Origin of the sequence: Shewanella alkalitolerans (assembly GCF_019457575.1) — a bacterium.
GTDB lineage: Bacteria > Pseudomonadota > Gammaproteobacteria > Enterobacterales > Shewanellaceae > Shewanella > Shewanella loihica.
The window spans coordinates 2,991,683-3,914,428 of record NZ_CP080422.1; the positions used below are offsets into that span (position 1 = coordinate 2,991,683).

The 922,746-nt window shown below is 54.4% G+C and carries 740 protein-coding genes, 14 tRNA genes, 3 rRNA genes, 1 other RNA gene, 1 pseudogene and 2 riboswitches (2 of these 761 only partly in view); of the genes and pseudogenes, 342 read left to right on the forward strand and 417 right to left on the reverse strand.

What is annotated here, in order from left to right; all coding sequences use genetic code 11:
- Both tesB and K0J45_RS13160 read right to left on the reverse strand, forming a co-directional pair.
- On the reverse strand, positions 1–618 hold the 5' portion of the coding sequence (gene tesB / locus K0J45_RS13155; RefSeq protein WP_011866353.1) for an acyl-CoA thioesterase II. It extends 246 nt beyond the left edge of the window; only the first 618 of its 864 coding nucleotides appear in the window; the start codon lies at positions 616–618; its stop codon lies off the left edge, out of view.
- A 148-nt stretch (positions 619–766) separates the two neighbouring features.
- Positions 767–1,684, reverse strand: coding sequence for an SDR family NAD(P)-dependent oxidoreductase (locus K0J45_RS13160; protein ID WP_220045307.1), 918 nt, complete (start codon positions 1,682–1,684; stop codon positions 767–769).
- 407 nt (positions 1,685–2,091) lie between these two features.
- Between K0J45_RS13160 and K0J45_RS13165 the strand changes: the two genes are divergently transcribed.
- Positions 2,092–2,964, forward strand: a complete 873-nt coding sequence (locus K0J45_RS13165; RefSeq protein WP_011866355.1) for a 1,4-dihydroxy-2-naphthoate polyprenyltransferase — start codon at positions 2,092–2,094, stop codon at positions 2,962–2,964.
- Positions 2,965–3,036: 72 nt separating this feature from the next.
- Here K0J45_RS13165 and K0J45_RS13170 read toward each other — a convergent pair whose 3' ends face one another.
- Positions 3,037–3,573, reverse strand: coding sequence for an aldolase/citrate lyase/malate synthase family protein (locus K0J45_RS13170; protein ID WP_220042892.1), 537 nt, complete (start codon positions 3,571–3,573; stop codon positions 3,037–3,039).
- 181 nt (positions 3,574–3,754) lie between these two features.
- On the opposite strand from K0J45_RS13170, the gene K0J45_RS13175 reads away from it, so the two are divergent.
- Positions 3,755–5,287 (forward strand): DUF3612 domain-containing protein, encoded by a 1,533-nt coding sequence (locus tag K0J45_RS13175; RefSeq protein ID WP_220042893.1) that lies wholly within the window; start codon positions 3,755–3,757, stop codon positions 5,285–5,287.
- 78 nt (positions 5,288–5,365) lie between these two features.
- Here the strand turns inward: K0J45_RS13175 and gnd are convergent, their stop codons facing one another.
- Entirely contained in the window at positions 5,366–6,907 is a 1,542-nt protein-coding gene (gene gnd / locus K0J45_RS13180) for an NADP-dependent phosphogluconate dehydrogenase (RefSeq protein ID WP_220042894.1), read from the reverse strand.
- 265 nt (positions 6,908–7,172) lie between these two features.
- Positions 7,173–7,643 (reverse strand): MarR family winged helix-turn-helix transcriptional regulator, encoded by a 471-nt coding sequence (locus K0J45_RS13185; RefSeq protein ID WP_220042895.1) that lies wholly within the window; start codon positions 7,641–7,643, stop codon positions 7,173–7,175.
- A gap of 301 nt (positions 7,644–7,944) precedes the next feature.
- On the opposite strand from K0J45_RS13185, the gene K0J45_RS13190 reads away from it, so the two are divergent.
- Positions 7,945–8,940: an NADP-dependent oxidoreductase gene (locus K0J45_RS13190; protein ID WP_220042896.1), complete on the forward strand. Its 996-nt coding sequence runs from the start codon at positions 7,945–7,947 to the stop codon at positions 8,938–8,940.
- A 198-nt stretch (positions 8,941–9,138) separates the two neighbouring features.
- The gene (locus K0J45_RS13195) at positions 9,139–9,951 is read left to right on the forward strand and encodes a MipA/OmpV family protein (protein ID WP_220042897.1); all 813 of its coding nucleotides are present in this window, start codon (positions 9,139–9,141) and stop codon (positions 9,949–9,951) included.
- 202 nt (positions 9,952–10,153) lie between these two features.
- On the opposite strand, the gene K0J45_RS13200 is transcribed toward K0J45_RS13195, so the two are convergent.
- The 4 genes from K0J45_RS13200 to K0J45_RS13215 all read right to left on the reverse strand — a co-directional run bounded on the left by K0J45_RS13200 (position 10,154) and on the right by K0J45_RS13215 (position 14,431).
- Positions 10,154–10,345, reverse strand: a complete 192-nt coding sequence (locus K0J45_RS13200; protein ID WP_220042898.1) for a DUF3185 family protein — start codon at positions 10,343–10,345, stop codon at positions 10,154–10,156.
- 252 nt (positions 10,346–10,597) lie between these two features.
- Entirely contained in the window at positions 10,598–11,071 is a 474-nt protein-coding gene (locus K0J45_RS13205) for a cytoplasmic protein (protein ID WP_220042899.1), read from the reverse strand.
- Between the two features lie 36 nt (positions 11,072–11,107).
- On the reverse strand, positions 11,108–12,100 hold the full coding sequence (locus tag K0J45_RS13210; protein WP_220042900.1) for a toxin-antitoxin system YwqK family antitoxin: 993 nt from the start codon (positions 12,098–12,100) through the stop codon (positions 11,108–11,110).
- Positions 12,101–12,526: 426 nt separating this feature from the next.
- Positions 12,527–14,431: a propionyl-CoA synthetase gene (locus K0J45_RS13215; RefSeq protein WP_220042901.1), complete on the reverse strand. Its 1,905-nt coding sequence runs from the start codon at positions 14,429–14,431 to the stop codon at positions 12,527–12,529.
- A 554-nt stretch (positions 14,432–14,985) separates the two neighbouring features.
- Between K0J45_RS13215 and K0J45_RS13220 the strand changes: the two genes are divergently transcribed.
- The 8 genes from K0J45_RS13220 to K0J45_RS13255 all read left to right on the forward strand — a co-directional run bounded on the left by K0J45_RS13220 (position 14,986) and on the right by K0J45_RS13255 (position 23,630).
- Complete coding sequence (locus K0J45_RS13220; RefSeq protein ID WP_220042902.1) at positions 14,986–15,387, forward strand: MerR family transcriptional regulator; 402 nt, start codon at positions 14,986–14,988, stop codon at positions 15,385–15,387.
- Between the two features lie 111 nt (positions 15,388–15,498).
- Complete coding sequence (locus tag K0J45_RS13225) at positions 15,499–16,668, forward strand: isovaleryl-CoA dehydrogenase (protein WP_011866367.1); 1,170 nt, start codon at positions 15,499–15,501, stop codon at positions 16,666–16,668.
- Between the two features lie 89 nt (positions 16,669–16,757).
- Positions 16,758–18,365, forward strand: a complete 1,608-nt coding sequence (locus tag K0J45_RS13230; protein ID WP_220042903.1) for a carboxyl transferase domain-containing protein — start codon at positions 16,758–16,760, stop codon at positions 18,363–18,365.
- A 48-nt stretch (positions 18,366–18,413) separates the two neighbouring features.
- Positions 18,414–19,214 carry an enoyl-CoA hydratase-related protein gene (locus K0J45_RS13235; RefSeq protein WP_160794536.1) on the forward strand — a complete coding sequence of 267 codons (801 nt, stop codon included), beginning with the start codon at positions 18,414–18,416 and terminating at the stop codon, positions 19,212–19,214.
- Positions 19,215–19,271: 57 nt separating this feature from the next.
- On the forward strand, positions 19,272–21,305 hold the full coding sequence (locus tag K0J45_RS13240; protein WP_220042904.1) for an acetyl/propionyl/methylcrotonyl-CoA carboxylase subunit alpha: 2,034 nt from the start codon (positions 19,272–19,274) through the stop codon (positions 21,303–21,305).
- Positions 21,306–21,307: 2 nt separating this feature from the next.
- Positions 21,308–22,213 (forward strand): hydroxymethylglutaryl-CoA lyase, encoded by a 906-nt coding sequence (locus K0J45_RS13245; protein WP_220042905.1) that lies wholly within the window; start codon positions 21,308–21,310, stop codon positions 22,211–22,213.
- Between the two features lie 46 nt (positions 22,214–22,259).
- Positions 22,260–22,961 (forward strand): CoA transferase subunit A, encoded by a 702-nt coding sequence (locus tag K0J45_RS13250; protein ID WP_144200389.1) that lies wholly within the window; start codon positions 22,260–22,262, stop codon positions 22,959–22,961.
- A gap of 12 nt (positions 22,962–22,973) precedes the next feature.
- The gene (locus tag K0J45_RS13255; RefSeq protein WP_011866373.1) at positions 22,974–23,630 is read left to right on the forward strand and encodes a 3-oxoacid CoA-transferase subunit B; all 657 of its coding nucleotides are present in this window, start codon (positions 22,974–22,976) and stop codon (positions 23,628–23,630) included.
- Between the two features lie 95 nt (positions 23,631–23,725).
- Here the strand turns inward: K0J45_RS13255 and K0J45_RS13260 are convergent, their stop codons facing one another.
- Positions 23,726–25,300 (reverse strand): methyl-accepting chemotaxis protein, encoded by a 1,575-nt coding sequence (locus tag K0J45_RS13260; protein WP_220042906.1) that lies wholly within the window; start codon positions 25,298–25,300, stop codon positions 23,726–23,728.
- A 387-nt stretch (positions 25,301–25,687) separates the two neighbouring features.
- On the opposite strand from K0J45_RS13260, the gene K0J45_RS13265 reads away from it, so the two are divergent.
- The gene (locus tag K0J45_RS13265) at positions 25,688–26,491 is read left to right on the forward strand and encodes a transporter substrate-binding domain-containing protein (protein ID WP_220042907.1); all 804 of its coding nucleotides are present in this window, start codon (positions 25,688–25,690) and stop codon (positions 26,489–26,491) included.
- Positions 26,492–26,671: 180 nt separating this feature from the next.
- On the opposite strand, the gene K0J45_RS13270 is transcribed toward K0J45_RS13265, so the two are convergent.
- Positions 26,672–27,250 (reverse strand): thymidine kinase, encoded by a 579-nt coding sequence (locus tag K0J45_RS13270; RefSeq protein WP_144200381.1) that lies wholly within the window; start codon positions 27,248–27,250, stop codon positions 26,672–26,674.
- Positions 27,251–27,622: 372 nt separating this feature from the next.
- Between K0J45_RS13270 and K0J45_RS13275 the strand changes: the two genes are divergently transcribed.
- The 3 genes from K0J45_RS13275 (at position 27,623) to K0J45_RS13285 (ending at position 33,929) form a co-directional block, all read left to right on the forward strand.
- Complete coding sequence (locus K0J45_RS13275) at positions 27,623–28,804, forward strand: transglutaminase domain-containing protein (RefSeq protein ID WP_220042908.1); 1,182 nt, start codon at positions 27,623–27,625, stop codon at positions 28,802–28,804.
- Positions 28,805–29,542: 738 nt separating this feature from the next.
- Positions 29,543–31,600, forward strand: a complete 2,058-nt coding sequence (locus K0J45_RS13280; protein ID WP_220045308.1) for a multiheme c-type cytochrome — start codon at positions 29,543–29,545, stop codon at positions 31,598–31,600.
- A gap of 184 nt (positions 31,601–31,784) precedes the next feature.
- A complete protein-coding gene (locus K0J45_RS13285; RefSeq protein WP_220042909.1) occupies positions 31,785–33,929 on the forward strand; it encodes a M3 family metallopeptidase in 2,145 nt (714 codons plus the stop codon).
- Positions 33,930–34,034: 105 nt separating this feature from the next.
- Here the strand turns inward: K0J45_RS13285 and K0J45_RS13290 are convergent, their stop codons facing one another.
- The 3 genes from K0J45_RS13290 to K0J45_RS13300 all read right to left on the reverse strand — a co-directional run bounded on the left by K0J45_RS13290 (position 34,035) and on the right by K0J45_RS13300 (position 37,717).
- Complete coding sequence (locus tag K0J45_RS13290) at positions 34,035–35,600, reverse strand: Na+/H+ antiporter NhaC family protein (RefSeq protein ID WP_220042910.1); 1,566 nt, start codon at positions 35,598–35,600, stop codon at positions 34,035–34,037.
- Between the two features lie 78 nt (positions 35,601–35,678).
- Positions 35,679–35,895, reverse strand: a riboswitch (Lysine riboswitch).
- Positions 35,896–36,043: 148 nt separating this feature from the next.
- Positions 36,044–36,967: an electron transfer flavoprotein subunit alpha/FixB family protein gene (locus tag K0J45_RS13295; protein WP_220042911.1), complete on the reverse strand. Its 924-nt coding sequence runs from the start codon at positions 36,965–36,967 to the stop codon at positions 36,044–36,046.
- The gene (locus K0J45_RS13300; RefSeq protein WP_011866381.1) at positions 36,968–37,717 is read right to left on the reverse strand and encodes an electron transfer flavoprotein subunit beta/FixA family protein; all 750 of its coding nucleotides are present in this window, start codon (positions 37,715–37,717) and stop codon (positions 36,968–36,970) included.
- A gap of 312 nt (positions 37,718–38,029) precedes the next feature.
- Between K0J45_RS13300 and K0J45_RS13305 the strand changes: the two genes are divergently transcribed.
- The 6 genes from K0J45_RS13305 to K0J45_RS13330 all read left to right on the forward strand — a co-directional run bounded on the left by K0J45_RS13305 (position 38,030) and on the right by K0J45_RS13330 (position 45,066).
- The gene (locus K0J45_RS13305; protein ID WP_011866382.1) at positions 38,030–38,422 is read left to right on the forward strand and encodes an H-NS histone family protein; all 393 of its coding nucleotides are present in this window, start codon (positions 38,030–38,032) and stop codon (positions 38,420–38,422) included.
- 339 nt (positions 38,423–38,761) lie between these two features.
- Positions 38,762–41,893, forward strand: coding sequence for an amidohydrolase family protein (locus K0J45_RS13310; protein ID WP_220042912.1), 3,132 nt, complete (start codon positions 38,762–38,764; stop codon positions 41,891–41,893).
- On the forward strand, positions 41,893–43,161 hold the full coding sequence (locus tag K0J45_RS13315) for an amidohydrolase family protein (protein ID WP_220042913.1): 1,269 nt from the start codon (positions 41,893–41,895) through the stop codon (positions 43,159–43,161). Before K0J45_RS13310 ends, K0J45_RS13315 begins: the two co-directional genes overlap by 1 nt.
- Positions 43,162–43,238: 77 nt before the next feature.
- Positions 43,239–43,655 carry an Rcs stress response system protein RcsF gene (rcsF, locus tag K0J45_RS13320; protein WP_220042914.1) on the forward strand — a complete coding sequence of 139 codons (417 nt, stop codon included), beginning with the start codon at positions 43,239–43,241 and terminating at the stop codon, positions 43,653–43,655.
- A gap of 41 nt (positions 43,656–43,696) precedes the next feature.
- Positions 43,697–44,434 (forward strand): tRNA (N6-threonylcarbamoyladenosine(37)-N6)-methyltransferase TrmO, encoded by a 738-nt coding sequence (gene tsaA, locus K0J45_RS13325; RefSeq protein WP_220042915.1) that lies wholly within the window; start codon positions 43,697–43,699, stop codon positions 44,432–44,434.
- Between the two features lie 2 nt (positions 44,435–44,436).
- The gene (locus K0J45_RS13330; protein WP_220042916.1) at positions 44,437–45,066 is read left to right on the forward strand and encodes an acyltransferase; all 630 of its coding nucleotides are present in this window, start codon (positions 44,437–44,439) and stop codon (positions 45,064–45,066) included.
- 9 nt (positions 45,067–45,075) lie between these two features.
- On the opposite strand, the gene K0J45_RS13335 is transcribed toward K0J45_RS13330, so the two are convergent.
- A complete protein-coding gene (locus K0J45_RS13335; RefSeq protein WP_220042917.1) occupies positions 45,076–45,309 on the reverse strand; it encodes a hypothetical protein in 234 nt (77 codons plus the stop codon).
- 433 nt (positions 45,310–45,742) lie between these two features.
- On the opposite strand from K0J45_RS13335, the gene K0J45_RS13340 reads away from it, so the two are divergent.
- Entirely contained in the window at positions 45,743–47,329 is a 1,587-nt protein-coding gene (locus K0J45_RS13340; protein ID WP_220042918.1) for a M28 family metallopeptidase, read from the forward strand.
- 214 nt (positions 47,330–47,543) lie between these two features.
- Positions 47,544–49,268: an AMP-binding protein gene (locus K0J45_RS13345; protein WP_220042919.1), complete on the forward strand. Its 1,725-nt coding sequence runs from the start codon at positions 47,544–47,546 to the stop codon at positions 49,266–49,268.
- Between the two features lie 95 nt (positions 49,269–49,363).
- Here the strand turns inward: K0J45_RS13345 and K0J45_RS13350 are convergent, their stop codons facing one another.
- Together K0J45_RS13350 and K0J45_RS13355 are read right to left on the reverse strand one after the other, a co-directional pair.
- On the reverse strand, positions 49,364–49,636 hold the full coding sequence (locus K0J45_RS13350; protein WP_011866391.1) for a hypothetical protein: 273 nt from the start codon (positions 49,634–49,636) through the stop codon (positions 49,364–49,366).
- Between the two features lie 104 nt (positions 49,637–49,740).
- Positions 49,741–50,046, reverse strand: coding sequence for a hypothetical protein (locus tag K0J45_RS13355; RefSeq protein WP_220042920.1), 306 nt, complete (start codon positions 50,044–50,046; stop codon positions 49,741–49,743).
- A gap of 528 nt (positions 50,047–50,574) precedes the next feature.
- Here K0J45_RS13355 and K0J45_RS13360 point away from each other — a divergent pair.
- Positions 50,575–52,284: a proline--tRNA ligase gene (locus tag K0J45_RS13360; protein WP_220042921.1), complete on the forward strand. Its 1,710-nt coding sequence runs from the start codon at positions 50,575–50,577 to the stop codon at positions 52,282–52,284.
- A gap of 98 nt (positions 52,285–52,382) precedes the next feature.
- Here K0J45_RS13360 and K0J45_RS13365 read toward each other — a convergent pair whose 3' ends face one another.
- The 14 genes from K0J45_RS13365 to K0J45_RS13430 form a co-directional block, all read right to left on the reverse strand.
- The gene (locus tag K0J45_RS13365; RefSeq protein ID WP_220042922.1) at positions 52,383–53,111 is read right to left on the reverse strand and encodes a hypothetical protein; all 729 of its coding nucleotides are present in this window, start codon (positions 53,109–53,111) and stop codon (positions 52,383–52,385) included.
- A gap of 71 nt (positions 53,112–53,182) precedes the next feature.
- The gene (locus K0J45_RS13370; protein WP_258406686.1) at positions 53,183–54,184 is read right to left on the reverse strand and encodes a hypothetical protein; all 1,002 of its coding nucleotides are present in this window, start codon (positions 54,182–54,184) and stop codon (positions 53,183–53,185) included.
- 78 nt (positions 54,185–54,262) lie between these two features.
- Positions 54,263–54,676, reverse strand: coding sequence for a hypothetical protein (locus K0J45_RS13375; RefSeq protein WP_220042923.1), 414 nt, complete (start codon positions 54,674–54,676; stop codon positions 54,263–54,265).
- 397 nt (positions 54,677–55,073) lie between these two features.
- Complete coding sequence (locus K0J45_RS13380; protein WP_220042924.1) at positions 55,074–55,346, reverse strand: hypothetical protein; 273 nt, start codon at positions 55,344–55,346, stop codon at positions 55,074–55,076.
- Positions 55,347–55,472: 126 nt separating this feature from the next.
- The gene (locus K0J45_RS13385) at positions 55,473–55,955 is read right to left on the reverse strand and encodes a hypothetical protein (RefSeq protein ID WP_220042925.1); all 483 of its coding nucleotides are present in this window, start codon (positions 55,953–55,955) and stop codon (positions 55,473–55,475) included.
- A gap of 71 nt (positions 55,956–56,026) precedes the next feature.
- Positions 56,027–56,587 carry an NYN domain-containing protein gene (locus K0J45_RS13390; RefSeq protein WP_220042926.1) on the reverse strand — a complete coding sequence of 187 codons (561 nt, stop codon included), beginning with the start codon at positions 56,585–56,587 and terminating at the stop codon, positions 56,027–56,029.
- Positions 56,588–57,319: 732 nt separating this feature from the next.
- The gene (locus K0J45_RS13395) at positions 57,320–58,546 is read right to left on the reverse strand and encodes a phenylacetate--CoA ligase family protein (protein WP_220042927.1); all 1,227 of its coding nucleotides are present in this window, start codon (positions 58,544–58,546) and stop codon (positions 57,320–57,322) included.
- A gap of 9 nt (positions 58,547–58,555) precedes the next feature.
- Positions 58,556–59,374, reverse strand: coding sequence for an ABC transporter ATP-binding protein (locus K0J45_RS13400; RefSeq protein ID WP_011866403.1), 819 nt, complete (start codon positions 59,372–59,374; stop codon positions 58,556–58,558).
- A 63-nt stretch (positions 59,375–59,437) separates the two neighbouring features.
- Positions 59,438–60,682 (reverse strand): ABC transporter substrate-binding protein, encoded by a 1,245-nt coding sequence (locus K0J45_RS13405; RefSeq protein WP_011866404.1) that lies wholly within the window; start codon positions 60,680–60,682, stop codon positions 59,438–59,440.
- A 123-nt stretch (positions 60,683–60,805) separates the two neighbouring features.
- Positions 60,806–61,879: a branched-chain amino acid ABC transporter permease gene (locus K0J45_RS13410; RefSeq protein WP_011866405.1), complete on the reverse strand. Its 1,074-nt coding sequence runs from the start codon at positions 61,877–61,879 to the stop codon at positions 60,806–60,808.
- Positions 61,880–61,939: 60 nt separating this feature from the next.
- Complete coding sequence (locus K0J45_RS13415) at positions 61,940–62,833, reverse strand: branched-chain amino acid ABC transporter permease (RefSeq protein ID WP_011866406.1); 894 nt, start codon at positions 62,831–62,833, stop codon at positions 61,940–61,942.
- Entirely contained in the window at positions 62,830–64,797 is a 1,968-nt protein-coding gene (locus K0J45_RS13420) for a long-chain fatty acid--CoA ligase (protein ID WP_220042928.1), read from the reverse strand. The genes K0J45_RS13415 and K0J45_RS13420 overlap by 4 nt, the downstream gene beginning before the upstream one ends.
- Positions 64,797–65,594 (reverse strand): ABC transporter ATP-binding protein, encoded by a 798-nt coding sequence (locus tag K0J45_RS13425; RefSeq protein ID WP_011866408.1) that lies wholly within the window; start codon positions 65,592–65,594, stop codon positions 64,797–64,799. The genes K0J45_RS13420 and K0J45_RS13425 overlap by 1 nt, the downstream gene beginning before the upstream one ends.
- Positions 65,595–65,712: 118 nt before the next feature.
- Positions 65,713–66,753, reverse strand: a complete 1,041-nt coding sequence (locus K0J45_RS13430) for a DcaP family trimeric outer membrane transporter (protein ID WP_011866409.1) — start codon at positions 66,751–66,753, stop codon at positions 65,713–65,715.
- Positions 66,754–67,010: 257 nt separating this feature from the next.
- Between K0J45_RS13430 and K0J45_RS13435 the strand changes: the two genes are divergently transcribed.
- A complete protein-coding gene (locus K0J45_RS13435; RefSeq protein ID WP_220042929.1) occupies positions 67,011–70,511 on the forward strand; it encodes a PAS-domain containing protein in 3,501 nt (1,166 codons plus the stop codon).
- Positions 70,512–70,590: 79 nt separating this feature from the next.
- Here the strand turns inward: K0J45_RS13435 and K0J45_RS13440 are convergent, their stop codons facing one another.
- Positions 70,591–71,259, reverse strand: a complete 669-nt coding sequence (locus K0J45_RS13440) for a response regulator transcription factor (RefSeq protein ID WP_220042930.1) — start codon at positions 71,257–71,259, stop codon at positions 70,591–70,593.
- 501 nt (positions 71,260–71,760) lie between these two features.
- On the opposite strand from K0J45_RS13440, the gene K0J45_RS13445 reads away from it, so the two are divergent.
- Complete coding sequence (locus K0J45_RS13445) at positions 71,761–72,885, forward strand: patatin-like phospholipase family protein (protein WP_011866412.1); 1,125 nt, start codon at positions 71,761–71,763, stop codon at positions 72,883–72,885.
- Positions 72,886–72,923: 38 nt separating this feature from the next.
- Here K0J45_RS13445 and K0J45_RS13450 read toward each other — a convergent pair whose 3' ends face one another.
- Together K0J45_RS13450 and K0J45_RS13455 are read right to left on the reverse strand one after the other, a co-directional pair.
- Positions 72,924–73,637 carry an SGNH/GDSL hydrolase family protein gene (locus K0J45_RS13450; protein ID WP_220042931.1) on the reverse strand — a complete coding sequence of 238 codons (714 nt, stop codon included), beginning with the start codon at positions 73,635–73,637 and terminating at the stop codon, positions 72,924–72,926.
- Positions 73,638–73,662: 25 nt separating this feature from the next.
- On the reverse strand, positions 73,663–75,612 hold the full coding sequence (locus tag K0J45_RS13455) for a monovalent cation:proton antiporter family protein (protein ID WP_011866414.1): 1,950 nt from the start codon (positions 75,610–75,612) through the stop codon (positions 73,663–73,665).
- Between the two features lie 270 nt (positions 75,613–75,882).
- Between K0J45_RS13455 and dgcS the strand changes: the two genes are divergently transcribed.
- Complete coding sequence (dgcS, locus tag K0J45_RS13460; RefSeq protein WP_220042932.1) at positions 75,883–76,758, forward strand: diguanylate cyclase DgcS; 876 nt, start codon at positions 75,883–75,885, stop codon at positions 76,756–76,758.
- A 221-nt stretch (positions 76,759–76,979) separates the two neighbouring features.
- On the opposite strand, the gene tilS is transcribed toward dgcS, so the two are convergent.
- The 17 genes from tilS to rpsB all read right to left on the reverse strand — a co-directional run bounded on the left by tilS (position 76,980) and on the right by rpsB (position 96,789).
- The gene (gene tilS, locus K0J45_RS13465) at positions 76,980–78,380 is read right to left on the reverse strand and encodes a tRNA lysidine(34) synthetase TilS (RefSeq protein WP_220042933.1); all 1,401 of its coding nucleotides are present in this window, start codon (positions 78,378–78,380) and stop codon (positions 76,980–76,982) included.
- The gene (gene dnaE, locus K0J45_RS13470) at positions 78,381–81,854 is read right to left on the reverse strand and encodes a DNA polymerase III subunit alpha (RefSeq protein ID WP_220042934.1); all 3,474 of its coding nucleotides are present in this window, start codon (positions 81,852–81,854) and stop codon (positions 78,381–78,383) included.
- 171 nt (positions 81,855–82,025) lie between these two features.
- Positions 82,026–82,652, reverse strand: coding sequence for a ribonuclease HII (gene rnhB / locus K0J45_RS13475; RefSeq protein WP_220042935.1), 627 nt, complete (start codon positions 82,650–82,652; stop codon positions 82,026–82,028).
- A complete protein-coding gene (gene lpxB / locus K0J45_RS13480) occupies positions 82,652–83,800 on the reverse strand; it encodes a lipid-A-disaccharide synthase (protein WP_220042936.1) in 1,149 nt (382 codons plus the stop codon). Before lpxB ends, rnhB begins: the two co-directional genes overlap by 1 nt.
- A gap of 82 nt (positions 83,801–83,882) precedes the next feature.
- Positions 83,883–84,650, reverse strand: coding sequence for an acyl-ACP--UDP-N-acetylglucosamine O-acyltransferase (gene lpxA / locus K0J45_RS13485; RefSeq protein ID WP_144200309.1), 768 nt, complete (start codon positions 84,648–84,650; stop codon positions 83,883–83,885).
- On the reverse strand, positions 84,647–85,108 hold the full coding sequence (gene fabZ, locus K0J45_RS13490; protein ID WP_011866421.1) for a 3-hydroxyacyl-ACP dehydratase FabZ: 462 nt from the start codon (positions 85,106–85,108) through the stop codon (positions 84,647–84,649). The genes lpxA and fabZ overlap by 4 nt, the downstream gene beginning before the upstream one ends.
- A gap of 30 nt (positions 85,109–85,138) precedes the next feature.
- Positions 85,139–86,164, reverse strand: a complete 1,026-nt coding sequence (gene lpxD, locus K0J45_RS13495) for a UDP-3-O-(3-hydroxymyristoyl)glucosamine N-acyltransferase (protein WP_220042937.1) — start codon at positions 86,162–86,164, stop codon at positions 85,139–85,141.
- Between the two features lie 6 nt (positions 86,165–86,170).
- On the reverse strand, positions 86,171–86,665 hold the full coding sequence (locus K0J45_RS13500) for an OmpH/Skp family outer membrane protein (protein WP_011866423.1): 495 nt from the start codon (positions 86,663–86,665) through the stop codon (positions 86,171–86,173).
- A 69-nt stretch (positions 86,666–86,734) separates the two neighbouring features.
- Positions 86,735–89,218 (reverse strand): outer membrane protein assembly factor BamA, encoded by a 2,484-nt coding sequence (gene bamA / locus K0J45_RS13505; protein WP_220042938.1) that lies wholly within the window; start codon positions 89,216–89,218, stop codon positions 86,735–86,737.
- A 31-nt stretch (positions 89,219–89,249) separates the two neighbouring features.
- Positions 89,250–90,611 carry a sigma E protease regulator RseP gene (gene rseP / locus K0J45_RS13510; protein WP_220042939.1) on the reverse strand — a complete coding sequence of 454 codons (1,362 nt, stop codon included), beginning with the start codon at positions 90,609–90,611 and terminating at the stop codon, positions 89,250–89,252.
- 70 nt (positions 90,612–90,681) lie between these two features.
- Positions 90,682–91,869 carry a 1-deoxy-D-xylulose-5-phosphate reductoisomerase gene (gene ispC / locus K0J45_RS13515; RefSeq protein ID WP_220042940.1) on the reverse strand — a complete coding sequence of 396 codons (1,188 nt, stop codon included), beginning with the start codon at positions 91,867–91,869 and terminating at the stop codon, positions 90,682–90,684.
- Between the two features lie 2 nt (positions 91,870–91,871).
- A complete protein-coding gene (locus tag K0J45_RS13520; protein WP_041406674.1) occupies positions 91,872–92,729 on the reverse strand; it encodes a phosphatidate cytidylyltransferase in 858 nt (285 codons plus the stop codon).
- A gap of 20 nt (positions 92,730–92,749) precedes the next feature.
- Positions 92,750–93,541 carry a polyprenyl diphosphate synthase gene (uppS, locus tag K0J45_RS13525; protein WP_144200298.1) on the reverse strand — a complete coding sequence of 264 codons (792 nt, stop codon included), beginning with the start codon at positions 93,539–93,541 and terminating at the stop codon, positions 92,750–92,752.
- 81 nt (positions 93,542–93,622) lie between these two features.
- The gene (frr, locus tag K0J45_RS13530; protein ID WP_011866429.1) at positions 93,623–94,180 is read right to left on the reverse strand and encodes a ribosome recycling factor; all 558 of its coding nucleotides are present in this window, start codon (positions 94,178–94,180) and stop codon (positions 93,623–93,625) included.
- A 35-nt stretch (positions 94,181–94,215) separates the two neighbouring features.
- Positions 94,216–94,959: a UMP kinase gene (gene pyrH, locus K0J45_RS13535; RefSeq protein WP_011866430.1), complete on the reverse strand. Its 744-nt coding sequence runs from the start codon at positions 94,957–94,959 to the stop codon at positions 94,216–94,218.
- 133 nt (positions 94,960–95,092) lie between these two features.
- Positions 95,093–95,941, reverse strand: coding sequence for a translation elongation factor Ts (gene tsf / locus K0J45_RS13540; RefSeq protein ID WP_011866431.1), 849 nt, complete (start codon positions 95,939–95,941; stop codon positions 95,093–95,095).
- Positions 95,942–96,060: 119 nt separating this feature from the next.
- A complete protein-coding gene (gene rpsB, locus K0J45_RS13545; protein WP_011866432.1) occupies positions 96,061–96,789 on the reverse strand; it encodes a 30S ribosomal protein S2 in 729 nt (242 codons plus the stop codon).
- Positions 96,790–97,023: 234 nt separating this feature from the next.
- Between rpsB and map the strand changes: the two genes are divergently transcribed.
- From map to K0J45_RS13565, 4 genes are all read left to right on the forward strand, one after another.
- On the forward strand, positions 97,024–97,866 hold the full coding sequence (map, locus tag K0J45_RS13550) for a type I methionyl aminopeptidase (protein ID WP_223294717.1): 843 nt from the start codon (positions 97,024–97,026) through the stop codon (positions 97,864–97,866).
- A gap of 81 nt (positions 97,867–97,947) precedes the next feature.
- Positions 97,948–100,521, forward strand: coding sequence for a bifunctional uridylyltransferase/uridylyl-removing protein GlnD (gene glnD / locus K0J45_RS13555; RefSeq protein ID WP_220042941.1), 2,574 nt, complete (start codon positions 97,948–97,950; stop codon positions 100,519–100,521).
- 35 nt (positions 100,522–100,556) lie between these two features.
- Positions 100,557–101,381: a 2,3,4,5-tetrahydropyridine-2,6-dicarboxylate N-succinyltransferase gene (gene dapD, locus K0J45_RS13560; protein WP_144200295.1), complete on the forward strand. Its 825-nt coding sequence runs from the start codon at positions 100,557–100,559 to the stop codon at positions 101,379–101,381.
- Between the two features lie 210 nt (positions 101,382–101,591).
- Positions 101,592–101,936 (forward strand): DUF3718 domain-containing protein, encoded by a 345-nt coding sequence (locus K0J45_RS13565; protein ID WP_220042942.1) that lies wholly within the window; start codon positions 101,592–101,594, stop codon positions 101,934–101,936.
- Positions 101,937–102,028: 92 nt separating this feature from the next.
- Here the strand turns inward: K0J45_RS13565 and purU are convergent, their stop codons facing one another.
- The 5 genes from purU to K0J45_RS13590 all read right to left on the reverse strand — a co-directional run bounded on the left by purU (position 102,029) and on the right by K0J45_RS13590 (position 106,307).
- Positions 102,029–102,862: a formyltetrahydrofolate deformylase gene (gene purU / locus K0J45_RS13570; RefSeq protein WP_220042943.1), complete on the reverse strand. Its 834-nt coding sequence runs from the start codon at positions 102,860–102,862 to the stop codon at positions 102,029–102,031.
- A gap of 33 nt (positions 102,863–102,895) precedes the next feature.
- Positions 102,896–104,368, reverse strand: coding sequence for a PTS transporter subunit EIIC (locus tag K0J45_RS13575; protein ID WP_220042944.1), 1,473 nt, complete (start codon positions 104,366–104,368; stop codon positions 102,896–102,898).
- Positions 104,320–104,784, reverse strand: a complete 465-nt coding sequence (locus tag K0J45_RS13580; protein WP_011866439.1) for a flavodoxin — start codon at positions 104,782–104,784, stop codon at positions 104,320–104,322. The genes K0J45_RS13575 and K0J45_RS13580 overlap by 49 nt, the downstream gene beginning before the upstream one ends.
- A 373-nt stretch (positions 104,785–105,157) precedes the next feature.
- The gene (truC, locus tag K0J45_RS13585; RefSeq protein ID WP_220045310.1) at positions 105,158–105,979 is read right to left on the reverse strand and encodes a tRNA pseudouridine(65) synthase TruC; all 822 of its coding nucleotides are present in this window, start codon (positions 105,977–105,979) and stop codon (positions 105,158–105,160) included.
- Between the two features lie 10 nt (positions 105,980–105,989).
- Positions 105,990–106,307 carry a YqcC family protein gene (locus K0J45_RS13590; protein ID WP_220042945.1) on the reverse strand — a complete coding sequence of 106 codons (318 nt, stop codon included), beginning with the start codon at positions 106,305–106,307 and terminating at the stop codon, positions 105,990–105,992.
- A 135-nt stretch (positions 106,308–106,442) separates the two neighbouring features.
- Between K0J45_RS13590 and K0J45_RS13595 the strand changes: the two genes are divergently transcribed.
- Both K0J45_RS13595 and K0J45_RS13600 read left to right on the forward strand, forming a co-directional pair.
- Positions 106,443–107,456 carry a DUF3549 family protein gene (locus tag K0J45_RS13595; protein ID WP_220042946.1) on the forward strand — a complete coding sequence of 338 codons (1,014 nt, stop codon included), beginning with the start codon at positions 106,443–106,445 and terminating at the stop codon, positions 107,454–107,456.
- Positions 107,453–107,842 carry a DUF3301 domain-containing protein gene (locus tag K0J45_RS13600; RefSeq protein WP_011866443.1) on the forward strand — a complete coding sequence of 130 codons (390 nt, stop codon included), beginning with the start codon at positions 107,453–107,455 and terminating at the stop codon, positions 107,840–107,842. The genes K0J45_RS13595 and K0J45_RS13600 overlap by 4 nt, the downstream gene beginning before the upstream one ends.
- 2,126 nt (positions 107,843–109,968) lie before the next feature.
- Here the strand turns inward: K0J45_RS13600 and K0J45_RS13605 are convergent.
- Complete coding sequence (locus K0J45_RS13605; RefSeq protein ID WP_220042947.1) at positions 109,969–110,268, reverse strand: Mpo1-like protein; 300 nt, start codon at positions 110,266–110,268, stop codon at positions 109,969–109,971.
- Entirely contained in the window at positions 110,261–110,911 is a 651-nt protein-coding gene (locus K0J45_RS13610) for a GNAT family N-acetyltransferase (RefSeq protein ID WP_011866445.1), read from the reverse strand. Before K0J45_RS13610 ends, K0J45_RS13605 begins: the two co-directional genes overlap by 8 nt.
- 140 nt (positions 110,912–111,051) lie before the next feature.
- Between K0J45_RS13610 and K0J45_RS13615 the strand changes: the two genes are divergently transcribed.
- Positions 111,052–111,282 (forward strand): DUF2789 domain-containing protein, encoded by a 231-nt coding sequence (locus tag K0J45_RS13615; protein ID WP_011866446.1) that lies wholly within the window; start codon positions 111,052–111,054, stop codon positions 111,280–111,282.
- Between the two features lie 149 nt (positions 111,283–111,431).
- Here the strand turns inward: K0J45_RS13615 and K0J45_RS13620 are convergent, their stop codons facing one another.
- Positions 111,432–111,803: a DUF3192 domain-containing protein gene (locus tag K0J45_RS13620; protein WP_144200280.1), complete on the reverse strand. Its 372-nt coding sequence runs from the start codon at positions 111,801–111,803 to the stop codon at positions 111,432–111,434.
- Between the two features lie 148 nt (positions 111,804–111,951).
- On the opposite strand from K0J45_RS13620, the gene K0J45_RS13625 reads away from it, so the two are divergent.
- A complete protein-coding gene (locus K0J45_RS13625) occupies positions 111,952–112,287 on the forward strand; it encodes a hypothetical protein (protein WP_220042948.1) in 336 nt (111 codons plus the stop codon).
- Positions 112,287–113,060: a Zn-ribbon-containing protein gene (locus K0J45_RS13630; RefSeq protein ID WP_011866449.1), complete on the forward strand. Its 774-nt coding sequence runs from the start codon at positions 112,287–112,289 to the stop codon at positions 113,058–113,060. The genes K0J45_RS13625 and K0J45_RS13630 overlap by 1 nt, the downstream gene beginning before the upstream one ends.
- 54 nt (positions 113,061–113,114) lie before the next feature.
- Here the strand turns inward: K0J45_RS13630 and syd are convergent, their stop codons facing one another.
- Positions 113,115–113,777, reverse strand: coding sequence for a SecY-interacting protein (gene syd / locus K0J45_RS13635; RefSeq protein WP_220042949.1), 663 nt, complete (start codon positions 113,775–113,777; stop codon positions 113,115–113,117).
- Positions 113,778–113,837: 60 nt separating this feature from the next.
- Between syd and queF the strand changes: the two genes are divergently transcribed.
- Complete coding sequence (queF, locus tag K0J45_RS13640) at positions 113,838–114,695, forward strand: NADPH-dependent 7-cyano-7-deazaguanine reductase QueF (RefSeq protein WP_220042950.1); 858 nt, start codon at positions 113,838–113,840, stop codon at positions 114,693–114,695.
- Between the two features lie 322 nt (positions 114,696–115,017).
- Positions 115,018–116,208 carry an alginate export family protein gene (locus tag K0J45_RS13645; RefSeq protein WP_220042951.1) on the forward strand — a complete coding sequence of 397 codons (1,191 nt, stop codon included), beginning with the start codon at positions 115,018–115,020 and terminating at the stop codon, positions 116,206–116,208.
- 202 nt (positions 116,209–116,410) lie between these two features.
- Here K0J45_RS13645 and K0J45_RS13650 read toward each other — a convergent pair whose 3' ends face one another.
- The 9 genes from K0J45_RS13650 to K0J45_RS13690 form a co-directional block, all read right to left on the reverse strand.
- On the reverse strand, positions 116,411–117,307 hold the full coding sequence (locus K0J45_RS13650) for a 4'-phosphopantetheinyl transferase family protein (protein ID WP_286670314.1): 897 nt from the start codon (positions 117,305–117,307) through the stop codon (positions 116,411–116,413).
- Positions 117,308–117,531: 224 nt separating this feature from the next.
- Positions 117,532–118,773, reverse strand: coding sequence for a TonB-dependent receptor (locus tag K0J45_RS13655; RefSeq protein WP_258406688.1), 1,242 nt, complete (start codon positions 118,771–118,773; stop codon positions 117,532–117,534).
- 79 nt (positions 118,774–118,852) lie between these two features.
- Positions 118,853–119,536: an ABC transporter ATP-binding protein gene (locus K0J45_RS13660; protein WP_220042953.1), complete on the reverse strand. Its 684-nt coding sequence runs from the start codon at positions 119,534–119,536 to the stop codon at positions 118,853–118,855.
- A gap of 21 nt (positions 119,537–119,557) precedes the next feature.
- The gene (locus K0J45_RS13665; protein WP_258406689.1) at positions 119,558–120,826 is read right to left on the reverse strand and encodes an ABC transporter permease; all 1,269 of its coding nucleotides are present in this window, start codon (positions 120,824–120,826) and stop codon (positions 119,558–119,560) included.
- Complete coding sequence (locus tag K0J45_RS13670; protein WP_220042954.1) at positions 120,810–122,042, reverse strand: ABC transporter permease; 1,233 nt, start codon at positions 122,040–122,042, stop codon at positions 120,810–120,812. The genes K0J45_RS13665 and K0J45_RS13670 overlap by 17 nt, the downstream gene beginning before the upstream one ends.
- A 53-nt stretch (positions 122,043–122,095) precedes the next feature.
- Entirely contained in the window at positions 122,096–122,938 is an 843-nt protein-coding gene (locus K0J45_RS13675) for an outer membrane lipoprotein-sorting protein (RefSeq protein ID WP_220042955.1), read from the reverse strand.
- A gap of 147 nt (positions 122,939–123,085) precedes the next feature.
- Positions 123,086–123,445, reverse strand: a complete 360-nt coding sequence (locus tag K0J45_RS13680; RefSeq protein WP_220042956.1) for a cupin domain-containing protein — start codon at positions 123,443–123,445, stop codon at positions 123,086–123,088.
- A gap of 240 nt (positions 123,446–123,685) precedes the next feature.
- On the reverse strand, positions 123,686–125,734 hold the full coding sequence (gene fusA, locus K0J45_RS13685; protein ID WP_220042957.1) for an elongation factor G: 2,049 nt from the start codon (positions 125,732–125,734) through the stop codon (positions 123,686–123,688).
- A gap of 228 nt (positions 125,735–125,962) precedes the next feature.
- The gene (locus tag K0J45_RS13690) at positions 125,963–126,166 is read right to left on the reverse strand and encodes a hypothetical protein (RefSeq protein ID WP_220042958.1); all 204 of its coding nucleotides are present in this window, start codon (positions 126,164–126,166) and stop codon (positions 125,963–125,965) included.
- Positions 126,167–126,875: 709 nt separating this feature from the next.
- On the opposite strand from K0J45_RS13690, the gene K0J45_RS13695 reads away from it, so the two are divergent.
- The 5 genes from K0J45_RS13695 to pfaD all read left to right on the forward strand — a co-directional run bounded on the left by K0J45_RS13695 (position 126,876) and on the right by pfaD (position 145,196).
- Positions 126,876–127,730, forward strand: a complete 855-nt coding sequence (locus K0J45_RS13695) for a helix-turn-helix domain-containing protein (RefSeq protein ID WP_220042959.1) — start codon at positions 126,876–126,878, stop codon at positions 127,728–127,730.
- A complete protein-coding gene (locus K0J45_RS13700) occupies positions 127,730–135,490 on the forward strand; it encodes a type I polyketide synthase (RefSeq protein WP_220042960.1) in 7,761 nt (2,586 codons plus the stop codon). Before K0J45_RS13695 ends, K0J45_RS13700 begins: the two co-directional genes overlap by 1 nt.
- Complete coding sequence (locus K0J45_RS13705) at positions 135,487–137,637, forward strand: PfaB family protein (protein WP_220042961.1); 2,151 nt, start codon at positions 135,487–135,489, stop codon at positions 137,635–137,637. Before K0J45_RS13700 ends, K0J45_RS13705 begins: the two co-directional genes overlap by 4 nt.
- Positions 137,637–143,423, forward strand: coding sequence for a hotdog fold thioesterase (locus K0J45_RS13710; RefSeq protein ID WP_220042962.1), 5,787 nt, complete (start codon positions 137,637–137,639; stop codon positions 143,421–143,423). Before K0J45_RS13705 ends, K0J45_RS13710 begins: the two co-directional genes overlap by 1 nt.
- 135 nt (positions 143,424–143,558) lie before the next feature.
- Positions 143,559–145,196, forward strand: a complete 1,638-nt coding sequence (gene pfaD, locus K0J45_RS13715; RefSeq protein WP_220042963.1) for an eicosapentaenoate synthase subunit PfaD — start codon at positions 143,559–143,561, stop codon at positions 145,194–145,196.
- A 101-nt stretch (positions 145,197–145,297) separates the two neighbouring features.
- Here the strand turns inward: pfaD and K0J45_RS13720 are convergent, their stop codons facing one another.
- The 8 genes from K0J45_RS13720 to caiT form a co-directional block, all read right to left on the reverse strand.
- The gene (locus K0J45_RS13720) at positions 145,298–147,646 is read right to left on the reverse strand and encodes a penicillin acylase family protein (protein ID WP_220042964.1); all 2,349 of its coding nucleotides are present in this window, start codon (positions 147,644–147,646) and stop codon (positions 145,298–145,300) included.
- A gap of 123 nt (positions 147,647–147,769) precedes the next feature.
- Positions 147,770–148,681, reverse strand: coding sequence for a LysR substrate-binding domain-containing protein (locus K0J45_RS13725; RefSeq protein WP_011866467.1), 912 nt, complete (start codon positions 148,679–148,681; stop codon positions 147,770–147,772).
- A gap of 258 nt (positions 148,682–148,939) precedes the next feature.
- Entirely contained in the window at positions 148,940–149,902 is a 963-nt protein-coding gene (lipP1, locus tag K0J45_RS13730; RefSeq protein ID WP_220042965.1) for a LipP1 family hormone-sensitive lipase, read from the reverse strand.
- 165 nt (positions 149,903–150,067) lie between these two features.
- Positions 150,068–150,853, reverse strand: coding sequence for a crotonobetainyl-CoA hydratase (gene caiD, locus K0J45_RS13735; RefSeq protein WP_220042966.1), 786 nt, complete (start codon positions 150,851–150,853; stop codon positions 150,068–150,070).
- A gap of 57 nt (positions 150,854–150,910) precedes the next feature.
- The gene (caiC, locus tag K0J45_RS13740; RefSeq protein ID WP_220045313.1) at positions 150,911–152,467 is read right to left on the reverse strand and encodes a crotonobetaine/carnitine-CoA ligase; all 1,557 of its coding nucleotides are present in this window, start codon (positions 152,465–152,467) and stop codon (positions 150,911–150,913) included.
- Positions 152,468–152,475: 8 nt separating this feature from the next.
- On the reverse strand, positions 152,476–153,702 hold the full coding sequence (gene caiB, locus K0J45_RS13745) for an L-carnitine CoA-transferase (RefSeq protein ID WP_220042967.1): 1,227 nt from the start codon (positions 153,700–153,702) through the stop codon (positions 152,476–152,478).
- 160 nt (positions 153,703–153,862) lie between these two features.
- Positions 153,863–154,999 carry a crotonobetainyl-CoA dehydrogenase gene (caiA, locus tag K0J45_RS13750; protein WP_011866472.1) on the reverse strand — a complete coding sequence of 379 codons (1,137 nt, stop codon included), beginning with the start codon at positions 154,997–154,999 and terminating at the stop codon, positions 153,863–153,865.
- Positions 155,000–155,048: 49 nt separating this feature from the next.
- Positions 155,049–156,593: an L-carnitine/gamma-butyrobetaine antiporter gene (caiT, locus tag K0J45_RS13755; RefSeq protein ID WP_220042968.1), complete on the reverse strand. Its 1,545-nt coding sequence runs from the start codon at positions 156,591–156,593 to the stop codon at positions 155,049–155,051.
- A gap of 905 nt (positions 156,594–157,498) precedes the next feature.
- On the opposite strand from caiT, the gene K0J45_RS13760 reads away from it, so the two are divergent.
- The 10 genes from K0J45_RS13760 to K0J45_RS19775 all read left to right on the forward strand — a co-directional run bounded on the left by K0J45_RS13760 (position 157,499) and on the right by K0J45_RS19775 (position 167,608).
- On the forward strand, positions 157,499–158,272 hold the full coding sequence (locus tag K0J45_RS13760; protein WP_220042969.1) for an electron transfer flavoprotein FixA: 774 nt from the start codon (positions 157,499–157,501) through the stop codon (positions 158,270–158,272).
- Positions 158,273–158,286: 14 nt separating this feature from the next.
- Positions 158,287–159,228 (forward strand): FAD-binding protein, encoded by a 942-nt coding sequence (locus tag K0J45_RS13765; RefSeq protein WP_220042970.1) that lies wholly within the window; start codon positions 158,287–158,289, stop codon positions 159,226–159,228.
- 66 nt (positions 159,229–159,294) lie between these two features.
- The gene (fixC, locus tag K0J45_RS13770) at positions 159,295–160,587 is read left to right on the forward strand and encodes an FAD-dependent oxidoreductase FixC (protein ID WP_220042971.1); all 1,293 of its coding nucleotides are present in this window, start codon (positions 159,295–159,297) and stop codon (positions 160,585–160,587) included.
- Between the two features lie 20 nt (positions 160,588–160,607).
- Positions 160,608–160,871 (forward strand): ferredoxin family protein, encoded by a 264-nt coding sequence (locus K0J45_RS13775; protein ID WP_350355017.1) that lies wholly within the window; start codon positions 160,608–160,610, stop codon positions 160,869–160,871.
- Positions 160,872–161,300: 429 nt separating this feature from the next.
- Positions 161,301–162,560: an MFS transporter gene (locus tag K0J45_RS13780; RefSeq protein WP_258406691.1), complete on the forward strand. Its 1,260-nt coding sequence runs from the start codon at positions 161,301–161,303 to the stop codon at positions 162,558–162,560.
- A gap of 261 nt (positions 162,561–162,821) precedes the next feature.
- Complete coding sequence (locus tag K0J45_RS13785) at positions 162,822–163,949, forward strand: hypothetical protein (RefSeq protein ID WP_220042974.1); 1,128 nt, start codon at positions 162,822–162,824, stop codon at positions 163,947–163,949.
- Between the two features lie 163 nt (positions 163,950–164,112).
- Entirely contained in the window at positions 164,113–165,747 is a 1,635-nt protein-coding gene (locus K0J45_RS13790) for a methyl-accepting chemotaxis protein (protein WP_220042975.1), read from the forward strand.
- 148 nt (positions 165,748–165,895) lie between these two features.
- Positions 165,896–166,147 carry a hypothetical protein gene (locus tag K0J45_RS13795; protein ID WP_011866480.1) on the forward strand — a complete coding sequence of 84 codons (252 nt, stop codon included), beginning with the start codon at positions 165,896–165,898 and terminating at the stop codon, positions 166,145–166,147.
- Positions 166,148–166,281: 134 nt separating this feature from the next.
- Positions 166,282–167,256 (forward strand): substrate-binding periplasmic protein, encoded by a 975-nt coding sequence (locus K0J45_RS13800; RefSeq protein WP_220042976.1) that lies wholly within the window; start codon positions 166,282–166,284, stop codon positions 167,254–167,256.
- A 220-nt stretch (positions 167,257–167,476) separates the two neighbouring features.
- On the forward strand, positions 167,477–167,608 hold the full coding sequence (locus tag K0J45_RS19775) for a hypothetical protein (RefSeq protein WP_258406098.1): 132 nt from the start codon (positions 167,477–167,479) through the stop codon (positions 167,606–167,608).
- Between the two features lie 68 nt (positions 167,609–167,676).
- Here the strand turns inward: K0J45_RS19775 and K0J45_RS13805 are convergent, their stop codons facing one another.
- Both K0J45_RS13805 and K0J45_RS13810 read right to left on the reverse strand, forming a co-directional pair.
- The gene (locus tag K0J45_RS13805; protein ID WP_220042977.1) at positions 167,677–168,264 is read right to left on the reverse strand and encodes a lipid-binding SYLF domain-containing protein; all 588 of its coding nucleotides are present in this window, start codon (positions 168,262–168,264) and stop codon (positions 167,677–167,679) included.
- A gap of 451 nt (positions 168,265–168,715) precedes the next feature.
- A complete protein-coding gene (locus K0J45_RS13810) occupies positions 168,716–169,303 on the reverse strand; it encodes a lipid-binding SYLF domain-containing protein (protein ID WP_011866483.1) in 588 nt (195 codons plus the stop codon).
- 463 nt (positions 169,304–169,766) lie between these two features.
- Here K0J45_RS13810 and K0J45_RS13815 point away from each other — a divergent pair, with 463 nt between their 5' ends.
- Positions 169,767–170,573: a molybdate ABC transporter substrate-binding protein gene (locus K0J45_RS13815; RefSeq protein ID WP_220042978.1), complete on the forward strand. Its 807-nt coding sequence runs from the start codon at positions 169,767–169,769 to the stop codon at positions 170,571–170,573.
- Positions 170,574–170,713: 140 nt separating this feature from the next.
- Here the strand turns inward: K0J45_RS13815 and K0J45_RS13820 are convergent, their stop codons facing one another.
- The 4 genes from K0J45_RS13820 to K0J45_RS13835 all read right to left on the reverse strand — a co-directional run bounded on the left by K0J45_RS13820 (position 170,714) and on the right by K0J45_RS13835 (position 174,975).
- On the reverse strand, positions 170,714–172,051 hold the full coding sequence (locus K0J45_RS13820) for a M20 metallopeptidase family protein (RefSeq protein WP_220042979.1): 1,338 nt from the start codon (positions 172,049–172,051) through the stop codon (positions 170,714–170,716).
- Positions 172,052–172,226: 175 nt separating this feature from the next.
- Positions 172,227–172,757, reverse strand: a complete 531-nt coding sequence (locus K0J45_RS13825; RefSeq protein WP_220042980.1) for an outer membrane beta-barrel protein — start codon at positions 172,755–172,757, stop codon at positions 172,227–172,229.
- A 247-nt stretch (positions 172,758–173,004) separates the two neighbouring features.
- A complete protein-coding gene (locus K0J45_RS13830) occupies positions 173,005–173,820 on the reverse strand; it encodes a cytochrome b/b6 domain-containing protein (protein WP_258406692.1) in 816 nt (271 codons plus the stop codon).
- A gap of 153 nt (positions 173,821–173,973) precedes the next feature.
- The gene (locus K0J45_RS13835) at positions 173,974–174,975 is read right to left on the reverse strand and encodes a choice-of-anchor H family protein (protein WP_258406693.1); all 1,002 of its coding nucleotides are present in this window, start codon (positions 174,973–174,975) and stop codon (positions 173,974–173,976) included.
- Between the two features lie 262 nt (positions 174,976–175,237).
- On the opposite strand from K0J45_RS13835, the gene K0J45_RS13840 reads away from it, so the two are divergent.
- The 4 genes from K0J45_RS13840 (at position 175,238) to K0J45_RS13855 (ending at position 179,327) form a co-directional block, all read left to right on the forward strand.
- The gene (locus K0J45_RS13840) at positions 175,238–175,555 is read left to right on the forward strand and encodes a PepSY domain-containing protein (RefSeq protein WP_011866491.1); all 318 of its coding nucleotides are present in this window, start codon (positions 175,238–175,240) and stop codon (positions 175,553–175,555) included.
- 22 nt (positions 175,556–175,577) lie between these two features.
- Complete coding sequence (locus K0J45_RS13845) at positions 175,578–176,258, forward strand: response regulator transcription factor (RefSeq protein WP_220042982.1); 681 nt, start codon at positions 175,578–175,580, stop codon at positions 176,256–176,258.
- 17 nt (positions 176,259–176,275) lie between these two features.
- The gene (locus K0J45_RS13850) at positions 176,276–177,730 is read left to right on the forward strand and encodes an ATP-binding protein (RefSeq protein WP_220042983.1); all 1,455 of its coding nucleotides are present in this window, start codon (positions 176,276–176,278) and stop codon (positions 177,728–177,730) included.
- A gap of 172 nt (positions 177,731–177,902) precedes the next feature.
- Entirely contained in the window at positions 177,903–179,327 is a 1,425-nt protein-coding gene (locus K0J45_RS13855; RefSeq protein ID WP_220042984.1) for a DUF3300 domain-containing protein, read from the forward strand.
- 180 nt (positions 179,328–179,507) lie between these two features.
- Here K0J45_RS13855 and K0J45_RS13860 read toward each other — a convergent pair whose 3' ends face one another.
- The gene (locus K0J45_RS13860) at positions 179,508–180,020 is read right to left on the reverse strand and encodes a YgjV family protein (RefSeq protein WP_220042985.1); all 513 of its coding nucleotides are present in this window, start codon (positions 180,018–180,020) and stop codon (positions 179,508–179,510) included.
- 222 nt (positions 180,021–180,242) lie between these two features.
- Entirely contained in the window at positions 180,243–180,821 is a 579-nt protein-coding gene (locus K0J45_RS13865; protein ID WP_220042986.1) for a Crp/Fnr family transcriptional regulator, read from the reverse strand.
- 192 nt (positions 180,822–181,013) lie between these two features.
- Between K0J45_RS13865 and K0J45_RS13870 the strand changes: the two genes are divergently transcribed.
- Entirely contained in the window at positions 181,014–181,364 is a 351-nt protein-coding gene (locus tag K0J45_RS13870) for a putative quinol monooxygenase (RefSeq protein ID WP_220042987.1), read from the forward strand.
- Positions 181,365–181,440: 76 nt separating this feature from the next.
- On the opposite strand, the gene K0J45_RS13875 is transcribed toward K0J45_RS13870, so the two are convergent.
- The 7 genes from K0J45_RS13875 to K0J45_RS13905 form a co-directional block, all read right to left on the reverse strand.
- Positions 181,441–182,508, reverse strand: a complete 1,068-nt coding sequence (locus K0J45_RS13875) for a M43 family zinc metalloprotease (protein ID WP_220042988.1) — start codon at positions 182,506–182,508, stop codon at positions 181,441–181,443.
- 330 nt (positions 182,509–182,838) lie between these two features.
- Entirely contained in the window at positions 182,839–184,056 is a 1,218-nt protein-coding gene (gene nqrF, locus K0J45_RS13880) for an NADH:ubiquinone reductase (Na(+)-transporting) subunit F (RefSeq protein ID WP_220042989.1), read from the reverse strand.
- Between the two features lie 41 nt (positions 184,057–184,097).
- Positions 184,098–184,706 carry an NADH:ubiquinone reductase (Na(+)-transporting) subunit E gene (gene nqrE, locus K0J45_RS13885; protein WP_011866502.1) on the reverse strand — a complete coding sequence of 203 codons (609 nt, stop codon included), beginning with the start codon at positions 184,704–184,706 and terminating at the stop codon, positions 184,098–184,100.
- 4 nt (positions 184,707–184,710) lie between these two features.
- Positions 184,711–185,334, reverse strand: a complete 624-nt coding sequence (locus K0J45_RS13890) for an NADH:ubiquinone reductase (Na(+)-transporting) subunit D (RefSeq protein ID WP_011866503.1) — start codon at positions 185,332–185,334, stop codon at positions 184,711–184,713.
- A 1-nt stretch (position 185,335) separates the two neighbouring features.
- Positions 185,336–186,106: a Na(+)-translocating NADH-quinone reductase subunit C gene (locus K0J45_RS13895; protein ID WP_220042990.1), complete on the reverse strand. Its 771-nt coding sequence runs from the start codon at positions 186,104–186,106 to the stop codon at positions 185,336–185,338.
- Positions 186,107–186,214: 108 nt separating this feature from the next.
- Complete coding sequence (locus K0J45_RS13900) at positions 186,215–187,429, reverse strand: NADH:ubiquinone reductase (Na(+)-transporting) subunit B (RefSeq protein WP_220042991.1); 1,215 nt, start codon at positions 187,427–187,429, stop codon at positions 186,215–186,217.
- A complete protein-coding gene (locus K0J45_RS13905; RefSeq protein WP_220042992.1) occupies positions 187,429–188,790 on the reverse strand; it encodes a Na(+)-translocating NADH-quinone reductase subunit A in 1,362 nt (453 codons plus the stop codon). Before K0J45_RS13905 ends, K0J45_RS13900 begins: the two co-directional genes overlap by 1 nt.
- Before the next feature lie 463 nt (positions 188,791–189,253).
- Here K0J45_RS13905 and K0J45_RS13910 point away from each other — a divergent pair, with 463 nt between their 5' ends.
- From K0J45_RS13910 to K0J45_RS13925, 4 genes are all read left to right on the forward strand, one after another.
- Positions 189,254–190,543: an O-acetylhomoserine aminocarboxypropyltransferase/cysteine synthase family protein gene (locus tag K0J45_RS13910; RefSeq protein ID WP_220042993.1), complete on the forward strand. Its 1,290-nt coding sequence runs from the start codon at positions 189,254–189,256 to the stop codon at positions 190,541–190,543.
- Between the two features lie 306 nt (positions 190,544–190,849).
- Positions 190,850–191,638 carry an AraC family transcriptional regulator gene (locus K0J45_RS13915; RefSeq protein WP_220042994.1) on the forward strand — a complete coding sequence of 263 codons (789 nt, stop codon included), beginning with the start codon at positions 190,850–190,852 and terminating at the stop codon, positions 191,636–191,638.
- 112 nt (positions 191,639–191,750) lie between these two features.
- Positions 191,751–192,659: an alpha/beta hydrolase gene (locus K0J45_RS13920; RefSeq protein ID WP_220042995.1), complete on the forward strand. Its 909-nt coding sequence runs from the start codon at positions 191,751–191,753 to the stop codon at positions 192,657–192,659.
- Between the two features lie 184 nt (positions 192,660–192,843).
- The gene (locus K0J45_RS13925; RefSeq protein WP_220042996.1) at positions 192,844–193,956 is read left to right on the forward strand and encodes an HD domain-containing phosphohydrolase; all 1,113 of its coding nucleotides are present in this window, start codon (positions 192,844–192,846) and stop codon (positions 193,954–193,956) included.
- Positions 193,957–194,043: 87 nt separating this feature from the next.
- Here K0J45_RS13925 and K0J45_RS13930 read toward each other — a convergent pair whose 3' ends face one another.
- The gene (locus K0J45_RS13930; protein WP_220045315.1) at positions 194,044–194,769 is read right to left on the reverse strand and encodes a DUF599 domain-containing protein; all 726 of its coding nucleotides are present in this window, start codon (positions 194,767–194,769) and stop codon (positions 194,044–194,046) included.
- A 514-nt stretch (positions 194,770–195,283) separates the two neighbouring features.
- Between K0J45_RS13930 and K0J45_RS13935 the strand changes: the two genes are divergently transcribed.
- The 4 genes from K0J45_RS13935 to rsmS all read left to right on the forward strand — a co-directional run bounded on the left by K0J45_RS13935 (position 195,284) and on the right by rsmS (position 200,370).
- Positions 195,284–196,852, forward strand: a complete 1,569-nt coding sequence (locus tag K0J45_RS13935) for a S41 family peptidase (protein ID WP_220042997.1) — start codon at positions 195,284–195,286, stop codon at positions 196,850–196,852.
- Between the two features lie 5 nt (positions 196,853–196,857).
- Positions 196,858–197,262, forward strand: coding sequence for a hypothetical protein (locus K0J45_RS13940; RefSeq protein WP_258406694.1), 405 nt, complete (start codon positions 196,858–196,860; stop codon positions 197,260–197,262).
- Positions 197,263–197,631: 369 nt separating this feature from the next.
- The gene (locus K0J45_RS13945; protein WP_220042998.1) at positions 197,632–200,043 is read left to right on the forward strand and encodes a TonB-dependent receptor plug domain-containing protein; all 2,412 of its coding nucleotides are present in this window, start codon (positions 197,632–197,634) and stop codon (positions 200,041–200,043) included.
- A gap of 141 nt (positions 200,044–200,184) precedes the next feature.
- The gene (gene rsmS, locus K0J45_RS13950; RefSeq protein WP_220042999.1) at positions 200,185–200,370 is read left to right on the forward strand and encodes a pleiotropic regulatory protein RsmS; all 186 of its coding nucleotides are present in this window, start codon (positions 200,185–200,187) and stop codon (positions 200,368–200,370) included.
- Positions 200,371–200,525: 155 nt separating this feature from the next.
- Here rsmS and K0J45_RS13955 read toward each other — a convergent pair whose 3' ends face one another.
- Positions 200,526–202,367 (reverse strand): S8 family serine peptidase, encoded by a 1,842-nt coding sequence (locus K0J45_RS13955; protein ID WP_220043000.1) that lies wholly within the window; start codon positions 202,365–202,367, stop codon positions 200,526–200,528.
- A 400-nt stretch (positions 202,368–202,767) separates the two neighbouring features.
- Here K0J45_RS13955 and K0J45_RS13960 point away from each other — a divergent pair, with 400 nt between their 5' ends.
- The 3 genes from K0J45_RS13960 to K0J45_RS13970 all read left to right on the forward strand — a co-directional run bounded on the left by K0J45_RS13960 (position 202,768) and on the right by K0J45_RS13970 (position 204,388).
- Positions 202,768–203,016, forward strand: a complete 249-nt coding sequence (locus K0J45_RS13960) for a hypothetical protein (RefSeq protein ID WP_220043001.1) — start codon at positions 202,768–202,770, stop codon at positions 203,014–203,016.
- Positions 203,017–203,097: 81 nt separating this feature from the next.
- A complete protein-coding gene (locus K0J45_RS13965; protein WP_258406695.1) occupies positions 203,098–203,805 on the forward strand; it encodes a tRNA (adenine(22)-N(1))-methyltransferase in 708 nt (235 codons plus the stop codon).
- Between the two features lie 46 nt (positions 203,806–203,851).
- A complete protein-coding gene (locus K0J45_RS13970; RefSeq protein ID WP_220043002.1) occupies positions 203,852–204,388 on the forward strand; it encodes an NUDIX domain-containing protein in 537 nt (178 codons plus the stop codon).
- Positions 204,389–204,483: 95 nt separating this feature from the next.
- Here the strand turns inward: K0J45_RS13970 and K0J45_RS13975 are convergent, their stop codons facing one another.
- The 3 genes from K0J45_RS13975 to K0J45_RS13985 form a co-directional block, all read right to left on the reverse strand.
- Positions 204,484–205,398: a pseudouridine-5'-phosphate glycosidase gene (locus K0J45_RS13975; protein WP_220043003.1), complete on the reverse strand. Its 915-nt coding sequence runs from the start codon at positions 205,396–205,398 to the stop codon at positions 204,484–204,486.
- Complete coding sequence (locus K0J45_RS13980) at positions 205,392–206,483, reverse strand: PfkB family carbohydrate kinase (RefSeq protein ID WP_220043004.1); 1,092 nt, start codon at positions 206,481–206,483, stop codon at positions 205,392–205,394. Before K0J45_RS13980 ends, K0J45_RS13975 begins: the two co-directional genes overlap by 7 nt.
- 355 nt (positions 206,484–206,838) lie before the next feature.
- Positions 206,839–207,291, reverse strand: coding sequence for a YaiI/YqxD family protein (locus K0J45_RS13985; protein ID WP_220043005.1), 453 nt, complete (start codon positions 207,289–207,291; stop codon positions 206,839–206,841).
- Positions 207,292–207,464: 173 nt separating this feature from the next.
- On the opposite strand from K0J45_RS13985, the gene K0J45_RS13990 reads away from it, so the two are divergent.
- Both K0J45_RS13990 and K0J45_RS13995 read left to right on the forward strand, forming a co-directional pair.
- A complete protein-coding gene (locus K0J45_RS13990; protein ID WP_220043006.1) occupies positions 207,465–208,163 on the forward strand; it encodes a DUF2461 domain-containing protein in 699 nt (232 codons plus the stop codon).
- A 69-nt stretch (positions 208,164–208,232) separates the two neighbouring features.
- Complete coding sequence (locus tag K0J45_RS13995; protein ID WP_220045318.1) at positions 208,233–209,057, forward strand: SPFH domain-containing protein; 825 nt, start codon at positions 208,233–208,235, stop codon at positions 209,055–209,057.
- A 123-nt stretch (positions 209,058–209,180) separates the two neighbouring features.
- Here the strand turns inward: K0J45_RS13995 and K0J45_RS14000 are convergent, their stop codons facing one another.
- Positions 209,181–209,771, reverse strand: coding sequence for a TetR/AcrR family transcriptional regulator (locus tag K0J45_RS14000; protein WP_220043007.1), 591 nt, complete (start codon positions 209,769–209,771; stop codon positions 209,181–209,183).
- Between the two features lie 160 nt (positions 209,772–209,931).
- Here K0J45_RS14000 and K0J45_RS14005 point away from each other — a divergent pair, with 160 nt between their 5' ends.
- Complete coding sequence (locus tag K0J45_RS14005) at positions 209,932–210,567, forward strand: glutathione S-transferase (RefSeq protein ID WP_220043008.1); 636 nt, start codon at positions 209,932–209,934, stop codon at positions 210,565–210,567.
- A gap of 181 nt (positions 210,568–210,748) precedes the next feature.
- On the opposite strand, the gene K0J45_RS14010 is transcribed toward K0J45_RS14005, so the two are convergent.
- The 7 genes from K0J45_RS14010 to K0J45_RS14045 form a co-directional block, all read right to left on the reverse strand.
- Entirely contained in the window at positions 210,749–212,395 is a 1,647-nt protein-coding gene (locus K0J45_RS14010) for an ATP-dependent nuclease (protein WP_220043009.1), read from the reverse strand.
- Positions 212,396–212,588: 193 nt separating this feature from the next.
- Positions 212,589–212,804 (reverse strand): hypothetical protein, encoded by a 216-nt coding sequence (locus tag K0J45_RS14020; RefSeq protein WP_220043010.1) that lies wholly within the window; start codon positions 212,802–212,804, stop codon positions 212,589–212,591.
- Positions 212,805–213,399: 595 nt separating this feature from the next.
- Positions 213,400–213,786, reverse strand: a complete 387-nt coding sequence (gene pcaC / locus K0J45_RS14025; RefSeq protein WP_220043011.1) for a 4-carboxymuconolactone decarboxylase — start codon at positions 213,784–213,786, stop codon at positions 213,400–213,402.
- A 329-nt stretch (positions 213,787–214,115) separates the two neighbouring features.
- On the reverse strand, positions 214,116–214,976 hold the full coding sequence (locus K0J45_RS14030; protein ID WP_220045319.1) for a patatin-like phospholipase family protein: 861 nt from the start codon (positions 214,974–214,976) through the stop codon (positions 214,116–214,118).
- 102 nt (positions 214,977–215,078) lie between these two features.
- Positions 215,079–215,555 carry a MarR family winged helix-turn-helix transcriptional regulator gene (locus K0J45_RS14035; protein ID WP_011866533.1) on the reverse strand — a complete coding sequence of 159 codons (477 nt, stop codon included), beginning with the start codon at positions 215,553–215,555 and terminating at the stop codon, positions 215,079–215,081.
- Between the two features lie 230 nt (positions 215,556–215,785).
- Positions 215,786–216,574: an AraC family transcriptional regulator gene (locus tag K0J45_RS14040; protein WP_220043012.1), complete on the reverse strand. Its 789-nt coding sequence runs from the start codon at positions 216,572–216,574 to the stop codon at positions 215,786–215,788.
- Positions 216,575–216,612: 38 nt separating this feature from the next.
- Positions 216,613–217,056, reverse strand: coding sequence for a carboxymuconolactone decarboxylase family protein (locus tag K0J45_RS14045; protein ID WP_220043013.1), 444 nt, complete (start codon positions 217,054–217,056; stop codon positions 216,613–216,615).
- A 389-nt stretch (positions 217,057–217,445) separates the two neighbouring features.
- Here K0J45_RS14045 and K0J45_RS14050 point away from each other — a divergent pair, with 389 nt between their 5' ends.
- Positions 217,446–218,861, forward strand: a complete 1,416-nt coding sequence (locus K0J45_RS14050) for an RsmB/NOP family class I SAM-dependent RNA methyltransferase (RefSeq protein ID WP_220043014.1) — start codon at positions 217,446–217,448, stop codon at positions 218,859–218,861.
- A 315-nt stretch (positions 218,862–219,176) separates the two neighbouring features.
- On the forward strand, positions 219,177–219,347 hold the full coding sequence (locus tag K0J45_RS14055; RefSeq protein WP_190272391.1) for a hypothetical protein: 171 nt from the start codon (positions 219,177–219,179) through the stop codon (positions 219,345–219,347).
- A gap of 88 nt (positions 219,348–219,435) precedes the next feature.
- On the opposite strand, the gene K0J45_RS14060 is transcribed toward K0J45_RS14055, so the two are convergent.
- Entirely contained in the window at positions 219,436–219,969 is a 534-nt protein-coding gene (locus tag K0J45_RS14060) for a YfaZ family outer membrane protein (protein WP_220043015.1), read from the reverse strand.
- Positions 219,970–220,268: 299 nt separating this feature from the next.
- Here K0J45_RS14060 and K0J45_RS14065 point away from each other — a divergent pair, with 299 nt between their 5' ends.
- Positions 220,269–220,757 carry a glutathione peroxidase gene (locus tag K0J45_RS14065; protein ID WP_220043016.1) on the forward strand — a complete coding sequence of 163 codons (489 nt, stop codon included), beginning with the start codon at positions 220,269–220,271 and terminating at the stop codon, positions 220,755–220,757.
- 892 nt (positions 220,758–221,649) lie between these two features.
- Here K0J45_RS14065 and K0J45_RS14070 read toward each other — a convergent pair.
- Positions 221,650–223,470 carry a M1 family metallopeptidase gene (locus K0J45_RS14070; protein ID WP_220043017.1) on the reverse strand — a complete coding sequence of 607 codons (1,821 nt, stop codon included), beginning with the start codon at positions 223,468–223,470 and terminating at the stop codon, positions 221,650–221,652.
- 202 nt (positions 223,471–223,672) lie between these two features.
- Between K0J45_RS14070 and K0J45_RS14075 the strand changes: the two genes are divergently transcribed.
- Complete coding sequence (locus K0J45_RS14075; protein ID WP_434086938.1) at positions 223,673–224,581, forward strand: collagenase; 909 nt, start codon at positions 223,673–223,675, stop codon at positions 224,579–224,581.
- Between the two features lie 11 nt (positions 224,582–224,592).
- Here K0J45_RS14075 and K0J45_RS14080 read toward each other — a convergent pair whose 3' ends face one another.
- The 9 genes from K0J45_RS14080 to K0J45_RS14125 all read right to left on the reverse strand — a co-directional run bounded on the left by K0J45_RS14080 (position 224,593) and on the right by K0J45_RS14125 (position 234,702).
- On the reverse strand, positions 224,593–225,525 hold the full coding sequence (locus tag K0J45_RS14080) for an alpha/beta hydrolase (RefSeq protein WP_220043018.1): 933 nt from the start codon (positions 225,523–225,525) through the stop codon (positions 224,593–224,595).
- 374 nt (positions 225,526–225,899) lie between these two features.
- Positions 225,900–226,316: an SRPBCC domain-containing protein gene (locus K0J45_RS14085; RefSeq protein WP_220043019.1), complete on the reverse strand. Its 417-nt coding sequence runs from the start codon at positions 226,314–226,316 to the stop codon at positions 225,900–225,902.
- Between the two features lie 264 nt (positions 226,317–226,580).
- The gene (locus K0J45_RS14090; RefSeq protein WP_220043020.1) at positions 226,581–227,117 is read right to left on the reverse strand and encodes a nucleotidyltransferase family protein; all 537 of its coding nucleotides are present in this window, start codon (positions 227,115–227,117) and stop codon (positions 226,581–226,583) included.
- A gap of 89 nt (positions 227,118–227,206) precedes the next feature.
- A complete protein-coding gene (locus K0J45_RS14095) occupies positions 227,207–227,623 on the reverse strand; it encodes a hypothetical protein (protein WP_220043021.1) in 417 nt (138 codons plus the stop codon).
- Between the two features lie 128 nt (positions 227,624–227,751).
- Positions 227,752–228,666, reverse strand: a complete 915-nt coding sequence (locus tag K0J45_RS14105; RefSeq protein ID WP_220043022.1) for an alpha/beta hydrolase — start codon at positions 228,664–228,666, stop codon at positions 227,752–227,754.
- A gap of 1,303 nt (positions 228,667–229,969) precedes the next feature.
- Complete coding sequence (locus tag K0J45_RS14110) at positions 229,970–230,941, reverse strand: PstS family phosphate ABC transporter substrate-binding protein (protein WP_011866544.1); 972 nt, start codon at positions 230,939–230,941, stop codon at positions 229,970–229,972.
- Between the two features lie 323 nt (positions 230,942–231,264).
- The gene (gene phoR, locus K0J45_RS14115; protein WP_011866545.1) at positions 231,265–232,557 is read right to left on the reverse strand and encodes a phosphate regulon sensor histidine kinase PhoR; all 1,293 of its coding nucleotides are present in this window, start codon (positions 232,555–232,557) and stop codon (positions 231,265–231,267) included.
- 317 nt (positions 232,558–232,874) lie between these two features.
- Positions 232,875–233,564: a phosphate regulon transcriptional regulator PhoB gene (gene phoB, locus K0J45_RS14120; protein ID WP_041406681.1), complete on the reverse strand. Its 690-nt coding sequence runs from the start codon at positions 233,562–233,564 to the stop codon at positions 232,875–232,877.
- 187 nt (positions 233,565–233,751) lie between these two features.
- Entirely contained in the window at positions 233,752–234,702 is a 951-nt protein-coding gene (locus tag K0J45_RS14125; RefSeq protein ID WP_220043023.1) for a porin, read from the reverse strand.
- A 301-nt stretch (positions 234,703–235,003) separates the two neighbouring features.
- Here K0J45_RS14125 and rdgC point away from each other — a divergent pair, with 301 nt between their 5' ends.
- A complete protein-coding gene (rdgC, locus tag K0J45_RS14130; RefSeq protein ID WP_220043024.1) occupies positions 235,004–235,915 on the forward strand; it encodes a recombination-associated protein RdgC in 912 nt (303 codons plus the stop codon).
- A 172-nt stretch (positions 235,916–236,087) separates the two neighbouring features.
- Here the strand turns inward: rdgC and K0J45_RS14135 are convergent, their stop codons facing one another.
- Positions 236,088–237,884 carry a M61 family metallopeptidase gene (locus tag K0J45_RS14135; protein ID WP_220043025.1) on the reverse strand — a complete coding sequence of 599 codons (1,797 nt, stop codon included), beginning with the start codon at positions 237,882–237,884 and terminating at the stop codon, positions 236,088–236,090.
- 127 nt (positions 237,885–238,011) lie between these two features.
- Here K0J45_RS14135 and K0J45_RS14140 point away from each other — a divergent pair, with 127 nt between their 5' ends.
- From K0J45_RS14140 to K0J45_RS14160, 5 genes are all read left to right on the forward strand, one after another.
- Positions 238,012–240,168, forward strand: a complete 2,157-nt coding sequence (locus tag K0J45_RS14140) for a tetratricopeptide repeat protein (protein ID WP_220043026.1) — start codon at positions 238,012–238,014, stop codon at positions 240,166–240,168.
- A gap of 191 nt (positions 240,169–240,359) precedes the next feature.
- A complete protein-coding gene (locus tag K0J45_RS14145) occupies positions 240,360–241,916 on the forward strand; it encodes a GGDEF domain-containing protein (protein WP_011866551.1) in 1,557 nt (518 codons plus the stop codon).
- 75 nt (positions 241,917–241,991) lie between these two features.
- Positions 241,992–243,344: a nucleotide 5'-monophosphate nucleosidase PpnN gene (ppnN, locus tag K0J45_RS14150; protein WP_220043027.1), complete on the forward strand. Its 1,353-nt coding sequence runs from the start codon at positions 241,992–241,994 to the stop codon at positions 243,342–243,344.
- Positions 243,345–243,362: 18 nt separating this feature from the next.
- Complete coding sequence (xni, locus tag K0J45_RS14155; protein WP_220043028.1) at positions 243,363–244,133, forward strand: flap endonuclease Xni; 771 nt, start codon at positions 243,363–243,365, stop codon at positions 244,131–244,133.
- Positions 244,134–244,285: 152 nt separating this feature from the next.
- Positions 244,286–244,672: a DUF3192 domain-containing protein gene (locus K0J45_RS14160; RefSeq protein ID WP_144203755.1), complete on the forward strand. Its 387-nt coding sequence runs from the start codon at positions 244,286–244,288 to the stop codon at positions 244,670–244,672.
- 23 nt (positions 244,673–244,695) lie between these two features.
- Here the strand turns inward: K0J45_RS14160 and K0J45_RS14165 are convergent, their stop codons facing one another.
- Both K0J45_RS14165 and K0J45_RS14170 read right to left on the reverse strand, forming a co-directional pair.
- Positions 244,696–245,166 carry a methyltransferase family protein gene (locus K0J45_RS14165; protein ID WP_258406696.1) on the reverse strand — a complete coding sequence of 157 codons (471 nt, stop codon included), beginning with the start codon at positions 245,164–245,166 and terminating at the stop codon, positions 244,696–244,698.
- Positions 245,167–245,306: 140 nt separating this feature from the next.
- Positions 245,307–248,120, reverse strand: a complete 2,814-nt coding sequence (locus K0J45_RS14170; RefSeq protein WP_220043030.1) for an alpha/beta hydrolase family protein — start codon at positions 248,118–248,120, stop codon at positions 245,307–245,309.
- 299 nt (positions 248,121–248,419) lie between these two features.
- Here K0J45_RS14170 and K0J45_RS14175 point away from each other — a divergent pair, with 299 nt between their 5' ends.
- On the forward strand, positions 248,420–249,427 hold the full coding sequence (locus tag K0J45_RS14175) for an isocitrate dehydrogenase (protein WP_011866557.1): 1,008 nt from the start codon (positions 248,420–248,422) through the stop codon (positions 249,425–249,427).
- A 133-nt stretch (positions 249,428–249,560) separates the two neighbouring features.
- Here the strand turns inward: K0J45_RS14175 and rlmM are convergent, their stop codons facing one another.
- From rlmM to K0J45_RS14195, 4 genes are all read right to left on the reverse strand, one after another.
- Positions 249,561–250,652 carry a 23S rRNA (cytidine(2498)-2'-O)-methyltransferase RlmM gene (gene rlmM / locus K0J45_RS14180; protein ID WP_220043031.1) on the reverse strand — a complete coding sequence of 364 codons (1,092 nt, stop codon included), beginning with the start codon at positions 250,650–250,652 and terminating at the stop codon, positions 249,561–249,563.
- Between the two features lie 91 nt (positions 250,653–250,743).
- Positions 250,744–251,133 (reverse strand): DUF423 domain-containing protein, encoded by a 390-nt coding sequence (locus tag K0J45_RS14185; protein WP_220043032.1) that lies wholly within the window; start codon positions 251,131–251,133, stop codon positions 250,744–250,746.
- Complete coding sequence (locus K0J45_RS14190; RefSeq protein WP_220043033.1) at positions 251,126–251,821, reverse strand: alpha/beta family hydrolase; 696 nt, start codon at positions 251,819–251,821, stop codon at positions 251,126–251,128. Before K0J45_RS14190 ends, K0J45_RS14185 begins: the two co-directional genes overlap by 8 nt.
- A 60-nt stretch (positions 251,822–251,881) precedes the next feature.
- Positions 251,882–252,793, reverse strand: a complete 912-nt coding sequence (locus K0J45_RS14195) for a transcriptional regulator GcvA (protein WP_011866561.1) — start codon at positions 252,791–252,793, stop codon at positions 251,882–251,884.
- Between the two features lie 182 nt (positions 252,794–252,975).
- Here K0J45_RS14195 and K0J45_RS14200 point away from each other — a divergent pair, with 182 nt between their 5' ends.
- Positions 252,976–253,206 (forward strand): hypothetical protein, encoded by a 231-nt coding sequence (locus K0J45_RS14200; protein ID WP_011866562.1) that lies wholly within the window; start codon positions 252,976–252,978, stop codon positions 253,204–253,206.
- 345 nt (positions 253,207–253,551) lie between these two features.
- Here the strand turns inward: K0J45_RS14200 and thiI are convergent, their stop codons facing one another.
- From thiI to pomA, 3 genes are all read right to left on the reverse strand, one after another.
- Complete coding sequence (thiI, locus tag K0J45_RS14205; protein ID WP_011866563.1) at positions 253,552–255,009, reverse strand: tRNA uracil 4-sulfurtransferase ThiI; 1,458 nt, start codon at positions 255,007–255,009, stop codon at positions 253,552–253,554.
- 253 nt (positions 255,010–255,262) lie between these two features.
- A complete protein-coding gene (locus K0J45_RS14210; protein ID WP_220043034.1) occupies positions 255,263–256,207 on the reverse strand; it encodes a flagellar motor protein MotB in 945 nt (314 codons plus the stop codon).
- Positions 256,208–256,211: 4 nt separating this feature from the next.
- Positions 256,212–256,979, reverse strand: a complete 768-nt coding sequence (gene pomA / locus K0J45_RS14215) for a flagellar motor protein PomA (RefSeq protein ID WP_220043035.1) — start codon at positions 256,977–256,979, stop codon at positions 256,212–256,214.
- Positions 256,980–257,374: 395 nt separating this feature from the next.
- Between pomA and xseB the strand changes: the two genes are divergently transcribed.
- The 3 genes from xseB to dxs are packed head-to-tail and all read left to right on the forward strand — an operon-like array spanning position 257,375 to position 260,387.
- Positions 257,375–257,614, forward strand: coding sequence for an exodeoxyribonuclease VII small subunit (xseB, locus tag K0J45_RS14220; RefSeq protein WP_011866566.1), 240 nt, complete (start codon positions 257,375–257,377; stop codon positions 257,612–257,614).
- Positions 257,615–258,496 carry a (2E,6E)-farnesyl diphosphate synthase gene (gene ispA, locus K0J45_RS14225; protein WP_220043036.1) on the forward strand — a complete coding sequence of 294 codons (882 nt, stop codon included), beginning with the start codon at positions 257,615–257,617 and terminating at the stop codon, positions 258,494–258,496.
- Between the two features lie 22 nt (positions 258,497–258,518).
- Positions 258,519–260,387, forward strand: a complete 1,869-nt coding sequence (gene dxs / locus K0J45_RS14230; RefSeq protein ID WP_220043037.1) for a 1-deoxy-D-xylulose-5-phosphate synthase — start codon at positions 258,519–258,521, stop codon at positions 260,385–260,387.
- Between the two features lie 85 nt (positions 260,388–260,472).
- Here dxs and grpE read toward each other — a convergent pair whose 3' ends face one another.
- Positions 260,473–261,090, reverse strand: a complete 618-nt coding sequence (gene grpE / locus K0J45_RS14235; protein ID WP_011866569.1) for a nucleotide exchange factor GrpE — start codon at positions 261,088–261,090, stop codon at positions 260,473–260,475.
- A gap of 365 nt (positions 261,091–261,455) precedes the next feature.
- On the opposite strand from grpE, the gene nadK reads away from it, so the two are divergent.
- Entirely contained in the window at positions 261,456–262,334 is an 879-nt protein-coding gene (gene nadK, locus K0J45_RS14240) for an NAD(+) kinase (RefSeq protein ID WP_011866570.1), read from the forward strand.
- 45 nt (positions 262,335–262,379) lie between these two features.
- Here the strand turns inward: nadK and K0J45_RS14245 are convergent, their stop codons facing one another.
- From K0J45_RS14245 to K0J45_RS14265, 5 genes are all read right to left on the reverse strand, one after another.
- On the reverse strand, positions 262,380–263,444 hold the full coding sequence (locus K0J45_RS14245) for a TonB family protein (protein ID WP_220043038.1): 1,065 nt from the start codon (positions 263,442–263,444) through the stop codon (positions 262,380–262,382).
- A gap of 229 nt (positions 263,445–263,673) precedes the next feature.
- Positions 263,674–265,044 carry an MATE family efflux transporter gene (locus tag K0J45_RS14250; RefSeq protein ID WP_220043039.1) on the reverse strand — a complete coding sequence of 457 codons (1,371 nt, stop codon included), beginning with the start codon at positions 265,042–265,044 and terminating at the stop codon, positions 263,674–263,676.
- Between the two features lie 112 nt (positions 265,045–265,156).
- Positions 265,157–266,230: a CobW family GTP-binding protein gene (locus tag K0J45_RS14255; protein ID WP_220043040.1), complete on the reverse strand. Its 1,074-nt coding sequence runs from the start codon at positions 266,228–266,230 to the stop codon at positions 265,157–265,159.
- 85 nt (positions 266,231–266,315) lie between these two features.
- The gene (locus K0J45_RS14260) at positions 266,316–267,671 is read right to left on the reverse strand and encodes a DEAD/DEAH box helicase (protein ID WP_220043041.1); all 1,356 of its coding nucleotides are present in this window, start codon (positions 267,669–267,671) and stop codon (positions 266,316–266,318) included.
- An 84-nt stretch (positions 267,672–267,755) separates the two neighbouring features.
- Positions 267,756–270,788, reverse strand: a complete 3,033-nt coding sequence (locus tag K0J45_RS14265; protein WP_220043042.1) for an EAL domain-containing protein — start codon at positions 270,786–270,788, stop codon at positions 267,756–267,758.
- A gap of 327 nt (positions 270,789–271,115) precedes the next feature.
- Between K0J45_RS14265 and K0J45_RS14270 the strand changes: the two genes are divergently transcribed.
- The gene (locus K0J45_RS14270) at positions 271,116–271,925 is read left to right on the forward strand and encodes a substrate-binding periplasmic protein (RefSeq protein ID WP_220043043.1); all 810 of its coding nucleotides are present in this window, start codon (positions 271,116–271,118) and stop codon (positions 271,923–271,925) included.
- A 90-nt stretch (positions 271,926–272,015) separates the two neighbouring features.
- The gene (locus K0J45_RS14275) at positions 272,016–272,456 is read left to right on the forward strand and encodes a thioesterase family protein (RefSeq protein WP_220043044.1); all 441 of its coding nucleotides are present in this window, start codon (positions 272,016–272,018) and stop codon (positions 272,454–272,456) included.
- Between the two features lie 23 nt (positions 272,457–272,479).
- On the opposite strand, the gene K0J45_RS14280 is transcribed toward K0J45_RS14275, so the two are convergent.
- Together K0J45_RS14280 and K0J45_RS14285 are read right to left on the reverse strand one after the other, a co-directional pair.
- Entirely contained in the window at positions 272,480–273,976 is a 1,497-nt protein-coding gene (locus K0J45_RS14280; protein WP_220043045.1) for a putative bifunctional diguanylate cyclase/phosphodiesterase, read from the reverse strand.
- Between the two features lie 71 nt (positions 273,977–274,047).
- Positions 274,048–274,890 (reverse strand): HDOD domain-containing protein, encoded by an 843-nt coding sequence (locus tag K0J45_RS14285; RefSeq protein ID WP_011866579.1) that lies wholly within the window; start codon positions 274,888–274,890, stop codon positions 274,048–274,050.
- A 291-nt stretch (positions 274,891–275,181) separates the two neighbouring features.
- On the opposite strand from K0J45_RS14285, the gene trhP reads away from it, so the two are divergent.
- The 3 genes from trhP to K0J45_RS14300 all read left to right on the forward strand — a co-directional run bounded on the left by trhP (position 275,182) and on the right by K0J45_RS14300 (position 278,858).
- Positions 275,182–276,540 (forward strand): prephenate-dependent tRNA uridine(34) hydroxylase TrhP, encoded by a 1,359-nt coding sequence (gene trhP / locus K0J45_RS14290; RefSeq protein ID WP_041509137.1) that lies wholly within the window; start codon positions 275,182–275,184, stop codon positions 276,538–276,540.
- Positions 276,541–277,040: 500 nt separating this feature from the next.
- On the forward strand, positions 277,041–278,369 hold the full coding sequence (locus K0J45_RS14295) for a phosphatase PAP2 family protein (protein ID WP_220043046.1): 1,329 nt from the start codon (positions 277,041–277,043) through the stop codon (positions 278,367–278,369).
- Positions 278,370–278,600: 231 nt separating this feature from the next.
- Positions 278,601–278,858, forward strand: a complete 258-nt coding sequence (locus tag K0J45_RS14300) for a YfhL family 4Fe-4S dicluster ferredoxin (protein ID WP_011866582.1) — start codon at positions 278,601–278,603, stop codon at positions 278,856–278,858.
- A gap of 96 nt (positions 278,859–278,954) precedes the next feature.
- Here K0J45_RS14300 and ubiT read toward each other — a convergent pair whose 3' ends face one another.
- On the reverse strand, positions 278,955–279,467 hold the full coding sequence (ubiT, locus tag K0J45_RS14305) for a ubiquinone anaerobic biosynthesis accessory factor UbiT (protein ID WP_220043047.1): 513 nt from the start codon (positions 279,465–279,467) through the stop codon (positions 278,955–278,957).
- 196 nt (positions 279,468–279,663) lie between these two features.
- On the opposite strand from ubiT, the gene ubiU reads away from it, so the two are divergent.
- Both ubiU and K0J45_RS14315 read left to right on the forward strand, forming a co-directional pair.
- Positions 279,664–280,665 (forward strand): ubiquinone anaerobic biosynthesis protein UbiU, encoded by a 1,002-nt coding sequence (ubiU, locus tag K0J45_RS14310; RefSeq protein WP_220043048.1) that lies wholly within the window; start codon positions 279,664–279,666, stop codon positions 280,663–280,665.
- Between the two features lie 32 nt (positions 280,666–280,697).
- Complete coding sequence (locus K0J45_RS14315) at positions 280,698–281,543, forward strand: U32 family peptidase (protein WP_220043049.1); 846 nt, start codon at positions 280,698–280,700, stop codon at positions 281,541–281,543.
- Positions 281,544–281,629: 86 nt separating this feature from the next.
- Here K0J45_RS14315 and K0J45_RS14320 read toward each other — a convergent pair whose 3' ends face one another.
- A complete protein-coding gene (locus K0J45_RS14320) occupies positions 281,630–282,280 on the reverse strand; it encodes a hypothetical protein (protein WP_220043050.1) in 651 nt (216 codons plus the stop codon).
- A 517-nt stretch (positions 282,281–282,797) separates the two neighbouring features.
- Here K0J45_RS14320 and K0J45_RS14325 point away from each other — a divergent pair.
- From K0J45_RS14325 to olsF, 3 genes are all read left to right on the forward strand, one after another.
- Positions 282,798–284,153, forward strand: a complete 1,356-nt coding sequence (locus K0J45_RS14325; protein ID WP_220043051.1) for a YjiH family protein — start codon at positions 282,798–282,800, stop codon at positions 284,151–284,153.
- A gap of 252 nt (positions 284,154–284,405) precedes the next feature.
- Complete coding sequence (locus K0J45_RS14330; protein ID WP_220043052.1) at positions 284,406–288,083, forward strand: sensor histidine kinase; 3,678 nt, start codon at positions 284,406–284,408, stop codon at positions 288,081–288,083.
- 125 nt (positions 288,084–288,208) lie between these two features.
- Positions 288,209–289,963 (forward strand): bifunctional ornithine lipid synthase OlsF, encoded by a 1,755-nt coding sequence (gene olsF, locus K0J45_RS14335; RefSeq protein ID WP_491572542.1) that lies wholly within the window; start codon positions 288,209–288,211, stop codon positions 289,961–289,963.
- 283 nt (positions 289,964–290,246) lie between these two features.
- Here the strand turns inward: olsF and dapE are convergent, their stop codons facing one another.
- Entirely contained in the window at positions 290,247–291,521 is a 1,275-nt protein-coding gene (gene dapE, locus K0J45_RS14340) for a succinyl-diaminopimelate desuccinylase (protein WP_220043054.1), read from the reverse strand.
- A gap of 199 nt (positions 291,522–291,720) precedes the next feature.
- On the opposite strand from dapE, the gene K0J45_RS14345 reads away from it, so the two are divergent.
- Positions 291,721–292,149 carry a CBS domain-containing protein gene (locus tag K0J45_RS14345; protein ID WP_220043055.1) on the forward strand — a complete coding sequence of 143 codons (429 nt, stop codon included), beginning with the start codon at positions 291,721–291,723 and terminating at the stop codon, positions 292,147–292,149.
- A 128-nt stretch (positions 292,150–292,277) separates the two neighbouring features.
- Here K0J45_RS14345 and K0J45_RS14350 read toward each other — a convergent pair whose 3' ends face one another.
- Positions 292,278–293,636: an NCS2 family permease gene (locus K0J45_RS14350; protein ID WP_144203785.1), complete on the reverse strand. Its 1,359-nt coding sequence runs from the start codon at positions 293,634–293,636 to the stop codon at positions 292,278–292,280.
- 508 nt (positions 293,637–294,144) lie between these two features.
- On the opposite strand from K0J45_RS14350, the gene torE reads away from it, so the two are divergent.
- Genes torE through torD form a run of 4 tightly spaced genes read left to right on the forward strand, consistent with a single transcriptional unit; the run spans position 294,145 to position 298,688 of the window.
- Positions 294,145–294,315, forward strand: coding sequence for a trimethylamine N-oxide reductase system protein TorE (gene torE, locus K0J45_RS14355; RefSeq protein WP_220043056.1), 171 nt, complete (start codon positions 294,145–294,147; stop codon positions 294,313–294,315).
- A gap of 30 nt (positions 294,316–294,345) precedes the next feature.
- Entirely contained in the window at positions 294,346–295,524 is a 1,179-nt protein-coding gene (torC, locus tag K0J45_RS14360) for a pentaheme c-type cytochrome TorC (RefSeq protein WP_220043057.1), read from the forward strand.
- A gap of 12 nt (positions 295,525–295,536) precedes the next feature.
- Positions 295,537–298,023 carry a trimethylamine-N-oxide reductase TorA gene (torA, locus tag K0J45_RS14365; RefSeq protein ID WP_220043058.1) on the forward strand — a complete coding sequence of 829 codons (2,487 nt, stop codon included), beginning with the start codon at positions 295,537–295,539 and terminating at the stop codon, positions 298,021–298,023.
- 44 nt (positions 298,024–298,067) lie between these two features.
- Positions 298,068–298,688, forward strand: a complete 621-nt coding sequence (torD, locus tag K0J45_RS14370) for a molecular chaperone TorD (RefSeq protein WP_434086966.1) — start codon at positions 298,068–298,070, stop codon at positions 298,686–298,688.
- Positions 298,689–298,715: 27 nt separating this feature from the next.
- Here torD and K0J45_RS14375 read toward each other — a convergent pair whose 3' ends face one another.
- Positions 298,716–299,942: a DEAD/DEAH box helicase gene (locus K0J45_RS14375; RefSeq protein ID WP_220043060.1), complete on the reverse strand. Its 1,227-nt coding sequence runs from the start codon at positions 299,940–299,942 to the stop codon at positions 298,716–298,718.
- 169 nt (positions 299,943–300,111) lie between these two features.
- On the reverse strand, positions 300,112–303,249 hold the full coding sequence (gene torS / locus K0J45_RS14380; protein WP_220043061.1) for a TMAO reductase system sensor histidine kinase/response regulator TorS: 3,138 nt from the start codon (positions 303,247–303,249) through the stop codon (positions 300,112–300,114).
- Positions 303,250–303,316: 67 nt separating this feature from the next.
- Here torS and torT point away from each other — a divergent pair, with 67 nt between their 5' ends.
- A complete protein-coding gene (torT, locus tag K0J45_RS14385; RefSeq protein ID WP_220043062.1) occupies positions 303,317–304,480 on the forward strand; it encodes a TMAO reductase system periplasmic protein TorT in 1,164 nt (387 codons plus the stop codon).
- Between the two features lie 9 nt (positions 304,481–304,489).
- Here torT and torR read toward each other — a convergent pair whose 3' ends face one another.
- A complete protein-coding gene (torR, locus tag K0J45_RS14390; protein ID WP_011866600.1) occupies positions 304,490–305,215 on the reverse strand; it encodes a two-component system response regulator TorR in 726 nt (241 codons plus the stop codon).
- A 284-nt stretch (positions 305,216–305,499) separates the two neighbouring features.
- Between torR and K0J45_RS14395 the strand changes: the two genes are divergently transcribed.
- Together K0J45_RS14395 and K0J45_RS14400 are read left to right on the forward strand one after the other, a co-directional pair.
- Positions 305,500–305,868 (forward strand): PilZ domain-containing protein, encoded by a 369-nt coding sequence (locus K0J45_RS14395; protein WP_220043063.1) that lies wholly within the window; start codon positions 305,500–305,502, stop codon positions 305,866–305,868.
- A gap of 526 nt (positions 305,869–306,394) precedes the next feature.
- On the forward strand, positions 306,395–307,480 hold the full coding sequence (locus K0J45_RS14400) for a linear amide C-N hydrolase (RefSeq protein WP_220043064.1): 1,086 nt from the start codon (positions 306,395–306,397) through the stop codon (positions 307,478–307,480).
- Between the two features lie 81 nt (positions 307,481–307,561).
- On the opposite strand, the gene K0J45_RS14405 is transcribed toward K0J45_RS14400, so the two are convergent.
- Positions 307,562–308,062 carry a GNAT family N-acetyltransferase gene (locus K0J45_RS14405; protein ID WP_220043065.1) on the reverse strand — a complete coding sequence of 167 codons (501 nt, stop codon included), beginning with the start codon at positions 308,060–308,062 and terminating at the stop codon, positions 307,562–307,564.
- 26 nt (positions 308,063–308,088) lie between these two features.
- Entirely contained in the window at positions 308,089–309,462 is a 1,374-nt protein-coding gene (gene radA / locus K0J45_RS14410) for a DNA repair protein RadA (RefSeq protein WP_220043066.1), read from the reverse strand.
- A gap of 330 nt (positions 309,463–309,792) precedes the next feature.
- Between radA and K0J45_RS14415 the strand changes: the two genes are divergently transcribed.
- Positions 309,793–312,183 (forward strand): PilZ domain-containing protein, encoded by a 2,391-nt coding sequence (locus K0J45_RS14415; RefSeq protein WP_220043067.1) that lies wholly within the window; start codon positions 309,793–309,795, stop codon positions 312,181–312,183.
- Positions 312,184–312,192: 9 nt separating this feature from the next.
- Here K0J45_RS14415 and K0J45_RS14420 read toward each other — a convergent pair whose 3' ends face one another.
- Positions 312,193–313,119, reverse strand: coding sequence for an alpha/beta fold hydrolase (locus tag K0J45_RS14420; protein ID WP_220043068.1), 927 nt, complete (start codon positions 313,117–313,119; stop codon positions 312,193–312,195).
- Positions 313,120–313,381: 262 nt separating this feature from the next.
- Positions 313,382–314,365: a phosphoserine phosphatase SerB gene (gene serB, locus K0J45_RS14425; RefSeq protein ID WP_220043069.1), complete on the reverse strand. Its 984-nt coding sequence runs from the start codon at positions 314,363–314,365 to the stop codon at positions 313,382–313,384.
- 153 nt (positions 314,366–314,518) lie between these two features.
- Here serB and K0J45_RS14430 point away from each other — a divergent pair, with 153 nt between their 5' ends.
- Positions 314,519–315,142: an AhpA/YtjB family protein gene (locus tag K0J45_RS14430; RefSeq protein ID WP_434086967.1), complete on the forward strand. Its 624-nt coding sequence runs from the start codon at positions 314,519–314,521 to the stop codon at positions 315,140–315,142.
- 200 nt (positions 315,143–315,342) lie between these two features.
- Here K0J45_RS14430 and deoD read toward each other — a convergent pair whose 3' ends face one another.
- From deoD to pnp, 11 genes are all read right to left on the reverse strand, one after another.
- A complete protein-coding gene (gene deoD, locus K0J45_RS14435; protein WP_011866609.1) occupies positions 315,343–316,053 on the reverse strand; it encodes a purine-nucleoside phosphorylase in 711 nt (236 codons plus the stop codon).
- Positions 316,054–316,162: 109 nt separating this feature from the next.
- Positions 316,163–317,380 (reverse strand): phosphopentomutase, encoded by a 1,218-nt coding sequence (locus tag K0J45_RS14440; RefSeq protein WP_220043070.1) that lies wholly within the window; start codon positions 317,378–317,380, stop codon positions 316,163–316,165.
- A gap of 11 nt (positions 317,381–317,391) precedes the next feature.
- Positions 317,392–318,723: a thymidine phosphorylase gene (gene deoA / locus K0J45_RS14445; protein ID WP_220043071.1), complete on the reverse strand. Its 1,332-nt coding sequence runs from the start codon at positions 318,721–318,723 to the stop codon at positions 317,392–317,394.
- A gap of 157 nt (positions 318,724–318,880) precedes the next feature.
- Positions 318,881–319,654 (reverse strand): deoxyribose-phosphate aldolase, encoded by a 774-nt coding sequence (gene deoC, locus K0J45_RS14450; protein WP_220043072.1) that lies wholly within the window; start codon positions 319,652–319,654, stop codon positions 318,881–318,883.
- 451 nt (positions 319,655–320,105) lie between these two features.
- The gene (locus K0J45_RS14455) at positions 320,106–320,939 is read right to left on the reverse strand and encodes a nucleoside-specific channel-forming Tsx family protein (protein WP_011866613.1); all 834 of its coding nucleotides are present in this window, start codon (positions 320,937–320,939) and stop codon (positions 320,106–320,108) included.
- Positions 320,940–321,280: 341 nt separating this feature from the next.
- A complete protein-coding gene (locus tag K0J45_RS14460; protein ID WP_011866614.1) occupies positions 321,281–322,540 on the reverse strand; it encodes a NupC/NupG family nucleoside CNT transporter in 1,260 nt (419 codons plus the stop codon).
- A gap of 177 nt (positions 322,541–322,717) precedes the next feature.
- Positions 322,718–323,548 carry a TatD family hydrolase gene (locus tag K0J45_RS14465; RefSeq protein ID WP_258406699.1) on the reverse strand — a complete coding sequence of 277 codons (831 nt, stop codon included), beginning with the start codon at positions 323,546–323,548 and terminating at the stop codon, positions 322,718–322,720.
- The gene (locus tag K0J45_RS14470; RefSeq protein WP_220045367.1) at positions 323,532–323,765 is read right to left on the reverse strand and encodes a DUF5363 family protein; all 234 of its coding nucleotides are present in this window, start codon (positions 323,763–323,765) and stop codon (positions 323,532–323,534) included. Before K0J45_RS14470 ends, K0J45_RS14465 begins: the two co-directional genes overlap by 17 nt.
- A 255-nt stretch (positions 323,766–324,020) precedes the next feature.
- Positions 324,021–325,601, reverse strand: coding sequence for a peptide chain release factor 3 (prfC, locus tag K0J45_RS14475; RefSeq protein WP_220043073.1), 1,581 nt, complete (start codon positions 325,599–325,601; stop codon positions 324,021–324,023).
- Positions 325,602–325,804: 203 nt separating this feature from the next.
- A complete protein-coding gene (nlpI, locus tag K0J45_RS14480) occupies positions 325,805–326,695 on the reverse strand; it encodes a lipoprotein NlpI (protein ID WP_220043074.1) in 891 nt (296 codons plus the stop codon).
- 137 nt (positions 326,696–326,832) lie between these two features.
- Entirely contained in the window at positions 326,833–328,935 is a 2,103-nt protein-coding gene (gene pnp / locus K0J45_RS14485; protein ID WP_011866619.1) for a polyribonucleotide nucleotidyltransferase, read from the reverse strand.
- Between the two features lie 195 nt (positions 328,936–329,130).
- On the opposite strand from pnp, the gene K0J45_RS14490 reads away from it, so the two are divergent.
- On the forward strand, positions 329,131–331,164 hold the full coding sequence (locus K0J45_RS14490) for a putative bifunctional diguanylate cyclase/phosphodiesterase (RefSeq protein WP_144203809.1): 2,034 nt from the start codon (positions 329,131–329,133) through the stop codon (positions 331,162–331,164).
- 68 nt (positions 331,165–331,232) lie between these two features.
- Here the strand turns inward: K0J45_RS14490 and rpsO are convergent, their stop codons facing one another.
- From rpsO to rlmE, 14 genes are all read right to left on the reverse strand, one after another.
- Positions 331,233–331,502: a 30S ribosomal protein S15 gene (rpsO, locus tag K0J45_RS14495; RefSeq protein ID WP_011866621.1), complete on the reverse strand. Its 270-nt coding sequence runs from the start codon at positions 331,500–331,502 to the stop codon at positions 331,233–331,235.
- 95 nt (positions 331,503–331,597) lie between these two features.
- Positions 331,598–332,545 (reverse strand): tRNA pseudouridine(55) synthase TruB, encoded by a 948-nt coding sequence (gene truB / locus K0J45_RS14500; RefSeq protein WP_220043075.1) that lies wholly within the window; start codon positions 332,543–332,545, stop codon positions 331,598–331,600.
- Positions 332,545–332,967, reverse strand: a complete 423-nt coding sequence (gene rbfA, locus K0J45_RS14505) for a 30S ribosome-binding factor RbfA (RefSeq protein ID WP_220043076.1) — start codon at positions 332,965–332,967, stop codon at positions 332,545–332,547. The genes truB and rbfA overlap by 1 nt, the downstream gene beginning before the upstream one ends.
- Before the next feature lie 124 nt (positions 332,968–333,091).
- Positions 333,092–335,749: a translation initiation factor IF-2 gene (infB, locus tag K0J45_RS14510; RefSeq protein ID WP_220043077.1), complete on the reverse strand. Its 2,658-nt coding sequence runs from the start codon at positions 335,747–335,749 to the stop codon at positions 333,092–333,094.
- 26 nt (positions 335,750–335,775) lie between these two features.
- Positions 335,776–337,275, reverse strand: coding sequence for a transcription termination factor NusA (gene nusA, locus K0J45_RS14515; protein ID WP_011866625.1), 1,500 nt, complete (start codon positions 337,273–337,275; stop codon positions 335,776–335,778).
- Positions 337,276–337,302: 27 nt separating this feature from the next.
- Positions 337,303–337,758 (reverse strand): ribosome maturation factor RimP, encoded by a 456-nt coding sequence (gene rimP / locus K0J45_RS14520; protein ID WP_041407366.1) that lies wholly within the window; start codon positions 337,756–337,758, stop codon positions 337,303–337,305.
- 159 nt (positions 337,759–337,917) lie between these two features.
- Positions 337,918–337,994 (reverse strand) — tRNA-Met (locus K0J45_RS14525).
- A 103-nt stretch (positions 337,995–338,097) separates the two neighbouring features.
- A tRNA-Leu gene (locus tag K0J45_RS14530) sits at positions 338,098–338,183 on the reverse strand.
- Between the two features lie 122 nt (positions 338,184–338,305).
- Positions 338,306–338,650, reverse strand: a complete 345-nt coding sequence (gene secG / locus K0J45_RS14535) for a preprotein translocase subunit SecG (protein WP_011866627.1) — start codon at positions 338,648–338,650, stop codon at positions 338,306–338,308.
- Between the two features lies 1 nt (position 338,651).
- Positions 338,652–339,434 carry a triose-phosphate isomerase gene (gene tpiA, locus K0J45_RS14540; RefSeq protein WP_011866628.1) on the reverse strand — a complete coding sequence of 261 codons (783 nt, stop codon included), beginning with the start codon at positions 339,432–339,434 and terminating at the stop codon, positions 338,652–338,654.
- Positions 339,435–339,602: 168 nt separating this feature from the next.
- The gene (gene glmM, locus K0J45_RS14545) at positions 339,603–340,934 is read right to left on the reverse strand and encodes a phosphoglucosamine mutase (protein WP_220043078.1); all 1,332 of its coding nucleotides are present in this window, start codon (positions 340,932–340,934) and stop codon (positions 339,603–339,605) included.
- Between the two features lie 80 nt (positions 340,935–341,014).
- The gene (gene folP / locus K0J45_RS14550; protein ID WP_220045323.1) at positions 341,015–341,800 is read right to left on the reverse strand and encodes a dihydropteroate synthase; all 786 of its coding nucleotides are present in this window, start codon (positions 341,798–341,800) and stop codon (positions 341,015–341,017) included.
- Between the two features lie 154 nt (positions 341,801–341,954).
- Positions 341,955–343,922, reverse strand: a complete 1,968-nt coding sequence (ftsH, locus tag K0J45_RS14555; protein WP_220043079.1) for an ATP-dependent zinc metalloprotease FtsH — start codon at positions 343,920–343,922, stop codon at positions 341,955–341,957.
- Between the two features lie 45 nt (positions 343,923–343,967).
- Complete coding sequence (gene rlmE / locus K0J45_RS14560) at positions 343,968–344,597, reverse strand: 23S rRNA (uridine(2552)-2'-O)-methyltransferase RlmE (protein WP_011866632.1); 630 nt, start codon at positions 344,595–344,597, stop codon at positions 343,968–343,970.
- 91 nt (positions 344,598–344,688) lie between these two features.
- Here rlmE and yhbY point away from each other — a divergent pair, with 91 nt between their 5' ends.
- Positions 344,689–344,988: a ribosome assembly RNA-binding protein YhbY gene (yhbY, locus tag K0J45_RS14565; protein ID WP_033537396.1), complete on the forward strand. Its 300-nt coding sequence runs from the start codon at positions 344,689–344,691 to the stop codon at positions 344,986–344,988.
- Positions 344,989–345,064: 76 nt separating this feature from the next.
- Here yhbY and greA read toward each other — a convergent pair whose 3' ends face one another.
- The 8 genes from greA to dnaK all read right to left on the reverse strand — a co-directional run bounded on the left by greA (position 345,065) and on the right by dnaK (position 356,280).
- The gene (greA, locus tag K0J45_RS14570) at positions 345,065–345,541 is read right to left on the reverse strand and encodes a transcription elongation factor GreA (RefSeq protein WP_011866634.1); all 477 of its coding nucleotides are present in this window, start codon (positions 345,539–345,541) and stop codon (positions 345,065–345,067) included.
- 296 nt (positions 345,542–345,837) lie between these two features.
- Complete coding sequence (gene carB, locus K0J45_RS14575) at positions 345,838–349,059, reverse strand: carbamoyl-phosphate synthase large subunit (RefSeq protein ID WP_220043080.1); 3,222 nt, start codon at positions 349,057–349,059, stop codon at positions 345,838–345,840.
- Between the two features lie 20 nt (positions 349,060–349,079).
- Positions 349,080–350,252 (reverse strand): glutamine-hydrolyzing carbamoyl-phosphate synthase small subunit, encoded by a 1,173-nt coding sequence (gene carA / locus K0J45_RS14580; RefSeq protein WP_220043081.1) that lies wholly within the window; start codon positions 350,250–350,252, stop codon positions 349,080–349,082.
- 160 nt (positions 350,253–350,412) lie between these two features.
- Entirely contained in the window at positions 350,413–351,228 is an 816-nt protein-coding gene (gene dapB / locus K0J45_RS14585; RefSeq protein ID WP_011866637.1) for a 4-hydroxy-tetrahydrodipicolinate reductase, read from the reverse strand.
- Between the two features lie 96 nt (positions 351,229–351,324).
- A complete protein-coding gene (bamJ, locus tag K0J45_RS14590; protein WP_011866638.1) occupies positions 351,325–351,942 on the reverse strand; it encodes a BamJ family beta-barrel-assembly machinery protein in 618 nt (205 codons plus the stop codon).
- Positions 351,943–352,022: 80 nt separating this feature from the next.
- Positions 352,023–352,811 carry a M48 family metallopeptidase gene (locus K0J45_RS14595; RefSeq protein ID WP_220043082.1) on the reverse strand — a complete coding sequence of 263 codons (789 nt, stop codon included), beginning with the start codon at positions 352,809–352,811 and terminating at the stop codon, positions 352,023–352,025.
- Between the two features lie 276 nt (positions 352,812–353,087).
- The gene (gene dnaJ, locus K0J45_RS14600) at positions 353,088–354,218 is read right to left on the reverse strand and encodes a molecular chaperone DnaJ (RefSeq protein ID WP_011866640.1); all 1,131 of its coding nucleotides are present in this window, start codon (positions 354,216–354,218) and stop codon (positions 353,088–353,090) included.
- 148 nt (positions 354,219–354,366) lie between these two features.
- Positions 354,367–356,280: a molecular chaperone DnaK gene (gene dnaK, locus K0J45_RS14605; RefSeq protein ID WP_011866641.1), complete on the reverse strand. Its 1,914-nt coding sequence runs from the start codon at positions 356,278–356,280 to the stop codon at positions 354,367–354,369.
- 307 nt (positions 356,281–356,587) lie between these two features.
- Between dnaK and K0J45_RS14610 the strand changes: the two genes are divergently transcribed.
- The gene (locus K0J45_RS14610) at positions 356,588–357,514 is read left to right on the forward strand and encodes a DMT family transporter (RefSeq protein WP_220043083.1); all 927 of its coding nucleotides are present in this window, start codon (positions 356,588–356,590) and stop codon (positions 357,512–357,514) included.
- 95 nt (positions 357,515–357,609) lie between these two features.
- Here the strand turns inward: K0J45_RS14610 and K0J45_RS14615 are convergent, their stop codons facing one another.
- From K0J45_RS14615 to K0J45_RS14635, 5 genes are all read right to left on the reverse strand, one after another.
- Positions 357,610–358,251 (reverse strand): hypothetical protein, encoded by a 642-nt coding sequence (locus K0J45_RS14615; protein ID WP_041406686.1) that lies wholly within the window; start codon positions 358,249–358,251, stop codon positions 357,610–357,612.
- Between the two features lie 295 nt (positions 358,252–358,546).
- Positions 358,547–359,836, reverse strand: a complete 1,290-nt coding sequence (locus K0J45_RS14620) for a glutamate-5-semialdehyde dehydrogenase (RefSeq protein WP_220043084.1) — start codon at positions 359,834–359,836, stop codon at positions 358,547–358,549.
- A gap of 34 nt (positions 359,837–359,870) precedes the next feature.
- Positions 359,871–360,989 (reverse strand): glutamate 5-kinase, encoded by a 1,119-nt coding sequence (gene proB / locus K0J45_RS14625; protein ID WP_220045324.1) that lies wholly within the window; start codon positions 360,987–360,989, stop codon positions 359,871–359,873.
- Positions 360,990–361,232: 243 nt separating this feature from the next.
- The gene (locus tag K0J45_RS14630; RefSeq protein WP_220043085.1) at positions 361,233–362,522 is read right to left on the reverse strand and encodes an NCS2 family permease; all 1,290 of its coding nucleotides are present in this window, start codon (positions 362,520–362,522) and stop codon (positions 361,233–361,235) included.
- An 885-nt stretch (positions 362,523–363,407) separates the two neighbouring features.
- Complete coding sequence (locus tag K0J45_RS14635; RefSeq protein ID WP_220043086.1) at positions 363,408–364,940, reverse strand: M17 family metallopeptidase; 1,533 nt, start codon at positions 364,938–364,940, stop codon at positions 363,408–363,410.
- Positions 364,941–365,386: 446 nt separating this feature from the next.
- Here K0J45_RS14635 and K0J45_RS14640 point away from each other — a divergent pair, with 446 nt between their 5' ends.
- Entirely contained in the window at positions 365,387–366,847 is a 1,461-nt protein-coding gene (locus K0J45_RS14640; protein ID WP_220043087.1) for an aminoacyl-histidine dipeptidase, read from the forward strand.
- Positions 366,848–367,381: 534 nt separating this feature from the next.
- On the opposite strand, the gene K0J45_RS14645 is transcribed toward K0J45_RS14640, so the two are convergent.
- From K0J45_RS14645 to K0J45_RS14660, 4 genes are all read right to left on the reverse strand, one after another.
- On the reverse strand, positions 367,382–367,732 hold the full coding sequence (locus tag K0J45_RS14645; protein WP_258406700.1) for a hypothetical protein: 351 nt from the start codon (positions 367,730–367,732) through the stop codon (positions 367,382–367,384).
- A 654-nt stretch (positions 367,733–368,386) separates the two neighbouring features.
- Positions 368,387–368,737, reverse strand: coding sequence for a hypothetical protein (locus K0J45_RS14650; RefSeq protein WP_220043088.1), 351 nt, complete (start codon positions 368,735–368,737; stop codon positions 368,387–368,389).
- 65 nt (positions 368,738–368,802) lie between these two features.
- On the reverse strand, positions 368,803–369,456 hold the full coding sequence (locus K0J45_RS14655) for a DJ-1/PfpI family protein (RefSeq protein ID WP_220043089.1): 654 nt from the start codon (positions 369,454–369,456) through the stop codon (positions 368,803–368,805).
- An 896-nt stretch (positions 369,457–370,352) separates the two neighbouring features.
- On the reverse strand, positions 370,353–371,249 hold the full coding sequence (locus K0J45_RS14660; protein ID WP_220043090.1) for a LysR family transcriptional regulator: 897 nt from the start codon (positions 371,247–371,249) through the stop codon (positions 370,353–370,355).
- 187 nt (positions 371,250–371,436) lie between these two features.
- On the opposite strand from K0J45_RS14660, the gene K0J45_RS14665 reads away from it, so the two are divergent.
- From K0J45_RS14665 to K0J45_RS14695, 7 genes are read left to right on the forward strand one after another with little or no spacing between them, the layout of a single operon-like run.
- Positions 371,437–372,621: an acetyl-CoA C-acyltransferase gene (locus K0J45_RS14665; RefSeq protein WP_220043091.1), complete on the forward strand. Its 1,185-nt coding sequence runs from the start codon at positions 371,437–371,439 to the stop codon at positions 372,619–372,621.
- A 20-nt stretch (positions 372,622–372,641) separates the two neighbouring features.
- The gene (locus K0J45_RS14670; protein WP_220043092.1) at positions 372,642–373,316 is read left to right on the forward strand and encodes a histidine phosphatase family protein; all 675 of its coding nucleotides are present in this window, start codon (positions 372,642–372,644) and stop codon (positions 373,314–373,316) included.
- Between the two features lie 11 nt (positions 373,317–373,327).
- The gene (locus K0J45_RS14675) at positions 373,328–374,590 is read left to right on the forward strand and encodes an acyl-CoA dehydrogenase family protein (protein ID WP_220043093.1); all 1,263 of its coding nucleotides are present in this window, start codon (positions 373,328–373,330) and stop codon (positions 374,588–374,590) included.
- Positions 374,587–375,624 carry a phosphotransferase family protein gene (locus tag K0J45_RS14680; RefSeq protein ID WP_220043094.1) on the forward strand — a complete coding sequence of 346 codons (1,038 nt, stop codon included), beginning with the start codon at positions 374,587–374,589 and terminating at the stop codon, positions 375,622–375,624. Before K0J45_RS14675 ends, K0J45_RS14680 begins: the two co-directional genes overlap by 4 nt.
- Before the next feature lie 4 nt (positions 375,625–375,628).
- Complete coding sequence (locus K0J45_RS14685) at positions 375,629–376,396, forward strand: SDR family oxidoreductase (protein WP_220043095.1); 768 nt, start codon at positions 375,629–375,631, stop codon at positions 376,394–376,396.
- A 14-nt stretch (positions 376,397–376,410) separates the two neighbouring features.
- Positions 376,411–377,157 carry an SDR family NAD(P)-dependent oxidoreductase gene (locus tag K0J45_RS14690; RefSeq protein WP_220043096.1) on the forward strand — a complete coding sequence of 249 codons (747 nt, stop codon included), beginning with the start codon at positions 376,411–376,413 and terminating at the stop codon, positions 377,155–377,157.
- A 32-nt stretch (positions 377,158–377,189) separates the two neighbouring features.
- Positions 377,190–379,316 carry a 3-hydroxyacyl-CoA dehydrogenase NAD-binding domain-containing protein gene (locus tag K0J45_RS14695; RefSeq protein WP_220043097.1) on the forward strand — a complete coding sequence of 709 codons (2,127 nt, stop codon included), beginning with the start codon at positions 377,190–377,192 and terminating at the stop codon, positions 379,314–379,316.
- 170 nt (positions 379,317–379,486) lie between these two features.
- Here K0J45_RS14695 and K0J45_RS14700 read toward each other — a convergent pair whose 3' ends face one another.
- On the reverse strand, positions 379,487–380,227 hold the full coding sequence (locus K0J45_RS14700) for a TetR family transcriptional regulator (protein ID WP_220043098.1): 741 nt from the start codon (positions 380,225–380,227) through the stop codon (positions 379,487–379,489).
- Between the two features lie 594 nt (positions 380,228–380,821).
- Between K0J45_RS14700 and K0J45_RS14705 the strand changes: the two genes are divergently transcribed.
- On the forward strand, positions 380,822–382,531 hold the full coding sequence (locus K0J45_RS14705; RefSeq protein ID WP_220043099.1) for an AMP-binding protein: 1,710 nt from the start codon (positions 380,822–380,824) through the stop codon (positions 382,529–382,531).
- Positions 382,528–385,812, forward strand: a complete 3,285-nt coding sequence (locus K0J45_RS14710; RefSeq protein WP_220043100.1) for a carboxyl transferase domain-containing protein — start codon at positions 382,528–382,530, stop codon at positions 385,810–385,812. The genes K0J45_RS14705 and K0J45_RS14710 overlap by 4 nt, the downstream gene beginning before the upstream one ends.
- 506 nt (positions 385,813–386,318) lie before the next feature.
- Here the strand turns inward: K0J45_RS14710 and K0J45_RS14715 are convergent.
- The 18 genes from K0J45_RS14715 to K0J45_RS14800 all read right to left on the reverse strand — a co-directional run bounded on the left by K0J45_RS14715 (position 386,319) and on the right by K0J45_RS14800 (position 406,818).
- Entirely contained in the window at positions 386,319–388,133 is a 1,815-nt protein-coding gene (locus K0J45_RS14715; RefSeq protein ID WP_220043101.1) for an acyl-CoA dehydrogenase, read from the reverse strand.
- 218 nt (positions 388,134–388,351) lie between these two features.
- Positions 388,352–390,271 (reverse strand): CocE/NonD family hydrolase, encoded by a 1,920-nt coding sequence (locus K0J45_RS14720; protein WP_220043102.1) that lies wholly within the window; start codon positions 390,269–390,271, stop codon positions 388,352–388,354.
- 191 nt (positions 390,272–390,462) lie between these two features.
- Positions 390,463–392,970 carry a TonB-dependent receptor gene (locus K0J45_RS14725; protein ID WP_220043103.1) on the reverse strand — a complete coding sequence of 836 codons (2,508 nt, stop codon included), beginning with the start codon at positions 392,968–392,970 and terminating at the stop codon, positions 390,463–390,465.
- Between the two features lie 869 nt (positions 392,971–393,839).
- Complete coding sequence (gene dinB, locus K0J45_RS14730; protein WP_220043104.1) at positions 393,840–394,919, reverse strand: DNA polymerase IV; 1,080 nt, start codon at positions 394,917–394,919, stop codon at positions 393,840–393,842.
- A 167-nt stretch (positions 394,920–395,086) separates the two neighbouring features.
- Entirely contained in the window at positions 395,087–395,554 is a 468-nt protein-coding gene (gene bfr, locus K0J45_RS14735) for a bacterioferritin (protein ID WP_220043105.1), read from the reverse strand.
- A 10-nt stretch (positions 395,555–395,564) separates the two neighbouring features.
- Complete coding sequence (gene bfr, locus K0J45_RS14740) at positions 395,565–396,038, reverse strand: bacterioferritin (RefSeq protein ID WP_011866670.1); 474 nt, start codon at positions 396,036–396,038, stop codon at positions 395,565–395,567.
- A 300-nt stretch (positions 396,039–396,338) separates the two neighbouring features.
- Positions 396,339–396,563, reverse strand: coding sequence for a (Na+)-NQR maturation NqrM (gene nqrM, locus K0J45_RS14745; protein ID WP_011866671.1), 225 nt, complete (start codon positions 396,561–396,563; stop codon positions 396,339–396,341).
- A gap of 168 nt (positions 396,564–396,731) precedes the next feature.
- Entirely contained in the window at positions 396,732–397,748 is a 1,017-nt protein-coding gene (locus tag K0J45_RS14750) for an FAD:protein FMN transferase (RefSeq protein WP_220043106.1), read from the reverse strand.
- A gap of 104 nt (positions 397,749–397,852) precedes the next feature.
- Complete coding sequence (nqrF, locus tag K0J45_RS14755; protein WP_220043107.1) at positions 397,853–399,100, reverse strand: NADH:ubiquinone reductase (Na(+)-transporting) subunit F; 1,248 nt, start codon at positions 399,098–399,100, stop codon at positions 397,853–397,855.
- Between the two features lie 48 nt (positions 399,101–399,148).
- Entirely contained in the window at positions 399,149–399,757 is a 609-nt protein-coding gene (nqrE, locus tag K0J45_RS14760; RefSeq protein WP_011866674.1) for an NADH:ubiquinone reductase (Na(+)-transporting) subunit E, read from the reverse strand.
- A 5-nt stretch (positions 399,758–399,762) separates the two neighbouring features.
- Entirely contained in the window at positions 399,763–400,395 is a 633-nt protein-coding gene (locus tag K0J45_RS14765) for an NADH:ubiquinone reductase (Na(+)-transporting) subunit D (RefSeq protein WP_011866675.1), read from the reverse strand.
- Positions 400,395–401,189 (reverse strand): Na(+)-translocating NADH-quinone reductase subunit C, encoded by a 795-nt coding sequence (locus tag K0J45_RS14770; RefSeq protein ID WP_011866676.1) that lies wholly within the window; start codon positions 401,187–401,189, stop codon positions 400,395–400,397. The genes K0J45_RS14765 and K0J45_RS14770 overlap by 1 nt, the downstream gene beginning before the upstream one ends.
- Entirely contained in the window at positions 401,182–402,381 is a 1,200-nt protein-coding gene (locus K0J45_RS14775; RefSeq protein WP_144203705.1) for an NADH:ubiquinone reductase (Na(+)-transporting) subunit B, read from the reverse strand. The genes K0J45_RS14770 and K0J45_RS14775 overlap by 8 nt, the downstream gene beginning before the upstream one ends.
- Positions 402,381–403,715 carry a Na(+)-translocating NADH-quinone reductase subunit A gene (locus tag K0J45_RS14780; protein ID WP_220045326.1) on the reverse strand — a complete coding sequence of 445 codons (1,335 nt, stop codon included), beginning with the start codon at positions 403,713–403,715 and terminating at the stop codon, positions 402,381–402,383. Before K0J45_RS14780 ends, K0J45_RS14775 begins: the two co-directional genes overlap by 1 nt.
- Positions 403,716–404,329: 614 nt before the next feature.
- Positions 404,330–404,839 carry an S-ribosylhomocysteine lyase gene (gene luxS / locus K0J45_RS14785; protein WP_011866679.1) on the reverse strand — a complete coding sequence of 170 codons (510 nt, stop codon included), beginning with the start codon at positions 404,837–404,839 and terminating at the stop codon, positions 404,330–404,332.
- 273 nt (positions 404,840–405,112) lie between these two features.
- Positions 405,113–405,412: a BolA family protein gene (locus tag K0J45_RS14790; protein WP_144203703.1), complete on the reverse strand. Its 300-nt coding sequence runs from the start codon at positions 405,410–405,412 to the stop codon at positions 405,113–405,115.
- 125 nt (positions 405,413–405,537) lie between these two features.
- Positions 405,538–406,041, reverse strand: coding sequence for an ACT domain-containing protein (locus K0J45_RS14795; protein WP_011866681.1), 504 nt, complete (start codon positions 406,039–406,041; stop codon positions 405,538–405,540).
- A gap of 129 nt (positions 406,042–406,170) precedes the next feature.
- Positions 406,171–406,818, reverse strand: a complete 648-nt coding sequence (locus tag K0J45_RS14800; RefSeq protein WP_220043108.1) for an alpha-ketoglutarate-dependent dioxygenase AlkB family protein — start codon at positions 406,816–406,818, stop codon at positions 406,171–406,173.
- Positions 406,819–406,928: 110 nt separating this feature from the next.
- Here K0J45_RS14800 and K0J45_RS14805 point away from each other — a divergent pair, with 110 nt between their 5' ends.
- Positions 406,929–408,134 carry a methyltransferase gene (locus tag K0J45_RS14805; RefSeq protein ID WP_220043109.1) on the forward strand — a complete coding sequence of 402 codons (1,206 nt, stop codon included), beginning with the start codon at positions 406,929–406,931 and terminating at the stop codon, positions 408,132–408,134.
- Positions 408,135–408,323: 189 nt separating this feature from the next.
- Here K0J45_RS14805 and K0J45_RS14810 read toward each other — a convergent pair whose 3' ends face one another.
- Positions 408,324–409,226, reverse strand: a complete 903-nt coding sequence (locus tag K0J45_RS14810; protein WP_220043110.1) for a sterol desaturase family protein — start codon at positions 409,224–409,226, stop codon at positions 408,324–408,326.
- A gap of 63 nt (positions 409,227–409,289) precedes the next feature.
- Complete coding sequence (locus K0J45_RS14815; protein WP_220043111.1) at positions 409,290–410,342, reverse strand: DUF2804 domain-containing protein; 1,053 nt, start codon at positions 410,340–410,342, stop codon at positions 409,290–409,292.
- A gap of 201 nt (positions 410,343–410,543) precedes the next feature.
- On the opposite strand from K0J45_RS14815, the gene K0J45_RS14820 reads away from it, so the two are divergent.
- The 4 genes from K0J45_RS14820 (at position 410,544) to K0J45_RS14835 (ending at position 413,800) form a co-directional block, all read left to right on the forward strand.
- Positions 410,544–411,110, forward strand: coding sequence for a YajG family lipoprotein (locus K0J45_RS14820; protein ID WP_220043112.1), 567 nt, complete (start codon positions 410,544–410,546; stop codon positions 411,108–411,110).
- Positions 411,111–411,129: 19 nt separating this feature from the next.
- Complete coding sequence (locus K0J45_RS14825) at positions 411,130–411,714, forward strand: peptidylprolyl isomerase (RefSeq protein ID WP_220043113.1); 585 nt, start codon at positions 411,130–411,132, stop codon at positions 411,712–411,714.
- A 186-nt stretch (positions 411,715–411,900) separates the two neighbouring features.
- A complete protein-coding gene (locus K0J45_RS14830) occupies positions 411,901–412,233 on the forward strand; it encodes a hypothetical protein (protein ID WP_011866688.1) in 333 nt (110 codons plus the stop codon).
- 145 nt (positions 412,234–412,378) lie between these two features.
- Complete coding sequence (locus K0J45_RS14835) at positions 412,379–413,800, forward strand: AmpG family muropeptide MFS transporter (RefSeq protein ID WP_220043114.1); 1,422 nt, start codon at positions 412,379–412,381, stop codon at positions 413,798–413,800.
- Positions 413,801–414,093: 293 nt separating this feature from the next.
- On the opposite strand, the gene K0J45_RS14840 is transcribed toward K0J45_RS14835, so the two are convergent.
- Positions 414,094–414,579, reverse strand: a complete 486-nt coding sequence (locus K0J45_RS14840) for a YajQ family cyclic di-GMP-binding protein (RefSeq protein ID WP_220043115.1) — start codon at positions 414,577–414,579, stop codon at positions 414,094–414,096.
- Positions 414,580–414,987: 408 nt separating this feature from the next.
- On the opposite strand from K0J45_RS14840, the gene K0J45_RS14845 reads away from it, so the two are divergent.
- The 4 genes from K0J45_RS14845 to K0J45_RS14860 all read left to right on the forward strand — a co-directional run bounded on the left by K0J45_RS14845 (position 414,988) and on the right by K0J45_RS14860 (position 418,116).
- Positions 414,988–415,368 (forward strand): VanZ family protein, encoded by a 381-nt coding sequence (locus K0J45_RS14845; RefSeq protein ID WP_011866691.1) that lies wholly within the window; start codon positions 414,988–414,990, stop codon positions 415,366–415,368.
- On the forward strand, positions 415,365–416,285 hold the full coding sequence (locus K0J45_RS14850; protein ID WP_220043116.1) for a ketopantoate reductase family protein: 921 nt from the start codon (positions 415,365–415,367) through the stop codon (positions 416,283–416,285). Before K0J45_RS14845 ends, K0J45_RS14850 begins: the two co-directional genes overlap by 4 nt.
- 206 nt (positions 416,286–416,491) lie before the next feature.
- Positions 416,492–418,003, forward strand: a complete 1,512-nt coding sequence (locus K0J45_RS14855; protein WP_220043117.1) for a sodium-dependent transporter — start codon at positions 416,492–416,494, stop codon at positions 418,001–418,003.
- Positions 418,000–418,116 (forward strand): MetS family NSS transporter small subunit, encoded by a 117-nt coding sequence (locus K0J45_RS14860; protein ID WP_150099973.1) that lies wholly within the window; start codon positions 418,000–418,002, stop codon positions 418,114–418,116. Before K0J45_RS14855 ends, K0J45_RS14860 begins: the two co-directional genes overlap by 4 nt.
- A 43-nt stretch (positions 418,117–418,159) precedes the next feature.
- Here the strand turns inward: K0J45_RS14860 and K0J45_RS14865 are convergent, their stop codons facing one another.
- On the reverse strand, positions 418,160–419,044 hold the full coding sequence (locus K0J45_RS14865) for a LysR family transcriptional regulator (RefSeq protein ID WP_011866694.1): 885 nt from the start codon (positions 419,042–419,044) through the stop codon (positions 418,160–418,162).
- 152 nt (positions 419,045–419,196) lie between these two features.
- Between K0J45_RS14865 and K0J45_RS14870 the strand changes: the two genes are divergently transcribed.
- From K0J45_RS14870 to K0J45_RS14890, 5 genes are all read left to right on the forward strand, one after another.
- Positions 419,197–419,556, forward strand: a complete 360-nt coding sequence (locus K0J45_RS14870; protein ID WP_011866695.1) for a MaoP family protein — start codon at positions 419,197–419,199, stop codon at positions 419,554–419,556.
- 3 nt (positions 419,557–419,559) lie between these two features.
- Complete coding sequence (gshB, locus tag K0J45_RS14875) at positions 419,560–420,594, forward strand: glutathione synthase (protein ID WP_011866696.1); 1,035 nt, start codon at positions 419,560–419,562, stop codon at positions 420,592–420,594.
- The gene (locus K0J45_RS14880) at positions 420,581–422,572 is read left to right on the forward strand and encodes a flavohemoglobin expression-modulating QEGLA motif protein (protein WP_220043118.1); all 1,992 of its coding nucleotides are present in this window, start codon (positions 420,581–420,583) and stop codon (positions 422,570–422,572) included. The genes gshB (K0J45_RS14875) and K0J45_RS14880 overlap by 14 nt, the downstream gene beginning before the upstream one ends.
- Before the next feature lie 272 nt (positions 422,573–422,844).
- On the forward strand, positions 422,845–423,507 hold the full coding sequence (locus tag K0J45_RS14885; protein ID WP_258406701.1) for a phosphatase PAP2 family protein: 663 nt from the start codon (positions 422,845–422,847) through the stop codon (positions 423,505–423,507).
- A gap of 143 nt (positions 423,508–423,650) precedes the next feature.
- A complete protein-coding gene (locus tag K0J45_RS14890; protein ID WP_220043120.1) occupies positions 423,651–425,090 on the forward strand; it encodes a methyl-accepting chemotaxis protein in 1,440 nt (479 codons plus the stop codon).
- 7 nt (positions 425,091–425,097) lie between these two features.
- On the opposite strand, the gene K0J45_RS14895 is transcribed toward K0J45_RS14890, so the two are convergent.
- From K0J45_RS14895 to K0J45_RS14915, 5 genes are all read right to left on the reverse strand, one after another.
- Positions 425,098–425,982 (reverse strand): multidrug transporter, encoded by an 885-nt coding sequence (locus K0J45_RS14895; protein WP_220043121.1) that lies wholly within the window; start codon positions 425,980–425,982, stop codon positions 425,098–425,100.
- A 233-nt stretch (positions 425,983–426,215) separates the two neighbouring features.
- Positions 426,216–427,064, reverse strand: coding sequence for a 3-deoxy-8-phosphooctulonate synthase (kdsA, locus tag K0J45_RS14900; protein WP_220043122.1), 849 nt, complete (start codon positions 427,062–427,064; stop codon positions 426,216–426,218).
- A 51-nt stretch (positions 427,065–427,115) separates the two neighbouring features.
- Positions 427,116–428,393 carry a DUF819 family protein gene (locus K0J45_RS14905; protein WP_220043123.1) on the reverse strand — a complete coding sequence of 426 codons (1,278 nt, stop codon included), beginning with the start codon at positions 428,391–428,393 and terminating at the stop codon, positions 427,116–427,118.
- A 125-nt stretch (positions 428,394–428,518) separates the two neighbouring features.
- A complete protein-coding gene (locus K0J45_RS14910) occupies positions 428,519–429,307 on the reverse strand; it encodes a transglutaminase family protein (protein ID WP_220043124.1) in 789 nt (262 codons plus the stop codon).
- On the reverse strand, positions 429,307–429,693 hold the full coding sequence (locus tag K0J45_RS14915) for a SirB2 family protein (RefSeq protein ID WP_011866704.1): 387 nt from the start codon (positions 429,691–429,693) through the stop codon (positions 429,307–429,309). The genes K0J45_RS14910 and K0J45_RS14915 overlap by 1 nt, the downstream gene beginning before the upstream one ends.
- Positions 429,694–429,815: 122 nt before the next feature.
- Between K0J45_RS14915 and K0J45_RS14920 the strand changes: the two genes are divergently transcribed.
- A complete protein-coding gene (locus K0J45_RS14920) occupies positions 429,816–430,241 on the forward strand; it encodes a GNAT family N-acetyltransferase (protein WP_258406702.1) in 426 nt (141 codons plus the stop codon).
- A 129-nt stretch (positions 430,242–430,370) separates the two neighbouring features.
- Here the strand turns inward: K0J45_RS14920 and K0J45_RS14925 are convergent, their stop codons facing one another.
- From K0J45_RS14925 to hemA, 4 genes are all read right to left on the reverse strand, one after another.
- On the reverse strand, positions 430,371–430,613 hold the full coding sequence (locus tag K0J45_RS14925) for a hypothetical protein (protein ID WP_220043125.1): 243 nt from the start codon (positions 430,611–430,613) through the stop codon (positions 430,371–430,373).
- Between the two features lie 168 nt (positions 430,614–430,781).
- Positions 430,782–431,645, reverse strand: coding sequence for a peptide chain release factor N(5)-glutamine methyltransferase (gene prmC / locus K0J45_RS14930; RefSeq protein WP_220043126.1), 864 nt, complete (start codon positions 431,643–431,645; stop codon positions 430,782–430,784).
- Positions 431,646–431,683: 38 nt separating this feature from the next.
- Positions 431,684–432,769 carry a peptide chain release factor 1 gene (gene prfA, locus K0J45_RS14935; RefSeq protein WP_144203669.1) on the reverse strand — a complete coding sequence of 362 codons (1,086 nt, stop codon included), beginning with the start codon at positions 432,767–432,769 and terminating at the stop codon, positions 431,684–431,686.
- Positions 432,770–432,782: 13 nt separating this feature from the next.
- Complete coding sequence (gene hemA, locus K0J45_RS14940) at positions 432,783–434,033, reverse strand: glutamyl-tRNA reductase (RefSeq protein ID WP_011866710.1); 1,251 nt, start codon at positions 434,031–434,033, stop codon at positions 432,783–432,785.
- Between the two features lie 319 nt (positions 434,034–434,352).
- Between hemA and lolB the strand changes: the two genes are divergently transcribed.
- The 3 genes from lolB to K0J45_RS14955 all read left to right on the forward strand — a co-directional run bounded on the left by lolB (position 434,353) and on the right by K0J45_RS14955 (position 436,857).
- Complete coding sequence (gene lolB / locus K0J45_RS14945; protein ID WP_220043127.1) at positions 434,353–435,003, forward strand: lipoprotein insertase outer membrane protein LolB; 651 nt, start codon at positions 434,353–434,355, stop codon at positions 435,001–435,003.
- The gene (gene ispE, locus K0J45_RS14950) at positions 434,990–435,844 is read left to right on the forward strand and encodes a 4-(cytidine 5'-diphospho)-2-C-methyl-D-erythritol kinase (protein WP_220043128.1); all 855 of its coding nucleotides are present in this window, start codon (positions 434,990–434,992) and stop codon (positions 435,842–435,844) included. The genes lolB and ispE overlap by 14 nt, the downstream gene beginning before the upstream one ends.
- A gap of 65 nt (positions 435,845–435,909) precedes the next feature.
- Positions 435,910–436,857: a ribose-phosphate pyrophosphokinase gene (locus K0J45_RS14955; RefSeq protein ID WP_041407381.1), complete on the forward strand. Its 948-nt coding sequence runs from the start codon at positions 435,910–435,912 to the stop codon at positions 436,855–436,857.
- Positions 436,858–437,037: 180 nt separating this feature from the next.
- Here the strand turns inward: K0J45_RS14955 and K0J45_RS14960 are convergent, their stop codons facing one another.
- The 13 genes from K0J45_RS14960 to K0J45_RS15020 form a co-directional block, all read right to left on the reverse strand.
- Positions 437,038–437,364, reverse strand: a complete 327-nt coding sequence (locus K0J45_RS14960) for a hypothetical protein (protein WP_258406703.1) — start codon at positions 437,362–437,364, stop codon at positions 437,038–437,040.
- A gap of 12 nt (positions 437,365–437,376) precedes the next feature.
- Positions 437,377–437,859, reverse strand: coding sequence for a hypothetical protein (locus K0J45_RS14965; protein ID WP_258406840.1), 483 nt, complete (start codon positions 437,857–437,859; stop codon positions 437,377–437,379).
- 245 nt (positions 437,860–438,104) lie between these two features.
- Positions 438,105–438,189: transfer RNA gene (locus K0J45_RS14970), tRNA-Leu, on the reverse strand.
- Positions 438,190–438,243: 54 nt separating this feature from the next.
- Positions 438,244–438,318 (reverse strand) — tRNA-Gln (locus K0J45_RS14975).
- A 45-nt stretch (positions 438,319–438,363) separates the two neighbouring features.
- A tRNA-Leu gene (locus K0J45_RS14980) sits at positions 438,364–438,448 on the reverse strand.
- 132 nt (positions 438,449–438,580) lie between these two features.
- Positions 438,581–438,657 (reverse strand) — tRNA-Met (locus K0J45_RS14985).
- Between the two features lie 20 nt (positions 438,658–438,677).
- Positions 438,678–438,752: transfer RNA gene (locus K0J45_RS14990), tRNA-Gln, on the reverse strand.
- Positions 438,753–438,777: 25 nt separating this feature from the next.
- Positions 438,778–438,852, reverse strand: a tRNA-Gln gene (locus K0J45_RS14995).
- Between the two features lie 48 nt (positions 438,853–438,900).
- Positions 438,901–438,985 (reverse strand) — tRNA-Leu (locus tag K0J45_RS15000).
- An 89-nt stretch (positions 438,986–439,074) separates the two neighbouring features.
- A tRNA-Met gene (locus K0J45_RS15005) sits at positions 439,075–439,151 on the reverse strand.
- Positions 439,152–439,418: 267 nt separating this feature from the next.
- Positions 439,419–440,510, reverse strand: a complete 1,092-nt coding sequence (gene ychF / locus K0J45_RS15010) for a redox-regulated ATPase YchF (protein WP_011866716.1) — start codon at positions 440,508–440,510, stop codon at positions 439,419–439,421.
- A gap of 70 nt (positions 440,511–440,580) precedes the next feature.
- Positions 440,581–441,168 carry an aminoacyl-tRNA hydrolase gene (gene pth / locus K0J45_RS15015; protein ID WP_220043130.1) on the reverse strand — a complete coding sequence of 196 codons (588 nt, stop codon included), beginning with the start codon at positions 441,166–441,168 and terminating at the stop codon, positions 440,581–440,583.
- A gap of 103 nt (positions 441,169–441,271) precedes the next feature.
- Positions 441,272–442,408 carry an FAD-dependent monooxygenase gene (locus K0J45_RS15020; protein ID WP_434086968.1) on the reverse strand — a complete coding sequence of 379 codons (1,137 nt, stop codon included), beginning with the start codon at positions 442,406–442,408 and terminating at the stop codon, positions 441,272–441,274.
- A gap of 255 nt (positions 442,409–442,663) precedes the next feature.
- Between K0J45_RS15020 and K0J45_RS15025 the strand changes: the two genes are divergently transcribed.
- The 6 genes from K0J45_RS15025 to lnt all read left to right on the forward strand — a co-directional run bounded on the left by K0J45_RS15025 (position 442,664) and on the right by lnt (position 448,766).
- Positions 442,664–442,966, forward strand: a complete 303-nt coding sequence (locus tag K0J45_RS15025) for a hypothetical protein (protein ID WP_220043132.1) — start codon at positions 442,664–442,666, stop codon at positions 442,964–442,966.
- A 98-nt stretch (positions 442,967–443,064) separates the two neighbouring features.
- A complete protein-coding gene (gene miaB, locus K0J45_RS15030) occupies positions 443,065–444,489 on the forward strand; it encodes a tRNA (N6-isopentenyl adenosine(37)-C2)-methylthiotransferase MiaB (RefSeq protein ID WP_011866720.1) in 1,425 nt (474 codons plus the stop codon).
- Between the two features lie 242 nt (positions 444,490–444,731).
- Positions 444,732–445,775, forward strand: a complete 1,044-nt coding sequence (locus tag K0J45_RS15035; protein WP_144203653.1) for a PhoH family protein — start codon at positions 444,732–444,734, stop codon at positions 445,773–445,775.
- On the forward strand, positions 445,765–446,238 hold the full coding sequence (gene ybeY, locus K0J45_RS15040) for an rRNA maturation RNase YbeY (RefSeq protein WP_434086939.1): 474 nt from the start codon (positions 445,765–445,767) through the stop codon (positions 446,236–446,238). The genes K0J45_RS15035 and ybeY overlap by 11 nt, the downstream gene beginning before the upstream one ends.
- 27 nt (positions 446,239–446,265) lie before the next feature.
- Positions 446,266–447,141: a CNNM family magnesium/cobalt transport protein CorC gene (gene corC / locus K0J45_RS15045; protein WP_011866723.1), complete on the forward strand. Its 876-nt coding sequence runs from the start codon at positions 446,266–446,268 to the stop codon at positions 447,139–447,141.
- A gap of 26 nt (positions 447,142–447,167) precedes the next feature.
- Positions 447,168–448,766: an apolipoprotein N-acyltransferase gene (gene lnt / locus K0J45_RS15050; RefSeq protein ID WP_220043133.1), complete on the forward strand. Its 1,599-nt coding sequence runs from the start codon at positions 447,168–447,170 to the stop codon at positions 448,764–448,766.
- 193 nt (positions 448,767–448,959) lie between these two features.
- Here the strand turns inward: lnt and K0J45_RS15055 are convergent, their stop codons facing one another.
- Positions 448,960–449,460, reverse strand: coding sequence for a zinc ribbon-containing protein (locus K0J45_RS15055; protein WP_011866725.1), 501 nt, complete (start codon positions 449,458–449,460; stop codon positions 448,960–448,962).
- Positions 449,461–449,581: 121 nt separating this feature from the next.
- Between K0J45_RS15055 and leuS the strand changes: the two genes are divergently transcribed.
- The 14 genes from leuS (at position 449,582) to lipA (ending at position 463,637) form a co-directional block, all read left to right on the forward strand.
- On the forward strand, positions 449,582–452,173 hold the full coding sequence (gene leuS / locus K0J45_RS15060; protein WP_220043134.1) for a leucine--tRNA ligase: 2,592 nt from the start codon (positions 449,582–449,584) through the stop codon (positions 452,171–452,173).
- 68 nt (positions 452,174–452,241) lie between these two features.
- Positions 452,242–452,736: an LPS-assembly lipoprotein LptE gene (locus tag K0J45_RS15065; protein ID WP_011866727.1), complete on the forward strand. Its 495-nt coding sequence runs from the start codon at positions 452,242–452,244 to the stop codon at positions 452,734–452,736.
- The gene (holA, locus tag K0J45_RS15070; protein ID WP_220043135.1) at positions 452,736–453,767 is read left to right on the forward strand and encodes a DNA polymerase III subunit delta; all 1,032 of its coding nucleotides are present in this window, start codon (positions 452,736–452,738) and stop codon (positions 453,765–453,767) included. The genes K0J45_RS15065 and holA overlap by 1 nt, the downstream gene beginning before the upstream one ends.
- A 10-nt stretch (positions 453,768–453,777) precedes the next feature.
- Positions 453,778–454,419 carry a nicotinate-nucleotide adenylyltransferase gene (gene nadD, locus K0J45_RS15075; protein ID WP_220043136.1) on the forward strand — a complete coding sequence of 214 codons (642 nt, stop codon included), beginning with the start codon at positions 453,778–453,780 and terminating at the stop codon, positions 454,417–454,419.
- A gap of 145 nt (positions 454,420–454,564) precedes the next feature.
- The gene (rsfS, locus tag K0J45_RS15080; RefSeq protein WP_041407387.1) at positions 454,565–454,894 is read left to right on the forward strand and encodes a ribosome silencing factor; all 330 of its coding nucleotides are present in this window, start codon (positions 454,565–454,567) and stop codon (positions 454,892–454,894) included.
- Positions 454,894–455,364 (forward strand): 23S rRNA (pseudouridine(1915)-N(3))-methyltransferase RlmH, encoded by a 471-nt coding sequence (gene rlmH / locus K0J45_RS15085; protein WP_041509028.1) that lies wholly within the window; start codon positions 454,894–454,896, stop codon positions 455,362–455,364. Before rsfS ends, rlmH begins: the two co-directional genes overlap by 1 nt.
- 77 nt (positions 455,365–455,441) lie before the next feature.
- On the forward strand, positions 455,442–457,325 hold the full coding sequence (gene mrdA, locus K0J45_RS15090) for a penicillin-binding protein 2 (protein ID WP_220043137.1): 1,884 nt from the start codon (positions 455,442–455,444) through the stop codon (positions 457,323–457,325).
- Entirely contained in the window at positions 457,312–458,418 is a 1,107-nt protein-coding gene (gene rodA / locus K0J45_RS15095) for a rod shape-determining protein RodA (protein ID WP_011866733.1), read from the forward strand. Before mrdA ends, rodA begins: the two co-directional genes overlap by 14 nt.
- A gap of 11 nt (positions 458,419–458,429) precedes the next feature.
- On the forward strand, positions 458,430–459,437 hold the full coding sequence (gene mltB, locus K0J45_RS15100) for a lytic murein transglycosylase B (RefSeq protein WP_220043138.1): 1,008 nt from the start codon (positions 458,430–458,432) through the stop codon (positions 459,435–459,437).
- Entirely contained in the window at positions 459,418–460,215 is a 798-nt protein-coding gene (locus K0J45_RS15105; RefSeq protein ID WP_220043139.1) for a septal ring lytic transglycosylase RlpA family protein, read from the forward strand. The genes mltB and K0J45_RS15105 overlap by 20 nt, the downstream gene beginning before the upstream one ends.
- Before the next feature lie 135 nt (positions 460,216–460,350).
- Positions 460,351–461,523, forward strand: coding sequence for a serine hydrolase (locus K0J45_RS15110; protein WP_011866736.1), 1,173 nt, complete (start codon positions 460,351–460,353; stop codon positions 461,521–461,523).
- Between the two features lie 134 nt (positions 461,524–461,657).
- Positions 461,658–461,924, forward strand: coding sequence for a DUF493 family protein YbeD (gene ybeD / locus K0J45_RS15115; RefSeq protein ID WP_011866737.1), 267 nt, complete (start codon positions 461,658–461,660; stop codon positions 461,922–461,924).
- Between the two features lie 95 nt (positions 461,925–462,019).
- Positions 462,020–462,670 carry a lipoyl(octanoyl) transferase LipB gene (gene lipB / locus K0J45_RS15120; RefSeq protein ID WP_041406693.1) on the forward strand — a complete coding sequence of 217 codons (651 nt, stop codon included), beginning with the start codon at positions 462,020–462,022 and terminating at the stop codon, positions 462,668–462,670.
- A 1-nt stretch (position 462,671) separates the two neighbouring features.
- Complete coding sequence (lipA, locus tag K0J45_RS15125) at positions 462,672–463,637, forward strand: lipoyl synthase (RefSeq protein ID WP_011866739.1); 966 nt, start codon at positions 462,672–462,674, stop codon at positions 463,635–463,637.
- A gap of 105 nt (positions 463,638–463,742) precedes the next feature.
- Here lipA and rimI read toward each other — a convergent pair whose 3' ends face one another.
- From rimI to pssA, 7 genes are all read right to left on the reverse strand, one after another.
- Complete coding sequence (rimI, locus tag K0J45_RS15130; protein ID WP_258406704.1) at positions 463,743–464,186, reverse strand: ribosomal protein S18-alanine N-acetyltransferase; 444 nt, start codon at positions 464,184–464,186, stop codon at positions 463,743–463,745.
- Positions 464,170–464,520, reverse strand: a complete 351-nt coding sequence (locus tag K0J45_RS15135; protein WP_220043141.1) for a DNA polymerase III subunit psi — start codon at positions 464,518–464,520, stop codon at positions 464,170–464,172. The genes rimI and K0J45_RS15135 overlap by 17 nt, the downstream gene beginning before the upstream one ends.
- Before the next feature lie 146 nt (positions 464,521–464,666).
- A tRNA-Trp gene (locus K0J45_RS15140) sits at positions 464,667–464,743 on the reverse strand.
- A gap of 1,168 nt (positions 464,744–465,911) precedes the next feature.
- Positions 465,912–466,027 (reverse strand): 5S ribosomal RNA (gene rrf / locus K0J45_RS15145).
- Positions 466,028–466,150: 123 nt separating this feature from the next.
- Positions 466,151–469,043: ribosomal RNA gene (locus K0J45_RS15150) — 23S ribosomal RNA — on the reverse strand.
- 251 nt (positions 469,044–469,294) lie between these two features.
- Positions 469,295–470,839: ribosomal RNA gene (locus K0J45_RS15155) — 16S ribosomal RNA — on the reverse strand.
- The 16S, 23S and 5S rRNA genes sit together here, the layout of an rRNA operon.
- Before the next feature lie 859 nt (positions 470,840–471,698).
- Positions 471,699–472,535: a CDP-diacylglycerol--serine O-phosphatidyltransferase gene (pssA, locus tag K0J45_RS15160; protein WP_220043142.1), complete on the reverse strand. Its 837-nt coding sequence runs from the start codon at positions 472,533–472,535 to the stop codon at positions 471,699–471,701.
- Positions 472,536–472,656: 121 nt separating this feature from the next.
- Here pssA and K0J45_RS15165 point away from each other — a divergent pair, with 121 nt between their 5' ends.
- On the forward strand, positions 472,657–473,112 hold the full coding sequence (locus K0J45_RS15165) for a DUF4124 domain-containing protein (protein WP_220043143.1): 456 nt from the start codon (positions 472,657–472,659) through the stop codon (positions 473,110–473,112).
- Positions 473,113–473,284: 172 nt separating this feature from the next.
- Here the strand turns inward: K0J45_RS15165 and K0J45_RS15170 are convergent, their stop codons facing one another.
- From K0J45_RS15170 to rluD, 4 genes are all read right to left on the reverse strand, one after another.
- On the reverse strand, positions 473,285–473,602 hold the full coding sequence (locus K0J45_RS15170; protein ID WP_220043144.1) for a hypothetical protein: 318 nt from the start codon (positions 473,600–473,602) through the stop codon (positions 473,285–473,287).
- 146 nt (positions 473,603–473,748) lie between these two features.
- Complete coding sequence (gene clpB / locus K0J45_RS15175) at positions 473,749–476,322, reverse strand: ATP-dependent chaperone ClpB (protein WP_220043145.1); 2,574 nt, start codon at positions 476,320–476,322, stop codon at positions 473,749–473,751.
- 114 nt (positions 476,323–476,436) lie between these two features.
- Positions 476,437–477,156 carry a peptidoglycan editing factor PgeF gene (pgeF, locus tag K0J45_RS15180; protein WP_220043146.1) on the reverse strand — a complete coding sequence of 240 codons (720 nt, stop codon included), beginning with the start codon at positions 477,154–477,156 and terminating at the stop codon, positions 476,437–476,439.
- Positions 477,156–478,127, reverse strand: coding sequence for a 23S rRNA pseudouridine(1911/1915/1917) synthase RluD (rluD, locus tag K0J45_RS15185; RefSeq protein ID WP_011866747.1), 972 nt, complete (start codon positions 478,125–478,127; stop codon positions 477,156–477,158). The genes pgeF and rluD overlap by 1 nt, the downstream gene beginning before the upstream one ends.
- 123 nt (positions 478,128–478,250) lie before the next feature.
- On the opposite strand from rluD, the gene K0J45_RS15190 reads away from it, so the two are divergent.
- The 3 genes from K0J45_RS15190 to K0J45_RS15200 all read left to right on the forward strand — a co-directional run bounded on the left by K0J45_RS15190 (position 478,251) and on the right by K0J45_RS15200 (position 481,236).
- Entirely contained in the window at positions 478,251–479,009 is a 759-nt protein-coding gene (locus tag K0J45_RS15190) for an outer membrane protein assembly factor BamD (RefSeq protein WP_220043147.1), read from the forward strand.
- Positions 479,010–479,379: 370 nt separating this feature from the next.
- Positions 479,380–479,455, forward strand: a tRNA-Phe gene (locus tag K0J45_RS15195).
- A 155-nt stretch (positions 479,456–479,610) separates the two neighbouring features.
- On the forward strand, positions 479,611–481,236 hold the full coding sequence (locus tag K0J45_RS15200; RefSeq protein WP_220043148.1) for a methyl-accepting chemotaxis protein: 1,626 nt from the start codon (positions 479,611–479,613) through the stop codon (positions 481,234–481,236).
- Between the two features lies 1 nt (position 481,237).
- Here the strand turns inward: K0J45_RS15200 and K0J45_RS15205 are convergent, their stop codons facing one another.
- Entirely contained in the window at positions 481,238–482,818 is a 1,581-nt protein-coding gene (locus tag K0J45_RS15205) for a sensor domain-containing diguanylate cyclase (RefSeq protein WP_220043149.1), read from the reverse strand.
- Between the two features lie 131 nt (positions 482,819–482,949).
- Positions 482,950–484,812: a methyl-accepting chemotaxis protein gene (locus K0J45_RS15210; protein WP_220043150.1), complete on the reverse strand. Its 1,863-nt coding sequence runs from the start codon at positions 484,810–484,812 to the stop codon at positions 482,950–482,952.
- Positions 484,813–485,073: 261 nt separating this feature from the next.
- On the opposite strand from K0J45_RS15210, the gene lhpI reads away from it, so the two are divergent.
- The 4 genes from lhpI (at position 485,074) to K0J45_RS15230 (ending at position 488,305) form a co-directional block, all read left to right on the forward strand.
- On the forward strand, positions 485,074–486,018 hold the full coding sequence (lhpI, locus tag K0J45_RS15215; protein WP_220043151.1) for a bifunctional Delta(1)-pyrroline-2-carboxylate/Delta(1)-piperideine-2-carboxylate reductase: 945 nt from the start codon (positions 485,074–485,076) through the stop codon (positions 486,016–486,018).
- 258 nt (positions 486,019–486,276) lie between these two features.
- On the forward strand, positions 486,277–486,849 hold the full coding sequence (locus tag K0J45_RS15220; RefSeq protein ID WP_434086901.1) for an RNA polymerase sigma factor: 573 nt from the start codon (positions 486,277–486,279) through the stop codon (positions 486,847–486,849).
- Complete coding sequence (locus tag K0J45_RS15225) at positions 486,849–487,361, forward strand: hypothetical protein (RefSeq protein ID WP_220043153.1); 513 nt, start codon at positions 486,849–486,851, stop codon at positions 487,359–487,361. The genes K0J45_RS15220 and K0J45_RS15225 overlap by 1 nt, the downstream gene beginning before the upstream one ends.
- The gene (locus K0J45_RS15230; RefSeq protein ID WP_220043154.1) at positions 487,358–488,305 is read left to right on the forward strand and encodes a DUF4097 family beta strand repeat-containing protein; all 948 of its coding nucleotides are present in this window, start codon (positions 487,358–487,360) and stop codon (positions 488,303–488,305) included. Before K0J45_RS15225 ends, K0J45_RS15230 begins: the two co-directional genes overlap by 4 nt.
- Before the next feature lie 37 nt (positions 488,306–488,342).
- On the opposite strand, the gene K0J45_RS15235 is transcribed toward K0J45_RS15230, so the two are convergent.
- Positions 488,343–489,263, reverse strand: a complete 921-nt coding sequence (locus K0J45_RS15235; protein WP_220043155.1) for a LysR family transcriptional regulator — start codon at positions 489,261–489,263, stop codon at positions 488,343–488,345.
- A gap of 624 nt (positions 489,264–489,887) precedes the next feature.
- Here K0J45_RS15235 and K0J45_RS15240 point away from each other — a divergent pair.
- Complete coding sequence (locus tag K0J45_RS15240) at positions 489,888–494,867, forward strand: S8 family serine peptidase (RefSeq protein WP_220043156.1); 4,980 nt, start codon at positions 489,888–489,890, stop codon at positions 494,865–494,867.
- Positions 494,868–494,948: 81 nt separating this feature from the next.
- Here the strand turns inward: K0J45_RS15240 and K0J45_RS15245 are convergent, their stop codons facing one another.
- The 6 genes from K0J45_RS15245 to K0J45_RS15270 all read right to left on the reverse strand — a co-directional run bounded on the left by K0J45_RS15245 (position 494,949) and on the right by K0J45_RS15270 (position 501,024).
- Entirely contained in the window at positions 494,949–495,182 is a 234-nt protein-coding gene (locus tag K0J45_RS15245) for a hypothetical protein (RefSeq protein ID WP_220043157.1), read from the reverse strand.
- A gap of 290 nt (positions 495,183–495,472) precedes the next feature.
- Complete coding sequence (locus K0J45_RS15250; RefSeq protein WP_011866759.1) at positions 495,473–497,161, reverse strand: NAD-dependent malic enzyme; 1,689 nt, start codon at positions 497,159–497,161, stop codon at positions 495,473–495,475.
- A gap of 210 nt (positions 497,162–497,371) precedes the next feature.
- On the reverse strand, positions 497,372–497,836 hold the full coding sequence (locus tag K0J45_RS15255; protein WP_160798478.1) for a YehS family protein: 465 nt from the start codon (positions 497,834–497,836) through the stop codon (positions 497,372–497,374).
- 55 nt (positions 497,837–497,891) lie between these two features.
- Positions 497,892–499,034: a serine hydrolase domain-containing protein gene (locus tag K0J45_RS15260; protein ID WP_220043158.1), complete on the reverse strand. Its 1,143-nt coding sequence runs from the start codon at positions 499,032–499,034 to the stop codon at positions 497,892–497,894.
- A gap of 22 nt (positions 499,035–499,056) precedes the next feature.
- Entirely contained in the window at positions 499,057–500,283 is a 1,227-nt protein-coding gene (locus tag K0J45_RS15265) for an Nramp family divalent metal transporter (RefSeq protein WP_258406841.1), read from the reverse strand.
- Between the two features lie 210 nt (positions 500,284–500,493).
- Positions 500,494–501,024, reverse strand: coding sequence for a PH domain-containing protein (locus K0J45_RS15270; RefSeq protein ID WP_220043160.1), 531 nt, complete (start codon positions 501,022–501,024; stop codon positions 500,494–500,496).
- A 229-nt stretch (positions 501,025–501,253) separates the two neighbouring features.
- Between K0J45_RS15270 and K0J45_RS15275 the strand changes: the two genes are divergently transcribed.
- Together K0J45_RS15275 and K0J45_RS15280 are read left to right on the forward strand one after the other, a co-directional pair.
- A complete protein-coding gene (locus K0J45_RS15275; protein WP_220043161.1) occupies positions 501,254–503,827 on the forward strand; it encodes a TonB-dependent receptor in 2,574 nt (857 codons plus the stop codon).
- A gap of 247 nt (positions 503,828–504,074) precedes the next feature.
- Positions 504,075–504,710 carry a glutathione S-transferase family protein gene (locus tag K0J45_RS15280; protein WP_220043162.1) on the forward strand — a complete coding sequence of 212 codons (636 nt, stop codon included), beginning with the start codon at positions 504,075–504,077 and terminating at the stop codon, positions 504,708–504,710.
- An 89-nt stretch (positions 504,711–504,799) separates the two neighbouring features.
- Here the strand turns inward: K0J45_RS15280 and K0J45_RS15285 are convergent, their stop codons facing one another.
- The 5 genes from K0J45_RS15285 to K0J45_RS15305 all read right to left on the reverse strand — a co-directional run bounded on the left by K0J45_RS15285 (position 504,800) and on the right by K0J45_RS15305 (position 509,598).
- A complete protein-coding gene (locus K0J45_RS15285) occupies positions 504,800–505,300 on the reverse strand; it encodes a DUF4447 family protein (protein ID WP_220043163.1) in 501 nt (166 codons plus the stop codon).
- A gap of 36 nt (positions 505,301–505,336) precedes the next feature.
- Entirely contained in the window at positions 505,337–505,738 is a 402-nt protein-coding gene (locus K0J45_RS15290; RefSeq protein WP_011866768.1) for an SMI1/KNR4 family protein, read from the reverse strand.
- Between the two features lie 96 nt (positions 505,739–505,834).
- Positions 505,835–506,620 (reverse strand): RelA/SpoT domain-containing protein, encoded by a 786-nt coding sequence (locus K0J45_RS15295; RefSeq protein ID WP_220043164.1) that lies wholly within the window; start codon positions 506,618–506,620, stop codon positions 505,835–505,837.
- 150 nt (positions 506,621–506,770) lie between these two features.
- Positions 506,771–508,855, reverse strand: a complete 2,085-nt coding sequence (locus tag K0J45_RS15300; protein ID WP_220043165.1) for a M13 family metallopeptidase — start codon at positions 508,853–508,855, stop codon at positions 506,771–506,773.
- A 200-nt stretch (positions 508,856–509,055) separates the two neighbouring features.
- A complete protein-coding gene (locus tag K0J45_RS15305; RefSeq protein ID WP_434086940.1) occupies positions 509,056–509,598 on the reverse strand; it encodes a sugar O-acetyltransferase in 543 nt (180 codons plus the stop codon).
- A 181-nt stretch (positions 509,599–509,779) separates the two neighbouring features.
- On the opposite strand from K0J45_RS15305, the gene rsuA reads away from it, so the two are divergent.
- Positions 509,780–510,472, forward strand: a complete 693-nt coding sequence (gene rsuA, locus K0J45_RS15310; protein WP_220043166.1) for a 16S rRNA pseudouridine(516) synthase RsuA — start codon at positions 509,780–509,782, stop codon at positions 510,470–510,472.
- Positions 510,473–510,486: 14 nt separating this feature from the next.
- Here the strand turns inward: rsuA and K0J45_RS15315 are convergent, their stop codons facing one another.
- Positions 510,487–510,924 (reverse strand): DUF3069 domain-containing protein, encoded by a 438-nt coding sequence (locus K0J45_RS15315; RefSeq protein ID WP_220043167.1) that lies wholly within the window; start codon positions 510,922–510,924, stop codon positions 510,487–510,489.
- A gap of 279 nt (positions 510,925–511,203) precedes the next feature.
- On the opposite strand from K0J45_RS15315, the gene K0J45_RS15320 reads away from it, so the two are divergent.
- A complete protein-coding gene (locus tag K0J45_RS15320) occupies positions 511,204–513,111 on the forward strand; it encodes a tetratricopeptide repeat-containing diguanylate cyclase (protein WP_258406705.1) in 1,908 nt (635 codons plus the stop codon).
- 64 nt (positions 513,112–513,175) lie between these two features.
- Here the strand turns inward: K0J45_RS15320 and K0J45_RS15325 are convergent, their stop codons facing one another.
- Complete coding sequence (locus tag K0J45_RS15325; RefSeq protein WP_258406706.1) at positions 513,176–513,991, reverse strand: substrate-binding periplasmic protein; 816 nt, start codon at positions 513,989–513,991, stop codon at positions 513,176–513,178.
- Positions 513,992–514,317: 326 nt separating this feature from the next.
- On the opposite strand from K0J45_RS15325, the gene queG reads away from it, so the two are divergent.
- Positions 514,318–515,481, forward strand: a complete 1,164-nt coding sequence (gene queG / locus K0J45_RS15330) for a tRNA epoxyqueuosine(34) reductase QueG (protein ID WP_220043169.1) — start codon at positions 514,318–514,320, stop codon at positions 515,479–515,481.
- 209 nt (positions 515,482–515,690) lie between these two features.
- Here the strand turns inward: queG and K0J45_RS15335 are convergent, their stop codons facing one another.
- From K0J45_RS15335 to K0J45_RS15345, 3 genes are all read right to left on the reverse strand, one after another.
- Complete coding sequence (locus tag K0J45_RS15335; protein WP_011866777.1) at positions 515,691–515,894, reverse strand: dodecin; 204 nt, start codon at positions 515,892–515,894, stop codon at positions 515,691–515,693.
- An 86-nt stretch (positions 515,895–515,980) separates the two neighbouring features.
- Positions 515,981–517,684, reverse strand: coding sequence for a GMC family oxidoreductase (locus K0J45_RS15340; RefSeq protein WP_220043170.1), 1,704 nt, complete (start codon positions 517,682–517,684; stop codon positions 515,981–515,983).
- A gap of 37 nt (positions 517,685–517,721) precedes the next feature.
- Positions 517,722–518,375: a gluconate 2-dehydrogenase subunit 3 family protein gene (locus K0J45_RS15345; protein ID WP_220043171.1), complete on the reverse strand. Its 654-nt coding sequence runs from the start codon at positions 518,373–518,375 to the stop codon at positions 517,722–517,724.
- Between the two features lie 204 nt (positions 518,376–518,579).
- Here K0J45_RS15345 and K0J45_RS15350 point away from each other — a divergent pair, with 204 nt between their 5' ends.
- Together K0J45_RS15350 and K0J45_RS15355 are read left to right on the forward strand one after the other, a co-directional pair.
- The gene (locus K0J45_RS15350) at positions 518,580–520,130 is read left to right on the forward strand and encodes a glutamate synthase-related protein (RefSeq protein WP_220043172.1); all 1,551 of its coding nucleotides are present in this window, start codon (positions 518,580–518,582) and stop codon (positions 520,128–520,130) included.
- Between the two features lie 318 nt (positions 520,131–520,448).
- Positions 520,449–521,963 (forward strand): tetratricopeptide repeat protein, encoded by a 1,515-nt coding sequence (locus K0J45_RS15355; protein ID WP_220043173.1) that lies wholly within the window; start codon positions 520,449–520,451, stop codon positions 521,961–521,963.
- A gap of 159 nt (positions 521,964–522,122) precedes the next feature.
- Here K0J45_RS15355 and metE read toward each other — a convergent pair whose 3' ends face one another.
- Positions 522,123–524,402, reverse strand: coding sequence for a 5-methyltetrahydropteroyltriglutamate--homocysteine S-methyltransferase (gene metE / locus K0J45_RS15360; RefSeq protein ID WP_220043174.1), 2,280 nt, complete (start codon positions 524,400–524,402; stop codon positions 522,123–522,125).
- A 200-nt stretch (positions 524,403–524,602) separates the two neighbouring features.
- On the opposite strand from metE, the gene K0J45_RS15365 reads away from it, so the two are divergent.
- Entirely contained in the window at positions 524,603–525,502 is a 900-nt protein-coding gene (locus K0J45_RS15365; RefSeq protein ID WP_220043175.1) for a LysR family transcriptional regulator, read from the forward strand.
- 79 nt (positions 525,503–525,581) lie between these two features.
- Here the strand turns inward: K0J45_RS15365 and K0J45_RS15370 are convergent, their stop codons facing one another.
- From K0J45_RS15370 to K0J45_RS15395, 6 genes are all read right to left on the reverse strand, one after another.
- Positions 525,582–526,307 (reverse strand): HDOD domain-containing protein, encoded by a 726-nt coding sequence (locus tag K0J45_RS15370; protein WP_011866785.1) that lies wholly within the window; start codon positions 526,305–526,307, stop codon positions 525,582–525,584.
- Between the two features lie 241 nt (positions 526,308–526,548).
- The gene (locus K0J45_RS15375; RefSeq protein WP_220043176.1) at positions 526,549–527,160 is read right to left on the reverse strand and encodes an arylesterase; all 612 of its coding nucleotides are present in this window, start codon (positions 527,158–527,160) and stop codon (positions 526,549–526,551) included.
- A 93-nt stretch (positions 527,161–527,253) separates the two neighbouring features.
- Complete coding sequence (locus K0J45_RS15380) at positions 527,254–529,224, reverse strand: TonB-dependent receptor (RefSeq protein ID WP_220043177.1); 1,971 nt, start codon at positions 529,222–529,224, stop codon at positions 527,254–527,256.
- 100 nt (positions 529,225–529,324) lie between these two features.
- Positions 529,325–529,539, reverse strand: a riboswitch (cobalamin riboswitch).
- A gap of 385 nt (positions 529,540–529,924) precedes the next feature.
- Positions 529,925–530,275: a DUF805 domain-containing protein gene (locus K0J45_RS15385; RefSeq protein WP_011866788.1), complete on the reverse strand. Its 351-nt coding sequence runs from the start codon at positions 530,273–530,275 to the stop codon at positions 529,925–529,927.
- Positions 530,276–530,417: 142 nt separating this feature from the next.
- Positions 530,418–531,719 carry a metal-dependent hydrolase family protein gene (locus tag K0J45_RS15390; protein ID WP_011866789.1) on the reverse strand — a complete coding sequence of 434 codons (1,302 nt, stop codon included), beginning with the start codon at positions 531,717–531,719 and terminating at the stop codon, positions 530,418–530,420.
- A gap of 188 nt (positions 531,720–531,907) precedes the next feature.
- Positions 531,908–532,552, reverse strand: coding sequence for a hypothetical protein (locus K0J45_RS15395; protein WP_220043178.1), 645 nt, complete (start codon positions 532,550–532,552; stop codon positions 531,908–531,910).
- 253 nt (positions 532,553–532,805) lie between these two features.
- Here K0J45_RS15395 and K0J45_RS15400 point away from each other — a divergent pair, with 253 nt between their 5' ends.
- From K0J45_RS15400 to K0J45_RS15435, 8 genes are all read left to right on the forward strand, one after another.
- A complete protein-coding gene (locus K0J45_RS15400; protein ID WP_220043179.1) occupies positions 532,806–533,180 on the forward strand; it encodes a BlaI/MecI/CopY family transcriptional regulator in 375 nt (124 codons plus the stop codon).
- Positions 533,180–534,433 (forward strand): M56 family metallopeptidase, encoded by a 1,254-nt coding sequence (locus tag K0J45_RS15405; RefSeq protein ID WP_220043180.1) that lies wholly within the window; start codon positions 533,180–533,182, stop codon positions 534,431–534,433. The genes K0J45_RS15400 and K0J45_RS15405 overlap by 1 nt, the downstream gene beginning before the upstream one ends.
- A gap of 265 nt (positions 534,434–534,698) precedes the next feature.
- Complete coding sequence (locus K0J45_RS15410) at positions 534,699–536,384, forward strand: pepsin-like aspartyl protease (RefSeq protein WP_220043181.1); 1,686 nt, start codon at positions 534,699–534,701, stop codon at positions 536,382–536,384.
- Positions 536,374–537,030, forward strand: coding sequence for a GNAT family N-acetyltransferase (locus tag K0J45_RS15415; RefSeq protein WP_220043182.1), 657 nt, complete (start codon positions 536,374–536,376; stop codon positions 537,028–537,030). The genes K0J45_RS15410 and K0J45_RS15415 overlap by 11 nt, the downstream gene beginning before the upstream one ends.
- A 94-nt stretch (positions 537,031–537,124) precedes the next feature.
- Positions 537,125–537,937, forward strand: coding sequence for an SAM-dependent methyltransferase (locus K0J45_RS15420; RefSeq protein ID WP_220043183.1), 813 nt, complete (start codon positions 537,125–537,127; stop codon positions 537,935–537,937).
- A gap of 25 nt (positions 537,938–537,962) precedes the next feature.
- A complete protein-coding gene (locus K0J45_RS15425) occupies positions 537,963–538,229 on the forward strand; it encodes a hypothetical protein (RefSeq protein WP_220043184.1) in 267 nt (88 codons plus the stop codon).
- Positions 538,230–538,680: 451 nt separating this feature from the next.
- On the forward strand, positions 538,681–540,006 hold the full coding sequence (locus K0J45_RS15430; protein WP_258406707.1) for a GGDEF domain-containing protein: 1,326 nt from the start codon (positions 538,681–538,683) through the stop codon (positions 540,004–540,006).
- A gap of 173 nt (positions 540,007–540,179) precedes the next feature.
- Positions 540,180–542,357 (forward strand): cation:dicarboxylate symporter family transporter, encoded by a 2,178-nt coding sequence (locus K0J45_RS15435; RefSeq protein ID WP_220043186.1) that lies wholly within the window; start codon positions 540,180–540,182, stop codon positions 542,355–542,357.
- A gap of 2 nt (positions 542,358–542,359) precedes the next feature.
- Here the strand turns inward: K0J45_RS15435 and K0J45_RS15440 are convergent, their stop codons facing one another.
- Entirely contained in the window at positions 542,360–543,142 is a 783-nt protein-coding gene (locus K0J45_RS15440; protein WP_220045331.1) for a CLCA_X family protein, read from the reverse strand.
- Positions 543,143–543,312: 170 nt separating this feature from the next.
- Between K0J45_RS15440 and K0J45_RS15445 the strand changes: the two genes are divergently transcribed.
- Positions 543,313–543,498, forward strand: a complete 186-nt coding sequence (locus K0J45_RS15445) for a hypothetical protein (RefSeq protein ID WP_220043187.1) — start codon at positions 543,313–543,315, stop codon at positions 543,496–543,498.
- Positions 543,499–543,560: 62 nt separating this feature from the next.
- Here K0J45_RS15445 and K0J45_RS15450 read toward each other — a convergent pair whose 3' ends face one another.
- The gene (locus tag K0J45_RS15450; RefSeq protein WP_011866800.1) at positions 543,561–545,795 is read right to left on the reverse strand and encodes an acyl-CoA dehydrogenase; all 2,235 of its coding nucleotides are present in this window, start codon (positions 545,793–545,795) and stop codon (positions 543,561–543,563) included.
- Between the two features lie 448 nt (positions 545,796–546,243).
- Between K0J45_RS15450 and K0J45_RS15455 the strand changes: the two genes are divergently transcribed.
- The 3 genes from K0J45_RS15455 to K0J45_RS15465 are packed head-to-tail and all read left to right on the forward strand — an operon-like array spanning position 546,244 to position 548,958.
- Positions 546,244–546,987: a (Fe-S)-binding protein gene (locus tag K0J45_RS15455; protein ID WP_220043188.1), complete on the forward strand. Its 744-nt coding sequence runs from the start codon at positions 546,244–546,246 to the stop codon at positions 546,985–546,987.
- Positions 546,988–546,997: 10 nt separating this feature from the next.
- Positions 546,998–548,386 (forward strand): lactate utilization protein B, encoded by a 1,389-nt coding sequence (locus K0J45_RS15460; RefSeq protein ID WP_220043189.1) that lies wholly within the window; start codon positions 546,998–547,000, stop codon positions 548,384–548,386.
- Positions 548,387–548,388: 2 nt separating this feature from the next.
- Positions 548,389–548,958, forward strand: a complete 570-nt coding sequence (locus K0J45_RS15465) for a LutC/YkgG family protein (RefSeq protein ID WP_011866803.1) — start codon at positions 548,389–548,391, stop codon at positions 548,956–548,958.
- Between the two features lie 282 nt (positions 548,959–549,240).
- Here K0J45_RS15465 and K0J45_RS15470 read toward each other — a convergent pair whose 3' ends face one another.
- Entirely contained in the window at positions 549,241–550,134 is an 894-nt protein-coding gene (locus K0J45_RS15470) for a LysR family transcriptional regulator (protein ID WP_220043190.1), read from the reverse strand.
- 213 nt (positions 550,135–550,347) lie between these two features.
- Here K0J45_RS15470 and ppiC point away from each other — a divergent pair, with 213 nt between their 5' ends.
- Positions 550,348–550,626, forward strand: coding sequence for a peptidylprolyl isomerase PpiC (gene ppiC / locus K0J45_RS15475; protein WP_011866805.1), 279 nt, complete (start codon positions 550,348–550,350; stop codon positions 550,624–550,626).
- Positions 550,627–551,011: 385 nt separating this feature from the next.
- On the opposite strand, the gene K0J45_RS15480 is transcribed toward ppiC, so the two are convergent.
- A complete protein-coding gene (locus K0J45_RS15480; RefSeq protein ID WP_220043191.1) occupies positions 551,012–551,773 on the reverse strand; it encodes a hypothetical protein in 762 nt (253 codons plus the stop codon).
- A gap of 169 nt (positions 551,774–551,942) precedes the next feature.
- Here K0J45_RS15480 and K0J45_RS15485 point away from each other — a divergent pair, with 169 nt between their 5' ends.
- A complete protein-coding gene (locus K0J45_RS15485) occupies positions 551,943–552,734 on the forward strand; it encodes a DUF4344 domain-containing metallopeptidase (protein WP_258406708.1) in 792 nt (263 codons plus the stop codon).
- Positions 552,735–553,021: 287 nt separating this feature from the next.
- Positions 553,022–554,377, forward strand: a complete 1,356-nt coding sequence (mgtE, locus tag K0J45_RS15490) for a magnesium transporter (protein ID WP_220043192.1) — start codon at positions 553,022–553,024, stop codon at positions 554,375–554,377.
- 6 nt (positions 554,378–554,383) lie between these two features.
- On the opposite strand, the gene K0J45_RS15495 is transcribed toward mgtE, so the two are convergent.
- A complete protein-coding gene (locus K0J45_RS15495) occupies positions 554,384–555,277 on the reverse strand; it encodes a mechanosensitive ion channel family protein (protein WP_220043193.1) in 894 nt (297 codons plus the stop codon).
- Positions 555,278–555,880: 603 nt separating this feature from the next.
- Here K0J45_RS15495 and K0J45_RS15500 point away from each other — a divergent pair.
- From K0J45_RS15500 to proC, 5 genes are read left to right on the forward strand one after another with little or no spacing between them, the layout of a single operon-like run.
- Positions 555,881–556,057 carry a hypothetical protein gene (locus K0J45_RS15500; RefSeq protein WP_220043194.1) on the forward strand — a complete coding sequence of 59 codons (177 nt, stop codon included), beginning with the start codon at positions 555,881–555,883 and terminating at the stop codon, positions 556,055–556,057.
- A gap of 4 nt (positions 556,058–556,061) precedes the next feature.
- Positions 556,062–557,558 carry a sodium/proline symporter PutP gene (gene putP / locus K0J45_RS15505; RefSeq protein ID WP_011866809.1) on the forward strand — a complete coding sequence of 499 codons (1,497 nt, stop codon included), beginning with the start codon at positions 556,062–556,064 and terminating at the stop codon, positions 557,556–557,558.
- 12 nt (positions 557,559–557,570) lie between these two features.
- A complete protein-coding gene (gene proB, locus K0J45_RS15510) occupies positions 557,571–558,671 on the forward strand; it encodes a glutamate 5-kinase (RefSeq protein WP_011866810.1) in 1,101 nt (366 codons plus the stop codon).
- A 2-nt stretch (positions 558,672–558,673) separates the two neighbouring features.
- On the forward strand, positions 558,674–559,921 hold the full coding sequence (locus K0J45_RS15515; RefSeq protein WP_220043195.1) for a glutamate-5-semialdehyde dehydrogenase: 1,248 nt from the start codon (positions 558,674–558,676) through the stop codon (positions 559,919–559,921).
- Positions 559,922–559,944: 23 nt separating this feature from the next.
- Complete coding sequence (gene proC / locus K0J45_RS15520; RefSeq protein WP_258406842.1) at positions 559,945–560,826, forward strand: pyrroline-5-carboxylate reductase; 882 nt, start codon at positions 559,945–559,947, stop codon at positions 560,824–560,826.
- Positions 560,827–560,905: 79 nt separating this feature from the next.
- Here proC and K0J45_RS15525 read toward each other — a convergent pair whose 3' ends face one another.
- The 3 genes from K0J45_RS15525 to K0J45_RS15535 all read right to left on the reverse strand — a co-directional run bounded on the left by K0J45_RS15525 (position 560,906) and on the right by K0J45_RS15535 (position 564,078).
- On the reverse strand, positions 560,906–562,201 hold the full coding sequence (locus K0J45_RS15525) for a glycerophosphodiester phosphodiesterase family protein (protein ID WP_220043196.1): 1,296 nt from the start codon (positions 562,199–562,201) through the stop codon (positions 560,906–560,908).
- 69 nt (positions 562,202–562,270) lie between these two features.
- Positions 562,271–563,059 (reverse strand): alpha/beta fold hydrolase, encoded by a 789-nt coding sequence (locus K0J45_RS15530; protein ID WP_220043197.1) that lies wholly within the window; start codon positions 563,057–563,059, stop codon positions 562,271–562,273.
- A complete protein-coding gene (locus K0J45_RS15535) occupies positions 563,056–564,078 on the reverse strand; it encodes a M14 family zinc carboxypeptidase (RefSeq protein WP_220043198.1) in 1,023 nt (340 codons plus the stop codon). Before K0J45_RS15535 ends, K0J45_RS15530 begins: the two co-directional genes overlap by 4 nt.
- A 268-nt stretch (positions 564,079–564,346) precedes the next feature.
- On the opposite strand from K0J45_RS15535, the gene K0J45_RS15540 reads away from it, so the two are divergent.
- Positions 564,347–564,874, forward strand: a complete 528-nt coding sequence (locus tag K0J45_RS15540; RefSeq protein WP_220043199.1) for an acyloxyacyl hydrolase — start codon at positions 564,347–564,349, stop codon at positions 564,872–564,874.
- Positions 564,875–564,943: 69 nt separating this feature from the next.
- On the opposite strand, the gene K0J45_RS15545 is transcribed toward K0J45_RS15540, so the two are convergent.
- Together K0J45_RS15545 and K0J45_RS15550 are read right to left on the reverse strand one after the other, a co-directional pair.
- Positions 564,944–566,599, reverse strand: coding sequence for an endonuclease (locus K0J45_RS15545; RefSeq protein ID WP_220043200.1), 1,656 nt, complete (start codon positions 566,597–566,599; stop codon positions 564,944–564,946).
- 211 nt (positions 566,600–566,810) lie between these two features.
- Positions 566,811–567,491 carry an energy-coupling factor ABC transporter permease gene (locus K0J45_RS15550; RefSeq protein ID WP_220043201.1) on the reverse strand — a complete coding sequence of 227 codons (681 nt, stop codon included), beginning with the start codon at positions 567,489–567,491 and terminating at the stop codon, positions 566,811–566,813.
- Positions 567,492–567,735: 244 nt separating this feature from the next.
- On the opposite strand from K0J45_RS15550, the gene K0J45_RS15555 reads away from it, so the two are divergent.
- Complete coding sequence (locus K0J45_RS15555) at positions 567,736–568,824, forward strand: GGDEF domain-containing protein (RefSeq protein ID WP_220043202.1); 1,089 nt, start codon at positions 567,736–567,738, stop codon at positions 568,822–568,824.
- Between the two features lie 137 nt (positions 568,825–568,961).
- Positions 568,962–570,632, forward strand: a complete 1,671-nt coding sequence (locus K0J45_RS15560; RefSeq protein ID WP_220043203.1) for an amidohydrolase — start codon at positions 568,962–568,964, stop codon at positions 570,630–570,632.
- A 55-nt stretch (positions 570,633–570,687) separates the two neighbouring features.
- Here the strand turns inward: K0J45_RS15560 and K0J45_RS15565 are convergent, their stop codons facing one another.
- Together K0J45_RS15565 and K0J45_RS15570 are read right to left on the reverse strand one after the other, a co-directional pair.
- On the reverse strand, positions 570,688–572,199 hold the full coding sequence (locus tag K0J45_RS15565) for a hypothetical protein (protein WP_220043204.1): 1,512 nt from the start codon (positions 572,197–572,199) through the stop codon (positions 570,688–570,690).
- A complete protein-coding gene (locus tag K0J45_RS15570; RefSeq protein WP_220043205.1) occupies positions 572,199–573,851 on the reverse strand; it encodes a hypothetical protein in 1,653 nt (550 codons plus the stop codon). Before K0J45_RS15570 ends, K0J45_RS15565 begins: the two co-directional genes overlap by 1 nt.
- Before the next feature lie 325 nt (positions 573,852–574,176).
- Between K0J45_RS15570 and K0J45_RS15575 the strand changes: the two genes are divergently transcribed.
- Positions 574,177–574,479 carry a DUF1840 domain-containing protein gene (locus K0J45_RS15575; protein WP_220043206.1) on the forward strand — a complete coding sequence of 101 codons (303 nt, stop codon included), beginning with the start codon at positions 574,177–574,179 and terminating at the stop codon, positions 574,477–574,479.
- A 674-nt stretch (positions 574,480–575,153) separates the two neighbouring features.
- A complete protein-coding gene (locus tag K0J45_RS15580) occupies positions 575,154–576,599 on the forward strand; it encodes a phospholipase D-like domain-containing protein (RefSeq protein ID WP_011866824.1) in 1,446 nt (481 codons plus the stop codon).
- A gap of 147 nt (positions 576,600–576,746) precedes the next feature.
- Here the strand turns inward: K0J45_RS15580 and K0J45_RS15585 are convergent, their stop codons facing one another.
- From K0J45_RS15585 to K0J45_RS15600, 4 genes are all read right to left on the reverse strand, one after another.
- Complete coding sequence (locus K0J45_RS15585; RefSeq protein WP_011866825.1) at positions 576,747–577,217, reverse strand: cupin domain-containing protein; 471 nt, start codon at positions 577,215–577,217, stop codon at positions 576,747–576,749.
- A gap of 243 nt (positions 577,218–577,460) precedes the next feature.
- Positions 577,461–577,706 carry a hypothetical protein gene (locus tag K0J45_RS15590; RefSeq protein ID WP_144201911.1) on the reverse strand — a complete coding sequence of 82 codons (246 nt, stop codon included), beginning with the start codon at positions 577,704–577,706 and terminating at the stop codon, positions 577,461–577,463.
- Between the two features lie 94 nt (positions 577,707–577,800).
- Positions 577,801–578,181 (reverse strand): hypothetical protein, encoded by a 381-nt coding sequence (locus K0J45_RS15595; protein WP_220043207.1) that lies wholly within the window; start codon positions 578,179–578,181, stop codon positions 577,801–577,803.
- Positions 578,182–578,192: 11 nt separating this feature from the next.
- On the reverse strand, positions 578,193–578,531 hold the full coding sequence (locus K0J45_RS15600) for a monooxygenase (protein WP_350355018.1): 339 nt from the start codon (positions 578,529–578,531) through the stop codon (positions 578,193–578,195).
- A gap of 146 nt (positions 578,532–578,677) precedes the next feature.
- Between K0J45_RS15600 and K0J45_RS15605 the strand changes: the two genes are divergently transcribed.
- Both K0J45_RS15605 and K0J45_RS15610 read left to right on the forward strand, forming a co-directional pair.
- Positions 578,678–579,568: a LysR family transcriptional regulator gene (locus K0J45_RS15605; protein ID WP_220043208.1), complete on the forward strand. Its 891-nt coding sequence runs from the start codon at positions 578,678–578,680 to the stop codon at positions 579,566–579,568.
- A 125-nt stretch (positions 579,569–579,693) separates the two neighbouring features.
- Positions 579,694–580,446, forward strand: coding sequence for a sporulation protein (locus K0J45_RS15610; protein ID WP_220043209.1), 753 nt, complete (start codon positions 579,694–579,696; stop codon positions 580,444–580,446).
- Positions 580,447–580,508: 62 nt separating this feature from the next.
- Here the strand turns inward: K0J45_RS15610 and K0J45_RS15615 are convergent, their stop codons facing one another.
- Positions 580,509–581,765: a phosphatase PAP2 family protein gene (locus tag K0J45_RS15615; RefSeq protein ID WP_258406709.1), complete on the reverse strand. Its 1,257-nt coding sequence runs from the start codon at positions 581,763–581,765 to the stop codon at positions 580,509–580,511.
- Positions 581,749–581,976: a hypothetical protein gene (locus tag K0J45_RS19780; protein ID WP_258406710.1), complete on the reverse strand. Its 228-nt coding sequence runs from the start codon at positions 581,974–581,976 to the stop codon at positions 581,749–581,751. The genes K0J45_RS15615 and K0J45_RS19780 overlap by 17 nt, the downstream gene beginning before the upstream one ends.
- Positions 581,977–582,106: 130 nt before the next feature.
- Between K0J45_RS19780 and K0J45_RS15620 the strand changes: the two genes are divergently transcribed.
- Positions 582,107–582,592 carry a hypothetical protein gene (locus K0J45_RS15620; RefSeq protein ID WP_220043211.1) on the forward strand — a complete coding sequence of 162 codons (486 nt, stop codon included), beginning with the start codon at positions 582,107–582,109 and terminating at the stop codon, positions 582,590–582,592.
- A 122-nt stretch (positions 582,593–582,714) separates the two neighbouring features.
- Here the strand turns inward: K0J45_RS15620 and K0J45_RS15625 are convergent, their stop codons facing one another.
- From K0J45_RS15625 to K0J45_RS15640, 4 genes are all read right to left on the reverse strand, one after another.
- A complete protein-coding gene (locus K0J45_RS15625; RefSeq protein WP_220043212.1) occupies positions 582,715–584,901 on the reverse strand; it encodes an OsmC domain/YcaO domain-containing protein in 2,187 nt (728 codons plus the stop codon).
- Positions 584,902–585,125: 224 nt separating this feature from the next.
- Positions 585,126–586,694, reverse strand: coding sequence for a sensor domain-containing diguanylate cyclase (locus K0J45_RS15630; RefSeq protein ID WP_220043213.1), 1,569 nt, complete (start codon positions 586,692–586,694; stop codon positions 585,126–585,128).
- A 344-nt stretch (positions 586,695–587,038) separates the two neighbouring features.
- Positions 587,039–587,323, reverse strand: a complete 285-nt coding sequence (locus K0J45_RS15635; protein WP_220043214.1) for a hypothetical protein — start codon at positions 587,321–587,323, stop codon at positions 587,039–587,041.
- A gap of 131 nt (positions 587,324–587,454) precedes the next feature.
- Positions 587,455–588,027, reverse strand: coding sequence for an SOS response-associated peptidase (locus tag K0J45_RS15640; protein WP_220043215.1), 573 nt, complete (start codon positions 588,025–588,027; stop codon positions 587,455–587,457).
- Positions 588,028–588,593: 566 nt separating this feature from the next.
- On the opposite strand from K0J45_RS15640, the gene K0J45_RS15645 reads away from it, so the two are divergent.
- Positions 588,594–590,309 carry a hypothetical protein gene (locus K0J45_RS15645; protein WP_220043216.1) on the forward strand — a complete coding sequence of 572 codons (1,716 nt, stop codon included), beginning with the start codon at positions 588,594–588,596 and terminating at the stop codon, positions 590,307–590,309.
- Complete coding sequence (locus K0J45_RS15650) at positions 590,302–591,231, forward strand: hypothetical protein (RefSeq protein WP_220043217.1); 930 nt, start codon at positions 590,302–590,304, stop codon at positions 591,229–591,231. The genes K0J45_RS15645 and K0J45_RS15650 overlap by 8 nt, the downstream gene beginning before the upstream one ends.
- 78 nt (positions 591,232–591,309) lie before the next feature.
- Here the strand turns inward: K0J45_RS15650 and K0J45_RS15655 are convergent, their stop codons facing one another.
- Complete coding sequence (locus K0J45_RS15655) at positions 591,310–591,696, reverse strand: ribosome recycling factor family protein (RefSeq protein WP_220043218.1); 387 nt, start codon at positions 591,694–591,696, stop codon at positions 591,310–591,312.
- Positions 591,697–591,887: 191 nt separating this feature from the next.
- Here K0J45_RS15655 and K0J45_RS15660 point away from each other — a divergent pair, with 191 nt between their 5' ends.
- From K0J45_RS15660 to K0J45_RS15670, 3 genes are all read left to right on the forward strand, one after another.
- Positions 591,888–592,136 carry a DUF3297 family protein gene (locus K0J45_RS15660; protein ID WP_011866839.1) on the forward strand — a complete coding sequence of 83 codons (249 nt, stop codon included), beginning with the start codon at positions 591,888–591,890 and terminating at the stop codon, positions 592,134–592,136.
- A gap of 308 nt (positions 592,137–592,444) precedes the next feature.
- On the forward strand, positions 592,445–594,511 hold the full coding sequence (locus K0J45_RS15665; RefSeq protein WP_220043219.1) for a methyl-accepting chemotaxis protein: 2,067 nt from the start codon (positions 592,445–592,447) through the stop codon (positions 594,509–594,511).
- A gap of 245 nt (positions 594,512–594,756) precedes the next feature.
- Complete coding sequence (locus tag K0J45_RS15670; RefSeq protein WP_220043220.1) at positions 594,757–595,779, forward strand: substrate-binding domain-containing protein; 1,023 nt, start codon at positions 594,757–594,759, stop codon at positions 595,777–595,779.
- 20 nt (positions 595,780–595,799) lie between these two features.
- Here the strand turns inward: K0J45_RS15670 and K0J45_RS15675 are convergent, their stop codons facing one another.
- Positions 595,800–597,071: a serine hydrolase domain-containing protein gene (locus tag K0J45_RS15675; RefSeq protein WP_220043221.1), complete on the reverse strand. Its 1,272-nt coding sequence runs from the start codon at positions 597,069–597,071 to the stop codon at positions 595,800–595,802.
- A gap of 335 nt (positions 597,072–597,406) precedes the next feature.
- Here K0J45_RS15675 and K0J45_RS15680 point away from each other — a divergent pair, with 335 nt between their 5' ends.
- Positions 597,407–597,844, forward strand: coding sequence for a dCMP deaminase family protein (locus tag K0J45_RS15680; protein ID WP_220043222.1), 438 nt, complete (start codon positions 597,407–597,409; stop codon positions 597,842–597,844).
- Between the two features lie 80 nt (positions 597,845–597,924).
- Here the strand turns inward: K0J45_RS15680 and K0J45_RS15685 are convergent, their stop codons facing one another.
- Positions 597,925–600,339 (reverse strand): hypothetical protein, encoded by a 2,415-nt coding sequence (locus K0J45_RS15685; protein ID WP_220043223.1) that lies wholly within the window; start codon positions 600,337–600,339, stop codon positions 597,925–597,927.
- Positions 600,340–600,685: 346 nt separating this feature from the next.
- Between K0J45_RS15685 and K0J45_RS15690 the strand changes: the two genes are divergently transcribed.
- From K0J45_RS15690 to K0J45_RS15705, 4 genes are read left to right on the forward strand one after another with little or no spacing between them, the layout of a single operon-like run.
- Positions 600,686–601,591 (forward strand): nuclease-related domain-containing protein, encoded by a 906-nt coding sequence (locus tag K0J45_RS15690; protein WP_220043224.1) that lies wholly within the window; start codon positions 600,686–600,688, stop codon positions 601,589–601,591.
- Positions 601,592–601,637: 46 nt separating this feature from the next.
- Positions 601,638–602,765 (forward strand): hypothetical protein, encoded by a 1,128-nt coding sequence (locus tag K0J45_RS15695; RefSeq protein WP_220043225.1) that lies wholly within the window; start codon positions 601,638–601,640, stop codon positions 602,763–602,765.
- Positions 602,762–603,214 carry a three component ABC system middle component gene (locus K0J45_RS15700; protein ID WP_220043226.1) on the forward strand — a complete coding sequence of 151 codons (453 nt, stop codon included), beginning with the start codon at positions 602,762–602,764 and terminating at the stop codon, positions 603,212–603,214. The genes K0J45_RS15695 and K0J45_RS15700 overlap by 4 nt, the downstream gene beginning before the upstream one ends.
- Positions 603,211–605,247, forward strand: a complete 2,037-nt coding sequence (locus tag K0J45_RS15705; protein WP_220043227.1) for a DUF3732 domain-containing protein — start codon at positions 603,211–603,213, stop codon at positions 605,245–605,247. Before K0J45_RS15700 ends, K0J45_RS15705 begins: the two co-directional genes overlap by 4 nt.
- 291 nt (positions 605,248–605,538) lie before the next feature.
- On the opposite strand, the gene K0J45_RS15710 is transcribed toward K0J45_RS15705, so the two are convergent.
- Positions 605,539–605,928, reverse strand: a complete 390-nt coding sequence (locus K0J45_RS15710) for a hypothetical protein (RefSeq protein ID WP_220043228.1) — start codon at positions 605,926–605,928, stop codon at positions 605,539–605,541.
- 234 nt (positions 605,929–606,162) lie between these two features.
- Between K0J45_RS15710 and K0J45_RS15715 the strand changes: the two genes are divergently transcribed.
- Together K0J45_RS15715 and K0J45_RS15720 are read left to right on the forward strand one after the other, a co-directional pair.
- Positions 606,163–608,889: a DEAD/DEAH box helicase gene (locus tag K0J45_RS15715; RefSeq protein ID WP_220043229.1), complete on the forward strand. Its 2,727-nt coding sequence runs from the start codon at positions 606,163–606,165 to the stop codon at positions 608,887–608,889.
- Positions 608,890–608,958: 69 nt separating this feature from the next.
- Positions 608,959–609,903, forward strand: coding sequence for a hypothetical protein (locus K0J45_RS15720; RefSeq protein WP_220043230.1), 945 nt, complete (start codon positions 608,959–608,961; stop codon positions 609,901–609,903).
- A 590-nt stretch (positions 609,904–610,493) separates the two neighbouring features.
- Here K0J45_RS15720 and gcvP read toward each other — a convergent pair.
- The 6 genes from gcvP to K0J45_RS15750 form a co-directional block, all read right to left on the reverse strand.
- Positions 610,494–613,382, reverse strand: a complete 2,889-nt coding sequence (gcvP, locus tag K0J45_RS15725; RefSeq protein WP_220043231.1) for an aminomethyl-transferring glycine dehydrogenase — start codon at positions 613,380–613,382, stop codon at positions 610,494–610,496.
- A 168-nt stretch (positions 613,383–613,550) separates the two neighbouring features.
- Entirely contained in the window at positions 613,551–613,940 is a 390-nt protein-coding gene (gene gcvH / locus K0J45_RS15730) for a glycine cleavage system protein GcvH (RefSeq protein ID WP_220043232.1), read from the reverse strand.
- Positions 613,941–614,133: 193 nt separating this feature from the next.
- A complete protein-coding gene (gcvT, locus tag K0J45_RS15735) occupies positions 614,134–615,228 on the reverse strand; it encodes a glycine cleavage system aminomethyltransferase GcvT (RefSeq protein WP_144201962.1) in 1,095 nt (364 codons plus the stop codon).
- A 476-nt stretch (positions 615,229–615,704) separates the two neighbouring features.
- Positions 615,705–616,913, reverse strand: coding sequence for an FAD-dependent oxidoreductase (locus tag K0J45_RS15740; protein ID WP_220043233.1), 1,209 nt, complete (start codon positions 616,911–616,913; stop codon positions 615,705–615,707).
- An 11-nt stretch (positions 616,914–616,924) separates the two neighbouring features.
- Positions 616,925–618,166: a 2-octaprenyl-6-methoxyphenyl hydroxylase gene (gene ubiH, locus K0J45_RS15745; RefSeq protein ID WP_220043234.1), complete on the reverse strand. Its 1,242-nt coding sequence runs from the start codon at positions 618,164–618,166 to the stop codon at positions 616,925–616,927.
- Positions 618,167–618,226: 60 nt separating this feature from the next.
- Complete coding sequence (locus K0J45_RS15750) at positions 618,227–618,799, reverse strand: UPF0149 family protein (protein ID WP_144201968.1); 573 nt, start codon at positions 618,797–618,799, stop codon at positions 618,227–618,229.
- Between the two features lie 283 nt (positions 618,800–619,082).
- On the opposite strand from K0J45_RS15750, the gene K0J45_RS15755 reads away from it, so the two are divergent.
- The 3 genes from K0J45_RS15755 to K0J45_RS15765 all read left to right on the forward strand — a co-directional run bounded on the left by K0J45_RS15755 (position 619,083) and on the right by K0J45_RS15765 (position 620,594).
- Entirely contained in the window at positions 619,083–619,391 is a 309-nt protein-coding gene (locus tag K0J45_RS15755) for a cell division protein ZapA (protein WP_011866864.1), read from the forward strand.
- A 77-nt stretch (positions 619,392–619,468) separates the two neighbouring features.
- A non-coding RNA gene (gene ssrS, locus K0J45_RS15760) (6S RNA) lies at positions 619,469–619,649 on the forward strand.
- 333 nt (positions 619,650–619,982) lie between these two features.
- Positions 619,983–620,594 (forward strand): 5-formyltetrahydrofolate cyclo-ligase, encoded by a 612-nt coding sequence (locus K0J45_RS15765; protein ID WP_220043235.1) that lies wholly within the window; start codon positions 619,983–619,985, stop codon positions 620,592–620,594.
- Positions 620,595–620,612: 18 nt separating this feature from the next.
- Here K0J45_RS15765 and K0J45_RS15770 read toward each other — a convergent pair whose 3' ends face one another.
- Positions 620,613–621,434, reverse strand: a complete 822-nt coding sequence (locus tag K0J45_RS15770; protein ID WP_220043236.1) for a substrate-binding periplasmic protein — start codon at positions 621,432–621,434, stop codon at positions 620,613–620,615.
- Between the two features lie 444 nt (positions 621,435–621,878).
- Between K0J45_RS15770 and K0J45_RS15775 the strand changes: the two genes are divergently transcribed.
- A complete protein-coding gene (locus K0J45_RS15775; protein ID WP_220043237.1) occupies positions 621,879–622,388 on the forward strand; it encodes a copper resistance protein NlpE in 510 nt (169 codons plus the stop codon).
- Positions 622,389–622,403: 15 nt separating this feature from the next.
- Here K0J45_RS15775 and K0J45_RS15780 read toward each other — a convergent pair whose 3' ends face one another.
- Together K0J45_RS15780 and ung are read right to left on the reverse strand one after the other, a co-directional pair.
- Complete coding sequence (locus tag K0J45_RS15780; RefSeq protein WP_220043238.1) at positions 622,404–622,997, reverse strand: hypothetical protein; 594 nt, start codon at positions 622,995–622,997, stop codon at positions 622,404–622,406.
- Between the two features lie 182 nt (positions 622,998–623,179).
- On the reverse strand, positions 623,180–623,848 hold the full coding sequence (ung, locus tag K0J45_RS15785) for a uracil-DNA glycosylase (RefSeq protein WP_220043239.1): 669 nt from the start codon (positions 623,846–623,848) through the stop codon (positions 623,180–623,182).
- Positions 623,849–623,981: 133 nt separating this feature from the next.
- Here ung and K0J45_RS15790 point away from each other — a divergent pair, with 133 nt between their 5' ends.
- Both K0J45_RS15790 and K0J45_RS15795 read left to right on the forward strand, forming a co-directional pair.
- Complete coding sequence (locus K0J45_RS15790) at positions 623,982–624,518, forward strand: type II secretion system protein (RefSeq protein WP_220043240.1); 537 nt, start codon at positions 623,982–623,984, stop codon at positions 624,516–624,518.
- A 119-nt stretch (positions 624,519–624,637) separates the two neighbouring features.
- The gene (locus tag K0J45_RS15795) at positions 624,638–624,955 is read left to right on the forward strand and encodes a DUF3144 domain-containing protein (RefSeq protein WP_220043241.1); all 318 of its coding nucleotides are present in this window, start codon (positions 624,638–624,640) and stop codon (positions 624,953–624,955) included.
- 110 nt (positions 624,956–625,065) lie between these two features.
- Here K0J45_RS15795 and K0J45_RS15800 read toward each other — a convergent pair whose 3' ends face one another.
- The 4 genes from K0J45_RS15800 to ppk1 all read right to left on the reverse strand — a co-directional run bounded on the left by K0J45_RS15800 (position 625,066) and on the right by ppk1 (position 631,179).
- Positions 625,066–625,680: a LysE family translocator gene (locus tag K0J45_RS15800; RefSeq protein ID WP_011866872.1), complete on the reverse strand. Its 615-nt coding sequence runs from the start codon at positions 625,678–625,680 to the stop codon at positions 625,066–625,068.
- Between the two features lie 21 nt (positions 625,681–625,701).
- On the reverse strand, positions 625,702–627,333 hold the full coding sequence (locus K0J45_RS15805; protein WP_220043242.1) for a S10 family peptidase: 1,632 nt from the start codon (positions 627,331–627,333) through the stop codon (positions 625,702–625,704).
- Positions 627,334–627,478: 145 nt separating this feature from the next.
- Positions 627,479–628,987, reverse strand: coding sequence for a Ppx/GppA phosphatase family protein (locus K0J45_RS15810; RefSeq protein ID WP_258406843.1), 1,509 nt, complete (start codon positions 628,985–628,987; stop codon positions 627,479–627,481).
- 56 nt (positions 628,988–629,043) lie between these two features.
- Positions 629,044–631,179, reverse strand: a complete 2,136-nt coding sequence (gene ppk1 / locus K0J45_RS15815) for a polyphosphate kinase 1 (RefSeq protein ID WP_258406711.1) — start codon at positions 631,177–631,179, stop codon at positions 629,044–629,046.
- A gap of 403 nt (positions 631,180–631,582) precedes the next feature.
- On the opposite strand from ppk1, the gene K0J45_RS15820 reads away from it, so the two are divergent.
- Positions 631,583–632,122 (forward strand): thioredoxin family protein, encoded by a 540-nt coding sequence (locus K0J45_RS15820; protein ID WP_220043245.1) that lies wholly within the window; start codon positions 631,583–631,585, stop codon positions 632,120–632,122.
- Positions 632,123–632,298: 176 nt separating this feature from the next.
- On the opposite strand, the gene K0J45_RS15825 is transcribed toward K0J45_RS15820, so the two are convergent.
- Positions 632,299–634,875 (reverse strand): TonB-dependent receptor plug domain-containing protein, encoded by a 2,577-nt coding sequence (locus K0J45_RS15825; protein ID WP_220043246.1) that lies wholly within the window; start codon positions 634,873–634,875, stop codon positions 632,299–632,301.
- A gap of 612 nt (positions 634,876–635,487) precedes the next feature.
- On the opposite strand from K0J45_RS15825, the gene K0J45_RS15830 reads away from it, so the two are divergent.
- The 3 genes from K0J45_RS15830 (at position 635,488) to K0J45_RS15840 (ending at position 640,470) form a co-directional block, all read left to right on the forward strand.
- Positions 635,488–636,936: a sigma-54 interaction domain-containing protein gene (locus tag K0J45_RS15830; protein ID WP_220043247.1), complete on the forward strand. Its 1,449-nt coding sequence runs from the start codon at positions 635,488–635,490 to the stop codon at positions 636,934–636,936.
- Positions 636,937–637,115: 179 nt separating this feature from the next.
- Positions 637,116–638,558 (forward strand): cytochrome c oxidase accessory protein CcoG, encoded by a 1,443-nt coding sequence (gene ccoG, locus K0J45_RS15835; protein ID WP_220043248.1) that lies wholly within the window; start codon positions 637,116–637,118, stop codon positions 638,556–638,558.
- Between the two features lie 316 nt (positions 638,559–638,874).
- Positions 638,875–640,470, forward strand: a complete 1,596-nt coding sequence (locus K0J45_RS15840) for an AMP-binding protein (protein ID WP_220043249.1) — start codon at positions 638,875–638,877, stop codon at positions 640,468–640,470.
- A gap of 156 nt (positions 640,471–640,626) precedes the next feature.
- On the opposite strand, the gene K0J45_RS15845 is transcribed toward K0J45_RS15840, so the two are convergent.
- The gene (locus tag K0J45_RS15845; protein ID WP_220043250.1) at positions 640,627–641,139 is read right to left on the reverse strand and encodes a lipocalin family protein; all 513 of its coding nucleotides are present in this window, start codon (positions 641,137–641,139) and stop codon (positions 640,627–640,629) included.
- A gap of 371 nt (positions 641,140–641,510) precedes the next feature.
- Here K0J45_RS15845 and K0J45_RS15850 point away from each other — a divergent pair, with 371 nt between their 5' ends.
- A complete protein-coding gene (locus K0J45_RS15850) occupies positions 641,511–642,491 on the forward strand; it encodes a DUF4382 domain-containing protein (RefSeq protein ID WP_220043251.1) in 981 nt (326 codons plus the stop codon).
- Between the two features lie 68 nt (positions 642,492–642,559).
- Here the strand turns inward: K0J45_RS15850 and K0J45_RS15855 are convergent, their stop codons facing one another.
- A complete protein-coding gene (locus tag K0J45_RS15855; protein ID WP_220043252.1) occupies positions 642,560–644,425 on the reverse strand; it encodes an ABC transporter transmembrane domain-containing protein in 1,866 nt (621 codons plus the stop codon).
- 109 nt (positions 644,426–644,534) lie between these two features.
- Positions 644,535–645,845, reverse strand: coding sequence for a short-chain fatty acid transporter (locus tag K0J45_RS15860; RefSeq protein ID WP_220043253.1), 1,311 nt, complete (start codon positions 645,843–645,845; stop codon positions 644,535–644,537).
- A 187-nt stretch (positions 645,846–646,032) separates the two neighbouring features.
- Between K0J45_RS15860 and K0J45_RS15865 the strand changes: the two genes are divergently transcribed.
- Positions 646,033–646,356, forward strand: a complete 324-nt coding sequence (locus K0J45_RS15865; protein WP_011866885.1) for a DUF2956 domain-containing protein — start codon at positions 646,033–646,035, stop codon at positions 646,354–646,356.
- Positions 646,357–646,419: 63 nt separating this feature from the next.
- Here K0J45_RS15865 and K0J45_RS15870 read toward each other — a convergent pair whose 3' ends face one another.
- Positions 646,420–646,734 (reverse strand): winged helix-turn-helix domain-containing protein, encoded by a 315-nt coding sequence (locus tag K0J45_RS15870; RefSeq protein ID WP_220043254.1) that lies wholly within the window; start codon positions 646,732–646,734, stop codon positions 646,420–646,422.
- Positions 646,735–646,845: 111 nt separating this feature from the next.
- On the opposite strand from K0J45_RS15870, the gene K0J45_RS15875 reads away from it, so the two are divergent.
- Genes K0J45_RS15875 through K0J45_RS15890 form a run of 4 tightly spaced genes read left to right on the forward strand, consistent with a single transcriptional unit; the run spans position 646,846 to position 650,393 of the window.
- Complete coding sequence (locus K0J45_RS15875) at positions 646,846–647,424, forward strand: PH domain-containing protein (RefSeq protein WP_220043255.1); 579 nt, start codon at positions 646,846–646,848, stop codon at positions 647,422–647,424.
- 3 nt (positions 647,425–647,427) lie between these two features.
- The gene (locus K0J45_RS15880; RefSeq protein WP_220043256.1) at positions 647,428–648,996 is read left to right on the forward strand and encodes a PH domain-containing protein; all 1,569 of its coding nucleotides are present in this window, start codon (positions 647,428–647,430) and stop codon (positions 648,994–648,996) included.
- Between the two features lie 37 nt (positions 648,997–649,033).
- Complete coding sequence (locus tag K0J45_RS15885; RefSeq protein ID WP_220043257.1) at positions 649,034–649,588, forward strand: DUF924 family protein; 555 nt, start codon at positions 649,034–649,036, stop codon at positions 649,586–649,588.
- Positions 649,589–649,631: 43 nt separating this feature from the next.
- Entirely contained in the window at positions 649,632–650,393 is a 762-nt protein-coding gene (locus K0J45_RS15890; RefSeq protein WP_220043258.1) for a sulfite exporter TauE/SafE family protein, read from the forward strand.
- A gap of 29 nt (positions 650,394–650,422) precedes the next feature.
- Here the strand turns inward: K0J45_RS15890 and K0J45_RS15895 are convergent, their stop codons facing one another.
- Together K0J45_RS15895 and K0J45_RS15900 are read right to left on the reverse strand one after the other, a co-directional pair.
- Positions 650,423–650,740 (reverse strand): hypothetical protein, encoded by a 318-nt coding sequence (locus K0J45_RS15895; RefSeq protein ID WP_220043259.1) that lies wholly within the window; start codon positions 650,738–650,740, stop codon positions 650,423–650,425.
- Positions 650,741–650,816: 76 nt separating this feature from the next.
- Complete coding sequence (locus K0J45_RS15900; RefSeq protein WP_220043260.1) at positions 650,817–651,800, reverse strand: zinc metalloprotease; 984 nt, start codon at positions 651,798–651,800, stop codon at positions 650,817–650,819.
- Between the two features lie 272 nt (positions 651,801–652,072).
- On the opposite strand from K0J45_RS15900, the gene K0J45_RS15905 reads away from it, so the two are divergent.
- Entirely contained in the window at positions 652,073–654,244 is a 2,172-nt protein-coding gene (locus tag K0J45_RS15905; protein WP_220043261.1) for a TonB-dependent siderophore receptor, read from the forward strand.
- Positions 654,245–654,390: 146 nt separating this feature from the next.
- Here the strand turns inward: K0J45_RS15905 and K0J45_RS15910 are convergent, their stop codons facing one another.
- Positions 654,391–655,431, reverse strand: coding sequence for an alkene reductase (locus K0J45_RS15910; protein WP_220043262.1), 1,041 nt, complete (start codon positions 655,429–655,431; stop codon positions 654,391–654,393).
- Between the two features lie 131 nt (positions 655,432–655,562).
- Between K0J45_RS15910 and K0J45_RS15915 the strand changes: the two genes are divergently transcribed.
- Complete coding sequence (locus K0J45_RS15915) at positions 655,563–656,141, forward strand: TetR/AcrR family transcriptional regulator (protein ID WP_220043263.1); 579 nt, start codon at positions 655,563–655,565, stop codon at positions 656,139–656,141.
- Between the two features lies 1 nt (position 656,142).
- Here K0J45_RS15915 and K0J45_RS15920 read toward each other — a convergent pair whose 3' ends face one another.
- The 3 genes from K0J45_RS15920 to K0J45_RS15930 form a co-directional block, all read right to left on the reverse strand.
- Complete coding sequence (locus K0J45_RS15920; RefSeq protein WP_220043264.1) at positions 656,143–656,586, reverse strand: universal stress protein; 444 nt, start codon at positions 656,584–656,586, stop codon at positions 656,143–656,145.
- A 191-nt stretch (positions 656,587–656,777) separates the two neighbouring features.
- Positions 656,778–657,209, reverse strand: coding sequence for a universal stress protein (locus tag K0J45_RS15925; protein WP_011866897.1), 432 nt, complete (start codon positions 657,207–657,209; stop codon positions 656,778–656,780).
- 294 nt (positions 657,210–657,503) lie between these two features.
- Positions 657,504–657,881 carry a SpoIIAA family protein gene (locus tag K0J45_RS15930; RefSeq protein ID WP_220043265.1) on the reverse strand — a complete coding sequence of 126 codons (378 nt, stop codon included), beginning with the start codon at positions 657,879–657,881 and terminating at the stop codon, positions 657,504–657,506.
- 262 nt (positions 657,882–658,143) lie between these two features.
- Here K0J45_RS15930 and K0J45_RS15935 point away from each other — a divergent pair, with 262 nt between their 5' ends.
- The 3 genes from K0J45_RS15935 to K0J45_RS15945 all read left to right on the forward strand — a co-directional run bounded on the left by K0J45_RS15935 (position 658,144) and on the right by K0J45_RS15945 (position 661,507).
- Positions 658,144–659,568: a coniferyl aldehyde dehydrogenase gene (locus tag K0J45_RS15935; protein ID WP_220043266.1), complete on the forward strand. Its 1,425-nt coding sequence runs from the start codon at positions 658,144–658,146 to the stop codon at positions 659,566–659,568.
- Positions 659,569–659,581: 13 nt separating this feature from the next.
- The gene (locus K0J45_RS15940) at positions 659,582–660,166 is read left to right on the forward strand and encodes a TetR/AcrR family transcriptional regulator (RefSeq protein WP_220043267.1); all 585 of its coding nucleotides are present in this window, start codon (positions 659,582–659,584) and stop codon (positions 660,164–660,166) included.
- A 165-nt stretch (positions 660,167–660,331) separates the two neighbouring features.
- A complete protein-coding gene (locus K0J45_RS15945; RefSeq protein ID WP_220043268.1) occupies positions 660,332–661,507 on the forward strand; it encodes a membrane dipeptidase in 1,176 nt (391 codons plus the stop codon).
- Between the two features lie 428 nt (positions 661,508–661,935).
- Here K0J45_RS15945 and K0J45_RS15950 read toward each other — a convergent pair whose 3' ends face one another.
- On the reverse strand, positions 661,936–662,781 hold the full coding sequence (locus K0J45_RS15950) for an HNH endonuclease (RefSeq protein ID WP_220043269.1): 846 nt from the start codon (positions 662,779–662,781) through the stop codon (positions 661,936–661,938).
- A gap of 573 nt (positions 662,782–663,354) precedes the next feature.
- On the opposite strand from K0J45_RS15950, the gene K0J45_RS15955 reads away from it, so the two are divergent.
- Positions 663,355–664,209 (forward strand): DMT family transporter, encoded by an 855-nt coding sequence (locus K0J45_RS15955; RefSeq protein ID WP_220043270.1) that lies wholly within the window; start codon positions 663,355–663,357, stop codon positions 664,207–664,209.
- Positions 664,210–664,782: 573 nt separating this feature from the next.
- Here the strand turns inward: K0J45_RS15955 and K0J45_RS15960 are convergent.
- A complete protein-coding gene (locus tag K0J45_RS15960) occupies positions 664,783–666,573 on the reverse strand; it encodes a flavocytochrome c (RefSeq protein WP_011866908.1) in 1,791 nt (596 codons plus the stop codon).
- Positions 666,574–666,971: 398 nt separating this feature from the next.
- Here K0J45_RS15960 and K0J45_RS15965 point away from each other — a divergent pair, with 398 nt between their 5' ends.
- Entirely contained in the window at positions 666,972–668,936 is a 1,965-nt protein-coding gene (locus K0J45_RS15965) for an ATP-binding protein (RefSeq protein ID WP_220043271.1), read from the forward strand.
- 9 nt (positions 668,937–668,945) lie between these two features.
- Entirely contained in the window at positions 668,946–670,334 is a 1,389-nt protein-coding gene (locus K0J45_RS15970) for a sigma-54-dependent transcriptional regulator (RefSeq protein ID WP_220043272.1), read from the forward strand.
- 61 nt (positions 670,335–670,395) lie between these two features.
- On the opposite strand, the gene K0J45_RS15975 is transcribed toward K0J45_RS15970, so the two are convergent.
- From K0J45_RS15975 to K0J45_RS15995, 5 genes are all read right to left on the reverse strand, one after another.
- Positions 670,396–671,658, reverse strand: coding sequence for a dicarboxylate/amino acid:cation symporter (locus K0J45_RS15975; RefSeq protein ID WP_220043273.1), 1,263 nt, complete (start codon positions 671,656–671,658; stop codon positions 670,396–670,398).
- 588 nt (positions 671,659–672,246) lie between these two features.
- Positions 672,247–673,467 (reverse strand): phosphoenolpyruvate carboxylase, encoded by a 1,221-nt coding sequence (locus tag K0J45_RS15980; RefSeq protein ID WP_144202060.1) that lies wholly within the window; start codon positions 673,465–673,467, stop codon positions 672,247–672,249.
- Between the two features lies 1 nt (position 673,468).
- The gene (locus K0J45_RS15985) at positions 673,469–674,122 is read right to left on the reverse strand and encodes a condensin complex protein MksE (protein WP_011866913.1); all 654 of its coding nucleotides are present in this window, start codon (positions 674,120–674,122) and stop codon (positions 673,469–673,471) included.
- Positions 674,123–677,794 (reverse strand): ATP-binding protein, encoded by a 3,672-nt coding sequence (locus K0J45_RS15990; RefSeq protein WP_220043274.1) that lies wholly within the window; start codon positions 677,792–677,794, stop codon positions 674,123–674,125.
- Between the two features lie 426 nt (positions 677,795–678,220).
- Positions 678,221–678,934, reverse strand: coding sequence for a DUF3581 domain-containing protein (locus K0J45_RS15995; protein ID WP_220043275.1), 714 nt, complete (start codon positions 678,932–678,934; stop codon positions 678,221–678,223).
- A gap of 578 nt (positions 678,935–679,512) precedes the next feature.
- Between K0J45_RS15995 and K0J45_RS16000 the strand changes: the two genes are divergently transcribed.
- The 3 genes from K0J45_RS16000 (at position 679,513) to K0J45_RS16010 (ending at position 682,319) form a co-directional block, all read left to right on the forward strand.
- A complete protein-coding gene (locus tag K0J45_RS16000) occupies positions 679,513–680,682 on the forward strand; it encodes a porin (protein WP_041406713.1) in 1,170 nt (389 codons plus the stop codon).
- 152 nt (positions 680,683–680,834) lie between these two features.
- Entirely contained in the window at positions 680,835–681,350 is a 516-nt protein-coding gene (locus K0J45_RS16005) for an FMN-binding protein (protein ID WP_220043276.1), read from the forward strand.
- A gap of 168 nt (positions 681,351–681,518) precedes the next feature.
- Complete coding sequence (locus tag K0J45_RS16010) at positions 681,519–682,319, forward strand: PepSY-associated TM helix domain-containing protein (RefSeq protein WP_220043277.1); 801 nt, start codon at positions 681,519–681,521, stop codon at positions 682,317–682,319.
- Positions 682,320–682,449: 130 nt separating this feature from the next.
- Here K0J45_RS16010 and mrcB read toward each other — a convergent pair whose 3' ends face one another.
- The 5 genes from mrcB to K0J45_RS16035 all read right to left on the reverse strand — a co-directional run bounded on the left by mrcB (position 682,450) and on the right by K0J45_RS16035 (position 691,960).
- A complete protein-coding gene (mrcB, locus tag K0J45_RS16015) occupies positions 682,450–684,819 on the reverse strand; it encodes a penicillin-binding protein 1B (RefSeq protein WP_220043278.1) in 2,370 nt (789 codons plus the stop codon).
- 27 nt (positions 684,820–684,846) lie between these two features.
- On the reverse strand, positions 684,847–687,378 hold the full coding sequence (hrpB, locus tag K0J45_RS16020) for an ATP-dependent helicase HrpB (protein ID WP_258406713.1): 2,532 nt from the start codon (positions 687,376–687,378) through the stop codon (positions 684,847–684,849).
- Between the two features lie 174 nt (positions 687,379–687,552).
- Positions 687,553–688,224 carry a response regulator gene (locus K0J45_RS16025; RefSeq protein WP_220043279.1) on the reverse strand — a complete coding sequence of 224 codons (672 nt, stop codon included), beginning with the start codon at positions 688,222–688,224 and terminating at the stop codon, positions 687,553–687,555.
- Between the two features lie 13 nt (positions 688,225–688,237).
- A complete protein-coding gene (locus K0J45_RS16030) occupies positions 688,238–691,282 on the reverse strand; it encodes a two-component regulator propeller domain-containing protein (protein WP_220043280.1) in 3,045 nt (1,014 codons plus the stop codon).
- A 306-nt stretch (positions 691,283–691,588) separates the two neighbouring features.
- Positions 691,589–691,960 (reverse strand): response regulator transcription factor, encoded by a 372-nt coding sequence (locus K0J45_RS16035; RefSeq protein WP_220043281.1) that lies wholly within the window; start codon positions 691,958–691,960, stop codon positions 691,589–691,591.
- Positions 691,961–692,513: 553 nt separating this feature from the next.
- Here K0J45_RS16035 and K0J45_RS16040 point away from each other — a divergent pair.
- The 3 genes from K0J45_RS16040 to K0J45_RS16050 all read left to right on the forward strand — a co-directional run bounded on the left by K0J45_RS16040 (position 692,514) and on the right by K0J45_RS16050 (position 700,433).
- A complete protein-coding gene (locus K0J45_RS16040; RefSeq protein WP_220043282.1) occupies positions 692,514–694,436 on the forward strand; it encodes a tail fiber domain-containing protein in 1,923 nt (640 codons plus the stop codon).
- A 79-nt stretch (positions 694,437–694,515) separates the two neighbouring features.
- Positions 694,516–696,015, forward strand: a complete 1,500-nt coding sequence (locus K0J45_RS16045) for a tail fiber domain-containing protein (protein ID WP_220043283.1) — start codon at positions 694,516–694,518, stop codon at positions 696,013–696,015.
- 20 nt (positions 696,016–696,035) lie between these two features.
- Positions 696,036–700,433 carry an Ig-like domain-containing protein gene (locus K0J45_RS16050; RefSeq protein WP_220043284.1) on the forward strand — a complete coding sequence of 1,466 codons (4,398 nt, stop codon included), beginning with the start codon at positions 696,036–696,038 and terminating at the stop codon, positions 700,431–700,433.
- Between the two features lie 83 nt (positions 700,434–700,516).
- Here the strand turns inward: K0J45_RS16050 and K0J45_RS16055 are convergent, their stop codons facing one another.
- A complete protein-coding gene (locus K0J45_RS16055; RefSeq protein WP_220043285.1) occupies positions 700,517–702,712 on the reverse strand; it encodes a putative bifunctional diguanylate cyclase/phosphodiesterase in 2,196 nt (731 codons plus the stop codon).
- Positions 702,713–702,948: 236 nt separating this feature from the next.
- On the opposite strand from K0J45_RS16055, the gene thpR reads away from it, so the two are divergent.
- Entirely contained in the window at positions 702,949–703,479 is a 531-nt protein-coding gene (gene thpR / locus K0J45_RS16060; RefSeq protein ID WP_220043286.1) for an RNA 2',3'-cyclic phosphodiesterase, read from the forward strand.
- A 42-nt stretch (positions 703,480–703,521) separates the two neighbouring features.
- On the opposite strand, the gene pepB is transcribed toward thpR, so the two are convergent.
- Complete coding sequence (pepB, locus tag K0J45_RS16065) at positions 703,522–704,799, reverse strand: aminopeptidase PepB (RefSeq protein WP_220043287.1); 1,278 nt, start codon at positions 704,797–704,799, stop codon at positions 703,522–703,524.
- Between the two features lie 340 nt (positions 704,800–705,139).
- Here pepB and sfsA point away from each other — a divergent pair, with 340 nt between their 5' ends.
- From sfsA to K0J45_RS16125, 12 genes are all read left to right on the forward strand, one after another.
- On the forward strand, positions 705,140–705,844 hold the full coding sequence (sfsA, locus tag K0J45_RS16070) for a DNA/RNA nuclease SfsA (protein WP_220043288.1): 705 nt from the start codon (positions 705,140–705,142) through the stop codon (positions 705,842–705,844).
- Between the two features lie 159 nt (positions 705,845–706,003).
- Positions 706,004–706,447, forward strand: a complete 444-nt coding sequence (gene dksA / locus K0J45_RS16075) for an RNA polymerase-binding protein DksA (RefSeq protein ID WP_011866925.1) — start codon at positions 706,004–706,006, stop codon at positions 706,445–706,447.
- Positions 706,448–706,575: 128 nt separating this feature from the next.
- Positions 706,576–707,457 carry a tRNA glutamyl-Q(34) synthetase GluQRS gene (gene gluQRS, locus K0J45_RS16080; RefSeq protein ID WP_220045336.1) on the forward strand — a complete coding sequence of 294 codons (882 nt, stop codon included), beginning with the start codon at positions 706,576–706,578 and terminating at the stop codon, positions 707,455–707,457.
- Between the two features lie 81 nt (positions 707,458–707,538).
- Positions 707,539–708,981, forward strand: coding sequence for a polynucleotide adenylyltransferase PcnB (pcnB, locus tag K0J45_RS16085; protein ID WP_220043289.1), 1,443 nt, complete (start codon positions 707,539–707,541; stop codon positions 708,979–708,981).
- Positions 708,981–709,469, forward strand: a complete 489-nt coding sequence (folK, locus tag K0J45_RS16090; protein WP_220043290.1) for a 2-amino-4-hydroxy-6-hydroxymethyldihydropteridine diphosphokinase — start codon at positions 708,981–708,983, stop codon at positions 709,467–709,469. Before pcnB ends, folK begins: the two co-directional genes overlap by 1 nt.
- Before the next feature lie 79 nt (positions 709,470–709,548).
- On the forward strand, positions 709,549–710,343 hold the full coding sequence (gene panB / locus K0J45_RS16095; RefSeq protein ID WP_041510094.1) for a 3-methyl-2-oxobutanoate hydroxymethyltransferase: 795 nt from the start codon (positions 709,549–709,551) through the stop codon (positions 710,341–710,343).
- 17 nt (positions 710,344–710,360) lie between these two features.
- Positions 710,361–711,209, forward strand: coding sequence for a pantoate--beta-alanine ligase (gene panC, locus K0J45_RS16100; protein ID WP_220043291.1), 849 nt, complete (start codon positions 710,361–710,363; stop codon positions 711,207–711,209).
- Between the two features lie 872 nt (positions 711,210–712,081).
- Positions 712,082–713,725 (forward strand): L-lactate permease, encoded by a 1,644-nt coding sequence (locus tag K0J45_RS16105; RefSeq protein WP_011866931.1) that lies wholly within the window; start codon positions 712,082–712,084, stop codon positions 713,723–713,725.
- 67 nt (positions 713,726–713,792) lie between these two features.
- A complete protein-coding gene (locus tag K0J45_RS16110; protein WP_220043292.1) occupies positions 713,793–716,597 on the forward strand; it encodes an FAD-binding and (Fe-S)-binding domain-containing protein in 2,805 nt (934 codons plus the stop codon).
- Between the two features lie 385 nt (positions 716,598–716,982).
- A complete protein-coding gene (locus K0J45_RS16115) occupies positions 716,983–717,543 on the forward strand; it encodes a DUF4124 domain-containing protein (RefSeq protein ID WP_220043293.1) in 561 nt (186 codons plus the stop codon).
- Between the two features lie 35 nt (positions 717,544–717,578).
- The gene (locus K0J45_RS16120; RefSeq protein WP_220043294.1) at positions 717,579–717,995 is read left to right on the forward strand and encodes a hypothetical protein; all 417 of its coding nucleotides are present in this window, start codon (positions 717,579–717,581) and stop codon (positions 717,993–717,995) included.
- Entirely contained in the window at positions 717,992–718,306 is a 315-nt protein-coding gene (locus tag K0J45_RS16125) for a DUF4144 domain-containing protein (RefSeq protein ID WP_220043295.1), read from the forward strand. Before K0J45_RS16120 ends, K0J45_RS16125 begins: the two co-directional genes overlap by 4 nt.
- Positions 718,307–718,395: 89 nt before the next feature.
- Here the strand turns inward: K0J45_RS16125 and K0J45_RS16130 are convergent, their stop codons facing one another.
- The 7 genes from K0J45_RS16130 to K0J45_RS16160 form a co-directional block, all read right to left on the reverse strand.
- The gene (locus tag K0J45_RS16130) at positions 718,396–719,166 is read right to left on the reverse strand and encodes an ABC transporter permease (protein ID WP_086023637.1); all 771 of its coding nucleotides are present in this window, start codon (positions 719,164–719,166) and stop codon (positions 718,396–718,398) included.
- 8 nt (positions 719,167–719,174) lie between these two features.
- Entirely contained in the window at positions 719,175–720,116 is a 942-nt protein-coding gene (locus K0J45_RS16135) for an ABC transporter ATP-binding protein (RefSeq protein WP_220043296.1), read from the reverse strand.
- A 104-nt stretch (positions 720,117–720,220) separates the two neighbouring features.
- Positions 720,221–720,751 carry a hypoxanthine phosphoribosyltransferase gene (gene hpt / locus K0J45_RS16140; RefSeq protein ID WP_011866938.1) on the reverse strand — a complete coding sequence of 177 codons (531 nt, stop codon included), beginning with the start codon at positions 720,749–720,751 and terminating at the stop codon, positions 720,221–720,223.
- An 18-nt stretch (positions 720,752–720,769) separates the two neighbouring features.
- The gene (locus K0J45_RS16145; protein WP_220043297.1) at positions 720,770–721,429 is read right to left on the reverse strand and encodes a flavin prenyltransferase UbiX; all 660 of its coding nucleotides are present in this window, start codon (positions 721,427–721,429) and stop codon (positions 720,770–720,772) included.
- A gap of 47 nt (positions 721,430–721,476) precedes the next feature.
- Positions 721,477–722,859 carry a UDP-N-acetylmuramate:L-alanyl-gamma-D-glutamyl-meso-diaminopimelate ligase gene (mpl, locus tag K0J45_RS16150; RefSeq protein ID WP_220043298.1) on the reverse strand — a complete coding sequence of 461 codons (1,383 nt, stop codon included), beginning with the start codon at positions 722,857–722,859 and terminating at the stop codon, positions 721,477–721,479.
- Positions 722,860–723,412: 553 nt separating this feature from the next.
- Positions 723,413–724,387: a hypothetical protein gene (locus K0J45_RS16155; RefSeq protein ID WP_220043299.1), complete on the reverse strand. Its 975-nt coding sequence runs from the start codon at positions 724,385–724,387 to the stop codon at positions 723,413–723,415.
- Between the two features lie 890 nt (positions 724,388–725,277).
- Positions 725,278–725,715: a MarR family winged helix-turn-helix transcriptional regulator gene (locus K0J45_RS16160; protein ID WP_220043300.1), complete on the reverse strand. Its 438-nt coding sequence runs from the start codon at positions 725,713–725,715 to the stop codon at positions 725,278–725,280.
- Positions 725,716–725,849: 134 nt separating this feature from the next.
- On the opposite strand from K0J45_RS16160, the gene K0J45_RS16165 reads away from it, so the two are divergent.
- Together K0J45_RS16165 and K0J45_RS16170 are read left to right on the forward strand one after the other, a co-directional pair.
- Positions 725,850–726,308, forward strand: a complete 459-nt coding sequence (locus tag K0J45_RS16165) for a hypothetical protein (protein ID WP_220043301.1) — start codon at positions 725,850–725,852, stop codon at positions 726,306–726,308.
- Between the two features lie 14 nt (positions 726,309–726,322).
- Positions 726,323–726,619 (forward strand): antibiotic biosynthesis monooxygenase family protein, encoded by a 297-nt coding sequence (locus K0J45_RS16170; protein ID WP_220043302.1) that lies wholly within the window; start codon positions 726,323–726,325, stop codon positions 726,617–726,619.
- Between the two features lie 494 nt (positions 726,620–727,113).
- Here K0J45_RS16170 and K0J45_RS16175 read toward each other — a convergent pair whose 3' ends face one another.
- Positions 727,114–727,563: a hypothetical protein gene (locus K0J45_RS16175; protein ID WP_220043303.1), complete on the reverse strand. Its 450-nt coding sequence runs from the start codon at positions 727,561–727,563 to the stop codon at positions 727,114–727,116.
- A 750-nt stretch (positions 727,564–728,313) separates the two neighbouring features.
- On the opposite strand from K0J45_RS16175, the gene K0J45_RS16180 reads away from it, so the two are divergent.
- Positions 728,314–731,514, forward strand: a complete 3,201-nt coding sequence (locus K0J45_RS16180) for a DUF2339 domain-containing protein (protein WP_220043304.1) — start codon at positions 728,314–728,316, stop codon at positions 731,512–731,514.
- A gap of 165 nt (positions 731,515–731,679) precedes the next feature.
- Here the strand turns inward: K0J45_RS16180 and K0J45_RS16185 are convergent, their stop codons facing one another.
- On the reverse strand, positions 731,680–736,617 hold the full coding sequence (locus K0J45_RS16185; protein WP_220043305.1) for a S8 family serine peptidase: 4,938 nt from the start codon (positions 736,615–736,617) through the stop codon (positions 731,680–731,682).
- A gap of 561 nt (positions 736,618–737,178) precedes the next feature.
- Here K0J45_RS16185 and K0J45_RS16190 point away from each other — a divergent pair.
- On the forward strand, positions 737,179–738,183 hold the full coding sequence (locus K0J45_RS16190; RefSeq protein ID WP_220043306.1) for a LysR family transcriptional regulator: 1,005 nt from the start codon (positions 737,179–737,181) through the stop codon (positions 738,181–738,183).
- Positions 738,184–738,344: 161 nt separating this feature from the next.
- On the opposite strand, the gene K0J45_RS16195 is transcribed toward K0J45_RS16190, so the two are convergent.
- On the reverse strand, positions 738,345–739,223 hold the full coding sequence (locus K0J45_RS16195; protein ID WP_491572535.1) for a LysR substrate-binding domain-containing protein: 879 nt from the start codon (positions 739,221–739,223) through the stop codon (positions 738,345–738,347).
- 657 nt (positions 739,224–739,880) lie between these two features.
- Between K0J45_RS16195 and K0J45_RS16200 the strand changes: the two genes are divergently transcribed.
- From K0J45_RS16200 to nrfD (K0J45_RS16215), 4 genes are all read left to right on the forward strand, one after another.
- Positions 739,881–740,210, forward strand: a complete 330-nt coding sequence (locus tag K0J45_RS16200) for a PDDEXK family nuclease (RefSeq protein ID WP_398350090.1) — start codon at positions 739,881–739,883, stop codon at positions 740,208–740,210.
- Between the two features lie 98 nt (positions 740,211–740,308).
- Positions 740,309–740,773, forward strand: a complete 465-nt coding sequence (locus K0J45_RS16205) for a cytochrome c3 family protein (protein WP_220043308.1) — start codon at positions 740,309–740,311, stop codon at positions 740,771–740,773.
- Positions 740,774–740,783: 10 nt separating this feature from the next.
- Complete coding sequence (locus tag K0J45_RS16210) at positions 740,784–741,476, forward strand: 4Fe-4S dicluster domain-containing protein (protein ID WP_220043309.1); 693 nt, start codon at positions 740,784–740,786, stop codon at positions 741,474–741,476.
- Positions 741,473–742,414 (forward strand): cytochrome c nitrite reductase subunit NrfD, encoded by a 942-nt coding sequence (gene nrfD / locus K0J45_RS16215; protein ID WP_220043310.1) that lies wholly within the window; start codon positions 741,473–741,475, stop codon positions 742,412–742,414. The genes K0J45_RS16210 and nrfD (K0J45_RS16215) overlap by 4 nt, the downstream gene beginning before the upstream one ends.
- A gap of 14 nt (positions 742,415–742,428) precedes the next feature.
- Here nrfD (K0J45_RS16215) and K0J45_RS16220 read toward each other — a convergent pair whose 3' ends face one another.
- Entirely contained in the window at positions 742,429–743,532 is a 1,104-nt protein-coding gene (locus tag K0J45_RS16220) for a glucosaminidase domain-containing protein (protein ID WP_220043311.1), read from the reverse strand.
- A 693-nt stretch (positions 743,533–744,225) separates the two neighbouring features.
- On the opposite strand from K0J45_RS16220, the gene K0J45_RS16225 reads away from it, so the two are divergent.
- The 4 genes from K0J45_RS16225 (at position 744,226) to K0J45_RS16240 (ending at position 750,590) form a co-directional block, all read left to right on the forward strand.
- Complete coding sequence (locus tag K0J45_RS16225; RefSeq protein ID WP_220043312.1) at positions 744,226–744,576, forward strand: hypothetical protein; 351 nt, start codon at positions 744,226–744,228, stop codon at positions 744,574–744,576.
- Between the two features lie 324 nt (positions 744,577–744,900).
- Positions 744,901–745,659 (forward strand): hypothetical protein, encoded by a 759-nt coding sequence (locus K0J45_RS16230; protein WP_220043313.1) that lies wholly within the window; start codon positions 744,901–744,903, stop codon positions 745,657–745,659.
- A gap of 37 nt (positions 745,660–745,696) precedes the next feature.
- On the forward strand, positions 745,697–749,263 hold the full coding sequence (locus K0J45_RS16235; protein ID WP_220043314.1) for a zinc-dependent metalloprotease: 3,567 nt from the start codon (positions 745,697–745,699) through the stop codon (positions 749,261–749,263).
- Between the two features lie 259 nt (positions 749,264–749,522).
- Positions 749,523–750,590 carry a diguanylate cyclase domain-containing protein gene (locus K0J45_RS16240; RefSeq protein WP_434086941.1) on the forward strand — a complete coding sequence of 356 codons (1,068 nt, stop codon included), beginning with the start codon at positions 749,523–749,525 and terminating at the stop codon, positions 750,588–750,590.
- Positions 750,591–750,650: 60 nt separating this feature from the next.
- Here K0J45_RS16240 and K0J45_RS16245 read toward each other — a convergent pair whose 3' ends face one another.
- Genes K0J45_RS16245 through K0J45_RS16255 form a run of 3 tightly spaced genes read right to left on the reverse strand, consistent with a single transcriptional unit; the run spans position 750,651 to position 752,784 of the window.
- Entirely contained in the window at positions 750,651–751,376 is a 726-nt protein-coding gene (locus tag K0J45_RS16245; RefSeq protein ID WP_220043315.1) for an amino acid ABC transporter ATP-binding protein, read from the reverse strand.
- The gene (locus K0J45_RS16250; RefSeq protein WP_011866961.1) at positions 751,369–752,049 is read right to left on the reverse strand and encodes an amino acid ABC transporter permease; all 681 of its coding nucleotides are present in this window, start codon (positions 752,047–752,049) and stop codon (positions 751,369–751,371) included. The genes K0J45_RS16245 and K0J45_RS16250 overlap by 8 nt, the downstream gene beginning before the upstream one ends.
- 6 nt (positions 752,050–752,055) lie before the next feature.
- Positions 752,056–752,784, reverse strand: a complete 729-nt coding sequence (locus K0J45_RS16255; protein ID WP_220043316.1) for a basic amino acid ABC transporter substrate-binding protein — start codon at positions 752,782–752,784, stop codon at positions 752,056–752,058.
- 528 nt (positions 752,785–753,312) lie between these two features.
- Between K0J45_RS16255 and K0J45_RS16260 the strand changes: the two genes are divergently transcribed.
- From K0J45_RS16260 to K0J45_RS16270, 3 genes are all read left to right on the forward strand, one after another.
- Positions 753,313–753,558, forward strand: coding sequence for a hypothetical protein (locus K0J45_RS16260; RefSeq protein WP_011866963.1), 246 nt, complete (start codon positions 753,313–753,315; stop codon positions 753,556–753,558).
- Between the two features lie 469 nt (positions 753,559–754,027).
- Positions 754,028–754,744, forward strand: coding sequence for an oxidative stress defense protein (locus K0J45_RS16265; protein ID WP_220043317.1), 717 nt, complete (start codon positions 754,028–754,030; stop codon positions 754,742–754,744).
- Between the two features lie 124 nt (positions 754,745–754,868).
- Positions 754,869–755,867 carry a WD40 repeat domain-containing protein gene (locus K0J45_RS16270; protein ID WP_220043318.1) on the forward strand — a complete coding sequence of 333 codons (999 nt, stop codon included), beginning with the start codon at positions 754,869–754,871 and terminating at the stop codon, positions 755,865–755,867.
- Between the two features lie 10 nt (positions 755,868–755,877).
- On the opposite strand, the gene K0J45_RS16275 is transcribed toward K0J45_RS16270, so the two are convergent.
- The 4 genes from K0J45_RS16275 to K0J45_RS16290 form a co-directional block, all read right to left on the reverse strand.
- Positions 755,878–757,068 (reverse strand): potassium/proton antiporter, encoded by a 1,191-nt coding sequence (locus K0J45_RS16275; RefSeq protein ID WP_220043319.1) that lies wholly within the window; start codon positions 757,066–757,068, stop codon positions 755,878–755,880.
- A 149-nt stretch (positions 757,069–757,217) separates the two neighbouring features.
- Positions 757,218–757,982: a prolipoprotein diacylglyceryl transferase gene (lgt, locus tag K0J45_RS16280; RefSeq protein ID WP_011866967.1), complete on the reverse strand. Its 765-nt coding sequence runs from the start codon at positions 757,980–757,982 to the stop codon at positions 757,218–757,220.
- A 198-nt stretch (positions 757,983–758,180) separates the two neighbouring features.
- Positions 758,181–759,461 carry a 4-aminobutyrate--2-oxoglutarate transaminase gene (gene gabT, locus K0J45_RS16285; RefSeq protein ID WP_220043320.1) on the reverse strand — a complete coding sequence of 427 codons (1,281 nt, stop codon included), beginning with the start codon at positions 759,459–759,461 and terminating at the stop codon, positions 758,181–758,183.
- Between the two features lie 33 nt (positions 759,462–759,494).
- Positions 759,495–760,952: an NAD-dependent succinate-semialdehyde dehydrogenase gene (locus K0J45_RS16290; RefSeq protein WP_220043321.1), complete on the reverse strand. Its 1,458-nt coding sequence runs from the start codon at positions 760,950–760,952 to the stop codon at positions 759,495–759,497.
- 147 nt (positions 760,953–761,099) lie between these two features.
- On the opposite strand from K0J45_RS16290, the gene K0J45_RS16295 reads away from it, so the two are divergent.
- The gene (locus K0J45_RS16295; protein ID WP_220043322.1) at positions 761,100–762,047 is read left to right on the forward strand and encodes a LysR family transcriptional regulator; all 948 of its coding nucleotides are present in this window, start codon (positions 761,100–761,102) and stop codon (positions 762,045–762,047) included.
- Positions 762,048–762,052: 5 nt separating this feature from the next.
- Here K0J45_RS16295 and K0J45_RS16300 read toward each other — a convergent pair whose 3' ends face one another.
- Positions 762,053–762,592 carry a DUF3087 domain-containing protein gene (locus tag K0J45_RS16300; protein WP_258406714.1) on the reverse strand — a complete coding sequence of 180 codons (540 nt, stop codon included), beginning with the start codon at positions 762,590–762,592 and terminating at the stop codon, positions 762,053–762,055.
- A 340-nt stretch (positions 762,593–762,932) separates the two neighbouring features.
- Here K0J45_RS16300 and K0J45_RS16305 point away from each other — a divergent pair, with 340 nt between their 5' ends.
- The 7 genes from K0J45_RS16305 to K0J45_RS16335 all read left to right on the forward strand — a co-directional run bounded on the left by K0J45_RS16305 (position 762,933) and on the right by K0J45_RS16335 (position 769,198).
- Positions 762,933–764,264 (forward strand): Na+/H+ antiporter NhaC family protein, encoded by a 1,332-nt coding sequence (locus K0J45_RS16305; protein WP_011866974.1) that lies wholly within the window; start codon positions 762,933–762,935, stop codon positions 764,262–764,264.
- A gap of 230 nt (positions 764,265–764,494) precedes the next feature.
- Positions 764,495–765,196 (forward strand): DUF998 domain-containing protein, encoded by a 702-nt coding sequence (locus K0J45_RS16310; RefSeq protein WP_258406125.1) that lies wholly within the window; start codon positions 764,495–764,497, stop codon positions 765,194–765,196.
- 8 nt (positions 765,197–765,204) lie between these two features.
- The gene (locus tag K0J45_RS16315) at positions 765,205–765,921 is read left to right on the forward strand and encodes a 23S rRNA pseudouridine(2604) synthase RluF (protein ID WP_220043324.1); all 717 of its coding nucleotides are present in this window, start codon (positions 765,205–765,207) and stop codon (positions 765,919–765,921) included.
- A gap of 276 nt (positions 765,922–766,197) precedes the next feature.
- The gene (locus K0J45_RS16320; protein WP_220043325.1) at positions 766,198–766,581 is read left to right on the forward strand and encodes a hypothetical protein; all 384 of its coding nucleotides are present in this window, start codon (positions 766,198–766,200) and stop codon (positions 766,579–766,581) included.
- Between the two features lie 1,040 nt (positions 766,582–767,621).
- Positions 767,622–767,945, forward strand: coding sequence for a hypothetical protein (locus K0J45_RS16325; RefSeq protein ID WP_220043326.1), 324 nt, complete (start codon positions 767,622–767,624; stop codon positions 767,943–767,945).
- Between the two features lie 96 nt (positions 767,946–768,041).
- Positions 768,042–768,512 carry an HAD family hydrolase gene (locus K0J45_RS16330; protein ID WP_220043327.1) on the forward strand — a complete coding sequence of 157 codons (471 nt, stop codon included), beginning with the start codon at positions 768,042–768,044 and terminating at the stop codon, positions 768,510–768,512.
- Between the two features lie 146 nt (positions 768,513–768,658).
- Positions 768,659–769,198, forward strand: a complete 540-nt coding sequence (locus tag K0J45_RS16335) for a TlpA family protein disulfide reductase (protein ID WP_220043328.1) — start codon at positions 768,659–768,661, stop codon at positions 769,196–769,198.
- Positions 769,199–769,636: 438 nt separating this feature from the next.
- Here K0J45_RS16335 and K0J45_RS16340 read toward each other — a convergent pair whose 3' ends face one another.
- Both K0J45_RS16340 and K0J45_RS16345 read right to left on the reverse strand, forming a co-directional pair.
- Entirely contained in the window at positions 769,637–771,793 is a 2,157-nt protein-coding gene (locus tag K0J45_RS16340) for a S46 family peptidase (protein ID WP_220043329.1), read from the reverse strand.
- 223 nt (positions 771,794–772,016) lie between these two features.
- Positions 772,017–773,216 (reverse strand): aromatic amino acid transport family protein, encoded by a 1,200-nt coding sequence (locus K0J45_RS16345; RefSeq protein ID WP_220043330.1) that lies wholly within the window; start codon positions 773,214–773,216, stop codon positions 772,017–772,019.
- 618 nt (positions 773,217–773,834) lie between these two features.
- Between K0J45_RS16345 and K0J45_RS16350 the strand changes: the two genes are divergently transcribed.
- Positions 773,835–774,389 (forward strand): TMEM165/GDT1 family protein, encoded by a 555-nt coding sequence (locus tag K0J45_RS16350; protein ID WP_220045339.1) that lies wholly within the window; start codon positions 773,835–773,837, stop codon positions 774,387–774,389.
- Between the two features lie 127 nt (positions 774,390–774,516).
- Here K0J45_RS16350 and katB read toward each other — a convergent pair whose 3' ends face one another.
- The 6 genes from katB to K0J45_RS16380 all read right to left on the reverse strand — a co-directional run bounded on the left by katB (position 774,517) and on the right by K0J45_RS16380 (position 782,960).
- Positions 774,517–775,977, reverse strand: coding sequence for a catalase KatB (katB, locus tag K0J45_RS16355; protein ID WP_011866986.1), 1,461 nt, complete (start codon positions 775,975–775,977; stop codon positions 774,517–774,519).
- Positions 775,978–776,675: 698 nt separating this feature from the next.
- Positions 776,676–776,927 carry a YgjV family protein gene (locus K0J45_RS16360; RefSeq protein WP_011866987.1) on the reverse strand — a complete coding sequence of 84 codons (252 nt, stop codon included), beginning with the start codon at positions 776,925–776,927 and terminating at the stop codon, positions 776,676–776,678.
- 154 nt (positions 776,928–777,081) lie between these two features.
- Positions 777,082–777,531 carry a PaaI family thioesterase gene (locus K0J45_RS16365; protein WP_220043331.1) on the reverse strand — a complete coding sequence of 150 codons (450 nt, stop codon included), beginning with the start codon at positions 777,529–777,531 and terminating at the stop codon, positions 777,082–777,084.
- A 660-nt stretch (positions 777,532–778,191) separates the two neighbouring features.
- Positions 778,192–780,807 (reverse strand): extracellular exonuclease ExeM, encoded by a 2,616-nt coding sequence (exeM, locus tag K0J45_RS16370; RefSeq protein ID WP_220043332.1) that lies wholly within the window; start codon positions 780,805–780,807, stop codon positions 778,192–778,194.
- A 626-nt stretch (positions 780,808–781,433) separates the two neighbouring features.
- On the reverse strand, positions 781,434–782,096 hold the full coding sequence (locus tag K0J45_RS16375; protein WP_011866990.1) for a helix-turn-helix transcriptional regulator: 663 nt from the start codon (positions 782,094–782,096) through the stop codon (positions 781,434–781,436).
- Between the two features lie 258 nt (positions 782,097–782,354).
- Positions 782,355–782,960: a DUF2238 domain-containing protein gene (locus tag K0J45_RS16380; RefSeq protein WP_220043333.1), complete on the reverse strand. Its 606-nt coding sequence runs from the start codon at positions 782,958–782,960 to the stop codon at positions 782,355–782,357.
- A gap of 432 nt (positions 782,961–783,392) precedes the next feature.
- Here K0J45_RS16380 and serA point away from each other — a divergent pair, with 432 nt between their 5' ends.
- Positions 783,393–784,622 carry a phosphoglycerate dehydrogenase gene (gene serA, locus K0J45_RS16385; protein WP_011866992.1) on the forward strand — a complete coding sequence of 410 codons (1,230 nt, stop codon included), beginning with the start codon at positions 783,393–783,395 and terminating at the stop codon, positions 784,620–784,622.
- Between the two features lie 92 nt (positions 784,623–784,714).
- Here the strand turns inward: serA and K0J45_RS16390 are convergent, their stop codons facing one another.
- Positions 784,715–785,794 carry a linear amide C-N hydrolase gene (locus tag K0J45_RS16390; protein WP_220043334.1) on the reverse strand — a complete coding sequence of 360 codons (1,080 nt, stop codon included), beginning with the start codon at positions 785,792–785,794 and terminating at the stop codon, positions 784,715–784,717.
- A gap of 95 nt (positions 785,795–785,889) precedes the next feature.
- The gene (locus K0J45_RS16395; protein WP_220043335.1) at positions 785,890–786,789 is read right to left on the reverse strand and encodes a LysR family transcriptional regulator; all 900 of its coding nucleotides are present in this window, start codon (positions 786,787–786,789) and stop codon (positions 785,890–785,892) included.
- Between the two features lie 376 nt (positions 786,790–787,165).
- Here K0J45_RS16395 and ygfZ point away from each other — a divergent pair, with 376 nt between their 5' ends.
- Positions 787,166–788,134: a tRNA-modifying protein YgfZ gene (gene ygfZ / locus K0J45_RS16400; RefSeq protein ID WP_220043336.1), complete on the forward strand. Its 969-nt coding sequence runs from the start codon at positions 787,166–787,168 to the stop codon at positions 788,132–788,134.
- 114 nt (positions 788,135–788,248) lie between these two features.
- Here ygfZ and K0J45_RS16405 read toward each other — a convergent pair whose 3' ends face one another.
- Positions 788,249–789,268 carry a response regulator gene (locus K0J45_RS16405; RefSeq protein WP_220045340.1) on the reverse strand — a complete coding sequence of 340 codons (1,020 nt, stop codon included), beginning with the start codon at positions 789,266–789,268 and terminating at the stop codon, positions 788,249–788,251.
- A 198-nt stretch (positions 789,269–789,466) separates the two neighbouring features.
- Positions 789,467–794,773, reverse strand: a complete 5,307-nt coding sequence (locus K0J45_RS16410) for a PAS domain S-box protein (protein WP_220045341.1) — start codon at positions 794,771–794,773, stop codon at positions 789,467–789,469.
- 541 nt (positions 794,774–795,314) lie between these two features.
- On the opposite strand from K0J45_RS16410, the gene K0J45_RS16415 reads away from it, so the two are divergent.
- From K0J45_RS16415 to K0J45_RS16425, 3 genes are read left to right on the forward strand one after another with little or no spacing between them, the layout of a single operon-like run.
- A complete protein-coding gene (locus K0J45_RS16415; RefSeq protein WP_220043337.1) occupies positions 795,315–795,980 on the forward strand; it encodes an ABC transporter ATP-binding protein in 666 nt (221 codons plus the stop codon).
- Positions 795,973–798,525 carry an ABC transporter permease gene (locus K0J45_RS16420; protein WP_220043338.1) on the forward strand — a complete coding sequence of 851 codons (2,553 nt, stop codon included), beginning with the start codon at positions 795,973–795,975 and terminating at the stop codon, positions 798,523–798,525. The genes K0J45_RS16415 and K0J45_RS16420 overlap by 8 nt, the downstream gene beginning before the upstream one ends.
- 32 nt (positions 798,526–798,557) lie before the next feature.
- Entirely contained in the window at positions 798,558–799,739 is a 1,182-nt protein-coding gene (locus tag K0J45_RS16425) for a lipocalin-like domain-containing protein (protein ID WP_258406715.1), read from the forward strand.
- Positions 799,740–799,775: 36 nt separating this feature from the next.
- Here the strand turns inward: K0J45_RS16425 and K0J45_RS16430 are convergent, their stop codons facing one another.
- The gene (locus tag K0J45_RS16430; RefSeq protein WP_220043340.1) at positions 799,776–800,354 is read right to left on the reverse strand and encodes a cytochrome b/b6 domain-containing protein; all 579 of its coding nucleotides are present in this window, start codon (positions 800,352–800,354) and stop codon (positions 799,776–799,778) included.
- Positions 800,355–800,729: 375 nt separating this feature from the next.
- Here K0J45_RS16430 and K0J45_RS16435 point away from each other — a divergent pair, with 375 nt between their 5' ends.
- The 11 genes from K0J45_RS16435 to K0J45_RS16485 all read left to right on the forward strand — a co-directional run bounded on the left by K0J45_RS16435 (position 800,730) and on the right by K0J45_RS16485 (position 810,214).
- Complete coding sequence (locus tag K0J45_RS16435) at positions 800,730–800,999, forward strand: chaperone NapD (RefSeq protein WP_011867001.1); 270 nt, start codon at positions 800,730–800,732, stop codon at positions 800,997–800,999.
- On the forward strand, positions 800,996–803,479 hold the full coding sequence (napA, locus tag K0J45_RS16440; RefSeq protein ID WP_220043341.1) for a nitrate reductase catalytic subunit NapA: 2,484 nt from the start codon (positions 800,996–800,998) through the stop codon (positions 803,477–803,479). Before K0J45_RS16435 ends, napA begins: the two co-directional genes overlap by 4 nt.
- 58 nt (positions 803,480–803,537) lie before the next feature.
- On the forward strand, positions 803,538–804,269 hold the full coding sequence (gene napG / locus K0J45_RS16445; protein ID WP_011867003.1) for a ferredoxin-type protein NapG: 732 nt from the start codon (positions 803,538–803,540) through the stop codon (positions 804,267–804,269).
- Between the two features lie 8 nt (positions 804,270–804,277).
- Complete coding sequence (gene napH / locus K0J45_RS16450) at positions 804,278–805,165, forward strand: quinol dehydrogenase ferredoxin subunit NapH (protein WP_258406716.1); 888 nt, start codon at positions 804,278–804,280, stop codon at positions 805,163–805,165.
- On the forward strand, positions 805,162–805,584 hold the full coding sequence (locus K0J45_RS16455) for a nitrate reductase cytochrome c-type subunit (RefSeq protein ID WP_144204387.1): 423 nt from the start codon (positions 805,162–805,164) through the stop codon (positions 805,582–805,584). Before napH ends, K0J45_RS16455 begins: the two co-directional genes overlap by 4 nt.
- Positions 805,585–806,328: 744 nt before the next feature.
- Positions 806,329–806,616 carry a hypothetical protein gene (locus K0J45_RS16460; RefSeq protein ID WP_220043343.1) on the forward strand — a complete coding sequence of 96 codons (288 nt, stop codon included), beginning with the start codon at positions 806,329–806,331 and terminating at the stop codon, positions 806,614–806,616.
- Positions 806,617–806,704: 88 nt separating this feature from the next.
- Positions 806,705–807,301 (forward strand): glutathione S-transferase family protein, encoded by a 597-nt coding sequence (locus tag K0J45_RS16465; protein ID WP_220043344.1) that lies wholly within the window; start codon positions 806,705–806,707, stop codon positions 807,299–807,301.
- A 112-nt stretch (positions 807,302–807,413) separates the two neighbouring features.
- Positions 807,414–807,911: a P-loop nucleotide/nucleoside kinase family protein gene (locus tag K0J45_RS16470; protein ID WP_220043345.1), complete on the forward strand. Its 498-nt coding sequence runs from the start codon at positions 807,414–807,416 to the stop codon at positions 807,909–807,911.
- Positions 807,912–807,983: 72 nt separating this feature from the next.
- Positions 807,984–808,427, forward strand: a complete 444-nt coding sequence (locus tag K0J45_RS16475) for a GNAT family N-acetyltransferase (protein ID WP_258406844.1) — start codon at positions 807,984–807,986, stop codon at positions 808,425–808,427.
- Between the two features lie 462 nt (positions 808,428–808,889).
- Positions 808,890–809,357: a hypothetical protein gene (locus K0J45_RS16480; RefSeq protein WP_220043346.1), complete on the forward strand. Its 468-nt coding sequence runs from the start codon at positions 808,890–808,892 to the stop codon at positions 809,355–809,357.
- Positions 809,358–809,461: 104 nt separating this feature from the next.
- Entirely contained in the window at positions 809,462–810,214 is a 753-nt protein-coding gene (locus tag K0J45_RS16485) for an SDR family oxidoreductase (protein WP_220043347.1), read from the forward strand.
- Between the two features lie 587 nt (positions 810,215–810,801).
- Here K0J45_RS16485 and K0J45_RS16490 read toward each other — a convergent pair.
- Positions 810,802–811,212 (reverse strand): VOC family protein, encoded by a 411-nt coding sequence (locus tag K0J45_RS16490; protein WP_220043348.1) that lies wholly within the window; start codon positions 811,210–811,212, stop codon positions 810,802–810,804.
- A gap of 218 nt (positions 811,213–811,430) precedes the next feature.
- Here K0J45_RS16490 and K0J45_RS16495 point away from each other — a divergent pair, with 218 nt between their 5' ends.
- Together K0J45_RS16495 and K0J45_RS16500 are read left to right on the forward strand one after the other, a co-directional pair.
- Entirely contained in the window at positions 811,431–811,691 is a 261-nt protein-coding gene (locus K0J45_RS16495; protein ID WP_011867010.1) for a DUF5062 family protein, read from the forward strand.
- Between the two features lie 121 nt (positions 811,692–811,812).
- Positions 811,813–814,419 (forward strand): cation-translocating P-type ATPase, encoded by a 2,607-nt coding sequence (locus K0J45_RS16500; RefSeq protein WP_220043349.1) that lies wholly within the window; start codon positions 811,813–811,815, stop codon positions 814,417–814,419.
- On the opposite strand, the gene K0J45_RS16505 is transcribed toward K0J45_RS16500, so the two are convergent.
- On the reverse strand, positions 814,385–815,257 hold the full coding sequence (locus K0J45_RS16505) for a universal stress protein (RefSeq protein ID WP_220043350.1): 873 nt from the start codon (positions 815,255–815,257) through the stop codon (positions 814,385–814,387). The two genes, K0J45_RS16500 and K0J45_RS16505, sit on opposite strands and share 35 nt — an antisense overlap.
- Before the next feature lie 122 nt (positions 815,258–815,379).
- Between K0J45_RS16505 and K0J45_RS16510 the strand changes: the two genes are divergently transcribed.
- A complete protein-coding gene (locus K0J45_RS16510; RefSeq protein ID WP_220043351.1) occupies positions 815,380–816,573 on the forward strand; it encodes a cation:proton antiporter in 1,194 nt (397 codons plus the stop codon).
- A gap of 86 nt (positions 816,574–816,659) precedes the next feature.
- Here K0J45_RS16510 and K0J45_RS16515 read toward each other — a convergent pair whose 3' ends face one another.
- Complete coding sequence (locus tag K0J45_RS16515; RefSeq protein ID WP_220043352.1) at positions 816,660–821,210, reverse strand: ATP-binding protein; 4,551 nt, start codon at positions 821,208–821,210, stop codon at positions 816,660–816,662.
- A gap of 120 nt (positions 821,211–821,330) precedes the next feature.
- On the opposite strand from K0J45_RS16515, the gene K0J45_RS16520 reads away from it, so the two are divergent.
- Positions 821,331–822,242, forward strand: coding sequence for a LysR family transcriptional regulator (locus K0J45_RS16520; RefSeq protein WP_011867015.1), 912 nt, complete (start codon positions 821,331–821,333; stop codon positions 822,240–822,242).
- A gap of 62 nt (positions 822,243–822,304) precedes the next feature.
- On the opposite strand, the gene blaOXA is transcribed toward K0J45_RS16520, so the two are convergent.
- Positions 822,305–823,111: a class D beta-lactamase gene (gene blaOXA / locus K0J45_RS16525; RefSeq protein WP_220045343.1), complete on the reverse strand. Its 807-nt coding sequence runs from the start codon at positions 823,109–823,111 to the stop codon at positions 822,305–822,307.
- 572 nt (positions 823,112–823,683) lie between these two features.
- Between blaOXA and K0J45_RS16530 the strand changes: the two genes are divergently transcribed.
- The 6 genes and pseudogenes from K0J45_RS16530 to K0J45_RS16555 all read left to right on the forward strand — a co-directional run.
- Positions 823,684–824,844: a PA0049 C-terminal domain-containing protein gene (locus K0J45_RS16530; protein ID WP_220043353.1), complete on the forward strand. Its 1,161-nt coding sequence runs from the start codon at positions 823,684–823,686 to the stop codon at positions 824,842–824,844.
- 72 nt (positions 824,845–824,916) lie between these two features.
- A complete protein-coding gene (locus K0J45_RS16535; RefSeq protein WP_220043354.1) occupies positions 824,917–825,543 on the forward strand; it encodes a SprT family zinc-dependent metalloprotease in 627 nt (208 codons plus the stop codon).
- A 195-nt stretch (positions 825,544–825,738) separates the two neighbouring features.
- The gene (locus K0J45_RS16540; RefSeq protein WP_434086969.1) at positions 825,739–826,473 is read left to right on the forward strand and encodes an endonuclease; all 735 of its coding nucleotides are present in this window, start codon (positions 825,739–825,741) and stop codon (positions 826,471–826,473) included.
- 3 nt (positions 826,474–826,476) lie between these two features.
- Positions 826,477–827,208 carry a 16S rRNA (uracil(1498)-N(3))-methyltransferase gene (rsmE, locus tag K0J45_RS16545; protein ID WP_144204335.1) on the forward strand — a complete coding sequence of 244 codons (732 nt, stop codon included), beginning with the start codon at positions 826,477–826,479 and terminating at the stop codon, positions 827,206–827,208.
- Positions 827,209–827,247: 39 nt separating this feature from the next.
- A complete protein-coding gene (gene gshB, locus K0J45_RS16550; protein WP_220043356.1) occupies positions 827,248–828,195 on the forward strand; it encodes a glutathione synthase in 948 nt (315 codons plus the stop codon).
- 12 nt (positions 828,196–828,207) lie between these two features.
- Positions 828,208–829,524, forward strand: a pseudogene (locus K0J45_RS16555) (alkaline phosphatase); the annotation flags it as partial.
- 449 nt (positions 829,525–829,973) lie between these two features.
- Here K0J45_RS16555 and K0J45_RS16560 read toward each other — a convergent pair.
- The 3 genes from K0J45_RS16560 to K0J45_RS16570 are packed head-to-tail and all read right to left on the reverse strand — an operon-like array spanning position 829,974 to position 834,076.
- A complete protein-coding gene (locus K0J45_RS16560; RefSeq protein ID WP_220043358.1) occupies positions 829,974–832,451 on the reverse strand; it encodes a putative bifunctional diguanylate cyclase/phosphodiesterase in 2,478 nt (825 codons plus the stop codon).
- Positions 832,452–832,455: 4 nt separating this feature from the next.
- On the reverse strand, positions 832,456–833,652 hold the full coding sequence (locus K0J45_RS16565; protein ID WP_220043359.1) for a hypothetical protein: 1,197 nt from the start codon (positions 833,650–833,652) through the stop codon (positions 832,456–832,458).
- Positions 833,636–834,076, reverse strand: coding sequence for a type 2 periplasmic-binding domain-containing protein (locus K0J45_RS16570; RefSeq protein ID WP_011867025.1), 441 nt, complete (start codon positions 834,074–834,076; stop codon positions 833,636–833,638). The genes K0J45_RS16565 and K0J45_RS16570 overlap by 17 nt, the downstream gene beginning before the upstream one ends.
- A 182-nt stretch (positions 834,077–834,258) precedes the next feature.
- Between K0J45_RS16570 and K0J45_RS16575 the strand changes: the two genes are divergently transcribed.
- The 4 genes from K0J45_RS16575 to K0J45_RS16590 all read left to right on the forward strand — a co-directional run bounded on the left by K0J45_RS16575 (position 834,259) and on the right by K0J45_RS16590 (position 839,534).
- Entirely contained in the window at positions 834,259–835,287 is a 1,029-nt protein-coding gene (locus K0J45_RS16575) for a methyltransferase (RefSeq protein WP_220043360.1), read from the forward strand.
- A 185-nt stretch (positions 835,288–835,472) separates the two neighbouring features.
- Positions 835,473–837,143: a flagellar assembly protein A gene (locus K0J45_RS16580; protein ID WP_220043361.1), complete on the forward strand. Its 1,671-nt coding sequence runs from the start codon at positions 835,473–835,475 to the stop codon at positions 837,141–837,143.
- Between the two features lie 115 nt (positions 837,144–837,258).
- Entirely contained in the window at positions 837,259–838,359 is a 1,101-nt protein-coding gene (locus K0J45_RS16585) for a site-2 protease family protein (RefSeq protein ID WP_220043362.1), read from the forward strand.
- Positions 838,360–838,763: 404 nt separating this feature from the next.
- Complete coding sequence (locus K0J45_RS16590) at positions 838,764–839,534, forward strand: Crp/Fnr family transcriptional regulator (RefSeq protein ID WP_220043363.1); 771 nt, start codon at positions 838,764–838,766, stop codon at positions 839,532–839,534.
- Between the two features lie 174 nt (positions 839,535–839,708).
- On the opposite strand, the gene K0J45_RS16595 is transcribed toward K0J45_RS16590, so the two are convergent.
- The 7 genes from K0J45_RS16595 to K0J45_RS16625 all read right to left on the reverse strand — a co-directional run bounded on the left by K0J45_RS16595 (position 839,709) and on the right by K0J45_RS16625 (position 853,750).
- Positions 839,709–840,548, reverse strand: a complete 840-nt coding sequence (locus K0J45_RS16595) for a LamG domain-containing protein (RefSeq protein ID WP_220043364.1) — start codon at positions 840,546–840,548, stop codon at positions 839,709–839,711.
- Positions 840,545–841,963, reverse strand: a complete 1,419-nt coding sequence (locus K0J45_RS16600; protein WP_220043365.1) for a sensor histidine kinase — start codon at positions 841,961–841,963, stop codon at positions 840,545–840,547. Before K0J45_RS16600 ends, K0J45_RS16595 begins: the two co-directional genes overlap by 4 nt.
- 235 nt (positions 841,964–842,198) lie before the next feature.
- The gene (locus K0J45_RS16605; RefSeq protein ID WP_220043366.1) at positions 842,199–842,636 is read right to left on the reverse strand and encodes a hypothetical protein; all 438 of its coding nucleotides are present in this window, start codon (positions 842,634–842,636) and stop codon (positions 842,199–842,201) included.
- 53 nt (positions 842,637–842,689) lie between these two features.
- Positions 842,690–847,228 (reverse strand): Calx-beta domain-containing protein, encoded by a 4,539-nt coding sequence (locus K0J45_RS16610; protein WP_220043367.1) that lies wholly within the window; start codon positions 847,226–847,228, stop codon positions 842,690–842,692.
- A 182-nt stretch (positions 847,229–847,410) separates the two neighbouring features.
- Complete coding sequence (locus K0J45_RS16615) at positions 847,411–848,061, reverse strand: hypothetical protein (RefSeq protein WP_220043368.1); 651 nt, start codon at positions 848,059–848,061, stop codon at positions 847,411–847,413.
- Between the two features lie 69 nt (positions 848,062–848,130).
- On the reverse strand, positions 848,131–852,738 hold the full coding sequence (locus K0J45_RS16620; RefSeq protein ID WP_220043369.1) for a Calx-beta domain-containing protein: 4,608 nt from the start codon (positions 852,736–852,738) through the stop codon (positions 848,131–848,133).
- Positions 852,739–853,126: 388 nt separating this feature from the next.
- On the reverse strand, positions 853,127–853,750 hold the full coding sequence (locus K0J45_RS16625) for a response regulator transcription factor (RefSeq protein ID WP_220043370.1): 624 nt from the start codon (positions 853,748–853,750) through the stop codon (positions 853,127–853,129).
- Between the two features lie 206 nt (positions 853,751–853,956).
- Between K0J45_RS16625 and K0J45_RS16630 the strand changes: the two genes are divergently transcribed.
- Together K0J45_RS16630 and K0J45_RS16635 are read left to right on the forward strand one after the other, a co-directional pair.
- Complete coding sequence (locus K0J45_RS16630) at positions 853,957–855,849, forward strand: TonB-dependent receptor plug domain-containing protein (protein WP_220043371.1); 1,893 nt, start codon at positions 853,957–853,959, stop codon at positions 855,847–855,849.
- Between the two features lie 378 nt (positions 855,850–856,227).
- A complete protein-coding gene (locus K0J45_RS16635; protein WP_220043372.1) occupies positions 856,228–857,190 on the forward strand; it encodes a LysR family transcriptional regulator in 963 nt (320 codons plus the stop codon).
- A gap of 177 nt (positions 857,191–857,367) precedes the next feature.
- On the opposite strand, the gene K0J45_RS16640 is transcribed toward K0J45_RS16635, so the two are convergent.
- From K0J45_RS16640 to nrfD (K0J45_RS16650), 3 genes are read right to left on the reverse strand one after another with little or no spacing between them, the layout of a single operon-like run.
- Entirely contained in the window at positions 857,368–860,442 is a 3,075-nt protein-coding gene (locus K0J45_RS16640) for a molybdopterin dinucleotide binding domain-containing protein (RefSeq protein WP_220043373.1), read from the reverse strand.
- 4 nt (positions 860,443–860,446) lie between these two features.
- Positions 860,447–861,163 carry a 4Fe-4S dicluster domain-containing protein gene (locus K0J45_RS16645; protein WP_220043374.1) on the reverse strand — a complete coding sequence of 239 codons (717 nt, stop codon included), beginning with the start codon at positions 861,161–861,163 and terminating at the stop codon, positions 860,447–860,449.
- Positions 861,164–861,172: 9 nt separating this feature from the next.
- Positions 861,173–862,069: an NrfD/PsrC family molybdoenzyme membrane anchor subunit gene (nrfD, locus tag K0J45_RS16650; RefSeq protein ID WP_144204314.1), complete on the reverse strand. Its 897-nt coding sequence runs from the start codon at positions 862,067–862,069 to the stop codon at positions 861,173–861,175.
- A gap of 554 nt (positions 862,070–862,623) precedes the next feature.
- Between nrfD (K0J45_RS16650) and K0J45_RS16655 the strand changes: the two genes are divergently transcribed.
- Positions 862,624–863,301 (forward strand): TorF family putative porin, encoded by a 678-nt coding sequence (locus tag K0J45_RS16655; RefSeq protein ID WP_220043375.1) that lies wholly within the window; start codon positions 862,624–862,626, stop codon positions 863,299–863,301.
- A 228-nt stretch (positions 863,302–863,529) separates the two neighbouring features.
- Here the strand turns inward: K0J45_RS16655 and K0J45_RS16660 are convergent.
- Together K0J45_RS16660 and K0J45_RS16665 are read right to left on the reverse strand one after the other, a co-directional pair.
- Positions 863,530–863,616: transfer RNA gene (locus K0J45_RS16660), tRNA-Leu, on the reverse strand.
- Positions 863,617–863,667: 51 nt separating this feature from the next.
- A tRNA-Leu gene (locus tag K0J45_RS16665) sits at positions 863,668–863,752 on the reverse strand.
- A gap of 312 nt (positions 863,753–864,064) precedes the next feature.
- Here K0J45_RS16665 and K0J45_RS16670 point away from each other — a divergent pair.
- On the forward strand, positions 864,065–864,193 hold the full coding sequence (locus tag K0J45_RS16670) for a DUF3149 domain-containing protein (protein WP_011867043.1): 129 nt from the start codon (positions 864,065–864,067) through the stop codon (positions 864,191–864,193).
- A gap of 132 nt (positions 864,194–864,325) precedes the next feature.
- On the opposite strand, the gene K0J45_RS16675 is transcribed toward K0J45_RS16670, so the two are convergent.
- The gene (locus K0J45_RS16675; RefSeq protein WP_220043376.1) at positions 864,326–864,937 is read right to left on the reverse strand and encodes a superinfection exclusion B family protein; all 612 of its coding nucleotides are present in this window, start codon (positions 864,935–864,937) and stop codon (positions 864,326–864,328) included.
- A gap of 229 nt (positions 864,938–865,166) precedes the next feature.
- On the opposite strand from K0J45_RS16675, the gene K0J45_RS16680 reads away from it, so the two are divergent.
- Complete coding sequence (locus K0J45_RS16680) at positions 865,167–866,807, forward strand: sensor histidine kinase (protein ID WP_220043377.1); 1,641 nt, start codon at positions 865,167–865,169, stop codon at positions 866,805–866,807.
- 7 nt (positions 866,808–866,814) lie between these two features.
- Here the strand turns inward: K0J45_RS16680 and pepT are convergent, their stop codons facing one another.
- Positions 866,815–868,044 carry a peptidase T gene (gene pepT, locus K0J45_RS16685; protein WP_220043378.1) on the reverse strand — a complete coding sequence of 410 codons (1,230 nt, stop codon included), beginning with the start codon at positions 868,042–868,044 and terminating at the stop codon, positions 866,815–866,817.
- Positions 868,045–868,156: 112 nt separating this feature from the next.
- A complete protein-coding gene (gene tcdA, locus K0J45_RS16690) occupies positions 868,157–868,969 on the reverse strand; it encodes a tRNA cyclic N6-threonylcarbamoyladenosine(37) synthase TcdA (protein ID WP_220043379.1) in 813 nt (270 codons plus the stop codon).
- A 367-nt stretch (positions 868,970–869,336) separates the two neighbouring features.
- Between tcdA and K0J45_RS16695 the strand changes: the two genes are divergently transcribed.
- Together K0J45_RS16695 and K0J45_RS16700 are read left to right on the forward strand one after the other, a co-directional pair.
- Positions 869,337–870,395, forward strand: coding sequence for a porin (locus tag K0J45_RS16695; protein ID WP_220043380.1), 1,059 nt, complete (start codon positions 869,337–869,339; stop codon positions 870,393–870,395).
- 514 nt (positions 870,396–870,909) lie between these two features.
- Positions 870,910–871,932 carry a porin gene (locus tag K0J45_RS16700; protein WP_220045344.1) on the forward strand — a complete coding sequence of 341 codons (1,023 nt, stop codon included), beginning with the start codon at positions 870,910–870,912 and terminating at the stop codon, positions 871,930–871,932.
- Between the two features lie 138 nt (positions 871,933–872,070).
- On the opposite strand, the gene K0J45_RS16705 is transcribed toward K0J45_RS16700, so the two are convergent.
- Both K0J45_RS16705 and K0J45_RS16710 read right to left on the reverse strand, forming a co-directional pair.
- Positions 872,071–872,727: a thiopurine S-methyltransferase gene (locus K0J45_RS16705; RefSeq protein ID WP_220043381.1), complete on the reverse strand. Its 657-nt coding sequence runs from the start codon at positions 872,725–872,727 to the stop codon at positions 872,071–872,073.
- 105 nt (positions 872,728–872,832) lie between these two features.
- Positions 872,833–873,177, reverse strand: coding sequence for a hypothetical protein (locus K0J45_RS16710; protein ID WP_011867058.1), 345 nt, complete (start codon positions 873,175–873,177; stop codon positions 872,833–872,835).
- 211 nt (positions 873,178–873,388) lie between these two features.
- Here K0J45_RS16710 and K0J45_RS16715 point away from each other — a divergent pair, with 211 nt between their 5' ends.
- Positions 873,389–875,224 carry a protein kinase domain-containing protein gene (locus K0J45_RS16715; protein WP_220043382.1) on the forward strand — a complete coding sequence of 612 codons (1,836 nt, stop codon included), beginning with the start codon at positions 873,389–873,391 and terminating at the stop codon, positions 875,222–875,224.
- A 33-nt stretch (positions 875,225–875,257) separates the two neighbouring features.
- On the opposite strand, the gene K0J45_RS16720 is transcribed toward K0J45_RS16715, so the two are convergent.
- Positions 875,258–875,851 carry an FxsA family protein gene (locus K0J45_RS16720; RefSeq protein ID WP_220043383.1) on the reverse strand — a complete coding sequence of 198 codons (594 nt, stop codon included), beginning with the start codon at positions 875,849–875,851 and terminating at the stop codon, positions 875,258–875,260.
- 259 nt (positions 875,852–876,110) lie between these two features.
- Between K0J45_RS16720 and cutA the strand changes: the two genes are divergently transcribed.
- The 8 genes from cutA to K0J45_RS16760 all read left to right on the forward strand — a co-directional run bounded on the left by cutA (position 876,111) and on the right by K0J45_RS16760 (position 888,382).
- Entirely contained in the window at positions 876,111–876,434 is a 324-nt protein-coding gene (gene cutA, locus K0J45_RS16725; protein WP_220043384.1) for a divalent-cation tolerance protein CutA, read from the forward strand.
- Entirely contained in the window at positions 876,431–878,239 is a 1,809-nt protein-coding gene (locus K0J45_RS16730) for a protein-disulfide reductase DsbD (protein ID WP_220043385.1), read from the forward strand. The genes cutA and K0J45_RS16730 overlap by 4 nt, the downstream gene beginning before the upstream one ends.
- 152 nt (positions 878,240–878,391) lie before the next feature.
- Positions 878,392–880,020 (forward strand): cation:proton antiporter family protein, encoded by a 1,629-nt coding sequence (locus K0J45_RS16735; RefSeq protein ID WP_220043386.1) that lies wholly within the window; start codon positions 878,392–878,394, stop codon positions 880,018–880,020.
- Positions 880,021–880,113: 93 nt separating this feature from the next.
- Entirely contained in the window at positions 880,114–881,130 is a 1,017-nt protein-coding gene (locus K0J45_RS16740) for a TolB family protein (protein ID WP_220043387.1), read from the forward strand.
- Positions 881,127–884,357 (forward strand): glycoside hydrolase family 2 TIM barrel-domain containing protein, encoded by a 3,231-nt coding sequence (locus K0J45_RS16745; protein WP_220043388.1) that lies wholly within the window; start codon positions 881,127–881,129, stop codon positions 884,355–884,357. The genes K0J45_RS16740 and K0J45_RS16745 overlap by 4 nt, the downstream gene beginning before the upstream one ends.
- Before the next feature lie 18 nt (positions 884,358–884,375).
- The gene (locus tag K0J45_RS16750) at positions 884,376–885,800 is read left to right on the forward strand and encodes a solute:sodium symporter family transporter (RefSeq protein WP_220043389.1); all 1,425 of its coding nucleotides are present in this window, start codon (positions 884,376–884,378) and stop codon (positions 885,798–885,800) included.
- A 263-nt stretch (positions 885,801–886,063) separates the two neighbouring features.
- Positions 886,064–887,230 carry a galactokinase gene (gene galK / locus K0J45_RS16755; RefSeq protein WP_220043390.1) on the forward strand — a complete coding sequence of 389 codons (1,167 nt, stop codon included), beginning with the start codon at positions 886,064–886,066 and terminating at the stop codon, positions 887,228–887,230.
- Between the two features lie 111 nt (positions 887,231–887,341).
- Entirely contained in the window at positions 887,342–888,382 is a 1,041-nt protein-coding gene (locus tag K0J45_RS16760) for an aldose epimerase family protein (RefSeq protein ID WP_220043391.1), read from the forward strand.
- Between the two features lie 117 nt (positions 888,383–888,499).
- On the opposite strand, the gene K0J45_RS16765 is transcribed toward K0J45_RS16760, so the two are convergent.
- Together K0J45_RS16765 and K0J45_RS16770 are read right to left on the reverse strand one after the other, a co-directional pair.
- Positions 888,500–888,934, reverse strand: a complete 435-nt coding sequence (locus K0J45_RS16765; protein ID WP_011867069.1) for a hypothetical protein — start codon at positions 888,932–888,934, stop codon at positions 888,500–888,502.
- A gap of 310 nt (positions 888,935–889,244) precedes the next feature.
- On the reverse strand, positions 889,245–890,258 hold the full coding sequence (locus K0J45_RS16770; RefSeq protein WP_220043392.1) for an NAD(P)H-quinone oxidoreductase: 1,014 nt from the start codon (positions 890,256–890,258) through the stop codon (positions 889,245–889,247).
- Between the two features lie 282 nt (positions 890,259–890,540).
- Between K0J45_RS16770 and K0J45_RS16775 the strand changes: the two genes are divergently transcribed.
- Positions 890,541–891,005 (forward strand): chemotaxis protein CheX, encoded by a 465-nt coding sequence (locus K0J45_RS16775; protein ID WP_220043393.1) that lies wholly within the window; start codon positions 890,541–890,543, stop codon positions 891,003–891,005.
- Between the two features lie 26 nt (positions 891,006–891,031).
- Here the strand turns inward: K0J45_RS16775 and K0J45_RS16780 are convergent, their stop codons facing one another.
- The 3 genes from K0J45_RS16780 to dnaB all read right to left on the reverse strand — a co-directional run bounded on the left by K0J45_RS16780 (position 891,032) and on the right by dnaB (position 894,918).
- Entirely contained in the window at positions 891,032–892,306 is a 1,275-nt protein-coding gene (locus K0J45_RS16780; protein WP_258406718.1) for a BamA/TamA family outer membrane protein, read from the reverse strand.
- 19 nt (positions 892,307–892,325) lie between these two features.
- Positions 892,326–893,402, reverse strand: a complete 1,077-nt coding sequence (alr, locus tag K0J45_RS16785; RefSeq protein ID WP_220043395.1) for an alanine racemase — start codon at positions 893,400–893,402, stop codon at positions 892,326–892,328.
- A 109-nt stretch (positions 893,403–893,511) separates the two neighbouring features.
- Positions 893,512–894,918 (reverse strand): replicative DNA helicase, encoded by a 1,407-nt coding sequence (gene dnaB / locus K0J45_RS16790; protein ID WP_011867074.1) that lies wholly within the window; start codon positions 894,916–894,918, stop codon positions 893,512–893,514.
- A gap of 116 nt (positions 894,919–895,034) precedes the next feature.
- On the opposite strand from dnaB, the gene K0J45_RS16795 reads away from it, so the two are divergent.
- Complete coding sequence (locus tag K0J45_RS16795; RefSeq protein WP_220043396.1) at positions 895,035–897,239, forward strand: S46 family peptidase; 2,205 nt, start codon at positions 895,035–895,037, stop codon at positions 897,237–897,239.
- A gap of 141 nt (positions 897,240–897,380) precedes the next feature.
- The gene (locus K0J45_RS16800) at positions 897,381–897,782 is read left to right on the forward strand and encodes a hypothetical protein (RefSeq protein WP_220043397.1); all 402 of its coding nucleotides are present in this window, start codon (positions 897,381–897,383) and stop codon (positions 897,780–897,782) included.
- 94 nt (positions 897,783–897,876) lie between these two features.
- Here the strand turns inward: K0J45_RS16800 and rplI are convergent, their stop codons facing one another.
- The 4 genes from rplI to rpsF are packed head-to-tail and all read right to left on the reverse strand — an operon-like array spanning position 897,877 to position 899,318.
- Positions 897,877–898,329: a 50S ribosomal protein L9 gene (rplI, locus tag K0J45_RS16805; RefSeq protein WP_011867077.1), complete on the reverse strand. Its 453-nt coding sequence runs from the start codon at positions 898,327–898,329 to the stop codon at positions 897,877–897,879.
- Between the two features lie 27 nt (positions 898,330–898,356).
- The gene (rpsR, locus tag K0J45_RS16810; protein WP_011867078.1) at positions 898,357–898,584 is read right to left on the reverse strand and encodes a 30S ribosomal protein S18; all 228 of its coding nucleotides are present in this window, start codon (positions 898,582–898,584) and stop codon (positions 898,357–898,359) included.
- Between the two features lie 12 nt (positions 898,585–898,596).
- Positions 898,597–898,902, reverse strand: coding sequence for a primosomal replication protein N (gene priB, locus K0J45_RS16815; protein ID WP_144202728.1), 306 nt, complete (start codon positions 898,900–898,902; stop codon positions 898,597–898,599).
- Between the two features lie 8 nt (positions 898,903–898,910).
- Positions 898,911–899,318, reverse strand: a complete 408-nt coding sequence (rpsF, locus tag K0J45_RS16820) for a 30S ribosomal protein S6 (RefSeq protein ID WP_011867080.1) — start codon at positions 899,316–899,318, stop codon at positions 898,911–898,913.
- 222 nt (positions 899,319–899,540) lie between these two features.
- Between rpsF and K0J45_RS16825 the strand changes: the two genes are divergently transcribed.
- The gene (locus K0J45_RS16825) at positions 899,541–900,284 is read left to right on the forward strand and encodes a DUF481 domain-containing protein (RefSeq protein ID WP_220043398.1); all 744 of its coding nucleotides are present in this window, start codon (positions 899,541–899,543) and stop codon (positions 900,282–900,284) included.
- A gap of 950 nt (positions 900,285–901,234) precedes the next feature.
- Here K0J45_RS16825 and K0J45_RS16830 read toward each other — a convergent pair.
- The 9 genes from K0J45_RS16830 to zapE form a co-directional block, all read right to left on the reverse strand.
- Positions 901,235–902,371 carry a hypothetical protein gene (locus K0J45_RS16830; RefSeq protein ID WP_220043399.1) on the reverse strand — a complete coding sequence of 379 codons (1,137 nt, stop codon included), beginning with the start codon at positions 902,369–902,371 and terminating at the stop codon, positions 901,235–901,237.
- 646 nt (positions 902,372–903,017) lie between these two features.
- Positions 903,018–903,758, reverse strand: a complete 741-nt coding sequence (rlmB, locus tag K0J45_RS16835; RefSeq protein ID WP_220043400.1) for a 23S rRNA (guanosine(2251)-2'-O)-methyltransferase RlmB — start codon at positions 903,756–903,758, stop codon at positions 903,018–903,020.
- Positions 903,759–903,772: 14 nt separating this feature from the next.
- Positions 903,773–906,247, reverse strand: coding sequence for a ribonuclease R (rnr, locus tag K0J45_RS16840; protein ID WP_220043401.1), 2,475 nt, complete (start codon positions 906,245–906,247; stop codon positions 903,773–903,775).
- A gap of 57 nt (positions 906,248–906,304) precedes the next feature.
- On the reverse strand, positions 906,305–906,994 hold the full coding sequence (locus tag K0J45_RS16845) for a tetratricopeptide repeat protein (RefSeq protein ID WP_220043402.1): 690 nt from the start codon (positions 906,992–906,994) through the stop codon (positions 906,305–906,307).
- A 283-nt stretch (positions 906,995–907,277) separates the two neighbouring features.
- Entirely contained in the window at positions 907,278–908,573 is a 1,296-nt protein-coding gene (locus K0J45_RS16850) for an adenylosuccinate synthase (RefSeq protein WP_011867087.1), read from the reverse strand.
- A gap of 66 nt (positions 908,574–908,639) precedes the next feature.
- A complete protein-coding gene (locus tag K0J45_RS16855; RefSeq protein ID WP_011867088.1) occupies positions 908,640–908,828 on the reverse strand; it encodes a DUF2065 domain-containing protein in 189 nt (62 codons plus the stop codon).
- Between the two features lie 106 nt (positions 908,829–908,934).
- A complete protein-coding gene (rpsI, locus tag K0J45_RS16860) occupies positions 908,935–909,327 on the reverse strand; it encodes a 30S ribosomal protein S9 (protein WP_011867089.1) in 393 nt (130 codons plus the stop codon).
- A gap of 15 nt (positions 909,328–909,342) precedes the next feature.
- Positions 909,343–909,774, reverse strand: a complete 432-nt coding sequence (gene rplM / locus K0J45_RS16865; RefSeq protein WP_011867090.1) for a 50S ribosomal protein L13 — start codon at positions 909,772–909,774, stop codon at positions 909,343–909,345.
- A 273-nt stretch (positions 909,775–910,047) separates the two neighbouring features.
- A complete protein-coding gene (gene zapE, locus K0J45_RS16870; protein ID WP_220043403.1) occupies positions 910,048–911,154 on the reverse strand; it encodes a cell division protein ZapE in 1,107 nt (368 codons plus the stop codon).
- A 310-nt stretch (positions 911,155–911,464) separates the two neighbouring features.
- Here zapE and degQ point away from each other — a divergent pair, with 310 nt between their 5' ends.
- Positions 911,465–912,817, forward strand: a complete 1,353-nt coding sequence (gene degQ, locus K0J45_RS16875) for a Do family serine endopeptidase DegQ (RefSeq protein ID WP_144202716.1) — start codon at positions 911,465–911,467, stop codon at positions 912,815–912,817.
- 137 nt (positions 912,818–912,954) lie between these two features.
- Positions 912,955–914,034: an outer membrane-stress sensor serine endopeptidase DegS gene (degS, locus tag K0J45_RS16880; protein WP_220043404.1), complete on the forward strand. Its 1,080-nt coding sequence runs from the start codon at positions 912,955–912,957 to the stop codon at positions 914,032–914,034.
- Between the two features lie 118 nt (positions 914,035–914,152).
- On the opposite strand, the gene K0J45_RS16885 is transcribed toward degS, so the two are convergent.
- The 8 genes from K0J45_RS16885 to K0J45_RS16920 form a co-directional block, all read right to left on the reverse strand.
- On the reverse strand, positions 914,153–914,311 hold the full coding sequence (locus tag K0J45_RS16885; protein WP_186300622.1) for a hypothetical protein: 159 nt from the start codon (positions 914,309–914,311) through the stop codon (positions 914,153–914,155).
- A 152-nt stretch (positions 914,312–914,463) separates the two neighbouring features.
- The gene (murA, locus tag K0J45_RS16890; RefSeq protein WP_011867094.1) at positions 914,464–915,723 is read right to left on the reverse strand and encodes a UDP-N-acetylglucosamine 1-carboxyvinyltransferase; all 1,260 of its coding nucleotides are present in this window, start codon (positions 915,721–915,723) and stop codon (positions 914,464–914,466) included.
- 15 nt (positions 915,724–915,738) lie between these two features.
- A complete protein-coding gene (locus tag K0J45_RS16895; protein WP_011867095.1) occupies positions 915,739–915,990 on the reverse strand; it encodes a BolA family protein in 252 nt (83 codons plus the stop codon).
- A 15-nt stretch (positions 915,991–916,005) separates the two neighbouring features.
- Positions 916,006–916,299, reverse strand: a complete 294-nt coding sequence (locus K0J45_RS16900) for an STAS domain-containing protein (RefSeq protein WP_220043405.1) — start codon at positions 916,297–916,299, stop codon at positions 916,006–916,008.
- Positions 916,299–916,952: an MlaC/ttg2D family ABC transporter substrate-binding protein gene (locus K0J45_RS16905; protein ID WP_220043406.1), complete on the reverse strand. Its 654-nt coding sequence runs from the start codon at positions 916,950–916,952 to the stop codon at positions 916,299–916,301. The genes K0J45_RS16900 and K0J45_RS16905 overlap by 1 nt, the downstream gene beginning before the upstream one ends.
- 11 nt (positions 916,953–916,963) lie before the next feature.
- Entirely contained in the window at positions 916,964–917,437 is a 474-nt protein-coding gene (gene mlaD / locus K0J45_RS16910) for an outer membrane lipid asymmetry maintenance protein MlaD (RefSeq protein WP_011867098.1), read from the reverse strand.
- Positions 917,438–917,508: 71 nt separating this feature from the next.
- Positions 917,509–918,294, reverse strand: coding sequence for a lipid asymmetry maintenance ABC transporter permease subunit MlaE (mlaE, locus tag K0J45_RS16915; protein ID WP_144202706.1), 786 nt, complete (start codon positions 918,292–918,294; stop codon positions 917,509–917,511).
- Positions 918,281–919,090, reverse strand: a complete 810-nt coding sequence (locus K0J45_RS16920; RefSeq protein WP_086023639.1) for an ATP-binding cassette domain-containing protein — start codon at positions 919,088–919,090, stop codon at positions 918,281–918,283. Before K0J45_RS16920 ends, mlaE begins: the two co-directional genes overlap by 14 nt.
- 234 nt (positions 919,091–919,324) lie before the next feature.
- On the opposite strand from K0J45_RS16920, the gene K0J45_RS16925 reads away from it, so the two are divergent.
- The 5 genes in view from K0J45_RS16925 to lptA are tightly spaced (at most 33 nt apart) and all read left to right on the forward strand, a layout consistent with a single transcriptional unit that may run on beyond the window.
- On the forward strand, positions 919,325–920,284 hold the full coding sequence (locus K0J45_RS16925) for a calcium/sodium antiporter (protein WP_011867101.1): 960 nt from the start codon (positions 919,325–919,327) through the stop codon (positions 920,282–920,284).
- A gap of 33 nt (positions 920,285–920,317) precedes the next feature.
- Positions 920,318–921,295, forward strand: coding sequence for a KpsF/GutQ family sugar-phosphate isomerase (locus tag K0J45_RS16930; protein WP_220043407.1), 978 nt, complete (start codon positions 920,318–920,320; stop codon positions 921,293–921,295).
- Between the two features lies 1 nt (position 921,296).
- Positions 921,297–921,848, forward strand: a complete 552-nt coding sequence (gene kdsC / locus K0J45_RS16935; RefSeq protein ID WP_220043408.1) for a 3-deoxy-manno-octulosonate-8-phosphatase KdsC — start codon at positions 921,297–921,299, stop codon at positions 921,846–921,848.
- Positions 921,845–922,402 (forward strand): LPS export ABC transporter periplasmic protein LptC, encoded by a 558-nt coding sequence (gene lptC / locus K0J45_RS16940; protein ID WP_011867104.1) that lies wholly within the window; start codon positions 921,845–921,847, stop codon positions 922,400–922,402. The genes kdsC and lptC overlap by 4 nt, the downstream gene beginning before the upstream one ends.
- On the forward strand, positions 922,389–922,746 hold the 5' portion of the coding sequence (gene lptA, locus K0J45_RS16945) for a lipopolysaccharide transport periplasmic protein LptA (protein WP_144202702.1). 188 nt of this gene lie beyond the right edge of the window; 358 of the gene's 546 nt are visible here — the first part of the coding sequence; its start codon is at positions 922,389–922,391; its stop codon lies beyond the right edge, outside the window. The genes lptC and lptA overlap by 14 nt, the downstream gene beginning before the upstream one ends.

Genomic DNA, 922,746 nt, shown 5'->3' on the forward strand with positions numbered 1-922,746 from the left:
ATTAAAGTCAGAGGCGTAGGCCAGCAGATACTCATGCACCGAGAGATCCTTGGGCACCTTGCCATTGGCGCGGATCCACACATGCCTGATGGGCTCGCTCTGGTTGGGTTCCATAGGATTACATGGATTAACCAGGCGCATCTCAAGCGGCGAGTCCGCCATAAACTTCTCCAGCACCTTGCGAGGCACCTTGTCCCTCAGGGTCGAGGCCAGCTCCTGCTGATTGAGCAGGCCCTCAGGGCCCGGCACATCCGGCATCTTGCTCTGGTGATTTAACCCTTGCTCCGGCTTCTGGAAGGAGCAGGTCATGTAGAAGATGGGTCTGCCCTTCTGAATCGCCTTCACCCGGCGGGCACTAAAGCTGCCGCCGTCTCGCATATTTTCTACGTCATAGACTATGGGTTGTTTCTCATCACCGGCGCGCAAGAAATAGGAGTGGAAGGAGTGTACCTGACGTTCGCTGTCGACGGTTTGCGCCGCGGCGCTAAGGGCCTGGCCCATGACCTGTCCGCCAAACACATGGCCGAAGCCCAGATCTTGGCTCTGACCCCGATAGAGGCCTACCTCTATCTGTTCCAGCGATAAAAGGGATAACAGATCATCTAACACCTGACTCATGCAACCTCACCGATAACTCATCAATATTGGTCGTCAAGCTTACCTTAGATTCCCCTTATCTTGCTAGGGCAGTTAAACTTTCCTGGTGGTTCCTGCGGCAATTTGTCACCGATTCGCCATCTCTTCGTTATCTCTCCATTATCTGGGCCTACTCTATATCCACGTGGTGCTCGGCGGCGCTGCGTCTCGCCCAGGCGGTCACCTGCTCTTCGCCAGACTCATGAAAATGATAGGGCTGAGCCCGGTACAGCTCATCCCAGCGCTGAGCAATCACCTCGGGCTTGCAGCCATCTTCCACTATACGCAGCGGCTGAAACTCGACAAACATCCCGTGGCTCACACTACCGGCCGCAGCCAGCAGGTGCTGACCGCTGCAGGCCCTCGATGAGCAGAGATACAGCAGTGTGGCATTGACCGAAGAGGTACTAAACAGCGGCTTCACCAGAGGGCTGAGATGATGCGCCGTCATGGCGGTTAAGGCCTGTGGCACCAGGGTATTGACCGAGATATTGTAGTCGCGCCCCTCCTTGGCCAGGCTGTTGACCAGGCCGACGAGCGCCATCTTGCTGGCACTGTAGGAGGTTTCATGCATGTCGCCATAGAGGCCGCTGGCCCCGGCCGTCATGACGATACGGCCATAGTTTTGCCGTTTCATCTGCGGCCACACCAACTTGGTCAGATGGAAACTGCCGTTGAGATCCACATCCAGCTGCCGCTGCCATTGCTCGAAACTCAGGCTATCGAAGGAGACTGGCGCGTGGATGCCAGCGTTATTGATAGCGATATCTATGCGCCCCCAACGCTTGAGTACCGTCTCTATCGCGCTCTTTAGGGCCTGACTGTCGGTAACATCCAACTGGAAGCTAAGGCAGTCGGCGCCCAGTTCGGCCAGGGTACGGGCGGTCTTGTTGAGCCCTGCGCCTGCATAAGTCTGGCAGCGACTATCGCCGCAGCCCGAATCGATAATGGCCAAGCGCGCCCCGCGCTCGGCTAAGGCGATCGCATAGGCTCGTCCTAAGCCAGCCCCCGCTCCTGTGACGACAGCAACCTGTTCATCAAAACGCATCATCCTGATCCTTGTCTCTCGCCGCCGAAACGCCCTAATTAAGCCAAGTGCTAAATTTATAAAACCTATATAAATTAATTAGATAAGCTTAAAACATTCCCAGCAGAATCTCACAGTCAGACAGCTATAACAGCACATGTCTGGCAAGAGTTCTTTGAGGCTGGCAACAGATTTGAAGGAAAGGCGCCGCAAAGATGTGCGCCGCGTCAAAATTACACAAAATTTTAACAATACGTTTAAGCTTTATTAAAGGCTCTGAGTATTAGGCTAAAGCTCCCAGAAAAATAAAACGAGGCTGTTCACATAATGCTAATGCAAGCGCTTCATCGACTTGGGCTTTTTTGCTATGCTTGGGCTATATTTTCGAGCCTAGCTCAGTCCCTACCTAATAATTACGAACGCAGATAATGAATCCCTGGATCCTGGCGACACGCCCACGTACTCTTCCCGCAGCCATTGGCCCTATCTTAGTCGGTAATGCCCTTGCCCTGTCACTGACACAATTTAGCTGGCTCATCGCCGCAACTTCAATGTTGTGCGCCCTGCTGCTGCAGATCGCCGTTAACCTGGCGAACGACTACTTCGATTTTAAGAGCGGTATCGACACCGAGGAGCGACTCGGCCCGGTGCGCGTCACCCAGAGTGGCCTGCTCGACCCAAGCAAGGTACGCAACGCCATGATCGCCTGTCTGCTGCTGGCGCTGCTGGTGGGCTCGCTGCTCATCTATCATGGTGGCTGGCCCATCGCCATCCTAGCCGCGGCTTCCATCCTGGGCGCACTGGGTTACAGTGGCGGCCCCTACCCGCTGGCCTCCCATGGTCTGGGTGAGGTTGCCGCCTTTATCTTCTTCGGCCTGGTCGCCGTGGTGGGCAGCTATTACCTTCAGGCCCATGACACCAGTGTCGCCGCCTGGATCTTAGGCAGCGCCATCGGCCTGTTTAACGCCGCCGTGATGCTGGTAAACAACACCCGCGACATCCCAACAGATGCCAAGGCGGGCAAGCGCACCCTGGCGGTTAAGATAGGTGAAGGTCAGGCCAGAGTCCTGTATCAGGCGCTTGTCTATCTGCCGTTCGCCCTCGTCATTGGCGGTTTTCTGCTTGGGACCTTACCCGGCCTGCCTGTGCTGCTCGGTGGCCTGTCGCTAGTCCTGGCGCGCAAACTCAACAGCGAATTTAGCCAAACCTCGGGGGCGGCGTTAAACCCGCTGCTGGGACGCACGGCGAAACTCACGGTGATCTTCAGCGCACTGTTCAGCCTGGGACTCGCCTTAGCCTAAAGCGGGAAACCGACATAGCCATAAAAAATGCCAGCAGCTGCTGGCATTTTTTATGGCGAGTCATCACACAATTTAGAGGCAGTATTCGCTCCCGTCTTTCGAGGTGAACTCTTTACAGTGTTGATCTGCCTGACCCGTGACCAGGCTGGTCCAGGTACGCTGACAAGGGCTCTGCTCGCTATTGACGATAGTCATCAGCGCCGCCTCGACTTGTACATCGTTGATACCGGCCAGATCGTGACGTCCCTGCTCGCCGCGGCGATCCAGCGCGATCTCGATATGGAAACCGTTATTTTTCAACACCAGAGAGCTTGGCTCGCACTTATGACCAGAGAGGGCCACAAACTGCTTGGGCTGTGCCAGACCACTCTGGCTGCCATCGGCGAAGAAGGCCAGTAGCTGCTTGTAGTAGATCACATAGCTGCAGACATCCTGGTGAGAGCCCTGACTCAGTGGAAAGTACTGATCCAAGATCTGCTTGGCATAGGTCATGCCATCTTGTTGCATCTGAGGTGCCAGCGCATTGTTTCCGTTAATCTGTGTCATAGGCATTACCTGCTTGATGAAGTTGTAAATACTCTGGTCAAGTTGTTCTGTCTGTATATTCATCGCCTCATCCCTCTCACTTATGCTATCTATCGCTATGTTTGACTCGCTGATGACATCTTTGCCCTACAGCTTTAAGTGGCGCTCTAAGGGATTTGTCGCTTCCCCGATTGCTTAATTTGTAGTCTAGCGGCTTTTTCATTACAATTTCACAATAGAAATTTCACAGTGTGAATTTTACAAAATGAAGACCAATAGCAGCTTGATGAGAAAATCGCATTTCCTGGGCACTAAGATACGCAATCTCAGGAAACGTAATAATCTAACCATGGAAGACCTATCGGCCCGCTGTGTCAGGGTGGATGCGGATTCGGCGCCCTCTGTCTCCTACCTCTCCATGATAGAGCGCGGCAAGCGCGTGCCCAGTGCCGGCATGTTGGCGGTGATCGCCGCCGTGTTTCAAAAGGAGGTGGATTGGTTTCTCGACGACGCTCCCGAGGAGCAGGCGATCACCCCGGTCAAGGGGTCTCGCGGCGGGATCAGTGGCATGGCGCTGGAGCCAAGCTTCCTGTTTTCCAACGAGATATTGCAGATCGCCATCCCTGAGATGCTTTCCCAGACAGGGATCAGCGGCCGGCAATTTGCGCACCTGCTGATCCGCGCCCATCAGGAACATCATCAGAATCATTTTCCCGATCTCGAGCGCGCCGCCGAAGAGGTGGGGCTCAAACGCATGCCCCTGAGCCTCGATGATCTGCTGGCCATAGTCCAGCGTCTCGGTCTGGTGGTGAAATGGTTTACCCGCGCGCCCAAGGCGATCCGCGAAGAGGCGGGCGCCGGCAAGCAGCACATCATCACCTCCTATTTCGAGCAGCCCAACAAGATCTGCCTCAACCAGCTACTCAACCAGCATACCCGCCGCCTCAAGTACGACCTGGCGGTCCATATCGGCCACAGCGTGCTGCACAATAAAGACGGTTTAAAAAGTATCATGGTGGCCGGACGCAGCCATGGCACCAGCCTGGTGGATGAGGCGGACAATCGTGGGCAATCCTCGACAGTGGACGCCCAGGATATCCTGCATGCCTGGCGGGACTTCGAGTCCAGCTTCTTCGCCGGTGCCCTGCTCTGCCCTAAGGTGCCGTTCAGGCAGCTGCTCGACCGTCACGGCTATGAGATTGATGTGGCCAAATTGGTGGATGTCTCCCCCTCGGTGGCTATGCGCCGCATGACGGCGGTCTCCCCCTACAGCCACTGGCACTATTTCGATGCCTATTCGCCCGGTAAGCTCAAGGCCGTGTATCGCGGCAACGGTATTCCCCTGCCCTGGGGCAACATGCGCAAGGTGGAAGATCCCTGCCAGCACTGGGCGGTGTTTAGGATGATCAACGCCTCGACTCAGGGCTCTTCGGCGCAGATCTCCATCCTGGATGTGGCCAACGAGCCCAAGATCTACTGCTGCGAATCAATTCGGGTGAAAGACCTGGCGGGCAATCCCCATGTGCTCTGCGCCGGTATCGACCTTAACCCGGCCATCGAGGCCCAGGGCGGCGATGCCAACCAGGTAGCGCAGCAACTCAAAGAGGTCTGTGTGGACAATGGCGGCTCGGCGCCCCTGCCCAGCAACATCAAGACGGATATCAAGCGTGTGGCCAAGATCCTCAACATCAACTGGGTGGAGCGCGGCATCGACAGCGAGGCTAGGCTCATCTGTTCCCGTGGCGCCAACTGTCCGCGCAAGCCAAGCTGCTACGAGAGCGGTGGCTGTCAGGGCTAGGCGACCACAGCGCCGAGATAAAAAAAACGCTAGTCAATCGCTAGCGGTTTTTCTTTTCTATTGAAGCTTAATGAAGCACTAGAGCTTCTCCAGCGTGCGCTCGCTATGGCTCCAGTTGAGGTGATATTTCTCACCGGCGGGCTTGTCGATACGCTCGAAGGTATGGGCGCCGAAGAAGTCCCGCTGACCTTGCAGCAGATTGGCCGGCAGGGTCTCGCTGCGGTAGCTGTCGTAGTAGGCCAGCGCCGAGCCGATACAAGGCACGGGCACGCCGCTCATGATGGCCCTTGCCACCGCGCGGCGCCAGTCTTGCTGCTTGGCCGACAAGGCCAGGCTAAAGGTCTCGGCCATCAGCAGGTTGTCGAGAGGCTCACCCACCTTCTGCGCCTCTTGATAGGCCTGGGTGATCGATTGCAGGAAGGTGGCGCGAATGATACACCCGGCGCGCCAGATCTTGGCGATTTCGGCAAAATCCAACCGCCAGCCGCGCTCCTGAGCATTCATCGCCATCAGCTGGAAACCCTGGGCATAACAAGCGATCTTGGCGCAGTAGAGGGCGTTTTCCAGCTCATCGATAAAGGCAGCGCGCTCATCACCGCTCAATGTCAGCGGCTCGGGGCCAGCCAGCAACAGGCTCAGCTGCTGACGCTGTTGCTTCTGGGTGCTCACCGCCCTGGCGTATACAGCCTCGGCGATAGTCGGCGCAGGGCAGCCAATCTGCAGACTGCTGACTGCGGTCCAGAGACCGGTGCCCTTCTGACCCGCCTTATCCAGAATCATCTCCACCAGCGGATTACCGGTTAGGGGATCGGCCTGTGACAGCACATCGGCGCTGATCTCCATCAGGTAGCTATTGAGACTGCCATGGTTCCAACGCGCGAAGATCTCACCCACCTCGGCGGCGCTCAGCCCAAGACCATCGCTCAGCAGCTGATAGGCCTCGCAGATCAACTGCATGTCGGCGTATTCGATGCCGTTATGCACCATCTTCACATAGTGACCGGCGCCTGCAGGACCTATGTAGGTGGTGCATGGCTCGCCCTCGGTCACAGGGTTACCCGGCTCTTGGCGCTCGATGGGCAGGCCTGTCTTAGGGTCTACCTTGGCGGCAATCGCCTCCCAGATGGGCTTGATTCTGTCCCAGGCCTTGATGTCACCGCTCGGCATCAGAGAGGGCCCGAAGCGGGCACCCATCTCGCCGCCTGAGATGGCGCAGCTAAAGAAGATAAACTTGTCTTGATATTGGGCTTCGCGGGCCACGGTATCTGTCCACAAGCTGTTGCCCGTATCCACCACGATATCGTCCTGCTCTATCCCGGCCTCAAGCAGGGCATTACAGACGCCATCCACCGGCGCACCGGCAGGAACCGACAGGACCAACACCCGAGGTTTTGCGAGACTGGATAACATTTCTGAAAGATTGCTACATCCTAGGATGCGCTGGACTTGATCGGCAGGGCGCTCTTTTTGCTCCTGCTCAAGCAGGGCATCTCGCTTGGCTGAGTCGAGATCGAAGGCGGCGACGCGGTAGCGATTGTCGGCAATGTTAAGCGCCAGATTTTTGCCCATAACGCCTAGGCCTATCACGCCTATGTCGAGGAGGTCTGAGTGATTTTGCATGAGATTTTTCCCCATGGGAAACTGAGATTGTCAACACCTATCCTTTATTATAGTCTGGACTATCTGAGTCAAATCATAAGCTTAAATCGCTCAATTGCTTCAACTGCGAGCCACATAGTCGATAGGCACGAAATTGGTCGCGATTATACAAAAGTTGGTAAGTTAATTACTAGGAAAAGTCCAGGCTTACTGGCCGCTGTGCAGAACAGTGTTTTCTTATTTAAAAGGTAGCGCCATCAAGCACCTGAATAGCTTGCTGAATCGACTATTTCTGGTTGAGCTCATGGGTCAGGGTCAGACAAACTTGCCTTAGCTGTTCCAGCTCAATGTCCGACACGCTCACCTTCTCCAGCAGCTGCTGCTTCAGCGCCAGCGCCTCTTGCTTTAGGGCCTCGCCGGCCTGAGTCACCTGAATCACCTTCTTGCGCTCATCCCGGCTGTCCACATGACGCACCACCAGCCCCTTAGCCTCCAGGCGCTTAACAATAGGGGTTAAGGTGCCGAGATCCAGCCGTGTCGCTTGGGAGAGATCCGTTAGGCTAGCGTTATCTTTGAGCCATAGCGCCTGCATCGCCAGGTATTGCGGATAGGTCAGATCGCACTCTTGCAGCAAGGGACGATAGGCACGCACCAAGGCATTGGCGGCGGTATAGAGGGCGAAGCAGACATTATCCGACAGGCATTGCGCCCCTTCAGTTTCTACTGCTGTCTCTGCTTCACTCATCTGCTTACTCATAGTCTTACCCATCTATCTGACTTAACTGTTACTCAACTTTTGCTCAATGCGCTACCGCTTAATGTGCAACTTAATGACTTAACGCCTTATGACTTAATGCGCTACGACTTAAGATTTCAGCGCCTTGCTCGCTTGTGCTAGCTGCCTCAAGCTTTAGGGCGGCTATCTTAACAGAATTCAGGGGCAAGGAGCGGACATTAAAAACACATTACTTTGCGCACAAAGCATTTGCATTGTACTCAATTTGTTTGTAGAGTCTACCACAATTAGTTAGCGCACAAAGCAAAAAGAGGTTAATTCCATGCAAGCACAAGAGATAACACTGGCCAGCCGCCCCGAAGGCATGCCAACCCAAGCCAACTTTGGCCTTAAGCAGGTCGAACTTCCGGCGCTCAAGCCGGGCGAATTCCTGGTCAAGAACCTATGGATGTCGGTCGACCCCTACATGCGCGGCCGCATGATAGACAGAGAGAGCTATATCGCCCCCTTCGCCCTGGGCGAAGTGCTGGAAGGCGGCGCCATAGGTGAGGTAATCGAGTCGAACCATGATGGCTTCCCCGTGGGCAGCAAGGTCAGCAGCATGAAGGGCTGGCGCAGCCACTATGTCACCGACGGTGCAGATCATACCCTACTACCGGACACTCCTTTGTCTGAATCTCATTTCCTCGGCGTCATGGGCATGCCTGGCATGACCGCCTGGACCGGCCTTAACCGTATCGCCCAGCTGAAGGAAGGCGAGACCCTGTTTGTCTCGGCCGCCTCGGGCGCGGTGGGCAGCGTCGCCTGTCAGCTAGGCCTCTTGATGGGCGCCAAGGTGGTTGCCTCGGTCGGCTCGGATGAAAAAGCTGAGGCCCTCAAGGCGATGGGAATCGAGCAGGTGATCAACTACAAGACCACACCCAACCTGAGTCAGGCGTTGAAGGACACCGCGCCACAAGGCGTTGATGTCTATTTTGAAAACGTCGGTGGCGAGCATCTGGCCGCGGCACTGGACAACATGAACGACCATGGCCGTATCGCCGTATGTGGCATGATCGCCCAGTACAACGACACTAAGCCGACCCCGGGCCCAAGCAACCTGGCCTATATCATCATGAAGAAGCTCAGAGTCGAAGGCTTTATCGTGTTCGAGCACTGGCAACACTATGGTGAGTTCGCCAAGCAGATGGGTCAGTGGCTGGCCAGCGGTAAGGTTAAGGCCGAGCAGACCATCTACGAGGGACTCGACAACGCTCCGGCGGCCTTTATCGGCCTGTTCGAAGGCAAGAACCGCGGTAAGATGGTGGTTAAGCTGTAGGCATTCACCTCACAAGATAACGCCACAAAGACCGGCTCCATTGGGCCGGTCTTTTTTACCTTTATACAACAAAGTCTTGGGTATTTAAGCCACGCCATACACAAAGGCGACACAGGCTTACAAACTCATGATACTTATCTAAGTGCCCAGCGAGTACATTGCCCTCAACCAATGAAAACCTTCAAAGTGGAGTGAGCAATGAATTACCTTCCCTTAGCCCTAGTTGCCCTTGGCAGCATCAATCTGGCCCAGGCCGCCGAGTCGGACACCTATATCAGCAATGGTCAGGTCTATCACAGCAGAGGCTGGGTGGTCGAGTTTGGCGCCGGCTATAACTCAGACATCATCAAAGAACAGAAGAACGACTACAAATTTGCCTTCGGCGACCACAACCGCTTCGGCCCCCGCGTGAATGTGGGCTACCACGGCGATCGCTTCAACGCAGATCTGGACAAGGGCATCAACTACCGCCTCTATGGTAAAGACAGAGACGCCATTACCTTCAGCACCTATCTGACAGGTAACGGCCTCTGGCTCGATAAAGATGTGTCTAAGGTGCTGGCCGGCATGGAAGAGCGTCGTATCAGCGTGGATCTGGGCCTGAACATGGATATCAAGGTGGGGCCGCGCGGCGTCCTCTCCACCAACTTCCAGCACGATATCAGTGGCGAATATAAAGGCTATGTGGCGGGTGTGCGCTATCAGCAGATCCTCAACCTCGGCCGTCTGGATCTGGTGCCGTTTGTGGGGGTGAGTTACAACAGCGCCAAGTTTAACGATCACTACTTTGGCGTCAGCAAGAAAGAGGCTCTGCCTAAGCGTGCGCAGTACGAGGCTAAGGCTGGCGTTAACTATGACATTGGCTACCAGCTGATACTGCCGCTCTCGAGCAACTGGCGCATTACCCAGCAGACCAGCTACACCCGCCTGAGCAAGGAGATTGCCGACTCGCCCATTACCGATTCACGCAATCAGTGGTCGGCCAACCTGATGGCGAGCTACCGTTTCTAAAATTTGGAAAAATTAGGCCTAAACCCCGCTCGGCCTAAGGGCAAAGGATCTGCCCAGCTTATTTGAAGCAAGAGAAACTCCCTGGAAAGAGACTTCCTGTAAAATAAGCTCCCTGCAAAAGAAAAAAGCCTGCATCAAGCAGGCTTTTCATCTAACATGCGCTTTATCCCTGTTTGGATAAGCGTCATCTGGAACCCAAGGGCTATTTCAATTTCAGCAGGCCAATCAGCACGCAGATGACGCCGCCGACCATGCCGGCCCAAGCCTCTATGGGGGTGTCGCCGTTAACCGCGCGGGTGATCTGCGAACTGGTAGAATCGTAGATGTTGTAGCCCCACCATACCAAGGCCACGCCGATAACCAACAGGACAATCCCTAAATACTTACTCTTCATTTCCCCAACCTCTTGAAAAACAATCTTGGTCCCAGCATACGACAGCTTAAAGCCATATTTCAATGACAGGATTTGCGCCTCAAGATTTATCGCGCAAAACTTACGGCTGAAACCCTGAGCAGGCTTTGATCCCTCGGCAATCGCCCATGACAGACCCCTGCTAATACAGGGGGCTAATACAAGGGGCTAATACAAGGGGCTAATACAAGGGGCTAATACAAGGGGCTAGCAGCCTTCATCTATAAGAGCCAGCTAGAAGACTAGCGTCATGCTCTGCCCCTGTGTTAGGGCCTGCCAATGGCGGGTAAGCTCGGTGATCTCATCGATTATCAGCCTGAACTCATGCTCACTCACTAGGGGAATGGCTAGCCCTCGCTGCTCACAGCTCTGGGCCAGCAGATAACAGAAGCCCTCGTAGTTGAGTTCCTGCGACCAATAGAGCGACTGCAGTGCCTCCACCATAGATTCTGTCTGCCACACCTGGGTCTTATCGGCTATCTGCCTCGACAGCTGATTATGCTCCAGGGTAAAGCTGATGTTGGCGCCGGCCTTTAGCTGACCATAGAAGGCGCCGCCTATGCCCAGGGTCTTCTCCACCACGTAATGGATCATGTCGTGGGGCGCGATTCCCTGCTCCGGCATCTGAGTCTCGGTGCGACTGGCGTCCTTTCGCACGCAGCAGAGCCTGCCGTAGCGGCCATCTCCCTTGATAAAAATCACTTCCATATTTAATGCCTCACTCATTCCTTACAAAATAGCGCCTTACTCGTCGCTCACAGCTATGTCCGCTTCCAGCCTGACCCTCTGCTCCTCATGCTCGGAGAGTAGCTCACCATTCGGGCTGAATCGGCGCCATATACCGACCTTCTCGCCATCTCGGTATTGCCCCTCTACGGCAAGCAGACCACCGCGGAAATATTCGCGATAGCTGCCCTCTAGCTTGTCATTACGGTAGTTTTTCACCTGCTCCAGGCTGCTATCATCATAAAAACGTGTCCAGGTGCCAACCTTACTGCCTGCCGCATAATATTCGATGCACTCCTTGGCGCCATTCTCGTAAAACTCGGTCACCTCACCGTGGAGCTGACCCGCCTTGAAGTATGCGATCCCCTGCAAGATGTCGGTATCCTGAAAATAGGTGCGCCACTCGCCCTCTTCCTTGTCTTCGACCATGGTGCCTTCTACCACCACCTTGCCGAAGCTGTATTGCTGCCACAGGCCGTCACGCAGGTCGTCCACATAATGGATGCGATTCCTTAATCTGTCTGGATCCCAGTAACTCGTGCTCCAGCCGTTACGCTTGCCCTGGCGATATTCGATGGACTCAGACAGCAGGCCTCCCTCGAAGCCATAGTGTTTTTCTGTGCCCTGTTTCAGCCCATCTTGATAGGGGATCTCCTTATTCAGGGTGCCATCTTCCAGATAGACACGGGTAACACCCGTTATCTGACCATCGACATAATGCGTGATCGCCTGAACCGTACCGCTCTCATAAAAGTCCTGCAGCTCGCCGTTAAGCTTGCCTTGACTGAGCATGGCTTGCTGTTTTAGCCAGCCTTCATCGCCGAAAAATTTCGCATTCCCACTATAGGGCTCGGCCTCACCACGCAGATGAAAGCGGCCATCGATCTTTTCAAGCTTCTCGAAGTCAACATAGTCTTTAGTGAATGCCACCATTTTCACGCTAAGCCCCACAGCGCTCAGCACCACTAACGCCACGGCAACGATACCCGCCAGTAATCCTTTCGCCTTCATCCCTTACTCTCCACTTCCCTTACTCTCCACTTCCCTTACTCTCAACTTCCCTTACCAAGATCCTTTTCCTCACTCCTTGACCAACTTGCGCTTCGCCAGGTTTTCCCCAGACCTTTCTAAAACCAGGAGGCCGCGACTCATAGGCTGCGCCGAATACCCCGCTATGTTCGATAGATGAGTCTATTTTGGCAAGTATTTTCATAGGTAAATCTATGAATATTAGCGGTTTGGCTATTTCGTTTGTGATCTTATTTAAGCCACTAACTTAAGCTCTGCGACTAAGCCATTACTTTATGCCATTACTTTAAGCCATTTCTTTAAGACAGTACTTAAAGCCATAAGCGCAGACCAGACGCCCGCAAGTAGCGAGAAGCATGCAACAAAAAAGGGCCCTGGGGCCCTTTTTAATAACGAGTCGGCGACACGCTAGACGTGGGCGTCGGCGTAACCCATGCGGGTCAGGGCGTTGCGCACCAGCTCTAGGGTGTAGGGATCTTCTATGGTTGCCGGCATCTTGAACTCTTGATTGTCGGCAATCTTACGCATGGTGCCGCGCAGTATCTTACCCGAGCGCGTCTTAGGCAACTTAGGCACGGCGCTCACCAGCTTAAAGGCGGCCACGGGGCCAATCTGCTCACGCACCAGGGCGATCAGCTCCTTGTAGAGCTGCTCGTCGCTGAGATCGCAGCCTTTCTTCAGCACCACCAGACCCAGCGGCACCTGCCCCTTGAGCTTGTCGTCCACCCCAATCACCGCCGCCTCGGCCACCGCCTCATGCTGACACAGCACCTCTTCGAAGCGTCCTGTCGACAAACGGTGACCGGCCACATTAATGATGTCGTCGATGCGGCTCATGATATAGAGATAGCCCTCATCATCCATATAGCCAGCATCCCCTGTGAGGTAATATCCCGGATACATGGAGAGGTAGCTCTCCTTGTAGCGTCCCTCGTTTTGCCACAGGGTCGTCAGCGTGCCCGGCGGCAGCGGCAGCTTGATCACCACGTTGCCCGACTGATCCGGCGCCACGATATCGCCCATCTCATCGAGCACCTGCACATCATAACCAGGCACTGCCTTGGCAGGTGAGCCGGCCTTAACCGGTACCGGCGCCGTGCCCATCAGGTTGGCGGCGACCGGCCAGCCGGTTTCCGTCTGCCACCAGTGGTCGATCACCGGCTTGTCGAGCTGCTGCTCGGCCCAGTGCAGGGTATCGGGATCGCAGCGCTCGCCGGCGAGGAACAAAGTGCCGAGACAGCTAAGGTCCACATCCTTAAGGTAATCGCCCTCGGGATCGTCGCGTTTGATGGCGCGGATCGCCGTCGGCGCGGTAAAGAAACTCTTCACATTATATTTGGCTATGGTGCGCCAGAAGATACCGGGATCCGGCGTGCCCACAGGCTTACCCTCGAACAGCACCGTAGTAGCGCCAACCAGTAAGGGACCATAGACAATATAGGAGTGCCCAACCACCCAGCCCACATCCGAGGCCGCCCAGAAGACATCTCCCGGCTCGATATCATAGATATGCTTCATCGACCAGGCGAGTGCTACCGCATGGCCGCCATTGTCCCGCACCACCCCTTTAGGCTGCCCCGTGGTGCCCGAGGTATAGAGGATATAAAGGGGATCGGTCGCCTCTACCGTCTGACACTCGATATTTGGTGCATCGGCCATGGCCCCCAGCCAGTCGACATCACGGCCATCGACTAAGTCTGCTTGCAGCTGAGGACGATTGAGGATCACACACTGCTCCACCTTGTGAGCGGCCTGCGAGAGCGCATCGTCCAGCAGCGGCTTGTAGGCCACCACGCCCGACGGCTCAACGCCGCAGGAGGCGGAGAGGATCATCTTTGGCTTGGCATCATCGATTCGGGTCGCTAGCTCGTTGGCGGCGAAACCGCCGAACACTACAGAATGAATCGCGCCGAGTCGCGCACAGGCCAGCATGGCATAGGCGGTCTCTGGCACCATGGGCATATAGATGATCACCCTGTCGCCTTTGACCACGCCCTGGCTAGCCATGTAGCCCGCCAATCGGCTCACTTGGGCCTGCAGCTCGTTGTAGGTGATCCCATATTCTGTGCCCGTAATCGGGCTCACATATTGAATCGCCACCTGCTCGCCGCGCCCGGCCTCTACGTGTCTGTCGACCGCGTTATAACAGGTATTGAGCTGCCCGCCGCTAAACCAGCGATACATAGGTGCCTGACTGTCATCGAGTACCCTGTCAAACGTCTTGTCCCAGGCTAAGGCCCCGGCGGCCTCGCCCCAGAAGGCGTTAGGATTATCGATAGATTCCTGGTGTAACTGATTATGCAAATCCTTCATGTGATCTTCTCCGAATGACATGCGCCCGCCACTCACGGTCGACATATCGGCTTCCCCTTCCATACGATTTGGCTTATGCGCCATAGATCACATTATGGAGCCAAGTTGCACTTTTCCCATTAGACCTTTGCATAAGGAAGGTGCGAACAAGTCCCCTGTGTGCTCTGCGTCGGCTTACAGGCCTGAATGCAAGGCGTGGTTCGCGGCAAATGGCCTAAGTCCTTTGCAAGAAGCACAACACAGCAGTCTGACCTGTAAACTACGCCCTTCGGGGCTTTCACAGCAACCGGCTCTCTGCGTTATCTGACTTTGCCAGGCCCCGGCATGCCTTCAGTCAGACGCCTTGAACGCCAATCGCTGTGTAAGCCAGAGTGCCACGAGGACTTATGCGCAACTTCCCTTACCTCACCCCAAACCCGCGGCTGGCGGTTATTTCACCAGTTTTCCGTGCGATTTTTACAGCCAAATGGACCATTAGCGCCACCTAAAATCTTTACCTTTACGTAAACTTCATATATCGTGCTAGGAAAGTTAATCAATATGGTATTTTTTCGATGAGTGACAAACACAGTCCACAGACCACCTACTCTATCAGCGACCTGTCGAAGGAGTTCGATATTACTACCCGTAGTATCCGTTTCTACGAAGATCAGGGGCTGCTGAAACCTAAGCGCCGCGGGCAAACCCGCATCTATGGCCTGAAAGATCGCGTTCGTCTCAAGCTGATCTTAAGGGGTAAACGTCTGGGCTTTTCGCTCGCCGAAACCCGCCGTCTGTTCGAGCTCTACGACGCCGACAAAAACAGCAGTACCCAGCTTCACACCATGCTGGAATTGGTGGAAGAGAAGAAATCGGCCCTGCAGCAGCAGATGGACGACATCAAGGTGGTCTTGATGGAGCTCAACTCCGCCGAGCAGCAGTGCCGCGCCGCCCTGGAGCAGCAAAAACGCGCCTAGGCCGGGCACAGACCATATCGAGTTAACGCAGCAACAAATTGAACACAAGCAAGGCTGGGTAAACCGGCCTGATAAAAAATTATAAAAGCATCTGACCTGTAGGATAAAACAATGACTCAACTCTACTCCTCTCTCAACTTCGGCCTCGGCGAAGATATCGACATGCTGCGTGACGCAGTACGCAGCTTCGCCGCCAACGAAATCGCTCCTATCGCCGCCAAGGTGGATCAGGAAAACGCCTTCCCTAACGAGCTTTGGCCCGTGCTGGGCGAGATGGGCCTACTTGGGGTGACTGTGCCCGAAGAGTACGGCGGAGCAGACATGGGTTACCTGGCCCACGTGGTCGCCATGGAGGAGATCTCCCGCGCCTCGGCCTCTATCGGCCTAAGCTATGGTGCGCACTCAAACCTGTGTGTTAACCAGATCAACCGTAACGGTAATGCCGAACAAAAAGCCAAGTACCTGCCTAAGCTGGTGAGCGGCGAGCATATCGGCGCCCTGGCGATGAGTGAGCCTAACGCGGGTTCAGACGTGGTCTCTATGAAGCTAAGCGCCCGCAAAGAGGGTGACCGTTATATCCTCAACGGCAACAAGATGTGGATCACCAACGGTCCAGACGCCGACACCTATGTGATCTACGCCAAGACAGACATGGACAAGGGGCCACACGGCATCACTGCCTTCATCGTCGAGCGCGGCTTCAAGGGCTTCAGCCAGGCGCAGAAGCTGGACAAGTTGGGCATGCGCGGCTCTAACACCTGTGAGCTGGTGTTCGAAGACTGTGAAGTGCCTGAAGAGAACATCCTAGGCGGCCTTAACAACGGCGTTAAGGTGCTGATGAGCGGTCTGGATTATGAGCGCGTGGTACTCTCTGGCGGCCCACTGGGGATCATGACCGCCTGTATGGATATCGTCGTGCCATACATTCACGAGCGTGAGCAGTTCGGCAAGTCTATCGGTCAGTTCCAGCTGGTACAGGGCAAGCTTGCCGACATGTACACAGGCATGAACGCCGCCAAGTCTTACGTCTATAACGTCGCCAAGTCATGCGATCGCGGCGAGACCACACGTAAAGACGCCGCCGGCGCCATCCTCTACAGCGCGGAGCTGGCTACCAAGATGGCGCTGGATGCCATCCAGCTGCTGGGCGGCAACGGTTATGTCAACGAATACGCCACGGGTCGCCTGCTGCGCGATGCCAAGCTCTACGAGATTGGCGCCGGTACCTCAGAGATCCGTCGCATGCTGATCGGCCGCGAGCTGTTCAACGAGTCGAAATAGTCGAATGCGTAGAGTAGGCCGGACCCAGTCCGGCCTCGGGCGGGCTATCGCCACTTCCCGTTCACCACAGTCTTAAAAGGAACCAAGCCGTGACGCAACTGAGCAGTCAAATCAATCCCCGCAGCGACGAGTTTAAGGCCAAGCATCAACAGATGAGCCAGGTGGTCGCCGATCTCAAGTTAAAACTGTCTGAAATCGAACAAGGCGGTGGCGCCGTCGCCATGGAGCGCCATCTCTCCCGTGGCAAGCTGTCGCCACGTCAGCGTGTCGAGAAGCTACTGGATCCCGGCTCGCCGTTTCTGGAGATCTCCCAGTTTGCCGCCTACCAAGTCTATGACGACGTGGTACCGGCCGCGGGTATCATCGCCGGTATCGGCCGCGTCAGCGGCGTCGAGAGCATGATCATCGCCAACGACGCCACGGTGAAAGGCGGAACCTATTATCCGCTGACGGTGAAGAAACACCTTCGCGCTCAGGAGATCGCCGAGCGCTGTCACCTGCCCTGCATCTATCTGGTGGACTCGGGCGGGGCTAACCTGCCGCGCCAGGACGAGGTGTTCCCCGACAGAGACCACTTTGGTCGCATCTTCTATAACCAGGCCAAGATGTCCTCCAAGGGCATTCCACAGATCGCCGTGGTGATGGGCCTGTGTACCGCGGGCGGCGCCTATGTGCCCGCCATGGCCGATGAGTCGATCATAGTCAAGGAACAGGGCACCATCTTCCTGGCGGGCCCACCATTGGTGAAGGCCGCCACCGGCGAAGAGGTCTCGGCCGAAGAGCTGGGCGGCGCCGAGGTGCATACTAAGATCTCGGGCGTGGCCGACCATATGGCGCAAAACGATGAGCACGCCCTTGAGCTGGCGCGCAAGTCGGTGACTCGCCTCAATCACAACAAGCAGATCGCCAGCCAGCTGAGCCCCGTCAAGCCGCCTAAGTTCGATATCAACGAGCTCTACGGCATAGTGGGTACAGATCTGAAGAAGCCGTTCGATGTCAAAGAAGTTATCGCCCGCATCGTTGACGACTCAGACTTCGACGAGTTCAAGGCCAACTATGGCGCCACCCTGGTGTGCGGTTTCGCCCGCATCCACGGCTACCCAGTTGGTATCGTCGCCAACAACGGCATCCTCTTCTCCGAGTCGGCGCAAAAAGGCGCTCACTTCATCGAGCTCTGCTGTCAGCGCAAGATCCCACTGCTGTTTTTGCAAAACATCACAGGCTTCATGGTGGGTAAGAAGTATGAGCATGAAGGGATCGCCAAACATGGCGCCAAGATGGTGACTGCGGTTTCCTGCGCGACCGTGCCTAAGTTTACCGTGATCATCGGCGGCTCTTACGGCGCCGGTAACTACGGCATGTGTGGCCGCGCCTTCGAACCTACCATGATGTGGATGTGGCCTAACGCCCGCATCTCGGTCATGGGCGGCGAGCAGGCAGCCGGGGTACTGGCGACCGTGCGCCGCGACGGTCTGGCCCGCAAAGGGGTGGACTGGCCGGCCGAAGATGAGGCCGCCTTCCGCGCCCCGATCGTGGCTCAGTATGACAAGGAGGGACATCCTTATCATGCCAGCGCGCGCCTGTGGGACGATGGCATTATCGATCCGGCCCAGACCCGTGACGTGGTCGGCCTTGCCCTCTCTGCGGCGCTCAATGCGCCGATTGAAGACACCAAGTTTGGCGTGTTCCGCATGTAATGCGCCGCTAAGTCAACAATCGATAACGCAGAGGCAAGGAAGTAGACCATGACAAGCCAAACGATTACGCAAGATTTTGAATACTTAAGCTGCGCCCTAAGCGATGGGGTCGGCGAGATGGTGCTTGATCGCGCCGACAAACATAACGCCTTCGATGAGGTGATGATCGCTGAGATGATCGCCGCCCTAGATCTGTTCGCGGCCGACGACAGCTGTCAGCTGCTGGTGCTTAAGGCCAACGGCCGTAACTTCAGCGCCGGCGCCGATCTCAACTGGATGCGCAAGCAGGCCAAGATGGATTTTGAGCAGAACCTGAGTGACGCCAACGAGCTGGCGACCCTGATGCACAAGCTCGACAAGTTCCCCAAGCCGACCCTGGCCTTAGTACAAGGCGCAGCCTTCGGCGGCGCACTGGGGCTTATCTGCGCCAGCGATATCGCCATCGCCGACAGCCGCGCCAGCTTCTGCCTGAGCGAGGTCAAGCTAGGGCTTATCCCGGCGGTGATCAGCCCCTATGTGGTACGCGCCATGGGCCAGCGCGCCTCGCGCCGCTACATGCTGACCGCCGAGCGTTTCGACGCCGAAACCGCACTTAAGCTCAATGTGATCCATGAGATTAACGATGATCTCGAGGGTGCCAGCGCCCCCATCATCAAAGCGCTCAAGGGCAACAGCCCTCAGGGCATGGCCTGGGTCAAGACCCTGCTGTCACGCCTGGAAGATGGTGTGATCGATCAGGAGACCCTGGCCTACACCAGCGAGCGTATCGCCCGCATTCGCGTCTCAGACGAGGGCCAGGAGGGGCTAAACGCCTTCTTCGAGAAGAGAAGCCCGAGGTGGAACGCATAATGAAGCCAGAGATCATCTTAGACCCTATTGCCCTACCAGTTCGGGGAGCACGCTAACATGTTTACCAAATTATTGATCGCCAACCGTGGCGAAATCGCCTGCAGAATCATCAAGACCGCACAGGTCATGGGCATCAAGACGGTCGCCCTCTACTCGGACGCCGACAAGGACGCCCGCCACGTGGCCATGGCCGATGAGTCCTTTTACCTGGGCGGCAGCGCCCCGAGCGAGTCTTACCTCAAGGGCGAATTAATCCTTGAGATCGCCAAGCGCAGCGGCGCCCAGGCTATTCACCCTGGCTACGGCTTCCTGTCGGAAAACGCCGACTTCGCCCGCCAATGTGAACAAGCGGGTATCGCCTTCGTCGGCCCGAGCGCCGATGCCATAGATGCCATGGGCAGCAAGAGCGCCGCCAAGATCATCATGGAAAAGGCCAATGTGCCCCTGGTACCCGGTTATCACGGCGACGACCAGAGCGACGAGGTGCTGCTCAAGGCCTCTAAAGAAATTGGCTTCCCTCAGCTGATCAAGGCCGCCTACGGCGGTGGTGGCAAAGGAATGCGTATCGTCGAGTCCGAGTCTGAGGCCCTGGAGGCAATCAACTCGGCGCGCCGCGAAGCCGCCTCTTCCTTTGGCAACGACAAGCTGCTGATCGAGCGCTACCTGAGACAGCCTCGCCATGTCGAGGTGCAGGTGTTTGCCGATACCCAGGGAAACTGCATCTATCTGTCGGATCGCGACTGCTCTATTCAGCGTCGTCACCAGAAGGTGGTCGAAGAAGCCCCTGCCCCAGGCCTGTCAGACAGCCTGCGCCGCGCCATGGGCGAGGCCGCCGTGGCCGCCGCCAAGGCGATCGACTATGTAGGCGCCGGCACAGTAGAGTTTCTACTGGACACCCATGCCAGTGACGAGAGCAACAGCTTCTACTTCATGGAGATGAATACCCGTCTGCAGGTGGAACATCCGGTGACCGAGATGGTTACGGGGCAAGACTTAGTCAAGTGGCAGCTAATGGTTGCCAGCGGCAGCGAGCTGCCCCTGAGCCAGGAGGATGTGCGCATCCACGGCCACTCCTTCGAGGTACGTATCTACGCCGAAGATCCGCAGAACGAGTTCCTGCCCGCCAGCGGCAAGCTCAACTTCCTGCGTGAGCCGGAGCAGAACCGCTATGTGCGCATCGATTCAGGCATCCGCGAAAACGATGTGATCAGTAACTTCTACGACCCTATGATCGCCAAGCTGATCGTCTGGGACGAGTCGCGCCCCCGCGCCCTGCAGCGCCTGGTGCACGCCCTGGAGTCGTACCAGATCAGCGGCCTCAAGCACAACATAGAGTTTCTGGCCAACATCGCCGAGCACAAGGCCTTCAGCCAGGCAGACTTCAGCACAGACTTTATCGAGCGTTATGGCGACACCCTGATAGGTGCCAACCTGGATGGCGACAACAGCCATGAGCAGAATGGCGCCCTGGCCTTCGCCGCCCTCTACCACCTGTGCGCCCAGAAGGAACAAGCCAAGCTTACCGCCACCAACAGCCAGGATCCCTACTCGCCATGGGGACAGGTGAGCGGCTTTAGGCTCAACCGCAGCGGCATGCATCAGCTGTCCCTGCTGGACGATGAGCATGAGGTGCAGCACCTGACCCTAAGCCAGATTGGCGATTGCTACTACCTGAACCTTAACGATCAACAGCTGACCCTGAGCGGCGAGCTGAAGCAAGATCTGCTGCACGCCGAGATCAACGGCCACAAGAGCAAGATCCCCGTCAGCCGCGAAGGCGACGACTTCACCCTCTTCCTGCCAAGCGGCAGCTATCACTTCCGCGCCCTGCAGACAGAAGTCGTAGAGGAGCAAGCCAACAGCGAAGACAAGCTCAAGGCGCCGATGAACGGCACTATCGTCACTCACCTGGTCGAGGTGGGCGATGAGGTCGAGGCGGGTCAAGGCCTGATGGTGATGGAAGCGATGAAGATGGAATACACCATAGAGGCGCCGTTCGACGGCAAAGTCGCTGCCTTCTTCTTCCAGCCAGGCGAGTTGGTGAGCGACGGTGCCCTGCTGCTCGAAGTTACTGCGAAAGAGGACGCTTAACCATGTCCGCGACTAACAGCTATCCAAGCAAGGTCAGCATCTTCGAGGTCGGCGCCCGCGACGGCCTGCAGAACGAGAAGGCGGTCACCACCGCCGACAAGCTAGCTCTAATTGACCAACTGGGCGCGGCAGGCCTGACCCGCATCGAGGCCGGCAGTTTCGTCTCCCCCAAGTGGGTGCCGCAGATGGCCGACTCGGGCGATATCTTCCGCCAGCTCAGCAAACGCCCGGGCGTGGTCTACAGCGCGCTGACCCCTAACCTCAAGGGGCTGGAACTTGCGCTTGACGCCGGGGCCGACGAGGTGGCCATCTTCGGCGCCGCCTCGCAGAGCTTTAGCCAGCGTAACATCAACTGCTCTATCGAGGAGTCTATCGAGCGCTTTATCCCTGTGATGGAGGCGGCTCAGACGAAACAGATCCCCGTGCGCGGCTATGTGTCTTGCGTGCTGGGCTGTCCCTACGAGGGCGAGATTCAAGTCGAGGAAGTGGCTCGCGTGGCAGAGATCCTTTACAAAATGGGCTGCTACGAGATCTCTCTGGGTGACACCATAGGCGTTGGCACCCCCTTAAATGCCCTTAGAATGGTGGAAGCGGTCGCGCGCAGGGTACCGGTAGAGAAACTGGCGCTACACTTTCATGACACCTATGGTCAGGCATTAGCCAATATTCTTGCCTGCCTGGAGACTGGTGTCAGCGTCATCGACAGCTCGGTAGCAGGGCTCGGTGGCTGCCCTTATGCCAAAGGCGCATCGGGCAACCTGGCCACGGAAGATCTGGTCTACATGCTCCATGGCATGGGCATAGAGACTGGCATAGATCTTAACGCCCTGATCACCGCGGGCAACAACATCAGCCAGGCGCTTGGCAGAGTCAGCGGTGCCAAGGTCGCACGCGCGCTAACAGAATAATAGGGTTGGGCTCAGGCCCGACTCACGCTCAAAGGAGATAATGATAATGGCAGGACTCAATAAGCTGGTCGCCAGCTATGAAGAAGCATTGGAAGGTCTGACAGACAACATGACCGTCATGGTCGGTGGTTTCGGCCTCTGCGGTATTCCCGAAGGCTTGATCGCCCAGATGGTCAAGAGTGGTGCCAAGGGGCTCACCGCCATCTCGAACAACGCCGGGGTAGACGATTTTGGCCTGGGGCTACTGCTCAAGAGCCGCCAGATCAGCACAATGATCGCCTCCTATGTGGGCGAGAACGCCACCTTCGAGCAGCAGATGCTCTCGGGTGAGCTCAACGTGATCCTCACCCCGCAAGGCACCCTGGCCGAGAAGATCCGCGCCGGCGGCGCCGGTATCCCCGCCTTCTTTACCGCGACGGGTTACGGTACCCCTGTGGCCGAAGGCAAGGAGACCCGTGAGATCGATGGTCGTCACTATGTGCTGGAGCCTGCGCTGACCGCAGATTTCGCCCTGGTTCGCGCCTGGAAGGCCGATACCATGGGTAACCTGGTGTTTCGCAAGACGGCGGCTAACTTCAACCCTATGATGGCCACGGCCGGTAAGATCACTGTGGTCGAAGCCGAGCATATCGTCGAGCCAGGCGAGCTGGACCCCGACCATATCCATACACCAGGCATCTATGTGGATCGCCTGATCCAAGGTACGTTCGAGAAGCGTATCGAGCAGCGCACAGTGAAGAGCAAATAGGGAGGAGACACCATGGCTTTATCGAGAGAACAACTGGCACAGCGTGTTTCCCAGGAGCTACAGGATGGTTTTTATGTCAACCTGGGCATTGGCATCCCGACGCTGGTCGCCAACTATATTCCCGAAGGCATGCAGGTGATGCTGCAGTCGGAAAACGGCCTGCTCGGCATGGGTGAATTCCCCACCGAAGAGACCATAGACGCAGATTTGATCAACGCGGGTAAGCAGACGGTCACCGCCGTACCCGGCGCCTCCTTCTTCTCCTCGGCCGAGAGCTTCGCCATGATCCGCGGCGGTCATGTGGATCTCACCGTGCTGGGCGCCTTCGAGGTGGATGTGGAAGGTTCTATCGCCTCCTGGATGATCCCCGGCAAGCTGATTAAAGGCATGGGCGGCGCCATGGATCTGGTGGCCGGTGCCGACAATATTATCGTCACCATGATGCACGCCGATAAGCACGGCAACTCTAAGCTACTGCCTAAGTGTGAGCTGCCGCTGACCGGCTATGGCTGTATCAAGCGCGTGCTAACTGACCTAGCCTTCCTGGAGATCAAAGATGGCGCCTTCCACCTGCTGGAACGTGCTCCTGGCGTAAGCGTCGAAGAGATTGTCGAGAAGACGGCCGGCAAGCTTATCGTGCCTGAGCATGTACCTGAGATGCAGCTCTAATCACTAATCGCGAATCCTCAAAAAAAAAGCCCAGAGTAATCTCTGGGCTTTTTTATTACCGAAATCTAACGCTTTAGACATTCGCCAGGCATTGGTTAGGCATTGGCGCGGTGCACCGCCTGACGCCAGAACTGACGCGCCAGCTGGCGTGACTCCATCGACTTAAGTGAGCTGCGCTCGCCAAGCTGCCTATCGGCCTGGGACTGGGCAAAGCCTTCGCTGGCCAGCTCGCTGATCGCCTGTAGCGAATCGCTGATATCCACCGCCGCCAGTCCCTGCTCCTGCATGGCATCGGCGCTCAGCTCCGTCATCTGATTGATCTTATCGATACGGGTCACCAGCTCGGCAAACACGGCTTCGGCCTGTTTAACCAGCTGCACCGCCTGGGTCGCTTGGCGCTGACCCGCGGTCAGTGTGTTAGCGGCATTAGCCGTACTCTGCTGGAACTTGGCGATGATGGCATCGATCTGACTGGTAGAATCTGCGGTGCGCGCCGATAGCTGGCGCACCTCGTCGGCCACCACGGCGAAGCCCCGGCCCGACTCCCCTGCCCGCGCCGCCTCGATGGCGGCGTTAAGCGCCAGCAGGTTGGTCTGCTCGGCAATCTTAGTGATCACCTCGAGCACCTGATTGATGGCCACGCTATCATGCTCTATCTCGCTGACCACCTGGGCAAAGTTGCCCACTTCGTTGTGTAGCTCATCTATGCTGGCCACCACGGCGTCGAGCTGCTCATAGCCCTGCAACACAGCCGCCTGGCTGGCCTCCACATCCGCCGAGACCTGCTTAAGCTGCTGACCCAGCTCGTTAAAGCTGGCGGTCAGCTCTTCCACCGCCGCCGCGGCCTGGGCCGTCTGTTGATTCTGACCATCGGCGCGATCGGCCGTGGCCGTGATGGAGCCGAGCAGGGCGTTGCTGTCTCTGGCGATGACGCTTGAGGCATCTGTCATCCGCCCTACCACCCCGGCGATCTCCGCCGTGGTGAACTCCATGGCAAATTGAATGTTGCCCAGCTCATCCCGCCGCCCGGCGTAGATGTGTCTGGCCACCGGGTCTGACACGATAGTGAGCGCTTGGTCATTCAGGGCCCGCAGCGGTGTTAGGAGGAGCCTCATGCCGATCGCCAACAGAGGCACGCAGATGAGTGCCACCCAGGGCGAGATATTACTCAGGCCGATGGCGAACATAAGGCAAAGAAGAGCAAACAGGGTCAGCCTTCCGCCGTAACTGAGCTTGGCATCCTTGATCTCGCTGCGTTGCTCAGACTTATTCAGGCTCTGATAGATATCGCTGGCGCGCTCTACCTGGGCCTGGCTCGCCCGGCGCCGCACAGATTGATACTCCTTGACCTGACCATTCTCCATCACGGGCGCCACATAGGCATTGACCCAGTAGTAGGAGCCATCTTTACAGCGATTCTTCACCACCCCCAGCCAGGATTGCTTCTGCGCCAAGCGCTGCCACAAGATGGCAAAGGCGGCCTTGGGCATGTCGGGATGGCGCACTATGTTATGGGGCTGGCGAACCAGTTCCTCCTCGGAAAACCCACAGATACGGCAAAAATCCTCATTGGCATAACCTATATTGCCCTTGAGATCCGTCGTGGACAGCAGAATATCATCGTCGGTCAGCACGACCTCGTTGTCTATCACGGGTTGATTGTTTCGCATTGCATTTTAGTTAGTTATCCAAGCGGTGACTGAATTTTGACGCCTGACAATTCATTGGCAATTGATCTAAAGCAATGTTTCTGTATCAAGAAAGGTTACAACTGTTGATTTTTTGAGCCAGATCTCATAGGAGGCATCTTTCAACAGCTACTAATTAAGATGTTAATAATAAAGATTATTTTCACCTAATTCGTTGAATTTATGACCACAAAATACCTTGTAACAGCTTTTGTTTGCTATTTACGTCTAATCCACACTATTATCATGGCCTTTAGCGACGACGCGCCTGCCAGGGTGGCCCATAGCGCGTTCGCCATCAAGATGACAAAACCAACTAAACTAAAGCCGTAAGAGTGAAATGATGAAATTTGCAGGCCACCTCAACTGATGCACTATTTTGCCTACAAGACGCAGCTCCTTGCCGCCCTCCTCCTCTGCTTAAGCCTTCCGGCGCTGGCGCAGCATACCCCAGCGGCGCGCTGCGGCGTGGCCACAGGATTTCCCCCCTATCAGTTTTCCGCAGGCGGTGAGACCACAGGCTTCGATGCCGACGTGGCCAGGCTGATCTTCAAACGTCTTGGTATACCGTTTCAGTTTCGGCAGCAGGCCTGGGATCTGGTGTTCAACGAACTCAGGTTTGGTGATATTGAGCTGATTGCCGGCATGGAGATCAACGCCCTCAGGACCAAATTTTTCGACTTCACCCGGCCTTACTACTATCGATATGACGTGATCTTCATTCTCGAAGACAACCAGCAGATCACTAAGCTGGAAGATCTTCATAACCAGTTTGTCAGCGGCGATCGCCACTCTTACATAGAGACCCACTGGAAGGAGCTGGGCACACTGTACGATTTTCGCATCATCGCCACTCCGAGCAAGGAGAGGTCGATGCAGCTGTTAAAAGAGGGCAAGATCCAGGCGGCCATCATGCCTAAGGCCGTCGGCCTCTACCTGGCACAGCAGATGGGGATAGAAGTTAAGATACTGGACAACCCGGATCCGGGCTCGCCGGTGGCCTTCGCCGTCAAACGCGGTAATCATCAACTGCTGGCACAGATCGATGAGGCGCTGGAGGCGCTGATCAGCGAAGGCGAGATCCAACGCCTCTATGAGAAGTGGTTCCCCGAACATCCCCAGCGCCATGACGAGAAAGCCGATGAGGTACAGGGCGCACCACTCACCTCATAAATCTATTCACCTCATAAACCTTTTCACCTCTTAAACCTATTCACCTAATGCTCTGACACTGCCCATAAACCCATGCAGCGGTGAGCGCCTCTGACGACCAGAGCATACTCAAGACATTAGGCCATTAAAAAAGCCACCCCAAGGGTGGCTTTTATATTAGTGCGATCACCTAGGCGGGTATTAATCCCAGAGGAATTCGCGAAAATGCTTACGGCAGACGGACTCGTAACTCTCGTTACCGCCGATAGCCACCTGTTCACCCTCTTTCATCGGGCGGCCTTCGCCATCGAGTCGCACCACCATGTTGGCCTTGCGACCACAGTGACATATGGTCTTGAGCTCTACCAGCTTATCGGCCCAGGCTAACAGGTACTGACTGCCACTAAACAGCTCGCCCTGAAAATCTGTCTTGAGGCCATAACAGAGCACGGGAATATCCATCACATCGACCACATAGGTCAGCTGTCTCACCTGCTCCTTGCTGAGAAACTGCGACTCATCGATCAAGATGCAGTGCAGGGTCTGCGCCTGACAGGCAGTTTTGACCATCTCGATCAGGTTATCGTCGCTGGCAAACACCTGAGCATCTGTCTCGATACCGATACGAGACGCCACCTTACCCACGCCGTAGCGGTCATCGATCGACGCCGTCATCACCAAGGTATTCATGCCACGCTCGCGATAGTTATAGGAAGATTGAAGCAGTGAGGTAGATTTGCCGGCGTTCATTGCCGAATAGTAAAAATAGAGCTGTGCCAAAGCGAGTAGTCCCCTGATTATTGTTATCGAGCGATTCTATCACCATCTCGCGCCAATTAGCAGCGCCAAAGGCCTTAGCATTGGGCGATGCCGCACATTATCATGCTTTCCCCTCCCTTTATCCTTGACGGTTAACAAGCTCGAAGCAAAGCCATAGACAAAAGAGTGAAAGGGCAAAGGAGAGTTGGAAGGTGAAAGCTTAGGAGACAGACACTCGTTAATAGGCTTTCACCGATAGCCACTCGCCAATAGCCAGTCGCAGATAGACACACGCCGAGCGATTACTTATTATCCAGAGTCAGCCTTTTTAAACCGGCCCCTTACGCGCCTACGGATAGCTCGGCAAGATAAAATAGTACTACAAGGAAAGTTATGTCTTTTACGCTAAAGCCCAAACGTCTGTTCACCAAGTTCTCAGCAATTCTTCTTGCCGCATTAAGCCTTGCCGCCTGCAGCTCTGTGCCGCCACCAGATAATCAAGCGCCTTTGGCGCTGCTGGACACACTGGATCTGAGCGACTTGGGCGAGCGCCCCGACATAGCCTCGGTCGAGGAGCTCCTCACTATTAACGACCAAGAAAAGGCGCGCTTTCTCGCCTATTTTGAAGCCCATCAGGAGGTGAAGCGTCACCACAGGATCTATGACTATCTCGAGGGGCGCCTGAGCACATTTAGCTATTATGGCAAGACCTACAGCGCCAACGAGACGCTCACACACAATGCCGGCAACTGCATGTCGCTGGCGATATTGACCAAGGCCTACGCCAGACTGGTCGGTATAGAGATAGATTATATCGAAGAGACCTCCTCGCCCCTCTTCTTCCAATCTTCTCGGCTCGGGGTGATCTCCAACCATGTCAAAACCAAGCTGATGGATCCCAGCTTTGAGCCCAAGCCCGGCAGCTTCTATTTCTATGAGCCTGGCCTGGTGGTGGACTACTTCCCTAGCCGTAACAGCCTCTCCAAGGGCAATATCGACGAAGCCGAGTTTCTGGCCATGTATTATCAGAACCTGGCCGCAGACGCCCTGGAGCTGACCCACTATCGGCGCGCCGCCTGGCTTGCCATCGAAGGATTAACACTGGCGCCCGAGCGAGTGGAGCTGATCAACCTGCTCGCCGTTATCTATCGTCATCTGGGCTCCCCAAAGCAGGCGGAGGCGCTCTATTTACATGGCCTGTCGTTAGCGGCTGACGATCTTAATCTTTTGACAAACTATAAGCTGTTACTGGCAAACCAAGGACGCCAGGATGAAGCGGTCAGCTTGCAGCGCCGCATAGACCAGGCCCAAGACCCCAGCCCCTTTCGCTGGCTCATGCTGGCCAACGACTATTACCAAGACGCCGACTATCACACCGCCCTGCGCTATTACACCAAGGCGGTCGAGCTCGCCCCTTACATGCCCCAAGGCTATGCGGGCCAGGCCAAGACGCTCTACCTCTTAGGCAGACAAGCTGAGGCCAAAGAGGCGATCACCCTTGCCATTGACAAGACACATCAGGTGGATCTCGAGCGTCGCTACCAGGCCAAGCTCGCCCTGCTATCCAGCCACTAAGCCTAAAAGGCTAAAAGGCTAAAAGGCTAAAAGGCTAAAAGGCTAAAAGGATAAAAGGGTAAAAGGGTAAAAGGGTAAAGTGATTATGGAGTAACAGGATAACAAGACGGAGGAATAGGCAAGCTAGAGGCCTATTCCCTCGCTTGCTCGGCAATAGACTCGCTTGCAGACGCCCCTCTTAACTCTTAACTCTTAACTCTTAACTCTTAACTCTTAACTCTCGCCTTTTGGCGCTTGTCGCTTCGCCCTTTCCTATGGCTTCTTCGACATTACCTATGCCCACTCAGTTGTTCACTCAAATGTTCCTCCTAATATCCCAACTAATGTCCCTCCAGATGTCCCTTCAGATATCCCCAAAGGGCCTTTAACTATGCACCAGCCCAAGATGTTACAAAAATGCAAACCAAAGCTTAACTCAACCTTAATTCAAACTTAACAAACCTTAAACAAGTCATTGATTTTTAATAAATTTAACAAAAATGAGATCTACCTCCAAAGAGATACACCTTCCTGTGAATTGGGTCAAATAACCAACAGAGATTTAACAATACACTCATTTTCGAATCGATAGCTTTCGCATCCATTTTCTTTATCGATAGGTGCATTAGCGTCGGTTTAAATAATAAATATAACCAGTATCCAAAAGGCTCGGGGTATGTGTTGAGACGAATGCCCTCCCCTGCAAGCAGTCGCCCTAAGGCATCACATCTGGCACTTTGGATCGAACGGAGATGAATGATGAAATTATTCACATCGAAAAGACTCGCCTACCTGGTCGCCGCCGTGCTGACAGGTGCGCTAGTAGGATGCAGTGGAGATGACGGTAAAGATGGTAAAGATGGGGTTGATGGTCAACCCGGCGCACCAGGCGAATCTTGGAAACCACCGGTAGCCACAACAGCCTTGGAAACTAATGTTAAAGTAATTAACTATACATTTGGTGAAGGTACTATTAGTTACGAATTTGAGGTCACTAACGAAAATGGTGAGCTCGTTAACGGCTTGAAAAAAGCTGAGGGTAAAGTCGCTGCACTGACAGACAAAGGCTTTATAAATAACCGCACCGAAAGTCCAATCAACGAAGTGGAAGACAATGTTCATATCGGAGGTTACGGCGGAGTAAACATGGAGTCTTCCAGAACTCCCGACACCGAAGGGGCAACGCTTACTCAAATAAGCGATGGTAATTATGAATTCGTTCTCCCTTTGAAAGGTGTCAATGCGGGAACCGAAGGTATCGTTTGGCTAAGTGTAGGTGGCCATAGCGAATCAGGCATTGCTAGCTCAGATAAATATGTGGTGAACAAGCCAGAAGGCGCCTTCTCGACCACCACAGAAGCCTGTTTCTCTTGCCACGTCGACTACTCAACCAGCCCGAATCGCCACTCAAGCTATGTGGCCCAAGGCATGGACGGTGAAGTCACCTTCGTCGAAGGTTGTATGGTCTGTCACGGCTCGGTCAGCCGCACTGCGGTTAACGAACAAGGCTTCTCAGTAGGCGGCTACGCCAGCAATACCCTATCTAAGATAGGTCACATCAATCACCAGGAATTTGAGACCGGCTTTAGCGCCTTGAACTGTAGTTCTTGTCACAGCGAGCCAACCGTCAACGTCAACGTCGCCGGCCCAGGCTGTATCGACTGTCATGACACTGGCGGTATCCCAGGCGATATCGTTCTCGGCAATGGCTCAGATCTGCGTAAGCTACACGAAGCCAAGAGCGCCATCACCTCTAACCAAGCGATCAAGGATAGCTACAAAGTGACAGGTACGGCGCCAGCCTGGTTCCCAGACTCAGGTGCTGCGGGTCAATGGTGTACCACACTGTCGCTGTTTAAGGTCGATGCCGAAGGCAAGGAAACCTTAGTCGACCTACATGAACTGTTTGATGATACCCAGACAATTCATAACCCTGACAAGCCAATTAACTATGTGGGTTCATACCTGCACGGTGTGTATAACGACAGCGTGATTGGTCGTATTACATCAGCGTATGATTACAGCTATGACGCAGAGGGTCGCAAGACCATGTGTTATGCAGCAGCTCCTGCGAGCCATAGCGCGCCACATGTTGTCGGCTCAACACCCGATCTTTCGGCCTGGGCAGATGCGGGCTTGATGGCATCGCTACGTGTCAGCTTCACCGCCAAAGACTACATGGGCGACGAATCTGACGTGGTGACTCTCCATGGCTACACAGATGTGGCATCACAAGCCGATGGCGCTGTGACAGCCTACGAGCGTCGTCACAACGTCGGCAGCGAGTCTTGCACCACCTGTCACAACAGCGAAGCCAACTTCCACAAGAATGGTAACTTCGCCGAAGGTGGTCTGGGCTGTGTGGCCTGTCACAACAATGGTCAGGATCGCAAGGCTGGCTACTCTTCACCAGGTTTCGGTCCTATGGTGCACAGCATGCACTGGGGTGTGGGCAGCAAGAGCCTGGATGAGAACGGCAAGGAAGTGTCTAACTCTGCCAGCGTGATCGCGCCGCAAACCGGCTGTGTGGCCTGTCACGACAGCGGTGTGGTTGACCTGAAAGCCGTACCAAATCAGTTCATCAAGGCTGTTGCCTATGGTGTAAGCGGCAAGATGGCCAGCCCAATCACGGCCAACTGTTACGCCTGCCATAACGACGACAGCGCGCTGAACCACATGATGCAAAACGGCGGTACCACCACGGAAGATGTACCTGCTACCGAGTGGTACAAGCTCAGCACCACCGAGTCTTGTGCAACCTGTCACGCCGAAGGCAGCAGTTTTGGTATTGAAAATTACCATAACTTTACCCGCTAACGCCTTAGGTGACAGCAAGGTAATTAAACACTATCCCTAGTTCCAACCAAAGGAGCCCTTCGCCAGGCTCCTTTTTTCTTGGCCCTAGTGCCATTTTCAGCCTGAGTTAATTTACAAAAGCTACATTAACGCCAAACTCGCCCACATAAAAATAACAATCGCAAATCTAAGGAAGTTGTACTAGATGAAATTGAATCTTATCGCCTTTGCCGTCGTCGGCGCCTTATCGACCACACTGCTCCTCAGTGCTTGTCAATCAAGCGGCTCTACCACACAGGCCACCGCCAGCATCGAGACGCAAAACCCGCTGATGCAGCCAAGCACGCTGCAATATCAGGCCCCAGATTTTAGCCAGATCAAGGATGAGCATTTTAAGAGCGCCCTAGAACAAGGCATCAATGAGCATTATGTCCAAGTGCAGACCATTGCCGACAACAGCGAACCGGCCACCTTTGTAAACACTGTCGTGGCACTGGAAACCAGCGGCGAGCTGCTAACCCGCGCCTCCAAGGTGTTCTATAACCTAACAGGGTCAAACAGCAACCCGGCGCTGCGTAAGCTTCAAGGCGAGATGGCACCTAAGATGGCCGCCCACTCGGACAACATCCACCTCAACGGCAAGCTATTTGCCCGCATCGACAGCCTGTATCAGAGCCGCAACACCTTAGGACTGACCGCCGAAGAGGTGCGCCTCATCGAGATCTACCACCAACGCTTCGTCATGGCCGGTGCCAAGCTGACCGAGGCGCAAAAAGCGCAGATACGTCTGCTTAACGAAGAGCAATCTAAGCTTACCAATGAGTTTGGTCAGCGTCTGCTGAGGCTCACCAAGGAGATCGCCGTCGTGGTCGACAGCGTCGATGAGCTTAAGGGACTGTCAGACAGCGAGATCCGCGCCGCCAAGGCCGATGCCAAAGCCGCAGGCCATGAAGGCAAGTACCTCATCAATATCACCAATACCACCCGCCAGCCAATACTGGCGAAACTGGAAAACCGTGAGCTGCGCCAGAAGGTGTGGCAGGCCTCATCGACTCGCGGCATGAGCGGTGAGAATGAGACCGCCTCACTGGTTGCCCGCCTGGCACAGCTTCGCGCCGAGCGCGCCCAATTACTGGGTTACAAGAGCTGGGCCGACTACCGCCTGACGCCGCAGATGGCCAAGACTCCGGATGCCGTCTACCAGATGTTCGGCTCTATGGTGCCCGCCGTGGTGGCCAACACCCAGAAGGAAGCCGATGATATCCAGGCGATGATCGACAAGACTGGTGGCGACTTCACCCTGGCGCCATGGGACTGGGCGTTTTATGCCGAGAAGGTACGTAAAGACAAGTTCGACCTGGACGGCGCCGCCATCAAGCCCTACTTCGAATTTAACCGCGTGCTGCAAGATGGCGTCTTCTTCACCTTGGAGCGTCTCTATGGTGTGACCCTCAAGCCGCGCCCGGACTTGCCTGTCTACCATGAAGATGTGAAGGCCTACGAGATGTTTGACGCCGACGGCAGCTCTATGGCGATCTTCTACGCCGACTACTTTGCCCGCGAAGGCAAGCGCGGCGGCGCCTGGATGAGCTCCTTCGTGACCCAGTCTAAGCTGCTAAACCAGAAGCCTGTAGTGGTCAACGTGATGAACATCAAGAAGGCCCCAGAGGGTGAGCCGACCTTCGTCAGCTACGACGAAGTGACCACCATGTTCCACGAGATGGGCCATGGCACACACGGCATGTTCTCTAAGGTGACCTACCCTAGCCTGTCGGGCACGGCCGTGTCCCGCGACTTTGTGGAGTTCCCCTCGACCTTCGAAGAAGATTGGGCGGCCCACCCCGAGGTGCTGGCCAACTACGCCAAGCACTATGAGACAGGCGAGGTGATCCCAGATGAGCTGCTGCAGAAACTGCTGAAATCACGCAGCTTTAACCAAGGCTTCGACACCTTGGAATATATGGCGGCGGCCCTGGTTGATCTCGAGTGGCACTCACTGAGCAGCGATGCCCCACTGCAAGATGTGGCCGAGTTCGAAGCCAAGGCACTTAAGAAACACGGCATCAATATCGCCGCCGTGCCGCCACGCTACAAATCGACCTACTTTGCCCACGCCTTCCCGGGTGGCTATTCGGCCAGCTACTACGCCTACATGTGGAGTGAGATCCTGGCGGCCGACGCCTTCGCCTATGTGCAGACCCAGGGCGGCCTCAACCGCGAAATAGGCATGAAGTATCGCAAGACCATCCGCGAGGTGGGTAACAGCGTGCCACCTATGGAAGCCTACAAGGCCTTCCGTGGTCAGGCACCGACCACTGATGCCCTGCTTCAGCGCCGTGGCCTCAACTAATTCCTGCCTCAACTCACTCCCCAGTAATGGGGAGTCACCCATAGAAAATGCCGCTCGATGAGCGGCATTTTTATATCAATTGAACCTTGATTTGGCGTAGCTGAATTAAGCCGGGCGATTAGCCTTATGGCGCAGCACCAAAACGCTCACCACAAACAGCGCACTACAGGCCGCCAGACCGGCACCCACAGATTCGGTGAAGCCCAGCACGGTATAACCCACCAAACTGATCCCCGCCACGATAAGCGCATAGGGCAGCTGAGTCAGCACATGATCTATGTGGTGACAGTTGGCGCCGGTAGAAGACAAGATGGTGGTGTCCGAGATAGGCGAGCAGTGATCGCCAAATACGGCGCCCGCCAGCACAGAGGCCAACATAGGCAACATCATGTTGGTGTGGGTGCCCATGGCCATGTCGGCGGCGATAGGCAGCATTATGCCGAAGGTGCCCCAGCTGGTACCGGTAGAGAAGGCAGTCAGACCCGCCAGCACGAACAGTACGGCTGGCAGCAGCGCGAAGGGAATATTACCGGTCGCCAGGCTGGCCATATATTTACCCGTCTCCATCTGGCCTATCACGCCGGCGATGGTCCAGGCGAACAGCAGAATATAGATGGCGGGCAGCATAGAGCGGGCACCGGCAATCACGCCTTTAAGGATAAGCGACTTATCCAGTCCCTGACTGACCACCAATACCAAGGTCGCGGCCAGGCCGACCACGGCGCCGAAGAAGAGCGATGAGGCAACGTCTGTCTTCTCGAAGGCACCAATGACGCTAAAGGGCAGATTCTCCGCCGCCAAAGCGTCGGCACCGCTACCTATCATGAAGTAGATGGTGGCAAACACCAGCACAGTGATCGGCAGGAACAGGCCTAAGATCTTGCCAGAATCGGCCTCAGGCAGGTCGCTGTTAGCTCCTGGCGGCAGGCCCTTGGCCTCGTCATACAGATTGCCCTTCTGGGCGTTGAGTTCATGCTGGCGCATGGGTCCCACATCCAGCCCCATAAAGGCGACGCATAGCAGCAACACCAGGGCGAAGATGGCGTAGAAGTTCATCGGGATCATCTGGATAAACACGCTCAGATGACCGCTGTCGGTAAAGCCGTGGGCGGTGAGTATGCCGCCGATCAGCGCGATGATGTATGCGCCCCAGCTAGAGACGGGTGAGATCACACAGATAGGCGCGGCGGTTGAGTCCAGCAGATAAGCCAGTTTGCTGCGCGAGATATAGTATCTGTCGGTGAGGGGTCTGGCGACACTGCCCACCACCAGGCTATTGAAGTAATCATCGATAAAGACCACGCAGCCCAGGAACATGGTGAGCAGCTTGGCATCACGCTTGTTGCGAATATGCTGGCGCGCCCAATCGGCAAAGGCCTTGGCGGCGCCGCTCACGGTAATGAGTGCAGTGATCATCCCAAGTAGGATCAAGAAGCCCAGCAGATAAACGTTCCAGCTGTTTAGGGCGCCATCATCCCAAAACAGGCCCACCACCTGCTGTCCCAGGTATTGACCCATATCCAGCGGTGAAAAATCGGCAATTAACAGTGCCCCTAGGAGGATCCCCACACCGAGTGAGAGCAGAACGCGGCGGGTAAAGATCGCCAGCAGAATCGCTACCACGGGCGGCAGCAAAGAAAGTGCCGAATCGGCATAACTCAAAGTTGTCATTGTAAAATTTTGTCTTCGTTAAAATACGAATGGAGGGCAACTGAACTGGTGGGATATAGCATGAGATATTACACCTGTCCTATCAGTAGCGCTCCATAGTGATACCCATTCTCGGTATACCTTCCACTTATCAATCCAGATAAGAAGCACTATGGCAGTGCTGCCTCTATTCGATGACAGCCCCAGCGGCAAGCCTTGATCAACTTAACCACTTCGGCACCAAATCCTTTCATATTCGCTTAACGGCATCACCCTAACGAATACTACTGATATTTAATGCACCTCTACGTCTCAGGACGCCTGCCAATGTCACTATCGGCAAACGTGAGGCACATAAAAACACAAGCGGCTTTAAGGACGCTACCTCAAAGCCGCTCCATGTGATCTATATCACACTAAATTTTAGATGAACACCAAAGTGCTCACCAAGCATTTACATTTTATTAAATAAGTTCGAGTAGCTTAGGCACTGCCTCGAACAGATCCGCTTCCAGACCATAGTCGGCTACCTGGAAGATAGGCGCCTCTGGATCTTTGTTGATCGCCACGATCACCTTAGAATCTTTCATCCCCGCAAGGTGCTGGATGGCACCCGAGATACCCACGGCGATATAGAGATCCGGCGCGACAATCTTACCCGTCTGACCAACCTGTAGATCGTTTGGCACGTAACCGGCATCGACTGCGGCGCGCGATGCACCCAATGCCCCGCCCAGCTTATCAGCCAACTGCTCGAGAATCGCGAAGTTCTCGGCGCTGCCCATGGCGCGGCCACCTGAAACCACCACAGAGGCGGCACCTAGATCTGGACGCTCTGACACTGACAGGGTCTGAGTCACAAACTCAACATCGCCGCTGTATTCGTTATCCAGGGTCTGCAGCGAGGCGCTACCGTCCTGGGCTACCGCATCGAAGGCGCTGGCACGAACCGTCATCACCTTGATGTTGTCCAGGCTCTGAACCGTCGCCATGGCGCTACCGGCATAGATAGGACGCACGAAGGTGTCTTCGCTCACCACTTCGACCACTTCAGAAAGCTGCGCCACATCCAGAAGCGCCGCCACACGAGGCAGCACATCTTTACCTACGCTTGAAGCCGCAGCCAGGATGTGTTGATACTCGCTGGCCACTGAGACGATCAGCTGTGACAGGTTTTCGGCGATGGCATTGGCATAAACGCCGCTATCGGCAACCAGTACCTGACGTACACAGGCAAGCTGCTTGGCGCTTTCGGCCGCGGCGCCACAGTTATGACCGGCTACCAGTACATCGACTTCGCTGCCGATTGCCTGGGCACAAGCCACAACCTTGGCGGTATCGAGTTTTAAAGTCGCATTATCATGTTCTGCTATTACTAGAATCGCCATTTAGATCACCTTCGCTTCATTCTTTAGCTTTTCCACCAGCTCCTCGACAGAAGCCACCATAATACCCGCTTGACGCTCGGCAGGCGGAGTCACCTTGAGCACCTTCTGGTGCTGCTTCAGGGTCACGCCCAGGCTGTCTACCGTCACGGTATCGAGCGGCTTACGTTTCGCCTTCATGATGTTAGGTAATTTGGCATAGCGAGGCTCGTTCAGACGCAGGTCTGTGGTGACAATCGCAGGCAGTGGCATCTTAAGAGTCTGCAGGCCGCCGTCGATTTCACGGGTCACCACGAGTTGTTCGCCCTCAACCTTCACCTCAGAGGCAAAGGTAGCCTGAGGCAGTCCAGCCAACGCCGCCAGCATCTGGCCAGTCTGGTTGTTGTCGCCATCGATTGATTGCTTACCCAGCATGATCAGCTGAGCCTGTTCATTGGCTTGAATCGCATTAAGGATCTTTGCAATAGAAAGCGGCGCAAGCTCTTCGTCGGTTTCAACATGAATACCGCGGTCGGCGCCCAGCGCCATCGCCGTGCGTAGCTGCTCTTGCGACGCCTTAGGCCCTATGGTTGCTACCACAATCTCGGTCGCAATACCTGCTTCTTTCAAACGTACCGCTTCTTCTACAGCAATCTCACAAAATGGGTTAATGGCCATCTTCAGATTTGCGGTATCGACATTTGTATTGTCAGCGTTAACCCTGACCTTCACATTAGCATCGACGACGCGTTTAACTGGCACCAATACTTTCATAAGGCTTCCTTCTTACGTCTTTATTCTGGATAACAAATAGTGCATAGCGAAACTATCACCAACTTATGCCACTTTACGTGCTGTTGACGTTAACGTCAACAGGAAGTCGTCAGCATCTTTGTATCAGATCAAAAACAGCGTGTTTAGGGGGAAGTAAAGGGTCAAAAAGGGGCGAAAATAGAGAAGCTGAAATAAAATTTACATTAAAGCGTCAAATATTCATTTAATTCGTTTGATAAAACCTTTTTTAGTTTCTATTATTAGCCCTGTAATCCTATTTACTATTTTATTTTTAAGCAGGACATAATTAATATGAGCGAATTTCTAGATATATTGACGCATGGTCGTCGCTTTAAAGCTGCTGTTAAAGATTTGTCGGTAGAAGATTTAAAAGATGTAGCGGTTAAGCTTGAAAAAATCATCACCGAGAAAGAGAAGCAAGCAGAAGAAGAAAGCGCGGTTATGGCCGAGCGCAATGCAAAGATAGAAGAGATTCGCCAACAAATGGAAGCTGTTGGTTTATCAATTGACGATTTAGGTACAGTGGCTGCTAAGCCAGCTCCTAAAAAACGTGCTCCACGCCCACCAAAATATAAAATTGAAGTGAATGGCGAAACGATCACTTGGACGGGTCAGGGTCGCACACCAACCGTATTTAAGAATGAATTAGATAAGGGTCGTTCACTCGAAGACTTCCTTATCTAAGCCTAAGCGCCCCACTTAGGGCGTCGCACGCAAAAGCCAACCTCAAGGTTGGCTTTTTTATTTCTACTCTTTATTTGATTAAGCGCATTTTGCCCTTTATGTCGCTCATTTGCCTTGGCCATGTCTAGAGTATTTTATCTATCCTTATTTAGGTCATGCTTCAGGCCATTATTCCTTGCAACTATTTCCGTCAAAGTTAGCCAATCAATAGCCTATCCTTTCGGATAACACCTGCCCTATGGTTTGACATAAACCGATACAGTTCCGTCCTTGGAAATTGTTCATGATATGGGATAATCTTGGGCTACTTTTGATCCCAGCCAATAATAATTAAACTCTATGCGAATCCATTTTCTCTCTGTGAGCGCGAGTCTGGCGGCCTGTCTCTTGTCGAGTCCGTCCGCGATAGCGAATTCTCAATTAACTGATAACACGCCAAAATTAACGGCGCTGTCCCACGCCACCCTGATGATCGCCCCCGGCGAAACCAAGCAGGATGCCACACTGTTAATTGAAGATAATAAAATTAAAGCCATTATCCCCAACGACAAAATACCCGAGGATGCCTATGTCATCGACATGACGGGTAAGTTGATATATCCCGGCTTTATCGATCCCTACACCAATTACGGTATCGACTTTAAATATGACCAGCAGAAAGTGGCTCGCCCGGTATATGAAATTAAGCGTATCGGTGGCAACGCCGATAATGGTGCCGTGCACGCAGAGAAAGAGTGGTTTAACTATATTTATCCCGACCAGGAAGCGGCGAAGCAATGGATAGATAATGGATTTACCAGCGTACAAACCGGCATGTTGGATGGGATATTCAGAGGCCGGGCAGCGACTGTCTCGCTGGCGCCGTTAAAAGCCAATGACATTATTTATCGCGCAAAATCCAGCCACCTGCTCGCCTTCGATAAAGGCAGTTCGATTCAGGATTACCCCAACTCCTTGATGGGCAGTATCGCCCTTATTCGGCAAACTCTCGCCGATGCAAACTGGTATCAGGCCAATATCGATAAAGCCGACTCGGCCACCCAAGAGAAGAACATAGAGTTTAATATCGCGCTCGAACGCCTGGGCGATATAAGCAAGAGCCCTACGATATTTGAAACCAAGAATTTAAATAACTTACTGCGCGCCGCTCACTTATTAAACGAGTTTAAATTGTCGGCGACTCTGGTCGGCAGTGGCCGAGAATATGCGCGACTCGATGAGGTGAAAGCCAGCGGCTTTAGCATTATTGCGCCGCTCAATTTTCCCGCGGCGCCCAATATTAAAGATGGCGATAAAGAGAGAGAGATAAGCCTGGCTCATCTACGCCACTGGGAGCGCGCGCCGAGTAATCCTCACGCACTGGAAACCGCCGGTATTCCCTTTGCCTTTACCCAACATGGCATCAAGGCCGACGCCTTCTGGCCTAGACTCAGACAGGCGGTCAAGCAGGGGCTAAGCCAAGAAGCCGCATTGGCGGCGCTCACCACAGAGGCGGCAGAAATCGCCGGCATCTCGGCATTCAGCGGCAAGCTGAAACCCGGCTTCATGGCGGATCTTGTTATCACCGACGGTGACATCTTTACCCAAGGCAAGATAGTCAGCGTCTGGCTCCAGGGCAGCGAGACCCAAAAGGTGCCCCGCGACAGACACTGGCTAAGCCAGGGCTATCAGCTGACCCTGGGCGAACTCACCCTAGATCTGGACTTAGTCGATGACGATAAGCTGAGCGGCACCCTGGCCAGCGGCGAGCAGGAGATCAAACTTAGCGATCTTAAGTATGCCAAGGAGCGTCTCACCTTTAATGCCGATCTCGGCGAGGCGGGTTACCCTGGCATCAGCCGTTTCACCCTCTGGTTCGACGACCAGGGTATTCACGGCCGTATGTTGGACAGCGGCAATCGCCAACACCCCATAGCTGGTGTGGTGATAGCACAAGAAACAGCCCCTGAAGAAAAAGAGAGCGAGTCACCAGCCCCAGAACTTATCTCTAAGCTGACCAAACCCAACACCGCCTATGGCATCGCTAAGCAGCCCAATGCCGAGCGCCTGCATATCAAGAATGCCACAATATGGACCTCGAGCGAGCAAGGGGTACTGGAAGGCTATGATCTGCTTATCCGCGACGGTCTTATCGAGAAGATAGGCCAGTCTCTCAAGACGCCATCTGGCTACCAAACCCTGGATGCCACGGGTAAACACCTGAGCGCAGGTATTATCGACGAGCACTCCCACATCGCCCTTAACGGCGGTACAAATGAAGATACCGATGCCGTCACCGCCGAGGTGCGTATCGGCGATGTGATCAACCCAGACGATATCGCCATCTACCGCGCCCTGGCGGGCGGGGTGACCACGGCGCAGATCCTCCACGGCAGCGCCAACCCTATAGGTGGTCAGGCCCAGGTGATCCAGATGCGCTGGGGCGAGAGCGCCGAGGCGATGAAACTCAAGCAGGCGCCGGCCAGCATCAAGTTTGCCCTGGGGGAAAACGTCAAGCAGGCCAACTGGGGCGACAACTACAACCGCCGTTTCCCCCAGAGCCGCATCGGGGTGAAGTCGCTATTTGAGGAGGCCTTCAACGAGGCGCTCGCCTACGAGAAAGCCCTGGCCGACTATGATCGCCTACGCAGCAGTCAGCAACGCAAGCAGGTAGCGCCTAAGCCAAACTATCGCCTCGAGGCGGTGGCCGAGGTGCTACGTGGCGATCGTCAGGTACATATTCACTCCTATGTGCAATCTGAGATCTTGATGTTCCTGCGCCTCGCCGAGGCCTACAAGTTTAAGGTCGGCACCTTCACCCATATCCTGGAGGGCTACAAGGTGGCCGAGGAGATGGCCAAGCATGGCACCTACGCCTCCACCTTCTCCGACTGGTGGGCCTACAAGTTCGAGGTCTATGATGCTATTCCGCAGAACACCTGCCTGATGCACAACAAGGGGGTGCTCACCAGCATCAACTCGGACGACTATGAGATGCAGAGACGACTCAATCAGGAGGCGGCAAAATCCATGATGTATTGCGACATGTCGCCAACTGATGCCTGGAACATGGTCACCATCAACCCGGCCAAACAGCTGGGGATCGACCAGCTGACCGGCTCGCTGGAGGAAGGCAAACAGGCCGACCTGGTGCTCTGGAGCGACTCTCCCCTCTCCGTCTATGCCAAGGTGGAGAACACCTGGGTTGGTGGCCGTCGCTACTTCGACCGCCAGCAGGATAAACAGGCGCAACATGAGGTCGAGCTGGAGCGCGCCGCGCTGATCCAGGCGGTATTGACCCGGGATAAACCCGAGGTCCCCGGCGAGACGTCAGAAGAGAAGAGCGAGCCCCAGTGGCACTGCGACACCCATTACAACGCCTGGGGCACAGCCATGAGCGAGCATAAAGCCCTTAGCGAGCATAAAGCCATGAACCAAAACAGCGCCAAGCAATCTAGCGCCCACAACCACGCATTCATGGAGGCATTCTAATGAAAAAGACACTCTTTGCCCTTAGCCTAGGCCTCTTCTCCTGTGCAGCGCTTGCCCACGACATGGTACCCGCCAGCGCCCAGAGCCAGCCGATACTGATCCACAACGCCCGCGTGCACACCGCCCTTAACGGCGTGCTGGATGCCACCGACGTACTGTTCGACAAGGGCAAGATAGTCGCCATAGGTCAACAGCTCTCACAAGAGGGTGCCAAGGTGATCGATGCCAGCGGACAAGATCTCTACCCAGGGCTTATCGCGCTGGACACCTCTATCGGCATAGTCGAGGTGGAGATGATGCGCGCCAGCAATGACGCCTTCGAGGTGGGTGACAGCAACCCGCAGCTGCTGGCCGTCAGCGCCTTCAATCCCGACTCGGAGCTTATCCCAACCATCAGAGTCAACGGCATCACCCATGCCCAGGTGGTACCCCAGGGCGATGCCCTGGCCGGTCAATCCTCTCTGGTCTCCCTCGACAGCTGGACGATAGAAGATGCCCTGGTAAGTACCGCGCCCCAGTTCCATCTCTACTGGCCCGCCATTCGTTATCTCTCCAAAGATAAAGAGGTCGCCGCCAAGCAGCTCAAGGCGCGGGATGAACAGATGACCCGATTAGCCGAGCAGCTCGAAGATGGCTACCGCTACTATCTGGCGGACAAGGCTGGAACTGTGCAGAAGCTGGATAACCGCTGGCAGGCGGCGCTGCCCCTGTATCAGGGCAAGGCGAGCCTGTTTATCCACGCCAATCGCAGCGAAGAGATAGAGCGCGCCATCGCCATGACCCGCCCCTACGGCTTCAAGCTGGTATTTGTCGGCGGCTATGATGCCTGGCGCCTGGCGGAGCAACTGGGCGAGATCGGCGCATCTGTGATCTACAACCGCACCCTCAGCCTGCCGCTGCGCAAGGATGAGCCGGTAGAGATGAGCTTTAAGATCCCAGCCCTTCTGAAACAGGCGGGCGTCTCCTTCGCCATCGGGTTTAGCGGCGACTGGAACGCCCGTAACCTGCCCTTTGCGGCCGGTCAGGCGGCGGCCTATGGCCTGAGTAAGGAAGAGGCGCTTAAGAGCATCACCCTGGATGCAGCCAAGATCTTAGGCGTGGATGACATGGGCGCCATCGCCGTGGGCTACCGCGCCAACCTGGTACTCTCCAAGGGCGACATTCTCGATCCCGCCGCGAGCAAGATAGATGCTGTGTTTATCGACGGTCGCCAAATAGATCTCAATAATCGCCAACAACAACTTTATCAAAAGTACCTAAAGCGTTAGACTTTTGCTTCTAAACGACTCAAAACTGGCCGGTTATTGGCCAGTTTTGAGCTCTCTTCCTAATACAGGCCCAAATCATGACAAATTCCGACCTGACCACTGCTTTGAAAATGGCTCCAAAGTCTGTCCTGCTGCTCTCTGCCCTGCTGCTCGGTGGCTGTGCGGGCGAATACACCTTCAACAGCAATTTAGATGGTCAGGCCATCGACGACTACTTCAAGGCCGGTGATGTCCAGCTGTTTCAAGAGACTCAGCCCAAGGGACCTTATGAGCTCAAGGGAATGGTCGAGGGTGAATCTTGTCAGGAGCGCGCGCAGGATGTGCCGGCATCGATCAGCGAGGCCCGCACCATGGCCCGCCGCGCCGCCGCAGATAAAGGCGCCAACGGGCTGATCATCAAGCGCTGCGCCCTCATCGAGGAGCCGAGCAAGGCCTGTGTTAGCCAAGCCCTGTGCGTCGGTCAGGCCATATTGTTGCCCACCACAGAAAAGTAGTTATAGCGCCCAGCGCAATAGCGTGAACATAAGTCTTTACCATGACACTCAAGCGTGAAATTGAGGCGGTAGCTATCTGCCGTACTCCCTATAAGCAGAAATTTGGTATTCCCAGACAGCCGGGGCTGGTCACCGCCGCCCGCGGCTTCGTCGAGCTGCAGCCTCCCTATAACCATATCGATACCGTGCGCGGCCTGTCCCAGTACTCGCACATCTGGCTGCTGTTTACCTTCCATGAAAACCTGAGCCAAGGCTGGAAGACCACGGTCAGACCGCCGCGCCTGGGCGGCAACGAGAAGCTGGGGGTGTTTGCCACCCGCTCCACCTTCCGCCCCAACGGCATAGGCCAGTCTGTGGTTAGGCTGCACGCCATCCACCAGCGTAAGGGCAAGGTGGAGCTCGAGATCTCCGCCATGGATCTGCTGGACGGCACGCCAATTCTGGATATCAAACCTTATATCCCCTTCTCCGACGCCATCGAGGGAGCCATAGGCGGCATTGCCCACGAGGCACCGGTGCCGATCGATGTGCGCTTTTGCGATGCGGTACTGGGTCAGCTAGACAAGCTTTCCAGTGACAAGTACCCCAACCTCAAGGCCATCATCGAAGGGGTGCTGGCACAGGATCCTCGCCCAGCCTACAAGAAGGCCAAGGAAGATCCTAAGCATTATCAAGTCGCCCTCTATGATCTCGACATCCTCTGGCATGTGGATGAGAAAGGCATCTTGGTCGATGCCGTGCGCCCGGTGCAGCCCGACGCCCTTAGGGAAACTGAGTAATCATGCAGGCTCCATTAGCTAACCAGGTGGATTACCGTGAGCAACATAAGCAGCGCCTGGCCTACATGCCCTGGCTCTACTTCTCCTTAAAGCCCAAGCATCTGGTCTGGGCCAAGCCCTGGCAGGATGAGGTGCAGCAAGGGCTGATGAGCGTTGAAACCGTGAGCATAGGCAAGGAGTGCTTTATCGCTCCCCAGGCGAAACTGTTTGCCGAGCCGGGCCGGGATATCCTGATCGGTGATCGCTGTATGATCGCCGCCGACAGCTTTCTGCACGGCCCCATCGTCATGGGTAACGAGGTGGCTATCAATCATGGCTGCTCCCTGGACGGCGGGCGCGGCAAGATAGTGATTGGCGATCAGACCCGCATCGCCAACAATGTCACCATCTACGCCTTCAACCACGGCATGCACCCGGACACGCCTATCTATCAGCAGAGCAGTCAGTCGAAGGGGATCGTCATAGGCAGAGATGTGTGGATCGGCGCCCAGGCGGGGATAGTCGATGGGGTGACCATAGGTGACTGCGCCGTGATCGGCATGGGCTGTATCGTCACCAAAGATGTGCCCGACTACGCCATCGTCGCCGGTAATCCGGCCCGCGTTATAGGCGACAGGCGCGATAAGAAATAAACGGCCACACTATTTAGTCGCGCCATCACCGTGGATCAGCTTACCTGTACCATGGAAAATCACGTTGACGACTCCGCCGCTTAAGTCCTTATCTTCCACGCGATTATCCGGGTTATTGGGCCGCGACTCGGCGCTTTTCTTAACCCCATCGTAGAAGGCCTGATCGAGAGATTTATTGCTGGCGCAGCCGCTCATAAAACCTAAGCTGACACTTGCCATCAGCACGATTATTGTAGCTTTCATCGTCTTTTCCTTACCCCAAGTGACTTTAATCGTCATTCCCTGAATCCACTAACATGAATAGCGCCAAACAATGGCAAACCTACATTTACCAATAGCTTAAAGCTAAAGCAGATTATTTTAACAAGCAAACAAACTTAACAGATCTTTGCCCCGCCATCGCTCCCCTCTTGCATCAACCTTTCTGATGCACATATGATGACTATACCAATCGTAGTAAATAACTGAACATGCTAGCTTGTTAAAACGTCCGATAACGGCGTTATTATTTTTGATTGTAGAATAACTACTTATCGAAAAATCATGCCTTGTTCTCGACCGTTTTTCCTAGGCTACTTCTGATCACTTACTTACCCTGATTGGTATTAATCGTTTGCCATTACCCATGGCGGCGAGCTCCAGATAATAAAACAAACATCACAAAAGGAAGTCGTCTGTGAATACCCCACGCCTCTTGGGCTTACTCGGCCTGTTGCTCCTACCGGCCGCCAGTGCCGCCCCCTTCGTCTTTGACCAACAAAGCTACCGTCAGGATGTGCAAACCCTCGCCAGCGATGAGTTTGAGGGCCGCGGCCCCCTCTCACAGGGTGAAACTCTTACGGTGGAATATCTTGAGAATGCCTTCAAGAAGATGGGGTTAGCACCAGGCTTTGGTGACAGCTATCGCCAGAACGTGCCCATGGCCAAGATCACCGCCGATCAGAATATGCAGCTAAAAGTAGGCGAGCTGGTGTTTAACAACGGCAGCGACTTCACCGCCCGCACCGAGCAGATCCAGCCAAGCATCACGCTGAATAACAGCGAAATCGTCTTCGTCGGCTATGGCATTAACGCCCCCGAATACGGCTGGAACGACTACGCCGGTATCGATGTGAAAGGCAAGACGGTGATCCTCATGGTCAATGACCCAGGCTTTGCCACTCAAGACCCAGAGGTGTTTAAGGGTAACGCCATGACCTACTATGGCCGCTGGACCTATAAGTATGAAGAGGCCGCCAGACAAGGGGCCAAGGCGGTATTTATCATCCATGAAACCGCTCCCGCCGCCTATGGCTGGAACGTGGTGCAAAACAGCAACACCAATACCAAATACACCCTGGTGGACAAGGAGAAGAACCGCTCACACATAGGCGTCATGGGCTGGATCCAACATGAGGTGGCGCAGAAGATCTTCAGCGCCGCGGGCCTGGATTACGACAAACTCAAGCTCACCGCCGCCAAGCCAGGCTTTAAGTCGCGATCGCTAGATCTCAAGGCCAATCTGGAGGTGAAAAACGATATCGAACTGGCCACCTCCTATAACGTTGCAGGTCTCTTGCCGGGCAAGACGCGCCCGGATGAGTGGCTGGTGATGCACGCCCACTGGGATCATCTGGGTAAAACGGTCCATGAAGATCAGACTCGCATCTACAACGGCGCGGTAGACAACGCCTCGGGCGTGGCCGGCGTATTGCAGCTAGCCCGTCACTTCAAGGAGCTTAGCGCTACTCAGCCGCCTGCACGCTCCATGCTATTCAGCGCCTTCACCGCCGAGGAAACCGGCCTCATCGGTGCCCAGTATTTCGCCGAAAATTCACCTGTGCCCACCAAGCAGCTGGTCGCCTTCCTCAACATAGACGGCATGAATGTCGGCAAGGGAGTGGATTACATACTGCGTTATGGCCAAGGGGTCTCAGAGCTGGAAAACTACCTGGACAACGCCGCCAAGGCCCAAGGGCGTTGGGTCAAGGCCGATCCGCGGCCGCAAAATGGCCTGATGTTCCGCTCGGATCATTTCGCCCTGGCCAAGCGAGGAGTCCCCGGCCTGATGTTCATGAGCCTGGGAGACACAGACCCTGATTATATCGCCCACAAGTATCACCAGGGCGCCGATGATTATGACCCAAGTTGGACCCTCGGCGGTGTCGAGCAAGATTTGGCGCTCATCAGCGATATCCTAGAGAAACTGGCCAACAATAACGACTGGCCAAAGTGGCTCGAGGCATCAGATTTTAAGACCCGTCGCGCCCAGGATGGCCGCTAGCCATAGCCATGATACTTACCGACAAAAGGAGGCCACGGCCTCCTTTTTCATATTGTTTTTATTCAATAAAACTCTAGTTTCACCTTTCTATCTATCCCCCGCTGTCAACTTAGTTCTTTAGTCTATAAACGCCATTCTTTGCTTGTGAGAAACCTCACACTTTGAGTAGTGTGTCTTCAGACCGCTATCGACACACCCTATGCACGGAGGCTCTATGTCTGCTGTAACGACATTTGCAACTGAGAACCAATTTCCCCTACAACTGAGCCAATTTGACGGCGACACCAGCACGCCGCTCATCGAAAAAACCATAGGCGACTACCTGGATCAGATGGCCGCCAGCCACCCCGACCAACTCGCCATCGTCATGCATCATCAAGGGATCCGCTGGAGCTACCAGGAATACCAGTCCCATATCGACGAACTGGCCGCCGGCCTGCTGGCCATCGGCATCAAGCCCGGCGATCGCGTCGGTATCTGGTCGCCCAACAATATCGAGTGGTGTCTGACCCAGTTTGCCACCGCCAAGATAGGCGCCATCATGGTGTGCATCAACCCGGCCTATCGCCCGGAGGAGCTGCAATATGCCCTCAACAACGTGGGCTGTCGCGCCATCATCTGCGCCGAGAAATTTAAGTCCAGCCACTACCTGTCCATGCTCTACGAGCTGGCCCCGGAGCTGAAGCACTGCCTGCCGGGGCAGCTTGAGTCGGCCAACCTGCCGAGCCTGGAGTTTGTGATCCGCATGGGCGACGAAGCCTCTCCCGGCATGCTCAACTTCAACCATCTCAAGCGTCCGCTCACCGAGAGCGATCGCAAGGCGCTCAAAGACACCGCCGCCCAGCTCTCCCCCTTCGATGCCATCAATATCCAGTTTACCTCGGGTACCACCGGCAGCCCCAAGGGCGCGACCCTGAGCCATAACAACATTTTGAACAACGGCCTGCTGGTCGCCAAGGCGATGCGCCTTGGGCTGGAAGATAGACTCTGTATTCCCGTGCCCCTGTATCACTGTTTCGGCATGGTGCTGGGTAACCTCTCCTGCATCTCTGTGGGCGCCTCGGCCATCTACCCGAGCGACTCCTTCGATCCCCTGACCACTCTTGAGGTGGTCGAGGCCGAGCGCTGCACCGCGCTGCATGGGGTACCGACCATGTTTATCGCCCAGTTGGAGCATCCCGAATTTACGCGCTTCGATCTCAGCTCGCTGCGCACCGGCGTGATGGCGGGTGCCACCTGCCCCGAAGAGGTAATGCGCAGGGTGCAAGATCTCATGTATATGAAAGAGGTGCTGATCGGCTATGGCCAGACAGAGTGCAGCCCCATCAACAACATGACGGAGATTGGCTCGTCGCTGGAGAAACGCGTCACCACGGTCGGCCGCGCCCTGGCTCACACCCAGGTGAAGATAGTCGATGAGTTCGGCGAGGTGCTCCCCGTCGGCCAACCCGGTGAGGTGTGCAGCCGCGGCTACTGTGTGATGCAGTTCTACTGGAACGACGCCGAGAAGACCGCCGCCACCATAGACAGCGAAGGCTGGCTCCACTCAGGCGATCTGGGTGAGATGGACAGCGAAGGCTATGTGAAAATCGTCGGCCGCATCAAGGATATGATCATCCGCGGCGGCGAGAACATCTACCCAAGAGAGATCGAAGAGAAGCTCTACACCCACCCGGACGTGCAGGACGCGGCCATCTTCGGTGTGAAGAGCGAGAAATATGGTGAAGAGGTGTGCGCCTGGATCAAGGTGCAACCGGGCGCCAGCGTTACCGAGGAGGAGATACGTCACTTCCTCACCGAGAAATTTGCCTACTTTAAGGTCCCGAGATACATCAAGTTCGTCGAGCAATATCCCATGACGGTGACCGGTAAGATCCAGAAGTTCAAGATGCGCGAGATGATGTATCAGGAGCTATATGAGGCGATCAACTGCAACTAGCGATCCCAGCTAGCCCTTCGCCAGCCTATTCCCTAAATAGGCTGGCATTTTTTTGCCCGGCATCTGGTGCCTAGCATCAATTTGAAAGGCTGATTTTAGAGGCTCAGCAGCTGGGCGCCCACCTTCTCTACCCGCTTCTCGTTGCGGCTGATCACATAGCCCTGGTCGATATAGTCGTCGATACAGGCTTGATATTTGCTGTCCGACAGGGAGTCGCCAAAGCCAAGCCCGGTCCAATTCACCTCGCACTGCACCGTCTCCCCCTTGTCGTTACTCAGGGTCGCCTTCTGATAGGTGGTCTCTAGCTTAGGCACCACAAACAAGGCGCCTAGAGTCAGTCCGATGACGATAATAAATTTTGCTTTCATGGCTATCCTTAAATAACTGCGCTTAAAACAACGGCCTAAAATAACTGGCCTTAATGACAGATAACTAGCGCCTGCTCTTTCCGGCGCCATAGGCCGGACGAGGCTCACGCTAGCTGTATCCTGACATCACGGGCACCGGCGCTCAGGCCAAGCTCCATCAGGCAGCGCTCCTCGACCTCAGACAGGCCGCCCTCACACATGGCCATAGGTTGGATGATGAGTGTTGGCCGCTTAAACAGACCAATGCAGCCCAGCTCTTTCAGGCCTTGCTTGAGGCACTGCTCGGCAGGGGAAAAATTGCCCACCAGCAAACGCCGGGTGGTAAAAGGCGTACTCGGCGACAGGGCCGTTTGCCGCTCGCCATGACTCACCACGATACGGTCGGGATAGATCTGTGCGATCACTTCCATGTAACTGTTTACCTTTAAGCTGACAGTAGCTTATTACGAAAAACCCAATACTTTACGCGATTTATCCCTGTTGATCACTAGGGGTTGTTTATGTTTAAGGTTAAATTCTGTTTAATCTCAGCGCGATTTGCTCACGAGCCGAGCAATGAAGTGGCCAGTGAAGCAAGCGGTGAGCTGGCTAATGTTGTGAATAGTGCGATAGCCAACAGGATGCAATGAGTGAGGTCAATTGCACACGAACTGCACGCGATAACGCGCAATAATCCTGAGCGCGTTACCTGCCCCTTGAATCCGCTTTTATCGGCTCTTTCTAAAGGCTTATCACTCGTTTGTGCAAAAGAACGACACCACGCTAGCCCTACCCTGTATAAATCGTCAACACATTGCCATAAAAGCAAACAGCAGAGGTCCAAAGCCGCCTGCTTGCCGACACAAATCTCCCGCGGTTACTGGCCAACAAACTAGGTGACATCAAACGTCAGGGTGCTAAAATGTCGACCTATTTCATCACACAACTGGATATTGGGAATGCGAGTTAGCAAGTACCTGCTTTCAACACAAAAAGAGACCCCAGCAAACGCTGAGGTGGTCAGTCATCAATTAATGCTGCGCGCCGGCATGATACGTCGTAACGCTTCTGGCCTATACAGCTGGTTGCCGTCAGGTTTACGTGTGCTGCGCAAAGTCGAAGCGATCGTTCGCGAAGAGATGAACAATGCAGGTGCTGTTGAGATCTTGATGCCCATGGTACAACCGGCGGACCTTTGGGTTGAAACCGGCCGTTGGGAGAAATTTGGCCCAGAGCTGCTACGTTTCCAAGACAGACACAACCGCGACTTCGTACTGGGCCCAACCCACGAAGAGGTGATCACCGACATTATTCGTAAAGAGGTTAGCTCTTACAAGCAGCTACCGCTGAACCTGTATCAGATCCAGACCAAGTTCCGCGACGAGGTACGTCCCCGTTTCGGCGTGATGCGTTCACGCGAGTTCCTGATGAAAGATGCCTACTCTTTCCATCTTGATCAGGAAACCATGGATGATACCTATCAAGCCATGTACACCGCTTACAGCAACATCTTAGGCCGTATGGGTCTGGCCTTCCGTCCGGTATTGGCCGACACAGGTTCTATCGGTGGCAGCATGTCACACGAATTCCACGTGCTGGCCAACAGCGGTGAAGACCTGATCGCCTACTCGACCGAGAGCGACTACGCCGCCAACATCGAGAAGGCCGAGGCGCCAATGCCTACCGAGCCTCGTGGCGCCGCCACCATGGAAATGAGCGTTATCGACACGCCAAACGCCAAGACCATCGAAGAGTTGGTTGAGCAGCACGGTATCGCCATCGAGAAGACCATCAAGACCATTATCGTTAAGGGCGCCAGCGAAGAGGCACCTCTGGTAGCCGTGATCGTGCGTGGCGACCATGAGCTGAACGAAGTCAAAGTCGAGAAGCTCGATGCCGTACTTTCTCCATTTGAGATGGCCAGTGAAGCCGAGATCCGCGACGCACTGGGTGCAGGCCCAGGCTCACTCGGCCCAGTTGGCATGACCATTCCTGTGTATGTAGATCACAGCGTCAACGTTATGAGCGACTTTGCCGCCGGTGCCAACCAAGACGGTAAGCACTATGTGGGCATCAACTGGGAACGCGACCTGCCACAGGCAGAGGTTGCCGACCTGCGTAACGTTATCGAAGGTGAGCCTAGCCCATGTGGCAAGGGCACCATCGGCCTGCTACGCGGCATCGAAGTGGGTCACATCTTCCAGCTGGGCACCAACTACTCGAAAGCCATGGGCGCCAGCGTACTGGACGAGAACGGCAAGGCACAGACACTGCTGATGGGTTGTTACGGTGTTGGCGTGAGCCGTATCGTGGCCGCTGCCATCGAGCAGAACCACGACGATCGTGGCATCATCTGGCCAGCTGCCATCGCACCGTTCAAGGTTGGTATCCTGCCGATGAACATGCACAAGTCACATCGCATCAAAGATATGGCCGAGAAACTCTATAGCGATCTTTGCGATGCCGGCATCGAAGTGCTGTTCGATGACCGTAAAGAGCGTCCAGGCGTGATGTTTGCCGACATGGAGCTGATTGGTCTGCCGCACGTCATCGTGATTGGCGAGCGCAACATAGACAACGGCGTGTTCGAGTACAAGAACCGTCGTACCGGCGAGAAGCAAGAGATCCCATTCGAGGAGATCGTCGACTTCATCAAGTCTGCCAAGTAATACGCGCAAGCTAACTTTCAAATTAGCTGCTTACAAGAAAACGCCCGGCAACTGCCGGGCGTTTTTATTATCTACTAAAAAATAATCTAGATTAGATATTAACGACTGACCTCAGGCACATCTTCTCGAGCCTTAAAGGTGCCAGGCGCAACGGCATTAACCAGAGATTTAAACAGTGCACCCCAAAAGATAAGTAAGCCAAACCAGAAGTAGATTAGATAACTGGTTTGAAACTGACGCACCTTAGGCTTCATATACTTATAGGAAAGCAGAGTCTTATTCGCGGCTTTCAGTTGTAGTACCAGTCCAGCTTCATGCCAGATAGCGATCTTCTCTCCCACTTTGAGGCTTTGCGCTAGGCGATGACACTTGCTCTCGCCGATATTGACGGCATAGAAGTTATCTTGAAAAGAGGTAATTTCCAGGTCGTAAAAAGTCCCGCCCATCTCCTCATCGATAACCTCGCTACTACGGCACTGAATCGCGTCGATAGTGGTCGAGTATTCATGCACGTCTGCCAAATCGGCCACATGATATTTAGGCAATACATAGGCGAGAGTGATAAGATTGACCATGAAAAATAAAAAGATAAACAAGTATCTGGAGCCCTTGGGACCATCCGATGGAAACTCAATAAAAACATCGTCCTCATCATCATAAAGCCAATCTGGCAGCCCCTGCCTGCTAGTGGCAACCTCGCCAGCGGCCCTCCTACGTTTTATCTCATCTGTGAGTTGTTGATACCTGTCTGGGTACAGCTCTTTATCTATGTTGTCGTTAACATCAAGCAGCTCATCCAAGGTACACTTCGAATAATCGACTGACACACTATCTCCCTTTACCAATTCCCTTTTCTATTTCCCTTTCCCCTTCCAATTGCCATGTTCTTTTGGCCTTTTCAGCAGTCTATATCGAGCTTGGACTTAATAGCCTGAATAAACGCCTCCGGGTTATCCACGCCGAGATACACCTTTTCTAGCTGACCGATTGGCTCACTTAAGCTGATTTCAACATTGGGAATGCCAGCATAGTTATAGCGTTTAACCTGTGAAGATCGCTTAACGAAGGCCTGGTTTGACACCACTCGCGATATATTACCAAGAGGGATCACCAAGGGCGAATAGAGACCGTAGCGGATCACGAGATCATTTTGGTTGAGTGAAATAGGCCGTCTGGACAGTGCGCGATACTCGGCAACAAAGAAGACTAAACTCAACAACGTCAGTAGGCTAATAACATTGGCCGCCATGGGCGACCAGAGGTAATGCAGCAGGAGGTGCATCAGTGGCGCCTCAAAGACTATCACTAAGATAAAACCCAGCAGGTTGCTCTGAGCACCATCCTTTTGATGATAACTAAAGTGCTGCGCGCCGTTAAACTGATGCCTGTCGATGCGAGAGGCAAATAGGGCGTAGGTCCAGATGCGGGTCTCGAAACGCAATAAAGAGGCAATAGCGCCGCCTCCGAGCAATTTTGTTATTGGCTCATCGATCGCCAGATCAGGATCTCTGCCCTGCGCGAGCGCCGATCGGATGGCTAAGATAACACTGGCTATCGCCACCACCTCAAAAAGCACCATCACTGCGACGATCAGATAACGGCCCTGCTCCAGGTGATGCCAGATAAACTTGTTCTGCTCAGGCACGATAAAACTGCCAAACAAGACCCCGAGACAGATAAGCGCCAGCGCCTTAATGAGCGCATCCTTCCTCTCCTTAATACAGAAGAAACACAACAGCGGCGCGACCACTAAGGCATCAAGCAGATAAAGCCATTCGAAGTTAGCCCTGCCATAGTCATTAAACGGGCCATTACTCTGGTAATAAAACGCCCACCAGACAGAGACACAAACAAGAAACAGCAGAGGTATTTTTGATTTTACTGACGCGCTTAGCATCATTCGGTTCCCTCCATCATCTACCCTGATAATTGTCCATTTCCATTGTCTATTTTAATTGTTTAGCCACTCGACGGGACGCTAGGAAATGGCCGCATACTCAAACACGGCGATATACATAGGTAGAAAGAGCAGCATCCCTACCAAGCAAAGTACCTTAGTGGCTTTAGGGCCTATTTGACTCACGGCATAATCGATTTTTGCCGATTTAAATAGTGCGACGACAGACCAGAGAATGGCAATGATTAGCCAAGCGTACCAAACTACAGGGTTCGCCACACTATTGTCAGCATAAACATATCCCCAAAATGCGATAAGCCCTAAAAAATGAAATATCGCATTGGCTTGCTCTTCGATGACTGCGGCCACAGGGCGTTTATCCTTTCCCATCACCAAGGCGCCGACCTTAAAGGGAAAGGGTATTAACAGATAAGCTGCAGTGATCCAAAACATGACCACCCAAACCGTACTCTCTGCAACCCTTTCTTCAAACATAGATATCACTCCTTGATAAACCACTCATAAATAACTAAGAAATCACTAATAATTCAAACCGTCATGATGCCGGGAAAACAAATACTGTGCAAAAACTTCTACAGCTAAAACCTCTACGGCTAAGCCCTTTACAGATAGCGATTAAACCAGCTGACAATCTCTTGATTGGCCTCAGCCTTGTAATGGGTTAAAAAGTGATTTTCGCCGGGATAGATAACCAATTTATGAGACACTTGAGTTGGCGACAACGCTGATATCGCCCAATTCCCCTCCCCCATAGTCCGAGAGCAAAGCGATTTAGTTGCATTTCTAGCATCTAGCCAGTTTGCGGATTGGCAAGTAAGCCGTAACCATGGCTTTATGATGTATCAATTGCCTGCCGCAGGCTTTAGGTGCATTACCCATCTGACTTTCCGTTAGATAATACATAGCCAGCTACCGTGCCGAGTAATGCAGCCAAAGTCTCAGATTGAAAATTCGTGATAATAGCCAAAATTAAAATTGTAGGGATAAACAAAACTACCCCGACAGCTTTCAATGTTGCCGGCCCAAACCCTTGGTCTTTTGCTTGAACCCGCTGATAGATTACATACAGGCCATAGAGCATGACAGCAACAGCCCCTAAAACTGCAATCAGCTGTAGCCACATTGTTGTTGGTTCAGTATCCATTCTCTAATTTCCTTAGCACATGACGCTTTGCTCTCTGGGCCAGTTGCGGCGTTCTGCCATGTGGTTTAGTGAGTGCAGCGAGCTACATGGCAGCGCGGCGTAATTGGCTCCACGTTCAGTAATTTGTTATACGTTTCCAAAATCTAGACCGTAGTAGGACCCCGATTCTGATTCTTTGATCCAGTGCCTTTTTATCTTAGGGGTATTAATGATAGTTTTCATGCCATTCATCCATGATTCCCAGACATCTGGATAAATATAGCCTTCCTGAAAATAGAAATATTCTTCACCACAAAGGTTAAAATAATCATCTAGTAAGTTCTTTTGATCAGAAGTCAACTCACTTTCTTCGCTTGACCTAATTATTTCGTTGAGTTTGTCGTTTAATTCGTCATAGCGCTTATTACATTCAGCAAATATTTCTCTGAACAATTTAGTTTCTTCGAGCTTCTGCTTCTGAACAAAATACATAGCTGATAAATACGTCCCAACTAATGGAAACACAAGCTTAGAATCACACTCAATTCCTAAAACGAACGTTACCCCTAGAACCAAGAGTATAAGAACTGAGAATACCCACCAATAATGTCTAAAAATCAAGAATTTCATGATCGATCTCATATTCGTATAACGCCTGCGTAATAGGCGCGAATTTATGAGCGTCCTAATTGACGCACTTGTTATATGTTTTTCTCAAAATATATTTCATCTAAATCGGTAAAGTCGTCAGCTATATACCTCATTTTTGGATGACAACCATCCGAGAAAGCTGCAACATGAGCTATTACTCCTTGCCTCATGATTTCACTAATTAGAGGCTGATAATCTCCATCACCAGAGCAAATAATAATTCTCTCTACATCTCGAGCATACGCATGCCTGAGGGCATCAATAGTAATATTGATATCAACGCTTTTTGCTTTTGTTGATCGCTTTGTTTTTTTAAAAATGTGGGGATTTAGTGTTCCTCTTCCAGTGTTCTGAGCATCGATTTCATAAGTGAACTTTGTTGCGGATATAAATCGACATAATTCTTCAAGGGCATCGTCGTCTCCAACAAAAGTGGAGTAATATGAAACTCTCATCATATCCCAAGCATAAACACCACATAGCCCATCACTCCATATGAAAATTCCATCTCTATATACCACGTCACTTTTAGGTGTTCTTCCAGCTTTGACTAATGCATCAAAGCGAAGAACTAGGTTCTCTCCATCAATTAGCATTATGGTTTTCGACAAAGTTTCAATCCTCTATTTGACATATAACATTTTATTAGTGCGCATGCGCGTTTACCTCGTTGGCCCAGTGAAAACGCGCATAGTTAACTATCTGTATATAATGAACTTATCAGCATTTTACTCAATATACCACCTGGAAAAACGCGCATGCGCGTTTTCCAAACCTAATATCTACTTAACGAATAGTTTAAGTGATTAATTCTAATTGCATTTTATTAAGAAAGAATAAGAAAACGCACACGAATACGAGATGGAAATCGTTCAAAATCCTTATGATTTAAATATGACTGTGTACTTATCCAGTTTTTAATGGGGAGTAGTGAATTACATCACGCCGCGTAACGATGGAAATCTCTAGACCAAAGAGTTCGTTCGTTGCTGATCCACCGACAACGTTTAACTCAATTTGGCACTTCAATCTGCTCGAAGCTTCGCCATATTCACACCAATACCGCCAAATCGAAGAGACGTTGGATACCGGGTGTAGATACGCCGGTGACCTTCGGTTTCAGGGATGAAACCGTAGAGCGGCCAAGGATGGCGCACAGCGTGTCACAGGCGTATCTGCACATCCCTCGCCGGGCAGGCGCTAGGTTGCCATGAAGGTACAACCTTCAAAAAACCATCAAACACCAACTCTGCCAAATTCAACAATCCCAAATAACAACAATGCCCAACCTCATTCAAGGCCGGGCATTACCCTCACAGTCAGGCTAGAGGAAGCCTAGACCATTATCTTTGATCCTCTATCACCACCCCATCATCCGCCAGCGCCCCTGGCGCCACCAGCGCCACCTCACCCGACAGTTGGGTCTCGGCGCGGATCGACGCCTGCACCGCGGCAATATCGACCAGTGGCCGCATCGCCTCATCCACCTCGCACAGCAGACGCATCAGATCGTTTTCCTGCTGACGGGTGACCACTAAGCGCACCTTGGCGATACCGGGATGACGGCGACGAATCCGCTCCACCTGCTCGGGATGGACAAACAGCCCCTTCACCTTAGTCGTCTGATCGGCGCGGCCCAGCCAGCCCTTGATGCGCACATTGGTGCGACCACAAGAACTCGTACCCGGCATAATGGCCGACAGGTCGCCGGTGGCGAAGCGCACCAGCGGATAGTCGCGGTTAAAGCTGGTGACCACCACCTCGCCTACCTCGCCTTCGGGCACAGGGGTTAAGGTGCCGGGTCGCACTATCTCGACGATGATATCTTCGGCGACCACTAGGCCTTCACCTGAGACGCTCTCGAAGGCGATAAGGCCAATATCGGCGGTGACATATGCCTGCTTGACGTCGATATCCGCCGCCTCGAAGCTGGCCTTAAGGGAGGGGGTTAACGCCTCGCCCGACACCAGTGCCTTGGTGATTGAGCAGGTATCCTTACTCAGGGCCTTGCCCTTCTCAAGCAAGATATTAAGAAACGAGGGGGTGCCGCAGTAGCCATTTGGCTTAAGTGAGGCGATAAGGTCCAGCTGCATCTCGCTCTGCCCGGGCCCCGCCGGGATAACGGTGCAGCCACAGGCCCTGGCGCCCGAGTCCATAATAAAGCCCCCGGGCGTCAGATGATAAGCCAGGCAGTTCTGCACCAGGTCGCCTGCTCGAAATCCGGCGGCGAAGAAGGCCTGGCCCATGCGCCACCAGTCATGACCGTCACACTCGGGATCATAGATGGGCCCGGGTGACTGAAAGATGCGGCCGCTAGGCTTGCTTGGCGTCATGCCGGCAAAGGGCGGCTGCTTGGCCTGCAAGGCGATAAGGTCCGCCTTGCGGGTGATGGGCAGGGTCGCCAGCGCCTCGCGGCTATCGACGCTGCTCACCTCAACCTCTGCCAGTCGCTCGGCGTAATAACGGCAGTTTGCCTTGGCATAGCTGAGCTGCTCGGGCAGCGCCGCCATCAGCTGCTGCTCGCGCTGCTCGGGCGCAAGCCTCTCTTCGGGTTTAAAATACTCGGCCATATTGCCTCCCTACAGCCAACGCTTACGGCGTTTGTACGACTTTAAGTTTTTGAAGCTCTTGCGGGTTTCGTTGCCGCCCCCCAGATAGAACTCCTTCACATCTTCGTTGTTGAGCAGCTGCGCCTTGGTGCCGTCGAGTACGATTTTGCCCGACTCCATGATGTAGCCATAGTTGGCCGCCTTAAGGGCGTAGTTGGCATTCTGCTCCACCAGCAGCATGGTAATACCCTGCTCGCGGTTGATCTTCTCTATGATGCCAAACACCTCCTTGACCAGCAGAGGTGACAGGCCCATTGAGGGTTCATCCAGGCAGATCATCTTAGGTCTGGCCATCAGGGCGCGGCCGATGGCCAACATCTGCTGCTCACCGCCCGACAGGTAACCCGCCAGCCCGGTGCGCTCCTTGAGGCGCGGAAAGTAGTTGAACACCATCTCGATATCCTGATTCACCTGACCGTCGCGGCGGGTATAGGCCCCTAATTTCAGGTTTTCGATCACCGTCATATCCTCGACGATGCGGCGCCCCTCCATCACCTGAAACAGGCCAGAGCGCACCACGTCATCGGCGTTCTTCACGTCGATACGCTCGCCCATGAAGTGGATGTCACCGCGGGACACCTCGCCATTTTCTGTCTTTAGCAAGCCGGAGATCGCCTTGAGGGTGGTGGACTTACCGGCGCCGTTGGGGCCCAGCAGGGTCACTATCTCGCCTTGTGGCACCTCTATGCTCACGCCGCGTAGCACCTGGATCACATCGTCATAGACCACTTCGATATTGTTGATAGCGAGAAGTGGTGTCTCGGGCTTTAACTGCACTGCTTGTGTCATAACAACTCCAAGGTCAAGAAGCGGGCCGGGCAAGATGGGCTTACCCGGCGCAGGGAAAAGAGATTAGTAGCCTAACCAGTCGACGCGGCGCTCGAGGGTCACCTGACTGACCTTCTCGACCTTGATATCGCCATGGTTAAAGTTACCCTTGTAGATGTTGACCTGGTTGATACCGCGGTGATCTTCCGGCGTCCAGGTAGCTGCTAGGCAGACGCCCTCTAGCCCCTTAGGCACCCAGTCCTTGTGCACATACATGCCCTTCTTGACGTTCTCACCTGTGATACCGCCGTGCGCCTTGGCCCACTCCATAGACTCCTTCATGAAGTAGGTCGAGCAGACGCCGCGAATATAGTGGTGCAGACGTTCCTCTTTGCCCGTGCTGTCAGACATCTTAGAGATCTCGCGTACCAGCTTCATGCCCGGCACATCGTCGGTCCAGAACGGCGTCATGGTCGGGAAGATGTAGTTCTTCACCCCTTCACCGGCGGCCTTGAACACCAACTTGTCGCCGCCCCAGATGTTAGACATGAACTGGATATCGGTGCCGACCGTGTCGCAAGATTTGATCAGCGACTGCACCGAGCCCCCCAGGTTGCCGATATAGCCATAGTTGGTGCCTGAGCTCTTGAGGCTCAAACACTGGGCCTTAAAGTCACCCGGCTTCATGGAGATCACCACGGATGGCTGCACGTCGAAGCCCAGCTCGGTGGCGTACTCGGCGCAGGCCTCTTTCGGTGCATTAGGGAAAGGATGGTTGGCGCCGATATGGGTAAACTTAGGCTTGCCCTGCCCGCCCTTGGCCTTCCAATCTTCAGCCGCCCACTGCACCAGGCCGCGACAGGCGTCAGAGTAAGACGCGCCGTAGAAGAAGTTATATGGCGCCGGCTTGGTGGTGTTCGGGTTCTTGCCCTGAGGGTCGGTCAGATGACCAGAGTAAGAGGCCGAGAAGATAGGCGTCTTATCCTTGGCGGCAAAAGAGATCAACGCCTCGGTATCGGCCGTTCCCCAGCCCTGCATGGCCACCATGTTCTTGCGCGACAGCCACTTCTTGTATGAGGCGATCGCCTGAGGCACCTTGTAGGCATAGTCTATGGTCTCATATTCCAGCTTAGTGCCGTCGATGCCGCCGTGGGCATTGATATAGGCTAGGGCATCACGCACACCATCGGCGTATGGCTTACCCACGAAGGCCGTGGGGCCAGACATGTCGGCCAGGTGGCCAACAAAAACCGTGTCTTCGGCCTGGGCAGCACCCGAGGCGAAGGCGAAACAAGCAAGCGTGGTGCTAAGTAATATTTTTTTAGTCATCGTTATCTTCCTTCAACATGATCCAGATAGATTGAATGCGGTTAACGCAGCGCTACAGCCAGGATCAACGCTCATTGCGATTCAAACTGTGTCGGTTTTACATCAATTTCATTAGCCCTCGACTTAGTAGGCGAAGGGGTAACACTTCCAATAGTTCTTAATTTGTCCCCAGCGATGGGCCAGTCCCTCGGGTTCGAAGATGAGGAACAGGATGATCACCAGGCCGATAGCCATCTCCTTGATGTAGGCCAGGCCGTCGGTGACCATAGGCAGGTTGCCGTAGTCGGTATACTTCATCAGTCCCACCATGCCCTCTAACACCTCGGGCAACAGCACCATGAAGACCACGCCCATCAGGGTGCCCTTGATAGAACCCAGGCCGCCGATGATCACCATGGCCAGGAACTGAATCGACATTAAAATGGTGAAGCCCTCGGAAGAGACATAACCCAGGTAGTGGGCATACAAGGCGCCACCTATGCCGGCGTAAAAGGAGGAGATGCCGAAGGACAACAAACGATACTTGTTGAGCTTGACCCCCATGATCTCGGCCGATAGGTAATGGTCACGCACCGCCACGAAGGCACGGCCGTCGCGGCTACGCATCAGGTTGCAACCCCAGATATACATGAACACCAGCGCAAACAGGGCGATGAAGTAGAAGCTCATGTCGGTGTCGAAATCGAAACCGAACAGGCTCACAGGCGCCGCCATCGCGCCAGACGAACCACCCGAGAACCACTCGGCGCGGCCGAAGAAGTCCTGAATGATGAACTGAGCCGCCAGGGTAGCAATCGCCAGATAAAGCCCCTTGATCCTTGCCGCCGGCATGCCGAACATCATGCCCACGCCCATGGTGAGAAAGCCCGCCAGCGGAATACAAAACACCACAGGGATGTTAAAGCTGGTATTGAGCCAGGCCGAGGCGAAGGCGCCGAAGCCGAAGAAGGCGCCGTGGCCTAAGGATATCTGCCCGGTAAAGCCCACCAGGATATTCAGCCCCAGGGCGGCGATGCCTAAGTATGAGATCTGAATAAACAGGGTCAGAAAGTAGCCGTCCAACACCAGGGGCGCGGCACAGGCCAGCGCGATCACCAGACAGGTCACCAGGCGTATGGTCTTGGTTTCAAAAATCGTGTTGTCAGCCTTATAGCTGGTGCGAAAATCCCCGCACGGGCGCATCGCTAAACTAGACATAGAAAACTCCTTGAACTGCAATAGGGTCGAACGCAATTAGCTGTGTCATGGCAATGCTCCTTAAATTCGCTCGATATCACGGGTGCCGAACAGGCCGTAAGGCTTGAACCAGAGGATCACCAGCAAGACATAGAAGGGCGCGATGTCGTACATGTTGCCGATATGCAGCCACTGGCTGTCGAAGAACTCGGCGATGTTTTCCAGCACACCTATCACCACGCCGCCAACGATGGCGCCGACAATGGAGTCCAGCCCGCCCAAGATCACCGCAGGGAACACCTTGATGCCTATGGTGGAGAGTGAATCAGACACACCGTTGACCATGCCGATCACCACGCCTGCGGTGGCCGATACTGTGGCGGCGATGCCCCAGCTCATGGCAAACACCTGCTTGACCGAGATCCCCAGGCTCTGGGCCACCTGCTGGTCAAACGCGGTGGCGCGCATCGCCAGGCCGTGCTTGGAGTACTTAAAGAAGAGGAAGAATGCCGCCATGATGAGAATCGCGATCACAGTACTCATCAAATAAGCCAGCTCTATGTTCAGGCCGAAGATGGCGATGGACTGGGTATCGAACACCTGAGGATAGCTCTGGGGCGACACGCCAAAGATCCACTTGGTCAGCGACTGGAAGAAGATAGACAGGCCAATAGTTACCATGATCACCGAGATGATCGGCTCGCCTATCATGGGGCGCAGCACTATCATCTGTAAGAGCACGCCAAACACCGCCATGAAACAGAGGGTGAAGAGGAAGCCGACGAAAAACGGCAGCTGGAAATAGGTCAGGAACGCCCAGCAGACCCAGGCCCCCACCAGCAGAAACTCCCCCTGGGCAAAGTTAACGATCTGGGTCGACTTGTACACCAGCACGAAACACATGCCCACCACGCCATACAGCAGGCCGACGATCAGGCCGTTGATAATTAATTGAATTAAGAGTTCAAAATTCATGATGCTCTCCTTTGACTCGCCTCGCCCTCGATGGACTGACGCGGGGCGATCACAGTCGCCACCTTGACTTGGGTTTGGATGCGCGACTTGGTGCCATCCTGGAAGGTGATCACTGTGTCGATATCCACATGGGACTGGTCGCCATAGATGGCCTCGATGATCTCGCCATACTTGTCGGCTATTACCCCACGCCTCACCTTACGGGTACGGGTCAGCTCACCGTCATCGGCGTCCAGCTCCTTGTAAAGCAAGATAAACTTGTTGATCTTCTGCGCATCGGGCAGGGTCTCGTTCACCCGCTCCACCTCGGCCTGTAGCTGCTGATACACCTCGGGCAGACTCGACAGGTTGGTGTAGTTGGTGAAGGCCAGTCCCTGCTGCTCGGCCCACTTGGAGACGATGCTGAAACGGATACAGAGGATGGCCGACAGATAGGGCTTGTCCTTACCTAAGATCACCGCCTCACCGATGAAGGAGGAGAACTTAAGCTTGTTCTCGATATACTGCGGCGAGTACTGAATGCCCTGGCTGGTCTTGGCCAGGTCTTTGATGCGGTCGATCACCACCAGGTGACCCGAGGGTTTGAAGTAACCGGCATCCCCCGTGTGCATCCAGCCATCTTTGACATCTTCATCATAGGCCGCCTGGTCGCCCAGATAGCCATTGAACATGCCCACGGTTCTGGCAATCACCTCACCCACCCCTTCGCTGTCGGTGTTGATCACCTTAAGCTCAGCGGTATCGAAGGCCACACCGACCGTATCGTAATCCACGTCATGTTCGTCGTGTATGGTGTAGGCGCCGCACATCTCGGTCTGGCCATAAAGCTGACGCAGCGGCACGCCGATCGCCTGGAAGAACTTGAAGGTATCCGGCCCCATGGCCGCGCCGCCGGTAGCCGCCGACTTGAGGAAGGAAAACCCTAGACGGTCGCGCAGCGCCTTCATCAAGATGATGTCGGCCAGCTTAGAGCGTCTGCCCTCGGCAAGTCGCTGCTCGGCGCGTTTCATGGCAAAATCGAACAACTTCTGCTTGAGCGGGGTCGAGTCCATCATGCGCGCCTTCACATCGGCGAGGATCCCTTCCCACCCCCTTGGGGCCAGCAACACGAAGCTAGGGCCTATCTCGCGCAGATCCGCCATCATGGTTTCCTGCTCTTCGACGAAGTTGACGATCTGACGGGCGATGAGCGCCTGGCCCACGGCGTAGACCTGCTCCATGATCCAGGGCAGCGGCAACACGGAGACATAGTTGTCCCCCGGCGCGCGGGGATCGGCTCTGAGATAAGAGCAGCAATGGTCGATAAACTTGCTGCCCTGCAGCAAGACAATCTTAGGCTTAGAGGTGGTACCCGAGGTGGTACAGTAGATGGCGATGTTCTCGGCCTTGCCCGCATCGACCAGGTTGTCGTAGTGGCGTGGCTGGGTGTTATCCACCTCTTGGCCGAGGCGATAGATCTCTTCGACGCTGATAAGGCGTGGGTCGTCATACTTGCGCATGCCGCGAGGGTCACAATAGACGATATATTTCACCGAAGGGATGCTGTCGCCCAGCTCCAGCAGTTTGTCGCACTGCTCCTCATCTTCGGCGACGATCACCTGTGCCTCGCTGCGATTGAGCAGGTAGGCCACCTCTTCGTGCAGCGAGTCTTGATAGATCCCCAAGGAGAAACAGGCCAGCGCATGGGCCGCCACTTCGCCCCAGACCCACTCGGGACGGTTCTCGCCCAGCAGGGCTATGGTGCTGTGCGATTTGATGCCCAGGTGGTCGAAGGCCAGCGCCATCCACTTCACCCGGTTGTGATAATCTTGCCAGCTGAATTCGGTCCAGATACCGAACTCCTTCTCGCGCATGGCAATCTCTTTGCCCCAGTTAGCCGCATTGTGGCGCAGGATCTTGGGAAAGGTATCGAGTGAGCCCATGTCGAAGGCCCGCGCCGTCGACGCATTATTTACCTGAGTCATTAGCCAACCTCTTGTAATTGCTCGTCATCTTCAAGGCCGAGATAGGCCTGTCTCACGTGCTCGTCGGCCATCACCGCTTCGGGCAGGCCAGAGATCAATTTCTTACCGAAATCGAGCACCATCACCTCATGGGAGATATCCATCACCACCCCCATGTCGTGTTCAATCATCACCACGGTAATGCCGAACTCCTCGTTGAGATCCAGGATATAGCGGGCCATATCCTCCTTCTCTTCGAGGTTCATCCCCGCCATCGGTTCGTCGAGCAGAATCAGCTTAGGATTGAGCGCCATGGCGCGGGCCAGCTCGACCCGCTTACGCAGGCCATAAGAGAGGGTGCCGGCGATAGATTTGCGCACATGGGAGATGTCGAGAAAGTCGATGATCTCCTCCACCTGACGGCGATGGGCCAGCTCCTCTTTCTGCGCCGGTGAGGCCCAGTACAGGGGGCCGGTGAGCCAGTTGTTTTTCATCAGGTGGTGACGACCCACCATGATGTTGTCCAGCACCGACATGTGGCCAAACAGGGCCAGGTTTTGAAAGGTACGGCCTATGCCGAGATCGGCTCGGGCATTGGGTCTGAGATGGGTGACATCCTGATTATCGAAATGAATTGTCCCCTTCTGCGGACGGTAGCGACCCGAGATGCTGTTAAGCATCGAGGTCTTACCCGCCCCGTTGGGACCGATAATCGAAAACACGGCGCCGCGCTCGACCTCAAAGCTCACATCGGTCAGGGCCTTTACCCCACCAAATGCGAGCGAGATCTGATCGACAGTTAAAATGGTATCTTTCACAACCCTACTCCTTTAAACGGCTCTGCCTGGGTGTCTCGGCGGTGAGTGCCAGGGGCCAGGCCACTGGCGAAACTAAACGGGTAAAAAAAGCGGGGAGGAAGCCCTCCCCCAAGAGCACTTACAAGGCGTAACGCATTGAGAACTGTGCGTAGTTAGAATCGACCTTCTGGTCGTCCAGGGCGAAGTTACCCACTTCGATGCCCACGGCCAAAGCCGGTGTCAGGTTCTGGAACAAGTTGACGCTCCACTGGCTGCGATCGGCATCTGACTTATCGGTCTCGATGCGGCCATAGAGGAAGGTGCTGCGCAGGGTATCTGTCCAGTAATGGCGGTAGGCGGCCAGGTAAGAGGTGCTGGTTTCCACCTCTTCGCCGATAAGATCTTTAGTCACCCCCAGGCCCACGTAGCGGCCTACTTCCCCTTGGTGGAACTGGAAGCGCAGATCATCTTTACCGAAGGTGTTGATGCGACCGGCAATCGAGCCACCGAAGGCGGTCTCGCTGTTGCCGCCCAGGGTGTTGAGCCTGCGACCCAGCGCCGAGATGGAGACGTTACCCCAGTCGCCCTTGAAGTTATAACGGGCTACCACATCCGGCAGATCGTCGTTGGCGGTATCGCCGCCGTCACTCTCAGGGTTCTCGATAGAGACCTGGAAGCCGCCCATGTCGTAACGGATCTGGCCCTGACGCACGAAGGCCAGACCAACCGTGGCACCGGCGAAATCGGCGGTTTCCGGGATGGCACTGGTGTTCATGAAGGTGGTCCAGGTCTGACCCACGGTTAAGTCTTTATACTTGATGAAGGCGTGACGCAGACGCGGATGGGCCGAGTTAGACACCACCTGGTTGCCGCCACCGCCGAGGAAATCCATCTCGATGAAACCCATCACGTCGCCGTGAACATACTTGGTATTGAAACGAGACTCGTTGGCGAAGATACGGAACTGTGACGCGCTCTCTTCGAGCGGCGTGCCGGTACCGATCCAGAAGTCGCGATAGGCGACATCGCCGTTAACATAGCGGGCATCGACCTTGAGGTAGCCGCCGAAAGACAGCTTGCCGTCGTCGCCGACATTAAAGTCATAACCTGCCATGGCAGAACTGGCCATCAGACCGAGTGAAGTTGCGAGTGTGAGTTTTTTTATTGTTGATGTGAGCATCTTGATTATCCCCTTTTGTGGTTGCCTCCAAGATGGAGAAATGCCTCCTTTGCCTCAATTGGGAATAGGTAGTAATGCAGCGGTAGTAGGCCATAGGGCGCAATACCCGAGGATTAGGCAGTAAGCACTAATACTTAAGTCGATGGCCGTAAATGCCGACTTTCACCTTAACTGTGATATGTTGGCTTGAATAACAAAATAAAAGGAGCGAGCCGCGATGGCGAGATAAGCTCCTGAAAAGATAGGATAAGTGACAGATGTTCCCAAACTGGCTTTTGGTTGCCATCAGCATCAGCTATATCGGCCTGCTGTTTTTAATGGCATTTCTGGGTGACAAGTACCGCGGCAAGTGGTTTGCCGGGCAGCACACCATCATCTACTCCCTGTCGCTGGGGGTCTACTGTACCTCCTGGGGCTTTCTCGGCACCGCCGGACAGGCCGCCAATAACTCCTTCGCCTATCTGCCGGTTTATATCGCGCCTATCTTGCTGTTTATCTTCGCCTGGCCCTTTATCCAGCGGGTGATCCGCGTCTGTCTCAAGCTCAACATCACCTCGATTGCCGATCTGCTGGCGGCCCGTTTCGGTAAGTCGCCCTTGCTGGCGGTGGTGGTCACCTTCGTCGCCCTGTTCGGCACCCTGCCCTATATCGCGCTGCAGCAGAAGGCGATCGTCAACTCCTATGAGATCTTGCGGCAAGATCACCTGCTCTCCTCCTGGCAGCTGGGCCTGGTGGTGAGCCTGATCCTCGCCGGTTTCACCATAGTCTTCGGGGTGCGCGCCATCGACGTGACCGAGCGCCATCCGGGCATGATGCTGGCCATCGCCTTCGAGTCCTTCGTGAAACTTATCGCCTACCTCACCATAGGCATCTTCGTCTCCTTCTTCCTATTCGACTCGCCCATGGATATCTGGCGCCAGGCGACGGAGATCAAGCCCCTAGAGGCGGAGTTTAACTACCCCAACTTCATCTCGCTGTTTGGCCTGTTGATTATCGTGATGTCGGCGTTTCTCTGTCTGCCGAGGCAGTTCCAGGTGTTGATTGTCGAGCTGAAATCGCAGAAGCATGTGCTCTGGAGCCGCTGGACCTTCCCCCTCTATGTGCTGGTATTTGCCTTCTTCGCCACGCCATTGGGCCAGGCGGGCAATATCCTCTATGGCGACTCGCTACAGAGCGACGCCTATGTGCTGTTTCTGCCGGTATTTAGCGGCGATATCTGGCTGGGACTGTTTAGTTTTCTCGGCGCCATCTCGGCCGCCAGCTCCATGGTGATCATCTCCACCATCGCCCTGAGTACCATGCTGAGTAACGAGATCGTCTTCCCGACCCTATTTAAGATCAACAACATACAGAGCAATGACTTCCACAAGTTCCGCTCGCACCTGCTTAATATTCGCAAGGCCCTGGTGCTGCTGGTGATCTTCATGAGCTATGGCATGTTCCTGATCGCCCCGCCCGATACCCTGGCCTCTTTAGGTGAGGTGGCCTTCGGCGCTATCGCCCAGATCGGCCCGGCCCTGTTTGCCGCCTTCCTCTGGCGCCGGGTCACGCTGATCGGCGTATTGGTTGGGATCTCCAGCGGCTTCGCCCTCTGGCTGGTGCTGAACCTGTTGCCGCAGCTGGGTCTCTACGGTCACCCCTTCGCGGGCAGCGGTTATTCGATGACCACAATGGCGACCCTGGTGGGCCTGTTTGTCAACGTGATGGCGATCTGGCTGGTTTCGTCCTTTACCCGCCAGAGCGTGCACGAGCAGATGCAGATAGGTCACTTCATCGAGCGGCCGGAGCTGGACAAGGCGCTACCCGAGGTGCCCAAGCATGTGAACCCCACCGAGCTTGAGCTACTAGTCGCCCGCTTCGTCGGCAAGGACAAGGCCGCCCAGGGCTTCTACTCCTTTTTCTCCTGTCAGCCCCAGCCAATTCAGGACAAGAACGCCCACAATCAGGCGCTGATCTTCTTTACCGAAAACATGCTCGCCAGCGTCATGGGCTCTGCCTCGGCGCGGCTGGTGCTCTCCTGCGCCCTCCATGGGCGCGACATCGCCATCGAGGATGTGGCCCAGCTGGTAGAGGAGGCCTCCAGCCATCGCAAGGAGTTCAGCCGCAGCGTGCTGCACAGCGCCATCGAGAACGCCAGCGAAGGGATCTCGGTTATCGATAAAGACCTCAACCTGGTGGCCTGGAACCAGCAATACCTCAGCCTGTTTAATTACCCGGACGACCTGGTCTACATCGGCTGCCCGGTGCGGCAGCTGATCGAGTACAACCTCAAGTTCGGCAAGGGCTATATTCCCAACCTGGATGAGCAGGTAGAGCGGCGCCTCAACTTCCTGCGCCAGGGGAGCCGTCACGCTACCGAGCGCATCCAACCCGACGGCAAGACGATTCGCATTCAGGGCAATCCCATACCCGGCGGCGGCTTCGTGATGATCTTCTCCGACATCAGCATGTATCGCGAGGCCGAGAAACTGCTGAAAGAGAAAAACTTAGACTTGGAAGCCAGGGTGTTTGAGCGCACCAAGCGGCTCGAACAGGCCAACCTGCAGCTGGCCAAGTCCAACGAAGAGCTGGCCGAGGCGCTACAGAAGGTAGAACAGGCGCACCAGAAGAAGAGCCAGTATCTCAAGGCCTGTAGCCATGATCTGCTGCAGCCACTGTCGGCGGCGCGCCTCTTCTCCTCCGCCTTCGTCCAGGGCGGTCAGCTGTCCAACAAACAGAAACAGCAGATAGGCTATATCGACAACGCCCTGCAGGTGGCCAACGAGCTGCTGCTGGATCTCAACGAGGTGTCACGCATCGAGGGTGGCACGGTAGTACCCGAGATCACCGAGTTCGCCCTGCAGGAGGTGCTCGACTCCCTGGTGGAGGAGTTCAGCGCCATGGCCAGCACCACTCAGGCTGAGTTTAAGTGCATCAAGACCAAGCTCTGGGTGCGCAGCGACAAGGTGCTGCTCAGACGCATACTGCAGAACCTGATCAGCAACGCGTTTCGTTACGCCGGTGGCGGGCGCATATTGCTGGGTTGTCGCCGCCACGGCGACACCATCGCCATTCAGGTGGTAGACGATGGCCCAGGGATCCCCGCCGATAAGCAGGCGGTGATCTTCGAGCAATTTACCCGTCTGCAACACTCGGGCCACGAGGGCGTTAACGGCCTGGGACTGGGGCTGAATATCGCCCAGGGCCTGGCGGAGCTGATGCAGCATCGGCTGACCCTGTCATCACAGGTCAATCAGGGCAGCATCTTCAGCCTGAGCCTGAATGTCGCCCAGCCAAAGCTTGTGGAGGAGCAGACCAGCCAGCCGGATATCCTTACCCTCAACGGCGTCAAGGTGCTGTGCGTCGATGACGACCCCAACGTATTGGCGGGCATGGAGGAGCTATTGAAGGGCTGGAAGTGTCAGGTGCATACCGCCTCCTCGGCGCAGCAGGCCAAGGCCTGTGTCAGCCAGTTTGCCGGCAAGCTGGACATAGTGCTGATGGACTATCAGCTGGATAACAACCTAAATGGCCTGGATCTCATGGCCGAGCTACAGGCCCTCTCCAGCCGCCCCATTCCGGCGATTCTGATCACCGCCACCATAGACGAGGAGGTGGTGCAGCGCACCAAGGAGCTGGGTTATGGCTATCTGCGTAAGATCATCAAGCCCATCGCCCTGCGCGCCGTGATGAGCGCCACCTTGGCCAACAGCCTGCACAACAACTATTCGGCCCAGCCGAGCCCCCACTTTAATCTGGTGGACCCGCTGACCGATTAAAAACAAACGCCCCGCTGCAGACATAAACCGCTGCGGGGCGTTTTTTATTAAATATGGGAAACCTGTCAGCCTGAAACGACTAGACCTCTTCTACCTCGGCGGTCAGCGGCGTCTTGTCCAGATAGAGCTGACTCATGGCGATCACCGCCTGAGTGCGGGTATGTACCCCAAGCTTGAGGAAGATGGCGCTGGCGTGGGCCTTAATAGTAGCCTCTGACAGACCCAACTCATAGGCGATCTGCTTGTTGAGCAGGCCGTCGGCAAACATCATCAAGATCTTGTGCTGACGCGGTGACAGGCTGGCAATCTTGCTGCTCATGCTGTCCAGCGTCACGGCGCTAAGATCCTCACACCCCGGCGGCGTCCACTGGCGGCCGGCCATCACGGCATTGATCGCTTTGACCATCTGCTCAACCGGTGAGGACTTGGGAATAAAGCCCGCCGCGCCGAAGGACATCGCCTTGCCCACAGTGACTTTATCTTCCTGGCCGGAGATCACCACTATCCCTATGTGGGGATAGCTATTACGAATATTGACTAAAGTGTTGAATCCATGCGCATTGGGAATATTCAGATCCAATAAGAGCAGGTCTGCATCCTGATGCTGGGTTAAGATCTCATCCAGTGCCGTCACCGTTTCCGCCTCAAACAGCATAGGCTGATCGAACTGAGTGGTTAGGGTGTTTACGAGTGCTTGCCGAAACAGTGGATGATCATCAGCTATTATTATTTTTAGTGGCTGTAACATGTTTGATCCCTCATATGTACTCATTTCCAGTCTACGCGAACCTTAGAGATTATCAAACAGGCCCAAAACCCATGGCCGAGGGACAACTTGTCAGTTAACATTTACATTACAAGTAGATAGCGGCATTGAGACGCCAAAAGCGGCCACAGAGACTTGAGTCAATATAGACTTATTATCTAGGTCATCACCCTATTATTTGTGCTAGAGATGACGTATTGAGGCCGAATCGCAGCTTGTTGATCCCAAAAGGCCCTAGAAGCTACGCCACTGGGGCGAGAAAATCATCCAGGGACACTGGCTTGAACATGGCTCACGGCTCACATATTCTAATCAATATCGGCCTTGGTCATTGTAAGCGAGACAGCGCTAAGGGACGTTACCAACAGCCGGGCATAGCTAACTTGGCAAAACATATAAAAATGACAGGCTGGTCCAGGCCAGCGCAATCACAAGACTTGCCGCCAGGCGCGACACAATAGAATTCATTCAGAGGGAACTCAGTTGCCAGATAAGACAGCGTTGGTGTTAGGGGGCGGCGGTGCGCGCGCCGCTTACCAGGTCGGGGTACTCAAGGCGATAGTACAGTTCTATCCCCGTAACCACGGCGTGCCCTTTAAGATCATCTGCGGCACCTCTGCGGGCGCCATCAACGGCACCTCTATCGCGACCCATGCCTCCTGTTTTCATCTCGGGGTACGTAAGCTCGAGTGGGTCTGGCGCCACTTTAGCACTCACAAGGTCTACCGCTCCTCTTTTGGCGGCATCTTCTCTCACCTGGCGCAGATGGCGCTGATGGGGCTACAGGATGTGAAGATCAACACGGAAGCCGGCAGCCTGTTCGACAACCAGCCCCTAAGAAACTTGCTGAACAACCTGATTAACTTCGAGCGGATCGACCGCAATATTGCCAACGGCGCCCTGCATGCCCTGAGCGTAGATACCTCCTGCTACAACTCGTCGCGCTCGGTGAGCTTCTTTCAGGCCGCCAAGGAGATTGACGAGTGGAACCGCGCCCGCCGTGGCGGCCAGCGCACTCATCTTCATACCGAACACCTGCTGGCCAGCGCCGCCATCCCCCTGGTGTTTCCCTCGGTGAAGCTCAATCGTGGCTATTATGGCGATGGCTCTGTGCATCAGCTGGCCCCCCTGAGCAGCCCGATTCATCTGGGGGCGGAGAAGATCATGGTGATCAACCTGGAGAGCCCCCATAAGCAGGTGCACAAGGAGTTTGAGCACCACCCCAAGACGGCGACCATAGCCGGTCACCTGCTCGATACCATCTTCTCCGATACGTTAAACAGCGATCTCGAGCGTCTGCAGCGGATCAACAGCACACTCAATCTGATCCCCAAGGAACGCAGGCATGAGGCGTCGCTCAAGACCATAGACACACTTGTGATCAAACCCAGCGAAGACCTTAGCCTGATCGCCGCCCAGCACTATCAGGATATGCCGATGGCGGTGAAGGCCCTGCTGCGACTTATCGGCATCAACCAGCAATCTGACTCGAGTATCGTCTCTTACCTGCTGTTCGAGCAGTCTTACTGCAGCGCGCTGATCAACCTGGGTTATCAGGATGCCATGTGTCAGATAGATGAGATCAAGGCCTTCTTCAATATCCGCTAAAGACTCTCAAAAGGCGTTAGCTAGACTGGATGGGTCGCCTATAAGGTGCCAGCCCCGCGGCGGGCGAGGATCGCCTGACTGGCGCATTCCGCCCACAGACGATAGCTGGCCGCACTGGGGTGAAAGCCATCGATGGCCAGGGCTTCTGGCGTCAGAGGCAGCATGAGGGGCAGGAGCTGACAGGCCCCTTGGCCCTGGCAAAACTGCTCTAGCGCCCGATTAAAGCGCGCCTCCCGTCGCCGCAACACACCGGCGAGAGGTTGTTTAAATCTCGGAAAGTCCCCAAGGGGTGGCAGCGGCGTCAGCAGCACCCTTGCGCCGGGTGAGGCCTCAAGTAAACCGCCTATCAGCGCGCCGGTCGAGGCAAGCCAGCGCTGCACATCTATGTGCGAGAGCAGATCGTTGACCCCCAAAGAGATAAGGATGACATCGACACTATTTGGTGCCTGCTGGATAAGCTTGAGCGTCTGGGCCGTGGTCATGCCCGACTTGGCAAGTAAGCACCAGTTAAGGCGATAGTGGGGCGCCAGTAGACGAGTGAGCTGACCGCTCAGGGCCTTATCTTGGTGGGAGACGCCGACGCCCGCCGCGGCCGAGTCGCCAAGAATCAGGAGCCTAAGCGGCTTCCCCTCCCCCAACTCGCCACTGCGTTCACCATCGGGCTCTGGCAGCCTTGGCGTGCGCCATTTGACCCACAGCGCCTGTATCAAGAGCAGCGGAGAGAGCACAATTAACAGGGCTGGTCTTACCATAGCGCTTTTACTCTCTCTTATCCGATTAGCCTTGAAGCAGGTAATGCTCGGCCTTCTCGATGCGCCTTGGCTTACCCAGGATGATGAGAATGTCCCCGGGGCGAATGAGCCAGTCAAGCTCAGGACTTTCCACCTCGGCGCCGCTGCGGCGCACCGCCCTTAGCTCCACCCTGAGCTTGTCCCAGGGAATGGCCGAGAGCGGCTGACCCACCACCTGAGCGCCTTTGGGCAGGGCGACGGCGTGCAGCAGCTCCAGAGTAAAGTCTGTCTCCTCGCCGGAGAAGAAACCATGCAGATATTGATAGTGATTGCGCCGCTCATACTCGAGTCGCTTGAGGATCCGGGTCAGGGGCACGCCGCACTGATAGAGCACCTGAGACACCAACATCAGGCTGCCCTCCAGAGTTTCCGGGATCACCTGACTGGCCCCTGCCTCTTCCAGCGCCTCCATGCCCTCGTCGTCGCGGGTCCTCACCAAGATCTTGGCCTCGGGCGCCAGCTGACGGCACAGGGGCAAGACCTCATCGAGCACATGACTGCTGGTAAAGGTGAGCACGATCAACTTGGCCTGTTTGATCTGCGCCTGCTTGAGGATCGCCCGCTTGGCCACATCGCCAAAATAAACAGGCTCCCCCGCCCGGCGCGCCTCGCTCACCCTGGTGGGATCCCGGTCGAGCACCAGATAGGGGATCGCCTCCGTCTTCATGAAACGGGCTATGGTCTGCCCCACCCGGCCATAACCTAGAATCAACACCAGGTCGCTACTCTGCTCCGGGATGGGAATAGTCTCATGACCACCCTGCTTAACCGACTTGACCCCGTGCAGGCGCCTTGCGATATCGACGCTGTGACGCACCAGCCAGGGAGCCACCGCCATCGAGAGCACGGCCACCATCACCAGCTTAGTACTGACGGTGATCTCTAGCAGCTGATAGTTGACCGCCAGCGCCAGCACCACGAAGCTGAACTCCCCCACCTGCGCCAAGCTGATGGCAGTAGCAACAGAGGTGCGAAACGACTCCTTAGCCGCCCTGAGCAGGCCAAAGACGATCAAGGCCTTGGCGATAATCACCGCCACCACCAGCAGTAGTACCTGCCACCAGAAGGTGATCACTAGGCTAAAGTCGAGCAGCATGCCGATAGAGATGAAGAAGAGCCCCATCAGCAGATCCCTGAAGGGGCGAATATCTGCCTCCAGCTGGCGCTTGTATTGGCTCTCCCCCAGCAGCATACCGGCGATAAAGGCACCCAGCGCCATGGAGAGCCCCAGCCACTGAGTCAAGGCTCCGGTGACCAGCGCCACTACTAAGGTAGAGAGTACAAACAGCTCGTTGGAGCGCGAGCGCGCCACCTCATCAAACACCTTAGGCAGCGCCCACTTACCCACGGCCATTAAGGCGATGAAGGCTAATACCCCCTCCCCCATAGCGAGCAAGATCTGGTGCCAGCTCAGCATCTCACCATCTGAGGCCAACAGAGGCATGAGGATCAGCAGGGGCACCACGGCCAGATCCTGAAACAGCAAGACACTCACCGACAGCTCACCGTGACGTCGCCTGAGCCAGCCACGCTCGTTGAGCAGCTTGAGTACGATGGCGGTAGAGGAGAGAGCGATGGCCGAGCCCACCACGATGGACTCGCTCAGGTTAAGTCCCAGTAGCATGCTGATGCACATGGTGAGGACGGCGGTGACAAACACCTGGGCGCTACCCAGGCCAAATACGGTGCGGCGCATGGCCCAGAGCCTGGGCAGCGAGAATTCGAGACCTAGGGAGAACATCAGCAGGACCACCCCCAGCTCGGCCACCGAGTGGATCTGCTGCTGAGTGAACCAGTTGAACACAGAAGGGCCGCTGATCACCCCGGTGATCAGATAGGCCAGGATAGCCGGCAGGCCCGCCCGCCTAAAGAGGGCGATCGCCACTATGGCCATCATCAACATCAACAGGATCTTAATCAGTATGCTGTGTTCCATTACCGCTGCGCGCTCCTCTGCCTGCCCTCAAATACGCTCTTCCCAAAACTGTGTGCCCAAAACTGTGTGCCCAAAACGGTGTGCCCAAATGTGCCTGGACGCGATCGCTAGCGTCAAGTTTGCTGCCAGAGTCAAAATACTGTCACCGACTAAGCCCCCTTCCCCAGACTAACTCAATGACATATATAGACAAACTCATCATTTAGTATTAGGCACGTTTTTTGCTTTATATAACCTATCTCGGGTCCGTTACATTGTGGAGTAAAGATTATGGACTTTGCCTTAGCGACAGAATTTTCGTTTGACGAATATCGCTATCAGCCAGATCACCATCACAATACAGTCGGTGCGCCTAATCTGGTCACCGTCATGCAGCAGCTGCATGAGAGCCTAGATCCACGGACGGTATTTGCCTGCTACGGCAAACTCATGGGACAACACTTGCCAGTGCAGGGGATCACCCTGTGCTATAAAGAGTATCAGCTAAGCTGGGGCGGTGAGCAAGGTTTACTAATAAAACAAAACCTTAGCCATGATGGGGTGAGCATCAGTATCGCCTATCGTCTATCGGCGCCGCTGATCAAGCCACAGACAGAGCTGATGTATCAGTTACAGTCGCTGCTGCTGAGCCCTTTGGTAAACGCCATCGCCTACCAGCAGATGGCGAAACAGGCGATGCACGACTCACTCACCCACCTGGGCAACCGCCGCTACTATGAGCAGAGCCTCAAGCAGGTTCTGGCCCGCGCTCAACGCCATGGGGATGCGATCACCTTAGTGGTACTGGATCTCGATAACTTCAAGAGCCTGAATGACAAGTATGGCCATCTGATCGGCGATGAGGTGCTGAGTCAATTCGGCCACACACTTGAGCAGGCGATTCGCGACAGCGACCAGGCCTTCCGCATAGGCGGTGATGAGTTTACCCTGCTGATCGAAGGCGATACCCAGGCGGCCAGCGTGCTGTGCGAGCGGATCCTCGCCATGATGGAAGGCGATAGCCTGCTGACCAAGTTTCAGGTGCAGACCAGCATGGGCCTTGCCCAGTGGCAGCTTGGCAATGACGCCGAGACCCTGTACCTCAGGGCCGACAAGGCCCTCTATCAGGCCAAGGCGGCCGGACGTCGCTGCTACCGCGTCGATTAGAGTGGCATCCGAGTCAAAAGCGAGATCGAGTAGAGATTAAAAGGACTTTAGAACAGGTTTAGCGAAGGATTAGAGAATAGCCGATTTGAAAAAATGCCCGGCAGGAAAGCGCCATCCTGCCGCCTAGATGTTAGGTATTGGAAGATTGGTATTAGATGTTAGGTATTAGATGTTAGTTATTAGCCGTTAAATACTAGATGTTAGCGATTAGATATCAGCTATTAGCCATTAACTTCAGCAAGGCTGAACTGCCAGCCCCCCTCGCCTTCAGCGGCCAAGTTGCGTTTATCCACCCAGAGCCCCACAGCAGCAACTAATTGCTCGCCCGAGAAGATAAGCGGAATACGCCCTCGCTCCCAGGGGGGCACGGCAAACTCTTGCCACAATTTCTTAAGCTCCCGCCCCTTATCCCGCCCATGGGGATGACAACGCAGGCTACCCGAAGCGCCAAAACGAAGCATCACCTCGCCCGCCTTTTCTAGACGTAGCCTAGGGCCCGTCATGCTCCAGTTCGCCACTAGCAGGCTTTGGCTATCGATGGGCCAGCTTAACGTTGATCCTTGGGATCTCACATCCTCATCCAGGCCTCGCAGCACTTGGTTATGTCTAGGTGCAACCTCTGCAGAGTCCAGATAGAGGGCGTGTTGAAAACGTCTCAGCACCATAGATCTGATGCGAATCGCCACCTGAGCATCTGCCTTGGCCTCAAGCTGCGCCAAAATATCCCCCAGCTGCGCCGCCGAGGGTAAAGGGAAGCCGCGATGCTCGATAAAGCCCCGCAGCAGATGGGGACGCCAGCGCCCTGGCTGCTCTGCCAGCGCCTTCAGATCCAGCACGGCCGCCTGGCTATGGGGCACGCTTAGCAGCATGGCAGGTAAGCGAAGACTCACCTCCTCGTCGATCAGCGCCTGCTGTTCGGCGCACAATTGAGCACTGCGACTGGCGGTGGCGGCAAAGGCTGGCCAGCGCGCCGTGAGGATCGGCAGCACCTCATTGCGCAAAAAGTTGCGGTCGAAACGACTGTCCTTATTACTCTCATCCTCGATATGGCTAAGCCCCTGTGCCTTAGCGAAGGCTTCTATCTGGGCGCGGGATGTGGTCAGCAAAGGCCTGAGGAGTGGATTATAAGGGGTAAAGGTCTGCACCTCTCCCATGGCCGCTAGCCCCTTGGGCCCGAGACCTCGCTTGAGGGCCAATAATAGCGTCTCGAGCTGATCGTCCTGATGATGGGCGGTGAGCAGGATATCGCCGGGGGCTAACTCGCTTCGCAGCGCATCGTATCTCGCCTCGCGGGCCGCGGCCTCGAGACTGATGCGGGCGCCACTAGCCACTGTCACCCGCTTGACGCTGATCGGCAAGCCATACTCGCGGGCGCGACGCTCACAGTGGCTCTGCCAGCTCTCAGCATTGGCGCTGAGGCCATGATGCACATGCACCAGGAGATAATTAAACTCGGGATGCTGCTTGGCAAATAGGCTCAGGCCATGGGCAAGCACCTCCGAGTCGACGCCGCCGCTGTAAGCCAGTACTAACTTAGTATCAGGCTTAGTGCCGGCCGCAGGCTTCACCCGCGCTAGTAGCTGGGTCAGGGCATCAAATGGACAGAAGCTGTCGGGCGCCATCTAGAAGAGGATCCTTACCTTGTCAGACCCGGTCAGCGTCTCCAGTGCCAGCATCAGCTCGTCGGTCGGGTTGACCCGCCATTCATCCCCCAGCCTAAACTGGGCCTTGGCGGTGGGCTGAGCATAGTTGATCACCAAGGGCACACTGCCCGCCTTCCAGGGCTCGACAGCTTGTTGGAACTGGCCGAGCCACTCTGGTGTGATACTGGTGCCATCCAGATCCACCTCTACCGCTTGAGCGAAGTGGCTGCGCGCCTCGCCCATGTCGATGATGTTACGGGCCGTCATGCGATTGCCGCCGGAGAAGTCATCGAAACTCACCTCCCCTTCGACGATCAAGATCCTGTCTTTCTCCAGCAGCTCACCAAATTTCTCAAAGGCCTCGGTAAACAGCATCACCTCCAAACGCGCACTCTTGTCGTCCAGGGTGACCAGGCCCATCTTGGAGCCGCGTTTGGTCATCATCACACGGGTCGCCACCACGAGCCCGGCGGCCTTGGTGGTCTTGCCGCGCTCGGTGGGATGCACATCCTTGAGCCTGCCCGAGGTGTAATGCTTGAGCTCCTTGAGATACTGATTGATCGGGTGACCGGTCAGATACAGGCCTAAGGTCTCCCGTTCGCCCTCGAGCCACACCTTGTCCGGCCAAGGAGTACAGTGCACAAACTGCTGCTTGTTGTCTTCCGGCTCGCTGTTGAGCAGGCCAAACATGTCGTGCTGACCAATCGCCTCGGCCTTGGCATGCTGATCGGCGGCGCGGATCGCCTCAGGCAGAGTCGCCATCATGGCGGCGCGGTGCGGCCCCAGGTTATCCAAGGCGCCGGCGCAGATCAGTTTCTCGATAACTCTGCGATTAAGCTTTTTGAGATCGACCCGGGCGCAGAAGTCGAACAGGTCCACGAATGGCCCATCCTCCCGCGCCTTAAGAATCGATTCCACCGGGCCTTCACCCACGCCCTTGATGGCGCCGATACCATAGACGATATTGAGGTCGTCATCTACCGTGAAGCGGAACAGGCCCTTGTTGACGTCCGGCGGCAACAGCGGCAAGCCCATGCGCTCACACTCGTCCACCAGGGTCACGATCTTGTCCGTATTGTCCATATCCGCCGACATCACCGCCGCCATAAACTGCGCCGGGAAGTGGGTCTTGAGCCAGAGCGTCTGGTAGGACACCAGGGCGTAGGCGGCCGAGTGCGACTTGTTGAAGCCGTAACCGGCGAACTTCTCCACCAAGTCGAAGATCTTCATCGCCAACTCGCCATCGACGCCGTTCTTCACCGCGCCCTCTTCGAAGACGCTACGCTGCTTGGCCATCTCCTCGGGTTTCTTCTTACCCATGGCACGGCGCAGCATGTCCGCGCCGCCCAGGGTGTAGCCCGCCAGCACCTGGGCGATCTGCATCACCTGTTCCTGGTAGAGAATGATGCCGTAGGTGGGCTCCAGAATGGGCTTAAGGCTCTCGTGTTGCCATTGCTGGTCGGGATAAGAAACCTCTTCACGGCCGTGCTTACGCTCGATGAAGTTATCTACCATGCCCGACTGTAGCGGCCCGGGACGGAACAGGGCCACCAGTGCGATCATATCTTCGAAGCAGTCGGGCTGTAGGCGCTTAATCAGATCTTTCATGCCGCGGGATTCCAGCTGGAATACGGCGGTGGTTTCATAGCGCTGCAGCAGACGGAAGGAGGCCGGGTCGTCCAAAACAATCGCCTCGATACGCACTGGCTCCTTGCCCTGCTTCGCCAGATGCGGATTGATCATCTGCAGCGCCCAGTCGATGATGGTCAGGGTCCTCAGACCCAGGAAGTCGAACTTCACCAGACCTGCGGTTTCTACGTCGTTCTTATCGAACTGGGTAACCGGGTTGTGGCCCTCGGCGTCACAGTAGAGCGGCGCAAAATCGGTGATGACCGTCGGGGCGATCACCACGCCCCCGGCGTGTTTACCCGCGTTACGAGTGACCCCTTCCAGCACCCGGCACATGTCGATGAGATCTTTAACCTCTTCATCGGCATCATAGGCCTCGGGCAGCGCCGGTTCGGCCTCGAACGCCTTGGCCAAGGTCATGCCGGGCTCCGCTGGGATCATCTTAGAGATGCGGTCAACGAAGCCATAGGGGTGACCCAATACACGGCCCACGTCACGCACCACGGCCTTAGCCGCCATGGTACCGAAGGTGATGATCTGCGACACGGCGTCGCGGCCATAGAGCTCGGCAACGTGATCGATCACCTCGTCGCGTCTGTCCATGCAGAAGTCGACGTCGAAGTCGGGCATCGAAACACGTTCTGGGTTAAGGAAACGTTCGAACAGCAGGTCGAATTCCAGCGGGTCGAGGTCGGTGATCTTAAGCGCATAGGCCACCAGAGAACCCGCCCCCGAACCACGGCCGGGGCCGATAGGGATACCGTTGTCTTTACCCCATTGGATGAACTCCATCACGATGAGGAAGTAGCCGGGGAATCCCATGTTGTTAATTACCGTCAGCTCGACATCGAGACGCTCGTCATACTCACTGCGGCGCTCGGCGCGCTGTGCCTCATCGGGAAAGAGGAACTCGAGACGCTCCTCTAGGCCCTTCTTGGAGACCTCGACCAGAAAATCTTCGATGGAGAGATCGCCGGTGGGGAAGTTCGGCAGGAAGTATTCACCGAGTCTCACTGTGACGTTACAGCGCTTGGCGATCTCCACGCTGTTTTGTAGCGCCTCGGGGATATCGTCAAATAGCTTACACATCTCATCCTGGCTGCGGAAATATTGCTGCTCGCTGTAGCGGCGCGGCCGCCTTGGGTCCGCCAGGGTGAAACCATCCGAGATGGCCACGCGGATCTCATGGGCTTCGAACTGCTCAGGCTGTATGAACACCACCTGATTGGTGGCGACCACGGGCAGGTCTTTCTCGCCCGCCAGCTCAACTGCCATATGCAGATAACGCTCCTCGTCGGGGCGCCCGGTGCGGATAAGCTCGAGATAATAACGGTCGGGGAAGTGGGTCTGATAGAAGGCGACCAGAGAGTCCACCTGGCCCTGGTTACCCTTGAGCAGCGCCTTACCGACGTCGCCATCTTTGGCGCCGGAGAGCAGGATCAGCCCTTCGCTGTAGCGCTCCAGCCAGGCCTGGTCGATCACCGCCCTGTCTTTCACATGGCCACGCAGATAGGCATCACTGATCAGCAGGGTGAGGTTCTTATACCCCTCGTTATTCATCGCCAGCACGGTCAGGGAGCAGAACTCATCCTCGAATCCTGGCACCAGCATGAAGAAGTCACAACCTACGATGGGCTTGATCCCAGCGCCGTGACAGCCGCCATAAAACTTCACCAGGCCGCAGAGGTTAGTGTTGTCGGTCAGGGCCAGGGCGGCCATCTGATCTTCACTGGCCTTGGCGAGAATGGGCTTGACCTTGGCGAGGCCATCAGACATGGAAAAATCACTGTGTACGCGCAGGTGCACGAAACGAGGTTCTGACATAAGAAGATTCTGATTTAGTTAGCAAATTTTCTAATATTTATGCGGCGAACTATTCCCGTGAAAGAGTCGCCTTGAAAGAGTCGCCTTGAAAAGTCACCTTTAAAGAGCAACCTTGAAAGAGTACCAGAGTCACACACAGGGCACCAGTCGCAGGCGCCCGGAGCAGGCGGTTTAACAGGCGTCCAGACGCTCTTTGACCGGCCTGAAACTCTTGCGGTGCTCGGCCAGTACGCCATGTGCCTCGAGCGCCTCGAAATGCGCCTTGGTGGGGTAGCCCTTGTGCTTGGCGAAGCCATACTCGGGATAGCGCTCATCCAGGGCTTCCATCTCTCTGTCGCGCACCACCTTGGCAACGATAGAGGCGGCGCTGATGGCCGGGATCAGGCCATCGCCCTTGATCACCGCATGCCCCTGCAGGGTCTCATCGACGAAGGCAGGCACCCGATTGCCGTCAATTAATACTCTGTCAGGTCGGGCACGTAGTCCGGCGACGGCGCGCTGCATCGCCAACATGGTCGCGTGCAGTATGTTGAGCTCATCGATCTCCAGCGGTGAACAGCGTCCGACGCTGACATCCAGCGCCTTGGCGAGGATCTCCTCATAGAGGGCGTCGCGCTTCTTCTCCGACAGCTTCTTGGAGTCATTTAACCCCTCGATAGGATTGTTCGGGTCCAGCACCACGGCGGCGGTCACCACATCACCCACCAAGGGGCCGCGGCCCACCTCATCGACGCCTGCGTAGAAGCCGCTGCAGAGTGCCTCGACCTGTTCGGCGGTAATTTGTTTATAAATAGCCACTATTTTGTCTCCACTAGCTCAATAACCGCCTGGGCCGCGCGCGCGCTGGCATCGCACCTTAGCTGTTGATGCAGCGCCATAAAGGTCTCCATCAGCGGCTTATGATCGCCATCGAGCTGATTGGAAACGGCATCGACTATCTTATCCGGTGTACAGTCGGCCTGGATCAGCTCAGGGATGATCTCCCTGCCCGCCAGCAAGTTAGGCAAGGAGTAATGAGATATCTGCATCATACCCTTGGCGATACGGTAGGTGATCGGCGATACCCTGTAGGCCACCACCATGGGACGTTTCACCAGCATGGCCTCCAGGGTCGCCGTGCCGGACGCCAGCAAGATAGCATCGGCCGCGGCCATCACGGTGCGAGACTGTCCCTCGACCAGATGTATGTCGAGATCCGGCGCATGGGTCTTGAGAGCCAGCTCAAACTGGGCCCGGCGCTTGGCATTCACCAGCGGGGTGACAAACTTAAGGTCCGGATAGCGCTGGCGCAATTTCATCGCCGCCTGGACGAAAGGCTCGGCCAGCTGTTTGAGCTCGCCGCCCCGTGAGCCGGGTAAGATGGCGAGGTATTCGGCGTGGGGATCTAACCCCAGTGTCTCGCGGGCGCTGAGCTTATCACTCTCTAGCGGAATATCGTCCGCGAGTGTGTGGCCGACGAAGGTACAAGGCACATCGTGCTTGTCGTAGAAGGCCTTCTCGAAGGGCAGTAGCGACAGCACCATGTTGGTCGCCTTGGCGATCTTGAAGATCCGCTTAGGGCGCCAGGCCCACACAGAAGGGCTGACATAGTGAACCGTCTTAATCCCCTGCGCCTTAAGCTTCAGTTCCAGACCTATGTTGAAATCGGGAGCATCGATACCGATGAAGCAATCTGGCTTTAGGGCGGTCAGCTCGTCGATCAGTGTTTTACGCACCTTAAGCAGGCGCGGCAGGCGCGACAGCACCTCGACCAGGCCCATCACGGCCAGCTCTTCGAAAGAGAACAGGGACTCAAACCCCAGGGCATCCATCTGCGGGCCGCCGATACCGACGAAGCGGGCATCCGGGTATTGCTGTTTCAAGGCCTTGATCAGGCCGGCGCCGAGAATATCACCGGACAACTCACCCGCCACCATGGCGAATACTTTTTGATTGCTCTGATTCATCTTCTGTTACTTGCTTACTGAAAATAAAAAAGCCCGTGAACACGAGCTTTTCTTCGATAGCTAAACCAATTAGCTAAACCGATTAACGAATAATGCCTCGGCTCGAGTTGACCACAAAGTCCATCAGCAGCTTAACCTGCTCGTCCTCGGCATCCTCACCCAAGGCGACAACCGCTTCTTCTATGGTCAAGCCCTTGCGATACAAGGTCTTATAGGCACGGCGCACCGCCAGTTGACTCTCCTTGGAGAAGCCGCGGCGTTTCATGCCTTCGCTGTTCAGTCCCCTTGGAATAGCAGGCTGACCCGACGCCATCACAAATGGCGGCACATCTTGCAAAATCAGCGAATAACCAGCGGTAAAGGCATGGGCACCGATATGCACAAACTGATGCACACCCGTCATGCCGCCTAGGATCGCCCAGTCGCCCACATGGACGTGGCCGGCGATAGAGGCATTGTTAGCCATGATCACATTGTTACCCACCACACAGTCGTGGGCGATATGCACGTAGGCCATAAACAGGTTGTTAGAACCGATACGGGTCTCACTGTTATCCTGCACCGTGCCGCGATGTATGGTGACAGATTCGCGGATCACATTGTTATCGCCGATGATCAGTCGGGTTGGCTCGCCAGCATACTTCTTATCCTGGCAGTCTTCCCCTACTGAGGCGAATTGAAAAATACGGTTACCCTTACCGATAACCGTAGGGCCCTTGACCACCACGTGAGAGCTCAGATGACAGTCGTCGCCGATCTCGACATCTGGGCCGATATAGGTCCATGGGCCTATGGTAACATTGTTACCGATTTTGGCATCTGGGTGTACAAATGCTAACTTATCAATCACTTGGCAATCTCTCTGCGGGCACACATGATCTCTGCCGAACAAACTAGTTCGCCATCGACCTTAGCTTCACCTGTGAAGACGCCAATCCCGCGGCGTTCTTTAATCATCTTAACTTCGAAATGAAGTTGGTCGCCTGGCTCGACCACACGCTTGAAGCGAGCGTTATCGATACCGGCAAAATAGTATAAGGCATCGTTAGATGGCTCATCGCTCATGGTTTTAAACGCTAACAGACCGGTCGCCTGGGCCATCGCCTCTAGGATCAATACACCTGGCATCACAGGAGCTACAGGGAAATGGCCCTGGAAGAATGGCTCGTTGATGGTGACATTCTTGATCGCATGCAGTGTTTCACCTGGCGTAAAGTCGAGGACTCTATCGATCAATAAAAACGGATACCTGTGAGGTAGGAACTTTAGGATCTCTTTGATATCCATCGTATTTAATTGATTTGACACTCAATAACTTCCTTAGCTGCCCTCGGGCAGTTAATCATCTGATTTAACGTTTTTTTCAAGCTGTTTGACGCGTTGGAACAGTTCATCAAGTTGTCTGAATCTGACGGTATTACGTCGCCACAACTTGTTTTCCATCGCAACGGTAGCAGAAGAGTATACACCAGGCTCACGAATAACACTCGTCACATTGGTGCCACCCGAGATATGGGTACCGTCGGCAATCGACAGATGCCCTGCCACGGCGCTGCTGCCGCCTATGATACAGTATTTACCTATGGTACAGCTGCCGGCAAAGGTAGAACTACCGGCCAGCGCAGTGTTTTCACCCACCACCACATTGTGTGCAAGCTGCACCTGGTTGTCGATAATAACGCCATCGTGGATCTCTGTGTGATCCAGGGCGCCGCGGTCGATACTGGTGCAGGCACCTATCTCGACACGGTTACCGATACGCACCCCACCAGTTTGTGGGATCTTGATCCATTGACCACGCTCATTGGCATAACCAAAACCGTCAGAGCCGATCACTGTGCCCGAATGCACGATACAGTCCGTACCCAGCTGCACATCATGGTAAAGGGTCACGTTGGCCCACAAGATAGAGTTTGAGCCGACGATAACATCCTGGCCAAGTACACAGCCGGGACCTACCTGAACATTCTCGCCTAAGATAACCTTGGCGCCGATCACCGCATTGGCCCCTATGGCGACGCCTTCACCCAGCTGGGCGCTAGGGTCGATAACCGCACTTGGGTGAATAGCCTCGGCGGCCTTAGGCGTGGTGTCGAGCAGCTGAGCGACTCTTGCAAACCCCACATAGGGGTCAACCAACACTATGGCATTGCCGCTATAATGCTCGGCCATCTTGGGTGAGAGCAACACGGCAGAGGCTGCCGTGCCTTCTAACTGACTCTGGTATTTGGGATTCGCCAGAAAGGAGATCTCCCCCGTCTGTGCCTTCTCCAGCGTAGCGACACGGTGAATAGTCACCGTCTCATCCCCCTTGACCTCGGCATTCAGATGGGCGGCGATCTCACTTAGGGTATAACTTGTCATCAATGCTTAGCCTTTGCTCAGAGCTTCAACCACTTTGCTGCTGATGTCTGATGTCGGCTTCACGTAGATCACGGCGCCGCGCTGTAGCACTACGTCATACTTCTCTTTCTCGGCGATAGCGCTGATGGCTTTTTGAACCTTAACCAATAGCTTGTTTTGCTCTTCACCGTTACGACGACGCATATCTTCATCCAGCGCCTTGCCCTTCAGCTGTAGCTCAGCCTTGAGAGATTCCATCTTGCGCAGCATCTCAGTCTTTTGCGTTTCGCTCATCAGGGCCGCGTCGCGTTGCTGCTTCTCTAGCATGCCGCGAAGCTCTTCCTGCATCTTCTGTACGCCAGCCACACGATCGCCGAATTCGGTTTTCAGTGTTTTGCTGACTTCTTCGCGCTGTGGTAGCTGCTCAAATACCGCCTGCATATCGACAACGGCGATCTTTTCAGCTTGTGCCGCGATTGGTGCGCCTAACAGAACCAACACCATCATTGCGCGATTAAACATCTTATTCAAAATAAACTCCTTATAATCAGCAAAACTTGCCGATGACTTTTTATTTAAATTAGTTCTACTTTAGAAAGTTTTACCAATGTTGAACGAGAAGATCTCTGTGTCATCATCTTCATATTTTTTGATTGGCCATGCAAGACTAAATACCATAGGTCCCATTGGCGACAACCATTGAACGCTCATCCCCGCCGAGGCGCGGATACGTCCTGGGTCTGAAAAGTCCGACAGCTTGTCGAACTGCTCAACCGGCAGGAAGCGATATGAGTCGTAATCGAACTCGGTATCCCAGACGTTACCGGCATCGACGAAGAAGCTGGTACGAACCGAGTTAGTGTAGGCCTCATCCAGGAATGGGGTTGGCACTATCATCTCGACACTCGCCGTAGCGATGGCGTTACCACCGATTGAGCGACCTTCGCTCACAGTGACACGGTTAGGATCCCCTGGCAAGGTACAAGTATCCCCTCCAGGAGTTGGCGAGCAAGGCTCACTACCACGATACAGGTAGAATGAACGTGGACCCACTGAGTTAGACTTGAAGCCACGCAGCGAGCTGCTACCACCCGAGTAGTAGTTCTCCCAGAACGGTAGGATCTGGTCATTGTCGTTGAACTGACCATAACCGTTACCATAACCCAGACGCGCCTTAGTCAGGAGCACGAAGCTGTGGCTGCGATTGATTGGCCAGTAGAAGCTGGTATCGAAATCTGTCTTAAAATACTGCAGATCCGAACCCGGTACCGTCATCTTGCCGCTCAGGCGCTGTGACGAACCGTCGGTTGGGAAGGTGCCGCGGTTAAGCGTGCTGCGGTACCAGCCGAGGGTCAGCTCAAAGTTATCGAACGACAGGTCGGCGTTAGGATCGTTGGCATCACGATAGATGTTGTAGAAACGCAGGGCCTGCTCGTAGGCCGAGATCTCCGAGATACTGTTGTGACGATAACCGATACCACCGTTGATACGGTTGTATTCGTTGATCGGGAAGCCGGAGTTGACCGCAATACCGTAAGAGCTGTTCTTATAGCGTTCGAGGTTCGCTTCCTGAGCGTCAAACTCGTTCCAGTAGATGCTACCACCCAGGCTCACGCCATCTTTGGTGAAGTAAGGATCTGTATAGTTGATGTTGACGTTCTTAGAATACTTGTTGGTATTAAGGTTGATACCCGCCTGGTTACCTGTACCCAAGAAGTTACTCTGCTGCACACCAAACTGTAAGCTCAGGCCCGACTCGGTACCATAACCCACACCCGCATTGAACGAGCCTGATGGCTGCTCCTTCACGGTGAAGTCGACGTCAACCAGGTCGTCTGTGCCCGGCACCTGAACCGTCTGGGTGTCGACGGTTTCGAAGTAACCCAGGCGATTCAGACGCGCTTTCGATTGCTCAACCTGGGCCGAGTTCAGCCAGGCACCTTCCATCTGACGCAGCTCGCGGCGCATCACCTCATCTTTGGTGACCTGGTTACCGGTAAAGTTAATGCTACGTACATAGACGCGCTTACCCGGCTTGATGTTGACGTTGAGGGCGACCTCTTTGGTCTCATCATCGATCTCAGGATAGGTCTTCACCTCAGGGTAGGCATAGCCGAAACGGCCCAGATACTTGCCATACATCTCTTCGGTAAAGGTCACGTCTGCACCGTTATAGGTATCGCCTACCTTGATCGGTAGAATCGCCTGCATCACCTCTTCGCGACCCATGAGATCGCCAGTCAGGTTAACTTCTTTAACCTTGTACTGCTCACCCTCATCGACGTTGATGGTAATGTAGAGACCCTTACGGTCAGGCGTCATCGCCACCTGAGTCGAGGTCACCTCGAAACGGATATAACCGCGGTTGTGGTAGAAGGTCTTGATGGTTTCAAGGTCGGCCTGCAGCTTCTGCTTCTGATAGCGACGCTCGCCGAAGAGATCCCACCAGGCCACATAGTCTTTCAGCTCCAACATGCCGATCAGTTCGGCGTCGCTAAAGACAGTGTTGCCCACCACATTGATCTGACGAATCTCTGCCGCCAAACCTTCGGTAAACTTAAACTTCAACTCGACACGGTTACGCGGCAGGTTGATCACCTGAGCCTGAACCTTGGCGCCATATTTACCCACGCCATAGTAGAAGTCTTGCAGGCTCTTCTCGATGCCGCTGAGCATGGTGCGATCCAGCGACTCACCGGCCTTGACGCCACTGCCGTCGAGACTCTCTTGCAGCTGCTCGTCTTTAATGTCCTTGTTGCCTTCGAAGGTCACTGCGCTGATGGTAGGCCTTTCTTTGACCGTCACCACCAAGACGCTGCCATCGCGGCTCACCTCGATATGCTCGAAGTTGGTCGAGGAATACAGGCTCTTGATCGCCTGCTGCAGACGCAACTCGTCGACCGTGTCTCCCACCTTGATAGGAATATTCAACAGCGCCGCACCCAGTGCAACACGCTGCAGTCCCTTAACCTGGATGTCGGTCACTTCAAAAGGCTGGAATGTATCGGCCCAACCCTTCCCTGATAAAGACGCACCGACTAATAACATCGAGGCAAAAATTTTATTCAATCTCATAGAGCACTTCTAATTATGTGTGTGTCCTTGCTCAGAGTCGGGAAAAATCATTGAAAAGGGCGATACTCATCAATATTAGCAGCAAGGCTGCCCCAAATCTGAATCCAATTTCCTGCACCTTTTCCGGTACAGGCCTGCCTGTGATCACTTCGATGAAGTAATATAACAGATGCCCGCCATCAAGCACGGGTAAAGGCAATAAATTAATAATGCCTAAATTCACGCTGATTAATGCCAGGAATCCCAAAAAGTAAACTAAGCCGTAGTTGGCGCTGTTTCCCGCGCCCTGAGCGATAGAGATTGGGCCGCTCAGGTTCTTCACCGACACGTCACCGGTAAAGAGTTTGCCGATCATCTTAATGCTGACCGATACAAGTTGCCATGTTTTATCGGCGGCGACCATGAGAGACTCGCCGACACCGTATTCCAGCTGCAGGCGCATCTCATCGGGCCAAGGCGCCTGGGTCGGTGCCACGCCAATCACGCCCTCGACCTTACCGCCGTCAATAGTGCGCGCCTTAGGAGTAACATTAAACTTAAGCTGCTCACCGTCGCGTCTGATGGTCACGCTGATAGGCTTGTCGGCCGATGCCTTGATCTTGGCAACAAACTGATCCCAATCGCCATAAGATTTGTTATCGACGGCGACTAAGGTGTCACCTAGGCGCAAACCCGCCGCATAGGCGGCGCCATCTTCATCAACAAAACCGAGCTTAGGGGTGATGGCAGGCCTGAAGACATTGAGGCCCAAAGAAATAATGGGCGACTCAGTCTCAGGATTAAACTTCCATTTGCGGGTATCTAGCTTATAGGTGCGCTCCTCGCCCATCACGCCCGACAAGGGGGCCAGGGTGACGTCGATGGCATCATCGCCTATGTGACCGACCAAGGCATAGGTCACCTCTTCCCAGTTGCGTACGCTGCGATCGCCAACGGCAATCACCTGCATAGGCTTCTTGACCTGAATCACAGCCGCCGGCGAGCCGGACTGTGTCGATTCGATCACAGGTTTAATCGAGGGCACACCTATAAGGTACATGATGTAGAGGGCAAAGATGGCGAACACGAAGTTGGCCATGGGGCCGGCACCGACGATGGCGATGCGCTGCCAGACAGATTTACGGTTAAAGGCCTGAGGCTTTAGCTCGTCGGCAACGGTATCGACCCGCTCGTCGAGCATCTTCACGTAGCCGCCGAGGGGGATCATGGCCACCACGTACTCGGTACCATCGGCGCCGATCTTGCGCCAGATGGCCTTACCGAAACCGATAGAGAAACGCTCAACTTTCACGCCACAGCGTCTAGCCACCCAGAAGTGACCATATTCATGGGCCGTGATGAGAATTCCAAGGGCGATAATGAATGAGCCCAAGTTCCACAAAAAGTCTAGCATTCCTCTCCTTATCTCTGCTTATCTTTGCTTACGTAAGCCACGAAAGCCTTAAAACGAGCTAGCGCGAGCCTTACAGCTTGGCGACCCGCTCCTGCGCTGCACGCCGTGCCAGGCCGTCCAGCGCCAAAATATCTTCTATGGTGTCTAAGCTACGCTGCTCAACATGACTCAGGCAATACTCGTTTACCCGTGCGATATCGGTAAAACGTATCGATCCTGCCAGGAAGGCCTCGACCGACACTTCGTTGGCCGCGTTCAATACTGTAGTGGCTTCCTGTCCCTGCTCGCAGGCATCTATGGCCAACTTCAGACAGGGGAAGCGATTAAAGTCGGGTTCAAGAAAGCTTAACTGTCCGACTTTAAAAAAATCTAAAGGTTCAACGCCCGCCGAAATTCTTTGCGGATAGGCCATGCAGTGAGCGATAGGGGTGCGCATGTCTGGATTGCCCATCTGGGCCAACACGCTACCATCCTTATACTGCACCATAGAGTGGATCACGCTCTGGGGATGCACTACCACCTTAAGTTGCTCTTTGGTGGCATTAAACAGCCAACGGGCCTCGATATACTCGAGCCCCTTGTTCATCATGCTGGCAGAATCGACCGAGATCTTGCGGCCCATCGACCAGTTAGGATGTTTGCAGGCCTGATCCGGCGTCTTCTGACTCAGACTATCGAGATCTGAGGTGAGAAAAGGTCCGCCCGATCCAGTCAACAGAATATGAGAGATACCGGCACCGGCCAGATCGCAGGCGCCAATGGCTTGCTGGGCAGGCTCTGGCAAACACTGGAAGATGGCGTTGTGCTCACTGTCTACTGGCAACACCTTGGCGTTTGAGCCCTGCATCGCATCGATAAACAGACGACCCGACATCACGAGCGACTCTTTATTGGCCAGTAGCACCCGCTTACCCGCCTTAACCGCCGCCAGTGTGGCAGGTAGACCCGCCGCGCCGACGATGGCCGCCATGACGCAATCCACCTCGGGCAGCGCGACGATAGCCGCCAACTCATCTTCGCCCGAAGAGACGGCAATCGCCATGTGCGCCGGCAAACGACGCTGCAACTCGGCCGCCGCTAGGGGGTCGACCATATGGGCTATCGATGGATTGTACTTGATACACAAGTCGAGCATCTTATCGACACTCTTATGGGCGACCAGGGCAAAGGCCTTGTAGGACTCAGGATTCTGCTCGATAACGCTCAGGGTACTGGCGCCGATAGAACCTGTGGCGCCTAGAATCACCATTTTCTGCATGGTTACATCCAAAATGCGATATAAATTAGGGTAAAGATGGGCAGCGCCGCCGTCAGGCTGTCGATGCGATCAAGCACCCCGCCATGACCCGGCAATATGGTGCCCGAATCTTTAATGTCGGCCACACGCTTAAACATACTTTCCGATAGATCCCCAAGGGCCGAGACCAGGGCAACAAACAGGGTCACGCCGATCACGAGTCCCAGCTCCTGCTCTGGCGAGACCATCATCACGCCCGCCACGACCACCATGGTAGTCACCAGGCCACCGAGCAGCCCCTCGACGGTTTTTGCCGGACTCACGTTAGGCATCAGCTTGTGCTTGCCCAGGGCCTTACCGGCGAAATAGGCACCAGAATCAGTCGCCCACACGGTTAGCATCACCAGGAACACCAAGGCGCCGCCATAGTATGGCATGCTCGCAGTGCTCAGGGCCTTTAGCGCGATCAGGGCGGTAAAACAGGGCACTAAGGTCAGCTGACCAAACATGGATTTCAGCATGTGGCTCTTGCCCCAGAGGGCGGCACTTTTAGGGTAGCTGAGTACCAGGAATAACGAGATGACCCACCACATGGCGCCAATGAGTGTGATGGCGAGATAGACAGGATGTAGCTGCCCCTTAAACCAAACCTCTTCGGTGGGCACCAGGAGGTTTAACGCCACCAGCAAGATGCCTATGGTCAGGGTGAAACTCCACTGGGTCACATTACAGCGCTTGTCTATGATGCGTCCCCACTCTTTGGCGGCGATCAGGAACACAGCCACCAAAGCCCATGAAAAATACTCCACAGGGAAAAAGAAAATGGCTCCCATCACCAATGGGATCAACCATACTGCTGTTATTATTCTATGTTTTAGCAAAACTTTCCCTCTTAAATTTATTACTCAGCCTGCAAAGTCTCAATTTGAGAACCCGTCAATCCAAAACGGCGCTGCCGGGTAGCAAATACGGCTACCGCATCTTTAAAGGCCTGTTCATCAAAATCTGGCCACAACACATCAGTAAACACTAACTCTGCGTAAGCCGCTTGCCATAACACAAAGTTACTAATGCGAAAATCGCCACCGGTGCGAATCATTAAATCAACTTCCGGTTGATTTTGCATGCTTAAATGCTGACTTAACGCCTCCTCGGTGAACTGACTGCTGGTCATTTCGCCAGATTCCACCTTTTTGGCTAAGGTTTGCGCCGCCTGCACTATGTCCCAGCGACCGCCGTAGTTGGCTGCCACATTGAGGATTAAACCATCGTTGTTAGCCGTCTTCTCCATCGCCGCGGCAATCTGCTTTTGTAAGCGGGCAGAAAAACGACTGATGTCCCCTATGATGTTGAGTCTTACCCCGTTTTTATCCAGCAGTTTTATTTCTCGTTGTAAAACGGTGAAAAACAGCTCCATCAGGAGGCTGACTTCTTTCTCGGGTCTGCGCCAGTTTTCACTGGAAAACGCAAACAGGGTTAACGAACCTATCCCCATCTCACGCGCCATACTTACCGCGCGACGAACAGTCTTTACACCGGCCTTGTGGCCCACAACACGGGGCTTACCCTGTGCCTGTGCCCAGCGTCCGTTGCCATCCATGATGATCGCCACGTGCTTGGGAATAGACTGTTTTACCAGCTCTGCGAGTGCTTCATTAGATAACTCAGAGCCAGATTGAGATTCGATTGACATCTATTACAACCCTTAAAAATAGCAAACGCCGTGTAGTATACCCCTACACGGCGTGCGAACTCTAGTAACGAAACAGGGAGATTAGACTTCCATCAACTCTGCTTCTTTTGCCGTCAAGATCTCATCGATCTGCTTGATGTGAGCGTCAGTAAACTTCTGAATCTCATCTTCAGTGCGGCGAACATCGTCCTCGGTACACTCTTTCTCTTTCTCTAGCGCTTTCACGTCAGAGTTAGCGTCGCGACGTACGTTACGTACGGCGATACGACCGTTTTCAGCCTCGGCGCGAACAACCTTGATCAGGTCCTTACGACGCTCTTCGGTCAATGCTGGTAGTGGAATACGGATAGTCGTACCGGCAGACATAGGGTTTAGGCCCAGATCTGAACTCATGATCGCCTTCTCAACCGCTGCAATCATAGTGGTATCAAAGACAGTGATTGCCAGAGTACGAGAATCTTCAATAGATACGTTACCTACCTGCTTAAGCGGAGTTGGCGTACCATAGTAAGGCACCTTAATCGAATCAAGCAGACTTGGGTGAGCACGACCAGTACGTACTTTAGCCATTTGATTCTTAGTCGCTTCAACACACTTCGCCATACGGCTCTTTGCATCTTCTTTGATTTCGTTAATCACGTTAAATATCCTTAAATTCGTTCGTATCGGGTTATTTATTCGGCAGTCTTACGGCTACTTCTAATAAGCGTACCTTCATGGTCGCCCATGATAACACGTCGTAGCGCACCAGGCTTGTTCATATTAAACACTAAGATAGGCATATCGTGATCTCTTGCAAGGGTAAATGCCGCAAGATCCATCACTTTCAATTCTTTTTCCAGGACTTCGCCATAACCCATCTCGTCATATTTTACCGCTTCTGGGTTCTTGACTGGGTCATCAGAGTAAACACCATCTACCTTAGTGCCCTTGAGTACCACTTCGGCTTCGATCTCGATACCGCGCAGGCAGGCGGCAGAGTCTGTGGTACAGAAAGGATTACCCGTACCGGCGGCGAAGATCACCACGCGGCCAGATTTAAGCAGGCTAATCGCTTCGGCCCAGTTGTAGTCGTCACAGACGCCTTTCAAGGGGATGGCCGACATCAGGCGGGCATTCACATAGGCTCTGTGCAGCGCATCGCGCATCGCCAGGCCATTCATTACGGTTGCCAACATGCCCATATGGTCGCCCACCACACGGTTCATACCGGCTTGTGCCAGGCCTTCACCACGGAATAGGTTACCGCCACCAATCACAACACCTACCTGAATACCAAGCTCAACCAGCTCTTTAATCTCTTGTGCCATGCGATCTAGCACCTTGGGATCGATGCCAAAGCCCTCTTCGCCCATCAGGGCCTCGCCACTCAGTTTGAGAAGAATACGTCGAAAAGCAGGTTTTGGATTTGTGCTCATAGTTGTTTGTCCTGATAAATGCCGATGGGTAACGTGCCAATTATATAGAAAAAAAAGCGCTGTGCAGCAATCTAATTGGCATAATAAAACCGCAGCGAATGCTGCGGTTTTTAGGGTATCTTACAACTGGCGATTACGCCTTAGAAGCGGCGATTTGCGCTGCTACTTCAGCGGCAAAATCTTCTTCTTTCTTCTCGATACCTTCACCAACTTCTAGACGAATGAAGTTAGTTACTGTAGCGCCTTTCTCTTTAAGGATTTCGCCAACAGTCTTCTTAGGCTCCATGATGAAAGCTTGACCAGTCAGAGAAACCTCACCGGTGAACTTCTTCATACGGCCAGCAACCATCTTCTCAGCGATCTCTTGAGGCTTGCCTTCGTTCATCGCGATTTCGATCTGAACGGCTTTCTCTTTCTCAACAACTTCAGCTGGTACGTCTGATGGGTTAACGTATTCTGGCTTAGAAGCAGCAACGTGCATAGCAACGTGCTTCAGAGTCTCTTCGTCAGCTTCACCAGTTACAACAACACCGATACGGTCGCCGTGACGGTAAGAAGCTTGGCTAGCACCATCGATATACTCAACGCGACGAACGTTGATGTTTTCACCGATTTTAGCAACTAGCGCAACACGAGTTTCTTCGAACTGAGCTTGTAGGTCGGCAATAGATACTTTGCCAGCTGCAGCAACATCCAGAACTTCGTTAGCGAAAGCCAGGAAGTTAGAGTCTTTAGCAACGAAGTCAGTTTGACAGTTAACTTCTAGAAGTACTGAGAAACCTTCGCCTTGCTTGATCAGGATAGTACCTTCAGCAGCGATGTTACCTGCTTTCTTAGCAGCCTTTGCAGCACCGCTCTTACGCATGTTTTCAATCGCTAGCTCAATGTCACCATTGGTTTCAGTTAGCGCTTTTTTACAATCCATCATGCCAGCGCCAGTACGCTCGCGTAGTTCTTTAACTTGGGCAGCAGTAATTGCCATTGTTAAATCCTCTATAGGTAACTCTACAAATCAAATGTGAAAAAACAGGGGCCTTAGGGCCCCTGTTCACCAATTATCTATCTTGGTTAATAAGGGCGATGAAATTCATCCCGCCTTTATTATTCAGCTTCTACGAAACCGTCTTGCTCAGCTTGTACCGCTAGGTCTTGACCACGACCTGCTTTAGCAGCCGCTGCTACTGACTCAGCATACAGACGAATTGCACGCATAGCGTCATCGTTACCAGGAACGATGTAGTTGATGCCGTCTGGAGAAGAGTTAGTATCAACAACAGCAACAACTGGGATACCTAGGTTGTTAGCTTCTTTAATAGCGATATGCTCATGGTCAGCACCGATAACGAAGATAACGTCAGGTAGGCCGCCCATGTTCTTGATACCACCAAGAGACTTTTCTAGCTTCTCAAGCTCACGAGTACGCATTAGCGCTTCTTTCTTGGTCAGCTTGTCGAAAGTACCGTCTACAGACTGGCTTTCAAGATCTTTTAGACGCTTGATTGATTGACGAACTGTTTTCCAGTTAGTCAGCATGCCGCCCAACCAACGGTTGTCAACGTAGTATTGATCACAAGAAATAGCAGCTTCTTTGATCGCTTCGCTTGCAGCGCGCTTAGTACCAACGAAAAGTACTTTACCTTTCTTAGATGCTACGTTGCTGATGAACGCTAGTGCTTCATTGAACATAGGCACAGTGTGCTCTAGGTTAATGATGTGTACACCGTTACGAGCGCCGAAGATGAAAGGCTTCATCTTAGGGTTCCAGTAACGAGTTTGGTGACCGAAGTGAACACCGGCCTGAAGCATGTCGCGCATTGAAACTGTAGTCATTTTTTTACCTTAAAAAATTGGGGGTTAGACCTCCACGCATCCCATATCTCCGACCTAAATAGGCACCCCGAAGAACGTGTCGATACGTGTGTGATTTAGTATTTAGTCATAGCCATGTATAATGGCCGCCACATTCGCTCCAAGATGGGGTCATAATGAACCTCATCGGCAAGAGTCAAACATAACGGCGCGCTTTATACCATAATATCGGCGCCAACACAAATTTTTAGCGCCTTGAGGCGCCCCAAATTCGACTACCGACACAACAGAGAAAGCTTAATGAGTATAGTGATAAAAACAGCCGAAGAGATCGAAAAAATGCGCGCGGCAGGCAAGCTGGCCGCCGAGGTGTTAGAGATGATTGCCCCCCATGTAAAGGCAGGGGTAACCACAAACGAACTCAATGATATCTGTGCGAAATATACCGAAGAGCAAGGCGCGATTTCGGCCCCGCTGGATTACCATGGCTTTCCTAAATCTATCTGTACTTCTATCAACGAAGTGATCTGCCACGGCATCCCAAGCGATCGCGCCCTGAAAGATGGCGACATCATCAATATCGACATCACAGTGATCAAAGATGGCTACCATGGCGACACCTCTAAGATGTTCCTCATCGGTGATGTCAGCGCCAAAGACAAGCGCCTGTGCCGCGTGGCTCAGGAGAGCCTGTATGAGGCGATCAAGAAGGTGCGCCCAGGCATGAAACTGGGCGAAATCGGCACCATCATCGAGAAATATATCAAGAGCAAGAAAACCGGCCTGGAAAAATACAGTATCGTCACCGACTACTGTGGCCACGGCATCGGCGCCGGCTTCCACGAGGAGCCACAGGTGATGCACTACAAGAACAATGACAAGACGGTACTGCGTCCTGGCATGTGTTTCACCATTGAGCCGATGATCAACGCCGGTCGTCACACCAGCGTACTGGACAAGGACGACAACTGGACGGTGACCACCTCTGACGGTAAAAACTCGGCTCAGTGGGAACACACTTTGCTGATCACCCCAACGGGTGTAGAGGTGCTGACCCTGCGCGAAGAAGAAAACTTCCCCCGCATCATCAACCACTAATCGCACACGCAGCTAAATTGTGGTTTACTCCCATAGCAGGCCATCCGGCCTGCTATGCTCGCTCTGAGGTTAAGGACTGCAATGAACACTGCGCTAACGGCTAAGAACGCCCTAAAACAACAAAATCAAGAACTCCTAGAACGTTTCAGCGCCGGCGAATCTGTGACCGCCCTGGTCAGCCAACGCTGCCGTTTCGTCGATGAACTCCTTATTGCCCAGTGGCAAGCCCATCAACTCGATACCACGCCCGTGGCGCTAATCGCCGTCGGCGGCTATGGCCGGGGGGAACTGCATCCCCAATCCGATGTGGATCTGCTGTTTCTTATCCAAGGGTCGCTCGAATCCAGCGACGAAGCCAAACTCAGTCAGTTTATCGCTTTCCTCTGGGATGCGGGTCTCGAGGTGGGTCACAGCGTCAGAACAATTGATGAGACCATAGCTCAGGGCAAGGCCGACATCACCATCGCCACCAACCTGCTGGAAGCCAGATTGCTCTGCGGCCCCCAGGCGATGTTTAATACTCTGTATGACAAGGTGCGCGAAGGTGACTTCTGGCCCGCCAGCGACTTCTTTGTCGCCAAGCGCGATGAACAGGTGGCGCGCCATGCCAAGGCCAGCGCCTTCGATCTCGAGCCCAATCTCAAATCCTGCCCGGGCGGCCTGAGAGACATTCAGACCATCACCTGGGTGGCGATGCGCTACTTCGATGCCAGCTGCGCCGAGGAGCTGGTCGCCCATGGCTTTCTGGAGCAGGATGAACTCGAGGAGCTGCTGGAGTGCCAGGGCTATCTATGGCAGCTGCGCTTTGCCCTGCACCTGATCTCGGGGCGCGACGAGAACCGCCTGCTGTTCGACCTGCAGCGTCAGGTGGCGGAGCTGCTCGGCTACAAGGATGAGACCCAACTTGCGGTCGAGCAGATGATGAAGCGCTACTATCGCACCGTGCGCCGGGTGATGGAACTCAACCAGATGCTGCTGCAACTCTTCAAGCGCGCCACCCTGGGTCACACCAAGGAGCTGGAAATTCAGCCCATAGACGAGGATTACCAGCGACGAGGCAGTTTTATCGAATCCCTGCAGGCGGATCTGTTCCATGACCCGGTAGAGATCATGCGCCTCTTCCTGCACACGGCGCGCAACTCTAACATCAAGGGGATCTACGCCCCTACCCTGCGCAGCCTAAGGCGCGCCCGTCGCGCCCAGCAGACGCCGCTGATGGACAATGAGGATTGCCGCAGGGTGTTTTTGGAGATCTTGCGACACCCAAGGGGCATAGCCTCTCTCTCCCTGATGCACCGCCACGGAATACTGTCGGCCTACCTACCCGCCTGGCGCAACATCGAGGGGCAGATGCAGTTCGACCTCTTTCACGCCTACACGGTCGACGAACATACCCACAGACTGCTGCTCAACATCGACAGGTTCTCACAGACGGAGCAGAAGGATGAGTTCCCCTTAGGCTCCATACTGATCAATCAGCTGCCGAAGAAGGGGCTGCTGGTGCTTGCGGCCATCTTCCACGATATCGGCAAGGGACGCGGCGGCGATCACAGTAAACTCGGCGCCGTGGATGCCCAAGAGTTTTGCGATCTGCACGGCCTCAATAAGCATGATGGTCGCCTGGTGAGCTGGTTGGTGGAAAACCACCTGGTGATGTCGGTCACCGCCCAGCGCCGGGATATTTCGGATCCCGATGTGGTGGCCGAGTTTGCCGACAGGGTGCGCGACGCCGTGCACCTGAGTTACCTCTACTGCCTCACGGTCGCCGATATCTGCGCCACCAACGAGAAAACCTGGAACAACTGGAAGGGCTCTCTGCTACGGGATCTCTACTTCTCCACCCAGAGGGTGCTTGCCCGGGGCAAGGAGAAGCCGGTGGATATTCGCGCCCGCGTGCGCGAGCATCAGGGCAAGGCGAAGAAGGAGCTGCTACGCCGCGGGATCAAGGAGAAGAGCCTAGATACCCTGTGGCAACGGTTTAAGGCCGACTACTTCCTGCGTCATCAGCCCAATCAGGTGGCCTGGCACGCCGAGGCGATACTCAAACACAAGCAAGATGAGGCCCTGGTGCTGATCTCCAAGCACACCACCCGCGGTGGTACCGAGCTGTTTGTCTACAGTCAGGATAAGCCTAAGCTGTTTGCCACAGTGATGGCGGTGCTGGATAACAAGAACATCAATGTCCATGACGCCAGCATCATGACCTCAAAAGATGGCTACGCACTGGATTCTTTCGTCATTTTAGAGCAAGATGGCAGCCCGGTGTCGCAGATCTCCCGCATCCAGGGGATCAAGAAGGCACTGGTGAAAGCCTTAAGCAATGACACGGCGAAATTGCCGAAATTTAAGAAGCTGCCGCGTAAGATGAAACCTTTCAGGGTACCGACCCAGGTAAGCTTCCTGCCGGCGCGCAAACAAGGCACCAGTATGATGGAGCTGATCGCCCTGGACAGCCCAGGATTATTGGCCAAGGTGGGTGATATCTTCTATCGTTGTGAGATCACCCTGTTGGCGGCGAAGATCACCACCATAGGCGAGCGCGCCGAAGATTTCTTTATGTTGCAGACACAAGATGGGCAGCAACTGAACGAGACACAACAAGAGGCGCTCAGTGAAGCACTGGTCAAGGCGCTCGATACGCAAAACCAAGTTTAATCAACAGACAAATTTATGATAATTGGGAGACGTTAATGGAGGCTTTACGCCAACGTATAGAAGCAGCTTTTGAAGCTCGCGCAGAAATCACCCCTACCACGGTCGAGCCGAGTGTTCGCGCCGACGTTGAGAAAGCCATCGCCATGCTAGACACAGGTGAAGCGCGCGTCGCCGAGAAGATCGACGGCCAATGGCATGTACATCAGTGGCTAAAGAAAGCCGTATTACTCTCTTTCCGCATCTTCGACAACCAGGTGATCGACGGCGCGGAAACCAAATTCTTCGACAAAGTACCGATGAAATTTGCCGACTATGACGAGGCACGTTTCAAGCAGGAAGCGATCCGCGTGGTACCACCTGCCGCGGTGCGTAAAGGCTCTTTTATCGGCAAGAACACCGTACTCATGCCGTCTTACGTTAACCTCGGCGCCTATGTTGATGAAGGCACCATGGTTGATACCTGGGCGACCGTAGGTTCTTGCGCCCAGATTGGTAAGAACGTGCACCTCTCTGGCGGTGTCGGCATCGGCGGCGTGTTGGAGCCGCTACAGGCAGGCCCTACCATCATCGAAGACAACTGTTTCATCGGAGCGCGCTCAGAGATCGTCGAAGGCGTAGTGGTCGAAGAAGGCAGTGTTATCTCTATGGGGGTATACATAGGCCAGAGCACCCGCATCTATGACCGTGAAACCGGCGAGATCCACTATGGCCGCGTGCCAGCGGGTTCAGTTGTCGTATCAGGCACCCTGCCCTCTCAGTGTGGCAAATATAACTTATATGCCGCCATCATAGTGAAGAAGGTCGATGCCAAGACCCGCGGCAAGGTAGGTATTAACGAGTTGCTACGCATCGTCGATTAATCCCTGTCGCCCCCCAATCTTAAAAAGCCAGGTATTTACCTGGCTTTTTTACCTCTAAAGGGATATCCAGACATATTCTGTTACTCCCAGACATAGCCTGATCCACTCCTCACATACCGATACATTTAGCGACAAATAGCTAACAGCTTTTCACTAAATAAAGGGCTTTACTCATAGTCGATCCCAACAGAAATATGCTAGGAGCACAAAATGAGAAAGTTACTAACGATTGCCGCCATCGCATTAGCCCCACTGGCTTTTTCTTCACAAGCCGCCATGTCGCCTCATATGGAAAAAACCTTAGTGGCCGTATGTAAAGCCGGCGCAAGCAACAACTTAGTTCAGTTTAACGGTACAATGAAAGAGTATCGCATCAACAAGCAGCGCGTCTTCCCACGCCTTGTGTGCAATGATCAGAGCTTCCATCAGTTCGCCCTGAGCAACGGCGCCAATCGCACCGCCGCTAAGATTGAACGCTACACCTTAGGTACAGTGACCATTAAAGATATCGCCATGAACTATGGTGATGAAGATATTTTGGCCGTAAACTACTAAGTCAATGAAATCACCACGCAGAACCGCGTAAAAAAAGAGCCTATTTGGCTCTTTTTTATTAACTATATTATAGGTTTGCTCGCTACTACAGGCTAGAAGACCACTGTCTTGTTACCGTAGACGATCACCTCTTCCTGCAACACCAATTGCAACGCCTTACTCAGCACACTCTTCTCCACATCCCGGCCACACCTGGCCAGTTCCTCGGCGCTGTAACTGTGATCCACAGGGATCACATCTTGCTTGATAATCGGCCCTTCATCCAGGCAGTTATTTACAAAGTGGGCTGTGGCACCAATGATCTTCACCCCACGCTCCCACGCCTGACGATAGGGCGAGGCGCCGATGAAGGCTGGCAAAAATGAGTGATGAATATTGATGATGCGGTTGGGATATTGCTCGACAAACTCTGGGGTCAACACCCGCATAAACTTCGCCAGCACCAGGTAGTCTGGGTCATGTTGCGCAACTACAGCTAACATCTCCTGCTCATGCTCATGGCGCGTCTTACCCTCGTGAGAGACACAATAGAAAGGCACCTCAAACTTATCGGCCAGCGGCTTGAGCGTGTCGTAATTACCGACGATAGCGGCGATCTCCACATCCAGGCCACCATAATAGGCCTTCATCAGGATATCCCCGAGGCAATGAGCTTCCTTGGTCACCATCACCACCACGCGCTTCTTACCCTTAACTACCAGCTTACGATGACGTTGCTCAGGCAGTACCTCATCGATATCGGCCAGGAACTTTGCCTCGTCGAATACCCCCTCCAATTCGGTGCGCATGAAGAATCGCCCCTGAGCATTGTCGACAAATTCACTGTTCTTAACGATATTGAGCCCGTGGGCATAACAGACACCCGTGATCTTAGTGATCAGTCCTGGTGCGTCGGCACAATCTGTGATTAAAACTCTCTGTTGCATCTTCTCTACCTCTAAATGTCTAACCTTTCATTTTCACGATTTGTGCCTATCTAGATAGCGCTGCAATAAGCGCCTGATACTCTCCGCTTTCGTGCCATAAACCAACTGAACCCCGTTGCCGACCAATACCACGCCCTTGGCGCCCAGCTTGTTGAGCTGGGCCTTATCCACCAGCTCGGCATGTTTCACACTGATACGCAGTCGTGTCAGGCAGGCGGTTAACTCGTTGATATTATCCTGTCCGCCCAAGGCGGTGATCATGGAGATCAGCCCGGCCCGCTGGCCGCTGCCTGCCTCCATGCGCCCAGGAGTCTTGAGGTTAAATGCCAAGATGGCGCCGCGAAACACCAGATAATAGATAACCGCCGTGATAGGACCGAGGATCAAAAACCATTCTACATTTCTGGACTGTCCCAGCAATAGACTGAAATCGACTAAGCCATGGGAAAATACCACGCTATGGTGGATATCCAGCGAAATCGTCACCGCATAGGCGATCCCCGTCATCAGGGCATGCAGAATAAACAGCAACGGGGCGACAAACATGAAGGCAAATTCGATAGGCTCGGTGACCCCGGTCAGCCAACAGGCGGTGGCCGCCGACAGCATGATCCCAGCGACCCTGTTACGCTCATGTTTATCGGCGCAGCGCCAGATGGCCAGCGCGGCCGCGGGCAGGCCCCACATCTTAATCAGGTAACCACCGGCCAGATTTCCAGCCTGTGGGTCACCGGCCAGATAGCGGGCGACCTCGCCTCTGACCCATTCATCGCCATTGAAATACTGACCCATCTCCAAATAAAAGGGGGCATTCCAGATATGGTGTAGCCCAAGTGGGATCAGCAAGCGCTCCACCATGCCATATACGGCAAAGGCCGAGGCGGGCTCCTGATAGACGGCCCAGTTTGAGATCTGCTCGATCCATTTAGATAGCAAGGGCCACAGCAGCAGAAACAGATAGGCCAGCAAGATGGCCATCGGCAACATCAAGAGCGGCGCCGAGCGGCGTCCCTCGAAGAAGGAAAATACCGCCGGCAGACGTATACGCTCGCTGTGCTTAACGGCCAGACAGGTAAAGGCGCCTACCATCATGCCACCGGCAATGCCTGTGTCTATGGTGGCCTGCCCCAAGATCATCTCGGTCGGCAAATGATAGATCTTCGCCAGTGCCGACAGGCTAGAGAAGAAGACGCCATAGCCAAAGACCGCACTGAAGGCGGCTATCCCCTGATCTCGGCAGAAACCTATGGCAATAGTGACCGCAAACAACATGGGCATCATGGAGAACACCAGGTTGCCCACGGTCCACATGAGTGTGGCGAGATCCGCCGAAATAAAAGGAATGGGGTTGGTCGCCAGGCCAATCATCACCCCCGCCGCGGGCAAGATGGCGATAGGCAGCAGCAGGGCCTGGCTCAGCCGCTGAGCAAACTTAAACCATTGACGACTGATCCGGCTTAGTCGGCCGCGTGGTCGTTGATGAGTTGGGTCCATTGGGTTAACCATGCTTTTGCTTCTACTTCCGGCTCCATCGTCTCACAGGCATCAATCTTAAGCAGTTCACCTATGCGCGTGCCACCTAGCTCAGTTAACAATTCATCGAAACGTATACCGGCAAAACAGAAGGTCTCATAACTCGAGTCCCCCAGCGCCACGACGCCATATTCGAGCTTTGGCAGATAAGGTGCCTCGCCTCTTAGGGTCTCAAACCAGGGACTAATATCATCGGGCAAATCGCCCTGCCCCGTGGTAGAGGTAACCACCAGCAGCAACTCATCTTCGGGCGGTACAAAGCCATTTAGGGTCTCAGGCGTCATCAGAGTGACCTGGATATCTTTGGCCAATAGCTCTTCTTGCAGGGTCTCGGCAACAAACTGTGCATTGCCATAGACAGTTCCATATACCAGATTCACTTTTCTCATGTTTTACTTAGCCCTTAGCGCATTAATTACTTATACTCTAAACATACTTTATTGAAAGCTTGATAGCTACACTAGGTTATTGAGTTTCAAGGATCAATTCGATGCGACACTCGAGCCGACAGAAACATCTAAAGCATGTTCACCGCAGCGCGCACATCAGGCGCATGTGTTATTTCAGAACCGTTCAGTCCCTCTCGCTCAACCCGCATCCCCCATCAGAAATTGACCTCCCTGAAGATAGGCTATCGCACCTCACAGCCATCAAATCGGCCTGCGCGCTGGTCAAGTAACCCTTAGACCCGAACTTAAAGTATCGAGTCACGGGCCTTTGGGTTGGGTGGCATAAACTTCTCTAGGCGCTCACCTTTAGCCGTTAAGCCTCACAGATAAGTAGTGCTTCTTCACCGCTCAGCTGCTGCTCATCCCAGCCGAGCAGTTCAAACAGCGATAACCATTCGGCCTCTAGCTCTGTCTCCACCGCTATTCGCTCGCCGCTTCGTGGATGATTGAACTCAAGTTTCTTGGCGATCAGCCACAAACGATTGATGCCAGCGTGCTCGCGCATGAAACGGTTCTGCTTGCCGTCACCATGGGTGGTATCACCAATGATGGGATGGCGCAGATGAGCCATATGCCGACGCAGCTGATGCTTGCGCCCCGTATGCGGGGTCAGCTGAACCAGGGCATAACGACTGCTGGCATAGCGGCCAGAAGGATAAGGGATCTCACAGTTGAGCAAGGGGTGATAGCTGGTCTGCGCCTCCTGCGCCGCCTTGTTAGGGTCGACATTCTTGTCACCCAGCTCGTCGAGCTCCTGCTTCAAAGGGTAGTCCAGCAGCCCAGGCTCGTGCATGTTCCCCCTGACCAGAGCAACATAATGCTTTTGCACCGACTTGCTGGCGAACTGTTCACACAACTGGTTCGCCATCTCACTGCTCTTGGCAAACAGCAGTACACCCGAGGTCGGCCTGTCGAGACGATGGACGGGATACACATGGCAGCCCACCAGATCCCGCGTCATCTGCATGGCGAAATATTTTTCCCGCCGCGCAAGGTAGCTGCGATGCACCAGCAGACCGGCGGGTTTGTGGATGGCGACAAGATCGTCATCTTCATAGAGGATCTCGATTGACGGTGCCGCTTCGACGGCAGGTCTGTCATCGTCGCCAGCTAGCTGCTCGTTAAGATTTTCCATGGTTTCAGGGTTATTTAGATCCACTCAAATGCTCATCTAATTGATTAATAATGGTGATTAATACTCCCATCTCGGCCCTGCCCTGCCACACATGCTCGGCCATGGGAGCCAAGGCAATCTGACTGGGCAGCGCGCCATTAACGGCGATGATCTCGCCCATCTTGGGCAGAAAGATAAACTGCAGCCACTGCTCAAATGTCATCGACTCGCAGGCAAAGGGGGTCGGGTCGGCCATCGCCTCGGCAGAAGGCGGCTGGTCTTGCCACAATAGCAGTCGTTTCAATTCGGCTTCGATAAGCCCCAGCTGTTTTTCGGTATAGAGAGACACACTTTCCTCAATGATATCTTTCGCCGTGGCGCCTAGGCCTGCGAGCTAATTCGGCCGAAATTGTACCATCTCACCTGACTTCTCCCTATAATAAGCGCCATTTAATCTGTTCCCTGTAAGTAAAACGGCATTCAAATGACTGAAATTACGACCCTGACTCAATTTCTCACCACGGCTAATACCCAGTTCCAGGTCTATGATCTCGGCCGCCGGGTACAGCATATCGACATGATGGCCTTCTCCCAAATTGAGGCACTCCAGGCCCCTTATCCTTCGCCTATCCAAGGTCATGCCCAATTTGCCATCGTCTTCTGGGACGACTCCAACCAACACTTCATCTGGTTCTTAAAGCTCCCCCTGGATGAACGTGGCCTACTCTCACCTGCCCCGAGAACCCAGTTTATTCGTATGGTGATAGAGGCGCTGGGCAGCGATCCGACCCAGGCACTCTCACAAGATCAGCAAGACAAGCTCGCCAACCATCCCTTCGCCTTCAAACCGAGTGCGGAGAAACTGGCGCTGTTCAACGCCTTGGTGCGTAAACAGCTGGGCCTACCTGCCTCGGCGCAATATGAATTTGCCTATCAATACCTATCGGGGCAGGTTTCGCCTGAGCGTTGGCATGATGTGGGGTTACAGGGATTAGCGGATATCTGTGTGCGCGCCGCGGCGCTCGACCACAATGAGCAGCTGCTTAACGCCCTTGAGCACAGCGCGGATGAAGTCAAGATAGCCCTGTGCCAACAGCTAGAGCACATCACACTCGATGCGCCATTAGCCGAGCGGCTGTTAAGCGCGTTTTATCAGGGCAGTCCCGAACAGAAACTCTATTATCTGCGCGCCCTGGCCTCGGCGCCAGCCCTTGCACAGCAAGCGATACAATATCTGGATGAGCAAGATGCGCTGGATGACAACGCCTTGATCACCATAGCTGGCCGAAACTGGACCGCATTAAAAGACGATCAGACTCGCAAGATCTATCTCGAGGCCTTAGCAAAACAACCCCAGGGCTTTTTTAACCAGATCTTTGCTGATATTGTGGCAATTCCAGCGATACGAACTCAACTCTTGATGGCATTAAGAGACAGCGAGCGCAGCCAGGCTCTCGCCAATGCCATAGGTGGACTCTTTAGGGTGACCAAAGCATGATGACAGACTTTTTAATGATCGCCGCGCTGGTGATCATTGCCGCCTTCTTTTGGCAATTACGCCAGATGGCCGAACTGAGCCGAGTATTTGCCAGCAGTGAATGCAAGAAGCAGCGAGTGCAACTCCTGGCTATCGCCATGGAATCGGCCCGCCCCAGTGTGGGCGGAAGCAGCGGACTGACCTGGAAAGCCAAGTTCTTGATGGAGTTCAGCACCGACGGTATCAATCAGTATCGCGCCCATATCTGGATGCATGGTAAGAAGATAGAGAAGATTCAGTGGCCAATCTTTCCCGAACCCGAATGGTTGCAAGCCCCTGAGGCACGAGGTTCGGTCGGCGGCAGCTGTGGCAGTCGCGGCGGGTGCAACTCTGGCGGCTGCAAGTAAGACATCAAGCTCGCATCGACGGCTGCCTCGCATTCCAATGCTTACTCAAATTAACAGTCAGTCTGCAGCCATGCATAATACCAATCGTAGTAAATAACTGATCATGCTAGCTTGTTAAAACGTCCGATAACGGTGTTATCATTTTTGATTGTAGAATAACTACTTATCAAAAAATTCTGCCTTGTTCTTGAACGTTTTTCCCACGCTATTTCTGATCACTTACTTACCGTGATTGGTATAAATCCAGGCGCCGGCTATTACCAACAGAGCTCCTGCTCTAAAACCCAGATAAAGAAAAAGCGCGGCTCAATTAAGAGTCGCGCCTTCTATCTTTTTCGCTAAGCAATCCAGCTATTTTAGTGCTCCCTGCTCCATCCTTGCGAATTTATGCTCCTTGCATCTTCCTTGGTCCATCTATTCCTTGTACCTTTTAGCACTTCCATACTAAGGTACCGTCCCTGAGCTTGGTCATCCATTTACCAAGTTTGCTTAATCCCTAAGCATGTCCAGTCTCTTCCTTGGGATTCCTTTCCTACACTCCTGTCATCTGCCATCCTAGGCAGATATCCATCATCCGTGAGTGTTTGGCCTTCCCTAGTTGTCGACTCTTCCGTGAGTTGCCATCCTTGTACCATCCTTGCCATCATCATCCTGATGATGTGTAGGTCATCCTGACCCTTCCCTGCGCATTCATCCTTGAACACTGTTAATTCTAGCGTCCCTGTCACCCAATAGTAGGGATGGAAAAAATTCTGCTTAAGGAGTCATATTATTGCCATCTCACCATTTAACGATAAGCGCATGAATTTAATAAAAAATAAATACCGTTACAGATATAGATAGCATGTTATCAGCTTTATCTCGCACATCAATGTAAGAGATGTCTCACACGGCGGCGGGCACTTTCTGTGAGCTAAGGCCAACTCCAGCAAAACCTTTCACTCAATGCCCCCAGAACTCTGGATTCCCTAGCTAAAAAGAGGGGCTAAAAAAATAGAGCAGAAAAAGAAAAGGCGCACTTTAAAGTGCGCCTTTCTATACTCTTGTGTTAGCCATCCTGCTATCGCCGTGCTCCCTGCATCATCCTGATCACATCGGCGTCCTGCCGTCTCCAATTCCTTAGACATCCTGTCTTATTCTTCCCTGGGTGGTCGACTCATTCAACCACGCTCCCACATCCTATGGGCTCCAACGCATCCTGCCATTATCCTTCTATGCTTACTCTTACCTGTTCCCTGGTAAGCAATTCCTTGATAAACAGTCCTTGGTTACACTCACAATCCCTTGAGTGGCAATCCTTTTAGAAATAGTCCTTTTACCGATAGTCCATTTAGCTGAAGTCCATTTCGCGATAATCCCTATCGCCTATCATCCTAAAGCATCCTGCTCTCATCCCTGACGCTAAGATTCTCGCTTCCTCGACAATCTTGCTATCCTTGGCTTGGCTTTCCTTCGCCTTAGCTAAACCTTAGCTTTCCTTCGCCGTCCGTATTGCTTAAGTAAGCTCCTTAACTTGGGTTCAGTATACTTAACGCTGCGCCAGAATGTACGCCATCAGAAACAATTGCAAACTGTTTAAGTTTCAACCGCAGGCAAATATACAGTTAACTTATTGAACATTAATGATATTCAAATATCCGCAGGCGAAAACAGGGTTGATTCCAGGAGAAAGACTCACATGTTTGTAAGCGATCTCTCACAAACTACCTAGCAAATTGTGAGTCGCCTCATCCTTAGCTAAGTTTATTCACCGCTGCGCGAGTACAATCCTATTCACCGGCTCATTCAATGTTTGTGGGTCAAAGGCTCAATAAGCCACTTCCTAGCCGACGCTAAAAAGCTAATGTTTAACGAGTCTGTTATTAGCTCGGCGAGCTCCATTAGATGAGGACTTGTTAGCTGAGAGACTATTAGGTGAAGACTTAGTTAGAGGAAAATTTATTAGCTGAGGACTAATTTAGCAAAGAACTAATCAGACGATTATCGACTAGGCCCACAATAACCTACCAGTAGCGACTTTGCTATTAATGACCTTACCTTTAATGACAAGACGCCGAATATTCAGCCTTAATGCCCAGTCCCATAATGTCCAGGCGCTCAATGTCCAAATTATTCGCGACTGGCCTTTATCGACGGCCGGTTAGCCACTGAGCCAACATCACCCAGTCGGCAAAGAAGCTGTATAAGGGGTACTCGAAGGTTGCGGGCCGGTTTCGCTCAAACACGAAATGCCCTATCCAGGCTGCACCATAACCCAGAACAGGCAGCAGCCAGAGTAGCCAATACTTGGCTAGCACAATGGCCACCACCAGGAGCGCGATCACCGACAGACTACCCCCATAGTGCAGGGCGCGGCATCTGGGATCCCTATGTTGCGACAGGTAGAAGGGATAGAAGTCTTTGAAGCTGGTGTAGCGCTTACTCAATCTCAGGGCTCCGGTAGAAAAGCAGCTCGCCCGGCACCCCGCCTATGACGAGGCGTTCGATGGGCGCAAAATCCATGGAGGAAAACAGATGAGCATGATCATCCTGGGTCACATAAACCCCCACCCCTTCGAGCTCTGGTTGCTCGTCACACCAGCTCATCACAGCCTGGATCAAACGTCTACCTAACCCCTTATGCTGCTCGATCGGTGTGACGGCAATAAACTGCAATATGCCGCATTGAGTGCTGGGTAGATGCTCTAGAATCGAAGATTCTTTCTTCATCAGTGCCTGGGTCGACTGCCAGCCGGCGCTCAGCAACATCTTCAGGCGCCAATGCCAGTATCTGGCCTCCCCCAATGGCACCTGCTGGGTCACGATACAAGCCAAGCCAATCAGGCGCTCCTCCTCAAACAGGCCGATCAATGCCTGCTCCTCTTGCCACAGGGTGTGCAACTCCTCGCGAATGGCACCGCGTAGCTTCTGCTCATATTGCGCCTTGTCTCCCTTATGCAGGGCAGCAATAAAGAAGGGGTCGTCATGGTAGGCGTTATAGAGAATCGAGGCGGCGACGCGTAGGTCTTCGGCGGTTAAATAGACAGCTTTATAGGTTTCGTTAACAGGTGGGGTAGCTGTTGTCATCATTGCTGTTATTCCTTGATCCAGATCAACATGGTCCAATGTAACAAGCTTGTAAAAAAGTGCAAACTTTAATCGATTCGAAACTTTATCAATTTATCGCATACTAAATAGAAGCACCTCATCATCAACAAGCGAGGGATAAGATGGACATCACACAACCGGATCTAGCCACCCTATTTGACCAACTCGGCCTGCCGAGTGAACCCGATGCCGTTGAGGCTTTCATCAAGCAGCATTCCATCGCCGCGGAGATCCATATCGCCGAGGCCCCCTTTTGGACCCAGGCCCAGAGGCACTTTTTAGCCGAAGCCTTAGCAGAAGATGCCATGTGGACAGAGGTGATCGATCACCTCGATGCTCAGCTTCGCACTTAGATAGCGAGGCTTAAACATCCTCTTATGACTCGGGTATCTGGGACTAAAGAATAGGCTTAAAAATTAGGCTTCGAAAAGTCTCACTTGTGAATGGCTTATACAAAAAAGGCAAGCCGAACTGGCTTGCCTTTTTACTAAAGAGTATCCCATTACATGTTGTGGTAGGCCTTCTCACCCCAGCCAACGACGCGATTGTCTGTGATCACGATAGGCGTACATTCATCCTTGGTGGTGGTGCCATCTTCGCGCGTACGCTGGGTACGATAGTAGAGCACGTTGATCGTCTTATCTTGCTTGGTATAGGCCTCGTTAAAATCGGCGGTGCCCATAAGTGTCATCACCTGATCGCGCGTCATCCCCAAGGACAACTTAGACAAATTCACGCGATTCTGCTCCTGCACGCGCTCCCAAGAATTACCCGTGCTCCAGCCCTTGTCACCTTCACCCACATTCAATACACACCCAGATAGCACTAAACTGGTAGCGCCGAAGACCAATGCTGTTATTAATTTTGTTTTCACTTTCACGTCCTGTTTATCTATTATAACTGGATTCAGGTAAAGCAAAGCTTATGCCAAACAGATATATCTATAATTTTCAACAGTTTGAAGTAAGCCCAAGGTTCAAGTGTATGTCTGTCAGGCTAAAAAGTAAGGAATTTCACCAATCATGAGTCCACTAGAACAGGTGCTGGTCGCCGCACGTAAATTGAGTCTGGCGGGTAAGCCTCCCAGCCTGGCATTGATCAAGGCAAGTTTGGGCAACTCGCTGCCCATGCCTATCCTGGTTCAAGGATTACAACGCTTTAAATCTATGTCAGCCGATGAGCAGGCGGCGATAGTGGTAACCACAAGCGCGCCAGCAGCAAATTTCCAAAGCGACGACGCTACGCCAACGCTGGCCCAGCTCGCCGAGCAGGTTGCCAGGCTCACAGCCAATCAACAGGCCTTGGTTGAGCGTATCAGCGAACTCGAAGCCAAATTAAGCAACAAGGACCCCCGCTGATGCACGTGGTGGAACTGAGATTCGAGTGTTTTGACAACACCACTATCACGGCCGCCGAACGCGCGATTAATGGTCTGCTGGAAGCCTACCGGGCCAATGGCCAGGTACTAGGCCGTGAATTTGCCGTGGCCTTCAACGAAGGGGAGTTCAGGGTGCGCCTGCTGCTGCCAGAAAAGAGTAGCTTGGCCAAACGTTTCAACAGCCCCTGGGTCAATTACGCGCTCGAGGAGCTTACCCAGGCTAAGCTGCTGCATCCAAGGGAAAAATATATCGGCCAGGATATCAACTCTGAAGTCAGCAGCACTGAGACGCCCAGCTGGCAACTGCTCTACACCAGCTATGTGCACATGTGCTCGCCACTACGAAACGGCGATACCCTACAACCCATTCCCCTGTATCAGATCCCTGCGACCTTCAACGGCGATCACAAGCGGGTGATCAAGTGGCAAACCGAATGGCAGGCCTGCGATGAGCTGCAGATGGCGGCGGCCACCAAGGCGGAGTTCGCCGCCTTAGATGAATTGAGCCAGTGTGACAGCGATCTGTTTCGCCGTGGCTGGGATCTGCGTGGACGCATCGAATACCTCACCAAGATCCCCACCTACTACTATCTCTACCGCGTGGGCGGCGAGAGCCTGGCCGCCGAGCAGCAAAGGCCCTGTCCTCGCTGCGGCAACACTCACTGGCTATTGGAAACCCCTTTGTTGGATCTTTTCCACTTCAGGTGCGACAACTGCCGCATCGTCTCCAACATCTCCTGGGATCACCTCTAATGGCTGTTCGCGCTCACTCTCTTCTCGCGAGCTAATTATCTTTTAACACACCGACTATCTCCCTGAGCGCAGGTGCCACCACATGGTCTTGAGTCGCTGCCAAATCCCGGGATGATCTGTCTCGGGCATAGGCACTTCGACCGGTTTCTGCGGCGGGCAGACTCGCGGGCGAAGAGAGGCGATAAAATCCTCCAGGCTAGCGGCCAGTTGACGATGGGGCTGCTCGCCTGGGATCTCTATCCAGACGCTACCGGTCTCGTTCTCCACCACCAACATCTCATCCCCCTCCCCCAGCACACCGATAAACCAGGTCGCAGGCTGTTTCAGCTTCTGCTTCATTATCAGATGGCCGATAAGGTTTTGCTGCAGATATTCAAAATCTTGTTGGTTCCAGGGCTGCAACAACTCACCCTCACCAAATTCAGATTCAAACATCAACGGCGCCGCAAAGTAACGCCCGTAGAAGGCCTGTATGCTTGGATGCAGAGTGATGGAGAGGGCATGCTCTAGGTTATCGAACTGCCCCTGGCTGTCGCGTTTTACCGCCTGCCACTGCACCGAACGCTCGGGCGAGGCACCGACCTTCTCCTGATCACACTCCAGCACGCAGGGAGAGGCCTCCCCTAGCGGGAAATAACGGGGCGATTCCCCCAGTCTATCGCTATAGGCTTGATGATAAAGCGTAAAAAATTGATCCAGTGCAGGCAAAGAAGACACTTAGCAGTTACCCGAATTTTAAGTATAATGTGCGCCTATTTTGACATGGAAAAACGATTGATGACACAGGTTCATGACCCTTATCGCGACGCCCCCGCGTTGTCCAAACTGACCTTAGGTAAATCGACCGGCTATCAGGCCCTTTACGATGCCACCCTGCTACAAGGCGTACCGCGCCAGCTCAACCGGGATGCCATCGCCTTAGGCGATACCCTGCCCTTCCATGGCGCCGACATCTGGACCGGCTATGAACTCTCCTGGTTAAACGCCAAAGGCAAGCCCATGGTGGCCATCGCCGAGTTTATCCTCGACTTCAACAGCGACAACCTGATCGAGTCCAAGTCTTTCAAGCTCTATCTCAACAGCTTCAACCAGACCCGTTTCGACTCCATCGAGCAGGTTCAGCAGACCCTGGCTAAAGATCTGTCGGCCTGTGCAGGCGGTGAGGTAGTGGTCAAGATCATCGAGCCAAAGCAATTCGCCCATCAGCGCGTCGTGGAACTGCCTGGCACCTGCATCGACGATCTGGATATCGAGATCGACAGCTACGAATTCTCAAGCGACTACCTTATCGACAGCACTGATGACAAGAGCGTGGTGGCCGAGACACTCACCTCTAACCTGTTGAAATCTAACTGTCTTATTACCTCACAGCCCGATTGGGGCAGCGTGATGATCCGCTACCAGGGCCCAAAGATAGATCGTGAGAAATTGCTGCGTTACCTCATCTCCTTCAGGCAACACAATGAGTTTCATGAGCAGTGTGTCGAGCGTATCTTCGTCGACCTCAAGCGCCTGTGTCACTGCGCCAAGCTGACCGTCTACGCCCGCTATACCCGCCGCGGTGGCCTAGACATCAACCCCTATCGCAGCGACTTCGAAAATCCACCCGAAAACCATCGACTGGCACGCCAGTAACCTGGTGGATGAAGGATTGAGCCCGCATTAAGCGGGCTTTTTGTTATTGAGCCCCTATGAAGTAATAAAAGCGCTACACTCACCTCACGTGCCACCTCATCTCACTTCATCTCACCTCAATGCATGCAAAAAATATTATTTAGCACACCTTAAAAATACCACTTTAGAGATACCTCTAATTTAGTATAACCTCATGATCTTTATCACAATTATTGACACAAAAAATCAATCACTGTGCAACATTGTTTTAGATCAACAAACCGATCCTTTTGCAGCCCTATAACAACTCCTGAGCAATGACCAAACAAAAGGATCACAATTAATGAAACTTCACGCCCTCAGCCTCGCCGTGCTTGCCAGCTTGTCCGCCTCTGCCCTTGCGACAGAGAGCGTCGATCCCCTCAAGAAAGCCTTTATCGACGACTCTCAAGTCAAAGTGCAATTCCGCCTGCGCTATGAAGATGTGGACCTGGCCGATGTCGACCAGCAAAATCAAACCACGCTGCGTACCCGCCTGACCTATCAAACCGGCGACATCTACAAGCTATTTGCCCTGGCTGAAGTGGACGACGTGCGCTCTACCGACGATGAGCCACTGATTGCCGACTATGAATATACACAAATTAATCAGGCCTTTATCGGTTACCGTGGCCCGGCTAATACCTTGGCCCAATATGGTCGTCAGCGCATCCTGCTCGACAACCAACGTTTCGTCGGTGGTGTTGGCTTCCGTCAAAATGAACAAACCTATGATGCCTTCTGGGTGAAGAACACTGCGGTAGAGGGGCTCACGGCTTACTACGCCTATGTGAATAACGTTAATCGTATCTTCCCGGAAGGATCGGGCAAGGATGAGCACAAGAACAAGACCCACCTGGTTAACGTTAACTACAAAGGGTTAGACTTCGTTAAGCTTAGCGGTTATGCCTACCTCATCGACAACGTCAATGTGGCCGCCTTCTCCACCGATACCTATGGTCTGCGCGCCACTGGCGATATCAAGCTGGATAAACTCAAGTTCAACTACGAGGTGGAGTACGCCCAGCAGTCTGAAGGCGGCGACAACCCTGTCAGCTACTCTGCGCCTTACTATAAGCTGGGGGCCGGCGTAAACTTCGATGCCTTCGGCGCGAAAGTGGGCTACGAGGTATTGGGTTCTGACGATGGCAAGGCGGGCTTTATCACGCCACTGGCCACACTACACGCCTTTAACGGCTGGACAGATAAGTTCCTCTTCGGCGGCAAGGGTAACTGGGAAAACGGTATCGTAGATACTCATGTGATCCTGACCGCAAAGGTTGCAGGCTTGAAACTATTGGCCAAGTACCACAAGTTTGATTCAGACTACGGCGATGTGGACATGGGTAAGGAATGGGGCGTCTCGGCTACCTATCCTTTCGCCCAGCACTATAGCCTAGGGGTGAAATACGCCAGCTTCAGCGGCGCCGATGCTGGATATGCCTTCTCTAACGACACAGACAAACTCTGGTTGACCTTCCAGGCAAACTACTAAGCCCTTTTCCTATCGCCCATAGCGGGCGATAGGCGCCAATACTCCCTGAGTAACAACAGCTTTTGCGGGAAAACCATAGGTGACACGCCTTGGTCTTCCCGCTTTTTTTAGCGGTAAATATCCTGTTAGCTTTTGGGCTAAATTGAAGTCTTTATTGGATGAAATCTGTATTGAGTGAAATCTGTAGCTCGGGTAAGGCTTTTCACTCAGACAACAAGGCCTGTGCACTCACCATCTCACAGCGTAAATCTAGCGGATCTGTCGATGATAGGCTCAGCGCGAAGCGATACTCATCACCGAGTTGCCACAGCATACTCTGCCAGCCCGCAGCCGGTTGCGCCTGTTGTGGGTCATTGCCTAAATCCGTTTGCTGAGAATCTTCTTTGACGATAAACAGGCGCGCCGCCTGCTCGAGCCTGGCTTGTCTGGTATCTAGCCCCTTAAAATTTAGCGCCTGATGCTCTGTCTCACTCAACTCGAAAAAGAAAGATTTGAGCGAGAGTGCCAGCCCAAGCCCCTTGGCTTTGATATAGGACTCCTTCAACGCCCAGAGATCGAAGAATCGCTCACGCTGACGCGCGCTTGGCAGCGCCAAAAGGGCCTCTCGCTCCTGGCGGGTAAAGTAATGATTCAGGATGGCATGAATGTTGGTGTTCTGCCTCAGCCGCTCAATATCGACCCCGAGTTCCAGCTGCGGCGCTTGAGCGATAGCCAGCAACATATAGTCGCCACTGTGGCTCAGGTTAAACACCAGCTGGCTGCGCGCAAAAAAATCCTTACTGAGCACAGGCTTACCCTTATCCAGGTAATCGAAGCGCCACTCACTCGGGGCGATAGCGCCATCTATGTTGGCATTTAGCTGACTATGATTTAACGAACTTTGGATCAACTGGGTATGAGCTTTTGACAACAGCGCGCGCAGATAGCACCTGACTAGGAGCCCCTTCTCCCTTGCCGGCGCCATTCGATAACGCATCACTTTCTGCTGCTCATCCAAAGGTAAGGTATCGAGCAGATGCGATTGTAGCTCGCTGCTAAGTCCCGGCAGGTTCAAGGGACACAGATAAAGATGCAGGGGGATAGCGTCGCCAGCGGCCATATTCAACTCGATTAATTTCCTGGGATTAATGCCCTGCGCTCAATATCCAGCAGAGGAGGAGAAAAGACAAGAGGCCCAAGCCTAGCATCTCAGGCTTTGGAGTACCACACATGCCTTTAAAGCTGAGCCTTTAAAGCTGAGCCTTTCAAGCGGCGCCGTTCAAAAGGAATCGTTCAAAAGCAGTCGTTCAAGCAAGGCCTTAAGCATAGGATTAGACAGACCAACTAAAAGCTCCACTTAAGCTGCAGGTAGCCCAAGGTGGAAGCCGACTGGCCGAACAGGCTGGCGTTCGAGCCGTCGAAGCGCTGCGCGATCAGGCTAAGTTGCCAGTCATCCGCCAGCGAATACTGGTAGGTTAAGCCGACAAAAAAGGAGTCATCATCATAATAGCTGGCATTGGCACTGAGACGACTGAGCGGCGTCAGATCAAAACCCATATCCAGATAATAGGTCCAGGTGGTGAAACTTAAGGTTCGGGCCGAGAGCGGCAGATTCAGATAGAGCAAGGCGCTGTCGACGCTCAGGGGCGACGAGATATAGAGGGCGGCGCCCAGCACGCGCCAGTTGGCATCAGTGGCGAAGCTGTAATCCATCTCCAGAGTCGCTACAGTGCTGGCCTCAAGTCTCTGTGTCGCGCTTGCGAACGACTGAGTCGTCCTAGGCTCGGCATCGACAGGCGCCACGGACGATGTATATAACGGATCGAAATGGGTCACTTCGCCACGCAGCCCAGCCCCCCAAATATCGCCGGCGAATCCGCCGCCGAACACCCTGTCGTCACGGGTCTCGCCGAGTATCAGCTGCCAATCCCAGCCCAAGTCATGCCCCAAGTCATAGCCAAAAAAGTTATGCCCAAGATAGCGCCCGGCGTACTGACGATTCGTTCGGCCAATCGATACATCATTTATTGCGCTATCCGCCCCCTGGCTATAGACAAACTCCAGCTGGCTGGCGTAACCCAGTTGGCGGCTAAGCTTAAGGGCATCGACCCCGCGGCGCTCGGCATAGTCGACATCATAGATGGAGTAGGCATTGAAGATATCGTTGGGATTCCAAAGCGTGCTCATGGCCCAATTGACCCGAAAGCGCCCGGCGACCAGCTCCCAGTTATCAGCAAACTGCCAACTCAAATAAGCGCGATCTAACTGGCTGTTGCCGATCCAGCCGTCGCTATCTAGCCAGTTAGCCGACAGATCCCAGTAACCGGGATCCCAGGCAAGCAGCTCGCCATAGCCCGGCAGCCTACTGCTGTCCCCGACCATGAGGCGATTGCGCAGGCCGACATTCACCCTGAGCGACTGCCAGCGATACTCGGCGTCGATACGATTATGCAGCAGGCTGTCCCAAAGCTGCTCGCCCTCGGCCGGGGCAATGACAGAGCCGAGATAACTCACATAGCCCTTGACCTGCCAGGGCTGCTCTGGCGTAACGCCAGGAATGGGCGAAGCTATAGCCGCAAGACTCAACAGAGCCGCCCAAAGGCAGACGGTAGCAGGCAACATTGGCCTTAACCCTAGCTTTAGCATAAGCACTCAGCCGCCCGATTCATTGACGGCGATCCTCGACCAGGCGACCATCCTCGAAAACGATCACCCGCTTGGCCCTGGCGATCACCCGGGGATCATGGGTCGAAAAGATAAAGGTAGTGCCCTCCTGCTCATTGAGCGACTGCATGATATCCAGCAGCTCGGCGGTGCTCTTAGCATCCAGGTTGGCGGTGGGCTCATCGGCCATGACAAATCTCGGCCTGGGAGCCAGTGCCCTTGCAACCGCCACCCTCTGCTGTTGCCCGCCCGACAACTTGGCGGGGATCTTATCTTGCCGGCCTGCCAGCCCGACCTGGGTCAGCAGCGCCATGGCCCTCTCACGACACTCGGCCTCGCTGTGGCCCTGTAGCTGCATGACAAACTCGACATTCTCCAGCGCAGTCAGCACGGGCAGCAGGCTATAGTCTTGAAAGATAAAGCCCACATGATCGCGGCGAAAGGCGATTAGCGCCTGCTCACTCAGGTGGGTGATATCCTCGCCGTCGATAAACACGGCTCCGCTACTGGGAGTATCTATGCCGCCTATCATGTTCAGCAGCGTGGTCTTGCCTGAGCCGGAGGGGCCCATGATGGCGACAAACTCACCCTGGGCTATGGTAAGGTCCAGAGACTTTACCGCCGCCACCGGAAAGTCACTCTCGGGGTTATAGATCTTAGTTAATGCTTGAATAGCTATGGTCATTAAATATCTGACTCCTTTGGCCTAATGCTTCTGCGACATGGCGTCTACCGGACGCTGCTTAACGATCTGCCGCGCCGGATAGAGGGCCGCCAGCAGGCTCACAATCACCACCATCGCCAAGGTCGAGAGATACTGGCCGAGGGTGACCTGGGGATAGAGGGTAGTCGATACGCCGAAGGCGCCGACTCCATCGGCCATGTTACCAAGGGGGATGCCTGTGTTTGCCAGCAGCGCGATCACCAACATGCTGAGCAAGAGGCCAAGTAGCGCCCCCGTCAGCCCAAGCAGCAGAGACTCCAGCAGGATCAGCCCCATTATCTTGCGCTTCACCATGCCGATGGCCATCAGCACGCCAAACTCCCGCGTACGCTCAAACACCGCCATCAACATGATGTTGGCGATCCCCAGCCCCAGCGCCGAGATGAAGATCAGCAGAATCACCGCGTTGCTGGTGTCCATCTGAGCGATAATGGTAGCCAGCATGGGCTGGATCTCTTGCCAGTCGCGCACCCTGTCCTGAGGCGACAGCACACTCGACAACCTCCTGGCAAGATCCCTGGCGCGGCTGTTATCCAGACTATCGCTCTTTGTCAGGCGAATGGCGATCTCATGCACGCCATCCAGCCCCGCCAACGCGGTCAGATCGGTGCGGCGCACATAGGCGTTGGCCTCATCGAAGGTGCTGGAGGGGGAGCGATAGAGGCCCGCCACCCGAAACGCCGCGCCGCTTACCGCCTTATCTGCGTTGCTGAAGGTGAGCACCACCTTGGAGCCCAGCCTTAACTTAAGGCGGCTCGCCGTCTTCTCCGAGATCACTATGGGGTGGCGTCCACCGGCCTCGAGCCAGCCCCCCAGGGTGATATTGTCGGCGATGGGCGTCACCCTGGCCTCGGCGGCGGGGTCAACGCCATTGATGCGAATGCCGCGACTCGCCCGGGGTGAGGCCAGCATGCCCTGCACCACAAAGCGCGCCGAGACACCTTGCACCTCAGGGATCTCACTAAGCTTTGCCAGCACGGGCTCGGGCGCGCGTATCCGGCTATTGATATCCGGATCGAGCAGATAATCCTTGTTATGCACCTGCAGGTGGCTGGTCTGCCAAGCGACGGCGTTATCTATCATGTTGGCGTACATACCCGTCATGAAGCCTAACATCACCACCACGCCCACCAGGCCAAACACCATGGCGCACACCATGATGCTGGTGCGCAGCCGGTTACGCCACAAATTGCGCCAGGCCAAAAGGGCCAACATGGGCGGATGCCAGCCAGAATTATCCTTGGTCATCATCGCCTCCTTTGAGGGCCGCAACCACCACCAGATGCTGGGTGCGCCACAGGGGGTAACAGAGGCATAGCGCCATCAGGCTGAGGATGATGATCACCTGATTGCGCACCAGCGCCAGCGATACCTTCATGGGCATCACAGGCTCCCAGCCCATCTCGAGCATCATCTTGGCGGTCTCGCCAGTCAGAGAGATGGGATGATAATAGAAATAACCTATCACCACGCTGCTGACTCCAAGGCCCAGCACCGTCCCCAAGGCGGCGATCAACAAGGATTCGATCATCACCAAGCGCAGCAATGTCAGGCGCGCCATGCCGGTCGCCAGCATGACGCCAAACTCCCGCCGGCGCTCCAGTGTCATCATCAAGATGGTGGCAAACAGGGCGAAGCCGACGATGAGATAGAGCAGGCAGATCATAAACAGGCCGCCGGCCCGGTCCAGGGCGATCTGCTGCGCCATCTCAGGGGCCAGCAACTGCCAGTCCCGTACCTTAACCCTGTCACCATAAAGCGCAGAAAGCCTCTCGGTCAGAGGCGCCACCTCATCTAAGTTGTCGCTATGCAGTACCCAGGAGGTCACCTGTTCACCGGTTGAAAACAAGCCTTGGGCTGCACTCAGAGGCATATAGACCAACTGATTATCCAGCTGCGCCAGGGGGAAATGCAGTATGCCGCCGATAGTATAGACTCCGGCCGCCGTCTGGCCATGGTAGCCCTGACCATAGAGCACCAGCTCATCGCCGACACCTAGCTTTAGGTACTCCGCCAATCCTTGTCCCAGCAGCACCTCCTTGGCACCCGGGGTTAAGTAGCGACCGGCCACCAGCTTGTCATCTATGCCCGAATAGTCGCTCTCAAGCTGCGGGCGTACGCCGTACACCAGCACGCCTTTGGAGCGCTCCTCGCTTGAGGCCAACAGGAAAGATTCGATTCTGGGCAGGGCGTAGCTGATGTGGGGTAAGGCCTTTGCCGGGGCGATAAAGTCATCATCGCCGGGCAGCAGATCTTCGATGCTCTCTGTGGTGGCATACTCGGGAGATTGCAGCTGGATCAGGCCGGTAGAGAAGCGGGCACTGTTGTCGATATTGTGCTCGTAACTGCCCTCCTGCATGCTGCGCATAAAGAGGGAGAGAAACAGCGCCAGCGCCAGGGCGAAGGCGGTCAGCAGGGTGCGCCGCTTCTGCCGCCAGAGATTGCGCCACGCCAGCTTAATCAACATGCCTCACCTCTATTCTTGTATCTAATTCTTAGCGTCTTAGATTTATCTCTGTGTTAGTCCCGCAGCGCCTTCATCTGCTGCTGAGAGAAGAAATCATCACCTATCTCGAAATCAAATGCCGCCTCATGGGTGATAAGCTCGGTGCGCTGCCCCGGCTTATCGGCCGGGATCATCACCATCTTGGTGGCTAAGATGCGCCCGCCCATCTCCTGAATACCCGAGGTGGTCAGGGTGTTTACCAGCTCATCGAACTCGTCGAAAAATTCCACCTTACGCTGCAGATAATCGCGACTCGAGATCCACAGACGGATACGGCTCCAGACCACGGGCGCGTCAGGCTTGGCAAAGGCATCGATGACGAAACAGTCATCCCCCTCGATCGATTCGTGCTGCACCAGCTGATGGCGATAATCGACCACTATGGAGGACTGATTGATAAGGTCGTCATTGGTGAAGTCTGAGCCCATCCAAGATTGACTCAACATGGAGGGAGCGATCTTGATGATACGCTCAATCGCGGGCACCCAGTTCCACATCTCACGGTAGCGTTTGAGAGACACGCTGCCCTTGTCCTTCGCCGGCGCCGTCACCAGTACCAGCGACAGCTCCTGCCCCTTGGTCCAGCTCTTCATGCTCATGGAGCGCGTCCAGTCCGGGCGCACGATGTTCATGGTCGCCACCACATAGCTGGACTTGCCGCGCATCTGCTCGTCGGCGCGGCGCACTATCTCGCGCGCCTCCAGGGCGTCGCTACTATTTATAACCGCAGTCTCTGCAACCCTAGCCTCTGAAAGCAAACTCTCAGAAGCCAGAGTTTCGGCTGTCGCTGAAATTGGTGCCATACACACCAGGACAAGGCCTAGCATGCCCGCTAACCAAGGTCTCGCTCCATCCATGTCGACGCCTCCCAAAATGGCTCAAATGCCGCGCTAAACACTAAAACTTTAGACTATAACTTGTTGTCTTAAAAGGAAACAAACGAAAGTGTGACCCGCTTTTCTCCCTCGCTCTTAACTTACTTAAACCTTTTCCTAAGCCTTTTCCTAAGCCTTTTCCCTGTCACCATGGCTTGGCGGTGTCGAAGTCACCAGAAATTCCAGTACCTGCTCGCCGCCGTTGCGCAGGCAATGAGCCTGACCCGGCGCCACATGCATCCCCTGGTGAGCAGTGAGTCTATGATCGATCCCCTCCACCTCAAGCAGTGCCGTGCCCGACAGGATAAAGAAAAACTGCTCCGCCACCTTGTGGTAGTGACGCTGCTCGCCCCTGCCCACAGGCACCCGCTCCTGAATCACGCTAAGCGCAGGACGCTTCACCAGATGCCAGCCATCACAGGCTTTGCCTTCCATATCCTGTTCGCCCCAAAGATAGTGCTCACTGTTGTCGCGACTGACCACCTTCATCGATGCCCACTCCTTATTTCCGCTACTAGATAAATTTATGATGCGACCAAGCTAATGCTAAGACTCTGCGAGTGCAATAAGCGTCGGGGCATTTAGCTAATGCAACTCAGCGCTGGCACAAGAAAAAAGGAGAACTTAGTTCTCCTTTTTGCGACTCATTTTCTTGACTCAATCATCGAGGCTCATTTTCAATGACTCATGTTTCGAGAGCAGCGAATGACGCTAATGCCTGATCGAGTTTTAGTGGGCCTTTGCCGCCGAGACCAATGCCTTCTGCACATGATCCGGCACCACATCATAGCGGCTAAAGGTCATGGCAAACTGACCATCGCCGCCGGTCAAGGATTTCAGCCGGGTCGAGTAATCGTCGACGGTCGCCAGCGGCGCCTCGACCTCTACTTCCACCTTGCCATTGCCTTGAGCCTGAGTGCCGCAGATGATGCCGCGATTGGCGCTGATATCCCCGGTAATGTCACCCACATGCTCCTGGGCCACCTGCACCTGCATCTCGACGATCGGCTCCAGGATCACAGGGTTGGCTTCCTGCACGGCATCGAGGAAGGCCTTCTTACCCGCCATCACGAAGGCGATCTCCTTCGAGTCGACGCTATGGTGCTTACCGTCCAGCAAGGAGACGCGTACATCCTGCATAGGGAAGCCCGCCACGGCGCCGCCGTTCATAGCCTCCTTCACCCCTTTCTCGACCGCAGGAATGTATTGGCTCGGCACCGAGCCACCCACCACCTTACTGACAAACTCAAACCCTGCGCCTCTTGGCAGCGGCTCGACGGTGAGCTCCACCTCACCAAACTGACCGGCACCGCCAGACTGTTTCTTGTGACGGTAACGCGCCGTGGCGCTTCGGGTGATGGTTTCGCGATATGCCACCGCGGGCACATCGGTTTCCATATCCACGTTGAACAGGTCATGGGCCTTCTCCAGCGCGATCTGCAGGTGCAAGTCCCCCTGGCCCTGTAGAATCGTCTGCCCCTCGGCCTCATTCTTGGCGATATGCAGGCTAGGATCTTCCACCACCAACTTGTTGAGCACCTCGGCGATCTTCTGCTCATCGCCACGGCGCTTGGCCGACACCGCCAGACCGAAGATAGGTTGTGGCAGCACTAGTTCAGGGAGGTGGAACTCATCTTCGTCGTGACTGTCGTGCAGCACGGCGCCCACGGTCAGCTCATCCACCTTAGAAATAGCGCAGATATCGCCTGGCACCGCAGAGGTCACGCTGATCTGCTTGTCCCCCTGTAGCTTAAACAGGTTGCCCACCTTGATGGGTTTACGACCATCGCCGATAAACAGCTTCATCCCCAGAGAGATGGTGCCCTGATAGACCCTAAACACTCCCATGCGACCGAAGAAGGGGTCGATAGCCACTCGAAAAACATAGGCCAGGGCGTGATCTTCGCTGGACTGGGTCACATCCACCGGCAGGGCCGATTCCCCTTGCCCCTTGATGAACTGGGGCGGATTGGCCTCTAATGGGTTGGGGCTCAGCTTGATGATGAGCTCTAACAGCGCGCCTATGCCGACCTGCTGCTCGGCGCTGGTGAAACAGACAGGCACCAAATGGCCCATGCGCAGCGCAGTTTCCAGCGGGGCATGCAGCTGCTCGGGCGTAAGGTTTTCCCCCTGCTCCAGATACAGCGCCATAAGCTCATCGTCTTCCTCCAGCACAGTATCCACCAGCTCATCGCGGGCGCTGGCTACATCGTGGAACAGGGCCTCGCCCTGCAACTCAGGCTGCGGATGCAGATAACAGTCGATCACATCATCCAGGGCGGCGTTAGGCAGATTCACCGGCAGACAGCGATGGCCAAACTTGGTTTGGATCTCATCGAGCAACCCCGCCAGATTGGCGCCATTGCCGTCGATGTGGTTAATCGCGATGAGCACCACTTTACCCTGTGCCCTGGCGGCCTCGAAGGCGCGCTGGGTGATGGTCTCTATGCCGGTGGCGGCGTTGATCACCAAGAGCACAGACTCCACGCCGCTAAGTGGCAACAAGGCACGGCCGAAGAAATCGGGCAGGCCCGGGGTGTCGATGAAATTGATGTGATGATTGTCGAAATCGAGATTGAGGAAGGAAGGTTCTAAGCTGTGTCTGTGGTCTTTTTCCTGGGCAGTGAAATCAGCATGATTTGTGCCCTTGTCCACCCTGCCTTTTTGGGCGATCGCCTCGCCCTGGAACAGCAATGCCTCGAGCAGAGTGGATTTACCCGCCCCTGTGTGTCCGAGCACCGCCAGATTCCGGATCTGCTCCGTGGTAAACTCAGCCATATCGGCCTCCTTTGATTAACGCTAAGTTAAGCGAATCGCATAAGCCGAATCCCATTGTTGCTCTTATCTGGCCCATACGAACCTGTTTTAAAAATGAGTATAGCCTCGATAAATTGCAGGAATCTTGAGCGAGATCGCAATTTCATGCGCTTTCTATGATAAGGAGATCAACAAAACTGAAGGGAAGAAGGAGAAGCCCACAGACAGCGAGCCTCTTCCTTGAACTGATTAGAAGTTTTCGGCAGGCGTTGTACGGATCATATCACTGATAATCTCTCTGTCTTTATTGGCCCGCGCCTCGCGCTGCTCTCTGGTATCACAGATCTTCTTCGGGATACTGGATCCAACCACCTTCTCACGGCGACACTTGTAGCCCAGTTCTTCCATGCGTTGCTCGTTCTTCGCCTTCAACGCCAACTGTTCTTCTGTCATGTTCTCTGTTTTATTAGCACTACAAGCACTAATGGCAACGACACAGATTGCCAACAAGCCCGTTTTCATTGAGGCCACAGCCCTATCATTGAACATTACTTACTCCTTCATAAAATGCTTAGTCATCCATTGTCATCAGTTGTGCATGTCAATGTTCATCAAGCAACGACTTAAGGTCATCACGTACAGTTACAGCAAGTTACACGCTTGCAACTTTTTTGCAACCCAAGCCCCTATTAATACAATGACGGATTAAGATCCCAATTAGACTCAAAGATCAGAGTAATAGGCCCAAGTATTTAACCTGCGTCACGCAACTAACAAGCAGGTTACTATCAGGCTACAGGGTGGGTTAAGTGACTCATTTACTTCGTTACCCAACGACAAATTCAGTCGAAATGCTGACACTCACAAGCAAATCGAAACTAAAGCATGAATGACGGTACCACTCGCTACGCCATCACGGCCGGTTAGCAATATAAAGCGCCAGTTCTACGCCAACATAAATCACAAACAGCGAACATATGTAAGCTAAAATAGTCGGTGTCGAAGACTTTTAAGTCCCAGGTGATTGTATTGGCCCTCAAGCTACTGTAGTCTGCTGCTCTATTAACGTCAGTTCAGACGGACAACGCGGGATTATGCAGGCTAGCAGCAAACCGCGACAGCGCTTGTCCCAATAGATTATTGATGGAACGCCCTAACCAGTATGCTCGAGAAGCCTAACCACAAGACGCAGCGCCGGGACTCGCAAACCGCGGCGCGAAAACTCAGCGCCAGTGAATATAGGCACAAGAATGCCACCACCACCCCTGAGATGCGTCAGTTTATTCAGGACTCAGATCTACCTGTGAGCCAGCTGGCAAAGGTGCTCAACATCAGCGAAGCCACGGTGCGTAAATGGCGTCGACGTGACTCCATCAACGACACGCCTAACACCCCTCACCACCTCAACACCACACTAACGCCTATGCAGGAGTATGTGGTCGTGGGGCTGCGCTACCAGCTGAAGATGCCGCTGGACAGGCTGCTCAAGGTGACTCAGGAGTTTATCAATCCCAATGTGTCCCGCTCCGGCCTCGCCCGCTGCCTCAAGCGCTACGGGGTATCGCGCATCCACAACATCGAGCGTCCCGAGGTGCCGGATCATTACTTCAATCAGCTGCCCATCGCCCAGGGCAGCGACATAGTCACTTATACCTTAAACCCAGAGACCCTGGCCCATACCCTGGCACTGCCACAGGCCGACGGCGACACAGTGCTGCAGGTGGCCTCGCTCACCCTGCCGCCACAACTGGCGGACGCCAAGCCAAGCTCGGTACTTTTGGGCATAGATCCCCACAGCGACTGGATCTACTTAGATATCTATCAAGACGGTAACACCCAGGCCACCAAGCGATACATCACCCACCTGCTTCGCCAAGGGCCGTTTCATCTGCGTAAGCTTTTGGTACGCAACTATCACACTTTCTTACAGCGCTTCCCAGGTGCCACCATGGCACAGCTAACACCCGGCGCTGACATACAGACACCTGAGCATCAGGTAGCAAGCGGAGACTCATAATGAGCCAGACCGAAACATCAAAGACGTCAAGCGATCAGCGCCTCAACAAGCGTCTAAAAGATATGCCCATTGCCATCGTTGGCATGGCGAGCATCTTTGCCAACTCACGTTATCTCAACAAATTTTGGGATCTGATCTGCGACAAGATTGACGCCATTACCGAGGTGCCAGACACCCATTGGCAGGTCGATGATTACTACGACAACAACAAGAGCGCGCCGGACAAGAGCTACTGCAAACGCGGCGGTTTCATGCCCGAGGTCAACTTCAACCCGATGGAGTTTGGCCTGCCGCCCAACATCCTAGAGCTGACCGACACCTCACAGCTGTTGTCACTCATCGTCGCAAAAGAGGTGCTCGCCGATGCCAAGCTTCCGAGCGACTACGACAGAAACAAGATAGGCATTACCCTAGGTGTGGGCGGCGGTCAGAAGATCAGCCACAGCCTCAACGCCAGGCTGCAATATCCAGTGCTCAAGAAGGTGTTCAAGCACAGCGGCATTAGCGACGCCGACAGCGAGATGCTGATCAAGAAATTTCAGGATCAATATGTCCACTGGGAAGAAAACTCCTTCCCCGGCTCCCTGGGCAATGTGATCGCCGGGCGTATCGCCAACCGTTTCGACTTAGGCGGCATGAACTGCGTCGTCGACGCCGCCTGCGCCGGCTCGCTGGCAGCCATGCGCATGGCCCTGAGTGAACTGGTGGACGGCCGCGCCGAGATGATGATCACCGGCGGTGTCTGTACCGACAACTCCCCCTCCATGTACATGAGCTTCTCCAAGACGCCAGCCTTCACCACCAACGAGACGGTGCAGCCCTTCGACATCGACTCCAAGGGGATGATGATAGGCGAAGGCATAGGCATGGTGGCCCTGAAGCGTTTGGAAGATGCCGAGCGCGATGGCGATCGCATCTATGCGGTGATCAAGGGCGTAGGCGCCTCATCGGACGGTAAGTTCAAGTCTATCTACGCGCCGCGCCCCGAAGGCCAGGCCAAGGCGCTCAAGCGCGCCTACGACGATGCCGGATTCCCGCCACATACCTTAGGGCTGATGGAAGCCCACGGCACGGGCACAGCCGCCGGTGACGTGGCCGAGTTTAACGGCCTCAAGTCTGTCTTCAGTGAAGGCTGCGAGGCAACCCAGCATATCGCCCTGGGCTCGGTGAAGTCGCAAATCGGCCATACCAAGTCAACCGCTGGCACTGCCGGGCTTATCAAGGCGGCGCTGGCGCTGCACCACAAGGTGCTACCGCCGACCATCAATGTGGACCAGCCCAATCCTAAGCTGGATATCGCCAACTCGCCCTTCTATCTCAATACCGAGACGCGCCCCTGGCTGCCACGCCCCGACGGCACCCCGCGCCGCGCCGGTATCAGCTCCTTCGGCTTTGGCGGCACTAACTTCCACTTTGTGCTCGAAGAGTACCAGCGCGAACATAGCCGAGATCTGGGCAAGCTGACCCAATTCCGTCAGCGCGCCATGCCTCAGAGCTTGCTGATCAGCGGCGCCGACAAGACGGGGCTTATCGCCACCATCAGGCAGCTCGTTGCAGACGCAGATAAACAATCCCTCGACGCCCTGGCCGCTCAACATCCGCTGCGCGTATTAGAGCCCAATGCCCCACGTCTTGGCCTGGTGGTTAGCGACACAGACAGCCTCAAGACCCAGCTTAATCAGGCGCTAAGCCGCCTGGAATCGTGCGATGAGGCATACTGGTCGCTACCTGGCGGCCTGCACTATCGCAGCAGCAGTCTGGCTAACCCTAAAGTGGCCGCGCTGTTTGCCGGACAAGGCGCCCAATACCTCAATATGGGTCTTGAGCTTGCCTGCCACTTCCCTGAGATGCGCGAGCAATTTGTAATAGCCGACAAGGTGTTTGCCAGCCAGGATAAGACGCCGCTGTCACAACTGGTGTACCCGGTGCCAGTCTTCACGACTGAGGAGCGCAAGGCACAAGAGGCACTACTGACCAATACCGCTAATGCACAGAGCGCCATCGGTGCCATCTCCATGGGGCAATACACCCTGCTCAAGCAAGCCGGCTTCACGCCCGACATGGTGGCAGGCCACAGCTTTGGTGAACTCAGCGCCCTCTGCGCCGGCGGCGTGATCAGCCTGGAAGACTATTACCAGCTGACATTCGCCCGTGGCGATGCCATGGCCAGCCCAAGTGTCGAGAGTGCCGATCGCGGTACCATGTACGCCATCATCACTAAGGCGAGTGAGGATATCACCCGCCTCGAGGCCACCCTTGAAACCTTCGACGGCGTCAAGGTCGCCAACTACAACGCGCCGACCCAGCTGGTGATCGCCGGGCCGACAGATGCCACAACCCAGGCGGCCAAGGCCCTAAGCGAGCTCGGCTTCAAGGCGATTGCCCTGCCGGTATCCGGCGCCTTCCATACGCCATTGGTGGGCCACGCCCAGGCACCGTTTGCCGAGGCGATCGACAAGGTGAAGTTTGCCAAACCGGCGCTGCCTGTTTACGCCAACGCCAGCGGCGCTCGCTACGCCAATGTCGCCAAGACCATCAAGAGCGAGTTTAAGCAGCATATGCTGCAATCGGTTCGCTTTAGCGAGCAGTTAGAGGCCATGTACGCCGATGGTGCGCGCGTCTTCGTCGAGTTCGGCCCGAAGAATATTCTACAGAAACTGGTGGAGAACACCCTTAGCGACAAGCTAGATACCCTGTGTACCATCAGCCTCAACCCGAACCCTAAGGGCGATAGCGACCTACAACTTCGCCAGGGAGCCATGCAGCTTGCCGTCTGCGGCATCGCACTGGATGAGATAGACCCGTACCAGGCCGAACCGGCACAGGCCGAGCCTATCTCTCCCATGAATATCACGCTCAACGCGACCAACTACATCAGCCCGGCGACCCTGGCGAAGATGGAAAAATCCCTTAACACGGGTACCATCACGCCACAGAACCGAGTGCAAGAGAAGATAGTGGAAGTTGAAAAACTGGTCGAAGTCGAAAAAGTTGTCGAAAAATTTGTAGAAGTAGAGAAGATAGTGGAAAAATCAGTCCCAGCACAGCAGGTTTCTCCGGCTCAAACAGCCATCGAGAGCCACACCCAAGCAAGCAGTCAGCTACAAGCTGGCAATGGCGATGCCCTGAGCCAATTCTTCGCGGCGCAGCAACAAACGGCCCAACTGCATCAGCAGTTCCTCACCATTCCTCAGCAATATGGTGACACCTTCACTCAGCTGATGACGGCGCAAGCACAGATGGCCGCCGCCGGTGTGGCGATCCCTGAAAGTCTGCAGCGCGCCATGGAGCAGTTCCACCAACACCAAGCGCAGACGCTTCAGAGCCATACTCAATTCCTCGAGATGCAGGCTCAGAGCAATCAAAGCGCCCTGCAACTGATGGGACAAGGCGGTCAACCGCTAACGCCTAGAGTGCAAGCCGCGCCGCTAGCAACGCCTGTTATTCAGCCTCAATCTCTGCCTGCAGAGACGCCCGCCGTCCAGAGCGCTCCTGTAGTGACGCAGGCACCAGTGATGCAGCAAGTGCAACAGGCGCCTCAGACTCCTATCGTAGCAGCACCAGTTCATACCGCAGAGGTTCAGGCGCCTGTGCCTGCGACCCCAAGCACTGCAGCAAAATCGAGTGCAGACGAGATTCAGAAGACAATGCTTGAGGTGGTCGCCGACAAGACAGGTTATCCCACAGAGATGCTGTCGCTTGAGATGGATATGGAGGCCGATCTTGGCATCGATTCCATCAAGCGCGTAGAGATCTTAGGCACAGTACAGGATGAGCTACCGGCTCTGCCCGAGCTCAGCCCAGAAGATCTGGCCGAGTGTCGCACCCTGGGTGAGATCGTGGCCTATATGGAAAGCAAGCTGCCGGCCGCAGGCGCAATTCAACAAGCCGCCGCGGGCACTGTTGCTACAACAGAGGTTCAAAACACAGCTACTAGCGGTTTATCTTCGACACAAGTCAAAAAGACCATGCTCACCGTAGTGGCCGATAAGACAGGTTACCCTACCGAGATGTTGGCCCTTGAGATGGATATGGAAGCCGACCTAGGTATCGATTCCATCAAACGCGTGGAGATCTTAGGCACGGTTCAGGATGAGCTACCGGCTCTACCTGAGCTGAGCCCGGAAGATCTGGCAGAGTGCCGCACCCTGGGTGAGATCGTGGCGTATATGGAAAGCAAGCTGCCGGCCGCAGGCACTCACATTTCAGAAACCGCCGCAGGCGCAATTCAACAAGTCGCCGCAGGCTTGTCATCGACACAAGTCCAAGAAACCATGCTCACAGTTGTGGCCGACAAGACAGGCTACCCAACTGAGATGCTCGCCCTCGAGATGGACATGGAGGCCGATCTCGGCATCGATTCCATCAAGCGTGTGGAGATCTTAGGCACAGTTCAAGACGAGCTGCCAGGATTGCCTGATCTCAGCCCGGAAGATCTGGCCGAGTGCCGCACCCTGGGTGAGATAGTTAGCTATATGAATAGCAAGCTGCCAGCCGCAGGCGCTATGACCAACCAACAGCCGACAGCACAAACTCAAGCGGGCGCTGGCTTGTCATCAACACAGGTGCAGCAGACCATGCTGAGCGTGGTAGCCGACAAGACAGGCTATCCCGCCGAAATGCTGTCGCTTGAGATGGATATGGAGGCCGATCTTGGCATCGATTCCATCAAGCGTGTGGAGATCTTAGGCACAGTACAGGATGAGCTGCCAGGACTGCCGGAACTCAGCCCGGAAGATCTGGCCGAGTGCCGCACCCTGGGTGAAATTGTTAGCTATATGAATAGCAAGCTGCCCGCAGCAGGCGCTCACATTACAGAAATCGCCGCAGGCGCAATTCAACAAGCCGCCGCAGGCTTGTCATCTGATTTAGTACAGCAGACCATGCTGAGCGTGGTGGCCGACAAGACGGGCTACCCCACCGAGATGCTCGCCCTAGAGATGGACATGGAGGCCGATCTCGGCATCGATTCGATCAAGCGCGTAGAGATCTTAGGCACGGTGCAGGACGAGCTGCCGGGACTACCGGATCTCAACCCAGAAGATCTGGCTGAGTGCCGCACCCTGGGTGAGATCGTGGCGTATATGAACAGCAAGCTGCCCGCCGCAGGCGCTCATGTTCAACAAGCCGCCGCAGGCACTTTGGCAGAAACGACAAGCAGCCAAGAGGAGAGCGCCTCGGATGCCCAGGTGCAAGCCATCTCCGCCGAACCGCTGGTCGAGTTGCCACCTCACAGCGAGGTCGCGCTAAAAAAGCTTGAAGCGGCGAAGCCTGATGCCGAGGGTTTCGCCGCCAATGCAACCCTGGTGATCCAAGATGATGGTCACAATGCCGGGGTACTGGCCGAGAAACTCAGCAACAAGGGGCTCAAGGTCGTGGTTGTGCGCCTGCCAGAAGGTCAGCCTCAGTCACCGCTGAGCAGCGCCATCGCCAGCTGGCAGCCAGAAGGACTGGCTGAGCAAGATGTGGTGCAGGCGATAGCAGGAATTAGCGCAGACCACGGTAACATTGCAGGTTTTGTACACCTACAGCCTCAGCAGGAGGCCAACGCTGTCTCAGGGCTACAACTGACCGACGCTGGCTTTAACCACCTGAGTTCGGCGTTCCTCTGGGCCAAGCATCTGCAGGCGCCATTAAGCGCGCAGACGGGCCGTCGCTGCTTTGTCACCGTCAGTCGTATCGACGGCGGCTTCGGCTACCTGGATGCCAAGCAACTGGCCAAGAGCGAACTTAATCAGGCCGCGCTTTCGGGTCTCACCAAGACTCTGAGTCATGAGTGGCCAGGCATCTTCTGCCGCGCGTTGGACTTAGCGCCACAGATGAGCGCGGCGCAGCTGGGCGATACCCTACTCGCGGAGCTCATAGACAGCGACAGCGGTCTCAACGAGGTCGGTATCAGTGTCGATGCCGGCGGCAAACTGTGCCGTCATAAGCTACAGCCGGGTGAAGCGGCGATAAAAACCGCAGAATCCCAGCTGGATAGCTCAGATAAAATACTGGTGACCGGGGGGGCAAAAGGGGTAACCTTCGAATGTGCCCTGGCACTGGCTAAGCGTTGTCAGTCGCACTTTATCCTGGCCGGTCGCAGCGAACATATTAGCACGAAGGATCTGCCAGAATGGGCCCAGGGCAAGACTATCGGCGAACTTAAGCAGGCCGCTATCGCTCATCTACTCGCCAGCGGTGACAAGCCGACGCCTAAACAGGTCGACGCCCTCATCTGGCCGGTAAAGAGTAGCCTTGAGATCCAGGCCGCCCTCAACGCCTTCGAGGCGGTGGGCGCCTCGGCGGAATATCTGGCGATGGATGTCAGCAAGGCCGAGGCGATCGAGCAGGCCCTAGGCGCCATCAATCAGCTAACGCCAATTACAGGACTCATCCACGGTGCGGGCGTACTGGCCGATAAACACATACAAGACAAAACCTTAGATGAGCTTGCGCGAGTCTACGGCACTAAGGTGGCCGGGCTTAAGGCGCTGCTAAGCGTGATCGATCCCGCCCAGCTCAAGCTGGTTGCCCTCTTCTCTTCGGCGGCCGGTTTCTACGGCAACACGGGGCAGAGCGACTACGCCATGGCCAACGAGATCCTCAACAAGGCGGCACTGCAACTCACCCACAAGAGCCAGGCTAAGGTGATGAGCTTTAACTGGGGTCCTTGGGATGGCGGCATGGTCAATCCTGCGCTGAAGAAGATGTTTGTCGATCGCGGCGTCTATGTGATCCCACTGCAGACGGGTGCCGAGCTGTTTGCCACCAAGCTGCTTGGCGACAGCGGCGTACAGCTGCTGGTAGGTAGTGATATGCAAGGCAACACAGCTAAAGCAGATGAGGCAAGCACTGTAAAAAAGCCTGATGCGGATGAGGTGCACGTCGCACAGCATCCGCTGCCGCCTGTCACCTTAACGCGCCAGTTAACGCCCGCGACCATGGCCTTTGTCTCAGACCATGTGATCGGCGGTAACCCGGTATTACCGACGGTTTGCGCTATCCAATGGATGCGTGAAGCCGCTCGGGCGCACATTGGCGCCCCGGTAAAGGTGCTCAGCTATAAGCTGCTCAAAGGCATTATTTTCGATACTGAAGCGCCGCAAAACTTAGTGCTTACGCTAACCCCTGAGTATAAGGGCGATAGCCTGACGGCCATTCAGGCCTCAATCAGCAGCGAGGGACGGCCGCAGTACCAGGCGAGCCTTTGTTTGATGGATAGCGAGGACAGCTCGGCGCCAATCAAGGCCTTCGAGGAGCTGTACAGTGGCGAGGCGGTGACCGATGCCAGCACGCTCTACAGTGACGGCACCCTGTTTCATGGGCCAAGACTGCAGGGATTGGATAAGGTTGTGAGGTTCGATGAGCAGGGGCTGATCGCCTCTGTTAGCCTGCCCCAGGTGCGCGAAGCCGACTGCGGCGAGTTTGTACCTAGCCTAAGCAGCGCAGGCTGTCAGCCTTTTGCCGAGGATCTCTTGCTCCAAGCCATGTTGGTCTGGGCAAGGCTCAGCTATGGGGCGGCCAGTTTGCCATCGGCCATCGATGAATTCATCAGTGTGCAGCCGATGCACGGCGGCGAAACCGGCTATATCGAGCTGAATGTGGTCAAGAGCAATCGCAGAAGCCTGACGGCCGATGTGGCGCTTTATCATCAAGATGGCCGCCTGAGCACCCTGATGAAAGGGGCCAGGATCACCATCAGCTCAACCCTCAATGCCGCCTTCGTGCCACACGGCGCGCGCGGTGAAACGGCCAACGAGGAGGCGACGCAGTGACCCAGGAGTTTGGCCAAAAGGTAAGCAATGCTAACGCTAACAGCGAAGGCGCTGCCCCGCTGCGGGTAGCCCTCTTGCTGTTGCCAAAAGATGCCGCCTTGCCCGATACCTTAGCCAATCAGCCAGTTCGAAAGCTGCAAGTTAACCAAACTGAGCCTAAGTTAACCGAGGCTGAGCTTACTGAGAATAAGCTGGCTCAGACGCTAGAGCAGGCAATGAGCTGGGTCGCCAAAGGCGATCTGGTTTGCCTGCAAGGCGCCCAGCAAACTATGCTGCTGATGCCAGCGCTCAAGGCGGCGCAGCACAAGCTGCACCCTCATGCCCATCTGGCGGCGCTGCAATATGGTCAAAGCCAGAACAGTGCACTGCAAGGCGCGCTGGCACAGGCCAAACGCCAACCGGATAGTGTCCAATGCAGAGCGCATATCGATGATATGAACAAGGGCTTCGACGCCTTGTGTCGCCTGATCGCTGATATTGCACAGCGAACCATTAGGCGTTCAGATACTCGGCGTCACTACTGGTTTACCGAGCCCTATCAGGGACGAGTGGCGACGCTTACCCTGGAGAATACCCAGCCTCAGCAAGGGAAAGCGCAAACTCATCTGGCCATGGTGCTGACACAAGGCACAGGCCGACTCAAGGCGCGTTCGCTACTGTCGGCCAGCCAGCTGTTCTTTCTGCTACCCGGTAGCAGTGAAGCCGCGCTCAACCAAGGGCTCTGGGCCCTGGCGGCGGCCTTGGATAAGCTCGCCTTATCACAGACCGAGCCCTTAGCGCGAGAGATGGCGATCATTGAGCTGATGCAGCAAAATCTCGATGCCTTTGTCACCAGCGGCCCGACACGTTTTGTGATCTGTCTACAGGCCATAAGTATCGAGGCGCTTGGGCAGGAGATCACCGCCATGAGCCATGCTCTGGCCAAGGTCTGTAAGGAGAAAGGGGAATACCGCACGCCATCGGGTAGCTATTTCAGCGCCGCGCCGCTGGGTCAGGCCAAGCTGGCCTTCGTTTATCCCGGCGTTGGCACCATCTACCCTGATATGCTGCATGAGCTACATAGCTACTTTCCGGCGTTGTTTAGCCGCTTGCAGCAGCAAGGGGATCTCAAGGCGATGCTGCAGGCCGATATGATCTATCAAGAAGATAAGGCCGACACTCAGCAGACGCCTCTAAGCAAGATGGCTATTGCCGGTGTGGGCGCCAGCTACCTGCTGACCAAGCTCTTGGTGGATGAATTTGCAGTGCAGCCGCACTTTGCCCTGGGTTACTCCATGGGTGAAGCCGCCATGTGGGCCAGCCTGGATGTGTGGCAAGATCCCCATAGCTTGATCGATAAGACCCTGAGCGATCCCCTGTTTACCGATGAGATCTCGGGTCCGCTCAATGCGGTTCGTCGTCACTGGCAACTGTCAGACAAGGACCCTCTCGAATGGAACAGTTTTCTGGTGCGATGCCAAGGCGATGATATTCAGCCTTTGCTGGAGCGTTACCCCAGAGCCTATCTTGCCATCACCCAGGGGGATACCTGCGTGATCGCTGGCTGTCAGGCCAGTTGCCAGGCCCTGTTACAGGAACTGGGTAAACGTGGCATAGCCGCCAATCGCGTGACTGCCATGCATACGCCACCGGCCTTAAGCCTGCAGTCGCAGGTGCAGGCCTTCTATCATCAGGCGATCATGGCCGAGGCCGCCGAGCATCCGGTCAAATTTATCAGCGCCGCCAGTCTCATCGATGGCCAAGATGGCGCCGTCAACGAGACCCAGGCCCTGAGTGCCGAAGCGATCGCTACCTCAATAGCCAAGACCTTCTGTCATCGCCTCGATTTTGAGTCGCTCATCCAGAGCGCAACCCATCAGGGGGCTGCGCTATTTGTCGAGGTCGGTGCCGACAGACAAAACTGCACCCTGATAGATAAAATTCTAAAAGTCAGCGAGACACCTCATGTCAGCGTGCCGGTCAATGCCCGCGGCGCAAACGAGGTGATCACCCTGCTCAAGGCCTTGGGCACACTGATCAGCCACAGAGTTCCCGTCAGCCTCACTGTGCTGCAACTGGGACTCAAGCGTGAACTGGCTAAGCAGCAACAGCGCAGCGCTCAAGGTGAGCCACCGCACGCCAATACCCTATTTCAAGAGGAAGTCTAATGCCTTCAAATGAAGCGCCTTCTGCCAAACAAGTTCCCCCAAAGACCCGAGGTCATGGCAAGATTGCCATCGTGGGTCTGGCAAACCTCTACCCAGACGCCAAGACCCCTAAGCAGTTTTGGCAAAACCTGCTCGACAAACGCGACTCTCGCACCCAACTCAGCGATGACAAGCTCGGCGCCCACTTAGCCGACTATCGTGGCGAGCAGGGCGAGGCCGATCGCTTCTACTGCGACAAGGGCGGGTATATTGAAGATTTTCACTTTAATCCCTATGGCTATAAACTGCCGCCCGAGCAGCTGCAGGGGATGGACGATAGCCTGCTGTGGGCGCTGGACACCAGTCGCAATGCCCTGCTCGATGCGGGCATTGCCCTGGACTCTCCTCAGCTATCACGCTGCGGCATCATCATGGGCACCCTCTCTTTCCCTACGGCAAAATCGAATGAGCTGTTTCTGCCCCTCTACCATAAGGCGGTAGAAAAAGCCCTTAAGCAGAAGCTGGCCTGCCCAGATTTCAGCCTGAGCGACTATAACGCCCATCGCCCCGCAGCCAACACCTTAGACGTTGCCAATGGTGCCATCGCCCACAACGCCTCTAAGCTAATGGCCGATGCCCTTGGCCTTGGGCGCGTTCAACTTAGCCTGGATGCCGCCTGCGCCAGCTCTGTCTATTCGCTGAAACTGGCCTGCGACTATCTCAACACGGGCAAGGCCGATCTCATGTTGGCGGGCGCCGTCTCCGGCGCCGACCCTTTCTTTATCAACATGGGCTTCTCCATCTTCCATGCCTATCCAGAGCATGGCTTCTCGGCCCCCTTCGATCGCAATACCAAGGGGCTGTTTGCCGGAGAAGGCGCCGGGGTACTGGCACTCAAACGCCTCGAAGACGCCGAGCGTGATAATGATAAGATCTACGCCATCGTCAGCGGCATCGGCCTGTCTAACGACGGCAAGGGACAGTTTGTACTCAGCCCCAACAGTAAGGGGCAGATCAAGGCCTTCGAGCGTGCCTATCGCCACAGTGGCGTCGAGCCTAAACAGATAGAGGTGATCGAGTGTCACGCCACGGGCACCCCGCTGGGTGACAAGGTAGAGCTAGCCTCTATGGAGCAATTTTTTGCCCCTCGGCTCGAAGGTGCGAGCGCGCCCATGATAGGTTCGGCCAAGTCCAACTTAGGGCATTTACTTACGGCCGCGGGCATGCCGGGGATCATGAAGATGATCTTTGCCATGAATCAGGGCCAGCTGCCCCCAAGCATCAATCTCAGTGAGGCCATCGAATCGCCAAACGGCCTATTTGGCGCTCATACCCTGCCCAGTCAAGTGACCCCTTGGCCGGTTAAGGTCGATAACGCAGCGCGATTAGCCGGGGTGTCGGTATTTGGCTTCGGCGGCTGTAATGCCCATCTGTTGTTAGAATCCTATACACCCACAGAGTGCGAGCCTTCAACCATAGCGACATCGCCGCAGTTAACGCCACCTTGTCACAACGGCTCGACGCCGCAATTTGTGATCAGTGGCATTGCGGCGCATCTCGGTCCACTTGGCAGCATTAACGCCCTCGACACCTGTATTCGCCATGAGCAAGAGGCCTTTGTGCCCCTGCCACCAGCGCGCTGGAAAGGGTTAGATCAGCACCCAGAACTGCTAGCGCAATTTGGCCTGGACTCGGCTCCCCAAGGCGCCTATGTGGATAGCTTCGAGCTGGATTTCCTGCGCTTTAAATTGCCACCCAATGAAGACGATCGCCTTATCGGCCAACAGCTGATGCTGATGAAAGTCGCCGACGAAGCCATACGCGACGCAGCGTTACAGCCAGGGCAAAAAGTGGCCATCTTGGTCGCCATGGAGACAGAGCTGGAACTGCACCAGTTCCGCGGCCGGGTAAACCTGCACACTCAGCTCAAACAGAGTCTGGATGCCATGGGCACCAGCCTGAGCGACAGCCAATATCGCGAGCTTGAGGCCCTGGCCATGGACAGCGTGCTCGACGCCGCCAAGCTAAACCAATACACCAGCTTTATCGGCAACATCATGGCCTCGCGTATCGCCTCCCTGTGGGACTTCAGCGGTCCGGCCTTCACCATCTCCGCCGGCGAGCAATCAGTAGGCCGCGCCCTGGATGTGGCGGAAAATATCATGGTGCAGGAGCAGCTTGATGCCGTGGTGATCGCCGCGGTCGATCTCTGTGGCAGCCTGGAGCAGGTGATGCTGAAAAATGCTATCGCCCCCGTGGCCAGTCAGAGCCATCCAAACGGCTGGCGACTGGCGGAAGGCGCCGGCGCCCTGGTGCTGGAAACCTCATCCCACCAAAGCCAGCGTGGCGCTAGCGCCTATGGCAAGATAGAGAGCCTCAACTTTGGTCCTCAGCATCAATTAGCGCGCCTATGCGATGAGCTATTGACCCTCAATGGCACTGATGCCGATCAGATCTCAATGGTCGAGATGAATGTGGCACCTTGCAGCCAGCATCAGCCCCAACAGCTGATAGCGCAGCTGCCTACGGCGCAGGCTCGTCTGGTGCAGAGCAACCAACAACTGGGCCACAGCTTTGCCGCCGCCGGCATGACCAGCCTTATCGCCACACTGCTGCGCATGACACAAGAAAGCGCGGGCAACGCCCTGGTCGCCAACTTCAGCGAAGATCAGAGCGCCTTGCTGCACCTTACTCAAACCCACGCCCAGCGCAGCGCGCTGACCCAAAGGCTAGACCAGGATCTTACCACCCATGAGGGGCGTAGCCTGATCAAGCGGGTCACCCTGGGTGGACGCGGCATCATAGAACACATACTGACTCAGCCGCTGACGCAACTGTCAGCGCTGCAAGACAAGTTGGCCGCTACCAATGGACAAGTTCAGACTAAACCGAAAAAAGTGGCCAAGCTTATAAGCTATTTAGGCCAGGTTAATTCGAACACGACTCAAGCATCACAGTTTGCCACGCCGTCGATGACAGGCGGTGCAACAGGTAACTTACCCACTATGACCCAGCATTCAGCTCAGCTACCAGGCTCACCGATCAGCAACCCAGATCTCAGCGCCTTTCATGACAATCAACAAAAGGCGCGTCAGGCCCATCTCGCTTTCCTCAAGAGCCGTGAATCAGGGCTGAAAGTGGCCGACCTGCTGCTTAAGCAGCAACTGGCCCAAGCCATAGGTAGCCCATCGGCGCCAGCTGCGGCCTCAAGCGTCACCCAGATGCCACTCAGACCAAGGCATGATCTGGTCGCGCCATACCGCGCGCCAGTTCCGGCCCATAAGCCCTGCATCTGGGACTATCACGACCTGGTGGAATACGCCGAGGGGGATATCGCCAAGGTATTCGGTCCCGACTATAGCGTGATCGACGGCTACTCGCGCCGGGTGCGCCTGCCCACCACAGATTATCTGCTGGTATCACGGGTCACCAAGCTGGACGCCAAACTGGGCGAATATAAGCCCAGCACCATGACCACGGAATACGACATTCCCGTCGGCGCCCCCTACCTGGTGGACGGTCAGATCCCCTGGGCGGTCGCGGTCGAATCGGGTCAGTGCGACCTCATGCTAATTAGCTACCTGGGCATAGACTTCGAGAACAAGGGCGAGCGAGTCTATCGCCTGCTTGACTGTACCCTCACCTTCTTAGGGGATCTGCCCCGCGGTGGCGATACCCTAAGGTATGAGATTAAGATCAACAACTTCGCCCGAAATGGCGATACCCTGCTGTTCTTCTTCTCCTACGAATGTTTCGTTGGCGATACCATGATCCTCAAGATGGATGGTGGCTGCGCCGGTTTCTTCACCGACGCCGAGCTGGCTGACGGTAAAGGGGTGATCCGCACCGAGGAAGAACTGCTGGCTCGCAGCCGCGCCGCTAAGCAGACCTTTAACCCACTCCTGGACTGTCCGCGCACCCAATTCAGCTATGGTGACATCCACAAGTTGCTGTCGGCCGATATCCAAGGCTGTTTCGGTCCCTCACACACAGGCTCTGCTCAGCCTTCTCTCTGCTTTGCGTCGGAGAAGTTCTTGATGATCGAAGAGGTCAGCAAGGTAGAACGAAACGGCGGCGCCTGGGGCCTTGGCCTGGTAGAAGGCCATAAGCAGCTCGAGCCTAACCACTGGTATTTCCCTTGCCACTTCAAGGACGATCAGGTGATGGCCGGCTCGCTGATGGCCGAGGGTTGTGGCCAGTTGCTGCAGTTCTACATGCTGCACCTTGGCATGCACACCCAGACCCAAAACGGTCGTTTCCAGCCGTTGGAAAATGCCTCGCAGAAGGTGCGTTGTCGCGGCCAGGTGATCCCGCAATCGGCCCGTCTCACCTACCGCATGGAGGTGACCGAGATAGGCTTTAGCCCACGCCCTTACGCCAAGGCCAATATCGATATCTTGCTAAATGGCAAGGTGGTGGTCGACTTCCACAATCTGGGGGTGATGATCAAAGAGGAATCTGAGTGTACCCGCTATCCTGCTCTTGAAAGCAGCGACACAAGCAGCGCACAGGCGACCAGCGCTCAAGGTGCATCAGCCAATGCACCGCTAATGACTAATGCCCCGCTGATGGCTCAGATCCCCGATCTCAGCGCTGCGCCTAACAAGGGGGTAATTCCGCTAACGCATGTGGAGGCGCCTGTGACCCCGGACTACCCTAACCGGGTACCAGATACTGTGCCTTTTACCCCCTATCACCTGTTCGAATTCGCCACCGGCGATATCGAAAAGTGCTTCGGCCCAGAGTTCGCCATCTACCGCGGCATGATCCCGCCGCGTACCCCCTGCGGCGATCTGCAGCTCACCACCCGGGTGATAGAGGTTAACGGCCAGCGCGGCGACTTCAAGCGCCCCGCCAGCTGCATCGCCGAGTATGAGGTGCCAAGCGATGCCTGGTATTTCGATGCCAACAGTCATCAGGCGCTGATGCCCTACTCTGTGATGATGGAGATTGCCCTGCAGCCAAACGGCTTCATCTCGGGCTATATGGGCACCACCCTCGGCTTCCCTGGTCTCGAGCTCTTCTTCCGCAACTTAGACGGTAGCGGCGAACTGCTGCGTCAGGTGGATCTGCGCGGCAAGACCATAGTCAACGACTCACGCCTGCTCTCCACCGTGATGGCGGGCACCAATATCATCCAGAGCTTCAGCTTCGAGCTGAACACAGATGGCGAGCCCTTCTATCGTGGCACAGCTGTGTTTGGTTACTTCAAGGCCGAGGCGCTCAAAGACCAGCTGGGATTAGACAATGGTAAGGTCACTCAGCCTTGGCATCAGGCCAAGGGGATAGCACCAGATATCAAGGTCAACCTACTGGACAAGGGCGGCCGCCATTTCAACGCGCCGACGGGCCAGCCCCACTACCGCCTGGCGGGCGGTCAGCTGAACTTTATCGACAGCGTCGAGATCGTCGATAACGGCGGCACCCACGGCCTGGGCTACCTCTACGCCGAGCGCACCATAGATCCGAGCGACTGGTTCTTCCAGTTCCACTTCCATCAGGATCCTGTGATGCCGGGCTCATTAGGCGTTGAAGCCATCATAGAAACCATGCAGACTTATGCCATCAGCAAAGACTTGGGCGCCGGGTTCACCAATCCGAAATTTGGCCAGATCCTCTCCAACATCAAGTGGAAGTATCGCGGTCAGATCAACCCACTGAACAAACAGATGTCGATGGATGTGAGTATCACCTCGGTCAAAGAGGACGCAGGCAAGCTGGTGATCACCGGCAATGCCAGCCTGAGTAAGGATGGCCTGCGGATCTACGAGGTGAGCGACATCGCCATCTGCATCGAAGAAGCCTAAGCACAAACAAAGATGTAGACAGCGCGATAAAAACACATAGATTGAGCAACATAAAAAAATCGGTCGATGCGGGTCATGCCTAACAAAAAAGGCATGGTTCCCGAGTCGTCCAAGACGAAAAAGGTCTTTTATTAGATGAATCCGACTACCACAAACGAGCAGCTTTCTCCCTGGCCCTGGCAGGTAAGCGACAGCAAGATAAGCTTCGACACGGCCGCCATGGCAACTGCGCTCAAAGATTTCAGCCGCGCCTGCTACCTGGTCAACGACAGCGACCTGGGCGTGGGCATCGCCACCGAGGCGAGCCTGATGACTAATAATCAAGGTTCGGGCGCTCAGGCCTCGGGCCACCCGGTCAGCGCCTTCACCCCGGCCCTGGGCACTGAGAGCCTGGGCGATGGCAACTTTCGCCGGGTGCACGGCGTCAAGTACGCCTACTATGCCGGCGCCATGGCCAACGGCATCTCGTCGGAAGAGCTAGTGATCGCCCTGGGCAAGGCGGGCATCTTATGCTCCTTCGGCGCCGCAGGACTCATCCCAAGCCGGGTTGAGCAGGCGATCGAGCGTATCCAAACCGCGCTGCCAAACGGCCCCTACATGTTCAACCTGATCCACAGCCCGAGCGAGCCGGCACTGGAGCGCGGCAGCGTCGAGCTCTTCCTCAAACATAAGGTGCGCACAGTCGAAGCCTCGGCCTTCCTGGGACTGACGCCGCAGATCGTCTACTACCGCGCCGCCGGCCTGAGCCGCGACGCCAACGGCAACATCGTCATTGGCAATAAGGTGATCGCCAAGGTGAGCCGCACCGAGGTCGCCGAGAAGTTTATGCAACCAGCACCTATAAAGATGCTGCAGAAGTTGGTGGACGAGGGCTTGATCACCCATGATCAGATGGAGATGGCCCAGGCTGTTCCCATGGCCGACGATATCACCGCCGAGGCGGACTCGGGCGGCCACACGGATAACCGTCCTTTGGTGACCCTGCTGCCGACTATTTTGGCGCTCAAGGAGGAGATCCAGGACAAGTACCAATATGCCACGCCCCTGCGCGTCGGCTGTGGCGGCGGCATAGGCACCCCAGATGCGGCCCTGGCGGCCTTCAACATGGGCGCGGCCTACATAGTCACAGGCTCTATCAACCAGTCCTGTGTCGAGGCGGGCGCCAGCGAGCATACCCGCAAGCTGCTGGCCACCACAGAGATGGCCGATGTCACCATGGCACCGGCCGCCGACATGTTTGAGATGGGCGTTAAGCTACAGGTGGTCAAACGCGGCACCCTCTTCCCCATGCGCGCCAACAAGCTGTATGAGATCTACAGCCGCTACGATTCGATAGAGGCGATACCTGTCGATGAGCGCGACAAGCTGGAGAAGCAAGTATTTCGCGCCAGTTTAGATGAGATCTGGGCCGGCACAGTCGCTCATTTTAACGAGCGCGACCCTAAGCAGATCGAGCGTGCCGAGGGGAATCCCAAGCGTAAGATGGCACTCATCTTCCGCTGGTACCTGGGGCTGTCGAGCCGCTGGTCAAACACCGGCGAGCAGGGCCGCGAGATGGACTATCAGATCTGGGCAGGTCCCGCGTTGGGCGCCTTCAACCAGTGGGCCAAGGGCAGCTATCTGGATGACTACAGCAAGCGTCATGCGGTGGATCTGGCCAAGCACCTGATGTATGGCGCCGCCTATCTGGCGCGGGTCAACGCCATCAAGGCACAGGGGATCAAGCTGCCTGGCGAACTCTTGCGTTACAAACCGCAAGTGGCGCTGGCGTGAGCCTGACCATCAGCTAACTCGGACTCTAGCTAGATCAAAAAAAAGCCACCCCAGGGTGGCTTTTTTGTTGGCTTAAACATCTATTGCCGAGACCCTATGAATCAATCTTGCGCCTGGCTCGGCGTCAGGATCAGCTTGGCCTCTATCTCCCCTGGCAGCAGCGGCGTCGCCGCGCCGCGGGCATACTCGCTAAAGCCTGCGCGGTAGTATTTCGACAAGGGGTGGCCAGACTGGCCGCCAGGGATCGCCATGATGGCCCGCTCCTCATAACCTGGCTGTACGATGAAGCGCTGGGAGGCACCGAAGCTCTTGCGCTGCACCGCCGGCATGAAGGTGTCGCCGAAACCGGCCACCTTAGGCATGTCCAGCCAGCGACTCAGCAGCGGGAACTGGCGACTAAAGGGATGTTGTATCGCTAGCGTGTTGACCCGCCCCCAATTGAGCGCACTCAGCTCACCATCCTCGCTGTATTTATCTAGCAGCTCGTCGCGGGCGGCGACATAGCTGGCGACCACCAGCTCATCCCAGCTGGCGACATCTTGTGGCAGCCAGTCGGTAGGCTGCTGCTTGAGCAGTTGCCAGATGGCAGGCTCAAGGTAACGCTTGAGCACAGAAAGACTCAGCTGGGCACTATTTAGCTCGGCTTCGACCGGCGCGAAGGCGCTGTCTAACATCTGGCTGCGAAACGCCTTCACCAGGGTAAAGCCCACCGACTCGGCGCAGGCACACTCCTGCCAGTCGCGCAGCTGCACTATATCCTTGGCAAAACGCTTGGGCTCACGCATTAAAGCTTGCAGCAGAAAGGCCTGCCAGGGACGGTAGAAGCGAGCCTGATTATCGAGCTGAATACGGTAGAAATCGCTCTCATCGAACAGCTCCTGCTCTAGCAATCGGTCGCGGATCTGCGCGCTCCTGGCTCCCAGGGCGTAGCCGCCATCGCCGTAACGCTGTGCCTCCTGGGTTGACATCACCCTGGCATTGGCGCTCCACAGCCTGTCGCTGGCGGGATCCTGAAGCGACGGCAACTCATCGTCTCTCTCTTGCCACTTATCCCAGACTAGCTCCTCACTTGGCAACGCTATATCGCTACTATTGGTGCGCGCGGGGACGGCGCCGGCAAGCTGCCAGGCGGCGTGGCCCTTGTCATCGGCTAGCATCAGGTTCTGCACCGGAATACCGAAACCGCTGGCCTTGGCCATCGCCTCGGGCACATTATCTATCTGCTCCAGCGCCATCAGCTCCATGTTGACCGCATACTCCTGATGGGCGACCCAGGCCAGGGCATAGGCCTGCTCCCCCAAGTGGCGAACCGGGCCGAAGCGCGACAGCGTGATGGCATAGTCCTGCTCCCCCTTTGGCAGCTTAATGGTCTCGTGGACCACCTCAAGCGGCTCATCTTTGTCCAGCGCCACCCAGTCGGCGGTGTCGATATAAGCGTTGGTAAAGCCCCAGGCCAGCTTGCCGTTGCTGCCGACCACAATCGCAGGTGCACCGGGCAGGGACACGCCGGTCACCTGCACCGCCTTGCCCTCACCATCCGGATAGTTTAGCTGCGCGCGGTACCAGATGATGGGCACGGCGAAGGAGAGGTGCATATCATCTGACAGCATGGCGCTGCCGGTGCGGGTCATCTTGCCGGTCACCGCCCAGTTGTTGCTGCCCACTTCGATGGGCTCCTCTATGGTCACCGCCAGTCGCTGGGCCAGGGTCGAGGCCGTGCTCTGTTGTAGACTGACGCTTGGACTTGGGCTTGGACTCAGCTTTGGAATTGCCGGCGGATCGGAAGGAAACAGGCTGTTATCCAGCGCCGCCTGATAGTTTGAGGTCTGGGTGATAAAACTGCGCATCTCCGGACCAAAGCTGCGTTCGATATGATCAAGGGCGAGATCGCGCTTGGGGCCATTGCCCTGCAGATCCAGATACATGCTGTAGATCACCAGCAGGCTGTCGGCAGGTCTCCATGGCTCACGTTTGGCGCGGGTCAGCAGATACTCGAACGAGGGCAGCGACTGGGCGGCGAGCGCGCGATTGACGCCGTCGGCATAGCGCTGCAACAGCTGTTGCTGGGCGGTGGGCAGATGTCGATAGATATGCTCGGCGCGTTTTCTCAGCTGATGAAAGCGGCGCGACTCATCGAGTTTTACCGCAGGCTTGCCGAACAGCTCGGCCAACTCGCCGGCAGAGTTGCGCCTGAGCAGATCCATCTGAAAAAACCTGTCCTGACCGTGGGCAAATCCCAGGGCAAAGGCGGCATCTTGACGATTCTCGGCGTGGATCACCGCAGTGCCCAGGCGATCCCGCCCTATGCTGGTCTTGGCCGAGATCTGACTAGTTTGAACCTCGCCAGAGAGTTTGGGCAGGCTGAGATTGAGGCTGACATAGACGCCGACCACCAACAGAAAAACGAGCGATAGTAGGATGAGCAACAGGGTTTTCAGGTGTCTTAACATGGGATAAGCGAGTGATAAGTCAATGGAAACTCATCATAACAAAAGTTGCTTACTTGTTAAGCTCCTAAAACGAATTTGTATTTGCTTTCTAGGCCAAGGCCGCGCTACCCCATAGGATGAAGGTTAACGCGCCAAGGTACGATCTCCCGGATGATCCCCCGGATAGTTGTCGATGATCCAGTCGACGATACGCATGATACGGGCGTCACGCTTCTTGGAGGTCTTGTAGGCGATGTAATAGGTCAGCCCCGAAAGACAAGTCGGCAGGTCCAGTTTCACCAGATTTCCCGAGTCCAGCTCCACTTTGAGGGTCTGCTCCAGCCCCAATACTATCCCCTGGCCATAGATAGCCGCTTGCACCGCCAGCATGTTGTGATTGAAGAAGATCTTCTTCTGATTGGGACTGATGGCGATATCATTGTTTCTAAACCAGGTATCCCAATCGACGCCATAGTCTTTATGTTTGGAATAGAGCAGACAATGTTGATCTAGGGTCGCCAGGCTGATCCCCTGTGACTGAGCAAGATAATCTGGGCTGCAGAAGGCCACCAGCTTCTCGGTGACCAGAGGGATGATGGTATAACCGTCCTGACATTCCCGGGTGACGATAAAGATATCGGCGATCATGTCACTCATCTCAATATCATTCTGGAACATGCCGACATTGATATTGAGCTCCGGGTACATCTGCCTAAGCTGCTCCATCTTAGGCACCAGCCATCTGGCCGCCAGCGAGGTATAGGAATGCACCCTCACCTCACCCGCCATGTTCTGCACCAGGCTGGAGCAGACGCTGTTGAGATCGTAAAACACAGGTGCCAGGCGCTCTCTGAGCTCTATGCCCGCCTCGGTAAGATTGATCTTTCCGCCTTGCCTGTAAAATAACTTCTCTAAGAAATAGTCTTCCAGCTGCTTTATCTGCTGCGACACCGCGCTCTGGGTGATACACAACTCATTGGCCGCGAGGGAACAACTTTCTAATCTGGCACATGCCTCAAATATCTGCAGTGCTCTTAGCGGAATATTATTGTTCATGATTCTTTAGCAAAGCGAAAACCGAATCAAAATGCTAACAAGGGATCTGCAGAAAAGATGTAACGCCGCGCACAATATCTAAGTTAACACCAGGTTAAATTACTGATTCATTGCGGTAATCAGACTAAGATCACTAAGTGATAAGCATGAGACAGTGATATCGACCACAAGCAGCAACTTAAGCGGGGGATGACAGCAGATCCTGCGGCCAACCCCACTTCTCACGATGCTCGTTGAGTTCCGATCGCCGAAGCCCGGCTATTCTCCTTGGAGCGCCAGCAGCGGCCTTACCGCCTCGCTCAGCTCGTCAAGAAAGGTCTGCGCCAGAGTAAAGCGTTGTAACATCTTGATAAAGCCGTGAATCGTGCCTTCATACATCTTGTAAGACACAGGCACCCCGGCCAGTTTTAGCTTCTGCGCATAGTTAAAGCCATCGTCACACAGGGGATCGTACTCAGCGGTATAGATGAGCGCCGGCGGCAGACAGCTATGGCTGGCGGCATCTAAGGGCGAGCAGTAGGGATTCTGCCCGTCGGCTGGGCTGCGAAGATAATGACCCCAATAATATTTCATACTCTCTCTTTGCAAAAGATAACCAGTGCCGTGAAGCTTTGCCGAGTCCGTATCCCAGCCATAATGCACAGCCGGATACACCAGCACCTGACAAGCCAGCAGAGGCCCCATCTCATCTCGCAGGCGTAGGGTTACCGCGGCGGCCAGATTACCGCCGGCGCTGTCGCCCATGATACCGATACGCTTAGGATCCAGCCCCAAGGCCTTGGCCTGCTCAAACACCCAAAGGGTCGCACTGTAGCAGTCGTCCATGGGGATCGGAAACTTGTGCTCGGGGGACTTTTGATAATTTACCGCGATCACCACGGCGCCGGTGCGATTGGCCAGGGCGCGGCTAAAGTGATCATTGGTCTCTATGTTAGACACCACCCAGCCACTGCCGTGGATGAAGATTAAGGCTGGCGCGCCAGCCTCAGGCACCTCTATGCCCAGGGGGCGATAGATACGTACGGGCAGATCCGCCGTCGGACCGGGAATAAAACTGTGGATCACCTCACTGACGGCCTCAGGCGTCTTACCCGCATTGGCGATGGCGAGATCCGTCAGTTCCTGACGTCTGGCCTCGGCTGGCGTCATCGTCTCATAGGCGGGCGCCCCAGAGTCTTTAACCTCTTGTAAAAATTGCGCTACCTCGGGATCGAGTGGCATGACTAACTCCTTATATTTAAAGCGCCTTAGATTGAGTCGTCCCCAAGCTGCGCTCGTTTCACCGTCGCCATTCACAAGGCTCTTCCGGTCTCATCTTGCCGATAAAGATACAGAAATGGAGGCGCCTATTAGGCGACCTCCATCCCAATTTGCGTCTATTGCGGCTTACTTGCCTTGCCACACAGGGTCACGTTTCTCGGCGAAGGCCGCTGGGCCTTCCAGCGCATCTTCAGAATGCAGCACACTCGGATAGTGCTTAAGCTGACCACTGCGGATGTGGGCATAGCCCTGTTCGACCGACAACTCACTCGTCTCGCGATAGATCTCCTTGATGGCCGCCAGGGCAAGTGGTGCGCTCTGGCTGATCTCGTTTGCCAACTCACGAGCCGTCTCCATCAGGGCTTCTTGCTCAACCACACGGTTGACCACACCCCAGCGCAATGCCTCCTGGGCGTCCATGCTGCGGCCCGTCATCATCAACTCGTTGACGATGGGGGCTGGCAGCAACTTAGGCAGGCGCAGCATGCCGCCGCTGTCTGGCACTATGCCTAACTTGGCCTCTGGCAGCGCGAAGCTAGCGTTGTCGGCGCAGACGATCAGATCAGCCGCCAGAGCAAGCTCGAAACCGCCACCGAAGGCATAGCCATTGACCGCGGCGATCACCGGCTTGTCGAGATCGAACAGTTCGGTCAAACCGGCAAAGCCGCCCGGGCCGAAGTCTGCATCTGGTGCCTCTCCCTCTGCCGCCGCCTTGAGATCCCAACCCGCAGAGAAGAAACGCGCGCCGGCACCGGTAATGATGGCGACCCTTAGCTCGGGATCGTCACGAAATGCCAAGAACACCTCCCCCATCTCGTAACTGGTTTTTGCATCGATGGCATTGGCCTTAGGTCTGTCTAAAACGATCTCTAAGATGCTGCCATTACGGGTCACGTGTAATGATTCGCTCATGTTACTACTCCATTGAAGTTATCGCGTGATAACGGAAAATTTGTACGGCTCGGTGCCTCATTGGCACTCGAGCAGTTTCTTATCGACTTTGCAGGTGCAGGTGCGGGGAAAGCTCTTGCGGATCTCCACCACACTGGGCACCTTAAACTTGGCCATGTTGGCGCTACAAAACGCCAAGATCTCCTCTAGGGTGAGTGACTGGCCTGGGGCGAAGATGACAAACGCCTTAACGGCCTGATCTCGAATCGGATCGGCTATGCCGATGACGGCGGCATCCTGGATGGCGGGGTGTGACATCAGCACGTTCTCCACCTCTGTGCTGGAGATGTTCTCGCCCGAACGCTTGATCATGTTGCTCTTGCGATCGACGAAGTAGAACAGGCCTCGCTCATCCACATAGGCCTTGTCGCCGGTGAGCAGCCAACCATCGTCACCTAACGCCGCCCGGGTCGCCTGTGGGTCCTGGTAATACTCCTTAAACAGGCTTCTGCCCGGCACCCCCTTCACCCAGAGATCACCCACCAGGTTAGGGGCCACCTCCCGCCCTGTCTCATCGGTCACCTTGGCTTCATATCCCAGCCCGGGCCGTCCTATTGACGGCCAATGGCGAGGCTCGCCGGGCGTGTCGCCAATCAAGCCCACCAGGGTCTCTGTCATGCCGTAGGAGTTAAACAGGGTCACCTTGAAGCGCGTCTCGAAATCCAGCTTCTCCTGATCTGAGATATGCATGAAAAACAGCATATCCCGCAGACAATGCTGGTCTTCCCCCTCGGCCACGGGTTGCAGCATCAGGGTGCGCAGGATCATCGGCATGCTATGGGTCAGCGTGGCTCGGTAGTCGCAAATCTGCTTCCAGAAACGGCGGGCGCTGTATTTCTCCAACATCACCAGGCAAGCACCGACGGTAAACACCGCCATGGCCGCATTGCACTGAAAATCGATGTGAAAATTGGGCATCATGGAGAGATACCTGTCCTTGGCCGTCAAGCGGGTCTGCCAGGCGGTATAGTGCCCGGCAAATTGCAGGTTGCAGTGGGTGAGCACCACTCCCTTGGGTAGAGAGGTCGTCCCCGAGGTAAAGAGGATCTCCGCGGGGTCTTCGCTTTCCAGCGGCACATGCAGGTCGAGAGTTGGCGCCTGCAGTGCTAACTGATCATCAAAATTCACCCGCCCCGCAAACTGCTCTCCCGCAGCGCGGGCGACAAAGACCTGCTCGAGCCTTTGACCCTTCGCCGCCAACGCCTCATAGATAGGCAGAAAGCTTGGCTCTGTCACCAGGGCGGTGACGTCACACTTGGTCAGTATGTAGCTGCACTCCCCCTGCACATATTGGGTGTTGATAGGCACGATCACCGCGCCTATCTTGGCCAGACCAAACCAGCAGAAGATAAACTCAGGGCTGTTGTACAGCTGCACCGCCACCTTGTCGCCCTTGGCTACTCCCTGTTTGAGGAAGAGGTTGGCCGCCCGGTTGATCTGGGCGTCCAGGGATTGATAGGTAAAGGTGCGGATATCGCCGCCAGCATCTTCATAGATCAATGCCGTGTTATCACTGTACTGCTGAGCACGCTCCTGCCACATGCACCTTAATGTTCTGCTGCCCACGATATCCATCACTTGCCTCACTTACCTTCAAACACCTTGGCAAGACCCTTGGCGCTCAGCGCCGCGATCTCTTCTGCCGAATAACCGATATCGCTCAAAATCGCCTCGGTATCCATGCCGTGCTTAGGCATGCCGCGCCAGATCTTGCCAGGGTTGTTCTTGAACTTAGGCATCACGTTGGGGCCCTTGTAGGCCTTGCCATCGATGTTGGTCCACTCGGTGATCGACTCGCGGGCCTGGTACTGAGGATTTCCTTCCAACTCTGGGATGGTCAGCACCTTGGCACAGGCAATCTTCAGCTCGGCAAAGCGTGCCAACACGGCTTCGATAGTCTTGCCGTTGAGATAGTTGTCCAGGCTGGTCTCAACTTCGTCGCCAAATGGGCATTCCACCCTATGGATAAGCTGAGTGCCCTCTGGGATCTCAGGCGTTGCCCACAGGTGGCTAATGTCCATATCCTTGAACATCTCTTCGATCTGCATGGCACCCACCAGCTCCATAACGATGTAGCCATCGGCACACTTGTAGAGGCCGCAACCGGCATAGTAAGGATCTTTACCTTTGGTCATGCGCGGGCAGACTTCGCCGCCGTTGAAGTAATCCATCATGAAGTACTGCCCCATGCGCAGCATCACCTCATACATGGCCACATCGATACTCTCGCCGACACCTGTCTCACGCACCTTATGCAGGGCCGCCAAGGCCGCCGTGGTCACCGTCATCCCCGAGAAGTAATCGGCGGTATAAGGGAAAGCGGGCATTGGCTGGTCTTTGTCGCCGTTTTGGATCAGGTAACCACTGAAGGCCTGGGCAATGGTGTTGTAGGCCGCAAGGTTGGTGTACTCCTCGGTGCCGTACTGGCCGAAGCCTGACAGGTGAGCGACCACCAGCTTAGGGTTGTGTTGCCATAACACCTCATCTGTGATGCCGCGACGGGCAAAGGCTGGGCCCTTACTGGCCTCGATGAAGATGTCTGTGGTCTCCATCAACTTAAGGAAGGCGTCACGGCCTTCATCCTTAAAGATATTGAGCGACAAGGCGTGTAGGTTACGACGCGACAGCTCTGGATAGTGAGGCTGCACGCGAATGGTATCTGTGTAGGCGACGTTTTCAATCCAGATCACCTCGGCGCCCCACTCGGCCAACATCTGCGCCGCAAAAGGACCGGCAATTTCAATCCCTGAGAACACCACACGCAGGCCCGACAGGGGACCAAATTGCGGAGTAAATAACTTCTTCGACATATCTAACATCCTTTTTTACACAAACCCGTCCCCGGCACTAATACAAAGGCATCAATGCGGTAGCGAATTTACAAACTTAATAGAGTGTGAGGAGGATGGCGGCCATCACACCGCCATCCGTGGGCAGCGACGCTGGGAGCCGCGCCGCTACCCTCCCCGCTTAGCGATATTGTTTCAACACGGCGCGGCCTAAGGTGAGGATCTGCATCTCATCCGAACCACCGGATACGCGGTCGACGCGGATGTCGCGCCACATACGACTGATGCGATGTTCACCGGCGATAGCATAGCCTCCCAGTACCTGCATGGCGGAGTCGATCACCTCGAAGCCGGCATTGGCACAGAAGTATTTACACATGGCCGAATCGCCAGAAGTCATGGTGCCTTGATCGCACTTCCACGCCGTTTCATAGACCATGTTCTTCATGCTGTTGAGCTTGATCGCCATGTGAGCAAACTTGTCTTGGATCAGCTGGAAGCGACCGATAGTCTCGCCAAACTGTACGCGCTGGTTGGCGTACTTGGCCGCATCTTCGAAGGCGCAGTAGGCCGCGCCATAGTTGGTCAATGCCACCAGGAAACGCTCCGAGTCGAACTCTTCCTTCACACGTAGGAAACCGTTGCCCTCGATACCGAACATGTCAGACTCTTCCAGCTCAACCTCGTCGAACTGCAGCTCGCAGCAGCTGTCCATCTTCAGACCCAGCTTAGGTAGCTTGCTCAGCTTGATGCCCGGCTTGGTCATGTCGACAAACCACTCGGTGAAGATTGGCTTCTCGCTGTCTGCATCTTTGGCCATCACGACCACATAGGGGATACCTGCGGCGCTGGTGATGAAACACTTGCTACCCGTCAGGTAGACCTTGCCGTTGCGACGCTTGTAAGTGGTCAGCAGGCTGCCCACATCAGAACCCGCGCTTGGTTCGGTAATGGCCGAGTTCCACATCTGCTTACCCGTGCCACGCAGCGCCATGATCTTATCGATCTGATCTTGGTTACCGTGTCTCAGCACAGTGGCGATACCAGGTAGCTGATACAGTACATAGGTTGGCGCGCCCAGGCGGCCCAGCTCCTCCCAGATCGCCGTCAGGGTCACCATGCCCTCTTCGAAGCCACCGTGCTCCTCTGGCAGCAGCAGGCTATCGATACCCATCTCGGCCAGCTCTTTGACAAACCTTTCAGGGTACTGGCTATTTTCATCACACTCGGCAAAATAGCTTTCCCAGTTCTCCTTCGCCATCAGATCGCGAATACCAGAAACGAATAGCTCTTGCTCGTCGGTTAATTTAAAGTCCATCGTATATTCCTATCTTTACAGTTAACGGCTGCTTAGTGGGAGGGCCCCATTAAGAAGCCCAATTGTTTTTACGTGCATCTTTCAAGAAAGAGATGATCACCAGGATGTTGACGATCACCAGCGGCGCCCCGCCGGCAATGATGGCGGTTTGCAGGGGTTTCAACCCACCCAGTGACAGCAACACGATACCGATCACTCCCACCAACACAGACCAACCCACACGGATCCACACAGGTGGCTCGTTGTCGGCGTCGGCGCCCTTACAGGTCGACATAGCGAGTGTGTAAGAACAGGCATTGATCAGAGTCACTGTGGCGAGGAAACAGAGGATGAAGAAGCCCCACATGGTGATAGTGCTCATCGGCAAGGCAGCCCAGGTCTCGATGATGGCGCGTGGCGCCCCATGATCTTGGATCAACTGGCCCATGTTGATGATGCTTTCGTGCATCAGGTTCACAGTGTTACTACCGAGGATGGTCCACAGGAACCAGGTAGAAGCGGTAAGACCCAATACCATGGTCAGACACAGCTCACGCACTGTGCGGCCACGAGAGATCTTAGCCAGGAAGATACACATCTGGATGCCATACACGACCCACCAGGCCCAGTAGAATACGGTCCAGTCTTGTGGCCAGCTGTCGGCGCTGATTGAGCTGGTATAGAACAGCATGCGTGGCAGGTAAGCCAGCATCACACCGACGGACTCGGTGAAGTAGTTAACGGTAAAGCTGGTCGCACCGATCAGGAACACCCAGAACAGCATGATGATGCTCAGGTAGCTGCGCAGGTCACTGGCGATCTTAATGCCCTTAGTCAGGCCGAAGGCCACACACACGGCGTTGAAGATGATCCACACAGAGATCACGAAGGTATCCACTTCTATGGTGCGCTCAACGCCGAACAACCACTGAATACATTCGGTCACCAGCGGCGTTGCCAAACCAAGGCTAGTGCCCATGGCAAGGATTAGTGCTACCACATAGATGTTGTCGATGAATGTGCCGAGGATCCCCTTGTGATGCTTACCTAGCACTGGGGCCAGGGTACCGCTGGGGCGAACCACATCCATCTTCTTCACAAACAGGAAGTAACCTAAGGCGACGGTAAAGAAGCCATATCCCATCCAAGGCAAGGGGCCCCAGTGGAAGAGACTATAGGCCACACCAAGCTCCTTGGCCTGTACCGACATCGACTGAATTTCGAATGGCGGGTAGGTCAGATAGTAGTATGCCTCTAACGAGCCCCAGTAGAGCACGGCGGCGGAGGTACAGGAGGCGAACATCAAGAAGATCCAGCTTCCTGTGCTGAACTCAGGTTTTTCCTGACCCAGACGGTTGTTGGCATAGGGTCCCCATACCAGCCAACCCCAACCTATGGCCAGGGCAATCATGTACCACTCAAATGCCCATCCCCAAGAGTGGGTCAGATAATGAAATACTTCCTTGATAACAACATTGGCCGCATCGAGATCTCTTACGGTCAAGTAAGAGAGCAATATCACGGCAATCAGAGAAGGGAAAAAGATTTTAGGTTCAATCGTCACCTTTTTCTTTTTCCCTTCTGCGAGATCAAATCCCATGGTTTTTTCGTTCATCTTAATAGATCTCCCTCTTTTTAGGAGGACAATAGGTAAAAGCCAATTTCATCCGTACATTTATGTTTTATCGACAAGCAGACCTCGACCAAACACTTCCACATACAATTGATAAGCAGTTTTTATTTTGTTTCACCACACAACTTTAATTTCATCGCAATTAGCGAGTAATTAAATGGTTAGCAGGCATTTAAATAATACGTAGGCAATCTTATTGTTCAGTGATCGTTATCACGTATAAATAAAATCAATAAAAAGCCATAAAAATAGACCACCCAAATGACATCCATAAGACATAATTAATCGTCGATACGGTCACAAAAAAAATGTGCTCACGATATCAAATTAGAAATAAAAAGTGATTTAAATCATAGTAAAACCAGCTAACGCCATACAATTAAAGGCAAGTAAAACCATAAAATACAGCAACTTATGCTTTGATTAAAATAATAAAACCTAGAATCAAGACAACTAAAAACAAATACTAAATAGGTTATTAGAAAATCTAAAAATGACAGAATAAGTTTGGCTTAACTGGTCATAAGAAAAGCTAAACCATCTTATTAGCCATACTTATACCCTTTTAAACAAAACTAAACAAACCAAGACTTATTAGCCCAACTAATACATCTGTTAGAAACTCTCCAAGGCAAAATTTAAATTCAAAGCATAAATGTGAAGCGTGTAACATCAGATTAAATATTTATGATCCTATAATTGCCCCACAGTCAATCAACAGAATGGCAAATACAAGTTATTTATCGTCTATCTGTAGCGACTACATGTTTAAATCTATTAATGATAATTCTAGATCGTCTGTCTCACTCAACGACAGCAGATCATCAGAATTAATATTTTATCGTTTTGATTAGGCCATAAATAAACACTGATAATTTGGAGATATAATGAAAATTATTACCTGCTATAAACTGGTCCCCGAAGAACAAGACATATCGGTAAATGGTGACGGCTCGCTAGATACCAACAAGGCCGCCCCTAAGATTAACCCTTTCGATCTCAACGCCGTCGAAGCCGGTGTACAGCTTAAAGCTATGGTTGAAGGCAGTCAGCTCACCGCCCTAAGCGTTGGCGGCAAGGCACTGGATAATCCCAAGGCACGCAAAGATATCCTCTCCCGTGGTCCTGACGATCTGACGCTAGTGATCGATGAGCAATTTGAAGCACTACTGCCCCATCAAACCGCACGTGTTCTTGCTAGCGCAGCACGTCAGTGCGAGTTTGACCTGATCCTCTGTGGCGATGGCTCGGGCGATCTATTCGCCCAACAGGTGGGCATGCAATTGGGTGAACTGCTTAATGTCAGTTGCATCAATGCCGTCAGCAAGATTGTGTCGGCTACGAACAGCACACTAACGGTAGAAAGAGCCCTGGACGATGAAGTTGAAGTGCTGGAGATCGACCTACCTGCAGTGCTCTCAGTTTCTGCCGACATCAATGAACCTCAGATCCCATCGATGAAGACGATTCTGGCGGCGGCGAAGAAGCCCGTTACCACACTCGACACCCAAGCGTTGGCTCTGGAAGCGCTACCTAAACTGGTCGACGCCATCAGTGTTGTCGCACCTAAACAGGCCGAGCGCGCACAGATCATCGTCGAAGGTGACGATGAGGCGCAAATCGCGGCCTTTGCCGACCATCTACGTAAAGCAATGAACTAATCGAGGGGAATACGATGAGCAAACTATCAAATGTATGGGTATTTAGTGATATTGCCACACGTCTACCCGAGACCATCGCCGGTGGTCGCGCCTTAGGTGAAAAAGTCTCTGCCTTTATCATCGGCAGCGAAGCCGATATCGCCACGGCCTACTCCTACGGCGCCACGCATGTCTATTACCTTGGCAACAAGGCCGATGCTCAGATGGTGGAAGACTATGCAGCTACCATGAGCCAAGCGATCAATGACGGCGACAAGCCAACCCTCGTTTTGCTTCCGGCCACCAAGCGCTGCAAGGCACTGGCAGCAAAACTCAGTGTCCAGCTTGAGGCTGGCCTAATCAACGATGCCACCGAGGTAACCCTAGATGAAGGCGTCACCGCCAAACATATGGTCTATGGCGGCCTGGCCATAGGTACTGAGAGAATCACCTCCCCCGTGGCCCTGGTCACCCTGGCCAGCGGTGCCTTTGAGCCACAAGCGGCCGATACCTCACTAACGGGTGAAGGGGTCTCCTTAGCTTTCGTTGCGCCTAAACAGGCCATTCGCTGCATCGAGCGCCGCGTCAAACAAGGCAACAGCGTCGATCTGGGTAAGGCCAAGCGGGTTATCGCCGTCGGTAGCGGCATCGGCAACCTGGACAACCTGGCTCTAGCAGGCGAACTCGCTACAGCCATCCAAGCTGAACTCGGCTGCTCACGCCCTATCGCCGAGACCGAGAAGTGGATGGAGCGCGAACGCTACGTGGGCGTGTCGGGTGTCATGCTTAAACCCGACATCTACCTTGCCCTGGGTATCTCAGGGCAGATCCAGCACATGGTGGGCGCCTTAGGTTCTCAAACCATACTCGCGGTCAACAAAGATAAGAACGCGCCGATCTTCCAATACGTGGATTACGGTCTGGTAGGTGACATCAACAAGGTACTACCAGCCCTTATTCAGGCCATGAAAGGCTAGGCAGATCAAGGCGGAGAGCCGGGCCTAGGGCTCGGCCTCCCTCCCCCAACACAAGAGTGACTAGATATGTCAGAAGAAGCATTTGACGCGATCATCGTTGGCGCCGGGCTCGCAGGCTGCGTCGCCGCCTATGTCCTAGCCAAAGAGGGCGCCGATGTATTGGTGATCGAGCGCGGTAACTACGCCGGCAGCAAAAACATGACGGGTGGACGCCTCTACGCCCATAGTCTGGAGAAGATCATCCCAGGCTTTGCCAAAGAGGCTCCCATAGAACGCAAGGTCACCAAGGAGAAGGTCACCTTCTTGACGGATGATACCGGCGTCACCCTGGATTACCACAACGGCCGCGATCAGAGCCCGCTGCAGGAGTCTTACACCCTGCTTAGGGGCGAGTTTGACCAGTGGCTCATGGGCAAGGCCGAAGAGGTGGGCGCTCAGTTCATCACAGGGATCCGAGTGGACGAGATCCTCACCCAGGATGGCAAGGTTATCGGTGTTAAGGCCGACGGCGATGAGCTTACCGCCAAGGCGGTGATCTTGGCCGAAGGGGTCAACCCCATTTTGGGCGAACAGCTAGGCATGGTGAAGCCTAAGGTAAGCGCCGATGCTATGGCGGTCGGTGCCAAGGAGCTAATCGAGCTCCCCGAGTCGGTGATCAAAGACAGATTTAACCTCAAGGATGACGAAGGCGCCGCCTGGCTATTTGCCGGCTCCCCCTCCAATGGCCTGATGGGTGGCGGCTTTATCTATACCAACCGCAATAGCATCTCCCTAGGCATAGTGTGTGGCCTGCATGGCATAGGTGAGTCGGATAAGAGCGTGCCACAGATGCTGGAAGACTTTAAGAATCACTCGCTCATCAAGCCTCTCATCGAAGGTGGCAAGCTACTGGAATATTCAGGCCATGTAGTGCCCGAGGCGGGTCTCAACATGGTGCCTAAGCTGGTTGACCATGGCGTGCTGATCACCGGCGATGCTGCGGGATTCTGCCTAAACGTCGGTTACACGGTTCGCGGCATGGATCTCGCCATCGCCTCTGGAGAGGCTGCGGCCAAGGCAGTACTCGCGGCGCGCGCCCAGCAAGACTTCTCAGCCCAGGGGCTGAGCAGCTACCAGAGGCTGCTGGAAGAGAGCTTCCTGATGAAGGATATGAAGCTATACAAGCAGCTACCCGCCTTCATGGAGACGCCGCGCATCTTCAATCAGTATCCCAAAATGGTCGCCGACATCATGCACCAGATGTTCACCATAGACGGAACCCCTGCGCAGCCACTGCGCAAGACGTTGCTGAAACACTGCAAAGAGGTGGGTTTCATGAACCTAATCAAAGATGGTTATAAAGGAGTCACATCAATATGACCGAAGCAGTCAATGTCGACGTGAAATTGGGTGTCAATAAGTTCTATGTCGATGAGGGACACCCGCACATCATTTTAAAAGACAATCCCAATATCAAGGAGTACCGCAAGCTGGTCAACGCCTGCCCCGCGGGTCTCTACAAATTGGAGCAAGACGGTAGCGTACGTTTCGACTCCGCCGGTTGCCTGGAGTGCGGCACCTGTAAGTTTCTCTGCGGCGAGACCATTCTAGAGAAGTGGGAGTACCCGAGAGGAACGTTCGGCATCGAATACCGCTACGGATAACCCGTTTGGGATATAAATAAGTCTTTAATCGTTATTATCGCGCCAATAATATGGCAAATAGATATCGGCCATTCAAATAAATGAACACTTGAAACGATATTAATCATAAAAGTTTTATTGCGCGCGATAAAAAAATAACCAAAGCCCTACACCGATCACGAAGTTATAAATTAACAATTAACAGACTTTAAAACAGAACAAAAAACTTGGTTACATCACCGTTTACAAAATGTAAACCAGATAAAATAACAGCGCGGGTCGATGATTATAAAAAGATCAAATGTACAAATTTAAACCTGTGTACATATTAACGCCCGGTACAACCTGACAAGTTGTGATTTAAATTAACAAGTTAAGTCGGTGGTTAGAAGCATGAAATCAAAGAAGAGTTTCGATGATTTGGAGTTTACTCCGCTTCATAAAAAAATAATGTTATGGGGAAGTGGGGGTCCTTTCCTCGATGGTTATGTTTTAGTGATCATAGGGTTAGCCCTACAACAACTCACTCCCGCCCTAGAGCTGGATGCCCAATGGATAGGACTGGTAGGAGCCGCGACCCTGGTCGGCCTGTTTATCGGTACGGCGCTATTTGGTTATGTCGCCGATCTTTTTGGGCGCAAACTGATGTTCATGATAGATATCATCGCCATCGCCGTCCTCTCCTTCGCCACCATGTTCATCTCCTCCCCCATAGAACTGGTGATATTGCGTTTCTTGATTGGCATAGTCATAGGCGCCGACTACCCTATCGCCACCTCTATGGTCGCCGAATTTTCCCCAACGAAACAACGCGCCTTTACCATGGGCTTCATCGCAGCCATGTGGTACGTGGGCGCGACCGCCGCCAATATGGTGGGCTATCTGCTATACGATGTCACCGATGGATGGCGCTGGATGTTTGGCAGCGCTATCGTCCCTTGCCTGGTTATCTTGCTCGGACGCTTCCACCTGCCGGAATCTCCCAGGTGGCTGCTGAAGAAAGGCCGTATAGAAGAGTGCAAACAGGTGATGCACCAATTTTTCGGCAAAGATATCAGCCTGAATTTTGAGACTGCAGAGCAGACTAAATACAGCAAGTTATTCGAGGCAGTTTATTTAAAACGTATCCTGTTTGTCGGCATTATCTGGACCTGCCAGGTGATCCCTATGTTCGCCATCTATACCTTTGGCCCGGAGATCATCGAACTCTTGGGCTTCACCGACGGTAAAGATGCCGCCCTTGGAAATATTGTCATCAGCATCTTCTTCATGGCGGGCTGCATTCCGGCCATGTACTGGCTTAACTCCATAGGTCGTCGCCCCCTGCTCATCGGCAGCTTCGCCATCATGACAGCCGCCCTAGCGGTGCTGGGAATAGTGGATACCCCGAGTATCTGTCTGATTGTTGCCGCATTTGCCATCTACGCCTTCTTCTCCGGTGGCCCGGGGATCTTGCAATGGCTATATCCTAACGAACTGTTTCCGACAGAGATACGCGCCTCGGCGGTTGGTGCCGTGATGTCTTTCAGCCGTATAGGCACTATCGTCTCCACCTATGGCTTACCACTGTTCATGGCGACCTATGGCATCTCAGCCACCCTGCTAGTTGGCGCGGCGATCTCCCTGCTTGGGCTACTGGTTTCCATCTTTATGGCGCCGGAAACCAAGGGGCTGACACTGGAGACCACCAGCTCGGTGGACTTTGAGTAGCACCATCCTAACTGGATGAATGACGAGTATTATCGGCATGAAGAATAGGACAATACAGACAGCTTAATAAATAACGCTTTCGATAGTTAATTAATCAGAAATAAAACATTCAATAAATTATTACCACTCTTGCAGAGTTCAGGTAAGGAGGTTTTGCACACCTTGGAAAACACAAGATATATAAAGCGCTACATCAATAAAGATCAAAAAGTAACAAACAAATATAAAGCAACACAGTTTAAAATTTAAATTGGATATACGATGATGAATAAAACAACATTTTGCCTTTCTATTTTAGCCAGCGCCATGGCGCTCAGTAGTTTCAATACCTTAGCCGCGGAAGAAGATGGTATTAATATTCACGGCGCCGTGCGTATTAATTATGCTTATAAAGACTATAGCGAGAGTTCTAAAGACAAAGGCGGTGACTTTACCTTCGATATGGCCTCGCTAAGATTTGATGGCAAACTGGGTAATTGGGGATTGAAATCTGACTATCGTTTCACCTCTGGCACCAACTACATCAAGTATGGTTACGCCTTCTATGATCTCAACCCAGAGTGGCAACTACAGATGGGTATCAACCAGGTACCTTTCGGCAACCGTGATTATATTTCAAATAGCTATTGGTTCGGCCTGCCCTACTACCTGGGCTTCGAAGACGACTATGACATTGGTGTGAAGGCGACCTTCGAACGCAACGGCTGGCATACCGACATGGCCTTTTACAAAGGCGCCGAGTATGGCCCAACTGAAAACAAACGCTATGCCGCCGATCTCTACACAGGCACCATCAATGGCACCGAATACAACAACGAAGAAACCAATCAGATCAACCTGCGCCAGACCTACACTGTCGAACATCAGGGCGGCACCACCACCATAGGTGCATCATTAGAAGCGGGTCAGATCTACAACGCCAAGACAGGCAATAACGGTGATCGCTACGCCGTTGCGGCTCACCTCAACACAGTATTCGACGGCTGGAACATTCAGCTGCAGGCAATGCAATATGAGTTCAATGCCGCCGATGCGGTCGATGACAACAAGATCGCCGTCTCCGTGGTGAGTTGGCAGTACGAAGTGGCATCTAAAGGCCAGATCTACAACCTGAACATCGCCAAAACTATTGCCACTGATTGGGGCAGTATCAAGTTCTACAACGATTTCGGCCTGATGACGCCGGACGTAGATGATGACACCTACGACAACAGTATGCAGAACGTATTAGGCGCCGCACTTTCTGCCGGCCCGACTTACACCCATATCGACTTCATCATGGGTAAAAACATGACCTTCTCCACCGCTAACAACGACCATGTCGGCCTGCCCGAAGTCGGCAACGATTGGGACAAGCGCATCAATATCAGCATGGCCTACTATTTCTAACCGCCAGTGTGGTCTATCGACTATCGGACGCCACCCTCATTCGATAGTCGATGACCACCTTTAGGGTCGGCTCCGAGTTCGTTTAACGCTGTACGAATAGCTTTTGGCCCAGCCTTCGCCCCGTCGAAGGCTTTTTTTAATTTATCAATGAGGTTATCAGCGCATGTTCAAGCTTAAAAACCTAGCCGTTAATCACAAGATAGCGCTCGCCTTTAGCTGTATCGCCGTTGCCATCGTGGCTCTCAGCATGATGCTAATTTCGGGACTCAATCAAACACGTGACAATATTCTCACCCTGACGGATGAGGTGCTGCCCAACGTCTTGCTGGTCGAGAAAATTAAGTTTGTCACTATCTTCATTCGCCGAGATCAATTCAGTTTTCTTCCCAGTATTGGCGACCCCGAAATGAAGAGCTGGATGCAAACGACAGACGATATGATCCAAGATGTCACTAGGATGATCGACTCCTACGAGAAAGCCATTAAAACCGACGCCGAGCGTCAGGCGTTTATACTGGCAAGAACACATTGGCGCGACTACCTAGCCGCCGAGAGTGGCTTTAACGAGATAGTGTTGAAACAAGATTTAGCCGGGGCAAACACTTACCTGCTCAGTTCATACAAGCAGTTCAATAAGATGCAAGAAGCCCTAAACCAGCTTACCGCCATCAATGTGACCCGTACCGAAGCCGACAAAGTCAGCACCCTAGAAGGTGTGAGTCGCACCTCCATTAAAACCTATATAGGTATCGCCGCCGTAATTGTCCTTATGGCATTGATGACACTTTTACTGGGCAGGCAGATTCGCGCACCGCTGCATGCCGTGATGCAGATGGCTCAGGCGATTGCCAGTGGTGATCTGACCTACAACATAGATCGTAAGCAGATAGGCACAGACGAATTCGGCCAACTAGCCGATACCTGTATCAGCATGCAAAACAATTTAACGGCCTTGGTAACTCAGATCAGTGCCGCGGTTGAGCAGCTAAGCACCTCTATCGAAGAGGTCAGCGCCATCTCTACCCAGTCTTCTCAAGGCATGGCCGCGCAGCAAAGTGAAATTACCATGGTCGCCACGGCAATGCAGCAGATGCAGGCCACGGTCAATGAGGTCGCCATGAACACAGAGGAAGCCTCTACATCGGCCAACGCCGCCAATGACTTTGCCGACCGAGGCAACCAAGAGGTCAAACACAATATCCAGGCCATCGAACGGGTCTCCACAGTGATCGACGAGGCCGGTGAAATGGTGGCGCAACTGGAGAAGGACTCTGCCAGTATTTCCATGGTCGTAGACGTGATTGGCGGTATTGCCGAACAAACAAACCTGCTGGCGCTCAATGCCGCCATCGAGGCCGCACGGGCCGGCGAGCAAGGCAGAGGCTTCGCGGTAGTTGCAGACGAGGTGAGAACCCTGGCCGGCAGGACTCAAGATTCTACTCGTCAGATAGTGGAGATTATCGAGAAGCTGCAACAAAGAGCCATCGAGGCTGGCGGCGCCACCAAACAAAGTTGCGAGATGATTCGTCGCTGTGTGTCACAGAGCCTGGCAGCCGGCGATAAGATAAGCGAAATCGAAGTCGCCGTAGCACAGATTGCGGCGATGAACATTCAGATCGCCAGCGCGTGTAGCGAACAAAACTCGGTGACCGAAAACCTCAGCCAAAACATAGAACGAATCAATGTCTCCTCGGCGGAGGCTGCTCAGGGTGCCAGCCAGACGGCCCAGGCCTGTATTGAGTTGAGCCAACTCTCCCTGGAACTAAAAACCATGGTCGATCACTTTCAAACGACCTAGGGCTCCCTCCCGCTGCGATGATAGATATCTGGCCCTGTGGTATTTACCTCAGGGCCTTTCTGTTTCGCTTAACGGATAAGATTGCAATACAATGACAATTCATTCTCTAGTAGCTTCAACTTTAACCACTAAAAATAACAAAACAGCCATGGCCCGCCCCAACAAGAAAGCGCCCAGTCGCACCGTCGAAATTTTCTGTGCCCAGTGTAAGACCCGGCTGTTTAAGTATCGCAAGGGCGGTAAAGGTGCCTTGGTCAAATGCTTCAAGGAACGCATCGTAGAAGATGATACGCACACGCCCTGCCATTGCCCAAACTGCGAGCAGTGTTTTGCCCGCGATACCTTGATTAGAGGCGTACCCGCTTTTAAGATAATTGGTGGCAAGGCAACAATGAAATAGCTAACCAATTGCAAGATAAGCTAAATTTATCATTCGGCCTACGCCACTCTCGGCGCGACTAGGCACAACTTGACGCAAATCGATTAAAGTTGGCAGTAAAAAGGGATTCAATGCATAAAAGGGATGATTGGCCCATGGGATTAACCAAGCGAGCAGCAAGGTTGTTACAGGCAAGTCCTGGGGATACTGCTGGCCTGACGGAGCAAAAGGCTCGCCTCACACGCATCCCTCATAAGCCCTCCTTGTCACTAGCCCATACACTCGCGCTTACACTCACACTTACATTTTCCCTAACACTCAGCACTAACGCCGCCTCCTGCGAACTCACCATGGGCTATCGCACCAGCGAGCGCCTGCCTTACATACATGCCGAGGCGAATAACCAGGGGCTCTATCTCGCCCTGTACCAGAAGGCGGCAGAGCGGATCGGTTGTACCCTCAAGGTACTCAGGGCTCCCAAGAAGCGGATACTCAGAGAAATGCGTCTGGGCAAGGTGGACTTTTATCCGGGCTTTGGTTTTACACAAAAGCGTAATCAGTACAGCTACTTCATTGCCAATGGCCTCTATGAGCGTTACACAGGGATCAGCCACAAAGACCTAGCACAAATCAGCTCCCTTAACGAGTTGGTCGGCACCCCCTATGTGCTACTCATCTCACCCGGGGGCTATGATCTCGATGGCATTCCTAAGGGCATAATCACCCGTCGTCCGCCGGAAATGGATGCCGCCCAGGCCTTTGAGCTGCTGATTGCCCGCAAGGGTGACTTCTTCAGCTATGATGAGACCACCTTAAGGTTCGAACTGGCCCACCATCCCCACCCCGGGCTCAAGCTTCACCCAGAATGTTGCGAGCCGATGCGCGACATGTATCTGGGATTTTCACGGGCGAGTCGCTATTTTAAGGCCTCACCCAATCCTGATTACGATCCCAGCCAAGCCGACTCCATCGCCAACAGAAGACTCTTGTTGACGCCCGGCAGTAAGGCTCACGCCCTGGCCGACGAACTGGAGAGAATGCGTGCCAGCGGCGAGACAGAAAGGATAAGAGAGAGCTTTTTCGCGCCAAGCCAAGCCACTGATGTGACTTCCGCCTCACACAGTCAATGACTTGAATGACTTGAGTGACTGAATACCGGCTTGAGCAACTGCTTAGGCAGTGCCTGCGACTTTATTGTGTCACAATCTGCGATTATGCTATGACTGGCTGCAAGCTAAGGCCAAATCCAAGCTTGGCCTGTTGCATCGATCGCTCACTAGACTAAACTGCGTCGGTGAAGGCTAATGGATAAGCGAAATGGAAAGCACAAATTGGCATGAGGAAACAAGGATGAATTCACTACTCAAGGCATGGGACGCCACCCCCGAATTACTAAAACCACTCGTCGCTCTGGCGTTGTTGGGACTCTTGTGTCTCACCGCATTTTTCTTCGGCCGGATGATCGGCCTGCTGCTCTACTAAGCGCTAACGAATCGTCAGGCTAGCATCAATCGCCAGACGCGCTGGCGATTGTCTCGGCAAGGCAGAGATCACTGCCGGTTTTGCATGAAATCTTCGCTGAAGTCGGTCGGCCAGTATTTATAGCCTTGTACGGTCGCCTGCGCCGCCGCCCCCATCAAATTAACCTGATAGGTTTTTACGCCGTCGAGATCCACCGACTGATTGGCCGACACCTGATCGCCACTCTCCTCATATTTGGCACTGGCCTCCGCCTGGGCCTGGCCCTCATAGCCTGAGTCCTTAAATCTTTTCAGCGCATCTGGCTTCATGAAGGCCTGCACGAAGGCCACCTGCTTCCAGCCGATCCCAGCACCAACGCCGCCTGTCGCGAAGCGATAGTAGCTGTTCTTGCCGCCTTCGCTCAGTACACAGATGCCGCCCCCCGTCGATAGCGCAAACAGATAACTGTTGCTGCCGGTACAGACTACGTGGGCAACCGAGTTCGCCACCGCGCGCTTAGCCCCCGGATGCTGTGCATAGATACTGGCCAGAGCCTCCTGGGTCTCCTGACGAGCATTGGCCTTCTTCGCCTCGGGCGTATTGCCTGTAGCGCAGCCAGCAACAAGTGTTACCCCGATAAAAGCCAAAAGTGATTTTCTTGTCGAAATTGTAAACATACCAACTCTCTATTAACGCCTGCGCGAAATACGCAAAAAGTTTTTAACCAATTGAATATAAAGAACATATAAAGTTTCCGCGTAATATATCCAGGCATTTAAACAATGCAAAACAGATGGTCAATTGTGAGAGCTCAGCAGCAAATCTACACGATGAAATAATAGATAAGCCTAATGTGTATGAGTGATGCAGATAGTTCGAGGAATGGAACATCCAAGGTAATTAGCCAGAGTCGATACAAGCGTATGGATAAGCGAAAGGGAATGAACTAATCGGGATGAAATAAATGGGTGAATCAAACGAAACGAGTAGTCAGTTAAATAGCTGTCGCTCGGCAAAAACTAGAGCTAACGCTAGCGCTAAGGCTTACACTGACGACTTAGAATGGAAGGTAATCAGGCTCGCCTGCAATCGCCAGTCAAACTGGCGATTGTCTCGGCCAGATAGCCGCTACTTATCTTTCTCGATGAAATCATCGGTAAAGTCTGTCGGCCAGTATTTATAGCCTTGCACCGTCGCCTGCGCCGCCGCCCCCATCAAATTGATCTGATAGGTTTTCACCCCATCGAGATCCGCAGATTGATTGGCCGACATCTGATCGCCACTCTCCTCATACTTGGCGCTCGCTTCCGCCTGGGCCTGACCCTCATAGCCAGAGTCCTTGAATCGCTGCAGCGCATCTGGCTTCATGAAGGCTTGCACGAAAGCCACCTGTTTCCAGCCAATCCCGGCGCCAACGCCGCCCGTCGCGAAGCGATAGTAGCTGTTCTTGCCGCCTTCACTGAGCACGCAGATGCCACCACCCGTCGATAGCGCAAACAGATAACTGTTGCTGCCGGTACAGACCACGTGAGCAATCGAACTCGCCACGGCCGATTTGGCAGCTGGATGCTCGGCGTAGATACTCGCAAGGGCCTCCTGGGTCTCCTTACGGGCATTTTCCTTCTTCGCCTCGGGCGTATTGCCTGTGGCACAACCGGCAATGAGTGTAACCAAGATAGCCGCCATAAATGGCGTTTTCATCGACAATGTAAACATCCTTATCCCCTCATTCATTTCAGCATTAATATTTGAAATAACACTAATTTATAGAAGTGAAAATCCAATAAATCAAATTGGTGCCGAACAAAATTTATCCAGGAATATAAGCCCTACAGAGACCCTGCCGATGCGAGCGCCACCGCCATTTTGCTCACTTAGACAATGCAAAGCTCATGAGATGTTAAGGCAGAGGGATGTTAAGGCTAAGGGATGTTAAGACTAAGAGATGTCGAAACTAAAAAATGTTGAGAATAAGGGAAAGCTAAGCAGTGATTGATAAAGGCTGTTCATAAGTGCGCCATCCATAACTTGGTCAATCCAAGGCGCGACATTTTGTCTCGCCCGCCACTTAATTCAGCGATCCCTGTAGCAAGTTAACTTCCCACCTAAAGCCGTCTATTGCCCGGGAGCGAAATCTCGGGTTTGATAGGCCAATCTATGACAAACAGGGATTTTAATCATGAAATATCAGTGGTTTCTAGGCACGCTTTTCATCGCAGGCATGAGCGCTCAGGTAACGGCCCATGAGCCGCCCATCGAGTTTCGCGCCGCCGGCAGCCTCAAGGCCGCCATGACAGAGGTGATTGGCGCCTATCAGGCCAAGAGCCATAGCGAGGTTGCCCCTCAGTTTGCCCCATCAGGACTGCTTAGAGCGCGTATCGAGTCTGGTGAGAAGGTGGATCTCTTTGCCTCGGCCAACATGAAACATCCTACTACTTTGAGCCAAGCTTCCCGCAGCGGCGATGTGGTAATGTTTGCCCGTAACAAGCTCTGCGCCCTTGCGCAGCCAGAGGTCGAACTCTCGAGCGAGACTCTGCTCAGCCAGATGCTCAATAGCAAGATACGTCTTGGCACCTCTACCCCTAAGGCAGACCCCGCCGGTGACTACGCCTTTAAGGTGTTCGAGCGCGCCGAGGCCATCTCATCCGGCGCCCAGCAGCAGCTGGAAGCCAAGGCACTTAAGCTAACCGGCGGTCCAGACAGCGCCAAGCCACCGAAAGGCCGTAATCCCTACGGCTGGGTGATGGAGAACAAGCGGGCGGATATCTTCCTCACCTACTGCACCAACGCCGTGCTGGCGCAGAAAGAGGTCAAGCCCCTCAAGATAGTGCAGCTGCCTGAAAACCTGAGTGTCGGCGCCAACTACGGCCTGACCGTCATTCAGGATGCGCAGCCCCATGCGGCGGATCTGGCGCTCTTTATCCTGTCACCACAGGGGCAAAAAATTCTGGCCAGCTACGGCTTCGACACCCCAACCTTGCCCTAGCAACTACACAGTCCTAGCAACTACTCAGTCGTAACAACTCCGCTTCCTTAGCAACTAAGTCCTTACAGCAAAAAGGGCTGGCACATGCCAGCCCTGATTTAAACACTTCTAGTGCTCTTAAATATCGACCCGTTAACGCGCTATTGGTTAAACAGATCCAAGGCCGCACGGCTCATCGCCTGCACTCCCGCCTCGAGAGCGACAGGGTAATCCGGCGCAAACTTGCTGGAATGCAGCGAGGGGAGACTCGCGCCCGATACCTGACTGGCCGCATAATCGGCCGCGGGCACAGCGCCTAACCAGAACAGAGTGATAGGCTTTTTAGCGGGCGTTAAGCCATACAGACCAAAATCCTCTCCCGCCATCACAGGCGACGCCTCCAAGACATTATCATCCCCCAGCTGCTTGGCGATGCTGGCCCTGACCTTAGCAGTCTGCTCCGGGTCATTATAGGTCGATGGAATGCTCTCCTCTTGATGCACATACACATCAGGCCACTCGGCCTCGCTCAGTCCCGCACTAATGGCGATCCCCTTAGTGAGTCGCTCGATGGCGGCGATCTGCTGCTCGCGCACCTTAGGATCGTAGGAGCGCAGCGTCAGCTGCAGCTTCACCTCGTTGCCTATGATGTTGTGTTTCGAGCCGCCGTGAATCGAACCCACGGTGATCACATTGGGCGATAATGGCGAGACCTCCCGGCTGACGATAGTCTGCAAAGCAAGCACGATGCGCGCCGCCAAGACCACAGGGTCGACCGTAGTGTGAGGATAGGCGCCATGACCGCCGCGCCCCTTCACGCTGATATCCACCGAATCCACGTTCGCCAGGGCATAGCCCGGAGCGATGGCCACCTTACCCGCCGGTACTGAGGCGCTGACATGCAGCCCAAGAATATGATCGGGTGTCGGGAACTGGCTAAACAGCCCCTGTTTAAGCATCGCCTTGGCACCGCCCCCCACCTCTTCGGCGGGCTGGGCCACCAGCATCAAGGTGCCCTGCCATTTATCTTTTTGCTGAATCAACTGCTGCGTCGTGCCCACCAGATTGGTCATGTGCACATCATGGCCACAGGCGTGCATCACCCCCACCTGATTGCCCTGGGCATCAAGGGTGGTGACCTTAGAGGCGTAAACTTTGCCCGTCTCCTCAACAATCGGCAGGGCATCGGTATCGGCGCGGATCATCACAGTGGGCCCCTTACCGTTACGGTAGATGCCAACCACGCCATGACCACCAAAATCCCGGGTCACCTCTATACCTAAGGCCTCGAACTCGGCCGCCATTCTCTCGCCACTCTGTTGCTCATGGTAAGAAAGCTCGGGAGCTTGGTGCAGCTCGAGATAGAGACTGGAGAGCGCCGGCATGGCTTGCTTGACCGACTGCGACAGCGCCTCGTCTTGGGCCCAGAGGCTTTGGCTGGTGCCGAGGGCAACCAGGGCGCCCGCTAAACAGGATTGATGAATGATCTGGCGTAACATGCTTGACTCCATTGCCTAAAATTTTTCCACTAGGTGCTCAGCATAGCCTGTTAACTAAATGATCAGAAGCGGTAAAATACCTTGTGAGAATTTCCCTTTAAACGAACGAGATTTCTCAACCCACAAAAAAACGCAGCTTGGGCTGCGTTTTTATTTAGCGCGATAAACTTATCCTTTAAAACTGATAATGCACGCCTAGATAGACATTGCCCCAGTCGCTTTCCACCTGCTCATCGAGCCCGGTCGCATCAAGATCGGTATAGAGCATCTCATAGGCGATACGCACGTTAATGCCATTATCGAAAGCCATGTTAAAGCCTGTGCCCCACAGCCAGCCATTGCCGTCATAGTCCAGATCGGCCTCGACCTTAGTGGCCGCCATACCGGCCTTGATGAACATAGAGTAAGTATTATTAAAATAGTGGTGGAACTTGGCCGCGATAGACAGCTGATTGGCCTTCACATCCCCCACATCGACAAAGTTGTCGGTGCGAACATAGGTGCTCTCGACGGCGAAGTTTTTACTGAAATAGTAACCGCCATAGAGACCATAACTGATGGCCGACTCGTCAAATTCTCCCGCCTCTAGCGTAGAATGACCCGCCATGCCCCCTAGATAAAATCCCTTGATATCGTCGTTCGCCATCGCAGTTCCCGACGCGATAAGACTCGCCAAACACAGTGCCAGCAAAGATGCGCGCTTCATACTTCCCCCGAAAACAAAATATTTACAAGTGGCCAACATACTAGTGCAAAAATCTTATTAAATTAAGTCTTTAATTGCTGCTTAGATAAAAAACCAACCAAGCTTTGTCCGCTCGGCAACTAGGTAGAATCCTGACCATAAAAAAAATGCAGCCTAGGCTGCATTTTTCACATACTTGCTTCAGACTCCGATGAACGGATGCCGTTGACTTAGGCTATGAATCTTCTAAAGCCTTTGTCTGCCGTAGTTAGTGCTTCTCATCCTCGGCGGGGCCGCTGAGGAGCTTGTTACCCGATATCATCGCCGACACTAGGCCAGGCTGATGTTTAATCTCGGCCACTATCACCCCGGCCACATGCAGCACTATCATCAGGATAAGCAGATACACGCTATACACATGCACCTCACCGGCCAGCGACTTATAGGTCTTTAATACCGCCACCTTCTGCGCATCGACGCCGGTATCATCATAGGGCTTGATGCTGGCACCATCTACGCCAGGCTGGGCGATATAGTCGCTGACCGCACCGCCAAAGGGAGGGTAATAGATATCGGTTCCGGCGCGCACCAGACCAGTCACCATTATGGTCACCAACAGCAGCATCATGGCAAAGATGGCCAGACGCCCCATGGGGTTATGATATAGATATTGAGGTGACTCCCCCTTGGCCAGCTTGGCCTTGTAGCGAGACAGCCCCTTGAGATCCGGGAGAAACTGACTCAGGCGGGCGCTATGACTGCCGATAACGCCCCAGATCAGTCTGATACTCAGGTTAATGGCAAACAGGTAACCGACCCAGACATGCAGTTTCTTCAAGCCAATCTTGGCTTCCAGGCCGCTGATGCCAATATCGCCCTTAAATAACATCACCATGCCGATGAAGATCAGCACCATGACTAAGCCAAGGTTTATCCAGTGAAACAACCGTGTGGGCTTGTCCCACACCTTGTAAACCTTCACCTCTTGACTAACTCCTTCATGACTAACTCCTTCATGACTGACAGCCCCTTGATTGGCAGCCCCTTGATTGGCAGCCACTTGATTAATCGCCTCTTTTGGCATCGTCTCCCCCATTTCAGACGTTTATCCAGTGGCTCTTAATATACGCCTGTTGGGAGCAAAATTTTGTGAAATATGCTTCATGGCAAGGCAACTTAACCTTAATTCTTTTATGGTTAATTAATCTTGCTACGAAGGAAGATCTCGATAACTTTGTTAACCCTGCTGGCGGCGTCTGATAAGGCTCAACCAGCCCAAGCCCAGTAGCCCGAACAGCCAGCCCACAGAGAGGCTACCGCCACTCACCTCGACTTCGGTGACAACCTCTTCGACCACATACCGGTCACGATCGGCGCTCTCCAGCGGCAGACCATAGAGATCATCCAGATCATCGCTGCTGATGGTGGCGACGATATCGCTGTAACCCACCTCATAGAGATCGATCAACACATCATAATGGTCCGTCGGATAACCAGTATGCAGCGTGGTAAGCACCTCAAAATCATCGTCGCTGGCATCGTCCACTATGGTGAACACATCAGTGGTGTGGTACAGCTCCCAGGGGCCGCCATTCCGGCTCAGATAGAGGTCGGCATAGACATTGGCATGCTCGCCCAGATAATAACTGTGGACGTCGGCATCGAAGGTCACACTGAAGGTGCGATAGAAGCCGTCATAATCGACATCTTCAAACAGGCGGCTGCTGGCCTCATAGATAGCAAATTCGTGGTAAATCCCCGCCTCGAGGCGCTGAGCGGAGGACTTGAGCGTCTTAGTACCAGCCTGAGCCGAGCTCTTATCTAAGCTCTGATCTGAACCTTGCTCTGCGCTGTGTGTCAGGGCCTGGCGCTCGGCAATCACCTGCTCACGAGTCTTACGCGGGGCAAGTTTCACCTCCTGCTGTTTAAGCTGTTCGGCGCTCGCCTGCTGCGTACTGGTCATGGCCTGCCCGGCGCGGCTAAAACCTTGGGCCAACGTCTGTTCATCTTGCACTACGCTGGTCGATGCCGAGCCGACCAGGGCGCTTGTCTCACCTGTATTTTCTCCGAGATTGTCGGCTGCCATGGCTGCGCCGCTGCCCAGCATGGTCAACAAGGCGGTGGCCTTGATGGCGCTATACAGCTTGCCCAGAGCAGAGGGGGTCTTAATTAAGGGCGTATTAGTTAATGACGTATTAGTTGCCAGCTGCTGGCTCGTTTTCATCGTAAGTCTGTTCATAATCAATCTCCATAGAATGGACTGCGTCTTGCTTAAGGCCATTAGATGCGATCGAAAATGAACGTAAGCTGAACATTAAAAATCAGCCTATTCAACAAGATGGCGCAAAATTAAACATTCAGCTCCTGTTCATCTGCGCAAGATAACAATGAAAAAGCACGCTTGCCGCTTTACCCTGGCGAGCATGGAGATTCGCGGCATATGTTTCTTATTTTTATAGGATCTTTTACACTGTCCGAAGAATTCAACACAGGTGATTTTGATGAAACCAGCCCTAATATTGCTCGCCATAGCGTCACTCCTGTTTCCCCTACAAGGATACAGTGCGGGCTATGGAATATCGGCGGCCAGTAGCAGCATCTTGATGGCGGCTCAGAAAAATACGAATCAAAATCTACGTGTTAAAAATCGTCAGCAGGCCACTCAGATGGTAAAGGGGCGCTATAACGCCAAGGTCCTGAGCGTGCAATCATCACGGGTCAATGGCAACCCAGGCTACCGCGCCAAGTTGCTCAGTAAAGATGGCGTGGTCTTCTATGTCGCCATCGACGCCGTCACAGGACAGATGAGCCGACAATAACCTGCTAAGAAAGGACACGCCAATGCGATTACTACTGGTTGAAGACGATTTAGCCCTTCAGGAAAACCTGAGACAACACCTGCTCGATGCCAACTACACCTTAGACATCGCCAGCGACGGCGAAGAGGGCCTGTTTCAGGGACGAGAGTATCCCTACGACGCCGCCATTATCGACGTGGGACTGCCTAAGTTAGATGGTATCGCGCTGATCGCCAGGTTAAGAGAAGAGGGAATAGACTACCCCATACTGATCCTAACCGCCCGCGACAACTGGCAAGACAAGGTCGAAGGCCTGGATGCTGGCGCCGACGACTACCTGACCAAGCCGTTTCATCCCGAAGAGCTGGTCGCCAGGCTCAAGGCGCTGATCCGCCGGGCGGCGGGCAAGTCCAGCCCTGTGATCCAAAACGGGCCATACTCTCTCAACACCAGCAGCCACGAGATCAAATTTGGCGACCAGGATGTCAGCCTGAGCGGCTCTGAGTACAAGCTGTTCGAGTATTTCATGCTGCATATCGGCGAGGTGAAATCCAAGAGCATTCTCATCGAGCACATCTATGATCAGGACTTCGACTTAGATTCCAACGTCATCGAGGTCTTTATCCGCCGCCTGCGTAAGAAGCTCGACCCCGACGGCCAGTATGGTCTTATCGAGACATTGCGTGGCCAAGGTTACCGCCTCAAGCCACTGGATAACAGTTAAGCTTTCGAGGCCATTTGATGAGCAGCCAGCGCGCCCCACACGGCAAACTCAACTCCCTTAGGGTTCGTCTGATCCTCAGCGCCCTGTTGCTGATATTGCTGCTGCTGCCGACCATTGGCTTCGCCCTCAACAACGCCTTTAAACAACAGGTGATGACCAACGTCAGAGAGCAGCTTAGCGCCTACCTCTATTCTGTACTGGCGGTGGCCGAGATGGACGATGGCAAGCTCTATATGCCAGAGGCACTGCTGGAGAATCAGTTCAATGTCATAGGCTCAGGCCTCTACGCAGTGATCGACAGCGCAGGCGATCACCGAACTGAAAGCGTCCGCCTGGGTGAAAACCAAAATGACAGCCAGAGCGATAACCAAACTGAAAGTGACCGCCAGGCCAGCGTTGAGCCACTCTGGTCATCCAACTCCTTTCTTGGATTGAACCTCACGACGCCCCTGCCCCATCCTAAGGTGGGACGCAGCGAATTTGGCGAGCTGATGTTAGAGCAGCAGCCTCATCTCATCTACAGCTTTAGCGTACGCTTCGCCCCCGGCGAGACCCAGCGCCAGAGCGCGCCAATCACCATCCACATCATCAAAGATCTCGACGGCGTGGCGCAGCAGCTCAAGGCCTTTAGCCAACATCTGTGGAGCTGGCTGGTGGTGTTGATGCTGGTACTGCTGGCGATTCAATTTGCCTGGCTGGCCTGGACATTAAAACCCCTAGCGCGCTTCAGAGAGGAGCTGGGACAGGTACAGCGGGGCGAGGCGGAGCAGCTCAGCGGCCATTACCCCAATGAACTGCAGGCGGTGGCCAAACAACTCAATACACTGCTGAGCACAGAGCAGCGCCAGCGCAGCCGCTATCGCAACGCCCTCTCTGACTTGGCCCACAGCCTCAAGACGCCGCTGGCGGTGATCCAGAGCCAGAAAGATCTCAGCCCCACCTCACTTGAGCAGGTCGGACAGATCAATCGCACCATAGGCCACCAACTCAAACGTGCCCAGAGCGCCGCCGGTAACGCCTGGCACCTGGGGATCAAAGTCAGCCTGGTCTCCGACAAACTGCTGCGCACCCTGGTCAAGATCCATCCCGGGGTAGCGCTCAGCTATGGCAAGGCCCCAGAGGAAAACCAGATCTTCTACGGCGATCAGAGCGATCTTACAGAGATGCTGGGCAACCTGCTGGATAACGCCTGTAAGGCGGCTAGAAACAAGGTGATGCTGAGCGTCGACGCTGACAATGGAAAACTCATCATCAGCGTCGAAGATGACGGCGCTGGCATTAGCCCAGAGCAGCGTCAGCTCATACTCGAGCGTGGACGACGCGCCGATACTTATGAGAAGGGCCACGGCATAGGGCTCGCCATCGTCGGTGACCTGGTGCAGAGCTATCAGGGACACCTCACCATAGATAGCTCGACGACGCTTGGCGGCGCCAAATTCAGCCTGAGCTTCCCTCAGCAGTTCGCCGAGTAGCCAGAGTTCAGGCTTAAGCGTGAGCAAAAGCCGGGTTTGATCTAAAGCCTAAATCAGCTCGGTTCAGCATTTATTTATTATTTTCTTCCCCATTTTTAGCTTTCAGCTAATGTTCATCTTGGGCCTTTTATTATCTGAGTAAATCCAATGACAGATAAGCCTAGGAGACGTTATGAAAAGCATCAGACAATGGACTTTGCTCCTGCTCATTGCCCTTTCACAGTCACTGCTTACCCCTTCAGTGTCGCGGGCAGAAGACGCTGTTCAAGAGATCCAGTTTAGCGATGCCGAGCTGGCACAGATGCTGGCCCCCATTGCCCTGTATCCCGACAGCCTACTCACCCACATTTTAATTGCCTCCACCTATCCGCTAGAGGTGGTACAGGCCAATCGTTGGCGCAACAAAAACAAGTCGTTAGAAGGCGCTGAGGCGGTTAACCGCGCTGAGAAACAGGACTGGGATCCCAGCATCACCGCCTTGGTCGCCTTTCCCGACCTGTTGCAACGCCTGAGTGATGACCTCGAGTGGACTCAGAAGCTGGGCGACGCCTTCTTGCAGGACGAGGAGCGAGTGCTAGACAGCATTCAGAGCCTGAGACAGCAGGCCGAGCGCGCCAATGCCTTCGACGATATGGAGAACATGAAGGTCACTAAGGTCAATCGCCAGATCGTTATCGAACCTGTGCAGCGTGAGGTGATCTATGTGCCTTACTATGACACCCGAGTAGTCTACGGCCATTGGCACTGGTACAACTACCCGCCTGTGTATTGGGCCTATCCACCCCATTACGCCGGTTACTACCCGGGTCATATTTCGGGACACTTCTACTTCAACAGCGGCATACATATCAGCTTTAACTACTTCTTTAGTGCGTTTAGCTGGCGTCAGCGTCACATAGTGGTGACCCACCACCATCATACGACTCGCTACCGCCCTTACAGCCGAATCGTGACCAGCAGCGGCGCCCAACGTTGGCACCACAAGCCGGTCCACAGACATGGTGTGGCGTATCGCTCGCCAAAGGTTAAGGCCCGCTACGACAAGTATCGTCCTAACCGCTATGACGTAAAACACAATAGCAGCATGGAGCGCTACTCAAAGCAGGCCAAGCCGAGTCAGGCCAAGCACTACAACGCGGCGCAGGTTCAAAAGCGCCGCGAACAGAACTTCAGCCATAAGCTGAGCGATGCACGCAGCCAGCATGACCGTCATCAAAACGCGCATAAGACGCCGACCAAGTATTATGAGAAGCGCGACCGACTCAGCCTGAATGACAAGGCCAATCGCTCATCGAGCAATAAAGCCGACAACTGGTCGAAAGAGTGGAATAGAGAGAAGAGCCCTCAGCGAAACGACAGCTATCAGCGTGAGATGAAAAGCCCTCAGCGCGATAATAACTATCAGCGTGAGAAGAGTAATCAACAGCAAAGCTACCAAAGAGAGAGGAGCCCTCAGCGGGAGATGAGCCATCAGCGAGAAGTGAAGAGCACTCAGCGGGAAAGGAGCCATCAGCCAGTAAAGAGCCATCAGACCAATAACGGTCGTGGCGCCTCATCTCACAATCAACAGGGCCGAACTAAGCAACGTGATAACTAAGCGTTAAGTCGCTAAGTAACTAAATAGCTAAGTAGGGAGCAGTTGAGAGCTTGCCAACGTAAAGAGCAAGCATTAAGGCGGTGGCAATCACCGCCGCCACTTTTCTCTAATCAGTTCAGCAATACTCGGATCCCGCCCCCTTTTCACCTAAATCTACCAGCGTCTTAATCTACCAGCGTCTTAATCTACCAGCCTAGGGCGCCACGGCAAGCCATAGAAACGATAATAGCCCACCAGATTACTGCCGATAAACAGCAGCTCCATCACCACAGCCGTGGGCGAACCCACCAGATAATTGTTAAGCAGCCAGATGCTGGTGCCCACTAACATCAGCTGTCTCAGGCGTTGATCCCTTGGACAGAAGGCGGCGATGGTCTGAGTACAGCTGCCGGCAAAACTTATCAGGCTCAGGGGGCCGGCATAGGTAAATAGGGCGATCAGGCTATTAATCCCCAGAAACAGCCAGAGCAGGCGCCGCGAATGCGAAAATACGGTTACCAGGTAGCGAATCGCGGCAACCAACATGAGCCCGGCGGCCGTCCACTGGAGCAGCAGCGCAAAATGAACGCTGATTAACACCCCAGACAGTGCGAGGCAGAGCACTATGTGGCGCTTCTGCTTGAATTGAAAAGAGAGAATGTCTGTAACGATCGCTACAGCGATCAAGCATTGAGACAGAAGAAACAGCGACATACACCACCTAAGATTTCAAGATGCGAAAGATGGCGCTAGTATGGTTCAGCCTTGGTGCAAGGCGCATTAACTTAAGATAAGCCGGGAAGAATCTTTTCGGTGCTTATATGTACTAGCTTATACCAAGGCATGGAAAGTGTCGCACAGTTATCTTTTCACCTATATCAACAAGTCTATCTTTTTAAACTAGTGCTTCTCATTCGTTCCTCTCATCAGTTAGCCTCAGGCTAGCCTGGCCTTGAGCCGCGACAGACTCACGGGCGTGATACCTATATAGCGAGCCAGCTGCACGTTACTCAGGCGCTCGACCCACATGGGCCTGTGGTTGACCAGGTAGAGATAGCGCTCCTCGGGACGTTTGAGCAGCAAGAAGGCCTCCTTCTCCTCCTTGTACAGCAGCTGTTGACTCAGCAAGGCGATCAGAACAGCTTGCCAGCTCGCCTGTTTGAGCAACGCGAGGGGGAAGCGCACCAGGGTCGCGTCAGTCACCGCCTCCAGCTGATAGGGCGCCGCATCCCCCGTCAGCAGGCTGTGATAGAGCAGGCAGAGCTCCCCTTCGAAATAAAACTCCTTCGAAAACAGACCGCCACAATCGCCATAATACTGAGCGCCCAAGATGCCATCGACGATGAAATAACCATGCTCCTGGCAGGCGCCCTGGTGCAGCAGTATCTCACCTCGGGGCGCGCACATGCATTTGGCCTGACTCAGCGCCTCGCTACATTCATCATCCGCCAGCCCAAGCAGACCTAGTCGCTCAGCAAAAACGCTAAGGGCACCTTTAGCTTCTCTCTGTGTCACTCTGTTTCCTCTACGCTCTGTTTAGGCCCTGATGATAACACTCCCAGACGACGCTGAATAACCCTTGCCCTATTCGCCAGAAGCGTACGAGCATATCAGTGAAACGCCTCCTTTAAACCACGCCGCATTTTAGGCTAGACTCAGAGGCCATCTATGATTTTATTTAAGTTTTTAACCAGCGGAGAGCCTCAGATGTCAACACGCGTTTTTGTGATAGCCCAGTTTCGTCCCAAGGCGGGAAAAGCCGCCGAACTCTTCGAGCTGCTCAAGGCTCTGGAGCCCGACTCACTGCGGGAACAGGGTTGTATTCAGTACATTCTCACCCGCCAGATAGACCATCCGAGCGCCAGTCGCACCGACTACCCTATCGTGTTCAATGAGATCTGGGCCGATGGCGAAAGCTGGGCGGCTCACGGCCGTCGCCAACAGATCAAACACTTCTTCGACACTCAGGTGAGCTCCCCCGCCGGCCTGGTGGATGATGCCATAGTGACCGCCTATACCGACGAGGGCTACGAATACGACGCCCCGGTATTTATCTAGCCATTTGTCTAATCTTCGCCTCAAGAGATGAAAAAACGCAGCCTAGGCTGCGCTTTTTAAGCATTTTTCATGGCTATTAGTTAGCTACACCTGTCGCGGCCTGGTTTTGCGCCGACCAGAGGGTCACCCGGGCCTGACTGTCGAGGCCATTGACCATACGCGCCACCTGATCTTGGGTGAAGTTGGCGTATTGATCTGAGTAGGCCATAAAATTCTGCCAGTTGATGGTCTGCCCCATGCAGTTGACTATGCCGCCATCACCCGGGTTCATCTGCCAGCTGTTTTGTTGCGGCGTATCGCAGTTTTCATCGCCCGTGGTGCCGCAACGGCGCTCCATGCCACGCTTACAGCCGCCTTCGAAGGTGTGGATCAGATCCAGGAAGTGACCAAACTCATGGGTCAACACAGAGCGGAAGTTCTCGTCGGTGTTACTACCAAGATAGGCGCCGTTATAGGTCACCCGTGCCAGCCCCTCGTCTGACATTGTGGTATCCGGGTACCAGGCCACCCCTGAGTTGTTGGTGACACCATCGGCATAGAGGTCATTCTGAATGTAGACATTCATGTACTTGTAGTTATCCCAGTGATCTCGCTTCACATCTGAGCTGGAATAGTTACCCGCCCCGGACGATGCCGGATGATAAACGATACCCGAAGTGGGATTCCCCTGGGGATCGATAGTGGCTAGACGAAACTCGATGTTGAGCGCCTGCTTCACCCCTTGGAACTCCGCATCTATGTCGGCGAAATCGGCGGTGCGTCCCTGAAAGTCTTCGTTGGTCTTGTTGAGCGCATCTATGATCACCGCATCGGTCACCGTCTTACCATTGAACTGGGTGCCATACACATGGAACACCACAGGGATCACATAACTTGGGGTCGCCGACAAGGCTAGCGCCGAAGGGGTATCGCCCGTCGCCACACTGGCGTCATCACCAGGCTTAGCCATGGCGCGCTTACGCTCAAACAGCTTGGCATGACGAGCCTTAGCCTCAGCCTCGGCAGCAGGGAAATTTCGATAATGCTGAGCGTTGATCTCCCTCGCCTTACAGTGATCGGCGGCAAACTCGGGCTGCTTGGCGCTAACCCCTGCGCTAGTTGTCAACAGGGCGGCCAGGATAGATAAAGTCAATTTGTTGGTCATGTTATTAGTCACTCTTATTGTTAGCTTTTTAGGGTAAATCGCCCTCTCCCTGGCGTCTGCGCTTCCTTTCGGGCGAATAACAACATTACCTATTGAGATAAAACATTCTGTATACAATATACCCAAATAAAAATAGGAGTAAACCCAAATGTGAATATTTTGTAAATCACTAACCCTGACCGCCTTACACCTGCTTATCCTTTGCATAGTCAAGCTATGGCTTATTGAACTCTCTATTCCCCATACTAATTTCCTGACTAATTCCCTTACTAATAGCCCCATAAAAAAACGCAGCCATTGGCTGCGTTTTTGTCTTAGAAAGACTAAGGATTAATCGCCGAAGTCGTCCAGTAGTATGTTCTCCTGCTCAACCCCTAGGCTTTCTAGCATGTTGATCACCGAGGAGTTCATGATCGGAGGGCCACACATGTAGAACTCACAGTCTTCCGGCGCGTTGTGGTTCTTCAGGTAGTTCTCGTAGAGGACGTTATGGATGAAGCCTGTGTAGCCGTCCCAGTTATCCTCTGGGAGCGGGTCCGACAGGGCCACGTGCCACTCGAAGTTGTCGTTTTCCGCCGCCAGCGCGTCAAACTCCTCCTGATAGAAGATCTCACGGCGTGAACGGGCACCGTACCAGAAGGTCATCTTACGCTTGGTCTGTTCACCCTTTAGCTGGTTAAAGATGTGTGAGCGCATCGGCGCCATGCCGGCACCACCACCGATAAACACCATCTCGGCGTCCGTCTCCTTAACGAAGAACTCACCAAATGGCCCAGAGATGGTGACCTTGTCGCCCGCCTTGAGGTTAAAGATGTAAGAGGACATCTTGCCCGGTGGCAGCCCCTCTGATGGCGGTGTGGCGATACGCACGTTCAGCATGATCACCCCTTTCTCATCCGGGTAGTTGGCCATAGAGTAGGCGCGCAGCACGTCTTCCTCTACGGTCGAGATCAGATCGAACAGGCCATACTTTTCCCAGTCGTCACGGTATTCGGTAGGAATATCGAAGTCGCTGTATTTCACCTCGTGAGCCGGCGCCTCAATTTGAATATAACCGCCCGCCTTGAACTTCACATCTTCCCCTTCAGGCAGCTTAAGCAGCAGCTCCTTGATGAAGGTGGCCTGGTTATCGTTAGAGATCACCTCACACTGCCACTTCTTGACGCCGAAGATCTCCTCTTCCAGCTCAAGCTCCATGTCTGTCTTCACCGCCACCTGACAGGCCAGACGACAACCCTCTTTGGCCTCTTTCTTGTTGATATGATCGCGCTCGGTCGGCAGGATATCGCCGCCACCCGACTTAACCTTCACCCGGCACTGACCACAGGTTCCGCCGCCGCCACAGGCCGAAGGAATAAAGATATTCTTGCTCGCCAGGGCGCCCAGTAGCTTATCGCCCGCCGCCGTGGTTATGCTCTTGTCATCGTCGTCGTTGATGCGGATGCTCACGTCACCGTTGATCACCAACTTGCTCTTGGCGACTAAAATCACCATCACCAGCACACACACCACTATGGTGAACATGCCTATGCCTATTGCCATTTCCATCTAATAACCCTTTTCTTAATGCACTGACACTAGCACGCCCGTTACAGCGAGATGCCGGAGAAAGACATAAAGCCCAATGCCATCAGGCCCGTGGTAATAAAGGTGATACCCACACCTTGCAGCCCGGCTGGAATGGCGTGAAACTTCATCCGCTCACGCAGGCCCGCCAGCAGCACGATAGCCATCGCCCAGCCAAGACCGGAGCCGGTGGCAAACACCACAGACTCACCCAGGGTGTAGTCGCGGTTCGCCATGAAAATCACCCCGGCGAAGATGGCGCAGTTCACCGTCAGTAGCGGCAGGAAGATCCCCAGGCTGTCGTACAGGCTAGGAATATACTTATCCAGAAACATCTCCAGGATCTGCACCAAAGCCGCGATCACACCGATGAAGGTGATGAGCTTGAGGTAGCTCAGGTCCAGCTCGGGATAGCCCGCCCAAGCCAGGGCGCCGGGTGCCAACACCTTGGAATAGATAAGCTGGTTCAGCGGCACCGCGAGAGTCATCACCACGATCACGGCAATACCCAGACCGAAAGAGGTCGATACCTTCTTCGACACGGCCAGGAAGGTACACATGCCCATGAAGAAGGAGAGCGCCATGTTGTCGATAAAGACGGCCTGAACAAAGAGATTGATATAGTGTTCCATAGCCTTAACCTCGCTTACGCTGGATAACATTGATGGCCCAGATCAGTAAGCCAATCAGGAAGAATGCACTCGGCGGCAACTTGAACATCTCGTTGGCCAGATACCAGCCGTCGTTCTCGACCGTCTTTAAGATCTCATGGCCAAACAGGGTGCCGGCGCCCAGCAGCTCACGCACGAAGGCGACGCTGAGCAGGATAACGCCATAGCCCATGGCGTTGCCCATGGCATCCACCACAGCCAGATGCGGCGGCATCTTCATGGCGAAGGCTTCGGCGCGGCCCATGATGATACAGTTGGTGATGATCAGCCCCACAAATACCGACAGCTGACGCGACAGCTCATAGGCCACATCCTGCAGTACCATGTCGACGATGATCACCAGGGAGGCAATCACCGTCATCTGAGCGATGATGCGCACGCTGTTAGGAATAAAGTTACGGATGCTGGAGATGATCAGGTTTGAAAACACCAACACGAAAGTCACCGCCAGGGTCATCACCAATGCGGTCTGCATCGAGTTGCTCACCGCCAGCGCTGAACAGACCCCAAGCACCTGCATGGCCACGGGGTTATTGGCGAAAATCGGGCCGGTTAGAATGTCCCGGGTCGCCGTCATACTCTTACTCATCTTAAACCTCCGACGCTTTTAGCTTGTGAAGGAAGGTCTGATAACCTTCGACCCCGAACCAGAACTGCATGGCACGCTGTACGCCGCGTCCCGTCATGGTCGCGCCGCTCACGGCATCCACACCATGGAGATCGCCGGCCTTGGCGCCGCCCTTGACCACCTTGAAGGAAACCTGTCCCTTCTCGTCAAACAGCTGCTTGCCCTTAAGCTTGTCTGTCCAGGCCTTGTCGTCGAGGAAGTCGCCGATGCCCGGTGTCTCACCATGCTCGTAGAAAACCACGTTTTCTATGGTGTTCAGATCCGGCTTGAGCGCCACATAACCATAGATGATCGACCAAAGCCCCTTGCCGTAGATAGGCAGCACCACGGCGTGCAGCTCGCCCTTGTCATCAAACACCTTGAACACGCGGGCCTGATTGGCGCGGGTCTTGATTTTGGCGATATCTTTCTTCGGCTTGCTCGAGGTCTGCGGATTGATGGCCGCCATACGGTCGTCGAAATCCAGCACGTTCGCCTGGCTATCGACGACGCCGCTGTCCAGCTCCACCAGCAGAGGCTTCACAGACTGCTCGAAGATGGCGCGAAAATCTTTGTCGCCGCTGATATCGATATCGGCGGCCAGCAAGACGTTGCGCTTAAGCTCGTCGCGCTTCTTCACCAACTTACGTTCTTTGAGTACCTCGGCCGTTCCTGTGATCATAAAAGAACAAGAGAGGCAGAGGACGAGTGTGAAGATCATGGTCCCCACAACGGTATCTTTCTTAAATGCCATTAGCGTTGCTTCTCCATAGTGGCGCGCTCTCTGGAACGACGAAACAAAAAGGATGCGAAGATTGACGACCAGAGGTTGGCGGTCTGGATCCTTAACATATGTTCTGACTTATAAGGCATTGCGTTTCAGCCTCCGCTTCATGTTGCTGCGCGCCACCAGGTAATCGAAGAGTGGTGCCCACAGGTTGGCAAACAGAATCGCCAGCATGATCCCCTCAGGCATCTTGAGATTCAGCACGCGGATAAGTACTGTCATGAAGCCTATCAGGGCGCCGTAGGCAAACTTGCCTTGGCGGGTATAGGCTGTGGTCACAGGATCTGTGGCCATAAACATCATCCCCAGGGCGAAGCCGCCGGTGACCAGATGCCAGGTCCAAGGCATGGCGAACATCTCATTCTTGGCCGAACCGATAAGGTTGAACAGCACGGCGGTTGCCACCATACCGGCCATCACACCGGCCACCACGCGCCAGTCGGCCAGGCGAGTCAGCAGCAGGAACAGACCGCCGATCAAAATGGCCAGGGTGCTGGTCTCGGCGATAGAGCCGACGGCGAAGCCGAAGAAGGCATCCCACCACAGCGGATCGCTGAAGGCCTGATACCAGGTGTAACCCTCGAAGCTCATCTTGCCCGCGGCAGTCTGAATCAAGGTTGTCGCTCCCGAGAAGCCATCGACCGCCACAAACTGGGCGATCTGCGCCACCTCGGTCGGGTAGGCAAAGTAGATAAAGGCGTAACCAGCCAACGCAGGGTTAAGGAAGTTATACCCCATACCGCCAAACACCTCTTTGGCCATGATCACCCCGAAGGTGATGCCAAGGGCCACGATCCACAGGGGTGTCGATACCGGCAGGATCAGGGTAAACAGCAAGGCGGTGACGAAGAAGCCTTCATGCAGCTCCTGGCGACGCACCTTGGCAAACACCATCTCCCAAAACAGGCTCACCAACAGCGCGGTAAGATAGATGGGCAGGTAGAAGCTCAGGCCATAGCCAAACAGACCAAAGAAACCGCTCTGCTCGCCGAGGCCGCCGGTGATGGCATTGAACGGCAGTAGCTGCCAAACATCGGGCGTGGTCAAGCCAGAAGCCAGCGCCAGCTGCGCCTGCAGACCCAGGTTATAGATACCGAACAGAATCGCCGGCAGCAGACACAGACCCACCAGGGTCATGGTACGTTTTACATCGATCGCATCGCGAACATGCACCTTACCTTTGGTGCTACGGCCATGGGCATAAAGCAGCGAGCGTAGGAAGCTACGCATCGACGAGCCGTGGGCATAGTAATTCTCTTGCACATCTGGCTTATTGTCTTGCTTACTCATTAACCTTCCCTCTCAATAATATCTAGGCAGATGCGAAGTTCCCGTCCGAAGTCATACTTGCCCGGACAGACAAAAGTACACAGGGCCAGATCTTCTTCATCCAGCTCTAAGGCCCCCAGGGCCTGCGCCTCATCAGTGTCACGCACTACGAGGTCGCGCACCAAAAGGGTCGGCAGGATATCCAGCGGCATCACGCGATCCAGCTGACCGAAGGCCATCATGGCGCGGTGTGAACCACCGGCATGAGTAGTCAGATCGAACAGACGCTTGGTCGCCTTGAAACGAGAGGTCACGGCGCGGGTGATAGAGAACTTGTCTGCGCCGCCGCGCACCCATGGCAGTAGCTGATGCTTGGCGTCTTCCGCCAGCACAGAGATCTGCTGATGGAAACGGCCCAGATAGTCGTGAACGCCAAAGGCAGTATGACCGGCCAGCACAGAGCCTGACACCACACGGTTGCTGCCTGGCTTGATCTCACCCTCTACCAGGGTGCTGAGCTGAGCGCCCAGCTGAGTGCGCAGCAGTCTCGGATTGAGCGCCGTCGGGCCACCCAGAGCCACCACGCGATCTGTGTAGAGCTCACCTGTCAGGAACAGCTTGCCGTAGGCGATCACATCCTGATAGCCAAGGTGCCATACTGGGCGTTCCAGGCTGGCAGGCGCGATGAAATGAATATGGGTGCCCACCAGGCCAGCGGGATGCACACCGGCAAAACGATGGCTCTCGACACGCGCGAGGTCGGCGCCAGGCAATGCCTCGCCGGCATCGTGACATAGGTGGATCTTGCCAGAGGTGAGATAAGTCAGTACTTGAAGTCCGGCGGCAAAGGCCTCGCGCTGCTCCGCGATGATCACGCGGGGATCGGCCGCCAGCGGGTTGGTGTCCATGGCGTTGACGAAGATGGCGGCAGGTTCGCTATCGAGCAGGGGCACACGCGAGAAGGGGCGAGTGCGCAGCGCGGTCCACAGGCCACTCTCGACCAGGTTTTGCTGTACGGCTTCACGGCTGAGGCGGCTCAGATCTGAATAGGCCTTAAAGGTGACTTGCTCATCGCCCTCGACCTGGATCACCACAGACTGCAACACACGACGCTCGCCACGGTTGATCTCGACGACCACACCACTGGCCGGCGCGGTGAAACCTATGCCCGGCGCCTTCTTGTCTTCGAACAGGGTCTGACCCTTCTTCACCCGATCGCCGACCTCCACCAAGAGGGTGGGTTTCAGGCCAACATACTCTTCACCCAGCAGTGCCACCTTTGCAGGACGAGCGCAGCAATCTATCTCTTGCCTCGGCTCGCCGGCGATAGGCACATCTAGGCCCTTCTTTATCGTCTTAATCTTGTCTGGAAAACCTGCCATCGCAAACATCAACCGTTACTAAATTGGGATGCCTCATGGTAAAAGTTTGTTAACCGGGATTCCGCTATTGAGGTCACATTCCGACACCGGCTTGTAACTTAGCTACAATTTTTCCGTCGGATTTGTGATCCTGATCGCTGGCTAATCCTAAGAACTGTTAACAATGTAGTTTTATAACAATAAAACAGGTAAAGGGGATGCCACTTATTTAGCTGGGGCTAAAACATTCAATTTGGGACAAAAATTGCTCGACTCGAGTGATCTCATCCGGGTCCTTTTTTGATGCAATAGGATCCAGAGAAAAAAGGCAGATAACCAATCCGCTCTCGAGCCAATTCGACCATAAAACTCACCTCATCGAACAAATCATCTGCAAACCAAAAAAGTTTTAGACATCTAGAAGTCCAAATGCTATGGTCATTTTTCGATCACAGGTTTTCAGTTAAGCGATAGGATGAATTAGATGAAACTCGAATCTCTAGCCCTGCATCATGGATATACCTCGGAAGCGACCACCAAGGCGGCGGCCGTGCCCATTTATCAGACCACCTCTTATACCTTCGACGACACCCAGCATGGTGCCGACCTGTTTGATCTTAAGGTACCGGGCAACATCTATACCCGCATCATGAACCCCACCTCAGATGTGCTCGAGCAACGCCTGGCCGCCATCGAAGGCGGTATCGGCGCACTGGCACTGGCCTCCGGCATGGCCGCCATCACCTATGCGATTCAGGCCCTGACTCAGGTGGGCGACAACATCGTCAGCACCAGTCAGCTCTATGGCGGCACCTATAACCTGTTTGCCCATACCCTGCCCAGACAAGGCGTCGAGGTGCGTATGGCGGCCTTCGACGACTTCGATGGCCTGGAGGCCCATATCGATGACAAGACCAAGGCGCTGTTTTGCGAGTCTATCGGCAACCCGGCCGGTAATATCGTCGACATCGCCCGCCTGGCCGAGATAGCCCACAGGCATGGCGTGCCGCTGATCGTCGACAACACGGTCGCCACTCCGGTGCTCTGCCGCCCCTTCGAGCATGGCGCCGACATCGTCATCCATTCACTTACCAAATATATTGGCGGCCACGGCACCACCATAGGTGGGGTGATCATCGACTCGGGCAAGTTCGACTGGGCCGCCCAGCCTCAGCGCTTCGCCCTGCTCAACGAGCCAGACCCCTCCTATCATGGTGTGGTCTATACCCAGGCCTTCGGTCCGGCAGCTTTTATTGGTCGCTGCCGCGTGGTACCGCTGCGTAATACCGGCGCCGCCCTCTCGCCCCAGAGCGCCTTCCTGCTACTGCAAGGCTTAGAGACGCTGGCCCTGCGTATGGAGCGTCACTGCGACAACGCCCTGGCCCTGGCCAACTTTCTCGAACAAGACCCCAGGGTCAGCTGGGTCAACTATGGCGCACTGGACAACAGCCCCTATCGCGACAACTGTGAGAAGATCACCTCGGGTAAGGCCTCGGGCATCATCAGCTTCGGCATCAAGGCGGAAGATAACGAGGCGGCCAAGGCGGCCGGCGGACGTTTTATCGATGCCCTGCAGATGATCCTGCGCCTGGTCAACATAGGCGATGCCAAGTCCCTGGCCTGCCACCCGGCAACCACCACCCACAGGCAGCTCAACGGAGAGGAACTGGCCAAGGCGGGTGTTTCAGAAGATCTTATTCGCATCTCGGTCGGCATAGAGCATATAGAGGATATTATCGCGGATGTCTCTCAGGCGCTGGATAAGGCGATCTAATTTAAAGGCTCCTGCTAAGCGCTTAGATAACTGACTTAACAAGCCTACTAAGATAGAAAGCCAGATATCGGCCCCAAGCACCGCCCTACGAGGCGCTGTCGTTGTGGCCGTTTTTTTATCTCCACCTTGAGTCCCCCTCCCTTGGCAGTTAACACGGCCTAGTTAGTAAGACTTGGCGCACGAAAATAAAGCAAGGCATTGAAAATATTGGGGTAACAACAAACCTTGGATTAGGCTATGATGCCGAAGCGGTCTAGATGCTAAAAAGGAGAAGGCAGGCATGAAGACAAAGAGGTCAAAAGCTTGATGATGCACAGGCAAGAGATCGAACATATCCCCGTCTTTGGCTCGCCATCTCAGCTATTTAAGCCGGTTGCTCGGGAGTATTCAGATGGCCAACTACTGGCGCCCCATTGGCACCACGCCGCCCAACTGATTTACGCCGAATCCGGTGTGATGGAACTAAGCTGCGAGGAGAGTTTTTGGATAATCTCGCCTCAGCAAGCGCTGTGGATGCCCGCCGAGCTGCCCCACAGACTCAAGGCCCGAGGCCCAGTCAGCCTGCGTAGCGTCTATTTTCAACCAGATGCCCTGCCCGAGCGCTTCTCCAAGCAGCCCCAAAGCCTGGTGGTCAGCCCCCTGCTTCGAGAGCTGATGAAGAGTGCGATGCCGGTGACCAATAGCAGCCCGCCCAGCAGCAGAGAGGTGCACCTGTTACAGCTTCTGATGAGTGAGATCGGCTGGGCACAAGAGATCCCCTTGAAGCTACCCATGCCGAAAGATAACCGGCTACAGAAGATCTGTTTAGGCTTGCTCGCAGATCCCGGCAACGGCTGCACGCTCAGCCAGTGGGGGGAGATAGTCGGCGCATCACCCAGAACCTTATCCCGGCTATTTCAAACCCAGCTGGGGACGAGCTTCGCCATTTGGCGTCAACAGGCCAGAATATTCGCCGCCATCCCCAGGCTAAATCTCGGCGAGCCCATAGTACGGGTGGCGATGGAGATGGGCTATGATTCTGCCGGCGCCTTCGCATCGGCATTTAAAAAAATGATGGGAGTCACCCCGAGCGAGTTTCGCACACAAGTTGTCTGATTAGCGAAGATACCTGTCCGTTTCAAGGCAGACCCCTTCGCCCTCTCGCCTTACTATTTTCTCGTTTCCCCATATTTGAGGTTCAGAGTAAATGAGTGATAGAGAGGTGACTATGAGTCAATTTACCCGCCACAGTGTTAAGGTGCCAGCCAACGGTGTCGAGCTAGACGCCTGGCTTTATCTGCCTGTCCACGAAGAAGCATCCCTGAATAAACCAGCCCCGGCAATTGTGATGAGCCACGGCTTCGCCGCCGTTAAAGAGTTGTATATCGACAAGTTCGCCGAGGCATTTGCGAAGGCGGGCTTTGCCGTGCTGCTCTATGACCACAGAAATTTCGGCAAGAGTGGCGGTGAACCCCGAGGCGAGATCATCCCCTATCAACAGATAGAAGATATGAGGGAGGTGATCAGCTGGCTGAGCTTTCATCCCGAGGTTAACGCCGAGCAGATCGGCGTGTGGGGCACCAGCTATAGCGGTGGACATGCCATCATGGTGGGCGCCTTAGATCGCCGGGCGAAATGTGTCGTCGCCCAGGTGCCGACCATCAGCGGCTATCAAACATTCCTTCGCCGGGCAGGTTCACGGCTCAGAGCAGTACAAGAAGAATTTGAGCAGGACAGAACAAGGCGGTCCAAGGGCGAGACGCCCACTTACATAGGAGTGATCCCCCAAGAAGAGCAGCCCGGCATCTATGCCAGCGATGAAGCCATGGCGTTTTACAGCAAAGCCTGGACGCTCGCCGAAGGATGGGATAATCGGGTCACACTCAGGTCCAGCGAAAAAGCGAGCGAGTATGAGCCTGGCCTCTGGATAGCGCGCGTGAGCCCCACGCCGCTCTTGATGATAGTCGCTGAAAATGACACTGTCACACCGACAGACTTAGCCCTATCGGCCTTTACCAGGGCGCTAGAACCTAAGCGGCTCAGCCTGCTACCAGGCGGTCACTTCGACCCTTATGTGAAACACTCAGCGCGTTCGATAACGGAGGCGATAACATGGTTTAGCAAATACCTGAAATAAGTTTCGAGTCAGGCTTTAGTGGCCGAGGTCGCAAAAACCGTTTACTCAGATTTCTTGATTAAGGTCATGGTTTTACGCCTTTTGCCCCTAAGCCATAGGTATAATGCTATCTCTGCCGATGTGTTGACTATAATGATGGGTAGCGATTTGCGCGCAAGCAGGCGACAGGCCAAGGGAGCGGCACATGTACTACACCTCGACGGACCTTAATCAGCACCCCTCTATCATGAGCAAGCTGTCACACCTTCACGCCACCACCCAAGCTAAGCTGCCGCAGATCACCCGTATCGCCGTCGCCCTGTTCGACCAGGACAGCGACATAGTGCGCACCTTTATCTATAGCGGCAAACCCTCCCCCCTCAACCACTATCAGGCCAATCTCAGCCAGTGCCACTCGCTGCAAGAGGTTGCCCGCTCCAGAGAGGCCAGGATAGTGCAGGATCTTAGCATCTATAGAGACAGCCGACACGAGCACGCCATCAAGATCTATGAGGCGGGCTATCGCAGCAGCTATACCCTGCCCCTGCTTTCAGGCAATACCCTGCTGGGCTTTATCTTCTTTAACGGCGACGATGAGCAGGTGTTCGACAAGCGCTGCGTGGAGCATCTGGATCTTATCGGCAATCTGCTGGCGCTGATGGTGATCAACGAGTTGAGCGAGGTGATCACCCTGGCCTCGACCATGAAGACCGCCATAGATGTCACCCATTTTCGTGACCCGGAAACCGCAGGACACCTGAGCCGCATGGCCCATTATTCACGGCTGATCGCCCAGCGAGTGGCGGATGAGAGAGGCTTAAATGATCACTTCATCGAACATATCTTCATGTTTGCGCCTCTGCACGACATTGGCAAGATCACAGTACCCGACGAGATCTTGTTTAAGCGTGGCCCGCTTACCCCAGATGAGCGCACCGAGATGCAGAAACACTGTGAGTCGGGCCGGGATCTTATCGACAAACTCTTGTGTAACTATCGCCTGAGTAACCTGGACCACACCAAGATGCTGCGCAATATCGTACTCTGTCATCATGAGGCGATGGATGGCTCCGGCTACCCAGCGGGACTGATTGGCGAAGCTGTGCCGATCGAGGCAAGAATCGTGGCGGTTGCAGACGTGTTCGATGCCCTCACCAGTGAGCGCCCCTACAAAGCCGCCTGGACCATTAGCGATGCCTTTGCCGAGCTTGCACGTCTGGCGGGCAGTAAGCTGGACGCCGACTGTGTCGCCGCCCTCCATGAGGCTCTCCCCGAGGTGCTCAGGATTCAAGCCACCTTCGACTCCACCGAGTTTTAGCAACTATCACGTAAAGCCAGAGAGTTATAGCTCGTCGTCATGACCCGTCGAGCCTTGTTTCTTATGCTCTCCCTACTCTAGCGGTCGTTAGTGCTCGGCGCCTTTCGCCTGCTCACGCTCATCGAGGATCAACATTCCCTGAGTGATCGCCTGCACCGCCCTGGACTTAAACTCGCGGCGATACAAGGTGTAGACCACCACCAGGCTAGAGACGATAAACAGCAACGGATGGAAGAACCAACCCAGCACAGCCATCGAAAAATAGTAGGAGCGCAGGCCATAGTTATAGGCATGGGCCGCCCTGTCCTGCACTATCGCCATCTGCAGCGCATAGGCCTTTAGCTGCTCATCTTGACCACTCTTATCGACCGGGGTCGCCCCCACCATGACGTTGAGAAAACCATACTGGCGCATCGACCAGGTAAACTGAAAGAAAGCCATCACGAAGATCAGCGTCAATATGCCAAGTTTGAACTGGATCAGCATGTGAACCGGCGGCGCCGTCATGGGGATAGAGGCGATCACCGCCTCCAACCGCTCGACCTGAGCAAACAGGGTCAATACCCCCGCCAGCACCAGCATAGTGGTGCTGGCAAAGAAGGTGATGTTTCGCTCAAGGTTAGCCAGCAGCGCCGCCTCCGCCACCCTCACCTCGCGGCCTAGCAGTTGATACATCCAATGAATACGATGCTGATGCAGGCAACGGGCGATACAGTTAGTGTTCTTGGCCTTCTTGCGGGCGAAGCGGGCGTAACCTATCCAGCAGCTAAAGAAGCAGGTCACGGCGATAAGGTCGAGCAGGTAATTATTCATCATGGATTCAACTTGTTAACTAGGGGCAAAGTGGTCAATGACTGCCAAGGCTCATTTAATCATAGCCCATTGATATTGCAACTCAATTTCCTCACACCTTAATGTCTAATTGGTGTGGTTGTGCGTAATCGCTCCCTCAGGCGCTCATCGCCAGCAAAAGCATGACAAGTGGCTGCTGGCTGCTGGCTACAAAGTGCAGTTAAATGGGGGCAAGCGAGAAAAGCGCAGGCAAATTAAAACCGATGCCTATGCCTGCATATTCGACCATTTCTGCTAGCCTACCTGCGGTTTATCTGGATGCTCGCCCCATTAAGGTCGCCTTCTCGATGCAATCGACTACAAAGAGATGGAAAACGAGCAGGAAAACACAAGACCGTCCGCGACTTAGGCTATACCTGTATGCAATTCTTAGCTAAGATGGTCAAGAAATTGTTACACCCATGTTTTCCGGCATGAGACCCGTTAACAATTGCAACATCACCAAACACAAGAGTTTAATAATAAAGGATTATTTATGAAGTCAATCTCAAATGCTCTGTTTACAAGCCTGATCGCATCAGGCCTCTTGCTCACTGGCTGTAGCGGCGGTGGCAGTGGTAGCGATACCTCTGGCAGCGGCGGCTCCATAGGCACGGGCAGCACGGTGAAATGGGTCGAGGGAGAATTTACTCCCTATGCACAATTGGCCAACCAATGCGATGCGGGTCTCAAGGAAAAACTGTGGTTACGTTCTTGGAGTAACGACACCTACCTCTGGTACAGCGAGATCATAGATAGGGATCCGGCGCCTTACCAGGTCTTAGAATATTTCAGCCTACTGAAAACCGAAAACCTGTCGGCCACGGGCAACCCCAAAGATCAGTTCCACTTCTCTATGCCCACCAGCGAATGGGAACAGCTCAATCAATCGGGCGCCTCGGTCGGCTATGGCATGAGCTTCCATCTCCAACAGGCCAGCAGCACCGCAGACAGAAAGGTTACCGTGACCTACACAGAGCCTAGCTCACCGGCCACCAGCGCCAATATCGCCCGCGGCGCCGTCATCGTCAGCATAGATGGCGTGAGCGTGAAAGATGCCAACGACACGGCCTCGATCAATACCCTGAATAACGGCCTCTTCCCCAGTGACGACGGCCAGCAGACACGCTTCACTATTCTAGATCTTGGCGCCAGCCAGCCCCGTGACGTAGTGCTCACCGCGCAAACCGTGGTCTCGACCCCAGTGCAGAACACTAAGGTACTTGCCAGCCCATCGGGTAACGTGGGTTACTTCCAATTTAACTCCCACATCGCCACGGCAGAGCGCGGCCTCTATGATGCCATCGCCACGCTGGCCAATGCCAAGGTGGACGATCTGGTACTGGATCTGCGCTACAACGGCGGCGGCTTACTGGCCATGGCGAGCCAGCTGGGCTACATGATTGCCGGCCAGCAGGCAACGCAAAATCGTATCTTCGAGCGCAGCACCTTTAACGACAAGTACCCCACCAAAGATCCTGTCACCGGCCAGACATTAACGCCTATGCCTTTCATCGATGAAACCATTGGCTTTAATCCAAGCCTGTTGGGTGGTGGACAGAGCCTGCCAAGCCTTAACCTGTCACGGGTATTCGTGCTCACCACAGACGACACCTGTTCGGCCAGTGAGGCGCTGATCAACAGCCTGCGCGGCGTCGATGTCGAGGTGATCCAGATTGGCGGCACCACCTGTGGTAAGCCCTATGGCTTCTACCCAACGCCAAATTGCGCCACCACCTACTTCACCATTCAGTTCAAGGGGGAAAACGACAAGGGCTTCGGCGACTACTCAGACGGTTTCGTCCCCAGCAGCAACCCGACGCTACAAAGCGAAGTGCCAGGCTGTGACGTAGCAGATGACTTCAATCATGCCTTGGGAGACCAGGAGGAGAGCCAGCTGGCTGCGGCCCTCTACTACCGTAACAACAACAGCTGCCCGGCTCAGGTGGCAAAGGCATCACGTACTCAGGCGAAACCTCAGTTTGTCGATGCGGGTTATGTGCTGCAAGATACCCGCAATCAAAACCTGCTGTTTAATAACCGGATTCTGACTCAGCCTAAGTAGGATTTATGATAAAACGCATAGTTCGTATCATACTCGGCGTCATGCCGTTAACGCTTCTTGGCTGCTCATTACAGGCACAAGACACTGCTTTGCCGGATCCTGTGCCAGCCCCAGTGCCTGCAATAGTCAGCGAGCCCAGTGCAGAGAGTCTGGCTGAGCTGGAAAACGCCATCGCCAAGCTGTTACAGATGCAGAAGGTGACCCTAGCCGCCGATGCGTTCACCCGAAACAGTCGATTGGCGCTTGAGCGCAATCCCCATAAGGATCCTAACGGTCAGCTGTTGATGGGCCGTAACTTTGAGCTACCGCAAATCGTCCAGCTTTGGATAAGCGGTGATGAGTGTTTTATTGCAGATACCGAGGAGCATCGCAGTGCGCCGCTGACAGTGACTCGCTGCTCTCCTGAATAGACTAATCAGCCTGGCTATCTGGCCATCAAGATGAGTCTTCCCCACGACGGCTGCTTACCCAAAGCAGCCGTCGTTTTTTATTATTAGTGCACTCATAGCTAACCTTATCTTCTGGCCGCGACGTTAATCATCAGGCCTGGATAAGGGCGCTCTCCCCCTTCCCAACGACAAAGACCCATTCTGCATACGTCATCCAGCTCACTGGGCGTGTTAGGCGAGATAAAATGCTACTTCGATACGCTATCGCGAGTGCTCAATAGAACCGTCTGCACTGAGTTAGTACATATCCTTCTAAATGTAACAATTGTTACAGTGATATTATCCCGCGCTTCTCATTATTGTTTTACATACCAATTATTAAGAGGCCTTATGCGCTTAGCTGTTTCCGCATTAGCAGTGTCATCTGCACTCATCCTTCCTGGCGTCCACGCTGAAGATCAACAAGCGACCTTAGATCAACAAGCCAGCTTCGAAAAAATCGAGATCATAGGTTCACGTATCGCACTACGTACCGCCACAGATAGTGTGGCACCGGTGGACATTATTACCGCCGAGCAGCTCGAATCGACGGGAATGACAGAAACGGCTAAGGCACTGCAATTTGCCGCACCCAGCTACAGCTTTCCATTCTCATCGGTAACCGATGGCTCGGATGCGGTGCGCCCGGCGAGCCTGCGCGGCCTATCGCCGGATCACACCTTAGTCTTGGTCAACGGCAAGCGTCGTCACGGCTCGGCACTGGTCCATCTGAGTGGCACAGTAGGTAAAGGCTCATCTAACGTCGACCTGAACGCCATTCCGATGACCGCAATCAAGCGTATCGAGATCCTGCGTGACGGCGCGTCGGCGCAATATGGCTCCGATGCGATTGCCGGCGTCATCAACGTGGTGCTAAAAGACAGTGAACAAGGTGGTAGCGTATCCGCACAAGCTGGCCAGACCTACGCGGGTGACGGCGAACAGTGGCGACTGGGTGCCAACCATGGCATAGCCCTGGGTAACGATGGCTTCGTCAATGTCTCACTAGAGGCACACCATAAAGACAGCACTAACCGCGCAGGGCTAGATCCTCGCCAGCAGTATCCGCAGTTAGCCGATGGCTCAGCGGATCCTCGCGAAGCCACCTTTAATCGCAAGAGCCATCAGGTTGGTGACGCCGAGTACGACAACCTAGGCCTGTTCATCAACGCAGCCAAGGCCATTTCAGACAAGGGCGAGCTATACGCCTTCGGTGGCGTAAGCAAACGCGAAACTAAATCAGGCGCCTTCTACCGCAGAGCCCTGGATAAACGTAACTTAACCGAAGTATATCCCGACGGTTTCTTACCCCAGATCAACCCTGAAATTATCGACACCTCGTTGGTACTTGGTTATGAGTTCACCCTGGGTGAATGGAATATCGATACCTCCGCAGGCCATGGTGAAAACTCATTTAACTACAACATTGTTAACTCATTAAACGCATCTTTAGGCCCCGACAGCCCGACCGAGTTTGATGCAGGCACCTTGTCGACCCGTGAAACCAACTTGAATATCGATGCGTCGCGCTATTTCAACTTTGCAAACGACTCAGAGATCCTCTTTGCCGCGGGTGTGTCATGGCGCAAGAATGGCTACCAAATTGAAGCCGGCGAGAGTGCTTCCTACATCAATGGCGGTTTCGATAATCGCGCCGCCGGCAGCCAGGGCTTCTCGGGCTTTACCCCAGAATCTGAAGTCGACGAGACCCGAGATAACACAGGCGTTTATGTCGAGCTAGAAAACCAGTTAACCGATGACTTTTACTGGGCGGCGGCGCTGCGTTACGAAAACTATTCCGACTTCGGCGACAACACCAGCTGGAAGCTAGCGGGCCGCTATGACTTTACCGACAACCTGGCACTGCGCGGAACCATCAACACAGGCTTTAGAGCACCTAGCGTGCAGCAGCTGTATTTCAGCAACATCTCTACCCTGTTTAACCCCGATCCTGTCACGGGTCAGTTGGTACCGACAGAATCGGGCACCTTCAACACCCTGTCACCGGTGACAAAAGGCTTAGGGATCAATGAGCTCGAGCCAGAGTTATCACAGTCTTTCAGTCTCGGTCTGGTCTATCGCAATGATGCGGGCCTGGCACTGACCTTGGACGCCTATCAGATCTCTATCGATGACCGAATCATCTTGTCGAGCTCAGTCACGCCGGATGATTCACCTGCGGTCGCAGAGGCCCTGGCCGGCACCAACGCCGAATCGGCACGCTTCTTCATCAACGCCGTCGATACCCGTACCCGAGGCGTCGATCTGGTAATAAGCCAGGATTTCGATATCGGCGCTTGGGGCGATCTGCAAGCCAACCTGGCCTATGCCTATAACAAAACGGAAATTCAAGACATTCATTTCCCGCAGGTGTTAGACGGCGTAGGTAAAGAACTCTTCGATCGCATCGAACAAACCCGTATGACTGCGGCCACGCCAAACAACACTGGCAACCTGGGACTCACCCATAGGCTAGGCGACTTCAAGACCAACATTCGTCTCAGTTACTTCGGCGATTACACAGTGGGTTACTCCTCTGGCGATGTCACTTACAGCGACCAATGGGTAATGGATTTGTCGGTGCAATATGCGGCAACTGAGGCGCTAAGCTTCACCGCCGGAGCGCAAAACCTGTTTGATGTTTACCCGGAGAAGCGTCCGGACAGTAATAACTTCAATGGCATCTTCGTCTATCCATTAACCAATACGCCATTTGGCTTTAATGGTGGTTACGTCTTCTTAGAAGCCAAATACACCTACTAACCCCCGTAGGTTCATTACACTAAAACAGGCCATTTATGGCCTGTTTTTTTATCTCGACCAGCCATCAAGGAGATAGCTTAGGCAACTTGTTCCCATCGCCACGCTGTGTGAGAATCGACAGCAGGCATTTGAGGAAAGAATATGACGCAAGCACCAGGTGACTCATCTACAACTAAGACGGCTCTTGATGACGCGAGTGACGAAATCAAACTCGCCGTAGACCTTATTTATCTGCTGGAGAGTCATGAGATTGAGCCAGATGTGGCACTGGCGGCTTTAGAGATAGTAAAGCAGGACCTACAGAGAAAACTGAGCAAAGGAATTTGAACAAGGCTAACAGTTAGGCACTTACACTCAGGGCATCACGAAGTCATTTACGGACTATTTATTGCTCCTTTTCATTACGCCCATCTATTGCTAATGAATTAACCATAAAAAAAACGCAGCCTAGGCTGCGTTTTTAGTGTTACTCAGGGAGTTGTTTAGAAGATCACTGTCTGCTCGGCAGTACAGGTAGAAGTACCTTCGTCACAAGCCTTATAAACGTAAGTTCCGCCACCCTTAGTGTTGATGGTGTCAGTGTAGGTGCTGCTCGCCGAAGTGGTCGCAAGCTTGCTGCCATCACGGTAAACATCTACGTTTGCACCAGCGGCACCAGAGAAGGTCAGATCCACTGTCTTAACGCCCTTGTTCTTGTAGCCGTTGGCCGACAGAGTGAAATCACCACCAGTGTTTCCGCCACCATTGTCTCCACCACCATTGTCGCCACCGGCACAGCCGTTAGCGGTCAGGTAAGCATCGGCAGCCGCAGCCTGAACGATACCGTAACCGAAGTACTCATCTTTACCCGGTGCACCGCTGTCCATGGCAGTCGCTTTCAGCGCAGCACGGATCTCGCTACCTGTACACTGGTTGTGATTAGACCAAACCAGCGCCGCAATACCAGATACCGCAGGAGTCGCCATAGAAGTACCGCTCATGAAGCCGTAGTCGGCAGTGCCGATATCTACAGTAGCAGTGCTCGCCGCTAGCAGCGCCGCACGATCTTCCTGTGCAGTACCGACTGCAGGGATAGAGGTAGTGTTGGTGTCACCTAGAGTGCCGTACAGCATGCCAGGCTCGTTGTTGATGATGATCGCACCGACACCACCCGAGTTTTCACAGTTAGCGACCTTATCGTGGAAAGAGATCACGCCGCGGTCGATCACACAGATGTTACCGTTAGCGCCAGCATCTGTCGCTTCGGCAGTACCCATGTAATAGGTGTTGCCTGAAACTGTGCCTGAGTTTTCCATCGCGCTGCTGGCAAATGAAGCGCCGTCTGCACTCAGGTTAGACGCAGTCGCCATGCCTGCTGGGTAAGTTGATAGTGTGTCCACACCACCGGCAGTCACTTCCACACAGATAGTCTCGTCTGAAGTCGCCTTAGGACCACGACCCGAAGTACAAGATGGGAACTGAGAGAAATCGGCGATGTTGTTGTTTGCATCGTTCGCGCCCACCATCATGACCGATGGGTAACCCGCTGGGTATGAACGTACGTTGTTACCATCGTTACCCGCAGCGGCAACCACCAGACCGCCTGCATCGACGAAGGCTTGGAAAGCGTTAGATTCGGTAGAGTTAGCTCCGCCGCCACCTAAGCTCATGCTGATGATGTTGGCACCGGCCGCGCTACACAGGTTAGTGGCGTGGGCCAGATCAGATGAGTAACCCCATCCTTCAGCGTTGAATACCTTGATGATGTGCATGTCGACGCCAGGCGCCATACCGATCACACCGACGTTGTTGTCGGCTGCCCCGATAGTACCGGCAACGTGAGTACCGTGTGGACCGCCGTTGACGTTCCAGCTACCTGTACCGGAATCGTTGTCACCAGTGATCTTGTTCCATTCGAAATCTGGGTTAGACGCGTCAAGACCCGAGTCGATGATACACACCTTCATGCCGGCTGCGGCGTTGAAAGTCAGCTGATCAGCCTGTGATTGATACACAGCGTAAGGTGTTACCTGCTGCGTCATTGGGTTGCCCGCATCATCGCTAAAGCTCATCAGATGACGACGCTGGTCCGCCTCGACCAATTTAACGTGTGGGTTGTTTAACAGTCCCTTGACCTGGGCCAAATCTTTGCCCGCAAAGGTTGCAGCGATAAAGCCTTCACCATCTACATGGATCTGTGCGCCTAACTGCTTAGCCAGTGCCTTAACGACACCCTTACTGCCATTGTCTACCTGGATGATGTAACGATCATCATCGGCAAATGCCTGAGTTGATAGGCCAACACTTAATGCCATTACCGCACTTGCCAACTTAGTTAACTTCATAGAGGTCTCTCCATTATATTTATTTTGTTAAGAGTCTTTTTATTAGAACTTCCCTGAATAGCAAATGCCGCGGTATATCTCTCTTCAATTGCGACCTGATTTGGCATTTACTACCACACAACAAGGCACAAGCTATCACACCAACTTGACAGCAACAAGGTGTTAACAAAAAATAAACATATGTTGCACGGGCGTACATTTTATTCGGAGTGGAATTCGCTGGCAGGATTATCGCTCTGCCAGACAAGAAGCTTTGCAATCATCAGACAAGACGCTTTGCGCTCATCAAACATGAGGCTTTGCAATACAGATCCCGGCTTGTCGGCTGGTAAAAGCGCTGTTGCAACGCGCCAAGGCTGGTATACTAGGGCCTCATTTGCCACTATTGACGACATTGACGATGACAGACAACGCCACGCCAGCAACCCAAGCAGTAGACTTCTCGGCCATCAACAAGAGCACGGCCGCCTCCTTTAACGAGCAGAAGAATCTGATCAAGCGGCTATTTAAGGGCAACAGAGTCGATTGCCAAAAATGTAAACAACCACTGCAGCTGATCGTGCCCACCGAGAAGGCGCAAACAGGCCATTACGGCGTGTTTTGTAAGAAGGGTTGTACAGATATCGAACTGGAAATCGATCTGCTTTAACTTTTAACGACCTAGATCAAGCAACCCATTAAACACCGGCAATGTCGATACAACCGCCATTCCCGGTGACGAGTCTCCCCTTTGAAACTCAGTCAACGCCTCTCTCACCTGCAGGACATGGTCGATGGCCACTACGCCCATATCTGGGACTGCTGCTGCGATCACGGCCTGCTCGGCGCCGCCCTGCTAAAGAAGCAGGTGGCCGGTACCCTGCATTTTGTCGACATAGTGCCTGGCATCATGCAGACCCTGCAGGGCAAACTCGAGCGCTTCTTCCCACTAAATCAAGATGTCACCAGCCCTCAATGGCGGGTGCACTGCATGGATGTGGCCAAGCTACCGCTGGCTGACTATCCGAGCAACACGCCTCAGCTGGTGATCATCGCTGGGGTTGGCGGCGAGCTGACCGGCGAGCTGGTCAGCGCGATTCAAGCCAGCGCCGACGCCTTGGGGCAAAACATAGAGTTTCTCCTCTGCCCCGTGCATCACACCTATCAGCTCAGAGACAGGCTAAGTGCCATGGCGCTCAATCTGGTCGATGAGAAACTCATCAGCGAGAACAAGCGCTGCTACGAGCTTTTGCATGTGGCGCGCCGCGGCGAGCGTCCCATCACGGCGATTGGCGACAACCTCTGGTCACAGGCGCCGTTTGAGTTGCAGCAGGCCTACCTAAGGCGCCTTTTGAAACACTATCATCAGGTGGTCAGAGGCAGTAAGCAAGAGCAGAAACCGCTGCTCGAGCGCGCCATCTCAGACTATCAGGCGCAGCTGGACTTGCTTAGCGCCTAGCCTGTTATCTTTGGCATTCCTTTTTCATCTTCGAGTGAGTCAACTTATGCGCCTGCTGAAATCCACTATCCATCCCGACCTTAATGCCGCCACGCCAGAGGAAGTAACCGGACAGGGCTTCATCCGCCGTGCGGCGCGGGCCATAGTCCTCAGGGGTAGCCAAATATTGATGCTCTACACGGCGCGCTATCACGACTACAGTATTCCCGGTGGCGGTGTGGATGAGGGCGAAAATATTCGCCAGGCGCTGCTTAGGGAGTTGGAAGAGGAAACCGGCGCCCACACCATAGAGATCTTGAGCGAGTTCGGCCGCTACCAGGAGTTTCGCCCCTGGTATAAACCCGGATTCGATTTTGTGCAGATGGAGTCTTACTGCTTCGTCTGCACAATTGGTGAGGAGCTGGGCGACACCAGGTTTGAGCACCATGAGCTACAAAACGGCATGCACCCGGTCTGGATAGAGATTCATGAGGCTATTGCCCACAATGAGCACACCATGGCTCATAGCGACAAGAAGGGATTATCTATCGAGCGCGAGACCTATCTGCTAAGGCTGATCCGCGATGAGCTGCTCACGAGCTGAACGGCTCACGAATTAGAGTCATCTCAAGATAAACCGCCCATAAACCCACAAAAAAAGAGCGCCGCAGCGCTCTTTTTAATTCCTAGCAATAGGTATTAACGGCTGTATTCACAGGCGATCTGCGCCGCCAGCTTGGCGTTGTTAAACACTAGCTGGATGTTGGCCGCCAGGCTGCTGCCCTCTGTCTTCTCGGCAACCTTGGCCAGCAGGAAAGGCGTCGAGGCCTTGCCGGAGATCCCCTTGGTATCCATCTCGGCCACGGCATCTTTAATCACCTGATCGATCATCGCCTTATCAAGGGCATATTCGGCCGGGATAGGATTAGCCACAACCACGCCGCCCTTGAGACCCATCTGCCACTTGGCCGTCATGGCATCGGCCACCTGCTTAGGGGTGTCCAGACGGTAGTCGACGCCGAAGTCGCTCTCACGGGTGTAGAAGGCAGGTAGCGTCTCGGTTTCATAACCGACGACCGGCACGCCTTGGGTCTCTAAGTACTCCAGCGTCAGGCCGATATCCAGAATCGACTTGGCACCAGCGCAGACCACGGCCACATCGGTATTAGCCAGCTCCTGCAGGTCGGCAGAGATATCGAAAGTCTGCTGGGCACCGCGATGCACGCCGCCGATACCGCCGGTCGCAAACACCTTGATGCCTGCCATCGCCGCCAAAATCATGGTCGACGCAACCGTGGTCGCACCATCGGCCTGCTTAGCCACGATGAAGGGAATGTCGCGACGGCTGGTCTTGATCACCGCCTGACCCGCCTTACCCAGATACTCGATCTCATCGTGAGTCATGCCCACCTTGAGGCGTCCCTTGAGGATGGCGATGGTCGCAGGAACCGCGCCGTTATCACGAATGATCTGCTCCACCTTGAGGGCGGTCTCGACGTTTTGCGGGTAAGGCATACCGTGAGAGATGATGGTCGACTCCAGTGCCACCACGGGACGACCGGCTTCCAATGCCGCTTTCACTTCTGGGTTGATATCTAGGTACTGCGCTAACATAGAGACTCCTTGATAACTCGGTTAACTGATATTTCAGACATGTTTGGGTTAATCGTTGCCAGATCCGACAGAGCGACTACCGCCGCCGCCATGGCAAACTCGGTCGACTGACGGGTCGACCAGCCTTGAATAAATCCGTGGGCCAGGCCCGCCAGGAAGGCATCACCGGCGCCGTTGGCGTTGACCATCTCCACCGGAATGGCCGGAATATGGGCCTGCTCCTCACCGTCGCTGTAGAAGACACCGTCGATGCCCAGGCTCAGGAAGACGCGCTTAACCCCCTGCTCGTGGAACCAGTTCGCCAGCACTGGCAGCTCACCATAGTTGGCGATAGAGATCCCAGAGAGCTGTTCGGCCTCTTTGAGGTTCGGTTTGAGGGTGTGGACGGCGCCGAGATAGGGCTTGATCTTCTCTGCCTTGGCACAGGAGACGGTATCGACAAACAGTGGGATGTCGGCGAAGTTGCTTAGCAGATAGGCCAAGGCGGCCTCGGACAGGTTGGCATCGATAATCGCCAGGCTGGCGCGCTTGAGCATCTCCTGCTGACTCTTGAGCTGCTCGACCCCGAGACGCTCCAGAATCGCCATGTCGTTGATCGCCACATGCATGTCACTGTCGCCGTCGAGCACAGAGAGATAGGTGGAGGTCACGCCATCGCTCAGCTGCAAACTGGGCTTCATGTCGATGCCGGCGCGCTGACAGTGCTCGACGATCTGCTGACCGTAGGCATCTTTGCCCACGGCGGTCATCAGGCGGGTATCCGAGCCCAAACGGGCCAGGTTCTCGGCGATGTTACGCCCCACCCCACCAGGGCTGCAGCTGACGCTCCCCGGGTTGGAATCCCCTACCCGCAGGCTAGACGCCGGACGACCGAGAATATCCATGTTGGCGCCGCCGATCACCATGGCATACTTGGCCTCGGCCAGGATATAGCCCTTGCCACGAATCACCCCCTTGTTGGTGAGATTCATGATATGCCCCGCCACGGCGGAGCGACTGATCCCTATACGGTCGGCCAGCTCCTGCTGGGGGATCAAAGGGTCTTGCTTGAGTAGTGCTAAGATTTCTAATTCACGTTCCGTCATTTAGGCGATCTCACTAAGCAATAGGTAATGTCTATATGGGTACTGTCTGGTTATGCAAACAATTAGCAAGCGGCAAACAAACATTAATCAGCAAACATCAACCAATAAACAAACAAATGTTTGCATCCCAAACTTTTGTTTTACATTAATCGATCTCACCAGCGAGCGCAAGGTAAACAAAATCGGAATCAAGTGGTTATGTGAGGTGTGCCACACAGGTCGACAACGCCTACCCCACTCAGACAGGTACTTTGGCGTCAGCAAGCACTAACTTTCGAGCATAAAAAAAGCGCCGAATAGGCGCTCATTAATTGACGGGCGGCAGCTGAAACTAAGGCTAAATAGCTTAAGCCGCTTAACGCTTGTGATACTTAGTGATCAGGCGATCCAGCTGATTGCCGAAGGCCTGTTTCTCGCTCTGACCTATGGCCGCCGGGCCGCCGGTCTGCACGCCGCTGGCACGCATGGTGTCCATAAAGTCGCGCATGTTGAGAATAGACTTGATGTTATGCTCGGTATACAGCTCGCCCCTAGGGTTCAGCGCCAGGGCGCCCTTGTCGATAACCTCGGAGGCCAGTGGAATATCGGCGGTGATCACCAGATCGCCAGGCACCGCGCGCCGCACTATCTCATTGTCGGCCACGTCAAACCCGGAGGAGACAGTCACCAGCTGAATAAAACGCGATGGCGGGATCCGCATGGCGTGGTTGGCCACTAAGGTCACGGCAATCTCGGCGCGATCGGCGGCGCGAAACAGTATCTCTTTAATCACGCCTGGGCAGGCATCGGCATCGACCCAAATCTTCATCTCTTCTTCCTGTCATCACAGTCAATCATGGCTGCGAGCACTATAGCATAGCTATCGCGCTTTATAACGAGTGACCTTATCCCTGTATAAGCGGCATTAACACTCAGGGGATCTCTTATGGTAATTTATTCAATACATTGATTTTAAATAGATAGATTTTAAGTAGATAGATTATGACCATATCTGCCACCAAGGAAGCGCTTTTCAGCCCGGACTGTCTCGAGTTTCTCGCCAAGTTGGCCAGCAACAACGAGCGTGACTGGTTCAAGGCCCACCAGGCCGAGTATGAGGCCAAGGTTCGCACCCCGGCGCTTAACTTTATCGGCGCCATGGCGCCCCATATCCAGCAGCTCTCGCCGCGCCTCACGGCCGTGCCCAAGAAGGTCGGCGGCAGCCTGATGCGCCCCCAGCGCGATGCCCGATTCAGCAGCGATAAGACTCCCTACAAGGTCAACGTGGGCATTCAGTTTCGCCATTTTCAGGGCAAAGATGTGCACGCTCCCGGGCTCTACCTGCATATCGCCAACGACGGCTGCTTTCTCGGCGCCGGGATCTGGCACCCAGACAGCAAGGCGCTGAGCCAGATCCGCAGCTGCATAGACGATAACCCCAACGCCTACAAACAGGCGCTCAAGCAGCTCAGCGCCGCCGGATTTGCCATGGAGGGCGACAGCCTGCAGCGTCCGCCCAAGGGCTATGACAAGCATCACCCCATGTTAGACGAGCTCAAGCGTAAAGACTTTATCGCCATCAAACCGCTCGACACTCAGCAGCTGTTTGCCAAGGATTTCGACACCTGGTGCGCCGAACAGTTTAACCAGGTCAACAAACTCATGGGCTACCTCTGTTTCGCCCTGGATCTTGATTATTAAAAAGGATTTTTGATGTTTAATCGTAGACAAAACAAGCCGCTAAACTCACGTCTGAGCCAGCGCCTGAACATGTTCAATCGCCTCAAATTTATTGCGTCGCTTGTGGTGGTACTGCCCCTTGCCGGCGGCCTCACGGGCTGCACCAACCCCAACACCCCGGCGGGGGAAGAGGGCTATGTGTTTGAGAAGCCGCGCATCTTCGGCGCCGGCGGCTATCGCGGCACCCTCATAGGCCCCAGCAACTATGGGGTCTCCCTGTGGCGCAACGAGGTGATCAACATCGACATGCGTCCCAACACCTACACGGAAAACTTTAAGATCCTCGCCAAGGACGATCTCAACATCAGTTTCAACTTTCATGCGGTGATCGCCATCAAATCAGGCACGGTGAAAGAGGTGGTGGAAAAATATGGCGCCGAGAACTGGTATGTGCGTTTCGTGCGCGAGACCTTCCGCACCTATGTGCGCGACGAGGTGCAGCGCTACGACAGCGTGGCGCTCAAGGAGAACCGCTCGGAGATCGCCCAGGCGGTGTCGGTCAAACTCAAGGACTACCTTAAGACTTCGCCTTTCCAGCTCAACAATGTGATCGTGGGTAACATCAACTACCCCGACATAGTCGCCATCGCGGTCGAGAAGAAGCTCGCCGCCCAGCAGCTGTTGTCGGAAAAAGAGACCCAGAAGGAGATCGCCCAGAAGGATGCGGAGATCCGTATCGAAGAGGCCAAGGGTATCGCCCAGGCGCAGAAGATCATCAACGAGACCCTGACCCCCAACTATCTACAGCACGAGGCGATTAACGCCCAGCTGAAGATGGCGGACTCGCCCAACCACACTACCGTCTATATTCCGGTGGGCACCAACGGCATCCCTCTGATAAAGGGCGCCAAATAGCAATAACGGAACCCAAAAAGCCTGTCGTCCTTTAGGCGACAGGCACTAGAAGCGTCAGAGATAAAGCATTAGTAAGGCCTTGATTCGATTGCCTTAAACAAACTAGTTAGCGAGCAACTTTAGCTAACCACTCACAGCTAGCGATTTAAGATAACCCATAAGCACCTCACGGGCCTGGGCGATACGCGCCTGCTGCCTCGCCTTGCCCAGCACACGTATTCCCTGCATCTGCATCACCAGAAAGCTTGCCAGCTGCGTACATTGGACACCTGCCAACAACTCACCGCGTTGCTGCGCCCCTTGCAGCACCCGCTCGAAGGTCTGATGCAGCTCGTCAAACAGGCGAGTACAGATCCCCTGCACCACCTCATCGCTTAGGTATTTTTCCAGCACGGCATTTTGCAAGAAACAGCCGAAGGGCTGGTTAGACTGCCTGACGATAAACTCCTCCAGATAGGTCACCAACTCATCTAGGCCAGCCGTCTCGACAAACAGGGGGGTGAGATTGGGCATGGCATGGTTATCGAAGTAGTAGGCCAGCGCCTCACGATACAGGCTCAGCTTGTCACCGAAGCAGTTATACAGGCTAAAGCGGTTAATCTTAAGATGGTCTACCAGATCCGCCACCGAGGTATCGGCATAGCCTTTCTGCCAGAAGAGCTCCATCGCCTCTACCAGCTTCTCCTGCCTATCAAAATTACAACTTCTTGCCATAGATGATTTCGCTCTGAGGTAGTCACATGTGTTCGCAACAAGTTTCTTGACCGAACGTTCAGTTATGAATTAGATTCTATTCTAAACGATCGTTCAGTTAAAGAAAAAACCTTCGGCTGAGGCCACCGCAACAACTTCCACAAGAGTCAGAGAGGGATAGATGAAACTCTACGAATTAGCCATGACCCCCAGCGCCAGACGCGTCAATATCTTCCTTAAGGAACTTGGTCTAAACGAACAAGAGATAGGCCTCGAGCGTGAGAGCCTCAACCTGCGCGCCGGTGACAATCTGAGTGATGAGTTTAAGGCCATCAGCGTCAACGGCCGCATCCCGGTACTCGAGCTCGACGACGGTCAGACCCTATGTGAATCTGTGGCCATCTGCCGCTACTTCCACGAAATCACTGCGCCAGCACACTCGCTGTTTGGCAATACGCCGCTGGAGAAGGCCCAGGTTGAGATGTGGCAGCGGATCTGCGAACTGCAAGGCCTGTTCGTCGCCTTCCAAGCCTTTAGAAACATCACCAAGGTGTATGAAGACAGAGAGCGCTGCGTCGAGGCCTGGGGCCAAGAGTCCCGCCAGCGCGTGATAGAGTTTCTGCCGACGCTAGAGAAGCAGCTTAGCCAGCAACCCTTTATCGCCGGACAGAATTTCTCCATCGCCGACATCACCGCCTACGTAATGATGAGCTTTATCAAACACCTGGAGATCAACCCAAGCGACGACCAGCCCCACCTCATCGCCTGGCTCGCCAAGATGGAGCAACGCCCCACCATCATCGCCATCAACGGCTAACACTGCGTCAGTCCTAAAGGGCTAAAACAAACAAGGCGAGCCCAAGCTCGCCCCCTATTAGCGCCCTGTTAAGGTGTAAGCAATGCAATATCGACGCTTTCTCATACCACCTTAAACACTAAACGAAACGCATAGTAAAAATGCCACGCGTTGCAAATCACTCTTAAACAGTTTTTTAAGCCTATATTTTCGCATCTAGTTCAGCAACTTGAGTATATAGACCAGTATGACAACCTGATTCGATATCCATTAAGGAAGAGCGCAGCCTGTCATATCTTGGGTTACTTTCAAAATCTGAGGCTGTAATGTGCTTGAACAGATTATATGGTTTATCTTTTTGTGGTGACTCATCTAAATAGTCACCCTCAAAGTCTGGTACATGAACTAGCGTTTGAACCCTGCCATGAGTTGCGTCAGCAGCAAGTCTAATTTTTTCATTAATAGTCCACATAGCATTTTTCTTATCATTGCTGTTAAGCTTGGTATCCAAATCGTGTATAGCCACTGCTTTTGCGCCAAATTGGTCGAATATTTTGATAAACGTAGGGATGTTTGCTTTACCTCGACAGTTTATTACACAGTGTGTCATAACCAGATTATGTCGTTTTATCTGGTCCTGATACGCTAAATATTCTGTGTCTCCCTCCACTAGTAAAGCAATATCGTAGAAGAAAAACTCGTTGACTGTTGGGCAACAACGATTCAAAAACTTTAAGTTGTCTTTTTCATCTGGTGAAAATGCTGATTTATCCGTCTGGTAGTACAAAACATCATTAACTAGGTTTGAAACCTTGATGAGAGTCGTATGATCTTTCGTTAAATCAATAAAAACTGGAGAGTGCGTTGTGCAAATCACCTGCCATCCATCTAACTCTGCTAACGCATAAATTGCCTCACATGCCGATCGAATAACCGCAGGATGCATGTTGATTTCCGGTTCATCAATCAACAACACTTTGGGTTTGTCGGCAGCGATAGCTGTACGACCTTTTTTCAATAGTCCTTGAGAGCTGAGTGTTTTTATTGCAGCCCACAGAAATGAACGCTGGACACCTGAACCTTGATTTGCAAGCGGCGCTGAGCTTCCATTATTTTCAAAGATGAACCGGCTACCCTCTTTGATTGCTTTTTCTGGGTCGAATTTACCAACACCCGCTTCAAAGGTAACATTCATGCCTTTAAACATCTTATCAACTTCAGTTTGGATGCTAGTGCTAATTGACGAAATTTCACTAGACAGCTCTGTTTCGACTTCTTTGGCGAGTGCATCAATTTCAGCCATGATCTTGGCTACTTTAGATTTATCTTGCTTTATCTTAGCTGCTGCATTTTTTGAGATTAATTCTTTTACCACCTGCTCTAGAGCTTCGGTATTATCAGTAGGGTTGATTCGTATAGGCATTGGGAGACGGCTACTAAGGATTGTATTCCAACCACCACCGCCACCAGGTTTAAACGCATTAGTTTTATTACTAAAGCTAAACTTCTTCGCTTTTTCATCAGCTTTAGACCAAACAAATTTGAACTTTGCACAATCACCAAATTCTGGATCAGCCATAATTAGCCATTCTTGACCAATACTATCCAGATCATCAGAAGATATATCTGTAAATACACCTGTGATAGAAATCGGCAACGAATCGCTTTGATTGTGGAAGTAATCAAGTGAAAGTGCAGTCCCTACAGAGAAATAGGCTTCATAAGCATCTAACACTGTTGATTTTCGGCAGTTATTTGGACCGATTAAGATAACGACATTATCTATTAGTACTTTAACTTCAGACTTGATACCTTTGAAGTTTTCGATTAGTAATGCTGATAATTTCATTTTTATCCTTATTATTCCGAGCCAGCTTGATTCTGCTTATATAGGCTTAACACCCTGTTAAGGTGTGAGCAACGCAATACCGAAGCCGCCGCATACCACCTTAAACACTAAACGCAACGCATACCAAAAATGCCACGCGTTGCGAATCACTCTTAAACAGATTGTGAGGTGCGTATTGATCCATTAACTATCACTAATCTTTGTCTGGATGTTCTAAGGTTAACACTCCGTCATTAACAGTCGCACTCTTATAATGGTCAAAATTATTAATCAGCGCGTCTATAACTTCTTCAGTTTGTGCTTCCTTTGGTAATTTATACTCTGTCTTGCTTGTATTTCCTGATTTGACATCATCATCAACTTCGATTTTGATACTATCGATGAGAACTCTCAACTCTGCATTTTTCATATTTAAAATACCTATAACAATTATTAAATTAAAACTGGAGGTCTAAAAAACGCTCCTTAGCACCTAACAACTTATTAGTGAGACCTTGCAAGGTACGCTACCTTGTAAGGTAGGAAACCAAGCATGTAAATAAGTGGGGGCAGAGTCATCTTCTAAAGGAGGTGATTGACGCATGTGGTTGGCTTTTTCATTCCCTGAATGGCGTAGTCGATGTTTGATTCGAGTTGGCCTAGCTCTGTCCTTAATAGGTGATACTTTAATCTATCTCGTCGGGACTACACAACCTGCCCGCTCACATTTAATCAAAGAATTATCTCTAGAAATTAGTAAATTGAATCTATCCATTCTCAGTGACGGTAAATCGAAGAAGCGTTAGATACCGAGTGTAAGCACACTTTTGGCTCTCGGCGGCATGGACGCCGCCGTGAAGCCTCCAGGGATGACTCTCTTTGACAAAAAGTCGGCGTGCCAAAAGAGTGCTTGCACAGCCCCCGCCGGGCAGGCGATAAATATCCATGAAGGTACAACCTTCAACGCCCCTTCAAACAACAATCCCGGTCATCACAACAACAGAAACAAAAGAGCGAGAGTCCCCTTATGACTCCCCTTGCTGCCACTCGCTAATCACCTCATTCGCCGCGCGAAACGCCTCAACCCCGGCTGGCATGCCGCAGTAGACGGTAGAATGCAGCAGCACCTCTTGGATCTCCTCGACGGTGCAGCCGTTACGCAGCGCGCCGCGTACATGGCCCTTGAGTTCGGTGGAGGCCTTGAGTGCGGCCAGGGTCGCTATGGTGATCAGGCTGCGGGTGCGTCTGTCGAGTCCCTCTCTGGCCCACACCTCGCCCCAGGCGTTACGGGTCACCAGCTCCTGCAGGGGCTGGGTAAAATCGCTGGCGGACGACAGCGCCCTGTCGACAAAACTATCGCCCATCACCTCGCGCCTGATGGCTAACCCTTGATCATACTTGGCCTTATCCATAGAGACTCCTTCTACGTCATGATTATAAACACTCGTTTAAAGTGCTTGTAAAACCGCCAAAGGTCAACCCCATTCCTGAGCCATCAGCCAGAGCTAAGAGTCATCAGCCAGAGCTAAGAAGCATCAGCCATCAACCATAATAATGAGCCTGAGCTAAGAGGCATGAACCATCAATCATAACCATGAACCTGAAACAGGAGTCTTGAGACTAAAGCAGCGCGGGTTAAGGCGGAGGCTTAAACAAACAATAGGAACAAGGCTAAGACTGCAAGGTTAAGACAGATTAGGGTTTACCTAAGTGAAGACGAATCGCAACAGATAGCGAAGAGTTAGCAGTTTTCGATAAAGGCCAACAGGCTTGGAATAAAGGCTTCACCCTCGCTGAGGCCACGGCGATAGACGGCCTCGACCTTACTCACGTCCCGCTCCAGACGCGACAGCCCCAGCGGCGTGGCGGGCTGCAGCACCAGGGCACTGCCATCGGCCTGGGCCTTGGCCAAGTCATCGAGCGCCTGATTGTAGACTTGGTGACGGGCGAGCAAGGCGCTAGCCACCTTGGGATAGCGGCGATAGAGACGTTTCGCCAACCATTTGGCCTTGAAGGCCGATTTACGATAGTCCTGCTCCTGGGTCAGAATCACTACCTGGCGCTTAAAGCCATCTTCACGGGCCTGTGCCAGGGGGATCGGCGCCCCTATGCCGCCATCGAGATAGGGCGTGCCGTCGATGAAGGTAGGTTTTGAGATAAACGGCAGGCTGCTCGAAGCGATCAGCACCTCGAGAAAGGTATCGTGATCGGCAAAGTCTGCCATGCCGAAGAAGTCGGTCTCGCCGGTCAGGCAGTTAAAGGCGCCCACCTTGAACTCGGCCTCGCTGCTGGCAAAAGCGTCGAAATCATAGGGCACCAGCTCATGAGCCATGCGGCGGTAGGTAAAGTCGGTGTTGACATAGTTGCCGGTGCGCAGCAGGTGCTTGAGCCCCATGTAGCGCTTATCGGCAAGAAAATTCTGTTGGATGGTGAGGTTACGCCCCATCTGACGCGACAGATAGGAGGCAGGATAGATGGCGCCGGCGGATACCCCCACCAGATACTGAAAATGGATCCCCGCCCTTAAGAAGGCATCGAGCACGCCCGCGGTATAGATGGCGCGCAGGCCACCACCTTCGAGTACCAAGGCGCAGTTATCCACCCTGAACTCGGCCGCTGCTGACGTTTCAGAGTCTGGCAAGGGTGAATCTGACATTCCTGATCCCGGTAATGCTGAGTCTTGTAGCGGCGCGCCCAACACGAATTACTCTTCCGCCTGGATCTGCCCCACCAGGAGTACAGGGGCGGCATCCAGCTCCTGGGCATCCATCATGGAGGCGATACGCTCGACAGACGAGAGCAACTGGCTCTGTTCCCAGTCTTCAAGATTTTGATAACGCTTGATAAAGTGATCCTGCAGCGGCTTAGGCGCAGCCTTTAAGATCTCGATTCCCGCCTCGCTGAGAGACAGGTGCCACTTGCGCTTGTCTGACACGCTACGGGTTCTCACCACCAGATCTCGCGCCTCGAGGCGATCGATAATGGTGGCGACCGTAGCAGGGCTGAGCGCCACTTCCTGGGCGATCTCCTTGGCCAGCGGACGGTCGTAGGCGGCAATGGTCTGCATCACCATAAGCTGCGGCCCGGTGAGGCCTGATTGCTTGTTGAGCTGCCGAGAATGTATATCGATGGCGCGGATCACGCGGCGCAGCGAAATCAGTAGTTGTTCGTACTTTTCCATAATCTCCTCTCGTTTCAGCCGCACCATACCAGAAATAATTTCCAGACTCATGCTCTATTAGCAAAAAAGCAATACAAGCTTATCACTTGCGCTGCTTTTGCACTAATGCCAAGGGCTTATCTATGCTGAGGTTTTCTAAATATCGAGAAAGATGGGGTTAGTAGAACAGCTTCAGATCGCCGAAGGCTTGGGGCACTTGGTACTAGGTATTAGGCATTAGGCATCTGCCCTTAGCCGGCATCTTGAGTCAGACACTGGCGATAACGCTTGGGGGTGATCTTAATCAGCTGTTTCAGCTCCCGGGTCATATGGGCCTGATCCGCAAAGCCAAGCGCTAAGGCGACATCGGCAAGGGGCGCCAGAGGAGAGACTTTCAAGGCCTGCAGAGTCTGCCTCGCCCGCATCAGCCGCTGATAATATTTGGGGGTCATCTCGAGATAACGGCGAAAATACCTCTCTACTTGCCGCTGACTCATGACTCCATTATCAAAGGCCGTCATGTCGGCATCGGGCCTGTCTAGCGCCTGCAGCACCTCTTTGATCACTTGTGGCAATGGCTGGTTTAGCGTCTGGTTGGCTCGCAGCCAGCGATAGGTCAGGCTTAACCGCTGACGATGGCCACGACATGCGCGCAGCGATGCCGCCAAGGCCATGAGTTCTGCGTGTGAGGTAAGCGGCGTAATGGTCTCCCTTCCCTGCTCGAAGGCGAAACGCTCCATCATCCAGGCCCGCCCAGCGCCGGGCAGGAAACGCACGCCAACGGCCAAGGCACCGGGCGGCAGCGTCACCCTGGTGGTCTGCTTGTTGACGGGCAGAAGATAGACTCCGGCGGGCACCTCCTGCTCGTCATAACCCAGCGGCGCACCAAGATTAATCAGCATGCCACTGGCCGCATCGCTATGGAGCCAGGCATGCAACTCGTCGGCCTCTGCCGGGCGCGAGACAGACCAGATCCCCTGAACTAAGTCAGACAGCGCGCCCTTAGGGCAGAAGAGGTGAAAGTCTAAGTCGCTGGTCACATTTGCTCCCTTTAAATTCTCGTCTCAAACCTGTCTGCCTAGATAAGGCTAGGCTTGAGCGCCTTACAGAGACGATTCCAACTATTGATCGCGTTGCTCCCTAAGGTCAAATCGACCAACAGCTTGTCGCCAAAATAGCGCCGCGCTTGTTCACGGGCCTCGATAGAAATGTGCGGCAATGCCAGCTGCTCGGCCCAGGCGAGCGCCTCACGCTCCGCCTCGCTGTAATAGGGTAGACCACGCCAGGCACTGAGACCGACAATCTTGTCCAGGCTCACGCCCAGCTCCAAGGCGACCTTGGTATGCATCTCAATACAAAAGGCGCAGCCATTCACCTGAGAGACATGCAGTTTCAACAGCTCAAGCTCCGCCAGCCCCAACTTCTCATGGTCACTAAACACCTGCTTTAGATAGTTTTCTTGGCTGTATAAGATGCCGAGGGCCTCTGGCGCCAGCGTCATGTAATCGATATTTGTACTCATTTGGGTTCCTCCGATAGTCGAGTAGCATCAGGATACCCAGCATCTGATTCGCGCTATTGCAGATTTTCGACATCTTGCGAACTTAATACCAATCGTAATAAGTAATTGATCATTCTAGCTTGTTAAAACGCTCGATAACTGTATTAGCATTTTTAATTGTAGAGTAGCTACTTATCTAAAAATCCTGCTTTGTTCTCAAGCGTTTTTCCTGCGCTATTTCTGATCACATACTTACTGTGATTGGTATAACCTGCCGGTGTGAATGAGGCGAGAGTGGCGACTAGAATCAAGGTTTCATGGGTCGTTTCGCGTGCCCCGGCGGTAGCAAATATGCCGACATCTGGTACACTTGCGCCCTCAGAAACAGATCTCAGCTTAGGCGTACACTCATGGGCGATTCCACAACTTCGGCAACCACCTCTAGCAAGGCTCCTCTGGCGGTCGCCAGCATAGGCAGCGAGCAGCTTCATCAGGCGCTAAACGCCCAGAGCGGCGCCGAGAAACGCGCCCTGAGTTACAGCCTGACCATTCACCAGCTGTTTTGCCAGACCCTGCTGAGTAAGCTGCCGGGGGACCGCATTCTGGCCGACTATTTTCGCGCCCATAAGAAACATGGCTCCAAAGACAGACGGGTGATCCGTGAAACCCTGTTTGGCCTGTTTCGCTGGCATGGCTGGCTCAAGTTAATTCCGTTAAAGGACGACAGCCAGCAGGCGATCACCCAGCAGTGGTTTGCCCAGCTGGCCATGACCGCCGCCCTGGAGGCTCATTCCTGGCAGGATATCGTCTCTGCCTGGCGCGGGTTTGCTGAACTCGATGAGTCAGCAATAAATGCTCATGCAGACACTGACGATCTTAAGATCAAGCAGGCCATGCTAGAAGCCGCTTTCCCAGCTCAAGTCTTCCCCTTGACCGCACTGGCGCCCGACTGGTTTTGGGCCCATTTCGATCAAGACCTCGAGATGCAAGAGCGCTTAGTAAGCAGCCTGAGCAGCCGCCCACCTATCTGGGGTCGTCTGCAGGGGATCTCCCTGGCTAAGGCCAAGAGCAAGCTGGCACAGCAAGAGATAGTGGCGAGCGGCAGCGACTACTTCAAAGATGCCATCAACCTTGGTCATAAGAGTATCAACCTCAATGGCGTGGCACTCTATGGCGAGGGTAAGCTGGAGATCCAGGATCTCGGCTCTCAGGTGATAGGCAACATCTGCGCGCCCAAGGCAGATGAATCTTGGTGGGATGCGTGTAGCGGCGCCGGCGGTAAGAGTCTGCAGCTGCGCTCGCTGATGTTGCAACAAGATAGCAAGGCCAGCGGCAGCGTGGTCGCCTCTGACATTCGCCGTAAACCGCTCGAAGAACTCACTAAGCGTGCCAAGCGCGCCTGTTTTAGTCAGATCAGCACCCAGCCCTGGCAGTCAGATGCCCTGCCGGTTGCCGCCGGTCATTTCGACGGCGTGCTGGTCGATGCCCCCTGTAGCTGCACCGGCACCTGGCGACGCAACCCAGATATGCGCTGGCTGGATGACGCCAGTGCCATCACAGATAAGGCGAGCCTGCAGCTGGATATTTTAAGCCGCGCCTGTGAGGCGGTAAGACCCGGCGGTACCCTGGTCTATGCCACCTGCTCTATCAGCCCGGTGGAAAACCAAGAGGTGGTCGAGGCCTTCCTGGCCAAACGACCCGACTTCAGCCTGCAGACACTGATCCATCCCTTCACCAATGAGGCCACACAGATGCTGACGGTATTGCCCTATCAGGCTGATAGCGACGGCATGTTTGTCGCTAAGATGATCCGCCAGGGCGAATAGTCTTCCCATCTGTCAATGCACTGCGCCGCACTCTTGCGGCGTGCTCTTGCTCTGAGCGGTTTCTCCGAGCTCTGGCTCACCGCACTCGCTCAGGGCTCTTGCTCACTGCACTGGCTCCATGCACTGGCGGCGAACGTGTCACCTGTTCGTCTCATCTCTGTCACCTAAGCGTCATCTTTGCTTCTTACCATGCGACTTCGACTTGATTAATGACAAGAGGCTGGCCTCAGCAGATTAGTCGCTGAAATTTAGCCACAAAAGATTAATCACAGAAGATTCGTAACATAAGATAAGTCACAAGCGACAGGTGAGATCATGTCACACTATGATGAATTTGAGATGGCATCGGAGCAGACACCCACTTGGGAATTTGATGCCCAGGATAAGCTACGCAACAAGCGTAGCAAGCAAAGACGTCGCCATCAGGCAAACCAACCAAAGCGTTATGACCATGATGACGAGTTTGACGAAGAGATCTGGCGCTAGCCACTCTTGAGTAAATACCTAGCTCAGATGAAAGCTTGGATGAGCGTAAGACCCCGCTCACCCAAGTTGCCGAGCTGCTAATCGCCGATTAGAAGTGGGCGCTGGCGCCGATATAGAAGCCACTGTCGAAGGTGTTATCGGGGCGATTATCGTACTGCAGGCGTATGTTACGGTAACCGGCAAACAGCCCCAGGCTGGGGTTGACCTGAAACTGGATCTTGCCATCCAGCTCGTACTGGCCATCGACGCTGCCGAAACTCAACACAGATGGCGCGTAGTAGGCCGAGGTCTTAAGGGCAATGTTTGAGCCCAGATCCAACGAGTAACGACCACCAATCGCCACCACGCTGCCATTGCTGCTGTTTTTCGCCCAGTAATGGGAAAACTTTGGCCCTATCTCGAAGTGATGTGCCCCGGCATCGTGACTCATATGGGCCGCGGCCGAGACAGTGTGCCCCTCATGATTGGAATATAGATACCCCATCACCAGATTGGCCGACGGATTAAGATCCATCTGCAGATCCGTAGAGATCACATCATCATTTATTCCAAGATTAAAGTCGTTGGCCTGGGCCGTGAGGCTCAAGGAGCCTAAGAGCAGTAGCGCAAATTTGGTTTTCATCTTCACCCCTTAAAATGCGGTTTTTATTCGGCCAAGAGGGTATCAGACTGTATTTTCGCTCACCATTAAATATGCTTCATCAAATTGTTTTTAAAGGCATTATTAACAAACTCGCTGCATATTCACCCCATAGAACTTACAAGCCCATCGAGTCAGACACAAAGGTCACCTAAGCCTGCTCGATGCCGACCCGCAGCAGGTTAGGCCCTTGCGAACTCATTCACCTCGAAACCGCAATTTAAATTGCGCGCAATATATTTTATTGCTAGGCTTATAGCATCATCAGGAGGACGCCTATTATGTCGATTTACGATTTTTCACTCACCCGCATCGATGGCAGCACCCAGCCGATGGCGGATTACAAAGGTAAGGTACTGCTTATCGTCAACACGGCCAGTAAATGTGGCTTCACCCCTCAATATCAGGCGCTACAGGCGCTGTATGAGCAGTTCGGTCCTGAGCATTTTGCCGTGCTCGGCTTTCCCTGCAACCAGTTTGGTCAGCAGGAGCAGGGAGATGAGAGCGAGATCAGTCAGTTCTGCGAACTCAACTTTGGCGTCAGCTTCCCGCTCTTTGCCAAGATAGAGGTAAACGGCGACAAGGCTCATCCTCTGTATCGTTACCTCAAGCGTGAAGCCAAGGGGGTGCTTGGCAGCGAATCGATCAAATGGAACTTCACCAAGTTCCTGGTCGACGGGCACGGATGTGTGCTGGAACGCTTCGCTCCCACCACAAAACCTGAATCTTTGGCAGAAAAAATTGCTGCTTTAGTGAGCCAATCCAAATAGATAGGAGAATGTTGGAAATATTTTCAAACATTTTTGGTTATTTTTTGAACTTTTCAACGTTTGAAAACTCCAATTATTGAACGCGAAGATTTGCTTTTTCATGTTCATCATTCTCCCTGGGACTTCTAGCGCAGTCCCCCTAGATCTAGATGGATCGACAGGCAACCTCCTTGGTTGCCTTTTTTTATAAAAATCATCCATATCAATCTATTAGGATTCAAACTCCCATAGCTTCCAGCCCAACACCCGGAGCAATTTATGTCTATTCCCGACGGCAAGATAACGATCTAGCATCTATACTAAAAGGTTAAAATTGCCCCTTTGGCGACGGATAGGAAAAAAATTTGAATTTTTTACAAGCTTTATTGAACTTATCTGCTAAGGGAGACTCTGAATAAGTGAACGGATTAGCGGGTTGGGTAATTTAGCTAACGAATGATTCGGTAAGCTTACCTGGCTCAAGTTACATTGTTCATCATCATCTCCCTTTGGTGACCCTCTAGGTCCCAAGAGCATCTACCTCGCTAGCGCATTGAGGTTTATGACTCGACACTTATTTGATTCATGGCAACCTTTGGTTGCCATTTTTTTTGCCTGTTTAGACGCTTTGGCGCCTAGCTTCCCTGCTAACGGGAAAAATCGGCCTTTTTCGAAAATTTTTTAACTAATTGTCGCGGCCTGGGGAACTAACTCGATATTGGTGACTCTGAAGAGATGTAACAGATTTTTCATCATTGTTTGTTCATCATCTCCCTTCGAGACTGAGTTGGTCTCAGGAGGCAAGAAATTTCGCTAGCGCACAGATTTCTTTCTCCAAATAGATAGTTGTGGCAACCCCTTGGGTTGCCATTTTTTTATCCTGATTCTTTCGTTCTACTGCAAGCGATCTGTCTTACTGCAATAGCTGCTTATCAAGCTGCACCGACAGCGAAGGATGGTAGCCCGCCCTCGCCTTCTGATAGATGCGACGCAGCTCCTCACCGTAGCCAGCCAGCAACAACTCGTTATACAGTGGCCGCACAAACTTCCCCCGCCCTATCTTCATCAGATAAGTCTCGACGAAGAGCAACACAGGATCGTAATGATTACGTATGGCGACCCGATACCAGTCACAGGCGATCTCGGCATTAGTGCTACGGCTGAAATCGAAGCTGGTATCTAAGTCGATCAACGCCTCTTGCTCGAGCACCTCGGGCAGGCTGTTTAGGAAATACTGCCAGTGGTGCACCCGCCAATTGGCCGTATTAGCCTTATTGATCGGCTCGCCACCGAGCCAGGCGGCGCGCAGGGCATCGACCTTCTCTAGGCTGTCTGAGCTAGGCGGCACGAACCAGGCGGGCATCCCCTCGCCATAGACCCACTCGAGCAACTCGGCCTCGGTTATCTTATCGCCGTGCTGAACAAGCAATGTCTGTCTGGCGTAATCGACGAAGGTTTCCGTGGTGATCGCCTCGAAGGCAAAATGATTCACATACTCGAACAGGAAACGGTCGAAGGCGTCACGCCCCAGACGACGCTCCAGCTCGTGAACAAACATGGAGGCCTTGTCATAGGTGAAGCGGTTAAAGGCATCGTTAGGGTCACCCGCCTGCACATTGGCCGGCAGGGTCTGCGCCTCGAGTGGCATGCTCACCAGCTCCTCCTTGAGGCGGCCATATTCCAGCACTACCTCCAGCTCGGCAAGCTCCTTACCGTAAACGGCCTCGACGATGCGATTGGTGAAATAGGTGGTAAAGCCTTCGTTGAGCCAGAGATCCCGCCAGGTGGCGTTGCTCACCAGATTGCCCGTCCAGGAGTGGGCCAGCTCGTGGGCGACGGTAGAGACCAGGCTCTTATCGCCGGCGATGAGTGTGGGGGTCATGAAGGCGAGCCTTGGGTTTTCCATACCGCCGAAGGGAAAGCTAGGCGGTAGGATCAGCATGTCGTAGCGATCCCAGGCATAGGGGCCTAGCAGGGACTCGGCAATCTCCACCATCTTCTCGGTATCTTCAAACTCCTTCACCGCCGAGGATAGCACCTCGGGCTCGGCATACACGCCTGTGCGCGGACCTATGGCGCCAAAGTGTAGGTCCCCAACGGCAATCGCCAGCAGATGAGTAGGAATAGGCTTTTCCATCTCGAAGCTAAACTCGCCCGTCAACGGCGCATCGCCATGGTTCATGGCGCTCATCACGGCGCGCATACCTGGCGGCACTGTGATCTTGGCGTCGAGGGTGATTCTCGCCTTGGGGCTGTCTTGCAGAGGGATCCAGCTGCGAGCGTTGATCGGCTGCGACTGACTGAAGAGAAACGGCAACTGCTTACCGCTGGTCTGCTCCGGCGACAGCCACTGCAGCCCCTGTGCTGCGGGCGAGGTGTGATACTGCACTGTGACCCATTTGCTTGGCGAGCTCAGTTCGATCGCCAGTCGCTGACCGCGCACCACATCTTGCTCATCCAGTAGATAGATTAAGGCATTGCCGGCCTCGTCCTGCACATTGGTTATGGTGAGGTCGCGGGTATCTAAGTAGAGGACACGGCAATCTTGCTCGCGATAGTCTAAGTTAAGCTTGGCGCTACCTATGAGTTGCTGCGCCGCAAAATCGACCTCGAGGGCCAGGCTCAAATGCGTGACCCGCAGGGCGTCCACATTGGCAAACGAATGATGATCTTGTTGATTATCCCACTGAGTGACCACAAGGATTCCTTTTTTATGATGTAGGGTTGGTGCCATTTTAGTCCCGCAGGCCAAGAATGTCATGGCCACCCGATAGAGCGACCTGACTAAATAAAGCCTAAAGCGATTGACTCAAACAAATGGCCATTACAAACGGGCTATACGGACCGCTTATACAATCTGCGTAGAAATTGACTTCGACGAATGAAGGTGAAACAATTGGGATATTTTATACAAAAATAACAATAAGGAAACCTCTGTGTCTCAATCATCTCTCATGGGTTTTGTGGTTGCCCTCCCCCTGCTGACCAGCTTTGCCCTACAGGCAGGCGAAACCTCGCCGGTTGCTCCCTTGCAAGCTGTCTTAAGCCAAAACCACGACTGCAGCCCCACCATCACCATTCGCTCCCAGGCGCTCACCCAGGAGCAGATAACCAAGGCCTGCGCCCTGATGCAGAAGCAGGAGGCCAAGTTCCACCAGCTGTTTGGCACCCAAGGCAAGCCGGTCGCCAATGACAACAATCAACGTATGCGCGCTAACGTCTACCACAGCCGCGACGACTATACCCGCTATGTGACGGCGCATTTCGATGTGCCCAGCGACAACGGCGGCATGTTCCTGGAGGGACTCCCCCACCAAAAAGGAAATCAGGCTGAGTTTGTCGCCTATGAGCGCGGCGGACAGATCTGGAACCTGGCTCATGAGTATGTGCATTACCTGGATGGTCACTTCAATCTCTATGGCGACTTTTGCGCCTCGCTGCACGACTCCCATAGTGCCCCCGAGTATTGCCCAGAGCCGGCGCCGCTGCTGCCTCACCTAGTGTGGTGGAGCGAAGGGCTGGGGGAATATATCTCTCAGGGAGACGACAACCCGGCGGCCATCGCCATCATCGCCAAACAGCACTTCGAGCTGAGTGAATTGTTTAACACCAGCTACGAGCAAAATGGCGGCACAGATCGCGTCTATCGCTGGGGCTATCTGGCGGTGCGCTTCATGATGGAGCGTCACAAAGACAAGATAGATACCATGCTGGGCTTTACCCGCAAGGGTGATTACCCGAGATATCAGGCATTGGTAAAGCAGTGGGGCACCAGCATGGATGCGGAGTTTCAGGCCTGGCTTAAGGCGCTGAATGCCACCAGCACAGCTAAACAAGCCTCTTAAAGCCAAGCTTCCTACTGAACACTGCCTTCCCCATCGCGCGCCAGGAGCCAGTAGAGGCCTTGGCTTGCCGTGGTGGGAAAGGCAGTTTCATGGCGCGCCCCCGCTATGATGAGGCTCTCGAGTACCAAGTTATCCCCCAACTGGCGCCTTAGGTGGCGTCCGAGTTTATCCGCCCCGGCCACCATGTCGTGTTGCATCCCCGCCTTGGCAGGCGTCTCCTGTGCGCCGACCGCCAGGAACACTCGCCGCACCTGTTTATCATCGGCCCTCGGCTTTGCCGTCAGGGATAATAGCTGCTCGCCGTTAAACCACACCGACGGACTGCCCAGCACATAGTTATCAAACAGATTCGGCTTCTCCAGTAGCAGATAGGCCCCAAGCAGGCCGCCGAGGGAGTTGCCGACAAAGGTGCGCTCCTTGTCATCTACCCGATAATGCTCGGCCATGAAGGGCAACACCTGGGTCTCTAGATAATCGGCGTAGTGACTGGCACCGCCGGTTGTTAGCTTCCAGCTCGAATCGTAAAAGGGGGTATAGTCGCGCACCCGGCTCTGCGGCCCCTTGTCCCCCTTAGCATAGGAGAGCCCGACTATGATGGCCTCACGCATCTTGCCGCTATTCATGGGAAAGCGGGTCATTCCCGAGACAATCTGAAAGGCATAGGGCGCATCGGAGACATAGACCACAGGGTAATGTCTCGTGCTATCGGCTTGATATGAGCGCGGCAGCTTTACCCAGAGTGGATAGATGCGCTTGCTCACGGGATCGGTCAGCTCGAATACAGCTGTACGGGGGATCTCCACCTTAGGCGCTGGCGACGTTGAATTAGGCGCCAGAGAACCGGGCGCCGCTTGTTCGGATACCGCTACAGCAGAGGACGCCTGACTGGCCAAAGAGAAGGTTAAGAAGATAGCCAGCGATGTGACCAGATGGGGGAACTTCATGTCGGCGCAATGTCCTTATTGATGACGAAAGATGAGTAGTGAGTCAGGCAATAGCCTACTTTAGTCGGTGCTAAACATGAAGTTTTTAATTGATTTAATAAGGTTTTTTGAGAAACAGAAAAATATTTAAAAATTTTTCTGAACTAATCCCGATGAAAGCACTCTGATAATATGAACAGAATTTGCATCGATTAGTTATCCCAGTGACAGGTCTTAATTAATCATCAGTGTGTTTACCGTTCATCATCATTCCCTTTAGATAGTTTCTAGCGCAACTATCCTTAGATTCCGAATTTGGAACTTAAGCGACCTCATCAGGGTCGCTTTTTTTTATCCTCAATTTCACCACTGTGCGAGACACAAAAGATCCACGGCTAATCGCTGGAGTACTTCTCAACATAGGCCCTGAAGTTATCTAAGATGCCCTGCCAGCCCTGGCGCTGCTGCTCCACAGAATAGCTGGATTCGGTCTCGAAACGTTGAGTCACCCTGACACCGGCATCATTAGGGATAAAGGCAATCTCAACCTCGCGGCCATCTTCCAGCCTATAAGCAATCGCCTCCTGTGGTGCGACATGGGTAAACTCGCCGCAGTAGTCAAACCCCATAGCGCCATCTTTGGCCTCCATACGATAGCTAAATTGCCCGCCCGGCGTTAACGCCTGCTCTGCGACCGGGCAGCACCAGTCGTCGCTGGCAAAATACCAGCCTTTAATCTCCTCCGCCTGGGTCCATGCCGCCCACACCCGATCGATACCTGCCCTCACCTGAGTTTCAATCGTCAACCTCATAGGTTTCCCTCCCTAAAAATCATCATCTAGTTTCGCTTATTCAACCTAACGTGAGAGTAAGTGAAGTCCAAGACAAAAGATAACGCCATCATGCTTTTGGCTGGTCATGCACTAAAGACGACCTTATATAAAATTGGAGAGACAATATAAAATTGGAGAGACTTGAGTGACTAAGCGAAAATCCTAAGCGGTAAGCTCAGGCTTTAAGCCCATACTTTAAGAGCATAGACTTAAGGCCATAGACTTCAGAGAGTGAATGCGCCCCTAGGGTGCGATATGCAGCAATGGCCAGCGGCCCAGCCAGCCTTTTGAGTTGACCCTCTGCTCAAAGGCCTCGCGGGATCGCTTGGGGTTAGCCGTAATGCGGCAATTCAGCAATGATTCGAAGCCGAAGGCGGCGATGCACTCGTACTGATTGTCTGCGATCTGCCTGATACCGATAGCCGTCTCCTTTTCAGGCCAATGACCCATGGCATCCCGCGAACTGGTATAGGGAGAGTCGCCATTGCGCAGGTGCATAACGGCTTGATTGCGAACCTGCCAGTTAAGCCCCGGCATCTGCACCTTTAACTGCGCCTCATAAACCAGATAGGCATCTGGAGTCGATTCGCCTTGGTCGAAGTAGATCACATCGACATCGTTTAAAGGAGTGGGCTCACTAAATTCATGTAAGGCATCCCAAACTAAGTTTCGAACAAAACCTGCCGCAATATAGCATTGGGGCAAACCTAATTGAGACACATGGTAAAGTGCTTCAACTCTGATTGGATCTTGTTTTATTAGTTCTACGATTTTTTCCATTTTCGCCCTGCGCCATACGCCCCAAGCAGGGGCCGAAAACCAGAGCGAAGCGGCGGTTTTTGGTCCTACTGGCTGGCCTTGTTAAGTGTTTACTCATTATAAAATGCCTTAGCGTCATGTTGGACCACACGATATTGCACTCCTAGCTCATCAATAGACTTCTTATCAAATTTCTCGATGAGGATATACCACTCATCGGTTACTTCCTTTACATAATTAGCATGATGTAATACGGCAAAAGAAAGCTTCTGAGTATTAAAATTGCCTTTCACTACATCCAATACTTCCGCTTCATATTTGTACCAAAAATAGAAAGGAATACATACATCTTCCGGGCATTCGTAAGGGGAGTTCCCCGTATACTCAGTAGATTCTACTCTTACAACTAAAAGTGCCTGACCAGGAAGGACATCAAAGCCTTTTACTATTTGAGCATCTGCACCTCTGTAGTGAGTGGCACAGGAACAGAGAGCTAGCAGAATCAAAATAGTTGGAATTAGTCTCATACACTTAACGCCCTGTTAAGGTGTGAGCAACGCAATACCGAAGCTTCCGCATACCACCTTAAACACTAAAACCAACGCATGATAAAAATGCCACGCGTTGCGAATCACTCTTAAACAGTTTGTTATATCTAATTTTTAATTTGGTTTGCAATTGCCGTGATACAACGCTTTGCTGAATTACACACACCAGACAACTGAAAGAAACCATGAATGACACCTAAATAATGTTCTCGGTAAACCTCAACGCCTTGTGCAAGCATCAACTTGTGTAGTTGCTCGCCCTCATCGCGTAATGGGTCAAACTCTGCTGTGATAATAGTAGTCGTAGGCAAACCACTAAAGTCACCGTTTAAAAGGTTAAGCTCTGGTTCATTAATTTCTTGACAGCTACAGTTCGCGTATAACTCGAAACCAGAAAGAAGCATATCTGCCGTTATAATGAAATCTGAACCGTTTTCTCTGTAGCTCTGCGTACTACCTTTTGGATCCAACATTGGATAAATAAGAATCTGCTGACGAGGTAACCACTGTTCTAGCTTCTTTAGCCTAAGCGTCGTAGCCAAAGCTAACTGCCCCCCTGCGCTATCACCTATAAATACCAAATGCTCTGAATCACCACCATACTTATGTGCTTGATCCTTAATACCAAGCACAGCTTGGTATACATCGTCATGTGCTGCTGGATAAGTATGTTCCGGTGCCAGCCTGTATTGAATGCAAACAACTATAGCGTTGGACAGAAGAGCAATTTGTCTTAGCTGAACATCATGTGTTTCAAAACCACCACTGATGAAACAACCTCCATGAAAATAGACCGCGATAGGTAAGTTCGCTTCACTTGTGGGCTTGTAAATCTTAACTGGAATACCATTGAGTACATCTAAGTATTCGCTTTCAATTTTAGGACTCTCGCCTGCTAGTGCGGTACTACCGATATAACCAGCCCGGCGTTCAGCGATTGTTTGTGCTGAAGGGCAAGGTTTACCATTAGATTGAAATTCTTCGACTAGCTCTCTGATGCCAGCTTCTAGGTGGTTGGTCATTTTATAACTCTATAACTAAAAGATCGGAGAATAATATACCAATGCAGACTCATGTATATACATACAGTTTAGATGTGTGATGTAAATTAGATATAACATTTTATTAGTGCGCATACGCGTTTACCTCGTTGAACCAGTGAAAACGCACACAGTTAACTATTTGTATAAAATGAACTTATCAGCATTTTGCCGCTTTTCATATAAGTAATCCATCTGGAAAAACGCGCATGCTCGTTTTCCAAACCTATTATCTACTTAACAAGGATTGCAATCAGTTGATTTTGAAGGGAGTTATATTACCAATAACGGCAAAACGCGCACTAATTTAGGCTTAAAATCACCCAAAAGTCACATAATTTAAATATGACTGTGTATCTGTCCAGTTTCTACTTCTTGTGGTGAATCGCACAAACAGGACTTAGATAAGAAATTGTTGAGTAGTAAGTTTGCGATTTACTGGCTGACCAACAACTCACTTCGGGGCAAAACCAAATCAGCTTTTTCATTCCCTTTTCACCCCAAACACGGCCAAATCGAAGAAACGTTCTATACCAAGTGTAGATACGCCGGTGACCTTCGGTTTCAAGGATGAAACCGTAGAGCGGCCAAGGATGGCGCACAGCGTGTCACAGGTGTATCTGCACAGCCCTCGCCGGGCAGGCGCTATATGGCGATGAAGGTACGACCTTCAACTCATTTAATAAATGAGCATGTCACCAAATGCTAATCAAATAAGCTATAGAATTGCCAAACCTTCATTCCAAGGTCAACACACTTTGGGGCAAAACCAAATCAGCTTTTTCATTCCCTTTTCACCCCAAACACGGCCAAATCGAAGAAACGTTAGATACGGGTGTTGATGCATCTGCGGACGTCGATGGCAGGGATGCCATCGTCGAGCCTCCACGGACGGATGCACGGCGTGTAGCAGATGTATCTGCACATAAGCGAGCCGCAGGCTATTAGTTACAGTGATGGTTTGACCATCAACAACCTATCAAATTAGTCCTCTGGTTGGAGTTATAAACTCTAATAACCTGCACATACGTCGCTCCAATACATCTGACCCATAGGGATATGGGAAATATCAAAGTGATGTAAGTAACATCACTGACCATGTGACCGCGACATTGGTACTTCCATGTACAGCCCCCCGCCGGGCAGGCATTAGACTGCCATGAAGGTGAGCTATTCAACCACACTCAACAAATGAGAATGCAACCAAGAATCAAACAAAAATATCGTCTTATTTGGAAGACAAAAAAGGCCTCACTAGGAGGCCTTTTCAGTTCAAGCTGTCGTCTTACAGACGGATACCAGCTTTTTCTAGGTCTTTCGCAGTCACACTACGTGGTAGTGGCACATAACCGTCTTTCATTACGATTTGCTGACCCTGCTTTGACAGTACGAAGCGTAGGAATTCGCGCTCGAGTGGTGCCAACTCTTTGTTAGGGTGCTTGTTCACGTAAACGTATAGGTAACGTGATAGTGGGTAGCTACCGTCAGCAGCGTTAGCGGCTGATGCTTCGATGTAGTTGGTACCTTTCTTAGCGATAGCAACCGCTTTCACGCCTGCTGTCTTGTAACCGATACCTGAGTAACCGATAGCGTTAAGTGATTGAGATACAGACTGAACCACTGATGCAGAACCAGGTTGCTCGTTTACGTTAGCCTTGAAGTCGCCCTTACAAAGTGCTTTCTTCTTGAAGTAACCGTAAGTACCAGATACTGAGTTACGACCATATAGCTGTACGTCTTTAGCAGCCCAAGAACCGTCCAGGCCAACATCGCCCCAACGTTGAACATCGCTACCGCCACACTTGTGTGTTGCAGAGAAGATGCCGTCGATCTGCTCGATGCTTAGACCCTTGATTGGGTTATCTTTGTGTACGAATACTGCAAGAGCATCGATTGCTACACGGATAGCAGTTGGCTGGTAACCGTAGTGCTTTTCGAATGCTTCGATTTCGTTAGGCTTCATCTTACGGCTCATTGGACCGAACTGTGAAGTACCTTCAGTCAGTGCTGGTGGCGCTGTAGATGAACCCGCTGCTTGAATCTGAATGTTAACGTTAGGGTACATTTCTTTGTACTCTTCCGCCCATAGGGTCATCATGTTGGCTAAAGTGTCTGAACCTACAGAAGATAGGTTACCTGATACACCACTTGTTTTTTCATAAGTTGGCAGTGATGGATCAAGAGCGGCCATAGAGGCTGCTGAGAATACACTAGCGGCTGTTAAACTCACCGCACCGACAAGCTGTTTAAGTTTCATTCTATGCTCCAGTGTTAAGCGGACTTGCTTACTCGTTTCATTTAAGTTGCAGCCAGTATCAATCGCAACAGTGACAAGTCTATGACTGTGATGTGACACTTAGATGACAATGACAAATTAATTTGCCGCAAATGCGCTTTTTAGCATCGCCATATTAAGTTTGACATCAAATCGTCAAGTTTGCGTCATGGCTGACTGCGATTTCCATAGCCTAGCCGCCATGAAATAAGGCCCATAAAAAACGCCGTCATTATCGACGGCGTTTAATCTATGCAATCCGACTAGTATCAAACTTCAGCCGTCTAATACCTCACATCAAACCGCTAAAGGTCGAGCAGATGATTAGGGATGATGAAGCTAAAGCGGCTGCCCACTCCGAGTTTACTCTCTATGGTGAGATCGCTCTGGTGATGATGCAGCGCATGTTTGGTGATGGCCAGACCCAATCCCGAGCCGCCACTCTGGCGCGAGCGGGCGCTATCGACCCGGTAGAAGCGTTCGGTCAGACGGGTAAGATGCTGCGGCGCTATACCCTCGCCGGTATCAGTCACGCTAAACTCGGCCCCCATAGGCACACGTTTCCAGCGAATGCTGATCTTACCGCCGGGCTCGGTATAACGAATGGCGTTCGACACCAGGTTAGAGCAGGCACTGCGAAGCTGCACCTCGCTGCCATAGAGATTCAGGCCGGGATCCGCCTCGATAGACAGTTCATACTGCCCCAAGGCCAGCGCCTGCGCCTCCTCTTTGAGGGTCTCCATGAGCACTGTCATGTTCACCTTGGTCTCGAGATTAACCGCGCTGCCATCTTCGATGCGCGACAGCACCAGCAGCTGCTCCACCATGGAACGCATGCGGTTGGTCTGCTGCTGCATCTGCGACATCGCCTTGGCGTTAGGCGAGTCTGGCTCGGCCATCCCCTGCATCATCTCCAGGTAACCCTGCAATACTGTCAGCGGCGTCTTGAGCTCGTGAGAAACGTTGGCCACAAACTCCTTACGCATCCCCTCGAGCTGGCGAATACGAGTGATGTCGCGGGCAATCAATAACCGCTGCCCCGAACCATAGCCCATGATACGTATCTCCAGGATCCGGCTATCACTCTGGGTGTCGATAAGTTCGAACGGCTCGTCGAAATCGGCCTGCTTGAGGTATTTGGAGAAGTCGGGGTGACGGATAAGGTTGTCGATCCGCTGACCGTTATCCTGGGGCCACACCAGGCCTAACATGAGCTGGGCAAGCTTGTTACACCAGGCGATGTTGTTCTCTGAATCGAGCACCACGGCCGCATCGGGTAGCGCCTCAGCCCCTTGTCTGAAGCGGGCGAGAAGATAGGCGAGTTGACTGACACGTTTACGGTTTTTACCTTGCAAACGGTAGATACCGTTGAACACCCCTTCCCAACTGCCACTGCCGTTGGGGGGCGTCAGCCGCTTATCGCGCCACAGCCAATAGTTGAGTCTTGAGATCTGTTTATAGTGCCAAATGAGCAGGGCGATACTGCCCAGCAACATGATCCACAGCACCTGATTTATGAGTAATCCAACGGCAAGACAGAGCAGTAGATATATCACTAATCGAGTGAGTAGTTGATACCCTGAATATGAATCAAACATAGATAAGCCATAGTGAGCGAATGGGCACAAGATAGCTTAATTTGCCGCTTGTGCCTATCAATTTGCTTGGATCTATCGACCCTTGCTGTTTGTTTCTGCGGCGATCTTTTGCGTTTTTCCCCAGCAGTCCATGTCTGAAGCAATGATGTACACAGACATGGGATGGCTGATAAATAAAGACACAAGAGGCGCGGCCCCTAGGGTTCATCTAAACAGCGTCTGTGCATTCTTGCCGGCTAGCAGTCTATCGTTACAAACCCCAAGCCATGCAATCAAAACCTGTTTAGATGAATCTTAAACCACAAAGAAATTTGGCCCTAGAGACGGGTCGAGAAACGGTAGCCCGCACCACGAACGGTTTGAATCAAACGGTCGTGATTCGATGGCTCGACGGCCTTACGCAGGCGACGAATATGCACATCGACGGTTCTGTCTTCGACATACACATTGGTACCCCAGACATTGTCTAGCAGCTGCTCACGGCTGTAGACGCGCTCTGGATGGGTCATGAAGAAATGGAGCAACCTGAACTCGGTCGGGCCCATCTCCAGTACCTGATCGCCCACGGTCACGCGGTGGCTCACAGGGTCGAGTACCAATCCTTGTACGTCTATCGGCTCTTCCAGTGCCGTTGGTGCCGCACGGCGCATTACCGCCTTGATGCGTGCCACCAGCTCTTTGGGCGAGAAAGGCTTGGTAATATAGTCATCGGCGCCCACTTCGAGCCCCTTCACCTTGTCTTCCTCTTCGCCACGAGCCGTCAGCATGATAACGGGAATGTGACGGGTAAACTCATCCTGGCGCAGTTTCTTGGCCAGCTGGATACCACTGCCGCCCGGGAACATCCAATCGAGCAACACCAAATCTGGATAAGGTTCTGACAACATATCCAATGCTGAGTCGAAATCCTCTGCTGTAGTTGTCGTAAATCCATGTTGTTCTAAAACAAAAGCTAACATCTCTCGGATGGCCAGCTCATCTTCAACTATCAAAATCCTAGCAGTCATATGCGATCTTCTATCTGTGAATTCCCACGTGTCCATTATTGGTCTTTTTTATTACAAAATTATGAAACCGCAGGGCTAGTTTGTCATAAAACAGCTTATTTTGTCATAAATCTTACATCAAAAAGGGAGGCATAAGCCTCCCTTTAGTCAGCACTCGACTGGCGAGTGAAAGTTATTTATCAATAACTTAGAACTTGTGTTCTAGACCCAGACCGAAGAATTTATCGGTAGTGTCAACACCTTCGAAATCACGGTTGGTGTAGAAGGCAAACAGTTTAGTTGGCTTGCCTAGCTTGTAGTCACCACCCACTGACCAAGAATCACCTTTGTCTTCCATGTCTTGGTACTGAGCCTTCAGTACTACGGCATCGATAGTGTAAGCAGCGCTTACCAGGTAACCTGTCTTGCTGTCAGCACCAACAACGGCAGTACCGTCTTTCTTGTAAGTCTCTTCCTGCTGCTGGTACATACCACCAATCTTCAGGCCAGCGATCTTACCTTGAACAGTAGCGCGAACAACTTCATAGCCTTTAACGTCTGAGTCGTAAGCGATAGAAGCGAAGATAGCAGACTTCTTCAGCTTAGCATCACCGTACATAGCGGCAACGCTGAAACCGTCTTGGCCATACTGTGAGCTAGCGCCTTCAGCAGCATAAGTCACACCTACTTTGAAACCGCTGAAAGATGGAGTCATGTAAGTCGCAGTCTGCTCGATACGGTTTTCACCTTTGAACAGGTGCTTCAGGTCACCAGACAGGTCGTTGAACTGGTCAACTTTACCTTGAGATTGCTTCAGCATGGTGTCGTTACGACCCACAGAGAAAGCACCGAAGTTACCTTTTAAACCAACGAACTGGTTACGAGCCAAGAAGTTTTCCTTAGCCGCATCACCTGTGTCCACTTCATACTCAACAGTGTAGAAAGCTTCAAGTGAGCTGCTCAGCTCGAAAGCACCCTTCACGCCAAAACGAGAAGCGTTGCTCTGAATAGTCGTCGTTGCATCACCATCTACATCGTTAGATTGAGCCGTTACGTTTAGTTTGCCGTAAACAGTCAATGGCTCTGCAGCGTGTGCAGAAGCGAGAGTGGCAGTTGCTAGCGCAGAAGCGAGTAGTGTTTTACAAAAAACGTTCATCATTTAATCCTTTCGACGTTTGTTCGTCTTGGTTATTGGTTTGGACGGCCGAAAGTGTGCAACTTTTATGTTGCAGTTTTATTTCATCGATTTAGCAACTGGATAAATTTGATAATATGAACTACGCCCCCTGGCCACAAACCCAGGCGATATGGGCGCTTCGAGGTGATAAAAAGAAATATTACAGTTTGATGAATTATGTCACTTGAGCAATATTTGTGACATTTTGAGGAAGATTGTTAGCGGTTTACCCGCGCCCAACAATGGCTTACACTGCGGCTTTATTTTTGATTGAGCGCCTATCATGTGGTTTAAGAATCTTACCGTATATCGTTTTAATAAACCTTTCTCTGTCGATACCGAAGCGCTAGAGAAGTCACTGGAAGACTTTACCTTTTCTCCCTGCTCAAGCCAGGACATCAGCAAGTTCGGCTTCTCTAAAGCACTGGGTAAACTCGGCCACACCTTAGTACATAGCGCCGAGAACAGACACCTAATCTGTGCCACCAAAGAGGAGAAGATCCTGCCTTCTCAGGTGGTAAAAGAAGCCCTGGAAGAGAAAGTGGCGCAGATCGAAGCCGAAGAAAACCGCAAGCTAGCCAAGAAAGAGAAAGATGCGCTTAAAGAGGAGATCACCACCACGCTATTGCCACGCGCCTTCTCTCGTCGCAGCCAGATCCACGCGTTGATATTGCCTGAGATTGAGATGATCCTGGTGGACTCATCAAGCGCCACCAAGGCAGAAGAGTTACTGGCCCTACTGCGTAAGGCGCTAGGCTCGCTGCCAGTGATCCCTATGAGCTTCAAGACGCCAATCGAAGCCCAGCTGACCGAATGGCTCAAGAGCAACAGCGCGCCTGCGCCGTTTGAGATGCAGGATGAAGCCGAGCTTAAGTCAGACTCAGATGAAGGCGGCATAGTACGCTTTAAACAGCAAGATCTGACCGAAAACGAGGTGCTGGCGCATCTTGAGGTGGATAAGCAGGTGCATAAGCTGGCGCTGCATTTCGGCCAGTCTATCGCCTTCGTGCTGCAGTCAGATGCAGGCATCAAACGCCTGAAGTTCTCGGAAGAGTTTAGGGCGCACAACGACGAGGTGGGCACAGAAGATCCACTGGCGCGTCTGGACGCCGACTTTGCCCTAATGGGCAGCGAGCTGATCGCCTTGATGAACTCGCTAGTCGAAGTATTGGGCGGCCTGGAAGATAGTCTGTAAGCTAGCCTATAAGCTAAGATTCTTGCCGGCTTGAGAGACTAACTTTTAAGTTCCCATGAATAAAAAACCACCCAAGCGGGTGGTTTTTTTGTTCATGGGTTCAGCATTCATGCGTTCATACGTATGGCATTCAATACGCCTGCCGCGAGACAAGGAAGGCGACGTTTGAATCTTATTTTTTCAGCTTACCTTCGCCATCGAAGGGCCAATCAATTCCCAGCCAAGCCTCGAAGAAGGCTTTCTGTTTCCGGCTCGGCTTATCGACGCTAACGAGCTTAAGCTTCTCACTGGGCTGCTCCGCCAGCGTCAGCGCCACCTCTTTTAGGGTATCGTTACTAAAAAGCGTCACCTTGACGCTATCGCCCGGGGCAAAGTCTTTGATGCGCGCCCCAAAGCCCTTGGCGGTGACCTTAAGGCCATTTATCGCCACCAGCTCATCGCCAGCTACTATGCCTGCGCGCCAGGCCGGTCCCTCACGCTTCACATGGCTGAGTCTTAAACTACCCTCGCGGGTCAGCATGCCGGCATAGGCGATCGCCTTATTTTCACTGCCATAATCTTTCTTCAGTCCCGCCTTGGCCAGTAAGGCGTCATAGTCCAGCACCAGCGGGCTGTTCACATGACGCTGCCACCAGTCGCCATAATCTTTGCCCGACAGTTCACGCAGAATCTGCTGCACATCGCTAACTTGGTATCCCACCGGAAGCTTATAATCTTGATACAGTTTGGCATGCAGCTCCCGATAGGAGGTCTTGAGGCAGGTGTCGCTCAGCAGACTAAAATCCAGTGCCAGCGAGGTTAGATAGCCTTCGGCATAGATGTTACTGCTGTGGTTCTGGGCATAATCGCCGCCACCGGCCACCCATTGACCGGCGCTGGCCTCGGCGACAGACTGCACCTCCCGCCCCGGAGTCTGCTCGTTGCGCGTGATACGCCTGGCCAGATCTTCCAGGAACTCCGTTGGGGTGATCACGCCGGCACGTAGCAGCAGCTGACTCTGAAAATAGCTGGTCGAGCCCTCGGCGATCCACAAAAGCTCGGTGATCCCCTCCTGCTGATAATCGTAAGGTACCAGCCCCTGAGGGCGATAGGCCTTCACGTTCCAGGTATGAATAAATTCATGGGAAGCCGTCTTGATAAAGCCGAGGTAATCTTTGCGCTCACGAAAGCTAAAGCGTGGGCGCTGGATAACCGTTGAGTTCAGGTGCTCGGTCGCGCCGCTGGCACCACTGGTGGCGTGCACCATATAGACATAGCGCTTAAAGGGGTAGCCAGACCAAATCGCCTTGGCCTGTCCGCTGAGCTTGGTAAGGTCTTCCACCATCTTATCGAGATCATAGTTACCCTCGCCCCAGACCACCAGCTCGTAGTCACGGCCGTCTGCCGAAAAGGCTCTGTGCTTGCTGATGCCCGTCTCTATGGGCGAATCCACCAGCACATCATAGTTGTCGGCGATAAATAGATGAGCATCCTTCGACGCCATGCCCGAGTAGCTGCGCCAAGTATCGGGTACTTTTAGCGATACATTTACCTTTTGATCGCGAAATTCTGGGCTATAGACAAATACGCCGCTGGCATCCAAATAGGCATGGGAGGCGTCGATATGGCTCACTCTCTGCCCCAGGCTGTTGGCATAGAGTTGATAGGTAACCTTGACCTGAGTCGGCTGGCTCAGTTTCACCTGCCATTCGCCGCTGGCGCTGCGTTGCCACGCTAGCGCCTTGCCAGACTCATCTTCGGCCCTGAAATGACGAATCGCATCCCCCAGGGGCAACACCTGATACTTGCCGGTGCGCCATACGGGTAGATTCACACTAAGCTGCTTGGCCTCGCTGCGGGGAAAATCGACCTCCACCTTGGCCAGGTGATGCTGAGGCTGGCTGAGATCGATCCGGTAATTAACATCTGCGTGAGCTTGAGACAGGAAAAAAGGACTAAAAATCAAAATCAAGGGTACAGCTAGTTTCACTCTGGCTTCCTTCTGTTATCATAGTTGTAATGTGAAGTTCGTCAGTATAACCCGATTTATCCCTCTCACTGCGGACAGAATTCTAAAAACATAATATGCCCGCCTGCGGCTCGGTGATGCTACGAAAATGCGCGTATTTCTCTACAGTCTGCTGCTGTTCTTTTGCTGTGCGACCTCGGTCAATGCAGCCTTCAGCCAATTGATCAGCAAAGAGGTTAAGTTTAAAGAGTCGGCCCCCGAGTTTTACCAAGACGCCATCGCCAGCCTCTCCTTTCCCATCGAATTTGCCAGCGAAGTGGAATTCAATCACCTCGCCGATACCCAGGGCTTCAGTAGCCAGGAGCTAGAGCAGCAGCTACAGTGGCTTGCGCGTGTCTACTTGGAGCCGGGTATAGGGGTCGATGATGCCATGGAGAAGGCGCAGCAGGTGATGACCCAACTTGAGATCGTCGCCGACACTCCCTACGACAGGGCTTACTTGCTGATGCTTCAGGGGCGTAAGACAGGCCGGGATAAGCAAGATTACCAGCAGGCGATCACTTACTATCAGCAGGCGCTGGCTCAGCTCAAGGCCAGCGAAGATCTGCCGACTCAGCTGCTGCTACACAACATTCATTATCAGCTTGGCGACCTCTACCGCATCACGCTACAGAAGAACGCCGCCCTCACCCACCTCAATCAGTATCGCGAGCTGGCCTATCAGCTCAGAGACGACTATCTGATCGCCAAGGCCGAGTCGACGCTGGGGCACTACTACAGCGGCGATGAGCAGTTTGCCAAGGCGCTGCAACATTACACTGAGGCGATCCGTCTGGCCGAGGGGCTGGACAAGCCTTTCCTCAACGCCATCTTGTCGCTGCGCCTGGCCCGCGTCTATCGGGATCTCAAGTCTTGGGATGAGGCCCTGACCTACGCCCACAAGGCCGCCGACGGTTTCACTAAGGTGGGGAAAGACAATTATCTATCTAGCGCCATGACGGTGATCGCCATGGTGTATGGCGAGCAGGAGCGCTGGAATCAGGCGATCGATTACTACCTCAATGCCCAGCAGATAGACGTCAGACGCGGCAACCTGACCGCCCAGGCTCTTAACCTGCACAACCTGGGCGAAGCCTATTTCAACAACAAGGAACCCAAGCGCGCCCTGACTAACCTTATCAAGGCTAACGGCTTATTCCTGCAAAAGAAGAGCAAACACTACCTGATCTATAACGATCTGCTGATCGCCCAGGTGGCCAGCCAACTCGGCGACTGGAGCATGGTCAACGCCTATGCCGCCAAGGCCTTCGTATTAGCCCGGGAGAAGAAACTGCCGGAGCAGATGTTTGAGGCGCTGCAATATAAGACCCGCGCCTTGAAGGAACTGGGCGACATCGACAAGGCCCTGGCAGCGCTGGAGCAGCTAATCACCCTGAGTCAGGATCTCGAACACGAGAGCCAGAAGCCCTCAGACTATAGCCCGAGTGTGTTGGCCGAACAGCAGCTCAAGCTGCAGCTCAGTCAGCTGCAGGCATCAAACAAGACACAAGAGAAGCAGGCCCATCAGTTCAGGTTGGCCGCCAGCATCATCTTTATCGTGAGTCTGCTGCTGGCGCTGGCCGGCATCAACCAGTGGCGCGGTAAGAGTAAGTTGAAAAGGCAACTGGCTAGTCTAAAACAGAAGGTAAATCAGGAACCCATCACCCAACTGCCTGGCTATCACGGTTTCATCGCCCGCATGGGGCAGAAAAATGAGATTGCCCAGCTGGCGCTGCTCTCTCTCGATGACGGCCACACGCTGGATCTCAACCTGGGCAACGATACCTATCTCGAGGCCACCGCGCGTCTGATGGACACCCTGAGCCGAGGCCTAGCCGGAGAGGCCTATCTTATTCGTCCGGGCCTTATCCTACTGACGCTTAACGAGGTAAACGCCCATCAAGCACTACTAGAGCGGATCCGCAGCTTGCTCGATGACCAGCCACAGAGCCAGGGCACTCATTTCAAGCTGGGCTGCATCAAGGTACCGCTTCTTGGCAATCCGGACATCAAAGTGACGCCGGACACCTACTTCAACGTGCTGCAGATGTTAGTAGCTGGTGCCATGAGTCTGGGCACGCAAAAAGATTGTTATGTCAGTATCACACCACTGAATTTTGCGCCGGCAGCAATTTTGTCTAACCCGCTATACTTACACTTGGAAAAAGGGATCAGCCGAGGATTGGTTAAGGTCGAATGCAATGAGAATAAGGCACTCATCCAATGGCCCAAATGGCAGGGAGCGAACGATGCAGACCCCACATAATTTCACAAAAGTATCCTGCTTGGGTCACATACCCTCGACGGTACATTTGCATAACCTACGAGATCGGATACCATTGGCCTCAAATAGGTCTCCATTAGCCAATGGTAAAATTGTTCGGCAACTTCTAACTGCTTTACAATATAGAAGTTTCTTCCATCAACTGACGCTGAAGCTTATTGATAAGGTCTAGAATGAAAGACGCTATGACAAGCCTTTCCCAGGTATCGCTCCTTCAGCAGAAACTCCATTCTGCCAAAATCGCCTTGGCCGAACTCAACGATCAGAAGGCCCAGAGCCAGAGCTCACTGCTGCAATTTATCGGTCACCTCAGCCTCGCCTGTAAGGGTCAGAGCATAGAGCTGGACAACAAGCTGGCCAAGCTGCGCCACAACCTGATCAACGTCGAACATATCGACGAGGTCTTGCCGGACCTGCTCGAGGTCGAGCAGCTACTCAAGCAGCAGTACCACCATGTGATGGGGCAGCTCGAAGATGGCCGCGCCAGCCTCGCCAAGGTGATCCGTCAGCTACAGCGTGTGGACTCGGTACCGGACAAACTCAAGAAAGAGATCGCCTACTACAAGCAAGATCTCGGCAAGCCGTTTCATACTTACTGGGATTACTTTCCTAAGGTAGAGCGCCTGGTGGGCTTCTTCGAAGCCATCATGCATGAGCAGCTCAGCCAGGGCGACAAGCTAGAAGTTCTGCCTAAACACAGGCAGCTGGCCCACGAGCTGGCGCAGATGATCTCTGAGATAGAGTTTCGTAAGGATCAGCGCGATCAGGTACTGGTAATCAAGGATTACCTGGCCGCCGAAATTGATGTCGACGGTCTTATCGACGCCTATCAGACCATACTCTCCCTGCTGCTGGAAAATATTGCGCTGGAAAAGAGCGCCTCTCAGGAGTTCCTCTACGCCCTTAACGATGCCCTATCTGCGGTGCGTGAGGTGGTGAATGACTCCTACAACAGTAACCAGCGCAGCTATCAGCTGAAGAAACAGCTCAACCGTGAGATCAACTCGCGGGTCGACAATGTTGGCGATGCCATCATAGACATAGATGACATAGACCACCTCAAGTTGCAGGTCACAGAGCAACTCGCCTCTATCCGCACCGCCCTCGGGCGCAAGGAGGCGCTGGAGCAGCGCGAACAGGCGATGCTGCGCAAGTCGATGGAGACGATGCGCGACGAGCTCAACGAGCTGAGCAAAGAAGCCAACGCCTACAAAGAGCGTCTGTTCGAACAGCAAAAACTCAACCTGCTCGACACCCTTACCCAGCTTCCCAACCGCGCGGCGCTGGAAGAGCGTATGGAGCAGGAGTTCCGCAACTATCAACGTCATCGTCATCCGCTTTGGGTGGCGGTTGCCGACATAGATCACTTCAAATCCATCAACGATAACTTCGGCCACAGCACTGGGGATAAGACGCTACAGGTGATCGCCATGGCGCTGAAAAACTCCCTGCGTGAATCTGAGTTTGTGGCCCGTTACGGCGGTGAAGAATTTGTCCTCCTCATTCCGGATGTGTCGGCCAACGACATAGAGCAGCTGTTGAATCGCGTGAGGGAGAAAGTAAAAAATATTCCCTTTAAGTTTAAAAATCAGAGAATTACAGTTACAGTATCAATAGGTGCTGCACAAATTCTTGAAAACGAGCAGATAAGCGAAACCTTCGAACGCGCCGACGCAGCACTCTACAAGGCCAAACATGAAAGCAGAGACAGAGTGATTATTGACGCCTAATCCTGGGGCCTTCCCCAGGAGTTTCCACCCTTTTCCCCGGTGTCATGGCTTTGGGTCTACTGCTAAGGAGTCGCCATGATCGTCAATATCAGTCCCAGAGGCAGTATGGATCAACTTTCCCAGCTGGAAGTTGATCGCCTCAAGCAAAACGCTAGCAGTGAACTCTATCAACTCTTTCGCAGCTGCTCCCTGGCGGTGCTCGCCTCAGGATTAAAGAGCGACAACGCCTGCACCCTGTTTGAGCAGTACAGCAACTTCAATATCAACGTGCTCAGACGCGAGCGCGGCATCAAGATAGAGCTGGTCAATCCCCCCGAGGCCGCCTTCGTCGATGGCAACATCATCGCCGGGATCCAGGAGCATCTGTTTGCCGTCCTCAGGGATATCGTCTACCTCAGCGATCGCTACGACAACCTGAAACATATCAACCTGACCAACTCCAGCCATATCACCAACGTGGTGTTCGACATACTGAGAAACGCCCAGGTGATCCCCCGTCAGGATCCCAACCTAGTGGTCTGCTGGGGCGGCCACAGCATAGATGAAAACGAATACCAATACACCCGAGAGGTAGGTTACGAGCTGGGCCTGCGGAGCATGGATATCTGTACCGGCTGCGGCCCGGGTGCCATGGAGGGCCCCATGAAGGGCGCCGCCATCGGCCATGCCAAGCAGCGGGTGCGCACCGCCCGCTATGTGGGTCTGACCGAGCCCAGTATCATCGCCGCCGAGCCCCCCAACCAGATAGTCAACGAGCTGGTGATCTTGCCCGATATCGAGAAGCGCCTCGAGGCCTTCGTGCGCCTGGGACACGGCATAGTGATCTTTCCCGGTGGCGCCGGCACCGCCGAGGAGCTGCTCTACCTGCTGGGGATCTTGCTCAACAAGGAAAATGCCAATATCCCCTTCCCCTTGGTGCTCACAGGCCCGAGGGAGAGCGCCGATTACTTTACCAAGATAGATGAGTTTGTCGCTGCTACTCTGGGCGAAGAGGCCCAGAGCAAGTATGAGATCGTCATCGATGATCCTGTGCGGGTCGCGAGGATCATGAGCCATGGCATGACGGTCATCAAGCAGCATCGCAGGGACACGGGCGACTCCTACCAGTACAACTGGTCGTTGAAGATAGAGCCCGAGTTTCAGCTGCCCTTCGTGCCGGATCATGAGATCATGAACAACCTCAACCTCTACTTCCAGCCCAACAAGGCGGATCTGGCCGCCAACCTGAGACGCGCCTTTTCTGGTATAGTGGCGGGCAACGTCAAGATGGACACCATGCGAGAGATAGAGCGCTCCGGTCCGTTCGAGCTTAGGGGCGATAAGCAGCTGATGAAATTGATGGACACCCTACTGCAGGCCTTTGTGGATCAGCAGCGCATGAAGCTGCCCGGCAGTGCCTATGTCCCCTGCTATCGGATCGCCACTTAACCCTATGTTAGAGACAAGATGAACCGATTTTTAATCATAGATGGACTCAACCTGGTGCGGCGCATCCACGCCGCCCAGCCTAACGAGAACGATGTTAATGGCCTGCCAGAACGGGTCACCTCCGCCTGCCGTAAGCTGCTGAGCAAACACAACCCCAGCCATGTCACCCTGGTGTGGGATGGCGATGCCATCTCCTGGCGCAAGAAGCTCTATGACGACTATAAGAAGGGGCGCAAGCCCATGCCAGAGGCCTTGAGTCAGGCGCTGCCCGCCCTTAAGCAGCACCTCGCCGAGCGTGGCTTTCACTCCATCGACGCCATAGCCGAGGCCGATGATGTTATCGCCACCCTGGCCAGCAAGATGGTACAGGCCAAGGGAGAGGCGATCATCGTTTCCACCGACAAGGGCTTTACCCAGCTGCTCTCCCCCCAGATACAGCTGTGGGATCACTTCAATCAGCAGGCGATTACCATAGAAGATCGCGAGCGTCAGCTCGGCGTCGATAGGAGTCAGTTCATCGATTTTCTCGCCATGGCGGGCGACAGCGGCAACAAGATCCCCGGCATCCCGGGTATCGGCCCTAAATCGGCCTGCGAGCTGCTGAAAACCTTCCGCACCCTGGCCAACGTATACGCCTCCCTGGATAAGATAGGCGCTAAGCAGGCTAAGAAGCTCGAAGAGGGACGCGCGCTAGCGAGATTGAGCTATAAACTGGTGCAACTGCAGACCGACATCCCACTCAACACCCGCCTGGCGAACTTCAGGGTTGAGCAGACGGCCAAGGCGTAAACATTCGCTTACTTATTTGTTGACGTTCTCGCACCTGTAAGCAATAACGGTACTACCATACCTTTTTCATCTGCTTTATATTGTAAGCAATATGTTGCAGTGGTTTAATCCACTGCAGATACACCCGCAGCATGGAAGGATCCCAAGGTAAGATGAAATCTAAAGTTCCAGTGATAATAGGCTCAATCTTCGCGGCCTATCTGGCCTTTGTCGCCGTCGTCGTCCTGGTTTATGAACCCACGCCAGACGATATGGACTGGGAAGACAGACAGGCCTACAACAACGCCAAGTTAACCGAACTGTCCATAGGACAACCGATAGAACAGATCAAGACACTCATGGGTAAGGCCGATTTTTCCGAGGCCAAGAGCAGTAACCAAGATACCCTACAGGTGCTCTTCTATCGCACCCATCACAGCAAGTCGGACGGCGAGACCACCCGCGACGAATGTACCCCGCTACTGTTTAAGAACAACAAGCTGATCGCATGGGGCCAGGACACCTATCAGCAATATCTCGACTCTCCCATCGGCGGCTAACCGCCAAGATAGAACAGGCGCTGTTACAACCAGCGCCTGACACTCTTTAAATACGCCCCATACTCCTTAGGAAACTTTGCCAGCAGGTAGGCCTCCTCACGGCAGATCGCCAACCAATAGACCCCGAAACAGGCGGGCAAGGTGCTGAGCAACAACCAGGGCGAAGCTAACAAGAGCCCTAATCCAATGGGAAAGCCGCAGAAAGCAACATAAATAGGATTGCGGCTAAAGCGGTAATAGCCAGAGGTAATAATGGTGGAGGTAGGCTTCCAGGGCTCGATGGCGGTCTGACGTCGCCTGAAGATGAGCATGATATGCAGCAAGACTAAGCTAGTTGCCAGCAGCAAGGCAGCACCGGCTATCTGACCTATGGGGTGACTCGTCAGCCCTAAGGGAAAACGCCACTCTAAGGCCAAAGCCAGGCCCATGGAGATGATAAAGATCAAGGGCGGCGGCACCCTGACGCTGGCGCCCCTGCTGTCGGTTTCTGTCATGCCCTGCTCCATATTGTTTCGCTCCTTAATCCTTTAATTCCTCAAACACCCAGACGCTTAATTATCTTAGGGTGCGCACACTATTAAGACACGCCATAAAAAAGCCGGGCTAGGCCCGGCTTAAAGTAGACAAGTTGGGCTTAGCCCGCCTTCTTATACTCTTGATAGGCCTCTCCCTCAGACAGCCACTTAGGCGCTGGCTTGCCCTTAAGGTAGTGATCGAAGTATTGCATCATGCGCAGGCTATAGTCGACCTTGTTAGGGTATTTTTTCAGGTGATGTGGCTCATCCTGGTATTGAAGGAACACCACATCCTTGCCCGCACGGCGCATCGCCAGGTACAGCTCAACCCCTTGCTCCCAAGGCACTGCGTCGTCTTTGTCGCCAAACATGATCATCATAGGCGTCTTGATCCGTTCGACATAGAAGACGGGCGAGTTTTCGATATATTTCTGCGGCGCCTTAAACAGGCTCTCACCGATACGGCTCTGTCCCGTCTCATACTGGAACTGACGCGCAAGCCCAGTGCCATGACGAATGCCGCTGTAGGCGCTGGTCATGTTAGATACAGGCGCGCCGGTGACCGCCGCCTTGAAGATAGAGGTCTGCGTCACGGCAAAGGCGGTCTGGTAACCGCCCCAGGAGTGACCCTGAATGCCCACGCCATCTGGGTCGGCGATGCCCATATCGATAAGCTTCTGCACCCCAGAGGTCAGCGCCTGAACCGAGCTTGCACCTGGATAACCCACCTCGAAACGGATATCCGGTAGGAAGATGGCGTAGCCGTTATCGGCATACCAGGCGAAGTTTGGTCTGTGGTTCAGCTTCATGTCTGGGAAGGCATGCAGCCTGTCGCTCATGAAACGGTAGAAATAGACCAGCACAGGATAGCGCTTACCGGCCACATAGTTAGAGGGCTTGATCAGCACGCCATCGAGCGGCTTGCCGTCACCATTGGTCCAGTGCACCAACTCGGCCTTACCCCAATCGAGCTGACGCTTCTGCTCGTCGAGACGGGTCTGGCGGATCGCCTGCTCAGGGCTTTGCAGATCGCTGGCATAGAGATCCGGGTAGAGATCATAACGCTCCTTAGAAAACAGCACCTTATCACTCTCTTCGGCGCGGGCCAGCAGCTTGAGCTTATAGTCGCCCTCCATCAGCGGCTTGACGCCCGACACGCCCACCTTGGCGGTGTAGAAACCGTCGCCCTTGGTGCGCTCGTTATAGCCATGCAGCAGCAGACTCTGATCCGCCTTAAGCAGATCCGGCTTGTCCGCCTTGCCTAGCAAGCCCGTGACGCGATACTGGATCTGCGCCTTACGTCCCTTGGCGGCTGTGATACGAAACGCATCGCGAGAGTCGGTATTGAACTGCCAGATATCATACTTATCGTAGGCCAGGAAGGCCGAACCATCTTCGAGCCAAGGGCCCAATCCGTAGCCTGGAGCCACCGACGGATAGTCATGATCTTCGTCGGCAAACGGCGTCTTGAAATCTTTGGTCAGCTTGACCCGGCTATCCTGGGCGATCTGATACAGGAAGATATTGCCCTGCTGATAATAGGCCACGAAGCGCTCGTTAGGCGACAGCGACGGCTTCTCGGAAACAGGTTGCTGAACGAGAAACGCCTGCTTGCGCCCAGTATTGAGATCCACCAGATAATAGTCGCGGTAGAAACCGGCCCAGGTGATCATCTTAAGGTAAGGCACATCTGTGCTGGCGAGCATGAAGCGCTGCTGCTGACCAAGCTCAATATCCGGCACCGCCTGATCGGCCAGCTGCACCACCTGCTTAGAGCCAAGGTGCAACACCGCCAGATAGGTGCGTTTCAATTCTTTCTTGTACTGCTTGACCTCGTTTGGCTTGATACGTGGGTCGTCCCCATGCCAAACCCTGAGCTCGCGCTGGCCGGTGATCACCTCAGGATCATAGAGATCGTCCGCCTTGGCCACCTTAGGCAGCTCTAGCTGCTGACTCACCTCGGGCACGCGGCCGAAGAACAGACGCTTACTGTCATCGGAGAAGGTCAGCTGGCTGTAACGGTTAAGGGTCCACTCCTTGGTGTTAGCCACCTGATGCAGCTTGTCGCTACCGGCTTGATGCAGGGCGAGATGATATTCACGACCCCAGGGGGCATCGCTGGCCTTGCCATAGGTAAAGGCAACATATTTGCCATCTTCGCTGGCCGACACGGCGCCTACTTGTTGATCCACAAATCCGGCAATCACCTGCAGCTCGCCGCTGGCAAGGTCCATACGCTGCACTCTGTGCAGATTGTTGGCGATATCGTTTTGTGCCACCACCAGCTGGCGACCCGCCTTATCGAAATAAAAGGCGGTCACATGGGCGATTTTCTCACTCTTACCCGCCTTCAGGTTCACCACCTCTAAGGTGCGGCCCTTGTCATACTTATCGACTTTGGGCTTCTTGGCAGCGAGTGCAGGCTTAGCCTCGTTATTCTTGTCGTTAGCTTCCGGCTCATCTTTCTTATCGCTATCGGCCTCTTCACCGGCCTCATACCAGATGGCCAGATGAGTCCCGGCATCGTTAAAGGCAAACTCCTTCACCTTGTCATAACGGGTCTCTTTGCCAGATTGAGTGTCCAGCAGCGCCAGACCGGCCTTAAGTTTCTTGCGGGCCTTGGGGCTGGCTTTTTCCTGCTCGAGCAAGGCTGGCGCGATGGCAAAGGCGGCGAAACGGCCATCATGGCTGATCAGCGGCTTGCTGCCACCCGCCACGGTAAAACTTTGCTCGCTGCCTAGGCGCTTCACCATGCCGTGACTGTCTCCCCTGTCGGGACTGACCTCGACGGCAAAGGCACTGCCATTGGCGGCGAGCACTGGCTTATTGAGAGATTCGAATTTCATGATGACATCGGGTGTCACATCGGCGCTGAAGGCGGCGCAAGAAAAGAGACTGGCACACAAGAGGGATAGGGTCGGTAATGGCTTCAAGGTCTTCCTCGTTTTTAACTTATTATTAACGGATGCAGCTTGTCATTAACGGATGTAGCCTGGGTTATTAGACTAAAGTAGACTTTTTTAACGCTTAAGGATCAATCATCGTCATTAGCCTTTGTTATTGCAAGTTAGCCTACACAAAAAAACGTGAGATTGCTCACTATTTCCTGTGAAATTTGCGCAAAAGTAGTTAAAATAAGACCGATAAGATTCTAAAAATTCATAGTCATAACACCGTGTCTTTCGACATGGTCAGACAATAGCAGTAACGACCAACCGTGGAAGGACTCTCCATGTCAAAAAGAACTATTACCGTTATCCCGGGTGATGGGATTGGCCCAAGCATAATCGACTCAGCAATCAAGATCTTAGATAAAGCTGGATGTGATTTCGAATACGAATTTGCCGATGCTGGCCTAGCCGCACTTGAGAAGCAAGGTGAACTTCTACCTCAACGTACATTGGATATGATCGAGAAGAACCGTATCACGCTGAAAGGGCCACTAACGACCCCTGTCGGCGAAGGTTTCACCTCAATCAACGTCACTTTACGTAAAAAATTCGGCTTATATGCCAACGTACGCCCTGTATTGTCTTTTAAAGGCACTCAGGCACGTTATGACAACATCGACATCATCACGGTACGTGAAAACACCGAAGGCATGTACTCAGGCCTAGGTCAAACCGTTTCAGAAGATGGTGCGACGGCTGAAGCCACCAGTATCATTACCCGTCAGGGTGCCGAGCAGATCACTACCTTCGCCTACGAGCTAGCGCGCAAAGAGGGTCGTAAGAAGGTGACTATCGTACACAAGGCTAACATCATGAAGTCGACCTCAGGCCTGTTCCTGAAGGTTGCTCGTGAAGTGAGCCAGCGTTACCCAGACATCACCACTGAAGAGATGATTGTCGACGCGACCTGTATGAAGCTGGTAATGAACCCAGAAAACTTCGACGTGATCGTCACCACCAACCTGTTCGGCGACATCCTGTCGGATCTGTGTGCCGGTCTGGTGGGCGGCCTGGGTATGGCACCTGGCGCCAACATCGGTAAGAACGCAGCTATCTTCGAAGCGGTACACGGCAGCGCGCCAGATATCGCAGGTAAGAACCTGGCTAACCCAACGTCAGTGATCCTGGCATCAATCCAGATGCTGGAATATCTGGGCATGTCTGACAAGGCGCAAGCCATTCGCGCGGCCGTTTCTGCCGTGATCGAAGAAGGCGATCGCACGACTCGCGACCTTGGCGGTACTCACGGTACTTCTGACTTCACTCAGGCGGTACTCGAGCGTCTGTAATAGACCAAGTAGCCGTAAGCTAAAAAACAAAAAGCCCCGCAATCGCGGGGCTTTTTATTATCCGATAATTCTTTAATTAACCTACATTTCTTAAGTTAACCAATGATTCTGTTGTTAACCATGGATCCTGCTGTTAACCAAAATTAAAACCGACGCTAGGTTTCAGCCAGAGATGCACAGTCACCTCGTCTCTGTCGTGGTACAGATGCTTACAGGCCAGGTGGAAGTCGTCGATACCATTTTCCCTTAGCACCTCTTGCATGGTCTCCAGGATGGTCGATACCTCTTTATAGCGGCTCTTCATCGGCAACTTGAGGTTAAAGATCGCTTCCTTGAACCAGCCGTTGATCGCCCAGGCCTCCATCAGCTCGGCCACTCGCGAGGGCTTTTCAACCATGTCGCACACCAGCCAGTAGATATTCTTCTTAGGTGGCTCGAAACGGAAGCCGTCGGCCTGGTAGTGTCTCACCTGCCCTGTGTCCATCAGATTTTGCGCCATAGGGCCGTTGTCCACCGCCGCCACAAACATGCCGCGGCGCACCAGCTGATAGGTCCAGCCACCCGGGCAGGCACCTAGATCCACAGAGTTCATGCCGCTGCGCAGACGCTGCTCCTGCTCCGACTTAGGGATGAAGTGGATGAAGGCCTCGTCCAACTTGAGGGTCGAGCGGCTCGGCGCATCGCTGGCCATCTTGAGTCTAGGGATCCCCATGAAATAGGGAGAACTGTTATGGCTCAGCGAGTAGCCCACGTAGGCGGTACCCGGCCCGACAAAACAAACATGTATGATAGGACGCTTAGGGTTTTCCTTCTCAAGCAGGGCGCCGCTGCGTTTCAGCGCCTGTCTCAGGGGCACGGTAAACTTACGACAGAAGGTCGACAGCTCCTTGGCCTCGTTGGTATCTGGCGTCTCGACTCTGAGTTCGCCCGCCTTATGCACCTTAGCCAGGGCATCGACGATAGGCGTGACGCGATCACCTTCAGGCAGATCTTTGAGCAGCTCATTGGCGGCAAACATCTGACGGGTGAAGATAAGCGAGTCCAGCTCGATTTGCTCGGCCAACAGATCGGCATCGCCCGCCTGAAAGCACTGAAAAATCACGTAACCATCGTTACGATTGGTCTTTACAAAGCCGCCAACATTCAGCTCCGCGGCTCGCTGCTGGATCTCGGCGGCGCAGTCTTTCTCGTAGCCGGCACGGCAATATAAAAATAGGTTTATCATAGGAAGATCCTGAATAAAAAATGGCGACCCATATCATTGGGGCGCCATTCTACACTTTCTCGAAAATGAATACGATTATCTTAGCGACTGGTTAATCGTCCAGCTCCACCACGCGATTACGCCACACGGCTACTGCGATGAACAACCACCCCAGCAGGAAGCAGACGCCGCCCATAGGGGTCACAGGGCCAGTCCACTTGCTACCCACCAACACGTAGAGGTAGAGGGAGCCGGAAAACATCACTATGCCCAACAGGAACAGGTAGCCCGCCCAGTCGATAAGGCGCGACTTGAGCCAGTGACCGCTAAAGGCCACGGCGATCAGTACAAAGGTGTGATAGAACTGATACTCGACCCCTAGATTAAAGATGTCGATCATCTCTGGCGTGGTCACCTGCTTGAGTCCATGGGCGCCGAAGGCTCCCAGGGCCACGGCTAAAAAACCACTCAAGGCTGCCAGCAATAAAAACCCTTTACGCATCTAACCCCCTAATAAATTGAATACTGTGTGAGACTGCCAAATCCAGATTAGCGCTTTGGGTCGTGCCTGACGACTTTCTTGGTAGAAAACTATGATCGCCATCGGCTAACCATACTAGTTTGACCTTAAAAGGTGCAAGCCAAGGCTCTACCTGCCCCTTGGCGCCAAATTTATCGCGCTCCCCCTGTATCACCAAGAGCGGCGCCTGACACTCGGCGATAGGCTCGAGTCTGGGCTCGCCCCCTTTGGGCGGCACGAAGGGATAACCCAAACAGATAACCCCATCGACGGCTTGCTCGCCAGCGAGTATCGCCGCCATGCGTCCGCCCATGGACTTGCCCATGACTATAAGGCACTTGGGCTTATAGACCTCACGCACCGTCTCTAACAGCAGGCTAAAATCCTTAATCAGCTTAGGCGCCCTGTCCGGCGGCCTGCGCTTACCATCTATGGCGTTACTGCGCATGTAGGGAAAATTAAAGCGGATCACCCCAAGCCCCTGGCCTGCGAGACGCTCAGCCATCTGCGCCATGAAATCGTGTGCCATGTTGGCGCCAGCCCCATGGGCCAGCACCACTAAGGTGTCGCAGGCCAGCGCATTGTCATCCAGCGGGCCCGAGAACAGACACCGACTCGCGGGCAACTCGGCCGCCTCGAGCCGTGCATTTAATTTTTGGGTAAAACTCATCTTGCCTCTTTATGTTTGGCTCACCCCCCATGAAGAGCGTAGCCAGGTAATTCAATCGGGTTAGCCCGGCAGTAGTTCGCTGCGAGACTCCTCTTCGAACATGTCCAGCATCCACTTTCTGAAAGCAACAATCTTGCCTATCTCGGCATGATTCTGCTGACACACCAGATAATAGGCGTTCTTACTCACCAACACCTCGGGGAAAGGACACACCAAGCGCCCGGCCTTGATGTCGGGACGGGCCAACACGCTGTAACCCAAGGCGACCCCCTGACCGTGAGCGGCGGCCTGCAATACCAGGGAGGAGTGACTGAAGATGGGGCCCTGGTTCACATTAATGTCATTAATTCCACATTGTCTAAACCAAGCCTGCCAATCATGACGGCTGGAGTCATGCAGCAGGGTGTGATGTTTTAGGTCGCTCGGCTGGGATAACGGCTTGGGGCCGCTGAGCAACATGGGCGAACAGACAGGGATCAACACCTCGTTTCTCAGCTTGTCGGCACGCAGCCCTGGCCAGTTGCCCATGCCGTAATAGATGGCCACATCCACGTCGTCGGTCAGGCTGCTGGTCTCATCGTCCACCGCCTTGATCCGCACGTCGATGTCGGGATTATTCTCACTGAAATTCGCCAGTCGGGGCACCAACCACTGAATGGCGAAACTAGGCGAAGTGCTTACCGTGAGCGAGCCTATGGCGCTTCGGGCCAGCAATCTGTCGGTGGCATCGGCCAATTGCACAAAGATATCTTTTATGTCGAGAAAGTAGCCCTGCCCCTCTTCGGTCAGCAGCAAAGATCGGTTCTTACGACGAAAGAGCTTTAGCCCTAAATATTCTTCTAATGCCTTAATCTGATGACTTACTGCGGCCTGTGTCACAAAAAGTTCTTCCGCGGCGCGCGTAAAGCTTAAGTGACGGGCTGCAGCCTCGAAAGCCTTCACCGCATTCAATGGAGGTAAACGTCTCGACATAGTGATCCTTGTCTCACATTTTAATTAGTTTTTCTAATCCGTATTGTTACATTTTATCGTTTGTAAAGGGAAGGGGTTTTGGTTAAATTTTGCGCCAACGAAATGATTGAAGTTAGACAGCCTCTACGACGTATTTGGGGAGTGTCTGACACCCCAAGATATGCCGCCCGGAGGCGACCACTATGATTAACTTTAAAACTGTATTTGCCATCGCACTGCTTTCAGCCTCAACCGCTGCCACTGCCGATGAAATCGTTATCGATACCACAGACCTGCATGCCGCCATCAGCGCACAACTGGCCGAAGGCTTAGAGCAGATGCAGCAAGATCTGAATGAAGACCTCAACGCCATTCTGGTTGCTCAGAAAGACGAGCAGGCGGACACCAGCGTCAGCGCCCAGCGCGCCGAGTAATCACCAGTCGGCAGTTAACGATAGCCAGCTGTTAACATTAGCCAGCTGTTAACATTAGCCAGCTGCAAACACTAAGCAACAAGCCGCGTCTTATGATGCGGCTTTTTTATTCCCGCGAGCTTAACGTCCACCAACACAGCTACCCCATCTCTTGCAGTAAAGGCAAGAGCGACTTGCCAGATACGTTACGTGAGAAGCTAAACAGATCCAAGGTTTTATAGCTCGAAGCGTGAAAGTTCTCCATAGAAACAGCCCATAAAAAAGGCCGCCCTCTGGCAGCCTTAATCTCGAATGCTTAGCTTTCTTATACTTTCTTTGCTCTCTAATGAAAGCCACTTAAAGCCATTATGCGGGGCGATATACCTTCACATTGTGATAGCCCTGCTCCTGCAGATAGAGCGCCTGTAGCTTGCTCATGACGCCTCTGTCACAATAAAGCAGATAGGTCTTCTCCTTATCGAGATCGGCAAACTGAGTCGCCAACTTGAAGAAAGGAATACACTTCACCTCGATGCCGTTAAGGCTGAGCGGACTCTGCTCCTCCTCTTCCGGCGAGCGGATATCAACCACAACCTCACCACCGGATACCGCATCGACGGTTTCTGTCTCGGTGATCTTGGTATCCATGCTGACGGCAATATCGCGAATATCGATCACCTCGGCGGCTTCCACCACGCGGTCGATCAAGTCTTCGGAGAACTTCTCCTCCTCGGCAAGGATCTTACCCATCACAGCCTTCACCGTCGGCTTCTGTGAGATCACGCCGCAATATTCAGGGATCGACTTGGCAAAGTCTTCGGTGCCGATCTCGCGGCTCATGTTGATGATGTCTTGCTTATCCATCACGATCAGTGGACGCAGAATCAGCATGTCGGTACTACGGTCGATCACATTCAGGTTGGTCAGAGTCTGGCTGGACACCTGCCCCATCGCCTCACCCGTCACCAGCGCCTGAATGCCCATCTTCTCGGCGATACGGCTGGCGGCGCGCATCATCATGCGCTTGAGGATAACGCCCATCTGACCGTTATCTATCTTCTCCAGGATCTCCTGCACCACAGGATCGAATGGCACAGAGATAAATTTCACCTTGTGAGACTCACCGTACTTCTGCCACAGATGATAGGCCACCTGCTTCACACCGATCTCGTGCTGGTCGCCGCCGAGGTTAAAGAAGCAGTAATGGGTACGAGAGCCGCGCTTGATAAACTGGAAGCTGGAGACGCCAGAGTCGAAACCACCTGAGATCAGCGACAGCACATCTTCCTGGGTCGCCATAGGGAAACCGCCCAAGCCGTCGATGCGTTTCTCCACCAGATAGAGATGCTCGTTGTCTATCTCAAGGTTTACCGTCATGTCAGGGTTCTTCAGCCTGACACCGGCCGCCTCGGTAAACTGGTTGAGTCCACCGCCCACGTAACGCTCCACCTCGATTGAGTTAAACTCATGCTTACCGCTACGCTTTACCCGCACACAGAAAGTCTTACCGGCCAGCTCCTCTTTATAAAGCGCCAGCGTCTGTTGATAGATATCGTCCACCGACTCGAAGGTGCTCTCACGCACCTGCAGCACATGGGCGATACCCGGAATACAGGCGAGACGCTCGGCATAACGCTCAATCATCTCAGGCTTGTCTTCTGGCACCCTGACCATGATCTTATCCCACTGGCGCTGTACCCTGGCCTCTTCATCGACCTTGCGCAGCACGTTTCGGATATTGGTTTCAAGCATCTTGGTAAAACGCATTCTTACCGGTTTGCTTTTCATCATGATTTCAGGAAAGAGTTTTACGATAAATTTCATGGGCGTTCCGCGGGAATAATTTTAAACAGCAATCTTGCCATTATACCAAGCCCGGTGCACAAATGCCCATAAATCAGCGACTCGGCAGGGATTTTCTGCCCATAGCCCCTTAATGTGCGCAATATTTATTCAGCTTAGGATAATCTGCTCCGAAGAGAGTGGCTGAGGATAGACTGGTAGAAATGAAAAGCGTCCACCGGTGTGGACGCCTTATCATAGGGTGTTTGCCTGCCGTAATGACTAGAGCGACAGGCTACTGCTCGACTTGAATCTCGTCTGACTCCTTCGGTTTACCCTGCTCGATGGCAATTTCGACCCTGCGATTACGGGCGCGGTTGGCGGCCGAATCGTTCGGCACCAACGGCGCCGTGCTGGCCATGCCCACCACCTTCATCCGCTGCTGGTCAAAGCCCGGCACCCGCACCAGCTCATGGGCCACGGCCACGGCGCGTTTACTGGAGAGATCCCAGTTGGAGCTATAGAGTTCGTTGCTGATATTCATATCATCCGTGTGACCGGATACGGTAATGATCCCCGGCACATCCTTGAGCAGCTCGCCCACTCGGCGGATCACCGGTTTAAACCTAGGCTGTAGGAAGCCAGAGCCCGATGAGAAGGCGCCCTTCTCTCGGATACGTATGATGATCTGCTGCCCCAAGGACTCAATCTCGATCGCCCCGTCGACGATCTCCTTGTTGAGCTCCTGGGCCATCTTCTTCACCTGATCGTTGATCTGATCCTGTGACGCGGCGTCTTGTTTCTCCTGCTTGGCTTGGGCCTCGGCATCCGCCTCTTCCTGAGCGGTGGATGACGCCTCGCCGCCGCGCTGCTCACCGCGCTGCTGCTGCACGCCGCCGGCGCTGTCGTCTTCACCTGCCTGCACCTCGATGGTGGGCTCGGTCATCTCATTGGTTTGCTGATTAATGATCTCAATGGGAGTGGGTTCTGGCTTACCGGGGCGAAACTCCAGCGCGATCACCGAGGTGCCCTTGGGAATATCTTTGACTTCAACCTTGTTCTGCACACCGAAGGCATACTTCATCGACCCGGCGATCTGCTTAAACTTCATCACATCCATCTCGGAGAAGGCGAGCAGCAGGACGAAGAAACACATCAATAGCGACATGAGGTCGGCAAAAGTTGCCAACCACATGGGCGCCCCGGCAGGAGGGCAATCGCATTTGACCTTCTTAGCCATCTGGCTATTCCCCGTCCGTCGTGTCTATATTCCGCTGTTTCTCCGAGAGATAGTTCTTCAAGAAGCCCTCGATAACCCTGGGGTTTTGGCCGTCTTGAATGGCGAGTACCGCATCCATGATCAGGTTGCGGTTAAGCATCTCCTCGCCCATGCGCAGCGAGAGTTTATCGGCGATCGGCAAGGCGATCATGTTGGCAATCACGGCGCCATAGAGTGTGGTCAACAAGGCCACCGCCATGGCGGGGCCGATAGACTTAGGGTCGTCCATGTTCGACAGCATAGCCACCAGACCGATAAGGGTACCAATCATCCCCATGGCTGGTGCCACATCACCCAGCGCCTTAAAGATGCTGATCCCCGTCTTATGACGCTCTTCAGTCAGGGCGATATCCTTCTCCAAGGCTTCGCGCACCACCTCGCCGTCATGGCCGTCCACCAGCATGTCGACCGCCTTCTGCATGAAGCTGTTGCTGATCTCCGCCTCTTCCAGAGCCAGAAAGCCCCCCTTACGGGCGGCATCGGCCATGGTGACCGACTGCTCGATCAACTCGTCCGGCTTATCTATCTTGAACATAAAGGCTTTTGCGGCGATCTTGACCGCACCGAGGAACTGTTTGAGGTTAAATTTCATCATCACCACAAACAGAGAGCCTATCATCACGATAAGCACAGAGGGCACGTCAACAAAGATGGCGATACCACCACTGCTGACCATAGCTCCGATAATAAAACCAAATGCACCAATCAGGCCTATCAGGGTCGCTAAATCCACAACTCTTCCTCATTTACAGTATCGGCCGTTGCTAATACCTTGATCTCGGGATCAAGCTCTCAGTCAACACCATAATCATCTCGAGACAGGTCTCTACTCTACTCACTCTTGCAATGAAAGGCATCTCCCAGGACCTGGACGACAACACAAAAGTCGTCAATTAGACGGGAATTCGCCTAACCGCAGACGGGAGTTTACGATATAATATCTGACAAAATTGAGTATTGTTCTAATTCAATTATCGGACAGCTTACACGCAAGTTTAGCTACAAATTCAATTTTTTATAAAAAAACCTCCTTAAAGCGTGCTATTGCACAAATATACGACAGCGCAATTTGACCCCTAGGGTCGACTGAGATACTTTGTCTGTCGCTAAATTCTTGGGAAAATCACCGTGGCCAAAAAACCTGAAAACCTGACCTTCGAAGAGTCACTCACAGAATTAGAAAACATCGTCACCAGCCTTGAGCAGGGCGATGTCTCTCTGGATGACGCCCTCAAACAATTTGAGCGCGGCATCAATCTGGTCAGAAACAGCCAAGGCAAACTCGAACAGGCCCAACAAAAAGTCTCTATCTTGACCCAGGAACAAGATCAACCCAGCTTGCAACCCTATCTGCCAGAGGGCGAATAATTGCTAAACGAAGCGATAACGCGATACCAGCAGCGCGTCGACGGCCAGCTGCGCCATTTTATCAATGCACAAGACGATACCGAGCCACAACTCAAGGCCGCCATGGAACACGGTGCCCTGATTGGCGGAAAACGTATCCGCCCCTTTCTGGTCTACGCCGTGGGCGAGATGCTGGGTGTGCCACTGGAAAGGCTAGATGCCTGCGCCGCCGCCATCGAATGTATTCATGCCTACTCGCTGATCCACGACGATCTACCGGCCATGGACGACGACGCCCTGCGCCGCGGCCAACCCACCGTACATATCGCCTTTAATGAGGCCACCGCCATCCTGGCTGGGGATGCCCTGCAAACCTTGGCCTTCGAGATCATCAGCCAGGAAGGCAGCGAGCTGAGTGCCAGCCAACAACTGGCCATGGTGCGCGCCCTCGCCAAAGCGTCTGGCTACAGCGGCATGTGTGGTGGTCAGGCGATGGATCTTAACGCCACCGACAGACAGATAGATCTCGAGATCCTAAAGCGGTTACACAGATTAAAAACCGGCGCCTTGATTCGCTGTGCAGTAGAATTACCTATCATTGCTGCCAAGGTCACAGATGAACAAGCGAGCCATCTGTTAACATTTGCCGACGCCATCGGCCTCGCCTTCCAGGTACAAGACGACGTGCTGGACATCATCGCCAGTACAGAAGAGCTGGGTAAGCCCCAGGGCTCGGACTGCGAATCGAACAAGAGTACCTATCCGAAACTACTCGGTTTATCCGGGGCCCAAGCGACTGCGAAAAGTTTGATCGAAGACGCCCTATCAGCGCTGGCTAAATTACCATACAATAGCCAGTTAATTGCCGAATTCGCCCGTTTCATCATAGAGCGAAGAGTATAATAAAGAGCCAAAGAATCTCGCTATGAGTTTGGATATTACGAAATACCCTGTGCTGGCACAGGCCGACACCCCAGATGAATTAAGACAGCTTCCCCAGGGTGTGCTACCAAAACTTGCTGACGAACTCAGAAGTTATCTCCTACAGTCGGTAGGCATCTCCAGTGGCCACTTCGCTTCTGGCCTGGGCACGGTCGAGCTGACGGTAGCCCTGCACTATGTCTACAACACCCCGTTCGATCGCCTGATCTGGGACGTGGGCCACCAGGCCTATCCCCATAAGATCCTCACGGGTCGTCGAGACAAGATGCCGACCATACGCCAAAAAGGCGGCATTCACCCCTTCCCTTGGCGGGAAGAGAGCGAATATGACACCTTCAGCGTGGGTCACTCAGGCACCTCTATCAGCGCGGCGCTGGCCATGGCCGTTGCCGCCGAGAAGGAACAGGCAGGCCGTAAGGTCGTGGCCGTCATCGGCGACGGTGCCATGACGGGCGGCATGGTATTTGAAGCCATGAACCACGCCGGCGATCTGCACAACGACATGCTGGTCGTACTCAACGACAACGAGATGTCGATCTCCGAGAACGTCGGCGCGCTGAACAACCACCTGGCGCAGCTGATGTCGGGCCGTCTCTACACCACCATACGCGAAAATAGCAAGAAGGTGCTCAAGGGGATGCCCGTCATCAAGGAGATGGCCAAGCGCACCGAGGAACATCTCAAGGGCATGGTCGTCCCCGGCACCATGTTTGAGGAGCTGGGCTTTAACTATATCGGCCCTATCGATGGCCATGATGTCGACGCCCTGGTCGAGACTCTGCGCAACATGCGTAACCTCTCGGGCCCGCAGATTCTACACATCATGACCAAGAAGGGACGCGGCTATGAGCCGGCGGAGAAAGACCCCATCGGCTGGCACGCCGTGCCTAAGTTCGATCCTTCAACCTTTGCTAAGCCAGCCGCAAAACCGGCTAACCCCACCTTCTCTCAGGTGTTTGGTCGCTGGCTGTGCGACATGGCACAGAAGGATGACAAGGTACTGGGGATCACCCCGGCCATGCGTGAAGGCTCAGGCATGGTAGAGTTCTCCCAGAGATTCCCGAATCAGTATTTCGATGCAGCCATCGCCGAGCAGCATGCGGTGACACTCGCCGCTGGCTTCGCCTGTGAAGGCTACAAGCCTGTGTTGGCGATCTACTCTACTTTCCTGCAGCGTGGCTATGATCAGCTGATCCACGACGTGGCGCTTCAGAAGCTGCCGGTGATCTTCGCCATCGACCGCGGCGGCATCGTCGGCCCAGACGGCCCGACCCACCAGGGCGCCTTCGATCTCAGCTACATGCGAGCCATTCCTAACATGGTGATCATGGCGCCGTCGGATGAGAACGAATGTCGCCAGATGCTCTACACAGGCTACTGCTACAACGAGGGCCCGACGGCGATCCGTTACCCACGTGGCAGCGCCACCGGCGAGCCTCAGGTCGAGGCCATGACCGCCTATGAGATTGGTAAGGGCCTGATCAAGCGCGAAGGCAAGAAGATCGCCATCCTTAACTTCGGTACCACGCTGGCATCGGCAAGTCAGGCGGCCGAGGCGCTCGATGCCACCCTGGCCGACATGCGCTTCGTTAAGCCGCTGGATGTGGAGCTGGTGAAACAGCTGGCCGCCAGCCATGATCTGCTGGTGACTGTGGAAGAGAACGCCATCATGGGCGGTGCAGGCTCGGGCGTACTCGAACTGCTACAACAGCTTAAGCTGCCTATGCCTGTGCTCAATATCGGCCTGCCCGATGAGTTTATTAAACATGGCGAGTGCGGTGAGATCCTGGCCGAGCTACAGCTGGATGGCCCGGGCATCGAAGCGCAGATCCGCGCCTATCTGGCGGACTAAAATCCATTTTATGCGAACAAAAAAGGCCTCATATTGAGGCCTTTTTTATCGCTTTCTTTTACTGACTTAAATCAGCCTCAGCCAATTAAGCCTGAGTATCGACGCTGGCACCGCCCTGAGATACCATCACCATGGCAGGACGCAACAGACGCTCGTTTAACATATAACCTTTCTGCATCACCATCATCACGGTATTGGCCGGGAACTCCTCGCTAGGCTGCATACCAATCGCCTGGTGATGATCCGGATTGAAGGCTTCACCTTGAGGATCGACCTGGGTCAGACCAAACTTGGCCACGGCGCTGGTGAAGGTCTTCAGGGTCAATTCAACCCCTTCGTAGATAGCCTTGGTGGCCTCATCTTCACTGCTGGTGCCTTGCAGCGCGCGCTCCATGTTATCGATAACAGGTAGCAGCTCGTTGGCAAACTTCTCCAGGGCAAACTTATGGGCCTTCTCGACGTCGATCGCCGCACGGCGACGCACGTTCTCTACCTCGGCGGCGGCGCGGATCACAGAATCTTTCTGCTCTTCCACCTTAGCTTCGGCAGCGGCCAAGGCCTGCTCCAGCTCTTCAACTCGGAAATTAGCTTGGGTAAGCTCGTCCATCAAACTGGCTGCATCTTCAACCACCTCGGTTTCAACGGCTACAGCTTCGGTTTCTTCAATCTGTGGTTCTTGGGCTTTGTTTGACTCTTTGCTCATTGTTACTCCAGCTAAAAATGCTTTGTTTCTGCATGCTCTGGGCATATTATGGGGATCAAATTTGAGGTTTCAAGCCCTAGGGTCTGTTTATCTTTCAGATTTGATTTTTGTTCTATCTAAACGCTTTTTACTCAAGGCCCGCGCTGTGTCGCATACTTATTCTATGTAATAGTACGCCACACGACTCAAGGGGTGTTTAGATGAACCCTTCGGGCAGCTTTTGTAGACCATTTCTACTGCGTTATCGCCCGTTTATGTAGAATAACTACATGACACGGGCTCAGCCTGGGATAAATGGCCTACAAATTGCTGCAAAAACAAACAGGAAAGTTCAACAGCCCCTAAGGCATGGATCAAACAGAAATATGAGCAAAGCGTTTCACTCAATCGGCTTAATCGGCAAACCCCATCACTCAGGGACCCATAAGACCCTCAAACGTCTGCATCACTGGTTGACCATGCAGTCCTACGATGTTTATGTCGAAGAGCGGGTGGCCGCCGAGATAGGTCCACAGGTGAAATCGGTGGATCTGCTGCAGATTGGCGAGTATTGCGATCTGGCCATAGTGGTGGGCGGTGACGGTAACATGCTCGGCGCCGCACGGGTGTTAGCCCGCTTCGATATCGGCGTGATTGGCGTTAACCGCGGCAACCTGGGCTTTCTTACCGACCTGCCCCCAGATACCTTCGAAGAGGCCCTGGGCAAGGTGCTCCAGGGCGAGTATGAGACAGAGCACAGGTTCCTGCTGGAATCAGAGGTACACAGACACGGCGAGATGAAGTCGAGCAACACAGCGGTCAACGAGGCGGTGCTCCACCCGGGCAAGATTGCCCACATGATCGAGTTCGAGGTCTATATCGACGACAAGTTCATGTACAGCCAGCGCGCCGACGGCATGATAGTCTCCACCCCAACGGGCTCGACCGCCTACTCGCTGTCTGCCGGTGGCGCCATACTGACGCCGAATCTGGAAGCCCTGATCCTGGTGCCAATGTTTCCCCATACCCTCTCCTGCCGCCCAATCGTGGTCGACGCCTGCAGCATCATTAAGCTGGTCGTGTCACCGGACAACGGCGACGCCCTGGAGGTGAGCTGCGATGGTCACGTCACCCTACCAGTATTGCCGGGGGATGAGATCATCGTCAGGCGCAGTAAGGAGCGGCTCAGACTCATCCACCCCAAGGGCTACAACTACTTCCACGTGCTTCGAAACAAACTGGGTTGGGGCAGCAAGCTGTTTTAGGCCACACGTATCATTAAAAAGCCCGCATCTATCGCGGGCTTTTTGTTAATTGACCTTGTACTCGAGCTGCACGCTCACCTCGGCAGGTACGGGTTTACCATCGACAAACTTAGGGGCGTAGCGCCAGCGCTTGATGGCCTTTAGCGACTCGCGGGTGAACTGCTGCCCCCCTTCTGAGGCCAGCACCACAGGGTCACGCACAAACCCCTGCTCATCCACGGTAAAGGACATCTGGGTCCAGCCTTCCCGGCGATCTCTGGCATAGGAGATCGGATACTTTGGCGCTTCCCGATAGAGGGGCGCCTGCTCCTGTTCGTCAGACCAGGGCTTCATGCTGCCGATCGCCACACAATGCTGGGTCGACTTGTCGCTCTCGCCTTCGGCCTCATAGATCTCCACCAGACGCGCATGGGCGGCTAGTTTGTAGGGATGGCTAAAGTCGAGCACGGAGAACTGCTTGATCACCTCTTCGAGCAGAGGGACCGCCTTGTCATACTTCTTCTCCGCCGCCTTGATCATGCCAACATAGTAGGTGGCTTTGAGCCTTGCCATGGCATCGGCCGGCATCTCTTGGCGATAGATCTCATAGGCTTCCAGCGCCTCGTCACGTATCTCCCGGGTATAGAAATGGGTCGAAGCCAAACCATGGAAGGTCAACATCTTCACCTCGGCCAGCAGCAGCGGCTTATCGGCGTCCTCGGCTATGGCGATCGCCTGCTTAAACAGATCCACCTTCTCTCTCGAGGCGGGCATTGTCTGGGCGGCGCCAATCAAGGGATCGACAAGCTCTATGGCATCGCGGCCAAAATGTTTTCGATAGACCTGAATGACATTGTTGAAATGCTCATGGGCGGCCTGAGTCTCGCCACTATCTTGCAGCGCAGTGGCCAAATTAAGCTCGAGATTAACCAGATCGATACTGTCTGATTCGAAATAGCCCTGGCCGAGTTCGTAGGCCTTAGCCGCGGTAAGTGCCACCTGGGCTTTATCTTGCCCGGCCAGCGCCTGCTGATAGGCGGCGTAGCTTTCGCTAAAGGGCGATGCGAAACTTAGGGGCGCAGCGAAGTGCGCGCACAACACCAGGGCGAGGCCTGATAATGACTTCTTCATAGTGAACAAATATCCTTATTTGTGATCCTGCAACATTCTCATATAGAGAATGGCGTCCAGCGATTAGTTTCCTATATAAATTTAAATAGCCTTGCCGAATCTCAGCCAGGATACGCCCACCTTGGCACACCCGGAGTATCGACTCGCGGCGCGGAAACTACAATCGCCACTAGGGTAACAGGAATCCAGGCCAACTTAAATCACTGGCTAATTTAAATCCCTGACTAACTTAAAACATAGGGTCAGTTAACTTCTTGGAAAGCTTAGTTAAAGTGTAAACCATCCAGATGGTCAGCAACAAGGAGCAGCTCGCCAGGGAGATCCAGACGCCTGTGACCCCAAACAGCCAGGCGAACAGGTAGAGCACCATGGCGATCAACACCAGCTTGCTACCAGTCAATATCGAGGCCTCCTTTGGACGGTTGATCGCCTGGAAGAAGGCGGCGCCCACCAGAATAAGCCCCTCGAACGGCAGTCCCCAGAAGTAGAGACGCATCCCCTCTATCGCCACGGGCGTCAGCTCAGGATTATCCCCGGCAAAGATATAGACCAGATACTCGGGCGCCCAGTAGATGAAGGCGACGCCCGCCAGCGCGGTCACCAGGGTCATGATGATGACCAGTCTCAGGGTTTCGAACACCCTGTCGAAACGCTTCGCCCCGGTGTTGAAGCTAAACAGGGGCTGGGTACCGAAGGCAATCCCCTCGAAGATCAGATAGAACAGCGCCTCGGCGTAGCTCACCACCCCATAGGCCGCCACATGAATGGGGCCGCCAACCCAGAGAAACGCCATGTTATGCAGGGTCAGGACGATGGAGAGGTAGAGGTTCATCAAGAAGCTTGGCACGCCGACCCTGAGGATATTGCTGCAATGGTCCAGGTTCAGACGCATCTGCTGCCAGTTTATCCCCAATCGCGTGCGCTTGGTGAAGAAATGCTGCAGGCAGGCGAGTGCGGTGAAGGCCTGACAGATCATGGTGGCGATGGCGGCGCCCGCCAGGCCATAGGGAAAGACGACGATCAGCAGCCAATCCAATAACACGTTCAAGCAGCCTGAGAGGATAAGCACCAGGGTGACGAAGCCGGGGCGGCCATCGTTGCGCAGCAAGGCGGTAAAGGCGATGGCCAATACGGGAAAGACCCCGAGAGCAAAATACCAAAACAGATACTGCTCGGCGCTGGTCAGCACCTCCCCTTCGGCCCCGAGCCAGATGAGTATGGTCTGGCTCCAATGGGTACCCAGCAGGGCCAGTCCGGTGCCCGCCAGCAGGCAGAGGGTGAAGGCGTTACCCAGCAAGTGCCGCGCCCGGGCGACATCTTTTAGCCCCAGGTTTATCGACACCAATGATGCGGCGCCCATGCCTATCAGGGCGCCGACGGCGTAGAGTATCGCCCCCACGGGATAGGCCAGCATCATGCCCGCCAGCCCCACCTCACCAAGATAGTGGCCGACAAACATGCCGTCGATGGCCACATAGACGCCGGTCACCACCATAGAGAGTATGGTGGGAATGGCATAGCGCCACACCAGCTTAGGGATGGGGGCTGTGGCTAAATCTGAGTGCTCATCACTCTGGTGCGCGGCATGATGCTCGGTCATGATTTTCGGAAAATTTCTCTATCATGGTTGTTGATAGTGTGTTGATTCAACACCTAAACGGCTATTGGAAAGCGAAGATATCAGATAGCCAAGCGTTTAGATAGGCAGACGTTTAGTTAGACAGACGTTTAGTTAGACTGAGCAGCGCCTGCTCAATCTCAGCCTCGGGCAGCGGCTTCTCGGCTATCATCTCCAGGCGCGAATCCAGGCTATCATCCAGCTCCATCACGCCGAGTTGACCGTCCACATAGTTAAAGGCCGCGATCCCTTCATCTGTTATCATCACCGCCTTGAGGCGCAGACAATCTTGGGCCTTTACCCAGGCCACCAAAGCCTCGAAGTCAAACTCATAGCGACAGTCGAACACCCAGCCCAGGGTATAACGGCCCTCATGCCGATTGCTGGCGCGGTAAATCCCCAGCTCATCAAATGCCTGCTCATCAATCGATAGTTTACGCGCATCATCCGCCTCATCGAAGGGCATCGCGGGCCGGCTGCCTAATAGCGAGGAGCCTGTCGAGGCTGCAGGCTTGCTAACGCGCCAGGCGGTAGGGCGCGCAAAATAGTGCTTCTCAAGATATTGATACAGACTGGCTTCTTTTACCGAGAGTAGCGGCCCCACCTGCACCGGCAACACCTCGGCCGTGATGGATTGCTGCTTCAAATAGGCCTCTAGCTGCTGCAAGTCGGCCAGGCTTGCCAGATCCATCTTGTTCGCCAGGATAAGGTCGGCGATACGCAGCTGATCGGTAAACAGCGCGCTCTCGAGGTAACGTGGGTCCTTGAGTTTTCTGGGATCCACCAGACAGAGGCTGGCGCGCATCGACAGCACCGGCTTGAAATGCCCCTGACTCAGGGTCTCGACAATGGCCTTGGGATGGCCCAGCCCAGTGGGCTCGATAAACAGGCGATCTGGCCTAGCCTTAGCGATAAGCTGGTTGACCGCCACCTGAGTCGGCACCCCGGCGGCGCAGCAGAGACAACCACCGGCCACCTCCTTGATGGCGACATCACCGCCTTCCCCCTTGAGCAGCTCACCGTCTATGCCAATCTCGCCAAATTCGTTTACCAGCACGGCCCAAGTCTCATCGGCTGGTTTATGGGCGAGCAAATATTGGATAAAACTGGTTTTTCCCACACCGAGAAAACCTGTCACGACATGGGTAGGGATGGGCTTGAGGATCATTGGCGGCTCCGCACTGAAAAATCGCCCCCAGTGTAGAGGGCAGGCCTGAGATTGCAATCCTTTTCAGCAGGCCTCGCTTTACCTGCTAGCGCTTGCCCTTGAACCCCTTATCACTCGATGGGCGTCTCGCCTTGTCATTACTAGCCTTGTCGCTACTAGCCTTGCGCTGGGGCGCCTTTCGCTGGGGCGCCTTAGTGCGACTCTGTCCCCTTCTGTTATCCTGGTTGCCAAACTTCTTCCCCTTGCCTTTCTTAAATTGATTGGCCTTTGGCTGCGCGGCGGCGTCGAGCTCGCGATACCTTGCCGGTAGCGGTGCCCCCAGCTCATATCCAGGCTGCACCTCACGTGGCAAGGTCTTGCCGATAAGAGCCTCGATCGCCGCAAGTGCCGTTTCATCTTGCTTGGCGACGAAGGAGATGCTAACCCCGCTAAGACCGGCGCGGCCGGTACGACCAATACGGTGCACATAGTCCTGAGGCTCATCGGGCAATTCTAGGTTGATCACTAAGGGAAGCGCTGTGATGTCCAGGCCGCGGGCAGCCACGTCGGTCGCCACCAACACCCTCAGCTCGCCGGCCTTAAACTGCTCCAGCGCCCGATTGCGCGCCCCTTGGGTCTTATCCCCATGAAACACCGCATTCTTGATACCATCGAGCTTCAACTCGCGGTGCAGGCGCTCGGCGCTCTCCTTGGTGTTGACGAACACCAGCACCTGTTGCCAATTATTGCGACCGATAAGCTCGGCCAGCAGCTCCGCCTTACGCCTTGCATCTAAGGGATAGATCTTCTGCTCGATCTGCGGCCCACTACTAGCGCTGGTCACATTGATCCACTCAGGGTTATCCAGCATCTTAGTGGCTAATGCCTTCACCTCTGGGGTGAAGGTAGCCGAGAACAACATGGTCGAGTGAGACACGCACAAGAGCCGCTTGGTGCGCTCGATATCTCTCACAAATCCCATATCGAGCATGCGATCCGCCTCATCGACAATGAGCTGATCTACCGTCTCCAGGCTCAAATCATGTTGGCCCAAGAGATCGAACAGCCTCCCCGGCGTGGCCACCAGGATATCGACACCTCTCGCCAAGGCCTTGCGTTGGGGATTGATGTTGGCGCCGCCATAGACGGCCAGTGTGGTCAGCTCGGTAAACTGGCTGTAGCGACTGATGCTGTCTGCCACCTGGATCGCCAGCTCTCTCGTTGGAGTCAGGACCAGGGCGCTGAGCTGCCCTTGCTGTCTGGGCTGATTGAGCAGGCGCTGCAACAACACAAAGCTAAAGGCCGCCGTCTTACCGGTTCCTGTCTGAGCGCAGGCCATCAGATCCCGCCCGGCTAGGGCCGTGGGGATCACCTTGGCCTGAACCTGAGTCAGGGTCTCGTAGCCGCAGGCCTTAGCCGCCTGGGCCAGTAAGGGGTCTAACGGGAGGGCATCGAAATTCATGGGCAACCTGCGAGCTGACAAAAAGTGAGCGCGGAGTCTAGCAAAAAGCGCCCCATAAAGGTAATGCTATCTTCACTGCACAGGCTAGCGCGCCTCGGGGTTAACATAGAGGCGCTCAAACTCCGGTAGGGAGACAGGCTTGGAGTAGAGATAGCCTTGGGCAAAATCACATCCCGCGCTAGCCAGGATATCGTGCTGGAACTGGGTCTCCACCCCTTCGGCGATCACCTTGATCCCCAGCTTATGGGCCATCACTATGATCGCCTCACACAGGGCCACGCCGTCGCTGTCGGATTCGAGGTTACGGGTAAAGGACTGATCGATCTTGAGATAATCTATGTCGAACTTCTTCAAATAGGCCAGCGACGAATAGCCGGTGCCGAAGTCATCCAGAGACACCTGAATACCGGCGTCGCGATAGGCCAGCAGCTTGTCGGTCACTCCCATGGAGGCATCCAGCAGCAGGCCTTCGGTGATCTCGACGCAGATGGCGTTGCTGGAGAGCTCCAGATGGCGCAGCAGCGCCAACCAGTCGCTGAAAGTATCGCCCTCGTCCCTGAACTGAATTGGCGACTTGTTAATGCTGATCTGGATCTCGACGCCATGTTGAGTTCGCCAGCGAGCACTCTGTTGGGCGGCCTTCTCAAATACCCAGTTGCCTATCTCGTTGATAAGCCCAGTCTCTTCCGCCACAGGAATAAACTCACCCGGCGAGACTAGCCCCCGTTGGGGATGCACCCAACGGATCAGCGCCTCCGCCTTGTAGACCCCCTGTTTGTTCATGTCGACGATAGGCTGGTAGAAGAGCTCAAACTCCTTGCGATTGATGGCGTTACGCAGATCTTTGATCAGCGCCATGCGATAGCGGGCATACTCCTGCATCGACGGGGTAAAGTAGTGGAAACGGTTGCGCCCCTGTTCCTTGGCGGCGTACATCGCCTGATCCGCATGTTTCAGCAGCCCCTCGATACTGGTGGCATCGTCGGGATAGATGGTAATACCGATACTGGCGCTGATGTAGGCGGTCTCATCCCCCAGGCTGTAGGGCTCGGCGATGCGCTCCAGTATGCTCTGGGCCACCCGCTCGACGCCGCTGGGGGAGTCGATCCCCGAGAGCACTACGGTAAATTCATCGCCCCCCAGGCGCGCCACCACATCCGACTCACGGATGCAGCCCTTGAGCCGCTTGGCGGTCTCCTGCAACAAGAGATCTCCCATATCATGGCCCAGGGTGTCGTTGACCTCCTTGAAGAAGTCCAGATCCAGGAACATCAGGGCAAAGTGGCTATGATTACGGTCTATGCGCAATATCTCGGTATTGAGGTACTCCAGCAACATGCGGCGATTGGGCAGGCCGGTCAGGGGGTCGTAGTTGGCCTGTTTCCAGATGATATGCTCCGCCTCTTTCTTCTCGGTGATGTCGGAGAAGAGCGCCACCCGACGGTACACCTGGCCGTGCTGGTCGAAGATGGTATTGATGGTCAACCAGACCATATACTCCTCACCACTCTTGTTCTTGATCCACAGCTCCCCCTGCCAATAGCCGGTATCGCGAATGGCATTGTTCATCTCATCGTATTGGCTTCTCGGGGTGCGGGAACTCTGCAATATGCGGATGTTGTGCGTCAGCGCCTCCTCCTGGCTGTACCCCGTAATCGCGGTGAAGGCGGCGTTGATGGTGATGATCCGCCCCTTGTGATCCTGTACGCTCATGGCTTCGCTGGAGTTGTTATACACAGAGGCCGCCAGCTCCAGCGACTCCTGCACCTTCTTCTGCTCGGTAATGTCCGAGTGCACACCGCACATGCGGGTCGGCAGGCCATTACGGTCACGGCTGACCACCTTGCCGGTATCCAAGATCCAATGCTCTTCGCCGCTTAAGCTAATCAGCCGGTATTCGATGTAATGTTTCTGGGTCTCCCCCTTGAGGTGACGGTCGATGGAGTTCAGCACCCCCATCCTATCCTGGGGATGGATGGCGTCGATCCAGATACGGCTGTCACGATTGAGCTTCTCGAGGTCGCAGCCCAGTACCTTGGCACACCAGGGATTACGCTTGGTCTCGTTACTCTTGATATCCCAGTCCCACATGCCAAGATCGCTGCTCTCCAGCACCAAGGCCAGACGCTCCTGACTGGTGCGCATCGCCATCTCTGCCCGCTTATGCTCTGTGATGTCGATAAGGCCGGCGATCACCATATCCACCATGTTATGGTTGCGGCGACAGGCCACCGTCAGGTGGGTATAGACGATCTCCCCATCCTTAGCGACGAAGCGCTTATCCATCTCGTAGGCATCTATCTCCCCCTTTAACATGCGCTGGAACTGGGTCATATCCGCCTTGAGATCTTCAAAATAGGTCAGCTCAGTCCAGGTGCGGTTGAGCAGCTCTGTCTCGGAATATTTGAGCATCTTACACAGGCGAGGATTGACCTTGATCCAATGCTGATCGACCGAGGTGATGGCTATCCCCATGTTGCCAACGTTAAATTGCGAGCGAAAAATAAAGTCATCCTGAAGCTGGATCTTAGCGTCCCGCTCCACCTCCAGCCGCCTGGCCAGCAACATGCCCAGCAGGGCCGTCACTATGGGAAAAATCAACATCACAGGCAGGGCGATCTGCACCAGGAGATCGACAAACATGGAAAAGGGCAGAATAAACAGCAGCGACAGGGTCGAGAAATGCAGGAGGAAACCAAACAGATACAACTCGATAAAGCTGAGATCGGCGATGGTGGTCTTGCGATAGTAGCGCCACAGACTACCAAACAGGGCAGAGACCAGAATCACTGTCACCCCGACCAGCATGCCATCGCCCCCCTGGAACAGGCGATAAGCACAGGCAACAGAAGCGGCGATGAAGGTGGGCAGGCCACCGAAGAAGAGCCCACTGATGGCCAACACCACTGAGCGGGTATCGATAAAGACCCCGGGCTGATATTCCCAGGAAGTCATCATGGTCAGTACTGTCACGCCGCCTATCACAACCCCCATGATGAGGCGCCACAACAGAAAATACTCGCTACGATGGTGCCGTGGCACCGCGTCGTAGATAAATACCATGATCAACAAGAGCGCGGCATTTTGAGAGAGCGAAAATAATGTATCTTGATTCATACAAGGCTTAAATTTTCTCGAGGCTAAGTTTTTTATTATCAACCTGATAACATCATTCAGAGTGTAGCAGAAGCCCCGAAAAAAAAACCCACTAAATCATAATAAGCTAATGATTTTGAACGCCTCTCCCTCAATCCCGCTAACCCCTTGCCCAGCCATACAAATCACCGCGGCAGCGGAGAATGACAGCCTAAATCGCCTAAGCTCCACACAGATGTAGCTCGAATGCTACAAAAAACACTCCGTCAGCCGCAGCAATGCAGTTGATCTCCCTCGAAAACCCCTTATCATGGGCAACATAAGGACGCGACCGCTGCAAGGAATCTGATGTTGCACCCCAGCTTATCTCGGCAAATCAATCACCTCATCTCTGGCCTGACACTCATGCTGGCGCTTTTTAGCCTCACCTCCACCGGCCAGGAGCTGAATATGGCCTCGGCCGACAGCCCGTCGGCGCCGCTCAAGGTTAAGCTGGCCGCCGAAGATAACTGGGCGCCTTTTGCCGATCCCTATGGCAAAGGCCTGTCCCATCGTCTGGTCAAGCAGGCGTTTTCCCGGGTCAATGTCGATGTCGACAGTCTGGTGGTCTCCTACGCCCGTGGCGTGGTGATGACCAAGCAAGGCATAGTGGATGGTGTCTTTAATCTGCACAAAGAGCGCAAGACCCAGGAGGAGTTTGTCTTCGGCCAGATCCCCCTGTTCACCACCTCAGCCTCCTTCTACCAGAACAATGCCCATCCGCTGCAGGCAGAAGACAAGTGGCACCTGCCCCAGGGGTTGCTTGTCGGCATCATCAAGGGCTATGAATATGGCGATGAGCTGTCACAGCTCAAACAGCTCAGATTAGTCGAGGTGGATAATCACAATCAGCTGATCAACCTGCTGCTGCTCAACCGCATCGATGCCGCCATCATGTACGACGAGGTGGCCAATCAGTATCTTGGTCAGATGGGGGTCGGCAAGGTGATTAGCCGCAGCGTGCATAATCATACCGGCGACCTCTATGTGGCCTTCTCCAAGCAGCGTCCCAACGCCCAGCTGTTTGCCGACAAGCTAGATCTCGGCCTCAAGGCCCTTAAGCAAGACGGCAGCTATCAGAGCATAATGAACAGCCTACAGGCTATCGCCAGCAAATAGCGCGTTAACACACCACTCGCCAACAAGTCGTGCCAAGACAGACCGAGAGTATGCTATGCTGTCGCCTCTCTAATTTAGCCCAGACTCCAGATGAAGCCAGACGATAAGTTCAGCCCTACCTTTCATTTTCCGGTGCAGATCTACTACGAAGATACCGACTTTTCCGGCGTGGTGTACCATCCTAACTTCTTGAAATATTTCGAGCGTGCCCGTGAGCATGTGATCGGCGCCGAGCAACTGGCAGCCCTCTGGCAACAGCACGGCCTGGGTTTTGCCGTCTATCGCAGCGACATGCTCTGCCATGAAGGGGTTGAATTTGCCGACGTGGTGGATGTGCGTACCCGCTTCTATTTCGAGAGCAAGTATCGCACCGTATGGCAGCAGGAGATCTGGCGCCCCAAGGGCACCAAGCCGGCGGTGACCGCCCACATCGAGATGGTATGTATGAACAAGGCGAGGCAGCTCTGCCCCATGACGCCGCCCCTCATCAAGGAGCTCGGCCGTCACTTCGACCAAGCCATCAGCCTGTAATAAAGCCTTTTAGCTCTTAAATCCTAGAGGAGCGGCTGATTTAACTTGCGCCAATGCATCTCAAGCTCTGGCGCGCGCATCGGCTTGGCGTAAATGTCCCCCTGCACCTTATCGACTCCCATCTCCTGCAATAGTTTAAACACCGGCATCTGCTCGACGCCCTCGACGGTCACCGAAAAGTCCAGCCCCTTGGCCAGGTCGACGGCGCTGCGAACGATATGTTGCGCCCGTGGGTCCGACTCCAGCCCGGTCAGGAAAGCTCTGTCTATCTTAACTTCGTCCACCGGCAGGTGTTTGAGGTAGGCCAGCGAGGAGTGACCGGTACCAAAATCATCTATCGCCACCTTGACCCCGGCGCGCTTGAGGCGATTGAGCACGGCCACGGTACGCACCATGTCTGTCATCAGCTGGCTCTCGGTGATCTCGATAGAGAGCACCTGAGCACTGAGGCCATGTTGCTTCAGGCGGGTGATGATCCGCTCACTCAGCTGCTTCTCGCTCAGATCGTCAATCGCCAGGTTGATCGCCAGCTGCAGGCGAATATCACTCTCCTGCCAACGCACCTGCTGCAACAACACCTGATCGATCACCCACTGGCTAAGCAAGCTGATCATCCCGGCGCACTCTAAAAGCGGAATAAACTCACCCGGCGAGACAGGCCCAAGCACAGAGCTGTCCCAGCGGATCAGGGCCTCGGCGTGGGTGCAGTTGCCTGTGGCAAGGTTATATTTGGGCTGAAACACTAAGTAAAGCTCGTTTTGCTCCAACGCCTTGGGGAAACAGCTGACTATGGTCAACTGCCTGTGCTGACTGCGATCGTCCCCTTCCTGATAGGCGGCGATATAGTTACTGGCCGACTTGGCCCGCACCAATGCCAGATCCAGACGGCGCAGCATCTGACTAACATCCGCGTGGTGCAATGACAGCTCGAGATAGCCAAGTTGCAGCTGTAAATTGATCACGGTTCCCTTGATGCTGATGGGCTGCGCCACCCCCTGCTGAAACACCATAAGCTCGGCCTCGCTCATGGGGGTATGAAAGTAGATCAGAAACTCATCTTCATTCATCCGCGCCAGCATGTCCTTATCGCCGATGCGCCGCTCCAAGCGCTCTGCCAAGGCCTGCAGCAGCTTATCCCCCAGGGAGAAGCCAAAGAGATCGTTCACATAGCGAAAGCGATGGATATCGATGAGCACAAACATCCCATGGGTGAGAGGCATCTTGCGGGTCAACTTGGCCTTGAGACCGACGCGATTGAGCAGCCCGGTCAGCTTATCGCGACCCTTTGGGGGCGGTAGCTGTTTCAGCAGATGTTGCAGCTGCACATAGAGGGGGATAAAACGGTAGGGAATGGTGGCAATATTCAGGGGCTGGCGCACCTTATGTTGCTGACTTAGCTGGGTCACCAGACGCTTAAGAAACTTAAGCTCAGTGCGCCTATGCCAGTACCAGTAGATGATACCAGCGATGCCGATTGCTATCAGATAGACTATTAACCAAATCAGCTCAGTTGCCGTCACACAATCCCTAATATTTTGATAAATAAAGAAACGACAAGACGGATCGGCACACTCTGCCGACCAGGCCTTATCTATTCATAACTTAATTTAATCGAATGGTAGTTGTCGAGAAATTCATCCGATCCCAGATATTCCGGGCTCACGGGCAAGCCACGCTGAAGGAACACGTCCAGGCGCTCCTCCAGATCGTGACCGGCGCGCAGTTCGCCGGTATAGAAGGCCGCCGCGCGCACGAAATCCAGATAGGTCACCTGCTCTGGCAGATAAGGCAGATCCGCCCAGCGCTCGACCACCTCTGTCACCTCGGGCGAGAAGTCCCAGCTCTTGAGCACGGCGCGACCTAGCGGCCCCTGCATCTTCCTAACCAGCGCCCTAAGTTGCTCTATACTGGTAAACAGATGGGGATTAGCCTCGGCCTCGGTCAGTACCGGCAAGGCGCCGATATTGTGCACCAGGCTCGCCAGGGTCAGGGTGTCGTAGTTGAGTCCACAGCCCTTGTGGGTCTTGGAATACTTGAGTAGCAGGGCGCAGGCCGCCGAGGTCACCTCGATAGAGGCACGCCACACCTCGTCCATCACCTCCCACACCATCTCGTTGGTAGAGATGAACAGCTGCTCCATGGCCACTGAGGTGGCGATCGCCTTGATCTGCGTCAGGCCGATGCGGGTCACCGCCGCGTTAATGTTTTCCGCCTTGATACCGCGGCTATACATGGCGCTGTTGGCCACCTTGATCATACGGGCCGAGATGGCGGCATCCTGACCGATAATTTCGGCCACCTGCTTAGGGCTGGAGTCGGGGCGGGAAACCACCTCCTGAACGCGCATTGCTACCTCGGGCAAAGTCGGCAAGACCAAAGCATCTGCCTTTAACTTTTTCAGTAACCCAACCAGTAGTTGATGCTCGCTAGACATGCAAACTCCTTAAAAAAACTATGCCCATATTGATGTTGCCAGAGAGTATATCAGCACTCTTGCTAACCGTGATGGTAAAAATCGTCCATCCAGTTAAGAATTTGTGTAATTTTAGCTAAGTTTAAGATTATAGGTTATTAATTGGCTTAAATTTCTCCTGTTTGCCCGCTTTTATCGTCAGTCATTGACGGCTGTCGATAAAATAAACAACTTCTAATTTGCATAAGCCTTGCCCCATTGAGTAAAATGCCCGCCCCAAGTTTGTTCGATACCTGTTAATTGAGAGAAATGATGTTTAAACCTGAGCTGCTGTCTCCTGCCGGGACCCTAAAAAATATGCGTTATGCCTTCGCATATGGCGCCGATGCGGTTTACGCTGGCCAACCGAGATATAGCCTGCGTGTCAGAAACAACGATTTCAAGATGGAAAACCTCGCGACGGGTATCCAAGAGGCCCACAGCCTGGGTAAGAAACTCTATGTGGTGAGCAACATCGCCCCCCACAACACTAAGCTCAAGACCTATATCAAGGATATGGAGCCAGTGGTGGCCATGCAGCCCGATGCACTGATCATGTCAGACCCCGGTCTTATCATGATGGTGCGCGAGGCCTTCCCGGATCAGACGGTGCATCTGTCTGTTCAGGCCAATGCCATCAACTGGGCCTCGGTCAAGTTCTGGCAGCAACAAGGGATCAAGCGTGTGATCCTCTCTCGCGAGCTGTCACTGGATGAGATCGAAGAGATACGTCAACGCTGCCCAGACATAGAGCTTGAGGTCTTCGTGCACGGCGCCCTGTGTATGGCTTATTCAGGCCGTTGCCTGCTCTCTGGCTATATCAACAAGCGTGACCCTAACCAGGGTACCTGCACCAACGCCTGCCGCTGGAAGTACGACGCCCACGAGGCGGTGCAGACAGAGACCGGCGACATAGTGGCGGTTAATCCTGAGGTGCAGATGCACAACCCAACCCTGGGTGAAGGTGCGCCAAGCAACGAAATCGTCCTGCTGCAAGAGGCGGGACGTCCAGGCGAATATATGCCGGCGTTTGAAGATGAGCATGGTACCTACATCATGAACTCCAAGGATCTGCGCGCCATCCAGCACGTCGAGCGTCTGACCAAGATGGGCGTAGATTCACTGAAAATCGAAGGCCGTACTAAGTCCTTCTACTATGTGGCCCGTACCGCACAGCTCTATCGCCAGGCGATCGAAGATGCCGCGGCCGGTCGCGAGTTTAACCCGGCGCTCATGTACCAGCTCGAAGGGCTGGCGCACCGTGGTTACACCGAGGGCTTCCTGCGTCGTCACGTGCACGACGAGTACCAGAACTATGACTACGGCTACTCCATCAGCGATACCCAGCAGTTTGTCGGCGAGTTTACCGGCAAGCGCAACGCCAAGGGGATGGCCGAGATCGACGTGAAGAACAAGTTCTCCGTCGGCGATAGCGTCGAGCTGATGACGCCCCAGGGCAACATCAACCTGACCATAGAACACCTGGAAAACCGCAAGGGCGAGAGCGTCGAGGCAGGGCTAGGTTCGGGTCACTTCGTCTATCTGCCGGTACCGGCAGAAGTCGAGGTCGAGCGTGCGATCCTGATGCGCAACCTGACGGGCGAGCAGAGCACACGTCAGCCACACCCTTAAGATTCGCCTCGAGCGACTTAAACACAGCCTTTAAACAGCCCGAATCTCTCGGGCTGTTTTTTTACCCCCAGAAAATAAGCCTACTAGTTCAACACCTAGCTCAACACCTAGCTCAACGACTTACTCTAGTTCTGACTAAGCGACTTAACTTAAGTGACTTAACTTAAGTGACTTAACTTAAGTGACTTAACTTTAGTGACATACCTTGAGCGACTTACCTTGAACGACTATGGCCAAGTGCCAGACTCGGCAAGCGTCTGCTCCGCGAACGCCTCCCTATATCTGACTCTAACCCTAGACATAACCATGCCTCGCACACACTCCACACCCCAGTCCTACAGCTGATTCCAACATTCAAGTCCCACGCCTAAGTTCCACATCCAGGTCCCATACTTGAGACTCGCTACATCTTCACATTTTTTCTACAACTTGGTAGCAAGCCCGCCATTAGCTGTTACACTGAAACGCATAGTTATCTTGATGAAATACAAGGCATAAAAATGATGACTCCCCGCGCTTCCGTAACATATCTACTCCCTACCCTAGTGGCCGCTAGCCTGGCGTCGCCGACTGCCTACGGCAAGAGTGAGATCCTCGAAGGCCAGTCCGGCACGATTTCTGAAGTGGGGGATGTGGTGCAGATCGCCCTGCCCGCCGCGGGCCTAATCGGCGCCCTCTGGATAGGCGATACCGAAGGCGCCTGGCAGGTTACCAAGGGGGTCGCGGCCACGGCGGCCATCACACATACCCTGAAGTTTGGCGTCGAGCGCCTGAGACCCGACGGCACTGAGTCCAACTCCTTCCCCTCTGGGCATACCTCGGCGGCCTTCTCCGGCGCCGCCTTTATTCATCACAGATACGGTAACGCATACGGCATCCCGGCCTATGCGGCGGCGGCCTTCGTGGGCGGCAGTCGTATCTGGGCCAACCGCCACTACATGGACGATGTGCTTGCCGGCGGCTCCATCGCCGTGATGACCAGCCTCTATTTTACCGACCCCTATGCCCAGACAGATCTGGTGATCGCCCCAAGCCTGGGGGAAGATCATATTGGCCTAGCGCTGAGCTACACCCCAGGGCTGGCGGGTAACAAGGGCCCTCGGGCCGAGCGGGAAAAAAGCCATGATTGGGGCCAGCAAGACAAACCGCTCAATAACAGCTACACCCTGATGATCGGCGGCTTCGATACCGACACCAACTATATTCGCGACAAGCAGGAAACCGGCTTCGACCTTAACGGCTTCAGCAAAGAGAGTGAGCCCAACACCTACGCCTCGGCACTGGTCAACTGGGGGACGGGCAAGCAGCAATATCTCTCCTTCAGGTTCACCCCCTTGGAGGCCAGAGACACCAGCATACTCAACCAGGATATCGGCTTTAACGGCAAGCGCTACGCCGCCGGTAGCGAGGTTATCGCCGCCTATCGCAGCTGGAACCTCTCCGCCGACTATATGTTTAACCTGATGCCAAAGAGCGACTGGATAGTGAATGTCGGCGCCGGTATCAGCCTGATCGATCAATGGATCCGCCTCGATGACCTAGAGGGCGGAAACCTTGGGGAGTTTAACGACTTCTTCATCGTCCCCGCCGCCGCTGCGGAGCTGGGTTATCGCTTTACCCCGGCAGTAAAAGCCAGCCTGGGCTATCGCATTACCGGTCTCTCCGATTTTGACTCCAGCGCCTTCTGGGGCGATGTCACCTACCAGATCAACGAGCGCTGGGCAGCCTCACTCTTCTACGGTCAGCTAGAGCAGACCTCGGACACCGACGAATATTATAACGACTCCCGATTCAACTTCGCGGGCTTTGCCGTCACCTATAGCTTCTAAGCCTTCTCCAGGCATAAATACATATAACCTATCGATTGGCTCCATTGGAGCCGGTCGAGTTTCACCCTCCCTTAGCATTTTCCTATAATTGATTTTGCAATCCTCGATGACTAGGCGAATGCAGGGCATATGCTATAATGCCCGCCCACCACTGGCTCACGTGGCAAATTAGCCTAATGGGGATCACATCACCAGAGCACTTACAAGTTTTATAGAAGGTATTACAACTAGATGGCATTACTGATCGACGACAGCTGTATCAACTGTGACATGTGTGAACCTGAGTGTCCCAACCAGGCGATCACCATGGGGGAAGAGATCTATGAGATAGATCCTAACCTGTGCACCGAATGCGTCGGCCACTACGACAAGCCTACCTGTGTCTCCGTCTGTCCCATCGACTGTATCGACCCGGACCCCGCCCATGTAGAGTCCCAGGATGAACTCCTGGTCAAGTATCACCTGATCACCGGTAAGCCGATCGATTAAGCAGCCAACAAGAGTTAACCGTCTTCAAATAAACAAAAAGCGAAGCCTGAGCTTCGCTTTTTTATGCCTCATCATGAGTTAGCTCAATGGGCTATTTCAGGCCCATGGCATGTTCGCTTGGCGCTGCAGTTGGGTGAGCATGGCGGCGGCCTGAGTAATGCTCTGGCGCATAAATACCGGCATGGTGTCGAACTCTATGCTGAGCAGCAGATTTTTCACCTCTAGCCCCAACTCTGTATCCCCCTCAATCGCCAGACGGCGCTGGAAAAACAGGGTATCTGGGTCTTCCTTACCGGCGGCGATCAAAAGCAGCGCCTGACTACAGCCGCTAAAGCTCACCTCCGCCTCGCCGCTTTCGCGGACGATGAGGCGCTCATCGAAGCTAACCTCGAAGCTTAACTCGAGATCGGTCACTGTTATCTTCACCCAGCGAGCCTGCAAAAAATCCAGCTCGCCATCTTTGATCTGCGCCGCCATCAGCAGATTTAAAATACGCTCGATAAGCTGAGCCTTAATTGTAAAAGGCACTAAGTTTAATGGTTTAGCTATGACTTTAGGCCCATATTGCAATAGATGTTTGGCCATGTTTGCCAACACACTTCGCTGCATGACTGACGTTCTCCTACCAAATTGGAGGACCGAAATCGTGACTTCGATCAATGTTTAGTGAGGTTCCCGACAACCGCTGTCGAGAGTGATAAGGAAATCAATTTTAACCAGATTTTATGATCACAAACCTGTTTTACATCAAGAATTGTTCAGCCATTCCCTTTTACACTTCACACTTTTTAAGGGAGAACAGCACATGGAACTTCTTTGTCCGGCGGGTAACCTCGCCTCCCTCAAGGTCGCCTTAAACGCCGGTGCCGACGCCGTCTACCTTGGGTTGAAAAACGATACCAACGCCCGCTCCTTCGCCGGGCTTAACTTTACGCCGGAAAAATTGGCCCAGGCGGCCAAGCTGACCCAGCAGGCGGGTAAGAAGATTTTTCTGACCATCAACACCTTCCCTAAACCCGGTGAAGAGCAACGCTGGTACCAGGCGATCGATCTGGCCGCCGACACAGGGGTCGATGCGCTGATCATGGCCGACCTCTCCCTGCTGGACTATGCCCACAGCCGTTACCCTCACCTGCCGCTGCACCTGTCGGTGCAGGCCAGCGCCACTAACCTGGGGGCTCTTAGCCTCTACAAGCAGGAGTTCAACATCGACCGTGTGGTATTGCCGCGGGTGCTGTCGATGAAACAGGTCAGAGACCTCTCCAAGGTGACCCCCGTGGATCTCGAGGTGTTCGCCTTCGGTAGCCTGTGCATCATGGCCGAGGGGCGCTGCCACCTCTCCTCCTATGTGACGGGCCAGTCCCCCAACACGGGCGGCTCCTGTTCACCGGCAAAACATGTACGCTGGCAAGATGTGGGCGACAGCCAACAGACCCGCCTCAACGACGTGTTGATCGATCAATCGGGCAAAGATGAGCAGATGGGTTATCCCGTAGTCTGTAAGGGGCGCTACACCACCAGCGACAGCCAGGAGGCCTCGCACCTGCTGGAGTCTCCCACCAGCCTCAACACCCTCAGCCTGCTGCCGGAGCTCGCCAAGGCTCGCGTGGTCTCTCTCAAGATTGAGGGGCGTCAACGCAGCCCGGCCTATGTGGAGCAGGTGACCCGGGTATGGCGTCAGGCGATCGACACCTACCTAAGCGATCCAGCGGCCTACACCACCCAGGCCCAGTGGGATCAAGCCCTGGCCAAGGTCTCCGAGGGACAGGTCACCACACTGGGCGCCTATGAGCGCACCTGGCAATAACAGCAAAGCAATAAAGACAAAAGGATAACAAGATGAAAACCTCATTAGGACCGATTCAATATTGCTGGCCCAAAGAGAAGGTGGTCGAATTTTATGAGACCGTGGCACAGAGCAGCGTGCCCCTGGTCTATCTGGGCGAGACCGTCTGCAGTCGTCGCCGCGAGCTTAAGTTCAGCGACTATCTCGCCCTGGCGCGCATGCTGAAGGCCGCTGGCAAGGAGGTGGTGCTCTCCACCCTGACGCTTATCGAGGCGCAGTCGGAATTTCTTGAACTCAAGAAGCAGGTAGAAAATGGCGAGTTCACCATAGAGGCTAACGATGTCGGCGCCATCTATCTGGCCAAGGAGCATGGGCTCCCCTTCGTCTGCGGGCCCAGCATCAACAGCTATAACGCCGCGACCCTGAAGAAGTTTGCCAGTTGGGGCATGCAACGTTTCGTGATGCCGCTGGAGCTGTCCAAAGCCTGGCTCACTCAGGTACTTGAGGACCTCGGCCCGCGCCAGGTCGAGGTGGAAGTGTTCGGTCATGGCTTCATGCCGCTGGCCCATTCGGCCCGCTGCTTCACCGCCCGCCACAAGGGGCTGACCAAGGATAAGTGTCAGACCATCTGTATCGAAAATCCTGAGGGATTACTGGTGCAGACCCAGGAAGATCAGCCGCTGCTGCGCCTCAACGGCATACAGACACAATCGGCCAACTATATGGATCTCTGCGACCAGCAGACTCAGATGCAGGCCTTGGGGGTCGACTACTTCCGCATCTCACCCTCGTCCCTGGCATCCATCGCCTTGGCCGATGAGTTACCGGCCAAATCGGCCAGCCACGACAGACAGTGCAACGGCTACTGGCATCAGCTGCCGGGTCTGACCCTTAGCTAGGTGAGCGGCAACTAAGAAAAATAAGTAGGACTCATCGGGGAATTCTAAAAAAACAGATAAAACGTCGACTTAGATAAAAAGAAAGGTTAACCGAGTCGACGCGTCTCTCGCTGGGTCCACACCAGCGAGAGTAGCCAACCCATGAAGCTAAACAGCGCGGCCCACTCCATGATCACAGGGCAGCGAAACTCGGGTCTTGGCTCCACCATCACGAGATCATGGTAAAACCAGGTTCCGCTCGCCACCACGCCATCATCCGTATGGGCCAACAGGATAAACACCAGTAGCAAGCCCAGCGTCAGGCCAGAGATCAACAGGCTACCGCGCAGGACAAAGCGCTTGGGCCTGTCTCTGCGTCTCAACAGGTAGACAAGATACGCCGCCACGCTCATCGCTGCGAAGTAGAAGAAATATTCTATGCCTAAGATATGCAGATGATAGACGTTAACCGGAAACAGGCCGACACAGGCCAACGCCAGAAGCGATGCCACCAACACAGAGAAGCTGGTCAACACCCAGGGGCCGTCACTGTTTTGCAGGGCAAACAGGGCAAATAACACCAGGCTCAAACTGCCGAAGAAGAGTCCGCCGTTAAACACCACCGCCAGCTCGGAGTGGCCATACTGACCCAGCTCACTCAGGGAGAAGTTGTAGAAGCTAAAGCCTTGGCCGCTGTAATCGCTGAATCCTAAGCTGGCCGCCACCAAGCCGATAAGATGTCCTACGAGTCCAAGCAAGCCAAACCTAAATGCTAATTTAGACAGTTTCTGCTCTTTTGAAGTCATAGGCCCTTTATCGTTTAACACACTCATTGGTTAACCATATATGGAATCAGAATTTTTTGCAGAGGTCTAGCGCATATTTCTGACACGGACTGAATAAAAACTCAACAAAAATCATACATGATAATCATAGTTCACCTCCACTAAAGGGGTATCTCTCAGACTAAACGTCGCGCCGCCACGCAACACCCAGGCAACAAATGCACAACCTTGTTTTCAAAGGAGTTTAACCAATAATTACCTAGCCTAGACCTTGGCAATTTAGGTACAATATAAATAGTCATAAAGTGCTAATAACTATGCTGCGGCGGTGAAACGGTTCACCAAGCATTATAATCGTTTTACATCACTGGACTTAGGGGGTAACCTTCCCCGCTTATCTCATGAATGGATATTCAGAGTGTATTGATTAACGGATCTTTGAGTAGATGGCTGCCCACGCTTGGGAAGCAAAGAATAAAGGCTAAATAAAGTGGCTGAAAAACAAACCCATAACATTAAAACCGTGCTGACGTTTCTAGTCCCTTCCATTATCGGACTGTTACTCTTCATGACCCCCATTAGCTATCAAGATGCCATCACGATCCCCATCGCCATCGTATCTAAGGGGCTGCAAAATCTATTGGGCGATAGCATTGTCGCCATCGTCACCGCCATTGTGGTGCTCACCGCTGTCGCGACTCTCATCTGCAAAGCGGCAAAACCCGCGATACTCAATCGCTATCCCTTCTTTCGCGCCCTGCTCGACGTCAGCCCCATGTGGGCCCTTGTGCGTGTGCTGGGTGCCATCTTCATCGTACTGACCTTTACCGGCACTGGGCCCGAGGCGATTCACTCGGGCAATACCGGCGCACTGGTACTCAACGACCTGCTGCCCGTGCTATTTTGCGTGTTTATCTTTGCCGGCATGTTGCTGCCACTGCTGCTTAACTTCGGCCTGCTGGAGCTGTTCGGCACCCTGCTGACCAAGGTGATGCGCCCGGTGTTCAACCTGCCGGGACGCAGCGCCATCGACTGTATGGCCTCCTGGCTTGGCGATGGCAGCGTCGGCATTCTGATGACCAGTAAGCAATATGAATCCCGTTTCTACACCCAGAGAGAAGCGGCGGTGATCGGCACCACCTTCTCGGCAGTCTCTATCACCTTCTCACTGGTGGTGATCTCTCAGGTTAAGCTCGAGCACCTGTTCGTGCCCTTCTATCTCACCGTCTGTCTGGCCGGTGTGGTCGCGGCCATCGTTGTGCCTAAGCTGCCCCCGCTCTCTTGGAAGAAAGATCACTACATAGATGAGACCCCGCGTCATCCCGACGACGAGGTTATCCCTCATGGTAAGGGCGTCTTCGCCTGGGGCCTGGAGCAGGCGCTGACCAAGGCGGCCAAGGCCGAAAGCGTGGGTCATACCCTGAAAGATGGTCTGAAGAACGTGATCGACATGATCTTCGGCGTGATCCCTGTGGTGATGGCCATAGGTACGGTCGCCCTGATGATCGCCGAATACACACCTATCTTTAACTATCTGGGCATGCCATTCATTCCACTGCTTGAGCTGCTACAGGTGCCGGAAGCCGCCGAAGCTTCTAAGACCATAGTGGTGGGCTTTGCCGACATGTTCATCCCGTCGATCCTGGCCAGCTCCATCGAGTCTGACATGACCCGCTTCATCATCGCCGCCATGTCGGTGACCCAGCTGATCTACATGAGTGAAGTGGGCGCCCTGTTGATTGGCAGCAAGATCCCGGTCAATATCCTCGAGCTGTTTGTCATCTTTATCCTAAGAACCCTGGTCACCTTGCCGGTGATCGCAGGCGTCGCCCACCTTATCTTCTAAGGCAGAGGCGTAAACTAAAAAAGGGCAGCTCAGGCTGCCCTTTTTTATGGCCGCAATGGCACATTATCTTATTCATTCAACTCGCAATTTCCCCAAAGACTTCTAAACTTAAACACTCAAGCAGCGCTCATTGTATCGGGATTTACGCGGCTGTTTTTCGCCCCCCATCCCCAAAAAAACTGAGCGCCAAACCGCCCCCTAGATCACAAGGGCCAAGTTATGACTTGCAAACACACGAGTTGGCGCGCCTAGATGAGAGCACTCATTCTCTCACTCCTGCTATTGCTACTGGTGAGCCAGCCCAGCCTAGCCTTCAGCTATCAGCCGCAGTTTGATTCCTTCGGCGCCAAGGAGGGGCTGTCGATGAACACGGTCACAGATATCGTCAACGACAAGGAGGGACATCTGTGGATCGCCACCCAGGCCGGGCTCAACCGCTACGATGGTAAGCGTTTCAAGATCTTCGACACCCAGGGGGATAATCGCAGCCCATCGGCCAAATATATCAAGAAGCTGCATTTCAGCCGCAGTACCCTCTGGCTCATCACCCGCAACGAAGGGATCAACCGCTATCATGCCGACAGCGGCATCTTCGAGCCCTTCAACGCCAGTAACAGCCCGCTGCCCGACGATATCGTCGATCTCGATGAAGATGCCCAGGGTAACCTATGGATCGCCACCGCCGACAATCGCCTGCTCTACTTCTCCCCCGCCAGCAACAAGCTGCTGGCGACCCTGGACAGCAGCACTACTCAAGGACTGCCCAGCGGGCGCATCAACACCCTGTATCGCGACCGGCAGGAGAGGCTCTGGATAGGCACGCTCAACGGTCTCGCCAGCCTCAAGCAGACAGCAGATGAGATTAGTGTCACCCAATACGCTCCTGACGTGCGCGGCGTCTCCGCCATCGAGGCGGGTAAGAGTAACACCCTCTGGGTCGGCACCCAGACCCGCGGCCTGTTCCTGCTGGATATCACCAACGATCAGGCCATGGCGATCGCCGCCGTGCCCGCCAGCCCCGCCTTCTCCATCTCCGCCCTCAGGCGGGATAAGTTCGGCAGCCTCTGGATAGGCTTTCGTGCCCAGGGGCTGGCCAGATATGAACCGAGTCGCAACGAGATCCACAGGCTCAACGCCTCCGCCGAGAACCGCTACAGCATCAACAGCCCAGTCATCACCTCCTTGTGGATAGACAACGAGCAGCAGCTGTGGATCGGCAGCAAGGGCGGCGGCCTGAGTAAGACCTTTCTCGACGCCCAATATTTCGGCCATATCCATGGTTTTAGCTTCAACGACAATAATCTGCTCAACGTGGACATTCGCAGCCTGCTGGAGGACAGCCAGGGCACTCTCTGGGTCGGCACCGCCAGTGGTGTCTACCGGGGGCTGAAAAATCCCAGGGGCGAGCTGACGGGCTTCATCCCCTTCCATGTGCAAAACCCCGCCCTCAGTCAGGCCTTCATCAGCTTTATCAAGGAAGATGAGCTGGGTCAGCTATGGATAGGCACCCGGGGCGATGGCCTCTTCATCTATACCGCCGACAAGCAGAGCTACATTCACTATCTGGCCGATGCCAAGAGCCCCAACAGCCTGCCCAGTAATCAGCTCTATTCGCTCTATTTCGATAGGCAAGGGACCCCCTGGATCACCAGCAGCGATGGCGGCATAGCCAGATACGCCGGCATAGCCACAGGCTTTATCGCCGTGCCTCTGCCCATCAAGACGGTCACCGACATGCTGCAGGACGCCGACGGCAACTACTGGCTCACCTCCTCCAGCGACGGCCTGCTGAGGCTCGCGGCCAATGGCGAGATCACTCACTTCGCCAGCCACACACCCCACGCCTTGCCTAAACAACACCTCTTCTCCATCGTCGCCGGTGATAACCACAGCCTGTGGATCGCTAGCAACGAGGGGTTACTGCATTTCAATACCCAAGACTTCAGCAGCCGACTGCTTACCACGGCAGATGGCCTGATCGACGACACCATCTACCTGCTGTTTGCCGACCAGCGCCGCCACCTCTGGCTCGGCACCACCAAGGGGCTAACCCAGCTCGACCCGGACAGCCTGAAGACCACCAACTACACAGATATCGACGGCATACAAGATAATGAGTTCAACTTCGGCGCCGCGGCGCTCGGGCGTAACAACAGCCTCTATCTTGGCGGCGTCAACGGCTTTAACCATTTCAATCCGGCCCAGCTGCCCCGTCGTCAGCCACCGACCCTACCGGTGATCACAGATCTCTTTGTGCTGGGTCAGGCCCAGGGACTCCCCGACATGGACCAGGGCACGCCAAGGCTGCCCCCTTCGCTGGCACTGCCCCATACCGCCGATATCTTCTCGCTGCACTACCACAGCCCGGATCTGCACAACGCCACCCGGCTCAGCTATCAGTACCGCCTGCTCGGGCTCAACGACACCTGGATAGCAGGCTCGCCGGAGCAGGTCGCCTACTTCACCGGCCTCAATCCGGGCAACTATCTGTTTGAGATCCGCGCCAAGGATATCAACCAGCAATACAGCCCCATCAGGCGCCTCAAGATCATGCTCGAACCTGCCCCATGGCAGTCCCCCTTCGCCTACACCTTATACTTCACCCTGACCCTGATGCTGGTAAGCCTGATCTTCTATCGCAAGTGGTCCCAGTACCAGCAGCAGGCTGCCCTGCTGCACGAGGTGGCCGAGAGTGAACAGCGCCTGCAGCTAGCCCTGTGGGGCAGCGGCGATGAGTTTTGGGATTGGAATATCGTTCATGGCAATGCAACCCGTACCAACACCTTCCTCAAGTACCCCGAGCAGGAACTGGAGCTTAAGAAGACCATAGCCACCTGTGTCCACCCGGACGACATCCCCAAGGTGTCACGGGTCGCCAAGGAGTGCATCAACGACCAGATAGATAAGTTCTCCCTCACCTATCGTGGCCTGGCGCCCGACGGCGAGTGGCTCTGGGTGCTCAATCGTGGTCAGGTGGTAGAGCGTGACGAGGCGGGCAAGGCGGTACGCATCGCAGGGACCATCAAGAACATACAGCAGCAGAAAGAGACGGAGCACGCCCTGCGCGAGCTCAATCAGCGTCTCGAGCAACGCGTCAACGAGCGCACCCTGGAGCTGCAACAGCGCAATGACGAGCTGAAACACACCCTGGATGAGCTGGAACATACCCAGGGCGAGCTGATGGACAAGGAGAAGATGGCGGCGCTGGGCGGCCTGGTGGCCAGTATCACCCACGAGGTCAACACTCCCATAGGGATCAGCGTCACCGCCGCCTCCCACCTGCAGGAGAGCGTCAAACACTTCGACCAGCTCTATCACCGCGGCGAGATCACCGAAGAGGATTTCGAGCAGTATCAGAATGAAGTGGCCGAGTGCTGCCGACTGATCCTGGCCAACCTGGAGCGCGCCTCTAAGCTTATCGCCAGCTTCAAACAGGTCTCGGTGGATCAGTCCCACGAGGATGTGCGCGAGTTCGACCTGCATGCCTACCTGGAGGAGATCTTCATCTCCCTCAACCCCATGCTGTCTCGCACGCCCCATGAGTACAGCTATCAATGTCCGGAGAAGCTGATCATCCAGAGCACTCCAGGGGCCTTCTACCAGATCGTCAGCAACCTGTTTAACAACTCGGTGATCCACGCCTACCCCGACGGCAAGTCTGGTAAGCTCAACCTGGACGTCGAGCGAACCGACCAGGGGATCTGCATCACCTATCAGGACGATGGCTGCGGCATGTCCCAGGAGGTTCAGGCCCAGGTGTTCCAGCCCTTCTTCACCACCAAGCGCGGCAAGGGCGGCAGCGGTCTGGGGATGAACATCGTCTCCAACATAGTCACTCAGGTCCTAAAGGGCGAGATCAGCATAGACTCCCAGGAGGGGCGCGGCAGCACCTTCATCATACATTTGCCCGACAGCCTGATCGTTCGCTAGGCGTCATCTGGCTGCAATAATTTGTTCATCTCTTAGTCAAACTCCCCTCTTACTCTGGCGCTATGGATAGGGTGTCTCCATCACGGGCACCATCCCTTACACAGCGAGCAGACCCCATGCAAAAGATGATCTTCACCGTAGACGATGTGGTTGCCAACAACCTGCCCAAACTCAATCAGAGCCCCTGGCTGGCGACCCCCACCAAGGCGCTGTTGCGCTATTTTCTGATGGAAAAAGAGTGCCATGCCATCACCCAGGAGTTCGATTACCTGGAGGGGGTAGACTTTATCGAGCAGGTCCTGGCCAGTTTCAACTTCACCTACAGCGTGCCCAGCACAGAGGTGGAGAATATCCCCAGCGAGGGGCGAGTGGTGATCTACGCCAACCACCCTATCGGCTCACTGGACGCCCTGGCGATGATCAAGCTGATCAGCAAGGTGCGCCCCGACATCAAGGTGGTGGCCAACGAGCTGCTGATGGCCCTGGAGCCGCTGCACTCCATCCTGCTACCCGTTCGCAACATGACAGGCGGCACCCCCAAACAGCACCTGGAGAAGATCCACCAGCACCTCAAGAGCGAAGGCGCCGTGCTGATCTTCCCCTCCGGCGAGGTTTCGCGCCTGCGCCCCAACGGCGTGAGGGACCTGCACTGGCACAGCGGCTTTCTGAAGATCGCCAAGGCCTGTCAGGCGCCGCTGCTGCCCATGTTTGCCGATGCCAAGAACTCGGCCACCTTCTACGGTGCCTCGATGATCTACAAGCCTCTGGCCAGTCTGCTGCTGGTCAAGGAGATGTTCAAGCAGGCCAAGCGCACCATGCCCCTGCGCATAGGCCAGCTGATCCCCAAGGAGGTGGTGGCCAGCAGCGACTTCCCGCTCAAGACCCAGGTGAAGCTGCTGAAGAATCATCTCTACCGTATCGGCAAGAACCGCAGCCCCCTGTTTAAGACCCAAAACGCCATCGCCCATCCCGAGTCGCGCAGCGATCTGATCGAAGCCCTGTCCCAATGCGAGCTGCTGGGCCAGACCCACGACGAGAAACTCATCTATCTCTACCGCCACAAGCAAAGCAATCCCATCATGCGTGAGATAGGCAGGCTGAGGGAGATCGCCTTTCGCGCCGTAGGTGAAGGCAGCGGCAAGCGCCGCGACACAGACAAGTACGACGCCGACTACCTGCACCTGGTGCTCTGGGATCACAAGGCGCTGGAGCTCGTCGGCGCCTACCGTTTCGCCAGCGCCAAGAGTCTCTACCAAGATGAGCATAAGGGCCTCTACAGCCAGTCACTGTTTCAGTACCGCGACGAGTTCGCCCCCTACTTCGAGCAGGGGCTGGAGCTGGGGCGCAGCTTCGTGCAGCCTAAGTATTGGGGCAAGCGCAGCCTGGATTACCTCTGGTTCGGCATAGGCGCCTTCCTCGCCAAGCATCCAGAGTATCGTTACCTGTTCGGCCCCGTCTCCATCAGCGACGCCCTGCCGGAGCAGGCCAAGGCGATGTTGGTCTACTTCTACCAGACCCACTTCTGCCCGGTGCAGGAGCTAGCCCACGCCAACAGTCGCTACAGCTTCACCCCAGAGCAGCACGAACAGTTAGATAGCCTCTTCCCCGGCGAAGACTATCAGGCGGAATTTAAGCTGCTCAAACAGGCGCTGGCCAGTATGGGCGCGGCCGTGCCCGCCCTGTATAAACAGTATGGCGAGCTGTGCGACGGTTTAGGGGTGAGTTTCCTCGACTTCGGCATAGACGCCGAGTTTGGCGACTGCATCGACGGCCTGGTACTGGTGGATACCCACAAACTCAAGGCCAAGAAGCGCGCCCGCTACATCGACTGTCACCTGCCCGAACTCAACACCAGCGGCGAAGACAGCCCGTTGAAATAGAAATAGAAATAGAAATAGAAATAGAAATAGCGCTAGCAATAGCGCTAGCTCTTGCGCTAGCAGGGCTATCTTCAAGCATAAAAAAGACGCCTCAGGGCGTCTTTTTTATCGCTAGCTTTTGTGGATTGGTTCTGCGACAAGCTTTTGTGAATTTGTTTTGCGACAAAGGCTTGTCGTTAGCTCTGCGAGTTAGTTCTGTGAGTTAGTTTTACCAATAGCTTTGGCGGACTCTCAATTAACCATCAGTCCAAGCCACCAAGCTTAACTATTTAGTCCTGAATCTCTAGTCATGAAAGCGCATCAGCAGGGCGCGATAGATGCGGTAGAGACGCACTATCTGCGCCAGCTCTACCCGCTCGTTGACCTGATGTATAGTGCTATTGGGAAGCCCCAGCTCGATCACCTGGGTCTGAGAAGATGACAGAAAACGCCCGTCTGAGGTGCCCCCTGAGGTGGAGAGGCGCGGAAAGCTGGCGGTGACCTCGAAGATCGCCGCCTCCACCTGGGCGATCAGGCTCTGCTCATCATTTTCTTGGGTATGATAGGGCTGACAGCCCCGCTCCCAGCGCAGGCTAATGGCATCCTCCCCCAGGGTAAGCCCGTCGAGACAGGCCTGGATCCGCGCCATGATCCCCGCCTCGCTGTAACGATAGCTGTAGCGGATGTTGAAGCAAATTTCACAACTGCCGGGCACAATGTTGTCGGTAAACGCCCCCGAGTCCACATGGGTCACCTGCAGGCTAGTGCCGGGAAAGTCGTCGCTACCTTCATCCCAACTAAGCGCTTCTAGCGCCTGCATCACCCGCGCCGCCATATGCAGGGCATTGACCGCGTTCTTGGGATAGGCCACATGTCCCTGCTTGCCTTTGAGCGTTAGCCGGGCCGAGATGGCGCCGCGACGGCCAATCTTAATCACATCGCCCGCCTGCTTATCGGCGGTCGGTTCGGCCACCACACAGTACTTGGGCAGACGGGCCTGAGCCTTGAGGCGCTCGACCAAGGTGCGGGTTCCATGTTCCGCCTCGCCCTCTTCGTCGCTGGTGACGATAAACTGCCAGTTGGCCTTAGGCACGCCATGACAACTGATGTGATCCTCGACCGCCGCCAGCATCACAGCCAGGCCAGATTTCATATCCACCGCGCCGCGGCCAATCAGCATGCCATCCACTAAGGTGGCGGCAAACGGCGGCGTCTGCCAGCGGCTCAGATCCCCTGGCGGCACCACATCCGTATGCCCGGCCAGCGCCAGCTGCGCCGGGCGCTCATCGAAGGAGGCCAACAGGTTGCTCACCCCCTGATCCTGATAGTGACTGACGTCGAAGCCCATTGCCGCAAGCCTTTCCCCCAGCCACTGCTGGCAACCGGCATCTTCCGGGGTGATAGAGGGGCGGCGCATCAGCTCACGGCAGTAACGCACCGCCTTGTGCTGGCTGAGCTCTTCCCGGCTTAGCTCTTCCCGGCTTAACTCGTCTTGATTATGCTTGCCTTGGCTGAGCTGCAAATGACTGGGATCGACATAGAAAGGGTCGGACTGGCTGGCCTGGGATGCCAATGGCATGGATTTCATCTTTTTGCCCTGATACTAAGATAAACCCAATCATTAAAGGGCAAACCCATGACATTTATGTGAAATTTAGATGGTCATTTGTTGAACATTCATTTATCTGTTATAACTGGAAACAGGGTGAACATTCACCAAAGTCACTGAGAACCTTACAAAACTCAGTCAACCTCCCCCTAAGTCTCAGGAGTCTGCCATGGCAACACGGGTATCGGAGATCATGAGCACCAGGGTCGTCACCATAGAGATGGACGACAGGCTTACCATAGTCAAAGAGATCTTTGACAGCGCCCCCTTTCATCATCTGCTGGTGATCGAGAACGACAGCTTGCAAGGCGTGCTATCTGAGCGCGACTATCTGCGCACCCTCAGCCCCCATATCGGCAGCATAGGCGAGACGGAGCGCGACAGCGATACCCTGCAGCGCCGCGCCCATCAGGTGATGAGCCGGGATCCCATCACCATAGCCCCCGAGGCCGACATCAAGACCGCCGGGCAACTCATGCTGGCCCACGACATCGGCTGCCTGCCTGTGATGGCATTTAGCAAGATAGTGGGCATCATCACCTGGAAAGATCTGCTGCGCGCCTTCTGCCATGATGATCTGGTTCCCCAACAGGAATAGTGCTCGCCAGTTTTGTAAAATGCCTTGCTTATCAGCCTCGAACGACAACCTTAAACGACAAACCCAGGTCAAATGACCTGGGTTTGTGTTATTTGAGCTGCGGCTCAAAGCTGCTGACTCGGTACTTTCTAGATAGCCCAGCCGCCCATGTAGAAGACCACCAGACCGATAGTGATGGCTAACACACCAGGTTTCAGCGCGCGCCACTCACCGCTGGCCAGACGGCCAACCACTAGGGTCACGAAGCCCAGCATGATACCGGTAACGATATTACAGCTGAGGATGATGAACACGGCGCAAGTCAGTCCCGCCATGGCATCGACCTTGTCGTCGAAGTTCAGCTTAGTCACGTTGCTCAGCATCAAGAGGCCCACATACATGAGCGCCGGCGCCGTAGCATAGGCCGGCACCAGGTAGCTCAGCGGCGCAAGGAATACCATCAGCAGGAAGAGCACGCCGACGATTGTTGCCGTCAGGCCCGTCTTACCACCGGCCGCGGTTCCCGCCGCCGACTCAATATACACGGCCGCCGGCGCGCCGCCCACGGCGCCTGCGAAGATGCTGCTCATGGAATCTGAGGTCAGCGCCTTACCGCCACCGACAATGTTGTCTTTCTCATCCAGCAGTTCCGCCTGACCGGCCACCGCGCGAATGGTGCCCGTAGCATCGAAGATCGCCGTCATCACCAGCGCCAGCACAATAGGCAGCACCACAGGGTTGAGGGCGCCCATGATATCCAGCTGACCGATAAGCGACTTATCTGACATCAAATCAGGCAGGGCGAATAAACCCTGGTAGGTCACGCTTGGGTCAAACGCCAGGCCAAATACAGAAAGCGCGATGATCACCAGCAGAATGCCACCGGGTACGCCGCGGCGCTCTAGGCCTATGGTGGCCGCTAGGCCAATCACTGTTGCGATAACTGGCAGGCTGTGGATATCGCCAAGCTTCACCGGCAGGCCAGCGTCGTTGGCGACGATCAGATGCACGCTATTGGTGGCGATCAGCAGCAGGAATAAGCCGATGCCTATGCCGGTACCGTGGGCGATCCCCTTAGGCAAGTTGGTCAGTACCCACTGACGCACGCCGGTGACACTCACCAGGGTGAAGACCACGCCCATGAGGAAGATGGCGCCCAGGGTCACGGGAATCGAGATCCCCTGGCCCAGCACCATGCTAAAGGCGGTAAAGGCGGTCAGTGAGATGGCGCAGCCAATCGCCATAGGCAGATTAGCCCACAGCCCCATCAGCAGGGAGCCGAAGGAGGCAATCAAACAGGTGGCCACGAAGACGGCGCCGGGATCGAAACCGGCGGCGCCCAGCATGTTTGGAACCACGATCACCGAATAGACCATGGCGAGGAAGGTGGTTAAGCCGGCAATCACCTCTTGGCGCAGCGTGCTGCCGCGGGCGGTAATGGCAAAATAACGGTCAAGCAGGGAGCTTGCAGGTACAGCGGGTGCAGCGAGAGTCTGTTCAGACTTCATAGTAGTTACCTTTTTTGATCTCTTAATTTGGAAGGCTGTGGCAAGTTAGAGCCCCACGACAGATGTCTGTGGGTGAGAGATCCACTGGGTACTTATTGGTGTACCTTACGTGACCTGCAGATCGGTAACCGAGGAGATACCGACCTTTTAAGGTAAGCAAACACTTACCCATAACACAGCCTTTGTTGGCGGCGCATTCTACAGCAAAGACTGTGACATAAACTAGAGCAAGCTAACAATTCGCCAAACTTTTGTTCAACTTTCGTGCGAAGGCCTTTTTAGCCTGAGATACCGCGACAACCATGGGATATACGCGCAAGAGAACACTCAGTTAACTCATTTAATATCAGATAGTTAAAAACGAACTCTTCACCATCAAACCGCCAGGCTCAGTTTTATTCATATTTTTTCATAACTTGTCACCCTTGGTTCATGCCAGGCAGCACCCCCATTCACATCCCTCCTCTACCATGCATGCATAGACAAAGATCAACTAAGAGAGTCTGTCATGCCATCACACCCAATAAGCGAAACACGAGATCAGGATAAATCCAAAGAGCTCAGAGCCCTCGGCTTCATCATAGTGCTGCTCTTCCCGATGCTGACCGTCACAGGCATCAGCGCCTATGGCTTCATCATCTGGATGATCCAGGCCTTCGGCGGCGTCGTCGCCCATTAACACATTACCAACTTGAGAAAGGATGTTGCTATGAAGTGGTTTATCACCCTTTGGCGTACCCTCAACAAACCCGCCAAAACCCTCACCCTTGGCGCCATTAGCCTGTCAGCCTTCCTGATGGGCATCATCTTTTGGGGTGGCTTCAACACCGCCCTGGAGGCGACCAACACAGAAGCCTTCTGCATCAGCTGCCACAGCATGGAGAGTAAACCCTACCAGGAGCTGCAAAGCACAGTGCATTGGTCGAATCACTCAGGCGTGCGCGCCACCTGCCCCGACTGTCACGTGCCCCACAACTGGAGCCGTAAAATCGGCCGCAAGATAGAGGCCTCCCACGACATGTGGGGCTGGCTGCTGCAAACCGTCAACACCGAAGAGAAATTCGAGGCCAAGCGTCTGGAGATGGCGAGCCGTGAATGGAAACGTTTCGATCGCGACAACTCACTCGCCTGTAAGAACTGCCACAACTATGACTCGATGAAGTGGGACGAGATGTCCAAGCTGGCCCAGAAGCAGATGAAACGCGCCGCCGAGTTGGATCAGAGCTGTATCGACTGCCACAAGGGGATCGCCCACAAGCTGCCTGACATGGGTACCTCACGCGCCCCTGAGCTTATCGCCCAGGTAGGTTCTGGCGAGAGCAGTCTGTTAGTCGGCGAAAGCTACTTCAGCGCCCTGACCAAGCCACTGTTCTTCAACGAGAAGACAGACGTCGAGGCGGGCACACTCAACATCGCCACTAAGGTGAAGGTGCTTGAGGTCAAGGGTCAACGCGCCAAGGTAGGTATCGATGGCTGGCGCAAGAAGATAGGCGCAGGCCGGGTGATCTACTTCGATTTCGGCATGAACATCCTCTCGGCACAACTGTCGAAAGACGCCGCCCTAGAGCCTGGCGTGATGCAAGTGTTCGAAGAGCAGCAAGACCCGCTCACCGGCCTGATCTGGCAGCGCGTCGAGGCGCAGATCTGGGTGGATGGCGACTATCTGGTCAAAGACCTGCAACCACTCTGGGATTACGCCCGCGACACTTACTCCAGCAGCTGTAGTGTCTGTCACACCCAGCCCGATGAGGCCCATTTCGACGCCAACACCTGGCCTGGCATGTTTCAGGGAATGATCGCCTTCGTCAACATGGACCAAGACACCCAGGCACTGGTGCAGAAATACCTGCAAGAACATTCATCGACTTTTGCCACCTCAGCGCACTAACAGGATAGCATCATGAACAGAAGAGATTTTCTCAAAGGCCTCGCCGCCAGCTCCTATGTCACCCTAAGCGGCTCATCGCTGTTGGCGCCGCTCAACGCCCTGGCCAGCACAGGTACGGATGAAGTGTGGAAAACCACGGGCTCCCACTTCGGCGCATTTAAGATGACTCGCAAGAACGGCGTCATCGACAAGGTGATCCCCTTCGACCTGGATAAATACCCCACCGATATGATCAATGGGGTCAAGGGGCTGGTCTATAACCCGTCCCGCGTGCGCTACCCTATGGTACGCCTCGACTTCCTGCTCAAGGGGCACAAGAGCAACACCTTAGAGCGCGGCGACTACCGTTTCGTGCGCGTCACCTGGGACAAGGCCCTGTCGCTGTTTAAGGACTCACTCGATGAGATCCAGACCAAGTATGGCCCGTCAGGGCTGCATGCGGGCCAAACCGGCTGGCGCGCCACGGGTCAGCTGCACTCCTCCACCAGCCATATGCAGCGCGCAGTAGGAATGCACGGTAACTTCGTCAAGAAGGTGGGCGACTACTCCACCGGCGCCGGACAGACGATTCTGCCTTACGTGCTCGGCTCCACCGAGGTCTACGCCCAGGGCACCTCCTGGCCGCTGATCCTCGAGCACAGCGACACCATAGTGCTCTGGTCGAACGACCCCTATAAGAACCTGCAGGTGGGCTGGAACGCCGAGACTCACGAGTCTTACGCCTATCTGGCGCAGCTGAAAGAAAAAGTGGCTCAGGGTAAGATCCGGGTGATCAGCATAGATCCCGTGGTCACCAAGACCCAGAAATACCTGGGCTGCGAGCAGCTCTACATCAACCCTCAGACAGACGTGGCCCTGATGCTGGGTATCGCCCACGAGATGGTGAGCCAAAATCTGCACGACAAGGCCTTCATCGACGGCTACAGCCTGGGCTTCGACCAGTTCCTCCCCTACCTGCTTGGGGAGAAAGACGGCGTGGCCAAGACCCCAGAGTGGGCTAGCCAGATCACAGGCGTGAGTGTCGAGATCATTAAAGATCTGGCCAAGGTGCTCACCAAGGGACGCACCCAGATCATGATGGGCTGGTGCATCCAGCGTCAGCAGCATGGCGAGCAGCCCTACTGGATGGCGGCAGTACTGGCCACCATGATAGGCCAAATCGGCCTGCCGGGCGGCGGTATCAGCTATGGCCACCACTACTCCAGCATAGGCGTACCTTCGTCGGGTGCGGCGGCGCCGGGCGCCTTCCCACGCAACCTAGATGAGGGCCAAAAGGCACTATTTGACAGCACCGACTTCAAGGGGGCCAGCAGCACCATACCAGTCGCGCGCTGGATAGATGCCATACTAGAACCGGGCAAGACCATAGATGCCAACGGCAGCAAGGTCACCTACCCGGACATCAAGATGATGGTGTTCTCGGGCAACAACCCCTGGAGCCATCACCAGGACAGAAACAAGATGAAGCGCGCCTTCCACAAGCTGGAATGTGTGGTCACCATAGACGTGAACTGGACGGCTACTTGTCGCTTCTCAGACATAGTGCTGCCGGCCTGTACCACCTTCGAGCGCAACGACATCGATGTCTATGGCAGCTATGCCAACCGCGGCGTGTTGGCGATGCAGAAGATGGTCGAGCCCCTATACGAGAGCCTGTCGGACTTTGAGATCTTCACCCGCTTTGCGGCGCTCATGGGTAAAGAGAAGCAATACACTCGCGGCCTGACCGAGATGGACTGGCTGAGAAAGCTCTACGACGAGTGTAAGGCCGCCAACGCAGGTAAGTTCGAGATGCCAGAGTTCGACACCTTCTGGCAGCAGGGCTATGTGCACTTCGGTGAAGGAGAGAATTGGACACGCCACAGCGATTTTAGGGATGACCCTGAGATCAACCCGCTGGGCACGCCATCAGGCCTTATCGAGATCTTTAGCCGTAAGATCGCCCAGTTTAACTACGACGATTGCCCCGGCCACCCGACTTGGATGGAGAAGAGCGAGCGCAGCCACGGCGGCCCAGGCTCAGACAAGTACCCCATCTGGATGCAGTCTTGTCACCCGGATCAGCGTCTGCACTCGCAGATGTGTGAATCCCAGGAGTACCGCGAGACCTATACCGTCCAGGGACGCGAGCCTGTCTACCTCAATCCGCTGGACGCCAAGGCCCGCGGCATCAAGGATGGCGACCTGGTACGTGTGTTCAACGACAGGGGTCAGCTACTGGCGGGCGCCCGGGTATCGAACCGCTTCCCTCAGGGCGTGATCCGTATCCACGAGGGTGCCTGGTATGGCCCTGTGGGCAAGGATGGCAGCAAGCAAGGCGGTAACGAAATAGGCGCCCTGTGCAGCTACGGCGACCCCAACACCCTGACCCAGGATATCGGCAGCTCTAAGCTGGCACAGGCCTGCGCCGCCTATACCTGTCTGGTGGAGTTCGAGAAGTTCAGCGGTAAGGTCCCAGAAGTCAGCGCCTTCAGCGGCCCCATAGAGATCAGCCGCTAAAATAAGCTAGCGGTCAAAGGAGATTTAAGATGAACAAGCCATCGATTTATCAAACACCAGCCAACCAGGCGCGAGCCAGGGTCTACCGTCTGCTGTCGGATCTGTTTGCCAAAGAGATAGATCATCAGCGCCGACAGAGCCTGCAAAGTGCCGAGGCGCAGGCCTTCTTTGACCTGCTGGCAGAGGAATCTAGGCTGGCGCCTGAGGTGAACACCATCCAGGCGGTGTTGGCTGGTCTGGGCGACGAGCCCTCCCTGCTCAATCTAGCCGCGGATTATTGCGGCCTGTTTCTGGTGGGTGGCAAGCAGAGCGCCAATCCCTATGCAGGCCTCTATCTGACGCCTGAAGGCGATGAGGAGCAACCGCTGCTATTCGGCCCTCAGCATCAGGAGATGCTTGCCCAGCTCAAGCAGAGCAAGCTGGGAGTGCAGAGCGATTTTCCCGAGCCGGCCGATCATATCTCGGTGATCTTGGCCTATGTCGCCCAGCAGGCCACCAGCCTGGACGACAAAGCGCAACAGCGTTTTATCGCTAAATATCTGGATGCCTGGCTAGCCGAGTTCGCCAAGCGTGTGAGTGACAGAGACCCAGGCCGCTTCTATCAGGCCCTCGCCAGGCTCACCCAAACCTGGGTACGCCTAGATTGTGAAGCACTTAGACAGTGAGGCGCTTGGCGCCTGACACCAAAGCTACTAGCGTCTGCCACCTTGACCGCGCCGCTTGGCGCGGCGTTTCTGCGCCGCCTTGCCATTGCGACGGGGATTGGGGTCAGCCTTGGTGAGATCCGGCTCGAAACCGGGCAACCATTGCTGAGGCAGACGCTTATCCAGCAGCGCCTCTATCTCCTCCAGCAGCAAGGCATCCTCTTCGCAGTAGAGGGTCACGGCGACACCCTGCTTACCCGCACGGCCGGTGCGGCCGATGCGATGCACATAATCCTGGGCCACATAGGGCAGCTCATAGTTGACCACATAGTCCAGAGACTCGATATCTATCCCCCGCGCCGCCACATCTGTGGCCACCAGCACCTTGATCTCTCCACGGCGGAAATCGGCCAGCACCTGCTCGCGTGCGCCCTGGCCCAGATCTCCATGAAACGCCTTGGCCTGGATGCCTTGCTCACATAGGCGGGCGGCCAGCTTGTCGGCGGCCACCTTCTTACGGCTAAACACCAATACCCGCTGCCAATCCCCCTTGTTGATCAGATGAGACAGGAGGGCAAACTTGCGCTCGCTGTCCACCGCATAGACCTTCTGCTCGACATCCTGGCTGGCGCTGTTCTGCGGGCTGACGGCGATGCGTTTGGGCTGCTTTAACCAGCTATTGCTCAGTGCAAGCACCTTGTCATCCAGGGTTGCTGAAAACAGCAGGGTCTGGCGCTCGCTCGGCAACAGGGCCATCAGCTCGGCTATCTCGTCGGCAAAGCCCATATCCAACATGCGATCGGCCTCATCGAACACCAGGTGCGCCACCCTATCTAGCTTGGCGGCGCCGCGTCTGTGCAGGTCCAGCAGACGACCTGGGGTGGCGACGATCAGGTCGACGCCTGCAGCAAGCTGCTGGCACTGGGCCTCAATGCTGACGCCGCCATACACCAGCCCCGCCGACAGCGAGGTAAAACGGGCGAGATCTGAGATCCCCTGGTGAACCTGCAGCGCCAGTTCGCGGGTGGGCACCAGCACCAGGGCTCTGGGCTGCTTATCCAAGCCCTCGACCCGTTCGAGGCCCATCAGCTTAGCCAGGATAGGCAGGGCGAAGGCGGCCGTCTTGCCCGTGCCCGTCTGGGCCGAGGCCATGAGATCCACGCCGCTCAGCACCAGGGGGATCGCCTCGGCCTGGATCTGAGTCGCCTCGCTAAATGCCAAGGCTTCCAGCGCCTGTTGCAGCGGCTGAGGCAGAGACAATTGAGAAAATAACATAGGTGAAGATCCCGCTTTAGTTGCTGTTGTGAGTAGATGGTTAACAATGGGGCGCAAGTGTAGCAGATTTCGCCCATGGCTCTAGCAGATTCAGGCGCCTAATACGCCGCTTTGTTAGCTCCGCTATTGCATTGATGCCAGCTGCACTATTGCGTTGATGCTAGCTGCTCTATTGCGTTAATGCTAGCTGTGCCTCGAAGCCGGCGACCGAGTCACGCCACAGCTGCCTGAGCCCGCTAATATCAGTCGCCTGCAGCTCGCTTTTTTCCAGCTGTTGGCAACGCCTTGTCAGCCTGATCATGCCCATGTTGGCGCTGCTGCCCTTGAGGCCGTGGAGCAGCTTACGACACACCTCATTCTCATCCTCAGCGGCCTGCTCGGCTTTCTGTTCGGCTGCCTGCTCAGCTTTCTGTTCAGGCGTGGATTCGACAAGCTGCTCCAACTTGGTCAGCTGCGCCTCGCTGGAGGACAGATAGAGGCTCAGCATCTGCGCCATGGCCGCCTCGCCGAGACAGTCGAGATCCCCCTGAAACTGGGCGCTATCCAGCAGAGGAGCAGCCAGCAAAGGGTCATTCAGCAGAGGAGCATCCAACAGAGGATTATCCTCCGCTAAAGCCTTCGCCGACGTTTCATCAGATTCGACTCGTTCTACAGCTTCGGCCTCTTCTGTTTCTTCAGCCTCTTCGACAACTGGAGTCGATGCTTTGGACGCCCGCCCTAGCCAGCGCATCAGGGCCTGCATGTTGAGCGGCTTGGCCAAGATCTCATCGAATCCTACCTCACGATAAACTTCGAGATCCTGTGGTTGTAGCTGGGCGGTGAAGGCGGCAAACACCAGATCGCTCGCAGCGCGCTCCCTAAGCTGACTCAGGAGATCTATGCCAGAGCCATCGCTGAGCTGAATATCCAACATCACGGCATCGAACCCTGGCGATTGACGCTCAAAGACGGCTAAAGCCTCAGCGCAGCTCGGCGCCAAAACCGCCTCGTGGCCAAGGTGCGCCAGGAAGCCCTGGGCCACCATGGCATTGACCTGATTATCCTCCACCACCAGCACTCTTTTTGGCGCGACCTGAGGGATGATATCGGTAGCGCTTAACACGGGCGCCTCACAAGCCTCCAAGGGCAGGCTAAAGCCAAAGGTGCTGCCCTTGTTCACCTCTGTCTCGACCCAGAGCCCCTCATCGCCGGCCCCCATCAGGGTGACCAGCTCCTTGCTGATCGCTAGTCCTAGGCCAGTGCCACGGCTGCGTCCCTGATTGGGCTGGGCACTGTAGGCGATAAACAATCTCGCCTTGGCATCTTCGGGAATCCCGAGACCCGTATCGCTCACGGTAAACTTAAGCCGCGCCCCTGCTTGGCTCACCCGCAGGCGGATCTCCCCCGCCGGGGTAAATTTGATGGCATTGCCCAGCAGATTAAACAGCACCTGGCGCAGCTTGGGCCCATCTATGTTGATCCACTCGGGGAGGCGGTCTCGCTCCAGACGCAGCGACAGGCCGGCGTTGCCCGCCCCGGCGAGCATAATGGAGACCACCTCGTCGAGCAGTTCGTTGATAGCCACAGGGCGCGGCTCATTGCTCAGCTTGCCCTGCTCCAGGCGGGAGAAGTCTAAGATGTCGTTCAGCACAGTCTGCAGCAGGGCGCCGCTGTACTGAGACAGGGCCAGCATCTGCTTCTGGGCCGTGGGCAGCTCAGACTCCCCCAGCAGAGTCAGGGTGCCGAGCAGGCCGTTGAGGGGGGTGCGGATCTCATGGCTCATGGTCGCCAGGAAGAGGGACTTGGCCTTGTCGGCCGCCTCGGCCATCTGTCTCGCCTGGGCATGGCCCTGCACCTCGGCATCTAGGCGGCGATTGGCCTGGGCCAGCTCCTGGGTACGCTCCTGCACCGTCGTCTCAAGCGATGCCTTGTGGGCCGATAGCTCATCGGCCGTCTCCTGCAGCTCAGTTTGCAGACGCTGATTGTGATCTGTCTTCTGCTTGAAGGCATCGATGGCCGAGGCCATTGCAGTCAGCTCATCGTCCCCATGGGGGTCCAGCGCCACCTGAGTATCCCCTCGGCTCAGCCGTGACAGGGCGTCGGTCGCCTCGTGCAGTCTAAGTGCGATCCCCTTGTAGATCACCCGATATACCACAATCAGGATCAACACCAGCATCAATAACCCCGTGCCCCAGAGTCCCGCCTTGGCCCAGAAGAGCTGACGTAGAAAATCTCCCCTGGCCTGCTCCGCCTGGGTTTGCTGGGCCGTCATGGCCGCATCGACCTGGGTGTTGAGCTGAGTCAGCTTGTCACTCAGTGTCTGAAGCTGCGCCATCTGGGAAGCGAGCACCCTGGCATAGCGGCGCTGCAGCGTGAGTTTATCGCCGACGCCGCGCAGTATCGTCAGCTCATGGGCCAGCTCGGTGGCTCGCACAGGGTCTCGCACCACGCCCTTGAGCAGCTCGATCGGCATAAGATTAGGTTGATTGATGCCAAGGATAACTTCACTCGTGGCACTGGCTGGTTCATTGCCGGGCATGCCGCCCAGAGCCTCACTTGGCTGCAATCGATACTCGCCGCCGCCCTGCTCGGTCAGCACCCGCGACATGCTCACCAGTACCTTACTGAGCCCCAGATGTTGCTCAGGCGATTGCAGCAGCTGACCCACCAGCGCCAGGTGATGAATGAGGGCCAGGGCGCGATTGAGACGCGCCTGAATATCGAGATCCTTCTCTATGATGGTATCGAGCAGATAGCCGCTCTGTGCTGTGCCGGCGACCTCGGAATAGGCCAGGCTCAGCTTGGCCAGCACGGCGGAATCGACGACCGCCAGTTCGGCCTCCAGCAACTCGATAGCCCGTCCGGAGGCGTCTACCAACGCCTCGCCATCGCCTTTGAGCTGCTTGGCGAGGGCCAGACGCTCGCCCACCTGATGGCCTAGCTGAGTCAGGTCGTGGATGATCTCGGCCGCCCTGGGGCCTAGTTGGCTGTCGCCCTGAAGGTTAAGCGATTTAAGGCGGGCGATGGCTCCGAGCAGGTTGCTGCTCTCGATGGATAGCTTGCGCCCGAGAAGGGCGCGCTCCGCCTCCTCCTGGGCCCGCTCTAAGGCCTGGGCGTTTTCCTGCATGGCGCTGACCGACTGCATCAACTGGCGCGCGGCTTCCGAGGCGGGCAGCGCCTCCTCATAGAGGTATTTGTCGGCGGCCTTCACCCAGTAGAGGGATATGCTGCCCAGGCTCACCAGCATGAGCAAGAGCAGCGCCAGCAGGCTAAAGGCCAGCATGAGACGGCCGACTAAACTTTTCCCCGAGAGTGATAAAGCGCCCACATGGCTCCCGTTTAACTGTTACAATGAATCAATGACATGCGTCTGGTTACATTATACTGAGTGCCCTGTGGTGAAGCATAATAAATCTCCCTTTTTCCGCGCCTTTTCCCTCTGGGCTGGCCTCCATGGGCTGGCAATCGCCGCCAGTTTTTCGATATCGGTGACGGCCAATGCAGTTGAGACCTGGTCACTGGAGCAGCGCACCCCCTATAACGCCAAGCTCCAGCAGGTGGAGTCGCTCACCTATCGCCCCCTGAGTGTGGCGAAACGGCCCTGGCGACTCTGCGCCCTGGTGCCCCACCTCAAAGACGCCTACTGGATTGGCATAGACTATGGCCTGGTGACCCGGGCGCAAACGTTGGGAGTCGCCCTAGAGCTGTTTGAGGCCGGCAGCTACTATGGCAAGGCGAAACAGCTCGAGCAGCTGGAACACTGCATGAAATCCGATTTCGACGCCATCTTGCTGGGCACTGTGGACCCTGAGCTACTGAAGCACTATCAGGGGCAGATAAGCAAGCCCATGCTGGCCCTAGTCAACCGCCTCGACAGCCCCCTGGTGAGCACCCGCATAGGCGTCAATTGGTATCAGATGGGCTGGCATGCCGGCGATTTTATTCATCGCACTACGGCAACACAGTCGCCCAAGGCAGAGACCGGCCAGACTAAAACTGAGCTAGCTAAGACCGGCCAGGCTGTGCAGCTGGCCCTGCTGCTCGGCCCCGAGAAACTCGGCGGCAGCACCTGGGTCGAGCAAGGGATCATGGAGGCGCTTAAGGGCAGCAGTGTGACCATCTCTTCCAACCGCCACGCCGATAACAATCGCGATCTCTATCGGGATCAGCTACACCATCTGCTCAAGGATCACAGGCCAGACTATATACTCGGCAGCGCCGTGGCCATCGAGGCCGCCATCGGCGCCCTGGCGCAGCAGGACACAGCGCAAGGCATTGCCTTGGTAAGCAGCTATCTCTCACCCGCCACCCTGCGAGGCCTTTACCGCCATAGGGTCGCCTTTAGTAGCGACGATCAGGTGGTGCTGCAGGGTAAGTTAGCGATAGATGTGGTGGTGCGGGAACTCGAGGGCGCAGCCCCCTTTGGCGATATCGGCCCCAGGATAAAGGGGCTCACTCCAGACAATATTCAAATGAAGCAGCTGACCGACAGCCTGGCGCCGGCGGACTTTTACCCCATCTACCGGGTCGAGGCGCCTAAGGCGACTCCTCAACCCTAGCCTTCTACCCTAATCTTCTACTTTTGCGGAGAACAGATAGCCCTCGCCGTGGACGGTAACGAAGAGCTCCGCATGTAGCTTGTTGCGCAGACGGCGGATGATCACATCTATGGTTCTGTCGTTGACATCCTGATTACGGTGGCTGGTCAGCTGCATCAGGCGTTCACGGCTCAGCACCTGCTGTGGGTGCAGCACGAAGGCGCTAAGCAGCTCAAACTCAGCCTTGGTGAGCTTGATCACCGCCTCACCCTGGGAGAGCCTGCGGCTGTTGAGGGCCAGACTGTAATCTTCAAACTCGATAAGATCGTCACAGCGCTCCAGCTCGGCAATCGCCTGCTGCTGCGCCTTCTTCACTAAAGAGATACGCCAGAGCAGGTTCTTCACCCGCACCAGGAGTTCACGCAGCTCGAAGGGCTTGGTCACATAATCGTCGGCGCCCATCTCCAGGCCGATGATCTTATCGATCGCCTCGTCACGCCCGGTCACGAGTATGATGCCCACCTCGGAGCGGCTGCGCAGTTCGCGGGTCAGGCTGAGGCCATCGACGCCGGGCAGGTTGATGTCCAACATCACGAGATCGATATGCTGCTGGCTGAACTGCTGCCACATCTCTTCACCGTCGGCGGCTTCGAGCACCCGATACCCCTCTTTCTCGAAATAGCCCTTCAGGCGAGCACGGATCACCGCCTCATCATCGACCACAAGCACACAAGGTTGTAATGAAGTTAGGGCCATGACCCCGCTCCCAGACGCGTTAAATAAAGGTTAAGGCTATTATTCACAATTTTTCATAATTGCATATCAGCCTTATCTCAATTATGAGATCTGACGCGGTTTTTAGCCGCTATGGCGCCCCTGTTATTAAGGCCTATGCTACCTATCAGATCTCACGCTCAATGCAAATAGATTTTGGCACAAGTCACTAAAGCTAAATATAAATCAAGATTTTTACACTCGGGTCATGTTAGCTTATGCTTACCTTATTAACATTACGCTCACACTTGAGGCTAGGACAGGTTATGAATGAACGGCGGCAATTTTCGCGCATCTTCTTCGATGTCGATGCGACGCTCACCCAAGAGGATAAGGTGTGGTCGACCAAGCTGCACGATCTTAGCCTGAATGGTGCCCTGGTCGAGCTGCCCCAAGAGTTCGCACCAAACCCGGCCCCAATACTCCTGAGTTTCACCTTGGAAGGCTCGGATGTCGAGGTCACCATGGAGACCCAGTTGATCCACCGTCAAGACGGCCAACTCGGCCTCGAATGCCTGCATATCGATATCGACAGCATCAGCCACTTAAGGCGCATGCTCGAGCTCAACACAGGCGATGCCTCTCTGCTCGACCGTGAACTCAAGATGTTTATCGAGGTACATGATCAGGGCTGATGCGCTCTCCTGACAGCCATGAGCTTAGCTTGAGCGCACTTAGCCAATCGCACTTAACTTGACCGCACCAGGCTTCAATGAAAGCAACACAAAGGGGACCTAAGGTCCCCTTTTCGATCTGGCGCAACTTGCCTTCGCTCTAGCCACTGGGCTGACTGCTAACCCTGGCACTACCTGATGCTAGTACCATAAATTAACTCCTATACTCTCCTGTCAATAGACCGCAAGCTCACCTCCCCCACCACCATCTAACCACTCGCTTAGCCACCCGCTAAAGCACTTCCTTAACTCTCTTTATAACTCTCTTAGCAACTCGCTTAACCTCTCATTTAAAAACGCGCGTTAAGGCTTACCAAAGCACAGCTAAAAGCCTCCCTAAAAGCTCGGCGCGAACCAAACCAACATATTCGAATATCGAATGGGTATTAGTTATTAACTATCAGGTTTTGAGCCTATTCTAGACCCATAGGCAAGACCTAGCCGAGAAACCAACCCATTTTAGGTTCAACCAAACGAGGCACTCATCATGAAAAAATCAATCGTCGCAGCCAGCATCGTCGCGCTTATGACAATCGGTGCAGTACAAACCGCTTCAGCTTGCTCTAGCGTTTCGGCCACCACAGACTATGGCACGCTAGTCGCCCGCTCACTAGACTGGGATGTTCACGTAGAAGCTCGCGCCAAGATCATTCCTGCTGGCGTAGAAATCAGCTCCAAGGCGCCTAGCTACAAGACTCAGGCCACTTGGACCACCAAGTACAAGACAATGTCACTGTCTGACAACCCTATCTTCCATGGCACCGCCTACGATGCCATCAACGATCAAGGCCTGTCGGTACATGGTCAGTATCAGGAAGCCAGCAAGCCGTTCCTGACAATGCACAAAGACAATGATAATGGTGCCCCAGCGGTCAACAACGGCCTGCTCGCCACCTACATCACCTCAAACTACAAAACCGTTGCCGAAGCTATCGACGGCCTGGACAAAGGCGAATGGCAGCCAGCCTTCTCTGATCCCCTGATGGACATGGATCACTTAGTACCTGCGCATTTTAACCTGCGTGATAATGAGGGTAACGTGGCCCTCATCCAGCTCAACGCAGGTGGTAAGCTGAAGGTATGGCGTGGTAGCACCAACGATGAACTGCGCTTCGTCACCAACGAGCCCCTGTTCCAGGATCACCTGGAGTTCTCTAAGACAATCGACCGCAGTGCGCTGGGCACTAAACTCCCTGCAGATTACTCGCCACTGTCACGTTATGTGCGCGGCCTGCACCATGCAGAGAGCCAGGACTTTAAGAACATGACCTATCAGCAGACTATGGCGGCGCAGCTACTGGCCTTCCACAGCGCGGTAGCCATCCCACAATCTGTCCAGGCACCTTTCGTCGATGGTCCTAAGATTGCGGAAGAAGGCGGCGTGTTCCCAACCTTCTTCACCGTACAGTACAACCTGAAGAACGGCGACACCGTCTACTCAGACCTGTATGAAGGCCATCAGATCAAGTTCAACTTCGCAGAGGTTAGCGTTGGCAAAGAGCCGGTCTGTGCAAACCTCTCAGTCGATGCTCACGAAGGTCGCGCCGCACCAACCTTTGGCAAGTGTAGCTAACAGACCCTAAGCGCAAAAAAGCCTCCGATATCGGAGGCTTTTTTATCTGAGCTGACCCGTTATTTAATCTGGGCCGTCAGCTTAATCCCTTACCTGAAAGGCGTCATGGTAACTCACCTCGCCCTGAGACCATTCGCCGCACAGTTTACACGCGAGAAAATAAGCCTCGGGCACACCGGGCAGAATAAGTCCTGTCTTGGGGGCAAAACCAAAACGCTGATAAAACTCAGGCTCGCCCAGTAAGACGCAGCCATGGGCACTTGCGTTATCAAGCGCCTCTAGCGCGGCGCCCATCAAGGCGCTGCCGATCCCCTCTCCCTGACGCTCTGGTGCTACCGAGATGGGGCCGAGTCCATACCAGTCTTGGCTCCCATCGGAGATGGTTACCCTAGACAGGGCGACATGCCCCACTATCTTTCCCTGCACCTCGGCCACTAACGATATCGCCAGCGCGCCTGCATCTCTCAGGGCGTTAACGATAAGATGCTCGGTATGGTCTGTGTGGGGCGCCTCGAGAAAGGCAGCCTTGGTGATCTCTTCTATAGCGGCGATATCGCCGGGTGCTTCGCTACGTATATGCATGGGTTTCCTCTCGCTGTCCGTTAACCTTAACAGATCAGCTCCAGTAGCTCGTGTATCGTCTTGATGGGGTTGATCTTGGCGCCCAGACCTTCCATCGATTTATGATAGTTGCGAAACGGAATGAAGATCTCGGTAAAGCCATGCTGCACCGCCTCCTTCACCCTGGGCACGCCGCTGTCGATGGGGCGCACATCGCCATTGAGACTCAGCTCACCCATAATGCAGGTGGTGCGCGGCACCACGAACTCGTTGAGGCTGCTCAGTAGCGCGGTCACCAGCGCCAGATCGATACAGGTCTCAGACTCGTCTATCTTGAGCCCGCCCACAAGATTGAAATAGGTGTCGTGATAGATCTTGGTGCGGGTATGTTTACGTAAAATCCCGGTCAGCATCTTGATACGGTTCATGTTCAGGCCAACACAGACTCGCTGGGGAAACTCCCCCTCAGCCTCTGTGGTCAGGCACTGGATCTCCAGCAACAGGTTGCGATTGCCCTTGCGGATACAGGTGATGGCCGCCCCGGGAGACTCGGTAGTCGAGCCCGAGAGGAAGATCTCGCTGGGGTTATCGACGCTTATCATGCCCCGCTCGGTCATCCTGAAGATGCCTACGGTATCCACGTCGCCGAAACGGTTCTTGTTGGCCCTCAGGGTGCGCACCTGGCCGTCGTTACACTCGAGATGCGTCAGGCAGTCGACGATATGGATCAGGGTCTGCGGGCCTGCCGTCTCGTTGTTCTTGTTCACGTGGGCGACCAAGAACATGGTGACATTGTTCTGCTTACAGTATTGGGTCAGCGCCTGCGCACTGCCCTTGACCTGGGATGGCGAACCGGGACTGCCGTTGGCTAGGTCCGTCACCACGGCCTGAATCGAGTCGATCACCGCAAACTTGACCTGCTTGGCCTCCAGCTCGGCGATGATCGCCTCCACATTGGTCTCGGCCATCAGGTAGAGGTTTTCCTCGTTGCAGTCCAGCCTGAGGCGATTGACCCGGTTCTTAAACTGCGACAGCGACTCCTCGGCGGTACAGTAGAGCGAGGGCATCAGCTGGGACATGCGCGACACCAGATCCGACAAAATGGTCGTCTTACCGGCGCCGGGATCCCCCGAGATGATGTTGACCGAGCCCGTGGTGAGCCCGCCGCACAGCACCCGGTCCAGCTCACCAATGCCGGTAAGCAGCTTCTTGGCCTCGAACTCCTCCACCTCGCTAAGCTTCTTCGAGCCACCACCGACGGCCCCCGCATAACCGGCCACCGAGCCGGCGCTTGACTTAGTCGGTGCCAGCCTCACCTCAGAGATGGTGTTCCACTCGCCGCAGGCATTACACTGCCCCTGCCAGCGAGGAAAGTCCTGACCACATTCGCTGCACACATATGCTGTTTTATTCTTCGCCATAGCTTAACTGTTTGTCATCTCATCAATGTCTGGACTCTCCTGCACCTGCTCGCACAGACCAGAAAGGCCCTTTTCCATGCAGGCATTCTACATGAGTATCTAGAGCGGCTGTAGTGTGCATACGCCAATCCGCGCTATCGCTCTACAGTAAAATGATTCCCACAAGGGAGCGAAAATGCCTTACACTGGCGTTAGGGCTTCCAACCACAGTGTCCGCCGCAGCGTTAGCAAATTGTGCTGAATAAACAAAAGGCTATCAAGTTTTTACCCGAGCTGCCGACACAATAAGATAAGCCGCGCCATCCACTATGAGTCGAAAAGATATAATCCATGAGTCTAGAGCAACATAAGGCATTGATCGAACAGTTAAAACCCCTGCTGATGGAAACCAACTTCCAGGAGCTGTTTGAACATCTGACCTCAGGCGAGTCTAATTCGACCCGTTTTCTGCTCAAGATGGAGCTCAACCGCCTCTCCTCTCCCTGTACCCGGGTTATCGATCTCAGGGACAGATCCGAACTGCCCTGCGCGCCCTTTAGCAGCGGCGCCCAGACTCACTTTATCGATGCGCCGGCGAAAGAGAACTTTATTCAGTCCCTGGCCCTGTATCAGGGGCAGTACACCCTTGGGGTATACGAGCAGGTGATCGAAGGGCATAAGCTGCGCCGGCAACGCGCGCGCGAAGGCGATCAAGGGGCCGACACTGCCCTCACCCCCTATGTGGCCAGCGGCGCCATCTTAGGCAGCTACTTCAATCGCGCCGAAGAGCGGATGAACTATGCGATCCGCATCGGCGTGCTGCAGCCGGGGCGCAGCGAGGTAAAAGGGATCACGGTCGACCTCTCGGTCGGCGGCGCCCGCATTCGCCTACCTGTAGATCACGGCCTCAATCCTGAACAGCCGCTTATCGTCAAGCTGCTGGAGCTGAGCGCCGAATACTATTTCGATGACCTGCAGAAAGGGGTGGAGTATCAGGTGGTCGATGTCGAGAGCAATCACGAGTTCAGCTGGATGCGTCTCAAGCGCGTCGGCGGCAGCGACGCCCTGTCGGACATGCTGGCCAACCTGATCCAAGGCTACAAGTTTCGCTACAAGGTGGATATCAACGACATACTGGTGGCCGCCACAGGGCTGGGCTTCGAGCGTCACTATCTGCCCCATCTGCCGCACCTGCCGCTGTATGTGGAGCTTAAGGATGGTCAACATCGCATCACCCACAAGCTGCTGAGCCGCGACAATCAGAAGCTGCAGCAGTATTTTGTCGACGAGAAGTCGGTCAGCCAGCTCGGCGGCATGTTGACCCATGAGCGGTTACAGGCTTTGTTTAATGCGCCTCAAGACCCAGAACATAATCTGTTTTTCTGCTTTACCTTTCAGGCTCAGGGGGCGATCTTCTTCTATTCCGCCAGCCTGGCCGAGCTAAAACAGAGCGATCTGCTGGGCCTCTTCCTGCGCTTTGGTGCCACCAAGGCCAGTTGGCGCATCTTCAAGCTGGCCAGTCATGAGATAGACCATGAGATCTCCTATAAATCCAGTATCTTACCCGGTGACTCCAGCTATTACGCCTCGCTGACCGAGGCCCAGCTCAAGTGCTTCACCCATGTGCTGCAGCTGATCGATCTCACCAACGAAGAGGTGCTTCCCCAATATGAGGCCTGGGATGCCAAAGGCCATCAGGCCAACGAATTGAAACTTTTCGGCCAGGAAAAGCTGCTGGAAGATCAGATCAAGCTGTTGTCGCTGCAATTTACCGAGCGGCGCAACGAGGCGCGCTTCTCATTCAAGACCCTGGTCACCGTCAGCCAGGGCAAACAGACTCACCACGGTTTCACCTTAGATATCTCGGGCAAGGGGCTGCAGGTCACCCTGGATGAGCCGGCCAACTTCGATACCACGGCCCCTGTGATGGTCGCCTTTCCCAAGCTGCAACATCTGGCGGGTAAGACGCGGCTGGCGCAGCTGCCCTATCGGCTGATCCGCACCCGCAAGAACGGCGTCACCATACACCTCGCCGCCATGGTCGGCCACACGCCCCATGTCGGCGTCGCCTTCCTCAGCCGCCTCATCGAGGCCAACCGCGACAAGCTAAGAAAGCTGACCGAGGCCAACAGCGACATGAAGGAGCTCTCCGACGGGCTGAAGAACCTGCTGATGCGCGAGCTGGCCTCCGTCCCTTACTTCATCGAGAAGACGGCAAAATCGGCCAAGCTGAGCATATTAGGGGTGAGCAAACATTCCAACGCCATTGCCGATCTCTTCGCGGCGACCACCCAGGAGGCATTGAAATATGACCTCAGTGCCCTGCTGGACAAGGGGCGCCTCAAAGAGGATTTCATCACCCCGATACGCCAGATGAAGCCGCAACACGGACTCGAGTTTTTCGAGACCTATGTGCAGATCTCCCGCCAGTCTCAGGGACGCATCAAGATAAAATGCGTACCACCAAGGGAGATTGGCGATCAACAGGCTCAGCTGCACTTCATACGGCAGAGCCAGAACTTGGGACGCTTCATGGCGCTTCGCGTCTACCGCGGCGCCGCCGGTAAGCCAGATATCAACTATATCAAGCGCGAGCTGGAATATATTGGCCTGCATGCCCAGCACAAGGCCAAGAAGCTGGAGCAGCTGATGTGGCACATCATAGGGGTTGGTGAGCTGCTGGATATCACAGACGAGGTGATGCTGCGCTATCCCGAGCTGCTTGAACCGCAAAAAGAGTAACAGACGACGCTAGAGCGCTTGGTACCAGCTCAGCACCTGGGGAAAGTGATCCTCTGTGGCATCCTTGTGGGTCAACATCTCGGCGTGGCCATAGTCGTGGCGGTTACCATTGGCCTTGCTGAGCAAGGTATAGGTCACCGGCTTGATATGGCACTCCTTAATCATGCGCTGCACGTCGGCCGGATTACCCAGCACCAGATCCCCCTTACCTGCGATAAACCAGCTCTTAGGCCAGCCCTGTTTGGCACCTAAGGCAGTTGCCGCCTTGGCGTAATCAAAGCCATCGTCATGATCTATCCACTCACCTCTGACCCAGTCGATACTCTGGGACAGGGAGGCCCTGGTCTCGTTATCCATCCCCAGGCGCCAGCGGTCGGCGGCCAGATAGCCATGACCGGCAGCGATCGCCGGCGCCAGTTTGTTCCACACCAGATCCACCATCAGCCACTTCTTAAGCGAGCGTACCTTAATGACGCGCTTACTGCCGAAGGTCAGCAAAGACGCGACACTGGTCTGAAAGAAATCGAAACGCGCGATGGCGCTGGCCATCAGCACGCCGCCCCAGGAGTGAGCACACCAATGCACCTGATGAGCCTCAGGATGCTGCGACAAAATATAATGCTGTACCAGGGGGAGTTGTTCGCGGATCACCTCCCCCTGACCATGGCTGGCGCCTGTGCTCAACTTTGGGGTGCTCAGGCCGCGCCCCAGGGTATCAAGCACATAAACCACGAAGCCCGCCTCTGCCAGATAACAGCCAAGCCCCCTGCCCTTGTCGCTGTAGAAAACCCGGCCGTTAGACATGGCGCCATGGAGCATCAGTATGGGCGGCCTGCTCATGTCGGCATCGGCTCGCTTGAGCAGGCGCAGATGGAGCTGTCCCTGGCGATAGGGGATAAAACGTGATTCTTGGATCAGAGTCGACACTGAAAACATCCCAGTAAAATTTGATTTAAAGTACTGACTTTAAAGGAGTAGCACAAGAGCAAAGCATGATAAAAACAAGACTCAAACAGGCCTAAATCCGTCTTAAACAAGTGTTTAAAAATTATGACTTAAAGATCAAAGATAAATGGATAATTTTAAACATGAGTTTAATATTCGCTCGGACAAAAAATTAGGCATTTATTCGAGATCAAAAAAGGCCCGCACTGGGCGAGCCTTTTGATGCTGTGTTAGACCTACCCGAGCATCCCGCCTAAGCCAGGTTCACCAACATGTAGGGCAGTACCCTTAGATCCAACTTGGCGATCGCCGCATCGGCTGCCGCCTTCAGCTTAGGCTTGGCATGATAGGCGATGCCAAAGTCGGCCGCCTGCACCATGGGGATATCGTTGGCGCCATCGCCAATAGCCAGACGTTGACCCACAGGGATCTGCCAGCCCTCGGCGCTGCGTAGCACGGTATCGGCTTTGAACTGGGCATCGACCACTGTGCCTATCACCTCTCCCTTGAGCTTACCCTCGACAATCACCAGCTCGTTGGCATAGGCCGCATCTAGGTTTAACAGCTGCTTGAGATGCCCAACAAACGGCGTGAAGCCGCCCGAGGCCAACACCAGGCGCCAGCCATAATCCTGCAGTTCGGCTACCATAGCCTCCAGCCCCGGCATTAGCGGCAGCTGGGCACACAGGGTATCTATGATACCAGCATCGGCGCCCGCCAGCTTGGCCACCCGCTCACGCAGGCTCTGCTCGAAATCCAGCTCGCCCTGCATGGCGCGCTCGGTAACCTCGGCCACCGCCTCGCCAACCCCGGCCATGGCCGCCAGCTCGTCGATACACTCGATCTGAATCGCCGTCGAGTCCATGTCCATCACGAGTAGACCGGGCCTATCCAGCCTTGGCTGCTCAGCGCCGATATGCAGCAGCTCGATATCGTCTCGCTCGCCGAGCGTATCGGAGAGCTTCTGCCCCGCCTGCTTGTCGAGGCAGAGCTCGATACAGGTAAGATCGTTTTGACGAGTGATTAGAGCTATACTCACAGACGCTGCACAGGACAAGAGCTGCTCGGCGATAATCACCTGACACTGAGTGCCCTGATAGACCAGGCGCAGGCGTAAATCAGCGTTGGGGGCGCTCGCTTCCTCATGGCGTGAAAACAGACAGCCATCCAGGGTAAGACTCGCGCTAACCTCATCATAGAGCCATGAAAACAGAGGATTTTGTTGCTGATTTGCCATTAGTAATGCGTCTCCGGGTATCGGGTTAGAAGATAATCCATTATGATTAATAAAACCCTTATCATCTTCAGGTACAAAGTGTTTTTTCTTAAAGGACTCAAAAAGACCCAGAGGCTGACGCGACTGCTGCAGATTGCCGTGGCAGTCGCCCTCATGGTGGGCCTGTTCCAATTATGGGAAACTAGCCTACTACAAGGTCAGCAGCTTCTAAAGTCCCAAACCCAAAAGATGGCACGATTATTAGTGCAGCAGACCGCCTATGGCGCCGCCCCGGCGTTGCAGCTGCAAAATGATGAGCAGCTACAATGGCTCACCAGCGCCCTAGTGCTGGACCCTAAGGTGATGTCGGCTACCATCTTCAGCGAGAAGGGACAACGCCTGGCATTCGCTCAGAGCGTTACCGACGAGCAGCTGGAACCTGAGTCGGAAGAGTTAAAGGCCCTGCTGGCACCTTACCCGCCCTATGTAGAGGCGGTGCTGCAGGATGATAAGAACCTGGGTTACATAGAGGTGCGTCTGGTGCCGCAGCGCTTCTTCAATGAGATCAAGGAGGCGCACCAGCTCAACATGGAGCAGCAGCAGATGATGTTGATCATCGCAGGCCTCATCGGCATGTTGCTCTCCCGCGCCCTCTCCTTTAAACGAGCCGACTTCGAGCGCCGCAAGACCAAGAGCAAGATCGGTAAGAAAATCGCCGCCACCCTGGGAGCGGATGACGCGCAGGAGAGCGACGACTCAGCCCCAGATGCAGCCGGTGATAAGAAACAAGGCAATTAAGATGGCGTCACCCGGCGAAGGACACAGATAAGACTCGCGCTCAACATAAGCCAGGTTTAGGCAGAGGAAAGTCTTAGTCAGATGAAAGGCTAAGTCAGAGGAAAGCCCTGGCCAGAGAAAAACTTGGCCAGAGACCCCATGGAACAGACATAAAAAAACGGGCCAATTGGCCCGTTTTTTATTAAACACTCGCGTGATAATTACAGAGTAATTGCCGCTTCCAGTGTCATTTCGATCATTTCGTTGAAGGTAGTTTGACGCTCGTCGGAAGAGGTCTTCTCACCAGTACGGATATGGTCAGATACTGTCACCACACATAGCGCCTTAGCACCAAACTCTTTAGCAACGCCGTATAGACCAGCGGCTTCCATCTCAACGCCTAGCACGTCCATCTTTTCCATCACGTCGAACATTTCTGGATCTGGCGTGTAGAACAGGTCGGCAGAGAATACGTTACCAACGCGGTACTTAGTACCTTTCTCTTCGGCTGCCTTAACCACTGCGCTCAACAGGCTGTAGTCACAGATAGCGGCGAAGTCTTGGCCCTTGAAGCGTAAACGGTTAACTTGAGAATCGGTACAAGCACCCATACCGATGATCACGTCGCGTACTTTAACGTCTGTGCTGATCGCACCACAAGTACCCACGCGGATCAGGTTTTTCACGCCGTAGTCTTTGATCAGCTCAGTCGCATAGATAGAGCAAGAAGGGATACCCATGCCTGAACCCATAACAGAGATACGAACGCCTTTGTAAGTACCTGTGAAACCTAGCATGTTACGTACGTCGGTGACTTGCTCAACGTTCTCAAGGAAAGTTTCTGCAATGTATTTAGCACGTAGCGGGTCGCCTGGGAATAACACTGTATCAGCGAATGCACCGTCGACTGCATTAATGTGTGGTGTAGCCATCTATATAACCCCTATTTTTAGACTTAAGTCTTTTTCTAGTAGCGGTGGCCCAATTTAAGCCACCAAATCATAATATTGTAGCAGGATGACCTTAAGTCATCCTTATTGCCTAGGCGACGAACGACTCGCCGTATTCCATAGGCTCTAGACCGAAGTAGCTCGCAATGCTCTGGCCGATATCGGCGAAGCTGTTACGACGACCCAGTGAACCAGGTGCTAGACCTGCGCCGTAGGCAAGTACTGGCACACGCTCACGGGTGTGGTCTGTACCCTGCCAGGTTGGGTCGCAACCATGGTCTGCGGTCAGCAGAAGTAGATCCTCTTCACCCAGCAGTGCCAACATCTCTGGCAGACGGCTGTCGAAGTACTCCAGCGCGCGGGCATAACCGGCGATGTCACGGCGGTGGCCGTAGTGAGAGTCGAAATCGACGAAGTTAGTGAACACGATAGTACGGTCACCCGCTTGCTTCACCTGCTCCAGGGTCGCATCGAACAGGGCTTCCAAACCTGTGGCCTTCACCTTCTTGGTGATACCGCAGTGCGCATAGATATCGGCAATCTTACCTACGCTAACCACTTCACCACCGGCCTCTTTCAGCTTATCGAGAACCGTCTTTGATGGTGGCTCGACCGCGTAGTCTTTACGGTTACCGGTACGGGCGAAATCGCTTGGACCAGTGCCAACAAATGGACGGGCGATTACACGGCCGATGTTGTATGGCTCAAGCTCTTCACGGGCGATTTGACACAAGGTATAGAGGTTTTCCAGACCAAATGTCTCTTCGTGACAGGCGATTTGGAACACAGAGTCTGCCGAGGTATAGAAGATAGGTAGACCAGAGGCCATATGCTCTTCGCCTAGCTCTTCGAGGATCGCCGTGCCTGAGGCGTGGCAGTTACCCAGGAAGCCAGATAGACCGGCGCGCTCAAGGATCTTGTCGGTCAACTCTTTAGGGAAAGAGTCTTTCAGGTCGCTAAAATAGCCCCACTCATACAGAACGGGAACACCCGCCATCTCCCAGTGACCGCTCGGGGTATCTTTACCCGAGCTCAGCTCATCGGCATGACCGTAGGCACCGATCACTTCGACATCGTCACCGAAGCCTTCAGCAAAGCTGCCTGTGCTCTCTTTAGCGGCCAGTGCCAGGCCAAGCTTGGCCAGGTTAGGTAGCTTAAGCGGGCCTTCACGACCATCGTTGGCCTTGCCTTCGGCACATGCCTTAGCAATATGACCGAAGGTGTTTGAACCTGAGTCGCCAAAGGCTTCAGCATCTTTTGCTGCACCGACCCCGAAAGAGTCGAGCATCATAATGACAGTTCTTTTCATCTTTTACTCTCCTAGAGATCTGACTGACGAATGTAACGATAGATCTCTGGTGTTTTCTCTGGCGCTTCATCGCCAATGTGAATCGCTTTCTTCACGGCTGCCGCCGCTTCTTCGAAGGCGCTTTCAGATTGCGCATGTACCATGGCAATCGGCTTATCTGAGGTGATCTCATCGCCCAGCGCACAGACTTGGGTCAAGCCCACGCTGTAATCTAGGGCATCACCTGGCTTACGACGTCCACCGCCTAGGGTTACTACCGCAAGGCCTAGCTCACGGGTATCCATAGAGGCCGCGAAACCGCTACGGTCGGCGTATACAGGACGAATGATCTGCGACTGTGGCAGATACTTAGCATAGTTTTCGATAAAGTCGGCTGGGCCGCCCAGACCGGCAATCATGCGACCGAAGATATCGGCAGCCTTACCGTTATCCAGCACGCGGTTGAGTTTCTCCCGGGCTTCGGCTTCGCTGGCGGCCAGGCCACCTAGTTGCAACATCTCGGCGCACAGACCCATGGTCACTTCATACAAGCGTGGGTTACGGTATGCACCAGTCAGGAAATCCACCGCTTCTTTCACTTCTACCGCGTTACCGGCACATGATGCCAACACCTGGTTCATGTCGGTCAGCAGAGCCGTCGTCTTGGTACCGGCACCATTGGCTACCGCGGTAATGCTGCGAGCCAGCTCTTCAGAGGCTTCATAAGTTGGCATGAAGGCGCCACTGCCCACCTTAACGTCCATGGCTAATGCATCGAGACCGGCGGCAAGTTTCTTAGAAAGAATAGAAGCTGTGATGAGAGAGATAGATTCAACGGTTGCGGTATTATCGCGAATAGAATAGAAGCGCTTATCGGCGGGAACTAGATCTCCAGTTTGACCTATGATGGCGACACCGGCTTCTTTAACGACTTTTCTGAACAGGTCGCTGTCGGGCTCAGTCTGGTAACCAGGAATCGCATCGAACTTATCAAGGGTTCCGCCGGTATGACCCAAGCCACGGCCGGAGATCATTGGCACATATCCGCCACAGGCGGCAGCCATGGGGCCAAGCATCAGGCTGATCACATCGCCCACACCGCCAGTGCTGTGCTTGTCGATGATAGGGCCGTCGAGGCCGAGGTTTTTCCAGTTAAGGACGGTGCCAGAGTCACGCATGGCTGTAGTCAGCGCAATACGTTCATCCATGTTCATGTCTTTGAAATAGACCGCCATACCCAGTGCAGCGATTTGGCCTTCAGAAACTGTGTTGTTGGTGATCCCCTGAACGAAAAATTGGATCTCTTGGGTAGACAACACTTCGCCATTACGTTTTTTACGAATAATCTCTTGTGCTAGAAACATGGTACTGCCTCCAAATTTGTCACAAAAAATCGTATTTGAGTGACAAATTCTCTTGTTTAACGCCAAAACCGTAATTTAATTACGAACAATATATACAAGTTTTGGCGTTATCAAATAGATTTAGATCACACTTAACTAATAAAGCTAACCGCGTCGCTTAGTAACCTTGAGGACCCTTAGGCGCTTCGGCCAATTCCAGGGTGTGCAGCAGGTTGTTTAGCAGGCTAGACGCACCGAAACGGAAGGTACGTGGAGTAGCCCAGCCTTTGCCTAGCAGACGCTCAGCGACACCTAAGAACTCTTCTGCGGCTGCGGCATCACGCACACCACCGGCTGGTTTGAAACCAACTTTAGGGTTCTTCTCGGCGATTACTGTCATCATGATCTCGGCGGCTTCTAAGGTAGCGTTTACTTCCACTTTACCGGTAGAGGTCTTGATGAAGTCGGCGCCGGCGTCGATAGACAGCTCAGAGGCCTTGCGGATAAGCGCTGGATCTTGCAGTACGCCAGACTCGATGATCACCTTCAGCAGTACGTCGTCACCACAGGCTTCTTTACAAGCTTTAACCAGCTCATAACCCACGGTTTCATTACCGGCCATCAGGGCACGGTATGGGAATACTACGTCAACTTCATCTGCACCATAGGCAACGGCGGCACGCGTCTCTAGCACGGCGATCGCGATATCATCGTTACCATGGGGGAAGTTGGTGACTGTAGCGATTTTGATCTCTTCACAACCCATTTCATTCAGGGTCTTACGAGCGATAGGAATAAAACGAGGATAGATACAGATTGCAGCAGTGTTGCCCGCAGGCGTCTTAGCCTTATGACATAACTCAATCACCTTCTGATCGGTATCGTCATCGTTCAGGGTCGTCAGATCCATCAGCTCAATGGCTTTCTGTGCTGCTTTTTTTAAATCACTCATATTAGCTCTCCGAAACGTAAATTATAAATTCAAAAACAAGAAATCGACGTATGGCAGCACCTAGAGTTGGCATCTTCTGATTATATTTATGGCCGGGCCTTCAGGCGTTGCCGTAAATTTGTCTTATCGGTACGACATAACAAGTTTACTAATTCAGGTATTCAATGCCCTGGTGAAACCAGTGGCGATCCTGACACAAGGGTCACGACTTGAATCCTTGAAGACCGGGAAGGGGGAACTAAGTAATTATACTTTGTAGAGTAGTGTTCCAGCCTTTCCGCGAAAAATCCTTTTTAGCGCGTAAAACTACTAACCTTTATGTAAACAAGCTCTATTAATATAGTCCATGCTTAGATAAAGATTACTCACTTAGGTTAAACAATCATGACAAACCTAAGAGAGAGATGAGGAGCCGCCTTCAGGCGGCTCCCAAACCTACAAAATTCTGAATTTAGAACTTGTAAGTTGCGGTGAAGTAGTGACCCCAACCAGTGGTTTCCAGGCCAACGATACCAGCGCCATCTTTCAGCAGGTAAACGTCTTTGTAGCCTTTCAGACCATAGCCAAGTGCATACTTGTCAGAGTGCCAGTACAGACCGAAGAAGGCTGCACCACCGTTGTCAGACATAGGAACGAACTCGTTACCCATATCTTCGTCACCACCGAACTGCCAATCAACATAACCTTGGAAAGATAGAAAGCTCTTGTTTTCGAAGAAGTAGAAAGGCTTGAACCAGTTAGCAGAGAACTGGTAACCGTTCCACTCTTTCTTGTTCAGGTCGTAGTGAGCGTATAGGTTCATGCCGGTTTTGCCTAACCAAGGCACGTTTACGTCAGCACCGATACCCCAGAAAGTCGCGTTTACGTCTTCACCGATAGCTCCGCCACCCCAGTTGAACAGAGTTGAGAAGTACAGCTCTTGAACAGGACCGAAAGACAGGTCTTTACCAGTGATCGCATCTAGAGAGAAGCGTGGGTTAAACTTCATGAACATTTTGCTAGCGCCAGAACCTTGTGCCTTGTCGCCAGCTTTTTCGTTGCCTAGGTTGAACACGTCAACATAACCGTATAGATCAACGATACCTTTACGGCCGCCGAATTCCATCTCTAGGTAGTTGTGTCCGCTTTCACCTGAGCTTGGTAGCTCGTCTACAGAGTACATAGCGTTGAACTGCATCCACTTGTAGTCGGTAGCGTATAGATCTGAACGATCTGCTGCAAAAGCACTGCTAGACATTGCTGCTACTGCGGTAGCGGCTAAAGCTAAAGTTTTAACGTTTTTCATCATCAACCCCATTATTTTATGGTTTTACTGCTCTTTACGAGTCAGCGTTTCTTTCTTTGTTGGCGCCGCATTTTACTCAAATTGTATTAAATCACAATATAATTAATGTAAAAATGCGAACACAATATTCTAACACTAAAACAAACTTCTGATTTATCACTGATATTGGCGTTTTACCGCCGGCCAGATCGAAGTTTATCTACCCATGACTAAGCATCAACAGCAGTGATAAATAGCCATCTTGTTACTAATATGTTGAAAAATGGTTGAGTTAACGCTGACTCTGCCCTGCTGGGCAGAGTCGTCGTTCAGGGGCATCCCCCCAAGGAATTTCCTGAGACTTATAACGCTAGGAACAGACCCGCTAGCGTTGCACTCATTAGGTTAGCCAGAGAGCCAGCTATCACCGCACGGATACCAAGCTTAGCTAGGTCGTGACGACGGGTAGGAGCCATTGCACCTAGACCACCTAGTAGAATCGCGATAGAAGACAGGTTCGCGAAACCACACAGAGCGAATGAAATGATTGCCTTAGTTCTGTCAGTCATTACAGCGTTAGTCGCTTCAACTAGCAGACCACCGTCAGCAACGTCTTTCAGGTATGGAGCAAAGTTCAGGTAAGCAACGAATTCGTTAACAACGATCTTCTGACCGATGAAAGAACCTGCGATAAGCGCTTCGTTCCAAGGCACACCGATTAGGAATGCAAGTGGCATGAAGATGTAACCAAGGATCAGCTCTAGGGTGATACCTTCCGCACCGAACAGACCAGTTACGCCACCGATAATACCGTTGATCATCGCAATCAGACCAACGAAGGCTAGCAGCATAGCACCAACGTTCAGAGCTAGGTGCATACCAGATGAAGCACCGGCAGCAGCAGCGTCAAGTACGTTAGCTGGCTTGTCTGGATCTTCTGGCAGCTCATCCATTTCGTTAACAGTTTTCTCTGTTTCAGGATGCATTAGCTTAGCCATCAATAGACCACCAGGTGCAGCCATGAATGATGCAGCAACTAGGTACTCGATAGGCACACCCATCTGCGCGTAACCAGCCAATACTGAACCAGCGATAGAGGCTAGACCACCCACCATGATAGCGAACAGCTCAGATTGAGTCATAGTCGCGATGAATGGACGAACAACCAGTGGCGCTTCAGTTTGACCAACGAAGATGTTAGCAGTCGCTGACATAGACTCAGTACGGCTAGTACCCAGAGCTTTCTGCAGACCACCACCGATGATACGGATGATCCACTGCATGATGCCCAGGTAGTAAAGTACCGCGATCAGCGATGAGAAGAAGACGATAACAGGCAGTACGTTGATAGCGAAGATGAAGCCCACTTTGAAGTTAGCCAGATCGCCAAACAGGAAGCCGATACCGTTTTGTGCGTAACCGATAACGCTAGATACGCCATCTGAAACACTTTTTAGAATGTCTTTACCGATAGGTACGTACAGTACGAAACCTGCAAAGAATGCCTGAATCGCAAGTGCACCAAATACGGTACGCATGTTGATAGCTTTTTTGTTGTTAGAAAGCAAAAAACCTATCGCGAGTAGGACGACCACCCCTACTAAACTCATTAAAATATCCATTAACCATCACCCTATTGTTAATACTTTTTAATTATGTTGTTAACCAACCTTTTTCACCGTCAGATTATACCCGACCGAATGGTTAAAATCGTCGTTTTGATCAAGTTTTTGAAGTTTTATTTCAAGGTGTTACAAAAAAAACTTGGTGCGATTAACATCTGTTTTTTCAAAAATAAACTAGAGGTCAAAGAGTTGCAGTGTATTTTGGAACACTTGTTCTGATACCAGAACGTTAGATTTTTTTTGCAATTTAGCGATTTTCTCAATTAGCAAATGCAAAATTAAGCTGGATCCGCCGGTTTTATCGGCAAAGTCCGACTTTTTCACCTGGGAAACCAGGGCTAAATCAGTCTCGATCACCAGATGTTCTAACGGTAACTTGACAAGGGTTTCTTGCAATTTTTTCGCTTTTTCCTCCAGCAACAGATGCCCAATACCTAGGTAATACCCCGCATCCACATATCGCTGAGCCAGCTGCATCGAGCCATAAAAGCCATGTATCACACCTCCTCTTGTTAGTGGGTAACGTTTGAGTAACGCCAGCACCTCGTTATGGGCCTTGACGCTATGCAAAATCACCGGCAAATCGTATTGCTGGGCCAACTGCAGTTGCGCCTCGAAACAGGGAAGCTGATCCCCCCAGGAAGCTTTATGTAAGGCATCTAACCCACACTCGCCGATGGCTACCAGCTTGGGATCACCGCCTCGCTCATCAAGCAGTTTAGACAAGTTTTCAATATCTTGCCGCCAATCTGGCGTGCAATACCAGGGATGCACCCCAAGACTGTAATGAAATCCGTAGCGGCTGGCGACCGCCTGCAGCTTAGGCCATTGACTGGCACTCACCCCTGGGATCACCGCATCTTTAAGGCCACGGGCCTTGAGTCTCGCGACAAGCAGCTCACGCGCAGCATCAAATTCGTCGAAATCCAGATGCACATGACTGTCGATAACGGTTAGGCGATTAGCGCCGACGTCACCGTCTCGATTATCAGCGGCTGACATCATCGGCTTTGGCCCTAGGCGCTTGAGATTCTTTTGATTCTTGAAGGGCTTGCTGAGGCTTTTGCACCTCTTGGGAGCTTGAACTTAAATTTGAGTCCTTCAGCTCTGGTTTATCTAACTGGGGATCGCTCAGCTTGGGGGCGCAGCAACGTTGATTCTCGGGCGTGAGGCCCATACGATCGCACCAGGCGATGTAGGCTCGCCACCATTTGACTATCATCTTAACTCCTCACTTCTATGGCTCACCTTTATACCAATCACGGTAAGTGAGTGATCAGAAATAGCGAAGGAAAAACGCTCGAGAACAAGGCAGAATTTTTCGATGAGTAGTTATTCTACAATCAAAAATAATAACGACGTTATCGGACGTTTTAACAAGCTAGAATGATCAATTATTTACTACGATTGATATTACTATACTGAAGGGCTCAAAAATGTGCATAAAAAAAGCAGCCTAGGCTGCTTTTTCGTTTGATTAGTTTTCGCGGGTCTTGGCGAACTCTATGTCAGGATAACGCTCCATCGACAGATTCAGGTTCACCATGGTCGGCGCCACATAGGTAAGGTTATCGCCACCATCGAGTGCCAGGTTGTTGCTGCATTTACGCTTAAACTCTTCCAGCTTCTTGGCATCTTTACTGTAGACCCAGCGCGCCGTTGCCACGCTGACCGCCTCGTAGATAGCCTCGACCTTGTATTCGCTCTTGAGACGCTGCACAACCACTTCAAACTGCAGTACACCCACGGCGCCTACAATCAAGTCGTTAGAGTCGAGCGGACGGAACACCTGCACCGCACCTTCTTCTGACAGCTGTACCAGTCCCTTGAGCAGTTGTTTCTGCTTTAGTGGATCTTTCAGCCTGATACGACGGAACATCTCAGGTGCGAAGTTAGGCACACCGGTGAAACGTAGCTTCTCGCCTTGGGTGAAGGTATCGCCGATACGTATGGTGCCATGGTTATGCAGACCTATGATGTCACCAGGATAGGCCGCCTCGGCGCGGTTACGATCGCCTGCCATAAAGGTGAGCGCGTCGCTGACATTCACATCTTTACCGATACGCACGTGATGCATCTTCATGCCTTGCTCATAGCGGCCTGAACAGACACGCATGAAGGCGACGCGGTCCCTATGCTTAGGATCCATGTTTGCCTGGATCTTAAACACGAAGCCACTGAACTTAGGCTCATCGGGCTCAACGTTACGCTGATCCGACTCACGCGGCTGAGGACGCGGCGCCCACTCGACGATACCGTCGAGAATATGGTCGACACCGAAGTTACCCAGTGCGGTACCGAAGAATACCGGCGTTAGCTCGCCCTTAAGGAAGGCCTCAAGGTCAAATTCATGAGAGGCACCCAGCACCAGCTCCATCTCATCGCGCAGGTCTTGTGCATAGCTGCCGATCGCCTCATCCAACTCAGGATTATCCAAGCCCTTGATGACGCGAGAATCCTGGATGGTATGACCCATGCCGTTCTGATAGAGGATCACCTCATCACGCAGCAGGTGGTACACGCCTTTGAACTCTTTGCCTGCACCGATTGGCCAGGTAATTGGCGCACAGGCGATGTTCAGTATGTTCTCTACCTCGTCCATCAACTCGATAGGATCACGAATATCGCGGTCAAGTTTGTTCATGAAGGTCACGATCGGCGTATCACGCAGACGGGTGACTTCCATCAACTTGATGGTGCGTTGCTCAACACCCTTTGCCGAGTCGATCACCATGAGGCAAGAGTCAACCGCCGTCAGCGTACGATAGGTATCTTCCGAGAAGTCTTCGTGACCTGGAGTATCCAGCAGGTTCACCAAGGCCTCGCGGTAAGGGAATTGCATCACAGAGGTGGTAATCGAGATACCACGATCCTTTTCCATCTCCATCCAGTCAGACTTGGCATGCTGTCCCGACTTCTTACCCTTTACCGTGCCCGCCTTCTGCAACGCCTGTCCGAACAACAAGACCTTCTCGGTGATGGTGGTTTTACCCGCATCCGGGTGCGAGATGATGGCGAAAGTACGACGCTTGTCGACTTCAACTGTATAGCCTGACATGATTACCTGCGAATTTGATGGAGTGTTAAAAGCGGGCAATTATAGCGCCAAGCTTCACCTATGGCTAGTTTAGCGCGGCGGAACTGAGGCGGGCAGCTAACCTAAGTAAAAAGGCCCGCCGAGAATGGCGAGCCGAATATAGTGATAGGTTGCTGAGTTACTGAGTTGCAGAATCGTTCGGCTTGGCTAACCTAAACTAAGCACTAGGGCTGAGCAATCAGCTCGTTTATCTTCGCCAGCTCGACTCTGGCATACCTGTGCTCGACAAAATCATAGATATTGGTCGCCAGGGCCAGGCGGAAGTAGTTCGCGGCGTCACTGTAATTGCCCTGCTTCTCGGCGATCTTGGCGATATAAAAGTAGGCTTCGCACAGGCGCTCGGCATACTCGTTGGGGTGGCTCAGCCCCTGCTTGGCCACCTCAAACACCTGCTCGCGGCTCTCCTTACCCAAATAGAAGTCTACCAGCGTGGTCGACCATTGTGAGTCATCCAGCTTGGCTCTATTGGCGGCGAGATGCTGCATCGCCTGCTCGCCATCGAGTTTCGACTCGGTGATATAGAGCCACAGCGCACGGTAGCCATCTTGCTCATTGGCCTGATAGAAAGACTGCATGTCGGCCACGGCCAGCTCATCGCGCTGCCCATAATAGAGAGCGATACCGCGATTGAGGTAGGCATAGTCATAATCTGGGGACAGCTCAAGCACGGCGTCAAAGGCCTCATAGGCGCTCTCGAACTCCCCTTCCTGGGTGTAGTAGATGCCGATAAAGTTATAGGCATCGGCAAGATTGGGTTGCAGCTTCAGCGACTGATGAAAATCGATGCGACTCAGGATGCGTAGCCCGACGCTGTCGTAGATCACCCCGCGGTCATAATGAAAACGCGCACGCTGCTCTGGGGTCAGCTCGGCCGAGGCCAAGATATCGTTTAATCTGGCGAGGGTCACCTCGAGCTTATAATCGGGCATTACCGGGGCAATCATCAACTTGCCCTGCTCCGCCGTTGCCGCCGGTTGAGTCGATACACATCCTGTCAGTAACAAACTTAGGCTGGTCATCACCGCTAACGAGACCGAGCGTAATTTATGAGTCATCCATTTAACCTTTTCAGCGCTGCAATAGCCTCAATCATAGCAATACCAAATAGTGACGGCTATCTTCTATGAGAAAAAACCAATAAAAAAGGAGACCTAATGGTCTCCTTTCAAATTTAACTCGCTTTCGCTATCGATTATTCGCTTGCCGCTTCTTCCTTCGGCTGAGCTTCTTTCATCGACAGACGTACGCGGCCTTGGCGATCGACTTCCATCACCTTAACCTTCACTTCCTGACCCACTTCTAGGTAGTCAGAAACATTGGCAACACGCTCCTCGGCGATTTGCGAGATGTGTACCAGACCATCTTTACCCGGCAGGATAGTCACGAAGGCACCGAAGTCAACGATACGAACAACCTTACCGTTGTAGACAGTGCCCACTTCAACTTCGGCAGTGATCTCCTGGATACGACGGATAGCTTCTTTGGTCGCATCGCCGTTGGCAGACGCAATCTTAACGGTACCATCATCTTCCAGCTCGATAGTAGTGCCAGTCTCTTCGGTCAGAGCACGGATAGTCGCACCGCCCTTACCAATCACGTCACGGATCTTCTCTGGGTTGATCTTCAGTGTAGTGATACGCGGCGCGTGATCTGAGATCTCGGCGCGGTGGCCAGAGATAGCCTGGTCCATCACATTCAGGATGTGTACGCGAGCACCGTAGGCTTGTTGCAGAGCGATCTGCATGATCTCTTTGGTAATACCTTCGATCTTGATATCCATCTGCAGCGCGGTAACACCGTCACGGGTACCAGCCACTTTGAAGTCCATGTCACCTAGGTGGTCTTCGTCACCCAAGATGTCAGAAAGTACAACGAAATCGTCGCCTTCTTTAACCAGACCCATAGCGATACCAGCAACTGAAGTCTTGATTGGTACACCGGCATCCATCAGCGCCAGTGAAGTACCACACACAGACGCCATTGAGCTTGAACCGTTAGATTCGGTGATCTCAGATACTACGCGGATGCTGTATGGGAACTCTTCAGCGGTAGGCATTACCGCGTGGATACCACGCCATGCCAGCTTACCGTGACCGATTTCACGACGCTTAGGCGAGCCAACCATACCAGTTTCACCCACTGAGTATGGAGGGAAGTTGTAGTGCAGCATGAAGCGGCTGGTTTGCTCGCCCATGATGCTGTCGATCTTCTGTGCGTCACGCTCAGTACCTAAGGTACAAGTCACCAGCGCCTGAGTTTCACCACGGGTGAACAGAGCACTACCGTGAGTACGTGGCAGTACGCCCGCCATCACGCTCAGGGCACGAACCATGTCTGGCTCACGACCATCGATACGTGGGTTGCCCGCGATGATGCGGCTACGAACCACTTTCTTCTCTAGGCTGCCAAGCAGGCCGTCAATTTCGCGTGCATCGGCATCTGGGTTTTCAGCCAGCAATGCTTCTTTAGCCGCCGTTTTAACGACATCAACCTGAGCATAACGATCTTGCTTAACCACAATCTGGTAAGCTTCGGTTAGACCCGCTTCAGCCAAATCTTTAACCTTAGCAACCAACTCTTCGTTTTGTACTGGCGCTGTCCAGTCCCACATTGGCTTGTTAACTTCGGCTTTTAGCTCTTTGATCGCCTGGATAACAACTTGCTGTTGCTCATGACCATAAACCACGGCGCCAAGCATCACTTCTTCTGGCAGCGCATCGGCTTCAGACTCAACCATAAGTACTGCATTTTCAGTACCGGCAACAGAAAGCTCCAGCTGGCTGTTTTCTAGCTGTGAAACCGTTGGGTTGAGGATGTATTCGCCATCGACATAACCCACACGAGCAGAACCCAGTGGACCATTAAATGGGATGCCAGAGATAGACAGTGCCGCAGAAGTACCGATCATAGAGATCACTTCTGGGCTGATTTCTGGATCAACAGAAACCACAGTGATGATCACCTGAACTTCGTTCTTAAAACCATTAGGGAATAGAGGACGAATAGGACGGTCAATCAGACGTGCAGTGAGGGTCTCGCCTTCAGATGGACGACCTTCACGCTTGAAGAATCCACCAGGGATTTTACCCGCAGCGTAAGTTTTTTCCTGGTAATTAACGGTTAACGGGAAAAAGTCACGACCTGGCTCTTCAGCTTTCTTGCCAACAACAGTAACCAATACTGTTGTATCGCCCATACTTGCCAAAACAGCTGCGTCTGCTTGACGTGCAATAACCCCAGTCTCTAGCGTGACTGTGTGCTGACCATATTCAAAACTCTTTACGATTGGATTCACGTGAACCTTTCCTTAATTTAATAACCTTAATTTCGCGGCTAAGTATACTGCAAGTCTAATCAATAGATAAAGAGCACATGTAGATGACAAAGCTGAATCTTTTCTCTAAAGTGGTTAGATAAAGATAAATTTCTGTCTATCGCTGCTTTTTCTGAAAATAGAATGTGATTGGTCACTAGGAACAAGGGGTGGCAAATGAGCGCTCGGTTTAAATCCTTAACATGGAAACAGACGACACTGGTCGTGTTTTCAGCGTTATTTTTTGCCGTTGCCATCTTTATCGTCGAAGTCGCCTTAGTCGGCGTCTCGGCCCGTCAACAACTCATGGTAGCCCAGGAAGAGCTGCTGGACTCCATCGAACAACCCGCCGCCAACGCCGTCTGGGCACTGGATGACAATCTAGCGACTCAGACCCTCGAAGGGGTACTCAAGGTCGAGCATGTGGGCGAGGCGGTGATCGAGCTCGACGATGGCAGCATGTTTGTCTCCATGAACAACCCCTTCACCGACAACCCACTGGTGCGTAAGCTCAGTGAAAAACTGTTTGGTGACCTGAAGCAGATAAGTCGGACCCTCTACCGCCCCTCTTTCTTCGAGGGCACAGAGAAGCAGCAGATCATCGGCACCCTGACCATCTTCTACAACACCCAGGAGCTGACCGACTCCCTCTTCTCTCAGTTACGCTTTAGCTTCCTGGCCACCTTGGCCCGGGCGCTCTTGGTTACCATGGCACTGTCCATTATCTTCCACCGCTTCCTCACCAAGCCGATCGCGCAGATCAGTGAGGCGATTGATAAGATAGATCCCGAGCTGCCGGATGAAAACCTGCTGCCCACGTCAACCGCCCACCAAGATGACGAACTGGGCCTGGTGACATCAAAATTTAATCAAATCTTAATTCAGTTTGGCCAGACCCAGAGCAAGCTTCGCCGCATGGCGACCCGGGATCCTCTCACCGGCCTGCCGAACCGTACCCTGCTACTGGAGACCATAGCGGTGTCGATTCAGCGCGCCAGGGTGCACAAGCATCAATTTACCATGCTGTTTATCGACCTCGACCGTTTCAAGAACGTCAACGACTCTCTGGGCCATGCCTTGGGGGATCAGTTCCTGGCCCGTATCGCCAGGGTGCTGGAACGGGTAGTCGGCGATCGCGGCACAGTGGCGCGTCTCGGCGGCGATGAGTTTGTCATCCTAGCCGAAGATGCCAGAACGCCGGATCAGGCCGCCGACTTTGTCGACAAGCTACTGATGCAACTCAACGTGCCGCTGCAGCTGAACGAACACACCATTCATCCCGCCGCGTCGGTGGGGATCTCCATCTACCCCGACGATGGCTTGAGCGCCGAAGATCTGATCCGCCATGCCGATATCGCCATGTACAGCGCCAAGGCGGCGGGGTCTAATCAGTGGGCCTTCTTCAAGCAGCAGATGACAGAGCGGGCAGCGGTACGTCTGAGAACCGAAGCCTCCCTGCACGACGCCCTGAAGAACAACGAGTTCCTGCTGCATTTTCAGCCCAAGTTTAATATCAAGACCGGCAAGGTGATCGCCTGTGAGGCGCTGATTCGCTGGAAGAAAGATGGCAGGCTCATCAGCCCAATGTCTTTCATCCCTGTGGCCGAAGAGACAGGCATCATCATCCCCCTGGGACGCTGGGTGATCGAAGAGGCCTGCCGCACCCTGAAACATTGGCGTAAGCGCTACAACTACGCAATCCCTATCGCGGTCAACGTCGCCTCACAGCAGTTTGCCGATGCCAGCCTGGTGCCGGACATCAAACAGCTGGCGCTGAGGTACCAGATAGACCCGAGTCTTCTAGAGGTGGAGATCACCGAGACCTCGCTGATGAATGATATCGAGCTCGCCATCCATAAACTGGAGCAGCTCAAGGGAGCAGGATTTGGTATAGCCGTCGATGACTTCGGAACCGGCTACTCCTCGCTCTCCTACCTGCGTCATCTGCCGATCACCACCATGAAGATCGATCGCTGTTTCGTGACGGATCTGCCTAACGAGAGCGCCATCGCCTCGACTATCTTGATGCTCGGCAAGCAGCTGAATCTACATATCGTGGCCGAAGGGATTGAGAATGAGCAGCAGCTCAACTGGCTAAAGCAGATGGATTGTGAGATAGGCCAGGGCTTCTACTACAGTCAGCCGCTGGATATCAGCGAATTCGAGAACCGCTATATCGCCCCTAACACCGCCAGTATCAGCCAGATTTAATCGCTGAAGATCAGGCATAAAAAAAGGAGGCTTAGCCTCCTTTTTTCACTACAGCACTAATCGATAGATTAGCGACGTAGACCTAACTTCTTGATAAGCTCTTGATAGCGCTCGTTTTCAGTGCGCTTCAGGTAAGCTAGAAGCTTACGACGAGAGTTAACCATGCGAAGCAAACCACGACGTGAGTGATGATCATGGATGTGCTCTTTGAAGTGACCTTGTAGGTGGTTGATCTGTGCAGTTAGCAGAGCAACCTGAACTTCAGTAGAACCAGTGTCATTTTCACCACGACCGAAATCAGCCAGGATTTGTGCTTTTACTTCTTTACTTAGTGACATTTCTTTCTCCAAAAATAGATAGAAACTTCAGCCGATCACTAACTCAGCCAAAGAGAGCGCGCTATAGTACCGATTTTAGCGCCATTAAGCAAGCCTCAAGCCTGCTCGTCGTGCAATACCACCAGGCGCTTAGGCGCCAGCAAGCCATCATCGTTCATCTGGCCGATACCGACAAACTGTTTCGCCTCACCTAGGGTGATACGCACCAACTCATCGACCGGCAAATTAGCCACCTGAACCGGATTACCGTTCATCAGATAGTGAGCCAGCTCATCGGAGACGTTGATCTCTTTGAGCCCGCTCACCGCGGTATCCATGGGCAGCAACAAAGGATCCAGCAGCTCCTTAGGCGGACGCTCCTCTTCCTGCGCCTTGGTTAGCAATGCCTCGAGCTGCTCCAGTGTCACCATCTTATCGTAAGGATAACCGGCAACGCCTGTGCGGCGCAGCATGATGACATGAGCACCACAGCCCAGCATCTCACCGAGATCATCGGTAATGGTGCGGATATAGGTCCCCTTGGAGCAGTGGATGTCCAGGGTCAGCTCGTCACTCTCAAGCTTAATAAAGTTAAGCTCGAAGACCTTTATAGGACGCGCCTCACGCGGCACCTCTTTGCCTTCTCTGGCGTACTTGTACAGAGGCTGGCCCTGATACTTGAGCGCCGAGTACATAGAGGGCACCTGCATAGTCTCACCACGAAAATGCTCCAGCGCCTCTTCAAGCTGCTGCTCGGTGAAGTTAATCGGGCGCGTCTGCACCACCTCACCATCTGAGTCGCTGGTGTCTGTGCGCACACCTAGCTTGGCGGTCACCAGGTAACGTTTATCGGCATCGAGCAGATGCTGCGAAAACTTGGTGGCCTCACCCAGGCAGATCGGTAGCATGCCGGTCGCTAGAGGGTCCAACGCGCCGGTATGACCCGCCTTGGCGGCGTTGTAGATTCGCTTTACTCTCTGTAAGGCGAAGTTGGAGCTCATTCCCGTGTCTTTGTCCAGCAGCACTATGCCGTCGACCAAGCGACCTCTAGGTTTACGCGCCATTATTTATCGTCCTGCTCGGTGTCGTCCAGCTCTTCGTCGTCACGACCGTGTTCAGCCGCCTTAGCCTTATCCTTGGTGATCACCTGACTCACCAGGTTAGACATGCGCATCCCCTCGATCAGCGAGGCATCGTAGATGAAGCGGATTTCGGGCATGACCCTAAGCTTCATACGACCCGCCACCAGAGAGCGAACATAACCCGCGGCGGCTTCCAGCGCAGCCAGCTTTTCTTCTACAACCGCCTTGTCTTCCTCAAAGAAGGTGACATAGACCTTGGCGTAGTTCAGATCGCGAGATACATCGACGTCGTTAACCGTCACCATACCGATACGCGGATCTTTGATGTCCCGTTGCAGCACCTGAGCCAGCTCCTGTTGCAGCTGCTGAGCGATGCGACGAGTACGACTAAATTCTCTTGCCATAATATTTTGCCATCTCAAAAACAGGTGACCGGCTCGGTAAAGTTGCAACCGCTGCTATTTGGGTCGCGTCTTGACGCTGGGTCATGCCTGAACAAAAAGGGCGGCTTACGCCGCCCCCTGCTACTTATAAGGTTCGAGCGATTTCGACCGTTTCGAAGACCTCAATCTGATCGCCAACTTTGACGTCATTATAGTTCTTCACGCCGATACCACACTCCATACCGTTACGAACTTCGTTAACGTCATCCTTGAAGCGACGCAGTGATTCTAGCTCACCTTCGAAGATCACCACGTTATCACGTAGTACACGGATTGGCGCGCTACGCTTGATGGTACCTTCGGTAACCATACAACCTGCGATAGCACCAATCTTAGGCGACTTGAACACGTCACGCACTTCGGCAAGACCAATGATCTCTTGCTTGAACTCAGGTGCCAACATGCCACCCATCGCCGCCTTAACTTCATCGATCAGATGATAGATAACGCTGTAGTAACGTAGGTCAACGCTTTCGCTTTCAATCGTCTTACGCGCCTGTGCATCGGCACGAACGTTGAAACCAACCATAATAGCGTTTGACGCAGCCGCCAGGGTCGCATCTGTCTCGGTCAATCCACCTACACCGCTGGCGATGATGTTAACCTTCACCTCATCGGTAGACAGCTTGTTGAGCGAGTCAGAAATCGCCTCCAGCGAGCCTTGTACGTCGGCCTTAAGGACGATGTTCAGCTCTTGGACTTCGCCTTCGGTCATGTTAGCGAACATATTCTCAAGCTTAGACTTCTGCTGACGGGCCAGCTTAACGTCACGGAACTTACCTTGACGGTAGAGTGCCACTTCACGTGCCTTACGCTCGTCACGAACAACTGTCGCTTCGTCACCGGCAGATGGCACACCAGAAAGACCTAAGATCTCAACAGGAATCGATGGACCGGCTTCGGTGATCGACTTACCGTTCTCATCCTTCATCGCACGGACTTTACCGTACTCCAGGCCACAAAGAACGATATCGCCCTGCTTCAGGGTACCTTCTTGTACCAGGATGGTCGCTACAGGACCGCGGCCCTTATCTAGCTTAGACTCAACCACCACACCAGCAGCCATGCCTTCGCGTACCGCTTTCAGTTCTAGTACTTCTGCTTCAAGCAAGATGCCTTCCAGCAGCTCGTCGATACCTTCACCAGACTTAGCAGACACGTGAACGAACATGTTGTTTCCGCCCCAATCTTCTGACATCACGCCATGTTGAGACAGTTCAGACTTAACGCGATCAGGATCCGCTTCAGGCTTATCAATCTTGTTTACCGCAACGATTAGCGGTACACCGCCCGCCTTAGCGTGCTGAATCGCTTCGATGGTCTGTGGCATCACGCCGTCATCTGCTGCAACGACTAGCACCACGATATCGGTCGCCTTGGCACCACGTGCACGCATCGCGGTAAACGCGGCGTGGCCTGGGGTATCCAGGAAGGTGATCATGCCATTGTCGGTTTCAACGTGGTATGCACCGATGTGCTGGGTAATACCACCCGCCTCACCAGAAGCCACCTTAGCGCGACGAATATAGTCGAGTAGCGATGTCTTACCATGGTCAACGTGACCCATGATGGTCACAACCGGCGCACGTGGCTCAACCTTAACGTTGCCATCTCGATCGGCGAGTACTTGATGCTCAAGCTCGTTTTCACGAGTCAGAACCACCTTGTGACCCATCTCCTCGGCAACCAGCTGTGCAGTTTCCTGATCCAGCACCTGGTTGATGGTGACCATAGAACCCATCTTCATCATCTGCTTGATGATCTCGGTCGCCTTAACCGCCATCTTCTGTGCCAGCTCGGCAACCGTTACGGTTTCGCCGATGGTCACGTCACGGGTAACGGCCGCAGCAGGCTTGTTAAAGCCATGGTCCATCGCTTCAGGCGCGTTGCGCTGATTGCGGTTATTACGACCACCGCGAACTTCTTTACCGCCACGCTTCTTGCCGATAGGCTCTTTCTTGCCACCGGCAGGCTTACGTGCACGGCGACCACGTCGCTCAGCGTCTCTGTCGGCCGAATCTTCGGCGGCGCGCGCTTCACTCGATGTGGTCACATGGTGATCGGCGCTGTTTTCAGATTCTTTACGCTGACGTTCTTCTTCCGCCCAACGCTTCTCGTTCTCTTCAGCAAGACGACGCGCTTCTTCAGCAGCAGCCTTAGCTTCTTCGTCGGCCTTAGCCTTAGCGGCAGCTTCTTTAGCCGCTAGCAGGCGAGCTTCTTCCACCTTGGCGGCTTTCTCTTCTGCTGTTTCTTCAGCAGCAGGCTTACCTTCGGCAGCCTTCTTCGCCTTAGCTTCTGCCTCGGCCTTAGCCTTAGCTTTTGCTGCGGCTTCCGCCTCTGCCTTGGCTTTGGCTTCCGCGTCTGCCTTGGCCTTAGCTTCTGCTTCCGCTGCTGCCTTGGCTTCGGCTTCAGCCTTGGCCTTAGCTTCTGCCTCGGCTTCAGCCGCTACATCACGCTTGACGAAGGTACGCTTCTTACGCACTTCTACCTTGATATCTTTCGACTGGCCACCGCTACCCGACACGCTCAGTGTCGAGATAGACTTACGCTGCAGAGTCATCTTGGTTGGCGCTGAATCGCCACCGTGTTGCTTCTTAAGAAACTCAAGCAACTTCTGCTTTTCATCTTCTGAAACTGTGTCGGTCTTACTCTTCTTAATACCGGCCTCAGAAAACTGCTCAACTAATCGATCAGCACTCTTCCCTACTTCTTCGGCCAGTTTTGCTACTGTGGTATCTGCCATCTGTAAACTCCCCTCTGTTGATCGACTTAAGCTTCTTCGCCAAACCAACAGATGTTGCGGGCCGCCATGATGAGCTCACCAGCCTTTTCTTCTGTTAATTCTTCAATCTCGATCAAATCATCAATGCCTTGTTCGGCTAAATCTTCAAGCGTAATCACGCCTTTACTTGCCAACACATACGCCAAGTGACGCTCTAAACCTTCTAGGGCAAGTAAATCTTCGCTTGGCTCAGCACCGTCAAGTGCTTCCTCGGATGCCAAAGCCCGTGTAGAGATCGCAGCCTTAGCGCGTTCTCTGAGTGCCTCAACGATCTCCTCGTCGAAGCCGTCGATTTCAAGCAACTCTGACTCAGGTACGTAGGCAACTTCTTCAAGTGAGGTGAAACCTTCATCTGCCAGTACTTGAGCAAAATCTTCATCGACATCCAGTGCAGAGACGAACAGGTTAACGATCTTGGCGCTTTCCGCCTGATGCTTAGCCTGCATATCTTCCACTGTCATCACGTTTAGTTCCCAGCCCGATAACTGAGTCGCCAAACGTACGTTTTGACCGTTACGGCCAATAGCTTGCGCCAACGAGTCGGCTTCAACGGCGATATCCATAGAATGGTTATCTTCGTCGACTATGATAGAAGCCACATCGGCCGGCGCCATCGCATTGATCACAAATTGCGCTGGGTTATCATCCCAAAGCACGATATCAACGCGCTCGCCGCCTAACTCATTAGACACGGCCTGAACACGCGCGCCGCGCATGCCCACACAAGCACCGATAGGATCGATGCGACGGTCATTAGACTTGACCGCAATCTTAGCGCGAGAACCTGGATCACGAGCGGCGCCCATGATCTCAATCATCTCGTCGGCAATTTCCGGTACTTCTACGCGGAACAGCTCAATCAGCATGTCTGGCTTGGTGCGGGTCAGGAACAGCTGTGCACCACGCGCCTCTGGACGTACGGCGTAAAGCAACGCACGAACGCGGTCACCAGGACGGAAGCTCTCACGTGAGATAAGATCTTCTTTGAACAGCACGGCGTCGGCGTTGTTACCCAGATCCACAACGACGCTCTCGCGGTTGCTCTTCTTCACCACACCCGTGATCAGCTCGCCTTCTTTTTCCAGGAACTGGTCGACGATCTGTGCGCGCTCGGCTTCACGTACCTTCTGTACGATTACCTGCTTAGCAGTTTGAGTGGTGATACGGTCGAAGACGACTGACTCGATCTCATCTTCGATATACTCGCCCACTTGAATCTCTGGGTTTTCGTAACGGGCCGCTTCCAGGGTGATCTCGCGGAAAGGATTTTCCAGCGCCTGACCTTCGTCCTCAACCACCATCCAACGACGGAAGGTTTCGTACTCGCCTGTCTTACGATCGATAGCGACACGAACTTCGATATCGCCTTCATATTTTTTCTTGGTAGCCGTCGCTAACGCAATCTCCAACGCTTCAAAAATCTTTTCGCGTGGCACGGCCTTCTCATTTGAAACCGCCTCAGCGACTAGCAGAATCTCTTTGTTCATTCTCTTGCCTCGTTCAGCTCGAATCCATCAAAACTTAGCGATTAAGTTGCCCTTGCGGATGTTATCCAAGGCAATAATCAGTTCGTTGCCATCTACGGTAAGGGTCAACATCTGCCCCTCAACGCCCGCGACGGTCCCTTTTAAATTACGACTACCAGCGACAGGCATAGTCAGTTGTACCTTTACGGTTTCACCTAGGTATCGCGCATACTGCTCTGCAGTAAATAATGGTCTATCGACACCCGGTGAGGAAACTTCTAGTGTATATTCGGTCGAAATCGGGTCCTCGACATCGAGCACGGCACTGATCTGGCGACTGACATCGGCACAATCATCGATAAAGATGCCGTTTTCATTATCTATATATACACGCAGCACTGAATGCTTGCCTGCCTGTACATATTCCAATCCCCACAGACTATGGCCCAATGCTTCAACTGGTGCGATAAGCATCTGTTCCAGCTTACTTTCTAAAGTTGCCAAGGTTACCCCCCGAAAAACAAAAAAGGGCATAAAGCCCCAGTACGACATCATCAAATGACGATATTTCAAAAGTCCAGATAACAAAAAACCCCGTAATCACGAGGTCATATCATTCAGAACCTGTAACAGAAATGAAGCGCTGCTTCATCACTGGGAAGCTGGTTGCGGGGGCCGGATTTGAACCGACGACCTTCGGGTTATGAGCCCGACGAGCTACCAAACTGCTCCACCCCGCGTCAACTGCTGCAATTATATTGATTGTGAACAATATTTGCAATGATAAAGGCAGAAACCACTGCCACTTTATCGATTCAGACCAAGCTAGGCTCAATCTAAATTTGGTGCGGATGGAGGGACTTGAACCCTCACGAGCTAGGCTCACCACCCCCTCAAGATGGCGTGTCTACCAATTCCACCACATCCGCATGTGATCGTTACTTCGACTGGTTAAGAATTTTTATTAGTTTGAGGAGACTCATCTTTTCCAGTCACACTACCTAAATAAAACCAAGGTCTAATCTAAGTCGCGCTATGCTCTTTCGAGCGATTAGTCAGGGATCTTATCTTCTGACTTTTGTGCGTCTTTTGCTGCATCGGTAACTTGTTCAGTTACGGCCGCCGCATCGGCACCTAAATCTTTCCAAGATTCTTCTGTTTTAGCGTGGTTTGCGCTCAAGTTGCCAATCGTCAGACTCAGGGCAAAGAAGGCAATTGCCAGTATCGCTGTGGAACGAGTCAAAAAGTTACCCGAACCAGAAGAACCGAACAGAGTGGCTGAAGCACCGGCGCCGAAAGAGGCCCCCATGTCAGCTCCCTTGCCTTGCTGGATGAGGATTAAGCCAATCAGGCCCAACGCAACCAACAAGTAAATAACCATTAGAACTTCGTACATATTATGCGCTCATCGCTATCGAACATAAACTTAAAAACTCGGTAGAGTTTAAGCTAGCACCGCCTATCAGTCCACCATCTACATCAGGTTGAGCAAATAGATCTGCTGCATTACTCGGCGTTACGCTACCACCGTACAAAATCCTGATATTCTCTCCGATATACGGAGACACTTCAGAGAGACGCTTGCGAATAAACGCGTGTACTTCCTGCGCCTGCTCTGGCGTAGCGCTCTTACCTGTCCCTACGGCCCAAAGTGGCTCATAGGCGATAATCGCATTATCAAAAGCCATGGTGCCATTCTTCTCGATGACCACATCCAGCTCTTCGGCAATCACCTCGAAGGTGCGTCTTGCTTCACGTGCTGGACCCGACTCACCTACACATAAGATAGGGGTCAAACCATGCTTCTGTGCGGCGGCAAATTTTTCCGCCACGATGTCGCTAGTTTCGCCGTACATTCTACGACGCTCGGAGTGACCGATAATCACATAGCGACATCCAGAATCTTTCAGCATCTGCCCAGACACTTCGCCTGTATAGGCACCGAAGTCATGCTGACTCAGGTTTTGGGCACCCATTCTAACTAAGCAGCCGTTTAAGGCTTCTTTGTTAGCATCGAGTTGCTGACGAACACTTTCAAGAAAAATACTTGGTGGACACAAGACCACTTCCGCAGAATCATTTTGAAGCTTGGTAGCAAACTTGGTAAACAACTCTTGCGCTAGCTGCGCAGTACCGTTCATTTTCCAGTTACCAGCGACCATTGGGCGTCTTAGTGCCATCACTGTCTCCTTCTGAAAGCGGGCTGAATAATAGCGAACCACTTGTTAAGTTACAATACCTAAATCTCGAATTTTTGCGATAAAGTGTCGAAGCGATTACTTTTTATCCTCGCGCGAGATAAATAGCACAGGATTTAACCCGGCAAGGCTAAATCCTGTACAAGGGCCTTAAACTAGCGCCTTGATGGCCTCGGCAATATAGTTTGCGTGGGCTTTTACATCGCTGGCGACATCGCCTTCGACCATGACGCGAATCAGTGGCTCTGTGCCCGACTTACGCAGTAGCACGCGGCCACGTTCGCCAAGTTTGGCTTCCACTTCCGCCTGAGCGCTCAATACGCTATCTGCCTCTAACGGATTGTGAGTACCTTCAAATCTGACATTCACCAGCACCTGTGGCAGCATCTTAATGCCTTCGGTCAGCTCCTCAAGGGTCGCCTGCTTACGACACATGGCCGCGAGCACCAGAATACCGGCAACGATACCGTCTCCCGTGGTGCCATGATCCAGATTCAGGATATGGCCAGAGTTTTCACCGCCGATGCGCCAATCTTTCTCTTTGAGCAGCTCCATCACATAGCGGTCGCCCACCTTAGAGCGGGCAAAGGGAATATTACGGGCCTTGAGTGCCAAGTCCAGCCCCAGGTTAGACATCAGGGTGCCAACCACACCGCCCTTTAGCACGCCGCGATCCTGAGCATCACAAGCCAGGATATAGAGGATCTCATCGCCGTCGATCACCTTACCATGACGATTCACCATCATGATGCGATCACCGTCGCCATCCAGTGCGATACCCAGGTCAGCCTTTTCGGCGATCACTGTCTCGCGGATCTTACCCATAGAGGTGGCGCCCACCTCATGGTTGATGTTGATGCCATCTGGCTTGTCACCTATGGTGATCACCTCGGCGCCCAGCTCACGAAACACACTCGGCGCGATGTGGTAGGTTGCCCCATGGGCGCAATCGACCACTATCTTTAGACCGTTGAGGGTATGCTCGGCAGGGAAATTACCCTTACAGTATTCAATATAACGACCGGCGGCGTCTTCGATGCGCGATACCTTACCCAGCAGGTGGGACTCGACACACTCCAGCGGCTTTTCGAGTTCACGCTCTATCTCCAGCTCGACCTCATCATCCAGCTTGCTACCATCGGTAGAGAAGAACTTGATGCCGTTATCATAGTAAGGATTGTGAGAAGCACTGATCACCACACCGGCTTCCGCCCTGAAGGTACGGGTCAGATAGGCCACAGCCGGTGTCGGCATAGGTCCCATCAACATCACATTCAAACCAGCGGCCGACAGGCCGGCTTCCATCGCAGATTCGAACAGATAGCCTGAAATACGCGTGTCCTTACCTATGATCACCTTCTTAGTGCCGGTGCGCGACAACACGCGCCCCGCCGCCCAGCCAAGTTTGAGCGCCAATTCCGGGGTCATCTTACCCGCGCCCACCTTGCCTCTGATACCATCGGTTCCGAAGAATTTTCTCACTTGTTATTACCTCTGCCCCATCCCAGGGTCTTTCCTATTTAATCCAATTGACGCGGCCGCTCTTAGCGCCGCGCATCAATCTATAATGCCTGATAATTGGCGCAAGCCTGCATGACCCTGATCATATCCATGGTCGGTTTTACGTCATGGACACGAATAATATGTGCGCCTTGCTGAATACTCAAGAGCGCGGCGCTCAGGCTGCCCGCCAGACGATCGCTCGGTGGCATGTTAAGCAGGTTGCCTATCATGCTCTTGCGCGACAGGCCGATAAGCAGCGGCAGGCCAAATGCCTTAAGCTCGGCCTGACGGTTTAATAATTCATAGTTATGTGACAGCGTCTTGCCAAAGCCAAAACCTGGGTCCAGCAGCAGATTGTCTCTGGCAATTCCGGCATCCAGACAGGCCTCGATACGTTCCTCAAAGAAGGCGCTGATATCCCCTATGATATCTTGGTATACGGGCGAGTCTTGCATGGTTCTCGGCTGTCCCTGCATATGCATCAAACAGATGGGCACATTCAGCTTGGCGGCCACGGCTAGGGCGCCAGGCTCCTGCAGGGCGCGCACATCGTTGATCAGATGGGCGCCGGCAGCAACCGCCTCACTCATCACCTCAGGCTTGCTGGTGTCGACCGAGATCCACACATCGTGATTGGCACTGACATATTCCACCAGGGGGATCACCCTGTCCAGCTCATGTTGCACGCTGACCTCGGCCGCGCCGGGGCGGGTCGACTCACCACCGATATCTATGATGCTGGCGCCCTCACCGACTAATGTATCGGCATGCCGACAGGCCGGCTCAAGATTGGCGAAGCGACCACCGTCTGAGAAGGAATCCGGCGTCACGTTAAGTATTCCCATCACTCTGGGCTGGGAAAGGTCCAGGCGTTTGTCGCCACAGACAAGTTGAAACCCTTGCTGCAAGATAGGCTCCTCGCTCACACTGAAGACGTAAACAAGAAAACCCCGTTAAGGGGCTTTCTGAGATAATGCAGTTAATCTATCGCAAAGATGATTACTTGATAACAGGTGATTCATCACCTTCTTTTGGCTCGCTCGCAGGCTCGGCGGCAGGCGCTTCGCTCGGCTCTGGCGATGTAACCGCCTCACCACGACCGCCATTCCCCTTGCCGTTTGAACCATTCTCGTCCATGTTCCAATCGGCCGGAGCACGCACCTCACGACGGGCCATCAGGTCGTCAATCTGAGTCGCATCTATGGTCTCGTACTTCATCAGCGCATCTTTCATCGCATGAAGGATATCCATGTTATCGGTCAGGAACTGATGCGCGCGTCCATAGTTGTTATCGATCAGCTGCTTCACTTCGAGATCGATAATCGACGCCGTCTCATCCGACATATGCTGCGCCTTAGCCATGCTACGGCCGAGGAACACTTCGCCCTCATCTTCGGCGTACAATACCGGACCTAGCTTGTCCGAGAAGCCCCATTGGGTCACCATGTTGCGTGCAATCGTAGTCGCATACTTGATGTCTTGAGAAGCACCGGTAGAGACACGCTCGCTACCGTAGATCAACTCCTCGGCGATACGTCCACCATAGGCTACAGAGATCTGACTCTCGAGCTTACGACGGCTCTGGCTGATGGCATCGGCCTCAGGCAGGAAGAAGGTCACACCCAAGGCGCGGCCGCGAGGAATAATGGTCACCTTGTGCACAGGGTCGTGCTCAGGCACCAGACAGCCAACGATAGCGTGACCAGCTTCGTGATAGGCGGTCATCTCTTTCTCTTCTTCAGACATCACCATGGTGCGGCGCTCGGCGCCCATCATGATCTTGTCTTTGGCGCTCTCAAACTCTTCCATGCCCACCACGCGGCGATTACCACGGGCAGCAAACAGCGCTGCTTCGTTGACCAGGTTAGCCAGATCGGCACCAGAGAAGCCTGGCGTACCGCGGGCAATCACGCTCGCCTTAACGTCATCGGCCAGCGGCACCTTACGCATATGCACCTTAAGAATCTGCTCACGACCACGTACGTCTGGCAGCCCAACCACCACTTGACGGTCGAAACGACCCGGACGCAGCAAGGCGGCATCCAATACGTCTGGACGGTTAGTCGCGGCGATAACGATGATACCTTCGTTACCCTCAAAGCCATCCATCTCAACCAGCATCTGGTTAAGGGTCTGCTCACGCTCGTCGTGACCACCACCGACACCCGCGCCACGCTGGCGACCTACGGCATCGATCTCATCGATGAAGATGATACAAGGCGCAGACTTCTTCGCCTGCTCAAACATGTCACGAACACGTGAGGCACCGACACCGACAAACATCTCAACGAAGTCAGAACCGGAAATCGTGAAGAAAGGCACCTTGGCCTCGCCGGCAATCGCCTTGGCAAGTAGGGTCTTACCCGTACCTGGAGGACCTACGAGAAGCACACCGGTAGGAATACGGCCACCCAGTTTCTGGAACTTAGTCGGCTCTTTGAGGTAATCGACCAGCTCTTTGACATCTTCCTTGGCCTCGTCGCAACCGGCGACGTCACCGAAGGTGGTCTTGATCTGATCTTCGCTCATCAGCTTGGCTTTACTCTTACCGAAAGACATGGCGCCTTTACCGCCACCGCCCTGCATCTGGCGCATGAAGAAGATCCATACCCCGATGAGTAACAGCATAGGGAACCAAGAGATGAAGATCTGTGTGAGGAAACCTGACTCTTCGGCTTCCTGACCTTTCATGGTCACACCCTTGCGGTCAAGATCGTTGATCAGATCCTGATCATACATAGGCATGATAGTGGTAAATTTTTCCCCGGTTCTTTTTGTACCCTCGATGGTACGCTGGTCACTCTTCACCTCGACGGTGTTGATCTGGCCGGAGCGAACATCATCCAAGAAAGTTGAATAATCCATCTTCATGGAGTTCGATGAAGAGGGGGAGTAGCCCTGAAACACTGACATCAGCACGACGGCGATGACAACCCAGAGAATTAAATTTTTTGCCATATCACTCAAAATTACTAGACCTCATACAGTCTTGCGGTTACTGACGTTAGGTTACTACAACTTGTAACCCGTCGCCACAAGATAGACTTCACGCGAACGCGGTCGCGACGAGTCTGGCTTACGTGTTTTAACGGTGGTAAATGCCTCTCTCACCGCCTTCATATACTCATCAAAGCCCTCCCCCTGAAAGACTTTGACAGCAAAACTACCATTTGGTGCCAACACCTGATGACACATATCCAGCGCCAGCTCCACCAAATACATGGCGCGCGGCTGATCCACACCGCCCGTACCACTCATATTAGGTGCCATATCCGACAACACAACATCGACTTTAGCATCGCCTACGCGTTCGAGTAAGGCGTTAAGCACCTTCTCTTCACGAAAATCGCCTTGTAGAAAATCGACGCCGACGATGGGGTCCATAGGCAAGATATCGCAGGCGATAACCTTACCCGTCTCTCCCGCCAACTTGACGGCGATCTGCGACCAGCCCCCAGGGGCAGCCCCGAGATCCACCACAGTCATGCCGGGGCGGATCAGCTTATCTTTTTGTTGTATCTCTTCTATTTTAAACGCAGCGCGCGAACGCAATCCCCGTTTCTGCGACAACTTAACATAATGATCATCGAAATGTTCCTGCATCCAACGGGTGGAACTGGCTGTTCGTTTTTTACCTGACATTTAAAATCCGCAACAAATATGAGTTACACAAAGGCTATATGAGGGTAGAATAGCGGTTTTTCAACAGTAACTCAGCATAAAGTTGGTAGAAATGAACTTAACAACCAAACAAAAACAGCATCTAAAAGGCTTAGCGCATAACCTCAAGCCTGTTGTGCAGCTTGGTGCCAATGGCCTGACTGAAGGTGTACTGGCTGAAATTGATAATGCACTCTCTCATCATGAATTAATCAAAGTGAAAGTTGCCTCTGGAGACAGAGAGCTAAAAAATGCAGTCGTTGACGCCATTGTACGCGAAACTCAAGCTGAAAAGGTTCAGCTTATCGGTCACGTATTGGTCCTATTCCGTCAATCTCCAGAGATGAAGATTGCCGTACCAAGAGCGAAGTAACTCTTGGACTCATGCCCACAAAAAAGCCGCTATCGATAGCGGCTTTTTTGTGGGCATGAATCGAGCATAAATCAGTTTAGATATACTCTACCGCAGTGATCTCATAATCTGTCATGCCACCCGGGGTCTGAATAGAGACTTCATCCCCTTCCGATTTACCCACCAGGCCGCGAGCGATTGGCGAGGTCACAGAAATAAGGTTCGCCTTAATATCGGCTTCATCTTCACCCACGATGCGGTAGGTAAATTCCTCGTCGCTATCCAGGTTCAGGATGGTTACCGTGGTGCCGAAAATAACACGACCCGTATTTTCCATCTTGGTCACGTCGATGATCTGCGCATGAGACAGCTTGCCTTCGATATCGCGCACGCGGGCCTCACATAGCCCCTGCTCTTCGCGGGCCGCGTGGTATTCGGCGTTCTCTTTCAGATCGCCCAGTTCACGCGCAATCCCAATGGCCTCGGCAATTTTTGGACGCTTCTCAAACTTCAAAAAATCTAACTCTTCACGCAGTTGATTTGCACCAACAACTGTCATTGGAACCTTATTCATAGGAACACTCGTCTCCTCAAAACAAAAGCAGCCTAGTCAGCCTGACCACTTGGGCCACTGACCAGGAATAAAGAACGCTTGGAATCCATCTATTCTATACCCTGATGCATAGAGAAGCTATCGGATCCCCAAGAGTTTGTTAGCGCGCCATCAGAACTGTGTGTTCCATGGCGCGCCCAAGGCAAGCAAGTTGGCGCCATTCGCCCAGTATCGAGATAGCCTTGTTATATCTATTTCAACTAATTGAATGCCCATAAAAAAGGCCGCTTGCGCGGCCTTTTCGTAAGGGTTAACCCTTAGCCTTTAATGCGCTGGTGCAGCTCCTGAACTGAAGTCACATTGGTGCGACTGTCGGCAGAGTGCGCCATACAGGTCGCGAAGGCGGCGTTCAAGGTCGTAGTGTAGTTCACCTTGTAACGCAGCGCGCCACGACGCAGCTGACGTGAGTCTTCGATCGCCTGGCGGCCTTCGGTAGTGTTCACGATATAGGTGTACTCATCGTTCTTGATGCGGTCAAGAATATGCGGACGACCTTCGTGTACCTTGTTCACCAGACGAGGATTGATACCTGCTTCGCCCAGCACGACTGCGGTGCCGTGGGTGGCATCGATCTCATAGCCCAGCTCAATCAGCTTGGCAGCCAGGTCGGCAACACGCTTCTTGTCGCTGTTACGTACAGAAAGCAGCGCACGGCCAGACTTAGGCACCTCAGAGGTGGCACCCAGCTCAGCCTTAGCATAGGCCTCGGCGAAGGTCGCACCCACGCCCATTACCTCACCGGTAGAGCGCATCTCAGGGCCAAGTAGCGGATCAACACCCGGGAACTTGTTGAACGGCAGCACCACTTCTTTCACCGAGTAGAAAGGTGGAATTACCTCTTTGGTAAAGCCCTGCTCTTCCAGACTCTGACCGGCCATGACGCGTGCGGCGATCTTAGCTAGAGGAACACCCGTCGCCTTAGAGACGAATGGTACGGTACGGGCCGCACGTGGGTTAACCTCGATCATGTAGATGGTGTTGTCTTGTACCGCGAACTGCACGTTCATCAGACCCACAACGCCGAGTTCCATCGCCAGCTTGCGCACCTGTTCGCGCATCTGGTCCTGGATCTCCTGGCTCAGTGTGTATGGAGGCAGCGAACAACCCGAGTCGCCCGAGTGAACACCCGCCTGCTCGATATGTTCCATGATGGCGCCAACCACAACAGTCGTGCCGTCACATACCGCATCGATATCCACCTCGGTGGCGTTATCGAGGAAGTGATCCAGCAATACTGGCGAGGCGTTAGAGACGCTAACCGCTTCGTTAAAGTAACGACGCAGGTCTTGCTCGTCGTAGACGATCTCCATTGCGCGGCCACCCAGTACGTAGGATGGGCGAACCACTAGCGGGTAACCGATACGCTCGGCGGAGATCACGGCACCTTCTACCGTAGTGACGGTATCGTTTTCCGGCTGCTTCATCTCCAGGCGTTGAATCGCCTGCTGGAAACGCTCACGGTCTTCGGCGCGGTCAATGGCATCCGGGCTGGTACCAATAATTGGCACACCGGCGGCTTCCAGGTCACGAGCCAGTTTCAGCGGTGTCTGACCACCGTACTGCACGATAACCCCTTTAGGCTGCTCGATACGCACGATCTCCAGCACATCTTCCAGGGTCACAGATTCGAAATAGAGTCTGTCAGAGGTGTCATAGTCGGTAGAGACTGTCTCTGGGTTACAGTTGACCATGATGGTCTCGTAACCGTCTTCACGCAGGGCAAGCGCCGCGTGCACACAGCAGTAATCGAATTCGATACCCTGGCCGATACGGTTAGGACCACCACCCAGCACCATGATCTTGTCTCGGTTAGATGGGTTAGCCTCACACTCTTCCTCATAGGTCGAGTACATGTAGGCGGTATCGGTCGAGAACTCGGCGGCGCAGGTATCGACGCGCTTGTACACTGGGTACACTTCGTGACGGTAACGCAGCTTACGCATCTCTGACTCGCTGACACCCATCAGGGCCGCCAGACGCGCATCGGAGAAACCTTTACGCTTGAGCTTGTAAAGGAAATCTTTGTCCATGCTAGCCATGCCAGCTTCTTTCACTTGGTTCTCAAGCGATAGCAGCTCTTCAATCTGCACCAGGAACCAAGGGTCGATATTGGTCAGCTTGAAGATGGCATCCATGCTCAGACCGGCGCGGAAGGCATCGGCGATATACCAGATACGCTCGGCGCCCGGCTCTTTCAGCTCGTGGCGAATGCGCGACAGGGCATCGTTATCTTCGACATCGACGATAGGATCTAGGCCATTAACGCCTACCTCAAGGCCGCGCAGTGCTTTTTGCAGCGACTCTTGGAAGGTACGACCAATCGCCATTACCTCGCCCACAGACTTCATCTGAGTGGTCAGACGGTCATTTGCGCCGGCAAATTTCTCGAAGTTGAAGCGTGGCACCTTGGTAACCACGTAGTCGATGGCAGGCTCGAACGAGGCTGGGGTGGCACCGCCAGTGATGTCGTTGCTCAGCTCATCCAGGGTGAAGCCCACCGCCAGCTTGGCGGCGATCTTGGCGATAGGGAAACCTGTCGCTTTCGATGCCAGGGCAGATGAACGCGATACACGCGGGTTCATCTCGATGATCACCATACGACCATCTTTCGGGTTGATACCAAACTGAACGTTTGAACCACCGGTTTCTACGCCGATCTCACGCAGTACCGCCAGTGAGGCGTTACGCATCAGCTGATATTCTTTGTCTGTCAGGGTCTGCGCCGGCGCGACTGTGATAGAGTCGCCGGTGTGCACGCCCATAGGATCGAAGTTTTCGATAGAGCAGACGATGATACTGTTATCGTTGCGGTCACGAACCACTTCCATCTCATATTCTTTCCAACCGATGAGCGACTCATCGATCAGCAGTTCGTTGGTCGGTGACAGCTCGAGACCCTGAGAACAGATCTCCTCGAACTCCTCCTTGTTGTAGGCGATACCACCGCCCGAGCCACCCATGGTGAATGATGGACGGATAATACAAGGGAAACCAACCTGCTCGAGTACCTCGTAGGCATCTTCCATGCTGCGGGCGATACCGGCGCGAGGACACTCGAGACCAATCTTCTTCATCGCCGCATCGAAACGGCTACGGTCTTCGGCCTTGTCGATGGCATCGGCGGTTGCACCTATCATGTCGACGTTAAATTCGGCCAGCACACCTTCTGCCTCGAGGCGCAGGGCACAGTTCAGTGCCGTCTGACCACCCATGGTCGGCAGAATTGCATCGGGACGCTCCTTAGCGATGATGTTGCGCACCACTTCCCAGTGGATAGGCTCGATGTAGGTCGCATCGGCCATCTCTGGGTCTGTCATGATGGTCGCTGGGTTAGAGTTCACCAGAATAACCCGGTAACCCTCTTCACGAAGCGCCTTACACGCCTGGGCACCAGAGTAGTCAAACTCACATGCCTGACCGATTACAATCGGGCCGGCACCCAGGATAAGAATACTTTTTATGTCTGTACGTTTTGGCATTGCTGAAACTTTCTCCCGGACTACTTGGCGTTATGACGATATTCTTCGATCAACTCGATAAAGTGATCGAACAGCGGCGCGGCGTCGTGTGGACCCGGGCTTGCCTCAGGGTGGCCCTGGAAGCTGAACGCTGGCTTGTCGGTCAGGTGAATACCCTGCAACGAGCCGTCGAACAGCGACTTGTGAGTCACCTTAACGTTGGCCGGCAGGCTGGTCTCATCGGCAGCAAAACCATGGTTCTGGCTGGTGATCATCACGTTGCCCTTCTCCAGGTTGCTGACCGGATGGTTGGCACCATGGTGACCAAACTTCATCTTCAGCGTCTTAGCGCCTGAGGCCAGTGCCAACAGCTGATGGCCAAGGCAGATACCAAAGAGTGGAATGTCAGTCTTGAGGAAAGTCTGAATCGCTTCGATGGCGTAGTCACAGGGCTCTGGGTCGCCAGGGCCGTTTGACAGGAAGATGCCATCAGGATTCATCGCCAGCACTTCTGCAGCAGGGGTTTGCGCCGGTACTACGGTCACATCGCAGCCACGGTCAACCAGCATACGCAGGATGTTGCGCTTAACGCCGTAGTCGTAGGCTACGACCTTATATTTCAGTTCAGACTCAGGGGTGTCACTCGGCAGGCCGCCCACCAGACGCCAGCTACCGCTGCGCCATTGGTATTGCTTCTGCGTGGTCACTTCTTTGGCCAAGTCCATGCCTTTCAAGCCAGGGAACGCTTTGGCAGCTGCCAGCGCCTTAGCTTCATCCATGTCACCCACTAAGATGGCACCCGCTTGTGCCCCTTTTTCCCTGAGGATACGTGTTAGTTTACGCGTGTCGATATCGGCAATGCCTACAACATTGTTGCTTTTTAGGTAATCGCTGAGGGATTGCTCATTTCTGAAGTTGCTCGCCAGTAGCGGTAGATCGCGGATGATCAGGCCACAGGCATGGACGGCTTCAGATTCGGTATCTTCACTATTGGTACCAGTGTTACCAATGTGCGGGTAGGTTAGAGTAACAATTTGACGAGAATAGGAAGGATCCGTGAGGATCTCTTGGTAACCCGTCATGGAAGTGTTAAATACCACTTCACCAACTGCGAGTCCATCAGCACCGATTGCAGTGCCAGAGAATACGGTTCCATCTTCGAGTACGAGTAAGGCAGACTTTGTCAACGCGACCTCCGAAAAGAGCCAAGCCATTGAATAATAAGGTTTTATTTTGTGTTTAAAATACCAACTTCCGCTTAAATACGAAATTTTGACAAATTCCGACAATTTTAAAGGTAATTGTGAAGCTCGTCTATAGATAAGCGGTACTTTCTTTCAAAAAAAAACGCCAAATTGGCGTTTTTTTTAAATACTAATCCTTCAGGCCCAAGACCTGTTGCATGTCGTATAATCCGGGGCCCTGATCGCCCAGCCAAAATGCGGCGCGCATGGCACCGTTGGCAAAGGTCATACGACTCGAGGCCTTATGGGTGATCTCCAGACGTTCACCGATATCGGCGAACATGGCAGTATGCTCACCCACCAAATCACCGGCGCGAATGGTAGAGAAGCCTATGGTCTCACGGCTACGCTCTTCGGTGATCCCCTCACGGCCATAGACGGCGCATTTTTCCAGGTCACGCCCCAAGACTTCGGCGATCACCTCGCCCATCTTGAGTGCTGTACCCGACGGCGCATCTTTCTTATGTCTGTGGTGACCTTCGATGATCTCGATATCTGTGTAGTCGCCCATCACCTCGGCGGCCAGCTCCAGCAGGCGCCACATCAGGTTGACCCCCACAGACATGTTAGGCGCCATCACGATCGGCGTGTTCTCGGCGTAGGCGGCAATCTGCTCTTTCTGGGCATGATTAAAGCCTGTGGTGCCGATGACGATCGCCTTACCGTTGCGGGAACACCAGTCGGTATGCACCACACTGGCCTCGGGCGAGGTAAAGTCGATCAGGATATCGAAGTCGTCTACGGCATTGTCCAGCGAATCAGTGATGGCAACATTCATCGCGCCCACACCGGCGAGTTCGCCCGCATCGACACCTATCAATGTAGAACCCGCACGCTCAACCGCCGCACCTAAATAGATGTTGCTGCTGAGTTTTGCCGATTCAATAAGAGTTCGGCCCATGCGACCACTGCCACCGGTTATCGCCACTCTTACTTGCTCTGTCATCTAATTCTCCTAAACATTTGCTGCAGTTATTTGAGCACAAGGCTAACGCCAAATCATTTCAAAAAAAAGCCTAAGCAAACGCTTAGGCTATTTCGATTAGATAATGTCGAGCAATTCCACTTCGAACACGAGTGCCGAATAAGGAGGAATTGAGGCACCTGCGCCACGCTCGCCATAGGCCAGGTGATGCGGTACATACAGCTTCCACTTAGAACCAACAGGCATAAGCTGTAGCGCCTCGGTCCAACCGGCGATCACGCCAGAAACTGGGAACTCGGCAGGCTGGTCGCGCAGTACTGAACTGTCGAATACGTCGCCGCTGATGAAAGTACCATGGTAGTGAGTACGCACAGTCGAATCATAGCTAGGCTTGTCGCCTGCACCTTCGGTGATGATTTCGTATTGCAGACCAGACTCTAGAGTCACAACGCCGTCACGCTTTTGGTTTTCAGCCAGGAAAGCTTCGCCTTCGGCCGATGCAGCCGCAGCAGCTTCTTCCTGAACCTTTTGAATACGCTGACTAATCTCAGTGAATGCAGTTTGAAGATCTTGCATAGAGACAGCACTCTCTTTACCTTCAAACGCATCTGACAGACCAACCTGAACAGCTGAAATATCGATACCTTCGAATGAGTTAGCTGCGAGCTGCTCGCCTAATTGGCGGCCAACGCCGTAGCTGGCGTGCTGTTCAATTGTGGTGAACTTATCAGACATAATGATTGTACTCTCATTTATTCAATTAATTTCGCGGCGGATTTTATCACAGACTGTGATAAAAAACCCAAAAATTGACCCTAGTCACAGCGATTTTTTCCACTGGCGCTCGCGGCTCGATACAGCGGCGCCACCTCTGGCAGCATCTGCTGCAGATCGGCTATGCGGTGGTCATGGGATGGATGGGTCGACATCAGCTCTGGCCCCTGGCTGCCTCCCGCCTTGGCCATGTTCTGCCACAGGCTGATGCTCTGGCTGGGGTCAAACCCGGCTCTGGCCATCAGCTCGACGCCCATGACATCGGCCTCACTCTCCTGGGCACGGCCATAGGGCAGAATAAAGCCATATTGAGCGCCCAGGCCCAGGGCCGACATATAGAGGTCTTTGTTGCTCAATCCGCTGACATCGATGGCGGCGCCGGCGATCTGCATGCCAACGCCTGTCATCTGCGCCCGCGACACCTGCTCGTTGCTGTGGTTGGCCAGCACGTGGGCCACCTCATGACCGATAACGGTCGCCAGCTGATCCTGATTCTTCGCCACCTTGAGCAATCCGGTATAGACACCAATGTGGCCACCGGGCAAGGCGAAGGCGTTGACCTGATCCGATTCGAACACCACCACTTCCCAGTTGGGCTGACGGCCCGGCAATACCGAGGTGATCCGGTTGGCCACACAGGCCACATACTGATTGACCTGCTTATCCTGGCTCACCTTCTGCTGCTTCTTCATCTCAGCAAAAGATTCGGCCCCCATCTGATCCATCTGCTGGGCTGAAAACAGCAGGGTCTGTTTACGCCCTGTGGGCGATTGTGTGGTAGCGCAGCCGGCTAATAAAAGTATTACCAGCGCTGCGGTTAACTGTTTCATCTCTCATCCCTTCTCGTTATGAAACCTTATTCTTGGCTATTTAAAGATAGCTAATACCAATCACGGTTAGTAAGTGATCAGAAATAGTGCAGGAAAAACGCTCGAGAACAAGGCAGAATTTTTCGATAAGTAGTTATTCTACAATCAAAAATAGTAACGCAACTATCGGACGTTTTAACAAACTAGCATGATCAATTATTTACTACGATTGGTATAAAACATATAGCGATAAAAAAACCCCGCATCGCGAGGTTTTTCATTGTGTATCAGCACGGCTTAGCTGTTCAAGTCCTGAAAGAACTTCTTCACGCCATCGAAGAAACCTTCCGCCTTAGGGCTGTGCTTCTTTGATGACCCCGTCAGGGTGTTATCGAACTCACGTAGCAGTTCTTTCTGCTTGTCGTTCAGATTCACCGGCGTTTCCATCACCACCTTACACAGCAAGTCGCCAACCGCATGGCTGCGCACCGACTTGACCCCTTTGCCACGCAGACGGAACATACGACCGGTCTGAGTTTCCGATGGGATCTTCAGGTTGACCTTACCATCGAGTGTCGGCACTTCGATCTCGCCGCCCAGTGCCGCCGTGCTAAATGAGATAGGCACTTCGCAGTAAAGGTTGTTACCGTCACGTACGAAGATGGCATGCTCACGCACAGTGACCTGCACATAGAGATCCCCTGGAGGCGCGCCAAACTCGCCCGCTTCCCCTTCGCCCGACAGACGAATGCGATCGCCGGTATCCACACCCGCAGGAATTTTCACCGACAGTGTCTTGCTCTTCTCTACGCGGCCTTCGCCATGACACTTACCGCAAGGATCTTTGATGATCTTACCGCGGCCATGACAGGTAGGACAGGCTTGCTGCACAGCGAAGAAACCTTGGCGCATCTGCACCTGGCCCTGACCGTGACAGGTACCACATGTGGTGGGTGAGCTGCCTTTCTTGGCGCCGCTACCGTCACAGAGGTCACAGGTGGCTAAGGTCGGAATGCGTAGCTCTTTGGTCAGGCCACGCACCGCCTCTTCCAGTGACAGTTCCAGGTTGTAACGCAGATCTGAGCCGCGCGCCGCTTGACGCTGGCCACCACGGCGTCCACCACCGAAGATGTCACCAAATACGTCACCGAATACATCACCGAAGTCGGCGCCACCGCCAAATCCGCCACCGCCGCGATTAGGATCGACACCCGCATGACCAAACTGGTCATAGGCCGCCTTCTTATCGCTGTCGGTTAGAATTTCGTAGGCTTCTTTTACCTCTTTGAAGCTGGCTTCGGCCGCCTTGTCACCTGGGTTGCGGTCCGGGTGAAATTTCATGGCGAGGCGCTTATAGGCCTTCTTAATCTCACGCTCGCTGGCGTCGCGACCTACGCCCAATACTTCGTAATAATCTCGCTTTGACATAGTCTCATACTTTCTGCGCTAGGGTCTGTTGACCTTTTAGGTTTACTTTTTGTTCAATCTAAAAAGATCAACTGCCCCTTAAGTTATACGAACGGGCGTTAGAGTTACCCCATAACGCCCGCTGGAAATAATTTAGGCTGGGCCTGAATTATTTTTTGTCGTCTTTAACTTCTTCAAACTCGGCATCGACAACATCATCAGCAGGAGCTTCGTTAGACTGCTGAGCCTGCTCGCCTTGGCCAGCTTGCGCCTTAGCCTGAGCGATCTCCATCAGCTTGGCAGACGCTTCCATCAGGGCTTGCGTTGCCTTTTCGATAGCTTCTTTGTCGTTGCCCTTAGTGGCAGTGTCGACGTCAGCCATCGCAGCTTCGATCTTCTCTTTGTCTTCGCTTGGCAGTGCATCGCCCGCTTCTTCGATCTGCTTCTTAGTCGCGTGAACCATGCCGTCAGCTTGGTTGCGTGCAGACACTAGCTCTTCGAACTTAGCATCTTCATCGGCGTGCGCCTCGGCGTCACGTACCATAGCTTCAACTTCTTCATCGCTCAGACCAGAAGAGGCCTTGATGGTGATGTTCTGTGCCTTGCCCGTCTTCTTGTCGGTCGCAGACACGTGCAGAATACCATCGGCATCGATGTCGAAGGCCACTTCAATCTGTGGCATGCCACGTGGTGCAGGCTCGATACCTTCCAGGTTGAACTGACCCAGCGACTTGTTGGCGCTAGATTGCTTACGCTCACCCTGTAGCACGTGAATGGTTACTGCGCTCTGGTTGTCATCAGCTGTAGAGAAGGTCTGACTAGCCTTAGTCGGGATAGTGGTGTTCTTCTCGATAAGCTTGGTCATCACGCTGCCCATGGTTTCGATACCCAGAGACAGTGGCGTTACGTCTAGCAGCAGTACGTCTTTCACGTCACCTGCCAGTACACCCGCCTGAACCGCAGCACCAATTGCAACCGCTTCATCAGGGTTAACGTCTTGACGCAGCTCTTTGCCGAAGAAGGCAGAGACTTCTGCACGTACCTTAGGCATACGGGTTTGACCACCCACCAGAATCACTTCGTTGATGTCTGATACAGACAGGTCTGCGTCAGCCAGTGCCACTTTTAGCGGCTCGAGTGAACGTTGGATCAGGTCTTCAACCAGAGACTCAAGCTTGGCGCGAGTGATCTTAACCACTAAGTGCTTAGGACCTGTCGCATCTGCCGTGATGTATGGCAGGTTAACTTCAGTCTGAGTGGTGCTAGACAGCTCAATCTTCGCCTTCTCGGCAGCTTCTTTCAGACGCTGCATCGCCAGTGGATCGTTACGTAGATCCAGAGACTGTTCTTTCTTGAACTCGTCGGCCAGGTAATTGATCAGACGGTTATCGAAGTCTTCACCACCTAAGTGAGTGTCACCGTTAGTAGCCAATACTTCGAAAGTTTGCTCGCCATCTACGCTGTCGATCTCGATGATAGAGATATCGAAGGTACCACCACCTAAGTCGTATACCGCAACGATGTTGTCGCCTTGCTTCTTATCGATACCGTAAGCCAGTGCCGCAGCAGTAGGCTCGTTGATGATACGCTTAACTTCCAGACCTGCGATACGACCGGCGTCTTTGGTCGCCTGACGTTGTGAATCGTTAAAGTAAGCCGGAACGGTAATAACCGCTTCGGTTACTGGCTCGCCCAGGTAGTCTTCGGCAGTCTTCTTCATCTTCTTCAGAATCTCTGCAGAAACTTGTGGCGGTGCCATCTTCTTATCGTGCGCTTCAACCCATGCATCACCGTTGTCTGCCGCGATGATCTTAAATGGCATGATGTCTACGTCGCGCTGTACTTCGTCATCTTTAAAACGACGACCGATAAGACGCTTAATAGCAAAGAAGGTATTCTTTGGGTTTGTTACAGCTTGGCGTTTCGCAGGCTGACCAACTAATACTTCTTCGCCTGTATATGCGATGATCGACGGGGTAGTGCGATCGCCTTCCGCGTTTTCAATTACGCGTGCTTTATCGCCATCAAGTACAGCTACACAAGAGTTAGTTGTACCTAAATCGATACCAATAATTTTACCCATGGAGTCCTCCAAAAAAACTTTTAACTTACGCTAACTTTGTTATCTGATTCAGATATGGGGATAGGCGAATTCGTTTTCAAGCCTAATTTTCCGAGCCAATATCTTTCCTTAACACCCTATATTGGGACAGCAATTGGGAATACAAGGGCAAGAAAGATAAAAATTAACTTAATTGAGTATTTTTTTGATCTTAAAAGCTGCCGGCCGGCCAACAAGAAGCGTATAATGCATGCAATCGAAGTAAAACTCCCTCTGTGCCCCAGGCACGTGGGATTTTTTTAGTTGTCTCGTTTAGTGAGAAGGTTCAGTGAAATCATCCAACCAAGCTTATCTCTATGCCCTAGCGGCCATCTTACTCTGGTCGACCGTCGCCACCGCCTTCAAGTTGGCACTGAGTCATTTTACGCCGCTGCAGCTAGTGTTTGTCGCCGTTTCGACCTCAATCGTCGCCCTAGGCGTCATACTGGCCGCGACCGGTAAGCTGCACCTCATTAAGCGCCAATTTGCCAATCGTCCCTGGTTCTACCTGCAGACCGGGCTGCTCAATCCCTTCCTTTATTATCTGGTGCTGTTCAAGGCCTACGCCCTCCTACCTGCCCAGCAGGCGCTGTCACTCAACTACACCTGGGCCATACTGCTGCCGCTGCTGGCGGTGCCGCTACTGAAACAGAAGCTGCGCAAGAGCGATCTCACCGCGGCGCTGGTCGCCTATCTGGGTGTCTTCGTCATCGCCACTAATGGTGAGGTAGCCAGCGTGCGCTTCGAGAGTGCCACCGGGGTACTGCTGGCGCTTACCAGCACCCTGCTTTGGTCCCTCTACTGGATAGTCAACACTAAGGATGAGGGCGACCCAGTGGTGAGCCTGCTGCTGAGCTTCTTGGTGGGACTCCCCTTTATTTTGGTGACCCTGCTGCTGACCCAGTCGCTGCCGAGCTGGGATCTCAAGGCCCTTGGCGCCGGCATTTATGTAGGCCTGTTTGAGATGGGGGTCACCTTCGTCCTCTGGTTGGTGGCGCTGAAAAAAGCGGATCGCACCGCCAGCATGAGTACCCTAGTATTTATCACCCCTGTGCTCTCGGTGGGTTTCATCGCCTGGATCCTGCAAGAGACCATCACACCATCGACCTTTTTCGGCCTGGGACTTATCCTGACCGCGCTGGCGCTGCAGCAGCTATTGCCTCAGCTTAAGCGCCTGCGAACCAAAACAGCCCCAGCGCTGACGCCGGAGAACTAAAGTCATCGGCTAACATAAGCTGTCAGAGATAGACGCCCTTGCATAAAAAAACCGACCCTGAGGTCGGTTTTTTATCGCTTATTGATTTTCAGTGGCTAGTTGCGCACGTCTATCTCGCCCACGCCTACCGAGACATACAGATGGTCATCGCCGGCTGTGCCTTGCTGATGATAGCTCTGGCTCACCAAATTCTGGTTTACCTTGAGGCGCTGACCGCCGTCACGAATGCTCACCTCGCCCACACCTGACTCGAGCGACACATCACCAAAGCTTGCCTGGTGAGTGATCTCCGCGCGGCCTACCCCAAGTTCCACCTCTATGCTGGCGCTCAGGCCATCGACGATCACCTCACCCACGCCGGCATCCACCTTGAGCGCAGCGTTGCGGGGCAGATAGACACGCCACTTCTGGTTCACATCATCCTGATCCGCCAGGCGCAGCACCAGCTTGTCACCGTCGTCGAGAATATCGAACTTGGCCGAACTCACATCACTGTTTTGCCAAAAGCCAAACCATTTCGAATCGTTGGCTTTTACGACCACCTCGACCCGCACCTTATCCTGGTCGCCGGCGATCAGCTCCGCCTGGCCTACATCCATGTCCAACGCCACCTTCTGGCCGCGATAATCGAACTCATCGTTGAGTGTGATGCTAGAGGCCGCCTGAGCGCCTACGCTCATCAAACCTACCAGCAGACTTAAACTTACCAATGCCTTGTTAACCATGTTGTTTTTCATCTTAAGCTCCGTAACCGACTCCCTGTGAGATTGATTAAGACAAAGCAAGCAAGATGCCAAAACTGTAACCAACTGTAATTACATGCATTTATGGTGATTTCGCTTTTTTGATGTAAGGTTTTCCCCAAACAAGTTGCGAAACTCACCAAGGGATCTGGTCAATTTCATCACTAACGATCATGGGATAAAGCTACTGGGATAAAACTACTGGGATAAAGTGATTTAAATAATTTAGCGAAGCAGAAAAACGAAAAGGAGCCCTAAGGCTCCTTTAAACTACTACTGTTAGCTAGAGTTAACCGCGGGCGGTGTAGTCGCCGACGCCAATCCACTTATAGGTGGTGAGCGCCTCGAGCCCCATTGGGCCTCTGGCATGCAGCTTCTGGGTCGATACCGCCACCTCGGCGCCCAGGCCAAACTGGCCACCATCGGTAAAGCGGGTACTGGCATTGACATACACGGCCGCCGCATCCACCTCGTTGATGAAACGGGCCGTAGCATGAATGTTATCGCTCAATATCCCCTCGGAGTGACCACTGGAGAAGCGGCGAATATGGGCGATCGCCATATCCATATCATCCACCACCCTAACGCCCAGGTTCAGCGACAGCCACTCTGTGCCAAAGGTCTCATCACTCGCCTTGTGAGTAACAGTGCCGGCATCCTTGCCTATCGCCTCGGCCTGATCACAGGCATAGAAACTCACCCCGAGTGCACTTAGGTGGGCATAGAGCTTAGGCAGGAAAGTTTGGGCGATAGACTGGTGAACCAGCACAGTATCCAGGGCGTTACACACGGTCGGGCGCTGCACCTTGGCATTGGCGATCACCTCAATGGCTTTTAGCTGATCCACCTCGCTATCCACATAGAGATGGCAGATGCCGATACCGCCCAAGATCACCGGAATGGTCGCCTGTTCGGCGCACAGGCGCTGCAGGTTCTGACCACCACGGGGCACTATCATATCCACATATTTATCGAGCTTGAGTAGGCCAGAGACCAGGGCGCGATCAGGGTCTTGGATCAGCTGCACCGCATCGCTCGGCAGCCCCTGCTCGCTAATGGCTTCCCTGATCGCCTCGCTTAATGCTAGGTTAGAGGCCAGGGTCTCCTTGCCACCACGCAGGATCACCGCATTGCCGGTCTTGAGTGCCAGCACGGCGATATCCACGGTCACATTGGGGCGCGCCTCATAGATAACCCCGAGCACGCCCAGCGGTACCCGGCGGCGGGACAAGCGCAGCCCGTTATCCAGTAGCTGGCTCTCCAGCTCGCTACCGATGGGATCGGCCAGGGCCACCACGTTTTCGATGTCGGCAATCACGCCAGCTAGTCGCGCCTCGTCCAGCAGCAGTCTGTCTATCATGGCATCATTCAGGCCATTTTCCCGCGCCTTGACCACATCCTGCTGATTAGCTGCAACTATCTGCGCGCGCTTGTCGGTAAGCTTGGCGGCAATTGCCCTAAGTAAGTCGCGCTTCTGCGAAGCCGTGAGGCTCGCCATGGCATAGCTGGCCGCCTTGGCCTGCTCGCCGAGTGTGTTTAAATACTGCTGTTTATCGTCCATCGTTTCTGTTCCACTCATCTTTAATCTGCACAGATTGACTCTGCCGAAAACCTTACAGGACCACCATGTCGTTACGATGCACTATGGCATCGCCGTAGTCATAGCCCAGCAGCGACTCAATTTCATCCGAATGTTTACCGGCGATCTTCTGCAGATCTTTGGCGCTGTAACGACTCATGCCCCTGGCATGTTCACGCCCCTGCTCGTCCACCAGCTGCAGGGTGGCGCCGCGATCGAACACACCGCTCACCGACACTATTCCCTTAGAGAGCAGGCTGCGCCCCTTCAGGGTCACGGCGTTGATGGCGCCGCTGTCCAGTACCAGCCGGCCCTTGGTCGCCGGGCCCGCCAGGATCCACTGTTTGCGGCTCTCCAGCGGATTTTCCAGCGCGGTAAAATGGGTGCCTACTGGCAGCTGACATACGGCATCTAAGATCACCTTAGGATGATGACCCGAGGCGATCACCACCTCGACTCCCGCTCGGCGGGCGATATCCGCCGCCTGCAGCTTAGTGGCCATGCCGCCTGTGCCCAGGCCGGAAACCGCGCCGCCCGCCAGGCTGCGCAGGCTATCGTCGATATTGACCACCTGCTTAATCAGCTTGGCATCCGGGTTGGCCCTTGGGTCGGCATCGAATAGCCCCTTCTGATCCGTCAGCAGGATCAGCAGGTCAGCGTCACACAGCAGCGCCGCCCTGGCCGACAGGTTGTCGTTGTCGCCCACCTTGATCTCGTTGGTGGCCACCGCATCGTTCTCGTTGATGATAGGAATGATGCCGTTGGCCAACAGGGCGTTGAGTGAGTCCCTGGCGTTGAGATAGCGCTCCCTGTCGTGCAGGTCGGCGCGGGTCAGCAGCAGCTGGCCCACATGCAGCCCATAGATGCTAAACAGCTGTGACCAGGCGAGGATCAGTTGACTCTGGCCGACGGCCGCCAGCAGCTGCTTGTTGGCGACCGTATCCGGCAGTGTGGGGTAACCTAAGTGCTCGCGTCCGGCCGCGATGGCGCCCGAGGTGCACAGCACCACTTCGACACCCGACTTCATCAGCTTAGCCATTTGTCTGGCCAGCTCAACCATATGCGCCTTATCCAGCTGGCGCGATCCGGAGGTGAGCACGCTAGTGCCCAACTTTACCACCACACGGCGGTAGGCTATCTCACTTAAGTTCATTGACATTTAGACAGAAAAAAACCGAACCCCAAGTTATACCCAATCCCCAGGGCAAATGGTAGCGGGTAAGATAAAAGATTAGAGCCAGTCTACTTTCCTTCAATAAAAGCCCATAAAAAAGGCCATACATTGTATGACCTTTAATCTAAGCTGGCTGGCACTCAACTTAAGCTAAATTCGGCTCTTGCCAAAAGCTAACTCCCGGCTTCGCCTAACCATAGATGAACTTAACCATAGATAGACTTAGCCATAAACAAACTTAGCCAGGAATAGCGCCGCCAGCACCAAGACGCCCAAAGAGAGATCCTTGTAGCGACCGCTGAAGAGCTTGATCCCCGCATAGGCAACAAAGCCCATGGCGATACCGGTCGCAATAGAAAAGGTCAGCGGCATCAGGATACAGACCACGACCACAGGCGCCGCCTCGGTGAGATCTTCCCAGTCCACATGCACCAAGCCAGACATCATCAGGATGGCGACATAGAAGAGAGTGCCCGCAGTCGCATAGGCCGGCACCATGCCCGCCAGCGGCGAGATAAACAGTGACAGCAGGAACATGATCCCCACCACCACGGCGGTGAGCCCGGTGCGGCCACCTGCGCTCACCCCGGCCGTACTCTCGATATAACTCGTGGTGGTCGAGGTGCCCAACATGGCCCCGGCTATGGTGGCGCTGCTGTCGGCGGTCAGGGCGCGGCCAAGACGCGGCAGTCTGCCTCTGTCGTCGAGGAAGCCACCGCGCTGAGCCACGGCCACCAAGGTGCCAGAGGTGTCAAACAGGTCCACGAACAGGAAGGCAAATACCACGGAGAGCATGCTGATCTCAAGCACATTGGAGAGATCCATCTTCATGAAGGTGGGCGCAATCGACGGCGGCGTCGAGATCATGCCGCTATATTGCACATCCCCCAGCAACAGGCCCAGCGCGGTGATCCCCAGGATGCTGATGATCACCGCCGACTGATAGCCTCTGTGTACCAGGGCGATAATGATGAAGAAGCCCAGCACAGACATCACCGCCGGCAAGGCAGTCACATCGCCCATGGTGACCAGAGTCGCGGGGCTGGCTACCACTATGCCGGCACTCTTGAGGCCAATCAGCGCCAGAAACAGGCCGATACCGGCGGCGATCCCCAGACGCAGCGACATAGGAATGCTGTTGACGATCCACTCGCGGATCTTCACCAAAGACAATATCAGGAAGCAGATACCCGAGAGGAATACCGCGCCCAGCGCCGTCTCCCAGCTGTAGCCCATCTCACCAACCACCGTATAGGTGAAAAAGGCGTTGAGCCCCATGCCCGGTGCTAGGGCGATAGGATAGTTTGCCACTATGCCCATCACCAGACAGCCCACGGCCGCGGCCAAACAGGTGGCGACGAACACGGCGCCATGGTCCATGCCCGCATCGGCCAGCATCATGGGATTAACGAAGATGATATAGGCCATGGTTAAAAAGGTGGTCAATCCGGCCACCACCTCTTGTTTTAACGTTGTCTGGTGCTCGGTTAACTTAAATACTTTTTCTAACATGGAACGAGGTTCCTTGATTTAATTATGGTTTATTTAGGTAGGGTAAAAGTTGAAACCAAGTTAACGACTTGATAACAAGCGACGATTATATACGCAATAATTACGCAAACGCGAGCCAGATTAGAGCCATGACTCGAGACGATTGCATAAAGGTGATCTACGCCAGATTTATCGCCGAGGATGCGAGGCAGAGATGGTAAATTTCAGGCAAAAAAAAGCCTGCTCAAAGAGCAGGCGAGACATGTTTCAAGTGTTCCGAAAGGAAAGAGTTACCGCGCTAGCGGGTTACACTGGCCTACCGCTCAATGAGCAATAGACAACTTGAGTCTAAAAATCCCCAAATGGGGTAAGGTTGATGGATGATGCAACTACTTTAATCAAGTGAACTAGGTTCAAATGATCTCAGGGGTAGTTAGCCCTTAAAAGTCATAGCGTACAGACCACCGCGAAGGGCATCGGTACAAAACCAAGTATTCTGCCAATAAACGTGCTGAATTCCTGTATAAGACATAGTCATTAACTCCTAACAAAGTTGAAAAAATAATCTCTAGTGAAACTTGGCAGGCCTTTCATTTCCGGGGCCATGCCGCAGTCAACTTGTCGCTCGGTTCCTTGGAGAGTTATCCATCCTGGATAGACTTTGAGGTGGAAGACACTGTGTCTAACCAACGAGAGCCATTATATTTAAATGTAGTTTTATTACAAGCTTTTTTTCTATTTTTTTTAAAAAACCCTTCAAACTGTAATTTTACTACATCAAAACCCCATTGCGAGGCGGGGCAAGATCACGCTTTTTCACCCTATTGTGATCCGGCAACAAAAAGGGGCAAGCCTATGCTTGCCCCGGTCAAATTTTACCCCCAGCTAGGCTAGGGTCTGCTTAGTTCAGCCACGGATCAGCTGACACAAACTGACAAGTGGCGCCGCAGTAGGCGTGCCATACAAGGGGTCACCCTCGGTCGCACTACCGGCAATATCCACATGGGTGTAGGCCAGCGGCTTGTCGCTCGTCAGTCCATGGGCCTCAAGCCCTGAGGCTTTCAGCAGGAAGGCCGCGGGATACTGATGGCCCCTGGCCGTCACAGAAGAAGGCGCGTTGTTGGAGGACAACACATCTGCCGCGCCAGAAGGATCGACAATCTTCTGATAATCGTCACGGCGCAGGCGCGATACCTCTATCGGCTCCCCCCAGGCCTCGCTGATCGTCTGCAGGCTGTCACCCACCTGCTGCTGACGCGCCACGGCATTTTCCACCACGGCAGTATAGCCGCCGTAGGCGCGCACCACATGGCCGGTCAGAGTCGCTACCGAGAAGAGCTGCGGCGCCACGGCGTCCTGGGCCTTGAGTCTGAGGTGCGATAGCAGATCCGCCAGCACCAAACGCCCCTCGGCATCTGTGTTACCGATACGTACCCGCACACCTGCATGGCTGGTGATGATCTCGTCGGTCACGAAGGCCTCGCTGCCTATGCTGTTACGCACCAGGCCAAGCTCAGCCACCACACGAACGCCTTTAGGTTTCAGCAGGGCCAGGGTCTTCATCAGGCCGGCAACCGCGGCCGCGCCGCCCTTGTCGCGGCTCATCCCCGCCATGGCGCCGCCAACCTTAAGGTCGGCCCCGCCCGTGTCATACACCACGCCCTTACCGGCAAAGAAGTAGCTGCGCTCGATAGGCCCCTCGGCCTTATATTCCAGCTTGACCACTCTAGGCTGATGTCTTGATACGGCAAAAGAGGCGCGGCCCACGGCGCTTAGCAGCGGATAGTCACGCTCCAGCACGTCTCTGTCTTCGACCACAGACATGGTCAACCCCAGCCCTTGCAGCGCATCGACACAGTACTGGGCAAAAGCTGGCGCCGACATGCGCTCAGGCTCAGTGCCGCAAAGGTCACGCGCCAGGTGTTTACCCGCCTCGATGGCGCTAAGCAACTCAGCGGCCTTATCGTCCACCAGCAGGCCTATTTGCGAGATATTGTCCATCTCACCCAGTGCCTCGCGGCGCTCCAGCGACTGCCATAACGCCTGAGCACAACCCAGCGCGGCAACTCCCATGGACTGCGCATATCTCGCCTGAGTCGATGGCGTGACGATCAGCAGCGGACGTCTGGCGCCGGCATCGAAGGCCACTTTTATGCCCTGGCGAGCGGCGTCGCTATAGCCGCGCACATCCTGAATATCGCTGTCGCCATCTGCCACCGGCGCCACAATCAGGCGACCACCGGCCAACCCGGGAGCGAACAACAGCGTGGTCGAGCGCCCCACCCTTGCATCCACCTGGGCGCCATGGCTGGCGAGCATGGCCAGCTCCTCCTGGGCGATGGCGTCTAGGCCATTGGTTACCACTACCACGGCATCCCACTGGTTATCGTCAAAAATGGCTTCTGAATCTGTTACATCTATAAATTGAACCCCGGTCATGCCTCATCCTTTTCATCTAGCGGTTTTTCGGTCTTTGCCGAATCAACTGACGCCTATATAAGCCATACAAGCGCCCTGAGCTTTGACAGATCTTTGCCTGCCTATCGTGAATATCAACCTCTCACTAAAGACAATACTAACCCCTGCCATCTCTGTAAGGCCGCTTACCCAAGGTTTGAGGGTTGGGTTAAGGCCATGTCCAGCAAGGTTAAATCGCCGTGAGTGTTGGCATTATTCTCCTATCTGGCGCCAATGCCAAATGAAAATAATGATGTCGCCCCTTAAGGCGCCTTTTGGCGGGTGGCAACTTAGTATGACACTTGAGGGATACCCGCCTGCTTTCATGCCCACCTGGCACGGTGGCAAATCCCCCCGAGCCCCTAGAGTCTATGATAGACTATCGCCAAATTTGACCTCAAAGACCTTTATTACAGAGGAGTTTGTCCGTGAGCACATTAAGTCAATTGCAACCTCAGGCACTTTGGCAGTGGTTTGAACAGATCTGCGCCATTCCCCACCCTTCCAAGCATGAGCAGGCGCTAAGCCAATACATCCAAAACTGGGCCAAAGACAAACAACTCAGCGTTGTCGAAGATAAGGTCGGTAACCTGATCATCAAGAAGCCGGCAACCCCTGGCATGGAAAACCGCAAGATCGTGGCGCTGCAGGCGCATATCGACATGGTGCCGCAGAAAAACGCCGACAAGGTGCATGATTTCGAGAAAGATCCTATCGAAGCCTATGTAGACGGCGAATGGGTTAAGGCCAAGGGCACCACCCTAGGCTCAGACAACGGTATCGGCATGGCCTCAGCACTGGCGATCCTCGGCAGTGACGACATTCCACACGGCCCGCTGGAAGTGCTGCTGACCATAGATGAAGAAGCAGGCATGACGGGCGCCTTCGGCCTGGAAGCCGGTTACCTTGACGCCGAGATCCTGATCAACACAGATTCAGAGCAGGAAGGCGAGATCTACATGGGCTGCGCCGGCGGCGTCGATGCCCAGATCACTGTGCCTATGGTATGGCAGGCGGCAGAGCCGAGCCTGTCGACCTACACCCTAACACTCTCAGGACTTAAGGGCGGTCACTCAGGGGTGAACATTCACCTGGGCCGCGGCAACGCCAACAAGCTGTTGGCCCGCTTCCTGTTTAACCACGCCGACGAACTGGCACTGGAGCTGACCAACTTCAGCGGTGGCTCGCTGCGTAACGCCATCCCACGTGAGGCCAGCGTCAGCTTCATGCTGCCAAGCGAAAACCTGCCACGCCTGGAAACCCTGATCCAGGAATATACCGATCTGGTCCGTCAGGAACTGGCCATCGCCGACCCTGACATGCTGCTGACCCTCAGCGAGATCCCGGCCGCCACTCAGGTGATGAGCGAAGCCACCCAGCAGACACTGATCGATCTGCTAAACGCCTGCCCTAACGGCGTGATGCGCATGAGCGACGAGATCCAAGGCGTGACCGAGACCTCGCTCAACGTTGGCGTGATCACCACAGAAGCCGAATCGGTAAGCATCCTCTGCCTCATCCGCTCGCTGATCGACTCGGGCCGCGAAGAAGTCGAAGGCTACCTGACCGCCCTGAGCAACCTGGCCGGTGCCGAATTAGAATTCAGTGGCGCCTACCCAGGCTGGAAGCCAGACAGCAGCTCTCCTGTGATGGCGATTGTGAAAGACACCTACGAGTCTATCTACAACAAGGAACCCGTCATCATGGTGATCCACGCGGGTCTGGAGTGTGGTCTGTTCAAGAAGCCTTACCCAGAGATGGATATGGTCTCCATTGGCCCCACCATCCGCTTCCCACACAGCCCAGATGAGATGGTGTTAATCGAGACCGTCGAGCAATACTGGAAGCTACTCCTCGCCGTACTGGAACGTATTCCAGAGAAAGCGTAATAGATAGCGGAACTAGGTAACTGATAAGAAAAGGCGTCTAACAAGACGCCTTTTTTGTTGGCAAAATTTAGGGGGTTATCTTCGTAATGGTAGAATTTAATGCCTTAGCGTAATAGAGCACGCCTTGATTTGAGCCTCTACCAGACTCTGGTATTTGAAAGGTTATGGAATGTCACCACTTCATGGTGTATCAATTGCCTGCAGCATGCCTTTCGTGCAAACACGCTTTTGGCTCGCAGCAAGTCCATCCATGGATGCTCTACGAAATCATCCATGATTTCGAAGGCCAAAAGCGTGTTCACACCGAGTTATCAGTCTCTTCGATTTGGCCTTGCTTGTATCACCCTAAAATCAAAAGCTGAATCATATTTGGACATTTTTGAGTTAGGACTTTTGCTCTACTATGTGAGTTTAAAATTAATATTTCTATGGCTAACGCCCTATTAACGGGCTAAAAATTGTGGGCTAAACTTTTTGCGAAGCAAAATCAGCCCGCGATTTTTGGTCCCTGTTGAATGCTTGTTAGGTGAATATTTATACCAAACCCGAATCTTGATTAATTACTAAACCACCAACAATTAATAACATAAAACCAGGTATAGCATGACAAAACAATGCAGGTACTTGCTTTACATGCTGATACTTAGGAATGAAAAAGTAAGGGTCTAGCTTTTGAATTTTTTTATAGATAGGCAGCAAAATTGGTTTAAACCAAGAATTAAAGTAAAAACCAAATACAGCAATTAATTGGACTTCTAAAAGCATTAAAAACAGATCAAGACCTATTGCATCAATAAACATTGCAAGTCCAACTAGTTCTGAATTAACGAGTAAAAAGCCAATAAAAACCAAAGTGAATAATTTCCACATCCATTTTTTTAACACTAGACTCTCCTTGTTCAGCTAACACTTATTAGCGAGAATGCCGCCCATGTAAATCACTTCCTACTAATGTACATCGCGGCAATTTTTTTAAATATCTGAAATTTATATCAATAACAGCATTACATAACAAGGAGAAAATAAGCTGCCGAAAACAAAGCGAGACTTGGCTTATTTGAGAGAAAGGGCGAGACCTCCACCACTCCCTATTAAATGGCTGATGCTCAGTTTTTTACTAAATTTAATCAATTAGTTACGAATTTTCAAAAAACAAAGCGAGAACCGCAAGATTACATAGTAGGAAGCGAAAGGGGCGCTTTTTTGCAAAATCCCATTATACCTGTATAGATGCGCAGTCTAGCGAGTAGAGTTTGGCAACCTGCCGAACACTCATCTAGTCCTCCTACTCACATCAAATGAAGCCAAGTCGAAGAGACGTTAGATATCCAGTGTAAACACGTTTTTGGCCCTCGACGGCATGGACGCCGCCGTGGAGCGTATAGGGATATATTCACAGCGAGCCAAAAACGTGTTTGCACATAAGCCCACCGCAGGTGATAGATAACCATGAAGCTACTACCTTCAATCGCCTCTCCAGCATCCATGCAGATCTGAAGACCTACAGCGTGTCACCAAATGCTATTCAAATAGGACGCCCTAATGACTCCCCTGTTTGTTCCATTTACGAATGACATTTCCATGCTTATCACGCCAACCTTCAATTTCGGGAGTTGAAAGAAGGTAAGCATGAAAAGTAATAATTCCGAGTGTTTTACGAATTCTCTCGGCCCAAATAACACCCGCAATAACACCGACACCAGCTGTGCCGTAACAGATATTTAAGGCCGTTTCGAAGTCAAAAAGATAAAATCCAAATACACTCAACATACAAAAAATTGCGGTTGCAGAAAGTACGATTTGAAAGTACAGCCATGCAAAGATTAACCAAGCGGTTAGATCTAGATAGCCTTCCAGTGGTTTCATGATCAATTGCTTCAGAAAATTCATATAACTCCATTTATTTACTTCTGAATCTTACGCTTACCAGCTAACGCCTACGCTGGCCTTACTCCCTAAACCACCAAAGACTCGGCATCACTCTCACACGCTGAGCCATACTCATAGGCGGATTCGGCCGATTGGATAGTCTCGGAAATAAGCGTTTCGAATATCTCCATTTGCCCCGCGGGGATCAACTGATTCTGGATCTGTTTGCGTTTCGCCGCATCGAACAGACGCTCGGCTAACCAGCCCACTAGATAGAGGAGAGAAAGACAACCGCCAGCGGTTGCTATGTTCCCCTCAATCACCAAGGGTAGATCCTGAACATCACCGCCCATACCCACTAAAGCCGCCTTAGCATCTGGGTTTGTCGTTAGCTTCTTTCCCTTAAGTAACCCCAGCTCATGAAGCACAAAGGAACCCGCACATATAGAGCCAATCAACTGCCTGCTTGGATCGAGTTTTAAGGCAGACATAAAATTCTCATCTTGCAGCGCCGCGGGAATACCGCGATAACCACTGGTGATAAGAACGACATCTTGATCCTTTACCTCAGACACATGGCCGTCAGTCTTCACTGTCATCCCTAGCTGCGAATGATGTTCGGGTTTAGTGCCGAGTATCCTGACCGTCCAGCTATCAGAAGTTCTTCCCAGCAAGTCATTCATCAAAAAGAAATCCACATCGGTAAAGTCATCAAACAACACGATGCCAACTTTATACATAATCCCTGTACCCTTAATCACTTAGCAATGAATCGAATCACGCCTTACTGTGAATTAGCTTTATCTATGTAGCCGCAAGCTAGTGTGAACATCAAAAAGGCGACACCCAGCCGCCTAAAAACCAATTTATTCAATAGCGGCAATTGGTTATCAGAGTTATATCTCACAAGCAACTAAGAAAGCACTCAAAAAATCCGAGCCTCCCCCAGTTCAAACCCAGATATCGAAAATTTCAGCCTTACGACTTATTCAATCAAGAGCGCCACACCTGGCAGGTGTTAGATGGCGATGAAGGTACGACCTTCAACTCATTTAATAAATGAGCATCTCGTTAAATGCTAATCAAAAAAACTTTTGGAAAGCCGAACCTTCATTCCGAGGCCAACACACTTTAGGGCAAAACCAAGTTAGCTGTTGCTCTTCTTTCTGAACCAAATACAGCCAAATCGAAGAGACGTTAGATATCCAGTGTAAACACGTTTTTGGCCCTCGGCGGCATGGACGCCGTCGTGGAGCGTATAGGGATATATTCACAGCGAGCCAAAAACGTGTTTGCACATAAGCCCACCGCAGGTGATAGATAACCATGAAGCTACAACCTTCAATCGCCTCTCCAGCATCCATGCAGGTCTGAAGACGTACAGCGTGTCACAAAATGTACTTGCACATACGTCGTTCCTTCACATCTGACCCATAGGGATATGGGAAATGTCGGCCTGATGTTGGGAGCATCACTGACCCTGTGACCACGACATTGGTACTTCCTGTACGGCACCCGCCGGGCAGGCGTTAGATAAAGATGAAGGTGTGACCTTCGCAAATCCTACCAACATACATAACTGTCAACGCTCCCCCCCTGTATCACCACCCAAAATGGCAGGCGAACATTCGCCAATCTACCCCTGCCCCTGCATCAGCGCAGTAATAAACTCCCGCAACCAGCGGTTAGCGTTATCCTGATCGGCGCTGCGATGCCAATAGAGATGCCACTCTATCGGCTCCACCTCGAAAGGCAGCTTGAGGACCTTAAGGTCGGTATTTTTCGCCAGGCTCTCGGGTACTGTGGTCGCCAGATTCGTCTCGGCCACCAGCTTGGGCGCCGCCTGATGATGCTTGGTGCGTACCTGGATGTTGCGATGTTTGCCGAGACGGTTAAGCGCGGCGTCGACATAACCTACCCCCTGACGGCGGCTGGAGACATGAACATGGGATAGGGCCAAATACTGCTCAAGGCTCAGGGTATCGCCAACCTCAGGATGATCCTTCCTCACCAGGCACACATAGGGCACAGTAATCAGTGGATGATGGTAAAGGTCGGGATGGGTCACTATGGGGGCGTCGATGGCCAGGTCCAGCCTGCCGGAGACAAACTCCTTGAGCATCTCCTCTCGCGATACCGGATAGCTGGAGATAGACAGCCTGGGCGCATGCACCTGCAAGGCGGCAAGCAGGGATGGCAACATGGTCTCTTCGGTCACATCGAACATCCCCAGCTGAAAATGATGCTCCGCGAGCAGGGGATCGAAGCTGTCCCCAAGGTGCATGCTGCTGCTCAGCAATTTCAGGGCTTCACGCACCTGGCCTATCATATTTTCTGCCACGGGCGTGGGCATCATGGCCTTGGGGGTGCGGATAAACAGGGGGTCGTTGAGGCTGGTTCGCAGCCGGCTCAGGGCATTGCTAACCGCGGGTTGAGTGATACAGAGGCGCTCGGCTGCCCGGGTTAGGTTGCGCTCGGTATAGATGGCGTCGAACACCACAAACAGATTTAAATCAACATTTTGTAGACGCATTGGCGCTCCCATCGGCAGCTGGTTATATACATCACATGAATAACAAGGTATCAAAATAATAAAGTACGTAAATATTAGTACAGCCACTATACTTTTTTCAACGCAAAGATCGCCAACGGGCGGTCTAAACCATTATTAAAGATGCGAGGATTGAGCATCAATCCGTCATTAGTTTAGGGAGCCCAAGATGAGAGAAGCCGTAATCGTATCCACCGCCCGCACCGGGATGGCAAAGTCATTTCGCGGATCGTTAAACAACACCAAGTCCCCAACCATGCTGGGCCACTGCATCAAGCACGCTGTCCAGCGCGCCGGGGTTGAGGGCGGCGAGATAGATGATGCCATCATGGGCACAGTGCTCACCGCCGGCACCGCCGGGATGAACATCGCCCGTAACGCCGTGCTTGCCGCCGGCCTGCCCAATACCGTCTCGGCCCAGACCATAGACCGTCAATGCTCATCGGGCTTGATGGCCATCGGCATGGCCGCGAAACAGATCATCGTCGATCAACAGCAGATAGTGGTTGCTGGCGGCCAGGAAAACATCACCGCCGTACAGAATGAATATATGAAATGGGCCGCCGATAACGCCGACCCCAAGGTGATGCAATTCGAACCCCAAGCCTACATGCCAATGCTGAAGACCGCCGAGCATGTGGCCAAGGTCTATGGCGTCAGCCGCGAGGCTCAGGACATCTACGCCTTGATGTCACAGCAGCGCACTGCGGCCGCCCAGGAGGCCGGCTACTTCGACGACGAAATCGTCCCCTTCACCACCACCATGGCGATTCAGGACCGCGAGACCAAGGCGATCACCTACCAGCAGGTAACCCTGGACCGCGACGAGTGTAACCGCCCATCGACCACCATGGAGAGCCTGCAAAATCTGGCGCCGGTGATCGAAGGTGGCTTTATTACCGCGGGTAACGCCAGCCAGCTTAGCGACGGCGCCTCCGCCTGTGTGGTGATGGAGCGTAAACTGGCCGAGCAGCGTGGCTTGGCGCCACTTGGCATCTATCGCGGTATTGCGGTGGCCGGCTGCGCGCCGGAAGAGATGGGCATAGGCCCCATCTACGCCATCCCTAAGCTACTGAAACAGCACGGCCTGACCATAGATGATATCGGGTTGTGGGAGATCAACGAGGCCTTCGCGGTGCAGGCGCTCTACTGCCGCGACCACCTGGGTATCGATCCCGCCCGCTACAATGTCAATGGCGGCGGCATCTCCATCGGCCATCCTTACGGCATGACAGGCTCGCGTCTGGTGGGCCATGCGCTCATCGAAGGCAAGCGCCGCGGCGTCAAATATGTGGTCGTCGGCATGTGTATCGGCGGCGGCATGGGCGCGGCCGGCCTGTTCGAAGTCGCCTAACAAGACGCGGCACTAGACTGATGGCAGCGCTCTATCTCATTCGGCACGGTCAGGCCTCCTTTGGTAGCACCAACTATGATCAGCTCTCTGACCTTGGCACCCAGCAGTGCCTCTGGTTGGGTGAGTACCTCAAAGAGCGCAGCGTCCGCTTCGAGCGCATCATCTGCGGCGATATGGCGCGCCATCGCCAGTCGGCCGAGGCGATCTGCCAAGGGCTTGAGCGCCGCCTTGAATTTGAATGCCACTCTGGCTTCAATGAGTTTGACTTTATGACCCTACTGAAAGGCTTCGGCGAGGCAAACCCGCAGCACGCCATCAAAGATTGGCGCAATCCCCGCGAGGTGTATTCCTGTCTCAGGCTCGCCATGTTGGCCTGGTCGGAGAACGCCCTGCCCGCCGAGGTGCCGCTGGAAAGCTGGCAGGCCTTTCAACAGCGGGTGGCCGACGGACTGGATTTTGCCCGCCGCCAGCCCAAGGGCAACACACTGGTTGCCACCTCGGGCGGCGCCATCAGCATCGCCCTGAGCCAAATTATGGGCTTTGGCGCCCAGACGGTGGTGAACCTGAATTTGCAGAGCAAGAACTCGGGGATCACCCACTGTTATTTCTCTGACAGCGCCACCTATGTTACCGGCATCAATGCCACCCCCCATCTGGATCGTCCAGACCGATGGGATTCGGTCAGCTACAGCTAAAGGAATCTACCATGAACTTCGAATTCTCACCCAAAGTACAAGCGCTGCGCGAACGTCTGCTGGCCTTCATGGATGAGCACATCTACCCCAACGAATCCCTGTGGGAGCAACAGGTCGAAGAAGGCGATCGCTGGGAGTCACCGGCTATCCTGGCCGAGCTGAAGGCCAAGGCCAAAGACGCCGGCCTGTGGAACCTCTTCCTGCCCCAAGTCTACGGCGAGTTCAGCCCAGGCCTGACTAACCTTGAATATGCGCCGCTGGCGGAGATCATGGGCGGGGTCTACTGGGCCTCGGAGGTGTTTAACTGCAGCGCGCCGGACACGGGCAACATGGAGGTGCTGGCAAGATACGGCAACAAAGAGCAACAGGAACGCTGGTTGCAGCCGCTGCTAAATGGCGAGATCCGCTCGGCCTTCTCCATGACAGAACCCGATGTCGCCTCCTCAGATGCCACCAACGTCGAGACCTCCATCGTCCGTGACGGCGACGAGTATGTGATCAACGGTCGCAAGTGGTATATCTCAGGCGCCTGCAACAATCACACCCAGATCCATATCGTGATGGGCAAGACTGACCCCGATAACAGCAATAAATACCTGCAGCAGTCTATGATACTGGTGCCAGCCAACACCCCTGGGGTCAAGGTCGTGCGCCCCATGAAGGTATTTGGCTATGACGATGCCCCCGAGGGCCATGCAGAGGTGATTTACGACAATGTCCGCGTGCCGGTGGGCAACATGCTGCTGGGTGAAGGGCGCGGTTTCGAAATCGCCCAGGGGCGCCTCGGCCCAGGCCGCATTCACCACTGCATGCGCACCGTGGGCCTGGCCCAGCGCGCGCTGGAGCAGATGTGTGAGCGTGCCGAGACCCGTATCGCCTTCGGCAAGCCCCTTAGCAAACAACAGTCTGTGCGTGAAGCCATCGCCAAGTCGGCCTGCGAGGTTGAGCAGGCACGCCTGTTGACCCTCAAGGCGGCGGCCAAGATGGATCAGGGCGGCAACAAGGCCGCGAAGGACCTGATCGCCATGATCAAGATTGTCGCCCCCAACATGGGCTGCGCCGTCATCGACCGCGCCATTCAGCTCCACGGCGGCGGTGGTCTGAGCCAAGACTTCTTCCTGGCCAAGGCCTACACGATAACCCGCTCCATCCGTCTGGCGGACGGCCCAGATCAGGTGCATATGATGCAGCTGGGTCGCAACCTGGCCCGCGACGTTCACGCCCAAAACCTGGCATCCAAAAATCCTGCAAAACCTGTGGGAGCCGTATCATGAGCCGCGCCGTGGAAAACCTGGACCTCGACACACTGCAGCCTTATCTCGAGGCCCATGTAGCCGGCTTTATGGGGCCAATGCAGGTCGAGAAGTTTGCCGGCGGCCAGTCTAACCCCACCTTCAAGCTGACGACGGCGTCCGGCACCTATGTGCTGCGCCGCCAGCCGCCGGGCAAGCTGCTCAAATCCGCCCACGCGGTGGATCGTGAGTATCGGGTGCTCAAGGCGCTGGCCGACACAGATGTGCCGGTGGCCAAGGTGTATCACCTCTGTGAAGACACCGGCATCATAGGCTCAATGTTCTACTTGATGGAGTACTGCGAGGGGCGCATCTATTGGGACGCCGCCCTACCCGAGGTGAGCCGCGAGGAACGCGGCCAGCTGTACGATGAGATGAACCGGGTATTAGCGGCGCTGCACAACGTCGATATCGACAAGGTGGGCCTTAGCGATTACGGCCGGCCCGGCAACTATTTTCAGCGCCAGTTCGACCGCTGGAGCAGCCAATACCGCGCCTCGCAGACAGATCATATCGAGGCGATGGAAGCCTTGATGACCTGGCTGGGCAGTAACATTCCACAAGATGACGGCCGGATGTCCTTGGTCCACGGCGACTACCGGCTGGACAATTTGATGTTCCACCCAACTAAGCCAAAAGCCGTCGCCCTGCTGGACTGGGAGCTCTCGACCCTGGGCCACCCCTTTGCCGATCTTGGCTATCTCTGCATGCAGATGCGCATGCCCGCCATCGGCACAGTGTCTGGCCTTCGCGGCAAAGACCTGGCCGAGCTTGGGATCCCAGATGAGCAGGCCTATGTGAACAGCTACTGCCAGCGCACCGGCATAGACAAGATAGACAACTTCGGTTTCTACATCGCCTTTAGCTTCTTCCGCTTGGCGGCCATCATCCAGGGCGTCGCCAAACGCGCCATCGATGGCAATGCCTCCAACAAGAACGCCGCCGAGCTGGGCCAGCATGTAGGGCCACTGGCGGAAATGGCGCTGGAAGCCATCGCCGATCAGATTAAGGAGTAACGCCATGGACAATAAATCACTGTTTGACCTAAGCGGGCGTATCGCCCTGGTAACCGGTGCCAGCCGCGGCATAGGCGCCGCCATCGCCGAGCTATTGGCCGCCTATGGCGCCCATGTGATTGTCGCCAGCCGCAAGGCCGAAGGTTGCCAGGCGGTGGCCGAGCAGATCATCGACAATGGCGGCAGCGCCGAGGCGATGGCCTGTCATGTGGGGGATCTCGAGGCCATCCAGGCCACCTTCGAGCAGATCCAGGCCAAACACGGCAGGCTGGATATCCTGGTCAACAACGCCGCCACCAACCCCTACTTCGGCCATATCCTCGATACGGATCTCAATGCCTTCAACAAGACCATGGAGGTGAACCTGAGGGGCTACTTCTTTATGTCGGTCACCGCGGGTCGCATGATGCGCGAGCAGGGCCACGGGGTGATCCTTAACACCGCCTCGGTCAATGCGCTGCAGCCCGGTGAGATGCAGGGGATCTATTCCATCAGCAAGGCGGCCGTGGTCAGCATGACCAAGGCCTTCGCCAAGGAGTGCGCGCCGCTAGGGATCCGCTGCAACGCCCTGCTGCCCGGTTTCACTAAGACCCAGTTTGCCGGCGCCCTGTTCAGCAACGACAAGATCTATCAGCAGCTGATCGCCAGGATCCCCATGGGCCGCCACGCCGTGCCCAGCGAGATGGCCGGCGCCGTGCTCTACCTGGTCAGCGATGCCAGCAGCTACACCACGGGGGAAACTCTGGTGGTGGATGGCGGCCTGACGCTCTAACAGAGGAAGAATCAATGCAGTCGAATTTTGAAGGTAAGGTGGTGCTCATCACGGGCGCCGCCAGCGGTTTTGGCAAGCTCTTGGCCCAGCGTTTGGCCCCTCAGGGCGCCAAGTTGGTGCTGGGTGATATTAACGACACGGCGCTCGACGCCCTGTGCAGCGAGCTGGGCGAGTGCGCGGTCGGCCAGCGCTGTGATGTCAGCATCGAGGCCGATCAGCTGGCCCTGGCTCAGCTGGCCGAAGAGAGTTTTGGCCGCCTGGATATCGCCATCAACAATGCCGGTATCTCGGCCCCCATGAAGAGCCTGCTAGAGACCACAGAGGCCGATATGGACCTTAGCTTCGCCATCAATACCAAGGGGGTGTTTTTCGGCATGAAGGCGCAGATCCCTCTGATGCAGAAACATAAATGTGGGGCGATCTTAAATGTCGCCTCCATGGCCGGCATTAACGGCGCCCCCAAGCTGACCCCCTATGTGGCCGCCAAACATGCCGTGGTCGGCATTACCCGCACCGCGGCGCTGGAGTTTGCCGCCCAGGGTATCCAGGTCAACGCCATCTGCCCCTTCTTCACGCCAACACCTATGGTGACCGAGCGAGTCGATCCCGCGCTAATCGAGCAGCTGACCCGTGCCGTACCCATGCGCCGCCTGGCCGATCCAAACGAGGTGGTCAGCGCCATGCTGCACATGGTCAACCCGGACAACGGTTTTATGACTGGCCAGGCCATTGCCATCGATGGTGGCGTCTCTGCCATCTGATCCTCATTCACAACAATAACAAGGGTATCCCTATGACGAACGCCACCCTGTACCAAATTCACGGACGCACCGCCGTCATCATACTCAACCAGCCTCCGGTCAACAGCCTGGGGCTGGCGCTGCGCACCCACCTGCTGGCCGATCTCAAGAGAGCCGAAGCCGATGAGTCGGTCGATGCCATAGTGCTCGCCTCCTCGGGTAAGCTATTTTGCGGCGGCGCCGACATCAGTGAATTCTCTTCCGACGACGCCCTCGCCGAGCCCAACCTGCCCCAGGTCTGCGATGCCCTGGAGGCCTCTCCCAAGCTGGTTGTCGCCGCCGTGAACGGCCTGGCCCTTGGCGGCGGCTGTGAGCTGACGCTGGCCTGCGACTACCGCATCGCCCTGCCTGCGGCCAAGCTGGGCCTGCCCGAAGTCAACTTAGGCATTCTGCCCGGCGCCGGCGGCACCCAGCGTCTACCCCGCATCGGCGGCGTTCAGCTGGCCCTTGAGATGATCACCAGTGGTCGCCCCCTCGGCGCGGCGGCTATGCTGGATGCTGGCGTGATCGATAATTTGTATCAAGAGGGCGGCGACTTCATTCAGGCCGCGGTCGACTTTGCCCAAGAGCTGGTCGCGCAGCACAAGCCTAAGCGCAGCTGCTTCGAGATGAGTGTCGACACCAGCAATGTCAGCAGTGAGATCTTTAACGAATTTCGCGCCGCCATTGCCAGACGCAACCGCGGCTACTACGCCCCCGAGCGCTGTATTCAAGCGGTGGAGGCGGCCTGTGAACTGCCACTGGCCGAGGGCCTCAAGCGTGAGCATCAGCTCTTCATGGAGTGCCTGAATACGCCCCAGGCCCGCGCCCAGCAACATCTGTTCTTCGCCGAGCGTGGCGTTGCCAAGATCCCTGGCATAGACCCTAAAACCACGGCGACTCGCGAGATCCGCAAGGTGGCGGTGATAGGCTCAGGCACCATGGGCGGCGGCATCGCCATGAACTTCATCAACGTGGGGATCCCCACCCAGATCCTGGATCTCAACGGCGAGGCACTTGAGCGTGGCCTTGGGGTGATCCGCAAGAATTACGAATACACCCTCAAGAAGGGCAAACTGAGTCAGGCCCAGCTCGATGAGCGCATGGCGCTGCTCAGCGGCACCACAGATTATGCCGACATCGCCGATGTCGACCTGGTGATCGAAGCCGTGTTCGAGAAGATGGAGATCAAGAAGCAGGTATTTAAGACCCTGGATGCCACCTGTAAGCCCGGCGCCATACTGGCCACCAACACCTCCACCCTGGACGTGGACGAGATAGCGGCGGTGACCTCCCGCCCTCAGGACGTGCTCGGCCTGCACTTCTTCAGCCCGGCGAACGTGATGAGGCTGCTTGAGATAGTGCGCGCTAACAAGACGGCGCCGGATGCCCTGCTCACTACTGTGCAGCTGGCACAGCGCATCAAGAAAGTCCCTGTGGTCTCTGGCGTCTGCTGGGGCTTTATCGGCAACCGGGCGACCGACTCTTACCTGCGTGAATCCATGTCACTGATCCTCGAAGGGGCGAGCCCGGCGCAGATAGACAAGGTACACACAGAGTTCGGCATGCCGATGGGGCTGCCCTCCATGGTCGACCTGGCCGGTATCGACGTGGGCATCCTGACCCGGGAAGATCGTAAGGCGTTCACCACAGATCTGGACCCCAGCCACTTCGCCATACTGCACAGGCTCTATGCCAAGCAGCGTTATGGTCAGAAGACGGGTCGTGGCCTCTATATTTACGAGGGGCGCGACAAGCAGGAGGACCCAGAGGTGCTAGAGCTGGCCGCCGAGGCCGCCAAGGAGTTTGGCGTGACCCGCCGCTCGCCAGAGCAGATAAGCGACCAGGAGATCCTCGAGCGCACCATCTACCCCATCATCAACGAAGGGGCGCGGATCCTGGAGGAAGGCATCGCCCTGCGGGCCAGTGATATCGATATCGTGCTGGCTTACGGCTTCGGCTTCCCCATCTTCCGTGGCGGCCCAATGCAGTATGCCGACGAGATAGGTCTGGAGAGGGTTCTGACGGCGCTGAATAAGTATCGCGATACCCTGGACAAGGGAGAGCTGTGGTTTAAGCCTGCGCCCCTGCTGGAGCGACTGGTGAAAGAAGGCAAGACCTTTGCCCAATACCAGGCTTAACTAGCGATTGGCGAATGCCGTGTAGCTAACTCACGGCCAGTAAATATCAGCTGATAAACAAGGCGCGCCCTAGGGCGCGCTTTCGTCGTGGTCGGATTTTGCCGAAGCTGGCTTTGCAGCAAACAAGAAACAGCAATCACCAAGCTAAGTGCAAACCTGCCTAGTTCAAACTAGTTGCTGTCGGGCTGCAGGCCACGGAAGAAGATGGCCACCATCTCATCATAGGTGCGTTGATACAGCTCGCCACAGGCCTGCTCCTCTGGCATACAGAGCCAACGCTGCACTATGTCGATGCGCAGCAGGTCATACATCTCACAGACGAGCTCTGGGGCGATATCGCCGCGAATGACCCCCTGCTCCTGCGCCCGCTTGACCCTGTCCATCCGCGGCTGGCGATACTCGGGCGGGAACAGCAAATTCTTGCCTGCAGGCACCTGGGAGGAGTAATAGACGGAGGCGAAGAGATCCGTGTGGCGCATGATCATCTGCAGAATATGCCTGTGGGCGATCACCCACAGCTGAATCTCATTGAGGTTTGGCGGCACCAGCGCCGAACGCACATCAGTCACATTCTCCGTGGGCGACGGCCAGAGGTTAACCTGGCGCAACCAGCTCAGCAGTAGCTCCTCCAGCAACTGCGCCTTAGTGGGAAAGTAGTTGAAAAAGGTTTTCTGGCTGATGTTGGCCCGCGCCGCGATCTCATCGACCATCACCTCCTCGAAGGGCAAGGTCGAAAAGAGCTCCTCGGCGATATCCAGCAGGGTTTGACGCATCTGCAGCTTCTTGCGCTCCCTGAGGCTCATCTCGGCTCTCTTACCCCCAGCCTTAACCTCAGCCTTACCTTTAACCTTAACCTCAGCCTTACCTTCTGCCATGCCCTCTACCTTCCCCTCAGCCTTACCTTCTGCCATATCGTCCGCCACCTAAAACCTCACCTTGAGCGCGCTTCAAGTGAAAATGCCTTTCCTGAAAATGCCTTTCTTTAAAACGCTTTTGTTAAAAACACTTTTCTTGAAAACGCTTGTCTCGAAAACTCTACTCTTAAAAACTCTTTTTTCGAAAGCACACGAAAACTATCCCGGCATTCTAACTTACCGCCTTGATAAAACGAACTTTCGTTAGCTCGTCGCCACGCCAGTCTCGCCTCAGAGATGTCACGTTCGCACCACCCTAAATGTAAATTAATTTAACAATAAGTCGTAAGTATTAACATCATAATTGACATATTTTTATAGTTACTGTAATTATACATTTGCTGTATAAGTAATGCCTAATGCCGAAATCCACAGATGGCTGCCGACCAAAAATCATGGTCGAAACGGCCGCGGGATACGGTGTCGCAGCGTCAACAAGACTATAAGAAATTTCAAGCAGGACAGTTAACGGCTCCGGCTGCAAGGACTGGGTTGACTTGAATCGAATACGCCAGGTGGTGCCATAGACTAATCACGGGTTAGCACGATATGACCGGCACCGGCCCATAACAACAATAGCGAGGCAGAAACATGAACGAGCAAACCTATCTCCAGCAGGTCAAAGCACTCCAAGCGGCAAGATGGCCCAAAGGCACAACGCGGGAACCCATCTATCCCCATGGCGAAAAGCCGGTCACCGAGTATCTCTCCGCCTGGGCGAGACTCAACCCTACCAAGGTGGCTATCCAGTTCTACGGCTATGAGCTGACCTACGCCCAGTTGGATGAGATGAGCACCCGCTTTGCCAACGTCCTCAGAGGGCTTGGCGTGGGCCAGGGTGACGGTGTTGCCGTATTCATGCCAAACTGCCCGCAGTTTCACATCGCCTTTTTCGGCATCTTAAAGTGCGGCGCCGTGCACATGCCGGTAAGCCCACTGTCGAAAGAGATGGAACTGCGCCACCAGCTGGGTGACAGTCAACCTAAGGTCGCCCTATGCTACGACGCCCTGCTGCCCACCATGCGTCCCGTCTGCCAGGAGCTGGGCATAGAGCACATCATCACCACCAGCTATACCGATGTCAGGCCCCGCGCCATCACCGCCGTGCTGCCTGATCTGTTTGAGATCCCCAAAGCCCCCTTGGCAGATGGCATTATCGATTTCTTCGAGGCGATAGATAACGCCTCTAAGGAAGTGCTGGACTATATCCCGGCGCTGGACGATCTTGCGGCCATCAACTACACCAGCGGCACCACTGGCATGCCCAAGGGCGTGATGCACACCCACCGCAACATGATAGGCACCATGGCCTCTTACTATCCGGTCACCTTTGGCGAGGTCGGCCCCGAAGGCACAGATCTGGTGATGCTTAGCTTCCTGCCAGAGTTCTGGATCGCCGGCGAAGACACAGGCTTACTGCTCCCCCTGTATTCGGGCGCGACTCTGGTGTTGATGGCGCGCTGGGACACCAAGGCCTTTATGGAACTGGTTCACCACCACAAGGTCAATATGACCATCATGCTGATAGACAGCGTGGATGAGATCCTCAACCACCCTCAGCTCCACCAGTTCGACCTCACCTCGCTGACCACAGTGCCCTGTATCTCCTTCATCAAGAAACTCAACCGAGACTACCGTCAACGTTGGCGCGAGCTGACCGGCACAACACTATTCGAGGTGGCCTATGGCATGACAGAGACCCACACCTGTGACACCTTCACCCGCGGCTTCCAGGTGGACGACATGGATCTCTCCTTCGACCCGGCATTCCTTGGCCTGCCCGTCCCCGGCACAGAGATCAAGATCTGCGATTTTGTCACCGGCGAGCTCATGCCCCTGGGCGTGGAAGGTGAGATTCAGATCCGCACCCCAACCCTACTCACGGGCTACTGGAATAAGCCAGATCTGAACAAAAACCTGTTTGAGGAGGGTGGCTGGTACCGCACCGGCGATCTGGGAATGATCACCGAGGAAGGCTTCTTCCGTTATCTGGGCCGCCGCAAGGAGATGCTTAAGGTCAACGGCATGAGCGTATTCCCCACCGAGGTGGAAAGCATGCTAGGCCAACATCCGGCCATCGCCTCATGCGGCGTCGTCGGTCGCCCCGACGAGCGCAAGGGTCAGGTGCCCGTGGCCTTCGTTACCCTAAAGCCGGGCTTCGACGAAACCCAAGAGTCCCTGCAGGCCTGGTGTGTGAATGCCATGGCCATCTTCAAGGTGCCCGAGATCCGCATCCAGGAGAGATTACCTATGACCGCCACCGGCAAGATTCGTAAGGTGGATCTGGAGAAAAGTTTATGACACGTGTTTTTAATCGGATCCTGATTGCCAATCGGGGTGAAATCGCTATCCGTATCGCACAGACCTGTGCCGATATGGGCATCGACAGCCTGGCAATCTACGCCGAAGACGACAGTCAGTCGCTGCATACCAAGAAGGCTGATCAGGCCGTGGCCCTCGAGGGCCGCGGCGTCAAGGCGTACCTGGATATCGAGCAGCTGATTGCCGTGGCCAAGGCCCATGGGTGTGATGCCGTGCACCCAGGCTATGGCTTTCTGTCTGAAAACAGCAGCTTCTCAAAGCGCTGTCACGAGGAGGGGATCTGCTTCATCGGCTCATCGGCCGAGCTCTTAGACCTGCTGGGCAACAAGGCCACTGCCCGGGAAACCGCCCTGCGCTCAGACACACCGCTCACCGGCGGCATCAACAAGCCCTGCAGCCTGGAAGAGGTGCAAACCTTCTTCACCAGCCTGGGTAATGGCGCAGCCGTGATGATCAAGGCCCTGGCTGGCGGTGGCGGGCGCGGCATGCGTCCCGTCAGCCGCTACGAGGATCTGGCCGAGGCCTATCGTCAGTGCCGCGAGGAGGCGATCATCGCCTTCGGCAGCGGCGAATTGTACGTTGAGCAACTGGTGCAGCATGCCCGTCATATCGAGGTGCAGATCTTGGGTGACGGCACGGGCGCCGCGGTGCATGCCTGGGAGCGCGAGTGTACCCTGCAGCGTCGCAACCAGAAGCTGCTGGAGATCGCCCCCAGCCCAAGCCTTGACGACGCGACGCGCATGCCGATCATCGAGGCGGCATTGCAGCTGGCCAGCGACGTGAAATATCAGGGCCTTGGCACCTTCGAGTTCCTGCTGGATGCAGACGATCACAGCAAGTTCTACTTCATGGAGATCAACCCGAGGATCCAGGTGGAGCACACCATCACCGAAGAGATCACCGGCCTGAACCTGGTCAAGTTACAGATATTGCTCGCCGCCGGTAAGACGCTGGCGGAGCTGTCGCTGACTGAAGCGCCAATCAAACGCGGCTGCGCCATTCAGGCGCGCATCAACCTGGAGCAGATGCTGCCCGACGGCAGCACCAAGCCCGCCTCTGGGGTGATCAAGGCCTACCAGGTGCCTAACGGCCACAACGTGCGCGTGGATGACTACCTGTACGCAGGTTACAAGGTCAGCCCCAGCTACGACTCATTGGGCGCCAAGATCATCGCCAAGGGCGAAGACTACAGCGCCGCGCTGAACAAGGTCTACCTCAGCCTCAAGGCACTGAATATCGACGGGGTGCAGAGCAACAAGGCCCTGCTGATGAACCTGCTGCAACGTGAAGAGGTGCTGCATAACCGTCTCAGCACCCGCTTCGTCGAGGCGCACATGGCCGAGCTGTTGGCCGATGACGACCACCACGAGCACTTCTTCAACATCGCCAGCGACCAGCAAGAAACGGTGCAGGCGGTAAATATTCCCGCCGGTTGTGAGGGGGTCAAGTCTCCCACCGCAGGCGTGCTGGTGCAGGTCAACATCGAATCTGGCGACGAGGTATACGCCGGCCAGGAGATCGCCGTCATCGAGGCGATGAAGATGGAGATCCCGGTAAAATCTGAACACGCAGGTATCGTTACCGAGGTGCTAACCGGCAATATCGGCGAGGTGATAGACGAGCATCAGATCCTGGCAGTCATTCAGCCGGGCGAGGTCTCAGTCACCGGCGGTCAGACCGAGATGGAGATCGATCTCGATTATATCCGCGCCAACCTGGCCGAGTTCTTCGACCGCCGCGACAAGACACTGGATGAGAGCCGCAGCGAGGCGGTGGCCAAGCGTCATAACGAGGGCAAGCGCACCGCCCGGGAAAACCTTAACGATCTCCTCGACGAAGGCAGCTTTAACGAATACGGCCAGCTAGCCATCGCCGCCCAGCGGCAGAAGCATGCCATCGACAAGTTGGTGGAGATCAGCCCAGCCGACGGCAAGATCACCGGCATAGGCACGGTCAACGCCGATAACTTCGGCGAGGAAGCCGCGCGCTGCGCCGTGATGTCCTACGACTACACTGTCATGGCGGGCTCACAGGGCCTGGTCAACCATAAGAAGACCGACCGCCTGCTGGAACTCTGTAAGAAGTGGAAACTGCCACTGGTGATATTCGCCGAGGGGGCCGGTGGCCGCCCCTCGGATACCGACTACCCTGGTGTGGCCTTCCTGAACCTGCACACTTTCTCCTCCCTGGGCGAGTTGTCAGGTTTGGTGCCCACCGTGGGTATCGCCGCCGGGAACTGTTTTGCCGGTAACGCGGCCCTCTACGGCGTGTGCGATCTCACCATCGCCACCCGTCAGGCCAGCATTGGCATGGCAGGGCCTGCGATGATCGAAGGCGGTGGCCTGGGCGTCTTCAAACCCGAAGAGGTTGGGCCGCCATCGGTACTCGGCCCTAACGGGGTGATCGACATCCTGGTTGAGGATGAGGCCGAGGCGGTTGCGGTGACCAAGAAGTATCTCTCCTACTTCCAGGGCGATCTGGCCGAATGGCAGGTGGCGGATCAGCGCAGATTGCGCCATCTGATCCCCGAGAACCGCATGGCCATCTATGACATCCGTGAAGTGATCGACACCCTGTGTGACAAGGACTCGGTATTGGAGCTAAGGCGCGAGTTTGCCAAGAATATGATCACCGCCATGGTGCGTATCGAGGGCAAGGCCTACGGCCTGTACGCCAACAACCCACGCTTCCTCGGCGGCGCCATAGATGCAGATGCCGGCGACAAACTGGCCCGCTTTATTCAGCTGTGTGACGCCCATGATATCCCTATGATCTCCCTGTGCGACACCCCTGGCTTCATGGTGGGCCCTGAGTCGGAAAAACGCGCCACTGTGCGCCATATCTCGCGCCTCTTCGTCCACGGCGCCAACTGCACTGTGCCTCTGTTCGCCCTGGTGCTGCGTAAGGGCTACGGCCTGGGCGTCATGGGGATGACGGGTGGCGGCTTCACCGCACCTGTGTTTACCGCCTCCTGGCCAAGTGGCGAGTTTGGTGCCATGGGCATAGAGGGTGCTGTGCGTATCGCGGCAAAGCGACAGCTGGAGGCTATAGCCGATCCAGATGAGCGCGAGGCCACCTTCAAGGCCATGGTGGATAAGCTGTACAGCCACGGCAGCGCCATCAATACCGCCAGCTATCTGGAGCTGGATGCGGTGATCGACCCCATGGAGTCCCGCGACTGGATCGTTCGCGGTCTGGCCTGCCTGCCAAAACCCGGGAAGCGCAGCGGCAAGAAACGTAACTGTATCGATACCTGGTAAAGCCCAAGGCTGTCAAACAACTCATTTTACCGATATCAGATAAGCCCAAAGCCAGTCTGTGCGACGCACAGGCTGGCTTTTTTTATCCCTGTTTTCTAGCGGCTAACCTCATCTATCGCGGCCCTGTCACAGCCCTTCCCCAAGCGTCCGGCTCACCAAGCAGCGCTAGGCAGCACTAGGCCCCCTGAGGCTGTCCCTAAGCCGATCTAGTACAACCGGGCAATACACGTCTCAACGACAGAGAAAGCGCGCTGAGAAGAGGCTGAGCAAGCAGAGAAAGCAGAGAACGCTGAGAAAGACATGCTGCGATTCGATGAGCCGCAGATGGGAGAAGCAGGGATTCGAGTAAAAGAGCAGAAGAGAAGGAGCAGGAGAGAAAAAGCAGAAGATAACAAAATGCCAGCCGGAGCTCCCTCCCGACTGGCATTGCAACTGGTACTGGCGTTAAAACTGATAATGATATCGGCTATGTAAGACTCAGGTCATAGACAGCCCTAGCGTGCCCCCTAGGACTGGAACCAGGCGTCCTGCATATCGAAGGGCACACTGTTATGACTCTCCAGCAGATCGATCTGCGGGTCGATCTCCGGCAGTTCCCACTCCAGGTAGTAACGCGCCGCCTGCAACTTACCCTGGTAGAAGTTGGCATCATCGACAGACAGAGTCCCCTCTTCGGCCAGCTTGGCTGCGGCGATATTGGCCTGCTGTAGCCAGATCCAGCTGGCGGTGATGCGGCCAAACACATCCAGATACAGGGTGGCGTTGGCCAGGCCTAGGTCAGGGTCTTTGGCCAGCATAGGCAGCAGCACGGCATTGAGCCTGCTCAGCTTGCCAAGTGCGGCGAGTAGGGACTGCCCCATCTCGGCCGTCGCCTCTCTTGCGCCAGCCTCTGCGGCAGTGGCTTCCACCGCCTTCACAAACAGCTCATAGGCGGCCATATTCCCCATAGGCACCTTGCGCCCCAGGATATCCAGGCCGTGGATCGCCTCCGTGCCCTCATGGATTGGATTGAGGCGATTGTCGCGATAATACTGCTCTACCGGATACTCGCGGATATAACCCGAGCCACCGAGTACCTGTATGGCCAGATCGTTGGCCTTGAGGGCGTACTTTGAGGGCCAGGATTTGACTATGGGCGTCAGCAGATCCAGCAGCATGAAGGCCTGCTGACGGGCCTCTGGCGTATCCGCCGTGTGGCTATCTTCAAACAGCGAGCTGGCATACAGACACAGCGCTAGCGAGCCTTCCACATAGGCCTTCTGCGCCAGCAGCATGCGGCGCACATCGGCATGTTGCACGATAGGGATCTGCCTGGACTCTGGATCTTTGTTTGATGGCAGACGTCCCTGAGGGCGCTCACGGGCGTATTCCAGGGAGGCATTAAAGCCCTGGTAGCCCAGCACCGCCGCCGTGCTACCGACGAAGATGCGCGCCTCATTCATCATCTGGAACATGTAGGCCAGCCCCTTGTGGGGCTCACCGACCAGGTAACCCACGGCGCCGCCCTTCTCGCCAAATGACAAGACAGTAGAGGTGGTGTTACGAAAGCCCATCTTGTGCAGCAGACCGGCCAGGGCCACGTCGTTGCGCTCCCCCTGGGAGCCATCGTCATTGACTAGGAACTTGGGCACGATAAACAGGGAGATCCCCTTGACGCCGGCCGGGGCGCCCTCGATCTTCGCCAGGGTCATGTGGATGATGTTCTCTGTGATGCTCTGATCGCCGCCTGAGATAAACATCTTCTGGCCCGTGATCAGATAGCTGCCGTCGGCCTGTGGCACCGCCTTGGTGGTGATGTCGGCCAGCGCCGAGCCCTGACCCGGCTCTGTCATCGCCATGGTACCGGCGAAGCGGCCCTCCTGCATGGGGGGAATAAATTTAGCCTTCTGCTCGTCGCTGCCAAAGCTCTGGATCAGGTTAGCCGCCCCCAGACTCAGGCAAGGATAGCCGGCGGTGGCGGTATTGGCGGCGCTGAAATAGGCCATCGCGGCGCGCAGTATGATCTCTGGCAGCTGCATGCCGCCATCTTCGAAGTCATAGTGGGCAGCCAGAAAGCCAGCATCGGCAAAATGATCCCAGGCCTCCTTGGTTTCCGGGATCATCTGCACCCTTTCACCATCGAAGGTCGGCTCCTGCTCATCCCCCTTGTGGTTGTGATTGGCAAAGTATTTCTCGGCGATGGTTTTCGCCGTCTCCAGGGTGGCGTCAAACACCTCGCGGCTGTGCTCGCAATAACGGGGGCGCTGCAGTAGTCCTTCTGTGTCCAGGAATTCATACAGCAGAAAATCCATGTCGCGGGCATTGAGTAGTTGTACTGTCATTGGGAAACTCCATTAACGTCTGCGAAAATTGGCCTAGTGAACCGCACTCTGGCACAAAAGCCCTCACGAGTGAGGGCGCTGTGGCGCAGGGACAAGATCTGCCCGGCCGGTATAAATTGGGTACCTAAACCTAAGCCGATATCCAATAAACTCAATAAGTTATGTGATGAAACGGCAGCGCTATCTCCGCCGTTTTATCAACCATTAGGATTAGCACGCTACATCAGCGGCAAGGCGATTTGCGATGCCTGGGCACCACCTACGCTTAAGGAGAGCTGCGCCTCGGGATACGGCGGCGCCTCCATATTGTCTTTGTCAGCGCCCATAATGGCGACGCGCAGACGATTGCCTTTATTGATGCGATAGACCACTGGCATGATGTCGAAGTTGGCTTCGACCACCTCGCCCGGCGTCAGCAGTTGCTGATCCTCCTTTAAGGCGCGATGCCAGGGGATATCCAGATTATTCCAGGGCGCCTTGTGCTGCTTGCGCAGAGATAATCTCAGATTGCCTTCCGTGATGTAGTTGGAGCGACCGTCGGCCTCCACCTCTTCCAGCAGGGCATACACATCGGCATCTGGCGTACTGGCCGAGACGAAGAGTTTGACCAGCGGGATACCGGCAATCACCATATCCTTGTCGAGGGGCGCCGTCGTAAAGGTCAGCGAATGCCCGTCGTTGGCCGTCATATCCGGATAGTTGACCTGAGTGCCATAGTTGGAATCCCAGCGAGTCGCCGTGCCCGTCGTGGTCAGATCGTTGACCTGATAGGCCAACAGCGCGCTGGCATCGGGTTTCTGCGTCGACAGCACAGGCGCCTGAGTCGACAGCAGATGATCTGTCACCAAGTCGCTCTTGGCGCTGGATTCACCAAAATAGAAGCTGGTGCGCGCCTTCTGGAGGGGGAACTGGGGCAACGAGATCCACTGCCACTGCTTACGCATGCTATCCACCTCGGCCACATGAATTTGCGGCCCATCCATCACGCCGTTCTTGATCCCCTTCAGCCAGTAGTCGAACCAGCGCTGAAACTCGGCGCCATATACTTTGTCACGCTCCAGCTTTTCCGCCTCGTTATTGGTGACGTGGGACCAGGGGCCAAAGGCCATCTTCTGCGGGCCGTGATAGTTTTCGAAATGCACTAAGGTGTCTGTGGTGTAGGGATCATGCCAGGAGCCGAAATGGTAGATGGCCACGCCAGACTCGTTGAGGGCTGTGTTTATCGCCGAGGGCATATCCTTGTACCAATCGAACTCGGGCGCGGTATCGTCGCGCAGCTTCGCCGCCGCGAGTGGTGCTATGGGGTCGAAGTTGGTGGCATGCTCCTTCACGGCGGCCGCCGCCAGAGTGCCATCGGTATCGGCATCCACCGGCGTGGGCTTGCGTACCTTATCCAGGTACTGAGTACCCTTGCCCCAGCTTTCCACCAAGTCCTGACGCATAATGCCGCCACGGCGAACGGCGTCATAGAGGCTAAAATAACCGTTCTCCGGGGTGATGGCCTTAAGCGCCGGATGCTTAGTGCTGGCAGCCATGTACTGGGTGATCCCCATGTAAGAGAGGCCATACATACCTATGTTGCCGCTGCTGTACGGCCGCTTGGAAAGCCAGTCGATGACATCATAGGCATCGCTGGTCTCGGGCGCGCTGAACAGCCCCTGGTAACGACCGAAAGAGGCCCCGCCGCCACGCACGTTGACGCTGGCGATCACATAGCCGTGTCTGGCGAGACGCTGCAAGATGGCATCGTCGTCTATGTTGGTTACCCCAGGCTCAAACTCTCTGTGGTAGCGTGAGTAGGTCCAGAGTACGGGTAACTTCTCTTTCGTCACCACACCATGGTTGGCCGGACGTGAGATATCCGCCGCCAGCTTGGTGCCGTCGCGCGTGGTGATGTACTCTGAGCTGGTCACCCAGCCATCGAAACGTTCCTGAGAGTAACCTTGGTAGTGGCCAAAGCTGGACACCTTACTATTTTCACTAAGAGCCTGTTCGCTCTGCCCAGGCTGGTTAGTTGCAGACTCAGCCGCGGCGATTGGCACTATGATTGGCGTGATAGTTACACCAGCCGAAATCGTCAACAGGCCGGCGGCCAGCCAGCAAGCGGCGCGCTGTGATTTTCCCCTAACTTGTTCCATGTCTCATTTCCTATCTGTTATTGATCTTATTGCGCTTACTTCAACTTAAGCCCTTCCCTCCAGGGTTATCCCTTTCCGCCCCGCCTTCGAGGCCTGGCGATGCAGTCACATCGCCAGGGAAGGAATAAAAAGCGGCTCCCTGACGACAGTGTGCAGTCTTTAAGTCAGGGAAGCCGGGGAAAAGCTGTGCTCTAGTAGTTGTAAGACAGGCTCACACCAAAGGTTCGCGGCGCGTTATATTCGCTATAGCCACTGTCCAAACCATCCAGATAGAAGCTGTTGCGATAGGTCTTGTCGGTCAGGTTGCGTCCCCAGACAGCCACACTCCAGTTGTCAGCCGGGCTGAAGATCTCCGCCCGCATATTGACCAGGGTGTAACCCTTCTCGCGATAGATGGGTTCGTTAGACACAGACAGCCAGTAGTCATCCTTGAAGGAGGCATCCAACTGGATGAAACCTTCCAGCTCGGCGCTGAGCTGATAGTGATAACGGGCGATCAGGTTGCCGCTGAACTTAGGCGCGTTGTTGAGTTCGTTACCCTGAATATCGATCACTTCACCGAAGATGTTGGTGATGCCGACGTCGGCAGACTCGAACTTAGTGACCTTGTCTACTTCGGTGTCGAGCAGGCCGATAGCGGCGCGGATCTCGAAGTCCTCGGTCGCCATCCAGCGCAGATCCAATTCGGCGCCCTGCATGATGACGTCACCCAGGTTACGCAGGCCGTTGAAGACTCCACCGGTTGACTGGTCAACCTCCTGGATAGCCGACTGGAAGTCGCGGTAGTCGTAGTAGAAGGCCGCGCCATTGATCTGCACGCGATAATCTTCCAGGGTCGACTTGAAGCCTAGCTCCACCCCGTTGTTACGCTCCGGCTTGTAGGGACGGATAGCGTTAGGGTTGGTCAGGAAGCCACCGAAGAAGCCGCCGGACTTAAAACTGCTGCCCACACTGGCATACAAGAGGGTATCTGGAGTGACCTTCCAGTCCAGGTTAACCTTCCACGACGGGTCACTCTCGTCATAGTGAGACGTGTTGCCTCGTGCCAGATCGTAGCGGCCGGTAACTGGGTCCCAACCGATGAAGTTGGCACAGTAGTTCGGGCTATCGGGATCTGTGGTGTTAAGGCCATTGGCCGTACAGATCCAGGTGCCGTCGTTGACAAACACGTCGCCGACATAGTCCTTCTTCTCCTGGGTGTAACGCAGATCCACCGTAGTCGACAGGGTATCGCTGATGGCATAGGTGAGCTGGGCATAGCCTGAAGTCACCTCGGTATCCTGGGTATAGGCCATGGTGCCGCAGCCTGGGAACTGCTTCCAGTCGGCATAGACGTTGGCGGCAAAGGAGCAGTTTCTCAGGTCGTCCAGGTTATCCTCGGCATACACCAGACCCACCATCCAGTTGAAATCGCCACCATAGTTGGACAGCAAGCGCAGCTCCTGGCTCCATGAGCTGGTGTCAGAGTCATACTGGGTGACATACATCTCGTTGAGATCGCCACCATTGAGGCGACCATAATCGCGACTGGCTTGCTCCCAGGCTTCTTGATCCTGACCAGGGCCAAGACCCACCGAGCCGACACCGTTGCGATGCTTAAACTGCATCTGGGTGTAGTTGGTGATAGATATCAGCGAGTAGTCGGAGAAATCCCAGTTCATGTTTAGCGACACTGAATGGTAGGTGTCGTCGTTAGGGTGCACCCTGGCATCGGCGCCGCTGTATGGGTCGCCATCGGCGCTGGCGCGGTTCATGTTGATACAGCTGGCATCCGGGATACCGGTTTGCAGCACGGCGTCACAATAAGCCGGCGTGCCATCCTGGTTGTAGGGAATATTCATCGACGGCAGCCCAGGGAAGCCCGCCAGCGGTCCCTCCCAGTAGGCGTTGCTGTCCAGCAAGCCTGTTACCTCGGGGATCGACGCCTCTGAGGTGTCACGGCCATAGGTATATCTGAGATCTGCCGCGAAATAGTCGGCTGGCTCATAGTGTAGGGTAAAGCGTGCCTGCTGCTTATCTTTGCCACCCTGATCGCGATTCAGATAGGTGTTGTAGTAGTAGCCGTCGCTGGTCTCTGACTGCACGGCGAGGCGCACCGCGGCGACCTCACCCAGCGGCAGGCTGGCTCCGGCGCGGATGTTGAGCGAATTATAGTTACCGTAATCCACCGCCACATTGGCTTCCGTGGTCTCCAGCTCTGGTCGCTTGGAAGAGAAAGAGATGGCGCCGCCGGTAGAGTTGCGTCCATACAGACCGCCCTGAGGCCCCTTGAGCACCTCTACCCTATCGGTATCGAACATAGCGAAGGCGCTATAGATGCCATAGGGCTGATAGACGTCGTCGACGACCACGGCCGTATTAGGCGTGTTGTTAGTGTTGTAGTCCTGCAGACCCACACCACGGATCACGAAGATAGGGATGCCGCTATCGTCTGAGACGGCGACCTCCATGTTAGGGATAAATTCCGCCAGAGCCGACGCCTGATAGGCACCGAGATCTTCCAGCTCATCGGCTTTAAACGCGGAGATCGCGATGCCGACATCTTGCATACGTTGCACACGTTTTTGCGCCGTCACCTCGATGACTTCGAACGCGCTCGCCTTCTGCTCTTTCGCTTCTTCTGGCGCCTGCGCTTCCTCTGCAAAAACTTGACCTGAAATAGCCCCAAAAACCGCCATGGCCAAACAACTTAGCTTCATGTTGCTCCGACTTACTGCTGCTCGGGAGCGTAATAAGTGATTGGGTTTAATGTATTTTTCCATCATCCTATCCTTCCTTTATTACGTTTTATATTTATTAGGATGTTGGCGATGTGGAAATCAGCCGCACCTCCTTACCGAGTCCTGCACTAACTGCAATATTTATTGCCATAGCACCTATTCCCCCCGCGGTACATCAGGCCACAAACATAAGCAAAGACTGTAAGAATCGAGTATATGGAGCGCGTTACCAATTTTTAAATTTATTATAATGATTGTGTAACATTCATGATGGTGATGATGAATCATTCATCTGCCCCCATAGCTCCCCTAAAAACCCCTACCCCTTGTAGGGGCTCGTTTTTTAAGCAAATCTGGCTCTATTACACCTGGGCAAACGCAATGAATTAGAGAGGAAAACAGGTTCATAGATGGCCCAAACTAACAAGCTCATCGGAGCTGTTACAAAGAGTTAAAGCCAATTCGCGCCAAACCATTGGAAATAAAAAGGTCAAATCGAAGAGATAGAAGATACAGGTGTAAGCAGGCTTTTGACCCTCGGCGACAGGACGTCGCCGCGGAGCGTATAGGGACATATTCAAATAACATCCGTGTTTAAATGCCAGTTCGGCATCCATGCCTCTCGTTCGCGAGCGCGAAGCTGCGCTTCACTCACCGTGTCAAAAGTGTGCTTGCACATACGTCGTTCCTTCACATCCATGTGATCACGACATTGGTACCTCCATGTACTGCACCCGCCGGGCAGGCGTTAGGTTGCCATGAAGGGTAAAGCTTCAAATATCTAACCTGGCGCAATAACCGTCCAAACTACGAGCCAAATTAGGTTAATAGGGTTAATAGGGTTAACGCTAAAACCCGAGATCCATCTGCGCCCCATGCTCCTCCTCATCCAGCCCGGCCCCCACAGCCTCGCTCTCGAGCCCGACCGATACACCCAGCAGGCGAATGCCTCTACCCGCCCGGCGCTCTAGTGCCTGTTTAAGCAGATCGTAAAACAGCTTCACCGAGACCTCGTCGCTGCGCTGCTCTATGGTGGTCTGTTTGAAGTCGTCAAACTTGAGCTTAACCACCTGCTTGTGAATGCGGCGCGACTTGGCACTGCGACTGATGCGCCCGGACAGCTCCTGGATCAGCTGAGGCATCACCGCCTGACACTGCTCATAGGTGTAGATATCTTTGGCGAGCGTGGTCTCGACGCCGACAGACTTACGTTCCCTGTGGGGCGAGATGCCGCGGGGGTCTATCCCCTGCGCCCTGTCATAGAGCACGCCGCCAAACTTACCGAAGCGCTCCATCAGGCTCTGACGGCTACAGGCCTGCACATCGGCGCAGGTAATCAGCCCCATGGTTTCCAGCTTAGCCGCGGTCACCTTACCGACACCGGGGATCTTAATCAGCGCCAGTGTCTTCACAAACTCGGGGATCATCTGCGGAGTGATCACATACTGGCCGTTGGGCTTATTGAGATCCGAGGCTATCTTGGCCAGAAACTTCACCGGCGCAATACCTGCAGAGGCGGTAAGCCCGGTCACCTCGAAGATCTCCCGGCGAATCGCCTCGGCGATCAATGTGGCCGAGCCCTGATGCTGAGTGCAGTCACTGACATCCAGATAGGCTTCATCCAGGGAGAGCGGCTCGATCAGCTCAGTGTAGCGGGCAAACACCTCACGGATCTGCGCCGACACCTCCTTGTAGACAGACATGCGTCCGGGCACCAGGATGAGATCCGGGCAGAGCTTGAGGGCATAGGCGGAGGCCATGGCCGAGCGCACGCCAAACTTGCGCGCCTCGTAGTTACAGGTGCTGATGACGCCGCGGCGATCGCTGCGTCCGCCGACGGCAATTGGCTTGCCTCTGAGCTCGGGAAAATCACGCATCTCGACCGCCGCAAAGAAGCAGTCCATGTCTACATGAATAATCTTTTTCACCTTAATACCTCCACCGCCAAGAATACTGTACATTTAAACAGTATTCAATCACTTCGCGATGAACGACAGCTATGCGCCAGACGACGGGCAGCAAAAAGCCACCCTAGGGTGGCTTTATCTCTGTTTCGTGGCGCCGAATGGCTAATGCATTATATCGGCTCAGTCTATTACATTTTAGACTGGAGGTAGTTCTGCAGACCTATCTTGTCGATGAGGCCCAGCTGCTTCTCAAGCCAGTACATGTGATCAGACTCTGTCTCTTCCAGCAAGACCTCTAACAGCTCGCGGGAGACGTAATCCTGCTTTTCCTCGCACAGGGCGATGGCTTCACGCAGGTTGGCCGCCACCTGATACTCATAGTTGAGATCACTTTGCAGCATCTCCTGGGGATCTTTACCTATGTTCAGCGCCTCGCGGCTGGCGACATCCGGGGTGCCCTCGAGGAACAGAATCCGCTGCACCAGCTTCTTGGCGTGTTCGCGCTCATCGTCAGACTCGTGAGAGATCCGCTCGTGCAGCTCATTAAGTCCCCAGTCTTCGTACATCAAGCCGTGGACAAAGTATTGATCCATCGCCGACAACTCACCGGTGAGCAGCTTGTTGAGGGTGTCGATCACTTCCTGATTGCCTTTCATGCTTCTCTCCCTATTCAGATTCCATCTGCGACTGCAGGTAATTTTGAATGCCCGTCATCTTAATCAGATCTTGCTGCGCCTCGATCCAGTCCAGATACTCCTCCTCATCTTCGAGCAGATCTTCGAGGATCTCGCGGCTCACATAGTCTCGCTCCGTCTCACACAGGGCGATCACGCTGCGCAGCTCGACCAGCTGCTCTTCGAGCATGGTCTTGTCGCACTGCAACATCTCTTCCGGGTTCTCACCTATGCGCAGCTTCTCGAGCTGTTGCAGATTAGGCAGGCCTTCGAGAAACAGCACCCGCTCGATCAACTTGTCGGCATGCTTCATATCTTTGATCGACTTCTTGTAGCACTTCTCATTGAGCTCTTCCAGACCCCAATTTTTGTACATGCGTGCGTGCAAGAAGTACTGGTTGATGGCCGTCAATTCGAAGGTCAGTATCTTGTTTAACTGACGAATGACGTTCGGATGACCCTTCATTTGATCTCCTTAGTAAGATTTGATCTAAATCAATATTTAAGCCTAGAGCAATTTTCACTCAATTACAAATAAACATTAAGTTTCAATCAGTTATCAAAGAAAATCGTTCTCATTCGCGCTTTGATTACCAAGGCGATTAAAGATAATGAATCCAGAGTGTTAAGGCCGACAGTAAGCACAAGGCGCTAAGGAAGAGATGAGTCTAGGTGGAGGCGAGTCTAAGTGAAGAGTAATGAAAAACAGGGGTAACAAAAAAGGCCCCGAATGGGACCTTTAATAATGACGCCTCACAGGCGCGGGCTAGATGATGCGATCTTTGGCCAGCTTCTCGCGACGGGCCTCTTCTTCGGCCATCTTCGCCTTACGCTTATCGCATGGGTCGTCACAGTCACAGGCCTTCTCGATACCCAGGGCACCCAGACCACCGCAGCTGCCGGCAACCGCCTTCTGCTTCACCAGGTAGCCGATAGACATAAGAACGAAAAACAGTAGTAATACCACAAAAGCCGCTAAAAAAGTGCTCATCACTGACTCCAGATACACATAAGTGGCTGTTTCGCTTATGTGTCTAACCATTCGCTAACTAGTCGACTAGCTCGTTGGCAAGCTAATCAACCGACATGCAAGACTGCATTTAAGAGTGCGCCTAGCCACTATATTGAGCGGGCCGGCGCACCGATGGACGCTATTCTATCACAAACCCACGTAGGGCTTAAAGGCATCGCTATAGTAGACCTTGAAACCTTGCGCTTGCTTCTCGATCAACATGATGGCCAGATGCTCACGTTCGGCCAGTGCCAGCGAGGCCTCTGTGCCCAGCACCATCATGGCGGTGGCGTAACCGTCGGCAATCATGCTCTCCTTGGCCAGCACGGTCACAGAGGCAAGCTTATGGTCGATCGGGTAGCCGTTGCGCGGATCGATAATATGAGTGAAGCGTTGCCCCTCCTCCTCATAGTAGTTGCGATAGTCGCCCGAAGTCGCCATGGCGATGTTGCCAGGCTCCAGCAGCTGCTGCACCACGCGCTCATCCTCATCGGGCTGTTCTATGGCGATCACCCAAGGGCTGTCGTCGGCCTTGACGCCGAAGAGGCTGATCTCGCCGCCTATCTCCACCAGATAACCTTTAGGGTGATACTTGCTCAGCAGCTTAGCCACCTTGTCGACCCCAAAGCCTTTGGCGATGGAAGAAAGGTCGACATACAGGGCAGGATTGGTCTTGCTCAGCTTAAGGCCATCGACCTTAAGATACTCGATACCCGTCTTGGCCTTGGTTTCGGCAATCAACTCGGCGCTTGGCACGCGAGTCGGACGCTTGTCGGGACCGAAGCCCCAGAGGTTTACCAGCGGCCCCAGGGTGATATCCAGGGCGCCATCTGTCTTGCGATAGAGGTCGATACCCGTCTGCACTACCTTGGCCGTGTCTGGCGATACCGTCAGGCTAGATTCGAGCGTCATCTGATTGAAGCGCGACAGCTCTGAGTCTTTGCGATAGGTGGACATCTGATCGTTCACCTGCTCCAGCGCCAGGTCGATCTCCGCCTGCAGCAGCTGCTCGTCGGGCATCTGCTTGTCGCCGACAAATTTGATGTGGTAGGTGGTGCCCATGGTCTGCCCAGACATGGAGATCATCTTGACAGGTTGGCTACAGGCCGAAATAAAAAAGGCTAGTCCCGCCAGGACTAACCCCTTGATAAAGGTCTTATACATATTGACCATTGTCCTTAATGATAACCCGGTAACACACTCCCTAAGGGCCTTTGGCGCCTTAGGGAGCACGATAATCACGGCAATAATATCACAAGAATGATTGCTTAGCCGCCGAAGTCATCCAGCAGGATGTTTTCATCTTCAACGCCAAGATCTTTAAGCATACCGATAACCGCCGCGTTCATCATTGGAGGTCCACACATGTAGAACTCACAATCTTCTGGCGCGTCGTGGTCACGTAGGTAGTTTTCATACAATACGTTGTGGATGAAGCCTGTGTAACCATCCCAGTTATCTTCGGGTTGTGGATCAGACAGGGCCACGTGCCATACGAAGTTATCGTTCTCAGCCGCCAGGCCGTCGAAGTCTTCAACGTAGAACATCTCACGCTTAGAACGCGCACCGTACCAGAAGCTCATCTTACGCTTAGACTTAAGACGCTTGAGCTGGTCGAAGATGTGTGAACGCATTGGTGCCATACCTGCACCACCACCGATGAATACCATCTCGGCATCGGTATCTTTCGCGAAGAATTCACCGAATGGACCAGAGATAGTCACCTTGTCGCCCGCCTTCAGGCTCCAGATGTATGAAGACATCTTACCGCAAGGCAGTGACAGGTTACGTGGAGGCGGTGTCGCGATACGTACGTTCAGCATGATGATACCTTCCTCTTCAGGATAGTTCGCCATTGAGTACGCACGGATTGTCTCTTCGTCAACCTTAGACTCTAGCTTGAAGAAGCCAAAGTGCTCCCAGTCACCACGGTATTCTGCTGGTACGTCGAAATCGGCGTACTTAACATGGTGCGCAGGCGCTTCGATCTGGATGTAACCACCGGCACGGAAAGGCACAGACTCGCCATCAGGGATAGCCAGCTTAAGCTCTTTAATGAAGGTCGCCTTGTTATCGTTAGAGATAACTTCACATTCCCACTTCTTGATACCGAAGATCTCTTCTTCCAGTTCGATCTCCATATCTGACTTAACGTTCACCTGACAAGAGAGACGACAACCGTTACGGGCATCGCCCTTTGAGATATGGTCGAGTTCTGTTGGCAGAATATCACCGCCGCCAGACTTAACGATCACCTTACACTGGCCACAAGAACCACCGCCACCACAAGCCGACGATACGAAGATACCGTTATCAGCCAGTGCGCCCAGTAGTTTGCCGCCCGCAGGTGTTTTAATTGCTTTATCCGCATCATGGTTGATGCCGATAGTAATATCGCCACTCGGTACCAGTTTTGATTTGGCGAACAGAATCACCAACACCAAGACCAGTACGATGGCTGTAAACATACTCACACCGAGGTATACATCGATTGGAGTAGATTCAATAATACCCATTAACTTATCCTTAAAGGTTCAAAATCAGAAGCCGTTAAGGTGTCTCTATTACAGAGACACACCTGAGAACGACATGAAACCTAGCGCCATCAAACCCGCAGTCACGAAGGTAATACCTAGACCACGCAGACCATTAGGGACATCAGCATATTTTAACTTCTCACGGATACCGGCCAGCAGCACAATCGCAAGTGCCCAACCGATACCTGAACCTATGCCGAACACTAAACTTTCACCCAGGTTGTAGTCACGCTCAACCATGAAAGAAACCGCACCGAAAATCGCACAGTTTACTGTGATCAGCGGTAGGAAGATCCCCAGCGCGTTGTATAGCGGTGGGAAATACTTATCCAATGCCATCTCAAGGATTTGAACCAGCGCCGCGATCACACCGATGAAGGTGATGAACTTAAGGAAGCTCAGGTCCGCATCGGGTACGCCAGCCCAGGCCAAGGCGCCCGGAGCCAAAATACCCTGATAGATGATTTGGTTAACAGGTACTGAAATTGCCAATACCACGATTACGGCAACACCTAAGCCCATGGCCGTGGTGACTTTCTTAGACACAGCCAAGAAGGTACACATACCAAGGAAGAAGGATAACGCCATGTTTTCAATGAAAACAGAACGGATTAATAGACTAATATAATGTTCCATTACGCTTATCCTTTTGCTTCAACTTGCTCTGGCTTGATGGTACGGATAATCCAGATCAACGATGCAATCAGGAAGAACGCACTTGGTGGCAGCAGAAGCAGACCGTTTGGCTGATACCAACCACCCTCAGAGATCTTGCTTAGGATCTCGACACCAAATAGCGAACCGTTACCAAACAATTCACGCACGAAGCCAACTGACAACAAGATGGCACCATAACCCAGACCGTTACCGATACCGTCCATGAAGCTCATCATAGGCGGCGTCTTCATCGCGTAAGCTTCGGCGCGGCCCATTACGATACAGTTGGTGATGATCAGACCCACGAATACCGACAGCTGCTTAGCCACGTCATAGGCATAAGCTTGCAGTACCTGGTCAACCACGATCACCAGTGAAGCGATAATGGTCATCTGAACGATAATACGCACACTGCTTGGAATGTGGTTACGTATCATAGAGATGAACAAGTTAGACAAGGCCGTTACGGCAGTCAGAGCTATGGTCATTACCAAGGCAGTTTCCATCTTACTGGTTACCGCCAGGGCACTACATACACCCAGGATCTGCAACGCAATCGGGTTGTTACTAATGATAGGTCCAGTCAGAACCTGTTTAAGTTCTTTTGCGTCAGCCATTAGCTCAGTCCTCCGTTGCGCGCCTTCTCAAGAAAACGTGCAAAACCTTCTTTACCCAACCAGAAATCCAGTGAGTGCTGTACACCGTTACTGGTCAGTGTTGCACCCGATAGTGCGTCAACACCGTGAACGCTCTCTGCAACGGCAGGGTTCTTAGTCACTTTGATAGCCAGGTTGCCTTGGTCATCATAAAGCTTCTTACCCTTCCACTTGGCGATCCACTTAGGATTCTGTACTTCACCACCTAGGCCCGGAGTTTCACCCGAACCGGTAAAGTCGTAGTAAACCAAGCTGCGAACTGTGTTCAGATCAGACTCAACGGCCAGGAAGGCGTACATGGTTGACCATAGGCCGTAACCTTTAACCGGAATGATCACTGTCTGTAGTGTGCCAGCGTCATCACGAACCAGGTAAACCACGCCCTTGTTCGCCACGCGCTTAACTGAAGCGATGTCGTGCTCAGGCTTGAAAGAGGTCTCAAGGGTGCGAGCCGCTTTCTCTGTGTCGAATGTGTCGGCGTTGCCTTCAACCCAGTCACCAGACTTAAGGTCAACCAGCTTAGCTTCAACATACTTGTCGTAAGTCTCAAGGATCTTAGCCTTGCTGACTTCACCAGACTTAGTGTCTACCAGGCCAGCGGCTTCAAGAATGTACTTTTGCTTATCAAGCAACTTGTTTTCTTGTTGAGTTGGCTTAAGCAGTACGGCCGCAGTAGAAACGAATACCGAACAGATAAAACATAATCCAACAACAACAAACAGCGTTCTACCGAACGAATCTTTATTACTAGCCACGAGCAATCCTCCGCTTGATATTCGCTTGAACCACGAAGTGGTCGAATAGCGGCGCAAATAGGTTGGCAAACAGGATGGCCAACATCATACCTTCTGGGAAAGCAGGGTTAATGACACGGATGAATACGGCCATAGCACCAATCAAAATACCGTACGCCCACTTCGCTTGGTTGGTGAAAGACGCAGAAACTGGGTCAGTCGCCATGAACATCATACCGAAGGCAAAGCCACCCAGTACCATGTGCCAGTACCAAGGCATAGCAAACATAGGGTTGGTATCGCTACCGATAGCGTTAAGCAGCAGAGAGACGGCAATCATACCGACCATCACACCACCAACGATGCGCCATGACGCGATACGGGTATAGATGATGACCAGACCACCTAGCAGAATCGCCAGCGTAGACACTTCACCAACAGAACCAGGGATGAAACCTAGGAAGGCGTCCCACCAAGCTTGGTTAAAGCCATAGTCCAGAGTGCCCTGTGCCGCTTGGCTCAGCGCCGTCGCACCAGAGAAACCGTCTGCAACCACCCAAGTGGTGTCGCCTGACATGTTTAGCGGGTAAGCGAAGAACAGGAAGGCACGGCCGGCCAATGCTGGGTTAAGGAAGTTACGTCCGGTACCACCGAAGATCTCTTTCGCCACGACCACACCGAAGGTGATACCTAGCGCCACCATCCATAACGGAATGGTTGCCGGCAGTGTCAGGGCAAACAGGATAGAGGTAACGAAGAAACCTTCGTTAACTTCGTGGCCACGTACTGTCGCAAACAGGACTTCCCAGATACCACCCACGGCGAAGGTCACCGCGTAGATAGGCAGGAACCAACAGGCGCCATACCACATCAGGGCAGCAACACCCGAGTCAGCCGTCAGCTCAGTGCCGAACAGACCAAACAATGCAGTTTGCCAGGTATCCGGCGTCGCAAAACCAGCGAGCAAGGCATCTTGTGCCTGAAGACCCACGTTATACATACCCACGAACATCGCAGGGAATGCACAGGCCCAAACCGTAATCATCATACGCTTCAGGTCTAAGTTATCACGCACATGGGTACGACCCTTGTTTACGTGACCTGGGGTATAAAATACCGTGTATGCCGCTTCGAACAGCGCATACCATTTCTCGTATTTCCCGCCCTTTTCAAACTGGGGTTCAATACTTTTGAAAAACTGTTTCAAGCCCATTAGCCTTCCCTCACAATCGTATCTAGGCAGTCGCGTAGGTACGACGCGTAGTCATACTTACCAGGACATACGAAAGTACATAGTGCCAAATCTTCTTCGTCTAACTCTAACGCGCCTAAGGCAGCTGCGCCGTCGGTATCGCCTGACACCAGGTCACGCAATAGCATGGTAGGAAGAATGTCGAGAGGCATAACACGCTCATAGTTGCCGATTGGCACCATGGCACGGTCAGAGCCCCCTGTGCTGGTCGTCATATTGAACAGACGAGACGGTGACAGGTGACCCAGGAAAGCGCGCGTGATAGAGAACTTGTTGGCACCAGGCATGGCCCAGCCGATAAATTCTTGTTCGCGGCCTTCTTCAAGCAGAGAAACCTGGTTAAAGAAACGTCCCAAGTAGGCGTGTGGGCCAGTTGCCGTCTTACCAGAAAGCACAGAACCTGCGATAACGCGTACATCGCCTTGGGCAGTTTCACCGGCGGTTAGCTCGGCAATAGAGGCGCCACTGTGTGTGCGTACGAGTCTAGGCTTAAGGGCCTTAGGACCCGCAATCGCTACCACACGCTGAGTGTTTAGCTCACCAGTAGTAAATAGTTGACCGATTGCGATCACATCTTGATAGCCAACATGCCAAACGGTGCGTTTAGCCGATGCAGGCAGAACAAAATGGATATGAGTGCCAGCAAGACCCGCAGGGTGCGGACCGGCAAACTCTTCGACTTGTGCGTTGGCCGCAGGGATATCGGCTCCTGGCGCCTTACACAGATACACCTTACCTTCTGTCAATCGTGCAAGGACTCTTAAGCCATTGGCAAAGTCTTCCTTGTGCTCGTTAATGATAACGGCAGGATCGGCTGCAAGCGGTTGGGTGTCGATAGCGGTCACAAAAATACCGGCAGGCGTTGAGTCAACTGCTGGTGCTTTGCTGAAAGGACGCGTGCGCAATGCAGGCCACACACCTGATTCGATCAGGTTGTCGCGTACGAGTTGCGGCTCAAGGGTGTCTAACGCTGCGGCATCGTACTTAGCGAAAGAAACGCTGTCGTCTCCCTCAACTTCGATGACGACAGACTGAAGAACACGCTGGGCGCCCCGGTTAATTTCTGAGATGGTGCCACTGGCTAAAGCAGTATATTTAACGCCAGGATTCTTTTTGTCTTCAAAAATCACCTGACCTTTCTGCACTTTATCACCCACTTTGATCTTCATCGTGGGGCGCAGGCCAATATACTCTTCACCCAAAGTAGCTACGTGTTTAATGGCTGGGCCATTATGGATAACTTGCTCTGGTCCGCCTGTTATAGGCAGGTCCAATCCTTTCTTTATTGTAATCATATCCACAAGCACTACGTTTATGAAGGAAAGATAATGCGTCGCGTTCCTGCTAAATGAGATAGATTTCAAACATCAGCTATCGCATTGAGCTAGCGCAGATTTATTACAGAAATGCGATCGCAATCACGCTGGTCGGGCGCATTTTACCGTAAATAATTGCTTATCGCCATGAAAAATACGGGTGTTTTAAAAGGGATGCGGGGATTTTTAAGGTGAGGAGTAGATCACAGTTCGAGAGATTTTTATGATTTAGGTAAACGGAAATTAATTTAGCCCCCTGTCCTAGCAGGGTTATATGGATTTGCGAAGCAAAATCGCCCCCTAAAACGCGCTTTTTTTCACCTCTTTTTAACGCATAAAAAATCGGCGAAAAGCCGGACTGTTCGACTAAAGTTTAACCACACCATAAGCCAAACTCAGGCAGAAGTCGGCGTCTATTTGAGCATCACGAGCCAGATGCACACTGCCACCGACCGCTAAAAAGAAGATACAGATAGCCAAAAAGCAGCCTAAGCTGCTTTTTATGACATTTTACCACTCAGATTAGCACTCAGATCATCACTCAGATTAGCACTCTGATTAACACTCTGATGACGTCAAATTCCGAGGTTAAGTTACAGACCCTTTAGGATCTCATCGCTGAGTTTCAGGTCGTCGTTGCGATTTACATTCACCCCGGCAGCGATGATGTTCTTGGCGATCTCCTTGGCCTGCTCCAAAGAGTGCATCTCATAGGTGCCACACTGGTATTCGTTCAGCTCAGGGATCTCAGACTGCTGCTTGACCTTGAGCACATCTTCCATGGCGGCCAACCAACACTCGGCCACTTCTGCCTCTTTCGGCGTGCCGATGAGGCTCATGTAGAAACCGGTACGACAACCCATGGGCGAGATATCTATGATCTCGACGCGATCACTGTTGAGGTGGTCACGCATAAAGCCGGCAAAGAGATGCTCCAGGGTATGAATGCCGCGCTCGCTCAGGATCTCCTTGTTGGGCACGCAGAAACGCAGATCGAAGACGGTAATGGTATCGCCCTTGGGGGTGGTCATCGTCTTGGCGACGCGCACGGCTGGGGCGTTCATGCGGGTATGATCTACGGTGAAGCTATCGAGTAACGGCATTATTATTCTCCCAAAATGGTGATGCTCAAACTATCTATTTGCCAACATGCCGAGCACCAGTATGGCGTGCGGCGACAGGGCTTTCCCTCGCGCCGCGATAGACCTACACAATATGCGGTAGGTGCCGGGGAAAGTAAAGTGAACTTAGCTCAAGCCCTTGAAACCAAAAAACCACAGCGGCGTTAACCTACTGTGGTCTTCGTTTGGCGCAATCTCATGCGTCATTACGGCCAAGAAAGGCCTAGGCGCTAGTCCTTTTTAACCTGTACGCTTTTAGCCCTTACATTTGGGCGAGTTAGGCACCTGCACCTCTTGATCCCACTCTTCGGGGGTAAAGGTGTGCATAGACAGGGCATGGAGCCCGGCGTCGAACTGCGCCTTGAGCGCCTCGTTGACCGCTCGATGACGGCCGATGAGACGCTGGCCTTCGAATACGGCGCTGGCGACGATCACCTTAAAATGGGTCTCGGAATTTGGCGGCACATGGTGGTTGTCGCTCTCGTTGATCACCTCAAGATGCACAGGGGCTAAGACTTGGGTGAGCGTATCGATTATCTGCTGTTTTACTGACATGGCTATCGTCTCTATCGAATAGAAAACTTAAGTGGCCGCAGAGTACTGTGAGTGGCAACAAAGATCAACTCTCCATCACCCAGACTCCGCAGGCGATCACTTAACCCACAGCCCTTGCCTCTGGCTTAAGTCAGGCTGACTCTGGCATCTTGGGAAACATTTTCCAACAGCTCGATAATGCTGTCGCCGCTGATCTCATCGGGCACGGAAACGGCCAACTTGGCCGAGAATACCGTCTGTCCCAGGGTAGAGACATGGACCCTATTGCACTCCATCTGCTCCACCTCGAGATCCAGGTTAGAGAGGATATCGACTATCTCCCGCGTCAGTCCGGGCCTGTCTGAGCAGTCCACATTAAACCTCAGGCTGCGGGTGTGTTCGCTCAACACCTCGGCCATGTCGCTGAAGCTAAAGACAAGCTCAGGGAACTGCTGCACAAAATCGGCCTGCAGTGAGGCGACCTTGTCCCCGGCGATCGCCACCTTCATCAAGGCGGCAAACCAGGCATCCATCTTGATCACCTTGCTGCTTAACCACTCGCCACCCGCCTCTCGGGTCAGGTTGGCCATCGCCTTCACCACCCCAGGGGTGACAATACCCGTTACCGTGGTCACGAACATCTTATTCATAAGCAACTCCTTCTGGTGGTTATAGGGTCCCACAGACATTGTGCGACACACCTGCTCACGATGAGAATAAAACTTTCATCCCTGCAAAGGTGAGAGCTAGCTTACACTTCCCGCCTCGGCGCAATCACTTTACCCCTGATGAAAGTGTGGAATTAAATGCCGATAGGTCAAGTTTAGCCTAGGCTGGGTTACCTTGGCTCGTTTCGGTAGCGCATGTTGCCAGCTCGACTGCATGGGCCAGTGCATGATCAGCAGATCGCCGCTATTGAGCATCAGCTCGACCTTGGTGTTACTCTGAGTATGGCGCAAAAAGAAGGAGCGACTGGCCCCAAGTGTCACTGAGGCGATATCCGAGCCCGGGACTATCTCGGCCTCATCATCGCTGTGCCAGCCCATGGTGTCGCTGCCATCATGATAATGGTTGACCAGCACGCCATTGCTTATCAGGCCAAAGTCTCGCTGCAGTTTCTGCCGCAGGCGCAGGGCATACTTGGGCCAAGGCTCGGCGCGAATGAAGAGGCCTGAATAGAGATAATCGCAGCCGTCGTCGCCAAACCATACCTGACGCCTGGGGATGGGATGGGTGCGGCCAAAGAGAGTAATCTCTGGTCGGCTGAAGGGATAGTGCTCGGCCTCATCAAGCAAGGCGCCTTGCTGAGCCTGATTGAGATACCCAGGGATCAGGGTAATAGGCGGCCTGGGAGTCGGTTGATTGTCAGCCCCTTCATCTTTGGCCTCGTCGCCAATATCTTCAAACCCAAACCCTTGCTGTTGCATCTGTCGCTTCCTACTGCCCTAGTCACCTAACTCACACATCGCCAGGCATATACCTCGCGGACCAAATCTGCGATAATCGCCGCCCCAATTTTCAAAGTAGCAGCCTAGCCATGACAACTCAATTCTCCGTTGCCGATATCGAGCTGAGTCTCTCCCGTTATCCCGCCAATCAGGTCTCTAACCTGCAGGCCTGGGACGCGGCGGACGAGCACCTGATAAAACACCTAAAGGAGATTGAGCAGAAGGCTGATAACACCGCCGTCATCAACGACAGCTTCGGCGCCCTGTGCGCCGCCCTCAAGGCCCAGGCGGCCGACTGGCCTATCTGGGTCGAGACAGATGCTAAGACGAGTCAGCTAGGCACACTGCAAAACTTCAACGCTAATCGGCTAAGCGATAGCAAGCTCACCTGGCTCAACAGCCGCGAGCTGCCGCCCCAAGGCATAAACTTGGTGCTGATGAAGCTGCCGAAAAATCTCAACTACTTTATCCACCAGCTGCAGCGCCTGTCTCAGTCGCTAGCGCCCAACACCCCTGTGTATATTGGCGCCAAGGCCAAGTCGATCAATAAGTCACTACTTGAGACCATCGCCAAGCATCTGGGGCCTGCCAGCGCCAGCCTGGCTTGGAAGAAGACCCGGGTGATCACCTGTATCGCCGACGGTAAACAAAGAGCCTTGCCGAGCGAGGTGAGCTGGCCGGTGAAGGAGTTTAACCTCAGCATCAGCAACCTCAGCAATGTCTTCGCCGCCAACAAGCTGGATATAGGCGCCCGCATCATGCTGGACAATCTGCCCGAAGGCCAGTTTAACACCATAGTGGATCTCGGCTGCGGCAACGGCATCCTGGGGCTGAGGGCCAAGCAGTGTTATCCGGACGCTGAGGTTCATTTCGTGGATGACTCAGAGATGGCCATCACCTCGGCGAGACAAAACTGGCAGGCGAACAAGCTCGACAACCCAGAGCAAGCCATGCCACAGGGCCACTTTCACTGGGATGACTGCCTGACCCACCTGGGCGATGAGGTGAAACCGGATCTTGTGCTCTGTAATCCCCCCTTTCATCAGGGCGAGGCTATTACAGATCATATCGCCTGGCAGATGTTTTTAGACGCCTTCCACCAGCTCAGGCCTGGCGGCATGCTGCAGGTGGTGGGCAATCGCCACCTGGGTTACCACGTCAAGCTTAAGCGGATCTTTAAGAACTGCGAAACGGCCGCCTCTAACGGCAAGTTTGTGATCTTGCGGGCCATCAAGTCAGCGAAAGAGCCGGTTAAACCGGCTAAAGATGTGAACGAGCCAGACCACCAAAGCTGATGGCTCGGCCAGCAGGCCGAATCTGACCAACTCCTCACTTGACCAGCGCGTAACTTAACTTGCGGACACAAAAAACAGGGCCTAGGCCCTGTTTTTTTTATGAGTGAAGCTTAGCGGTTAGTCAGACACTACTTCCCTCTAGATCACCAAGCGATTCTTTTATTAACCTTGCTTTTATTAACCTTGCTTTTATGAGGCAAGCTCACGCTCGGGCTCGGCATCAGCAATCTCATCTTGCGGCTCGGGCGCCGCCGGCGGCGCAAACATCAGGGCAAGGCGCTGCTTAAAGCTTAGCCCAGGCGCGAAGGCCTCGCTAAACATCGCCTTCCACTCGCTAAAGGTAACCACCAGCGGGTTAAAGCTGTTCACCGGCTTAGTGATGCCGTACTCCACAGTCTCCTCTTCCTTTACATAGGTGCGAAACAGGCGATCCCAGATGATCAGCACGCCGGCGTAGTTCTTATCTATATATTGGGGATTGCGTCCATGATGCACCCTGTGGTGGGACGGGGTGTTAAACAGCCACTCCAGGGGCCCAAGGGTCTTGATCGCCTGGGTATGGACGAAAAACTGCAGTCCTAAGTTAAGCAGCACGGCAAACACCACCCAGTTAGGATCGAAGCCGACGACCACCAGCGGCAACCAGAAGACCCACATACCGGCTAAGGGGTACATCAGGCTCTGCCTGAAGGCGGTACTGAAGTTCATACGCTCCGAGCTGTGGTGCGCCACGTGGGCCGCCCACATCCAACGCACCCTGTGGCTGGCGCGGTGGAACCAGTAGTAGCAAAAGTCCTGGGCAATGATAAGCGCGATAAAGCTGCCCAGCCCCATCTGAATATCCAGCAGGCGCCAGTCGAACGCCCAGAGATACAGCTTGGCGATCAATAACCCGGTGAGAATATCTGCTCCCTGATGCAGGCCCGCCAGGGTAAAGTTACACAGCACCTCGGGCAGATGATAGCGGGCATTATCGGGCAGACGACCACGACGGTCCCCCAAATACCACTCGGCCAGGATACAGACAAAAAACAGCGGCGCCAGCACAAGTAACAGCACCTCGGGGTGCGCGATGAGTGAATTAAAATCCATCTAATTATTCCTTTAAATTCCCTAAGTTATTTCCTAAGCACGCCGTACCAACGGGCAAAGTCCCTACCAGCGGGCAAAGTGATCTTCGGTTAAGCCAAGCAGATTATCTATGTAGTGAGTACGCCCCAGGCCGTCGCGGATCTCGCCGTCGAAATAGCCCAGATACTGCCTGAAGTTGCTCTTCAGCAGCCAGAGGTTGAGCTTCTCCTGGCGGCGATTCAGCGGGCGGAAGTTGAGCGCCACCCGGCCGTCCTGAGAGTTTATCTGCCAGCTGGCATCGTCATGTACTTCGGGCGCGCGGCTAAAGGCAAAATGCACCGGCCCAAGCAGATGACGCTCGCCGTTGACCCAAAATACATTCTCGTTGCAGCCGGTCTCATTCACCCCCGCCGCCAGGTTTAGGCCGAGCAAATCATCCCCCTGATAGCCATTGATACTGGCCCAGCGCCAGCTGGTCTCACGGCGCATATAACCGGCGGAAAAATCATAGCCCGCCAGGGCGCGGTTAAGGGGCTGAGGCTCGTGGTAAATGGTGAGGCTGCCGCCTACCTTGAGGCCATTGTGCTTCTGGGTATAGGTCCAGCCGCTATAGCCTGTCGGGTTGCACATGGCCATGGGCAGGCTAAGGGGCATAGGCGTGAGCACCAACTCGGCCTTTATCTGCGCCGTGTCGATATTAAGCTGCCAAATTCCCTCGACTATCTCTATGGTCACCTTCCCTTTGCCACTGGCAAGCTGCGCCCGGCCATTCCAGGGGGAGTCTGCCAGTTGGCAACCCATGGCCAGGGGCTTGAGCCAGGTGGTTTCCACCAGCTGATTGGCCTTGATGTCATAGAGGTAACAGAAACCTGTGCCGGCATAGCGGATATCGGCGATGGCGACCCCAATCACATACCTTGGCGTCACCACAGAGACAAACTGAAACTGCTTAAAATGAAAATGCCGGGCGAGATGACTGGCAGGCTTGTCCATCACATTGGTATAGCGAAAGTGCTCCAGGCCAAATGATTTGACCGGGCCGTCGAAGTGACCATATTGCACCTGGCCCGAGTTTGAGATCAGGCTATCCGGCGCCCCCAGGGTCTGCACCGCGCCGGATTGAATATCCATCTTCATTGCTTGTTATCTTTCTTATCTTTGTTATCTGGCTGACGGCCACTTGGCCGCGCCTTTTTAGTGGAATTTTTACTCTAACGCTTTCTGGTTTAAGTTAAAACCCCGGCGAGCAACAAAGCCTTAACAAACAGGTCACCCACTGGCATCCAATGAGGATTCTGGTATGCTGATGCCACCTTTTTTACAGCATGATTTTCCGCTATGAAACGATTTATTCCCATCATCGCCTGTGCTGGCCTGCTGTTTGGCTGCGCCTCTCATACGCCGACCCATATCGCGCTCAATCCGCAACTGCCTGCGATTGAATCTCAAGGGATCCCGGCCAAGCCCATCGCCATCGAGATGATAGATACCCGCTCGGCTAACTTTATTGCCCGCTTTAATAATGAAGGGGATGCCGCCAGGCTGGTCAGCCCATCTGAGTCACCCCGTCGTCAGCTGGAGCAGGTGTTTCGCGACGGCTTTACCAAAGCGGGATATCGCATCGACCCAAGCTCGGTGAACCATATGCAGCTGCAGCTGGAAAAGCTGCTGACCGACGTCAGCGACACTACCTTTGGCTATCAGGCGACCAACGATATCATCATCAATGTGATCGCCAGTAACGAAAGCAAGACCTTTACCAAGCGCTATACCGCCCGTAACCTGGTGTCGGGTCCCTTTAGCGCCGACTTTGCAACCCTGGAGCTGTCGGTCAACGACCTGCTCGGCGATCTGACGGCGAAGATCATCAACGACCCCGAACTCAACCAGTTCATCCAACAATAACTAAGATAAGGAAGTTCATATGAGAATCTGGCTTGGCGCCCTACTATTACTCGCTTTTTCCGGCCTGGCGCAGGCACTGGACATTCAGAGCGACACCATCTATCCCAAGGTCAAACTGGAAACCACCATGGGTAATATAGTGGTCGAGCTGGATCGTAAGCGTGCCCCCATCACGGTAGATAACTTTCTCACCTATGTGGTCAAGGGCCACTACGACAACACCCTGTTTCACCGCATCATCCCGGGTTTCGTGGTGCAGGGCGGCGGTCTCAATCCCAAGCTGGAAGAGAAGCCCTATGGCAAGCCTATCGTTAACGAGTCGGGCAATGGCCTGAGCAACGGCCTGGGCACCATCGCCATGGCCCGCGAAGACGATCCTCACTCGGCCACCGCCCAGTTCTACTTTAACGTAGGTGACAACAAGCGTCTTGACCCCTCTAAGCGTCGCTGGGGTTATGCCGTCTTCGGTGAAGTCAGCGAGGGGATGGAAGTGCTGGAAGCCATGGCCGAGGTAGAGACGCAGATCAATACCAAGCTGGGCTGGCCCGACTTCCCGGTGCAGCCGATCATCCTCAAGAAGGCCACCCTGTTACCTAGACAGTAAGTAAAGTTTAGCGGCCTAAGATAAACATAAGACTTTGCATTCATTCAAAATTAATGGCACTTTAATTCAAGATTGATGTTTCTTTCATTAAAGTGCCATAAATCAGAACATTAATTTTTTTATCTCAGACAACTGGCATTCAATCCACTGGCTATACTTAGGCCTGTAGTAGCAAGGAGGCGGACGATGACACCCAATGAGTTCATCGATAATAAAGCGCCCCAGCTGGCTCAATATGGAAAAGCGTTTTTAAATAATCAACTCGATTTCAATGAGATCCAGCTTTACTTATGGGACACCCTTGAAGAGTGGGCACAGTTCAATCATCAGGGTGATGCGCAAACCGATATCGAGCGAGTGTTTTGGCACTTGATACACGCCTTCGACAGGTGGCCCGACTGGACCATTCGGGGCAATCAGTTCTTGCGAAAGCAGATAGACGATTGCTGCGATTTTCTCAGTCTCGGTGGCACCTGCCCAAGTTGTTGTGTCGGTACCAGGCCAAGCTCAATGTCATAGCGACTGTCTTTATTAAGATAAGTCGAAAAAAAGCCAAGCTCAGTCTTTCGGGACTGGGCTTTTTTCATGACGGATTTTTCACTTTTTATTTGCGGCGCCAGCGTTTAAGCTAACCCCACCTAGCCTGACAACACCGACTGCTATTTTGATTGCATCCCGAGTTTCCCGATTGCGAGACGCCCTCACCATCTATTTCCACAAGCGGGTTTTGATCCTGCTGTTTCTCGGCTTCTCCGCCGGCCTCCCCTTGATGCTGGTGTTCTCAACCCTCTCCTTCTGGCTGCGGGAAGCAGGCATAGATCGCACCGCCATCGGCTATTTCAGCTGGATAGCCCTCGCCTATGGCTTTAAGTGGGCCTGGTCGCCTCTGGTAGATCGCATGTCGCTGCCCTTTTTCACCCAAATATTGGGACGACGCCGCGGCTGGATGCTCTTCGCCCAAATGCTGTTGGTGGTGGCCATCTTAGGCATGAGCCAGAGTGACCCCTTGGCCGACCTAGAGCGCCTGGCGCTATTCGCCCTCATGGTCGCCTTTGCCTCGGCCACCCAAGATATTGTGATCGATGCCTTTCGTATCGAATCGGCACCGCAGAAGATGCAGGCCGCCCTCGCGGCCGCCTATCAGGTGGGCTATCGCAGCGCCATGATTGTCGCCACCGCCGGCGCCCTGACCATTGCCGCCTGGGTCGACCCTAATAGCGAGACCTATGATCTCGCCTCCTGGCAGACTGCCTACCTGGTCATGGCGGGCCTGATGTTTATCGGTATCTTCACCACATTATTGAGCCGCGAGCCCAAGGTCGAGGCCAAGGAGGCGGACCAGATAGAATCAGACCTGAAGCAGAGCCTATCAGAGCGCTACCCAAGGCCCGTGGCTGCGGCGGCCTCCTGGCTCTATACCGCTAGCATACTGCCCTTCATCGATTTTTTTAAACGTTACGGCCGCAGCGCCATACTGATCCTGCTGTTGATCTCCTGCTACCGGATCTCGGATATTGTCATGGGGATCATGGCCAACGTCTTCTATGTGGACATGGGCTTCTCTAAGACGGAGATAGCCACCCTGAGCAAGGTCTACGGCCTGATCATGACCTTAGTGGGCGCTGGCGCCGGCGGCATGCTGCTGGCCCGTTATGGCACCATGAAGATCCTCTTCCTAGGCGCCTTCATGGTGGCGGTCACCAACCTGCTCTTCGCCTATCAGGCGATGATCGGCTACAACCTAGAGCTATTGACTGTGGTGATCTCCATCGACAACTTCAGCGCCGGAGTCGCCACCGCCGCCTTTATCGCCTACCTCTCCAGCCTGACCAGCAGCGGTTACAGCGCCACCCAATACGCCCTGCTATCCTCCATCATGCTGCTGTTTCCCAAGTTTGTGGCGGGCTTCTCGGGCCAATATATCGATGCTTACGGCTATGTGAACTTCTTCGTCGCCGCCAGCGTCATCGGCTTCCCTGTGCTGGGGCTGATTGTCTTGGTGCAGAAATACGCCCCCCACCCCAATGGCGACGAGCAGACCGAGTCCCTGGACTCACCTAATGGCCAGCAGGCGAGAGACCAGTAGGCAAGAGACCAGTAGGCAAGAGGCCAGCACCCAAAGCTCACTCGTCTCGATAACAGGCAATAAAAAGCCCCGCTCATCGGCGGGGCTTTTTAATCAGAGCTTGACGCTTCTTAAATTGAAGCAGGCGAGAATGATACCAATCACGGTAAGTAAGTGATCAGAAATAGCGCAGGAAAAACGGTCGAGAACCAGGCAGAATTTTTGATAAGTAGTTATTCTACAATCAAAAATGATAACACCGTTATCGGACCTTTTAACCAGCTAGAGTGATCAGTTATTTACTACGATTGGTATTAGTCTCTGAAGTTATTGAACTGGAACGGCTGGCCCAGATCCGATTCGCGAGCAATGGCCATCACCGCCTGAAGATCATCACGCTTCTTACCGGTCACTCGAATCGAGTCACCCTGAATGGCGGCCTGCACCTTAAGCTTGCTGTCTTTAATCAGCTTCACCAGCTTCTTGGCCACCAGGCTGTCGATCCCCTCTTTAAAGGTCACCTTGAGTGAGAAAGTCTTGCCGCTGTGAATCGCCTTCTCGGCAACGTCCATAGAGGCTGGGTCCACGTTACGCTTGCTCAGCTGATTGCGCAGCATGTCGACCATCTGCTGGCACTGGAAATCAGACTCAGATGACAGGGTCACCTGATGATCTTTATAGGTGACATCGCTCTCGACACCGCGAAAATCGAAACGGCTATCCAGTTCGCGGCGCGTATTATCTACCGCGTTACGCAGTTCAACTTCGTTTACTTCCGATACGATATCCATCGAAGGCATATTTATCTTCCTCTATTTAGGGCCTGTTGATCTTTGCTGTTTGTTTTTGCAGCAGTTTGCAGGTGATTTATACAAGGTAGAGCCTGTGTCGTGTAGTATCCTACACAAACTGGCGATAACGCCGTAGAAATGGCCTACAAACGCTTCCCAACGGGTTCATCTAAACGCGTGCTGCAATTCACATAGAGTAACTATGCTTCATAGCTCTCGCCTCGCGCAAAACGCGTTTAGAATGAACAAAAATTAAACTTAGAAGTTCAACAGGCCCTAACCACTTTATCTGCCCGCTAGTTTACCCGCTCGGGCCTGTGAGCGCCAAAAATTCTTAATGTTACAACAGGCGTTTCTTAATGACTTTAAGATGACATTTTCCTATGATTGGGCAAAACCACTTAACCTAAGCGACCCGTGAATTCTCGAAAAACCTTTTTTAAGATAGCGCTTCTTCTTGCCATCATAGTGATCAGTTACCTGGTATTCTCCCGTCCTAACTACCCACAAGTGATCCCACACATGGATAAGCTTGGTCATCTGGGCAGCTTCTTCTGTCTGGCGCTATTGACCCATCTCGCCTTCGAGCCTAAGTGGTACAGCCTGGCAGGCATACTGGCCGGCTATGCCCTCTTTATCGAACTGGTGCAGTCGCGCCTGCCCTATCGCAGCGCCTCCAGCGCCGATTTCATCGCCGACATGGTGGGTGTGCTGCTGTTCTACTTCGGCCTCTGGCTCTACCGCCGCTATATCAAGGCCGCCGTGATCGGTAAAACCCGGGCTAAGACCCAGTCATGACGACAAGTGATATGACTCATGCGAGTAAGATAGTGATCCTGGGCGCCGGCGCCATAGGTCAGCTGATCTTCCACCAGCTATCAGCCTATGGAGTCACGCCCGCGCTGCTGGGTAGAGACGCAAGCGCGGATAGCCAGACGCTGGAGTTCACCAATCTCGAAGGCGAGACAGTTACACGCCAGGCACAGTTTATCGACAAATCAATGCTGGCCAGCTGCGAGCTGCTTATCGTCTGCGTCAAGGCCTATCAGGTCGAGGCGGCCCTGCTGCCACTTTTAGACGCCCTTCCGACCGATACGCACATACTCTTGCTACACAATGGCCTGGGCCCACACCTTAGCGTGGCGCCCCATCTAGCTGGTCGCGGCCTAAGCCTGGGGACCACCTCCCAAGGCGCCCTGAAACTGGGAAGGTGGCAGATCAGACAAACCGGAGCCGGGCTGACACAAGTTGGTCACGCTCAGGGACCGAGGCTTGCGGACAATCTACGCCAAGCGCTGCTTGGAGCGATCCACAACAGCGAGTGGTGCGAGCCCATTCTGCCCATGCTGTGGCAGAAACTCGCCATCAATATCGCCATCAACCCGCTGACCGCCATCAACGACTGCCGCAACGGCGAGCTGGCCGGTGCTAAATTTACGCCAACCATACATGCGCTTGTCCAAGAGGTAGTTGCCGTGGCAAACGCTGATGGGATAGCACTGGACCAAGCGCAGCTGACCGAGCGCGTCTATCAGGTGATCCAGCTTACCGCTAGCAACTACTCCTCCATGCATCAGGATATCCACCATGGCCGCCAGACGGAGATCGAGGCGATCACCGGCTACCTACTGAGCCGCGCCGCCGAGTACGGCGTAGCCACACCGGCCAATGAGGCTATTTACCGCCAGCTAAAATCCCTCGAGCGGGGCGACTAACTCCAAGTATTAAGCGGTGCAATAACCGACTCTCTAGCCAGCTCTCTAACCAGCTATCTAGTCAGCTCTCTAACCAACTCTCTAGTCAGCTCTCTAACCAACTCTCTAGTCAGCTCTCTAACCAAGCATGGGCAGGACAATTTCTGCCCCACCTCGACATAAGCGTCTAGAATTACTGTTAAAAGGCGCGAGGCTCGAGGTGATCGATGAAACGAGAGCAGTGGAACTCTAGGGTAGGTTTTATTTTGGCGGCGGTCGGCTCGGCCATCGGCCTAGGCAACATCTGGCGATTCCCCTACATGGCCTATGACAACGGCGGCGGCGCCTTCTTCATCCCCTACCTATTTGCCATGATCACCGCCGGCATCCCCTTTATGATCATGGAATTTAGCCTGGGCCATAAGATAAAGAAAACCTCGCCACGCATCTTCGCCCAACTCGGCCACACGCTTGGTTTCAGACTCGAATGGCTCGGTTGGTTTCAGGTGTTTATCGCCGCGGTGATCGCCGTCTATTATGTGGCCATCATCGGCTGGACCCTCTCCTATCTCGGCTTCTCCTTCAGTCAGGCCTGGGGCGACAATCCCAATGACTTCTTCTTCAATCATTATCTTAAACTCGGCAACAACTCACCCTCTCACCTGGGAGAATTTCAAATCGGCATAGCGATCGCCATGAGCATCGCCTGGCTGATGACCTTTATGGCTGTCTTTACCGGCGTCAAAGGGGGGATCGAACGGGCCAACAAGATCATGATGCCCATGCTGTTTATCATGGTGCTGGTCCTTATCGGCCGTATCCTATTTCTGCCCGGCGCCCTGTCGGGGCTCAACTATTTGTTCGAGCCCGACTTTAGCCGCCTGTTGGATGCCCAGGTCTGGTCCGCCGCCTACGGTCAGATCTTCTTCACCCTCAGCGTCGGCTTCGCCATCATGCTCGCCTATTCCAGCTACCTGCCAACTAAGGCCGACATCAACAACAACGCCTTCATGACGGTATTGATCAACTGCGGCTTCTCTATTCTGGCGGGGATTCTGATCTTCGGCGTGCTCGGCTATATGGCAGAGGAACAGATGAAACCGCTGACCGAGGTGGTCAGCTCGGGCATAGGCCTGGCATTTGTCACCATACCCACGGCCATCAACCTGATGCCGGCGCCCTATATTCTCGGGCCCCTCTTCTTCATCGCCCTGGTGATCGCCGGACTGAGCTCTCACATCTCCATCATAGAGGCGGTGACCAGCGCAGTGATCGACAAGTTTCATGTGCGCCGCAAGCCCGCGGCCGTGCTGGTGTGTAGCCTGGGCTATCTGGTCTCCATGGCCTTTGCCACCAATGGCGGCCTACTGCTGCTGGACTTAGTAGACTACTTTATTAACAACATCGCGCTGCTGCTCAGCTGCCTGCTGGAGCTGGTGATCATCACCTGGCTGCTCAAGGTGACTGTGATCCACCAGCATGCCAATGAAAATTCAGAGTTTAGGGTCGGCGGCTGGTTTGTGATCTGCCTGCGCTTCATCAGCCCGGCCATTCTGGCCACCATATTGGCGAAGAACCTCTATAACACCTTAGTTAACGGTTATGGCGACTACCCCATTGCCGATCAGCTCTTCTTAGGCTGGGGCCTGGTGGGTACCATGCTCTTCTTTGCCGTGCTGATTAACTTCACCAGCAAGTCGCCTGGCTATCCAGATCAACATCCGGGAGGTAAAACATGAGTCACAGCGCCCTCATCATGATGCTGTTTGCCCTGACGCTGACCTGGGGCGGCGCGGCCTTGTGTATTGGCATCGCCATCAAACGCAAACAAAAAGAGGAGGCCGACGATTAGCCGGCCTCGTCTTACTCATTTCACCAGAGTCAGTTCAAGCAGGTCAGCCCAGCTGACCTATCTGTTGTAGGCTGAAGGCAGTCAGAGGGTCTATCTCCTTGACCAGCTCCTCAATCTTGATGATCGCCTCCAGCGAACCGCTGTCTTTGCGGTAAGAGAGATAGATGGGACGATTCCAGGGCTCCACCCCTTCCACTAGATAGAGCTGCTTAGATTGCAAGAACGGCTCGACGATAGACAGCGGCAGATAGGCCGCCCCCGCCTTATCCAGAATAAAATCCAGCGCGATACGCCCGGTAGAGGTGCGCAGATAGGGTGGCGGCATACGATAGTGGCGCTCGGCGTGCTCGGAGGCAAAACGTGTCCCCCAATCCACATAGACATACTTATCGCTCAGCGCCTCGCTCTGATCGCAGGGGCGGGTCGAGACCAACACTAAGATAAGGTCGGCCACCTGCTTACACACCAACTCCTCCGACTTAAGCGGATCGAAGGCAAAAGCCATGTCTAGGGTGCGCTCCAGCAGATTACGGTTGAGCTGCTCGCGACTCAGCGCCTCGGCCAGGAAGCCATAGCCGCCGAAGGCATCGGTCACCTTACTCAAACAGTGCTGCAGGTAGGCATCCCAAATATTGGGCGTCCCCGCCATGGTCAACTGCAACGCCTTATGGTTGGTCAGCGCCAACTCGTTCTTCGCCTGTTCCAAGGTGCTCACCATCACTTCGGCGTAGGGCACCAGACGCTCACCCGAGGTAGTGAGTTGAATGCTGTTGCGATTGCGCACAAACAGAGCGGAGTCGAAGAAGGACTCCAGCTGCTTAATACGGGCGCTCACGGCCGCCTGAGTGATATAGAGATTCTCCGCCGCACGGCCGAAATGCCGGGTTCTGGCCACCTCTAAAAAGGTCTTAAATACTTTGACGTCCATTTTATTCTCTCGGTCAATTTCACCGAGAGAATAACAACTAATCCTAATGGTGACGATAAAAAAGTTTTGTTTCTCTTTTAACGACAAAAATCATAATTTCGCGATCGAAAAACCCTGTAGTTACAGCGTTGCTATCACAGTGAGAGGTTGTTATGTCAGAAGATTCATTTCGTTTTGGTCAAAAGCGTTTTTTTGATGACAAAAACTTTCCCCGCGGCTTCAGTAAGTCCGGAGAGTTCACCTTGTCTGAAGCTGAATTGTTGAGCCTATATGGCGACACTATGCAGGCCTTTGAAGCAGGCGATCTCGAGCCTGAAACTGCAGAGGAAAAACACTTTGTTAAGGTACTAAAACACCCCAACAAGGCTAATACCAAGCTTGAGCATGTATGGTTGAAATACACTAAGCTTACCCGCGAACCAAAAAAGTTCCACACCCTAAACAGCACGACTAATAAGCGTGTTGAACAGTATGAATATGTGGAATCTCCCCCAGAAGATGAGGTTGCTTAAAGAATGCACATCTGTTTTTTGATGTACCCGTGGGAGCGTATCGATCCTGAGACCGATACCACCCTGAGATTAGTTCATGAGTGCGCGCAGCGTGGTCATACCGTTGCCATCACCACGACCAGTGGGCTGACCATTCGTGACAGTAGCGTCTACGGGTTTTGTCAAATCATCAAGAAAGGGATGAAGATATCGGACAACATTCCCCGCTTTTACCGCTCCGCCGAATTTCATAAGGCGCGCCTGCCCATGGCTGGCTTCGACTGCATCTTTATGCGCGCCAATCCGCCGCTGGATAACCTGGCGCTTAACTTCCTGGATTCGGTAAAGGGCGACACCCTGATCATCAACGATCTCGAAGGGTTAAGAGTCGCTAACAACAAACTCTACACCGCCAGCATGAGCGGTGCGGCGAGCCAGTATATTCCTGCCACCCACGTGTCGAAGAACCGCGACTACCTGCAACGTGTGCTGGAAGAGAGCGAAAGCGATAAGATGATCCTCAAGCCACTCAACGGCTTCGGTGGTCATGGCGTTATCGTGATCGAAAAGAGCGCCCGCCAAAACTTCAGCTCGCTGCTGGACTTCTATATCGGCACCGACGAGCAGAGCAACTATGTGATCCTGCAAGATTACATCGAAGGCGCCGAGGAAGGCGACAAGCGCATCCTGATGCTCAACGGCGAGCCTATTGGCGCCATGCGCCGCGTTCCCGCCTCTGGCGAGTTCAGATCTAACGTCCATGCCGGCGGCAGCGTGGTCAGACACACAATCACACGTGAAGAGCGCGAGCTGTGCGCCGCCATCGGCCCTAAGCTGGTGCGCGACGGCCTCTACTTCACCGGTCTGGATGTGATCGGCAACAAGCTGGTCGAGGTTAACGTCCTCAGCCCGGGCGGCATCACGCGTATCAACAAGCTTAACCGCGTCCGCCTGCAGAAGCAGGTGATCGATTTCGCCGAAAACATCATCAACTCCAAAGAGCTATTGGTGCAACGTAAGAGTGCATATCGTCAAGCGGTAGAAAATGCAAATCTATAGTCTCGACCAGATGCTCTCCCTGATTAAACGCGGGGAGACATTCTCAGGCCAGCTGGCCTCCTCCGGCTGTGTGATCACCATCCAAGAGTATCTGCCCGTAGTGTGCACCGCGATTCACGCGGGGCACAACCTGCGCCCTGAGCTGATCAAATTATGTCAGCTGAGCGCCGAGGAGCGTTACTTCGAGGAAGATCCCTTCACCGACGAGGTGATCGCCTCCCAGCCCATTACCCTGGCGGGCAGCGACTCGCGCTTCGAGTACGATCTCAACCGCCCTAAGAGCTTGAGTACCTACTACAAGTCCGCCTGGATGAAGCAGGTGTGGCGCAAGCCGCTAAGTGCCAAGCAGCGCGCCATCAGCCACGCCAAACACCAAGATTTCTATCGACTCTACGAGGCCTTGATCGCCAAGTTGGAGAGCATGTTCGGCATGGTGATCGTGTTCGACCTGCACTCCTACAACTACAAGCGTATCGAGAAGGCGACGCCCGTGTTTAACATAGGCACCTCACAGATCGATATGGAGCGCTGGGGCAGCGTGGTTCACAAGTTCCAGCGTGAACTCAAGACCATCACCCTGCCCAACGTAGAGGTTGACGCCGAGCTGGACGTAGCCTTCGAGGGCCGCGGCTACCTGATCGCCCACACCAACGCCCGCTTCGACCGCACCTTAGTGCTGCCGACGGAGATCAAGAAGGTGTTTATGGATGAGTTGACCGGCGAGGTCTACCCCATAGTGCTGGACGATCTCAAGCTGGGACTTAAGAACGCCTTTAGCGCCACCAGCGCCTACTTCCAGCGCAAGCTCAATCGCCAGAGCAAGACCCGTAGCGCCGACATGCTCAGCAGCGCCATCGAGCCCGAGGTGCTGGAGATAGACGCCGCCCTATTCCGCCTGGCACAGAAGGTCGACACGCTAAAGTATGTCAACCCGACCAACCTGGCGGCCGAGCGTCGACGTTTCATGAAGGCGCCGAGTCGTTTCAAGCCAAATTTTGCCTATCGTCAGCTGCCTATCGATGCCAACGAGTTTAAGTATCGTCTCTATCGTCTGCCCATAGACAATATTGCCGACCCTGCGCTCAAGCAGCTCTACAAGGATATCGTTAACAAGCTGGGCGAACAGATAGATCTCCTGACCAGCGTCGGTCAGGAAGGCTTCGTCTACAACTCGCTGCGTTATCATGGCCGCCCGGATAAGAGCGCCATCGCCAACGCCAAGTTCCTGCTGTACGCCAAGGAGATCCCCGAAGAGAGAGGGGAAAGCCTGGATGCCCATCAGGTGTGCGAGATGATGAAGCAGAGCGCCGAGCAGTGGCAGATGCGCTGTAAGATTGGCCTCAGCGGTGCCATAGTCGCCCGCGCCATGGTCAGCTCCAATCCGGCGCAGCTGGCGATCAGCACCCATGCCCAGTTCCACGAGAGCGAGGTGCAGCGGCTGATCCAGCATGAGCTTGGGGTGCACATGGCCACCACGCTCAACGCCAAGCAGCAATCGCTCAAGGTGCTGCGTCTGGGTCTGCCCGGCTCGACCTATACCCAGGAAGGTTTGGCGATTTTGGCCGAGCTTAAGGCGGGCTTCATGGCCCACTCACGCCTCAACACCCTGGCGGCGCGCGTGCTGGCGGTAGACTCAATGCTCAAGGAGCAGGACTTCTATCTCACCTACAGCTATCTCATCGATGAGCTGGAGATGGACAAGGATGATGCCTTCATGACCACGGCCCGTGTCTATCGCGGCGGCGGCTTCACTAAGGATCACCTCTACCTGAGCGGCTTCCTGGATATGTTACACCTGTCTAAGACCCGTAGCCTGGACAACCTGCTCGTAGGTAAGACCAGCGTGCAATACCTGGATCTACTCGACGAGCTGGTGCAGCGCGACTGGCTGGTGCCGCCTAAGTACAACGTCATCCCGACCAGTAACTTAGAAGAGAGCCCTAGCCTCAACTACCTGATCGAGAGCCTGCGCAGCTAAGCGAACTCTTTCTCGGTCACTCGTCATGGCGGCTAGGTTAATGCCTGCCGTCATGACGCTTACCTATCCTCTTCTCTCTTCTCTCTTCTCTCTCAATGCTCAGTTTTCACCTCTCACATCACCCGCTCTCATCCCCTGACAAGCAGTGTGAACAAGTACTACAACAACTGCAGCAAGAACCAGCCCAAAATAAGCAGAGTGTGAAGCAGCAAACTTTGCAAGCACTCGGATTTGACTTAGGCTAGAGCTTTCTCCCAAAGATGCACAATTCCATGCTAAAACATCTATTTCCCAGGAGCGCCAAGGGCGCCCTGCTCCTCTATGGCCTGCTGCTTACCTTGGTGCTAATCTCGGTTCACCTTATCGATCGCCAGCTGGCGGATCTGATGCACGCCCAGCAGCTGTCTCATCCCACGCTAAAGCTCGTGAGTAAGACCCCTCTGTTACTGGAGTTTCTGGCAGGGCTGACTATCTTTGCCTGCATCAGCGAGCGCTTTCGCGCCAGGTTCCAGGCACTCGCCATTGAGCTGGGGCTCACCCTGGCGCTGGCCTTCTCGATTCGCTGGGTCGCCAAACTGCTCTTTGGCCGCACCTGGCCGGAGAGCTGGATTACCTTGGCTGATGGCCATAATCCCTCCTGGGTAGCCGATCGTATCGAGGCGTTTCATCCCTTTGCCCAGGGACTCGCCTATGATTCTTTCCCCTCGGGCCATGCACTGCTAACCTTCGCCCTCGCCTTCACCTTCTGGCGCCACACGCCTAAGCTGATGCCCCTCTGGCTTGGCTGCATGCTTGCCGTCATCGCCGGGCAATTGAGCCTCAACTATCACTATCTCGGGGATCTGCTGGCCGGAGCAAGCTTTGGTCTGTTGGCCAGCCAATTGGCGCTGACGCTATACCGCGCCCTTAAGGGACGAATGGCAAGCTTGACCTAGGACAGGTGCGCCGCAACCTATGTAAAAAAAACGTTAAACCATCCTGTATTTATTGGTAAAAAAGGCGTAATTTTAAGGATGTCGCCGCATTTTATTCTACTATTGTCTAAGGCCTCAGCCTTAATTCGAGACGGAAAAAAACTATGAGAGAAGTTAATTTTCGCACCATAGACAAACTCTTCATCAAGATGTCTATTAACGATAAATTTTGGGTCATTGGGGCGCTGTTTTTCATCGCCATCACCTGCATCGGCGTCAGCCGCTATCAAGGCAGCATAGATGCCATAGAACAAGCCTCGATGACTGCGCTGGAAAGTGAGCTATCGGGCATGGTACGCGCCCTGGAAACCAGCGGCCAGACCGATAAGTTTGCCAGCCTAAATATTCAACCCAGCGGCCAGGCAAGCTCAAGCCGCAGCCAAGACAGCGTCACTGCCGTGGTGCGCAGCGCCGCGGGGCAAAACCTGTCGCTGACGCAGAATGTCGCCAGCCGCGAGCGCGACGCCAAACAGTCGGCCCTCTACAGCCTGTTGCTTACCTATCTCTGGTTACTGCCGTTCGCCGTGCTGCTCTACTGGAACGCCACCTTCATCGGCGGCGCCCTCTGGGTGCTATGGACCACCACCAAGAATATCGCCAAGGGTGACCTCACCTCACGCCTGGGCTTTCACCCGGGTCGCGACGAGTTTGGCACCATAGGCTGCGCCCTGGACAACGCCATGGACACGCTCACCGAGCTTGTGGTCACGGTGAAAGATAATGCCGAGACATTGCATCACACCGCCAGCTCCTTTGCCTCGGAGAATCAGGAGAGCGAGCGCCAGATCGAGCAGCAATACCAATCCCTCGACTCGGTTGCCACCGCTATGGAAGAGATGACGGCCTCCGCCGGTGAGGTATCCAACATCTCCAACAGCTCGGTGGAGAAAGTGGAGCAAAACTCACAGTCTATCCGTCAGAGCTATGAGCGGGTGCAAAAGGCGATCAAGGATATCGAGCAACTGTCGGGCTTTATCGAGCAGACCTCAGATTCGGTCAGCACCCTCAAGGTGAATGCCACCAAAATCAACGAAGTGATCACCACGATCAACGCCATCTCAGAGCAGACCAACCTGCTGGCGCTTAACGCCGCCATAGAAGCTGCCCGCGCCGGAGAGATGGGCCGCGGCTTCGCCGTGGTTGCCGACGAGGTGAGAACCCTGGCCAGCCGCACTCAGTCGGCCACGGTGGAAATTCAAGCGATGATCGAGAACCTGCAGCAAGAAACCAATAACATAGACAACATCACCCAGCGCACGGTCAAGCAGGCCGAATCCAGCCAGTCGCTAATCACCGAGATAGGCACAGACGTCAGCGCCATCAACGAGTCGTCGCAATCGGTTATCGACATGAGCTTCCAGATCGCTGCCTCCTCGGAGGAGCAGAGCGCCGTGGCCAACGATATCGCCTCCGAGCTGAGTGAGATACGCCAGCAGGCCAACGTGATCAAGGAGCTGGCCAACCAGTCCTCGATAGGCGTCAGCCAGCTGTCGCAGGCCTCTGAGAGTCTGGGCAAGATCCTCGCCCGCTACCAGACAGCCTAAGACAGCATCATCCCCAGATGACCAAGATGGCCGCCACTGCGATCAGCAGCAAGGCGGTCATCTCCTTAGGCTTCACCTTCTGCTTGAGATAACTCCCCGCCACGATGAGGGTAAAAAACACCTCAACCTGACCTAAGGTCTTCACATAGGGCACCGCCTGCAAGGCCATGGCGCTGAACCAGCCGATGGAACCCAGGCAGCTGGTCACGCTGATAGCCAGGGTCAGCTTAGGCCGACGCCACAGGGCCGCCAGGGTCTGACGGTCCTGCAAGTAGAGAAACAGCAGCAAGAGGACGGTCTGCACGCTTATCACCCAAAACAGCACCCAGGCGGCGCTGTGGGGAAAGGGCAGAGTCAGCACCAGGCTCGCCTCTCTGACCCAGAGCGAGGTGAGCGCAAAAGCGCTGCCGCAGGCGAGTCCCAACAGCAACACCTGAGGCGAGAGCCTGGCAACCCCAGCCCCCTTGCTCATCAGGAGCACGGCCACCGCGCCAATCACCACGCCGAGCCAACCCAGCAGGCTCAGTTGGGTGCCGAAAAACAGGGCACCAAACACGGCAGCGACGATCGCCTCGCTCTTGGCAAGACCAGCGCCTATGGCGAAGTCTCTGAGCTGAAACAGTTTCACCATCAAACCCGTGGCCACAATCTGCATCAAGGCGGCGCCGAGCACGAAACCCCAGAATGGGGTGGGAAAAAGCGAGACGCCAATGGCCTGTTCTGACGGCAGCCAGAGATAGAGGGCCATGAGATAACAGGCGGCGATAGGACCCGCCCAAATAAAGCGCGCCAGTGTCACCCCGGCCACCTTGACATCACGACTCAGCTGACTCTGCAGGGCATTACGCCAGGACTGCATGAAGGCGGCGAGAAAGGTAAAGACAATCCACATAAGCGACTCTCACAAAAAGGGGCTACTAGCCTAACGCCTAACCGCCAGCCGGGCGAGTGAAAATGCCTCATGGACAGTGAGCCGTGTGATTAAGCCTTAGGACGATGGCAAGCTAAAGCGCAGGTGCCTGAGACAATTTAACGGACAACAAAAAGCCCCGCACAGGCGGGGCTTCAGCATTATGTCGACCTCGATGTCGACCTAGATTAACAGCAGTCTGAGTGAAGGCTCGCTTACTTGCTGGTATCGATTGGGTCGAAAGACTTCACCAGATCGTCGATTGCCTTCATCTGGGTCAAATAGTTTTCCAGCTGATGCAGTGGCAAAGCACATGGGCCGTCACACTTGGCATTGTCTGGATCCGGGTGCGCCTCGATAAACAGACCCGCCAAGCCAAGCGCCATGCCGCTACGGGCCAGCTCGGTGGCCTGGGCACGACGACCGCCTGCGCTATCGGCACGTCCGCCTGGACGCTGTAGGGCGTGGGTTGCATCGAAGATCACTGGGTAACCCGACTGCTTCATCTCATCCATGCCCAGCATGTCGACCACCAGGTTGTTGTAACCGAAACAAGAGCCGCGCTCACACAGGATGATCTCGTCGTTACCCGCCTCGTTAAACTTGGTGATGATATGACGCATCTCATGGGGCGCCAGGAACTGCGGCTTCTTCACGTTGATGATGGCGCCAGTCTTGGCCATGGCGACCACGAGATCCGTCTGACGTGCCAGGAAGGCGGGCAGCTGAATGATATCCACCACCTCGGCCACCGGCTGGCACTGGTAGGGTTCATGCACGTCGGTGATCAGCGGCAGCTTAAAGGTATCCTTAATCTCCTGGAAGATCTTCAGTCCCTCTTCCATGCCTGGGCCACGGTAAGAGTTCACCGATGAGCGGTTAGCCTTGTCGAACGATGCCTTAAACACATAAGGGATCCCCAGCTTCTGAGTAACTTCCGCATAGGTCTCTGCGATCTGCATGGCCAGGTCTCGCGACTCGAGCACATTCATGCCGCCAAACAGGACAAAAGGCTTGTCGTTTGCAATTTCAATGCTACCTAACTTTATGGTTTTATTACTCATCGCTACTTCTCTCTTAAGAAGCCGGGGCAAGCCCGGCAGGAATCAAATTCTTTATTGGGCCACGACCTGCAGTATCTGACCACACACCCACGCCATATAGGTGCCTACAGCATAGCCTAATACGGCCAGGAGTACACCGACAGGTGCCAGGGCCGGATGGAAGGCCGCGGCCACCACGGGCGCCGAGGCCGCGCCGCCGACGTTGGCCTGACTGCCCACCGCCATGTAAAACAGTGGCGCGCGGATAAGCTTGGCCACCAGCAACATGAAACCGGCGTGGACTATCATCCAGATGATGCCGATGGCGAAATACCAGAGGTTGGCCGGGTCAAACAGTTTGAACACATCCATATGCAGGCCGATCGTCGCCACCAGGATATAGAGGAACGCCGAGGCGACCTTAGAAGCCCCCGCCGCCTCAAGATGGCGCACAGGAGTGAAGGACATGGCCAGGCCAATGGTAGTCACCGTCACGATCAGCCAGAAGAACTTAGAGGTCAGGCTGTAATCGCGAGTCCAAGGATAGTTGGCCTCGAAGAAGGGGCCAAGGAAATCGGCGATCACATGGGCCAGGCCCGTGATACCAAAGCCCACGGCGACTATCATCATCAGATCTCGCAGGCTGGCGATACGGGCGTTTTCTGCGTGATACTTCTCCACCTTCTGCTTGAGGGTCTCGATGGCGCGGGTATCGGCGCCCGTCTTGGCATCGATCTCCTTGGCCTTAGAGGCCATAAACAGCAGCACCGCCATCCAGATGTTGGCCACGATCACATCGACCGTCACCATGATGGAAAAGATGTTGCCACCGGCCTCGTAGATCTCCTTCATCGCCGCCTGGTTGGCGCCGCCGCCGATCCAGCTGCCGGCCAGGGTAGTCATGCCGCGCCAGACCGCATCTGGGCCAGTCACTCCGAGGATCTCAGGGTTGAGGGTCGACACGATGAGTAAGGCAATTGGCCCCCCTATCACTATGCCGACGGTACCGGTTAAAAACATCACAATCGCCTTGGGGCCAAGGCTTAGGATCGCCTTGAGGTCGACACTTAAGATCAGCAGCACCAGACAGGCGGGTAACAGGTAACGGGAGGCGACAAAATAGAGGTTTGAGGTATCGCCATCCAGGATATTAAAGGAGTTGAGCAGAGAAGGCAGGAAGTAGCACAGCAGCAGCGCAGGAATGAAACGATAGAACTTCACCCAAAATGGGTGCTGGCTGCTATTGGTATAAAACACGAATCCTAAGATCACCGCCAACAGGCCCAGGCCCGTGGCATCATTGGTGACTAATGCCGTGGCGTCATTGCTGACTATCGCGGTACTGCTCATCTCTTCTCCCTTTTATTTTGTATGGGTTATTTATTGTTGTAGTTATAGTGGTGGCCGCTAAAGCCGATTGGCAATCGCGGCAAATTTCGCCCCGCGCCTAGCCTTCCTGGCCTCGACGCTAAGGGTTAATGATAGACCTCAACCTCGTCGTTGAGCTCTTTTAACTGTAATTTGACCAGCTCGGTCACTGGGTCATGGGGACTGTTATCGACAAAGTGTCGCAGGTCCGCCGCCGCGACGCTGATACAACCTAGCTGCTGGGCGATAAAGGCCCGCTCCCGGTTAAGATTCAGGTCATCTTGGTGCCACTGCAGCAATAAGTTACAGCACTCCATGGCGCTCTCAAACTTGCTCGCCAGGATGGCGCCGGCCTTGAGCTCATGCAGCATGCGTGACAGCAGGCGCTTGAGGCTCGCAGGCTTCAGATAACGCGGCTTAAAAGGCGCGCCATTGCCTAACTCGCCGCGCACCAACACATGCAGTTGATGACGAGTCAGGGATTGCCCGGTGAGCGGGTCGATATAGCGCACCCTATCGTCGATACGACAGCTCAGCACTGTGGTGCCCGGCAACAGCAGCGGCTGCAACACCAGATCCAGTTGCTTACCCAGCAGCATAAGCACGCTTGCCAGGGTGGTACTGTTACCCTGCCGCGTGGTGATGCAGCTGGCGAGATCCGCCGCCTCGATACTGAAATAGGACTCTCGCGCACAGAAGCCGAGATCCTGATAGAACCATTGCAACAGCGCCTCGAGACGGGCTTCTCTGTCGACCAGATAGTGGCTAAGTACAGAGCCCGCTAGCTCGTACCAGGCCCACTTAGCCGCTTCCTTATCGGAAAATCCCAGATGCTCGGAAATATCAAAGGCGCTCTCTGGAAGGGAGAGCGCCTCGTTTAAGATCAGGTTTGTCATTAGCTCATTAATATTGCTTGTTTAAACATGGCAATTTTCGCAGCGTACATCACCCAGGCCAGCGCGCCTAGGGCGGCGAAGGTCTTGAAGAGTTTGTTACGGTTAGCCTTAAGCGAGATAGCCGCCAGGAAGATGTAAGCGATCACTGCGCCTATCTTCTCGGTCAACCAAGCATCCTGAAACGGATACTGCTTGATGATGAAGCATAAGGTTAGGCCGGAGAGCAGCAGGAAGGTATCGATCACATGGGGCGCTATCTTAACAAATTTCTTGTCCATGATGGCTGATTGTTTAAGATGCAGCACAAATCGTACGATAAAAAACAGCACACTCACGGCAATCAGGGTGAGGTGTATATGCTTAATAGCTGGGTATAAACTGTCCATTATATCTTCTTTCGTGGCTCGCAAAGGCGCTAGTGTACCCGATCAAAGGCCGGGGCACCAATATCATACTCTTGATTCTTAGCGATAATGCCGCCAGATAATTTTCATACAGGAAACGTCACTTGAATACAGATAGCAAAATTAACTTTACCCATGATGACTCCGATGAATTCGCCGACAGGGTGAAACAAAAAATCGCCGAGTTTAACTGGCAGCGTTGGGAGGTGAGCGAGCGCTTACCCCTAGGGCTTAAGCTGGAGAATGAGGCAGGAGAGATGATCGCCGGCCTGTCGGCGCGCACATTCGGCAACTGGCTGATGATAGATAACTTCTGGGTGAGCGAGTCGCTCAGAGGACAACAGATTGGCAGCCAGATGTTACAAGAGGCCGAGCGTATCGCCAGGGATCGAGGCTGCATCTATGCCATCTTAGATACCCTAAATTTTCAGGCACGTCCCTTCTACGAGGCCAGAGGCTATCGACTGGAGTGGACTCAGAAACAATACCCGGCGACGGGTTGCAAGTACTTTATGACCAAGACGCTCTAAGCGAGCAAATCTAAGCGATTAAATCTAAGCGAGCCAGCTTTAGCGAGCCAGCCTAAGTTAACCAGCCTTAGAGAATCAATTTTGACCGCCTGAGGCTTCTTCAAACAGTAGCGGCTTCTCCTTTAAGCGCTACTGGCCCTCGGCTTCTTTTAACGCCTTGGCCCGCTTCTCGGCCTCCTCCTGCATCATGGCGTTCATCTCCTTTTCGAAGGTGGCGATTTCATCCGGGCGGGTCGGCACCTTAGGGCCAGTGCCTTGACTGGCCTCCAGGGCCGCCTCGGTCTGCTCGCTGAGCACAGGTTGCTTGGCGAGTTGCTGATAATACAAGAGGCCGATGATTAACAAGGCCAGTAACATAGCGATCATTTTCATGGTGTTTTCCTGAGACGCTAGGTCAGCCCTAGCCTGCGACCTGTTGAGTATGGACTATCCTGGGAGGCATTAAAACAGAACGACAATATTACGAAAAGAAAACGCCACAGGCTCAGGCCCATGGCGTTTTTAGTGTCGCGCGGTGAAGTGCTAGCGCTGCGGCTTAAGCTAAGAAGCTATCAAATCCAACTTTCTTGGCCAGCGACCCAGGGTGCACCTGTCGTTGCTGCCAAAATCGCGTACTGTAGCGACCGCCTCGTAACCCAGCTCGATCATCTTATCGCGCACCGTAAGAGCCTGGCCGAAACCATGCTCAAGCAGCAGATAGCCGCCGGGCGCCAGATAATCGCGAGCGGCCTCGGCGATGTAGAAGAGATCCGCATAGCCATGTTCTCCTGCGGTGAGCGCGCTATGGGGTTCGAAGCGCACGTCCCCTTGGGACAGGTGCTCATCTTCCTCATCGATATAGGGCGGATTGGAGACGATCAGGTTGAAGTCATAACGATTGATGGCATCGAACCAGTCACTCTGCAACACCTCCACCTGAGGCAGCTTAAGGTTGTCACGGTTGGCCTTGGCCAGGGCAACGGCCTCGAGCACCTTATCTACCGCGGTGATCTGCCAGTGGCTACGCTCGAAGGCCAGCGACAGGGCAATCGCCCCGGTACCAGTCCCCAGGTCCAGCACCTTAGCATTCTCCGCCAGCGGCAGGTTAAGGGCCGTCTCTACCAAAATCTCGGTATCCGGGCGCGGGATCAGCGTGGTGGGGTTGACCATGAAGGGCAGCGACCAGAACTCCCGCTCACCGACGATGTGAGCGATGGGAGTACCTAACTCGCGGCGACCGACCATCTGCTTATACTCGGTCACCTGCTCGCTGGTCAGACGCTCGTCTGGCCAGGTATAGAGATAACTGCGCTGCTTATGAATGATATGCAGCAGCATCACCTCGGCATCGAGCTTGGCACTGTCAGACACATTCTGGAGTCGAGTCGAGGCCCATTCGAGGGCCTGTGCTAACGTCTGGAACAAAGCTTATCCTTAATCACCTTGCGGCAATGATAGCATGATTAACCTTCGGAAAGGGCTGCTAACATGTCGGCTTGGTTTTCCTGCATCAAGGGGCCGAGGATGGCATCGAGGTCGCCTTCCATCACTTCGCTGAGGCGATAGAGGGTCAAGTTGATTCTGTGCTCGCTCACACGTCCCTGAGGGAAGTTATAGGTACGCACACGCTCCGAGCGGTCACCACTGGCCACCAGGTTACGACGTGTCGATTCCTCTTCACTGCGGCGCTTCTCATCTTCCACCGCCTGAATTCGGGCGGCCAAGACGCTCATGGCCTGGGCGCGGTTTTTATGCTGCGAGCGCTGATCCTGACACTCCACCACGATACCCGAAGGAATATGGGTAATACGAATAGCAGAATCTGTCTTGTTAACGTGCTGACCACCGGCGCCCGAGGCTCGGAAGGTGTCGACCTTAAGGTCGGCAGGATTGATTTCGATCGCTTCAGCTTCTGGGATCTCAGGCATTACCACCACGGTACAGGCCGAGGTATGCACACGTCCTTGAGATTCGGTTTCAGGCACGCGCTGTACGCGGTGTCCGCCCGACTCGAACTTGAGCTTGCCATAGACGCCATCGCCTGAGACTTTAACGATGATCTCTTTGAAGCCACCATGTTCGCCTTCGTTGGCGTTCATGATCTCCATCTGCCAGCGGTTTGCCTCGCAGTAGCGGCTGTACATGCGGAACAGGTCACCGGCAAAAATAGCCGCCTCGTCGCCACCGGCACCGGCGCGGATCTCGAGGAAGGCGTTGTTGTCATCTTTAGGATCTTTTGGCAGCAGCAGGATCTGCAGCTCGCCTTCCAAGACATCCAGGGTCGCCTTGGCTTCTTTAATCTCTTCTTGCGCCATCTCTTTCAGATCGGCGTCATCTTCGGCGAGCATCTCTTGCGCCGAGGCAAGATCTTCTTCGGCCTGACGGTAAGCCTTGAAGCTCTTTACCACGTCTTCGAGTTGAGAATACTCTTTGGACAGAGCGCGAAAACGCTCCTGATCGGCGATGATTTCCGCATCACTCAGCAGCGCCAAAACCTCTTCATTACGCTCAAGCAAGCCTTCGAGCTTGCGAATAACACTGTCCTTCATTACAACGCTAACCTTAGTCTTTATCTAGTCCGAGCGCTGCTCTTAATTGTCCTAAGCTATTGAGGTCACCGCGGCGACTCGCCTGGGTGAGCGCCTGGGTCGGGGCGTGGATCAACTTATTGGTCAACTTGTTCGCCAGTTCCAGTATTAGCTGCTCGCTATCACCACCCTGGGCCAACTTATTGATCGCTCGCTCGACCAACTCATCTCTTATCGCCATACTCTGGCTTCGGTATTCACGGATGCTGTCGACCGACTCTAACGATCGAATCCACTCCATGAAATGATGAGATTCCTCTTCAACAATTAATTCAGCTTTCTCGGCCGCCTCACGTCGGGAGGCCATATTCTGTTCAATGATGCTTTGCAGATCGTCAACCGTGTATAAGAAGGCATCGTCCAGATCGGCAACTTCGGCCTCGATATCTCTAGGAACTGCTATATCAACCAATAACATAGGTTGATGACGACGCTGCTTAAGCGCTTTTTCTACCATGCCTTTACCCAGTATAGGTAATGGGCTGGCGGTAGAGGATATCACGATATCGGCCTTAGGGAGAAAATCTGGTATCTGTTCGAGCGTAATTGCCGTCGCACCGAACTCTTCACACATGGCTTCGGCGCGGGAAATGGTACGGTTGGCGACTATCATGGAGTCGACACCATTGTCTTTCAGGTGGCGTGCCACCAGCTCTATGGTCTCACCGGCGCCGATCAGCAGCACCTTAGTGGCGCTCAGCGCCGAGAAAATATGTTTGGCCATGCTCACAGCCGCAAAGGCGACCGATACGGCGGCGGCACCGATCTCTGTCTCGGTGCGCACCTTCTTGGCCACCGAGAAGGTATTTTGGAACAGTCTGTCCATGGTGACCGCAACCGTGCCGGCCTCTTTGGCCTTCACGAAAGATTGCTTCACCTGACCTAAGATCTGCGGTTCGCCCAAAATGAGCGAGTCGAGTCCCGACGAGACTCGCATCAGATGCTGTACCACCTGCTGCCCCTGATACTTGTACAGGCAGGGCAATACGTCATCATGAGATAACTGATGATAAGACTCCAGCCAGCTGATCACATCCGCCTCATCACCCGTGTTGCAATAGAGCTCGGTGCGGTTACAGGTCGAGACGATCACCGCCTCCCCTGTCTTAGTCCGACTGGCAAGACTCTTCATCGCTTCATGAATTTTATCAGGCGCAAACGCTACCTTTTCTCGTAGGTCTACAGTGGCTGTTTTATGATTAATACCGATTGCTACAAGGCTCATCTGACTCTTTCTGGTCTCTAGGGTCTGTTAATCTTGCGAGTTCATTGACTACCGGCCATAGGCCCGAATCATCTCACTTAATGCCAGTCATTCTACGCAATTGAGTCGACTAAAAACAGAATACGCTTAACAAAACCGAACAATAATCTGGCTTGTCACAACTTTTTTCTATTAAACCTGAGGCTTAAAATCAAGCCATCAGGCCTAGGCGAAAATTAGCCATTGCTAACCCTAGCCTAGGCTGGCAGGAAATTTGGGATTAGTCGTTGGTATTTAAAGTCAGCCCTCGTATGATATGCGCTAGTGATTTTAGCCATAGATGAATAATTTGAACTACTTCACAAAAATTTCGGCAAGCTGTGCGGCCTTAGCGCTAATGACCCTCGCCGGCTGTGCCTCCCACAAACCGATCGACTACGCCCCAACACAGGTAGAAAGTGCTAACCAGGCAGAGGCCTGGGAGCTACAGGGCAAGTTGGCGGTGCGCACCCCGGACGATAAATTCAGCACCAACCTCTACTGGTTCCATACCCAGACCAATGACGACCTGACCCTGACCACTATGCTGGGCACCACTGTCATGATCCTTAACAAGACCCCTAATCAGGCGAGCCTGGAGATAGAAGACAAGGTGTATCAGGACAGCGACGCCGAAGAGCTGCTCAGGCACCTCACCGGCTGGTCGATTCCGGTCGACACCCTGCCCCTGTGGATCACGGGGCAGGTTTCCGCTCAGGATGAGGTGGTCGCCGTCGATGAACAGGGTCGCCCCAAGGAAGTGCTCAACCACACGGGCAGCAGCCCCTGGCACGTCAGCTTCAACAGCTGGCAAGAGCAGAGCGGCGCCGAGCTGCCGAGACTGCTGCAGCTAGAGCGCGACGACATCCGTTTAAAGCTACAGGTCAGCCAGTGGCAGGCACTGACACCCAAGCGCGCATCACAACCGGAATCGACAGATGACAAGCAATAGATCCACCGCCTGGCCGGCACCGGCTAAACTCAACCTGTTTCTCCACGTCAACGGCCGCCGCGCCGATGGCTACCACGAGCTACAGACCCTGTTTCAGTTTATCGACTACTGCGACTACCTGGATTTTGCCGTCAATGACAGCGGCAAGCTCTCCCTGCATTCCGAGATGGAAGCTGTTGTTGCAAATAGCGATAACTTAATTCTAAAAGCTGCAAAATCTTTACAGGAGTACACAGGTACCCATCAAGGCGCCGAGATCTGGCTGGATAAAAAACTACCAATGGGCGGCGGCATAGGTGGCGGCTCATCCGATGCGGCAACCACACTGGTCGCCCTGAATCATCTGTGGCAGACTCAATTATCACAGGATGAACTGGCGAAAATTGGCCTGTCCCTTGGCGCTGATGTCCCTGTTTTTATTAATGGTTTAGCGGCATTTGCCGAAGGGGTCGGCGAGAAGTTGATCCCGGTCGAGGCGCCGGAAAATTGGTACCTAATCCTGACCCCGGATGTTCACGTTTCCACCGCCGAGGTGTTTAACGATCCCCTGCTACCACGGGATACGCCTAAGCTCTCCATGAATGATTTAATGAGCAGTGACTGGCACAACGATTGCCAACCCAGAGTCGCCGAGCGATACCCCCAAGTTGCCAAAGCATTGGCGTGGCTGATAGAATATGCGCCGTCCAGAATGACGGGAACCGGAGCATGTGTATTCGGTATCTTCGACACACGCCAGCAGGCAGAGCAGGTTTTTGCCAAATTGCCGGCGGGTTTGTGCGGTTTCATCGCCAAGGGGACAAATAAATCACCATTAGCGTTGCGCTTAACGCAGCGCTAAGTTCATGCGGGATAGCCTAGGTTATCCCGACAATTACAATGAAGCATACGCCTGAGGTCCATACAGTGCCTGACATTAAACTATTTGCTGGTAACGCAACCCCCAGTCTCGCCAAGAAGATAGCAGATCGCCTATTTTGTAAACTCGGAGACGCTGAGGTTGGCGTTTTCAGTGACGGTGAAATCAGTGTCCAGATTAACGAAAATGTACGTGGGGCGGATGTATTTATCATTCAATCTACGTGTGCACCTACTAACGATAACCTGATGGAACTTATCGTTATGGTAGACGCGTTACGTCGCGCATCTGCTGGCCGTATTACTGCGGTTATTCCTTACTTCGGTTACGCTCGTCAAGACCGTCGTGTACGCAGTGCTCGTGTACCTATTACCGCTAAGGTAGTCGCCGACTTCCTATCAAGCGTTGGTGTTGACCGCGTATTGACCTGTGACCTGCACGCCGAGCAGATCCAGGGCTTCTTCGATGTACCTGTAGATAACGTATTCGGTAGCCCTGTGCTGCTGGAAGACATGCTGGCTAAGCAGCTGGACAACCCAGTCGTGGTTTCACCAGATATCGGTGGTGTGGTACGTGCACGCGCCGTAGCTAAGCTACTGGACGACTCAGATCTGGCTATCATCGACAAGCGTCGCCCACAGGCAAACGTTGCTCAGGTGATGCACATCATTGGTGACGTTCAAGGCCGCGACTGCATCATAGTCGACGACATGATCGACACTGGCGGTACCCTGTGTAAAGCAGCCGAAGCACTTAAAGAGCACGGTGCTAACCGCGTATTCGCTTACGCCACTCACCCAGTATTCTCAGGCAACGCGCCTAAGAACATCGCCGAGTCTGTGATCGACGAAGTGATCGTGACCGACACCATCCCACTAAGTGAAGAGATGGCGGCACTGGATAAAGTGACTCAGCTGACCATGTCTAGCGTGATGGCTGAAGCTATCCGCCGCGTAAGCAACGAAGAGTCTATCTCTGCGATGTTTAAGCACTAATCACCCGCTTTCAAGGGTAACGAAAAAAGCCACTCAATCGAGTGGCTTTTTTGTATCTAGCATGACTTAGTGTCAGCGAATGCTTATCTATGCCTACTCTTATCTGACCGTGCGCCTCAAGGCGTCATCCCGTACCGCCAGGGTAAGATCATAGGCGATGGTGCGGCGCAGTTTGACCAGCTAGCCACTGACCTTGCCCATATCGACGTCACAGTTCTTGGTGCAGCCTTCGCGCTTGGCATCGATCAGCGTGATGGCGATGCCCTTGTCACTCTCTACCAGCTCGACGTTTATCTCGTAGGTCTTGTAGCTCAGTCTGGCGAAGCGTTTGTCCCCCTCACGCTCGAAGCGCCAGTGGTTGCGAGACACGGCCTTGTCCAGCATGTCATCGTAATCTGTCACATAGCTGCCCAGTGGAATGGGATCTTGATAGAGGTGCAGCCCCTGTGCCTGCAATGGCGCTGCAAGGCTTAGACCTATGAGCATTCCTAGCATAATCTTTTTCATCTTCACGCTTCCTTAACGCATTTGCAGCTGTCTGGCGATGCTGGCTCTGAGGTTCTTGATGTAGTTGAAGTAGCCTCGGCCATTCTTATAGCAGATCCCGTCGATGAGATTTGCGCACTGATAATCGCCCAGGGCATCTTGATACTTGAGCTGCACCAGGGACTCGTCGTATTCGATGCGCATCACATTGGTGTCGCCGCGATAGTCGAAGCGCGCCAGGATATAACCCTCGCCCTCGCCGTCATACACCCAGGCGAAACCCTTGGTATTCAGCATGCCCATCAAGATGGCGTAGCGAGTCTTATCTAACCCTATGTTGTGGGTCTCTATCTCTTGATGCACTGCGCGAATATAACGGTCGGAAGACTTAGGCTTGGTGTTTTGTTTTATCGTTAGCGCGCTGGGCTGGGCCAGCACCAGAGGGCTAATCATGAAAGAGCTAAGCGCCAGTAGGCTCAGGCCACAGACTAATGTTTTAATGCTCAAGGTTGTCACTCCCTGTGATAATAAAAAACTCATGCTATCACAGGGGCCTAGCAGCGACTAGCCAGTTAGATCAAAGCTTGAGTCGGCTTGTGACTTGAGGGCTTCTCTCAAGGGTTGAAGCGATGCTTAAATCTCGAATCAGAGGGGGCAGATTCAGGCCTGATAGGCAACTGATAGATAAGCAAACGACAGATAGGTAAAAGACAGATACAAAAAAGCCTGTCACTTGGACAGGCTCTTTGCAATCTTAATAATGGTACGGGAGGAGAGACTTGAACTCTCACACCTTGCGGCACCAGAACCTAAATCTGGCGTGTCTACCAATTCCACCACTCCCGCATCGCTTTACATCTGATTAGATGGCTTAGTTTAACATCTTAAGCTAGATAAAAATGGCTGGGGTACTAGGATTCGAACCTAGGAATGCCGAGATCAAAACCCGGTGCCTTACCGCTTGGCGATACCCCAACAAGCTCGACTTAGATTACAGGAAACACCTATAACCTCAAATAATGGTACGGGAGGAGAGACTTGAACTCTCACACCTTGCGGCACCAGAACCTAAATCTGGCGTGTCTACCAATTCCACCACTCCCGCTTAGCATCTAGTTTTATATCTTGATGAAGATTCTAGTCATATGTCTGAGCCGGGGCTCAACTAACTAGCAGACCTCAAGTTTTACATCTTGAGCAGATGGCGCCGATAACGGCGGATTTACCTGAAATAAGATGGTAGCTATGGCGGGACTTGAACCTGCGACCCCAGCATTATGAGTGCTGTGCTCTAACCAGCTGAGCTACATAGCCACATTTATCTTACTGATAAATGGCTGGGGTACTAGGATTCGAACCTAGGAATGCCGAGATCAAAACCCGGTGCCTTACCGCTTGGCGATACCCCAAGAATTAAATTAAGCAAGAGGAAAATGGCTGGGGTACTAGGATTCGAACCTAGGAATGCCGAGATCAAAACCCGGTGCCTTACCGCTTGGCGATACCCCAATTTTCTTGCTTAAGACTAAAGGTAGACAACCTCTAGTCAAAAATAAATGGTACGGGAGGAGAGACTTGAACTCTCACACCTTGCGGCACCAGAACCTAAATCTGGCGTGTCTACCAATTCCACCACTCCCGCACTGCTTCTAGTTTTACATCTTGAACAGATGGTGGCCATTACTGTCGGGACTCAGTCCCTGCCACTATCAATTTTACATCTTGAAAGGATGGTAGCTATGGCGGGACTTGAACCTGCGACCCCAGCATTATGAGTGCTGTGCTCTAACCAGCTGAGCTACATAGCCATCGATATTTCGCGCCCCTCTTGCTGAGGAACGGGGCGTATTATGCTTATTCAGCGTAGGCAGGTCAACAGCTTTTTTTCGCTAATTTAAACTATCTTAGCCGTTCGCCTATAAACTCACCAAAGTGAACAGGCCTTATGCAATTCGCCCCTAAAAACCTGCAATTAACGCCTATTTTTCCCCGTGGGATAAAGCAAAACGGCCCGATATGAGTATCGAGCCGCCTAAGCGTTTATTGGTTTTCGCCGCCAAGAACGGCGTCAACTGCTAAACGTTGAAGAGGAAATGCATCACATCGCCATCTTTAACCACATAGGTCTTACCTTCGACGCGCAGTTTACCCGCTTCTTTGGCACCCGCCTCACCCTTGTAGGCGATGAAATCGTCATAAGACATCACCTGGGCACGAATGAAGCCACGTTCGAAGTCGGTGTGGATAACGCCAGCCGCCTGCGGCGCACAGGCGCCAACTGGCACTGTCCAGGCGCGAACCTCTTTCACACCGGCGGTAAAGTAGGTGTGCAGATCCAGCAGTTGGTAACCGGCGCGGATCACGCGATCTAGACCAGGCTCTTCCAGGCCAAGGTCGGCCATGAACTCGTCACGGTCTTCAGGATCCATCTCGGCCAGCTCAGATTCGATCGCCGCACACACGGCCACGACTACCGCATTCTCTTTCGCCGCGATCTCGCGTACCGCATCCAGGTGTGGGTTGTTCTCGAATCCATCTTCGGCAACGTTAGCGATATACATGGTTGGCTTGAGGGTCAGGAAGTTAAGGTAGTTAACCGCCGCCAACTCCTCTTTGCTCAGATCCATAGAGCGCAGCATGTGACCTTCGTCTAGTACTGGGCGCATCTTCTCGAGTACGCTCACCTCGAACTTAGCATCTTTGTCGCCGCCCTTGGCACGCTTTTGCTGACGCAAGATGGCGCGCTCGCAAGAATCTAAGTCAGCCAGTGCCAGTTCGGTGTTGATCACCTCGATGTCGCTCGCAGGGGAAACCTTGTTGGCGACGTGTACGATATTCTCATCTTCGAAACAACGCACCACGTGACCGATAGCATCGGTTTCACGAATGTTTGCCAGGAACTTGTTACCCAGACCTTCCCCTTTCGAGGCACCCGCCACTAGGCCGGCGATATCGACGAATTCCATGGTAGTCGGCAGAACACGTTCAGGCTTAACGATTTCCGCCAGGGCCTCCAAACGTGGATCCGGCACAGGTACCACACCCGTGTTAGGCTCGATCGTACAAAACGGGAAGTTTGACGCTTCGATACCCGCCTTAGTCAAGGCGTTGAACAGAGTCGATTTACCTACGTTTGGTAGGCCGACGATGCCACATTTAAAACCCATATTATTACCTTTATTTAATTAACCTTATCGCCGAGGCGATAATAAAGCTGTTCATTGCCGACGAATCGACTTAACCGGCCTTGTAAGAGTGCAACCTGTGCATCGCCTTACTCATGTCTTCCTTAAAGAGCACCTCGGTGGCGCGCACCGCCTCGTCAATCACCTCTTCGATGAGGCGTTGCTCGGTCTGCGGCGCCTTACCCAGCACATAGTTGCTGACCATGCTCTTGTCGCCTGGATGGCCAATGCCGATCCGCAGTCGATAGAAACCTTTGTCGTTAGCGAGCTTGGCGATGATGTCTTTGAGGCCGTTATGACCACCGTGACCGCCGCCCAACTTAAACTTAGCCACACCTGGGGGCATATCCAGCTCATCGTGAGCCACTAAGATCTCATCGGGAGCAATACGAAAGAAGTTTGCCAAGGCCGCCACCGACTTACCACTGAGGTTCATAAAGGTGGTTGGGATCAAAAGGCGCACATCTTTACCGTACAGGGTCGCCCTGGCGGTCAGGCCATAGTATTTGCTGTCGGCCACCAGGCTGACACCACATACCCGTGCCAGCTCGTTGACATACCATGCACCTGCGTTGTGCCGAGTCTGCTCATATTTGTCGCCTGGATTAGCCAAGCCTACGATAAGCTTTATATTGCTCATTTCACCCTTGTCCATTCGCAAGTGCCAATAAAAAACGCGGCATTTTAGCACTCAATCGAGTCGGCAACAAATTTATCCCAGACAAGGACAATATGGCCGGAGCTTATAGCCCCATGGCGTATTTCAGTACCTTCTGCTTGATGGGCCCGTCTATGTTCGCCAGCTTGAGGGCGCCGTTTCGCAGTAGTTTCAGCGGCAAGAGCTCGTTACTAAAGCCGGCGTAGAAGAGATCCATGGTGGTCATCATCAGCTGATTGTCGGTGTAACGCGTAGCCTGATAGGCCTTGAGTACCTCGTTATCCCACCAGCATTTATGGTTAGCAATGGCATCGGCGAAGGTGTCTATCAGGGCGCTGACATCCTTAAAACCCAGGTTGACGCCCTGGCCGGCCAGCGGGTTGATGGTATGGGCGGCGTCCCCCAAAATGACCAGGTGATCGTCAAAGTAGCGCTGGGCGTGGCGACGGGTCAGCTTGAAGCTTCCCTTACAGAGCACCTTGAACTCACGCGCCAGACGTTTAGGAAAATGGGCATCTATCTGCTCATACAGCGCCTGATTGCTTAGGCTTTGCAGCTGAGCGATACGACTGGCATCGTCATACCACACCAGGGAGGCGTGCTTACCCGGTAGCGGCAACAGGGAGCGCGGCCCCTTAGGGGTAAACTGCTGCCAGGTGACATCCTGCTCTTCCTGCTCGGTGGCGATATTGATCAGCATAGCCGACTGGGCGTAATCCCAACCCGTCACGCCGATCCCTGCCCACTGGCGTACCTGAGAGTTGGCGCCATCGGCCCCCACCAGCAGTCGCGTCTCTATCTCGCTACCATCCTCCAGGGTGAGGCGAATGCCGCCTTCCATGCGGGCAAACTGGCTGACCTTGGCGGGGCAAAGCAGACTGAGATTGTCATGTCGATCAAATTGTTGCCACAGGGCCAGCTGCACCAGACGGTTCTCGACGATGTGTCCAAGGTGAGAGGCGCCTATCTGATCGCTATGAAACTGGGTGATGCAACCTTTCATCTCCCAGGTCTCTAGCCCCTTGTAAGCCACCTGACGCATCTCGCCGAGTGCCGACAGGGCGCCGAGGCGCTCGAGCAACTGCTCGGAGGCCACGCTGATGGCCGATACCCTAAGATCCAGTTCCTGCTCATTGTCATAGGCCTTGGGCCCATAGGCCTCAACCACCGCCACCGACAGGCCAAGCTGCGCCAACCCGAGGGCCGTCGCCGCCCCCACCATACCGCCGCCTAACACGACAACATCTTTCACTAAGGTCTTGCGCTGGTTCTGACTCACCTTGGGTTCGACTCCCTACTTCTTATTACCAAATATGTCACATCGACGGATTGCGTGTATAAATGTTACCAGGCCGGCAACTACTCACACTCAGTTACAAAGGCGCGGCGCATAACAGCATTTGCGCCTTTACACTCTCAGTTCACAGCTAACTTGCAATACAGCTATCCATTACTGCTGAGTGTCACGGAGTGTCCTATGAAAAAGTTACTGCTAGCCAGCCTAATCACCGCCGCCAGTCTAGTGCCGGCCTCGGCCTTTGCCACGCCCACCTCTGGGATGGAGAGGATGACTGTAACCTATCGCAACTCGCTTGATTATGCCCTATATCAATATACGATTGAATTAATGAGCCATTATAGGGCGGAGATCCAAACAAGCATACAGCGTCAGGCCAAAAACAGCAGCCAGGCGATGGCCGATGCCTTCTTTACTCAGACGCCCGAGGCGCAGGTCGCCCTGGTGGATTTCCCGGTCAAAGGATCCGCGCGCACCGAGTAAATTCATCCTTATGACGTGCAAAAGCTAGCCAGCAGGCGGCGCAGAGGGTAAAATGTCGCGCTATTTTTCCCAGTAGTTGCAACAACGGCGCAAAACTGATGAGTAAGAAACTCCACATTAAAACCTGGGGCTGTCAGATGAATGAGTATGACTCATCAAAGATGGCCGACCTGCTCGACGAATATCAAGGCTACACCTTGACCGAAGAGGCCGAGGAAGCAGATGTACTGCTACTCAATACCTGCTCGATTCGCGAAAAAGCACAGGAAAAAGTATTCCACCAGCTGGGTCGCTGGAAGACGCTAAAAGACAAGAACCCTAACCTTATCATAGGTGTAGGTGGCTGCGTGGCGTCTCAAGAAGGTAAGGCAATCAAAGACAGAGCTCAGTGTGTCGACCTGATCTTCGGCCCACAGACGCTACATCGTCTGCCAGAGATGATCGAACAGATCCAGCAAGGCGGCAAGGCAGTCATCGACGTCAGCTTCCCCGAAATTGAAAAGTTCGACCGCCTGCCAGAGCCGCGCGCCGAGGGCCCGAGCGCCTTCGTCTCCATCATGGAAGGCTGTAGCAAATATTGCTCTTTCTGCGTGGTGCCATACACACGCGGTGAAGAGGTGAGCCGTCCGGTGGACGACGTGATCCTAGAGATCGCTCAGCTCGCCGAGCAAGGCGTGCGTGAGGTTAACCTGCTAGGCCAGAACGTAAACGCCTATCGCGGCGCGACCCACGATGACGATATCTGTACCTTCGCCGAGCTGCTACGTTATGTGGCCGCCATCGACGGTATCGATCGTATTCGTTTCACCACCAGCCACCCTATCGAGTTTACCCAAGACATCATAGACGTGTATGAAGACACGCCTGAGTTGGTGAGCTTCCTGCATCTGCCGGTACAGTCAGGTTCAGATCTGATCCTCACCCAGATGAAGCGTGGTCACATGGCAATCGAATACAAGTCGATCATACGTCGTCTGCGTAAGGCAAGACCCGACATTCAGATCAGCTCTGACTTCATCGTCGGCTTCCCTGGTGAGTCTAAGCAGGACTTCGCCGATACCATGAAGCTGATTGAAGATGTGCAGTTCGACCACAGCTTCAGCTTTATCTACAGCGCACGCCCGGGCACGCCGGCATCGGATCTACCCGATGATGTCTCGCTGGATGAAAAGAAGGAGCGCCTGGCGATACTGCAAGACAGGATCACCCAACAGGCGATGCGCTACAGCCGTCAGATGCTGGGCACAGTGCAGCGTATCCTGGTTGAAGGCCCATCGGTGAAGAACCCGATGGAGCTGCGTGGCCGCACCGAAAACAACCGCGTGGTAAACTTCGAAGCCGATCCTAAGCACATAGGTAGCTTCGTCGATGTCGAGATCGTCGATGTGTTTACCAACTCGCTGCGTGGCAAGTTCATTCGCGGCGAAGATGAGATGGACCTGCGCCGTGACCTGCGCCCATCAGACATCCTGGCCAAGCATAAGAAAGATGACGATCTTGGGGTGACTCAGTTTATCCCTTAGGCAACATCTTAAGTGCGAATTGAAAGCGACCCCAGGGTCGCTTTTTTATTGCACATTTCTAACGCGCATTTTTGCTGCGCCTTGAATCCATAAACCTTTTAAGGGCGGCGAATTTTCAATCAAATAGTGCAATCAAATAGCATTAGCAATTAAACTTAATGCCTCGTAAACTGTCACTATAGTCTGTCGGACATGACACCCGACGGCACACGCATTCACGACAAACGCAACTGGAGCTATTTTTGTCAAACAAACTCACCACGCTCAATCTGTATCTCGAGCCGTCTGATACCCGTAGGCTAGCGTCGCTCTGCGGCCCCTTTGATGACAACATCAAACAACTCGAGCGTCGCATAGGCGTCGAGATCAACTATCGCAATAACCATTTTCAAATTGTCGGTCAGGCCCGCAACTGCCTGACGGTCAATAATCTGCTCAAAGAACTCTATATCGAGACGCAGCCGGTACGCGGCAGCACGCCAGACCTCGAGCCCGATAAGGTGCATATGGCGATACAAGAGGCGATCGCCCTGGAGGCCGACGCCCCCCGCGACGACAAAGAGCTCTATATCAAGACCAAGCGCGGCGTGGTCAAGCCCCGCAACCCTAACCAGAGCGATTATGTGGCCAACATAGTGCGCCACGACATCACCTTCGGTATCGGTCCGGCCGGTACGGGTAAGACCTACCTGGCGGTCGCGGCGGCGGTCGATGCCCTGGAGCGTCAGGAAGTGAGACGCATACTGCTGACCCGCCCTGCGGTCGAGGCCGGCGAGAAGCTCGGCTTCCTGCCAGGCGATCTCAGCCAGAAGGTCGACCCTTACCTGCGTCCCCTGTATGACGCCCTGTTTGAGATGATGGGTTTCGAGAAGGTCGAGCGCCTGATCGAGCGCAGCGTCATCGAAGTCGCGCCCCTGGCCTACATGCGTGGCCGTACCCTGAATGATGCCTTCATCATCCTGGATGAGAGTCAGAATACAACTGTGGAGCAGATGAAGATGTTCCTCACCCGTATCGGTTTCAACTCCCGTGCGGTGATCACCGGCGACATCACCCAGATCGACCTGCCCAAGCATCAGAAGTCAGGCCTACGCCATGCAATCGAGGTGCTTAGCGAAGTCGACGAGGTCAGCTTTAACTTCTTCCAGGCCAAGGATGTGGTGCGCCACCCCGTGGTGGCCCGTATCGTCGAGGCCTATGAGGCGCACGATCAAAAAGTCGCCAGCGAAAAGGCCAAGCGCGAGAGCCAGTTTAAGGCAGAGGAGCCTAAGCACCATGATGCCTGATAGCCCAATAGCACTGTACCTGGATCTACAGGTTGCGACCCAGGCCGAGCAGCTACCGACCCAGGAAGAGTTCGAGTCTTGGGTACGTCTGGCCCTTGGCAACGTCATGCCCGAGGCCGAGATGACCATACGCCTGGTGGATGAGGCGGAAAGTCAGCAGTTAAATCATACCTATAGAGGCAAAGACAAGCCGACAAATGTGCTATCATTCCCGTTCGAGTCGCCGCCGGAGGTTGAACTGCCTCTGCTGGGCGACTTAGTGATCTGTGTGCCTGTGGTCGAACAGGAGGCTGAGATCCAAGGAAAAAGCCTTACAGCCCACTGGGCCCACATGGTTGTACATGGTTGTCTGCATCTGCTAGGGTATGATCATATTATCGATAGCGAAGCAGAAGAAATGGAGTCTTTAGAGACTCAACTTATTGAAAGTTTGGGATTTCCTAATCCTTACAAGGAGCAATAGCCGGCCAATTCTGGTCAGGAAATTACTATGAGTGACGATAACCCACCGAGTAGCAACGCCCATAAGAAGGGCTGGTTTGAAAAAGTAAGTCAGTTATTCCAGGGCGAACCACAGAGTCGCGACGAGTTAGTGGAGGTGATCCACGACGCTGAACAGAGAGAAGTGATCAGCGAAGACACGCGCGAAATGATTAAAGGTGTTTTAGAAGTCTCCGATCTGCGCGTGCGTGACATCATGATCCCACGGGCACAAATTGTGGCGCTAAAAATAGACAACACGGTAGAGGAGCTGCTGTCGACCGTAATCGGCTCGGCCCATTCCCGCTTCCCCGTGGTCAACGAAGATAAAGATCATATCGAAGGCATACTGCTGGCTAAAGACCTGTTGCAGTATGGCTTTAAAAATAACGACGAGCCCTTTTCCCTCGAGCAGGTGATCCGTCCGGCCGTCGTGGTGCCAGAGAGCAAACGTGTCGACGTGCTCCTGAAGGAATTCCGTTCCCAACGTTACCATATGGCGATCGTCGTCGATGAATATGGTGGCGTTTCCGGTCTGGTCACCATCGAGGATATTCTCGAAGAGATCGTCGGCGAGATCGAAGATGAGTTCGATCACGACTCCGCCGAAGAGACAGAGATCCGCAAGGTGGGCAAACAGATCTACATGGTCAAGGCACTGACCCCTATCGACGACTTCAACGAGACCTTCGGCACTCAGTTTAGTGACGAAGAGTTCGATACCGTCGGCGGCCTGGTCTCCCACGCCTTTGGCCACCTGCCCGAGCGCAACGAGAAGATCACCATAGATGAGATTGAATTTAAGGTGATTAGCGCCGACACCCGCAGGCTGGTTCAGCTCAGGGTGAAACTTCCCGATCCCCAGACCGAAGAAGAAAACGCGTAAACCTTCGGTCCCCTGATGAGGCTATAATGCTGCTACGACTTAGGGCAATTGCCCATCATCCTGTAATACGGCTGGTACTCGCCTATCTGGCGGGTGCCAGTACCGCACTGGGCTTCGCCCCCTATGCACTTTGGCCCATCTATCCCCTGGCCATGGCGTTCGCCCTCGGGCACAGCCGCCGGCTTACCCCGAAGCAGACATTTCTCTACTGGCTGAGCTTTGGCTTTGGCTGTTTCTCTGTGGGGATCAGCTGGGTGCATGTCAGCATAGACACCTACGGTGGCCTGCCGCTTATCGCCTCACTGGGCCTGATGGCCATCTTGGCCCTCTACCTGGCGCTCTACCCGGCGCTGGCGGCCTACCTCAGTATCAAGCTGGTGCCTAAGTCGCTCACACTGCGCTTTCTCGCCGTCTTCCCCGCCGCCTGGGTGCTGACCGAGTGGGCCAGAGGCTGGGTGCTGACCGGATTCCCCTGGCTCTGGGGCGGCTATAGCCAAACCAATGGGCCGCTGGCGCCCCTTGCCAGCAACGTAGGCGCCCTGGGGCTCAGCCTGGTACTAGCCATGATCGCCGGCGCCTTAGCCCTTGCCTTTACCCATCGTGCAGATGGGCAAAGCTCAAAAGGGGTGAGCTCAAATGGGCCGCGTTCATTTAGCTTGCGAGCAGCACCGCTGCTCCTTATAACCGCCCTTGCCGGCCTGGGGGCATTTGCCAGCGCACAACTATCGCCCATTACCCCGACAGGCAAGTCGGTCAAGGTGGCGCTGGTACAGGGCAACATCGCCCAAAGCATGAAATGGCAGCCCGAGGCGCTCTGGCCAACCATGATTAAGTATATGGATCTCTCAAGGCCGTCCCTGGCCGACACAGATCTGTTTATCTGGCCGGAGGCGGCGATCCCCGCCCCCGAGTATATGGTGGAAGAGTTTCTCGACAACGCCAACAAAGTCGCCAACCTGAATAACAGCGCCATCATCACGGGCATCATCAGCAAGCAGCAGAATCGCTTCTATAACTCGCTAATAGTCCTTGGTAACCACCAGCAGCTACAACAAGAGAGCGCCGATTATCGCGGCGATGGCAGCAACGAGTTTCGTAAGCACCACCTGCTGCCCATCGGCGAGTTTGTGCCGCTGGAAGATCTATTAAGGCCGCTGGCGCCCTTCTTTAACCTGCCCATGTCCTCCTTCGCCAGGGGCGACTTCCAGCAGCCTAACCTGGACGCCGTGGGGCATCAGCTGGCGCCGGCCATCTGTTATGAGATCGCCTTCCCGGAGCAGCTCAGAGCTAACGTCAATGCCGGTACCGAGCTGCTGCTTACCGTCTCCAACGATGCCTGGTTCGGCCGCTCAAACGGGCCGTTGCAGCACATGGAGATCGCCCAGATGCGCGCCATCGAACTGGGCAGGCCGCTACTAAGAGCCACCAACAATGGCGTCACCGCCGTGGTCGACTCACAGGGCAAGATAACCCACAGTCTGCCGCAGTTTGAGACTGGGGTGCTCAAGGCCGAGGTGCCGCTGGTGTCCGGCAGCACAGGCTTCGCCCGCTGGGGCCAGACGCCGCTCCTGCTGCTGTGCACCATCATCTTAATCGGCGCCGTGATCCGCAGACTAAGGCTCTAGCTTTAGCTTTAGCTTTAGCTTTAGCTTTAGCTCTAGCTCTAGCTCTAGCTCTAGCTTCAGCCTGGCCCTCCAACATATTTCGAACAGATACAAAAATCCCCGCATTGGCGGGGACTTTTTATGAGCCGGTAAGACTCACAACTCAGGTTAGATGCTTATGGGTCTGGCGCTCAAGCATCAAGCGCTCAGCAGATTAAGGTGCCAGCGCCTCGCGGGTAAATTGATCGCCATCGCACTCTGGGCAGTCGGGGATCACCCCGGGGAATTCGATGCGCATCTCGTGGCCGCAGCCCGTGCAGACCATCACCCCCTGACCCACAATCTCACCGCTCTGATAATAGCCGTGATGTTTGAAGTCTTGGGTCACCTCGTGCCACTCCACCTGACTCCTGTCGGTGATCTCACTCAACCAATGCCACAGGGTATTCTCGGCGGCGATGACTGTAGGGCTGTGGCTAAGATCCGTGGCGTTCTTTTCGGCCAGGTAGCTGCCGATATCACGCTTTAAAAATTCTTCCACCAGGGCAAGCTCCTCCTCCTTGGCCTGCTCTTTGAGCAGCAAGAACTCCTTACTCGCCGTGACAGTCTTATATAATTCCTTTGCAGTCATTGAGTTATCTTCAGAGAAATCCGATTTCACCTGCTCGAATAGGGCCTGGTAAAGCGCTAGCAACTCGGTACTTCTTTCACTCATGTTCAATACTCCTTCATGCGAACCTTTTTAATGACTCACTTCTAGTTTATTCTATGCAGATCTAACTCGCGCGCAAGATGCGCAAGATCAAATAAATAGGCGGCATGGCCGGGAATCATCAATGCAAGAGCAATATCTACCTTCAGAGATTGAAGCTAAGGTGCAGCAGCACTGGCAAGACACTAAAACATTTGAAGTAACCGAGGACGAAAGCAAAGAGAAGTTTTACTGTCTCTCTATGTTTCCATACCCTTCTGGCCGACTGCATATGGGCCATGTCCGCAACTACACCATAGGCGATGTCGTTGCCCGTTACCAGCGTCTGCAAGGAAAAAACGTATTACAACCCATAGGTTGGGACTCTTTCGGTCTGCCTGCTGAGAACGCCGCCATCAACAACAATACGGCACCGGCCCCTTGGACCTATGAAAACATCGATTACATGAAAAACCAGCTGAAGATGCTGGGTTTCGGCTACGACTGGAGCCGTGAGATCGCCACCTGTACCCCTGAATACTACCGCTGGGAGCAGTGGTTCTTCACCAAGCTGTACGAGAAGGGCCTGGTCTACAAGAAGACCGCCTCGGTTAACTGGTGTCCAAACGACGAAACCGTACTGGCCAACGAGCAGGTACAAGACGGCTGCTGCTGGCGCTGTGACACCCAGGTGGTGCAAAAAGAGATCCCGCAGTGGTTCATCAAGATCACCGACTACGCCGAAGAGCTGCTGAACGACATCGACCAACTGGACGAATGGCCAGAGCAGGTCAAGACGATGCAGCGCAACTGGATCGGCCGCAGCGAAGGCATCGAGATGACCTTCCAGGTCGAGGGTAGCGATCAGAGCTTCGACATCTATACCACTCGCCCAGACACAGTAATGGGCGTGACCTATGTGGCGATCGCCGCGGGTCACCCTCTGGCTCAGCAAGCGGCCGACAACAACCCTGTGCTGGCCGAGTTTATCGAAGAGTGCAAGAACGCCGACACAACAGAAGCCGCCATGGCCGCCATGGAGAAGAAGGGTGTCGACACTGGCCTTAAGGCCGTCCACCCGCTGACAGGCAAGCTGGTGCCTATCTGGGCCGCCAACTTCGTGCTGATGAACTATGGTACTGGCGCAGTGATGTCGGTACCGGGTCACGACCAGCGCGACTACGAATTTGCCACTAAGTATGGCCTGCCGATCGAAGGCGTGATCAAGCCTGCAGATGGCGAGCTGGATATCAGTGAAGAAGCCTACACTGAGAAGGGTATCCTGTTTAACTCTGGCGACTCATTCCCAGAGCTGGATGGCCTGGACTTCCAGGCGGCGTTCGATGCCATCGACGCTAAGCTGGCCAGCGAAGGCAAGGGTAAGCGCCAGGTGAACTATCGTCTGCGTGACTGGGGTGTCTCCCGTCAGCGTTACTGGGGCGCGCCAATTCCTATGGTGACTCTGGCCGATGGTACGGTAATGCCAACGCCTGAAGATCAACTGCCGGTGATCCTGCCTGAAGATGTGGTCATGGATGGTATCCAGAGCCCAATCAAGGCCGACAAAGAGTGGGCTAAGACTCAGGTTAACGGTCAGGAAGCCTTCAGAGAAACCGATACCTTCGACACCTTCATGGAGTCTTCTTGGTACTATGCCCGCTACTGTAGCCCTAAGGCCGACCAGATGCTGGATCCAGCCAAGGCCAACTACTGGCTGCCGGTGGATCAATATATCGGTGGTATCGAGCACGCCTGTATGCACCTGCTCTACTTCCGCTTCTTCCACAAGCTGCTACGTGACATCGGCCTGGTTAACAGCGATGAGCCAGCCAAGCGTCTGCTAACCCAGGGCATGGTGCTGGCCGATGCCTTCTACTACACAGATGAGAAGGGTGCCCGTGTCTGGGTATCGCCAAACGATGCCAAGGTTACCGAAACCGATGACAAGGGCCGTATCGTCAAGGCCGTCGACAGCCAAGGTCATGAACTGGTTTACACCGGCATGAGCAAGATGTCTAAGTCGAAGAACAATGGTATCGACCCGCAAGAGATGGTGGACAAGTACGGCGCCGATACCGTGCGTCTGTTCATGATGTTCGCCTCGCCACCAGAACTGACCCTGGAATGGCAAGAGTCGAGCGTCGAAGGGGCTCACCGCTTCATCAAGCGTCTATGGAAACTGGCCCACGACCATGTGTCACAAGGCCCAACCGTTGCCCTGGATGTTGCCTCTCTCGATAGCGCTCAAAAAGAGCTGCGTCGTGAGCTGCACAAGACCATCGCCAAGGTGGGTGACGATATCGAGCGTCGTCAGATGTTCAACACCGCCATCGCCTCTGTGATGGAGCTGATGAATCGTCTGCAAAAGGCGCCGATGGAGAGTGAGCAAGACAGAGCCCTGATGCAGGAAGCCCTGTGCGCCGTGGTGCGTCTGCTCTACCCTATCATCCCGCACACCAGCTTCGAGCTGTGGCAGGCACTGGGTCACGAAGAGACGATTGAAAACGTGCTTTGGCCGGTCGTCGATGAGTCGGCGCTGGTCGAAGACAGCAAGCTGATCATAGTACAGGTGAATGGCAAGCTACGCGCCAAGGTAACAGTGGCCGCCGACGCCGACAAAGACACGGTGGAAGCTGCCGGTATGGCAGAGGAAGGCGTTATCAAGCACACCGAAGGCAAGACGGTACGTAAGGTGATTTATGTACCTGGTAAGCTACTCAATATCGTAGCCAACTAATTGCCCGCTTTACTCGGCCACCTCTGGTGGCCGAGTCTTATCAAACATGGAAATAGATGGCTTAGCCTATGCTTATTAAACGCTTATGTTTTGCAATCTTAGCCCTCTCGGTGCTGCTTAGCGCCGGATGTGGTTTTAAACTTCAGCGCAGCTACTCGATCCCAGATTCTCTTAAGACGCTCACCCTGAGCAGCCAGGACGAATACAGCGAGCTGACCCGCCTGGTGCGCGAACGCCTGCGTCTCAACAGCATCACTGTGGTGGAAGATGACGCCAGCGTGCCTGTCGTTAGGATCCTCAACGACTCGCTGGACAGAAGCACCCTCTCCCTCTACCCCACGGGGAATGTGGCGGAATATGAGCTCAACTATCACGTGCGTTTCGCGGTGCAGTATCCCGAGCGCGAGGCTAAGGCCTTCGATGTCGACATTCACCGCGACTACCTGGACGATCCCCGCACCGCACTGGCAAAGAGCCGTGAGATGGAGCTGCTTGTAAAAGAGATGCGCATCCAGGCCGCCGACCAGATCATCCAGATCCTGGCCTCTATCGAGACCAACTGATGCGCGTCTACCCGGACCAGCTCGCCAAGCAGCTCTCGCCGCTCAAGCCCTGTTATCTCATCTTTGGTGATGACCCCTGGCTGTGTGAAACCAGCAAGCGGGCGATCTTCGATCAGGCAAAACGAGAAGGGTTCGAGGAGCGCATAGTGCTCACTCAGGAGACTGGCTTTAACTGGCGTGAATTGCAGGATGAGTGGAATACCATGAGCCTGTTCGCCAGCCGCCGCATCATAGAGCTGCACCTGCCCCAGGCCAAACCCGGCAGCGAGGGCAGTAGCCAGCTACAGAATCTGATGCAGCAGGTAAATCCGGATATTCTGTTGGTGATCACAGGGCCCAAGCTTGCCAGCGAACAGACCAAGTCGAAATGGTTTAAGCAGCTGGATGACAAAGGGATTTATATCCCCTGCGCCACGCCAGAAGGATCACAGTTTCAGCGCTGGTTACAGACCCGTATTCGCGAGGCCGGCTTAAACCTCACCCAGGACGCCCAGCAGCTGTTGCTGAGTCTGTATGAAGGCAACCTGCTGGCGGCAGATCAGGCGATACAACTGCTGGTGCTACTTAGCCCCAGCAGCCAGATCACCAGCGAGCAACTGCAAAACTACTTCGAAGATCAGTCCCGTTTCAGCGTGTTTCAGCTGGCCGATTGCCTGCTGGCCAATCAACAGGAGAAGGCCCAGCATATTCTGGCCCAGCTCCAGGCAGAGGGCACGGCCCTGCCGATACTGCTGTGGGGCCAGTTTAAAGAGCTGACCACACTATTACAGCTCAAGCAGGCTCAGGAGGCGGGAACGCCGCTGCAGAGTCTGTGGAGTCAGTTCAGGATCTGGGACAAGCGCAAGGGGCTGTATCAGGGCGCGCTGTCGCGCCTGAGTCTAAGTCAGATAGAGACAGCCCTGGCCAGCGCCTCGAAGATCGAGCTAAAACTCAAGCAGCAGGGGGCTGAGGATTGGACCGCCATGAGTCACCTCTGCCTGCTGTACGATCCCAAAGCCCACGCTCATCTTAGCCATATCGAACTCGGCTAGGAAAAAGCTGATGAAGATTGGCATACTAGGCGGCACCTTCGACCCCATTCACTATGGTCATATCAAGCCATTGCTTGAGGTGCAGGCCGCCCTGGGACTCGACGAAGTCTGGCTGATGCCCAACCATATTCCGCCTCACAAGGACGGCACCAATACCTCGACCCAGCATCGCCTGGCTATGGCCCAGCTGGTATGTCAGCAATACCCGCAGCTCAAGCTGTGTGACATAGAGGCAAACCGCGACCAGCCCTCCTATTCGGTAGAGACCCTGAAGCACCTGCGTCAGACCCACGGCCAGGATCAGCTGGTGTTTATCATGGGGATGGACTCCTTCGTCGGCCTGCCAAGCTGGTATCACTGGCGGCAGCTGTTCGATCTCTGTCATATCGCCGTCTGCCAAAGGCCCGGCTGGACACTTGCTGATGACAGCGAGATGGCTGCGCTGCTTAATACCCGCCGCGCAGACAAGGCAGGGCTTGATAAGGCTGCCGAGTCCGATTGCTACGCCGGTCTCATCTTCCCGGTGACCATCATACCTCAGCCCTACTCCTCTACTGAGATTCGCCGGCAGCTGGCCCAAAATCAGCTGGCGCCCGATGCCATGCCGCAAGCTATCGCCGACTATATCGCTGCCCATCAGCTCTATCGCTAACAGCCAGATAACAAGGCTTCAACCTTTAGCCAAACTCACGCCCGTTAGGGTGCAGACAGGCATTTCACGCACCGCTATTAGCAATTACTTTAGGGGCATAACCTGTTATACTGCCTCGCTGTTAAAAATGAATGAGGAATTTAGCGTGCAAAGCGCCGAGCTTAAACAGTTTGTAGTCGACAAGGTCGAAGATTTAAAAGCAAAAGATGTTGTAGTACTGGAAGTCACCGATAAGTCGAATGTTACCGACTATATGGTGGTCTGTTCGGGTACTTCTAAGACCCACGTCAGAGCGATCGCCGAGAACGTGGTACTCGAGGCCAAACGTGCCAACCTACATATCCATGGCGTCGAAGGCCGTGACAGCAGCGAATGGGTGCTGGTCGACCTGGGCGACGTGATTGTTCATGTGATGCAAGACAAGACCCGCGACTTCTATCAGCTTGAAAAGCTGTGGTCTGAAAAGCCAGCTTAATGAAGTTACAACTCGTTGCCGTGGGCACTCGCATGCCCGCCTGGGTCACCACAGGTTTCGAAGAATATCAGCGCCGTTTCCCCCGGGACATGGCGTTCGAACTGATTGAGATCCCTGCCGGAAAGCGCGGTAAGAATGCTGACATCGCCCGCATCTTGCACAAAGAGGGCGAACAGATGCTGGCGGCTATCCCTAAGGGAAACCATATCGTCAGCCTGGATCTGCCGGGAAAAAACTGGACCACGCCCGAGCTTGCCACTCAGCTCAATCGCTGGCAACTAGACGGTCGCGATGTTAGCCTGCTTATCGGCGGCCCCGAGGGACTGGCCCCCGCCTGTAAACAGGCGGCGAATCAGAGCTGGTGTCTATCGGCCTTGACCCTGCCCCACCCCTTGGTACGCGTCTTGGTGGCCGAGAGCCTATACCGTGCCTGGAGCATCAACAACAACCACCCGTATCATAGAGAGTAGTGCGCCGCGCGATACTCGAGTCAATCGAGGGATAGACGATGATAGTGACAACCAACATACTGCCGGAGAGAGTATAATTGGCGCCACGTAAACGGATGGCCATGCATGATCATGCCGCCGAAGCCTCGCTGTTCAAACGCCGCGCCATCTTCACCTTTGCCTGCGTGGTGGTCTTGCTAAGCGTACTGCTGGGCAACCTCTATCATCTGCAAGTCTTGTCCTACAAGGACTACGAGACCCGCTCCAACGACAACCGCATCCGCGTCGTGCCCGTGGCGCCAAGCCGCGGTTTGATCTACGACAGACACGGCCAACTGTTGGCGGAGAATCAGCCCTTCTACTCGCTGGAACTGATCCCCGAGAAGGTCAAAGACATTCCCGCGACCCTGGATGAACTCGCCAAGGTCGTCGAGCTCAGCAAGGATGACAGAGAAAGCCTGGTCGCCTCCCTCAAATACCATCGCCGCTTCAAGCCGATCACGGTCAAGAACCGCCTGTCGGAGGAGGAAGTGGCGATCTTTAGCGTTAACCAACACAGATTTCCAGGCTTCTCCATCGACGCGGGCCTGAAACGCCACTACCCCTACGATGGGCTGCTGACCCATGTGCTGGGCTATGTGGGCCGCATCAACAACAGGGACCAGGCCACATTGCAACGCAACGGCCAGTGGCAGAACTACGCCGCCACCAAGGATATCGGCAAGCAGGGGATCGAAAAGTTTTATGAGAGCCTGCTGCACGGCATGCCTGGTCACCTGGAAGAAGAGGTCAACAATCGCGGCCGCACCATTCGTACCCTTAAATCTGTGGCGCCAGAGCCGGGCCAGGATATCTACCTGACCCTGGATCTTCAATTGCAGAAGAAGGCGATGGAACTGCTGGCGGGTCGCCGCGGCTCCATCGTGGCTATCGATCCCCGCGACGGAGGCATACTGGCCATGGTCTCCAGCCCTAGTTATGACCCGAACCAGTTCGTGCACGGCATCAGCTCCAAGGCCTATAGCGATCTGCTCAACGCCCGCTCTCGCCCTTTGATCAACCGCGCCACTCAGGGCCAATACGCCCCGGCATCGACGGTTAAGCCTCACATGGCGCTGCTGGGCCTGGAAGAGAAGGTAGTGACTCCTAAGACCCGGGTGTGGGACCCAGGCTTTTGGCAGATCCCCGGCGTCGAGCGCAAGTATCGCGACTGGAAACGTTGGGGCCACGGCTGGGTCGATGTCAACGGCGCCCTGGTACACTCCTGCGACACCTACTTCTACGACATGGCCTACAAGACGGGCATAGATAAGATCAGCAACTTCATGCAGCAGTTCGGCTTTGGCGAGCGCACCGGCGTGGACATCTTCGAAGAGTCGGCCGGTAACATGCCATCCAAGGACTGGAAGCGCCTCAAATACAATCAGCCCTGGTATATCGGCGATACCATCTCGGTGGGGATCGGCCAGGGTTACTGGACCACCACGCCGCTGCAGCTGGCCAACGCCACCGCCATCATGGCCAATAAGGGCGAGCGTTTCGTGCCGCACCTGCTAAAGTCGATCAAGAATGACACGGTCAAGGTCGACACCCCGGTAGACAAGATGGCTCCCGTGGTGCTGAAGAGCCCCCACAACTGGCAGATCATCAACGAGGCGATGAGAGACACCGCCCATAAGTCGCGCTTCGTCGACGCGGGCTATACCGCGGCGATGAAGACGGGTACCGCCCAGGTATTCAGCGTGGCCGAAGATGAAAAGTATGACGCCGAAAATATCGATGAACACCTGAGGGATAACGCCTTGATCGTCGCCTACGCCCCCTATGAGGCGCCGCGTATCGTGCTGGCGGTGGTACTGGAAAACGCCGGTTGGGGTGGCGCCAACGCCGGCCCTGTGGCCCGCGCCTTGCTGGATGAGTATATGCTTCGCGACAACCTGCCCTTAGAAACCGCCGGGAGCCCACACAATGAACGCCCATAGCCATAGACCCAACATCTGGCAGCGCATGCATATCGACCTGCCACTGCTTCTTGGGCTGCTGGCACTCATGTGCTATGGCCTGTTCGTCATCTATTCCGCCGGCGGCGAAGATATGGCGCTGATGGAGCGTCAGCTGATCCGTATGGGACTGTCCCTGGGGATCATGCTGTTTGTCGCCCAGATCAACCCCGAGGTGCTCAGACGCTGGGCCTTCCCCATCTATATCGCCGGGGTGATTCTGCTGCTCGGTGTGCACTTCTTCGGTGAGATCAACAAGGGCGCCCAGCGCTGGCTCAACCTAGGCTTCATGGAGTTTCAACCCTCTGAGCTGATTAAGCTGGCCTTCCCCATCACCATGGCCTGGTATATCAGTAAGTTTCCGCTGCCGCCGAAGAAACGTTATCTGGCCGGTGCCGGGGTAATTCTGCTCATTCCGACGCTCTTGATTGCCAAGCAGCCGGATCTCGGCACCTCCATCCTGGTGGCGGCCTCCGGGATCTTCGTGCTGTTTCTCTCCGGCATGAGCTGGGCCATCGTCGGCAGCTTCATCGGCGGCGTGCTGGCCATGCTGCCTGTGCTCTGGTTTTTCCTGATGCACGATTATCAACGTACCCGGGTATTGACCCTGCTGGATCCAGAAAAAGACCCGCTGGGCGCCGGCTATCATATTATTCAATCCAAGATCGCCATCGGCTCCGGTGGGATCTGGGGCAAGGGTTGGCTCGACGGCACTCAGTCGCAGCTGGAGTTCCTGCCCGAGCGCCACACCGACTTCATCTTCGCGGTTATCGGCGAGGAGTTTGGCCTGATCGGCAGCCTTATTCTGCTCTGCCTCTACCTCTATGTGATCGGCCGCGGCCTGGTGATCGCCTCGCGCGCACAAACCAGTTTTGCCCGTTTACTCGCTGGCAGTATTACTTTAACCTTCTTTGTATATGTCTTTGTGAATATTGGCATGGTATCGGGACTACTCCCCGTAGTTGGTGTGCCCCTGCCCCTCATCAGTTACGGCGGTACCTCTATGCTGACCCTGATGACAGGCTTCGGCATTCTGATGAGCATACATACCCATAGACGATTCATTGACCGTTAAAGGAAGACGATTTGAAACCAGTTTCACAGCTATTTTTCGCCCTGATGCTGGGCGGCACCAGCTTGCTGGCCCAGGCCGATGACAAGGTGATCCCCCAAGAGGGTGACATCAGTGAGTTGAAGACAGCCTTCACCGAGCAGCAACTCGGCGCCGGCTTCACCCAGGCAGAGATAGACAGCTTTCTCGCCAGCGCCCAATACAACCAGAAGGTGATCGACGCCATCACCACCCCATGGGAAGCCAAGCCCTGGTTTCAATATCACCCCATTTTCCTCACCGATAAACGTCTGGAAAAGGGACTGGCCTTCTGGCGCACCCATGAGGCGACCATCGCCAAGGCGGCAAAGACCTATCAGGTGGACCCCGAGATCATCGTCGCCATTATCGGCATCGAGACCTTCTACGGCGGCTACATGGGCACCTATCCGGTGATCGACGCCCTCTACACCCTGGGCTTTCATTACACGCCGCGGGCCGACTTCTTTCGCAAGGAACTCGCCCAGCTACAGACCCTGGCCAAAGAGGAAGAGCTGGACCTGAGCTCGCTAAAAGGCTCCTACGCCGGCGCCATGGGTTATGGTCAGTTCATTCCCTCCAGCTACCGTCATTTCGCGGTGGATTTTAGCGGCGATGGCCGCCGTGACTTGGTCGGCGATCCGGTTGATGCCATCGGCAGTGTCGCCAACTACTTTCATCAACATGGCTGGCAGAAGGGCGGCCTGGTCACCCTACCACTGACTACGCACCATCTGCCCGCGCATCTCAAGGCCTGGTCGGGAGAGAAGCTCTCCTACAAGGTTGCCGACATCCTGTCGCCAACCATCTCCCTGGCGCAGAATGTCGATCTCGACGTGCAACAACCCGCACTACTGGTCGAGCTTGAGCAACAAGACGGCAAAGATTACTGGCTGGGACTGAACAACTTTTACGTGATCACCCGCTACAACCGCAGCCCGCTGTACGCCATGGCGGTGTATCAATTTAGCCAACAACTCAAAGATGCTTATGCGAAACAGTAACGCCCTGTCACTGCTCTCCTTCATCCTGCTACTGCTTTTGGCCGGCTGCTCGTCGCAGAGCGGCCGCTATAAGATTGCCGACGACTTAGCGCCGACTGACGCACCCGACGTCTCCAAGGTAGAAGATGCTCACCCCAAGTTTGAGCCCTACAGCCGCGGCGGCAACCGCAAGGAATATACTGTGCTGGGCAAGACCTACCGGGTGCTCGACACAGGCAAAGGCTATCAGAAGACAGGCATAGCCTCCTGGTATGGCGCCAAGTTTCATGGTCACCTCACCTCCAATGGCGAGACCTACGACATGTATTCCATGTCAGCGGCCCATAAGACGCTGCCACTGCCAAGCTATGTGAAGGTCACTAACCTGGCCAACGACAAGTCGGTAGTGGTGCGGGTCAACGATCGCGGCCCCTTTCACGATAACCGCATCATAGATCTCTCCTACGCCGCGGCGCATCGCCTGGACATGCTCAAGACGGGCACGGCCAAGGTGCAGCTCGAGGTGATCTACATCGAAAATCCCGAGTCGGTGGCTTTGGCCGCACTGCAGGAAACCAAGCTTCACTATGTGCAGGTGATCGCCTCCTCAGATAAGGGACGCATCGATCATCTGGCGCAGACCCTGGCGGACCAGTATCAGGTGCAGACCCGTATCCAGCAGAGCGGCAACCTCTATCGCCTGCAACTCGGCCCCATAGGACGCCAGCAGATCGCCGCCGAGCTGCATCAGACATTGCAGCAAAACGGTTACCCCCAGAGCTATCTGGTGACCGAATAAGGTAACGACCCGAAATCGGTGCACTTTTCCTTAAGATTAAGGAACCTTCACTGATTTCGATGGTCGACTAATGTTATACTCGCCCGACATAGCGCCCATATTTTTGCATTCAACCAAAAGACGTGCCTTGATAATATGAAATTACTGAATCACAGCTTTAAAACACTCCTCCTTGTCTCCTCTCTCTCTATCACGGCAGCCAACGCGGCACCCGTTGTTACGCCTGATGCCCCTAAGGTGGCAGCCAAAGCCTTTATCCTGATGGATTACAACTCGGGCCAGATCATCGCCGAAGAGAATGCCTATGAGAGCCTGAACCCGGCCAGTCTGACCAAGATGATGACCAGCTATGTGATAGGCCACGAGATCAAGGTGGGCAACATCTCGCCACAAGACAAGGTGACCATCAGTAAGAATGCCTGGTCGAAGAATTTCCCCGACTCCTCCAAGATGTTTATCGAGGTTGGCAAGCAAGTCTCTGTCGAAGAGCTCAACCGCGGCATCATCATTCAGTCAGGTAACGATGCCTGTGTCGCCATGGCTGAGCACATTGCCGGCACAGAAGATGGCTTCGTGGATCTGATGAACTCCTGGGCCAAGCAGCTGGGCATGCGTGACAGCTACTTCGAGAACTCCCACGGCCTGGATTCTGAGAACCACAAGACCACAGCCTACGACATGGCACTGCTGGGCGCCGCGCTGATCCGCGACGTTCCCGAGGAGTACCGCGTCTACTCGGAGAAGTCTTTCACCTATAACGGCATCAAGCAGTACAACCGTAACGGTCTACTGTGGGACAAGAGCCTGAATGTCGATGGCATCAAGACGGGCCACACCTCTGGCGCTGGTTATAACCTAGTGACCTCGGCAACCAAAGATGGCATGCGCCTAGTGTCTGTAGTCTTGGGCACCGCCAGCGAGTCGGCCCGTAAGGCCGAGAGCAAGAAACTGCTCAACTATGGTTTCCGCTTTTTCGAAACCATCACCCCCTATAAGGCGGGCGACAGCTTTGTAACCCAGAAGATCTGGTACGGTGACAGAGAGTCAGTGGATCTTGGCGTGTTAACAGATACCCCCATCACCATCAGCCGCGGCCAGGCGAAAAACCTCGAGGCCAACTACGAGCTGAACAAGGAGCTGACCGCCCCTATCGCCAAGGGTGAGACAGTAGGCCGCATCTACTTCCAGCTTAACGGCAAAGACATTGCCCAGTTCCCGCTGGTCACCCTGCAAGAGGTGAACGAAGGCAGCTGGTTCAGCAAGCTGATGGACTACTTTAAGCAGATGTTTGCCAGCTGGTTTAACTAATTTAACAGCGACAAATGCATGAGATAGTAAAAAGTCACCTAAGGGTGACTTTTTTGTTTTTAGCCTCTCAGGCTTGAATTAGGTATAATAACCCCCATTTTATAGCCATTAAGTTAGGCAAGAGATAGACACCTATGTTAGACACCAAATTTCATGAACTCCTAGACTTCCCCGCGGCCTTCCCTTTCAAAGTCGTGGGCGACGCCAGAGACACACTCGCCGATGACGTCGTTGCCGTTGTGCAGCGTCACGTGCCAGGCGACTATATGCCAACCTCCAGGGCCTCAAGCAAAGGCAGCTATCACTCGATCACCGTCAAGGTAACGGTTCACAGTAAAGAGCAGATCGAACTGCTTTACATCGAGTTAGCGGCCATCGAAGGGGTTAAGCGCGTCCTCTAAGATGCCCCCTCCTGGTAGGAAATGTGATCTACCTTACATTTCCTGATTTCGCGCGTATAATAGGCGCACTTAAACGCTGAGGGGAGAGGTTGCCCTTGAAAGATACGGTTTTACATATTCGTCATCTTGGTCGCCAGGATTACGAGTCGGTATGGCACGCCATGCAGGAATATACCGATAATCGCGATGAAACGAGCCGAGATGAGCTTTGGATAGTCGAACATCCTCCGGTGTTCACGCAGGGCCAGGCAGGCAAGAGTGAGCATATTCTCAACCCCGGCGATATCCCCGTCATTCAAGTCGACCGTGGTGGCCAAGTGACCTACCATGGTCCAGGACAGCTAGTCGCCTACCCACTACTGGACATCAAGCGCCTCAAAATAGGTGTTCGCCAACTGGTGACCGACATAGAGCAGAGTATCGTCAAGATGCTCGCCCTCTATGGTATCGAGGCCTATCCTAAGGCCGATGCTCCTGGCGTCTATGTCGAGGAGCGCAAGATTGCCTCTCTGGGTCTGCGGATCCGTAAAGGCTGCTCCTTCCACGGCCTGGCACTAAACGTCGATATGGATATGTCCCCCTTTCAACGCATCAACCCCTGCGGTTATGCCGGATTAGAGATGGCTCAATGTAAGCCGCTCAAGGGGCCACAAAGCGTCGAAGAAGCCGGCGAGAAACTGATACAAACCTTTAGCCAAGAATTGGGCTATCAACATCTAGAACATCATCAAGGGTTAACAGACTAATATGAGTAGGCCTGAAAGATTACAACCCGGAGTCAAGTTACGCGATGCCGATAAGGTCTCTCGTATTCCGGTCAAGGTCGTGCCTTCCGAGCGCGAAACCATGCTACGCAAACCCGATTGGTTGAGAGTCAAGCTCCCGGCATCGAATCAACGTATCGTCGACATCAAACAAGCGCTGCGTAAGAACGGTCTTCACTCTGTATGTGAAGAGGCTTCCTGCCCTAACCTTGCCGAATGTTTTAACCATGGTACCGCCACCTTCATGATCTTGGGCGCCATCTGTACCCGTCGCTGCCCTTTCTGCGACGTGGCCCATGGTCGTCCGCTCAAGCCTGATGCCGAAGAGCCGGTAAAGCTGGCACAAACCATCAGAGACATGAAGCTGAAATATGTGGTGATCACCTCTGTGGATCGTGACGATCTGCGTGATGGTGGTGCCCAGCACTTTGCCGACTGTATCCGCGAGATCCGAAAGCTCAACCCAGAGATCAAGATTGAGATCTTAGTGCCCGATTTCAGGGGCCGCATCGATGCCGCCTTGGAGATCCTGGCCACCGAGCCACCCGATGTCTTCAACCACAACCTTGAAACGGCGCCTAAGCACTACCGTAAGGCTCGTCCAGGGGCGAACTACCAATGGTCACTGGATCTGTTGAAGAAATTCAAAGAACAACACCCACATATTCCGACTAAGTCGGGCCTGATGATGGGTCTGGGTGAGACCAACGAAGAGATCGCCGAGGTGCTTCGCGACCTGCGTGCGCACAATGTTGAAATGCTGACACTCGGTCAATACCTACAGCCTTCTAAATTCCACCTGCCGGTAGAGCGTTACGTACCGCCAGCTGAGTTTGACGAGCTGAAAGACTATGCCGAAGAGATAGGCTTTACCCATGCCGCATGTGGTCCTATGGTGCGTTCTAGCTACCATGCCGACCTGCAGGCCCAAGGTAAAGAGGTTAAATAACCTAATGCCTTAGGCAAGCAATTGTCTTTAGCATTCAAAGCTTAGAATCAAAAATAGCGCCCTTGCGGCGCTATTTTTTTTATCCCCAAATACAAACCCAAACAGTTAGAACAAACGCTCCATCAAGATAGCGTCTTCTTTGCCCTGCTCCAGCTGATAATAGTTGGCCCGCATTCCCGTCTGCTCGAAGCCCATCTGGCGATATAAGGCGATTGCCCTTTCATTAGAGGCCCTTACCTCTAACATCATACGTTCGGCTCCCTGAGTCGCTGCTAGCTCGATTAACGCCTCGGTGAGGCGCTTACCCAAGCCTTGCCCCTGAGCGTCTGGCCTGACGCAGATATCCATCAGGGTGGCATCTTCGAACAGTTGATGCAGAATGCTAAAGCCCAACAACTGCTCATCATCAAAGAGACCGATAACATGGTAGAAACGTCCGAAACAGGTCTCGAGGTTACTCAGCGACATGGGGAAACTATGGCAGGCCGACTCCAGCTCATGCAACTTAGGAGTGTCTTCTTTGGTCAGAGTATTAAGCGTTAGCGTCATAGGCATCGCTCTCCCAAATATGCTGCCATAGCTCGCGCTTGGCCTTGGATTCTTGCTCGAGAACGGCGATAGGTGCAGAGCTGATGGCGCATGCCACCTTAGGTAACCTGAGACTTCGCATATCCCAGAACACCTCTTTGATGCTGCTAAGCGAATCGCTGACGACGACCTGCTTATCCTGCTCGGGAAAGAGCGCCAATACCTGACGGATAAGCGGGTGGTCACCTGAGACGCTCACGCCTCGATCCACCAATACATGATACAGGGGAAGCTCGGCTCCCTTCTCTACCCAACGGGTTATACCCATCGCATCTAAATATGCACTCGTTTCCAAATCGCCTCCAGACAAATGCTAACCCCTTAAGGATAACCTCTGCCCAGGCGAGTGTCACGACGACCAGAGACTATATGAACTTGAGTGAAATGATAAAACTCAGAAAAGCAAAAAGCCGTTCATTTCTGAACGGCTTCTCTAGAATGTGGCAGGGGTGGCAGGACTCGAACCCGCAACCATCGGTTTTGGAGACCGCTGTTCTACCAATTGGAACTACACCCCTGTTGACGTGGGGCATTATGCTAAAACCCCTCCCAAAGGTAAAGGACTTTTTATGGCTAACTCGCTCAATTGCGGCTTTTTCATGCAAGATAGCGAATATTAAGTCATATCCTCACTTTCCCACTTAAAAAATGGCCATCCACACCATCATTCAACCTGCTTTTAATGACGTTATACGTCACTGATTAATGGCATATCGAGCCTGAAATCCCCCAAGCAAGTTCTATTAATGATTACCTTCGTAGGCAAATAACAGCCCAGCCTATAGCATCCAAAATAAAGCCTACATAATTTTGCATCGAGCCTCTTCGAGACTAGCATTAGGGGACATATACATAGAGACCTGCTACCCGCACCTTCCTCTTTCTATCCTAGACACCACAAACGAAAACCTTACTAGCTATTCCACAGATCAATACATCAGCTTTTAGCGACTCAGCCTCCATATGGGATAAAAATAGTTCCAAGACACTCCTAAATAGCTACAGCGCAAAAACAGATGTTCTTGCGAACCCTCCACCTCACTAGAAGGCATTCGCCTTAAATCATTGAAGCGTGGATATAAGACAAAGGCTTGAAGAAATAGAGGGAGGTATAGGTCAGTTTTAACTAGACTGCTGAAGCACTGGTTACAGGGGTGAATGCTAGGAAACCGCTATCTAGTCATATCTCGAGAAAAGGAATCCGCCTAAGATTTCTCACATGGGGGCGTAATACATCCGATTAGAATTAAACACAGGGAGTAAACGTTCCAGTTACTTTGTCAAAAGCAAATGAACGGTAGCAGCAGAAAATGACCTACTCGGTTCGCGTAGCGAACACATGGGGGCGAAAGTGAGGCGCTTTAAACACGCAGTATTTAGCCTCACTTGAACGCGGAGAAGCAATGCTATAGATGCGTAGCATCTAAGGACTTTGTAGCGCGAAGCAGCTAGGCTGCGAGCTGAGGGTCTAATGAATCAAGAGAAAAGGCGCCTGTCATGGCCAGCTCCGCTAAAGCTTCGCGCTCATAAGCACATCGCTATCGCGATATTCGCCCTACTTCACATGGAAATGCACCTCACTGCGTTCGGGCTCTTTATATTTCCCATGTTCGAGTAGATATTTCAAAAGCTGTTAAACGAAAAAATCCCCAACACTAGGTGCTGGGGATTTATCGTTTATTAGGCGCCTGGAAATGACCTACTCTCACATGGGGAGACCCCACACTACCATCGGCGCGATTGCGTTTCACTTCTGAGTTCGGGATGGGATCAGGTGGGACCACAATGCTATGGTTTCCAGACAAATTTGGAAATTCGGAAAGCTGTACTCTTATTTAAGAGTCAATTTGAGTTCGCACTTCAATCAAGTACTTTTGTATTCTTTTGATTACGTAAAACCATCTTACGAAACCCTTTTGGGTTGTATGGTTAAGCCTCACGAGTCATTAGTACAGGTTAGCTCAACGCCTCACAACGCTTACACACCCTGCCTATCAACGTCCTAGTCTCGGACGGCTCTTTAGAGACCTTAAAGGTCTAGGGATGACTCATCTTAGGGCTCGCTTCCCGCTTAGATGCTTTCAGCGGTTATCGATTCCGAACGTAGCTACCGGGCAATGCCATTGGCATGACAACCCGAACACCAGCGGTTCGTCCACTCCGGTCCTCTCGTACTAGGAGCAGCTCCCTTCAATCATCCAACGCCCACGGCAGATAGGGACCGAACTGTCTCACGACGTTCTGAACCCAGCTCGCGTACCACTTTAAATGGCGAACAGCCATACCCTTGGGACCGACTTCAGCCCCAGGATGTGATGAGCCGACATCGAGGTGCCAAACACCGCCGTCGATATGAACTCTTGGGCGGTATCAGCCTGTTATCCCCGGAGTACCTTTTATCCGTTGAGCGATGGCCCTTCCATTCAGAACCACCGGATCACTATGACCTGCTTTCGCACCTGCTCGACGTGTATGTCTCGCAGTTAAGCTGGCTTATGCCATTGCACTAACCGTACGATGTCCGACCGTACTTAGCCAACCTTCGTGCTCCTCCGTTACTCTTTGGGAGGAGACCGCCCCAGTCAAACTACCCACCAGGCACTGTCCTCAACCCCGATTCAGGGGCCAGAGTTAGAACATCAACACTACAAGGGTGGTATTTCAAGGATGACTCCACGAGAACTGGCGTTCCCGCTTCAAAGTCTCCCACCTATCCTACACATGTAGGGTCAATGTTCAGTGCCAAGCTATAGTAAAGGTTCACGGGGTCTTTCCGTCTAGCCGCGGGTATACGGCATCTTCACCGCAATTTCAACTTCACTGAGTCTCGGCTGGAGACAGCGTGGCCATCATTACGCCATTCGTGCAGGTCGGAACTTACCCGACAAGGAATTTCGCTACCTTAGGACCGTTATAGTTACGGCCGCCGTTTACCGGGGCTTCGATCATGAGCTTCTCCGAAGATAACCCAATCAATTAACCTTCCGGCACCGGGCAGGCGTCACACCGTATACGTCATCTTGCGATTTTGCACAGTGCTGTGTTTTTGATAAACAGTTGCAGCCACCTGGTATCTGCGACTCCCGTCAGCTTAGAGAGCAAGTCTCATCACCAACAGGAGCGTACCTTCTCCCGAAGTTACGGTACCATTTTGCCTAGTTCCTTCAGCCGAGTTCTCTCAAGCGCCTTGGTATTCTCTACCCGACCACCTGTGTCGGTTTGGGGTACGATTCCTGCTAACCTGAAGCTTAGAAGATTTTCCTGGAAGCATGGCATCAACTACTTCATCACCGTAGTGACTCGTCATCAACTCTCAGTATTAGGTGCCCGGATTTGCCTAAGCACCCTACCTACAGCCTTAAACGCGGACAACCAACGCCGCGCTAGCCTAGCCTTCTCCGTCTCTCCATCGCAGTTAGCAGAAGTACGGGAATATTAACCCGTTTCCCATCGACTACGCCTTTCGGCCTCGCCTTAGGGGTCGACTCACCCTGCCCCGATTAACGTTGGACAGGAACCCTTGGTCTTTCGGCGAGGAGGTTTTTCACCCCCTTTATCGTTACTCATGTCAGCATTCGCACTTCTGATACCTCCAGCGTGGGTTACCCCTTCACCTTCAACGGCTTACAGAACGCTCCTCTACCGCACCAGCGCAAGCGCTAGTACCCATAGCTTCGGTGTATTGCTTAGCCCCGTTATATCTTCCGCGCAGGCCGACTCGACTAGTGAGCTATTACGCTTTCTTTAAATGATGGCTGCTTCTAAGCCAACATCCTAGCTGTCTAAGCCTTCCCACATCGTTTCCCACTTAGCAATAACTTTGGGACCTTAGCTGATGGTCTGGGTTGTTTCCCTTTTCACGACGGACGTTAGCACCCGCCGTGTGTCTCCCGAGTAGTACTCATTGGTATTCGGAGTTTGCAAAGGGTTGGTAAGTCGGGATGACCCCCTAGCCTTAACAGTGCTCTACCCCCAATGGTATTCGCTCGAGGCGCTACCTAAATAGCTTTCGAGGAGAACCAGATATCTCCCGGTTTGATTGGCCTTTCACCCCCAGCCACAAGTCATCACCGCATTTTTCAACATACGTGTGTTCGGTCCTCCAGTTGATGTTACTCAACCTTCAACCTGCCCATGGCTAGATCACCGGGTTTCGGGTCTACACCTTGCAACTAAACGCGCAGTTAACACTCGGTTTCCCTACGGCTCCGCTATTCGCTTAACCTCGCTACAAAATGTAAGTCGCTGACCCATTATACAAAAGGTACGCAGTCACGGTCTCAAGAACCGCTCCCACTGCTTGTACGTATACGGTTTCAGGTTCTATTTCACTCCCCTCACAGGGGTTCTTTTCGCCTTTCCCTCACGGTACTGGTTCACTATCGGTCAGTCAGGAGTATTTAGCCTTGGAGGATGGTCCCCCCATATTCGAACAAGATATCACGTGTCCCGTCCTACTCGTTTTCACCTAAAGTTAGTTTTCATGTACGGGGCTATCACCCTGTATCGCTGTGCTTTCCAACACATTCCACTAACACCCTCTAGGCTTAAGGGCTAATCCCCGTTCGCTCGCCGCTACTAGGGGAATCTCGGTTGATTTCTTTTCCTAAGGGTACTTAGATGTTTCAGTTCCCCTCGTTCGCCTCACTAAGCTATGTATTCACTTAGTGATGACACCTTATGGTGCCGGGTTTCCCCATTCGGACATCGTTAGCTCAAATGCTTGTTACTAGCTCGCCAACGCTTTTCGCAAGTTACTACGTCCTTCATCGCCTCTGACTGCCAAGGCATCCACCGTATACGCTTAGTCACTTAACCATACAACCCAAATGAGTTTCATCTGAGTCGCATCGCAACTAACGGTTTCTACTTTCGCCAAAAGAATACTCAAGTCACTTGATTAAAGTGTGTTTTGAGAACTCAATTATTTTTCGCAATAACCTTTCGGTTATTACTATCAGCTTTCCAAATTTTTAAAGAACAAGCATCGTCGCTCGGACGTGCCACTCGCTCTAACAAGAACAAGTTATCTGTGTGAACACTCAACAAATATCAGTCAATCGTATAGGTAAGGAGGTGATCCAGCCCCAGGTTCCCCTAGGGCTACCTTGTTACGACTTCACCCCAGTCATGAACCACACCGTGGTAAACGCCCTCCCGAAGGTTAAGCTATCTACTTCTGGTGCAGCCCACTCCCATGGTGTGACGGGCGGTGTGTACAAGGCCCGGGAACGTATTCACCGTGGCATTCTGATCCACGATTACTAGCGATTCCGACTTCATGGAGTCGAGTTGCAGACTCCAATCCGGACTACGACCGGCTTTGTGAGATTAGCTCCACCTCGCGGCTTCGCAACCCTCTGTACCGACCATTGTAGCACGTGTGTAGCCCTACTCGTAAGGGCCATGATGACTTGACGTCGTCCCCACCTTCCTCCGGTTTATCACCGGCAGTCTCCCTAAAGTTCCCGGCATTACCCGCTGGCAAGTAAGGATAAGGGTTGCGCTCGTTGCGGGACTTAACCCAACATTTCACAACACGAGCTGACGACAGCCATGCAGCACCTGTCTCAGAGTTCCCGAAGGCACCAATCCATCTCTGGAAAGTTCTCTGGATGTCAAGAGTAGGTAAGGTTCTTCGCGTTGCATCGAATTAAACCACATGCTCCACCGCTTGTGCGGGCCCCCGTCAATTCATTTGAGTTTTAACCTTGCGGCCGTACTCCCCAGGCGGTCTACTTAATGCGTTAGCTTGAGAACCCAGTGTTCAAGACACCAAATTCCGAGTAGACATCGTTTACGGCGTGGACTACCAGGGTATCTAATCCTGTTTGCTCCCCACGCTTTCGTACCTGAGCGTCAGTCTTTGTCCAGGGGGCCGCCTTCGCCACCGGTATTCCTTCAGATCTCTACGCATTTCACCGCTACACCTGAAATTCTACCCCCCTCTACAAGACTCTAGTTGACCAGTTCGAAATGCAGTTCCCAGGTTAAGCCCGGGGCTTTCACATCTCGCTTAATCAACCGCCTGCGTACGCTTTACGCCCAGTAATTCCGATTAACGCTTGCACCCCTCGTATTACCGCGGCTGCTGGCACGAAGTTAGCCGGTGCTTCTTCTGCGAGTAACGTCACAGCTAACGGGTATTAACCGTTAACCTTTCCTCCTCGCTGAAAGTGCTTTACAACCCGAAGGCCTTCTTCACACACGCGGCATGGCTGCATCAGGCTTGCGCCCATTGTGCAATATTCCCCACTGCTGCCTCCCGTAGGAGTCTGGGCCGTGTCTCAGTCCCAGTGTGGCTGATCATCCTCTCAGAACAGCTAGGGATCGTCGCCTAGGTGAGCCATTACCTCACCTACTAGCTAATCCCACCTAGGCACATCCAATCGCAGAAGGTCCAAAGATCCCCTCTTTTCCCCCGTAGGGCGTATGCGGTATTAGCAGTCGTTTCCAACTGTTATCCCCCTCGACTGGGCAGTTCCCTAGGCATTACTCACCCGTCCGCCGCTCGTCATCTTCAAAAGCAAGCTTTTGAAATGTTACCGCTCGACTTGCATGTGTTAGGCCTGCCGCCAGCGTTCAATCTGAGCCATGATCAAACTCTTCAATTAAAAGTTTTTTTGCTTCACTCTTTATTCAAAAGGAAGCGACTCAATGAATTCTGATTCACATAAATGACTCGGAAGAATCATCTACATGTTTGTACATATTGCTATGAACACTCACTATCTCTAGTGAAACTAGATTTAGTAAATCATGCATTGAGATTTAAATCGTTTTCGATTAACTCAATACCTGTGAGTGTCCACACAGATTTCTTGTTTTATCTTGTTAAAGAACGTTTGCCTCATACTGGACTCCAGCGGGCTAGGGCTGCGTATTCTACGCTTCTCCCTGTCGGCGTCAAGCGCTTTTTTCAAAAGACTTTTAAGTGGTTAATTACTGTGCTTTCGCGTTGTAACTACCGACTTAAAAACTCGAACCGCTTATCGCCTTGACTCGACATTCGTTACCTACTCACTTGGTAAGTAGCGCCGTTTGCCGTGTCAGTGGGAGCGCATTATAGGGAGCCAAATCTTTTGCGCAAGGGCTTTTTTAACGAAAAACATCGATCGAACAAAAAACATGCAAAACGAGATAAATTCAGCGAAAAGCCACACACAAAGGCAACATGCGAGTAACGACAACACCACAAACTATCGATTGGGCGACTCGCTTGTTTGAAACCGGAAAATAAGTTTGGCACAAAAAATTCGACTCTGCCAAAAATCTGAGCAACCTGATTGCAAGGCTGCCCTGCTGGCTTATTTAGCCCTTATAGCATGTGTGCTTTGCGGCCTTGTCTCTGTGTCGTCTTATCTCTGTGTCGTCTTATCTCTGTGTCGCCTTATATCTGTGTCGCCTTGTATCTGTGTCGTCTTATCTTGTCGCCTACATAATAGATATAGGCTTAGAATATAAGCTTATGGGTTACTGCTTCTTATCGGCATCTGAATCATCTTGCTCAGTTTGTTTAGATTCATCAGTCTCTTGAGTAATATCTATATCGGTTTCGTTCTCATCGCCCACCACATGGCTCACCTTTAACTTCTTCACCGTGCGTATGGTGTAGATGGGACCAGAGAGTGCGTAGAGACTAAAGACGATAAACAGAATAGTGGCCGGTTGAACCGAAACCACCACAAACAAGCCCACCAGGGCCAGGATCACCATGAAGTTAACCCGGCCTCGCCAGTCATAGTCTTTGAAAGAGTAGTAGCGGAAGTTACTCACCATCAAGAGACCGGCACCAGCTGTCATTAACAGCGCCAGTATGCTGACCTGCTGACCCTCTATCTCATAATAGGTGCCTGTCCAGATGGCGCCGGCAATAATTGCCGCGGCGGCCGGGCTCGCCAACCCCTGAAAGTAGCGCTTATCTGCGACGCCGACCTGGGTATTGAAGCGTGCAAGCCTGAGCGCGGCGCCGGCACAATAGATAAATGCCGCCAACCAACCTACCTTGCCCAGATCGGCCAAGGCCCAGTTATAGGCAATTAACGCCGGGGCCACCCCGAAGGAGACCATGTCGGCCATGCTGTCATATTCGGCGCCGAATGCACTCTGGGTATTGGTCATCCTGGCGACACGGCCATCGAGGCCATCGAAGATCATGGCGACGAAGATGGCAATGGCTGCTGCCTCGAAGTGACCATTCATGGAGGCGATCACCGCATAAAAGCCGGAAAACAATCCCGCCGTGGTGAACAGGTTAGGTAAAAGGTAGATACCGCGGTTCTTCACCGTCTCTTTGTTTAAATTTTGCATATACTAAGGAGCAAGGTTATCTTGATAAAATAAAAAGATAACACAGATTTAAGCTCACTTTTTATACGGACCTCTAATTGTTGGCAGATGAGTCACTCCTGCACTCTCTCCCGGCCTAGATATGGATACTATGATGACCGGAAAATTTTATCTCAGCGCACTGTTAAGTCTATTCCTTTGCGCCCCAGCATTTGCAACGACCATCTATAAGTGGGTGGACGAAAACGGTGTCACCCACTACAGTCAGGAAAAGCCCCCCGAGGCAAAGACAGAAAAACTCTATAGCGAAGATATCGAACAGAAGAAGGTTGGCTTCACCGCACCTAAGGTCGTCGAAAAACAGGGCGAGCAGAAGAGCGAGGCCGCATTAGCCGCCGAGGCAATCAATGAGAAAGATAAGGCACAGGCCAAGGCCATCTGCGAAAATGCCAAGCATCAGTTAAATGTGCTTGAGACCCATACTCGCCTGACACGTAAGAATGAAGAAAATGGTGAAATGGTGCGTATGACAGAGGAAGACAGGCAGTCAGAGATCGCCGCGCAGAAACAGCGCATCAAACTCTTCTGCGACAAATAGCTCTGCTAATTTAAACTGCCCTGCTAATTTAAACAGTCCTCCTGGCAGCTACTCCTCTATATATAGAGAAGTAAAAAAGTAGAGAAGAAATAGAGAAGCGACAACCAAAATGAATCTGGCTGTCGCTTCTTGTTTTTAGGTTTACCGTCCAAAAAGCCTTAACCGACCTAATCTAGCCACTCGCTTTCACCATATACATAGAACGGCTCACCCCATCCTGACAGGCCTGAGTACCGGCGTCCCAGCCTTTATCAAACTCGCTCAAACCATCCAACACCTTATCCTTCATTCCTTCTAAGGTATCGGCGCCTGGGTTTTGCTTCAGGTATCCGGCGCTGCGGCAACCCGTGTTGTAGCCATAGTGATAGAGGCTGTCATAGTCAACGCTGCCGACGCCGACAAAGGCCGGGCCACTGCTTTGCATTGGTGCTGAGCTACAGCCCGTCATCAACACGGTCAGAGATGCTATAACTGCTAACCTTGCTTTCATCCAGTACTCCTTCACAGTATAAAAACTTAAATTAGGAAGAGATCTCACCCTTTGCAAACTAGTGCAAATAATAGCCAAATGCAATCTGATACCAGTGATAAAAAAAGCCCAAACCTAGGTTTGGGCTTCTTGCATAAGGCTAAGACTTATTGATGGAAGGCGAGTTCGCCACCCGCGGCATCGACCTTGATGGGCGCGCCAGGTAACAGCTCACCACTCAAGAGTTTTTGAGCCAGTGGGTTTTCCACCTCTTGCTGCAGGGCGCGTTTTAGCGGCCTTGCACCATAGACGGGGTCGAATCCAGCCTGAGCGATCAAGGCTAGGGCATCGTCACTCACCTCAAGCTCAAAGTCTTTCTCCGCTAGGCGTGCCTTCAGATTGTCTATCTGGATCTGCGCAATATGAGCGATATGTTCAGACTCAAGCGGATGGAAGACCACGCTTTCATCGATACGATTGAGGAACTCGGGTCTGAAGCTGTGGGTCACCACATTCATCACCTCGCTCTTCATCTCGGCATAACTGGCAATACCGAAACGCTCCTGAATTACATCTGAGCCCAGGTTAGAGGTCATGATCACCACGGTATTACGAAAATCGACCGTGCGTCCCTGACCATCGGTCAGACGACCATCGTCCAGCACCTGCAACAGTATGTTGAACACATCGGGATGAGCCTTTTCCACCTCATCGAGCAAGATCACCGAATAAGGCTTACGTCTCACCGCCTCGGTCAGATAACCGCCCTCTTCATAGCCGACATAACCTGGAGGCGCACCGACCAGACGCGATACCGAATGCTTCTCCATAAACTCGGACATATCGATACGCACCATGGCCGCTTCTGTATCAAACAGGAACTTCGCCAGCGACTTACAAAGCTCAGTCTTACCCACACCGGTAGGGCCGAGGAAGAGGAAAGAACCGATAGGACGATTCGGATCCGCAAGACCAGCGCGGCTACGGCGAATGGCGTTAGCCACCGCATCCACGGCCTCGTTCTGACCAATCACCCGGGTATGCAGCGCCTCTTCCATGTGCAGCAGCTTCTCTTTCTCCCCTTCGAGCATCTTAGATACAGGAATACCGGTCGCCTTAGACAGCACCTCGGCGATCTCCACGTCGGAGACCTTATTACGCAGTAGCGTCATATCCTGCATCTCGGCCTGAGCCGCCAGATCCAGCTGCTTCTCCAGCTCGGGAATACGGCCATATTGCAGCTCGGACATGCGGGTCAGATCGCCTGCGCGTCTGGCTACCTCGAGATCCATACGGGCCTGCTCGAGATCCGCCTTGATATGCTGAGTGCCCGCCAGCGCAGCCTTCTCGGTATGCCATACCTCGTTCAGTTCGGCGGCCTTGGCCTCGACCTCGGCAAGCTCGCTACGCAAGGTGGATAGTCGACGCAGACTCGCCTCATCACTCTCCTTGCTCAGGGCCTGCTCCTCCAGCTTAAGCTGAATGGTGCGGCGCTCTAATCTGTCCAGCGGCTCTGGCTTAGAGTCTATCTGCATACGAATACTGGAGGCCGCCTCATCGATGAGATCAATAGCCTTATCGGGCAGTTTCCTGTCTGAGATATAACGATGCGACATGCTGGCCGCCGCCACGATGGCGGGATCTGTGATCTCCACATGGTGGTGCAGCTCATACCGCTCTTTCAGGCCGCGCAGGATGGCGATGGTGTCTTCGACACTCGGCTCATCCACCAGCACCTTCTGAAAACGTCGCTCGAGGGCGGCATCTTTCTCGATATATTGACGGTACTCGTCTAGAGTAGTTGCGCCGACGCAGTGCAGATCGCCCCTGGCTAGAGCTGGCTTGAGCATGTTACCCGCATCCATGGCGCCATCGCTCTTACCGGCGCCCACCATGGTATGCAGCTCGTCGATGAAGAGGATCACCTGGCCCTCTTCCTGAGCCAGCTCGTTGAGCACCGCCTTGAGGCGTTCCTCGAATTCACCGCGATACTTAGCTCCGGCCACCAAGGCGCCCAAGTCGAGTGACAAGACCCGCTTATTCTTGATCCCCTCAGGCACCTCGCCATTGATGATGCGCTGCGCCAGCCCTTCGACGATGGCCGTCTTACCCACACCCGGCTCACCGATGAGCACAGGGTTATTCTTACTGCGGCGTTGCAGCACCTGAATGGTGCGGCGGATCTCATCGTCACGGCCAATAACAGGGTCTAGCTTGCCCTGCTCGGCGCGCTCGGTGAGATCCACGGTAAACTTCTTCAGCGCTTGGCGCTGATCTTCGGCGTTAGGGTCGTCGATATTCTTGCCAAGACGCACCTCTTCGATTGTCTTCTCCAGCAGCTCCTTGGTAGCGCCAGATTTCTTCAGACACTGCGCCAACGCATCGCTCCCCTCGAGGGCGGCCAACACGAAGAGTTCGCTGGAGATATATTTGTCTTTGCGCTTTTGCGCCAGTTTGTCACACAGGTTCAGCAGACGAATCAGTGCCTGTGAGAGCTGGACATCGCCGCCCGTGCCCTCAATTTGCGGTAAGCGTTCCAGCTCCTGGCTCAGGGCGGAACGCAAAGTGCTGACCGAGATCCCGGCCTGGGTCAACAGTGGATGAATTGAACCACCATCTTGATTAAGCAGCGCCATCATCAGATGGATCGGCTCAATAAACTGATGGTCACGCCCCAACGCTAATGACTGAGCATCGGAGATTGCTATCTGGAATTTGTTCGTCATACGATCGAGTCGCATACAGCCTCCTAAAAATTAACGAATGAAGGAAACCTTCAGTGCTTTGTTACCAGTATAAATGGGGACTTTTTAGGAGGATTCAAGCAACAAGGAAAAAATTGCTGAAAATTTGCGCTACTTTTCCAGCCAGATAAATGAGGCCATGCGCCCGGTTTTTGCCTCGCGGCGGTAGGAGAAATAATCTGCGCTCATGCTATAGGTGCAGTGTGTCAGTTGATAGACGGAAGCGATGCCGAGACGCTCTGCCCGGTAACGAGCGATCCCTTGCAGGTCGGTCAAAAACTTATCGCCTCTCGGGGTAAAAAAGGCATCTGTTTCGGCATGCTGGGCGATAAACTGCGCCCTGACTTCCGCCCCAACCTCGAAGGCCTTGGGGCCGATACAGGGGCCAAGATAGACGAGTAGCTCATCGGCAGCCGCATCGAACTCAGCGATAGCGGATTCGACTATGCCGTTACACAAGCCGCGCCAACCGGCGTGCACCGCCGCCACCTGAGTCGCCGAGCGATCGCAGATAAGCACAGGCAGACAGTCGGCGGTCATCACCACACACGTATGCTCGCCACTACGGCTGAAGCTACCATCGGCGACACGGTTAGTGTCCAGATCCAGGTTTACCAGCTCAATACCATGAACTTGCTGCAGCCAGGCCGGCTCACCAGACATGCCCAAGGCCTTTGCCGCAAGCAGACGATTTTGGCGAACATGCTCGGGATCGTCCCCGACATGGTCACCAAGATTAAGAGTATCGAAGGGAGCCTGGCTCACACCGCCCTGACGCCGGCTAAAAGCCAGCTTCACGCCAGGGGGAATGAGCCAGTCTTGAGGCAGCATTAATATTCCACCGGATGAGCCTTAGTGTCGTCACGCAGAGCGCGGGTCAAGGCCACCATATCTTCTGGGATTGGCGCCTGCCAGCTCATGATCTCACAGGTGAAGGGGTGTGCCAGCTCGAGGCGCACCGCATGCAGCGCCTGACGCTTAAAGCCGTTCAGCGCCTCCATCAGTTCAGGTGTCGCCTTCTTCGGTGGACGAGGACGACCACCATAGACGGGATCCCCCACCAAGATGTGACCTATGTGCGCCATGTGCACCCTGATCTGGTGGGTACGACCGGTTTCCAGACGCAGACGCAGACGGGTATGGGCGCGGAACTTCTCTGCCACACGGTAGTGGGTCACAGAGGGGCGGCCACTATGATGCACAGCCATATGGGTACGCTTGGTTGGGTGACGGGCAATCGGCTCATCCACCACGCCGCCGGCCGTCATGGTGCCGCTCACGATCGCCTCATATTCACGGGTGATCTCGCGGGCCTGCAGGGCTGCAACCAGATGGGTCTGGGCCTCGACCGTCTTGGCCACCACCATCAAGCCTGTGGTGTCCTTATCGAGACGATGGACGATACCGGCCCTAGGGACGAGCTCGATCTCGGGGCAATGGTGCAACAGCGCATTCATCAGGGTGCCGTCGCTGTTGCCCGCTCCCGGATGAACCACCAGACCCGCCTGTTTGTTGATCACGATAATATGGTCATCTTCGTAGACGATATCCAGATCGATCGCCTGAGCCTCTGCCTTGATCTCTTCCTTCAGAGTGGCTTCGATCTCAATTTCCTGGCCTTCGAGTACCTTTTCTCTCGGCTTAGTCTGCACCATACCATCGACGTAGACGGCACCAGCCTGAATCCACTCTTTAATACGTGTACGGGAGTAATCAGGGAACAACTCGGCCAAGGTTTGGTCTAATCTCTGCCCGGTTTGTGTTGCTGTGATCTCGCTTTTTAGATTAATCTCTTGTGTCATAGGAACCGTACCCGCGTTTTGGGGTCCAAAATAAAGTGCTATCTGTTACAATCGGATTGTTTCTATTTTATCGTGAAATGGAAAAATTCTTAAACAACAACTTACAAAGAATCGAATTCAAGTATGCATAATTTTGCTAAAGGCGCAGCTATCGCCTTGTTGTCATTGGCCTTAGCGGCGTGTAGTAGTAAACCCGAAGATGATATTGAACTGAGCAAATCTTCCCCCGAAGTCCTCTATTCTCAAGCCAGAACCTCTATGGAACTGGGTAACTATAGTAAAGCGGTGCGATCTTTGGAGGCACTAGACTCTCGTTATCCCTTCGGTCCACACAAGACTCAGGTGCAGTTAGACCTGATCTACGCATACTATAAACTGGACGATTCGGCATCGGGCATTGCCAATATCGATCGCTTCATTCGCCTTAACCCCACACATAAAGATATCGACTATGTCTACTATATGCGTGGCCTGGTGAACATGCAGTCGGACAACTATATGTTCCACGACATGCTCAACATCGACAGAACCGACCGAGATCCCAAGGCCGCCCAGGACGCCTTCAAAGACTTCGATCGTCTGATCAAGCAATATCCTAACAGCAAGTATGCCGCCGATGCGCAAAAACGCATGCAGTTCCTGAAAAACCGCCTGGCCAAATACGCCGTCACGGTTGCGGAATACTACATCAAGATGAATGCCTGGAGCGCGGCAGCGGTGCGTGCCCAGACAGTGCTGGAAACCTACCCGGGTACACCGGCTACCGAGCGCGCCCTTGAGATCATGGCGACCGCCTACGAGGAACTCGGCCAGCAGAAGCTGAAAGATCACGTACTCATGGTGATGCAGAGCAACTTCCCTAACAACGATATGCTCAAGTAAGCCTGGCAATAATTGATTTAAGAGGCCCCGCAACTGCGGGGCTTTTTTGATCTGTTTTTATCTCGGGAGCCTCTTACTCTGAAATCATTGCCCCTTGGTACTCTCTCGCCATAAATTAACATTACACCTTGCTTGCATGACAACTTCCAGCATCTTTTCTGCCCATAAGCAGTCAGATTTCACCGAGATGAATGACCAAGAGCTAACTCCCCAGTCCACGTCCTTTCTCACTCCTCCCTGAGGCCTGACAGCGACATTTGATCTAAAAATCGACGTTTCGGGCAAAAGTTATCCAAACAAGCGAGATAAACAAAGTTTTTGCAAAAATGTGTTGACTCAAATGCGCAAAAGCCTTTTAATGCACCCCGTCGCCCGAATAGCTCAGTCGGTAGAGCAGAGGATTGAAAATCCTCGTGTCCCTGGTTCGATTCCGGGTTCGGGCACCATATTCTGAGGGTGCCTAGCGCACCACACAAAAAAGCCTCGCACAGCGAGGCTTTTTTGTTTCTATTCATCTTACCCATTTCAATCTTTTGCTATACCTATAGATACGTCATAAGTTTTAGCTTTCTGCTATTTACTCCTTCATTTGGGTATCTATATGAACAATATTCAAATCAAGCACAAGATGGCTTTCGGCATCTTACTCCCCCTCTCACTTCTCATCTGTATCTGCGTCTTAGCAATCAACATGATGAATAATATCGAGAAAGGTGTCGTCACCATCTATAACGACAGAGTCGTTCCGCTAGAAGATCTCAAGGTGATCGCCGACGATTACGCGGTATTTGTCATCGATGCCATCAACAAGGCCAATGCCGGTGAGTTCAGCGCCGAACAGGCCAATCAAGCCCTGCAGGAAGCAAGCAACAACATAGACAGCAAATGGCACCAATACGTCGCCACCGAACTCACCACGGATGAGAAACGCTTGGTCGATGAGGCCGAGCGCCTGTTTGTTCCGGCCAACCAGCGTATCACCCATCTGGAACAGCTGCTCGGGGGGAAGTCAGGTAACATTGCCGGCCAGCTGCGGGAGGAGATTATCCCACTCTACCGGGTGATCGATCCCATCAGCGGCACCATCGCCGAGCTGATCAGCCTGCAGCTCAAGGTCGCCGGCGAGGAGAAAGACAGGGTCGCCGAGATCTACGAGTCCTCTATCTCCCTCTTCATGCTCATCACCCTGGTGGCCGCCATTGCCAGCATAGTGCTCGGCGTCTGGATAAACCGCAGTGTGATGAAACCCATCAACCACATACGCACTCAGCTACATACCATACAGCAAGACTCAGATCTCACTGTCACCTTCGAGCAACTGAACAAGGACGAACTGGGGCTGATCTCCACCGGGCTCAACGATGTCTTTAGCCACCTGCGCGGCATCCTCAAAGGGGTTGCCGAGGCGGCCAACAGCGTCAGTGACTCGGCGTTAGCCCTCAACGAGTTCACCCAGATCTCCAATGCCCGTATTCAGCAACAGCAGGCGGAGACAGAGCAGACCGCCACGGCCATGAATGAGATGACGGCAACGGTTAACGAGGTAGCACAGAGCACCACGGCCGCCGCCGACTCGGCCAGAAATGCCGACCGATTCGCCGCCAACGGTAATGATATCGTCCAGCTGTCGATTAGCAGCATGCAGGCGCTGTCGATGCAGATCCAGAGCACCTCAGAGGTGATCACCCACCTGTCCCACGAGAGCCAACATATCGGCAGCGTACTGAGCGTCATCAAGGGGATTGCCGAGCAGACAAACCTGCTGGCCCTCAACGCCGCTATCGAGGCTGCCAGGGCCGGTGAGCAGGGGCGCGGATTTGCCGTGGTCGCCGACGAGGTTCGCTCCCTCGCCCAGCGCACCCAGGAGGCGACCCAGGAGATCGAGACCATGATAGAGACGCTGCAGAGCGGGGTGAACGAGGCGGTCACCGCCATGGATGTGGGCATTAAACAGGTGGATGATGCCAATCAACAAACCAACAAGGCGGGGGAAGCGCTACAGGAGATAGTCGCCTCGGTCGACAACATCACAGAGATGAACACCCATATCGCCACGGCGGCGGAGGAGCAGAGCAGTGTCGCCGAGAGCATTAACCGCAGCATTATCGCCATCAGCGATATCGCCAGCCAGTCAACGGAATCTGCCTTAGAGCTGGGTCACTCCATCGCTCAGCTCACCTCGCTGGCCGACTCAATGCGGCAACAGGTCACCACCTTCAGGCTCTGACTCAGCCGACCACGAAGAGCGGGCTCACCTTGCGATGCAGTATCTGCAGGTTATTTCGCCCGCTCTCTTTTGCCTGATAGAGCTGCTCGTCGGCCAACTTGACCATATGCTGCCAGTCGTCCTCGGCAAACTCGGGATGATAGCCGTCATAGAGCACGGCGCCCATGCTGACGGTGATGATCTCGTAGGGCGAGGCTTGGTGATAGATGTTGAGATCCCGCACCCTTTGCAGCATGCGCCTGGCCAGCAGTTCCATCTGCGCCAGGTTATCGCCGTGGATCACCACACAAAACTCTTCGCCGCCATAACGGGTAACTAGCTCGCCACGGCGACGACACTCAAGCATCAGGGCCTGGGCCACCTTGATCAGGGCCTGGTCGCCACTCTGATGCCCGACCGTGTCGTTATAGGGCTTGAAGAAATCGATATCCAGCATGATGAAGCCAATCGCACCCTTGCCCTCACGCCACTGTTTATGGGCGCGCTCGGCGAACACCTCCAGGCTGCGGCGATTGGCTATGCCAGTGAGGGGGTCGTTAAAAGAGAGAGATTCCAGATAGTTTTGATGCCGCTCCAGCTTCTCCACCACCAGATTGAAAGACTCGGTCAGCTTGGCCACCTCGGTGATCGCCCAACCCGTAGGCATGGTGAGTAACACGCCTCTGTGGGCCATCTTATCCAGTACTGCGTTGGCGACCCGCAGCGGCCGGACCACCAGCGCCGAGAAGGGAACGATGGCGATGTAAGACATCACCAGGACGCTTAAAAACATCAGGATCGACTCTACGGTAAAGATAGAGGGGATAAGGTTCCGGTCGTGGATCACAGTGATCTTGAGGGAAGGCACGTTAAGCGCATCATGCAGATACCAAGAATGCTCCGCAGAGATCTCATCCACCTTAGGTGTCTCTCTAAAACCCAGCGAGGTCTCACCGGAAAGCTCTGGCTTAGCCAGCACCTCGAGGTCAAACTTGATCAGGCTAAACTGCTCTATCTCCTCATGAATCGCCTGACTTACGTTACGTACTGTCAGCAAGCTACCCGCCACTTGCCCCTCGCCATTACTGGGCAAGACGGTGACATTGCTGAAATAGACCACCCTAGATCCCATGCGCAGCAGACCGCTGCGCACCGAAGGCTTCCCTGTATCCATCTCCACCTTTGAGGGGAGAAGCTTGCCTGCCAGACCAACCTTGCCTAAGGGCAGCTGCTGCGAGTCAAAATCGGCGCCACTTCGATATTGCCACACAAGCTGATTTTGGCGGTTAAACACATAGAAACCATCGACATTGGCCGCCTCAAAGGCGTTATCAAACAAATTCTTGGTCACAAACTCAGGCGATACATTATCGACAAAGCTCACCATATCATCCCAGATGGCGTAGTCGTAGCAGAGGGTGTCCAGGTTTTTTTGGGCGTAGGCGATCCCCTTTTGAACCGCCTGCAGATCTCTGTCTTGCCTTGAGATCACTTGCTCTTCAATTCTTGGCAGGTAGATGAGGTAATAGATGCCGCTTGCGGTCAGAAATGACAGCAGCAAGAGCCCTAGGGCTAAAATATTTAGGAAGTGATTTAATCGCATCGACCACTCTCTTTTGTCCTGCACTCTAGACTAGCTTAGTCGACCCGACGACAGAATTTGAGTATAAACCCAGCATTTCACAAATAAATTTCAAAAAAAAAGGGGCCTAAGCCCCTTTCTAAATCAACCGCCTAAATCTTAAACAGGCTCACCGCCTGATAGAGAACCTGGGTGCGCGCCTTCACATCGTCGGAGGCCTTGGCGTTTTCATCCGCCGCCTGGGCCGACTCGGCGGCGATGTCTCGGATCACCACCACATTCTTGTTCACCTCGGAGGCCACCATGCTCTGCTCCTCGATGGCCGCGGCGATTTGCGTGCTCATATCCATGATGTTGGTGACATCGGCATTGATCTGCTCCAGCAGGGCGCCGGCACTCGCCGCCTGATCGGCACTCTCAATGCCTTGCCTTTGGGTCGCTTCCATCAGTTGCACGATAGAACGGGTCCGAGACTGCAGTGTCTGAATGATACCGGCGATCTCTTCGGTCGACTCCTGAGTACGCATCGCCAGACTTCTTACCTCATCGGCGACCACGGCAAAGCCTCTGCCCTGCTCGCCGGCCCTGGCGGCCTCGATGGCGGCATTTAGCGCCAGTAGGTTGGTCTGTTCTGCAATTCCACGGATCACATCCAACACGCTGCCTATGGTCTCGCTGTCTTTCTCAAGCTCGGAGACCACCTGAGCCGAGTCGGTCAGCTGCGCCGCCAATGCCTGGATCTTCTCTATGGTGTGCTCGACGCCGACCTGGCCTTGCTGAGCATTGTCATGGGTATTGCCGGCCCGCTCTGCCGCCAGCTCGGTATTGCTGGCAATCTCATCTATGGTCGCGCCCATCTCAGTGATCGCGGTCGCCACCATGTCGGTCTCATTGAGCTGGCGTCCCACCCCTTCCGAGGCGCGCATCGAGTTCTCCGACAGCTCCTGACAGGAGTGATTCACCACCTCGACCGAGGTCAGCACCTCTCGGATCAGCGACTGAAACGACTCCACCATGCTATTAAAATGACGAGCTATCTGACCAATTTCATCATCCACCTTAGTATCGCATCTCAGGGTTAGATCTTTGGTTGCCTCGATGCGGGAGATCGCATCGCTGATCCGCTGCACAGGCTCCATGATGCTGCGAATGATCGCCAGAGTGAAACCAATTAAAACCAGAGTGATCAACACGAAGATGACTATGCTGACAGTAACCGTTGTACTCTGGGCATCGCTAATCGCGTCCATGGATTGTGCCTTAAGCTGCACCAAGGACTTCTCTGCCGAGGAAATACTGTCTCGCAGGCTCGCCATGCTGCCACTGTCTTTGTCCAAACCCAGCTCCTGCTCTTTGCTGACCAGGGCCTTGAAGTTCTTCTCATAATCGTCGATCAGGGCATTAAGCTCCCCCTTGACCGAATCGCTGAGCATGGCGCCAGAAACTTGCTGTCTCAACAGCGCCAAGTTGCCATTAAACTTATCCAGATAACTCATGGCGCGCCTGAGCATAAAATCCTTCTCGTTGCGGCGTAGCTGCAACATGGTCACCATCAGCTCGGGCTCGTTCTTCTCCTTCACCAAGGTCTCTACGTTATGCACCGCGCTGCGCAGCGCACCATAAAGGCCATCCTTAGGATGCAGGCCAATCTGCTTTTGCAGCTCGGCAATCTCGGCAAAGATAGATTCGTAACGGGTCAGATTCTGCCCAAAGGCCTGAAGATCGCTCTTGGCGATGTCGTTGCGATCGAAGATGGCTCCCAGGCTAACCATCTTCTCGTCTAACTCTCTCGCCTGCGTCTTGTGCTTATCTAGATAGGCCAGATCCAAACGGGCAAAAAAGTCTTTTTCATCTCGACGTAAACTCAAAACATCCTTTTCAAGTTCGATAACTTGTTGTGCAGCTTGGGACAAATCATCCAGCTTTGCCGCCGAAAAGCGCTGCAAACCAAACATCGCTATCACAGAACAGATAGACACTGCTGCGCTAACGAGTAATTTGTGACGAATGAGCATAGGGGGAGATCCTTTTTGTTGAAGTGATTGCTTTACTTGTCTTCAACGACAATTAACACCTTGGAATGCCAAATTTGATTCCAATATTGAGTATAGTAACTATCGACTTACATACATTCATCTTTAATGAATTATTAATAATTCAGCCGCTTATCGAGCTCGATTGACTAAAAAAAATCCACCATCAGCTTTAAGTATATGGCCCAGCTTTCAATTTAATCACAAATTGCATACAATATCCCAAAATAAGTAGGAGGTACTATGCAAGTTATCGATGCCGAAGCGGTGCACCAGGCACTGGACTTCCCCAGTCTCACCGCCGCCCTAAGAGACACCTTTTCCCAGCCCGCCGGAATGCCCCAGCGCCAAGTCTTTCCGTTAGACGACAGTAGCCACAGCGATGCCTTTGCCGTATTGCCGGCCTGGAACCAGAAGACCATAGCGGTGAAGGCCTTCACCTATTTTCCCGGCAATCCCAAGAAGTCTCCCGAACTTGAGAGCCTCTACTCCAAGATTTTGATCTTTAACCGCGAAACTGGTGAGCCCCAGGCCCTGGTCGATGGCACCAGCGTCACCTACTGGCGCACGGCCGCAATCTCGGCGCTGGCGAGCCAGTATCTGTCGCGGTCTGATGCCAAACATCTGCTGCTGTTTGGTACAGGACGGCTGGCGACTTTTATGGCACTGGCGCATGCCAGCGTGAGGCAGCTGGACACCATAACCGTATGGGGCCGCTCGCCGGATAAAGTTGATAAGACCATCAGCGCTATCCAGGCCGCCGCGCCGCAGATAGAGGTGAAGGCCTGTGAGGATCTGCAAAAGGCCGTTGCCGCGGCCGACATCATCAGCTGCGCCACCGGGGCGCCAGCGCCACTCTTCGATTCCGCCTGGGTCGCGCCCGGCACCCATGTGGACTTGGTGGGCAACCACAACCATGACAGACGCGAATGCGACAGCGAGCTGGTCGTCAAGGCCGAGGTTTATGTGGATGCCAAGGTCAATGTCTTCGCCGAGGCCGGCGAGCTGCTGATCCCTGTGTCGGAAGGCGTGTTTGAGCTATCCCAGGTCAAGGGCGAATTGGCAGACCTCTGCCGCGGTGACATACCAGGTCGCCAAGACGAGCAAGGCATTACCCTGTTTAAATCCGTCGGCACCGCCCTTGCGGACTTGGTGGGTGCCCAGCTGGTATACGAAAAGCAGGCCTAGCGCCTATAAGATGAAATCATGGGGCGGCTATGCTAGTACAGCTAAGCCGCCCTGTTTTCTTAGCCCCTTTTAACCGTTGCCTCCTTCGACATTCGCTCCTTCAATGACGGTTTCTTCATAGGCTGCTTCACCATAGCCTCGAATGTTTCTACCTCTTCAAATGCGACTTTTCCCACTTGGTTGGCATTCGATCTTCGCTGATATACCTTAAGCCAACACTTTTTTTCATTTCGCTTTAAACCATTTCAATCACTGCCTATGTCTAATAGGTATTGTTCACTCACAGGGAAGACAGATTTGAGCGCACTCACGAGTCCAGATGATGCTCATCAGCTCCTCGATGCCGTATTGGTGCAGCGCGCCAAGCAGGGAGATAAGACGGCATTTCGACAACTCTACGATCAGCATCACAGACGCGTCTACGCCCTCTGTTTTCGTCTGGCCGGCCAGACCGAGCTGGCAGAAGAAGCCACCCAGGAAACCTTTGTGCGCCTGTGGCAGAAGCTGCCCCTGTTCGATGGCAAGAGCCAATTTACCACCTGGCTCCACAGCCTGACGGTGAATCAGGCCCTGAGCTGTATCAAGAAGCATAAGAGCTTCTGGGCCAGGTTTATGTCGAGCGAAGAGACCCATGCAGCCGCCATCGACTTCGACTATCAGGGGGTGGACAAGTTGCTGCTGCGTCTGCCGGAGCGCGCCCGTATCGTCTTCGTCCTCTACGCCCTGGAGGGATATCAGCATGACGAGATCGCCAAGCGCCTCAATATTGCCCCCGGCACCAGTAAGGCGCAGTACCACAGGGCCAAGAAACTACTGCAGGAGATGATCTAATGGTCGACAAGGCAGATACGCTCAAGCGTCTCCTCGAAGAGACGCCGCGGGAGATGACACCAGAGCGGGATCTCTGGCAAGGGGTCGAACTTCGCCTCGATGCGCCCAAGGATAGCCCCCGTAGCTACTGGCGCCCCATGGCAATCGCCAGCACCCTGTTGCTGGCGCTGCTGATCGGCAAATTGAGCCTTGGGCCAACAATGCCAGATGCCGAGAACGAGGCCCTCATTCAGACTCTGGCCGCCATTCAGGCCCAGCATACGGCGAGCGTCGACGCGCTAAGCCTGACCAAGCGAGTCGATTGGCGCAGCAGCCCATACAGCCAGCCGGTCGAGCAAGGGATAGAACAGCTAAGAACCGCCGCCAAGGAGATCTATGAGGCGCTCAAGCTCAACCCGACTGACAAACAGCTGTGGCAGCTTTGGCTATGGACCCAGCAACGCGAGATTGAATTAATCAAACAGGGGCAGAAACTCCCTGTCGATCGAGATACCACAGGAGAGATGATATGAAAATACAACTAAAAACTACCGCCCTGGCATTGCCTTTTATCTTATTAAGCCAATCTGTGCTGGCGGCTCAGAGCGTGGATAAACGCATCGAAGTCGAAGGTGACCTGCGTCTGAACCTGGAGGTGCAGCGCGGCGAAGTCGAGATCCTCTCCTGGGATCAGGACGCCATCTCCATCACGGGCACCCTGGATGAGCTGAGCGAAGGCCTCACGGTAGAGCAAAAGTCCGGCACCATCTCTATCGAAGATAAACTGCCCCGCCACTACTCGGGTAACAACAAGGAGGGCTCACGCCTGACCATCAAGGTGCCGGCAAAGCTCAAGCTCAACGGCGAAGGGGTATCGGCCAACTACAGAGTGAGTAAGCTCGCCGGTGACATCAATGTGCAGACCGTCAGCGGTAACATTAAGGCCAAAGATCTCACCGAGCAGGTGGCCATCAATACCGTCTCGGGCAACATTGTCAGCCAGGGGCTTGAAGGCAAGCTCAAGCTGGAGACAGTATCGGGCAACATCAAAGATCAACAGAGTCTCGGCAAAGTCAGCTACACCTTGGTCAGCGGTAAGCTCGAGGCCGACAGCGGCGCCGACCAGGTTTCCATTGAGCTGGTATCGGGAGATGCCAAGGTGACTTTAGATAAAGTGGACCGACTCAAGGCGCAGAGCGTCAGCGGCGACCTCAACCTGTCGGTTTCCGCCCTGGCCACCAAGGCCAGCCTGGACAGTGTCAGCGGCGATATCAGCTTCAGCCTACCGGCGAACCTGGATGCCACCTTCGCCATCGACGGCGGCCCAAGTGGTGACATCGACAATCGCCTGACCCAGGATAAACCGAAACGACCTAAATATGGTCCTGGCAGCTCGCTGCAGTTCCAGATGGGCAAAGGCAGCGCCGATATTTTGATCAACACCATCAGCGGCGATATCAATCTCAAGTCAAACTAGGCTCAACGGCCAAGGCCAACCCTATCTGGGTTGGCCATTAAAACCCACTCACCCTATTCAAATGATCCGCAAACAAGGCCTGCACAAATTGCTCGGCCCCCAGGCTGAGACGACGATTCTTCATCGAGACCACACTAAAGTTGGCGCGAATATCTGGCATACCCACCACCTCTAGCGCCACCAAGTCACCCGAGGCGAGTTCGGCCTGCACCGAGATGTCCGGCGTCAAGACCACAAGGTCACATCCTTGCAGCGACGCCTTGATCGGCTGAAACTGATCATATTTCAATAAACCGGCGTAGTCGTGACGATCTTCATCAAACAGATCATCAAACTGCTCTCTCAGGCGATCGGGAAAGGCCCTTGGCACCCCGAGGGGATAATCCCTCAGGCTCGGCAGATAGACACGTTCGAGCCGCGCCAGCGGATGATCTCGGCGACAACAAAAAATCGCATTTGACTGGGGTAGACGGCATGTCTCGATATTATCGCGCTGATCAAGCAAGGTGGCATTGGTCTCGGCAATAAACAGATCCAGCTGCCCCTTGAGCAACATCTTATAGAGGCGGCTCCAGCTCTCCACTTTCAGCTCAATCAACACCTGGGGATTATCACGAATAAAGCCCCCCAATGCCGGGCCTATGATGCTGTTAAGTGGGATGGGGCTGGCGCCGATAACCAGGCGCTTCTGCGCTATGCCCTGGCGACTCTTGATCTCAGACTCAAGATATTCGAGCTGACTGACAATCTGCTCGCCTTGGGCTAACACCATCTGACCATATTCGGTCAGGGCGAACTGCTTCTCATCTCTGGCCAACAGGCTGGCCCCCAGACGCTCCTCCATCTTCTGGATGCTGCGCGATAGAGAGGGTTGAGCCAAATGCAGCTCATTGGCAGCCTTGCTAAAACTCTTTAGCCTCGCCAGCGCAATAAAGTGTCGTAGGTGCCTTAGTTCCATCGGTTAGCCCATAAGTCAGCCAGATAATCAGGTAAAATATCTACGCACGAAACCAGCGTCATGCGAGATAACATATCTATCATTTACCACTTCATAAAGACATAGCAGGCACCCGACACCAGGCGATGTTTCTCGCACAAAGCGAGCAAGAGGTAGCGAAGCCGTGAGGTAACAAAATGACATTAAAATAAATAATATCAATCTATTATGTTAAATTTCAGTCGACGCCATCCAGACTGAAAATCGCCCCAATCACCAAGAAACAAAGTTTTAACAATTTGTATCGGAATGCGACCAAATGCTACAAGCGCGCTAAAAGTAGCCACATGATTAATCTACAACCAACACCGCCATCATCAGTGTTATTGTTCAACAAATTCACATAAAACAGGATTTATCGCCAGCAAGACGAGCCTAGAACAACAAAAGCTTCAGCCAACGTGTTTCCTCACCTCTTAGCAATATTACCAACTGCTTAACCATGAATGCATGACAGCTATAGCCCTATAGCTTTTACGCATTGGCGTCTTTATCACCAACTCATTAACAATCGATAGCCGTACGAGTGCCTTACTTTTACATCGACGCCTCGGCGTTACCTATAAAAAGAAAAGGGAACAACCCATGAAACTGAAGAAAGTTAGTCTCATGACGATGGCGGCCATCTATGCCGCTGGCGTCGGCGGTGCAGCCGCTTCGAGCAATGCTAATAACCACGAGATGCGCGCCATCGAAATTACCGATGCCATCATCCAATACAACGAAGACCTGTATAACGGTAAACGCCGTAATGGTACCCAGGCCGACAATCAACAAAACACACGCGCGGTCTCGACCAAAAACGTACACCGCGCCATCGCGACCAGTAAAGATAATAAGGTGCCTTTCAAATTCGAAGCGGGCATCACAGGCGAGCAGACCTATATTGTCGAGCTCAGCGATAAGCCGGTTTCACTCTATCGCGGCGACCTCCCTAGCCTGGCGGCCACCTCACCGACCATGAGCACGGTGCCCGTGATGCTCAATGCGCGCAGTCACAACAAGGTCGACATGAATAGCCGCGCGGTCAAGCGCTACAGCGACTATCTCACCATTAAGCAAGACGAAGCCTTAGCCCAGATGGCCAGCTCGGTTGGCGGTAAGCTGGATGTTAAGAAGCGCTACCAACTCGCCTTCAACGGTTTGGCGATGCGCATGACCCAAGATCAGGCGGCGCGCGTTGCGGCGCTACCAGGTGTACGTAACGTCACGCTGGAACAGACCTATCAGCTACACACAGATGTCGGGCCACAGCACATAGGTGCCGACGGTATCTGGACAGGCACCACGGCCGATGACAAGTATATGGGTGAAGGCATAGTGGTCGGTGTGTTGGATACGGGGATCAACACAGACCATGCTTCATTTGCTGCCGTCGCCGGTGATGGCTATGTGCATCAGATGCCTGCGCGTTACAGCCACTATCTGGGTGACTGTGAGAAGGCTGAATTTGCCAGCATGTGTAACGACAAGCTGATCGGGGTGCGATCTTACAAGGAGATCACAGATACCTACCTAGACCCAGCCTTCCAGCCAGGTATCCCAAGTTGGCAGATTGAAGAGCCTAAGCGCCCACAAAACGGTGAGGACTACAACGGTCACGGCTCACATACCTCATCGACTGCCGCTGGTAACGTACTGCTAGACGTAGACCATGTAGTACCGCTGCCGGGTGAAGTCGGAGACGGTGTGCCGACAGGCCTGAAATTCCCACGCATCTCGGGTGTAGCACCGCGCGCCAACGTCATCATGTATCAAGTCTGTTACCCTGGTGATGGCAGCTATGGCGAGAGTTTTGGTGGTTGCTTGGGCTCGGCCCTGCTCGCGGCTATCGATGATGCCATTGCCGATGGCGTGGATGTGATCAACTATTCTATCGGTAAGACCTACGGCTCTTTCCCGTGGGACGATCCTATGGAGCTGGGCTTCCTGGCCGCCCGTGAAGCGGGCATCTCAGTGTCGGCCTCTGCCGGTAACTCCTATATGCCAGAATATGGCATTCAGGCGCGCGGCGCGATCGACCATCTATCACCTTGGCTCACCTCTGTCGCAGCGACCACACACGGCCGCGAGATAGCCGTCGAGGGTAAGATGCTGACCAATGCCACGGGCGGCGATCAGCCATTAAGCGATCTGGTTGGCTCGGGGATCACCGATGCCTACACAGGTCCAATTGTCGAGGCTAAGGCCTACGGCAGCGAGTATGAGATGTGTAACGAGCCCTTCCCGGCTGGTTTCTTCGATGCCGACCCAGAAGGCAATCCATATGCCACGGCGCCAATCGTCGTCTGTAAGCGCGGCGAGATCCCTCGCGTCGAGAAGGCCACCAACGTGCAAGCAGGTGGTGCAGGCGGTTTCGTTCTTTGGAACCCTGAGTACTCAGATCCAACCCATAACGATCCTTATGCCATCCCTGGCATCAACATCGATTATCAAGCCTACTATGGCGGTTGGGACAATGGCTATTTCGGTCTCAGCCAGTGGCTCGCCTCGGGCAGCAACCATGAGATCACCATTGCCGCATCAGAAGTCGTGACCAAGCAAGGCACCAGCGATTATGTGGCAGACTTCTCTTCTCGCGGCCCTAACCTTCAAGTGCCGGACGTAATGTCACCTAACCTGGCCGCCCCTGGTGTAAGCGTATTTGCCGCCTGGGCCGATGAGATGCCTTTTAGCGCGCTGGCAATGCCCGCCGACTATGCGGCCATCAGTGGTACCTCTATGGCAGCCCCACACGTTGCCGGTGCCATGGCACTGCTAACTCAAGCGCATCCGGACTGGACACCGGCGCAGATCCAATCGGCGCTGATGACCACAGCTTCAATCGACGGCGTGACCCGCTCTCGCGACGGCTATCCTTATGATGTTGTAAAGGCAAATCTGACTGACGCGGGTAGCGGGGTGATCAATGTGTCACGCGCCAACAACGCGACACTATTGCTGGATGAAACCGCCGACAACTACCGCGCGGCCAACCCAAGAAATGGTGGCAATATTCACACCCTGAACCTGCCATACTTCTTCAATACCGAGTGTGCTGGCACCTGTACCTGGATGCGTATCGTCACCGCGACGGAAGATGGCACCTGGACGGTCGATGCAACCCCAGAAAGCATAGATGGCGCCCCGATGCTAGAGCTAGAGGTATCACCTAAGACCTTCACGCTGAAGGCGGGCGAAACCCAGGCCATTAGCCTAACCGCCAAGGTGTTAGAGGTTGAAGCCTATCGCGCCGATTCATCGCAGCTCCAACTCAACGGTTTAGTGTCTATCACGCCGTCAGACACCAGCAAGCCTGCACAAAACCTGCCTGTGGGCGTGGTGTACAAGGGCGATAATCTGCCATCTCAAGTCTCTGGCATCATACATAGAGACAAGGGTCACACCCTGACACCTATGTTAAATACCAAAGAGATCCAACAGCTTAACTCTCATGTTTATGGCCTCTCTAAGGCCGAAAATCACGATGTGGCCCTGCAAAGTGCCCAAGTGAGAGACTATGCTCAGGGATTCACCCGTGAAGAGATTGAGGCCGGTGGTGCCAAGGTTGTCTTCTTCGATGTCCCCGAAGGTACCAAGCGTATCGTCTGGGAAGTGTTGAAAGCGCCACGAATCGCCTATACCTCTCTGGATCTGGGTATGGATATCAACGGCGATAACGACATTCAGTGGGCAGATGAAGCCATCTGTTACTCCTACTCGGATGCCGGCGATTTCTGCGCCATCAACGACCCTATGCCTGGTCACTACTGGGCCATAGCCGCCAACTGGAAGCAGAAGTGGGAAGATTTTGAGAACAGCGCCGACCTGTTTGAGCTGCGACTCGGTATAGTCGCTGAGGACAGTCAAGCCAATATGACGGTTGACGGCCCTGCCACTAACGACGGTATGACCCCATTCCAACTGAAACTTAACCATGATCTGTCCGGCGCAGAAGAAGGCGATGTCTACTACGGCGTGGTCAGTATCGGCAGCGACAGCTACAATGACAGCAACCTGGGCGATTTCGGTGTTAAGCTACAACACAAGGGTAGCGACACTGAGATTGAAGCCTCGCAAACCGCTGCAAAAGAAGGTGACATCATAGACTTCAGCGTTAAGCTGGCGCCTAACTTGTTGGGCGGTGATCGCGAGTTTACTCTTAACACTCAACTATCCGATGGCCTGGTACTGCTGGCAGACTCGGTAAAAGTGGGCGGATTGGGAACCTATGCCGAAGACACAAGCGTTGAAGGCAATCTGATCAGCATCACCAGCACTCAGCCATCTTCCAGTGAGATGAAGCGTCACTATGTCTATACCACCAACGAGACGGACGCCAGCTGTAAGGTACCTTATGGCGAAGACGAGGCCTTCTACGATCTTCCTTCCGCCGGTTTCGGCCATATGGGGATCTCGGGTAGATCGAACCGTCCGCTCTATCTGCCGTTAAGCGCCAGTGACCTGCCACGAGTGCCTCTGTATGCTAACCCAGAAGAGTATGGCTATGACGTCTTAGGTATCTCGCCATTTGGCTATCTGCAGTTAGATCCTATGCCTATGTTCTGGAACCAAGATCGTCCATTTAACGACTTCTTCCAGGACTTCCCTGACACCTTGATCGCCCCACTCTGGCGTGGTGACGTGAGAATGCCAGAGGCCTGGTTCGACTGGGATAACCTAAAGTATCAAGATGCCGTCTATGGTGTGGTCACCAACAAGCACTACATCTTCCAGTGGGTGGGTGGCGAAGAATGGGCAAACTTCCTGGTAGGTGCCAACTATCCGGATCCAGATGCGCAATATAATATCGAGACCATAGTGGCCACAGATATTAGCTTCGAAGAAGAGACACCTGAGATCATCTTTGCCTATCGCACCCTGAAATCGGCTAACTCTAACCTGGGTTCAATCGGCCTACATGGTTACTGGGGCGAACGCCACACCTTCGGCCCAATCCATGGCTATTCAAACGACGGCTTTGCCTATCGTGACGTCGACAGCAAGGTGAAAGAAGGTATGGTGATCTGCGCCGATTATCGCGGCCCAGAGCAATCGGCTGTATCACTCACCTTCTCCGCGAGAGTCTCAGCCTCGGCAGTTGGCAAGGATAACAGCGTTACCCTTGATACCCAGTACGCCGACTCTGAACTGGTCTCTGTCACCCATCATGTGGCGAGCGCCACTAACATCTCGGTTGCGCCTATGGCCGATATGATGATGGAAGAGAACACCACGCTGGAAGGCATTACAGTTACCTACAACGATGTTAAAGGCACAGCCAACGGCATCATGGTATCGGGTGAACACATCACGGCAACTGTTGATGGTGACAGCTTCAGTATCACACCTGATGCCGACTGGTATGGTGAGACTCTGGTGACGGTAACCGTACACGATATGGCCTACCCATCTGACGCCGCGTCCACCAGCTTTATGCTGACGGTGAACTCAGACGGTGTTGAGCCAACGCCTCCGGCGCCAGAAACCCCAGATCAGGGCGGTGACTCTGACTCGGGCGGTAGCCTTGGCTTCCTGGCTCTGGGCCTACTGGGTCTAATCGCCGGACGCCGTAAGCTGCACTAAGCGTCCAACTATTTAGTTCGACCTTGTCTTTGGGCCCTCTCTGAGGGCCCTTTTTTATGCCATCTTAAATTGGCAAAACCACTAGTTCATGCCGTGGCAATCACTGCACTCTTTGATGGTTAGCTCTGGGGTATGCACCTCTGCATCGGGGGCATGGGCATCCTTCATGGCGTGACAATCATTACAGCTTGCCAACGTGGCCTCTGACTCAGTATGCATGGTCAGGTCGATAGGCTCATGGCAATCTTTACAATCCATGGCGACGGCGGCGCCAGCAAATAGCAGGCCGGCGGCTAGGGTGATCAATGTTTTCATCTCGGGCTCCTGGTTTTGGCAAGTCAAACAACTAAAAAGTTTACATTCAAAGGCTTGCCGCCTGGTATGGCCAAAGCGGGCAAGATCCAAGGCGCAGCAAGCTATCCGGCGAGCATTACCAGCCAAGATTAAGCCAAACTTAAAAAAGCCATCGCGATGAAAGAAGTGCCGACAGGATCATAAGCTTAAGTAACGCTTTGTGATCCAAAGCAAAATTTCATCTTGCATAAGACACAAAAAAGCCGCCCTGAGGCGGCTTTTTTAACGCGCAAACGGCTAAGCCAAAGAGGTTAGAAAGAGGTGCGCTTATAACGGCGATATTCCGCCGTCCAGAAGTTATCTTCGATCGCCTGCATCAGCAGCTCGTCGCTGGCTGGCAGCGCATGGCCCTGCTCGATGGCAACCTTGCCCACCGCGAAGGCGATATGCTTACTGACAGAGTGAATATCTTCCAGTGCCGGCAGCAAAGATCCCTCGCCGTCCTTCGCCAGGGGCGAGCACTCGGCCAGGGCTCGGCTCGAGGCCATCAGCATCTCGTTGCTGACGCGCTTAGCACCAGAGGCCAGCACGCCCAGACCAATACCAGGGAAGATATAGCTGTTGTTACACTGAGCGATCTCATAGGTCTGCTCCTCGATCACCACAGGCTCGAACGGGCTGCCGGTTGCCACCAGCGCCTGACCCTTGGTCCAGTGCAGAATATCTTTCGGCGTCGCCTCGACGCGGCTAGTCGGGTTAGACAGCGGGAAGATGATCGGGCGTTCACAGTGAGTGTGCATCGCCTTGATGATCTCTTCGCTGAACAGACCCGGCGCGCCAGATACACCGATCAACACGGTCGGCTTACCATTGTGCATCACATCCAATAGCGAGATGTTCTCACTCTCTGTGTTCCAGCCCTCAACCTTGGCCACCTGCTGCGCCAGATTCTGCTGGAAAGGCAACAGGTTAGGCATGTTGTCTTGCAGCAGTCCCCAGCGGTCTACCATGAACACCTGCTGGCGTGCCTGCTCGTCGCTGATCCCTTCAGAGACCATCTGGGCGATGATCGCCTCGGCAATACCACAACCAGCACTGCCGGCGCCTAAGAAGGCGATGCGCTGCTGACTCAGCTTACTGTCCGCCGCCTGACAGGCCGCCAGCAAGGAGCCTACGGTCACCGCCGCGGTGCCCTGAATGTCGTCGTTAAAGCAGCAGTATCTGTCCTTGTAACGCTCAAGCAGCGGCATGGCGTTCTTCTGAGCGAAATCTTCAAACTGGATCAAAGCATCCGGCCAGCGTCTATGTACCGCCTCCATGAAGGCCTCGACAAATTCGGCATACTCTTCGCCGCCGATACGCTGATTACGCCAGCCCATATACATAGGATCTTCCAGCAGATGCGGGTTATCTGTACCCACGTCTAAGGTGATAGGCAAGGTATAGGCCGGGCTGATACCGCCACAGCTGGTATAGAGCGACAGCTTACCGATAGGGATACCCATGCCGCCGATCCCCTGGTCACCCAGACCCAAGATACGCTCACCATCGGTAACAACGATGATCTTCACCTTCTGACGGGTCGAGTTATTCAGGATGTCGTCGATGCGATCCTTGTTGGGATAGGAGATAAACAGGCCGCGGTTACGACGATAGTTTTTCGAGAAACGCTCACAAGCCAGGCCAACCGTCGGCGTGTAGATGATGGGCATCATCTCGGTAATGTGGTTCTGCAGCAGACGGTAGTACAGGGTCTCGTTGGTATCCTGAATGTTACGCAGATAGATATGACGGTCGAGATCGTTGCCGAAGTTCTTGTACTGATCATAGGCGCGCGATGCCTGCTCTTCGATGGTCTCGATCACGTGAGGCAGCAGGCCCTCTAGGTTAAAGAAGATACGCTCCTCTTCGGTGAAGGCACTTCCCTTGTTGATCAAGGGGGCTTCAAGAATGGCAGGGCCGGCAAAAGGAAGATATAGCGGGCGTTTATTATCGTCCATTGGTAACCTTTTCTCTATCTGTGGGTATGTTGGAATGGCTGTGCGTTCAATTTTGGCAAGATTACCACAAAGTGTGATCTTTGTTGCCTTTCGCGCGATCATTTTTTTGATTATTTTCACACCCCGGTTGTTTTAAACAGCCATGGCTTGAGCCTAACCCCAGGCATAAAAAAACGCGGCCCGGGCCGCGTCTTTAGAGAATGATATTATTTACTTACCGCGATACTTGATCGACAAGCCCATCAAGAAGTTACGCAGCACTTGGTCGCCACACTCCTTAAAATGCTTGTGGCCGGGTTTTCTAAACAGGGCACCCAGCTCGGAGCTCGTCATTCTGAAGTCCGCCAGGGCTAAGGTCTCGATGATATCCTCTTCACGCATCTCAAGGGCAATCCTCAGCTTCTTGAAGATCAGGTTGTTGTTTAACTGAGACACGGGAGTGGGGATCTCTGCCCCATCGCGCAGACCGCGTTTTTCGATGATCAAGCCATCCAGAAACAGGCACAAGGTCTTGTCGTTACAGGGCTTATAACCCTCTTCGGCCTCTTTCTTGAGCATGTTGAGCAGGACTTCCTGGCTCATCTCATGTTTGACCTTGGCGAAGATCTTAATCATCTTGGCATTCTTGTAATCGAATACGAAACGTAGACGGCGTAAAATATCGTTATTTATCATGACTTAAATTCTTAAATTACTGGCTCGCGCGGGTGCGCCTGCCATAGCGACGACATTATAACCGACTTTGCGTCGGCGCCGAGGCATTATTTTCAAGCTTGCGACCTGCCATCAGAGTCTCTCGCAGCGCCCGGCGCAGCTTATCGTGCAGGCCGAAGGCTTGATTACTCTGATCGATCGACCAGGAGGCGTTTTCCAGCACCACCAAATAAGTGTCTGACTCGGGATAACTCAGGCTCAACGATTGATAGCCGGGCAGATAACCAGAATGGCTAAACTCCTTTATTCCTTGCTGGTTTACCTGCACGCCGAAGCCGTAATAGAGCTGCGACCAGCGATGCGGCCGCAGTATCTGAGGAGCCATCATCGCCTGATAGGCCTCGTCGCTCAGCAGCTTACCGCCATGGAGCGCCCTGAGATAAGTAAGTAATCCCTTGGCCGAACCCGTCATGCCGCCGCCCGGTAAGAGGTTCATCTGCACCTCATATTCCATCGGCTCTTGGGTAGCGATCTCTATTCCTTCAATCAGCCCCTGCTGCGCCCCAAGCTGGGCCTTAATGCCTTCGACGCCATGCTCGCTCAGAAAAGTATTCACCAGGGTGGCAAAGTCCTGCTGATAGGTGATTTCGAGCAGCTGCGCTAGCACCTGAAAGCCCAGATTGGAGTATTGAAAATCGCTGCCGGGCGCGAACCGATTCGCCTTGCCCTGAGGCGCTATGCCTGAGCTGTGGCTTAGCAGCTGAGCGATAGTGATGCGCTCGTCATAAGTCGGCAGATTGTTGGATGCCATATAAGGATTGATCTTATCCTCCAGAGCCAACTTGCCCTGGCTTACCGCCTGCATCACCAGGGCGGCGGAGATCATCTTGCTCTGTGAGGCCAACATGACCCGGCTATCCAGTGTCGGCGCAGTCGCCTCACCATAAGCACTAGCCTTCACGTAGCGCAGCTCGCCGCCCTGCATCAGGGCGATCACCCCATAGAAAGGCCGCTCGTTGGCGGCGATGATGCTATCGAAAACACTGCCTAGCTCGGCAAGGGAATCGCTACTCACTGAGGCATGCGCAGATGGTAAATTAGCCCGCTCAGCAACAGCTTGCTCAAGCTTTTCACCTATTACAGGCTCGCTAGCAGACACGCTGCCGCTAGCCAAGGCCCCCAACAGACAGAGGCTGCTCGCCACGACACTCATCTTCATCCTTGTTCCCCTAAACGGCTATTTAACCGATAAACTTCCAGTAGACAAATAAAGCCGCAAACCCTAGCAGATAAGTCATGCCGATCCAAGAAAGCAGCCGCATGGCCACGCCGTAGCGATCGCCGGGCGCCAGGTTGTCACTGGTCATCAGGCGATAGTTGAGCCAGGCGAAGATGATGGTGGTCATGAAGGCCAGGGTCATCACAAACTGCAGCAGCGGCAGCAATGCCCCCTTGAAGAAGAGTATGATCCCCAGCCCCAGCAGGCTCACGGCCAACATGGTCAGGTTGAGGCCGCGCTCGCTGACCTCATCCTTTCGCAGTAGCTGCACACTCAGGATAAGGGTACGGCTGTAGCCATCCACTACGGTAACCGTGGTGCTGAAGATACAGAGCAGGGCCACCAGAGCGATCAGGTAACGGCTCCCCTCCCCCAGCACCTGGCTATAGAGCTGAATCAACTGCTCGGCAAACTTGGCCCCGGAAGGCGAGAAGTGCACGCCCGAGCCGTGCATAACCATGGCACCAAGCGAGAGAAACACCACGGCCAGTATCGCAGTGGTGATGAAGCCCAGATTAAAATCGAACAGCGCCTGCTTAGGGGTCACCATCTGCTGTTTCTGCTTTTCCAAAAGCCAGAGGGAGTTCCAGCAGCTCACCTCGATAGGCGCCGGCATCCACCCCATCATGGCGACCAGGAAACCCACATGAGCCCACTGCCAGGGGGAAGGCGACACGAAGCCAGGAGCCAGAATAGGTTCGGCGTTAAAGGCCAGCGCGGCGGCGCTCAGGGTGGTCACCGTCAGGCAGAGCATGATCACCTTGGTCACCCTGTCCAGCACCCGGTAATGACCCAGCACCAAGAGCAGTAGGCTGGCGACCAAGACGATCAGTGCCAGCAGATCGATTGGCAGAGGAATAAACTGGGTCAGCAGCGCGGCGGTTAACATGGCGACGCCTGCGGTGCTAGCCACCGCCGCCAGGGCGTTGAGCAGCGAGAAGAGCAGCAGGTAGCCCCGTCCCTGACGCTGATAGCCGTGCAGCAGGCTCTCACCGGTTGCCGCCGTATAACGGGCCCCAGCGGCAAAGAAGGGATACTTGAGCAGATTCACCAGGAGTATCACCCAGGCCAGCTGCCAGCCAAACTCGGCGCCGGCCCGGGTCGAGGCCACCAGGTGCGAGGCGCCGATTGCCGCGGCCGCCATTAGCAGACCTGGGCCCGTGGCGGTTAACAAGCGGCGGCACTGCAACCAGAGGCTAGTCTGGGTTGTATTTACGCTAACGTTTTCCACTCTCGATTTTCCTTCAGATAAACTAAAAATGCTCGCCCAGGCAGGGCTCTGTCAGCACGAGCCTTTAGCCTGCTACGGCTGATGCTAAGGCCGAGCCTGCTTGAACTAAGACTGAGCCAGCTTGAACTAAAACTGAGCCTGCTTGAACTAAGACTGAGCCAGCTTGAACTAAAACTGAGCCAACTTGGCCTCGATGCGCCTCAGGGTCTGGTCGATACTCTGCAGGCAGGCCAGGGTCTGGGCGGCCACGTCCACTTTCGCCTCGCTGGGCTGACTCTGCTCGGCCAGCGCACTCTTTTGCGCCATCACGGCGGCGCGAAACTCGGCCACCGCCTCGACGCCGGTAAGGCTGATCAGCGCGCCATTGCCCGACTGCCCCGCCGTCTCTATGGTCAACTTGTGGATGCCAAACAGGCGCATCAGCGGTCCCTGGATCATCGCCATGTCGGTGATCTTATCCAGCGGCACGGTATTTTCGGTGCGGGTGAGTATTCCCTTACGCACGATAAGCTTCTTGGTGGTCAGCTCGGCGCTCATGTTGGCGATATACCTGTGAGTCGCCCACAGGCCGATGGGATACCAGAGCAGCAAGAGCGGTATCCCGACGACGGAAACGGCAAGCACAACCGCCCCCGAGGTCAGCCAATAGTGCCCAAGCTTGTGATGAAAGCGTGCCTCGAGCAGTGTTTTTTCTTCCATTTTATTTACATCTCCCCATAGGTCTGGCGGGAACCGAGCTATGACAATGCCAAGAGCCTTTGTATTAATCAATCAAATTCATGGGTTTATTTATTTACATTTGTTATCAATTCGCCCTATTGACTTTGTTACTTAAGGAATTAATTTAGTAACGTTAATGTAACAAATGGTGGCGGTAGTTGAGTGGTAGTCACTGAATTAAAAATATAATGATTCAAAAGGGATGAACATGAAAAGACCTCAATACTGGCCCAGCGCCTGCGCTATCGCCATTACCATTGCGCTAACCCCACATGTTTATGCGGCCGACGAAGGCGTCGAGCGCATAGAAGTCACAGGCTCTCGTATTAAACGTACCGACATCGAAGGCCCATCGCCGATCCAGTCGATCAACAAAGACGATATCGCCAACATGGGTTTCGACAACCTACAACAACTGCTGGAACGCATGCCAGCCAACGGCGCGGGCGCCTTCTCGACCCGTGGTAACAGCCAGGATTCCACCGCCAACGGCGCGGCCTCTATCAGTCTGCGCGGCATGGGTCCAGACGCTACTCTGGTACTGATCAACGGTCGCCGCGTGGCCATCAGCTCATTTGCCGAGGGGATCACTAACTCCTTCGTCGACATCAACAATATTCCGGTATCCGCCATCGAGCGTATCGATATCCTCAAAGATGGCGCCTCGGCCATCTATGGTTCAGACGCCATCGCCGGTGTGGTCAACATCATTCTGCGTAAAAACTTCGAAGGTATCGAAGTCAACCTGGGCTACGGCGAAGCCTCTGGCTCCAGCTATGACGAACAGAGCGGCTCTATGCTTTGGGGCATGCAGTCCGATAAGGGCAGCGCCTCTATCATTCTCGATTACTTCAAAAACAGCACTCTCGCCGCCAGTGAGATGGGCCGCTTCGGCACCGCCAACCAGAGCCCATACGGCGGTGAAGATTTCCGCTCGTCACGCGGCTTCCCCGGCTACTTCTATGTCGATGGCGTAAAGACCATAGACCCTGACTGTCCGGCCGACTCGGCCACCGCCAGCGGCAGCTGTCTGTTCGACTACGGTCCATACAACCTCACCATCCCAGCCGCCGAGCGTGTGGGGGCAATCGCCCAATTCGACTATCATCTGAGCGACGAGATGACCGCCTTCCTAGAAGTCGCGGCCCAGCACAACACCTCTGAGGCAGGCGGCGCGCCGACTCCGCTGGATGAAGATGCCATGCTGACGGTTCCAGGCACCCACCCTAACAACCCGTGGGGCAAGGATATCGAGATAGGTCGTTACCGCACCGTGGATGCCGGCGCCCGTCGCTGGGACATAGAATCTGACACCCTACGTCTGGTTGCCGGTCTACGTGGCAACATAGATGAATGGGATTGGGAAGTCTCGGCTCAGAAAGGCCGCAGCGAATCAACCCAGAAGGGTGACAGAACCCAGGGCTGGGTGCGCACCGACTTCCTGCAAGCCGAAATCGACGCAGGTAACTACAACCCATTTGGCGGCACCATGAATTCACAGGATGTGATCGATCGCATCACCACCAGCCTGGTTCGTCAGGGTGTGTCACACCTGACCGCTTATGACGCCAGCATCACGGGTCCGGCCTTTACCCTGGCGGATCGTGAAGTCATGATGGCGGCGGGCGTCGAGTACCGTGAAGAGGACGTGAGCGATGTCCCGGATGATCAATTCCAGCGTGGCCTGATCTTCGGTACCGAAGCCGTGTCAGCCCAGGCCGACCGCGACCAGTACGCGGCCTATGTGGAATTCTCTATCCCAGTTACCGACAACTTCGAGCTGCAACTGGCCGGCCGTTACGACCACTACAGTGATTTCGGTTCAACCACCAACCCTAAGGTTGCCTTCCAGTGGGGAATTAGCGATCAGCTGACCGCTCGCGCCTCTTGGGCTACCGGTTTCCGCGCGCCATCTCTGGCACAAATAGGTCTTGGCCCATCGAGAGAGAGTAGCTTCTTCATCGATACCTACCGCTGCGCCGCCGACAACGTCGACTGTACCGCGCTGGACTACAACACAGAATTTGCCGGTAACTCAGAACTGGACGCCGAAGAGTCAGAAACCTGGAACGCGGGCCTGATCTGGGCACCGAGCCAGAAGTTTGATATCGGCTTCGATGTCTTCAGTATCACCCAAGACAACAAGATCGATAAGCAGCCACTGGGCGAAATCTACCTGGCCAACTGTAACGATCAAAACAGCACTGTATGTGAGCGTCTGGCGCCGCAGCCGGGGCAAACTCTGGGCCCAATCAGCCTGATCCACTCAAGCTTCATCAACTTAAGCTCGCAAGAGGTTCAAGGGGTGGACGTTTCCAGCCACTACGGCCTGGAGATGGACCGCTTCGGCGACCTCAAGTTTGGCCTGGAATACAGCTACCTGCACAAGTTTGAGAAGGACAAGCTGGATTACACCGGCGAGTACCGCTACCCGCAACATCGCTGGTTGCTGACCACCAACTGGACCATGGATGACTTCGCCGCCAACATCAACTTCAGCTACATCGGCGAGTTTGAAGATACGCCAGATATCGACTTCGACGGCTCACTCGACTTCGAGGTCAACAAGTCACGTATGGTCGAGTCGCAACTATTGGTGGACATGTCCGGTTCATACCGCTTCAACGACACCTTCAAGTGGACAGTCGGCGTCAACAACGTAATGGATGAAGAGCCGCCATTTGCCATCGGCGACGGCGACACAGACCTCTACGGCTATGTGATTGCCACCCATAACCCTATGGGCCGCTACTTCTACACCAAGTTGAGCATGAGGTTCTAATACTAATCACAGTAAGTAAGCTATCAGAAATAGCGTAAGAAAAACGTTTGAGAACCAGGCAGGATTTTTCGATAACTAGTTATTCGACAATCAAAAAACCTAACACAGTTATCGAACGTTTTAACGAGCTAGGATGATCAGCTATTTACTAGGATAGGTAAAACATACACTGTCACAAAAATGGCATCCAAATGGATGCCATTTTTATTTACACTCATTACTCACCTAAAGATAAGCGAGGAAAAGGATGATCACTCTATATGGAACCCCAAGAAGCCGCGCCCTGCGCGTCTCCTGGCTTTTGGAAGAACTGGGTATCGACTGGCAATTTCATTTCATCAACTTTGCCAAGGGCGACAACCGCAGCGAGGCCTTTCTGGCCATGAACCCTTGCGGCAAGGTGCCCGTCATAAAGGACGATGACCTGGTGCTCACCGAATCTGCCGCCATCTGCCAGTACCTGGCAGAAAAATATGGTCAGGGACAATTTCTGCCCACACCCGGTACACCTGGGGCCGCCCATTACCACCAGTGGATGAGCTACATCATCTGCGAACTGGAGCAGCCCCTGTGGACCATGGGCAAGCATAAGTTCGCCCTACCCGAGGAGCAGCGCCTGCCAGCCATACTGCCCACAGCCGTGTGGGAGTTCAACAAGGCCGCCGCCATCGCCGAACAGTGGCTGCCGGACAGCGACTTCCTGCTAGGAGATATCCCAACGGTTGCCGATATCATGCTGGCCCATACCCTGATGTGGGCGACGGTATTTGAGCAGCAGATCCCGCCTAAGCTGGCCGCCTTCAGAGACAGGATGAAGACACGCCCGGCTCTAATCCGTGCGCTGGAAAAAACCGAAGCCGTCGCCGCTCAGGCAGCAGAGTAGTTATCCTCAGGTTGAAAAAAATCTGCCGTATCTTGATAAAAAAAGCCCCGCTTTAACAAGCGGGGCTTTTTATCGAATCAGGGGCTAACTCACAGCTGAGTGGCAGCCCACTTGGCGCGGCTTTCGCGGCTCTCTTTCAGGCCTTCCTTCTCGCGATAAGCCTTGTAAGCCTCGACATCCAGCGGCACCAAGGTGACCTCGACTTCCAGCACCAGCTTACACTCTTTCTTGATGCGCCAGGCCGCCGTGTTGTACAGCTCGGTCAGCGGCAGAGAGCTTAAGAACTCGGGGTTGTACTGGGTGTAGATGGCCTGTGTCGGGTAGACCACGAAGCTCAGGCGACGCTTAGGCTCCTTCTTAAACAGTTCCTCGATGCCGTCACAGGTGTTGAGCACCTGCATCTCTATGGTCTCATCCAGTTCCAGCAGCTTCTTGGCCGCCAGACCCGACACCTCGGCCTCACCCGCTTCCCAGGCCAGTACGTCGGCTTCGCTGCACTTGCTCAGTTCGCTCACCTGGGCGGCACTCAGGCCGAGTGAGTGACGCAGGTATTTAATTTCTATTGCATTTAATTCAGCTGTCTTTGCCATCTTGATATCCAAATTTGAGTTAATCTTGTCACGCGCCTAGGCGGGGATCCAAACCTCTTCGACCCATTGCCAGAACGACTCCCAGCTCTCCTCGGCCAGTTCGCCGTCTTGCCACAGCATCACCTGACCTTCCTGATCGATACAGTAAAAGTCATCGCCCTGCTGACAGATGGCGATATATTCCCTCGGCATGCCGATAGACCAGGCATAGGAGGTCACCTCAGGCAGATAGGTATGGGCATAGGGATCGGCTGCGGTCACGGGCTCTAAGGTGCCGTGAATCACGTCGCTGGCGTAGAGGAGATACTCTTTCAGCTCAGCGGGTAAGGGGATCAGGATCTGCTCTTCCACTTCGACCAGTTGATCGAAGCTGGGCAGCTCCAGAGGAACGGGAACTGTCTCGCTCAGTTCCCTGAGTTGCTCGATAAGATCGTGCATTATCGTCTGCTCTAAATGGGCTAATGGCGGCAAGTATAATCGCTTTAAGCCCAGATTGTTAATCCAATTTATCGCAGACGCTGCACCTCAATAAGTTTAGGCCGCGGCGGCTAACAGCTCGGCGCTGTCCAGCCTTTTATAGTAGAGCCACGCCTTGTGGTACTGCTTGTGGGAAGCCTGACGCAGATGGGTTATCTGCGCCAGCTCCAGCTGACTCAAGTCGCGAGACTGGGCCATGGCGCGGGCCTCGATGGCCTGGATCTGCTCGTAAGCCTTATGTTCTTCACCGCTCTTGATCTCGGCGATAGCCTTAAGGTGCAGCTGCACCTCGGCGATCATGCCGGTTTGCGGTAACTGCACCAGCAGGTTGAGGTCGCGATAGCCGGAGGCCTTAGGCTCGGCGAAACGGTTTTTCACCTGCAATACCTTGACCTGCTGCTGAAGATCCTCAAACGCCGTCATCAGCCCCTGAATGTCGTTAGCCACCAGGCTAGCTCTGGCAAGATCCGTGATGCGGCTGGCATCGCCGTCAAACTTGGCGGCAATCTTGGCCTTAGCACGCTCATAGCTTTTCACTTCGGGGATCAGCAGCTGGTAACGCTCTTGGGTATTTAGCCCCTCTAGCAGGCTAGTCAGCTCCTGCTGGGCGTTCTGGGCTTGGGCATAGAGGCTATCGAGGTCGTCGCTACTCTGGCGGATCAGGGCGGCGGAGCTACTGGCGATGGCGTGCAGACCATGCTGGTCTTTACTGAAGGACTGTTTCTGGGCGTAGCAACCAGATTCCTCTTTGGTGTCGATTAAGGCGTCGTAATTGGTCGCCAGGGCGCTACGGGTGGAGACAAGTAACAGGAAGATAAAAAAGGGTCTAAACAACTTATTCATAACCGTCCTCGGTAAAAGCGCAAACCTTATACCCTTAATCTAGCCAGGGTTCACTTAACCCTTGCTGAATGGATGATGAACAATTATTTATCATGAAACAGGCATAAAAAAAGAGCGCCAAGGCGCTCTTTTTCATCGAGAAAACTCGAATTACCAGATCTTCACACGCTGAGCGGGTTCGATGTACATGGCATCGCCCTGCTTGACGTCGAAGGTGGTGTAGAACTCAGGCATGTTAGACAGCGCGCCCAGGGCACGGAACTTAGCCGGTGAGTGTGGATCGGTCGCTACGCGGTTGCGCATCGCCTCTTCCTTGATCTTGGCACGCCAGATCTGGCCAAAGCCGATGAAGAAACGCTCGTCGCCGGTCAGGCCGTCGATAACCGGTGCTTCCTTACCATTAAGCGACATCTTGTAAGCCTTGTAAGCGATGGTTACGCCTGACAGGTCGCCGATGTTCTCACCTAGGGTCAGCTCACCGTTAACATTCAGGTCGTCAAACACCGAGTAGCCATTGTACTGATCTACCAGCGCCTTACCGCGCGCAGCAAACTCTTTCAGATCTTGCTCTGTCCACCAGTCGCGCATGTTGCCTTCGCCGTCGAACTTAGCGCCCTGATCGTCGAAGCCATGGCCCATCTCGTGACCGATCACAGCGCCGATACCGCCATAGTTCACCGCGTCATCTGCCTCCATGTTGAAGAAAGGTGGTTGCAGAATTGCCGCCGGGAAGACGATCTCGTTCATGGTTGGGTTGTAGTAGGCGTTCACCGTCTGTGGTGTCATGTGCCATTCCCACTTACGGATTGGCGCACCTAGCTTCTCAAGATCCTTCTCGTGGCTCAGCTCGCTGGCGCGCATGCTGTTACCTACCAGGTCATCTGCCTTGATGGTCAGCTTGTCGTAGTTTTCCCAACGATCTGGGTAACCAATCTTAGGATCGAACTTAGCCAGCTTGTCTTTAGCCGCAACTTTAGTGTCTGGGCTCATCCACTCCAGGCCGTCGATGCTCTCGCCATAGGCGCGACGTAGGTTTTCAACCAGCTCCTGCATGCGGTGCTTGGCTTCTGGCTTGAAGTGACGCTTCACATAAACCTTACCCACAACCTCACCCAGCAGGTTGTTTACCGTGCTCACGCCGCGCTTCCAGCGTGGCTGCTGCTCGGTCTGACCGTTGAGCGTCTTAGAGAAAAACTCGAAGTTTTCACGGTCAAGCTCTGTGCTCAGATCGCCGGCGAAGTGCGTCAGCGTCTGCCAGGTCATGTAGGTCTTCCACACTGACAGATCGTTAGCCTTCAGCACTTCGTTAAAGCCTTCGATGAAGCTAGGCATATTGATGATGATGTCGGCCTGCTTGTCAGCGCCCAGGGTCTTGAGGTAACCGTTCCAGTTGATGTCCGGCGCCAGCTTAGGCAGATCGGCCACCTGATACAGGTTATAGGTCTTAGTGCTGTCACGTCTCTCAACCACGTCCCAATGACGGCTGGCGATAGCGGTTTCCAGCGCCAGGATCTGCTCGGCGCTCTCTTTCGCGTTTGGCAGACCAGCCAGGGTGAACATCTTCTCGATGTGGGCCACAAACGCCTTACGGATGTTGACGAAACGCTCGGCTTCGTTGAAGTAGTAATCCTTCTCAGGCAGGCTCAGACCGTATTGCCAGATGTGAGTGGCATAACGGCTAGAATCTTTAGAGTCGATGTCGATATAGAAGGCCAGCGGCGTGCCGCCACCAATCATCTGGCTGTGGGCAAAGTATTCCACCAGCTGGTCTTTGTTCTCCAGAGCGGCGATCTTGTCCAGCTCACCCTGAATCGGCTTGATACCCAGCTTGTCTAGCTGCTCTGTGTCCATGAAAGAGCGATACAGGTCGGCAACCTTCTGCTCGTCGCTGCCCGCCTTCAGGTTAGGGGTAGCCGCCACTTCTTCGATGATGGCTTTAACATCGTCACGTGACTTCTCACGCAGGTCATAGAAGGCGCCTGTGCTGGTGCGATCGCCTGGGATCTCTGTGTTCTTGATCCAGGTGCCGTTAACGTAGGCATAGAAATCATCTTGCGGACGTACCGACTTGTCGAAGTTAGCAAAATCGATACCCGAGGTCAGGGCCTGTTGTACCGCTACCGCGGTTTCTGTCTTGGCGGTTTCCGGGGCCTTAACTTCTGCCTGGTCGCTGTTGCAAGCGCTAAGACCAAGAATCAAAGAGGCGCAAACCCCTCCAACGAACACTTTTTTCATGTGAATTCCTTTTATGCTTAATTGTTTTTTTGTTAGCAATGCGACTGTCATGGCGAAGCCAAAATGGTGCAAAAACTGCTTCAAGAGACCTATGTTAAAGGGATTGGGTCAATGTAAACAAGTTTATCTGCTGCCCTTGGGCGAATTTCTGGTCACTCATATGTAAGTAAAGATTTCCTCTCCCTGGCGCTAACGCCCTATTACGCCTCAAGGTGACGTATCACCCGTGCCGGATTGCCACCGACTACCGTCTTGGCGGGAACATCTTTAGTCACCACGGCACCCGCCGCGACAACGGCCTCGTCACCTATGGTTACGCCCGGCAAAATTATCGCCCCGCCGCCTATCCAAACCCGCTCGCCGATATGGATAGCCTCGGCCAGCTCCCAGCCCTGACAGCGACGCGCCGCATCCAGCGGATGGTTGGCGGTATAGCACTGCACGTTTGGCCCTATCATGGTCTGGCGCCCTATGGTAATGGGAGCATTGTCCTGTAAGGTGACATTGACGTTGATGAACACCTGAGGCGCGACATGCAGATTCTGCCCATAGCTGATATAGAGCGGCAGCTTAACCACAGCCTTGGCGTCCAGATGAGGCAGCAGCTCTTTGTCCACTTCCCCGCGCCGGTTCATCTCGGCATTGTCCTGTTGCCGCGCCTGCCAACGGCTCTGCAGCTCGCCGTCGAGACAGTTGTACTCCTGGCCGCTGACCATCTTGTCAAATTCGCTCACTTCTTCCATCGGCTATCGGCTCCTTTCGAGGATGCATACTGTGTCTGAAATTTGCCATGCTAACACTTTTCAAGGCTAGCTCTTTTCCTTACTAATGCGTTTCGTGACGAGTCCTTTTTAATTGTCACTTTCCATTAGTTCTCGGCGGCCTCATAATACCGCCCCAAAGTAGCATCCTTAGGGTAATCCAGTGCGTCTAGACAAATTTATCAGCGAATCCACCCAGCTCACCCGCTCTCTGGCCAAGAAGGCCCTGCACAGGGGCGAAGTGACCGTCGATGGTCAGGTCATCAAAGATGGCAGCTTCAAGCTGAATGAGAGCCAGAAGGTCTGTCTGGACGGCGAGCCTATCTCGCTGATTGGGCCGCGTTTTATCATGTTGCACAAGCCGGTGGACACCCTCTGCTCCACCGTCGATGAGGTCTACCCTTCTGTGCTCAACCTGCTCGACCTGCCCCACAAAGACGATCTGCATATCGCCGGACGCCTGGACGCAGATACCACAGGCCTGGTGCTGATAACCAGTGACGGTCAGTGGTCCCACAGGGTCACCTCGCCGAAACGCGAATGCGGTAAGAGCTATCTGGTGCAGCTTGCCGATCCCCTCAAGGCCGAGTGGGTCGAGCAATTTGCCACCGGGCTGGCGCTGCGCAGCGAAGAGGGACTCACTAAACCGGCCAAGCTTGAGCTGCTAGGCAGCCACGAGGCGAGACTCACCATCACCGAAGGTAAATATCATCAGGTGAAGCGGATGTTTGCCGCCGTCGGCAACAAGGTGGTGGGACTTCACAGGGAATCTGTTGGCGAGATAGTGCTGGACGAGAGTCTGGCACCGGGAGAATGGCGCTACCTGACAGAGGCTGAGATCGCCTCGGTCAAGTAGCGCGCCGCAATCAGTTATCGGCCGGCGATAACTGCCTTGATACTGTTGAGCAGGGCGCGGTCAGTGCGCGCCTTCTTCAGCTTCTTCACACTCTCCTTGAGCGAGGCGTCCGCCAAGCGGGTGAAGATGTTGTTGTACTCCTTCTCCTCGATCGCCTCGTCGCTGTCGGCCAACTCGGCAATATCCTGGGCAACACGGCTTAGCTGCAACCAAGAATTGGCGATATAGAAGCCGTGGAATTCGGCTTGGCCGATTAACCCCTTGGCGCTGGCAGGCAAGGCGTTCCAGGCAGCCGCGAACTTCTCCTCTTCATCGCTGAGCAGCTCATTGAACAGATTGGCATAGGCCTCCAGCAGATTCGCTGGCACCTTATCCATGGGGATCACTGTGTTGCATACATTCAGCGCCGCCTGCTCGGCGATCGCCTGATATTCTTGACTGGGTTTACTCATAAAACACTCTCGACACAAAGCGCCGCATTCATCGCGGCAGGTTCGCCTATAAAAACTTGCCCAATTGAAGCCGACAAGCAGGCACAGAATAAAGGCTGACGTTATACCCTAGTCTGACTGAAAAGCAAAATTGACACTTTTGTTATATAAAAGTTAAAAATAAACGCATAAAAAATATACTTTTTACTGTCAATAAACTGTCATCCGTATAATATAGTTACAAAAAAAGTGTTTATGCTATGGTTAAATGGTCACATAGCAAGGTTGGCAAAGCTAAAAATGACAAGAACAACAAAAGCAAAATCCTGGATAACTTCTCTGCTGCTGATCAGTCTTAGCCTCTCACTCTTAGGCCTCAGCCCATTGAGCCAAGCGCAAGAAGATAGCGCCGAAGAGATAGACGCCATTTTTAAAAAGTTCGACCAGGGCGAGTATAAAGATCAGCAGGCAATCAAAGAGGCGCTCGGCTACCTAACGGCTAATATTACGGCCGACGACATGGAGCGTTACCTCAAGCTGCAGACGGTACTTTGCTGGAATAACTACGACATCACCAAGCAGCAGGCACTCAAAGATGCCATCGCCTTTGCCGATCTGAAACTGCTCACCGAAGGGGTCGCCGCCTCGGCGGAGGCCACCACAGATCTCAAGCTGTGCCGCGCCTTCATGCACCAATTACTTGGCAAGGTCGATATTGCCCTAGAGGAGTACAACAAGGTTGTCGCCGAAGCCTACCTGATAGAATCGCCACGGCTCATCGCCGACTCGCGCTCACTGCGCGGCGCTATCTACTCTTTTCAGGGGAACTTTGCCCAGGCGCTGGAAGATCTGATCACCGCCCAGCACCTCTATGAGTCCCTCAACCTGCAACACTGGGCCATCTACAACCTCACCGAGTTGGCCACCAGCTACCGCCGTTTCGGCGATCCCCAGACGGCAATAAAATATTATCGCAAGCTGGAGAAGGGCTTCGAAGATACCGGCGATAAAGATGGCGCCAACGCCATCAAGACGGAGATAGGCTTCGCCTTGGAGGAACTTGGCGAATATGAGGCGGCGCTAAAGAAGCACAAGGAAGCCTACCAATACTGGCGTGAGACTCTGGGCGAGGAAGCCAGTGCCCACACGGCGGTGAATGTCGCCGGCGTGCTGATTCAGCTGCATCGTCAAGGGGAGGCCAAGCCCTACCTGGATGCGGCGCAGAAAAGCATCACCCCAGACCAAGGCGCCAGCTATAGCTTCATGCGTCTGTATCAGGCGCAATCGGCCCTCACCAATGGCCAATATCAACAGGCGCTCGACTATATCGACATGGCCGAGGAGACCTTTAAGCAGATCAAGAACGCTCGCGGCCTGGAACAGCTGCACATGGTGCACAGCCAGATCTTCGTCGCCGAGAAAGACTGGAAACAGGCCTATGAGGCGCTGCTGAGCTACATTCAGACCCATAAGTCGCTGGATGCCACCCAGCAGACCAACCGCACCACAGAGATGCGCACCCGCTTCAATACCGAGCAGATAGAGCGCGAGAACCAGCAGCTGATCGAACTGCAGAAGATCAAAGAGAACGAGCTGGTGATCCTCAAGCAGAACAAGTATCTGCAGCTGGCGGTGATCGTGCTGGGCTGCATTATCATGATCATTCTCTCCATCGTCGCCTACAAGCAGTCGCAGAAGTCCAAGCTGCTCTCAATCCTGGCGTTGACGGACCACCTGACCCAGCTGCCCAATAGACGCTATACCTACTCCAAGGGTGAGGGTTACTTCAAGTCTAAGGATGAGGGCCACCAACCGCTGTCAATCATACTGTTCGATGCCGACCACTTTAAGAAGGTCAACGATAAGTATGGCCATGACATAGGCGACAAGGTGCTCATCGCCCTGGCCAACATCAGCAACGGACTGATGCGCAAACAGGATCTGGTGGGTCGGGTTGGCGGCGAAGAGTTCTTGGTGATCTTACCCGGCACCACGGCCGAGCAGGCGCTCAATGTGGCCCAGCGCTTGGTGACCACAGTAGAGAGCAGCAACTTCGATGACGTCTACATGAACTTCAAGCTCACCATCAGCGCAGGTATCGCCTGCACAGATGGTGACAAGAGCTTCGAGCATCTGCTAAAACGCGCCGACGATGCCCTCTACCGCGCCAAGTCATCGGGTCGTAACTGCGCCATCTTAGATACCTAATATTCTGAAAAGCAAAACGAAAGCAAGATTGCAGTACAGGCAACAAAGCCCTATCGCAGCATCCTTAGTCGCCGTGTTTAAGCAGCTCGACACGGCTCGGGGGATTTAGCTTGGGAAACCAAGCATGATAGAGGCGGGCCATCTCACCCGAGGCCTGTAACTTAACCAAAGCCTCATGCCAGCGACTCACCCGCTCAGGGTCGGTCCCCTTAGAGAAGGCCAGGTAGAGGTCTATCTGCGCCAGTTCCAGTACGGGATGCACCTCATCCAGCCCCATATTCACCTCGGCCAACAGACGTTCCACCGCCAGATCCGCCTGACACCAGAAACGTATCCTGTCATGTTGTAGCTGGCGCGCCGACTGCTGTGGAAAGCTGGCCACCGTCAGGTGCTCGACCCCTTGACGGGTCAGAATAGATTCTCCCAGAGAGCCGCGATAGACACCAACGCTGCCCAGAGCGTCCAGCTCGGGCACCGAGGCGGGGGTCACCCTGTCATCGGCCTTGGCATAGATAGAGATACTTGTGGTGGCGATGGGACCGACGAAATCGAAATCCCTGCTGCGCTGCTCATTAAGGGAGGTGGCAAACAGCAGCACGTTGGCCTGCCCCTCTGCGATGGCAAAGGCGCGGGCCCAGGGCAGCACCTCGATATTGGCCTCCTCACCGAGCTCCTTGGCAAGACGCTGCACCAGGCTGACGCCATAGCCCATGGGAAGCCCCTGCTCTTGATAGCTCATGGGCGCCCACTCTTCGGTGAGCATGCGCAACGATGCCGCCCCAACAGGCCGGGATGACAAGAGCAGCGACATGCCGATCAGTGATAAGCCCGTCAGTAATAGGCCGGCCAGTGATAGGCCGGCCAGTGATATGAGCCGCACGCTACGCCAGATCAAATAGTTCTCCCGGAAATGAGGCCAACGCCTGTTATTGATTATCGTCTAAGATGGACAGGCTTTCCCTAAGCCATGAATGCTGAGCGCTTTCCAAACTTGCTTTGTTCAACATAAATAGCGCTCAACCAAATTGCAATAGGCACTAGCTGAGGCAAGACCAGACATTCTCTTCCTTCCTCGCGTTCTTTCTTTTCCTTGTATCAGGCAATCTCCAAGCCGGCTTCAGTTTTCTCCTCCCACGCAAAACTGGTATCATGGCACCACTGTTCACCCTGGCCCCTCGCCCTTAGCCCTTAGCCCTTAATCCAAGTATGTCAGACCAAAGCCCCCTCTCGCCCCAAGCGTTACAGCAACTCGCCCTCAAGATTAAAACCTGGGGCAAGGCGTTAGGCTTTGCCCAAATCGGCATCTGCGACACGGATCTTCGCGCCGAAGAGCCCAAGTTTCAGGCCTGGCTCGATAAGGGCTACCACGGTGAGATGGGCTACATGGAGAGCCATGGCATGATGCGCGCCAGACCGCAGGAGCTGCATCCGGGCACTGTGCGGGTCATCTCGGCGCGTATGGATTACCTGCCGCCGGAGGCGGGTTTCGCCACCCACCTCAAGGATCCCAACCTGGCCTATATCTCACGTTATGCCGGTGGCCGTGACTATCACAAGATGATCCGCAATCGCCTGAAGAAACTGGGGCAACAGATTGAGGCCGAGCTGGAAACCTTGGGACTCGAACGCCCCAACTATCGCCCCTTTGTGGATTCGGCGCCGATTCTGGAGCGCCCCCTGGCCGACAAGGCCGGTCTCGGCTGGACAGGCAAACATAGCCTGCTGCTCAATCACGAGGCCGGGAGCTGGTTCTTCCTCGGTGAACTCCTGATCGATCTGCCGCTACCGGTAGACATTCCGGTGCAGGCCGACTGCAACACCTGCGTCGCCTGCATCAAGTCCTGCCCCACCAACGCCATCGTCGAGCCCTATGTGGTGGACGGCAGACGCTGCATCTCCTATCTCACCATAGAGCTTCAAGGGGCGATCCCCGAAGAGTTCAGGCCACTGATGGGCAACCGCATCTATGGCTGTGACGACTGCCAGCTGGTGTGCCCGGTCAATGGCGAGGCGCCTCTGACCCAGGAAAGCGACTTCCACACTCGGGATCCGCTAAAACATCCCAAGCTGCTCACCCTCTTCGCTTGGAACGAGGCCGAGTTTCTGAAGTTTACCGAGGGGAGCGCCATCCGCCGTATCGGCCACAAGCGTTGGCTGCGCAACATAGCCGTCGCGCTGGGCAATGCGCCGGCTTCACAGGAGATCATTGCCGCCCTCGAAGCACGCAGGGAAAGCGATGAAGTAGATGAGATGGTGCGCGAGCATATCGACTGGGCACTGACGCGCCAGAGGCTTGGCGACTATCAGGCCAACCGTAAGACACAGCGAGTGATCCGCACCGTCGAGAAAGGGCTCCCCAGAGACGCCTAGGCCATGAGCACAAGGCACTCAGCAGACGCCTCAGAGGAGATATTAATACCAATCACGGTAAGTAAGTGATCAGAAATAACGCTGGAAAAACCTTCGAGAACAAGGCAGCATTTTTAGATAAGTAGTTATTCTACAATCAAAAATGATAACACTGTTATCGGACGTTTTAACAAGCTAGAGTGATCAGTTATGTACTAGGATTGGTATCACTAGTCTAAGGTGAAGCCCACCTTGACCGTCACCTGCCAGTGGGCGATCAGCCCAGCCTCCAGGTGTCCCCGGGTCTCGACCACCTGAAACCACCTCAGATGATGCAGCGACTGACTGGCCGATGCGATGGCATTCTTAATCGCCTCGTCCGAACTGATGGGCGAGGAACCAACGAGTTCGATGATCTTGTAGGTATGACTCATGGCGGATCTCCTGTTGCAAATCGGCTATCCCCTTGAGTATAGAAAAGCTTTGCGCCCCTGTGATCATCAGGCGGAAATTCGTAACGCTAGATCGGTTTCAGCCGCGCCAGCAGCTTATCGGCCACCCGAAAGGCGTTGGCATAGATGGTCAGAGTCGGGGTGACACTGCCGCCGTTCGGCATAAAGGCGCCGTCGGTCACATACAGGTTGTCACAGTCGTGGACCCGGCAATCTGGGTTCAGCACCGAGGTCTTTGGATCCGTACCGAATCGGCAGCCGCCGGCCACCAGGTTGGCCGTCGGATCGCTAAACACATTGCCCCAGGCCTCGTCGGCGCCCATCGCCTTCATCACCTCTACGCCCCGGTCGACCAGATACTGGGCTACCTTAAGATCGTGTGGATGAAATCCGGCGCGCACCCTGGCGACCGGCTGGCCCCATTTGTCTTGCTCCTCATCGTCCAGCGTAACAAAGCAGTCGTCATTGGTCAGCCAGTCACAGAAGACCTCGAACTTAAAGTCCCGAGACTGGGTAAAATGCGCCTTAAGCTTCTGCTTGAGCGGCGTACCCCACAGCAGGTTGCCCTCCTGCCACTTGAGGGCATTCGCCTCACTGGTGGGCGACGGCGGGTCAAACACGAAGTCTAAGGTGCCCCCCTTCACCGGTTTATCGAACGCCGTCTTGTCGTCGATCAGATACCAGTCCTGCAGGGCGCGGTTAAAGAAGGGCCCACGCTGCTTGAGCCCCCTGGCCGTATCCTTAGGCAGCCTATCGAGCTTAAACACCCCATGGCCCGTGCCGCCGGCGCAGCAGTGCAGGTTCTTACCCAGCTGGCCGAAGCGATTGCCTATCCCCTTGGGATGTTTCTCCCCTGGGCTCGCCAGCAGCAGGCGGGCACTCTCTATGGCGTAGCAGGCGACCACAAAGATCTTGGCCACAATGCGCCGGCTTTGGCCACTGGCATCGAAATAATCGGCAGAGCTCACTCTTCCCTCGGCATCGGTATTGAGGCGATACACCTTGGCCCGGGTGATGATGCGACAATTTCCGCTGGCCACCGCATCGTTTAGCAGCGCCGCCCGCGAACTGCCCTTGGCACCAGAGTGACAGCCATAGCTGCCACAGTAGCCTGAATACTCGCAGCTCAGACGCTGCTTAAAGGGGCGAGATAGAATCGCCCGTGCCATGGGCAGAGGATGCAGCTTAAGTGTCTCACAAGCCTTGTCGAAGCGCGCGGCTATGGGGTGCTCGGCGGTTGGCGGAAAGGGAAAATCAGGGGTCGATCTCGGCTCTAACTGTGGATGCTTCACCACCCGACCGCTGACGCCGACAATCTGCTCCACCTTGGCATAATAAGGCTCGAGCTCCTCATAACTGATGGGCCAGTCCATAGTATTGGCGCCGGGGATCGACCCAAACGTGGAGGCGAGGCGAAAGTCACTCGGCTTGAGGCGATGAAAATAGCCACTCATGAAGTTAGAGGCGCCGCCGACGATATTGCCGCCCCAAAACTGCGCCGTGGTCTCCCTGCGCCAGCCGCCCTCGCCGTCGGGAAGCTCGAGCACATGGCGCTCCTCATCGAACTGAGAGCGAAACACCCTATGGCGCGGCAACTGCTCATCTTTAACGAAATCCTGTTCGGTATACCAGTCGCCCTTCTCGAGCACGGCAACGGCAATCCCGGCCTTGGCCAGCTCATAGGCGATGGGGCCGGCGCCCGCGCCGCTGCCGACGATACACACCTCAAATTGTTGCGGCGCCTGCGCCTCGCCCTTAGCTGCTAATCCCATTTAAAGATCCCTGTAAAAACTGAACCATAGTCTCTATTTAAAAATCCAGATAACTCTTACCCGGCACGGGTCGTGGAAAGCCTGGCTGATGCTCGAGCCAACGCCAGCCAATCTCATCCGGGTTACCGCCGTAGAGTGGATCTAACATCAATGCCTCAATCAGGTAATAGAGCAGCAGTGAGAGCCAGTTTTCACCTGCGCGGCTCTTGGCGATCGCTGTTAGCAGTGCCTCCTGCTCATCCCAGTTCAGCACCAGGAAGCTGCGTCCTGTCTGGGTATCGGCCCAATCTTCCAACCAGGCCGCCCCCTGCAAGATGAACTGCCTGTCCTCATCGGCGCGATTGTCAGGATCTTCCATGGCCCACAGCAGATAGCGATAGGCGTTCAGCTCCTTAGCCGAAGGGCCATCACCATCGTCGGGAAACAGGTGCAGCTGCACGCTCTCTATGACGGCGCGGTTGATCACGTCGAAATCTTTGGGTCGTGTGGTGAGAGAAAAGCCTTCGTCGCCGGCAAGGCTCAACTCAGGCTTCGCCGCCAGCAGCAGACCCAGGGCGCCGCTGCGCATAAGAAAGTCGCGCCGGGTCAGGCCGCTTTCGAAGGCATATAGTCTAGTTGCTTCGCGCTTACTCCTCGCCAACTTAATCTCCCGTTTGCTCACTAGATCTGTCTGTTTAATTGCCCATGACATAAGTCAGAGCGCCTTACATAAGACCCTGATTATCGCCAAATTGATTCAATTGAGTGTGAATTTTTCGGCGCGCCGGGTCAACACCCACATAGGGTATCGAGAGACTATGACGAAGGAGATTCACAAAAGGTCTCGAGGCGGCGACCCGCCGCAAAAGCGCCTAGACTAAAGGCAACAGCCGCGCAGTAAGCCTAAGGAGCTCCCATGGTTAAACCCATCATCGCCGATAACAAGCCCAAAAAAGTCGAGCTAACCAAAGGAAAGGAATACTATTTCTGTGTCTGCGGCCGCTCAAACAGCCAGCCCTTCTGCGATGGTTCCCATAAGGGAACGGGATTTAGCCCCAAGGCCTTTACCGCCGAGCGAAGCGGCGAGGCCTACCTGTGCGCCTGTAAACACACGGGCAATGCCCCCTACTGCGACGGCACCCACAAACAGTTTAGCGCCGAACAGGTGGGCAAGGAGGGTCCTGGCCGCGAGGCGATCGCCAAAGATGGTAACCAGGCCCCCAAGGCGGTCGCCACCAAAGAGGAGCCCGGCGTCGAGTTGATCCATCAGCTCGCTAGAGATGGACTCAAGACACTCGGGCATCATGGTCCCATGGTCGCCATGGGAGTGCCAAGATATCAGCTGCCCAGCTGGGATAAGATTCAGATCATGACGGCCCAGATGGCCAACAAGCCCCTGTTCGAAGAGGAAGTGGTCGACACCGAGCTGATCATAGGCCCGGAGGCAAGAAAGCCGCTGAGGCTGAAGATCCCCCTGCTGGTGTCAGACATGAGCTTCGGCGCCCTGTCGGAAGAGGCCAAGGTCGCCCTGGCCAAGGGGGCCGAACTTGCGGGTACCGGCATCTGCTCCGGCGAGGGCGGTATGTTGCCCGAGGAGCAGGCGGCCAACTCACGTTACTTCTACGAGCTGGCCAGCGCCCAATTTGGCTATCAGGAAGCCTTGATGGCCAAGATACAGGCGTTTCACTTCAAGGGCGGCCAGGGCGCCAAGACAGGCACAGGCGGCCACCTGCCTGGCAGCAAGAACCAGGGGAAGATAGCTGAGATCCGCGGCATTCCGGCGGGCCAAGATGCCATCTCGCCGCCCAGGTTCAAGGATCTCAACTCGGTGGCCGACTTTAAACGCTTCGCCGACAGGGTACGTGAACTCAGCGGCGGCGTGCCTATCGGCTTTAAGCTGAGCGCCAACCATATCGAGCGGGACATTCAGTTTGCCCTGGATGCCAGCGCCGACTACATCATACTCGACGGCCGTGGCGGCGGTACCGGCGCCGCGCCGCAGATCTTTCGCGACCACATCAGCGTGCCCACCATCCCCGCCCTGGCTCGCGCCCGCCGATATCTGGATCAGCAAGGTGCCAGCGGCCGGGTGACGCTCATCATCACAGGCGGCCTGAGGCTCCCCATGGACTTCGTCAAGGCGATGGCACTGGGCGCCGACGGCGTTGCCCTGGCCAACAGTGCCATGCAGGCGATCGGCTGCGTCGCCGCCCGCATCTGCAACACCAACAACTGCCCCGCCGGTATCGCCACTCAGAATGCCGACTTGCGCCAACGCCTCAACATCGACAAGTCGGCGCAGCAACTGGCCAACTTTCTGGGCGCCTCCACCGAGCTGATGCAGGTGATGGCCAGGGCCTGTGGCCATCATCGCCTGCAGGACTTTACCCTGGACGATCTCGCCACCTGGCACAGCGAGATGGCAAGGCTCTCCGGCATCTTCTACGCAGGCGTGACACCGATTTAATGCCATAGGTGATGCCGTTTTAATACCAGAGGTGATGCCGTTTTAATACCAGAGGTGACGCCGCTTTAAGGCCAAAGGTAGCGCCTCTCCTTCCCATCTCCCCTTCCCATATGCCCTGCCGCCTTCCCCAGCCCGTCCCATTCGATCGCGGGCGGGGCGCTCAAATCTATTAAGAGCAAAACAATAAGGCAAAGCTCCCGCCAGTAAAGACTTGTTTAACAAGATAAATAGGTGCACACTTGCCAGCGATTTAGGACAATCCGTCGCCTAAGACCAAAAGCCACCTCTATTCAGCCATAGATAATGTGAAGGATCACAATGCAAGTCGTTATTTTCTCGGTAATCTTAGCCCTACTCTTTATCAGCCTGCTGCTGGTCTACCTAAACTGGCGCAGCAAACAGCCCATCGAAGTCACCGGCGGCCCGGATGAGGTCATTTTTCTCGCCAATCAACTGCTGCACAGCGGTCGGGAAGCCCAGGCCCTCAATTATCTGGAGCGCGCAGCCGCCATGGGGATGGCCCACGCGGCGCATTTCCTGGGTGAACTCTACAGCCTCGAAGATCATCATCTGTATGATTTAGACAAGGCCAATCATTGGTTTCAACAAGCGGGCGAGCTGGATGAGCAATTTGCCCAGATTCAACGCCAGATGCTCAAGTTGAAGCTTCATCCAAGCCAAAAAGGTGGCAGTCACGAACTGGAAGCCATGCTGAAACCTGGCGCCGATCAGGGCAACAGCCAGCATCAAGGCGAACTGGGCAGACTCTATCAGGAGAGCCCACTGCTCGACCCCGACGGCAGCAAGGCGCTGCACTATCTCGAGCTTGCGGCCGAGGCGGGTGATGCTGAAGCGCAATATCATCTGGCCAAGGTGTTGCTGGAACCGCGCCATGGCGAACCGGATCCCATCAGGGCCAGAGCCCTGCTCACGGCCATTGCCGACAGCGATCCTCTGGCCAAGAGCCAACTGGCGCAGATGCTGCTTAGGGGAGAAGGCGGCCCGGCCGAGCCACGTGAGGCCGAGCGCCTGATGCGCGAGGAAGCAGAGGACAACGAGTTTGCCCTCATCGAGCTGGCGCACCTCTATCAGGAAGGTAAACATCTGCCTAAGGATATCGATAAGGCTGAGGAGTGCCTAAGACAGGCGATGGCCATGGAAAACAACAGTGCCACCTACCTGTTGGGGGAGCTACTGCTCAAACATAAACGCGCCAACGACAGTCACCTTGAGGCGATCGCCCTGCTCACGCCATTGGCCCAGCAATGGATGACAGACGCCCTCTTCCTTTTGGGTCATGCCCACGAAGAGGGGCTTGGCACCCGTCGACATCTCCCCACGGCCCTGGCTTACTATCGTTTGGCGGCGATCGATCCCGCGCCCTATCATCTTGAGCGGGTCGAGACATTAAGTGCCAAGATGGGCAGCTATGAGAAGGAGCAGGCCGAGAGCCTGTATCAAGCATTTCTCACCGAGCACCCCATAGAGAAGTCCCAGCAGGCCTGCATAGATCTGACCCACGGCCTGCGTCTGCTCCATGAAGACGATAAAGGTAAACGCCATCCGAGAGAGGCCATTAGCTTTCTGGAGCGCGCCGCACTCGCCGGCGAGAACCTGGCATTTAAGCCGCTGCATAAAGCCTGCGCCGAGCTGAGCCAGAGGGTTGATGCCGCCGTCTGGGCACAGATCGCCCTGGAAGATCAGTTCTATTTTCTGCCCACGGGCGAGATGGAGAGCAGCTTAGCCAGCCTCAAGCAAGGCTTTAGCGAGTCAGAGCAGGCGCTGTTTGAGCAGCGCTTACAAGAAAGGCAAGAGGCACTCACAGGTCACTAGCCTTTCACTAGCACTCGTCGCTAATTGCAAACGCGCTAAGCCCAAAAACGCTAAGCCCCAAAGCGCTAAGCCCAAAAGCGCTAGCCCCAAAACATAAGCCCAAAAAAGGGTGACCAGTAAGCTGGTCACCCTTAGTCTAAAAACGGGGATTAGAAGAGACTAACCCAGGCGGCGTCTCAGCTCCTTGGTCGCCTTCACCATGTTTTGCAGCGCAGGCTCCACCTCATCCCAGGTGCGCGTCTTCAGGCCACAGTCTGGATTCACCCACAGCTGTCCCACAGGGATCTTGGTCGCCGCCTTCTCAATCAATGCCACCATCTGCTCCACAGTCGGAATGTTCGGGCTGTGGATGTCATACACACCCGGGCCTATCTCGTTGGGATACTCGAAGTCCTCGAAGGCATTGAGCAGCTCCATGTGTGAGCGCGAGGTCTCTATGGTGATCACATCCGCATCCATGGCGGCGATGGCATCTATGGTGGCATTGAACTCGCTGTAACACATATGGGTGTGGATCTGGGTCTCGTCCTCGGCGCCCGCCGCGCTCAGTTTAAAGGCAGCCACCGCCCAGTCGAGATAGTGCTGCCAGTCACTGGCCTTCAGTGGCAGGCCTTCACGAAACGCCGGCTCATCTATCTGTATGATGCCGATCCCCGCCGCCTGCAGGTCGGCTACCTCGTCGCGGATCGCCAGGGCAAGCTGATTGGCTATCTGCTCGCGGCCGATATCTTCCCGGGCGAAAGACCAGTGCAGTATGGTCACCGGGCCGGTCAACATCCCCTTCACCGGCCTGTCGGTCAGGCTCTGGGCGAAGCTTGCCCAGGCGAGCGTCATCGGCTGACGACGTGAGACATCGCCATAGATTAGCGGCGGCTTGACGCAGCGTGAGCCGTAGCTCTGCACCCAGGCAAACTGGGTAAAGCCTACCCCGTCAAGCTGCTCGCCGAAATACTCCACCATGTCGTTGCGCTCGGCCTCGCCATGGACCAGGACATCGATCCCCAACTTAAGCTGACGCGCTATGCTGTCGCGGGTCACCGCCTCGAGCTGCGCCACATAGGCCTGCTCGGTCAGCTCGCCCTTACGCCAGCGACTGCGTAGACCGCGAATGGCCGGCGTCTGCGGGAAGGATCCGATGGTGGTGGTGGGCAGCAGCGGCAGACGAAAACGGGCCTGTTGCTTTAGGCGGCGCTCGCCAAAACCGCTAGGACGATTGAAATCCTCAGGCGTTAACGCCTTGAGCCTCGCCTGCACCTCAGGGTTGGCCGCCTGCTCACGGGCCTGACGCCTCACCTCACAACGCGCCACTATCGCCTGGGCTGCCTCGCTCTGTGGGGTAAGCAGCAAGGTGCGCAGCGCCGCCAGCTCGTCGAGTTTCTGCTTGGCAAAGCTGAGTTGATTGGCTAGCTCTGGCGCCAGCTCGGTTTCGCTCTCCAGATCCACGGGCACGTGTAAGAGCGAACAGGAAGGCGCCAGCCAGATTTGCTCGCCAAGATCCGCCACCACAGCGCGCAGACGCTCGGCCAAGATGTCGAGATCCGCCGCCCACACGTTACGGCCGTTGATCACCCCAAGGCTGAGCACCTGCGTCGGCTTCAAGCTGGCGCCAAACAGGGTGAGCTGCTCGGCATCGCTCACCAGATCCAGATGCAGGCCATCGACTACGAGATCCTTAATCAACTCATGATGATGGGCCACAGAGCCATAGTAACTGGCTAGCAGCAGCTTAACCCCCAGGCCACTGAGTTCTTTGTATGCCGGCTCGAAGGCCGCCAGCCAGTCATCATCTAGCTCCAGCGCTAAGATAGGCTCGTCGAGCTGCACCCAGGTCACGCCTTGATCGGCAAATCGCGCCAGAATTGCTTGGTAGGCCTCGAGCAAGTTGGGCAGCAGGCTCAGCTTGTCGAAGGGCTCGCCCTCGCACTTGGCAAGATAGAGGTAGCTGACCGGGCCAAGCAATACCGGCTTAGGCTGATGCCCCAGGGATTTAGCCTCGGCCACCTCGTCGAACATCTGCTCATAGGCTATCTCGAAGCGCTGACCCGCCGTGAGCTCGGGCACTATGTAGTGATAGTTGGTGTTGAAGTATTTCTTCATCTGGGCGGCACGGCTCGCCTCCCCCGTGGGGGCGCGGCCACGGGCCACTCGAAACAGGGTATCGAGATCCACCTGCTCGCCGCTGCGATGGCGCGCCGGGATGGCATTGATGGTAGCGCTCAGGGTCAGCACCTGATCGTAGAAGGCAAAGTCCCCAACCGGCACTTGCTTCACCCCCGCCACCTGCTGCCACTGCCAATGGGTTCTGCGCAGCTCGCTGGCGAGCGATTGCAGCTGCGATTGGTCTATCTCACCACGCCAATATTTTTCCAGGGCAAATTTGAGTTCCCGTTGACGGCCGATGCGGGGAAAGCCTAATGAAGCGATATCTAGAGTTTGCATATTGTATACCTTTTGCATTAAGATGAGCGAAATTCATGGTTAGCGCCCTTCGCTGTCATCGCAATACAGGTTTGAGAACTGAAATTGCACAACAAACTAAAACAGGCGTCTGGACGTCTAGAAGTTTATTGTGCTAGTCTGTTGTCTCGCAATCGAATTGATTTCACGAGCAACATGAGCCAAATTCATGTGAGGTAAAAATGATAGAGCTTAGGCATTTACGTACATTGGTCGCCCTGAAAGAGAGCGGCAGTCTCGCGGGCGCAGCCAAGAAGCGCTTTGTCACCCAGTCGGCCTTATCCCACCAGATCAAGGAACTGGAGACCCGCATCAACTCGGCGATTTTCGTGCGTAAGAGTAAACCCCTCTCCTTTACTCAGGAGGGCGCGCGGTTGCTCAATCTGGCCGAGGAGATCTTGCCTAAGGTGATAGAAACCGAAATCGATCTCAAGAATGGCCTGGGCAGCGAGGCGAAAGATCTCTTTGTGGGTATCGAATGCCACAGCTGTTTTCGTTGGCTGATGCCGGTGATCGAGCAGTTTAATGCCAGCTTTCCTCACACCAACTTAGAGCTGTCGAGCCGCCACCTGTTCGACTCGCTGACCGCGCTCAAGCAGGGACAGCTGGATGTGGTGCTCACCTCTGACCCTATTCCCGACCATGATATCGCCTATCAGCACCTGTTCGATTTCGAGGTCAAACTCCTGGTCGCCGCGGATCATCCGCTGGCCGAGCTCCCCTATGTCACGGCGGCGCAGCTTAAGGAGCAGACCCTGCTCACCTACCCAGTGCCACTAGACAGGCTGGATATCTATCGCCACTTCATGGAGCCTGCGGGCGTGCCGGTTGCTAAACAGATCCGCTGCGATCTCACCGCCATGTTGCTGCAACGCATCGCCTGCAAAGATGGAGTCTCCGCCCTGCCGAACTGGTCGATCAACGAGGCTCATGGTCTGTCGCTCAAGGCGGTAAAACTGGGATCAGAAGGGCTCAGACGCCCTCTGTTTGGCGCCTATCGCAGCAACGGCAGCAGCGCGCGCCTCGCCCAGCAGTGGCTCAATCTAGTGACCTCTGAGGGGTTGGAGCGTCAGGGGCACTAAAGGCGCAATTTCAGAGCAGCTAAAAGAGGACACAAAAAAACCTGCACTCGGCAGGTTTTCTTTTATCAAGTGACAACGTCTAGAGCGGGTTGAGCAGTTGATTACGCATGGAAAGCACTCTGCGCAGCACCAGACCCGGTGAGTCAGGATTGCGAGTCTGACGCAGGTTATGGGCAATCATAAACTCTTCTCTGAGTTCCTCATCCAGGCCTAATGACTCGAACGCCTCAAGGGTCAGCGTCTGCTTCTGATTATCGATCAGCGACTTGATGATAGAGAGCGGGAACGACTGCTCCGATTCGGCATTCAGGTAGGCGAAGGCGGTCAGGGCGATGATCTCGCCAAACACACTAAACAGCGCCAGGGTCTGCACCTCATCGGGATTGATATTTACCCCTTCCATATGATGCAGGCTATCCACGGCGTCGGTAGCTATGCTCTCGGTGAGCGCCCAGTAGCCGTATACCAGCTTCTTGTAGGGCTGTGGCAGCTCGTCGAGACGCTCCTTGAGGTAGAAGGTGAAGGCATAACGGTAGATATTGACCTGGCCCAGGCGCACCAGCGCATCTTTCAATGAACGGTTCTTCGATGACACGCTGGCATTAGCCGCCGAGTTGCTGCGCCATAGCAGATGCGCCGCCAACGCGGGATCGGAAGAGACTATATCGATTACATTGCGGATATCGCCATCGGCAATAATGGCTTTCTTCAGCGGGATCAGAATACCCCGTCGTCCGATAACCTGTTCTTCATTGGCAATAATTGCGCGTACTTGAGTGAATACCTGATGCTCAAGATCTGTCATGAGAAGTTATTAACCTGATTTATTATTGGCACGGCGCCATTTGTTATCCGAGAATTTACCCATAAAACGACTGTCTGGGTCAAGTCGATTTGGGGTAAAAACGGACATTAACCTAAATAAATTCATCTTGCCACTCACGCCTGAGCTTTCAGCCCGTAATGGACGAAAGATAAACGACAAAATTCCGCCACTTAACCAAGGGGTGACGCCCATTGACTGGCTACTGCCAGGGCCATTTTAGCTATAGGGCACCTGCCTGTTGCAGACGCTGATATAGGTGCTCGGCGAGACGACGATAGCCTTCATCGTTGAGGTGAATCGCATCAGATTTTACCTCTGATAATTTTAGCAGTTCTGTCAGAAAATCCTCAATAAATAGCGGCTGATATTGCGCGGCCAGCTGCCCATACAGGGGCGCGGTTTCTAGCCAGATACTCTTCTGGGGCACGCCAATCAACACCACAGGAATATCGCGCCGGTGGGCCTGTGCCAGCATGGCAGAAAGGTTGGCCTCGACCTGCGCCGCGCTGCCATTACGCAGAAAATCATTGCCCCCCTCGAGCAAGATGATGAGATCCGGCGCCGTCTCATCCAGTACTCGGGCGAAGCGCTCGCGGCCCTGGGATGTGGTCTCCCCCGAGATGCCGGCGTTGATCACCTCGCGTCCGCTTATTGCTTGCAGCTGCGCAGGATAATCCATGCCTAGGCTGGCCCCCACGCCTTGGGTCAGGCTATCGCCAAAAGCGAGGATCCTGGCACTCCCCGACAAGGGAGCAAGTGTGGGCCCGCCACTCGGCCAGAAGATGATGGCCAAGAGTAAAATAACGGGCACAAGTAGCCACTTCAATTTCATCCCACAGACTCCCAAATGATCTATGCCCTATGATGAACAGCAGGCAATAAAAAAGCCAGTCAGATCTGACTGGCTTTTAAGGCTAAAGCCGCGTTAGAAGCGGTAGCTGGCGGTCAGGCGCAGCGCCCGGCCTGTGCCAGGGTAATAACCGCTACCCCAGGTGCTGAAATACCCTGAGCTGACATATTCCTTGTCCAGCAGGTTATCGACCCGCAGGCTGGCCAGCCAGGCATCGCGGGAATAGTTGATGGCGATATTTGCCAGGGTATAGGCATCGAGCTTATCGCCCAGGTTGGCATTATCGCCCTCCATGTAGCGCTCACCGGTGTAGACCGCCTCGGCGAAGAGCTGCAGATGCTCATATACATCGTAGCTGACATAGCCACGACCTGAGTTCTTGGCTACCCAAGAGAGTGCCTTACCTTCGTTTAGTCCTTCGGTAAACTCGGCGTCTATGTAGTTGTACTCAAGTCCAAGCAATAGATCCTGAGTCGCCTGCCAGTCCCAATCAGCGCTCACCCCATAACGACGTGAGGCATCGGCGTTAACGTTGGCGCCGGGGAAGTCACCACCGGCAGGAGTCTCGGCGCTTGGATCGAAGACGATCTCATCTTCGAGCTCCAGTCGATAGGCGCTCAGGCGCAGGGTATTGCGCTCGAGCAGCAGATCCCAGCCCGCCTCGTAGGAGCGACCTGTCTGCGGCTTGAGTCCCTGAATGCTCTCTGGGGTATAAGCCTGCTCATCCACCTTGGCGAAACGGAAGTTATCGTCGGCCCGCAGGTAGAATCTATGCTGCTGGCTCGGGCGATAGTTGATGCCAAGCTCGAATGCATGGGCATCCTGATCCAGATCTATCCCATTAGGATAGGCTTTACCGTCCACCAGCTCATCTGTCACCTCGGCGTAACGACCGCCCACCACATAGCTAAAACTCTCGGTGAGGGGCACGGTCGCCTGCAGATAGGCGCTGGCCAGCTTCTGCACATTGCTGCGATTGCTAAATGTCGCCTCGCCGCGGCTAAGATCCAGACCGGTCACCAGCTTAAGCTCGCCGTTATCCGTCTTGATGTTAGCCACAGCCTTAGGCTTAAACTCGAGCAGGGAGCGGGTATCGCGGCGGCTTGTGTTCCAGGTGCTTAACCCGGTTGTCAGGGTGTCGCTGTAGTTAAGGTCGGCGCCCAGCGACCAGGCTTCATTCAGCTGGCGCTGATAGCCGGTGCGGGCCGCCGTGGTCATCTCATGCAGGTAGGCATCGATAAAGAGATCGCCCTGCTTCAGATCACCCATTTGTCTTGGGTTTTGCTTGAGCTGATCATCATTCAGCGCAGCAGCGAGTTCGCGGTGGTTGTCATAATGACTAGCCTCGGCGAAGAACTGCTGCACCTCATCGTCATACTGCAGTCGCCCCAGCACAGAGCTGGTCTTGCTGGCGTTGTGATCGCGATAGTTATCGCTCTTGAGGTGGTTGGCCGCGCCATAGAGGCGCCAGTTGTCGTTGATGGCGACCGAGCCCTCGGCCTTGGCCTCAAAGGTGTCGAAGCTGCCGCCGGAGAGCTGCAGGCTGCCGCCGTTGTCTTTCGGCGCCTTGGTAATAATGTTGATCACCCCGCCAACCGCCTGGTCACCATAGAGCACACCGGCGCTGCCTGAGAGGATCTCGACTCGCTCCACCTGATTGAGCCCGATGGCGCCGATGCTCGGCGCGGCGATATCGATATTGTTGAGGCGACGACCATCGATCAGGATCAGGGTGTTGTTGACCGCCTGACTGGCGCTGAAACCGCGCATGGCAAACACGGCACCCGAGTTTGAATCTGACACCTGAATGCCGCTCTGTCCGCGCAGCAGCTCGGTGAGGTTGGTGGCACCGCTAAGTTCGATGGCGGCGGCATCGATCACATTGACGTTAGCCGCGATATTGATAGGGGTGTTTTCGGTGCGGCCGATAACCGTGATGGTTTCGTCCACAGGCCCAGGGGTGCCCGAACTTTCCGCTAAGGCAGGAAAGCTCCCGGCCAGACAGGCGCCAAGCAGTAGCGCAATTTTACTAGGTTGTGTACCCATTTTCCTTTAACTCCTAAAAGGGAAACAGGGCAAGGCGTCACGACTGGGCGCAGTCCATCAAACCGCCAGGGTCGCATTTCGAGATCTGCCCGCCGAAATCTCAAAATCACCTTAAGGGCCGGTCTCCGGACTGAGGCTAAGTCTAAACAAAGGGTTTAAACAACGAGCGTAGATTTTTTTAACGCCATGATGTTAAAGGCATGGCGCACCCAGCTCTCACCTATCACCGTTGCGGGGGCAGTGCCAGATTCTCACTGGCTTCCCGATTATCCCGTGTCGTCTCGCGCCACAGGCACCACATAAGGTTGACTAATACCAATCGTAGTAAATAGTCGATCATCCTAGCTTGTTAAAACGTTCGATAACTGCGTTAGATTTTTCGATTGTAGAATAACTACTTATCTAAAAATTCTAACTTGTTCTAAAACGTTTTTCCGACGCTATTTCTGATCGCTTACTTACTGTGATTGGTATGAATTTGGTCATGCTCTGTCTCATGGCAAGCCGCGACTTATGTGCGGCGTTGAGGAGAGGCTCTCTCCCGGCTACTGTGACAGAACGCGGGCATTATAGACGTCTACACGTATAAATGTCTAATACTCCCATGATGGCCCGAGTCGGCATCTTCACCCAAGGGCTGCATTACTCCCTAAAAACAACAAAGGAGGCCTAAGCCTCCTTCATCGCAGATAGGGGAAAATTACGCCTCGGCCAAAGCCTTAGGGTTTTCACCATATTCGTTGCCTTCAACGCTGTCTTGTACATAGAAGACGATCAGCACGATAGCGCCGATAAGCGGGATTAAACCTATCAGCTGCCACCAGCCCGAACGGCCGGTGTCGTGTAGGCGTCTGGCCGAGATAGCGAGAGTTGGGATAAGCAGTGCCAGCGAAAAGATACCGCTCAGCATATACAGACCTGTCACCACATCTATAGTTGCCGCCACGGCATAGAAGATGATGTAGAACAGGGTAAACATCCAAAACTCTTTGCGACGTGCACGACCGGTGAAATCAGCAAACTTCTTCAACGCACCAATAAAATATTCCATATAGTTCCCTTTGTTTACGTAAATTGACTGAAAAACTCCAATAAAAGAGGGGGCCATTCCTGAGCCCCCTATTGGATAAGTGTCATAATATATCAATAGTTTAAAAAATATAAATTGAATTTTAATGACAATCTTTTTTCACTCACAGGCGCGACTTCACCACCTTGCCGCCTTTCATCACGAAGCCCACATCCAGCAGGGCCGAGATATCCTCCAGCGGGTTGCCCTGGGTGGCGATAATATCGGCCTGCTTGCCGACACTCAGGGTGCCCAGGCTATCTGACATATCCACTAGCTCTGCGCCGTTGATGGTGGCCGAGATCAGCACATCTTTATTGCTCATGCCCGCCTGATTCATCAACACCGCCTCTCGCGCATTGGTGCCGTGGGCCGAGACGCCGCTGTCGGTACCATAGGCAATCTTGACCCCGGCCTTATAGGCGCGGGTAAAGTTAGCCGTCATATCGGCGCCCACTCGCACCGCCTTCTGCTTGATGGCCGGTGACATGAAGTCTGACTCCTTGGCCATATGCACCACGGTATCGCCCGCCAACAGGGTGGGCACCAGGAAGGCGCCATTCTTCTTGAGTAGCTTGATGCTCTCCTTATCGGCGTAGCTGCCGTGCTCTATGCTATCGACCCCGGCGCGCAGGGCGGCGTTGATCCCCTCTGTCGCATGGGCATGGCTGGCCACCTTACGCCCAAGGGCATGGGCCGTCGCCACAATTTCTTTGATCTCATCGTCATTCATCTGCTGGCCCGTGCCTGTGTCGGTATCCGACAAGACGCCACCGGTGGAGGTGATCTTGATGACATCGGCACCAAACTTGATGGCGCGGCGGGTGGCGCGGCGACAATCATAGGGGCCGTCGCAGATGGTCTTAGTGGTGAACTTATCCAGCAGATCTGGGCTCATACCATCCACATCGCCATGGCCGCCGGTCACCGACACCCCGCCAGAGGCGATGATCCGCGGCCCGTCTATCCACCCCTTAGCAATGGCATCGCGCAGGGCATACATCTGCTCCGGCTTGGCGCCGAGATCCCTAACCGTGGTGAAGCCCGCCATCAGGGTCTTGTTGGCGAAATAGGCGCTCTGCATCGCCACATCGGCGTCTGACATCCTAAGGCGCTGGCTATCATTCTTGGGCCCTAGCTCACCTTGTAGATGCACATGCATATCCATCAGACCCGGCATCACAAAGCCCTGCTTGAGATCCACATACTTGGCGCCGGGCGCGACGGTCTCGACGCTCAGATAACCGGGGGCAACCTGGCTAATCTTACCGTCGGTGATCACTAGGGTCTGTTCGCTGAGCGGCTTGGCGGCCGGGTCGGCCAGCAGGGTGCCGGCATGGATCACTGTCACATCATTGGCAAACAGGGATGGCGACAAGAGAGCAGCCGTCAGTGCGGCGAGGGGGAGCAGAGTATTATTTTTCATTATGGCCCGTTAATCATGTCTGAAGGAGTGAGAACTCACCGCGCCTTGCCGAGAAAGCTCCCGGTAAGGACAAGGGCGAGCGCCTAAAACTTCACTAACATGACAACAAATTGGCCTAAAAACAACCACAAAAGCGGCCATTGTTAGCCCTGGCTAAAGCAGCGTCGCAAGCAAGGGCCAAGCAGGCGTTATCGCAGGCCCGACATATCGGCGATGCGCTCGACGGGCGGTGCTATCTTAAGGGAAGTGAGAGATAACAAGGCCTCGCCCCGCGCCGATTGATGCAGCAGAAACAGATCTTCCTTGCCGGCAATAACCGTATAGTGACCTATCTCGCCGACCGGCTTATCTATGCCCTGCTCGCCTCTGTGGGTCTGCGGCATCTTATCGCAGGTCAACATGGCGCTATAGCTCGCCTTACCGCCAAGCTCGCTGGCGCCCAGTTTCTGGTATTGCATCTCACCTTCGCAGGTGTGGCGATACTGCTCGGCAAAGCCGTCGAGAAAGGCCTCGGGGTCGATACGCTGCGCCATCCCCTTAAACCCTTGCACGCAGTAGAGCGACGACCAATGGGCCAGCAGCTGCTGGGCGGGCACAAACTCGGCCGAAAACATATCGCCACGCTGCTCGCTGTAGGCCAGGCGCCAGTTGGCGGGGAAATGCAGGCCAAGATTCTGCTTGAAAATAGTCAATTGACTGGGCTGAACATGGGCCTGTGATGACATCTGTGCCAGCTCGGTGGCGGTCGCGTCCAAGGGCTGTGCTAACAGGGGCAGTGCGAACACCAGCCTTTTGGCCAGCGTCTGAGTGAATACCTGTGGTGAAAAATCCATTTTATCTACCTCATCCTCAATGCTGCGACACCCAGATAGCCGACAAAGATAGCCGACAAACCGATAACAATCTGCAGCCAATTGCAGTGTGAATCACTAAACACCAGTGATTTCCAGCAGATATTACTACAAAGTTACCCAGAGGGAGCGGATGATTTACAAAAATTAAGACTGAAAAATTCCTTGACGCTTTAGATTACAGATGTAATCTTAATTGAAAATTACAAACGTAATCGTAAAAGACGGTCCTATCATGAAAGAGATTAGCAACGCCGAGCTGTCGGTACTCAACATCCTATGGCAAGACTCCCCCCTAGGCGCCAGCGAGGTGGTAGAGGCGCTGGCCAGCAGCCAGGGCATGCACGAAAAAACCGTGAAGACACTGCTCAACCGCCTGGTGAAGAAACAGGCCCTGGGCTTTGAGAAGCAAGGTAGAGCCTATCGCTACTTCCCGCTGATCGATCAGAGCGAGTATCAACTCAAGGAGAGCCAGTCTTTCGTGGAGCGGGTGTTCGCCGGTAAGGTCGCCCCCCTGGTGGCAGGCTTTGCCAAGCAGAAACAGCTGAGCCCAGAGGATATCGCCGAACTTAAGGCACTCATCGATAACTGGGAAGAGGAGCAGTCCTGATGATCTCGCTAATTATTAATCTGATGCTGCCGCTAACCCTGCTGTGCGCGGCTATCCTGTTGCTGCACAGGCCGCTGCTGGCGCATCTGGGTGCCCACAACACCTACATGCTCTGGGCCTCGGTGCCCTTGTTGTTGGCGGGCACACTACTGGGTCAGCTGGTTCCCGCCAGACTTGCCAGCCCCTCGCTTGAGCAGCTACAGCACTATCGCGTGCTGGCCGGTGAGCTGTTATCCCAGGGCGAGAACCCGACACTAAACCTGATATTGGCCAGCATCTGGCTGCTGGGCAGCCTGACACTGCTCGGCGCTCTGCTCTATCAGGCGACTCAGCTTAAACGCCTGAGCAATCGAGCCGAAGTGATCGAGCTGCCGCAAGCGACTAGCGAGCGCCCACTTTCTCTGACAGGGCGCGAGACCTCTCTGGTGATCAAGTGCCACCCAGAGATAGATTCGCCCATGCTGGCGGGACTGTTTAAGCCAGTGATCTTGGTGCCGACAGGTTTTACACAGCTCGCCCCGTCACAGCAGGCGGCGGTACTCAGCCATGAGCTTAAGCATCTAACCCGCCACGATATAGCAGCCAACCTCTTTGGCTACCTGCTGGCAACGCTCTTCTGGTTCAACCCTGTGTGCTGGCGGGCCTATCGTCGTTTTCGTAACGATCAGGAGCTAGCCTGCGATGCCGAAGTCACCACCCACATGGATAAACAACAAAGAATTGCCTATAGCCAAACGCTATTGGCCTACTCCCAGCAGGCCCACCTGGGCATGCTACACACTCACTATGGAAACAAGACCATCCTCAAGGAGCGGATCATGCAAATGAAGAAAACACACACCAAGCGGCCCCTCGCCATTTTAGGTCTGGCACTCACACTGGGCCTGTCAGGCGCCTTAATCAACCAGAGCGCCATCGCGGGCGACAAGCATAATGACAAACACTACGACAAGGCCAAGGCCCCAAGCCCTGTGATGCGCATCGAGCCAGCCTATCCGGCCGAGGCGGCTAAGCAAAGTGTCGAGGGTTATGTGCAGCTAGCCTTTGATATCGACAAGCAGGGCAAAGTCAGTAATGTGTCTGTTATCGAGTCATCCCCTGCCGGTGTGTTTGACGTCGAAGCCGTTAAGGCGCTGAGTCAGTGGCGCTATGAAGCCTCGCCCGAGGGCGTTAGCCAGGCTAAGGTACAGCTGGATTTTATGATGTCGGCGCCTAAGGCTGAGATCGAAAGAGTTCGGGTCACCGCCGGCTAAAGCCAGGTGCACAATCCGAAAAGTGAAAAGGGGCCGCGTTGCTCTTTTTCTGTTACCAAAACTGCTCAGGCCATCTCCCGACTAACGACACGCTTCCTAAACTTGTCAATCAGCAAGGCTCCCGCAAACAGGCTCATCCGGATCTCTTGGTTTCTTCCAGACCAGCAACTGGCCGTCTTCCTTAAATTGACCCTCTTGATTGGATAGGGTAAAACAATCACTTATATAACAATTATATGAATTCCCTTAGCCCCAAAGGTCATCGATGAGTTCAACCACCAATGCCCGCACCCTCAAAGTCCCTCTCGTCAATGTGTATGCCAAAGGTGGCTACAGTGCCCAGTTAAGAATTGGCGCCGAGAAGCACCCGCTGAACCTGATCTTAGATACCGGCAGCAGCACGCTGGTCGTGTCCGGCAGCGACTATGTCGAGGAGCGCGACACTGCCCTCACCCCCACCAGCTTCGCCCAGGAGGTGCTTTACGGTATAGGCGGCTGGGACGGCCCAGTGGTCTACACCCGGGTGGGGATTCGTGAGGATGCGATAGATTTCGATCTCCATGACGACCATGTTCCCCATGCCCATCATCCGATTGTGCTTGAGCAGTGTCCTGTGGCCGTGGTGTCATCTCTTGCCCAGGAGACCAGCTTTGCCGATGCCGACGGCATCTTAGGTCTGGCCTACGACGCCCTTAACAAGGTCTATGATCTCAAGAACTATTTTCATCACTATGGCATAGCCCCAGCGCTTACCTTCCCCTGGCCCTTCGATGAGGAGATCCACCTGTGCAGCCAGCACTATCGCCCCATACTCACTGACGCGAATCATGACTTCTCCATGGGTCAGGGCGCGCTCGCCGCGCAAGACTCCCAGTGGCATCAGGCGACCGAGACGAGCTTCAACAGCGAAGATCTGCGCCAATTTAAGCGCTTTCTTCGCACCCAGCCGACAGATGATCTGCCGCCCTATTTCAGCAATTTAACCAGCCACGGCCTGACCCCTAACAAGTTTGCCTTCTTCGCCCGCCGCTCCAGCATACATGTGGCAAACCAAGAGGTGCTCGCACCCAACAGCGCCAACGAGTTCGCCTTCCTCGGCCAGGATCCCCTCAACCAGGGCTGGTTGATCTTAGGTGGCGGCGAGGAGCATACCGAGCTGTACCAGGGCGAATTTAAGACCATAGCGGTGATCGAAAACCGGTATTACAACGTCAACCTAGTGGGACTAAAAATAGGCGATGGCGAGATGATCCCCAGCCTGCTGACGCAATCTGTAGAGGATTCGGAGCAGCAAGCATTAGCGGAACACGAGTCAGCAGGGCAAGCGCCAGAAACAGGCGAAGCCCTGCCAGATAACGTACCATCAGACACTAGTGCGCTCTGCCCAGACGGCCAGCACCTGCACACCCATGGGGTGCATATCTGCGACACTCTGAGAGGGCAGAGCAATGCCATCATAGACACGGGCGCCTCTGCAATCGTACTCACCCGACATCTGTTTGGCGCGCTGACTCAGGCCCTGGAATCGATAGATCCCAAGTTCACCGAGCAGATAGCCCCCTTTAGTAATATCGCCTTTCAGCAGATAGGTATCGACATGGCAGAGCTACAGCTAGAGCGCTGGCCGGATCTCACCTTCTATTTTGTCGGCCCGCGAAACGAGCATAACGCGGCGCCGAGCTGCGACGATCCCGACTGTCCACCGGGATGCGAGCCTATCGCCATCCGCGTCACGCCCCAGCACTACTGGCAGATCAACACGCCGACTCAGGGCAAGGCCTGCTTCAAGCTGTTGTCGCAGCTGCCCAACTGGCCGAATCAATCCATATTGGGTCTGCCGCTGATGAGCGCCTACTATGTGGTGTTCGACCGCTCGGTGGACGACAAGGGGGTGATCCGCTTCGCCGAGCAGAGGCCACAGCAGACGCCCGAGGCTCAGCATGCCAGATAATGACCCCTTCTCATCAAAGCAACTCCCCTCAAGGGAGCAGCCTTCCTCCGCGCTCCCCTCGCGGCTAACCCACTACCTGGCAGACCATGGTTTTGCCAGCGAGCGTCTGACCATGCGCCCGATAAATGAGACAGACAAGGCGCTGTATCGCCGCCTCTATTGCGACGAGAGGGTGATGCGCCATATCGGCGCGCCGCTCACCCAGGCCCAGGCCGACAGGGCGTTTCAAACAGCCTTGAGCCAGATGAACCGGGCACTCTCTGGCGCTGCATCTAGTTGCCAATATATGAACTGGGCGATAGTGGAGCAACGAAGCCAGCACGCTATCGGCATACAAGGTCTCACCTGGCAGGGCGAGGATCGCACCCTGGCCGAGATAGGCATAATGCTGACACCCGAAGCCAACGGTAAACTCTATCCGGAGGAAGCCATGGGGTCGCTAATGGAGTATGCCTATCTTAAGCTAGGCGTGACGCGTATCCTGGCAAACTTTGCCGCCAAGAACCTCGCCACCGAACGCTTCGTCAAGAAGCTGGGATTTGTGTTCGACGCAGATGCTTTGCCCCTGGCATCCACAGAGGCAAAAGAGGCTCACCAGATGAAATCCTGCTTCGCCGATTCACACCACTATAAAAGGTCGAAATAAGTATTCAATTCAAGGCAATTAGCGGTTTTAAAACAGAGAAATTGCTGTTAGCTTTAACCCTTAATTAACATGCATAACATCAGGACCCAAATTCATGGCGGGAAGCCTGGCTTGTGTCGGCATAGGGATGACCTTAGGCGCCCATATCTGCCCGCTGGCACGCAGCTATATTGAACAAGCCGACGTCGTTTTCTCGGGCGTTTCAAACGGCATAGTAGAACTCTGGCTACAGGAGATGCACCCAGACGTACGCTCGCTACAGGTCTACTACGGCGAGGGTAAGTCACGCCATATCACTTACCGTGAGATGGTCGACGCCATACTGGCAGAGGTCAGACAAGGCAAGAAAGTTGTCGGCGCCTTCTACGGTCACCCCGGCGTATTCGCCCAGGCGCCCCATAGATCCATAGCGGCGGCGCGCGCCGAAGGGTTCGAGGCCGTCATGGTGCCCGGCATCTCCGCCGAAGATTGCCTCATCGCCGACCTTGGCATAGATCCCGGCCAATTTGGCTGCCAGCAGTTTGAAGCCAGCCAGTTTATGTTTTACCAGCGGCGCTTCGACCCCTCTTGTTACCTGATCCTCTGGCAGATAGGCCTGGCAGGCGACAAGAGCATGGCCAGATTCACCACCGGCAAGGCCCATCGTCAGGTGCTGATAGAATTGCTGGCAGAGACTTACCCCTTAGATCATCAGGTGATCCTCTACGAAGCCGCCGTGCTCCCCATAGATAAGGTGCGCAAACACACTCTGCCGCTACGGGACCTGGCCGATGCCGAGATCTTCATGCATACCACCCTGGTGATCCCGCCCAGCGAAAAGATGCGGCCAAACCCTACAATCTTGGAGAAGCTGGCTAAACTTGAAACGGCATACCAAGTCGATGACACCCTAATACCCGAAAACTAACCACCAACAACAATAAGGACGAACAATGTCGAACATTATTCAATTACTGGAACGCATGGGTCAGGATGCGGCGCTACAAAGCGATGAGTGTAAACTTCAAACCATCGACGAATCACAGATTAGTGCTGAACAAAAAGAACTTCTGAAAAGCCGTAAAGGTGATGAGCTAGCTGAGTCACTAAAGACGAGCAAAGATATCATATGCTTCCTTATCCCAGCGAAAGATGAGGAAGAAGAAAAAGACAGTGAAAACAATGAGGAATCTGACAACAAGTCAGCGGTAAACCAATAATATGAAATTTTGCTACCTAATATTTAGTGTATTCGTATTATCGCTTTCTCTGCCAATTTGTGCAGAGGAAGCCTCTGATTTAGGTAGCAAACTTCAATATGCCAATGAGATTAGAAGCAGTAAGCCGGATGAGTTCTCTCAAATACTTACTGAGCTTAGAAAGAACAAAAACAGATTAAATAGAGAACAAATTTCTCTTCTCACATACTTGGAAGCATATGAAGTCACTTACAAAGGTAAGTTAGACGAAGGCGCTACGCTATTAAGAGACCTAGTTAGAAATAATGATACACCCATTGAAATTGTATTCCGTTCCGAAATATCACTCATAAATATTTTTTCAATTACAAATCAATGGACTGATGGCCTCTCCTATTTAAAACACCTATTAAATTTAATAGATAAAATTAACGATACAGAACTTAAACATAATGGCTATGCTGTTGCCGCTATGTTTTTTAACCAGCTTGGACAATACAGCTCTGCAATTCATTACGCTGAGATCTTAAAAAATAGCAAGCCATCTAAAAGAAACACCTGCCTAGCCAATGGCTTAGCCATAGAGGCGCAGCTTGGCCTCAATCAACTCGAGGTCGACTCCCCCACCCTGCAGGCCGCGGTCGCCAGCTGTGACGAAGAGGTGATAATGGAGAGCTTTATCCACTCCTTTATCGCCACTAAATACCTGCGAGACGGGAATACGGCAGAAGTCTATGACCAACTCAAGCCATCGCTGGAAACCATAGAGAAAACCCGTTACCCAAGGCTTATCGCCGAGGTCTACGCCACCCTGGCCAGCGCCTATCTGCAGGATCACAAGATAGGTGAGGCTCGCTTGCTGGCAGAGAAAATTGTCAATTTGGCAAAAGGCTTAGGCAATACTCAGGCGGTCGTTACCGCCTACAAGGTGCTCTATCAGATCGCCGAGCTCAGCGGCAATTACAAGGCGGCGCTGGACTATCACGTCAAGTACGCCCAGGCCGACAAGGCATATCTGGATGATATCAAGACCAAGCATCTGGCCTTCCAGCTCGCCGAGCATCAGGCGGCGGAGCAGAAGAGTCGTATCACACTGCTGGACAGACAGAACAATCTGCTGCTGACCGAGCAGCAACTGGCGAAGACACAGGCGGAAAACAACCGGCTGTTTATCTCGCTGCTGATCGCCATCATCACCCTGCTGGGCTTCTGGGCCTATAAGTCATGGACGATTCAGAAGCGCCTCAAGCAGCTGGCGGAATACGATGCCCTGACCCATGTATTTAACCGCGGTCACTTCACCCAGGTAGCCCAGAGCGCGCTCACCTACTGCGAGAGCAGCGAGGTAGACCTCAGCTATATCCTGTTCGATCTGGACAACTTCAAACAGATTAACGACAAGTATGGTCACGCCTGCGGCGACTGGGTACTGAAGAAAGTCGCCAAGGCCTGTCAGGCTCAGGGACGCAAGAACGATATCTTCGCCCGCATCGGCGGCGAGGAGTTCTGTATCGCCCTGCCCGGCTGCGACCTACAGACAGCGGTTAAGCTGGCCGAGGCCTGCCGTAAGGCAATTTCCGGAATTGATTGTAGCGCCACCGGCCATGAGTTTGAGGTTACCGCCAGCTTTGGGATCACTGATACTCAGATGTCGGGCTATAAGCTGGAGCGGCTGATCAACGACGCCGACAGCGCCATGTATCAGTCAAAGGAAACCGGGCGGGATCGCATCTGTATCTTCGACCCCGAGGCCAAGCGCACTATCCCTCAGGCGTCCCATACTCTGCTCTCCCTCTAACGAGGGAGGCTAGCATCAAGCGTTCGGGCCAGCCTTGGCATTAGGCTGGCCACGACTATCTGCCCAAATATTAATTGTGCTGCTGCGCAACAGATTGAGATGAAAGCCTTTTGCCAAGCCGCAGCCCCTTTTATAATCAGGCAGTCGGAAACTCAAGCTTACGTGAAAAGGGAATGACTCTCGTGCTAAAAAAACTGCTCGCCATGACCAGCTCGACCCAGATGCTCGTCGCCATGTTTATCGGTTTTGCCGTGGGGCTCTTTTTCGGTGAATCCGTCGGCTGGATGAGCAGCATAGGCACCAGCGTGATCCTCTTGATGCAGATGACGGTACTGCCCTATATTCTGGTCTCCTTGGTGGGGGGCATAGGTAAACTCAAGCGCGCCACCGCCAGCCTGATCTTCAGCCGCGCCGGCGTCATCATGCTGCTGCTCTGGGCTGTCGGCCTGCTACTGGTCGCCTTGATGCCACTCTCCTTCCCCTTTGTCGAGACCGCTTCCTTCTTCAGCACCAGCTCCATCGAGCCCGCCGCGGCTATCGACTATTTCAAGCTCTATATTCCCTCCAACCCCTTCCAGTCGATGGCCGAGGGTTATGTACCGGCCATGGTGATCTTCGCCATCGCCATGGGGCTAGCACTGATTGGCATGGAGGGCGATAACAAGCAGCTGATCATCAACTTCATGCACACCTGCAGCGAGATCTTCTCCAAGATCACCCAGGCACTGGTGAAAGTACTGCCCATAGGGATCTTCGCCATGTCGGCCTCGGCCGCAGGCACCATGGGGGTGGATGAGTTTGCCAGCATGCAGGTCTATCTCATCAGCTACTTCGTCCTCTGCCTGCTGCTCACCTTCTGGGTACTGCCCTGGATAGTCGCGTCGCTGACGCCGGTCACCTTCGCCCAGGCGCTAAGGATCAGCAAGTCCAGCCTGGTTACCGCCTTTGCCACCGGCAACATCTTCATCGTGATCCCGGTGATCGTCGAGGAGTGTAAGCAGATCATGCGTGAGCATCAGAGCCTGAGCGACGATGCCGAAACCTTGGTGGAGATCTTGGTGCCCATCGCCTTCACCTTCCCCAACATAGGCAAGCTGACGGTGATCCTCTTCGTGCTCTTCGCCGGTTGGTTTAACGGCACGCCGATAGAGCTCGGCGCCCTGCCGTCGCTCTCCATCAGCGGCGTGCTGTCGCTATTTGGCAGCGTCTATGTGGCGATCCCCTTCATGCTGGACCTAGTGCATCTGCCACAGGATCTGTTCCAGCTGTTTGTGATGTCTGGCTTCATCACAGGCAAGTTTAACTCCATCACCGCCGTGATGAACCTGTTTGCCCTGACGCTGCTGACGGTGGCGCTATTTGAGAAGCGTCTAAGACTCAGGCCACCGCAACTGCTCAAGATGGCCATAGGCGTGGGGGCCAGCGTGGTGCTCACCCTCATCGTCTGCCGGGTGGGCATGGGGCTGTTTATTCATAGCCCAGAGGTGACCAGCGGCGTTATCGCCAACATGCAGGTGGCCGACAAGGTGCCGACCAAGGTAAGCAAGCAATATCCGGTATTGGGCCAGAGCGCCAGTCGCCCTATCGCCGATGTCAACGCCATCCGCGCCCGCGGCCTGCTGAGGGTCGGTTATATCCCCAGCAATGTGCCCTTTAGCTATTACAACAACGCCGGGCAACTGGTGGGCTTCGACAGCGCCATGGCCAATCGTCTGGCGGACGATTTGGGGGTAAAAGTCGAGTTCATCCCCTTCGAGAAGGATAAGCTGGCTGCCTCCCTCGACGCGGGCTTCTTCGATATCGCCATGTCGGGTCTGGCGATGGATATCGAGCAGATGGACAAACTGAGCTATGTGGAGCCAGTGCTGCTACTCAACCTTGCCATCGCTACCAAAGACCACAAGGTCAACAGCTTCAAGCGCAACCAGTCGATCAAGGCGATGCAAGATACCACCATCGCCTACGTGGAGCACAGCGACATCATAGAAGATGCCAAGGCCTTCTATCCCAACCTCAAGTTCGTCAAGATTGAGGGCTACAAGGACTTCTTCCGTCAGAAGGGCGACAAGTATGATGCCGTGGTGATCAGCGCCGAAGCGGGCTCAGCCTGGACCCTCTTCTTCCCCGGCTATGGCATAGCGCCGCTGGAGTACAAGGCCAAATACCCTATCGCCTATGCGGTCGCCCAGGACAACCAGTCGCTGCTCAACTATGTCAACAACTGGCAAAAGCTGCGCAAGGTGGATGGCCACCAAGAGCGGCTCTACAACTACTGGATGCTAGGCCAAGGCGCCAGCGAGCCTAAACCCAGGTGGTCCATCATACGGGACGTGCTGCACTGGGTGGATTGAGGCTATCCCTCGCGCCCCAGGGCATCACCCAGGGGGCCGAAATAGGCCAGTAGCTGGCGATAGATGCTCTCTCTGTGGTCTAGGCTAGGATATCCGCCCGCCTTAGCCAGCGGCGAGTCCAGGGTCTCGTTGACCAAGTAGGGATTGCGGATCTCGGGATGGGACTCGATACAGGCCTCGAAGGCCCTGGCCATCATCTCTGTGGGTTTGGAAAAGTATTGCCTCCCCTGCTGCCTGTCGAGCGCCACGGCGCGGCGCACATACTCGTGGCTGTCCTGACCATCGCCGCTCAGCAAGACGCAGGCAAACAGCTGCATCAGGCGATCGTTAAGGGGATGAACAACTGGCGTGTGTTCGGCCAGCCAGCAGTGACTGGCAAAGGCGATGCCCGTCGATGGGATCTCGAAGGCCTTGGTGGCTATGTAGTGGTCGAAGGCATGCCAGAACTCGTGTGCCAGGGCGCCGGCACCGGCATTTTTTGCCAGGGCTAATTCCCTCTGAGCTGGCATATAGTGGGCCTGCACGCCCATCTGCCCACCTGTCCCAAAGGCCAGGTTCAGCGTCTGTCTCAGCCCCATGGCCTTGGGCGGCAACTGCAACATGAAGGCGAGATCGGCAAAGGCGTCGAAGATAAGGTTGGCCGCCTTATGCTTCTCTTCCTCCTCAACCCAGCTGCCCAGGCGAATATGATTGAGGCCGAACACCTCCTTGATGTCGTGAAAGCTCACCTGCTCGCCGCAGCGATAGTCTGGTCCCTCACGTCGATACTGGTTTCGTTTTAGCACAGACTGCCCGCCGATTTGCTGATGCGCCGATTTGTTGACCTCACTATGATACCCAATATTGCCCATCATCTCATGGCTTATCACCACCAGCCCCCACGTTCAATCTTGGTTCAGCTAGCCACAGGTATAGTGTCGCTAAATCAATTTACCAGCACACGAAAGGGGAAACGATGAGACTATTGATCCTATGGAGCGTCATTATCATGATGAGCACTGTGGTCGTGGCACTGTCAGGCACTATTCATTGGCCTATGTTAGCCACCATTTTTATCGCCATGAGTATCGCCCTGCTGGTCATGGTAAAGATTGGCAAGGTGGCCGATAAACACTTCGTTAACTTCTGCTCCCCCCACTAAACCTGAGTCTCCAAAGACAAAAGCCGCCCCAAGGGGCGGCTTTTAACGGATAAACGCTTACTCTAAGCTATTTTTAACGCAGCCTTGTCGCTTATAAGCTGCATGTCGAAGTCGAACTCATCGACACGAATGGCGCGCTCACGCTTGAGGTTATAGTCCAGCAGTTGCTTGTGCTCGCCCTCTGTGATGATCTTGGCTTCGCGGGCGCGATCCAGCGTCTGCGCGAATCTCACCCCAGACTTGAAGTAACCCTGCTTCAGTCCCTTCTTCACCTTGGCCAGCAGCGGCAGACAGGCGATCTTCGCCAGATAAGCCTGCTGGTTGATGTCGTTGCCATCCCCCGGTACCGGCTTCACCAGATGAGTCAACTGACGCTTGATCTGGGTGTTGAGCTGCGCCTCGTGGGCCAGTTCACGGATCAGATCGTCGTTGATCTTCTTCATCTTAGGCGAGTAGGTCACAGTGATCAGCTTCATCAGCTGACGGGTCGCAGCAGATGGGAAGTTATCCAGGAAGCTCAGCAAGGCATTTTCGGCGTTCACCAGCGCCCAGCGGGTCGCGTACTCGAAGTAAGGCTTGGCCTGGGCACGATGCTCGCTGCTCACCTTCTGCTCGTAGTAGCGAATCGACGCCATGGCCGCGTACAGGTAGCTCATCACATCCCCCAGACGCGCCGACAGCATCTCGGCCTGCTTGAGCTTGCCGCCAAGCACCAGCAGTGAGAAGTCGGCATATACAGCCAGTTTCGACGCCAGCTTGTGCACCGCCTTCTCATATTCCACCACCTCGCTCAGCTCAGACTTGGCATCGGCGGTAAAAGGCAGCAGACCCAGGCGGAAGGCGCGCAGGCTGTTGCCCACACTGTAGCCAACAGTCTGCTTAAAGATACGGTTAAAGGTCTTGTCGGCATCTTTGTCGTCGCTATGAATCGCCTCAACCATGCTCTGCAGATGAGGGTGACAGCGCATCACGCCCTGACCAAAGATCATCAGGTTTCGGGTCAGAATGTTCGCCCCTTCCACCGTGATGGCGATAGGCTGAGCCACATAGCCAGAGGCCAGGGTATTCTGCGGACCACGCTGAATCGCCTTACCGGCCTGAATATCCATGGCCGAGTTCAGCACGTCGCGGCCAATCTCCGTCATATGGTACTTGGCCATCGCCGTTACGACTGAGGGCTTGAGCCCCAGGCCCAGGCCTTCTGTGGTCAGTACGCGCATCGCCTCTTGCAGATAGGTCTTACCTGCGATATCCGCCAGCTTCTCCTGAATCCCCTCGAACTTACCAATCGCTAAACCAAACTGCTCACGCACCGCGGCGTATTCCGCCGACGACTTGAAAGACGCCTGGCTTACCGAGACCCCAAGAGCCGGCAGCGAGATGCCACGACCGGCGCCGAGACAGGCCACCAGCATCTGCCAACCACGGCCGATATTTTGCTGACCGCCGATGATGAAATCCATCGGGATAAATACATTCTCACCGCGGGTGGTGCCGTTATAGAAGCGACAACCCATAGGATCGTGACGATTGCCCAGCTCGACACCCGGATGCGACTTAGGGATCAGCGCACAGGTGATCCCCAGCTGCTCCTTGCCGCCCAGCAGGCCTTGTGGATCTTCCACCTTAAAGGCCAGACCCAGCACAGTAGCGATAGGCGCTAACGTGATGTAACGCTTGTCCCAGGTCACCGATAGACCGAGCACCTGCTCGCCCTGATATTCGCCCATGGTGACTGTGCCGATATCGGGAATACCACCGGCGTCCGAGCCCGCCTCAGGGCTGGTCAATGCGAAACAGGGGATCTCCTGGCCATTGGCCAGACGCGGCAGCCAGAAATCTTGCTGGGCCTGAGTACCGTAATGCATCAGCAGCTCACCCGGGCCTAACGAGTTAGGCACCATGACGGTCACCGCCACCGCCGAACTCTTGGCGGCAATGGTGGCCACAATTGTCGAGTTGGCATAAGGGCTGAATTCCAGGCCGCCGAAGGCCTTAGGAATGATCAGCGAGAAGAACTTATGCTCTTTTAGGAAATTCAGTATGTTGTCTGGCAGATGCAGGCTGTTTTGAATGGCAAAATCATCCACCATCTCGATAAGTGTCTGCACTGGGCCGTCGAGGAAGGCCTGCTCCTCATCGGACAGGGTCGCCCCCGGTACCTGACGCAGGGCATCGAAGTCTGGGATCCCCTGATAGATAGATCCCTCTAGCCATACATCACCGGCGTCGAGCGCCTCTTGTTCAGTGGTAGAAATACTCGGCAGTACTTTTTTAAATTTTGTTCTAATACTCATCTTTCAGACTCATCCGACCAGAAAACCTAGTGTGCATTACGTCACAAAAAATGGATTAGATCAAATATTCTAACCTCAAAAAAATGCTTTATTTTACAGTTACAAACGCAACCAAAAATTAAGCTCATTCTTTTCAAAAGGTTACAAGTGTACGCTCAAATAAAAAATTTAAACACTTGTTTCATATAATTGTTTGAATCAGGCCTTTTTTGACCTAGATCAGAGACATTTTTCATTAATGAGTGAGCGAAATCACCCTGTTTCAAAAATGGAAAAATAAGCATATATATTTACTAAATTAGCACTACTTATTATGTGGATATAAGCTTAAATTATCATCACAAATAACCCTGCGATATGGGCCAAATACCCAGCTTATGCCACCTGTAGCGGCACGATAAGCCAGCGCATTCGCCCACATGCAGCCATCAAAATAAGAGAGTGCTTCATGAAGATAGCCCTATTTATTCCCTGTCTGGTGAACCAGATGATGCCCCATGTCGGCATCGCCACCGTCGAACTCCTCGAAAAACTCGGCCATCAGGTCATACTGCCCAAGGGCCAGACCTGCTGTGGCCAGCCCATGACTAACTCGGGCTGTTTTGATGAAGCCAAGAAAACCACCCTTAAGCTGCTAAACGCCTTCAAGGGCGTCGAGTGTGACGCCATCGTCTGCCCGGCCGCCTCTTGCCTGGTTGCCGCCAAGGAGAACTTCCATGAGTTCGACGACAGCCCAGAAGCCCAGGCGGTGATCGACAAGCTCTATGAGCTGACCGAGTTCCTCCACGATGTGGCGCCGATCCCCGCCTTCAACAAGGCGTTTAACTTCAAGATCAGCCTGCAGCTGAGCTGTCACGGCATTCGCATGTTGGACCTGGCGACGCCGAGCGAGCAGATGGGCCCACGCACCAATAAGGTCGAGGCCGTGCTGAGCCGTATCCCAGGTATCGAAATCGTCTACCCAGATCGTCGCGACGAATGCTGCGGCTTCGGTGGCACCTTCGCCGTCGACGAGGGCGCCGTTTCGGCCAAGATGGGTAAAGACAAGGCCCAGGCCCACGCCGCCACGGGCGCCACCTATGCGGTAGGTTTCGATCCCTCATGCCTGCTGCACCTGGATGGCATGATCCGCCGTCAGCTATTGCCGATCTCGACCCGTCACATTGCCGAAGTCATCAACGCAGCCCTGTAAGGAGTAGCTCATGTCTAGTCAAACCACCGCACTCAACTCAGGCGTGCATGCGAAGAAGGCCGACATCTTCTGTCAAGATGAGGCTCGCGTCGATTGGCACTCTAAGGCCCTATGGGTGCTGCGTGAGAAGCGCGATCGCGCCGCCGCCAGCCTGCCGGAATGGGAGCAGCTGCGTCAGCTCGGCTCCGAAATGAAGCTCCACACCCTGACCCATCTGGGCGAATACCTGGAAACCTTCGAAAAGAACTGCCTGGCCAATGGTATCGTCGTGCACTGGGCCAAAGATGGCGCCGAGCACAACCAGATAGTCCATAACATTCTGGCCATGCATCAGGTGAAAAAGCTGGTTAAATCCAAGTCTATGCTCACCGAAGAGTGTCACCTCAACCCTTACCTCGAGAGCAAGGGCATAGAGGTGATCGACACCGACCTGGGTGAGCGCATCATTCAGCTGGCCAAGCAGCCGCCATCACACATCGTGGTACCGGCGATCCACCTAAAGAAAGAGGAAGTGGGCGACCTCTTCCACGACAAGTTAGGCACAGAGGCGGGCGCCTCGGATCCTCTCTATCTCACCCGAGCCGCCCGCGCTCACCTGCGTGAACAGTTCCTGTCTGCCGATGCGGCCATGACAGGGGTTAACATGGCCATCGCCGACAAGGGCGCCGTAGTGGTCTGCACCAACGAAGGTAACGCCGACATGGGCGCCAACCTGCCTAAGCTGCAGCTGCACTCCATGGGCATAGACAAGATAGTGCCGGATCTCGACAGCGCCGCCATCTTGCTGCGTACTCTGGCTCGCAACGCCACCGGTCAGCCGATCACCACCTACTCCAGCTTCTATCGTGGCCCACAGGATGGCGGCGAGATGCACGTGATCATCGTCGACAACGGCCGCACCGACATGCTGCAAGACAAGATCCTGGCAGAATCGCTCAAGTGTATCCGCTGTGGTGGCTGTCTGAACACTTGTCCTGTGTATCGTCGCTCAGGCGGTTACAGCTACAACTACACCATCCCAGGCCCTATCGGCATCGCCGTGGGTGCTCAGGCCGATGATACCCACTCAATTCCTTGGGCCTGTACCCTGTGTGGCAGCTGTAGCTATGTCTGCCCGACCAAGGTGCCGCTGGATAAGATCATCCACCATCACCGTCGCCTCAAGGCCAAGGCGGGCAAACTGCCTTACGGTAAGCGCAACTATATGCCGTTGGTCGGTAACTTCATGGCCAGCGAAACCATGCTCAACTGCTCCATGAGTGTCGCCCGCACCGCGCTGCGTATCCTGCCGGGCTCGCTGCTCAAGCCATTCTCTGGCGCCTGGGGCAAATACAGAGAACTGCCGGTCGCACCTAAGTCCAGCTTCGAAGCTTGGTTTAACAAAAACAGAGGTCAATAAAAATGTCGAGCAAGCAATCTATTCTCAATGCATTAAAAAGCGTCGCGGTTGCACCTCAGGCCATGCCGCCAATCAATGTCAGCCCACGTCTAGACGATGTGATTGGCCAGTTTGAAACCAACCTGGGCACGGTTGCCGGTACCCTGCATCGCGAGGGTGGCCTGGCCGCCCTGCAAACCAAGGTCGACGAGCTGATCAAAGAAGGTAAGCAGGTCATCTCTCAGGTCGAAGGTGTCACGGGCAACCGTAACGCCCCCGACACAGCCCATGAGCTAAGAGACATCGACTTTGCGGTGATCCCCGGCGATGTCGCCGTGGCTGAAAATGGCGCCATCTGGGTCAACAACCAGCATCTGGGCCACAGGGTGACTCCCTTCATCTGCGAAAACCTGTTCCTGGTAGTGAGCGCCGACAAGGTGGTTGCCAACATGCATCAGGCGATTAAACAGATTGGTTTAGACAGCGGCGAGTTCGGCGTCTTTATCGCTGGCCCATCCAAGACGGCGGACATCGAGCAGGCCTTGGTCGTGGGTGCCCACGGCGCCTGCAGCCTGAATGTCTACCTGGTTTAAGCGCCTAACTTAAAACATTGGTTTAGGTCCTAAGCTTCAACCCTATTTAGCAGCCTCAAACTGCCTGGCCACCACGATCACTGTGGTGGCTTTTTTTGCCTGAATTTCTTGAGTGAAATAATTTCTTGAATGAAATAGTTGTCTTAATTTGTCGCCAAACGTCAGAGAAGATGTAGACGAAATCTTGCTAGGCGGCTAGCAGTGAGTTTGCTTGGACAGGCGTCAGCGCCAACGACAAGGGCTGCGAAACTGCCGCTGAGTAAAGGTGTTAGCAGCGCGGCGTTAATGGAACAAACAGCTGGCTCTGTCCTGCATAAATTCGATAAACAGCTTCACCTTGAGGGGTTGATGGGTGCGCTGATGGTACAGCAGGGAGATGCGTCGCTGCTCGCCGTGCCAATCGGGCAGCACCCGGCGAAGCTCACCCGAGGCAAGCTCCCCCTTCACGAACAGCTCTGGGCCGTAGAGAATGCCGCCATCGTCTACCGCGGCCCGCACCGCACCGTTGAGATCCCCAAGGGTCAACTTGGCGGGGCCTTCGTAATAGAAATCTTCGCCGCTGACATGCTTCATCGACCAGTTAAACAAAGGCCAAACCTTGATCAAGGAGTGCTCCACCAGCTGATCCGGATGTTGCGGCGTGCCGGCGCAGGCAAGGTAGCCCGGCGAGGCAAACAGGCCATAATCCAAGACCCCCAGCGACTTAGAGACCCAAGAGGAGTCGGGCTGGGCGCCGCCGACGATGGCCACGTCCACCCCTTCGTCGATCAGATCGATACTGGAGTTATTCTGGGTGATATGCAGCTGAATATCCGGATAGGCCTTGGAGAAGTCGTTTAGCACCCCGATGAAGATCATCGAGATGATAGACACGGGCGCCGCGATGCGCAGTGTACCTTCGGCCTTCTCGACTCTGGGCTCGCTGCAGCGGTCAAACTGGGCCACCACATTCTGATAGCGGCCAAAGAGCTCGCTGCCCTCCTCGGTTAACCTCAGCTTACGGGTGCTGCGCATGATCAGCTGAGTATCCAGCAGGCTTTCCAGCTTAGTCACCTTGCGGCTGACGGTCGCCACGGGCATACCCAGCTCTTTGGCCACCTGGGAAAAACCGCCGGTATTCACCAGATGCACAAACAGATGGATAAGCTCAAGTTCTGTGCCTACGCTGCGCGCCATCAAAAACCTCGAAAAAACCGATTAGAAATGGATAGGAATTATAACAAAACCACGCACATAGCGCAGTAGAAAAGCCTTAGGCAACACTGAGCCGTATCAAGAAAAATGCAAGTAATTATCCTCTTTTACGGTAAGCGCCCCGTGAATCTCGCCCGCAAGCTGAGTTATAATCACCGGCAATGATTAATTCCCGCCAATCGAGAGAGCATTAAGATGGCTAGAACCGCCGCCGCATTACACATTTTGGTCAAACATAAAGAACTCGCCGAAGAGATCATCGAAAAGCTTAACAAGGGCGCTAAGTTCGACCAGCTCGCCAAGAAACACTCCACCTGCCCATCGGGTAAGAAAGGCGGCAGCCTGGGGGAATTTAAGAAAGGTCAGATGGTGCCCGCCTTCGACAAAGTCTGCTTCAGCGGTGAGTTGATCACGCCGCACCTGGTCAAGACCAAGTTCGGCTGGCACGTGGTGAAGGTGTTGTATCGGACCTGATACTAAGGTTTAGCCTAGGTGTTCAAAGGGGGTGATTGTTAACCCTCTCCGCTAACCGGTTTAAACCTTGCTTCTTCGGTGTAAAACAAGCGTCCTACTGGACTTATATACCTATTTGAAATTCTTACTTTCTCTGTAACCTATCGCCTGCCCGGCGGGGAATGTGCAGATACGCCTGCGAGACGCCATGAATATATCCCTATAGGCTCTACCGAAACATCCCTGTTTCGGAAGCTCACCGGCGTATCTACACACTGTATTAATCTCTCTTCGATTTAACTTCATTTATTACGATAGATGAGAAATACCCCTGTCCACCACAGAGCCGGTTTATGCCTAGGCAGAGAACGTCAATCTTATGAAATGTAAGCTAAAAAACGTATCCTCATCTTACTTTAGGCTCTGACGCGTGTACCGCTCCAACTAACCAGTGAAACTGATAACCACTCTTGTCGCTCGCATCAAATACATCCTCGTAGCCTTCAAGGTTACGTGTAGAGAGTTCATGATTAGCGCAATTTGGCATGCACACCCACGCATTCCCACCATTGGTCAGTAAATTGATACTCGATAGATTTACATCCATCTCCTTCAGATAGGCGCCCATATTTTTTGAGTTGGGATCCCAACTATTGCCATGCTTAACCTTGTTATGCCGATTTCCAGTCAAGGCGATAACTAGTGAATCACCCGAAAGATGCTCTTTTAGCGTCATCGCCATCGACAAGTCTCTTGCTTCATCATCTTTATCAAAAAAGATCACCTTCAACTTGCCATCCTTCACCAATAAGTTGAACCGCTCCAACAGCTCAAACATTGCTTCGCTTGTTTTGCCATCGTGATTTTTCCGCCAAACTTCGGAACGGTTCACAGCCCTAGCGAGATGTTTATTGTCGCCATCGAGGGTGACGTCACCTTCAAACAGTTCAATGGCTGCTACGACCTGCTTTCTAGATAAGCTTATTGCATTACACACTATTTCATAAAAATAGTGAGGAGACTCCAGGGTTCCATGCATCTCGCCGACTAAGATCAGCTCATTATTTTGCTTTATGATGGTTGATATTTTTTCGGGCACAGGTTCACACGCCCAAGCGCTGCCTACACAAAACACACTAAACAAAAAACATAAAATACTACTTCTCATAAGCCTAACGTCCCTGAATCTAAACCCATAATAATAGACAACAAATCAGCTAGATATCGCAAGTATTGATTCCCCCATTTCTCGCTATCATTGATCTACATCGAGTTAAAATCCCATAATACAGTTTGGCTTGCGACGTTAAGGCCCTTTTACCTAGTAAGGAACAAAATTGAGTATCGTAAAATCTATATCGCTTGCTGTGGCGGGTGTGGTCTTGATGGCTTCGTCAGCCTTTGCTGAGGTTGGTGTGCGTCTTGAGTATGGCAATCCTGGCAACGCGGCAGAGCAGGCGGTGAGAGAGGAGCTTATCGCATCGGGAGTCATGAACACGGGCGTTAGCTTTATCAATAACCACTTCAAACTCGCAGAGCCCCTTGTGGTTGCCTTCGGCGGCGATGATGGCCCGCTGTTTGATGGCGAGAGCGGCAGCATAATGATCCCCTATGCTTTCGTTGACGAGGTCAGGCACAGATTCAAGCAGGCTAACTATGATAAGACTGGCGTGCCCCCCAAACAGGCGACAGATGATGCCTTGCTACATACCCTATTTCACGAGTTTGCCCACGCCCTCATCGACATGTATCAGCTACCTGTTCTCGGAAAAGAGGAAGATGCCGCCGATGCCCTCGCCACGACGCTTCTCGTCGAGTTTTTCGATGATGGTCAGGAGATTGCGTTGAGCGCCGCCGATCTGTTTGATATCGAGAGTGACGACAGAGACGTACTCGAAGATGAAGACTTTTGGGACGAGCACAGCCTAGACGATCAACGCTACTTTACGACCCTATGTCACGTCTACGGCAGCGCTCCCGACAAGTATGCAACCATAGTTAAAGCGGGGCTGCTAGGGGAAGAGAGGGCCGAGCTGTGCATCGAAGAATACCCCGCCATCTCACGCAGCTGGCTCATGTTATTAGAGCCTTACATCAAGGCCAACGAAACGGAAAAGCTCAGCCAGTAAAGGTGGTGAGCGCCCCTGAACATCACCTAGGCAAAACGCGCCTGGTTGGGTGAGCTGCCGGCGCTTTAAGGGATGGATTAGATAAATCATCCAACTTGCCAGCTCCCCTATCTTACGCCATCGGCTAAGCACTTTAGCTAACAGCTTAAGAAGCAAAGCTATCACTAAGACTCTAAATTCGTTAGCGTATACTAAGCTTGGCTTATTCCTTCCGTCACTTGAAAGATAAGAGTCCAGCCCACAACGGACAGGCCGAGTCGTGCAACCCAGGCAGTAAAGGATATCGAATGACCGACAAATTTCAGCAGCTTGCAGACAAGATAGATGCCGCCTTACTCACAGGCGATAACACCGCCATTGCGACCATCTTAGCCGAGATAGCCAGCGCCGAAATCGCCAGGCTGCTGGAGTCCCTACCGCCAAAGGAGAGGCTAAGCGTCTGGGCCCAGGTTGCCCCCAAGCGCTGCGCCAAGGTGCTCCTGGCCCTACCCCAGCCCCAGCGCCGGGCGCTCATTCAACATACGGATGAAGCCAAGCTGATCGCCGGTCTTAGCCAGATGCAGATGGATGAGCTGGCGGATATCGACGCCGACCTGCCCATGCCAGTGGTCTCGGCCATGGTGCAGGCGATGGACTCCCAGCGCAGGCAGAGATACGAGCTGGTCAGAGAATACCCCGATCAGAGCGCCGGCGGCCTGATGGATGTGGATATCAGCGCCCTGCGCGCCGATGTCTCGATAAAAGCCGCGCTGCGCTATCTGCGCCGATTGCGTCAGCGCGAAGGCCAGCTGCCGGAACATCTGGACAGCCTGATGGTGGTCGATAGAAACAACACCCTGGTCGGCATCATCCCCCTGAGTCTGCTGGTTTCCAGCGAGATGGACACCAGCATAAGCGAGCTGATGTCCACAGAGATCACCAGCTTTACCCCAGAGATGTCCGCCAGCAAGGTAGCGCAAGTCTTTAAAGACAAGGATCTGCTGTCGGCCCCCGTGGTGGACGGTGAGCATAAGCTGATTGGTCGCATCACTGTGGATGATGTGATCGATGTGATCCAGGATGAAGCCGACAAGGCCCTCTATTCCCAGGCGGGTCTGAACAATCACCCAGACCTGTTTGCCCCCATAGTACGCAGCGCCAGCCGCCGGGCACTCTGGCTCGGCATCAACCTACTCACCGCCTTTCTGGCGGCCTGGGTGATCGGCCTGTTCGAGGCGGCTATCGAGAAGGTGGTTGCCCTCGCCGTGCTCATGCCCGTGGTGGCCAGCATGGGCGGCGTCGCCGGCAGCCAGACCCTCACCATGGTGACCCGAGGCCTGGCACTGGATCAGATCAATCGTAATAACATCATCAAGTTGATTGGCCATGAGTTTGGTATCGGCGCGCTCAATGCCCTGCTGTGGGCATCATTAGTCGCCTTCATCGCCCTCAGGTGGTTTGGCGACTGGCAGCTGGGGCTGGTGTTTGGTCTCGCCATGGTGATAGTGCTGATCACCGGCGTGTTGGCCGGCGCCAGCATCCCTGTGCTGCTGAAGAAGATAGGCATAGATCCGGCGCTGGCGGGCGGCGTGGTGCTGACCACAGTCACAGATGTGGTGGGCTTCTTCGCCTTCTTAGGATTGGCAACCCTGTTCATTCTTTAAAGCTGATTATTCAGCGGCTTTATCCTCAGAGTTGCCTCGCGGCGCCTTGACTATCTTAAGCTCGCCATCCAGATGTAGATCCCGCTGAGGAAAGGCGATCACTATGTCGGCCTGGGTAAACAGCTTGTAGATGCGAAAACGGATATCGCTACGGATCCGACGAATGTCCGCCTCTGTGTTGGCGCACACCCAGAAGATGCCATCGAAGATGAGCGCGTTATCGCCAAAGTCTTCGAAGATGGCTACCGGGGACGGCGTAGTCAAGATCTCCTCATGCTCATCCAGGGTCTGCTTGATGATATCCGCCACCCGCTCCACATCCGACCCATAGGCAACACCCACCCTCACGGTCGAGCGGGCGATGTTGTCTATCAGTGTCCAGTTGGTGACGGTATTTTCCAGCAGCTGGCTATTGGGCACCAGCATATGCACACCGTCGTTGCGGCGGATCAGGGTCGAACGGGTATTGATGCTCTCCACCACCCCCTTGGTCTCGCCTATCTCCAGAAAATCGCCGATGCGGATCGGCCGCTCCCACATCAAGATCCAACCGCTAATGAAGTTGTTGATGATGTTCTGCGCGCCGAAACCGACACCGATTGCCACGGCGCCCGAGACGAAGGCGAAGGCCTTAATGGGAATATTGAGGATCTCCAGGCCGGTCACCAGGATGATGGCGATCGCCAGGATGAGATAGATGCGGGAGAAAAGATGCACCGCATCCGGGGCGACCTTACGGGCCAACAGGGCGCGGCGGATCAGCTTGCCGATGCGAGTCACGATAAACCAGGCCAGCAGCAAAAGCAGCGGCACCTGTAACACCTGGGAGACGGTGATCGCCGAGTCTCCGTAGGTGAAGAGAACGAATGATAAGATCTCTTTAATATCCTGCCAGCTCATGCCCCGCCCCTCGCTTTGCGCCGTTCATTGAGTATAACAGCCAAGGCGAAAAGCGTGATTTAGCCATCGGGGTCAATCACTTGGGCATTAGATCCCATTATGCCTCCACCGTTAGCCGCTACAACTCCAAGCTCATAGCTGCCAGGAGGCCAGCATTCATCTTTACCTCAGAGGTCTTTAGGCTTGGCACGCCCTTCAAAGCGCAAACCAAATAGTTACAGATATAATAAATACTGAATTTAACCAAATCTCTTGCATAGCTAGCCTAGGCACTGATATCACTCACACCCTGTCGCTATTGCAGCGGTAGCTAGCAAGCTCATCCGCGTTTACGGCAGCAATCACACAATGCAAATCCGTCTATAGGCCCTAATAAAATTAGGCTTATTATCTTTTTATGTTTTTATTTTCCGTTATGACGCATCCACAGCAATCCCTTTGCCAACAAGGGATACAGGCTGATTTCAACCAGATACCTTTAAGGCCTCATCCAAAACCGGGGTGGAAAAATAGATCGACCGAATGTTAATATAGTTCGAGCACTAACTATTAGTTGTGTAATTAATTTTTATAAGGAAAACTCACTTCGCTCGGGAGGGCACTATGTCGTCAGACAATGCAACGGAAGAAAATCTCATCTCACAGGTGTGGCACACCGCCCGCCGCAAGGCCACTTACGCCATGCAACTCACCTGTCTTTTCGCCATCTTAAGTACCTATCTTTTTGTCATGTTGAAACCCGGTGGGATTCAAAATAACAAAGCGTTAGGAGGCCACTAACTCAATGCATTATTTAACCTACATCTCCCTCGCTATCTATTTTCTTGCCATGTTGGCCATAGGCCTGTTTGCCTACCGCCGCTCGACCGATGATGTGTCGGGCTACATCCTGGGCGGCAGACAGGTGAGCCCTCAGGTCACCGCCCTCTCAGCCGGTGCGTCCGACATGAGTGGCTGGATGCTGATGGGTCTGCCCGGTGCCATGTTCCTGGTGGGCTTCGAGACCATCTATATCGCACTAGGCCTGTTACTTGGCGCCTTGGTGAACTATCTGATCGTCGCGCCTAAGCTCAGGGTCTATACCGAGGTGGCCAACAACGCGCTGACGATTCCGGAATTTTTCGCCAAGCGCTTTCATGACCCCAGCTGCAATGTACGCATCATCTCTGCGGCCATCATAGTGATCTTCTTTACCCTCTACACCTCGGCAGGCCTGGTGGCGGGCGGTAAGCTGTTCGAGTCGGCCTTCGAGGTCAACTACGAGCTGGGACTGGTGATCACCCTAGGGGTCGTCGTCTCCTACACCCTGCTGGGCGGCTTCCTGGCCGTCAGCCTGACCGACTTCGTCCAGGGCTGTATCATGTTTGTCGCGCTGATCTTGGTGCCCGTGGTGGCCTATCAGGAGTTCAGCAACGCCGACAAGATGATGAACTTCGCCTACGAGTCTATCCCTCATTTCGGCGAGGCGATGCAAAACGTCACCCTGCTTGGACTCATCTCTGCGCTCTCCTGGGGCCTGGGTTACTTTGGTCAGCCCCATATCATAGTGCGCTTCATGGCGATCCGTAGCGTGTCTGACATCAAGACGGCCAAGAACATCGGCATGAGCTGGATGACGGTCACCATCATAGGCGCCCTGGCCACCGGCCTGGTGGGTATCGCCTATGCAAACAAGTTCGACATGAAACTGAGCGACCCTGAGACCATCTTTATCGTCTTCTCTGAGCTCTTGTTCCACCCCTTGATCAGCGGCTTCCTGCTGGCGGCGATCTTAGCGGCCATCATGAGCACCATCTCGTCTCAGCTACTGGTGTCATCCAGCTCGCTGACCGAAGATATCTACCGCGTGGTGTCGAAGAAGGAGGCCAGCGAAGAGGAGATGGTGAAATTGGGACGCTTCGGCGTAGCCGGGGTGGCCATAGTCGCCAGCCTACTGGCACTGGATCGCTCCAACAGCATCTTATCTTTGGTGAGTAATGCCTGGGCCGGCTTCGGCGCCGCCTTCGGTCCGCTGGTGCTGTTTAGCCTGTACAAGAAGAACCTGACCCATAAGGCTGCCGTAGCCGGTATCGTCGCCGGTGCCGCCACCGTACTCTTCTGGATCTACGCACCCGTGCTGCCCGAGGGTAAGGCTCTGAGCTCCATGCTCTATGAGATGATCCCTGGCTTTATGGCCAGCAGCCTGGTGATCTGGGGCGTGAGCGCCTTAGATGGCGATCCATGTGAAAACACCATAGAGACCTTCGATGAGGCCGGGCGTCAACTAGCCGAGCAGAGATAAGGCGGGGGAAACATGGCAAACATACACTGGAAACGCATCGTCGTTAAGGTGGGTAGTGCCCTGATCGCGCCCCATAAGCAAGGATGCAGCAGCCACTATCTGCTGGGTATCGCCCAATTTATCGCGAACTGCCGCGCCCAAGGCGTCCAGGTCGTCCTGGTCTCCTCGGGTTCTGTGGCCGCCGGCTGGCACCGACTGGGTGACGTCAAACAGCCAAGCGTATCGCAGAAGAAGGCGATGGCCGCCGCGGGCCAGGCCGATATGATGGCCACCTGGGATAAGTTATTCGACTTTCCCTCGGCCCAGCTACTGGTTACCCATGGGGATCTCAGGGATCGCGAGCGTTACATCAGCATCAAGAACACCCTGTTTAGCCTGCTGGACCACGGCCTGCTGCCCATAGTCAACGAGAACGATGCGGTCACCACAGACACACTGCGTGTCGGTGACAACGACAACCTGTCGGCCATGGTCGCGGCGGCGGCCGATGCCGACGCCCTGATCATCTGCTCCGACGTTAACGGGCTCTACACCAAGAATCCCCAGCTGCACGATGATGCCAAGCTGATCAAACAGGTGAACGAGATCAATGAAGCCATCTACGCCATGGCTGGCGGAGCCACCAGCGAGGTCGGCACCGGCGGCATGCGCACCAAGATAGAGGCGGCCGAGAAGGCGATCGCCCACGGCATAGAGACGGTGATCATCAATGGCTTCGACCCCGATGCCTTCAACCGTCTGCTCAAGGGGCAGAACCCGGGCACCCTGTTTACCCCATTCGACCAGCCCATGCAGGAGCATGTGCACTGGATGACCCATACCTCACAGGCCCAGGGCGAAGTGATTGTCGAAGATAACTTCGACGCCCCCCTGGACGACCAGGAGACGCAACTGACCAGCGACGATGTGGTGGCCGTAAAAGGCAACTTTTCCGTCGGTGACACCATCTTAGTGCGCAAAGGCGATGGCACTAAGCTGGCGAAGGCCCAGGCCAATTACAGCAGTTGCTTACTGAGTTTTATCGCCAAGCAACCGGACCGAGCCTTTGCCCACGATGTCGAGCAGCAAACCGGTCCCATCTTAAGCGATGAGAACATCGCCATATTGGAGTAAATATGAGCATAATTGAACCCCTATCTAGGGATGCCGCCCAGGCCGCCAAGACGCTGGCCCAGGTCGACACCCAAACCAAGAACACCATCTTACTGGACATGGCACGCAGCCTGCGTGACAACAGCTTCGAGATCCGCAGCGCTAACCTAATCGACCTGGCCTCCGCCGAGCAGGCGGGGCTGAGTCACGCCATGATAGACAGACTCACCCTGGACGGTGATCGCATCGAGGCGATGGCCCATGGAATAGAGAACATCGCCACCCTGCCCGACCCTATCGGTGTCCAGCGCGACCTGAGTACCCGTCCTAACGGCCTCGCCATCAGCAAGATGCGGGTGCCGCTCGGTGTGGTGTGCATGATCTACGAGGCGCGCCCCAACGTTACCGCCGACGCCGGCGCCCTCTGCTTCAAGTCGGGCAATGCGGTGATCTTAAGAGGCGGCAAGGAGGCGCTGCACACCAGCAAGGTGATCGCCTCTGTGCTGCAGAAAGTCCTCAAACAGTATGGCCTGCCGGCCTCGCTAATCGCCGTGGTGCCAGACCCAGACCGCGCCCTGCTGATGGAGCTGATGCAGCAACGTGAGACCATAGACGTCATCATCCCCCGCGGCGGCGAAGGCCTGATCAACTTCGTCACCGAACACAGCAAGGTGCCCGTTATTCAGCACTTTAAGGGTGTCTGCCACCTGTATGTGGATAAGGATGCGGACCTGGACAAGGCACTGGTCCTGCTGCTAAACGGCAAGACCCAACGTACCGGCGTGTGTAACGCCCTCGAGGGCCTGCTGGTACACAGCGAGATAGCCCCCAAGTTTCTCGCCATGGCGGCCACCGCGCTGGCCAAGCACCAGGTAAAGATCAACTGCTGCGCCAATACCCAGCAATACTTCAATGGAGCCCAGGTGATCAGCGATGAGGCGTTTGGCCAGGAGTATCTTACTCTCGAACTCGCCGTGCGTCAGGTGAAGGATTTTGACCAAGCCGTCGCCCATATTCATCGCTTCGGCAGCCGCCATACCGAGGTGATCTGCACCGAAAATGAGCTGACCGCCAAACGCTTTCAGCGCACGGTCGACGCCTCTGTGGTCATGGTCAACGCCTCGTCGCGCTTCTCCGACGGCGGCGAGCTGGGCCTGGGCGCCGAGATCGGCATAGCCACCACTAAGCTGCATGCTTACGGCCCCATGGGGCTGGAGTCCCTCACCACGGAGAAATACCTGGTCAATGGCGACGGTCAGATCCGCGCCTAAAAAACATTCATAGGAGGCCCAACATCTCTTATCAAGACCCGGGGTTAAATCCCCAGTTACGCATCGCCTTCATCGGCGGCGGCAACATGGCCAGCGCCATCATTCGCGGCCTGATCAAGCACGGCCACAGGAGCGCACATATCCTGGTCTGTGCCCCCAGCCAACGCACACGCAGCCGCCTGGTGCAGGATTTTAATGTCAGGGTGCACTCGGACAACAGCGCCGCAGTGGCCTTTGCCGACATCATCATACTGGCGGTGAAACCCTTCATCGTCCCCTTGGTGTGTAACGAGTTACGCCCCCTGCTTGAGCAAGTTAACAATCGGCTAACTAAACAGCGTAGCGACCAAGAGGGCGAGCAAAAATTGCTGATCTCCATAGCGGCAGGACTAACCCATGCCAGCATCTCAGACAAGCTGCCCCAAAATGTTCAGCTGGTCTGCGCCATGCCCAACCTGCCAACGGCCATCGGCAAGGGACTCACCGGCCTCTATGTGCCGGGCCACCTGGACAGCCAGGCCGTCGATGATGCCGAGCAGTTGATGCGCGCCGTCGGCGATACCGTCTGGCTCGAAGATGAGCAGCAGATGGCCAGCATAGTGGCTACCGCCGGCAGTTCTCCCGCCTATTTCTTCCTGTTTTTAGAGGCGATGGAGAAAGCCGCCATCGCCCAGGGGCTGCCAGCCAAGACCGCTAGCAAGGCGGTGCTGCAGAGCGCCATGGGCGCCGTCTCTATGGCGATGGCCAGCAAGGAGGGACTCGCTAATCTACGCCATCAGGTCACCTCCCCTAAGGGCACCACAGAGCAGGCGGTGCTGGCCTTTCAGCATGGGGATCTCGATGCCTTAGTCGCCAGGGCGATGGACAGCGCCGCCCGCCGGGCCAAGGAGCTGGCGCTCGGCTAAGCCGCGCCTTTTGCTGAACCGCTAAATCAAAGAGGCGCGCTCATTTGAGCGCGCCTCTTGTTTAATCGCCTTGAAGCGTCTATTTCGCCATGCAGTTGGCGTAGTAGGTCACGGTCGCCGGCCAGTCGCTAAACACGCCGATCACCCCAACATCCTTCGCCAGTACATCCAGCAACTCGAAGGCCTTACCTTCATCCTTGATCGCCTCGGTGATGCTCTGATAGTACCAGCCGCCGCCCTGGGTCAGCAGGCCCGAACGCTCCAGGGTCCAGGTGATGATCTTAAGGCCCGCCGCATTAGCCGCCTTGGCATATTCCGATGGCACTATCTTGCCCTCATCGTCCAGCGTAACCAATACCCAGAGCGGCGGCGCGATGATCTGCACGCCATCGGTTGCCAGGCTATCCATGCCGGGTGACCAGGTGCTGCTGTCCTGGGGGTCGAAGTCGCTCAGATCGTATCTGTCATCCAGGTAGACCGCCTGCTGACCAAACTCGGGCGTATTGGCAATCCAATATTTCACGTCATCGAGGTTGAACGACTGAGGATAGACGCTAGATGGCGAGACACCGGCCGCCTGATACTCATCCAGCATCATCTGGGCATAGTCTGCTTGCGTCATGCCATCAAACGGCATGGTCACGCTCGGCGCCTTCAGTTCTGGGGTCATTTTGACGCCTGCCGCCTTAAACATGGCGATGCTCTCGGCGTGGGTCATCAGGGTGCCCTCGCCGGCGTAGAGATCCGTGCGCCAACTTTCGGTGCCCGCCATATACTCTTGCACATTGGTGGCCTTAGGGTTGGCGCCATCCATCTTGCCCTTGAGGCGCTTGAAATCGGCCAGAGTGATGTCGCTGGTACAACAGGTGGCACTGGCGCTCACGCCGTTAACGGCATCGGCCGGGGTGAAGGGCACGCTACACTTGGCGGCGATATCATCGATGGCCAGAATGTTGGTGGTGGTGGCCAGGTCACACTGGGAGTGACGGCACACCAGCGCCTTGTCGGCGGTAAAGGTCACGTCACACTCCACCACGCCGGCGCCCGAGTCGATGGCCGCCTGGTAAGACTCTTTCGTATGCTCGGGAAACTGCATCGCCGCGCCGCGATGGCCGATGGCAAAGTCGCTGCGATAGAAAGGCCCCTGACGGCATTGCTCCAGCTGACTCTTAAGGTCGCCGTCGACCATCTGATCCACCAGAAACAGGGGACGAACACCCACCTGGGCAGGAACCTGCTTATCGATACCCATCACTTTGATGAGGGGATTGCTCGGTTCCTGACTGTCATCATCATTGCTATTACATGCCGCCAGGCTGAGGCTTCCCAGTAGGATGCCCGCTAAGGCAGTTAGATTAGCTGATTGAATTCGCACTTTATTATTCCCTTAATTAACCATAGTCGGCCAGGGATACTAGCCAGTGCAGATGACAGTTAGACAACATTAATGTGACGATTGGCCACCATCATCCTTGATGTTCGCCTGCAGACTGGCCTGCAGCGCCTCGGGGGCGTCCAGGCTGATATCGTGACCGCAACTCGGCAACACCAGCGCCTGAGTATGGTAGAAGCTGGCCAGCGCGCGGCTGCAGCGGGGGTCGGCCAGACGATCCTCGGCGGCGCAGATAACCGTCACTGGAATACTCGACAGCGACGGTGCCTGAAAGCGAGCGCAGGCGATAAGCTGACGAACGCCGTTGCAGAGGCCGGTATGGCGCTCATCGCGCCAGCGGCTCCAGTTGGCGATCAGCGCCAGATTGTCGCCATGATACAGGCTGGTGTATTGCAGCACGCAGGCCTCCACCAGGCTAAGACCCGAGCCCAGCTGGGTCAGCTTGAGGCGCACTCCGCCTAACATCGCCCTCAGCAGGGGCAGCAGACGAAAACGGCGATACCAGGGGGAGAGATTGGCGGCGCTGCTATTGAGCACCACCACCTGACGGATGCGATCCGGATAGCGACTGGCCAGGGCCAGCGCCGTCATGCCCCCCATGGAGAGGCCAATCAGCACCACAGACTTGCCCCTAAAGGGATTGATATGGGGCAATACCTGGCCCCAGACGCTGTCGCAATAGGCCTCTATACTCGTGGGGCTTAGCTCAGATGTCAGGCGACCATTACCGGGCAGATCCACTGTGATCACCCGCTCGCCGGCAGCAATCAGGCGCTCGACAAAGCCCTGCCAGTGGCGTTCGTCGCGCATCAAGCCTCTAAGCATTACCCAGGTGGTCATCTTGCTCCTCGATTAAACCAAAGCCGCAGCCCCTCGGCGGTGAGCATTGACAGCTCGGACGGCGAGAGGCGCTCCAGCACCCTGCCGTAGGCGGCGTCGAGCAGAAACTGCATCAACACCACATGACGACGCAAGATCCTGTGGTGTCTGTGGGGCGCCTGAGGATTGAAGTAGCCGGGAAAGTTAAACAGCTGACGCGGATTCTTGCGCACCCAGGCCCATGACCCCATCTCTAAGGTTAGCGGTACGAAGGGGGTCTTGCCGTCAACCTGAGTCACCAGATAATCCCAGATGTCGCCGTGGGTGCGATAGAAATGACTCTGGGGCGCCAGCTGATAGTGGCCGTGGTGGGGATAACCCTTCTCAAACAACTTATGCAGTTGATAGACATAGCCTATGCCGGCAAATGGCTCGCGGGTGTGGGCATGGGGAAACCAGAGGTGATCCTTGAGCCCGAAGCCCGAGTGGGCATCGAGCGCCAGCAGGCTACTGCTGCGCGCCTGTAGCGAGGTGACATAGTCTATCAAGGCCTTGGTTTCCGCCGCCATCGCCTCGCCGCGATACCAGGGCAGATGACGGGAGAAGCGCTGCCCGCCGACCAGGAAGGTGACTCCCTCCTGCGCCTCTATGGGAGCGTTGCGCATCAGGTCCACATCCTGACCATTGCCACGACTGCCGCGCAAGAACCCCGCCGGATTTACGATAGGCACGAAGGCCAGCCTTACCTTTCTTAATAGCGCCTGCAGGTGCGTGTCCCAGTCGAGGCGGTTAAGCAGACTGCCGAGAAACGCCAGCACCACCTGGGCGCCGATACGCTCGACCCCATGCACCCCGCCGACAAAGAGCACGCAGGGCGCGTCGCTTTCTTGTGCCCCCAGCTCGATGGCGGTTACCGATAGCGCCTCGCCGCGGTAGTAGAAGTCCAGCAGTGAGCGATGCCGAAAATGCGCCTGATGCTGGGCGATCAGCCGCTTTAGGGTATCTATCTCGAAGGCATGCTCGAAGGAGAACCGGCTCATTGCCCCAGCTTAACACTGCTTATCCATGGGCTTAACTTAGCCTGACAATGCGACAGGGAGATGACACTCGCCAGACCTGGATTGGGGCACTTTAACGAGAGGCTCTGTGATTTAGACTAACCTTAATTTAAGCGCTTTAATTAAGAGATTTGCTCTAAAGACTTTAATTTAGCGGCCTTACCTTATCGACTTTGCATTAGCGGCTTTCGGCCGGCATCAGGGCTTTAGCTAATCTCCTGACAAGGCCACATCTTCTAAGGATAACCCAATGAAAAATTTGTTTATTATCTTGGGCCTCTCACTCTTGCCGCTATCGGCATTCGCCGATTGGGGCCTGAGCTACAGCCTGGGGCAAACCAACCCCAAATGGCATGGTTCGGATAACGCCAGGGCCCACCGACTCGCCCTGGTCTATCCTATCCCCATGCAAGACAATCTGCTGACCCGCCACAACCTCGGCATCAATCTGGAGCTGGCCTACCACTACTGGCAAGACTACACCCCGAGGGACAATCATGGCGTGTCACTCATCCCAGTGCTCAGCTATCAATATCCCCTGGAGAGCCTCAGCCTCTACTTCGAGGGAGGCATAGGCATCACCTATATCGACAGCGAGCACTACCTTGACCGCAGCCTGGGCTCCCACTGGCAATTCGAAGACAAGTTAGGCGCCGGCGTGATACTGCAAAAGCACCACAAGCTCGGGATCTCCTTCAACCATTACTCTAACGCCAATCTTGCCAGCGAGAACGATGGCTTCAACGTGGTTGGTCTCAGCTATGGCTATTTCTGGTAGTCCTTTATGGGCATAAAAAAGCGCAGCCTTGAGGCTGCGCTTTTCATCAAACAGGTACGCTAACTAAGCCTAGGGACAAGATGCGCCGTAGATCTCGCTCACCCAACTGCTGTTATCGATGAAAGGATTACGGTTCTTCTGCCACTCGAATACACGGTTGTTGCGGCGGCGCTCCCAGTCGCTGACCGGATCTTGCTGATGCCAGCGATACAGGGTACAGAGATCCCCAAGCAGAGCCTCGCCATTACCGGTAACACCACTCACCACGCTGAGATCCGGCGTGCCACTGGCATCGTTACCCTCATACCTGACATCCATATAGAACACCATACGCGCCACATCGCCCTTCACCTCATCGCGCGGCTCGAAGCTATCGGCATCAGTAAAGTTGCCCGGCGCCTCTGAGATCTCATCGCCGCCGGCGGCAAAGTCTTTGTTGCTGCGGCTGCTGTTCACCGTAACATCTGCCGGACGCAGGTGATGCAGGTCGGTATAGGCATACTGACTGCTGCTAGGGAAGCCATGGCTCTTGGCCCAGACGTGTTCACGGTTCCAGGCATCAAGTGAGGTACTCAATCCGGCCCGATTCGTCTTAGGCTCAGAGCGGCCCGAGTACAGCAAGATCACATTGTTGCTGTTGGCCGGATCTTCATCGGCATAGTTAAGTCCATCCCACACCTGGCTATAGCTGAAACGGGTATGGCCCTTAATGATCCCATTCAGGCTGGCCTTTAGCGCCGCGCCGCTTTTGCCTATCGCATCGCCATAGTAGCTGGTATAGACATAATCGCCATTGTCGCCGGCCGAGCCGTCACCGCCAGTGCCCGAGCCACTACCTGAACCATCGCCAGAGCCAGAACCATCGCCGCCACTCGCCACGTTATAACTTAGGCTGAGCGACACGCCACTAAAGGCCTCATAGGCATTGATGTTCACATAGTAACGCCCGACCACAGGCGTGGTGACGCTGCAATGCTCGTTGTTGCCGGTAAGATAAGGGGCGCAGTCATACTCTGACAGTGTAGGCTCGCTGCCCTGGCGCAGATAGAGATCGGCATCCCCTGTGCCACCACTCATCGTGATCACCACATCGCTCGCCCCTTGAGGAAGGTCGAACAGGTAGCTGAGAGTCTGCCCCTTGGCGGCGTTAAGGTCAGATTTTGGCTGACCATTGCCCAGCAGATTGTCGCTGCCACCTGCGGAGGTGTCGCAGCTATCCAGGCTACCCGTGCCCGGCGTGCCGGCGTTGTCCATGGCACTCCAGTCGGCCTGTGACTTAGTGTTGATCACTGTGGTTCGCGCCAGGGAGACGTCGCGCACATTGAGCGACCAGCCACTCAGGCCGCCTTCCCAGGCGACCAGATCCACCTCTTCGCTGCCCTTCGACAGGCGCACGAAGTCGCCTGAGTTGCCCAGGGTTAACGACATGGGAGATTGATCTGGATTGGTGTTGAACAGGCTGTAGAAGCCCGCCTGGTTGGCCGCCACCGTATAGTAGGCGCCTGGGGCAAGCATGCCCTGCAAGGCCTGGCTGCTGCCGTTGTCGCTGAGCTGGTACTGACTCAAGTCGATACTGCTGCAGCCGGCGTTATACAGCTCGACATACTCTTCGACGCTGTCATTGTTGGGCGCATCGTATAACACTTCGCTGATCAGCAGATTGGCATTGGCATTGAAAGCCAGGCCAGCCACTAACGCAGCCGTTGATAACTTATACATATCCATCGTAAATTTTCACTCTAGTATTTTTATTATTGAGCCCGGCCTAAGGCCTGGGCTGACCCCGTACGCCCCGAAGGTAAATCCCTTCGGGGAGCACAAGGAGGCATACTAACGCCCCAAGGTTACAAATTGAAACATTTAAACCATCATCTTGATAACCTTTGATTAAAATCAAGCTAACAGGGAGTTCTCACAGGATCTTTACAACAGGTGCTTAGAAATAAGTTCTGTCCGAGTAGTCATAGAGCCATTCGGGACGATAGACCACCATCAGGGTCACCGCCATGCCATTGAGCAGCGCCTCGGGGAAGGCCAGCAGCGGGATCAGCAGCAGGTAGTTATCCGTCAAATAGGCCCAGTCATAGTCGGTCGTCAGGTAGAGCCAGGTCGACCAGCTGAGTATGTGAAACACTATGCAGAGGAAGGCGTTCATGAAGGCGCCGCAGAAGATGTAGACGAACAGATGGTGCGGCAGATATTTAAACACCTGACTGTAGACCACATAGCTGAGAAACAGCGGCAAGGCGATAGCTACCAGGCCATAGATGGCGAAATCCAGCGGCAACTTGAGCATGAAGGTGGCGAAGAAGGCGACCGGCAACAGCAGCGCCAGGGTAGCCAGGCGCCAACCAAACATCAGCATCAGAGTCACCAGGCCGAGAAAGTGGGCATGAATCCCCGGGGTGATGCTGGCATCGATGAGCCAGAGGGCATTGACGAAGAAGATGGCCAGCAGTAAGCGGGTCTGCAGCGCCTTATCCTTAAGTAGCGCCTTCACATCCTCGACCGGCCAGATGGCCCAAAGCCAGAGTGCCAGCACGGCCATGGTCAGCAGCTGGGCGCCACCAAATTGCCAATTTATCTCACTCCATCTTTGTAGCAAGAATGCCGTCATCGCCTTTCTAACCCCATCAAAATCCTAGCGGCCCGCTTAGCGCAAATGTCCGCTAATATCTTTCGTTAAACCGCTTCCCCTTGGCGCTCACCCTAGCATAGACCCTAACGGGGCGTCATCAATCCTTAGCTAGTCAGGAGTAAAAGATTGCGAAAACCAACCGAAAAATCACCTCGATATAAGCCACTGTTAATCTACTTAATTTTGGGTAATAATCCTCTGACGCAGTGAGGAAAGGGACATCATGCTAAAGTACTGGTACAAAGACTTTGCCCAATATCCACCGGGGCACAGAGACTATTGGCGCACCCGTTTGATCGGCCATACCCTGCTGCTCAGCAGCAGCTTCTTCCTGGTGCTTACCCTGCTCAATATCTTCTATTTCGAGAGCTATGAGTACGCCACCCTGGACGCCAGCGGCTTCGTGCTTTCCCTATCGATTCTGGCCTTCTTCAACCGCACCGCCAACGTCAACCTCGCCTCCTGGGCGGTGACCCTGATGGTCACCGGATTGATCCTCCTGTTCGTTGCCTCGGTGGGCGGCTATGCCCACTCCCTCTATTGGGCAACCCTGATCCCGCCGTTCGCCTTCTTCCTCCTCGGACGGCAACGAGGCAGCCTGGTCTCTCTAATCGCCTTCGGGGTTTGCGCCTATATCGTCTATAACCAGATCCAGGAGGCTAGGCCCGTCACCTTCGGCATGGGCGCCCTGTTCAATGTCATCGAGGTATCGATTGCCCATATCTTGCTGTTTCGCTTCTACGAGGGCACCCGCTCCTCGGCCTATCGTCAGCTGGGCGAGCGCAACGCCAAGATCCAGAAACTGGCCGAGACCGACAAACTCACCGGTCTCTACAACAGAGAGAAGCTCGACATCACGCTGGAGGAGTATGTGCTGCAGAGCCGTCACCGACAGACTCCCTTTAGCCTGCTGATTCTGGATGTGGATTACTTCAAGCAGATTAACGATGCCCACGGTCACCTGACCGGCGATCGCGTACTGGTCCAGCTGGCCGACAGCCTCAGGAGCCTCTGCCGTGAGGGAGATTTTCTGGCCCGTTGGGGCGGCGAAGAGTTCGTGATCCTGCTGCCCGAGACCCAACTCTCCCTCTGTGTCGCCGTTGCCGAACAGCTACGCCAGGATATCGCCGCCCAGAAGTTTGATGGCCAGTCTCTCACCATCAGCCTGGGGGCCGCCCAGCTCAGGGAAGATGACACGACCAAGACTCTGGTCAACCGCGCCGATAACGCCCTCTATCAGGCCAAGCACACGGGGCGCAATCGGGTCGTGGCCGAAGCCGAAAGCCCCCACATCCGCGCCGTTAACGACTAAACATCAGCAATTAAGGCCGCTACTGCGGCTTTAGCTCAGGCTATCCTGGCGCGTACCAGTCACTACCTATGGCTAGTTTGCCAGCGGCGCTTAAGCTGCTAGTATGAAACCAATAACAACCTAAAAAAACCAATAATATGAATACCCTAACTAAAGTAAGCCTCGCCGTTGGCCTGCTGCTTTCTGGCAGCACCCTCGCACAAACCACCCTAATCCATAACCTCAAGGGCTACACCCTAGAGCAGGGCAAGCTGACCCAATTTAGCGCCATCGCCTTTAATGGCGACAAGATAGAGAAGATCTACCAGCAGCGGCCGAGTGAACTGCAAACGCAATCCACTAACGTCAAAGTGATCGATGCCAAGGGGCAGACCATGCTGCCCGGACTCATCGATGCCCATGGCCATGTGCTCGGCTGGGGGCTAAACCTTATACGGGTCGATCTCAAGGGCAGCGAGTCTGAACAAGCAGCCGTAGAGAGAGTTCAGGCCTTTAGAAAGCAAAACAGGGATCTTAACTGGGTGCTGGGCCGGGGCTGGAACCAGGTGCTCTGGCCAGAGAAAAGCTTCCCCACCGCCAAAGCCTTGGATAAGGCCTTTCCCGACACGCCCGTGTGGCTAAGACGGGTCGATGGCCACGCCGGCTGGGCCAACAGCACCGCCATGAAGCTAGCGGGCATCAATGGCGACACTCAGGCCCCCAGCGGCGGCGAGATAATCCGCGACGATAAGGGACAACCCAGCGGCGTGTTTATCGACAATGCCATGGCGCTGATCGAACAGCAGATCCCGGCACTGACCCAGGCGGAGCAGGCCCGCGTACTACGTGCGGCCATGACAGATCTCGCCCGTCTCGGCCTCACCAGTGTGCACGATGCCGGTGTCGGCCACGATACCCTCGCCGCCTACCGCCAGCTGGCGGACGATAAGCAGATGCCGATCCGCATCTACGCCATGGTCGCCGCCGACGATAGCCAGTTCGACCAGACTCTGGCCAAGGGCCCCTATCGCCATCCTGGCAGCATGCTGGATATCAGCAGCGTGAAGATCTCCGCCGATGGCGCCCTGGGCAGCCGCGGCGCCGCACTGCTACAGGACTACTCGGATCTGCACGGCCATAAGGGACTGCTGCTCTACAAGGAAGATGAGCTGAAGGCCTTGATGCTGAAGTCGATGCAAGCGGGATTTCAGGTGAACACCCATGCCATTGGCGATCGCGCCAACAAGCTGGTACTGGATGATTACCAGAGTCTGATCGCCAAGACCCACACCAAGGCGCTGAGACACAGGATCGAGCACGCGCAGATACTGCAGCTGAGCGACATTCCCAGGTTTGCCGAGCTTGGGGTGATCGCCTCCATGCAGGCAACCCACGCCACCAGCGACATGAACATGGCCGAAGACAGGGTCGGCCCGCAGCGGATCAAGGGCGCCTACGCCTGGCGTAAGCTATTGGATAGCGGCGCGGTGATTGCCGCAGGTTCAGACTTTCCCATCGAGTCGGCCAATCCCTTCTTTGGTCTGCACGCCTCTATCACCCGCCAGGATCATGCTAACCGCCCAGAGCTAGGCTGGTATCCTGCCGAGAAGATGAGCCTCACCGAAGCGCTAAACAGCTTTACCCATGACGCCGCCTACGCCGCCCATCAGGAAACCCAGATAGGCGAACTGCTGCCCGGCATGAAGGCCGACTTCATCCTTTTAGAAAGCGATCCCTTCACCATGGACCCGCAGCAGCTATGGCAAACTCAGGTGAACCAGACCTGGGTCAATGGCAAGAAGGTGTTCGACATCCAGAGTAGCCGTTAGAGTAAGCCAACAAGGCGTCAGCCAAAAAAAAGCCCGGCTTGATTGCCGGGCTTTTTTATCCTCGCGATGACGCCAACATGGCGCGATACTCGCTGTCCAGATAGGCATCCACCGCCTCGGCGTCGATATGGCCGGCGTTATACCAGGCATACATCTCCTTAAGTGCCAGGTGACCGAAACGGCTCCAGCCCACCAGGTTAGTGCGCAGCAGAAACTGCACCATATCCCCACCGGAGCGTAGCGCCGCTTCGCCACCATCGATCAGACACATGCTACCGTGAGCCACCAACAGCATCCGCCTAAGCTCAGGATTGCTAGCCAGGGGAACACACTCAGACCAGGGCTTTTGATGGTAACAGCGCTGTTTCACCGTCCAGCCCAGACGGGTGATCAGCTCGGTCACCAGCACGGGCACGCAGAGGCCCAACCCATGACGCAGATCATAGCCTTGCTCAAACACCTTAGTGCAGACCACGGCGAAGCTCTGCCTATGCTGACCAAACTCGCCGACGTCCATAAACTGCAACAGATTATAGAAGGGAATAGGGATCCCCGAGCCTCGGCCATAATCGGGGCGGTTTCTGTCTATCCCCGACGAGCCGGACACGTCCGACATCAGATGTCCAAACCAGTTGGCCACGCCGCAGAAGATCTTGGCGATGAAGTTATGTCCCTGTAGCTCCGCCTCCGCCGAGATAGTCACTAGCTTACCTTCGCTGACGAAGCTGGCGCTATGGGTAAACTGGTTGATGATGGAGAAGAACAGCCCCACCAGGCAGGGACTGTGGGCCAGACTCTTGAGGTGATGATTCTTAGTGCTTAGATTTTTCACCGCGCCGCCCGTGCCATTAGGACCGAAGGAGGTGGCCTGATCATAGTTCACCTCAAATAGCCCCTCGAGATAGCTGATAGCACTGGAGGTCTGATTACCTCGCCCCCCCTGCCAGCCGTTGAAGCGGGCAAAGTTCTCCACCGCTTTTTCGGCCAGCTTGTCGGCGCCCCTGGTCAACTGGCTCTCTTTGGGCGTACCACCGAAGGCGAGATCGATGAGGCCACCAATCACACCTGCCGTGCCCGCTATGAGATAGTCGTACTTATCGCACTGGGCCCCCTTGAGCGAAAACTCTTCGGCGATCCGCTTCTCCAGCGCCACGCGCTGACTCAGGGTCATCAGTCGACGGTATGGGTCGCTGCTGAGATCTATCCCCTGCTGCTCGGCGTAATGCTCCACCGAGGCGATGTAAGCTTGCCAGCTCATCTGCTCGTTGAAGTCCAGGCTGGCTAAAGGCGTTAGCGCCCCGATGCCTAAGGTGATCTCCTCCTGGGTTACCTCGCAGTAACGGCTCACCTCACAAGAGATGGCGATCCCCTCATCGAAGGCGATGCCACAGCTGTCCAGAATCGACTGCATATCCTCTAGCATGGTATCCAGCGCCGCATCGTTTTGTGCTTGATGCTGATGCAGCGCCGACAAGGCGGCGTCCAGCTCGGCCATGCGTTGCTCCGACGCCTCGAGCTGATGCTGCTGGGCTAACAGGGCGGCCGCTTGCTCATCCTTGCTCGCCATCAGGAGAAGATCCCTGACAGCTTACCCTTAATCACATCGGCCACCTTAAAATAGCCAATGGCATCGAACACGGCGGCCAGTTTATCCAGCTCACGAGTCGGGATATCCGGCTTGATCTTAAGCACTGTGACGTTAACCGTCTCATCCCCTTGTTGAACCTCCTCTTCTACCTCCTGGTAGTATCCCATCACCAGGGCGTAGAACTGCTTCTTCAGCGGCTCCTGAGTCAGCGACTTCAACTTGGCCTCGTCCAGCTTGATAGGACAGCGCAACTTGATGCAGGAGTTCTGCATGACACCCGACTTCCTGCTCAGCACATCGGCGGCGCCCGTCAGCGATGTCATCATCTTCATCAGCTTCTGCACCTTGGCATCTTGAATACCGTAGCTGGCCACCGCCTGATTAAACTTGTCGGTGATATAGTTAAGATCGTTGATGAGCAGCGACAGTGTCGCCTGGGTCTGCTTAATCACCTCATTGAGCATAAGCTCCCGACGCTTGGTCTTATCCAGCTCGTTGGCGCCGGTGAAGTGCTTGATCCCCTTATAGGCACCGACTCCCAGCAATACAGCAACGCCTATGCCGGTTGCCATGCTGGAGAAGCCCAATGCACCACCCAGCCCCAGGGCGGCAAGCCCTGAGGTCATGCCCGCCGCCGAGAGTCCCACCACGGAACCCGACAGATAGACCGCGGCCAGCGGCACACCGACCGCGCCGGCCTTGGCCGATAACTCCTTCATGCCACGCTTGAGGGCGTCATCGGTAAAGTCTTCCCTGAGCATGTTGAAATCGTTCTTAATCGCCATCAGCGCCAACTCCACCTCATCATCGGAAACACCAAACAATGCTTGATGCTCGTCGAGGAAGGCGAAGTTTTCATAGGAGCCATCGTTGACGCTCATATAGGTACTGATAAGGTCTTTCACCAGAGAGATCTTCACCGCCTTGTTGTGGCTGGGCACGCACTCGGCGTCAATGGTGGCCAGCAGATCAACCAGGGGAACTTGATTGTGCTCGCTGGACAGATAACTGCGTAGCTCGAAGCGAGACTCGGTGGTCAGCTCCAGCCGGGTCATCAGCATCAGGATCTCGGAAAACTCCTTCTTATCCACCTCACCATCGTCGGCAAAGGCCATGTTGGCGATCACTTTGACATAGGCAACCTTTAACGTCTCTGACATCTCCGCCAGGGTGACTATCTGATTCTCCTCCTCGAAGTTGTCGCACTCGGTCACCGCGCGATTGAGGATCTCGGCCAGTAGTCGGTAGTCGCAATCGATTAGGCCGTCTATGGTGTTACATGAGCCATCCTTTCTCAGGAGCTCTACAACGACCTCCTTTTTCTCCTTACCCTTATCGTTTGTCGAAACATATTCGACATAGTCCACCTTCTCGATATCGTTATAGGGAAAGATCATCGGGTCATCGAACATAGGCTTAAACACCAAGTGTTCCCCGGTGAAGGCCAGACCATCCTTAGCGCTACCGAACAGGGTGTTGTCATAGATGGCAATGATGGTATTAACCCTGTCCGTCAGCCCCATAGACTTGGCCGCGTTGTTGAGTTTTTTCTCTGGGATCCCAGGAGCGACGAAGACATTCTTGCTGACGCTGCCTATGTTTTCTTTGATGAAGGTATTGATCTCTTGCATCTTGCTTCCTTGTGAATTGCGCGGGAAGATACGGCGAAAAAAGGGTCCTTCCCATGGTCAAATGCGCGATTGATGGGCGCCGAAATGAGTGTTGCTATTTATAGCATGTCCCATTACAGGCAAATGAAACCGAGGTCACAATCTCATCGAATGAAATTTAACAAAACGTTTAATAGACAATAGGTTATAATTTGATCTACGGGATATACAAGTGTGAATTGTTGCCCGCTGGCAAAGAAATATTCCGCCGCCGTTAGCGGCGGAAATGGCACTGAAACAGAGGGGAGACGCCCACCGAGCAGGGCATTCATCAAGGAGTCGCAACATGCTAGTCACCTTTAAAACCAAGCACTATGCCAACATCACCCTGTTTGGCGATGTGGCCCAGACCTTCCTAAAAATACTCGGCCATAGCAACTCGGTACCGGGGGCGATTCGCGCCGAAGATGTACCCGCAGCGCTGGCCCGACTGCAACAGGCGGTCGCCAATGCACCGATTCAGCCCCCACAGACAGAAGATGACGAGGACGATAAGGGCCCCTATGTGAGCCTAAGACAAAGGGCACTGCCCCTCATCGAGTTATTCGAGTCGGCGGCCAAGAATAATGACAACGTGATGTGGGAATAATCTGTAATACGAAAATAGGCACACATAAAATCGGCTCGTGAATATCCCTTATCGATAGTTCCTTTGTCGAGAGTTAATGTCTCTTACCGAGCCAATTTTATACTTTTTACTATATTCACAAAATCTTCGATATCGCCTCTTTTATCTGAGTTATTTTTATTCAAAATCTCACCTTGAAAATAATCCAATATATTCGACCTGTTTTCAAAAAAAATCAATTAACACTTAATCAACAAGCAAGACAAGTTCAAATAATTTGGCCAAATTAAAATCTTAAACAAATAATATTAACCAGTTATAAGCTATTCCCCTAAACCTTCTCAAACTCTCTGTCGCAGCTTAGCCACCGGCAAGAGTCATTCTGCTTATTTCGCTGTTTTTAAAGCAAAACAATCGCGACAGAATGATTAGTCATTTTAGACGACTAATCGGGCAAATTTTATTCACCATAATGCATAACTAACAGATAATGCACATATTTTTAAAATGTACAAAAACTGAGACATTTGTATAACTTTTGTTAAATCGCACCTACTAATTGTCATAATAGGCTGTTAGTATGCTGTCGAGTTTTTAAACTAAGGATGGTTAAACGTAGCTAAAACCTACAATGAAAATTGGATTCAGATTACTCATTTTCGATTTACACTTTTATTATAAAAATAAGGTAAAACATGAAAATTAATAAACTGAGTATGGGGTTGTTGTTATCGCTAGCTTCATCAATGAGCTATGCCGATGATGTTGAAGTTTACTTTAATCACGTGGTCAATCCACCGGCCGTTCAAGCCGACCTTGAACAGAAAATTATCCAGCTTATCGATTCCGCCAATAGCACCTTGTATATGGCAATCTATGATCTCGACCTGCCCGGTATTGCCAATGCCATGGTGGCCGCTAAACAGCGCGGCGTCGATGTAAAGTTTGTCACCGACGAAGACAATATCGCCGGCGAGAATGACCAGGCCATCGCCATCTTAAATCAAGGCGGCGTCCCCTGGATCGACGATACCGAAAACGGTAGCTCAGGCTCCAAGATCCAGCACAACAAATTCATCGTCGTCGACGGCAAGAAGGTGCTCACCGGCAGCACCAACTTTAGTCAGTCTGGCGTGCATGGCGATCTGGATGCCCAGGGCAACCTGATCAGCGAAGGCAATGATAACCATATCGTTATCATCGACTCTAACCAGCTAGCCAGCGTCTACACCCATCAGTTCAACCTGATGTGGGGCGATGGTCAGGGCGGCGCCAAAGACTCACTCTTTGGCCTCGGCAAGCCTGATCATCAGCTGGAGACCGTCTACACCAACAACGACAATATCCGCATCGATGTGCAGTTCACCCCGCAGTCACCAAGCGTCTACGTGGGCTCGACCCTGTACAACATGCAGCAATACATTCGTAACGCCCAATATCGTATTCACCTGGCGCAATTTGTTATTAGCGCCCAGGATGTAGCCGATGAGATGGAGCTGAGACACGATGCCGGCGTCGAGGTGCAAGGCCTGGGCGATGCGTCTTTCTTCTCTCGCTACTACTCTGAATTTCAGGATATGTTAGGCATAGAAAAACCTAACACCTCAGGTGAGATCGAGGTGGACAGCTACACTGGCGCCGCCAACAACATCTGGGAAAACCCTGCCGATGTGCGCGTAGCCAAGCTAAACAGCAACGATAAATTCCATCATAAGTACATGATTATAGACGATATGGTACTGACGGGGTCCCACAATATCAGTGGCGCCGCGGCCTTTGGTAACGACGAAAACATAGTGGTTATCCACGACGCCGAGACCGCCGCCGAGTTTGAGGGACACTTCAGCTACACCTATTGCGTAGCAGGCAACGGCACTGAGTGCGCCAAGCCCGCCTATGAGGAAGGCACCTGGGAAGGGGTCTTCTTTAGCGCCAGCGAAGTGGGTGTAGTACTGGATATCGTCAACAACGCGACTCTGACCGAGCTGGATATCGACGCGGCCATGAACAAGACAGCCGCCAACAATATCATCGCCGCCAGGCCGATTGCCGACATGGATGCCCTGGCCGCCGTGCCTTATGTGGGTAACGCCGCCATGATAGATCTGAAAGACTATATCGCTCAGTGGCAGAGCAAGTAGTCACTCGCTAAAGCATTAAGGGGCAGCCTGTCTGGGCCGCCCCTTTTTTATTCTTTCTTAAGGGACTGTGTAACTTTACCCTTTGTTTTTGCAGTCGTCCCTAGACGATGACGCCGTAAAAATCATCTGCAAACGCTGCCCAAAGGGTTAACGGGTCAGCCGCTCGATAATCGTCTTGTGCTGTGGATAGGCCTCCAGCAGCGGCTGGCGCTCAAACAGCTCGAAATCCTCGAAGGTAAAACCTGGCGACACCATGCAGCCCACCAGGGAGAAGCCCGGGTTATTCATGGCCGAGCCGAAGATACAGCCCTTAGGCACCAGAAATTGCGGCCGTTGACCTGCGGCCACATCCAGTCCCAGCTCAGCCGTAGTCAGCTCACCCGCCCCGTCGATCATATAGATGGTCAGCGGCTCGCCGCCGTGGAAATACCACATCTCGTCTGCGGTCAGACGATGAAAATGGGACACCTCGCCGGTGCGCAGCAGGAAATAGATGCTGGTCCACAGCTGACGCCTGTCATCGAAGGCCTCCGCCGCCCGGTAGGAGGAGCGATAATAGCCCCCTTCCACATGTTGCTCTAACTGCAATGCATTGATGAAATCTTCCGCGCGCTGCATAACCTCTCCTCTTCATGTTCTAACCGACTCGGTTTTAGGCTCAATGGCCTTGAGTCAATGGCCCCAAGTCATTGGCTTCAAGTCACAGCTCCTAAGTCAATGGCCTAGCACTCTAACCTATGTTGATGCGCCATGCTGTGACTCGAGCTAAGCAACTAGACAAGCACGTCACATCATAGCGAAAAGAAAAAGCCCAGGGCGTTATGCCTTGGGCTTTTCTTATCTTTAGTGTTTCGCAAGATCTCAGTGCTTAGAGACGCCGTGACGCACCATCTCTTTGCCCTGCTCGAACACTTCATCTGTGATCCAACGGGCATGCAGGAGTTTATGGTTCTTATCGAACACGGCCACAAAATGGCGGCCATCGGCGTTATTGGTCGCCATGCCAACCCCTTCGACCCCTTCCAGTCCCAGGCCGCCGTTTTCTACCGCCAGCAGGAAGCTGGCAAGATCGTCCAGGTTGTCGATAACCGTTTTATCATCACTCATGACTTTGTTTCTCATCTTCATCCACCCGCTAACGGGTCTTACTCAATGTCGCGTACTCTACCCTGAGTCAGCCAAGATGTGAACCTTATTGGGGCTAAAGCGCCCCCTGTTTACGGTATTGGGCCGCAGACAGCAGTGCCATCACGGCGAAGAAGATAGGATCGCTCCAGCCAAAACCGGTAAATATTCCCTTCACGCCGGCATAGGTGGTGATCGCCACTCCCAACAGATTGGTCAGAAGTAACGCCAGTATCAGCTTCTTCACCACCTCGCCCTCGGCTATAGCCCTGAGTTGCCAGGCCACAAGTGCAACGCCCCCTAAGAAGATGCTCGTATGCTGCGACAGGAAATAAGCATATTGATCCTGTATCTGCACCCCATAGAGAGGCCATACCTGCAACGGCAGGAAAAAAAGCACTATGGCGAACAGGCCGTAAATGGCGCCATGTAAACTCAAGAAAACCTTATTGGTCACCTCAGGACTCCTTAGGCCAGTGGGGCCTTGTTGATAGCCGACAGCGGTAGGTTAATATCGAAAATCTGACCGCGTACCTCGTCGACGCCCATCGCCTTGAGGCGGGCGCTGTGCATGGCCAAATAGGCACGCGCCGAGGCTTCATCTTCGAAAAGATAGATGCCGCCACCTAACTTATCCTTCTCGCTTTCAGTCCAGATCTTCCAGATTATTCCAGGCTCCTGATTGATGGACTCGGCCAGCCCCACCAACTGCTCGGCCATCTCCTGACCAAAAGGGCCTTCAAATGCAAAATCTACCTGTAACAACTTGCTCATCGTCTCTCTCCAGATGCGGTTTAACTGATTCATTAATGGGATCCCTCCTAAGACGAAGGATCTTGTAAGACTTCTTGACAAACGAACTAGGCGTTTGCCGTCGATAAGTGTCATACTACTCGCAAAATATAGACATTAAAGTTCATAATACTGCGCATTAATGTAGAGAAATTAGACCAATGAAACTCAAGACGACCCTAGATCAGTGGCAGACGCTGCTGGAGATAGATAAGGCGGGTAGCATTCAGGCGGCGGCGCTGTCCCTCAACAAGAGCCACACCACCTTGATCTACGCAGTGAAGAAACTGGAAGCTCAGCTAGACCTGCCGCTGCTGCGTATCGAAGGACGTAAGGCAGTGCTCACCGATCAGGGCAAGTCGTTACTTAGGCGGGCGAAAGCCATGCTGGAGCAGGCCAGGACCCTCGAGGAGCTCAGCACCCAGATCGCCAGCGGCTTAGAGTCACAGCTCGTAGTCGCCATAGATCACCTCTGCGACCGCAGCTGGCTATTTCAGCCAATGAGTGAGTTCTTCGCCCATAACAGTGGCACCTCGGTCAAGGTAGTCGAGACCTCGCTATCGAAAACCACCCAGATGGTGGTGGAGGAGCAGGCTGATATCTCCATCATCAATCTGCCTATCAAAGACTATCCCTCTGAGACCTTCGCCCTGGTCAAACTTTACCCAGTTGTCGCCAGCCAGCATCCGCTCGCCGTAATTCCCTCGCCAACCACCGCCGACCTAGCCATCAACCGCCAGATAGTGATTCGCGATCTGGGCGACACGAGCCAGCAGGATGTCGGCTGGCTGAAATCAAATCAACGCATCACGGTAGATAATTTCGACCACGCCTGGCAGGCGGTTACTCTTGGGCTCGGTTACTGCCGCGTGCCCCACCACGTCATTGAGAGATATCGAGACCCAAACGTTAGCGTGCTCAACCTGGAGCATGCCCACAGCTATCAGGTGCCCCTGCATCTGACGCTCCCCAAGGGGGCAAAGACGGGGCCTGCTGCTAAACACCTCTATCAGCTGCTGCTGGCTTCGGCGGCTCAGCGAGCGGCGCCTTAGTAGCAAGAAGACCACTCAACGAAAGCCCAGTCTTTAGGGGCAATAAGCGATTACGCTGCTGGAGTTGCAGCGCAAAACAGACAATGTTAGGGTCAGCGCGAATTTTAAACCTTCAAGGAAAGAATATGTTAAAGAAGATCTTAGCCAGTGTCGGCATAGGCAAAGCCAGCGTCGATACCATACTACTCGATGAGCAACTGCGCGCCGGAGAGCCGTTTCGCATCGAGGTAGTGATCACAGGCGGAGAGGTGGAACAGGAACTCAACGGTCTGGAGTTTGCCATCATGGCCGAAGCCAAGGCGGAAAAAAGCGTTGGCGACGACGAGATAAAATACAACAAGAGCCTAGTACTGCAGAGCTGGAAGCCCATGCTGAAGCAGACCATAGCCCCAGGAGAGACCATTACACGCCAGTTTAATCTCAACCTGCATCCCGAGACCCCGGCCACCCGCCTCTTCGGTCAGCGCATCGGTAAGATCTGGCTACAGACCGGCCTAGATATCAAGAACGGCATCGACGGCAGCGATAAAGACCCGCTGACCATCTTACCCTCACCCACCCAGCTGGCGGTGTTAGAGCTTATCGAGCAGGCTGGTTATCGCCTCTACAAGACAGATATCGAGGCGGGTTATATCCACGCTCACGAGTTCTCCTCGCACCTGCCCTGCTACCAGGAATATGAGTTTAAACCCGAGTCTCACTCCTTCTTTGGCGCCAGAGAGCTGGAAGTCAGCTTCGTCGACAACGGCGAGGAGACAGGCGTGCTGATCGAAGTGGATCGCGCTTTCCTCGGCGACGGCTACCGCAGCATCGCTATTCCCAACGAGCTAGACACTATAGAGGCGGTGCGCCCATACGTGGAAGAGTTACTCGGTTAATATCGCCACATTAGGGCACCAAAAGCCTGCCGCCATCTGCAGATTGCAAGCAGGTGGCCAGGCTAAAATCTGTTCTCGACCGTAAGCACTATGGAGTCCGTCTGATACTCCATATTAAGCGCATCCCATTTGGCCTCTGAGTAGGCATACTTGAGTCCCATCACCCACTCCTCTCCCAAGGCGTAGCTTAGCCCGGCTTCCGCTGCGACCAGTTGATTACCAGACCAGGCCTGAAAACGTCCCATTGCATCGGCCGACAATCCGCCACCGATATGATAACGGGTTCGCCCTTCGATAGAGGGCATGACCTCCAGGCTGCCCTCACCGGCATACTGACCGCCGGTCAGATAGTCCACCTCCAGCTCTACCCAATAGGCATATAGACCGCCACCTAACTTGAAGTGCCAATCCCCCTGGGGCGCGAAGCGATAGAAATATTGCGAACCCAGACTCCACTGCTTGAAAGCCAGATAGAGAGAGTCACCATCCTGATACTGCTTACCATCCAGCTCGAACTCCCCCGAGAGGGTGCCAAACAGGCGTGTCTCATTGGGCGAAAGTTCGAGTTGTAGCGAGGTCTTACTTGAGTCTAAGTACTCGTACAAGAGATAGGAAAACGGCTGATGATCGTCCACCAGCTGGCTGTCTGGCAGCAGATCTTTCGCCCCTGCCATACCCAGAGAATCTGTCATGTTAAAGCCGAGATTAACGGCAAAGCGGTGACGCTTGGGGCCACGAACCGCAGGCTGAGCACGCTTCTCGGCGCGCGGGCCAGCTCGGCCATTCAGGGGCCCATCCAGGGGCATAGAGAGATTAAATTGCAGCCCACCTTCATCATTGGGAAAGAGGGATACCGCCAGACCTTGGTTATCGTAGCGCTCGACGAAATACTGGTTCACCAGGATGGCGATGCCCGCACCACCGAGCACGTCATCGGCGTAGTGCCGTCTGCCATGCACCCGACTGGCGGCCACCACACCGGCTCCCAGATAGGCGGGGATCCCCCAAGCATTGCCGTATCGCGACTGCAGAAAGGCGGCACCAGAGAAGGCCCCGGCGGAGTGGCCAGAGGGAAAAGACTTATAACTTCCACCCGCCACATTTGAGTTGGGTCGATAGCGCCCCACAGTGCTCTTGGTCGCCTCGACGATAAGCTGGGTCGTCAGCACAGAGAAGGTCAGCTGCTTGGCCCCCTCGAAGTCATCATAGAGCCAGGACGCCAGGTATCCGGTCGCCGGAATGGCTATCACCAAAACATCACCGGCCTCGACAAACCCATCGTCTATCGACTCATTGATGGCGTTATAGGGCGCCGCCATAGCAAAGAAGCTCAGGCTCGCCCCCAACAGAGCGCTGGTTTGTAGTAGCTTGGCTTTTAATCGCGTGGCTTTTAATGGCGTGGCTTTTAATTGCATAGCTTTTAATGGCGTGGCTTTTAATTGCATAGCTTTTAATCGCAAAGCTTTGATTGGCATAGCTGACTCCCGGCAAAGCAGATACTTGCCCAAAGTGTAGATGCAAATGCTTCATGCTGTGGCTAATCACTAGCCCTGAGACACTAAATCGCGTAAAATATCGCCGCCTAATGCATAGGCCAAGTATCTGATCAAAAAAGCCCTTAGCAAGGAAATGGCTAAGGTTAACCACTTAAGGACGAGTCATGGACCCTATCTCCCAGCTGTTTGCCGCCTATCTGGAAATGGTCAGCAGCAACATTGTCGCCAGCTATGAGGATGCCGCCAACACCCGAGTTGTCAGCCAGCGTCTGGTGTATGAAGACACGGCCATCGGCTTTCAACATCAGCTGTGGCGAATCCGGGAGCAGAGCGTCTGCGCCGACATCAAACAAGACGTCACTCAATATGCCTACTGCACCCGCAAGGCCAAGCGCATGTTCAGCAGTCTGTGCCAGCAGCTCTCCAGGCGTGACGATCTCAATCAGCAGGGCAGACGCCTGTCGACCATGTACTGTAACGCCTCCCTCAGCTATAAGCCGATGATCGCCCACATAGGCGAGCCAAGTTTGCGCAGCGAGCAGCAACGGGCGCAGAAACGCTGTAATGAGTTGATCCTCAAGGCGATGCAAGACAAAAGCCCAGAAGTGCAGCAGCAAAAGGCAGCCGCCTGCGCCAAGGCTAACGGCTAACCACTCGGCTAACCGACACCCAAAAGCGAGCACCAAACAGCAAGCACAAAAAAGCGAGCACAAGGCTCGCTTTTTTAACTCGTTATCTGTAACTCAATATCTGTAACTCACAGTATTAAAGATTAAAGGCCGGCTTTAATTTTACGGGCCTGATGCAACTTCTTGTAGCTCTCGATAAGACGCAGGTGCGGCTCTATCCCTTCCAGCGCCATGCTGGTCTCGGTAAGGCCTGAGAAGCGCACCTCGCCGTTCACCGAACCTACCACCTGAGCCATCACCTCTTCACCAAACATGCGGGTAAAGTTACCGATGAAGTGTTCAAGCTCGAGCTCTTCATCCAGAGTTACCTCGAGTACCGCGCTCATCGCCTGGTAGAAGAGGCCACGCTGCACCGTGTTGTCGTTGAACTGCAGGAAGTCTTCCACCAGCTCCAGCGCCTCTTCGTGTGCGCCCAACGCCAGATAGATGAGGATCTTCAGCTCGATAATGGTCAGCTGTCCCCAGACGGTGTTTTCGTCGAAGACGATGCCGATCAGGGTACGGATATCCGTGTAGTTATCCAGCTGACTCTCTTCCAGACGATTGACCAGATCGGCAAGCTCATCATCGCTCAGTCTGTGCAGGTTAAGGATATCTTCACGATAGTCCAGCGCCTTGTTGGTGTTGTCCCAGATGAGGTCGTCCACCGGATAAACCTCAGAGTAATCAGGCACCAGGATGCGGCAGGCAGACGCGCCAAGTTCTTCAAACTCGGCGACATAGACCTCTTTGCCTAGGCTTTCCAGGATGCCGAACAGCCCCTTGGCCTCCTCCTCGTTGGTGCCGGAGAAGTCCCACTCGCAGAACTCATAGTCCGCCTTGTTACTGAAGAAGCGCCAGGAGATCACCCCGGTCGAGTCGATAAAGTGCTCGACGAAGTTCTCCGGCTCGCTCACCGCCATGCTGTTAAAGGTCGGCTTAGGCACATCGTTAAGACCCTCGAAGCTACGGCCCTGCAAAAGCTCGGTCAGGCTGCGCTCCAGCGCCACCTCGAAGCTTGGGTGCGCACCGAAGGAAGCGAACACGCCGCCAGTCTTAGGATTCATCAGGGTCACACACATCACGGGGAACTGACCGCCCAGGGAAGCGTCTCTCACCACCACGGGGAAGCCTTGCTCCTCGAGTCCCTTGATACCGGCAAGAATACTAGGGTACTTCTCCAGCACGGCCATAGGCACGTCCGGCAGCACTATCTCCTGCTCGATGATCTGACGCTTCACCGCGCGCTCGAAGATCTCCGACAGGCACTGCACCTCAGCCTCCTGCAGGTTGTTGCCCGCACTCATGCCGTTACTTAAGAACAGGTTCTCAATCAGGTTCGAGGGGAAATAGACGGTCTCACCGTCCGAGCGGCGCTTGTAAGGAATGGTGCAGATGCCACGCTCGATATTGCCCGAGTTGGTATCGATCAGATGCGAGCCGCACAGCTCGCCATCCGGGTTATAGATCTCCAGGCTGTAGTCATCCAGCATGCCTTCAGGCAGCGAGTCGTCATCGGTGAGAGCGAACCACTTCTCGTTGGGGTAGTGCACAAACTCGCTGTTTGCGATATCCAGGCCGAAGAACTGATCGTTGTAGAAGAAGTTACAGTTCAGACGCTCGATAAACTCGCCCAGGGCCGAACAGAGGGCACTCTCCTTGCTCGCGCCCTTACCATTGGTGAAGCACATGGGCGAGGCCGCGTCACGAATATGCAGCGACCAGACGTTGGGCACTATGTTGCGCCAGGAGGAGATCTCTATCTTCATCCCGAGTCCAGCCAGGATCTCCGTCATGTTGTCAATAGTCTGCTCAAGCGGCAGATCTTTACCCAGAATATAGGTGCTGCTGTCGCCTTCAGGCTGGCCCATCAACATGGCGTTGGCATCGGCGTCGAGGTTTTCTACCGTCTCAATCTTAAATTCTGGGCCTGTCTGCACCACCTTCTTCACCGTACAACGGTCGATGGAGCGCAGGATCCCCTCGCGATCTTTGTCTGAGATATCGTCGGGCAGCTCGACCTGGATCTGGAAGATCTGGTTATAGCGATCTTCCGGGTCGACGATATTGTTCTGTGACAGACGAATGTTGTCGGTCGAGATATCGCGCGCCTTACAGTAGACCTTTACGAAATAGGCCGCGCACAGGGCCGACGACGCCAGGAAATAATCAAAGGGGCTAGGCGCCGAGCCGTCACCCTTGTAGCGGATGGGCTGATCGGCGGTGACGGTAAAATCGTCGAATTTGGCTTCGAGTCTGAGGTTATCGAGAAAATTAACTTTGATTTCCATGGGGTGGTTTCCACTGCGCGCCTGTACCCGTGGGCCAGCATGCTTTATTTGAAAATGAGACAATTGAGGGGAATTATCGGTGTTTTTGCCCCATTAGTCTTGGGTTAATTACCGAAAAAGGCCAAATGGGCCGAATTAACCACCGGGGCGACAAAGAAGCTGCGCCGCGCCGGTGGTTAATTTAGAAAATAGATCAAATAAGAGAAACAGATGAGTAGAGCGGATTAAGGCAGCAGCTGGTTCTTCTGCCCCGTCTTGTGTTCATACATCAGGCTGTCGGCCCGCTCTATGATGCTGTCCACATCGTCGGTCTCGTGCAGCAGCTGGGTGCAGCCGAAGCTCAGGCTCCACTCCTTGCCAGTCTTGCCAAGCCCCATGACGCCATAGGCGGCCTGGATCCGCTCCATGATCTCGCTGGCGCAGCTGCCGTCGCAGTCCACAAAGACGATGAGAAACTCATCGCCGCCGATGCGGGCGGCAAAGTCACCGTCGCGGATCGACATGTTGATCACGCTGGCCACGCCCTTGAGCAGATCGTCCCCCGCCTCATGACCGTGCAGATCATTGGTCTTCTTCAGATCGTTCACGTCGATGAAGCTCACCGCCAGCTGCGCCTTTTGACGTCGGCTGCGGCTGATGCTCTTGCCCAGATACTCTATGATGGCGCTGCGGTTATACAGGCCGGTCAGGGCATCGTGGCGGGCGTCGAAGGTAAGCTTACTAAACAGGCGCTGCTGCTCTATCTGAGAACCGGCCAGCTTGTAGGCCAGGAAGATAAACATGGGCGACACCAACAAGAAGGCGAACAGGGCACTGTTGTTGAGGTTCTGCTGCGCGGCCTGAATGGTGCTCTCGGGCACAAACATCACCAGGTAGGCGCTCTCCCTATTCACTATGTTAAACAGCGAATGGGGCGCCAACTTGAAGCGACTGAAATAGTACTCGCCATCGTCCGTCACCACCTTGCCCAGCTCCGCCTTTTGCATCTGGCGCCAGGCTGTTGGATATTCGCTATCAAAGCCCAGCGGTTCACGTTCGGGGAACATGAAACGCCACTCCTTGTCGGCCTGCTCTCCCTTGAGATAGAAACCTTTGTGATTCAGCAGATAGACCCTGTCACCCTCATGCACATTCAAATCGTCGATGATCTGCAAAAGGTCTTTACCCTTGTAGTTGATCACCCCGGCGCCGATAAAATCCCCCGCCTTACTGTAGATGGGCGTGGCGAAACGTATGGTGGGCTTAAGGGGCTGCTCCACCTCACCGTGCTCCACGTTGAGATCGAACGGCGAGGCATAGATCTCCTCGGGCTTGAGTCCGGCAAGCTCGCGAAAATAGTAGCGGTCGGCCTTATTCTGCAGCGCCTCGTCCGGCACCAGTTGGAGGCTATTATCCCGCTGCTGATCGATACGGATCACCTCGTCGCCCCTGTCATTGAGCAGGCGGAGCTGATCGTAATGTTTATAGAGATTGCCAATTTGGAACATCAACGAGGTGAGGTACCCCTTAGCCTTAGGATCTTTCTCCTCCAGGGTCGACATCGCCAACTCGCTGTGAGCGTAATAGGCAAGGTCGGTGCCGACGATATTGAGCTCGGCCAGCAGACTCGCCTGCATGTTGCCAAGCTCGGCATATTGGCGCATCTCTCGCTCGCGGGAGATATTGCCGCTGGACATCAGATAGACAATTGCCAGTACGGCAGACAGGAACAGCAGGAGCAGCAGTGAATACACCATGCTCTTCTTGTATTTAGCGTAGGTCAGGTTAACTTCCTGAGAGGCATCTCTATCCATAATGGCGATATGTTTTACTCATCCAGATTCATTAAGACGGCCAGCCGAGCAGGCCTAATTCCGACACAGTATAAATTACCTTGTCATTCAAAACCTTAACCTTGTTCTAAAAACTGACCTTTTAATTCAGCATCTGCTAATTATACATGAGCATAGGGCAACTGAGCGGACTGCCCCCAAGGCCCCTAAATACAAGGCTCAAACGGACAACGACTCCCCAGGCAACAACTCCAATGGCAAATATAGTAGAGGCGGTCAGGCTCTGACAGACAAGCTATGACTTTTGAGCTATGACTGTCGAGCTAAGGCTTTTGAGCTATAACAATCGAACGAGGACAGGCCGACTAATCTCGCTGTTTCTCTGCTTCGGGCTTAACCATAGCTTCGCTGTTAACCTGAGCTTCGCGCTTAACCAAGATAAAGGTGAGATACATCTTGGTCGGCAAGGAGAGCACCATGCCGAAGGCCACACAGACGGCGCTGATGATAATGCCGGTCACTCCCATGGCTTCCATGGTTTCGCTAAAGTTATGCAGATAGATCCCCAGCAAAATCAGGCAGAGCCCGATGACGATACAGGTCTTGAGCAGCCGAATCAGCTTAGCATCCGCCTCCTTTTCCTCTGTCACCCCAGCCTCCTGTAGTTACATATCAAAACTGCCTAATATACTGACCACTTATTAACCGCCAAGCCATGACGGAGATCAAAGCCTGGGTGAGTGCTGCGCATAATCGAAGGGCCCAAAGCAGAGACTGACGCTTACATGCAGGGAGTAATGGCGAGCGAGATCTCGGGCGCAGTCAGCAGCGCGTCCAGCTCACTGGGCTGTGAGTGAAACCAGAAATCCAGCGCCTGAGGCTCAATAAGCAGCGGCATGCGATGATGATAGGGCGCGCAACTGGCTATCGGCTTAGTGGTAAGGGTCACCAGGGCATGGCTGCCATCAATCTGAGGACAAAGGATCCCCGCCATCAAGAGCGGCTGTCCGTCACGACCTTGAAACAGATACTTCTGCTTAGCACCGCCCGCCTGCTGCCACTCATACCAGCCACTACAGGGCACCACAGCCCTATGCTGGGCAAAGGCCTGGGCGAAGGTGCGCTTCTGTCTCACCGTCTCGGCCTGGGCATTGATCAGCAGCCGCTTGGCCCAATCAGGCTTAATCCCCCAGCTGGCATCCACCTGCTGCAGCGCACCGCCATCCAGCGCTATGGTCCCAAGTCGCTGGGTGGGCCTGAGGTCGTTATTGGTCTCACTATGAAACTTGATCCCCAGCTGATCCGACACCCAGTCGCACAGGGGATCGCTTATCACATTGAGTCGGCCACACATAGTCTGTTCCCTCTTCACCGAATGCTTTCAGCTGGTTTCTCCCCAACTTGAGCCGAGCCAATCGACCGACCTGCCTTAAGGAGCATAAAAGATAGGCTTCAAGCTAAAACACTCGGCCTGCGCTGTCCAATTTCGCTTTAGGCTAGGCTCTTGATACTGATCTTAGCAGCGCTCTTAACAAAGCTATTAACGCCGCTCTTAACATCAAGAGAAAATCTGCTTTGCCATTGCCGTTTCAGCGAAAGGTTCTGACTCAGGATGTGGCGGGCAGATAATCTTCTAAACCGCCCTACTCCTATCTCTAAAACCATCCTCACAACCTTCATCATTGCCTCTTTGCATCACCCCTTCATTCGTTCGGCAATACAGGCCACCAAGCCGAGACCTTAATGACAGCAATGTTAATCTTCTGTGATTAATCACACACTTAGGCTAATGCTTAGGTTTCTTTTCGCCGCGGCTATAGGTATAGTTTTTAACAAAAGTAACCCCAGTTCGTGGCGCATCTAATCTATCACTCAGTCCAACTCGCGCCATGACACCTCAGCTCGGACACGGAAGAGATAATGATAAAACTGATCATTCTTGGCTGTTTTGTGGCATGGATGTTTATTCGCAAGCTCAGCAAGTCTAAACCCGACTCGATTTGGCGACTCAAGCTAAGACGACTCGCCCGTTACCTGATGATAGGCGCCGCCGCCTGGTTTGTGGTGATCGCCTTCGGTTCGGTGAAATATCAGATCTACACAGACAAGACATTTACCTACAAGAGCAAGGTACAAACAGTGTTCGCCTGGGAAGAGAACCGCCTGCTGCCCATCAAGGCACTGGCCAAGCCTGTGCTGCTGTCGCTGGATTATCAAACCAGCTTCCCCATGAGCAAGGCCACAGAGAAATCCCTCAGCCAGCAGTTCCCCTACGCGCCGCGCTTTCAGGGAGTGAGCAAATTCTTAGGCACCTTGCTGCTGCTCGTTTGGCTCACCGCTTATCTGTCTCGCCACCGCCATACCGATAAGCGCTGGCAGGAGGCCGTCAGCACAGACACCAAGGCCGGCTACCGCGACTTCCTAACCTGGGCACGCAGCAATCCCCTCAGACGTGCCCACTGCACCCGCTTTATTAAGAAGGCGGATGTCGCCATGCAGTCGATCGATCAGCGTGGGCGCCTGAAACTCGAGATGTACCGCAAGGGCTGGGCCGAGCGAGGACTCAACGCCGAGTTCCTCGACATGCTGCATAAGGTGATCAAGACGGGGCATTCACAGATCAGCGTAAAAGCCACGCACATGAACTGCACCAAACCGGTTAGCGACATAGACATTAATTTACTCGTCGGCGGCTGGAGTGGCTTAGACCCGCAGTATTTCATGCAACGTTACTACGCCAATCGCAAGGCGCGCGCCGAGCAGAAGGCCGAGCCTGATGCCTTCGAGTCTCAGCTGCTCAAGACGCCAGAGCACCTGCGTTTCACCTACCCCGAACCCCAGGTTGCCGGCAGAATCATCGAGAAACAGCTCGCCAGCGTGCTGAACCAGGGCAAGAAACGCTTCCTTGGCGACGAGCTGGTGCAGTTCACTCCACATAGCGACATAGGGCTTAAACAACCTGAAGTCAGCCTGGAGTTCAGTTACATGCAGTCGCTCAATGAACAAAACGGTAAACGCTCATCCGGCGTATGGACTGGCGAACTCAGGCACGAGACCATTACCATGGGAGATACCCAATATCCCGGCGGTAATATTCTCTGGCTGGTCTTTGGCCTGGTCTTCGAATGGCGTCTAGTGATAGACGGCGTCGAGGCGGCCAAGGGAGAATATAGATGCTTCCCAGATGCCAACATCTGTAACGTTAGCCGACCCAGCAAACAGAAGATGCCGGAAAAAGCAGAGATCGAAAAAAATATCTTCGACGTGGTCGCCCTCTCCAACATCAGCTCCCTGTTTGCCCAGATGATGGGCATCAAGGAGGCGCAGATTAACGAGCATACGATCGAGTTTAATAATCAGACCGCATTTGAGGTCAAACGCCAGACGGAGACTTCGAACCAACTAGCCCAGAAGCTCGAAGATGCCCTCAGAGGCGAGGCGCTTGATGAGCTGATCAAGAGCAGCGGTGAGGAGCTTTACAAGCAAAACAAAGAGATGGTCGATGCCATGATCCGCGACTATATCGTCAACCACGGTGATACCGATACAGTATTGATGATCATCGACCTACTGGGCGATGCCGCCCCAGAACTGGCCGCAGGACTGCTGCAGATCATCGGAGGTTCAGATGAATAAATGGATTTTACCTTGCTGTGCGGCGCTGCTACTGATCCTCGCCCCCGAGGTCGCCCACGCCGATCTGAAACAGAAGATCAAAGATAAGATTGAAGATGGCATCTTCGAGGCCTTCGCCGGTGAACTGGCTCAGCTACCGGGGCTGTCACACCTGATCGCACAGGTGGAGGGTAACCAATATCAACTGGTGAGCACCAATAAAAACGCCGGCCTGCTGGACCTGGGCAGCAACCCAGATCTCGACAAGGCAACCCTGTCGCGCCAGGCCAATGGCAGCGGGATAGCGATCAGCCGCCGCGCCTATCTGGCACCCGGCACCTATTGGCTCAAGGCCAGCCCTAAGGACAAGAAGAAGCAGGCCATCACCCGCAAAGTCTATGTTCAGGCCAAGCGCCGCAACATTGCGACCCTCACCTTCTGGGAGAAGGGCCGTAAGAGCTTCCCGCTGGAGATAGTGACCCAGCCGACCACGGCAAAGGTCAGGGTGATGAACATTGGGCCCAAATATGAGTTCGGCATGCCACTGGCCGCCGGAGACTACCAACTAGAGGTCAGCGAGAAGGGCTATAAGACCCGCAACCTCAAGGTCAGGCTGGACCACAACCAGAACCAATTCGGCGTCATCCTGCAATCGATCGATGGCAAGGCGGTCACAGCCGACACCAGCAGCGCAGATGATGGCAAGGCAAGCACTAAGGTCGCGGAGCCTGAGCAAAGCAGTCAAACCGCCGCCAACGAGCAGGCAGATGAGAAAACAGAAAAAGCGACAGACAAGGCCAAGAAGAAACCTTCGACCACGGTAGAGGTGATCGTCTGGGTACTGATGATCGGTGGCTTTATCTTTTTCTGTTGGCTCACCTACAAGCTGTTCACCTTCATTTTCACCCTGATGGGCGGCGCCTGGCGCAGACTGAGCGCCTAGCGCCTTTTAGTCTGATCCATAACCACAAAGGGGATAGCCAAATAGGCTACCCCCTTGTTTCTAAATTAAAAACTTGCCTTAGCTATCGGCATCGAACCTGGCCTGGCGCGCCTCGATAATGGTGCACTTGGTCTGCTCCATCAGCTCCCCTAGGGTGATGCCCGGGGTCTCGCGGATCAGGCGCACCAACTTGACAGGCAAGGGTTCTAGCTTATCGGCATGCAGCAACAGACCCGCCTCGAGCTTAGCGATCAGATAGGGCGCCATCGCCGGCTGACACTGCTTAAGCGTCAGGGTAAAGGATTGCACATCCATAGCGCCGCCAGTCAGTTGCCAGTTGCGCGAACGCCGCACCCGCTTGAGGCCGCAGCCAAATTCCACCGCCAGGGTCTGCGCCAGAGTCACCTGCTCCCGGCCAATACGGTGGATCAGCGAAGGTAAGGCGATGACGATCGCTTCATTCATGGCGACAAAATCCTCAAGGTATGGGGCGGCAATAGTAAACAGGCAGGCCATTTTTCCAGCCCAGACACAAAAACTCAAGGCGAACGCTCAACCCTGCTTCTCGCGGTTTCGCCTGCCACCTGTTATTTCTTGAGCCCACCAGCACTATTGCCTACAATAGCGCACAACTTTTTTGATTGAAGATAACCACTATGACTGACACTAAATCACTACCTGCATTGCCCGATCGCCTATCTGTCAATCCACGTAGCCCACACCATGTGGCCGACTACTTCGAGCACGACATCGGCATTCTCGTTAACGGCAAAGAGCGCTTCAACGTCGAAGAGTATTGCATCAGTGAAGGCTGGGTGAAGATCCCTAGCCCTAAAGCCCTAGACCGTCACGGCCAACCGCTGATGATGACAGTCAAAGGCACCATCGAAGCTTTCTATAAATAAAGCGACAAGCTTAGATAAAGCCGCGACACTAAAGGGAAGCCCAGGCTTCCCTTTTTCATGCCTGCATTTCTTCTCTTATCCTATAGCTCTGGCCATATTTACTAATCTAGCCAATCAGTTAGATTCAAGCTTAAATGCCACCTGGCTCACCTCTTGGCCATATCTGTTAATCAACTCTCATTTGCGCCAAACAAGTTGCATCCACATCACGCTTCTGTAAACGCCAGATTGCCTTTGGGTTAATTTTGCCACTTAATATTCATTAGATTTTTCTTATATCTAGTCAAAATTGTCTTAGGCTGGTTTTTATGAAAATAACAATAAAAGCTAAACTAATCATATTAGTAGGTGCTTTACTTGTCGCGGTATCGGGCTTGTTTATCATCAACACCTATATCATCGCGCAAGAAGTCCTTAAGCAGGAACAGAGCAACATCAACCAACAGGTTGAAGCCCTCATCAAACAGAACCTCATCGGCCAGGTCGACACCCTAAGCCGCTCCGTCAACGACTTCTACCAACAGTCCCGAGAAGCCAACATCAAGCAGGCGCTGGGGGATGAGATTAAGATGTTCCGCGATGTCATTAATCGCATGTACGAGAACAACCTCACCGACGATGCCGCCATGATGGTCTACACCTTCCTCAATGAGTATCAATGGGGTAACGGCCGCTACCTGTTTGCCTACAACGCCGACACCCTGGAGAATGAGGCGTCCGGCATGGGCGGCGTCTCCATGGGTAACAGCCGCGATGCCTTGGACGAGAAAGGTAACTACTATGCCCGGGACATAGTCGCCGCCGCTAGGGCCAATCCTATTGGATTTACCAGCTACTTCTTCTCCAATCCTTCGACCGGTCAAGTGGAAGAGAAACTCTCGGCCTCCTTCTACTTCGAGCCGCTTAACCTGGTGATCGCCACCGGTGAATATGTCAGCACATTGAAACAAGACAAACTCAACAGTGCACTGCAAACCGTGCTGGCGGCCAAGTTTGGCGAAGACGGCCACTTCTGGATTCAGGACAGTGACGGCAAGATATTGGCCCACTCGCAGTCATCTCAAATAGGCCAAGTCACACCAAACGCCGCCAAGGCGAAACAGGCACTCGGTAACCAAGCGGATGCCTTCGTCGCCTTACCTGTCACCGACCCTAAGACCCACAGCCAAGAGACGCAGATCGCCTATGTCAGAAAGATCCTCCCCGAGTGGGGCTGGGTGATAGGCACCGGCACCTATGAGTCCAACATCAGCGCCATCGAACAGGGGCTCACCGCTGGCACTGAGGCGATATTCAAACAGAAAATTTACCGCAGCATCGCCATTGCCAGCCTGCTTATCATCATCGCCCTGGCGTTTTGCGTATTCCTGCTCAACAAGATCATCGCCGACATGGTGATGCTGAAAAACCGCATCGACACCCTCTCCACCGGCGACGCCGACCTCACCTCCAGATTGGCCATCACCAGCAAGGATGAACTGGCGGCCATCGGCCACTCGGTTAACAGCTTCATCGGCTACCTGCAGACGATGATGCTGGAGATCTCCCACGCCTCACAGAAGATCACCCAGGGGATAGGCCAACTCGACATCCACTCGGAAAACAATCGTCAGGCGCTGAGTAAACACAGCAGCGAGACAGAGCTTGTAGTCACCGCCATCAGCCAGATGAATGCCTCGGCAGACGCCGTGGCCCAGAGCGCGGGCAAGATGGCCGCCAGCACGCATCAGGCCAACGAAGAGGCCAAGACCTCGACACTCACCGTCTCAGATGCCGCGGGCAGTGTCCAGGCACTGGCAAGCGAGATGAACTCGGCCAGCCAGAGCATTCACACCATGAGCGAGAACACCAATCAGATCATCTCGGTATTGGGGGTGATCAAGGAGATCGCCGATCAGACCAACCTGCTGGCCCTCAATGCCGCCATCGAGGCGGCCCGGGCCGGCGAGCAGGGACGCGGCTTTGCCGTAGTGGCCGATGAGGTGCGCTCACTCGCCTCACGCACCCAGTCCTGCACCACACAGATAGAGCAGATCCTCTCCACATTGAGACGCGACGCCGACACCGCCGAACAGCTGATGCTGGAAACCCAAAACAGCTGCCAGCAGGTCACCCAAAATACCGCCCGCGTCACCTCAAATCTGGGCGCCGTCACCGACTCCATCGCCGAGATCAACGATCTGGGCGGCCAGATCGCCAGCGCCTCAGAGCAGCAGAGCGTGGTAACGGCCGAGATCAGCCAAAACATGCATACCATAGAGGCGATGGCCCAGACCCTGCTGCAAAATGGCCAGCAGACACTGGAAAGCACCCAGAGCCTGTCGGCCGCCAATCAACAGCTCAGCGCCATGGTGAGTAAATTCAAGCTAGCCTAGGCCAGTTTCGGCGCCTCTGCTCTGATAGATGCGCCGACACCTTTATCCCGCTGAGTTTTACGCGCATTTATCACCGAAAATTCTTGATCCAACACATATCTTTAGCCGTATCACTTTGCTACATTTGGTTATCAAAATGTAAAATCTTGACCTGGCTTGATATGACTATGCTTATCAAGACGTTAGTTGCTAATACCTTAGCTACGACTAACCTAGTTATTAGGAAATGGATTCGAGAGGCTATTGTGACTCGGTTACTCATCACTCTCATCTCGCTGACCTTACTGGCCACCACCATGCTCAGCGCCGATGTCAGTGCCAAAACATTGAGATTTGCCGTAGTGCCAAAATTTTACGGCGCCTTCTTCGATCAGAGTAAGCTCGGCTGCGAAGCCGCCGCAAGACAGCTCAAGGATGTCGAGTGTATCTATCTGGGGCCAGAGATCTCCAGCGTGAGACTGCAAGATAAGGTGATCGAGCAACTTATCGACCAAGGCATAGACGGCATTGCCGTGGCCATCACCCAGTCTAAGTTTCTCGCCGAGAACAGCCTCACCAAAGCCAAGGCCGCCGGCATTCCGGTGATCACCTATGACTCAGATTTCGACGCCCCAACCCTGGCCGAACATCAAGATCTAAGACGCGCCTACATAGGTACAGACAACTTTGCCTTTGGCCTGGCACTGGGTGAGCAACTCAAAAAACTCAGGCCCAATGGCGGCACCCTGATCATCCAAACCGGCCGCCCCGACTCCCCCAACCTCAACCTGAGGATCATGGGCATTCGTAGCGCCCTGTCTGGCAAAACCTATGAAAACCCACCGGGCAAGCGACTGCAAAACGATAATGGCTGGACAGAGATCAGAGAGCCCTTCTCCAACTTCGATCAGCTCAGTCAGGCGGTGAAGCAGATGGAGTCAGTCATGAAAGGCAAGCCCATCAAGGCCGACTCCTTTATCGCCGTGGGTGGCTGGCCGCAAAACGATGAGGCCCTGTATCGTAAGATGATAGCGCCCTATAAAATCAAGCTGAATAACAAAGAGATAGTCGTGATTATTTCAGATGCGGCGCCGCCTCAACTGGCCATGCTACAAGACCGCCTCGCCCATACAAACATAGGCCAGAGCCCCTACGAGATGGGCCGCCAGGCGATCTTCACCCTGCACAAAATTGTCAGCGACCAGGCCTTCGAGCAGATAGTCTTTACCCCCATCAAACTCTGCACCCCCGAAAACGCCGTGACCTGCACCAAGAGCGCCAGCGACTGAATCAGTGACATTTTTGTCCCCTAGTTAGATGAGTTTACCGGCCGGTAGACTTGATTGATGAGCGCCGCCGCGATAGTAGTGGCCGGGTCGCGCCCATCCACGCTAGGGGCCAGGTTGGTCCAGACCACCAGGCTCACCTTGTTGTCTGGGTCATGGCCCATGAAAGAGTTATAACCCGGCAGCTCGCCGGTATGACCATAGAGCTGGCCAAACTTGGCTATGCCCAGGCCATAGTAGGCAGTGTTGGGATTGTCGGGATCGATAGGCTTTACGCTTGCCAGACGCAGTTTCTGCATCTCCTCATTTAACAGTTTGCCGCCAACCAAGGCCTCGACCCAGACCAGCAGCTCCCTGGCGGTCGATATCCCCGCGCCGGCCGCCCAGCCCCAAGAGGGATTAGCCTCGGTCTGATCCCCCGGCATTATCACCCCATCACGCGCCTCCTGCTGCATCGCCTCAGGCAGCGCCCCGTCCATGGTCAACACATTGGTGCCATACATATAGCCGTGGGCGTAGGGCTCGGGCAGCACGTTATCGGTGATCTTAGGAAACAGGGTTTGTGTCATGCCTAGGGGAGCAAACAGGCGGCGCTGCATGATCTCAGGCAAGGTGCTGTCATCGAGCTTCTGGGCGATCAGGCCAAGCAATACCGTATTAGTGTTGGAATAGCCAAAATCTGTGCCCGGCGTAAAATCCAGCGGAGAGTCGAAACTCAGCTTAAGCAGCTCATCTTGGGGCCAAGCATAAGCGGGATCCTGATCTAAGGTCTGATTCAGCGCTAATGTGGTGGTGTAGTTATGTAGGCCGCTCTCCATCGACAGCAGCTGAGCTATGGTGATCTGCTCACCGCTCGGCACGCCAGTCCAGTGCATGGCCACAGGATCTTCTAGCTGGAGCTTACCCTCCTGCACCATCTGCAAGATGATAGTGCCGACCCAGGTCTTGGTATTGGAACCAACCCGCAGGTGCTGATCGAAGCGGGTCGGCTCGCTGCCGCCATACCGGCTCACCCCAAAGGTATATTCAAAGTTACCCTTGGGGGTATGCAGTATCACCACGGCGCCGGGCACCAACATATCCTCGGCCAGCTCTGCCACCGTCTGCTGCATCTTGGCCGAGTCGATGGCGTTTAGCGCCTCCTCATCGTCACTGTTACAGCCACTGACCAGGACTCCGGCCAGGATACTGGCAAAGGTTACTAACAAGGCACTCACTAGGTTACTAACCCAGGCTCTCGGCTCTGCTTTATCCTTTTTAGACTTGCGCTGTTCCCACATATTTTTCAATATCATTTGGCACTCCCTTTGTCATCCTGCATCCAGGATCCGCACTCAGCCAGCTTAAAAACCGACCATCCATTGCAATACCCCAAGCTAGTCTGGTTTCGATTGGGATTCAAGCTATGTTGGATTTGACTCAGCTTTTCCGCGTTAGAGATTGGACGCTATTGCTGTAGCGCCGGTCGTTAAACTACAACTCTGATGAGCATGAAAATGAAGGCAAGAACACTCAATCCGCCAGACTTTGCTTTGTGTTGGGCGCGGCTTGATTTATCATTGTTCTCGACAGAGAATTGTTTCTGGTTAAGTCAATATATTCAGCCATATAGAATAGGAACCCTAAGTAGATGATGAGCAAATGGGCGATACGTTTTTTACAAATGGCCGAACTGGTAGCCTCATGGAGTAAAGACCCCTCCACCCAAGTGGGCGCCGTGATCACTGAAAACAACCGCATTGTCTCACTGGGATTCAACGGCTACCCGCGCGGGATCTCCGACAGCGCCGAGACAGACAACCGCGAGATGAAACTGCTCAAGACACTGCACGCCGAAGAGAACGCCATTCTCTACGCCAAGCGGGATCTCAGCAGCTGTGAGATCTGGGTGACCCACTTTCCTTGCCCCAACTGCGCCGCCAAGATCATCCAGACTGGCCTTAAGGTGGTACACAGCCCACAACCCAGCGACGACTTCCTCTCCCGCTGGGGCGACAAGATCAAAGTCAGCCAGGATATGTTTGACCAGGCAGGTGTAGAAGTCGATTGGATGCAGGTTGAGCAGTAAAATCAGTCCCCAAATCAGTCCCAAAATCAATCAAGAAATCAGGCACCTTTCGGTGCCTGAAACAATTTACAGCCCAAGTGTTAATTCACTAAGTTGAAGCTACTGCTAGTCGATACACCATCCCAATTACCGCTGACATTGGTCACGCTAATGGTATAGGTGCCGGGCGTCGTACCGCCACTGCCTTTTCTGTTGGGCGCAGATGTTTTCCAGCGAACCTCAGCAACGCCATTACTGTCACTGGCGCCGCTAACAAGCGTAATACTTTCCTGCGTCGACGTGTTGGTGACATTCATAGTGACTAGGGCACCTTCCTCTAACTCGCCATTAGCTTCCTGCACCAAGGCTCGAATAACCACCTCATCGCCGACTGTCATAGTGCTTGAAACGATATAAGTGGTTGTCTGAGATTTACCTTTACCACTTTGCTGTAAATACCCGGTGCTGATACTGCTCACCCCCAAGGTATCATCAGTCACAGGTGGTGAGCCCCAAGTAGTTGACGCCATCAACTGCGGCTTAGCCATCCCCGTATTAAGCCAAGCTTCCAGCATGTTATCGCCTTCGGCGCCGAGAAATGCGCTCTGGCGATTATTGGCCAAGTAGAGGAACTGTATGTACTCCCAACTGGTGCCTTGGTAAAGCAGGTCGATAGTGGCATACACGGCACCAGCCGGAGGATTAAGAGTCAGCCGATCATAATGCTCATACACACCGCCAACACCGGGAGCGCCAAACTGATTGGCGGGTACAGGCAACGCATTGCGCCTTTTAGCCTCATCGAAGCTCATGCCATAGGGAGGAATCCGATTGTCGGCCACCACATGATTGTTTAACGCAAAGTGAAAACTGTCCGCAACACCGTCGGCACTGCCAGCGGCTAAATCCGCCAGAGTCGTTACCACCTCACCACTAAAACGGTCATAGGCTAGCGCTATATCTCCGCTGACACCTAAGGACACTAACCGCTCAGCCCAGGCTTGGGTGATCCCATAATGCGCCGAATAGATACGGGTATTGGCACCAGTTAGATCCACTATCGACTCCACTTCAACAGCAGCCCCACCGGCAGGGTTGGCAAGCGTCACACCTATCGGCCCATAAGCGCCATCTTCACGTAACAATTGCTCGTCACCGTCATACCACTTGATGTTAAGCCACATACGCCGACCTTCAGGATAACCAGAGATCAGTTTATGCCCGGTGAGATTCACTACTGTGAGCAGGTTGCCAGCCACACTCAAGTTGGCCGCCTGTTGTAGGTGCTGCTTCGCCCTTTCGGTCGCCAAGTCGATAGCCGACAGCTGCGCCGTGGTCAGCCCATCACCTAGCCTTAACTGCAAGCGACTGTCCTGATATTTGATGACATCGCCAATCCAGCTATTACCACCGGTAAAGTCATGTTGTGGCAGGTCTTTACGCACTTGGACACCGCGCTTATTCGCACCGGCGCCTTGCACTGGCCGCATGTGACAGCTCTGACAGCTGAAATAACGAATATCACCATCGGCATAATTACCGCCGGTTCCCGCTAATAGTGCAGCCTGATAGGTCTGCTCAATCGCGCCGCCTGGATGACGTAAGTTTTCAGGCAGAGACAGAAAATCAGCCACCTGTGTGGTGGGAAATGCACTGGCTTTATATTCGCTAAAGGTGCGTTCAACCACGCCATAAGCATAAGGAGGATTATTAAACGCTGCCTTATCAACTACAGAGCCGCCCACATTTGGGGAGCCACTCGCGTCTTGAGAGGAGATCACCTGCGGCGCTCCGGGCTGCGTACCATTACCCGGAGCTAAATCGCCCACCACAGGGTTGGACACGTCATGACAGGAGCCACAAAAGTCCACATGGCGATGAAACTTAGACTGCATAAACTGATGACGGGCATCGGCATCGACATAAGGGCCTAACTTGGCGCTGCTGGCATTCCAGAGTGACAAGATGCCGCTACCGTAGAAACCTTCATCGGCACTTTGGCATGTGCCCGACGGCGCTAATGCCTTATCGCTACAGTTAGCAATAAAGGGGGCAGTCATAGCACCTTGCAACACGGGATCGGAATTGTCGGTGTTGGTCATCACATGGCAGGTATCGCAATCCACGCCATTGTCATCCATCGCAGGAATGCCCGAACCATCGGTTGGAGTTGAGTGCCCCTCGTACCAGCCTTTGGTGCTGTGACAGCGGATACAAAAATCCCCCGCGCCATCAAAATCTTGCTCTGCCACCGCCATGGTCGCCCAGAAGATCGGATCGCGACTGGCATTGGCCATGGCACTACCGCGCCAGCCTGTAGCAGGCTCATACTCAGGGTTGGTTTTGTTATAGCCAGAGTGGCAGTTATCACACTTGTCCGGTGACTCGAAGTTGCCAGCTTGCCCCTGTTGAGTCCCAGGCATCTGCACTTCGGTAGGCACCACATCTGCCGCAAAACATTGGGCGATGAGCAAGCTCGCGCCAAGCGCGATAAAGGAGAGTTTATTGAACATCATATTTGCCCCCATTGATTTTAAGCTGTGGAAAGGCGACAGCTAACGGTTAAATTTTAACCAATGCAGTTTATCTAATATTGACCTACCTCAAATTAGGTAAGCTTTGTTATAACATTGTGAACATAGGGCCATGAGCATTAGACCCTTAATGACTTAGCGGCTAGCGCTTAAGGGATAGGCGATAGACCCCCCACCAAAAGACCGCATCCAGCAAGATCGAAAAATGCGTCACAATTAGACCAATTAACAGTTACTTTTTAGGCACATTGATCGTATATTATGCGAATATTCATGGGTTTATATCTCTAACCACTGATATACCCTCTCATTTGCTTCAAGGATGAACATGACAGAGTTGGCAGCCAATCTCATATCAATAGCCGTCTTGCTATCGGGTATGTTTGTCGTGATGAGTGTCGCTTGGCTAATTCTAAAACGGCGTGACCTCACCCTAGATTTACCCGTCGATCGCGACCAACTAATCCGCATTCCCGCCTACGGCTTACAGCAACAGATTCAAGATCTGCAGATGGATGTCATCGGCGCCTTGGTTATCGCCGTCATGGTTGTTGCCTTTCCCTTTGCCATCGACAGCCTCAGGGCCCATATCATTCAAGAGGATGTCCCCTGGCTATTCATCTTTACCATAGTCATAGGACTGATTTATAGCGGCTACAAAACCTGGAAAGCCTTCACGCAACTGACCAAGCTGCGACTGGGTCATACCGCCGAAATAGCGACAGCCAACGAATTAATAGGATTACAGGCTTTAGGCTATCAGGTCTTCCACGACGTGCAGGCTGATGGCTTTAATATCGACCACCTCGCCATAGGTAAAAATGGCGTATTTGCCATAGAAACCAAAGGCCGCCACAAACGTACCAAAGATAAGAAGAACGGTGGTAAGGCTCATGAAGTCTTCTACAAAGACAACCGCTTATGCTTCCCCTCTTGGCATGAAACCAAGCCGATAGAACAGGCCGTAAGACAGGCCAAATGGGTAGGAAACTGGCTCTCCAAAGCAAGCAGAATCGAGGTCAATGCCATGCCTGTACTCGTATTTCCCGGCTGGTACGTCACCAATCAATCCAGGCCACCTTTCCCCATCTTGAATCACAAGCAGTTAGTGAAAACCTTACCCAAGGTGAACGGCCACAAAGAGTACGGCCAAACATTTACCCAGCAAGAGATGGACGCCATCGTCTATCAGGTTGCACAGCGGTGTTTGAACAAGCATGAAATAGAGAAATGATGACATCAAAGAAACTTACTCAGAGAGCATTCATTCAGGAGTATGTATGACTGGGGGCCAAGCCAAAAATTCCGCGTTAACAACAGCATTAGCCTTTCATTACCAAGTGTTGATAGGCTTGGATAAGTGCTTTGCATTGAAAGAAGACCAATCCGTATGGTTTGAAAAAGACGGTGATGTGAGTCTTGTTTCTCCTGATGCTTTAACTTCATCTCAAACGGAAGTGAAAGACTATTCGGCAGCACTTACTGACCACCATGAAAACCTCTGGAAAACGCTTAAGAACTGGTTAGCTCCCGAGTTCGATCATACCCAATATGGTGTTTTGGTACTGCATACCACACAGGCTTTTGGTGCAACAACCCAGCTGAAGGATTGGAACACTCGAACTGCCGAGCAACGCTTAAAAGTATTGAAAGATATTTATGCAGAACGCACTGATGAACAGCTAAATTCTGAAAAGCCTAAAGATATCATAAAATTGCAGAAGGCCGTAATGGACTGTGATGAGGCTTTGTTAAAAATTGTCATTGGTAAAGTGACCTTGTTTACCGAAGCCGATAATGCACAGGATTTAGAACAGTGTATTTTGGCTAAACCTGTAGGCATTCCTAAAAATAATTTAAGTAGTTACCTCCAGGGGCTAGTTGGTTTTGTGTATGCGCAGGCAACTCAGCATTCATGGAGTATTAGCCAGCTGGCTTTTAGGGCTAAGTGTGAAGAGTTAACAACTCTTTTATGTAAGAGGGAATTTACTTTCCCGGCCTTCTCAGGCTATGAAGCATCAGAGCTTGAGGTTGAACTACATCAAGACAAACTATTTGTTCAAAAAATAGCTGAGATAGAGCATCACGCAATGATCCCCGATGCGCTAGGTAATTGGCTGGAGTTGCAAAACTCTTATTTAGAGCAGCTCGATGAATATCCCTTGTACAAACATAAAACAAAATCCTATCAAAATCAGCTAGTTAGGAGGCTAAACCTTGCCCATTCAAGTGCTCAACTTGAGGCGGTTGATGCAATTAAAAGCTCAAAGTTACTATACAACAGAACCATGCAAGAACAGCCACTCAACATGGGTAATCATATTCCGCCAATTGAATATAAAAATGGCCTTATCCATGACGCAATGGACGATGACGAGCGTGATTTGAAATGGAAGGTTGAGCCATGAGTAGTATTGTCGATGCTCTGTATGAATTAAAGTACAACCCATTTGAGTATGGGCCATACTTGGCCTCTTTTTATACCACCTTAGAGGAATCTGAGAACAATTTGTTGCTTGCCCAGTTGGTCATACCGCTTTGTAGCCATCCGATATATAGCCATAAGCTGGTGAACTCAAACAAAAGAAGCTCTATATGGTCTGTATTTGACGACAGAGCAAAACTCTATGACCTACAAGAGCGGATTGAAGGGTTTCAAACCCTAACAGAGCAGTGTATTCAATATTGTTTAGTCAACGATTGGTTATTCGTTAATGAGCAGCGGCTATCCCTAACGAAATGTGATGAGGTTGTCTCTGGCTTTATCACTAAAAAGAGTGCAGAAAGATTAGGCCGGTTATTTAGCGGTCACTCAGTGGTCGAGATTTATGCGTTTTTAGGAGTGAAACCGCGATGAAAACACTTATTCATGAAATAGGCGTGATTGACAAGCAAGGGCTCAAACACCCTGTTAATTTTCAAGCAGGGCTCAATGTGGTTACTGGTAAATCATCAACCGGTAAAAGTGCCTTAATTGAAATTTTTGATTATTGCTTTGGCAGCGATGAGAACACAATTCCAAAAGGTGTTATTACAAACAGTGCTGCAATTTACTATGTCGCGCTTGCTGTTAACGAACAGGATATGGTGATTGCCAGAGACCCGAATCTTGCAGCAAGAGCATTTTTCCGTCGTGTTGAGACATTCGATTCAGCAAAGATTGATCGCGAATACTTTAATACAAGCTATTTTCGACCTTTAAGTGAGTTTAAGAAGCACTTAAGGGACTTTTTCTTAGATATTAATGATGTTGATGAATCTTTGGTTGCAAAAGCTTATAGGGGGAATCGTAAAGCTCCCACGCCATCAATTCGAAGTTTCTCATCGTTTCTGTTACAGCATCAAAACTTAATTGCCAATAAACATGCATTGTTTTATCGATTCGACGAGAAGGAAAAGCGAGATCAAGTCATTGAGCATACAAAGATATTTTTAGGGCTTGTCGATCAAAAGTTCTTTCACTTATCACAAGAAAAAGAGCGGTTAAGCACAGACGTAAAACGTTTAGAACGGCAAAAAGAAACCAATAAACGCACATCAGAAAACTATAAACAAAAAGTCGCCCCTGTACTAAGTCAGCTTTACGCTTTGATGGGCTTTAAAGATGAGCCTATATCACTGACAAAGGTACTCCAACATCCTCAAGATGCAAAGGATCAACTAGATAACATTATAGTTGCAGAGAAAATCGTTCACAGTTCCGATGCTTTGACACAACGGTATGAGCAGTTGAAACTGGCGCGTAATCAAAAAACTGCTGAGTTACGAAAATTGCAGCGTCAAGCAGCATCTATTAATAAACACATTCAAGCAGAAGAACGATTTGTTGATAATGTAAAACGGTTTAACTCACCTCAACATGTTCATATTTCCGCCTCGGTTTGCCCATTCTGCCATACTGAAAAAGACAACTTGCGACAAAATGCAAAGAAGCTTCAGGAGGCCATTACGAAAGTATCGGGGAATCTTGCTCAAGCTCGCCCAATGAAAGCAAAGTTCGAATCATCTTTGATTGAAGTGCAGCGTGATACAGAAATTGTTAGTAAATCGCTAACCGATCTCAATCAACAAATAACAGAAATTGAGAAAGCAAATCAGCAGTTATCAGAACAGAAGAGCTTATATGAAAGCATAATTATGCAAAAAGCCAAACTGTATGCACTTCTTGACACCTTAAATATGGCTGATGATGCTGAACTTGAAAAAGAAATCAAAGAGTTAAAAAAGAAGCTCAAGAAGATTACTGATGCACTCAAAGAGTACGATGTGCAAAAAGGTTTGGCTGCCGCATCGGATAAGGTTAATGAATATATGACTAGCATAGGTAGCTATTTTGAATTTGAGAAAAGCTATAAACCAATTAACCTCAACTTCTCATTTGAGACATTCGACCTTTATCATTTAACGCCCGAAAATGAAAAAATTTACCTACGCTCAATGGGTAGTGGTGCAAACTGGCTTTACTGTCATGTAACGTTATTTTTGGCACTGCATAGGTACTTTGCTGAATTAGGTGAAAAATGTGCAATCCCTTCGGTATTGTTTTTGGACCAGCCTACGCAGGTGTATTTCCCTAATTTTAACCGTGATAACTCTGAAACCTTCGAAGAACAAAAGACGCAAGAAGCCGAGCAGCGTAAGATCCACAGCGTTGATCAAAACATTGATGAAGACATTAAAGCCGTTGAAAACTTATTCAGCCAACTCTCGGTTTATTGTAATGTTCTTGAGAAAGAGAATGGATTTAGCCCTCAAATCATTGTGACAGACCATGCAGATAATTTAACGTTATCAAATAGAGTTCCGTTTGACTCCTTGGTCAATGGAAATCGTTGGCGTACGCGGGGATTAATTGATCCTGTACCATATTCAGACACAGATAAAAGATAAAAGATAAAAAGACATAACAACCATATCTTTTGTCGTGTAACCATCCAGCTCTAGGTGTTGAAGTATCGACTTTCTGGACTTAAAACGCATAGGCGACATCATTTTATTAAATTCACTAATAAAAAGCGGCCATCAGGTCGCTTTTTATATCCCTATTGAAACTTGCTCCACACAAAAAGCATTAATTGCGTCGCTGGCGATGATAAGACAATGAAGTTTGGGGTTTTCGCCGCGGAGTTGACTGAGGTCAATGAGCAGCGAAAATCTCGAACTGAGGCAGTATTATCAAGCCTAAGCAGCAATTAGCGCGATGAGGCCGTGCTGCTGCCCAACCGCATTTGCAACCGCTACCAATCGGCTTTTTATCTCTTGTTCTATGCCTGTACCGCGCTCAAGCAAGTCATCAACGGCGATGAAGGCGATGGTATTCAGGCGACTGCTCCCATAGTGATAGGCGTAGCCCGGTTCGACTATCCAGTTCTCTGAGGTTAGCTGCTCGGCCTTTTCATCCAGGGTTCTGACCAGGGTGAAGCCGAAGGTTAAGACATGATCTTCCTTGCCATACCAGTCTGCCTTTAGCGCCTGAAAATTAATCCACATCTCCAGCTGGGCCAGTAAGGGCTTAAGTGAACTCGAAAATCTATCATCAGCTGTTATGGTGATGGGGAATCCTTGCTGCATGGCTCTCTTTACCTCTTGCGTAAGCTTTTCGCTTACTTTACCCGCCAGCTTGCTCTTATTCTTGGCTGCCGGAAATGACCTCGGTCTGTCGATAGGGTTTGATTGTGCTGGTGAACCGCCTCAGATGCAATGGTAAAGACCAAAACCCAGGGCGCAATCTCCCACCACACCTTGTTGAAATTTAATGGTTAAGTTACTCTTGCAACGCTAATAAACCATGGGGATGGATAGGGTTTGCAAGGGATTCTGAGCTACTACAAACAGTGCTTTGCGCACGACAGCGCCGAGATCAACCTCTGGTCGTGCCATAAGCTGGCCGAGCAAGATCAGCTGCTGCTACAGGGCGAAGATGAACTGGCCAGTGGCTTTCTCCCCCGCCTCCCCTTGCCACACACCTTAGCCTCGGCGTTAATGAACCGCAGCGCCCTCTATCTGCGTGAGCGGGTATTACTGCATTGCAGCCTCTTCTTTAGCGGCACCATAGAGCTCAATGGCGAGCGGCGTAAGGTGGTTACACCGCTGCTCTATCGCGAGTGCCAGATACAGGCCGATGGTGATGAGATCTTTCTGCAAGCCAGCGAGTCATTAACCGGCCAGAACCCATTTACCATCAACGAGGCGCTGCTTGAAAAACTCGTGGTGGAAGGCCACAGCCTGACCCAGGACCTACGCGATAACCCTACCGACGTGAGCGGCTGGATAGCCTGGCTGCGCGCCGGACAGGCCGATGTGGATGCCACCCAGCTACTGCATTTTCCCAAGCTGATTGATGAAGCGATATTTGAAGGCTTAAGGCGTAAACACAAAGGCTTTCTGGTGAGTCGCAGCCAGCTGGTGCTGGCCGAGCGGTCCCTTGCCAGTCGCGGCATATTGCACGAACTCGACCTATTGATGGCGACAACTGAGCTTTCGCCGCCGCTACAGGCCCTGTTTGCCGAGCAGCAACCATCGCTCCAGAGCAAACGACAGATCACAACCCAGCAAGATTGCCTGCCGGGATTGCTGAGTAATGCCCAGATGCAGGCGCTGGATATCGCCGCCAACCACACCCTAGGACAGATCTCAGGCCCACCCGGCACGGGCAAAAGCTACACCATAGCCACCATAGCCGCCGAGCAGATATTGCGGGGCAAATCGGTGCTGATCGCCGCCCACACAGATGTTGCCGTGGACGTGATAGCCGATAAGTTGCAGCAACAGTTTCAGCTGGGCAGTAGCCTGATCCGCGCCGGTTCGCCGCAATTTATCAAGCAGCTCAAGTCCCAGGTGGACGACATGCTCAACGGCATTCATCCCGTCGCCAACAAGAAGGTAACTGACATCGCGCTGCAGAAGGCCTACAAGCAGCTCGAGATAGTGACCAGACAGCAAGCCAAGCTGGAACAGAGCTTTACCCGCCACTGCAAGCGCGCCATCGGTCGCGGCCAGAAGCTGGCGAGGCTCGAGCAGCAAAAATCCCGCTGGCGCCTGCCCTGCTATAACTGGTTCTATCGCGGCGGCATTAGGCGCTTCTCCCGCCAGTGGGAGGTGCTCGACAGCTTAAATGGCCTGATAGCGCAGAAAGAGAAGCTCAGCCTTGAGTATCTGCAGCTAGCCACCAGCCACAGGCAAAGCCGCCTGCTGCAAAACAAGCGCAGCTCCCTGGTAAACTTTGCCAAGGCGATACGGGCGCGTCAGTCGGCGAAACAGCTGGAGGCCTTCTACAACACGGACTTCTCGGCGCTGCAGCAGACCTTTCCCATCTGGCTGTCCAGCCTCGCCAATCTGCACAGGGTATTGCCCATGCAGCAGGAGATGTTCGATCTGGTGATCATCGACGAGGCCACCCAGGCCAATATTGCCGAGTGTCTGCCCGCCCTGCAGCGAGCCAAGGCGGCACTTGTGGTGGGCGACAGCAAACAGCTGAGACACTTCTCGTTTCTGTCTCGCGAGAAACAAGCCAGCATTCAAACCCAGCTCGGTATAGCACCCGACAGACGCGGACTGCTGAGCTATCGCGATGCCAGCATGTTAGACCTTGTATCTGGCTCGCTGAGCGCCCAGGCGCAAGTTGCCTTTCTGGACGAGCACTTTCGCAGCAAGCCTGAACTTATCCAGTTCAGTAACCAGGCCTTCTATCAAAATGCCCTCAAGGTAATGCAGCACAGGCCCTGCACCAGCTCGGGACACCTGCACAGAGTTCAGGTTAATGGTGAGCGTGATGCTAAGGGGGTTAACCTCCTCGAGGCCGAGGCCTTGATGGACAAGCTGAGCCAGCTTATTGAGGAACAGGCCGATGCCTTGGTGCCCTCTAGCATTGGGGTACTCTCCTGCTTTCGACATCAGACCGAGTATCTGTCGAAGCAGATCATGACCCGTTTCAGCCTGGCGCAGATAGAACGTCATCAGCTGCGGATCGCCACGCCCTTTGGGTTTCAAGGAGAGGAGCGCGACATCATGCTGCTCTCCTTCAGCGTGACTGCACAGGACAGTCGCGCCGCAGCCTACCTTAACCGCGCCGATATGTTTAACGTGGCTATCACCCGCGCCAAACAGGCCCAGTGGCTGTTTCTGTCATTGGATGAAACTGCGCTGCCTAACAATAATCTGCTGGCCAAATACCTCACCTCGGCGACCCAGTTTGAGGCCAAACACAATTATGTCGATGCGTTAGATGAGTTCGGTCAGGCGGTGACCCAGGCGCTGGAGGCAAAAGGCATTACCGTGTGGCGCGCCTACCACATGGCGGGGCTGGAGCTGGATATCCTCTGTCGCCACGGCGACCAGTATCTGGCGATAGACTTAATTGGCTACCCTGGCCCCTGGGAAGACTTCTTCGAGATTAACCTCTACAAGCTACTGCAGCGCGCCGGCGTCAGCCTGATGCCGCTAAGCTACGGCCTGTGGAGCCAGCAGCAAGCCCTGTGTATCGACTACATCTGCAAGCAGTTCGGCATAGCGCCAACCCTAGATGTCGCTTGAAGAAAATTCAATTGCCCACAGCCAGTTAATACCGCAAGGTTATGTTTTTAGCTCAAATGGATAGCAAGTATGTCAAAGGGAATGACACAGCTTAACCGGATATCTCTACCGTTTTTATTACCGGCGTTATTGCTGACTTTATCACTGACCTCCACACTCGTTTTAGGGCTGTCGGTGGGCGCGGAAAACCTAGCCATCCCCAGATTGGAACATACCTACTTACAGGATCCCCATATGGAGGCTCCCTGCACAAAGGACATGATCGATAACACGGCAAACCTCACCTATCGAAATGATGCCATGCTGGAGAGCGGACAAGAGGTTCATATGATGAACGAAATCGAGCTCACCTTAGTTAGTAACGAGATTGATAGACAAGCCACACCGCAAATCAGCGCCGCCAAATTCCTCTCCGCCGCCATGACACTCAGTTGTGATAGCGACTGTGACACCATGGACGGCCTGAACCGTCACGCCGGGCAGCTATTTATCGCCTTTAACCGCTACCTCGCCAACCTGCCTCAGCTTAATCTAGTGAGTGCCAAAGACGTTAAGCTAATAGATGATAACGCGTCGCTATTTATCCGCATATCGCAAAGCAAGGCCGAGATCACCAAGTTATTAGCAGAGGACATTGAGAGCGGAATCAGCGAGGGAAAACAGCCAATCGTTTACGTCAAACTCCTTGGGGAACATGGCTTAGTGCTACACCTCAAACTCATGCTTACAGGCAAAACCTGGTTAATCGCAGAGACCATTGAAGAGGGCTTGAGAAGCACAGAAACCGTTGAAGACGGCTTGAGCCTAGCAGAGCAACTGCCCTTGATTAACTTCAGCCAAAGCGAGTATGAGGTCTTTCATCAAAACAGGCCTTGGGCGGAGCATTTTGTAATGAATCAAATCCGCCTAAACCAATGCTGGCACAGGACAATCGCCGCAACACGACTCGCACCAGACGGCACCACCACAACCCAGGACAGAGACGTCGTCACCTGCGACTATCAATACCGATAACGGCTCAGCCACGCACAGCCCAAATTTAGCTTTTCAGCTCTAACAGGCATAAAAAAACTAACCACATGGATTCGCTTTTTTATATCTAAGCTTCAGATGAAGCTAGCTATTACATAATTGCGTCGCTGACGAAGCACTCTTTGCACAATCCGCTCCGCGGCGGCAAATCGAAGGCTTTCGCGCGGAGTTGACTTGTGTCAATGAGCACAAAAGCTGAGATTCAACGCCGCAGTAGCGAGTCTGAATAGCCAACAAAAAAGCGAACCTTAGGTTCGCTTTTTTTAGAGGATGATCCCCCCAAAAATGACGTTACTGCCGAAGATAAGACAAGGAAACCTGCTGTTTTCGCCGCGCAGTTGACTCTAGTCAATGAGCAGCGAAAACAACGGAATGACGCCGTATTCTATAGACTCATTAGCCAACAAAAAGCGAACCACAAGGGTTCGCTTTTTTATCAGTTAGTCGATCACATAATTGCGTCGCTGACGAAACTAATGCAAGGCGGATTGAGAGCTTTCGCGCGAAGTTGACTTGTGTCAATGAGCACGAAAGCTGAGATTCAACGCCGCAGTAGCGAGTCCAAACAGCAATTATTTGTAATCGTCAATCGGTGCACACGAACACATCAAATTACGGTCACCATACACATCATCAATACGATTCACAGTCGGCCAGAACTTGTTAGCCTTAACCGCAGCCGTTGGGAACACGGCAGTTTCACGGCTGTATGGACGAGAGTCGAACTCGCTGTCCATGATGTCGGCCATAGTGTGCGGCGCGTTGTGCAGCGGGTTGTTGTCCGCTGGCCACTCACCGGCTTCAACCTTGGCGATCTCGCCGCGAATCGCAACCATGGCTTCGATGAAGCGATCCAGCTCAGCCTTAGACTCAGACTCTGTCGGCTCGATCATCAGGGTGCCGGCAACCGGGAAGCTCATGGTCGGTGCGTGGAAACCGTAGTCGTTCAGACGCTTAGCGATATCCATCTCGGTAACGCCTGAGGCTTCTTTGAGTGGACGCAGGTCGATAATACATTCGTGCGCCACGCGATCATTACGGCCTGTGTAGAGCACAGGGTAATGGGCAGACAGCTTCTTCATTACATAGTTAGCGTTTAGCAGTGCCATCTGAGTAGACTGTCTCAGGCCCTGGTAACCCAGTAGCTTGATGTACATCCAGGTGATAGGCAGGATGCTGGCGCTGCCGTATGGCGCTGCCGATACCGCACCGTTGTTGTCCGACTCACGACCATGTTTAACCACGGCGTGACCGGCAACGAATGGCGCAAGGTGTGCTTTAACGCCGATTGGGCCCATACCTGGTCCGCCGCCGCCGTGTGGAATAGCGAAGGTCTTGTGCAGGTTAAGGTGCGACACGTCTGCGCCGATTGAACCAGGTGAAGTCAGACCTACCTGAGCGTTCATGTTGGCGCCGTCCAGGTATACCTGGCCGCCGTGCTGATGGATCACTTCGCAGATCTCGCTGATGGTCTCTTCGTACACACCGTGAGTCGATGGGTAGGTCACCATGATGCAAGAGAGGTTTTCAGCCACTTCGGCAGCCTTTGCCTTAAGATCTTCCATGTCCACGTTACCCTGCTTGTCACAGGCGGTAACCACAATCTTCATGCCAGCAAGCTGGGCAGAAGCCGGGTTAGTACCGTGGGCAGACTGAGGGATCAGACAGACATTTCTGTGGCCTTCGCCGCGAGACTCGTGGTACTTCTTGATAGCCAGCAGGCCGGCATATTCGCCCGATGCACCCGAGTTAGGCTGCATGCACATGGCGTCATAGCCAGTGATGTCGACCAACCAGTTTGATAGCTCTTCGATAAGCTCGGCATAACCTTCGGCTTGATCCTGCGGGCAGAAAGGATGCATGTTGCCAAATTCTGGCCAGCTCACCGGCATCATCTCGGTCGCCGCGTTCAGCTTCATGGTGCAAGAACCCAGTGAGATCATCGAGTGGTTCAGTGCTAAATCTTTGTTTTCCAGACGCTTGATGTAACGCATCATCTCAGTTTCGCTGTGGTAGCGATTGAAGGTTGGATGCTCAAGGATAGCGTCTTGGCGTACCAGCTCGGCTGGAATTGAGTTGCTGCCATTAGCGATGATGTCGGCATCGATTGCCGCCACATCCAGACCATGACCTTCGCCCAGTACGATATCAAACAGCTGCGCCACATCTTCACGCGTGGTGGTCTCAGCCATGGCGACACCTAGGATGCCGTCGCTGTCGATACGCAGGTTAACTTCACCGGCGATGGCGCGAGCCTGCACGGCGGCGCTGTCGGCAACCTTGAAAGAAACGGTATCGAACCAAGTATTGTTAACCAGCTCAACGCCTTTCGCTTTCAAGCCAGCGGCAAAGATATCGGCCAGACGGTGGATACGGTCGGCGATGATCTTCAGGCCTTGTGGGCCATGGAATACGGCGTAGAAAGAGGCCATGTTGGCCAGCAGCACCTGTGCAGTACAGATGTTTGAGTTAGCCTTTTCGCGGCGGATATGCTGCTCACGAGTCTGCATCGCCATACGCAGTGCGCGGTTGCCGCGGGTATCTTGAGACACACCGATAATACGGCCTGGTAGTGAACGCTTGTGCTGATCGCGAGTCACGAAGAAGGCGGCGTGTGGACCACCAAAGCCCATCGGTACACCGAAACGCTGGGCGCTACCGAAGACGACGTCGGCGCCCATTGAACCAGGCGACTTGAGCGATACCAGCGACATGATGTCGGCGGCAACAGTCACGACGGCTTTCTTCTCTTGCAGCACGGCAAACAGCTCGGTGAAGTCGGTGATTTGACCATAGTGGTTGGTGTATTGGAACAAGGCACCAAACAGCTCATAGTTAACCGCTTCGCTGGCTGGGCCAACCACGATTTCGAAACCGAAACATTCGGCGCGGGTCTTCACCACGTCGATAGTCTGTGGGAACACATCGTCGGCGATGAAGAAGATGTTGGCTTTCTTCGCCTTAGAGACACGCTTGGCCAACGCCATGGCTTCGGCGGCTGCGGTGGCTTCGTCCAGCAAAGAGGCTGAAGCCAGGTCAAGACCGGTAAGATCCATCGACAGCTGTTGGAAGTTAAGGATGGCTTCCAGACGGCCCTGGGCGATCTCAGGCTGGTATGGGGTATACGCCGTGTACCAACCTGGATTTTCGAATACGTTACGCTGAATCACGCTTGGCACTATAGTGCCGTAGTAACCCATGCCGATGTAGCTCTTGAACACCTTGTTCTTATCCGCGTACTTGCGAATTGAGGCAAGGCCTTCGGCTTCGCCACAGGCGCTGCCAACGGCAAGATCGCGTCCAAGACGAATCGACTCAGGGACTATCTGTCGTGTCAAATCTTCTAAAGATTCTGCACCAACGAAGTTCAGCATCTCTTGCTGATCTGCGCTGTCCGGGCCGATATGACGACGGATAAATAGTTCGTGCTGCTCTAACTGAGTGAGGGTTTCAGTGGTCATGATTAACCTAGTTCCATATTTGCCAGTATCCTAGCTGTAGGGGGCTGGTGTTACCGGTCTCGTTGTTTGATGTGGTTCTACTTCTCATTATCGGCCTGCATATTGCGCGGGCTTATAACGAACGAAGCCCCATCTCTTTGCGATATGGGGCTTCGTAGGCATCGACAATTACTCTTCGTCGATAACCGCTTGATAGCCTTCGGCATCAAGCAAATTGTCTAGTTCGCTCAGGTCGCTTGGCATGATGCGGAAGAACCAGCCATCACCGTATGCGTCGCTGTTAACCAGCTCAGGAGAATCTTCTAGCGCTTCGTTAACCGCTACCACTTCACCTGAAACGGGTGCGTAGATGTCTGAAGCGGCTTTTACCGACTCGGCTACCGCGCAGTCATCACCAGCGCTAACACTGTCGCCAACTTCTGGCAGCTCAACGAATACCATGTCGCCTAGCAATTCTTGGGCGTGCTCACTGATACCAACAGTGTATGAACCGTCATCTTCTTTGCGGATCCATTCGTGTGAAGAAGCGTATTTCAATTCAGTCGGAATATTGCTCATTATTTTTGTTCCTTGTTCCGTAGTGCTAAATTTTAAAAACTAAGACTGTATAACCACTCAAGCGCCTGTCATTCGACTGGGTCAGCCGATATTTTAGCAGCTTTGGCCCGAGTTGCTTAGGTAGAGCAACCCGGCCCCGCTATTGCCCTTTCGGCAGCCTGACGGCTAAACAGGGATAACCCTTATCAAACAGTTAGAAAGCCTGCTTACCGTTGCGCACGAAGCTAGGTGCGATCACTTTAACAGGGACGCGCTTCTTACGCATCTCTACTTCTGCGACATCGCCAACAGAATTTGGCACGCGGGCCATGGCGATTGAGTAGCCTAAGGTCGGAGAGAAGGTGCCACTGGTGATAGCGCCCTGCTGCTCAACGCCTTCTGCGTCGGTGAAGAAGACTGGCATGCCGGTGCGCAGTACGCCCTTGGCTTCCATCACCAGGCCAACGAGCTTATCTGTGCCGGCGGCTTTGATGGCGGCTAGCGCTTCGCGGCCGATAAAGTCACGGTCTTCAGGTTCCCAGGCGATGGTCCAGCCCATGTTGGCCGCCAGCGGGTTAACGCTCTCGTCCATGTCTTGGCCGTACAGGTTCATGCCTGCTTCTAAACGTAGGGTGTCGCGGGCGCCCAGACCACATGGCTTAACGCCATTATCTAGCAGGGCTTGCCACAGGGCTTCGGCTTCAGCCTCGGGTACGATGATCTCGTAACCGGCTTCGCCTGTGTAACCTGTAGTTGCGATGAAGAGAGAGCCAGACTGCACACCGAAGAAAGGCTTCATGCCTTCAACCGCTGCGTTTTGCTCGTCGGTAAATACCGCCGCCGCTTTCGCCTTAGCGTTAGGACCTTGAACGGCGATCATCGCCAGCTCAGGACGCTCAGTGACAGTCACGTCATAGCCTTTAACTTGCTCGGTGATCCAGGCGAGGTCTTTCTCGCGAGTGGCCGAGTTCACTACGATACGGTAATGGGTGTCGCTGAGATAATAGGTGATCAGGTCGTCGATAACGCCTGCATTGTGGTCTAACATGCCACCGTAGAGTGCCTTACCCGGCACCTTGAGTTTGGCGACGTCGTTGGCCAGTAGCTTACGAAGAAAATCACAGGCCTCAGCACCCGTAACATCAACTACTGTCATGTGAGACACGTCAAACATACCTGCGTCTTGACGCACAACATGGTGTTCTTCGATTTGAGAGCCGTAGTTTAGCGGCATGTCCCAACCGTGAAAGTCGACCATTTTGGCGTTAGCTTCTAGGTGCTTGTTAAAGAGTACAGTTTTATTAGCCATTATTATCTCTTCTTTTTTTGCCCTTTTCGGGTCTTACCTGGCGGTGCCTCAGCGCTAGGGCATGATTGATGAAATGGGGCAAAGGCCGAAAGGGTCGGTCAAGCACTATCTTGTCATCAATAGGCGGTAGCGAAGCAGACGGTCATGGTGAACCGCCTCGAACTGACACACCTGAACCTAGGGTACGTAGGGCCAGGATGTGATTGCAAAGATGAGTTTTTGCATCAATTGCGTCGAATAAGATGCATCAACAAATTCTGTTTTAAGATACGCGCTTGGTATCAAAATGCGGCGAAATTATACCTTGCGTCACAGTTTTGTATACAAGAGAATTTTCTAATCCGAACCATTTTCCCATTACTTTTTCTCATGTTTAAAATGTAGTTTTTTTACATGAGAATCCGTATATCAAATCAAATGATGTCAACCACTTGTATTTAAAAACAAAATGATAAGGTGCCGCATTTTTCCCGAGCTTATTTACACAACTCAGGCAAGCGGGTTTTGTTACCCATAGCCTGTTGCATAAACAGTGTTTTCACAGGAGAAAGGTTATCCACCAGGTTGAGACCCAGATCCCGCAGGGCTTTCTTCACCGGATTGCTACCTTCGAACAGCCGCTTGAAGCCCTCCATCGCCGCGATCATCTCCAGCGCGTCCGCCTTACGCCAACGCTCTAGCGGACGTAGATTGGCATAATCGCCGAGATCCTTGCCCTTGGCCTTGAGTTCACTCAGGGTCTCGATAATGGCGGCGGCGTCTAAGAAGCCCAGGTTAACCCCCTGACCTGCCAGCGGATGAATGGTGTGGGCCGCATCCCCCGCAAGCACCAGACGGTGGCGGGCAAAGTGGCGGGCATAACGCATCCGCAGCGGGAAGGCCTGTGGCTCGCTTTCCAGCGTACACATGCCTAGCTTACCGTCGAAGGCGGCGGTCAGGCTGCGTTCGAACTGCACCTTGTCGCCCTCCAGCAGCGACTCCGCCTTGGCCGGTGGCACCGACCAGACGATAGAGCAGAGATTTGGCTCAAACAGCGGCAGAAACGCCAATGGGCCATCACTTAAGAACACCTGTCTGGCGGTGGCATTGTGGGGCAGCTCGGTGCGGATCGAGGCGACGATGGCATGATGGCCATAGTCCCAGAAGGTCATAGGGATCTTGCACTGCTCGCGCACCCAGGAGTTGGCACCGTCGGCTCCAATCACCAGCGCCGCCGACAGGTTGTCGCCGTTATCCAGGGTCAGCCAGGCCTCACGCTCACCAAAGGCGATTTTTTCCAGGCGGTGATTTTCCAGGTGAGTAATCTCACTTAGCTCACCGGCACGGATCGCCAAGGCATGGCTGATGTTGTCATTTTCTATGATGCTGCCCAGGGTCTGCTCGCTGATAGAGTGTGCATCGAAACCTATCTTGCCCAAGCTATCCTTATCCCACACCGCCATCTTCTGATAGGGGCCGACGCGAGACTCGTCGATATAGGCCCAGGCACCCAAATGGGTAAGGAATCGCTGACTCGCCTTATTGATGGCGCTGACTCTTAATCTGGCCTCACCGGATACCGCCTGGGTTTCGCCGGCATCGATCACCACGACTCTCAGCCCTTCCTGCCCCAAGCCGATGGCGGTTGCCAGCCCGACCATGCCTCCGCCGATGATGGCCACGTCATAGGTTTGTGTACTGAACATATAGCGATCCTTTATCCAAGTTGGCTGGCTGATTGAGGCGATTTCCACCCCATGGCTTTGCGGGCAATAGGCGTCTTGAGCGGCGGACACCAGGAGAGTAGACGCAGCCCCAGGTTACGCCCGGCCACCAGGGGCCAGTGTTGATTCGAGAAGCCGCGCACAAGAAATTCGACATTGGCGATGGTGGTGTCACGGTCTTGCTGGCGACGGCTAAGGTATTCATGGGTCAGCTTGGCGCCGCCGATATCCTCGCCGCGTCCGAGCGCCTCATCGACCACCTCGAGCAGACAGACGAGATCCCTCAGCCCCAGGTTAAAGCCCTGTCCGGCGATGGGGTGCAGCGTCTGCGCCGCGTTACCGATAAACACGGTGCGCTGATAGATGGGGCGCGCCATGTAAGAGAGCTTAAGCGGATAGGCGTAACGCTCACCCACATCGATAAAGCGCCCGGCGCGGTGACCAAAGGCATCTTGCAGCGCATCTAAAAACGCAGGTTTCTCGGCGCCCAGCATCAACTCGGCATGCTCTGGCGCCAGCGCCCATACCAGGGAGACTCTGGACTGCCCATCCACGTTGGCCATGGGCAGAATCGCCAGCGGGCCGCTGTCGGTGAAACGCTCATAGGCCCACTCTTGATGGGGCTTGTCGGTGAGCACGTTGGCCACCACGGCCACCTGCTCAAAGTCCACCTGCTCCAGCGGCAGCTTAAAGTCCTGTCTGACCTTAGAATTTAGACCGTCGGCGGCCACCACCAGCTTGGCGCTGAGGGCCGTGCCATCGTCTAGCATCAATTGCTGGGCATCGACGCCGGCGACAATACTGGCCACCTTAGCGGGACAAAACAGGCTGACATCCTGCTGCTCCAGCAGGTTAAACAGCTTGGCACCGACACGCTCAAGCTCCACCACCTGACCCAGATAGGGCAGATGAAAATCTTTGGCGTTGAGTGTGGTCATGCCGAAATGGCCGCGATCCGAGACATGGATATTCTCGATGGCGGTGCCCAGATGGGCCAGCTTAGGCCAGATGCCGAGACGGGTCAGCTCGAAGATGGAGCCTTGGGCGATGGCGATGGAACGGGCGTCGAAACCCGGATGGCCGTCGCCGGGACGGTTGGCCTCGATAAGGGCGATGCGCAGCACTTGCTGGCGTTTCTGTGCCAGGTTGGCCAGGCCCAGGGCCAGGGTGGCACCGGCCATGGCGCCGCCAACGATGGCGATATCAAACTGCTTAGGGTCAGACGAAGTGGTCATTCACTTTCTCTTTCTGTGGCAAGCAGTTAAATCTGCTCGCCCCGATAAATGCAGACAATATTAATGAATCATGGGGTCTTGATCTTTGATCTCACTCGGCTCGGGGCCGAATTCGGCGTAACAGAGTAGCGCCGCCATGCGAGCAAACTCCATCAGCTCTATGTAGGCCGCCTCGGACTCTTCATCTTCGGCCACATCGAACTCCACCTGAGCGATCTCGGCGAGATCTTTAATCACCTCTTTCACGTCGCTCGAGGCACGATTTAGCTTAGGCTGCGCCATGGCGATGCCCGTCAGGAAGCTCTGCACCCAGAGCGAGAGGGCCTCGACGCGCTTGCTCAGGGTCTCCTCCTCTTCCGGCGCCATAGGCGTGAAGCCGAAATCGGCATCTGTGATGCGCGCCAGGGTGTCTTGATAAAGCTCTTCCAGCAGCTGAACCAGAGAAGGCGGCGGCAACTGACCATCGTTGATCAGTTCGAGCAGTGGCTTGATCCACTCGCTCTTGGCCTGACCCACGCCACCGCAGATAAGGCCCACCAGGGAACCATGGACTTCAACGGGATGTTGGGCGATATCGGCGGCATTGAGCTCGGCGAACAGAATTTCGATGCGTAAAGAGGGAGGGGTTGCCATAAGGTGTTCCAATCATAATTTCACTTTGGACATGCTAGCAGATCTGGCCTGCGCGACCAAGCCAAAAGCATTGTGCTACCACCAAGCTAGGTCATGAATGACCATGGCCAGGCCCAGTAACTGCGCACTATTCATCCAGGGCAAAGCGTTCAGCGCTAAGCTATTGGTTATCTAAACAACATTTAATCTAACAAAGCGTTATTAAGGCCCCAGTGTTATTGCACTTTCCAGGGCAGCCCGATATAGTCCGCTCAACGACAGGATAAAAGGATCTACATCGCAAATGAGTAGCCATGCTATCGAAATTAGCTTATTGGGCCGCACCTACTCCATCGCTTGTCCGATAGGACAGGAAGATGCCTTGCGCCATGTGGCCAACAAGCTGGAAAAGCAGCTGAGTTCCCTGCGTGCTCGAACCAACAACCTTAGCCGGGAAGAAATTGCCATCATGGCGGCACTAAATATTGGCTATGAATTGTTGGAAGAACAGAAGAAGAATCAAGATTATATTAAGCAGATGGATGACAAGATCGGTCTGCTGCAGTCGACCTTGGAGAGTGCGCTGGTTGAGCGCGCCACAAAAGACGATTAAACTGTAATTACGCGTGAGGCGAAGCGATTTATCACGAATATCGCCGCCCGACCGCTAAGGTCGATACGCAACAATTTTGCTCCCTGTGGTGTACGTGAATCGGTTATGTCCCTGTGCCGATATTTACAAACTCAGGGTGAATGTTTTGATGACATTGCGCAAGCTCGGCGCGAACCGAGAAGCCTTAGGATTTGATCATTTACCCGCCTTGAACCTACGGTTCAAGGGCTACACCGGTAACGGCATCTTGGGGAGCAATTCAAATTGAGAAGCCAGAAGGTCCACCATCTTCTGGCTTTTTTATATCCTCATCAAACTCGCTCCAGCCCGTTAGCTAAATTGCCGAGCAGTTGAAAGTGTAATGACAACAGAGATAGACTGCCCACATCAAAGCAAACTCGATAATACCAATCATGGTAAGTAAGTGATCAGAAGTAGCGCAGGAAAAACGGTCGAGAACAAGGCAAAATTTTTCGATAAGTAGCTATTCTACAATCAAAAATAATAACGCCGTTATCGGGCGTTTTAACAAGCTAGCATGATCAGTTATTTACTACGATTGGTATAACTGCCTTCACTGGAGTAGCGACATTGAAACCAGCCTTCGCGCCTAGCACCGCCAATCAAAAAAATCGTCAGGCGATTAGAAATCAGATCCGCAGCGCGAGACGGGCGATCCCCGAGCAAACGCAGCAGCAATTTGCCCAGGAGGCGGCCAACAGGCTGATGGCGGTGATTAGTCAGCGTCAGGCCAAGCATGTGGCGCTTTATCTGACCAGTGATGGCGAGCTGGATACCCAGCCGCTGGTTGAAACCCTGTGGCAGGCGGGGGTAAATGTCTATTTGCCGCGCCTGCATCCTTTCTCACGGGGCAACCTGCTGTTTTTTAAATACCATCCCACCAGCCACCTGATCCAGAATCGCCTCAAGATCTGGGAGCCCAAGCTCAACATCACAGAGATGATCTTACCCCAGCATCTGGATGTGATCATCACTCCCCTGGTGGCCTTCGATGAGCAGGGAAATCGTATGGGAATGGGCGGTGGCTATTACGACCGTTGCCTGAGCGACTGGCAGCATAGGGGTAAACCCTACCCCATTGGCTATGCCCATGATTGCCAGCGAGTCGAATCACTGCCCACCGAGCATTGGGATGTGCCCCTGCCCATGATAGTGACTCCATCGGCTACTCACACAAGTTAAGGTAAAATTGGCAAGCGACTATTGGCTGCTCTGCGACTTTTGCTGCCAATAGGCGTTGTGCTCGAAACCATGGCTGGCCAGTATCTTGGTCAGCTCGCCGCTGCGATGCAGCTCAGCCAGGCTCTGGTTAAAGTCGGCTAAAATCTTCTGGGCATTAGGAAGATGCTTGGCCACCCCGATATGAAACAGCTCCACGCTCAAAGGGTCTCCCACTGGCTCCAGCTTGCCACGATATTCGCTGCCGGGACGCTCGATAAGATAGCGGGCGACATCCTCACAGATCAGCACCAGATCCACCCGACCGGCCAGCAGTTTCCTTAGGTTCACCGCATCTGAGCTGGCGGCCTCGGTATTCAGGTTAGCCTCTCCGAAGGCCACAGGGTTGGCATAGCCGCGGCCGATGCCGATAAGATAGGGCTTGAGATCCTCGATATCGCGAAAGACGATCTTGCTGTCGCTGCGCTTATACAGGCGAATTGAGACAGATAATAAGGGGTCGGAAAAGTCGATCCACTGCTCCCGTTCGGGCCTGTACCAGACGCCTATGATGAGATCCGCCAACTCCCGCTTAATAAGCGTTTGGGCACGAATAAAGGGATAAAACTCATGGGACAGAGGATATCCCGCATGTTGAAATACCGCCTCCACCAGATGATACACCACGCCCCACTCTGGCATCTGCGGCGAGTAGAAGGGCGGATAATCGTTGGATACGCTAATCAGTGGCGTTTTCGCCATCGCCGGCAGTTGATGCAGCTCGCTATGTCGCTCTCCGTCGCTGGCCATGGCCGAGGCGCCAAGCAACACCTGGCACAAGGCTAGGGCCAAGATTAGCCACAAGGCTATCCTTAACACTAAGCCCACGACTGGGCCCAGGGCCAGGCTTGAGACTCGCCACAACTTTTTAAGCCTGCCTAGACGAGACATTAGTAGCCTAAGTGCGCCGATGCCCGACGCCAATCGATGCGAACCTAAGTCTTTATTCAGGCGAACTTGAGCAGAATGACAAGCTGTAACCATCTAGGTTTTTCCAGCGAATTAACAAAAGGATAGTTCACATTTTAGTCTAGTTTTTACCCGCTCGTGATGCAGTCCAACTCAAGAGATGGCAAACTCAAGTTAACTCAGCAAATTAATCAGGCTATCCACTCGGTTCACTTTGAAAGCCTTAGGTTTACCGGCTAAAGTGTGCAGAGACTCTTAGCACTGGCGGCCAAAGGTTTTCTAAGCCACAAGGCTCTTCGCCATTTGCCGCCAGGCGCTTCACCATTAAAGGATGAAACAATGAAGATTAGCGCGCGACTCCTCCCCCTTGTTCTGCTCACCCTCGGCGCCTGCGCCCAACAGAGCAGTCAGGCCCCCGAACCTCAGACCGAAGCGCCGGCCTCACAAGCGTCAGAGCCTCAAGCCGCTCAGACTATGCCTCTTGGCGACACCAGCCGTAACGCGCTGGATTGGCCGGGCCTCTATAAAGGCACCCTGCCCTGCGCCGACTGTCAGGGGATCGCCATGAGCCTCAAGCTTAATGGCGACAACAGCTATCAACTCTCTCAGCAATATCTTGGCAAGCAAGACCTTGGTGAGCAAAACCTTGGTGAGCAAAATCAAGCAACCGATGTCATCCTTGAGGGGCAGTTTAGCTGGAATGAGATGGGCAGCAAGATCACCTTAGATAGCAAGGCCAGAGACATGAAGCTTCAGGTGGGCGAGAATATTCTCTTTATGCTGGATGATAAGGGGGAGCGGATTAAGGGGGCGCTGGCCCAGCAATATCAATTGTTGAAAGCCAATTGATATTGCCTGACAGACTTAATTTGATTTACACCAGAGATTGACGCAGGGAGTGTCGCCCACATTGACCTCAAATCCGGGGCAATGGTTGGCGAAGTATTTGGCCTCCTGACAGGAGGTCATCTGCAGGCACTGCTGGCGGGCATCGCAGCTAAACACCACATTCTGCAGCTCCTGCTTACCCACGTAATACTCAGACCCTGGGGGGAACAGCCCCTCCGGCGGTTTGATATCCACATCGGCCGAGTAGTCATAGTTGACCATAAACAGATAGAGCAGATTACCAAAGGCGATCGCCAGGGCCACTAGGCCCACCTTGACGCGCCAGCTGATGGCATCTTCACTGTCAAACTTATCATGGGACTCGAAAGGCGAGGTCAAGGTAATGGGATTACCCAGATCTATCTCACCCTTGGTGACCTTAGTGCCGCGCAGCGCGTCTTTCCACTGGCGATACACCACAGATTCACCCTCTTTGGGCATGTGTTCATAGGGGAGTAAATTGATGCCAAAAATTCTGAGTTCGTCCGATCCGTCGTCCGGGGCGATGAAACCTACCCTCTGTTCCTGATTCCAACGAACAAGCGTTCCTCGCTTAGCTCTAATATCCATATTCCTGTCCGCCTTGAAAGCTTTTCCTGGGAGGCGGCTACCTACCCAAGCCGCTGTAACCTGTTTAAACCATTCGGGGTATCCAACCCAAAATCATTAACAGTTACGTTACACTTCTCTATCAATATAATTAGCTTTTCATGGTACGGCAAGTATGATTTTGTAGCATCTTTGTCTGGTTTTTATACCTGCCAGTCGATAGGCGCCTCGCCAGAGCCCTTTAACAACTCGTTGATTTTTGAGAAGTGTTTACAGCCAAAAAAACCTCGATAGGCAGAGAGCGGTGAAGGGTGAGGCCCGCTCACCAGATGGTGCTGGCCCGCCTCGATAAGCTTGCTCTTCTTCATGGCGTGGCCGCCCCACAGCACGAAAATAATCGGGCGCTGTTGCTCATTAAGCAGCCTCAAGGCGTTGTCGGTAAAGGTCTCCCATCCGGCCTTGGCATGGGAGTGCGCCTTGCCCTGCTCTACCGTGAGAACAGTATTGAGCATCAAGACGCCCTGCTCTGCCCACTTGGCCAGGTAGCCATGGGCTGGGATCGCAAAGCCATCGATATCACTGGCCAGCTCCTTATACATGTTCACCAAAGATGGCGGCACCTTCACCCCGGGCTGCACCGAGAAGCAGAGACCGTGCGCCTGGCCCTCGCCGTGATAAGGATCTTGACCAATCAACACTACCCTCACCTTATCCAGCGGCGTTAGCTCGAAGGCACTAAACACCTGCTCCTCTTGCGGGTAGATCGCCTTACCGGCATCGCGCTCACCTTGCACGAAAGACTGCAACTGGCCAAAGTAGGCCTGCTGGGCCTCCTGGTCGATAAAATCTTGCCATTGGCTGATCTCTGTCATAGCTATCTCTTTATATTTTTTCGAAAAAAACTTAGAATCGAGTGATATTTACGGCGTAATCCAACTCATACAGAGTAAAACGCCACATTCAAGCTTACCGAGAGTAGTCTCTGCATACCCAAGAGGTTTTACGATGTCCTTGGCGCATAAACGCGGTTTTACCCTTATCGAACTCGTGGTCGTTATCATAGTGCTGGGGATCCTGGCGGTGACCGCCCTGCCAAAATTTATCAATCTCTCCCAGGACGCTCAAGTCGCCAGCGTCAAGGCGACCGGCGGCGCCTTCAAGTCCGGTATCGACATGGCCCGCGCCGTCTGGGCCGTTCGCGTCGGCTCAGGCCCGGCGGAAAACCTCAAAACCTTCGGCGACGACGAAGCCGGCGAGATGGATTTTAACGCCAATGGCTGGCCGGCGCAGCACTACTTTACCGATAACGAGGCCTCGCCGCAGCTGGACAACGTAGAAGATTGCATCTCGGTATGGGAGACAGTGTTTCAGGGCGACGAGCCCAGCGTCTCACGCAGCGATGCCCAGACGAGCACAGATTATAAGACCAACTATATCAGCGTGAACCAGTGTCGCTACAACCTGAGCGACAACCAAAACCTCAGCATCTACTATGACTCGCGGGATGGCCGGGTGCTGGTCGACAGCGATCCCGCCAGTTAACCTTGCGGCGCGCATTGGGATTGGCGATACAGATCCCATTACCTCTAAATCTATGCTTCATTAACGGCTAATTTACGTTACTATGCCAGCATACTATTGACCTACCTGTGAGCATGCGCATGTCAGAACAGCAAAAAGAAACCACTATTTTTCAGTTAGCCGACAAGTTTATCGCCTTAGCCAACGAGCTTAGCGCCGAGGAGCAGGATATCGCCAAGGTGGGTACCGCCCTGCGTTTCGCCGCCGCCCGCTTTAACGCCTTCGAGGCCGCGCTGAAATCTGCCGATCTTAAGGCCGAGAAAGCCAACGCACTGGAGTGGTTTACCAAAGAATACAAGGATATGTTGAATGATAACCTAGACGATCATATCGACAATCCGCCAGCGGCTCAGCAGGAGCCAGCCAAAGATGATGCCGTACAGGTCTTTAACGGCTAGTCTGCTAACCGGCAACATCAGATAAAATAAATGCGGCTAAGGAATATTCCTTAGCCGCATTTTTATGACTGCTTCAAAAGCTTATGCGGATTAAGCAAAGCCTATTGCCGCTAGAGGGTCACCAGCACCCGCACCGCCAGCAGAATCAATACCACACCCGAGAGCTTATCTATAAGCGCCGCCTTCTCCCTTAGCTTAGGCAATACCGATTTGTGCGACAGCAAGAATGCAATTAGCGTGTACCAGAGGCCATCGACCACCAGCGGCGTCAACACGATAAGCGACTTGCCCCACAGCTCGTCGGCCACCATCACAAACTGACTGAAGAGCGCCAGGAAGAACAGCATGATCTTAGGGTTAAACAGCGAGATGGCGATGCCGTCACGGGCAGCGGTCAACCAGTCTGTCGACTTACCCGCCGCCAGCTTGTCAGACATGCCGCCCTTGGAGCGCAGCGCCTGCACGCCGATATAGGCGAGATAGAGGGCGCCGAGGATCGCTATACCGTTAAACACCAGCGGCGCCTGCTTAAGCAGCACCGCCAGCCCCAGCAGGGTCACCAGAGCATAGACACCTATGCCGATAGAGTGCGCCCAGGCGCAGACGATGCCGTTGGCCCGGCCACCGCCCAGGGTATGACGCACCACCATGGCCAGACTCGGCCCGGGCGACATGGCGCCCAAACAACAGATGGCCAACAACCCCAGCCACGCACTAAAACTCATCTTATCTCCTCGCTGTCCTGATTAGTCCGCCTGATAGAACTGGCGAATATCCTTAGCCAGCGCCTTTAGCGACGAGGGCTCAATATACATCATATGGCCCGCCTCGTAGTAGTGCATCTCCACGCGGCTATTGTCTATGCCGTTATCGGCCAGGGTGTTCTCAGTGGCGAAGAAGGGGGTGGCAAAATCATAGTAACCATTGGCCACCAGGATTCTGAAATCCTTGTTCTCCCGTTGGGCGCGACCGAGATAGGGGGCGACATTCACATAGTGCATCTGCTTGCCGCTGATGTTCCAGTTCCAGCCACGGTTAACGTCGACCGAGAGCACGTTAAAGGGACGGGTGATCTTCACCCCCAGATCCTGATACAAATATTGGTGAATCGCCGCCGTGTAGGCGCCATCTATGCCATAGCCAGATGGATCGGCATCGGTGCGCTCGCCGCCGCTGTCATAGTCTACGCCCAGATAACGGCTGTCCAAACGGCCGACGGTGCGATCTTCATCCCTGAGCAGCTGCTTGGTATAACGGCTAGCGCTGACTCTCAGATTCACCCTGTCCAGGTAGTCCTCTGTTAGTCCGGTAAAGCGTGCCAGCTGCTGGCGCACCGCCAGGTATTGAGCTTGGGGCAGACGAGTGCCCTTAAGCAGCGCCAGGGCATAATCGTTCATCGCAAACTGGCGCGCCGCCTCGACGAAGGAGCTCAACCCCATCGCCTTATCGGTCGCAGCGACCCTGTCATGGTAGAAGGCCGTAGCCGCCATGGTCGGCAGGAAGCCGATATAAGGTTGATTATTGCCGGGCTGATAGCGGGCATGGCTAAAATCGAGAATGGATGAGATCAGCATGACGCCATTGACCGAAATATCTGTCCAGCCAGATTGCAGCTCGTCCACCAATGCCGCGGCGCGGGTGGTGCCATAGCTCTCACCGGCGATATACTTGGGCGAGTTCCAGCGGCCATGTTCAATCAGCCAGCGACGAATAAATTCGGCGATCGATTGGGCGTCCTCTTTCACCCCCCAGAAATCCTGGCCCTTGTGTTCACCCAGGGCGCGGCTAAAGCCAGTGCCCACGGGATCGATAAACACCAGATCCGACTTATCCAGCATGGAAAATTCGTTATCCACCAGATGATAAGGCGCTGCGCCATCGTCCTTGGCATCGCCCGGCACCACCACACGCTTAGGCCCAAACAGCCCCATGTGCAGCCAGAGCGAGGCCGAGCCGGGCCCGCCGTTAAACACGAAGGTCACGGGGCGTGGCTGACTGGCCTCGATTTTGGTGCGCAAATATGTGACCGAGAAGATGCTGGCCAGCGGCTTGTCCTTGTCATCTTCTAAGATGGTTTCCGAGGCGATGGTCTCATAGTGCACCCGCTCGCCATTGATCTTAACCTGACCCGTGGTTTGATAGACCTTGGCCTCTGGCGCCTGTGCCTCTGTCTTAACAGGCTTGCCGTTAGATTTTTCCTGAGCCGCCTGACCGGGAAGGCTCATAAGTAGTAGAGACAGACCCGCCGCCCCCAGCAATTGCTTGGAGAGCTTGAGTCTCGATAGAGGTTGAGTCTGATGATTGAATGGATTTTGACTCAAGTGGTCTTGACTAGAATAGTTTTGACCTGAGTGTCGCCGCGTAAAAATATCAGCCATGGAGCGCGTCCTATTATTGTTATTGTCGATTTGGGCCGGTCAGCTTACAAAGAATCCCAAAGCGTCGCAAAGCATCAATTGCAAACAAATTTTTCACGATCAGTGAAGGGCCGCTAGCGAATCGACGGCCCTTGTTGCGCCCCGCTTAGCTATCCAGCCGCAGGCTAAGACCCAGCTCGCGCATATGCTTCTTCTCCCGCTTGAGATCCTTAAGCAGTAGGTCCACCCGGGCGCTTTTCTCGGGCAGCAGCGCCAGCTCGTTGGTGTCCAGCGGCGCGCAGCTTAGGCGCAGGCTCTGGGCGACCCGACCGAGATTGACCAGGATGGCGAGGCGCAGCAGACACAACAAGCGCACCATCAGCTGGCGCCGCCCATCCGGCAGGGCGTTGAGCTGCTCAAACTGCGGCTTCTTGCGTTGATTGCCAATAAGCAGTGCCAGATCCTGCTGCAGATCTTGGCTAAAGCCCGGCAGATCGCTGTTGGCTATGATATAGCCGCCATGCTTATGATGGGAGCGGGAGTTGATGTGTATGCCTATCTCATGCAGGGTCGCGGCGTACGCCAGCAGCCTCGCCTGGGAACGGATCTCCCAGGCATCGGCCACCGACTCGAACAGCGCCATGGCGCTTTGACACACCCTGGCGCCTTGAGCCATATCCACATGATAGAGCTGAGCAATACTGTCTACGGTGCGATGGCGCACATCATGATACTGACCTATCTGCGCCAGCTCGTAGAGCACGCCTTCGCGCAGGGCCGCCGGGGTAAAGCTAAGCTGCTGGATCTCCAGACGGCGAAAGAAGCTGAGCAGAATGGCCAGCCCCGCCGGTACCAGTATGATGCGCTTGCGGTCGATATTGGCAAAATCCAGCCTGTCCACATGACCCGCCTCTATCAGCAAGCGCTTGAGGCGCTTGAGCTGACTCAGGGTCACTGGGGCATAGTGGCCGGGTTCTGTATCGCTCTCTTGTGTCTCTTCACTGGCCCCCTCACCGGCCAGCCTCTCCCGCCGCGACAGTTCCGCCAAGGCCTCGCAGATCGCCTTGACCGAGCCAGAGCTGCCCAGCACCAGCTCCCAGTCGGCCTCGAAATATTCCTTGGAAAGCGAGGAGAACTGCCTGTCGGCAGCCGCCTGAGCGGCGCGAAATGCCGCCGTGGTCAATGTGCCATCTTCGAAGAAGCGCTCGTTAAAGCTGACGCAGCCGCAGCGCAGGCTGGAGAGTTTCACCGGCAGGTGTTTCTCGCCGATCACCACCTCGGTGGAACCGCCGCCAATATCGATCACCAGATTATTGCGTGCCAGCACCTGACTCTGGGCGATACCCGAGTAGATAAGCCTGGCCTCTTCGTGGCCGGAGATTACTTCAATCGGAAAGGGGATGATCTTCAGCGCCGCCTTGAGAAACTTGTCGCGGTTCTTGGCAACTCTCAGGGTATGGGTCGCCACCAGACGGATCTGGGTCTCAAGGAGATCGGAAAAACGCTGACCGAAGTTTCTCAGACACTCCAGGCCACGGGCCATCGCCTCATCGGACAGGTAGCCCTCGGCGTTAAGTCCCTGAGCCAAACGGACCTGCTCCTTCTCTCTGTGGAGGATCTGCAGACTACCGTCCTGCTCCCTGGCAATCATGAGATGAAAACTATTTGAGCCCATGTCGATAGCGACAAAATGGCGTTGTGTGACTAGGGCCAAAGTTCCTCCAATAGGGGCTAGCTAGCGGCCAGCAGTGGATAGTTGGGCTTAGGCTCGCTCGATGCCTCTTCGGCTTTGATGCGCGCCTTGGCCTGTTTCTCATACTGGCTAAGATATTGATGTATGGCGATTTGAGATCTTACCTTACGCTTATTGCCGCGGCTGCGATAGGGGTTACTCTGATCTCGGTTGATGATCCTCGCCTTGGTGTTGTCCCCCAGCTGCAGCTGCAGTATGTCGATGATCATCTGCTTCAGATCAGGATCATAGATGGGAGTACTCACCTCGATGCGGCTGTCGATGTTACGGCTCATCCAGTCGGCGGAGCAGAGGAACACCAGATTCTCACCGCCGGCGTGGAATACCATGACGCGGGAGTGCTCCAGGAAGCGATCCACTATGCTGATCACCTGAATGTTGTCGCTGATCCCCGGGATCTGCGGCACCAGTGAACACATGCCGCGAATGATCAGCTTAACGCCGACCCCGGCCATGGAGGCCTCATACAGCTTGTTGATCAGCTGCTCGTCCACAAGGTTGTTGAGCTTGAGGGTGATGGCCGCCTTGCCGCCACAGCGGGCGTTAAGGATCTCGCGATCGATAAGCGCCGTCAGCTTCTGCCTGGCATCGAAGGGGCTGACCAGCAGGTGCTGGAAGTTATCGCGTCGATACGGATGCTCAATTAGGTCGAACACCTGCTCCACCTCGCGCGCTATCTCCTGATCGGCGGTAAACAGCGACAGATCCGTGTAAACCTTGGCGGTGCCCTCGTTGAAGTTGCCCGAGCCGATATGACAGTAGAGACGGGTCTCACCCTGCTCTTCCCGGCCAATTAAACACAGCTTGGAATGCACCTTGAGGCTAGGGATACCGTGATGCACCTTGACCCCCGCCTCGGCCAGGATCCGGGTCCATTCTATGTTGTGCTCCTCGTCGAAGCGCGCCCTGAGCTCGATAACCGCGGTCACCTGCTTGCCGTTCTTCACGGCATCCATCAGCGAGTGCATCACCCGCGACTTCTTGGCCACCCGGTAGAGGTTGATCTTGATAAACTTCACCGCCGGGTCGTAGGCCGCCTGACGCACCATCTCGGTAAAGTGAGAGAACTTATGGTAGGGATAGTTGAGCATGATGTCACCGCGGGCGATGGCATCGAAACTGTTGCTGCAACGCTGAAAACCCGCGCTGTCCAGGGCCGGCAGCTTGGCATTCTCCAGATACTTGCGCCCTGGATTGGGGAAGGCGATGAAGTCCTTGAAGCTGTGGTAACGCCCGCCGGGCACCAGACACTCGGTGGAGCTGATCCCCAGCTGCTCCTTGATCATCGCCAGCATATGCTCCGGCATCTGTCTGTCATACACCAGGCGCACCGGCTCGGCGGTGAGGCGCTGCTTCAGGCCGCGGGTCATCTTCTCCAGCTGGCTCTGCTCCAACTCGTCGGCAATATCGAACTCGGCATCGCGGGTCAGCTTCATCGAATAGGCGTCGATAGACTCATACTCGAAGAAGGGCGAGAGCAGGTCATCCAGGCAGTGACGTATGATGTTATCCAATAAGATCAGATACTTCTTACTCTTAGGCTTGCCGGTCGGCAGCTCGACGAAACGGGGCACGTTCTTGGTCGGCACCTCCACCAGGGCGTATTGGCGCCTGTCCTTGCTGTGCAGACAGACCGCCAGATAGGTGGCGTTGTCGGTGAGGTGTTTCACCATAGATCTGTGATTGCCTATGATCAGCGGCGCGATATGACGCTTGAGGTGGTCGCGAAAATAGACCCTTAGCCACTGGCTGTGAAAATCGCTCAGCTGCCCCTCGTTGATAAGCAGTATGTTGCGGCGAATAAGCTCGCGCATCAACTCGGTATAGATGCTATCGAAGCGCTCCTGCAATGTCAGCACCCGGGTCTGGATCTTGGCCATTAGGTGACGGCTATTGCTGCGGCCATCTTGCAGGCTCGACAGCATGATGCTGCGGCGCACCTGCGCGACCCTGACCCTGAAGAACTCATCCATGTTGCTGGAAAATATCCCCAGAAAACGCACCCGCTCTACCAGCGGCACCTCGCTGTCGCAGGCTTCTTGCAACACGCGTTCATTAAACGACAACCAGGACAGTTCCTTGTCGATAAACATCTTGTCGGAATTGGGAGACACTCGACTACTCCTTTGAGCGCAAGGAAACGGCGGCTTCATTGCATCTTTACCACACCACAGGCCAGCGCAAGGCGATTAACACCGGCGGCAAGCTATTGGCAAGGCTTAAAAAGAATTTCCATTAGCAGCAGATTACTTCAGTAGGATGTCATATTTATGACAAGCTCCCTTTAGCCTATGTGCTATCGCGATCGGGATAAGCTTTTGAACTTTTGAACTTAGGACACTTGCATGGAGTCAGAAGGAGTATCATGATGGCGCGGCAAATACCCAGCTGCACCCGAATAACAAGCTGTGCCCAAAGACCTAACTGGCCCAAATACCTAGCGAACCTAGGCAAAACCCATCATCAACCACTCATCACAAACCACTCATCATCAACCAAAGGACACCAGGCATCACAATGAACAACATCTTACTGGTCAGCGCCCTCACCCTAAGCCTACTACTCGGGCTATTTGTCTGGCTCAGCTACAAGAAGCTCAAGGGCAGCCAGATCCCAACGGGTGTGCTGGCTGTGCTGCTGGTGTTTGCGCTAATCAACGGCGCCGTGAGTTATTTTATTGCCCCCAAGGCCGGCGATGATGCCTACAAACAGCTGGTGTGGCAGTCGCTAAGTCCAAATGCTATCCCAGGCCAACTGGCCCAGGGCAAGACGGTGTTTGTGGATGTCAGCGCCGACTGGTGCAACATCTGTAAGGCCAACAAAGACAGGGTGCTGCATCAGGCCGTTGTGGTTGAGCGGCTAAAGGATAAGGATATGGTGTTGATGCACGGCGACCTCACCCAGAGCGATGCCAGGATAGAGGCCTATCTGGCTCAGTATCAGGCCTATGGCGTGCCCTTTAATATCGTCTACAGTCAGGCTCACCCCGATGGCTTAGTCCTGCCAAGAGTGCTGTCTATCGACGACCTGCTCAGCGCCCTGCCTCCTCGCGACTAGCCTGATGCTTGATAAAGTTGCGGAATTTCCGCAGGTTTATGCTTAGCGCCCTGCCTCCCCGCGACTAGTCCCATGACTCAAACAAAAGCAAAAAAAGAAGGCTGCAATGCAGCCTTCTTATCATTTCAATCGCTAGCGCCTGGTGATTTTAATCACTAACGCCTAGGACGCCGATATTAGAAGCGGTAGTTCACGCGACCATAGTAGTAGCCACCGTTGTAATCGAACGGGCCACTCTCATAGTAGATCGCACCTAGCTCACCACGGGTACCGTCTTTCAGCTTCTGCGCCTCCTGATCGAACAGGTTGTTGGCACCGATAGAGACGGTCAGGCTATCGAGGAACTGATAGCTTAGCTCTAGATCCACGGTCACCGCAGAATCGGCCATCTCTGAGCCCCAATCCGAGGTATCGTCGGCGTGAGTCGCATAGTACTCACCGAAGTAGTTACCACGCAGCGACATGCTGAATCTGTCCCAAGACTGTGCCCAGGTCAGGGTCGCACGGTGAGCCGGAATACCATCTTCTAGACGACGCACCTTACCCTCATCTGTGGTATTTGGGTTGTACTTGTCGACGCTGGTATCCGTCCAGCCATAGGCCAGGCTGAACTTGGTATCGCCCGACAATAGCTGAGTGTCGTATGAGGCCACCAGATCGATACCCTGAGTCGTGGTATCGAAGTCGTTGGTGTAGTAAGTCACCGCAGAAATAAGCTCAGGGAACTCGACACCGGCGGCGCGCAGCGCGTCATAGTCTTTCGCCTCAACTTCAATCTGGCTCGACTGCGCGATGCGGCCTGTCACCTCGATGTTGTAGTAATCCAGAGTCACGAAGAGGTTTTCATGCTCGAACACGGCGCCGAGGGCGTAGCTGACAGACTCCTCAGGCTTAAGCACCTTACCGCCATAGAAGGCCGACAGCGGATCGGTTGGCGGCGCGATAAAGGTCTGGATCAGGTCACCATTAACGATAGAGGTCTGAGTGTTAACCACGTTCTCCTGACCCACGGTCGGCGCACGGAAACCTGTGCTGTGCGACGCGCGGAAAGAGAGATCGTCGGTAGCCGTGAACTGAGCGGTCAGCTTGTAGTTCAGGGTGTCACCGAAGGTAGAGAAGTCCTCGTAACGCAGCGCGGCGCCAAGCAACCAGCGCTCACCCAGGTAGGCTTCCATGTCGGCATAGACGCCTATGTTGTTACGTGAGTTCTTGCCAGCAGACTCTGGGCCGAACCCCTTGAAGCCGTGAGAGCCAATGTTGAAGCCCTGGTCGGCGTATGGGCCGGCAATCCAAGAGGCTTCTTCTCCCTGAGTGATCTCGAACGACTCTTCACGCCACTCGAAACCTGTGGCGAAGCTGATATCTTCGACGCTGCCCAGGGTAAGCATGCGCGAGAAGTCCAGGTTAACCGTGGTCTCTGCCTGCTCATAGGCACCGGTTTCAAAATCGGTCGGTGTGTCTAAACCCAGTGACGGGTTAAGCGAGTTCTTCAGGCTGAAGGTCGACTTATTGTTACCCATACCGGCGCTGAAATCATAGTTCCAAGCACCTAGCTCGCCTTTAACACCGGCGAAGAAAGAGCTGTCTTCCACTGTACCGGCAAACTGCGGCGTATAACCGCCCGGACGCAGCTGGTTCATAGCGAAACAGTTAGGATCGGCCAGCATCGCCTTGTAGGCATCAGTCTCGAGCACGTTACCGTCGCTACCATCTGCATTCTTAGGAATCGGCACCACGGCACAGGTCGAAGGATCGCCATTGACCGCACCCACCAACAGGGTTTCACCGCCATCTAACGAGTAGACGTTGCCGCGATTGTGAGGGTTACGATAGTAGAAACCACCGACCACATCGCGCGAAGAGAGGTTACCAAAGGCATATAGGCGAGCATTGTCGTTGATGTCGTAGCCAGAGTTAAGGAAAAAGCTGTAGTCATCCTTGATCTCTGGATTACCCCATACCTGGGCAGGGTCTTGGACGAAGGTGTTGCCCTGCTCAATCAGGTTGGCCGCATCCGGACGCTGCATGCTGCGGCTGGTCGCGTCGGCATTCTTATATTGCAGGCTGAGGTTCACAAACCCAGCGTCTGACAGAGGGAGTCCCACGTTGGCATCGATAGTGGTAGTGGCACCGTCACCCTCATAGTATTCGCCTTGGCCGACCGTGATAGAGCCACCTTCGGCATCATCTTTGAGCACAAAGTTCATCACACCAGCGATGGCATCTGAACCGTATTGCGCCGCTGCACCGTCACGCAGCACCTCAACTTGTTTTAGCGCCGCACTCGGAATGACCGAGATATCCGGGCCCTGGGCACCATCGTTGATGCCACCGCCCTGGAAGGCGATCACCGAGGCGCGGTGACGACGTTTGCCGTTGACCAATACCAGGGTGCTGTCTGACGGCAGGCCACGCAGGTTGACCGGACGGATCAGGGTTGCCGCATCACTGATGGGCTGGGCACGGGAGTTGAAAGAAGGCACAGTAGTGACCAGCATGTCGATCATGTCGGTAGAACCATTCTTCTTCAGATCATCGCTGCTGATGATATCGATAGGTACCGGCGAATCGCCGATAGAGCGTGGCGCAGAACGTGTTCCCACCACGGCAATTTTTTCAATATTCTGAGACGCTTCTGCCTGCTGATCATCGGCAAATGCCTGTGTACTCGCTAACGACCCTGTCAATGCCAAAGAGATGGCAAAACTCAGCGCACTCACGCCGAAACCTTTATTTTTATGTGTTGTCATCATTTTTCCCGCATAGTTTTTTTTATATTTCGCCATCATTCGCGTCTTTCTCACACGAACCACCACAGGCATACCCCAGAGTGAAATGAATACATTTCATTTACACTTTTATAACAAACAAAAAATAATTGCTAATACTAATTGGTCTAATTTAGACGAGAGCAGGAGACACTAGCAGACTAAAAATCGAACAAATACGTGGCATTCACGATAAAACCCCAAAAAGATTAATCATTAAAGCTCAAACAGTTTCGATTAAAGCAAATATTCAAAAGATGCGAAAAACGTTAACCGACGATTAACATCCACCTCTAAGGAGATAGCAAAGTGGTCTGCTAAACAGGCGCTCTAGCATTAGTGCCAGAGCAGCTAAGATAGATTAGCGAAATATCGTGGAAATGCTTGATGACGCCATTCAAGAAAACGGGCTAATATAGGGGCTAAGTGAGAGGTTAGTTTAAATGCTCATTTAAAGGCTGAGCGACATTTAGTGAGTGACTTTTCTAAAGACTTATTAAGAGTCACTTTCCGAGAATGACTCTCCACGCCTAGCATACGGGCCTCATATTCAGAGTGAGATAGCACGACAATCATTGCCAGCAAGGAGCGGCGAACATGGCTTGTAAACATCCAAGGGTCGATGATGCCCATGTGGACTTTCTACCCGAGAACAAACTGCTGCTCAACGCGGTAGGCGAAGGGATCTACGGCTTCGACCTAGAGGGCAATGCCGTCTTTATCAACCCTGCCGCCGAGCGGATGACGGGCTGGAAGGCCGAAGAGTTACTGGGTAAGAATATCCACGACTGTCACCACCACAGCCACGCCGATGGCAGCCCCTATCCCCAGGAAGAGTGCCCCATCTACAACACGCTGCACGACGGCATCGCCCGGGAGATCAGCCATGATCTCTTCTGGCGCAAGGATGGCAGCAGCTTCCCGGTGCACTACACATCGACCCCGGTCTACAAGAACGACCGCCTCATAGGTGTGGTCGCGATATTTCGCGACATTAGCATTCAGAAGCAGACAGAGGCCTCCCTCAGGGAGGCGCTCAAGCAGGTGCAGGCCCTGTCGGAGAAGCTGGCCAACGAGAATGACTACCTGCTCACCGAGCTGGCCAGCCATCGTCAGGAGGTCAATATCTCGGGTGAGAGCGAGACGATACAGTCGCTTATCCAGCAGATAAAACTGGTGGCCAACACCAGCAGCACAGTGCTGATCAACGGCGAGAACGGTACCGGCAAGGAGTTAGTGGCCCGCAACATACATGCGCTCAGCGATCGCAGCGATCAGCCCCTGGTGAGCGTCAACTGCGCCGCCTTCTCCCCCACCCTGCTAGAAAGCGAGCTCTTCGGCCATGAGAAGGGCGCCTTCACCGGCGCCACCAGCCGCCGCAAGGGTCGATTCGAGCTGGCCCACCAGGGCACACTGTTTCTCGATGAGGTGGCCGAGCTTTCCCTCGAAGCCCAGTCTAAGCTGCTCAGGGTGATCCAGGAGCAGGAGTTCGAGCGAGTGGGCAGCAGCACACCCATCAAAGTGGATATCCGCCTGGTTACCGCCACCCATCACGATCTGCTTAAGCGGGTAGAACAGGGGCTGTTCCGCATGGATCTCTACTATCGCCTCAATGTGTTCCCCCTGCATGTGCCACCACTCAGGGAGCGGCTGCAAGATATTCCGCTGTTGGTCAGCGATATCCTGCTCAACCTCAACCATAAGCTGGGTAAGAAGATCAAAGGGGTCAGCAAGCAAGGCATGCAGCACCTGATGGCCTATCACTGGCCCGGCAACGTGCGTGAGCTGCAGAATGTTATCGAGCGTCAGACTATTCTCTGTCACGGTCAGATCCTGCAGATCCCGGCGCTACAGGCCGAGCCGCTGCCTCAGGACAAGGGGGAGTTTCAGACCCTGCAACAGGTGGAGGCCAACCATATCCGCCGCACGCTGAAGCGGCTCAACTGGCGTATCTCTGGCCCCAACGGCGCCGCTAACCTGCTCGGGCTGCCCGCCAGCACCCTAAGATCCCGCATGCTCAAGCTGGGGATCAAGCGTCCGGCCTAAAGTATCTTGAGTGATCTTATACAGATTAGCGATATATCGCCAAAGCGCGATATATCGCTAACCACAAATAGGTCAATTTAATTAAACTCACATAGTTTCAAGAACTTATTAAACGACAAAACTTGGTTCCCAACTTGCATTGCTGTCGGCAATTCCCCTAGCAAGAGTTTGGAAAGCCAATGAGTCAAGATCTCAGCAGTACAGAGAACCCAATCGCCACCAAGGCCGCCCTGGGCCAGGCCATCCCCGTGACCAACCTGCCGGTGCAGCGCGGTAAGATACACATAAAAGAACAGAAGGGGCGCTTTCAGCGTCTGCGCACCGGCCTCAACAGCCTGCTTATCCTGTTCTTCTTCCTGTTGCCCTTCATCCCTTATCAGGGACGCCAGGCGATCCTCTTGGATGTGGAGCGCCAGGAGTTTCACTTCTTCAACCTGACCCTGTGGCCGCAAGATTTCACCCTGCTGGCCTGGCTGTTTATCATCGCCGCCTTCGCCCTCTTCTTCGTCACCGTCTTCTGGGGACGGGTCTGGTGTGGCTACCTCTGCCCTCAGACCAGCTGGAGCTTCGCCTTCGTCTGGATAGAACGGCAGATTGAGGGCAACAGCAACAAGCGTCACGCCTTGGATAAGGCTCCCTGGAGTCTTGAGAAGGTGGTTAAACGCGGCGCCAAGCATCTGGCCTGGGGACTCGCGGGGCTGATCACCGGCTGTGGCTTCATCGCCTACTTCATTCCGGCCAGCGAGCTCTATTCGCAGATCTTTACCCTAAGCGCCAGCTTCTGGGTTACCGCCTGGGTCTGGTTCTTCGCCCTGTGTACCTACCTCAACGCGGGCTGGATGCGCGAGCAGATGTGTCTGCACTGCTGCCCCTACGCTCGCTTCCAGTCGGCCATGTTCGACGCCAATACCCTCACCGTCTCCTATGACGCCGCCCGCGGCGAGTCTCGCGGCCCGCGAAAACGCAAACAGGCTACCGATCTTGGCGACTGCGTCGACTGCAACCTGTGTGTCGATGTCTGCCCCACAGGGATAGATATTCGTAACGGCCTGCAATATGAGTGCATCAACTGCGGTGCCTGTGTCGATGCCTGCGACCAGACCATGGATAAGTTCGGCTATGACAAGGGCTTGATCCGCTACGCCAGCGAGAACGAGTTGCAGAAGAAGGAAGTGAAACGCTTTACCTCCTTCAAGTTTGTCGGCTATGGCATCGCGGTGATCATCATGCTCAGCGTGTTCGCCCTGGATCTCTATCGCCACCAGAGCATAGATCTCAACGTTATCCGCGACCGCCAGAGCCTCTACCGCGAGGTGGGTGACGGCCGCATCGAAAACAGCTACACCCTGAAGATCCGCAACAAGACCCAGGAGGATCACCAGTACCTAATCAGCCTCAATGACACAGACAACCACGGCTTCGCCAAGGAGACCTCACAGCAGGTGCTGATCAAGGCCGGTGAGCAGCTGAGCTATCCGGTAACGGTTTTCGAACAGAAGCAGGCGGACTTTGTCGGCGCTAAGCTGCAGAAGCAGACCATCGCCTTTACGGTCACCAACCTGAGTAACCCCAAGGAGAAGGTCTCCCAGGCCAGCCCCTTCTTTAGCCTGAGCGCCTTCTAAGGGCGCAAGTCTGCCTCGGTGGTGTTATTAGCCACCGGGGCCGACACTTATATGGCATGTTTACCCAATCGCTTTCACGCCTCACTCTTAATCCTTCTCCCAATACCCGATAATGACGGCCCCATCAGGTCAGACCAGACCGCTTTTATCACTATAAAAAATTGCGATATTAAACAGATAGATAAGCGTTAAACGATTGTTTTATTTTAGGCCGACAGAGGTTGACCTTAGGCGTGTTTTAGCACAGTCTAAACACCTGTTTGATTTTTAGCTGCGCCCAAGAATACCGACAATAATAAGCAAAGGAGACGCGTCCATGGCCTATGACTCACATGCCCATGTAGATCTGCAAAAATATGCATCACTGATCGATCTGATCGAAACGGCCGCCGAGCGCTACGGCGACAAGACAGCCTATGTGTGTCTGGGCAAGGCCAGCAGTTTTGCCGATATAGAACGCGACTCCCGCTACTTTGCCGCTTACCTGCAGCAACATACTCAGCTGGAGGTGGGCGATAAGGTCGCCATCCAGCTCCCCAACATCACCCAGTTTGTTATCGCCGCCTATGGCGCGCTCAGGGCCGGCATGATACTGGTCAACACCAACCCCTTGTATACCCAGCGAGAGCTGATCCACCAATACAGAGACTCGGATGCCAAGGCCTTGGTGGTGTTGAGCGATCTGCTGCCCACCCTGGAAACAGTGATCCCCGAGACGCAGATAGAGACGGTAATTTCTACCCACCCGCTGGATCTGATAGCCCCCCAACCCCAGGCCGACAGCCAGCTCGCTCACATAGGTTTTAACCAGGTATTGGCCCTGGGCAGCCAGGCCGAGTATCGCCCGGTAGAGGTCGCTCAGCAGAGCCTGGCGGCGCTGCAATACACGGGCGGCACCACGGGCCTCTCCAAGGGCGCCATGCTGAGTCACAGCAACCTGCTGGCCAACATGCTGCAGGTGCAGTCGCGCCTGGCCAGCAAGTTTGTCGAGGGCGAGGAGATCTTTATCGCGCCCCTGCCCATCTACCATATCTATGCCTTCATGGTGAACTTCGTCTACTTCGAGCAGGGCGGATGCAGCGTACTCATTCCCAACCCGAGAGATATCAGCGCGCTTATTCAGACCATGTCCCAGCATCCCTTCACCGGCTTTGCCGGCCTCAACACCCTGTTTGTCGGTCTGTGCCATCAGCAGTCCTTCCAGGCGCTCGACTTTAGTCACCTCAAGATCACCATCTCAGGTGGCACGGCGCTCACTCAGGCGGCCGCCAGCATCTGGCAGTCCACCACGGGCTGCACCATCTCCGAAGGTTATGGCCTGTCGGAAACTTCGCCCGTGGTCTCCCTCAACGCGCCGGGACTCGAGTGTCTTGGCACCATAGGTCGCCCGGTGATCGACACTCAGGTGAAGATCCTCGACGCCAACGAGCAGGAGGTGCCTCAGGGTGAGATAGGCGAGCTGGCGGTCAAGGGCCCCCAGGTGATGAGCGGCTACTGGCAGAAGCCAGAGGAGACCGCCAAGGTGATGACCAGCGATGGATTCTTCAAGACGGGGGATATCGCCCTGGCCACTGAAGATGGCATGCACAAGATAGTGGATCGCAAGAAGGATATGATCATCGTCTCCGGCTTCAACGTCTATCCTAACGAAGTGGAAGATGTGCTGGCCGCCCATGAGAGCGTGCTGGAATGTGCCGTGATCGGCGTCGACGACAGCCGTAGCGGCGAGGCCGTCAAGGCCGCCATAGTGCTGCGAGAACCTGAGCTGGCAAACGATGCCACTAAGCAGGCCCTGCTCGAGCATTGCCGCGCTCAGTTAGCCGCCTATAAGCTCCCCAAGATAATCGAGTTCATGCCTGCCCTGCCCAAGTCGACCGTGGGTAAGATACTGCGCCGTGAGTTGAGGAAGTAATCTGCTAATGCTGCGGCTTTGAGTCGAAAGCCATAAAAAGGGCGCCTACTCGGGCGCCCTTTTTTATTCTCACATTTATTCGCTCTGAGTTGGATAAGTAGCTCTATTACGTCCAGCTATCTATCGCTCTCAGCTAACTATTGGCCCAGCTATCTATTACTGCCAAATGAGCGCCTGGGTATCGAACCCCAGCTTCTCAGCCTGGGTGACAAAGGCTTGTCTTACCGACTCATCCACCTCGGGCGTGCGCGCCAGCAGCCAGAGATAGTCGCGGTTATAGCTGGTGATGAAGGCGTACTGATAATCCGCATCCAGGCGATAGATCACATAGGCGCCATAGAAGGGACCGAAGAAGGAGACCTTGAGATGGCCAATATCGGACGTCTGGACAAAGTAGGCCTTACCCTCGGCGGTTTTCCAGCTTTGTGATTGCGCATCGAAGCCGCGATTGGTAACGCTCACGCCGCCATCGCCCCGCAGTTGATACTCGGCGGTTACCTGGCTCAGGCCGCGCTCGAAGCCATGATCCAAACGGGCGATCTCATGCCAGGTGCCCAGGTATTTGGAGAGTTCGAATCCCTCTATCGGCGCTATCCCCTTGGGCGCGCTGGTACAGGCCGTTAGCAGGGTTAACAGACAAACAAGACAAAAGGTAACTCGCCATCTCATCGCGATACTCCACTCATTGAGGTGTATTGGAAAATCAATTCGTTAAACCAATTCGTTAAACCAATTCGTTAAATCAATTCGTTAAATCAATTCGTTAAATCAGTACGCAGGGATCTCGCCTTAGGTTCACAAGCACTAACGCTCTCATGCAATAAAGCTCTCCTGTGATAATGCTCTCATGCAATAAAGCTCTCCTGTGATAAAGCCCGCCTCCCTATCGCACATTATTTGGGCCATCAAGGGCTGAACGCCCTAAGCGTTAACTCACTCACAAAGTACAAATTTTAACCAGCGAGTCCCCATTTATTGTGCCAGTGCCCCTTAGAATCAATAAAACCATTAGAAAAAACTCATTAAAAGGTTTACTCAAGATGCGACCCTTAACTCTACCCTTAGCTTTTTTACCCTTCACCCTCGTTGGCCTTATGCTCAGCGGCTGCGGCGGCTCCGATGACACCAGCCCACCAGAGCAGCTCGCCACAGGTACAGTAAGTATCGCCCTGTCCGATTCTCCAATGAGTCAGGTTAGCCGGGTCGAGCTGGTGCTCGATAAACTGGTGATGACAGATGCTCATGGCCAGCTGCACACTCAGGATATGGCTCAGCACAGGCTTAACCTGCTGGACTACCAAGGCATGGACAGCCACAGGGTGATCGACGGCCTAGAACTCCCCGCAGGCCAATATCACGACGTACACTTCACCCTGGTTAATGGCGATCAGGCCCAGGGCTGCCTCATCGAAAACGGCCAGGGCCAGCACCCGCTAATGATAGAAGATGGTCGCCTGCCCATGGCAAACTTCACCCTGGGCGAACATCAGCACCTTAACCTGACCATGGAGATCGACCTCTACCAGTCAATGCACCTTTCCGATGGCCAATATCAACTCAACCATCAGGGTATCTACTCCATCGACGACGACACCATGGGACACATCTTCGGCGAGATGGATCCTCAATGGATCGCCGATTGTGAGACGCAATACGCAGCGAGTGCCCCCGAGGGCGGCCAGTTCTATCACATGGCCTATCTCTACCCGAGCGCAGTGACCAGCTTGGCGCAGATGGGCGACATAGCGCAGAGCCGCGACGACGGCCTCTTCTCGCCGGTGGCCATCTCCCCCATACGTCAAGACATCAATGGTAACTGGTTCTTTGCCATGGGCTATCTGCCTGCCGGCAACTACCGAGTGGGCTACACCTGCCTCGGGCACCTGGACTCCCCGACCCAAAACGATATGACTCAGGGCGCATTTAAGCTGTTTGAAGATGGCGGTGAGATCGCTGTCGAAGATGGCGGCAGAGAAACCCGCCATCAGTGCGGTGGTGGCCACGGCGGCCACAGAGGCTAGTCTAGCTAAATATAGAGACAGATAAGAGCAGATATAACCTGTCTGCCCTTATCTCACTCACCTATCCTTTAGGCCTCTTCCGAGAGTAGCTGCAGGCTGGCGAACTCGCGGTAGAGGCTGTTGCTCTGCATCAGCTCGCCATGGGTACCGCTAGCGATCAGCTCACCCTTATCCATCACCAGGATGCGATCGGCGTTGAGCACGGTTGCCAGGCGATGGGCGATGATCAGTGTGGTGCGCCCCTGCATCAGCACATCCAGCGCCTGCTTCACCTTCTGCTCGCTGACCGCATCCAGGGCACTGGTGGCCTCATCCAGCAGCAATACCGGCCTATCGGCCAATATCGCCCGTGCGATGGCGATACGCTGCTTCTGCCCGCCAGATAGACGCACACCGCGTTCACCCAGATAGGTCTGATAACCCTCGCTAAAATCAGCAATAAATTCATCGGCGCGAGCGGCGACGCAGGCGGCCTGCACCTCCTCCAGACTGGCGTCGGGGCGGCCGTAACGCACATTTTCCAGCACGCTAGTGGCGAAGATCACCGACTCCTGGGGCACCAGGGCATATTGCTGGCGCAGATCCTGTGGTCGCAGGCTGGCGATGTCGATACCGTCCAGGGCGATCACCCCGCTGTCCAAGGGGTAGAAGCGCTGCAACAGCTCAAACAGGGTACTCTTGCCGGCGCCGCTCGCCCCCACCAGAGCCACCCGCTCGCCGGGAGAGATATGCAGGCTCAGGCCACGGATCACCTCGACGCCAGCCTGCGCCGCCATCTCCTCAGCACTATCGGCACTGGCCTGAACAGGATAGCTGAAACGCACCTGCTCTAGGCTCAACTCGCCGCGCACCTTAGACGGCAGGCTGGAGGGGGTTGGCGCTAGAGGAATGTCGATAGGCGTCTCCACCAGCTCGATAAGCCGCTCCGTCGCACCGGCGGCGCGCTGGATCTCACCGATCACCTCGCTGATGGTCGCCACGGCGCCCGCCACCATCACGGCATAGAACATGAAGGCGGAGAGCTCGCCCGGAGTGATCGACTCACTCATCACATCCTTGGCGCCCACCCAGGTGATCAGGGCGATGGCGAGTATGCTGAGAAACATCACCAGGGAGATGAGAATGGCGCGATACTTGATGCGCCCCCTGGCCGCCTCCATCACGGCCTCGACCCGCTCGGAAAACAGCTGTCTGTCGCGATCCTCGTGACAGTAAGCCTGCACAGTGTGGATCTCATGCAGCGACTCATCCACATAGGCGCCTAGGTCACCCACCCTGTCTTGGCTTTTACGCGACAGCTCGCGCACCTTGCGGCCAAAGAAGAAGATAGGCCCGAGCACCAAAGGCACGGCCAGTAGTACCAGGGCGGTGAGTTTAAGGCTGGTGATCGCCATCATCACCAGGCCACCGACGACTGTTACGCTGGCACGCAGCGCCATGGAGAGGCTGGAGCCCACCACAGATTGCAACAGGGTGGCGTCGGCGGTGAAGCGGGAGATCACCTCGCCGGTGCGCAGCCTGGCGTAGAAACCCGGGGACAGCTTAAGCAGATGGTCATAGACCTTGAGGCGGATATCGGCGCTTACCCGCTCCCCAAGCCAAGTCATCAGGTAGAAGCGGCAGAAGATGGCGGAGCTGCTCAGGGCGGTGATGCCAATAACCAGCAGGATGATCTCGTTGAGCCGCTCGCCATTTTCCCGCAGGAAGCCCTCATCCACCATGAGGCGCACCCCCTGGCCCAGAGACAGCCAGGCCAGCGAGCCGATAAACAGAAACACTATGGCGGCGATCACCTTGCCGCGATAGGGGCGCAGAAAGCCGCCTATCCAGGGCAACACAGCTTTCTTAGCTCCTGGTCGCTTAGGTTGAGGTGCTGACCGCTTAGGGCCGGGAGGTGCGTCATGAGAGGCAGTCGGTGAGAGAGGTTGAGACAAGCTGGCATTCCTTTTAGTCAGCGGTATCAGGCTTGGCTAACAGAATAACAAAACCCGCCGGGAAAAGCGGGTTTTGTTTGTTTGCGGAGATTAATCGGTGGGGATCTGACTAGAACCAGGTCAGGCCGATACTGATCACTATGCCAGTGATGATCAGCTGCATCAGGCAGAAGCCCATGATATCCCGCGCCTTAAGCCCGGCGATCGCCAGCACGGGTAGAGCCCAGAAGGGCTGAATCAGATTGGTCCAGGCATCGCCCCAGGCCACCGCCATGGCAACCCTTGCCACATCGGCGCCCAAGGCCTCGGCGGCGGGCAACATGATAGGTGCCTGCACCGCCCATTGGCCACCACCGGACGGCACGAAGATGTTGACGATACCGGCGCTGATAAAACTCCAAAACGGTAGGCTGTCGGCGCTGGCGATGGCCACGAACCCCGACGAGATACTCTGAGCCAGACCCGACTGCACCATGAGCGCCATGATCCCCGCATAGAAGGGGAACTGGATCACTATGCCGGCGCCGCCCTTGATCGCCTCATTCAGGCTGGTCAGCAGGCTGCGAGGCGTCTGATGCAGGATGATGGCGAGAAACAGAAACAGGTAGTTAACGATATTCAGGTTGAGCTTACCGCCGGCAGCGAAGAAGTATTGTCCCAGGTAGACCAAACCAGCCCCACCCACGGCCCAGGCCAGTAGGCGGCTATTTTCCAGATAATCAGCCGGACGGGTGATCGCCTCGGTCTCGACCTCGGGCTCTGCGAGCTTGTCCCTGTCGACATAGATGCTCTCATCAGCGCTTGGCAACATGAAGCGGTTAACCAGGGGGATCAGCACGAACAGAACAGCCACCAGCGCCAGGTTAAAGCCGGCGAAAATGGTATTGTCTGTGGCTATGATGCCTATCTTATCCTCGGCGAAATGCCCCTTGGTGGCTATGGTCAGAGGAATGGAACCGGCGAGGCCGCCATGCCAGACCACGAAGCCCGAATAGGCACTGGCCACCAGCAGGCGATAATCCACCTTCACCTGACGCGCCAGCGCCTTGGCGAACAGGGCGCCGACCACCAGGCCGAAGCCCCAGTTGATCCAGCTGGCAAGCAGTGACACCAGAGTCACGAGTATGATCGCCTGGGGCGCACTCTTGGCCAGGGCGGCGATACCGTCTAACAGGCGTTTAATGGGCGGCGAGCTGGCCAGCATGTAACCGGCCACCAGCACCAGCAACATCTGCATCGAGAAGCTGAGCAGTGCCCAGAAGCCTTGGCCCCAGTAGGTCACCAGTTGCAGCGGGCTCTGTTGCTCCACCATCATGGCGGCGACAAACACCAGCAGGGTGAGGAGTAACACGAAAATATAGGGGTCGGGCAGATAGCGGTCGACCAACTTGACCAGAGGTTTTGCGGCCTTATTAAGCATGATCTTGTCCTTGATAGCAGGGTATTATTATTGATTGAATTTGCCACAGACAGGTTAAGCGATATCTTAACAAAATCATACTCATACTATGGTATAGGGGCAGAGGCCGTACCAGAGGCCAAGCCTGTGCCACCCTATGGCGCGACTCATGTTATAGTGAGGCCAACACTCACCAGCTTAAGACCTTATGGCGCAGCAGATCTCCAACGAAACCAAAGATGAGGCGATGAAAATTGCCAAGGCCACCCAGAAACCCGGGCAAACCAAGGAGCAGACCAAGCTTATCGCTCAGGGGATAGAAAAGGGGATTGCCGAATACAAGAAGCGCCAGAAGAGCAAGGCCAGAGACAGGGACAAGCAGCGCAAGCAGGTCCTCAAGGAGAAGCAGCGTCAATCGACAGAGCCAATGGATGACGGATTACAGGCGGCGCCTAAAGCCAGTAAGCTGCCCTGGCTACTGCTGGCCCTGAGTTGGCTGGGATTTATCGGTCTCTACCTACTGAATCACTAGTTTCATCAATCCAGTAGGTATCAGCGATCAATCTGGCCTCAGCGATCAATCTAGCTGCAGCGATCAGTCCTGCTTCAACGATTGGGTGATGGTTTCGATGTTATTAGCCACCCAAGCCTTGTCGATAGGCCCCCAGTCGCTGAGGCGATAATAACCGGCATTATGGCGCTCGCCATCTTGCACAAAGATGCAAGTGATACCGATATCGCCCATGGCGGCAATGGCATCTTGCAGGGTACGCCTTGGCATAGTGGTGGCCTTGTTCAGCGACAACAGGTTATGCTGCTCACCATCGATCAGATGGGCCAGATAGAGCTTTCTCAGGAAGGCGGTTTTTTGCTTAGATAACTCGGCGCTCAAGGCATCCTCTCTCAACATGGTTTTTATTATCTTGTAACATAAAACAAGCATCACAAACAGGTGCAAATGGCTGACAACCAAAGGAAAGATGTTATAGTCAGCCAATAGCCAACTTTCGCAGGATAACAAATGGAAGATGTGACTCCTCAAACTTCGGCATCAATGCAGGCCAGGCGCCGGCTGGAGCAGCCAGACTGGATCGCCATAGATGAAGTGCCACTGACACCACTGGAACAGGCCTATCTGCATCAGGTGCAGATTGAGAACCTACTCATCTTCACGCCGCTGCTGATCATAGCGCCCCTAGCCGCGATACTGCTCAACCTGCCGGGCAGCCTGATCATCGCCCTGGTGACGGGCCTGCTTATCCTGGCTGGCATCGTCAGCTATTGCCGCTATCGCTATGCCCTCTCTATCGCCTACGGCGTATTCGATCACGAGTTCATCATGCAGAAGGGATTGATTTGGCATAAGAAGATCGCCCTGCCCTATACCCGCCTGCAGCATGTCAGCCTGTCTCAGGGACCACTGGAGCGCTATTTTCATCAGCACACCCTAAAGTGCTTCAGCGCAGGTAGCGGCAGCGCCGAGATCAGCCTTCCAGGCCTGGGGGACGACACCGCCGAGCCACTGCGTAAGCATCTGCTGGCTAAAGCCTCCCAAAAACAGGCACCACAGAATCAAGCCCCCGACGGGCACGAGAATTAAGCCATGAGTACACGCTTCGCCCAGTGGGCGAGCCTGTCTCCCTGGTCGATCGTCAGCTTCAGCGTCGGCAGCCTGCGCCAGCTGCTTACCAATGGTTACGCGCTGATCCCCTTGGTCTACACTGGCTGGCAGCGGGGATTTAACTCCCCCTGGCTGCTGCTGGTCGCCGCGGGTCTGGTCCTGGTCACCCTGACCTATGCCAGCCTGCAATGGGCCAAGTATCGCTATCGACTCAGCGACGCCAAGCTGGGGATCCGCCAGGGACTGGTGTTTAAACGCGCCCAGGAGATCCCGCTGAACAAGATCCAAAATGTGCGGCTGGAGCAGCCCCTCTACTTCCGACCGCTCGGCCTCTACAGCCTGGTGGTGGAGACGGCCGGCTCCAAGCAAGATGAGGCGGTGCTGGCCGCGGTCAACTATCGCCAGGCCATGCAACTCAAGAAACACCTGTTTGCCTCCCAATCCCAACTGCAAGGTACAGAGACAACCTATGCCGATGGTGAGACGCCGTCGCTTGCCAGTGAGCCGCAGCAGGCGGGTATTACGGCCACTTCGGCGAGTGAGCAATCCCGGCGTCAGGGAGAAGGCCTGGTGGTAGCCAAAGATCTTAAGGATCTGCTGATCTTCGGCTTCTATCAGAACAACCTCATCTGGCTGTCGATAATCTCAGGCTCCATCATAGGCCAGGTCGACTGGGAATCTCTTGGACAAACCAGCATGGTGCAGGGAGCCTGGCACTGGTATCAGACCAATATCGCCATAGGACTTATCTATCAGATCCTGGCGGTAGCGGCCGCGCTAATACTCCTCTACCTACTGCTCTCGCTCATCTCTATCGCCTCGGCCGTGCTTAAGTATTACCCCTATCGCCTCAGCCTGCGTCAGGGCACGCTGCATCGAACCGGCGGCATACTGGCAAAACAGCAAGATGCGCTGCGCCTGCACAGGGTGCAGCTTGTCCGATTCGAGCAGCCCGTCATCGGCAGGCTTATCGGGCGTTGGACGGTACATTTCGAGCAGGTAAAAGGTAATGAGGTGGAGCAGCTCGCCAAGCGCCACCTGCTGATCCCCAGCATGAGTCGTGAAGATATCCCTCAGGCCTTCGGCCGATTCGATAGCCTGGCGGCCAAGGCCAACTCCCTGCCCGCCAGTTATCAAGGGATAAACAGCGGCTGGCTTTGGCGCCGCGCCATCCCGCTGGCACTGCTTCCCGTGGTGATGACCCTTATCCTTGGCCTCAACCCCTTTACCGAACTGGTCGCCGGCTTCACCCTGGTGGCGCTTGTCGGCCTCTATCTCAACTATCGTCAATGGGGCTACTGCCTGGAGGGGGATGACTGCTGGATCCACACAGGTGCGCTGGGGCAGACCTGGCGACTGGTTCCGCTGAGTAAGACCCAGGATGTCTGTATCTCACAGACGCCGGGGCAGAGGCGTAATGCCTTGGCCACCTTGCACTTAGGTCTGGCATCAGGCCCCCTGGTGATCCCCTATATTCCCCTCGAAGAGGCTAGATTGATTGCCGAAACCGCGTTAAGTTTGACCAGAGAAGATCCGAAAAACTGGATATAGCTAGAACTGGCAATAAGCCTGGAGAGAAGGAGAAGAGATGAACAGGATAGCCCACACACCAGATGAGATCATTCGCTTCTGGTTCGAGGAGATTGAACCTAAAGCTTGGTTTGTCAAAGACCTCGCCTTCGACAAGACAATTCAAGCCCGCTTCGGCGAGCTGCTCACCCAGGCCAAACAGGGCGAACTCTATCACTGGCGCACCACACCCCAGGGGCGCCTGGCCGAGATTATCGTGCTGGACCAATTTAGCCGTAACATCTACCGGGATACGCCAGAAGCCTTCGCCGCCGATCCCATGGCGCTAACCCTGGCCCAGGAAGCCGTGGCCGCCGGCATCGACAAGGCGCTGCAACCTAAACAGGTGCCCTTTCTCTATATGCCCTACATGCACAGCGAGTCGCAGGCGATCCACGAGGTCGCCCTTATCCTGTTTAATCGAGAAGGCGCCGAGAACAACCTGGCGTTTGAGCAGCGCCACAAGGCGATTATCGACCGCTTTGGACGCTATCCCCATCGCAATGCCATCTTGGGGCGCGAGTCCACCCAAGAGGAGCAGGCGTTTCTCGCCGAGCCTGGCTCAAGTTTCTAACTTATCCAGCGAGTCATTCCCCATTAGGGCGTAAGGAGTACCCATGGAGATCACCCTCACCCACGGCCTCTTGCTGGTCGTCACCGGCTTTCTGGCAGGCATCATCAATACCCTGGCCGGCGGCGGCTCTAACCTCACCCTGCCCGCACTCATGGTGATGGGCATGCCCGCCGAGGTCGCCAACGCTACCAACCGGGTCGGGGTCACGGTGCAATCAATCACCGCCATGATCGGCTTTCACAAGCATGGCAAGTTAGATACCCAGGACAAGGGGCCGATACTGCTGCCCACCATACTCGGCGGCTTCATAGGCGCAGGCCTGGCCGCCTACGCCCCCAGCACACTGATTAAACCCCTGCTGCTAGGCACCATGCTGCTGATGGCGCTCATCATCTTAGTGCGTCCCGCCATCATAGCGCCCGAGCTGGGCACGCCGGTCAACCGGGTCAAGGACACGCCCAGCTCCTGGTTCTGGCTGACCCTGGCCGGGATCTATGGCGGCTTCGTACAGGCGGGGGTAGGCTTCGTCTTACTGGCCGCCCTGGCGGGCAGCCTGAGATATGATCTGGTGAGGGCTAACGCCCTCAAGGTGTTCTGTACCCTGTTCTTCACCCTGGCTTCCCTGCTGGTCTTCATCAAGGAAGATCTGATCCTCTGGCTGCCTGGGCTCATCCTAGCGGCAGGCACCATGGTGGGTGCCCATCTGGCGGTCAAGCTGGCAATCAAGGTGAGCCCCAAGGTACTCAAGTGGTTTCTATTTCTGATGACACTCTGCGGCAGCGTCGCCGCTATGCTTAGTGACTAAGAGCTTAGCGATTAAGGGCTCTTGCTGGATCACTCCAGCCAGTCGATCATGAAGCTGATGGCGCCGGCGTTATCGCAGCGCCATACCCTCACCCGCACCGAGGGTTTGAGTACGCCGGGAGAAAGCTCCAGCCGTTTCCAGTCTGGCAGGGTAAACAATCCCCCATTGAGCCGCATCTGTTCAAGCGCGTAGGCGATATCCAGGCGCTCTAGGGTACCGTCGACGGTGCGAATGCCGAAGGCTATCTGGGTCTCGCTCCTGTGATAGTTAAAGACTTCTCCCTGCCATGAGGTCAGCTGGTCACGGCCACAGGGCACGAAGTCGGGGGCACGCAGTCGCTCCGCCAAACAAGGACTCCCCCACAAACAAAGGCCTATGGCGAGACACCATAGGCTCTGTTTCAGCGCTGAATTTTCCATGAGACTAGTTGGACGGCCAGCGATAGGCACCGCTTAAGGTATCGGCGCGCTCAGACTGGCCTTGGGTGAACTCGACCATACAGCTATCGTCTGTGTAGTCCATGAAGTTGTAGATGGGGTCGTCCCCACTGTCACGTCGGCAGGTGTCACGCCCCGACGGACAACCATAGGCCGCCGAACGCTCGGCCGGGGTATCGGAAACCTGGTCTCCGCCATTACAACCGCCTTGGAAGGTATGATACAGACCCAGCCAGTGGCCGACCTCATGGGTCGCGGTATCGCCTTCGTTGTAGGGCGAAGCCGTGCCACCCGGCAGCGATTGATTGAGGATCACCACGCCATCGTCACTGGGATTGCTGGCATAGTCCGTGGGAAAGGTCGCCCAGCCCAGCAGGCCACCACCTGGATTAGAGACATAGATGTTGAGGGTTTCCGGGCCTCCCTCGCGAAGTTCTTGCTTCATCGCCTTCTCGGCCGCGCTACCCGGTCCCGCGGTGTACCAGGCATCGTTTTCTGTTTTTGTTGTCCCCATCAAGGTGAAGCTGAACTTGGTATCGAAGCCGCTACCGCCACCTGCGCCGGCGAAGGCGTCATTAAGTACATTCATTTGCTCCGTAACCAGACCAGATACATCGCCGTCGCCGCTACTGCTCAGGATCAGGTGGACATAGACGGGAATATTATAACCCACGGCCGTGTAGTTACCGCCCGTGCCGCCATCACCACCGCCGCCACCGCCACCGTTGCCATTACCCACACCGCTCGGCTTCTTGAGGGCCTTGAGGTGTTCATTCAACATCTTTACCTCGAGATCCGAGGGGGTACGGGTGCCGCAACGCAGGAAGGCGGCGTTACTGTTGGCATGGTCGAAGGCCGGAGTTGAACTCGTCTTAGCCTGCTCTTGACCAGCAAGAGCTTGACCCGCGAAGGCTAGGGTGCTTGCCGACATCAGCAGCAAGCCAGATACTCCAATTACGCTTTTTCTCATAGGTGCCTCACCTTAAAAATCTGATCCAGTTCACACCACTGAGTATAGAAAAAGCCGACGAACTTGCTAATGCAAAGGCCGAAGCGGCCGCCAGGCCTGAAAAATCAGTCTTTTTCTTTACATTCGACACAAAAGTAAATGATAACCATTCCCATTTAAAATCCTGCTTTTTTTGTATATCCTTTGTTGCGTAAATTTGGTTGGCGTGCCAAGTCCCCAGCGGTCTTGCACCGCTCCTCACTATTCTTCTTTTGCTAAGATGACGACAGATCATGAAACTTAAGCCTATTTCGCTCGCTATCTTCTGCGCCCTGAGCATGACGACTATGCCAGGCCACGCAGAGAATCAAACTGCTCAACTAGACAATGACAGCCAACAGGACAACCAGAATATCGAGAAGATCGAGGTTCGCGGCCGCTATGTGCAGGGCTACAATGCCCACTCGGTCGGCGGCGCCTCGCGCCTGGACTTGGCCATCATAGATATTCCACAGTCGGTGTCTGTGATCACAGATGCTCAGCTGGACGACTTCCAGCTCAACGACATCAATAGCGCCCTGGACAGCGCCACCGGCATCAATGTCGAGCGCATCGAGACGGACCGCACCTACTACACGGCCCGCGGCTTCGACATCACCAACTTCCAGATCGACGGGGTCGGCCTGCCGCTGACCTCGGGCAACAACCACGCCGATGAAGACACCGCCATTTATGATCGCATCGAGGTGATCCGCGGTGCCAACGGCCTGATGACAGGTGTGGGTAACCCCTCGGCCACGGTCAACTTTATTCGTAAGCGTCCGACCTCTGACAATCAACTCAAGCTGCAGGCCAGCTACGGCAGCTTCAACAACGCCAGGGGCGAGGCCGATGCCAGTGGCCGCCTCAACGACACCTTTGCCGCCCGCGTGGTGGCGGTGAAACAGCAGAAAGACTCCTACCTCGACCGCTACGAAACAGACAAGAGCGTGCTATATGCCTTCATCGAGGCCAACCTGAGCGACGACACCAGCCTGTCGGTCAGCCACAGCTACATCAACAACGATGCCACAGGTAACAACTGGGGCGCCCTGCCGCTCTACTACACAGACGGCAGCCCAACCAACTACGACAGATCCACCAACACCTCGGCCAACTGGTCGAACTGGCAGGTGATCAAGAACAACACAGTGGTAGAGCTGAGCCACTACTTCGCCGACGATTGGCGCCTGCGTGCCACCTACTCCCACAAGAGCACGGATGAAGATACCGAGCTCTTCTACGTCTACGGCACACCCGACAGAGAGACGGGGCTAGGCCTTACAGGCTATGGCAGCGAATACGATCTGGATGAGAGCCATGATCTGGTGGATATCTATGTCGACGGCGAATTCAGCCTGTTTGGCCGCGACCATCAACTGGTGGCCGGGGTGAATTATGCCAAGGTGGACTATATCGACACCTCGCTATACGACTACACTACTGGCAATGGCTTCCCGGCCATGCCGGATCTCAACGACTGGGATGGCAACACGCCAAAGCCAGTGTTTGCCGACAGTCCACGAGGCAGCGACGTCAGCGCCAAACAGCAGGCCGCCTACTTCACGGGTCGCTTTAACCTGTTCGACGGTTTCCACTTCATCGCCGGCGGCCGCTTCAACAAGTGGCAGGCCGAAGGGGTCTCCTACGACAAGGTGCAAGACGTGGAAGACAGCCAGTTTATTCCATATCTGGGCGCCGTCTATCGCATCACCCCAGAGCTTGTGGCCTACGCCAGTTATACCGAGACTTTCAAGTCGCAAACCGAGATGGATATCGACGACAACCTGCTGGCCCCCGTGACAGGCGAGAGCAAGGAGATAGGCTTCAAGAGCGAGCTGTTCGACGGCCGCCTGATCGCCAGCCTGGCCTACTTCGACATTCAGCAGGTCAACTTGGCGGTGCCCGATCCCCGCACTGCCGATCTGCCGCCGACCGACCAGCGCTACATAGGCGCCGATGGCATCAACAGCAAGGGGTATGAGTTTGAGGTAGCCGGTGAGGTGTTCGACGGCCTCAACCTGAGCCTGGGCTTCACCGACTTCGACATCGATGGCAATGACGACAACGCCAAGATTGTCGCCGCCTACACCCCGAGTCGCCTGCTGAAGTTTGCCGCCACCTATGACGTGGCCGCCATCGAAGGCCTCTCTGTGGGGATGAACATGCGCTGGCAGGATGATATCTATCGCGATCAGGGCGTGGTCGGCGACGGCTTTGCCAATGCGGGCGAGGCGATCATCACCCGCCAGGACGCCTATGCCATCGTCGATCTCATGGCCCGCTATCAGTTTAATGACAATCTGCAGCTGAGCCTCAACGCCAACAATGTGACCGACGAGAAATACCTCAACAGTCTCTATTGGGCCCAGGCCTTCTACGGCGCCCCGGCGAACTACAGCGCCACCATTACCTGGAAGCTCTAAGCTTGCGCTGAACGCTAACAGACATTAAAAAGGGCATATCGCCGACGCGATATGCCCTTTCTTATTTGTCTCTATTATTTGTCTCATCCTAAGCAAAGGCTTGAAAGGCTAGGCTTGAAGGCCAATGCTAAAAACGAGCATTGCGATTATACCAGCTCGGCCAACATCTCATCTGAGTAAGTCACCAGCGGCTGTCTGTCGCGCACCCTGACCACATAGTCTGGGTTAGCGATGAAGGGGCGACCAATTGCCAGCAGATCGAAGCGACCATCTGCGATGGCCTGCGCCCCCGTCTCGGCGCTGTAACTGCCTACCCCCACCAAGGTCTGGCTGTAATGGCCGCGCACATAGTCCGACACTCGCCCGCCGAGATACTCGAATGTCAGGGCATCATCGAAGATCCCCACGTGCAGGTAGGCCAGCTTGCGAGACTCCAGCTGCTCTAAGAAATAATCGAACACGGCGCGATCCCGGCTGTCGCCCTGCATGTTGACATAGGCGCCCGGCGACACTCGCAGTGCGGTGCGCTCATTACCGATACGATTAACGATGGCGTCCACCACGGCCAGCGGGAAGCGCGCCATATTCTCCGGCGTGCCGCCAAACTCATCATCGCGGCGGTTACTGTCGTGGTGCAGGAACTGATCGATGAGGTAGGCATTGGCACCATGGATCTCGACGCCGTCGAAACCGGCGTCTATGGCATTGGCCGCCGCCTGGGAATAATCAGCCACCAACTGCGCAATCTCATCTGTGGTCAACGCCTTAGGGGTCTCATAGGCCAACTCACGCTGACGCGGCACTGTGCCTTCAATCTTCACCGCCGACGGCGCTACCGTCTGGCCACCGAAAAAGTGTGAGTGTGCCACCCGGCCCGTGTGCCACAGCTGGGCGAAGATCTTACCGCCCTTGGCATGCACGGCGCTGGTCACGCGCTGCCAGCCCTGGATCTGCTCTGGGGTAAACAGGCCCGGGGTATTGGGATAGCCCTGACCATCGGGGCGAATGATCACCGCCTCGGAGATGATAAGCCCGGCATCGGCGCGACGAGCATAGTAGTCGGCCATCGCCTGGGTTGGCACCAGGTCATCGTCGGCCTGACAGCGGGTAAGTGGCGCCATCAGGATCTTGTTGTTAAGGGTAATACTGGCATTTAGCGCGTAAGGCTGAAACAGATCGGCTGTCATAATCGGCTCTCTTTCTTGAATAAGCGTTCAAGATACTCTCAGTCAAAAAAGGATTCAAGATCTTTTTTGAACGTTCATTCAAAATTGAGTACAATCCCATTTATCACCCCGACAAGCAGCCAAAGAGTAAGATGCGCAACGCCGAATTTGATCGCCAGCAGGTACTGAGACAGGCCATGAATGCCTTTATCGACAAGGGCTACGCCAAGACCAGCATGCAAGATCTCACCAAGGCCACTGGGTTACACCCTGGCTCCATCTACTGCGCCTTCGACAACAAGCGCGGCCTCCTGCTGGCGGTGATAGAACAATATGGGCAGGACAGGCAAGCCGAGCTAACGGCCTGTTTCGGCTCGGCGCTCCCCTTCCCCGAGCAGCTTAAGCAGTATCTGGCCGGCATAGTCGATGAGTGTCAGTGCAAGGATACGCCCAAGGCCTGCCTGTTGACCAAGGCGCTCAACGAGGTGGCAGAGCAGGATGAGATGATAAGAGATGCTGTTCAATCGCATCTAGAGAGTTGGCAGCAGGCGCTGACGACCCAGTTTGAACAAGCCGTCGACAGGGGAGAACTTAAGGGCGATGCCGCTCATCTGGCGCGTTATTTCGTCATGGGGATCTATGGGCTCAGAACCTTTGCCCATACCAAGCCGGCGCCAGAGGTATTGCACGCTCTGGCGGACCAGCTCTATCGCGACACCTGCCGCGGCTAGGCTATTTCACCACCAACACGGGGCACTTGGCCTTATTGGCCAGCTCCTCGGCCACACTCGGATTCAGCAGGTGGACGAGCCCGCTATGTGCGTGGCAGGCAATCACTATCATGCCTACATCATTCTCTTCGGCATCGAGCAATATCTGACCTAACACACCGCCGGTACGCACCTCGCTGCGCACCTTGAGATGGGGCGGCATTCTAATCTGTGCGTCCCTGACAATCTCGCCCAGCTTACCGTTGGCATAGGCATGCAGGTGCTGCTCCAGCTCCTCATTACTCTCCACCACTATCCCATAGTTATGGGCGCCGTAGGGTTCACTCACCACATGAACGATACGCAGATCCACGCCATACAGCGTCGCCATCTCGATGGCATAGCCCAGGGCGTGAGAGGCCGTCTCGGAAAAATCCGTTGGGCACAATATTTGACGGGTACGCATATTCACCTCCTCAGTTCAGGCGCTCGTATCCCTTTTTGACAAATGCAAAAACTAAGCTGCGTCGTCAGCTGTTTTCAATAGCCGTTCGCGACAATCAATTTCGACAGGCATTCTCGACAGGCATTCTTAAAAGCCATTCTCGACTAGCATTGACCGACGACGGGCTTATAAACCAGGACCTTCGCCCCGGACTACTTTACCACCAGCACCGGGCACTTGGCGCGGTTCGCCACCGCCTCTGCCACATTGGTATGCAGAAAATGAGACAAACCTTTACGGCCATGGCTGGCGATCACTATCATGCCGACATGGCTCTCTTCGGCCTCGGCTAAGATCTCGGTCACCGCGTCGCCCCGGCGTATCATGGTCTCGATGGGCAGATTGCTATCGAGCTTGGCCAGAAGGGATTTCATCTTCTCGGCGGCGGCATCTTCCATGGACTGGGCGAGCTCCTCCGGCGTGATGGCGAGGATCTGAAAATTCTCATCCCCCATGGGCTGCTCGACCACATGAAGTAAGCGAAATCCCACCTGATACAGGTTGGCCATCTCGATGGCATAAGAGAGGGCATGGGAAGCCGTTTCAGAAAAATCTGTCGGGCATAAAATTTGACCATTTCTCATCTGTTACTCCTTACCATTCGCTTTCTTTAAGCATAGCGGATAAAAGTGACACAGGCTTGACAGAAATCGCTTAGCTGGCAGGGCTTTCTCCGCGTTTCTCTCCGTAGAATAGAGCCCTTAGTTAAGCCAGTGAAAGCGGCTAAAAAAATCGTCACTAATATTAAAAACCACGGCTAATCCCCAAAAGCTCGCCAAATCCCCAAAACTGCGGCTAATACTCATAACCAGTACTCAAAACCAGTACTCAAAATCAATACTCAAAAACGTTACTGGCGATAAACGAAGGGTTGGCCATTAACACAGCCAGTCGAGCGCGTCTCGCTTATCTTCGAAGAACTTAAACTCGCCCGGGGTGAACCAGTTCGCCACCCGGGTCGCCCACTCCTGTAGATCCCCCTGACCTATGATGGCCACCCGCTTAAACTCCTTGCCGTGTTTCAAGCCCAGCTTCAGGTCGTCCCAGGCCGCATGCAGCGACAGGCCATCGAGCTCTGTGATGTCGATAAGCGCGACGATTTCGGGCGTCTTTATGCCGGCCAAGGCTGACTCCAATAGCGGCGTCATCTGCTCATAGTCTTCGTGGGTCAACTTGCCGACGGCCTTGAAGGCGAGGTAGAAATCATCCTGACTGCGCTCTATGCCTATGGCGATACCATGTAGATTGCTGCTCATATCAAGCTCCTGTAATCCAAGCTAAAAGGGCCTATTTCATTTTAGGTTTCCAGCCCCTCCACCCACTTGATCCAGATCACACTTTTCACCGCTATCGCACAATATTTGACCTAGGTGGTTTTACCCCCTAATATTAGACCGACTAATCAGTCGGTTTTTAAGGTTGGCCCACTGACCTAGCCTCATAGGCCAACTAACACAGGTGACTATGCGGCGTTAAACTGAGATAGACAGGCGCCCCGAACGAGTAAGGATAAGCACAATGAACATGCCCGCAAACCTAGATGTCGGCCAAGGCCTCAACCAACTGCTGGCGAGGCAGAAGGCCAGCTTCCGTGAGCAAGGCGCCCCCTCTAGGCAGCAACGCGAAGCTCAGCTTATCGCCCTCAAGCAGGCGCTGCTGAGCCATCAGCAGGCGATCGTCGAGGCCCTCAATGCCGACTATGGCCACAGATCTCCTGACGACAGCCGCATCTCCGACATCATGCCCTGCGTCAACAACATCAACTACACCCTGAAGAAGCTCAAGGGCTGGATGAAGCCCAGCCGTCGCCACGCGGGTATCTTACTGGCGCCCGCCAAGGTGCAGGTGCAATATCAGCCTCTGGGCGTAGTCGGCATCATAGTGCCTTGGAACTTCCCCGTGATGCTCTCCATCGGTCCCTTGATCACCGCCCTAGCCGCCGGCAACCGCGCCATGATCAAGTTGTCTGAATTTACCCCAGAGACCAACAGGGTGCTGAGGCAGATGCTGGCCGGCCTGTTCGATGAGACCCAGGTGGCTGTGGTCGAAGGTGAGGCCGAGGTCGCCGCTGCCTTCTCGGCACTCCCCTTCGACCATCTGCTGTTTACCGGCTCAACCACGGTTGGTCGGCATGTGATGCGCGCCGCCGCCGACAACCTCACCCCAGTCACCCTGGAGCTGGGCGGCAAGTCGCCGGTGATCATCGCGCCAGACATGCCCCTGGATACCGCCGTGGAGCGAATGATCTACGGCAAATGCCTCAATGCCGGGCAGATCTGTGTCGCCCCCGACTATGTGCTGCTGCCCAAGGGCCAGAGCCAGGCCTTCGTGCAAGCCTTCATTAACAGATTCAAGCAGATGTACGGCGAGATAGGCCAGAACCCCGACTACGGCGCCATCATCAATCAGCGTCAGTTCGACCGCCTGCAGGCGGTGCTGCAAGACGCCATCGACCTGGGCGCCAAGGTGACCCCCACCAGCAATGAAACTATGACGCCAGGCAACCGCAAGCTGCCGGTGCAGTTGATAACCGGGGTTAACGAACAGATGAAGGTGATGCAGGAGGAGATCTTCGGCCCACTGCTGCCCATCGTCGAATATGACAGCCTGGAGCAGGCAATCAACTATGTGAACGACCGCCCTCGCCCGCTGGCCCTCTATATCATGAGCTTCGATAGCGATACTCAGCAGCGACTGCTGGAACAGACCCACTCGGGTGGTGTCTGCATCAACGAAACCGTGTTCCATGTGGCGGCGGACGATGCCCCCTTCGGCGGTATTGGCCCTTCAGGTATGGGCCACTACCATGGCAAGGAAGGCTTCCTTACCATGAGCCACGCCAAGACCATATTGAGCCGTGGCAAGCTCAACACCGGCAAGCTGGTGCATCCTCCCTATGGCAGTGGGATTCAGCAGCTGCTAATGAAGCTGTTTTTACGCTAACGGGCGGGCGCAGATGACAGCAAGCAGCAAACGCACCAAGAAACAGGCCATCTTAGAGACCGCCCTGCAGCTGTTCGTCAGCCAGGGCTTTCATGGCACCAGCACGGCCACCATCGCCCGCGAGGCAGGGGTCGCGACAGGCACCCTGTTTCATCATTTCCCCTCCAAGGAGCAGCTGCTCGAGCAGCTGTTTCTCGGCGTTAAGCAGGAATTTGCCGACGCCATACAAGCGAGCGTCAGCAGCCGTGGCAACCTCAAGCAAGATGCCGAGCAGCTCTGGTTTGCGGCGCTGACCTGGGCCATGGCCAATCCGCTCAAGCAGGCGTTTTTTCAGCTCTACTCCATGTCACCCAACGTCGAGCAGTCGGTGCGGGATCAGGCGATGCACGGCATCCTAGGCTTTATTGCCGAGTTGATCCACCAGGGCCAGGCAAGCGGCGAGCTGGCCGAGTACCCCATCGAGCTGATGCAGGACAACTGCCACGGCCAATACCTGGCCGCCACCCGCTACTTTGTCGACCACCCTGAGCGCTGGCAGCAAGCCCATGAGCGCAGCGCCAGCTTCGCCCTCTTCTGGAATGCCATGGCCAAAGTCTAGATATAGGTCTAGCGCCAAGGTCTAAATCCAGGTCTAGATCTAATGCTTCAGTCCTGAAGGCGCTGCATTCGCCGCGCCTCGCTGGTCGCCTCCTCGGCTTTGGTGATACACTCGATGGCTATTCAGCGTCCAGCAAAGATAAAAATAACAAGAACAAGGAGTCCCATGGCCATTCAAGTCACCCGTCGCCAACTGATCAAAGCATTAGCCGCTGCGGGCATGCTCAGCCAACTGCCCGCCGCTAACGTGTTTGCCAACACGAATGCCTTGGGTAAGGGGAATACTAAGCCCCTCTATATCGACGGCCTCTCCTTCCTGCCGGAGGATTTAGCCGATCTCAAGGCCTCGAAGCTCGATGCCTATCTGTGCGATATCTCCGCCATCGAGGCCATAGAACAGGCCGATGGCACCACCAACTACAAACGCACCTACAATGCCTGCGTCAAGAGCATCGGCGAGGCCCTGACTAGGGTAAACGCCAACCCAGACAAGCTAATACTGGGGCGCAACGCCAAGGATATTCAGACCGCCCATGACAGCGGACGCACTGCCGTCTTCTTCCAGATCCAAGGCGCCGACTGCGTCGAGCAGAGCATAAATCAAGACCTTAATCAGGTGGATGAGTTTTATGAACGCGGCCTAAGGGTACTGCAGCTCACCCACCACTATGGCAACCCGTTTAGCGGCGGCGCCCTAGACAACGACGGCAAGCAGGGGCTCAACCTGCCGCTCACCAAGGCCGGCCATCAGCTGATCCACAAGCTCAACAGCAAGCGGATGCTGATCGATGTCAGCCACTCCAGCCCTCAGTCGGCGCTGGACAGCGCCAAGGCCAGCCGTGCGCCGATAGTGCAGAGCCATGGCGCCGTGCGCGCCATCGTCAATCACGCCCGCTGCTCACCCGATGAGGTGATCAAGGCGATTGCCGATACCGGCGGCCTGTTCGGCGTCTTCATGATGACCTTCTGGCTCACCACTGAGCAAACGCCCACCACAGACCACTACCTGGCCCAGCTCAAGCACGTCGCCAATGTCGGTGGCATAGACGCCGTCGCCATCGCCAACGACTACCCGCTGCGGGGCCACGAGAAACTCTTAGAGCTAGACAACGACAACGCCGAAGGGGTGAAACAATATGTCGAGTGGTGGCACAGCCTGCGAGCCCGCGGCGTACTCGGCTTCGACCACGAACCTCAGCACGTGGTGATCCCAGCGCTTAACCATATCGAGCGCATGGAGCGCATCGACAGCGCGCTGACCCGCGCCGGATTCAGCAGCGGCGATCGCGCTAAAATAATGGGCGGGAATTGGCAGCGGGTGTTGACCGAGGTACTAGGCTAGTCCCTCTGACCCGAGCTGGTTACTCTAACCTAGGCTGGTTACTCTGACCTAAGCTGGTTAGCGTCCAGCCTAATGACGCTTTCCTAAAGTTTCCTTTTACAACATCTACCCGATTTCGTATTTGAAAGGCATCCTTTAACCAAGACAGCATGGTGTATCAATTGCCTGCGGCAGGTGCAGTGCATGGAGGCACCAATGTCGTGATCTCATGGATGTGAATGAACGACCTACTGTGCAGATACGCCTGTGAGACGCCGTAAATAAGTCCCTTTAGGCTCTGCCGAAACATCCCTGTTTCGGAAGCTCACCGGCGTATCTACACCCAGTTATCCATCTCTTCGATTACACGACATGGGAAAGTTCCGGACATTTCCAATGTTAGATTTTTTGTTCTAACTCACTTAGCTCGAATTTATAGGGGTAACGCCTTAAGAACGGGCTCCGGTTACGGCGTCCCGCTTACTTGACTTATTAGAAGTTTTTTCAATCAATTCCATTAGCTCGCTTATTGATAGGGTATTTGCTCTTCTTCTGTGAACTACTGAATGACAATTTGCACATAAAGGAACTAAATCTGTTTCTGGATCTATGCTTTTCGGGCCGCCAAGCTCGGATACAGGTGTTCGATGATGAATATGAATATAGCCATCAGCATACTCTCCATAAAACTCGCCAAAGTTAAATCCACAAGCAAAACATGAGTTACCATGAATAGCTATTGCTTGCTTTCTATACTTGGGGTCTCTTTCGTAAGTAGTTACGTAGCGCATAGACGCTTTTCCATCACTTGATGACTCCAATAAGTTATCAAGATCGTTTAATGCTTCGCTCGCATTATAATCAGGAGTTGACTCAGAAACCTGACCCAACTCAGCCAATGAGATGATTTTTTGGTATATATATTGGTCTATAACTCTGGCACCATCACGCCAATAGTTGTTTTTTCGAGTATCTGGAATTGTTTCTAAATAGCCAGATTCATTCTTTGCTAAGACCGCTTTTTCAAATGGTGTATAATCGACAATTGTTGCGAATAGGTCTCCTTTGGTGCTTTCTTTATCTGGATAGACTTTTCCTATTTTTGCTACTGCAAAGTAGTGGGGAGAATCAGATAGTCTTTTCCCAGAAAATAGCTTGTTTGTGATTTTACCCTTGTAATATACAAGTCTCGTCCCAGGCTCAAGATACCTTTGATACCTTTTCGGAAAGTGATACAGAATACCGGTTTCATCTTCCCAAGCTGACTCATCATTTTCCGTGATTATTGTATACACGATACTTCCTTATACTCCTAACAGCTTATTAGTGCATATGCGCGTTGACCTCATTAGGCCAGTGACAAAGCGCATTGTTAACTTATTGTATTGTAAAGAAGTTATCACCTTTACTTCAATTACACCATCCAGAAAAACGCGCATGTGCTTTTCCAAACCTCCCACCTAGAGAGTTTAAGCTTAAGTGTATGAATGTGATAGTTTTTTCATTCCCCAAATTGCCACCTATAGAAAACAAAGTGCCAAAGATGCCTAAGTTTTCCTATCTATCGACAACAAATAAAGTCAAATCGAAGAGACGTTAGATACCGAGTGTAAACACGTTTTTGGCCTTCGAAATCAGGGATGATTTCGCAGAGCCCACAGGGAAGTGCTCGTGGCGTGCCAAAAACGTGTTTGCACATAAGCCCACCGCAGGTGATAGATAACCATGAAGGTTCAACCTTCAATTCACTCAATAAACTCATATACCGTGAAATGCCAAACCATTAACCCTCAACACCGTGGCAAACAACCAATCCCACGATACACTGAAACTAATATCGCTAAGAGATTCAACGCAGAAGATTAACCATGCCCCAACAACCCTGGATACGCCTGCTGTTACTCACCTCGGTCACCATGCTGGCGTTTGCGGCCAACTCGCTGTTTTGCCGGGAGGCCCTGGCATCGGGCAGTATCGGCGCAGCCAGCTTCACCCTGATACGTATCGCCTCCGGTGCCCTGGTGCTTGGGATACTCGCATCACGTCATATTCGCGCCGGTGGCCTTGGCGGCAACTGGCTCTCGGCAACGGCGCTATTTGGTTACGCGGTCGCATTCTCTTTTGCCTACAACAGCCTAAGCGCCAGCACAGGTGCCTTGTTGCTGTTCGGTGCGGTGCAGATCACCATGATCCTCTACGGTTTATGGTCGGGCGAGCGGATAAATCGAAAACAAGTGATAGGCGCCCTGCTAGCTGGAGCGGGATTGGTATGGTTAGTACTGCCGGGGGTGAGTGCTCCACCCTTAATTGGCGCTGTGCTAATGATAATCGCCGGGGTTTCCTGGGGCGTCTACTCCCTGCTCGGCCGAGGCACTAAGCGCCCAACCCTGGCCACGGCGGGGAATTTTATTCGCGCAGTGCCCATGGCCCTGGTGCCTTTTGCCCTGCTCGTCCATTCTGAGACGATCAGCGCCACCGGGATTCTCTACGCCGTCGCCTCAGGCGCTCTCGCCTCGGGATTGGGCTACGCCCTGTGGTATTTAGTCCTGCCCTCGCTTTCTGCCGTCACCGCCGCGACCGTGCAGCTCAGCGTACCCATTATTGCCGCCTTCGGCGGCTTCATCTGGCTCGACGAGGCATTAACAAGCAGGCTCCTGCTCGCCTCCATCGCCGTCCTCGGCGGCATCGCCCTGTTTGTCATGAGTAAAAACTCTCCCCGCTAGGATAGGAGATAAGTAACACCTAAGGTAGGCAACTCCACTTCCCTATACCGACAAACGATAGAACACTTAACTAACGCAAATAAAGTCTAATCGAAGAGATGGAATACCCAAGTGTAGATGCATCTGCGGACGTCGATGGCAGGGATGCCATCGTCGAGCCTCCAAGGAAGGATTTACGGCGTGTAGCAGATGTATCTACACAAAAGCGAGCCGCAGGCTATAGGATACAGTTACTATTCGACAGACAAAGAACTGGCAAATACAAAAACCGTCCATCCCTGGGCTTTGGCATAAGTGTTCCTGACACAAATACCCTCTTCGGCCTTCTGACCTCCAGGTCTAAATCCTTCCCTAGGATTTTAGACATTCCCCACTTCCCTGTGGGTCAGGGAGGAAATGCCTTGAAATGCCGGGAACATTTCAAGGCCCTGGCCACCGGGGATGACTTCCCCATAAACGTAAGTCCCTATACAAAAAAGCCACGGCGGTGGCCGTGGCTTTCAGCGGTGGCTTCCTAGCCACCTTTTGGAGTGTTAACTATGTTAGTAACCGGTTGATATTGATTAAGAAATATTAGTGTTTCTTAGCGTAATCAGCGGCTTGTTCACCGGCTAGGCGACCAAAGGTGATGATGTCAGAGATAGCGTTACCACCAAGACGGTTTGCACCGTGAACACCACCAGTCACTTCACCCGCGCCGTATAGGCCTGGAATCACCTGTTTCTTGGCATCCATTACCTCGGCCTTAGTATCGATCATCACGCCGCCCATGGTGTGGTGAACACCAGGAGTCACTTCGATGGCATAGTAGTTACCTTCGTTCAGTGCGCGTGGCAGGTTAGGACGCTCGAAATCGGCATCTTTACCACTGGTCACGAAGCTGTTGTAACGAGCGACAGTCTCGGTCAACGCCTTACCATCGATACCTTCCAGCTTGCCTAGTTTCTCCAGACTATCTGCGCTAGGTGCTACGCCCAGGCCGATATACTTGTCGATCTTCTTCAGTGACTTACGTACTGAATCATCGAAGATCAGGTAAGCAGACTTACCAGTTTGCTGAAGGATTGCCGCAGCCGCCTTGTCACGAGTAGTGATCTCGTTGACGAAGCGCTTACCTTCACGGTTAACCAGGATAGCGCCGTTACCACGAACCGCTTCGGTCACCATCACACCACCTTTAACAGATAGGGTTGGGTGAGCCTGGATGTATTCAAGGTCTTTCATCGCCGCGCCAGCGTTTGCTGCTACGTCGATACCGTCACCGACTGCACCTGGTTGGTTAGTCGATACGAAGCCTTTCAGCTTAGGATCCAGCTTAGACACGCGTTCGTTGTTCTTAGCGAAACCACCGGTAGCCAGAATCACTGCATCGGCTTTCACCCAGTAGTAACCCTTGTACATACCCTTAACCAGGATACCTTTCACCTTACCGCTGTCGTCTTTGAGGATCTCAACGCCGCGAGTGTTCATGCGGATATCGATGTTGCGCTTAACCGCGTTATCGTACAGCACCTGTACCACGTGAGCGCCAACACCGGCACCACCTGTAGGACGGTGTGAACGGTTAACAGAAGCACCACCCATACGGCCTACGTCGCTTAAGTCAGCGCCCATGCCAGTCATCCAGTCGACAGAGCCTTTTGAGTGAGAAGAAAGGATCTTAACCAACTCAGGATCGTTGATGTTACGGCCACCTTTCATGGTGTCTTTAAACATGATCTCTGGGTCATCTTTGATGTTTTTCGCTTTTTGCTGATCGGTCCAAGCGGCGTTCATACCACCGGCCGCCAACTTGGCGTTACCGCCGATAACCGGCTCTTTCTCGATCAGAATCACTTTAGCGCCATTATCGTGGGCCGATACTGCGGCAGAGAAACCTGCGCCGCCTGAACCTACAACCACTACGTCAACGGTATCGCGAGGTGCGCTAGCAAGAGCCGCTTGACGTTCTGCCTTGTCTTTCGCCAGTTCGGCGATAGTTGGCTCGTGACGTTCCCACTTCTTGGCATAAGGCATGTTGAAATCGAAGCTATGGCAAGAGTCACAGTAGACCATAGATTTTTCGTGTGCGCTGTGGCAAGAAGTACAAGAAACATCACCAGGGAAGTGAGAATCGTGGGCGTTGTAGTGTTCATGCTTAGTGCTTTCAGCCACTTCCGCTAGGGTACCGTGACAAGAAACACACTGAGCATTTTCATAGGTCAGGCTGTCGTTTGATAGCTCACCGTCTGCTTGGTGACAGCTATCACACTCTTGGTTTTGGGCGTGGAAATCAGCCAGGTTGTCGGCTGCCATGGCGTTGCCCATGAATCCGGCTGTGCCCATCAAGGTGGCTAGACAAACCGCAAGTTTCATCTTTTTCATCTTTGCTCCCCCTTCTAAACTTACAGGTTTAACCCGCTGAATTTAGAAGCACTTACATTATATTTAGATTAAAGTGGTTCACACTTCACTTTAGAAGAAAGCCTCAACCGGTATTGATGAGTACCTCGGGCTTTCACTATCGCTCAACTAAATGATTAACCAGGAAAGAGAAGCCAGCAATCGCGCCACCGCTTTAGGCTTCAGAAATGACACCTCAATCACAGCCCTCAAGATCGCCTATGCAAGTATGCATAATCACAAAGAGGTATATGCAAAAATGCATAGCCCTATGAGATCCCGGTCACACAGCATTCCTACTGGGATTGGGTTAGATAAGAAATCGCTAATTCGAGTAATACAGCACAGTTTATTACTGCGGAAAATTGTAGTATTTCAGCATGAAACGCTTACTGCTCTGCCTAATCTTCTTCAGCTTTCCCGCATTATCGCAGGAGAGTATCGTCTTTGGCGTTCACTCGAAAACCGCGCCGCTGGAGTGGCGCAACAACGGTGTGGATCAAGGTTTCAACATAGAGTTGATGCACAGGATCGGCCAGCTGACCGATAAGCGTATCATCATCCGCCGAAAGAGCTTTCAACAGCTAGTGAAAGACGTGCACAATCCGGGCAGCGACATCGACGTGATCGCCGTGGTCAGCCCGGTGAACCTGGATCGCAAGCTCAGCCAGTCCGATCCCATCTACGCCACCCACGCCAAGGCCTATACCCTGCAAGGCAAGGCGCTGATCAACAGCTGGACAGATCTGGTGGGCAAGCGGGTCGCCATCAAGAAGGGCGCCTTCGTTGACGTCTACCTGTCGGGCTACCCGCAGAAATTTAACCGTGTGGATGTCGACCTGTATGAGACCGGCTTTAAGCAGCTGATCGAGGGCGAGGTCGACGTGGTGATCGCCGAGAGCTTCGTGGCCCGCCGCCTGCTGCCCCTCTACCCTTCGGTGCGCAGCTCGAGTGATGCCCTCATCTATGGCGCCTTCAACTTCGTCTGCAACGGCAAGAAGGCCGCCTTGATGCAGGAGATCAACGACGCCCTGCGTCAGCTCAAGCTATCCGGGGAATATGACCGCCTGGTCAACAAGTGGTTTGGCACCGGCCGCGAGAAGGTGGACCTGACCTCCACCGAGAAACGCATGTTCTCCCTGGCGATCCTGGTAGCCATCGTCTCGGCCAGCGGCATGATCTATACCGGCTTCATCAGCGCCAGCCTGCGCAGACGTAAGAAAGCCCTTGACGCCGAGCTCATTCAACGTCGCCGGGTCGAGGCGGAGATTTCTAACATCTCCAAGCAGTTTCAGTCGGTACTGGACGGTATTCCCCACGGTGTGACCATAGTCAACCGCGAGCTGCAACGCCTGTGGAGTAACGACAACAATGTGCATCTGCTGATCTCAGAGGACTTCCATTACATAGACGACCAAGCCTTTGACCTCAGACCGGCGGTGCTACAGGTGCTCAACGAGCAGAAGTCGCTGATTGCCGACATGATGTATCTGGAGCAATATTGGCAGCTGCAGATCCACCCCATCGCCAATGATCAGGTGGTGGTGCTGCTGGAAGAGAGCACGGAGCAGCACAAGCTGCGTCAGGCCAACGAAGAGGCCAGCCGTTTAGCATCGCTTGGGGAGCTTTCTGCCGGCATCGCCCATGAGATCAACAACCCCACGGGCCTCATCCTGCACTCCATCTCGCTATTTTCGGCGGCCATCAAGGACCTAAATCCGGCGGCCAACTATTACCAACAGCAAAACCCCTTCTGGCAGATCGCCGGGCTCGCGCCCAGCCAGGCCATGGAGGAGATGGCGGTGAGCGGCGACACCATAGAGGAGGCCGCCAAGCGCATCAGCCGTATCGTCAACGATCTCAAGCGCTACGCCCTGCCTAACCTCACCCAAGATCATACGCTGGTCAGCCTCAATGAGGTGGTCGAGGTGGCGCTGCGTCTCACCGCTAACCAAACTAAGACCCGGCAGGTGACTAAGCTGCTACACCTCCCCAGTCCGAGGATCATGGGGGACGCCCAGCAGCTGCATCAGGTATTGATCAACCTTATCCAAAATGCCTGCCATGCCTGTGCGGCCCACGAAGGCAGCATTCAGATCAGCACTCAGGTGAATCAGGGGCGGGCCCTGATCAAGGTCAACGACAATGGCTGCGGCATGGACAGCGCCACCCTCAAACGTATCACAGAGCCCTTCTTCACCACCCGGCGCACCGAGGGAGGCAGCGGCCTGGGCCTGTCGGTCTGTAGCCGTATCATCAAAGAGCACCAGGGTCAGATGCAGATACACTCGGCGCCCGGTAAGGGCACCCGTATCCAACTTAGTTTTGCCTTGGTTCAGGAGTAGCAACAACAGATGAAACTTGCACGCAATATCCTTTTGGTCGACGACGAGGCCTCCTGGCTGCGCACCCTGGCGGTGACCCTCAACCGTCTGGTGCCCGAGGCAGAGATAGACACCTGCGTCGACAGTCGCCAGGTACTCAATCGCCTGCAGGTGGGCGACTATGCCCTGGTGCTGCTGGACCTCACCATGCCTTTTCACTCAGGTGAAGAACTGCTAGGAATGATCCGCGCCGAACACCCCAACACCCGGGTGATCATAGTCACGGGGGTCAACGAGGTGGATACCGCGGTGCGCTGCATCAAGCATGGCGCCTACGACTACTTCATCAAGACAGACAATGTCAGCGACCTGGCCCATACGGTGCGCCGCGCGCTGGAGGTGGTGGGGCTTGAGCGCAACTATCTGCATATCAAGGAGCGCTTTCTCAGCCGCACCTTGGACAACCCCAAGGCCTTCAACAACATACTCACCTGTGAGCCGGCGCTGCTGGACCAGTTTCGCTATCTCGAGGCCGTCGCCTTCAGCCCTGAGCCCCTGTTGATCCACGGCGAGAGCGGTACCGGCAAGAGCGAGTTTGCCCGCTCCTGCCATCAGCTCTTCAGCCCAGAGCAGCCCTTCGTCAACCTCAACCTGGCCGGGATCAACAGCGACACCTTCGAGCTTAAGCTGTGTGGCCGCCTGAGTCATAAGCCAAACGGTGAGGTCGATGCGGTCACCGGCTTGCTCCATCAGGCAGGCAGTGGTGTGCTCTACCTGAGCGAGATAGGCGCCCTGCCTCTGAGCGCCCAGATCACCTTGCTGGAGCTTATCGAGAGCCGAAGCTACTCGCCCCAGGGCAGCGACAGCCGCTTCCCCATCAAGTGTAAGTTTGTGGTCTCCACCCAGGACGATCTGCTGACCCTCAACAAGGCGGGTGAGTTTCGCAGCGATCTCCTCTACCGCCTGCGCGCCCACAAGATAAGGCTGCCGCGACTTGCCGAGCGCCCGCTGGACATCGCCATGCTGATCAACCACTTCATCGCCGAGGCCGCCGAGGAGATGTCCTTGAGCGCGCCGCAGCAGCCCAGGGATCTGGCGCCTAAACTGCTGGATTACGACTTTCCCGGTAACCTTAACGAGCTCAAGGGGATGGTGTTTGATGCCGTCAGTCGCAGCGACGGCGTTACCCTCAATATCTCCCCCTTCATGGAGGCAATCAAGGAGCATAAGTCGCTGGACGCCGCCCCCGGGGATCACATCATCTTCCCTAAGTCGCTGCCCACCCTGGCACAGATGAATCAGGCCTTGATCGACGAGGCCATGAGCCGCACCGCCAACAACCAGACCGCCGCCGCGCAGATGCTGGGGATCAGTCAGAGCGCCCTCAGCCGGCGCCTGACCAAGGGGCAGGAAAACTAGCCCCGCCAAATGGGCATAAAAAAAGCCTCTCATTGTGAGAGGCTTTTTTCATTTAAAGGTCTTAGGCCGTCTGCTGCTGATGCGCTTCTTCTTGCGCCTCGTCATGGGCATTCTCTGTGGCGTCGACTATGGTGAGCACGGCGGCGTCACCCACGACGTTACAAGAGGTCAGTACCATGTCGATCAGTCGGTCAAGTGCCGCGACAATCACGAAGGCCTCAACTGGCAGACCCATCTGGTGGATCAGCACGCCGATCATCACCATGCCGCCGCCTGGCACGCCGCCGGCGCCAACAGACAGCAGGAAGATGCTAAACAGCAGGGCGGGCAGCTGATCCATGGCGATAGGAGCGCCGAAGGAGTTAGCCACGAAGAAGATGGCGATGGTGATATAGATAGAGACGCCGCCCATGTTCATGGTCGCCCCCAGCGGCACGCCGAAACCGGCCACGGCGCGCTTCACGCCCAGCTTCTCGGTCAGGGTACGCATGGTGACAGGAATGGTGGCATTCGAGCTGGCGGTCGACAGAGAGAACAGAATCTGCTCCTGAGTCTTGGCGCGGAAGGTCTTAGCCGACACTGGGGTAAACAGGCTAACTGCCCAAGGGTAAACCACGAAGATCCACAGGAGTAGCAGGCTTAAGATCACCACCAGGTATTCGACCACGCTGAGAAACAGGCTAGCCTCCAAGGTCGCACCCAGCTTAAACATCAGCGCAAACACACCGATAGGCGCCAGCTGCATTACCACGCCGATAAGTTTCATCATCAGCTTGTTGCCTTCCATAAAGCCCTGTTGCAGTAGCGGCACGGCGCCGTTCATCGCCTTGATGACACCACCGACCAGCAGCGCCATGAAGATCACCTGCAGCATGTTGCCCGAGGTGAAGGCCGCTACCGGGTTACTCGGCACTATGTTGACGATAAGCTGCATCAGGTTAGGCAGCTCGGTTGCTGTGATCTCGGCGCCCGTGCCTCCCGTCATGTCGACCCCGAGTCCCGGCTTAAGCAGCAGGGCTACTGTTAGCGCGGCGAAGATGGCCACCAGGGTATTGATGATGTAGAAACCGAAGGTCTTGCCGCCGAGGCGACCGAAGCTCTTGAGGTCATCGAGTTCCAGCACGCCACAGACGATGCTGACGAAAACCAGGGGCACCACCATCATCATGATCATGTTGACGAACATGGTACCTAAGCCTGAAGCGACCTCGACCAAAGTGCCGGAGAAAAATCCGACATCGGCCAAGAAGTATTGAATGATGCTACCCAGAATCAGGCCTGAAAAGAGGCCGATAAAGATGCGCGTTGAAAGTGATTTAGTCATATGCTTGCCTTGTTTTGCTGCGCATCTATCGTGCGCTTTTTTTCTTCTCCATCTGACGTGGAGATAGTGATGAGAACCGTGGCTCTCCCGTTACTGGTCAGTGATAGTGGATCATGCTAGTGATAATTTCAATCACAATCTGGGCAAGTTAACAGACGCAAAACGGCAACCGCAAAGCCACACAAAGAGCAAGGCAATGATTTTTATGGTTAAAAATTTAGATAGGTGAATTTAGGCCAATCGGCAAGTTTTACTTGTTAGCACAAAAAGCCAACAATAGGTTCACAAAGACGGCACACAAGCTAGTGAAACACGCCAACAAGAGTGGATTCAGCGAGATTAAAAACCGGTTGGTGACGATTTTTTAGTGATAGTCATTGCTCACAGGCAGAGACTAGTGAGATCCACTAGGCACAGGCGAAAACACAGCAGATAGCCAAGAGGGCAGATAAACAAAAACCGCTAAACCAGCATTTTGATAAGCTACTGATTTAACGGTTTTAAGTGATTTTTAGCGTCAGATAGCAACCGGATAAGCAGTCACTACATTAGTTAACACCTGATCACGGCGAATGCTTAAGCTTGAGCTTAGGCCAACCACAACTCCACATCGCGTATGATGAAGTTACCGCTATACACAGGATGGCGCTCGCCTATGGGCTCAAGCTCAAAATAGCGTCTATGCTCCTCGGGCAAGCCCTCGTAGCCGCAAATCACCTGATACAGCCAGCTCTCGGTATCCCAGCTGAGTGCCTTAGCCTGATGGTAATCCAGCGCCGATTGTCTCAGCCCAGAGTCGATCACGGCGCAGAAATACTCATCCACCGCCAGCTTGAGCGGATTGTCGGGAATATCGAAGTCTTCCGCCTCCACTAGGGCGAAGGGCACGTCATGATCGCGCATCACAAGATCGCGACCGGCGCGGCTGATGCTCTTGATCTGTGACACCATGGCCAGCAACTCGACCTCCTGCGCCGTGTTGGTCACGTCCACCGCCGCTGGTGCCAGAATCGCCTCGGCGCGGTTAAACAGGGTCGGCAGCTGCTTGTGACTCACATGATCCGCCACCTCATAATCTGGATGCATATCCGTGTAGAGTAGCCAGCCCTTGAGCAGACGGGTACGTCCCTGGATCTGACGGAATCGTCCCAGCAGCTCCAACAGACGTCCCTGCACCACGCTAAGCTCCTGGGTACAGTCGCTCAGGGTCTCCTGCAAGCGAGTCACCAGCAGCTTACGCAGCTCGCGGATATCGCCGGCTATCTCACCCAGCTCGCTAAACTGGAACATCTCCAGTCCGTTGAGCAGCTCGGTCACCTGACTCTGGGCCAGCTCGTTTTCACGTATCTTGGCGTTGATGGTGCCCACATAGCCGAACTCGTTGTTGATACGGCTCCAGAGCACACGAATCGAGTATTTCAGCCCCTCGGTGAAGCTGTAGACCTGTTCGCTGAGATCCGCCAAATAAGCCTCGCTGGCACTGTAATCGGCGGCCTGACGGGCCTCCTTGTAGTGGTCGGCAAGGGTCTTGATGGTGGCCAAGGATGAGCCGACATTGGCGTCGATCTGACGATTGCGCTCGTCGCTCAGCACCTCTTCCAGCAGGGCGCGCACCGAGCGTTTCAGCCTCAGCCCCTGTTCGCCCTCGGGCTGCCACAGGATATCCGCCTTACGCAGCTTGTCGATGGCACCGGCGCGCTCGCCCTCTTCGGTCACAGAACCGGAGAGGTAGACATCCATGATGAGATCCGCATGGCGCCCCAGCTGCTTAAGTAGCGTGACCCCCGCCTGATGTAAGTTGCTACTCATATCAGATCAAGTCCCTCTGGGTTGCGGTTTCCGCCTGGGCCTCCAGGCTGAGTCCTTCGGTTTCATCGATAAAGCGGATCACCTCATAGAGGTAATCCAGCTTGCCGGTGGCGATATAGATCTGCTTCTCCTGGTTGGGACGCAGCAGATATCCCAGCTCCACCAGACGCTTAAACACTAGCTTTATCTGCGCATCCACCTGGGTAGAGCTGGAGCCAAACAGGCGATAGTGACTGATCTTGGCCAACTGTTCGCGAAACGCAGGAGTATCTTCGATGCGGGTCTGCAGCTCGTTGAGGCGCACCGCCGCCCCTTCTGACAGGGGCGCATCCTGGCCGCTGGCCTCTTGTACCAGCACCAACCACTCCACCAGGGGGATCAGCGCATGGCAGATGTCGCGAAACTGACTGGAGATCACCTTACGCTCATCGTCCCCCAGTTGCAGGTAACCGCAGAAGAACACCTCACCCTCCCCGGCCGAGGCCAGGGTGCGATTGATCTGATTCAGGTATTGCTCGACGTTGTCGCGAGTGGCCTGCGACTTGAGCGCGCGCCAGGCGTCTTCGTTACTGGTACGGCAGATAAACTCGCCACGCAACAAGGCTTCGATCAGGGCGCCCTGGCCCACGAGTACGGTTTGTGTGCTACTGCTCATTTACACAGCCTCCTTGGCAAAACGCTGGCTCAGCTTATCGGCAATGGGGTTAACTTGTGGCTTAACCACTTGTAATTTCTTGGTTTGCTTATTGATGATGTATCTGTTGGCAAACAGGTTAAGCACCTCAGATTCAGGGTTCGGGAAGGCGCCCAATACCGAGATGTTGTTGTTCTCACAGGCATCGAAGATCTTCTTCACGTTGCCGTGGTGCAGGGTGCCCAGCTCGTCGATCGGCCAGTGGATGGTGACGTCGGCGCGGCCACGCAGCAATCGGGTGAAGGCCAACAGGAACTTACACAAGATCAGGTAAGCCATACCATGGCTCGAAGACTCGTTGAGCTGACGGTCGGTGCGGATCACCAGGTCACTGTTGCCCTCCTTGAGGCGCAGCTCAATCTCCAATAGCTTGGCGATGCCGCCGGTGAGGGCGGCGCGGCCGATAATATCCAGGGCGCGGCGCATGCTGCTGGTGTAGTGCTCGTCCGGCAAGTCGGCGAAGCCCTCGGCCTTCCACTGTTTAAACGCCTTGACGAACTCCTCCAACTCGGGCCAGAACTCCAGCTCGCTGATGCGTGAACGGATACGTACCGCCGACTCGCTCACCCCGTCGAGGAACAGCTCTTCGCCCACCTCGCGGGTGATGCGGGCACTCTGGGAGGCGATGCGGCGGTCGATATCCGCCAGGACGTCGTAAAACGCCGTCAAGTCGATACCGAAGTTACGCCCCTGCTCTCGCAGACCCATGATCGCCTGAGGCACCATGACGTTGAGCAGCTGCTCCAGTTGCGGCACCAGCTTGCGATAATCCAGCAGGCGAATGCCCTTGTCGTTGACGAAGCTCGACTCCTCACGGGCGCGCTCCCAGGTCTCTGACAGACTTGAGCCCGACTTGCTGGCGATCACCGAATCGAAGTGCTCGATATACTGCTTCACCGAGCCCATCAGCTGATCCCGGCGCAGCAGCAACTCTTCGCCCTGACGCAGACGTTCGGTGAGACCACCTTGCATCTCGTCCTGACTCGATGGCAGCTTAAGCTCCGCCAGCTTACGCATCACGGTGCGCAACTTGGTCAGGTTCTCCGAGGCCTCCACCTGGATGGCGTCGGACTGTTTGCGCTCGCTATCATATTGCTGGCGCTGATGTTTAATCTCGTTGGCTTTGGTGGTGAGCTGTTGACTCAGCTCGGTCACCGCCATCTTGACCTGGCTCAGCTCGGTCTGCAGCTTAGGCTTGCGCGCCAGCCAGGTGTGTTGATACCAGTCGTCGAAACGCAGTACCTCGCTGCGGCGCTGCTCCGCCTTGCTGATGTTGCTCTCTAGATCGCGGATCTCTTGCTTGAGCTTGACGATCTTGGCTTCGTCGACGCCGCGGGATTTCAGCTCATCCTTATACCATTGCTCGCAGGCCTTCTGCTCCGTCTTGGCCGCCTGACGGCGATCGTTAATATTCTGCTTCACCTGAGAAAGCTGAGCATCCAAGGCACCGACCACTTCCTGCCAGTAGGCCTTCTTCTCCATGCGCGCCTCGAGCGCCTGCTCGTTCTGCTCATCGATCCACTCCTGGTGCTGGGCCTTGAGCTGTTTCATCTCGCTGTCGAGACGGGCGAGCCGCTTCTGCGAATCGGCCTTGCGAGCGCTCAGCGCCTGATTGATCTTCTCCTGCTCGGCGCGCTTCTCATCGAACAGGCGGCGCAGATCGTCGCGGCTATTCTTATAGGCCGTCTTGGCGAAGGTGAGTTCGCGGTTAAGCTTATCCAGCTCGGCGTTGATGGCCACCAGGGCCTCCTCCGCCTCCGCCTGTAGCTGCTTGGCACTGGCCAGCGCCTCCTCGGCCTCGCTGTAACGGCCCCTGAGCTCCTGCTCCGAGGCGGCATATTCTGGGGTTGCCAGCGCCTTGAGATCCAGCTCGACGCCGCAGAAGCTGTCGCCGCCGGCCGACTTGGCCGGGTGCAGGTCACTGCGATGTAAAAGCTCTGGGTTGATCAGCTTGCCTATGCTCTCCTCCCAGCCGTCGACCTCCTTGCGCAGGTACTCAAGCAGGGTGTGAGATTGAGGGAAGAGCACCTGGTGCAGTTCATCCAGTGCGCCCTGACGCTCGATGACCCTTAGCCCTGCCTGCCTCAGGCTCTCGTTGGCTTGGTCTCGCTTGGCCCTGAGCTTGCGCTCCTCGCCTGCCAGGCGATCCACCATGGCGTTGCACGCCTCCTGCTCCTCGTCGGCGCGGGAGATGCGCTCGTCAAATACCGCCAGGGTCAGCTTCTCTTCTTCGCTGTAGGTGACGCCGTTGACCTGCATCTGCAGCTCGGCCGCCGTCAGCTTGAGCAGGTATTCCTGCTCGTTATGCTTGGCGCGGCCCGCCTCCATCTGCTCACGCCAGCTTTGCTCCAGGGCGGCCAGCTCCTCACGGCCCGCCTCCTGCTGCTTGTCTCTGGCTTCACGATGTTTATCTTGTTCCTTATCTAGCTGTTCCAGCTCGCGGTTGAGATTCTCGCCTATCTTGCTGCGACGGGCGTTGTAGGCCGCCTCAATATCCTGATGCTTCTCAGTCTGCAGCTTATGACGCTCGGTCAGGTTCTCCAGGCTGGCGCGCCAGCTCGGCAGCTGCTCGAGATCCAGCTTGGCCTGCTCGATATCGGCATCGAGAAAGCCTGCATGCTGATCTTCTATGATATCCAGCTCATGCTCTATCTTGGCCACGTCGCCCTTGGCGGCGGAGAGATCCAGGTTGAGTTCGTCACGCAGCTCCTTCCACTCATCGTCGAGCTGACGCAGCTTGTTGCCGAGATCTTTCGAGCGCTGCTGATTTAGCTCCTGACGCTCTATCTCCTGGGCCTCATCCTTGCCATAGCCGCGCTTGAGGCCAGCCAGACGCTGCTCCGCGCTCAGCAACTGGTTAAACTCCTGCTCCAGCTTGTCAAATTCGGGGCGGATCTGCTCAAAGCCTTGGATCAGCTGACTCTCGCGGATCCAAGCCTCGACCCGCTGCGGATTGAGACGTGAACTCGGCGGGTTAACCCCATCCTCCTCCAAGATAGCGGCGATCATCGACTTGATGGTCTCCATCTTGCCCTCTTTGGAGTGCACCGCCTTGGCCAACTTCTCTATGTGGCGCAGCGTGTGTTCGTGCTGACACAGGGAGAACTGGCGGGCGTAGGCCCTCAGCTCGCTGCGGTTGCTGCCCGTGCTGAGCAGGGTGCGATCGTTTTGGATGATGGCGCGATATTCGCGGGTGTTCAGCAGGTTGGTCACCGCCACCCCGGCGCGCTTCATCTCACGGCCAAGCTCGGCCATGTTGTGGCAGAGAATCGACTCCCCCTGCTGTGACTTCACATAGTCTTCCAGCTCGAAGCCCTTGCCGATGAAACGATAGTTGACGCCCTTGCCATCACCGGCAGAGGCCAGCACAGCCTGGGTCAGCAGGCCATCGTCGCGGCGATACTCGTAGATGATGTAGCTGGAATCGTGGGGCAGATACCAACGCTCGAAGCTGTCACGGGTCGAGGGCACGACGCGGCTGGGATACTCGCCATAAAACACGGGCACCAGACGCTGCAAGGTGGTCTTGCCCGAGGCGTTGGTACCACAAATGTTGGTGTGTCCATCGAGGGCGAGTTCCACAACGCCGGGGAGGTGCGTATTGATCAGCACGATACGATTTAAGCTTGGCATCTCTTTCCTTATCCAAACGAGCTTGTCGGCCGCCCAGCGGGGCGAGCAGCAAAGGGGAATAGCAAAACAATCCCACTAAAGTAAAACAAAGCTATCGGCTTGGCAATCTGGCCCGGGACTTGGGCGGGATAGTCGTTTAAAAAGCGTGCGTAACACCCGATTTCAGGCGGTTTTCACCGCAGGAATGAAGAAGACGGCAAGCATAAAGGTAGCGAGCGATGTTCAGGCTAGGCCGTGGCGAAAGCCAATGGCTAAATGCTTGGAACAGAAAATTGAGAACTGAGCGCTGGGAACAGGAAATGGAGAGCTGGGGCCGCAATTCAGGCGTCGGGAGCAGAAATAGAAAGGGTCGACTAATGTCGACCCTAGCGTATATTTTCAATTCAGTATTTCAATTCAGCATTTCAACTCTGCATTTAGCACAGATTAGTCGGCTTGCTGATAGCCGATGCGACGCGCCTCGTAGCGGGCCACCATCTCATCCATGCTCTGGGCTTCCAGTGGACGCAGGCCGCTAAGCACCAGCGTCTTCTCACCGGTACCCACTAGCTTATCGTCGCAGTGCAGCTCAAACTTGAGGGTCACGTCGCCGCGCTTACCATCGATGGCCAGATTCTGCTCCACCAGGTTGAGGGCGATGCTGTCAAAGTCTAAGGTATGGAGATCGAACGACATGCTCTCGTAGATCACCAGAGGGCGGGCCGGGTTGATCATCATGCCGTGCTGCTTCATCAGCGGCACCAGCACATGGGTAAAGTTGAGCCCGGAGAAGGCCACATAGCTACGCACGAATGATTCTGTCTGCACCTCACACTGGGTCGACTCGCCGCTGCGGCTCACGCTCAAATACTGCTTATCCTTGTCATCCAATATGGCAAAGCTGTCGCCTACCACATCGGGAAACACCAGGTTGACGCCGCTGCCGACCATGCCCTCAAATCGAAATGTCATCTTCTGGCTCAGCCCATATTGTCCCAGCACCAGGGCGAACAGCAGATCTCCGGGAACGCAGAACTTCTTGGCATCGACATCGTGGATGGGGTTAAAGTCCTGTGCGACACCCTTGGCGAATTCACTCGCCTGCTGGGCTGACACAGAGACTAGTTGCTGTGCTTTATTAAAATAAGAACTTAGAAACATATCGGCTCGTCAATCAGGGTTATGTTAAAGATGAGATAAAACATTCGTTATAAATTTAAGGAGGCACAGTCTATAGCAAAACCCGCGAAACACTTCTCCGATGACTTGAAGACCCCCCAGGTTTTACAACGAAGCTAGGCCGAAATATCCGCTATCGCCCTGTAGCAGCACTCCTATCCCTCTGACTCACACAGGCTTTTGCCCATGCAGTCGAGCGCTCAAACCTGGTCTTAAACCATGCTCAAGCTGAACCTCCAGCTGAGTCTCAAACCAGAAGCAAGACTGCTGATTTTCCCAATGAATCCACTAAAGCTGCAAAAAAGATAAATTTTTTAAAATTAACAATGTCAGTCAATGTCAAGGTAAGAAATCCAGAAAAAACCACACTAAACCATTGTTATAAAAGACTTTCAAATCAAAACCACTCTGTACAACTTGGGTGCAAATCCCTTTACCTTGACTTTACATTTGTTGATCTCAATCAAAAAACTTAATGATAATAGTTTGCATTACGATACCTAATTGATAGAATCGCCAGCAATTAAATAACCCTGACAAAACAACTGGGAAGAGAAATGATGAAGAAAACGCTAATTGCCGCAGCACTGGTCAGCGCATTCGCTAGCCAAGCCGCTATCGCCTCTGATGAGACTCAAGAACTGCGTAAAGTGATCGAACAGCAACAGAAAGTGCTGAAAGATCTTGAGAAGCGTCTAGAGCAAACTGAGCAGCGTGTAGAGAAGACAGCCGACGCCGTTGAAGAGAGCAGCTCAGCCAAGAGCGCGACAACTATCGGTGGTTACGGTGAACTTCACTACAACAACATCACCGACAACAAATCAGGTAAAGACAAGAAAGAGTTCGACTTCCACCGCTTCGTACTGTTCTTCGGCCACGAGTTCACCGAAAAGACACGTTTCTTCTCTGAGCTGGAAGTTGAGCACTCTATCTCTGGCGAAGGCCAAAACGGTGAAGTCGAGCTAGAGCAGGCTTACATCGAACACGATTTCAACGACATGCTGACTGCTAAGGCGGGTCTGTTCCTGATGCCAGTGGGTATCATCAACGAAACTCACGAGCCACCAGCATTCTACGGCGTTGAGCGTAACCCAGTTGAGAAAAACATCCTGCCTGCCACTTGGTGGGAAGCGGGTGCCAACCTGAACATCAAGGCAGCCCCAGGCCTGGCCTTCGACGCAGCGGTCACCTCTGGCCTGAACGTTGGCGACGACTACAAGATCCGTGGCGGTCGTCAGAAGGTTTCTGAAGCGAAAGCCGAAGATCTGGCTTACACAGCGCGCGTTAAATACACTGCCGTTCCAGGTCTAGAGCTGGCTGCAACTGTGCAGTACCAATCTGATCTGACTCAAGGCCGTGGAGATGTTGACACCGCTTCTGCGACCCTGATGACAGCACACGCTATCTACACCATCGAAAACTTCACCATCAAGGCACTATACGCTCAGTGGGATATCGATGGTAAAGAAGCCGAAGCACTTGGCCGTGATAAACAGAAAGGTTACTACATCGAGCCTTCATACCGCTTCAACGAAAGCTTCGGTGTGTTCGCACGTTACAATGCCTACGACAACGAAGCCGGTAACGGTGTTGACTCAGAAATCACCCAGACTAACGTCGGTGTGAACTACTGGTTGCATGAAAACGTTGTCTTCAAAGCCGACTACGAAAAAGTTGGCGGCGCGAAAGATGCCGACGGTTTCAACCTAGGTGTTGGCTACCAGTTCTAAGCCATTAGCCCATATCGCAGTGCTCAACGCTCCCTTTGAGCACTGCCTATGGCTAAGGTACTTCCCGAGGTGCCTTAGCCATAGTAAAAGGAATCAGTGAAAACAACGGATTATCCCACAGGCCTCATCCACTCTTGCTACCGGGTCAATCGATGAAAGCTCTCTCTGTTAAGCTCCTACTTGCCTCACTCTTCACCGCCTTCTGCGTGCAGGCCGCCAGCATCTATCAAAGTAACGAAGACTTTATCAGCCAAGCCTTTGCCGCCCCTATGCCCAAGGCCAAGGTCTACTGGCTAGAGGATAACGACAAGCAGGCGATCGAGGAGATCCTGGCCCACAAATTCAATAAGATGCGCCTGCGCTACTGGCAACAGCAAGGCGAGACCGTCTGGATCCTCGAAGAGATAGGCAAAGAATCCCCCATCACGGTCGGCATCCATGTCAAAAACAAGGCCATAGTGCAGACCAAGGTGCTGGTCTATCGTGAGAGCCGCGGCGACGAGGTGCGTCACGAATTCTTCACCGACCAGTTTAAGCAGGCCAGGCTCACCGAAGATCACCAGCTGGATCGCAAGATAGACGGCATCACAGGCGCCACCCTGTCGGTACGTGCCCTCACCAAGCTGTCACGCATCGCCCTCTACCTGGACGACAAGGTCAATCACTAAGCTCCCATCGAGCTGCTTAGTTGGTGTTATCCCTATGGCTGTTATATGATGGCCAGCGAGCAGGCGAGCCCTGCTCTTTTCGTATCCAACAGGCTGTCAGCGCCGGGCATCCATGAGTCTGCTTGCGGCCGCGCGCCAGATAAATAGTCAGAATAAAGAACGCCATAGATGACAAATAAGCCCCGCCATCCCCATCGTAAACCCCTGTGGCAGAAACTCGCCAAGATCTTCCGCCCCTGGCACAGACGCCTAGGGATCGCCAGCGCACTCCTGGTGGTCATGGTTGCCGTCAGCGGCGTCTTGATCAACCACAGCAACGACTTCAAGCTAGATACCGCCCACGTGCATCAGGGCTGGCTGCTGGATCACTATGGCATAAAGGCCCCAGGCCAGGTCGCCATCTATGCCAGCGAGCCGCTACTGGCCGCCAGTGACAACCTGCTCTGGCTAAAGGACAAGCCGGTCCTGGAAGCCCAAGGACCGCTGCTTGGCGCCCTCGCCTATGGCGAGCACTATGTTGCTATCGACGCTCAGCACCTCTACCTGCTGGATCAAGAAGGCGCCCTGCTGGAGCAGCAGAGCCGTGCAACCGGCCTGCCCCAAGACCTGCGCGCCCTGGCGCTGCTCCCCACGGGTGACGCTGGGCAGCTCTGGCTGAATACGGCGTCCGGCAGTTATCTTAGCGATAGCGATCTCATCGAGTGGCAAGAAGCAAAGCCTCTGGTGGCTCTTGACTGGCAGACCCCGCTTACAGATGCCAACAGTGAAACGATTAGTAAAGCCTTATCACTCAAGGCCCGCGCCATGCATCTCAGTTGGGAGCGCGTGCTGCTGGACCTGCACAGCGGCCGTATCGTCGGCCTGCCCGGCTCGCTGATGATGGACCTGGTGGCACTCTGTCTTATCTTCATGGCGATCTCCGGCCTCTATCTTTGGCAGCAGGCCAAGCCCCGCAAGCGCAAGGCATAAAGCAGTACAAGGTATAAGGCAGTAGATAGCATAAGACGGCTAACGCCAGTCCTTTAAAAGCCGCATCTTAACAATAAAAAAGCTCACCTAAGGTGAGCTTTTTTATTGAGGAGCTATAGCGTTGGCGGCCTTAACCGCCCATCAGCTTCTGCCACCAGGAGAGCGGCTCGCCGCAGTTCTTGGCCGGATGATAGCTCTCAGCCAGGGCAGGAACGGCCACCACGTTGCCGCAGTTGCCCTGCTTGGCGACACCCGTCTTGGCATCGAAATAGCCAGACACCACGCCATTGACCGGCGTGCGTCTCAGGCTGATAGGCGCGCGCTGCTTGAGGAAGGCCTGGTAGACGGCCATAGCGCCGCTGCTGCCATAGAGGCTGGTCTTGCCATTATCGTCCAGGCCCACCCAGACGGCGGCCACGTTACGCTCATCAAACCCGGCAAACCAGGAGTCGCGGGAATCGTTACTGGTGCCCGTCTTGCCCGCCAGGGTCACGCCCGGGAAGGCCTGGCCCAGCTTAGTTGCCGTGCCCGACTGCACCACCTGAGTCATGGCGTGTTGCACCAGGAAATCGCTGGCCACAGAGATCGCCTGATCCGCGCCGCGCTGACTGGCCGACAGCGGCTGATTATCGGCGTCCAACACATGGGTCACCGCACTCAGCTGACGGTAGCGGCCATTGTCTGCCAGGGTCTGATACACCTGCGCCACCATCAGCGGTGAGCCATTAACGGCCCCCAGCAACATGGACGGATACTCTGGGATGGTCTCGTCCCAGCCCGACTTGGCCAGTGTGGTCGCCACCGCGTCTGTGCCTATCGCCATGCCGAGGTTCACCGTCGGCACGTTCATCGACTTCTTGAAGGCGGTCATCAGCGGCACCTCGCCGGAGAACTGCTTGTTGACGTTCTGCGGCGACCAGGTCTTGCCCTGGGAGTTGGTCAGGGTGATCGGCTCATCCTTCAGCGGCGTCGCCAGGGTGTACTTGTCGCCGTGGGTCAGCGCCGTAGCGTAGACGAATGGCTTGATAAGCGAGCCGATAGGACGACGGATCTCCACCGCACGGTTAAAGCCCTGATAGCTTGGCACCTTGTCGCCCACCATGGCGGCAATACCCGCCGAATACTTGTCGGTCACCACCATGCCCACCTGAAGCGCCTTGTCACGCTGCTCCAGGTTTTTCATGGTCGAGCGCACCGCCTGCTCCGCCGCCTCCTGGGCTAGGGGATCTAAGGTGGTGTAGACCTTGATACCCGACTGCTGAAGCAGGCTGTCGCCGAATCGACGCGACAGCTCGCCGCGCACCACGGCGAAGAAGGCCGGCAGCTTCTGATGCACAGGCTTGCTCGCCTTACGCACCCCAAGGGGGGATTCGACCGCCGCCTTGTATTGTGCCACCGGCAGCTGGCCCGACTCCATCAAGAGACGTAGCACCAGATCCCGACGCTCCTGAGCCCGCTCGGGGAAACGCCAGGGGTTGTAGTAGGAAGGCCCCTTGATCGCCGCCACCAGGAAGGCCTGCTGCGGCAAGGTCAGCTCGGCAATCGGTCTGCCGAAATAGAACTGAGACGCCAGCCCCATGCCGTGCACGGCGCGGGACTTGTCCTGACCCATGTAGACCTCGTTGAGGTAGGCCTCGAGGATCTCATCCTTGTCGTAGCGAAAATCGATAATGATCGCCATCAGGGCTTCCCTGAGCTTACGTATGATAGAGCGCTCGCTGGAGAGGAAGAAGTTTTTCGCCAGCTGCTGAGTCAGGGTCGAGCCACCTTGTACCGTGCGCCCGGCGCTGATGTTGACCATGGCGGCACGTATGATGGCAAAGGGATTCACGCCGTGATGTTCATAGAAGCTCCTGTCTTCCACCAGGATCAGCGCATCGACGATCGCCTTGGGGATCTTGTCTGTGGCCACGAACAGCCTGTCTTCGCCATCGCCTGTGATCATACGATCCAGCAGCACGGGCTCCAGGTGGAACACCGCCAGCTCGCGATGGTCACTGCTGCGAGCCACCGAGGCAACCCCCTGGCTGTCGAAGCTGATCATCACCCGCTGGGCTTCCTGGGATCCCTGAGGATGGAGGAAGGGACGGCGCCAGAGATCCACCTTGGTCTTGGAGGCGGAAAATTCGCCCACCTGACGGGGATTGGCCACCTTGCGATAACCCAGCAGCTTAAGCTCGGCGATCAGCTGATCGTGACTCACAGCCGCACCGGGATAGAGGGCCATGGAACGGCTAAATACCTGCGCCGGCAGGTGCCACTTCTGCCCCTCAAACTTGCGGGCGATGATCTGATCCAGATAGATACTGTAGATGGTCATGGCAGCAAACAGGATAAGGCCGAGCTTCCAGCTCAAAGACCAGATCCTACGGCCCCAACCCGGCCGCGCTGTCGCGGTACTCTTGCTCGCCGACTTGCGCTTAGGCGTTTGGCTATTGCCCGCCTTGCTATTAGTCGACTTGCGCGGTCTGCGTGGTGTTGGCGTCTCTTTATTCGTCATCGTGTTTCCAGTCAAACAGCAAAGGGGCTAGAGCCCCTTAGCTGACATCTTTTTCTTGGTTAATTTGGTCGGCAAGGTGTTGGCGGGATCGTCCGGCCACAGATGCTTAGGGTAGCGTCCCTTCATCTCTTTCTTCACCTCGACATAGGGCCCGGCCCAGAAGTTGGCCAGATCGGCGGTCAACGCCAGCGGTCGCATGGCTGGCGACAGCAGCTCCATGGTCACCACAAGTTGCCCCTGGGCCAGCCTGGGACTCTCGGCCATGCCCAGCGCCTCCTGCAAACGTACGCTCAACAGCGCCCGTCCCGACATCTCATATCGTATCGCCGCCCGAGTGCCCGTCTTCATGGGCCAATGGCTCGGCAGCGCCTCATTTAATATCTGTTGTTGTCCCCACTCCATCTGGTTGTGGAGCAAGGTATAGAAATCCAGTCCCTTAAGCTGGGTCAGGCGGCGCACCCCATCAAGATAGGGCCCGAGCCACTCAGGCAGCGTCGCGAGCAAGGCCTGATCACTCAGATCCGGCCAATCGCCTGCAAGAGCAAGCTTACTCGCCAGGGCAACGCGCAGGCGAAGCTGTTCCACCTTATCATCAAATCCCAGCAGGGAGAGTCCCTTGGTGCGGATAAGCTGATAGATGGCCTGCTTGATCGTCTCTTCATCCAGGGTCGCCAGCGGGCGCTCACCCAATATGATAGCGCCGATGCGCCGCTGAGTTAACCCGTAAAAACGCGCCTTCTCCTCATCCCAGCCGGTCTCAACAACTGACTTCACCTGGCTGGCCAGGGGGCCGTCAAACAGCGCGGCATCCAGCTTGGCCGCCAGCAGAATACGGCCGCTACTTTGGCCTTCACTCTCCTGAAAATCGGCGACCACCAGCCAGGGCTCGCCCTGCAGAACATCGTCATCATTGAGGGCAACACCTGCGCCGCAGGCAAGCTGATACCCCTTGGCGCCACGGGCCTTGGCGATGCGATCGGGAAAGGCCAGCGCCAGCAGGGTTGCGATATCCTGGTCGCGACTCTCGCCGATGACCTTGGCTATCTGATTGCCTCGACCGGCATTCATCCTGGCCAGATATTGCTGCGCCAGATTGGCTGCTTCGCCGCCTCTGGCATCATTCAGATAACGACTGATATCCGCGCCGCGTCTTGCCAGGGCGCGCGATTCCAGCAGCGCCGCCAGCACGGCGGCAAGTGGCAGATAATAGGGAGCATCAATGCCGTCCATCTCTTTGGCGGCCAGCAGCATGTGGGCCAGACGCGGATGACAACCAAGCCGATAGGCGGCGCGGCCATGGGCCGTGATGCGTCTGTCGCTGTCCACCAGCGCCAAGGCTTGCAGCAGCTCCCAGGCTACCGTCTCGTTAGCCTCAGACGGGGGCGAGATCAGCGGCAGCGCATCGAGGGCATTCACGCCCCAAAATGCGGCGTCCAGAACTGCGTTGGTTAAGTCCCCATGGAGGATCTCAGGCTCATCGGCCTTGAGCAACCGCTCATGCTCCTGCTGCGGCCAGAGGCGAATACAGTGTCCCTCGCTCAGACGACCGGCGCGGCCACTACGCTGCGCCGCCGACGACTGGCTGATCCGTTTGAGCGACAAGCGGCTCACCGCCGTCCTTGGGTTGAAGCTGGCCTGACGCTTATAGCCGGCATCCACCACCAGGCGGATATCTTGGATGGTCAGACTCGACTCGGCCACGTTGGTGGAGAGCACCAGCTTACGCATCCCAGGCGGTGGCGGCGCGATGGCGCTGTCTTGCTGACCCGGCGGCAGGGCACCATAGAGGGGGGTAATCAAAAACTGTTTAGGGTCGAGGCGCTCGGTTAATAGCGTCTGTAACCTTCCGATTTCTCGCTGGCCGGGCAGGAAGGCCAGCAATGAGCCTTCTTGATGCTCGGTCACCGCCTCGACGATCACCTTGGCCATGTGCAGCAGCCAATCCTGATGGGCGGCGCCGGGACGGTAACTCAGGCTCACAGGAAAACTGCGCCCCTCGCTCACCAGGCTGGCCGCATCAGGCATCAGGGCCTGTAACGGCAGGCCGTCCAGGGTCGCCGACATGGCGAGTATCTTAAGATCCTCACGAAACGAGGCCTGTACCTCCAGCGCCAATGCCAGACCGAGATCTGTGGTGAGGTGGCGCTCATGGATCTCATCGAAGATGATCAAGCTGTAGCCAGACAATTCAGGGTCTTGCTGGATCATCCGCGTCAATACCCCTTCGGTCACCACCTCGAGGCGGGTCTTGGCGCTCACGCTCGACTCGCCGCGCACCCGAAAGCCCACCGACTGACCCACGGGCTCACCCCGCCTGGCGGCAATAAAGTGCGCCACGCTGCGCGCCGCGATGCGTCTGGGCTCCAGCATCAAGATCTTACCCTCGATCTCAGGCCAGTCGAGCATGGCCAGGGGCAGCGCGGTCGACTTGCCCGCGCCGGTCGGCGCCTGCAAGATCAGCTGGGCATTGTCCGCCAGCGTCCGCTGGATCTCGGGAAGGAGTGTCTGGATAGGGACTTGGTGAATTTCTTGAGTAGCTACTTGGTTCAAAGGGCGCAATCAATCGACAAAAACTGGCGACAGTTTACTAAAGATGAGGGCAAAGCTAAACAGACGAGTCCCCGCTTGGGGCTCGTCCCAGGTTAACATCTCTTAACCTTATGGCTTTCATCACCACAGCGCTGCAGGCTATGCTCCCTTAGCGACGGAACTCGATGGCAGTTAAGAGCCACATTACTCCAGCTCAGGTTGGGTGAAGCGATATCCGACCCCATACACAGAGTCTATGATGGGTTGAGCCAATCCTAGCTGTTTGCCTTTCTTGCGAATATTCTTTACGTGACTATCGATAGCGCGGTCAGAGATGTCGCGCATATCGGGATAGGCTAAGTCCAAAATCTGCTGACGGGAATAGATGCGTCCTGGTTGGTCATACAACAGGGAAAACAGGTTAAATTCCAGGTGAGTCAGCTCAACGACTTTGTCGTGATAGGCGATCTTCAGCCTCACCTTATCCAGAGTGAGATTGGGAGACGGCTTACTCTTCATGGTGCGCCGTAAGATGGCTTTGATTCGCAAAATGAGTTCGACGGCACTGAAAGGTTTACAGACATAATCGTCGGCCCCACTCTCCAGCCCAACCAAGCGGTCAACTTCCTCTATCTTGGCGGTTAACATGATAATAGGGACGTCGGAGAATTCTCGGATCTCGCGGCAACAAGTCAGGCCATCTTTTATCGGCAGCATTAAATCGAGCAGGATGAGCGCAGGTTCTCTGGCTTTAACGGTTTCAACAACCCGTTCGCCGGTATCGAGATGCTTAGTTTCGAAGTCACTGGCGGCTAAAAACATCTCGACATTTTCGGCTATATCTCTGTCGTCTTCGACCAGCAATATGTAGGACATGAATACCTCGAAATCAGTTAGCCTGCATTGGCAGGTAAATGGTTATTGCCAGACCGCCCAATGGACTGCCACTGGCGGTGATCGTCCCCTTATGCGCCTCGACAATGCTCTTACAGATAGACAGGCCTAAACCAGACCCTCCTGTGGCGCGACTGCGGGACGTTTCGACCCGGTACAAACGCTCGAAGATGCTGGCAAACTGCACCTTGCTCACCCCAGGGGCACTATCTTCAATCACCACCTCCAGGCCCTTTCTCACTTCTTTCACCGTGAATGAGATACTACCAGGCAAGTCGGTATAAGCCATGCTGTTATCGACTAAATTATTGATAACTTGCTTTATTTTGTCATGATCAAAGGTTGCGCAGCAAGATGGTGTCAGGGTGATACTTTGCTGCCATGTAAACCCTTTAACGGCAACCGCATCGGCTATTTCATCAGCCCAGCAAGAAAATGTCTGCAAACAGTTATGGGATCTAGGCTCGAGATGCAACGCGCCGATATCCGATTGTGCCAGCTGATAAATATCGCTGATCAAGCAATTGATCTCACCAATTTTACTCATCAGGCTATCGTAGGAGGCCCCGACATCTTTCACGAGATTATTTTGTAAGGCTTCGACTTTTAACTGCAATACGGTCAGTGGCGTCCTTAACTCGTGGGACACATCCGCCAATAGCTGGTTTTTCTTTTCCACCAGCTCTTCCATCAGCGCCGCGCGTTCGGAGGCCAGCACGATCTCATTTTGAATACGCTCTTGCTCGGACAACTTCTTCACCCGCCAACGCACCAGCAAATAGAGGGTCAGGATGAGCATCAATAGCATTAGCGTCCTAAACCACCAGGTCTGATAAAAGGCGGGTAATACCTGGAATGTGATCAGCGTGGTCTCTGCCGTCCAGAATCCCGTGCGATTAGTTGCCTGCACGATAAGGGAATAGTTTCCTGGCGACAGGTTGGTATAGGTGACCGAGCGTTTCTTCGGATTCGTCGTCACCCAATCTTGATCGAAGCCCACCAGCTGGTAACGATAATTAACCAGCTCTGGCGCCGAATAATCCAGCGCGGCAAAGTCCATCGAGATACTTTTCACCTCGGGCGAGATCTCAACAATACCTGCACTATCCACAGTGCGTGATAGACGATCGATTTGAAAGTCCGTCAAGCGAATGGGGGGGAGATATTGCCATGGTGTAAAGGCTTCGGGTGTCGTTATCAACAACCCCTGTGAACCGCCAAAGGCCATGCGGCCGTCACTGAGTTTGCCAAAACTCCCCACCCAATCGGCGCCAACATCTACGCCGTCCGCCCTGCCAAATTCAAAGGTTTGTTCGCTTATAGGATCATACATCAGGCTAGCTTCCCAAAGCCTGCCCTGACTATCGATTTGCAGGTTGGAAAACTGCCTGTCGTTGGCACGAGTCACCTTCAGCGGCGCCTTTTTAACGCTGGCCTTGCCATCTTTTAAACTATTTAATGCTAAAGAAAACAAGCCAGAAGCATTAGAAAACCAAAGCGTGTCATCTTTTAGGGCCAGCGCGATAGTGCCATCGAAGGTATATTGATTGGCGACATCCGTCACCTTGATTAAATGCTCTGCACCTGGCTCTAGCACAAACAGGCCTCTAAAGGAGCCGAGCCAGACACGCCCCCGATTGTCCTTTAGTAGCGGTAAGATAGTTGAAATATCTTCTTCTACACCTTGTTGATTTTGGTAGTAAAAGCGCGACATCTCCATAGTGTTGAGTTCAAGTCGATAGAGATATTGAGCACTGCTAAGCCAGAGTTTGTCTTTACCCTCTGCAATAAGCGTATTCGCCATGACAGAAGCGGTATTAACCTTTTCCACCATGTTGTTTTCAAGCGAAACTGTGTACAAGCCCTGTTTTGTGGAGAGCCATAGGTGCTGATCATCTATCTGACCAAGGCCAACCACAGTACTTTGACTCAAGTCGGTTACCGAGTCAGGATGGGCGATAAAGGCAGACAAATCGCCGCTATCCAGATTGTAGCGTCGTAATCCCTTATCTGTGCCTAACCAGAGCGTACCGTCTGTGGTTTGAAAAGCGTCGCGAATGAACAGATGCTTAGTGTTATCTACGTCGATATACTTGGTCACAAAGGCTTCGTTTGGCAGGTATTTGTTTAAACCGTTCCCCCGAGTACCTACCCAAATCACCCCGGAAGCATCGACTTCAATGGAATTTATCTTATTACCGCTGATACTACCGATTTGCGCGTTATTGTTGCTGACCAGCTCAATATCGCCATAATCATGTAAATTGATTCGATAGACGCCTTCGTTGTACATCCCCAGCCACAGCTCATCGTCGCTGACCTGCTCTATGGCATTAATCGCCTTGGGCTTTCCTTGTAAATAAGGAAGCCTCAGCTTAGTCAGCTGCCGGGTATTCAGATCTATGACCCCGGCACCCGATTTACGCGTCCCTAACCACAACCTGCCATCAGCCATGAATTTCAACGCCTTAATATCACGGCTTAACAGATCGAATGTTTCGACATCAGACGCTTTGACCTTAAAAGCGCTTGCAGCAAGCATCTGTAGCTTGCCTGCAGGCAAGACAAACAGACCTTTATTGCTACCAACCCATAAGTTTTCCCTATCATCGAAACTCAGCGATAAGATCTGTAATCCCTTTGCAAGCTCATCCGTCGGCGATAACAAGCCTATTGGTTCGAATGCCTCCTGCTGGGCTATGTACTTAAATAATCCGTGGGTAGATCCTAAGAAGATCTCTCCTTGGGTATTTTCAGCAATTGAGAGAATACGTGAGGTTAAACTTTGCCTATCAGATAGTTTGGCAAGTGACGTAAAGCTATCTGTCTTGGGGTCATAAATAGAGACCCCTTTCGAGCTGGTACCTATCCAAATTCGACCGTCAGAGGTGACCTTCAAGGTCTGAATATAATCTTCCGCCAGGCTTGCCGGATTATCACTGTCGTGAGTATAGCGACGGAAGGTATAGCCATCATAGCGAATCAATCCTTGCTGGGTGGCTATCCACAAAAAACCATCATGGTCGGTGGCCAAATCCATCACTATGCCAGCGGGCACAGTAGTATTGTCGCCTACGCTTTGAAAATATAAGTCATTATGGGCCGCGCTGTTTGCCCCACAAGAGAGGAAGCAAATAAACAGGAATATAAATTTCAGAGGCTTCATAGATCGCTAATAAAAAATACTCGCCGACATGAAAACTATTATCTAGGAATCAAGATATTGTACAAGCAAAGGATATTCAGCCTAACGGCCAAAGTAAGCTACTCAATAAAGCTCCCACTCATCTGAATCAAGATAGAAAAGCGATCGCAGGCGGCCAGGGCACTCGCGCAAATACCTGACTCAATCTCGATTGGCACTTCTTTTCAGCACAGATTTTATTCTCAGCAACAACTCAGACAGGCTAAATGGCTTGCAGACAAAGTCATCCGCACCACAATGAAACCCCTGATGACGCTCTTTCTGGCTTGCCGAGAGCGAGATCAAAATAATAGGAATATTTGAACTGGCGCGAATCGCCTGACACTGAGCAAAGCCGCTGGTTTTATCCAGGGGTAAATCGAATAAAACCAGTCGGGGTGACTCCCGGCTAATCAAATCCATTATCGGCTGCCGGTCGTCTATTTCGCTCACCTGGAATCCATTTAGCCTTAAAAAATCTATCAACAAAGGACTACAGCTGACGCTATTGCTAATGACTAGTATTTTTTGCATTTCACTGCTCTGAACTGAACAAGAAGGCAGATTAAAGCAGATGAATATGGAGACAATTAGGATACGGCCTAGGGAAGGTGCGAATAAGTCCCGTGCTTGCTCTGCGTGTGCTTAAAGTGGATAGATGCAAGGCACAGTTTGCAGCGAATGGCCCTAGTCCTTCGCAAGAACTGTAACGCAGCAAATACCGCTGTAAGCCTCGCCCTGCGGGGCTTTGATAGCAACACCATTTCGGCGTTATTCAACTTCAGCAGGCCTCGGCATGCCTTCAGTTGAATGCCTTGAACTGTCGCTGCTATCAAAGCCAGAGCTGTGCGACGACTTGTTCGCACCTTCCCTAGATGAACACCCAAGATGAAATGACTATCTCAGCGCCCCCAAAAAACGCCTTTGATTAAGAATAAAATTTCATCTCCATATTCTCTCCTAATTTACTTTCTACCTTAGATACCAAGTGAATAAGCCTTCGTTATAACTGTACAGGTGTGTCTTGAGTATGAATCGGCGGTTTTCAATAAAATTGGCAGTTGCTGGCATTACGGCTGCGCTAAACATGAACCTTGCCCTGGCGGCAGGCGGTCCTGGCACGACCAATTTAGGGACAAATGCCGGCAGCGCGCTGGAGTCCGGCGCAGAAAACAACACCAACATAGGCGAAAATGCGGGCGCGACGACTAGCACAGGCGATCGCAACACCAATGTAGGCAGCAATGCGGGCAGTAGCTCAAACAGCTCAGACAACACCTTTGTGGGGTATAACGCCGGCACCAGCACAACCTGGGGCGACAATACGTTTGTGGGCTCGCAAAGTGGTGAAGCCAACGTATCTGGTACCGATAATGTCTACATGGGGGCGCGGGCTGGGCAGTTGAACAACGCGACCGATAACGTGTTTATCGGCAGCGAAGCGGGCAAAAGCAGCACTATCGCCAATGGCAGCGTCTTTATTGGCGAGGAGGCAGGCGAATTTAATACCGAAGGCGATGATAACGTCTTTATCGGCGAAAACTCTGGCCACTTAAATACCACAGGCGAACAAAATACCTTTATCGGTAGGGATTCAGGTGCCGCCGATGAAAGTTACTCTGACACCAAGGCATTGACGGGCTACAACAATACCGCGATCGGCGACTCGTCTGGGTACGACCTAAAAGTGATGGCGTCGCGCAACTCCCTGTTTGGTGCCGGCGCTGGTAACGATATTGGTGAAGGCTTGGCCAATACTATGATTGGCGCCGACGCCGGCGTAAACACCGAATATGCCGATTTCAACACCTTTGTTGGCGTCATGGCGGGTTGGGACAACAACCGCACCAATGAAACAGATAAGGCCAATCGCAACACAGCCCTTGGCGCTTCAGCGGGTTTCGCCAACCGAAGAGGCGAAGACAATGTCTGGGTCGGTGCCTTTTCCCATTCAGACTCAAAATCTTATACCTATGATGCTGCGCTAGAGAGTGACATGCAGATTCGCTATAACGGCATCTCACAACAGCTCTATGGCAATAAGCCCGAAGGCAATCAGGAGGTGTATCGCACCACAGTCTTAGGCGCGTTTGCCGGCGCCAACGACAACGACTCCATCAGCATTGGTTATAGTGCCATTACCGATAAGACCAATAGCATTAGCTTGGGAGCGAGTGCCTCGGCCAAAGGCCAGAGCGATATGGCCATAGGCAATGGAGCAAGTAGCACCCACACAGAGGCCATGGCAATCGGCTATCAGGCGACGAGTCACCGTAACTATGCGGTCACCATAGGCAATGCCAATACCCTTAGCTGGGACGCAGGTGGCGACGGAATAACCTCATTAGGCACGGCCAAAGACTGCGCTTACAACGACAGGAACGATAACTGGTCCTGCAATGAGCCTTATCGTTTCGCCGATGTGAATGCCAAGGAGGTGTCACTCATAGGCGATACCGATGCATCGACCTCGATCCACCTCTGGGCGGATGAAGGCGAAGATTATGACGACCGCTGGGATATCCTCGTCGGCGATAGCGGCACCTTTTCCATAGGCTCCTATGCCAACTCAAGCTTTAAGCAGTATTACGGCGAAACCCTCAAACGCTCAGAACTCTTGGCTATTGATAATCAGGGCAACGCCACGATTTCAGGCAATCTAACGCTGAATTCAGATCGGCGTCTTAAAACTCAGATCACCCCTATCTCCAATGCACTTACTTTGATCCAGCAAATCAACGGCGTGACCTACCATTGGAAAGCGGGACTAGGCCGCTCGGCAATCAAACAATATGGCGTCATCGCACAAAACGTCGAAGCCGTGCTCCCCGAATTGGTTAAGAGCGATGATAAAGGAATTAAGTCGGTTAATTATCAGGCCTTAATACCCGTTCTGATCAATGCCACCCAGGAACAGCAGAAACAGCTTGATGCACAAAGACTCCTAATCGAGCAACAACAGCAACAAATAGCCCAGCTGATACAAATGCTATCTGCTGCTCAAGACTAGTTCTCCTAATTTACTCCACATTTGCTCGGTAGCATGTTCAATAAGGGATTTTCATTTTATTCACGCTAAGGGTATTGGTATGAACACGCGCGTATTTCACCTATCGGCTTTGGCTCTCGCTTTATTCAGCGCTGCTGGTCTCTCTTCAGCCTATGCGGCGGGCAATACTAACTATGGCACCAATGCCGGAACCAGTATTACGACGGGGAGTTATAATACTAGCATTGGTGAGGGCGCAAACCAGGCGCTTACTACGGGTAATTTTAACGATGCCCTGGGTTATCTAAGCGGTAAAAACTTAGCCGATGGCAATCAAAATTTATTTCTCGGCACTCAGTCTGGATACTATACCGTCTCGGGTGATCAAAATACCTTTGTCGGTGCCTACTCCGGCTACCGAAATACCGCTTCGTATAACACCTTTATTGGCCAGCTGTCAGGCTCAGATAACACCTCGGGGGCGTACAACACCTTTTTAGGGCAAAGCGCGGGTAAGAACAATTCAATTGCCAGTGGTAATACCCTGATAGGATTCGAAAGTGGTTTTACCAACAGCTCGGGTGAAAGAAACACTTATGTGGGCTACAAAAGTGGCTACGTCGCCAGCTCATCAGACAATACCCTAATTGGTTACAACTCCGGCGCGAGCATTTCAAACGGTGCCTTTAACAGCTTCTTCGGCAGCTTTGCCGGTAATGATAATGCCACCGGCAACAACAATACCCTCTTTGGCTACCGGGCCAACTTCTATGCCACTTCAGGCAATGACAATACGATTATTGGTTATTCAAGCAATACCGCAGTGGGCGCCAAGCTCGACCTACAAAGGGCGATCGTCTTAGGCAGCTCGGCCAACGCCCAGGCGGATAAATCGACAGTCATAGGCACCAGCGCCACAAGCACCCACGAAGGGGCCATTGTCATTGGAGAAAATGGCACTAGCCATGCTGCCAATACCGTCTCAATAGGCAATGGCAATACGGTAAGCTGGGATCCCTCAAGCGATGCAGCGACAAGTCTGGGCACGGCTAACTATCGTTTCGAAGATATCTATTCCAACAAGATGTCGATCAACGCCACAGCCGGCAACGCCGCTAAAATTGATCTCTTTGCCGATGCAGGCACCAATAATAATGACAGATGGAGCTTGCAGTCTGTCGATGGCGGTAATTTTTCCATTGCTTCCTTTGCCTCGGGTTCAAGCGCGAATTTATTCACCCTAAGCAACAATGGTAACGCAACCTTAAGCGGCAATTTAACGGTAAATTCCGATCGACGCCTAAAGCAAGATATCCAACCTATCCCAGATGCGGCCCAGCTACTGGCAAAGATTGAAGGGGTTACCTACCACTGGAAACGCGAATTACACCGCGACACCAAGAAGCAGTATGGCCTTATTGCGCAGAATGTCGAAGCGGCAATTCCAGAGCTGATCAATGAAAACAGTGATGGCATTAAGTCCGTTAATTATCAGGCCTTAATCCCCGTATTGATTAATGCGGTCAATAGCCAGCAACAGCAAATAGAACAACAACAGCAACAGATTGCAGAGCTGGTTAAATTGCTACAAGCCAAGTAACGGATAACACAGGGACTGTCATGATGGGGTTTTCGATTCACGCTTTGTCTGCATTGCCTCGCTTGGCATGGGGCAACTTTCGCGTTCATGCCACACTTTTCTGCCTGGCGCTAGTTGCTTGCAACCAGGCCAATGCAGGTTCGCTCACCGTCGAGAATGGCGCCGTCATTCAGGGTAACGGCGTCATCAGCGGCGACGTGGTGGTCAAAAGTGGCGGAAACTTAAGCCCAGGTAATAGCCCGGGCTGTTTGTCGGTCAATAATCTCGATTATTCGGCCGGCGGCAGCTTATCTGCAGAAATCGGTGGGGCAAGCGCCTGCAGCCAATACGATCAACTGCAGGTTACTGGTACTGTCACCTTAGGGGGAAGTTTAAACGCCACGAGTTATAACGCCTATGTGCCTGTGGGCGGCGAAAGTTACACCATCATTTCCAACGACGCTACCGATCCGGTCAGTGGCATTTTTACCGGTTTGGCAGAGGGTAACATCTTCTCCCTCGCCGGAAAAAACATGCGCATCAGCTATCTAGGTGATGATGGCAACGACGTCGTATTAACAGCCCTTAGCGATCAGAGCATCTCTTTTGCCGCCCTGGCCGATCAAGTTTATGATGTCGGCAGCCTGACGCTTACAGCCTCAGCCTCTTCCGGGCTAACAGTCGCCTTTAGCTCCAACACTCCATCCACATGTACTGTATCGGGAGATAGTGTCACGATTGTCGATGTGGGCAGCTGCTCGATCACCGCCTCGCAATCGGGTAACGCCAACTACAACTCCGCCACGAGTGTCACGCAAAGCTTTAATGTGAATAAGGCCAGCCAAATCATCAGCTTTGTCGCGCTGGCAGATAAGACCTATGGCGAAGCAAGTTTCACCTTGGCCGCCAGCAGTGATGCGGGCCTAGCAATCACTTATAGCTCGACGACGAACTCAGTCTGTAATGTGTCAGGCTCCACCGTCTCCATTGTGGCGGCGGGCACCTGCTCACTAACAGCCTCCCAGGCGGGTGATAGCCACTACAATGCGGCAGCTTCGGTAACGCGCAGCTTTACGGTTAACCCTGCAAGCCAGGTCATCACCTTCTCGGCGCTTACCGACATCACCTATGGCGTCGCTAGCCTGAATATCGCGGCGACGGCCTCTTCTGGCCAGGCAGTCACCTTTAGCTCAAACACAGCATCTGTATGTTCGGTTTCAGGCAACACTGTCACTATCCTCGATGTGGGCAACTGCTCGATCACCGCCTCGCAATCGGGCGACGCCAACTACAACCCTGCCGCGAGTGTCACGCAAAGCTTTAATGTGAATAAGGCCAGCCAAATCATCAGCTTTGCCGCGCTGGCAGATAAGACCTATGGCGACGCGAGTTTCACCTTGGCCGCCAGCAGTGATGCGGGGCTAGCAGTCACTTATAGCTCGACGACGACCTCAGTTTGTATCGTTACGGGCTCGAGTGTCTCCATTGTGGCGGCGGGCACCTGCTCATTAACAGCCTCCCAGGCGGGTGATAGCCACTACAATGCGGCAGCTTCGGTGACACGCAGCTTTACGGTTAACCCTGCAAGTCAGACCATCACCTTCTCGGCGCTTACCGACAGCACCTATGGCGTGGCTAGCCTGAACATCGCGGCGACAGCCTCTTCAGGCCTGGCAGTCACCTTTAGCTCAAACACAGCATCTGTGTGTTCAGTTTCAGGCAACACTGTCACTATCCTCGATGTGGGCAGCTGCTCTATCACCGCCTCGCAATCGGGCGGCGCCAACTACAACCCTGCCGCGAGTGTCACGCAAAGCTTTAATGTGAATAAGGCCAGCCAAATCATCAGCTTTGCCGCGCTGGCAGATAAGACCTATGGCGACGCGAGTTTCACCTTGGTCGCCAGCAGTGATGCGGGCCTAGCAGTCACTTATAGCTCGACGACGACCTCAGTTTGTACCGTTACGGGCTCGAGTGTCTCCATTGTGGCGGCGGGCACCTGCTCACTAACAGCCTCCCAGGCGGGTGATAGCCACTACAATACGGCAGCTTCTGTAACGCGCAGCTTTAGAGTCAATAAAGCGAGCCAGACTATCACCTTCGCGCCGCTGACGACTAAGGCTATTACGGATGCAGCCTTTACCCTGACTGCAACAAGCGACTCCCTCCTGAGTGTTAACTTCGACTCGCTCACTCCAGCAGTGTGCAGTGTCTCAGGAACGACTGTGTCACTCGTCGATATTGGTGAATGTAGAGTCCTTGCTACACAAGCGGGGAATAGTAACTACCTTGCCGCAACCAGTGTCGAGCAGCGCTTCACCATCACGGGCGAGGACACAGATGGCGATGGTCTGCCCAATGAGATTGACCCTGATGATGATAATGACGGGGTTAACGATGAGGATGATGCCTTTCCATTGGATCCGACTGAAACGACGGATACCGACGGTGATGGCATAGGTAACAATGCCGATAACGATGATGATAATGACGGCGTGAATGACGAGGATGACGCATTTCCACTCGATCCAACTGAAACCCAAGATAGCGACGGCGACGGCATAGGAGACAACAGCGATCCGACACCATACCCCTACTCGGGTGAATTGAACTTTGAACTTGCCCAATATTCAGCTAGCGAAGATGCCGGTAGCATCGATATCAAAGTAGTGAGAAGCCTAGGCGATTTTAAGGAACTAAAGGTCGATTACTCACTTAAAGATCAAACGGCCACCGCGACCCAAGACTATGAGTTCAGTAGTGGCACTCTGACGTTTGATGATGGCCAACAAGAACAAGTCATCAGCCTCACCTTGGTTGACGACTCTACCTTTGAAGGCGATGAAACTTTTTCCATTCAACTGAGTAACCTACGCAGCGTGGGAGACGCCGATATAGGCGCTATCGGCCAAAGCGAAATCACTATACTCGAGGATGAAGCCCCGCCACCTGCCGGAGAAATTGGCTTCGAGTTTGAAAATGTCGCTGTGAACGAAAACGCAGCAAGTGTCACCTTAAAGCTTTTGCGCACCAACGGCAGTTTCGGCGAGGTCGAAATTTCCCTCTATACCCAGGATGATAGTGCCGTTGCCGATTTAGACTATTTTGCCATTAGCGAAACCTTAGTGTTTGCCGATGGCGAGACAGAGAAAACCCTAACCCTAGAGTTGCTGGACGATGCCATCTATGAAAATGATGAACAATTTTCAGTCCTGATTTCACTGATCGCCGGTGACGCCGTGTTAGCCAATACAAGCGCAAGAATCTCGATTCTCGATGATGAGCCGATACCGGCAAGTGGCGTAGTGCAATTTGAATCGGCCCAGTATCAAATTGATGAGAATGATGCCTCGCTCGACGTCACTATAATGCGCAGCGGCGGCAACTTCGGTGAGATCAGTGTCGATGTCACCTCCAGTGACATCCAGGCCCAGGCGGGCGAGGACTACCAGCCGTTTAATCAAACCGTCAGCTTTGCTGATGGCGAAATGGCTAAGCTTGTGACAATTGATCTCATCGACGATAGCGACTACGAAGGCGATGAAAACTTTAAACTGATCCTAAGCAACGCGACTGGCACCGAGCTAGGTCGCATTAGCAACACCGAGATAAGTATTATTGAAGATGACCCAGTGCCCAGTGGCGGCGTCATCGAGTTTAGCGGAGCCAGCTATGTGGCCGATGAAGACTCTGGTGTGCTCATTATCACCCTGACTCGCACCAACGGTAGTTACGGTGAATTGAGTCTGGATATCGCCACCCAGGACGTGACGGCGCTCGAGGGAGACGATTACATAGGCATAGACGAGCACCTGGTGTTCCTGGACGGTCAAACCAGTCAGACCTTGGCCTTAACCTTAAACGATGATGAGATCTATGAGGGTGACGAGACACTTTCCATATCGATCACCAACCTACTCGGCGAAGCCAGTATCGGCGAGTTAAACCGTGCCACCATCACCATAAAAGATAATGATTTGCCGCCTCACGGCACCATTCGCTTCGCCGGCAACAGTTATAGGGTAAGTGAATCATCACCTGAATTTGTCATCACACTGCTACGGGTTGATGGTGCGGCAGGCCATATCAGCGTCGACTATCGCACCTATGGTATCACCGCCACCGCTGGTGATGATTTTTATGCAAGCAGCGGTACCCTCTACTTTGATGATGGCCAAGAAAGCGCCACCATAACCTTGGCCCTCATTGACGATAAGCAAACGGAAAGTGATGAGTCCTTTAAGCTGGTGCTCGAAAACCCTATCGATACAGAGATTAGCGGGAAGGCTAGCGTTACCCTAACGATCCTTGATGATGATATTGAAGACATTAAGCCAGGCAAGGCATCGGGCGGAGGTTCGCTATCCTGGCTATTAATCCTTTTATTTATTATCTCCAGACGTGTCTATAGCGCCTCCAAAGGGATCTTTAAACCTTAGCTAGTCTAGTTAAAATGAATGAAGGTAGGTTAGTCAGTGCGCTGACCTACCATCGGACTCCTTAGCGTTCAAATCCCTTGGCGCTATGCTTCCAGCACCCGGTACCAGTGCAGGCCTTCGCCAGAGGTCAATGAAGTGAGCGACTCGGGACGCGCGATGCCGTAGCCCTGGCCAAACTCGACGCCCAATTTCTGCAGATGCTTTGCCACCTCGACCGACTCGACAAACTCGGCCACTATCTCGAACGCCATGTCGCGGCCCAGCTGGCAGATGGCGGCGACGATCGCCTGATCGGCGCGATCCTCGCACAGGTGTTGAATAAACTGGCCATCGATCTTCACATAATCGACGTTAAGCAGCTTAAGGTAAGCAAAGCTTGAGAAGCCAGAGCCGAAATCATCCAGCGCCAGCTTACAGCCCAGGGGCTTCACCGTGTTGATAAGCCCGGTGGCATGATCCAGCTGGCTCACCGCCGCCGTCTCGGTGATCTCGAAGCAGAGCTTACTCACCAGCTCGGGTTCGCCCAGCAGGCGCATCTCCAGCCAGTTGATAAACTCACTATCGCTGATAGAGAGGGCCGACAGGTTTACCGACACCATAGAAAGCGACTGCCACAACGCCAGGTTTTCACTGCCCCAGCGCAGCAGCTTATCGATCACCCAGCGATCTAGCTTGGCCGCCAGGTTAAAGCGCTCGGCTGCGGGCAGGAAGATACCGGGGGGAATAAGCTCGCCCTCGGTGGAGCGCATGCGCAGCAAGATCTCCAGATGCAAGCCGTCATCGCTGACGCTTAGCGGCTCTATGGGCTGATAGAAGAGCTCGAACCTGTCGTTGGCCAGGGCGCCGACGATATCCACCGAGGCGCTCATCTCGGTATTGAGCTTCTCTACCACAGGATCATGGGCGCTATAGAAGTACCAGGCGTTACCGCCCTTCTCCTTGGCGAGACGACAGGCGGCGCTGGCACGGCGCAAGAGATCGGAGACAGAGTCAACCTCGTTCTCGCAGCGAGCCAGCCCCATGGAGACGCTCACGCTATGGCTGCGCCCCTCCCAGCTAAATTCATGATTGGCCATGGCCTGACAGATACGCTCGGCCACCTGCTCGGCGATCTGCACATCGATATTGGGCATCAGTATGCCAAACTCGTCACCACTGAGGCGGGCGATCACATCCTCCTTGCGCACCAGCTGACTCAGGCGGGCGGCGAGCTGACACAAGAGCTGATCGCCGGCCCTGTGGCCGCTGACATTATTGACCACCTGGAATCTGTCTAAGTTGATGAACCCAACGAAGGTAGATCGCTCGCACTCGCAGGGGTTGGCCAGATCATATAGAGCCTCGAAATAGGCGCGATTGGGCAGTCCGGTGAGCGGGTCGAAATTGAGCGAAACGCTGTGCGCTTCGCTCTCCTGAACCGGCTCGCCCACTGGCTCCACCATCATGAGGATGGGGCCGTCTTCGCCGGACAGGCAGAGGAAGGTCACCTTGGCCAGGGCATCATCGGGGGCGTATTTCAGTGGCACCTCACAACTGGACTGCTCCAACACCTGGTCTCGCACCAGCGCCATGGTGTCCAGCAGGCGTTTCTGCTCCCGCTTTGGTACCAAGGTCTCCACCTTCTGTAGCGTCTCCACATGCAGACTCTCGGCCGCGCTCTGGTTGTAACGTATCACCCTGTCATCCACGCCGATATGCACGCAGGGGATGGGCAGGCGATAGAGATGCTCGATACAGACCAGCTCGTTACTCTTGGCATTTAAGCGCTGGCGCGCCACCTCCTGCGCCAGGCCCAGCAGGCTGCCGGCCAGCAACAGGTTGTGACGAATCGCCTCTGGCCATATTCCGTTGCAGTCGTAGCGATAGGCGCCGAAGATATAGTGCCTCTCTCCGCCCACTGGTAGCAGCAGGACGCTGCGGATCTTGGCCTGATTCAGACGCAGGCGGCTGTCCTCGTCGTCGATAACGGAAGCGACATCTTCGACGATGGCCGGTTCACGTAGTGAGGTATAGGAGTGTAGATGACGGTTGTTGGCAACTCGGCTGAGCAGCATCTCGGCGTCGCGCTTGCTGAAGATAGAGGCATCGGACTGGTACATGGCTTCGATCTGCACCGGCAGACGTCCCTTGCCGATACGTAACAGAAACAGGCCATCACACTGATTGCTGGCGGCAAGTTGCTGCAGGATAAGTTGCAGCTCCTCTTCCAGATCGTGTTCGCATAAAAAAGCGAGCGTCTGCTCGAGCGATTGGGATCCCTGTTGCGTATCGGATGACATATACTATCTAGTCCTTAGATTGGCTAATCTGATACAAACACTGATTATAGTCAGAAATCATAGGATTACCCTATGGATTAAGTTGTAAAAGCTAGCTGAGAGTGACTATAGGTTATATTTCACTTTTTCGACGACATTAGCGAAATAAGTCGCTTTAAAATCAAGCCTGTAGAAAGCTCAACTCGTTGCATTTTTGTAACACACTTTAACCTTTTTCGGCAACCAGGGGATAGCCAATGAAACGACTCTTTCTCGCCATCGCCCCCGATGCGGCGCAGCTGGAGCAACTGACCCAGTTACAGGCGAGCTTAGACGGTGAGGGACGCCTAGTCCCCAGAGACAATCTGCATATGACGCTGGCCTTTCTCGGTCAGTGCAGCGAGGCCCAGCAGGAGGCCCTGAGCGAGTCCCTCGCCCGGCTCGCCCATCAACGTCGTTTACCAGCATTTGAGGTGACGCTCAACACCCTGGAGCATTGGGTTAAGCCCAAGATCCTCTGCCTCAAGGGCGCGGCGCGGGATCCCGGGCTTGTCAGCCTGTTCAACCAATGCCAACGTCTGGCCCAGCAGCTCGGGTTACACACCAGCGAGCACAGCTTCACGCCCCACATCACCCTGATGCGTAAGGCCAAGATGCTGCCCGCTCTCAAGCCGCCCAGCCTCACCCTCAGCGGCCATGCCCTGCATCTGTATCACTCTCAGAGTAGCGAGCAGGGGGTGCAATATAAGGTATTGGCCTCCTGGCCGCTCACGGCCTCAAAAGCATAAAAAAAACGCGCCAAATGGCGCGTTTTTCTCATTAACAACAGCTTAGTCCTGCAGCAGCTCGGCGATAGTCAACACGCCGTGGGCGGTTGCCCCTGCGGCCCACAGGCCGTTAGCCGTATCTGCGAAGGCCGAGGCGAGATCCATATGCAACCACTGGGTGTCGTCAGACACGAAACGCCAGAGGAAACCGGCGGCATTTGAGGCGCCGCCCGCGCCGCCGCCTTTTACTGGACGGCTGTTGGCGGTATCGGCATAGGCAGATGGGCACATCTCTTTGTGCCAAGGCTCAAGTGGCAGCGGCCATACCTGCTCGGCCACGGAGGATGCCTTCTCCTGAGTGCGGCTGATCAGCTCACGGCTCGGAGAGAAGATGGCGTTGTAGGAGGTGCCCACAGCCATCACGGCGGCGCCGGTCAGGGTCGCGGCGTCGATCACCAGAGGTGCACCGGTTTCACAGGCGGCCTGCAGACCATCGGCCAGCACCAGACGCCCCTCGGCATCGGTATTGACCACCTCGACCGAGACACCATTCTTATAGGTGAGAATATCTCCCAGCTTATAGGCACGGCCGCTGATCAGGTTCTCCGCGCAGCAGAGGAACAGCTTGATACGCTTATTCAGGCCTGACTTGATCGCCAGCCCCAGGGCCGCGGTCACTGTCGCCGCGCCGCCCATGTCGCACTTCATCCCCAGCATGCCTTCGGATGCCTTGATGCTGTAACCGCCCGAGTCGAAGGTGATCCCTTTACCCACCAGGGCCGCCGACACAGGGGCGTCTTCGCCCAGCGGGTTATAATCCAGCTCCAGCAGCGCAGGTGGACGCTCGCTGCCACGACCGACAGAGTGAATGCCGATCCACTTCTCTTCCAGCAGGGCTTCACCTTCTACGATGCGGTAGCTCACCTTGTCGCCGCCTACTTTGGTCAGCCACTGGGCCGCCTGGTTAGCCAGGGTCACTGGGGCGAGGTTTTCAGGGGTTTCGTTGATCAACTGTCTGGCGAAGGCCGCGCTGTCGCGTCTGTCGTCCAGCACCTTCTTGACGGCATCGTCGCCAGTCCAGGCGATCTTGCCAATCTGCTTAGCGGTAGCGAAACCCTGGGCGAATGCCCACTGAGTGTGAAGATCCCAGAGCGCGCCCTCGAGCGCCACCTCGTTGATCCCCTGACCGCGTAGCTTACGCGCCGCCTGCTGTACCTGGCGTAGCTGATCGCCCGCCTGCAGATGGATATTGGCCTGGCCCGCCGTAAAGGTCACATCTGCGCTGCCCCAATGGGCCGCAGGGGCGTCCTCGGTCAGATAAATCTTCATCACGTCGCTCATAATTGTTCCTTGTCAGTACAGAGAGTGGCGAGGCCTTAGGGCCTGCCTAATAATGCAGCCAAGTATAACGCCAATCACCCTGCTTTATCTAACCCCCTCACGCTTATCCCTAACTATCCCTAAGGAAGGGGCATGGCAGGGAAGACTACTGTCGCGGCTACAGGTCGCCGCGACAGCGCGCCGCCTAATAGGGTAGAATCTTTTCGCTCTAAATGGGCGCTCAAGCAGGTGACTCAAGATAGCCGTTCAGGGTGTGATCGCAGGCTCAGCCCCTAAAACGCAAAAACCTTGAGGCGCAAAACCCTCGCATCAATATAAGTAGAACAACAAGGCCGACAAGATGATTTTTACCCCCCCATTCGAACAGGGAAAGTTACTCAGACGCTACAAGCGCTTCCTCGCCGACGTGCTGCTGGATGATGGCAGCGAGATCACCATCCACTGCCCCAACACGGGCTCGATGCGCAACTGCCTGTTTCCCGGCGAGCGGGTCTGGTTCTCTACCTCAGATAATCCCAAGCGCAAGTATGCCCACACCTGGGAACAGGCATCCTCGGATGAGGGCCATATCATAGGGATCAATACGGGAAGGGCCAACGCCCTGGCGGCCGAGGCGATTGAGGCTGGAGTGATAAGCGAACTGACCGGTTACGACCGCCTGCGCCGGGAGGTTAAATATGGCAGCGAGAACAGCCGTATCGATCTGCTGCTCGAGAGCGAGGACAAACCCGCCTGCTATATAGAAGTCAAAAGTTGTACCTTATTAGAGCAGGGCCAGGGATACTTCCCCGATGCGGTGACTACCCGAGGCCAGAAACACCTGCGCGAACTGATGGAAATGGTCAAACAGGGCCACAGGGCCGTGCTTTTATTTGTGGTGCAACATACTGGGATAACCACTGTGGCAGCGGCCCGTCATATCGACCCAGAGTACGCCGAACTGTTGACTCAGGCACACCAGGCCGGGGTGGAAATTCTCGCCTACAGCTGCGAACTCTCCCCAAGCGCCGCCAAGCTGATTAAATCCTGCCCTGTCAAGTTGTAAATAGACGGTAAAAGTTGAATTAATGCGTAATAGAGGACATAGTCAAAAGATAAACTCATGGCAGCTTAAAAAATTTGCGTGGTATATCAGATTCTGATATAGATATCGGCCTTTAATAAAAGACGCCCTACAACGCAAATGATTAACAGGAGATGCGTTATGCCTGAAGGCACTAAAAAACTTGGCGTGCTCGCTATCGCAGGTGTAGATCCTTACCAGGAAAAACCGGGTGAGGAATATATGAATACCGCTCAACTGGGTCACTTCAAAAAGATTCTCGATGCTTGGCGTAGTCAGCTCCGTGAAGAAGTGGATCGCACCCTGAATCATATGCAAGATGAAGCGGCTAACTTCCCAGACCCTGTCGACCGTGCGGCTCAGGAAGAGGAGTTCAGTCTTGAACTACGCGCCCGTGACAGAGAGCGTAAGCTAATCAAGAAGATTGAAAAGACATTACAGAAGATCGAAGACGACGATTTCGGTTTCTGTGATTCATGCGGTATCGAAATCGGTATCCGCCGTCTCGAAGCCCGTCCAACGGCCGATCTCTGTATCGACTGTAAGACGCTCGCCGAGATCAAAGAGAAACAGATGGCCGGTTAAGCTGGCGAGAAGCGGGGCTTAGCCCCGCTTTTTTGTATCCAGTCGCCTCGATGAGCGACATAGCAAGTGTGAACAAAGGTTTTGCCGTGATCCCCCAAGCAGACCCCTCCCTCTCGCCCGATAACTCAATGCAAATCGACAAGCCCTATGTCGGCCGTTTCGCGCCCTCGCCCTCCGGTCCGCTGCACTTTGGCTCGCTCATCGCCGCGCTCGGCAGCTATCTGCGTGCCCGCGCCGAGCAGGGAAAATGGCTGGTGCGCATCGAAGATATCGATCCCCCCAGAGAGGTAGCCGGTGCCAGCGACCTCATCCTCAAGACCCTTGAGGCCTACGGCCTACATTGGGACGGCTCAGTGCTCTATCAAAGCAGCCGCCTGGATGATTATCAGGCGCGGCTTAACAGCCTGCTGGCAGAGGACAAGGTCTACTACTGCCAATGTACCCGCAAGCAGATTCAGGCGATGGGCGGCACCTATGATGGCCGCTGCGCGACCCGCACAGCTAAACATACAACAGGCGCTATCCGCATCCGTAACACGCTTGCGATAGATCATTTCGATGACGAGCTGCTGGGCCCTATCCAGGTCGAGCATGAGTTTGCCGCCGAGGACTTTATCATCAAGCGCCGCGACGGCCTCTACGCCTATCAACTGGCCGTGGTGATGGACGATGCCTTTCAAGGAATAACTGAGGTAGTGCGCGGCGCCGACCTGCTCACCTCCAGCGCCCGCCAAGCGACCCTGTTTCACCTCTTCGGTGACAACGCGCCTAAGTGGCTTCACCTGCCGCTGGCCTGCGCCGAGCCAGGGATGAAACTCTCGAAGCAGAATCACGCCCCGGCCATAGATCTTAATGCGCCCCAGGCCAGCATCAACGCCGCGCTCGCCTTCCTGGGGCAGGCCCCCTGCGAACCAGACAGCGTAGAGACCATGCTGGCCCAGGCCGTGAGCCAGTTTGAATTGAGCCGTATCCCGCGCCAGCAGGAGATCATACTTACGCCGTGCGCTTAAGCCCCGTAAAAGCATAAACCTAGCCGCCGTCACGAAACCCGGCCAGACGAGCAGAGTCCGGGTATACTCTTTGACCCATAATTGAGTTATGATAGCGGCCTAATTTTAACCCTGACTCAAGATCCAAGTTCGAGGTGTCCTATTTTTCGCCGTATTAGTCAATTCTGTAAGCAGCTTTTTGAAGACAATCAAAACACCACAGAAACCACACCAGCGGGACTAAGCCTAGAGATAGTTGCACGTAAACATCATGCAATCTCTCGCCAGCACATTAGCGAAAACGCTATTAAGGTACTCTATCGTCTGCACAAATCTGGCTTTAAGGCCTATTTGGTGGGCGGCGGCGTGCGCGACATCCTCCTAGGACTCGAGCCCAAGGATTTCGACGTGGTCACCAATGCCACGCCGGAAGAGATCAAGAAGCTATTTCGTAACTGCCGCCTGGTAGGGCGCAGATTCCGTCTGGCCCATATCGTCTTCGGCCGCGACGTCATCGAAGTCGCTACCCTGAGGGGCCATCATGTAGACAGCGGCGAGAAGATCTCTAAGGTCAACGCCGAGGGTCGCCTGCTGCGCGACAACGTCTACGGCACCATAGATGAAGACGCCGAGCGCCGCGACTTCACGGTCAACGCCCTCTACTACGACATCAGCGACTTCTCCATCCACAGCTATGGTGGCGGCCTGCAGGACCTCGAGTCTCGCACCCTGCGTCTGATCGGCGACCCGCAGAAACGCTACCGCGAAGATCCCGTGCGCATGCTGCGCGCCGTGCGCTTCGCCACTAAGCTGGGGATGAGCATAGACAAGGCTGCGGCGCAGCCGATCCCTGAGCTGGCACCCCTGCTAAAAGATATTCCTGCCGCCCGTATGTATGAAGAAGTGCTCAAGCTCTTCTTCGCCGGTCAGGCCCAGAACAACTACGTCATGATGCGTGACTTTGGCCTGTTCGCCCCTCTCTTTCCCCTGGTGGATAACCTGCTGGAGGAAGATCCTAAGGGACCGAGCCACAAGATGGTCAAGGCGATCATGCGCAACACAGACGAGCGGGTTGAGCAAGATAAGTCGGTCACTCCGGCCTTCTTCTACGCCGCCATGCTCTGGTACCCCCTCAGCCAGCGTGCCGATGATATCGCCCTGGAGAGTGGCCTGAGCCAATATGACGCCTTCTACGCCGCCATGGGCGATGTGATGGAACAGCAATGCCGCACCATCAGCATTCCCCGTCGCTTCAGCACCCCGGCCAAGGATATCTGGCAGCTGCAACTGAGGTTCGAACGCAACCAGGGCACACGTGCCTTCAAGTTTATCGAACATCCTAAGTTCCGCGCCGCCTATGATCTGCTACTGCTGAGGGCCGAAGCCGAGGGTGGTAACCTGGCCAAGACGGCCGCCTGGTGGAAGAGCTTCGTCGAAGGTAGCGAAGAGCAGCGCAGCGTCATCGCCCGCAGTACCAACAAGGGTAGCCGCAGCCGCAACAATCGCCGTCGTCGCAGCCCGAAGAAGACACCGAAAGCCGAATAATGAACACCGTCTATGTCGCACTGGGGGCCAATCTCGCATCCCCAAAAGCCCAACTGGATCAGGCCTGTCAGGCACTGAAGGCCTTGGCAAGCGACGGACAACTAAGCGTATCCCCCTATTACCAGAGCGCCCCCATGGGTGATGTGCCGCAGCCCGACTACCTCAATGCCGTGACTTGCTTTACCACCACCCTCGCCCCACTGGCGCTGCTCGATGCCCTGCAGGCGATCGAGAACGAACAGGGTCGGGTGCGCGAGGTACGCTGGGGCGCCAGAACCTTAGATCTGGACCTGCTCCTCTATGGCGACTGGCAACTGGATATCCCGCGTCTTCAGGTGCCGCACTACGGCATGAAGACCCGCAGCTTCGTGTTACTGCCTCTATTAGATCTGGCTCCAGATCTCATTCTCCCCTGCGGCACCAAGCTGACTTCACTGATCACCGAGGAACTTAAGAGACAAGTTCAACAACTCGGCCCGGATCATTGAACTTAAGCCCCAGTTAGCTTATAAAGCACACTACTGCCCAGGCAGAACTCTTTTTTAAATCAAAGTTAAGACCAGCATTATGTCTAAGATAACCAGCTCTACCCTGCTGAAATTCAAGCAGGAAGGTAAGAAGTTCACTGCACTCACCGCCTATGATGCCAGCTTTGCGGGCGCCTTCGACAGCGAAGGGATCGACGTCCTACTGGTGGGCGACTCGTTAGGCATGGTATTGCAAGGACACGACGACACCCTGCCGGTCACAGTCGAAGATATCGCCTACCACACGCGCTGCGTTCGCCGTGGCATCAAGCGTTCACTGCTGATCGCCGACATGCCTTTCATGAGCTACGCCACCCCAGAGCAGGCGATGACCAATGCCACCGCCCTGATGCAGGCCGGTGCCAACATGGTGAAACTCGAAGGCGGTCACTGGTTGCTGGAAACCGTCACTAAGCTGACCGAGCGCGGCATTCCTGTGTGTGCCCACCTGGGGCTCACCCCGCAATCTGTGCATGTCTTCGGAGGCTTCAAGGTACAAGGCCGTGACGCCGACAACGCCCAGCGCATCATAGATGAGGCCAAGGCGATCGAGGCGGCTGGTGCCCAGCTATTAGTGGTCGAGTGTATTCCGGCGGCACTGGCCAAAAGCATCACAGAGGCCCTGACCATTCCGGTTATCGGCATTGGCGCAGGCGCAGACACCGACGGCCAGATCCTGGTGATGCACGACGTGCTGGGGATCTCCAGCGGCTATATTCCGCGCTTCTCGAAGAACTACCTAGCCCAGACCGGCGAGATCCGCAGCGCCATCCGCGCCTATATCGAAGAGGTCGACACGGGCGTCTTCCCCGCCGCCGAGCATACATTTAGCTAAAGTAAGGTTGCTGTAACATGTACACCACCCAAGATATCGCCGCGATCCGCGCCCAGGTGCGCCAGTGGAAACAGGCCGGCGAGACAGTGGCATTCGTGCCCACCATGGGCAATCTGCACCAGGGTCATATCACCCTGGTCACCGAGGCGCTGAAACGTGCCGATCACGTGGTGGTCTCCATCTTCGTTAACCCGATGCAATTTGGGCAGAACGAAGATCTAGACGCCTACCCACGCACCCTTGCCGCCGATCAGGCCGCCCTAGAGGCCGCCGGCGCCGAGCTGCTATTCACGCCGACACCTGCCATCATCTATCCCAAGGGGATGGATAAGCAGACCTTTGTCGAGGTGCCAGGCCTGTCGGAAGAGCTTTGCGGCGCCAGCCGTCCAGGGCACTTTCGCGGCGTCACCACCATAGTCTGCAAGCTGTTCAATATCGTACAGCCGGATGTGGCCCTGTTCGGCAAGAAAGATTTTCAGCAGCTGATGGTGATCAAGGCCATGGTGGAAGATCTGTCTCTGCCAATCGAGATCGTCGGTGTCGATACCATACGCGAAAGCTCTGGCCTGGCCATGAGTTCACGCAACGGCTACCTGAGCGAGGCGCAGAAGCAGCAGGCGGCTCAGCTCAAGCGTACCCTGGATGAGATGGCCGAGGCAATCGCCAAGGGTCAAGCGATCCCTAATGTAGTGCAGCGCGCCCAGGAGCAGTTGCACCAGGCTGGGTTTAAGCCAGATTATCTGTCGGTGCGTAACGCCGCCGATCTGCGTGAAGCCCAGGATAGCGATAAACAGCTGGTGATCCTGGCCGCCGCCTTTATGGGCAGCACCCGCCTGATCGACAACCTGAGTTTCGAACGCGCTTAAGCCCTGCACGGCCTAATTTAGGACGTCATTAAGCCTAGAAAGCTCTTAAACTTAGCGCGTCCTTAACCTCTAATTTCGCTTCTCTGGCCCAATGCCTGGGAAGCGATTTTTCATTTTAGGCTCACTTTTTACTCAGCGCTTTCTCTCAACTCTTTATCTAAAAGCTGCCCCAAACTGCCCAAAAACAACTCAAAATGAGGTCAGTATGATCATCTAAGCCCTTGGTCATGCACCAATTCTGATCGGCCAATCGGTCGAAAATGCCGCGAGTTTCAGAAATAAAATTACTTATCTGAGCGAAAGCCAATAAAGTGACCTGGATCCAGATCACCTGCATTTCATTTACATGCATTTCAAACGAATTGGCATCCATTCTGGCTAACTTACTGAAATTAATTGGTAATACCTATTTACCAAAAATAGCGAGCTCCTACAGGCGCTCAACAAGGTGATCTGGATCACCAAGAGCAATTTTCCATCGCTAACTGATTAGATTCTAAACTGAAATTATCCGATCAGATATTTCCACTTTTGAGACCTAATTAGAGCAATTACTCTTAGTAAAATCCCATTTCTAGCTAAAAATCGTCATATTTCTTTCAAATAGTTATAACGGCCCGCTCCGACCAGTGATGGAGATCACACTTTAGGTTTAACTGGTCAGACAAAGTTCACACCCATCTAACCCCATCTCACATAATCAGCACATAATGATCTAGATCATATTTGCATTTGGTGAATTAGCGTTTATTACGCATCAAGGATGAAACGATTCCATTTGGGAATAGCTTCCGACAACACAGGATGCTGCATCGGACGAGTCAGCATCGACAACAACTAAAATAACCAAGTAACGACAGTAAGAGGCAATCATGACCCTACTTCAACTACTCGCCAGTTTGACGCCTGTAATCAGCGTTATGCTATTTTTGGTGCTACTCAAGATGCCCGCATCTCGCGCCATGCCTATCTCTATGGTAATGACAGGTCTTGCCGCCGTCTTTATCTGGCAGATGGATACCACTATCTTAGGTGCCTCCGTGGTCGAAGGCCTACTCTCGGCCCTGACCCCACTGAGCATCATCTTCGGTGCCGTGTTCCTGCTGAACACCCTGAAATATTCGGGTGCCATGGACACCATACGCGCCGGCTTTACCAACATCAGTGGTGATGCCCGCGTGCAGGTGATCATCATCTGTTGGTTATTTGGTTCATTTATCGAAGGCTCTGCCGGTTTCGGTACCCCTGCCGCCATCGGCGCGCCGCTGCTGGTGCTGCTAGGTGTGCCGCCCGTGGCTGCCGCCGTAGTTGCCCTGATCGCCGACTCCACCAGCGTCTCCTTCGGCGCCATCGGTCTGCCAGTTCTGTTCGGTATGGAACAGGGTCTGATGCAAGGTGGTGTGAGCATGGCTGCCGACCAGATCGCCCAGCACGGCACCAGCTTCGCCGACTATGCCCAGTTTATCGCCCTGCACATGATCACTATCGATCTGGTGACAGGTACCCTGATCCCGCTGGTTCTCGTCTCTGTACTCACCGGCTTCTTCGGCCGCAACAAGTCCTTCAAAGAGGGTCTGGCGATCTGGAAATTTGCCCTGTTCGCCGGCTTAGCCTTTACCGTACCGGCATGGCTTATCAACTACTTCGCCGGCCCAGAGTTCCCATCGGTTATCGGTTCCCTGGTTGGTATGGCGCTGGTGATTCCAGTGGCACGCAAAGGCTTGTTACTGCCTAAGACCCCTTGGAACGATTTTGCCGAAAACGACAACCAGACTCAGGCTAAGGTAGAAACCAAGGCGCAGTTCTCTCAGGTTGCCGCCTGGACCCCTTACATCATCATGGCGGGCCTGCTGGTACTGTCTCGCACCGTGGCGCCGCTCAAGGCCTGGCTCACCAGCTTCAACATCAGCTGGACTAACCTACTGGGCACTGAACTGAAAGCCGGTTTCGCGACCCTTTACGCCCCTGGCGCCTTCTTCGTGCTGGTATGTATCCTGGGCTTCGTGCTGTTTAAGATGAAATCGCCAGCCATCAAGGAGTCGATCACCGTCTCTTGCAAGTCTATGCTGCCGACCATCATCTCTCTGGGCGCCTCTGTGCCTATGGTGAAGATCTTCCTTAACTCTGGCACCAACGAGGCGGGCCTGCAGTCTATGCCGGTTGCCCTGGCCGACATGCTGGCTGGCTCTATGGGCGCCATCTGGGCCTGGATGTCACCGATTGTGGGTATCTTCGGTGCCTTCCTGTCGGGCTCAGCCACCTTCTCTAACATGATGTTCTCAGGCCTGCAGTACAGCGTGGCCGACAACATCGGCATGAACCACGCATTAGTCCTGGCCCTACAAGGTATTGGTGCCAACGCAGGTAACATGATGTGTGTCATGAACGTGGTCGCCGCCGCTACCGTGGTGGGTATGGCTGGCCGTGAATCAGAAATTATCCGTAAAACCATGCCCGTCGCTCTGGGTTATGCCTTGATTGCAGGTACTATCGCTACCCTGTGGGGCGGTCTATAACAGATAACTCGAGAAAGGCGGACGTGATGAACCCGCCTTTCTGTGGGTCGAATTAAAGAGTAATGTTATGTCGATTAATTATTCAGCAGTAGTCGCAGATTTACGCGCCAAACTCGGTGATGAAGCCGTCTCAGACGATGCAGTGCGTCGTTTCGCCTGGTCCACCGACGCCAGTTACTTCCGTATCGTGCCAGAGGTGGTGGTACACGCCGAGACTCTGGAAGATGCCCGTGACACACTCGAAGTCGCGCGCCAGCATAATGCCCCTGTGACCTTTCGCGCCGCCGGCACCAGCCTCTCAGGCCAGGCCATCGGCGAAGGTATCTTGTTGATCCTAGGTCACGACGGCTTCAGAAAGATCGCCGTCAGCGAGGATCACAACCAGATCTCACTCGGCGCGGCCGTTATCGGTGGCGACGCCAACCTGGCGCTTAAGCCATTCAACAAGAAGATTGGCCCGGATCCGGCCACCCTGGCCTCGGCCATGGTAGGCGGTATCGTGTCTAACAACGCCTCGGGCATGTGCTGTGGTACGGCTCAGAACAGCTACCAGACCATCGCCTCGGCCAAGCTACTCTTCGCCGACGGTACCCGTCTGGACACAGGCTGTGAGCGCTCAAAAGAAGCGTTTCGCGAGTCTCACCAGCAGCTGCTTAGCGAGCTGACCGATCTCGCCAAGCTCACCGCCAGCAACCCGGTACTGGCCGATCGCATTCGCAAGAAATACTCCATCAAGAACACCACAGGCTACAGCATTAACGCCCTGGTGGACTTCGAGGATCCATTCGAGCTGATCAACCATCTGATCGTCGGCGCCGAGGGCACCCTGGCCTTCGTCGAAGAGGTGACCTACAACACGGTCGATGAGGCCAAGTTCAAGGCCTCGGCCATGGCGGTATTCTTCAACATGGAAGATGCGGCCCGCGCCATTCCGCCGATCAAATGCGACAGCGTCGCGGCCGCCGAGCTGCTGGACTGGGCGTCGATCAAGGCGGTCACCGGCAAGAAGGGGATGCCAGACTGGCTGAGCGAGCTGCCAGAAGGCGCCGCCATCCTGCTTATCGAATCCCGTGCCAACGACGAGGCGACCCTGGATGCCTACACCCAGGATGTGATCGCCAAGTTGGCCCATATCGAAACCGAGCGTCCTATCAGCTTCAGCCGTGACCCTGAGGTCTACAGCAAATACTGGGCGATGCGCTCTGGCCTCTTCCCAATCATTGGCGGCGAGCGTCCGAAGGGCACCTCGGTGATCATCGAAGACGTGGCCTTCGAACTGGAACATCTGGCCAATGCGGCCACAGATTTGACCGCCCTGTTCCACAAGCATGGCTATCCTGAAGGGGTGATCTACGGCCACGCGCTGGCGGGTAACTTCCACTTCATCATCACGCCGACCTTCGCCTCACAGGAAGATATCGACCGCTTCCACGGCTTCATGCAAGACGTGGCCGAGATGGTGATCAACAAGTACGACGGCTCCATGAAGGCCGAGCACGGCACAGGCCGCGCGGTAGCACCATTCGTCGAGATGGAATGGGGCGCCGATGCCTACACCCTGATGAAGCGCATCAAGCAAATCTTCGATCCCCAAGGCCTGCTTAACCCTGGCGTTATCCTCAACGACGATGCCAACGTGCACGTCAAGAACATCAAGCCATGCCCTGTGGTCGACGACTTTGTGGACAGATGTATCGAGTGTGGCTTCTGTGAGAAGACCTGTCCGACCTCGGCGCTTAACTTCACTCCGCGTCAGCGTATCGCGACTCTGCGTGAGATCGCCCGCTTGGAGGCCTCTGGCGACAAGCAAGCCGCCGAAGAGATGCGCGCCGCCGCCAAGTACGATGTGGTCGACACCTGCGCCGCCTGTCAGCTCTGTACCATCGCCTGTCCGGTGGACAACAGCATGGGTCAGTTGGTCCGTAAGCTGAGAACCCCATACATCACCACAACCGAGCAGAAGGTACTGGACTTCCAGGCCAAGCACTTCGGCGCCGTCAACCAGGTGATCAGCACAGGTTTCGACGTGCTCAACATCATCCACAAGGTCACAGGCGACAGCGTCACCAACGGCCTGATGAAGGTGGGCCGCATGGTGTCCAAAGAGGTGCCTTACTGGAACCCAGATTTCGCCAAGGGCGGCAAGCTGCCTAAGCCAAGCCCAGCCTCGCCAGACAAGGAGACTGTGGTCTACTTCCCGGCCTGTGGTGGTCGCACCTTCGGCCCGACGCCGAAAGATCCCGACAATCGCACCCTGCCAGAAGTGGTAGTCACCCTGCTGGAGCGCGCCGGTTACAACGTGGTCACTCCTGACAACACCCGTCACCTGTGCTGCGGCCAGATGTGGGAATCTAAGGGTGACTTCAAGAACGCCGATGCCAAGCGCGACGAGCTGATCGACGCCCTGAGCGCTCTGAGTGATAACGGCAAGGTGCCTGTGGTGGTGGATGCTCTCTCCTGTACCTACCGCACACTGACGGGCAACCCTAAGGTGGAAATTACCGATCTGGTCGAGTTCATGCACGACAAGATCTTGCCTAAGCTGACCTTTACCAAGAAGGTCAACGTGGCACTGCACCTTGGCTGTAGCGCCCGCAAGATGAAGCTTGAGCCTAAGATGCAGGCGCTGGCCGATGCTTGTAGTAACGGCGTTAAGCTGCCAGAGGGGATCGAGTGTTGTGGTTACGCCGGCGAGAAGGGCTTGTATAAGCCTGAGATCAACGCCAGCGCCCTGCGCAACATCAAGAAGCTGATCCCGGTCGATATCAAGGAGGGCTACTACGCCAACCGCATGTGTGAAGTGGGTCTGACCCAGCACAGCGGCATCTCCTATCGCCACCTGGCCTATCTGCTGGAAGAATGCAGCCGCTAGGCAACCGATTTAAGGTTTAGATAACCCCACCCAAGCAAACTCCGCGGTGTGACATCAGCTCACATCGCGGTTTTTTATCTCTACCCTTGCCACACCCGAGCAAAAATCACCTAACTCATACTCCCTAAGTCATACAACCTAAGTCATGCAAAATACTGGTGTTATTCCAAGAGTTGCGCCATAGTAATAGCTGACCATACTGAGCTTAATCCTTCAATAAGTTAGCGACCTAAGCTTGACGGTATGGACACCAAAATGAAGTAAAACGACATAAAGTTAGCTAAAGATTCGTTACACAAGAGAAAGGGACATGAGTCGTCGCGGCAACCGCTAAGCTTACAATGCCGTCCCCTAGACTCGACGTAGATAGAGGAATTATCGCTCCATGGGAAAACTGCTCTTAGCCATCGCACTCCTGCTGCTTCCAGGCCTTAGCCACGCCAGCAGCATCTACAAGTGCATCAAGGGCGACAAGGTGGTATTCAGCCAGACCTCCTGCCCGAAAGAGTTTAAGCAGCACCATATCCAATACCAACTCGGCATCACCACGGAAACCGACAGCGACAAGCCCAAGGAGAAGGTCGACCCTCTGCAGGCGCTGCTCAACAAGCGCACCCTCTCCCAGGAGAAGCTGTTACAGCTAATCGACGCCGAAATCTACCGCCTCAAGCAGGAAAACAGCTATTATGAGATCCTGAGGGCCAGCGAGAAACAGAAGCTGGATCGCAAGCGTTACTGGCAGAAACAGGCCAAGGATGACCCTGAGTTTCTCGCTAAGCTCGACGAGATGAACCGCTACTTCGACGGCCTGATCAAGCTCAACGACGATGCCATGCTCATGCTGCAGCAACATAAGCTGCGCATCACGCAGGCGCCCGAGCAGGAAGAACTGGGAGGGCAGGAAGAGCAGCCCGACAAAGGCGCCCCCCAAGTCGTACAGCATTAGCCGTACAACACAAAAACATCAATAGTGAGGTCGCCATGAACAAGACCCTGTTGAGCCTGCTCGTTATCGGCCTGCTTCTGCTGGGATTTTTTATGCGCCAGAGCCTCTTCACGCCCGCCGATGACTCTCGCGAACTCAATGTCGACAGCTTCGTCGACCATGCCCAATACCTGACGACCCAGAGCGAGGTGATCGCCCCCCTGCTGTGCGCCAAGCTCGCCATCGATATGGGCTTTTCCGTGGACCAAGAGCAGGTCAACAGCGAGTTGCGACAGACCCTCAAGGCCTATGATGACGACAAAGACGCGGCGCTGTATCTGTTTATCTATGTCAAAGGCTACGCCTTCGGCCTGGCCCACGGCATAGAGGACAAGCCCGGCGCCTACTTTCACCTGGGCTGTGACCAAAACCATCCCGAGGTCGAGATGCCACCACAGCAGACTCAAATATGACTATCCACTGGCCGCTACTGCTCAAGGTCGCCAGAGACAAGCAGCTGATGCTGTTAGAGAGCCAGGAAGAGTGGCTCGCTGAGCGCGATCACCTAGCGCCCGAGTCCCTGACCCTTATCGACAGCCAAGGCATCTGTTATCACTGCCAAGATGGCGATCTACGCCCCTCGGACGAGCAGATAGCCCTTTCAGAGTTGGTGCTATGGGTCAGCGATTATGCCTGCCAAAATGGTCACTTCTGCAGCGCCAAGATAGGCGCCGACAGCCTAGCGCAGCTGTTTGAGATGGTTCGCTATTTGGAAAATAGTTAGTCGAAGCACGCCATGCATTAAAGAATACAGCCATAAAAAAGCCCCACCAATGTGGGGCTTTTTAGTTGGATTTGTCTGTCATGAACCAACTAGGTTCTCAAGCCTATGCCACGGCTGATCAGGTAGTAGGCCACCAGCCAGAGTCCGGCGCAGAAGCCGACCATGATAGCCACCGACAGGCCGATACTGATGTCGGCATAACCCAGGAAGCCGTAGCGGAACACGTTTATCATATAGACCACAGGGTTCAGCTGCGACACCCCCTGCCAGAAGCTTGGCAGCAGGGTGAGCGAGTAGAAGACGCCGCCCAGATAGGTCAGCGGCGTCAACACGAAGGTGGGCACTATGCTGATGTCATCATAGCTCTTGGCAAATACGGCGTTGATAAGCCCTCCAAGGGCGAACAGGATAGAGGTCAACAGCACCGTCAGGGCCACCAGCCCGGCGTGATGCAGGCTGATATCCACGAAGAACATGGCCACCAGGGTCACTATGGTGCCGACACACAGGCCACGGGCGACGCCGCCGCCCACGTAACCGGCGATCATCACATAGTGAGGCACGGGCGCGACGATCAGCTCCTCCAGGTTACGCTGGAACTTGGCGCTGAAGAAGGATGATGCCACGTTGGAGTAGGAGGCGGTGATCACCGACATCATGATGAGGCCGGGGGCGATAAACTCCATATAGCTCACGCCGCCCATCTCGCCGATGCGCTTGCCCACCAGGTTACCGAAGATCAGAAAATAGAGGGTCATGGAGATTGCCGGCGGCACCAGGGTCTGCACCCAGATGCGGGTGAAGCGGGTCACCTCCTTGATCAATATGCTCTTAAAGGCGGTAAAGTAGACGTGCTTCATATTCATGCTCATGCCTTTTTACCTCCCTTGCCTTGTTCCACCAACTCCACAAACAGCTCCTCCAGGCGGTTAGCCTTGTTACGCATAGACAACACCTCTATCCCCTGCTCGGTGAGCTGGGCGAACACGCTGTTGATGCTATGGGCCTTCTCCACATCCACCTCTAATGTGTGTGGGTCGGTCAGGCGACAGCTAATTCCGTCGAGGGTCGGCGCCTCGCTGATATCGGCCTTAAGGTCAAACACGAAGGTCTCCATGTTGAGGCGGCTGAGCAGGGATTTCATGCTGGTGCACTCCACCAGCTCGCCCTTGTCGATGATGCCAATGTTACGGCACAGCATCTCGGCCTCTTCCAGGTAGTGGGTGGTCAGTATGATGGTCACCCCCTGGCGGTTAAGATCCGTCAGGAAGGTCCACATTGAGCGTCTGAGCTCGATATCCACCCCAGCGGTGGGCTCATCCAGAATAAGCAGCTTGGGCTCGTGCATCAGGGCGCGGGCGATCATCAGACGGCGTTTCATACCGCCGGAGAGGGCGCGAGATGGGCTGTTGCGCTTGTCCCACAGGTCCAGCTGACTCAGGTACTTCTTGGCGCGCTCGAAGGCCACCTCGCGGGAGACACCGAAATAGCCGGCCTGATTGACCACTATCTGCTGCACAGTCTCAAACTGGTTGAAGTTAAACTCCTGGGGCACCAGGCCGATGGACATCTTGGCCAGCTCCAGCTGGGTGTCGATATCGTGTTCGAACACCTTCACCTTGCCGGAACTCTTCTGCACCAGGGAGCAGATCACCCCGATAGTGGTGGACTTGCCGGCGCCGTTGGGGCCCAGCAGGGCAAAGAAATCCCCCGCCTCGACCTTAAGGCTAATCCCTTTTACCGCTTCGACGCCGCCCTTGTAGGTTTTTCTGAGCGAGTCGATAACTAAAGCATATGGCTCTTTGGTCATTAGTGACTTCCGTTATCCTGATCTTGAAATTGGTATTGCTATTGATATGAAAAAACAAAAACTCCCGCACAAAGCAGGAGTTTAAAATCTTAACGACGGCGCGATTAATCTAGGGGTACGACTTTAGCTATGTAAGGCAGGTTGCGATACTGCTCGGCATAGTCGATACCATAGCCGACGATAAACTCATCGGGGATGGTGAAACCGATAAAGTCTACCGGTACATCAACCTCGCGACGCTCTGGCTTGTCCAGCAAGGTACAGAGGGCCAGGCTCTTAGGTTCGCGCAGCAGTAGCATCTCGCGCACCTTGTTCAGGGTGTTACCCGAATCGATTAGGTCTTCGACGATCAACACGTCACGGCCTTCGATATCCGACTGCACATCCTTTAGGATCTTCACGTCGCGCGAACTGGTCATGGCGTTGCCGTAGCTGGATACCGACATGAAATCGATCTCAACGTGGCCCTTGATGCGGCGACAGAGGTCGGCCATAAAGACCACAGACCCCTTCAGCAGGCCAACCATTAGCAGGCGTTCGCTATTGGCGTAATGGGCATTGATCTGCGCTGCCAGGATATCCAGTTGTTGTTCAATCTCATCTGCCGAGATCATCACTTCGGTAGTGTGTTTCATACTCTTCTCAAATTTGTGTTAATTGTCGCGGTTGTCGGCACTGTGCTTATCATAGCCCCAACGCTTGGTTAACCCGTGGTCGACACCCAGATGGTCTAAGATCCGAGCGACCATGAAGTCTACCAGATCTTCAACCGATTTGGGATCATGATAAAAGCCCGGAGCCGCCGGCATTATGGTGGCGCCGAGGCGAGACAGGGACAGCATATGCTCTAAGTGTATGCTGCTAAAGGGGGTTTCTCTGGGCACCAGGATCAGCTGGCCACGCTCTTTTATCACCACATCGGCGGCCCGCTCCAGCAGGCTATTGCTCATGCCGGTGGCCACCGCCGCCAGGGTGCCTGTACTGCAGGGGCAGATCACCATCTGCTTGGGCGCCGCCGAGCCAGAAGCCGGTGGCGAGAACCACTCCTCCTTGCCCAGCACATGCAGCTCACCGGCCACCTCATTGCCGCGCTCGGCAAACAGCGCCAGCAACTGGGCCTTGGCCTTGTCGCCGTTAGCGCTGAGCTGCAGCCCATGTTCGGTGGCCAGCACCACGCGCGCCGCGCTGGAGATCATCAAAAATACCTGATAATCGGCCATCAACAGGCATTCCAGCAGCTTGAGTCCGTATGGCGCCCCGCTGGCGCCGGTCCAGGCCAGGCTGATCGCCTTGGCCCGCTTGGGATAATTCATATCTCTCTCTATGTTGAAGACCCGAGTCTAACCCTTACGGGCTAGACTCAAGCCTTGGTCTCTTCCAGCTTAGCCAGCAGCTTGCCATGCAGGCCGCCGAATCCGCCGTTGCTCATCACGATAATGGTGTCGCCGGGCCTTGCCGCCGCGGCCACGGTCTCGACCAGCTCATCTATGTGGTATAGCACAGTCACAGGCAACTCGGCCTTGGCCATGGCCGCTTCCACGTCCCAGTCGATATTGTCCGCCTGATACAGGTAGGCGGCATCGGCCAGTGCCATGGAACCGGCCAGGGTATCCTTATGCACGCCGCGTTTCATGGTGTTAGAGCGCGGCTCCAGCACCACTATGATGCGACCTTCACCCACTTTGGCGCGGCAGCCCTGTAGCGTGGTGGCAATCGCCGTCGGGTGGTGAGCAAAGTCGTCATACACGGCGATATCATTGACAGTGCCGATCAGCTCCATCCGACGCTTTGGCGGCGCGAAGCGGGTCAGCGCCTCGATAGCCGCCGTTGGCTTGACGCCCACATGACGGGCCGCGGCGATCGCCATGGTGGCGTTTTCCACGTTGTGCTGACCGATGAGCGACCAATCGAGCACGCCCTGGGACTCACCGTCGAAGAAGACCTCGAAGCTGTGGCCATCCTCGCTCAGCAGCTCGCTGTACCAGCCTGGGCTACCCGCCATCAGGTTATAGGTCTCCTGCTCGCTCCAGCAGCCCATGTCGATCACCTCGCGCACCGCGTCGCTGGCTGATGGCCAGATCACCTTGCCCTGACCCGGTACGGTTCTTATTAGGTGATTAAACTGACGCTGGATCGCTTTCAAATCATCGAAAATATCGGCGTGGTCGAACTCCAGGTTATTGATCACCAGAGTGCGCGGCTGATAGTGGACAAACTTGGAGCGCTTGTCGAAAAAGGCGCTGTCATACTCGTCCGCCTCCACCACGAAGAAGGGGGAATCCCCCAACCGTGCCGACACGCCGAAGTTTTGCGGCACGCCGCCGATCAAGAAGCCCGGCGCATACCCACAATCTTCTAAGATCCACGCCAACATGCTGGAGGTCGATGTCTTGCCATGGGTACCCGACACCGCCAGCACCCAACGATTGGTCAGAATATGCTCGGCCAGAAACTGTGGCCCAGAGGTGTATCTCAGGCCACGGTTGAGCACAGCCTCGACACAGGGATTGCCGCGACTCATGGCATTACCTATCACCACCAGATCCGGCGCATCATCTTCATTGTGCCCCAGTTGGCTTGGGTCGAAGCCCTGGATCAGTTCTATCCCCTGCTCCTCGAGCTGAGTGCTCATGGGTGGATAGACGTTGGCATCGCTGCCCGTGACCTTGTGACCGTTAGCGCGAGCGAGGAGTGCGAGACCACCCATAAAGGTGCCGCAGATCCCTAAGATATGTACATGCATTGGGGTTGGCTCTGGATAGGAATAATCTGGGGGTTATTCTAACGATTCGTGTCACCATTGTCAGTTAACAATGGTTTAAATAACGTTTTGATGACTAACGTCATGTTGACGGTTTACCCAAACTTCGTTTGGGATGGCTGACGTCAAGAGTGCGGCCTTACGGCCGAGGTAGGTCGTGGAACTCCGTTCCACACCAGGGCAAGAGGGGGATCTCCAGCAATCCCCCTCTTGCATCTCCCCGTGCCGCCCCAGACGAAGTTGTTATCCCTACATGGCTATTTGAAAATGACTGACGCTTCCGATGGGGCATCCAAGCCCCCCGAAAGCTAGCCTCACATCCATGTGAGTCTCACGCCATTTTCTGCAATCCACTCCGGCAACTTCGATGGGGACTTATCGTAGCTTCTACCCGCAACCTCACTAACTAGAACAAACTTAGCTCTGACCCAACTTTTCATTTATAAGTATCATTAGTGATCGGACGCAACGCCGCGTTAAGCGGACTAAAATAGTGGGTTAAAATATGTAGCGAAGCGAAATGTAACCAACTGTTTTAGTTCCGTTTAAACGCCTTGTTAGCTGTTTGATTGCTATTTATTGCAGCAATAATAAATAGTAATGATTTGTAAACATCAGATTTACTAATATACACACCAGCATCATGACTGCACTTATTTAAAGTCTCGATGGTGTTTTGAAGTGTAAATTCTACACTTTCAGAAAAAGAGAGGTTTTTTAAAACACCAGTAAGGTCACCTAACATTAGCTTTTGGTAATCATTATCAAACTTTGTTCTCTGTTGTAAATTCAATACTTTTAATGCATTCTCGAAATGTTTTCGAGCAAGGTTTCCGTTAACATGAAGAGATTCTTGATCTGCCTCTTCAGTAGTACCAACAATTCCCATTATTTCTAGTATTTTGTCTGATGTTAACTTTAAGTTTTGTTTATACAATACAGCTTTTGAGTCATCGACTGAAATATAGCCATTGTAGTTTGGAACAATTGATGTTGTGAAACAATGGATTTTAGGGACTGTTATACTATGAGTCTTTCGTTTTACTTCTTTAAGTATTTCTACAGAAAAAGGGTGGCCTTCCAAAAATAGAATCTTAGAGCAACCTTTGTTGTATTTAACATTCAAAGTTTTTTTGTCTTGATAGAAGCCTTTTAAAAGTAATACAGGAAGACCTTTGTTTAAGGTTATGTATATTGAATCAATTATTAACTCTGATTTGATTAAATGGGCACCAAAACATTCAATTTCAAATTGATCTTTTGAATCAGAAAAATCATGCCAAACTAGCTCTAGAAGCCGAGTTTCATCATCAAAGGTAAATCTTTCTACACTGTCCCAATTTGACAAATCAATGAAATCTACAATTGTGTTTTGTTTGTGTTCATTTATAAAAAATGAGGTGATTTGCTTTATCATCACCCAGTCACGAATTTCTTGTTCTAATATTGCTTCGTATTCAGTTTGAAACTTTTCTACAAAGTTTTGTAAATCTTCTTTAATTTTTTCCATGGAAATCCAAATAGGTTAAGACAGCTAACAGCTTATTAGTGCGCATGCGCGTTTACCTCGTTGAACCAGTGAAAACGCGCACAGTTAACTATCTGTATGTAATGAACTTATCAGCATTTTGCCGCTTTTCATATAAGTAATCCATCTGCAAAAACGCGCATGCGCGTTTTCCAAACCTATTATCTCAAGTAGTCAACACATAACTGATTGATAAAAATGAATTATACGGATTAGTACGTGTATAAAAGCGCAAAATTATTTCACTATTTTCCTTGATATTCGGAAATACCAAATAACACTGTACAAATAAACAGAATATTAGGGGGGGGGTAAGGTAATCATGAGTCTAAAAAGCCCATTTCTAATCGGTGTTCAAGAAACTATGCGTATGCGTGGTTACAGTATTAGGAATAGTCGGGTCAGAGTAAACTTTGACTTATTTGCTTCAATGTAGGTTGTGGCTACAACAGATCCCCATCGAAGTTGCCGGAGTGGATAGCAGAAAATGACGTGAGTCTCACATGGATGTGAGGCTAGCTTCCGGGGGGCTTGGATGCCCCATCGGAGGCGTCAGTCATTTTCAATAAGCCACGCAGGAATCACAACTTCGTCGGGGGCGGCACGGGGAGATGCAAGAGGGGGATTGCTGGAGATCCCCCTCTTGCCCTGGTGTGGAACGGAGTTCCACGACTTACCTCGACCGTCAGGTCGCACACCCCGGGTGTGGGATGGAATCCCGTAAGGCCGTATCCGTCCCAACGAGGGAAGCTCCCCACGACGTTAATCCAAACGGAGTTTGGAAAACTCAATTCATGCCGAAAGGCTACACCAACCTTGGTGTGGAGCAGAGTTCCACGACTTAACTCGGTCGTCAGGCCGCCCCGGCCCCGTTATAATTTCCGCTCTAGCTTCCTCAGGGTATCCAAGGTCACCTGCAGCGCCTCGGCATCGATCCCTTGAGCGCAGGCTTCCGCCCAGGGAAGCTGTTTCTGCTCTAGCTTCTGGATCACATCGACCCCCTTGTCTGTGAGTAGCAGTAGTTTGGCTTTCTTGTGTTGCGGATTATCGGCCAGGGCAATGAAGCCTAACTCGACCATCTCATTAGCCAGGCGCTGCACACCCTGACGACTCTGCCCCATAGAGTGGGCCACATCGGATACCGTCATGGGATTACCGGCGCGGCCGAGCGCCCCCAGCACCTTCCAACGGGCGCTGCTCATCTGCACATCCTGAGTGAGCTTGTCTCCTTCGGCCGTTAACTGGCCGCTAAGCTTGAACACCTCTAAGACAATTTCGGTAAATAATCGGCCTCTTGGCGACGCTTTCATAAAAAATCTCTCCAGAACAATTTGACAGCATGATGCCAAACATGACAATATGCTGTCAAATATTGACAACTTGTTGTCATACTCTATCCCAAAAGACGACAAATAGCAGTCGAAAAAATTCGCCCGGAGGCATTATGAAAAAAACACTACATCTGTTTGGTGCCATCACGGCAACGACCTGCATAGCAAGCTTCTTCCTTGCCACGATTTTGGTTGAACTCTTCGGCAGCGTTGAGCAGATAATCACGGTCAAGCAGCTGATTCTCATGCCCGGCCTCTTCATCCTGATCCCCGCCATGATGATTACGGGCGTGACGGGCAATATGCTAGGCAATAAGGGAAGAGTCTTAGGCGCTAAACAGCGTAGGATGAAACTGGCGGCAGCCAACGGCCTACTGATGTTGTTGCCCTTGGCAATAGTGCTCGCCCGCATGGCCAGTGCCCAGGAGTTCGACAGCCTCTTCTTCAGCCTGCAACTGCTTGAGCTATGCTGCGGCACCGCCAACCTCTATCTGCTGGGACTCAACGCCAGAGACGGCATGAAGCTCAGTGGCCGCCTTAAACAGAAAAAACTCACCAGTAACGCACTTTAATGGAGGATCACACCATGTCTGCACCCGTCACACTCATCAACCCCTTCAAGGTTCCCGCCGACAAGCTGGAGGCCGCCATCGAATATTGGGAAGCCCACCGCGACTTCATGGCCCAGCAACCCGGCTACCTCTCGACGCAGCTGCACCAGTCCATAGACGAGGGCGCCACCTACCAGCTGATCAACGTCGCCATCTGGCAGAGCGAGGCCGACTTCTACCAAGCCGCGCAGAAGATGCGCCAGGCGCTAGGCCACATCCAAGTAGAAGGCCTAAGCGGCAACCCGGCACTCTACCGCGTCATCAGAACCTAAAAGGAGCAAGCCGAATCCAAGCCCCCACCAATACAGGTTGTGGCTACAACAGATCCCCATCGAAGTTGCCGACGACGGCATGGATGCAGGAGTTAGAGCGAAGCAGGATGCCAGAGCCGGGATGCGCAGATGAAAATGACGTGAGACTCACATGGATGTGAGGCTAGCTTCCGGCGGGGGGGGCTTGGTCTTTCTCGTGCATCCATGCACTTCAAGACATTCAGGCATCCTGCCTATCAGACTCCCCATCGGAAGCGTTAGTCATTTTCAAATAGCCACGTAGGAATCACAACTTCGTCGGGGCGTCAGGGTGGGTGCAAGGGCGAAGGTCATGTCAATGACCGTTTTGAGCGAGAGGCACGGATGCCGAACTGGCTTTTTACAAGGAAGTACTTGGCGAGGACGAGCAGTCCTCCTTGCCCGGGTGTGGGATGGAATCCCACGACGTTAATCCAAACGAAGTTTGGAAAAAGAGCAAACAACCAGTTTTAAGGCTATTGCAGATTAAAAAGATTATCTGAATTGTTTGAAGGCGGAGGAATAATCATCTCTCCTGTGGCATAGAGTCTATCGAACTCTTTCTTTGCATCGATCTTGTGATTAACGCAACGAACCATATGCGCATCATTTTTAAAGCTTCTGCACTCATCTGGCGTCACGTAATAACTCTTCCACGCTCGGTCACGCTTCTGCCGCTCAGCCTGCTCGATCGTTATTCGGGCTTTCTTTTCTTGCTCAGCAAGATAGCTTGCTTTAAAAGCCTCTATTCGGCGCTGTTTCTCCGCCGCCTTTTGCGCTGCAACCTTTTCTCGCAGCAACTTGGCTTGTTGTTCTAAGAAGCGATCAGCCTCATAGGCAACATAATTAACATAGGCAATATTGATAATGGCAGTGACTACTCCCGCCAGTAAGATTCCTAGAGTGATCTGAAGTACAAGTTTCATCGAATAACCTAAATTCCTTTTAAGCTAAGCAAGATGCTAACACCTCAGTACAAAATTTGGCACCTCAACCTTCACAATCTCACCAAAAGCACTAAAGCAACCTAATACAGGTTATGGCTACAACAAATCCCCATCGAAGTTGCCAACTAAATGGATATAGCAGGCAAAACAATCCACTGCCTGAACCCAAACGCCGGTTGTGGCTACAAGAAATCCCCATCGAAGTTGCCGGAGTGGATAGCAGAAAATGATGTGAGACTCACATGGATGTGAGGCTAGATTCCGGGGGGCTTGGACGCCCCATCGGAAGCGTTAGTCATTTTCAAATAGCCACGCAGGGACCACAACTTCGTCAGGGGCGGCACGGGGAGATGCAAGGAGGACGAGGACGAGCAGCCCTCCTTGCCCGGGTGTGGGATGGAATCCCACGACTTTCTCGGCCGTAAGGCCGTATCCATCCCGACGAGGGAAACTTCCCACGACTTTCATCTTCAAACGGAGTTTGAAAATCAAGCAAATGGTCATAGCTCCTATCCGTCCCACAACATGGGCAGACTCCAACGACTTACCTCGACCGTCAGGTCGCACATCCCCGGGGGTGGGATGGAATCCCACTCCGCTAATCCAAACAGAGTTTGGAAAACGAATGAACGTCCGCATTCATAAAAATATCAACTACTTCCCTAAGTGCCTATACTGCAAGTACAATGATAACTCTTAGGAAAAGTTGGCAAGACCAAAGGAAAGGCGATGACACTGAAGGAAGATGTCAACAAGCTCACTCAGGCCCTGGAGGCGATGCAGTCACAGCAGGCATCGGACCGCGCGGCGCTCACGAATCAGTTAGCGGAGTTTAGCCAGCAGCTGGCCGAGCTCAACGCGCGGGTTAATGCCCTTGAGGGCTACGACCAGCCCGAGTATCCACAGCAGACGCAATCGACGACTGCGCACACACATTCTATAGATTCAACCTCGGCATCGGCGCCAAGCCAACCAAGCCACTCAAGCCAATACTTGCCATGGCAGACCCCGCCAGAGCCGCCACAAGCAGCGCAGACGCAGTCAGAGCCGTTACAGTCAACGCAGCTAGAGTTAGAGAAGACGCCGCCATCCCATCAAGGCGAACTCAATCAGCAGGCCGATACCAGCTATCGCCACGACGCCTGGCAGCGTCAGACTCCTCAAGCACAGGAACAGGCTAAAACTTCTGCTCGCCCAACGAAAACCACAAAACAGAAAGCCGCCACTCCCGGTATTGGGCAACAGCTGGCTAACTCGGTGGGGCAGCTGCAGGGCTCTTTGGGACAGCTGGTTAATTTGCTACTCGGCCCCTTCGGCGGACTCGGCGAGCAGGCCAAGGCCTTCTATCAACACTATCAGGCCAAGGGACAGGGCGCGGTATTTCTGATGACACTCGCGGGCATCGTCACCCTGACCCTGGGCTTCGGCTACCTGCTGCAATACTCCATCAACCACTGGTTCTCCGAGCTTGGCAAGGCGATGCTCGGGCTTATCACGGCCAATGGGGTGATCGCCGGCGGCCTGTTTATCCGGCGGGCCAGGCCCGGCATGGAGGACTATGCCTCGGGCATAGTGGGCCTTGGGATCATATTAAATTACCTCTGTATCTATTTCCTCGGCCCCTATTTTGAGCTGATCCCCGAGAGCGCCGCCTTCTCGCTGATGCTGGTCAACACCCTGCTGGGCTACGGCCTGGCGATGAAGCTGGAGACCAAGGTGGTGGCCATCATCGCACTGTGCGGCGGCTCCTTGGCGCCGCTTATGCTGCTCGATGCCAGCCAGGCGCCGCTGCTCTATCTGCCCTACTTGCTGATCATAGGCGCCTGCTCCCTGGTGCAGAGTCACAGGCTAAACTGGCCCGTGCTGATAGAGATCACCGCACTGCTGCATATCGCCTGCGTGCAGCTACTGAGCTTCTTCCTGTTTCTGCCGCTGGCGCCCATCGACACCATGACCATGCTGGCGCTGGGGTGCATCAACGCCCTCTTCTATCTCTATGGCCTGGGTAGCCTCTGGCTCCAGACCAAGCGTGAGCCCAGTGCGCGCCTGCTGATGGTGCCCGTGGCCATGCTCTGTTTTACCCTCTATACCCTGGGGGAGTTTACCTCTTACGCCGGCGAGCTGTTCGCGATCAACGGCGCCATCTGCGCCCTGCTCTATTGGAAGATACGGCGCGATAGCCTGATCGCGCCGCTGATGCTGGCCGCGGCCGGGGTGTTCGCCGGGGTGGCCGCGCTCTACCTCATCAGCGCCGATCTCCTTGGCTTGGTTCTGTTGATCGAAGCGTTGCTGCTGCTCTGGCTCGGCGCTAAACATGATTTTATCGCCATTCGCACCGAGGCCTATATCCTGTTGGCGATGGGCCTTGGCAGCAACCTACTGTTCCTGTTCGACAGCCTGGCAGTGAGTCACCGCGAGCTGGGTGGCGCCGCGGGAATCACCGATAACCTAATCCTCATTCTCACCCTTACATTAAGCTGCGCCGCCTGTTATCAGGCGATACGCCTGATTGACGCCCTGGGGGATAGACTTGCCGGGATGGAGCGACTGCTGCACCGCGTCCTGCAGGGCGTTTTTGGTCAGCTGCTGGCGATCACCGCGCTATTTATCGGCTACTGCTTGAGCCCAGATTTCTATCTCAATGGGCTGCCACTGATCGCCCTGATGCTGCTCTATCTCGGCAGACGAGATGGGCTGCGCTTTACCGAGATCATGGCCTGGTTCTGGCTACTGCCGCTAGGCGGCCTCATCATGCTGGGCATGCTAGAGGCGGGCAGCGTCAACTTTGCCCAGCAGCCCCTCAACGCCAAGTTGGCGCGTATCGAGCTGTTCAGCAGCCTGCTGCTGGCCTACAACTGGTATAAGCGATACACACCTCAGTCGCCGCTGCTAAGTCTGGCCTATTATGTTCAGCTCATCTGTTACCTGGCGCTGCCGCTCCTGCTGCTGCCTAAGGTGCTGCGCAGCTATCTGGAACTGCTACCCATCTACCTCTGGTTGGCCAGCGCCATGGCCCTTGGCCTCGCAAGGTTCGTGCGCCACAGGAGTCTGGTGAGCGAAACGCAAGTGTTATGTGCCACGGCCATGCTGTTCACCGCCATTAGCTGTCTGGACAATCAGTGGCAGGGATTAGTCGCCCTCGCCATTGGCGCGCTGGCCCTAGGCACAGTGCACGGCCGTTATGAGCAAATGAACCGGCACTGGCGCATATTACTGCGCTTCCCCTGGCAGTTGAGCCCCTTCTATTTTGCCTTGGTCGTGGCCGTTGCCGTACAGACCCTGTCTGGGCTTATCGCCCCGGGTTGGTCCCTGGTATTCCTGGCGTTGACCGGCTACTTTGCCCTGCTGATCGAGCGTGACAATGCCCTGGGCAGACGTTTCGCCAAGGCGCTGAAACCAGGTTACGATCTCGCCTACGGCCTGCTTCTCCTGCTGCCGCTGGCGCCCATCATATTGCACGGCGATCGCCCCCTGGGGCTGGACATCAGCAGCCTGCTGTTTAGCCTCAGCGAGCTAGGCATATTGGTGGTGCTCGCCTGGTATCTCAGGGGCAAGCGACTCGGCATAGCGTCCCACAAGAAGCTGCTGCCCAAGCCCGCCCTGCTGTGGGGCTGGCACAGCCTGTTGGCGGTGAGCTATTTCCTCTGGAGTTATCAGCTGGGGGATCAGGTAGCCGCGCCTGTCAGCAGCATCCTGTTGGTGAGCCACGGCAGCGCGCTCATGTTCCTCAGCCTGCGACCGCAACAGACCAGCCTGATACGCATGGCGGGGATCCTCTTCGGCCTCGCTTGTCTCAAGATATTGTTTATCGACATGGCCTCCTTCGTGCTGGTGCAGAAGGTGGTCGCCTTCATCGTTATCGGCATTATCCTGCTGACGGTGGCCTACTTCTATCAGAAGCAGAAGAACCGGCTGCAGGCCATAGGTTAAGGATTAAAGGTTAAAGAGTTAGGTCGATGCCAAGATTACTGGCATAAAAAAAGAGGAGCCTAGGCTCCTCTTTTTCACTTTAGCTTCAAGCATCTTGGGTCATACCCGAAATGCTTGTTTGGCCATACTTTTGACCTTTTTAATTAGCCATCTTATGTAGCCGTTTTAGCTCAGGCGCGCCTTAGCCTTGCGGCGACGCAGCAGTGCCAGCGGCAGCAGGCCAAGCAGACCCAGCCCCAGGGCACCACCTGAGCTAGACTCAGGCTGCACAACCTCAGGCTGAGGCGGTAGTGTCGGCTCGACGCCATCGGATTCCACCGTCAGCATGAAGCTGGTGCTGGCGGCATCACCACTGTGCTCGTTATCGCGCACGGTCACAGTGACCAGGGTGTCACCGTGGAAGTTGGCCTCAGGGATCAGGGTAAAGCTGTTGCCCTGCACCTCGGCCGTGATGTGCTCGCCTGTCACCTCTACCGTGTTCGGCACCTTGTTGGCATCGATATAGCTTACCGTCAGCCCTTCCAGCGGCGTGTTCTCGGCCACGACCTGATCGGCAATCTCGGCGATCTGTATGTTGCCCTGGACACTGATAGCATGAGTGAGCTGAATCGACGGTGCGCCTTCCAGGTCATAATCCAGCACTATGTCTTGTACCGTACCAGTCGCCTCAGGCTTGATCACCGCCTTGAAGTTGACCTCCATACGGCTCTGCTCGGGTCCCACATAGTCGAAACAGACCACGAGATCGTCAGCCAGCACCTCATCTAAGTTATCGAAGCCCAGCACCTCATAGAGACCGCCGCCCTTGGCGCCTGCCTTAGTCGACCACTGAGTATCGAAACCTTCAAGGAACACGGCACCCTTGGCCAGATCGGCACCCAGGTTGTCGTAGGCATAGATGATCTCGAACTGACCCGGACGGTCGTCGATGCCGCTACGCAGAATCGTTTCGAAATCATACTCTTCGCCTGAGTTCTTATCGGTCACGTTATCGAACTCGAGGAAGAGTAGATCCCCAAGGTCTGGACGCTCCTCGGCATACTGAGAGGCAATAGTCAGTCCCCACGGATCTTCCCAGTGACGACGATACTTACCTTCGAAGCTACCACGCCAGAATGGCGCCAGCGCCTCGACCAGGAAGCCAGGACCACGGTGCAGCATCATGTACCAGTAACCCGTGTTCAGCTGCATGGCACCTACGGTATGCATGCGCAGATAACCGGCGTTCGGCTGGTTGTACAGCTCGAACTTGGCGCCTTCCTTGTAGAACAGCCAGTCGATAGGCACATCGAAGGCGCTGCGATAGTCGCCCACAAACCAGTCGGCCAGCGGCTGCATCTTAAACTCACCGAACAGGTCGATATAGCCACCGGTCGAGTACTCGTCGATCATCGGCGTGCGACACATCTTGTCGGTCAGGTTAGTGGTCATCTTATACTCGCGCTGTACGTCGCGGGTGGATGCCTGCATGCCTGTCAGGGTAAATCCGCGCTCATCGGCGGTCACCGCCTGAGTCACCTGATCGTTGTTGGTGGTCAGGGTCGCCGGTGCCAGACGCATCCCCTCAGGCAGTTGCAGGGCAAACTGATACTGACGGTCCTGAGTCTCCATGTTGGCGGCGATCTTCAGGCTGATATCCACCACATCCATGCTACGTGCCTTGTCCTGGCTCACTTCCCAGGTCACCGCATCGTCGGCGCGGCGAATATCCAGGGCGGTGAAGCCCAGGGTGCCCTCGGCGCCCGGCATGTTGCCGAGGTCGAAACCACCATAGTAGATATCACCGGCCTGGGTCTGTGGCAGGTTCCAGTTGATGCCGATCTCATAGTTACCGTTACCATCATGTGAGGCTGGGCCCGTGATGCTCAGGTTACCGCGATCGTCGTCTTCCATGATGATGGCGTAGCCTGTATCCACGTCTACTTCACCCTGGCCATAGGCCATGGCGGTAGCGACCCAGTAGGTGCCGGGCGCCGGGTTTTCCAGGCTACAGTAGTTGTGCTCCGCCTGACTGGTTGAGAGACAGACGGTTTCCGCCGAGTATTCCGCCTTGATGGCACTGCTGTCGGCTTCGCTGTCTGGCACGAAGGTGCCGTTGTCGTTCTCATCCAGACCCACAATCACAAACGGATGAGGCGTGGTGTAACGAGGGTTGAGATCCTCAAGCGTGCTCACCACTCCGGCCTTCTGCACCTCGACCACCAGACGCTTGGCGCCCTCGGGTACCGTGATGGTGCGGATATCCCAACCCTTCTCGATATAGTCCTGACGCAGGAAAGGTCCCACGGCGGTCAGACGATTGCTATACACCTCAGGCTTCACCGGGCCGTAGAAGCGCGGCGTCAGCTGGCTGTAGGCATCGGTATTCACCGTCAGGGTTTCTGTGCCTTGGTCCCTAGTGATCTCAAAATGATGTGACACGGGCAGCTGCTCACCACTGGTGGCCACCACCACAGGCATGTGCACCTCTGGCGATCTGTCACCCTGCTCCTTCAACACCACCTGGCCGTTGAAGAAGGTGTCCTTGTTGAGCACAGAATCCCACGGGCCATCGGCCTCTTCGGGATCGACCTTGATCTCTATCTTGCTCGGCGGTGTCGCCGTCACGATAATGCTCTGGGTCTCGCCCGCCTTGAGGGAGAACTGCGCCGGCGATACCGTCAGCTCGAAGCCCTCCTCCTTACCGATACCCTCAACCGTCCAGGTACCGTCGCGGGTCGCCTTGACCGTACGCATCCAGCTACAGGTGTCGGTACACTCCATCTCCACCATAGAGGGGATGTTGAGCCAGTTCACCAGGCCGCCGTTTGTCGGGTCGGCATTGCGGTAATTTTCGACAGTCTCATCCATCAACAGGCCGGTATCTGCGGCGCGCGCCACGTTGATCGCCCCTGCTCCGGCCATGAAGTTGTAGTAAGGCTCGATCAGCTGATAGCCGGTGTTGAGCATCACTGGGCCCGCCGTTAGCATCAGCGCCGATTGGATCTCCGCCGGTGTCCAGTCTGGATGGATCTGACTCAGCAGCGTCATGGCGCCAGTCACATGAGGCGTCGCCATCGAGGTGCCGCTCATGAAGGTCCAGTCGGAGGCCGTCGGTGAGTAGGTGAAGGGTTGATCGTCGGCGTTGGCCGCATAGATGTCGACACCCGGCGCCGTCAGATCCGGTACCAGAGTGTTATTGGTGCGGCTCGGCCCCATGGAGCTGAAGGTCGCCAGGTTGTTACCCAGCTCGGCGTCCAAGTAATAGTCGTTGCTATAGTCTGAGATGGTCGCGCGGGCGGCTTCGCCGTTACGGTTGACCCAGTTACGCAGCTTGTAGCGCTCGGCGGCCTTGATCTGAATGCCAGGCAGCACGAAGTTGTCCGCCACCAGGTTGTCCGCCGAGTAGCTGATGTTTTGCAGGATGAAACCACCCGCGCCACCGGCCGCCACGTTCTTGGCCTTGTCGACGCGAGCGATGTCGCCACGCTCACACACCACGATCTGGTCGCTGGTGAAGGTACCGGCCGGGAAAGGCGCATTACAGCTGGCGGCGTTATAGCCATCGTTAAGATCCGGGTCGGCATATTTCTCGGCCATCACCACCTGGCCGGTAATACCACCTGAGAAGCTCTTACCCTGCATTGGCGCGGTTGGCGCGCTTACCCCTTCGAACTCACCTAGGGTCTTCACCCCGGCCTCGAGCTGACGATCATGGGTGCTGGCACCTACGGTAGTCACCCAAGGCGAGCTGTGATCCGACGACCAGTAGGCGCCGTTGTTACCCGCCGCCACGGCGACAGAGATCCCCGCCTCACGGGCCGCCAGGAAGGCAAGCTCCATGGGATCGGCCCAAGGCAGAGACTCGGCGCCGCCGATAGAGAAGTTGATGGCATCGACGCCATCGGCTATCGCATCTTCAAATGCCGACAGGATCGCCGACTCGGGACAACCCGCATAGGGGTCGCCACTGCCACCAGGCCAACAGACTTGATAGGCGATGATATGGGCGCGGGGCGCCACACCACTGGTTTGTGGGAAGTTAAAGGGCACATTGATGCCGTCGCTGGTCGCCTCGCCGCTGAAGGTTTGCAGCGGGGTGTCGGTCAGGGTGTTACCCGCGACCGTGCTGGCGGTGTGAGAGCCGTGGCCGTTATAGTCTTCGCCATTGGCCGGGCGGATCATCACTGGGCGGCCGCTGGTTTGAAACTCGGGCGCCGCATAGATGTCGGTGATCTCAGGATAGGAGTGCAGACCGATCAGCTTGTTGTTACACAGCTCTGGCGAGTCGACACAATCGCCCACGCCGTTGTCGGCGCCGAAGGGGTTAGTCGTGGCGTAGGCCTCATCGTCGGCAAACGCCGGGTGATCTGTGTTGATCCCCGTGTCTATGATACCCACGACCATCCCTTCACCCTTGGCGGCCAGGCTGCCCGAGGTTGCCGTGCCCTGCCACACCTTGTCGGCGCCGATAAACTCGGGGCCACGGTCGGTGCGCAGCTGGAACACGCGGTTAGGCGAGATGCGGGTGACGCCACGCTGATGAGACATCTTGATGGCATCTTCCTGGGTCATCTCCACCACCATGGCATTGCTCGCCAGGGTGAACTGCTTAGTCACCTTCACCGAGGCGCCGGCCTGACGGGCGCTGGCGATAAACTTATCCTGCTTGGACACCAGGTATTGCTTGTAGGATTGAGCCGATGCGGTATTGACCGCGACTCGGCCCTTGGCGATCACTGAGCGGTTTTTCGGCGCCGTGGTGGCGGCATAACCTGGCACGTCACCGGCATAGGTGGCGAGCGGCTCGGCATCGAGCTGAACGATATAGGTCTGCACGCCGCTGGCTTTTTCCGATGGCGTGAAGATCTCCTCAGGCGTGCGCGCCTTCTTGACGCGGTTGATCTGCCCAGGTGTGCCCAGGTAGACCTCGCCACTCAACTCGAGTTGACGTTCCTCGTTGACCCGCTGAATATCTTCGGCGGTAAAGGTCGGGGTGTAGAAGCTGGTGCCAGGCACCTTCTCCATCCCCGGCTGAGCGATGGCAATCGAGCCCGCCCCGGCGAGATAGAGCGCGGTCAGGCTGGCGACGGCGCTTCGCTTAAACATTTGTTGGGTACGCATTGATATTCCTTTGAAATCATAAGCTTATTATTTTTCATGCATTTACATGCGCATTAGGTATATCAAACGACGGCAAAGAAAAACGTACCTTTATGTAACATTTGGGCTACATCTGTGCGGGTATATAGCCTTCAATTTCCCCGCAAAATTTGGCCTTGGAAACCCCTAACCTTCTCCCAGAAATAGTCACTCAAGCTAGGCGAGGCTCACCGCGCAACAGCTCCGACTAACAAGCCTGCTGCCGGCTAAACAGATCCTCTAGCCTAAGGGAATTCAGCTCACGGCGATCCGTCCCCTGCGCCCGCGGCCCACAGTCACTCGCCCCCCTAGGTGTATCTTTTTGTTACAGAAACCCTGGCAAGGTGGCTAAAATTCGGTGTTGTCAGGCTTAGCTGGCGATTTAGCGAAAGGTTAACCACAAGTTAACTGTGATGTAAACCGCAGAATTTTTAACCAACTTGTGCTACAAGGATCGTTCAGCAAATGGTTAATTTTTAAATATAAGATCTATTACTTTTGCCTGTTAACGCCATCGAAAACTGCCGATAGAGGGATATTGTCATGCTGAAGAAAGTGAGCCGACTCGATTACTATACCCTGCAGGTATTTATCGGACTGGTTGAGCTGAAGAGCGGCAGTGCGGTGGCCGAGCGATTGCGTACCACTCAGTCTAAGGTGAGCCGCAGTCTCACCTGCCTACGGGAGGTGCTGGAGGACGAGCTCTTTATCCGCCAGCAATATGGCTTCGAGCCCAATCAGGTCGCCCTCACTATCTATCCCATGGTCAAGACCATAGTGGAACAGTACGACAAGATAGTGGCCGCCACCATAGACAAGGGCGCCGAGCCCTATCAGCTCAGTGTCGCCACCTATGAGCAATGGTCACTGATGGCGATGAACTGTGTGCACAACACCTGCCACTGTATCGAGGGCGGCGTCAGCATCAATATTCAGCCCTGGACCGATAAGGTCAATCAGCGCCTGTGTCAGGGCAAGGTCGACTGCAGCATCTCCACCGAGCCGATTAATCACCCCATGGTGAACAACTTTAAGCTGGGGGATATCACCCATTTCTTCATCGTCGCCCGCCGTGGCCATCCTATCTTAACCAGTGACGATCCCTTAGCGCAGATGTTTAACTACCATATCGCCCTGGTGAACACTCACCTGCAGGAGCAGGAGCCTCACCCCATAGAGCTGTATGCCAAGGCCAGGCAGATAGAGATCCACGTGGCTCTCAAGAGCCCGAGCCTGAGGATGTTGGTGGATCATGTGAGTCACAGCGAGGATATCGCCCTGCTCTCCTCGGCCATGTCGATGAGCTATTTCGAGAATCGCGACGATGTGGACTATCTGGATATCTCCAGGATCTGGCTGCAGACCAGAGATCTCGAGACCGAGAGCTACTATCTGCATTGCCACAAGGGGATCAAACCGGAGCTGGCCAACTGCCTGCGCCGGGTACTGACGGAGAAGCTGATTGAGATGCAGGCCCACTGCGATCAGGTGGCCCGGGAGCGTGCGCCCCTCGCCCAGCCGAGCATAGCGCCAGAGCCTTCAGCATAAGCCCTTAGCCAGGCCTTTTAGCCAAGCCTTTAGTTAGAGCCCTTAGCCAGAGCCTTTAATTAGCGCCACAATAAGGCTGCGAATAAACCAGTAGGTTAGTTGCTGCCTGTGCTGGTACTTGTTGTAGTGCCTGTTATTAGTACCTTGCATTAGTGCCTGTGTTAGTGCACGTTCTGGCTAATCAGCTGGCCTATCTCCTGCTTCAACCAATCGAGATGGGCGGCGCTGCGACCGCTACGACTCAGCATGTAGAGCCTAGGGTATGACTGATCTTGGTAGAGGCGCGCGGTATCCATGCCCGACAGGCAGCATACATGCAGGCCGGGTAGCAGCTCGCTATGCTCATATACCCTGCTGTAAGGCAGCAGGCTCACCGTCTTGTCGTCGGACAGATAACGATACAGCTGATTAAACTCCAGCCCCTCCCGTCCCAGATCCACAGGGGCCAGATGACAACTAAGGCGCTGCTGAGTGCAGTAACGCTGGAAAGGATCCGGCGCCTGCCTGTCCAGCTGACCAAAGGCGCTCAGATAGGGATAGTTGGCGATATTGGCCAGGCTGATCTCCTGCTGCAACAGGGGATGCTTGAGGGAGCAGAGCAGATACAGGTGGGTCAACTGCTTGAGGGGCGTGATGGTGAGTCTGTCGTCCTGCAGCGCCTTGTCCGAGGACTCGCTGACGATCGCCAGATCGATCAGTCCCTGGGCCAGATCTTCCAGCAGATCCACAGAGCCGGTGCGCAGCTCATAACTGATGGGCAGCTGCGCCTCGCTGATGGCGCCGCTCAGGCGTTGGGGCAGCTCGGCGATCAAGAGATCGCTCACATAGAGCACCATCATCTGGCTCGCGGCCAGATCGTGACAGCTCTCCAGCTGATGCAGCTGTTCACCACACTGCACCAGGGCCTTGACCAGGGGATAGAGTTGACGGGTAAATTCGTTGGGTTCTAGGCCATGCTTCTTACGGATGAACAGGGGATCGTTAAAGATCATCCGCGCGTGTTGTAGACAGCGGCTCACCTTGGGTGCGGGTATATTCATCTCCATCGCCACCGACGAAGCGGAATGCTTTTCATACAAATTAACTAATATATTGGCGCTCAGCATATCTAAACTATCTAGAGTCATATTTTTCATTTCAAAATACCTCTCCCGACATCGAATATACCCATTCAGAGTATAGTAAATATATTTAAGCTGACAATATCTTTATTCGATATTAATAAAACAAATAAAATAGATCTTGATCATATTTCTAAATTTCAAGCATTTACAAAAACATTGCAATAGCTTAATTTTCATGCAAAATATCTTATAAACCCCGCCACCTTTCAGATATTCAACAATTAAAAAACACATATCTAATTATTGATTATCTACAAAATGAAATAGCTAAATATAAGTATCTGACCAAGGACTAAATTTTAATAATCCGATTTCAATAATTATTGTAAATAAATCCCATAGCGTAATAATTAAATCGAGAGTTAAAAATGAAAATAACCTTGGAGGTTTACTATGAACACCACCGCGACCGTTATTTTAAGCTATGCATTTATGTACTTTGTTTTGTTCATCATTTGTCCTCTCGTCATCGTGACCTTCGTCATGACGTGCATCAAGTTCTTTAGATCAAGCGAGAATCAGCTGGTCGATGCCGCCGTAAGCATCAAGCCTCACTTGCTCGACAAGGATTCAATGCACTTTTTGAAAGGCTTAAAGGCCATCGCCGCCAACCGCTACGATGTCCTTTACGGAGCGTCGCTGGTGAATGTAGTCGACTTAGATGACTCCCTCAGGAACCACGAAGAGGTGCAGGACTTCATGGAGCACTGTCACCTGGATTACGTGGTCGTCGACAACGAATCTTCTGCGGTCAAACTCGTGGTGAGCGACCCTGCGGCCAGCTCTCCAGAGCAGATGAAGTTTGTCGAAAAATGTTTAGATTACATAGGGGTGCAGCTGATTAAGCTGGACAAAGACAAGCATTGCGACGAAGCCTTGCTGCGCACCGCACTCGCCGCCTGATGAGTGTCTCTCACCGCAACGCCCAATGAGCGTCAAACCGACCACTTGACGCTCCTCTTCCCCACAACGTCATGCTCACTGAGGTGTAAGGATGCATTATGTGTCAAATTACCCCTTGTACTACTCTGCTGCTGGCCAGCGTCCTAACACTTGGCCTGGTGGGCCTAACGCCCAATGCCTTAGCCGCCGACGAGCAAGCCAGCCGCAGCTGTATCAAGTGTCATAAACGCAATGGCCAACTCGAGGGCATACACGCCAGCCCTGGCCTCGCCATTCTCTGTCAGGACTGTCACGGCCCCAAAGGTAGCCATCCCAAGAAGGGATCGACCATCATGACCTTTGGGCCCGATAGCCCCTTCTCGGCTCAGCAACGCGGCGCCGTCTGCCTGACCTGTCACGACCATCAGGCCCTGGGTGAAGTTGAATGGACTCACAATGTGCACGCCAATCGCCTTGGCTGCGATCAGTGCCATAAGCTTCATCCCAAGACGGACCCTATGTTGTCGCTCGATACGCAGCAGCATAGCCAGCTGTGTGTCGGCTGCCACAAAGTCGAACAATAGGAGGCCTGTGATGCAAGTTTCTAAACGCCAATTTCTCAAGGGGGTTGGGGCCCTACTGGCCGGTGTCTCTGTGTATGGTGCCACCCGCACGCCCCAGGCCGATTCCCTGCTCCAGCCCGAGCAGGAAAGCGAGATCAAATACGCCATGGTGCATGATGAGAATGCCTGTATCGGCTGTAACGCCTGCGTCCAGGCCTGCCGTGAGGTCAATCATATTCCCGAGGGCGTCACCCGGGTGAAGATAGAACGTAAGGGGCCCTTCGGCGAGTATCCCGATCAGAGCTACCGCTTCAGCCGTGTCTCCTGTCAGCACTGCGAAGCCGCGCCCTGTGTAAGGGTCTGTCCCACAGGCGCCGCCTATATCGACAAAGAGACGGGCATAGTCGCGGTCAATAGCGACCGCTGCGTGGGCTGCCAGTATTGCATCGCCGCCTGTCCCTATCAGGTCAGGTATATCCACCCCGAGACCCGCACCGCCGACAAGTGCGATTTCTGTCAGAAGAGTCGCCTGGCCCAGGGGCTTCAGCCTGCTTGTGTAGAGGCCTGCCCCACCAAGGCACTGACCTTTGGCAACCTCAAGGATCCCGAGTCGGATCTGGTCAAGCTGCTTAAGCACAAGCCCAGCTACCGCGCCAAGGTGGACCTGGGCACCCGGCCTAAGCTGTTCCATATTCAAACCATAGATGGGGAGATAATGCTATGAGTGCTTTTCATTTCGAAGGCCTGGTATGGCATTGGCCTATCGCCATATACCTCTTCCTCGCCGGTCTGTCAGCCGGGGCGGTATTTTTCGCCATCATGCTGAAACACTTCAAGTTATCCCATGAGGCCTGGCATTCGCCCTTCGTGCAGGCGGCGGCCATCATAGCCCCGGTCGCCGTGTTTGGTGGCCTGGGGATCCTGGTATTCGACCTCACCCGGCCACTGGATTTCTGGAAGATCCTGGTGTTCTACAACACCAGCTCAGTGATGTCCATGGGGGTGCTGGTGCTGATGGCCTATCAGCTGGTGCTGTTTGCCTGGATAGCCTGCGTCTTCCAGCGCCGCATTACTCAGCTGCTGGGCAAGCGTCTGCCTGTCGCCAACCGGCTGCTGAACTGGCTGGTGAAACAGGAAGCGGCGATCACAGGCGTCTTGGTGATCCTCGCCATCTCGCTTGGGGCCTATACCGGCTTCCTGCTATCGGCGCTGATCGGCTTCCCATTGCTGAATAACCCGGTATTACCGCTGCTATTCTTGATCTCCGGGCTCTCCTCCGGCGCCGCCGCGACCCTGCTGGGTGGTGTGCTGCTTCGGGGTAATCCCAATGGGGTCGAGGTGCGTTTCATCCACGGCATAGAGATCCCGTTGATTTTGGTGGAGATTGGCCTGCTGTTTACCTTCTTCGCCGGATTGATCCTCTCTGGCGGTCAGAGCCAGGTCGCGGCGCTCAACGCCTTGGGCTTCGGCTTCTGGGGTTGGATATTCTGGGCCGGCGTGATCGGCATAGGCCTCACCCTGCCACTGGCCTTCAACCTATGGATGAAGGTGTCGGCGGATCGTAAGTTCGCCTATGTGGCGGTTACCGCCAGCTTCAGCCTGATAGGGGTGTTCTTGCTGCGCAACTTTATCCTCTATACCGGCCAGATGACGGGGATCTAATCCCCGCTGGCCATTCAATCACGGGCGTCGTCTGCGCTGATCAGGTGCAGCGGCGCCCCGTCACTCAGGTAAGCCTCATCCACCTGATCCAGACCGTTGTAGCGGATCATATGGCGTATGCCATCGATATAGGCCTGACCTCGCTCGGAATATCGCTCCAGGGTGCCCGCCAGTTCCAGGCCTGTGATAGGTTTGTTCTCGGCCCGCAGCTGCGCCCTCAGGCTTCTCAGCGACTGATAGGCGGCGTTGGTGTTGAGATTAAGCAGGTAGCCCTCCACCGAGGCCAGCGGCGTGTCGAAACGCGCCAGGCCATAGTTGCCCAACTCCTTGCGCTGGGCCTTGGGCGTCATCCCCTTACCGCTAAAATCCCACTGGCCGAAGAAGGCGTTGCCCTCGACGGTAAAGCGCGACGTCGCCCAGCCACTCTCCTCCGCCGCTTGGGCCAGCACCAGAGAGGGCGGCATGATATCGACCCTCACTAAGAGCTGCTGGCGCTGCTCCTCGGTCAGGCTGACACTTTCACCGGTCTGGCTGCCGCTCTCACCGGTCTGGCTGCCGCTCTCATCGGTTAACAGTCGATACTTACGGGCCAGAGTTAACAGCTCGGGGGCGTCCAGCGCGGCCTGGGCGATAGTCTGCCGCTCCAGCAATATCTGCTCATTGGCCACCAGGATCAGCGGCGCCATCAGACGGAAGAACACCATCTTCTTCAGCTGCACCGGGATCTGCGACGAGGTCTTCTGCCAGCGCTCACTCACTGCCTCGAAGGTGAGCCTGGGCACCTCACGATTGCCTGCCTGCCAACCCGCTTGGTTATACCCCAGACTATCGAACAGGGCGATCAGCTCATCGAGGGAGTTAAGCACCACATCCTTGGGCGCCTTGGTCGGCCTCGCCTTGGAGACAGTCTTGAAGCTGGTTTGGGTCTGCTGACTGTCAGCCGGGGTCGCCAGCTCGCTGGCGTTTGCCACCGGCGGCTCCATCCCGGCGGCGGCCAAGGCAGGAGACAGGGCACCCGACTCTTCGCTTGGGCGATACCAGAGCGCCCACAGCATCAGCAGCGAGGCGAGCAGGAGTAGCAGAGGCAATGCAATCTTGAGACGGCTATCACTAGGCATAGAGGCTCCTTTGGCAGATAAGACGATAGACATTAATCATCAATACTAATGCCTACTCTAATCCATCTTTCGATGCACGTCTTTAGCCAAGCTGTCGAGCAAGGCGCCGATCCTTCACCTATACCCATACTCAAAATTACACTCACACCCACATTCCTAGACCTTAGTATCGACACAAAACTTATTCATACTAATCATTAAAAGATCATCTACTTAATTAAATAAATCTTTTATTAACTAGAACCAGAAAAATTAAATCCTGCACAATTAAGCTCTTCCATCAAATATTTTATATTCAAAAACCTCAAAACCATATTTTTAGAGCCAGCGACAAAAGATGCACAAACTGATATCACAAATTATTTCTAATTTAGAATGACCAGGAAGCTAACACCTAGCGGTAAACAGCTAGATAATAAAAGGTTAATAAATTTTACATTAAAGACCGCAATCGAAAGATGAATGTGACAAAGACCGCAATATTGAGGTTAATGTTATTTTCATATTGAATAAAAATTATCGGTTTCATACATTGAATATTCGTCTCGAATTTAAATGTATCACTTTGTATCAAATTGGTGGTATATCAATTCTCACTTAGCTGGTTATATGTTGAAACAAGGATCTGTCACACTATCGAGCTTAAGCCTGTTACTTGGGCTACTGGTACTCACTCAGCTGAGCGGCGGCCTAATGGCAAAGCAACAAGCCGGCAGTACCAGCCAAAGCCTGAGCTGCAGCGCCATCCAGGGAGATCGCCTGGCCACCAAGGAGGTCGCCCCCGCAAGACAAGACGCAGGTTTATCTTCCTGCTGGCACTACACATATCAGCAGCTATTTCCCAGCATGCCACCGCTAAGTGGCGAGACCCACGAAAGTCAGGGCAACGGCATGACACTGACTGTTGTGATCTTCTGCCTGTTATTTCTCTCTGCCGGACTGCCTGGTTACGGGCGAACGAAATACCGCACCCCAAAATCTATTATCGAGTGCAGCTCTTTATTAATGAGCTGGATTAAACCTATTAAGGGCACTCCATCTTAGCCAACCAAAATACCATTTTGACACGCGTAGATGGATAGGACTGAGCCACTATTTATAACGCGATCAATTTTGACGGACAAACCTAGCCGCCAACCAAGCTAATTCTTTTAACTTATTTTAATTGAGGTTTATTTCATGCCTTATGCACACTCACGCCTGTCGAGTGCGACCCCGTGCGCGCCTATTTTCTTGCCCAAAACAGCCATAGGGAAAATAGCCATGTGGAAAAAGACAATTTGTAAAAAGGCCATGCGAGAAAAAACGGCGCAGCAAATAACAACATCTCTGTGCTTCATATTGGCTCTGCTGCTTTCGAATCAGGCATTGGCCGATAATGAAAACGTCGCCGCCGCCATAGACACCAAGCGCTCCCATTGGTCCGGTTATCTCAGTGCCAGCGCCGCCAGCAACACCTTCGAGCAGTCGGCCCCCAGCTCCTACCAGGCCCTCAGTGCCAGCGGCAGGATCGCCTACCGCGACACCTGGGGCAGCATACGTCTCTCCAGCGGTGGCGAGGTGGAGACGCGGCATAACCAGAGCTATTTCTACGACACCTTCTTTGAGTATCGCACCCCGTCCAAGGCTCTGGGCAATGACTGGAGCTATGTGGGCAGTGCCGGGGTCTATCTGCCTACCGGCCATACCAGCAAAGAAAACAAGTTGAGGGCCGCCCCTAGGCTGGCGGGCTATCTCTTCTACCGCCCGAACCAAGACTGGAACTTCTATCTCTCACCCCGGCTTAAATATAACGCCTATGAACATGAGATAGGCCGTCACGGCGAGCACTTCATCGAGCACAGCATCAGCCTGCTGGCCGATGCCACCTGGCAGTTCATCGACAATTGGTATCTGGATGTCAACGCCTCCTACACCATGAACAAGCCCTTTAACACCAGTCGTTACGACAACCGTTTCACCATCAGCGAAGAGATCGGCTGGTCCTTTGCCCCCACTTGGGTGGCGGCCATAGGTCACAACAACAGCGGCTATTTCTTCGACCCGGATCGCGGCCCGTCCCACAGCTTTACGCTCTACGACGACCGCAACTCAGTGTTTTATCTATCGATCACTAAATATTTATAAAAAGCACTTATAAATTAAACAACTAGGAGAGGTTTCAATGTACAAGAGCACTGTCGCCATCGCCATATTGAGCGCGATAGGATTGAGCGCCTGCGGCACAGACGAGCCGTATCAGGAGGTCAAGAAAGATGAGCGGATGATCGCCGTCAAAGACTTCAAAGATGCCACCACCAGCGGCGCCGCGGGGGATCAACTTACCTCCTCGACCACCACCGGCGAGCTGGCCAGCAAACAACCCGAGCGACTCTTTCTCTACACCCGCAGCCTGGGTGAGGCACCGCGCTACTCGGCCCCCATCCATGGTTTCTCTCAGGGAGAAGCCAAGCTGGTAACCCTGCGGATGACGGAAAACGGCATCCAGCTGCGTCAGATCGACAGAGACAACATAGGTCTGGACCACGACTCGCGCTTCGATAACGAGTACAACAAGGCCCCAGTGCTGACCATTCCCGGCGACTACATCGACTTCCAGTGCCAGGAGGATAACTGGGGCGACTGTACCAACCGCGAAGAGGAAGTCACAGATCGCAACATCACCTGGGATCAGAAGAAGTTCTTCATTCCTAAGTTTGAAGGGGCGCAGATCGCCGAGGAGAACTACACGGATCTGGTCACCTTCAAGCAGTGCACCACAGAGACAGAGTCGGCCCACCTGGTAAAAGATGGCAACTGGGAAGGCTATGAGATGGACTTGGCCAAGGGGGTAATCAACTTCGAGATCGAGCACACCTATCAGGCCAATCCCGCCTGTTTCGGCAAGTTCTTCAAGGGCAGCTTCGACAACCTCTCCTTCACCACCACGGAATATATCTCTGTCGTGGCCCTGGATAAGTTGGCCAGCAAGGACTTTGTCACCATCCCTTATAGTGAGGATGAGAACGGCACCTTCGGCTTCTTCCGCACCCAGCATGAATACCGTGACGGCAACAATGCCGATGGTAAGGATGGCTATGTGCGCCAGTACCTCAACCATTTCAACCCCAAGAAGGAGGCGATCACTTACTACTTGAGTAACAACTTCTTCGAGCCAAAGAATCAGCCCTTCTTGGACGCTGCCAAACAGAGCATTACCGCCATCAACATCCAGAACAAGCTGTTCGAAACCGGCCTGCCGGAGCTCAAGCTGGCCCAGGCCAACGAACGCAGACACGGAGACTTGCGCTACAGCAACATCACGCTGTTCGACGAGCCACTGGATAACGGCCTGGCCGGTTATGGCCCCTCTGCCGCCAACCCGCTCACCGGCGAGATCGTCAGCGGCCGGGTAGACCAATACAGCGCCAACCTGCAACAGGGCTCGACCCGCTACTACCGCAGGGTGCAGTTGGACTACAACCGCGGCATGCTAGACCCTAACTCAGTCAAAGATCTCACCGGGGTCGACTACACCCCATCACAGGAGGCGGTGGATCGCGCCAATCAGGTGGCGGCCAACAAGCTAATTGCCGAGCAGAACAGTCAGAGCCAAGATCCTATGGTGCAGCAACCGCGAACCGAGGCTCAGCCGCAGACCATCATCCCAGATCTCTCCACAGATGATGCCAGCAACGCCCCCTTCGAGGAGCTGGTCAATCAGCAGAACAAGACCGAAGCCTTCTGGGCCGAGCATAATCTGATGAGTGTGGATCAGGCCTTCGGCCTCACAGGCGGCGCCCTGCGCGAACTGCCTCGCGGCATTCAGGGCTATGAGATTGACTGGAAAGACACTCAATTCTGGGTCGATGGCATCATAGGCGGCAAGCTGAAGGATATCGAGAAGATGCCCACCAGTTTCCAGGCAGATCTTGTGACTAAGCTGGCGGCTCAGGCCTTTGCCGGTACCCTCACCCATGAGCTGGGCCACACCCTTGGCCTGAGACACAACTTCGCCGGTAGCCGGGATCAAGCCAACTTCTTCAACGAAGAGGAGATCGCCAAGTTCAGCCAGGCCTTCAGCGAGGCGGGTTACCCGCATCTGACGGTCAAGGCCGATTTCTCCAGCCAGATGGACTATAACGCTGACCGTTTCGCCACCACCTTCCAGAAATACGATCTGGCGGCGCTGCGCTTCGGCTATGGTCGTCAGGTAGAGACCCAAGATGGCAGCCTGGTATCACTCGAAGCGGCCGATGCCAAACGCCGCGAGGAGCTACGCCAGGGCAATATCACGGGCGAGATCCAATATGGCGCACTGCATCAGATAGGCAAAGAGCACGACCTGCGTTACTTCGCCTTCTGTACCGACGGCCATGTGACCCTCAACAGCAACTGTAACCGTTTCGACGCCGGCACCAACAACGACGACATAGTGCAGTACTATATCGACAGCTACCACGACAGCTATGACACCATGAACGTGCGTCATAACCGTCAGACCCTGTTCGAAGATCATATACTGCCCTACACCATCAACCGCCTGAGAGGCTTTAGCGACATACGTCAGTTCGTCGAAGACACGGCCACGGTTGAGGAGCTGTTTGCCTTCGATCAGAACGAGCTGGCCGATTTCTGCCCAGGCCATGAGAACTACTGGTTCTGCGCCTCACAAAGGGCAGTGGAAAAGGCGGCCTACACCTTCCTTACCGCGGCTGGTCTGAGCGACATCTATCTGCATGTCACCTACCGAATGAATAGCGATGACAGCCGCGCCCTGACCAAGGTGCACTCGCTGGAAGATATTCTGACTCGCCTCTATCGCCTCAATGCCGGCAAGTTGGATGAAGGCTTCGAGCTGGGTCAGATCATCACCGCCTACGAGCAAGCCCCTGAAAAATTGAAAGAGTTGCTGCTCAAGGCCGATATCGTCGAGGCTTACCAGGACCTGCTCTACGCCGATGTCAGCGCCAACAAGGGACGCCTGCTCAACGGCGTCAAGGCCCCGGCGTCTAGCCCGAACCATCCTTATGTCAACGAGCGTGATGTGCTGGGCATGTGGCCCGATAAACTGCTGGCGATGCGTCAGCTGCTGACCCGCAAGTCGCCTCGTAGCACCACGGGCCGCACCTACTACGCCCTGGCTGATTATCCTAAGGTGAAGGATCAGCTCGAAGGCATGCTGTGTCAGATGACGCTGGGCAACACGGTTCAGGAGATCAACCAGTACCTGACCAAGCCAGTGCTGAGCGACAGCTGTAAGGCGGTAGACGCCAAGTACTATGTCAACGACGTCGATTATGCCGACCAGCATATCGAGGCGCTTCCTAGCTACGCGACCTCTCTGGGCCGCTACTTCGGCTTCCCCCAGAGCAGCTATGAGATGAAGGGTAAGAGCAACCTGCTGCAGATGATGCTCAAGCAGGTGGTGCTGGCATCGCGCGACAGCGACTACCGCGGCGAAGAGAAGGCCAGAGTGTGGCGCGAGTATGTGGGCATTCATCTTGCCAGCGACGCCGTAGCCGCCAGCAAGCAGATCAGCCTACGGGGCAAAAACTATGTGGCGACCGAGGAGAACCAGCTGGCTCTCATGCTGATCGACCAGATAGACACGCTCAAGGCACTCATCGCCAGCTCACCCGAGCTGATGAAGCATCAGATGAACAGCAAAGGGGAGACCTTCCAGCAATTGGTGGTCGACCCCATCATCGCCCGCGATGAGCGAGTGATCACTTACCTGCCAGTGCTTTAAGCCAGTAGATATCGTTCAGCAATAGAAAAAGAAGCCGCTCGTCGGCTTCTTTTTTGCTTTAGGGCTAATGAGTTAGCCATGAACCTTAGCAAGTGAATTCTTGTTAAGTTTCGTAGCTCGCCTTCCAAATCTTTACCTAGCGGCCACCACGCCTGGGATGCAACATCTGTAGCAAAATGTATCATCTTGTTTAGACAGTTGTTTCACTACCCAATAATGGTTAACTTATGCCTGACAAACGTAAAGGAGAGCCCCTTCGATGGAGCCGGATGAGCAGCCATCTAATCAGTTAGCCAACGCAGAGCCATCGGCAAAGCAAAGTGCCGAGCAAACGGCCGATATAAGTGCCGAGCAAACGGCGGATCTTATCGCCGAGCTACGCGCCGAAAATGCGGCGCTCAGACGCGAGAACGCCAAGTTAACGCTGCTCAACGATCGCGCCGAAGAGAAACTCTTTGCCGCACTCGATGGCAACCGTCTCTGCCTGTGGGAGCAACATCTTCCCAGTGGCAACCTGACCATCTTCAACATGCGGTGGGGCGAACTGCTGGGCTTTAGTCGCGAAGAGCTGGCGGCCCATGTGGACAGCTGGAAACAGAATCTGCATCCGGAGGATAAGGAGTGGGTGATCAAGGCCTTCGAAGATCATGTAGAGGGCAAGTCAGACTACTATCAGGCGGTGCACCGGATGATCCACAAGGATGGCTCGGTCACTTGGGTGTCCGATCGCGGCCGTATCGTCGAGCGCAAGCCGGATGGCACGCCGCTACGCATGATGGGTACTCACATGGATATCACCCAGGAGAAGCGCTACGAGCAGGAGCTGTCTGAGCTGGCCCACTGCGACCCTCTCACCAATCTGAGTAATCGTAAGGCGATCACCCTGGCATTTGAGGAGCTGTATCAGCAAGGCACGGGCAGCATCTTCTTTATCGATCTCGATGGCTTTAAGGAACTCAACGACAAGCTGGGCCACAAGTTTGGCGACCACCTCTTGGTCCATGTAGCCCACACCCTCAGGGGCATCATAGGCACTCAGGCCCAGATCGCCCGTCTCGGCGGCGATGAGTTTTTGATTCTGCACCCCAGCCAGGACCAGACCCTGCTGAGTGAGCGAGCCCAGTCGCTGTTGGATGTCTACCGTCAGGCGATCATCTTAGAAGGCACAGAGGTCAAACTCGGCCTGAGTATCGGCATCTACTGCTTCACCCCAAGTGATGACTTTGCCAGCGCCTGCGAGTTTGCCGACGCCGCCATGTACCGGGTCAAGGCCCAGGGCAAACACGACTACCAGTTCTGGCAGGCCGAGCAAGCGGCCGAGGGCTAACCGCTATACTCACCTGAAGATTGAACTTCCCCGAAGATTTAACTTACCCTAAGATTTAACTTATCTGAGCACCTTGCTCAAGAACGCCTGGGTGCGCGGTTCCTGGGGCTGACCGAACAGCAGCGAAGGCACATTGCTCTCCACCACATAGCCACCATCCATGAAGATCACCCGGTCGGAGACATCCTTGGCAAAGCCCATCTCGTGGGTGACGATCACCATGGTCATTCCCGCCTGAGCCAGCTGCTTCATCACATCCAGAACGTCGCCCACCATCTCGGGGTCCAGCGCCGAGGTGGGCTCGTCAAATAGCATAAGCTCAGGCTTCATCGCCAGGGCGCGGGCGATGGCGACCCTCTGCTTCTGACCGCCAGACAGGCTGGCGGGATAGGCGCTCGCCTTGTCACTCAGCCCCACCTGCTCCAGCAGGCGCATCGCCTCGCTATCGGCCTCGGCCTGGGTCATCAAGCCCAGTTTCACCGGCGCCAGGGTGATGTTTTGCTGCACCGTCTTATGGGGGAAGAGGTTAAAGTTTTGAAACACCATGCCCACCTTCTGCCGCAGCTTATCGATGCAGGCATCCGGCGCGGTGATCGACTGACCATCGATCACTATCTCCCCCTGGGTGGGTTGCTCCAACAGATTGATACAGCGCAGGAAGGTACTCTTGCCGCTACCGCTGGGGCCGATGACGCTGACCACCTCGCCCCGGGCGATCGATTCGTCGATCCCCTTGAGCACCTGGTTGTCGCCGAAATATTTATGCAGATTGCTAATCTTAATCACTTTGCTTAAGCCTCTTCTCAAACTTCGACAACATAAAGGTGAAGCTATAGGTCAACGCCAGGTAGATGAGTGCACAGGTAAACAGGGGCACGCTGTCTTCGAAGGTGCGGCTACGGATGATCTCGCCTGAGCGCATCAGATCCACACCGCCGATGAAGCCTATCACCGCGGTCTCTTTTAACAGCACGATAAACTCGTTACCCAGGGCGGGAAGAATGTTCTTGATCGCCTGAGGCAGGATCACCTCCTTCATGGTCACCGCCTGCGACAGGCCGAGGGAGCGCGCCGCCTCCGTCTGCCCCTTATCTACCGCCTGTATGCCGGCGCGGATGATCTCAGAGATGTAGGCCCCGCTGTTGAGGCCGAAGGCAATGATGGCCGCGCTCACCTTGTCCACATCCCAGGTGGCCAGCACGATAAAGTAGAGGATCACCAGCTGCACCACCACTGGAGTGCCGCGTATCACGCCCACATATAGGTTGGCCGGCCAGCGCAGATACCAGCGGCTGGACATCTTCATCAATGTGGTGGCAACGCCCAGTATGGCCCCCAAGATCATGGCGAACAGGGTCACGATCAGCGTCACCTTTAAGCCATTGAGGATCAGGTAGATACCTATGAGTCCATCTTCACCTATGGGCGTAAACAGCGAGGAATTAATTGCATCTAACATGGCGACCTACTTCATGTGTTTGGCGAGCAGGGCGTCATATTGACCATTCTGCTTCATGGTCGCCAGCGTCTTGTTGATGCTGGCCAGCAGCTCGGGCTGGCTCTTGGCCACGGCGAAACCATAAAACTCTGGGGGGAAGTCCAGGCTGATAAGCTTAAGCTCAGGGTTCTTGGCCAGGTAGTTGGCGGCCGGCTCGCTGTCGAACAGCACGAGATCCACCTTGCCGTTCTTCAGCTCCATGATCGCCTCAAAGCCGGTATTGAAGGCGGTCACCGACTGGGTGTACTTCTTGGCCATCATGTCGGCGGTTGAGCCCAGCTGCACCGCGAAGTGTTTACCGGCGAGATCCGCTAGGCTGTGGATGCTGTCATCTTGCTTGTTGACCAAGACTACCTGGGTCGCCTCGTAGTAGGGCTCGGAGAAGTCGACGCTGGCCTGACGCTCTGGAGTGATGGTCATGCCCGAGGCGATCATATCTATCTTGCCGGCGTTGAGGGCCACAATCAGCGAGTCGAACTTCATGTTCTCCACCTTGAGCGTCTTACCCGCATCCTCGGCCACCTTGCGGGCCAGATCGATATCAAACCCCATCACCTGATCGCCGCTGACACCGCCCACATATTCAAAGGGCGGAAAGGCCGCATTGGTGCCTACCACCAGATAATCTTTCTCTTTACCACAGCCACTCAGCAGCAACAGGGCCGTCAAACCGGCTAACAGGATAGATTTGTTCATTATTTACTCTCTTACCAGGAATATTCGCTCAATTGGCCACGACTATAGGCAGCCCGACTCACACAGTCAATACTTATGCGATAGAAATGATTATTTAGTCATTTTGTTTGCTTTTTATTAACATAAACTTGCCTATTAGTCAGTGTAGCTCGGCCAGCCCAAAGCGGCGCCAAGCCAAACTTGCAGACTTGCACCAATGCAAGCCATGGCGGCACCAAGTTGGTGAGCCCTGTGCGCGATGTCACACTTGTCAGACGCAATCAAAAATCATTAATAACCATAAAAATCAATTAATTAATAATCTTTGAAAAAGTTGGCACAGAACTTACATATTACTTTGTAGGTAGTCATTGGGGCGGGCAGAATTGCCAAAGGTAAATGAAGCACCATCCCATAAGGAGTTGTAGATGAAACCTTGGTTAATGGCGGTCAGCCGCTTCGAAGATTGGCAGTTTATCTTTCACCTCGGCATCAGCCAGTGGGATGTCGAATAGGCTAACACGCGGATTCATCCATAAGGAGTCACAGATGAGTACAGTATCTAAGAGTATCACGCCTAAGATGGCAGAGCGGATCGTCGCCGAAGTCAAAGGAAACAACTGCCTGCTATCGGATGTCGCCAAACAGTTTGGCGTCTCCACCAAGACGGTCTACCAACTGGTTCGCCAGAGTGAGCAGCAAGGCGGGCGCGTGGGCGTGCTGCGCGCCGAGATCGACCGGCTCACCATGCAACTCAATCAGCTCATGCGTGAACTCAAGCTTATCCAGGGATAAACCTCTATTCACCACGAGCTAAGTCGAATCACCAAGAATGAAATCGATTCGCTAAGGGCTTAATCGATTTGCTAAGGGATTAATCGAATCGCCAAGGGCTAGGGAAGGCAAGATAACAAGATGGAAACAGAATAAGTGGTCTGCAGGAAGCATGTGATTTCAGGTTAGAGGGCAGCAAACATAATAGCCTAAGTCGAGGGCCAGAGACCGACGACGGGCCTGAATCGCAAAACCATTTAAAAGAGGTGTTTTACAGGTGGCACCTCTAGCGCTCCCCCAAAGGCGCTTTCGCCTGGTGATAGGCAGGATGTTCTATCACCAGGTTTTTTCTTTTAGGTGAAGCCTCTCCGACAGCCCCAAAAAAATTTTCAGTTTGTTTAACCCCTTTTCAGAAATCCTGCGTCTATATGCTCAAACAACCGATTCTTATCTACTGATTTGTCACTATTACGTGCGTTTGGAGTATTCGATGAAAAAGACCCTGATTGCCACCCTATTTGGTTCATTGGTTTTCACCGGCAACCTGCTTGCTTTACCTAACGCGGCCGCCGCAGAGCTAAACTTCCCCCATATCGAAACCGTCGGCACCAGCGAGCTGGTCGTCAAGGCCGACATGGCCGAACTAACCGTCGAGGTGGTGACTAAGGCCGACAACCCGGCCAAGGCCAAGGCGGGATCAGACAAGGCGGTCAGCGACTTCCTGGCCAGATTAGCCAAGGCGGGGATCGCACGCGAGGATGTTCAGAGCGCCAACCTGAATCTGCGTCCCGACTATCTGTACGACCCTGAGACGCGCACCAACAAGGAGATTGGCTACCTCGCCAGCCGCCAGGTGGTGGTCACACTAAGGGCACTGGACAAGCTCAACGACCTGCTCGACAGCGCGTTGCAGCAAGGGATCAACCGCATCCATCAGATCAACTTCAAATCCAGCAAGGAGGCCGAGATGATTGAACAGGCCAGGCTGATGGCGATCAAGGACGCCAAGCAGAAGGCCGCCGCCCTGGCCGAAGGCTTCGGCGAGCGTCTGGATGGCGTATGGGAGATCCGCTATCAGGCTCAGGGAGCTGTGCGCCCCATGGTGTATAAGATGAGCGCCGCAGCCCGTGGTGATGTGGCCGAGAGTTATCAGGAGGCCCAGACCAGCATCAGCGATCGCGTCGAGGTGATCTACCGCCTCAAGTAATGGCTCATAGAAGGCTTAGTCTATACAAGGCTTAGACCTTCAGGCCCGCTGGCTGACACCGGCGGGCTTTTACATGTGTTATGCTCAGCTAACTCCCAGTAACTGAGCCTTATCCGCTATCCCCATGTCCACACTCAAGCGCCTGTGCCATCTCTTAAGCCTAGCCCTGTTACTCGTCGTCCTCTCCGGCTGCTCAGATAAGCAGACAAGCCAGCCACCGCAGAGCCTCAAGCGTCTGGTGGAGGACAATCTGGTGGCTGGGCTACTGGCAGAGGATGCCAGCCTGGCCGTCACATTGAGTCGAAGTCGGGATCTCAGCGTCTGGAGCCTCCCCGAGGGCAAGCAGCGCTTTCACTGGCCGGCTACCGCCTTCGAGCATCCGGGTTATCAGCTGGCCATGTCGGGCAACAAGCGCTATCTGGCCTATGGCGGCAAACGCCAAATTACCCTGATAGATATCCAGCAGGGCAATATCCAGCTGACCTGGCAGGTCAACGGCTTTGACGACTACGCCAGCATCTCGACCCTGGCGCTCAATCAGTCGGGCAGTCGCATCGCCATCGGCATGAACGAAGGCAGCGTGATCTTGGTGGATTTCAAGGCGCAGCAGTTTTCCCTGTTTAAACAACACGACGCCGAGGTGGCCTTCCTCGCCTTTGGCGCCTCGGATGAGCGCCTGTTATCCGCCGGCCATGATGGCAAGGTGCTCTGGTGGGTTAGCGGCAACGGCGAGATAATAAAGCAATTCTCCCTGCCCCAGCGCATCACCAGCCTGGCGTTTGATGAGGCCGACCGGCGCCTCTTCTTTGCCGATAACCTGGACAATCATCAACTGCTGGCTTTCGACACTGGCGAGGCATTGAGTCAGCTGAACTACTTCGAGCGCTACCGCTATTTTCGCCGCGCCCGCTTCATTCACAGGGGCGATGAGTTGATCACCGCCACCTCGAAACAGACAATCTTTCGCTGGCAGGTCGCCACCGGCAAGGAGCTAGCGCGCTGGCAGCTCACCCCCTTCTCCATGGGCACGACCGTCATGGATATGGTGAGCTATGGTGGGCAGCTCATCACCCTCAGCTCAGACGGCGCCTTAGAGTACTGGGGATTGGGCGCTGGGAGTTAAACGCTAACCCTTAACTGTCGCTATTGAGCCCAAGCCGCTTGGCCAGAGGCTCTATGGCCGCCCCCTGCAACAGGATGGAGAAGAGCACGATAAAGAACACCAGATGCACCATCTCCACCGCCCCCTCGACGCCGGCCGCCGCCGGGATCAGCGAGAAGACGATAGGGGTCGCCCCCTTGAGACCTATGGAGGAGATAAACAGCCGCTTCTTCCAGCTCGCCTGACGAAACGGCAGGTAACAGATCTGCACCGCCAAGGGCCTGGCCACCAGCATCAGCAACGCCGCCGGGATAAGCGACAGGAAGAACACACTAAACAGGGTCTGGGGGAAGATCTGCAGCCCGAGTATGATGAACATCAGCGACTGCGCCAGCCAGGAGAGGCTGTTAAAGAAATGCCGCGTCACCTCCACGCCCCGGCGTATGCCGTTGCCCATCACCACGCCGCACACATAGGAGGCGATCAAGATATTGCCGCCGGCCAGCTCGCTGCCATAGGCCGCCAGCACGAAACTGGCGAGCACAAACACTGGGATCAGGCCATATTCCTCGAGATGTATGCTGTTCAGTGCCCACACCGCCAACTTGGCCACCACGAAGGCGACGCCTATCCCTAAGGCGATCTGCAAGCCTAGCATCTGGCCTATCGCCCAGGGCGATACCGGCGCATCCGGTGCCAGAGCGATACCTGTAAGTATCATCACCATCACCAAGGCGACCGGGTCGTTGGTGGCCGACTCGAACTCCAACACAGTATCCGTGCGCTCCTTGAGCTTGAGCTTCTTCGACTCCAGAATCGAGAACACGGCCGCGGCATCGGTCGAGGAGACCACGGCGGCAAACAGCAGGCAGATCACTAGGCTCCAGTCGGTCAATGGATAGAGGAGCGCGCCCAGAATAAGCGTGGTCAGCAGCACCCCGAAGGTTGCCAGCACCCCGCCCTCCTTGTAGGCCAGCTTGATGCTCTCCGTCTTGGTATTAATGCCGCCGACGAAGACGATCATGTTTAGGGCGACCGCCCCGACCGTGGAGGTCAGGGTGAGGTTATCGTAGACAAAATTAAACTCGCCATTGCCCAGGCTCAGGCCCACGCCCATGAAGATCAACAGACTGGGCAACCCCAGGGTCTTTGAGGGGTGATGCAACAGGATCCCCACGGCAATCAGCGCGGCGATCCCTAACAAGATAACCTGGTAGGACATAGGTCTCCTTCTGGCAGATGAATAGGCTGGGACAATCAGATTTGCCCCCCTATTTTAGCAGAGGATCTATTAATTGGAGATGAGTTAAATGATTGATTAACTGTTTTTAATTGAAAAAAAAGCCCGAACTGAGTCGGGCTTACTTATCGCTATTTGGCCTTGGATGCCAGATAGGGTTTCACCAGCAGGAAGACCCCCACCAGCAGGAAAGGAATACTCAGCATCTGACCGGCGCTCATGGTCCAGTCCTGGGCATACGCCGCCTGCTTCACCTTGACGAACTCTATGGCAAAACGGGCACTGAACACCCACACCAGGAAGAGGCCGAACAGGGCGCCCTGCTTCTGCTTCATCTCTGTGGTCTTGTAGATAGCCCAAAGGGCGATGAAGATGCTCAGGTAGGCCAGCGCCTCATACAGCTGGGCCGGATGGCGCGGCAACATGTCCACCCGCTCGAAGACGATGGCCCAGGGCTTGTCGCTCGGCACCCCGAGGATCTCAGAATTGACGAAGTTGGCCATGCGCACGAAGAAGCCGAAGATGGCCGTGGCGATCGCCAGCCGATCAAGCAGGAAGAGGAAAGGTAGCTTCATCTTGCGATGATAATAGTAGAGCGCCAGGATCGCTCCCAGGCCACCGCCATGGCTGGCCAGTCCGCCTTCCCAGATCGCCAGAATCTTAGCCGGGTGCGCAAAGTAGTAGCTAGGATCATAAAACAACACATGGGCCAGACGCGCCCCCACCACTATGCCGATAACGCAATAGATCAAGAGGTTATCTAGTGACTCCACATCCAGGCCTTCGCGCACATAGATGCGTTTCATTACCTGAAAGCCCGCGAAGATCGCGCTAGCAAACAGGACGCCATACCAATGTATCGTCAGCCCCATGAAAGAGACCAACACAGGGTCCATATTCCAAATAAAGTGATCCAAAAACCTAAACTCCCTCGCCTGAGGCCGACTGGCCTGGTGAATAACGCTGCTGACAGGCAGTTTTACGCGCTTCGACTTGGTTATTCAAGGTCTTGTGGCGATTTTCAACATGCAGATACAAAAAAGCCCGGAAGAAATCTTCCAGGCTTTTGGCTATTTATTTCAAACAAGCGCGATTTAGTCCACCAGGCTCTCGAACAGCGTCTTAAACTTGGCCAGCCCCTCGGCTATGATCTCATCGCTGATGGTCAACGCCGGCAGGAAGCGGATCACATTGCCATAGAAGCCACAGGCCAGCAGCACCAAACCATGGGCCGCGGCGTTGGCGATGATTGCCTGGGTCAATGCCGTGTTGGGCTGCTCACTGTCACCGTCGATCACCAACTCCATGGCGATCATGGCGCCTTGATTGCGCACCTCGCCAATCAGCTGTGGATATTGCTCCTTGAGGGCAGAGAGCGCCTGATTGAAGCTGTCGCCTATCTTAACGGCGCGCTCCACCAGCTGCTCCTCTTGCATCACCTCGAGTACCGCCAGCGCCGCCACACAGCCCACGGGAGAACCGCCATAGGTGCCACCAAGGCCGCCCGGCAGCGGCGCGTCCATGATCTCGCTCTTACCCACCACGGCCGCGAGCGGGAAGCCACCGGCGATCCCCTTGGCCATGGTCATCAGATCCGGCTCGACGCCCGCGTGTTCGCAGCTAAACATCTTGCCGGTGCGGCCGAAACCTGTCTGGATCTCATCCATCACCAGCACGATACCATGCTGGTCACACAGCGCCCTGAGGGCCTGTAAGAACTCTGGCGGCGCGGCGTAGAAACCGCCCTCACCCTGCACAGGCTCGACCACGATCGCCGCCACATCACAAGGAGCGATATCCACCTTAAACAGATGCTCGATCGCCTTGAGGGAGTCTTTCACGCTCACGCCATGGAAGGCCACCGGATAGGGCGCGTGGAAGATATCCCCAGCGAAGGGGCCAAACTGATGCTTGTAGGGGGTGATCTTACCCGTCAGCGCCATGGTCAGGTTAGTGCGGCCATGGAAGCCGCCGTTGAAGGCGATCACGCCGCGACGCCCTGTGTGGGCCCTGGCGATCTTGACGCAGTTTTCCACCGCCTCGGCGCCCGTGGTCACGAAGATCGCCTTCTTGTCGCTACCGCCGGGGGCAATGCGATTAAGCTGCTCCGCCAGGGCTACCGCCGACTCATAAGGGTTCACCATCACACAGGTGTGGCTAAAATTATCCAGCTGCGCCTTCACCGCCGCCACCACCTTGGGATGACTATGGCCAGTGTTACATACGGCGATCCCTGTACCGAAGTCGATGTAGCGCTTGCCCTCGACATCCCACAGCTCGGCGTTTAACGCCCGCTCCACATAGACGGGATAGGCGTTACCTTGTCCCCTGGCGATCGCCTGTACCTTACGCGCCTGTAATTCTGCGTTGCTCATCGTCTCTATCCTTCCGTTTACTTATCCAAGCCACTACTGATCCAGGCCACCGAGGCACAGGTATTTAATTTCCAGATAATCGTCCAGGCCATACTTGGAACCTTCACGGCCGTTGCCCGACTGCTTCACCCCGCCAAAAGGTGCGGCGGCGTTGGAGATGATCCCCTCGTTGACGCCCACCATGCCATACTCCAGCCCCTCGGCGACGCGGAAGATGCGGCCGATATCCCGGGCGTAGAAATAGGCAGCCAGGCCATATTCGGTATCGTTGGCCATGGCCAGCGCCTCTGCCTCGCTGTCGAAGCTGATGATAGGGGTCACGGGGCCGAAGATCTCGTTGCGGGCCAGCGGCATCTCATTGGTCACATTGGTGACGATCACGGGTGCCAGGAAGCTCTCGCCCAGCTCACTCGGCTGTCCGCCGGTCACCAGCTTGGCGCCGCTTGCCACAGTATCATCCACCAGCTTAAGCACATTCGCCACCGCATCTTTGGAGATCATGGGGCCGACGGTCACGCCATCGCCCAGGCCATCGCCCAACTTGAGATTGGCCACGGCGGTGGTAAACTTCTCGGTAAAGGCCGCGGCAACTCCCTTCTGCACGAAAACACGGTTGGTGCAGACACAGGTTTGCCCAGCGTTGCGATACTTGGAGATCAGGGCGCCCTGCACCGCGGCATCGATGTCGGCGTCGTCAAACACGATAAAGGGCGCGTTGCCTCCCAGCTCCATGGAGACCTTCTTCACACTGGTCGCGCACTGGGCCAGCAAAATCTTGCCCACGGCGGTAGAGCCGGTGAAGGTAAACTTGGCCACATCTGGATGCTGGGTCAGCACCTTGCCCATGCCCACGGCATCTTCGCCCACCACTATGTTGAACACCCCGGCAGGGATACCGGCGCGCTCGGCCAGCTCTGCCATCGCCAAGGCCGACAGCGGCGTCAGCGGAGAGGGACGTGCCACGAAGGTACAACCGGCCGCCAGCGCAGCCGCCGCCTTACGGGCGATCATGGCGTTGGGGAAGTTCCACGGAGTAATAGAGGCCACCACGCCCACAGGCTGCTTGATCACCAGAATACGCTTGTCGCTGGCGGGCGCTGGAATGGTGTCGCCATAGACACGCTTGCCCTCCTCGGCAAACCAGTCGATAAAGGCGGCGCCATAGGCGATCTCCCCCTTGGCCTCGGCCAGGGGCTTACCCTGCTCCAGGGTCAGCAAGCGGCCCAGATCTTCCTGGTGCTCCATCATCAGGTTGAACCATTTACGCATCAGGGCGGCGCGCTCGTTGGCCGAACGCTTAGACCACTCCGGCAGTGCCCGCTTGGCGGCTAATATGGCCTCCTGGGTATCATCGAGACTGGCGTCAACCACCTGTGCGATCACCTTCTGGCTGGCCGGGTTCACCACGTCGAAGCGCTGCTCGCCCGCCGTCCATCTGCCGTCGATATAGGAGGAAAGTTTGATTAACTGAGTGTCTTTAATTCCCTGCATAACAGTTCCCTGCATAAATAGTTTGAATCTAAAGGGCTACGCCATAGCTTGAATCAAGAAGGGCGCGCTAATTTCTCTATTGAATAGCAAAACTAACTCGGGTTAAATACCAAATATTCAACACAAAGTTTGAAGCTTATAAAACTAATGAGCAAACAGTCCATCATCCCTAAGGCGATCACCGAATACGATCTCAGATTACTGCGCATCTTTCGCACCGTGGTCGAGAATGGTGGCTTCGCCGCCGCAGAGAATGAACTCGGGGTCACCCGCTCCACTATCAGCGTGCATATGTCGAACCTAGAGAGTCGAATGAAGCTCAAGCTGTGTAGCCGGGGACGGGGCGGATTTGCCCTCACGGAGGCGGGCCAGGCCGTATATCACGCCTGCATCGAACTATTCGATTCCCTCAACGATTTCTCGATGTTTGTTAACAACTTGGGGGAAGAGTTGATCGGCGAACTGGTGATCCTCTGCGCCGATCAGCTGGACTACGGCATGCAGCAGAAGCTGGCCCAGGTGATCGCCTACATACACGAGCGTCAGCCCCAGCTACACCTTATTCTTGATGGCGAGGCGCTGCACCAGATTGAGAAGTCGCTGCTACAGGACAAGGCCCACGTCGGCCTCTTGCCCAGCTATCAACAGATCCAGGGCCTCAACTATCAGACCATCTTCAGCGAGCCCATCTACCTGTGTTGCAGCGCCAAGCATCCCTATTTTCACCTGAGCGACGAAGAGATCAGTGCCGAGATGCTGGCCAAGACCCCCTCTATCCATCCAGGCGTCGATATCGACCCCGAGGGCAGAGAGCAGCTCAAACGCCTCAACCTGTCGGCCAAGGCGTATCAGTTTGATACTCGTAAAACCTTAATTCTATCGGGTTGCTACATAGGTTACCTGCCCCTGAGCTACATTCAGGAGGAGCTGAAACAGCAGGAGATCAAGATCATTCACGGGGATGAGGCCTGTTACCAGTTCAACCTCTCCATGGTGGTCAAGCAGTCGGCGCGGGAGAGCGCCAAGGTGGAGCTGCTGACCCAGGCCTTCAACGAAGTGTTTGGCCTGGATAAGCCACGAGGCGAGCAGAGATAAAGGGGCTAAAACTTCTCCAGCAGCGACTCGTCGAAATCCTCTGGGCCGATATTAAGCCCAAGCTCGGCGATACGCGCCTTAACTGCCTCTAATTCCTTATCGACCTGGCTCAGGGTCAATGTGTTGTCGTCCAGCAGATAAACCAGTTTCTGGCTGCTGAAATAGAACACCTGTATGGTGAGGGCGTCGATGTCGTTACGCTCGCCCGCCTGTTTGATCTGCTTAAACTTGCGGTAGATGCGGTTCTGCAGCGCCTTGAGCCTAGACACATAATAGATCTCGCGAAAGTACGCTTTGTGTCGCTGTTGGTAGAGCCCCAAGGCGCAGACGGCAAAGCCTATCAACACGCCGAAGAAATTCAGGTGCAGGTTGCCGGTAGACTCGCCGCTAACCACCTCCTGATTGCCAAACAAGGCGATCAACAGCTGCCCAGATACCAGAGACAGCAGAGCCAAACTGGCGATAAACACCGCTATCACCCGATTTAAGTGCTGGCGATAACGCGCCTTATCCACCTCGACTAACATCATTTTTTCGATTTCCACTAAGCCACATGAGGCGCAAGCCTAGCATGAGTAATAAGTTAAGTGACAGTTTTAACAAGATAAAAAATTTGATCTCTCGGCTTAAGCTAGGCAAGTTAATAACTTGTTACCGCAAGATGTTAACAGGCTTGTCAGAGGATTTAACAGCAACCAAACATTTAGCAGTAAAAACATCTAGACGTCTAAATTGACAGACGTCTTTCGATCTCATATCCTCTCACCTATTGAGATGTCCCATTTCGCAAAAAAGCGAGATGTTCCAGCTAGGAGGGCAAGGGAACGAGCATCCAGTTTTAATGACACGTCTCCGCGGAGACGTTTAGCGAGAAGAGAGAGCGTTTTGACAACACCAACACAAACCACGGCCCCCAAGGCATCGTTTATCGCCCTACTGCCACTATTCCTGTTTCTGGCCCTGTTTATCGGTGCCGGCGTCTATTTCCAGAGTCAGGGCGTCGACTTTGCCTTCTATCAGCTGCCGAGCGTGGTCGCCATCCTGCCCGCCATCATACTGGCGCTGCTGATCTCGAAAGAGAAGCTGAACCAGAGCATAGAGACCTTCATCGGCGGCATAGGCCACTCCAACATCATCGCCATGTGTCTCATCTACCTATTAGCCGGCGCCTTTGCCTCCGTGGCCAAGGCCACGGGCGGCGTGGATGCCACAGTGGCACTGGGGCTGTCGCTTGTGCCCTCTAACCTGCTGCTACCCGGTTTCTTCGTGATCGCCGCCTTCATCGCCACCGCCATGGGTACCTCTATGGGCACCATAGCCGCGGTTGCCCCCATCGCACTGGGCGTGGCCGAAGAGGCGCAGATCGATCTGGCACTGATGGCCGGGGCCGTGATCTCGGGCGCCCTGTTTGGTGACAACCTATCGATCATCTCTGACACCACCATTGCCGCGACCCGCACCCAGGGCTGTGAGATGAAAGACAAGTTCAGAGAAAACCTGATCTTCGCCATTCCCGCCTCGCTGATCACCCTGGTGGTATTCACCCTCGCCGGACAAGGCCAAGCCGATGTGGCGCCGCAGCAGATAGATTTTCTTAAGGTTATCCCCTACCTCACCATCTTGGTACTGGCGGTCGCCGGGCTGAACGTATTCGTAGTGCTGACCGTGGGTATCTTGCTGGCAGGCATCACCGGCTTTGCCACCCTAGACTACGGCCTGATCCAATTTGGTAAGGATATCTACGCCGGCTTTAGCAACATGCAGGAGATCTTCATCCTCTCAATGCTGGTCGGTGGCCTGGCTGCCCTGATGCAGCAACAGGGTGGCCTGGCATTTGTGAGCAAGCAGATTGAGAAGCTGATCGTTCGCTTCTCCAGCGCCAAGGGCGAGGCCTCGACCCGTGCCTCTGAGCTGGGCATGGCAGGCATAGTCGCTCTGACCAACACCTGTGTGGCCAACAATACCGTGTCTATCGTGGTAACCGGCGATATCGCCAAAGATCTGGCCGAGAAGCATGAGGTTACCCCTAAGCGCGCCGCCAGTATCTTGGATATCTTCTCCTGTATCATTCAGGGCTTGATCCCTTACGGTGCCCAGGCGCTGCTGATCGCCTCCACCTTCAGCATCAGCCCGCTGCAGGCGGTTGCCCACGCCTGGTACTGCATGATCCTCGCCATAGTTGCCATCGCCATAGTGGTACTGCGTAAGCGTCACTAAGCTGAATTGGTGCGCCCTGACCATGGGCGCACGGATCAATTTGTGACAATCCTCACCTTAACAGTTCCACTCTATGGGGGTTTTCACTTAAACTAATGCCATAGGGATATAATTGCGACGCAGTGAATTAGGTTAAGCATTTACTGAAATTAGCCATGCGTCGAAACGAAAGGAGTACAAAAAAAGTACTCCTTTTTTATATTCAAAAAATAACAATAAATGGCATCGCTATGGCCCTACACCAACCCATAAACTATGACCTGCAACGCATGGTGGTCTTCACCATTCTGACCGGTGCGCTCATCTCTGCCCTGGGCATCTCTATCTCCCTGTTCGCCAAGTTTCAGGTGATGGGACTGGAGGCCTTTAACCAAAGGCCGGATCTGCTGGGCAACTATGTGGACTCCCCCCTGGCCTATATCTTCAACATGGGACTTATCCTGGCAGGCTCTTGCATACTGCTGGCCATGTACGGCCTGTTGCAGCTCAAGCTGGGACACTTTGGCAACTATATCGCCTTCGCTGGCTTTGTGGTGGGGGTGACTATCATCCTCATCGGCATCTACCCGATCAACTACCTCAAAGAGCACAGGCTGTTTTCCACCATCTTCCTGATCGCCACCATCATCCTCTATTTCCTGACCCTCTCGGCCAGAGTCAACCATAAGGCAATCTGTTCGACGCCGCTGTTTATCGTTAGCGGCCTGGGCCTGACGGCCGCCAGCAGCCTGGCCCTCATGGTGGATTGGGGAATACTCGACTTCGCCCCCTGCAGCCACCACGACGGCTCAATTTGCGGCGTCGCCTTTGCCATGTGGGCCCAGACCAATCTGGTAATGGTCTGGTGTGTCACCCTGGCGCTCACCATCAAGAAGCTCGCCAGACACAGCTATCAGGACAACCTGATCAGCCAAGTCTCGGCCCACGGCTAGGCGCGTCGATGCGCCTCGCCCAGTACCTGGCCTTAACTGGACGCTGCTCGCGCCGCGCCGCATCGAGACTGATCCGCGACGGGCGAGTCAGCCTGGGCGATCGGCTCGCCAAACACACAGACAGCATAGAGCTGATAGAGACGCCCGCAGGCACACAGGCATCGCTCAGCGTCTGTGTCGATGGCGAGCCGCTGCCCCCCATCGCCGACAAGGCCTACTGGATATTCAACAAGGCGGTGGGGACAGACTGCCGCCTGCTGGCAGAGGATACTGCCAGCCTGATCCATCTGCTGCCACAGCAGCCGCGACTCTACCCCGTGGGACGGCTGGATAAAGACTCCAGGGGGCTGCTGCTACTCACCAACGATGGTGAGCTGACCCAGCGCCTGATGCACCCAAGTTTTGCCCACCACAAACGCTACCATGTCAGGCTAGACAGGCCCTTCGATGATGATTTTGTGGTTCAGATGGCTGCGGGCGTCAGCTATAAGGATGTCACCACACTCCCCTGTCAGGTGACTCGCCTAAGCCCGGACAGCTTCGAGATAGTCCTCACCCAGGGGCTCAACCGCCAGATCCGCCGCATGAGTCAGTCCCTCGGCCACAAGGTAATAGACCTTGAGCGCGTCGCCATCGAATCCTTAACCCTGGGCGATCTGCCAGAAGGCGAGATGCGACCGCTGACCGCGCAGGAAATCGCTGCACTCAAGGAGAGTATCACCTAAAGCGATCGGCTCCTGTTGGTGGGCTCCACTTGGCAGGTTCTTCTTAACAGCCTGTTAGTCTTGTTTATCCCAACGTCCTCTTATCATCGCTTCCCTCTTTTTCTCGTATTCCTTCACTCTTGGATCTTGCGTCTAGGGCTCGCTCCATATCCCCATGATTCAAATCTGATTTAATCTCTTGATTAAGGGCGACATCACATTCCCTGTCATAAGCCAGCGCTATAGTGATTATTGCGCGAGAGAACGATATAAAAATAAAACTCACTAGGGGGTTATATGACATCAACAGAAACGGGCGAGCAGATCACAGAGAAGCAGCGTGGATTTTGGCTAAGCGCCTTCTTAGTCCTGATGTTTATCGCCAATCCGCTGACCGCCATCACCTACTTTGCCAACCCACAAGCCATCACAGAGATCTACCCCAGCGCCAGCACCGGCATACTCTATTTTCTCGGGGTGATGAGCCTGGTGAATGTCGTCCTGGCCGCCATGATCTGGCGATGGAAGAAGCTAGGCGTATTTGGTTTCTACTGCGTCATCGCCATCGGATTCATCATCAACCTCTATATCGGCATAGGCGTTATGGGCTCATTGACCGGACTGCTCGGCGGCGTGATCGTCTTCGTGACCACCAAGAAACGATGGGAACATTTTTCTTAAGCACAAGCCTGCTTAAAGGGGCTTTGTTGGGGGGCTTAGTTGGGGGGCTTTGTTGGGGGGCTTAGTTGGGGGGCTTAGTTGGGGGGCTTTGTTGGGTGAATAGTTGCTAGCGTAGCTTCCGGCTTATTTCGTATTGGGTTGGTGATTGAAGGTCGAACCTTCATGGCTGTCTATCATCTGCGTGGGCTTAGATGCAAACACGTTTTTGGCACGCTGTGTATCTTTGGCCAGCATCGATACTTGAGAGGCTGTTGAAGGTCGTACCTTCATCGCCATCTAACGCCTGCCCGACGGGTGCAGTACATGGAAGTAGCAATGTTGTGGTAACAGGGTCAGTGATGCTCCCTACATCAGGCCGACATTCCCCATATCCCTATGGGTCAGATGTGAAAGAACGACGTATATGCAGATACGCCTGTGGCACGCTACGCGCAATCTGACCTGAATGGATGTTGGGGAGGTAAATGAAGGTCGTACCTTCATCGCCATCTAACGCCTGCCCGGCGGGGGTTGTGCAGATACGCCTGTGAGACGCCGTGAATAAGTCCCTTTAGGCTCTGCCGAAACATCCCTGTTTCGGAAGCTCACCGGCGTATCTACACTCGGTATCTAACGTCTCTTCGATTTGGCGGTATTGGTATGTTTAAGGCGTGAAAACCAACTGATTTTGCCCCAAAGTGAGTGAACAAGTTGTCGGTGGATCTGTAACGAACCAACTTTCTGGCTTGGAAATTTTTAGTACTACACCCGTGTGATGTAATTCACTTCTCCCCATCAAAAAAGCTGGATAAGAACACAGCCATATTTAAATCATAAGGATTATGAACGATTTTTATCCTGTATTTGTGCGCCCCTCATTCAACCCCAAACAAATAACAATTAAAATCAATCACTTACAACAATCATCGAGTAGTTAATAGGGTTGAAATACGCGCATGCGCATTTTTCTGCATAGTATGTTTGAAGTAAAGGTGATAACTTCTTTGTAATACAATCAGTTAACAATACGCGTTTTCACTGTTCTAACATGATAAACGCGCATGAGCACTAATAAGCTGTTATGCGGTGACAAAGTAATGACCAAGGATGAAGTTATAAATGAATTTGAGAAACGAGAGCGAAAGTTAACTGTAATTTTTGCTGTCTCGTTTGCTATTTTTGGCTTTACGTTTTTATTCAATGCAATCACTGACGCATATATAAACCCAACATTTCCGTTTTTAGCTGGCTTTGCGTTGATGTTTTATGGTCTAAATAAAGTTTATCGTTGCCCTGCATGCAATTCAGCGCCAAGAGCATTAGGAAGGGCTGGCATCCAGATTTCGCTCAAAAATTGTAGCAATTGCGGGGTCAAACTAAGGTGACAGCGCATAACAAACGCCATCAAACACCGCATTGCGCCTCGACTCGCAACACGTTGATCGCATTTGTGGCGGACATTAGATACGCAAGGAGGATAAATGAAAAATATATATTTGTTTGATTGGGGTGATACCTTAATGGTCGACTTTCCTTGCGTACACGGCAAAATGTGTGATTGGGAAACCGTCGAAGCTGTAGAAGGCGCTTTGGAAGCTTTGAGGCATCTATCAAAGTCGGCGTCAATTTACATTGCAACAGGCGCTGCTGAATCCTCCGAATCAGACATTCAATTGGCTTTTGAAAGAGTTGGTTTAGCTCAGTTCATCACAGGTTATTTTTGTAAGGCCAATCTTGGGGTTTCAAAAGGGAACCCAGATTTTCTTCCAAAAATCATAGACCTCCTCGGAGTTGATAAGGCGCTTGTGTTTATGGTTGGCGACAGTTTAGCCAAAGATATTGAGCCAGCTCTAAAATCAGGCATTCAACCGATTTGGTATAACCCTAAACTTGATGATTCGGAACCAAAGGGGGTAAAGGTTATCCAGCACTTAACTGAATTGTGCATATAATAAATGCATCAAGTAGCTCACTTGGCTTACAGTGACATTAAAACGACATGGTGGTTTAGTTTTGGTACTTCGCTAAGATTAAAGCGATCGCCGCTACGATTTACGTCCCCTTGTGTGGGTATTAACAATCAACAAAGGAGTTTAATTTGGTCAAGTTAGTTTTTATTTTATGTTTAACTTTCGCAATTAACGTACATGCAGACAGTTACGATCAGAAAGTTAATGCATCATTGAAAGATATCGGTAAACAAATAACAAATATTGAACTTATTAATACCGAAGGCCAGCCTAAAACATTTATGGATCTCAAAGGTACTACGCACATAGTATATTTTTTTGCATCTTGGTGTTCGCCCTGTTACAAGTCCCTTAAAAACATTGAACAAATTCGTATTACTAATGACCTAAGCGTTAATATACTAGGTGTCGCTTTAGATGACGACAGAGAAGCTGTAAGTAAAATGCTAAAAGATACAGGTTTCAAAGGCGAGGTCTGGATTTCAAAGGAGGGGCGTGTTCCTCTACTGAATCGTATGTTTGGAAATGCCTACAAGGCGCTCCCTTATGTGATAAAAGTTGACGAAAATATGATAATCAAAGAACACAGCTATGATATCTCATCAAAAGAGCATTGGGAGAAAGTATTAGTAGAAAATATGTCCTTTAAGGACTCAACTGCGTTATAAAAAGCAATCAGACGGGACGAAATCTATTTTCGTCCCTAACATTCAACCCGATACTTTACGGCATTATTTACATCCATGTAGCCAGATGATTATCCATGGATGGACTTGAACAACATCCCTGTATAACGGCCAGTTCGGCATCCATGTCTCTCGTTCATGAGCACGAAGCTTCGCTTCATTCACCGCGCCAAAAGAATGTTTGCACATAAGGCCTGCCGCAGGCAATTAACCACAGTAACGGTTAACGCTAAAGCATGGCTAATTGAATTCAAACTACGTCAAGCCACGTCGAGCCACTAGGCACATTTCAATAAATCACGAAGAAACCATCAGCACTAGATAACAAAAAAGGGCCTAGATTCTCATCTAAGCCCTTTTAACCTTAACGCTGACTAGATACTAAAAGCATCCAACCAGCGCCTCCACTAATCGCTAGAATTAGTGAACAATCTCCATTTCTGCCAGCAGGTTGTCGGCGTGATCCAGATACTTCATCACCCATAGCATGTAGCGGCTATCTACCTGGATAGAACGGTTGGTGTCGGTATCGTAACCCCAGTCGCCGATGATTGACTCATAGACGCCGTCAAACAGCAGACCGACAAGCTCGGCGCGGCCGTTTAGGGTTGGTGAACCTGAGTTACCACCTGTGGTATCCAGGGTCGACAGGAAGTTCACCGGCACAGAATCGATAGACTTCACATAGTAGTCGCCATACTGCTTCTGCTTAATCAGCTCAAGCTGCTTCTTAGGCGCGTCGAACGGATCTTCACCCGTGTCTTTGGCCACTATGCCTTCCAGGCGAGTGAAAGGTACGGCAACCAGACCATCTTGTGGCGAGTAGCCCTTCACATGACCCACGGTCACACGCAGGCTAGAGTTGGCGTCGGCGTACACTGGCTTACCCAGCTCCTTGTTGTAGGCGATGATGGCATCCATATATTGAGGACGTACCTTCATCAACTTGCCATACAGCTCCTTCTCTTTCTTTTCCTGAGCCATATCAGTGTCATACATGGCGACGGCAAACTGAATGAAAGGATCTTTAGAGGCCTTGAAGTCGGCTACCGACTTGTCCATCCAGGCAAGACGAGTCGCCTTGTCGCCCAGCTCGGTCTTGGCGTACATCTTATCCAGTACCTTGCTCAGCTTGGCGGCGTCGAACTTCTTGCCGATGCCGAATGCCTTGTCCAGCTCAGGGATACGCTCTTCGCTAGGCAGCTTGGCGTAACGGCTCAGCAGGTCCAGTACCACGGCCTTATCCACACTCGGTGCATAACGACGGTCGATACGCTCAAGGCCCGACTTGAAGCGGGTCATGTCGCGATCCTGATATCCAGGCTCACGCGCCATGTCGTCCAGCTGCTTCTCGTTAGCCAGACGGTAGAGGCTACGAGCAGTCGGCAGCATGGTGGTGTAACCGATATAACCTAAGATGATGTCGCGGGCCTGATGCTCCTGACTCTCTTTGATCAGCTTGTCCAGCTCGGCCATGGTTTGACCATACTGGGCCTGACGCTTGCTGTCTTTGTTGATCCAAGCAGTCAGCGCCGCCTCGCGAGCCTTGCGATCGTCGAGCATAGTCGACTTGCCATAGAACTCGATCATCGAGGTGAAGTTTTTGGCGTAGTTGGCCAGACCGGCGATCAGGCTTTCATACTTGATGCGCTCGTCGCTGCCCTCAGGCGCGGTTTCCTTGATGATCTCGATGAAGCGTTCACGCAGCATCTTGCCTTCTGGATAGGCCCACTCAAACTGGTTTTCCACCTCGTTGGCGGTGCGGTAACGGTTGGTGCGACCCGGATAGCCGGCAACCATGACGAAATCGCCATCGCTCACGCCCTTGGCAGACACCTTAAGGAAGCTCTTAGGCTCGTAAGGCACGTTGTCTTTGCTGAAATCAGCAGGCTTGCCATCTTTCGAGACATAGCCGCGATAGAAAGAGAAGTCACCGGTATGACGTGGCCACATCCAATTGTCGATGTCGCCGCCGTACTTACCTACGCTAGCCGCCGGGTTATACACCAGACGCACGTCGCGGATCTCAAGCTGCTTAACCAGGTAGTACTCCAGGCCGCCGTGGAAGCTGTAAACCTGACAGCGGTAGCCGTCGTCGGCCTCACACTGGGCAACCAGTTGCTTCTCTTTGGCTTCGATGCCCTGATAGAAGTCGTTACCTACCTTGTTTTCCAGGCCGGCTTTCACCTCATCGGTCACATTAGTCACGGCTTCGGTGACATAGATGCGTGAACCTGGGGTAGCGGGTAGCTCTTCGCCATAGTTCTTCGCCAGGAAGCCATCTTTTAGCAGGTTCTTCTCTGGGGTCGAGTTGTATTGAATCGAGCCATAGGCACAGTGATGGTTAGTCACTACCAGGCCCTTTGGCGACACGAAAGACGCGGTACAGCCACCTAGGCTGATCACGGCGTTCATGGGGAATTCGGTGAGTTTAGAGATAGATTTGGCGTCGATTTCCAGCCCTTTGGCCTTCAGCTCATCTGCCATGGCAGGCAGTTGATAGGGCTGCCACATCCCCTCATCGGCGTGAGCGCCGAAGGCAGCGGCGAGCGCCACTGACACGAGTAACTTTTTCATTTGCTAAGTCCGTTTTATCGTTATAAAAATTTTTATAATACCCAATGGTCTTTTAAGTCCTCAGCGCATGAAGCCTTAAAAGCCCTACAAAAAAGTCGGGCAATGGCCCGACTTTATCATAAATTCTTGAGTAACAAACAGCTTAGCAAATTAGCGAAAAGGTAAGCAGGTATTTCCAGCAATCCCCTGCCCCTTCGCTTAGGCGCAAATTGTCAGTCTCTTTTTACAGTGCAACCCAGAGCTGGGCGGCGATAATCACCAGACCCACCAACGCCGACGCAGCCAGGGCAAACTGACCGCCACTCACCTGGTAACCACCCAGGTTTTGCTTACGCTGTCCCAGCGCCATGGCGATAGGCAGGAAGATGATCATCACCACCAGCGGCAGGGCAGCAAAACCTAATACCTTAATGAAACCATCAGGATAGTAGAGGGCGCACAGCAGCGGCGGCACAAAGGTTATCAACCAGGTCTGCAGGCGACCCAGCAGGTTGTCTCTGGCGCGGGTTAGCTCGGCAATATAGTCGAACAGGCTCATGGTCACCCCAAGGAAAGAGGTGATCAGCGCCAGGTTTGCAAACAAATCGATACATTGACGTAAAATGTCTGAGTGAGCTATGCCCTGCAGCGCCGACACCAGCTTAGGCAGAGAGCCCTCGAAACCGTACACGGTCGCGCCGCCCACAGTGCCCAGGGTCACCATCAACCAGAGGATGTAACACACCAAGGGGATGGTCGAGCCAATCATGAGTACCTTACGCAGCGACATGGCATCGCCATCCAGGTAGCGCACAATCGTTGCGATACAGACGTGGAAACCGAAAGAGGTAAACACCACAGGAATAGCCGCCAGCCAGAGGTTACCCAGCTCGCCCTTAGACACCAATTCGGTGGCTGATTCACGCAGGATATAGCTTGGGCTGACTTCGGGTAGCAGGAAGAGCACTACGATGACGAACAGGGCCACCATGGCGCTAAAGAGCACACGTGAGACCTTGTCGATCCAGGAGACGCCGATGGCGATAAAGCCGCCGAACACCAAGGTAAACAGCAATACTGCCGCCTCGTGGTTCACCTTGATCCCCAGGGGTTCGAAGCGAGACTCCAGCAGGGAGGAGCCACCCATCAGATAGACCATGGTCAGGGCAAATAGCAGACTCAAGAAGGAGCCGCCCTGGATCAGCTGGCCGACCTTGCCTAAGGTCTTGCCCGTGATGGCGTGGACGTTCAGCCCTACACCGGCACGTAAGTTAATCTCTAACATCAACAGAGAGGTATAGATAGATACCCCCCAGATCGCCACTAATAGTAGTAAGGCTGGAATCGTCCCCAATGAAGCAGTTGCCAGAGGCAAGGCCAACATGCCTCCCCCAATTGCGGTCCCCGCAACGATGGCAATAGAGCCAAGCATTTTTAAGTTCACAAAATTGTCCTGTCTTTATTTATTATCTCTTTTTGGAAGGTCAGATTTAGAACGACTGCGAAGGCGGGAATTAGTCATGAAACACACTAAGCGATAGCCTCCTAACCGAACTATGGATCTCTGCCCTAGTACGTGTCGGGTTGGCCTCAACAGCTTAGCTTTTACTATCTTACGATCTAGCTAAGCCCCTGAGGCTGCCTAAATCGGTAACAATATCGATAGGTATGTTTCATCACTACCTTTACTCTATAAATTTGACTGTTTGGCACATTAACAGAGCCACAGGCGGCGCACAAGGTATGCCGCCAGATCGGATGCAAGTTTGTACAAAGGCGTAAAAACCACGAAACAAGCTGTCTACAGAGTGATCACCCCAGGCAAGCAGGCACCTCCTTGCACCTCAAAAGGATTTGGGTATAATGGCCGCCACTGCTTCAGGGGAGTAGCTAACAAGGCAAAGCCATTTGCCTTGAGTGAGTGTCAACATACTTGGCCACATGCCATGGTACTCACGGTAAGGGGAACACCTCTTACTCTGCAAGACCTGAGCACGGTTACCGTTCATTCATTAGGGGGCGGCGGATCGTGCTTGGAATTTTTGCCCCCTTAGGAACTATGATGGAAGCATTACTCGCCTCAACCTTCACCGTCGCCATTGCCGAGATAGGTGACAAGACCCAGCTGCTGGCACTGATCCTCGCCGCAAGATTCAAGAATAAGACCGCGATCATCCTGGGGATACTGCTATCTACCCTGGCTAACCATTTTGCCGCCGCCTGGGTTGGCCAGTGGGCTATCAACTGGATAAACCCAGAGATGGCCACCTATATCGTCGCCTTCTCCTTCTTCGCCATCGCCCTCTGGGTACTGGTACCCGATAAAGTCGACGCCGAAGAAAGCCGCTTCTATCAGATGGGCCCCTTCATTGCCACCTTCATCCTCTTCTTCCTCGCCGAGATGGGCGACAAGACCCAGGTTGCCACAGTCGTGCTGGCCGCCAAGTATGATGCCCTGCCGCTAGTGGTACTGGGCACCACACTGGGGATGATGATCGCCAACGTGCCTGTGGTGATCGCCGGTCATTTCAGCGCCGAGAAACTGCCGATGAAATGGATCCACCGTGGCTGCGCCGCCCTGTTCGCCCTGCTGGGTGTGGCGACTCTGCTCTATTAAGTTAAGGCAGCTCGGCGCAGGACGTTAGCCCTGCTGGATAGCAAAAAGCCAGTGACTCAGATCACTGGCTTTCTATTTTCAGGCTGTACACGCCTGGTTATCTACAAGTCTAACTTACAGACCTATCTTACAAACCTAGGCCCTGCTTAATGCGTTGACCATAGTCTTCATCGGCCTTGAAGAAGTGGGCCAACATGCGCTCCTGAACATCCATGCTCGCCTGACTGAGAGAGCCTGAGATGGTCGCCGCCAGTCTGGCCTTCTCGTCTTCTGAGAAGATGCGATACAGGTTACCCGCCTGGGTGTAGTCATCCTGGTCGTAACGACTGTAACGGTCGGCTTCACCATCGAGTCTCAGCGCTGGCTCGGCAAACTGTGTCGGCTCCACCAGGGCAGACTGAGTGCTGTTAGGCCCATAGTTAGCGCTGGCATCGCCGCCCGTCTGACTGCCACTGAAGGGGCACTGGGTTCCCGCCATGGCGCCGCCACGCTGATGATGGTTTGCCTGAGTCGCATGAGGGCAGTTTACCGGCAACTGGTTATAGTTGGCGCCGATACGGTAGCGCTGGGCATCGGCATAGGCAAACAGACGCGCCTGCAACATCTTGTCCGGCGAGGCGCCTACGCCTGGCACCAAGTTACTCGGCGCTAAGGCCACCTGCTCTACCTCGGCGAAGTAGTTCTGCGGCAGACGGTTAAGCTCCAGCACACCTATCTCGATCAGTGGGTAGTCGCCATGTGGCCACACCTTGGTCAGATCGAACGGGTTGATGTGATAAGTGTTGGCATCGGCCTCAGGCATGATCTGCACATTCACCGTCCAGCGCGGGAAGTTAGCGTCCTGGATAGCCGCCACCATGTCACGCTGGGACGAGTCAGGATCGATACCCTTAAGCTTATCCGCCTGCTCGTTGGTCAGGTTAACCACGCCCTGCTGTGACTTGAAGTGGAACTTGACCCAGAAACGTTCTCCCTTGGCATTCCAGAAGGAGAAGGTGTGCGAGCCGTAGCCGTGCATCTGACGATAGTTAGCCGGAATACCACGGTCTGACATCAAAATGGTCACCTGATGCATCGCCTCTGGGTTAAGCGACCAGAAGTCCCACATCGCCTGTGGATCTTTCAGGTTAGTCATAGGGTTGCGCTTCTGGGTGTGGATGAAGTCCGGGAACTTTATGCCATCACGCAGGAAGAAGGTCGGGGTGTTGTTGCCGACGATGTCGTGGTTACCGCGCTTGGTGTAGAAACGCAGGCCAAAACCACGGGGATCGCGCTCGGCGTCGGCCGAACCCATCTCGCCGCCCACGGTCGAGAAGCGCACGAAGGTCTCAGTCTGCTTGCCTTCGCCGTTGAAGTGGTCGGCGATGGTGTAGTCGCTCAGATCTTTGGTCAGGGTGAAGGTGCCATACACACCCGTACCCTTGGCGTGGACGATACGCTCGGGGATACGCTCACGGTTAAAGTGCGCCAGCTTCTCGATAAGGTGCCAGTCCTGTAGCAGTAGCGGGCCGCGCTCGCCGGCAGAGAGAGAGTTTTGATCGTCCGCAATAGGTGCGCCATTTTGGCTGGTTAAGTAGTTGGTTGTCATAATTCGCTCCATCCTGTTTAGCTTGTTGGGCCCTCGGCTCGGGTCTTAGCCTGGGTAAAAATTTAGGTATTAGTTTAGGTATAAATTTAGCTTTTCGTTTACGCGGCCTGGTCAGCTCAACCAGTCTTCGATAACGTCAAATATTGTGACCATAGCTCTTCTCCAAATTAGCTCTGTTCCTCTAAACGTTCATTTCAAGCACTCATTCCTAGCGCTCAGGTTAAGCGCTAGGCAATTGAGTTAAGTGACTCGCTTAGCGATTTAACTTGTCGATGTAGCAAGATTAGTCGAGCCTCAGAGAAATATAAAACGATTAAAACTGATAACTTTAAACTGATTTTTAGATTAAAGTTTAGTTTCTAAATTAAATTCCTAATTAGATGCCTAATCTGTATGCGCTTTACGAGCCGATCTAACTGACAAGCCAGCCTAAGAGGGATTGGTAGAAACGAGATAGAAACGAGATAGAAACGATGCAGATACCAAGGAAAGGCGAGAGATAAACAGAGACGCAAAGCAGAAAAACAGAGAAGAAGAGTGAACGGAGAGCCGACAGCAGAAAGGAGAGAGAGTGGAGAGAGCGGAGAGAGTTAGATAGATAGAAAATCAGATGACAGGGTTTTCGCCACGATCTTAGCCGCGGGGAGTAAGCGTCAACAATCGCGCTTATCACCCCGCTTAGCAAGATTTGGCTCAGATCAGCTATCTTTGTCCAGCTTGACCTTGGCCACCTGATACAACTTCACCAGATAGAAGGCATCGATCAGCACGATGAAGAAGTTCACCAAGGCCACAGGCAGGGCGCCGATGGCCAGACCGTAGGCGACAAACAGGGCGGCGCCGATCAGGTTCCACCAACGCAGCTTCTTGATATTTGACATCATGAGGGAGATGGCGACCACCACAGAGGCCAGATAGCCGACCCATTCCCAAATTGTTGCCGTTTCCATAGGCACTCCTTAACCCTTAAGCATATCTTCCCTAATTATGGCACCGGGCTGCACAAGTGGCAGCCAATCTGGCTAAATTATCTTACTAATTCAGGTGCATGTCAGATGCACGCGAGCTTTCCGCCAGAGCCCTGCCGCTCCTGGCGTCTAGCCATCAGACCATCGCCTGACGCTTAACCACTGCCGCCGTCATACGTGAGATACAGCAGAGCTCACCGGCGCTGTTGTGGATCAACACCTCCCACACCGAGCTGCGTTTGCCCAGGTGAACCGGCTTGGTGGTTGCCGTCAGGGTGCCGTTGCGCGACGCCTTAAGATGGTTGGCGTTGATCTCCTGACCGACACAATAGTAGTTCTCAAAATCCACCACGAAGTTGGCCGCATAGCTGGCCACAGTCTCGGCCAGGGCCACATTGGCGCCGCCATGAACTATTCCCAAGGGATTGTGCACCGCTGGCGAGGCCGGCATGGTCGCCTTCATGTAATCCTCACCAATCTCGCTGATGGTGATCCCCAGGGTCTGCATCAAGGTGCCTTTGCCATGCATACCTGCGTCCATCTTGGCGCAATCTTCCAGGGTAACGGGTCTAAACCAAATGCTCATGTCTCATTCCACAACGATCAAAAGTGACATTTAGTCTACTTCGTCGCTAATCAATAGGAAATAGGACAATAAGAAATAGGGCATTAGGATATTGAAGCATAAGGGGCTGAAATCGCCTTGCGAGGCATGCGGCTTTGAACAGACGAGGGTGTTAAGGCGTCACCAGGAACACATACTGGGGTTGGCCTTCATCCGCCCTGAATTGTTAGTCTCGTTTGCCGCCAAATTGGCCGCATCAAGTGGGTTTGTGTGACGAATGAAGGCCTAGGGTGACTGGTAACGTTGACGCCGAATCAAAGGCTCTTAATCAAAGGCGCTGTATCACGTTGTCGGCACAGTGCTTGGGCACTTGGGCCTGGCCGATAACGCGCGACAGTTTATCCTGAAAATACAAATTAACAAGCCCGATGAGTGAGAGAAAAATAGAAAAATATCACAGCGTTATCTGAGCCGCAGAAATGGCGAGGCGACGCTACACAAAGCAAAACAGCCGCTAACAAGGCGCTAAACTTGCGGCTAAACAGATGAAACAGAACCGAGTGACATCAGCAACAGGCTAAAAGACTAAATGACACTAAGGCGAAACAGACTAGACGGTTAAATGCAGGCATAAAAAAAGCCAGCTGGGGAGAACAGCTGGCTTGCGAGAGACTTGGCAGACTAGTTGCGGCGACGCAATCCGGCCAGTCCAAGTAACATCAGTCCTAGATAACCCAGTGAACCGCCGTCATCCTTTTCTTCCGGCTCAGGCTTAGGCTCTGGCTTAGGCGCTGGGTAGCTTAGCGCCACGATCACAGGGTCGTGATCCGATGCAGAGAAGGCATTCTCAGACTTGGCAAGCTCACCTGTGTATTTGCTGCCGTATTCGAACAGGTTCGATTCGACCGCGTTGATGTGCCAGTCTTGAATATCCAGTACGCGCTCGGCCAGGCTAGTGTTAGCCAAAGCGTGGTCCAGGTTACCCAACTCGCCGTTGTAGCTGTATGAGTAAGTATCTGGGCCATGAACCTTGGTATTTAGGTTGATCAGGCCATAGCCCTTCTCAATCTTGCTACCTTCACGCTCATATACCTTGCCATCTAGCGTTGTCCAAGAGGCGGTCATGATGTCACGATCGCTGTTTGCGGCATCGAAGTCGGTCAATACGCGGATAGGATCCTCTTTGCCGTAGGCGTTCATGTCACCGATCACTAAGAGATCACCCTTCACGTCTTGCAGCGCATCACCAATGACCTTAGCGGCCGATACACGGAACTCGTTACACTTGCCCTGAAGATCCGCTGGATCGCTGTTGTCTTCATAGTTAGCCCAATCTTCGACACAACCTGAGCCCTTAGACTTGAGGTGGTTCACCACGACAGTTAACTGCTCGTCATGGATCTTGAAGGTTTGACCTAGGCTGTGACGTTGATACTTATCGAACGCTGGGCTGAGTTCCGCCTTGTCGCCTTCGCCGCGAGTCACTACGCCTGCGGTAGCGTGTTGCTCAGGTGTGGCGATCAGGAAGGCATCACCACTCGGTGTCACCTTAGCGGCGCGGTACAGCATGCCCACAGTGATAGCATCGCTACCGACAAACTTACCTTGGTATTTATCGGCATCGTTGATCTCGACGAAGCTATAGGCATCGGCATCGCTGAGTTCGGCATTTAGTGCATCGAGTAGGTTTTGAATCGCACTCTTCTCGCCAAAGCCGTTGTTACCAATCTCCATCAGGCCAACGATGTCGGCGTTCATGGCGGTGATGGCATTCACTATCTTAGTGCGTTGCAGCAGCATCTCTTCTTCGGTGTTAGCACCACGGTTATCGGCAGGCGTATCGTCACCACCAACCGCATTGTTGAAGAAGTTCAGTACGTTGAAGCTGGCTACACGGATATCACCCTTAGTGGCAATGGCTGGTGCATCGCTGCGATCATCGCCGCGAATGAAGTCACCCGCCACGATCTCGTTGGTTGCCACCAAGCGGTATTCGTTATAGCTGTAGCTCACCACACCTTGAAGGTTAGTCAGTTGGTCACCAACACGGATATAACCGTTCTCGGCATTGAAGGTTGGGAAGTAAGGGACTTCGCCATCTTTCGCCTTATAGTCTGACTCGATAAATAGCTGATTAGCGCGGTTTTGTGCTTCCAGCGCAATCGCTTCATCGCTCATCGCTGGATAGAGCTGGGTCGCCTTCATCAGCGGCGCCTTGTGAGACAACATCATGTTGTTACGACGGGCGGCGTAGTCATAGCTGAAGGTACGGCTGACTTTCATGTCGCTACCGGCATCGAGTACCACATGCATGCCTTCGAAACGCTCTAGCGCATCACCCAGGCTCTCGCCGTCGGCCACATAGAAAGGTTGAGCAGCAGGCGCGCCTAGGTTCTCACCCACTTCGATCTTCTTGTCGGCCTTGATATCGACTTGAGTCAGGCCATAGTATTCTTTCACCAGACCTTGAACACAGACTTCAACGCCAGGCTGGATCTCTTCGCCGGCCGCTTCGCCTAAGAAGACAAAGATACCGTCTGAAGTGTAAGGCGAGTTGTCACCCTCAACTTCTTGCAGGTAGAAGCCCTTGAACAGGCTGTCGCCACGAGCGGTTACCACACCGCGAATCGTCACTTCCTCTTTAGAGGCATACTCGCCGTCGGCGATCAGTGGGCTAGACTTGCCTGCACCCTGAACGCTGTAAATTGGTGTGATCTTCGCGCCGGTACAGGTGAAGGCTGGAGCTTCAGGTTCGGTTGGTGCGCTGGCGCCATCTAGGTTACCCAGGCCGGTAAAAGTATCGACAGGCAATACTTTCCACTGGCTCTCGACGAAGACGTTTGATGCAACAAGGGCATCTGTGTTGCGCTGCATGGTGACGTTCATGCCCCAGCCGCTAGGCGTAGGCACGGCACCTATGATGTCTACCACGGCACCATCTTTGACCAGTGCTACGGCATCACCACCGTTGAAATAGAGATTACCCGTGCTGCTGTCGACATCGCTGCCTAGGGCGATTTCGGCGCTTGGGTGTAAGATCACTTTGAGCTTTTTGGCATCTATGGTGAGACCGTCTAGGGCGACCATATCTAAGGCATTGGTATCGCCATCTTTGTAGCGCACCAGCTTGTAGCCGGTAAGATCTAAGGCGGCGTCGCCTGAGTTATACAACTCGATCGCCTTATTGTTGCTGTTGCCTTCAACATACTCGCTGATGAGCAGGTCGGCTTTCGCAGAAACGGGCAAAGCCGCGGCTATTGACAGTGCAAGCACTGACAACTTTTTAACATTATCCATTGTTCAACCCCATTTTTATAATAATGCCGCTAATTTTTATTAACGTGCGGCGAGATTGTTACAGAAGTGCCCAAGCCAATTTGTGACCAAGATCACATTCCAAAATAGCGAACATTATGTTTGTAAAATACGGTTAATATCTATACAGCAAATGGCATACATATTAGTAAATCGTGATTAAGCGATTGGTTTCACGGCACAAAACATGAGGTCGCCAGGATTCATTCGTGATGGGATTAGATAATTTCAAGCAAAACAATAGATAAGTTTGAGCATTCAAACATCCAGCACCAAGCCTGATTAGTGCAAATGCTCAACGATTTTACAAACCATGGTTTTATTTTAAGGTCAATTTAACCTTTCTACTGGCAAGAAGGTGAAATGTCGAAAGTGTGACAAGCCGCAACTTGGACTGGCGGGGAATCCGATGCAATTCAAACCAGATTCAGCCGCCTGACAAAGTTTGTAAGCTAAATCCAGGATTTAAAGCCAAGGCGTCAGGCAAATGCCAGAAGCTAATGCTACTAGCCGGTGCGACGAGCTAATGCCAAAGCAAACCTCAAAGCCCAGCTCCAAAGCCCAGCTCAGCAGACACTGAGCTTGCTTAGGTATGAAGGATTAATTGATTAACAAAACTCGAAGTGACAGGCGTTTGCCTGGGACCAACGCAGCAGCTCGACCCGATTACGAGACTGAGTCTTGCGGAAGATTGAGGAGATGTGGGCCTTGACCGTATGCTCGCTGATACAGAGGCGATCGGCGATCTCCTTGTTGCGGGCGCCGCTGGAGACCAGCTGTATGATGGTGCGCTCACGAGTGGTGAGCTTTTGCAGCATGGCGACCATATCCTGAGTCAGCTCGACGCCACTGTCCTGGCGGCTCACCAGCTGACGAAACACTTTAGAGATCAATGGTCTGTCATACCACAGCTCATCGTTGACCATCTTACGCAATCCGGTCAGCGAGAGATCCATACGCTGATCGGAAAACAGCAGGCCGCGCACCCCGAGCAGCAGGGCAGATTCCGGCTCAAGGCTGCCGCGTTCGACCTGATAGAGGGCGATGGGCACATGGGGTAATAGACGCGCGACAATCAAGGGGACGCCCTTGCTGTCCAGCGCCGCGCCCTTCTGGGCAATGAGGTAGAAACTGTTGCGATCCCGCTCCGGATCCAGGTCGCTGACCTGACGGGCGATACGTGTCTTTAGGCCTATCGATTCGGCCAGAACGGCCAGATGGCACGGTGTTGAATCTTGGTGTAGAAAAACCAGTTCATCAATTTTACTCATACGCTTCTCTCCCTGAAAAGCATCTCAATGCAGTTAACCATATGTGAGTAAGCTATCCCTGTTATTGATCTTTATGAACTTCATTCCTCCTAGTCATAGATACCACTTAATTTATCCATTTATGACTAGTAAAAAAGTATGTCAGCTATATTAACTAACTCTAGTGAGAATAGTTATCACTATTAGTTATATAAAGCTAACTCATCACATCATTAGCATATAATAATGCTTCTGATGTGATAGGCAAGCTACAGATTATTATTGCTTTTTCAGTTTAAGCAGCAGACTGTCATGCCAGCGCGAAAGCAGTATCACGCTCGCCAGGGCGCCAATAAGCGCCATCCCCATATCAGACTGGGTGTCCCACACATAGCCCTGGGTCCCCAGGAATGCCTCGGCATCTTCACCCGTCGCCAACGCGACCCACCACTCGATCAACTCATAAAATGCCGACAGCGCTAAGGCGAAACAGCAGACCAAGAAATTGCACCAGGCCCCCTTCTTCACCACCTCGAGGCGCAGAAACACCTCACGGGCCAACAGCGCGGGAATAAAGCCCTGGGCGAAATGGCCCACCTTGTCATAGTTGTTGCGCTCGCTGCCCATCCAGTCGGCTATGGTGTCGAACAGTGGCACCTCGGCATAGGTGTAGTGCCCCCCCACCATGAGAATGATGGCATGGATCAGAATCAGGCCGTAGGCCAGGGAAGTGAGTGGAAACTTCTTGCGAGTCACAAAGAGGATAGGCAGGGCGATCAGCGCGGGGACAACCTCTAAAAACCAGGTAAAGCTATCTTTTGGTTCTATCCCTGACCAGATCAGCACGGCGAAGAAAATTGTGAGCCACACGGTGCTTTTATTCAAAATAAGAACTCCTTAGATGATATTGTTTTAATATCAGAATAATAACTTTAGCCATCTAGCCCTCCACACTGACCAAAAAAGGTGCTATTTTGTGGAGGCATTGACAGGCAACAGATAAAAATCACCACAAGAACAGGGCTTGTAGACCTTTCTGGGCGCATTTTTACCAAGGTTTGAAGGGCTTTGCGCTAAAACGCTTGCTCTGTGTAGTCATTCTACACAAGTCAGCCGGAAACCGTATAGCTTCCAAATAACCTTGCCCGACTGGGCTCAGCGTCCTGCCATCCGTAGAAGCTCATCGTCTCTGGCCCCAGGCCAATAGCGAGACGACGAAGATTCATTGGTATCAGGCCACAGAGCGAAAGCCGAGTAGAAATTGTCCCCGAGAGCGATACTCACCTAGCAACAATTGAGCAAGAGGGTACCTAAATCATGGCGAAACATTCGCTGGACAAGGATAAGATCAAGATCCTGCTGTTGGAAGGCGTCCACCAATCTGCGGTAGATGTATTCAAGCGTGCAGGTTACAACAACATCGAATATCACAAGGCATCACTGGGGGAAGAGGAGCTGTTAGCCTCGATTAAAGATGCTCACTTCGTTGGCATCCGATCCCGTACCCAACTCACCAAGGCCGTGCTGGACAAGGCTGAAAAGCTGGTCAGCATAGGTTGCTTCTGTATCGGCACCAACCAGGTCGATCTCGCCGCCGCCGAAAAGCTGGGTATTCCAGTCTTCAACGCGCCGTTTTCCAATACCCGCTCTGTCGCCGAGTTGGTACTGGGTGAGATCATCATGCTGCTGCGTGGTATCCCACAGCGCAACGCCCTGGCCCACCGTGGTGGCTGGCTCAAGAGCGCCAATGGCAGCTTCGAGGCCCGCGGTAAGACCCTTGGGGTGATTGGCTATGGCCATATTGGTACTCAGCTGGGGATCCTGGCCGAAACCTTAGGCATGCGCGTCATCTTCTTCGATATCGAAGACAAGCTGCCTCTGGGTAATGCCCAGCAGATCCACTCGCTGGAGCAGTTGCTGTCTCTCGCCGACGTGGTGAGCCTGCACGTACCTGAGACGCCGCAGACCAAGAACATGATCGGCAGCAAAGAGCTGGCGGCCATGCGTCAGGGCAGTATTCTGATCAACGCCTCACGCGGCACTGTGGTAGATATCGACGCCCTGGCCGAGGCGATCCGCGGCGATCATATCGTCGGCGCCGCCATCGACGTCTTCCCGGTCGAGCCTAAGTCGAACGACGACGAGTTTGTCAGCCCACTGCGCGGCCTGGATAACGTACTGCTGACCCCACACGTGGGCGGCAGTACCCAGGAAGCTCAGGAAAATATCGGTATCGAGGTGGCAGGCAAGTTGGCGAAATACTCAGACAACGGCTCGACCATGACGGCCGTCAACTTCCCTGAGGTATCGCTGGCGCAGCATAAAGACACCTCGCGTCTGCTGCATATTCACCACAACCGTCCGGGTATTCTGATCAAGATTAACCAGGCCTTCGCCGAGAAAGGGATCAACATCGCCGCCCAATACCTGCAAACCACCGCAGAGATTGGTTACGTGGTCATGGAGGTCAACTCAGATCAGGCCGATGAGGCACTGGAAGAGATGAAAGCGATCGACGGCACCATCAGGACCCGTCTGCTGCACTAAGACGGCCCCGTCTTTGCGATAATAACCATCGCGATCAAAAATAGAAAAGGCATCACTCTGTGATGCCTTTTTGTCTTTCAAAGACCTTATCCCTATTGGACACGATAGGTCACATCGATATATTGAATCCCACCATAGATATCGAAGCTGGTCACCGGATTACCCTGGCTGTAATCAACCTTGTCTATATCCACTTTGTGGAGCACCTGACTATCGACAGTACGATAGTAATAGTCGTTATTCTCCATATCTATGATGGTGATAAAGGAGGTCTCCTGAGCACCGCCAGACAAACCGCGACTAGGAAACGAGCTGGCACCTTTCACATAATCGGTATTATTGAGCGTATGAATCACCTGATTGATCGCTTCAACCTTGGTCTTTGGCTTAGGTGTCAGATCTTTAAGTACCGCCGTTTTAACGCTCCGCTCCACAGCCGTATATCCACCGGGTAGCCCTGCCAGCATTCCCTTAACGCTTGGTTTAGATACATCCAGATGGGGATTGGCATCCAGTAGCTCGCGGTATGCAACCATATGATCGCCAATTTTCGGAGAATTGGTCATCACGCCAAATTCACTGTTATCCGTTACCGTCATCTTGCCATCGATATACTCGATCACAACCGCCTTACCCCGCTTATCGACCAGTTGCAGGTGCATAGGCAGCTCGATACCTAAATGGTTGTCGGCAGATTGATAGACACTCGTCTGTGATAAGCCTTTCACCGCCTCATCTACACTGGCGTAGTGACTTAATATCCAGTTACCTAAGGAACCCGATGCAATGCTCGGCTTGCTCTCGTCACGAGGCGCATATTTTCCATCTGCAAACCAAAGCATTGCGACATACAGCCCCTTCTCGTTGATGCCATCGGATACTAAACCTTCATGGGCCATCCCTGAGAACCCATATTTGTTGGTCCAACTTAAGGGCTTGTCTGCACCATAAGTAGTAAAATGACTCTCACGAGGGAAGTTGATGAAGTCGGTAGCAAATGAGGTTTGTGTTTGCTCATCGAAGCCAAACTCTACCGTTCTACCGATAAGAGGATGCTCATTGTTCGATGCCCCAAGGTAGACCAGACACGCCTGAGCGCTTGATATCGCCCCCAGAGAAGCCGAGGCAACCAGACCTAAAGCAAAGGCTGTTTTCTTAAATGACTTTTTCATAATAAATCTCCGTTGAAATGGATTGTTTCGACGGAGCTATTGAACCGCGATTCGAATCGAGCCGCGAATAAGCACACTTAAGTTAAGCTTAACAGTTACAGCACGGAGCGCCCGGCACAGAAGCGTTCGGCCTCGGTCTGCAGGCACTCCACCAGGTAGTCACCCGCCGGACCGATAGAATCAGACCAGGCCAGTTCCATCGGCCAGCCTGACTTGTCGACCGCCACATCAACCTCAAGTGGTACTAACTTACCCTCACTAATCAGAGGTGCCGCCAGCGCGCCGGGAAAGATGCCGAAGCCCAAGCCATCGATAAGACCTGTGAGGTAATAGAAATGACGCTCACATTGCATCACCGACCCCGAAAATAACAAAGAATGTAAGAGCTGCTGATCAAACAACTTGCTTGGAAATGGCATCAACTGGGTATAGTTAGCCAGATCGGCCTGGGTCAGCTCCCCCTTGATCCTTGCCAGCGGATGCTGCGGAGAGGCCACCAACTGCCACATAAACGAAAATAGGTTCACAGAGCGCATGTTACGTTGTCGCTCCACAGGTGCCAGAGAAATACGAATATCCGCCTTAAATAGACTATCAGGATTGTCTATATCTAAAAGATTCACGGTAACCGATGGGAAGCTTTGCCTAAATAGCTTGATGGCCTCGCTGATAAACCCAAAGTAACTTAACCCGTGTAAAACGATATTCAGCTCATCCTCTATGCCAGCCTGTAAGGCCTGCGCCTTTTTCTCTAAGGTTTCCAGCTGGGGAATAAGCTCCATCGCCTGCAGATAGAAGCTCTTGCCCGAGCTGGTAAGGCTGACCGCTTTACCCTGATGGCGCTCAAATAGCGTCACCCCAAGATCATCTTCGAAGGCGTCCATCGCCTGAGTCACGCCCGAGGTACTCTTACCTAGCTGTCTGGCGGCGGCCGAGAATGAGCCCAACTCGACGATCATCTTAAGGTATCTCAACCGCTCTACACTCACTAACATGCTGCCTCCCGGGACACTGACGCTTTTTTATCCAGCTCATAGAAGCATCATAGAGATCTCAATAAACTTCAAGCAACTAGCACCGACTCCCACTAGGAAAATGTCCCTCCTCACCGGCCTTAACGCCAACCCCAGGCAACCTGGGCGGCGCATAGGATATGATGCCGCGCAGGCAGCGGCTCTGCTACTTGGGCCCATCTTGGAGTCAGCGTGCCATACCAAAAGCGTTTAGGGATCATAATTTTAAAGATTGGCCCGAATCATTTGAAAGATTCCTCCCCAGGCCCCTTTAAATTTTTCTCCGCGCCCCTATATTGATGATAATGAGCCCTTAACCGGGCAACCCCAAATCTGCCCATTCGCCCAGGAACATGATATGACGCTTACCGTTTCTCAACCTCAGTGGCCCCTCAATGAGGCGCAACCCGCCATCGTTTTCAGCCAACTCTCCCATCTCGGCCTTATCTCTGTAACCGGCGAGCAGGCGCGGACTTTCATCCACGGTCAGGTGACCACAGATATCACCTCTCTGGAAGCAGATCAGTGGCGCTGGGGCGCCCACTGCGATCCTAAGGGCAAGATGCTGGCAAGCTTCAGAACCTTCGCCCATCAAGATGCACTGCTAATGATGATGCCAAGAGAGACGCTGGCGCTCGACCTGCCGCAGCTGCAGAAATATGCCGTGTTCAGCAAGGCAGAACTGGTCGATGCCAGCGACGACTGGTGTCTATTGGGCGTCAGCGGCGAGCAGGCCCCTGCCTGGATAGCCCAGTCCTTCGGCGAGACCGCAGCCGAGCTCACCGAGATCCCAGGCGGCGTTATCCTAAGAGACGGCGAACGCTTTATCTTAGCCGTTAAGCGCGATACGCAGGCCGAGCTGCTAGCTAAGATAGACCAGCCGATCTATGACTTCAGCGCCTGGCAGGCGGTCGAGATCGCCGCCGGTCTGCCTAATATCTATGCCCGTCATCAGAGCCAGTTTGTGCCGCAGATGTGTAACGTGCAGGCGGTCGATGGCATCAGCTTCACCAAGGGCTGTTACATGGGTCAGGAAACCGTGGCCCGCATGAAGTATCGCGGCGGCAACAAGCGCGCCCTCTATATCGTCCAGGGCTCCGCCAGTGTGGCGATCGATGACGACAGCCAGCTCGAGATGAAACTGGAAGAGGATGAAGGTTATCGCCGCGCCGGCACCATTGTAGAAGCCGTGCAGCGTGACGGTCAGCTGCTGCTGAGTGCCGTGCTGCCCAACGATACGCCGTTAACGGCTCAGCTGAGAGTGGCGGGCGATGAGGCATCAGTTCTCACCCTAGCACCACTGCCCTACTCCCTAGATGAAGAGTAAGCTCAGATTTAACGAAAAAAGGCGCCAATGGCGCCTTTTTTAATGTACGGCTCTATCTTCAAAACTCTGTGCCTAATGCTCAGAGCCTAGTGCTCAGCGCCAACTGACTACTGATCACTCCTTATCCTGATGGCTGTCACGGATCTTCACCGCCTCATCGACGATCGCCTTGAAATGGGTCACCAGCTCGGGGTCGAAATGTTTACCCGCCTCGCGATCGATCAGCGCCAGGGTATCCTCCACACTCCAGGCCTGCTTATAAGGACGAATAGAGGTCAGGGCATCGAACACATCGGCAATGGCTACTATGCGCCCCTCGATGGGGATCTCCTCGCCACTCAACCCCTTAGGATAGCCCGAGCCATCCCACTTCTCGTGATGGGTCAGGGCTATGCGCCGCGCCATCTCCAGCATGGGATCCGGGTGCTCGCCGATGATCTCGGCGCCTATCTCGGCGTGACGCTGCATCTCTCGCCACTCCTCATCGTCTAACTTGGCGGGCTTCTTCAAAATAGCGTCCGGCGTGCCTATCTTGCCGATGTCGTGCATGGGCGAGGCGTTGTAGATAAGCTCGCAGAAATGTTCCGACATCCCGGCCTCGCGGGCCAGCAAACGGGCGTAGTGGCTCATGCGGATAACATGCATCCCCGTCTCGTTGTCCTTATACTCGGCGGCGCGGCCCAGGCGGCGAATGATCTCTAGCCGGGTCACCTCCAGCTCACGGGTCCTGGCCTTCACCTCCTGCTCCAACAGGCGTTTCTGATCGTACAGCGACAGATGGGTCTTCACCCTCGCCTTGACCACGGGCGCGCTGACCGGCTTGGTGATATAGTCCACCGCCCCCAGCTCGAACCCTTGGGTCTCGTCGGCCACGTCGGTCAGGGCGGTGACGAAGATCACCGGAATGTGCGCCGTCAAAGGCTCTTGCTTGAGCCGCTTACACACCTCATAGCCATTCATGCCCGGCATCATCACGTCGAGCAAGATGATGTCAGGCGCGCTCTTGCCTGCGATCGCCAGCGCCTTAGGCCCGTCGATCGCCACCTTCACCTTATACTCATCCCCAAGAATACCCACTAAGATATCGATATTCTCCGGGGTATCGTCCACAACCAATACCGTGGCTTTCTCCATCAATCCCTTCTCCAGTTGTACCCTGTGATACTCAGCTGTTTGAGTATAGTTCCTTCACGCTTAAGGCCCCGCAGCCCTTCGAAGCGGCACACGGCCAAATATTGCTATCCTTCTTTGTCATACGCCCCAAGCGACTATCACGATCAGCCAGCTCACCCTACGCCTAGCCAATGCGTAAAACCTAGCCATGCGTAAAGCCTAGCTAAAGATCTCCTCCACCAGCTCGATCGCCTCGTCAAATTGATAGGCGTTCACCATGTTGAGCACGGGCGCGATCTTATTAGCCAGTGACTTAGGTAGACGATCGCGGATCGCCTGTAGCTTCTCCACCGCCTCGGCGTCCGCCTCCTCCAGCATCTTGAGCAGCTCCTTGATGGCGGCGTCCAGCTCCTGGGCCGACATGGCTGGCGCATCGGCAGCCGCCCCGGGGTCGGCGCCATCTTCTTGCGGCAGCGTCTCGGCCCCGGTCTGACTGAGCCAGTAGCCTATGGTGGTGCACAGGCTGTCTAACAGCTCACCCATCTGAGTCAGCGCCTCAGTCACATCGGCCTGGATCGAATCGCTGAGTGCCTGCTCCACCTGCTTGGCCAGGGTCACCAGCTCTGGGCAGCAGAGGTTACCGGCCACCCCCTTGAGGGTGTGGGCATAACGCACTGCCTCCTCCTGCTTGCCCTCACGCTGGGCGGTGGCGATAAGCTCGGCGCAGCGGGACTGACCCGTATAGAAACGCTCGAATATCCGCCGGTAGAGGCGCGCCGAGTTCTGCACCAGCTGCAGCCCCTTATCGATGTCCAGCGCCGGATGTTGTGGCCAATAGGCATCCTGGCTGTGCTGATGGATCTGCTCAGCGCTGGTCTCCTCAATCACCTGGCTGTCATCCCCCAGGTATTCCAGCAGCGTCTTGTAGAGCAGCGACACCTCAATAGGCTTGGCGATATGATCGTTCATGCCGGCGCGCAGGCACATCTCCTTATCCCCGGCCATGGCGTTGGCCGTCATGGCGATCACAGGCAAGTCTGCCAACTCGGGACGCTTACGCAGCTCGGCGGTGGCCTGATAGCCATCCATTACCGGCATCTGACAATCCATCAGCACCAAGTCGAAGCTCTGCATGGCCAGCTTCTCCAGCGCCACCTGACCATTCTCGGCAATCGAGAGGATCACTCCCACCTGCTCGAGGAACTCGCTGGCCACCTCCTGGTTCATCTCGTTGTCTTCCACCAGCAGGATGCGCTTGCCCTTGAGCTGCGCCAGCAGGGCGGGACTTACCTCGCTGCCCTTGCGCCGCACCGGCATGGCACCTTGCTTACCCAGGGCCGACATGATGCCGTCCAGCAGGCGTGAGGCGCTGATCGGCTTAGTGATATAGCCCGAGATCCCCGCCTGCTCCGCCTTGTCGATAAAATCACCGTCGGCATGGGCCGAGACGATCAGCGTCTTGGGCGGGTTAGCGCGCTCGCTCAGCAGTCGCCGCGCCGTCTCCAGGCCGTCCATCTCAGGCATGCGCCAATCGATCAGCGCCACCCCATAGTCGGTCTCCTGACAGCGACTCAGCGCCTCGGCGCCGCTGCGCACCGTATCGACGGTAAAGCCCATGCTTTCGAGAGTGCTGCGCAGAATATCCCGGGCGGTGGCGTTGTCGTCGGCGACCAGAATCCGCATCCCTTCCAGCTCGTGGGCCACCTTGATCAACTGATTGTCGGCGACCTTGAAGCGCACGCTGAAGAAGAAGGTGCTGCCGTTGCCGAACTGACTCTCGACGCCGATCTCGCCGCCCATGAGTTCCACCAGCTGCTTGCAGATCGCCAGCCCCAGACCTGTGCCGCCATACTTGCGGGTGGTGGAACTGTCGGCCTGACTGAAAGATTGGAACAGCTTGCCGCGCTGCTCCTCGGTGAGGCCTATGCCGTTATCGCGCACGCTGAACTTGAGTAGTATCTCCTCATCCTCACGCACCAGCTGACTGATCGACAGCATCACCTCGCCCTGCTCGGTAAACTTGATGGCGTTGTTCATCAAATTGATCAACACCTGGCTGAGTCGCAGCGGATCCCCCACCAGATGGCGGGGAATATTGGGCGCCACGGCAAACAGCAACTCGAGCTGCTTGTCGGCGGCCTTGACCGAAAACATGTCGCTGAGATCTTCCAGCATAGTATCGAGCTGGAAAGGCACTGCCTCGATATCCAGCTTGCCCGCCTCTATCTTGGAGAAGTCCAGGATGTCATTGATGATCCCCAGCAGCGACTTGGAGGCGCGGTCTATCTTCTCCACATAGTTCTGCTGTTTCTTGTCCAAACTGGTCTGTAGACACAGCTGTGACATGCCGATAATGGCGTTCATCGGGGTGCGGATCTCGTGGGACATGTTCGCCAGGAAGTCGCTCTTGGCCTTGCTGGCGGCGTCGGCCACATCCTTGGCCTGGGTCAGCTCCTCGGAGAGCAGCTTGAGGGAACTGATATCCGCCATGGAGAGCACGGCGGAGCGATATTCCCCCTGCTTGTCGGATAGGCCGGTCATGTTGACGTCCATCCACCTGGCCTCGCCAGCTTGGTTGAGCAAGCGGATCTCCAACTTGACGCTGTCGGCGCCGTCGCTCATCAGGTGTTTGAAGCTGTTCTTGGCCTCGAGCCCCTGCTCAGGGTCCTGATAATCGAAGAAGAGACTGCCCTTGAGACGCTCGATCGGCAGCTGCAGGTATTGGCTGAACTGCTCGTTGCAATCTAAGATGACGCCGCGATCGTCGACATTGACTATGCCGATACCGGCGTTATCGAACAGGGCCCTGAAGTGCGCCTCGCGCTTGGCCAGCTCCCTGTCCATCTGCTTGCGCTCGCTGATATCCATCAGGTAACCGTTCCAGATTATGCTGCCATCGTCCTGACGATCGCCCCTGGCCCCCGCCTGTAGCCAGCGCTGCTCGCCGGTGGGGTGTTGGTAGCGAAACTCTTCGATCCACTTGAGCCCAGAGGCGCTCTCGCCGGAGAGGGCGCGAATGATGCGGGCCCGCTCCGACTCTATGATGCAATCGGCCACCAGGTCGAAGTTCGCCAGCAGCTGATCCCGGTGAAAACCCAGGGTGGTGATGCAGGCGCGGGAGAGGAAGGTGAAGTAGCGCTGATCGTTGGCTATCCAACGCAGCTGATAGACGGTGTTGGGGATCGACTCAGTGATCGTCTCCAGCTGCTGCTGGGACTGGGCAATCTTCTCCTGGGCCAGCTTGCTCTGGGTGACATCCTGTATACTGCCATCGAACCAGAGGGCATTGCCTTCATCGTCATAGCTGGCCTTGCCCTTCTCGTGCACCCAGCGCAGGCTGCCATCCCGGTGATGAATACGATATTGCACCTCGAAGCTCTGCTGCTCGGCGATCCCCTTGTTGATCGCCGTGTCGGTGGCTACCCTGTCCGCCTCCAGGATCAGGCTGGCAAAGACCCGCTTCTTGTTCTCGATAAAGTCGGCGGCGGGATAGCCGGTGATCTCGGCGATGTTGTCGCTGACATACTCCATCACCCACTGCTCGCCCAAGCGGGTGCGGTAGACGGCGCCGGGAATGTTGCCCACCAGGCCACGGAAACGACTCTCGCTGTCCTTGATCCGCTTGGCGGTGGCCAGCTCTTCTGTCATGTCCCGTATCGAGGCCGCCACCTGGCGCAGGCCGTCGCTGTCGGCGGGTAGCAGCCCCAGGCTGATCTCCACCGGAAACAGGCTGCCGTCGGCCTTCTTGGCCTTGAGGGTCTTACCCAGCCCAAGGCCCATGCGACGATCCACCCCTTCGCCGATATACTTGGCTCTTAAGGCCTCATGATGCTTAACGCTATCGGGCACCAGCTGGTCGACATTCAGCGCTAGCATCTGCTGGGCATCATAGCCAAACAGCTGTTGGCAGCGGCTGTTACTGAAGACGACTTGGCCCTGCTCGTCGACGATCAACATAGCCTCGGGGGCCGATTCCAGCACGGCGTTAGACCAGGCCGCCGCCGAGAACTGTTCGGTCACATCGTTAAACAGCATCTCGATGGAGAGCAGCTCGCCGTTGTCCGCCAGCAGCGGCTGCATGAAGAGATCCAGGCGGCGCACGCTGCCGTTGGCGGCGATCATCTCCACCTGATGGGGCGGTACACTATTACCCTGCAAGGCACTGTCCATGTACTCCCAGTTCGCCTCGTTGATGGGGTTGTCGGAAAACATCCGCTGATACTTACGCTTGAGCAGATCCGGGCTGACCCCCAGCACCTTCTCGACCCCGGCAGAAACCTGGGCGATCTGACCATCGGGCTCCAGCGAGCAGTAGAAGGACTTGTCACTCATGCCATCGATCAGCTTGGCGAAACGGTTACCGCGTGAATCCAGCAGCGCTTGCTCGCGCTGGGCCAGCACCTCGGCCAGCTCGTTAAACTTGTCCGTTAGGGTCTCCACCTCGGTCACCGCGCCCCGGGTGCCTTCGATATGTTTGGTCTTACCGGCGCCGAAGGCCACTATGCCGGCGGCCAGGCGCTCGATGGGCAGTGACAGGCGTCTGGCGGTGAGATATCCCGTCAGATAGAGCACGGCGGAGATCAGCAGCAGGGTCAGCACCAGAGAGGAGAGCCCCATGTAGAGCTGGTGGGAGAGCTTGTCCTCCTGGGTCATGATCACCACCCGCCAGTTTAGCTTAGGCACCACGCCTACGCTGGCAAGATAGGCCTGACCGTCGGCGGCCAGCATGCGGCTGTTACCGGATTTGGCCGACTGGAGCAGGGTGACGAAGTCGCCGTTGTCATTTGATGCGGCGAGCCACTTATCTGTGCCCTGGGACATCAGCAGCTGCGCATCCTTGTGGTAGATAAGTCGGCCCTTGTCATCCAACACCAGCATGCGATCGGCATCGATCCCCGCCATGGCTGGCAGGGCGTCCAGGGCCAGATCCACTGTCACCACCCCCCAGTAGGGACTCGAAGGGCCGAAGGGCTGGGAGAAGGTGATCATCAAGATGTTGCCGGCACCCTCATCGAAATAGGGCAGCGACCAGTAACCCTGAGGCTTGTCTATCGCCTCGCTCCACCAGGCCCATTGGCCATCGGTGTAGTCGTAGCTGTCGGCGCCGATATCCAAGAACTTCACCCCGTCCTGATCCCGGTAGACATAGGGGGCATAGGGCTGTTGATTAGGTGTCAGGCTGGGGCGAAAGGCGATGGCGCTGGCATAGAAGTCGCTTTGGCGCTCCAGGCGCCGGGTCAGCAATGCCTTGAGCTCACCATCTTGCTCGAGCAGCTGATCGCGACTCATCTGGCCTAAGAGATCGGCAAAGGTACGGGTATCCTTCTCGGCGAAGGAGAGAAAATGATGCACCCGGCTGGCCACCATCTCGGCCTGCTTCTCGAGATCGCCATAGAGGTAGCTCTCTTCGGCCCGGTAGTTAAACCAGGCGATCAGGCTCAACACCATGGCCATGATGGCGATAAGGGGTAAGGCAATCTGTACGATTATCCGGCTACGAAAGGTACGAAGTCTGCTCATGTCCATATTCCACAGTGCAATCGGCTTAGCGGCGCGCAGGCCTGCCACGGCTCACCCACTCAGCCCCAGTTTCATGACTTGACTAAGTAACGGGTAAGCTCACCCACTCCCGTGTCTGCCTGGGGCCGTTTTCCGACACGAAAGACTCTGCTCTTCAAATAGTGAAAACTTGCTAACTTCATGATGAACCAGAAAAATACTTGCTCATTAAATCACCTTGCCCATCGACAATCAACCAGTTAGCGCGATCTTTACCTTTGGTCGAACACTCGATTAAACAGGTGAAAAATAAGCCGCTTTTCACCAGCCCCTGAGCCGCCATCTGAAAGTGAAAATCCAACATCAAGCACACGAGATTTCACGACGATAGATCCTTTGCTCGAGGCGCTGCGTAAGTAATAAGTATAACCCTGTGTTTAGGGGCTGGTTGGCAGTTGCAATCTGCTATCGATAGGGTTATCAATGGGTTTAATGGGCTATGGCTTCAATGGAAAGCCTGCCGCGAGCCAACTTCAGCGCTTGGGCGATCAAAGGATAAGGACTGGCAATGACGAGTGTCGCGACCCTGAGCGAGATCTCAAAGGGCTTTAACGACGGCGATAAATTTCACCTTGTGCTGGACAGGCTCGACCTAGAGCTCGCCCTCGGCGAGACGGTTGCCCTCACCGGCCCGAGCGGTAGCGGCAAGAGCACGCTACTCAATATCATCGCCGGTTTCGAGCGCCCCAGCAGTGGCGCCCTCACCCTATTAACCCAAGATACCCGAACCTGGGACGACAACCGCTGGAGCCAGTTCAGACATCATCAGCTAGGCGTCGTCTTCCAGCAATTTAACCTGCTCACCCCGCTCAATGTCGAAGACAACATCGCCTTTCCCCTGCACCTTCAGGGAGACGGCTGGAACGCCTGGTGCGATCATCTGGTCAACGCGCTCGGGCTAAGGCCCCTGCTCAAGCGCCATGTGGAGGCCTTGTCTGGCGGTCAACAGCAAAGGGTGGCCATCGCCCGGGCCCTGGCCCACAAGCCAGCATTATTGCTGGCGGACGAGCCCACGGGCAACCTGGATCAGACCACCAGCCTGGAGGTGATGGCGCTTATCTGCGCCTTGGCTGCCGAGCACGACACCAGCATCTTAATGGTGACCCACTCCATGGAGTGCGCCGCCTTCATGCAGCGCCGCTGGCACCTGGATCTTGGTCGGGTGCATGAGTAGCCTAGTTGTTAACAGTCAGGCGGGCGGCGTAAAGGCGCTGCTGCGCGCCTCCCGTCTCACCCTCAGGGTATTCGCCGCCCACTATAAGAAGGCGCCGCTGCAGGCCGGGGCGATACTGATAGGCATAGTGCTGGCGGTTACCCTGCTGACCGGCGTCAGGGCCACCAACGAGAGCGCCATCGACAGCTATGGCCAGGCCAGCGAGCTGCTGAGCGGCCAGGCCAGCAATCTGATCACCACGCTGCCGGGCAAGGTTCTCTCTGAGAACCTCTATTTTGACTTGCGAACCCTGGGGTTCCACCACAGCCTGGCGGTGCTTCAAGGCTCTGCCTTGGATAGCGCCCAGCACCGCTGGCAAGTCACCGGCAGCGATCTTATCGCCGCCCTCTCCGCCTTAGCGCCAAACAGTAAAAACAAGCCGCAAACAGACGAGCCATCAGATAGCAAGATCCCCATGAGCGGCCCCCTGCCCCTGGCGGCCATGCTGGCGGGCGAGCCAATTGTGGTGATGAGTGAGGCCAACGCCAAGCGACAGCCAGAGCCCTGGCTCAGCCTCAATGGCATGCGCCTGAAGGTGGTGGCGGTCGATGAGAGTTACCAGCTAGGCGATCGCCTGCTGATGGATATCTCCCTGGCCCAGCAGTTACTGGGCAAGCCGGGCGAGCTCAGCTATATCGCTCTGTTTGACCCGCCCGGCGAGCGTCAACTACAGCTTCTTACATCCTTACTCACCGGCCGGGGCGAACTGGTGGAGAGCGACAACGGCGAGGCGATGAAGGCCCTCACCAACAGCTTTCATCTCAACCTCACCGCCATGAGCCTGCTGGCCTTTATCGTCGGCCTGTTTATCGCCTATAACGGCGTGCGCTACAGCCTGCTCAAACGTAAACGGCTGATTATCCAGCTGCAGCAACAGGGCGTGCGCCGCGCCGCCATCATGTTCGCCCTTGGGCTGGAGCTCACCCTGCTGGTGCTGCTGGGCTCACTCATCGGCTTCTTCCTCGGGCTACAGCTGAGCTTCTGGCTACAGCCTATGGTGTCTGTCACCCTGGAGCAGCTCTATGGCGCCAACATCTTGCCGGGAAGCTGGCGCTGGCAGTGGCTGGCCCAGGCTAGCCTGCTGACCCTGATCGCCGCCCTGCTGGCCTGTGGCTCCCTGTTGAGGGAGCTGCTCAATCAGCCCCTCGCTCAGAGCAGCGGCCAGCTCAGTCAGCAGCGCTGCAGCCAACTGGCGCAGAATCGCCTCATGCTATTGGCCTGCACGCTGGGCATCATGACCCTTATCCTGATGCCGCTCAGCCAGGACTACCGATTCACCATGGCGCTCCTGGGTCTGGTGGTGATCGCCATCCCTCTGGCTCTGCCCTATCTGCTCAGGAAGCTCATCGGCCTGCTACAGAAAATCAGCCCCAAGGGGCTTATCGGCTATCAGATCAGCGAGACCCGTGAGCTGCTGGCGCCGCTGTCGCTGGCCATGATGGCCATGCTGCTGGCGCTTACCGCCAATATCGCCATGAACAGCCTGGTGGGGAGCTTCGAGATCACCCTCAAGCAGTGGCTGGACGCCAGGCTGCATGCACAGCTCTACCTGCGTCCGCCCGCCAGCCAGATGGCCGAGGTGGAGAAGATGCTGAGCCAGGCCCCCGAGGTTACCGGCCTCTACAAGCAATGGCTACTCAAGAGTCACTACCAACAGACGCCCATCTTCCTGCTGACCCGGGATCCCTACTCCATAGAGCACACCACCATCATCAAGCAGGCAAGGCCGAATCTCTGGCGAGATTTTTTCTCGTCCGATCCCGAGACTAAGCCACTCGCCCTGGTCAGCGAGCCCTTCGCCATCAAGCAGGGCAAGCAGCTGGGGGATAAGATACGTATTGCGGCCCTGGGCGAGACCGAACTCACCATAGCCGCCATCTATTATGATTACGGTAATCCCTACGGCGAGGTGATCATCCCGCCATCTCTGTGGCGCAGGGCTAACCTTGGCGAGACGCCCTTGAGTCTGGCCCTCACCCTGAGCGCTAATGTGACCGGGTTTAGCCAGCAGATACAGACGCGCTTCCAACTGCCAGACGCGCTGGTCTACAGCCAGGAAAAGATCAAGGCCCAGGCGATCACCATGTTCAAGCGCACCTTCTCCATCACCCAGGTGCTTAACAGCCTGACCCTGATGGTGGCCGCCATCGGCCTGTTCAGCGCCTGCTACATGTTGACCCAGGCCAGGCTGGCACCTATCGCGCGCCTATACGCCCTGGGGGTCAATCGCCGTCAGCTGGTGTGGCTGGTGGTTGGCCAGATGCTGCTCATGGTGCTACTCACCTGTCTGGTGGCCCTGCCGACGGGCGCCCTACTGGGCTATCTGCTGATCCATATGGTGACCCTGCAGGCCTTCGGCTGGACCATCGCCATGGTGTGGGACTGGCTCGCCTACCTCGAGCTGGTGGGACTGGCGCTGCTGGCCAGCACGCTGGCACTCGCCTTCCCCCTCTATCAACAAACCAGACGCCCCTTGGTGTCGAGCCTGCAACGGGAGGTCATATGACGCGCCGGCAACACCTTGGAATGATCGCGCTAATGCTAACGACCCTCTTGCTATCTAGCCTTATGCTACTGGGCTGCGATTCGCCCAAACAGGAGTCGAAAGGCATGGGGGATCTCATGGGCTCAGCTTCTGGTTCTGATTCAACGTCTGGCGGCTACGCCAAGGTACTTCCGGGAAAACCACTCAGCTTCCCTAATGATCATCTGGCCCACGACGACTTCAAACAGGAGTGGTGGTATCTCACCGCCAACCTCACCACAGACACGGGCGAGCCGCTGGGGCTGCAATGGACCCAGTTTCGCATCGCGCTCTCACCTAGTTCACTCGAGTCACCACAGTCTGCTGGCATAAAAGAGTCACCGACTTCAGAAACGCCAAAGCCAGATAAACCAAAACCAGAGAAACCAAAGCCAGAAACATCTTGGGCAACCAAGCAGCTCTACATGGCCCACAGCGCGGTCACCACCAGCGAGACTCATAAGGCGAGTGAGCGCTGGTCTCGGGCGCACCCCAAGCTGGCGGGGACAAAAGCCTCACCGCTCACCATAGCCCTGGATGACTGGCGCTGGCAGAGCGAGGGAGACGATCTGTTTCCGGCGACACTAACGGTTAACAGCGACGACTTTAGCTATCAGTTAACGCTGAGTAGCAGCGCGCCGTTGCAGCGACAGGGGGATGAGGGCTACAGCATCAAGAGCGCGGATGGCGAGGTGGCCTCCTACTACTACAGTCAGCCCTTCATCGCGATCACCGGCAGTGTCACCCTGGATGGCAAGGTTCACCGCGTCAGCGGGCAAGGTTGGCTGGACAGGGAGTGGAGCTCGCAGTTTCTCACCCGTCAGCAGCAGGGCTGGGACTGGTTCGCCCTGCGCCTCGACGATGCCTCTACTCTGATGCTGTTTCAGCTCAGATCACAGCCGCTCAGTTCCCAAGACAGGCCCTTTTTCAGTGCACGGCGCATGTTCGCCGACGGCAGCGGCCGCAACATAGCGAGCAGTGGCATCAGGATGAAAGCGACTGAGTGGCAGAAGATAGACGGGGCCAACTACCCCATCGCCTGGCAGATAGCCATCCCCGGCGAGCAGTTAAACCTCAACATCTCGCCCCTTAACCCAGACAGCTTGATGCCGCTCAGCGTGCGCTACTGGGAGGGGCCAATACAGGTGAGCGGCTCCCATCGAGGCCAAGGCTATATGGAGCTGACCGGCTACTAGCTCTAAGTGCTCCCTAGCGAAAAGGGGAAAATCTGACTAAGGCAGCGGCCTGCGTTTCTTGCCTGTCCACATGGCCCGCACCAGATTCTCCCTGTGGGCCAGGCTGCCGACAATCACCCCAGCGATATGCACCACAATCAGCGTCAGGCTAACGTTGGCGAAGAACTCATGCACCTCCTCCAGCGCCCCATCGGGCCAGGTGGCCACAAAGGTGGCAGCCAGCGGGCCATGGCCTGTGGTGGCGTAGAGCGCCATGCCGGTCAGCGCCGTCAGCGAGACGCAGGCGATCAGCGCAATTATCATCAGGCCGCCGGCGGGATTATGGCCCAGATAGTCTTTCGCCCTGCCAGCAAAGAGCAGCTTAAGATACTCCATCGCCTGGGCCGGAGGCCTGACGAAACTGCTGAATCTGGCATATCGAGTGCCCACCAGCCCCCAGATAATGCGCAGCGCCAATATACCTAAGATGATATAGCCGCCGTAGCTGTGCACCAGCATCCATTCATCCTCACCCTCGGTGAGATAAGTCAGGGTAAACAGCAGCACCAAGGACCAATGAAACAGACGAATAAACAGATCCCATACGGGGATCTCCCGCGTATTTTCCTGTGTCATAGCTAGCTCCCTCCCGGGCAAAACCCAAATCACTAAATTAGCGCCAGCCCAACTAAGCTTGGGCTTTCGCCGCAGGGGCAGATATCACCTTCGCCCCTCTTTTGGTTATACGCCCCGATGCCAAATTGAGCAAATTAACGACTGTTAAGGTGTTTAAAAACTTAAGTTGTCCAGCCCTAAAAACTGTTTAAATTTCGAACTGAGAGGCAGGTCACACGAAAAACTTTGATCTCGATCTACAAAAGCTCCAGTTACCTCTCAAGAGGTATACCCCTATCAAAAGCAAGGATTAGACTGAATCCTATCCTAATGCGGCCAAGTCCCTAAATATCGCCAATATCCCGGGAAGCAAGGCCGCCACAGAAGGGTTAACCCATGACACAGGAATATCATGTGACCAGCCTGGTGGTACACGCCGCCCCCGGCCAGGTCGCAAAAGTTACAGAGGATATCAACGCCCTTGCGGGCGCCGATATTCACGCCGTCACCGACGAGGGTAAGTTCATCATTACCCTGGAGGGGGCCACCCAAGGTGCGATCCTCGATAACGTCGAAGCCATCAACGCCCTTAGCGGGGTGTTATCAAGCAGTCTTGTCTATCACCAAGTTGAACCAATAGAAGAAAAGAGTGAGGAAACACCATGAGCATTAGCCGTCGCGAGTTTCTAAAAGCCAACGCCGCAGTTGCCGCTGCGACCACGGTTGGCGTCACTCTGCCAGTGAAGATCGTTGAAGCCGCTGAGCAGAATGACAACATCAAGTGGGATAAGGCCCCCTGCCGTTTCTGCGGCGTGGGCTGTAGCGTTTTGGTCGGCACCAATAACGGCAAAGTCGTTGCCACCAAGGGCGATCCAGAAAGTCCGGTCAACAAGGGCCTTAACTGTATTAAGGGCTACTTCCTATCCAAAATCATGTACGGTAAAGACCGCCTTACCACGCCGCTGCTGCGCATGAAGGACGGCCAGTATGACAAAGAGGGTGAGTTTACCCCGGTTAGCTGGGACAAGGCCTTCGACACCATGGCCGAGAAGTGGAAAAACACCCTCAAGACCAAGGGCCCTACCGCCGTCGGCATGTTCGGCTCTGGCCAGTGGACGGTATGGGAAGGCTACGCCGCCTCTAAGCTGCACAAGGCTGGTTTCCTCACCAACAACATAGATCCAAACGCCCGTCACTGTATGGCCTCTGCCGTAGGTGGCTTCATGCGTACCTTCGGTATCGACGAGCCCATGGGCTGCTACGACGACCTAGAAGCCGCCGATCAGTTTGTGCTCTGGGGCGCCAACATGGCCGAGATGCACCCAATCCTGTGGGCACGCCTGTCAGACAGCCGCCTAAGCAAGCCAAACAGCCGCGTGCATGTGCTGTCGACCTTCGAGAACCGCAGTTTCGATCTCGCCGACAATCCTATGGTGTTCCGTCCTCAGTCTGATTTGGTGATCCTCAACTTCATCGCCAACTACATCATTCAGAACGGCGCGGTAAACAAAGAGTTCGTCAGCAAGCACACTAAGTTTGCCCTGGGCACCACAGATATCGGCTATGGTCTGCGTCCAGATCATCCGCTGGAGAAGAAGGCCAAGAACCCAGGCAACGGCAAGTCGACCGCCATCAGCTTCGACGAGTACGCCAAGTTCGTCAGCACCTACACCCTGGAATATGCCGCCAAGATGAGTGGCGTCGAGCCCCAAAAACTCGAGATCCTAGCCAAGGCCTACGCCGATCCAGGCGTGAAGATCATGAGCCTGTGGACCATGGGTATCAACCAGCACGTGCGTGGTGTGTGGGCCAACAACATGCTCTACAACATCCACCTGCTGACAGGTAAGATCGCCACCCCAGGTAACAGCCCCTTCTCGCTGACGGGTCAACCATCAGCCTGTGGTACCGCCCGTGAAGTGGGTACCTTCGCCCACCGTCTACCAGCCGACATGGTTGTGGCCAATCCTAAGCACAGAGCCGTCACCGAGAAGCTGTGGCAGCTGCCGGAGGGCACGATTCCGCCTAAGCCTGGCTTCCACGCCGTGTTGCAGAGCCGCATGCTCAAAGATGGCAAGCTCAACTGTTACTGGACCATGTGTACCAACAACATGCAGGCCGGTCCTAACATCAACGATGAGATCTATCCGGGCTTCCGTAACCCAGACAACTTCATCGTGGTCTCGGATCCTTATCCAACGGTCACCGCCATGGCCGCCGACCTGATCCTGCCGACCGCCATGTGGGTCGAGAAGGAAGGTGCCTATGGTAACGCCGAGCGCCGCACCCATATGTGGCACCAGCAGGTGAAGGCGCCCGAAGGCGCCAAGTCTGACCTATGGCAGCTGGTGGAGTTCTCTAAGCGCTTCAAGGTATCAGAAGTCTGGCCAGCCGAGCTGGTGGCCAAGAAGCCTGAATACGCCGACAAGACGCTCTACGACGTATTGTTTGCCAACGGGGTGATCAACAAGTTCCCCACCTCAGACTGCAAGGGCGACCTGAACGATGAGTCTGAAGCCTTCGGCTTCTACCTGCAGAAAGGTATCTTCGAGGAGTACGCCCAGTTCGGTCGCGGCCATGCCCACGACTTAGCCGACTTCGACACCTACCACGAGACCCGTGGCCTGCGCTGGCCTGTGGTCGAAGGCAAGGAGACGCTGCGCCGCTTCGTCGAAGGAAGCGACCCCTATGTCAAAGCCGGCGAGGGCTATAATTTCTATGGTAAGCCTGACGGTAAGGCGGTGATCTTCGCCCTGCCTTACGAGCCTGCCGCCGAAGAGCCTAACGCAGAATACGATCTCTGGATGTCGACGGGCCGCGTGCTCGAGCATTGGCATACAGGGTCTATGACCGCCCGCGTACCTGAGCTGTACCGCGCCTACCCAGATGCACAGATCTTCATGCATCCGGAAGACGCCAAGGCCCGTGGTCTTAAGCGTGGTGATGAAGTGGTCGTGGCCTCGCCTCGCGGTGAAGTCAAGACACGTGTTGAAACCAAAGGCCGGAACAAACCGCCACGAGGCGTGGTATTTATGCCATTCTTCGACGCGCGCCAACTGGTCAACAAGTTGTTACTGGACGCCACGGATCCCCTCTCGAAAGAGACGGATTTCAAGAAGTGTCCGGTAAAAGTGATGAAAGCCTAAAGCGGTTCATCGAACCCTTTAATCGCTTGAGTCAAACATCAGATATGAAGAGCTAGATATGAGCCAGGTCAATCGCAATAGCAAAGCCAAGGGGGTCAACCGCCGCCAGTTCTTAGCCACTACGGCTAAGGCGGGCTGCGCCATGGGCCTCTTGGGATTGGGCGTCAGTGGGGTTGCCAAGCAATCCTCGCACCTTGATCCTATGGCGATTCGACCGCCTGGCGCGTTAGATGAGCAAGATTTCTTGTCGGCCTGTGTGCGCTGCGGACTCTGCGTGCAGGCCTGCCCCTACGACACCCTGAAACTGGCACGCTGGTTTGAGGGGGCACCGACGGGCACGCCCTATTTCACGGCGCGCACTGTGCCCTGTGAGATGTGCGAAGATATCCCCTGTGTGAAAGCCTGCCCCTCTGGGTCGCTGGATCACGCCTTGACCAATATCGACGAGGCCAAGATGGGGATAGCGGTACTGATCGACGAGAAAAACTGCCTCAACTTCAAGGGCCTGCGCTGTGACGTCTGTTACCGCATCTGCCCCTTGATCGACAACGCCATCACGCTCGAACGGCAGCACAACCAACGCAGCGACCACCACGCCATGTTCCTGCCCACGGTCAACAGCGACACCTGTACCGGCTGTGGCAAGTGTGAACATGCCTGCGTGTTGGAAGAGGCGGCCATCAAGGTTTTGCCTGCCCATATCGCGCTCGGAAAGACGGCAACCCACGATACCTATATCAACACCGAAGAGACCACGCTTGAGATGTTAAACAAGGGGCTCACACTATGACAAACGGCATGAGTAATACGAAGATGAAGACGCCAGGTGCGGATCAGACACGTTTCGCTCAGACGGCGATAGATGAACTCGGCTGGTGGCGCGCCCACAAGTTCCTGTTCCTGCGCCGTGCCAGTCAGCTGTGTGTGCTGCTCACCTTTGCCATCGGCCCCTGGATGGGGCTCTGGGTACTCAAAGGCAATCTCTCCTCCAGCGAGCTACTGGGCACTGTGCCCCTGTCGGATCCCCTTGTGACCCTGCAAGTGCTGATGACGGGACACCTACCCGAGACCGCGCTGCTTGTCGGCGCGCTGCTTATCGCCCTCTTCTACCTGCTTGCGGGTGGACGAGTGTTCTGCAGCTGGGTCTGCCCGGTCAACCTGGTCACCGATGCTGCGAGCTGGCTAAGGCGCAAGCTGCGTCTGCCCCGGACCGCCGAGATGCCTAGAAACCTGCGCTACTACCTGCTGGCCCTGGTGCTATTGCTGCCCCTGGTCACTGGGATAACAGTGTGGGAGTGGGTCAACCCAGTGCCTATCCTCTATCGCGCCCTGCTGTTTGGCGCCGGTAGCGGCCTGTGGATACTGGCGATGATCTTCTTGCTGGATCTCTTTATCAGTGAACGGGCCTGGTGTGGTCACCTGTGTCCCACAGGCGCCCTGTTTGCCCTGCTGGGCAAGGCGAGCCCGGTCAAGGTATCTGCGGTCAATGCCAGTGCATGCGACAACTGCATGGATTGCTTCGAGGTCTGCCCAGAACGGCAGGTGTTGAAGCCCGCCCTCAAGGGCGACAACCCCATGATAGTCGACAGCGATTGCACCCAGTGCGGCCGATGTATCGATGTTTGCGCCCAACGCGTTTTCCAGTATCAAAATCGAATTGCCCTAAAGGCGGAGAACAACCAATGAAAAAAGTACTCACTTTAGTCGCGCTGATGGCGCTAGGAGCCTGTTCCGGTCAGCAAAGCAAACCTGCGGCCGAACCCGTGAACATCAGTTCACTCGGAAAAGGCGAGATCACCGCGGTTCGCGCGGCCGACGAGATGCCAACCTATCCTAAGAAGGGTCAGGCCATCGAGCGTGGCTTCGTCCACCAGCCACCGCTGATCCCCCACAAGGCGGACTATCAGATCAGCATCAAGAAGAATGGCTGCATGACCTGTCACAGCCCAGAGAAGGCCAAGCGCATGAAGGCGACCGAGATTCACTCGTCGCACATCCTGGCCGACAACAAGCTCAACTATGAGTATTTCAACTGTACTCAGTGCCACGTGCCACAGGCGGAAAACAAGCAGAAGTTGGTTGAGAATAATTTCTCGAATCAATAGGAGTTTAAGTTCGGGTCTTGCATACTTGAACATTTGACGCTGCAAACAAAAAACCACCTGATAATGGGTGGTTTTTTATTGCCTTACGGCAATGGTGTTAAGGTTTTTTAGTGTAGGCGGCCTTGTGACTTACTTGGTCAGTTTCAGTTCATACCTTCATGGCAATCTAACGCCTGCCCGGCGGGGGATGTGCAGATACGCCTGTGACACGCTGTACGCCATCCCTGGCCGCTCTGCGGTTTCATCCCTGAAACCGAAGGTCACCGGCGTATCTACACCCGGTATCCAACGTCTCTTCGATTTGGCTTCATTAGTTATCGATAGAATAAACCAAACATACTTCTAGCACGGCGGTACTGACCTACATAGATGTAGGGAACATTTTTGGCCATGCCGCCGAGAGCCAAAAGTGTGCTTACACCCGTATCTAACGTCTCTTCGATTTGATGGTATTGGGGGCGGCGAGGCATCTACATCCAAATCTAACGGCTCTTCGAATCTGTGTCATATGAAGGCAACTTACTAATCAGAAAGACATAAACTCGACTTTGATTACTCACTCGTTATAGATTGAAGCACCTGACAATCGTTATAACGCCTGATCGTTTTTTCTCCAGCGCTCTGATAGAGTATTTCAACATTAGCGGCTTGGTTATTGAAATTCTAGACTGTCGGTTGACGTATTATTCCACTCACATGTGCGATCCATTTCGCCAAGCAAGACAGCAAACTTGGAGAAGTAGCATGGCTCTAACATCCCCTACTCGAAACCTATTTCTTGCAGCCACTTGGTTTATGCTAGGTCTCATTGTCATAGCGATAGCCATTACAGCTTTGACCAAACAAGGCGCCTTTATTGCCCCAGGCACACTTTTGTTTTCGATATTACTATTCATGCAGAGTGAGCAGCGAACAAAACGCTATTCGGTTGAACCAAGAAAATTCAACAAGCGTCTTCAATGGGTTGGCTTGGTAACAGCAATTGTCAGTGGCATTTCTCTGGTACTGCATCAGGCCAGCACTCAGGTATGATTTAGCCTTCATCCCAATAAATAATTCTTCAGCGTTTATTGCCACTCATAAATCGGGCGCGCAGGCGCGAATGACATAAGGAGTATGTGTGAAAATCTACGGCGATCTGCAGTCTGGTAACTGCTACAAGGTGAAGTTGTTGTGCGCCCTGCTGGGCATTGAACATGAGTGGATTCATGTGGATATTCTCGCGGGCGATACCGGCAATAGCGAGTTTCTGGCCAAGAATCCCAACGGCAAGATCCCCCTGCTCGAACTCGATGATGGTCGATGCCTATCCGAATCCAACGCCATCTTGAACTACCTCGCCGCCGGCAGCGAACTCCTTCCCCAAGACAGCTTTGCCCTTGCCAAGGTGCAGCAGTGGCAGTTCTTCGAGCAATACAGCCATGAACCCTATATCGCCGTGGCACGCTTTATCGCCAAATATCTCGGCTTGCCGGACGATCGCCGCGCCGACTATGAGTCGAAACAGCAAGGCGGCCACAAGGCGCTGGCGGTGATGCAGGCCCAGCTGCAAGAGACGCCCTATTTAATCGGCGAGCAGCTGACCACGGCCGACGTCGCTCTGTATGGCTACACCCATGTGGCCCACGAAGGCGGATTCGACCTTACCCACTACCCGGCGATTCAAGCCTGGCTTAAGCGCATCGCCGCGCATCCCAAATATGTGGCAATGGCCTAATGTGACTGTACCTAGTATGGCTGTGGTCTAGTGTGGCTGTGGTCTAGTGTGGCTGTGGCCTAAGCATGTAAGAATGGCCTAAAACGGATAAGGGACAATAAAGGGACAACAGATGACACAAAAGGGAAAACTCTTCTTTTTCTGCGGCAAGATGGGCGCGGGTAAGTCGACCAAGGCGAGGCTCATCGCCGATGAAAACGGGGCGCTGTTACTGTCGGAAGATGAATGGTTGGCGGCCCACTTCCCCAATCAGATTGAGTCGTTTGATGACTATATTCACTACTCAAGCCTCATCAAGCCCTTCATCAGAAACCATGTGGCTCGCCTGATAAACGTCGGCACTAACGTGGTGATGGATTTTCCCGCTAACACCCGCAAGCAGCGGCAGTGGTTTGTCTCGCTCTGCAACGAGCTAGCTTGCGAGCATCAGCTCATCTATCTGGATCTCAGCGATCAGCAGTGCCTGGCTCAAATAGACAAGCGGCGCCAGGAGCAGCCCGAGCGCGCCCGCTTCGATAACGAAGCCGTGTTCCGTCAGGTGACGCAATATTTTGAGCCGCCAACCGACGATGAAGACCTGAATATTTTGCTGGTCGCAAAGGAAGACTAGATTAGGTCATTCCCTTTCTCATGAATTACTTAACCAAACGACTTAAGCCCATGGCGCAAGGAGAACACTTTGATTCTAGGCTACAGCATCACCACAGACAAGGAAGCGTTCGATTTCGATGTCATCTACGGCTTTATCTCCCAGAGCTATTGGGCCATGGGGATCCCCAAGGAAACCATGAAACGAGCCATTGCCAACTCCCTCTGTTTCGGGGTTTTCGATACTGATAACAAGCAGGTGGGCTTCGCACGCCTCATCACGGATAGCGCCACCTTCGCCTACCTCGCGGACGTTTTCATCCTGCCCAGCCACAGAGGAATGGGGCTGAGCAAGCATCTGATGGAGACCATAGTCGCGCATCCCGATCTGCAGGGGCTGAGACGTATCGTACTCGCAACGCGGGATGCCCATGGTTTATATGCCCAGTACGGGTTTCAACCAATCGAGAATCCCGAGATTCTCATGCAGATCTGGCATCCGAATGTTTATCAGAGGGAGCAGATTGCGGCCGGCTAGGCCAATAGGTTTCGAGGGCTAGCTTGGCGGGGGCTTGGAAGTTATCTGACCTGAATGGTCTACGGTTTTCGCTAGGCCTTGTTTGGTATTTGGAAGGATATTGAAGGTCGCACCTTCATGGCAATCTATCACCTGCGGTGGGCTTATGTGCAGATACGCCAGTGAGACGCCGTGAATATATCCCTATAGGCTCTACCGAAACATCCCTGTTTCGGAAACTCACCGGCGTATCTACACTCGTTATCCAACGTCTCTTCGATTTGGCAGCATTGGCGTTAAAAGGGAATCAAAGAGCAAATTTTCGTGCTCGTTTACGTAGCACTACTCTGATAGAGTGCTTGTTAATCAATAGCTTTGTGCTAACGGCTGCTCAACAATAGGTTAATTAACTATACATGCACGCTTTGACAAATATATGTGTATGCACACAAATAAAATTTTAGGCAACATAAAGGTACCGCTATGAGTTTGGAGTTATTAAAAATTCTTATTCAGATACTGCTGTCAATAGGTGCTGCCTTCTTGGGTGCGTGGCTTGCATCCCGCCGCTTTAGAAATGAACGATGGTGGGAAAAGAAATCGGAAGCTTATTCAGAGTTGGTAGAAGCTCTTCATAGTATGAGATGGCCTTCTAGTGAGCACTTTGATGCTGGAATAGAGCATAGGGAGCTTTCAGAAGAATACAATCAAGAATTATGGGAAGAATTTAAAAGAGCTAGAAAAATTGTTTGGAAAATTACTGATAGTTCATCGTTCCTAATTTCATCTGAGGTGCTAAAAGTGGTTCAAGAAATGGAGCGAGGCCTGTCAAATTCTAGGAACGCGAACACTTGGTTTGAGCATCTAGATGAACAAGGTGCTGCGATCGATACTTGTATAGAGAAAGTTAAGAATATTGGGGTAAAAGAGCTAGGCATTAAGCGTGCCTAACCAAGCAATCAAGTACGCTCTCTTCGGTCGCCGGACCTCGATACAGTCAGGCGCTTATTATGGGCATTATGCATTTCTCCCATTTCGCGGATCGAGGATGATTTATGAGTGAATCAAAGGTGGTATTAATCACTGGTGGTGGCCGAGGCATAGGTGCTGCGACTTCAAAGTTATTTGCCTCTAAGGGCTATGCGGTTTGTATTAACTACAAGTCCAATTCGACAGCGGCTGAAGCATTGGCTCATGAAATTAAGTCAATAGGCAGTCAATGCATTACTGTTCAAGCCGATGTTTCCATTGAAGCTGATGTATTGAAGTTGTTCGAGAGAATTGACGATGAACTAGGGGCTTTATCGGTACTCGTTAATAACGCGGGTATTCTGCGCAAACAATCTCGTCTTGAAGATATGACTGCCGACAGAATCAATACTATTCTCTCCAACAATGTGACTAGCTATTTTCTTTGCTGCCGAGAGGCAGTCAAACGTATGTCTACTCGCCATGGAGGAAAGGGCGGGGTCATTGTAAATGTTTCATCGGGTGCTTCTCGCTCCGGCTCTCCAAATGAGTATATTGATTACGCCGCTTCAAAAGGCGCTATTGATACACTGACAAAAGGTTTATCTCTAGAAGTAGCCTCTGAAGGGATTAGAGTCAATTGCGTTCGTCCAGGACTCATTCATACTGAAATGCATGCTGATGGTGGTGAACCAGAAAGAGTAGAGCGGTTAAAAAGCATTATCCCGCTCCAACGAGGTGGGCGACCCGAAGAGGTAGCAGAAGCTATCTATTGGCTCTCATCCGAAAAATCATCATTCTCGACGGGAAATTACTTAGACCTATGTGGTGGCCTGTAAATGCATAGCAAAGCATCTATGAGTAATGCCTTACATTGGTCAGTTTCGCTTCGCTCACAGCATGGCAGGCTTGCATCACATCTTAACGAGGTGTTCCCAATATGGTCAAATCGAAGAGATGGATAACTAGGTGTAAACATGCTTTTGGCCTTCGAAATCAGGGATGATTTCGCAGAGCATCCATGGATGGACTTGCTGCGTGCCAAAAGAATGTTTGCACAAAAGGCCTGCTGCCAAGCAATTGATTAACCATGAAGCTATGGTTTAAAGCTCCCACCCAAGTACCTAAGTCAGGTAGATGCTTCAATAACAACTTACAGCTGCAATTAAACAATGACCTCTCAAGGCAATCGCAAATCCAATACGTTCGGATATCAAATCCGGCCAAATCGAAGAGATGGATAACTCAGTGCATGCACATTCCCCGCCGGACAGGCGATTGATAAACCATAAAGCTATGGGTTAAAGCTCCCACCCAAGTACCTAAGTCAGGTAGATGCAAAAACATCAAAATGAAGCAAGGGTTAACACTACAACGCTGTGATGGACACCAAACCAAAGGTAAGGAACAGTCCCATAGAGAGCGACTAAGGCTCCCCTTTAGCCAACTTCAACTCCACCACATTCCCTTCGGGGTCATTGATATAGAGGGATCGCCCAAACCCTTGGGCACCATAACGTTTGGCAAACCCTTGGGTGGTTATACCCTGCTCGCTGAGAAAATCCAGCAAGGCCTGTTCCTCCATGGCCTCGATGAGCAGACAGACATGGTCGACGTTGCGGCCATCTTGCTGCGGCGGTCCACCACCGAGTCGCCCCAAGGTGCTTTCGCAGGTGACGATATCGATGAGCGCATTGCCCGCCCGCAGCTGGGTCAGTCCCTCCTCGGGAAGTTCGCGCTCGATGGCGCAGCCGAGCACGCCCCGATAGAAGGCCAGCATGGCAGGCAGATCTGTGGTGCGAAACACCAGATGATCTATCCCCAAGATCGCTAACATAGTCGCTTCTCCTCTGCTTATCTCCTGCGTTTATCTCCCATGAGTATAGCCCGCCGCTAATTGTCACTGACAGTCGTGGCTAGCTAGTCTCGGCTAACAGTTGCGGCCAATAGTTGTAGCTAATATTTTTGGCCAAGCGCCCACTCCGGGTAATTGACGGTAGGCTTAAACGCAAAATTGGCGTAGCTTGTCATTATCAGGTTCCATGGAGATAGGTGATGAAACACGGTAAGCACGACGCACAGCTGTTAAAACTGGCCCTGGAGATTGGCGTTGGCTACGCCAAGAAACGTGGCTTCGCCGATTTCGATAAGGGGATATCCCCCAAAGACAAGGTAGAGTGCATCTACCGCCTGCTGGTGCAGGATAAGCTGATCCAGCCCCTGGCGACCGACAAGGAGGATGGCCCCAACATGAAGCACAAGCTGATTTTGTGGATCCACCGCCAACTACCCGAGGAGCATCCCCTCAAGGAGTAAAATATCTCGCTAAGCTCGAAGCCATTGATCTCTATCAAGCCTTAGGCCGATTCCCGGCAGCGAGGGCCGAGATGAGCTATAGATCTAGCATCACCTCAGCCTAAGTGCACAAGGAGTTTTCGTGGCCGGGCCAGGACTATCGAGTCAAGCGGCGGCCGAGCGGCTGGAACAATATGGGCCCAATTGCCTGCCCAAGCCGGCAAGACTCAGCTTCATCCGCCTGTTTATTCTGCAGTTTAAGAGCGCCTTCATCTATGTGCTGCTCGTAGCCTTCATCGCCTGTCTGCTGCTCGGCCAGATCCTCAACGCCATCTTCATCTTCGCCGTGCTCATGCTCAACGCCATCATAGGCACAGTGCAGGAATACTCGGCCCAGCAGGCCGCCGATGCCCTGAGCAAGATGGTGCCCTCCCAGACCAAGGTGATCCGCGACGGCCACCCCAAGATGGTGGACAGCCTGAGCCTGGTACCCGGGGACTATATTCTGCTGACCAACGGCGATCGCATCGGCGCCGATATCAAGATCGAAAAGCATAACCAGTTTAAGGTGGACGAATCGGCCCTCACCGGCGAGTCTGTGGCGGTCAACAAGATAGATCTGGCCTTCGCCGGCACCCTGGTCACCCATGGACGGGCCGAGGGCGAGGTGATCGCCACCGGCGCACGCACCCAGATAGGTCAGATAGCCGATCTGGTTCGCCAGGGCGGTAGCGCCAAGCCGCCGCTGATGCAGCGTATCGAGCGCTTCACCCTGATCATCGCCATAGCCACCTTAATCATCATCGCCCTCATCTTCGGCCTGACATTGCTGCGGGGCGCGGATCTCTCCCAGGTATTCCTGCTAGGGGTCGCCCTGGCGGTCTCCGCCATTCCCGAGGGGCTACCGGCGGCCATCACGGTCGCCCTGGCCATAGGCATGAAGCGGATGTCCCAGGCCAATGTGATCGTGCGTAAACTAGTGGCGGTAGAATCCCTCGGCTCCTGCACCTATATCGCCTCGGATAAGACCGGCACCCTGACGGTCAACGAGATGACCATCAGCCAGATCAGCCTGCTGTCGGGTGAGCGCTATCATGTGGCGGGCACAGGGCTGACGCCCACAGGCCTGGTGCACAAGCATGGCCACGGCGTGCCAGTGTCGACCGCGCGGGATCCCGAGCTGTACCGTCTGGCCCTCTCCGGCGTGCTGGCCAATGAGGCTCACCTCAGCTTCGAGGCCGAGCAGAGCCATGCGGATCAGATGCATGCAGACGGTGACGGGGTAGATCTCGCCTTCCTGGCCCTGGGCTATAAGCTCAATCTCGAGATGGACAAAGCCAAGCAGCCACCGCAGGAGCAGCTGTTTGCCTACGAGTCGGAGAACCAGTTCAGCGCCAGCATCAACCAGATAGAGGGGCGCTCCGTCATCTCGGTCAAGGGCGCGGTGGAGAAGCTGCTCACCATGTGTCAGCTGGATGCGCAGCAGACTCAGGCTGTGTTGGATGAGACCCACTGGCTGGCGCGTCACGGCTACCGGGTGTTGGCGCTCGCCAGCGGCGAGATCAGCGACCCAAACCATCCACTGACAGATCTTGATTTTCTGGGTTTAGTGGCGATGAGCGATCCCCTGCGGGAAGATGCCATAGAGGCGGTGGCCCTGTGTCAGCAGGCACAGATCAAGGTGGCGATGATCACCGGCGACCACCCTGTGACCGCCCTGGCGCTGGCGCGTCAGCTCAAGCTGGCCAACGATCAGGATGGGGTGATCACCGGCAAGCAGCTCACCCAGGCCCAACAGCAGAGTCTGGCCGAGTTCGACCATCTCATCGCCGGCCACAGGGTATTTGCCCGGGTACAGCCCAGGCAGAAGATGGAGATCACCGAGTCCTTGATCCGCCAGGGCGAATTTGTCGCCATGACGGGTGACGGGGTCAACGACGCTCCGGCGCTGAAGCATGCCCATGTGGGCATTGCCATGGGCCTCAAGGGCACGGATGTGGCCCGCGAGAGCGCCGATCTTGTGCTGACCGACGACCGCTTTAGCTCTATCGTTAAGGGGATCATCGAGGGGCGCATCGTCTACAACAATATCCGTAAGGTGATCTACCTGCTGATCAGCACAGGGGCCGCCGAACTGCTGCTGTTTATCTTAAGCGTGCTGTTTGCTCAGCCTATCCCGCTGTTTCCGCTGCAGATCCTCTGGCTTAACCTGGTCACCAACGGCGTTCAGGATGTGGCGCTGGCCTTCGAGCCCGGCGAAGGGCACGAGATAGATCAGCCGCCGCGCCGCCCCAGCGAGCCCATCTTCGATCGCCTCATGCTGGAACGGCTGATCGTCAGCGCCCTGTGGATGGGCATAGTGGCCTTCGCTCTCTTCTCCCTGGTGCTGGCCATGGGCAGCAGCGAGAACGACGCCCGTAACCTCACCCTGATGTTGATGGTGCTGTTTGAAAACGTGCACGCCCTCAACAGCCGCTCGGAGCGCAACTCACTGCTGCGCATGCCCGTGCTGAGCAATCCGCTGCTGCTGTTTGGCATCATACTGGCTCAGGGCATTCACATAGGCGCCAGCTATACCCCTGGATTAAGTCAGGCGCTGGGCATTAGCCCTATCGGGCTGGGACAGTGGTTGATGCTGCTGAGCGCCGCCTCGACGCTGTTATTCATCGATGAATACCACAAGCGTCTCTGGCGTCAGCAGCACAAACCTAAGGTTAGGCAGGCAACAGCTGATCGTCAGCTGGAATAATCAACACATTGCTGCGGATGCGGGTCAACATGGCCTCGGCGGTATTGCCTATGACCATGCCCATCAGCCCCTTGCGTTGGCGAGCGCCCATCACCAGATAGGCGGCCTTGAGGCGACAAGAGAGCTCGTAGAGGCAGAGATCTGGGTCGCCCGCCAGGAAATGCACATGCTCCTGATGCAGGCCAATCTCGTCCAGCTGAGGCTGATACCTGTGATAGGCGTCCTTCACCAGGGTGTGGGTGTCGATAAGATCCATGTCTCTTAAGATCTTAGGCACACGTATGATATAGGCCAGATGCAGCTGGCAATCGAGGGCCTCGGCCAGCTGGCGACCATGCTGAATGACGCACTGGTTGAGTTTTTGCTTGATGGGGTTGTCGCTGCCCAGATCCACCGCCATCAACACGCTGCGAGCACGTTGCAAGGGGTTGTCGCACAGCATCATAAGCGGGATGCGCACATGGCGGATCAGCTGCCAGTCCATCGGCAGATAATGAGTCTTGTGATGCACCGCCTTAACCATGAGGTCGAACCCATGACGAATGGAGTGATGACAGGCATGTTCGAACAGATCTTTGGTCCATACGCTATGCACGGCCACATCTTCCGCCTTGAGCACCTTAAGCTTAGCGGCGATCTCCTCGCTGCGCTGATTCATCAGGGCCACCTTGGCCGCCGCACCCAGCCTGGGGTTGTAGTATTCCTTACCCGCAAAGGATTCGTAGCTGTAGGCAAACACCTCAGCCTCCTTCTCCAGTACCCTGGCCAAGGCGATCCCCGTCTCAATCGCATCTGCTTGTTCCTCGGCTTTCTGGGAAATAATAAACACCTTGTCCATGGTTACCTCCTGTCGGCAAGTTTCCATTTGAGCTTAGTCACACTCCATGGGTTACGCCTTGATCTCGGTCATCAAAATGATCAAGATCACATTATCACCACTCTCGGGGAGTCGCGCCTGTTATGGCCATAGATAACTTCGTCTTATCCCTGTGTTTGATCCTGCTCTTCGGCCGGGTGCTGGGCGAGGCCTTTAAGCGGCTGCAGCTCCCGGCCGTGGTCGGCGAGATCCTGGCGGGGATCCTCATCGGCCCCAGCCTGCTGGGCTGGATAGCCCCCCACGAGACCCTGGCGGTGATGGCCGAGCTGGGGGTGATCCTGTTGCTCTTCTCCATTGGCTGCGAAACCTCCATCAAGCACCTGTTTCAGGCGGGCAACAGCGCCGCCGGAGTGGCCCTACTGGGCATCGCCCTACCTGCCGTGGTTATCGGCCTGGTGTGCCTGCTCTATCTGGATCTGCCCGGCTTTACCGCCCTCTACCTGGGCTGCGCCCTGACCGCCACCAGCATAGGCATATCGGTGCGGGTGATGGCCCAGGCCAAACAGTCCCAGAGCCAGGAGGGCCACATCATCCTGGGCGCGGCGGTGATCGACGATATCGCCGGGGTAATTCTGCTGAGCCTACTGTTTAACTTTGCCAGCTCGGGTGAGGTGGGGCTGATCCCCAGCGGCCTGTTGATCCTCAAGATAGTCGGCTTCCTGCTGCTGGCACCGCCTATGGCACGCCTGCTGCTGTACCTGTTTCGCGCCGTCAAACCCAAAGAGGAGGAGACGGGTTATGAGGCGATCGTTACCATGATCCTCATCTGCCTGTTTGCCTGGCTGGCCCACGCCCTGCACGCCCCGGCCCTGCTGGGCGGCTTCGCCGTCGGCCTGGCGCTCAGTCGCCAATTTATCTCGCCGCTGAATCGCTATCTGCAAAACCCCTTCGCCTTCACCCACGAGATGGAGGTGGAATCTAAGCCCCTGGTGGATATCTTCGCCCCCATCTTCTTCGTCTACGTGGGGATAAGCCTAGATCTGAGCCAGATAGATCTCGGCTGGAGCGGCCTGCTCACCCTGCTGATGCTCTCCTTGTTGGCGATTATCACTAAGATGATGGCGGGGCTGAGGGTGCCAGGTCACCTGCGCACCAAGGCGATTGTCGGCAGCGCCATGGTGCCCAGGGGCGAGGTAGGACTGGTGTTTGCAGAGATGGGGCTGCAGATGGAGATCATCTCGCCAAAGCTGTTTACCGAGCTGGTGCTGATCATTGCCATCACCACAATTGCTGGGCCTCTGCTACTCAAGTGGGCACTGGCGACAGACGATAAATAGCCAGTAAGTAGCGACTAAGCAGAAGCTAAGCCTCAGGCAAAAAAATACCCGCCATAAGGCGGGTATTTAGCAGCTAGCGTCTTAGGTTAGACTGGAGAGACCACGAAGAGTAGCTCGCCCTGTGAAACCTGCTGACCATTGCTGTTCAGGATACGCTCGATACGGTACTGCTTATCCTCTGGATAGAGCACGGCACCCTGGCGGTTGAAGCCAGCCAGTGTCACCTGAGAGAACATCTTCATCGCTTCGGTCAGCGCCAGTGTCTGATCCACAGTCACTATGTCGCCTTCCTTAACGAAGTCCGCTTCACCCGGCGCCGGAGAGGTATAGAAGATACCTGCACCCTGAGCCAGAACCTTAAGCTCGTTACTCTCACCCACACGTAGCGATTCGGTATCCACACCTACAGTCTCTGCGGCGGCTTCCATCTCGGCGATCAGCGCTGGAATATCCAGCTCGGCCATGAAGCGTGGCAGGTAGTTGGTGTCGTATACGCCTTCGTTGAAGGTGCCATCTTTCAGGATGCGCGTTAACAATGGAATGTTAGTCGCGATGCCTTTGATCACTACTTGGTTCGCCAGGTAGTCATGCAGCTTGTTGATCACATCTTCACGGCTCTCACCGCGGCAGATGATCTGGGCGATCAGGCTGTCGTAGTATGGTGAAACCTCTTTGCCTTCACCGGCGATAGAGATGATCTCGATATCGTCACGCTCTGGAATCACACACTCGGTGATCATGCCTGGATGTGGCAGTAGCTGTAGTACGCCGTTGCTGTCCAGTGCGGCCTTCTCGGCAGTCACACGAACCTCGATGGCGTAGCCGATCTCTTGTGGCTCAAGATCTTCGATTGAACGACCGGCGGCGATGTCGAAGCCTGCGCTCACGATATCGATACCTGAAGTCGCCTCGGTCACAGGGTGTTCAACCTGCAGACGCGTGTTCATCTCCATGAAGTAGACTTCATTGGCATCCAGGTTGTAGATGAACTCTACGGTACCTGCGCCCATGTAGTCTGTAGCATCGCCGAGGGCGCGGGTATATTCCATCACCTTCTGCTTCAGCTCTTCTGGCAGCATGGTAGAACCAGACTCTTCGATCACCTTCTGGTTGTTACGCTGTACCGAACAGTCACGTAGACCCAATACCTTGGTATTACCGAACTTGTCACGCAGCAACTGCACTTCGATGTGACGCAGTGAGGTCACATACTTCTCTAGGTAGAGGTCGCCGTTACCGAAGGCCGCAGCCGCTTCGGTAGAGGTCTTCTGGAACAGAGAGATCATATCTTCTGGACGTTGAACGACCTGGATACCCTTACCGCCACCACCTTGTACCGCCTTAAGCAGCACTGGGTAGCCGATTTCGTTAGCCACGTTCACCGCCTGCTCGGCATTGGTCAGAATACCATGGCTACCAGGCACTACAGGCACGTTTTGCGACTGCGAGGTCTTAATCGCGTTCGACTTGTTACCCATAGTCGTCATTGAGTGCACGCTTGGACCGACGAAGTTAACGCCGTTGTTCACACACAGGGCCGCAAACTGCGGGCTTTCCGACAGGAAGCCGATACCAGGGTGCAGCGCGTCGACCTGCTCATACTCGGCAACCTTCAATACCGAATAGGCGTTGAGGTAACTCTCATCTGAGGTGTTACCACCGATACAGACCAGCTTATCGTTTTCGTTCAGCATGTCGGCCGGTACTGAGGTCATGTCAGGATCTGACGCCACCAGTACCACCTTGATGTTGTTGTCGTGTGCCTTGCGGATCAGTTTCACCGCAGTACAGCCACGGGCGTGTACCAGCACCTTGTCGATCGGCTTCATCAGCTGACGCGGATCGTCCTGTACCAGCTCTTCCTCGGTGATCAACATCTCAGGCACCAGGGTCGAAATGGCGTTACCAATCACATCAATAACCTTAGCCGTTGGCTTAGGCATCAGCGGATCGATACTGCTTAGCTGATCGTCGATAGTGTCGCTAAATGGGTTGGTGACCAGGGCGTTCATGGCGCCAGGTACCTTAGACAGATAGTTCGACAGGGTCGAGGTAGACGGCAGATATGCAGGAACCACCATCTGACCGGCGAACGGCATGTTGGTGCCCGAGAAGTAGTAAGTCTGTACTAACGGGTGAGTCACGAAGCTCGCCTGCGCACCACCGGTACAGTCACCGAAACCAAACATCAATACCGGCAATTCGTTATCACGAACGAAACGGGTAATACGGTCGTTCACTACTGCCATAGAGAAGAGCGCCGCAGCACCTTCTTTGGTCTGCATACCGCCAGAGCTGATAAAGCAGATCACTGGCAGCTTACGCTTGGCACACTCGATCAAGAGCGCTGAGAACTTCTCGGCAGAAGCCATATCGAAGGCACCGGCCTGGAAGGCTGTGTTAGACACGGCCACACCGACGCGCATGGTTTGTCCATGGTGCTCGAAGTCCGCGGTACCTGTGATCAGGCCACAAGGACGAATACCCTTGTCTAGCGCGTCTTCGATAGAGAGACGGAAGCCTGGGAAGTTCAGCAGGTTAGCCGACATCTTGTCGCCGTTTAGCTCTTCAAACTCGGTGAAGAACTTGGCAATCACATTTTCCCAACTCATCTTACCGGCGCGCTTCTCGTCACGCAGTACCTTCTGGATCAGCAGATCCTGATAACCCATGGTCAGACGGTTCCAGAAGTCTTTACGACGACCGATACGCACTGGGTTAATGGCACCCGTGTACTCGCTGCTCTCCTCTTCGCTGGCGAAGTATTCAGGCAGCAGACGCTCGAAGAAGTAGGTCAGGATAACGAACAGAGAGTCGTTAAGCTGAGGGAAACCAACACTCTTCCACTGCTCAGTCTTGGTCAGCAGATCGGCGCGGTTAGACTGAGACATGAAGTACTTCAGCCACTTATAGAACTTGTTCTTATCGTTAGCGGTATCTTGCTTAGAGATAGCGCGGTCAATAGAGTCATGTAGCAAGCCGTCAACCGAGGCGCGCGACAGGCTCTTAGACATCATGGCTTCTTTCGCGATAGAGGCAAGGTTGCCCACGACGTTGTCGTACAGCGCGTTGAAGATCAGGATGTTATAACATTGCCAGATGAAGTCTTCGCGCAGCTCTTCGTGCACGATCACATCCAGAACCGTCAGCTGGTTCAGCTCAGGCCAATCTGCCTGGGTCACCTCGTCTGGAAGGCTCTCTAGATAATGGATCAGCCCCTTGAAGTTGTTCTCGGCGTTGCTCTTCCATCTGTGGTACAGCGACCAACCGATGTTGAACAACAGCGCCTTACGGGCCTTCTTATAGTTTTGCTTCGGCTCACCTAAGATGAGACGAGTCAGCATGTTACGCTCGGTAGAAACTTCGTCACGCTTGGCGGTGAAGTTGCTCCACAGCTTGTTCAGCTCTTCGTCGTATACCAGCTTATCTGGGCTCGACAGCCAAGACTGGAACACCTTGTCCTGCTCTTGCTGAATACGCGCCAGCAGATCACCCTCAGGCACGCTCACCTTAGACAGGCGACCATATTGCTCCTGTGAGATCGAATGGATACGGCTACGCAGCGTCAGGTAACGCAGGTAACGGTATGAGCTACCAAACAGGTTGAGGTGCATGGTGGGGTTGTTAGCCACCGACAGTTCGGCGTGGTGCTCAAGCGCTTCGAGGTTCTTAGAAGGCTCAAGGAAACGGTGAAGACTGCGGTCGTAGTGCTCGCGCAGATCCTTAGATTCGCGTACAAACTGTACCGCCGCATGCTCAACGGCCTCGATGCTACTGATGATAGCGCGGCGTAGGTTGTGCTGACGCTCATCCTTGTCAGATGGCGAGAAGTCGATGATGCCATCGATACAACCTGAGGTGTACAGCTCTTCTGGCGACACACCTACCGACTTAGCACACTCCTGCCAAGAGAGGTTGTACTTACGCGCAATGCTCTGTAGACCCTGTGGCTGGATGGTGTTGAAGATACCGTCACGTAGCGACAATAGGATGTTGGCCGCCGCCAGAGGAATAGCACCACCAGAGTAACCGGCACCGATAACGATACCTACGGTAGGTACGTCGACGTTAGCACTCTCGGCAATCGCCTTAGAGATGGTGTGCGCCTGGTTTTGGCTGTTGGCTATCTCACCCGCATCGGCACCCGGAGTGTCGATGAGGTAAACGATAGGCATTGAAAGCTCGGCAAAATGACGAATGGCCGTGCAGGCCGCCAGGTGATGCTCTGGCATCCAGGCACCATTGCTCGTGGTACGTTCCTGGGCGATAAAACCGATGCGGCGAGTACGAGATCCAAAATTCAGTTCGATCTCGGCACTATAAAAAGGCCCCATATGTTTTTCGACAATTAACTTACCTTTCAGATCCGCAATCACGCGCTTGGCGCCTGGGCGGCTCTTGTCTAAGGTAGGTTGAATGACTTTGGCCACGTAGCCGTCAACATCCAACTGTTCTAACTCTTTTAAGTTAGCTTGAATTTCATCGTCGCTGAGCAGACCCTTGATCTGCTGTGAAAGGCTCTGCTTACTATGCTTAGGAAACAGAGAAAAATCCTGTGCCAAATGTTCAGCTTGAAGAAAAAGCGGATCGGCTGTTTGAACCTGAGTCGTGTTTGTGGGCTGATTGTTGCTGGTCATCAATAGATCCTCTGCTTTAGCCTCTAAAATTTTTAGCCCATAAATATAGCTTTGTTATAGGGTCAAATGCTATTAAACTGGCTTAGACGCTTTGTTCCATATTTGAGACAGTGATAAATAATGCCAGATTTAAACGGTATGATGCTCTTTGCGGCCGTCGTTCGCGCCAAGGGTTTCTCCCAGGCTGCTCGTAATACGGGCATGCCAAAATCAACCATTAGTCGTAAGGTGGCTCAGCTCGAAGAGCAGCTAGGCGTGCGCCTGTTGCAACGCGATACCCGCAATCTCAGCCTGACTCAGGTTGGAGCGCTTTTTTACCAGCATTGCAGTAGTATTAGCGATGAAATCGAGGCTGCCAAGGCAACCATAGAAAATACGCATAATGATGTATTTGGCTCACTGCGCATCGCCATTCCGGTTTCCTTCAGTCAGGAGCTTATCGCCAGCCTCTGTAGCAGTTTCATGCGGCTCTACCCCAACGTGGATCTCGACGTCCAATTTACCGACAGTGATGTGGGCCTGGTGGGCGAAGGCTATGATATCGCCATCAAGTATGGGCCGCTGCAATCATCCGACTTAGTCGCCCGCCTGCTGTTTGAGCGTCAACCCATACTGGTGGCCAGCCCCGGCTATCTCAAGGCCAACGGCACCCCGGCGACACCTCAGGATCTCAAAGAGCACAGCGGCATACTGCTGGGGACCTCGCGCTCGGCCCCCATCTGGCCCCTGGGCAAGGGCGAACGCAAGACCATGGTCAACTTCAAGCGTAAGGTGAGGGTGAACAGCGCCATCATGGTTAAGCAGCTGGTGCTGGATGATTTCGGCATCGCCATGCTCTCTAATTCAGTATGTAAGAACGAGCTGGCCGGTGGCAGCCTGGTGCCGCTACTGCAGGAGTGGCCGATGGAGCCCTTCAAGGTCTATGGCGTCTATTCCAGTCGCCGACAGCTGGCCACCAACATCAGCGTCTTCCTGGATTTCTTCACCAAGCGCTTCAACAGCCACGAGTCGCTACAATCGCTACTCATGTAGCTAACCTCTGCTGATGTAGGCCGTCTCTACTGATGTACGCCATCTCTGTTGTATGTAGGTTCTTACATCCAGCCCTTGGCTTTTAAGAGATGCTTCACCACCCGCTTACGCAGCGCCAGATCTTTATCTGAGTTAATATCCATATTCATGGCGAAGAAATAAGTGTTCTCCTCGCGCTCTAGCCAGCCGACCCACCATCCCAGTTTCTGCCCCTTGCGCACACCATAACCCGTCTTGGCCCTCAGTACCCAATCGCCGTTGGCCTCGTTAAGCATCATGGTCTTGACGATGCGCTGGCTGCGCTCGGACAGGGGAAGTCGATTGTGATACAGATGCCTAAGGAAGTTCACCTGCTCGAGGGCCGATATCGCCAAGTCACCATCGAGCCAGAAGCTGTCCAGCCCGCCGCCGATATTGGCGTTACCATAATCGAGATTGTCCAGCCCACTAGCCATACGCTCGGCCCCTAGCTGCAACGCCAGTTTCTGATAGATGGGCACCACGGAATACTTCATCGCACCAATAAAGTTATGGTCGCGATTCCAGCTGCTGTAGGCGCGCTCAACGCCGTCCCAGACAAACCGGCTATGCTCATCTTCTACTATGCCCGCCTCGAGTAGCAATAAACTGTGGGGGATCTTAAAGGTCGAGGCAGGAATATAAGGATGCCGGCTGCGGGCGGCGTCGTTAGTCAGCAGCTTCCCCCCTTTATCATCCAGCAGCACCATGACGCCTTTCGCCCCCACGGCATCGAGCGCCGCCTGTATCTCACCATCCAGCCTGAGCGGCCCGGCCGACTCTTGCTCTGCCGCCGGTATATCAGGCCCAGTTTGAGGTGCTGCCGCCGCGCCGCCAGCCCAACTTAACAAGGCCAAGCAGAGCAGGCCCAGATACCCCAGCGAACAGAGTAGCCGATAACCTAAGCCAGCACTAATACCAGAACCTAGACCACAACTAAAACCGGAACGAAAGCCACAACTAAGACCAGACTCCGAGCTAACCCGCATTTTCATCTTCACACTCCACTAAGCCGCATAAAACCCCTGCCTCGAGTCTAGCAACTTGCCTCTGCACCGTGGGGGCAAACTCATGATGATTTGTGTCAAGAATCTGGCATTTTATCAAGCCATCTCAAGTCTTTATTTGCAGGCTGTTGTCGTGCATACTCAGTTGTTGACTATAATACCAATCGTAGTAAATAACTGATCATGCTAGCTTGTTAAAACGTCCGATAACGGCGTTACTATTTTTGATTGTAGAATAACTACTTATCGAAAAATCATGCCTTGTTCTCGAACGTTTTCCCTACGCTACTTCTGATCACTTACTTACCGTGATTGGTATAATAAATTCAAATTGATAACCGCCCTGAGCCATCATTGCCCAACATCAGCCTTAGGCTGAGTGTAAGGGTAAGAGGTTTTTGCAAAGGAACCATGTCATGCGTAAAACAGCCATAGCCCTGGCGATGACCAGCTTGCTGAGTAGCAGCGCCTTCGCCGCTCTGGATCTCGAAGAACTGCGCCTCCCCAAGGCAACCCAGGCCATGCCCGAGGTCGTCAACCGCTATCAAGCCCTGGTCGATAGCCTGGACGACAAGTATCGTCAGCAAAAAGATGAACTCATCATGACACAAATGGTGGCCCACCAAGGCGAGCGCCTCTGGCAACAGGCCGTGAGAGACGTGCAATCTGGCGGTCAGGACGACAGACCCCTCTACTGGAGTCGCCTGGCGATGAAGAAGACCCTTAAAGAGTCTAAGCCCGCCTTTAACATGGCCGACTGGCAGCGCAGCATATTACTCAAGGCGGTAGAGAAATCTTCCCGCGGCTTCAGCGACATCCACTTCGATGACGACAGCCAGATCCGTATTCTGCTCACCGGCTTCGACCCCTTCTTCCTGGATCGCAACATAGATCAGAGCAACCCATCTGGCTTAACCGCGCTGGCGCTGGACGGCTACAAGTTTAGCGTCGACGGCAAGAAGGCCCAGATAGAGACGGTAATGATCCCGGTGCGCTTCGCCGACTTCGATCAGGGGATCATCGAATCCCTGCTCACCCCTGTGTATCGTGAAAACAGCGTCAACGCCATCTTCACCGTCAGCATGGGCCGTGGCGACTTCGATCTGGAACGCTTCCCCGGCCGTAACCGCAGCGCGGCAGCGCCCGATAACCTCAATGTGCTGACCGGCGCCACGGCCCAGTCGCCACAGGCGCCTATGTTCGATGGCAAGCCACTCTATGGCCCAGAGTTTGTCGAGTTCTCGCTACCTGTCGGCGCCATGCAGTCGGTCAAGGGTAAGTGGAAGATCAATGACAATCACACAGTGACCACGCTCTCGCGAGGCGAATTCGACGCCAGCTCCCTGAGCGAGCTGCAAAACACGACTCAGGTCAATGGCTCGGTCAACGGCTCGGGCGGCGGTTACCTGTCCAACGAGATCTCCTACCGCGCGGTGCTCCTGGGACAGCGTTTCAACAGCGGCATCAAGGTCGGTCATATCCACACCCCAAGGGTGAAGGCCTATGAGGCAGAGACGGAGATGGCGATCGTGGATCAGGTCAAGGAGATGGTCAAAGCCGCGGCAACCCGGCTATAATCACTCCTCCTGAAAACGCCCGCCCTCTTGGCGGGCGTCTATCACCTAACGCCTAGGGCCTGTTGACCTTTCATGTTTCGACGATTGCAATCCTTGTTTCACACGCCTACGCCAGAATCATCCAGGCTTAGCTCCAAAGCGTCTAAATCAAGAACGTCTAAATCAAGAACGTCTAGCCCTCCCGCAAATAGTACCGAGCTTAACGAACACCAGCAGCTTATTCTCGAGGCTGTTGAATCTTGCTATCAAAAGGCAGAGGGGCAACTTAAGCGCAACTTTCCCCGCCCCGAGGTGAACTTCAAACTCAGGGGCAAGAGCGCCGGCACCGCCCATCTGCAGCTCAACAAGCTGAGGTTCAACCCTGTGTTGCTGGAGGAAAACCTGGATGAGTTTGTCCAGCAGGTGGTGCCCCACGAGATCTGTCACCTGCTCGCCTATCAGCTCTATGGCCGGGTCAAACCCCATGGCAAGGAGTGGCAGGCCTTGATGGTGAAACTCTATGGCCTCACGCCGAGCACCACCCACAGCCTGAATACCGATTCGGTCGCCGGCCGGACCTTCGACTATCGCTGCCGCTGCGGCGTCGTGCCTCTGAGCATTCGCAGACACAACAAGGTGCAGCGACAAGAGACTCAGTATCGCTGCCGCCGCTGCAAGGAGACCCTCACCCCCTTGGGTGGCATGGGCGGCGAGGCATGATGAATCCGGCTTAACTTGCCTGAACTGAGTCGATTCCCGTAGAATCGGCTTGAATTATGGCGCCATATTCAGCGGTACAAGATGAGTGGGTGCCAACACACGAGTCGCCACCAAGCCGGCCAAATAGAGAGCGCGGCAGAGATAGGCGACAATTTTTATTTTTAGGGAATAGATGTGCTAACTACCTCATTGAGTTTGAGGCCGCTGCTCCGTGGCGCCTTGGCGCTGCTAGCGCTCGGCTTTACCACGGGCGCCCTCGCCTCCCATCCCACCAGTTTTAATCAAGCCAAACAGGTCGCACGCAGCATCTACAGCGAGACACTGCCAGCCAAGAGCTTCTACTGTGGCTGCGACATCAGCATCACAGGTAAGCTGTGGCTGCCCGACTTTGAGCGCTGCGGCTATCAGGTACGTAAACAGGAGAAGCGCGCCAAGCGTATCGAGTGGGAACACATAGTCCCCGCCTGGGAATTTGGTCATCAGCGTCAATGCTGGCAAGAGGGCGGTCGCAAAAACTGCGGCAAGACAGACAAACAGTTTAAGAAGATGGAGAGCGACCTGCATAACCTGGTACCCGCTATCGGTGAGGTCAATGGCGATCGCAGCAACTTCCGCTTCAGCCAGTGGAACGCCAAGGCTGAGCAATATGGCCAGTGTGCCATGGTGGTCGACTTCAAGGGCAGAAAGGTGGAGCCCCCCAGCCAGACCCGCGGTCAGATAGCCCGCACCTATCTCTATATGCAGCAGGCCTATGGCCTTAAGATCGCCAAAAGTCAGCTAAAACTGTTTCAGGCATGGGATAAAAGCTATCCAGTTGATACTATTGAGTGCCAGAGAGACGCCGCCATCGCGGCCAAACAGGGCAACCACAACCCCTTTGTCCAGGCTCAGTGCCAAAAACGGACAGATACCCAGAGTATCGCGGAGTAATGCATGAGAATTCCAAGGATCTATCAGCCCGGCAACTATGACCTTAACCAGCAGTTGATGCTGGACGAGGAAGCCGCCGGCCATGTCGGGCGCGTATTGCGCATGGGCGCCGGCGAACAGCTCGAGCTGTTCAACGGCGATGGCCACAACTACCTGACCGAGATCGTCGCCGCCAGCAAGAAAAATGTCGAAGTGCGGGTCCTATCCAAGGAGGCGAACGACAACGAATCGCCCCTCAACCTGCATCTGGGTCAGGTGATCTCCCGCGGCGATCGCATGGACTTCACCCTGCAAAAATCGGTCGAGTTGGGAGTCAATACGATTACCCCGCTGTTTTCCGAGCGTTGCGGCGTCAAGCTGACCGGCGAGCGTCTGGAGAAGAAGATCCAGCAGTGGCAGAAGATAGTGATCAGCGCCTGTGAACAGTCTGGCCGCAGCACGGTACCAGAGGTGAGACCGGCGATGCAGCTCGACGACTGGTGCGGTGAAGCCACCCAGGCCCTCAAGCTCAACCTGCACCCCAGGGCCGACCATGGTATCAATGGCCTGGTGATGGAGACCCCAAGGGTGCGTCTGCTGATCGGCCCCGAAGGCGGCTTGTCGCCCCAAGAGATTGCCATGACAGAGACCCATGCCTTCACCGACGTGCTGCTCGGCCCCCGCGTACTGCGCACCGAGACCGCCGCCCTGACGGCCATTAGCGCACTGCAACTTAAGTTTGGCGACCTGAGCTAAAAGGCTCGGCCCCTTAGTATTAACAAAAGGAAAGATGAGATGATAAAGCTTGGCATAGTGATGGATCCCATCAGCGACATTAACATCAAGAAAGACTCCAGCTTCGCCATGTTGATGGCGGCGCAGTCGCGCGGCTATCAGCTCTATTATATGGAGATGCAAGATCTGGCCATGGTGAACGGCGTGGCCATGGGTAACATGCGTCGCCTCACGGTGAAGCAAGATCCCCAATCCTGGTACCAACTGGAAGAGGCCGTCGATACGCCGCTTGCAGATCTCGACGTGATCCTGATGCGTAAGGACCCGCCATTCGATACCGAGTTCGTCTACGCCACCTATATGTTGGAGCGCGCCGAGGAGCAAGGCACGCTGATTGTCAACAAGCCCCAGAGCCTGCGCGACGCCAACGAGAAGCTGTTTACCGCCTGGTTCAGCGAATTTACCCCAGACACAATCGTGACCCGCGATGCCCAGCGCATCCGCGCCTTCTATCAGGAGAAGGGCGATATCATCCTCAAGCCGCTGGATGGCATGGGCGGCAGCTCTATCTTCCGCGTTAAGGCCCAGGATCCTAACCTAGGGGTGATCATCGAAACCCTCACCAACCATGGCCAGCAATATGCTATGGCCCAGGCCTTCATTCCTGATATCACCGCCGGTGACAAGCGCATCCTGGTGGTGGATGGTGTACCGGTTCCTTATAGCTTGGCGCGTATTCCCCAGAAGGGCGAGACCCGGGGTAACCTGGCCGCAGGTGGTCGCGGCGTCGCTCAGCCCTTGTCTGAGAGCGACTGGGCCATCGCCAACGCCATCGGCCCCGAGCTGAAGAAGCGTGGCCTGATCTTCGTCGGCCTGGATGTGATCGGCGACAAGCTCACCGAGATCAACGTGACCAGCCCGACCTGTATCAGAGAGATCGAGGCCGCCTTCGACGTGGATATCACAGGCATGCTGATGGACGCCATCGAAGCGCGTATTGCCCGTTAATCTGGAGCCAAGATGAAACTAACCCGCTTATGTTCCCTCCTCTGCCTGGGTGCCGCGCTGGTATCGGGCAGCCTCTGGGCCGACAACCTGCTCGGCCCGCAGACGGCGCCGAGCCGTCCCAAGAATATCGTCATCATGGTGGGCGATGGCATGGGCCCTGCCTACACCAGCGCCTATCGCTACTATCAGGACAATCCTAACACCCAAGAGATAGAGCAGACGGTGTTTGACCGCCTCTTGGTGGGCAACGCCAGCACCTATCCGGCGCCCGTCAGCGGCTATGTCACCGACTCGGCCGCGGCCGCCACCGCCCTGGCCACAGGGGTGAAGACCTATAACGGCGCCGTGTCGGTAGATGTCGATAAGCGTCCCATCCCCACCCTGTTGGAGCTGGCCAAGAAGCGTGGCATGAGCACAGGCGTAACAGTGACCAGCCAGATCAACCACGCCACTCCGGCCGCCTTCTTAAGTCACAACGAGAGCCGTCGTAACTATGAGGCTCTGGCCCAGAGCTACCTGAGCACAGATGCCGACGTTATGCTCGGCGGCGGTCAGAAATATTTTTCTGACAAGCTGATCAAGCAGTTCGAGGCCAAGGGGTATCGGGTAATCAAGGATTCAGCCCTGCTGGAGGGTGTGAGCCAACCTAAGGTGATGGGTCTGTTCGCCGACGTGCAGCTTCCCTGGGCGATCGATGAGCCGGAGGCCAGACGCCTGAGTACCATGACCGCCAAGGCGCTGGACCTACTCTCCCAGAACGACCAAGGCTTCGTGCTTCTGGTCGAAGGCAGCCTGATCGACTGGGCCGGCCACAACAATGATATCGCCACTGCCATGGCAGAGATGCATGAATTTGCCAGCGCCATCGAGGTGGTCGAGCAGTTTTTGCGTCAGCATCAAGATACCCTATTGGTTGTCACCGCCGACCATAACACCGGCGGTCTCTCAATCGGCAAACAAGGCGAGTACCGCTGGGACAGCCAGATGCTACGCCAGATAAGTGCCAGCCCGACACAAATCGCTAAGCAGGCATTGGCCCAGGATGAGTGGCAGGGCGGCGTGAGTAACGCCCTAGGTTTTACCCCGAGCGATGACGAGTTTAGCGCACTGGATAACGCCAGAATGCAGGGCGAGCAGGTGCTGACCACCCAGCTTAAGAAGCTTATTGACCAGCGATCCAACACAGGCTGGACCACGGGCGGCCATACGGGTGTGGACGTGCAGGTGTTTGCCGCCGGCCCGGCCTCATCCCTGTTTGCCGGCCATCAGGACAACACGGATATCGCCCATAAGCTGATCAGCCTGCTGCCTAAGGCGGCTAAACCTAAGCCAGAAGCTAAACAGGCTCCAGCTAAGTCTCTAGAGCCTAAGGCTGCCAAGCCTATAGATGCAAAGCCTGTCGAAGCCGAGCCAGTAGAAGCCGAGCCAGAAGCGGCACGGCAGGAGACTGAGGTGAAGGTTAAAGCTGAGATTGAAGCAGAGGTTGAAAGCAAGGCCAAAGATCTCATCGACTCACAGGTATTGCCGAAAGAAGATGTAAATCCGGCTACGGACGTGAAACCGGCCACCGAGGGCCAGTCTGCCGCCAGCGACTCTAACGCTAAGAAGATGGACGCTAAGGAGATGGACGCCAAGCAGGCGCTGCAGCAAGCAGAAGATCTGCTTAGCGAGGGCACCGAGAGTCAATCTGCCGCCCCCGTGTCTCAGGTAGACAATCAAGACTAAGCCTTATCTTTCACTAGCTACTCATACTAGCATCACGCGCTAGCTTATCCTCACTAGCTCCCCTGCCTAGCCAATTTAGGTTGGGGAGCCTGGCTGATGGGCCACAGACGAGTCTCCTCTATCTCCTGCAACACCTTAAACACCGACGCCACATCCAGTGGCCGCGAGAAGTAGTAGCCCTGACCCAGCTCGCAGCGCTGACAGCTGAGGCACTCCGCCTGCTGCTGAGTCTCTATCCCCTCTGCCACCACCTGACGGCCAAGATTATGGGCCAGCTCGATCACTGTGGTGATGATATGGGCATCGGCCTCACCATCGAGCACATTGGCGGTGAAACAGCGATCTATCTTCAAGAGATCGAAGGGCAGCTGCTTGAGATAACTCAGCGAAGAGTAGCCGGTGCCGAAGTCGTCGATGGCGATCCTCACTCCCAACGCCTTGAGCGCCGCCATGGCCGCCATGGCCTGCTCTACCTGCTCGATCACGCTCTCCTCGGTCACCTCAAGCAGCAGGGACTGGGCCGAGACCTGCTGCGCCTCCACCTCTTGGCGCACCACGTTCAGGAGGTCAGGGGCCAGGAAGTGTTTGGCCGACAGGTTGACCGCGATATAGAGCTCGGGCCAGCCGGCCGACTTGAGCTGGGCGACTAACTCCGAGGCCTTACGGATCACATAGTTGCCCACCTCGATGATCGCCTCGCTATGCTCGATATCGGGAATGAAATCCCCCGGCATGATGAGGCCGCGCTCGGGATGGAACCAGCGGATCAGCGCCTCGAAGCCGCGCAGCCTACCCGAGGGCAGCTCGACTATGGGCTGCAGGAAGAGCACCAGCTGCTCCTCGTTGATGGCCGCCCCTATGCTCTGCTCTATCATGAGACGGTTATTGGCCTGATGCAGCATCTCCTCGCTGAACACCCGGTAGTTGCTGCGACCAGCGCTCTTGGCCTGATACATGGCCAGATCCGCATGCTGAATAAGCTCCTCCGCCCTGAGCTGCGAGGTGTTGCAGTAAGCCAGGCCAATACTGGTAGTAACGATCAGCTTGTGACTGCCCAGCACCACGGGATGTTGCAGGGCCGAGAAGATCCTGTGGATCACATTGCTCACCTCCTGCTCGTCGCGCACCTGCCTGAGCAAGATAAGAAACTCATCGCCCCCCTGACGAAATACGGTATCCATCTCGCGCACGCTATTGGTCAGCCTGGCGGCCACTATCTTGAGCAGTTCGTCCCCCTGAATGTGCCCCAAGGTGTCATTGATCCGCTTAAACTCGTCGAGATCCAGGAACATGAGCACCACACGATCTTCCTCGCTGGCGATACAGGCGATGGCGGTCTGCAGTTCGTGGTGCAGCATGGCCTTGTTGGGCAGGCCCGTCAGAGTATCCAGCATGGCGAGCCGCTCCAGCTCATGGGTGTACTCGTCCACCTCATTTTCCATCCCCTGCATGTTGTCGGCCAGCTGTCGGGTCGCCAGATGGATCAGGTCGACCTCGTCGGGAAACCAGGATGGCTTACTCGGTAGGCTGGTGCGCACGCTGCCAAAGTCGTGGTCCGCCAACAGGGGCAAGAGGCTGGCGTGGCGCGCCAGGCTGACGACTGGCGACCAAGCCACCAACAACACCAGACCGGCGGCCAAGATCAGCCCCACCAGCAATGTGCCCACCATCCCCAGCTGGAAGGTAGAGAGCATCTGCTGCCACTGCTCCAGACTCATCAACACCACTATCGCCGGAGCGTTTTCCACCTTATCCAAGGGGAAGGACCACACCGCCCAGTGGCTGTCCTGATAGCTATAGATGCCTTCTCCGAGGGAGATCTGCTGCCAGGAGTAGCTACCGGCCATGTGACTCAGCAGGGCGAAGCTACTGGGACGGTTGCTGATACTATAAAGATGACGCCCCCACAGGGGCCCTGGCTCGGCGCCACGAGACTGGGCCCCTAACACCGCCAGCTCGATCGACTTGTCGGTGCGAAAGTGGCTGATCACCTCGGTGAGCGCCGACTCGAAGAAGAACAGATGAGGCTTGCTGTTCACCAAGGTCGGCACCAGCACCTGGATCACACAGTCCTCGACACACACCACCCTTGAGGTGAGTTCATAGGAGGCCTCACTCTGCATCAGCCACTGGAGATCGTCCTGAGAGTGTGGCTCGCCCGCGTGGGCCAGTCGTTCACCGTTTAGCTGATACAGGCCGAAGCCCTTGAGATCCCAATAGAGCTGTACGTCGGGCCAGTTCTCGCTCAGCAGTAGCTGATAGCCCTCGGCGCCATCATCGCCCTTGGCATTGGCCACAAACCCAAGCTGCATCGCCGCCTGCAGCGAATGTTCCACCGCCGTGCTCATGGAGAAGGAGAGGCTCTGGGCCAGCTTGTCCCGCTGGGCCTCCAGTAACATCTTCTGCTGGTTCAGTAGCTGCTGGTAGGCCAAGGTACAGATCACCCCACCCACCAGGGTCAAGATCAGAATCACCGCGATAAGGAGTTTCCATTTGATACTCAAGAAGCGATTGGGGTGATTCACTATCATGGGATCACCACTGGAACTTGTAGGATATTTCGATGGCAAACAGCGACCAGTCCTTGTCCTGCACCGCCGGATTCGGCAGCAGGATAGGCGTCACCCAAGCGGCGCCGCGTACCTTATGGTATTCCGCCGCCACCATCCAATCTTTCGCAGGCAGCCAGCGGGTCCCAATGGTCCAGTCCTGGGCGTAGCCAAAGTAGCCGGGCAGCCCTCGTTCGGCCAGCTTGTCGCCATCTGGGTCCTTTTCATCCTGTATCTGATGATCATAGCGAACAAACACCTCGACATCCCCCGGCAGATAGCCGCGCACATCCAGATAGTAGCCATAGCCCCTCACCTCATAGATGCCCAGCTCTGGCGGCACAAACACCCCGCCCACATAGCGATCCCAATGCAGGTATTCGCCGGTAAATTCGAGGAAGTTAATCCGGTACTGGGCCGACACTATCCAGTGTTTAGATCGCAGGCTGCCATCGGCAAAAGGCCCCCCCAGATGGGACTGATAACGACTCTTGGCGTCGAAATAGGTGAGCCCTAGCCTCAGGCTGTCGTCCTGATACTCGAGATCCGCGCCCCAATAGCCATCGGCATCGAAGCGGCCAAACTCCTTCGAGCCCACCACGTTACGGGTCAGGTCGTCAGAGGTTTGTGCATCCCCCAGGGTCAGGTGCCATTCCAGTGAGCCGTCCAGCACTGGATGACCACCAAACAGCTCGCCGCCTGTGATATGCAATAGAGCATCGCGAAGATAGTCGCTATAGACAGACTGGGGCAGCAAGATCCCCGGCCGGGTAAAGGAGACATCCCGGGTACTGGTGTAGAAGCCGGCCTCACTCTTAAACAGGCCGCCCCTGGCCCCTACATAACCCTGATCTAAGATGAACTTATACTCGGCAAACAGATAGTCGGCGGAGAGACCTGACTCATCCAGGTTCCCCCACTGACGATAACGGGCAGCCCCCGCCACACGGAAGTGCTCATCCGGCATCCAGGAGAGGTGCAGCGCCGCCTCGGTGACATCGAAAGTGTCTCCCGACTCGCCAACGATAAACTCGCTGCCATCGGCTGAAATATAGCCCTGACCGATAAAGCCATTGACCTGCCATTGATTGCTCTGAGCCTGTGCGGTAAGCGGTAGGCAGAGGGCCATCGGCAAACCTAAGATGCCTGCCAATAGGGTTAAGCGACTAGTGCTCGGCTTCATCTTGTCCTCCTTGACGCTCGATACCAACCTCGACGGCCAGCGCGCCGCCACCACCAGACACATAGCCTATTGCCCCGGGCGTGCTGGCCACCTTCTCGCGCATCTGCGCCTCGGAATCCAGGGTGACCGGCCGCTCGCCGACGCCGGAAAACACCAGGCGGTCCCAGCGATGACGCAGCACATAGGGCATCATTTCCAGCTGCTGATAGCAAAATTCTTCATGTATGGGGGAGTTGCTGGGGAGGACGAAGACCTGGATCTTCTGACCGTCGGACCAATAGAGCTTCTGCATGGCGAAGATCAGCTTGAGATCTTTCGGGGTGATGTCGGCGATCTCCACAGAGGAGTTGACGATCACCTGAGCGGCGAAAACGTTAGCGCAACAAAGGCCCAGTAGGCACATCCATGTCGACAATCGCCGCATCCTCGCTCCTCTATCTCCTATAGACCTCAGTTATGCGCCAAATCTCACATAACAAAGGATATTTATCCGCTAATGAGATATAGCTTAGGCAAGAATCGGCAAACTGGCATAATAAATGTTACTGATAATATATGGGCTTGGGCTATAATTGCCGCAAATTCCCCTTTGGCCTGTGGTTGCGCGTGTTATCTAATCCTTCTCAAGTCGTCCTAAGAAATATCGAACTGTTTGAATCAAAGAATGTTTTGCTCATCAATCATGAGTGCGATCTTCTGGCGACGGCCCTGTTGGAAGATGCCGCAAAAGTCACGACTCTGGCCCTGGATTTCAACCATTTTCAGCGCATCAAAAGCCATGAAAATGCCCGTCTGCAGTGCCATTTCGGTCATCAGCTGCCATCGACGCAAACTTTCGATGCCGTGGTGCTCTTCTACCCCAAATCTAAGAGCCTGGCACCCTACCTGATCAACCTGGCCGGACGTCATCTTATTCCGGGTGGCGAGCTGGTGATCGTCGGTGAGAAGAAGGGCGGCATCCGCTCTATCACCAAACAGCTGCCTGACTACTTCGATGGCGGCATCAAGCTAGACAACGCCCGTCACTGCATGCTCTACAGCAGCAGCCTGCTAAGCGAGGCGCCAGAGATCAAACTCAGCGACTGGGTCAAAGACTATGTGCTGAGCACGCCGCAGGGGGAGCTGACCATCTGCAATCTGGTGGGCGTCTTTAGCGAGAAACGACTCGACGAGGGCACAGAGCTGCTGCTTGAGCACCTGCCCACACTTAAGGGGCGCGTGCTCGACTTTGGCTGCGGCGCCGGGGTGATCACCGCCGCCCTACTCAAGGCCAACCCAGATCTCGAACTCGAGTGCGTCGACATCAACGCCATGGCGCTGGCCTCCTGCGAGCTGACCCTGGCAGCTAACGGCATGCAGGCCAAGGTCTATGCCTCGGACGGCCTGACACAGACCCAGGGCATGTTCGACGCCATCATCTCCAACCCTCCGTTTCACGACGGCCTGGACAGCACCACAGAGATAGCGACCCGCTTCGTGCAGGAGAGTGAGGCCCAGCTTAAGTCTGGCGGTATTTTTCAGATAGTGGCCAACCGCCACCTGCCCTACAGTGACACCGTAGCCAAATTCTTCAAAACCGTGAATGTGGCTGCCGAGAACAACAAATACAAGATCTACGCCAACCGCAAGGCGTAACTCGCTAAAAAAACACTGTTTAATCTGTTATTTAACGCCGGGGTCGCCCGGCTTTTTTCGCACGAGATCTCATTTCAATCATGCGCTTCATCTGCATCATAAAATAGGGCTTCATAGGTCAAACTTTATGCTGTTATACTCGGGAGAATACTAACTAAAATAATAATTAACCTGCGGAAATCTCTATGCTGGATCCTGGACTGATAGAACTGAGTAGTGACGGAAACTTAGCCGAATTAAAAGTCATTCCCAATACCCATGGCCCACTGACGGTGGATGCCATTCTCGAACTGCTCACCCTCCCCGAATTTTGCCAGCTTTCCCCCCGTAAGAATGTTATCGAAAAGGCCGTCGCCCAGGTCAACAAGGTCATCGGCCAGGACGATGGCCAGTATGAGCTGTTCTTCGAGATCGCCGAGCGCCGCGACGCCGAGATAACCATCACCCTCAGCGACGACAAGATGAGCGCCGAGATGACACTCACCGCCCCCTGGGGTGGCAAGTCACTGACGTTGCAAGATATCTTAAGGGCCCTCAAGGCCGAGCAGATCAGCATGGGGCTGAGCAAGGTCAAGATAGAGGCTCTGCTGGCCAAGCTGCCGACCCTGGCCCCAGGCGAGAGTTGCAGCGAGGTGTTCGCCCACGGCAAGCCCGCCATCAATGGCACCAACGCCATCGTCGAGCGTAAGGTGCCGCTGGCGAGGGAGCGTCTGCTACAGCCCCAGGAGCGAGCCGACGGCACGGTGGACATGCGTAATCTGGGCGAGATCATCATGGTCAAACCCAACGACAAGTTGATGGTTAAGATACCCGCCACCGAAGGCACTAAGGGCTACAACGTTCAGGGTGAGCCGCTGCTGCCGATCGCCGGCAAAGATCTTAAACTCACCGCGGGCACGGGCGCCGAGCTGCTGGAGTCCGACCCTAATGTGCTGGTCGCCACGGTCGCCGGCCAGCCGGTAGAGACCAAGACAGGCATGCAGGTCGATGACGTGCTGCAGATTAAGGACGTGGATATCGGCTACGGCAACGTCGACTTCAAGGGCAGTGTATTGGTTACCGGCGACGTGCATGAAGGCATGGTGGTCAAGTCCACCGGCGATATAACCGTGATGGGCTTCGTCGACTCGGCCCAGCTGATCGCCGATGGTGATATTACCGTCAGCAAGGGGGTGATCGGCCGCCAGCTCAAGGAAGATCAACTCTCTACCAAGCTATCTGCCAAGGGGCAGATCTCCGCTCAGTTCGTGCAATACTCTGAGCTGCAGGCCGAGGGCGACATCCTGGTCACCAAACAGCTGCTGCACAGCCACACCCAGACGGCAGGGAAACTGATCGTCAGCGACGCCAACGGCCGCCGCGGCGACCTGGTGGGCGGCGTGGCCCAGGCCGATAAGGGGGTTAAGGCGGTGATCATAGGCGCCACGGCCGGTACCCGCACCGAGGTGTTCTGCGCCATGAAGTGCGGCGAGCTGAAAGAGGAGCTCAAGCAGCTGGATCATGGGATCAAACACATGGTGGTGGCCAAGCTCAATATCGAGGCCAGCCTCAACAAGCTGCCCCCCAAGGCCGAATGGCAGGACGACGCCCTCATGGTCGAGCAGGTCAAGGGGATGCTGGAGGAGAAGCGCCGCATCACCGAGGAGTGGTCCCGGGAGGAGCAGGAGTTCAACGCCATCAAGCAGGAAGTGGAAAACTATTATCAGGAGTACCGCATCGAGGCCTGCAAGCATATCTTCGCCAACGTCGAGCTACATATCGGCCCGGCCTTTAACCGCACCCAGCGCGAACACGGCCCCTGCATAGTGGTCAACGAAGGCCAGGAGATCAGCTTCGACTATAGCAATCGTAAGTGATCTCAATTGATTAGACGACTAACGAGGCCCGGCAAAATTGTCGGGCCTCTTTTCTTTGCCATGGCTTTACAGGCATAATCCCCGCCAGATAGCGGTAACGGATAACGGAAAACACGTGGAACTACTGAGAATAGACTGTTTAGGCAAAGAGTTGCGCCTCGAAGGCTCGCTGGCCGGTTGGCAACAACTCTTCTGGGACAATCAGCTGGTGTCGGTCAAGGAGGCCAGTGCCGAGAACCAAGGGCTGAGAAACCACGAGTTTGAGTTAAGCCGCCACGACCCGCAGCAAGAGACGGTGCAGAAGATCCCCCTCACCCTGGAGGTAGACCTCATCTGGCAACCCTTCACGCTCAACTATCGCCTGCTGAGCGAAGACGCCGTACTGAGCGAAGGCAGCCGCAACGCCAAGGATATCGAGCGTCAGACACCGGTCACCCCAGTTAAGGCGCCACAGAAACTAAGCCTGGTGGGCCTGGCCTCCTTGGGCTTTAAGCTGCTCAAGAGCGCCAAGGTGATCAAGGTGGTGCTGGCCGGTGCCAGCGTGGCCGCCTACTCCTGGCTCTTCTCCTTCCAGTTTGCCCTGGCGCTGATCGCCTGCCTCATGTTCCACGAGTATGGGCATATTCGCGCCATGAAATATTTCGGCATGAAGACCAAGGGGATCTACCTCATCCCCTTCATGGGTGGCTTGGCGCTAAGCGATGAGAAGATCAACACCCGCTGGCAGGATGTAGTGATCTCCATCATGGGGCCCACCTTCGGCCTCTTAATGTCGATAGCGGCCCTGGTCGCCTACTGGATCACAGACAACCCGCTGTTTGCCGGGCTTGCCGCCTTCAACGCCCTGCTGAACCTGTTCAACCTGCTGCCCATATTGCCGCTGGACGGCGGTCACATCCTCAAGAGCATCAGCTTCTCCATGAACAGCCTGATGGGGCTGATCGCCTGTGTGGCCGGCGCCGCCATCGGCGTCTTCATCAGCTATAGCCTGGGGCTGGCGCTGCTGGGTTTCCTGCTGCTGATCGGTAGCCTGGAGATCGTCTTCGAGTGGAAGAGCCGCCACCAGAGCCATCTGCTGCCGCTGGACAGATATGGGCAGATCTTCTCTACCATCTGGTATCTGCTGACCGTAGGCGCCCTGGTCGCCATCATCTGGTACCTGGCCGGTAGCGGCGATGACATGCTTGGGCTGCCGCTCAAGATACTGCAGAGCTAAGTCATCTAAGAAACTCCCCCTCTATTGCCTCGCCCTCTCTGAGGGCGGGGCTCCTCGAAGCAGCCTTCCTAAAAAAGCCAGTCCTTCTCTCTCTACAGTCACATCCCAAACAAGGTGAACAAAAGGTAAATTTTTTCACATTTTTTCGCCAACTCATCGCCAAGCCAACGGCAAAAATATTTATTCAAATAAAACAGATAAATAAACAAACAAAAACTAGCCGTTATTTGGCAATTTTTAGTCAAAAAAACAGCAAGCATAGGTATTTTCCGATCCCCGCCTAGGGACATTTGCGGATATTTTTAAAAGTTACATTAACGTTACAATCGATACATCATCAGAGGATGACCAAGAGAAAACAGATAAAATTTTATTTAAAAACAGATAGTTTTTTGAGGTGCAACATGATTAAGTCCATATCGACAGGTAGAACACAGCAGGGTAATTTCAGCCCGGTTGAAAAACAGATGTTCGGCGCTGCGTTACTGGCTGAACCCGGCACCTCAAGCCCATTCCCCGATGCACTCTCCATTGCCGAAAGTGGATGTTCAAGCAGTTTGCTACAGCAACTCACCAGCGTCACCAAGCGTTTTCGCCACCTCAAGGCGGAGCAATATCTGCTGCGCCAACAGGACCAGTTTGACTCCCTGTTTGTGGTCAAGAAGGGCGCCCTCAAGAGCTATCGCCTGACCCCGGAAGGCGAGGAGATAGTGACTGGCTTCTATATGGAGGGCGACGTCATAGGCGCCGGCGGCCTGGGTAACCATAAACACTTCTACTCTGTGGTGGCGCTGGAACCTTCGAGCCTGTATGAGATCCCCTTCGCCAAGTTGCTGCAACAATCCGCCATGGAGCCGATAGTGCAGCAGCTGATGCTCAAGCTACTCAGCCAGGAGATGCAGGCGGATCAGAGCCTGAGACTTATCCAGCTCAAGCAGGTCAAGGCGGCGATCGCCTCGCTGATCCTCAACATCGCCAACCGCCTGACGGCGACCCAGATCACCCTGCCCATGAGCCGGGTGGATATCGCCAACCTGTTGGGGGTTGCCTCGGAGACCGTCTGCCGCGAGTTTACCCGCCTGCAGAAGCAGGGGCTGCTGTCGGTCAACCGTAAGCATATCGTCATCAACGATCTTCCCCAGCTGCAGCTGGCGGCGGGCGGAGATTGCTACTAAGCAATCATTCATTAAAAACGAAGGCACCCATCTGGGTGCCATTTGGTGCTTCATTTAAGTTAATTTAAATTGCCTTTCGGCGCTAATTTAAAGTGCCTTTCGGAGCTAATTTAAAGTGCCTTTCGACCCTAATTTAAAACGCCTTTCGGCGTTAATTTAAAGTGCCTTTAGGCACTAATTTAGAGTGCCTTTAGGCACTAGGCCATAGATAGCTCTGACATCCTTGGCGGAGAAGATCCGCTCAGACATCACAAACTCATCGATGATCCCCGGAAAACGCGCCTGACCGAAGTTGGGATAGCCGCTGGGGATCCCGCCGATAAAGAAGTCATTCATGATGGAGCCTACCTTGCGATCTAGGGTATCGCTGGCATCCAGCTCACCGTCGATATAGAGGTTGGCCTGATGACCGTCGTGTACCAGGGCGATGTGGTACCAGCGATCGTTACTGAGCACGGTGCGGGAGCGCACCGCCACCTCGGGGGAGAAGCCTGAGGCGTCATAGATCAGCAGCTCAAGATGCCCCTGATTGATCCTCAGCTTGTTGCTCTGCACATCGCCATACCAGCCACCGAGCAAAGGATAGATATCCTGCTCATTGATTGCTAAAGGTTTTATCCACATCCCCATGCTGATGCCGCCAAAGTCGAAGGTGATCTCCCGCCCCCTGGCCCGCTTCATCTCATCGCTCTTACAACAGATGTCGAACGCCACATAGGCCTGCTCATTGGCAGAGAAGTCTATCCCCTGGCCCTTGATGCCGGGTACCCGCTTGCCACCCACCAGGGTGCCAGTCCACACGGATCTGAAGGTATCGATAACTTCTTGATTCTGCTCCTCGAAAGACATCAAGGATGAGTGGCCATAGATATTGACCTCTACCACCTTGAGCAGGGGATCCCCCTTACCGGCCCCCGAATCCAGCGGCTCATGCTGCCACAGGGTGATGCCGATGAAACCGATAAGGATCAGAGACAGGGCGCCGGCGAGTTTGAGCAGAGGCGCATGCTTCATGATACCGGCCCCTGTTCGCTCTGCAGCTTATTTTCCGATTGTGATTCAGACTCAGCAGTGAGCTTCTCCCCCTGGGGCAGCAGCATGGTAAAGTCGCAGCCGCCAAACTCGTTGATACTAAAGAGCAATTCGCCGTTGTGGGCATCGATGATGGTCTTACAGATGGCCAGGCCCATGCCCATCCCCTCCTGCTTAGTGGTAAAGAAGGGGGTAAAGATCTCCTTGGCCGCCTCGGCGTCTATGCCACAACCGCGATCGCGAATGCGTATGCTTACCTTATCGCCGCACACCTCAACCCAGATCTCGATAATGCTCTCGGGCGGGCTGGCCTCCATGGCGTTGCGCAGCAGATTGAACAGCACCTGCTGTAGCTGCACCAGATCGCCGATAACGGTGAGCCGCTCGTCGGCGAGCCCTTGCACCAGGCTCACCTTATATTGCGACTCAAGCGTCTCCAGCAGATGGCTGGTGCTGGTCAGCAGCGCCTTGACCCCAATCTCGCTGCGACTGCTGGCCTGCTTGCTGATGAACTGACGTATGGTGCGGATCACCTCGCCGGCCCGCAGCGCCTGTTCGGTGATCTTCTCCAGCGCGTTAATCAGCGCCTCAGGCACACGCTCATCGCCCTTGTTACTGCGCAGCGCGGCCTGGGCATAGGTGGCGATAGCCGTCAGCGGCTGGTTGATCTCGTGGGCGATGCTGCTGGCGATCTCCTCCATGCTGGTGACCCTATCCATGTGGGCCAGCTGCTCGCGGCTGCTGCGGCTGTCAAATTCCGCCTTTTCCCTAAGCCTTAGCTCCTGCGCCAGCCTGGTCTGCATCTCGTTGAGCGCCGTCACCACAGTATCTAACTCATCCACCTCGTCTCGGCGCGCTGGCATTCTGTCCAGGGTCAGGGCCGGCGCATGGCCGTTAAGGGTTAAGGTGTGGGCGTACTGGCTGATCTTATTTAGATGGCGGGTCACCAGGTACTGGAACAGCAGCAGGATAAAGGCGGCGATCAGAAAGGTCTTCACCGCGGTGGCGATCAGGATAAACCAGATCTTCTGTTTGAGGCGCTCATAGAGGGGATCTAGCCCTGCCACCAGATGCAGTGTGCCCAGCGGCTCCTTGGCGTTCGCACTTTTCTTGGGATAGAGCAGGAACTTGGTATCTATCACCCTATCGGACATCACCTCACCGGTGCGCTGTAACACGCGGTCCCGCGCTATGATGCTGATGCGCTCGATATCCGGCAGCTTGACCAGGCCTTCGATCAGCAGCTGTAGCTGGGCGGGATTATTCTGCTCCAGATAGTGGGCGATGCCGTCGAGGTGGGAATTTTGCACCTGCTCGATCTGCTGCTCAATCTGGACCACCTCGTCTTGGTATTCCACATAGAGCTGCAGCGCCGACGACAGGATAGTGATCAGCACACTAAATAAAATAATGTATAAGATTAACCGCTTAGCGGTTCTACCGGTAAATGCGCCCAAATTGAATTTGCTTATCATAATCTGTGATCACTTCCCATAGTGTCATATTGGGGCACACTTCTCCAGCATCGCCGCCAGCGCCCATTGGCCATAGGCACAGGGCCTCGCTCTCGCCACAAGGCTTAATCAAACTGCCCTAACTATCTCTTATCAGGCATCCTCTTTTTTCATGAGCTTATTCTTGTCGCGGTTTATCGCACTCGGGCGTAGATTCACCCGGTTTTACCGGCTCGCCCGGCTTTTCACTCTTTGCCTGGGATCTACTCTGGTTTGTCTGCTCTGTGGGTTCCGCCTGGCAGGGAACACTCTCTTGTCCTGGCTGGGCTTGTGCTTCTTTTCCGCTCTCGCGCTGTTCGGCCTGCTCGTCGAGCTGCTGCTCGAACGGCAGCCTGTGGTTAGGCACAGTGCGATCCCCTTTTGGCTTGTCGGCGGGCTTGTTGTCATTATTGGCGGGCACCATGTCGCTGACCGCTTGCGAGCTGCTCTGGGCCGCACTCTGCTGCACCTTAGGCTTGTTCTTGGCCTTCTCGGCATCGCTGTTGGGTTCGCAGGCCATCGCGCCTCCTAGCAGGGGGAGTGTCAGTAAGATGATTGCCAGATTGTGATTACTCATTGTCTGTTACCTCTCTACAGGTAAAAAAGGTGCCCGAAGGCACCTTTTATCGTTTAACGATTCACTCTTCTGCGCCATCCGAAGGCGAGCAAGGCACCCAGCAGTAGCTGTAGACCCGCGCCCCCTTTCGACGAGCTGGTGTTATCGACAATGTTGACGTTGGCAATGCTGTTGTCAGAGACGGCAACTTGCTCATCATCGCTCGACAGGACCAGGCTGAAGGACTCGGTCGCCTCCTCCTTGTCGTCCGCGCTGATGGCAACCACTATCTCCTTGGCCGCAGCGTCTTGGTCGGCCCAGGTCAGCGTGCCTTCTGCCAGGGTGAAGTCTTCACCGGCAGTGGCAGTGCCATCGACGGCGCGGTAGTTAACGCTCACCTCACCATCGACACCACCGAGACGCTCAACCATCAGGGTCACGCTGCCATCGGCCTCGTTCACCTCATAGCTTGTGGCCTTAAAGCCCACGGCGCCCGGCACCTTGGCTTCTACCGTCAGTGACAGCGGAATCGCCTGAGTACCATATGGAGTATCGCTTTGCAGCAGCAGCTGTACCTGATGCACGCCAGGCTCCAGGTCGCTGGTATCGACATCGAAGGTCACCTCTTGCTCTCCGTCTACACTCAGCTGACCGCTGGTGTGAGACACGTCAAGCCAGGTCACATCCTTATGGTCACACACGCCGGTCTCGCCAGAGGAGACGGTGAACATCTTGCTGCCTTCGATATCGACCAGACGCAGGTTGCCGTCACAGTCGATATCCAGACCCGTCTGACCATAGTTGCTCATGCCAGGGACATCGAGCGCGCCGATCATGCGGAAGTCGTCATGGCTATCCACAGTGTAGATATCCAGCGCCTGATCCACCTTCTCAGAACCGGGATCTGCAGGCCCATTGGTACTGATAAACAGGTGACCCGTAGCCGAGTTGTAGGCCAGACCCGCAGGAGCAATGCCGACGTCCTTGGTCAGATGTACTTCGCCATCTTCGTTGAAGTAACTAATGCTCATCTTGTTAGAGACACCAGCGATGAAGTCACCCGACACAGGATCATAGGCCAGACCCGAGATGCCACCCACGCCTGGACAGATTCGCTTACCTGTCACCATCAGCTTATTAGGATCGATCTCATGGATACAGTTGTCGGCAAACAGCGCCGCCTGCCACAACATGCCGGTTCGGCTGTTGAAGGCCAGATCGGTCACCAGAGCGTTTTCTGGTAGCATGGCGCTGAAGTCGATCACTTCACCGATTAGCTTACCCTCGGCGCTGTAGCGATACAGCTTGTTGTCGCCACCAAACAACTTAACGTTGTTAACCCAGAGGTCACCCGTGTTACGGTCGATAGTCGCGCTGTAAGGTACCGCCAGTCCCAAGCTGGACTTCTCGATAGACTCGCCAAAGCCAAGCTCTGCTTCCAGCACAGGGTTTTCCAGCTCGCCCTCGACGGTCGCGGCCAGTTCACCCAGTCGGTAGTTCACTCCTCGGCTACCTACGTTCTTCACCGTCAGGCTCAGCTCGCTCTGCTTACCGCTACGCACGGTTGCCGCAAGCTCTGGCTTATCCACTTCCAACATACCCGCCTTGAGGCTCAGGTGCTGTACGGCAATCTTGTTGTCGGTAACTGTCAACTGGCTGTTGCTCACGCCATAGCCACTCTGGGTTGCCGAGATCACCTGATTACCAGCGCTTTCAAACAGTCGATATTGCCCCTCGGTGTTGGTCGCTACCTGAGTATCACCTAGCCATACCTTGGCCTGTGCGATCGCCTCTTGGGTGTTGGCGTCTGTGATGTTACCCACAGCCAGACCACCCTGCTCCATGGAGCAGCCCAGACCAAACTCGACGTCATCGATCTGCGCCCACCAATCCCAGGCGAATTCGTTGGCATTATGGTAGCGCCAACGCAGACGGAAGTTACTACCGCCCACCAAGGCTTCGCCGATATCGACGTTAACCACAGTGCCTTGTTCGCTGGCATTGGCCGAGTGCAGGGTCTGCCACTCGCCGCCATCGACGCTGATATCCATGTCCAGGGCCGAGTCGCCGGATGGGCGGAAGCCCTCCTTGAAACGCACCGTGGTGAAGCCGCCCAGCTCGGCGACCGACATGATAGGCGTTAGCAGTGAGGAGTCGTATGCCTTACGGCCGCCCTTATCACTGTCGATCGAGGCCGCAAGCCCCTCACCCGTGGTGTTGTTAGGACGTTCCCACTGCTCGTTGGTCTTCCAGACAATACCAGTACCCGCGGCATCGACCACTGTCCAACCCTGAGGCGGGAAGTCTGGCGATTCGAAGTTCACCAGTGATGCGGTATTGGTATCTATCTTGCGATAACCCAGGGCACTACAGACCTGCTTGTCTACCGCCAGGTTAAAGGCGAGACCACTCACGCCATCGCTGCCTGGCACCAGATCCATGGTCTCTGGCTGATAGCCAGGTGCACGGGCGGTGATCGCCACTGGCCAGCCTTCGTAGCCTACGACGCTGAAGCTGCCATCGATCGCATCGGTAGCAATAGGCGTAGTCGGGATCAGCTCACCGTTTTGGCTGATCGCACCGGGTACGCCCCAGCCGTGGCCTGAACCATCGCTGATCTTGCCCGAAATCGTTACCTGAGGCATTTCGGTCAAGACCACGTTGCGCTCAAGATCGGCATCCTTGGCCACAGAGACACTGCCCTGGCTCGCCTTGGTATGGCCGTAGGCACGGGCCGACACCTGATAATCGCCCACAGGCAGTTGCAGCTGATACTTACCTTCCTCATCGGCCACAGTGCTGTATGGACCGGCAACCACTTCGGCATTCGCCAGTGGCAGGCCGGTGACGCTGTCTGTCACCACACCGTGAAGCATACCGGTAGGATCGGCCACACAGTTAGGGAAGCTGAACTTGCCGATACGGGTAGCCCACATAGACTCGAAGTCATGGTCGGCGCCATATTCCTGGGTATACCAGAAGCTACAATCGTCCGTCGGATCGATTGTCATCATGCTGCGCTTACCATAGTGACCGTCAAATGAGTTCACCTGGGCCGCCTCTGCGTCCACCAGCACCTGCTCAGCCAGTGAGATCTGACCCAGAGGATCGCCATTCAGGCGACCGGTATAGCGTACAGAAGGCAGCATCTCTTCACCCGAGATGGCGAAACCCATGCCTATGTTGCCCGAGGCATCCATCGCCATACTCGCCAGCCAGCGGTGGTTAACATCAGGGGCATAGCTGCCCTGCTGGAAGATCTCGGCACCTGCACCCAGGTTGCGGATCTCATACCAACGTACGCCGAAGTGTTGCTCACCCACGTCAACCGTATGGTTAACCACCAGGCTCTGGTGATCGCCAAACTGTCTGAAGGCGGCGCGGTACATCAGCTTATCCTGGTAGGCTTTCAGGGCGTTGTAAGAATCGCCGCCCCAGGAATCCTGCTCGATACAGGTATTGCCACAGGCCTCATTGATATCAAATGGCTCGGTCGCCAGCGCGGCAACCTGGCTGAACTGACTGTTCTGCGGGTTGTTCCAGTCGGCCTTGAAGGCCCATACCTGGATCTCATCCTGGGCGCTGCCATGGACCTTGTCGTCCTGCAGGCTGAGGAAGTAGTTAGGGGTACCGGCGGCTGGGGCGCGCTTACCGTCGAGATCCACCGGCAGCAGGTTAGCTGTCAGCGGCGCATCGAAATAGATAGAACGTGCGGGTACGCCGTAGAGCATCTTGTCACGCTCAAACACCACGGCGGCAGTGCCGGCTTTGCTGTTGTCGCTCTTGTTGTGTTGATTGGCCGACAGATAGTAACCGTCGCTCCATACGCCGAGCTGGGCACCGTTGTGCCACTTGTCGCCGTTTAATTCAAATTCATACAGGTGCCAGTCGCCGGTAGGATCGCTGGTCTTAGAGACGGCGAAACACTGACGGCTCTCTTTACCCGAGACATAGGCATTTTGGGTCACGACCCAGCGGTCGGCGAGCTGATCGTAAAGCACGATAGGCTCACGCTCAGTGGTCGGGCTCTCCCAGGGTTTAGCGGGAGCCGGGTTGGCATTAGGGTCGCCACAGACACCGCCCAGACGCTTCCAGAACTCTGTCATCGGAGTGCGGTCAACCAGCAGGTTGCCCTCTTTGTCCCACACGGCAAACGCCATGTTAACCACCTGAACATAGTGGTCGCGGCCGACATCGCCCGCCGCATCAGGCATTGGTGCCTCATCGAAACCACTACGGGTCAGGCCATCGAAGTTCAGCTCGGGGGCAGGCATGGCGCCCGAGCCTGGCTCGGCTTGCACTGCGGTGTCGCTGTACTGTTCCAGTGCCACGGCCGAGGCCATCTGCTCCTGGTATTGGGCTTCCATCAGCGCCTGGTTCGACGCCGAGATGCTAGGTTTGGCCAGCTTGGTCTGAGCTGTCGGTTGGAATTTTAGTTTATTACTCACCAGCATCTTGTTGGCGAGTTTCACCAAAGGTGTCGACGACGCTTGGTTCAATGACTCCCCGACGACCGGAGAGCTGGCTGCACAAGAAAAGGCGCTGACCGTCGCCAATAATCCCGCTAGCCCCACAGAGCTGCAGCCTTGCCATGTTGACTTTTTGATACCCATCAAAAGTCTCCTTATTATAGGTTTACCTTGGCTCACGTCGTCATTGGGCGCCCTAAGACACACTCTTATCTAAAGTCGCCGCTAAAGTTGACGTGATTTGCCGTTATTCGATGCTTGTGTGTATACCAGTGATACAAACTACCCGTTATTGCGCGCAGCCAACTGACAAAGATCAGTTGGGCTCAAAGATTGTGCGCTAACTGCGCCTTAAGCTGTTTGGCCTTGGCCAGTAGCGCCTGCTGCTGAGCCTGATAGGCAGGCACGGCATCTACCAGCGTGCTGCCCACGGTGAAGGCGGCGGCATACTTGGGCTGCTTGATACGCTCTTTCTTGTCCAGATACTTGTCGCTGCCATGCTTGAACTGCTCGAGACGCGGCGACAGCGCCGCCATGGCGTCCAGTGACTTATTGGTCGCCTGAATCACCTGGGCCAGCTTGGCCGGGTCTTGCTCGGCTTCGATGGCCACAACCAGCTTAGCGTTGACCTCGCTCGCCTGCGCCAGATAGGTGTTCAGCTGTTCGGCGTAGGGATAGCTGCCCTGGCTGAAATCCACCGAGCTGAGCGGCGATAGGGTGTTAAGCACCGGCAGGTAGTTGTCGCGCTGATCCTTGGCGAAATGGGCCGAGATGGCCATAAAATCCAGCATCAGCTGTGATTGATCTTGATTGAGTTGATGATAGGGATCATTCGCCACCTCGCGGGCATGGGCCAGATCGCGCCAGCCTACCGTTTGGGTTTCGGCTTGGGCTTGAGTTTCGGTTTGAGTTTCGGCTTGGGCGCCGCTCGCCAGCAGGGCGACAGAGATGGTAAAAACAGAGAGGAAACGTGACATATCGAATTCTCCAATGTGAATGCTAAAGGTAAAAAGCCAGCGCGAGGCTTCGCGCTGGCTTAATCACACTTATGAACGACGCGCTTGGCGACGGCTAAACAGTGAACCGACACCCAGAAGCAGAAGCAGGACTGGGCCTAAACTACCGCCGCTGGACTTCTTGTCTTCCAGCTCAACCGTGGCAATGGTTGCCGAGTTCAGGGTCGCACCACCCGTAGGCTGTGACAGGGCCACGCTGAAGGACTCCATCGACTCCTCGACATCATCGCTTAGCAGCTTGATGCTGATGGTCTTGTCGGCCATATCCATGTCGTCCCACTTGATGACACCCCAGGCGGCTTCGAAGTCTGCACCCGCCTTGGCCGTTGCATCCAGAGTGCGGTACTCCAGGGTCAGGGCGTTGTCGCTGCCACCTTGACGTGAAACCGTCAGGGTTACGGTGCCATCGGCCTCGTTAGCCTCATAATGAGTCACGGCAAAGCCAAGTACACCAGGGACACGTTCATTCACGGTCAGTTTCACCGGAATAGACTGCATCTTGTATGGGCTGTTGCTGTTGAGCAGCACCTGAACCTCATACTCGCCCGGCGCCATGTTGGCGGCGTCCACATCCAGGGTCACCTGCTGGTTACCCGCGACACTCAGGTCACCGACGTTAGGCTGTAGCGACAACCAGTTCACATCCTGGAAGTCACACACGCCAGTCTCGCCAGAGTCAACCTCAAACAGCTGCTGCGCCTCGATATCCAGTGCCCACAGGTGGCCCTGACAATCAATAGTCAGACCCGAGCCACCACCATCGGCACGGCCGTCGATAGCGTAACCGCCGATCACCTGGTAATCGTTGGCCACATCCAGGATGTAAATATCGATATCCATAGGCTTGAAGCTGTTGGTCGCCACAAACAGGTGCTGTGATGTTGGGTTGAAGGCTAAGCCTGCGATAGGCAGACCCACATCGGTCGACTCAAGCAGAGTACCGTCACTGCCAAAGCGGTGGATCAGGCCGTCGATGAATGAACCCGAGAAGAACTGGTCGTTCACCGCGTCATAGGCCAGGCCGCGCTGCGAGGTAGTCACATCAGGACAGAGACGCTTGCCAGTGGCCTGCTTCTCAACCGGATCCAGCTCGTAGATACAACGCTCACCACCCACCATGATCTGCCACAACTTGCCGGTGCGGCTGTTGTAGGTCATACCGGCGTGGGCACCACGGGTAGTCATCAACGGATGCAGATCGATCTTGTCTTCTGTCTTGGTACCATCTTGCTTGAAGCGATAGACCTTATCGTCACCACCAAACACACCTAGGTTGTTGATCCAGAGATCGCCCGTCGACTGGTCGAACACCACGCCGTTAGAGGCTACCAGATCGACCGCCCAGCTCTGTACCACCTGGCTCTCTTCGAGATCCGCCTGTGGCAGAATGTAAGGCACGCGGATCTTACGTGTCGTCAGATCCCATAGGTTCTTAGGTCCAAACTTACGACCACCGATAGCCAGCTTAGGCCCTTCGACAGGCGCGGCCAGTGGCGCGTTGATCTCGCCTAGCTTGAAGGTCAGATCGTTGCTGCCCGAGTTTTGGATCTCAAAGGTTTCGCTCAGGTTACGACCACTGGTCACCGCCAGCTCGATGGTTTCAGTTTCAGAGCTGAGACGACCCGCCTTGACGCTGAAGTCCTTGGCAGTCACGTCATCGGCAGTCACGCTGACATTTTCATTGACGTCGGCGTAACCTGCCTGATGCAGGTTAATCTGCTGCTCACCCTCGGCCGAAAAGATCACATACTGACCCTGATGATCGCTCACCGCCTTGTTGCCCAGACCGTCGACGATCTCGACGTTAGCCACAGGCAGCTGAGTGTTGAAGTCGGTAATGGTACCGGCCACCAGGCCACCCTCTACCGAGCTACAACCGCGGGCGATAGAGATATCGTCCACCTGAGCCCAGTTATCCCACTGCTTGGTGTCGCCATAGATGTGGTGATAGTGCCAACGCAGGCGGAACTCGGTCGCACCGGCCACTTCAGCGGCCAGATCGTAGTCCACCAGACGCTCACGAGTCGTATCTGGATAGCTCAGTAGCGTCTTCCAGGCACCACCGTCGACACTGATATCCAGGTCAACCATAGAGCCACCGAAGATGCCGCCGACGAAGTCCAGCTTGAACTGCAACGCGGTGCTATCTTCCAGGGCACTGACCTGAATGCTTGGCGAGACCAGACTAGTGTCATACTTACCCCAGCCGTAACGGTCGTTATCTACTGCCGCCGACTTGCCGCTACCACCGGTAAAGTTAGGGCGATCCCAAGCGGTATTAGTACGCCACTCGATATCATCACCAGTTGCATCATTAACCACTGTCCAGCCCGCAGGTGGAAAGGTTTCGCCGTCGAAGTCTTCGACAATACCGTAGGCCTTGTAACCCGGGGCGCTACAGACGCTGTTGTTAACATCCAGCGCTAAGGTGACACCGTTGGCGATCTGAGTATCGCTCGCCACGAAGTCCAGCGACTTCTCGTTGTAGCCGTTCAGAGCCGTAGAAGCGGTGATCTTATAGCCCCAGCCCTGATACACCTCGACGCTGAACTCGCCGGTTGCCGGGTCGTTCATCAACTCAAGGTTTGGTGCCAGTTCGCCAGCAAGGGCCAGCTTGGCCGCCAATGGCCAGCCGTGACCACTGTTATCCACTACCTTACCGGTTAGGGTAACCAGAGGTAGCGGCGACAGTGAATCACTCAGCGTCTGCTCGCTATCTTCGGCAATCGCCAGATCCGCGTGCTTGGCTTCTTGGTAACCGTAGGCGCGAACGCTCACGTCATAGCTGCCCACAGGCATGGTCACTTCATAGTGGCCGTTCTCGTCGGTAAAGGCAGTTACAGCGCCGGCTTTCACCATGGCGTTAGCCAGTGGCTTGCCTTCGACGCCGGTCACTGTGCCGACCAAGGTACCCTGAGGACCCGTAGTACAGTTAGGGAACTTGAAGGAGCCGATGCGAGTCATCCAGTCGATGTCGCCGGCGTTCAAGTCGCCATAGTATTCCTGGGTGTACCAGAAGGTACAATCGTCCACAGGATCCACGCTCATGGTGCTGTAGTCACCCCAGCGACCGTTGGCGCCGCGTTGTGAACTGCCACCAGCAACCAGCTCGTTTTCACCTTGTGGCATGGTATTTAGGGGATCCGATGCCAGACGGCCGGTATAACGTACCGACGGATAGGTGTTAGGGCCAGAGACTGTGTAACCCAGGGCGATGTTGCCCACGGCGTCCATGGCGACACTGCCCATCCAGCGGGTATCGCCATCAGGCGCATAGCTGCTCTGCTGATGAACCACTGGCGTGGTGCTTGGGTTGCGGATCTCGTACCAGCGTGGGCTCCAGCGATTGGTATCGGCGTCACCGGTAAACACTGTGTGGTTGAGCACCATGGCCTCGTGATCGCCAAAGTTACGATAGGCGAGACGGAACATGAGACGATAAGGAATGCGGTCCAGATAGTCTTCGCTGCTCACGTCAGGCTGAGGAATACAGCCGCCCTTACAGCCACTGAACTCCATGCCGGTCACCGGCAACATGGCGATCTGCTCGAAGGTAGACTGCTCTGGGTTTTGCCAATCTGTCTTGAAGGCCCAGATATGCAGCTCATCGGTGGCAGGCCCCTGGCTGTCATCGATAGGTTGCACGAAGTAGTTTGGCGCACCTTCCGGTGGCGGCGTCAGACCATCGAGGTCGGCCGGTAGCATACCGCCCAGCTCTGGTGCAGGATCGTCGAAGTAGACCATGCGGGCTGGTTCGCCGCGCAGCATCTTCTCACGCTCGAACACCACGGCGCCGGCGCCGCCCCACTGATCTTCACGACCATCGAGGTAGAATTGGTTCACCGACATATAGTAACCGTCTGGCCACACACCGAAGTGCGGGTAGTCGTTCATCTTGATGTCGCTGATCTTAAAGTCATACAGGTGCCATTCACCGGTAGGATCCGGCGTCTTAGACACGGCGACACACTCGTGGTAGTCCGACTGGTTGATGGCGAACTGGCTCATCATCCAGCGATCCGCCAGCGGATCGTAGAGCACGATAGGGTCACCGTCGTTGTTCTGGGCACAGATGCCGCCCAGGCTCTTCCAAATCGCATTGGTCGGCGTTGGCGGGATCAGCTGATTGCCCTGCTTGTCCCAGATGGCGAAAGAGACGTTAACCATCTGCACATAGTGATTCGGGCCGACATCGCCTGTGGTATCGGGCGGGGCAACACGGTTGATATTGTCGATGCCGTCGAAGCTCATCAGCGGCGATGGCATGCTGTCGCCGAGGAAGTCACGCTGCACGGGATCGGCTGCGTCCAGGGCCAGGACGCCCATCGTCTTATTGGATTTGCTCAGGCCAGAGGCGCTCTTACCCATGCCACCAACGAAGGGGAGTTCGAAGTTTTGGATGATTTCGCTGGTCTTACGGGTGGTTTCACCGGACGCCGAATCCATCTTACCGCGCACAAGACGTGCCTTGGTATCTTTGCTCAAGTTGAGCGCAATATCGCGCAGCGCAGGGATAGTGACGTTATTAACAGACTTACTAACCACAGGTGCTGACGCAGCAGCCTGGGCGTGATTCACCGCCATCAGGCTGACAAAGCCGAGACACAGGCTGTTGTATAATGTTGACTTTTTGAACATAGTCAAAAGCCTCCTAGTTATTTTATTACTACCAAAATTGCACCTTAAGTCCGTGTTACCCACTTAGCATCGATGCGAATTTTTGTCGTTTGAGTGTGGTTGGTTCGTATACACAAGCTGTTTCACACTACAGGCAGAAATAAATAACCAACTGACAAAGATCAGTTTGGCGAAAAAAAGCGCCGGCTCACTCGGCTCGGCATGCAGGAACAGCGCCGCCAGAGCCGATTGGCTTGAACTCGCGGCTGACCGAGCAGGCAAAAAATTGAGCTAGAAGTTCGAGACAGAAGATTGAGATAGAGATTGGGATTAGGTGTAACGAAAACTGTCTTAGCTAGAAAGCCAAGACAGTTAGCGAATGAATGTGTGGTGAAGCGGACGCCCTAGGTCAGGCGTCTGCAGACTTGATCAACGTGATGTCATGTACCAGCTCGGCCAGAGAGTCGCAGGCCATCTTCTCCATCACCCTGGCGCGGTGGATCTCCACGGTGCGCTGGCTCAGCTCCAGCTCAATGGCGATAAGCTTATTGGATTTTCCCATGACGATATTGTCGAGGATCTCCCGCTCACGTCCGGTAAGGGTAGCCAGGCGTTCTTTTATCTGACTCAGCTGCTGATGCACCAGACGCAGCTGCGCCTCCTGCTCCAGCGCCAGATTGATGCGGTCCAGCAGCTCCTGGTCGCGAAACGGTTTGGGGATGAAGTCGAAGGCGCCCTGACGCATCGCCTTGACCGCCATGGGCACATCGCCGTGACCGCTGATGAAGATGATAGGTAAGGAGACCTGACGCTCGTTTAACTTCTGCTGCAGCTCCATGCCGCTCATCTTGGGCATGCGCACGTCCAGCACCAGACAGCCGCTCATCTGCGGCGAATAGTCGTCGAGAAACTCCTGCGCCGAGCAGTACAGCTTGCAGGGCAGGCCGACGGACTCCATCAGGAAGGCCATCGCCTCGCGGATCGCCTCGTCGTTATCGACAATGTATACGGTTTGCTCTATTTGTTGCGCCATCGGCTCATAGGGTCTCGTTTTGTTATCTATCTAGGGTATTGCATCGAACTGGGTGAATTCAATCTAATTTTCCCGCTCATCTGTCGCCCCGCCCCTCAGGCCCTTTTACTTGCCTAAGAAAAATAGTTTTGGCCAACTGATCTTTGTCAGTTTGCCGGGCCGGCGCCTTGCTAAGGTATGCCCCTAAGCACACTGGAGTAAGCCGCATGTCTTTATCTTTGAACAGAATCACTTCATCGATACTCACATCGCTCCTCGTGTTGACCTCTTCATCGGGGTTGGCCGCGCAGTCGATTGAACGTATCACCATCAATGGCAACAGGAATGCCACTCAGAGTCCTGTTGCCACGACGGCGAACGTCAATACCCTTAACCCGGACGACAGCGATTCGACCCCGACTAACCTAGCACGTTTGTTGCATTCCGTTCCCGGAATTAGTTTTGTCGGCCAGGGAGGGCTTTTTCAAACCGTCGGACTCAGGGGCATGTCCCGTTGGCGAGTGCCAACCTTTATCGGTGACATTCCGCTCTACACAGAACGCCGGGCCGGAACGACAGCTTCATTTATACCGCCGCAATTTCTCGAATCGGTCAATGTGATCAAGGGGCCCTCCTCCACCTATTATGGCTCTGGCGCCTTGGGCGGTCTGGTGCAGCTCAACCCCAAGCACGCCCACAATGTGGCGGCCAGCCTGACCCTGACCGATGCAAAATATGATCAGCAGACCCTGGAAGCCGGTAACGAGCAGTGGTCCGTGGCGCTGTCGAGACAACACGCAGGCAACAGCGAAGATGTGCAGGGCAACACCCTTTATGATCATTTCGACCAGCAATCTGCGCTGATCGACCACCACTGGGCATTCGACAATGGCCTGGAGAGCGACACCTTCTACCTCTACAGCAATGGCGACGACATAGGTAAGTCCAGCAAGGACTATCCCCACAAGAAGATCGTCTCCTACCCAGACGAGCAGCACCACCTGCTGCAATGGCGCCTAACGCGGCCTCACGACTGGAGCCTGAGCCTGTTCGCCCACGATCAGAGCCTGGAGACTGAGACCATACGCCCGGCAAAGCGGGTCAACACTGTCAGTAACGAGTCGCTGGATCTTGGTGGTCACTGGGTCAAGGAGTGGCAAGGCGGCAACTTCAATGGCCGCTGGGGCGCCGACTATATCGCCCGTCGCGGCGTTAAGGCTTCGGAGTTAGAGCGCTCGCTGAAAAATGACAGCACCAGCCTGCAGCAGAATATCGATGCCAGCCAGGATGAATACGCCCTGTTTGCCGACGCCAGCACCCAGCTGGATAGCTGGCAACTGGTAGCGGGCATGCGCGCGGCGCGCTATCAACAGTCTGGCGAGGGGGCAGAGGATCACTCAGACACCGCCGTCACCGGATTTATCGGCGCCGTCTATACCCGCGGCGAGCAGCAGGAGTGGAAGATTAACCTGGGCAACGCCTACCGCTTCCCTTCGCTGACCGAACACTACTACAGCGGCAGCACGGGACGTGGCACCATAGTGGCCAATAGCGATCTGGTGCCTGAAAAATCCACCACGGCCGAGCTGACCCTGACCGATGTCTATGGCGACTTCGCCTGGCAGCTGGCGGCCTACTACTCCCGCGTCAGCGACTATATCGAGCGCGTCAGCATCGCCGAGGAAACGCTGAGCTATCGCAACGTCGACAGCGGCAGCATCAAGGGGCTGGAATATCGCATCGACTGGCGCCCCAGCGAGCAGTTTACCCTGGGCAGTACGGGCCAGTGGATAGACGCCGTCAGCGACGAGGGCGATCGCCTGGCCGATGCTGGTCGCAACGAGCTTGGCGTCAACATGGAATACAGATGGTCTGACTTTAGTTTCAGCACAGGCTATCGCTACCTGGCACCGGTCAAGGAGCCCGCCTCGGGCGAGCTGACCCGCGATGCTGCCAACCTGGTCGAGGCCGCCATGCGCTATCAGATCACTCCGAACCTGTCGGCCAAGGTGTGGAGCGAAAACCTCACCAACGAGAGCTACTTCTACAGCAGCGACGAGTTGGCCACCCTGGCTCGGGGCAGGCAGTTTGGCATCACCCTGAGCTATCAATTTCAGTAAGCAGAGTTAACCCCTGAGGTCGGCGTCAAGAGACGGGCACCCACCTTTTTTAACCTTAGCTATACTCCCAAAGCATGGATGCTTCTTTTTTTAAGGCTTGCTAGTCAAGCCTACTAGCTCGCCCTGCTCTCCGGTGTTTCCACCGGCTATTTTGGAGACCTTTTTAATTGAATACTCGTCTATTAAATATTCACCAATTAAAAATGTTTATGACTTGGATTTGAGCACCATCATCGCCTTCGAAGAGTATGCTTGTGCGGGCCATTAGGCTTTAGTCGATAAAAGCCAATCTGACACACAGAATTGCCAGGCAAATTTGTTTGATGCCTAGGTAAAATGGTAAAAATTAGCCAATAAAAACCGTTAATTCCTCTCCCCATGAATATTGATAAACTCGATTATCATTCGCTGATCATTTTCGAATCCATCAGTCGTCACTTAAATGCAGGCCTGGTCGCCAACGAGCTGGGGATGAGTATCTCTTCGGTCAGCCGTCACCTTGGCATACTGCGCGATATCTTCAAGGACGTGCTCTTCATCCGTCGGGCACAAGGCTTTGTCTTATCAGACAAAGCCATACAGCTCCTGCCCTACATCAAACAGTTGCTCCATGACTATCAGGTGATCAAACACAACCATATTCATTTCAATCCGCTCACCGCCCGGGGCCACTTTAAGATCTACGCCTACAACGAGTTCACCTATGTGATTAACAAGGTGATTCATCAATATATATTGCCTCAGGCGCCCAATTTAACCTTCGAGGTGCGCACCCTCTCCAGCGACTGCAGCCGCGCCATAGAACATGGCGAGATCGACTTTGCCGTCGTCTACGAAAGATTTAAAGATCACAAGATCATCTGTGAGATGTTTTCCCCAACCGAGGAGCTATTTTTAATCGCCAAGGAGGGACATGCGGTATTTGAGGACGAATTTACCTTGGCCAACTTATGCCAATATGATTATTTCGCCCTGGATAATTATAACGATCTGCCCATGCCGCTACTGGAACAACTGGGGAAGACGGAAGGCAAGGCAGTTAACGTGCTCGGTGCCACAGACAATATCGCCGCCCTGAGCCGTCATATTCTCGATGGACGCGCTATCTCCATGAGCTGTAACGTCTTCACCCGTGAGTTTTATTCGCTGATCAAGGGAATACGAACCGCCACACTACCAAGCGCTCTCACCGAGCGCCTACTCAAGCAGATCACCGTTGGTCGCACGGTCGGCAACTATCTCATCTACTCGGAGATCAACCAGTCTCCCACCCACCACTGGCTCAAGCAGCAACTATTCAATGGCATACGTGATGAGTGGTATCTGGCCATGGGCCACTAAAAAGAAAAAACTCTATCTATCAAAGCTAAGGATAAATAGAGTATCTAGGTAAAACCTTGGTCGCTAAGACAGGAGATGGGGGCAAGAGTGTCCTATCCGAGTGATTGACGACAAAGGCGGCCTAACAACAGCGTAATAAGATGCGCCGCGTCGAAATGACGCGGCGCTTTCTTTGGGTCACACCTTACGGATCGCCACAGGCACACCATGTCTGGCGGTCGAACCAAAGGTTCTGTCACGGTAGAGGCTGGCGCCCTTACGGCTAGGATCCACTATGTTGAAGGGGTTAGGACAGACACCCGTTCCTCTCGATGGAATGCCGGGGATCACCTGACCATCGACCTCCAGATCGCTGGCGCCGAAACACCAGTGGCCGTAGCCCATACCCACCACTATGGTGTTGCGGGCCACCGTCTTATCGGCCTGCACTATCCCCTCGATATGTTTCCCCTTAGGAGACAGCACCTGCACTCTATCGCCATCCTTGATGTCGAACTTGGCGGCATCATCCTCATGCAAGTGGATATAGTTGGTCTCACCCAAGGCCGTAATGCGCGGCAGCGCCACAGAATAAGGGCTACGAAGATGCAGCTTGAAGGTCGACAGGTTAAAGGGATACTCATTCACCTTCCACAGCGCACGCACCGCCGAGCCGTCCCAGAAGCGATCCACATCATAGACGGGTTGGCCGTCGTTATACTCGCCACTGTAGGAGTCTTTCACCCGGGCCAAGGACTCGTTGTACACCTGGAACTGAGTGTCCATGCGCATCATGGGGTTGAAAAACTCCCCTTCGTAACGCTCATCCACCCGCTCGTAGCGCCCCCCACGGGTCAGCATGTAGGCGGTCGGCCCCACCTCCTCGGGCTTGAGTCTGGCCTTGAACAGCGGCAGCACGCGATCCACGCTGGTAAAGGCGATATCTTCCTCCGTCGGCGATGGCAGCACAGATCCTGTGTGAGCGATATTGGCGAACAAGGGCACGTAGAAGTCGGCCGGCTCATGAATCGGCAAGTCGCGCCCCTCGACGTCCTTAAACGCCTTGTCACCAAAGCCTGGCAAGCCTATCGCCTTGCTGATATCGATCAGGAACTGCTCCATGTTGACCTCTTGGCCATGGGCTGTCTTGACGTTACGCGGAGCCACCACGGGCACACAGGCCACGTCGCCCACAAACTCGCTGCCCCACATGCGTGAGTTGGCCCACTGCTCATACTGCAATGAGTCCGGCACTATATAGTCGGCGAAGACATTGGTCTCGTTGATATAGGGATCCAGGGCGATGATTAGCCCCAGCTGCTTGGGATCTCTGATGGAGTCCTCCACCTGATCCTGCAAGCCTGAGCAGCCATAGATGGGGTTGGTTGCCCAGGTGATCCAGGCCTTGAACTGGAACGGGTTCTTGTTGGCATGGGCCACCAGCAGCTCGCCACTGTTGTCCTGCACGAAGGTGTTGTTCCAAGGCTGCTCCGCGGGGTAAGGGTTTATCCCCTTGGCCAGCTTCTGTTGATACTCATGGCTTAGCTCATAATCGCCGGAGCGCTCGGCGTTAAAGCCGGTCAGCGAGGTGTGCTCAAAGTCCATCAGATTATAGAGAGGGCCGTCGTAGATGTCGTACATGGCGGCGTAGCCCACGCCCCCCATGTGCATCATGCCGCCCTTAGCGTTATGGGCGCCAACCAGAGTGCCCAGCATGATCATGGCGAAGGTAAACTGACCGCCGTCAGAGGCATTACAGCCGGTACAGGTCTCGATCGCCACGCTACGCCCGTGGGAGGTGAACTCCTTAGCCAACTCCTCTATCTTGGCCACAGAGATGCCGCAGCGCTCGGAGAGCAGGCGCATTGGATAGCCATTTACTCTCTGCTTAAGCAGTGAGAAGGCTGTCTCCACCTGCACCTCGACGCCATTACCGATCGCCAGCTTGCCCTTGTAAAAGAGCTCGGCCGGTTGTTCGCTTTCGCCTGTCACCAGCTGACCCGTAGCCTTATCGATCACCATCTTGATCTCGGCCTCGCCGACTCCACAGGCTTCGGCGGTCAGGAACTGGTTATACAGAGGATGACCAGGCTCTTTCACCACCAGATAGGTTGCGTTGGTGTAGTTGATCTCGCCGATGGCGTCGGCGCAGGCCTGGCTCGGCGCCTCAAGATAGGCGCGGCGATAGCGATCATGATTGATGATGTACTGCATCATGGCGAACATCAGCGCGGTATCGCCGCCCGAGATAATGGGCAACCACTCGCCCTGGCTGTTATCCACCTCAGAGGTTAAGGAGCGCAAGATGGGATCGACCACCACATATTTAAAGTCGGGGCGATCGCTACGGGCCTTGGCCAGACGGCGCGACCCCACGTTGAGGCCGTTACCACTGAGCCCAGGGTTGGTGCCGATGAAGATGGCAAACTTGGTCTCTTCATAATCCACCTGGGGCAAGGCCATCTCGTCGACGGCATCGAAACAACCGAGGGCGCAACCCGCCACCTGTTGGTGACCACAGTAGGAGTCTTTATTGCCTATGTTGGGTGTGCCCCAGGACTCCTTGACGAAGCGGTGTAAAAAATCGGCCCGCGCCCCCTGCTCTGAGGAGGTAGAGACCAGCAGTTGATTCTTCACCGGACCAAAATCGGGATAACGCGGATTGGCCAGCGCAGGATTATCATGAATCGCCCTCAGCCCCTCTACCTTGCCCTCGCCGAACAGATCGCCGCCCTCAATCACCTCCTTGAGCAGCTGCTCATAGGAGATGCTCTGCCAACGATTCTCACCTCGCTTGCCCACCCGCTTGAGGCACTGGGTGATACGGTGCTTATCCTCGAACGCATCGGGCACCGCATTACCGCGGCCACACAGAGTAGCGCGATTGCTTTGGCTCAGGCCGCTGACGGCGGAGAGTTGTAACATCGCCTCCTTGGGCGGCGTCTCCATGGTAAAGGGCTGGCCTGCGTTATTGGTCAGGGTATAGGGATTACCCACGGCGCGTAGCACCTTGTCCGTCTTGTTGTCTATGCTGACCCGAGCGCCGCAGACGTTAAAGCAGCCGAAACACTTAGAGAAGGCGAAACGCTGCTCAGGGTTTTCCACTAGTTGCTTATCCTGATCAAAATAGTACTCAGGAGTCAGGGAGGTTGGGGCATAGCGGCTGATCTCGGCGTCGCTCGTGCTCGCCTTTGTTGCGGCCTTGGCGCCCAGCGCGCCAGTTGTCATCACGGCGGCAACCGAACCCGCCTTTAAAAAATCTCTACGATCCATGCTGCTACCTCTGCCAGGTTTGGGGAGAATTGATACTGTATGCCCTGTCGCTCTCGTCTTGGGTCAAGCCGATATAGAACACATTGGGGGAGGTTTGCTTACCGGCCTGCAACACCAGCGGCCTGTGCTGACGTATCAGCCTGGAGACCTCACTCTCGGGGTCATTGATGTCACCAAAGACACGGGCACCACCGGTACAGGTCTCGACACAGGCAGGCAGCAAGCCACGGCTGGTTCGCTGAATACAGAAGTTACATTTATCCACTGTGCCCGTGGCCGAGTGGGTGAAACGCACCCCATCGTAAGGGCAGGCCTGAATGCAGTAGTTACAACCGATACACAGCTGTGAGTCCACCACCACTATGCCATCCTGCTCGCGCTTGAAGGTGGCGCCCGTCGGGCAGACAGACACGCAGGAGGGCTTGTCGCAGTTGTTGCAGAGGATCGGCATGTTAAACACATACTGCTTGCCATTCAGATCCACGCTGTGTTGCGGCACCTGGGTTCTATGCTCGTCAGGCAGGTTGCCGTTCTCTATACCACAGGAGACCACACAGGCCTTGCAACCGTTGCAGCGACCGAGATCGATCACCATAGCCAGACGCTTCTTACCCTGACGACGAATATCGGCGATCACAGGATCGGCGGGGATAAACATCATGCCTGTGGTTGCGATGGCGCCGCCAGCCAGGAGTTTGAGTGTTCTTCTTCTATCTAACATCTTTAGCTCCTAATAAGACTGACCGGCCAGTAACACCGAATAACGTAAACAGAAGGCACCAACTAAGGTGAGTGCGGCGATGCCATACTCCTTAGCGTGAGACACGCCGACTCTGCCCATGATGGAGGTAAGGTTGAGCAGCAGCGGCAGCAACAGGCCAACCACTACGGCGCCGAGCCACCAGATCTTACCGGCCGATGTCGCCATCCCCAGCAGGTTATCCAGGCCATAGAACTTGCTCACATTGGCGATGGCGTAAACGAAGATGCCCAGCACAAACAGCTCTATGAGCATCACCATGGAATCTGCCTTGGCGAAGTGATGATGTGGGTCGCTCTGCTTTAGCCAAGTCTTGACGATCAGCACCACGGCGGCGCCGGAGGAGATGGCAGACACCAGGAAGATCACCACCAAGATGCTGTTAGACCAGACGATGTTGTGCTTGATGTCGCCGATCAGCAGTGCCGTATAGGAAGCGACGCAGACAGCGAGGATCAGATTGATCAGCGCATAGCCACGGCTAGTAAAGGTCTCCTGATTACGCCGCTTGAAGGAGAAGCAAAACAGCAGCGCAAAGATGATCGCTAGGGTCAGCAGCCAGGTACCTATGCTCATCATGGAGCTGGGCTCGAAGGTCATAAACAGGCGATAGAAGCGCAGCAGCTTACTCATGTCGCCATTGAAGATGCCGTACTGGAACGAGGTCAGATCGAAGACGATCATCCCTGTGCCCAACATCAAGAGTAACAGGCCCGCGATGGCGCTAAACTTCGCCGTCGACCAATGGTGGGCGTGAACCACCTTTTCGGACAGAACCAGGGCGCCACTGATAAACAAGGCCCCCGCTCCCGCACCGGCCAAGAACAGATAGGCTGCCACCAACAGCCCCCAATGCACTTCGCTCATAGACATTCCTTATTATTCTATTTAACTCTTTATTCCAGCCGATTAATTGATTGGCGTAGACATAAAGAAATTTAAGATGACGTATAACAGACCAAACGGGAGAAATAGACTTATTCACCCTTATTAAAATCATACAAATCAAACCAAAATAAATAAGGAGCCAGATCACACTAACTATTAAGCGTATTCTCTCAATGGTGAGAATTTGAAGAAAGTGGTTATTTTCACTTTTCGAGAAATCATTTTGCGACTAACGACAAAGCACCCAAGCATCACGAACAACACTTTAAACAATTAAAATCAACAATATAACTGTAACCACCTGAACATTTATCATCCTCATCATTCTCCTGCAAGATGCAAATTGCATTTTTACCAAAACAGAAAAAAGTCATTCAATCACAAATAAACAATATTTTAATAAAGGGTGATTATTTTATTTAAATCTATTTATTACAATCTATGCACCACAATAAAAGTGGCAATCAGTTACATTTAAATAAATTTAATATCACGTTTATTAGAACAGAGTAAAAATAGTTTAAGGGTTGATAATGAATAAGATAATACTCTCCTCTTGCGCCTTAGCCATCGCCTGCACCATGAGCCAACCTCTAGCGGCCGAAGAAAGTCAATTCGCCGCCTCAGGCGTACTCATGGGCCTCAGCAACTACCTGTGGCGCGGCCAAACCATCAGCGACAACAAGCCCACCCTGCAGGGCGACCTCATGGTGGAACATGAAAGCGGCTTCTATCTGGGGACCTCATTCGAGACCTATCGATATGAAGACGAAGGCAGTATCTACAACGATTATGAGATCGATTACTACGGCGGCTACTACCAGATGCTCACCGAGGATCTGGGCCTGGGTTTCAATGCCATGAAATACACCTATGGGGCCGGTGGCTACAGCGTCGAGTATGCAGTAAGCATCGACTACAAGGCCCTCAATCTGACGGTGAACTACGATCAGGATGTGGAAGCCTGGTATACCGAGGTTAACTATGGCTTAGATCTGTTTAACGAGAGTCAACTGGTCGCGCACGTGGGCCTGTTTACCGATGCGGAAAACTATGGCTATCTCGACAATGGCAAGGTGGCAGACAGCATCTACGATGTTGGATTGCGCTATCGCTACCCACTGCTGTCTCAGCTGGATCTCATGTTAGAGGTCAGCTACCAGGAGTTCGAACACGACCACTATATGATAGGTCTCGCCTACAGCTTCTAGTTGCAGTCATGCACAGAATTAAGATAAGCAAGAGATGGGGCGCCGATGGCGCTCCAGCTGCTTAGTCTGGGCACTAGCGACTTCTAGCTACTTAGCAAAGGCTGTTAAGAGCAGTCGATTAAGGGGAGATGCAGACGAGATTATTAAACAGACACAAATTTCAGGCATAAAAAAACCTGCTATTAAGCAGGTTCTTATCTCTTCTAGAGAGGAGTTGCATCAACAAGTTGGTACAGATGGCGAGACTTGAACTCGCACGGCCGTTAAGCCACTAGCACCTGAAGCTAGCGTGTCTACCAATTCCACCACATCTGCATCTTGTCTGTCTGATCTTACCGCTATTCTCTCGAGGAGAGCAACTGATAATGGTACCGAAGGACGGACTTGAACCGTCACTCCCGAAGGAAACGGATTTTGAATCCGTCGTGTCTACCAATTCCACCACTCCGGCTCATCAATCAGACCTTACTCTCTGTCTCGAGTAAGTGAACGGAATTATACCTTTGCTTTTACTAATGGCAAGCCTTTTGCGACACCTTTATTACCGACTGCCGATTTTTCATCCTAAGCGGTTAAAACTCGTCACAATCGCCCTGTTCGCAGGGGATAAATTTGCCACCAGGCTCACAAAATTCAGCAAAACGATGATAGGGCGCTATCAAATTGACAGCATTCATTGATCGAGATCAGCATTTCTCATATCCATTCGCGCTAATTTAGCTTCAGACAACGATATAAACAGCTGCGAAAGAGGATTTCTCACATGGCATTTTGGTTAGATTTAATGTTTGGTAACCCCATTGGCCTGCTATCTATGATAGTGATCTTCACCACCATTGGCATAATGTCATACATCATGTGGTTGTTTATCTCGAAGTCGAAACCAGAATAGATAGGACTTAGAAGTCCAGAAAATCATATTTCTAATGCAAATGGGGGCTTATGCCCCCACTTTTTTTGTCTAGCGCTCGGTGTTTTCACACCCAACTTCCTACACAGTTCTTACCAAATCCCCAAAATGAGATTAGGCGGCGTGCTTGCGGCTCGGCACCACACTGTGAATAAAGTGGGGTCTGGCCTTGATCAGCAGCTGTAACTGCTCTTGATTAGGCTCGCCCTGTGGCAGACGCAACACCTGGCGGTTGAGATGGGATCTCGCCTCCATGGCGATCTTAAAGTCTGCCGTCGGCCCGTGGATGGCGTACTGCTGCTTGTTGCCCAGATATTGCAAGATGTTGGCTTGCAGCAGGCTCTGCACCGCGGCCTCATTTTCCGGCAGGGTCAGCACCGTCTCCCCTTGCAGGAAAAACTCTCTCAGCAGGGCGCGCTCTGTGGGATCCAGCAGCCTCACCTTCTTCTCAATCGTCTCCTTGGTGCGCTTGCCCTTGAGGTGCTTGATCGCCTCGTCGAGAAAATAGTTGGTCACTTGGGTCAGCAGATAGGCGGCGCCGACAATCAGCCCTAGGCCGATGAAGTGGGCATACTGGTTGACCAGCAGCTCTAACCTCAGGGCCTGCATCAAGGAGGTGGGCGCAAAGAGTAAGGCGGCGCTGATCAGGGTCAGCCACAACATCAAATTAAAGATCACTTGCTTGGGACTCGTCTGTTTAAACAGCATCAGATTTACTTTTTCCATCTTGATACCTAGTGTCAAAAAACCTGCAGTAAGCAGAGTAATTGCAAGTAAAATGCCAACACGTAGAGCCACATAAAGACTTTACAAACATCATCTTGGCGACATTTTTATCCCTTTGCCCGAGCAGAAGATAATAATCAGGCTATGCTTAAAGCTATGTGATCTGGACACTGCACCTAGCGTCAATCGTCGGCCGTTCTTATGGTGCTTAGGATAAGCGAACCCATAAATGGCAAACCACACAGCGCAGCTACTCAAGAGTCCCATCGGCAGAAAGCTCACCCTGTCGATCATCCTCTTTAGTTCCTTGATCACCCTGCTCACCACGGGCTTTCAGCTGATCAACGACTATCGTAGCGACGTCAACCGCATCACCCGTCAATTCGACAGCATAGAGAAGGTCAATCTCGACGTGCTGGCGGCCAGCATCTGGGTGATCGACGAGCGGCTGATCAACACCCAGATAGATGGCCTAATCCAACTGCCTGACATCACCTATATAGAGATAGATGACGACAGCGGCCAACACTGGCAAGCGGGCACGGCCACGCCGGAGAACACCATAGAGCGCAGCTTTAAGCTGGTCTACAGCTCGGGCAACGAGAACATCGACGTGGGCACCCTGCTGGTGCAGGCAGATCTTAGGGTGGTGTATGAGAAACTGCTGGATCGCGCCATCGTCATACTGCTCTCCAATGCCATCAAGACCTTTATCGTCGCCGGCTTCATCCTCTTCCTGGTCTGGTATCTGGTGACCCGCCACCTACATAAGCTCAGCGACTATAGCCAAAACATCAACCTAGAAGGCGAGTTCGAGCCCCTTGTGTTCGTCAAGGACAGCCATAAGAATGACGAGTTCTGGCTGGTTGCCGAGGCGATAAACAAGATGCAGCAGCAACTCAGACGCTCCTTCGACGACATCAAGGCCTCCAAGCTTGAGCTACAGGAAGCCCTGGCGGATCGCGAGCGTCTGCTGGAACTGGAACGTAGCTACAAGGATGAGCTGGCCCGCCAGGTGAAGGAACGAACCCAGGAGCTGGAACAGTCCCTCTTAGTGCTCAAGCGTGCCCAACAGGTGTTGGTCGAGCAGGAGAAGATGGCGGCCCTCGGCGGCCTGGTCTCCGGCGTGGCCCACGAGATCAACACCCCCATAGGCATCTGTCTCACCGCCGCCAGCACCCAGCTGATCCATATCGAAGAGCTGATCAAACTGATCCACAGCGAGAACGCGACCCTGGAGGAGATCAACGCCATCCTGGAGGAGTATCAGCAAAGCTGTGAGCTTATCATCAGCAACATCACCCGTGCCAGCAGCCTGATCCAGAAGTTCAAGACCATAGCGGCCGAGCAGAGCCTGGAAGATAAACGCAGCATCAATCTCAAACAGGGACTAGAGGAGCACCACGAGTCGATGCGCTTCATCTACGGCGACAAGCTGGCCGAGGTGGAATACAGAGTCGATCCCGAGCTCAACATACTCACCAACCTGAGCCTGTTTAAGCAGATAGTCACTAACCTCTTCTCCAACGCCTATGCCCACGGCTTCAAGGGTCGCAGTCAGGGGAAAATCAGAATAGATGCCGAGTTGGACGCGGGAATGCTCAAGATCAGCATTCAGGACGATGGACCGGGGATCGACAGCGAGGCCACCGGCCATATCTTCGAGCCCTTCTATACCACCACGCGCTCAGAGGGCGGCACCGGCCTAGGCCTCTCCGCCGCGTTCAACGCCGTCACCCTGCTCCAGGGCAATATTCGCTATCGCGACGACGGCGAGCTGGGCGGGGCCTGTTTCGAGGTGAGCTTCCCGGTGGAGGTACTGGACAATCAGGCCGTCGAGCTCAACCTCTCCAACCCATCAGGCTTTTAAGCGCTAATCAGGCTTTCAGCTGCTTGGCCGTCAGGTGGCAGATCGCCATGATCACCTCGGTCGCCTTCACCATAGATTCCAGACAGATAAATTCATGCTTGCCATGGAAGTTATGACCACCGGTAAACAGGTTAGGGCAAGGCAGCCCCATATAGGAGAGACGACTGCCATCGGTGCCGCCGCGGATCGGTTTGATCTTGGGAGTGATGCCAAGGTCAGTCATCGCCTGCTTGGCGATCTCGACAATATGGGGATGGGGGATCAGCTGATCGCGCATATTGTAGTAGCTGTCTGTGATGCTGACGCTTAATGAGCCCTGCTGCAACTGGGCGTCGCAGGCCTCGACCCGCTCGGTGAGCCAACGCTTGCGCTGCTCAAACTGATCAAGGTCGAAGTCGCGGATCAGATAGGTGAGCTGCGCCTCTTCGGTCACCCCCTTCATCTCAATAAGATGGAAGAAGCCGGCGTAGTCCAGGCTATTCTCCGGAGTATCGCCCAGCGGCATCTTGGCATGAAAACGCGCCGCCATGGTCTGGGCGTTGACCATGACGCCATAGGCCGAGCCCGGGTGGCAGTTGTTACCCTTGGCGGTCACCACGGCCGTGGCGCCGTTGAAGTTTTCGAACTCCAGCCCGCCTAACTCGCCGCCATCTACCGTGTAGGCCCACTCGGCCTTGAAGGCCTCGAAATCAAACTTGTCGGCGCCGCGCCCTATCTCCTCATCCGGCGTGAAACAGAGATAGATATCGCCATGGCGACTGTCGGGATCTTGAAGAAGAGTCGATAGCGCTGTGATGATCTCGGCGATCCCCGCCTTGTCGTCGGCGCCCAGCAGGCTGCTGCCATCTGTGGTGATCAACGTCTGTCCCAGGTAGTGATCTAACTCGGGAAACTCCTCGGGAGAGAGTCTATGCTGCGCGCCGAGAGGGATATCGCCGCCATCATAGTTCTCGATCAGCTGAGGACGAACATTGGCGCCGCTAAAGTCGGGCGCCGTGTCCAGGTGGGCGATAAAGCCGATGGGCGGAACCCCTTCAACTGTCGCGGGCACCAGAGCCGTCAGATAGCCAGTCGCGGAAAGCGCCACCTGACTGAAGCCTAACTTGATCAGCTCCTCTCTGAGTTGATCCGCCAACGCCATCTGTCCCTGGGTACTGGGACAGCAGCTTTGACGCCCGTCAGACTGAGTATCAAATTGCACATAGCGTAAGAATCGATTTAACAGGGCCTGTTTCATAATCAATCACCAGCAAAAAATGTCGACTGAGTCTAACAAGTGACCAAAGGGTGACTTTAGACTTAAATCAAGTTTTTGGTGATTTACGCCTCAGGCCAGCAGGCGATATCGGCTATGCCTTGACGGCAAGCTTGGTCAGCACTCGGCTCACGGCGGTAAAGCCGAAGCTACCTGTCACCACTGTGACGGCGCCGAAGCCAGAGGCACAATCCATGCGCATGCTGCCCTCGGCCGTGGCCTTGACGTTACAGACGCTGCCATCGGCCTGGGGATAGACCAGCTGCTCGGTAGAGAACACCGCCTCGATACTGAAACGGCGCTGCACATTCTTAGAGAAATTGTATTCGCGGCGCAGCAGGTTACGCACCTTGGCCAGCAGAGGATCTTGATAGGTCTTGGCCAGATCCGCCACCTGGATCTGAGTAGGATCTGTCTGACCGCCGGCGCCACCTACCGTCACTATCGGCAGTTTCTGGCGCTTACAGTGGGCGATCAATGCCGCCTTAGGTTTGACCGCATCGATACAGTCGACCACATAGTCCAGGCTACCGCCCTGCTTACGACCGGTAAAATAGTCATTCAGATTGTCAGTAGTAATGAAATCTTCCACCTGATTGACCCGGCACTCGGGGTTGATCTGCATGATACGCTCAGCCATCACCGCCACCTTAGACTCGCCTATCGTCTCCTTGAGGGCGTGCAGCTGACGGTTGGTGTTGGTGACACAGATATCGTCGAGATCGATCAGGGTGATCTCGCCTATGCCACTGCGGGCCAATGCCTCGGCCACCCAGGTACCTACCCCGCCTATGCCGACCACAGCCACATGGGACTGCGCAAATCGGGTCAGTGCCTTAGCGCCATATAAACGGCCAATGCCGGCAAAGCGATTGAGATAGGCGTCAGAGAGTTCAGGTTGGCTCAAGGTGGGCTCCGGTAAGATAACTAAAAACCCGCCGATTTTACCGCAATCCTAGGCAAAATCCCAAAAAGAAAAACGGTGACAAGTGTTAAGCCAATGGGGCGATTGCAGCAGCCTGGCAAGCAGAGGGTGACACAGGGTAAAGAGCAAATTAACCCACTGTTTTTAAATGTAAAACAACATAATAAAACTCACGTAAAACCAATGATTTGCGACACGGATCACATCTCAACATTGCACTTCTGGGCACACTGACGCCGCGACACAGCATAAGCGGCCAAGAAAGCTCCCTCTGGGCCCATGACTCTCGTTAGCTAAAAAAATCAAAGGCCCTCTTTGAGATGGCCATAATCGCTACAGGAAGATGACAATGAAAAAATCTGTTCTATCGGCAAGCATTTTCGCCACCCTCGCAGCCACCTCATTCGCCGCGCTCGCCGACGGTCCTCAGTTCTATGGCCGTGCCGATCTTGCCTTCACTCACTCGGATAATGGCATCGCCACCCAAAACCAGAAAGATGGCACCATCATAGAGAACAACTTCTCTTGGTTAGGGGTGAAGGGCAGCGAAAAAGTCGCCGACGGCCTGGAAGTGATCTACCAGATGGAGTTTGGTGTCAGCAACTATGACAACTCAGGCAACACCTTTGCCGCGCGTAACACCTACCTGGGGCTAAGAAGCGTCATAGGTACCGCCCTTGTGGGTCGTAACGACACCGTATTTAAGGCATCCGAAGGCGGCTTCGACCTCTTCGGTAACACCAACTCAGATATCGATCTGCTGGCCGCCGGTCAATCGCGTACCGCAGACGGTATCACCTACTACTCGCCTAAGATCGCCGATCTCATCACATTAAATGCCACCTATCTGATGGAAGACAACTATGTGACCTATGACGGCAACGAGCGCGTGGCACCAGACAACATGTATGCCCTCAGCGCCACCTTAGGTGATAAGGCGCTCAAGGCGCAGAACTACTATGTTGCCGCGGCCTACAACGACAACATCGACGATGTGAAAGCCTATCGCGGCGTAGCACAGGTGAAGCTGGGTCAGGTGATCTTAGGCGCCCTGTATCAGAACAGTGAACATGTGGACAGCAAGTACGCCAACCTAGAAGGCGATACCTACTTTATCAACGCCGCCTATGTGATGGGCAACCTGAAGTTTAAGGCGATGTACGGTAAGGACGATTCGGGTCTGGGCAAGTATGTGAAGCGTTATGTGGGTGGTAGCGATGGCGCGGGCATGGAAACCGTATCTGACGTAGATCTACAACAGTTCAGTATAGGTGCCGACTACCGTATCAGTAAGAGCACACTGTTTTATGGCCACTACACTAAATATGATGGTGACCTGAAACTGGCTGGCATGAAACAAGATCTGGGTAATGACATAGTCACCATAGGTATGCGCTTCGACTTCTAAGTCGTCCCCAGCTTAAATAAAGGCGGCCAAGGGCCGCCTTTTTGCTTTTCTTCTAGCCGCTTTACTCGCCGCGTGGCTTTATCTGCGCTGCCCCTGCTTGCTCCCCTGTTCGTCCCTTTCAGCTAAATAACAGGCAATAACTGTGCGTAAGCGCACACTTTTTAAACATATTTATGCTTTCTCAAGCAAAACGCCTACAATTTTAGCAACTTCTTAATAAGTTACAGTTTGTTTACATCAACAGCAGAGTACATACCCCTTTGGGAGTAGGCGTAATACGTTAAATTTACAAGGATTGGCTGTTTTTTAAACGGATGAGACAGATCTGTCACAAATTCCTCGTAAAGCTAACCTTGATAAGCAGAAATTTGATCTGCGCCACACTCTTGCTGCCATAAAACTGTAAACTTCTGGCCAACTTTGTTACGAGAACGGACCCTCGGAGCAAATTATGGAAACTATGTTAATAACCATTAAAAAATGGAAAAGAACTCAGTTCTTGGGAGCACAATACATGAAAAAATCTCTAATCTCTGCATCAGTAGCATCTGTTATTGCACTGACCTCATTCGGCGCGCTAGCCGATGGCCCTAACTTCTACGGTCGTTTAGACCTAACCCTAACTAACTCTGACAAGGGTTCAACTACTCAAGAAGGTAAAGATGGTACTATTCTTGAAAACAACTTCTCACACCTAGGTGTGAAAGGTTCTGAAAAGATTTCTGACGGTATCGATGTTATCTACCAAATGGAATTCCAAGTTGAGAATACTTCTTCTAAAGGTGACGTATTCAAGGCTCGTAACACATTCCTAGGTCTTAAGAGCGCAGCCGGTACCCTGCTTGTTGGTCGTAACGACACTGTATTCAAGCAATCTGAAGGTGGCATCGACCTATTCGGTAACTCAAACGCCGATATCGACCGTCTGGTAGGCGCGCAAACTCGTAGCGCTGACGGTATCTGGTACTACTCTCCAAAGATCGCTGACCTGATCACTCTGAACGCGACTTACCTGATGACTGACAACAACCAGGCTGGCGTTGAAAATGCTGATGACCAGTACGCTCTAAGCGCGACTCTGGGTGACAAGAAGTTCAAGGCACAAAACTACTATGTTGCAGTAGCTTACAACAAAGGCATCTCTGGTATCGACGCATACCGTGGTGTTGCTCAAGTTAAGCTAGGCGACTTCAAAGTTGGCGGTCTATTCCAAAACTCTGAAAGCGTTAAAGACGGTTCTACAGACAACAACACTTACTTCGTAAACGTTGCCTACAACCTGAACGGCGTTAACCTGAAAGCTGAGTACGGTAAAGACGAAGCTGGTTTCGGTAAGTACTACAAAAACATCTCTGGTGTAGCTGGTACTGACATCAACGTGACTAACATCACTGTGGGTGCTGACTACCGCGTAGCTAAATCAACTCTGATCTACGGTCACTATGCAATGTACGAAGGCGACCACAAAGTTGCTGGCGTTAAAGTTGACCTAGAAGACGACAACATCTTCACCGTTGGTGTTCGTTACGACTTCTAATTCGATGAGCCCCAGGCTCTGATGAAAAAGGCGACCTCTGGTCGCCTTTTTGCTTTCTAACGCTTAATTTTTTATAGCTTAAGTTTCTTTAGCTTAAGTTTCTTTAGCTTAAGTTTTTGTAGCTTAAGTTGCTGTAGCTTAACGCCTCACCAGACGATAGACAGACTCGGTCAGCCAGGGCACCTGCTTCTTCACGAACCTTGGATTCTCGGCCAGTACATCCTGGGTGCTGAGGCACTCGATCTCGAAATAGGGGCTCATATGCTCCTGAATCCAGGCATCCGATACCGCAAATGGTGGGCCGTTTAGCGCTTCCTGGGGATAGTCTAAGGTGATCAGCAAGCCTATGCTCTTAGGCGGCAATAAACCGGCCAGGCACTCCACATACTGCTGGCGCATCTCAGGCGGCCAGGCGATCAGCGCCGCCCTGTCATAAAAACCGCTCACCGCTTCCAGGGGTTCTTTTGGCAGACGGAACAGATCCCCCTGGTAGATGCTCACCTGCTCGGTGCGGTAACACTCATGCTCGCCGCTCGATTGACGCTCGACCGGCAGCTCGTTGTCGCTGAAGAACTGCTCCACCGCGCCCTGATTCAGCTCACAGCCGATCACCTCCAGCCCCTGCTCGGCCAGATAACAGAGATCTAAGGTTTTACCACACAGGGGAACGAAAACCTGACTGCCGGCAGCTAACTTGAGCTGCGGCCAATAGTCGATAAGAAGGGCGTTGACCTCGTCGAGATGAAAACCTATCTGCTGTGAGGCCCATTTGTCGTGCCAAAAACTGGGTTGCATCGTTAGCTCCGCATAAGCAAGTGTCTCATTATGCAGGCTACTCTAATCTCTCGTCGGCCAAGATGCCAGCTTACCGATTATTTCGGCAAGCTTTTCTCTTGGTCGTTATTGAATATCTAAGACTTTTTGTACCCGTCTGAGCCAGACACAGTTTTCACATTCGCAGTTACGGCGCGACAGGTGATGGGGGGTGAGGCTAGAATCGATAAAATCGACCGCGATCAGCAGCTGTTGCTTCAGCTCGGCAACCGACTTGCGTTCGACGGCCACCAGCTCGTCGTTATGGTTCATCCAGACGCACTCCATCCCTTGATAGCAGTGGATGCACTGGGGGTCTGTGCTGTTGAAAAAACCCGCGTGAGGACAAAACTTTAGCTCCATCGACTGCACGATGCGCTTCCTCGGATATTCTAATAATTCAATCAATAGGGCTTTGTTTAGTTCCGTCATTTCGCCCTCCTCACTCATCAAAGTCGCTCAAAAATGAAGCTTAGTTTTATATTAGCTTCAGGTTACCTGTATGTGTATGTAACAGAATTGATATAGGTCAACATCTCATACGAAAATATCGGTTAGGCATCGCACTGCTGAAAAATCTAGCTATTGTACCTGGCCGCCGCTTCTTGCTATAAAAACATATCGATATTCAGTGAAATGACCCATGCCCAACAGCCAAGCCCCCAGCCCTGAGCTACAACACTTTTATATCTCCGAAGAGCAGTCTATCTACCTGCTCAAGGCCGATGACGCCCGCAAACACAGGGCGTGGATCAGGCTCTGTAAACAGCAGCTAAGTAAGCTGGGCTACTCAGATATCGAACTGGTGGGCAAGGGCGCCTACGGCTTCGTGTTCGCTGGCATCAATGGCCACGGCCAGGCACACGTGTTCAAGTTCTCCCGAATCACCCTGCCCCAGCAGATCCAGGACAGGCTGGAGGAGGAGGCTTATATGCTCTCCCAGGTGATCCACCCCAATGTGCCGCCGGTGATCAAGTTTGAACATGTGGGCAAGCAGGGGATCCTGGTGATGGCTAGGGCGCCGGGGGAAGATCTCGACAAACTCTGCCTCAGACATGGCGCCCTGCCGGCGCGCATCATAGTCAGTATCGCCCGCCAGCTAGCGCAGATCCTCAACTATCTGCACAACGGCCGCCCCCTGGTACATGGCGACATCAAGCCCTCTAACCTGGTGTACGACATGGAGCGGGATCATCTCTCGCTGATCGACTGGGGCTCGGCGGTATTTGCCCAGCGTGACGGCGAGGGTAATCCGGTCAACAGCAACGTGATGGATCTGCTCTCCAGCGATCAGCAACACACCAACGCCCGCATGGGGGATGTCTATTTCATCGGTGAGGAGCAGCTTAGCGGCGCCCTCTCCAGCCCCAGGTTCGACGAACAAGGGGTGGCGGCGACCCTCTACGCCCTGGCCTCGGGTCAGGCCAGCCGATTCGGCAGCAAGGTGATCCCCGCCAGCAGCATAGGCCTGCCCATAGAGCTGGCCCGCACCCTGGACGGCATGCTCAGCGAGGATCCTGCCACCCGCAACCGGGCCGGGGATTACTTTCTCAAAAGCATGGCCCATAGCCATCGTCTGCATCTGCCGGATCTGCCCACGGCGCCACTGCAGCCTGAGATCCCAGTATGGACCCTCAAGCAGGCCAAAGATGTGGAGACTGTCACCTACAGCTCGCGTAAATCCTTCCTGCGGGAGCACAACGAGGATGAGCCGATAGAGAAGATGGACGATCTCCAGCTGGAAAAGTACTACCGCAACTTTATGGCGGGCATGGGAGATACAGAGAAGGGCTTTATCGCCGCGGTCAGCCGGGTGGGCCAATATTCGCTGGTTGGCGGACTGGCGATCCACTGGCAGGAGTCCGGGGTCTTTATCGACTCTAACCTGGCCACCTATAACGCCGAGGAGAAGGCGGCGCTCATCCTGGCGGTGAACAACATGGTGACCCTGGCACGGGGCATCCGCCGTATCGGGGTGTTTAAGGCCTGCTTCTTCAACGCCCGCGACACCCTGCATCTGGAGCGCGACGACACCAGTCAGCCCTTCAGGCCGAACCCAGATCAGCAGCTGCCCTTCGAGGTGGGCGATGTGCCTTCGCTGGAGGATAAGTCCCGGCTGCACTCCTACTTCGAGGATGGCCGCGACCCGGATGAAAATCTGGAGCTGCCTAAGGAGATCATGACAGAGCTTGGCTGGATAAACCAGATCCACCACACCGGCTGCATCATCTTTGAGGTGTTACCTAACCATATGAAGATCCACAGCTATCTGCGTCTGTTGAATCCCCGTAAGCAGGCCGCCTTCAGGGCGAGCCTGGACAGGATCCTCAGCCATGTGGATAAGATTCAAGGGAAAGGCGTCTCGGGCTTCATGAAACTCCCCTACAAGAACACCCGCCGTTTTCAACATATCGACAGGAAGACGGACCACTTCTACCCCAGAAACCCCAAGGAAGTGATGGCCCAGCTAGATGAATAATGGCTCAACTTGAAGCCTAATGGCTAAGCCGATTTACTTCGGCTCGCGCTTGTCCTCGTCGCTCGCCTTATCGCCCTCTGGCTTGTCGCCTAACTGACGCTCTTCATCGAGCTTATCGGAAGGATCTGGCTTGCGCTCAAAGTCGCCGTCGAAGGTGTTGCCCTGCTCATTGAAGGGAGAGCGGTCGAAGGGCGAACGGCCACCGGCCGAACCATTTGACCCAAATGGCCCTTGCCCAAACTGGCCATGAAAGCCCCCCTGTTGACTCACCTTGACCTGCATCCGCTTGTAGAGGAAGGCGGCGATGGGCGCTCGGGTGAGCGGGGTTAATAGCAATAAACCTATAAAGTCGGTCACGAAACCTGGGATCAGCAGCAATAGACCGGCCATGGCCAGCATCATGCCCTCGACGATCTCCTGACCCGGCGCCTCGCCGCGCGCCAACTTCTGCTGCACCTGCATCAGAGTGTGTATCCCCTGACTACGCACCAGAGAGACCCCCACCACGGCGGTGAAGATCACCAGGCCCACGGTTGTCCAGCTGCCTAAGGTTTCGCCAACGCGGATCAGCACATTGAGCTCAATAACGGGAATGAGAACAAAGATAATCAATAGGATGAAAAACACGCTGACCTCACAAACTGACGAAATTTCTAATTGATTGAAAACTAAATGGGGGCGAACGGGTCTACTTTCAAGTCGGACGGCTTTTTTAGCGAATTTATCTCAGTGACAAACTTGGGATAAGCTCACTATTTTAGCAATAGCTTAATGCAAGTCGCCGACAAAACACGTAAAGTAGCTATCGCTCACGATACCCTTGTGAGCCAGTATAACCCGGTTACCTTAACGCCCAATTAATGACCATACAGGGTAAAAGCAACAGATGCAGGAAAAATGTCTACTCGTCACCACCAGCTGCCCGGACAATGAAACGGCCAGCACCCTGGCCCGCGCCTTAGTGGAAGCCAAGCTGGCGGCCTGTATTCAGATCTCCGCCCCCGTCACCTCACTCTACACCTGGGAGGGTGAAGTGTGTCAGGAGACAGAGGTGTGCCTGCAGATAAAATGTCTCGCCCGTCATTACGACAAGTTGGAGCAACTCCTCTTGTCGCTGCACCCCTACCAAGTTCCCGAGCTGATCGCCACAGAGATCCACACAGGTTCGGCGGCTTACTTAGCATGGATAAAAGAAACCTCACTATCATGAAGAAAATACTGTTCCTCTTCCTCTCGACCCTGCTGTTGATCGCCCCCGGGGCGCAAAGTGAAAGCCTGTTCAGCAACAGTAAGTTTGATTTTCTTAAAGATGAACCTCAGCTGATGCCTGTGGATCAGGCCTTCGTCTTCGATGCCCAACAAGAGGGCAACCTGGTCAAGATCAGCTGGGTGATCGCCGACGGTTACTACCTGTATCGCGACAAGCTCAAGTTCGCCGCCGACGGCGCGACCCTGGGTGAGATCCAGTTGCCTAAGGGCAAGCCCCACAGCGATGAGTATTTCGGCGAGCAGGAGGTCTACTACTCATACGTCGAGGTGCCTGTGGCTCTCAAGGAAGCCACGGCAGAGGCCAATATCAGCGTGACCTTCATGGGCTGCGCCGAGGGTAAGCTCTGCTTCCCGCCCACCACACGTAGCGCGCCCCTGACTCAGGTCGCCGCCAATGCAGGTCTGCTGCCAGAGGCGATGAAGGCGACACCAGTTGCGAGTGAAACTGCAAGCAATCAGGCACCTATCACCCAGCAGGACTCTCTCAGCCAGATGCTATCTGGCGACAACCTGCTGTGGACCCTAGTGATCTTCTTCGGCCTGGGCATAGGCCTGGCGCTGACCCCCTGCGTCTTCCCCATGTACCCAATCCTGTCTGGCATTATCGTCGGCCAGGGTGAGAAGCTCTCTACCGGCAAGGCCTTCAGCCTCTCCATGGTCTATGTGCAAGGGATGGCGATCACCTATTCGCTGCTGGGGCTTATCGTCGCCTCGGCGGGCATGAAATATCAGGCCGCATTGCAACACCCTGCCGTGTTGGTGGGGCTGGCAATCCTCTTCTTAGTGCTCAGCCTCTCCATGTTCGGCCTGTACGAGCTACGCCTGCCGTCTAGCTGGCAGGAGAAGATGAACCGCTTCTCTAACAACCAGAAGGGCGGCAACGTCCTGGGTGTGTTTGTCATGGGGATCATCTCGGGTCTGGTGGCATCCCCTTGCACCACGGCGCCGCTATCGGGCGCCCTGGTCTATGTGGCGCAAACCGGCGACCTGATGCAAGGCTTCCTGGCCCTCTATGTGCTCAGCATGGGCATGGGTCTGCCGCTGCTGATCATCGGCTCATCGGGCGGTAAGCTGCTGCCACGTGCCGGTGCCTGGATGGATGTGATCAAGACAGTGTTCGGCTTCCTGCTGATCGCCGTCTCTATCCTGATGATAGGCCGTATCTGGACCGGACTGGTATCGGATCTGCTTTGGGCCCTGTGGGGCGTCAGTCTGACCGCTTACCTGATGCATCAGAACAAACTCACCGAGTTTAACTGGAAGCAGACGGTGCGCTCCGTACTGCTGTTGATGACCCTGCTGGGCAGCTTCTCCTATGGCTTCCAGGCCGTCATGGCCAGCCTGGGCTACCAGGCCCATACGGGTGCGGTCAGCCATAAGGTGAGCCACAAGACCATCAAGAGCCTTGAAGATCTGCAGGCCGAGGTGGCCGCCGCCAGTGCCCAGGGTAAGCCTGTGATGCTGGATCTCTACGCCGACTGGTGTGTCGCCTGTAAGGAGTTTGAGAAGATCACCTTCGTCGACCCTGAGGTGCAGGCTCGTCTGTCGCAGATGGTGTTCCTCCAGGCCGACGTGACCAAAAACGATGCCATCGATATCGAGCTACTTGAGCACTACGAGGTGTTGGGCCTACCTACCCTCTTGATGTTCGATGCCAAGGGCGAGATCCGCGACGAGCTGCGCGTCACCGGCTTCATGAAGCCTGCGGAGTTTGCCGCCCATCTGGATCACCTGCTAGCCAAGTAAGCTCAGTCGGCCTCGTATAAACTACATAAAAACCTCCTACGGGAGGTTTTTTATTAAGAGCTAAAAGATAGCTCGCTCATCAAAGTTTTCATTTATAGTTAACCCAATTCCTATACAATCAGGGGTATACCTCACGGACCTCTAGGAGCAACATGGAACCCGCCATCCTCATCATCACCTTAGCCTGTGGCATGCTTGTCAGTCGTATCGGTTTACCACCACTCATAGGTTATCTGGTCGCGGGCTTCGTATTGTTCCTCTTCGGCATCGACGAGAGCAGCCTGCCCCTGTTGGAGCAGCTGGCGGAGCTGGGTGTCACCCTGCTGCTGTTTGCCATCGGCCTCAAGCTGGATATTCGCAGCCTGTTTAAGGCCGAGGTGTGGGCGGGATCCAGCTTGCATCTGATGGGATCCATCATCTTCCTGGTGCCCCTGCTTAAGCTGCTCGGCCTACTGGGGCTGGAGCAGCTGAGTGGCCTGGCCTTCAATCAGCTGACCCTGCTGGCCTTCGCGCTGAGCTTCTCCAGCACCATCTTCGCCGTCAAGGTGCTCGAAGATAAGGGTGACATGCAGTCACTCTATGGCCGTGTCGCCATTGGTATTCTGATCATGCAGGATATCTTCGCCGTCGCCTTCCTCACCATCTCCAAGGGGGATATTCCCTCCATCTGGGCCCTGGGACTCCTGCTGCTGCCCTTCGCCAAGCCGCTCATCTACAAGGCGTTCGACAAGGTCGGTCACGGCGAGCTCTTGGTGCTCTTCGGCCTGGTGATGGCCCTGGTGGTGGGTGCCGGCCTATTCGAACTGGTCGGCCTCAAGCCGGATCTGGGCGCGCTTATCATAGGCATACTGCTGGCGGGTCACGCCAAGTCGTCTGAGCTGGCCAAGTCGCTCTTCTACTTCAAAGAGCTGTTTCTGGTGGCCTTCTTCCTCACGGTCGGGCTCAATGGCTTGCCAAGCTTCGCCGACATCGGCCTGGCGGCGCTTTTGGTGCTTATCGTGCCGGTGAAGATAGTGCTCTTCCTCTATCTGCTGACCCACTTCAGGCTGCGTTCGCGCACCTCCTTGATGACCTCGTTCAACCTGGGCAACTACAGCGAATTTGGCCTGATCGTCGCCGCCGTGGCCACCAGCAAGGGCTGGCTACCCGGGCAATGGCTGGTGATCCTGGCCGTGGCCCTCAGCCTCAGCTTTTTGTTTGCCGCACCCCTTAACGCCGCCTCGGCCCGCCTGTATCAGAAGTTTCAGAGTCGCTTGCAGAAGCTGGAAAGACACCCGCTGCACCCCGAAGACAGACAGATCCCCGTGGGCAACCCACGCTTCCTCATCCTGGGGATGGGGCGTATCGGTAGCGGTGCCTACGACGAGCTGGCCAACCAGTTTGACGGCGAGATCCTGGGGATAGAACACAAGCAAGATCTGGTGGACTTCCACCGCCAGCAGGGACGTAACGTGGTACAGGGCGACGCCTCGGATACCGACTTCTGGGAAAAGCTGGACAGGGCGCCGAATCTCGAGCTGGTGCTACTGGCCATGCCCCACCACGCGGGTAACCAGTTTGCGGTGGAGCAACTAAAACGCCTAGATTATCAGGGCAAGCTCAGCGCGATCGTGCAATACAGCGAGGATGCCCAGTCCCTCAAGGCCGCCGGGGTGCATAGCGTTTTCAACCTCTACGAGGCCGCCGGCGCCGGTTTTGTCGAGCATGTGGTTTGCGAGCTCAAGTCCGGCAAGCAGCACGAGGCCGATATCGCCGTCGAGCCTCAGGAGACCACAGGCTAGCCCTAACTGCGCTCAAATCATAGATTGTATACATTATTCTAAATATCTTGTATTGTACTTGCCATCCTGCGATAAGATGGGAAGTACAATACTGTGCCGACAAAAAAACAAAAAACTAATCAATACAATACTTTCGGAAACATACTCAAAACCAGCTTCTGCCTGTTAGCTGGCGCGACCGCTCAGGTCAGCGCCGCGGGCTACGACATCTGGCTCTATCCCTTAACCAAACAGGTCGAGGCCCCCCACTGGCGACTCGGCGAGCCTATCAGTGTCAGCGACCGCTCGGGTTACGACAATCAGGCTGCATTTGGCCCCAAGGGCAAGCAGCTGGTGTTCGCCTCCGATCGCGCCGGTGATCATAACGACATCTACCGATTCGACATCGACACGGGCGAGATAACCGCCCTAACCCACACCCAAGAGATCAGCGAATACTCGCCTCAGCTAATATCACAGGGCCTCACCTCACAGGGTCTGATCTCACAGGGCCTTACCTATGTGGCCGAGCAGGGCGTGCCCCACCAGAGCATCTGGCAACAGTCGCTGATTGATAATAAGGCTCCCCAGCGCGCGGTAAACAGCCTGATCCCAGCAGGTTATTACGCCAGGCTAGAGGGTATCGGCACCCTGATCTGGGCCAGATATGGCTATAACCTCTACTATGAGCCGGTTGGCGAAAGTGCCGACGAGCGCCACTTCGTGGTGAGCGATGTCGGGCGCAGCCTGCACGCCCTGCCGAGTATCAAGCAGTTCAGCTACCTTAAGAAACGCATGGATGGCGAGCGAGTCGTCACCCTGTTCGACCCAGAATCTGGCAGCCACACGCCGCTTATCGACCTGGGCCAGGGCAGTGAAGACTATGCCTGGAGTAGCGATGGCTGGCTGTTTAACCTTGAGGGCGCTGTACTTCGCAGCTGGCCTTACCCGCCGTTGGCCGGCGCTGATAAAAACATAACCGAGACGCCGCAGCAAGAGCTGTCTGGTTGGCAGGCGGTAACTAAGCTTATCCCGCCGACGCCGCACCATCACAGCCCTTCTCGGATCGCCATCAGCCCCACTTTGGATTTTATTGCCATCACCTGGCAACGTAAGGACACGCCACAATGATCAACCGCTTCTCTCTGCTACAGAGACTCTCCTATACACTTGCATTCTCTCTAGTCTTTGGGCTGGTAGTCTCCAACCCGGCGCTGGCAAGGGATCGCTGGCAGGATCACACCCTATTCGAGGTCAACAAGCTGGCGCCCCATGCCAGCTTCTTCGGTTATGAATCAGAGCCTCTGGCGCTGTTAGATGAAATGGACCACAGCCAGCATTATCTGGCTCTCAACGGCCGCTGGCGCTTTCATCTAGCCAAGAATCCCGATGCCACACCCAAAGAGTTCGCCGCTCCCGAGTTTGATGCCAGCCACTGGGGTAGCATACAGGTGCCGGGCAATTTCGAGACTCAGGGCTACGGCCACGCCATCTACCTCGACGAGCGCTATCCCTTCGACACTAAGTGGCCCGATGCACCAAATGATCACAACCCCACAGGCCTCTATCGCAAGACCTTTACCCTGCCCGCCCATTGGCAGCAGAAACAGGTGTTCATCCATATAGGCGCGGCGCGCTCGGCCCTCACCCTGTTCGTCAACGGCCGGGAGGTCGGCTACAGCCAAGGCGCCAAGACCCCGGCTGAGTTCGACATCACCCCCTACCTGCAAGCGGGTGACAATCTCGTCGCCATGCAGTTGATCCGCTGGAGCGACGCCAGTTACCTGGAAAGCCAGGATATGCTGCGCATGACGGGCATAGAGCGCGAGGTCTACCTCTATGCCACGCCCAAGCAGCGCATAGAAGATATCCAGGTTATCACTCATTTAAACGAGAATCTCACCCAAGCCGAGCTTGCCATCAGGGTAAATCTCGCCAGCCACCAGCCAGAAGTAAGAGCCCTTGAATTAGAGGCGCGCCTGTTGGATCCCCAGGGCAAACAGGTCGCGAAAGCTAACCAGCGCCTGAGCCTGAAAGGCGATGCCAAGCTCGACTTTAGCCAGACCCTAAAATCCCCCAAGCTGTGGAACGCCGAGACCCCGAATCTGTACCGGCTCATCCTGACCCTCAAGACAGAGGCGGGAGAGACGCTTCAGGTCGCCAGTCAGCAGATAGGCGTGCGCAGGATCGCCATCGAAAATGGTCAGCTCAAGGTCAACAACAAGGCGATCACCATACGCGGCGTGGATCGTCACGAGACAGATCCCCAAACCGGCCATGTGGTCAGCCGCGAGACCATGGAGCTGGATATCCGTCTGATGAAGCAGAACAATATCAATGCGGTGCGCTCCAGCCACTACCCGAATCATCCCTACTGGCTCAGCCTCGCCGACCGCTACGGCCTGTATGTGATCGATGAGGCCAACATAGAGTCCCACCCGCTGGCGATAGACGACAAGACCCAGCTGGGCAACGAGATGAGCTGGCTGCCCGCCCATCAGGCGCGTATCGAGCGTATGGTCGAGCGCGATAAGAATCACGCCTCGGTGATTATCTGGTCTCTGGGTAATGAGGCCGGTGAAGGCAAGTTGTTCGAGCGCCTCTACCAGTGGATAAAGCAGCGGGATCCCAGTCGACCTGTGCAGTATGAACCGGCGGGCGAGGCGCCTTACACGGATATCGTCGCCCCCATGTATCCCTCCATCGAGCGGATACGCGAATACGCCGAGCGCGCCAGCGACCGGCCGCTGATCATGATCGAATACGCCCACGCCATGGGCAACTCGGTAGGCAACCTGCAAGACTACTGGGATGTAATAGAGGCCTATCCCCAGCTGCAGGGCGGCTTCATCTGGGACTGGGTGGATCAGGCGCTGGCCTTCAGTAACGATTTAGGTCAGAGGTACTGGGCCTACGGTAAGGACTATCACCCCGATATGCCCACAGACGGCAACTTCCTCAACAACGGCCTGGTGGATCCCGACCGTAACCCCCATCCCCACCTGAGTGAGGTGAAAAAGGTCTATCAACCCATCAAGTTGAGAGACTTTAAGGTTGAGGGTGATAAGGCCTGGGTGAATCTCATCAACGGCTTCGACTTTGCCTCCACCTCAGGCCTGAGCCTGAACTGGACGCTGCAGCGAGATGGCAAGATCATCGCGAGCAAACGCCAGGCCATGCCGACACTCTCCCCCGGCGAGCAGGCCCGTGTCAGCTTCACCCTTCCGGATAAAAAGATCCTTAGCGCCCCCTTCGAGTATCACCTGCTACTCGAGGTGCTGGTCGATGCTCCGAGGCCGCTGCTGCCGAGCGATCACCGCATCGCCTTCGAGCAGTTCGCCCTGCCACGCTCCGGGGCAAAAGCCGCTTATCAAGTAAAGAAAAACCAGGCCAAGATAAGCGAAGATAGCGGCAGCTATCGCCTCACCTCGGGTGAGCTGAGCTATGAGTTCGATAAACGCAGCGGCTGGCTAACCCAGATCTACCAAGAGGGTGAGCCTCAGCTTAAGGCGCCACTGATGGCCAACTTCTGGCGCGCGCCAACCGACAACGATCTGGGTAACCAGATGCCCGAGTGGGCCGGCGCCTGGCAAGACGCGGCAACTGAGCTAGAAGTCACGGCGATCGACGCCGATCCCGCCCTTGGGCTGACCATCAGCCAGAGCCATGCCAACATGGGCTTTAGCCTGCGCACCCGCTATAGCCTAGATAATGCAAGGCGCCTGGCTATCGACAGCCAATTTATCCCTGGGAATAAGCCGCTCGCCGATCTGCCCCGCTTCGGTTTCAACACCCGGCTAGGCTTTGAGCACAGATACCTGAGTTACTTTGGCCGCGGCCCGGAGGAGACCTACGCCGATCGCCAGTCGGGCAATCCCCTGGGCTGGTATGCCCTGCCGATAGAGCAAACCTATCACAGATACCCAAGACCCCAGGAGACGGGCCAGCGTACCCAGGTGCGCTACGCCGCGGTGACAGATCATCAGAGTCAAGGATGGCTAGCGATCGCTAACCAGGCTCAAACAGGAGAACAGGACAGCAAGGAGGCAGACGAGATCGCGACCCTACAGACCAGCCTCTGGCCCTTCGCCCAGGCCGACATAGATTTTCGCCGCGGCGATGCCCAGGACTCAGCTTCGAGTCTGGTGGCCGTCACCCGCAACCACGGCGCCGAGATCCCGCTTCGGCAGTTCGTCACCTGGAATATCGATTACCGCCAGATGGGCGTCGGCGGTGATACCTCCTGGGGCCGTCCTGTGCACGGGCCCTACCGCATCAAGGCCGAGCCGATCCGCTTCGGCTTTACCCTGATGCCAGTGGGCAGCGATGACGATATCCGCACCCTGGCAAGACAATAACAATAAGGAAGCAAGCAGATGGAACAGACAATACAGGTGGCGATCTTCGTCGCCCTCACAGGGCTGGTCGCCCTGATCACCTACCTCAAGTGTCGCAAGGTGACCCGCGACGCCAACGACAGCCGCGACTACTTTCTCGCCGGCGGCGGCCTGAGCTGGATAGTGGTGGCAGGCTCCTTGATGATGACCAACATCAGCGCCGAGCAGATCGTCGGCATGAATGGCGCCCAGACCCTGCTGGTCGCCTGGTGGGAGATCGCCGCCGCAATCGGTCTTATCATCCTGGCCAAGTGGTTGATCCCCATCTATTACCGCTACAACTGCACCACTACCACAGAGCTGCTGGAGCGTAAGTATCAGGACAAGGGGATCCGCGCCATGGTCTCTGTGCTCTTCATGCTGGGCTACGCCTTCATCCTGCTGCCGGTGGTGCTCTACACTGGCTCGCTGTTCATGAAATCCATGTTCGGCCTCTCCATCTCTGTCACAGTGCTGGCGATCATCTTCGCCGTGGTGGGCGCCATCTACGCCATCTTCGGCGGCCTGAGAGCCATCGCCATCTCAGATACCCTCAACGGCCTGGGGCTGATCCTGATGGGGCTGGCGGTCTCCTACCTGGCGATGCATGCCGTGGACTGGGATCTCTCTGGCGTCCCGCTGGAACGCCTGACCCTGATCGGCGATAGCCAGTCGGATATTCCCTGGTCGACACTGCTCACCGGGATGATCTTCATTCAGATCTTCTACTGGGGCACCAACATGGTGATCACCCAGCGCGCCCTGGCCGCCAAGTCGGTGAAGGAGGCGCAGAAGGGCCTGTACGCCGCCGTGGTGATGAAGCTGATCATCCCGGTGATCGTGGTGCTGCCGGGCATAGTCGCCTTTAAGCTCTATGGCGATGTGGGCGACGTGGCCTACGGCAAACTAGTGGGCGACCTGCTGCCTAGCTGGCTCTCTGGCGCCTTCGCCGCCGTGATCGCCGGCGCCGTGCTCAGCTCCTTCAACTCCTGCCTCAACTCGGCCGCCGCCCTCTACACCTGCGACATCCACCAAAACTACATCAATGCCGATGCCGACGTGCGCAAGATAGGCACCCGGGTCGCTCTGCTGTTCACCCTGATCTCGGTCGCCCTGGTGCCCCTGTTTGCCCGCTCCGAGAGCATAATCGCCCTACTGCAACAGCTCAACGGCCTCTACTCGATGCCGGTACTGGCGGCCTTTATCTGTGCGCTAGTCTTCAAAAATGTCAGTGCCAAGGCGATAAAATGGGGTCTGGTCTTCGGGGTCTTGCTCTATGCCCTGTTCACCTTCGTCTGGAGCCCGCTGCACTTCATTCACCTGATGGCGATCACCCTGCTGGCGACCATACTGGTTACTCTGGTCTTGAGTCGCCTGTTTGCCCAGTCTGTCGTCGCCCCCGTTGCCGAGCCCACCCTGGACTAAGCTATTTGGCTAGAGCAAACAGACCCGTTCCTGGTTTTCCCTGCCGAGCCCATGATGGCTCGGCAAGTGGCCAAGATAAAACATCTGGTTAACACTAGAGCCAGTCGGCGATATTTTCCCGATCCCGGCTGACAAATCTCAGTTACATCAATGACTGAGACGTGATATAAAAATGACAAGGATGACTCATGGTTGTTACCACCATGAACAAGACTGCCCAAAGGGGCAGAGAACGCTAACTTTTTCTGAGAAGTTCAACACCAATGTCGAATACCGCACAGCGCGCCAATAAACTTTTTGTGCAGACCTTTGGTACCACGGCCGATGACCTGTATCAGGCGCCGGGCCGGGTTAACCTGATCGGCGAACATACAGATTACAACGATGGGTTCGTCCTCCCCGCCGCCATCAACTTTAGAACCGTTATCGCAGTGAAACAGCGCGACGACGACAAGTTCCGCGCCGTATCCGACGTTTTTCCCGGCAAGATCTACACCTGGCACTTCGGCCAGGAGGGTGAGATGGACCCCAACGACAGCTGGATCAATTACTTAAAGGGCTTTACCGCGGCGGTATCGGCCAGCGGTCTGCCTGCCAAGGGGATGGATCTGGCGGTCGTGGGTAGCGTCCCCCTCGGGGCGGGTCTCTCCTCGTCGGCGGCACTGGAGATCGCCTTCGGCACCGCGCTTAACGATTGCAGCCAGCTCAGGCTATCGCCGCTGGCGGTGGCCCAGATGGCCCAACGCGGCGAAAACCAATATGTTGGCTGCGCCTGCGGCATCATGGATCAGATGATCAGCGCCATGGCTCAAGAGGAGCATGCCCTGCTGATCGACTGTGAAGATCTCGACTGTGAGCCAGTGCCCATCCCCGAAAGCCTAAGCCTGATCATAGTCAACTCCAACGTCCCCCGCGGTCTCGTAGACAGCGAATATAACCTGCGCCGTGAACAATGCGAACAAGTCGCCGAGCATTTCGGCATCGAGAGCCTGCGCCATCTTGAGCTGCGTACCCTGGAAGGGGCCAAGGATGAGCTGCCGGAGGTCTGTTACCGCCGGGCGCGCCATGTGCTGAGCGAAAACCGCCGCACCCAGAACGCCGCCCACGCACTGGAGGCGGGTAACATCGCCAAGCTGAGCGAGCTCATGGCCCAGTCGCACCAATCGATGCGTGACGACTTTGAGATCACCGTGCCCGAGATCGACAAGCTGGTCGAGATCATCGACGCCGTGGTCGGCGATCGCGGCGGCGTGCGCATGACGGGTGGCGGCTTCGGCGGCTGCGTCGTAGCACTGGTAGATCACGACCTTACCGACGCCGTGGTCGAGGCGGTCGAGCGCCAATATCAGGCGGCGACAGGCCTGGAAGCCAGTGTCTACCTCTGCTCGGCGAGCCAGGGCGCCTCAAGGTTGGACGAGGAGCTCTATTAATCGCTGAGCCTTAGGTGTAAATCGCTGTTTAGAATACGTATTCATGCCCTCGTCCAGGGGCGAGATAATACAATAGGATCCCAACTTTAATCGCTTAAGGAAAAGATTATCATGGTACGTTTTCGCCCGCTCGATGCCTGGAACGATCCCCGTGGTGGCCAGATTGAACGCATCATCATAGACAACGGCACCCTGGCCATCGAGGTGCTCAGCCTCGGCGGCATTATCCGCTCCCTCTGGGCGCCGGATAACCAGGGCGAGCGTGGCAATATCGTGCTGGGCTGCGACAGCGCCCAGGATTATCTGACCCAAGACGCCCATCTAGGCGCCATCGCCGGACGCTACGCCAACCGCATCGCAGGCGCCCGCCTGAGCCGGGACGGTCAAGCATTCTGTCTGGACAACAACCATCAGGACAACTGCCTGCACGGTGGCCGCGAGGGCTTCAACCGTAAGCAGTGGCATATCGGCCAACTCAGCGATGGCGTGCGCCTCAGCCTGTTCAGCCCGGATGGCGACATGGGCTTTCCCGGTAACGCCAATGTCCAGCTCGACTACCGCCTGGTGGGCAACAACCTCTATGTGGAGATCCTCGCCAGCACAGATAAACCCTGCCCCATCAGCCTGACCCAGCACAGCTACTTCAACCTGGAAGGTGCAAGCGAGCGCAGCAGCCTGGGACATATTATCCAGAGCGACAGCCAGCATTACCTCACCACAGATGAGCAGGGGATCCCAACAGATGTGACTCAGGTAGCCGGTACGCCGCTGGATCTCAGCCAGGGTCAGTCCCTCGCGAGCCTGAAGACGGCGCTGGAAGCCGAGCCGACAAGGGGCATAGATCACTGCTACCTGACGCCCAATCATGACGGTAAGGCCCTGAGCCGATTCGGCACTGTCAGCGCCCCGGCCTCAGGCAGACGCATGACCCTCTACACCAATCAGCCAGGTGTGCAGATCTACGGCAGTAACTTCCTCGAGGGCACCCTTGGCAAACAAGGACAAAGACTGGCCTCATATCAGGCGGTATGCGTCGAGCCACAGCAACTGCCCGATGCCCCCAATCAGGCACACCTAGTGGGCACGCCTTGGCTGATGCCGGGCGAGGTGTATCACCACATGAGTCGCTATCAGTTCGATCTCATCAAATGAGATGCTAACGGGAAAAGAGATAAGAGAAGTAAAAAAGATTTAGGTAGGGGTTCCAGAGGGACCGGAACCTCTTACCTAAGGATGGCGGCTAACTAAGCAGGAGTCCTGGCAGGTTGCCTAATTGCGGTCGTCATCGTCAGACCAATCATCATAGCCGTCGTCCAGGCTATCGACTTCGAGTTCGACATCATCATCGTCGTCATCGCTGGCACCTTCTTCGGCATCCACCTTCACCTTCTTAGGCGCTGGTGCAGGTTTAGCATGAATCGCCTCAACCCAACCGGCATGCTGCTGCATGAAGGCGGCTCGGGTCGCTAACCAGTTCGCGTCATATTCAGCTTTAGCGGCCTTAAGTTCCTCTTCCGTAAGGTCATGCAGGTTCACCTTAACGATGTCCTCGGCATATTCAATCACGGCATCTCTTACCGTGTTATAGAGATAAACTCGTCCCGCCGTGGCTTCGGGAAACTCTTTGTCGTGAATGAGGATAGTATTACCTCGAGCCGTACGAAGTTCACCATACCAAACAGGTTCTTTAGACGTGTCATACATATATGCTAATACCCTTAAATCAACACATACCAATATAAAATTATAAAGCTGACAACAGTTAGCTTAGTCACTGCCATCGCCACAAACGCCTCTGGACAATAGCCCACACATTTTTAATAAATACCGCCAGAAATCAATAGCCAAATGGATCTATTTTATTTAATTGCTATCAAAATGTTCACTCGGTAGATACTAGTAACGAATTTAGCCGATCAAATCAGTTATTCAAGTTTTTTCTAACCTACTTTATACCAAAGTTAACAGACCGCTCAGCCCCCATGAGCGCGCGGCTTGTCACACCCGTTGACGGCTAGTCATTCGCCACCTTGAGTACCAGCTTTCCTCTGTGTTGCCCCGACTCCATCAGGGCGTGGGCCTTGGCCGCATCACCCAGCGCAAACTCGGCAAACAGGTGAGGCACCAGGCTGCTGCCCTCCTGGGTGTCGAACTTAGGCCACACCTGCTCACGCAGGCCATCGGCGATCGCCTGCTTGGCCGCCACCGATTGCGGCCTCAGGGTCGCCCCCGTCCAGCAGATGCGCTTGGCCATCAAGAGCGCCACATCCACCTCGGCGCGCCTGCCCCGCTGCTGGGCGATGGTGACCAGGCGCCCCTCGATCGCCAGCGCCTTGAGGTTAAGATCGATTAGGTCACCCGAGGCCATATCCAGCACCAGATCTACCCCTTGAGGCGCCACCGCCTTTATCTGAGCCAGCAGATCCTCGTCGTGGTAGTTAAAGCCGTGGTCGGCCCCCAGGGCGAGGCAGTAGTCAATCTTCTCCTGACTGCCGCAGGTGACCAGCACCTTAACAGCGAATTGTTTCGCTAAGGTGACCGCCGCCGAGCCGATACCGCCCGAGCCACCATGAATAAGCACAGTCTCACCCGCCTTAAGGCCGCCGCGCATGAACATGTGTCCCCACACGGTGAAGAAGGTCTCGGGCAGGGCCGCCGCCTGAGCCATGGTCACCCCACTGGGAATAGGCAGGCAGTGTACCGCCCAGGTCGCCACATACTCGCCATAGCCACCGCCGGGTACCAGGGCGCACACCCTGTCCCCCAACTGCCAGCCGGTCACCTGCTCGCCCTTGGCCACTACTGTGCCTGACACCTCCAGGCCCAAGATCTCGCTGGCACCGGTTGGCGGTGGATAGAGGCCGCGGCGTTGGGCGACATCTGGGCCATTCACCCCGGCATATTCCACCTTGATCAGCAGCTGATCCGGCGCTATGGCAGGCAAGGGACTCTGCGCCAGCTCTAGCACCTCGGGCCCGCCTGGGGCGTTAAATTGCACATGGGTATAGTGTGTGGGAAGCATTGACATGGCTGCTCCTAACATTAGCGGGCGTTAATGCTGTCGAGGCTAGCGCGAAATGGGTGAATTGGGCAAGCCTTAGCCGTCATCCTTATACGCCTTGGGCGACAAAAACAAACAGCAGCTCACAAATATCTTTACCATTAGTAAGTTAGATATAAAAGATTTGTCGCCCCGCCAGAGCTTTATGTTATGGTGTTACAGAGCAAGCAGGCTTTACGCCCATTTATCACCTAAGCTTAAAGTCCGATATGCTGCGATCTGTTATCACCAGAAGGGGCTGCACCTGCGATGAATGTAGACTTTATCAATCCTTTTCTCGATTCCCTGCTCAATGTGCTCAAGACCATGGCCAACATGGAGCTCAAACCCGGCAAACCTAACCTGAAAAAAGATAACCTGGCCAAGGGCGATGTGTCAGGCCTGATCGGCATGGTCGGCCCTCAGACCAAGGGCTCGCTGTCGATCACCTTCGAAGAAACCTTGATCTTGGAGATCATGAACAAGATGCTAGGGGAGAAGCCGGAGAGCATAGACGAAGAGGTGACGGATCTGGTGGGTGAGCTGACCAACATGGTGACCGGCGGCGCCAAGAATCTGCTAAGCGATAAGGGCTACGAGTTCGATATGGCGACCCCCATAGTGGTGTCGGGTAAGAACCACACCATAGCCCACAAGTCGGACGGGCAGAAGATCATCATGCCCTTTGGCAGCATCTACGGCACCGCCTACATAGAGATCTGCTTCGAAGGCTAACCAGCGCAGCAATACTCAAGTAATGGCTAGAAAGGCTGGTTCACCATGACCCAGAACTGGCTTTCCTCCTCGCCGATGGCGAGATCCGTACGCACCACCACACCTTCCACCTCGAAACGAATACCGGCGCCGAAGCTGGTTTTCATCTGGCTGTGCAGGCTATCTAAGGCAAACTCATCGCTCACCTTGCCCGCCTCGACAAATGCCGTCCACTGCCACCAGGGAATATCGAACCAGCGAAACACGGGCAGGCTCTGCAATGGCTGCCACTTGGGCTCTAGCCGATATTCGGCCGCATAGAGCAAGGCGCTGCGGCCGGTGAACTGATCGCCACTGTAACCACGCAGGCGCTTAAAGCCCCCCAGGCCCACCCCGGCAAATCCTGGCGGACGCCCGTTGGTCTGACTGTTCGGATCATAGTCGTTCCAGGTAGGGGTGTCGGCGAGATAAAAGTTAAAGGCCAATACCCGACTGTCGAACCAGCCAGATTGCCCTAGGGACAGATAGAGGCTCTGCTCAAACTCCCAGGTGGTCCAGCTCTGACGCTGGCTGCTGCCCCAGTCGCGGGTCAGGGTCAGGCTGGTGCGCCCGCCCTGCTTGCTGTTCTCGCGATCGTCGCGGTTGTCCCAGGCAAGCTCTAGCTCCAGGCCGCGGGCCGATTGTGGCAGCGACTCATATCCCTCCAGGCGTTGCTCGGTATAAAAAGGAGTCAGCTCTATGCTGCTCACCCCTGAGGTGAGTGGGTTCCATTCGTGGCTGCCTATTGGGGCGCTGCGCAAACTAGCGGCCGCGCCCTTGGCGCCTCGCCCCCAGGGCAGCACATATTTAAGGTGCAGCCTGGCAAAGGATTCATCCCCCTGAGTCACCACTCGCTCGGGGGCATCGGCGGCGCGTCCCACCTCCTGCCCTGGAATGTAGAAGATCCCTTCTGTGTAGCGGGCGCGGTAATACTCACCGGAAAACAACCAGCTATCCACACCCGGCAGCTGATAGTCGTTGGCGCCAAGATAGGTGACCCAGGAGTCGTTGGCTGTGCCCAGCCCTAGGGCAAACAGGGAGGCCTGACGCTGCCCCGCATGCTTGACCACACCAGCGGCGCCTACAGAGGTACTCAGGCTCTCGGTGGCGAAGATGAAGGGCACGGCAACATATTCTGCCTCGGTGCCGTCATCGCTGCTTATCTGAACCTGAGGTGCCAGGTCATCGCTGGCCAGTGCCTGCTGGGTCCCTAAGGCGAGCAAGCCTGTAAAAAACAGACGGCTAGCCCGAGAAGCTAGCCGCGTGAGAGATATTTTCGCCATCAACAAACTAGTCATTTGATCATTCGAGGCAGACGGCGACACGAGGAGTCAGCTTAGTCACCAGTTCGTAGGCGATAGTGCCGATATGCTCGGCCACCTCTTCGACCGGCAGCGCCTTGCCCCAGAGCACGGCGGTATCGCCTACCTTGTCTGTGGCATCCAGGCCGAGATCCACCGTCAGCATATCCATGGAGACACGGCCCACCACGGGCACCAGGCGGCCATTGACCCAGACTGGGGTACCTTCTGGGGCGTTGCGGGGATAACCATCGCCATAACCTATGGCCACCACACCTAGCTTGGTATCTTGCTTGGCGCGCCAGTAGCTGCCGTAGCCGACGGGATCGCCGGCCTTATGGTCACGCACCGCAATCAGCTGAGACACCAGCTCCATGGCGGGCTCAAGACCATGATTACGACCGAGATCGCCGACCACAGGCGAAACGCCATAAAGCGCTATCCCCGGACGGATCCAGTCGGCCTGGGTCGCCTGCCAGTAGAGGGTCGCGGCCGAGTTGGCCAGGGTGCGATCGCCAGGAAGGTCTGCCGTCATCTGCTCGAAGCGGCGCGCCTGCTCGGCGGTCGCGGGATTATCCGGCTCGTCGGCGCAGGCAAAATGTGTCATCAGATTGATGGGCTTGGCCACGTTGGCACAGGCCTGCAGGCGCTGGTAGATAGCTTCAAACTGATCCAGGTTAAAGCCTAAGCGATGCATGCCAGTATCTATCTTCATCCACACGGTCACCGGCTTGGCCAGACTGACGGCCTCCAGCATCTCGAGCTGCGACTCGTGGTGCACCACGGTATCGATATCATGCTCGACCAGGGTCGCCACGTCGCTTGGGCGAAAGAAGCCTTCCAGCAGAAGCAGCTTGGCACTCACGCCACCGGCTCTAAGCTCCAGAGCCTCTTCGAGGCGCGCCAGGCCAAAGCCGTCGGCGCTGGCCAGGCAGTGGGCCACATTCAACAGGCCGTGACCATAGCCGTTGGCCTTCACCACTGCCATCACCTTACTCTGGGGGGCCAGCTGGCGTAATCGCTTTAGGTTAGCTTTCAGCGCATCGCCGCTGATCTCTGCTCGGGGAAAGGGTTTCAAACAATAACCTTAATGTTAATGGCGTCGAGACTCGATGAGGGTAACGCAAAATAGCGACCGATAGGGCTAATTAAACCAAGTTTAATCTCACCCTATGAGCTTAGTCGGATTAATCTTCTTCGAACTGCGGACCGGCGTAGTTATCGAAACGGGAGAACTGGCCCTGGAAGGTCAAACGCACCCGGCCGATGGGGCCGTTACGCTGCTTACCTATGATGATCTCCGCGGTGCCCTTATCTTCGGAGTCGTCGTTATACACCTCATCACGATAAATAAACATGATCAAATCCGCATCCTGCTCAATAGAGCCAGATTCACGCAAATCGGAGTTTACCGGGCGCTTGTCGGCACGTTGCTCCAGAGAGCGGTTGAGCTGCGACAGAGCGATCACCGGGATCTCAAGCTCTTTCGCCAACGCCTTGAGCGAGCGGGAGATCTCGGCGATCTCCAGGGTACGGTTGTCGGACAGCGCGGGCACCTGCATCAGCTGAAGGTAATCGATCATGATCATCGACAGGCCACCATATTCGCGGGCGATACGTCTGGCGCGGCTGCGCACCTCGGTCGGTGTCAGGCCAGAGCCATCGTCGATATACATCTTGCCCTGCTCCAGCATGATCCCCATGGTGGAGGAGACGCGCGCCCAATCGTCATCGTCGAGCTGACCCGTACGTATCTTGGTCTGATCCACCCGGCCAAGGGAGGCCAGCATACGCATCATGATCTGCTCAGAGGGCATCTCCAAGCTGAAGATGAGCACTGGCTTGTCTTCATGCAGCGCCGCCTGTTCACACAGGTTCATGGCGAAGGTGGTCTTACCCATAGAGGGACGCGCCGCGACGATAATCAAGTCGCCCGACTGGAAACCCGCCGTCATGCGGTCGAGATCGTTGAAGCCACTGGACACCCCGGTCACACCGTTGTGAGGGTTATTGTACAGCTCCTCGATCTTATCTACCGTCTTCTCGAGGATGGTCTTGATCCCCTCGGGGCCCTCGTTGGCGTTGGCGCGCTGCTCGGCGATCTTAAATACCTTGCTCTCGGCCAGATCCAGAAGCTCGCTGGAGTTACGCCCCTCGGGGTTAAAACCGGCGTCGGCGATCTCGTTGGCGACCTTGATCATCTCACGCACCACGGCCCGCTCACGCACGATAGCGGCGTAGGAGAGAATGTTACCCGCGCTCGGGGTGTTCTTGGCGATCTCGCCCAAATAGGCGAAACCACCGGCATCTTCTAAGTTATCTTCCAGCTCCAGCTGTTCGGAGACGGTGATCAGATCGATAGGCTGACCCGCGGCCACCAGGGCCTCCATGGCGGTAAAGATCATCTTGTGGGAGCGGGAGTAGAAGTCATCCTTCACCACGGCCTCGGCCACCTTATCCCAGGCATCTGAATCCAACATCAAGCCACCGAGCACAGACTGCTCGGCCTCAATCGAATGGGGCGGCATCTTCAATGCATCGATCTGTATATCTCTAGGCTTTTTCTTAGCCTGAAATCCACCTTGCTGTGACATTAACTCTCCAAATTTCCAACGATTAGGCAAAATATGATATAAAACCCGGGTCAAGCAGAAACAGGCCTCTTACCTGTTCGTCCTACAAACTTACACATAATAATTAAGGAATAAACATGCGCAAAGCATTGGTTGCAGCCTTAATGCTGTCATCTGGCGTAGTGATTGCCGATGAAGGGCAATGGCAACCGTATCAAATGCCTTCGATCGCCGACAAGCTGAGCGAACGCGGTATCCAAATTCCAGCAAAACAACTCGCCGATCTGACCCAATATCCGATGAATGCAGTTGTCGGACTGGGGTATTGTACCGCCAGTTTCGTGTCCCCCCAAGGGTTAGTTGTAACGAATCACCACTGTGCCTACCGCGCAATTCAATACAACAGCAAGAAAGAGCACAACTACATCGCCGATGGCTTCCTGGCGCGCAAACAAGCGGACGAACCTTCTGCCGGCCCTAACGAACGTCTCTACATCACAGAGGCGGTCACCAACGTGAGCGAGCAGGTCACCAAAGAGCTCAGCGACGACCCGTTGAAACGCTATGAAGAGATCCAGGCCAACCGTAAGGCACTGATCAAAGAGTGTGAGAGCGACGACAACTATCGCTGCTCGGTGCGCAGCTTCCACAACGGTCTGGAATACTACCTTATCAAGCAGCTGATCATTCGCGACGTGCGTCTGGTGTACGCGCCACCAAAGAGCGTCGGCTCCTTCGGCGGCGACATCGACAACTACGAATATCCACGCCACTCCGGCGACTTCACCTTCCTGCGCGCCTATGTGGGCAAGGACGGCAAGCCGGCAGCCTACTCGCCTGACAACGTGCCCTTCAAGCCTAAGAGCTACCTGAAGATCAGCGCCGACGGCGTCAAGGCGGGCGACGGTGTGTTCGTGGCTGGTTACCCGGGCTCGACCAGCCGCTACCGTCTCACCAGCGAGCTGAAGTTTGCCAGCGACTGGCTCTACCCTACCCTGGCCAAGCGCTATCAGCAGCGTATCGACACCATAGAAGCCATGGGTGCACAGGACGCAGGCGTTAAGATCAAGTACGCGGGCACCCTGGCCTCTATGGCCAACCGCATGAAGAAATATAATGGTCTGCTCGACGGCTTCAAGGCCACCGACATCGCCGGTATCAAGCAGGGTCGTGAAGACGACTTCCGCAAGTGGCTAAGCACTGACACTCAATATCAGAGCTATCAGGCCAAGTTCGACCAGCTCGAGACTCTGTTAGTTGAGCAGCGCCAGGCGCAGCAGACCCGCTACTTCTTCGAGAATGCCCAATCGAGCGATCTGCTCTCTGCGGCCAACCGCCTCTACCGTCTGGCCAAAGAGAAGACCAAGCCAGATGCCGAGCGTGAAGAGGGCTACCAGGAGCGCGACATGAAGATGTTCAAGGCGCGTCTCAAGCGTATCGACTCTAGCTTCGCCATCAGCGTCGACAAGACCCTATGGCTGCAGGATCTCAACGCCTATCTTGCACAGGACAACCGCGTGCCAGAGCTAGACGCGATGCTGAAATCGGACGATGCAGAGGTGAGCCTGAGTGACAAGCTGGACGGCCTCTACTCGCTGACCGGCCTCACCAACCAGGATGAGCGCCTGGCCTGGATGGACGCCGATGTGAAGGCGTTTGAGACCAGCGCCGATCCTTTCATCCGCATCGCCGTTGCCCTGTACGACACCAACCTGGCCCAGGAAAAAGCCAAGAAGACCCTGGCCGGTAAGCTGTCTAAGGCACGTCCTGGCTACATGGAAGCCGTTATTGCCTACTACAAGGCCAACAACTGGCCGGTATACCCGGATGCCAACGGCACCCTGCGTATCACCTACGGCATGGTAGATGGTTACCAGTCGAAAGATGCCCTCTACAAGCAGCCCTTCACTCGCCTGGAAGGCATAGTCGCCAAGCACACGGGCGTCGAGCCGTTCGATGCACCTAAAAAGGTGCTGGATGCCATCAAGGCCAAGCGTTACGGCAGCCACAAGGTCGAGTCTGTCTATCAAGACCCAGCCTCTTGGCTGTGCCGCCTCTTCTCTTGCCTGGATAAGCCGGAAAGCTTCGGCTCAGTGCCGGTGAACTTCCTTTCAAGTGTCGACACTACAGGTGGTAACTCGGGCTCTCCTGTGTTTAACGGCAAGGGCGAACTGGTGGGGCTAAACTTCGACTCTACCTATGAAGCCATCACCAAGGACTGGTTCTTCAACCCGACCATCACCCGCGCGGTGCATGTGGATTTCCGCTACATTCTGTGGATGATGGATGAGGTGGATCACGCCGACAACCTGATGGGCGAACTGGACTTAGTCAGAAACTAGTCAGAAACTAGTCCTACGTCAGAGCGTTTACCCAATCGACAAATACCCGCATCGCCGGGTATTTTTTTACTTGTCGCTAACTCGTCAGTGGCATAGGTTAATAAGATGGACATCAAGATGAGGCATAGGACGAAGCATAGGATGAGCAGCCCATTAGGCGGATTTTATCTTGCGGCCCAACAACGAAGAATCCGGTCCCTGCAGCGCCAGCGCAGCACACCTAAGTGCCGCCTCAACTTAACCCTCACTGGCGACGACCGACCGCTTATCGCCCAGTGCCTCACCCTCGAGCCAGGCGAGAGTGAACTTGGCAATCAAGCAGTGACTATCCGGCTTTGCGCAAGCTTCACCCCGACGGGGCTGCTTAAGGTAGTGAGTGACATCTATCTATGCGCTGCGGATGAACCTCGCCATATCGGCACGCAAGAACTCTATCTTAGCCCGAATGAACCCGTGACCAGTCAGGTTGCAGGCAACTGTCGCTATCGACTAACGCTGATGGCCTCGCAGTTAGCACAGGATGAATCAAACCAAACGGAATAGGGTCGAGAGCGCCTAGCGGCATATTCGAGGCATAAAAAAACACCGCACTAATCAGATTAGCGCGGTGTTTCTTTTAATCGTTTAAAACTGTGTATTAGTCTTCTGCAACAACAGAAAGCTTAACAACAGCCTTAACTTCAGCGTGAAGCTGAACGTCGATTTCGAATTCACCAGTAGCGCGGATAGCACCTAGTGGAAGACGAACTTCGCTCTTAGCCAGTTCAACGCCAGCAGCAGTTACTGCATCAGCGATGTCACGGTTACCGATTGAACCGAACAGCTTGCCTTCGTCGCCCGCTTTAGAAGCGATAACAACAGCTTCAAGAGCAGCCAGCTTCTCAGCGCGCTCAGTAGCAGTTGCTAGTTCAGCAGCTAGCTTAGCTTCTAGTTCAGCACGACGTGCTTCGAATACTTCAGTGTTAGCAGCGTTAGCAACTACCGCTTTACCTTGAGGTAAAAGGAAGTTACGAGCATAACCAGCTTTAACTGACACTTGGTCACCCAGGTTGCCTAGGTTAGCGATTTTATCAAGTAGAATAACGTTCATTATTAATTCCTCTAAATTGATGCGCTATTACTGATGTAGATCAGTGTAAGGCAGTAGAGAAAGATAACGAGCACGCTTGATAGCGCGAGCCAGTTGACGTTGGTATTTAGCGTTTGTACCAGTGATACGGCTAGGAACAATTTTACCACTTTCAGTGATGTAGTTCTTTAGAGTAGCGATATCTTTGTAATCGATCTCAGTAACGCCTTCTGCAGTGAAACGGCAGAACTTGCGACGACGGAAATAACGTGCCATTTTGACAGTCTCCTAAGTTTTCAATTCGACATTTTCAGCGTGTAATACCAGGCGGTTTTGACCATTGCGTCCTCTCTGGAGGGCGATGAAACCTTTTACCTCAATATCCACACCGGTTTTCAGTTTGTCTGTGATGCTGTTAAAGCGTTCGCCACTTAATATCACTTGCATCTGGCAGTATACGTTTCTCAGCATCTCTGCTTCATAAACCTGCGATTTGTGTTCCAGCATGATCACACAATGTGGGATGCCTGCCGGGCTACTAAAGCTTCTGGACCGGGTTATGGTTCCAGATAACACCAAGTGATTGGTGGCCACAAATAAACTTACTCTGCTGCGTTTTCAGCGGCTTCTTCAGATACTTCAGCTTCTACAGCTGAACGCTCTTCGCTAGAACGACGTGCTTCACGCTCGTCTTTCGCTTTAGCCATTGGAGAAGCTTCGGTGATGGCACCCTTGGTACGCATAACCATGCTACGAAGAACAGCGTCGTTGAAACGGAAAGCTGTTTCTAGCTCTTCAACCGATTCTGCAGTCGCTTCTACGTTCATCAGAACATAGTGAGCTTTATGCAGTTCGATGATTGGGTAAGCCAGTTGACGACGGCCCCAGTCTTCTAAACGGTGGATTTGACCGCCAGCTTGGGTAAGGATACCCGTGTAACGTTCGATCATACCTGGCACTTGTTCACTCTGATCAGGGTGAACTAAAAATACGATTTCATAATGACGCATTTTTTGCTCCTTACGGTTATCTAGCCTCGTTGTTGGCTCAGTCAGACCAAATGGAGGCAAGGAACTAAATAAAGTGACTGAATTAAGCCGCGGAATAGTACATGGTCGCACCTCAAAACTCAAGCAATATCTTTCGTGATTCACTTTGCCCATCGCCCAGTGAAACGGTATGATAGTCCGCTGTCATTTTTGTGTTCTAGACGCGTGCAAAAAATAAAAATAATGTTAAGAGCAACAAGTTTATTTATCACACTCGGCCTCAGCCACAGCGCCTGGGCATTGGTGCCCCCGGACTATCAGGAACCCCCCAGCGACTTCTCTGCCGAGATAGAGGCCGGACTCCAGATCAACACGGGTAACACAGAATCCAGCAGCTTCAACGGCCGCACCAAACTCGTCTACGACACAGACAAGTTTCGTCAGGAAGGGGTCTTCAAGGCCTACTTCGCCTCCGACTCAGAAAAGACCACCTCGGAGAAATACGACGTCCAGCTCCAGTCGAGCTACAAGATCTACTCAGGCTATATCTTCGCCCGCGGTGATTTCACCGAAGACAGATTCGGTAGTTATACCCGCATCTCCACAGTGTCGACCGGTTATGGTTTCGACGCCATCAGCGACGACAGCACTAAGCTGAGTCTCGAAGTGGGTCCAGGTTATCGATACAACCTACCCCAGGTGAGCGAGTCGGTACCAGACCCCGAGGCCGACCGCGAGATCATTCTGCGTACCGCCGCCAAGTTCGAGCAGAAGATCCACGAATACACCAGCTTCAACGCCGACCTCACCGCCGAGACCGGCGAGGCCAACAACACAGTCACCCTGGACATGAGTTACAAGAACACCCTGTTCCAGGACTGGGCGTTTAAGATCGGCATGAACATCAAGTACACGGAAGTGGTACCAGAAGGGTCGAAGCAGACAGATACCGTCACCACCTTTAATCTGCTGTACACCTTTAAATAAAGGTTTGCGAACCTTGATGGGCACAAGGTTTCAATGCTGCTCTGGTAGATGAAGCGCTGCTTCCAATGGTTTTGGCTTTAAGCCGGATTGAAATTTGAAAGGGTGCTTTGAACCATACCTTCATGGTGTATCAATTGCCTGCCGCAGGCTTTATGTGCAAACACGTTTTTGGCACGGTGAATGAAGCAAAGCTTTGCGTTTATGAACGAGAGGCATGGATGCCGAACTGGCCGTTAAACAGGATGTTGTTTGAGCACTTCCCTGTGGGCTCTACGAAATAATCTGACCTACATGGATGTAGGGAATGCCGAAAAATGTCGGGAACATTGTCGGCCCTGATTTCGAAGGCCAAAAACGTGTTTACACCGATGTCTATCGTCTCTTCGATTTAACGTTACTGGTATCCGTCGGTTTTCAATTCTTAAGATCAAACGAACTTCGCTATTTGAGAGCGTGCTTTGAACCATGGCTTCTTGGTGTACTTATCACCTGCGGTGGGCTCATGTGCAGATACGCCTGTGAGACGGTAAGTGAAGCGTAGCTTCGTGCTCACGAACGAGAGGCATGGATGCCGAACTGGCCTTTAAACACGTACGTTGTTTGAATATATCCCTATAGGCTCTGCCGAAACATCTGAAGTGAATGGATTCACAAATGCCGCGGTGACATGGATGTCAAAGAGCGGCCCTGTTTCGGAAACTCACCGGCGTATCTACACTAGTTATCCAACGCCTCTTCGATTTAACGTTATTGTCGTGACCCTAACAATCAAAAGCTAAGCTATTCTTGGACATTTTTGAGTTAAAGCCTTAACTCTAACTTGTCAGTTTCGGATAAAAATTTCTATGGCCTAACGCCGCAATAAGCGGACTAAGGCAGTGGATTATAATGTGGAGCAAAACGAAACATAATCAACTGTTTTAGTCATGTTTAATTGCCTTGTCAATTGCTTATGGCAGTAACTCTTCCTCTTTATGAGCATGATCTTTCAATATCTTTTCATATTGCCGACCTATATAGCCATCCATAATTTTTTGATCAACAGATTCGAAAAATTCTTTTTCATTTTTCTTTAAAAAAGCCAAATCAAAATTAAATTTCTCTGGAGTTGGATGTATCTTGTATACCTTCTCAATGGGTTCTGATAATTCATCACAGTAAATTTTAAAGTTGATATCAAACTCTTGTTCACAGCGGACAAATATATCTGTTTTGGAAGATTTAGAGTGTTTCGCTTGAATATCACCAGCTTTCCATTCAAAGAAGTAGCAAACATTAGAGTCAGAGCTTTTAATATCATAACTTGGAATGCTTTTAGGAACATGTAGATTGTAAATAAATGATTCTGTCTCTTGTTTTGGAAATTTTGGTGCTAAGTTGTTTTCGTTAGATAAACTCAATCCTACTTGCTTATCCACAGTAAGTTCTACTCTTACGTTTCGTCCAAGGGCTTCACCTAAATTTTCAATGCATAAATAGAGTATTTCAGCCCCACCCCAAACCCGAAGAAACTTTGCCCTATCTTTATAAAAACTTTTATTAATTTCAGGATCGTCAAACCTTGAAGGCCTCATTAGAACTTTTGAAGTTACTCCGACATCAATAAACTCATTTCTAATTTTATTTTGATAGTGTTCACTGTATGAGGTGTTATCAGGAATGCTTTCAATATCATGATGGCAAATTGCACCTCTTAGTTTGTAACTCGACTCAATAGTTACCCCATCCCCATTTTTTAGATTAAAAATTAAATCAGGCTTTTCTGGAATTGCAGCTTTATACTTTTGAATTAACTCTAAACCAACAGTGACTACCGCATTATATAAAAGACCAAATATTACAAAAGCCACACCTATCCATGAGTTTGTACTGGTAGCGAAAAGATTTCGTAAATATTCAGAAGGCCCAAAAAGACTTTCAAACGAAGCAACTGCGAATGCCTCTAATATATTAACTTGAGACTCAACAGTAAGGGTAAGTCCAAAAATAACAACAGTTTTTGTTATAGCATTATGGAATTTTGGCTTGATTAGAGTCACTAGCCTTTCCAGCCAAGAAACCCATTTTTCAAATTTTTCATTAGACATAGGTGACCATTATTTAGCATTTAACAGATTATTAGCGAGACCTTGCAAGGTACGCTACCTTGTAAGGTAGGAGGCCAAGCATGTATAGACACACTAGTAAGACTAAAAAAATTAACGTAAATCATACAGTAAAGTAAATACTGCCTCAGCACAATGTGAGCAGGGTGAATCGCCACAGTTATCTTAGCCAAGTTGTAGCATCACTAAGATTTGGTCAACTAGGGCGCTCACAAGACTCCGAAGAAAACTTACCGCTAACAAGCTTTGGGGCAAAACCAAGTTAACTTTTGACCCCCACTTCACACCAAACACGGTAAAATCGAAGAGACGTTAGATACCGGGTGTAAGCACGCTTTTGGCTCTCGGCGGCATGGACGCCGCCGTGAAGCGTATAGGGATATATCCACAGCGTGCCAAAAGAGTGCTTGCACATCCCTCGCCGGGCAGGCGATAGGTAAAAGTGATGGCTAACGCTAAACAACAGGTTATAAACCTAGATGTCGGTACGCATTACACCTAGACATTGGCTAACTGGTTAGCTTACCCCTAATACAAAAATGCCGATGAAGCATAAACCTCATCGGCATTCCTACCACCTATGGAAACCCACTAGGCCAACTCAAAAATTCAACGATCGAATTCCCGATCACCCCAACCTTTGGCGAACCGCCTCGAACAAACAGATCCCTGTGGCTACAGAGACGTTGAGGCTAGAGACGCTACCCGCCATAGGGATAGAGGCCAGCGAATCACAACTCTCGCGAGTCAGGCGACGCAGGCCCTTGTCTTCGGCGCCCATGGCGATGGCGATGGGGCCTTTCAGATCGGCCTTATAGAGGTCGTGCTCGGCTTCGCCGGCGGCGCCGACGATCCACACGCCCTTGTCCTGCAGGGCCTTCATGGTACGCGCCAGGTTAGTCACCTGGAACAGGGGCACCACTTCGGCGGCGCCGCAGGCAACCTTGCTAACGGTTGGCGTGAGACCGACCGAGTTGTCGCGCGGCACGATAACCCCATGTACCCCGGCGGCGTCGGCGTTACGCAGACAGGCGCCTAGGTTGTGAGGGTCGGTTACTCCATCGAGGATCAACAGAAACGGCGTCTCTGTCTTATCCAGCAGGGCCTGCAGATCGTTGTCATTGAGTTGCTTGGCAGGCTTGGCGCGTACCAATACCCCCTGATGCTGACTGCTGCCGGCCTTGTCGTCCAGCGCCTTGCGTGAGGCCTGCTGCACTGACACACCATATTCGGCGGCCATAGCGATCAGCGGCATCAGACGCTGATCGTCGCGTCCCTGCAACACCCACATCTCGATCACCCGCTCAGGGCTGTTTTTTAGCAAGGCCTCGACGGCGTGGATGCCGAAGGTGAAATCTTGTTTCTTCATCTAATTTGAGTCTCTTATTTCTTACTGCTGCGCTTCTTCACGCTCTTACGTTTCTTGGCGCCCGGCTTGGCCGATGACTTCTTCGTCCCGGCCTTCGACTTGCTCGCGCCCGCCTTACCGGCTCCCGACTTACCTGCTCCGGGCTTACTTGTCCCAGGTTTAGCGTCACTGCGTCTAGCGGAGCGGCGCTTACCGCTCGGCTTGTCATCTTCTTTACCCTTGCGCGCCATCTTGGCACCCTCGAGGTTGACCCGCTCGCGGGCGGTCAGCGGCTTCTTGGCGCGGCGGGGGCGCGACGTCTTACCATCGTCGCCCACCATCATGAGATCGATCTGACGATCGTCCAGGTTGACTGCGGCCACCTTGACGGTAACTGGGTCGCCTATCTGATACACCTGGCCAGAGGCCTCGCCCACTAGGCGCTGACGCATATTATCATAGTGATAATAGTCGCCACCCAGGGTGGAGATATGCACTAGGCCGTCGATGAAGAGGTCGCTCAGGCGGACAAACATACCAAAGTGGGTCACAGAGGCGATCACCGCCTCGAAGGTGTCACCCACATGATCACGCATAAACTCACACTTGAGCCAGTCGCTGACGTCGCGGGTCGCCTCGTCGGCGCGTCGCTCTGTGTTGGAACACTCCTCGCCCAGCAGATCCAGCTCTTCGATCTGGTAGTGATAGCCGCCATCTGGCGTCCACTTGTCGTTGGCTTCACCGCGCTCTTTCGACAACAGGTAACGGATCACCCTGTGGAGGATGAGGTCCGGGTAGCGACGAATTGGCGAGGTAAAGTGCGAGTACTCCTCCAGCGCCAAACCGAAGTGGCCTTCGTTATCCGGGGTGTAGGTGGCCTGGCGCATGGAGCGCAGCAACATCACCTGGATCAGCTCGGCGTCGGGCCGGTCGACCACCTGCTCCATCAAGGCCTGATAGTCGGCCGGCTCAGGCTCTAGGCCACCGCCCATGGACAGGCCGCGCTCCTTGAGGAAGTCCTTGAAATTAGTCAGCTTCTGCTCCGAAGGCGCCTCATGCACCCGGTAGAGCACCTCGCCCTTATGCTTCTTCACAAACTTGGCCGCCGCCACGTTGGCCAAGATCATGCACTCTTCGATGATCTTATGGGCCTGGTTGCGGGTGCGCGGCTCGATACGCTCGATCTTGCGATCGGCGTTGAAGATAAACTGAGTTTCCGTGGTCTCGAAGGCGATAGCGCCGCGCTGGGCGCGGGTATCATCCAGCGTCAGGTAAAGCGACTGCAATGTCTCTAGATGCGGGAAGATTGGCTTGAGCTCATCGCTCACCTCGCCGCCCTCGAGCATCTCCGCCACCTGGGTATAGGTGAGGCGCGCGTGGGAGTGCATCACGGCCGGGTAGAACTTGTAACCCGACAGCTTACCCGCCGCCGAAATGGTCATCTCGGCCACCATACAGAGGCGATCGACCCCAGGGTTGAGGGAGCAGAGGCCGTTAGACAGCTTCTCCGGCAACATGGGGATCACCTGAGACGGGAAGTAGACGGAGTTACCGCGGGCGCGGGCCTCTTTGTCCAGCGCCGACTCGGTGCGCACATAATGGCTCACATCGGCGATGGCGACCCACAGGCGCCAGCCGCCACTCTTCTTGGTCTCAGCGTACACGGCATCGTCGAAGTCGCGCGCATCTTCACCGTCTATGGTAACCAATGGCAGCTTGCGCAGATCGACTCTGCCTTGCTTATCCTCTTCGGTCACCTCATCTGGGATCTTACGCAGCTTCTTCTCGATCAGGCTCGACCAGGTATGGGGCAGGTCATAATTGCGCAGGGCAATCTCTATCTCCATGCCAGGCGCCATCTCTTTGCCCAGCACCTCGGTGACCTTGCCCGCCGCCTTCATGTAACGGCCTGGGCGGCGTGTCAGCTCGACCACCACCACATCGCCCTGACGGGCGCCGTTGCGATCATCGTCGGGGATCAGGATCTCCTGGGTGATACGCTTGTCGTCGGCGATGACAAAGGCCATGCCGGAATCCAGGTGGAAACGCCCCACCAGAGGCGCGGTGCGCTCATGGGTCAGACGGACGATACGAGCCTCGCGGCGCCCCTTACGATCGACGCCAGCCTTCTGCGCCAGCACCTTGTCGCCGTGAAAATACATCAGCATGTCACGGTTATTGATGAAGAGGTCGTCGCCGCCCTCATCGAGTTTGAGGAAGCCGAAGCCATCCTTGTGCCCCAGAACGGTACCGCTGAGCAGATCCATACGCTCGGGCAGGCCATAGGCCTGGCCACGGGTAAAGACTAGCTCGCCGTCTCGCTCCATGGCTCTGAGGCGACGGCGCAAGGCTTCGAGCTGCTCTTCGTCGCTGATGTTCAGTGCCTGGGCGATCTTCTCGCGATTGAGGGGTGATTGCTGTGAGCGTAAGTAATCTAAAATATACTCACGACTAGGAATGGGGTTGTCGTACTTCTCTTGTTCACGCTTTAAATGCGGATCTTTGATCATTCATTATCCATAAATTTTGCCCAGGCTCTCCTGCTGTTGCTAAGGGGCTTAGGGCGTTTACCGGGATCTCAGGTGCGCCTGCTTAGCCCTCTCGACTGCACTTGCGGGCATCTTTGCTTCCAGCACCATCAATAATTTCAGGGCTTCCTGTTTGGTCGCCTCATCACTAAATACATCGTTGTATAGCCAGTGGTAACCCATCTCATAGTCTCTGGGGCTACCATAGCCTTCGCCAAACAATCTGACCAACATCATGCGCGCAGGCAGATCGCCACTGGCGGCAGCGGGCAGTGTGTATTGCACCGCACGCTCCTTATCTTGGATCACGAACTTACCGTCATGGTAATACTCGGCGATCCTGACCATGGCCTCGGCGCTCCCCTGCTCTGCGGCGTCGCGTAGCATGGAGATCCCCCTTGGCGGATTGGCCTTGACGCAGATGCCATAGTTCAGCATCTCCGCCCATAAATATTGGTACAGCGGCTGCTTCAATACCTCGGCGCGGGCCTCGATATCTTGCACGAGCTGACAGTCGTCTCCCTTGACGCGGGTCAGGTAAGACTTGTCGCGGATCATCTCGACAAGCTGCTCTTGGCTGTAGATGTTGACCGCCTTGAGCTCCGCCTTCTTATCGGCAGATTTGTTATCGCTAGCCTTAACGGCTTGTGCCTCGGCTTGTACTTGTGTTTGGGCCTGGGCCAGCGTCGATAGACAGGCCAGCAAAATAACGCATACTAATCTCGTCATCACTCTTGCCTTAACTCCTACCTTAACTCTTGCATTAACTGTTACGTTAGTTAAGGTCTCTAGGTTAATCTCACGCCCTATCTCTATGACAGACTTAGGCAGTATACCTTATCTTATCGGCCGCTGCGGCGTTAGCTTAAAAAGTGATTACGCGCTTATCGCTAACCTAGCCTATTTGGCTGAGCTTTTTCTAACTTGGCTTATTTTAACCTGGCTCGCTTTCGCTACTCTAGGCTAGGCTAGGCCCTAAAAATAAAAAGGCCGCTTAACGCGGCCCTTATGATTAACTGAACGGATTCACTAGAATCATGGTCTCGTTTCTATCGGGACCCGTTGAGATAATGTCGACTGGCGTTTCCAGTAGCTCTTCGATTCGCTTGATATAGTCGAGCGCTGCCTGTGGCAGTTGATCGATAGAGGTCGCACCGAAGGTGCTTTCGCTCCAACCAGGCATAGTCTCCAGCACAGGTGTTACCTGCTCGTAGCCTTCGGCTGCCAGCGGAGTTACGGTAGAGATGCTGCCATCTGGGTACTGGTAACCCACACATAGCTTCACTTCTTTCAAGCCGTCGAGTACGTCAAGTTTGGTCAGACAGAAACCGCTGATGCTGTTGATCTGAACCGCGCGCTTCATGGCAACGATATCTAACCAACCTGGACGACGCTTACGACCTGTGGTCGCACCGAACTCTTGACCCTTAGTACCTAAGTGATCGCCGATCTCGTCACGCAGTTCAGTTGGGAAAGGACCCGCACCCACTCGTGTGGTGTATGCCTTGATGATACCGCAGACATAATCCAGATGACGTGGACCGAAACCTGAACCTGTTGCTACACCACCGGCAGTTGTGTTTGAAGAGGTTACGAATGGATAAGTACCGTGGTCGATATCCAGTAACGTGCCCTGAGCGCCTTCGAACAAAATGTTGTCGCCATTCTTACGAGCCTGATCCAGCAGCTCAGTAACATCGGTACACATGCTCTTCAGATAGTCGGCAATAGCCAACGCATCTTTTAGCGTGGTCTCGTAATCAACCGCTTCGCAACCATAGTATTCGGTCAACATGAAGTTGTGATATGCCATCACTTCCTTCAGTTTCTCGGCGAACAGTTCTGCATTAAACAGATCGCCAACGCGAAGACCGCGACGAGAGATCTTATCTTCATAAGCAGGACCGATACCACGACCCGTTGTACCAATAGCTTTGTTACCGCGTGCTTTTTCACGTGCGATATCTAAGGCACAATGGAAAGGAAGGATTAACGGACACGCTTCGGAGATAAGCAGACGCTCCTCTACAGGGACGCCACGCTCTTTAAGCATGTTGATCTCTTTCATCAGTGCGTCGGGCGCAAGCACAACACCATTACCGATAATGCATTTTACATTATCGCGTAAAATCCCTGATGGAATAAGATGAAGAACGGTTTTGTCACCATCGATAACAAGTGTATGACCAGCATTGTGGCCACCTTGATAACGAACGACATATTTGGCCTGTTCGGTAAGTAGATCGACTATCTTACCCTTTCCTTCGTCACCCCATTGGGTGCCGAGAACTACAACGTTTTTGCCCATTATTTGCTGCAAGGTAGTGGTTAAAACGGGATTTTAGCAGATCTTGGGGGGGAAGTGGCAAGTAATTTATGAAAAAATAATCAATATGACCACGCCAGCGGTCACTAAAGCACCACCCAACCTTTGTAAAACCCGTTGATTTTGGCTGGAAATTTCTTGCAAATATGCCCGCCAACGATTCGGAAATAAAAGCGGACCTATCCCTTCGATAATCAGCACTATGGCCAAAACCAGCATCAGGAGTTGGAATGTCATCTAAGTGTGTTTCCTGTAGCGAACAATTAGGGTTTAAAAATAGCAGAAAACAGCCATAAAAAAACCCAGCACAAGGCTGGGTTTTTCCAATCTTCGCAGCGTAATATTAACGCTTTGAGAATTGTGGCTTACGACGTGCTTTACGTAGACCGACTTTCTTACGCTCAACTTTACGAGCATCACGGGTAACGAAACCAGCGGCACGTAGAGATGGACGTAGAGCTTCATCAAGCTCCATCAGGGCACGAGTGATACCGTGACGGATTGCACCTGCTTGGCCAGTGATACCACCGCCCTTAACAGTTACATAGATGTCTAGCTTTTCAGTCATTTCAACTAGCTCTAGAGGTTGACGAACAACCATACGAGCAGTCTCACGACCAAAATATTCGTCAAGTGGACGTTGGTTCACGACGATGTTACCACTACCTACTTTAGCGAATACGCGAGCAGTAGATGTTTTGCGACGGCCAGTGCCGTAGTACTGAGTTGCAGACATTAGCTTACTCCCGGATTAGATATCAAGAACTTGTGGTTGTTGTGCAGCGTGGTTGTGCTCTGCGCCAGCGTAAACTTTCAGTTTACGGTACATGGCACGTCCTAGAGGACCTTTTGGCAACATACCTTTTACTGCTTTCTCGATAATCATTTCTGGCTTATGATCTTGCAGCTTATCGAAAGTAATCTGCTTGATACCACCTGGGAAACCAGAATGAGAGTAGTAAGTCTTAGCTGCTGCTTTGTTACCAGTTACAGTTACTTTCTCAGCATTGATAACGATGATGTAATCGCCAGTATCAACGTGAGGAGTGTATTCTGCCTTATGCTTGCCACGTAGACGACGAGCGATTTCAGTCGCGATACGACCTAAAGTTTTACCTTCAGCGTCAACAACGAACCATTCGCGCGTCACTGTTTCTGGTGTAGCAGTATATGTAGTCTTCATTTACAAAAACCCAATGTTTAAATTCTGTCTCAAATGCCATTATTTTTTAATAAATAACAACACAAAAAATGCCATTCTCCGCCCCTTCGAGCAAAGAATAAGGCTTTACAACTTCCGCCGTTTTGGCGGAGTAACGAGGGCAGGTCGCGAATTATAGACAAAGCTGAGTTAAAAATCACCTAATTTTTTCAGCTAATTTAAATGATTTACTCAGCTTGGCATCGATTAGATGGCGAAAGGGCAAAAAGCGCCCTTTATCGGTTGAAACTCGCCCTATGGCAGGTGTTCCAGTGCCAGATAATCGTGAGACTGCATCTCGGTCAGGCGCGAGCGGCAGCGTCTGAATTCGAAACTCAGCAGCCCCTGGGTGTAGATCTCCTCCAGCGCCACCTCGGCCGAGATGATCAGCTTCACATGACGCTCGTAGAACTCATCCACCATGGCCAGGAAACGGCGGGCGATGTCATCCCCCGTGCTCTGACTGCCCATCTGCTCGACGCCGCTAAGTAGTACGGTGTGATAGAGACAGGCCAGCTCCATATAGTCGCGCTGACTACGGGGGCCGTCGCACAGGTCACGAAAATCGATCAGCAACACACCCTGGGCCTGTTGACGTATGGCGATTTCGCGACCGTCGATATCTATCGCCTCACGGGAAACTTCTGACTCGGGCGCCAGCTGCTGGAAGTAACTCAGCAGGTTCTTGTCGGCCTGAGGATCCAGTGGATAATGATAGATCTCCGCCTGCTCCAGGGTGCGTAGACGATAGTCTATGCCGCTGTCGACATTCAATACCTGACAGTGCTTGTTGATCAGCGCAATCGCCGGCAGGAAGCGCGCCCGCTGCAGGCCGTTACGATAGAGCTCATCGGGAATGATGTTTGAGGTGGCGACCAGGGCCACCCCTTCGGCAAATAGTGCCTGAAACAAAGTGCCCAGCAACATGGCGTCTGTGATGTCGGAGACGAAGAACTCGTCGAAACAGATCACCTGATAACGCTCGGCCATGCGCTTGGCGATCACCAACAGGGGATCTCTCTGTCCCTTAAGGCCGTCGAGATCCAGATGGATCTGATGCATGAAACGGTGAAAGTGCGCCCTGAGCTTACGCTCGCCCGGCAGGGCATCATAGAAGGTGTCCATCAGATAGGTCTTGCCGCGCCCTACCCCGCCCCAGAGGTACAGGCCCTGCACCGAAGGCGCTGGCTTAGCCAGGAAACCCAGTAGTTTCGCCATCCCCGAGGGCTTTTTCTGCGCCGCCAGCAACTCATCATAGACACGTTGCAGGGCCTTGACCGCCTGCTCCTGAGCTGGGTCATAGGAAAAGTCATCACGTTGTAGATCGGCTTGGTAATGCTGCCAGGGGGTGAGATGCGACACTGAAATTATTCTCTTCTATCCTTAATTCAACCGCCAAATGGTATCACGACAATCGATCCCAGGGTATATGTGGGCCAAGCTAAAACCTTGGCTGACACAGACAAGCCTGCATGGGACCGCCAGGGCTGTATCGCTCACTAGTCGATGAAGACTAACGAAAAATTAACCTTTGTTAATCACCTGAACTTTATCGAGAAGGCGATAGTCGGATTGAGTAACACTGCATTATTTAATCACTTGATTTACGTCCGAGTAGCCTTATATCTACAGAGTCATAAGTTCATAATTGCAACATTGGAGTCATGAATAGATGAAAACGAAATTATCACTACTTTCCGCCGCACTGCTCGGCGCGAGCCTGATGGTTATGCCTGCCGTTTCTCAAGCCGCCATTCCACTGGCCGTCGACGGGCAAGCGCTGCCCAGCCTGGCCCCCATGCTGGAGAAAACCACCCCAGCCGTGGTTGCCGTCGCCGTTTCTGGTACCCATGTTTCTAAGCAGCGTCTGCCCGACGCCTTCCGCTACTTCTTCGGCCCTAATGCCCCGAGAGAGCAGGTGCAAGAGCGTCCCTTCAAGGGGCTGGGTTCTGGCGTCATCATAGATGCTAAGAAAGGCTATATCGTCACCAACAACCATGTGATCGAAGGCGCCGACGAGATCTTGATTGGCCTGCACGATGGTCGTGAGATCGAGGCCAAGCTCATCGGTACCGATGCCGAGTCAGACGTGGCCCTGCTTCAGATAGAAGCCAAGAACCTGGTGGCCCTCAAGCGCGCCGACTCGGATGAGCTCAAGGTCGGCGACTTTGCCGTGGCTATCGGTAACCCATTCGGTTTAGGCCAGACGGTCACCTCGGGTATCGTCAGCGCCATGGGCCGCAGCGGCTTAGGCATAGAGATGCTGGAAAACTTCATTCAGACAGATGCGGCCATCAACAGCGGTAACTCGGGCGGCGCCCTGGTGAACCTCAACGGTGAACTGATCGGCATCAACACCGCCATCGTCGCCCCGGGCGGCGGGAACGTGGGTATCGGCTTCGCGATCCCCGCCAATATGGTCAACAACCTGGTGGATCAGCTGATCGAACACGGCGAGGTGCGCCGCGGCGTGCTGGGTGTCAGTGGTCGTGACTTAGATAGCGAGCTGGCTCAGGGTTTCGGCTTGGATTCGCAGCACGGTGGCTTCGTCAACGAGGTGATGCCTGACAGCGCCGCCGACAAGGCGGGCATCAAGGCTGGCGACATCATAGTCAGCGTCAACGATAAGCCGATCAAGTCCTTCCAGGAGCTGAGAGCCAAGATAGGCACCATGGGCGCCGGCGCCAAGGTGAAACTGGGTCTTATCCGCGACGGCGATGAAAAAACGGTCACCGCAGTATTAGGCGAGGCGAGCCAGCAGACAGAAACCGCGGCGGGTGCCGTACATCCAATGCTGGCGGGTGCCACCCTGGAGAACAACAAGAAGGGGGTCGAGATCACCGAGATCGCCCAAGGTTCTCCGGCGGCGGCCAGTGGCCTGCTTAAGGGCGATATCATAGTCGGGGTAAACCGTACCCGTATCGAAGATCTTAAGGAGCTCAAGGCGGAGCTGAAGGAGCAACACGGCGCCGTGGCCCTGAAACTGCTGCGCGGTGACAACAGCCTCTATCTGGTTCTGAGATAAGGCGCACTAGAGGCCATGACAGGGTTTAGACACCCGCATCATGGCCTCTTTTATTTCCAGCTTATGCACTTAGGCCAATAGTGCCCTATAAATAAACATGTTAATCTAACGCTACTTTTCCCACAGCACCTTAAATCATGACGCTTAAAGACACGGTAATTTACATCGCGAAAGCAGTTTTTTTCGGCCTTATCATGGCCGCCGTCTTTCTGGTCATCACCCCATGGATAACAGGCACTGCCAATCACGGCAACTTCTTCCAGAACCGGGGACAAAACGGGATAGAACTCTCCTTCTCTCAGGCAGTACGTCGCGCGGCACCCGCCGTGGTCAACATCTATAGCCTGAGCATAGATCAGAGCCGCCCGCTTAACTCGGGCTCCCTGCAAGGCCTGGGTTCAGGCGTGATAATGAGCAAAGAGGGTTACATTCTTACTAACTATCACGTGGTCAAGAAGGCGGACGAGATAGTGGTCGCCCTGCAAGATGGCCGCAAGTTTACCTCAGAGGTGGTGGGGTCAGACTCTGTCACCGATCTGGCGGTGCTTAAGATAGAGGGCGATACCCTGCCCGTGGTGCCCATCAACTTGGACGTGCCGGCACAGGTGGGCGACGTGGTTCTGGCCATAGGCAACCCCTATAACCTGGGGCAAACCATCACCCAAGGGATCATCAGCGCCACCGGTCGTAACGGCCTAAGCTCGGGTTATCTGGACTTCCTGCAGACAGATGCCGCCATCAACGCGGGCAACTCGGGCGGCGCGCTTATCGACACCAGCGGCCGACTGATCGGTATCAACACCGCCGCCTTCCAGATTGGTGGCGAGGGTGGTGGCCACGGCATTAACTTCGCCATCCCCATCAAGCTGGCCCACAGCATCATGGGTAAGCTGATCAAAGATGGCCGGGTAATACGTGGTGCTCTGGGGATCACAGGCGAGGCAATCAATCCTGTGATGGCGCAGATCCTCAACCTGCCGGATCTGACCGGTGTCATGGTCACAGGTGTGGATCATCAGGGACCGGCCGCTCAGGCCAAGCTGAGACCCAGAGACGTGATCACTAAGTTTAACGACGAGACCGTTCCCGGCGTCGAGATGCTGATGGATAGGATTGCCGAGACGCCACCTGGCACTCAGGTGACCATGACCATCATCCGCAGCGGCAAGTACTATGAGGTACCTGTCACCATAGGGGAAAACTTAGGCTCTGAGTAACGGGCTCTGAATAATAGCGACCAAAGTCCGCAGACAAAAAAGCCAGCAATCGCTGGCTTTTCTTTTATCTATTCTCTAGTGATCTCTAGGTACTTGCTTAAACCCTGAACTTAAGCCCTTAGCTTGGGCTCTTAAATAGCCGCAACCAGAAACCACATTCGAGCAGCGCGCCGACGACCAGCAGGCTCAAGGCCCCCAGGTGCATGCCCACGCCGTAACAGATTAGGGCGCCGATCAGCAGCCCCACTAATAACGCCATCCTTTTGCCATGTGCCATATACTCTCCTTAGCATATTCAAATTGGCCTACCCACCAATCATAAGCTTAGCCTATGTAAATTACCTGCATTATTTTGTGACCAGTTGCGTCATCCATGCTTCAGGCACAAAAAAGCCACCCTAAGGTGGCTTTATTATGATAAAGAAAAGCTTAGCTGACCCGTACGACCTCGCCGCCCAGGCCCTTAAACTTATCTTCGATATGCTCGTAGCCTCTGTCGAGGTGATAGATGCGATCGACCGTGGTTACGCCATCGGCCACCAGGCCGGCGATAACCAAGCTCGCCGAGGCGCGCAGATCCGTTGCCATCACCTGAGCGCCATTGAGCAGCTCACAACCCTTGATGATACAAGTATTGCCTTCCAGCTCCATGTTGGCGCCCATGCGGATAAGCTCGGGCACATGCATGAAACGATTCTCAAAGATGGTCTCGGTAATGGTCGCCGTACCTTCCGCTAGGGCGTTGAGTACACAAAACTGCGCCTGCATGTCTGTCGGGAAACCTGGGTAAGGCATGGTCTTGATGTTGACCGCCTTGGGGCGTTGCCCCTGCATGTCCAGCTCGATCCAATCTTCGCCCGTGGTAATGCTGGCGCCGGCATCTTCGAGCTTGGCGAGCACGGCCTCTAGGGTCTTAGGATCGGCATCGACACAACGTATCTTGCCCTTGGTTACCGCCGCGGCTACCAGGAAGCTGCCGGTCTCGATACGGTCTGGCATCACGCGATATTCGCAGCCGCTGAGCGATTCGACACCCTGGATGCGAATGGTATCGCTACCGGCGCCGCTGATCTTAGCGCCCATGGCGTTAAGGCAGTTGGCGAGATCGATCACTTCTGGCTCACGGGCCGCGTTCTCGATCACCGTCTCGCCGTCGGCCAGGGCCGCCGCCATCAGCAGGTTCTCTGTGGCACCCACGCTGATCATGTCCATGAAGATATGGGCGCCCTTGAGACGACCATCGACGCGGGCCTTGATATAGCCCTCTTTCACTTCGATCTTCGCGCCCATCTGCTCCAGACCATGCAGGTGCAGGTTTACCGGGCGGGCACCGATGGCGCAGCCACCGGGCAGAGAGACGTCGGCGGTGCCGTAACGAGCCAGCAAGGGCCCCAAGATCAAGATAGAGGCGCGCATGGTCTTCACCAGCTCATAGGGCGCGCAGAACTCGTTGAGATGGGTGGTAGAGATGGTGATCTTACCCTCGTCGCTACGGCTCACCTCGGCACCAAGACAGCGAAGCAGCTCACAGCTGGTGTTGACGTCCCTAAGGTTAGGCACATTGCTGACCACAAAGTCTGTCTCGGCCAGCACACCGGCCATCAGGATCGGCAGGGCGGCGTTCTTGGCGCCAGAAATCACCACGTCACCGGCCAGTGCACCACTGGCCTGAATTGTTAATTTATCCACTATGAGTCTCTAGCCTTACATGTTGAAGATTTTTTCACGCTTCCACTGCGTAGGGGTAAAGGCGTTGATAGTGATGGCATGCAGCGCCCCACTGGTCACATGTTCCATCAAAGGGCCGTAGATCATCTGCTGTTGCTTCACGCGGCTCACACCGTCGAAACACTCACCGACGGCAACAATCTTATAGTGTGTCCCATCCTGGCTCACGTGTACTTCATCCAGTGTCAGCGCTTGGCTAAGCAGCTGTTCAATCTCATTACATTCCATAAACGGATAACCCTTTTATTTGGCTTCTTCGGTGAAGAAGTCTTGTAAATCATATAAATCTATTAACTTTTGCAGTTGCGCCGGCGGATTGCAGAGCACCAGCGACTGACCCTTCTTCTGCTGCTCTGCCACCAGATGCAGCAGCAGCGCGACACCAGCGCTGTCGCTATAGGAGACGCCGGCAAGATCCAGTCGGTCACAGGCACCATTGAGTAGCGTCTCCAGCTTAGGCCAGAGCTCCACCACCGCCGCCTGAGACAGCTCACCGCTTACCTGGCACTGCCCCGCCGCCTGGTTAAAGCTCAGCATTATAGCTTAGTCCCCTTGTTAACCAAGCTGATATGGTTATCTGTATGGGTCTCCAGCTCTTTTATTACCGCATCTATGCCATTTTGGCGGATCAGGTTAGTGATCTCCGCGCTCTTAGAGGAGAGCAGGCTCACCCCTTCGGCTACTAGATCGAACGCCTTCCAGGTATCGTCCTTCAGGCGACGCACCCTGAAGATCAGCTTGATGGGCGGACGGCCCTGCTCGATGATCTGCACGTTGACATCTACCATCTTCTCACCGTCGAACCCCTTAGCCGGGGCAAACTCCACCTGCTGATCGGTATACTCGGTAAATGCCTGGGCATAAGTCGCGATAAGATAGGTCTTAAAGGCTTCGGCGAAGCGCTCGCGCTGCTCCGGCGTACTCTGACGCAGGTAGGGCCCCATCACCTTATAGGAGGCATACTTATAATCGATATAAGGCATCAACTCGTCAGAGACTATCACCTTAAGATGGTCTGGATTGGCCTGAATTGTGGCAATATCCTGATGAAAACGGGCAAAAGTCTTGTTGGCCACAGATTCCACCATGGCATAGGGGTCCCTGGTATTGACCGAGATCTCCTCGGCGCTAACCGCACCGCCGATCAGCAATACCATGGAGGAGAAGAGTACTTGCAACAACTGTTTCATATTCGTCCCTATTAATTTTCTTTAGACTTCATACTGTATAAGAACTGGCCGATGAGATCTTCGAGCACTAAGGCCGAGTGAGTGTCGTCGATACGATCGCCATCTTTGAGCATGCCGATATCGTCCATCACAAATCCTGGCGTCAGTCCCAAGAACTGCTCGCCCAGCAGACCCGAGGTGAGGATCGACAGGCTACTGGTCTCGGGAAACTGATCGTATTGATTGTCCATGGCCAGCTCGACCACGGCCACCAGTTCCTCAGGATCCAGGCTGATGTTCGTCACCCTGCCGACCACCACGCCACCCACCTTGACCGGTGAGCGCACCTTGAGGCCACCTATGTTGGTGAACTTGGCATACAGGGTGTAGTGGCTCTGGCCAGGCTTCACCTCGACATTGGCCACGTTGAACACCAACACCAGAAAGGCCATCAGGCCCGACAGAATAAACAAGCCAACTAATAGTTCAATTTTTCGAGTCAACATACTCAATTACCACTCAGTTCTATACATACCACGACGGCAAATATATAGGTTTATCCATAAACAAAATTTAATCAGCGGCCAAACATCATGGCCGTCAACAGGAAGTCTAACGCCAACACCGCCAGGCTGGACTGCACCACGGTTTGGGTGGTCGCCCGGCTGATCCCCTCGGGATTGGGGATCACATGATAGCCGCGATACAGGGCTATCCAGGTCACCACTACGGCAAATACCAGGCTCTTGATCAGACAGTTCACTATGTCCTGACGCCACTCCACCGAGGCCTGCAGGATAGACCAGAAGCTACCGCTGTCGATCCCCTTCCATTCCACCCCGACCAGATGGCCGCCATAGATGCCCACGGCGGTAAACATCAGCGCAAGTAGCGGCAGGCTGATCACCCCAGCCCAGAAGCGCGGCGCGATCACCTGACGCAGGGGATCTATAGCCATCATCTCCAGGCTGGAGAGCTGCTCAGTGCTCTTCATCAAACCTATCTCGGCGGTGAGTGCCGAGCCGGCGCGTCCGGCAAACAGCAGCGCGGTCACCACTGGCCCCAGTTCACGCAGTAGACTGAGCGCCACCATGGGCCCCAGGCTGTCTTCGGTGCCGAAACCCACCAAAATATTATAGCCCTGCAACGCCAGCACCATGCCGATGAAGAGGCCGGAGACCAGGATGATCACCATGGACTGCACGCCAATCACGTACAGCTGCTTGATCAGCAGAGGCGTGCCCTTACGCACCCTAGGCATCTTGGCGATGGCGCCCCACAACATGAGTCCGGCACGTCCCAGGCCGGTGACGCTATCGATCGCACCACGACCTAAGCGGGCGATTTGATCAATCACGCTCACCTAACATCTCCTTCTGGTAATCCTGGGCGGGAAAATGAAACGGCACGGGCCCGTCGGGCTCGCCGCCGATAAACTGTTTCAACTTAGGATTGTCTGCCGCCTTCAGCTCGGCTGGCGTGCCGTGGGCGATCACCTTCTTGTCGGCCAGCACATAGACATAGTCGGCGATCCCCAGCACCTCTTGCACATCGTGGGAAACCACCACAGAGGTGAGGCTCAGCGCATCGCTCAGCTCGCGGATCAGCTTTACCAGCACCCCCATAGAGATGGGGTCCTGTCCGGCGAAGGGCTCATCATAGAGCACCAGCTCAGGCTCCAGGGCGATGGCGCGGGCCAGGGCCGCACGTCTCTGCATACCGCCGGAGAGCTCACTCGGCATCATCTGCGCCGCGCCTCTTAGCCCCACTGCTTCGAGCTTCATCAGCACGATACGGCGAATGATCGCCTCGGGCAGGTCAGAGTGTTCCCGCAGGGCAAAAGCCACGTTGTCGAACACATTCATGTCGGTAAACAGGGCGCCGCTCTGAAACAGCATGCTCATGCGTTTGCGCAGGGCAAACAGCTCGCTGCGATTGCATTTATGCACGTCAACGCCATCGACCTTGATGACCCCCGAGTCCGGCCGCAGCTGACCACCGATCAACTTAAGTAGGGTGGTCTTGCCTATGCCACTGGGTCCCATGATGGCGGTCACCTTCCCCCTGGGGATGGTGAGGCTGACGTCGTCATAGATAACATGGGTGCCACGACTGAAGCCCAGATGGCTGATCTCCACCAATGGCTGCACGTGTTCCATCGGCGCTTGTTCCATTGGCTTAGTCTCACCCTTGGCTTGGCTGTCATGACTTAACGATTGATGACTCATAACGGGACCTAATGCGTTCCATGGTTAGGCGGCAGGAAAAGAGACAAATTGTACGAAATTGACGGATTGTGCACAACTGAATCGACACTATCTTTGCGCAATACTTTCAATTTTGTTCAATTCCAGCGAAAATGCGCGGCAGACTCTTAAACAAAAAGATTTTCAATGCTATTTAATATTTTCTTACTGATTGCTGGTTTGGGTGCCCTTGTCTGGAGTGCCGACAAATTTGTCTTCGGCGCCGCGGCATTCGCCCGTAATCTCGGCCTGCCGCCCATGTTAATTGGCCTCACCATAGTCGCCATGGGCAGCTCGGCCCCGGAAATGTTTGTGGCAGCCACCGCCTCCCTCGAAGGCATGACAGACACGGCCATAGGGAATGTGCTGGGCTCCAACGTCGCCAACATCACGCTGATCCTGGGAATCACCGCCCTATTAGGCGCAATCTCGGTAAGCTCACAGACACTCAAGCGGGAAATCCCTATGATGCTAGGCGCTACGGCGCTGGCGGGCTATTTCCTTCACGATGGTCAGTTGACCCGCGTCGAGGGCTTGGTGCTGATGGCACTCTTCTTCGCCCTCATGGGGTATCTGATCTGGCATGCCATCGTCAACAAGGAGAAAGATCCCCTGATCGACGAGGCCGAGAGCGAGGTGCCTAAAGATGTGCCTACGCCTAAGGCGATCCTCTGGCTGGTGATAGGCCTAGTGCTGCTGCCCCTGTCTGCCGACTGGATGGTGCAGGGCGCCGTGGGTATCGCCAAGGCCTTCCATATGTCAGACTTAGTCATAGGCCTGACCATTATCGCCGTCGGCACCAGCCTACCTGAACTGGCGGCCTGTGTGGCAGGCGTGCTGAAGAAAGAGGACGACCTTGCCATAGGCAACGTGGTCGGCTCTAACCTGTTTAACATTCTTGCGGTTTTGGCGCTACCCGCCCTTATCGCCCCAGGCGCGGTGGATGCCGCCGCCAGCAGTCGCGACTTTTACATGGTGATGGCAACCAGTGTTGCCCTGGCCATACTGATTTTATTAACCGGCAAGGCCCGCCAACTACGCCCCTGGCATGGCGGTGTGTTATTAGCAACTTTTATCGCGTACCAAGTCACGCTTTTCCTATCCTAATAACGTTTAGGCCGACAAAATAGAGAGAACAAGATGGTAGATGCAGATCAATTACGTCAATGGGGACGCAAGGTTATCGATACCGAGCGCAACGCGCTGGACAACCTGTATCAATATGTCGACTCGAGTGAATTTGCCAAGGCCTGCCAACTGATCCTCGCCTGCACCGGCAAGGTGATCGTGATGGGCATGGGCAAATCCGGCCACATAGGTAACAAGATCTCGGCCACCCTGGCCAGCACAGGCACCCCAGCCTTCTTCGTCCACCCCGGCGAGGCCAGCCATGGCGACCTGGGCGTGCTGAGCGAGAACGATATCGTACTTGCCATCTCCAACTCGGGCGAGGCCAGTGAAATTTTAACCCTGATGCCTGTGATCAAGCGCATGGGGCTGCCAGTCATCGCGGTGACGGGCAAACCCGAATCCAACATGGCCAAGCATTCGGTAGTTCATCTGTGTATCGAGGTACCGGAAGAGGCCTGTCCGCTCGGACTGGCGCCGACCTCGAGCACCACGGCGACGCTCGTCATGGGCGATGCCCTGGCGGTGGCCCTGCTGCAGGCCAGAGGCTTCACCAAAGATGATTTTGCCCTCTCCCACCCCGGTGGCAGTCTGGGACGCAAGCTACTGCTCAAGGTGAGCGACGTGATGCACAAGGGTGATGACTTGCCTCTGGTGGCCGAAGATATCTGTATCACTGAGGCCCTGTATGAGATCTCCAAGAAGGGGCTTGGCATGACAGGCGTGGTCAACAGCCAGGGCCTGCTGGTCGGCATCTTCACCGACGGCGACCTGCGCCGGGTGATCGACGCCGAGATCAACCTGCGCAAGACCTCCATCTCAGAGGTGATGACCCATGGCTGCGTCACCGTCAGCGAAGGCATCTTAGCCGCCCAGGCCCTCAAGGTGATGGACGAGAAGGAGATCAACGGCCTGATCGTCACCGACGAGCAGCAGAAGCCGATTGGCGCACTCAATATGCTGGACATGGTCAAGGCGGGGGTGATCTAACATGGCACATCAAGGTTTCTACGGCCCGATAACCGACGCGGTCTGGCAAAAAGCCAAACAGATCAAACTCTTGATCTGCGACGTCGACGGTGTATTCTCCGACGGTCTGGTCTATATGAGCAACTCGGGCGACGAACTCAAGACCTTCCATACCCGCGACGGCTATGGCGTCCGCTCGCTGCTGACCAGCGATATTCCGGTGGCCATCATCACGGGGCGTAAGTCGCAGATAGTGGAAGATCGCATGACGGCCCTGGGTATCACCCATATCTACCAGGGCGTCGACAACAAACTCGAGCCTTATCAGGAGCTGCTTAACCTCTATAAGGTGACGCCGGAAGAAGTGGCCTATATCGGCGATGACATGGTGGATCTGCCCGTGATGGAGAAGGTAGGCCTGTCTGTCTGCGTGGCCGACGGTCACCCCTATGTGCGCCAACACGCCGACATGGTTACCCACATCAATGGCGGCCACGGCGCACTGCGTGAACTGACGGATCTCATCCTGCTCAGCCAGGATAAGTTTGCCTCGGCCCACGGAATGAGCATATGAACAGAGTCACGCTGGCGATCATCGCCTTCTTCGGCACCGCACTGATCCTCTATTGGCAGGTTCAGTCGAAAAAGGGCAGCGAAGAGCTGGCCCTGGATAATGTCGATCGTCCCGACTACATAGTCAGAGATCTCAAGAGCGTGCAATACAATGATGAGGGTGGTATCAACAGCCGGGTATCGGCCAGTCACATGGAGCACTACGCCGAGCGCAACCAGACCTACTTTACCCAGCCCATCTATCTGGTCTACCCCGACAACGGCGATGCCCAGTGGCGCCTGAGGTCCACCAAGGGCACACTGGACAAAAATAGCGGACGGGTCACCCTGGAAAATAATGTTATCATTGATGCCATTAGCCCAGAGGAACCGATTCAGACCATAGAGACCACCTATCTGGAGCTGGATCTCAATACTATGATTATGACATCCGACAGAAGCATTCGGATCACAGGACGTGATTTCCTCATCACGGGGGAAGGCTTATATGCCGATCTCAACGCCCAAAATATAAAACTGACGAGTCAGGTAGAAGGAACATATGAAACTAAATAGCCTTATTCTTGCGGGCCTGCTGCCCCTGGTCAGTATTGGCGCCCATGCCAAGGTGAACGACCTGCTGCAAGAGGTTAAGATCTCTGCCGCCAGCCAGGAAGCCGACATTAAGAACAACCAGATCATCTTCCACGGTCCGGTCGAGGTCACCCAAGGCTCTATCAAGATATTGGCCAGTGAACTGCGCGCCTTCAGCAAAGAGAAGAACAGCGGCAAGATACTGATCGCCACCGGCAACCCAGCCACCTACTCTCAGGTGATGGAAGATGGCCGTCCCGCCTCGGCCAGCGCCAAGGAGATACGTTACGAGCTTTCCAGCCGCACCCTGACGCTCATTGGCGACG

What these genes read in the sequence shown, in the direction of transcription:
- K0J45_RS13160 (WP_220045307.1), bottom strand. Translation starts at nt 1,684, where the DNA reads ATGCGTTTTGATGAACAGGTTGCTGTCGTCACAGGAGCGGGGGCTGGC.
- K0J45_RS13165 (WP_011866355.1), top strand. Translation starts at nt 2,092, where the DNA reads ATGAATCCCTGGATCCTGGCGACACGCCCACGTACTCTTCCCGCAGCC.
- K0J45_RS13170 (WP_220042892.1), bottom strand. Translation starts at nt 3,573, where the DNA reads ATGAATATACAGACAGAACAACTTGACCAGAGTATTTACAACTTCATC.
- K0J45_RS13175 (WP_220042893.1), top strand. Translation starts at nt 3,755, where the DNA reads ATGAAGACCAATAGCAGCTTGATGAGAAAATCGCATTTCCTGGGCACT.
- gnd (WP_220042894.1), bottom strand. Translation starts at nt 6,907, where the DNA reads ATGCAAAATCACTCAGACCTCCTCGACATAGGCGTGATAGGCCTAGGC.
- K0J45_RS13185 (WP_220042895.1), bottom strand. Translation starts at nt 7,643, where the DNA reads ATGAGTAAGCAGATGAGTGAAGCAGAGACAGCAGTAGAAACTGAAGGG.
- K0J45_RS13190 (WP_220042896.1), top strand. Translation starts at nt 7,945, where the DNA reads ATGCAAGCACAAGAGATAACACTGGCCAGCCGCCCCGAAGGCATGCCA.
- K0J45_RS13195 (WP_220042897.1), top strand. Translation starts at nt 9,139, where the DNA reads ATGAATTACCTTCCCTTAGCCCTAGTTGCCCTTGGCAGCATCAATCTG.
- K0J45_RS13200 (WP_220042898.1), bottom strand. Translation starts at nt 10,345, where the DNA reads ATGAAGAGTAAGTATTTAGGGATTGTCCTGTTGGTTATCGGCGTGGCC.
- K0J45_RS13205 (WP_220042899.1), bottom strand. Translation starts at nt 11,071, where the DNA reads ATGGAAGTGATTTTTATCAAGGGAGATGGCCGCTACGGCAGGCTCTGC.
- K0J45_RS13210 (WP_220042900.1), bottom strand. Translation starts at nt 12,100, where the DNA reads ATGAAGGCGAAAGGATTACTGGCGGGTATCGTTGCCGTGGCGTTAGTG.
- K0J45_RS13215 (WP_220042901.1), bottom strand. Translation starts at nt 14,431, where the DNA reads ATGAAGGATTTGCATAATCAGTTACACCAGGAATCTATCGATAATCCT.
- K0J45_RS13220 (WP_220042902.1), top strand. Translation starts at nt 14,986, where the DNA reads ATGAGTGACAAACACAGTCCACAGACCACCTACTCTATCAGCGACCTG.
- K0J45_RS13225 (WP_011866367.1), top strand. Translation starts at nt 15,499, where the DNA reads ATGACTCAACTCTACTCCTCTCTCAACTTCGGCCTCGGCGAAGATATC.
- K0J45_RS13235 (WP_160794536.1), top strand. Translation starts at nt 18,414, where the DNA reads ATGACAAGCCAAACGATTACGCAAGATTTTGAATACTTAAGCTGCGCC.
- K0J45_RS13240 (WP_220042904.1), top strand. Translation starts at nt 19,272, where the DNA reads ATGTTTACCAAATTATTGATCGCCAACCGTGGCGAAATCGCCTGCAGA.
- K0J45_RS13245 (WP_220042905.1), top strand. Translation starts at nt 21,308, where the DNA reads ATGTCCGCGACTAACAGCTATCCAAGCAAGGTCAGCATCTTCGAGGTC.
- K0J45_RS13250 (WP_144200389.1), top strand. Translation starts at nt 22,260, where the DNA reads ATGGCAGGACTCAATAAGCTGGTCGCCAGCTATGAAGAAGCATTGGAA.
- K0J45_RS13255 (WP_011866373.1), top strand. Translation starts at nt 22,974, where the DNA reads ATGGCTTTATCGAGAGAACAACTGGCACAGCGTGTTTCCCAGGAGCTA.
- K0J45_RS13260 (WP_220042906.1), bottom strand. Translation starts at nt 25,300, where the DNA reads ATGCGAAACAATCAACCCGTGATAGACAACGAGGTCGTGCTGACCGAC.
- K0J45_RS13265 (WP_220042907.1), top strand. Translation starts at nt 25,688, where the DNA reads ATGCACTATTTTGCCTACAAGACGCAGCTCCTTGCCGCCCTCCTCCTC.
- K0J45_RS13275 (WP_220042908.1), top strand. Translation starts at nt 27,623, where the DNA reads ATGTCTTTTACGCTAAAGCCCAAACGTCTGTTCACCAAGTTCTCAGCA.
- K0J45_RS13280 (WP_220045308.1), top strand. Translation starts at nt 29,543, where the DNA reads ATGAAATTATTCACATCGAAAAGACTCGCCTACCTGGTCGCCGCCGTG.
- K0J45_RS13285 (WP_220042909.1), top strand. Translation starts at nt 31,785, where the DNA reads ATGAAATTGAATCTTATCGCCTTTGCCGTCGTCGGCGCCTTATCGACC.
- K0J45_RS13290 (WP_220042910.1), bottom strand. Translation starts at nt 35,600, where the DNA reads ATGACAACTTTGAGTTATGCCGATTCGGCACTTTCTTTGCTGCCGCCC.
- K0J45_RS13295 (WP_220042911.1), bottom strand. Translation starts at nt 36,967, where the DNA reads ATGGCGATTCTAGTAATAGCAGAACATGATAATGCGACTTTAAAACTC.
- K0J45_RS13300 (WP_011866381.1), bottom strand. Translation starts at nt 37,717, where the DNA reads ATGAAAGTATTGGTGCCAGTTAAACGCGTCGTCGATGCTAATGTGAAG.
- K0J45_RS13305 (WP_011866382.1), top strand. Translation starts at nt 38,030, where the DNA reads ATGAGCGAATTTCTAGATATATTGACGCATGGTCGTCGCTTTAAAGCT.
- K0J45_RS13310 (WP_220042912.1), top strand. Translation starts at nt 38,762, where the DNA reads ATGCGAATCCATTTTCTCTCTGTGAGCGCGAGTCTGGCGGCCTGTCTC.
- K0J45_RS13315 (WP_220042913.1), top strand. Translation starts at nt 41,893, where the DNA reads ATGAAAAAGACACTCTTTGCCCTTAGCCTAGGCCTCTTCTCCTGTGCA.
- rcsF (WP_220042914.1), top strand. Translation starts at nt 43,239, where the DNA reads ATGACAAATTCCGACCTGACCACTGCTTTGAAAATGGCTCCAAAGTCT.
- tsaA (WP_220042915.1), top strand. Translation starts at nt 43,697, where the DNA reads ATGACACTCAAGCGTGAAATTGAGGCGGTAGCTATCTGCCGTACTCCC.
- K0J45_RS13330 (WP_220042916.1), top strand. Translation starts at nt 44,437, where the DNA reads ATGCAGGCTCCATTAGCTAACCAGGTGGATTACCGTGAGCAACATAAG.
- K0J45_RS13335 (WP_220042917.1), bottom strand. Translation starts at nt 45,309, where the DNA reads ATGAAAGCTACAATAATCGTGCTGATGGCAAGTGTCAGCTTAGGTTTT.
- K0J45_RS13345 (WP_220042919.1), top strand. Translation starts at nt 47,544, where the DNA reads ATGTCTGCTGTAACGACATTTGCAACTGAGAACCAATTTCCCCTACAA.
- K0J45_RS13350 (WP_011866391.1), bottom strand. Translation starts at nt 49,636, where the DNA reads ATGAAAGCAAAATTTATTATCGTCATCGGACTGACTCTAGGCGCCTTG.
- K0J45_RS13355 (WP_220042920.1), bottom strand. Translation starts at nt 50,046, where the DNA reads ATGGAAGTGATCGCACAGATCTATCCCGACCGTATCGTGGTGAGTCAT.
- K0J45_RS13360 (WP_220042921.1), top strand. Translation starts at nt 50,575, where the DNA reads ATGCGAGTTAGCAAGTACCTGCTTTCAACACAAAAAGAGACCCCAGCA.
- K0J45_RS13370 (WP_258406686.1), bottom strand. Translation starts at nt 54,184, where the DNA reads ATGATGCTAAGCGCGTCAGTAAAATCAAAAATACCTCTGCTGTTTCTT.
- K0J45_RS13375 (WP_220042923.1), bottom strand. Translation starts at nt 54,676, where the DNA reads ATGTTTGAAGAAAGGGTTGCAGAGAGTACGGTTTGGGTGGTCATGTTT.
- K0J45_RS13380 (WP_220042924.1), bottom strand. Translation starts at nt 55,346, where the DNA reads ATGGATACTGAACCAACAACAATGTGGCTACAGCTGATTGCAGTTTTA.
- K0J45_RS13385 (WP_220042925.1), bottom strand. Translation starts at nt 55,955, where the DNA reads ATGAAATTCTTGATTTTTAGACATTATTGGTGGGTATTCTCAGTTCTT.
- K0J45_RS13395 (WP_220042927.1), bottom strand. Translation starts at nt 58,546, where the DNA reads ATGGCCGAGTATTTTAAACCCGAAGAGAGGCTTGCGCCCGAGCAGCGC.
- K0J45_RS13400 (WP_011866403.1), bottom strand. Translation starts at nt 59,374, where the DNA reads ATGACACAAGCAGTGCAGTTAAAGCCCGAGACACCACTTCTCGCTATC.
- K0J45_RS13405 (WP_011866404.1), bottom strand. Translation starts at nt 60,682, where the DNA reads ATGACTAAAAAAATATTACTTAGCACCACGCTTGCTTGTTTCGCCTTC.
- K0J45_RS13410 (WP_011866405.1), bottom strand. Translation starts at nt 61,879, where the DNA reads ATGTCTAGTTTAGCGATGCGCCCGTGCGGGGATTTTCGCACCAGCTAT.
- K0J45_RS13415 (WP_011866406.1), bottom strand. Translation starts at nt 62,833, where the DNA reads ATGAATTTTGAACTCTTAATTCAATTAATTATCAACGGCCTGATCGTC.
- K0J45_RS13420 (WP_220042928.1), bottom strand. Translation starts at nt 64,797, where the DNA reads ATGACTCAGGTAAATAATGCGTCGACGGCGCGGGCCTTCGACATGGGC.
- K0J45_RS13430 (WP_011866409.1), bottom strand. Translation starts at nt 66,753, where the DNA reads ATGCTCACATCAACAATAAAAAAACTCACACTCGCAACTTCACTCGGT.
- K0J45_RS13435 (WP_220042929.1), top strand. Translation starts at nt 67,011, where the DNA reads ATGTTCCCAAACTGGCTTTTGGTTGCCATCAGCATCAGCTATATCGGC.
- K0J45_RS13440 (WP_220042930.1), bottom strand. Translation starts at nt 71,259, where the DNA reads ATGTTACAGCCACTAAAAATAATAATAGCTGATGATCATCCACTGTTT.
- K0J45_RS13450 (WP_220042931.1), bottom strand. Translation starts at nt 73,637, where the DNA reads ATGGTAAGACCAGCCCTGTTAATTGTGCTCTCTCCGCTGCTCTTGATA.
- K0J45_RS13455 (WP_011866414.1), bottom strand. Translation starts at nt 75,612, where the DNA reads ATGGAACACAGCATACTGATTAAGATCCTGTTGATGTTGATGATGGCC.
- dgcS (WP_220042932.1), top strand. Translation starts at nt 75,883, where the DNA reads ATGGACTTTGCCTTAGCGACAGAATTTTCGTTTGACGAATATCGCTAT.
- tilS (WP_220042933.1), bottom strand. Translation starts at nt 78,380, where the DNA reads ATGGCGCCCGACAGCTTCTGTCCATTTGATGCCCTGACCCAGCTACTA.
- dnaE (WP_220042934.1), bottom strand. Translation starts at nt 81,854, where the DNA reads ATGTCAGAACCTCGTTTCGTGCACCTGCGCGTACACAGTGATTTTTCC.
- lpxB (WP_220042936.1), bottom strand. Translation starts at nt 83,800, where the DNA reads ATGAATCAGAGCAATCAAAAAGTATTCGCCATGGTGGCGGGTGAGTTG.
- lpxD (WP_220042937.1), bottom strand. Translation starts at nt 86,164, where the DNA reads ATGACAAGTTATACCCTAAGTGAGATCGCCGCCCATCTGAATGCCGAG.
- K0J45_RS13500 (WP_011866423.1), bottom strand. Translation starts at nt 86,665, where the DNA reads ATGTTTAATCGCGCAATGATGGTGTTGGTTCTGTTAGGCGCACCAATC.
- bamA (WP_220042938.1), bottom strand. Translation starts at nt 89,218, where the DNA reads ATGAGATTGAATAAAATTTTTGCCTCGATGTTATTAGTCGGTGCGTCT.
- rseP (WP_220042939.1), bottom strand. Translation starts at nt 90,611, where the DNA reads ATGCTAGACTTTTTGTGGAACTTGGGCTCATTCATTATCGCCCTTGGA.
- ispC (WP_220042940.1), bottom strand. Translation starts at nt 91,869, where the DNA reads ATGCAGAAAATGGTGATTCTAGGCGCCACAGGTTCTATCGGCGCCAGT.
- uppS (WP_144200298.1), bottom strand. Translation starts at nt 93,541, where the DNA reads ATGTCAATCGAATCTCAATCTGGCTCTGAGTTATCTAATGAAGCACTC.
- pyrH (WP_011866430.1), bottom strand. Translation starts at nt 94,959, where the DNA reads ATGAGCACAAATCCAAAACCTGCTTTTCGACGTATTCTTCTCAAACTG.
- tsf (WP_011866431.1), bottom strand. Translation starts at nt 95,941, where the DNA reads ATGGCAATTACTGCTGCCCAAGTTAAAGAACTACGCGAGCGTACTGGC.
- rpsB (WP_011866432.1), bottom strand. Translation starts at nt 96,789, where the DNA reads ATGACTACAGTTTCAATGCGCGACATGCTTCAGGCCGGTGTTCACTTC.
- glnD (WP_220042941.1), top strand. Translation starts at nt 97,948, where the DNA reads ATGAACACTGCGCTAACGGCTAAGAACGCCCTAAAACAACAAAATCAA.
- dapD (WP_144200295.1), top strand. Translation starts at nt 100,557, where the DNA reads ATGGAGGCTTTACGCCAACGTATAGAAGCAGCTTTTGAAGCTCGCGCA.
- K0J45_RS13565 (WP_220042942.1), top strand. Translation starts at nt 101,592, where the DNA reads ATGAGAAAGTTACTAACGATTGCCGCCATCGCATTAGCCCCACTGGCT.
- purU (WP_220042943.1), bottom strand. Translation starts at nt 102,862, where the DNA reads ATGCAACAGAGAGTTTTAATCACAGATTGTGCCGACGCACCAGGACTG.
- K0J45_RS13575 (WP_220042944.1), bottom strand. Translation starts at nt 104,368, where the DNA reads ATGGTTAACCCAATGGACCCAACTCATCAACGACCACGCGGCCGACTA.
- K0J45_RS13580 (WP_011866439.1), bottom strand. Translation starts at nt 104,784, where the DNA reads ATGAGAAAAGTGAATCTGGTATATGGAACTGTCTATGGCAATGCACAG.
- truC (WP_220045310.1), bottom strand. Translation starts at nt 105,979, where the DNA reads ATGGAAAATCTTAACGAGCAGCTAGCTGGCGACGATGACAGACCTGCC.
- K0J45_RS13595 (WP_220042946.1), top strand. Translation starts at nt 106,443, where the DNA reads ATGACTGAAATTACGACCCTGACTCAATTTCTCACCACGGCTAATACC.
- K0J45_RS13600 (WP_011866443.1), top strand. Translation starts at nt 107,453, where the DNA reads ATGATGACAGACTTTTTAATGATCGCCGCGCTGGTGATCATTGCCGCC.
- K0J45_RS13610 (WP_011866445.1), bottom strand. Translation starts at nt 110,911, where the DNA reads ATGATGACAACAGCTACCCCACCTGTTAACGAAACCTATAAAGCTGTC.
- K0J45_RS13615 (WP_011866446.1), top strand. Translation starts at nt 111,052, where the DNA reads ATGGACATCACACAACCGGATCTAGCCACCCTATTTGACCAACTCGGC.
- K0J45_RS13625 (WP_220042948.1), top strand. Translation starts at nt 111,952, where the DNA reads ATGAGTCCACTAGAACAGGTGCTGGTCGCCGCACGTAAATTGAGTCTG.
- K0J45_RS13630 (WP_011866449.1), top strand. Translation starts at nt 112,287, where the DNA reads ATGCACGTGGTGGAACTGAGATTCGAGTGTTTTGACAACACCACTATC.
- queF (WP_220042950.1), top strand. Translation starts at nt 113,838, where the DNA reads ATGACACAGGTTCATGACCCTTATCGCGACGCCCCCGCGTTGTCCAAA.
- K0J45_RS13645 (WP_220042951.1), top strand. Translation starts at nt 115,018, where the DNA reads ATGAAACTTCACGCCCTCAGCCTCGCCGTGCTTGCCAGCTTGTCCGCC.
- K0J45_RS13650 (WP_286670314.1), bottom strand. Translation starts at nt 117,307, where the DNA reads ATGGCCGCTGGCGACGCTATCCCCCTGCATCTTTATCTGTGTCCCTTG.
- K0J45_RS13660 (WP_220042953.1), bottom strand. Translation starts at nt 119,536, where the DNA reads ATGACCATAGCTATTCAAGCATTAACTAAGATCTATAACCCCGAGAGT.
- K0J45_RS13665 (WP_258406689.1), bottom strand. Translation starts at nt 120,826, where the DNA reads ATGATGACCAAGGATAATTCTGGCTGGCATCCGCCCATGTTGGCCCTT.
- K0J45_RS13670 (WP_220042954.1), bottom strand. Translation starts at nt 122,042, where the DNA reads ATGTTGATTAAGCTGGCGTGGCGCAATCTCTGGCGGCAGAAGCGGCGC.
- K0J45_RS13675 (WP_220042955.1), bottom strand. Translation starts at nt 122,938, where the DNA reads ATGGATGGAGCGAGACCTTGGTTAGCGGGCATGCTAGGCCTTGTCCTG.
- K0J45_RS13680 (WP_220042956.1), bottom strand. Translation starts at nt 123,445, where the DNA reads ATGAAGGTGGTCAGTCGCGACAACAGTGAGCACTATCTTTGGGGCGAA.
- fusA (WP_220042957.1), bottom strand. Translation starts at nt 125,734, where the DNA reads ATGGCTGAGTTTACCACGGAGCAGATCCGGAATCTGGCGGTGCTCGGA.
- K0J45_RS13690 (WP_220042958.1), bottom strand. Translation starts at nt 126,166, where the DNA reads ATGACAGAAGAACAGTTGGCGTTGAAGGCGAAGAACGAGCAACGCATG.
- K0J45_RS13695 (WP_220042959.1), top strand. Translation starts at nt 126,876, where the DNA reads ATGCTCGAGAAGCCTAACCACAAGACGCAGCGCCGGGACTCGCAAACC.
- K0J45_RS13700 (WP_220042960.1), top strand. Translation starts at nt 127,730, where the DNA reads ATGAGCCAGACCGAAACATCAAAGACGTCAAGCGATCAGCGCCTCAAC.
- K0J45_RS13710 (WP_220042962.1), top strand. Translation starts at nt 137,637, where the DNA reads ATGCCTTCAAATGAAGCGCCTTCTGCCAAACAAGTTCCCCCAAAGACC.
- pfaD (WP_220042963.1), top strand. Translation starts at nt 143,559, where the DNA reads ATGAATCCGACTACCACAAACGAGCAGCTTTCTCCCTGGCCCTGGCAG.
- K0J45_RS13720 (WP_220042964.1), bottom strand. Translation starts at nt 147,646, where the DNA reads ATGTTAAGACACCTGAAAACCCTGTTGCTCATCCTACTATCGCTCGTT.
- K0J45_RS13725 (WP_011866467.1), bottom strand. Translation starts at nt 148,681, where the DNA reads ATGAACAATAATATTCCGCTAAGAGCACTGCAGATATTTGAGGCATGT.
- lipP1 (WP_220042965.1), bottom strand. Translation starts at nt 149,902, where the DNA reads ATGCCACTCGATCCCGAGGTAGCGCAATTTTTACAAGAGGTTAAAGAC.
- caiD (WP_220042966.1), bottom strand. Translation starts at nt 150,853, where the DNA reads ATGAGCGAATCATTACACGTGACCCGTAATGGCAGCATCTTAGAGATC.
- caiC (WP_220045313.1), bottom strand. Translation starts at nt 152,467, where the DNA reads ATGGATATCGTGGGCAGCAGAACATTAAGGTGCATGTGGCAGGAGCGT.
- caiB (WP_220042967.1), bottom strand. Translation starts at nt 153,702, where the DNA reads ATGTCGAAGAAGTTATTTACTCCGCAATTTGGTCCCCTGTCGGGCCTG.
- caiA (WP_011866472.1), bottom strand. Translation starts at nt 154,999, where the DNA reads ATGGACTTTAAATTAACCGACGAGCAAGAGCTATTCGTTTCTGGTATT.
- caiT (WP_220042968.1), bottom strand. Translation starts at nt 156,593, where the DNA reads ATGAACGAAAAAACCATGGGATTTGATCTCGCAGAAGGGAAAAAGAAA.
- K0J45_RS13760 (WP_220042969.1), top strand. Translation starts at nt 157,499, where the DNA reads ATGAAAATTATTACCTGCTATAAACTGGTCCCCGAAGAACAAGACATA.
- K0J45_RS13765 (WP_220042970.1), top strand. Translation starts at nt 158,287, where the DNA reads ATGAGCAAACTATCAAATGTATGGGTATTTAGTGATATTGCCACACGT.
- fixC (WP_220042971.1), top strand. Translation starts at nt 159,295, where the DNA reads ATGTCAGAAGAAGCATTTGACGCGATCATCGTTGGCGCCGGGCTCGCA.
- K0J45_RS13780 (WP_258406691.1), top strand. Translation starts at nt 161,301, where the DNA reads ATGTTATGGGGAAGTGGGGGTCCTTTCCTCGATGGTTATGTTTTAGTG.
- K0J45_RS13785 (WP_220042974.1), top strand. Translation starts at nt 162,822, where the DNA reads ATGATGAATAAAACAACATTTTGCCTTTCTATTTTAGCCAGCGCCATG.
- K0J45_RS13790 (WP_220042975.1), top strand. Translation starts at nt 164,113, where the DNA reads ATGTTCAAGCTTAAAAACCTAGCCGTTAATCACAAGATAGCGCTCGCC.
- K0J45_RS13795 (WP_011866480.1), top strand. Translation starts at nt 165,896, where the DNA reads ATGGCCCGCCCCAACAAGAAAGCGCCCAGTCGCACCGTCGAAATTTTC.
- K0J45_RS13800 (WP_220042976.1), top strand. Translation starts at nt 166,282, where the DNA reads ATGGGATTAACCAAGCGAGCAGCAAGGTTGTTACAGGCAAGTCCTGGG.
- K0J45_RS19775 (WP_258406098.1), top strand. Translation starts at nt 167,477, where the DNA reads ATGAATTCACTACTCAAGGCATGGGACGCCACCCCCGAATTACTAAAA.
- K0J45_RS13805 (WP_220042977.1), bottom strand. Translation starts at nt 168,264, where the DNA reads ATGTTTACAATTTCGACAAGAAAATCACTTTTGGCTTTTATCGGGGTA.
- K0J45_RS13810 (WP_011866483.1), bottom strand. Translation starts at nt 169,303, where the DNA reads ATGTTTACATTGTCGATGAAAACGCCATTTATGGCGGCTATCTTGGTT.
- K0J45_RS13815 (WP_220042978.1), top strand. Translation starts at nt 169,767, where the DNA reads ATGAAATATCAGTGGTTTCTAGGCACGCTTTTCATCGCAGGCATGAGC.
- K0J45_RS13820 (WP_220042979.1), bottom strand. Translation starts at nt 172,051, where the DNA reads ATGTTACGCCAGATCATTCATCAATCCTGTTTAGCGGGCGCCCTGGTT.
- K0J45_RS13825 (WP_220042980.1), bottom strand. Translation starts at nt 172,757, where the DNA reads ATGAAGCGCGCATCTTTGCTGGCACTGTGTTTGGCGAGTCTTATCGCG.
- K0J45_RS13830 (WP_258406692.1), bottom strand. Translation starts at nt 173,820, where the DNA reads ATGCCAAAAGAGGCGATTAATCAAGTGGCTGCCAATCAAGGGGCTGCC.
- K0J45_RS13835 (WP_258406693.1), bottom strand. Translation starts at nt 174,975, where the DNA reads ATGAACAGACTTACGATGAAAACGAGCCAGCAGCTGGCAACTAATACG.
- K0J45_RS13840 (WP_011866491.1), top strand. Translation starts at nt 175,238, where the DNA reads ATGAAACCAGCCCTAATATTGCTCGCCATAGCGTCACTCCTGTTTCCC.
- K0J45_RS13845 (WP_220042982.1), top strand. Translation starts at nt 175,578, where the DNA reads ATGCGATTACTACTGGTTGAAGACGATTTAGCCCTTCAGGAAAACCTG.
- K0J45_RS13850 (WP_220042983.1), top strand. Translation starts at nt 176,276, where the DNA reads ATGAGCAGCCAGCGCGCCCCACACGGCAAACTCAACTCCCTTAGGGTT.
- K0J45_RS13855 (WP_220042984.1), top strand. Translation starts at nt 177,903, where the DNA reads ATGAAAAGCATCAGACAATGGACTTTGCTCCTGCTCATTGCCCTTTCA.
- K0J45_RS13860 (WP_220042985.1), bottom strand. Translation starts at nt 180,020, where the DNA reads ATGTCGCTGTTTCTTCTGTCTCAATGCTTGATCGCTGTAGCGATCGTT.
- K0J45_RS13870 (WP_220042987.1), top strand. Translation starts at nt 181,014, where the DNA reads ATGTCAACACGCGTTTTTGTGATAGCCCAGTTTCGTCCCAAGGCGGGA.
- K0J45_RS13875 (WP_220042988.1), bottom strand. Translation starts at nt 182,508, where the DNA reads ATGACCAACAAATTGACTTTATCTATCCTGGCCGCCCTGTTGACAACT.
- nqrF (WP_220042989.1), bottom strand. Translation starts at nt 184,056, where the DNA reads ATGGAAATGGCAATAGGCATAGGCATGTTCACCATAGTGGTGTGTGTG.
- nqrE (WP_011866502.1), bottom strand. Translation starts at nt 184,706, where the DNA reads ATGGAACACTATATCAATCTCTTTGTTCAGGCCGTCTTTATCGACAAC.
- K0J45_RS13890 (WP_011866503.1), bottom strand. Translation starts at nt 185,334, where the DNA reads ATGAGTAAGAGTATGACGGCGACCCGGGACATTCTAACCGGCCCGATT.
- K0J45_RS13895 (WP_220042990.1), bottom strand. Translation starts at nt 186,106, where the DNA reads ATGGCATTTAAGAAAGATACCGTTGTGGGGACCATGATCTTCACACTC.
- K0J45_RS13900 (WP_220042991.1), bottom strand. Translation starts at nt 187,429, where the DNA reads ATGAGTAAGCAAGACAATAAGCCAGATGTGCAAGAGAATTACTATGCC.
- K0J45_RS13905 (WP_220042992.1), bottom strand. Translation starts at nt 188,790, where the DNA reads ATGGCAGGTTTTCCAGACAAGATTAAGACGATAAAGAAGGGCCTAGAT.
- K0J45_RS13910 (WP_220042993.1), top strand. Translation starts at nt 189,254, where the DNA reads ATGAAACTCGAATCTCTAGCCCTGCATCATGGATATACCTCGGAAGCG.
- K0J45_RS13915 (WP_220042994.1), top strand. Translation starts at nt 190,850, where the DNA reads ATGATGCACAGGCAAGAGATCGAACATATCCCCGTCTTTGGCTCGCCA.
- K0J45_RS13920 (WP_220042995.1), top strand. Translation starts at nt 191,751, where the DNA reads ATGAGTCAATTTACCCGCCACAGTGTTAAGGTGCCAGCCAACGGTGTC.
- K0J45_RS13925 (WP_220042996.1), top strand. Translation starts at nt 192,844, where the DNA reads ATGTACTACACCTCGACGGACCTTAATCAGCACCCCTCTATCATGAGC.
- K0J45_RS13930 (WP_220045315.1), bottom strand. Translation starts at nt 194,769, where the DNA reads ATGAATAATTACCTGCTCGACCTTATCGCCGTGACCTGCTTCTTTAGC.
- K0J45_RS13935 (WP_220042997.1), top strand. Translation starts at nt 195,284, where the DNA reads ATGAAGTCAATCTCAAATGCTCTGTTTACAAGCCTGATCGCATCAGGC.
- K0J45_RS13940 (WP_258406694.1), top strand. Translation starts at nt 196,858, where the DNA reads ATGATAAAACGCATAGTTCGTATCATACTCGGCGTCATGCCGTTAACG.
- K0J45_RS13945 (WP_220042998.1), top strand. Translation starts at nt 197,632, where the DNA reads ATGCGCTTAGCTGTTTCCGCATTAGCAGTGTCATCTGCACTCATCCTT.
- rsmS (WP_220042999.1), top strand. Translation starts at nt 200,185, where the DNA reads ATGACGCAAGCACCAGGTGACTCATCTACAACTAAGACGGCTCTTGAT.
- K0J45_RS13955 (WP_220043000.1), bottom strand. Translation starts at nt 202,367, where the DNA reads ATGAAGTTAACTAAGTTGGCAAGTGCGGTAATGGCATTAAGTGTTGGC.
- K0J45_RS13960 (WP_220043001.1), top strand. Translation starts at nt 202,768, where the DNA reads ATGACAGACAACGCCACGCCAGCAACCCAAGCAGTAGACTTCTCGGCC.
- K0J45_RS13970 (WP_220043002.1), top strand. Translation starts at nt 203,852, where the DNA reads ATGCGCCTGCTGAAATCCACTATCCATCCCGACCTTAATGCCGCCACG.
- K0J45_RS13975 (WP_220043003.1), bottom strand. Translation starts at nt 205,398, where the DNA reads ATGTTAGCGCAGTACCTAGATATCAACCCAGAAGTGAAAGCGGCATTG.
- K0J45_RS13980 (WP_220043004.1), bottom strand. Translation starts at nt 206,483, where the DNA reads ATGACGGAACGTGAATTAGAAATCTTAGCACTACTCAAGCAAGACCCT.
- K0J45_RS13985 (WP_220043005.1), bottom strand. Translation starts at nt 207,291, where the DNA reads ATGAAGATTTGGGTCGATGCCGATGCCTGCCCAGGCGTGATTAAAGAG.
- K0J45_RS13990 (WP_220043006.1), top strand. Translation starts at nt 207,465, where the DNA reads ATGACCATATCTGCCACCAAGGAAGCGCTTTTCAGCCCGGACTGTCTC.
- K0J45_RS13995 (WP_220045318.1), top strand. Translation starts at nt 208,233, where the DNA reads ATGTTCAATCGCCTCAAATTTATTGCGTCGCTTGTGGTGGTACTGCCC.
- K0J45_RS14000 (WP_220043007.1), bottom strand. Translation starts at nt 209,771, where the DNA reads ATGGCAAGAAGTTGTAATTTTGATAGGCAGGAGAAGCTGGTAGAGGCG.
- K0J45_RS14005 (WP_220043008.1), top strand. Translation starts at nt 209,932, where the DNA reads ATGAAACTCTACGAATTAGCCATGACCCCCAGCGCCAGACGCGTCAAT.
- K0J45_RS14010 (WP_220043009.1), bottom strand. Translation starts at nt 212,395, where the DNA reads ATGAAATTATCAGCATTACTAATCGAAAACTTCAAAGGTATCAAGTCT.
- K0J45_RS14020 (WP_220043010.1), bottom strand. Translation starts at nt 212,804, where the DNA reads ATGAAAAATGCAGAGTTGAGAGTTCTCATCGATAGTATCAAAATCGAA.
- pcaC (WP_220043011.1), bottom strand. Translation starts at nt 213,786, where the DNA reads ATGGATAAGGCCAAGTATGATCAAGGGTTAGCCATCAGGCGCGAGGTG.
- K0J45_RS14035 (WP_011866533.1), bottom strand. Translation starts at nt 215,555, where the DNA reads ATGGAAAAGTACGAACAACTACTGATTTCGCTGCGCCGCGTGATCCGC.
- K0J45_RS14045 (WP_220043013.1), bottom strand. Translation starts at nt 217,056, where the DNA reads ATGAGTACAAATATCGATTACATGACGCTGGCGCCAGAGGCCCTCGGC.
- K0J45_RS14050 (WP_220043014.1), top strand. Translation starts at nt 217,446, where the DNA reads ATGGGCGATTCCACAACTTCGGCAACCACCTCTAGCAAGGCTCCTCTG.
- K0J45_RS14055 (WP_190272391.1), top strand. Translation starts at nt 219,177, where the DNA reads ATGTCACACTATGATGAATTTGAGATGGCATCGGAGCAGACACCCACT.
- K0J45_RS14060 (WP_220043015.1), bottom strand. Translation starts at nt 219,969, where the DNA reads ATGAAAACCAAATTTGCGCTACTGCTCTTAGGCTCCTTGAGCCTCACG.
- K0J45_RS14065 (WP_220043016.1), top strand. Translation starts at nt 220,269, where the DNA reads ATGTCGATTTACGATTTTTCACTCACCCGCATCGATGGCAGCACCCAG.
- K0J45_RS14070 (WP_220043017.1), bottom strand. Translation starts at nt 223,470, where the DNA reads ATGGCACCAACCCTACATCATAAAAAAGGAATCCTTGTGGTCACTCAG.
- K0J45_RS14080 (WP_220043018.1), bottom strand. Translation starts at nt 225,525, where the DNA reads ATGAAGTTCCCCCATCTGGTCACATCGCTGGCTATCTTCTTAACCTTC.
- K0J45_RS14085 (WP_220043019.1), bottom strand. Translation starts at nt 226,316, where the DNA reads ATGAGGTTGACGATTGAAACTCAGGTGAGGGCAGGTATCGATCGGGTG.
- K0J45_RS14090 (WP_220043020.1), bottom strand. Translation starts at nt 227,117, where the DNA reads ATGGAAAAAATCGTAGAACTAATAAAACAAGATCCAATCAGAGTTGAA.
- K0J45_RS14095 (WP_220043021.1), bottom strand. Translation starts at nt 227,623, where the DNA reads ATGAGACTAATTCCAACTATTTTGATTCTGCTAGCTCTCTGTTCCTGT.
- K0J45_RS14105 (WP_220043022.1), bottom strand. Translation starts at nt 228,666, where the DNA reads ATGACCAACCACCTAGAAGCTGGCATCAGAGAGCTAGTCGAAGAATTT.
- K0J45_RS14110 (WP_011866544.1), bottom strand. Translation starts at nt 230,941, where the DNA reads ATGAAACTTAAACAGCTTGTCGGTGCGGTGAGTTTAACAGCCGCTAGT.
- phoR (WP_011866545.1), bottom strand. Translation starts at nt 232,557, where the DNA reads ATGTTTGATTCATATTCAGGGTATCAACTACTCACTCGATTAGTGATA.
- phoB (WP_041406681.1), bottom strand. Translation starts at nt 233,564, where the DNA reads ATGACTGCTAGGATTTTGATAGTTGAAGATGAGCTGGCCATCCGAGAG.
- K0J45_RS14125 (WP_220043023.1), bottom strand. Translation starts at nt 234,702, where the DNA reads ATGATGAACGTTTTTTGTAAAACACTACTCGCTTCTGCGCTAGCAACT.
- rdgC (WP_220043024.1), top strand. Translation starts at nt 235,004, where the DNA reads ATGTGGTTTAAGAATCTTACCGTATATCGTTTTAATAAACCTTTCTCT.
- K0J45_RS14140 (WP_220043026.1), top strand. Translation starts at nt 238,012, where the DNA reads ATGCGCGTATTTCTCTACAGTCTGCTGCTGTTCTTTTGCTGTGCGACC.
- K0J45_RS14145 (WP_011866551.1), top strand. Translation starts at nt 240,360, where the DNA reads ATGAAAGACGCTATGACAAGCCTTTCCCAGGTATCGCTCCTTCAGCAG.
- ppnN (WP_220043027.1), top strand. Translation starts at nt 241,992, where the DNA reads ATGATCGTCAATATCAGTCCCAGAGGCAGTATGGATCAACTTTCCCAG.
- xni (WP_220043028.1), top strand. Translation starts at nt 243,363, where the DNA reads ATGAACCGATTTTTAATCATAGATGGACTCAACCTGGTGCGGCGCATC.
- K0J45_RS14160 (WP_144203755.1), top strand. Translation starts at nt 244,286, where the DNA reads ATGAAATCTAAAGTTCCAGTGATAATAGGCTCAATCTTCGCGGCCTAT.
- K0J45_RS14165 (WP_258406696.1), bottom strand. Translation starts at nt 245,166, where the DNA reads ATGACAGAAACCGACAGCAGGGGCGCCAGCGTCAGGGTGCCGCCGCCC.
- K0J45_RS14175 (WP_011866557.1), top strand. Translation starts at nt 248,420, where the DNA reads ATGTCAAAAAGAACTATTACCGTTATCCCGGGTGATGGGATTGGCCCA.
- rlmM (WP_220043031.1), bottom strand. Translation starts at nt 250,652, where the DNA reads ATGATAAACCTATTTTTATATTGCCGTGCCGGCTACGAGAAAGACTGC.
- K0J45_RS14185 (WP_220043032.1), bottom strand. Translation starts at nt 251,133, where the DNA reads ATGCGTAAAGGGTTTTTATTGCTGGCAGCCTTGAGTGGTTTTTTAGCC.
- K0J45_RS14190 (WP_220043033.1), bottom strand. Translation starts at nt 251,821, where the DNA reads ATGAGTTTTACCCAAAAATTAAATGCACGGCTCGAGGCGGCCGAGTTG.
- K0J45_RS14195 (WP_011866561.1), bottom strand. Translation starts at nt 252,793, where the DNA reads ATGTCGAGACGTTTACCTCCATTGAATGCGGTGAAGGCTTTCGAGGCT.
- K0J45_RS14200 (WP_011866562.1), top strand. Translation starts at nt 252,976, where the DNA reads ATGATTAACTTTAAAACTGTATTTGCCATCGCACTGCTTTCAGCCTCA.
- thiI (WP_011866563.1), bottom strand. Translation starts at nt 255,009, where the DNA reads ATGAAATTTATCGTAAAACTCTTTCCTGAAATCATGATGAAAAGCAAA.
- K0J45_RS14210 (WP_220043034.1), bottom strand. Translation starts at nt 256,207, where the DNA reads ATGGCTAAGAAGGTCAAATGCGATTGCCCTCCTGCCGGGGCGCCCATG.
- dxs (WP_220043037.1), top strand. Translation starts at nt 258,519, where the DNA reads ATGAGTTTGGATATTACGAAATACCCTGTGCTGGCACAGGCCGACACC.
- grpE (WP_011866569.1), bottom strand. Translation starts at nt 261,090, where the DNA reads ATGAGCAAAGAGTCAAACAAAGCCCAAGAACCACAGATTGAAGAAACC.
- nadK (WP_011866570.1), top strand. Translation starts at nt 261,456, where the DNA reads ATGAGCAAAGCGTTTCACTCAATCGGCTTAATCGGCAAACCCCATCAC.
- K0J45_RS14245 (WP_220043038.1), bottom strand. Translation starts at nt 263,444, where the DNA reads ATGAAGAAGTCATTATCAGGCCTCGCCCTGGTGTTGTGCGCGCACTTC.
- K0J45_RS14250 (WP_220043039.1), bottom strand. Translation starts at nt 265,044, where the DNA reads ATGACCGAGCATCATGCCGCGCACCAGAGTGATGAGCACTCAGATTTA.
- K0J45_RS14255 (WP_220043040.1), bottom strand. Translation starts at nt 266,230, where the DNA reads ATGATCCTCAAGCCCATCCCTACCCATGTCGTGACAGGTTTTCTCGGT.
- K0J45_RS14260 (WP_220043041.1), bottom strand. Translation starts at nt 267,671, where the DNA reads ATGAATTTCGATGCCCTCCCGTTAGACCCCTTACTGGCCCAGGCGGCT.
- K0J45_RS14265 (WP_220043042.1), bottom strand. Translation starts at nt 270,788, where the DNA reads ATGAATCAAGATACATTATTTTCGCTCTCTCAAAATGCCGCGCTCTTG.
- K0J45_RS14270 (WP_220043043.1), top strand. Translation starts at nt 271,116, where the DNA reads ATGTTGCACCCCAGCTTATCTCGGCAAATCAATCACCTCATCTCTGGC.
- K0J45_RS14275 (WP_220043044.1), top strand. Translation starts at nt 272,016, where the DNA reads ATGAAGCCAGACGATAAGTTCAGCCCTACCTTTCATTTTCCGGTGCAG.
- K0J45_RS14285 (WP_011866579.1), bottom strand. Translation starts at nt 274,890, where the DNA reads ATGTCTAGCGAGCATCAACTACTGGTTGGGTTACTGAAAAAGTTAAAG.
- trhP (WP_041509137.1), top strand. Translation starts at nt 275,182, where the DNA reads ATGTTTAAACCTGAGCTGCTGTCTCCTGCCGGGACCCTAAAAAATATG.
- K0J45_RS14295 (WP_220043046.1), top strand. Translation starts at nt 277,041, where the DNA reads ATGATGACTCCCCGCGCTTCCGTAACATATCTACTCCCTACCCTAGTG.
- K0J45_RS14300 (WP_011866582.1), top strand. Translation starts at nt 278,601, where the DNA reads ATGGCATTACTGATCGACGACAGCTGTATCAACTGTGACATGTGTGAA.
- ubiT (WP_220043047.1), bottom strand. Translation starts at nt 279,467, where the DNA reads ATGCAGCGAAGTGTGTTGGCAAACATGGCCAAACATCTATTGCAATAT.
- ubiU (WP_220043048.1), top strand. Translation starts at nt 279,664, where the DNA reads ATGGAACTTCTTTGTCCGGCGGGTAACCTCGCCTCCCTCAAGGTCGCC.
- K0J45_RS14315 (WP_220043049.1), top strand. Translation starts at nt 280,698, where the DNA reads ATGAAAACCTCATTAGGACCGATTCAATATTGCTGGCCCAAAGAGAAG.
- K0J45_RS14330 (WP_220043052.1), top strand. Translation starts at nt 284,406, where the DNA reads ATGAGAGCACTCATTCTCTCACTCCTGCTATTGCTACTGGTGAGCCAG.
- olsF (WP_491572542.1), top strand. Translation starts at nt 288,209, where the DNA reads ATGATCTTCACCGTAGACGATGTGGTTGCCAACAACCTGCCCAAACTC.
- dapE (WP_220043054.1), bottom strand. Translation starts at nt 291,521, where the DNA reads ATGCCATTGGCATCCCAGGCCAGCCAGTCCGACCCTTTCTATGTCGAT.
- K0J45_RS14345 (WP_220043055.1), top strand. Translation starts at nt 291,721, where the DNA reads ATGGCAACACGGGTATCGGAGATCATGAGCACCAGGGTCGTCACCATA.
- K0J45_RS14350 (WP_144203785.1), bottom strand. Translation starts at nt 293,636, where the DNA reads ATGAAGTCTGAACAGACTCTCGCTGCACCCGCTGTACCTGCAAGCTCC.
- torE (WP_220043056.1), top strand. Translation starts at nt 294,145, where the DNA reads ATGCCATCACACCCAATAAGCGAAACACGAGATCAGGATAAATCCAAA.
- torC (WP_220043057.1), top strand. Translation starts at nt 294,346, where the DNA reads ATGAAGTGGTTTATCACCCTTTGGCGTACCCTCAACAAACCCGCCAAA.
- torA (WP_220043058.1), top strand. Translation starts at nt 295,537, where the DNA reads ATGAACAGAAGAGATTTTCTCAAAGGCCTCGCCGCCAGCTCCTATGTC.
- K0J45_RS14375 (WP_220043060.1), bottom strand. Translation starts at nt 299,942, where the DNA reads ATGTTATTTTCTCAATTGTCTCTGCCTCAGCCGCTGCAACAGGCGCTG.
- torR (WP_011866600.1), bottom strand. Translation starts at nt 305,215, where the DNA reads ATGGCCCTAACTTCATTACAACCTTGTGTGCTTGTGGTCGATGATGAG.
- K0J45_RS14395 (WP_220043063.1), top strand. Translation starts at nt 305,500, where the DNA reads ATGAATGAACGGCGGCAATTTTCGCGCATCTTCTTCGATGTCGATGCG.
- K0J45_RS14400 (WP_220043064.1), top strand. Translation starts at nt 306,395, where the DNA reads ATGAAAAAATCAATCGTCGCAGCCAGCATCGTCGCGCTTATGACAATC.
- K0J45_RS14405 (WP_220043065.1), bottom strand. Translation starts at nt 308,062, where the DNA reads ATGCATATACGTAGCGAAGCACCCGGCGATATCGCCGCTATAGAAGAG.
- radA (WP_220043066.1), bottom strand. Translation starts at nt 309,462, where the DNA reads ATGGCGAAGAATAAAACAGCATATGTGTGCAGCGAATGTGGTCAGGAC.
- K0J45_RS14415 (WP_220043067.1), top strand. Translation starts at nt 309,793, where the DNA reads ATGAGTCTAGAGCAACATAAGGCATTGATCGAACAGTTAAAACCCCTG.
- K0J45_RS14420 (WP_220043068.1), bottom strand. Translation starts at nt 313,119, where the DNA reads ATGTTTTCAGTGTCGACTCTGATCCAAGAATCACGTTTTATCCCCTAT.
- serB (WP_220043069.1), bottom strand. Translation starts at nt 314,365, where the DNA reads ATGGCAAATCAGCAACAAAATCCTCTGTTTTCATGGCTCTATGATGAG.
- K0J45_RS14430 (WP_434086967.1), top strand. Translation starts at nt 314,519, where the DNA reads ATGGTGGGCCTGTTCCAATTATGGGAAACTAGCCTACTACAAGGTCAG.
- deoD (WP_011866609.1), bottom strand. Translation starts at nt 316,053, where the DNA reads ATGGCTACACCACACATTAATGCAGTCGACGGTGCATTCGCTGATACA.
- K0J45_RS14440 (WP_220043070.1), bottom strand. Translation starts at nt 317,380, where the DNA reads ATGAAAAGAACTGTCATTATGATGCTCGACTCTTTCGGGGTCGGTGCA.
- deoA (WP_220043071.1), bottom strand. Translation starts at nt 318,723, where the DNA reads ATGTTTCTAGCACAAGAGATTATTCGTAAAAAACGTAATGGCGAAGTG.
- deoC (WP_220043072.1), bottom strand. Translation starts at nt 319,654, where the DNA reads ATGAGTGATTTAAAAAAAGCAGCACAGAAAGCCATTGAGCTGATGGAT.
- K0J45_RS14455 (WP_011866613.1), bottom strand. Translation starts at nt 320,939, where the DNA reads ATGAAAAACGTTAAAACTTTAGCTTTAGCCGCTACCGCAGTAGCAGCA.
- K0J45_RS14460 (WP_011866614.1), bottom strand. Translation starts at nt 322,540, where the DNA reads ATGGATATTTTAATGAGTTTAGTAGGGGTGGTCGTCCTACTCGCGATA.
- K0J45_RS14465 (WP_258406699.1), bottom strand. Translation starts at nt 323,548, where the DNA reads ATGATGTCAGCCGCTGATAATCGAGACGGTGACGTCGGCGCTAATCGC.
- K0J45_RS14470 (WP_220045367.1), bottom strand. Translation starts at nt 323,765, where the DNA reads ATGATAGTCAAATGGTGGCGAGCCTACATCGCCTGGTGCGATCGTATG.
- prfC (WP_220043073.1), bottom strand. Translation starts at nt 325,601, where the DNA reads ATGTCAGGCTATACAGTTGAAGTCGACAAGCGTCGTACTTTCGCCATC.
- nlpI (WP_220043074.1), bottom strand. Translation starts at nt 326,695, where the DNA reads ATGACTCATAAATTACGCTCGGTCTCGTTAGCGGTGATGACCAGCCTA.
- K0J45_RS14490 (WP_144203809.1), top strand. Translation starts at nt 329,131, where the DNA reads ATGAGCGCTCGGTTTAAATCCTTAACATGGAAACAGACGACACTGGTC.
- rpsO (WP_011866621.1), bottom strand. Translation starts at nt 331,502, where the DNA reads ATGTCACTAAGTAAAGAAGTAAAAGCACAAATCCTGGCTGATTTCGGT.
- truB (WP_220043075.1), bottom strand. Translation starts at nt 332,545, where the DNA reads ATGGCGCGTAAACCTAGAGGTCGCTTGGTCGACGGCATAGTGCTGCTG.
- rbfA (WP_220043076.1), bottom strand. Translation starts at nt 332,967, where the DNA reads ATGGCAAGAGAATTTAGTCGTACTCGTCGCATCGCTCAGCAGCTGCAA.
- infB (WP_220043077.1), bottom strand. Translation starts at nt 335,749, where the DNA reads ATGGCAGATACCACAGTAGCAAAACTGGCCGAAGAAGTAGGGAAGAGT.
- nusA (WP_011866625.1), bottom strand. Translation starts at nt 337,275, where the DNA reads ATGAACAAAGAGATTCTGCTAGTCGCTGAGGCGGTTTCAAATGAGAAG.
- secG (WP_011866627.1), bottom strand. Translation starts at nt 338,650, where the DNA reads ATGTACGAAGTTCTAATGGTTATTTACTTGTTGGTTGCGTTGGGCCTG.
- tpiA (WP_011866628.1), bottom strand. Translation starts at nt 339,434, where the DNA reads ATGGCACTAAGACGCCCAATGGTCGCTGGTAACTGGAAAATGAACGGT.
- folP (WP_220045323.1), bottom strand. Translation starts at nt 341,800, where the DNA reads ATGGGAATACTTAACGTGACGCCGGATTCCTTCTCAGACGGTGGTCGC.
- rlmE (WP_011866632.1), bottom strand. Translation starts at nt 344,597, where the DNA reads ATGTCAGGTAAAAAACGAACAGCCAGTTCCACCCGTTGGATGCAGGAA.
- yhbY (WP_033537396.1), top strand. Translation starts at nt 344,689, where the DNA reads ATGAACTTAACAACCAAACAAAAACAGCATCTAAAAGGCTTAGCGCAT.
- greA (WP_011866634.1), bottom strand. Translation starts at nt 345,541, where the DNA reads ATGAATAAGGTTCCAATGACAGTTGTTGGTGCAAATCAACTGCGTGAA.
- carB (WP_220043080.1), bottom strand. Translation starts at nt 349,059, where the DNA reads ATGCCAAAACGTACAGACATAAAAAGTATTCTTATCCTGGGTGCCGGC.
- carA (WP_220043081.1), bottom strand. Translation starts at nt 350,252, where the DNA reads ATGGCTTGGCTCTTTTCGGAGGTCGCGTTGACAAAGTCTGCCTTACTC.
- dapB (WP_011866637.1), bottom strand. Translation starts at nt 351,228, where the DNA reads ATGACAGAGCAAGTAAGAGTGGCGATAACCGGTGGCAGTGGTCGCATG.
- bamJ (WP_011866638.1), bottom strand. Translation starts at nt 351,942, where the DNA reads ATGTCTGATAAGTTCACCACAATTGAACAGCACGCCAGCTACGGCGTT.
- K0J45_RS14595 (WP_220043082.1), bottom strand. Translation starts at nt 352,811, where the DNA reads ATGAAACAGTTAACCGCAGCGCTGGTAATACTTTTATTAGCCGGCTGC.
- dnaJ (WP_011866640.1), bottom strand. Translation starts at nt 354,218, where the DNA reads ATGTCAAAGCGAGATTATTACGAAGTATTGGGCGTAGGTCGCGACGCC.
- dnaK (WP_011866641.1), bottom strand. Translation starts at nt 356,280, where the DNA reads ATGGGTAAAATTATTGGTATCGATTTAGGTACAACTAACTCTTGTGTA.
- K0J45_RS14615 (WP_041406686.1), bottom strand. Translation starts at nt 358,251, where the DNA reads ATGAAAAACAACATGGTTAACAAGGCATTGGTAAGTTTAAGTCTGCTG.
- K0J45_RS14620 (WP_220043084.1), bottom strand. Translation starts at nt 359,836, where the DNA reads ATGAGTGGAACAGAAACGATGGACGATAAACAGCAGTATTTAAACACA.
- proB (WP_220045324.1), bottom strand. Translation starts at nt 360,989, where the DNA reads ATGAACTTAAGTGAGATAGCCTACCGCCGTGTGGTGGTAAAGTTGGGC.
- K0J45_RS14630 (WP_220043085.1), bottom strand. Translation starts at nt 362,522, where the DNA reads ATGTTAGAAAAAGTATTTAAGTTAACCGAGCACCAGACAACGTTAAAA.
- K0J45_RS14635 (WP_220043086.1), bottom strand. Translation starts at nt 364,940, where the DNA reads ATGACCGGGGTTCAATTTATAGATGTAACAGATTCAGAAGCCATTTTT.
- K0J45_RS14650 (WP_220043088.1), bottom strand. Translation starts at nt 368,737, where the DNA reads ATGAATTTTCTGAAGCAATTGATCATGAAACCACTGGAAGGCTATCTA.
- K0J45_RS14655 (WP_220043089.1), bottom strand. Translation starts at nt 369,456, where the DNA reads ATGTATAAAGTTGGCATCGTGTTGTTTGATGACTTTACCGATGTGGAT.
- K0J45_RS14660 (WP_220043090.1), bottom strand. Translation starts at nt 371,249, where the DNA reads ATGCGTCTACAAAATGTTGATTTAAATCTGTTTGTGGTGTTCGACGCC.
- K0J45_RS14665 (WP_220043091.1), top strand. Translation starts at nt 371,437, where the DNA reads ATGAGAGAAGCCGTAATCGTATCCACCGCCCGCACCGGGATGGCAAAG.
- K0J45_RS14670 (WP_220043092.1), top strand. Translation starts at nt 372,642, where the DNA reads ATGGCAGCGCTCTATCTCATTCGGCACGGTCAGGCCTCCTTTGGTAGC.
- K0J45_RS14675 (WP_220043093.1), top strand. Translation starts at nt 373,328, where the DNA reads ATGAACTTCGAATTCTCACCCAAAGTACAAGCGCTGCGCGAACGTCTG.
- K0J45_RS14680 (WP_220043094.1), top strand. Translation starts at nt 374,587, where the DNA reads ATGAGCCGCGCCGTGGAAAACCTGGACCTCGACACACTGCAGCCTTAT.
- K0J45_RS14685 (WP_220043095.1), top strand. Translation starts at nt 375,629, where the DNA reads ATGGACAATAAATCACTGTTTGACCTAAGCGGGCGTATCGCCCTGGTA.
- K0J45_RS14690 (WP_220043096.1), top strand. Translation starts at nt 376,411, where the DNA reads ATGCAGTCGAATTTTGAAGGTAAGGTGGTGCTCATCACGGGCGCCGCC.
- K0J45_RS14695 (WP_220043097.1), top strand. Translation starts at nt 377,190, where the DNA reads ATGACGAACGCCACCCTGTACCAAATTCACGGACGCACCGCCGTCATC.
- K0J45_RS14700 (WP_220043098.1), bottom strand. Translation starts at nt 380,227, where the DNA reads ATGGCAGAAGGTAAGGCTGAGGGGAAGGTAGAGGGCATGGCAGAAGGT.
- K0J45_RS14705 (WP_220043099.1), top strand. Translation starts at nt 380,822, where the DNA reads ATGAACGAGCAAACCTATCTCCAGCAGGTCAAAGCACTCCAAGCGGCA.
- K0J45_RS14710 (WP_220043100.1), top strand. Translation starts at nt 382,528, where the DNA reads ATGACACGTGTTTTTAATCGGATCCTGATTGCCAATCGGGGTGAAATC.
- K0J45_RS14715 (WP_220043101.1), bottom strand. Translation starts at nt 388,133, where the DNA reads ATGACAGTACAACTACTCAATGCCCGCGACATGGATTTTCTGCTGTAT.
- K0J45_RS14720 (WP_220043102.1), bottom strand. Translation starts at nt 390,271, where the DNA reads ATGGAACAAGTTAGGGGAAAATCACAGCGCGCCGCTTGCTGGCTGGCC.
- K0J45_RS14725 (WP_220043103.1), bottom strand. Translation starts at nt 392,970, where the DNA reads ATGAAGCTAAGTTGTTTGGCCATGGCGGTTTTTGGGGCTATTTCAGGT.
- bfr (WP_220043105.1), bottom strand. Translation starts at nt 395,554, where the DNA reads ATGAAAGGCAATCAGGAAGTGATCGACACCCTCAACAAGCTGCTCACC.
- bfr (WP_011866670.1), bottom strand. Translation starts at nt 396,038, where the DNA reads ATGAAGGGTCATCCGAACGTCATTCGTCAGTTAAACAAGATACTGACC.
- nqrM (WP_011866671.1), bottom strand. Translation starts at nt 396,563, where the DNA reads ATGAGCACTTTTTTAGCGGCTTTTGTGGTATTACTACTGTTTTTCGTT.
- K0J45_RS14750 (WP_220043106.1), bottom strand. Translation starts at nt 397,748, where the DNA reads ATGTATAAGACCTTTATCAAGGGGTTAGTCCTGGCGGGACTAGCCTTT.
- nqrF (WP_220043107.1), bottom strand. Translation starts at nt 399,100, where the DNA reads ATGGGTATTATTGAATCTACTCCAATCGATGTATACCTCGGTGTGAGT.
- nqrE (WP_011866674.1), bottom strand. Translation starts at nt 399,757, where the DNA reads ATGGAACATTATATTAGTCTATTAATCCGTTCTGTTTTCATTGAAAAC.
- K0J45_RS14765 (WP_011866675.1), bottom strand. Translation starts at nt 400,395, where the DNA reads ATGGCTGACGCAAAAGAACTTAAACAGGTTCTGACTGGACCTATCATT.
- K0J45_RS14775 (WP_144203705.1), bottom strand. Translation starts at nt 402,381, where the DNA reads ATGGGCTTGAAACAGTTTTTCAAAAGTATTGAACCCCAGTTTGAAAAG.
- K0J45_RS14780 (WP_220045326.1), bottom strand. Translation starts at nt 403,715, where the DNA reads ATGATTACAATAAAGAAAGGATTGGACCTGCCTATAACAGGCGGACCA.
- luxS (WP_011866679.1), bottom strand. Translation starts at nt 404,839, where the DNA reads ATGCCGTTACTCGATAGCTTCACCGTAGATCATACCCGCATGAACGCC.
- K0J45_RS14790 (WP_144203703.1), bottom strand. Translation starts at nt 405,412, where the DNA reads ATGTCAGTAAAACAGCAGATAATCGATACGCTCACCCAAGTCTTAGCC.
- K0J45_RS14795 (WP_011866681.1), bottom strand. Translation starts at nt 406,041, where the DNA reads ATGAATAAGATGTTCGTGACCACGGTAACGGGTATTGTCACCCCTGGG.
- K0J45_RS14800 (WP_220043108.1), bottom strand. Translation starts at nt 406,818, where the DNA reads ATGCAACAGCAAGGGTTTGGGTTTGAAGATATTGGCGACGAGGCCAAA.
- K0J45_RS14805 (WP_220043109.1), top strand. Translation starts at nt 406,929, where the DNA reads ATGACAACTCAATTCTCCGTTGCCGATATCGAGCTGAGTCTCTCCCGT.
- K0J45_RS14810 (WP_220043110.1), bottom strand. Translation starts at nt 409,226, where the DNA reads ATGGATTTTAATTCACTCATCGCGCACCCCGAGGTGCTGTTACTTGTG.
- K0J45_RS14815 (WP_220043111.1), bottom strand. Translation starts at nt 410,342, where the DNA reads ATGAAGATGGATATTCAATCCGGCGCGGTGCAGACCCTGGGGGCGCCG.
- K0J45_RS14820 (WP_220043112.1), top strand. Translation starts at nt 410,544, where the DNA reads ATGAAACGATTTATTCCCATCATCGCCTGTGCTGGCCTGCTGTTTGGC.
- K0J45_RS14825 (WP_220043113.1), top strand. Translation starts at nt 411,130, where the DNA reads ATGAGAATCTGGCTTGGCGCCCTACTATTACTCGCTTTTTCCGGCCTG.
- K0J45_RS14830 (WP_011866688.1), top strand. Translation starts at nt 411,901, where the DNA reads ATGACACCCAATGAGTTCATCGATAATAAAGCGCCCCAGCTGGCTCAA.
- K0J45_RS14840 (WP_220043115.1), bottom strand. Translation starts at nt 414,579, where the DNA reads ATGCCTTCGATGGATATCGTATCGGAAGTAAACGAAGTTGAACTGCGT.
- K0J45_RS14850 (WP_220043116.1), top strand. Translation starts at nt 415,365, where the DNA reads ATGACGACAAGTGATATGACTCATGCGAGTAAGATAGTGATCCTGGGC.
- K0J45_RS14855 (WP_220043117.1), top strand. Translation starts at nt 416,492, where the DNA reads ATGAAACGAGAGCAGTGGAACTCTAGGGTAGGTTTTATTTTGGCGGCG.
- K0J45_RS14860 (WP_150099973.1), top strand. Translation starts at nt 418,000, where the DNA reads ATGAGTCACAGCGCCCTCATCATGATGCTGTTTGCCCTGACGCTGACC.
- K0J45_RS14865 (WP_011866694.1), bottom strand. Translation starts at nt 419,044, where the DNA reads ATGGACGTCAAAGTATTTAAGACCTTTTTAGAGGTGGCCAGAACCCGG.
- K0J45_RS14870 (WP_011866695.1), top strand. Translation starts at nt 419,197, where the DNA reads ATGTCAGAAGATTCATTTCGTTTTGGTCAAAAGCGTTTTTTTGATGAC.
- gshB (WP_011866696.1), top strand. Translation starts at nt 419,560, where the DNA reads ATGCACATCTGTTTTTTGATGTACCCGTGGGAGCGTATCGATCCTGAG.
- K0J45_RS14880 (WP_220043118.1), top strand. Translation starts at nt 420,581, where the DNA reads ATGCAAATCTATAGTCTCGACCAGATGCTCTCCCTGATTAAACGCGGG.
- K0J45_RS14885 (WP_258406701.1), top strand. Translation starts at nt 422,845, where the DNA reads ATGCTAAAACATCTATTTCCCAGGAGCGCCAAGGGCGCCCTGCTCCTC.
- K0J45_RS14890 (WP_220043120.1), top strand. Translation starts at nt 423,651, where the DNA reads ATGAGAGAAGTTAATTTTCGCACCATAGACAAACTCTTCATCAAGATG.
- K0J45_RS14895 (WP_220043121.1), bottom strand. Translation starts at nt 425,982, where the DNA reads ATGTGGATTGTCTTTACCTTTCTCGCCGCCTTCATGCAGTCCTGGCGT.
- kdsA (WP_220043122.1), bottom strand. Translation starts at nt 427,064, where the DNA reads ATGAGTAATAAAACCATAAAGTTAGGTAGCATTGAAATTGCAAACGAC.
- K0J45_RS14905 (WP_220043123.1), bottom strand. Translation starts at nt 428,393, where the DNA reads ATGAGCAGTACCGCGATAGTCAGCAATGACGCCACGGCATTAGTCACC.
- K0J45_RS14910 (WP_220043124.1), bottom strand. Translation starts at nt 429,307, where the DNA reads ATGACAAACCTGATCTTAAACGAGGCGCTCTCCCTTCCAGAGAGCGCC.
- K0J45_RS14915 (WP_011866704.1), bottom strand. Translation starts at nt 429,693, where the DNA reads ATGGACAGTTTATACCCAGCTATTAAGCATATACACCTCACCCTGATT.
- K0J45_RS14925 (WP_220043125.1), bottom strand. Translation starts at nt 430,613, where the DNA reads ATGAAAATGATCGCTATGTTACTGGCCTTGTTAATCATCGGCCTCTTG.
- prfA (WP_144203669.1), bottom strand. Translation starts at nt 432,769, where the DNA reads ATGAAGGACAGTGTTATTCGCAAGCTCGAAGGCTTGCTTGAGCGTAAT.
- hemA (WP_011866710.1), bottom strand. Translation starts at nt 434,033, where the DNA reads ATGAGCCTTGTAGCAATCGGTATTAATCATAAAACAGCCACTGTAGAC.
- lolB (WP_220043127.1), top strand. Translation starts at nt 434,353, where the DNA reads ATGAATAATTTGAACTACTTCACAAAAATTTCGGCAAGCTGTGCGGCC.
- ispE (WP_220043128.1), top strand. Translation starts at nt 434,990, where the DNA reads ATGACAAGCAATAGATCCACCGCCTGGCCGGCACCGGCTAAACTCAAC.
- K0J45_RS14960 (WP_258406703.1), bottom strand. Translation starts at nt 437,364, where the DNA reads ATGAAAAAGATTATGCTAGGAATGCTCATAGGTCTAAGCCTTGCAGCG.
- ychF (WP_011866716.1), bottom strand. Translation starts at nt 440,510, where the DNA reads ATGGGTTTTAAATGTGGCATCGTCGGCCTACCAAACGTAGGTAAATCG.
- pth (WP_220043130.1), bottom strand. Translation starts at nt 441,168, where the DNA reads ATGAGCAATATAAAGCTTATCGTAGGCTTGGCTAATCCAGGCGACAAA.
- K0J45_RS15020 (WP_434086968.1), bottom strand. Translation starts at nt 442,408, where the DNA reads ATGGTGGGGGCGGCGACGGCCCTCGGGTTGGCGCAGCTTGGCCTGTCG.
- K0J45_RS15025 (WP_220043132.1), top strand. Translation starts at nt 442,664, where the DNA reads ATGAAAAAGTTACTGCTAGCCAGCCTAATCACCGCCGCCAGTCTAGTG.
- miaB (WP_011866720.1), top strand. Translation starts at nt 443,065, where the DNA reads ATGAGTAAGAAACTCCACATTAAAACCTGGGGCTGTCAGATGAATGAG.
- ybeY (WP_434086939.1), top strand. Translation starts at nt 445,765, where the DNA reads ATGATGCCTGATAGCCCAATAGCACTGTACCTGGATCTACAGGTTGCG.
- corC (WP_011866723.1), top strand. Translation starts at nt 446,266, where the DNA reads ATGAGTGACGATAACCCACCGAGTAGCAACGCCCATAAGAAGGGCTGG.
- lnt (WP_220043133.1), top strand. Translation starts at nt 447,168, where the DNA reads ATGCTGCTACGACTTAGGGCAATTGCCCATCATCCTGTAATACGGCTG.
- K0J45_RS15055 (WP_011866725.1), bottom strand. Translation starts at nt 449,460, where the DNA reads ATGAGTGAAAGAAGTACCGAGTTGCTAGCGCTTTACCAGGCCCTATTC.
- leuS (WP_220043134.1), top strand. Translation starts at nt 449,582, where the DNA reads ATGCAAGAGCAATATCTACCTTCAGAGATTGAAGCTAAGGTGCAGCAG.
- K0J45_RS15065 (WP_011866727.1), top strand. Translation starts at nt 452,242, where the DNA reads ATGCTTATTAAACGCTTATGTTTTGCAATCTTAGCCCTCTCGGTGCTG.
- holA (WP_220043135.1), top strand. Translation starts at nt 452,736, where the DNA reads ATGCGCGTCTACCCGGACCAGCTCGCCAAGCAGCTCTCGCCGCTCAAG.
- nadD (WP_220043136.1), top strand. Translation starts at nt 453,778, where the DNA reads ATGAAGATTGGCATACTAGGCGGCACCTTCGACCCCATTCACTATGGT.
- rlmH (WP_041509028.1), top strand. Translation starts at nt 454,894, where the DNA reads ATGAAGTTACAACTCGTTGCCGTGGGCACTCGCATGCCCGCCTGGGTC.
- rodA (WP_011866733.1), top strand. Translation starts at nt 457,312, where the DNA reads ATGAACGCCCATAGCCATAGACCCAACATCTGGCAGCGCATGCATATC.
- K0J45_RS15105 (WP_220043139.1), top strand. Translation starts at nt 459,418, where the DNA reads ATGCTTATGCGAAACAGTAACGCCCTGTCACTGCTCTCCTTCATCCTG.
- K0J45_RS15110 (WP_011866736.1), top strand. Translation starts at nt 460,351, where the DNA reads ATGAAATTACTGAATCACAGCTTTAAAACACTCCTCCTTGTCTCCTCT.
- ybeD (WP_011866737.1), top strand. Translation starts at nt 461,658, where the DNA reads ATGTTAGACACCAAATTTCATGAACTCCTAGACTTCCCCGCGGCCTTC.
- lipA (WP_011866739.1), top strand. Translation starts at nt 462,672, where the DNA reads ATGAGTAGGCCTGAAAGATTACAACCCGGAGTCAAGTTACGCGATGCC.
- rimI (WP_258406704.1), bottom strand. Translation starts at nt 464,186, where the DNA reads ATGACGCTAACGCTTAATACTCTGACCAAAGAAGACACTCCTAAGTTG.
- pssA (WP_220043142.1), bottom strand. Translation starts at nt 472,535, where the DNA reads ATGCAAAATTTAAACAAAGAGACGGTGAAGAACCGCGGTATCTACCTT.
- K0J45_RS15165 (WP_220043143.1), top strand. Translation starts at nt 472,657, where the DNA reads ATGGATACTATGATGACCGGAAAATTTTATCTCAGCGCACTGTTAAGT.
- K0J45_RS15170 (WP_220043144.1), bottom strand. Translation starts at nt 473,602, where the DNA reads ATGAAAGCAAGGTTAGCAGTTATAGCATCTCTGACCGTGTTGATGACG.
- clpB (WP_220043145.1), bottom strand. Translation starts at nt 476,322, where the DNA reads ATGCGACTCGATCGTATGACGAACAAATTCCAGATAGCAATCTCCGAT.
- pgeF (WP_220043146.1), bottom strand. Translation starts at nt 477,156, where the DNA reads ATGCTGCCTCAAGACTGGCTCATTCCCCCTGGCGTGAAGCTGGCTTTT.
- rluD (WP_011866747.1), bottom strand. Translation starts at nt 478,127, where the DNA reads ATGACACAAGAGATTAATCTAAAAAGCGAGATCACAGCAACACAAACC.
- K0J45_RS15190 (WP_220043147.1), top strand. Translation starts at nt 478,251, where the DNA reads ATGCATAATTTTGCTAAAGGCGCAGCTATCGCCTTGTTGTCATTGGCC.
- K0J45_RS15200 (WP_220043148.1), top strand. Translation starts at nt 479,611, where the DNA reads ATGAACAATATTCAAATCAAGCACAAGATGGCTTTCGGCATCTTACTC.
- K0J45_RS15205 (WP_220043149.1), bottom strand. Translation starts at nt 482,818, where the DNA reads ATGCGATTAAATCACTTCCTAAATATTTTAGCCCTAGGGCTCTTGCTG.
- K0J45_RS15210 (WP_220043150.1), bottom strand. Translation starts at nt 484,812, where the DNA reads ATGCTCATTCGTCACAAATTACTCGTTAGCGCAGCAGTGTCTATCTGT.
- lhpI (WP_220043151.1), top strand. Translation starts at nt 485,074, where the DNA reads ATGCAAGTTATCGATGCCGAAGCGGTGCACCAGGCACTGGACTTCCCC.
- K0J45_RS15220 (WP_434086901.1), top strand. Translation starts at nt 486,277, where the DNA reads ATGTCTAATAGGTATTGTTCACTCACAGGGAAGACAGATTTGAGCGCA.
- K0J45_RS15225 (WP_220043153.1), top strand. Translation starts at nt 486,849, where the DNA reads ATGGTCGACAAGGCAGATACGCTCAAGCGTCTCCTCGAAGAGACGCCG.
- K0J45_RS15230 (WP_220043154.1), top strand. Translation starts at nt 487,358, where the DNA reads ATGAAAATACAACTAAAAACTACCGCCCTGGCATTGCCTTTTATCTTA.
- K0J45_RS15235 (WP_220043155.1), bottom strand. Translation starts at nt 489,263, where the DNA reads ATGGAACTAAGGCACCTACGACACTTTATTGCGCTGGCGAGGCTAAAG.
- K0J45_RS15240 (WP_220043156.1), top strand. Translation starts at nt 489,888, where the DNA reads ATGAAACTGAAGAAAGTTAGTCTCATGACGATGGCGGCCATCTATGCC.
- K0J45_RS15245 (WP_220043157.1), bottom strand. Translation starts at nt 495,182, where the DNA reads ATGAAAACATTGATCACCCTAGCCGCCGGCCTGCTATTTGCTGGCGCC.
- K0J45_RS15250 (WP_011866759.1), bottom strand. Translation starts at nt 497,161, where the DNA reads ATGGACGATAATAAACGCCCGCTATATCTTCCTTTTGCCGGCCCTGCC.
- K0J45_RS15255 (WP_160798478.1), bottom strand. Translation starts at nt 497,836, where the DNA reads ATGATAAATAACGATATTTTACGCCGTCTACGTTTCGTATTCGATTAC.
- K0J45_RS15260 (WP_220043158.1), bottom strand. Translation starts at nt 499,034, where the DNA reads ATGAAGATGAGTGTCGTGGCGAGCAGCCTCTGTCTGTTGGGGGCCTTG.
- K0J45_RS15270 (WP_220043160.1), bottom strand. Translation starts at nt 501,024, where the DNA reads ATGGAAGAAAAAACACTGCTCGAGGCACGCTTTCATCACAAGCTTGGG.
- K0J45_RS15275 (WP_220043161.1), top strand. Translation starts at nt 501,254, where the DNA reads ATGAAAAGACCTCAATACTGGCCCAGCGCCTGCGCTATCGCCATTACC.
- K0J45_RS15280 (WP_220043162.1), top strand. Translation starts at nt 504,075, where the DNA reads ATGATCACTCTATATGGAACCCCAAGAAGCCGCGCCCTGCGCGTCTCC.
- K0J45_RS15285 (WP_220043163.1), bottom strand. Translation starts at nt 505,300, where the DNA reads ATGGCAAAGACAGCTGAATTAAATGCAATAGAAATTAAATACCTGCGT.
- K0J45_RS15290 (WP_011866768.1), bottom strand. Translation starts at nt 505,738, where the DNA reads ATGCACGATCTTATCGAGCAACTCAGGGAACTGAGCGAGACAGTTCCC.
- K0J45_RS15295 (WP_220043164.1), bottom strand. Translation starts at nt 506,620, where the DNA reads ATGAATAAGTTGTTTAGACCCTTTTTTATCTTCCTGTTACTTGTCTCC.
- K0J45_RS15300 (WP_220043165.1), bottom strand. Translation starts at nt 508,855, where the DNA reads ATGAAAAAAGTGTTCGTTGGAGGGGTTTGCGCCTCTTTGATTCTTGGT.
- K0J45_RS15305 (WP_434086940.1), bottom strand. Translation starts at nt 509,598, where the DNA reads ATGGAAGAAGTGAGCGAATTTGACAAGATGGTCAGCGGCCAGGAGTAC.
- K0J45_RS15315 (WP_220043167.1), bottom strand. Translation starts at nt 510,924, where the DNA reads ATGAGTAAACCCAGTCAAGAATATCAGGCGATCGCCGAGCAGGCGGCG.
- K0J45_RS15320 (WP_258406705.1), top strand. Translation starts at nt 511,204, where the DNA reads ATGACAAGAACAACAAAAGCAAAATCCTGGATAACTTCTCTGCTGCTG.
- queG (WP_220043169.1), top strand. Translation starts at nt 514,318, where the DNA reads ATGTCAGACCAAAGCCCCCTCTCGCCCCAAGCGTTACAGCAACTCGCC.
- K0J45_RS15335 (WP_011866777.1), bottom strand. Translation starts at nt 515,894, where the DNA reads ATGAGTCATACCTACAAGATCATCGAACTCGTTGGTTCCTCGCCCATC.
- K0J45_RS15340 (WP_220043170.1), bottom strand. Translation starts at nt 517,684, where the DNA reads ATGGGATTAGCAGCTAAGGGCGAGGCGCAGGCGCCGCAACAATTTGAG.
- K0J45_RS15345 (WP_220043171.1), bottom strand. Translation starts at nt 518,375, where the DNA reads ATGTCATGGGCAATTAAACAGACAGATCTAGTGAGCAAACGGGAGATT.
- K0J45_RS15350 (WP_220043172.1), top strand. Translation starts at nt 518,580, where the DNA reads ATGGTTAAACCCATCATCGCCGATAACAAGCCCAAAAAAGTCGAGCTA.
- K0J45_RS15355 (WP_220043173.1), top strand. Translation starts at nt 520,449, where the DNA reads ATGCAAGTCGTTATTTTCTCGGTAATCTTAGCCCTACTCTTTATCAGC.
- metE (WP_220043174.1), bottom strand. Translation starts at nt 524,402, where the DNA reads ATGCAAACTCTAGATATCGCTTCATTAGGCTTTCCCCGCATCGGCCGT.
- K0J45_RS15365 (WP_220043175.1), top strand. Translation starts at nt 524,603, where the DNA reads ATGATAGAGCTTAGGCATTTACGTACATTGGTCGCCCTGAAAGAGAGC.
- K0J45_RS15370 (WP_011866785.1), bottom strand. Translation starts at nt 526,307, where the DNA reads ATGACAGATCTTGAGCATCAGGTATTCACTCAAGTACGCGCAATTATT.
- K0J45_RS15375 (WP_220043176.1), bottom strand. Translation starts at nt 527,160, where the DNA reads ATGAAATTGAAGTGGCTACTTGTGCCCGTTATTTTACTCTTGGCCATC.
- K0J45_RS15380 (WP_220043177.1), bottom strand. Translation starts at nt 529,224, where the DNA reads ATGGGTACACAACCTAGTAAAATTGCGCTACTGCTTGGCGCCTGTCTG.
- K0J45_RS15385 (WP_011866788.1), bottom strand. Translation starts at nt 530,275, where the DNA reads ATGGAATATTTTATTGGTGCGTTGAAGAAGTTTGCTGATTTCACCGGT.
- K0J45_RS15390 (WP_011866789.1), bottom strand. Translation starts at nt 531,719, where the DNA reads ATGAAAAATAATACTCTGCTCCCCCTCGCCGCACTGACGGCTGCTCTC.
- K0J45_RS15395 (WP_220043178.1), bottom strand. Translation starts at nt 532,552, where the DNA reads ATGGATTTTTCACCACAGGTATTCACTCAGACGCTGGCCAAAAGGCTG.
- K0J45_RS15400 (WP_220043179.1), top strand. Translation starts at nt 532,806, where the DNA reads ATGAAAGAGATTAGCAACGCCGAGCTGTCGGTACTCAACATCCTATGG.
- K0J45_RS15405 (WP_220043180.1), top strand. Translation starts at nt 533,180, where the DNA reads ATGATCTCGCTAATTATTAATCTGATGCTGCCGCTAACCCTGCTGTGC.
- K0J45_RS15410 (WP_220043181.1), top strand. Translation starts at nt 534,699, where the DNA reads ATGAGTTCAACCACCAATGCCCGCACCCTCAAAGTCCCTCTCGTCAAT.
- K0J45_RS15415 (WP_220043182.1), top strand. Translation starts at nt 536,374, where the DNA reads ATGCCAGATAATGACCCCTTCTCATCAAAGCAACTCCCCTCAAGGGAG.
- K0J45_RS15420 (WP_220043183.1), top strand. Translation starts at nt 537,125, where the DNA reads ATGGCGGGAAGCCTGGCTTGTGTCGGCATAGGGATGACCTTAGGCGCC.
- K0J45_RS15425 (WP_220043184.1), top strand. Translation starts at nt 537,963, where the DNA reads ATGTCGAACATTATTCAATTACTGGAACGCATGGGTCAGGATGCGGCG.
- K0J45_RS15430 (WP_258406707.1), top strand. Translation starts at nt 538,681, where the DNA reads ATGTTTTTTAACCAGCTTGGACAATACAGCTCTGCAATTCATTACGCT.
- K0J45_RS15435 (WP_220043186.1), top strand. Translation starts at nt 540,180, where the DNA reads ATGACTCTCGTGCTAAAAAAACTGCTCGCCATGACCAGCTCGACCCAG.
- K0J45_RS15445 (WP_220043187.1), top strand. Translation starts at nt 543,313, where the DNA reads ATGAGACTATTGATCCTATGGAGCGTCATTATCATGATGAGCACTGTG.
- K0J45_RS15450 (WP_011866800.1), bottom strand. Translation starts at nt 545,795, where the DNA reads ATGAGTATTAGAACAAAATTTAAAAAAGTACTGCCGAGTATTTCTACC.
- K0J45_RS15455 (WP_220043188.1), top strand. Translation starts at nt 546,244, where the DNA reads ATGAAGATAGCCCTATTTATTCCCTGTCTGGTGAACCAGATGATGCCC.
- K0J45_RS15460 (WP_220043189.1), top strand. Translation starts at nt 546,998, where the DNA reads ATGTCTAGTCAAACCACCGCACTCAACTCAGGCGTGCATGCGAAGAAG.
- K0J45_RS15465 (WP_011866803.1), top strand. Translation starts at nt 548,389, where the DNA reads ATGTCGAGCAAGCAATCTATTCTCAATGCATTAAAAAGCGTCGCGGTT.
- K0J45_RS15470 (WP_220043190.1), bottom strand. Translation starts at nt 550,134, where the DNA reads ATGGCGCGCAGCGTAGGCACAGAACTTGAGCTTATCCATCTGTTTGTG.
- ppiC (WP_011866805.1), top strand. Translation starts at nt 550,348, where the DNA reads ATGGCTAGAACCGCCGCCGCATTACACATTTTGGTCAAACATAAAGAA.
- K0J45_RS15480 (WP_220043191.1), bottom strand. Translation starts at nt 551,773, where the DNA reads ATGAGAAGTAGTATTTTATGTTTTTTGTTTAGTGTGTTTTGTGTAGGC.
- mgtE (WP_220043192.1), top strand. Translation starts at nt 553,022, where the DNA reads ATGACCGACAAATTTCAGCAGCTTGCAGACAAGATAGATGCCGCCTTA.
- K0J45_RS15495 (WP_220043193.1), bottom strand. Translation starts at nt 555,277, where the DNA reads ATGAGCTGGCAGGATATTAAAGAGATCTTATCATTCGTTCTCTTCACC.
- K0J45_RS15500 (WP_220043194.1), top strand. Translation starts at nt 555,881, where the DNA reads ATGTCGTCAGACAATGCAACGGAAGAAAATCTCATCTCACAGGTGTGG.
- putP (WP_011866809.1), top strand. Translation starts at nt 556,062, where the DNA reads ATGCATTATTTAACCTACATCTCCCTCGCTATCTATTTTCTTGCCATG.
- proB (WP_011866810.1), top strand. Translation starts at nt 557,571, where the DNA reads ATGGCAAACATACACTGGAAACGCATCGTCGTTAAGGTGGGTAGTGCC.
- K0J45_RS15515 (WP_220043195.1), top strand. Translation starts at nt 558,674, where the DNA reads ATGAGCATAATTGAACCCCTATCTAGGGATGCCGCCCAGGCCGCCAAG.
- K0J45_RS15530 (WP_220043197.1), bottom strand. Translation starts at nt 563,059, where the DNA reads ATGACCACCTGGGTAATGCTTAGAGGCTTGATGCGCGACGAACGCCAC.
- K0J45_RS15535 (WP_220043198.1), bottom strand. Translation starts at nt 564,078, where the DNA reads ATGAGCCGGTTCTCCTTCGAGCATGCCTTCGAGATAGATACCCTAAAG.
- K0J45_RS15540 (WP_220043199.1), top strand. Translation starts at nt 564,347, where the DNA reads ATGAAAAATTTGTTTATTATCTTGGGCCTCTCACTCTTGCCGCTATCG.
- K0J45_RS15545 (WP_220043200.1), bottom strand. Translation starts at nt 566,599, where the DNA reads ATGGATATGTATAAGTTATCAACGGCTGCGTTAGTGGCTGGCCTGGCT.
- K0J45_RS15550 (WP_220043201.1), bottom strand. Translation starts at nt 567,491, where the DNA reads ATGACGGCATTCTTGCTACAAAGATGGAGTGAGATAAATTGGCAATTT.
- K0J45_RS15555 (WP_220043202.1), top strand. Translation starts at nt 567,736, where the DNA reads ATGCTAAAGTACTGGTACAAAGACTTTGCCCAATATCCACCGGGGCAC.
- K0J45_RS15560 (WP_220043203.1), top strand. Translation starts at nt 568,962, where the DNA reads ATGAATACCCTAACTAAAGTAAGCCTCGCCGTTGGCCTGCTGCTTTCT.
- K0J45_RS15565 (WP_220043204.1), bottom strand. Translation starts at nt 572,199, where the DNA reads ATGGCGAGCAAGGATGAGCAAGCGGCCGCCCTGTTAGCCCAGCAGCAT.
- K0J45_RS15570 (WP_220043205.1), bottom strand. Translation starts at nt 573,851, where the DNA reads ATGCAAGAGATCAATACCTTCATCAAAGAAAACATAGGCAGCGTCAGC.
- K0J45_RS15575 (WP_220043206.1), top strand. Translation starts at nt 574,177, where the DNA reads ATGCTAGTCACCTTTAAAACCAAGCACTATGCCAACATCACCCTGTTT.
- K0J45_RS15580 (WP_011866824.1), top strand. Translation starts at nt 575,154, where the DNA reads ATGAAAATTAATAAACTGAGTATGGGGTTGTTGTTATCGCTAGCTTCA.
- K0J45_RS15585 (WP_011866825.1), bottom strand. Translation starts at nt 577,217, where the DNA reads ATGCAGCGCGCGGAAGATTTCATCAATGCATTGCAGTTAGAGCAACAT.
- K0J45_RS15590 (WP_144201911.1), bottom strand. Translation starts at nt 577,706, where the DNA reads ATGAGTGATGATAAAACGGTTATCGACAACCTGGACGATCTTGCCAGC.
- K0J45_RS15600 (WP_350355018.1), bottom strand. Translation starts at nt 578,531, where the DNA reads ATGAATCAGTTAAACCGCATCTGGAGAGAGACGATGAGCAAGTTGTTA.
- K0J45_RS15605 (WP_220043208.1), top strand. Translation starts at nt 578,678, where the DNA reads ATGAAACTCAAGACGACCCTAGATCAGTGGCAGACGCTGCTGGAGATA.
- K0J45_RS15610 (WP_220043209.1), top strand. Translation starts at nt 579,694, where the DNA reads ATGTTAAAGAAGATCTTAGCCAGTGTCGGCATAGGCAAAGCCAGCGTC.
- K0J45_RS15615 (WP_258406709.1), bottom strand. Translation starts at nt 581,765, where the DNA reads ATGGCGGCGCCCTATAACGCCATCAATGAGTCGATAGACGATGGGTTT.
- K0J45_RS19780 (WP_258406710.1), bottom strand. Translation starts at nt 581,976, where the DNA reads ATGAAGCATTTGCATCTACACTTTGGGCAAGTATCTGCTTTGCCGGGA.
- K0J45_RS15620 (WP_220043211.1), top strand. Translation starts at nt 582,107, where the DNA reads ATGGACCCTATCTCCCAGCTGTTTGCCGCCTATCTGGAAATGGTCAGC.
- K0J45_RS15625 (WP_220043212.1), bottom strand. Translation starts at nt 584,901, where the DNA reads ATGGAAATCAAAGTTAATTTTCTCGATAACCTCAGACTCGAAGCCAAA.
- K0J45_RS15630 (WP_220043213.1), bottom strand. Translation starts at nt 586,694, where the DNA reads ATGGATAGAGATGCCTCTCAGGAAGTTAACCTGACCTACGCTAAATAC.
- K0J45_RS15640 (WP_220043215.1), bottom strand. Translation starts at nt 588,027, where the DNA reads ATGTGTGGCCGACTCAATGTGATAAGCGATCCCCTGTGCGACTGGGTG.
- K0J45_RS15645 (WP_220043216.1), top strand. Translation starts at nt 588,594, where the DNA reads ATGATAAAACTGATCATTCTTGGCTGTTTTGTGGCATGGATGTTTATT.
- K0J45_RS15650 (WP_220043217.1), top strand. Translation starts at nt 590,302, where the DNA reads ATGAATAAATGGATTTTACCTTGCTGTGCGGCGCTGCTACTGATCCTC.
- K0J45_RS15655 (WP_220043218.1), bottom strand. Translation starts at nt 591,696, where the DNA reads ATGAATGAAGCGATCGTCATCGCCTTACCTTCGCTGATCCACCGTATT.
- K0J45_RS15660 (WP_011866839.1), top strand. Translation starts at nt 591,888, where the DNA reads ATGACTGACACTAAATCACTACCTGCATTGCCCGATCGCCTATCTGTC.
- K0J45_RS15665 (WP_220043219.1), top strand. Translation starts at nt 592,445, where the DNA reads ATGAAAATAACAATAAAAGCTAAACTAATCATATTAGTAGGTGCTTTA.
- K0J45_RS15675 (WP_220043221.1), bottom strand. Translation starts at nt 597,071, where the DNA reads ATGATATTGAAAAATATGTGGGAACAGCGCAAGTCTAAAAAGGATAAA.
- K0J45_RS15680 (WP_220043222.1), top strand. Translation starts at nt 597,407, where the DNA reads ATGATGAGCAAATGGGCGATACGTTTTTTACAAATGGCCGAACTGGTA.
- K0J45_RS15685 (WP_220043223.1), bottom strand. Translation starts at nt 600,339, where the DNA reads ATGATGTTCAATAAACTCTCCTTTATCGCGCTTGGCGCGAGCTTGCTC.
- K0J45_RS15690 (WP_220043224.1), top strand. Translation starts at nt 600,686, where the DNA reads ATGACAGAGTTGGCAGCCAATCTCATATCAATAGCCGTCTTGCTATCG.
- K0J45_RS15695 (WP_220043225.1), top strand. Translation starts at nt 601,638, where the DNA reads ATGACTGGGGGCCAAGCCAAAAATTCCGCGTTAACAACAGCATTAGCC.
- K0J45_RS15700 (WP_220043226.1), top strand. Translation starts at nt 602,762, where the DNA reads ATGAGTAGTATTGTCGATGCTCTGTATGAATTAAAGTACAACCCATTT.
- K0J45_RS15705 (WP_220043227.1), top strand. Translation starts at nt 603,211, where the DNA reads ATGAAAACACTTATTCATGAAATAGGCGTGATTGACAAGCAAGGGCTC.
- K0J45_RS15710 (WP_220043228.1), bottom strand. Translation starts at nt 605,928, where the DNA reads ATGCAGCAAGGATTCCCCATCACCATAACAGCTGATGATAGATTTTCG.
- K0J45_RS15720 (WP_220043230.1), top strand. Translation starts at nt 608,959, where the DNA reads ATGTCAAAGGGAATGACACAGCTTAACCGGATATCTCTACCGTTTTTA.
- gcvP (WP_220043231.1), bottom strand. Translation starts at nt 613,382, where the DNA reads ATGACCACTGAAACCCTCACTCAGTTAGAGCAGCACGAACTATTTATC.
- gcvH (WP_220043232.1), bottom strand. Translation starts at nt 613,940, where the DNA reads ATGAGCAATATTCCGACTGAATTGAAATACGCTTCTTCACACGAATGG.
- gcvT (WP_144201962.1), bottom strand. Translation starts at nt 615,228, where the DNA reads ATGGCTAATAAAACTGTACTCTTTAACAAGCACCTAGAAGCTAACGCC.
- K0J45_RS15740 (WP_220043233.1), bottom strand. Translation starts at nt 616,913, where the DNA reads ATGTTCAGTACACAAACCTATGACGTGGCCATCATCGGCGGAGGCATG.
- ubiH (WP_220043234.1), bottom strand. Translation starts at nt 618,166, where the DNA reads ATGACCACTTCGTCTGACCCTAAGCAGTTTGATATCGCCATCGTTGGC.
- K0J45_RS15750 (WP_144201968.1), bottom strand. Translation starts at nt 618,799, where the DNA reads ATGGCAACCCCTCCCTCTTTACGCATCGAAATTCTGTTCGCCGAGCTC.
- K0J45_RS15755 (WP_011866864.1), top strand. Translation starts at nt 619,083, where the DNA reads ATGAGTAGCCATGCTATCGAAATTAGCTTATTGGGCCGCACCTACTCC.
- K0J45_RS15775 (WP_220043237.1), top strand. Translation starts at nt 621,879, where the DNA reads ATGAAGATTAGCGCGCGACTCCTCCCCCTTGTTCTGCTCACCCTCGGC.
- K0J45_RS15780 (WP_220043238.1), bottom strand. Translation starts at nt 622,997, where the DNA reads ATGGATATTAGAGCTAAGCGAGGAACGCTTGTTCGTTGGAATCAGGAA.
- ung (WP_220043239.1), bottom strand. Translation starts at nt 623,848, where the DNA reads ATGACAGAGATCAGCCAATGGCAAGATTTTATCGACCAGGAGGCCCAG.
- K0J45_RS15790 (WP_220043240.1), top strand. Translation starts at nt 623,982, where the DNA reads ATGTCCTTGGCGCATAAACGCGGTTTTACCCTTATCGAACTCGTGGTC.
- K0J45_RS15795 (WP_220043241.1), top strand. Translation starts at nt 624,638, where the DNA reads ATGTCAGAACAGCAAAAAGAAACCACTATTTTTCAGTTAGCCGACAAG.
- K0J45_RS15800 (WP_011866872.1), bottom strand. Translation starts at nt 625,680, where the DNA reads ATGAGTTTTAGTGCGTGGCTGGGGTTGTTGGCCATCTGTTGTTTGGGC.
- K0J45_RS15805 (WP_220043242.1), bottom strand. Translation starts at nt 627,333, where the DNA reads ATGGCTGATATTTTTACGCGGCGACACTCAGGTCAAAACTATTCTAGT.
- K0J45_RS15810 (WP_258406843.1), bottom strand. Translation starts at nt 628,987, where the DNA reads ATGGGCTCAAATAGTTTTCATCTCATGATTGCCAGGGAGCAGGACGGT.
- K0J45_RS15820 (WP_220043245.1), top strand. Translation starts at nt 631,583, where the DNA reads ATGAACAACATCTTACTGGTCAGCGCCCTCACCCTAAGCCTACTACTC.
- K0J45_RS15825 (WP_220043246.1), bottom strand. Translation starts at nt 634,875, where the DNA reads ATGATGACAACACATAAAAATAAAGGTTTCGGCGTGAGTGCGCTGAGT.
- K0J45_RS15830 (WP_220043247.1), top strand. Translation starts at nt 635,488, where the DNA reads ATGGCTTGTAAACATCCAAGGGTCGATGATGCCCATGTGGACTTTCTA.
- ccoG (WP_220043248.1), top strand. Translation starts at nt 637,116, where the DNA reads ATGAGTCAAGATCTCAGCAGTACAGAGAACCCAATCGCCACCAAGGCC.
- K0J45_RS15840 (WP_220043249.1), top strand. Translation starts at nt 638,875, where the DNA reads ATGGCCTATGACTCACATGCCCATGTAGATCTGCAAAAATATGCATCA.
- K0J45_RS15845 (WP_220043250.1), bottom strand. Translation starts at nt 641,139, where the DNA reads ATGAGATGGCGAGTTACCTTTTGTCTTGTTTGTCTGTTAACCCTGCTA.
- K0J45_RS15850 (WP_220043251.1), top strand. Translation starts at nt 641,511, where the DNA reads ATGCGACCCTTAACTCTACCCTTAGCTTTTTTACCCTTCACCCTCGTT.
- K0J45_RS15860 (WP_220043253.1), bottom strand. Translation starts at nt 645,845, where the DNA reads ATGCTTAATAAGGCCGCAAAACCTCTGGTCAAGTTGGTCGACCGCTAT.
- K0J45_RS15865 (WP_011866885.1), top strand. Translation starts at nt 646,033, where the DNA reads ATGGCGCAGCAGATCTCCAACGAAACCAAAGATGAGGCGATGAAAATT.
- K0J45_RS15870 (WP_220043254.1), bottom strand. Translation starts at nt 646,734, where the DNA reads ATGTTGAGAGAGGATGCCTTGAGCGCCGAGTTATCTAAGCAAAAAACC.
- K0J45_RS15875 (WP_220043255.1), top strand. Translation starts at nt 646,846, where the DNA reads ATGGAAGATGTGACTCCTCAAACTTCGGCATCAATGCAGGCCAGGCGC.
- K0J45_RS15880 (WP_220043256.1), top strand. Translation starts at nt 647,428, where the DNA reads ATGAGTACACGCTTCGCCCAGTGGGCGAGCCTGTCTCCCTGGTCGATC.
- K0J45_RS15885 (WP_220043257.1), top strand. Translation starts at nt 649,034, where the DNA reads ATGAACAGGATAGCCCACACACCAGATGAGATCATTCGCTTCTGGTTC.
- K0J45_RS15890 (WP_220043258.1), top strand. Translation starts at nt 649,632, where the DNA reads ATGGAGATCACCCTCACCCACGGCCTCTTGCTGGTCGTCACCGGCTTT.
- K0J45_RS15900 (WP_220043260.1), bottom strand. Translation starts at nt 651,800, where the DNA reads ATGAGAAAAAGCGTAATTGGAGTATCTGGCTTGCTGCTGATGTCGGCA.
- K0J45_RS15905 (WP_220043261.1), top strand. Translation starts at nt 652,073, where the DNA reads ATGAAACTTAAGCCTATTTCGCTCGCTATCTTCTGCGCCCTGAGCATG.
- K0J45_RS15910 (WP_220043262.1), bottom strand. Translation starts at nt 655,431, where the DNA reads ATGACAGCCGATCTGTTTCAGCCTTACGCGCTAAATGCCAGTATTACC.
- K0J45_RS15915 (WP_220043263.1), top strand. Translation starts at nt 655,563, where the DNA reads ATGCGCAACGCCGAATTTGATCGCCAGCAGGTACTGAGACAGGCCATG.
- K0J45_RS15920 (WP_220043264.1), bottom strand. Translation starts at nt 656,586, where the DNA reads ATGCGTACCCGTCAAATATTGTGCCCAACGGATTTTTCCGAGACGGCC.
- K0J45_RS15925 (WP_011866897.1), bottom strand. Translation starts at nt 657,209, where the DNA reads ATGAGAAATGGTCAAATTTTATGCCCGACAGATTTTTCTGAAACGGCT.
- K0J45_RS15930 (WP_220043265.1), bottom strand. Translation starts at nt 657,881, where the DNA reads ATGAGCAGCAATCTACATGGTATCGCCATAGGCATAGAGCGCAGTCAG.
- K0J45_RS15935 (WP_220043266.1), top strand. Translation starts at nt 658,144, where the DNA reads ATGAACATGCCCGCAAACCTAGATGTCGGCCAAGGCCTCAACCAACTG.
- K0J45_RS15940 (WP_220043267.1), top strand. Translation starts at nt 659,582, where the DNA reads ATGACAGCAAGCAGCAAACGCACCAAGAAACAGGCCATCTTAGAGACC.
- K0J45_RS15945 (WP_220043268.1), top strand. Translation starts at nt 660,332, where the DNA reads ATGGCCATTCAAGTCACCCGTCGCCAACTGATCAAAGCATTAGCCGCT.
- K0J45_RS15955 (WP_220043270.1), top strand. Translation starts at nt 663,355, where the DNA reads ATGCCCCAACAACCCTGGATACGCCTGCTGTTACTCACCTCGGTCACC.
- K0J45_RS15960 (WP_011866908.1), bottom strand. Translation starts at nt 666,573, where the DNA reads ATGAAAAAGATGAAACTTGCGGTTTGTCTAGCCACCTTGATGGGCACA.
- K0J45_RS15965 (WP_220043271.1), top strand. Translation starts at nt 666,972, where the DNA reads ATGAAACGCTTACTGCTCTGCCTAATCTTCTTCAGCTTTCCCGCATTA.
- K0J45_RS15970 (WP_220043272.1), top strand. Translation starts at nt 668,946, where the DNA reads ATGAAACTTGCACGCAATATCCTTTTGGTCGACGACGAGGCCTCCTGG.
- K0J45_RS15975 (WP_220043273.1), bottom strand. Translation starts at nt 671,658, where the DNA reads ATGACTAAATCACTTTCAACGCGCATCTTTATCGGCCTCTTTTCAGGC.
- K0J45_RS15980 (WP_144202060.1), bottom strand. Translation starts at nt 673,467, where the DNA reads ATGAGTAGCAACTTACATCAGGCGGGGGTCACGCTACTTAAGCAGCTG.
- K0J45_RS15985 (WP_011866913.1), bottom strand. Translation starts at nt 674,122, where the DNA reads ATGAGCAGTAGCACACAAACCGTACTCGTGGGCCAGGGCGCCCTGATC.
- K0J45_RS15990 (WP_220043274.1), bottom strand. Translation starts at nt 677,794, where the DNA reads ATGCCAAGCTTAAATCGTATCGTGCTGATCAATACGCACCTCCCCGGC.
- K0J45_RS15995 (WP_220043275.1), bottom strand. Translation starts at nt 678,934, where the DNA reads ATGTTTCTAAGTTCTTATTTTAATAAAGCACAGCAACTAGTCTCTGTG.
- K0J45_RS16000 (WP_041406713.1), top strand. Translation starts at nt 679,513, where the DNA reads ATGAAGAAAACGCTAATTGCCGCAGCACTGGTCAGCGCATTCGCTAGC.
- K0J45_RS16005 (WP_220043276.1), top strand. Translation starts at nt 680,835, where the DNA reads ATGAAAGCTCTCTCTGTTAAGCTCCTACTTGCCTCACTCTTCACCGCC.
- K0J45_RS16010 (WP_220043277.1), top strand. Translation starts at nt 681,519, where the DNA reads ATGACAAATAAGCCCCGCCATCCCCATCGTAAACCCCTGTGGCAGAAA.
- mrcB (WP_220043278.1), bottom strand. Translation starts at nt 684,819, where the DNA reads ATGACGAATAAAGAGACGCCAACACCACGCAGACCGCGCAAGTCGACT.
- K0J45_RS16025 (WP_220043279.1), bottom strand. Translation starts at nt 688,224, where the DNA reads ATGTCCTACATATTGCTGGTCGAAGACGACAGAGATATAGCCGAAAAT.
- K0J45_RS16030 (WP_220043280.1), bottom strand. Translation starts at nt 691,282, where the DNA reads ATGGATTTGGCCACCGACCATGATGGTTTTTTGTGGATAGCCACCCAG.
- K0J45_RS16035 (WP_220043281.1), bottom strand. Translation starts at nt 691,960, where the DNA reads ATGCAAAAAATACTAGTCATTAGCAATAGCGTCAGCTGTAGTCCTTTG.
- K0J45_RS16040 (WP_220043282.1), top strand. Translation starts at nt 692,514, where the DNA reads ATGAACCTTGCCCTGGCGGCAGGCGGTCCTGGCACGACCAATTTAGGG.
- K0J45_RS16045 (WP_220043283.1), top strand. Translation starts at nt 694,516, where the DNA reads ATGAACACGCGCGTATTTCACCTATCGGCTTTGGCTCTCGCTTTATTC.
- K0J45_RS16050 (WP_220043284.1), top strand. Translation starts at nt 696,036, where the DNA reads ATGATGGGGTTTTCGATTCACGCTTTGTCTGCATTGCCTCGCTTGGCA.
- K0J45_RS16055 (WP_220043285.1), bottom strand. Translation starts at nt 702,712, where the DNA reads ATGTCATCCGATACGCAACAGGGATCCCAATCGCTCGAGCAGACGCTC.
- thpR (WP_220043286.1), top strand. Translation starts at nt 702,949, where the DNA reads ATGAAACGACTCTTTCTCGCCATCGCCCCCGATGCGGCGCAGCTGGAG.
- pepB (WP_220043287.1), bottom strand. Translation starts at nt 704,799, where the DNA reads ATGAGCGACGTGATGAAGATTTATCTGACCGAGGACGCCCCTGCGGCC.
- sfsA (WP_220043288.1), top strand. Translation starts at nt 705,140, where the DNA reads ATGATTTTTACCCCCCCATTCGAACAGGGAAAGTTACTCAGACGCTAC.
- dksA (WP_011866925.1), top strand. Translation starts at nt 706,004, where the DNA reads ATGCCTGAAGGCACTAAAAAACTTGGCGTGCTCGCTATCGCAGGTGTA.
- gluQRS (WP_220045336.1), top strand. Translation starts at nt 706,576, where the DNA reads ATGCAAATCGACAAGCCCTATGTCGGCCGTTTCGCGCCCTCGCCCTCC.
- folK (WP_220043290.1), top strand. Translation starts at nt 708,981, where the DNA reads ATGAACACCGTCTATGTCGCACTGGGGGCCAATCTCGCATCCCCAAAA.
- panB (WP_041510094.1), top strand. Translation starts at nt 709,549, where the DNA reads ATGTCTAAGATAACCAGCTCTACCCTGCTGAAATTCAAGCAGGAAGGT.
- panC (WP_220043291.1), top strand. Translation starts at nt 710,361, where the DNA reads ATGTACACCACCCAAGATATCGCCGCGATCCGCGCCCAGGTGCGCCAG.
- K0J45_RS16105 (WP_011866931.1), top strand. Translation starts at nt 712,082, where the DNA reads ATGACCCTACTTCAACTACTCGCCAGTTTGACGCCTGTAATCAGCGTT.
- K0J45_RS16110 (WP_220043292.1), top strand. Translation starts at nt 713,793, where the DNA reads ATGTCGATTAATTATTCAGCAGTAGTCGCAGATTTACGCGCCAAACTC.
- K0J45_RS16115 (WP_220043293.1), top strand. Translation starts at nt 716,983, where the DNA reads ATGGGAAAACTGCTCTTAGCCATCGCACTCCTGCTGCTTCCAGGCCTT.
- K0J45_RS16120 (WP_220043294.1), top strand. Translation starts at nt 717,579, where the DNA reads ATGAACAAGACCCTGTTGAGCCTGCTCGTTATCGGCCTGCTTCTGCTG.
- K0J45_RS16125 (WP_220043295.1), top strand. Translation starts at nt 717,992, where the DNA reads ATGACTATCCACTGGCCGCTACTGCTCAAGGTCGCCAGAGACAAGCAG.
- K0J45_RS16130 (WP_086023637.1), bottom strand. Translation starts at nt 719,166, where the DNA reads ATGAAGCACGTCTACTTTACCGCCTTTAAGAGCATATTGATCAAGGAG.
- K0J45_RS16135 (WP_220043296.1), bottom strand. Translation starts at nt 720,116, where the DNA reads ATGACCAAAGAGCCATATGCTTTAGTTATCGACTCGCTCAGAAAAACC.
- hpt (WP_011866938.1), bottom strand. Translation starts at nt 720,751, where the DNA reads ATGAAACACACTACCGAAGTGATGATCTCGGCAGATGAGATTGAACAA.
- K0J45_RS16145 (WP_220043297.1), bottom strand. Translation starts at nt 721,429, where the DNA reads ATGAATTATCCCAAGCGGGCCAAGGCGATCAGCCTGGCCTGGACCGGC.
- mpl (WP_220043298.1), bottom strand. Translation starts at nt 722,859, where the DNA reads ATGCATGTACATATCTTAGGGATCTGCGGCACCTTTATGGGTGGTCTC.
- K0J45_RS16155 (WP_220043299.1), bottom strand. Translation starts at nt 724,387, where the DNA reads ATGGAAAAAATTAAAGAAGATTTACAAAACTTTGTAGAAAAGTTTCAA.
- K0J45_RS16160 (WP_220043300.1), bottom strand. Translation starts at nt 725,715, where the DNA reads ATGAAAGCGTCGCCAAGAGGCCGATTATTTACCGAAATTGTCTTAGAG.
- K0J45_RS16165 (WP_220043301.1), top strand. Translation starts at nt 725,850, where the DNA reads ATGAAAAAAACACTACATCTGTTTGGTGCCATCACGGCAACGACCTGC.
- K0J45_RS16170 (WP_220043302.1), top strand. Translation starts at nt 726,323, where the DNA reads ATGTCTGCACCCGTCACACTCATCAACCCCTTCAAGGTTCCCGCCGAC.
- K0J45_RS16175 (WP_220043303.1), bottom strand. Translation starts at nt 727,563, where the DNA reads ATGAAACTTGTACTTCAGATCACTCTAGGAATCTTACTGGCGGGAGTA.
- K0J45_RS16180 (WP_220043304.1), top strand. Translation starts at nt 728,314, where the DNA reads ATGACACTGAAGGAAGATGTCAACAAGCTCACTCAGGCCCTGGAGGCG.
- K0J45_RS16185 (WP_220043305.1), bottom strand. Translation starts at nt 736,617, where the DNA reads ATGCGTACCCAACAAATGTTTAAGCGAAGCGCCGTCGCCAGCCTGACC.
- K0J45_RS16190 (WP_220043306.1), top strand. Translation starts at nt 737,179, where the DNA reads ATGCTGAAGAAAGTGAGCCGACTCGATTACTATACCCTGCAGGTATTT.
- K0J45_RS16195 (WP_491572535.1), bottom strand. Translation starts at nt 739,223, where the DNA reads ATGAATATACCCGCACCCAAGGTGAGCCGCTGTCTACAACACGCGCGG.
- K0J45_RS16200 (WP_398350090.1), top strand. Translation starts at nt 739,881, where the DNA reads ATGCACTTTTTGAAAGGCTTAAAGGCCATCGCCGCCAACCGCTACGAT.
- K0J45_RS16205 (WP_220043308.1), top strand. Translation starts at nt 740,309, where the DNA reads ATGTGTCAAATTACCCCTTGTACTACTCTGCTGCTGGCCAGCGTCCTA.
- K0J45_RS16210 (WP_220043309.1), top strand. Translation starts at nt 740,784, where the DNA reads ATGCAAGTTTCTAAACGCCAATTTCTCAAGGGGGTTGGGGCCCTACTG.
- nrfD (WP_220043310.1), top strand. Translation starts at nt 741,473, where the DNA reads ATGAGTGCTTTTCATTTCGAAGGCCTGGTATGGCATTGGCCTATCGCC.
- K0J45_RS16220 (WP_220043311.1), bottom strand. Translation starts at nt 743,532, where the DNA reads ATGCCTAGTGATAGCCGTCTCAAGATTGCATTGCCTCTGCTACTCCTG.
- K0J45_RS16225 (WP_220043312.1), top strand. Translation starts at nt 744,226, where the DNA reads ATGGCAAAGCAACAAGCCGGCAGTACCAGCCAAAGCCTGAGCTGCAGC.
- K0J45_RS16235 (WP_220043314.1), top strand. Translation starts at nt 745,697, where the DNA reads ATGTACAAGAGCACTGTCGCCATCGCCATATTGAGCGCGATAGGATTG.
- K0J45_RS16240 (WP_434086941.1), top strand. Translation starts at nt 749,523, where the DNA reads ATGGAGCCGGATGAGCAGCCATCTAATCAGTTAGCCAACGCAGAGCCA.
- K0J45_RS16250 (WP_011866961.1), bottom strand. Translation starts at nt 752,049, where the DNA reads ATGTTAGATGCAATTAATTCCTCGCTGTTTACGCCCATAGGTGAAGAT.
- K0J45_RS16255 (WP_220043316.1), bottom strand. Translation starts at nt 752,784, where the DNA reads ATGAACAAATCTATCCTGTTAGCCGGTTTGACGGCCCTGTTGCTGCTG.
- K0J45_RS16260 (WP_011866963.1), top strand. Translation starts at nt 753,313, where the DNA reads ATGAGTACAGTATCTAAGAGTATCACGCCTAAGATGGCAGAGCGGATC.
- K0J45_RS16265 (WP_220043317.1), top strand. Translation starts at nt 754,028, where the DNA reads ATGAAAAAGACCCTGATTGCCACCCTATTTGGTTCATTGGTTTTCACC.
- K0J45_RS16270 (WP_220043318.1), top strand. Translation starts at nt 754,869, where the DNA reads ATGTCCACACTCAAGCGCCTGTGCCATCTCTTAAGCCTAGCCCTGTTA.
- K0J45_RS16275 (WP_220043319.1), bottom strand. Translation starts at nt 757,068, where the DNA reads ATGTCCTACCAGGTTATCTTGTTAGGGATCGCCGCGCTGATTGCCGTG.
- lgt (WP_011866967.1), bottom strand. Translation starts at nt 757,982, where the DNA reads ATGGACCCTGTGTTGGTCTCTTTCATGGGGCTGACGATACATTGGTAT.
- gabT (WP_220043320.1), bottom strand. Translation starts at nt 759,461, where the DNA reads ATGAGCAACGCAGAATTACAGGCGCGTAAGGTACAGGCGATCGCCAGG.
- K0J45_RS16290 (WP_220043321.1), bottom strand. Translation starts at nt 760,952, where the DNA reads ATGCAGGGAATTAAAGACACTCAGTTAATCAAACTTTCCTCCTATATC.
- K0J45_RS16295 (WP_220043322.1), top strand. Translation starts at nt 761,100, where the DNA reads ATGAGCAAACAGTCCATCATCCCTAAGGCGATCACCGAATACGATCTC.
- K0J45_RS16310 (WP_258406125.1), top strand. Translation starts at nt 764,495, where the DNA reads ATGGCCCTACACCAACCCATAAACTATGACCTGCAACGCATGGTGGTC.
- K0J45_RS16315 (WP_220043324.1), top strand. Translation starts at nt 765,205, where the DNA reads ATGCGCCTCGCCCAGTACCTGGCCTTAACTGGACGCTGCTCGCGCCGC.
- K0J45_RS16320 (WP_220043325.1), top strand. Translation starts at nt 766,198, where the DNA reads ATGACATCAACAGAAACGGGCGAGCAGATCACAGAGAAGCAGCGTGGA.
- K0J45_RS16325 (WP_220043326.1), top strand. Translation starts at nt 767,622, where the DNA reads ATGAGCACTAATAAGCTGTTATGCGGTGACAAAGTAATGACCAAGGAT.
- K0J45_RS16330 (WP_220043327.1), top strand. Translation starts at nt 768,042, where the DNA reads ATGAAAAATATATATTTGTTTGATTGGGGTGATACCTTAATGGTCGAC.
- K0J45_RS16340 (WP_220043329.1), bottom strand. Translation starts at nt 771,793, where the DNA reads ATGAAAAAGTTACTCGTGTCAGTGGCGCTCGCCGCTGCCTTCGGCGCT.
- K0J45_RS16350 (WP_220045339.1), top strand. Translation starts at nt 773,835, where the DNA reads ATGGAAGCATTACTCGCCTCAACCTTCACCGTCGCCATTGCCGAGATA.
- katB (WP_011866986.1), bottom strand. Translation starts at nt 775,977, where the DNA reads ATGACAACCAACTACTTAACCAGCCAAAATGGCGCACCTATTGCGGAC.
- K0J45_RS16360 (WP_011866987.1), bottom strand. Translation starts at nt 776,927, where the DNA reads ATGGAAACGGCAACAATTTGGGAATGGGTCGGCTATCTGGCCTCTGTG.
- K0J45_RS16365 (WP_220043331.1), bottom strand. Translation starts at nt 777,531, where the DNA reads ATGAGCATTTGGTTTAGACCCGTTACCCTGGAAGATTGCGCCAAGATG.
- exeM (WP_220043332.1), bottom strand. Translation starts at nt 780,807, where the DNA reads ATGGATAATGTTAAAAAGTTGTCAGTGCTTGCACTGTCAATAGCCGCG.
- K0J45_RS16375 (WP_011866990.1), bottom strand. Translation starts at nt 782,096, where the DNA reads ATGAGTAAAATTGATGAACTGGTTTTTCTACACCAAGATTCAACACCG.
- serA (WP_011866992.1), top strand. Translation starts at nt 783,393, where the DNA reads ATGGCGAAACATTCGCTGGACAAGGATAAGATCAAGATCCTGCTGTTG.
- K0J45_RS16390 (WP_220043334.1), bottom strand. Translation starts at nt 785,794, where the DNA reads ATGAAAAAGTCATTTAAGAAAACAGCCTTTGCTTTAGGTCTGGTTGCC.
- K0J45_RS16395 (WP_220043335.1), bottom strand. Translation starts at nt 786,789, where the DNA reads ATGTTAGTGAGTGTAGAGCGGTTGAGATACCTTAAGATGATCGTCGAG.
- ygfZ (WP_220043336.1), top strand. Translation starts at nt 787,166, where the DNA reads ATGACGCTTACCGTTTCTCAACCTCAGTGGCCCCTCAATGAGGCGCAA.
- K0J45_RS16405 (WP_220045340.1), bottom strand. Translation starts at nt 789,268, where the DNA reads ATGGAGAAAGCCACGGTATTGGTTGTGGACGATACCCCGGAGAATATC.
- K0J45_RS16410 (WP_220045341.1), bottom strand. Translation starts at nt 794,773, where the DNA reads ATGGACATGAGCAGACTTCGTACCTTTCGTAGCCGGATAATCGTACAG.
- K0J45_RS16415 (WP_220043337.1), top strand. Translation starts at nt 795,315, where the DNA reads ATGACGAGTGTCGCGACCCTGAGCGAGATCTCAAAGGGCTTTAACGAC.
- K0J45_RS16420 (WP_220043338.1), top strand. Translation starts at nt 795,973, where the DNA reads ATGAGTAGCCTAGTTGTTAACAGTCAGGCGGGCGGCGTAAAGGCGCTG.
- K0J45_RS16425 (WP_258406715.1), top strand. Translation starts at nt 798,558, where the DNA reads ATGCTAACGACCCTCTTGCTATCTAGCCTTATGCTACTGGGCTGCGAT.
- K0J45_RS16430 (WP_220043340.1), bottom strand. Translation starts at nt 800,354, where the DNA reads ATGACACAGGAAAATACGCGGGAGATCCCCGTATGGGATCTGTTTATT.
- K0J45_RS16435 (WP_011867001.1), top strand. Translation starts at nt 800,730, where the DNA reads ATGACACAGGAATATCATGTGACCAGCCTGGTGGTACACGCCGCCCCC.
- napA (WP_220043341.1), top strand. Translation starts at nt 800,996, where the DNA reads ATGAGCATTAGCCGTCGCGAGTTTCTAAAAGCCAACGCCGCAGTTGCC.
- napG (WP_011867003.1), top strand. Translation starts at nt 803,538, where the DNA reads ATGAGCCAGGTCAATCGCAATAGCAAAGCCAAGGGGGTCAACCGCCGC.
- napH (WP_258406716.1), top strand. Translation starts at nt 804,278, where the DNA reads ATGAGTAATACGAAGATGAAGACGCCAGGTGCGGATCAGACACGTTTC.
- K0J45_RS16455 (WP_144204387.1), top strand. Translation starts at nt 805,162, where the DNA reads ATGAAAAAAGTACTCACTTTAGTCGCGCTGATGGCGCTAGGAGCCTGT.
- K0J45_RS16460 (WP_220043343.1), top strand. Translation starts at nt 806,329, where the DNA reads ATGGCTCTAACATCCCCTACTCGAAACCTATTTCTTGCAGCCACTTGG.
- K0J45_RS16470 (WP_220043345.1), top strand. Translation starts at nt 807,414, where the DNA reads ATGACACAAAAGGGAAAACTCTTCTTTTTCTGCGGCAAGATGGGCGCG.
- K0J45_RS16480 (WP_220043346.1), top strand. Translation starts at nt 808,890, where the DNA reads ATGAGTTTGGAGTTATTAAAAATTCTTATTCAGATACTGCTGTCAATA.
- K0J45_RS16485 (WP_220043347.1), top strand. Translation starts at nt 809,462, where the DNA reads ATGAGTGAATCAAAGGTGGTATTAATCACTGGTGGTGGCCGAGGCATA.
- K0J45_RS16490 (WP_220043348.1), bottom strand. Translation starts at nt 811,212, where the DNA reads ATGTTAGCGATCTTGGGGATAGATCATCTGGTGTTTCGCACCACAGAT.
- K0J45_RS16495 (WP_011867010.1), top strand. Translation starts at nt 811,431, where the DNA reads ATGAAACACGGTAAGCACGACGCACAGCTGTTAAAACTGGCCCTGGAG.
- K0J45_RS16505 (WP_220043350.1), bottom strand. Translation starts at nt 815,257, where the DNA reads ATGGACAAGGTGTTTATTATTTCCCAGAAAGCCGAGGAACAAGCAGAT.
- K0J45_RS16510 (WP_220043351.1), top strand. Translation starts at nt 815,380, where the DNA reads ATGGCCATAGATAACTTCGTCTTATCCCTGTGTTTGATCCTGCTCTTC.
- K0J45_RS16515 (WP_220043352.1), bottom strand. Translation starts at nt 821,210, where the DNA reads ATGACCAGCAACAATCAGCCCACAAACACGACTCAGGTTCAAACAGCC.
- K0J45_RS16520 (WP_011867015.1), top strand. Translation starts at nt 821,331, where the DNA reads ATGCCAGATTTAAACGGTATGATGCTCTTTGCGGCCGTCGTTCGCGCC.
- K0J45_RS16530 (WP_220043353.1), top strand. Translation starts at nt 823,684, where the DNA reads ATGCGTAAAACAGCCATAGCCCTGGCGATGACCAGCTTGCTGAGTAGC.
- K0J45_RS16535 (WP_220043354.1), top strand. Translation starts at nt 824,917, where the DNA reads ATGTTTCGACGATTGCAATCCTTGTTTCACACGCCTACGCCAGAATCA.
- rsmE (WP_144204335.1), top strand. Translation starts at nt 826,477, where the DNA reads ATGAGAATTCCAAGGATCTATCAGCCCGGCAACTATGACCTTAACCAG.
- gshB (WP_220043356.1), top strand. Translation starts at nt 827,248, where the DNA reads ATGATAAAGCTTGGCATAGTGATGGATCCCATCAGCGACATTAACATC.
- K0J45_RS16560 (WP_220043358.1), bottom strand. Translation starts at nt 832,451, where the DNA reads ATGATAGTGAATCACCCCAATCGCTTCTTGAGTATCAAATGGAAACTC.
- K0J45_RS16565 (WP_220043359.1), bottom strand. Translation starts at nt 833,652, where the DNA reads ATGAAGCCGAGCACTAGTCGCTTAACCCTATTGGCAGGCATCTTAGGT.
- K0J45_RS16570 (WP_011867025.1), bottom strand. Translation starts at nt 834,076, where the DNA reads ATGCGGCGATTGTCGACATGGATGTGCCTACTGGGCCTTTGTTGCGCT.
- K0J45_RS16580 (WP_220043361.1), top strand. Translation starts at nt 835,473, where the DNA reads ATGCTGGATCCTGGACTGATAGAACTGAGTAGTGACGGAAACTTAGCC.
- K0J45_RS16590 (WP_220043363.1), top strand. Translation starts at nt 838,764, where the DNA reads ATGATTAAGTCCATATCGACAGGTAGAACACAGCAGGGTAATTTCAGC.
- K0J45_RS16595 (WP_220043364.1), bottom strand. Translation starts at nt 840,548, where the DNA reads ATGAAGCATGCGCCTCTGCTCAAACTCGCCGGCGCCCTGTCTCTGATC.
- K0J45_RS16605 (WP_220043366.1), bottom strand. Translation starts at nt 842,636, where the DNA reads ATGAGTAATCACAATCTGGCAATCATCTTACTGACACTCCCCCTGCTA.
- K0J45_RS16610 (WP_220043367.1), bottom strand. Translation starts at nt 847,228, where the DNA reads ATGGGTATCAAAAAGTCAACATGGCAAGGCTGCAGCTCTGTGGGGCTA.
- K0J45_RS16615 (WP_220043368.1), bottom strand. Translation starts at nt 848,061, where the DNA reads ATGTCACGTTTCCTCTCTGTTTTTACCATCTCTGTCGCCCTGCTGGCG.
- K0J45_RS16620 (WP_220043369.1), bottom strand. Translation starts at nt 852,738, where the DNA reads ATGTTCAAAAAGTCAACATTATACAACAGCCTGTGTCTCGGCTTTGTC.
- K0J45_RS16625 (WP_220043370.1), bottom strand. Translation starts at nt 853,750, where the DNA reads ATGGCGCAACAAATAGAGCAAACCGTATACATTGTCGATAACGACGAG.
- K0J45_RS16630 (WP_220043371.1), top strand. Translation starts at nt 853,957, where the DNA reads ATGTCTTTATCTTTGAACAGAATCACTTCATCGATACTCACATCGCTC.
- K0J45_RS16635 (WP_220043372.1), top strand. Translation starts at nt 856,228, where the DNA reads ATGAATATTGATAAACTCGATTATCATTCGCTGATCATTTTCGAATCC.
- K0J45_RS16640 (WP_220043373.1), bottom strand. Translation starts at nt 860,442, where the DNA reads ATGGATCGTAGAGATTTTTTAAAGGCGGGTTCGGTTGCCGCCGTGATG.
- K0J45_RS16645 (WP_220043374.1), bottom strand. Translation starts at nt 861,163, where the DNA reads ATGTTAGATAGAAGAAGAACACTCAAACTCCTGGCTGGCGGCGCCATC.
- nrfD (WP_144204314.1), bottom strand. Translation starts at nt 862,069, where the DNA reads ATGAGCGAAGTGCATTGGGGGCTGTTGGTGGCAGCCTATCTGTTCTTG.
- K0J45_RS16655 (WP_220043375.1), top strand. Translation starts at nt 862,624, where the DNA reads ATGAATAAGATAATACTCTCCTCTTGCGCCTTAGCCATCGCCTGCACC.
- K0J45_RS16670 (WP_011867043.1), top strand. Translation starts at nt 864,065, where the DNA reads ATGGCATTTTGGTTAGATTTAATGTTTGGTAACCCCATTGGCCTGCTA.
- K0J45_RS16675 (WP_220043376.1), bottom strand. Translation starts at nt 864,937, where the DNA reads ATGGAAAAAGTAAATCTGATGCTGTTTAAACAGACGAGTCCCAAGCAA.
- K0J45_RS16680 (WP_220043377.1), top strand. Translation starts at nt 865,167, where the DNA reads ATGGCAAACCACACAGCGCAGCTACTCAAGAGTCCCATCGGCAGAAAG.
- pepT (WP_220043378.1), bottom strand. Translation starts at nt 868,044, where the DNA reads ATGAAACAGGCCCTGTTAAATCGATTCTTACGCTATGTGCAATTTGAT.
- K0J45_RS16695 (WP_220043380.1), top strand. Translation starts at nt 869,337, where the DNA reads ATGAAAAAATCTGTTCTATCGGCAAGCATTTTCGCCACCCTCGCAGCC.
- K0J45_RS16700 (WP_220045344.1), top strand. Translation starts at nt 870,910, where the DNA reads ATGAAAAAATCTCTAATCTCTGCATCAGTAGCATCTGTTATTGCACTG.
- K0J45_RS16705 (WP_220043381.1), bottom strand. Translation starts at nt 872,727, where the DNA reads ATGCAACCCAGTTTTTGGCACGACAAATGGGCCTCACAGCAGATAGGT.
- K0J45_RS16710 (WP_011867058.1), bottom strand. Translation starts at nt 873,177, where the DNA reads ATGACGGAACTAAACAAAGCCCTATTGATTGAATTATTAGAATATCCG.
- K0J45_RS16715 (WP_220043382.1), top strand. Translation starts at nt 873,389, where the DNA reads ATGCCCAACAGCCAAGCCCCCAGCCCTGAGCTACAACACTTTTATATC.
- cutA (WP_220043384.1), top strand. Translation starts at nt 876,111, where the DNA reads ATGCAGGAAAAATGTCTACTCGTCACCACCAGCTGCCCGGACAATGAA.
- K0J45_RS16730 (WP_220043385.1), top strand. Translation starts at nt 876,431, where the DNA reads ATGAAGAAAATACTGTTCCTCTTCCTCTCGACCCTGCTGTTGATCGCC.
- K0J45_RS16735 (WP_220043386.1), top strand. Translation starts at nt 878,392, where the DNA reads ATGGAACCCGCCATCCTCATCATCACCTTAGCCTGTGGCATGCTTGTC.
- K0J45_RS16745 (WP_220043388.1), top strand. Translation starts at nt 881,127, where the DNA reads ATGATCAACCGCTTCTCTCTGCTACAGAGACTCTCCTATACACTTGCA.
- K0J45_RS16750 (WP_220043389.1), top strand. Translation starts at nt 884,376, where the DNA reads ATGGAACAGACAATACAGGTGGCGATCTTCGTCGCCCTCACAGGGCTG.
- galK (WP_220043390.1), top strand. Translation starts at nt 886,064, where the DNA reads ATGTCGAATACCGCACAGCGCGCCAATAAACTTTTTGTGCAGACCTTT.
- K0J45_RS16760 (WP_220043391.1), top strand. Translation starts at nt 887,342, where the DNA reads ATGGTACGTTTTCGCCCGCTCGATGCCTGGAACGATCCCCGTGGTGGC.
- K0J45_RS16765 (WP_011867069.1), bottom strand. Translation starts at nt 888,934, where the DNA reads ATGTATGACACGTCTAAAGAACCTGTTTGGTATGGTGAACTTCGTACG.
- K0J45_RS16770 (WP_220043392.1), bottom strand. Translation starts at nt 890,258, where the DNA reads ATGTCAATGCTTCCCACACACTATACCCATGTGCAATTTAACGCCCCA.
- K0J45_RS16775 (WP_220043393.1), top strand. Translation starts at nt 890,541, where the DNA reads ATGAATGTAGACTTTATCAATCCTTTTCTCGATTCCCTGCTCAATGTG.
- K0J45_RS16780 (WP_258406718.1), bottom strand. Translation starts at nt 892,306, where the DNA reads ATGGCGAAAATATCTCTCACGCGGCTAGCTTCTCGGGCTAGCCGTCTG.
- dnaB (WP_011867074.1), bottom strand. Translation starts at nt 894,918, where the DNA reads ATGTCACAGCAAGGTGGATTTCAGGCTAAGAAAAAGCCTAGAGATATA.
- K0J45_RS16795 (WP_220043396.1), top strand. Translation starts at nt 895,035, where the DNA reads ATGCGCAAAGCATTGGTTGCAGCCTTAATGCTGTCATCTGGCGTAGTG.
- K0J45_RS16800 (WP_220043397.1), top strand. Translation starts at nt 897,381, where the DNA reads ATGAGCAGCCCATTAGGCGGATTTTATCTTGCGGCCCAACAACGAAGA.
- rplI (WP_011867077.1), bottom strand. Translation starts at nt 898,329, where the DNA reads ATGAACGTTATTCTACTTGATAAAATCGCTAACCTAGGCAACCTGGGT.
- rpsR (WP_011867078.1), bottom strand. Translation starts at nt 898,584, where the DNA reads ATGGCACGTTATTTCCGTCGTCGCAAGTTCTGCCGTTTCACTGCAGAA.
- rpsF (WP_011867080.1), bottom strand. Translation starts at nt 899,318, where the DNA reads ATGCGTCATTATGAAATCGTATTTTTAGTTCACCCTGATCAGAGTGAA.
- K0J45_RS16825 (WP_220043398.1), top strand. Translation starts at nt 899,541, where the DNA reads ATGTTAAGAGCAACAAGTTTATTTATCACACTCGGCCTCAGCCACAGC.
- K0J45_RS16830 (WP_220043399.1), bottom strand. Translation starts at nt 902,371, where the DNA reads ATGTCTAATGAAAAATTTGAAAAATGGGTTTCTTGGCTGGAAAGGCTA.
- rlmB (WP_220043400.1), bottom strand. Translation starts at nt 903,758, where the DNA reads ATGAAGAAACAAGATTTCACCTTCGGCATCCACGCCGTCGAGGCCTTG.
- rnr (WP_220043401.1), bottom strand. Translation starts at nt 906,247, where the DNA reads ATGATCAAAGATCCGCATTTAAAGCGTGAACAAGAGAAGTACGACAAC.
- K0J45_RS16845 (WP_220043402.1), bottom strand. Translation starts at nt 906,994, where the DNA reads ATGACGAGATTAGTATGCGTTATTTTGCTGGCCTGTCTATCGACGCTG.
- K0J45_RS16850 (WP_011867087.1), bottom strand. Translation starts at nt 908,573, where the DNA reads ATGGGCAAAAACGTTGTAGTTCTCGGCACCCAATGGGGTGACGAAGGA.
- K0J45_RS16855 (WP_011867088.1), bottom strand. Translation starts at nt 908,828, where the DNA reads ATGACATTCCAACTCCTGATGCTGGTTTTGGCCATAGTGCTGATTATC.
- rpsI (WP_011867089.1), bottom strand. Translation starts at nt 909,327, where the DNA reads ATGTCTGCAACTCAGTACTACGGCACTGGCCGTCGCAAAACATCTACT.
- rplM (WP_011867090.1), bottom strand. Translation starts at nt 909,774, where the DNA reads ATGAAGACTACATATACTGCTACACCAGAAACAGTGACGCGCGAATGG.
- degQ (WP_144202716.1), top strand. Translation starts at nt 911,465, where the DNA reads ATGAAAACGAAATTATCACTACTTTCCGCCGCACTGCTCGGCGCGAGC.
- degS (WP_220043404.1), top strand. Translation starts at nt 912,955, where the DNA reads ATGACGCTTAAAGACACGGTAATTTACATCGCGAAAGCAGTTTTTTTC.
- K0J45_RS16885 (WP_186300622.1), bottom strand. Translation starts at nt 914,311, where the DNA reads ATGGCACATGGCAAAAGGATGGCGTTATTAGTGGGGCTGCTGATCGGC.
- K0J45_RS16895 (WP_011867095.1), bottom strand. Translation starts at nt 915,990, where the DNA reads ATGGAATGTAATGAGATTGAACAGCTGCTTAGCCAAGCGCTGACACTG.
- K0J45_RS16900 (WP_220043405.1), bottom strand. Translation starts at nt 916,299, where the DNA reads ATGCTGAGCTTTAACCAGGCGGCGGGGCAGTGCCAGGTAAGCGGTGAG.
- K0J45_RS16905 (WP_220043406.1), bottom strand. Translation starts at nt 916,952, where the DNA reads ATGAAACAGTTGTTGCAAGTACTCTTCTCCTCCATGGTATTGCTGATC.
- mlaD (WP_011867098.1), bottom strand. Translation starts at nt 917,437, where the DNA reads ATGTTGACTCGAAAAATTGAACTATTAGTTGGCTTGTTTATTCTGTCG.
- K0J45_RS16920 (WP_086023639.1), bottom strand. Translation starts at nt 919,090, where the DNA reads ATGGAACACGTGCAGCCATTGGTGGAGATCAGCCATCTGGGCTTCAGT.
- K0J45_RS16925 (WP_011867101.1), top strand. Translation starts at nt 919,325, where the DNA reads ATGCTATTTAATATTTTCTTACTGATTGCTGGTTTGGGTGCCCTTGTC.
- K0J45_RS16930 (WP_220043407.1), top strand. Translation starts at nt 920,318, where the DNA reads ATGGTAGATGCAGATCAATTACGTCAATGGGGACGCAAGGTTATCGAT.
- kdsC (WP_220043408.1), top strand. Translation starts at nt 921,297, where the DNA reads ATGGCACATCAAGGTTTCTACGGCCCGATAACCGACGCGGTCTGGCAA.
- lptC (WP_011867104.1), top strand. Translation starts at nt 921,845, where the DNA reads ATGAACAGAGTCACGCTGGCGATCATCGCCTTCTTCGGCACCGCACTG.